This window comes from Candidatus Njordibacter sp. Uisw_002 (assembly GCF_047730155.1).
Lineage (GTDB): Bacteria > Pseudomonadota > Gammaproteobacteria > Pseudomonadales > Balneatricaceae > Njordibacter.
Window position 1 is genome coordinate 1,233,701 of the sequence record NZ_CP159832.1, and the last position, 922,746, is coordinate 2,156,446.

The following is a 922,746-nucleotide window of genomic DNA, read 5'->3' on the forward strand; positions in this document are numbered from 1 at the left end:
GCCAGAAAATATAACAAATGGTAAATCTTATTTGCACTATACCTAATAAAGATTAAAAAAGGAACTAATACTTCTTGTATTATTACATTATTACAATTTAAATAAGTATAAATGACCACCAATCAAAGTGATCTAAGAGGCTAGTAATCTAGCGCTCACCAATATCCAGTTCCACAAAAATGGGGCAGTGGTCAGAAGGCTTCTCCATCCCCCGCACGTTATAATCAATATCCGCTGTTTTACAGTGGTCCATTAAACGGTCTGTTAAAAGTATTTGATCAATGCGCAAACCACGCCTAGGTTCGCGCTCAAAACCTCTGCTGCGATAATCAAACCATGAATAATCTTGATCTTGTGGGTGCAATTGACGGTAGCTATCTGTTAAACCAAACTTATACAAATCACTAAGCCACTCGCGTTCTATTGGTTGAAAGCTTGCTTTACCTGTTTTAAGCCAACGCTTGCGATTGTCATCCCCTATGCCAATATCAATATCTTGAGCTGCAATATTAACATCGCCCATCACAACTATGTGATCAGTGCTATTATATTGTGTATTCAAAAGGTTCGTTAAACCTTTATAAAAATCTCTCTTAGCAGGAAACTTGCTAACGTGTTCTATGTTTTCCCCTTGCGGAAAATAGCCATTAAATACGGTCATAGTATCTAAATTTGGTAATTGCAACACAGCACCTACAAGGCGCTTCTGCGAATCTTCAGTATCTCCTGGCAAACCTTTAATCACCTTAAGTATGGGTAGATTTGTCATCAATGCCACACCATAGTGTCCTTTTTGTCCGTGAAATATAGTTTCGTAACCCAGCCGACGTGTTTCTTCTATAGGAAATTCTACATCCTGTACCTTAGTTTCTTGTAAGCCAATTACTGCTGGTTGATATTGCTCAACAATAGCTTCTAGTTGAGGTATTCGTGCGCGTATACTATTAATATTGAAGGAAACTAAATGCATTTTTTTAACTCAGATAAGTCAATGAAAACCAACAATAAGGTTGGAAGGTTGCTAGAATTTGTATTATTGTAATGCAAATAATGAAAGGTTAGAACTCAATCATTAGATTATGTGCGTCCAACTGTAAACAATCCTTAGGAATATGTTTTTATGAAGTTTGATTTTGATGTTTTTGTTATTGGTGCAGGTTCTGGAGGGGTAAGAGCTGCCCGCATGGCAGCAGGTGAAGGGGCTAGGGTAGCTATTGCTGATGACCATGCTCTTGGAGGAACATGTGTTAATGTAGGTTGTGTGCCTAAAAAACTGTACACCTATGCGAGTCATTTTAGTCATGATTTTGAAAATGCCAAAGGTTTTGGTTGGACATTAGGTTCTGCAGATTTTGACTGGCCAACACTTGTGGCAAACAAAAAGAAAGAAATCTCTCGCCTTAATGGTATTTATGCCAATTTATTAAATAATTCAGGTGCTCAAATCATCCGCGGCTATGCCTGCTTAAAGGACGCAAATACAGTCACTGTAAATGGCATTGACTACACTGCAAAACGCATAGTAATCGCAACAGGTGGGACTCCTAACATTCCTGATGTAGATTATTCTGACTTGCTCATTAGTTCAGATGATATATTTGACCTTGTAGAGTTTCCCAAACGTCTTCTAGTTGTTGGAGCCGGTTATATCGCCCTTGAGTTTGCGTGTATTTTCCAAGGCTTGGGCTCTCAGGTGCAGGTGTCCTATCGTGGCGATTTAATTATGCGCAGTTTTGATGAGGATGTAAGGCGCTTTGTTGACCAAGAAATGTGTAAGCAAGGCATTGAAATGAACTATCAAAGTCAAGTCAATAATGTTTCACGCCAAGATGACCAAAGCTTGTTAGTCACCTTTGCAGATGGCTCCACTAAAGTCGTTGACCAAGTGCTTATGGCTATTGGTCGTAAACCTAGGCTGGCTGGTATTGGTTTGGATAAGTTAGGCATAGAGACCACAACGTCAGGCACCATTGCAGTTAATGAAAACTTTCAAACAAACATCAAAAATATTTATGCTTTGGGTGATGTTACCGGTGGTATTGAACTCACTCCAGTAGCCCTAGCTGAGGCGATGGTTTTAGTTAATCATTGGTATGGTGATGGCACAAAACGTATGGATTATGATCTGATTCCAACTGCCGTTTTCACTCAACCCAACGTAGGCACAATTGGCTTGACAGAACATCAAGCCAAAGAAAAACATAATAACATCACCATTTATCGTTCAGACTTTAAACCAATGAAGCACACCCTTAGCGGCAGTGACGAACGTAGTTTTATGAAGCTCATTGTTGACGCGTCTACTGACAAAGTAGTGGGCTTGCATATTGTAGGAGAGGGTGCGGGTGAGATGTTACAAGGCTTTGCCGTGGCTATAAAAGCTGGCGCAACTAAAGCAGACTTCGATGCCACTATCGGTATTCACCCCACTAGCGCAGAAGAATTAGTGACAATGCGCACGCCAAGTTAACCCAAAGTTTGACTACTTTAATTAAAAAAGCCCCATAAATCTTCAAAATATTTATGGGGTTTTTTTAGTAATATTTTTAATCGTGTCTTAAATGATCTTTTACCGCAATGGGAGATTTAAAATTCCATACAACTAGATAAGATGATGCAACAAAAGTAATTATTGCAGTGGCCTGTATGAGCAATGACGCAGACTCACTAATAATCATACTGGAAGCGGCTAATGTGGCAATCAATATAGAAAACTCACTAGTTTGCCCCAATCTAAAACCAACTTCCCAAGATGTTGCTTTAGATTTACAAATAGGCCTAATCAGAAATCCAAACACGACAGGCTTAATGGTTACTACTAAGATCACTAACACCGAACATTGAAGCCATATAGAGCCCATCAGCGGAAAATTAAAGCCAGCACCTATTGAGAAGAAAAATAACACTAAAAAGAAGTCTCTAATCGGTTTTAAGTTAATAGCAATATACTGACTTATGACACTAGAGGCTAAGCTTACACCTGCAATAAACGCTCCGATTTCTGCAGACAAACCTATACTGTGCGCCAGTTCAGCCAAGCCTAAGCACCAACCTAATGCCAAGAGGAATATATATTCATGAAAGCGGTCAAAGCGGGTAATTAAGGGCAATAATATCCAACGAACAAATCCTAAGGCAGTAAACATGAGTAACGGCAAGGCGGCAAGACTGATTAGTAGGTCTGTGTTTAGAGATAGCTCTAAACCATCACTTAATTGAGCACCTACAGTGGTTAACAAGGTTAATAGTATGATTGCCAATAAATCTTGTAACAACAGTAAACCTACGACTAGCTCACCTGTTTGTTTATGATGTAACACTGTTGTTGGGAGTAACTTAATGCCAATAATAGTGCTAGAAAACATGGTGGATGCACCAATAATTAAGCTGTCTACAGTGCTAAAGCCAAACAAATATCCTACCATAAACCCTAAAAGAGCAAAGGCTAATGAGCTAATAAAAGCAACCATAGAGCCTTTTTTTAACATCTGTAACAAATGACTAGGTTGCATATCTAGGCCGATAAGAAACAAAAGAAAAATAATACCAATGTGTGAAACGTCAGCTAATAAATTAGTATCTACCACCCAAGCCAGGCCAAACGGACCCAACAGTGCACCTAATACAATATAAGCTAAAAGCAATGGTTGCCTAAAATATAATGACAAAGTAGCTAGTATGGCTGCGCCTGTAAATATTAAAAAAAATGAAAAAATAACTGATTCCGTGTGCATACTTATTCCTTATTGAAGGTACTCATTTGACCAATTAAAGGGCCCTTTATGAAACGTCGCCACATCCACCAAAAACAAAAAATTGTAACAACTCGATAACCTACGTGCAGCCACCAAACAGTCATAAAACCATAGGCGGGTGACAACCAATACAACAGTGGTAAAAAAACTAACCATTGACTCGCGCTCATGAGTAGCAAAACAGTTTTTCGCTGCCCAGTTAACAATACAAATCGACCTAAAATAATGATGCATGCTTCTAACACCATAGCTGCCGCGTACCAAGGTAACGCTGCTATTGTAAGTTGCTGTAATTCACGATTGACCAGCAAAAGTTGCGCCAACCATGGTGCGGCAAAACCCACAAACAATGCTAAAACTGAGACGCTTAGCACGCCAGTATGTAAAATGAGCTTACTCCATTTTATAATGTATTCTTTATTACCATTGGCTAGGGCTGCACCTAGCAATGACAGGGCTGATTGTCCCAAACCGATAGCAGGAAGAATCAACACCAGGCCCACATTAAGTACAGAAAAAGAAGCTGCCATCACGGATGCACCAAGTAAACTTATTATCCACAAAAATACAGCCAAATGAAGTGAGAAAATGAACTGCTGAAGCATAGGGGGCCAAGTGAACCTCAACAACAATTGCCAATGATTCAAGCTAAATAAAGCACTACTGATGCTGGCATTACTAGAACTTTTTTTAAAGAGCATCAACGCTTGTAAAAACACCCCTAACCAGACAGCAATACTAGTGCCTATTCCAGCACCAACCGCTCCCATCGCAGGCAATCCACCCAAACCATAGATAAGGCCATAACTTATTGGTACGTTAGCTAAGTGAGCCAACAAGAGGATCTTGGTATATTGCCATGGTGCTCCTAGTTCACTCCAATAAATTCTAGCACCAATACTCAATGCAATTGCAGGCAAAGCCCAAAGGCGAGCTTGTGCATAATCTGCCGCAAGAGTATTGATACGATCATCCAATACAAACATATTGATCAAATCATCTGTGATATAACCACCTATGGCACCTACAGTAATAGAGATAACTACAGCGTAAGCTAAGCCTAAGAAAAATAGTCTTGGGTGAGTTTGACCATGCTTAGAGATGAGGTTATGCCAGCCAGTACCAAAGCCTGTAATAAGGGCTACTAAAATAAATACTAGATAACTTCCAATGCTTACACTAGCCAAAGCCAAACCACCTAAATGCCCTACAAGTGCCGTATCCACTAAGCTTAATAAAGACTGTGACAACATTGCGCCACTTAATGGAACTGCTATACGCCATAAATTGGGCAATGTGGGTTCACTTAAAGAGTGATGATTGGCTGCTTGATCATTATTCATGGTTTATTGCTTAACAGATACCTGATTGAAACATAGGCCTATAAAGATAGTATTATATGCTTTTTTAACTAGTCTTAAAATGAATACCCAAGTAAAACAGTAGGGTATATAATAGTGCCATAGTTGGGCGACCCAAAGTTGCTCATGTAGTTGGCAATAAAGGAAATATACAGTGGATTACATAGACATCACCCCCAGTGCTCAAGACTATCTAGCAGAGTTGCTTTCAAAGCAAGATGTAGAAGGTATCTCAGTGCGTATTTTTGTTACTGATCCAGGCACTCCAAATGCTGAAACTTGTTTGGCCTATTGTCGCCCAGACGAAGTTAAGATTACTGATGAGTTTACAGATTTAGAAAAGTTTCGAGTGTACGTAGATCCTGCCAGTGTAGATTACTTAGAAGATGCCTTTATCGACTATAGTTCTGATCGGATGGGTGGACAGCTTACGATCAAAGCCCCCAATGCTAAAATGCCACAGGTTACGTCAGATAGCCCACTGGATGCCCAAGTAAATTACTATTTATACACCGAAATCAACCCAAGCTTAGCTTCTCATGGAGGCGATGTAAGTTTGGTAGGTGTTGTAGCAGAGGAAGAAGGCAACGTGGCAGTGCTGAAATTTGGTGGCGGTTGCCAAGGGTGTAGTTCTGTTTCCTTAACGCTGCAAGAAGGCGTTGAGAAAACCTTGAAAGAACGTATCCCAGGAATCCATTCAGTTCGTGACGTTACAGATCATTCTAATACAGAAAATGCCTATATGTAGGCATTTAAGATATAGCCGTTTAAAGCTATGTTCAAACAAAAAACCAGCTATTTATGCTGGTTTTTTTGTTTTAAAGCGGAGGTTAACTTAAACGCGAGCGGTTAGGTAAAGACAGTTTCAACTGTGAAGCCAGTTCACGCATGCTAGTTTGGGTTGTATCCCAATCTATACACGCATCAGTAACAGAAACCCCATATTGTAAATCTGACAAGTTGTCAGGAATAGATTGATTACCCCAATTAATATTACTTTCAATCATCAAACCAACAATAGAATCATTGCCTTCATTAATTTGTTGTGTGATGTCTTCCATCACTAACGTTTGATTTGCTGGATCTTTACTAGAATTAGCATGGCTACAGTCGACCATAATATTGCCAGACAAGCCGTCTTTTTGAAGTGCTTGCTCACATATAGCAATATTAGCTGCATCATAATTAGGCTTACCACCGCCGCCTCTTAATACCACGTGACCATATTGATTACCGGTAGTGCGTGTAATAGACACTTGCCCATGAGGGTTGATGCCTAAGAAAGAATGTGAGGACGCCATAGATTCCAAAGCATTAAAGGCAACCGTTAAGCCGCCATCAGTACCGTTTTTAAACCCCACAGGACAAGACAATCCAGAAGACATTTCACGGTGAGTTTGCGATTCGGTAGTACGAGCTCCAATGGCTGCCCAGCTCCATAAATCAGATTGATATTGTGGTGAAATTGGATCCAGTGCTTCAGTGGCTAAGGGTAAGCCCATGGCTGATAGATCTAACATGAGCTTACGGCCAATATGTAATCCTGTTTCGATATCAAATGTACCGTCTAGGTGAGGGTCATTGATCAGGCCTTTCCAACCTACTGTAGTGCGGGGTTTTTCAAAATACACCCTCATAACAATATATAGTGTATCTTTTAATTCATCTGCTAGAAGGGCTAGACGACGACCATAATCTAACGCTGCTTCTGTGTCATGAATAGAGCAGGGACCAATCACTACAAATAAACGATGGTCTTTTCCATCCAATATATTTTTGATTGTTTGACGAGCTTGCATCACACCATCTGCGATCATACTTGTAGTTGGCAATTGGTTTTTTAAATCTTCAGGCGAGGTAAGTACCTGTTGATTCGCGATATTCAGGTCTTCGATGCGACGATCGGTCATAATGGGTCTCTATAAAATAACTAAAAGTATTAAGGGTAAAAGATTGGCTTATGGCTAGCTCTAAACGCTATAATTCAGCCGTCCTTTTTAACACAAAAAAAGGTCTACAAACAAATGAAACTCATATAAATCGAGCTTTTGAGAAAAATTATGGAAAAACTGGGTATAAATCATCACTCAGCCTTCATTATGCAGGTGTTTGCCTTGTGCGTTGGCGCATTATTGTCAATGCAGGTACATGCAGCATTGTTTAGCACTGTAAAACATCCCATGCCAGCAGATCAAGCGTTTGCTGTTACGATTGAACAAAGCAATGATAAAATAGACATAGTATGGAGCATTGCTGATAATTATTATTTATATCAAGACAAACTTGCCTTCACCACATCTAATGGTCAGCCTTTAAGTAACCTAGCATTACCTCAAGCTGTAATAAAGCAAGACCCTACATTTGGCACGACCAAAGTGTATTATAATCAGTTACATATTACTGGGACGCTGCCCAGTGCACTCACTAAAGCAACCTATCTAACCATTCATTACCAGGGATGTTGGAACGGGGGAGTTTGTTATCCTCCGCAGACTAAAACTATGGCGCTTGCAGATTTTGTAACAGTGGCATCAAGTAATTTACCAAAAGCTCAAGAAAATACAGACTGGACTAAGACTACAAGCACTAATGCAAATTGGTTCTTACAAAATCTTGAAAACACTAACCTTACTACTTTGTTAGTTATTTTTTTCTTAGCAGGGCTAGCTTTAGCCTTTACACCATGTGTGTTACCTATGGTGCCTATTTTATCAAGTATTATAGTGGGCCTTAGCCCTAAGCCTGGGCCAGGTAAAAGTTTCCTACTCTCTTTGGTGTATGTTCTAACTATGGCAGCCACATACAGTCTGGCTGGTGTCGTTGCTGGTTTGAGTGGATCAAATATTCAAATAGCCCTGCAACACCCCGCGGTAATCGGTACCACCGCAACCTTGTTTGTTTTCTTTGCCATAGCTATGTTTGGATGGGTTAATGTGCAAATGCCACAAGGTATCCAAAATAAAATCAATACAGTTAGCAACAGACAGCTTGGTGGTCAAGCCACTGGAGTTGCTGTTATGGGGGTATTATCTGCGCTCATAGTAGGCCCTTGTGTCGCTGCCCCATTAGCAGGTGCGTTATTGTTTATTGCACAAGCCGGTGATGCAACCACTGGTGGCTTGGCTTTGTTTGTCATGGGCTTAGGCATGGGTGTGCCGTTACTTTTAGTAGGCACCTCAGCCAGCAAATGGATACCTAAAACAGGTCCCTGGATGCATCGAATTAAGGTTGGTTTTGGCTTTTTAATGTTATTAATGGCGGTGTGGATGACCGATCGTGTTTGGCCTGAACTAAGCTTGATATTTGTGGCTTTAATTACCATTGTACTGGCTTTTGTTTTAGCCTTACACCATCGCTGGAACCCCACTTTAGAATCACTTTCTGCCGCTGTGATCAGCTACACACTAGCTATGTTTTTAGGCCTTTATGGCATTCTTTTAGTCGTTGGGCAATTAGCTGGCACAGGGTCACTATTAAAACCTTTAGGTGTTTTAGTTAGCCCGTATGAAGGAACTGAGGTTTCTAGTGAAGGACAACAGGGTAAACAATTTATTTTAACCAAAGTATTACCCGAAGCCGTAGCGCCGATATTAGCCCAAGCTAAGCTGGATAAGCAGCCTGTGATGTTAGATTTCTATGCAGATTGGTGTATTTCGTGCAAAGAACTGGATGCCTTTGTATTTAAAGATCAACTGGTTCAGTTGGCTTTAGCAGATTTCAAAGCGATTAAAGTAGACGTCACACTTAACACCAAACAAGCGCAGAAACTGATGCAGTCACTGCGCTTAGTAGGCCCTCCAGCATTAGTTTTTTATACAAGTAAGGGTGAGCTATTTTCAGAAACTGTGATTGGAGTGCCAGCTGTTGATGATTTGGTTGACCTTTTGCAGCAAGTAAATAGTCTATAATTATACCTATATGCTTTTTGGTTATATATGGTATTATTTAAAGATCGTTCTTTAGGACACACCACGCTTATGAAGTTACAGCAGCTAAAATACATTTGCGAAGTAGAAAAAAACAACCTTAACGTTTCAGCGACGGCCCAAAGTCTATACACGTCTCAGCCTGGTATTAGTAAGCAGATTCGCTTACTTGAAGACGAGTTAGGTGTGGAAATATTTGCTCGAAGTGGCAAACACCTCACCCATGTGACGCCCGCTGGCAAATCGATTTTAGAGTCTGCCTACGACGTGCTTTTAAAAGTAGACGGTATTAAGCGCAAAGCCCAAGAATATACTGATGAAACTAAAGGCTCCTTGTCTATTGCCACAACACACACCCAAGCACGCTATGCTTTACCTAAAGTGATCAATAATTTTATTGGTAAATATCCAGATGTTTCTTTGCATATGCAGCAGGGCACACCTAAGCAAATCTCTAGTTTAGCGTCAGATGGCGAAGTTGATTTCGCCATCGCCACAGAGGCGATTGATCAGTTTAGTGATTTATTAATGATGCCATGCTATCACTGGAATAGATGTGTGGTTGTGCCTAAAGATCATCCTTTAGCCAAAGTAGAAAAACTTACTCTTGAAGAGTTGGCTAGACACCCGATTGTGACTTATGTATTTGGTTTTACTGGGCGCTCAAAACTAGATGATGCGTTTAACAATGCCCGTTTGGAGCCGAAGGTTGTATTTACTGCAGTTGATTCTGATGTCATTAAAGCTTACGTTAGACTAGGTTTAGGTGTTGGTATTATTGCCACTATGGCTTATGAACCGGATCTTGATAGCGATTTAGTGGCTTTGGATGCAAGCCATTTGTTCGCCTATAGCACAACTAATATTGGCTTTAGAAAAGGAACGTTTTTAAGAGGGTATATGTACGATTTTATCGAAGCTTTTGCGCCTAACCTTACTAGAAGCAAAATAAATCAAGCTCAGCTGTGCCGTAACCAACAAGAACTTGATACATTATTCGAACGCAAAGACCTACCCATTAGGTGAGTTGACGTAAACTATCAAGCAGGTTGTTGACCTTATCAAAGGTTTCTTGATACTCAGCATCGCACTGTGAGTCAGCCACTAGACCACCACCAGCCCAGCAGTATATGTGACCTCCATCATCACCTTTAGCATCAGTGACTAATGTACGGATACAAATGTTTGTATCCATACGTCCATTAGTGCTGATGTAGCCAATAGAACCAGTATAAGCATTACGTCGATGAGGTTCTAGCTCTTCAATAATCTCCATAGCTCTAAGCTTAGGCGCACCGGTAATTGACCCCCCAGGAAATGCGCCTTTTAACAAAGGTAATATTTCTTCACTGGATGCAATTTCCCCAGTAACCGTGGTAACCAAGTGATGTACGTTACTATAAGTCTCAATAGCAAACAGCTTTGGCACTTTAACGGAAAAGGGCAAGCACTGCTTGCTCAAGTCGTTGCGAAGTAAATCAACAATCATAATGTTTTCAGAGCGGTCTTTAGCACTTGCAAGTAACTGTTCACAAAAAAATTGGTCTTGCTCGTGAGTAACACCCCTGGGACGAGTGCCTTTAATCGGCTTAGTTTCCACCTTACACTGATCTACTTGCAAAAAGCGTTCTGGAGATAGGCTTAATAAAGCACCTTCTTGAGTTTCCATGTATGCACTAAAAGGTGTGGGAGAAGCCATCCTAAGCTGTTTATATGCTTGCCAAGGATTGCCATTATAAGGGGCTTCAAAACGCTGAGCTAAGCAAACTTGATAACAGTCTCCAGCATGAATATAGTCAATCACACGATCAAATTTATCTGCATATTGTTTTTTTGTCATGTTGGAAACAAAGTCACTTTTTAGACTAAATCCTTTACCTTGGAAAGGTTTAATTTGCAGAATATTTTCTGTTAGGTTTTGAGTGTTTAATGCGTCAAGCTGGCTAACTAAATAACTTTTTTGCAATTCATGGTCAGTAATTATGGCCCAAGGGTAAATACCTATGCATAGGTGTTCCATAGAAATATCAGCTGAAGCTGTTGATGGTATTGATTCTATAGAACGGCCTAAGTCATAACCAAATAATCCTGCAGCACCACCAGTAAAGGGGATGCCTTGAGCTTCCACAAGTTCGCTGGTATCGGTTAATAACTCACTTAACAATACACCTATTAAATCGAAAGGGTCGACTTGGGTAGTTTTAACGGTGTTATTTTTCTCAACTTTAGTTACACCATCAGTGTGGCTTATCACCGCTAGTGGGGAAGCCATAGCAATATCATAGCGTCCAAAGTGACTGGAGGGACGACTAGAATCCAACAATAAGGGCATAGGCATGTGCCGTATGGCTTCAAAATAGTGGCAGGCGCTTTGTGTGAATGGCAAGTTAATTATATGCACTGTAGAACTCTTAAAGAGTAGTAAAGGTCTATTCTAACTCCCAAGTTGTGGCGGAACTAGGGGGTAGTCTAATAAAGGATAACAATATTAACCAATGTCCCTGTAAGTCTTTGTCAATAGCTATTATTGTCTACAATATTAGATCAATGTCTAATTTGACGAGGGTTATAAGGTGATTTATAATACTTTCTACATAAATGTGTAGACAATATGCTTATGCAAGAAGAAATAACTACCTTAGCCAAAAAAGTCTGTGATCGTATCGTAAAAGACATCATTACAGGCACCATTGCTCAAGGCCAAAAACTTAATGAACCTGAACTTGCGCGCATTCACGGCATAAGCCGTGGACCATTGCGAGAAGCGATGAGCAGACTTGAATCTATGCGTTTGATTACTCGCACACCCAATATAGGCGCAAGGGTAGTCAATCTATCTTATGAAGAATTATTAGAAATTTATCAAATAAGAGAGTCTCTGGAGGGTTTAGCTGCAAAACTTGCAGCTAAAGCGATGACAGTTGAAGAAAAGGGCAACCTAAGGTTGCTGCTTAATAGCCATCGGAAACACATTTTAGACACCCAAGGTCAGTCCTATTTCCAACAAGAAGGTGATGTTGATTTTCATTACTGCATTGTTCATGGCAGCAAAAATAAACGCCTCATCGATATGCTTGCTGGAGACTTGTATCAACTTGTTCGTATGTACCGATATCAATTTAGTTTATCTAGCAATAGGCCTCAACAAGCCCTAAAAGAACACGACCAAATCTGTAGCGCTATTGAAGAAGGGGATGAAGATTTAGCTGAGTGGCTAATGAAACGTCATATCAATAACGCCCGAAACAACATCATGCAACGCATGCAAATACAATCACCCATACAGGATGGAAATACTCAATGAGCAAAACTATTAGAATGAGCCAAGGTGCTAAGTTTCGCGCAGCCATTAGCAACAATGATCCATTGCAAATTGTTGGCACCATTAACGCTTATAGCGCAATGATGGCAGAAAAAGTGGGCCATCAAGCTATTTACCTATCTGGTGGCGGTGTAGCTAATGCCTCATACGGCTTACCAGACTTGGGAATGACAAGCCTGAACGATGTGCTGGCTGATGCTCGCCGCATCACTGCGGCTTGCGATTTACCTTTGTTGGTAGACATTGATACCGGTTGGGGTGGGGCATTTAACATTGCTCGAGCCATTAAAGGCATGGAATCAGCTGGCGTAGCAGCTGTTCATATTGAAGATCAAGTAGCGCAAAAGCGCTGTGGTCATAGGCCTAATAAAGAAATTGTATCTACTCAAGAAATGGTAGATCGCGTTAAAGCTGCAGCAGATGCTCGTATTGATGACGACTTTTTCATCATGGCCAGAACAGACGCATTTCAAAAAGATGGCTTACAAGCTGCCATAGATCGTTCTCAAGCATGTATAGAAGCTGGAGCTGATGGTATTTTTGCAGAAGCTGTTCATGAGCTGACTGATTATGAAGCTTTTGCTAAGGCTATTACGATGCCTTTGCTAGCTAACATTACAGAATTTGGTGCTACCCCTTTGTATAACAAAAGTGAATTGGCCAACGTAGGTGTAGATATGGTGCTTTACCCTTTAAGCGCCTTTAGAGCTATGAATAAAGCAGCCCTTAATGTGTATGAACACTTATTGGCTGACGGCGACCAAAAAGCGGTCATTGATACGATGCAAACTCGCATGGAACTTTATGACTTTTTAGATTATCACTCGTTTGAAGAAAAGTTAGACGAATTATTTGCCGCTGGGAAAAACCTGTAATTACATCTTGGAAAGGAGAAGAAAATGAGTACTAAAACTATATCTGGTGCCGGGCTTAGAGGTCAATCTGCAGGGTCTACCGCATTGTGTACCGTGGGTTTAACTGGCACTGGCCTAACCTACCGTGGTTACGACATTAGTGAATTAGCAGATAATGCTAGTTTTGAAGAAGTCGCCCACATGTTGCTTAAAGGCCACTTACCAAATCAAGCAGAGCTTGATGCTTATACAGCAAAACTCAAGGGCATGCGTCACTTGCCTCAAGCTCTAAAAACAGTGCTAGAACAAATACCTGCCAGTGCCCATCCGATGGACGTGATGCGCACAGGTTGCTCTATGTTAGGTAATTTAGAGACCGAGATTGATTTTTCTATGGAACAGGAAGTTACAGAGCGTTTATTAGCTCTATTTCCAGCTATTATTTGTTACTGGTACCGCTTTAGCCATGATGGCGTTCGCATTGAGACTGAGACTGATGATGACTCCCTTGGTTCTTATTTTTTACACTTATTACATGATAAGAAACCTAGTAAGCTGCATAGTAAGGTTATGAATGTGTCATTAATTTTGTATGCAGAGCACGAATTTAATGCTTCTACCTTCACCGCTAGAGTATGTGCTTCTACTTTGTCTGACATGCATTCATGTGTTACTGCAGCGATTGGAAGCTTAAGAGGTCCGTTACATGGTGGGGCAAACGAAGCTGCTATGGACATGATCGAACAGTGGAAAACACCTGATGAAGCAGAATCAGACATCATGGGCATGCTTGCTCGTAAAGATAAAATCATGGGCTTTGGCCATGCCATTTATCGTGAGTCTGATCCACGTAACGTAATCATCAAAGGTTGGTCAGAAAAACTGGCTGAATCAGTCGGTGATACTCACTTGTATCCAGTGTCTGTACGCTGTGAAGAAGTCATGTGGCGTGAAAAGAAACTTTTTTGTAATGCAGATTTTTTCCATGCCTCAACCTATAGCTTTATGGGCATTCCTACCAAGTTATTCACGCCTATTTTTGTGATGTCCCGCTTAACAGGCTGGGCAGCTCATGTAATGGAGCAGCGCACTAATAACCGCATCATTCGCCCAAGTGCTGATTATACCGGCCCTGAAACTGCCCAGTGGGTAGATATTGAGAAAAGAGATTAATAATGATCAATACCAACTACCGTAAAACCTTGCTTGATACTGGGCTAGATTATTTTGACACCCCAAGAGCCATTGATGATATTAGTAAAGGTGCCTATGCTCAATTACCCTATACCTCCAAGATCTTAGCGGAGCAGTTGGTACGTCGTTGTGATCCAACCATGTTAACTGCATCGTTAAAGCAGCTAATTGATCGTAAACAAGACTTAGACTTTCCTTGGTATCCAGCGCGTGTAGTGTGTCACGATATTTTAGGTCAAACAGCCTTAGTGGATTTAGCGGGGTTAAGAGATGCCATTGCAGACCAAGGTGGCGATCCTTCAAAAGTAAATCCGGTGGTGCCCACGCAGTTAATTGTGGATCACTCATTGTCTGTAGAGCACGGTGGTTTTGATGCTGATGCCTTTGACAAAAATAGGGCCATTGAAGACCGCCGTAATGACGATCGTTTTCACTTTATAGAATGGACTAAAACAGCATTTGAAAACGTTGATGTAATTCCTGCCGGTAATGGCATTATGCATCAGATCAACTTAGAAAAAATGTCACCTGTGATTCAAAATCGTGATGGCTTAGCCTATCCTGATACTTGTATTGGTACCGACAGCCATACGCCACATATCGATGCGTTGGGTGTGATTGCTGTAGGTGTGGGCGGACTAGAAGCAGAAAATGTAATGTTGGGCAGGGCATCTATGATGCGCCTTCCAGATATTATTGGAGTAGAACTTACAGGTAAGCGCCAGCCAGGCATTACTGCCACTGATATGGTGTTGGCACTCACTGAGTTTTTACGTCAACAAAAAGTAGTCTCTTCTTATCTTGAATTCTTTGGTGAGGGCGCTAACAGCCTTACCATAGGAGACCGGGCTACCATATCGAACATGACGCCAGAATTTGGTGCCTCTGCTGGTTTGTTCTACATAGACCAGCAAACAATCGACTATCTTAATCTGACTGGCCGCGAGCCTGAACAGGTTGCTTTGGTTGAAACCTATGCTAAAACCAATGGCTTATGGGCTGATGCTATGGTTGATGCACAGTACGGCCGAGTATTAACGTTTGACCTCTCAAGTGTAGGGCGCAATATGGCCGGTCCATCTAGCCCTCACTTACGCTTGCCTACCTCAGCTTTGTCAGAACGTGGTATTGCTAAGGCTTATGACCATGATGCAGACGATGGCTTAATGCCTGATGGAGCGGTCATAATCGCTGCTATTACCAGCTGCACCAATACGAGTAACCCTCGCAACGTCATTGCAGCCGGCCTTTTAGCGCGTAACGCCAACCGCTTAGGTTTAAAGCGTAAGCCTTGGGTTAAATCTTCCTTTGCACCAGGTTCTAAAGTAGCCAAGCTTTATTTAGAAGAAGCAGGCCTACTCACCGAAATGGAACAGCTTGGTTTTGGCATTGTAGGCTATGCCTGTACTACATGTAACGGCATGAGTGGAGCCTTGGATCCTAAAATTCAAGAAGAAGTTGTTGACCGAGACCTATATTCGACAGCCGTATTGTCAGGCAATCGCAATTTCGATGGTCGTATTCATCCTTATGTAAAACAGGCATTTTTAGCTTCCCCCCCCTTAGTCGCAGCCTATGCAATTGCAGGGTCTATGCGCTTTGACATTGAGCAAGATGTATTGGGTCAAGATCAACAAGGTAATGACGTCGTACTTAAGGATATTTGGCCTGAAGATGACGAAATTGATGCGATTGTGGCTAAATGTGTGAAACCAGAGCATTTTAAACAAATCTACATTCCTATGTTTGACCTAGGCAAAGTAGAAAAGTCGATCAGTCCATTATATGATTGGCGCCCTAATACTACTTACATTCGTCGCCCGCCTTATTGGGAAGGTGCTTTAGCAGGAGAGCGCACTTTAACAGGCATGCGTCCTTTAGCCATTTTGGGTGATAACATTACCACTGATCATTTATCACCTTCAAACGCTATCCTTGCGAACAGTGCAGCTGGTGAATATTTAACAAAAATGGGATTGCCAGAAGAAGATTTCAACTCTTATGCAACTCATAGGGGTGATCATTTAACCGCTCAACGAGCAACTTTTGCGAACCCTAAGTTGCTAAACGAGATGTGTACGGATGATGCTGGTAAAATACAACAAGGATCCTTGGCAAGATTGGAGCCAGAAGGTAATACTCTACGTATGTGGGAAGCCATTGAAACCTATATGGAACGCGCGCAACCACTGATCATTATCGCAGGTGCTGACTATGGTCAAGGTTCATCTAGAGATTGGGCTGCTAAAGGTGTGCGTTTGGCAGGTGTTGAAGTGATTGTAGCTGAAGGGTTTGAACGCATTCACCGCACTAACCTTGTTGGAATGGGCGTTTTACCGTTAGAGTTTAAAGCAGGTGATAACCGTATTAATCAAGGCTTTGATGGTACAGAAAAATTTGACGTTATTGGCACTCCCCACCCAGGTTGCGATTTAACCTTAGTGGTCAACCGCATCGATGGTAGTAGTCAAACGCTGAGTGTGACTTGTCGCCTAGACACAGCAGAAGAAGTAGGTGTTTATGCTGCTGGTGGAGTTTTACAGCGTTTTGCACAAGATTTTCTTGAATCAACAAGTGTCGCTTAGGACTTCCTATGAGTATTAAACAACAAATTAGAATTCCTGCCACTTACATGCGCGGTGGCACAAGTAAAGGGGTGTTTTTTAACCTTTTAGATTTACCTGCCACAGCCCAAGTGCCAGGACCTGCAAGAGATGCTTTGTTACTGCGTGTGATAGGCAGCCCTGATGTATACGGTAAACAAATTGATGGCATGGGCGCTGCTACCTCAAGCACTAGTAAAACCGTCATTTTAAGCCCATGTACTCAGGCAAATCATGATGTAGATTATCTATTTGGACAGGTATCTATTGATAAAGCCTTTGTAGACTGGAGTGGTAACTGCGGCAATTTGTCATCTGCAGTAGGAGCTTTTGCTATTACTAGTGGATTAGTAGACTCAAGCCGTATACCCAAAAATGGTATTGCAGTAGTGAGAATCTGGCAAGCAAACATCAAAAAAACCATTATTGCCCATATTCCTATCACTAATGGTCAAGTCCAAGAGCTTGGTGACTTTAAGCTTGATGGCGTCACCTTTGCTGCAGCTGAAATAAAACTAGAATTTATGAATCCCTCAGCAGCAGACGCAAACATGTTTCCTACAGGTAATTTGGTCGACAAACTTGAAGTGCCTAATATTGGGACCTTTGATGTGACTATGATTAACGCAGGTATTCCAACGATTTTTTTAAATGCGCAAGATTTAGGTTATACCGGTACAGAGTTACAAGTGCACATTAACTCAGATGTGAAGGCGTTAATCAAACTCGAGTGCATTCGAGCACATGGTGGCGTGCGTATGGGCTTATTTGAGCACCTTGATGATGCAAAAACCCGTCAGCACACCCCAAAAATTGCATTTGTAGCCCCACCAAAAGATTACACTTCATCCAGTGGCAGCGATGTGCCTGGTGATAAGATTGACCTATTAGTAAGGGCTATGTCCATGGGGCAGTTACATCATGCCATGATGGGCACTGCTGCCGTAGCTATTGGCACTGCGGCGGCTATTCCCAATACTTTGGTTAATATTGCAGCAGGAGGAGGGGCTCTCACAAAAGTCACCTTTGGTCACCCATCTGGCATTTTAACAGTAGGGGCTGAAGCACACCAAAGTGATGGTAAATGGCAGGCTACTAAGGCGATTATGAGCCGAAGTGCAAGAGTGTTAATGGAAGGTTGGGTAAGAGTACCCGATGCCTGAGTATCATCTTGAAGTCACTGATATATCCATTTCTGCGGCACAATTACTAACTCAACCCAGCGGTTTATCTAAACAGCAGATTAAGCAGGCCATGAAAAAGGGTGCTGTGTGGGTGAGTGAGAATGGCGCCAGCCATAGGCGGCTTAGAAGAGCTGATAAACATCTTAAACTAGGCCAAACCATACACCTGTATTACGATCTGCAAGTGCTACAGACTCAGGTAACTCCTGCAGTGCTAATTAAAGATGAAGGTGACTATAGTGTGTGGTATAAACCTTATGGCATGTTCAGCCAAGGCACTAAGTATGGCGATCACTGCACTATCAATCGTTGGGTCGAACAGAATCATCAACCTCAACGCCCTGCATTTATTGTTAATAGGCTAGACCGTGCTGCGCAAGGGTTGATGTTAATCGCTCATACAAAAGCAGCGGCAACCAGCCTTAGTCGTTTATTTGAGCAACGAAAAATAATTAAGACTTATACTGCATTGGTGTCTGGGCTATTCCCAGAAACACTGTTTCTAAACTCGCCTATTGATGGGCAAAATGCCACTAGCCATGCCAGCTTACTAACTTATGACGAAAAAGCTAAGTTATCCTTAGTTAGTGTCACCATTGAAACTGGACGCAAGCACCAAATACGTAAGCACCTTAGTGGAGCTGGCTTTGCAATTATTGGTGACCGATTATATGGCTTAAAGGATGCAAGCTTGGATGCTAACTTGTGCCTTGTATCAACTTATCTTGCGTTTACTTGCCCAATAACGTGTGTTGAAAAAAGCTATCTGCTAAAGGATAATTACTTGCCTAAGGTGGTTTAAAAAACCAATCAATAGTTTAAACGTTTACCAGCGTTATCAAATTACCGGACATACACAGCATGAAAGACTTATTACCAGAACTATGTGACCAGTTTGAAGACCAAGTGAGTGTGGTGGAGCCTATGTTTGCCAACTTTGGCGCAAAAGAGTGCTTTAGTGGCCAAATAGTCACCCTTAAATGCTACGAAGATAATTCAAAAGTACGTGAACTAGTTGCCCAAGATGGCAATGGAAAAGTTTTGGTGGTAGATGGTGGAGGTTCACTAAGGTGTGCCTTGCTTGGGGATATGTTAGCAGAAAAAGCAGCATCCAACGGTTGGCAAGGGATCATTATTTATGGCTGCATTCGCGATGTGAATGCCATTGGTGAAATTAATTTAGGGGTGCAAGCACTAGCCACACACCCTATGAAAACTAAAAAAAGAGGCTTAGGGGATATTAACTTAGAAGTACAGTTTGGTGGAGTTACCTTTGTGCCTGGGCAGTTTGTGTATGCCGACAACAATGGCGTTTTAGTTGCCCCTCATGCCTTACTACTGAACCTGCCAAGTCAGTAGCTTATTAAAGCCAATTACTCATCAGCAAAGTAAAGATAGCCTTGGTTATGCAGAATTAACAGCATCGCCTTAGCCGCATCATTTTTGACTAGTTCAGTCATCTCGTCCACTTCAAGTAACCATTGGTTTGAGATCGCTTCTACAAATGCAGTGGCCTCTGGAGGACAGGGTAGCGCGTCACCTTGAACAAATAAGGTTAAACCACCATCTCCTTGCCACGTGTGGGCTAAACGCACTCCTTCGGATACTCTTAAAACACCATAACCATCATTGATAATACTTTCTAACTCAATAAGGTCCATTGCTTCTTCAGTCATATCTAAATTAGTGTGCTTAGGCTCTGTGCTTTGCTTCCCAAACCATTGAGCAACATTTTCTGGGGTTATTTGATCTCGCATAAACGTCATCAAGCCCTCTACATCAGCTGCACTGAGTTCACCACTTTTAGCGGTAAAGCCATGATCTTGTAAACGCAGATCCGCACTAATATTCATACCGCACTCATCAGCAAATGTAGTGAGCACTTCTGCATGGGAAGGCGATCTAAAACCCACTGAATAAGTCACGCAAGCATCTGACACTGCAACACCCTTATGAGCTAAAAGTGGTGGTATATACAACATATCTCCAGGGTTTAAAACGAACTCTTCTACCATATCAAACTGGTCTAATAACGACAGCTGATCATGAGCCATTAGGGGCGAGTTTTCGCTACAAGTTTGGCCAATTTGCCATTGGCGGCGACCTTCACCTTGAATTAAAAAAACATCGTACCGATCATAATGAGCGCCCACACCAGCACCTTTTGTAGCGTAGCTAACCATGATGTCATCTAAACGCCAGCTAGGTAAAAAACGAAATTTAGCTAGAAAGTCATGCACCTGTGGCACAAAACAATCAACACCTTGTACTAATAGCGTCCAAGGAAAGTTGCGCTCTTTATTGAAATCATCTTCTGTAAGCGGCCCGTGGGTAACACACCAATCTTTTATATCACCTTTATTTTCAATTAAGCGCGACTCTACTTCAGACTCTAACGCTAATCCTGCTAACTCATCCACTTCGATAAGCGCTTCTTGAAAAGCAATTGCGTTACGGATACACACCGGCTTTTTTTGCCAGTAGTCCGCAATGAAAACAGCTACGCTCATATCACCTAAATCGCTCAATGGAGCCATAGTAGAGGCACTAAAACTGGTGGTATCAGTCATCAATTAAACCGCTGCTGCTTGGGTGATGGCATTGCCAATGTAATTTGCAGGCGTCAAAGTTTTAAGTTCGTCTTTAACCGCTTGAGGTAATTCTAACGTATCAATAAAGTCGGCCATAATGGCTGCATCAATCGTCTTTCCACGAGTGAGTGCTTTAAGCTTTTCGTAAGGTTCTTCAATAGCATAACGGCGCATGACTGTTTGAATCGGCTCAGCAAGCACTTCCCACGCATTATCTAGATCTTCATCTAAACGCTGTGCATTAAGCTGTAACTTACTTATACCTTTGATGCTCGACTGGTAGGCAATTAAACTATGGGCTAAGCCTACACCTAGGTTGCGCAATACTGTGGAGTCGGTAAGGTCACGTTGCCAACGAGAAACAGGTAACTTACTCGCCAAGTGTTGTAATAAAGCATTAGCAATGCCCAAATTGCCTTCTGAATTTTCAAAATCAATGGGGTTCACCTTATGGGGCATTGTTGATGAACCAATTTCTCCAGCAATCGTTTTTTGCTTAAAGAAACCCAAGGAAATATATCCCCAAATGTCACGGTCAAAATCCAACAAAATAGTGTTGAAACGAGCAATTGCGTCAAACAATTCTGCAATATAATCATGTGGTTCAATTTGCGTAGTGTAAGGATTAAAGGTTAACCCTAGGCTTTCCACAAAGACTTGAGCATTAGCCTGCCAATCAATCTCTGGATAAGCCGTATAATGTGCATTGTAGTTGCCCACAGCACCATTGATTTTGCCTAAAAACTCCATCTGATTGATCTGCTTCAACTGGCGTTCAAGACGTGCAGCAACGTTAGCCATCTCTTTACCCATGGTAGATGGAGAAGCAGTTTGGCCATGTGTACGAGACAGCATGGGCTGGCTTTGATGAGTGTGGGCTAGGTTTTTAATATGCCCTAATACCTTAGCCATTTCTGGCACTATAACTTGCTCTAAGCCATTTTTAAGCATTAAGCCATGAGACAAGTTATTGATATCTTCAGAAGTGCAGGCAAAGTGTACGTATTCGTTTATCGCATGTAGTTCTGCATTACCTACAAACTGCTCCTTAATGTAGTATTCCACCGCTTTTACATCGTGATTAGTGGTGCTTTCAATATCTTTAACGCGCTGGGCTTGAGTTTCATCAAAATTATTAATCAAACGCTCCAACAAAGCATTAGCTTCATCACTTAAAGGCGAAACTTCTCCAATTTGAGGGTGATTTGCAAGGCATTGTAACCAACGCACCTCGACCAACACTCTGTTATAAATAAGACCAAATTCACTAAAATAAGGGCGTAATGAAGCAGTTTTGCTACCGTAACGGCCGTCTACTGGAGAAAGGGCTGAGATTGATGATAAATCCATAACGGAATCCTGGTTTGGGTTAATGACTAAGTTGGTTAAGCAGAACGTCAAGTTCACGCTGCAAAGAATTTTTAAACACGATTAAGTGCCATTTACGGCCACCTAATTGGCGCCACAATGTGGTTGCTCGTATACCCGCTAAAAGGTATGCGCGTACTCGGTTGGTGTTCATAGGCTGCTGCAAGTACGTAGGGTTGCCAGTAACTTGTATACGAAAATTAAAGCTACTCAAAGTGGATGAATACGTTTCTGCCACACTTGCCAGCACGTTGGCATGGCCCAATTCATACAAATCTACCTGCCTTTGGCTATGGTTAAGTTGGGTGCTAATTTCATTGAGCATCTGCGGCTGTTTGCTCAATTTACTTTGTAAGTGGATTAGGCCAAGAACATAACGCGTAATATCTTTAATACCTGAACTTTGTTCCTGATTCATAATAGATTTAAGAGTAATTAAACCTAAACGCAAGCTGTGTATAGCTTGTTCACCACCAAAGACGTCTTCAGTACGTTCAGGATTGGCTACAAAAAGAGAAGAAAGGGCACAATGGCTTGCTTGTGTATCAGCTTGACCAGTGATTGCCACTTGATTGACTAGGGTAGCGGCCTGAATAATTCCTGCTAAGGCGAGCACACGTTGTTGGTTGAGGCTCAGTTGATTAATCAATGACTGCTCCTCCAAGACATACTTGCCCATCATAAAAAACGATAGATTGACCTGGAGTTACTGCTCTTTGTGGTTCTGCAAACACCACGTTTATATTGCCACTTGAAAGGGCCGTTATGGTGCATTGTTGATCCGCTTGACGGTAACGTATTTTGGCCATTAATAAAACTTCCCTACTTTGTGTTCCTTTAGATATGTCGGGAGACAAATCTGGACCTATTCCATCAACCCACATAAGTTGTTGGCAGGTTAGGGATGATTTAAACAAGCTTGGGTGATTCTTACCTTGGGTGACTATTAACCGATTGCGATCTAAATCTTTATCAACTACATACCAAGCTGATTCATTGTAATTAGCTAAGCCACCAATCCCCAGACCTTGACGTTGGCCAATGGTATGGTACATGAGCCCTTGGTGGTCACCGATGACATCACCGTCCACGGTTTCGATTTTGCCAGGGTGGGCAGGCAAGTAGTCTTGCAAAAAATCTTTAAATCGACGCTCACCAATAAAACAAATGCCGGTACTGTCTTTTTTTGCATGATTAGCCAACCCATGAGCTTCTGCAATCATGCGCACTTCAGGCTTTTCCATAGCACCTATAGGAAACAATGTTTGGCTTACTTCTAAAGCACCTACAGCATGCAAAAAGTAACTTTGGTCTTTATTGCCATCTAAACCTTTAACTAATTTACAGTTAATACCTTCACCAGTGCGCTGCACATAATGGCCTGTAGCAATATAGTCTGCACCCAGCACTTTGGCATAATCTAAAAAAGCTTTAAATTTAATCTCTCGATTACAAAGGATATCTGGATTAGGTGTACGACCGGCTTTATACTCCGCAAGGAAGTGCTCAAACACGTTGTCCCAGTACTCCGCAGCAAAGTTTGCAGCGTGTAAATGAATGCCTAGTTTGTCGCATACCGCCTGTGCGTCAGCTAAGTCCTGCTTAGCGGTACAATATTCAGTGCCATCGTCCTCGTCCCAGTTCTTCATGAACAGACCTTCGACGTGATACCCTTGTTGCATTAGCAGCAAAGCAGAAACAGATGAGTCGACACCGCCGGACATGCCGACAATAACGCGTGTAGAATTGGATTCACTCATAGATTTGATTCAAGCGGTAAACAGAATATAAATTAGACGTTAATTTTAACCGAAGCAGGCCTCTACGCCTAGGCTTATGGACATATTCCAGGGATTTTTAAACGCATGAAAAACAATGATCTTATCCTTGTGCAAGAAGCAGATTTTGATATCAACAAACATTATCAAACATTATTGCACATAAACCCCAGCAGCACAGGAGCAGCCGTGTTGTTTGTGGGTTTAGTTCGCGATTTAGATGATGCTAAAGTAGAAGCTATGGAGCTTGAGCATTACCCTGGTATGACAGAAAAATGTTTACAAGAAATAGTACACAAAACACATGATCGCTGGCCTATAGAAGGTATCCATGTAATACACAGGGTAGGCAGGCTACAATCTCATGAACAAATTGTGTTGGTTGGAGTGGCCTCAAGGCATCGCAGCGATGCATTTAGTGCATGTGAGTTCGTAATGGATTATTTAAAACAAGACGCACCATTTTGGAAAGCTGAAATCACAGAACATGGAAAGCAATGGGTTGATGCTAAAGAATCTGATAAGCAAGCGAATAAACGTTGGCAGCCCAGCTGAGCTTTTCTAAGTTAAGTATTTTCCAAGCGCCATTGGCCAACATCCAGGCCTTTTAGGCGCCAATTACCTATAGCCACTCTTACCAAACGCAAAGTGGGTAAGCCTACTGCTGCAGTCATGCGCCTTACTTGTCTATTTCGACCTTCACTAATACGAATTTCTAACCACTGGGTTGGTATAGAAATACGATCTCTTATGGCGGGCACACGGGGCCATAGGCTGTGGGCTTGGGCTCCCAGTAATCTCACTTTTGCAGGTTTAGTAGGGCCGTCTTTAAGTATAGGTCCAGCACGCAAGCACTTTAATTGATCTTCATTTACTGCACCTTCTACCTGCACCCAGTAAGTTTTTTCTAACTTATGCTTAGGATTAGCAATCTGATTCTGTAGTGCTCCATCGTTGGTTAATATCATCAAACCTTCTGAATCATAATCCAGTCTTCCAGCTGGATAGTAGCTTGGCATATCAATATAATCCGCTAGAGTAACCCGGCCTTCGCCATTGCTAAACTGACTTAAGACTTGAAAAGGTTTATTAAAAACTAAAATACTAGACACACAATTTCCTTTATTAGTACTGTGAATTGTTAGAATTTTGTAAAATAACTACATGATTCCTTGGGCCTACAGGGGCATTCAAGCTATAATTAAGGTTGACTACAAAACAATTGCATTAATCGTTTTGTCTACGCCACAAGGCTATTTTTTAAGCACCCGGAGAACTCATGACATATCAACACATCACAGTACCAGAGCAAGGCTCTAAAATTACTGTTAACGCAGACTTTTCTCTAAACGTACCAAACGATCCTATTATCCCTTATATTGAAGGCGATGGTATTGGTTTTGACGTTTCACCAGTAATGCTTAAAGTAGTAGATGCCGCTGTAGAGAAAGCGTTTAATGGCACCAAAAAAATTAACTGGATGGAAGTATACGCTGGTGAAAAGGCTACAGTCACCTATGATGCTGATACTTGGATGCCTGAAGAAACATTAGCTGCATTTAAAGAATACAAAGTGGGCATCAAAGGTCCTTTGACCACACCAGTGGGTGGTGGTATTCGTTCTTTGAACGTAGCCCTGCGCCAAGAACTAGACCTTTATGTTTGTCAGCGCCCAGTGCGTTGGTATACTGGCGTGCCTAGCCCAGTAATCAAGCCTGAAAATGTAGACATGGTTATTTTCCGTGAAAACTCTGAAGATATCTATGCCGGCATTGAGTGGCAAGCAGGCTCTCCAGAAGCTGAAAAAGTAATTAAGTTTTTACAAGACGAAATGGGCGTAACTAAAATTCGCTTTGACCAAATGTGTGGTATCGGCATCAAGCCTGTATCAGAAGAAGGTACAAAGCGTTTAGTTCGCAAAGCTATTCAATACACGATCGATAATAATCGTGATTCATTAACCTTGGTTCACAAGGGTAATATCATGAAGTTTACCGAAGGTGCCTTTAAAGAGTGGGGCTATGAAATTGCTCAACAGGAGTTTGGTGCTACTTTAATTGGTGAAGGCCCTTGGTGTGAAATGAAGAATCCAAACACTGGCAAAAACATTGTTATTAAAGACGTCATTGCTGATGCTATGCTGCAACAGATTCTATTACGTCCAGAAGACTATGACGTTATTGCTACACTGAACCTAAACGGTGACTACCTATCAGATGCACTAGCAGCTGAAGTAGGCGGTATTGGTATTGCACCAGGTGCGAACCTAAGTGATGATATTGCAATTTTTGAAGCCACTCACGGTACAGCACCAAAGTATGCTGGCCAAGATAAGGTAAATCCAGGTTCAATTATTCTATCTGCTGAAATGATGTTACGTCACTTAGGTTGGTTAGAGGCCGCTGACCTTATCGTTGCTGGCACTGAAGGTGCGATCAACGCTAAAACTGTAACTTATGATTTTGAGCGCCAAATGCCTGACGCTACCTTGTTGTCTTGTTCAGAATTTGGCGATGCAATTATTGCCAATATGTAATATCTGGATTGCAGCAATAAAAAAACCAGCTTAGGCTGGTTTTTTTAGCTCTGAAGAATGGTTATGTGAATTTTAATCACGTAAAAATATGGTTGAAGATAGCTGTTTAAAAAAATTTACCGGCGTTTACAGTTCTGCACTGGAAAAATGCAGACATAGGCCCAATAGTAACGTTATGATTAAAACATTAGTTAAATTTAGAACGCACTAATGCCTATTTTTATTTTACTGATCACACTAACTACAAAAGCGATAAAAACACTCTAATGAGCCAAGATAACGAAAACATACCTAATGATAATCATGACTTACAAGTTATAGAAGAAACTCGCCCTAAAGTCGCTCAGCCATCATTATATAAAGTAGTCCTGTTAAACGATGACTACACACCTATGGAATTTGTCATTGATGTGTTAGCCCGGTTCTTTAATCATGATGAAGAACAAGCCACGCAAATCATGCTGGCAGTGCATACCCAAGGTAAAGGCGTATGTGGTACCTACACAAAAGATGTTGCTGAAACCAAATCTATGCAGGTAAACCAGCATTCAAGACAACACAAGCACCCGTTACTATGTGAAGTTGAATCTGCTTCTTAAAGGAATAGACAATGTTAGACAATGATTTAGAACAAAGCTTAAACGAAGCATACAAATACGCCAACTCTAAACGACACGAGTTTATGACTGTAGAGCACTTGCTGTTGGCATTGCTTAACAATCAATCAGGTGCTGCTGTGCTTAAAGCCTGCGGGGTAACATTGGATGATTTACGCACACCACTAGAAAAATTTGTTAATGATACTACCCCTGCAGTAGACTCATCCTTTGGCGATTATGATGTGCAACCTACACTTGGCTTTCAGCGAGTGTTGCAACGGGCGGTTTTTCACGTACAGTCTTCGGGAAAAGGAGAGGTCAACGGTGCCAATGTTTTAGTCGCGATATTTAGTGAAACCGAAAGCCAGTCGGTGTTTTTGTTGGATTCATTAGATGTGGAGAGAGTAGACATAGTCAATTACCTTTCTCATGGGGTCAGCAAAACAGAAATGGATGGGTCTGAAAGATCTTTAGATGGTGAAAGTGAAGAAGCAAATGATTTAGTTAAATACACCACAGATTTAAACTCTGAAGCTAGAAATGGCAACATTGATCCACTGATAGGGCGCGGTAAGGAGCTGGAGCGGCTGGTTCAAGTGCTATCACGTAGGCGCAAAAATAACCCCTTATTAGTTGGCGATGCTGGCGTAGGAAAAACTGCCATAGCTGAAGGTTTGGCTTACCAAATTGAACAAGGTAACGTGCCACAGGTGATTGCCTCATCAACAGTCTACTCTCTTGATATGGGTGCTTTGTTAGCAGGTACAAAGTATCGTGGTGATTTTGAAAAGCGTCTAAAAGGTTTATTGTCTGATATTGAAAAAACACCCAATGCCATTCTATTTATTGATGAAATACATACCATTATCGGCGCAGGCGCGGCTTCTGGCGGTTCAATGGACGCTTCTAATTTATTAAAACCTGCACTAAGTTCTGGAAAATTGCGCTGCATTGGGTCAACCACATTTACTGAGTTTCGGGGTATTTTTGAAAAAGATCATGCTCTGGCTCGCCGCTTTCAAAAAATCGATGTTGACGAGCCTAGCGTAATAGATACCCAAGCTATTTTAAGAGGGCTTATATCGCGTTATGAGAGCCATCATCAAGTTGAATACACGCCTGCAGCTATAGATGCGGCAGCAGTTTTAGCTGATCGCTATATTACTGATAAAAAAATGCCCGACAAAGCTATCGATATAATTGATGAAGCTGGAGCCTATCAACAACTTTTTTCACCAGAAGATCGTAAGTCATTCATTGATGTGACAGAGATTGAAGCTATAGTAGCTAATATTGCTCGTATACCACCCAAAAGTATCTCTGCAACCGATCGGGAGCAACTACATTCTCTTGAGCAAAACCTTAAGCGCGTGGTCTTTGGTCAAGATACCGCCATTGATACTCTAGCAAATGCTATCAAATTATCCAGAGCAGGACTTAATGCACCTCATAAGCCTGTAGGTAGCTTTTTGTTTTCAGGGCCTACAGGCGTTGGTAAAACCGAAGTAACACAGCAACTAGCCCGAGTAATGGGAATTGAGCTTGTGCGTTTTGATATGTCCGAATACATGGAACGCCATACAGTTTCGCGATTGATTGGAGCACCTCCTGGGTATGTAGGGTTTGATCAAGGTGGATTACTTACAGAAGCGGTAACACAAACACCTCATTGCGTATTACTGCTTGATGAAATAGAAAAAGCACACCCAGAAGTATTTAATATACTACTTCAGGTGATGGATAACGGCACCTTAACTGATAACAACGGCCGAAAAACTGACTTCCGAAATGTTGTTTTAGTGATGACAACCAATGCTGGGGCTGAACAAATCAGCCGTGGCTCAATTGGCTTCACCAAGCAGGATCATAGCTCTGATGGTATGGGCGCTATTAAACGTTTATTTAGCCCAGAATTTCGTAATCGGCTTGACGATATTATCCAGTTTAATACGCTGTCAAAAGACGTTATTTTGGGAGTGGTGGACAAATTTTTGGTGGAACTACAAGTACAGCTTGAAGACAAGCAAGTGCACCTTCAAGTAAGTGATGATGCTAGGGCATGGCTTGGAGAGAAAGGGTATGACGCAGAGATGGGAGCAAGGCCCATGGCAAGACTTATCCAACAAGAACTAAAGAAGCCTATGGCGCAGTTATTACTGTTTGGAAATCTTGCAGCGGCAGGCGGTAAATTACTGGTAGGTATAAAGGATGATAAAATAACCTTAACTAGCAAGCCTAGTAAGCGTGCAGTTAAGTTATTAGATCCTGCTTAAGCTAAAGACAAAAAAAGCACCTATGGTGCTTTTTTTATTGCTTTTAATGCTAGTTAACTAACGGGCGCGATAGGTAATGCGGCCTTTAGTTAAGTCATAGGGCGTAAGCTCTACTTTAACTTTGTCACCCGTTAAAATACGGATATAGTGCTTACGCATCTTACCGGATATATGGGCGATGACCACGTGGCCATTTTCCAATTCTACACGGAACATAGTATTAGGTAAGGTATCAATAATAGTACCTTCCATTTCAATCTGGTCTTCTTTAGCCATTAAAGCCTCAAGGGTTATTACAAAAATTTATCATTTCTACATTGCGCGATATTATGCAGTAATCATGTACAAAAAGCGAGCAAAAGACCTATATAAGGTTAGAGCGGCGCTAGCGTTTGCCAATCCACACCGTCAAACACTTCTAAAGGTTGATATTCAGTTTTATAAGACATTTTTTGACACTCTTTTATCCAGTAACCAAGATAAACAAAACTCATTTTTTGAGATTTTCCCCAACGTATCTGCCAAAGCACAGCTAAACGCCCCAAGCTTCTGGCATGGTAGTCAGGATCAAAAAAGGTATAAATCGCCGATATTCCTGCAGGCAGCATATCAACTACGGCAACAGCCAATAGTTTTTTGTCTAACCTAAAACAAATAAACCGTGTATTACTAGACGATGGCGAATCACATAAAAAATCTTCAAACTGTGCCATTGAGGGTGGGTACATATCGCCATCACTGTGTCTTTGGCAGATATAACGCTCATACAAAGCGTATATTTCATCTGTAACAGAAGGCAACTCAAAACTAACCTGCAGATCATTGTTTCGCTTTAGCACACGCTTTTGACTTTTACTCTCTTTATAATTACTCAGGGGCACTCTCACAGACTTACACTCACCACAACCTTCACACCAAGGTCGGTAAATATGTTTACCACTGCGCCTAAAACCAATGTCAGTAAGCTGCATATAGATCGATTCATCTAATGCCTGTTCTGGACTTAAGAAAATTGACCTAGATTGCCTATTTTCTAAGTAGCTACAGTTATGCTCTGGTGTTGCGTGAAACACTAAGGTATTAATATCTATAGATGATGAGATAAGAAATTACTCTTTAACCAAGTTGAAAGTGCAGTAAACAAGACTATACCATTGGCTCCCACAAGCTATCCAACCCATAGGTTAGATTTTGTTCTAAATAGTTTTGAAAGTCCTCCATTTCGACCTCTTTAGCACCAAGGCTTGCCAAGTGTTGTGTATGCATTTGGCAGTCAATTAACACAAATCCCCATTGTGCTAATCTTTTCCCAAGATGGATGAAGGCTATTTTAGATGCGTTATCTACTTTACTAAACATGGATTCTCCAAAGAACAAGCGTCCAAGAGCAATGCCATACAAACCGCCTACTAATTCGCCTCCAGCCCAAACTTCAACACTATGAGCATATCCACCTTGATATAATTGCGTATATGCGTGCTGCATTTCTGGAGTAATCCAGCTGTCTTGGCTTAATTGATCGCCTCTGGGTGTCGAACCACAAGCACTCACTACACGTTCAAAAGCCTGGTCCATAGTGACAACTAATGGAGTTTTGCGGATTAACTTAAGCATGCTTTTAGACACATGAATTTCATCTGGAGCCACCACCATACGAGGGCTAGGTGCCCACCAAAGAATAGGGTCTTGTTCAGAAAACCAGGGGAAAATACCACATTGATAGGCATGCAATAGCCTTGGCACGGATAGATCACCGCCAATGGCCAGCAGACCTTGGGGGTCGTCAATCGCTTCAGATACGGGTGGAAACCAATATTCATTGGCATCTAGTTGGTATACAGGCATAGGTTTATGATGTAATGAAGTTTTCAGGTCAGTTGGGGCAAGTATATTACTCCCAAACCCTATTGCAAACGGTGCTAGTCACTTTTTTACCGTTAGATGCAATATACTCTAAGTCACGGCCACCTTAGTAGATAATTAAGCTTGGTTGAACTATCAGGATTGCGTATCATAGGTAAAGTTTGCTCAAACCAGACATATTCACAAGGAACACATTAGTGGCCACAAATAATCCACGCGCAACAATAAAACAAAGCAATAATGTCACATCAAATTGGATACAGCGATTGAGCTGGAGTGGCTATCATCTTGCTTTATTGGCTTTTAGTATTTATTTATTAGTCGTTTTGATTACTTTTGATGCCCGCGACCCTACCTCAACTCAAGCCTTTGGTGTAGCTAATATTCATAATGCCGGGGGAACCTTTGGAGCTATTTTAGCAGATTTGTGCTTTTGGGCTTTAGGCGTAGTAGCCTATCTAATCCCTATTTTACTTATACAATATGAGGTGGCTCGTTTTCTTGGTCAGTCTCACCGGGTTAAACAAGATATAGGCAATAGTGTGTGGTTTAAAATGCTCGCCCTTTGTACTTTAATCATTACATCATGTATCTATGCTTCCATCCACATTGCCAGCTCACATCTAACTTACCCACAAAGCAGTGGGGGCCTACTGGGGTTAACATTCGGTTTGCCACTTAACCAAGCCTTGGGCATGATCGGCACCAATATTCTTCTACTGACTGCACTAACCCTTGCGATTAGCCATTTTTGGCAATTACGCTGGGGAATTATCACTGAGACACTAGGTCGTCATAGCATTTATTGGTATCAATATTTGTATCAAAGTTTATTTAGTCACAGCAACACACAAGAGATTAAAGTAAAAACAGTAAAAGAAAGCTACGTGAGCCCAAGCACCAAATCACCAAAGGGCTTGAGTATAACTTCTTCTATAAAAGCAACGTGGCAATCTATTACAACTTATTTGTTCTCTAAAAAAAGTGTAGAAAATACTTCAAAAGAGCCTACATTGAAGTCCCAAGAAACCTTGTCTTCTTTGCTAACAACACAAAGCTCACAAACACCTTCGCCACCTCAAAGTGCAAGTTTTACTAGTCACTTAGATGATTTCAGTGTAGATGACGTTGCCGCTGCACTAGATGGTCAAACAACAAAAAACAAAACTACTAGGACACAAAAAACACAGGCACAGGACGCCTTTACTACACCAGTTGCTGATCCTAAACCTCATATTAGGGCCTCTTCTCCAGCGCTATCTTCTGCAGCCTCAGCCACAACTGTAGTTAGCGAAGTTGCGCAAATCAAAGAAGTGAAGATAGTACCTTTGTCTCAAACACATAAACAAGACACTGGCTCTTCACAAGCTGAGCAAGATGGTAAAGTGACCAAACATAAAAGTTTACCCCCATTAAGCTTACTGGACCCACCAACAGCTAGCCTTAACCCAGTTGTTACTGAAGAAGAGCTCACAGAATTAAGCCAGTTATTAGAAGCTAAGTTACTGGATTTTGGCGTGATTGCAGAGGTAGTTGAGGTAAACCCTGGACCAGTAATTACTCGGATTGAAATACGTCCAGCACCTGGTACTAAGGTCAGTAAGATAAGTAACCTATCTAAAGACCTAGCTCGTTCAATGGCAGTCATGAGCGTGCGTGTTGTAGAAGTGATTGCTGGGAAATCTGTTATAGGTATTGAAATTCCCAACCAGCATCGCGAGATGGTACGTATAAGTGAAGTGATTGGAAGTAAGCCATACTTATCTTCTACTAGCCCATTAACGCTCACTTTAGGTAACGATATAGCTGGCAAACCTGTGGTAGTTGACCTAGCAAAAATGCCTCATCTATTGGTTGCTGGTACAACAGGTTCTGGCAAGTCTGTTGGTGTTAATGCCATGATCATGAGCATATTACTTAAATCAACACCAGACCAAGTGCGTATGTTGTTGGTAGACCCTAAGATGCTGGAATTATCTATTTATGATGGCATTCCACATTTGTTAGCACCTGTAATTACAGACATGAAAGAAGCTGCCGGTGGTCTTCGCTGGTGTGTTGCTGAAATGGAAAGGCGCTACCGATTGATGGCCTCTCAAGGGGTAAGAAACCTTGCAGGATTCAATACAAAAGTTACTACTGGAGATCTTATTTTAGATCCTATCTGGGTACCTGACGAAGCCAATGGCGAAAACATCGATGATCGTCCATATTTGTATCCGTTACCTTATATTGTAGTTGTAGTAGATGAGTTTGCTGACATGATTATGGTAGTCGGTAAAAAGGTAGAGGAACTCATTGCTCGAATAGCTCAAAAGGCTAGGGCAGCTGGTATACACCTTATACTAGCCACCCAACGGCCCTCAGTAGACGTTATTACAGGGCTGATTAAAGCTAACGTGCCCACTCGCATTGCGTTTCAGGTGAGTTCTAAAATTGATTCTAGAACTATTCTAGACCAAGGCGGTGCAGAAAGCCTATTAGGTCATGGTGATATGTTGTATTTGCCACCTGGTAAAAGCATGCCCGAGCGTGTGCATGGAGCGTTTGTAAGTGATGATGAAGTTCATCGCGTAGTAGATGCATGGAAAAAGCAGGGCGCTCCACAATTTATCGACGCCATTGTAGAAGGCAATTACGATCAAGAAGCCGGATTTGGTTTGGCCTCTTCAGAAGGCGCTTTTGAAGAAGATAAAGACCGTTTGTACGATGAAGCTGTAGCATTTATTACAGAAACTAGAAGGGCGTCTATATCCTCTGTGCAGCGAAAATTTAAAATTGGTTATAATCGTGCAGCCCGGATGATAGAAGCGATGGAAGCTGCTGGAGTGATTACTGCACCGGCACATAATGGTAGCCGAGAAGTTTTGGCTCCACCTGCGCCTCGTGATTAAATTATATAAAGGATTCATCATGCGCTTAGCCGTATTTATAATGAGCATCACCCTGTGCAACTTGAGTCTTGCACAGACTGCTGCACAATCTCTAAGCAAGCAACTTGGTAATCAAACCAATATCGAAGCTGACTTTGTGCAATATGTATTGGATGCTAGTGGTAGCCGATTGCAAGAAACTCACGGACACATGATCTTAGCTCAACCCAATCGATTTTGGTGGCAAACACAAGATCCTTTTGCACAACTAATCGTGAGCAACGGAAAACGCCTTTGGGTCTATGATAAAGACTTAGAACAGGTCACTGTGCAAGCTTTAGATCAACGCACAACGAATACTCCCGCGTTACTACTTAGTGGTGATGGAGTAAATATAGGCGAAAAATTCACAGTGATGATGAAACGTACAGATAATGATTTAGTACTTTATAGCCTTACACCGAAAGACCCAGAGAGCTTATATCAAAAACTTAGATTAAATTTCAAAAACAACCAATTATTAGAAATGCAGCTAGAAGACTCAATGTACCAAAAAACCAGTTTAATATTTAATAATGTGGTGCTTAACCCTAAAGTAACAGACGATTTATTTGAGTTTGTGGCGCCAATAGGAGTCGATGTGTTGGAGATGGATCAACTTTGAAAAATGACTTGTTCGCACAAGAAACTTCTGGTTACCAGCCATTAGCTAGCCGCATGAGGCCGCAAACTTTGGCTCAATATGCTGGCCAGTCTCACCTATTAGGTGAAGGTAAAAGCCTAGATAAAGCATTAACTCAAGGCTTGCTTCATAGCATGATTTTGTGGGGTCCACCTGGTGTAGGTAAAACCACACTAGCTAGATTGATGAGCCAAGCTAGTGATGCACATTTTATGACCTTATCAGCTGTGATGTCTGGCGTTAAGGACATTAGATCCGCAGTTTTTGAAGCGCAGCAAGTACGTGCTCAATCTGGTCGAGACAGCGTCTTATTTGTCGATGAAGTACATCGATTTAATAAGTCTCAACAAGATGCATTTTTACCATTTATTGAAGATGGTACCTTTATTTTTGTAGGTGCCACTACAGAAAATCCAGCGTTTGAGCTTAATAACGCTTTAATGTCACGCTCTAGAGTGTATATCCTAAAGTCTTTATCAGAAGGTGAATTAGGTGGGTTGCTAGAGCAAGCGGTTACTGACTGTGATCGAGGTTTAGGCAAGCTCAACATTGATATTCAATCTCCACAGCGCAAGCTTTTACTGCAGGCAGCCAATGGTGATGCAAGGCGATTATTAAATTTATTAGAAATAGCTACGGACATTGCAGAAATACAAGATGACAGGTTAATTATAAACAATAGCGTTCTAGAGCAGGTACTACAGACTAGCCCAAAACGCTTTGATAAAGGTGGAGACATCTTTTACGATCAGATTTCAGCGTTTCATAAATCTGTGCGTGGTTCTGATCCAAGTGGGGCATTATATTGGCTGGCTCGAATGTTAGATGCAGGATGCGATCCGTTATATATTGCCAGACGTCTGCTAGCCATTGCTTCTGAAGACATTGGTAATGCCGATCCAAGGGCCTTGCAGGTTGCTGTAAATGCTTGGCAGGTATTTGAACGAATAGGGCCAGCTGAAGGTAACCGCGCCATTGCACATGCCGCTGTTTACTGTGCTTGTGCAGCTAAGAGCAACGCAGTTGATCTCGCCTTTAAAGCTGCTATGCAACTTGCAAGGGAACAGCCAGATTATGATGTACCTAATCACCTGCGTAATGCTCCAACCAATTTAGCTCAATCCATGGGTCATGGAGCAGACTATCGATATGCTCACTCAGAGCCAATGGCGTTTGCAGCTGGGGAAAGTTACATGCCACAAGAGCTAGCTGAACATGTTCTTTACTATCCAAGTGATCGAGGTATTGAAGGCAAAATATCTGAAAAGTTAGAGAAACTAGCTCAGCTGAACCAAAATAGTGATCAACAGCGTTATAAATAGCCACTTATGTAAGCTATAATAGCGCCATATAAATCGTAGGGGAGAATCTAATCGTCGGTCAGTTAGTTGCTATCGCCTGTGGAGGTGCTTTTGGCGCCATAGGCCGCTTTGGACTTCAGCACTGGTTATCAGGTATCTACAGTGGACGTTTCCCGTTGGCGATACTGCTGACCAACTCTGTCGGCTCATTACTGATAGGTTTAGCTTATGTGCTTATCGAAGAGAAGGGCATATTGCCTCCTGCCTCACGGCCATTTTTAATCATTGGCTTGTTAGGTGCGTTCACTACTTTTTCTACCTTTTCATTAGATTCCATTCGCCTTATAGAGCAAGGCGAATGGCTCATGGCGCTAGGTAACATTTTCGCAAATGTCTGTATCAGTTTAATAGGTGTGACTGTTGGCTTGTATTTTGGCCGTTTGCTATAAAAATATAATTTACCCTATACTCACTATCGTTTTACCGTAGGAATACTCCATGTTAGACCAAAAATTGGTTCGCAATACGCCGCAAGAAGTGGCTAAACAGCTGTTAAAGAAAGGCTTTGAGCTTGATGTAGACAAGTTAAATAACATGGAGGAGTCTCGTAAAAAGTTACAGATTGATACTGAAAACTTACAAAGCGAGCGTAATTCAAAATCTAAAGAAATAGGTAAACTTAAAGCTCAGGGTCAAGACACCACAGAGATTATGGCCCAAGTGAGCTCATTTGGAACCCAACTTGATGCTAAAAAAATACAGCTAAAACATGTGCAAGATGACTTAAGCGCTATGCTTATGACTATACCCAATATTCCTCATGAAAGTGTACCTTTAGGTACTACTGAAGATGATAATCAAGAGGTATTGGTTTGGGGCGATAAGCCTCAGTTTGATTTTCCAATAAAGGATCACGTTGATTTAGCTGAAGCACTTGAAGGTTTGGATTTTGGCGCAGCTATTAAGATTACTGGTGCACGTTTTATGGTGCTTAAGGGACAATTGGCACGGATGCACCGAGCCCTTATTCAATATATGTTAAATACTCATATTCATGATCATGGCTATGAAGAAGTTTATGTACCTTACTTAGTCAATGCCGAATCATTACGTGGAACTGGTCAATTACCTAAGTTTGAAGAAGATTTATTTAAAGTGCCAGGCGAGCGAGATTTGTATCTTATTCCTACCGCTGAGGTTCCCGTAACTAACCTTGTGCGTGATGAAATAGTAGATGCAAGCAAGTTACCTTTGCGCTTTACATGCCACACTCCCTGCTTTCGAAGCGAAGCGGGCAGCCACGGTAGAGACACAAGAGGCTTAGTGCGCCAGCATCAGTTTGAAAAAGTTGAAATGGTACAAATGGTTGAACCTGCTCACTCAACAGCAGCTCTAGAAGAGCTTACAGGCCATGCTGAATCTATATTGGTTGGTTTGGGTTTAGCCTACCGCAAAGTGATTCTGTGTGGTGGTGATTTAGGATTTTCGGCAACTAAAACGTACGACCTTGAAGTTTGGTTACCTGGCCAAGACAAATATCGCGAAATTTCTTCGTGCTCTAACATGGGTGATTTCCAAGCACGACGGATGCAAGCAAGGTGGCGTAACCCAGAAACAGGAAAGCCCGAATTGTTGCATACCCTGAATGGTTCGGGTTTGGCAGTAGGGCGCACATTACTTGCGATCTTAGAAAACTACCAACAGGTAGACGGCAGTATCATAGTGCCAGAGGTACTTGTACCTTACATGGGCGGTATTAAAGTACTCTCAGCAAAAGCCTAGTAAAGGCTTTAAAGGCAGTTTGTGGGCCTAGGTAGGCCTGCAATTTTGGCAGCCAGTTTTGCTGGGCTACCTGGAAATAAGGTTAACAAATGAATACTGTTACCCTTGTTCTCACTTATATTTTTCTTAACAATTTTCACCAATATACGCATGGCTGGGGATACACCTGTGTCAGCATAAAATACCCGAAGCGCATTAATCACCTCCCAATGCTCAGTTTCCAAGGTCACATCGACACTTGATGCCAACCATTTAGCGACTTCTGGGTTCCAGTCATTTAAATTCTTTAAATAGCCATCTTTATCTGTTTGTAAGTGCATATTACCAACTTATAGAAGACGAATAGCTTGAAGTTAAACGCACCATATCAGCCATATTAATTAGTGTGACTTCGCTAAAGTTATTTTGTGGTATTCCACGCTCAATGGCATGTTTAGCCATCACGTACACGCGCCTATCTTCCTTTATTATTGAGGCATTCAAAGCTTTAAACCTTTGGCTAAGTAGGACATATACACCATCATCTATAAATATGTAGGCATCATTTTGACTACCTCGCTCTACTAAGATGCTTAACGCGTCTTGTCCCATGTGTTTAGCGATAATATGAAGTATAGCCATAATTAAAACACCATGTGCTGATCATACTGACTGCAAAGTTCTGAAACCTTCGCACGAGAAATCACATTTACAGGCTGGCTTAAGTCTTCTTTTGTTAAACCAAACTGATCCAATGACTCTTGTTCTATCCACAGCTCGTTAATATCATACATCTCTAAGGCACTAATAATTTTACCAATATGCTTGTGGGTAGCAGGGCACTTGCTAGCAGGAAGAAGCTGCAACACACCTTCATTAAGAAACAAAATAGCAGGTTGTTGTTCAAAAGCAGCTAAAACTAAAGCAACATCTAAGGATTCCTTAGCGCTTCGAGACCCATATGGTGCGCAGCTAAGAATCATTAAGCATGACATAGATTACCCTCCAAAGCTCACTAAGCGATCCGATTCAACACTAGCTGACGCAAGCTGCCCAAGGCCCATTAATGTAAACTGGGGAGCCAGATTAACGGCACTAAGCTCGTAACGGCGACACTCTTGTTGGTCAACAATACCAGACTGCAAGGCTACAGCAATGCACACACCAAGCTCTAAATCATAATCTAAGCTTAACTGCTGCCAAAGCGCAGTTAGATCGAGCTCATCTTGTGGCATTACTCTTAGACTTGAAGACAGATGCACGCCTTGTTGGTAAAAAAAGACTCTAAGCACCTGATGTCCTTGCACCAAAAGCTCCTTAGTAAATTCAAAGGCTGACAGTGACTGTCCTTGTTGATGAGGACCGCAGCGTACTATAACCGTATAGGTTAACGACGGATGTGGACTATGTAAGGCAGGGGGCTTAATCAAATCAGACATATACAAAAACCCCGCCAAAAGGCGGGGCTCCGTTAATTAGTGACGTATTTATTGAAATCAATCGTCGCCACTTAGAGCACCTGTAAGGTGCAACAACATCAAAAATAAGTTGTAGATGTTAAGATACAAGCTCACAGTCATCATGACGTAATTAGTTTCGCCACCATTTACCATGCGGCTAGTATCATACAAAATAAAGCCTGAAAATACTAATACGCCCACAGCACTTATAGCGAGAGATAACGCAGGAATTGCAAAGAAGATATTTGCCAATGATGCAACAATCACAACGATCAAACCCATCATCAAAAAACCACTCATAAAGCTGAAGTCTTTTCGGGTTGAAACAGCGTACGCTGACAAACCTAAGAAGGTTATGCCTGTCATAGCCAAAGCTGTAGTGACAATGTCACCGCCGTTTGCCATCCCTAAATAGAAGTTAACGATAGGGCCTGCTGTGTAACCTAAAAATCCAGTAAAAAAGAATACCAGTGGAATAGACCAAACTGAATTTTTAAATTTGTGAAGGGCAAATAATGTACCAAATAAAACGACTATTTGCACAATGAAATTGACCGGGGCAGCGTTGCTAGAAATAGCCATCATTGCGGTCACTGCACTGAATATAAGCGTCATAGAGAGTAGGGCATAGGTATTGCGTAATACCTTGTTTGTAGCTAACGCAGATTCTCTTGAATCGCTTGAAAATTGAATTTGGTCTTGCATCGATATGCTCCTGATTTAAACAATAATCATTATTGTAGTCTAACTAGCTGAAGAAGCTAGGATATTTCTTAAAAAAAATGTAAAAAAGAGTCAATAATACAACTTATCATTACAAACAAAACCCTAATAGATCACCAAATAAGTTAAACCTACTTGGTAGAGTCTAATGAAAAAGCGTATAATTAAATTTGTTCACTTGAAATGAGTAAGTAGTTTAATGCAGACTTCCCACGCGCAGTTTAATATAGGCCAAGTAGTAGCGCACAAACACTTTGGTTTTCGCGGCGTGATATTTGATATTGATTTTGAGTACTCACTCGATGAAAAATGGTATCAAGAAGCCTGTAAAACCATGGCAAGCTTGGGCCAGCCTCCTATCGATAAAAAACAACCTTTCTACCATATATTAACAGATGGAAGCGATCACGAATCGTATGTATCTGAGCAAAACCTTTGTGCGACTCAAGACTTTGCGCCCATACGCCATGCTGGTTTAGAAGTATTATTTACCTTAAAAAATGGTCAATATATACACCGCTATAGCGTTAATTAATCTTTAAAAAGCCAGCCACTTTATAGGTTAAAATTAAGTCGCTTTACAAGCTCACGAATCAATTCTTGCTGTTCATTAGAAAGCAATGCCAGATTGAGTAATAGTTTAGCATCGTCATCATTTGCATAGAAGTATGGTATCGGTACCCGTAATACACCCGCCAAACTGCATAACATTTTATAATCTGGCACATGCTTGCCACGTTCATACTGGTTCATGCGAGCACTAGCTGAGGCTTCATCAATACCCGCTGCTATACCTAAACCGCGCTGCGAAAACTTACGTTGCATTCGTGCTTGTTTGAGTCGCTCCGACACCGGGCAAGGGATGTGCGAAGCAATGCTTGAACTGATTTTAGCCAAAATAATTTCTTTAATAGTAACGAGAATAAGTGGGTTTAGTATACCGATAGCTCTATTTATTAGCTATATTTAACTTCGCATAATGTATATTATGTTAAATTATATCATTCGAGTTGCCTTTTGTAATGCCAAGTAAATAAATACTAGTTATTCCGACACCACAACCCTATACTGTACGCACATACAGTAGCTCAAATTATGGACAACCAATGACAATTCGCACAGTACATCAAGTCGTCAGTAAAGCAGGCACAATTATCGGAGAATTCATGGACATTAAATTAGCAAAGGATTTAGACAACCGCACGGATGTCCTTTACTTCATTGCTGACTTGGTTGAAAATGCCGGGATTGACGAAGCTACTGCAGAAAAAGTGGCAGAAATCATGCTAGAGGACAACACCCGAAAGCAGTTACTTGGCTACCTTAAAACAGTTAAAGACCTGCCTTTAGCTGACAAAGAGAAGATTGATTAATGTCATTGAACCGAGAGCAACTAATTAATTGGGTATTATTGTTTTCTTTGGTAGCTTTATGGGGAACGTCCTTTTTAGCGATCAAGATAAGCTTGCGAACATTTACACCTGATCAAGTAGTCGTACTTAGACTGTCTATTGGCGCCCTGGTATTGATAATCTTCATGTTAGCTCGAGGTAAGCGCCTTCCTTCTAAGCCCATTGCTTGGGCTCACTTCATGCTTCTAGGACTTGTAGGCAGTGTCCTACCCTATTGGCTTATCGCAAAGGGTCAAGTTTATGTCACTTCAGGGATGGCTGGATTATTAATGGCGATAATGCCACTAATGACATTGATTTTGGCACATTTTTTCATTGCAGATGAAAATCTAAATCGAAATAAGTTATTGGGCTTTGTCTTTGGTATTGGAGGCGTCATACTGATCTTGGGGCCTACCATACTAGGATCCCAAAACAGTTTAATTGGCTGCTTACTAATATTAACAGCAGCCATTCTTTATGCCACCAACAGCATTATAGCCAGACGCCTTCCTACTTATAGTTCAGCCGTAGTGAGCACTGGAGTGACGATTTGTGCAGCAGTCATAAGCCTAGGTATCTGGCCTTCGGCATTTTATATTGATTGGAAATTTGTCTCCACATCAGCTGTATTCACCATTGTATGGCTGGGTGTTTTCCCTACAGGCGTAGCCGCCATCATTTTATTTGCACTCATTCAACGTGCTGGCCCGACATTCTTATCTAATATCAATTACCTCATACCAGTGGTTGCCTACTTTATAGGTGCACTAGTGTTGGGAGAATTAATATTGTGGCACGACATGGTAGCTTTACTTGCCATTTTATTTGGTATTGTAGTCAGCCGCAGACCAGTGAATGAAAAAGTAGTAGCCAAAGGTTAACAATTAACTTGGGATAATTCCCTGAAGCATAGCAAACTGAACAAGATTAGCAGTCGTTTTTAGCTTAAGCTTTTTCATTACATTGGAGCGGTGACTGTGAATGGTTTTGTGGTTTAGGTTCATTTTTTCACCTATTTCCATAGCTGTACGCCCTTCCGCAAACATTGAAAAAACCTGGAATTCTCTTGCGCTTAACAACTCAATTGCAGACTCTTGAGCCCCAGGCGTTTTACTCATTTCACGAGCAACTTGAGTCGTAATAAATTCACCACCATTAAATACACGCCTAATGGCAACGATAAGCTCCTGGGGTGCGCAACGCTTGCTTAAATAACCCTTGGCGCCCGCAGCTAAAACACGTGTAGGAAAAGGCTCTGTTTCATGCATGGTTAAGGCGATCACTTTACGCTTAGATTCACGCTTACATAAACGAATAATAGCTTCTAAGCCTCCGATACCAGGCATATTGATATCCATGATAATTATATCTGGCTCATATTCTGGTACCAATATAAAGGCTTCTTCACCACTGCAAGCCTCAGCCACGACCTTAATATCTTTAGTTGTTTCAATAAGCCGCCTAAAACCAAATCGGACAATTTCATGGTCATCAACTAACATTACGGTAATTGGAATAGGTTTTGCCATGCTACTAGGCCCCCTTTTTAAGCTGAGACCATGCGGCTGATAAATACAACATCATAGACCATATCGTTAATGCCGCAGCAGCATACAACATCACTAACCCAACGGTAGCAATCGCAGTCCCTGGGGGCGTTGCTAGGAGAAACACAATAGACCCCATTTGCATTGTTGTTTTAACTTTACCAATATAAGACACTGCTATATTGGCTCTTTTACCTGTTTCAGCCATCCATTCACGCAAAGCAGAAATGACTATCTCTCTACTGATTATGATAATGGCGGGGACAGTTAACCACAGCTCTGAGTAGGCTTCTACCAATACCACTAAAGCCACAGCTACAGTTATTTTATCTGCAACTGGATCTAAGAATGCACCAAAGGGAGTAGCTTGATTAAGCTTTCTAGCCAAATAACCATCCAGCCAATCTGTCGCAGCAACAAGAGCAAATAGCCCTGCAGCCCATACAAAACGACTTTCAGAGGGCCAATAATAGGCCACTAAAATAAAAGGGATCAATGCCAAACGAAACAAGGTTACCAAATTAGGAATGTTTAACATAATCAACCGCTTAGTATATTTAAAAGTAAATGTGTATCATGACATTTTAGCCTATCCATCTTCACCGCGTAAAGAACGATAGATGGTATCTGCCATATCAAGACTAATTCCTTTAACTTTTGCTAATTCATCAATACTGGCTTTAGTTAAATCCTGCATACCACCAAAATGGCTTAACAAGGATTGCCGTCGTTTGGGACCAACACCATCTATTTGTTGAAGGTTGGATCGTGTCCGCTTCTTATTTCGACGCGCACGATGGCCTGTAATAGCAAATCGATGACTCTCATCTCTAATGTGCTGCAACAAATGCAATGCAGAAGAGTCGTCGGGTAAGGCAATTTCCTCTCCAGTCCAGCCATTAAACAAACGCTCAAATCCAGCTTTTCGAGTGTCCCCTTTTGCAACACCTAACACATAGAGATCTTGTAGTTGTAGCTCAGATAACACTTGAATAGCCTGCGTTATTTGCCCTTTACCACCATCAACAATAAGCAAATCTGGCATAATGCCTTGATTCTCTTTCAATCGTGTATAGCGTCTGGTGATAGCTTGTGACATAGCGGCGTAGTCGTCACCTGGTGTGATGCCTTCAATATTAAAGGTTCTATAATCAGACTTTTTAGGACCACCTTGATCAAAAACAACGCAAGAGGCCACTGTGGCCTCACCGCTAGAGTGGCTGATATCAAAACACTCTAAGCGTTCAGGCATTTGAGGTAAATCTAACGCTTCTTGTAAAGCTAAAAAGCGAGACACTTGCGTTTGTTTATTAGCCACATAGCTTAGTAAAGCTTGATCTGCATTAGTTTGAGCTAACCTTAGCCACTGAGCCCGAGGCCCCCTTACATTGCTTATGATCTTAAACCCATGCTCTGTCCGCCCAGCTATAGTTAGCGCTATTACTTGCTGTTCCTCTTGAGCGTCACTGACAAGCACTTCATCTGGAACATCACGATACTGACCTGAAAGATAATATTGTCCTAAAAAAGCCGTGAGTATTGCAGGCTTTGTTTCTTCTAAACCCATTTTAGGATAGAAATTCTTACTACCAATCACTCGCCCTGAGCGCACCATAAGTTGATGAATGCATAATCCAGATTGCGAGCTAGCCACTGCAAATATGTCTAAGTTGCCACGTTTAGAAACCACATGCTGCTGCTCTTGCACCTGTCGTAAAAAGCCTAGTTGATTTCTAAGTGCTGCTGCAGACTCAAATTTAAGATTTTGTGCTGCAACATTCATTTGATCGCTGACTTCATCTAATAAAAGTTGGTTTTTACCTTCTAGATATAAGGTGGCGTGGCGCAGGTCCGCTGCATAATCTTCTTTACTTATTTCACCTGTACAAGGCCCACTGCATCGACCGATTTGGAACTGAAGGCAAGGGCGCTGACGATTGGCAAAAAATGCATCTTCACATTGGCGAATACGAAAAATACGCTGCATCAAGTTGAGGCTTTCTCTTACAGCGCCAGCACTTGTATAAGGCCCAAAATAACGCCCTTTGCGGTTTTTACCACCGCGAACATATTGCATTGCTGGATAATCGTGTTGATCGGAGATATAAACGTAGGGGTAAGATTTGTCATCTCTAAGGGATATGTTATAGGGCGGCTTCAAACGTTTGATTAGCGTATTTTCTAATAACAACGCTTCACTTTCGCTGTGAGTCAGAGTTACTTCAATCGAGACTATTTTAGAGACCATCACCTGGGTCTTGGTATTGTGGCTCTTACCCCTAAAGTAACTTGTTACTCTATTTTTAAGATTTACAGCCTTGCCTACGTAAACCACCTCACCTTCACTATCGAACATACGATAGACACCTGGACGGTTTGGTAGCTGTTTTAAATATTCATCAATATCAAATACTGGAGTATCTTCTGTTTGCATAGCGAACTAGCCAACTTGCCTTAAACGTTTATTTTCATTCATGTGAAAATGCGTTGCTTGTTTATAAATCTCATTAATTTGCTCATTACTTGCAGGCGTTATACCTGCGCCATGAGATAAAGAAACTTCTAGATAAACCCCAATTTCAGCATAATAGTACAAACGAGCATTAAATGACTGAGCTCTGCGCATCTTATTAAAAGCAATCTGAGCACCATTTACAATGATGTGATTAATATCTGTATTCATAACATGTGCGAACTGCGTGGGCTTAATGATGATCTATTCTACCCTATCTTCTGCCACTGTGACCTCCCATCTTTTAGTCTAAAATCAATTTTTTAAAAAACTGTTATTTGAGTTATAATATATAAATTTTGCAAGGTACTAATATGACCATTACATACGCGCAAGCCGTATCTGTTCACGCACAAGCCGACTTATTAGTCAGCGGAGAAGAAATCGCCGCTGGTATTGAAACAATGGCAGCAGAAATCACGACAACCTTGTCAAAAGAAATGCCGTTAGTACTTTGCGTACTTAATGGCGGCATGATCCCTATGGCACAACTGTTACTAAAACTACAGTTTCCTTTAGAAACAGATTATTTACATGCCACCCGTTACGGCAAAAAAACGGTTGGAACTAACTTGTCATGGTTAGCTCGCCCCAGCACAGACATCAGTGGTCGTACGGTACTTGTAGTAGATGACATTTATGACGAAGGACACACTTTAGCTGCTATTTGTGAATACTTAAAAGAAGCTGGCGCCAAGAAAGTATATGCTGCAGCCCTACTCAACAAAGTTCATGATCGTAAAGTTGAATATGTACCAGACTTTATAGGTTTAGACGTAGAAGACCGCTTTGTTTATGGTTTTGGAATGGACTACCAAGGTTACTTTCGCAATGTTGAAGGCATTTACGCTGTAAAAGATATGTAAAAAAGATTTAAAATCTAAAAAGGCAGCCTAGGCTGCCTTTTTTGTAATTAACTTAATCAGTTAATGCATTAAAACGTTTCAATAATTGCTTTAGCGCTCAAAGAGTTTTCAAGTAAGCTGACGTCACTTTGACCTTGCAAGCGAGTCAGGGCATCAACCAAAGCTGAACGTTGCTGTGGAGTTTGCTCTTCTGGCTTTGCATCTGTAACACTTTGCAACTGTATAATAGTCACGTCACCATTGTAATTTTGCACAGTGCCATAGCTTGCTTCAGAGACTGGACTAGGTAGTCGAAATGCAGATTGCACAATTAAACGATTCACAACAGTAGCACTTCGAGATATATCATCAAACTGCTCTAGATTGAGCATTTCAGATGATGATACTGAGGCCATGCCTGTACCACTTTTCAATTTATCAACATAAGCATTAGCTTTCTTATCCAACATTTCAGAAGCTTTTTGTGAAACTATTTGCTGAGTAATAGTATCTATTACATCGGCAATGGGTTGCTGAGAAGCTTCATTATATTGCTTAAGCCGAATGACGATTAATTTATCTGATGCCAACTCCAGAACACTTGAGTTATTACCCTGTAACAGAACTTCATCACTAAATGCAGCCGTCACTACCCTATCGTAACTCGCAACATCTTCACCACCTTCGCGCCCAAAAAAATCACTCTCTTGCACAGTAAGGCCTAATATTTGAGCAACTTCAAATAGATCTGGTGATGAGAAGGCAATGTCAGCCATTTCTTCACTCGCACCAACAAATAAACTTTCGGCACCTAATTGCTTAAGAGATAGGCTAAGCGCTTCCTTTTGATCTTCAAAAGTTGGCAAATCTGCAGTGTCTTGAGCATGGGCATATAAAATTTGCACACCAAATTCTGTTGCTACAGGAGCGCTATAAGAGCCTGGCTGGAGATCAAATAACACCTCATCAAATAGATCTCCAAACTCACCCTTTGCCAGTAGGCCAATATAACCACCATCTAAGGCAGTGCTTTGATCCTGTGAATACTGCTTAGCTACATCAACAAAGGCTTCACCTTTTTTCAATTGATCGTAGGCAACCTGAGCCAAGCCCATTGCTTGATCTTGCGTTTGCTCGTCATTAACTAAGAATAATACATGTGAGGCTTCAGCCTCAGTATTAGACTGCTCTAGAGTCAATTGTTGAGCATCAAGGTAAGCTTTTTGAAGGTCTTCATCTGTAATATTAACCTGATCATAGAAGTCGCTTTTATTTAGTGTCACATAACTAAGGTTTAAACTTTCAGGCTGCATGAAACGTTGCTTATTGATCGCATAATAACTATCGATTTCTTCTTGATTCACAGAAACAGCCTGCATCTGTGCAGATAATGGTAAAGTAATTGTCGCTATATTCCGAGTTTGTCCATCTAGGCGTGCAGCTTCATCAGCATTACTACCTAAAGTAAACGCAGTACCTGCAAAGGCCAGCCTTGTTTGATCTATAATATTTCCACGTTTAAGCTGTTGGCGGTATGTCGTTGGAGTTAATCCAAAATTTCTCAATAATGATTCAAAGAGGTTTCGGTCAAACACACCTTCCACCTGAAAGTCTTTTGACTGCACGATCATTTGGTCAATCGCAGCGTCTGATAACACTAAGTTGTTGCTTTGGGTATATTGCAACAATATCCGCTGATCAATGAGCTGTTGCAGCGCTGAGGTCTGAATAGCTTGCTGATCAAGGGTAACCGGGTCAAGGTCAGGGTTATTGGATAAAATTTGACGACGTTGTAGCTCTGAGGTTTGGAGTAGCTCTTGCAAGCTAATTTCTTCTCCATTCACTTGTGCTGGCGCACTATTATCAGAGGAAATGCTAAAGAGAGATTCAGCTCCCCAAATTACAAAGGTAAAGGCAATCAGACTTACCAATATTTTGGACACTATACCTTTTGAATTATCACGGATATTTTGTAACATTATGTTTGGCTTCTGCAGCTTTGCTGGCTATATATTAGGTTATTAGGGTTCTACAAACAAAAAACGCATTCAAAGGAATGCGTTTTTCTAAACTACGGGTAATAGGTAATAACAATAAACTAATAACCCATAGAGTACAGACTTAGTCTAGTTGACTGCGTCTTTAAGCGCTTTACCTGCTTTAAAACTAGGAACGTTGGCAGCAGCAATCTGAATTGCAGCGCCAGTTTGTGGGTTACGTCCTGTACGAGCTGCACGAGCTTTAACAGAAAAAGTTCCAAAGCCTACCAATGAAACGGATTCACCATCTTTAAGAGCGCCAGTAACGGCTCCAATAACCGCATCTAATGCTCTGCCTGCTGCTGCTTTTGAAAGATCAGCATCAGCTGTAATGGCTTCAATCAGTTCAGATTTATTCACGTTAATCCCCTTTGTGTATATTAAAAATAGTCGATCTACTCAAGCAGATCTTTTTTGTTATATTGTACTTTATTCAGCTCAAACCACCGAAGTACAATTTATACCAACTTGTTCAAAGCCTTGTCAATAGAGGGCCTTGAAAATAATCAATTCAACAGCCTAAAGTGCGATAATAAAATCAGTGTGTACTAATACTATCAGTAAGTGCGGCATCTTTGCTGTTATCAGCCAAAATATCACTCTCTTCTAATACAATAGGTGTTGGGCTGAATTGTAATGCTAAGTCTAGCACTTCGTCTATCCATTTCACTGGTTTTATAGATAAATCTGCCTTTATATTTTCAGGAATCTCTTTTAAATCCCTTTCATTCTCTTCAGGAATGATAATTGTTTTAATACCACCTCTATGGGCAGCTAACAGTTTTTCCTTTAACCCACCGATAGGCAGCACTTGTCCCCGTAAAGTAATTTCACCCGTCATAGCTACATCAGCACGCACTGGAATCCCCGTTAAAACTGAAACTAATGCGGTACACATCCCTACTCCCGCACTTGGTCCGTCTTTAGGTGTTGCACCTTCTGGGACGTGAATATGAATGTCACACTTCTCATGGAAATCTGTTTTTATACCCAAGCCAGACGCCCTGCCACGAACCACTGTTAAAGCCGCCTGAATAGACTCTTGCATTACATCACCGAGAGATCCTGTTTTTACCAAACGCCCCTTACCAGGCACCACAGCAGACTCTATGGTAAGAATATCACCACCAACTGAAGTCCATGCTAAGCCATTCACATGTCCAATGCGATCGTCTGCATCTGCCTGACCAAAGCTGCATTTGCGCACACCAGAGTAAACTTCTAAATTACTAGCATCAACTTGCTGAACTGGGCTATCGTTTGCAGTTTTAAAGCCTGCCAGCAAATGTTCTTTTACCACCTTGCGGCAGATCTTTGCAATCTCGCGCTCTAAACTACGCACACCTGCTTCACGAGTGTAATAACGTATTAAATCAACGATGGCATCGTCTGTAAGTACCAGTTCTGTAGGCGACAATCCATTAGCAGCAAGCTGCTTGGTCAATAGGTAACGCTTAGCAATACTTAGCTTTTCATCTTCTGTATAACCTGGAATACGAATCACTTCCATTCGATCTAATAATGGGCCTGGGATGTTCATTGAGTTAGCAGTACATACAAACATGACATTAGATAAATCGTAATCAACTTCTAAATAATGATCATTAAAAGTGTTATTTTGTTCGGGATCTAGCACCTCAAGCAAAGCTGATGATGGGTCGCCTCGGCTATCCATACCCATTTTATCAATTTCATCCAATAAAAATAATGGGTTTGACACCCCTGCCTTGGACATTTTTTGAACTAACTTACCAGGCAATGAGCCAATGTAAGTGCGACGATGCCCACGAATTTCAGCTTCATCTCTTACCCCACCTAATGCCATACGAACATACTGACGTCCTGTGGCACGAGCAATAGACTTACCTAAAGAGGTTTTACCCACCCCTGGAGGCCCTACTAAACACAAGATAGAGCCTTTCATCTTTTTAACACGTTGCTGCACGGCTAAATATTCTAGAATGCGCTCCTTTACTTCGGATAACCCGTAATGATCTGCCTCAAGCACTAACGAAGCTTTAGCCAAATCATGCCTGAGACGGCTTTTTTTCTTCCACGGGATAGTAACCATCCAATCAATATAGCTACGCACCACTGTGGCTTCAGCAGACATTGGAGGCATCATCTTAAGCTTACCTAGCTCAGATTGCGTTTTCTCCTTAGCTTCATCCGGCATTCCGGCTGCATTAATTTTACTTTGTAGTTCATCTAAATCGTTTGGAGCGGCATCATCAATATCTCCAAGTTCTTTATTGATTGCTTTTATTTGCTCATTTAAATAATATTCACGCTGGCTCTTTTCCATCTGTTTCTTAACTCGGCCACGAATACGTTTCTCTACTTTAACAAGATCAATCTCACCTTCCATTTGCCCCATTAGATGTTCAAGACGTTGTGTAAGGTCTCCCATTTCCAATAAAGCTTGTTTCTCTTCTAATTTCAAGTTCATTTGAGAAGCAATGGTGTCAGCTAGTTGGCTGGGATCTTCGATATTTGTAATGGAGGACATGACGTCATTGGATATTTTTTTACTCAACTTCACATACTGCTCAAATTGAGACATTAATGTGTGGGTTAAGGCCTTACGTTCACCTTCTGGAGGTTGGGCGTCATCAATGGTGTTAACTTGGGCAGTAAAGAAGCCTGCAGTGCTGACAACTTCCTCTATCACTACTCGCTGCTCTCCTTCTACTAATACTTTAACCGTGCCATCTGGAAGCTTAAGAAGCTGTAAAATGCGTGCAGAAGTCCCTATTTCAAACAAATCTGAAATTTGCGGATCATCAACTGCAGCACTTTTTTGGGCCACAACAACAATGGCCTTATCAGTTGCCATGGCATGCTCTAACGCATCAATAGAATTTTGACGTCCTACAAAAAGAGGAATCACCATATGTGGATAAACCACAACATCGCGTAACGGAATAAGAGGAAGAGTTTGAGTCATAAAAATCCTTTAGGCTAACATCGCGGTGTCTAGCGAATTCAAGTAAGTCTTATTAAATGCGGACAGGCAGTAAGAATACAAGCCTTTAAGCAAAATGAAACCAAAAAAACCACCCTAAGGTGGTTTTTTTAACTACGAAGCCCTAATTGCTAGTCTGATGCAGTTTTTTGCAGATCCACTTTGTCCAAAACTATTAACGGATCACTCTCACCATTAATATTTTGTGCATTCACGACAACTTTAACTGCATTGGTCTGATCAGGAAGATCAAACATGGTAGGCAAAAGTACAGACTCAAGAATAGAACGCAAACCACGCGCGCCAGTCTTACGCTCCATAGCTTTTTGCGCTACAGCTTTAAGAGCATCTTCACGGAATTCAATTTCAACATCTTCCATTTCAAAAAGCTTATGATACTGCCTTGTTAAGGAATTCTTAGGTACAGTTAAAATTTGAATTAAAGCCTCTTGATCTAGCTCTTCAAGCGTTGCAATCATTGGCAAACGTCCAACAAATTCAGGTATCAAGCCAAACTTAACAAGATCCTCCGCTTCAACTGAATGCAACAATTGCCCTACATTTTTGCTCTCATCTTTGCTCTTAACTGTGGCTGAGAAACCAATGCTACTCTTCTCTGTGCGATCCCGAATTACTTGATCTAAGCCTGAAAAAGCGCCACCACAAATGAATAGTATATTGCTTGTGTCTACTTGCAAAAACTCTTGCTGAGGATGTTTGCGACCACCTTGTGGTGGTACAGAGGCTACAGTGCCTTCAATAAGCTTTAGCAAAGCTTGTTGGACACCCTCTCCTGAAACGTCTCGAGTGATGGAAGGGTTGTCTGATTTACGAGAAATTTTATCAATTTCATCAATATAAACAATGCCACGCTGAGCTTTATCAACATCGTAGTCGCATTTTTGCAATAGCTTTTGGATAATATTTTCTACATCTTCACCCACATAACCTGCTTCGGTCAGCGTGGTTGCATCTGCAATAGTGAAAGGTACATTCAACAATCGAGCTAAGGTTTCAGCCAATAATGTTTTACCACTACCTGTAGGACCAATGAGTAATATATTACTTTTGCCTAGCTCTACATCGTCTTTACCACCGACATAATTCAACCGTTTGTAGTGGTTATAAACAGCAACAGACAACACCATTTTGGCTCTAGGTTGGCCAATAACATACTCTTCTAAAGCTGCCCGTATCTCTTTAGGAGTAGGCAAACTCTCATCTGCATCAGGTTGATCTTGATCAAGAATTTCTTCTCGAATAATGTCATTACACAGATCAACACACTCATCGCATATAAAAACTGACGGCCCAGCAATTAGCTTGCGCACATCGTTTTGGCTTTTACCACAAAAGGAACAGTAAAGTATCTTACCTGTACCTTCTCCAGATTCGTCTTTATCTTCGCTCATACAATTACCAATATTTGTAGTCCACTATAATCTTGGACTAACGTTAAATCTTTTCTATACAATCATCGACAAAATTTAAGCAAACAATAACTATAAATCAGTCTTTTATTAGCACTTTCTAAACTGGGCGCTTATCAAGCACAGTATCTATCAAACCATAATCTACAGCTTGAGCACCTTCCATAAAGTTATCACGCTCAGTATCTGCTGCAATCGTTTCTAAACTTTGTCCTGTATGTGTGGACATAATGCGATTCAACTTATCACGGATATTGAGAATTTCTTTAGTATGAATTTCAATATCCGTAGCTTGCCCCTGATAACCACCTAATGGTTGGTGAATCATCATTCGAGAGTTAGGCAGGCAATATCGCTTACCTTCGGCTCCGCCGGTTAAAAGTAGAGCACCCATGCTGGCTGCTTGGCCAATACACATTGTACTTACGTCAGGCTTAATAAACTGCATGGTGTCATAAATAGACATGCCTGCGGTCACAGAACCACCCGGAGAGTTTATGTAAAGATGAATGTCTTTATCTGGGTTCTCTGCTTCTAAAAACAAAAGCTGGGCAACGACCAAATTGGCCATATGATCTTCTACTTGACCCACTAAAAAAATCACCCGTTCTTTAAGTAGACGTGAATAAATATCGTAAGAGCGTTCACCACGAGAAGTTTGTTCAACTACCATAGGCACTAAGGCGCTTAACTCTTTGTTTAACTGAGGGCTTAGCCCCATTTGTGGAGGAAAAGAAAAACTCATTGTCGCTACAACTCCAATACATAAAAATATTACAGACCGTGACGCTATTATATAGTGGCGCATCTGGTAAATGCCAAGGTCTAGGCTTGCTAAAAGACAAATTTAATCAATTAACATGCAAAAAAAACGGCATGGATCACATCAAAGTAACCCATACCGCTGATCTGTTCAAGCCCGATGAGGCTATAACAGACGCAAAGAAGTATTACGCTTCTTCACTTGACGCTTCTTCATCACCTGCAACGTCTTTGCCTTCTGGCTCAACAGCTGTTTTGTAATCTACTACAACTTCGGTGATGGTAGCCGCAGCCAACAAATGTTCAACCACCTGGTCTTCCAATACAACGCCATCTAACTGACTACGTTGCTCTGCATTGTTCATATAATAATCAATGAATTCTTGCGGATCTTGGTAACCTTGAGCCATTTCAGCAACTAACGCCTTAACTTTATCTTCATCAGCCTTAAATTCATTTTGCTGAATAATTTCAGCAGCCAACAAACCAATTTTAACACGCTTATCAGCTTGATCTTGGAACATTTCGTCTGGCAAAATGCTAGGGTCTAGACTTTCATTTCCACCACCAAATTGCTGTAAAGCTTGCTTCTTTAAGCGACCCAACTCTTCAGTAACTAGAGCTTTAGGGATATCGAAAGAGTTAATTTCTAGATATGCATTTAACAAGCTATTTTTTAGCTTAGATTTAAGTGCTTGGTTCATCTCACGAGTCATATTTGAACGGATTTCAGCGCGAAAGCCAGCTTCACCCTCTTCTTTAGGGTTAAAGCGAGCAAAAAACTCTTCGTTTAGTTCAGGTTTAGTCGCTTCGCTAACTGTGTTCATTTTAATAGTGAATGTGGCTTCTTTGCCAGCTAGCTGTTCAGCATTGTAATCTTCAGGGAAGGTCACTTTGATATCTTTGTCTATGCCAGCTTCCATACCTAAAATTCCTGCTTCAAAGCCTGGAATCATACTGTTAGAGCCTAATACTAGATCATGCCCTTGTGCTGCTCCACCATCGAATGCTTCACCGTCTAGATAGCCTTCAAAGTCAATATTAACTTGATCAGTATCTGCAGCTGCACGTTGAACTTCAGTCCATTGTGTTTGCTGGCTAAGTAATACATCAATCATGGTTTCAACATCAGCATCTTCAATGCTAGATGCCATACGCTCAACACTAATACCTGATGCATCAGACAAAGTTATTTCAGGGTAAATCTCAACCACAGCAGTGTAGCTAAACTCACCTTCACCAGCATCTTCTTTAGGTTCAATATTAGGCATGCCTGCAGGTTTAATATTTTCCTGTTGCAAGGCTTCAAAGTAGCTCGACTGAATAACATCGCCTAATACGTCCTGACGGATACTAGCACCGTAACGTTTTTTGACAACCTTGGTCGGTACTTTACCCGGACGGAAGCCGTCAATACGGATCGTTTTAGCGGTTTCGTTAACCTTTTTATCGACTGCGCTATCAATTTGCTCAGAAGGTACTGTTACGGTTAAACGTCGTTCGATGCTGGTAGTCGCTTCAACAGAAACTTGCATTTAAATGCCTCATTAATTATCAAATGAACACGCCTTAATCAGGCCCGCTCTACTAAAGTCTTGCCTAAATTAAATCCTTAACAGACTTTTACCAAAATTATGGCAGTTATAGGCGAAATCAAAAGCGGAATTTTCCGTATTTAGCGGCTAATAGTCAAGCCATAAGCATAAATGGAAGCCTATTTTTACTAAAAAACGGGCTCTAGCCAATATACATGAGCATTTTACCCCTAGAAAAGGGGCATTAAACATTAATAGTTAGCTTAAAGATTATGCTAGAGCATCACTTAACAATGTTTCAGGAGCGATATACTGATAATCCAATGCCTTTGCTACATGCTCATTAGTTACATAACCAGCATGAACATTTAGTCCAGCTAAAAAGTGCACATCTTGTTTTAGCGCACTCTTCCAACCCATGTTAGCCAGCTTTAAAATATATGGCAAAGTTGCGTTGTTAAGTGCGTAAGTAGATGTCATTGCCACGCCACCTGGCATATTGGCAACACAGTAGTGCACTACTTCATCTACAACGTATGTGGGGTGTTCGTGAGTAGTAGCCTTAGATGTAGCAAAACAGCCTCCCTGATCGATTGCTACATCCACAAGGACAGAACCAGGCTTCATCGCCTTGACCATCGCTTTGGTAACCAACTTGGGTGCCGCAGCACCTGGAATTAATACGCCACCAATAACTAAATCTGCATCTAGCACATATTTCTCCAAACTATCCTGTGTGGAGTAAACAGTTTGTACAGCACCATTAAACTCTTTATCCAAGCGCGCCAAAGCCTGGGTAGAACGGTCAAGTACAGTCACTTGAGCCCGTGCGCCTAAAGCCATTTGGGCTGCATTTGAACCGACCACACCACCACCTATTATAACCACCTTAGCAGGAGCTACACCTGGCACTCCACCGAGTAACATACCGCGGCCACCTTGAGCTTTCTCAAGCACATGAGCGCCCGCTTGAATCGACATGCGTCCAGCCACTTCAGACATAGGCGCAAGCAATGGCAACCCACCACTAGCACTGGTGATGGTTTCGTATGCTATGCAGGTTGCACCCGATGCCACTAAACCCGCAGTCTGAGCAGCATCCGGGGCCAAGTGTAAATAAGTAAAGAGTAGTTGATTAGCCCGCAACATGGCTATTTCGCCTGCTTGAGGTTCTTTTACTTTTACAATCATCTGTGCACGAGCAAAAACCTGCATAGCACTTTCAACAATCTCTCCACCTGCAGCAATATAGTCACTGTCAGCTGAGCCAATCCCACTGCCTGCAAGCGTTTCTACTATAACGCTATGGCCTGCATGTACAAGCTCACGCACACTCGCTGGAGTCATACCCACGCGATATTCATGGTTTTTAATTTCTTTAGGTACGCCAATTAACATTACACAGCCCTTTTATTTGATAGTAATTTCGACACATTAAAAAAATATGTCAATCGAATTAAGTTTTAGTTTAATGATGTTTTTAGCGAATTATCTTGTTATATTTACGTATATGTGACGAGATTAGTGAATTTAATTATACAAAAAAAGGTACTCATGAAACTTAATTCAATTGAGGATATAGAACTTGATCAGATTGATAAGAAAATCGTTAATGCACTACAAACTAATGCCCGTTTAAGTAATGTGGAGTTAGCAGAACAGATATGCCTATCTCCTTCTGCATGTTTGCGGCGCACTAAGTTTCTGCTCGATGCGGGTGTGTTTGATAAATTTGTTGGGTTACTCAACAGAGAACTATTTCATGTGCAAGGCACAGCCTTCATCTTTATCAGCTTAGATAAGCAAAGTGAGGCCGTGTTTGATGAGTTTGAGATTGCCGTAGCTAAACTTGAACAAGTAATGGAATGTTATTTGATGGCTGGAGATAATGACTTCATGTTAAAGGTTGTTTATACAGACGCAAAAGATTATGAAGAATTATATTACAAAAAAATACTACGCTTGCCAGGCGTCGTAGGCACACAAACTCGCATGGCTTTGAGGCAGGTGCATAATAATACTAATATTATAATAACGTGATTTTTCTAATTGAAAATATCTTATAATACAGGCCTATAAAAAGAATTCTTCGTTGTTGTTACGAGCCTGTATTATATATACTGCTTTATTACGCCCTAGTTGAGTAAACTTAATTATGAATAAACCAAGATCCAACCTATATAAACCTATTTTATTACTTTTACTTATTAGCTTTATTGGAACCTTGTTATTTTATTTAAATGATCAGTCAATAGATCTAGAGCGTATGCAGATGATCATTGCTGATGTTAGGCAATGGCACCAACAAAATTCTGCCATTTTTGCAGGCGTGTTTTTTTCTGTGTATGTCATTATTACTGCAACCTCCCTACCCCTTGCAGTCTGGATGACCTTGGCTGCTGGTGCATTGTTTGGCCTTTGGGGCGGTGTATTAATGGTTTCCTTTGCCTCAAGCATAGGCGCTACACTCGCATTTTTATCGTCACGATATTTTTTACGAGATTGGGTGAGAACAAAACTAGGGAAATATATTCACACCATCGATGCTGGGCTAGAAAAAGATGGTGGTTTTTATTTGTTTAGCCTTCGCCTGATACCAGCGCTGCCGTTTTTTGCTGTTAACCTATTAATGGGCTTGAGCGCGATGAAAACATGGCGTTTTTATTGGGTGAGTCAAATAGGTATGTTATTAGGCACCATCGTATACGTTAATGCAGGCACCCAGTTATCAAAACTCAACAGTTTAGCTGACATCACATCTCCAGAGCTAGTCATGTCGTTTGTCATATTGGCGTTACTACCATGGTTAGCGCGCATGGCTTTAAGCCTTTATCAGCGCAGAAGCCTGTATGCAAAATGGGATAAGCCCAAAAGCTTTGACCGAAATGTCATTATTATAGGCGCCGGCGCGGCAGGCCTAGTGTCAGCCTATATAGCTGCTGTGGTGAAAGCTAAGGTCACGTTAATAGAAGTCCATAAAATGGGTGGAGACTGCCTTAACTACGGCTGCGTACCTTCTAAAGCACTTATTAAAAGTGCAAAAATTGCACACCAAATAAAGCATGCCCATAGCTATGGCCTTTCCTCATTCAAACCCACATTTAACTTTAGTAACGTAATGCAACGCATACATGAAGTGATTGCAGCTATTGCCCCTCACGATAGTGTGGAACGTTATCAATCAATGGGCGTAGAGGTATTAGAAGGTCATGCCAAAGTAATCACCCCTTGGTGTGTGCAAATCACCCATACCAACGGCAGCATTACAGAGCTTACTAGCCGCAGCATCATCATTGCCTCCGGTGCAGCACCATTCGTGCCACCCTTACCTGGGTTAGAAGCCACAGGTTATCTCACATCAGATACATTATGGGAGCATCTGCGCAACGACGAATGCGCTCCCAAGCGTTTAGTAGTGCTTGGTGGAGGCCCTATCGGCTGCGAACTTACACAAGCTTTTGCACGCTTAGGATCACAGGTTACTCAAATAGAAATGCTAGAGCGACTGATGATTCGTGAAGATGAAGACGTGTCATTGTTTGTAAAACAGACCTTAGAGCAGGATGGAGTGACCGTGCTTACGGGGCACAAGGCCTTAACATGTGGTGTGAGTAAAGTCGCAAGCAAAGACATGACCAATAATGTTCAAGAAAATAAATCAATAGTTGATGTAAAGTGGATTGAGGTTATATGTGGAGATACAACTAGCCGTATTGAGTTTGACCAAATCATCGTCGCTGTAGGACGCGCTCCAAGATTAAGTGGCTTTGGCCTAGAGGAGCTGGAAATACCTACTAATAAAGTGGTCCAAACCAATGATTATTTAGAAACATTATATCCAAATATATATGCTGCAGGTGATGTTGCAGGGCCTTATCAATTCACTCATACAGCGGCTCACCAAGCATGGTACGCTAGTGTTAATGCGCTATTTGGCCAACTTAAACGCTTTAAAGTAGATTACCGTGTTATCCCATGGGCTACGTTTGTAGACCCTGAAGTGGCAAGAGTTGGACTCAATGAACAAGAAGCTATCACACAAAATATTAGCTATGAAGTGACTCGCTACGGCATAGATGATTTAGACCGAGCCATTGCCGAGGGGTCTGCAGCTGGTTTTGTAAAAGTGTTAACAGTGCCGGGTAAAGATAAAATACTAGGTGTTACTATTGTAGGTGCTCAAGCAGCTGAATTAATAGCAGAATTTGTTCTGGCCATGAAATACAACCTTGGTTTAAGCAAAATTCTTGGCACTATTCACACCTACCCTACGATGGCAGAAGCTAACAAATATGTGGCTGGACAATGGAAACGTACACAGGTAAACCCTAGGGTAATGCATTGGTTAGAGCGTTATCATACGTGGCGCAGATCATGATTGATGCACACTTACTTCCCTTGCAACATAAATTGCTACATCCTATAGCTACCCTTTTTATAAGTTTAGGCATACGTGCAGATCAGGTCACTATTGCTGGGTTTTTAATAGGTCTAGTGGCTTTACCCCTCATAGCCACTGAACATTATTTATGGGCATTAGTTTTTATTTTAATTAATAGAGTTTTTGATGGTATAGATGGCCAAGTTGCTCGCTTAACCCAAACAACTGATCGCGGTGCATTTTTAGACATTGCCTTAGATTTTGTCTTTTATGCCCTGATACCTCTGGCCTTTGCATTTGCCAATAGCACAGAAAACGCTCTAGCTTCTGCCACACTATTAGCGGCGTTTATAGGCACTGGATCATCGTTTTTAGCCTTTTCGTTAATGGCAGAAAAACGTAAACTAACATCACAAAACTTCTCCAGTAAAGGTATCTATTACCTAGGAGGCCTTACTGAAGGAGCTGAAACCATTGCTTTATTTGTGATCGTTTGCCTATGGCCGAATCTTTTTAGCACTTTTGCCTACATTTTTGCTTGTGCATGCACTCTTACAACCTTAAGTCGCTGGTTACAAGGTTGGCGTATGCTGGCTGATTAGTTTGTCACAACCTATTTATTATTGGAGACCATCTTAATGACTACACCTTTAAATTACTTACGATCCATAAGATTAATGGCTATTTATTCGGCCTTAAGCATAGGGCTTTTTAGCCAACCAAGTTACAGCGACCAATGGCAAGACACACTGGATCAAGCCGCAGGCGACACTGTTTATTGGCATGCCTGGGGCGGCGATACACGCACTAACGACTTCATTTCTTGGGTGGGTGAGCAAACTGACTCTTTATATGACGTAAAAGTGCAACAGGTTAAGCTCTCGTCAACCTCTGAAGCAGTCACTCAAGTATTGGCTGAAAAGGCAGCTGGAGAAAACACCAAGGGGGCTGTGGATATGATCTGGATCAATGGGCCTAATTTTTTGGCTATGAAACAACAAAATCTATTACATGGGCCTTTTGTTAAAAATTTGCCCAATGCTCAATACCTTGACCTAAGCATTGGATCTGCCGCCACTGTAGACTTCACAGAGGCCGTAGATGGTTTAGAGGTTCCATGGAGGCTAGCTCGTTTTGTATTTATCGTAGATAGTGATCGCGTTAAAAATTCACCAAAATCTATGTCACAAATGCTTACATGGGCACAACAAAATCCAGGGCGCCTAACTCACCCAGTAGTAAGTAACTTTATGGGCACCACTTTTTTAAAGCAAGCTTTGATAGAGCTAACACCTGATACTAGCGTATTGCAGCAAGAGGCCTCAAAGGTGTCGTTTGAAAAAGCTAGCGCGCCGTTATGGGAGTGGTATGATTCAATAAAGCCGTATTTATGGCGTGAAGGTACAAGTTTTCCAGAAAATGAGGCCATTCAACAACAAATGCTCAGTGATGGCGTCGTTGATATTGCTATGGCATTTGACCCAGGAGCAGCAGCCGCGGGAATAGCTAGTGGATTATTACCTCCAAGCGCCCGCGTACTAGTGCCCAGCGAAGGTTCATTAGGCAACATTAGCTTTGTCGCTATTCCCTACAATGCCAGCCATACTGCAGCAGCGAAGGTGGTAGCCAACTTTTTGCTACAACCTGAAACCCAAGCTCATATGCAAAATATCGATGTGTTAGGTAGTTTTTCAGTGTTAGATACCAACAAAATAAGTCATCAACATACAATGGCTTTTTCTGCCTTACCTACTTCTGAAGCACTGCCAACTTTGGTAGAATTAGGCCCTACTCTTTTAGAGCCTCACTCCAGCTGGACTGAGCTATTGAAACAGCACTGGAGTGAGCGATACAGCCAATAATACACTGTTAGCATACATAACAAAGGGACTAATATTACCTGTGACATTTTCTATACAATGGCCAAAGTGGACAATGCTGGCCATACTAGTGATGGGTATATTGGCCCCTGTCGTGACAGGCCTAGGTGAGACCACCCGTGCTGCCTTTGGCATTTTGCCCGTGCTTGGAAAACACGATTTTAATTTAACTGCTTGGCAGCAGCTGTTTCAACTGCCAGGCTTTACCACTAGTTTACAGCTTACTTTAGTGAGTGGTTTTTTGGCCACTAGTACAGGCTTAATTTTAACCATTTTTGGCTGTGCATGGGTTTACAATACGTCTGAAAAGTCATTCTTATTTAGTAAATTAAAACCATTTATCGCTCCCATGTTAGTACCTATTTTAGCTGCCCCTCATGCTGCAATAGCAATAGGCTTAACTTTTTTGCTAGCACCGTCTGGTTGGTTAACTCGCCTGTTTAGCCCTTGGTTAACCACATGGCAATTGCCGCCAAACTTGACGACAGTGCAAGACTTATGGGGCTTGAGCCTAACACTTGGGCTGATTATCAAGGAGCTACCATTTTTATGGCTTATAAGCCTTGTGGCCCTTAAACAAATTAATTTATCTAAACAACTATCCATCGCCCAAAGCATGGGTTATAGCTATGCCAATGCATGGTATAAAATCATTATCCCTCAACTATACCCATTAATTCGCTTACCCGTATTGGTAGTTTTGGTTTATGCCCTTTCAACTGTAGATATGGCTTTAATATTAGGCCCTAATACTCCTCCTACTTTAGCTTTAGCTACAATGCGCTGGTATAACGATGCCAACGTTGCCATGTTATTGCCCGCTTCTGCAGCGGCAATAGGGCTAGCTGGGCTAATGATTTTAAGTGTTTTTGTTTGGGAAATAGCGATCGTAATAATCATGGCTGTTACCAAAATTGCTACTAGATCAGGTGCACGTGGAAAGCATTGGAGGTTAGTGTCTACTGCTTTAGCAACAGCACTGCCAATGTCTCTTCTTCTAGGTTTTTTGTCATTAGTGGTATTGTTGATTTGGTCGTTTACTTGGCGTTGGTCATTTCCAGATGCCCTACCCACAAGCTGGTCATACAGTTATTGGTTAAAACTAATCACACACTGGCCTTTAGCACTGCAACACAGCATCATTTTGGCACTTGGAAGTAGCGCTATCGCCGTTATTTTTGCTGTCGCATGGCTAGAAGTACAAGACCGATTTGGTGGCTACCTTTCTCGTTTAACATTGTGGTTTATATACTTACCCTTACTCGTTCCACAGATTGCGTTTTTATACGGTTTAAAAGTGGGGTTTTTACGTATTGGACTTAACGGTGGTATGGGCGCTGTCATTTGGGCTCACTTATTATTTGTATTCCCTTATGTAATGTTAAGTTTGATAGATTCTTGGCGGGCTATAGACAGACGTTACTTGCAGGTGGCTGCTAGCTTAGGCACATCAACCTGGGGCTGCTTTTGGCGCATCAAGCTTACTTTATTATTACAACCATTGCTGTTGGCCTGGGCGATTGGAATAGCGGTATCTATCGGCCAATATTTACCCACATTAATGATAGGCGCTGGTAAGATAGAAACTCTTACCACACAGGCCGTCAGCTTAGCGTCAGGTGCTGATAGACGGCTGGTTGGAGTCTACGGGCTGCTACAAGCCTTAGTGCCTATATTGGCATATATGTTAGCTATTTATTTACCCCGATTAATGGCTTTAAAAAAATTATAAAATAACACGGGATTACTGTTTTGAGTTTAGAGTTACGCAGTCTTTGCGCCACCTTATCCGACAACTCTGCCTTGTTTTCACCAGTAAACCTGGTGGTTGAAAAAGGAGAAGTGGCCTGTGTAATGGGGCCTTCAGGCGTTGGCAAATCAACCTTGCTTAACGCTATAGGTGGACACTTAGATACTCATTTTGGTATTGCCGGTGATATTTTATTAAATGGAAAGTCGGTAAAAAATCTTATTGCTTCTAAGCGCCAGATTGGGGTTTTGTTTCAAGACCCTTTGCTATTTCCGCACTTAAGCGTAGGTGATAACTTAGCATTTGGCTTATGCTCAAGTGTGGTAGGCGCTAAAAAACGCAAATTAGAAATAGAACAAGCGCTAGAACAAGCCCAGCTGAGCGGTTTTTATCATCGCAACCCTGCGACACTCTCTGGAGGCCAACAAAGCCGAGTAGCGCTTATGCGGGCTCTACTAGCTAGGCCTCAAGCTTTGTTGTTAGATGAGCCGTTTGCCAAACTTGATATGGAGCTAAAGTACACTATGCGTGATTTTTTGTTTGACCAAGCAAGGCAACGACTTATCCCCATCCTACTTGTTACTCATGAACGCAAAGATGTGGCCGCCGCTAAAGGCCCTCTGATAGTTTTGCAGCCAATATAGGTTACTAACCATTGCTTTGAGGTTTCAATCCTATGCGTAAAACAGCCTACCCTAACTATGCTCCAGCACTTGGGTATATGACCGAAAAAATTCGACATAAATACATCACCAAAGCAATAGAATGCAATATTTTACCCTTTGAAGCCCATAGAATCGAACAGATTATTTCTTTGTCTGCTCCTAACGATCCAACTAAACCGATTCAGATTTGGCAACTGTAATCTATTTTAGGTGAACGAAAAAGGTGCCCAACGATGGATGAACCTCATGCGAGAGACTCTTATTGAATCTGACGCTGATATGACTGATGATACTAGAGTGCACAATAGCATCAACACATTTCTTACTTATTTGATGGATCAATACGCCGCAGATTTTGGGTACGAAAACAAAGCTATATTTGGTCCGACAAACTTACCCGTGCAACGCACAATGAATTTCCTTAATATGACCGACACCGCTATAGAAGCATTATCAGAAACGCAGTTGCGACAATCGCTTGCGGGCAGAAGAGGCATTAGCATTAATGAGCACACCCATAAAAAGGAGCTCATTCAAATGGCTAAAAATCTATAATCTAACATTATTAGTTTTTGCATCACTCAAGAAAAGCAAAGCATTGCCCTGGCGCAAAAGTGAGAACATTCAATCTCTATAAAAATCATGTCTGCAGCCTAAACATCCCAGGCGAACGAGAAAATTTTTATAATTACTAGATCAGGCGCCTATTTATTAAGCTTATGGCAAACTTAATGATATTTAATGCTAGGCGGTTAATAAATTTCTGCCGTAATAATTAGCCATAGCTAAGCTTGTCACGGCAGAAATTTGTACTATGCTGCAGCCAAACAGTTATTCAGAAGTTTTGCCTTTACCCTGTGCTTTTGCCTCTTTGTCTGCTTGATCTTGCTGACGTTTGGGCTCGCCATATCGAAACTCTATTAGCGTTAATACAAGGCCTATAAGCATAATAACGAATACAAAAAACGCAATGGGAAGTAGGTTATCAGCGATCATGATTTGTCTCTCCTTGCCAATAGGCTAGATAATTTAAAGTAAATACCAAAAGCAAGAATTGAGGGCACCCATATAGCTGTGAACAACCCTTCTAATTGCTTGCCCTCAAACCAAAGCAGTCCAGATACCGCAAAGGAGACCGCAACCGCCAGCAAGATGAATAAATCTGATAGTTTGAACATACTAATTTCCTTACTTGTTAAATGAACATTTATCCGGTGAAGGCTAAAAATTAGCCTTCTTCAAATCCGGTGAAATCCAACTGCAGCTATTAATAAACCTGCAATCGTAACTGCTGCTGGGATACGTAAGCCAACAATACCAAAGACTTCAATCATCGATGGTATGAGGCCAGTGAACCCAAGTGGTACCCATAAAAAAAACGGTGTAGCAACCACTACCCCAACCCACCCCGCCACACGCAGGGGTGACAAACTAGATTTGTTATCATCAGGTAGTGATGCTTTATGATCGTCGTTAACAGTCACTATTTTATTTCCATTTTTTACACAATCGGCATCAACACAAAATACTATTTAACCAGCCTTTGTTTTGATGCACCCAGTGTTTTAAAGCAATTGGTTGAGCTATTACTATACATTAGTAATGTAATAAGAAGTATCAACACTAATAAAGAAGCATTTGTTTTGAATCAAACGCTTAGATATTTAAAACCTTCGCCTAAGCCATTAATACTAGGCCTTTGCTGCATATCATCTAATAATACAGCTAAGACTCTACACATTTTTGTTGAAAAATTATTTGTAAATCTATGTAAATCTATGATAATCCGCGTATCAAAACCATGAGCACTATACTGGAAAACCTATAATAATCTTTGCACACATCTAGTTACATAATTTATTAAAACACAACAAAATCATCTGGTTAAAAGGACATTAACACTCCAATAGCAACATATACGAGATGCAATTTATGAATATTGATGATCAAAAATAGCCTATTTTTGTATTACAGACGTTAACATTAGTAATATTTAGTTTAGGATAAAAGGGTGTATTATGCCGCTCTTATAAACGTTTTTGGCAAAGCTAACTCTAAGCTAATGCCATTAGCTTAGAGTCATAATTACTAAGAGAAAAATCAAATGTTTGGACTATTTAAGACAGACCCCACCAAAAAACTACAAAAGCAATACGAATATCTTTTGCTTGTCGCACTGCGTCTGCAGCGCAAAGGCGATATCATGGGATACTCTATGAAAACCCAAGAAGCAGAATTAATACGCGAGCAAATCGAGCAATTAAAAACTAAACAAAGTAATTAATTCAAGCGTGGGTAGCAAAAAGGCATAGCCTCTAACTTTAGACCTTTGACAGTGAATTGAAGATACAAAAGTCTCTATTAGCTGGGTTTTCACACCTGCGGTTTAAGATATTTAACTTAGGATACCCATTTTTATGGATAACAAAGCTTTTTTGTCTTCTTTAACCTCAGGCCAACGAGCAGCATTAACTCAGCGCAGTAACACTAAAGGCCTGATCCATTTAATGGGACACGTGAGTTTGATTGCGCTTTGTAGCGTGATGATTTTATCTGAAATTCTCTATTGGCAAGCGATTATGGCAGTGCAAGGTGTGTTGCTTATTTTCTTATTCACTCTATTACATGAAACCAGCCACAAGACACCCTTTCGTACTATTTGGATCAATGACGTAGTTGGTCACATTTGTGGATTTATTTTATTTATACCGGCTAAATGGTTTAAATATTTCCATATGGCTCATCACCGGTTTACCCAAATCCCTGGTTTAGATCCAGAAATTGATACTCCCAAGCCTGGCAATTGGGTGCAATATTTAGTACATATGTCTGGCATTCCAATATGGGTTGGTCAAGCAAAAACCATTAGTAACAATGCTTTTCAACAAAACAATGAGTCTTTGGTTGCTTTGGTCCCTTTGGCGCAGAACGCTAAAGTGAGGTTGGAATCCAAAATTTACCTCACAATGTATCTGTGCCTTTTTGCAGCAAGCATTGGGTTGGGCACAGCCACTTTGCTATATCTGTGGTTGCTGCCAATCATTCTAGGACAACCCTTTCTTCGCTTGTACTTACTCGCTGAGCACAGCCGCTGTCCCAAGGTTACAAATATGCTTGAGAACACACGCACTACGCTTACCAATCGACTTGTACGCGCAATTGCATGGAATATGGCCTATCACACAGAACACCATACCTTTCCATCAGTGCCTTTTCACAGGCTTCCTGCCCTTCATGCGTTGCTTAAACCACACCTTCAAGTTACATCAAAAGGCTATCTGGCTTTTAATAAAGTGTACATACAAGAAGAGCTATGATTTCAAGTTTCAATCAAACCTTGTGAACTGCTTAGTTTTTAATAACTTCTTATAAGTTGCCCTTACAGAACCTAATTTGACATTCTTTCATGCACTGCTTCCATACCACGTTCTGCCATATCACTAACCTCGCCAGCGTGTGTTTGCAGGGCTTTAACGACATCTGGGTTTGATGATGTTTGACTAACTACAATACCAAGCTCCGTCATGGTGATCTGCGTATTGATAGCTTCACTTTGTGCAAACAGTTTATCCAGTGTTGGGCTTTGAATAATTATTTTAGGGTCTCGCTTCTCTTCCAGCCTTGCCACCATAGCGACAACATGACTCACCAGTGCGCCACGTAATTTATCATCTTTTGTTTGGGTGGTCGTTATTACCCCATTAGGAATATTTTTAACAGTTCGAGTAATTTTTTTATGATTTTTAAATATTGCCTTTAAATCACTGACCTCACTTTCAGTCGTGTCCTGTCCCTGAAGACCTGGCATATTCATCTCATCGTGGGCGTGGTTCTTTTGGCCATCTACACTTGATCCATGATGAGCCTTCATCTGCTGCGCATAATCATGGTCTCCACTTAATAAGTGTGGAGCAAGCCACATTGTAAGCACACCAAGCCCAAAGACCGCGACTAAAAGGATTGTCGTTTTAAATTTCAATGTTATTTCTCTTGTTCATTATATTAGATTTATATAATACTCAAAAAGCACTGTTCAAGCTAGACTTCAACAGGCAAACCAAAAATGATTAGCACTGCATATTCTTTTCTGTCACAACCAGACACAAGTGGCGGAGACTCACCTGGTTTTAGAGGAAATACCTCAAGACTGGCATTTTTAGGAGAGCAAGTGCTCGAAGCACCTGTGGGTGTGTAACGCGCAGAGCGACACGGCCCATGAGTTACATCAGCAATGGTTTTATCATCAGATAGCGACCAAGCTTGTTTACCCTCGTTATCTGGCTGTTCTACCGTGAGTAAAGAGATCTGATCTTCGCCATTGGTAACGTAATACTTCCCTGCTGGCATAGGAAACTCAGGGGCTTTCATAATTAAGCCATTTTCATCAAGCCACCAGTCATTAATATCAAAGCGCCATCCAGCTGGTGCAATATTGCCTGCCTTTTGTAAAAGCTGATAAAACCGCAGCCACACTCCAATAGGCCCAGGATCTATTCGCCATAACCCCCAAGTTTCTGCCCCTGTGCCAGACATAGCATCACCTGGAGCAAGGGTAGCAATATACTGAGGCTGTACCCGACGTATTTTAGTTTGCGCAAATAATGGTAACCCTATAGCGGTGGCGAATACCCCCAAAGAAGAGACTAGCCATTGGCGACGGGTTAACTTATCAGAATTTTTCATAGTATCCCCAGTATTTTAATGTGCCATAAGGCTATCATAGGAAAATTAACTAACCAAGTTATATACCTTTTTGGGATTTGGCTGGATGGCCTGAAGACTTAAGTATATTATTTAAGTATTATATAAAACGTAGGGTGAGTGATGTTGGAATTAACACACATCCTATATGTTAATTAATCTGATCTTAGTACCCTTTTCAGATTTAGATTCATTCACCCATCCGCTAATATGAAAGAAACCATTAACATTGTCTGGTTTAAACGCGATCTGCGTATAAACGATCACAAACCGTTGCTTGTCGCATCTAATTCAGGCATACCGGTGTTGCCGCTGTATGTGGTGGAGCCTGGTTATTGGCAGCAAGGCTTTAGCTCTCGTCGTCATTGGCATTTCATTTATGACTGCCTATCAGACCTTAATATTGCTTTAACACAACTGGGCCAACCTCTTATCGTTCAAGTGGGTGAAGTTTGTGACGTCATCACACACCTACATTCACAATATAATATTCAAGCGATATACGCACACGAGGAAGCGGGGAATCTTTGGACCTATCGTAGAGACGTTAGTGTTAACAAATTATGCTCTACCTTGAATATTCCACTGCATGAGTACCCTCTTAATGGCGTAGTTAGAAGGCTCAGTTCTCGTGATGATTGGTCAGCTATTCGCAATAAGCGTATGGCTCAAAAAATCGCACCAAAACCTTTTAGCCTTCCCCTACTATCCACATACTCTTCACACCCTTTACCAGATAAAGACCATACTATGTTTGGCGAAAGTTTCGTAGGCACCGTGCAACAAGGCGGCCGCATAAGAGCAGTAGAGGATTTGAGAGGGTTTTTAAAACATCGTTCCAGTCAATACCTCTACCATATTTCTGCGCCAGGTTTGTCGTCTACTTACTGTTCGAGATTATCAGCACACCTTGCATGGGGAAGTCTCTCTGTGAGAGAGGTTGTTCAGTCAATCAAAAAGCGAAAACAGCAATTTAACGCCGAGGAAAAAAAGCGCTTTGGTAGAAATTTAACCGCATTTAACTCAAGACTTGCATGGCGCTGTCACTTTATACAAAAAATTGAAGACCAACCCTCCATTGAAACTCACTGCATGCACCCTGCCTTTGAGGGCTTGCGTGAGAGCCAGCACGATGAAGTGAAATTTAAAGCTTGGGCTTCAGGGCATACTGGATACCCATTTGTTGACGCTTGCATGCGTAATTTGATTGCACACGGATGGATCACTTTTCGCATGCGCGCAATGCTTGTAAGCTTTGCTAGCTATCAGCTTTGGTTGGATTGGCGTGTTGTAGGCCATCATCTAGCTGGTCTATTCACCGATTACGAGCCTGGCATTCATTATAGTCAACTGCAGATGCAATCTGGTGTTACCGGCATAAACTCCATGCGTGTCTACAATCCAGTTAAGCAATCAATGGAACATGATCCAAATGGCGATTATATAAGGCACTGGGTTCCCGAGTTGAAAGGCCTTTCCAATGCCTTTATTCACGAGCCTTGGAAGTGGGGTAAAAACTTAATAGATGATACTTCACTATTATCAGGCACTGTCTACTCAACCCCTATTGTCGACCATGAATCAACAGCAAAAGAAGCCAAAGAAAAGCTCACAAAGGTGCGCAAAAGCGACCATTTTAGAGTCATCTCAAATTCTGTTTATAATAAACTGGGAAGTAGAAAAAAAAGACCAACTAAAGCTAAAAAAGTAATCGCTGAAAACCAACTAAAGCTGTTTTAAACACACTGTTTTATTAAGGTAAATCTCGGGCTATACGTTTAAAGAATAACTTAACCAAACTATTGCTACGACCAATAAAGTGGGTCACTACAAAAATGGTTTTAACTTTATTACGGGATATTTTAATTTGTGAACTTTGTTGGAAATCTGGCTGCTTATAGATGTTCTTTAACGTTAGTAACGCCATACCAATAGCCCACAAGCAAAAATTACGGTAGCCCTGCTCGGCCTTTGGGATCAGTAACGTGTATGTTAAGGCGTCTTGCAGATGCCCGTGGGCAATAGCTACAAGCTCCCTCACGCCTTGGTGAAAATCAGGGTTAGTGCGTTGCTTAGATAAATCCTGCAATTGAATGTTGTACTTACTAAAAACATCTTGTGGTAACCAGCAAATCTCACGGCCTTGGTCTTGCCAAATATCTTTGAGAATATTGGTCATTTGTAAACCTTGGCCAAAAGACACCGACAAAGGCATGAGCTGGGCCTTGTTGTCTTTGAATCCTTTTGAGTAATCGCAGTAGAGCAACGTCAGCATTTCGCCTACTACACCTGCTACATGGTAACAATAGTCGTTAAACGCCGGCATATTAGGCAAGCCCGAATGAGGCTGGTGAGCTTGGTAGTGCATCATACCTTGCACCATAGTGGCGACACATTGCTGAATAATGCTTTGCTGAGCTGGGCTGAAGGCGCGAAACAAACGCAAGATGCGCTGACTGTTGGCAATCAAATCAAGCTCAGCCGGCGCAGTATCACAGTGCAAATGGGGCTGTAACTCTGTCACCCAAGCATCCGTGGACTCTTGACTGCTTAACAAGCCTGATAGTTGGTCGCTAAAATGTCCTTTCAAAGCTAAGGCAAGCTGCGGATCATCTTCAATGGTATCTGCCATACGACACCATAAATAAGCATTGCCCACCACGTGCACAAGCTCTTTTGATAATTGTGGAATGGTTAACGCGAAGGTACGTGATACCCCCTGCAGAATGTAGTCTTGATACTGGCTGTCGGTATAGTTACTGGTATCTGTTAGACGAAATCTTTTCATGAGCCAAGTTTAACCGATTATGGCTAACAAAGGGGATTTCACATGACCAATATACTGAGCCCAAAACTATCTGGATCGATACCAGTGATCACTAATCTTTATGATTGAGCACACAGCACCGCTTCATCGCTGCGTAAAACTTAACTACAATTGTCTACCTGTAAGATGTGTTAACTATGGAAAGATCTTCTTAGCCGTCTAAGTCCCCAGGCAATAGCTAAACCCACACCATAGATTAGGCAGTTTACATTCACGATTATAATGATCATGACAAATGCAAAGCCAAAATCCATTGTTGGCAAACTCATAAGAACAGTAATCAACGTTTGAATAACAACAAAGACTAACCAAACCTTCTGCCAACCATTAAGTTTATTCCACGTCGTTTTTGCTAAAGGTGGATTATTCTTGGGTTTATGTTTACTAACGCCTTCATAATAAATTTCATCTATTGCATCTATTGCAGTATGAACATAATCTTCAGGTTTGGTTTTATTCATTGTCTGCTAAATACCTTTTTGATGCCCATATCACTTACCTTACCCGTCTAAATAAACGTTTGAAACGTTTCTTTTACTGCTTTAAAAAGCCTCATCATCACTATAAACACGGACCGAAATTTCACCATTAACACTTTCAGACACCACGAAATTGATGGGCTGACAGCACACTTGGCAATCTTCGATGTACTGCTGGTCTAAATCTGATGGGTCCACTAAAACGCCAATAGTCTCGCCACAATATGGACAGCCTACGAAGGCTTCAGTTAAATGATTCAATGTCGATTATTCCTTCTTTGTTTACTAATTTTCTACACTTTAAGTTATCTGTATTACTGCTAGATAGTCAATTTTTTATTAAATTCGTAACCCAGTATTGTTAACACATTAATCGCTATGTTTTGCAAAGCCTTCGTCTGGGCTTCTACCAATGTGATATATTTTTGATAGCCAGTTAAAAATGATTTCGCCTTATCTAATGACACCCTATCTGCATCACAACAAGTTCCAAAAACCATCATTCCAATATCAAATAAGCGGCAGCAATAAGTGGCTCGTAACCTCTTCGTGAAATAAACCAGTGGATTAAAATATAACTGAGTGAAGTGAAGAGCCATTACGCTCCACATCACTCACTGCTTCGATTCGCCATTAAGCTATTAAGCTATTAAGCCCGCTTAGTACTTTAGTGGGGCATTAAATGATTAGGAGCAAGCTTATCTGTGACAAGTACAGCGCCCTTAAAATCTAGTGCGTCTGCAAAGGCTCCTGGAAAAGCAATACAACTAATACCAGCTGCTAAAGCAGAACCCATGCTAGCCACTGTATCTTCTATGGCTATACAGTCTTGTGCTTGAAGGCTCATGTCTGAAAGGGCTTTTTGGTAGATATCTGGGTTTGGTTTAGCTGTCGCCACCATTTTATCATTGCCTACAAAACTAAAATCGCTCCGCTTTATCTGTCCGTCTAGGGCAATAAAAACAGCATCAATATTAGCTTTAGACGTACTGGTGACGAAAGCTAATGACAAGTTATGTGCTTTTGCATGACCAACAATATTAGCAACACCTGGGCGCAATAATAAAGATTCTTTGGACATTAACGAATCAAAAATTTCAGTCTTGCGCAGGTGCAACTGTGATGCATCTACATCCATGCCACACTGGGTGGCAAAGTCTTCAATTCGGCCACGCCCACCAGACTTGGTAAGTAAATCCTTATAAACTTCAGCACTCCAGTTCCAATCCAGTCCAGCTTCAGCAAATGCTTGGTTGAATGCACGACGCTGTAAATCAGAGGTTTCAACTAAGGTACCGATAGATCCAAAAAAAATGGCCTTAACCGTCATAATATTTGCCTTTTGTATTAGCTTTACCCGCGCATAGAAACTTTAGGCGAGCGAAAATCAGTCCACCATCATAGCTTAGCTCTTAGGTGTTTGTTGGTAAGAAATAAATGTGAAAATAACTGCCTATTTTTGGAACACGTTAGTGCATCCTGTGGTGCCCTGCTAACGTTGTTTATATTGCGTAGGACAATGGCTTCTGGTCACATCGTCACTTCTAAGCTTGACATGCTTAGTCGCACGTCCACTCACTCTTTCTCGCCATAGCCTAAAACTTCGCGGCTTTAAGTTGCGGCGCATAAACTTGATTACGTCTGACTCATTCATGCCAAATAGCCTTTCAATGGCTTCAAACGGGGTACGATCTTCCCATGCCATTTCGATCACTCTAGATTGCTCACTTTCTAAAAGTAACATAAAAGGATTCCCAAATTATTCACAAAAAAGTTTTTAATTTACCTATGTAATTTTATAGATAAACAGCGACTGATATATTATCTTTGCTTCATAGACCCCATGTCAAACTTATTCTAGGTAGGGAATGTTTTTCATTTAAGGCCTCAAAAACAATATAACAAGCACAAGAAACAGACCTATCTGTACTTCAAAGGCTCAGCACTACAAAATGGTTTTTTTAAAGCGGTGTCTTAGGCTAACCTTTGATTAAATTACTAGGCACTCAATCACTAATTTTTACACCATTTTTGAAGGTTCCTGTCCACTCTTTTACTAAAGTTCCATCTTTACGGTAACCAACCCAATCTCCATCATACATCCCGTTATTGTAGTTACCTTTGCTAGATAACTGACCATTACTCCAGTACCACAGCCACATACCTTCTTTTTTACCGTTTTTTAATGACCCTTGCTCAAGCCCAGTTATATTGCCGTTAAACGGAACATCAGTGGACTTTTCATAGTAAAGACCATCACGCAAAACTAAATCATCTATCGTTTCACTCCAGCTTGGTGAAGGCAAAAGTGATATGAATAGTAGGCTAAGAAATATATTGGTTGATTTCATTAATCTAACAGTCCGTGTAGGTGCTTTCTAGGCAACGTGAAGACATCTTCTGTGCCTTGTTGATATGAGAAATACTCATTTCATCAGTAACATTTTCTTTAAGACCATTGGCGATCTCATCACCATTTTGTGCAGCTAAGTTAAACCACATATAAGCACGAATATTGTCAGCCTGCACACCGTTGCCAGTGTAGTAAATAAGCCCCAGTGTAGTTTGAGCCTCACCAAACCCCTGCTCAGCAGACAAAGTGAACAACTTTGACGCAGTCTGAGCATTCGCTGGAACACCTTCACCTCTAGCATACATGCCTCCTAGTTCATATTGGGCTTCAGCAAAACCTTGCTCAGTAGCTAGAGTAAGCCACTCCACAGCTGTCTTATCGTTCTCTAAGACACCGTTACCATTGGCGTACATAACACCCAAATTATTTTGAGCAATAACATGACCCTGCTCAGCCAAAGGAACCCAATGCGCTAAAACAGTTTTAAAATCACCTAACGCGAGCGCATTAAGGCCTTTGTTAAAATCACCAGCTGAGGCTAAAACGGCACCACTGGGCAACAGCAGTGACAGCATTAAACCTATAAGCTTTATTTTAATACTCATGTTGCGTCCTTGAAAATTGTAACGATTACTTTAGATCTTACTGCCATCAACCTGGCATTGATATAGGGAACTTCTGATTTTAAGTCTCAGTCCTTTGATGACTGGCTCTTAATAGCCGCTAGCACAACAGTCTGGCTGTCTTTGAAGAGGTCTATGGGAGGGAGTAGTAACTATTATTCTGGCTTTGATACCACTATGTTTTGAGAAAAACATTTAGCTTTAAATCTGCAGGTAGGCATCGACGAGCCGTCACCTGTGCTTTATTTATTTGAGTAGGCGTCATTTTATTCGTAATACGTTCCCTATCCACACCAGCCTGCATATTACCCTTATGTTCGGCTATAAAATACCACATATAGGCATTCACATGATCTGTGAAAACCCCAATACCTTTCTCATACATTGACCCAAGTTTCCATAGAGCCATCGCATTCTTTTCTTCAGCAAATACAGCGGCTAAATGATCGTGCTGTGAAGAGATTTTGGAGTTGGTTTCTGTGAGGATTATAGATTCAGTTTTTTTGGCTGCCATTTTGTCTATGGTCGCTCTAAACAAGAAGTGAGTTGATCTAAATCAATTTTGAGTGCTTTTGATATTTGAACTATCTTGTTTAACGATGGACTTGCGCTACCCCTTTCAATTTCACCCATATACCCCCGGTTGATACCTGCCATAGCCGCTAGTTCATCTTGGGTAAAGCCCTTATTCTTTCTTGCATTGCGCACTCTTTTTCCGAATTCAATATTATGATTCATGAGAGCCTTCCATTTAGGATGTTTAATTACAGCATACGATTTAATTTGTTCAAAAAGGTTAGGCTTTACTGGGGGGGCTTGAGATTCGTTTTCGGTAGAAAAACCCAAAGAATTTCCTTTGTGACAGGGGTCAGTGATCAGGCGTGTAGGCAAAGTAGACGAAAAGGCATCCGTAAATACAATATGCCAATCCCATTGCAATTCTTGCATCCAGGCCATTTTCTTGCACCTAAGCTTTGCAAAATAAAAATTGTTTAGGCCCAAATTCATCATTTTATACCTTAGTTTTCGTCTTTCGAGAGTACATTATTTTTTTCTAAATTAAAACTGGATATACCCAGTAAAACTTTGCCCAATTGGTAGTGCTATCAGGCTACGTTTATCCACACAATATCGAAATCTTCACTGATGCTTAGGCCTTTGCTTAGAATATATCGGTAGCAAGGCAAAGCTATAGTGGCACTGCGCGAGAGATATGCTTGACAGGCACACTCAAAAAGCCCTAGCTCAGTTGTATTGATTATCAGCGCACTCAATAGTTCATAGTGCAATAATGCTCCTAATCAACACGCAATTCTTTGATTAAAAAATCCACTGCTACTTTTACTTTTTGTAGCTGATATTTGGGCCTAACGTACAACAAATAGATACCTGCGTCTTGCTCTGTGTTTATCATTACTTGCGCATCACTTAAGTTAATCACCTGTAACTGTTTAGTACTTAGTTCCTCTTTAAGTCCCCATTCTGGCAGCAAAGCAATGCCTTCACCGCCAACTACCGCTTTAAGTATACCCGCACCATGATTACTGATCATATTGGCTTTATTTTGCAACTGTAGCCATTCGCCATTAATATTTACTTGCCAAAACAGCACTGCGTTTGGTCCTCTGTAATACAAAACTCGATGACTACTAAGCTGCGCTAAGTTTTGTGGCACGCCATGGGTATCCAAATATTTAGGAGATGCCACTAGTAAAAATTTATTGCCTGAGAGTTTACGAGACACCACTCTGCCTTCAGGCTCTCCTCCTTCTCTAATAGCAATGTCTATTTGATCGCGGGTAAGGTCTGTCACCTGATCGGTTAAATGTATGTCTAAGGTGATGTCAGGGTATTGCTGCCTAAATTTAGCCAAAACGGGCGTTAAGCATGCTTCACCATAACCTGGCGTAGCGGTGATGCGTAATGTGCCAGAGGGTATTTTTGTATGCAAGCTCACTAGCTCGTCTGCATGGCTCAAGGTGGCCACAGCGCCCTTTACTTCATCGTAGTACAAAAGGCCTTGCTCAGTGAGCCGCACGACCCGAGTTGAACGCTGGAATAACTCCACACCCAGCATTGTCTCTAAATCTTTAATTCGCCTAGACATAGAAGACACAGGCACACCAAAGGCTTTTGCGGCTTGGGTAAAGTTTGACGTTTCAACGACTTTTAAAAAATAGTGAAGAGCGCGCAGTTTGTCCATTTTTTCTACCTTTTGTCCTGCCTGAAAATCATGCTTATTATTGCTATTTAAACAAATATATTTCTCATTTAGAGCCACTACAAGAATTATATCAAGATACTATAATAGTTTTTAGCAACAAACCATCCACAAACCCAACACGGAAGAATCCAATGAAAGCGTTAATGATGACAAAATATGGCAGCATCTCGACCAGCCTAGCTTTTCAAAGCGTAGCTATGCCAAAAGCTTCCCCCAATCAGGTGGTCATTCGAGTGTGTGCATCCAGCATTAACCCAATAGACTACAAAATACTCAGGGGAGATTTTAAAGCACTCTCTAAAGTGCAATTTCCACAAGGTATTGGCCGTGATGTAAGCGGCGTGGTGGTAGAAGTAGGCAAGCAAGTTCACCACTTTAAGGTTGGAGATGCTGTTTTATCTCGCATAGACGAATCACTTGTGGGGACTATCGCCGATTACGTTGCCTCAGAATCTCATCACACCACATTAAAGCCAGAGCAACTCACCCACGAAGAAGCTGCAAGCATACCTTTAGCTGGTCTAACCGCCTTACAAGCCTTAGTGACTACTGCCAACTTAAAAGCAGGTCAAAAAGTATTAATTCATGCAGGCTCTGGTGGTGTTGGCAGTATTGCTGTCCAACTTGCAAAAAGCATTGGCGCCTTTGTAGCAACCACTACCAGCACGGCAAATGCAGAGCTAGTAACAAAACTTGGTGCAGATCAAGTGATCGATTACAAACAAGAGAATTACTTAGAACAGGTGAGTGATTTTGACGTGGTATTTGACACACTTGGTGGTGACTATACTCTGGATGCCTTTAAGGTGATTAAAAAAGGTGGCAAAGTAGTTTCTATAAGCGGTGAAGTCGATGACATCTTAGCCCAAGACCTTGGCCTGAATCTTATTATTCGCACCATCCTAAAGCTTAAAGCTAGAAAAATAGTCAAAGCTGCAGCCAATAAACAAGCCATGTACCGCATGATTCTTATGAGTCCAAATGGGGCGCAACTTGCTGAATTAGTCGACTTGTATGTCAACAAAAAAATAAAGCCAGTAATTGATTCAGTCTACCCATTTACCAAAAGTATTGAGGCACTGGAACACTTATTAAAAGGCCGCGCTAAAGGTAAGATACTGATCAAGCACTAGATCAAGGCCGACCGCCAGACTATGCTTCACCAACGCTCATTAGAGGCAGTGCTTTGGCCCCTAGAGGCACTTGTGGGGTGTGTGTTTCTCAGTTATTACTGGCGGCTTCAGTAACTTGCCAGCCCTTGGCTTGCTGATGTGTGCTGTGTACACTGTCCATATATCAGCATTGTGGCCAAATTAAGTGCACCATTAAATGTTTAAGTGCTGCATGAGAGAACATGCAAACGTTATTGAAGAAAGTGGCTATTTAAGGAAGGCTGTGATTAAAAGATAAAGACACACTATTCAACTTTTGCTCGGCGCAAATTCAGTCTAAACCTTGGCGTTATTTCTCTTGCTTTGGCTATTACAGGAGGAAAAATAATGGCCGGTGACACTTTGCAATCTAGCCAACTAACCCTTGAAGAAAGCCTTGAGATTGCTCTGAGGGCGATTGGGTCTGATGTGACCAAGGCTGTTGCTGATGATCTTGCAAAAGGTGTGGTTGGTTTGCCCACTTTAAATGTCCATTTGCGCAATGCCAACATGACAGCTGCTGATGCAAAGACCATCGCAAACGCTTTGGATAGAACACCCGTTTTTGAGCTGGCTAGGCTTGGTTCATTTAGTTTGAGTTACAATGCCATTGGTGACGAAGGGGCCAAAAATTTAGCTAACTCTTTGCCTGCTACTTTGACAGAACTTGGCTTGGTCGGATGTTCGATTGGCGATCGAGGGGGCAAAGCAATTCTAGATTGGGCAAAGCATGCTAGTGGATTGCACATGATCTGCATTGAAGACAACAAGATGTCAGACGAAATGCGCAAACACTTTGGTCGCTTAAAAGGCGTGTCAGTATTTGTATAATAATACCTTTGCATGCATTGTTTAAATAAAAGCTAAGCCCATGCAGGGCTGCATAATAAGGCTAACGAGCTGATAAACCCAACACCCCAAACGATCGTGCGCAAGGTTGCCCTATCGTTTAAATAATAAAAAATATAGGCCACCCTTGCAACAATGTATGCAATAGCCAAGTAGTCAATCGCACTTGATACTATGCCAGTCGCCGTGGCAACGAGAATACCTGTCGCAAAAAGGGGAAAGCTCTCTATTTGATTTTGGTGCGCTGCCAAGGCGCGTTTACCCAACCCACTTAGGCTGGCCTGCTGTTCTCTTGGGTTATTGTTATCGTAGCCTTCAGGGCTTTTGTGCTGTGCCCGAAACAATGGCGTCTTTGAAAGAACATGAAGTAATCCTGCTATAAAAAGACACCATAATGCGATCGACATGTTTTAACTCCGTACAGTTTAATGGATAGAAAATAACGCATTAATAAGGGCTTCCAGATCAGGAGTGCCGCTTACTTATTTTGTCAGCTGGGTTACTAAAGAAGATGCCTGCCTTTACTTAAAATATATTGTTACGCATATCCTCTAAGATGACATCCTGATATTTACTAGCTCTCTTTCTCTGTTCTACTTCCAGCGCCTCAATGTGTAGAGTATGTGACTACTGCTGGTCTTGTAGCAGTGACACTTGTTCTGCAGCACCATTTGATGTCTCAAGTAACTGATGTGTATACACTGAGTGCCTCCTCACCTACTCTCACGCAAACTTTAACATCCACTGACTTAACTTATCAACACTATAACCATCGCCATAGCCGCGACCAACAAGCTGTAATAACCAACCTCCAAGATCAATCATATCCACAGCAGCTTCTACTGCCTTAGTCGATTTGTAAACTAATTAATGTGATTTAGTCCTACAGTACCCACCACAGCTGTCATTGAAATAATGTCTGGATTGGCCATGCGTTTATCTCTTGCTGCATCGGCATCGTCCATAGCCTGCTGGCTTCCATAAATAGACACCGCAATTAATGTATTGCCTTCACTTTGAATGCTTATCAATTGTTCTGCGGTCGGAAAATCTTTAACAGCATTACTTTGATATGACTGCGCCATAGTATCCGCCACTTGCTGTGACTTGAAAACTACTGTGGTTATTCTTACTATTGACATTATTTGCTCCTTAAACTGTAGTTTAGATCAGCCATTTGACGACCGATTTAATCAACCTAAGCAGCATCATGCGACTCAGACTTACTTTGACACTACTCCGTTTTCAGCGAAATACTAGTACAGTTGTGTTACTAGATGTTAACAGTGGTTATTAAACGCACTAATTAAAAACGCTAGGAGCCTGTATTAAACTTTATAAGTCTAGTAAAGAAGCAAGTGACACAAGCTAGTATCCCCTACTCTATCTTAAGCATTCATTGGCTTAGCTTCTTAGTGCTATATCCATCGCCATAGCTTTGACCAACAGACTGCAATAACTTCTTACATCCACAGGAACACGCCTGTGGAAGCAATAATACCGTTGCGAGTAGTCAAATAGTCGTTTGAAATGTATGTATGTAAGAATGAAATGCACCTCACCAAAAAATTGGCCATGGAATACCATAGGTGAATCACGGTCAGTGAATTAAAGGCTTACAATTCAATACTTTAAGTGTGCACGATAAGTGCTAGAAGGTGACATCTGCTATAATAGCAATGTCTAAAATGGTGCGGACGGAGAGTCGTTACGCTCCGCTTCACTCCATCACAGTTCGCTACGCTCACTGCTCAGTCTCACCCTTAAGACACGCTAGTGGTGCCTTAGTAAGGATTCAGTAGTTGTTAGACATACCGTATCCAGTGACTCTCTCACACCCTTAGTTCACTGTCAAAGGACTAAAAACGTCTACTAGAATGTCTACCACTCACTTAAGCAGCATAAGTGGCACTTTAGTATCCTCAGGTAAACGTAGGGGAACGGGAGGGGTGGATGATCTGCTGTTATCTTTAGCTGCCTGACAGACACACAAAAGAATGATTTTAAACAAGTCATTAAAAATGAAAGTTTGTACAGCAGGTGGCTAGGGTCATAGGACTATAAAAGGCTCACGTCTAGCGTAAGGACACATAACAAGCATTAGATCTGACGGTTGTTGACTGCTATAGTAATTGCCCCACTCGGGTCGTTTATGGCTGAGTCAAATACGGATATAGTAGATTAGTTAATAGTCACAGGGAGTGGAGCTGAATGAATAACAAGCGCTTTGATTGGTTTAGAGTGTTGCATAACAACGACTTAATGTCCTTAGCTGATAAGCTAACAAGCCACGTTCTATCTACTTACAGTAATGGTTCTCAAGGTGTTAATGCAGATGCAAGAGAATCAAAGATCAGGCACACAAGTAGTGTTGTTACATCAGCTTTGTATAGTGCTTACTTTACTCGCTCACAAAATGAGCTATGGGTTAGCTATCCTCAATCTCCTCGCTCATACAGCACAAAAGACAACAAAAGTAACAAGATTAAACACTCTCATCGTATAGCACTTAAAGTTTATGAATCGCTTCACTCACTTGGCTGGATAAAGACTAAGCCAGCTATAGTTAAAAAGAACTACACTCTTGCCTATCCATCTTCCAGCCTGGCAAAAGAGTTCAATCGTATTGGATTCATTTGGATGCCACAGGAGTTAATACCTGAAGACTCTCTGGTTGAGTTAAAAGACGTAAAGAGACATAAGAAAACAGGCAAAGCTATAAGGACAAAGGGTAAAACAACTAAGTTCAAAATGCCTGTGCCATCAACTGACGAAGTTGTTCAACACAGACGCAATCTATATAAGATCAACCAGCACCTAGTTCGCCACTGTATTTCTATCGAACTAACGAATATTAACTTAGAGGTAATGGAAGTAGAGTTAGCAGAGAAGCATAAGAATCTAAAGAAGAGTTTTATCGACTTCACCTCAGTACAACTAACTCGAATATTCTCTAGAGGTTCAATGGAGAAAGGCGGTCGATTCTATAGAGGATGGTGGCAAGGTATACCAGAGAGGCACAGGCCACACATTAGGATCGATGGTAACAAGGTAACAGAAGTAGACTTCTCTGGCGTTGCACCTCGTATTATCTATGGGCAAGCTGGTGTATCCATACAAATAGATTTTGACCCTTATAATGTTGGCTTGGATGCATGGGAAGGTAAGAAAGACCATCGACGCCCTCTGGTTAAGGAGTTCTTAAATGCCATGATCAACGATGAGGATAATATCTATAGGCTTGGGTCAGCTGAAGCTAAAATATTAGGTTTAAACCACAAGCAACTACTAAAACAGATAGAGCTAACTCACGCACCTATTTATGAAAGTCTGCAAAGTGGTGCAGGGTTACACGCCCAGTTCATTGAGAGCATTATAGCTGAGAAGGTTATGCTCGATTTATTAGAACAGGACGTTGTTGTTCTCCCGATACATGACTCATTCATAATTAGGTTGGGGTTTGCTAATGACTTACGAGAGTCTATGCAGCGAAACTTTAAAGAAGTGACTGGATTAGATGTAGGGTTAGATACAGACATCGTTAAAGGAGATAACTCATTTGGCATGACAGCTGATGAGGTGGTTTTTAGGTCACAGCCTGTTGAAGCTAATATCTACTCATTAGCGGAAGCTGGTGCAGAGTACTTTGAGAAGGATTACTCCTTTGAAAGGGAGTTTAAAAGAGGTTGGAGTATGCACCAGAACAAGCATCACTGACTGAGCTTTATTAACGATGTTGTTAGGTTTAGAGAAGTTGCTTCCTATAATAGAGTAACTTAAGAATAGAGCTTAAGTAGATCGTATAGACTATCCATAATAGGTTCTTATAGTTGGTCATTAATAATAACTAAAAGAACGCTTAAGTATTGGCTTGGTTATCGTTATGAATAGGCTAAAGAATATACTTAAGTAGGTGCCTATAGTTAGTCATTAATGATTTACTTTAAGTTGGTTAATGAAGCTTAAGTCCTTAGGTTTCTTGAGTCATACCTAAGCCACATATGGCTCTTAAGCACTTATGTTAAAGGTATTGGTCAGCCTTTATTGTCAGCTAACTTAGGATGGCTGGGGCACTAAAGTACACGATGCTATCGCAGTGAAGCAAGGTGATGCAGAGTGGGCAATGGAGGCTATGAGCCGTTTGTGGAGTGAGGAGACTTTGGGTGGCAAGACACGGCTTAAGGTTGATTATCCTGATTAGTTTTATGTAAGCCATCCTCCATTTACAGAGCTTCTAAGGTTTAACTAAAACCACAATAACCCTACACCTCAAAGCACCCTCAAAAGCACCCTTTTAAGCTCTAAAAACGCTCTCTAAGCAACGCTAGTATACCAACATGAGCATTGTTATTAAGGGTTTAGATTGGTTTGAAAGTATGGCTAAAGGCTCTTGTGTTAGCAGTTGTTAAAGGGTTATGTCCATAGATCTAAGGCTTAGATTCAGAAGTTTTCCTATCCACTAAATTGGGGGTTATATGCAGTGGTTTTGACGTATTCACTAACTTACACTCATTTTTAATTACAATTTAAATCACCATTAGTTCACTTAGGCCTGTGGGCTCTATTTGTCGTGAACTTTTTTAACAGCATTGCAAATCTGCATGGGGGTGAGTTAGAACTAAAGGATCGCCGCGGTGGTGGCCTGATGGTTGAGGTTTATTTCCCTTTGTAACTCTTCGTCACACTTCACCACGTTGTGACACTTTATTCTCTCTACACTGCAACTTTTAAAGGGACATAAAACAATGAAATTATTCTTCTTTCTGTTAACTACGATATTTACAAGTTTAGCTTTTGCTGGTGACGAAAAAAATGCCTCAGTTGATTCATCTGTACTACAAAACATTAAATTGAGTGATAACTTTAAGGGTTTTGCTTTAGAGGTTTCTGGTGGATACCAAAATACCGATAGCAATGGAGACAGCTCTCCTAAAATTGATGGGGTTTCACAAACAGGAATCGCGTCATCAACAGGACTCACGACATCAGGTTTTGATGATTCAGATAGTATTTATGCAATAGGCGGAAGCTACAATTTTTCCATCGACGAAAAATACCTGCTAGGTATCGGTTTTGATTACAACCTTAATGATATTGATGTTGGAACAAGTAAACTTACGAATCATGGCCCGGGTGGTTTAACCATTGACTGGAATGAATATGAACTTAAAGACCTCTTTAGTGTATACATTAAACCGCAATTAGTTATTGATGAAGATAAGCTAATCTATGCCAAGCTGGGTTACGTAAGTGCTGACTTGTCAATCATTAGCGGTGATTCCGAGTACGTCTCTTCATCAAATGAGAGTATGCACGGATACACAGTTGGGGCGGGCTATAAACAAGCATTCAGTCAATCTTTTTTTGGGTTTTTTGAAGTCAATTACACACAGTTTGCAGAAGGATCAGCACTTGCAAATTATAAAGGTCTTGGTCCCGATTACACCGTCAGCTCTGATGTTGATATAGATTTTTATGCTGCCAAAGTTGGCATAGGTTACCAATTCTAAGTTTTTACTTATGGATATAGCTTGGGTTGCTTACTATGACAATGGTCAGTTAAGTCATAAAGGTAACTACAAGAACAGTAATAAAGAAGGAGCTTGGGTTGGTTACAATGAAGACGGAACTGTAGATAAAGCATCCCCAGGAACCTTCAAAGACGGTGTAAGGATTAGTGATTGAGTAAACAGTAAGCTGATCAAAGGTTAACACAAGAGCCAGTTATAAAAGTAAAATCATTCTTTTGTGTGTCTGTCAGGCAGCTAAAGATAACAGCAGATCATCCACCCCTCCCGTTCCCCTACGTTTACCTGAGGATACTAAAGTGCCAGCCTGTAACTTATGCTGCTTAAGTGAGTGGTAGACATTCTAGTAGACGTTTTTAGTCCTTTGACAGTGAACTAAGGGTGTGAGAGAGTCACTGGATACGGTATGTCTAACAACTACTGAATCCTTACTAAGGCACCACTAGCGTGTCTTAAGGGTGAGACTGAGCAGTGAGCGTAGCGAACTGTGATGGAGTGAAGCGGAGCGTAACGACTCTCCGTCCGCACCATTTATTGCCCTCAGGGCGACTCAACCTGTTGTTATACATACGTTTTCTTGAATCAAGACAAGCGTGGTAGACATCCCTACTCCTCCTTAAGCTTCAGCATCCATTCACTTAGCTTTTCAATGCTGTAGCCATCACCATAGCCCTGTCCTACTGACTGTAATGACCAGCCTCCAAGCTGATCAATCATATCTAATGGAGCTTCTACAGCCCTTAGACGATCTCGAAACGTATGCCTCAGACTATGTATTACTACATCTTGGTTGGTTGCTGTCTTTAGCCACTTATTCAAAGCAGCACTAGCTGAGTTACTATTGCACTTAACCCCATTAACATAGCGAGGGAAGCAATAACTATCAGACATAGATTTGATGCGTTGAGCAGCCCATAAAGAAACACCAACCAAAGGTATTTTCCTCTCGCTACTCGCTGTCTTTAAAGATCTCCAAGCATGAGGTTTAACATAGACATAAGGTACGTCACCTAAGACAATATCATCAGAGTGCAACCCTGCTGCTTCAGCCAACCTCATACCTGTATCACTGATCATTGCGATCAACCACCTAAGGTCATCGTCAGATTCTATACAGGCCTTCTGAAGGTGCTTTAAGGTTTTATTAGATAAGGGCTTGCGCTTCTTTGCATCGCCTCGAGAGGCCAAATAGACGCCTGCAAATGGGTTCTTAGAATTTACTCCTAGCTCATTGATGGCTAGGTTCACTATGGCTTTAACAGAGCTAAACACCCTCTTAACTGAACTACTAGCCAGACCTTTCTCAACCAGCCAGTCTCGGTACTTAGCGGCATCTGCTGAGGTGTACTGATCTATAGGCCTGCATCCCAGACACTTAACAACATAGTCAATGTTCCTTCTTGCAGTTGTATTGAAATACTCAGAGCGTCCAGAGGCTTTAACCTTTAAATATAGATCTAACGCATCTAATAGAGTTGGCGCATCTGATGTTTGAGAAGGATTCGCCCTAAGGAGGTGTTGAGCTGGTATATCAGTATGAGTTAAGCGTAGGCCAAGCCAATAGTTCTCTAGCTTGCTTAAAAGAGATTTAGACGATAATTCAGCTTTCTTGGCTGACTTAGTCTTGAGACAAATAATAATTCGATTTCGGGTGTAATGAGGCTTTAAATCACGAGGTACAGTCTTAGAAAAGTAATATGTACCAGATTTGGTATAGGTGTACTTGGGAAAAACGTCTACCATAATGTCTACCACGCTTGTCTTGATTCAAGAAAACGTATGTATAACAACAGGTTGAGTCGCCCTGAGGGCAATAAATGGTGCGGACGGAGAGACTCGAACTCTCACACCTTGCGGCACTGGAACCTAAATCCAGCGTGTCTACCAATTCCACCACGTCCGCTTAATCAACTCAGGCTAGGCCTATGTTCATCGTACTACCTTACTACAATGCAATGGGGTGGACGATGGGGTTCGAACCCACGACCACCGGAATCACAATCCGGGGCTCTACCAACTGAGCTACGCCCACCATTACGGCATTACATTTACTATTTACCCGCTTACCTTTTCGGCGTTGGTACGCCCTGAAGGATTCGAACCCTCGACCCACGGCTTAGAAAGCCGTTGCTCTATCCAACTGAGCTAAGGGCGCATGTTACTGCGGCAAATAATGGTCGGGGTAGAGAGATTCGAACTCCCGACATCCTGCTCCCAAAGCAGGCGCGCTACCAGACTGCGCTATACCCCGACATCCTCTACAACGCTACTGCCTAGTGGCTTATGCCGTTGAAGAGGTGCGTATATTATAGCCGATACACTCCTTCGTCAAGCTTATTGTTTGGTTTTTTTATCAATAAAACCAAACTGTTAAAATAAACTTGAATTTTAGACTTCCCGTTTCCAGATAGTGCCTTCTTTACTGTCTTCTAATATTACTCCGGCATCTTTTAATTGATCACGTATTTGATCTGACAAAGCAAAATCGCGGTCTATTTTAGCTTGATGGCGCTGCGCTACCAATGCGTCAATATCTATATCAACAAGGTCTCCCTCGCCTGCTTCGCCTTTTAAATAGGCACTAGGTGATAAAGCCAATAAGCCTAATATATTACCTAACCCTCGCATTTGGCTTGCCAAAACACCTGCCTGGGGATCACTATCGCGTTTTAGACGATTCACTTCACGTGCCATTTCAAACAGCACTGAAATTGCCTCACGGGTATTAAAGTCGTCATCCATTGCTTCATTAAAACGATCAAGATAAGGCCCATCAAGAGCCACGTCACAAAGATCAAGCTGATCCATGGCTGTGTACAATCGATCTAGCGCGCTTTTAGCTTCCACCAAGGCATCTTCTGCATAATCTATCTGACTGCGGTAATGGCTAGCAGTCAGTAAATAACGCACTATCTCTGCAGGATATTTAGCTAGCACTTCACGAATAGTGAAAAAGTTACCTAATGACTTAGACATTTTTTCTTTGTTAACCCGCACTGCCCCTGCATGCAGCCAGTAATTTACAAAGGTCTCGCCATTAGCTGCTTCAGATTGTGCTATTTCATTTTCATGATGTGGAAATGGCAAGTCTGGGCCACCTCCATGAATATCAAAATGATTACCCAAGCAACATTTGGTCATTGCAGAACATTCAATATGCCAACCAGGGCGACCTTCTCCCCAAGGTGAAGCCCAAGACACTTCATCTTTTTTCGCAGCTTTCCACAATACAAAATCGAATGGATTTTCTTTAACGTCGTTCACCTCAACGCGAGCACCTGCACGCATATCTTCAAGCTTGCGATTAGTTAATGCACCATAATTTTCAAATTGGTCAACACGGTAGTAAACATCACCGTTAGAAGCTGCATAAGCGTATCCCTTATCAATCAAGGTCTGCACCATCTCTATAATAGCTGGCATGTGCGCAGTAGCGCGCGGTTCTTGGTTTGGAGGCAATACACTAAGAGCCATTTCATCGTCATGCATAGCAGTGATAAACCGGTTAGTGAGCTCGTCACACGTTTCACCATTTTGCGCGGCACGTTTAATAATCTTGTCGTCTACATCAGTAATATTACGCACGTATTCAACTTGATAACCTGCATGCCTTAGGTAACGAGTAATCACATCAAATGACACCATTACACGTGCGTGCCCGATATGGCAGTAGTCATACACTGTCATACCGCAAACATATAGGCGTATTTTGCCTGGTTCAATGGGTATAAAGGGCACTTTGCTATTACTTAAAGTATTGTGAAGTTGCAACATATTACTAGTTTCCGTTAACCCTTTTTAGCCCAAGAATCACGCAGCGTGACTGTACGGTTAAATACTAAACGATCTTTTGTTGAGTCTTTATCAACACAAAAATACCCTTCACGCTCAAACTGAAAACGCTCACCATCTGCAGCATGAGCTAAAGAGGGTTCGGCCATTGCGCCTTCGATCAAGCGTAAGTTGTCTGAGTTTACGTAAGTCATAAAATCCACTTCTTTATCACCATCTGGATTAGCATGGCTAAACAAGCGATCGTATAAACGCACATTAACGACTTCATGATGACTAGCACTAACCCAGTGAACAACTCCGTTTACCTTATAACCTTCTGGCTTTTTACCTAAGGTTTGCTTGTCAAAACTGCACACCAGCTCAATCACTTGCCCTGCACTGTCTTTAACCACCTCTTCACAAGTAATAATATACCCACCGCGCAGGCGCACCGACTGCTGTGGCGCCAAACGTTTCCACTTACCTTCAGGGTGCTCTGCAAAATCGGCTTGATCAATAAACACTTGCTTAGACATGGTCAGCTCACGCTCACCCATGGTGTCATCTTTAGGGTGCTTTGCTACGGTTAAGGTTTGCGTTGTATCAGCGTCCCAGTTAGATATAGTAACCTTCAACGGGTGCAACACACACATAGCACGGGTGGCTGTTGAGTCTAGATCATCACGCACACTAGACTCTAAACGCCCAAAGTCTGTAATGCCTTTGCTACGGGCCACAGGGGTTGCTGCACAAAAATTGCGCAAGGCCTCTGGTGTGTATCCACGGCGGCGCATTCCAGAAATAGTGGGCATGCGCGGGTCATCCCAAGCTGTGACTGTATGGCTATCTACTAGCTGTTTTAGCTTACGCTTACTCGTAATGGTGTAATTAAGTTCTAAACGAGCAAATTCATACTGACGCGGACGTCGGCGCCCACTGGGCAGAGTAACGTTATCTATGAACCAGTCATATAAAGGCCGGTGGTCTTCAAACTCAAGCGTGCAAATAGAATGTGTAACCTCTTCCAAAGCATCAGATAAACCATGGGTAAAGTCGTACATCGGATAAATGCACCAAGTATTTCCTGTTTGATGGTGCTCAATATGACGAATGCGATAAATAATAGGATCTCGCATATTCATATTAGGCGATTCGTTGTCTATCTTGGCGCGCAACACGCGCTCACCATCTGCAAACTCACCTGCTCGCATACGCGCAAAAAGGTCAAGATTGTCTTCAATACTGCGATTACGATAAGGGCTATCTTTGCCTACTTGGGTAAGGTTGCCCCTATACTCACGCGCTTGCTCTGGGCTTAAATCACACACATAAGCCAAACCTTTGTTAATTAGTTCTACAGCAAATCCATGTAGTTGCTCAAAATAATTAGAGGCATAAAAAGCATCCGCACCCCACTCAAATCCTAGCCATTCTACATCCGCCTTGATAGATTGGATGTATTCATCGCTTTCTTTTTCTGGGTTAGTATCATCAAAACGTAGATTACATTGGCCTTCAAATTCTTGCGCCATGCCAAAATTCAAACAAATCGAAGTGGCGTGACCTATGTGTAAGTATCCGTTGGGTTCTGGTGGAAAACGAGTCACGACCTGACCATCATTGTTGCCCTTTCTCACATCTTTGGCGATGATATTACGAACAAAATTTGATGCCTGTACGACGGTTTTTTCGGCCACGAATGGGTCTCCTTGAAACTTGCCCTGAAAAACAAATAATTATATGTCTTTTGCAGCCTGCCTTGCTAGCTAAATTAGTGTGTATTTCAACGTCAAAGCGGCTCCAGCGATTGCATGTATTCGCTGCGGGCTTCATACTAAGCTACTCTTTATTCACATTCCCTCTTGAGGCTGTCGCATGTCAAATGTATTAATGCAAACTAACTTTGGTAACATTACCATTGAACTAAATCACGAAAAAGCACCTATTACAGCTGCTAACTTTGAGCAATACGTCCGCGACGGATTTTACGATGGTGTGATTTTTCACCGCGTAATCGACGGTTTTATGGTGCAAGGTGGTGGTTTTGACGTAAGCATGGATCAAAAAGAAACTCGTGCAAACATCGAAAACGAAGCCGACAACGGCCTAACTAACGATGAAGGCACATTGGCTATGGCTCGCACCATGGACCCGCACTCTGCTTCTGCACAGTTTTTTATCAACGTAGGTGACAATGCTTTCCTTAACCATTCAGGCAAAAACTCTCAAGGCTGGGGCTATGCTGTATTTGGCAAAGTAGTAGAAGGCATGGATGTGGTTAATACGATCAAAAAGGTATCTACAACATCTAAATCTGGCCACCAAGACGTGCCAGCAGATCCAGTAGTCATCGAATCTGCCACAATGATTGAAGGCTAAACCCTTGCGTCGCCTATTCATTGCAGACTTGCACTTGCACCCAGCAAGACCAAAGCATAGCCGTGCATTGATTGATTTTTGTCAGCAGCGTATTAATGTTGATGATGAGCTGTATATACTAGGCGATCTTTTTGAAGCTTGGATAGGCGATGACGTAGGCATAGTCACTTATGCAGATGTCATTGCTTGCTTTAAGCAGCTTACCTCCAGTGGTACTCAAGTATTTTTTATGGCAGGCAATCGAGACTTTTTGATTGCACATGAATTTTGCCAAGCAACAGGTATCAAAATACTACCTGACCCAACAATCATTTCCTTTGATAACCAAAAAACCTTGTTAATGCATGGCGATACCTTGTGCACAGACGATATAGAATACCAAAAGTTTCGCTCACTTGTGCGAAATCCGCACTGGCAAAACCAATTTCTTTCCATGACGCCAGCGTTGCGCATGCAACAAGCTGCCCATTACCGCCAACAAAGCAAAGAGATGACGGCCAATAAATCAAACGATATTATGGATGTTAATGCTCAGACTGTAACGCAAGCCATGCGGCATTCTCAGGTGAACTTACTCATTCATGGCCATACTCATAGGCCAAAAGTACATCACTTAAAAAATGGAGAGCGTGTTGTTTTGGGTGATTGGGGCGGTCACTTTGACTACCTAAGCTGGCCCCAAGGCGAAGCTTGGCACCTCATTCGCGAACCCATTTAGATTTAGACTTACATTTTTATTATTAATAGATCAAAAAAAACCAGCTAGTGATGCACAAGCTGGTTTTTTATTGCTTATTAGTTAGCTGATTGCAGTAATCATTAACCCTTACCTTTCCATGGCACTAGGTATTTTTCTAACAAGCGAATACCCACGTCAATAGCAAAACCAATCAAACCGATCAATATGATACCCATGATTACAATTTCGGTATTTTGAAACTTTGACGCAGCCACGATCATTTTACCAATACCCTTTTCTGCAGCAACTAATTCAGCCGCAACTACGGTACCCCAACAAACACCCATGGCCACCCTTGCTCCGGTGAATATTTCCGGAAGTGAATTAGGGATGATTACGTGGCGTAAAATCTGGGTTTTGCTAGCACCTAAGCTGTATGCCGCATGAATTTTGGTGATTCTTACTCCAGACACACCAGAGCGTGCAGCAATGGCCATAATCCATAAAGCAGCGAGGAACAGCAACACCACCTTGCCTTCTTCACCAATACCGGCCCAAATAATAACCAAAGGAATCAAAGCTAATGGCGGCACAGGGCGCATAAACTCAACAACGGGATCAAACCAACCACGAAACCAGTTAGACAAGCCCATGGCGTAACCAAGGGGAATACCCACTATAGCACCGATGAGAAAACCCATGACAACACGCCACAGACTAAAGCCTAAATGCTCACCCAAAGTGACATTTTGGTAACCGTCTTTAGAGATAGTCACTAAGCTTTTCCATACTTTTTCTGGCGAGGGCAAGTAAATGCTCTCCATCTGCACACCCTTATGGGGAACGATGTTCAAAGTGCCCTTGTCTGTCAGTGCAACTCTAGCAAAACCAACATCTACGGCGTTACCCTTACTAATGGATTGGCCATCGACTTTGACTATAGAGGCGCCCGTCTTGCGTTTCTGGTCATCATTTTTATCCCATAAAAGCAGTTTAGAACGATAAACCTGAATAACTATTGCGTCATTAGCAGCAAAGCCGTCGCCGGCCTCTACCTTTGGTTTATCAGCTTTCTCACCCGCAGCATGAACAATCACATCTACACTCGCCGTATCGACTTGACCTGCGCCGTTATCGGCCGTGTAGGTAAATTGGCCACCACCCATAAACGGGCCAGGTACGTGTAAAAAACTGGGCAATAGTTGTGAACCAGTAAAAGCCCCCCAGAGTACAAAGATTAACAACAATGATAGTACAGAGGCTGACTTATTGGATACCACGGTGCTTTCATCACCAAAGGTCACTGTTTTTAAAGAATTGAAACTACCACCAGTGTCCACGCTATTACGAACCCTGTGCCATATGGTTTGACTAGCCACGATAATGGCAATAAAGCCCGCTAAGTAAGGTAGTATCGAACCAATCGATAAAAAAATATTAAGCGTTTCGTCGGCCAAGTCAGCAAATACATTTGAATCGTTCATTAGCTTTCTTCCTCAGTTCGACCCATGATTTCTTCTTCCATTTCCCAAATCATCGATAAAATTTCTTCACGCTTAGAATTGTAATCTGGGTGTTTCTTCACTTCACGCAAATCAGCACCAACACCGAGTTCGGCGAATGGTAAATAATACTCTTTGTGCACCCGCCCTGGTCGCGGCGCCATAACCAATAGGCGTTCGCCAAGCAGCAACGCTTCTTCTACCGAGTGAGTAATTAAAATAATGGTCTTGCCTGTTTCTTTCCACAGGTCTAATACCAAAGATTGCATCTTTTCACGGGTTAACGCGTCCAATGCACCTAGCGGCTCGTCCATAAGAATAACGTCTGGATCGTTAGCAAGGCAGCGGGCCAACGCCACACGTTGTTGCATACCACCAGAAAGCTCATAAACTGCCTTGTCTTTAAATTCTTGCAGACCAACCAGTTCTAACAAACGGTCTACTTCAGGTGCGCTCTGGGCCTTTGGAACACCTTTCATGTCAGGCCCAAAGGAAACGTTCTTACGCACGCTCATCCATTCAAATAAAGCCCCTTGCTGAAATACCATACCGCGCTCTGGGCCCGGGCCACTGATGACATCACCTTCTAAAAGAATATCACCTTCTGTCTGGGCCAAAAAGCCGGCCACGATGTTTAACAAAGTAGTCTTACCACAACCTGATGGGCCTAGAACACTAAGCAACTGCCCAGACTTAATATTTAAGTTGATATTTTTAAGCGCTTGTACAGATCCACCACCGGGCAAGTCAAAACGCATGGATACATTGTCAATATGTAAATCAGCCACGCCTCATTCCTTCTAAATATTGTTGATTATGAAAACTCGAAAGTTATTTATCGACCATATGATTAATTATAAGTGGGATACACCAATACCGTGTGATGCACAATACAAGTACACACATACCATATACTAACGAGTTTATTTATAGTTCACGATCCCAGTTCAGTACGAAGTTGCTAAGTACTTGCAAAATTGCCCCTGACACCGTGGAAAACCAAATATAAAACTGAGGCCTAAACAACTCTAGACCTCAGCTTTAATTTGGCAATTCTAACCAGCTTACTTAACAGTAGCTGCTAGAGGGCCAGACTCAACGTTGCCAGCATAGCTAGCATTAGCAGATGGGATAGATCCAGCGTTAACGAATACTGCAGCAACGCCGCCCATAAAGTCTTGAACACCACCACCTAACCACTTAGAAGACAACTGCTCTTCAGTGCTTGGGAAGATGAAAGTAGACAAAGAGCTAGCAGCATCAGCACTGCTCATGCCTGCGTCTTTAGCGATCATGTTCAACATGAACTCAGGCTGAGACGCGTTCCATGCAGCGTTTGCATCGGCAGTTACAGCCAAGAACTTAGACACGATATCGCTATTTTCAGCAATAAATTCTGCAGGTGCAGTAGTTACATCAAGTACCAAAATACCCAATGCTTCTTTTTCCGCACCAGTTAGCAATACGTTACCGCTTTCCTTCATACGACGTAGACCACCGCCCCAACCACAAGCCATGTCGATAGCGCCTTGAGCTAATGCTACAGAGCCTTCAGCAGGCGCCATGTCAACAATTTCCATGCTGTCTAGAGCCACACCAAAGTGGTCCATTTGCTTCAAGAAGCCGTAATGAGCAGCTGTGCCAAGTGGCACTGCAACTTTTTTACCAGCTAGTTCACCAGCAGAGTCTTTGTCAATTTCGAGGTCAGAACGAACTACACAGTTGTCGTTATTAGAGTAAGAAACGGCAACATCAACGATTTGTAGATCTTGACCAGCAGATGTGGCAACTACAAATGGAGGCAAACCTTGAGATACAGAAATCTGCACGTCGCCAGATGCCATAGCAGCTGACATGGCCGTACCTGTATCAAAGGCAACCCAATTTACTTTCATTCCTAGCGCTTCATCATAAGCACCAGAAACCTTAGCTGCTTGGAAAGGCATTGGCCATTCAAGGAAGTATGCAACCGTAAGTTCTTCGGCAGCTGTTGCAGAAGATGCTCCAGCCATTAGTGCTGTAGCAGCTACAACGCTGCTAGCGATTGATTTTAATTTCATTTAAGTGCTCCTAAATATTATGATTTTTATAATTGGAAAGAACCAAACGTAAAAGACGTGTTTATAGGTCTATCTGCTTGTATCAATAGGCAGAAAATTAAATATACTCCCCTTCGCTAAATAAGCCAACGTGTTTATAGGTCCATCTGCTCGTATCAATAGGCAGGAGAGCAAATATACTCCCCTTCGCTAAATAAGCCATAGCCAAAATATTATCATCCTTAGGGCCAATATCTAGAAATGCATATATTCATCACCCTTCAGGGGCCAACTGGTTGCTTGATGACACAGAGCAGGATGACATCGTTTGGATGTAACATCCAAAAACTAGGCCAAAAAAACGACATGAAAGCTATTATTAGCTATGTAACCAACCACCGTCCACATCTACTGTAGTGCCAACTGACCGGGCTTAGGTCGGCGCGCAGGGGCACCACTCACCAATACAATAGTGCCATTTTCACTCATGAGCTGCGTCCCATATCGCACCACGTTGGCATACCCCCATAGTTTAGCAAACGAAGCTTGGTAACCATCCATATCCATGTCTACTAAAGGCCCTAGAGCACGTGCTCCATCCGCAGCACAGCTCACTAGGATGTCAAAAGGAGCACAGTCTTGAATAGCTTTGCTAATTGCTGGCGGTCAGTCACGTCGCATTTTTTTAGCGTCACTCCTGCAGGCACATCACCCGCCTTTTTGGGGTTACGACTCACAGTAATAACAGTGGCCTCCAAAGACAATTGCTTTTTTGTTTGATACCTTCATGCTTCTACCTTAATGATTATTAGAAGGGGTTATAGAGACAGTTTTTCACATGGCTTCGAAACCATAATGAATGTTCCAATAATAGGGAATTGAGGCAATGACGAATTTCTATACTTACAGATTAGATAATGCGCTATACAAGGCAATGCTTGCAAGTGCTGACAATAAACTTAATGTTACTCTGCGCATGGCTAAAGCATCAATTCGATCAAACAAAACAGACCCAATTTGATTGCCAACCAACATGACCGGCATCATCACAAGCAGCAGGCTTGGCACCTCAGGAGCCAAAAGGTCTTGACCATGGAACCAGGCCAAACCATATAGGTCAGTCACTAAAAAAAACATAATTAAGCCCGCACGCATGACGACATGAGACATTTTTGACGACATCATATACACCGCCACCACTAACCCACCAATACTTGCTAGGCCGTTAACAAACCCTACCACCGCGCCTGCCAACAACAACCACCCAACGCTATTAGCAGACTTGAAATGCCACTGATTCCATAAGGCAAAGCAAGCGACCAATACTCCTGCGCCTGCTAAACCACGCACCATATCAGACTGCCAATGTTGTAGTCCAATCACACCCAAAGGCGTGCCTACCAATGTGCCAACGCTAAGGATTATCATCCATCGCCAAGGTATGTGACGCCAAACCTTGGGTAACAAATGCAAACTTGCCATTAGCTCCATGACAAACATCAAAGGAACAATCGTTTGAGCGTTAAAAATGGGAGCAAGGGCGAAAAAACACAGGGCAGAAAAGCCAAAACCCGCTACCCCCCTTACAACGCCTGCAAAAAAGACGATGCTTAGGACATAAGCGAGTTCGAAAGAAGATAATGGTAGGTAAAACCAATTTAGGTTTATGCTTTCCATTTAAGTGCGTTGATCTCCTTGATACAGACGCACCACATGCCTAGCTTCAGCAAAAAACAACCAGCGTTCTAGCAACAAGCCAGCCATCATTATGACCCAGGCCACTACTAATATCTCTACTATTCCAGTGTCAGCAAACACCCAATAAACCAGGCCTAAAGGCAACATAAATACAGCGAATGTCATCACTATACGCAATCGTAAAAGGAAGTCTGCAGCCACTTGGTAGCCAAACTCTCTGTTTAAAAAAGTTGGGGCACTATGGCCTGCATCTAACAAACGCACGCTAGCTTGGGAAAAACCGGTAGCTGTTTGAATAGTGGCACCTGTAGGTTTTCCTTGCCAGAAAAAATAAACCATTTTTAAAGCTAAAGTGATCAGCACTAACGCCATAACCACGATTAACAACTGTGGATTAAGCACCCCAGAGAAGCCACTGACTGCAACAAATAACAACCCTCCGCTCATCAGCGCATACGCCATAAACAACGCAGGCACCATTGGTGTGTTCCATTGACGAATGGTTTTTAAGCTGGCGTAAATCATACTTGTGGTAAATAAGATGATCAGTGCAAACACCATGCTTAAACCAGCCAATACATCGATCATTGACCACTGCCAGAATATGGCAGCTGCATAAAGCGCAGCAATTGGATAAAGCAGCACTGCAAATACGGCTTCACGAGATAGCCATGAGGTGCGAAAGCGGCTAAAAGATCGCCACGCATTTTTTGGACTAGCCAAGTGCATCGTGGAAGAAACCAGGCCGATGGTAATAAGCACCATTGCCATGACACCTAGACTTAATTGTAAACCTATCGTATAGGCTTGTGTCAGACCCAATAACTGACCGGCTCCAAGCCACGCTAATAAACCATAGCCAGCACCAGATGTGACGGTAAAAATAAGAACTGAAAAAGCGGGATGCATAATAAATACCTAACTTTGGCGTAATAATTAACGGTTAATAATTCGATTAACCAGTTGCCTGACACCCTGCATGGGCGACACTTCAATCTTATCCTGCTGCTTCGGGTTTCTTGGCGGCAAATAAGTGTTCACTGGATTATAACCAAGCTCTGGCATTAGCTGCTGTCCCGCACGTTCTCGGGTTAACCTTGAAACTTCTGAATCTGGATCATCAAAATCTCCAAATACTCGAGAAGATGTTGGGCAAGTTAATACACAAGCTGGCTGACGCTCAGCTTCAGGCAATTGTTCGTCATAAATACGATCTACACATAAGGTACACTTTTTCATAGTGCCAGAGTCTGCATCTAGTTCACGTGCACCGTACGGACAAGCCCAAGAACATAGATTACAACCCATGCACTTATCTTGGTCAATCAGCACTATACCGTCTTCTTCTCGCTTGTAAGAAGCACCTGTAGGACATACTGTGACACAGTCTGCTGTTTCACAGTGCATACACGACATAGGGATATTCACTGTTTTACTATGTGGGCTGTCACCTACTTCGTAAGAATGTATGCGGTTAAGCCAACTACCACTTGGATCCTTACCATGAGGCCTTTCATCACTTAAAGGGCCAATGGTGCCAGAGGTATTCCACTGCTTACAGGCTGTTGCACATGCATGACAACCAACACAAGTATCTAAATCGACAACTAAACCTAATTTCATTTTGCACCTCGGCTAAAAATATCACGCCAGCCACGGCTAATGTTTATATTAGGATGACTACTATAACTGCTCATCTTGCTTGCAGGTGTGAAGTTAGGCAATCCCTTGGCTTTATCAAAGCGCGGCCATGCAAGGTTTTGTTCTTCCAAGGGAATTTCATCCTTACCCACTGGGGTAATTTTCACCCTTAAGTCATACCAAGCGGCTTGACCTGTCACTGGGTCAGAGTTAGTCATGCGATGACCACCAGCTTCAGCTTCTCCTGGTAATAGCTCATTAATAAGGTGATTCATTAAGAAGCCTTTTTGAGACTCGTTCGCATCATCACTTAAACCCCAAGTACCTTGCTGCTTAGCGATGGCGTTCCATGTCCACACTGTTTCTGGGTTAACCCCTTCCATCAATTTAACTTGTACACGTATACGTCCATTGTGTGACTCTACCCATGCCCAGCCAAAGTCTTTAATACCTAGCGCTTCACCTTTACTACGGTGCATATATAGGTAGTTTTGAGACATGATTTGACGCAGCCACGAGTTTTGCGAATCCCATGAATGATACATAAACATAGGCCGCTGGTTAACGGCAAAAAATGGATACTCTTTTGCATCTGTTCGCGCCTGCTCTAGAGGCGGGTAGTAAAATGGCAATGGATCAAAATACGTTTTCAAACGTTCTTTATGATGTTCTTCGGTAGGTTGTGGGCCGTCATATAGACCTTGCCCTGCCAGACGGAATTTTTGCAAAGTTTCAGAATAGATTTCAATAACAATCTGATCCGTACTGCCTACCCAACTGGCTTCTTTGGCTAGCTCTAGATAATCTCTGTTGGCATGACGCATATACCTTTGGTTAGGTTTAAGCTCAAACTTAAAGAAACACTGGTTATCTATGTAAGCTTGCCATTGATTCGGATTAGGTTCACCGCGCAATGACTTTTCACCATTTTTACCACGCCATCCAGCTAAAAACCCAATACCAGGTGCGCGCTCAAAGTTAACGATAAAGTCTTCATAGCCTTTGTACTTAGGCAGCCCTTCATCATTAGTAAAGGCTGGAAATTTTAAGCGTCCCGCCAAATCCACCATGACTTCTTGCCAGCTACGTACGTCTCGATCGATAGCCAAAATGGGCTGGCGAATAGAGTCAGCCGCTGCATCCACTTCTGAAATAGGACGATCCAACATAGAAATAGTGTCGTAACGTTCAAGGAACGTGGTATCTGGCAGCACTAGATCAGAGAAATTAACCGTCTCTGAGTGGAATGCATCACAAGTGACTATAAACGGAATTTTGTACTCTCCGTCATCATCCTTAGATCGAAGCATATCCATAGTTTGGGCTGTGTTCATACTCGAATTCCATGCCATATTAGCCATGAACAACATCAATGTGTCGATGCGGTATGGGTCGCCAGCTACGGCGTTACTAATCACCATATGCATTAGCCCGTGATTGGCAATAGGAGCATCCCAAGAATAAGCTTTATCAATACGCCTAGGCTTACCGTTTTCATCAATGACCAAATCTTCTGGCTGAGTAGGAAAACCTAAAGGTGCAGATTCTAGCGGCGTATTGGGTGCATTACCCTTAGCGGGTTTAATCGGCGGCACAATGTGCTTAGGAAACGGTGGCTTGGCCAAATGTCCACCTGGACAATCAATAGTACCTAATACAACTTGCAGTAGGTGGATGGCGCGGCACGTCTGAAAACCATTTGAGTGCGCTGATATGCCACGCATTGCATGCATGGATACAGGCCTACCAATAAACTGAGTTTGTTTACGCCCAGCCCAATCGGTCCACTCTGTGTCAATAGTGATGGTTTCTTTAAAGGCCACATGAGCCATTTCTAGGGCAATACGTTCAATACTGTCCGCATCAATGCCACATATTTTTGCTGCAGCTTCTGGCGCATATTCTGGCGCCATGTATTTTTCCATTAAAATACTAAAGGCGGTTCTAACGGGTGTGCCACAAGGTGCTTCATATTCACCTATTAAGGCAGGTGCTACCTCAGCACTTAATGCTGATTGCACACCATTAGTGTGCTGATCCCACACTTGAGGGTTACCTTGCTCGTCACGCAATAATAAGCCATCGCCTTGCTTGCCAGGATTGTTGATAACTAACTGTGGTCCGTTGGTATAACGAATTAAAAACTCGTCATCTATTAAGCCTTCTCTTAGCAATACTTGCATCATAGAAAGGGCAAACATACCGTCTGTGCCTGGGGTAATAGCAACCCACTCGTCAGCAATAGCTTGATAGCCAGTTCGCACTGGGTTAACAGCAACAAACTTAGCTCCACGCTCTTTAATACGTTTTAGGCCTAGTTTTATTGGATTGGACGCATGGTCTTCTGCCACGCCCCACATCATAAAGTATTTAGTCCGTTCCCAATCTGGGTCACCAAATTCCCAAAACGAGTGCCCCATAGTGTACAAACCAGCAGCTGCCATATTTACCGAACAAAAGCCTCCGTGGGCTGCCCAGTTAATAGTGCCAAACTGGCTAGCCCAAAGGCCCGTTAAAGCCTGCATTTGGTCTCGACCAGTAAAGTAGGCCAATTTTTTAGGGTCTGTCGCACGAATATTGGCTAATCGAGCCGTTAACATTTCTAGAGCTGCATCCCATGAAATAGGTACAAACTCTCCAGCACCCCTTTCTGTGCCTGGCTTGCGCAATAAAGGTTGTTTTAGTTTAGCCGGCGAGAGTTGCTTCATAATGGCCGAATTACCCTTGGCACAAAGTACACCTTTGTTCACTGGGTGATCTGGGTTACCTTGTACAAAACGTATTTTTTCGTCTTCTATAGTGACTTTAATACCGCATCTACAGGCGCACATATAGCAAGTGGTGTATCGATGTTCTTGTTTCGAGTGATCTTCAAACTGAGGCAGGTCTTGGCTTTTAGTCATAGGAAAAAACGCTTATAAGGTTGATGACACAAAGCATATAGGATGTAACACTTTTGTCCAACAGCCAAACTTTATTTTACCTTAGGGCCAGACTTTACACTGTAACTTGCAGCATCCCTTAACTAAAAAAAAAGTAGCTATAAAAACCGCTATAAAAGCCGCAAATACCTTATAAAATGCCCAAACGTCACGCAAAAAAAAGCTGCCAATGGCAGCTAACAAAGGAGGAAAATATTAAATTCTAAACATTTAACCAGCAATACCTACAAATACAGGAGAAATTTCTGCAACATTAGGGTTTATTGGATTACTGGTTTTAATTAACGGCCTGTTCTGCTGAACTATGCGCAAGTTACAAGTGGCCCTCACCTCTTCAGATAATTGCTCAGTTTCAAAAACATAGTTCAACTTCAGTTGAGTGCCCGCATTAGCCATATCAGCCTCCTATAGAGAATCTTTAGTACATTGGACCCAAGAACATTTACGCTTTGGATCCATTTGATTCACTATAGCACTAGACTAAGCTAATGTAATGGAATAAAAAACAATATTTTTATAACTTTTAGTTATATAGCCTTATAAACATGAGCTCCCATAATCTACAAGTGCGCTAATGTTAAACAAGCTTGAAAGACGTTTTTGCCACTAATGCTGACACATCAACACCAGTATCAGCCAACTCATTTGCTCTTGCCCACATGTTGATAGATCGATTACCAGTGCGACAAAATGCTAATACCCTGCTAGATGACTGCGTTACTACTTGGGCCATTTCAGACACAGCAGCCTGGGGAAAATTCATGCCCACAACTGGAATAAAATGATATGCCATACCCAATGCTTCAGCAGCAGCTTGTAATTGAGCACTACTTGAAGGGTGCCCTTCTTCGCCATCTGGACGGTTATTAATAATGGTGGTCATACCCTGCGCTTTTAGCATTGGCATATCTTGGGCTAAAATTTGTGTCGCTACAGCAAAAGTGTCACTTATTTTGGTAATGTCCATGGTGGTTTAGTTCCTAAATTCGATCAAAGCATACTAGATGGAAGATTATTATAGTACCAAGGGACTTGATATGACACCTATTCACAGACACAAAAAAACCTATTCATGTAACCAAGGGCTCATGAATAGGTTTTTTAGAATGACTATGACTGCAATATACAGCGCTTAGCTACTAGGCAGTAACACGAGTGATGGCGGCGTCAATAGCATCTACTATTTCATCCAACTCAGTTTGAGTAGCAATAAGCGCAGGACTCAAGCACAAAGTGTTGTTATGACTAGTAAAGCTTCGGTTAGTGCGGCCAATAATGACGCCATTGGCCATGCAGTCTCCTGCAATAGCAATCGCTACGCTTTCATGGACTGGTTCACGGGTTTGACGATCTGTCACCAGTTCAACACCTTGAAATAGCCCCTTGCCACGAACATCACCTATAATTGAGTGCTTGTCCTTAAGTTCATGTAGGCGCTTGCTTAAGTATTCGCCCATTACTACAACATTTTCCATCAGATTTTCATCTTCAATAATGCGCATGTTTTCTAGTGCAGCAGCAGGACCGGCAGTACAACCACCAAAGGTTGAAATATCACGGAAATAATCCATCGGATCAGAGGCGTCAGATTTAAACGTTTCAAACACAGCTTCTGTTGTTACTGTGCAAGATATAGCTGCATAACCACTAGCTACACCCTTTGCCATAGTCACAATATCAGGGATAACGTTAAAGTGTTGATAGCCAAACCAAGTACCAGTGCGGCCTAAACCACATACTACTTCGTCCATAATTAATAAAACATTATGCTTGTCACAGATACGGCGAATTTCTTCAAAGTAGCCTTGTGGTGGAACAATCACTCCACCACCAGCAGTAATAGGCTCTACTATAACGCCACCTACCGTGTCCGGGCCTTCACGTAAAATGACTTCTTCCATTGCTTGGGCAGCTTGAATACCAAAGTCGGCATCGCTACCATTTTCAGAATGGTACGCAGAACAATGTGGAAACTCTACAAAGCCTGGAGTAAAAGGCCCATATTGGTTTTTACGTTCATGCTGACCAGTTGAACTTAGCGCAGTAATAGTAGTGCCATGATAATCGCGGTCACGATAAAGAATTTTATGCTTTTTACCACCATATTTTTTAGCAGAAATTTGACGCACAATTTTATAGGCTTTTTCGTTAGCTTCAGAACCAGAGTTAGAATAATAAACACGACTCATGCCTGGCATTTTATCAATCAGATTTTTAGCAAAAAGCGCACCTGGCAGCGTGCCTGCACTATTGGCAAAATAGTTAAGCTTAACCAATTGATCACGCACAGCATTAGCAATAGATTCGCGACCGTAGCCTACGTTTACAGTCCATACCGCGCCAGAAACAGCATCCAAATGCACTTTGCCATTAATATCAGTGACGTGCATTCCCTTGCCTTCAACAATCATTAAAGGATCTTTATCTTCAAGGGGCTTATGCTGAGTGATGTGATGCCATACGTGATTGCGGTCATCAGCTAACGCGTCTTTTTTATCGTAGTTATTTACGTCGTACTTCATGATTTAAACTCCAACTGTAAAGGCCCAATATAAGCTAGGGCGAAGGCAACAGAATACGGGTTTTGGCCCAATTTGAGCAAAGCTTACTTGTAAACTTAACCCAAAGCGTAGAACCAGTTAAAAGCAATGGGTGATACCAAAGTTTTGCGAATTAAAGTTAAAACAAAAATCACTAGGCATTTTACCCATTCACACTTTAGAATTAAGGTAATTACATTACTAAGAGCAACCTCATGAGCCACCCATTGTTCATCTTGGATGCTGGATTAAACGCCAGCCTACAGCAACAACTGCGCCAGCAGATTGCTAAAGCTATTTTAGATCATCATATCCCTTTGGATTCGTCACTGCCATCTAGCCGAAAACTGGCAAAGCAGCTTAACGTGGCCCGAAATACTGTGGTGTTGGCCTACGAACACTTGCTAGATGATGGCTACCTCATCGCAAAAGAGCGTAGTGGTTATTTTGTTAACCCGGATATTTTAAACCACAACGTGCAGCTGGAAAAAATTTCAGATGAACGCCACACCTCTGGCACAGAGCCAGATTGGCAGGGTCGCTTTAAGTTAAACCCAACTCAGCAAGAAAACATTACTAAGCCTAGCGATTGGCAAAACTATCAATATCCTTTTATCTATGGCCAATTTGATCCTGATTTGTTTCCCACTAACCATTGGCGTGAATGCTGTCGTGATAATGTGAGCGTGCCTGCTATTCGCAGTTGGGCTGCTGATCATTTCATTGCTGATGACCCCATGCTAATTGAGCAAATTCATACCCGTATTCTGCCTCGCCGAGGTGTATGGGCTGCCCCTGAAGAAATATTAATTACCATAGGCTGCCAGCACGGCTTATACATGCTAGCTAAGCTTTTGCTTGATAAAAACACGACTATGGGTATAGAAGACCCTGGATATGTGGATATTCGCAATATTGCTAGCCTTAACCCATCTAAGCTTAAAGCACTGCCTGTTGATGACGAGGGCCTCATTGTAGACAAGGGTCTTGCAGAGTGCGACTGTGTATACGTTACCCCTAGCCATCAATACCCCACTACGGTAACCATGCCCTTAGATCGCCGGCGCAAGCTGCTAGAAATGGCCAGCCAAGAAGATTTTTTAATCATTGAAGATGATTATGAATGTGAAGCCAATTTCCATCAAGCACCATCACCTGCCCTTAAAAGCTTAGACAAGCATGGCCGAGTGATCTACATGGGTAGTTTTTCTAAAACATTAGCACCTGGTTTGCGTATTGGTTATCTTGTTGCAAATAAAGAATTAATTGCCGAAGCTCGCTCATTGAGACGCTTAATGTTGCGCCACCCACCTGCCAATAACCAGCGCAGTATTGGGTTATTTATTGCTCGTGGTTATTATGATTCTTTGGCCACAACCTTAGTTAAAGCCTATCAAGAGCGTCATAAAATAATGGCTGACGCACTTCAAAAACATATGCCTGGATTGGCAGAACAGCCTACTTTTGGCGGGTCTTGTTACTGGGTCAAAGGCCCAGAAGGACTTGATGCAAGGTTACTTAAAGAAAAAGCTGCTGCACAAGGTATTTTAATAGAATCTGGCGATATCCACTTTTTAGGAGATAACAGACCACTAAACTACTTCCGTTTAGGCTATTCATCTATTAACCCCAAGTTGATAGCACCAGGTATAGAGAAGCTGTCGCAGATCATGGACGAAATGATTCAACCCAATTTAGATCAATCAGACTAAGCTAACTTTATTAATACTAAACCAACACAGATCAACACAGCAGAGATCCATCGCTTTGGCCCCAGCACCTCCTTAAACATGTAGGTGCTTAACAAAGCACCAAACAAAACAGAAGTTTCGCGTAACGCCGCGACCATCGCAACGGGCGCCTGAGTCATAGCCCATAAGCATATCCAATAAGCTGCCATAGACATGACACCGCCACCTATCGCAACAAACCAATAGCGCCTTAAACTAGCGACAAAAACCTGAGGTTTATAATTATAGGCCCAAACAGCAGCGATAATGCCATCCAAAAAAAACAGCCAAACCACATAGCTATGCACTTGACCTAATTGGCTCACAGCAAAGCCGTCTACCATTGTGTATCCAGCAATCCATAACCCAGTGACTAGTGCATAGTAAAAGCCTACGCCTAAAGGTTTACTGCGCTTAAAGTGCGATAAAGTGGCGATGCCTCCTGTCACTACTAACACTGCCAAGATCTCAAGCTGAGTAAATTCTACACCTAAGAAAATCACGCTGACTAACAACACCCAAACGGGGCCACTACCTCTAGCAATAGGATAAATCTGCCCAAAATCACCTTGAGCATAGGCTTTTACTAGAAATACTTTGTAACCAAAGTGGAGAATGAGGGTAATAAGCAAAAAGGGCCAAAGCTTAGATTGGGGAAATGCTACAAAAGGCATAAAACCCAAGGCTACTAAACTCGTACACAGCATAATAAGGCCCATCGCAATAATGGGCTCAGCGTTTATTTTTACCAGTGCATTCCAGCCTGCATGCAAAGCTGCAGCCAAAAGTACGGCAAAAAAGACCTCTATAGCCATCGCTGTAAGTGGCTAGTTTTTTTGGCTAAGATGATGAGCATAAACTACAGCAAGTGCTGCAGAAGCTAATCTTGCCGCTGCTGGATCAGCTCTTGAGGTTAGCATTACAGGCACCTTGGCACCCATTAATACTCCAGCTGCTGTGGCACCTCTGAAATAAACTAATTGCTTAAAAATAGCATTACCCGTTTCAATATTAGGCACCAATAAAACATCTGCATAACCTGCTACTGGATTATCTATACCCTTTAGTTTAGCGGCTTCTGGAGATATAGCCCCATCAAATGCTAAAGGTCCAAACACCTGTGCAGCGGCATGATCTTGCTTCGTCATTATACCTAAGAGTTCCTTAGCATTGACGCTTGAAGGCATTGCTTGAGTGACCACCTCTGTGGCTGACAGCAGCGCTACCTTAGGGCTTAGATTCCCCAACGCATGCATTACATCTGTAGCACCACGCAAAATACTCAACTGGGTTTTAGTATCAGGCATAACGTTAACAACCGCATCAGTAATACACAAAACACGCTCGCTATCAGGTACAGACATATGGAATAAGTGACTTAAGCGCTCACCTGTTCTTAACCCACTTTGCTTATTCAACAAAGCACGAATTAACACGTCTGTATGTAAATTACCCTTCATCAACAACTTAGCCACACCTTGATGAACACACTGCACTGCTTTTTCAGCGGCATCTGCCTCACCATTACTAGCGATGAGAGTAAATCCATCAACAGACCAACCAATGGCGCCAGCTGCTTTATGTATTGCCTCTAGATCACCCACAAGCACTGGAATAATAATGCCAGCTTCAAAAGCCAACCTTGCACTTTCTAAGGCAAGCTGTGAGCCTGCATTGACTACTGCAGTAGTCATAGCTGGTAATGCTTGAGCTTGCTTGAGCAGCTTCGGTGGGCACACTGGAGATAATTGGCTGAGCATATTAAATGACCTAAGTTAAGCGTAAGTTACGCTGTTTTAGTGCGTTTTGGCCAACGCACGTCAGGCATAAGCTGAGAAATCAGCATACCCATTAGAATAAGACTACAACCCAACAAACCTTTGGGAGGTAAAACCTCATTAAGCAATAAATACCCACCAAGCACTGCAAATACCCCTTCTGAGCTTAGTATAATAGCTGCATGGGACGGGTGTGCGTGCTGTTGAGCAACAGTCTGCAAGGTGTAAGCAATGCCTGTAGACATCACCCCTGCAAACAACAATGGCACAGCCGTTGAGCTAATTATAGCCCAAGACAGCTGTTCAAAATATAACGCTAAGAACATAGCAAGCATGCCAGCTACAAAAAACTGAATCAGTGATAGCTTTACTACATCCATACGTGAGGCAAGATAACCAATCATTAATACGTGCCCAGCAAAGGCCACCGCACAGATGAGCTGCAAAGTGTCGCCCTTGCTTAAAGCAAAATCATCATTAATGCTTAAAAGATACAAACCCCAAAGAGCAATAATAGCACCTAACCAAGTGCCTAAACCTGTTTTCATTTGGAAGAAAAGGCCAATCAAAGGTACGAAAAAAATATACATTCCAGTAATAAACCCAGCCTTACCTGCTGTAGTGTATTGCAGACCCACTTGCTGAAATGTAGCACCTACAAATAACAAAACACCTGCAGCTAAGCCACCAAAAATCAGGGTTTTTGTAGAAGGTTTTAACTCTTGTTTAGACGCTTTAGTTTTCTTACTATCAATCCACATAACTACAGGGATCAAAGCTATAGCCCCAATAAAAAATCGTAAACTATTAAACCAATGAGGCCCCATGGTTTCCATACCGACTCGTTGAGCTACAAAAGCAAAGCCCCATATAGACGCCGCAATTAACATTAATACATTAGCTTGAATAACTTTATTAGTCATGACTTACATCCTTGTTGATATTTGATTGGCCACCTTTAATCTTAGGGGGCACTCCACTATGAAAACGAAACATTGGATCTTCGGTACAAATAAGCGTCACTTCCAGGTCTCGTACTAAAGCAATGCGTTGATTATAGTCTTCCAAACCTGTGCCACCGACCTCCATAGCGACATCTTTGGCTAAGGATAAATAGTCTTGGTAGTGTCTAGCTTCTGACTTTAATAATGAGGCATAAAATTTAGCTAAGCTGCTATCTAAATGAGGAATAAGCAACTCAAAACGTTCACAAGATCTTGCTTCTACAAATGCACCTATAATCAAAGTGTCCATTAACTTAGCTGGCTCATGGGTACGCACTAGATGGCGCATACCGCCCACGTATCGTCCCGCATCAAGGTGATCATAGGCCACACCTCGTTGGCGCATAATACGGCACACTTGCTCAAAATGGATTAACTCTTCCTTTGCCAAACGAGACATTTTTGTTAACAAATCAGCTCGGGTTGGATGGCGAAACATGAGCTGCATCGCAGTAGAAGCTGCTTTTTTTTCACAGTGAGCATGATCAATTAGCAAAATATCTTGCTCTTCTAATGCCTTCTCCACCCAAGAGACGGGAGTACTGCAGCCCAAAAACTGTTTTAACTGCGATAATGCGGGTAGTTCTGCTAATGCCACAAGGTTAACCTAAGACGAATTAGAAATCAGCTGGCATTGTACCCACCCAACCCCACAGCGTCTAGGATTTGTGTCATGCAAATGAGTGATGAATACATTTAAATACACTGTATCTATATAAATTATTAGTAAATATATCAATAAGTTACACTTAAATAGTGAAAAATCACACATACCCAACAGCTAGAAATATTTAGCTAATTATGCTATTATTATGATTGTTATTTAGATTCCCATTGATCAACACCTTGAATGATCCAATAATAACGTTCAAGGCAAAAGAGGCTATACCATGTTAGAAGCTTATCGTATCCATGTTGCTGAGCGCGCCGTCCAAGGCATTCCGCCCGAGCCACTTAGTGCAGAACAAACAGCGCAACTTGTTGAGCTACTCAAAACCCCACCTGCAGGCGAAGAAGCTTTATTGGTAGATTTACTTCGTAACCGGGTGCCTGCAGGTGTTGACCAAGCTGCTTATGTAAAGGCAAGCTTTCTTACAGCAATCACCTTAGGTGAAATTACTTCTCCATTGGTTAGCCCTATTGAAGCTACTCAAATTTTAGGTACCATGTTAGGTGGTTATAATATTCAAGCCTTAATTGCCTGCCTAGACAACGAAGAGCTAGCAGCCACAGCTGTTACTGCCTTGTCTCATACACTACTGATGTTTGATGCGTTCCATGATGTTGATGAAAAAGCCAAAGCTGGTAATAAATACGCTATGCAAGTGATGCAGTCTTGGGCAGCTGGTGAATGGTTTACCTCACGCAATACACTAGAAGAAAAAATTAGTTTAACCGTGTTTAAAGTCACTGGCGAAACTAATACAGATGATTTATCACCTGCCCCAGATGCCTTTACTCGTCCAGACATCCCGCTACACGCCAACGCAATGTTAAAGATGCAGCGTGATGGCATTGAGCCTGACGATCATGGTACTACTGGGCCTCTCAAACAAATTGCAGCAATAAAAGCAAAAGGCTTCCCTGTAGTTTATGTAGGTGATGTTGTAGGCACAGGCTCGTCACGTAAATCAGCCACCAACTCAGTATTATGGTTCTTTGGCGATGACATTCCTGCCGTACCTAACAAACGCGCTGGTGGCTTTTGCTTTGGCTCTCAGATCGCACCTATCTTCTTTAACACTATGGAAGATGCTGGTGCATTGCCTATAGAGATGGACGTCTCTAACATGCACATGGGTGATGTGGTTGATGTCTATCCATATGAAGGTGTTGTTCGCAGCCATGAAACTGGGCAAGAGCTTAGCCGATTTGAACTAAAGACCAACGTGTTATTGGATGAAGTTAGAGCTGGTGGACGTATACCACTAATTATTGGTCGAGGCCTTACTGACCGTGCTCGCACAGCCTTGGGCATGGAAGCATCTGATTTGTTTGAAATTCCAAAGGCACCGATCCAGTCTGACAAAGGCTACACATTGGCCCAAAAAATGGTGGGTAAGGCTTGTGGAACTACAGGCATTCGTCCTGGCACATATTGTGAGCCAAAGATGACCACTGTAGGCTCACAAGACACTACTGGGCCAATGACGCGTGATGAACTAAAAGACCTTGCTTGCTTAGGCTTCTCTGCTGATTTAACCATGCAATCTTTTTGTCACACAGCCGCTTATCCAAAGCCTGTAGATGTGCAGACTCAACACACCCTTCCTGACTTCATTATGAATCGCGGTGGTGTATCACTACGCCCAGGCGATGGCATTATTCACTCATGGCTTAATCGCATGTTATTGCCAGACACTGTAGGGACCGGTGGAGATTCCCACACCCGCTTTCCTCTAGGCATTTCATTCCCTGCAGGATCAGGCTTAGTCGCTTTTGCAGCGGCAACAGGTGTAATGCCATTGGATATGCCAGAATCAGTGTTAGTGCGCTTTACTGGTAAACGTAACCCAGGCATCACCTTGCGTGACCTTGTACATGCTATTCCCTACTACGCTATTGAAAACGGTCTACTTACAGTTGAAAAATCAGGCAAAATTAATGCTTTCTCTGGCCGTATTCTTGAAATTGAAGGTTTAGAAGATCTAACCGTAGAACAAGCCTTTGAATTGTCTGACGCTTCAGCTGAACGCTCAGCTGCAGGTTGTAGCATCACTTTAAGCGAAGATTCAGTAGCCCAATACCTACGCTCCAACGTCGTGATGCTTAAGTGGATGATCACTGAAGGATATGGTGACAAACGTACTATCGCTCGACGCATTATAGCCATGGAAGCATGGTTGGCTGATCCTCATTTAATGCGCGCAGACGAAGATGCACAATACGCAGAAGTGCTTGAAATTGATGTATCACAAATTACTGAGCCTATTTTATGTGCACCCAATGATCCAGATGATGCGCGTCTATTATCTTCAGTTGCAGGGCAAAAAATTGATGAGGTTTTCATTGGTTCTTGTATGACTAACATTGGTCACTTCCGTGCAGCTGGTAAACTATTAGAAGCAGCAGGCGGCACTATTCCTACACGTATGTGGATTGCACCACCTACTAAAATGGATGCTGCGCAACTTACTGAAGAAGGTTATTACAACATTTTTGGTAAGGCAGGTGCTCGTATAGAAATGCCAGGCTGTTCTTTGTGTATGGGCAACCAAGCCCGTGTTGCCGAGGAATCCACAGTGGTATCCACCTCTACTCGTAACTTCCCTAACCGCCTGGGTACGGGCGCAAATGTATTCTTAGCCTCTGCAGAGCTTGCCGCTGTGGCTGGAGTGAACGGTAAGTTGCCTACACCTAGTGAATATTTAGAATACGCCAATAAGCTAGACACTATGGCTGGCGAAGTATATCGCTACTTAAACTTTGACCAGCTAGTAGGCTATACCTCTGCTGCTGACAAAGTGATTGCATCCGTAGAAGTAGTTTAAAAGTGGTTCAAAAGTGGCTTAATTTTTAATTAAGCCATAACCAAAAAAACCTTATTTTTCACAAAATAAGGTTTTTTTTGATCTAGATTTTAATCCAAACGCTAAACTAACAACGTGACAAAGCTAAGTCTAAATCTTGCTGAATATCTTGGTAGTCTTCTAAACCTACAGATACACGAATAAGGTTATCTTTAATGCCTGCCAACTCACGAGCTTGAGCAGTCATTCTATAGTGTGTAGTAGATGCTGGATGAGTAATAGTAGACTTTGCATCGCCAAAGTTACCTGTAATCGACAATAGTTGTGTCTCATTAATACAGCGCCAAGCAACTTCTTTGTTACCTTTCACCTCAAAGGACACCACCGCACCAAATAAGCTTTGCTGCTTTTTGGCTAATTCATGCTGTGGATGACTTTCTAAGCCAGTGTAATAAACCCGCTCAACCATTGGATGGCTTTCCAACCAATGCGCAAGCTTAGATGCACTAGAGCAATGCGCCTGCATACGTAAAGACAAAGTTTCTAAACCATTAATAAACACCCAAGCATTAAATGGGCTCATACTAGTCCCAACCGTGCGTAAAAAGCCAAATACAGGCTCCATAAGCGCTTCACTACCTATCGCAACACCACCTACACAGCGGCCTTGGCCATCAATGTACTTGGTAGCAGAATGCATGACAATGTCAGCACCCAGTGCCAATGGGTTTTGCAAAACAGGAGTACAAAAACAGTTATCCACTATCATTAATGCATTATGCTTGTGCGCCAATGCTGACAGCAAAGAAATGTCACCAACTTCACTTAATGGGTTGGAAGGTGATTCCAAAAACAACGCTTTAGTATTAGGTGCAATGGCTTTTTCCCATGCTTGATAATCTGAAGGACTCACATAGGTGGTAGTAATACCAAGCTTAGCGAGCACGTTATCAAACAAACCTACAATAGAGCCAAAAATACTGCATGAAGATACAATATGATCGCCTTGCTTTAAATGACCCAAAAAGATGCTGGTAAGAGCCGCCATACCAGAGCTTGCAGCAACAGCCTTTTGGCCGCCTTCCATTGCAGCAATACGTTGCTCAAAGGTGCGTACAGTTGGGTTAGTAAAGCGAGAGTATATGTTACCTTGGCTGGCACCACTAAAGCACTGGGCAGCTTCTTGGGCACTACCGTAAATAAAGCTAGAGGTGGCATAAATAGCTTCATTATGTTCTTGCTCTGTGCCAGAAATACTGCCCGCTCTAATGGCCTGAGTAGCCAACGCAGTGTTTTTTAAGTGATCTTTCTGGCGCTGTTGGCGCTCTTGAAGGCTTTGCTTTTTCATGACTACAAATTGCTCTGCATGTTAGTTGCCTTGGACGCATCATCATCAATCACATCGATTTTGTGTTGGGCCTGATCGTTACGCTCAGATTCTAAATTATCCAAATAAGCCTCATCCACGTCACCTGTCACATACTTTCCATCAAATACCGAACAATCAAAGTTAGCAATATCACTACCGCCACCTTGGGTTGAACGAATCAAATCGGGAAGATCTTGGTAAATCATCCGGTCAGCTCCAATGATTTCTCCCACTTCTTCGTCAGTACGACCATAAGCGACTAATTCATCTACAGATGGCATATCAATACCATAGACGTTGGGGAAACGGACAGCAGGTGCTGCAGATGCAAAGTACACCTTTTTAGCCCCCATTTCTCGTGCCATTTCGATAATTAACGTAGATGTAGTACCACGTACTATAGAGTCATCTACTAGTAAAACATTCTTACCACGAAACTCAAGCTCGATAGGGTTGAGCTTTTGCCGTACAGACTTTTGGCGCTGGGTTTGGCCTGGCATAATAAACGTGCGGCCAATGTAGCGGTTTTTTATATAACCTTCACGTAACTTCACCCCAAGCTTACTAGCAAGCTCAACAGCTGAAGTGCGGCTTGTATCTGGGATTGGAATCACCACGTCAATGTCATGATCAGGCCAATCTCGCAAAATCTTATCTGCTAGATATTCACCCATTTTCAGGCGTGCTTTATACACCGAGATGCCATCCATCACAGAGTCAGGCCTAGCTAAATACACATACTCAAACAGACAAGGAGACAATACGGGGTCTTCTGCACACTGGCGAGTGAACACAGCGCCAGATTCAGTAATATAGATACACTCACCAGGGTCTAAGTCACGAACCATGGTGTAGCCTGCAGAATCTAGCGCCACACTTTCTGAAGCCACCATATATTCTGTGCCTTGTTCAGACTCACGTTTGCCATAACACAAAGGACGGATACCAAATGGGTCACGCATTCCTACGATGCCGATGCCTGTGATCATAGCAATCACTGCATAACCACCCTTACAACGTCGATGAACTTGACGCACAGCATAAAAAATATCTTCTTCACTAGGCACTAACTGCCCTATACGTTGAAGCTCATGGGCAAACACGTTAAGCAATACTTCAGAATCTGAATTAGTATTAACATGACGCAAATCGGCTTTAAAAATACTTTCAGATAGCTGCGCAGCGTTAGTTAAGTTGCCGTTATGTGCTAAGGCAATGCCATAAGGTGAGTTAACATAGAAAGGCTGTGCTTCAGCAGCGCTAGAGCTACCGGCAGTGGGATAACGCACATGGCCAATACCCATATTACCCACTAAACGACGCATATGGCGAGTACGGAATACGTCTCGTACTAAGCCATTATCCTTACGTAGAAAAAACTTGCCCTCATGGCAAGTCACCATACCTGCAGCATCCTGGCCACGGTGTTGTAAAAAAGTCAGGGCATCATAGATTTCCTGATTAACGTAAGACTTGGCAACAATACCAACGATACCACACATGCTTAAACCCTCATTGCAACGCTATTATAGCGCTGGCTGAAACATATCCAGTAAGCCAGAGGCACTACTAGACATTTTATAGGACCACTCATCTACCAAGATAAAGTGAGGAATAATCAAAGAACTTTGCCACCATTGGTCATTACTTACTGGTGTTAGAGATAATAAAGACACCAGAACAATAACCAACAATCCACCACGAACAATACCAAAGACCATACCAAACAAGCGGTCGGTACCAGATAACCCTGTGGCAGATACTAAACGAGAAAACACATTATTAATCAAAGCGCCCACCACTAAAGTGGCAGCAAACAAAATAGCAAACGCCGCGATCAAGCGAAACTGAGGCTGATCAATCCAATCCACCATAAAATTGCTTAACTTAAAGGAAAATAATCGTGCAACAAAAAAAGCAGCTACCCAGCTAGCTAACGACAAGAGTTCCTTAACAAAACCACGCAGTAATCCAAATATGCAAGAAGCACTAATAATAGCAACGAGGATCCAGTCAAAAACGTTGAGGCTTTCCATATTTAACCTTGATTAACGAAATAATAAAATACTTAACTCATTGTATACAGCGCGCCTACTTAAGGCTTTGCTACTTCATATAAGATGACTAAGCTGTTCATTTTAAACTTGGTATCTATTTGTTTTTTTAAGGCTTCAGCCTTTGACCTATTAAGCTCTGGGCCTACCAGCACTTTAAATAATTTTCCATTAGGTATGATATAAGCAGAAAACCCTGCTTTGAGCACTTTGTCTTTTAAACGAATCGCATTAGACTGATTACCAAAACTACCCAATTGAACCGCCCAACCATTAGGTAAGCCTTGTGCATTTAACAGGCTATCATCTTGTTTAGGTTTGGTTTTTGCAACGCTAGGCGCCGGCGCTTTTGGTTTGGCGGCTTTGGCTGCTTTGGGTTGAACGATTGTTTCAACCACAGTTGAAGAATCCTTGGTAAGAGAAATGGGACTTAGCTCAAGCACTTGCATATCACTGGGGTTAACAGTCAAATCTATACCAGTGCCGGGCGTCGCATCTATTAACTCAAAGGTGCTAGAGGGCATTGCAGGTGGTTTTTGAGTGGTTTGGTAGTCTTCTAACCCTGCGCCATCTAACCAAAATGGTAAAATGATCACAGCCAGACTTAACAGCATTAAACTTCCTACTATGCGATGTTTCACTGTTGCCTCCATTAATATTTTTCCTTCATTACCATCACTTGGGTTGGGTTAAGGTCAATATTTCACCTACTGTAACGAATGAGCCAAACACTATAATTGTGTCATTTGGAGCAGCGACCTTTAGCGCTTCACTAAAAGCTTCAAGGGGCGTATTAAAAACAGCCACTTGGTTTGCGTTAACGCCATTGCTTGTGACTTGTTCGGCAAGCACTTGGCTTGATAAGCCTCGCACGCCTTCACTTGTCGCTAGCATCCATACGTCAAAACTATCTTTTAAAGTAGTAATGACTTGTTTGTAGTCCTTGTCGCCTAACATCGCCAATACTGCGATAGCTTTACCTTCATTTGCCTCAAGCGCTAATGTAGCGGCTAAATTTTTGGCCGCGTGAGGGTTATGAGCCACATCTAAAATAACCTGCTTACCTTGCCACTGGAGCCTTTGAAAGCGACCTATTAAACGGGCCTTGGCCAGACCTAAAGTAATATCACAAGGTTTTATATCAAAGGTTATACAGTTAACTGCCTGCACCACAGCCGCCATATTCATAGATGGCAAGTTGGTTTTAGGTAACTCAATAAGCAAACCTTGGGTATTAGACCAAGTATCATTTTCAACTTTAAAGTCGATGCCGTTTTGTAAGCACTGCGCGTTAATCTCTTGAGCATACTCAGACACAGATGAGGGACAATCCACAGCGCCTACAACACCACCAACAATAGCTGTTTTATGAGCCCGATAGATACCTGCTTTTTCACGTCCGATAAGGTCTATGTTATAACCTAACCAGTCCACATGATCTATAGCAATGCTAGTGACAATAGCCACATCAGCATCAATCAGATTAACCGCATCCAAACGGCCACCTAAACCTATTTCTAGCACAGCAACGTCTAAGTCTGCTCGTTGCATCAGATCAAATGCCAACAACGCATTAAACTCAAAATAAGTAAGCTGTGTGGCTACATCATTAGCATCATAGCGGGCTTTATTGACTCGTTCAAAACTAGCACATAGAGCTTTGTCATCTATTGGCTTTCCCTGAAACTGAATACGCTCATTAAAGTGCATAAAGTGAGGAGAGGTCAGGCTGGCATAAGATAAACCAGCTTGATCTAAAATAGCGCTCAAAAAAGCTACCGTGGAGCCTTTGCCATTTGTACCAGCTACCGTAATCACTTGTTTGGCTATAGGGGTATTTTTCAGCAGGCGTTTAGACACTTGTCGAATGCGCTCAAGGCCCATATCAATTTCATGGCTTGGATGCTGCTGCTCTAACCAAGACAACCAATCGCTGACTTGGTTAAAGGACAATGTTTGTGACATAAAGATTAGGCTTCAATAACAGGTGCAGGCTTTTGGGTCATCGCAGATAACAAACGCGCTACAGTAGCACGCAGCTCATGCCTTGAAACGATCATATCAATGGCTCCATGCTCTAGCAAAAACTCACTTTTTTGAAAACCTTCAGGTAAGGTTTCACGCACTGTTTGTTCTATAACACGAGGCCCAGCAAAGCCCATGCGTGCGCCTGGCTCGGCAATATTCAAATCGCCAAGCATGGCCAAACTTGCTGACACACCACCATAAACAGGGTCTGTAAGCACAGAAAAATAAGGCACACCTTGCTGCTTTAACTTTTCTAAAGCTGCGCTGGTTTTAGCCATTTGAAATAAAGAGGTTAATGCTTCTTGCATACGAGCACCGCCAGAAGCCGAGAAGCATACTAGCGGAATACCCTGCTCCATACTCACATTTGCAGCCCGTACAAAACGTTCGCCAACTACAGCGCCCATAGAGCCACCTAAAAAGTTAAATTCAAAGGCTACTGCTACTATATCTAGGCCTAATAATTTGCCCTTCATAGCCACAAGAGCATCTTTTTCTTCTGTGGCTTTTTGAGCCGCAGACAAACGATCTTTGTATTTTTTAACGTCTTTAAACTTTAACTTATCAACCGGCTCTATTTCTGCTGCGATTTCGGTTGTTGAATGAGCATCCAAAAACATGGTCAAACGCTCTCGCGCTGGCACACGCATGTGGTGTTCACACTTAGTGCACACCTCTAAATTTTTTTCCAACTCTGGCTTGTACAAAGCGGCTGCGCATTTAGGGCACTTTTTCCATACACCTTCAGGAATATTGCTGCGTCGGTCCTTATTACCTAAGGTTGTTAAAATACCAGCAGGTACAATTTTATCTAACCAGCTACTCATAGCTTCTCCCATCGTGACTTATGGTCACGGTGTTGGCGTATTATATTTATTAAACAGCTGCATCCATGGCTTGACGCATTTCTGACAAGGTAGCGACCACTTGGGCACAGCCTTTGGCTGGGTCATTAGCATTGTCACCTAGGGCATTAACCAGCACACTGCCTACCACAACCCCATCTGCAATTTGAGACACACGGGCTGCAGAAGCTGCATCCTTGATACCAAAACCTACACCCAGTGGCAGCTTAGTATGCTGTTTTACCAAGTCTAGCTTTTGTTCCACGGCGACTGTATCTATTGACGCCCCACCTGTCACACCCTTTAGTGAGACATAGTAAAGGTATCCACTGCCTACGGCACAGATTTTCTTAATACGCTCTTCTGTGGTGGTGGGAGTAATGAGGAAGATGGCATCAAGCCCAGCTTGACGAAGATTCTTAGCAAAGTCTGCACTCTCTTCTGGTGGCAGGTCTACCAATAAAACACCATCTAGATCCACTTCTTTAGCTGCAGCTACAAAGGTATCATAGCCCATCTTTTCTACAGTATTTAAATAGCCCATCAATACCACAGGAGTAGTGCTGTTGTCTTGCCTAAACTCTGCCACCATCGCCAAAATCATAGCCAATGAGGTATTATGAGACAAGGCTCTTTCACACGCTAGTTGAATTACTGGGCCATCGGCCATTGGGTCTGAAAATGGAATACCCAGCTCTATAAGGTCGGCACCCACAGACACCATTTGGTGCATTAAACCTACAGTGACCTGCGGGTTTGGATCCCCTGCAGTCACGTAGGGGATAAGAGCTTGGCGACCCTGTGCCTTTAGTGCACTAAAACACGCTTCAATACGACTCATGATCTATTTCCTTATACTTCAATGCCGTCGATATCAGCGACGGTTTGCATATCTTTATCACCACGGCCAGACAGGTTAACCACTATGGTTTGATCTGGACGCATTTGCGAAGCCATTTTACAGGCATAAGCCACTGCATGGCTTGATTCTAGCGCTGGAATAATTCCTTCTAGCAAGCATAGCTCCCTAAAAGAGTGCAGCGCTTCATCATCTGTAGCCACTACGTATTCAGCACGGCCAATATCTTTTAGGTAAGAGTGCTCTGGCCCAACACCAGGGTAATCCAAGCCAGCAGAAACTGAATGGGTGCCTAAAATCTGACCATTGTCGTCACTCATTAAATAAGTGCGGTTGCCATGTAATACGCCCGGTGTGCCGTCGCTCAAAGGTGCAGCGTGTTGACCAGTCTCTAGACCTTTACCACCTGCTTCTACACCAATAAGACGCACGTCTTTATCATCGATAAAGGGGTGGAAAATACCAATAGCGTTTGAACCACCACCCACACAAGCCACAACTGCATCAGGCAATTTACCTGTTTGCTCAAGGCTTTGACGGCGGGCTTCGCGACCCATAATACTTTGGAAATCACGCACCAACTTAGGGTATGGGTGTGGGCCAGCGGCCGTGCCAATAATGTAGTAGGTATTGTCTACATTGGTTACCCAATCACGCATGGCTTCATTAAGTGCATCTTTAAGGGTTTGTGTACCTGAAGTTACACCCACTACCTTGGCCCCTAAAAGCTTCATGCGGTATACATTTTGAGCTTGTCGACGAATATCTTCAACACCCATGTAAACCACACATTCCAAACCTAAACGAGCTGCTACAGTAGCACTGGCCACGCCATGCTGACCTGCACCTGTTTCAGCAATAATGCGCGGCTTGCCCATATGCTTGGCTAACAGCGCTTGGCCAATAGTGTTGTTAATCTTGTGCGCACCCGTGTGGTTCAAATCTTCACGTTTAAGATAGATTTGTGCCCCGCCATACTTTTGCGTCAAACGTTTAGCAAGATACAAAGGCGATGGGCGACCAACATAGTGAGCCATGTCTAAGTCAAATTCAGCCTGAAACTCCGGGCTTTGCCATAAACGATCGTAAGTATCACGCAAATCGTCTAAGGCTGCGAAAAGGGTTTCTGATACAAAACGTCCGCCGTAGGGGCCAAAATGGCCATCAGCGTCTGGCAATGATGTTGCATTAGTCACTTGAGGTTCCTTTTATTTCAACATGGTTTAACAATAATGATGGTGAATTTAGTAAATAAGGTTTCGCTTGGTTCATAAACGCCGTAATTTTAGCACGATCTTTAACACCTTTGTGGCTTTCAACACCGCCACTGACATCAATGGCCCACGGGTTAACCTGACGTATAGCCTGCTGTACATTGTGGCAATCAATACCCCCTGCTAACACCACATCTTGAGCGATATCTGCAGGAATACGGTGCCAATCAAACTGATCTCCTGTGCCCCCTGGCACACCAGCCTTGTAGGCATCTAATAACAAACCTTGGGCACGGCTATAATGTTGCCTTTGCTCATGTAAATCAATGTTTGGACGCATGCGCACTGCTTTGATCCAAGGCAACTGAAACTGGTTGCAAAACTCTGGAGATTCATCACCGTGAAACTGCAGTAAGGATAGTGGCACTTCTTGCAAAATATCATCTATCTGTGCAGCACTGGCGTCTACAAACAAACCCACACAAGAAACAAAAGGCGGCAACGCATGGGCTATTTTTGCAGCAGTAGGTGTATCTACAGAACGTGGACTTGGGGGGTAAAAAACCAGTCCAATAGCATCCACGCCAGCTTGAGCAGCAAAAACAGCATCACTTGCTTGGCGAAGGCCACACATTTTTACGCGGGGTTGAGTCACAATAAGTCGCAGTTATTTATCAGTAATAGGCTAAAAAACATACCCTAATGGTATCAGATAATAATGCCTAATGGCGTACTATATAAGCTCATTAGTATACTCTTTTAACGATTCATCCAAGGTGCAAGGAAATGTGGGCCTAAAGGAGCCTTTGGCAACCCAAAAGCATCATCATACTCGGCATTTACGAAATACAAACCATAAGGAGCTGCCGTTGCTGCACTGGCCCTTCGATCTTTGGCCAACAACACTTCCAACGCCCACTCTGGAGAGGCTTGCCCAGTTCCAATTTTCATCAGCAAACCTGCCAAATTACGAATCATATGCTGCAAAAAGGCATTGGCACGCACATCCAATACAATGTAATCCCCTGCACCAATCACGTTGAGGTGATGTATGGTACGGATGGGGTTATTGGCCTGGCAAGAAGCCGCCCGAAAAGAACTAAAATCGTGAGTTCCAAGCAAATAAGATGCCGCTTGTTGCATTTTGGTAATGTCTAAAGGACGATAATTCCAGCTCACCTCTTTATCCATCAGTGCAGGCCGCATGGGGTGGTTATAAATTACATAGCGATACTGTCGCGCTGTAGCACTAAAACGTGCATGGAACTTTTCATCCACCACCTGCGCCCATTGCACCGCTACATCGTCTGGCAAATGCATATTGCCACCATGTGTCCAAGCGCGCATAGGCCTTTGTGCACTGGTGTCAAAATGCACCACTTGAGCACTGGCATGTACACCTGCATCTGTGCGGCCAGCACACATCACTTTGATGGGCTCATTAGCCACCAAACTTAATGCATCTTCTAGTTTTTCTTGCACACTTATATGACCATGGGGTTGGCGCTGCCAACCGTGATAATGGCGGCCATTATAAGCAATGCCTAAAGCGATGCGCTGCTGCCCTGTTGCTAGAAACTCGGAAGGATCCGCTTCAAATTGTGTGGTCATAAACGTGATACTTTTCTAGATTGTGTATTTGATCTTTAAGGCACATAACGCCCTATATAAGGCCCATATAATAATTAACATCTGGCAGGTGATTACTTTAACAACAGCACCTACAAATGTAACCTAAGCTTTATCAATGGTAGCTAGTAACTGGCGAGCCTGGGCTTGCTGATCTGCATTACCCTTGTTAATGACTTCTTGGAGTATGTCTATGGCTGTTTGTACTTCACCCATGTCTTTGTAACTAGAGGCTAAAAACAGCTTAGTATCCATGTCTGCTTCGTGAGACAGGTATTCAACTGGCTCATCCGCATCGTTGGGCATAGGTCCGTGGCCCGCTAACATGTCGTTAACGTCGTTAGTTAAGCTAGCCCGAGATACATTAATCTGTGTATTTAGAGCTTTGTCTGTAGCACGCGACTGCGCTTGGGCTTGTGTGACTTTTGGTTTGACTTTGCGTGCCTTTTTGCCACGTGTAAAAGCCCACCATAGTGCCCCCAAAATAAAGACGATGAGCATAAACAATAAAAGTATTATGTGTTCTGTAGTTAACCTGCCAGCAGTGCTTTTTTCCAGCATTGGCAGGGCCTCTGGAGATTTTTCAGCCTGTTCAATCAGTGCAGCTTTTTTATCAGCCAATACTAGCTGGGCTGCTTTGGCTTGTTTAAGCTCCTGAGCTCTTTTAGCCTGCTCGACTTCCTTAGCTTCCTTAGCTTCTTTAGCTTCCTTGGCTTCTTTAGCTTCCTTGGCTTCTTGGGCTAGCTTAGCTGTTTCAGCTTGCTTAAGCTTTTGAGTGGTTTTTTCTACTTTTGCTTTTGCTTCTGCTTGCTCAACAAGTCGTTTTTTTTGTTGTGCTAACTTCAGGTCATTTTGTGTAATGGCTAGCGTTTTTTCTACTTGCAATAGGTCTTTTTGAGCTTCGTTTAGCTGCCCACGTGTAGCTTGAAAGGTTTGCCCTAAGGCTTGCATGTCGGCTGCTATTACACTGCGCTGATCATTTAGGGCTTTAAGTTCTTGCTCTTGCTTTACCACACCCTGTGCCAAATTTTGATTAGTGGTGGCCAAAAGCTCTTGCTGGGAAAACGCTTTAGTTTGGTTGGCCTTTAGCTGGTTCACCTGAGTTTGTAACACGTTAGATTGGGTCGCTAAGGCGTTTAGCGTGTTTTGCTGATCTTGCACTTGCTGCTGCAACTTAGCCGCTTGCACATTTTGTGGGTCTGGCTGTGCAATCGCTGGTTTTTGCGAGACAGGTTTAAATGAACTCACAGTAGCTGATGCAGGCACTAACGTATCATAAACCGCTTTTGCCTGCCTTGTAGTTAAGGCACCAAGCTGGCTGCGCGTGGGCATACGTAGCTTTGTATTAGCATACAAAACACTAATATCACCCTGCCTAAAGGCCTTTGGGTTTATTTGATACAGGCTCATTACCGTTTGCCATGGATTAAAACCCTTGGGAGTATGGTTTACGGCGATACGCCATAGGGTTGTATCTGGCTTTACTAGCACCAACGTTGGCATCATTGCTAAAGCATTGGTGTCTGTTGCGGTGGTTTGAGCAGTTACCGCTATGTTGGTAACTGTTCCTGTCGTATTTTCAATGGCATTATCAGTGTCAGCTGCCAAAACACTGGCGCTTAGCACAAGGCTTGCCAGGCCAAAAAGGCGGATACATCGCTTGGTGTTTGTGGATAACATAGACACTATTTATTACCTTTTAATAACGATGATCACTACTTTAATGGAAAAAAGGCGCCTAAGCGCCTTTTTTCTACGTTTTAGCAGTTATGCTTCTAGCAAAATACGCAACATCCTTCGCAAAGGCTCAGCTGCACCCCATAAAAGCTGGTCGCCCACAGTGAAGGCCGACAAATACTCTGGCCCCATATTAAGCTTGCGCAGGCGGCCTACAGGCACAGTCATGGTGCCTGTCACTTTAGCTGGCGTAAGCTGCGCCATGGTGATATCACGGTCGTTGGGAATCACTTTAACCCAATCATTAGCCTTGGCAAGCATGTCTTCTATTTCGTCCATTGGCACGTTTTGCTTCATTTTTATAGTCAATGCCTGACTATGACAACGCATGGCACCTACGCGCACACATAATCCATCTACTGGGATAATGTCTTTAGTGCGGCCTAGTATTTTATTTGTTTCAGCTTGAGCCTTCCATTCTTCACGGCTTTGGCCATTGTCTAGCTGAGAGTCGATCCAAGGAATCAAGCTACCTGCCAATGGCGCGCCAAACTGGCTAGCGTCGTTGTCATTGGCATTAATGGCAAGAGACACTTTGCGATCTATTTCTAAAATGGCAGAAGCTGGATCTGCAAGCTCACCAGAAACAGAATCACGAATGTAGCCCATTTGATTTAATAGCTCACGCATATGACGAGCACCACCACCTGAGGCAGATTGGTAGGTCATGGCTGACATCCACTGAATTTGATCTGCAGCAAATAACCCACCTAACGCCATCATCATAAGGCTTACTGTGCAGTTGCCGCCTATAAAGTCTGTTTTTCCATGGGCTAAGGCTTGGTCAATCACATCACGGTTTACAGGGTCTAGCACTATCACGCTGTCATCTACCATGCGCAAACTAGACGCGGCGTCTATCCAATAACCTTTCCACCCTGCGCTACGCAACGGCCCAAACACACGATCAGTATAGTCGCCGCCTTGGCATGAGATAATAATATCCATGGTTTTAAGGGTTTCAATGTCGTGAGCATCTTGTAATACCGGCGTGTCTACACCAAAGTCAGGCGCCGCTTGGCCTGCTTGAGAGGTGGTGAAAAACACTGGCTCGATTAGTTTTAAATCGTTTTCTTCTTGCATCCGTTGCATCAATACCGACCCAACCATACCGCGCCAACCTACCAGTCCTACACGCTTCATTTCCTTAACCCTTTTATGATAAATGTTCTAAAATTAATACTATTTAATAGTAATCTATACTAGCTATTAAGTAACGCAGAAACTACCGCATCACCCATGGTTTTTGTGTCTACTTCTTGGTTGCCAAGCGCACAAATGTCTGGCGTGCGCAGACCTTGGTCTAGCACCACACTCACCGCCTTTTCTATGGCATCAGCGGCGGCGCTTTCTTTTAAGGTATAACGTAACATCATGGCGGCGGATAGAATAGTAGCCAATGGGTTAGCTTTTCCTTGGCCTGCGATGTCTGGAGCAGAGCCATGGCAAGGCTCATACATGCCTTTACCCGCCTCATCTAAAGACGCCGATGGCAACATGCCAATAGAACCCGTAAGCATGGCTGCCGCGTCTGACAATATATCGCCAAACATGTTACCTGTTACCATAACGTCAAATTGTTTGGGCGCGCGCACTAGCTGCATAGCAGCGTTGTCTACATACATGTGGCTTAGTGTGACATCTGGATAATCTGCAGCCATTTCTTCCATTATTTCACGCCACAGCACAGTGACTTCTAATACGTTGGCTTTATCGACAGAACACAATCTGCCACCGCGGGCACGAGCTGCTTCAAAAGCCACCTTACCAATGCGACGAATCTCTGATTCTGCATACACATAGGTGTTATAGCCTTGGCGTTCACCGTTTTCTAGCACACGAATGCCGCGGGGCTGGCCAAAATAAATGCCCCCGGTAAGCTCACGTACAATAAGAATATCTAAACCCGATACAATTTCAGGCTTTAAACTAGAAGCATCAGCTAGCTGTGGGTACAAAATAGCGGGTCGTAAATTGCCAAATAAGTTTAAGTTTGAACGCAACCCAAGCAAACCTTTTTCAGGACGTATGGCCATATCTAGGCCATCCCACTTAGGCCCGCCTACTGCGCCCAATAGAATAGCATCAGCCGCTTTAGCTGCCTCCAATGTGGCCTCAGGTAGTGGGCCACCCGTTGCATCAATGGCACTACCACCCACTAAAGCATTGCTTATGTTTAAACCCAAATTAAATTTTCCATCAACAATGTGTAATACCTTTTGCGCTTCAGCTACAATTTCGGGGCCAATGCCATCGCCTGCTAAAACCAATATATTATGTGTCATGTCATTTATCTCTTTAAATTAGGTGCGTGTGTTATGCATGCATGCAAACAGGTGTTATTTTATTTGGCAAATAACCAAGGTGCTTGTTGTTGGCGCTTTTGCTCATAGCGTTTAATGTTGTCGGCCTGCTCTAAAGTAAGGCCTATATCATCTAAGCCATTGAGCAAACAGTGACGCCTAAAGCTGTCTATATTAAAAGTAATATCGCCAGCACTAGAGCCTTGGATCACCCCCGCTTCCAAGTCTACGGTGAGCTCGAAACCTGATGTAGCTTGCGTATCTTCAAATAGCTGGTCTAATTGTTCACTTAAAAGTGTGATCGGTAAGATGCCGTTTTTAAAGCAGTTATTATAAAAAATATCCGCAAAACTTGGGGCTATTACGCAAGAAAAACCAAAATCTAACAACGCCCAAGGCGCATGTTCACGACTAGAGCCACAGCCAAAATTGTCTCTTGCTAAGAGAATCTTAGCACCTTTGTAGCGTGGTAAATTTAGCACAAAGTCAGGGTTAATGGGCCTTCCCGATGAATCTTGGTCAGGCTGCCCTTCATCTAAGTAGCGCAACTCATCAAAAAGATTAGGCCCAAAACCAGAGCGCTTAATCGACTTTAAAAACTGCTTTGGAATGATCATGTCTGTATCAACATTGGCTCTATCCAAAGGTGCGGTGATGCCTGTTAACTGTGTAAATGCTTGCATCTAATTACTGCTCCATGATCTGTTATCAATTAAACGTGCGTACGTCTACAAAATGTCCGGCAATAGCTGCGGCAGCTGCCATAGCAGGGCTCACTAAATGAGTGCGCCCACCAAAGCCTTGGCGGCCTTCAAAATTGCGGTTAGAGGTGGATGCGCAATGCTCCCCTGCGCCCAATTTATCAGCATTCATAGCCAAACACATAGAGCAGCCTGGCTCGCGCCATTCAAGTCCAGCATTGGTGAAAATAGTGTGCAAGCCTTCGGCTTCTGCTTGGGCCTTTACTAGACCAGAGCCTGGCACTACTAGCGCTTGCTTTAAGGTTTTAGCCACTTGGCGGCCCTCTACCACTGCAGCTGCAGCACGTAGGTCTTCAATACGGCTATTGGTGCAAGAGCCTATGAATACACGATCTAGCTGAATGTCTGTAATGGCTTGATCAGCCTTTAGCCCCATGTATTCAAGCGCACGAGCCATGCCCGAGGCTTTAGCTGCGTCTTTTTCTTTGGCGGGGTTGGGCACATTGCCAAACACAGGTAATACCATTTCAGGTGAGGTGCCCCAAGTGACTTGAGGCGCAATAGCAGCGCCGTCTAACACCACTACGTGGTCAAATTCGGCGTCTGCATCTGAGTGTAAATCTTGCCATGCTGCCACGGCTAAGTCCCAGTTTGCCCCTTTAGGAGAAAAAGGACGCCCTTCTACATAATCAATGGTAATTTGGTCTACCCCAACCATACCCACACGTGCACCGGCTTCAATGGCCATATTGCACACGGTCATGCGGCCTTCCATAGACATGCTTTCAAAGACATCACCACCAAACTCAATGGCATAGCCTGTGCCGCCAGCAGTGCCTATTACACCTATAATAGCCAACACCACGTCTTTAGGCGTGACACCCTCGCCAAGCTTGCCATCTACACGCACTAGCATGTTTTGAGATTTCTTTTGAATAAGGCACTGAGTCGCCAACACATGCTCCACCTCAGAGGTGCCAATGCCATGAGCCAATGCGCCCATAGCGCCGTGGGTGGCTGTATGAGAGTCACCACATACCACGGTCATGCCTGGTAGCGTAGCGCCTTGTTCTGGCCCTACCACGTGCACTATACCTTGGCGGGTGTCTTGCATTTTAAATTCGGTAATACCAAATTCATCACAGTTGTCACCCAAGGTAACCACTTGAATCTTAGACACTGGGTCTTCAATGCCATCAACGCCAATAGAGCGCTCATTTGAAGTAGTAGGCACATTGTGATCTGGCGTTGCCAAATTGGTGTCTATGCGCCATGGCTTGCGGCCCGCAATGCGCAGCCCTTCAAAGGCTTGAGGAGAAGTCACCTCGTGCAACAAATGACGATCAATATAGATTAAACAGCTGCCGTCATCTTGTTGTTTAACAAGATGTGCATCCCATAATTTGTCGTATAAAGTTTTACTAGCCATGTGTCATCCTGCATTTAGGTATGTAGGCCTTCATTATACCCATGCTTAAAGGATAACTCTAATTCCAATTTATTTATTTTATCATTCCATTTAGTTATCGATAACCACTTTATAGGCTGAATAGCACATATAGTAGTTATCGACATTAAAAGCATACTTAATTAAGAAGGTTATAGTCATTGTCGCCATTGTTTATATGCGTAAGTTCGGCTCTCATAAGATCCACCTTAGCTTCAACCTGCGCATCGGTGCCTTCAAAAACATTGGCTGACTTAAAATGAGAGCCATCGCTATCAAAGTCATCATTTTCGACAACATAAGCCTTATCTACCACCAATATGTTTTCATAAAACATACTAAAGTTGCCGTTGTCACCAGGAAACCCGCTGAACGAGTATTGCTCACCTGCATCATTGGTGTAAAGCCAATATAAATGCTGAGCATTTTCAAACGTGCCATCTACATGCCTTGCTCTTATCTCTAATGTTGCCATGATATTCTCCTTTTTAAACAACTGTTATTTGACCGTTCCACGCTTGGTGCCTGTGATATCCACAATTTTTGTAGCCGAATCATCCACCTCTATGTATAAAACCCAAACTACGTTAAACAGATTATCTGGGCTGTCGTGGTACCCAATTTTAAAAAACTTCTTCATCGCCACATCGCCCGCCCTTTCTGCATCTAAGCCAGACCCAATATCCACATAACTTTTTAGTTGCCAACTTGGTGTTTGCCTCGGCTTATCTTCAAAAGCTGAGGCACCTGCTTTTTGTAAAGTAACGCCCAGTGCTTTTACATCAGAGCCTTTGGGGTGCAAGGTGAGCAGCTCTTCACGTAGCGCTTCAAAGCCTTGTGGGTCGTATTTTTCGAAATAAAAACCGGGTTTAAAGTGGTTAAAAAAGTGAGAGTCAGCTTTGATAAAGCTGAAAATAAGCAGGCTAGCCAACACTATTCGGAAAAACAGCCCTAAGGAAAAAACCCTTTTCTTGGGGTGTTCATTACTCTCTTTTTTGAGTTGATCTTTTGTCATGTTAACGATGGTGATAACCCTTTAAAAACCTATCTAATCGTTATAGATTCTATTTAATGGTTTTGCAGAAAATAAGCCAAAAAATGTAGTTACGTGTTGTTTTACATTTTGGCCATTAGCAGTGAAGGTGGTGTATTGTGCATTGGGGGTGTTTGCGCTAGCTTATTGCGCATCGGCAGCTTCCTCTACCTTTTTTTCTGTGGATGCTTGGGCTTCTTTCTGCCTTGCTCTTATCTCTAATGTTGCCATGATATTCTCCTTTTTAAACAACTGTTATTTGACCGTTCCACGCTTGGTGCCTGTGATATCCACAATTTTTGTAGTCGAATCATCCACCTCTATGTATAAAACCCAAGCTACGTTAAACAGATTATCTGGGCTGTCGTGGTATCCAGAGGAAAAAAACTTCTTCATCGCCACATCGCCCGCCCTTTCTGCATCTAAGCCAGACCCAATATCCACATAACTTTTTAGTTGCCAACTTGGTGTTTGCCTCGGCTTATCTTCAAAAGCTGAGGCACCTGCTTTTTGTAAAGTAACGCCCAGTGCTTTTACATCAGAGCCTTTGGGGTGCAAGGTGAGCAGCTCTTCACGTAGCGCTTCAAAGCCTTGTGGGTCGTATTTTTCGAAATAAAAACCGGGTTTAAAGTGGTTGAAAAAGTGAGGGTCAGCTTTGATAAAGCTGAAAATAAGCAGGCTAGCCAACACTATTCGGAAAAACAGCCCTAAGGAAAAAATCCTTTTCTTGGGGTGTTCATTACTCTCTTTGTTGAGTTGATCTTTAGTCATGTTAACGATGGTGAAATTCCTTTAAAAACCTATCTAGTAGTTATAGAGCATGTTTGATAATTTGCAGAAAATAAGTAAGAAATATTTGGATTTCCTTTTATTATCCACTCAAATACTCATGCAAGGGTATTAGCTAGTCACCTTGCTATGATCCACCATTAAATTAAGCGATCTTTTTACTCGCCTAGTTTAAGTCTGTTCTTAGCTAAGTCGACTAAGTCATTACCGTAATTTTTCTTATAATATGCATGCAACTTTGCCACATATGCCTTTGGGAATTTGATGTGGTGCCGAAGGGGAATCTTCCATACTTTAGTGTCATAATATTGCGTGGGCACATTGTTCATGACTGATGCTTCTTTCACAACGAACTCTAAACGTTGGTTAGTTTTGTATTGAACCTCGTAGCAAGCATCTACGCTAAAAAAATCCATGCCATAGGCAAACTCTCGGTCAAAGGTTTCCAATTTAGCATAGCGTGCATTTAGGTTTTTCCTATCTAGGCCCGTTTTTTCATTATAGTCATTTACAAAATAGGCATTATCCAAACCTATCCGCGACGCATAGTTATTATGGTTTTTTGGGAAATTTTCATCATATGCCTGCTTCTGCTCCTTATTTTGATGGTTCAAAAAAAACGTGGATAAATGTCCTGCCAGTTGTCTAATCCCATGAGGGCTTTCATCTTTCCAAGGTAAATTGGCTTCTTTTTTAACGTAAAAATCAAAAAACCAAGATTGAATCGGTATGCAGGCGTTTGCATCACTAAAAAATCCACACATCGGGATATGACTAGTCACTATTTTGTATGCAATGGCTTCTGCCCCGATGAGTGAATCATCTACCCAGCGCTCTGGCATGCCAAACTGCTTGGCAAAGGCACTGGTCACTACCCACTGGTAAGGGTCTGGCGTGAAGATAGAGCCTCCAGCTGGGTGATCTATAGCTAGCTCTGTGAAAAGTTGATCGTGCGTTGCTGGTTGAAAATCAGCCTGCAAAGGCCCAGCAAACATTACTGCTAGGCTTAACAGGCCCAAACGCCATGACATAGTCATGCGTTTGGTGGGGTGCAACATCTGGCTTAATGCCATAGCGCTATCCTTATACTTTACTGTGGTTATTGTCTGCATTACTTGCTCCAGCGTAGTGATTTGTGAATATAGTATTCAATTTATATTGTGTGCTAAGGCCGTGTAGCCAGACACGCGCGCTTTAAAAACCTATCTAGTAGTTATAGACCATATTTGATAATTTGCAGAAAATAAGTAAGAAAAATTTGAATGTCGTTTTAAGGTTTAAACAGGTATTCTTTGGACATGGATAGTCTTGCATTAAAAGCCTTTATGGCGGTCGCCGAACATGGTTCGTTTTCACGCGCTGCAGATGAGCTGTTTCTCACCCAGCCTGCGGTGAGCAAGCGCATTGTGAAGCTAGAAAATCAGCTAAAAACCCAATTATTTGATCGCATTGGTCGCAGTGTGTCGCTCACTGTTGCAGGCCAGCATTTGTTGCCCAAAGCCAAGGCCATATTGGATGCCATGGACAACACCGCACACGAGCTCACAAATTTGTCAGGCTTGGTGGGTGGTAAGCTGCGCATTGCTACTAGCCACCACATAAGCTTGCACCGCTTGCCTGTGCCTTTAGCTAAGTTTATTGCCCTTTACCCTCAGGTAGAGCTGGACATTCAATTTGCAGAATCTGAAGTGATCTATGAAGGAGTGTTACAAGGCCGCTGGCAGCTGGGCATCATTACGCTTAATCCAGAGCCTCTTGCTCAGCTACAGCAAAAATCTATCTGGCAAGACACCATGCAGTTTGTGGCTGCACCTGATCACCCCCTTTGTAGCCAAGTTTGTGTAGATTTGTCTCAGCTAAGCAGCTTTCCTGCACTGCTAAGCAAATCCAACACCTTTACCCGTAGTATTATAGAGGGAGATTTTGAAAGACAACGCCTTGCACTAAATGTGGCTATGTCTACCAACCATTTAGACACCATTAGAATGATGGTAGGTATAGGCATGGGTTGGAGCGTTTTGCCCCACACTTTGATCAACTCACAAATTAAGGTCATCGACACATTGGCCCCGCCTATTATTAGACAATTAGGCTGTGTGTGGCACCCACAGCGCAGCTTATCCAACGCAGCGCAGGCGTTTATGGCGCTACTAGAAAAGTCTAAACTGGAGTAAGATTTTTGGGTGTGAACAATGCCTAATAAATATTCACTTACAACGCATTATGTTGTTCCCAATAGGGCAAACCTAGTTTAGAATGCGACAAATTAAATAGGTATAACAGTGTGACTTTTTACATCACTTTATTTGTAAATAAGGGCACTGCATAAAAAAAATAAAGAGGCAATTATGTCCGAAGAAAAACCTATCCGCTACGCTTTTTTGCAGCTACCAAATTACTCTATGGTGACTTTTTCGTCTGCCGTAGCTAGCCTTCGTGGCGCCAACTATATTAGCAAAAAAGACCTATACCAATGGCAAGTAGTGTCTATGGACGGCGCGCCTGTCACTGCCAGTGTAGGCTTTGAAGTCACCCCTGTTATTAGCATAAACGAGCTTAATTTAAATAATTTAGAAGCACTGATCATTTGTGGCGGCACTCACATAGATCGTGCCTATGACAAAAGCACCTTAGCGTTTTTACGCAAAGCAGCCAATGCAAAGGTGCGCCTAGGGTCCACCTGCACTGGCAGCTATTTATTAGCCATAGCAGGCTTGCTTGATGGGTACAAAGCAACCATCCATTGGGAAAATATAGCCAGCATGCGCGAAGAATTTCCCAACGTGCAAATGTCTTCAAATTTATTCGCCATAGACCGGGACCGTTTCACCTGTTCTGGTGGTAATTCATCACTTGATATGATGTTACAGTTTGTTAGTCATCATCATGGCCCAGAGTTAGCCGCAGCTGTTTCTGAAATGTTTATTATGGAGCGCATCCGCGACCATCATGACACTCAGCGCATCCCATTACGCTTACATCTAGGCAACAGCCAACCCAAACTTATAGAAGCTGTGGCCTTAATGGAGGCCAACTTAGAAGAAACCATTAGTTTGGATGACTTGGCACAATATGTAGGTGTGTCACGACGACAGCTAGAGCGTTTATTCCAAAAACACCTAAAGTGTGTGCCCTCACGCTATTATTTAGAGCTACGCCTTAACCGTGCTCGCCAGCTTTTATTACAAACCAACTTATCTATCATTGACGTGTCTTTGGCGTGCGGCTTTGTGTCTGCTCCACACTTCTCTAAGTGTTATCGAGACTTCTTTGGTATTCCACCAAGAGAAGAGCGTCGCCGTTTCTCCCCAGGGCAAAGTGTTCGTGCAGCACAAGAAAGTGTTTCAGAAGTTATAGAAAGCGATTTTGCTGATATAGACCCGTCATTTAACCCGTTTGAATGATTAATCCATCTGCGTAATCGCTATATGCTGCATCACATTAGCAAATAGCGTTTACGCATTAAGCACAGCTAAAGCAAGCTCGCTGCCTGGTAGCTCTAAAGCAGCAACCCACACTATCATACCCACCAGTGCCGCTGCTGTAAGCAAATACCAAATCAAACCAAATACGATACCGTATGCACTAAGCTTAAATTTAGGGTCTTGATCAAAGCGATTCCAGTCTCCTAGCAGGTCGATTAAGCCCATAATGCCAAAGAAGCCAATTAGCGCAAAGCCTGCAGTAAAGCTATAACCAATAAGCAGCCCAGAAATAACCACCAAACCAACATAAATAAAGCGGCTGCGGCCTGAATAAACCAAGGCTTTTATGACACGGCCACCGTCTAACGGGTAGATTGGCAGCAGGTTTACTAGGTTGATCAAAGCGCTAACAGAAGCAACAAGCCCCACAAAGTGGTTATCAGTAAGCAAAAAACCTATAAAAAAGGCCACACTCATAACCAGACCAAACACTGGCCCCATCATAGAGATATACAAATCTTGCCAATGGGTTTTAGGCGCATCTCCCACTGCTATCCCACCCACAAATGGAATAATGTAAATACCCTTTGTGGGTATACCAAAATGCTTCATGGCACGAATATGGCCATACTCATGAAACATCAAAATGCCAAGCAGAGTGACGGCAAATTCAAAGCTGAGCATAATAGTCCAGCCAGATAATGCCATGGCCACTAGGGCCACTTTAATCACCTTAACGCTCTTAAAAAGTTTAAGTGCGATGCCTATCATCACGCCCACACGGGCACGGTTATTAGTTTGCATAGTGCGGTTACCCTCTGCGACGGCGGCGTTTCTTTTCACCCCCTTCAGTTACAGGGCTAGTCTCCTTAAGTGCTGGCAAGGTGACTACTTTTTCTAACTCTGGAAAAGCGTCTACCTTATTTGGAAAAGCCATGGCATCAATAAATAATTGCTGAAAATCTGGCTCTACTGCGGTTTCTATTTTTTCAATATTGCGCACAACCTGCTCAATTTCTGCGCGAGATAGCTCGTTAAGCAACGCTATTCTAGCACCTGTTCCAGCAGCGTTACCTGCTGAGGACACCTGATCTAGCGCACAGTCTGGAATTAAGCCCAACACCATAGCGTATTTCACATCTATATGGCTACCAAAAGCTCCCGCAAAACGAATACGGTCTACCTTATCTACCTGCTGATACTGCATCAGCAACTTTATACCAGCATACAGTGCAGCTTTGGCCAGCTGAATGGCGCGCACATCATTTTGCATTATTTTAACGGCGCCACGAGTTTCGGTGGCAGGCATTATTTCGTATGAAAAAGTACGACCGTCTGGTTGAATGCGCGGATTAACACTAGCCATAGAGCCATCGACAACACCATCTTGAGTGATGACGCCTGATAAATACATTTCAGCCACCACCTCAATAATGCCAGAGCCACAGATGCCTGTAATGCCTGTTTTTTCGGTGGCTTCATCAAAGCCTGGCTCATCAGACCACAACTCACAGCCAATCACCTGAAAACGCGGCTCTAAAGTAATGGGGTCGACCCTAATGCGTTCTATAGCGCCTGCTGCCGCGCGCTGACCACAGCTTATTTGAGCACCTTCAAAAGCAGGGCCTGTGGGGCTTGAACATGCTACTAAACGGTGGCGATTACCCAACACTATCTCTGCGTTGGTGCCTACATCCACTAGCAAGGTCATTTCATCATGGTTATATGGCTCTTCTGCTAACACCATGCCTGCTGTATCTGCTCCCACATGCCCTGCAATACATGGCAACAAATAGGCCCTTGCCTGCGGGTTTAAATGCACACCTATGTCACGTGACAATGTATGCACGGCCATGTCTGTCGCCAAAGCAAAAGGTGCACCACCTAGCTCTACAGGATTAATACCCAATAACAAATGATGCATGATAGGGTTGGCAACAAAAGTGATTTCTAATAAATCTGTCACTTCACATTCAGCCTGCTTAACCAGATCTTTAACCAAGCCATTAAGTGATTCGCGCACGGCATTGGTCATATCCACTTCGCCGCCTGGGTTCATCATCACATAAGACACCCGACTCATTAGGTCTTCGCCAAAACGAATCTGAGGGTTCATAGCACCAGAGCTGGCTAATATTTCACCACTAGACAAGTTACACAAATGAGCAGCAATAGTAGTGGAGCCTACATCTACAGCAACACCATAGACCGCATCCTTTAAGCCAGGCCAAAGTGCAACAATTTGTTCGCCTTGGCGCACAGCCACAGTTACGCCCCACTTCCCAGCTCTTAAAATGGGCTGTATGGTGCTTAAAAGAGCCACATCATAAGACAAGTTAAGCAGCTGCCAATCAGCCTCTAACGCATTTAATAAACGCCTTAGATCACCTGATGGGTCGTGCATATCTGGCTCTTGCACTTCTACATAATACAAGCGCACTAACGGATTAATCTCGATATCATGTATTTCTGCTTCTTTGCGCACCATTTGTTGGTGCACTTGGCTTTCAGCAGGCACATCCACCACGATGTCATTAAGCACCTTAGTGTGGCAGCTTAAACGCCTTCCAGGTTTAAGCTCACGGCGCTGCGCAAATTTAAGCTCAGGCGCCGTAATAGGCTCTAAACTTTGTGCAGTGGAAGTGATGCCAAACTTTGAAAAATCACCCTCACTGACCAAAATTTGGCAACGACCACAAATACCCCTACCGCCGCATACAGAATCTATATCAACATTAAGATAACGAGCCGCTTGCAATAATGGTGTGCCCACAGGAAAACGCCCGCGCTTGCCAGAAGGAGTGAATACGACTAAAGCATCATCGGTATTAGTTTGACTCATAGTGTCATCTCAACGTGTGATCATAGGGTTGGATAATTTAACCCCATATATTAATGTTTTAATTTTGCACAAAAAAGGGCCCACGGGCCCTTTTAATTATTTATTTTCGCCAATGCCTTCGCGCGCCTGCTAGGAGCTGCGACGACGGCCGCCAGTGCGACCTCCACGAGAGCCAACACCTACAGCGCTGCGATCTCGGTAAGCGTCAATCCAGTCCTTACATTCAGGGTCATGACCCATCATTAAGTTACCACCGCGTACTCCCAACATTACTTCTGGGTGCATTGGGTTGATGATAGCAGAAGTCATGCCTGAGGCAACAGCACAGGCAATAAATGCACAGTTAACACCGTTGCGGTTTGGTAAGCCAAAGCTAAAGTTAGACGCACCACATGTAGTGTTCACTTTAAGCTCAGTGCGCAAGCGATGCACTAGTTCCATCACCTGACGACCTGATGTATTAATTGCCCCTACAGGCATAACCAATGGATCTACTACTACGTCACACGCTGGAATGCCATAGTCTGCAGCTCGTTGTACAATCTTCTTAGCTACTTCAAAACGCACATTGATGTCTTGTGAAATACCTGTCTCATCATTTGAGATGGCAACCACAGCTGCGCCGTATTTCTTTACCAATGGCAATACACGATCCAAGGACTCATCTTCACCCGTTACAGAGTTCAAAAGCGCCTTACCCTTATATACAGCAAGGCCAGCTTCTAGGGCTTCAATAATCGATGAGTCGATACACAATGGCACATCCACCAACGCTTGAACCAACTGAATGGTTTTTGCCAAAATAGCAGGTTCATCTGCTAGTGGAATACCCGCATTGATATCCAAAATGGTAGCACCTGCAGCAACTTGTGCTAACGCATCAGCTTCTACCCGGCTAAAGTCACCATTTTTCATTTCTTCGGCCAACAACTTACGACCAGTGGGGTTAATACGCTCACCAATCACGGCAAACGGACGATCAAAACCAATGACAACTTCTTGGCTAGCGGAGCTGATAATCGTATCAGTCATTTCAAATTCCTACTTTAGTGTCTAATAAAGGTCAGTTTCCTGACCCAAAAAATAATTACGAGTTAACGGTGAAGCCTTTACCGTTGAGTTCAAACTTTCCATCTTGTACGTCATACATCCATGCAGCAGATTTCTTTAAGCCACCCAATGGATACAAATGACATTGGGCAATCAAACAATCTGGATCATTATGCATGCCTGTAACAATATCGCGCATCAGCTGGCTTGGCTCAGAAGATGGTGCATTAACATACTGGCCCAAAAAGGAATCTTTTAAACCCAGCTTTATCATGTTCATAGGGTTGCGTGTTAAAAACCGCACTGAAGCTCCTACACCACAATGAGCAGCGTGGCGCATTAAGGTTTTAATAGTGGCAAGGCCTGGCACACCTATATGAATAGGTAGCTCATTACCTGCAGCGCGAATTTCACGCTCCCAAGCAAAAATAGGCTCGGCTTCAAATACAAACTGAGTAGCTAAATATAGACTCAAATCGGTTTGCTTAGCAAAGTCGTTCTTTTGTTTAATCGCTAAGGCGCAATCAGCTGGACTAATATCTGGACTACCTTCTGGATGCCCAGCTAGACCCATTTTCAAAATGCCATACTTTTCAAACAAGCCTGTTTGAAGCACTTCAATAGAAGAACCAAAATCACCCACAGGGGTAGTCACACCACCACCAATTAACAACCCTTCAGTTACACCTGTTTCACCTTGTAGGGAAGCAAGATTTTCTTCTAAAAATTTGGCAGAAGGTATAGAGCGAGCCGCAAAATGAGGCACAGGATTAAAGCCTTCGTCTTTTAAACGGCGCACCGTAGCCACAGTGTCTGAAAAATCTGAGCCAGGTAAAAAAGTAACGTAAACAGTGCATCCTGGGCGCAGTAGTTCTTTAAAGTCTGCCACTTTGGCCGCGCCACCTGGCGTAACCTCTACAGTTGTTTTTTGCATCAAGTCAATTATGGCTTGTTTTTCTGCAACGGCATTAAGTGCCATGGATACATCTCCAAAAATATAGGGATAGTTGGATCACCAACTACTGGGCAATGCCGCCTGCAGCTACTAGTGTGGCTAAGCGTTCATCTGTGTAGTCTGTTTCTATCTGCTTTATAGTAGCTTCTAACACGGTCTCTAGGTCATCACCACAAGCTTTGGTGTCACGACGCCATTCTTGCAAGTAACCATCACTGCCGTATAGGCCAGCACGCATGGCGGCTTTGTCTATCGCTTTTTCAAAGCGCTCTTCTAACGGACGCTTTGCACTGGTGCGGCCTTGCTTCACAATGACTTGGGCGGGAATATCGCGCCACATAACGATGGTTAATTTGGCCATTTTATTACCTGTTCTGTGTATTTACTATAATGAGCGCTTAGTTCTTGGGCCATTTGACCGTAACCAGTTTCTATTCGCTCGTATTTTAAACCTAATTTTTTTGCCGCCTCTTGTGCACACTGATCAAGCTGCCGATTAGGCTCCTGCACCAAATAAACTAACTTTGTATAATGTGCAAACATCACTTCTATAAGTTTGGGATGTTTGTTTAAACCCATACCTTCCATGATGAGTTGTTCAAAATGTTTGGCCAGATAATCAGTTAGGTAAAATGTGCCTAGCTCACGCTCTGACATGGCCGCAAAATTTTCACTGCCACTATAAAACTCATAACAATGGGCCCCAGATAAACGTTGAATGTTATATTTTTCCAACACTTTATCTAACATTCCTCCGGTACCACAATCCCCAAATGCTGCAAACACATGATCATAATCTGCAGCATAAGCTGCCAGCCGCTCTTCAACGGCTGCCGGTATTTTATCAGGTCTGTTATGAAGCTCAGCAGGGATTTGCGTTACTTTTAAGTTTTGCCAGCCCGCATTTTTTGCAACTGCCATCACTTCTCTAGCAATGGCACCACAGGTAATCACAAGCAAGCTAGCAGGCTGCATGGTCACCTCTTTATAAATTAAGCTGCGCGCTTTGTTGCGATGAACTTCTTTGCAGTTTCTACAGCAACAGCAGCATCACGACAATAGGCGTCTGCGCCAACTGCATCACCAAACTCTTCGTTAAGTGGAGCACCACCTACAAGAATAATAAAGTCATCACGAATACCCTGCTCTTTCATGGTGTCTATAACCACTTTCATGTAAGGCATGGTAGTAGTCAATAATGCTGACATACCTAAGATGTCTGGCTTATGCTCTTCTAAGGCTGCAATGAACTTATCTGCTGGGCAGTTAATACCCAAGTCAATCACTTCAAATCCAGCACCTTCCCACATCATAGCTACAAGGTTCTTACCAATGTCGTGGATATCGCCTTTCACTGTGCCTATAACAGCCTTACCTACAGGCAATGCGCCTGTTTCAGCTAGCAAAGGGCGTAATATTTTCATGCCCGCTTTCATTGCGTTTGCAGCCATTAGCACTTCGGGTACAAACAAAATGCCGTCACGAAAGTCTATACCTACAATATTCATGCCGCCTACTAAGGCTTCATTTAACACTCTGTCTGGTGACCAATCACGGCCTAACAATATGTTAGTTCCCTCAGCAATTTCGTCTTCCATGCCATCATAGAGGTCGTCGTGCATTTGTGCCGTAAGATCTTCATCACTAAGACTATTAAGGTCAAGATCTTCTTCGTACTGGTCTTCGGACATAAATTGTACTCCTACAATAAACATGGCATTACATTGAGGCTTCAACGAATGGCAATATAGGCCGCTAGATTATCTAGGATGGCCTTTTTGAGCTAACTTGCCTACGACAAAGCGTTATCGAAACGCGACTCTTTAGACATCCAGTTACTTCAAAGCCACAAACTATTGTAACACTGGCAAACCCATGCCTTGCGTGATTATTATCCATGTGGCCTGAATGAAATTCATACTACGATCGATCTGCATTCACGCTTGTGATCAGTTCTGTCAGGGCAACGGCCTAACATGCTAATGGAAATTAATATAAAATAGCCCGTAACGAGTAGGTCTATCATTGAGCAACCCTCAATTAGACTGTTTTTTTATCACCAACATGAGCTATCCATCATGGCACACCTTATCGACGGCAAGCAGTTTGCTGCTAAATTACGTGAAAAAATGACCGGTCAAATTGCTTCTATTAAAGCAGACCACAACATCGTTCCAGGCTTAGCCGTTGTGCTAGTGGGTGAAGATCCAGCCAGCCAAGTGTATGTGCGTAGCAAAGGCAAGCAGGCTAAAGAGTGTGGTATTACCTCTATTGAGCACAAACTAGAAGACACTACTTCTCAAGAGTTTCTACTTAACCTTATCAATGAAATGAACAATGACCCTGCCATCAACGGTATTTTGGTGCAGCTACCTTTACCTAAGCACATAGACTCTGCCAAGGTATTAGAAGCCATAGACCCCGCCAAAGACGTGGACGGCTTCCACCCCATTAACGTAGGTATGTTATCCACTGGTGGTAAGGGCATGGTTCCTTGCACTCCACTGGGCAGCTTGATGATGCTACAAGATTACCATGGTGACCTAACGGGCATGACCGCTGTGGTAGTGGGCCGCTCTAACATTGTGGGCAAGCCTATGTTTAACCTGTTACTACAGCAAAGCTGTACCGTAACCATGGCCCACTCACGCACTAAAAACATTGAAGACGTAGTACGTGCAGCCGACATTGTAGTGGCCGCAGTAGGCGTGCCAGAGCTTGTGAAAGGCGATTGGATTAAGCCTGGCGCTACAGTGATCGACGTGGGTATTAACCGCATTCAATTGGAAGACGGCAAAACCAAGCTGGTGGGCGACGTACATTTTGAAAGTGCGCAAAAAGTAGCTGGCGCAATCACCCCTGTTCCAGGTGGTGTGGGCCCAATGACTATTGCATGTTTGCTTTATAACACTATGGTTGCTGCGTGCCGCCATAACAACGTAGAGCTACCTGCTGCATAAAAGTAGGTAACATAAAACACTGCATCAAGGCCTCATTGAGGCCTTTTTAATGCGCGTCTACTTTTGATTTGTGTATTAGGTTTACGAGGGCGTGTAATTTTCACCCACAGAGCTTGCGCAAATACGGCTTAGCCGATTGAAAGAAAAGCCTGTTTTGTCATGCCACTCATTAAAGCAGCGTTGCACTTTGGCTAGGTCTGTTTTGTTTGTGGGTACATTGGCTACGTCTATGCCTGCACCTTGTAAACAAGTGACTACGTCTTGGGTGAGCATAAAAGTGTCTAGCCCCATTTGGCGCAGCATGCGCGGGCCACTCATGCCCCCTAAGCGACAACCTACTTTCTTTAAATGGCTATAAAGGCCTATGAGGTCTTCTTTTGGCCACTGCGCCAAAAATGCAGCATAGCTTTTGTGCTCCATGCCAATGTCTACAATGTAACTAGCGTTTTGCGGCACACTCATTATTTTTTGCATATTGCGCACGATGCGTTTATCAGTACCAAACTTTTCTAGCTGCTCTGGGCTTAATAAGATTATTTTTTCAGGCTCAAAACCAAAAAATACGGTTTCAAAGTCTTCCCATTTGTTTTCAATCACGCGCCACACAAAGCCTGCTTGAAACACCACCTTGGTCATCATGGATAAAAAGCGGGCATCAGCTTGGGACAAAAAGTGGGCCTTTGGTAAGGGCTCATAGATCATGGCCTCAAGCCCCCTTTCGCCGCCCTTGCGAAAAAGTGCTCGCTCAAGAATTGGCTCAAACTTTGCCATGATTTACCTCTCACATTAGATGTGTTGATTATTTGTTAATAGCTATTTCATTAGTAAAAACTAAAACCGCCCTTTTCACCCAACGATACAACAAACGCCGGGCATAAAAAAGGCCCCTATTGAGGCCTTTTTACTGCTTTACAAACGCTTACTTATAAACAGGGAAACGTGCACAAAGTGCTGATACTTTATCGCGCACTTGGGTATTAACCGCTTCGTCGTCGATATTGTCCATTACGTCACACATCCAGCCTGTAAGGTCACGTACTTCATCAGCACCAAAGCCACGAGAAGTTACAGCAGGTGTGCCTACACGGATACCTGAAGTTACAAATGGAGACTGTGGGTCGTTAGGTACAGAGTTTTTGTTCACTGTGATGTGAGCCTTGCCTAAAGCAGCGTCAGCAGCCTTACCCGTAATGCCTTTAGCAATTAGGTCTACTAGCATTAAGTGGTTCTGCGTGCCGCCTGAAACGATCTTATAACCACGGGCTTGGAACACTTGCGCCATCACCTTAGCATTGGCACAAACTTGGCCTTGATATTCAGTAAATTCTGGCTCTAGGGCTTCTTTAAATGCCACAGCCTTAGCTGCGATTACATGCATTAGAGGGCCGCCTTGCTGGCCTGGGAATACCGCTGAGTTAAATTTCTTCTCTAGAGCTTCGTTAGCTCTAGCAAGAATCAAACCGCCTCGTGGGCCACGTAGCGTTTTATGTGTAGTAGTGGTCACAACATCAGCATATTTCATTGGGCTAGGGTAATGCCCTGTAGCTACCAAGCCTGCCACGTGAGCCATGTCTACAAAAAGGTATGCGCCTACGCTGTCTGCGATGTCACGAAACTTGCTCCAATCCATCACCTGAGAGTAGGCAGAAAAACCTGCTACGATCATTTTCGGCTGATGCTGCGTTGCTAAACGTTGAATTTCTTCGTAATCTAGTGTGCCCGCTTCGTTTAAGCCATATTGGATAGCGTTGTAGTTTTTGCCAGAAAAGTTTACATGTGAGCCATGAGTTAAGTGGCCACCATGGGCCAAGCTCATACCCAAAATGGTATCACCAGGAGAAACTAAAGCTTGATATACAGCAGCGTTGGCTTGTGAACCAGAGTGAGGCTGCACGTTAGCGTAGTCTGCACCAAATAGCTCTTTAGCGCGATCGATAGCCAATACTTCTACCTTGTCTACAAATTCACAACCACCGTAGTAACGCTTATGAGGGTAGCCTTCAGCGTACTTGTTGGTTAAGCCAGAGCCTTGGGCTTCCATTACTCGGGTGCTGGTATAGTTTTCAGACGCGATTAGCTCCACGTGATCTTCTTGACGCTGCTCTTCTTCTTGAATACCGGCCCAAACTTCTGGGTCAAAATCACTAATACGATCAGTCTTATTAAACATTACTTAACTCCCAAAAAATGAAATCCCTAATACAGGGGACATAAACTACTAAGATTAAAAATCTATACCACCATGTTTGTTATTTCAAACACAGTTAAACTAAAGTCTTATTCAATGGTGCATGATAACTACAATAACTAAGCTCATTTAGTTTAAAGCGACACTAGGTTACACAGCAGCGAATCAAGGCACTGTTATAACGCCACATCTGTAAATTTGGCCAATATTATAACAGAGCCCCAAGGCTAATGAGTTATTATCAGTAATATTTATTATTGTTATAACAGATGAGCTTATGCTGAGGCTTTAACGATCAACAACACCATATCTCTGGAGCCTGTCACTTTTACTTGAGTACCCACAGGAAGGTTAGTTTCAGACTCTACACGCCATAGGGTATCGCCTACTTGCATTTTGCCTTGGCCGCCTGTCATTTGCTGTGTTAGAGCAAACTCACGACCAATCAACTGTGCAGCGCGATCATTGAGTTTGGGATGATCTGTGTCTTGACTGAAGCTTTTAAAACGATACCAAAACCACACCGAGCAAGCGATGGACAAAACGGCAAACAAACCAAGCTGCTTTTGCCATGATAAATCAGGCCAAATATAGCTGATCAGTGCCAGCTCGAAGGCGGCCATAACAGTGCCCAACAAAAACCCTGTAGCACCTAAAATTTCCAAAGCAATTAAAACAATGGCTAAAATAATCCAGTGCCAAAATTGCATGGTTTCAAAAAACTCTATCATGATGTTTTAGTACCCATATCTTTAACAAGCTCAGTGATACCTGAGATGGAGCCAATCATACTGGTAGCTTCCAGAGGAATCATCATTACTTTATTATTGTCAGAAGCTGCCAACTTACCCAACGCGTCAATGTATTTTTGGGCGATAAAGTAGTTCACTGCTCTAGAATCACCATTTTGAATGGCTTCAGACACCATTTGCGTCGCCTTAGCTTCAGCTTGTGCCAACCGCTCACGGGCCTCTGCTTCACGCTTAGCCGCTTCTAGCTGCCCTTCTGCTTTAAGGATTTCTGATTGTTTTTGCCCTTCGGCCACCTTGATTGCTGCTTCTTTTTCACCTTCGGCTTCCAAGATTTGTGCTCGTTTTTCACGCTCAGCTTTCATTTGCCTAGCCATCGCCGTCACTAAGTCTTGTGGGGGTGCAATGTCTTTAATTTCGATACGAGTGACTTTAATACCCCAAGGGTCAGTAATGTCATCTACCTTTGCCAACAAACTACTGTTGATGCGCTCTCGGTTGGATAACATTTCATCCAGTTCCATAGAGCCCAAAACGGCACGAATATTGGTCATTACCAAGGCTTTCATTGCACGCTGTAAGTCGTTCACTTCATACGCAGCTTTAGCGGCATCTTGCACTTGATAAAAGCATACGGCATCGGTCATTACTTGCGCATTGTCTGATGAAATAATTTCTTGTGGATCTACATCTAGCACCTGCTCCATCATATTGAGCTTTTGTCCGATGGTGTCAATAAATGGCACTAAGATATGTAGCCCCGGACTTAGCGTGCGAGTGTACTTACCAAAACGTTCTACAGTCCAATTGAACCCTTGAGGCACCATGCGGACGCCTTTTAAAATAACCAACACGGCCATAAAAAAGAAAAACAATGCGGTTAACGTTTGGCCTAAATCTGCGATATTCATAAACAGTTCCTTGTGTATGTGTGTGAATGATTAATCATAGCTGTAGTTTAGTGAAAAAGCATGGATAATCCTAGGAAATTTACCTATCAAACTATTTCCTGACCCAAGCCTATGTGCGAGAATAGCTTTAGTTTATGCTTTTACTTTAGTTATAGCAGCCGACTTCAAATTAAGGAACGATCATGCCCAACAGCTTGTCGAGCAACCTCCGTCAAAATCAACTGACCGCTTTTTATGCTAAGGGAGCTATTGAAGCACTCACAGCCTTGAGCAAAAAACGTTCACGCGTTCATTGCATCACCAGCACTGTAGCACAGGACATCTCCAGTGATGTGATATTAGCGATAGGTGCAGGCTCAAGCTTTACTTTGGGCACGGAAGAAATTACTGAATTAGTCGCAGTTACCAATAGCCTGGTAGTCAACATTGGCACCCTAGACAACAACCGCAAAAACGCTATTCGCGCAGCGCTTCAAGCGGCTAATGACTATTCAAAACCTTGGATTTTAGACCCTGTTTCAGTGCACGCTTCAAAAACACGTTGCGCCTATGCCAAAGAGCTATTACAACATAGACCCCATGTAATTAGGGCTAATGCTATGGAAATTAAAGCTTTGGTAGGCTCATCTAGCCCTATGGCAGCTCAAGAGCTAGCATTACAACAAGGCTGCGTGGTGGCACAAACTGGTGAAACAGATTTGGTCACTAATGGTGTGAAAACCATTATGATTGCCAACGGCCATGCCATGCAAACTAGAATATCTGCTATGGGCTGCGCCACTACGGCCTTTATGGCGTGTTTTATGGCAGTAGATCACGATGCATTTGATGCTGCAGTGCAAGCATTACTCACCATGGGTGTATCTGCAGAACTTGCAGCTAATAAATCTTTTGGGCCTGGTAGCATGCACATGAATCTTTTAGATTCACTTTACTCTATAAACGAAGTGACTCTTGCTCGCTACGGTCATGTATTAGAGCTTGAAGCGTCTAAATAACACTACAAGCATTACATCAAGACGCATTAAGGTGTGCAAAGGCACCTTGTAAGCCAGCCACCTGAGGGCTTTGAGTAAAATCACAGCCTTGTTTGATATGGCCCAAATGGTGGGCCATTAACTCCTGCGCTTTACTTTCATCCCCACACTTCACCGCTTCTAACAAATGACTATGTTCGTCTCTAGCACAGGCATTGCCTCCGCCATGGTTATACATAGTAATGATCAAAGAAGTTTGGGATATGAGCCCTCTTAGGGCATGTATAAAAGGCTGATTACCCGCAACAATAGCCAACTGCAGATGAAACTCACCTGATCGACGCAATGCCGTGGCCATGTCACCTTGGTCAATGGCGCTTTGCTCTAAGTTAATCATCTGCTGCAAATATAAAGCATCTGCTTGCGTGCAATGCTTACAAGCTAGCTTTACCACCGCAAGCTCAATAATATTGCGAGCTAAGAGTATTTGCTCTGCCAAATCAGGTGTTGGCGAAGCCACGTAAGCTCCACGGTTTTTGTGGATTTCTACGACCTGTTCTAGCTGTAAGCGCTGCAGTGCTTGCCTAATAAGCGTGCGACTCACATTAAATAACTCGGCAAGCTCTACTTCATTGAGCTTTGTGCCAGGTGAGAGACGCTGAGATAGGATGCCATCAAACAACTGTCGATAAGCATCCATCGGCGCATCTTGTTTACCCAAAGATTGCAACACTCTATTAGCTACCTCTGTAAGTAGAATAGCTGTATGGCGAAACCAACAAAGGCACGTGATAATGATCACAAGCTTGCGCAATGCCAAAGCGTAAAGTCACATCACTTAAAAATGCTGGGCTTGGTTGAGCCACATTAGCTTGTGTAAAGTAAGCTTCAACACCAAATTCAAGCTCATATACGCCTACAGTAAAGGCATCATCCTTTAACAAAGGGCCTTCACAACGTCCATCGCTGTTGGTCATTTGCTGACTTAATAGCTCGCGCTTGTCGTTTGTAATGCGGTACAAACTAACTGACATATTGCTGCCAGGTACGCCTTGAGCAGTGTCTAATACATGTGTGGTTAAAAAACCCATGAAATCATTCCTTATTTAAGTGCGCCTTGCGCTATCCAAAGACCCACAAGGTCACGCTCGTCTTGAGTCATACCGGTCATATTGCCCAACGGCATGATATGGCTAGCAACTGATTGCAAATAGATGCCGTCTTTATGCAGCTGCATCTGCTCAATAGAATCAAACATCACACCTGCTGGCGCTGTGGCAAAGCCTGCAAAAGTGGGCGCAGCCGCATGGCAAGATGCACAATGAGTGGTGACCACTGCAAACGCTTGATCTGCAGTGACTGTCACTTGTGCTTCACCGTTGGATGCAGCTTTATTACTAGCACCTGGTAAATTTGGCACAGTAACGTAAGCCATCACCAACAACGCCAAAACAGCAGCAGGTAAGGCCCATAAAAACTGCTGGTTGTTGTGACGGGTGTTGAAATAATGCCTTACACCCACACTTGCAATAGATAGACCCAACAAAATAGCCCAGTTCCACTCATGCCCATAAGTGCTTGGAAAATGACTGCTGATCATGATGAAAATCACAGGCAATGTAAGGTAGTTGTTGTGGCGAGAGCGTAATAAACCCATCTTAGGTAAAGCTGGATCAGGCGCTGTGCCTGCCTCTACCGCCGCTACTAAGTTTCTCTGAGCAGGCATAATGACAAAGAACACATTACCTACCATCATGGTGCCTATAATCGCACCTACGTGTAAATAAGCTGCACGACCGGTCATAAACTGGCTAAAGCCCCATGACACAAACACCAAAAACAGCATTAAGGCGATACCTAATAACAGTGGCTGATGACGCAGTGGACTCTTGCATAAAAGGTCGTAAACTATCCAACCTACAAACAAACTACCAAAGCCAATAGCGACACCCATTAAAGGTGTCACACCAGAGCCTGGCATTATTAAATAGGTGGCTGCATTTAGATAATACACCACGCTTAAAAGCAACACCCCTGTTATCCATGAGCTATACGCTTCCCACTTAAACCAGTGCAAATGCTTAGGCATAGTTTTGGGTGCCAATTTGTACTTTTGTAAATGATAGATACCACCACCATGGATGGCCCATAATTCGCCTGCTAACTCTTCATTTTTTACCTGCCTGTCTAGATTATTTTCTAGCCAAACAAAATAGAAAGAGGCACCAATCCAAGCAATACCTACAATCACATGCACCCAGCGGATGGCTAAGTGTAACCATTCTAATAAATGAGCTTCCATAATTATTCTCTACGTTTAATTACTATTGATATATTTAAAGGCCGAGTTCTTGCATCAGGTCTGCAACATCTAACTGAGCGCACTGATCTTCTTCAAAAAACACTTCATTAAGGTTGTTGCCAGCACCCGCTCTGTCGACTACTAAAAAATCTTGCGTGAGTGCCAAAATTAAAAGCGGATGATGCCACACGCCAATTTGGTAGTTAACGCCTTGCTTACCATTGGTAACAAACGCTCGCAAATCTGCAAGTTTAGGCTCTGGGCCAGGCTTTGCCACCACCACTAAAAATGGTGTTTCGTTTAAGGGCATAAAAGCCTGACTACCCAATGGATGGCGCTCCATCATGTTTATTGCCATGGGCAAAGGCCGCCTTTTGCTACTAAAAATGCTCATAATAGCGTCATCTTCAGGCTGGTCAGTGCCTACGGTTGCCAGCTTATGATGACGCCATGTGTAGCCTTGGTTTATACCAAAGCCGTCTCCCTCATGGGCCTCGATCACATCACCAAAATCAGCAAATGCTTTGGCTGTTAAGCGTTCAATGGTAAGTGAGGTAGCCATTAAGCACCTTTTCCTTGGGCCACAATACGGCCTTTAATACGCAAGCGCGACACGCCGCCGTCTGGGAAAATGTTCAATCGAACGTGGGTTACCGGGCCCATATCAGACACTTGATCAGTGTATTGGTGAATGTGATGCATGCTTAGCTTTTGTGAGGGCAATAGCTCTGGCCAGTATAAGCTTTGAGCAGCCATCTGTTCATCACTACCACCTTCTACAAAAGCGGCTTGAATAGAGCAAGAGTCTGGAAAATTGCCTTTAAAGTGAGCCGTATCTACTTCTATTTCACTCACTACTCCAGCATGGCCTAGGGCGATAATTACCCAATCAAAGCCTGGAATACGACGGCGTGCTGTTTCCCAGCCATCACCCATATTAATGCCACGTCCTGGGGCTAAAATATTATCCATAGTACCAAAGTGTTCATCGCTACAAAGTAGCGCACGCCCACCATTGCCCATAGCGGCAAGGTCTACTAGCTCATCAGTTTGGCCTGACCAATCTTTTGCTACTTCACCATAAATGCGCAAGCGAGCCACGCCACCATCTGGGTACATATGAAAACGCACATGGCTAAACACTTCATCACAGTTGATGGCTTGAATATGATGGCTGTCGCCTTGCAGATTTAAAGCGGGCTGAATCTCTTGCCAAACAGTGTCATCTGTTGGGTCACCTTGAGCCAAATAACACGCCTCTAAAGACACGCTAGGGGCATAGTTACCCGTAAAAAAGCTGGTATCAATATTAAGGCCACGAATGCGCCCAGGCAAACCTAAACGCACAGTGCAATGGTCATGGCCTTGCTGGCGTTTGCGGCGAGATTCCCAGCCATCCATCCACTTGCCGTTGTCATCATAAACCCCTTCTTTCCATACTGGAGCATGATTTTGTAACATGCGGTTCATGTCAGCAAAAAAGTCATCAGTGGAATGAATCGCTTTGGCCCCAAGGCGTGCGTCGGCCAAATTGGTCATACGCGCGTAGGGATTATTAGGTTTTTCTTGTTGTGTCATGATTTATCCTATTAATAGATACAATTTACATATCGGCCATGCGAAAGCTGGCAATTTTATTTATTTCTTCCAAAGCTTGAGCAAACTCAACCTGTGCAAGGTGATTGATGCGGGTTTCAAATGCCGCTAATATTTGGTGCCTATTGCTGCCCTTTACGGCTTTAATAAATGGAAACCCAAATTTTTCTTTATAGGCATCATTTAACTGTGTAAAACGCTCAAACTCTGCAGCAGTACATTCACTAATGCCTGCACCAGACTGCTCTGATGTAGAGGCTGCAGTGAGTTCACCACGAATAGCAGCTTTACCTGCTAAATCTGGGTGGGCACAAATCAGCGCTAATTGCTGATCTTTAGTGGCGTCTAACATTACTTTTTGAAACACTGGTAAAAGTGCTTCTTGATGATCTAAGTCTGAAGACATACCCAAATCAAACACCTTTTGAGCTACCCAAGGAGAGTGCTCATAAAGGTCTTTAAAATGTGCCACAAATGCCTGGCAAGACATTTTGCTAGGCGTGCAGGTAGTTAAACGTGTCATATGGATGTCTCTTAGGCTTTGTTTGTGGCGACAGCTGGATGATGCTGTTGCCAATGGCGAGCAATATCAATGCGCCTAGCACACCAAACACCTTCAAACCCAGCCACATATTCTAAAAATCGCTGCATACCTTTAAGCCTTGCAGGACGACCTAACAAGCGACAATGCATGCCTATAGAGAGCATTTTAGGCTCTGTGGCGCCCTCTTCATAAAGCACATCAAAGGCATCTTTTAAGTATTGGAAAAACTGTTCGCTAGTGTGGAAGCCTTGTGGTGTAGCAAAACGCATGTCATTGGTGTCTAAGGTGTAAGGGATCACCAAATGAGGCTTACCTTCACCACTGCTGCCACGGCTCCAAAACGGCAGGTCATCACTGTAATCATCAGAATCATATGCAAAGCCGCCTTCTTCCATTACAAGGTCGCGCGTATTAGGGCTATTACGCCCTGTATACCAGCCTAAAGGACGCTCACCTGTGACTTGAGTGAGAATATCAATCGCCTCAAGCATGTGCTTGCGCTCTAATTCTGGGTCCATGTATTGGTAATCGATCCAACGCAGCCCATGGCTACAAATTTCGTGGCCACTAGCATGCATAGACTGCACTACTTCTGGGTGACGTTGCGCAGCCATAGCCACGGCAAAAATGGTAAGGGGTATATCGTGTTTTTTAAATAGATTTAAAATACGCCATACACCGGCACGGCTGCCATATTCGTACACAGATTCCATGCTTGGGTGACGCACGCCCTTAAAGGGCTGCACACCGATTAGCTCAGACAAAAATGCTTCAGACTCATCGTCACCATGCAAGATGCAACGTTCACCACCTTCTTCATAGTTGAGTACAAAAGATAAAGCAATGCGGGCTTTATTGGGCCACTCAACTTTGGGTGGTTGGCCGTTATAGCCAATCAAATCACGGGGATATGCTTGTGTCATCTCTGCTTCGCTTAAATTGTATATTATATTGTATACAATATAATTGAAGCTAAGAAAAAACGCCAGCTTTAAGGGAATAAAGGTAGATAACTTTTAGTTTGGTAAAGCGCTAAATATTAAATCACCGTAATAAGTTTGCGCCTTACTATCGCTGTTATCTGTGTCTGTCATAATGGCGATCACATTAATGTATTGATAGGCCTTACGATTAGCAGCCTCACTGCCCTTATCACCAAAGGTGGCTATTAGGTCTGCATATACATTGCGCTGCTCTTGGTACCACTGGTTTGTGTTTGAGTGTTTGCCTTTTACAGACATCATTTTTACACGGGATCCAGCAAATGGGTTATCCCAAACTAAGCCTTCATCTTGATTACTAGACCAAACGTAGTTTAAAGACCTACTCTTCCACACCAATACGCCTTTATCGATCACCACGTATATTCTGGCAGCATAGTCATCACCTTGTTTGGTGCGCTCATCTAGCCCTGTGAGTTTATTCTTTATTAGCCAGCTCCAGCTTAAGTGTGGCGTAGCGATAAGGTCTATATTTTGTTTTAACAATAACCCTGATGCGGCATTTTGGCTTGTAGCATGCAAAGAAACTTGGCCTTGGTAGCCTTTAACGGTGTAAACGGACTCACCATCAAATACCTTAGGCTCCCAGTTTTTTATGCCGTTATCACCTAGAGAAGTGATGTTGTTATCGGCCTGTACATTAACGCACACCAATAACCCTAGAGCCATTATCATCCACTTAGCCATACTAGCTTCCCTGTCATCATTTATTTATTGTGTTTTTACTATATTTTTTCATTAGATTATATTTTGCGACATTTTTTATACTTTACAAGCCATAATCACGCTCTACTTTACTAATGCGCACCTTAAATGAGCTATACCAAGACTTGCGCCCTAGTGTTTGGGCATGTAAATGCTCTGTGTTCATTTTCCATTGTTTTATAGACTCTATGTCTGACCAGTAAGACACGGTAATACCCACCTCGTCCCTAGCGGACTCTATGCCCAAAAAACCCGGCTGTTTTGCTGCCAACTCCACCATGGTGTTAGCCATGGCATCATAGCCATGATCACCTTGGGTGCGAGTAGAGGTGAAGATTACCGCAAAATAAGGCGGCTTGGGGGTATTGGCAATAACAGACATTGAGTTTCCTAAGGGTGACTAAAAGTGGGTGAAAATAGGTTTTAACTGCATTATGAGCGTTTGAAAATTAAGCATAATCATCACACCAGATAAACCCTTACTGCTATAATGCCCACTATTGTGTTTAATACTACTTATCAGGGCTACTATGTCATTTTCAAACCTAGGGTTATGCGACCCCATTTTACAAGCTATTGATGACTTAGGTTATAAAACCCCTACTCCCATTCAAGGCCAAGCTATACCTGTCATCTTGTCGGGTAAAGACCTTATTGCCACTGCCCAAACAGGCACAGGCAAAACCGCTGCCTTTGTATTGCCCATTCTAGAAAATATAAACAAAGACCGCAAACTCCGTGGCAAACGTATACGCACACTTATCCTTACCCCTACAAGGGAGCTGGCCGTGCAAGTGGCTGACAATGTAGCGGCCTATAGTAAGCACCTTGGCCTTACATCTATGGCGGTGTATGGCGGTGTAGACACGCAGCCACAAAAGCAGCGCCTTATAGAAGGCATTGATGTGCTGGTGGCAACCCCTGGCAGGCTGATAGATCTGGCCCACCAGCGCGCATTATATTTTGATGAGCTAGAAATACTAGTGCTAGATGAAGCCGATAGAATGGTGGATATGGGCTTTGGTGCTGAGATTAATAAAATTATTGAGCGCTTGCCCGAAGCACGTCAAAACCTGATGTTTTCTGCCACCTTAAGCGACGACGTGCTAGCCCTTGCTGATAGCTTTTCTGAAGGCGCATTGGACAGCCGCGCTGTAGAGCTTTCTATCTCACCTAAAACCACCACAGCACCCAACATAGACCAGTGGCTGATTACCGTGGACAAAGACAGAAAATCTGCCCTGCTTAGCCATTTGATTACTGATCAGGCATGGGATCAAGCACTTATTTTTATCGAGAAAAAACACGGCGCGGCCAAACTAGTAGACCAGCTAGGCAAGCGCAACATAGTAGCTGATGCGATACATGGTGATAAAAGCCAAGCCTCTCGTGAGAAGATTTTGGCCGATTTTAAATCTGGCAAGCTTAAATACCTAGTAGCCACAGGTGTGGCAGCGCGTGGCATAGACATAGGCGAGCTAAGCCGAGTGGTGAACTATGACATGCCATTTAAGCCTGAAGAATACATTCACCGTATTGGCCGCACCGGCCGCGCGGGTGCAGCGGGTGAAGCCATTTCTTTTGTAGCTTGGGGAGATTTTAAAAACCTATGCGCTATTGAAAGCCGTTTAAACCACATTATAAAACGCAAAGAGATAGATGGCTTCCCTGTGCGCAAGCTAGTGCCTGTGTCTATTTTAAACTATGTGCGCAAAAGCCCAGGCCCTAGCCCTAGAGCTGATAGGCCTGATAGAGCAACATCAAAGCACGCACGCCCTGCATCCACTGGTAGTAAGCCTGAAAGTGGCCCTAATGCCAGAACCAACAAACACATCTGGGGATAATTAGGAGGCTATATGATCATACGCAAATTTGAAGAATCAGACCGTGAAAGCTTGATAAGCCTTTGGAGTGAGGTGTTTCCTGATGACCCAGCTCACAACCTTCCTTCTAGTGTGATAGCCGCCAAACTTGCCGTAGATGATCTGATATTTGTTGCCCAACAAGATAATAAACTAATAGGCGCCTGCATGGCTGGCTACGACGGCCACCGTGGGTGGCTTTATGCAGTAGCAGTGCTGCCGCAACAACGCCGCAGCGGCACAGGCGCAGCCCTAGTAAAACATGCCATGCAGTCTCTTAAAGACATTGGCTGCATAAAAGTGAACTTACAAATACGCTCTACCAACACCCAAGTAGCGGCCTTTTATAAAGCGCTGGGCTTTGCGGTGGAAGATCGTATGAGCATGGGTGTGTTTATTAAGTAACGCTTGTGCCCCCAGTGGCAATAGGCAGTGCATCATCAAAGCCCCATTGCGCCCAGCTGCCATCATATAAATAGTGCTGGCTTTTGCCCATTTGAACAAGCGCTAAATTAACTATAGCCGCCGTAACCCCAGAACCACAGCTAGTGATAATGGGCTTAGCTGTGTCTGCTATATCAGCACCTGCAGCCAAAAACACTTGACTCAGCTCTTCAGGGCTTTTCATAGTGTGATCTTGGTGTAGCAGGGTTTTAAAAAACACGTTTTTAGACCCAGGAATATGCCCACTTCTAAGCCCTTTGCGTGGCTCTGGCTCTGCGCCTAAAAAGCGACCCGGCGCCCGCGCATCCAACACTTGATAATCTTTACACGCTATAGCCTGTAGCACTTGTGCAGAGGTTTTCATAATAGGCTGCAATGCGCAGGCCTGGCTGCTACTAGACACGTAAGGCATAAGCTGAGAGATAACATCTGTGGTGCTTCGCCCCTCACCTATCCACTTGGGTAGGCCGCCATCGAGCACGGCCACATTATTAAAGCCCATTAATCTAAACAACCACCACACCCGTGCAGCAGAAAACAACCCCGCCCCGTCATACACCACTATTGCATGTGAGCTGTTAATGCCCACACTATTAAGCCATGCGGTGAAGGTGTCTGCAGACGGCGCCATATGGGGCGCATCGGCAGTGGTGTCACATATTTTATCAAGGTCAAAAAACACAGCACCCTTAATGTGCGCCGCACTATACTCTTCATAGGCATTGCGCTGCATAGCAGGCAAATACCAAGAGGCATCTATAAGCTTTAGGTTGTCATCGTGCCTATGGCTATCTAGCCATTGGGTAGACACTAAAGAGGTGTTTTTTGAGTGAGTCATGTGGTTAGTTGTCATATTAGTGGCTTTAAGGCTATTGGTTGCTATAGGAGGCTATAGGTGGGCTTTGGGCAGCTAGCATAGGCTTACCTAACAGCATATCGCAGGCTCGCTCGGCCAGCATAATAGTAGCGGCATTAATGTTTGCACTAGGCACGCTAGGCATCACTGAGGCATCGATCACCCGCAAATTTTCTATACCACGCACTTGCAGCTGATCATTCACCACCGCCATAATATCAGTGTCTGCACCCATCTTACAGGTGCCACACGGGTGGTAAGCACTGGAAACATCTTCACGTATAAAACCATCCATGGCCTTGGCGCTTGTTATTAAAGGCCCGGGGGTGACTTCTTTATGGTGGTAGGGTTTAAACGCGCTCTGGCCAGCTACTTCTAGCCCCAACCTCATAGATTCACGCATCACACGCCAATCGGCATCGGTGGCCATGTAGTTGGGGTCTATCAGCATGGGGTCTGTTACTTTAGTGCTTTGCAAACGCACATTACCACGGCTAGTGGGCCGCATAGGGCCTACCCCTATACGATAACCATAGGTAGTGGGCACCGGGATCCAGTTTTTATCAAAAAATACGGGGAAAAAATGAAACTGTATATCAGGGTGGTCCACTTTTGCGCTGCTATTTAAAAAAGCACCTACATGACATTGATTAACCGAAGCCACGCCCTTTTTAAACCCAAACCACTGCAACCCTGCCCACAACATGCGGTGAGGTTGCAGCTCTTTGTTTAATGACACAGGTTGTTTGGTTTCTATTTGAATGTGGCACTCTAGGTGGTCTTGTAAATTTTCTCCAAGGCCCGGTAGATCTACTACACAGGGGATCTGGTGTTGAGCTAAATGGGCTTGGGGGCCAATGCCAGACAACATCAACAACTGAGGCGAGGCAAACACACCTGCGCTTAATAAGGTTTCTTTGCGTGCGGTAAGGTTTATGGTTTGGCCTTTATAAAACACTTGAAAGCCTGTGGCTTGGGTGCCCTCTAAATTCACCTTAAGCACTTGGCAGTGCGTCCATATAGTAAGGTTAGTGCGTTTAATGTGAGATTGGCTATGCAAGTAGCCATAGGAGGCACTATTGCGAATGCCATTTTTAACGCTCATTTCAAAGCGCGAGCCACCAAACTGCGCAAAACCATTCACATCATCTGTAATGGGATGCCCGGCTTCTGCACAAGCCTTTAAAAAAGCCGCGTTTAAAGGGCTAAGGTTTTGCTGCACTTGAGCATGCATAGGGCCACTTTTGCCACGATAGGCGGCATCGCCATGTGGCGCGGTTTCTAGCTTTTTAAAATAGGGTAAGCAGTTTTCCCACTGCCAGCCAGTAGCGCCCTGCTGCGCCCATCGGTCGTAATCTAGGGCATGGCCTCGCAGCCATGTCATGCCATTTATAGAAGACGAACCCCCTAACACACGGCCACGCGGCTGCTGTATTTGGCGGTTGTTAAGGTGCTTTTGGGGAGTGGTATAAAACCATGAGTTGTATTTAGAGGTGGGCTTAAAGGCCGAGCGCAAACCTGCAGGCATTTGCAATATCCACGATTTGTCACTAGCGCCTGCCTCTAGCAAAAGCACTTGGTGGCCCGCATCAGACAAACGCCTAGCCAGCACACAGCCAGCAGAGCCAGCACCTGCAATAATGTAATCAAAGCTAGTGTGCATATATTCCCTAAAAACTAGAGCCAGGCTGGCTCAAAAATGCCAGCTCTTGCGTGGTGGATTGCCTTTGCAACACGCTGTTGCGGTGCGGGTAGCGGCCAAAACGATCTATGATGGCCTTATGCTTAAGCTCAAAGGTGTAGTTGTCTTCTAGGCCTGGCTGGTTAAACAGCTTTACGGCCTGCTGATGTATTAAAGCAGATTCACTGTGCATAAAGGGCATATACATAAAGCACTTTTGCATGGGGGCAAGGTGTATATCTGCGCCTTGGGCAATGGCGGCTTGGGCTAGCACTAGGGCTTGGCCATCATAAGCGAAGGCTTGGGAGGTGTCTCTGAATAGGTTACGCGAAAACTGATCTAACACGATGATTTCGGCAAGCCTACCCAAAGGCTTTTGCCGCCAGTGGGCTAGCTCCCCCGCTGCTGCTTGCTGGTGTGTATGGCCAAAGGTGCGCTTTAGCGTGGCATCAAAGGCTAGGTCTTTAATAAACCAATTGCGTGGTGGTATTTGCGTGTACCAAAAGTGGATGATGTCTGAGTAGTTCATTGGGCTGGCTCCGTGTAGAGTCACTTTAGATGCTATAGACAAAGTGTACGAGAAAAATGTGCTTTTGGCGTTAGTTATTTTTTTGGGGGGATTAGTAATAATAAAAGAGTCTTTTATGTTTGATATTCATATACATAAAAGCCTATTTTTGTGTGCTTCTTGCAAAGCTGCATATTTAATTTGTATAGCCATGAACCTTTAATTACATCATTTTTGTCAAGTGCAACTCTGATGCTGTCAGGTATAACGCGCCATTATCTGCATAGCAAGCTGGCGCCTTTTTATGCGTTTTTTTGCACAAACAGTGACAGGTTGCGGAGTCAGATTGAATTGCCTTGTTATGCATGTATTTTATTAGTCGATTTTGAAAAATTTATCTGATTTTTTCAGGGTTAAGACTGTATTCTCATCAATAAACTCTTGGTTTAGAGAAGCTAATTTATCCTTTAACACAGATACTACAACCTGGATCTCATTCTCATTTGCAAGACTTGCTAGTGTTGCTAGTTTGTCTTGGTCAGCCGCTTCCAGATAATCCTGTATGGTAAATTTAGGAAAGCGTGCACCTGTTTCTTTCACAAATTCAATAAATGCCATATCAAACGCTAACGCCGCAGCCCTTGGAGCCCCATCTCCAGAAACTTTTGCCTGATTCACGATAGAAAATTCAATTTCATTTGTATCGCTTTTGGTTCCAACATTAAAACTTAATGAAAAATCTCTAAATATCGCCCTAGTAAATGATTTTAAATATTTATTAAAAATGGCAATATGTTGATTGAGCTGGGATATTTGAAGCTTGTTTCTTTCTCGAAGAATTTGAATTTTTCCGTCCAGAATAATTATTTCACTAGATTCATGCTGAACTTCATCAACAATTACGCTAGTTCTGCCTCTCTCTTCACGTCTGTCTTGTATTTCTTTTTCTATTACAATAAATCCAGCAAGATGTGATTCCCCTACAAGTGCAGAGAATAGCTTTTTTTCTTCATCTAATAGACCATTAAGTCTTTGTTTAAAGCTATCAAGTGAGGGCTGATAGTCATCGATTTTCTCACTTAGATAATTGACCTTTTTTGATGCAACTTGCTTATGGAAAGCGATTGTATGTTCTAATGTTTTTTTAAGGTCAGGGAGTAATAGTTTAGCTTCTAAATAGATCTTATTTATTAGCTCTCCATCTATACCTGAGCACTTATCCTTATACCCATTTATGGTTCTCTGGGAATATAATATTCTGATATTTAACTTTGATATATCGTTTGTTAAGTGCGCAATTTCCTCTCGCGTATTCTTGAGCTTTTCAACTCCTTTATTTTGAGAGTCTTTGAAATCGAATGACTCTTCTTTATTTCTTAAAGTTTCTATTTCATCATCGATAGAGCTGAGCCTATCTTTGTAGTCTTGCTCTTTTCTTCCATTGAGCAGCATCGAAATCCTATCATTTCTTCGGGTTTTTTCTTCCCCAAACTCAATCTCGCTAGCAAGATCATCATGCCCTGAAAAACCAAAAAGATATAAGTAATACAATATGTACTGTTGCTCTCGTGTATTTGAATTTAGATATTGGTAGATATTCGAGGCGGTTTTCTTATCCAGGCGTACAAAACGATTCTTAATTGAAGCATAGGTAGGATTACTAATACTTAACCCTAGAATAGGGGCTAGTGCAGCTTTGAATTTGTTATGTGTATCAAACTCATCATCATTAATAGATGAGTCTGTTTTTATAATAGTGCGAGTTGTCTGCTGAAGTTTATGTATACGGCGCTTTATACTGTAGTTCTTTTCATTTATAAAAATAGCAAGTGAAAACACCACCCTTCCACTAGTAACTAAGTCTTCAATAGCTTGATTTTTTGTGCGTGACTCAGGATCATGCCAAATACTTTTCCCATCAGAACCTAAGCAGAAATTTAAAACCCTTAGCGCAGTGCTTTTGCCAATTTGGTTTCCATTGTCCTCGCAGTTGGTAATCAAATTAAATCCATCTTTGAATTTAATTTCACGAATTAAGATTTCGTCTTTAAATACCTTTAAATTTATTAACTGCATAATTTAATATTTCCAAAACTATCAAGTTCAATTACATCAAGCAAATATAGCCAATCAAGACCAAAATAAAAGTAAGTAATTGATACCTTGTTGGCACTGCTATGGAATAGATCAAATAGCCTTATAGGATCGATAGGTTTATCACTCGAATCCCTCAGAACGGCAAGAATATCAGCCCCAATTACGTACAAACTTTTTTGAGGCTCAGATACATCATTAATAATCATCAGGCCTCTCCAATATTTTACAATTAATGAACCCATAACAAACTATCAAATATACTGAGTCAAGAACGTCTTCAAGTGGACAGCCATGCAAATCAGTTTCTGCATTATGTAGAATTGAATTAGTGACTTGTTGCAAAAGAAGGTCTGAATTTTGTCGAATAGTCGAAATCACAGATTCCTTATTTTTAATAGAAACACTTTTATTAATAAGAAGCTCGCTGCGATGATTCTTATAGTTTTGATGTATAGCCTTAAGAAACTTATTTTTTGCTCCTGGGGACTCATCATCAATCGCATCAACCTGATCTTCAACAAGAGTTAAAAAATCAACACAACCAATGATGTTTTCAGATAACACTCTTACACTATTGAAATCTAGTTTATCATCAGGATCAGGTAACTCATCACTGTTATTAGTTGCTGCATCTGGGTCATAATTTTTAATTATTCTTTCTAATAAAGGGTTAAGATGTGAGCTAAATCTAGCCACGTGATTCACGTTCAACGTTACTCTATTACCTAAACCAGATACGTCAAATGCATGACCCCCACGATCTGCTTTAATTTCCTTACTAGCCATTACTTATCATCCGACTTATTTCTAAAAAACTTAAAAATATTGAGAAACCCTGAGTTATCAATTGCAATACCACCATTATAAGCAGTAATTGACTTACCGTTTGACTTAGTTGCAGCAGAGAGAAGAATGGCAACAAATAACAATAATCCCGCTATACCTGATGACCAAATAAATGCTTTAAATGTTTGTTCTGATGTCATAACCGAGAAAACATTTGCTTGTAGAAAGCCCTGATGTACTGACCAAAAAATAGCCGCTGAAATTGCAGCCAATCCCAAACCGGCTTTAACTGCTCTTGCTAAGAATTCAAGCATATTCATCCATCCTTATTTTATGTTGCAATGCTTAGCACCCTCTTTATAAGCCCTAACAGCCCTCATAATAAGTATTAGAGAGCCACTCTTTTAATTTTTTGTCTTATCGTCGCTGGCCTATAAGCTTTGAATGAATTGCAGTTAATTTATTAGCAAACTAATGCCTACCAAAAAAAGAGCCTGTTCCACTACTGAATAACAAAAGCAGGCTTTGTTGTATAAACAACCAATATGCCAAAACACATCCACTTACTGCACTTATATGACGATAATGCAAAACAATATAACCAGAAGTTATATTGCATTACAAGAACTATTTATCCTATCAATTTATGCGTCAAAGCTATATTAGATAACCATTAAAAGGCCTCACTAAAAAACCAACGCCTTTCACACCCTTACCAACAAAAAACAGGATAAACAATTGCGGCTTGGTTGATGCTCAGTATAATGGTGCCTTTGTATTTCACCTTGATTGCATTCATGCCCACCAGCCGCTCTAAAGAATTTATAACCGGTGCAAAAGCCACTATTCCTATGATCATTGGGGCTATACCTTTTGGCATTATTTTTGGCACTTTGGCAGAGTCTAGCGGCTTGTCTATGTGGGGTGCTATGGCCATGTCTTTGTTTGTATACGCGGGCTCGTCACAATTTATTGCCTTAGGGCTGCTGGCCACTGGGGTAAGCCCTATTATTATCATTGGCACTACCTTTGTGGTGAACTTGCGGCATTTGCTCTATGCCACGGCGCTGGTAGACAAGGTAAAGCATTTATCCCAAGGCTGGCGTTTTTTATTGGCCTTTGGTTTAACCGATGAGTCTTTTGCTGTGGTAAACACCCGCTATAGTGATGGCACAGATAATAGCCGCGCTCATTGGTTCTTTTTGGGCTCTATAGTAGCTATGTATAGCAACTGGCAGCTTTGCACTTGGTTGGGCATAGGCTTAGGTGAGCTGTTTCCAGACATGACCCACTGGGGTTTAGATTTCGCCATGTCAGTGACCTTTTTGGGCATTGTTATCCCTTATTTGCGCACCAAGCCCATGTGGCTTGCAGTAATAAGCGCGGCCATTTTTGCTATGGCGCTGCGCGAGCTGCCCCATCAGCTAGGCTTGGTGATAGCGGCGGTGTTTGGCATATGCATAGGCTATGCTAGCCAGCAAATTGGGCTACGTTTAAAGCCATCTACCCCACCTAGCCCATCAAACAAAGGAGCAGCCCATAATGAATGAAGCCATTATGATTGCAGGCATGGCCTTGGTTACTTTTTCAGTGCGCTATGTCATGTTTGCCATGGCTGGGCGCATCGTGTTTCCAGTGTGGTTTAAACATGCCTTAGCCTATGTGCCGCCTGTGGTGCTTAGCGCTATTATTGCCCCGCTTATCTTAATGCCCAAGGGCTATTTAGACATTAGCCTTGCTAACCCCTATTTTTGGGCCGCATTAGTGGCAGCTATAGTGGGCTTTTGGCGCCAACATTTGCTTACTACCATCATAGTGGGCATGATTGCTTTTATATTATTAAAATGGATAACAAGCTGATGACACGCTGCGCTTTATTTACCTCGGATGAGTCTTTTGAGCCTTGGCTACGCGAGTTTAATCGTCAGTTTCCACAGCTCAACGTGGCCCATTGGCAGCATATAGAAAACCCAGAGCAAGTAAAATATGCCATGGTGTGGAGCCCTAGCAAGGCCCTATTTGAGCGCTTCCCTAATTTAACCACCGTGTTTAATTTAGGCGCGGGCGTAGACGCCATATTAAGTAACCCAGCAGTGCCTAGCCATATCGATATTTACCGCATTGAAGACGGCGGCATGTCGGCCCAAATGAATCAATATTTTAGCTATTTTTTACTGCACTTTTTTCGTGACATGGATCTTTATCAGCAGCAACAGCCACTGAAGCAGTGGAAAGTGCAGCCGTTTAGGCCCGCGTCTAGCTTTAGAGTGGGCATTTTAGGCATGGGTCAACTGGGTGCAAAGCTTGCAAGCCACCTGCAAAGCTATGGTTTTGATGTAGCAGGCTGGAGCCGAAGCAAAAAGCAATTACCAGGGGTAACCAGCTATGCAGGCGCAAACGAGCTGGAGCCGTTTCTTTCGCGCACCGATGCGTTGTGTTGCCTGCTGCCACTCACGCCAGACACATTGGGCATTTTAAACCGTAAAAACATGGGCCAATTACCCAAAGGCGCTGTGGTTTTAAATGCTGGCCGTGGCGAGCATTTAGTGGCTGATGATTTATTGGCGTTGCTGGATGAAAACCACCTGCGTGGTGCAGTGCTAGACGTGTTTAAGCCCGAGCCTTTGCCAGCAGATCATGGCCTTTGGCTGCACCCTAAAGTGATGATGACGCCCCATAGCTCGGCACAGTCTGAACATGTGCCTTGCGTAGAGCGCATAGGCAACACCTTACAAGCCATTGAAAATAACCAAGCCCCTAGTGGGCTGGTAGATCGCAGCAGAGGCTATTAATATGAGCACCTTGTCTCCAGCAATGCCAGCAACAAACCCACAGCCGCGCTTAGATCGCCGTTTTAGTGTGGCGCCCATGATTGACGTCACCGACCGTCATTATCGCTACCTTGCCCGCTTGTTAAGCCAGCATGCACTGCTATACACAGAAATGATCACCACAGGCGCCATACTTAATGGCGACCAAGAATACCTTTTAGGCTATTCACCCCAAGAGCACCCTTTAGCGCTGCAGTTAGGTGGTAGTAATTTGGCTGAGCTAGCCCAGTGTGCGCGCATTGGCCAAGATTACGGCTATGATGAAATCAATCTCAATGTAGGTTGCCCTAGCGACAAGGTGCAAAATAACATGATTGGTGCCTGCCTTATGGCCCACCCTTCACTGGTAACCGAGTGCATGCAATCGATGATTGAGGCGGTGGATATACCGGTGACTATAAAGCACCGCATTGGCATTGATGATGTGGATGACTATGATGTGCTGGCCAAGTTTGTAGAGCAAGTAAGCAGCAGCGGCTGTGATACGTTTTTTGTGCATGCGCGCAATGCCATTCTAAAAGGCTTGTCGCCTAAGCAAAATAGAGAAATACCCCCACTACAATATGACAAGGTGTATCGTTTAAAAGCCGATTTTCCCCACTTAGAAATCATCATTAACGGTGGCATAGACACTATAGAAGCCTGCCAGCAGCATTTGGCTCATGTAGATGGTGTCATGCTAGGTCGTGCAGCAAATCACAACAGTGCCATACTCACTCAAGTAGACCAGCAAATTTATGGCAGCACGCTAGCTACACCAGATCGCCGCCAAGTGGCCCTCACCTATTTTGAATACATGCAGCAAAAGCATGAGCAAGGCACCGCTTTGCACCACATGAGTGGGCATATTATGGGTTTGTTTCAAGGCATTCCTGGAGCACGCGCCCTGCGGCGTCATATTAGCCAATACATTCATGGAAATACTGCAAATATTCAAGTGATGTATGATGCGCTAGACCTTATTGAAACCCCTATCGATGAGCCTTTTGAACAGCCTTGTGAGCTAGTTTAAAGCAAAAAAAACAAACAAAGCCACACAACAGGCAAGTGATCATTAAGATGTGCAAAATACCAGCCCTTCAGCTGCCCCAATGCATTACCTGCAGCTTCAGGATAAATACATATTAAAGACTCTCCCTGAAAAAATAACTACGTTGATAGTTAGTCGTTTACCAAGGGTTATATTTACAACTGCATCGCTACACACAACTGCTTTAAAATACGTTAGAATTACTTAACGTAAATCCACATTTTTGACAAAAAACAGGCCAGCTATGAACAAACTACAACAACTTAAAACCATGACTACAGTCGTAGCTGATACAGGCGATTTGGAAGCTATTAAGCAATACCAGCCACAAGATGCCACTACCAATCCTTCGTTGGTGTTAAAAGCTGCACAAATGCCCCAGTATGCTCACCTCATAACCCAAGCCAAGCAATGGGCCACTACTCAAGGCAACACTGGTCAAGCGCACATGGATGACATTTGCGACTACCTTGCTGTAGCCATAGGTAAAGAAATTTTAAATGCAGTGCCTGGGCGTATTTCTACCGAAGTAGATTCTCGTTTGTCGTTTGACACACAGGCAACAGTGGCTAGGGCTTTAAAAATTATTGATCTATACCAACAACAAGGTGTGGGTAAAGAGCGTGTGCTAATCAAGATAGCTTCTACGTGGGAAGGCATTCAGGCAGGCAAGCAGCTTGAGGCCCTTGGCATTAATTGCAACCTCACCTTGCTGTTTAGCTTTGCCCAAGCCATTGCTTGCGCTGAAGCAGGCGTTTACTTAATCTCACCTTTTGTTGGCCGCATTATGGATTGGCATAAAGCTGCACAAAAAGTAGAAGGTTTCGCCCCTGCGCAAGATCCTGGTGTTATTTCAGTCAGTAAGATCTATCACTACTACAAGCAGCATGGCTACGCTACTGTAGTGATGGGTGCTAGTTTTAGAAACACTCAAGAAATAGAGCAATTAGCTGGGTGTGATCGCCTAACTATTAGCCCTAACCTTATGCAAGATTTAGCGGATGATATGGGTGAGTTGGTACTGCAGTTGGATAGTAAGAATATCCCTGTAAGCCAAGAAAAACTCAGCCTCAATCAAGCTGATTTTCGTTGGATGCATAACGAAGATGCCATGGCTACAGAGAAGCTAGCTGAAGGTATTCGCAATTTCACACGCGATCAAGAAACATTAGAGTCTCTTTTAGCTTAAAAAATAAGCTTACACTACACACTGTTGCTCTAATACATCCACCAAGTTTTTAAACTCTTGGTGGTTCTTTTTGTTCATGCCCATTAGGGTTTTGTGGGCTTCTAATACTTTTTGTTGCACCGTAAGGTCTGAAAAATCACCTTGAGCTAGCTCCTGCATGGGCTGCCCTTGGCCTTCTAAGTGCTCTACCAGTACAAACACTTTATCAAAACCCATACTTAATAACACCCGGGTTATGTTGGCATTGACAGACACTAAGGTAGGCACAAAGCCCATTTCTTTTTTCATACGAATAGACATTTTAGCCAGCATACCCAAGGTGGTAGAGTCTATGCCTTGTGTTTGAGTAAGGTCTATTAATATGGTTTTAAAGTAACGGCTGTGAAAAATATTATCTAAATATTGATCCAACGCCGGACATAAAGTAAGCCTTACATCGCCTACAAATTTAATCACATGTGTGCCGTCATGGTCCGCTACTATAATGCGTCCGTTAAGCATAGTTGTCTCCACAGATACTTAGCAAGGCTATATCATCTGGCACCGAGTCTAGGTCATCAATACCAACAGCACTCACTAAGCCACTTAAGCTGCTATCACATTGTTGCAATATAGTACGCAATTTTTCTTCTTTGTCGGCTGTGTCATCACAAGGTAATATTTCTAAAATACCATCAGAGCTTAATAACAACTTAAAATCTGCTTTGAGCCTTTGGGTAAGGTCTGTGTATTGAGCATCGTCAAATAAACCCAAAGGTAATCCACTACCAAGGCCTGAAAGATAGTTTACTTCGCCATTTTGTGTAAGTAACGGCATAGGCAAATGCCCTCCCACACAATAAGTTAGCATTTGACTGCTACGATCTAAAAAACCCATAAATACAGTCATGTGTTTATCAATATTAAAATCAAGTAGCTCACTGTTAATCTGCGCCAACACAGCTGCAGGTGAAATTAAACCTTTGCTTTCTGATTCTAAGGATTCACGAGCCAGACGGTTAGTAATGTTTTTGAGTAACACCGACAAAAAAGCAGAAGATGCGCCATGGCCAGACACATCAGCCAAATAAAATAAAACACGATCATCATCTAAGCGAATATGATCAATAAAATCGCCACTCAAATAAAGTGAAGACTTCATATAACGTCGCATACTTAAGCCATTAACACTGCATTTTTCAGGAGGCATCATCCGTTGCTGAATTAGGCGACCCGCAATTTGGTCTTGCTGTAGCTCTGCAAGGCTTTTATTAACTTGTTGGTGGGCTTTTTCTAGTTGCTTGCGATATTGCTCGTTTTCATAAAATAACGCTGAACGTTTCACATGGCGCGAAACACTTTGGTCTAGCTCAAGCATCGATTCTAAGGGCAAGCTAAATACATCAGTCACGCCTAATCGCAACATATTGATAATGCTTTGTGAGGCATCAACTTGGGTGAGTACAATAAGAGGAACGTCTACACACCTTTCTAACATGTCTTGTAACAATGCCGTTAAGGTGGGGTTATTTCGATGGTATTGGAACAACACTACGTTCACCGCTGCATTAGTAATAAAGTCCAATGCTTCAAGCGGATCATCAGTAGCTGTCACTTGATAATGACGTGCTGAATAATATGTAGTGATTTTATGTTTAAGGTCGAGATCGCTACTAACGATCAGGATCTGACTGACGTCAGGTTCCATAGTAAAACTTACTCCAGGCCCGTTATTGAGAGCCTAATATGGCAACAATATGCTCTTTGAGGCCTGCTGACAAGTGCAACCTTAGTCGTAATCATTAAAAATCTTCAAAATCCTCAAAATCTTCACTTCCACTTGGTAAACCATCATTTATCATGTATTCACGACGCTGCAAGTAGGCTTCGCGCACAAACACATAAGGGTCTCCTTTGATCAATGAACCAAAGTCTCCAAGACTGTGCCTTAGGTCTATCAACTCAAGCACTGTAAGGGGTAATTTGCCTGTGGTAGGGTCATATTTTTGTACTGGACTAGCCACCGTGTCAACGGCGCTAGCACTAGCATCTCTGATAGTGCTGGGGCCCAAAAAAGGTAAAACAACATAAGGGCCAGAGCCGATGCCCCAATAAGCTAGAGTTTGACCTAAATCTTCAGACTCCTGATAAACACCTGCTTGAGAAGCGATATCCATAAGGCCGCCAATACCTATGGTGCTATTTACGATTAGGCGACCTAAATCGTTAGCTGCTTTTTTAGGTTTAAGCTGCAAGGTATGGTTTAAAAAATTGCCTATATCTCTTAAATTAGAGAAAAAATTGCTCACCCCTTGCTCTACAATATCTGGCGTCACTGTTTCATACACATTGACCACAGGCACTAAAACACTTTTATCCACGGCATCATTAAACGAGTAGACCTTACGGTTAAAGTTTTCGTATGGGTCTCTTGGATCTGGGTCAACTCCAAGTGAAGAGCTAGTTGGAGCACTTGAACATGCTGATAACAGCATTAAACAAAGTGCTAAGGCACCCACGCGCGCACTATTTAGTTGTCCTTTCATATGTTTCTCTTTGCTTTAAAAACTTGCCTTAGCGCTACCACGCCATAACCTGCTTTATAAATGGAATAGTAATACGCCGTTTTTCGTGCCATGAAGCGGCGTCAAGTGAGTCTAATACTGCAAGTAAATTAGCTAGACCACGGGGACTACGTGAAAAGATATAAGCTACTTGTTCATCACTTAACTGCAAACCTTTTTGTTTGGCTTTAGCTTGTAGCAGCTGCCCAGAGGCTTGTTCATCCAGCGCATTAAGGTGGAACACTCCAGCTAACTGCAAGCGCGAACGCAGGTCATTTAACGAGCAATCTATAGTGCGTGGGTTGGATGTCGCAGATACAACAAGGCGATTACCTTGCTGTGTTAAATTGTTGTATAAGTGAAACCAAGCTTGCGCCCATTGGTCATCAGCTATTAATAAGTGCAGATCATCAACACAGATCAGTGAATTAGCTTCTAGCCCAGCAAGGCAATCATTGGCTTGATCAGCTGGTATTTTAAGCAGTTCACTACAGCTAATATAGATCGCTTCTTGACCCATTTCTTGAGCTTGCAGCGCGCAGCCTTGCAGCAGATGGCTTTTGCCCACACTTTGAGAGCCAAATACGTAGAGGCTGTCGCAGTGGTCAATTTTTAGTAGCTGGTCTACGGCGTCAGCCAGCGCTGGAGCACCAGCAAAACTAAAATTACTTAGCTGCTGCTGAGCATTTAAAGTGACACCAAGAGTAAGTTGCCTAGAGCCCAGCTGTTGAGGCATGTTTGTTACAGCATTTAACGTCATTCACTATCCTGCTGGCCATACAATGGGCTGGTAATATAGCCCGCATAAAGATTTCGCAACAATACCATAATCACGGCTGAAATGGGTAGAGCCAACAAAATCCCCATAAACCCAAACAGTTGTCCACCTGCTAAAATGGCGAAGATAACTGCCACTGGATGCAAGCCGATACGATCGCCCACAAATAACGGGGTTAATACAAAACTCTCTATCAATTGCCCTATGGCAAATACTGTGAGTATTAACGAAAGTGGCAACAAACTATCAAACTGAAAAAAACCAATAGCCATAGCCACAGCTATACCCACGATAAAACCAAGGTACGGCACCACGCTAGCTAAACCTGCCAAGACGCCAATTATCAGGGCGTAATCTAAGCCTATAAAACTAAGCCCAAGAGCATATATGATGCCTAAGCTAAACATGACCAAAAGCTGGCCTCGTAAAAATGCAGCTAACACCTCGTTACTTTCTAGGGCAAACGCACTGACACGCGGCTGAATATTAATAGGTAACAGCGCTTTAATTTTAGCTAACACCAGATCGAAGTCTCTAAGCATATAAAACGCGACTACAGGCACCATAGCTATGGAGCCTAGGGTGGATAAAAAGCTCACACTAGATTGAGTAGCATATTTGACCATCTGTGAAACAGCGCCACCTGTTTGCTGCCATTGTGCCCCTAGTTTTTGTGTAACTGATTGTAAGTTAATCGCTGTTAAATCTAAGCCTAAAGCAGCCTGTAACCATGGCAATAGTGTTGTGTTATACCAAAGCTCTAATTGAGGTAAGAGATTCACTAAAGCTTGTAGCTGTTTCACTAACAATGGAACAATAATAATGATCATCCCTACTACTACTATAGTTAACACAACAAAAACTATTACCGTTGCAATGGTTCTGCTAAACCCCCTCGCTTCTAGTCGGTCAGCAAACGGGTCTGCTAAATAAGCGATAAAAACACCCACTATAAAAGGCGTGAGTACAGGCTGAAGTAAATACATTAAACCTGCTAGGATAAAACCCACTATAAGTAGTAGCCATGTTTGAGACTGTGTCATTAAAAAATCCTTATATTAATGTTGATTCCGTTGTACATATTAACGCCATTGATAATGCCATATCAGGTCGTTAGAGCTGCCTGGCTGTGCCAAAAATTGCTCTTGCTCACTATTGTCTACAAGCTTTAGCCTTTGTTTCAAATCCACAATGGATTTAATTTTGGCAAGGCTTGATTGTGCAAATAATTTAAACTCTAAAGTAGCACCGTTTGCACTGTACAGCTGTACTTGCTGTATGCCACTAAGGGCTTGTAATATTTTTTTCAATTCTACGTAGTCTTCAAAATTTATCACCCGATCTACTCGCAATATGACACTTTCAAGCTGAGCTTCATCTAGGTTTTTAACACTGGTTGCCAAGGCAAATTTGGCCACCAAACTAGAGGCTAGGCGATCTTGCAGAGGCGCTGTTAATGCAGCCAAATCGGCACTTTGTGAAGACCACTGCTGCTCAATATCGTCAAGCCAAAAATCCCACTGAGCTTGCCATAAACCCTGAGTGTCTTGAAATATACGCCCCACTAAAACGCCATCTGCCTGATAGCGTTTGGAGGCCTCTTTTATAGGCTCTTTAAACAACCCCCATAAAGCACCTGCATCTATTGCCAACTGATCTTCAATATCTAATAAAGGCCACAACATAGGTATGCCTCGTTCATTAGCTTGAGACATTATTTGTGCCGCTACTGGATGACTATCACTATTAATAATCTGACGCCCACCTTGCACGTCTTCTACCAACCACACTAGCACTGCTGCCCGTTCTGTACCCCATATAGGCAGCCCTGCTTCACTAACCAACTGATTAACTTTTAATGGATCAAAAGCCAATTCAATAGCCGCTTTGGGCTGTCCTGCATTTAACTGGGTAGTAAAGGAAAATTGCTGTACGTATGACTCCACATCATTTAATGCTTTACGTATGAGAGCGCTGTTAAGGCTTTGAGTTTGCCCAGTGACTTTTACCAACACTTGACTCAGACCTAATTTTTTTGCTTTTAATACCTGACTTGCAGACTGATCTTCCACTACAACTTGTGCATTATAGATACCACTTACAGATAAACTAAATGCTGGATTTGCAAATAACACTAACACTGTTAATAGTATTTTTTTCAGCACAGAAGCTACCAATTGAGGAGAATTTAACGCCATATAAGTTTTTGATCGTCTTGAAGTTGGGTGATTTTCTTATTCCACACTCACTATAGTCAATATGCGTGCGTGTCGCTAGCAACAAAAGCACAAAAAACCCTTAAACTTCTTCTATTAGCGGGTGATGAAATGCTGGGAGAGTGGTAAAATATATCCCTATCGTTTTAATCTCTTAAGGTCACTTCCTGCTATGAGCACCCAAGCCCCTACTAATTCCCTAAGTTACAAAGATGCTGGTGTCGATATCGATGCAGGCAATGCCCTTATTGAACGAATTAAAGGGGTTGCAAAGCGCACCCGTCGCCCAGAAGTAATGGCTGGGCTAGGTGGTTTTGGCGCCTTGTTTGAATTACCCAAAGGTTATGATGAACCTGTACTGGTTTCTGGCACTGACGGTGTAGGTACAAAGTTAAAGCTAGCTTTAGAGCTTAACCGCCATGATCATATCGGCATAGACCTTGTTGCTATGTGCGCAAATGACCTCATTGTTTCTGGTGCGCAGCCATTATTCTTTTTAGACTATTATGCTACTGGCAAACTAGACGTAGAAATAGCAACACGTGTAGTAACTGGCATTGGCGAAGGCTGCTCTCTTGCAGGTGCATCTTTAGTCGGTGGTGAAACCGCTGAGATGCCAGGTATGTATGAAGGCGAAGATTACGATTTAGCCGGATTCTGTGTAGGTATTGTAGAGAAAAGCAAAATTATAGACGGCACCAAAGTTGCTGCAGGTGATGTACTTATTGGCTTACCTGCATCGGGACCACACTCGAATGGTTACTCTTTAATCCGTAAAATCATTGAAGTAAGCAAAGCTGATTTACAGCAAGACATCAACGGCATCACCCTTGGTGAAGCTTTGATGGAACCTACCCGTATTTATGTAAAAGCTTTATTGGAATTGTTTAAGCACGTAGATGTAAGAGCTTTGTCGCATATTACAGGTGGCGGCTTACTTGAAAATATTCCTCGTGTTTTACCCGCAGACAGCGTTGCCGTAATTGACACCAACTCTTGGCAGCAACCTGATGTATTTGCTTGGTTACAAAACAATGGCAATGTGACTGATACTGAAATGTACCGCACCTTTAACTGTGGTGTAGGCATGGTTATAGTAGTGGCTGAAGCAGACCAAGAAAAAACGCTAAAGACGCTAGAAGCTGCTGGCGAAAAGCCTTGGGTTATTGGCAACATCAAGCAAAACTCTGGCTTAGAAGACGCTATTATTCTGCGTTAACAACACTTGGATACTTTGATGCATCAAGAATCATTACAGCAGATACCGCGCCTTGTGGTGCTTATATCTGGCGGTGGTAGCAATCTACAAACATTGATTGATGCTATTGCTGCGGGCACCATTGTGGCTACTATCGAATTAGTAATTAGCAACCAACCCAATGCCATGGGTTTAGCTCGTGCTCATAAGGCGGGTATTGCAACTCAGGTGGTCAATCACCTTGAGTACAGCAGTCGTGAAGCGTTTGACCGGGAATTAATACGCGCTATAGATGATAAGCAGCCAGAGCTTGTAGTGTTGGCTGGATTTATGCGTATTTTTACGCCTGAGCTTACCAACCATTACCATGGCCGCATGCTTAATATTCACCCCTCACTATTGCCTTTATTTAAAGGCACTAACACTCATGAGCGGGCGCTAGAAGCCGAAGAAGATCAGCACGGCGCCAGTGTTCACTTTGTAACAAGTGAACTTGATGGCGGACCTATTGTCATACAAGCCATAGTGCCAGTTTTAGAAATGGACTCACCGAGCGTTTTGGCTGCTAGGGTTTTAGTACAAGAGCATATTATTTACCCCATCGCTATCAAATGGTTTTGTGAGGGGCGCCTAACGCTGCAGAACGCCACTGTGTCAATGGATGGTCATAATCTGCCAGTACAAGGAATGCCTTACCTGCCCTAATAGCTGCCAATTATTCATTAATCAAGGAAGTGCAATGTCTTATTTTCAGCAATTTTTATCTTACCTACCCCGCATAACTTCACTTTTATTAATCATGCTTTGGAGTATTAGCTCCACTGCATCGCTGCGTTCTTTTGAGGCTGCATATTCTAGTCAATGGGATTTAGGTATCAGTTTATCTGGCAAAGCCAAACGCAGTTTAATCAAAAACCAAGATGGCAGTTATCGCTTAACCACATCTGCTAGCGCCATGGTTGCATCACTCACAGAATCTAGCTTATTTAATGTGACAGATGATCAAATTTTACCTGTGCACTACCGTTACCAACGCAAGATATTAAATAAAACTCGTAAAGTAGAAGTCGCTTTTGAGTGGCCTAATCTTAAGGTTGAAAACACTGCTGGGGGTTCCTCTTGGGTAATGGACATTGTGCCTGGCACACTAGATAAACAAAGCGTACAAATGCGCCTACAACTTGACCTGGCCCAAACACCTAAAGCTGACAATAGTTTAAACAAAACCTATCATTATGAAGTAGCAGATGGCGGACACCTTAAAACCTACAGTTTTATTATAGACGGTGAAGACGTTATCGAAACGCCGCTAGGTCGCTATAAGTCAATACGCATTAAGCGTGACCGTGGCGTAGAATCTGATCGTGAAACATGGATTTGGTTTGCCCCAGAATTAGATTACAGCATCGTTAAAATTGTACAAAAAGAAGCGGATGGAAAACGTTACCAGCTCAATTTAGTAGAACTGAAATGGCTTGATAGTTGAGTGTTAACAAATACAGCACGGTATATGCAAAACTAAGTAAAATTATTAGCACCTAATATGTAATTTAGTTAAACTTGTTAACTATTAAACCGTTATTGAAGGATTTACTTTGGCCACTTTGAACCGTTTTGCTGCCTTAATTTTTACCGCTACTACAGCCGTAAGTAGTCATGCTAGCCAATTTGAAGAACTGTTTGCACTTGCACAGGCCAATGACCCAAGTTATTTAGCCGCTCAGCACATGCTAGAATCTAAGTTACAGATTATCCCTCAAGCCAAAAGCGCTATAATGCCAGCAGTGAGCGGATCAGTTAATCAAAATTTAGCTTTAGACTCTGCATCCAATAGCAATACTTATGGTGTTAGGGTAGCAATGCCTTTAAGGCTAGATGCATACTATGGTATGAAAGTGGCCGAACAAAGTGCTGGTGGAGCAAGGGTTAGTTTTGAGAAAACCCATCAAAATCTTATTTACTCTGTTATCGAACGCTATGTCGCTGTTTTAAAACAACAGAATCAACTTTTTTCAAGCTTAGCTGAACTCACTGCACTTGAGCAACGTTTAAAACAAACTCGCCAACAAGTGGAACTAGGTATCACCAGCATTATAGAGCTACAAGATGTTGAAGCTAGTTTGCAACAATTACAGGTAGTGCTGTTACAAGTGGAGCAAAGCTTAAGCTTGGCTCGCTCAGATCTAGAAAACTTAACCAATCAAACGCTACCTGATCAATTGACTAGCCTAGCTAACAATTTTAATGCACAAGAGCTTGTACAAAGTGACACGCTAAAAAATTGGTTTATGTTAGCTCAGATACACAACTTAGATGTATCTAGCAATGCTTTTGCTACCCAGCAGGCATATCATACCTACCAAGCCAAAGAAGTAGGCTTGTACCCTACTGCTAGTATTTCGATGTCACAAAATTACAGCTCTATTTCTGGCGATTCAAGAACTCTATCAATAGGTATTTCTGGCACTTTTTATGATGGCGGACTTAACATCGCTCAAACTAAAGAAGCCAAAGAAACATGGTATGCAAGCCAGCAACAAGGCCAAGCATTACTCAAAACTACCCAGCAAGATATTAGGCGTTGGTATCAAGCTTTAGATACTAGCCATAAACAAATTCAAGCATTAGCGCAGCTAAACGTGGCTGTACAAGCAGCTTTAGCAGGCAAGAATACAGAATATGAACTGGGTTTAAGAAGCATCAGTGATATTTTGGATGCTGAAAAGCTGGTGTTTTCTGCCCAAAGAAACCTAGCTAATGCGCGACTTGATTTAGTGTTAAATCAATTGCGTTTGAAAAAATCCAGTGGTTTGTTAAATACCAGCGATCTAGCTCAGCTAGACCAGTGGTTTAACTAATCTGTAGATGAGTTCAGCCACCCTTATGGGTAGCTGAACTCTGGAGTGTTCTAGTTATCTTGGTCTATACGACTAGCTACAGCACTTTGCTGGTGCTTATATTTAGCATCTACACGCTTGTTATAAGGCCTTAGAGCCGGACTAGACAAAGTTTCAAAGTTTATTGCCCCAATCGTCATGTTAGGTTTTAAGGCCAATGGCAATTTACCACTGTTAAAGCACTCAAGCACAATAGCGCCACTCCACCCTGGGTCTATTCGATGCGCCGTCACGTGCACCATAAGCCCTAACCTAGCTAGTGAAGAGCGCCCATCTAACCAACCCACATGGTCATCAGGAATAGTGATCGACTCCAATGTTACAGCCAGTGCTAATTCGCCTGGGTGTAAAAAGAAGCTTTCTCCTTCTGCAACAACAATCTCGTCACTCATTATGGCTTCAAGGGTGCTATTAATCTCTTCACGGCTGGCACTTACATCTACAAAAGCACGTGCGTGATCTTTGAATACACGAAAGCTGTTGCCCAATCTAAGGTCTACACTTACTCCTGTAATCACCGCATCTTCAGGCCGTGGCTCAATACCAATTTTGCCGCTATTGAGCGCTGCTATAATATCTTTATCACTTAAACGCATAGTGGTTAATCTTCATCTACACTAATATTAGGCATGGATTGGCTAGTACCATCCAGTTGTGCCACAAGCGCATGGGCTAACTGCACATAGGTATTTGCCGCTGCTGACTGAGGCTCTGCAACCACGGTTGGCGTGCCACTATCAACGCGTACTCTAATAGCCATACTAAGTGGTAAGCTGGCAAGTAATTGTGTGCCATATTGTTTAGCTAATGAAGCACCACCGCCAGCACCAAAAATAGCTTCTTCATGGTTACATTGGCTACATACATGGGTGCTCATGTTTTCTACAACACCTAATACTGGCACATTCACTTTGTTAAACATTTCAATGCCTTTGCGTGCATCTAATAACGCTAAATCTTGTGGCGTAGTCACAATTAAAGCACCTGAAACTTGTGCTTTTTGGCAAAGTGTTAACTGAATGTCACCAGTGCCAGGAGGCATATCAACAAATAGATAATCTAATTCACCCCAATGCGTTTGTAGTAACATTTGTTGTAATGCCCCTGCAGCCATAGGTCCACGCCAAACCATCGGCGAGTTGGCATCTACTAAAAAGGCCATAGACATGACACTTACACCATGGGCTTGAATAGGTACAAACCATTTTTCTGCCATAGTTTCTGGATGGGTACCTTCGCTAACACCAAGCATTAAACCTTGGCTTGGGCCGTAAATATCAGCATCTAGCACACCTACTTTATAGCCCGCTTTGGCCATAGCTAATGCCACGTTTACAGTGGTGGTAGATTTACCTACACCACCCTTACCTGATGCTACGGCAACGATGTGCTTGATATTTTGAAGACCTTCTGGTCGTGTATCGCTCATAATGTGTCCTATGAATTACGTTTATGCAGCACCACACCACATTCAGCATGGTGGGTATAAGGAAATTGGTCAAACAAAGCCAAGCGTTTAAGGTCGTGGGTTTGTTTGAGCTCTTGTAAGTTATCTAGCAATGTTTCTGGGTTACAGGAAATATAAATCACTTGATCAAATTGTTGTACTAATCGTAAAGTGTCTGGATCCAAACCAGCTCTTGGTGGATCTACTAAAATAGTACCAAATTCAAAGCTTGTTAAGTCTACATCAGCCAAGCGCCTAAAAGCACGCACTCCAGCCAAGGCTTGCGTCATTTCTTCACTAGAAAGCCGGACAATAGTCACATTATCAACATTATTTTCGGCTAGGTTAAAATGGGCTGAATTAACTGAAGATTTAGCAATTTCTGTAGCCATTACCTTACGAAATTGTGCAGCCAAAGGCACTGTAAAGTTGCCATTACCACAATATAGCTCTAATAAATCGGGTTTGTCTGTGTTGCCAAAACGCTCAATACTCTGACAAGCCCAAGTGATCATTTTTTCATTGACGCACGCATTAGGCTGAGTAAATGCATTTTCAACTTGTTGATAATGATACTGGCGACCCTTTATGTTAAGGGTTTCCATAATGTAGCCCATACCCAACACATGTTTTTGTTTGCGCGCACGGCCAATAATATTAATGCCAAGCTCAATACGTAAAGCATCTGCCAAAGCCAGCCAATCATCTCCAAGCTGTTTATGGTAGAGCATACTAACCAAAATTTCACCGCGCTGACTGCTCAAAAAGTCTATTTGAAACAGTTTATGGCTTAATACCAACGAAGACTTTATACCTTCAAGCAAAGGCATCATGAGGTCATTAATACGCTCACTAGCTTGTGGAAAAGACTCTATACGAATAGGTTGGTACTTATTGCCAGGTGGAAACATGGCATAATATAAATCGTCACCTTCGTGCCACATGCGAAATTCTGCACGCATACGATAGTGTTTGGGCTTTGATGGCAATACATCTAATTCAACGTGAGTGGCAAAGTCTCCTAAGTCGTCAAAACGAGAACGAATATGCTCACTTTTGGCGTCTAATAGCGCTTGGTATTCTTGCGGTTGTAGAGGCTCAAGGGCCACAGACATACTCCTTCAACTGGATGACGTTATTAAGCGCGATTATAGCAGGGCAAGTGGGCATAAATACATAATCCTGAGCTCACTAAGTGCATAAAGTATAGGCGTACAGGCCAATGTTTTGTACAATGGTGTCTGAATTAAAAAATCTACTAGTTTGCGCTCCATTTAGCGCCCTAAGGCACTCAAACCTACCCCATGACAGATACTAAAGCACGCGAAATACTTGTAACCAGCGCCTTACCTTACGCCAATGGATCAATACACCTTGGCCACATGCTGGAATACATTCAAACTGACATTTGGGTGCGATACCAACGCCACATAGGTAGCACCTGCCATTATGTGTGTGCTGATGATGCACACGGAACCGCCATCATGCTAAGGGCTGAACAAGAAGGCATTACGCCTGAGCAGCTCATTGCTAATGTACAGGCAGAACACGAACAAGATTTTAGCGATTTCAATGTATCCTTTGATAATTTCTATTCCACTCACTCACCTGAAAACCGTGAATTTGCAGAATATATTTATAACGCCTGCCAAGAAAAAGGCCACATAGCCTCACGCACCATCACTCAGGCATTTGATCCAGAGAAACAACTCTTCTTGGCCGACCGTTTTATTAAAGGCACTTGTCCAAAATGCAAAACCGAAGATCAGTATGGTGATAACTGTGAAGCATGTGGGGCCACCTACTCTCCAGCCGATTTGATTAAGCCTAAATCGGCTATATCTGGTGCTACACCTATTCAAAAAGACTCTACTCATTTATTTTTCAAATTACCTAACTTTGAAGCATTACTTAAAGAATGGACTCGCAGCGGCAGCCTTCAAAGTGAGATTGCCAACAAACTAGCCGAGTGGTTAGATTCTGGTTTGCAAGAGTGGGATATCAGTAGAGATGCGCCCTACTTTGGATTTGAAATTCCAGGGCAAGAAAATAAGTTTTTTTATGTGTGGCTAGATGCGCCAATTGGCTACATGGCTAGTTTCAAAAACCTGTGCGAACGCACTGAAAGCTTAGACTTTGATCATTATTGGAACAAAGAATCCAGCACAGAGCTGTATCATTTTATTGGTAAAGACATTATTAACTTTCACGGCCTGTTTTGGCCTGCTATGTTGCATGCAGCAGAATTTCGCACCCCAACAGCGGTTTATGCTCATGGGTTTTTAACTGTGAATGGGCAAAAAATGTCTAAATCACGTGGCACATTTATCAAAGCTAGCACTTATTTACGTCACCTTAACCCCGAATATTTACGTTATTACTTTGCGGCCAAGCTCAATAACAAGGTTGATGACATAGACTTAAATCTAGAAGATTTTGTACAGCGCGTAAACTCTGATTTGGTAGGCAAGGTAGTTAACATTGCTAGCCGCAGTGCTGGATTTATTAGCAAGAGGTTTGATGGTCAATTGAGCGCAAGTATAAGCGAGCCAGAATTACTTAAAGCCTTTACTGATGAGCAACTTGTTATTGCTGAGTATTATGAAAATCGCGAATTTGGTAAAGCCATTAAGTCGATCATGACTTTAGCTGATCAAGCCAATCAGTACATCGCTGATAAAGCACCGTGGGTACTGGCTAAGCAAGAAGGCTGCGAACAGCAGGTACAAGATATTTGCTCAACAGGTTTGAACATGTTTCGCATGTTAATGATATATTTAAAGCCTGTATTACCTATTATGACCAAAGATGCTGCCACCTTCCTTAATGATGATCTAGCTTGGTCTAGCTTAGGCACACCGTTGGTTGCCCATAGTATAGAGAAGTTTAAACCTCTCATTACTCGCATTGAAGCCAGTCAAATAGAGGCTATTGTTGAAGACTCCAAGATAGAAGTGGCTAAAGAACTGGCGCTTAAAGCAAACAAGGACTAACCTGCTAAAATATTTTTTAATACGTTTTTAGCAGCCACAAAAAAGGCCACCCTAGTTTGACTAGGGTGGCCTTTTTGATGAAATAGTTGATTAAAGCTTATTAGCTCCAGCCAGTAATTTCTTTTAGTGCTTTGCCAATATCAGCTAAAGAACGAACAGTTTTAACACCAGCGTCTTCTAACGCTGCAAACTTCTCATCTGCAGTGCCTTTACCACCTGAAATAATCGCACCAGCATGGCCCATACGCTTACCAGCAGGCGCTGTAACACCAGCGATGTAAGATACAACAGGCTTAGTAACGTTAGCTTTGATGTATGCTGCAGCTTCTTCTTCTGCAGTGCCACCAATCTCGCCAATCATTACGATCGCTTCTGTAGCTGGATCTTTTTCAAACAACTCAAGCACGTCGATAAAGTTAGTGCCTGGAATCGGATCACCACCAATACCTACACAAGTAGACTGACCAAAGCCTGCATCTGTAGTTTGCTTAACTGCTTCATAAGTTAAGGTACCAGAACGAGACACTATGCCTACTTTACCTGCTAAGTGAATGTGACCTGGCATAATGCCGATTTTGCATTCACCTGGGGTGATAACGCCTGGACAGTTAGGGCCTACTAAGCGAACACCCAACTGGTCACAAACGACCTTACACACCAACATATCTAAGGTTGGAATACCTTCGGTAATGGCAACAATAAACTTAATACCAGAATTAGCTGCTTCTAGAATAGAGTCCTTACAAAAAGCTGCAGGCACATAGATCACAGAGGCTTGCGCACCTGTAGCTGCAACAGCTTCAGCAACCGTATTAAATACAGGCAAGCCTAAATGTGTTGTGCCACCTTTACCAGGTGTTACACCACCCACCATCTTAGTGCCATATTCAATGGCTTGTTCAGAATGAAACGTACCCTGACTGCCAGTAAAACCTTGGCAAATCACCTTGGTGTCTTTATTAATCAAGATACTCATGCTGCACCTCCAGCTGCTGCAACCACTTGCTGGGCTGCACCACTTAAGCTAGTGGCGGCTATAATATCAAGGCCGCTTTCAGCCAACTTTTGACTTCCCAGTTCTGCATTATTACCTTCCAAACGCACAACCACAGGCACACTTACGCCCACTTCTTTAACTGCACCAATGATACCTTCTGCAATTAAATCACAACGTACAATGCCACCAAAAATATTAACAAGTACGGCTTTAACACGATCATCAGACAAAATGATTTTGAACGCCTCTGTTACGCGTTCTTTGGTTGCGCCGCCACCTACGTCTAAGAAGTTAGCCGGGAAGCCACCATGTGTAGCTACAATATCCATTGTACCCATAGCTAGGCCTGCACCGTTAACCAAACAACCTATAGTGCCATCTAGGGCAACATAGTTTAGCTCCCAAGAAGCTGCATGAGCTTCACGCTCATCATCTTGACTTGGATCATGCATGGTTTGAATATCTTTGTGACGGTAAACAGCATTACTGTCGATCACTACCTTAGCATCTAAACAGTGCAAATCGCCGGCATCTGTTACTACTAGTGGGTTAATTTCTAGCAAGGCTAGGTCTTTGTCTTGGAACAACTGCGCCAAGCCCATAAAGATTTTAGTAAACTGACCAATCTGCTTGCCCTTAAGGCCAAGCTTAAACGCCAAATCACGACCTTGGTATGGCTGTGCGCCGGTTAAAGGATCAATTTCTGCCTTTAGTATTTTTTCAGGAGTCTCTTCTGCAACCTGCTCAATTTCAACGCCACCTTCGGTAGACGCCATAAATACGATACGCTGGCTACTGCGATCAACTACAGCACCAAGATAAAGCTCTTGAGCGATATCAGTGCAAGTTTCAAGATACACTTTAGAAACAGGTTGTCCATCAGCATCTGTCTGGTAGGTAACCATGCGGTTGCCTAGCCACTTGTTAGCAAAATCAGCTGCTTCTTGCTTAGAAGTAATTAACTGTACGCCGCCTGCTTTACCGCGACCGCCAGCATGAACTTGTGCCTTAATTACCCAACGCTCACCTGGAATTTGATCCAGTGCAGCCATAGCTTCTTCTGCTGTATCTACGGCGATACCGGTAGATACGGGCAAGCCGTACTGGGCAAACAACTGTTTGCCTTGATATTCATGAAGATTCATTATGTTGCCTGTTTACTTAACGTTAAATTTAACTTAAATAACTACTTTCTTGCTTTCCTGTTAGCCACATGAATAGCATGGCCATCTACTGCTAAAGCTGCTTCGTGCACAGCTTCACTTAATGATGGGTGAGCAAATACAGTAAGTGCTAGGTCTTCGGCAGTAGAGCCAAATTCCATTGCGATTACGGCCTGAGCAATAAGCTCAGATGCGTTACCTCCAATAATGTGACAACCTAAGATACGATCTGTCTTTGCATCAGCAATCAGCTTTACAAAACCTTGTGTATCGTTTGCTGCCATAGCACGGCCTGAAGCTGCAAATGGGAATTTACCCACTTTAATTTCCACGCCTTCTGCTTTTAACTGCTGCTCTGTTTTACCAACCCATGCCATTTCTGGATGAGTATAAATAACCCAAGGGATACAGTCATAATTCATCAGTGCTTTATGCCCAGCGATGATATCTGCTACCATCATGCCTTCTTCAGAGGCTTTGTGAGCTAACATTGGACCACGTACTACATCACCAATAGCATAAACCCCAGGAGCACCTGTTTTACAATGTTCGTTAACGTGAATGAAACCACGCTCATCAAGGCTTACCCCTGCATCAGCTGCTAATAACCCTTCCGTGTAAGGTTTACGTCCAACAGCCACGATTAGTTTGTCAAAAGTAAGAGTTTCAGGGTCTCCATCAGCTTTTTTAACAGACACTTTAACTTCATTATCCACCACTTGCGTGCCTGTAACCAAAGCACCAAGGCGAATATTCATACCCTGCTTCTTTAATAGCTTAGCTGCTTCTTTAGATAGATCTTTATCAGCTAAAGATAAGAATGTATCCATAGCCTCTAATACAACAACATCACTACCTAAACGCTGCCATACAGTGCCCATTTCCAAACCAATAACACCAGCACCGATGATACCTAGTCGTTTTGGCACTTCACTAATATTAAGTGCGCCAACGTTATCCACAATCATGTCATCAGTTAAAGGTGCTGGCGGAATACTCACAGCCACAGAACCTGCAGCCAAGATCACATTTTTAGCCTTCACTTCACTCACACTGCCGTCCACAGCTGTCACTTTAACTGTGCAGTCTTTTTGTAGCTGCCCTGTGCCATGGATCAAGGTGACGCCATTGGCTTTAAATAAGCCCGCTACACCAGATGTGAGGTTTTTTACAATAGTATCTTTACGAGCCAACATTGTGGCTACGTCCATAGATACTTCACCCGTGTTGATACCATGCATTTCAAATTCATGTTTGGCATCATGAAACTTATGGGTAGAGTCTAATAATGCTTTTGATGGGATACAGCCAACGTTTAAGCAAGTACCACCCAATACTGGGGTACCCTTTTGGCTCGTCCATTTTTCTACACAGGCTGTTTTCAAGCCTAACTGAGCAGCACGAATGGCAGCAACGTAGCCACCAGGGCCACCGCCAATAACAACTAAATCAAATTCTTGGGACATAATACTTTCTCATGTTTTTTAATCTACGCAGCATCACAACACAGACTAGGTTAATTAGGCCGGCTTATATTTCTAGCAATATTCGTGCTGGGTCTTGCAGTAATTCCTTAATGGTCACTAAGAACTGAACCGCATCCTTGCCATCAATCATCCTATGATCATAAGACAGAGCTAAATACATCATTGGGCGTATAACAACTTGGCCGTTTTCTGCAACAGGGCGTTCTTGGATAGTGTGCATGCCAAGAATTGCTGTTTGTGGGGCATTCAAAATGGGGGTGGATAATAACGATCCAAAAATACCACCATTAGTGATGGTGAAAGTACCACCTTGCATGTCTTCTAGTGTTAATTTGCCTGCCTTAGCTTGAGTAGCTAAACCCACAATGCCTTTTTCGATATCAGCCAAAGTCATTGCTTCTACATCGCGTAATACTGGCACTACTAGGCCACGATCTGTAGATACAGCAACACTGATGTCTTGATACGCATGATAAACCATATCATTGCCATCTAATGAGGCGTTAACTGCTGGAAAGCGCTTAAGTGCTTCTGCTGCAGCCTTCACAAAAAATGACATAAAGCCTAAACGAGTACCATTATGGGCTTTTTCAAATTGAGTTTTATATTGCTTGCGAAGCGCCATAATTGGAGACATATCTACTTCATTGTAGGTAGTCAGCATAGCAGCTTCATTTTGGGCAGACACTAAACGTTTTGCTATGGTTGAACGCAACCGTGTCATAGGCACACGTCTTGATGTGCGATGTGTTGGCCCAGTAGAAGGTGCAGGCATTTCTGTGGCAACAGGTGCTGCTACTGGTGCAGCAACAGGAGCCGTGGACACTGGTGCGACTACACTTGGGTTTTTCAAGTAATTAAGCACGTCTTCTTTAAGCAAACGCCCACCTTTACCCGTACCTACAACCAAACTCGCATCTAAATTATTTTCGTGTAGTAACTTACGCACAGCTGGGCCACTTGCATCAAGTGCGACAGCATCAGCTTCTGTTGCAGTAACGGCTTGGGCTGCTGCGGCGACATCGCCTGCAACAAACATAGCAATCACTTCGTTACTCAACACAGTGCTTCCTTCACCTGCCATAATTTCTGACAAGCTACCGTCTGCTGGCGCAACCACTTCCATTACTACCTTATCGGTCTCAATATCAACGATCAAATCATCACGTTTGCACGCTTGCCCTGGTTGCTTGTGCCAAGTTGCGATAGTGCCATCGGCCACAGACTCAGGAAAAGATGGTGCTTTAATTTCAATAGACATGGTTTATCTCTTCGCTTTATTGATTAGTAGGGTTTGCTCTATTAACCCGTTCATGATTCTAATCCCAGTGCTTGGGCTACTAAATAACGTTGTTCTTCTAGGTGCACAGACATGTAACCACATGCTGGCGCTGCAGAGGCAGGCCTTGAGGCAACAACCAAAGGCAGGCTAGGACGGCCACTTTGAACAACTTTACGCATATGATGCTGACTGCAATACCAAGCACCTTGGTTTTGGGGCTCTTCTTGACACCAAACTACAATTTCTAGATTCGGGTATTGCGATAACACATCAGTTAAATGCTGCTCAGGGAACGGATACAATTGCTCAATGCGAACAATCGCCACATGATCTAACTTGCCCAAACGACGCTGTTCAAGTAAATCGTAGTAAACCTTGCCACTGGTTAGCACAACACGTTTCACTGCCGCTTTGCTGTGATCATCTACATCATCGATGACGTTTTGGAATTCGCCATTAGCTAGCTCGTCTAGGCTTGAGATAGCCACTTTATGACGAAGTAGACTCTTAGGCGACATTACCACTAGTGGTTTGCGCATAGGGCGTATCACTTGACGTCTGATCAAGTGGAATATTTGTGCTGGAGTCGTAGGCACACAAACCTGAATATTATGCTCAGCGCACAGCTGCAAGAAACGCTCTAAGCGCGCCGAAGAATGCTCTGGACCTTGGCCTTCATATCCGTGGGGTAGCAGCATCGTTAAGCCGCACATACGGCCCCACTTATGCTCTCCACTGGTAATAAACTGATCTATTACGACTTGAGCACCGTTGGCAAAGTCACCAAATTGAGCTTCCCAAATAACTAACCCTTCTGGCGCCGTGGATGCATAGCCATATTCAAAAGCTAACACTGCCTCTTCTGACAAAAGAGAATCAAAGATAGTGAATTGAGGCTGTGTGGGTGATAGGTTACGTAAAGGGACATAAGCGCCACTACCTTTTTGATCGTGGAGTACTGCATGACGATGAGAGAACGTTCCTCGTCCCACGTCTTGTCCAGTAAGACGGATAGGATAACCTTCCTCTAACAAAGACGCATAAGCCATAACTTCCGCAAAACCCCAGTTTATTTCTGTAGCTCCAGATGCCATTTTCAAGCGGTCATCAAGAATCTTTTTCACTTGGCGCTGCACAACAAAACCTTGAGGCACCTGATCTAAACGTTTACCTAAGTCTTTCAATAACTCAGCAGAAACTCGCGTATCACCAGCGGCTGTCCACTCATGGTTCAAGTATGGCTTCCAGTTAACAAATAAAGTTTCATCAGGAGTGGTCACAAGAGATTTAGCCACATGCTCACCGTTATCCAGTGCATTACGGTAATCGTTTTGCGAAATAGTGATGTCTTCTTGCGTGAGAACACCATCATTGATCAATTGTTGACCATACAATGTCGCCACAGTTTGTTTGGCTTTAATGGCGTTATACATGAGCGGTTGCGTACCAGAGGGCTCATCAGCTTCATTGTGTCCGCGACGACGATAACACACTAAATCTATCACCACGTCGCGCTTGAATTCATTACGATAGTCAAGTGCTAGCTCTGATACAAAGGCCACTGCGTCTGGGTCATCACCGTTAACATGAAAAATAGGTGCGTCTATAAATTTAGCAACATCGGTGCAATAAGGTGTTGTGCGCGCATCTTCTTTTTTACTGGTGGTAAAGCCCACTTGGTTGTTGATAACTATGTGTACAGTACCGCCAGTTTTATAGGCACGAGTTTGGGACATCTGCAATGTTTCCATTACTACGCCTTGGCCGGCAAATGCTGCATCCCCATGCAAACAAATAGGTAGCACTGTGTCACCATGGGGATCATTACGGCGGTCTTGACGGGCACGTACTGAGCCTTCAGCAACTGGATTAGCAATTTCTAAATGCGAAGGGTTAAATGCTAAAGCCATATGAACTTCTCCACCTGGAGTGTTCACATTGGTTGAAAAACCTTGATGGTATTTAACATCGCCAGAGGTATTTAAAGGGCGCTTACCTTCGAACTCTTCAAATAAATCAACTGGATTTTTGCCAAAAATATTAATCAATACGTTAAGACGGCCACGGTGAGCCATGCCAATAACAATTTCTTTGGCTTTGTTACTGCCTGAACGCTGGATAATATTATCCAACATTGGAATAAGGGTTTCGCCACCTTCTAGGCCAAAACGTTTGGCACCAGAAAAACGCGAAGCCAAATATTTTTCTAAACCTTCAGCTGCGATTAAACGTTCAAAAATATGACGACGCTTTGCTGGTGTATGTGTCGGGTGGCTGCGCACTGACTCAACGCGCTGCCTGATCCATAGTTTCTCATCTGTATTTACAATGTGGCTGTACTCACAACCCACTGTTGAACAATATGTTTTTTCAAGCCCTGCAATGATTTCTGACAAAGGCATTTCTTCTTTGCCTAAGTATGACGCACCCACCTGAAAAACAGTGTCTAAGTCTGCAGCTGATAATTCATGGAAATGTAAATCTAAAGTGGGCACCACTTCTTTAGGTTGAAGCTCTAAAGGATCTAGACTTGCAACTTGGTGACCATGCAAACGATAGGCGTTAATAAGTCGCATCACTCGCACTTGTTTACGCTCGTGATCACTGCTTAAAGTAGAGGTTTGTACAGGATGTGATTTACTTTGGTTTTTACCTAAGAGAACAAAGTGTTCTTTTATTGTAGAGTGAGGTATATCGCCACTGATGGAGTTGGGCACTCGTGGCAATTGATCAAATTCTTGGCGCCATTGCTCTGGAACTGCATTGGGGTCACGTAGATAGGTTTCGTACATTTCTTCAATGTACGCGAAATTACCACCAGAGAAATGAGACTCACGCCTCTGCTGCTCCATTACGCTGTCTTGCATTCAGTATCACCGATTGTTTTATTTATGGCCTAACCTAACCAAACATGCATAGTATAACGCGTATAGCGCCAATTGGTTAAGTTACATCGTCAATTTTTCTAAAGAAACACACGCTCAAAGCTTTAACTGCCTTAAGCGTGCTTCACATACCCTTAGGTAGCTCTGGTCATTAGCATGTTACGAATATGCCCGATTGCCTTAGTAGGGTTTAAGCCTTTAGGACATACGGTTACGCAATTCATAATACCATGACAACGAAACACACTAAACGGGTCATCTAGGCCTGCCAGACGCTCTTCAGTGGCCGTATCTCGACTGTCAGCTAAGAAACGATAGGCCTGAAGCAAACCGGCTGGGCCAATAAAACGATCAGGATTCCACCAAAATGATGGACAAGCAGTTGAACAACATGCGCACAGAATACACTCATATAAGCCGTCCAATTTTTCACGCTCTTCAGGTGACTGAAGGCGTTCAATGCCTGGGGCTGGCGTATCATTCAACAAGAATGGTTTGATTTTTTCGTATTGCTTATAGAACTGATCCATGTCAATTACCAAATCACGAATGACAGGCAAAGCAGGCAATGGACGAAGCACTAATTTGTTATTTTTTACAACCGAAGACAAGGGTGTAATACACGCCAAGCCATTGGTACCATTAATATTCATACCATCAGAACCACATACGCCTTCGCGGCATGAGCGGCGATAAGCAAGGCTGCGATCTTGAATTTTCAACAGGTTCAAAACGTCTAATACCATGATGTCCTTACCACCAGTATCTACTTCAAAGTCCTGCATATAAGGCTTTTCATCAAGTTCTGGATGGTAGCGATAAATACTCACTGTTAACATATCACTACTCCTTAATAAGTACGGATTTTCGGTGGAAATGCTTCCATCGTTTTAGGTGAAAAGTTTACGTCTCGCTTTCCAAGCCGCTCTTCTAAGGGGTAATACACTGAATGCTTTAACCAGTTTTCATCATCACGTACGGTAAAGTCATTACGAGCATGCGCTCCACGGCTTTCTTTGCGCTGTTCAGCAGAAATTGCTGTGGCAAAGGCTACTTCAAACAAGTTTTGTAGCTCAAGTGCTTCGATACGATCAGTGTTAAATGCACCAGTTTTGTCTTGCAAGTGAAGGTTAGATACCTTTATTCGTAGCTCACGTAACAATTCTAAGCCTTTTTGCATGCTATCGCCTTCACGGAACACACCAAAGTACAACTGCATAGTCTTTTGAAGCTCTTCTCGAACTTCCGAGATACTTTCACCAGACTCAGAATTATTCAAAGTATTAAGGCGTACCATAGCCGCGTCTACATTGGCCTGACTGGCTGCCTCTGACTGATAGCCTTCACGCATCGATTTTTCAATCTGGATGCCTGCAGCTCTGCCAAATACAACTAAATCTAATAATGAGTTACCACCTAAACGGTTAGCGCCGTGAACTGATACACAAGCCACCTCACCACAGGCATATAGGCCATCAACGACTCGGGTTTCTGATTCAGATTCTGGATAAAGCACCTGACCACCAATGTTGGTAGGTAAACCACCCATCATATAGTGGCACGTAGGAACTACTGGCACTGGCTCAAATACTGGATCTACATGAGCAAATGTACGAGATAGTTCACAAATGCCAGGCAACTTACTTTCCAGCACTTCTTCGCCTAAATGATCTAGCTTTAACAGCACATGATCGCCATTCTCACCACAACCGCGGCCTTCTAAAATCTCTAATACCATAGAACGAGCAACAACATCACGGCCAGCTAAATCTTTAGCATTAGGCGCATAGCGCTCCATGAAACGTTCGCCGTCTTTATTGATCAGATATCCACCTTCACCACGGCAACCTTCAGTAACCAAGGTGCCAGCACCTGCGATGCCTGTTGGATGGAACTGCCACATCTCCATGTCTTGGACAGGTAAACCCATGCGCAAGCCCATACCAACACCGTCGCCAGTATTGATTAATGCATTAGTAGTAGACTGATAAATACGACCTGCACCGCCTGTAGCCAAAACAGTAGCTTTAGCTTCAATGTAAACGGTTTCACCTGTTTCGATACAAATAGCGACCACACCAACAACAGCGCCATCATCATTTTGCACCATATCTACAGCGAACCATTCGTTCAAGAAGGTAGTGCCACCTTTTAAGTTACCTTGGTATAAGGCGTGCAATAACGCATGCCCTGTTCGGTCTGCAGCTGCACAGGTGCGAGCGGCCTGACCACCCTCACCAAAATTCTTAGATTGACCACCAAAAGGACGCTGGTAAATACGACCCTCTTCTGTACGGGAAAAAGGCAGACCCATATGATCTAGCTCAAATACCGCCTGCGGGCCAACACTACACATGTATTCGATTGCGTCTTGGTCGCCAATGTAATCGGAACCTTTGACGGTATCGTACATGTGCCAGCGCCAATCATCATTTGGATCATTACTTGCTATAGCGCAGGTAATACCACCTTGAGCCGACACTGTATGTGATCGAGTTGGAAATACTTTAGTAATACATGCCGTCTTTAATCCCGACTCAGTAAGCTGTAACGCAGCCCTCATACCGGCACCACCACCACCAATAACGATGGCTTCATAGGACATTTTACGTAAAATGTTTGACATAACTTATAGGCCCCAAAGAAGCTGAACACCCCAAATGGTGTAAATAAACATTAACAAACCAACTACCATTTGGAACACAAAGCGCACAGCAAAGTGCTTGAGGTAATCAGTAGAAACAGACCAAAGACCGATCCAGCAATGGGCACCCAAAGACAAAAGCGCCATTAAACTAAAAATACGCATGCCTGTGCCGCTAAATAAAGCGCTCCACTGCACAAAATCTATTTGTGGGTTTAACAAAAGGTAAAGCACCATAAAAATAGAGTAAACAGCAAGTATTACAGCGCTTACACGCTGCACTAGCCAATCGGAAAGGCCACTACGACCATAACTTGTTACTGTGGTTACCATACCCAGACTCCTGCTAATACAGATAATAAGGCGGTTAAGGCAATTACGAATTTCGCTGCCCTGTTGGCGCTATCTATTTCTTCGCCATGGCCAAAATCCATAACAAGATGCTTCATGCCTGCACTAAAGTGAAACCCTAAAGAAGACAACAAACCCCAAGTCACAAACTTGGCAAAGAAGTTATCCTGCAAAAGAGCCTGCGCTGAGGCAAATTCTGAGGCACTAGATAATGATGAATCAAATATGTTGAACAAAAACACTAGGCCCACAAACAAAACCACACCAGAAATACGGTGACAAATAGAAATCACAGAAACTAATGGATGGTTGAATGTGCCCAGATCAAGGTTTACGGGTCTTTTATCGCTCACGGCTACCTACTCTTGGCTAAATAATTAGTAAAACTATGGCTTGGAACACTACGTAGAATCGACACTATCTTAACTGAAAGCGTCACGTCGCAGACAAGTATAGTGACTTGAAACACATAAAACAACGAAACCTTTGTCGTATATGAGTTCTTTTAATGAGTTTAAATTAGTGTCAATTTAGCGTTAAATTTTGTCCATAAATCAGCCCTATGGCTTTACAAACCTCGCCCAAAGGAGGAACATATATTGAATATGATATAACAACCCTTCTCTATATCACTTGTGGTTATACCTAGAATCTATTTGCCGAATCCACGCCACGGACTTTATTCACTGTGCCTAGTGTAGAATATCCTTCGAGTTTTAAGGGATGTACTACTTACGTCCGCTGTTTATAATTGTGCAATAGAGCTACATTACCGCCTTGTACGCCCACCTATGCCCCACAACATTTTTCAGGAGCCAACAAATGTCCGAAAGAAAAGCCACTCTTCACATAGAAGGTATGGACCCAATTGAACTGCCAATATACTCAGGCAGCACAGGCCCAGACGTGATTGATGTACGTCAATTAGTGAGCAAAGGTCTTTTCACTTACGACCCAGGCTTTGTATCTACAGCATCCTGCGAATCTAAAATCACTTACATAGATGGTGACAATGGTGTGTTATTGCATCGTGGTTATGCCATTGAAGACTTAGCAGCTAACTCTACCTATTTAGAAACTTGCTACCTACTTATCCACGGCGAGCTTCCTAACGCAAAGCAGATGGAAGTGTTTGAAAAAGAAATCACCACCAACACAATGGTGCATGAGCAACTTATACAATTTTTCAGAGGCTTTCGTCGCGACGCTCACCCAATGGCGATTATGTGTGGTGTTGTGGGTGCCTTGTCTGCTTTCTACCACGATCAACTTGATAACGACAATGCCGAGCATAGAGAAAAAGCGATTCATCGCTTAATTGCCAAAATGCCAACTTTGGCAGCCATGTGTTACAAATATTCTATCGGCCAACCTTTCGTGTTTCCACGTGAAGAGCTTACGTACGCTGAAAACTTCTTGCACATGATGTTTAGCAAGCCTACTAAAGACAGTAATGTCGACCCAGTGCTGGCCCGCGCCATGGATAAAATATTCATGCTGCATGCTGACCATGAGCAAAATGCCTCTACATCTACGGTCCGTTTAGCTGGTTCCTCTGGCGCCAACCCATTTGCATGTATTGCTTCTGGCATAGCCGCTTTATGGGGCCCTGCTCATGGCGGTGCCAATGAAGCTGTGCTTAACATGCTTGAAGAAATTGGTGACGTGTCAAACATAGATGCTTTTGTTGCTAAAGCAAAAGACAAAGACGATCCTTTCCGCCTTATGGGCTTTGGCCACCGGGTATATAAAAACTTTGATCCCCGCGCCACGGTCATGCGTGAAACCTGTGATGAAGTACTCACACTGCTTGGCATAGACAATGACCCTTTGTTGCAAATTGCTAAACGCCTAGAGCAAATTGCGCTGGAAGATGAATACTTTATTCAACGCAAGCTATACCCCAATGTAGACTTTTATTCAGGTATTATCCTTAAAGCGATTGGTATTCCATCATCAATGTTTACGGTGATTTTTGCGGTAGCTCGTACCGTAGGATGGATATCACACTGGCATGAAATGCTTAATAGCCCTTATCGAATTGGTCGTCCTCGCCAATTATATACCGGCGAAACTAAACGCTCTTACTTAAAGAAGTAATCTTCATTTGAGCCTTTCAAAACCACCTTAGGGTGGTTTTTTATTGCCTGCATTAAACCTCTGGCACGGTCTTTGCTTTGTACAGTAGAAAGCGCTCATTTAAGCGTGATTTAGCAAGCATGGTTGCAAAATGCACCATTATCACCCATAGGTAGCATTGCCTCGCCCCAATACAGGGCGAAAATACCGATGCCAAAATACAAATCCTGCGCAACATAATGGTGCGCGGTTATAGTTAAGGAGTTCCAGTGGAAGCCACAACAAGTGCAGTAGCAGCCTTAGTGCAAAGCTCAAACACCCTCTTCATTCTTATGGGGGCCATCATGGTGCTCGCTATGCATGCAGGTTTCGCTTTTTTGGAGGTAGGTACAGTTCGCCATAAAAACCAAGTCAACGCCTTAGTTAAGATAATGACTGATTTTGGATTTTCTTGTGTGACCTATTTTTTTGTTGGTTACTGGATCGCCTACGATCAACACTTTTTTATTAGCGCACAAGAACTCGGCGCGAATAACGGCTATCAGTTAGTCAAGTTTTTCTTCTTAATGACCTTTGCCGCAGCCATTCCCGCGATCATCTCAGGCGGCATTGCTGAACGAGCGCGCTTTTGGCCGCTACTTATTGCAGCTGCCTTAACTGTTGGCATCGTATACCCCTTATTTGAAGGCATTGCTTGGAATGGTAATTACGGTTTTCAAGCATGGCTTGAAGCAACCTTCGGTGCAAGTTTTCATGACTTTGCAGGCTCTGTAGTAGTGCATGGCGTAGGTGGATGGCTAGCACTTGCAGCTGTGTTGCTGCTGGGCACACGCAAAGGACGCTACCGTAAAGGCAAGCTTGTCGCCTTTGCACCATCAAGTATCCCGTTTTTAGCTTTAGGTTCGTGGATTTTAACCATAGGCTGGTTTGGCTTTAATGTTATGTCCGCTCAAACTTTAGATGGTATTAGTGGTCTGGTAGCAGTAAACACTCTCATGGCCATGGCAGGTGGCACCATTGCAGCACTAGTCATTGGTAAAAATGATCCAGGTTTTGTTCACAATGGTCCATTAGCGGGCTTAGTAGCAATATGTGCAGGGTCAGATTTAATGCACCCTATTGGCGCGTTAGCTGTAGGCCTTATTGCCGGCGGACTTTTCGTTTATGCCTTTATGCTCACCCAAAACCGCTGGAAAATTGATGATGTTCTTGGAGTGTGGCCACTTCATGGCTTATGCGGCGCATGGGGCGGTATTGCTGCAGGTATTTTTGGCTTAGAAATGTTTGGAGGTTTAGGCGGTGTAAGCCTTATATCCCAACTGATAGGCACACTTTTAGGCTTATCTATTGCCTTAGTTGGTGGCTTTATTGTTTACGGTGGCGTGAAGGCATTTATTGGCCTTAGACTGACTGACGAAGAAGAGTTTAACGGCGCCGACCTTAGTATTCATAAAATCGGCGCTACGTCACAAGACTAAAAAATGAGTCTTACTTAACCCAAGGGTTAAACTTCCCTTTAACCTTGGGTGGAGTGATATCGGCCTGCTGTGGGGCACTAGTGGCCTTTTCTGGAGCGCTAGAGGCCTTTTGTAGGTCGTTAGATTCATTGGCTGAAGAGTTAGACTCAGCCTCTTCTCTAGCTTTAGCTTCAGCTGCAATAGTGAGTTTCATTTCAGCCTGAAACGCCAATCTATCTTCAGCTTCATAAGCCAACCTAGCTTCAGCTTTCACTGCTGCAATAGATGCAGGAGTGGATGTAGCATAATCTGCGTCATAGAATTCTGACGTATTTTCTACTTCTGGCTTATATTTACGAATTTCCCAACAGCGATGGATTTTCTTATTACGAGCAAAGTCTTTATCTAAGGTTTCATCACTGATGTCTACTACATGATTATGCTGTAGCACTTTTTCGTCTAATTCAAAACGTCGATAGTTGGTAGAGAATATCAACAAACCATCTTCTGTGAGTAAATCCATCACTTTGTGAATCATCCACGCATGATCACGCTGCACATCTAACACACCTACCATTTTCTTAGAGTTTGAAAATGTAGGAGGATCAAGGAAAATAAGGTCATACTCACCTTTATGACTCTTAATAAACTCCATACAATCGTGTTGCTCAAAGCGATGGACCTGGTCACTAAAACCATTCAAGGCAAGGTTCTTTTTACCCCATGACAGGTAGGTAGCCGACATATCTACACTCAAAGACTTGTGCGCCCCACCCTGCACCGCATGCATAGTAGCTGTGCCGGTATAACAAAATAAGTTTAAAAAACGCTTGTTATGAGCTAAGTGTTGAATTTTTTGACGCACAGGCCTGTGATCTAGAAACAAGCCTGTGTCTAAATAATCATTAAGGTTAACTAGCAGCTTACAGCCACCTTCTTGAACCTGAATGTATTCACCTTTTTCGTCATGAGTTTGGTACTGATCCTTACCCGTTTGCTGACGACGCTGTTTCAACACGATACGTTCTTCTGGAACCTGCAGCGCTTGAGGCAGCGCTAACATCACCTCTTCTAGGCGACGTTGAGCCTTTTCAGCGTCAACAGTCTTGGGAGCTGCGTATTCTTGTACATGCAACCAATCACCATACACGTCAATCGCTACAGCATACTCTGGCATATCGGCATCATATAACCGGTAACATTCAATTTTTTCTTGCTTAACCCATTTACTAAACTGCTTGCGGTTTTTCACCAAGCGGTTAGCAAACATTTGTGCTCCTTCACTTAGCGCTTGTAGTGGGATTTCTCCACTGGCTTGGCGACGGTCTGCAAAACGGTTGGAGGTTTCAAGAGTGTACATTAACAATTGACTCTTGATCGCTCCATTATAAAACGAATATTGCTTGTGGGAGCGCAAACCCACAGCTTTGCCTAATTCAGAGTTACCCGTAAATACGGCTAATTCCCAGCCAATAAAATCTTGGCTTAAACGCTCGCCAAGGTGCTGATATAAATATTGGATATCTGCCACTTCACTTAAACGCTCACCGTAAGGAGGGTTTGTGATCACTAAGCCCATTTGCTGCTCAGCATTATGAGTGAGTGGCTTTAAATCTTTAAGCTCTCGGTGGCTAACACGAATACGATCAGTCATACCGGCTTGTTTTAAGTTTTCACGACATTTAGAGACCGCTTTTGGCTGGCCGTCATAACCATGGATTTCGCTAGTGGCAGCAGCTTCGCCAACTTCTCTGCGCAATTCTGCAGCATCCCAAATTTCACGCCAAAGCTCTACATTGTGTTGCTTCCACATTTGCAAACCAAAGCGCCAGCGCAAAAGACCAGGCGCCGTATCAGATGCCATCATGGCAGCTTCTATTAAGAAAGTACCAGAACCACACATAGGATCCATTAATGGCTTACCGGCAGCTGCCATAGCTGGCCAGCCAGCACGAATCAACAACGCTGCTGCTAAGTTTTCTTTGAGCGGCGCCATACCACCTTCTTTGCGATACCCACGTTTATGTAGGCTCTCTCCTGACAGGTCCAAACTAATGCGCACTCGACCGCGCACAACAAATACATTAATGCGAACATCTGGCTCTTGTTTAGCTATATTAGGACGTAATTCACCCTTGCTTCGAAATTGATCGACAATGGCATCTTTTACTTTAAGCGCACCAAAGTGAGTATTATCAATGCCGCGCATACGGCCTGCATAGTCCACTAAAAAGGTTTGGTCGCTGTCAAAGTGTTGCGTCCACTCTACTTTACTGACGGCATCATAAAGCTCATCGACACTATCTACAGCTTCATCATGCAAAAGTAATAACACGCGGTTAGCTAAACGACTCCATAGACATGCACTATACCCAACTTTTAAGTCACCATTAAAATAAACACCACCTTGCGTTAGCTTGATATCTTCAGCCCCTAAAGGGCCTAGTTCATCGGCCAATATAGGCTCCATAGCTTTGGGACAAGTGGCGAAAAAGGCGTAGGTCATAGGTCTATACTGCGGTCATTAAATGGGCGCGAAGTATAACATCATTGGGAATGCGAAGGGGAATTGGATGCGTCGCTTAGCACGCGCAGACAGATAAATAAGGCTTAAGGTCTGGGTAAATAGAATAACCAATTCAAAATATTAGTTATTCTTTATGAAGACGTTATTGTAAGTCACAACAACGTCTATCGTTAGCTTAAACACAGTCACTTAACACTAGGCTAGACTGGAAAATAATGATCAACCAACAAAAGCACAAACAATAACATGAGGTATATGATTGAATACCAAAATGTTTTCATCGCTGCTTTTTCATAGGCGCCACGATACAAACGAAAGGCCCAGTACAAGAAACGAATGTTTAATAAAGTCACACCCACTAAGTATATAAAGCCACTCATCCCCACTATGTAAGGCAGCATAGTGGATATAATCATCAACACGGTATATAACAAAATTTGTAGGCCAGTGAACTCTAGGCCATGTGTGACGGGCAACATCGGAATTTCAACTTTGGCATACTCATCACGCTTATGAATCGCCAAAGCCCAAAAATGAGGAGGTGTCCAAGCATAAATAATAAGCACTAGCAAAAGCGCATTAGGATCTATAGTGCCAGTGACAGCAACCCATCCCAAAAGTGGAGGCATTGCCCCTGCAAGCCCACCAATAACAATATTTTGAGGTGTAGCTCGCTTAAGATACCCTGTATAAATAAACGCATACCCTATGGAAGACGCCAACGTCAACCAAGCTACCATTGGATTGACTAATACATACAAAATAGCAAGGCCTACAACAGTCATCAATGCAGCAAAAATAATCGCATGAGACGGTTTAACTTTACCTTTGGCCACTGGACGGTTATGAGTGCGACCCATTTGTCCATCAATACGCCTATCAATAACATGATTCACAACAGCTGACGCACCTGAAACCATAGCAATACCAAGGTTCCCCCATATTAGCACTGGCCATGGCACCATACCTGGTACCGCTAAAAACATGCCCACTAGAGACGTTAATATCATGAGAAAAACCACGTTAGGTTTACACATCTCATAATAGTCACGCCAATTAATACTCATTGGCGTGGCTGTGGCTTCAGAACTCATTGAGGCGCCCTCGGCTAGAAAATACTACATAATTAAGACTGACAGTCAGCACAAATAAACATGCGCCACCAAAGTTGTGGGCAACAGCAACGTCCAGGGGCAGCAAGTAATAAATATTAGCCAAACCTAAGCAGAACTGCACAAAAAATACGACTAAAAAGCCTAGACCAAATTTGCGTAAACGACGATCATCTTGTGACATTAAGCGGTAGCTTAACAGCACCAGAAATACACCTAAGATCATAGCACCATAACGGTGTAAAACGTGAATAGCCGTGCGAGCTTCAGTATGCATCAAGCCGCCCAAATAACTTGGCCCAAGTGTCTGAGTGATATCAAAACCCTCTGAAAAATTCATTTTGGGCCACCAAGTGCCGTTACAATCTGGCAAAGTAGAACACGCTAAAGCAGCATAGTTAGAGCTCATCCAACCGCCTAAAAATATTTGAGCAATAACTAATAATAGCGCTAAAGACGTCCAAATTTTCAACTGACCATGCGTAATATTAGACAGTGACAAACCTTTAAGGGGACGACCTACACGGCGTAACTTTATTAACAGAATAGTCAATAAACTAGCAATAAAAAAACCACCCATCAAATGAGCTGTAACTACTTGCGGCCACAACTTCCAAGTAACAGTCCAAGCACCAAAGGCACCTTGGAGCATTACCATGGCTAGCAAACCTTGTGTTAGACCAAAAGGATAATTTAAACGCTTTCGCTGAGACCAAGATGACACTGCAATCACTAAGATAATAAACCCAAGTAGTGTTGCAAAGTAACGATGAATCATCTCCAGCCACCCTTTAGCTACCTCTACCGGAGCATCTGGGTATAGGGCTTCAGCCGCTGCAATCGCTTCCACAGTTTCAGGTACTAACAGGTTTCCATAACAGCCAGGCCAATCAGGACAACCCAAGCCAGCATCGGCAAGGCGAGTCCAAGAGCCTAGAATAATAACGCAAGTTACAATAGCAAGTGCGATACAGGTTAAAAATACGCTCCATTTAGGTGCGCCAATAGTAGGAGTGTTCATAATGTGGTTACCCTATGTTTGAGGTTCTAAGTAACTTTTTTAGATCTTTAAGTAATTTTTTTCCAACAAATCCGGTGCCAAAATACATCATCATATTACCCAGTGGATCTACAATATAGATGCCCTCACCCTTTTCAAAGGTTTCCAAAGAAAGGCTTTGAAGCTGAACAAGCGCAGGATAATCTAGTTGCAGCTGTTCATTAAAGTCACCTTGTGAGCTAACTAATATACGTGTAATTCTATGCGCTTCCTTACCTACCGCAGTGTGTATTTGTCGTAATAAATGAGTGGCTTCTTGGCAAGATTGATCACACTCTTTTTGGGTTAGATAAACTACCAGCCACCTTTTGTCTAAATCTGCCTGTGACCAAGGCATAGAGTCTTGATCCACTAACTGGGCTTGTATTAGATCATTAGGTGGCAGTAATAACTCACCCGAGTTAGTTCTTCCTTCTGGCACACCCCATAAATTAAAATACATCAGCATAGCGAACATAAGAGGCACAACAGTTACTCCAAACACTGCGTACAAAGTCCAGCGATTATTTGTCTTAGTGGTCATAGGTCTACCTTTTAGTGTCGATGGGAGAGTAAAATACTCGATAAATATATAATAAACACAGGGTCAGCGCGAGGCCAAACCATTGCCATGCATACGCCATATGTTTTTCTGAAGCCATTGCGCTAGCTTTCCAGTGCGGCGTAAGTGTTGCGTCACCTGGTGTATCAAGTATCAATACCCAAGGCAAAAGAGTTCCCTCAATTGAAGCTGCTAAATGCTCAGTTAATACTGCAGGGCTAATTTCCTGAACTAACTGAGGGTATTGGTCAGAATAAGTGTCCTCACCTAACTGATATGGATTCACTTGAACAGGCACTAAGCGCCCTGTCAACGACACCTTGCCATTAACCCAATCAATCTCAGGTAATGGGTCTCTTTGCCCATTTGACGCAAACCAACCACGATTAACTAGCAACAGGTTATCGCCAGCACCTATGAGCCCTATGGCGTCATAACCCACTTTACCAGAGACTACTTGATTATCTTTAAACCAAACAAAGGGCTTGATAAAGCTACTATTCAATGTCACTCTTTGGAGGCTTTGTAGTTCTGCTAATATTAGCCCCTGATCATCAGGTACCATTATAGGCTGTTCTAGAGCTGTTAAACTTTGCTGCAGTAGTATTTTTTGGTCTGCCCTATCTAACTGCCACAACCCTAAATTTATGGTAAGGGGCAAAAAAAATAGTGTGAAAACCGTGATGGCCCAATAATGTTGCAGTCGTTTTATCATTTATATAGCGAACCTAATTAACATATCAATAAACGTATCTATAGAGACTCTTTTTATGCTCAAAATCGTCATTATCATCGTGTTATTGCTGGCCCTAACAAGCTTAGCCAGTGGTTTCTTTTTCTTAATGAAGGATGGTACAAAATCTACCCGTTTACTTACTTCACTAAAATACCGCGTTAGCTTAATTGTACTTCTAATTGTACTAGTAACCTACGGGTTTTGGACCGGTCAACTTGTGACTTCTTCGCCTTGGGCAGCTATCCATTAACCTTAAAAATGTGTACTAGGCATAAAAAAGGCAGCCATTAAGCTGCCTTTTTTGTTTATCAAATACAGCTTATAGGATATAAACAAATAAGAACAAACCTACCCAAACCATATCAACAAAATGCCAATACCAAGCTGCTGCTTCAAAGCCGAAGTGCTGCTCAGGAGTAAAGTGACCTTTACAAATACGAATCCACATTATAAACAAGATAAACGCACCAATCGTTACGTGAAGGCCATGAAAGCCTGTCAACATAAAGAAGGTTGAACCGTATATACCTGAATCTAAAGTAAGCCCTAGCTCTGTATAAGCTTCAATGTATTCCAATATTTGGTAATAAACAAAGATAGCACCTAGGATGACTGTTGCGGCTAACCAAAAGATAGTACGTCCGCGATGCATTGCTCTAAGCGCGTGGTGAGCAATGGTCAAGGTCACACTTGAAGTCATCAACAACACTGTATTTAACAGCGGAATGTGCCAAGGATCAATAACCGCCTGAGGACCAGGGTAATCTGCGCCTGCTGGGTTATTAAACATAGGCCAAGAGTAGTCAAAATCAGGCCATAACATATGAGTTGAGCCCTTATCACCTTGGCCATCTAACCATGGTCCTGCCCATTGGCGCACATATAAAAGTACACCAAAGAATGCCACGAAAAACATAACTTCTGAAAAAATAAACCAGCTCATACCCCAACGAAAAGATTTATCCATCTGAGGGCTATACATACCGGCTCTACTTTCAGTGATTACTTTACCGAACCATTGAAAGAAAATAAAAGCCAGTACCAAAGTACCTGCTGTGAACACTAGATGAGGGAAACCAAACCCTTGCCCACCTGAGCTCATTTGGTTCATCATACCGCCAGCACCAGCCGCCATTCCAATCAGGCCTAAACTTGCCACAATGGGAAAATAGCTACTTTCTGGTACGTAATAATTGGACGTTGCCATGTATCGCTCCTTCGTCGAAGACTTATTATCAAGCCGTGTTTGCGGCCGAAATTATATTTATATGCCTTTGCTATTTAGCAAAAGCACCTGCATCAAATAATGTGTAAGACATCGTCACTTTTTTAACGTGAGACGGAATATCAGGGCTTAGAGAAAAAATCAGCGGCATTTCACGCCCTTCTCCAGCCTTTAACGTTTGCTGATCAAAGCAAAAACATTCAGTTTTTTGCACATGCTCAGCAGCCTCCGATGGCGATACACTTGGTACCGCCTGTCCTACCATATCGTTTTCTGTGGGATTTAAAGCCCAAAACTTTACTTGGGTCCACGCTCCTGGGTGCATTTCCACTTCTTCTTGCAAAGCTTCAAACTCCCAGGGCATACCCGCGTTATTAGTCGTTATAAACTGCACAGTAATTGTGCGGCTTGTATCAACCCACTGCTCAACCCTTTCTACTGGTCCTGCAGTCTTACCGTTAATACCAGTAATTTCGCAAAATATATCGTACAAAGGCACTAGAGCAAAACCAAACCCAAACATAGCCACCGCAGCTATCACTAGCTTTAACGCAGTGTTATTGGGCTTATGGCCGGACTGGTTATCCGGCTGTGTTGAGTTAGAGTTCATATAGATCTATTTAACCTATTTAACGTGTGGTGGCTCAGCAAATGTATGGTATGGCGCTGGAGATGGAATAGTCCATTCTAAGCCTTCGGCTCCTTCCCAAACTTGGTCCGTGGCTTTTTCGCCACCACGAATCGTCTTAATCAATAAGAACAAGAAGATAAGCTGAGAGAAACCAAATATAAAGGCACCAACGGTCGCTATCGCATTGAAGTCTGCAAATTGCAGTGCATAGTCAGGTATACGACGAGGCATTCCTGCCAATCCAATAAAGTGCATTGGGAAGAAGGTTATGTTTACACCAATGAAAGACATCCAAAAGTGAAACTTGCCTAAGTTCTCGTTGTAATAATGACCAGTCCATTTAGGCAACCAGTAGTAAACACCAGCGATAATACCAAACAAAGCACCAGGCACTAGCACATAGTGGAAGTGAGCCACTACAAAGTAGGTGTCATGATACTGGAAGTCTGCAGGTGCAATAGCAAGCATCAAGCCTGAGAAGCCGCCAATAGTAAACAAGACTACAAAAGCTAAGGCAAATAACATTGGCGTTTCAAAGGTCATTGAACCCCTGAACATAGTAGACACCCAGTTAAATACTTTCACGCCTGTAGGGATCGCAATCAACATCGTAGCGTACATGAAGAAGAGCTCAGTTTGCAGTGGCAAGCCTACTGTAAACATATGGTGAGCCCATACGATGAACGACAAGAACGCAATTGAAGAAGTAGCATATACCATCGAGGCATAACCAAATAATGGCTTGCGAGCAAAGGTAGGAATGATCTGAGAAACAATACCAAATGCTGGCAAAATCATTATGTATACTTCTGGATGACCAAAGAACCAAAATACGTGTTGGAACAATACTGGATCACCACCACCAGCAGCATCAAAGAATGCTGTACCGTAGTGAATATCCATCAACATCATGGTCACAACACCTGCCAAAACAGGCATTACCGCTACTAACAAGTAAGCTGTAATAAACCAAGTCCAAACAAATAGTGGCATCTTCATCAAAGTCATACCTGGAGCCCGAAGGTTTAAGATAGTAACAATGATATTGATCGCACCCATGATGGAAGAAATACCCATCATATGCACACCAAATATAAAGTAAGTCACACTACTTGGCGCATAGGTAGTAGATAATGGAGCGTAGAAAGTCCAGCCAAAGTTTGGCGCACCCGCTTCAGTAAATAGCGTAAACAAAAGCATACCAAATGCAAACGGCAGGATCCAAAAGCTCCAGTTGTTCATACGAGGCAAAGCCATGTCTGGCGCGCCAATCATCAGTGGAACCATCCAGTTGGCTAAGCCAACAAAGGCTGGCATGATCGCACCAAACACCATAATCAGACCATGCATGGTGGTCATTTGGTTGTAGAATTCTGGCCTTATTAGCTGCATACCCGGCTGAAATAATTCAGCACGAACAATAAGAGCCATTACACCGCCAGTAAGCAGCATAGCAAAAGAAAACCAAAGGTACATTGTACCGATGTCTTTGTGGTTAGTTGTTAATACCCAGCGCATGATGCCTTTAGCAGGCCCATGATGCCCGTGGTCATCGTGATTAGCAGTCGCAGTTGTCATTATTCAGCCTCCTATTTCTTCGCGTCAATTATCATTTTTGGAGTCACCGTTTCGCCTGTATCGTTACCCCAAGCATTTCGCTCGAAAGTAATTACAGCAGCGATGTCAACGTCACTAAGTTGTGCACTAAATGATTGCATAGCCGAACCTGGCTTGCCATTAAGTACAATATCGATGTGACCAGCCATGTCATTAAGAGCCATAGAGCTGCCAGCTAGTGCTGGGAATACAGAACCAAGGCCTTGGCCTTCATTACCGTGGCAAGCTGCACAGCTACGTGCATAGACGTCTGCACCTTTAACCATAAGCTCGTCATAAGAAAACTCGCCTAAAGCAGCTTGTGCTTCAGCAATTTTTCCTGCACGTTGCTCTTCTAGCCAAACTTGATACTCATCAGATGTCACCGCTTCTAACACGATAGGCATAAAGCCGTGGTTAACACCACAAAGCTCGGTACACTTACCACGGTAAATGCCCTCTTGGCCTTCAGGGATAATAGTCCAAGATTCGTTGATGTACCCTGGAATAGCATCTTTCTTAACAGCAATTTCTGGAACCCACCAAGAGTGGATAACGTCATTAGAAGTAATTAAAAAACGTACCTTTTGTCCAGTAGGAACAACAACGTTGTAATCGACTTCTTCAAGGTAGTTTTCACCTTTTTCCGTACGATTATAAATTTCGTCTTCAGTGGTGGTTAGGTTACTAAAGAAACCTACGTCTTCACCAAGGTAATCATATTGCCACTTCCACTGATGACCTGTGATCTTAATATCCACATCAGAGTTTTTAGTGTCATACATTTCTATGAGCACTGAAGTTGCTGGCACAGCCATAGCAATAAGTATGACCGTAGGCACTGCCGTCCATAGAATCTCTAAGCCTAAGCTTTCATGGAACTTAGATGCAACAGCTCCTTTAGATTTACGGTGCTTGAAAATGGAATAAAACATTACTCCAAAAACTACCACACCTATCCAGACGCAAATCCAAAAAATAAGCATATGCAGTTCGAATATAGATTGACTGACTTCTGTGATGCCTTGAGGCATATTAAGCCCCCAATCTGCCATAGCAGCGGGTGCCAATACCAAACCCAAGACTACAGAACTTAGGCGTTGCCAAGTTCTAAAATACATACTTACCCTCCGGGTGATCTTTTCGATCGTGGATTTTGTTTAAGCCTAAATTAGTTACTAAATTTGAGGCGGGCTAATTATCCTCAATTACAAGGGTGTTGCGCAAGTCTTATTTCACTTTTTACACTAGCTGTTTGACTATAGTATTAGCGTAAAAGAGCCTAATCACAGTCATTATTACAATATAAGAGAGTTCTACTATATAGGCCAATCCCATATCCGAACTAATCTAATCCATCTATATTAGAGTGCTTTTCAAATTTTTGGTTAAAAAGCATACCAATTCACACTACAAGCAAACTTAAACTATAAGTATTTTAACTTTTGATAAGACTTCTACAGGCGTTAACACATTGCTTAACTAAGCCTGGGCCTTGGTAAATTAAGCCGCTATAAACCTGTAACAATTTAGCTCCTGCATTCAACTTTTCCAACGCATCAGCACCACTATTGATACCCCCCACACCGATAATAGGCACCTCTTCACCTAAAATGGCGTACAGATCCGCAATAGTTTTAGTTGCATGATCCTTCAATGGCGCACCACTCAAGCCCCCTGCTTCATCAGCATTATTTAATGAACTTACGCCGTCTCTACTAAGAGTAGTGTTAGTTGCTATTACACCATCCATTTGATGCTCTAAGACATAGTGAGCAACACCTTGGAGTTGTTCATCGTCCATATCAGGTGCAATTTTAACGGCCAATGGAACATAACGACCATGGATTTTTTCAAGCTCGGCTTGCTCTTGCTTAAGAGCGCCCAACAATTGACTTAAAGAATCACCATATTGTAAGTCTCGCAAACCCGGCGTATTAGGGGAGGAAATATTTACTGTAATGTAGCTAGCATAGGCATAAACCTTTCTCATGCAGATAAGGTAGTCTGATGCTGCGTCTGCAACTGGAGTATCAAAATTTTTGCCAATATTAATACCTAATACGCCACTGTATTTGGCTTTTTTAATATTTTCTATAAGGTTATCAACACCTTCATTGTTAAAACCCATGCGGTTAATAATAGCTTGGGCTTCTGGAAGTCTAAACATACGCGGCTTTGGGTTACCAGGCTGAGGCCTTGGCGTTGTCGTTCCCACTTCTATAAATCCAAAACCTAACGCCGCAAGACCATCAACAGCACTGGCGTTTTTATCCAATCCAGCAGCAAGCCCTACAGGGTTCGGGAAGTCTATGCCCATTACAGTAACAGGCACATTAGCAATACTTGGAGCTAAGGCCGGCAGTAGCCCCAATCTCGCACCGGCTGCAAGGCCATCAAGGGTTAAGTCATGAGCAGTTTCTGGCGAAAGTTGGAACAACAGGCTACGGGCAATAGAATACAAAGATACACCTCAGTAATTTGGTAAAAAAGCATTAAAACTCAAGTAAGGAGTATACCGCATGCGCTTGATGGATACATTTGGTAAGGACTAATTTACACAGATTTTCATGACATGTGCGTCCTCATACGCTAATGCCTAAATCATTACAAAAGTTACTGACTATGGATCACTAAGGAGCGTAATTCATTTAGCGTCTTCAAACGCTTACCCTGTTCAAAACATGCGTTAGCTTGGGGGTAAACCCTACCTAGCAGTTTAAGCCACTGCTTCACCCTTGCGTCTTGAAACTTAACGGCCACTTGAGCATCAACAAGATCAATAAAATAAAGCACAGTAGGCACCAAAGCCGGCCAGCTCCACTCTTGCACTGGTTGCCCAGCACGCTGATGGCGAATTTGTAATGCTAGATCTGGCTTCCATACCAGCCCACGGCCTACCATCACATCCTCACTACCACTAGCTTTTCTACATGCAGCGTAATCTTGGGGCGTCCATACTTCGCCATTGGCAATCACAGGAATCTCTACTACCTGTCTGATTTTTTTAATCCACTGCCAATGAGCTGGAGGACGGTAGCCCTCTACTTTGGTTCTAGCATGAACGGTGAGCTCGTTGGCACCAGCACCTTGTATGCGCTGCGCATTTTCTAAGGCTAAGTCTTTGGTGGCAAACCCAAGCCGCATTTTAGCACTTAACCAAGCATCGTCTCCTATGGCATGCCTTACGGTGGCTATAATATGCGCCACCCGCTTAGGCTCTTGTAGCAACACCGCGCCACCTTGGCTACGATTTACTGTTTTTGCAGGGCAACCAAAATTTAAATCAATCCCTGGAGAACCCAGCTCCAATGCTCTTACTGCATTAGCAGCCAGCGCTTCTGGGTCACTACCTAACAATTGGATACGTACAGGTATACCTGCTGGAGTTTTACAGCCATTGGCTAACTCTGGACACAAGCGATGAAATACTTTTGGAGGCAATAATTGAGTGGTCACCCGAATGAACTCTGTGACACACAAGTCAATGCCACCTATTTGGGTAAGGCAGTCACGCAATATATTGTCGGCCAAACCTTCCATTGGTGCCAAAATGATACGGCTCACAAGTTAAACTCTACTTCACACAGACGCTGCGCTCGGATAACATAGCTATATAAAGCTTTTATAGCGGCCTTTTTAATCACTTTCGGGTAAATCATGTTCACGGGTATCGTCCAAGGCCAAGGCCAAATTAATTCTATTACCACTGGCAATAACCAGCGCAGCTTTGTTATCACTCTGCCAAAAGCTATAAGCCACAAGGTAGATATAGGCGCAAGCATTGCCATCAATGGCACCTGCCTTACGGTCACGGCACAAAGTGATAACCATTTTAGTTTTGATGTTATAGGCCAAACCCTGAAACTCACCAACCTAGGCCTGCTAAAACAGGGAGCTTGGGTAAATGTAGAACGTTCATTAAAATATGGTGATGAAATAGGCGGCCATATTATTTCCGGACATGTATCCATAGCTTTAGCTATCAGCCGAATAGACACACAAGATGGCAATACAAACATTTGGTTTGACTTACCTGATGCACACAAAAAACACGTTTTACCCCAAGGCTTTATTGGCCTTAACGGATGCAGCCTGACTGTAGGCTGTGTCAGGGAATCTGAGTTTTGTGTTTGCCTCATTCCTGAAACATTAAGAGTCACAGGATTTGGCAAAGCAAACCCTGGGGACTTGGTGAACATGGAAATAGATCATCAAACCCAGACTATTGTAGCCACAGTGGAGCGATTTTTAGCAGCAAAAGGCTAATCCCAGCCTTGGGTATGCTGCTTAATGAGCTTTGTAAACAGCTCAATGTGTTCTTCACTATCGTTTAAGCACGGAATATAACGGTAGGTTTCTCCACCACTTTCCATGAAATACTCCCTATTTTCTACACTAATTTCTTCAATTGTCTCTAAGCAATCTGCACTGAACGCCGGGGCAATAATATGAACATTTTTAATGCCCTTGCCGGGTAATTCTTTTAGCGTTATATCTGTATAAGGCTGTAACCATTCGGCAGGACCAAAACGACTTTGAAAACTCGTCATCACTTCTTCGTCTGTTAAATTTAAACGCTCTTTTACTAGGCGCGTAGTGGCACGGCAGAAACAATGGTAAGGATCACCTTTATCCAGATAAGCCTTAGGTATGCCATGATAGCTAAACAACGTTAAGTCTGGCTTACCATGTTTCTCACGAAAGGCCACAATACTATTTGCTAAGGCTTTAACGTATAGCTCATCATGATAATAATCATTAATAAAACGCACTTCGGGAATCCAGCGCCATTTATTTAGCACTTGAGTGACTTTATCAAAGGTACTTGCGGTAGTCGCTGCGCAATACTGTGGGTACATGGGGAAAATCAAGATCTTACGCACACCTTGATCACGCATTTTGATAAGCTGACTTTCTATACTTGGGTTGCCGTAACGCATAGCCAAACCAACCACAAGGTTAGGCAATGCTTTGGCAAGAGCAGCCTGTTGTTTTTTAGCGATGTCATACAATGGGCTGCCACTGTCTGTCCATACTGTTGCATAGGCCTTGGCACTTTTTGCCGGACGTACATTAAGGATAATGACATTTAATATAATTTGCCAAATAATTTTTGGCGTTTCAATCACCCTAGGGTCACTTAGAAACTCCTTAAGATACGTGCGCAATGCTTTTTTAGTGGGCGCATCTGGTGTACCTAAATTAGTGATTAACACTCCTACTTTAGTGTCCATGCCATGCTGATAATCTTTTTCACCGACAAACTTCATTGTGACTCTCCTGCTTATTTCAAATGCCATCAATATTATAAAAGCCGTGCCTTATTCAAGGCAAAACAAACAATGTGTTTATAAACAACACAGACATTTAAAAGCTTATGTTATGGATTAGCTTGCTGCTAATGCTTTACTGACCACCTCATACACATCACTACTAAGCTTGGCTTGGCTCAATCTATGTAATTGTGCCTGCATAAGCTCTTGTCTATGTATTGTATGAGGCTTAAAGCGCCCTAAAGGTTTTGCTAGATTAGCTGCAATCATCGGATTAATTGGATCTAGTCGCAAAATCATATCTGCAACAAATTCATAGCCGCTACCATCTGCACAGTGGAAATTAATTGCACTACGGATAAAACTACCCACTAAGCTACGCACTTTATTAGGATTACGAATATCAAATGCATCATGCTCTAGCAAGGCTTTTACATGAGTCAAACGACCAGGCAAATTAGCCCCTGCTTGCATAGCAAACCATTGACAAACCACCTGACTGTCATGCTGCCAGCGTTGATAAAAGTCAGCTAGTAGTGGCGCAGATATATCACTATTTTTGTGACCAGTTAAAATCTGTAGGGCAGCACCAACATCAGTCATATTCGCTTGCAGGTCATACTGAACTTGCGCTATAGCCTGATAGTTAAAATCATCTAAGCTGTTAAGATAAGACAAACATGTGTTTTTTAGCGCTCGTTTCCCGATGGCATTACCAGTTTGGCTGAATGGCCCTGTATCGTGATTTCTTTGGTAACAATCTAATAGCTGACTCTCCAAAGCTTGCGCTATAGCAACACGCATGGCTTCCCTACCGGCATGAATCAAGTCTACATCTACTGTGGACTGATTTTCTGCTAAATACGCCTCACTAGGTAGCTGCACCAACTTGGCAACCATAGCAGGATCTAGGGTTTCATCCACCAAACTACTGCGCAGCATGGTGACAAGCTCAAGCTCTAGCTGATAACCAACAGGCTTCAACATGGCCTGCGCCACCGCATCAATCAACAAGCGCTGGCAAGCCTCCCATCGACAAAAGCCATCTGTATCTTTACTAGCCAAAAACAATAGCTGAGCTTGGGTATAGCCATAGTCTAATTTTACAGGGGCACAAAAGCCGCGTAATAACGATGGCACTGGCTCATGGGTGACTCCTTCAAATACAAAGGTTTCACTAGCTTTAGTAATGTTGAGCACAACATCCTTATTTGGCAAAAGCCCCACGTTTTTTAACGTTAAAGGCATTTGTACCCCATTAACATCTAACAAAGCCATTCTTAGCGGAAGATGAAAAGGCTGCTTTAGTTGACACTCTGGTGTCGCTGGCGTGGATTGTTCCACAGTGAGACGATATTCATGACATGCCGCATCATAGACATCAGTGACTGTTAAGGTAGGTGTGCCGGCTTGACTATACCAGCGCGTAAACTGATTCAAATCGACACCACTGGCGTCACTCATGGCGGCAATAAAGTCATCTGTAGTGACTGCTTGCCCATCATGGCGATCAAAATACAAATCACTACCCTTGCGAAACAGTTCATCACCAAGCAAAGTGTGGATCATACCCACAACTTCTGCACCTTTCTCATACACTGTCACTGAATAAAAATTATTAATTTCTATATAAGAAGCTGGACGAATGGGGTGAGCCATCGGCCCCGCATCTTCGGCAAATTGATGGGTGCGCAACACCGTAACGTCGTCAATACGTTTTACAGCAGCAGAATAAGTGTCTGCAGTGTATTGAGAATCACGATACACCGTGAACCCTTCTTTTAAACTTAGCTGAAACCAGTCACGACAGGTCACACGGTTACCAGACCAGTTATGAAAGTATTCATGGGCGACGATACCCTCAATACGTTCAAACATCGCATCGCTACTAGTAGCTGGATCAGCTAACACACAGTCAGAATTGAAAATATTGAGGCCTTTGTTCTCCATGGCCCCCATGTTGAAGTCGTCCACAGCTACGATCATAAACAAGTCTAAATCATATTCACGTCCATACACCTTTTCATCCCACAGCATAGAGCGCTTAAGGGATGCCAACGCGTGGTCACACTTATGGCTATTGTGTGCTTCTACAAATATTTGTAAATCTACTTTTCTGCCAGACATCGTAGTGAATACATCATCTTGGCGCACTAAATCACCTGCCACCATCGCAAACAAATAAGCAGGCTTAGGAAATGGGTCGTGCCACACAGCAAAATGTTCACCATTATCTAGCTCACCTTGCTCCACTGGATTACCATTAGCCAATAAAATGGGGTAACGCTCTTTATCAGCACTAATGCGAGTGGTAAAAATAGACAAAGCATCTGGGCGGTCTAAATAGTAGGTGATATTGCGAAAGCCTTGCGCCTCACATTGGGTACAGTACATGCCACCAGACTTATAAAGACCCTCTAAAGTAGTGTTAAGTTGCGGCTGGATCAAGCATTGCGTGGTTAGCTCAAAAGTTTCTGGGCACTGGTAAATAGATAAGGCTGCATCTTCTAAATCATAATCCGAGTCATCTAGGATAAGGCCATTCATCATCACTTCTTGAAGCTTGATGCCACTGCCACCTTGTAATACTAATTCGGATGTATCTGCATCACTTGCAGGATTACGGCTTACTTTAAGCCGCGCCACTACAGAGGTATATTCATCACCAATACGAATATCAAGATCAGTGGTTTCAATAATAAATACAGGAACCTGATAATCCTTCAAATAAATTACTTGAGTGTTTTTAGTCATGAGCTCAATTGCACCAAATAGGATGTATATTTGCGGATGTTTATCACCGCCGTGTCAAAAATAAGGTATTGTCCTTTTATTCCCATCAACTTACCTTCTAATACAGGCTCTTTGTCTAGGTTATGGGACTTAATTTTACTGGGGTATTCTAATACTGGGTAGCGCATACTAATAGCTGGGGTATCTAACCACTGGTAATCTTGGTGGCTTAATTCGCTTAACAATACATCCAAATCTGCTTCTGATTCGTTTAACAATGCATCAGCTGCTTGTGTCATATCAATATGCTGCGCATCACTTTGAAGAAGTTTGCGCCAATTTGTTTTATCGGCCACATATTGTTTAAGTATAGTTTCCACTTGGCCTGACAGCTTGCGCGTAGCAACCTGCATAATGGGCATGGCTTGCGATGCACCTTGATCAAGCCAACGTGTAGGCATCTGATTAACACGAGTAATGCCTACTTTTAGGCCTGATGAATTTGCCAAATAAACGATGTGGGGCTGCATACAAAACGCTTGACCCCAAGCCTCATCTCGACAGGTGCCTGCATCGAAATGGCAGCGCTCTGGGCTCATGATACATAAATCACACTGTGGTAATTTTTGCATGCATACAAAACAGTGACCTTGGCTGTAACTTTTTTTAGTTTTACGACCGCAGTGACTGCAATTAATCTGCCCCAAATGCTCTAACCGAATGGTTTGGCCTATTAAAGGGTTCAGGTGCAGCTTTTGGTCGCCTAACACAAGCGTATATTGCACTTGAGCATTGGGTACGCTGTCAATGTGTGTAGTCAGTTTTTGCAGGTGCCCAAAGAGCGTATGTGATGTTTGCATAATTAGTGTATTTTGATGACTTTTTCTTCTGTGGCCCTAGGCACAGAACTAGACTTAGACGCGCACTGATCAGGCATATAACCTGAGTGTTGTTCACTGTCTAATTTCATAGACTGATAGCTCAAAACAGCTTCCATACACGCACTTTTTTGGGCCTCACTTAGCACCCTACCATCTGGCCATTTGCCAACTTCAATGGCAGTTTTTAAACGCAGATAAATATCTGGTGTGAGTTGAGATATAAGTTGCTTATATTCCATCAGCCAAACCTCTTAGATAAAATTTGACGCAAATAATATCATAATCCACCTTATTCACCGACTCTTTTTATTGCTTACTAGAGCGAATGCGCAGCAAGTAAGTGTGTAGAAAACCCCATACAACCCCCGCTATCAGCCCCCCAATATGAGCCATATTTGCAATGTTGCCAAACCCTAGATACAAGAACAGGCCACTTAAACCTAACAATAACCACAGCAACATAAATATCAAAATACTCTGGGGCAAATGATACCGTGGCACATTATATCTATCCATCACCCATATATACCCTAGCAAACCGTATATCACCCCAGACATGCCACCAAACAAGCTTGTTTCTTGCCATGCTTGGGCCACATTAGCAGCCAAACTGGTTACTACCAACAAAGATAACAATACTAATTTGGACTCTCGCTCAATACGCTTACCCAAATCTAGCCACCATAACCCGTTAAACACCAGATGGAGCCATCCAAAATGCAGCAACATTGGGCTAATTAAACGAAAGGGTTGCTGCCACAAATGGTCAAAGCCAGGCACAAGGTAGGCTTGTACATTCACAACGATAGGAAAAAAACTAAACCAAGAAACGACTTGTAAATCACGACCTAATTGAGTGATTAATACCACCAAAAGCATGAGGCAAAATACTAAGTATGTTAGGGGTGTGAGCTTGAAAAATGCCCTAGCAAAAACTTTAGAGCGCATGGCAGTGAACACTGTTGACAAAGCACCCATGCCTAAAGAAGGTTGCGGCTCAACAGCGCCTTGCACAACCTGCTGGATTAAAGCTTGGGCTTGAGCATATTGTGTATCGTCTTGCAGCCAAAGTTGCTGCTGAGCGTCTAAAAAGCGCACCCGATGTGGCACTTTATGATGCCATAATGTTTTGGTGATAAGGGTAAGATCAGTGGAATTTGGAAAGGTGTGTAACAGTATCATTGGCCATCATCACTGGCACGCGCATGCCAACCTAGCTTGCTGCGACAACGCTCATAAAAATGATGCCCTAGCGGCTGCAGAACCTTAAGCCTAGCCTCATGGCGCTGTATGTGGACCCTGTCTCCTGGCTCACAAACAATGTGCACTTGCCCATCGCAACTTATTGTAGGCTGGTTACTATTATCTTCACCTATGAGTATCTCAAGCTGCGCATCTGCAGCCACTACTAGTGGCCTACTGCTTAAATTATGAGGGTTCATCGGCACCAAAGAAATAGCATCTAACCCAGGGTGCATTATTGGCCCCCCTGCTGAAAGTGCATAGGCTGTAGACCCCGTGGGGGTGGCTACAATCAGGCCATCAGCTCGATCAAAATAAACAGCTTTACCGTCTATTGATAAGTCATAAGCCAACATTCTAGCAGACTGACCTGGATGTAATACAACGTCATTTAAACCACTACCACGCCCAATTTCGTAACCATTACGCAGCACGTGGGCAGAAAGCATAAAGCGATGACTGGTTTCAAAATAACCATTAAGCACTGCTTCAAGCGAGGTTTCCACCTGATCTGGTGCGATGTCTGTTAAAAAGCCAAGTTTTCCACGGTTTATACCAATCACAGCCACACCATAGGTCGCCATAATACGAGCCGCTGAGAGCATGCTGCCATCTCCGCCCACCACAATGACCAAGTCGCAATGGTTACCCAAAAAGTGACGATCACCCGTTCCATAAGTAGCAGGAAGAAGCTTAGCAGCATCCAAAGAGCCTGCAATACGATCATCTACCCATACTTGCCGATGACAACTATTGAGGCACTTGATAACACGATGTAAGGTTTCGATTACTGCGGGGCTATTCAGCCTTCCAATAAGACCGACGTGTTTAAACTGTGTCAAAAAATCCCCTTTGGGCTTAGGCCTTTTCGGCTGATATAAATGGATAATTAAGGTAGCCAGATTAATTGGGAAATTAAGCTAAGGTTTCTTGAAAGAATCCCATTAATTCATCTTCGTGATTAAAGCGCTCTGCAAGCACTTCACCTAAACGTGACAAACGTCCACTAAAGTGACCTATATCTTGAATTGAAAGCTTTTCAACAGTGCCGTATTCATCATCAAAGATCACTATTTTGTCTGTTGTGTCGTGAATCTTACCTAAAAGCACATTGGTATTGTCAGTGTATTGAGTATTATATTGTGCTATGCGCACAAGTAACTGCTCATACACATTAAAGTGACCACGAGAACTATAATCCACCATAGCCTCACAAAAATAGTGCAATTGCCCTACTACGTCATCAGCCACACTCATTTGCGGCAAGGCTACAAATTGGGTGAGTAGCGCCTGTCTTTCGATTAGCCATGCATCAATAGTATCGTCAAATGCCTGATCTAAGCGTTGATCTTGTTCTTGTGTCATACAATGATCTCCGTAAGCATTAGTATCTATACAAAAGGGTACCTTGTTAGCCTTGCTTGAACAAGAGCCACTTCTGTAGTTTTAAGATTTAGAGGAAACCTAAAAGGCTGGCGTCTATATCTGCATCAAAATAAGCCATACCTAATTTATTCAAATACTCTAGACGATCAGCATTTATTAGATCGATAGTAGGGACTTCAAAGCCATTGTCTAAGTATATACCTGCTAAAAACGCCATAAATTGCTCGCCCTCTTCAACTAACAATAAGCTTGCTGCACCAACATCAGGCTTCACTTGGCTATTTAAGGTCTCTGGAAAATTCACACTGATGACAACAGGTAGTTCTGTGCCTTCAATTCTTACACTGCGATTTCTAACTGATTGCTGCGCCCAGTAATAAGCCAGCTGCTTACTTTGTGTTAAAAAAACAGGCTCAACAGATTGTGTGTAATGATTACCAATGGTTGCCATGGTTTTTTTGGCAGCTGCTTTTAGGGCTTGATCACCAGAACGTTTCAAACCATGCTCTTTGATAGAGCTGGTTAGCGCCGATGAAGTGCCGTGATACCATATGTTGCAGGTATCAAAGCCTTGCTTGGTTAATAAATCTTTAGCATCGTGAAGAAAATTAGGTGTAGTCATATTCAAAAATCACTTTATCAATGTGCAGTAAAAAGCTGCTTAGATTTTAACTTATAAAGCTTCTAGCGAGTAACCAAAGGCGTTAGAAATTTCCCATAAAAAAAGCGACACCTTTAACATAGGAGCCGCTTTTGTATGCCAAATGGATAACTTTCTAGCCCTCCTAAGCAAGCACTAGAAAACAACTTTAGCCAAACTGATTGGAGGTGTTGTTGGCGCCGCCAGCTTTAAGAGCGTTTTCACCAGCAAAATATTCTTTGTGGTCATCACCCATGTCTGAGCCAGACATGTTTTGATGCTTAACACATGCGATACCTTGACGAATTTCTTCACGCTGAACGTTCTTTACATAACCAAGCATCGCTTGCTCACCGAAGTATTCTTTAGCTAGATTGTCTACAGACAAGGCAGTGGTGTGGTAAGTCGGTAGCGTGATCAAGTGGTGGAATACATTCGCTTCACGTGCAGTATCAGCTTGGAAAGTACGAATACGTTCGTCAGCTACAGCACAAAGCTCAGTTTCATCATACTGGGCACTCATTAGGTTAGCACGCTCGTATGCAGAAACATCCTTACCTGCTTTAACCATTGCATCATAAGCCTGTTGACGAAAGTTTAACGTCCAGTTGAACGATGGAGAGTTGTTGTAAACTAACTTAGCATCTGGATGGACTTTACGAACGTCATCCATCATACCTTTAATTTCGTGCACTGTTGGTACAGCAGTCTCGATCCAAAGAAGGTCCGCACCAGCATTAATGGCACCAATACAGTCAAATACACAGCGTTCATGGCCAGTACCCTGACGGAACTGGTATAAACCAGAAGGTAGTCGCTTAGGACGAACTAGCTTGCCACCACGGTTAAAGACAACATCTCCTTCACCCATGTCAGCTACGTCGATCTCTTCAACGTCTAGGTAAGAGTTGTAAATATCACCAGAATCACCTGGTTCATTTACTACAGCGATTTCTTTAGTAAGGCCAGCACCTTCAGAGTCCGTACGAGCAACGATAACACCGTTATCAACACCTAGCTCTAGGAATGCATAACGCAAAGCACGTATCTTAGCGTGGAAGTCTGCGTGGGGAACAGTGACTTTACCGTCTTGGTGACCACATTGCTTTTCATCAGCCACTTGGTTTTCGATTTGTAGTGCACAGGCACCCGCTTCAATCATCTGCTTAGCCATTAGGTAGGTCGCTTCAGCGTTACCAAAACCAGCATCTATATCAGCAACGATTGGCACAACGTGTGTGACATGGTTATCAATCTGATCTTGGATTTTAGCTTCTTCAGCAGAATTACCTGCTTCACGCGCAGCATCAAGGGCGCGAAATAGGCCGCCTAGTTCACGAGCGTCAGCTTGGCGTAGAAAAGTGTAAAGCTCTTGAACTAAGTTGGCTACAGAAGTTTTTTCATGCATAGACTGGTCAGGAAGAGGACCAAAGTCAGAACGCAAAGCAGCAACCATCCAACCAGAAAGGTACAAGTAACGACGGTCAGTTTTACCATCAAAGTGTTTTTTGATAGAAATCATTTTTTGCTGACCTACAAAACCGTGCCAACAGCCCAATGACTGAGTGTACTTAGTTTTGTCATTATCAAATACAGCCATGTCAGCGCGCATAATATCAGCGGTATACCTGGCAATATCTAGGCCCGTTTTAAATTTGTTTTGGGCGCGCATACGTGCAGCAGATTCTGGGTTGATGGCATCCCAAGCACTGCCTTGGGCAGACTTAAGGCTAGCAACTACTTGAATATCGTCTTGGTATTGAGACATGACATTTCCTTAGTTATGGTTATTATATTTTAAATTGCTTACCCAGTGGGTTAACAACTTAGCAATGCCAACAGTTTAAAGTGGTCTTAAGAGTTAAAATAGACGTCAATTGTTATGCCTACTATTCACCAAAGTAATACAAATCTAAATACATATATCTAAAACTAAAGGAGTCTCGACAGTGGGCACCCCACCATGACATAATTTACACAGGCTATTGAAAAGTATTTTTTCATCACACATATGAATAATGCCCTGAGCACACTAGCTCAGTGACTAACCTTTATGGAGTTGAATATGAGCATTGATCGCGTAGACCTGAATTTATTAGTTTATTTAGACGCCCTTTTAAAAGAACGCAACGTCACTAAAGCTGCGAATCAACTAGGCCTTAGCCAGCCGGCTATGAGCAATGGTTTGAGGCGTTTACGCGAAGTGTTTGAAGATCCATTGCTTATACGCACCAGTGACGGCATGACTCCCACAGAAAGAGCCTTAGCCCTACAGCCTACTATACGCGAAGTATTAGCCACTATAGACAAGGCAGTACAGCCACAAGCTGCATTTGATGCGCTCACCTCTACACGAGTGTTCCGCATTATGGCTAGTGATTATTCGGAGCCTACGTTAATTCCTCCTTTGGTAGAGCGCTTGCGCAAAGAAGCTCCTGGAGTGAGCTTAGATATCATGACCCCTTCTGATGTCGATTTTTACGATGTAGAGCAGGGTAAAGTAGACCTTGTAATCAACCGCTTTGACTCTATGCCCCAGTCATTTCATCAAAAGATTTTATGGCGAGATCAGTTTGTTTGTCTAATGAGCCGCAATAACCCAACAGCACAAGACTTCACCTTAGAAAGCTACTTGCAAGCGCATCATATATGGGTAAATAAAACAGGAATGGGTGCTGGAGTGGGTATGAACCCAAAAGACGTACAACGCCGTGGCTGGGTAGACAACGCCCTCTCTGAGCTTGGCAAAACACGTAATATTCGTGTATTTACGCGCCATTACCAAGCAGCAGTGCAACTGGCTAATCAAAAAGACCTGATCGTTACATTGCCACGTAAAGCCGCCTTAGGCACCAAAAATAATGATGACTTGGTGATATTAGATCCACCTTTTACAATCCCAGAAATGACCTTAACTATGGCTTGGAGCCCGTTATTACAACATAACCCAGCTCATCGCTGGATTCGTGGGCTGATTACAGAAATAGCCAGAGAAATAGACGAGGCATAAGGCCCTCCATTACCACAGCCACTCCTGTCTTAAACATAGCGGTAGTGGCTGTCTTGATGAATAATGAGTATCTCAAAAAAGCTCACCTTTAAGTACCCTTCTACGACTAAATACTGCTCCAAAAACCTGTAGATTCGTATACATTTTGAATGTTTCCTATACAATACACTGAACACTTTAAGAAATATTTAGTAATAATACGCAACATAGGAGCTTTGGAATGAACGGGCACATAAACGCCAGAACAGTTAAGGCCGGTCTGTCTATTGACACTCAGTTATGCACCATGGTTGAAGAAGAAATTTTGCCAGGTTTAAACTTGAGTAGTGATAAGATTTGGGAAAGTCTTGGCAGTTTGCTAAATGAATTCCAAAGCCGTAACCAAGCATTATTAGCTAAGCGTGAAGAATTTCAAACCATATTGGATCAATGGCACACCAACAACCCATCACCAGATGCTGCTGAATATAAAGCCATGCTGCAAGACATTGGTTACCTTTTACCAGTGCCTGAAAAAGTTTGTGTGACCACTAGCAATGTAGATATCGAAATTAGCACTGTGGCAGGGCCGCAGTTAGTAGTGCCTATAAACAATGCGCGCTACGCTATCAACGCTGCTAATGCGCGCTGGGGCAGCCTTTACGACGCACTTTACGGTACTGACGCCTTAACTAGTGAAAAAGCAAAAAAAGGCTATGACGAACAACGTGGCGCTTTAGTGATCGCTTTTGCTAAACAACTACTAGATACCCATTGCCCTCTAGCTCAAGCTAGCCATAGCGAAGTCACCCAATACACTATTGGCAATGGCCAATTAGTTTGTACCCTACAAAACGGTGACACAGCCCTGCTAGCCAATCCCACACAATTAACCGGTTACCAAGGCGATGCTAGCGCGCCTCTGGCTGTCCTGTTAAAGCACAACAATTTGCACCTTGAGCTAAACATTGATCGTCAACATATTATTGGGGCAAGTGACTTAGCAGGTGTTAAAGACATCGTAATGGAAGCCGCCATTTCCACCATAATGGATTGCGAAGACTCTGTGACAGCAGTAGATGCAGAAGATAAAGTCATTGTTTATCGTAACTGGTTGGGCCTTATGAAGGGCGACTTGTCCATTGATTTGCAAAAAAATGGTCAAACCATCAGCCGCACATTAAATGGCGACCGCCATTACCAAGACCCAAAGGGCAAAAGCTTTAGCCTACATGGTCGCAGTTTATTATTTGTGCGTAATGTTGGCCACCTAATGACCAACGATGCCATTTTGAATAGCCAAGGTGATGAAATACCAGAAGGTATTATGGATGGTTTTATTACTAGCTTATGCGCGCTGCATGACATACGCGGCACATCTAGCGGTGGCAACAGCCGCACTGGCAGCATTTACATCGTAAAGCCAAAGATGCACGGCCCAGAAGAAGTTACTTTTACTTGCGACTTATTTAGCCGCATAGAAGAGCTCTTAGAGCTACCAAAAAACACCCTAAAAGTGGGCATCATGGACGAAGAACGCCGCACTAGCATTAACCTAAAAGCCTGTATTGAAGCGGCCAGTGAGCGCGTGGCCTTTATTAATACCGGATTTTTAGATCGCACAGGGGATGAAATACATACCTCCATGCAGGCTGGCATCATGTTACCTAAAGGCATCATGAAGCAACAAGCTTGGATCGCTGCTTATGAAGGCAGTAATGTAGAAACAGGTTTGGCTTGTGGCCTAAAGGGCCGCGCCCAAATAGGCAAAGGCATGTGGGCAAAGCCTGATTGCATGGCTGAAATGATGGCTACTAAATTAGAGCACCCTATGTCTGGCGCTAACACAGCATGGGTGCCCTCGCCTACTGCTGCAGTATTGCACGGCCTTCATTATCATCAAGTATTGGTGCAAGAGCGCCAAGATGAGCTTATCAACGGCACCCAAGCTAAAGTAAACCAAAACGACTTGCTAGAAATACCTTTGTTAGGTGAACACAGCTTGAGTGAACAAGACATTGCCCGTGAACTAGACAATAACTGTCAGGGCTTGCTGGGTTACGTGATTCATTGGGTAGAAAGTGGAATTGGTTGCTCTAAGGTGGCTGACATAAACCAAGTGGGTTTAATGGAAGACCGCGCTACCTTGCGCATATCTTCACAGTCATTAGCCAATTGGCTGACCCATGGCTTTGTAACCAAAGACATGGTGATGGACAGCCTTAAGCGTATGGCTGTTTTTGTTGACGAACAAAATGCGGGCAACCCTAGCTATCGCAATATGGCGCCAGATTATAACTCTAGTGTTGGCTTCCAAGCTGCTTGTGAGCTAGTGTTTGAAGGCACTGTGCAGCCTAGTGGTTACACAGAGCCCGTATTACACAAGCGCCGCAAAGAGGCAAAACGCGCTTATTCTTAAGCGTATTGTTTAATCTGTCCCCGCTTCATCTTCTTGCAAGATAGCGGTTTCTTCTAACCCTGCGGCGATCCATGCCTTCACAGCAGGGTTAGATAATATCCTGTCCATATAGCTTTGAGTCGTGGCATTAACAGCCACCTTATAGCCACGTAAACGCACCACCACGGGTGCAAAAAAAGCATCCGCTATAGAGAACCCTCCCAGCAGATAACCCTCTTTGTGTCCCGCCTCATTAGCAGCACCAAGGCACGCAGCCCACAAGGCTTCAATCTTATCAATATCACTTCTACAAGCTAGCGTAATAGTTAAGTTGCGTTGATTGGCACGGCAGTTCATGGGCATTTCACCGCGCAAAGCAAAAAAACCACTGTGCATTTGTGATACTGCGTTACGCCCCATCATTTTAAGTGCAGCATTATTGGGCCACATTTGTGGATAGGTATCAGCTAAGGTTTCTAAAATCGATAGGCTGTCTGTAGCTGTGCCTATATCAGCGACTAATACGGGCACTGTTTTAGCACTAGAATAACGGCTAATCTGCGCTTCAGAGGCAGGGGTGAAAAGCTCAAGCTTGGTAGTTTTAAAAGAGATGCCAAAGTGGGTCATGGCCACCCAGGGCCGCATAGACCAAGAAGAGTAATTTTGATTACCTATAATAAGATGCATTGACGCTCCATAAAATAATTAAAGATGCGCTAAGTGTAGCCTATTTTGGGTATTTTTCTTTTACACATAAAAAAGCCGCTTAAAAAGCGGCTTTTTTATCAATAACTTACCTACGATTTCTCATCTTTTGAGCCCTAGGCGAAGTATGTTTGGTTAAGCCTTGCTTACCTCGAGCTGCTCTGGGTGCAGATCTTCCAGATTCGCCAAAGCTTTCTGCAGGCACTAGGCATTGAGGGCCTTTACCGATGAGTTTTTTCATGCCCATATCGGTGAGTGCTTCGCGTATTTGAGCCCAGTTTTTAGGGTCGTGATAACGCAATATAGCCTTGTGTAATCTACGCTGGCGAATACCTCGAGGGATGCTTACTCGCTCGCTTTCACGAGTCACCTTTTTAAGCGGGTTTACCTCAGTATGATACATGGTCGTGGCATTACACATAGGTGATGGGTAAAAATTTTGCACCTGATCCAAACGGAATTTATTGGTTTTTAACCACATAGCCATGTTCACCATGTCTATATCACGAGTGCCTGGGTGGGCACTAATGAAGTAGGGAATGAGGTACTGCTCTTTGCCGGCTTCTTTGGAATACTTTTCAAACATGCGCTGAAACTTATTGTAGCTGCTCATGTTGGGTTTAAGCATGTGCCTAAGAGGCTCGCTTTCTGTGTGTTCTGGGGCAATTTTTAGGTAGCCTCCCACGTGATGAGTCACTAACTCCTTCACATATTCTGGGTCTCTAATCGCCAAGTCATAACGCAAGCCAGAGGCAATCAATACCTTTTTAACACCAGGCAAAGCACGGGCGCGGCGATACAACGAAATAAGATGCTTATGATCTGTACCCATGTAATCACATATAGTGGGGTGCACACACGAAGGCAAACGACACGTCGCCTCTACCTTGGGATCTTTACAGTGCAAACGGTACATGTTGGCTGTAGGTCCGCCCAAATCAGACACTACACCTGTAAACCCTGGCACCTTGTCACGCATGTCTTCCACTTCGGCAATAATAGAGTCTTCAGAGCGGTTTTGAATAATGCGCCCTTCGTGCTCAGTAATAGAGCAAAAACTACAGCCACCAAAACAGCCACGCATAATGTTGACCGAAAAACGGATCATGTCATAAGCAGGGATTTTTTCATCACCATACATTGGGTGAGGCACACGTGCAAAAGGTGCCGCAAACACATAATCCATTTCTTCTGTGTCTAAGGGCATAGCCGGTGGGTTAACCCACAAGGCCTTATTGCCATGCTCTTGATACAAAGCCCTTGCACTACCTGGATTAGTTTCATGGTGCATTACACGGCTAGCGTGGGCGTACATAATAGGGTCAGACTTTACTACATCATAGCTTGGCAACTTGGCATAGGTTTTAAACCAAGGCTGGCCTTTAACAGGCTCATAGGCTGACATCGGTTTAATAGATAGAGTTTGCACAGCATCTTTAGACGCTACAGGCTCTGGATTAGCGCCGTTACTTGCCTCACAGTTGCTCATTTTAGTGGTATCAACGTAAGGGTTGATAATGGCATCAATCATACCTGGAGCATCTAGCGTAGTGGAATCTTTACCACGCCAGCCTGCCAAAGGCTGCTTTACCATAATGGCCGTACCACGGATATCTTGCATTTGTTCAAGGGTTTCGCCATTGGCAATGCGATGTGTCACTTCTACTAAAGGCCGCTCGGCGTTACCGTAAATAAGCATGTCAGCTTTTGAATCGATCAACATAGAACGACGCACTTTTTCTGACCAGTAATCATAATGTGCAATACGGCGCAAACTAGCTTCAATGCCACCTATAATAACCGGCACACCTTTAAAGGCTTCTTTACAACGCTGAGTATAGTGCAAGGTAGCGCGATCTGGACGTTTGCCGCCCACGTTGCCAGGCGTATAGGCATCGTCATGGCGCAAGCGTCTGTCTGCTGTGTAGCGGTTAATCATGGAATCCATGTTACCTGCCGCTACACCAAAATATAAATTGGGTTTACCTAAAGCTTTAAATGCCTCGGCGCTAGTCCAGTCTGGCTGCGCGATAATGCCTACACGAAACCCTTGCGACTCTAACAAACGACCAATAATAGCCATACCAAAGCTAGGGTGATCTACATATGCATCACCAGTGACTACAATCACATCACAAGAATCCCAGCCTAGCTGGTCCATTTCTTCACGCGTGGTCGGCAAAAATGGCGCAGGCCCAAAACACTCCGCCCAATATTTAGGGTATTCAAATATACGCTTTTCTGGGGCCAGGTATGAAGACATATCAGAAGCAGTATTGGAGTTGGACATTGGCGGACCTTTTAGTCAATTATAGCACCCGCTCAAAGCGGTGCCAAAGTATAGCACGGTGTTAACTCCCCGTCTGCGAGTATCAACCTTGTATCTTGCTAAGCCTGCCTACATTGCTCGTAATGCTCGGTAAGAGGTGCTAAAATGCCGCCTCACTCAAGGAGTATCCGTGACTACACTCACCCCAACAACACCAGCGCCAGCAACACCTGCTAAAGCTTCACCCATTACTTTTGCAGACCAAAGCTACAACCCTCGCTTACTGATCAATATAGCTCAACAAGGGTTTAAAAAAGCGACAGATGCACAGTGCCACGCACTGCCTGTGGCCCTAGCGGGTAAAGATTTACTAATGAGCGCAGACACAGGCAGCGGAAAAACCTTGGCCTATGTGATCCCTGCCCTTAATAAAATACTCAATACAAAAGCGGTAGGCTTTAGTACAAGATGCTTAATATTAGTGCCCACACGTGAGCTAGCTCACCAAGTGCTTAGCCTAACTAACAAGCTGATCAAAGGCACCAAGGTAAAAGCGGCGTTAATCTTAGGTGGTGAAGACTATCACTACCAGCAAGCCCTACTGCGTAAAAACCCTGACTTGGTGATTGCTACACCCGGGCGCTTTATGGAGCACCAGCGTAAAAACCAAACAGACACGAAAAACTTAGAGATGCTAGTGATCGATGAAGCCGATCGCATGTTAGAGCTTGGTTTTTGCGAAGATGTAGAAACCATTGCACAAGCCTGCAACCCTAACCGTCAAACTCTGTTTTATTCTGCCACTTTGCACAGCCCTAAAGTGCAAGAAATGGCGCAAGTACTGCTTAAAAAGCCAGTAGACATACGCCTTAATGATGCAAGCCAAGTGCAAGAAAATATCACACAAATGGTAGTGGTGTGTGATGAAATAGAACACAAAAAACGTGTGTTAGCTTGGTTATTGGCCCACGAGCCTGCCAAAAAACACCTTATATTTTGTAACAGCAGAACACTCAGCGAAGAGCTTGCCAACTTTTTAAAGAGCCACAGTGTCAATGCTGTAGCCTTACACGGCGAATTACCACAAGATTTACGTAACGACATCACCCGCCAGTACCGCCAACATAGCTTTAACACTCTGGTGGCCACAGAGGTAGCGGCAAGAGGGCTAGATATAGACGGTGTGGAGCTAGTGATCAATTTTGATATGGCACGCAACCTAGACGATTATTTACACCGCACAGGCCGCACAGGCCGCGCAGGTGCACAGGGCAAAGCCATTAACCTAGTTAATATTTCTGAACGTGGATTATTACTTAGTGTAGAAAAGGCTCAAGGCAAAGCTTTAGAGCGCATGGTGATCAAAGGCCATGAGGCTAAAGAGCACCGCGACGCCATAAGCGCAGCTAAGCATGAAAGACCAAAGGCTAAAACGCCTGTCATTAAAAGCAAAAAAGAAGCCGCCCTAGAGCGCAAAGCACAAACCAATGCCGCTAGCATATGGGGCGATGGCACTAAGCCTTTTGGTAAAAATAAGTTTTAACCATCCACTTTCGCCACACCAAGCTTTCCTACCAACCTAAAGTAAATCATAGAAGCGCTCGCCAATGGCCTGCGCTCTCACTTCTGCCTTCTACCTTCTTATACCCAAGCACAGGCTCAAGGCGTATAACATTCTGTTAGCGTATAGCTTACTCATTGATCATCAGTACATTACTAACAATACATTTCTTACAGGCAAAAAAAAGACTCCCGAAGGAGCCTTTATAACTATACAGTTAGATTCTAATTAAAATTAGAATGCCACCGCGTAAGTTACGCTTGTATCGCTGTTACTGCCGTCACGGAATAACGTCAAGTCTGCGTTACCAAAGTCTAGAGCAACTGTAGCATCAGTGTCGCCTGCATCAGTCTTAGATACAGAAGCCGTCATGTTACCAGCAACGTAAGAAGCTACCAAAGTAGTCTGCTTACCATCTGTGCTGTCAATTTCAGAGCTTAAAGTAAGCGCATCGCTCATAGCATATGACAAATCAATCTGGTAATCGCCAGATGGAGCTGTATCTGTTTGAGCTACAACAGTCAACGCGTCAACAGTCATAGTGTAAGTCGCAGAAACAATTGCATCTGGGCTTACAGTACCATTTGAGTTGTTTTGCTTACCAGCAGTAACAACTAAGTCACCAAAAGAGTAAGAAACACCAAATGCGCTCATTGCGTTGTTAACACCACTAGTTACAGTAGTGCTTGTATCTGCTGCCTGTGCAGCAGTACTTGCATCAGCACTAGAGTCTGCATCAGCAGAAGCATATGCATAACCAACAGTTAGACCGTTGAAGTCATATGTTGCGCCCAACTGAGTGCTACGAGTTGCAACGTCCAAAGCAACTGCTGCTCCAGTAGGACCAGTTGATCCGTTTACCTGTGCAGACAAAGTAAGTCCAGCCTGGGTAGTAGAGAAATGAATACCAGAAACAGTAGTTCCAGCTTCATCAGCATCTTCAGTGTTGCCAACAGCACCACCAACGTCAGCAGCTTGGAAAGCGCCGTCTGAATCAATTTCGCCAATAGTCAAAGAACCGAAGTCGCCAGTTAAAGAAGCAGTACCTTGGCTCTCGCCACCTAGCACGTCAAAAGTAGCAGTAGCGGTCATGCCGTTAGCCAATACTTCAGAAGCAGACAAAGCTAGAGCTGCGTCAGTGTCAACAACACCAGTGTTAACGAATTCAGTTGTAACAGAACCAGATAAGGTCATGTCAGCTTGGGCAGCTACTGGAAGCGCAGCGGCGATCGCAAGAGCGATTAGAGTTTTGTTCATTGAAATTCCCCTTCAATAAGATTAATAAGATTTAACTAGCTAGTTAAACAATTACTTTATGTTGTCAAAACTAAAACAAACCGTAATGGCAAGTTTTGCCTGACAACACATGGTAATACTTTTTTAACTGCCTGTAAAATATACACAGCAGTAGAATATTTAATTAAGCGCAGCAATGTTAACATTAACAAACACCAAGTAACAAGCCCCGGCCAAACATTTATTTACTGACTAAACAGGCACTTAGCTTTATCATCAAGACTTCTCTTAGCGTAGTTAAATAAGCCTAAGCCATTAATGATTAATTTCATCCCATTGCTTTTGTAAGCGTTTAGCAGAAATGGGCTTTTGAGTGCCTAGCTGCTGGGCAAATAAAGATACCCTGTATTCCTCTATAGACCAGGCAAAGTTTTGCAGTGCTTTATAGTCTGGCGTGTGGGGCAAACACTGCGCCTGAGCTTTAGAAAGCTTGCTCTGCCAGTCGCGCAGCTCTTGCACCGCTGCATTTTCTTTGGGTAATTGGCTTTTAAAACGTTCAAGCCTAGCCTCTATAGCTTTTAGGTAGCGCGGCATCTGCTCTAAGTGCTGCCACCGGCTTTGGGCTATAAAGCTTTTATTCATTAAACGATCTAGCTGCCCACCGATGTCTTGATACACATTAGCCCAAGCCAGGTTTAGCTGCCCTTTTAAGGCTTTTCTTATTGCATGGTGGCGCTTAAGAAGCTCTACACTAAGGCTTAACACACGCTCCACCGCTTCTACATAGTGTCCGCGTTGCTCTAATGACGCTTTAAACGCCGCTTTATCAGCGGGCCTGCCTTCTATAGCCAAGTCATCTGGTAAAAACACCAGAGCTGTGGCTTGATCAAACACCTGCTCATTAAATTCTTGGGGGGTGCCTAATGCGCCATATAACAGCTGCGCTTGTTTAAACCCTGTTAGTGACCTTGCAAGGTGTTTTGTCTGTTCATTCACGGCAATGCGATATAGACGCACTAAACCATGGTGAGTGATGGCCTGTGCTTCTTCAGCTGAATCTGCAAACACCACATCTACCGTTTTGCCTTGGTCTTTAATGGCAGGCCATACGGGCAGCTTCATGGCACCTTGTTGTATAGTCATAGTGCTTGGCAGCTCATCAAACTCCCACTGCGTAAGCCCTTGCTTTAACACAGGGTGAGACGCACTGGGTGCTTGGCTAGCCGCACTGCCTGTGGCATAGTCTGCTAATAATTTCAGAGGGTCTCTGCCTTGGGCGATAGCAAGGCCAGCCTCATCCATCACCTGCACATTCATTAATAGATGCGCCTCTATATCCACTTGTGCCAATAGCTGCACATCAAATGGCCTGCCACTGATACGCTGCAAGTGCTTAGCTATGGCCTCTGGCAAATCAATATCATCTGCCGATAAGGCTTCAAACAGTGCTTGAGCATATTGAGGCACAGGCACAAAGGCTTTGCGCTGGGCTTTTGGCAAGCCTTTTAAAAGTGCGGCTAGCTTATCTTTTAATAAACCAGGCACTAGCCATTGCAAACGTTTAAGAGGCAAACGCTTAAGCTGGCTTGCAGGCACTTGAATAGTAACGCCGTCTTGCGCGTGACTAGGCTCAAAATGATAAAGCAAAGGCCAACTCATGGCCTGCCACACCAAACGATCTGGAAAACTATTGGTATTGATACCTTCTGCACTGTGCTGCATTAAGTCATCTTGAGTTAAATACAAATATTCAGGCTGACTCTTTTCTTCATGCTTACGCCAAGATTCAAAGCTGGCTGCGCTGACTATGGGCTCGCTGGCTGTGGCCATTTTTGTATTATAAAAATCAAACAATACTTGATCATCTACTAAGATGTCTTTGCGCCTAGATTTGGCTTCTAAGGCCTCGATATCTTCTATTAAAGCTTGGTTGCGCGCTAAAAATTTGCCTTTGGTAAATAGGTTATGTTGCACCAACCCTTCTATGACCAGAAGTTGCTGACACACTTGCGGGTCTATTTTTCCATAAGCCACTTTACGCTTACTGACCAACACCAAACCGTATAAGCTCACCTGCTCAAACGCCATCACTTGGCCTTGGCGCTTATGCCATGATGGCTCGCTATAGTTATATTTAAGCAATGCACCGGCACTTTGCTCTACCCATTGGGGCTCTATTTTGGCTACGCAGCGGGCAAATAAACGCGAAGTTTCCACTAGCTCTGCTGCCATAATCCAAGCGGGTGGTTTTTTAGCAAGGGCTGAGCCTGGAAACAACAAAAACTTACGTTGGCGCGGGCCTGCAAACTGGCCTTCGTCATCTTTATGCCCAATATGGCCCAACAAGCCTGTGAGCAATGCTCTGTGTACTGCTTCATAGCTTGCTAACTGGGTATTAATTTTAAAGCCCATTTGCTGGCACATTATTAACAGCTGGCGATGCACTTCGCGCCATTCTCGCATGCGTAAATAAGACACGAAATGTTTGCTACACCATTGGCGCAGTTGGTTTTGGGTGAGTTGTTGGCGCTGGTGTTCGTAGTCTTGCCACAGGTTAACTAAACTCAAAAAGTCAGAATTTTCTTCTTTCCATAACAAGTGCTGCTGGTCTGCTGCTTGCTGCTTTTCTTGTGGCCTTTCTCTTGGATCTTGAATAGTAAGCGCACTGGCAATGAGTAAAACTTCATCAAGCGCTTGCCAATCATTGGCTGCCACTATCATACGTGCGATGCGCGGATCTACCGGCAAACGCGCTAGCTGCTTGCCTAGCGCGGTAAGGTGGCGCTTTTCGTCTAGCCCACCTAATTCTTGTAATAATTTAACACCATCGTTGATAAAACGACTATCAGGGGCATCAATAAAAGGAAAGGCCTCAACAGAGCCTAGCTTTAAGTCATGCATTTGCAAAATAACTGAGGCTAAGTTGGTGCGCAAGATTTCGGCGTCAGTAAACTCTGGTCGACTTATAAAATCGGCCTCATCATACAAACGTATACAGATGCCAGCCGACAAACGACCACAACGGCCTTTACGCTGATTAGCACTGGCTTGGGAAATAGCCTCTATAGGCAATCGCTGCACTTTAGAACGGTAGCTATAGCGACTCATGCGAGCTGTGCCTGGGTCTATCACATAACGAATGCCTGGCACTGTTACAGACGTTTCTGCCACATTGGTGGCCAATACAATACGCCTGCCTGTGGTTTTGCCAGAAGGTTGAAACACTTTTTGCTGCTCACTGAAACTCAGTCGCCCATAGAGTGGCAATATATTCCAATGTTTTTGTTCTTGTTTGCGCAAAAATAATGCGATGTCGCGTATGTCTCTTTCACCAGGCAAAAAGATCAACACGTCGCCATTGTATTGCTTGTTTTGGCGCTCGTGGTGATCTATTTCTTCTAGGGCATGCTGTATGCCAGACTGAACATCTTGATCTTCGTCAGATTTGGACGAAAATAAAGGCCTATACCAAACATCTACAGGGAATGTGCGCCCACTCACCTCTACTACAGGTGCATTATCAAAGTGGCTGCTAAAGCGTTCAAGGTCGATAGTAGCAGAGGTGATGATAAGCTTTAAGTCATCTCGTCGGGCTAATAATTGTTTTAAATACCCCAACAAAAAGTCAATATTTAAACTACGCTCGTGGGCTTCGTCCACAATAATAGTGTCATAACGCAAAAGGTCTGGATCTCTGCGGGTTTCGGCAAGCAAAATACCATCGGTCATTAGCTTAATGTGGCTAATATCACTCACTTGTTCAGTAAAACGTACTTGAAAGCCAACCTGCTCACCTAAAGGCACATTGAGCTCATCAGCGATACGCTGACCTACGGTTCTGGCAGCCAAACGTCGTGGCTGTGTGTGGCCTATCATGCCACCCACCCCGCGCCCAGCTTCTAAGCATAGCTTGGGTAACTGGGTGGTTTTACCAGAGCCTGTCTCACCTGCTAATACGACCACTTGGTTTTCACGAATAAGCGCAACTAGCTTGTCACGCTGGCCGCTCACAGGTAGCTGCGGCGGATACTCTATAACAGGCAAAGCTTGCTTGCGCTTTTGATAGATGGCTTGGCTAGATAAGGTTTTGCTCTCTAGCTGCTGCATTAATTTTTCGCACGGTTGCCCACGCTTTTGGCGCTGCGCAATTTGAAAAGACAAGCGATTGAGCTGCGCGTGGTCTTTAACCATGCAGTTTGAAAATGCAGAAGACATATAAAAATAAGGTGGTTTTAAAGACCCAAGCTTATCATGCTATAGCGCGCATAACCTAGAAGCTTCAAGTGGTTTATAAGGCGGTTTAAAGAGGGCTTTAACTGACCTAAGCTTAAGATTTATCAAAATCTACAACAAACAGCTTAGGTCAGTGTGGTGGGGTTAAATCAAAATTAGATAATCATAAGGAAACCTAATCCCGCAAGGCACGGCGTAAGATTTTACCCACGTTAGTTTTAGGCAGCTCGTCCCTAAACTCAACTTCTTTGGGCACTTTATACGCTGTTAAGTTTTCACGACAATGTGCTAACACATCGGCTTGGGTTAAATTCGGGTCAGACTTAACCACAAACAACTTTACAGTTTCACCACTTACTTCGTTAGGAATACCTACCGCTGCACACTCTAAAATACCGTCGTGTTGGCTGGCTACATCATCAATTTCATTGGGGTATACATTGAAACCAGACACGTTGATCATGTCTTTAATACGATCTACTAAACGAATAAACCCATCTTCAGCCAATATAGCTACGTCGCCGGTTTTAAACCAGCCTTCAGCGTCAATCGCTTGTGCTGTGGCCTCTGGGCGCTGCCAGTAGCCTGCCATTACTTGTGGGCCTTTCACACACAGCTCGCCTTCTTGGTTGAAACCTAAGTCAGTGCCATCTTCTGCAATCACTTTTACTTGTGTGCCTGTGAGCACTTTGCCAATAGTGCCAATACGAATGTCATGGTAAGGGTTAAAGGAAACAGCAGGAGAGGTTTCGGTAAGCCCATAAGCTTCTTGTATTTGACACCCTGTAACACCTTGCCATTTGCTAGCTGCAGCTTCTGTGAGCGCCATGCCACCTGAAATGGTATGTTTTAGGTGAGAAAAGTCTAACTCATTAAAACCTTTGTTATTACATAAGGCCACAAACAACGTATTTAGGCCTGCAAAGGAAGTAAATTTGTGCCGGCTTAGCTCTTTTACAAACCCAGGAATATCACGTGGATTGGGTATCAGCACCATTTCATGACCCATATCTGTCATGACCAAACTCACGGTAAATGCATAGATATGATAAAGCGGTAAAGGCGCAATCATCACTTCGGTGTCAGTATCCAAAATATCTACGATGAGCTCACGCACCTGCATCATATTAGCTACTAAGTTTTGATGCAGTAATTGTGCGCCTTTGGAAACGCCTGTAGTGCCGCCGGTATATTGTAATACGGCTGTATCAGCCAGTGTGAGAGACACTGCCACTGGGGCTTTTTTAGCACCTAATGCCAGAGTCTGTCTAAAGCTTACAGCATCAGGCAAAGAATAGGCTGGCACCATTTTTTTAACACGCTTGACTACTGTGTTTATTAATACACGCTTAGCAAACGGGTGCATATCAGCAAGCTGTGTCACCATAACCAGCTTAATGCCAGTTTTAGGCACCACTTGCTCTGCCATATTAGCCATGTTGGCCAAAATCACTAGGGCCTTAGCACCTGAGTCATTAAATTGGTGTTCCATTTCTCTGGCGGTATAAAGGGGGTTGGTATTCACCACTACCATACCTGCTCGCATGGCGCCCATTGCTGCAATAGGAAATTGCAATACGTTAGGTAGCTGTATAGCTATGCGGTCGCCCACATTAAGGTCAGTATGGTTTTGCAAATAAGAGGCAAAATTAGCAGTTAAACGCTCCATGTCTGCAAAGGACAAAGTTTGCCCCATGCAGCTAAAGGCGGGTTTGTGTGCATACTTACCACAGGCTTCTAAAAATACATCAGTAACAGATTGGTATTGGCCAAATTCTACGCCAGCGATTTGATTCATGATAAGCCTTTAAGTTTTTGTTATATATAAAGCCATGCTAATAAAACATGCATTTGAAAACCAGCAAAATATGAAAAATTTTTACTAAATACTTCTTTTTAAGAAAAAGCTCACTCTGGCACAGTTAAACCACAATTAAACCACACCAAAACCAAACCCTAACTAAGGGCCACACCTTTATGCAGCACCAACATATCTCCAGGAAGCATAGTATGCCATGTTTCATTGTCTGTAAGTGGCTGTGTGGCTACCACTGAAACAACATCATTAGGTGTAGTTTCTTCACCAAAATCCACATTAACATCTGCGTCGCTTAAAGAGGCCTGACCAAAAGGAGCCTTGCGCGTAATCCAGCTTAGCTTGGTTGAGCAAAAACAATAAAGATGGTCGCCATCTGAAAGCAGCATATTAAACACCCCCAGAGTTTTTAAATACTGACAGTGCTGTTGTAAGAAATAGCGCACTACCGACTTGTCTGAAGGTGGTTTAGGAAAAGCTGTACGCAGCTCACTAAGCAACCAACAAAATACATGCTCGCTGTCTGTATCTCCCACAGGTAAATAGTGGTTTAAATACAAACTTGAGGTGTCTGTAAGCTGCCCGTTGTGTGCAAAGGTCCAGTGCTTACCCCACAGCTCCCTTTGAAAAGGATGAGTATTTTCCAAACAGATGTTGCCTACATTGGCTTGGCGAATGTGGCTGATGACTATATGAGACTTCATTGAATGACGCTGCACTAAGCGCGCTACTTCAGAATCTGCACTGGGTTTTGGGTCATGAAATGTACGGCAGCCTTTACCTACATAGAATGCAATACCCCAACCATCACGATGAGGGCCACAGCCACCACCACGCTGCATCAGCCCAGTAAAGCTAAAGCAGATATCCGTAGGCACATTTGCACTCATGCCTAAAAGTTCACACATATACCAGTTCCACTTCTAACGACTTAATTAAGTTTTTGTTTGTGTTTTTGCTTCTGGTATTTTATTAGTTCTACGTAAAATAACCAATAAAATCAATAATACAAAAGCTGCCCCACCCACTATATACCAGCGCCAATGCATAGACTGGTTTGTAACAATCTGGTCATCTTGCACAGAGATAGCCGCTTCATTAACAGTGTCACTTGAAGTTTGATTAGGCAAAGTTTCTAAAGCTTGGGCTGGGCTACTTAGCTTGGCCGTTAGTTCATTAACAGCATCAACAATCTGACCAGTAATAGTTTTTGGCGCAGTATCAGCCTCTTTGATAACCGCTGCAGGCTCATTGACCACCGCTGTAGCCTCTTGCTCAACCTGTGACTCAAGCATCAGCGCTTGTAACTCTTTTGAAGGCTTTTCTTTACTCACTTCTATGAGAATGGGCTGGCTCTTTTTAGGTGCCGTATCGACTATCACAGCTACCTCATTGGCAACGGGCATATTTAGAGCATTGTTTGCAGCATCTCTTTGGGTGTCTGTTAAGGCCACAAGAGGGTGAACTTTAAGGCTACGATTAATGGTGCGAACCAATGAACCATTAATGACAGCAATATTGAGATTATACATGCCAGGTTGATTAAGCACAGGCAAATCCATTCGCGTTTTTTTATCTACAGCAAACCGTTGCTTGCGAGCAAACACCTCTTTGTCGCCATTATCCATAGCAACTTCAAGCTTAAACCCTTGTAGCTGCGCTGCAGATAATAGCTCACCTTTTGCATTAGCTAGCTGCACGTCGATATAGCTGCGCTGACCTACTTTTATATTTTGATGACTTTGTTGTAGTAGTATTTGTATTTTACCCACTACATTGATGCGCTTTAATATGGCGGTATCACTAATTAAGGTCCAAGTGCCAGGCGTAGGGTCTTGAATTGTAACCACTTCATGGGTAGAGGAGGACTGCCATATTTGAGCGTCTATAGCAGGTATGCGGGTAACTATATCTTGCTTACCGTCAGTAAATTTGATGTTTTCATCGCCGTTTTTTTCTACTACCACAGTCATTGACTCAATGCCCTGCTCTACTAGAAAAGATTGCTCAATAGGCTCAACAGCAACTTGCTGAGTCACTACCGTGTTATCCAAAGCCCTTAAAAAGATATCTAATAGTTGGTCTGCATCTTCAGCCACTTCAAACAAGCCGTCAGTGCGTCTGGCTATTGCGCTGAGCGTTGCTTGGTCGGCTCTATAAGATAAACCCACCGTGTGCACACGGGCACCTACGTTAATGTATTGCTGAAGTATCGGCTCAAGCAGCGCATTTCGAGCGAGTGCGTTTTGGGCGGCGTCTTTACTTACATCCACCATACCATCGGTTAATAAAATCACATGTAGCTGGCGAGCTTGGGTTTGATCTTGTGCATTAAATGAAGCAGCAGTTAGCGCAGCGCCAATGTCTGTATATAGGCCAGTGGAAGATATTTTTTGAGAAGCTAGAGCAGCTTGTTGCTGCCATTGTGCATCCACCTCACCATGGGGAACAACCACCTTAGGGGTGTTAGCAAATTGCCAAACGCCAGCTTTGCTTCCTTTAGGTAATAACTGAGTGAGCACTTGTAATGCAGGAATACGTAGATTGTTTGGATCAGTTTTTTTCATACTGCCAGACACATCGATCAATACACGAATGTCCATCTGATTAGACAAAGGCTTACTAATAGCCGGATGACTTATAGCTAATAAAGCGATGAAAAGTGTCGCACTTATACTGCGCATAGCATGAAACTTGAACATTAATTAGAAATCCGAATATTATTTTTATTTAACTTACCATAACACAATCTAAAGACACTGTAACAAGAGCAAACAGCTACTTTTATTCACCAAGTTGCTGAATCTCAATGATATGTTCACCCCACCTTGTCTCTGGCACTTTGTCTTCTGATATAGCCCATTTGCGCACAGTCATGCCCGCTTTTACCGTAGATTTAGGATCGCCAGTGACTAATGGATGCCAGTCAGGTAAATCTTTACCTGCCGCCACGCGCCTATAACCACAGGTTTCTGGCAGCCAGTTATATTCTTCTACAGCTTCTGGGGTGACCAAGGTGCAATCGGATACTTTATCTTGGCGCGTTTCATACACACTGCACTTGCAAGACTTAAGATCAAGGTAACGACATGCCACACTAGTGTGATACATCAAAGGCACATCATCATCTATGAGCTTTTGTAAACAACAACGCCCACAGCCATCACATAAGGATTCCCATTGCTGACTTGTCATTTCTTTGGGGGCGACGTCTTTCCAAAACCCTGTTTGTGTTGAATGTTTCATAAAGCTAGCTTATCGGCAGTGTTTAATAGGTTGGGTTAATCGGCGCACGGTAAAGATCCAGCATATACTCTTCGCGCACTGGGGGCATTTGTAAATAATAGCCCTTTTCATCAATTTGCGACAACACGTCTACTGCACTGGCTTTAGCAAACTTTCTGTCAGGTGTAAGTAGCATATCCATGCGGTGCTCTGGCTTACCAAACATCACTAACAAAGCCTCTGGCACTAAACTTAACGCCTTGGTTTTATCCACATAGAGATACATTTCGTCTTTCTTTTTGCTGCGATAAATTGAGCAAATAATACGCTTTTGAGTCATTACTGTGTCTCTTGAATATGGTTATATTCTGTGGCAATTGGCTCTGCAAGAAACTCTTCTCGCCAGCCTTGCCAGTTACTGGGTAAGCTAAACGGCTGCTTTTTACGCAAACCTTCAAATAGCGCTAATAATTCTTTTTTACGGCCCATCAATTGCACTTGCACACAAGCATTCACAGCTTGACCTGTGACTACTTTATGTAGGCGCTTGTAGTCTTTGTTTTCGTTTTTAGATAAAGGCTGCGGCACCCCTGGCAACACTTGTGATGAAGCACCCATGATAGCCAGCCACTGTTTGCCATAACGCCTTAAGCTGCTAGGGCGCATGTCTTGGCATTCACCAATGGCACTTAGATCCACAGGGTTTTTATGGGCCATATCAATGAGGCTGCTGTCTTTAACCACAAAACTTTTTGGCCTATTTTCACTACGCGCTACTACTTCGCGCCATGCCGCCAAAGCACGCAAACGCCCTACAGACTTGCCCTGCAAACGCCACGCATTTTTCATTTGAGTGTAGGCAAGCTCTGGATCTATAGCTGGCTTGGGCTGCGCTAAGCGCTGCATATCTTCCAAAAACCACTCCCACACGCCCTTATCTTTTAAGCGCTGGGCAAGAAGGTCATAACACTGCATGAGGTGAGCCACATCCATCGCTGCATAGTGGCACTGAGAATCACGCAATGGTCGCTGTAGCCAGTTGGAGCGTGTTTCCCCTTTATCCACAGTTTCACCCAATAAATCTAACACCATGCTTTGATAACCTGGCGATAAGCCCATATCTACATATGCAGCGGCTATTTGTGTGTCTGCCATAGGTGTGGGCCGTAGCTCAAGCCAATGCTGAAATAGCTCTAAATCTTCACTGCAGGCATGCATCACTTTAAGCGTGTCTGGGTCTGTGAGTAAGGTTTGAAGAGGCTGCCAGTTATCAATGGTAACAGGGTCTACCAGAAAGGTGTTGCCATCTGCGGCAAGCTGCACTAGCCCTGGAATGGGGTAAAAAGTATCTTCTCTAACAAACTCAGTATCCACAGCAATAGCTGAGGCCTTAATAAGCTGGTCACAGGCTATTTGTAGCCCTTCGTTGGTGTCTATATATTGATACATATCTGACATAATTAAGTATAACTCTTGCGGCCAGCAAACGCGTGGGCCAAAGTGCCGCCATCGACAAACTCTAGCTCACCACCTATAGGCACACCATGAGCTATGCGTGTGACATTAACAGCTGGGGTATCTAGCTGCTGGCGAATCAATTGATGAATAAAATGGGCCGTTGCATCACCCTCTATAGTAGGGTTAGTGGCTATAACCACCTCTGTGATCTGCTCTTCCTTTAGGCGTGAAACAAGTAAATCTAGGCCTAATTCATTGGGCCCAATACCATCCATGGGAGATAAATGCCCCATGAGTACAAAATATAACCCTTTAAAACCAGCGCCTTGCTCTATGGCTAAAATATCCGCAGGCGTTTCTACTATACACAAGGTAAGAAGGTCACGATCTGGCCGAGTGCACATGCGACACACGGGGATTTCACTGTGGGTTCTGCATTGCTCACAACGACCCACTTTATCAAGTGCACGGTTTATGCTTTGGGCCAACACTGCCCCACCTTCACGGTTGCGCTCTAAAATATGCAAAGCCATGCGCTGCGCTGATTTACGTCCCACACCCGGCAAGCAGCGAAGAGACTCAATAAGATCATCAATAAGAGGACTAAACGACATGAAGGTTAACCTATAGTTAGTATAATGTGCTACTAAAGTGAGTGGCTAAAACGGCATCTTAAAACCCGCTGGCATACCCATGCCTGCGGTCATGTCAGACATATTGTTCTGGCTAGTTTGCTCTACTTTGCGCACCGCATCATTGACTGCCGCGGCTAATAGATCTTCTAGCATTTCTTTGTCTTCTGACATCAATGAGTCATCTAGCTGAACACGCTTTACATCATGACGCCCTGTCATAACCACTTGCACCAAACCGGCGCCAGAGGTGCCAGTAAACTCTGCATTAGCTAGCGCAGCTTGGGATTCTTGCATTTGTTCTTGCATTTTTTGGGCCTGTTTCATCAGATTGCCCATACCACCTTTTAACATATTTATTTCCTTATCAATAATCTAAGTTTATATTTCGATAGGGTTCACGGGCAATACACTATCAGTGTCTAGCTGCCCATTAAACGCTGTGGTTAAACTCGCCACGTTTGGATCATTTTGTAATGATGAAATAGCTTCATTTTGATGCTGCGCTTCACGCCTTTGGCGATTAGCAAACGGGGTTTCTGTTTGAGCTTTTCCAATGCCTATGCTCAACTTTAATTCACACCCAAACATCTTTTCCAAAGCCTCACAAATGCGGCTTTGGTGAGTATCATTTAACATGCTGCTTTGGCCCTGCTCTAGAGTGAATTGCAGATGAGTGCCCTGTCTTTGAGCAAACACCATATTTGCAGCAATAGCGTGAGTCATACCGGATAGATTAAGGTCGTTAAACACTTGAATCCAGTTTGGTTCGCTTAGGTCTGCCAAAGTCCAATCATGTGCTGGCTTCTGTGGGGCTACAACAGCTTCTGGCTCTGGCTCTGCCATTGCCACTGGTTCTGGCTGGCGCTCTGGTTCTAGCTGGCGCTCTTGTTCTAGCTGAGGCTCTTGTTCTAGCTGAGGCTCTTCATCCCACGGTGGCGACTCAATTACAGGAGCCTGTGTAGCTTGGTGTTGATAAGTTTCTTCTGGCTGAATCTCTGGCTGTGGCGCTTGTTCTGGTTCTGGCTCTATCTTAGCTTTGGGTGCAGATTCAGGCTCTGGTTCAGGCTGAGGCTCTGGTTCAGGCTGTGCTTCTGCAATGGCTGTAGTGTTTGACGCTACTGCTTGAGGTGATATTTGAGGCGCTGCAACTTGCATTTGGCCAGCATGTAGTTGGGGCCTAAAGGCCAGCATCCGTAGCAAAGCCATTTCAAAGCCCGCTTGCACGACAGGTGCGGCTGCTAAATCTTTACGGGCCATAATGCCCATTTGATAAAATAGCTGCACGTCTGCAGGGCTAGTGCTTTGAGCTAATTCTTGCACCTTCACCTGATCAAACTGCACAGAAACCGGCGCGTCTGGCAACACCTGACAAATAGCCACTTGATGCAATAAGCTTAATAAATCTTCCAAAGCCACCACAAAATCTTGGCCATGCTCGGCCAGCTCTTTAATCAAGTGCAACAACTGTGACGCATTGCCTTGCTGCAGCTGACTAACAATAGCCACCACTTTGCCTTGGTCTATGCTGCCTAGCATTTGGTTTACAGAAGACTCTGTTAAGTCGCCACCACAAAAGGCAATGGCCTGGTCTGTAAGACTTAAAGCGTCACGCATGCTGCCTTTGGCTGCACGCCCAAGCTGCCACAACGAGGCTTCAGCAAAAGGAATCTCTTCGCTAGTAAGCACATTGCGCAAATGCCCTGCCACTTGATCAGCAGGCATGTTTTTTAAATTAAACTGCAAACACCGCGAAAGCACAGTAATGGGTAGCTTTTGTGGATCTGTAGTGGCTAAAAGAAATTTTACGTGAGGCGGCGGCTCTTCTAGAGTTTTAAGTAGCGCATTAAAACTACTGGTAGAAAGCATGTGCACTTCGTCTATTAAATACACCTTAAAACGCCCGCGTGTAGGGGCATATTGCACATTATCCAGCAGCTCGCGGGTGTCTTCTACTTTGGTGCGTGATGCGGCGTCTACTTCGATTAAATCAACAAACCGGCCTTCTGTTATTTCCACACAGCTTGAGCACACACCACAAGGGGTAGAGCTTACGCCTTCTTCACAGTTAAGGCAGCGTGCCAATATACGAGCAATAGTAGTTTTGCCCACACCGCGAGTGCCTGCAAACAGATAGGCATGGTGCAATCGCTGTTCGTCTAGAGCATGCACCAAGGCACGCAGAACATGTTCTTGGCCAACCATAGTGTGGAAATTTTGGGGCCGCCATTTACGGGCTAAAACCTGATATGCCATGCAAATGCACTCGCTGGGTTAAAAGACACTTGAAAACACCATTATATGAGCCACACGCAATTAAAGCTACCAACTAAAAAGCCTGTACCACCTTTGTCTATATCTGAGTGTGTCTTATTTTGGGTAAGGCACTTCTAATGAATATTTAGATTGGGTGTGCATAGCCCAGTAGGCCTCTTTTAGCTGCGTGGTTAAAGGGCCTATACGGCCTGTGCCTATGACGCTGTCATCCACCTGCGTAATGGCCATAATGCCACCGGCAGTGCTGGTGGCAAACGCTTCATCGGCGTGCCTAAACGCATCTGCAGATATTTCCCCAAGCACCACCTTTGTGTTTAGGGCGTGTGGTGCCTCTAGGGCAAGCTTTTGGGCTAGCTGCATTACTATTTTACGAGTAATGCCTTGCAGCACCCCTGTGTTTGTAGTGAACAGCTGATTACCTTTAATAATAAAGATATTAAACCCTGGGCCTTCTTTTATGTTGCCGTTTTCATCCACTAAAGCAGCGCTTTGTGCGCCACGATCATAGGCATCAAATTGCCCCATCACTAAATCTAACCAATGGTAGTTTTTAATGGTGGGGTCTACGCTTGCGCTAGGGATGCGCTGCTGCTTACTAATAGCAATATGAAGCCCTTCTTCTGGTGGGATAATCCACACAAAAGGCACCACAAAAGCAAAAAACTGGTTAGTGCAGGTGCGAGGGTCTCGAGAGCCAGGTGAAGGCTGTCCACGGGTAGTAATCATTTCTACATAAGCATGGCGCAAGCCACTTTGTGCCACCATATTTAACAACAGCTTAGCCAGCTGTGCCTTGGTGTAGGGAATAGATAACCTTAGCTTTTCCATGCCGGCATAATAGCGGTCTATATGCTCATCCAAACAAAAAAATCGCCCCTGCCACACATGGCTCACATCATAGGTGGCATCAGAATGTAAAAAGCCCCAGTCTAAAATAGATATTTTAGCCTCACTAATCGCTACTAGCTCACCATCTACATAAGCCAAGCTTTGAGGTGTGGAGTGGGGTTTTAACATAGCTACTGGCCACCTAATGCGTGAGTGAGGTATTTACTAGCAGTCGGTGTATTGACTACCCAAACATTGGTTTGACATTTGTTGTAGCTTGGCTTTTTGGTCTGTGCTCATGCCTTGGGCTAGGGCTTGTTGGTTTTTAGCGCCAAGCTCATTGCCGCCATAGCCTGCAATGTTGTACCACATGTAAGCTTTGTCTGTGTCTTGGGCAATGCCATCGCCATTTTCATACATTACACCTAGGTAAGCTTGGGCTTCTACTAAGCCTTGCTTGGCGGCAAGTGTGTACCAGCTTACGGCGGTCGCATCATTTTCTACAACACCTTGACCAGTATTATAAATGCTTCCGAGGCTAAGCTGAGCATCAGCATCACCTTGATCTGCTGCCAAGGTGTACCATTTTAATGCCATTGCATCGTTTAGTGGCACACCCTCACCATTGGCATACATAGTGGCCAAGCCGTACTGGCCAGCAGCATCGCCTTGGTCTGCGGCTAGGCCATACCATTTCACTGCAACTTGGGCGTTTTTTTCTACCCCAAAACCAAATCTATAAAGGGCGGCAAGGCTACTTTGAGCATCCACATTGCCTTGCTGAGCTAAAGGCTCCCAGTAGGCAATGGTGGTGTCATACTCACCCGCTTGAAACGCCTTAAAACCCTTGTAAAGATCAGACTCTTGAGCCACTGCATGGCTCATCACCATGGATAAAAACACTGCCGCAATTAATTTTTTCATTGATAAAGCCTTATAATGACCGTTTATTCTTAGTGCCAATAAGTATACAAGCATAGTTTATAAATTGCGCCTGTATGTTTTGTGGTTCAATTGTGTTGCTTAAGTTTATTTTGACGTGTTATGGGGCCTTCGCGCCCACTCTTCTCGCTGGGCATATTTTAGCCTAACAAAACTTGCATCTTAAAGTAGGCAATATCTGCTTTATAAAAACGCTCGCCATAGGGCTGCATGCCAAAACGCTGATAGAAACTTATAGCTGATTCCCTAGCATCACACCAGAACACTTTCACATCCGTTTCTTTAAGTGAACTAATAATAAAGTCTATCATTTGTGAGCCTATTCCTTGGTTTTGATAGTCAGCTTGAGTCGCAAATTTACGCAAGCGCGCCTTACCTGCTTGTAAGTATACGGACGCAACACAAACAAGTGAGCCATTAACAAAAACACCAAAGTGCAATGCTTTATGATCACCTTCTACATGACAATATTCAGGAGGTTTTGTTGGCCATAAAACGCTTTGTCTAAGAGCAATGGTTTGTTCCCAAGAAATAGCTTGAATATCCATATTTTTAAGGCTTCCTAAGCGCTTTTTTCATCACCATTAATGTATGAATACACCTGCAAATCTGTACGCTTTTTCCAGCGTGGATTTGCCCAAAACTTAAAAGGAATCTACCAGCACAAAATCAAACGCACCTGTGTGCTCGCGTAACGGTTTAACGCTTTGGTACTCGTCACTTTGATACCAGTTTTTTGCTGCTTGGGTGCTGGGGAACTGAAAAATAACCGTGCGGTCTTTATCATGGGTGCCCTCTAATACGTCACTCACACTGCCACCTAGCAAATAAGTGCCTTGGTAACGCTCTAAAGAAGGCCCAGCCGCCTCTACATAGTGCTGGAATGCGTTTGCGTCTGTAAGCTTTGAATGAACAATTAAAAAAGCGGGCATCGTGTTATCTCATGGATTAAAAGCCATAGCAGTGTGGCTTATTTATTTAATAGAAACATACCACAAGACATCATAAAACTGAATATAGATACGCTTTAGCGACACATGAAATGCGGGTTTAGTATCAGGTCACGTTGTTTGTGCGGCAATGGATGGCCTATCATGTAAATAGACCATTTACGTGCAGAATATATAGCAATGTTCTAAAACAACATTAATCCACATAGCCAGTAGTAATAAACACCTGCACCCTGCGGCTTAAGGTAAGGTCTTCTCCGTTTTTGCCTGTTACTGGTGAGGTTTCACCTTGGGCAAGCATAGAGGTTACTTTTATATTTAAAAGATCAAAGTAGTGCGTCACCGAGCTTATGCGCTCTTGGGATAAGCTCATGTTATAAGCGGCATCACCTCGTGTGTCCGCATGGCCCAACAGCCTAACAGACAGCACTTTGTCAGCTTTTTTGGTGGCCATGGCCACTTGCTTTAGGTTGCTTGTGGCATCTGTTGTGAGGTCTGCGCTGGCTGTGTCAAATAGCACGGTTGTTTTATAGTTATGGTAGCGGTAGTTAATCTTTGGAATAGCTACAGGCTTTGCTATCTGCACCACCTTATCAACCACTTTTTCAACAACAGCTGGGTTTGGGGCTGCAGGCTTAGGTGGTGTTGGTGTTGGTGTTGGTGTTGGTGTTGGTGCTGGTGTTGGCGCAGCCATCTTAGCTGGGGCTTTTGTAAGCACTACTATGGGTTCTTTGTTACTTACTGGCTTAGGGTTTGCTAGCACCTGCTGGGCATCTAAGTTAAGAGCTTTGGCCACTGTTTTTTGTAGGTCTGCAAAAACTGATGAAAATACTTTAGGCTGGGGCCTACTTTGGGTTTTAAGTGTGGTTAATGTTTTGTCTTTATAGTGAATGGTTCTTACAGGGTTGCCATTAGCCGACACGATTACTGTGCCGTTGGTAGTTGTCCAATATTGGCTATTGCCTGCTGGGCTTGAAGCTGATGCAGAAATAGCAGCCATGGCTAGGGTGATGGCTACGGCGAGTTGGTTTTTAGTGTTCATATTAAATATCTCAAAGCTTTATGTATCTCAAGAAATTTGAGTTACTTAAAAAGTTGAAGTTATTTAACCCCAAAAGAGTGAACCTCCTGTGAACCAAAGCTGAATAGTTGGTGATTAATGATGAAGACACTGTGAATATGAATCAGGTTAACGCTTTATTAAGTTAATGTGTGGCAAATAACCAAGCTAAAACAAACCCACCTAGATACCAAAATATTCCAAAAAAAGCAGGCCCAAAAAAAACTAATGCAATATGGCTAAACCTCAATCCAAGCTGAGTTAATAAAAAAAAAGAAAACTTTAAAGCCTTATTGATCAACAAAGCACAGGTGATAATGCCTAATATTGAGGTTATTAAATTAACATTAGGGTAAATAGTTAGCTCATATTGCACAATATGTGCCCACACAGCTATACAAAAGTCGATTGGAATAACGATTAAGTAATAATAAGATTCGGTTATAAAATTGTAGGGCTCAGAAATGCTAGGCCAATAATTAAAATATTTATAAAGCCAGTAAATACCAAGCCACAGCCCAGCCACTGCCGGAATGAGGCTAATACGCCCTGCTTCTGTGTTGCTGAAGCCTCTTACAATATAAATAGGTTGTGCCATTTTCTAAGCTTACTCTTTAAATAATGAAAGCATGTTTTACCTAATCTTTCTTTCAGGAAAAAGAATATAACACTCATTGAACAATATTCCAAAAATAATACTCTATTACAAGATTTTAATATTTTAATATTTTAATATTTTAATATTTTAATATTTTAATATTTTAATATTTTAAAAATATACCTTCAGTTATCTGTGAAGCAGGTCATTTCTCAAAAAGAATCTACTGCTTAATTAGCACACTGGTTGATTGGTATATATTACAAAGAAATGGTGGCATCCCTATCAGCCGCGCCTCACCACACGAATCCATCGCTGTGGCTGCTCAAAAAACAAAACGACTACAGTTTCTTACGCCCTGGTTTATAAGGCTTTAGAAGAATTCACACTTATCAAGAAAGTGCTTAATCAAGGGTTAATCGAATCACAAACAACACATTCATTTCAAGCGAAGTGTTCCACTTTGTGGCACAAGAAAAACAGCTGCAGATCTTATACATAAAAATGAACCTATTTGGCTAGACTGCTAGCAATCGTCTTCTGGATCTTCCTCTTCCTCTTCCACGCTAGGTGTGACTGAGACAACATGCGCGCTCAGCCACTCAGTTGCGAGTACATGGCCTTGGCTAGCAGCTTGTTGTACTAAAGTTTTTGCGTTTTCAAGATTTTCTTTAACGCCAGTACCTTGAGCGTATAGCATACCTAACTGATATTGAGCTTCACTACTGCCAGTTTGAGCCGCCGTTTGAAAGTGCGTCGCAGCAGCCTTCAAATTACCGTCACTTTGGGCTTGTAAAGCCTGTTCTAAGTCGGTTATGGCATGCACTTGAGACGATAGTGATAGCAAAGCTAATGATGTGCAAAAACTGAACGCCCCAGCACGCGCTATTACTTTTAATCTGTTCATACATATTCCTCTAATTCACTAGCGATGACTAACAAATTTAACACAATAAAAAAGGGCCAGTCGACCCGTTTTTATTGCTATAAGTTAGTCTATTATGGCTTAACAGTGTTAAAACCTAAGATTTCCCACGTCTGCATACCACCGCGGAACCACTTGATTTTTTCAGCTGGATAACCAAATTTCAATAAGGTTGCCATAGATGCTGGAGACTGGCCACACCACATACCATTGCAAAACAATGCTAAGGTTTTCGCGTCAGAATAATCAAACACTTCATTTACGTTGCCTGCCACGATGGCTTCATCAACAGTAAATTCGTCGGCATCACCAACCAATTTAACGCCAAACTGGTCCATCATCACCTGCATAATAATTTCAGTAGTCGCACCTTTAGAAGTTGTTAACTTTGTAAATGGTACGTTGACAGCACCAGGGATCGTGCCACGTTTAACCCAATCTGGAGTTCGTGAGTCGACTACCAAAATATTTTCACCATTTTGCATACGCACGATATGGTCGATAATTTCTAACTCACCCAGTGTTTCAATACCTGGTGCAAACGTCATAGGTTGAATACAAAAGACAGGGCAAGGGCGTGAGGTTTTTGCAAACGCGTCTATCACCGTATTGCTGTTGTCTTGGTTACGCATAATTTGCATAGCTTGACCATTATGGGTCACGTCAACAGACATTATGTCACCCGTGATTCCCACCGGTCCACCTGCAGCCACAGCGCATAAACTAGCAGTACCTAGTAGCAGACCAACACTAACAGAGGAGATTATTGTTTTTATTTTTTTCATATTTACCTCAATATTATTAAAGCACGCTTCATGAGCATGGCCTGATATACTCCAGCAAGTCCAGACATCAACATATTGCCTTTTAGTCTCATAGACCAAAATGGCATAAAAACTTAGCTTTATATTAGTTTTTAGAAAAACAACGTGCCCTCCTTATCTTTAAAAACGTTTGCGGTGAGGCACCGAGCTATTGCCGCTACCCTCCTACATTTAGTTGTAAAGAGCGCCGGGGGTAAGCTAAAGGATTAGCCATGTATTCCACCATGTGGTCCACTTGCTTCAATAAGCGTCTAAAATAAGCTAAATATTTATATAAATCAAAGAAATGGTGGTACCCCTATCAGCCGCACCTCGGCACACGAATCCACCGCTGTGGCTGCTCCCTTCCAGGCCTGACCAGGTTTACGGTTTATCGTTGCGTGGGGACCAATAGGGCTACCATAACGATCACAATCGATCGATTGCGAGGTGCGCAGTATAGGCAAAAAGCCTATGATTCTCAAGTGATTTTTATACAGATTGTATAATAATATGGCCTTTACACGCCGTAGCTAACATAAGGCAAAAACTCCACCTGTTGCGCCTGCTCTCCTGATGTATTTACTTTTATTACCGCTAGGCCATGCCCTTCCATGGCGGTGCTTAGCACCCCTGAGTTTTGATTAGTCATCGCCTCTATCACCAAGCCTGCCTGCGCATGAGGCAACACCCTTACCCGCAGGTATTCTTGTCTTTCGCTTGGTTTTTTGGGAGGGTTCACCAAATGCGCAGTTAAACTATAGCCTTTGTTATCTCTGCAGCCTTGTAGCGCTAGTAGAAAGGGCCTAGCCATTATCATAAAGGTCACCAACACACTGGCAGGGTTGCCTGGCAAACCAAAAAATGGGGTGTGTTTTACACGACCAAAGGCCAGTGGTTTACCTGGCTTTATCGCTAGTTTCCAAACGTCTAGCTGACCTAGGGTTTCTACTGCCCCTTTTACATGGTCTTCTTCGCCTTCGGACACACCACCACTGGTAATAATAATGTCTGCCTGGTCTGCTGCCAAAGCTAGGGCGTTTTCAGTGGTAGAGCGCTCATCAGTAATAATGCCTATGTCTACTAGATCCATGCCTAGCTGGTCTATTAGTCCTGCTAATAAAAAGCGGTTTGAATTATAGATTTGGCCAGTTTTTAGGGCTTGGCCTGGATTTACTAGCTCGCTGCCCGTGGAGGCTATGGCTATTTTTAGACGACGATACACGTCTACACGCTCTATGCCCATCGATGCCAACACTCCCAAGTGCCTTGCTTCAAGCTTGGTGCCTATTTCACATACCACTTGTCCTGTGGTGATGTCTTGGGCTTTTAGGCGTATAAACTGGCCTTGCTTTTGTCCTTGCTGCAATGCGCTTTGGCGGATGCAAATGCCCCCTTCTACTTTGTCCACATCTTCTTGAATCACCACAAGCTGTGCATTAGCTGGCACTTGCGCCCCAGTAAATATACGAGCACAGGTATGGGGCTCTAATGCTTGGGGCACTTGTCCTGCCGCTATGCGCTGGCTCACTGGTATTGCAGCTAGGTGCACATCTTCTGTGCGCATGGCATAGCCGTCCATAGCGCTGTTATCCGCTGGGGGCACATCTACCATTGATATCACAGGGGTACTTAATACCCGACCTACGGCATAAAATAAAGACACCCGTTGCGTGCTAAGGGTGCATGTTGCAGCTTGCATTATTTGCTGCTGCGCATCAGCTACGCTGGTAAGGCTAGTTTTGTTAGTAATAGTAGGCATTACGAAGTTAAATCATTGGATGAGTGAAAGGTCACCATTTCTACAAAGTTACAGGGTTTATGCCGGCTGTCTAGTTGTTCACAAATAATGCCATTCCATGCTGTTTTGCACGCTCCTGTAGAGCCTGGCATGCTAAAAATCACCGTGCGATTAGCCACACCTGCCACAGTGCGAGACTGTATGGTAGAAGTGCCAATTTCTGTAAAAGATAAGCTTCTAAACAGCTCACCAAAGCCTTCGATCACTTGGTCAAACAATGGCAATAAGGCATCAGGGGTGGTGTCTCTTGCGGTAAAGCCTGTGCCTCCGGTTACTAGCACCGCGTGCACGTTGCTATCTGCTATCCAGCCACTCACAGCAGCACGTATTTGATACACATCATCTTTTACAATGGCGTGTTGTGCTAGTTGGTGCCCTGCCCCACGTAAAAGCTCTATCAGCGTGGCCCCAGATTTATCAGTAGCCACAGTGCGAGTGTCAGACACTGTTAATACAGCAATGTTAATGGGCTTTTGTGGCGAGCTAGTGTTGGTCATGAGTGCCTCTGGGTCTTGGCTTAACAGTAAAAAATAACACCTTTAGTATACAGTCTGTTTGGTTCAGATTGTATAGGCAGTTGCCTTAGTTACTAGTAATATCAGTGGCTAGGCCACCCCTCCAGCACTTATACAACTTTAGTCTCACTTACTAAGGTCTAATTTTCAATATTCCCCAGTTCTCTAGACTAGGTAGCAACCTAGAGGCACCTACGCACAAACTGCTGGCAGTGTTCATCTGGGCTTAACAACAATAAATTGGAGTTTGCCATGACAGATGTAAAATCTGAAGACACAAATAAAAAGACGGGCTGGTCTCGTCGTGATGTGTTGAAAGCCACGTCAGCTGGAGCCGCAGCAGGCGCTACACCTATGTTCTTTACTCAAAATGCATGGGCTGAAGAAGCACTTGGTAACTACCCTGTTAAAGGTAGTGAAGTTGTACTTGGTTTTAACGTACCACAAACTGGCGCATACGCAGACGAAGGCGCTGATGAATTACGTGCCTACAAGCTAGCTGTTAAGCATTTGAACAACGGTGGCGGCATGCTCGACACCCTTAAGCCAAGCAAATTGACCGGTAACGGCATTTTGGGTAAAAAAGTTACTTATGTAACGGGTGACACACAAACTAACGCTGATGCTTCTCGCACCTCTGCTCGTCGTATGATCGAGCGTGATAAAGTAATCATGGTTACTGGTGGATCTTCTTCTGGTATCGCTATTGCACAGCAGTACTTGTGTAATGAGCTAGGCATTATCTTTATGTGTGGTTTGACTCACTCAAACGACACTACAGGTAAGGACAAGCAGCGTTATGGCTTCCGCCATTTCTTCAACGCTCACATGACAGGTAAGGCACTTTCTCCTGTATTGAGCAAAGAATACGGCAAAGACCGTCGTGCTTTCCACCTAACAGCTGACTATTCTTGGGGCCACACCCAGCAAGAGTCTATGCAAGAGTTTACCGAGAAAGAAGGTTGGTCTACTGCTGGCAACATCATGACGCCATTGAAGACTACTGACTTCTCTCAGTACTTGTCTCAAGTATTGAACTCAGACGCAGACGTTCTAATCTTGAACCACTACGGCGCGAACATGGTTAACTCTCTAACCAACGCTGTAAACTTCGGCATGCGTGACATGCAGAAAAACGGTAAGAACCTAGAAATCGTAGTGCCTTTATACAGTCGTTTGATGGCTAAAGGTGCTGGTTCTGCAAACATCGACGGTGTACTAGGCACCTCGGGTTGGAACTGGGCTCTACAAGATGAAGGTTCTCAAGTATTTGTTAAAACCTTTACTGATGAATATGGATTCCCACCTTCACAGGCTGCTCACACTTGTTACGTACAGACTCTTTTGTATGCTAACGCATGTGAAATGGCAGGTACTTTCTACCCACCAGAAGTTATCAAAGCCCTTGAAGACTTTAAATTCACTGGCGCTGGTAACGGCGAAACCTTATACCGTGGTTCTGATCACCAGTGTATTAAGGACATCTTGGTTATGCAGGGTAAATCACCTTCTGCACGTACCAGCGAATTCGACTATCTTAAGATCGTTGATGAAGTTGATGCTGCAACCGTGGACTATGATCCAGCCATCTTTGGCGGTGAGTTAGGCCCATACATCCCAGCATAAGCTAGATGTATTGACCCATACGGGCCAGTTTAATGCTGGCCCGTTTTTATTTTACTTAATATAAAATTACATCAACATGACCTTGCCACAGCAACCAATGGGAGTATCTCCACAATGGATATGACGCTCAACGCTTTTACTCTATCTATCTTAACCGGCCTACAGCTGGGTTCCATTTACGTGCTCATTGCTCTGGGCCTTACACTTATTTTTGGTACTTTGGGCGTAGTTAACTTTGCCCACGGTGCCCTTTATCTCATCGCTATTTATTTGGCTGTGAGTATCAACAATGCTCTAGGCTTTGGCCTGGCGCTGATTATAGTGCCTCCTGTGCTGTTTATAATCGGGGTGCTTTTGGAACGCGGCTTAATTCAGCGTTTCTATGACCGGCCACACACTGATCAAATCTTGGTAACCTTTGGCTTAGCCATCGTTTTGCAAGAGCTTCTTAAGTGGGTATTTGGTGCTAACAATATTCCGTTTACCATCCCTGCTTGGGGTAACGGCATTATCTTTATGCATGAATACCTACCATTCTTAGAGGGTTTTGTAGTGTATCCCAAGTGGCGCATGATATTGGTAGTAGTCGCTATCGTTACTGTATCAGCCGTATTTGCTCTATTACACCTTACCCGCTTTGGTTTGGTTATTCGTGCAGGTATGCGTGATGCAGAAATGCTGCAGTTCCTTGGTGTTAACATTAACCGTCGCTTTATGGTGGTGTTTGGCTTAGGTGCCATGATTGCAGGTATCGCTGGTGTATTTGGCGGGCCGGTAACTCAAGTATCACCAGAAGTAGGCATGCAGTTACTTGTGCCTTCATTCTTGATTGTAGTAATTGGCGGCATGGGCTCCCTGGGTGGCGCTGTGTTAGCTGGTATATTGATTGGTATGGCGCAAAGCTTCACAGCACCTTACATCTACATTAATACCATTATTATCTACCTAATCACTGTAATCATCTTATTGGTTCGCCCTCGTGGTTTATTAGGTGCCAAAGGAGTATTTGAATAATGTTGAATCAAGATAACTTTTGGCAACACAACAAAGCTGTACTTTTGTTTGCTTTAGTCGCATTAACCATGCCTTTATGGTTCCCAATTATGGGTGGATACTCAGGCCTAGATACTAAGATCATGATCTTTTGTATTTTTGTGGTAGGTTTTGATATTTTACTAGGTTTTACTGGCTACTTGTCTTTTGGACACGCTGCCTTCTTTGGTATTTCCGCTTATGTTACTGGCATTATGTTGAAGAGCTTCTCTGATAACATTATTCCAGCAATATTAGTGGCCGTTTTAGCTGCCACGGTTGTGGCTGTGATTATTGGTTTGCTTACGCTAAAAAGAACAGGTATTTATTTTTCTATTCTTACCTTAGCTTTTGCCGAAATGTTCGACTCAATGGCTATGTCTATGTTGCAAAAATGGACTGGCGGTGAAAACGGTCTAACAGGCATGCCTACACCTATGTTGTTTAACTTGAAAATGCAGGGCGACACGGTATTTTACTTTGTTACCTTTATGGCTATCTTCTTGTTTTACATGGCTAAGCGTATTGAACGCTCGCCTGTAGGTTTAATGATGAAAGCTATTAAGTGCAACCAAACCCGCTTGGAATTCACTGGTATCAACGCCCGTAAATACAAGCTATTAGCCTTTGTAATAAGCGCTGTATATGCTGCGATTGCTGGCGCCTTAATGGTGGTTTATGAGCCTTTTGTAGGCCATGAATTCTTAGGTTGGCATCAGTCTGGCGAAATCGTCATCATGTCTGTCATCGGTGGCGTAGGCACTTTAGTTGGCCCTATGTTAGGTGCAGGTTTCATGTTGTACTTTGAAAACGTATTGTCTGTAGACCTTGGAGAACAGTGGTTACTTGTTCTAGGTGCAATCTTTATGGCTGTTGTTGTGTTTATGCCTGGTGGCTTTATGGAAGGCATTGCTCGCCTGAAAAAGCGTTATTTCACTACCGTTGACGGCGAATAAGGAACTGAATCATGGCTATATTAGATATACATCAAGTATCTTTAAGTTTTGGTGGTTTAAAAGCCTTACAAAACGTGAATTTAAAAATTGAAAAAGGCACCACTCACGCTCTTATCGGGCCTAACGGTGCTGGTAAATCAACGTTATTGAACGTGTTAACAGGCATGCTTAAGCCTGATGATGGTTCAGTAATGTTTGATGGCAAACCACTGCTTAATGTGAACTCGTTTGACATTAACCAGCTTGGCATTGCTAAGGTTTTCCAAACGCCAGCTGTGTTCCCAGAAATGACTGTGTTACAAAACGTAACCATTCCTGTGTTTGCAGCTAGAGACGGGTCTTTTAATCTGAATATGTTTGAGGGTCGTGCCAAACAGCGCCCTCTTATCGAATTTGCAGAACAACAGATCTGTGAGCTAGGCTTAGAAAAACACATGTACTCTTTGGCAGGTAGTTTGTCACGTGGTGATAAGCGTCGTTTAGAAATGGCTATTTGTTTGGCTAACAAGCCACGCTTATTGTTACTTGACGAACCTACTGCCGGCATGGCTCGCCATGAAACAGAGAAAACCATTGAGCTGCTTAATAGCATGCAAGATGGCATCACCAAAGTGATTGTTGAGCATGACATGAATGTGGTTTTCTCTTTGGCAGAAAAGATTTCTGTGTTAGCTCAAGGCCAAATTATTGCTGAAGGTACTCCAGACGAAATCAAGGGTCATCCTAAAGTTATTGAAGCCTATCTTGGCGAAGCTCAAGTTTAATAAGCGCATAAGGAAACATACTATGAAACAAAGTACACCAGACGCGCCTCAGCCCTTCTTTTCTTGCCGTGAGCTAAATGCCTTTTATGGTGAAAGCTACGTAGTGCAAGGGGTGTCTTTTGACATCCCAGAAGGTGACATTGTGGCCCTACTAGGCCGCAACGGTGCCGGTAAAACGTCTACCCTAAGAGCGATTGCTAGAGCAGCTCAACCTGCTCTTAGCAGTGGTGAGATTTGGCTAAACGGCCAAGCTTTACATAACATGAAAGCCTTTGAAGCAGCTCGCGCTGGCGTTCAATTGGTCTGTGAAGATCGTCGCATCATTCCAGGTGTGACCGTAGAAGAAAACTTAATTTTGGCGCAAATTGCGCAACCTTTAGGCTGGACTCTTGAAAAGATCTACGGGCATTTCCCAAAGCTGGAAGAAAGACGCAAGCAAGAAGCCTCTTCTCTTTCTGGTGGCGAGCAGCAGATGCTAGCCTTAGCACGCGCATTGGCAAGAGATGTAAAGCTTCTTTTGCTTGATGAGCCGTATGAAGGCTTGGCACCTGTGATCGTGCAAGAAATTGAACGTATGCTTAAAGAAGTTAAATCTATGGGCATTACCACTGTCATCGTTGAGCAAAATGCTGTGGCCGCGCTTAAGCTAGCCGACCATGCCATTATCATCGATTCTGGTGAGATAGTGTTTACTGGTACAGCTCAAGAAGTGTTGGATAACAAAGCACTTCGTGAAGAGTATCTAGCGGTTTAATACTGCGTTTAATATAACCTTACCTAGGCCAATGACCACATTGCCTAGGTAAGCTTTAGACTAACCTTTGACTTAGCCATTTGCCTTAACTATTAAATGACTTCTTGTCTTTTATTACTTCTCTTGTAAAGCCTTTAGCAACACGCCTTCACGTAAAGCCCCGGTAGAAAAATAAATCCGATCTAAGTTTAAGCTGCGCATGATGCCCATGAGTATGGCATAGCCTGCAGGCAACACTTCACCGCGATCTACTCGCACTCCTTCAATACTCACATCATCTAAATAATCAAAAGCTAACAACTGCTGCTCTATGTTTGCCATTGATGCCCTATTTAGATAAGCCATACCGCCCTCTTCTAGTGCGCTCAGTGCGATTAATGCCTTCATGGTGCCAGATGAACCAATACACACCTGCCATCCACTCCAAATAGTTTCTGAGGCGCCTAAGGAATTTGATTTAGATGACTCTATAATAGCCTGAGCTGCCTCAATGGCATTTTGGAGATGGGCATTATTAATTTTGCGTTGTGGGAAATAATCATGACTAAAAGCCACGCATCCCATTGGGAAACTTTGTAATTGATTTGGACTATTTTTACCCAGCACAAGCTCAGTGCTACCACCACCTATATCAATCACTAGCTTTTCAAAGGGTTTGTGGGGTGCAATGGCTAGGTCACTGGTGACTCCAGTAAAAATTAATGCAGCCTCTTCTTCACCACTAAGTACGTTTATATCTGCGCCCAATATCACGTTTGCTGCAGTAATAAAATCAGCTCTATTTTGTGCTACCCGTAAGGTATTAGTGGCCACTACAAAACGGTGTTTGGGCGATACTTTTTCAAGCATAGGGGCCAAACGCACAAGACAATCTAGCCCCCTTTCAATAGATTCTTGACTTAAAACGTTGTGCTCATTTAAACCTGCTGCTAATTGAACCTTTTCTCCAATCCTACTCACCACCCTATAAGGCACGTGACTAGTATCTACTACAGTCACGTGAAAACTATTAGAACCAAGGTCGATGGCAGCGGCTAAATAAGTCAAAGTTAGTCATCCAAAAAGTATGATTTATCAGTGTATCAAACAATTATTCATAGGCCAATTATACTTATTAGTTTGATCATACGAAGCCTTAATATTAGATTTCTATTGATTGCGCCAAACTAGTGCAAAGCCACCGACTAATTATTCTAAACGCACCAAAAACGTTATCCGAAGAAATACAATAGAATATAATTTAATCATAAGTATATGATTTATATCGTAATTATAAATTTGGCACGATTATAGCAATAGTGAGGTTAGTAATCACAACTACTTAACGAGAACCTCATGGAAAATAACCTATATGAACTCCAGTTTGCCCTGGACACGTTTTACTTTTTAATTTGTGGCGCCTTAGTAATGTGGATGGCTGCAGGTTTTGCTATGCTTGAAGCAGGCTTAGTACGTGGTAAAAACACCACAGAAATTCTTACAAAGAACTTTGCGCTATATTCTATTGCTTGTGCCATGTATCTGATCATGGGTTATCAAATTATGTATGGTGGGGGCTGGCTTTTAGGAGACATCCACACCATTGATTCTGCGCAAGTGTTAGCCGATTCTGCCGCCGAAGGTTTTGGTGGTGCTTCAGTATATTCTTCAGCTTCAGATTTTTTCTTTCAGGTTGTATTTGTTGCCACCGCTATGTCTATTGTGTCTGGCGCAGTAGCTGAACGTATGAGGCTCTGGTCATTTTTAGCCTTTGCCGTGGTGATGACTGGATTCATCTACCCTATGGAAGGCGCTTGGACTTGGAATGGTGAAGACGTATTTGGCTGGTACAATCTTGGCGAACTTGGTTTTTCAGACTTTGCTGGCTCAGGCATTGTGCACATGGCAGGCGCTGCAGCAGCTCTAGCAGGAGTGCTTTTGTTGGGTGCACGTATTGGCAAGTATGGCCCTAATGGCGAAATTAAAGCTATCCCTGGTGCAAACCTACCCATGGCAACCTTAGGCACATTTATTTTGTGGATGGGTTGGTTTGGCTTTAACGGTGGTTCTGTGCTTAAGCTTGGTGACATCAACTCTGCTCACTCTGTAGCCATGGTGTTTCTTAACACCAACGCAGCCGCTGCAGCAGGCGCCATCGCAGCCCTTATTGTAGCTCGCTTGAAGTTTGGCAAGGCTGATCTAACCATGATGCTCAACGGCGCTCTAGCAGGCCTGGTTACTATTACCGCAGAGCCATCTACTCCCACAGCACTTGAAGCCAGTCTTTTTGGCGCGTTAGGTGGTGTATTAGTAGTATTTAGTATCTTAGCCCTAGACAAACTAAGACTAGATGACCCTGTAGGTGCTATTTCAGTACACGGTAGTGCTGGTTTACTAGGCTTGATGTTAGTGCCTGTGACCAACTCAGCAGCTACATTTACGGGTCAATTGATTGGTGCAGCCACTATCTTTGTTTGGGTATTTGGAGCCAGCTTTATCGTCTGGTTTATCATCAAGCAAGTGTTTGGTTTACGCGTGAGTAAAGAAGATGAATATGCTGGTGTAGATATTTCAGAATGTGGTATTGAAGCCTACCCAGAATTCACCAAACGGTAGATTTGAGTAGACACTAAAAACCATCAAAACTAACAAAAGGTATCACTGCCTTTTGTTAGTTTTTTTAATTGCCTTTTATGCGTTTTTTAATAATCTTTTAACAAACGCAAAGCATCATAAAGTGCGGCATGTACATTACGCCCCGCCCAAGCATCACCAATGCGATACAAGTGGTACTTACCCTTCTCATTAAGCGTTAATAGCTGAGGTTGGTTTCTTCTTAACCCTTCAAAATCTACTTCACCTAAATTACGACTCATGGGCAACAACTCATGAAATAATTCATCATTGGCCAAAGTGCCATTTTCTACCACCACTTGGTCTACCCTACGTGTTTGGTAGAGGTTGCTGTATTCATTCCACAAGGTGGCCTCTAATCCAACGCCTTGTTTAATCACCTTTACTAGCTCCCAGTCTGGTGTGATGCTGGCATTCAATGAGTATAAACCTCGTAAGTAATGTGGGAAGTTTACGTCCCCCTACTTCACGTCCTATATGCCTGTGGGGTGATACCAGCTCTAAAGTATGAGTGCCATTTTGCAGCATAAATTCAGCACAACTCATGCCTGCATGTGAGCCTGTTTCATCATAAAACAACACGTTTTTTGAAGGTTTTACCTGCACTGAAAAAATATCCCAGCTACTAGTCATTAATGCTGAGGCAGATTTAATAGGCATCTCTAAAGAAACACCACCCGTTGCTACCACCACCATATGGGGCTGATAACACTCAACCGTTTGCGCATCGGCCCAAGTTTCAAATTGAAACTGCACACCTAACACTTGGCATTCGCTATAAAGCCACTGACTTACTGAATGCAGCTCTTGGCGACGTTTGGCGCGTGCAGCTAGGTTCATTTGCCCACCTACCTTTGCCGTTGCTTCCAATATAGTCACTTGATGGCCTCTACTGGCCAAAACTCTTGCTGCCTCCAAACCCGCAATGCCAGCCCCTGCAACAACTATGCGCTTATTGGGATGATTACTTGTTGCAATAATGTGTGGCAGTTGAGCTTCGCGTCCAGTGGCTGCATTATGCATACATAGGGCTTCACCCATTTCATGCAAACGATCCAAGCAATAACCAGCTCCCACACACGGGCGGATACGGTGCTCTTGGCCTGCCATTATTTTATTAACAATATGCGGATCAGCCATGTGGCCACGAGTCATGCCGATCACATCTACTAAACCTGCGGCTACGGCATGGCGAGCTGTGGACACGTCTGTCACTCGAGTTGCGTGAAGCACCGGTAATTCAAGCTGTTGTTTTAGCCGCCCTGCTAAGTTTAGATAAGGCGAACTTGGATTACCCATGGGCGGTATACAATCGGCTAGGCCCATATCAGTAGTAAGGTGTCCACCCACAAAATTAAAAAAATCTAATTGATTAGCAGCCTGCAAGGCCTTGGCGACGGTTAAGCATGCAGCTTCATCTAAGCCTTTTTTACCACCGTTATCAGCATTGCTATGACGTAAAAAATCATCACCCGTCATACGTATGCCCACAATAAAATCGGGGCCAACTGATTGGCGAATGCTTTCTAACAAACGATAAGTAAACTCTAACCTGCCTTCTAAACCACCAGCAAAGTCATTATCTGGGTGATTAAACTCTGGGGTCCAAAATTGATCTATCAAATGGCCATAGGCCATGAGCTCGACACCATCTAAACCCGCTTAAGCACAACGATAAACTGCTCGGCTGTAATCTTGCAAAATGCGCTTGATATCGCCATCTATAATCTTCGCTGGCACACTGCCATGGGGCCTTTCAGCCAAAGCCATCGGCGCCACTGGAGGCAACCAGTGCTCTACATCAAACCGTGTGCGACGGCCTAAATGAGTGAGCTGACACATAATGGCTGCACCTTCATCGTGCACACCTTGAGCTAGCTCTTTAATCCATGGTGTCACCAAGTCTTGGCTTAAATCAATTTGTGAAAATGCGGCTGGAGAATCTGCTAATACAGTGCTAGAACCGCCAAACATAGTAAGGCCCACACCCCCTTTGGCTTTTTCTTGATGATAAAGGCGATAGCGCTCTTTAGGCATCCTATCTTCAATATAGCCCGGTGCATGAGCGCTACTCATCAAACGATTACGCAATGTGAGATGCTTAAGCTGATAAGTTTCTAATAAGGGGTCGGTGGTCACGTTCATAAATTAACAATCTTCGTTTAGGCCACCATCATCTGGTATTTCAGACTCACGACGCGCAATAAAATCTAACAATTGTTCATTAATGGCCTGATCTATTTTAGGTTCTTCATATTCATCTAGCTTTGCCTTGGCTAAATTGAGCGCCCTTTGTGTAATGCTCTTAGAACCATTAGCCATCCATTGTTCAATGTTATTATTATCTAATAGTTTGGGCATATAAAAGGCCCGCTGGAAATTGTCTTGTGTGTGGGGGTGGCCAAGGTAGTGTCCACCTGGCCCCACATCTCGCACAGCAGCCAAAGCCTCATCAAAATCATCCCACCTTGGTCCCTGCGCCATACGATATGCCATAGCACATTGTTCGGCATCCACCATAAATTTAGCCACAGAGCAGTGCATACCCGCTTCATTCCAGCCTGCTGAGTGCCAAATATAATTGGCTCCAGACATCATCACAGCCATTAGGTTTACGCCACTTTCGTAGCCTGCTTGGGCATCCAGTACTTTAGCACCACCTAAGGTATTAGAGGTGCGCCAAGGTACGTCGTAATGCCGTGCCATTTGACCTATTAAAAAATTCATTAAACAAATTTCTGGTGTCCCCGCCATAGGCGCTCCGGACTGCATAGATACCGTCGCTAAATAATGGCCATAAACTGCAGGCGCGCCTTTTCTCACCACTTGGGTATAAGCCAAGGCCGACAAAGCTTCAGCATTAAGCTGCACCACTGCAGGCACTGTAGATGCTGGCGTATTAGCGCCGCCCAAAACAAAAGGAGAGCAAAGCACTGGCTGGTTGCGCTTCACAAACGCTCTAAGGGCCCCCAACATAGTTGCATCCCATACTAAGGGCGAGTTGCCGTTAATGTTGCCCGTAGTGACGGGATGGTCGTCTATATAGCCTTTACCAAACAAAATATCACACATATCCATGACATCTTCTGCATTTTTTCCAGAGGTTGTCATACCCATGAAAGTTTTGTCTGAGTACTTCATAGAAGAATAAGTAATGCGTAAATGCCGCCATGGCACGGCATGATCCATAGGCTCTACGATATGATGAGCTGATGAATGCAGGGCTGGGCTCATGTGGGCTAGCTTATGAAACATAGCCAGATCATCAAGGGTGGGATTGCGTCGTTTATCTTCTAGGTCTCGTAAAAAAGGCGCCCCTGTCATCGGCACAAACATACAATTGCGCCCGCCTAGCTTAAGGTTTTTTTCTGGATCACGAGCATGGTATTCAACACCTGATGGAATGCTCTTTATCAGTTCACGAATATGGTGTCGATCAAACTTAACTAGCTCCCCTTCTACTCTAGCACCTGCTTTGCGCCAATCTTCTAGTGCTATGGGGTCTCGAAATATTACCCCCACTTCTTCTAATATGGCCATTGAAGCATCGTCGATCTTGGCTATTTGGTCTGTGTCCATCGGTTCGGTATAAGGTAGGCCATGGCGTAAATGAGGCAACATTTGTTCAATGTTATGGCTACGTAGTGCCTGTCTGTTGGCACGCCCGCCGCTACGCTGACCACGCACCGGCTTTGTTGCCTGTTCAAATGCTCTTGTCATGCTCACTCCTACCCAATATTAATGTTATAAGTTATGTATTTTTGCGGTAACATTCAAACTACATTTTTATATCAATACATAACCTAATGTTATTATTAATGACGCTAGAGCGAAGCATAAAATAACAAGGAGAATGACTTTGTTACGTAAGCAACTACCTGGTATTAACGGCTTAGTCACCTTTGAAGCTGCAGCAAGGCATTTAAGCTTTACCTTAGCAGCCAGTGAGCTTTGTGTTTCTCAAGCCGCTGTGAGTAGGCAAGTAAAACGCCTAGAGGAACAATTGGGATGTAGCGTATTTCATAGGGCACAACGACGTATAGAGCTTACCAAAGATGGCCATAAGCTTTTCCAAGCAGTGACCATGGGTTTGGGGCATATTGCTACGGTAAGTAGTGATATACGCCGGACAAAATCTACCGGCCAAATTACCATTGCTTCTACTTTGGCATTTTCAAGTTTTTGGTTAATGCCCCGCATACGGGCATTTCACCAACAATATCCTGATGTAAAAGTGCACGTTATTGCTTCTGATAATGCCCAAGAATTGCGTTCAGACAAGGTTGATCTAGCCCTTACATGTGGCAACAATCAGCTGCAGGGCAATGAAACTCACTATTTATTCTCTGAGCAGGCTTACCCTGTTTGCAGCCCAGAATATCTGCGTGATAAAGAAAAGCCACAAACAGCGGCTGATGTACTTCAACACCGATTGTTACATTTAGATGAACAACTGTGGGATAACATTGGCTGGGATGCTATTGACTGGCCAGCGTGGTTAAAACATTTTGATGTGCAAGACTTAGACAACAAAGGAGGCTTTAAAATACCTGCAGGCTTCACCTTCAATAACTACCCTATGTTGATTCAAGCGGTGCTAGAAGGTGAAGGGATTGCATTGGGTTTTGAGCACACTACCGGAGACTTAGTGGCTCAAGGAAAACTAATTCGTCTCACTGACCAAACATGGGACACAGGCCGTGGTTACTATCTGGCTATTAAATCTAACTTGGCTCATCACCCTGATGTGCAAGCTTTAAGCCAGTGGTTGTTAAATAGTTTTTAGCCTTCTTTACCCGCTCTCATTTCTTGTAAGGCTATGGTAGCGCTTACGCCAATATTAGTAATTATTTGAGGTGGCATCCAGCTGGGGCCAGTTTGAGTTAGCTGCTGCTGGAGTAGCTTACTGTTTTGACCTAAGGCTAATTCGGCTAATAATTTACCAGAAGCGGTGCCACGGGCTATACCTAGGCCATTTTGACATACGGCGGCAAATACATTGGGCTGGCATTCTCCAAAGAAGCTTGCTTCGTTATTAGACATACATAACAACCCTCCCCAGGTATCTTCAAACTCAAGCTCTGGTAACATATAAAAACGGCGTTTAAAGCTACTTTCATGTTGGGCCTTTATATTTTTTAGCTGAGATTGCCCATATTTAAGGCCAGGGTTACAAGTGAATACACTACGGATAAGTAATCTTTGATCTGCAGTGCGCCGAATCGTTGCACCTGCGGGGTGTGAAGGAATTAATCCCCAGCTCTTTTGCCCACCTAAACGTTTTTGTTGATCTTCATTCATGGGGCCAGTCATACTGCCATAGGTACACACATGCACCAAACGACCTTTTTGCTGACCAAAACTTTGTGCAAATCCGTTATTACACAGCAGCACTTGAGCTGTAGTAATTTGACCATGGGGCGTTTTTAATACATGCGGCTTTATTGGGCTTTGGCTTGGCTTGCCTTTTTTGCCACTAACACTCCCCCAAACGTATTCTGTAACTGGCGTGTTTTCATATAAGCTCACATTATCTGGCAGGTGATCTGCACAGCCTTGCACAAATGCTGCGGGCTGCATCATTACGGTACCTGGGGTAAACACACCACTGTGGTAATAGCTTAAGCCTGTCATGTCTTGCATCTGTTGTTTTGATAAAAGGCTAAATGGCTCATTTAGAGTCTCTAAGCCTTTACCATAGGCTAATAGACTCTTACTACCAGTGGCTGAAGTAGCCCCATGTATTTTTCCTGTTTCACTCCAGTCACATGCAATATTGTGCTCTTCAACGACGCTTTTAGCATAGGCAATGCCTGAGCGATTAAAGGCGATCATATTATGATCGGTCTGTGCATGAGTGGTATAGGAGTGGCTATTTAACGTGTGGGGCAAATCAATCATAAACCCAGAGTTGCGCCCAGAAGACGCCATCGCAATGGCTAAAGCGTCTAACAAAACAATGTGCTTATCAGGTGCAAGCTGGGCCAGGCGCCTAGCCGCAGCAAGGCCAGTAAAGCCTGCGCCAATGACCACTATATCGGCCTCAATAGCGCCCTTAAGGGTGGCACTTGGCTGTCTTTTAGGCAGATTTTTATACCAACCACAGTCGTTTTCATAGTTGGGAAGAAGCGTAGCAAGTGCCATTAATCTAGTTCCGAATCTGACTCAGTGGATAAGTCTAACCAGATGGTTTTTGTTTCTGTGTACTGGTCATGGGCTTGTAGTGAGTTGTCACGACCGCCAAATCCTGATTGTTTAAAGCCACCAAAAGGCGTTGCCATATCCCCTTCGCTATAGCAATTTATACTCACAGTACCTGCCTTAATAGCCTTGGCTACGTTCATAGCACGGCGACCATTGCTAGTGAATACGCTAGCATGTAAGCCATAACAAGTGTCGTTTGCCAGCGCTACTGCCTGTGCTGCACTGTTAACGGTCATTACTGAAAGCACTGGGCCAAAGACTTCTTCTTGGGCAATAGACATATTTGATGTAACTTCATCAAAAATTGTAGGTTCAATAAATAAACCTTGGGCCAACTCCCCTTTTAGTTTGATCTGCTTACCACCCAAAATGAGCTTAGCACCTTGTTGCTTTGCGCCTTCTATGTAGCTCACCACCTTAGCGAAGTGTTCTTGGCTGATCATAGCACCAAGGGCATTACTTGGGTCCATAGGGTCACCAGTAATCCAATCACGCGCCTTTTCAATCACTTTTTCCAGCAATTGATCCTTTATTGCACTATGTACTATGAGACGTGAATTAGACGAACAGTTTTCACCCATATTCCAAAATACTGCATTAACCACGTGTTCTGCTACTTCATCTAAACGCTCTGCATCATCTAGTACGATACAAGGGTTTTTACCACCACACTCTAGCACTACGCGTTTTAAGTTGCTTTGAGCTGAGTATTGCAGAAATAATCGGCCTACTTCTGTGGAACCTGTAAAGGACACTGCATCAATGTCGCTATGCAAACCTAAACTTTTACCACAGGTTTCACCCATGCCAGGCAGCACGTTAATCACGCCTGCAGGTACGCCAGCTTGATGGGCTAATTGAGCCAAACGTAAGCAGGTCATACTGGTTTGTTCGGCAGGTTTGAGGATGACACTATTACCTGAGGCAAGTGCCGGGCCTAGCTTCCACGCTGCCATAAGCATTGGGAAATTCCATGGCAATACACAGGCCACTACACCGATAGGCTCACGCTGTATTAGGCCCATAGCAGCATCGCCAGAGGGTGATATTTGGTCATAAATTTTATCAATCGCTTCGGCATGCCATTGAATACAATCAATGGTTTCAGGCACATCAATAGTCTCACAATCCTTAATTGGCTTGCCACTTTCAAGGGCTTCCATTACGGCAAGTTGCGCTGCATTACGCTTGATTAGCTTGATGAATTTGATCATCACTTGTTTGCGCTGGGTGGGGTGCTTTTTGCTCCATACACCTGCTTCGAAGGCTTGGCGTGCCTTAGCTACAGCAACATCAACATCCTTACTATCACACGCGCTAATTTGCGCCAAGACTTGCCCAGTGGCAGGGTTTATTGTGGCGAAGGTTTCGCCACTAATAGCGGGTGTATAAGTGCCATTGATAAAAGCGTTAGTAGGAAAATCTATTTGCGCCGCAAGGGCAAGGTATTCTGTTTGAGTTAACATGAGGTTATGCCTTTTGTGAAGAGTTACAAATTTTTGCAATGGTGGTTTTTACGGTGCGAACAGTCACTTCAAATTCTCGTTTAAGCTCTTTGTTCATGTCCCGAAGTGGCTTACGTACAGGGCCTGTAATAATGCCTTCTAATTGACAGCCATATTTGATGCACTGAACAAATTTACCCCCTTGCTCAAGGGTTTGCATAAGAGGCAATAATGCCGTCATGATCTTACGTCCTTTAACAAAGTCTTGCTCTATGACACACGCATGATAAAGGGCGTAATGTTCTTTGGGTAGAAAGTTAGCAGCCCCTGCTACCCAACTAGTTGCACCCCATGCAAAAAACTCCAAAGCTTGGTCATCCATACCACAACTAAGCTGAATATGAGGAAAGCGACGAGCTAGTAAATGCACCCGATTAATGTCTCCACTACTTTCCTTAATAGCGCAAAAATTAGGCCGCATACTTAAACGTTCCATACACGCTTCATCCATAGGCGCACCTGTGCGATCTGGAAAGTTATACAACATAATGGGCAAGTCTGTAGCACGCTCTACTGATAAACAGTGGCGCACTAATTCTTCTGAGGTGGGAATGGCGTAATATGGCGCACCCAGTAATAAGCAATCAGCGCCTGCTTTATGTGCCTCTTGGGCAAAATAAATAGCATCTTCAGTGCGCAAAGCTCCTACACCTGCAATTAATGGCACTCTGCCTGCTACTGCTTCTTTGGCTAGATTAAATGTACGCACACGCTCGGCTTTGTCCATGGCATAGTATTCACCTGTAGTACCACCCACTATAATGCCCTGCACACCCGCATTAATCGCACCGTCTATAATAGACATAGTGCCTGCTTCATTGATGGAGAAGTCGTCATTAAAGTGCGTGATGACCGGAACATATATACCGTTGAATTGCATAGTAATCTCTTATTATCTAATGATCTAAATGTTATTAATTGATTAAGCTGATCAAAAACACTAGTAGTTTAGAAGCTGCTAACAGCGTGGGTCAAACGACATAAAAGCCAATACATACATTACATGATGTTATACAAAGCTTTCAACAAAATTATTGCCATAACACCTGATTAGAACAGACCACTTATACATAAAGAATAATATACAATTTACATTAGATGAGGGTGTATTTAATGTTGTTAGTGACATTATTATTGTATGCTTGCATTAGTATTATCCTTTTCACGCTCAGCTACCATGTGCACTATTTCATGCAACTTCACATACACCCAAGCACCCTTGAATTAGGTCAAAGTCGCTGGCAAAACTACCTTTGTCTTGCGGCAGATCCTTTTAGTCAATATGCCTTTCATGCTGCCTTAGAAGAAAGTGGCAGCGTGGGCGGCGACAGCGGTTGGCAGCCGCTGCATCTTGAGATAAAAGACGACGGACAACCCATTGCATTGATTCCAAGTTATGTAAAAACTAACTCTTGGGGCGAATATGTGTTTGATTTTGAATGGGCTAATGCCTATGAGCGCTATGGCTTAGATTATTATCCCAAGCTTATTAGCGCTGTACCTTTTACCCCTTGTGCAGGCCCTCGAGTGTTGCTAGCTAAAGATGCAGATTTAACCAAAGTATTGTCTTTTTTAAGCCAACAGCTGCCCCATATGTGCGCTCAACTCAAATTAAGTAGTTGGCATTGGTTGTTTGCACAAGAACCTGATTGGAAATTTGCCAAAGCACAATCATGGCATCAGCGGACAGGTTGTCAGTACCACTGGTACAACCATAACTACACCCAGTTTGAAGACTTTACTGCCAAGCTTACCTCGCGCAAACGTAAATCAATCAAAAAGGAACGCCGTGTTATTGCCGAACAAGGCATCACATTTACTTGGCAGCAAGGTCAAGAGATTAGCTTACAATCACTAAAAGAGTTTTATGCCTGCTACCAAAGTACCTATTTAAAACGCAGGCAACAAGGTTATTTGACCTATGAATTTTTCTGCGCCTTACTCACTCAAATGCCTGACAAACTATTATTAGTCACTGCTTCAAACCCATCAACACCTTTAGCTTATGCGTTATTTTTTGTAGATGATAAAACTCTTTATGGGCGTTATTGGGGCTGCTTAGAAGAAGTGGAGTTTTTGCATTTTGAAACTTGTTATTATCAGGGCATTGATTATTGTATCGCCAATAACATTGCACATTTTGATGCAGGTGCCCAAGGTGAGCACAAACTGGCCAGAGGGTTTATACCCAAAACCACACATTCTTATCATTATTTAGCAGAAAAAGGCTTTGACAGTGCTATTGAACAATTTTGCGCTACCGAAGAAGAGCAAATAACTGGGTATATGCAATGGGCCCATACCGCACTACCCTACAAAGCGCAGCTGTGATCTTGGTAGATGCGGCACAGTTTTTGCTTTGACCTTTTAGTCATCATTCAAGCCTTACTTGACCCCCATACCTACAAGCTCTAATCTGGTTGCATATAAATCAAACAAGCGTTTTAATTATGCCTTCTCCTACTTCCTCATCGCTTTACCCCCACTTACTGGCCCCTTTAGATCTAGGTTTTACCCACTTAAAAAACCGCGTCATTATGGGCTCAATGCACACAGGTTTAGAAGAAGCTAAAGATGGTTTTGAACGTTTAGCACAGTATTTTGCTGAACGCGCTCGTGGTGGTGTGGGCCTTATCGTCACTGGTGGTATTTCACCAAATCAACAAGGCTTAACCTTTGTAGGGTCTGCAGCGCTTGATGATGAAAAAAAAGTGGCCCAGCACCAATTGATTACTAGTGCCGTGCATCAAGCTGGAAGTAAGATCTGTATGCAGATATTGCATACAGGACGCTATGCCTATAGCCCTAATGCCATTGCCCCATCGGCTATCAAAGCTCCTATTAGCCCTTTCACACCTAAAGAAGTAGCAAACGAAGACATCGAGCAGCAAATAGAAGATTTCGCCCAAACTGCAAGGCTGGCCCAAAGTGCGGGTTATGATGGCGTAGAAATCATGGGTAGTGAAGGCTATTTTTTAAATCAATTTATTGTCACACGCACTAATCACCGTGATGATGAATGGGGCGGCAGCTATGACAATCGCATACGCCTTGCTGTTGAAGTGGTTAAACGTGTGCGTGAGGCTGTAGGTGAACAATTCATCATCATTTATCGCCTGTCTATGCTGGACTTAATACCTGAAGGCAGTGACTTTGAAGAAGTGGTGCAGCTGGCTAAAGCCATCGAAAAAGCTGGGGCCACCATGATTAATACGGGTATTGGCTGGCATGAAGCTCGTATACCTACCATCGCCACCAAAGTACCCCGTGCCGCTTTTACATGGGTCACCAACAAAGTACGCAAACACTTAACTGTGCCTGTGATTACCTCTAATCGAATCAACACTCCAGAAGTAGCTGAACAAGTATTGGCTAACGGTGATGCTGACTTAATTTCTATGGCACGGCCTTTTTTAGCCGATCCAGAGTTTGTTAATAAAGCAGCCACAGGTCAATCAGAGCGCATTAACACCTGCATTGGCTGCAACCAGGCCTGCTTGGATCATGTATTTAATGGCAAAGTGAGTAGCTGTTTAGTAAACCCAAGGGCGTGTGAAGAAACACGCATCATTATTGCCCCTGCCCAAGCACAAAAGACCATTGCCATTATAGGCGCAGGTCCTGCCGGTTTGGCTTGTGCGGTGACAGCAGCGCAGCGTGGCCATAAGGTCACACTATATGATGCGGGTGAACAGATTGGTGGCCAGTTTAATATTGCTAAGCGTATCCCAGGTAAAGAAGAGTTTTCTGAAACTTTGCGCTATTTTTCTGTAATGCTCAATGAGCTTAAGGTCACTGTAAAACTTAATACCTACTTAAGCACACAGCAGTTAAACGATCTGCACGTCGATGAATTAGTATTGGCCACAGGCATCACCCCACGAGGCCTGGATATTCCAGGGCATGACCATGCTAAGGTGATTAGCTACTTAGAGGTTGTTAAAGGGGCTTATGTAGGTAAAAAAGTGGCTATTATTGGCGCTGGAGGTATTGGTTTTGATGTTGCTGAATTTTTATCCCATGGTGATAGAGAACCCAGTACAAATATTGCACAATTTATGTCTCAATGGGGCATTGATATGACAATGACCGCACGTGGTGGCGTAGCGCGTATGACTCCAGACATTGAAGCCTCCACTCGAGAGATTCATTTATTACAGAGAAAAGCCAGTAAAGTAGGTGCAGGTTTAGGCAAAACCACAGGCTGGATACATCGTGCAGGCTTACAGCAAAAGCAAGTAAATATGGTTTCAGAATGTGACTATATAGCTATTGACGATAGGGGTCTACATTTGACAATAGCTGGCAAAAGAAAAACATTAGATGTAGAGCATATTATTGTGTGCGCAGGCCAAGACTCTAACCGTTTGTTATGTGAAGGTTTAAAGCGTGAGTATCACTTGATTGGTGGGGCAGAAAAAGCCACGCAGTTGGATGCTAAACGGGCCATTCGCCAAGGTACTCTTTTGGCTATAAAGTTATAATCCATTACACATAAACTATAAAACTAATGACCTAAGCCTAATAGATCAGGTCATTAGTTTTAGCAAGTAACCCAACACCTGCTCAATGATTTAGTATGAATAAATCAGTCTGTATTTTTTATAATGCGCTGCAACATGGTCTTAAGCGTAGATGCTGCATTGTCGTCCAGCCCATCCAATGCACTGCTTTCTGCCTTTTGACAGTCTTCAATTAAATGCTCTACTCGCTCTTTACCGGCAGCTGTACCTGTCACCTTAGTGCCACTGTCTAGTTGCTGCACACGCGCCATATCTTGCTTTTGCAAATCCATTGACAGTTCAAGCAATGTGGCTTGATCTACCATGGTGCGCTTAGAAAGATCCGCTAAGCTGAGGCTATTTTCATTGTACAAACAAGCCAATAGACGCCACTCTTTAATAGTAAGCCCATCATCAGCTACCACCTGATGAAACTCTTCACCCATTTGGTGAGTGGCTCGTGACATGTAATACAATAAATAGTTATCAATAAAATGACTTACGTCATTAGTCTCAACAGGCGCTAAAGTAGGAATGGCCTCAGCTGTTGCATAAGCACCACGATAAAACACTAAGCCTGAGCCTGCTTGACTGCGCATGCTTTTGACTTGACCCACAATAATTTCATGATCACCACCATCGTAAGTAGCCCATGCTTCACATTCAAAGCATGTAATAGCATCAGGTAATATGGGGACACCACCTAAACCTTGCTCTACATCTACATCAGAAAACTTATCCGTACCACTGCGGGCAAATTTATTAGATATTTCAATCTGCTGTGCACTAAGTACATTCACTGAAAAGTGTTTGGCATTAATAAACGCTTGGGCACTGTATGCGGTCTTTGTGATGCTCCACAATATGAGCGGTGGATCCATTGATACAGAGTTGAAACTACTTGCTGTCGCCCCTACTGGCTCTCCGTCTGAATCTAGGCAGGTGACAACGGTCACACCTGTTGCAAAGGATGACAAAGCATCGCGAAATTCACGAGCATTAAACGCTTCTGTGGACATACATGTTTCCAAGTGGCAATGAGTAATAGGTGGTTATTATAAGCCTTACACCAGTAAAGGTAAGTGTAATGCTTATAAAAAAGCATAAAAACACTTTAGTAACTCTATATAAACAATATTGCATATTATGTCTCACCTGTGACTACAGGTGAGTTTTTATTAAGATTTTATCGTATATTCTATTAAATTATATCTATATAACTATATTGCACTTTTAGATAAATCTGCGTAGAATCTGGCTCTACAAATGACAAAATTAGTTAACCATGCAGTCGCATCGCTTATTTGGAGATTCCATGATTCAAAACCCTCGCTCCACACCAAAAATTACCGCCTTTTTTGACGAAGCTACATTTACAGTCACTTATATCGTTGCAGACCCTCACACTAAAAGCTGCGCGGTGATTGACTCTGTACTAGATTACGATACGAACATGGGCCGCACTCGCACAGATTCCGCTGATAAAGTCATTGAAAGTATTAAATCACAAGGACTAACCATTGAGTGGTTATTAGAAACTCATGTTCACGCTGATCACCTTTCTGGTGCACCCTACATTCAAAAAAAAATGGGTGGCAAAATTGCTATTGGAGACCAAATTACTCAAGTGCAAGATATTTTTGGTGACTTGTTCAACGTAGAAGATGAGTTTTCTCGCACTGGCAGCCAGTTTGACCACCTAATCACCCCTAATGAATTATTAACTATTGGCGATTTGTCCATACAAGCACTGCATACCCCTGGTCATACCCCTGCATGTATGAGCTTTGTAGTAGCAGATGCATGTTTTGTAGGTGACACCTTGTTTATGCCTGATTACGGCACAGCACGTTGTGACTTCCCAGGTGGAGACGCCACCACCCTTTATGAATCAATGGAAAAAATCTTAGCCCTACCTGATGAAACTCGCTTATTTATGTGTCATGACTATGCGCCAGGTGGGCGTGAATACCTTTGGGAGAGCACTGTAGCTAAAACTAAAGCCAATAATATTCACCTAGCAGGTCAAACGAAAGCACAGTTTATAGCAATGCGTGAAGCACGTGATGCAAAGCTAGGAACGCCACGCTTATTATTACCCTCGGTACAAGTTAATATGCGCGCAGGACACATGCCACCTGCAGATGACAACGGCATTAGCTATATTAAAATCCCTATTAATCAAGTAGGCATGTGATCACTGTGACTAAAGTACGCTGGAACCCTTTAAAACAATTACCTGCATTAATATGGCTGAAAACCTACAACAAAAGCACCCTACACGCAGACGCAATGGCAGCTTTAATTGTAACTATTATGCTGATCCCACAAAGTTTGGCTTATGCCATGCTGGCAGGCCTGCCTCCTGCCACAGGCCTATATGCTAGCATATTGCCACTTTTGGCTTACGCCTTGTTTGGCTCTAGCCGCACCTTAGCGGTTGGCCCTGTGGCGGTGATCTCTTTATTATCAGCCAATGCAGTAGGTCTGGCTCATCTGACAAGTGGTTTAGATGTATTAACCTTATCCATGACCTTAGCTCTATTGTCGGGCATGCTTATGCTGTTAATGGGGCTTTTAAAGCTTGGCTTTATTGCAAACTTATTAGGCCGCCCAGTGGTGACAGGCTTTATCACAGCCGCTGGCATTCTGATTGCTCTTGGGCAACTTAAACATATTTTGGGCATTCCCATAGGTGGACATAACTTACCTGAATTAGCTCATGGACTTATAGAATACGGTAGTGATACTCACTGGCTTACCCTATTGATTGGCGTAACTACTGTGGTGTTTTTATGGTGGGCTCGCGCACCTTTAACCCATTTTTTATGTCGTTTTATGAACAAAACCACAGCATCAGCTTTAAGCAAAATGGCACCTGTAAGTGCAGTTATTATTTCTATACTGCTAGTGTCAAACCTTGCTTTAGACCAACAAGGGTTAAAGGTAGTAGGTCATATTCCATCAGGTTTACCTACCTTGGCATGGCCAACACTTAGCTGGTTGCTCATCTCTACGTTAATGCCTTCAGCTGTGATGATTAGCCTCATTGGTTATGTAGAGTCTATTTCTGTGGCTCAAACATTAGCGAATAAGCGCCGCCAGCAAATAAACCCAAACCATGAGTTACTAGGCTTAGGTGCTGCCAACATGGCTTCTGCGGCTTCTGGGGGCTTTGCAGTAACAGGTGGCTTTTCGCGTTCGGTGGTCAACTTTGATGCTGGCGCACAAACCCCAATGGCTGGAATATTCACAGCCATAGGCATCGCGCTAGCTAGCCTTTATCTCACCCCGTTTTTAGCATTACTGCCTAAGGCTGTACTAGGTGCAACCATATTTGTGGCAGTACTCACATTAATTGAGCCTCACGAAATAAAGTTTACTTGGAGGTATAGTAAACATGACTTTTTAGCCATGGTAATTACCATAGGCATGGTATTATTTGTAGGCGTAGAAGCGGGCGTTATGGCAGGTGTAGCAGCCACCATACTCTTGCTATTATGGCGCACAAGTCGCCCTCACACAGCCGTTGTGGGCCCTATATCAGGCAGCGAACACTTTCGTAACATCAATCGTCACGACGTGGAGCAATGCGAGCAAGTGATGGCTTTACGTATTGATGAAAGCTTATTTTTTGGCAATATGCGTTATCTAGATAATCAACTGAACACCTTATTGTCGCAGAACCCATGCTTAGAGCATTTAGTCTTAGTAGCCTCTGGCATTAATCATATAGACTCTAGTGCGGTAGAAGGTTTAATAGAGCTCAACCAAAGACTCCAAGATAAAGGCATAAAACTGCATTTATCAGAAGTCAAAGGCCCTGTGCTGGACCGCTTAGCAAGAGTCAACTTTGAATCGCAGTTGACGGGTCATATTTATTTAAGCCAACACAATGCATGGAAAGACCTCACCACCTCTGTTGGTAACGCAAAAGCCTCTTAATATGCCTCCACCTTGGCGGGCAAACTAAGGTATCCTCAAAGCTACCATTCCGGGATACTTTAGTTTTATTAAGTGGTGAGAAAAATATGGATTTTAGTCAATCTAACTGCGGGGCTTGCCGCATGGGCGCACCTACAGTTACAGCTGAAGAATACGCTGTCTTGATACAAGAAGTACCAATGTGGGCATCCATTACCATAGATGGTGTACAACAGCTCCAACGAAACTATACTTTCAAAAACTTTGCACAAGCTTTAGCTTTTACCAATGCTTTAGGCGATATCTCTGAGGCCCAGGATCATCACCCTGCTATCTTGACTCAATGGGGCAAAGTTACAGTCACTTGGTGGACTCACACCATTAAAGGCCTGCACAAGAATGATTTTATTATGGCCGCCAAAACAGACACTCTTTTTCTCTAGCTTTAACGCTTTATTGCTCTAGAATAAAACAAAGTGAGTAAGCCATCCATTTCGAGTTAAATATGCTTAAGTTTTTTGAAAATCTAGTTGACCCCTACCCCCCAGAACAACCCTTACAACCACCAAAGGGCGTATGGCGTTTTTGTTGGCATTATTGCTATGGCATGAAGCGCTATATGCTTTTACTAGCGCTAACCGCTGGTGCTTTTGCTGCTATAGAGGTCATGGTATTTGGATTTATGGGCCAGCTTGTAGATTGGCTTAGTGTGCAAGAAAAAGACACATTCCTTACTGATCAAGCCTCCACACTTTGGGGCATGGGTCTATTACTTGTAGTGGTAGTGCCACTGATCGGCCTTCTTAACAACCTAATTCGCATGCAAACCCTGCTACCCAACCTAACTATGCGAGTGCGCTGGCTGGCTCATCGGTATTTATTGCAACAAAGTTTAGATTTCTATCAAGATGATTTTGCAGGTCGCATTGCAGCTAAAGTGATGCAAGGCTCTATTGCAGTGCGGCAAGTTGTAGGCAAGCTGTGCGATACCTTTGCTTATGTAATTGCAGGCCTGTTATCTATGCTAGTGCTTTTAGCTAATACAGATTTACGTATGGCTGCACCCATTGCCATTTGGCTAGTACTTTTTTCTGGCGTAATGGTCTACTTTTTACCTAGATTAAGTAGGATCGCCGAAGATCAAGCTAATAAGCGTGCGGTAATGACGGGCAGAGTGGTAGATAGCTATACCAATATTAGCACTGTAAAGCTGTTTGCTCATACGCAAAAAGAAACTGAGTATGCTAAATCATCCATGAACACTTTCTTAGTGAATGTGTTCCAAATGATGGGCCTGAGCACTTGGATGGATGTCATAGTTACCAGCTTAAATAGCCTGCTTATTTTTGCAACTGCAGCTGTAGATATTTATTTGTGGCTCAATAACAGCGCAAGCTTAGGCATGATTGCGGTGAGCTTAGCTTTGGCTATTCGCTTGCAAGGCTTTTCTGATTGGCTGATGTGGGAAGTGCATGACTTTTTTGAAAGCTTAGGCACAGTAAGTGACGCTATGACCACTATATCTCAACCTCAAAGTGTAATCGACCATAGCAACACATCGCTATCTGTTACTAATGGCCATATCGAATTTCAGGATATTGGTTTTCATTATGGCAAAACACATGGTGTGATTGACCATCTCAACCTACACATTAAAGCAGGCGAAAAAGTAGGCATTGTGGGTCGTTCTGGCGCTGGAAAATCGACTTTAGTAAATTTACTGCTGCGCTTTCATGACTTAAAAAGTGGTAAAATAATGATTGATGGCCAAGATATTAGTCAGGTGACCCAAGACAGCCTGAGAGCGTCTATCGGTATGGTGACCCAAGACACTTCTCTACTGCACCGCTCTGTGCGTGAAAACATTGTCTATGGCAATCCATCTGCTACAGATGAGCAGCTACTACAAGCCTGCAAGCAAGCTGAAGCTAATGAATTTATTGAAGAACTAGAAGACCTCAAAGGTAATCGTGGCTACATGGCCCAAGTGGGAGAGCGAGGTGTGAAGCTTTCTGGTGGCCAGCGCCAACGTATCGCTATTGCCCGTGTGTTACTGAAAAATGCCCCTATATTGGTATTAGACGAAGCTACCTCAGCGCTGGATTCAGAAGTAGAAGCAGCCATTCAAACCAGTTTAAACCGCCTTATGGAAGGTAAAACTGTGATTGCTATTGCACACCGTTTATCTACTATCGCAGCTATGGATCGCTTAGTGATCATCGACAATGGCCAAATTATAGAGCAAGGTACCCACCAAGAGTTACTTAACCACGGTGGCATTTATGCAAAACTGTGGCAACATCAAACGGGTGGTTTTATTGGTTTAGACTGAGCTTAAATTAGAAATGATCCTCCTCTAAAGCTTCATCCGTATCTGGAATAGCAATTTCGGGGCCAGCCATAGGCGCTTGAGTCCATTCTTCACTATCATCTAGCTGCTCTAGCTCATCATCTTCAAGGGCTTCTGCATAATCTTGTGCATCCGGTGCTGCAAACGCAGCAATGGGCGTGCCAATCACACCAGCTGCCAATATGGGTGACTGGTCTTCCACATCTTCTGGGGTCACTTCACGCGAGCGCATACTATTTAACACGGCCAAAGCAATAGCAACAAAGGCAATAGCTATGCCTATAAAATAAACATTAGGGCCTAGGGTCGCCATGGCATAAGCCACCATAATTGGCCCCAGACTTAGGCCAATACCTGAAGCCATCACCATAGCACCACTTGCAGACACAATCTGTTCTGGCGAAAGTCGGTCACTGGCATAGGCAATGCATAACGAATACATAGGCATTACCGAACCACCTACTATAACGATCAGTGGTATATAACTACTGCTAGTGGTGTCCCATATAGAAGCCAGCAAACACAACACCACACCAACAATAGCGTTGATAAGCATGACACCACGACGACCATACTTGTCAGACAACCACCCTATGGGCCATTGTAATAAGAAACCACCCCACAAAAACGACGCCATAAATAAAGCGATTAAACTATTATCAAACCCTTTTGCTAAGCCATATACAGCGCCTAAGCCAAATACTGTGCCATGAGCTGCACCTGTTAAAGCATTGCTCACCACAGCTAAGGGCGAGACTTTGTACAAAGCAAATATAGACATGCTCTCAGACTGATCAAAGGCTGGTGCTGGCCTAGCGGTCAGCAATATAGGCACAAGCGCAAACGAGATAATCACAGAAATAAGAATAAATAATTTTGTACTTGCAGGGTCTGCCACGTTAAGTAAAAACTGACCACTGCCCATGCCTAAGGTCACAACAACCATATAGGCAGATAAAATAGCCCCACGATTTTCGTTACTAGCTCTGTTATTTAGCCAGCTTTCTGTGACCACAAATAAACCAGAAAAACAGATACCTGTTACAAGGCGCATCAAACTCCATGTATACGGATTGATATAGATACTGTGCAATAAAATAGCAATGGATGCAGTGGAAGCTAAAGCCGCAAATACACGTATATGTCCGACTCTTGATACCAACTTAGGTGTTAAAATACTGCCTACCAACATGCCTGAAAAGTAAAACGACATCACTACACCTGTAGTCAATACGTCAAACCCTTCTAAGCTAGCGCGCACACCAAGCAACGTACCTTGGAGGCCGTTGCCTACCATGATAAACCCGATGCCTAACAAAAGTGCCCAGCTGGCTTTTATTTCTTGCAACACGGCGTGTATCTCCACCATAAGTGCTGTTTATTAAGCCGCCACGATACTGCTTTTTTTAACACTTGGATAGAGATAATGCGACAACAAAGTGCCTAATTGGTTTAAAAATTACCATCATGAGCACCGCGCAAAATATGGTTTTTAGCTTATGTAAGCCCTGCGCACTTCTTCGGCAATGATGCCCATACCTTGAGCGATAAGTTGTGGGTTTTGGGCGGCATAATTAATGCGAATGCACTCATGCTGGTGTTGCCAGTCATCAGTAATCCCTACAAAGAAATGATGCCCAGAAACCACAATAACACCCCGATTTTTTAAACGTTCATACAGCGTCTGACTGCTTATAGGCATGTCTTTAAACCACAACCATAGAAACATAGTGCCTTCAGGTTTGTGCATTAAGTAGGGAATGGCCGGATCCATCAACCTATGTAAGGTTTTTTGTGCAAATGCCAGCTGTGCTTCATAGGCTGGACGGATCACCTTTTGACTTAAATCAATTATCTCGCCAGATTTAATCAGGTCTGTAGTTAAAGCTGCACCAAAGCTACCACTGGCTAGGTTGATAATGGCATTCATACCTGCAAGAGTCTGAATGGTTTCTTCATTGGCAATCACAATGCCTGTGCGCACCCCTGGCAAGCCAAATTTAGACAAACTCAAACACACAATAGTGTTGTCATTCCAAAAGGGGGTGGCGGGTGTATAAATTAAGCCTGGAAATGGTAGGCCATAAGCGCCATCTATAATTAATGGTACTTTATTGGCTTGTGCCAGCGCATCCAGCTGCTCAACTTCTTCATCGGTAATGACATTACCTGTGGGGTTAGTGGGCCTAGATACACAGATTGCACCCGTAGATGACCCCACATTCAAATGATCAAATTGCACTCGGTATTTAAATTGGCGCAGCTCCAACTGGTCAATAGTGGGATGGGCTGCAGTAAATAAGTCACCCGCAATACCTGCATCTGCATAACCAATGTACTCAGGGGCCATAGGTAGTTGAATCTGTTTATGAGTGCCGTCTTCAAACTCCCCTGCCAGCATATTAAACAGCATAAAAAATGCCGACTGGCTGCCGTTAGTGAGTGCGATATTATGCCGTGTAATAGGCCAGCCCAGTTTTTTGCTAAATAAGTGAGCTAGGGCATCAATGAGTTGCGAATTACCTTGAGGGGGGTCATAACTGCCAAGAAGCTGCCTAGCAGAAGCTGGATCATTAGCCAAACTTTTAAGACGTTGGCGAATAATGGCTTCAATTTCTGGGATATTAGCAGGATTACCGCCTCCCATCATAATGGTGTCACGACCACTTGAAAGGGCACTAGATATATCATCCATTAAAGTAGTAATGCCAGCATCACCACCAAATTTTTTACCAAACGCAGATAAATTCATAATTCATTTCCAGATAAAATGAGGTTAAAACAAAAGCAACGGATCGCATTGCTTTGCTACACACTAAAGCCACCAAGTGATACTCAATGACTTACTATTAATAAGACATGTTACAGATATTTTTGCCAAAATTCCGCTATGCCAGCACCACCACTAAGCTCATAGGCTTTAAAGCCAAAGTTTTTATATGAAGCTTTGGCAATAGCATTGTTGCCCAGCACTTCTAAAGTGACTTTACATGCATTTTGTGTTTTTGCATGCTCTTCTACTGCGCGCAGTAAAGCGGTGCTCACACCCAGGCCTCTAAAGGCTTCATTGACACATAAGTCATGAATATTAACCAAGGGTTTAGCAGCAAATGTAGAATAACCCCAAAGGCAATTAGTCATTCCCGCACATTCATCGCCAACCCAGGCCAATAAGCTAAAATTCTGCTGTTGTTTGGGTAAGTCTATCAATAAGCGCTGCTTAACTTCTTCTGCTAGCGCTTTGGCGCCGCCCATTTCATCTAGCGCATAATGATTAAGCTGATCAATGAGCAAAGTCATTTGTGTGGGGTCTTGATAATCAACCAAAGTGATTGAAATAGCCTTAGTGTCTGACATAAATCCCCTAAAATAATAAATTACATATAATTAAAAAGAATAAAGAAATTCTTTTTAATTACTTTAAGTTATAAAAAAGTAATGGCATACTGCTCGAAATCAATGGGGCCAATTGAAAAACCAAGTGGTGCCAGTTTAACTTAACAGGAGCGTAATACCATGAGCAGTCTTTTAAAGACTCGTCTTAGCCATCTAAAACAACTAGAAGCTGAAAGTATCCACATCATGCGTGAAGTTGTGGCCGAGTTCAATAACCCTGTCATGCTTTACTCCATTGGTAAAGATTCATCAGTAATGCTACATCTAGCTAAAAAAGCTTTCTACCCAGCCCCACCACCGTTCAAACTATTACACGTGGATACCACGTGGAAATTTAAAGATATGATTAAATTTCGTGAAAAGGCCGTTGCGCAATCTGGCATGGAGCTCATCACTCATATTAATCCTGATGGTGTGGCGATGGATATCAGCCCGTTTACTCACGGCTCCAAAATCCATACAGATATCATGAAAACCCAAGGTTTAAAACAAGCTTTAGACCACCATGGTTTTGATGCGGCCTTTGGCGGAGCTCGGCGTGATGAAGAAGGCTCTAGGGCTAAAGAACGTATATTTTCCTTTCGCTCTAAAGAGCATCGTTGGGATCCAAAGAATCAACGTCCAGAGTTGTGGAATATTTTCAATACTCGAATTAACAAAGGTGAAAGCATCCGAGTTTTTCCCATTTCTAATTGGACTGAACTAGACATATGGCAATACATATATATGGAAAAAATAGACATTGTGCCTTTGTACTTTGCCGCTAAACGCCCTGTTGTAAGGCGCGATGGTATTGACATCATGGTGGATGACGAGCGTATGCCTATTGCAGCCAATGAAACGGTAGAAGATAAAAGTGTGAGGTTTAGGACCCTAGGTTGCTACCCACTTACTGGCGCTATTGAATCTACCGCCAATACCTTGCCCGAAATTATTCAAGAAATGTTACTGGCCAAAACGTCAGAACGCCAGGGTCGCCTCATTGATGCCGACCAAGCTGGATCCATGGAACTTAAAAAAGCGGAGGGCTACTTCTAATGAGCCACCAAAGCCAACTTATCGGACACGACATCCATAGTTATCTAGAACAGCACGAACACAAAAGCCTTTTGCGACTGCTCACTTGTGGCAGTGTGGACGATGGTAAATCCACTCTCATTGGACGTTTATTGCACGACAGCAAACTGGTATATGAAGACCAGCTTGCAGCTGTTAAAAAGGCTTCAGCATCTGGCCAAGGCAACCAAGATAGTGGTGAGCTAGATCTAGCTTTATTAGTTGATGGTTTGCAAGCTGAACGTGAGCAAGGTATTACTATAGATGTGGCTTATCGATATTTTTCTACCAGTAAACGTAAGTTCATCATAGCTGACACCCCGGGGCACGAGCAATATACTCGTAACATGGCTACCGGCGCATCCAACTGTGACCTGGCTATTATCTTAGTGGATGCCCGCAAAGGCTTACTCACCCAAACTAGACGCCATAGTTTTATTGTGTCTTTATTAGGCATTAAGCACGTGGTTGTGGCTGTTAACAAAATGGACTTGGTAGGTTACGACAAAGGCGTATTTGAAAAGATTGAACAAGACTACAAAAATTTTACAAAAAACTTAGATATACCCAATATTCACTTTATACCTGTATCAGCATTAACAGGCGATAATGTAGTTGATAAAAGTACAAAAATGCCTTGGTATCAAGGCCAATCGTTACTAAATTTGTTGGAAGATTTGGACACACAAACAGATCTATCCAAAGGTGATTGGCAGTTGCCTGTGCAATATGTAAACCGATCTGGCTCAGATTTTAGAGGCTATTGCGGCACTATTACTGCTGGTAGCATAAAGCCAGGTGATCACATAAGAGTACTACCATCAGGACACACCAGCACCATAAAAAGCATTGTCACAGCCGATGGTGATTTGCCCCAAGCGTATGCTCCCATGGCCATTACCGTTACCTTAACTCAAGAAATTGATATTTCCCGTGGTGATACCTTAGTGCATGCAAGCAATGCAGCACATACCATCAGCTCTAACCAGTTTACAGCCCACCTAGTGTGGATGGATCAGCAAACACTAAGCCTTACCCGGGACTACGAGTTAAAACTGGGCAGTAAGCGCATTAACGCGCGAATTAAGAAAATCCACCACTTGATCAACGTCAACACACTAGAGCAAAGTTCTGCCAAAACTTTAGAATTAAATGAAATCGGCCTTGTAGAGCTGCACCTAGATGCACCTATTCCAGCTGCAAACTTCAAGCACAGCAAAGGCTTAGGCTCGTTTATTCTAATTGACAAGATAAGCAACGCAACCGCGGCTGCAGGCATGATTGAAGACCTAAACCCTGCCTCCTGCGTCGCAGCCAATGATAATTTAGCAGCTCTGAACCTTCCAAGGGCTAACCAGAAGTTGGCATTAGGTACTGCAAAACAGACGGTTGAATGGGCTATTGGCTTAGGTGGAAACACCTTAGTGACAACCAACTTTGGCCCTCAAGAAGCTGTTTTATTACACATGGTAAGCCAAATTGCTGCAAACACTAAAGTTTTATGGATAGACTCTGGCTACAATATGCCACAAACCTACGCATTTGCAGAAAAAGTGGCTGAGCAACTAAAGCTAAATTTAGTGACATACACGCCAACAGTCAGTGCAGCTAGACGTGATGCCGTTTTAGGGGGTATCCCTACTATTGATGATCCAGCCCACGCAGAATTTACTGAGCAATTTAAATTAGAACCCTTCAAACGCGCCATGGCAGAAATTAGCCCCGATGTATGGCTTAGCGCCTTGCGCCGTGAGCAAAGCCCATTGCGCCAGCATATGAACACGGTAGCCAATGGCCCCAACGGCACTATAAAGGTATCGCCATTATTAGATTGGAGCTTAGAAGACATGCAGGCTTATTTAACGCACCACGGATTGCCCGACGAAACACGTTACTTTGACCCCACTAAAGCTGAAGCAGGCCGGGAGTGTGGCCTGCATGAGCTCAAGAATTAATTCAATGTCGGGTAATAACTAATCTAGTTTACGATGGCATCTGCACTAGTTCAGATACTTCTAGGCTACCACCAATGTCTAAAAACGGACAAGACTTAGTAATGGCTACGGCTGCCTCAATTGAGTCTGCTTCAATAATGGTGAAGCCAGACATTTTAGTGCCACCCTCTTTTGATACACCACCATCTGGAGACACATGGTGGGTATCTTTAAGAGGGTTCATTGCACTAGTGACGGACTCACCTAAACCATTAATCCATTGCATATATTTGGCAAAATGAGCGCGGCCTTCATCAGGTGTTGCTGGTTGATTGCCGCCTAAATAAGTAATGATAAATTGTGTCATGATTAAAATCCAAATAATGAAGTGATTGATACATTGTGCGTGAACAGATAAATATATGCCCTTTCTACACATTGCGTATAAGTCTAGCAGATACCTATATTCAGTGTATATCAAGGTCTGCTAGACTTGTGGTTATGTTAAAAAAATTGCTTATTATTGCTCACCAACCCTCTACCAATACCCAAGCCATGGTAGACGCCTGCCTTAAAGGCACTCTATCAGCAGAAACTTCAGACGTAGTTGTAAGTGTGGTGGCGCCTTTAGAGTGCAGCCCTGAGCAAGTGTTAGAAGCAGATGCGGTGATTATTATCACCACAGAAAACTTGGGTTACATGGCAGGTGCTACTAAAGATTGGTTTGATCGGGTGTATTACTCTGTGCTAGAGCTAAAGCAAGGCCTACCTTTTGCCCTAGTGATTCGTGCAGGCTTAGATGGCACGGGCACAAAGAGATCCATAGCCTCTATTTGCACTGGTTTACATTGGAATTTGGCACAGCCGGTGCTGGTATGTAAAGGGCAATGGCAACCTGCCTTTACCGATCAATGTTTTGAGCTAGGCCAATACATGGCCGCAGGTTTGGATCTAGGCATAGTGTGACGCATGCTTTAACCTAGTCATTAAAAAGCCCGCTTAGCGGGCTTTTTATGTTGTATTAAAAAACATAAATCAATACTTAAAGCACTTGGCTAAGTGCCTCATCTAAAATCGCCACGCTGCGCTTTACATTGTGCAGTTTGTCCAAGCCAAATAGGCCTAAACGAAAGGTGCGAAAACCTTCGGGTTCATCACACACTAGTGGCACACCCGCTGCAATTTGAATACCTAAAGCAGCAAACTTACTGCCATTTTGTATGGCGGTGTCCTGGGTATAGCTAACCACTACACCTGGCGCTCCAAAACCTTGGGCTGCGACGCTTTTTATGCCTTTAGAGGCCAGTAATGCCCGCACGGCGTCACCTAGCTCTTGCTGCTCTTGCTTTACTTTGTCAAACCCATAGGCTTGAGTTTCACGCATTACACTGGCAAAAGCTGCAATTGAATCCGTAGGCATAGTGGCATGGTAAGCATGTCCACCATTTTCATAGGCGGCCATAATGTCCCGCCATTTTTTGAGGTCACAAGCAAAGCTAGTGCTGGTAGTGGTTTCAAGAGCAGCGACACCTCCATCGCCCAGCATGACCAAAGCGCAACATGGCGAACCACTCCAGCCCTTTTGAGGTGCACTAATTAACACATCAACACCCATGGCTTGCATGTCTACCCATAAACAGCCAGAAGCGATGCAATCTAATACAAAAATGCCACCCACAGCATGCACTGCTTGGGTTACTGCTTGGATGTAATCATTGGGTAAAATAATGCCTGCAGAGGTTTCTACATGGGGTGCAAACACCACGGCTGGCTTTTCCTTAGCAATAGTTGCTAATACTTCTTCAAGCGGCGCTGGTGCAAAAGCTTCTTGATCACCAGGTTGAGCTTGGCGTGCTTTAAGCACAGTGGTACTTGAAGCAATGCTACCCATATCTAAAATTTGTGACCAGCGGTAACTAAAAAAACCATTACGTATAGCTAACGTTTTTTTGCCTGTAGCAAATTGGCGAGCTACTGATTCCATACCAAAGGTACCAGAGCCTGGCACTATAGCGACTTGCTGCGCGCTGTACACACTTTTTAAGGTGTTTGAAATATAACGCATATCACCTTGAAAAGACTGCGACATGTGATTCAGGGCACGATCTGTATAAACTACCGAGTACTCTAGTAATCCGTCTGGATCAATATTGGGCAATAAGCCAGCCATTAAGGCCTCCTAAATTTTAAATGTGGATTCTTGGCTCTCATGACAAGGCCTTAAAGAAGAAGCCAGCAATAGTACGTATTGCTGGCTTTAATAACAACTAAGTTGTTAGCGCAAGGTGGCTGCCGAATGGGTTAAAAAGTCCATTAACGACTTGGCAAAACCTCGCATCACCCAAACTTCAAACTGTGGTTGGCTATCAACGTTAGGGTTACGAATCACACTCACACCAATATGGTTAATGTGGCTGTGCTGCACTTGGCCAATAGCAAACTGACCTTCGTCAATGTCCAGTGGTAATCCCCGTGACAACAAAGCACGTGCATCTTCACCAGTAATTAACAACTGAGTTTTACCAAAAGTTTGATCTGTGGCATATACCCCATCGTTATCAGTTAGGTCTGAGCGATCGGTGGTGAGAAAATATCGGTCTCGCCCTGCCCATACCAAACGCTCATTCCCTTGCACTGTGACAAAACCTTGTGCGGGTATCGCCATGCCTGCCATGGCCGCCACTTTAGCATCTACATTTTCGCAGCCCTCAAGTTGCCACATATTGGTGGCAGTGACATCAATGCTCACTGCAGCGAAAGTTTGTGGCATTTCAAAATGCCCATTTAGTGCATTAGCCATTAGCCTTTCACCCTTTCGTTAGTTGGATCAACAAAGTGGTTACTCACCACTTCTACTTCAACGGTTTTACCCTTTACTGGATATGCTGCATAAATGCGCTCACCAATACGGTCTTTACCACCTCTTAAAAAGCCCAGGGCAATAAAGTTGCCAAGCTCTGGGCTATAGGTCATAGAGCTCACCCAGCCTTGCTTGTCTGCACCTGCACTGGCATTAGCATCGACCACCAAAATAGACCCTGTAGAGATAGGTGTGCGTGGGTCAACCGACTTTAAACCAACCAATTGTGGGCGATCTGGATGCACCATGCCCTCTCGGTCTTTCAAATTCTTACCCACAAACCACTTTTTCTTAGACGCCATGCCATCCATGTGTACGTCGCCCAAAGTTACACGTCCATCTAGCTCGGCACCTGTCACGTGACCTTTTTCGATGCGCAAGGCACCTAGAGTTTCTAAGCCATAAGGCACAATATCGTAAGCCTTGCCAGCATCTATGATGGTTTGCCATATGTCAGTTGCATGCTCTGATTCTGCATACACTTCAAAGGCCATTTCACCCGAGAAACTAATACGTAAGAGCACCATTTTGGCGCCGTTATGTTCGGCGTGTACTACACCCATAAATGGGAAAACTTCGTTACTAAAGTCTACCGATGGGAATGCAGCCGTTAAAGTAGCGCGGGCATTAGGGCCTGCAACAGCCATTGCTCCCCATCGCTCGCTCACAGAGCTTACGCGCACTTTTAATTCTGGCCAATCAATCTCTAAGCACCTTTCCAAATACGCCATCACTGGTCCCGCTTTTGCGGTGGTGGTGGTCATAAAGAAACGATCATCTGCAAATCGAGACGTAGTGCCATCGTCATACACAATGCCATCTTCACGCAGCATCACGCCATAACGTGCTTTGCCAACTTTAAGAGTGCTAAACATGTTGATATAAACGCGATCGAGAAATTCGGCGGCATCAGGTCCAACGATTTCAATTTTGCCCAACGATGTCACGTCACAAATACCCACTTTTTGACGCACATGGGCGGTTTCACGCTCGTATGCATCGTCAATGGTCTCACCTGCTTGTGGGTAATACTGTGGGCGCATGTACATGCCTGCTTGCACAAATACTGCCCCCGCATTTTCATGCCATTCTTGCATGGGCGTGCGGCGCACAGGCTTGAAATATTTACCTACTTCACGGCCACCAAAGCCACCCATAGACACGGGCGCAATGGGTGCACGAAAACGGGTAGTGCCTGCTTCAGCAATGCTTATACCACGACATTGAGCCATGATAGCTAACGCATTGACGTTGGACGTGCGGCCTTGGTCATTAGCCATGCCCAATGTGGTGTAGCGCTTTAGGTGCTCTACCGAGACAAAGCCTTCTCGATGAGACTGAATCACATCAGCTGCTGTGACGTCGTGTTGAATATCAACCAGTTGCTTACCTTTAGCAGGCACACTCCATAGTGGCACAATATTAGTTGCACCCTCACGATCTTGTGGCGGCAAAGTAACAGGGCCAGCTTGTTGACCTAATGCAACACAGGCGGCTTGGGCAGCCTCTAGTGCTTGAGAGACCCCAGCTAGCAAACCATTTTCACCTTCGGCAGCACCTACAGAATAGGTGTCTGGCGCTTGATCACCCACCACAAAGGCAGCAATTTTTTTGTCATAAACAGGTGGTTTGCCTCCATGTGAGGCCATTTGAACTTGTGGAGTCCAGCCTCCAGAGTGTGCCAGCACGTCACAAACAACGCCGCGGCGATTGCTTACACTTTGTCCATTGGCGGCTAAGTCTGCAATTTCAATACTGCGCACTGCTTGCCAACCTTTAGCTTGAGTCACTACAGCTTGGGTATGCACTTTGATGCCTCGCAAGGCACAACCATCAAGCAAAGCTTTACTTGGGTATTGGCGACTATCAACTAAAGCAGACACTTTAATACCAGCATCTGCATAGTCAAATGCCGTTTGGTAAGCGCTATCGTTATTGGTAAATACCGCTAACATTTTGCCTGTTGCTGTACCGTAATGGTTGAGCATGCGCCGTGCGCCAGAAGCCAACATCACATTAGGCTTATCGTTGTTGCCAAACACTAGTGGTCGCTCAATAGAGCCTGCGGCAATGATGATTTTTTTGGCTTGCACCTTGTGGTAATTTTGTCTTACTTTGCCATCAACACTTTGATGTGCAGCCAGCATATTGCCATCAAATCGGCCCCAACACACAGTGCGTGTTAATACTTTTACATTGCCAGCTGCATAAAGCGCTGCAATGGTGTCTAGGCGCCACTGCTCTAAGTCAGCATTAGTTTCATTGTTGGCTTCGTTAAGTAACTGTCCACCAAGATCGTTATGCTCATCAAACAACACCACCCGCAAACCACTTTGAGAGGCACTCAAAGCCGCCGCCAAACCTGCGCAGCCACCACCTACTACGGCAACATCACAAAATGATTGAATGCGGTCGTAGATATCTGGATCTGCCACTTTAGGTGGCGTGCCCATGCCAGCAGCTGCACGAATAGAAGGCTCATAAAACTTGTACCATAGGGCTGCTGGCCACATGAAGGTTTTGTAATAAAAACCTGCTGAAAACAACGAACCTGGTAGAACAGCACCCGCAAGACCGTTGATCGACATTAAGTCAAACTTGGGTGACGGAAAGCAGTTTTGAGAAAATACTTCTAAGCCTTGGGTGACAGGTTCCATAGTCGCTCGAGCATTTGGGTCAGCTTTGCCACCTGCTCCAATAGTCACCAATGCACCAGTCTCTTCTGGGCCACTAGAAGTCACACCACGTGGGCGGTGATATTTGAAACTGCGGCCTACCACTTCTACACCATTAGCTAACAGGGCCGAAGCAACTGTATCGCCTGCGCGACCAAGCATAGGTTTTCCATCAAAAGTAAAATTAAGTGTGGCATCGCCTAAACGGCCTTGCCCGTGTCTAAATCCGCTCATGATTGCGCCTCCGGACTTTCATGGGGCAAACCCACCCAAGAAATGTCATGCGTTAACGTGTTGCGCTGCACTTTTAACCAAGCTCGACAGCCAAACGCATGATGCCAATATTCGATGTGTTCACCGGCAGGGTTACTGCGCTCATAAACAAAGGTGTTCCACTGTTCCATGGGTGCGTCATTATCAGGGGTAGTGCGAGTAGCATCCTCACCGTAAGTAAATTCGCTGTGTTCACGTTCGCCACAATAAGGGCAATTAATTCTCATCATGATTAGTGCGCCTTTGGATATGGACCCATACCCTTTTCATCAATCGTGTAGCCTTTAGCAAAACGATCTAAGGTATAAGCTTTGTTAAGTTCGTGGGCTTGGTCATTGGCAATGGTGTGTGCAAAACAATAACCAGAAGCAGGTGTAGCCTTAAAGCCACCATAGCACCAGCCTGTGTTGAGGTATAAACCATCAATGGGGCCTACATCAATAATGGGCGAGCCATCCATTGACATATCCATTACACCACCCCAGTTACGCAGTAGTTTAAGACGAGACAAACAAGGCATCATGGTTAAACCACCGGCAATCACATCTTCAAATACGGGCAAATTGCCTCGTTGTGCGTAAGTGTTGTAACCATCGATGTCACCACCAAATACTACGCCACCTTTGTCTGATTGGGACACATAAAAGTGGCCCGCACCAAAGGTAACAACACCATTAATTAATGGCTTGTAAGGCTCCGTTACAAAGGCTTGTAACACATGACTTTCGATAGGTAGGTGCAGGTCTAGCTTTTCTGCTAAACGACTAGAGCTACCAGCAACCGCCATACCTACCTTTTCTGCATGAATGTCGCCGCGATTAGTTTTTACACCAATAATGCGTTCACCATGCTTAATAAAATCAATCACTTCACAGTTTTGAATAATATCCACGCCCAACTGATCTGCTGCACGGGCATAACCCCAAGCCACAGCATCGTGTCGAGCATTGCCAGCATCTGGTTGTAAAATACCACCCCAAACTGGGAAACGTGTATCGGCACTGCCATCTATAATAGGCTCGCGTGCAAGCACTTCTTCGCGACTGAGTAGCTCAGACTTTATGCCATTTAAACGCATGGTGTTGGCGCGGCGAGCAAAGGTATCGTATTGAGATTTACTGTGAGCAATGTTCATCACACCACGGGGCGAAAACATTACGTTATAGTTTAAGTCTTGGGCCATTTCACGCCACAAGTTCATGCCATGCTCATAAAAGGGTGCATTGCCATCTAACAAATAGTTAGAGCGCACTATGGTAGTATTTCTACCTACGTTACCACCGCCTATCCAGCCTTTTTCAAGGACAGCTACATTGGTAATGCCATGATTTTTTGCTAGGTAATAAGCCGTGGCTAGCCCATGGCCGCCACCCCCAATAATAATGACGTCATAAGTGGATTTTGGCTCTGGATCTCGCCATGCTCGCTGCCAGTTTTTATGGCCTCGCAGTGCGTTCCAAGCGATGTTCAGGGCGTTATATTGGCCCATATTTGCCTCCGCTATTATTGTTTTAGCCACAGTAGCTATAATGCAAAAATTTAATTCACCACCACTTAGAGTGGGATGTTTATCTAGACTTCAAAAAGTAAAATAATTGGACTATAGGGTAGAAGGATAAATCGACACCTTGTGTCGTTTTTGAACACAAAACGACAAAAAATAGGATATATTCGACTTATTGGGTTATTTTCTATTACGATTATAATGATGTGTAACACTTTAAACCTAGTATTGATTACTGAAAATCTGCAGGCTTTTTAATTTAGTTTGATTTTTGTCCATAAGCGTTCATGATAATAATAGATGACAAATTTTACAAAAAACTCAACAAAGCCAATAGATAATGCAGACTCTATATTACCTGTGATCAAGAATGCTATTAATGTTGTTGTGCAAGTGGCTGTGACTCGCCAGGTGGTAGCTTTTAAAATACTGCGCTTTTTACTTTCCATTGAAAAATGCCTATTTAAAACAGGTAAAGTTAAAACCGCTATTTTACCCTATTGGATAAGAATACTTAAATCCCATTGAGTAAAAATTAGCATATATATTAGGCATTTAATCTTTAGTACTCAAGTTTCGGAGTTCAAAACCAACCAATAAAGGTGGATACTTTCTCATTCTAGGGCCTCTTGGCGTAAGGTGAAACTATCCATTTGCAGGGCTTGCGTAAAAAAATCAGGCACAAATCAAATTAAGCACTACACTTATAGTGGGAAGGGTAATTTTCAGACTCATCCCTATGATAAGTACCCTTTAATAAGGGTGCTCTTATTCAATTAACTATATAAAAAAGGAAAATAATATAATGATAAAAAAACAATTGCGGCAGGGGCTTGTATAGCCATTGGGATGGCATTTATCTCACTTCCAGCATCAGCATATTGCGCTGAATGTGATAAGGACAAACATTGGGATGCTCCTTGGGAAAATCGAGGTAGATTGCTACCAAGAAGTGGAAGTAAAATTTCCCCACCCAAAATTGAGTGGACCAATAGTTATTACGACGTTGAGGCTGAAAGCGAAAGTGTTCTTGGATCGGTGCTAGGCATCCTAGCTAAGTAAGTAACCTATAAAGGTGGATATTTTCTCATTCTAGGGCCTCTTGGCGTAAGGTGAAACTATCCATTTGCAGGACTTGCGTAAAAAAATCAATGACCGTTTGGTCAATTTTACTCAGTACGTCATCTTTTTCAGTACTTGTTAAACTGGCCATTTGAGTTAATGCACCGGCAATTAGCACTTTGAATAATACCCACAATTTACTGGCAAAATTCAGGCCGCTTAAACTCCCTTCAAAATCATTCCTGGCCTCACTAAGCCTTGCCGCGCCTGCTTCTTGCTTGGCCAACAATAGCACGAAAAACCTGAGGCTTGTTAGGTGCATGGATGCAATGTAAGCACTGTAGTGGCGGCTTTGCTCTTTTAAAAAACCGAGTGTCTGCTTGGCTTCCTTGAAGTAAACTTCAATCCCCCAGCGCAGTACATAGACCTCTAGTATTTTTTCATCTTCAAGCTGACTATTTGTGGTTAAAAATAGCGCCCAATCGTGTTTGCTCGCTTGTTGCTTGGCTTCATTGACTGAGCGAACAAAGAGCAGCTTAACTTTGACCCATTGCGCGGTCTCTTTATTTGAACTGGTGAGGTTTAGCTCAACTACAATGGATTTACTTTAATAAGGCACATTATTAAGTGCTTGCCATTGGCCTTTGACATGTTGCTTGTATAACTCTTGGGCACACAGTAAGTGAGTCATGCCGTTCATCGTTAGGCGATACTTCATTTTATTCTAAAAATGGCCACAAGCGAGTGGGTGATCGTCATTCTAAGAATAGGTTTAGTCGCAAACCATGCACCGGCTAAAAAGTAATCCGCATTAATGCCACCACGAATTGCTCTCGCCACCATATCACAGACCATTTGCGGCTTGGTTTGTTGCTTTGATTGTTGGTAGCGTTTGGCCGCAATGCTACGGCCGTCATTGAATAAGTAGCCGACGGCTTGTTGCTTAGTCTGGCTGATGAATAGTTCATTATCAATGGGAACAAACTGCTCATCATTAGCGAGACTAAGGGTTACAACCTGCTGGCCCATCACACAGCGAGCGGTTAAGTGATCGAAATGACTGGAAGCGCCCGGCATCTTTTTACCCCGCCTTGTTTTTACGGTGTCATCAATGACAAAGGCGCTGAGTTGGTTTTTACCGTTGGCATTAAACACTTTTTTAGCCGGCAATCGTTGTAGCTTTCGCCCATCTAGATCTTCTCGATTAAGCAGATCATACAAAGCATCCTTTGAAAACATGGCAACAGAGTCAACTTTTAGCCAAACCCAAAGCATTAAGCGGTAGGTGACGTCACCCACTGGCGTCCCGGAGCGTTTAGAAAACTTAGCTTGACGTAACAAGTTGTTAAACCCAATACTTTTCCATGTGGTGCTGAACGTGTTGTCAATTTTAAGGTCTATCTGACTCAGTAAATCAGACGTTAATGGTGGTAAGGGTAAAGTTTTTGTGACAGGATTCATTTGATGTCTCTTGTGGTTTTTTACGTTGTCTAGTTAACAAGTGTTTTATCACAATGAGGCATCAACTCCTTTTAAATCAAAATGTTATTGGTATTTTTCTGTGCATTTTGAACCCCGAAACTTGAGTTTAGTAGTCGATGTTTTGGAGTCACACTACATACAGTGCTTGTCTAGCTTAATATAAGGCTATATAAGCGCCTAGTTGACTAAGCGCAGCCAGTATCCAACTTACCGATAAAGCGTCAAAAAACAACGACGTAGTACTTCTTCGGCAATCACTTCTACGCCTGCTCGCAAAACAGCATCTCTAAAATTGAACCGTTGAATGATTTTTATAAGAATTTCTGCCGACAAATAGCTATTTTTTCTATTTAAAACAAGCAAAGAAATGACCACGTTACTCACGTAATACAAAATAATTTGTGGGGATATACCTGCATCTCCCACCAATGCAGCATAGCGCACTGCCATTTGTTCAAACACATGGGCATAGGCGGACTCTTCACGGCACACCTTTTTTACAGTGATGGATAATAGCTCGACATTGGGCGGCTGCTCCGCCAGCATATAGTCCACTTGAGCATAAACCACCTTGTGACTTAGTTTATAAACACACAGTGCCGTTGAGTCTAAAGTGGCGCTATTATCTTGATAGTCAATGCACCTAGCTTCAAATGCGCTAATAGCTTGCACGGCTGGTACCTCCCATAGCAGATTGATGATCATATTTATGCCCTACAGTGAGTAAAGTGTTGCCTCCAGCATCAATAAGGTAGGTACTGCTAAGTGATTGCATGTGCTGCTGTACGTGACGTATGTCTTTTATTAGCCGCTTAAGCCCACGTCTGGTTAGACTGGTGTAATGTTTGCCTTCCCCAATGTCACAGCTATCACCGTATAACATTAATAATTCTACTTGCAGGTGTTCCACAGAGCTGATCTGTTGAGAGATATTAGGCTGTAGTAAGTTGAGATCCATATTGTGCTCCTGGTTTTTGTACTTGCATGGCAACCATTAAACAACACAACAATGAGCAACTATGGAAGATTTCCTGAAGATATAAGGAACAGTGATGAAGAAGTGATGAAGATTAAAACTGAGTTGGCAATTTAATAGAAAAACAAACGCCAGAGCCATCTTTTAAGTTGGATACTTGGGCTGCGCCTTTGTGAAACTGGGCAATAGTTTGCACCACAAAGAGCCCAAGCCCAAAGTGTCCATCACCACCAGCTGAAGCTTGAGTGCGTAAGGTCACCATAGATTGAAATAGCTGATCAGCTTCGTCTAAATTGATTTGTTCTCCTTGGTTTTCAACCTCTATAAACCAATCAAACTTATCTGCCCTTAAACGCACAATTATAGGGGTGCCTTGGCGTTGGAAATCTTTCGCATTATCTAGCAATTTATCTAGCGCCTGCTCTAAACGATAATCAACAGCCTGCACTAAGGCTGTGTTTTTGATACCTACATAATTAATGACTACCTTTTGCCCTGCCAGCTGATGTTGGTGCTGACAATATAGGGTAAGGAAATGATTTAAATCCAGAGGTTCTAGTTCATCATTAGTAAGAGCTTGTTCAAGGTTGGCAGCGGATGACAGCTTAGACAAAATCGACTCAATGCGATGCAGACCTCGCTTAGCGATATCAATATAGCCCTTAATTTCATCATCAAGTGGGTAATCAGATATATTTTCAAGCGATGTTGAGATGGCATTTAACGGGTTTTTAATTTCATGGCTTAGGGTGCGTGGCATGGTGGCCATAAATGACTGCTGCTCATGCAGTTTGGATACTACGTCTGAGAAACTTCGCGCTAAGTCACCAATAGAATCATCACGATCTACCTGGCCCACCATTTTATTAGCGACCAAACGCCCTTCTTTATTTACCATGTTAGCTGTTTCTATACGCAACTTTCGCACTCGATAAGCCAAACGCCAAAACAAAAAGAACACAAAAGAAGAGATTAACAAAATGCCAATCACGCTAAACAACACTATGTTTTGCAAAGAGTTAAGCTGTAATTTGAGTATTTCATCGGTGGATTGTTTTACCAACACAATGCCAATCACAGACCCATCATCAGATAACACTGGCGCCGCAGTAACTAAGAACCCTCCTCCCGAAAATGAAGACCACCTTGCTTGAGCTAATTCGCCCTGTGCCGCTGCAACTAATATCTCCTCTTGTGTTTCTATCGCATCTCCTACTATACCGATACTCATCCGCAACAGCACTATCATGGCTTCATCTACAAGGCCTGTAACAGCTCCCCACAAGGTTGTTGGGATAGGTTGTCTATTGGCACGTGGCTTAGCCTTTGTTTGAGCTCTAAGCTGAAAATTGATGTCATACAAAGCAATATAACTGACAGATTTCGCCAACCGTTCTAACCGCTGATTAGCTTCTGAAGAGCTAGTATTGAGGGCATGAAAACCTTTTGATGTGCCCATTGATGACAACCCGCTGCCAGTGGTGCCATCAAATACAGAAAAGCGTAATTCCTGTTTTTGGCCTAGGTATGCTTTATCAATCTTAACCTCTATAGCATAACCCTTATTTGTAGGCATCATCACCGCTTCTATAGGGGCTTTGTTAAAGCGATCTATCGTATCACGCCGCCAGTTGGCTCCCACTCTAAATATAGCCACAAAACCACCTTGTTGAGGCACAAGCGCCACTCGTTCAATGCTTCCAGTACGATTAACCCATTCAAGCCTAACGTGGTCTCTTGAGTCAAATCCATTGATTGCACCCGCGTCATAATCTGGGTCAATATCTCGCACATCGATCAGCCCATATAAGCTATCGCTATGCTCTCCTACAGCAACAGAAAAACCAAATCCGTCAAATCTTACACGCTGAGGAAAGACAGTGGTTCGGTAACTTTGATCTTGCCAATCTTGCTTGGAACCATCTACTCTAATTGCCGTGGAAAGATAGGTTTTGGGCAGAGGAGCACCAGCGGCAAGGGATAAGTTAAGGCTTTTCTTTTGGTTATAAAAAGTGTTCGCCACAGAACGCCCAAACTGCTCTTGGGAAATGAGCTGTCCAGAGTCTAAAAACTGTTTGGCTTCACTGATAAATTGATATCCAAACCAAGGTACAGCGCCCATGATCATTAATAGACTAAGCACTTGGAAAGAGAATTTAAAGCGGCGTTTTCGTTTGCCTAATTCAGCCACGCATCAAACCTTCCACCGATAGCCAAGGCCATATTCGGAGGTGATGGAATTAAATTCAGGCACCACGACTTTAATTTTTTTCTTAAGGTTTTTGATGTGCGCACTGATGGTGTTTTTTTCAATAACACTAGAGTGTGTTACATGAGCAAAGCGATCATAACTAATCACGTTGCCAGGGTGTAATACTAAGGCATGTAACATATTAAACTCAGTCACTGTAAGGTTTAATACGGGCTTTCCCGCCCATGACACATGCCTTGAGTTAGTATTAAGTATTAACAGGCCTCTGGCCAATTCAGCATTGGCTTGACTAACTGGCTTTGATTGATTATTTGCCAACATCATCAATGTAGCGACCTTGGCCGCCAAAAATTCCATACTTATGGGTTTAGGCTGGTAATCCCAGGCTCCCATTTTTAAGCCCCAAACTTTATCAAACTCACCATCACGATCTGTTAAGAATAATACTGGCAGGCCTTCATGCACACGCACGGCTTCACTGTAAAGCTCAAACCCACCATCATAGTCACTACCTAATATAATATCTAAGATAAGTAGATCTGGCCTATAGCGGCTTAAATGGTCAAGTGCATCAGTTTTATTAGAAAAGGCATGCACTTTGTATAAGCGGCGAGTCAGTAATTTTTCATAGTTAGAGCGCTGATCATCGTCATCTTCTACAATGACTATGGTGCCATTTTTAACTGTGCTGGTTTTATTCATGTTTTTTCCAAATAAGCCCAAGCGTATCCGCTGTAAAAAGTCTTCTGAAATCTCTAGTCAAAACTAACTTAACAGCTAAGGTACTACGCGCCAAGAGGGCTTGCACCATATGATGATTAATTCACTAAATCTTCATAGTTAACATGATAAAATTTTTAAACAAAAAAAAGACGCCCTACAAAGTAGACCGTCTTTTTTTAACAATAGTGGTGGGTGATGACGGGTTCGAACCGCCGACCCTCTGCGTGTAAAGCAGATGCTCTCCCAACTGAGCTAATCACCCACATAACTGGTAAGCTTTGGTGTGTTACCGCTGCTAAATCAGTGCGCACATTATAAGGTAATAGAGCCTTAGGTCAATGATTAAATAGAGCTAATTACCTAAAACCTGTAATGGCTGATAATTAGTTCATGGCAGGCTATAATAGTCAGTAAGTTTAAACATGTACGCATAAATCGTAACTCACTTATAATTTAAGCTACTCTTGTCTCCAATAGATAAAATACATAGGAATCTTTCATGGTCATCAAACCTCGCGTTCGCGGCTTTATGTGCATTACCTCCCACCCTGCTGGCTGCAAAGCTAACGTAGAAAGCCAAATTGACTATGTCACCCAAAAAGGCGCATTAAAGGACGGTCCAAAAAAGGTTCTCGTTATTGGCGCATCTACTGGCTATGGCCTTGCTTCACGTATTACCGCAGCCTTTGCTAGTAACGCAGATACTCTTGGTTTGTTCTTTGAAAAAGAAGGCACTGAAAAAAAACCAGCTACTGCTGGCTGGTATAATTCTGCCGCTTTTCATACAGCCGCACAGAACAAAGGTTTATATGCAAAAAGTATAAATGGTGACGCTTTTTCTGACGAACTAAAACAACTCACCATAGACACTATCAAAGCAGATTTAGGCCAGGTAGATCTAGTCGTTTATAGCCTTGCATCACCCAGGCGCCAACACCCTAAAACGGGTGAAGTACATATGTCTACACTAAAACCTATTGGTAAAGACGTGGTGCAACAGGGTGTGGACACAGATAAAGGTATCATCAAAGAATTTGCTATAGGTGCAGCCAGTCAGGAAGAAATAGACAATACCGTTGCCGTAATGGGTGGCGAAGATTGGCAAATGTGGATAAGCGCTTTAAATGACGCGGGTGTTTTAGCCACAGGCGCTAAAACGACTGCATTCACTTATGTAGGTGAAAAAGTAACGCGCGACATATACTGGGACGGCACTATAGGCCAAGCTAAGAAAGATCTAGATCACAAAGCCATTGGTATTCGTGAACAGATGAGCGCCATTGATGGTGATGCTCGCGTATCTGTACTTAAAGCCGTAGTGACCCAGGCAAGTGCTGCCATTCCAGTGATGCCACTTTACCTAGGTTTGTTGTTTAAAGTTATGAAAGCAGAAAATACCCATGAAGGGTGTATCGAGCAGATTGACTTACTCTTTCGTGAAAGTTTGTATGGCACTAGCCCACGTCTAGATGAAGAAGGTCGCTTAAGAGCCGATTACAAAGAGCTTGCGCCCCATGTTCAAGGCGAAGTTGAAGCTTTATGGGCTAAAATCACTGATGAAAATTTATTTGAGATCAGTGACATGTCTGGCTATAAAGCAGAATTTTTACGCCTATTTGGGTTTGGCATTGATGGCGTAAACTATGATGCAGATGTGAACCCTGAAGTGGCTATCGCTGACCTTATTAGTGCATAACCTGTAAACAATAAAAAGGAGTGCGATGTAGCTGGTCGCAAAACCGTTATGACCAAACATCACTCCTCTTTTATTGCTAGAAATGTTCATTTATGCGCCTACATTGGCTTATTTTTAGCAGTGAGCTTAGTTAATGTATATAACTATCTTGTAGGTCAATTAGATGGATCTCTAGAATACACTTGGACAATCGTTGTTTTTGTGTCAACACTGTATATTGCACCCATAACAAAGTGGAAAGCTGTCGTTTTTTCATTGCTTATGTGCCATGTTTTTTGGCAATTACTACTCTACGCTGAGCAAGTAGAATGGCCTCTAATTCTCATAGAGCTTAGCGCTAGCCTTGTCATCGCATTTTACGCTAAATATTTTAATAGTAACTGGCAACCATCAGACTTCAACAGTAAGATGCTCACCTACCTACCTGGCATGATGCCGGCTTATTTGGTGTATATTGTCTGCGTTACTTTGCGCGACTGGGAATTACATAACCAAAGCTCTATTACGTTTGTGTTTGGGGTGAATTTTTTTTTGCAGCACGCACACTTATTGGAATTCACAATAGCTGTAAGTCTCACTTTTCTCATACTATATTGGTATAGACAGAAACTCATCTGGCCATCCAAGGTTCATTTTTTTTAGTCGCCTTTATCGCACATGCGGCCTGCCTTTACTTTTGGCCGCATAACTTAATTCCTCTTACGATCACCATGGTTGCTTCAATTTTTTATGTTGGCTTACAAGGGGTAGCTATACCAAGCTTGATATGCGCCCTTGCCATGCCATTTATATACGTAGAAAATTTCACATTGCTTGCGCAAGTTAGTCAACTAAACTACGCTTTTTTAATATTATTTTCTTGTGTCATTGGGTTAATGCTTGAGGGTTTTTTTGACGCTATTAAAAAGGGTGAGCCTTATCGTCTGGTGTTATCAAAGGTAAATCCTATTGGGTTAATTATTGGACCGTTAGAGGTTGATAATTTAAAATCACAATTGCAAGAAAAGAACCAGCAAATTAGCCAAGCATATGCGGCGCTAGAACAAACTAATGCCAATTTAAAGACTCTGACCGAGTCATTGGAGAACCAAACACAAACTTACAAAAAAATGGCGGAGATAGATCAATTAACTGGGCTCAAATCACGACACTACTTCTACAACTACTTAACAGACGGTTCTAGGAATCACTCCTACTGCCTAATATTGATTGATTTGGACAACTTTAAGAGTGTAAATGATATTTATGGCCACGACGCTGGCGATGAAATACTCAAAGCATGCGCTACGGTATTGAGTGAAGTATCAACACATCATGGCTTTGCTGCGCGCGTGGGCGGCGAAGAATTCTGCATCGCATTAGCAAACATAGATCTTAATAAAGGCCAAATAATTGCAGATGATCTAAGGCGTAGATTAGGCAACACTACTATCATTAAAGCAGGCATATCTGTAAACCGTACAGCCAGCATAGGTGTAGCTGAGCTTTCTAAGGATGCAGCGATTAAGTATGTCATCAGCCTTGCAGACGAAGCTCTTTACGCATCAAAGTCCAAAGGAAAAAACACCACAACCTTGGTCGATGAACAGTTCATTGTTGAGTCGAAAAATAACCAAAAAAATCTCACTTTTAACGATCTTTTAATCGGTTTATCAAATAATGAATTTCATCTATATATACAACCTATTTGCAGTAATAGTTCGGGTAAGGCCGTCGGTTTTGAAGGTTTAATGCGCTGGCATAGGTCAGATGGATTGATACTTTCTCCTGATCATTTTTTAGAATTAGCCATGTCTCCTGGGGTATACCCAAAGTTTAAGGATGTATATATGGCTCAATTAATACCTATAATTACAGCATTAACCAAACTCAATCCCCAATACTACTTATCGTTTAATACAGAAGGCACTTTTATCCATTCTAGCCAAATGGTGAATCACTTTATCAGCCAAGTACAAGCAGCAAAAATCAGACCAAAAAGTTTGGTTTTAGAGCTGCCTGAAAAAGCGGCAATACTGAACACAAAAAAGGCACTTAGCAACATTAAATTATTGCAAAAAAGTGGCATTGGAATTGATTTAGATGACTTCGGCATGGAACACTCAAATATGGACCGAATCCGAGACATTCCAGCAGACATTGTAAAAATAGATCGTAGTTTTATTTCAAAAATAGACAAAAATCCGCGCAGCTTAGCTATTATTAAAGCATTAGTCACTATGGCTGAACAGCTCAACTTTCAAATCATTGCTGAGGGCATAGAAACACAAGCTCAAGCAACCATATTGGCGGAATCAGGCATTACTAGAGCGCAAGGTTACTTTTACGGGCGTCCCCAGCAAGTGAGTTATTGGCTTAAACAAATAGACAACGACAAAATTTAGGCACAAAAAAACCGCATTAAGCGGCTTGATGTGTCCAACAATAGTAAAATGGCGGAACGGACGGGATTCGAACCCGCGACCCCCGGCGTGACAGGCCGGTATTCTAACCAGCTGAACTACCGCTCCGCATTATATTACTACTTCCAACGTACACTTGGTGGGTGATGACGGGTTCGAACCGCCGACCCTCTGCGTGTAAAGCAGATGCTCTCCCAACTGAGCTAATCACCCAACGTACTAGTGCTACTTATTCCCATTTAAAGCCAAGTTCAAGGGTGGCTTCAAGAAATAAATGGCGGAACGGACGGGATTCGAACCCGCGACCCCCGGCGTGACAGGCCGGTATTCTAACCAGCTGAACTACCGCTCCGCATTTCCTTATGGCTAACCGTGTTCGGCGTTGCCTTTAGGAGATGCGCATTTTAAAGATTTCCTCAGCCTTGTCAAACGTTTAGGCGAAAAAAAGTAATATTTCTTTATACTGGTTAAAAACCATACAATTTTATTAAAAAAACCACTCAAAAGACACATTACTTGGAACCTAACGACAGATGTAATAGTCTTATCATAAATGATTAGAATATATATTAGTTTATGCACCACTAGCACAATATTAAGGAACCTTTATGAAGTCAGTAATTTTTACCTTAGGTTTAAGTTTAAGTGTATTAATCAGTGGCTGCGCTGTCAGCCCACAGTCCATCGTCATTAACCCACAAGTTGCCGCCTCTGGGCCGGCGTATGGCCAAGGTAGAGCTCTAGTTATCAATGTCGATGATCGTCGCTCTAGCGGCGTTTTAGGCAGTCGTGGCGGTGTTTATGAAACCTCAAGCCTTATCACGATTTCTAATGATATAAATGGCGCTCTTTTGCTGGCTGCCCAAAGCGCTGCTGCACAATTAGGGTTTGACGGCACCAGCTCTGCAAAACCAGCAACACTTACCCTGGCCTTAGACGAGCTTATTTATGACACACAAACACAAAACCTAATTAACACGGTTACTATCATCGCTAAAATAACCTTAACCACCACTATAGGCAGCAGCACCCACACTGGCCATTACCAAACCGAGCGCAGCCACAAACTACCCCAACTACCCGATGCTCAAAAAAATCAAGACATTATTAGTGAAGCTTTAAGCACGAGCTTGGAGCGCGGTTTTAGCGATATAAGTCTTGCTAATTTTTTAGCTAAAAACTAGTCTTGCTTAAAGTCTATGGCTACTGAATTAATACAGTAGCGTAGGCCTGTTTCTGGAGGCCCATCTGGAAAAACATGGCCCAAGTGAGCGCCACAATCGTCGCACATGACTTCTGTGCGTCTCATCCCTGTACTTATGTCTAACTCTTCCTTAATGGCGGGCTTGTTCACTGGCGCGCTAAAGCTAGGCCAGCCACACCCTGCATCAAACTTAGATTGACTAGAAAAAAGCTCTGCACCACAACAATGGCAATGATATTTGCCATTCTCAAAGTGCTGATCATACTTACCTGTGTAGGGCCTTTCTGTGCCTTTTTTACGACACACCGCAAAGGCTTCTGGGCTTAACTCATCTTTCCACTGCGCTTCAGATTTAGAGGCCGCTGCCTTACCTAATTTGTTTTCAGCCATGTCCATGTTCCTATATTTTTGAAAAAATACCTAGATGTAAATTAGCACTTCTTTATGACGCACTTATAATTTAATAAAAAAAACTTGCCACAAGTGATAGATTTTTACTATCATGTCGAACTTATAAAATCAAACAGAGTTCGTCAATGAGCATGATACGCAAATCACAAAAATTAATAAACGTATGCTACGACATTCGCGGGCCAGTGCTAGAAGAAGCGAAACGCCTAGAAGATGAAGGCAGTCGCATTATTAAGCTCAACATTGGCAACCCTGCTCCTTTTGGCTTTGAAGCGCCTGAAGAAATCCTTCAAGATGTTATTCATAATCTGCCTAACGCCCAAGGCTACTGCGATTCTAAAGGGCTATTTGCAGCGAGAAAAGCAGTCATGCATGAATGCCAACGAAAGCATGTTAAAGACGTGACCATAGATGACATTTATATTGGCAACGGCGTCAGCGAGCTGATCGTTATGGCTATGCAAGGCTTACTCAACGATGGCGATGAAATGCTTATTCCTGCGCCAGACTATCCACTTTGGACGGCCTCCACCTCCTTGTCTGGTGGAACTCCCGTGCACTATCGCTGTGACGAAGCAAACGGCTGGCAACCAGATTTAGACGATATGGCTGCAAAAATTACCCAACGAACCCGCGGCATTGTAGTAATCAACCCTAACAACCCCACAGGAGCCGTCTATTCTAAAGCGACCCTTGAAGCCATTATTGAGCTGGCACGAAAACATAGCTTAATCATATTTGCAGACGAAATTTACGATAAAATTCTTTATGATGGCGCTAAATTTACGCCCATGGCAAGCTTGGCTAGTGACGTATTATTTTTAACCTTCAATGGCTTGTCTAAAACCTATCGTGTAGCAGGTTTTCGCTCAGGTTGGATGGTGATATCAGGCTCTAAACACAAGGCTAAAGACTATGTTCAAGGCCTAGATATGCTGGCAAGTATGCGCCTTTGCTCAAACGTACCCAGCCAGTACGCAATACAAACTGCTCTAGGTGGTTATCAAAGCATCAAAGAGCTCACTTGTGATGGGGGACGTTTGAAGCGTCAGCGTGATCTGGCTTGGCAAATGTTGGACGCATTGCCTGGGGTAAGTTGCCATAAACCAGAGGGTGCGTTGTATTTATTTCCACGCTTAGATCCAGACATCTATCATATTGAAAATGATGAACAATTTGCTTTTGATCTTTTGTCACAACAAAAAGTATTGGTGGTGCAAGGTAGCGGCTTTAACTTAGCAGATAGTCAGCATTTTCGTATTGTCTTTTTACCTTACGAAGAACAGCTTATTGAAGCCGTGGGACGCATTGCTACTTTTTTAGGTACTTTGCGCAAGTAACCTAGGCAACATAGCTGGATTACCTAAAGGATATAAAACTAGATCATGAAAGCCGCATATTACAGGCACTAAACCTGCTAATTCTCGATCTAGCTTTGTATCACCAGAGTCAACCAGTAGCGGCCTTCCATTTAAACCTTTAAGTTTAGTTTTTGTGGCTACAATATGTATATTATGCAGCCCCAAATGCTTAATCAGCTTTGCACTAAGCTGTTGATTACCACGCCCTAAAACATGGCCTTGGCCACCGATCAAGGTAATAAATAGCTGTGAATGATGATGCTCACATAAGTCTAATAGTTGCTGCGCGGTCACATCACAAGCAATGACCTTTTTATCTTCAATAACATCTACACCTAGTAACGTATTTTCTAAACCTAAGTAGGACATTACCGCGGCTAAGGTAGAACCAGAGCCCATAATATACCTTACACCAGGTTCCATAAGCTCTTCCACATGAGCGCCTATATCATCTAATACTAAGGCTTCATTTTCTTTAGCCCCAACACTTGCGCTATCTTTGGTGGCTTGCATATACTCATGTGATTCAGGCACTTGCAGCTCGCCATAATAACGCGCCTTTACCCTACCTGCTCGAAACTCTTCTTCGTCTATGTCTCGCACTTGTTGACTGCGTAAGCTGACCAATTCACCCTGAGCTAATTGGGCAATCACTTGTCCTGCTGCAGTGGGTGTAATGCCATACACTCCTGAATGAATTTTTACACCTGCTGGTATACCCACAACAGGCACCTGATCCCCTATCGCTTGCAACAGGTCTCTAGCAGTTCCATCACCACCTACAAAGACCAACAAGTCTACGCCTTTTTTTAACAAGGTTTGAGCTGCTTCAATAGTATCTGAAGCAGTAGATGGCTGTGTTTTAGCTTGACCAACAACATGCGTAATAATACCCGCTTGAAGAGCACAGTTTTCACCCATATCACCTGCAAAGGTATAAATACAAACATCCATTGCTGACAACTGGGACAAGGCTTCCAAACAGCGGATATTAGCCTTAGGCACAGCACCAAGGGCTAAGGCTTGCTCAGCTACGTTATCACTGCCCTTTAGCCCTACACTCCCTCCTAGACCCGCCAGCGGGTTGATCACTAAACCAACATTAAATGTCATTAGTTAGATTCCTTATTAACATTAAAGCCTAAACCACCCAATAACGCTGCACATTTAGATTCATTAATACCGTGTAACTGCAAACTAGCGAATTCACGCCTAACCGGATAGGTTTTACGCAGCAGATCAAAGTCACTGGTTTTGCGCATGCGTGCATCGTCCTCCATTAACGGATAAACACTATCACATGCAGCTAACAAACATTCTTTGGTCGTTAAATTAGAATTAAGGACTATTTCTTCAAGGGCAGGCTTGGGAATTAAATCGTCTAAGCTGTGCTTTATTGGTAAGGAAAAATGCTTACAAAGATCTTCATAAATCATGTAGGTACCCCGCATCTTACCTTCCAACGAATGACCTGCTATGTGGGGAGTAACACAGTGACAGTAGTCAAATAGCCCTCTATCTATATGAGGCTCTTGATGCCATACATCCATAAATAAGTGTAAATCATTAAACTCTTGTTGGCGCATAAGTAGCGCCGCCTGGTCAACTACCTCACCCCTGCCGGCGCTAATTAACACGGTGCCTTTACGTAAGCTTTTAATCCGAGCTTCGTGTAATAAGTTTTCAGTGGCATGCTCACCAGCTTTAGTAAGCGGGGCATGTAAACATATGATTTGGCAACGCGATAACAACTCATCTAATGCAACATAACCTTCTTGTCCAGCATCCGCTCTAAGTGGGTCACATTGCAGCAGATCAAAGCCCGCATTAATGAGCCGCTGCGCTAGTCGCCCGCCTACATTTCCAGCGCCCACAATACCAATGGTTTGTTGTCTGGGGTCAATGTCTAATGTTTGCCACGCATGGTTAAGACAAGCGATTACATAATCACCTACTCCTGCGGCGTTACACCCAGGTGCATTGCGCCAGATGATATCGTTGGCATCCATATAGTTTGTGTCCAAATGATCCACACCAATAGTGCAGGTGCCTACGAATTGAACCTTGCTACCTGCCAGTAGCTTAGCAGTAACCTTGGCAGTAGAACGCAATACTAAAGCATCTGCATTAGCGACTTGCTCTTTGGTAATAGAGCGCCCATCAACCCGTGTAATACTTGCTAGATCGCCAAAAAGCTCATCTAACAACAAAATATTCTCATCGACAACTAAATTAATTAATCCCATTAATTTATTCCCTTTTCTGGCGGTGCCTGTGCGTTTTTCTGTAAAGCATTGGCATACCATTGATTCAAATTTACAATTTCGCCGTGTTCATCCATAGAGGGATAGGCTAGACCATGTTGATGGCAAAAATCGGCTACTTTGGGGTGACTCCAACGAAATAATGTTTGATCATATTGCGCACCTCTAATTTGTGGTTTGTCATAACTACCGCTTAGGGCTCTTTGCCGCTGGGCTTCAAGCAATATAACGGCAGCCGCAACAGACACGTTAAATGAGTGAACCATACCCAACATAGGGATCACCACCTGATGATCTGAGGCTACTAGTGCTTTGGCACTAACACCGTGCATTTCTGCACCTAGTATAAGTGCCGTGGGCACTGTGTAATCTAACTCACGATAATCTACGGCTTGGTCGCTAAAGTGAGCTGATACTAGCTGCATACCTTGTTGCTTAGCAAGCTGTATCGCACTGTCAATGGTGTCATGGGGCACTACGTTAACCCATTTCTGACTGCCGCGAGCTGTGCGCTTGTGCTCCCTAAAACCACCTTTTGGGGTGACCACATGGGCATTATGCACTCCTACAGCATCACAAGTGCGAATGAGGGCTGCAATATTTTGCCCCTTATTTACTTGGTCTGTAATAATGGTCAAATCAAGCTGGCGCTTAGCCAGCGTGGTTTTATATTTTACCAAACGAACTGGTGTCATATATTTCCAGCAAATGAGTAATTTATCAGCCTCTAATGATACCAATTTATTAGCTAGATTTGTTACACTGGACTTACAATTAGTGTTCACCTTTATTTTCCACACCAATTCAATGACACAAAAAAACGCAACACCTATTATCGCATACCAAGGTCACCAAGGGGCTTATTCTCACTTGTCCTGTCAACGGGTATTTCCTGAACTTGAAGCTCATGCATGCATGACCTTTGATGCGGCTATGGCAATGGTGGAGCGAGGCGAAGCTAATATAGCTATGATACCCGTAGAAAACTCTACTGCAGGCCGTGTGGAAGAAATATATCGCAAATTGCCTCACACTTCGTTATTTGTCATCGGTGAGCATTACGAGCCTGTTAATCACTGTTTATTAGGTTTAAAAAACAGCACCATAGACCAGATCAAAACTGTAGGCTCTCACCCACAAGCGTTGGCACAATGTAATAAACGTCTTACAAAGCTCAATATAAGCCCTATGGCCACTTTAGACACCGCAGGTGCGGCTCTTAGTGTGAGCCAAAAAGGTGACCCAAGCCATGGAGCTATAGCCTCAAGCTTGGCTGCCACGCTATATGATTTAGAGATTTTACAAGAAGAATTTCAAGATATGAAAGGCAATACCACACGCTTTTTAATCTTATCTCGTGAGCACAAAATACCTACACAAGTGAAGGGCCAAAAATACATTACATCATTCTTATTTACTGTGCGTAACATTCCCTCCAGTCTTTATAAGGCTATGGGAGGATTTGCAACTAACAGCGTTAACATCATCAAACTAGAAAGCTACACCCCAGACGGGCGCATGGTGGCGACTCAGTTTCACATCGATGTTGAAGCACACCCCAATGATGACAACATGGCCTTAGCAATGGATGATCTAGCATACTTTGCCAAAGATATTCGCATGCTTGGCACTTATATTGCCAGTGATTACCGCTCTTTAAACACCTAAACCATCGGAACCTAGCTCATGTCAACATCCAACAAGTTTCTCTATGCTATCGCTCTAGTTGTGCTTTTTTCTGCTGGACTTCTATTAGCAAAATACACTCCATGGACACAACAAAGTGCAGTAAATAAAGGTTATACGAATCTAGGTGGCGACTTTGTATTGGAGAGTTTGGAGGGGCAAGTGAAACTGGAGGATTATCGCGGCAAGCTGGTGTTAATGTACTTTGGTTTTACTTCATGCCCAGATGTTTGCCCTACTGCATTATCTTTTATTGCTGCCAGCATGCGTGCATTACCGAAAGATTTAGAAGCTCAAATCCAACCTTTATTTATCAGTGTAGATCCCAAGCGTGACACTTTGGATAATTTAGCAAAATATAGCGCTTACTTTCATCCAAGAATGTTAGGCATTACTGGTAGCACAGAACAAATTGACCAAGTGGTTAAAAGCTACGGCTCATATTACACATTTATTCCCCTAGAAGGCTCAGCTTTAGGCTACACAGTGGATCATACTTCTAGAATTTATCTTATAGGACAAGAAGGCCAGCTCATTAGCGCCATTGCTCATGGAACCCCAGTAGATGAGATCATTGCATTACTTAAATCTCATTTATAAGCTTCTTCAGGCCAGTAAAGTTGATCAAGGCTGACTTGGCCACCAAATTTTCGCTGCAGCGTTGATAGTAACAAGGCTGCGCGATCGGGCAATCCATTGGAAAGATAACAGCGCGCCTGAGCAGAAAGCGCTAACCTAAACGCCACGTCATCACACTGCTCACCCGATAAATTGTCAGCACTGGCCACAAATACTGTTTTACTAGCCAAGCTCAACAACCACTCTATAGCTTGCGGCTTGATTTCCACTTTTTCAAACTCTGCTTGCTCAAGTGCGCTGCGCCCATCAGGTTGATACCAATAACCAAAGTCTTCTAATAATCGCCTGCTACTGCCCGCTAAGCACCAGTGAGAGATTTCGTGTAACGCACTAGAGAAATAGCCATGGGCAAACACCAACTGGTGATGGCTGTGAACCGCATTAGCAGGCTCATACACTGGCTCATCTGCTTCACCATAGCGTCCATCACATAAGGCGCATAAGAGCTGGGTATTATGTGAGTGCAAAAACAGTTCATCAAACAAAGTAATTATTATTTGGCACTGGCATTGTGTGTGTTTAAGCATTAGTTAATCATGGATGAAAATGGACAAAGGAGCTATTATAGCTCATCTTTTTTTTAGCCAACACTGTGATCATTTAATGCCTCAAACAATAGGCCATACATATAGCACCAAAGCCATGGGGCAAGAGTTACGCCAATTCTTACGCTTGGGCACCCCAATACTTATTGCTGAAGCATTACACATGAGCGCAAGCTTTGTAGACACAGTGATGGCTGGACGTTATAGCTCTGCAGACCTAGCTGCCGTTGCCGTAGGTTCTAGCATTCTCTTCCCAGTGATGATTTTAATGATCGGCATTCTTATGGCGACAACCCCTACAGTGTCACAACACTTTGGCTCCAAAAGACTCAAATTGATTGGCCCATTCGTGCAGCAATCATTATGGTTAGCGGTACTGTTAAGTATTTTAGCAGTCGCACTGTTATACACCATAGATCCACTATTTGATTTGCTGGATATTGAGGACCCTATTAAGAGCATTGGTTTGGGGTATTTGCATGCAGCCGCTTGGAGCTTACCTGCTATGGCGCTTATGCAAAGCCTACGTAGCTTTAGCGAAGGTTTAGGCATCACTAAACCTTTGATGTATTTTAGTTTATTAGGCTTAATTATAAATATACCTATGAACTATATTTTTATTAATGGGCATTTTGGTGTCCCAGAAATGGGTGGCGTAGGCTGTGGCTGGGCCACTACTATAAGCATGTGGATCAGTGTCATTGGCATGGCATGTTATGTATATGCCAAACCGGTTTATCACCAGTGTGCTATGTTTACACGATTTGATTGGCCAAAATTGACCACGCAACTTACTATTTTAAAAGTGGGCTTACCCATTGGTTTTTCTATTTTTATTGAAGCGACCATGTTTGCCATAGTAGCTTTATTGTTAGCCCCTTTAGGGGCTGATATTGTGGCAGCACATCAACTGGTTTTAAACTTTACCAGCTTGTGCTTTATCATCCCACTAAGCATCGGCATGGCGATGACCATTCGTGTAGGTCACGGCATTGGAGGCAACCTACCCAACCAAGTCAAACGCTCAGTGCTTGTAGGCTTTGGCCTGGCGTTAGGTTTATCGAGTTTAACCTGCTTAACTATGCTCATGCTTCCCCTGACCTTAGCTGGCATCTACACGACAGAGCCTGTAGTAGTAGAAATTGCTGCTAGTTTGTTCATTTTTGCAGCCTTATTTCAATTATCAGATGCGGTGCAGATTGCAGCTAATGGTGCTTTAAGAGGATTTAAAGACACTGCTAAACCCCTATTACTTATCTTTATTTCATACTGGCTTACTGGCCTGCCCTTAGGTTATGTATTAGGGATGACAGACATCATATACCCAGCGATGGGCCCCGCTGGATTTTGGATTGGTATTATTTTTGGTTTAAGTGTCGCAGCAGTTTTATTGAGCCTACGTCTATGGCGAGTGCTTAGAAAACCATTACCGGTCGCTACTTAGATGTGTTGAATTTATGCACTACATTGATTAGCGTATCGACAAATAAAAAACTACCCTATTGTTGGCTTAATGCTACTGAGTTTTATGAAAAAATCACGTATCATAGTCGCAAACAAACCAATTAAGAGAAGATTATGAGCGAACTAACTCACGCTGTAACAGATGCTACATTTGACCTAGACGTTGCCAATGCAGATGTGCCTGTATTGCTAGACTTTTGGGCACCGTGGTGCGGACCATGTAAGATGATCGCACCTATTTTAGAAGACGTGGCCGCTGAATTTGAAGGTAGCGTTAAGGTATGTAAAATCAACGTTGATGAAAACAGCGAAACTGCAGCTCGCTATGGTGTGCGCGGCATCCCTACATTAATATTGTTTAAAAATGGTGAAGTTGCAGGCACTAAAGTAGGCGCTTTAGCTAAGTCTGACTTGTTGGCGTTTATCTCTGACAACACTTAATCGATTATCTAAGCTATAAAAAAACCGAGCAATGCTCGGTTTTTTTAGGTCTAACATAAGCTTAAATAATGTTACGTCTATTACTTATTCTTCTTAAGCAATAAGTCCAGCTTAGTTGCCATGCGCTGGCCTTCATTTAGGCCATCAAATGGGCTTGGGGCTTTTTCAATCTTTGGCTGCGGCTTGTGACTTTTAGGAGCTTCAGTGCGCTTGGGTTTGCTATACACTTGCTCAGGGCGCTTTTTAGCACTTGGCCGAGGTTTATTAGGCTTACGAGGCGCTGGCAATTTAGTCAGGGCATGCGCGGCTTCATCAGCCGTTACAGCACCTTGCGCTTCACCTAGCAAATTAATGCGTGGCGCAGCGTCTGTTTGCGATTTCAAATAACCAAAAGCTCGCACGTAACTTGCTAGTCCCCGCTTAATCTTGGTTTGACTTAGTTTTCCATCAGCAACCAAATCTTCTTGTATGCCAATCTTCAGCGGCCTAGGCTTAGCAAAACAAAAAGTTTGTGGGTAAGTTTCACAAATCAATTCAACTGCCGCCCGATTTGCGGCTCGACTTTTAGCTTTTTTACGTTCAGCTGCAGTGATTTCAGGCACCACTTGTCCAGATGTAGCTGATTCAGATGTCACTGGCTCAGCAACTAATGAGCTAGTTGTTTCTGGAAGCTCGGTTTGCACCAAAGTAGAAGTTTCTTGTGTTATAGGTAGTTCGCTAGTGCTGGTCATAATGTCTTGATTTTGATTATCTATAAATATCTGACTGCGGCCCTGCTCAACTTGCTGCTTTAATTGTTGGTGCTCTTGCCTTAGAGTATCAACGTGCTGCTGTTGCCGTATCAGAAGATTTTGTTGTGTTTTAATACGTTCTGAAAGCTTTTGAGTAAGCTCTAATGTACCTAAATTTTTCAGTTTAGAATCAGTCATTCTCATCTTTCACTATTAAACATACGTCTTTTCATAACGTTAAGTATTGTACCTATTGATTGAGCCGAGAGCTATAGGTTTGCGACTTTTACACTAACTTGAGCGTCGTACTTGCAGAAACCTTCAATCCTTGCCTATACTCTATCTATAAGTTGCACATTATCTGCCTAACATATCGTTATTATCGGTTTTTTTAGAGGATATGCCATGTCTACTGTAATTCCCAGTGCCAAAGTCATTGATCTTTTTAGCGGCCGCGAACGCCAAAACCAACATCACCCTAAGGTGATTCGATTAGCGCCAGAACTAGACGGTTTTGAAGTGCTCTACTCCAACGAGCATGGCCATCCAAAAGTAGGCCAAGAGCTTTTTTCTGTCAGCATTTTATTTTGGGCTTTACTTGATGACGGTTCTTTTGCCGGCATGATTCCATGGTTTGATGAACTAATCATTTGCTACGAGCTTAACTGCCCTAATAAAGGTTTTTTTCAAGGTTACTATGACCCTGGACTAGACCAAACTATGCCCCAAGTTCCAGAACACAAATGCATCGAGCTTATTAGCGCTGCTGATTACTTTGACTTTGAAGAAGATGGAACAGTGTTTGTGGTACAAGAGTTATCTGACACTTGTGGCACCCATGCTGTATTTACTGCTGATAATTTTGATCACTTCTGGATGAGCGAAGTGTTTAGTTGGCGCCTTCATAGTGATGGACGTATTCAAGCGTTGATGGTAGATGCTGAACGGGTGGAGCGCTGGCCTGTACTGGTAGGTGATGACTGTTTAGTAGCTTGTGATGAATCTGAAGATTTCGTCAATTATTTTCAATATACAGTTGCCATTAATATTAAGAAACAAGATCCACAGACTATGGCTGTATTAGATCAATTAAAGTCTGACTCTTAAAACCCCCTTTTTTACATCACCACTCTTGCATAGAGTGTCTGATAGACGTTTGCAAAGCTTCCAGCGCATCAAGCCAGCCCTTTACAGGCCAATGATCTGGATCAGTTAAATCGTCGATGTTTTGAGTAGTAATTAACTGTTCAGATGGACCTTGTAACCTAGGTGTAATACTAAAATCAGCTTGGCCTTGCAGTGCAATCCAATGCGCCCAATCACCTTCTTGTAACAAGACTAATATTTGCTGGGCTTCTGGGGACAAATAATCCTGCTTTATTAACAAAGCTTCAATATCTGACCAGGTGAGTAAATTAATATCATCAAAACGAGTATTAGCTAACTGCTTCAAACTAGCCTGAGCCAGGTATTTTGCCGCACTAAGTAAGTGGTCCACGATGGCATATTGATAAGCCATGCGCTTTGGCCGCTGCCGCCAGTAATGTATATCTTCGTTGTTGCCGTACTGAGTGAGCAGGTCTTGCCATAAGCATTTGCCAAAAGCCAGTCGGTGTTGACTGGCTTTTAACCATTGATCTTGAACTGCCATAGTATTATTTCGCTGCTACAGGTTTAGCAGGCGCTTTTTTAACTGCTTTTTTAGCTGGCTTTTTAGTAGCTTTTTTAGCAGCGACCTTTTTAACTGGAACTTTTTTAACTGGAACTTCTTCAACCCACTTATCACCTACATACATAGCGCGCCAACCCGAAGCTTTCTTTTCTATTTCAGTCATCACATACTGCTCTTTAGTCTTACGACTATAGCGAACAATAGAAGGGTTGCCTTCGTGATCTTTCACTGGAGCTTTAAGTAAAAAAGCATATTTAGGATCTAGGGCATCTTTATGGGGCAAAATTTCAGCCAGCAAAGGTGCACGAGTTTCACGGTTTTTCGGGAATTTACTTGCAGCTAAGAATAAACCTGCAGCTCCATCACGCAATATATAATGGTCATCCACTTTGTCGCATGCTAATTCTGGCATAGGGATCGGATCCATTTTTGGCGGTGCAGCTTCACCACTGCGCAATAACTTGCGTGTGTTTTTACATTCAGCATTGGCGCAATCAAAATATTTGCCAAAGCGTCCAGTTTTTAAATGCATATCAGCGTCACACTTATCGCACTGAATCAGCGGCCCATCATAGCCTTTAATACGATACTCACCCGCTTCTACTTCAAAGCCACTACAATCTGGGTTATTACCACACACGTGTAACTTGCGCTGTGCATCAATTAAATAACCATCCATTGCAGTATCACACACTTTGCAACGACGCTTCTTAATGAGTAAACGTGACTCTGCTTCATCATCCGCATCTACTGCCACTACTTCGTCTCCAGAGACTAGGTTAATGGTTTCTTTACAGCGTTCCTTGGGTGGAAGAGCATAGCCTGAGCACCCTAAAAACACACCCGTAGATGCAGTGCGAATGTTCATAGCTTTGCTACAACTTGGACACTCAATGTCAGTAATCGTTGGAGTATTAGCTCGCATGCCGTCTTCTGCTTCAGCAGAAGTCAATTTACGACTAAAAGCTTTATAGAAAACATTTAATAGGCGTTTCCAGTCAGTTTCGCCTTTAGCCACACTATCTAAACGCTGTTCCATATTGGCGGTGAAAGAATAATCCATCAGGTCTGCGAAGTTTTCTTCTAACCTATCTGTGACAATATCACCCATTTTTTCAGCATAAAAACGTCGATTTTGCACCATCACATATCCACGATCCTGAATGGTGGAAATGATACTAGCATAGGTTGAAGGTCTGCCGATGCCTTGCTTTTCCAATTCCTTAACCAAACTGGCTTCAGAAAAACGAGGTGCAGATTTAGTAAAGTGTTGACTAGGTGAAAGCTTTTTAAGCGTTAGTACATCGCCCTTGCTTACATCCGGTAAGAGCAAATCTTCATCTTTTTTGCTAACACTGGGCTGCACGCGAGAATAACCATCAAAACGCATAATTCGACCACGTGTGCGCAAACTAAAACCACCTGCTTCAACAACGATAGTAGTACTGGTATAGAGCGCCGGAAGCATTTGACATGCAACAAATTGACGCCAAATAAGCTCGTACAGCCGCTCCGAGTCACGCTCCATATTACTTAAAGATGTAGACTTTAAAGCCACCTGAGAGGGCCTTATAGCTTCGTGAGCCTCTTGTGCACCATCCTTACTAGAGTATCCTATAGGGTCAGTTGGCAAATACTCTTTGCCATAACTTTTTTCAATGTAATCCCGGCAATTATTAACTGCATCTTTACTAAGGTTAGTAGAGTCAGTACGCATGTACGTAATATAGCCCGCCTCATAAAGCCTTTGTGCCAACATCATGGTTTTCTTCACCCCAAAACCTAGGCGAGTACTTGCCGCTTGCTGCAGGGTAGATGTGATATAAGGTGCTGAAGGCTTGCTAGAAGTAGCTTTATCTTGACGTTGCTGGACTACAAACGGTTGTTTCTCCAGCAAAGCAACAGCGGCATCACTTTGTTGCTGGTCTACTGGTTTGAACTCACTACCATTTTGTTTATGCACTTGCAAAAACAAGGGCTTGTCTTGGTCATTAACCACATCAGCTTTAAGCTCCCAATATTCATCAGGCACAAAAGCTCGAATAATTCGCTCTCGTTCAACAACTAACTTAACAGCCACAGACTGAACACGGCCAGCTGATAATCCACGCGCAAGCTTTGCCCACAATAAAGGGGACACCATAAAGCCCACCACACGATCAAGAAAACGTCTGGCTTGCTGAGCGTTAACGTGATCCATGTCTAATATGCCAGGGTTAGCAAAGGCAGTTTGAATGGCTGTTTCTGTAATTTCGTTAAATACAACACGCTGGTATCGGCTTTGGTCGCCGCCTATGGCTTCACGAAGGTGCCAAGCAATGGCTTCTCCCTCTCTATCCAAATCCGTTGCAAGGTATATTGTGTCTGCATCTTTGGCTAGTCGGCGCAACTCCTCAACTACTTTTTCTTTACCAGGAAGTATTTGATAATCTGCTCGCCAGTCATTTTCTGGATCAATACCCATACGCCTAACAAGCTGCTTACGAGATCTAGCTTGTTTATAAATAACCTTGTCATCTGGGTCCATACTACGCACTTTAGCGGCTTCCAAAGCACGCGCCTTAGGATCAGCACTTCCTGGAGGAGACTTAGTAGGCAAATCACGAATATGGCCAACACTGGACTTTACAATAAAATCTGTACCTAAATATTTATTGATGGTTTTGGCTTTGGCTGGTGATTCCACTATAACGAGGGACTTACCCATGCAATTTCATTCCAATAGTTACGTATACGTCGCATTGATTACGACAGTTATAAGGCGCCTTAGTGTAGGCACATCTGGTAGAAGGTCAAGTTAGTTAAGACTTCTATTGTTTAAAATTCCACTTTTTGATGCAAAAAGCAAGCAATATCATCTCACACCATAAAAAAAGGCTAGATAACTAGCCTTTTGAATTTATTGAAGTTTGTAGCATTTTTAGAAGCAACAGCTATAAACGTTCGAATATTGTCGCAATACCTTGACCCATGCCAATACACATAGTGGCCAAGCCAAATTGTACGTTTTGTTTTTCCATGCGGGTTAAACAGCTCACAGAAATGCGGGTACCCGAACAGCCTAACGGGTGTCCCAGAGCAATAGCTCCCCCATGTAAATTAACTTTGTCTTCTAATGCGTCAATGAGTTTAAGATCTTTTAGCACAGGCAGGGCCTGAGCAGCAAAGGCCTCATTAAGCTCTACAACACCTATATCTTCAATCGTTAACCCTGCACGCTTTAATGCTTTTTTAGTCGCAGGCACTGGTCCATAACCCATAATAGAAGGGTCACATCCAGCTACTGCCATCGCTTTAATGCGGGCCAAAGGTTTAAGGCCAAGAGCCAAAGCTTTAGCTCCAGACATTAATAACATAGCAGAAGCACCATCTGACAAAGCAGACGACGTGGCCGCAGTGACTGTGCCATTTTTTGGATCAAAAACAGGTCGCAAGTGGGATAAAGACTCAAGATTAGTTTCTGGCCGTATTACTTCATCTCGCTCTACTCTAATGAGCCTACCCTGGGAGTCATGCCCTTCAATAGGGATAATTTCGCGAGCAAAGTCACCGTTTTCAGCAGCTTGATGGGCAAGCCTGTGTGAACGAACTGCAAACTCATCTTGCATCTGCCGACTTATGCCGTGCATTTTACCCAATAACTCAGCTGTTAAGCCCATCATCATGGCAGCTTTTGCTACATGTTTACTACCTGCAGGGTTAATATCAACACCATGGTTCATAGCAACATGGCCCATATGCTCCACTCCTCCAACAACAAAAAAATCACCATTATCCGTGGCAATTGCTTGTGCTGCAGTGTGGATTGCGGCCATCGATGAACCACACAAACGGTTGACCGTTTGAGCAGCGACAGTGTGGGGAATAACACTTAATAAAGACGCGTTGCGAGCAACGTTAAAGCCTTGTTCTAGAGTTTGGTTTACACAGCCCCAAATCACATCTTCCACATGGGCAGGGTTAAGTTCTGGGTTGCGCGCAAATAGTCCATCGATCACGGCAGCAGATAAGTTTTCTGCTCGTACATTTCTAAACGCACCCCCTTTACAACGCCCCATTGCAGAGCGAGCACCGTCTACGACAACAATATCATTAGCTTGTAATTGCATATTTTTCTCCGAATTTAGTGGGCAGGTTGTAGCTTGTTATAAAATGTTTCACCATCGGCTGCCATTTCACGCATTTGTTTGGGCACGCTATAAAGTGGGCTTACTCCAGCCAAAGCATCGGCTTTATCACAAAAGTTCTGCAAGCCTATTGCATCCATATACTTTAATGCGCCACCCAAAAATGGAGGGAATCCAATACCGTACACAAGTGCCAAATCTGCTTCTGCAGGAGTGGCTATAATATTTTCTTCTAAGCAACGAGCAACTTCTAGACATAAAGGAATCATCAAATAATCAATAATTTGCTCATCTGTAAACTCTTGTGGATTGGCACACAAACTGGCCAACTTTTCCACCAACGAATCATCAACCTGTTTTTGAAGACGGCCCTTTTTATCTTTTTCATAAGCATAAAAGCCAAGCTTATTTTTTTGACCTAATCGCTGTTCTTTAAACATTAAATCAACACCAGCTTCACCCTGGCCAGCCATACGATCAGGGAAACCTTCTGCCATAACCGCTTGGGCATGGTGAGCTGTATCGATACCTACCACATCAAGCAAATACGCAGGCCCCATAGGCCATCCAAAACGCTCCATAATCTTATCTACACGGCTAAAATTGACCCCCTGCTCTAACAATAGACCAAAGCCACCAAAATAAGGAAATAACACTCGATTAACAAAAAAGCCTGGGCAGTCGTTGACTACAATGGGCTTTTTGCCCATAGCATTAGCATATGCCACCGTTGTGGCAATAGTTTCTTCACTACTTTGGCTGCCACGAATCACTTCAACTAATGGCATTTTATGAACTGGATTAAAAAAGTGCATTCCACAAAAACGAGTAGGATCTTTTAAACTCTTAGCTAAAAGGTCAATGGAAATGGTAGAGGTATTAGAAGTAATCACCGTGCTGGGTTTTACCTGAGCTTCTATTTCAGCTAGAACGATCCCTTTAACTTTAGGATTTTCTACAACGGCTTCTACTACTAAATCAACGTTTTTTATATCTGCGTAATTCAATGTTGGACGGATTTTATTCAACACTTGGGCCATCTGAGCGGGCTTCATTTGACCACGTTCAACGCGTTTTTCTAAAATACCTGTAGCTTCATCTAAACCTAGTGTAATAGCAGGCTCAGCGATGTCTTTCATTACAATAGGCACACCTTTAAAGGCTGATTGATAAGCAATCCCTCCGCCCATGATGCCTGCACCTAATACCGCCGCCTGTTCTACCTTAGTGGCTTTTTTGGCCAGAGCTTTAACTGTACGTTTAAGGTATTGGTCTGCAAGAAAAATGCCTACTAGATTGGCAGCTACTGACGTTTGCGCCATTTTAGCAAACCCTTTTGCTTCAATAACTAAAGCTTTGTCACGAGTCATGCCTGCATGCTTTTGCATGGTTTTAATGGCTGTAACTGGACTGGGGTAATGCGGCCCAGCTTTACCTGCTACAAATCCTTTGGACGTTTCAAAGGCCATCAACTGTTCCATGGGACCCAAAGCTAGCTTTGCAAGCTTTGTTGCCCGCTTTGCAACGTAGCTTAAATCACCTTTAATACATTGATTAAGAAGATGCTCGCCAGCCTCTAATAATTGGTCATGTGCTACAACCGCATCAACAGCACCCTCATGTAAAGCCACTGTAGATTTTTTTTCCTTTGCTCCACAAACCCACTCAATAGCATTATCTAAGCCAATAATTCGCGGCAAACGCACGGTGCCACCCCAGCCTGGAAAGATACCTAACTTCACTTCTGGCAGGCCTACTTTGGCATCGGTGGCCATAATGCGATAGTCAGTGCTTAAACACACTTCAAACCCACCTCCCAATGCCAAACCATTGATTAACGACACGGTGGGTATTGGTAGATCCTCAAGAGCACAAAAAGTCTCATTAACCTGCATATTTGCATTGATCAAGTCCTGCTCTTCACCACCAAAAAATTGCAAAAATTCAGTGATATCTGCGCCCACAATAAAACTAGACTTGGCGCTTGTCAGCATGAGGCCTTTAACACCTTCCACACCGATAATAGCATTGTTGATAGCCTCAATAGCCTCTTTCAACTCAACTAAAGTTGCCGCATTAAGCTTATTTACAGATTGATTTTTAAGGTCAAACGTAAGCTTAGCTAATTGGTGGTCGTGCATCTGGACCTGAATGGCGTTACCTGCATAAATCATGCATGGACTCCTTGGATAAAATTAGACGTATAAAAGCGTTAGTTATAAAATTCATACGCTTGTTTGAAAATAGTAATAGCACTTTAAACCAGCCAGAGTCAAAGTCAACCGTGACTCTGCAGCCACAGCAATACTGGGTATCTAGAAGCCTTCTAAAATCAACTCTTTGAGCACACCTTCCAAGTCATTTAGCTGACCTGGTGTAGATCTTTCATGCCAATAGGCATGCGCCATAATAGGCGTAACACTTAGGGCATAGACATCATCTGGCAAGCGTTCGACCAAATTAGCTAGGCACGCTAGTTGTTCTGGCTTTAACGTGCCTTCGCCACGACTCCAACACCAACCTGCAGGTAAACCTTTGGTATTGAGCCCATTGGCTTTAAATATTTCCCACGCCTGTTTTTTGATCGCCATCATTCCATCAGAACGATTGCGTGTATTGACCTTAGGTAAGCCATAGCTAGTTGCTAAATGACTTTCAGGTGCTAACTGCCCCTGCTCTCTTGGCCCCTGTAGTTTACCTACGTTCACTTTTAGGCCTTTAGTCATAGCCAACTGCCTGATTTTGGCTTGCGCCCGCTGCAGTGGTGTAGGCATAACCCAAGCAATAGAACCAACCAAAGAGAGACATACAAAAAGCACGATAAAGGTTTTTATTTCCACTACAACTCCACTACTTAATAAAAGAGAAAAGGCAATACGTCACTCAAATTCACGAAACACTCATCCTTAATGAGTAAAATGCAAACCAAGAAAATGACAAAAATTACTATGCTATACTAAAATCAAAACACTTCGGAGGATACAATATGAGCTTTTATAATACTATTTTAGTCGCCATAGACCTTAACGAAGACGCCGACAAGGTGATTCAAAAGGCACACAAAATAAGCTTGCAAAATAACGCTACGCTTACCATTATTCACGTAGCAGAGCCTTTAAGTTACGCTTATGGTGGCGACATACCCATGGACTTGTCTGACGTGCAAAATCAGCTGCATGAAAATGCAAAGCTACAGATGCATGAACTAATTCAACAACACAACTTAGGTGAAGCAACTCAGTTACTCGTATCAGGTCACATTCAGACAGAAGTTCACAAAGTCGCTAATGAACTCAGCACAGACCTAGTCATTGTAGGCAGCCATGGCCGCCACGGTCTCGCCCTATTGCTGGGCTCGACCTCTAGCAGCATTCTTCACGGTGCCACCTGTGATGTGTTAGCGGTTAGAGTTTAACCACTAACCCTCTTGCATGGCTTCAACTTCTAACCATCTGTCCATACAGGTTTCAAGCTGAGCTTCTTGGGTTTCTAAGTGAGCCAGACGAGCATTCACATGATCTTGTCCTTTGCTGTAGAAATCAGCATGACCAATTTCAATTTGCAACGCCTCAAGCTGCGCTTCAAGCTCCTCAATTTGGCCAGGCAATAAATCTAATTCCCGCTGTATTTTATAGCTCAACTTGACCGCTGGCTTAGTTTTTTCTTTAGCTTTTAGTGGTGTTGCTGCCATACCTGTGGGTTTGCTGTTTCCCTGAACTGTGGGCGCTTGCAACCTGCCACCACGCCTCACCCAATCGCTATATCCACCGACAGAATCAGTAATATGGCCCTGCCCATCAAACACTAAGCACGAGGTGACTACGCGATCTAAGAAAGCACGATCGTGGCTTACCAACAAGACTGTACCTGGGTAGTTGGCAAGCATTTCTTCCAACAATTCCAAGGTTTCAATATCCAAATCATTAGTAGGCTCATCCAATACCAGCATATTTGACGGTTTACTAAACAAACGTGCCAGCAATAGTCGGTTACGTTCGCCACCTGACAAGCTACTCACAGGGCTACGAACACGCTTGGGGGAAAACAAAAAGTCGCCCAAATAGCTCATTACATGACGATCTTTACCATTGATACTAATACTCTCACGGCCTTCAGCAAGGTTATCCATTACCGTTTTGGTAAGGTCTAGCTGGTCACGCAATTGGTCAAAATAAGCCACTTCTAACTTGGTGCCACGCTTAATTACACCCGAATTAGGCTCTAACTGACCCAAAATAAGCTTAAGTAAGGTAGATTTACCCACACCATTAGCACCCACTAAACCGATACGATCTAGCTTAAGCAAACTTAAGTCAAAATCTTTTATCAGCGTTTGCTCACCATAACCATGACTCACGTTATCTAATTCGCAAACTAATTGGCCAGATTTAGCAGCTTGAGCATGCTGCAATTTAACATTGCCTTGACGCTCTCTTCGATCTCCACGCTCTTTGCGAAGAGATTCAAGTGCTCGTACACGCCCTTCGTTACGGGTGCGACGGGCTTTAATACCTTGTCTGATCCAGACTTCTTCTTGTGCTAATTTTTTGTCAAACAATGCATTATGACGATCTTCTTCCATCAATTGTTGTTCGCGATACGCTAAAAATCGCTCATAGCCACCTGGAAAGTAGTTTAAGTGGCCACGATCAAGCTCTACAATTTTATTAGCCAATACTTGTAAAAAGCTACGATCGTGAGTGATGAATATGATGGCACCTGTAAACTCCAACAACTGTTTCTCAAGCCACTCAATAGCTAAAATATCTAAGTGGTTAGTGGGCTCATCTAATAACAACAAGGTGGGCTCGCTTACCAGTGCCCTAGCTAAAGCTACACGCCTTCTCCAGCCACCTGATAACTGACTAAGCACTTGCGTACCATCAAGGCTGAGGCGAGTTAGAATACGCTCGACCTTAGTTTCCATTTGCCAACCATCCAGCTCATCAATTCGATGACTAGCGATTTCCAACTGTTTCATGGCTTTATCATCAAGTTCACCCATGGCAATTTCGTCGTAGCGTTTACGAATGTCGTAAACCTCGCCCATACCCATAGCCACTAACTCGGTTACACTTAAGTCTTCACGATCAGGTAAGTCTTGTTGAAGATAACCAATTTTACATGCTGGGCTGCGCCAAACATTGCCACTGTCTGGTAGTTGCTCGCCTACCAGTAATTTAATGAGGCTAGATTTACCTGCCCCGTTACGACCGATCAGACAAACTCGATCACCCGCATCAATTTGTAAATTGACATCGTCAAGTATTGCCACATCGCCGTAAGCAAGATGGACTTGTTGTAAACGTAATAAATTCATTAAAGGACCTAAAGGTAGGGCAAAATTTATCCACTACAATAGTATGGATAACGTATCAACTAAACTTCACTAATTATAACGTTTCTTATAGGCACTCAGATACTTAAAGCTTACAAAACCAGCAAAAGGATGATTATTAACGTTGCAACGGGTTAAATAATTGATCAATAATGGCCTTTAGTTGTTTAGTCTGCACAAGTGATAGCAAATATATTTTTTAACCCCTTATTATTTTGCCCACAAAATACAAGAAGTCGCTATTAATGACGTTAAAACAAACCCAAATTACTGACATAGGTCTCAATTTAACTAACGAGCGATTTGATAAAGACCGCAAACAAAGTTTACAAAGAGGACTTGAAGTGGGGGTGCATCGCCATATCATTACTGGCACCACATTGGCTACAAGCCAGAGTGCTCTCGAGCTCGCTTTAGATGATGCCTTGCCTTGTGAGCGCTATGCAACAGCTGGCTTTCACCCACATAATGCAAGTGAAAATAATCCCGCATCATGGCAACAATTATCTGGGTTGTGGCAACATCCCAAAGTGGTCGCAATCGGAGAAACGGGATTAGATTTCAATCGCAATTTTTCCACCCCCAAACAACAACTTGATAGCTTTGAACTGCATTTACAAGCTGCAGTAGCACTGCAGCTGCCCTTATTTTTACACGAGCGTGATGCACAAGATGAGTTTTTAGAGCTAGTTAGTCATTACCGCTGTGGTTTTAATAAAGCAGTAGTGCATTGCTTTACCGGCACCCAAGCCTTCTTGGTAAAGCTGATAGAGCTTGATCTGCACATTGGCATAACTGGATGGATTTGCGATGAACGCCGTGGAGAGCACCTGCATAGCGCCGTTAAACTAATACCTAACGATAGGCTCATGCTTGAAACCGATTCGCCATACCTTTTACCTAAAGATATGCGCCCCAAACCAAAATCTAGTCGCAATGAGCCTGCTTACTTGCCGTATATACTTCAACGCGTGGCACATTATCGAGTTCAAGACCCTCAAGAGCTTGCACAACAAACAGAAGCTACCGTGAATGACTTTTTTGAAATTGGGCAGGATTAAAACTGGCTCACTGACAATGAATCAAAGGGCCAACACAACACCTGATTACTCTGGCAGCATCGCAGCACAGGGATCTTAATGCCATAAAGCTGCATTAATTCGTCACTTTCAGCTATATCTACTACGATCACATCTACCTGCGTAAAGTCCAAACATTGGGCTAATAGCGCCTGCGCATCGTCACACAGATGACAGCCAGATGTGCCTAATAATTCGAGTTGACGTTTACTATTAGCCATGGATTTAGCTACACACTGGCAGGATTGTTCGCACTGACCACTACACACGGCTGATCTCCAACATTGCGGAAACGGTGAGGCTGTGAACTGCTAAAATAATAACCATCGCCTGCATGCAATACTTCTACTTGTTCAGACACGGTCACTTCTAAGCAGCCACTAATAATAATACCTGCCTCTTCACCTTCATGGAGCAACATATCTGATCCAGTATCAGCACCTGGTGGATAAGTTTCATGTAATAAAGACAAACTACGTGGGTCGTGGTTATATCCTATTAAATGCATAGCCACGTTGCCTGAACCCATATCCGGCAACTCACTACTTTTGTAAAAAACTTGCTGCTGAGCTGGCATATCTTCCACAAAAAACGCTTGTAACGACATAGGCACGCCATCCAGCACTTTTTTTAAGGAGCTTACCGATGGGCTCACTCGATTTTGCTCAATGAGTGAAATAGTACTGTTGGTCACGCCGGCAAGCTTTGCCAATTCACGTTGTGACAGGCCACGCTTTTTACGGACCACTTTAAGGCGTGCACCTACATCAAGACTCATCGGGTGAATCCTGTTCATCAGCGCGTTCGATCATCGCTTCAGGCAATGCCTTTTTGGGCTGAATACCACCCAACTTGACAATGCTTTGGGCCCTATTGATCAAGTTGCCCCGACCAGAAGATAAGCGTTTATGGGCCGTATCATAGGCATCTTGAGCTCTCAAAAGGTGACTACCCATACTATCCATAGAAGTCACAAAATCGACCAATTTCTTATGCATCTCTTCGGCTTGGCGAGAGATTTCTTTGGCATTTTGGCTTTGGTGCTCATAGCGCCAAATATTGTGGATGGTACGCAATACCATTAACAAAGTAGCAGGGCTTACCAGCATGATGTTACTTTTCATAGCACTTACAAATAATTCTGAATCTGCCTGCAGAGCCAACATATAAGCAGACTCTATGGGAATAAATAATAGCACATAATCTAAGCTTGAAACCCCTTGCGCACTTTCATACGACTTACCACTTAGACCTTTAATATGAGCCCTTACTGACGCTAAATGTTCAGCCAAAGCGATACTATGCTCAGCCTCATCTTGTGCATTTTGATAACGCTCGTAAGCGACCAGTGTGACTTTTGAATCCACTACCACATCTTTATTTTCTGGCATGTGTATGACAACATCTGGCTGTAAGCGTTTGCCATCAGTTTGAGTTAGGTTCACTTGAGTTTGGTATTCATGCCCTTTGCGCAGACCAGACTGTTCAAGCACTTGTTCTAACACCATTTCGCCCCAATTACCTTGGGTTTTATTGTCACCTTTTAGGGCCTTGGTGAGGTTAATAGCATCACTACTGAGCTTATTATTAAGCTCTAACAGGCTATTTATTTGCTGAGTTAAACCCGCTCTATCACGTGCGTCTTTGTCATAAACATCATCCACTTTTTTACGAAAATCACCCAGCTGCTGTTTTAATGGATTAAGTAAATGGCCTAATTGGTCCTGATTTTGGCTAGATAACTGGCTGGCTTGTTGCTTCAAGGAAGACTCTGCAAACTGTTTAAGGTAGCCATCAAAAGCTTCTTTAGTTTGGGTTTGCTGCTGTAATTGTATTTGATGCGCATCATGCTGGGCATCAAGCTTGGCTTGCAAGCTTGCATTAGTCACTTTAGCTTGGCTTAGCTGTGATTGTAATTGGGTGTCTTGTTGCTTGGCGTCTTGTAATTGGTTTTCCAGAGTTTGTGACTGCTCATAAGCTTGCTGATGTTTAACTTCAAGCTGTGCTGTGGAAAGCTGCAGATCAATTAACTTTTGCGCTGCCGCTGCCTTTAAGTCGTTATTTAAAGTGCTGCTTAACTCATTAGCTACATTAACATCAGTTGCGCGACGTCTAGCAAAAAAAACCGCTGCCAACGTCATTAAACCTGCAATGATCCACGCTATATAATCCAGCATAATAGTTAAGCCATCCAACCTTGAATCATAGGAATAAGCCCCACTAAAGCCAAGCCAGTATAAACAACACTACCTACTTTTGGCTTTAATATTCGACGCAATAAAATATGGTACACAGCAGGAAAACTCACTATTAAAAAGCTCACTGGTATCCACCACATAAGATTTTGGCCACCATAAACTAAACTTGCAATAAGCACTATGGCAGCGATATTTCCAGCGGCTAAGTAAACACCAGACACAGTGCTATTGGTGTGCGTATCTGCTGCGCCATCTGTCTCTAAGGTTTTTTGGTTTTGGGTGAGTACATCATGACTAACTTGGCGTGCGCTAAGCGCTGCACCCATAGCAAAAGCACCCGCAAAGGTGAAAATATAAATAGGTTCCATGTGCGTCTTTCCAGAGGGTCGGTAACGGTGTGTATCATGGTAACAAAATTAATGCAGCGCTTCACCCAACGCAGGACGTTTTGATCGCAGCAAGTCAAATTGTTTACGTAACTCAATAAGGGGTTTGAGTCCGTGGTCTAAAGGATCTTCTGGTAAATCTAGCCAGTTGACGCTATGTATGCGCGTCATAAGATCGTATTCGCCAACTATGGCATCTAAAAACATAAGCGCTGCATCGGTTTGAGGGGCATCTTCAAGAATAGGCAGCTCTTCTAGATATAAATCTAAATGCAATTCTTCACCAATATTACGCAAACCAAAAAATAATTCGTCCAGTTCTAGCACAGCATCGCCAATTTCTATGGCTTCTGGAATATGCTCTACTCTGGGATTAAAGGCCATCACTTTGATCTGGCTCAGCTGAGGAGCCGCAGCAACCAGAAACAGCACAGTATCAATACTTTGGTTGTACCCATCACAACCAAATACAAGCTCAATCCCTGTCCCTGCTTCATCACGGGCACAAAAAACCGTCAGATGAGGGTCTATATAGGATAACTGATCTTGCACTTCTTCTAGCAATTCTTGCGCTAAAACAGATTCTTCATTCACTAAGCTAAGAAGTTGATCTGCATTATCACTTACAAGTTGCCAAAAATTTTGTATGGGAGAATCGTTCATAACACGCCTTCAATACTAAAAAAGCACCACTAGTTGGCATCCATACCAGCGTGGCATCTTTTACATCCTGTATATAACGTAAAAGGGGAGTGCCTAAACACTCCCCTTTTTTAAAGCACTAATTAAAGCGCTGATTCAAATACAGATTTTGCAGCTTATTGCTTGCCCATCTGTGCTTTGATCAAGTCACCAATAGTCGTAGGACCGTCGGTAGATACTTCCATTTCGCGAACGTCACGGATAGCTTGCTTCTCATCTGCTACATCCTTGGCCTTAACGGACAAGTTAATAGCACGATTGCGACGATCAACAGCAATGATCTTAGCTTCAACACTGTCACCAACCTTAAGTTCGTTACGTGCATCTTCAATACGATCAATACTAATTTCTGAAGCTTTAAGTACAGCGTCAATGCCTTCAGCAAGCTCAATAACAGCTTCCTTAGCATCAACAGACTTAACCACACCATTAACAATAGTGCCACGATCATTAGCTGCAACGTACTCACTGAATGGGTCACTTTGCTGTTGCTTGATACCAAGAGAGATACGCTCTTTCTCAGAATCTACAGACAAGATAACCGCACTCACTTCGTCGCCTTTCTTATAGTCACGCAGAGCGGCTTCGCCTTCTACTTCCCAAGAAATGTCAGACATGTGCACTAGGCCATCTAAGTCGCCTTCTAGGCCAACAAAGATACCAAAATCAGTGATGGTCTTGATGTTACCAACAACCTTATCACCGGCTGCATACTTCTCAGCGAACTCAGCCCATGGATTGCCCACACATTGCTTGATGCCTAGAGAAATACGACGACGCTCTTGGTCTACGTCCAAGATCATCACTTCCATTGCGTCGCCAACGTTGACAACTTTAGATGGGTGAATGTTCTTGTTAGTCCAAGACATTTCAGAAACGTGTACCAAACCTTCAACGCCATCTTCAATAGAAGCAAAGCAACCGTAGTCAGTTAGGTTAGTTACTGTAGCCTGCACACGATGACCATTAGGGTAACGTGCCTTGATAGACGCCCATGGATCTTCTTGTAGCTGCTTAAGGCCCAAAGATAAACGACCGCTGTCCTTATCAAACTTGATAACGCGAACAGTGATTTCATCACCTGGGTTTAGCATGTCACTTGGGTGCGCAATACGCTTCCAAGCCATGTCTGTAATATGTAGCAAGCCGTCAACACCACCTAGGTCTACGAAAGCACCATAGTTGGTTAGGTTTTTAACATAACCCTTAACGTCCATGCCTTCTTCAATGCTAGCCAACAATTCGTCACGCTGTGCGCTGTTCGCTTCTTGCATTACCGCACGACGTGAAACAACCACGTTGTTGCGCTTTTGATCCAGCTTAATCAGCTTGAATTCAAGTTCCTGGCCTTCCAAGTGGTCTACGTCACGCACTGGGCGTACATCTACCAATGAACCAGGTAAGAATCCTTGAATGTTATTGATGGCAACAGTAAAGCCACCCTTAACCTTGCCGTTGATAACGCCAGTAATGGTCGCTTCATCGTCAAAGGCAGTTTGCAATACATCCCACGCTTCGGCACGCTTGGCCTTTTCACGTGAAAGTTTAGTCTCACCAATGCCGTCATCGACACTTTCTAGAGACACCTTAATTTGGTCGCCAATTTTCACTTCTATTTCACGAGAGTCGTTGTAAAACTCTTCAATAGGAATAATAGCTTCAGACTTAAGGCCTGCGTGTACTGTTACCCAGTCGCCGTCAATGTCCAACACGGTGCCCATAACAACAGCACCAGGACGCATTTCAACAGCAATAATGGATTCTTCAAATAATTCTGCAAAGCTTTCGCTCATGTTTATATACCAGACGTTGTGCAAATCAAAAGTGATTGCAAAACAACGCTCGTTTAGCCTGAAGGTCAGCTACAACAGGGAAGTTTAATGGACGCGGTGTGTCAGGAACTGACGCCTAAAATGACACTAACGAATTTTGCGCGCGCGGTATTGTACACTGCACCTTCACTTACATCAATGCCCATGGACTATGCGAAGGAAATTAGCCTTTTGTGAGGATCACAGGCTTGCCAGTCATTAACATATGAACTATAACTAATAATATAAGCTCTCAAGAACACTAAAAGAGGCCAATAAAATGGAACCAAAGGTACAGATCATGGCGCAGCTTCTGCTATTTTTCTTGCTGGCGGCTTAATTAAATCGTCAAAAGTGATTACTGACTGGCCAGGGTTTAATAAAAACGACCTTTTTGAGCAACGTGATTTACGCCAAACAATAGATGCTAGGGATGTCTATGGCGATGTTATACATCACACTTTTGATATATCGAAAGCAAAAATCAAACAAACAGTGTTTCCAGGCACTGAACAAAAATTAAATCTAGACATCTGGGGATAAGATTTTCCAGAGCACAAGACAAAAAGGATTCATGATATGAAAAAAGGATTAGCTTTAGCTTTTATAGCCTTGTTTTTTGCGGAGTTTTCTATGGCCATTGAAGAGCCCAAATACACTGTCATCGAAACTGATGACATGTTTGAATTACGTAGCTATCAGCCTCTTATTGTGGCAGAAGTGCTGGTATCAGGTGACATGGACAGTGCTAGCAATGCAGGATTTAAATTAATTGCAGGCTATATTTTTGGAGGCAATGTATCAAAAGATGCATTAAAGGCAGGCGGTAACGATAAAATCAGTATGACAGCGCCTGTAAGCATACAAGCCCAATCTGAAAAAATAGCCATGACGGTTCCTGTAAGCATGCAGCAAGAAAACGGCCAATGGCTTGTGCATTTTGTAATGCCAAGCCAATATACCTTGGAGACACTACCCACACCTAAAGATCCACGGGTACTGCTTAGGCAAATACCTGCACAAAACTATGCAGCAATTACCTTTTCAGGCTTTACTGGGCCTATTAAAGTTGCGCAAAAAACAGCTAAATTGATGGAGTGGCTTAAAGCTAAAGGCATTGAACCTATTAGCGAGCCAGAAATGGCCCGCTATAATGCACCTTGGTCATTACCCTTTATGCGTCGCAATGAGGTGATGGTAAGGTATTAAGCCAAGATTTTATTAGGTGCTTTGGGTGCAAGACACCCAAGCATCAGTTGCATTAGATGCAATAGCCGCTTCCACAAAACGCATACCTTCCACACCATCAGCAATGGTTGGATAAGCCAAAAGGTCTTGGGGTAACTCCCTGCCTTCCCTGCGAGCCTGTATCGCCACAGCTAACTCTAAGTATAGATTAGCCCAAGCATCTGTTAAGGCTTCTGGATGCCCGCGAGGCATGCGTAATAAGCGTTGTGTATCTGCAATCATGCCTGCGTCATGACCCCGGGAGATAATCTGTTCAGGAGCTCCGATAACACGTAAGTGCAAAACTTCTGGTTGTTCCTGAAGCCACTCCAAGCTTGCCTTAGAGCCACATATTCGCAATCGCAAACCACATTGACTGCCAGCCATAGTCTGACTCACCATCAAGGTACCTGGCACTCCACCTTCAAAGCGCAGTTGCATGAACGCAGTGTCTTCCAAAGCTTTGGGTTTGCCCGTAACATGAAAATCTGCTCGTACAGCCTCAACATTTAAACCTGATACAAACCTCGCCAAATGTTCAGCGTGAGTCCCTATATCACCCACAGTAAAAGATGGGCCGTTTTGCGCTACGTCCAAGCGCCAAGGTGCATCATCACCTTGATCGGTCAAGTCCATAGCCCAGTCTTGAAAGTACTCCACATGGATTTGACGGATATCGCCTAAATCCCCACGGCGCACCATAGCTTGGGCCTGTCTAACCATGACATGGGCAGAATAGGCATAAGTGACACCAAATACCACGCCAGCCCTAGCTTGTGCGTTGGCTAGACTTTGGGCTTCTTTAAGGGTGGTTGTTAGAGGCTTATCCGAAATAATATCAATACCAACATCCATAAAGGCTTTGGCTATAGGTGCGTGCAAATGATTTGGGGTCACAATGCTTACCGCTTCAATGCCATCCGCACGAGCCGCTTCTTTTTGGGCCATATCTCGATAATCACTATAGATACGGTCATCATCTAGCATCCACGCTTGACCTGAGGCTTTAGCGCGTTGTGGATTAGATGACAAGGCTCCTGCGACAATATCCCAACGATTAGAAAGGCGTGCACCATTGGCGTGCACCTCACCGATTAAAGCCCCCTGCCCGCCTCCAACAAAGCCTAGGCGCAAGCGCCTTGATGCTGGCGGAAAATCTTGTATGATTTTGTGCATATTGAATTCCTACAAAGCCCTAAAGCCTTTAATTAAGTGATTAAAGGCCATCCATTATGCAGTTATTAGTCTGCACCAGGGAGCCCTTTACTACCTATGCGTTTAATAAAACTAATCACTCCAGGTAGCAGCAAAATAGTGATAGTGGCACACATAATAGACAAGGTTAGAGGTCGATTCCACAGAAAGTCAAAACTTCCGTCACTCACCACTAAAGCTCTGCTCAAATTCTTTTCCAACATACCACCCAAAATAAAGCCAAGCAACATAGGTGCCATGGGGAAGTCGAGCATTTTTAAGCCTACTGCCATTAATGTAATAAACACCATCATTTGAATATCAAAGGTGTTAAAACTCACTAAATACACGCCAATAATAGAAAAGAATATGATTAAAGGGTTCAGTATTTGTGGTGGTATAGCCAACAATCTGGATATATAGGGAATTAAAGGCAAGTTTAAGATTAAGAGCACTAAATTACCAAAATACATGGAAATAATAACTGACCAAAATATATCTGGATGATCCAGGTATAGTCGAGGGCCAGGCTGAATACCATAAGCGATTAAAGCTCCCAGCATAATGGCGGTGGTACCAGAGCCTGGAATGCCTAAAGTAAGCAAGGGCACAAAAGAGCCAGTAGATGCTGCATTATTGGCAGACTCTGGCGCAGCCAAACCTCTTAATGCGCCTTTACCAAACATTTTTCGAAGCCTTAATGGCGCTAGATTACGCTCAAGCCCATAGGCTAAAAATGACGCTATAGTTGCACCCGCGCCAGGCAAGACGCCCACAATAAAGCCAAATACCGATGATCTAGCTACGGTAGGTGCCACTTCTTTCACTTCAGACATAGACAATTTCATGCTGCTCAAAGCCACAGGTTGCATCGTTTCACTGTTGGCATACATCTTCCCGCGCATGATGGTCATCATCACTTCAGCCAAGGCAAAAGTGGCCATAGCTAGCAATAAAAAGCTCACTCCATCCACTAGATCCATTTGCCCAAACGTATAGCGTGGAGCACCTGTAATAACATCATTACCTACGGTTGCGATCATCAAACCAAACACGGTCATCAACATCGATTTAATCACCTGGCCTTTACCTGAAAAGGCCGCCACAGACGTAAGACCTAATAGCATCAGTGCAAAGTAATCTGAAGATTGAAAACTTAAAGACACGCTGGCCAATGCTGGCGCTGCAAATATCAATATAATCGCACCTACAGTACCGCCACAAAAAGAAGCATAAGCTGCCAGGGCTAAAGCCTTACCGGCCTGATTTTTTTGAGCTAAAGGATAACCGTCAAAGGTGGTCACCAAGGTGCTTGCACATCCTGGCGCATTAATAAGAATAGAAGAGGTGGACCCGCCAAATACAGCACCATAGTACACTCCAGCCATTAAAATGATGCCAGAGGATGGGTCTAAGGTATAAGTGATTGGTATCATTAAAGCCACGGCAGAAATGGGGCCAAGGCCTGGCAACATACCAATAAAGGTTCCTGAAAAACAACCCAAGACTACCATCAATAAGTTAAACGGCATGAGCGCTGTAGATAACCCTGTAAATACACCTTCAAACATGTGTTTCTCCTACCAAAATAATAATCGCGCTGGAGCAATATAAACATCCAACACTTGGGTTAATAATAGCCAAAACACCAACGCAAAGGGCACCGATGCAAATACCAACATCTTGGGCCTACGTTCGCCTAACATCCAATAACTTGAGGCTAAAAAGATACTTGTAGTAATAGGGAAACCCAGCCAAGGCAGGGCGACAGAGAAGAGAAAAGTGAACGCCATTAACCCAAACATGAGTAAAACGTTTGATTTGAACAATGGTTCGCTTGCAGAAGATGCCACTGGTTTTAAAACAATCAATAGCACGGAAAAAACAACACCTAAACCAGACAACCAATATGGCAAGGTTTGGGCATGAAAGACTTCAAACTTATCCCCTGGGAGAAGAGGAATATCGGCAGCATAATATCCGTAAGTCACTGATAATAATAAAAATAATAATCCGCCGAAACGATCTTTTGTAAGGTTCATGAGTAAAACCATGGTTAACGAAAAAAGGTTTGGAAAAGCGCACCAGGGCGCTAGTCCAAACACAGGTGTAATCGACTAATACACAAGGTCAATAACTTATAGGAAGCCTAGCTCACGCATTAGGTCACCGATTACTTGCTCTTGCTGCTCTAGAAAAGTTACAAACTCTGCACGAGGCTTAAACGTTTCAGTCCAACCGTTGCGGGCTCGCACTACTTCCCATTCTGGAGTATCGTACATTTGCCCTAGTGTTTGAGCATATTCGTTGGCTTGTGCATCAGACAAACCTGGTGCACCAAAGAACCCGCGCCAGTTAACAAATGTAGCATCATATCCTTGCTCTTGTAATGTCTGCACACTTGGCGCGGCATCAGAACGTTCGCTACCTGTCATTACCAAGATACGCACTTCACCAGCTGCAGCTAAAGCTAATGCTTCACTGAAACCTGTTGAAAGTAGCCCAGCTTCTCCAGATAGAAGACTAGCCATGGCTTTGCCACCGCCATCAAAGGCTAAATACTTAACTTTATTTGGGTTAGCGCCGGCTGCCTTAAAGGCCATAGCGGCTACTAGGTGATCCATACTTCCACGAGCTGAACCACCTGCAATAGTTACAGAACGAGGATCTGCTTTATAGGCTGCTACAACATCACTAAAATTTTGATAGTTGGAATCAGCCTTTACAACAAAAGCGCCAAAGTCACCAATGGTGGCAGCAATTGGAGTGACGTCTCTAAATGACTGTGGGAAAACCTTAGACAATGAACGTATCACGATGGGGGTGGAGTTCACCATCAATGTGCCATTAGCTTGATCAGAAGTTTCGATCAAATGTGCAATAGCTTTACCGCCACCTCCGCCGGACATATTTTCATATGAAGCGTTTTCTATCAAACCAGATTTGGTGAGCGCTTCACCAGTACCACGAGCTGTGCCATCCCAGCCACCACCTGCCCCACCTGGTATTAAGAAGTGGATCGAATCTATTTCTGCCTGAGCTCCACTGGCGCTAAGAAGGCCTGTCATCAAAGCGGCTGTGAGCAACAGACGTTTGTTAGTTTTAAATTTCTGTAACATAATTATTCCTTAAGTTATTTTTTTTGCTCACGCACAATAACCAAGATGTTAACTAACGCAAAGTTTATGGGTGTAAACACTTTAAAGTGTTTAAAATTTATTTTGGTCATAATGTTCACAAGCAATACACCCACAATTTAAGTAATATGTGGCCATGAAGATAACAATAAAAAACCTTAAACTCCCCTTTAGACGACTTAAGCTAAAAAGCCGCATGATGCTAATTTTAGGTCTTATGGCCTTATTGCAAACAAGTATGCTTGGTTTATTTGCTGTGCAATATCTTAGCCAATCTCTGGATGATGAAATTGGTCTTAAAGCCTTACACGTGGCCAAAACTATCGCTGCAATGCCAGAGATCGAGACAGCAGTTGCCAATAGTAATTCAACCTATTTACAGCCGCTAAGCATGACGCTTGCAAAACAAACCAATGCCCGTTTTGTGGTCATTGGTAACAGCAAGGGCCTGCGCCTGTCTCACCCTAATATCGACAAATTAGGCGCATCTATGATGGACGATGACAACGACAACATTAGCCCTACTCTAAAACATGGCCAAGCGATTATTTCTAAAGCAAAAGGTAGTTTAGGTTGGTCTATGCGAGCTCGCGCACCGGTATTTGGGGCCAATGGTAAAGATATTACAGGCTTAGTGTCTGTAGGCTACTTGTTGGACAATATAGATGCTGTCATCAATAACTACCGAGCTACCTTGTTGTGGGTCATTTTAGCGGGCTTTATATTTAGCTTAATAACAGCGCTATGGTTTGCTAACCACTTTAAAAAAGCCATTTTTGGACTAGAACCAGAACAAATAGGCCAACTCTATCAAGAACGCAATGCCACATTAGAATCTGTGCGAGAGGGAATCATTACCACTAACGCCGATGGTGAAATAACGACCATCAATAAAGCTGCAGTAAGCTTTCTTGATCTTGATACTAGGCAACAATGGCTAGGAGCAAACGTCAGTACCATTATGCCAAACAGCCCTATGCTGGATAACCAAATTAGCAGTGCTGCTGTATTCGAGCAAGAAGTGTGGTTTAACAAAAAGCCCTTTATCGTTAACCGACTACCGCTATTAAACCAAACACAGGTGATTGGCTTGGTTGCTAGCTTTAGACCTAAAGACGAGTTGGATTTGGTGAGTCAGCAGCTAAATCACATGCAGCAATATGCTGATAGCCTGCGCAGCCAAACCCATGAATATACTAATAAACTGCATACTATTGCAGGCTTAATTCAAATTGGCGCATCTGATAAAGCCTTATCGCTTATTGGTCAAGAAAACCAAGCACACCAAGTGTTGATCAAACTATTAATGGACACAGTGACCGACCCTGTTTTAGCGGGTTGTTTGTTAGGCAAATTTAATCGCGCTAAAGAGCTAGGTTTGGAGCTATATATAGACCCAGAAAGCCACATGAACGACATCTTCGAACATATTCCCAGAGACCAACTAGTGAGCATGGTAGGAAACATTATTGATAACGCTATGGAAGCATGTTTAATGAAAAATGCCCACGGAAAAAAGGTGTCTATATCAATGACAGATTATGGAACCGACCTGATCTTTGAAGTAGAAGATCAGGGGCCTGGCATTGAATCTAACCTACACTCATTAATTTTTACAAAAGGTTACAGCACCAAAAAAGGTGAAGATCATGGCATTGGGTTGCATTTAGTGCAAAAACTGGCAGAGCGTCTTGGCGGTTATGTGGCTATGGAACATGCACCTTTAGGTGGTAGCCTTGTGACCATTAGCTTACCTAAGCAGGCACCTAGCTTATGAAACATGAAAAGCTAATCCGCGTGGTTATTGCTGAAGACAATCCACAAAATGCCCTGATTCAACAAACCTACTTACAACGTATTGCAGGCTTTGAACTAGTAGGCATTGCTCACAGCCTCATAGATGCGCAAGATCTGGTAAACATCTTCAAACCTGACCTACTGTTGCTTGATGTATACTTTCCTTCTGGCAATGGTATGGAGTTTTTACGCAACTTACGCGCTAATGATTGTGCCACAGACGTTATACTCATTACTGCAGCTAAAGAAGTTGACGTGCTCAAGGCTGCCCTTCACGGCGGTGTGTTTGATTACATTCTTAAGCCATTGGTGTTTGAACGACTACAAATAAGCTTAGCCAATTACATAGATCACTATGAGCGACTTAAAGCCGTTGATGATATGGCCCAAACCGATTTAGATCAGCTTATACGCGTAGCAAAAACATCCAACCCAAAGATCACGCGCCTACCCAAGGGCATTGACGAGCTTACTCTTAATAACCTGTTACATGTGATTTGTGAACAAACACAAGCGGTAAGTGCAGAACAAATAGGTAACAAGATCGGTGCTAGCAGGACCACAGCCAGACGCTATCTAGAATATTTAGTAGGCTTACAAAAAATAAGTGTAGAAATCCATTACGGTAGCGTTGGGCGCCCAGAAAGGTTGTACAAATCAGTTTAACCCTTTAGGTTGATGCGCGTTAATAGTGACAAAAACTAAACCTTTTTTGTTACGACTAAGAATAAACTACTAAGGCGCAGTTTATATGATCGCTTTGATTTTAAAGGGCTTTAGGAGTATGGTATATGTTCATTCATAACCTTTACGAGACTTATGCCTTACAGCGAATCGAATACTAGTGACCTAATTTTAAGTACAAGAATCATAAACTCACGCGAAGCTAGTGGTTACACGCAAGCACAATTAGCCCTTCGTGTAGGCGTCAAAAAAAGCACTATTGTCAAATGGGAAACCAGCCGCACAAGCCCCAGGGCCAATAGGCTCATAGAACTAGCAGGCATCTTAAATGTGCCAGTTTTATGGCTCATAGCCGGCGCAGACTCCCCTGATCAAGTCACCACTCCCGATCTGAGTGAAACCATCAAATTAGAACAAAAACTAGATAAAGCTGACATACTTGTCAATGAATTGTCTGCTTTAGTTTCTGATTTACGAGGGCACACTCGCAGGGTACAAAGAGATATAGACGAAAGTTTATAAGCTTACAGCTCTAAATAATAACTTAGAATGAAGTCATTCCATCAAAGATCAATTTACAACCTGTTATAAATAGGAAAAAATTGAAAATTTGGTAGAAGCTTTTTGGTGATACGCGCTTGTGCAAGTAATACCCTATGCTTACGCCAATAGGCGCTAAGGGTAACAACACTAAAGAGGTCAACAAGTTTTGACTATCTAATTGCCCCAGCAAAAAATAAGGCACCAACTTTACATAGTTGGTAATGCCAAAAAATATCGTGCAAGTGCCCATAAACATTGTGGGAGATAATTTTTGTGGTATCAAATAAAAATTCACAGGCGGCCCACCTGAGTGAATACCAAAGCTTGTAAAGCCCGCAATAATGGACCAAAAAGTGCCCTTGATAGCGCTGGGCTCTTGCCTAACTGACGACTCAGCCTTAAACCAAAAATTCATCGCAAATGCCACTGCAAGCAAACCAATGATCAACCTAACATGTGACTCGGTTAGATAACTAAAGGTTAAGCTACCTAAAAGCACACCAATCAAGGCAGCTGGTAACATAATTTTCAAGTTATGTGAGTCCCACTTGCCCCAAAATTTGCGTACTGCAAACACATCCATTACACATAAAATAGGCAGTAAAATACCTGCAGCTTGTATGGGACTCACTACCATAGCCATTAAAGGCACACACACCACGCCGATAGCGTTGCCAAAACCACCTTTAGCCACGCCAAAAATAAGCACAGCAGGCACAGCAAATAAATAGAACGATGGGTCAACAATCATTATAAAACCTTAATTTTCAAACCCAAGGGCATTAAACAAAGTTTCCTAATCAATACATAACTACGTATGGTTTGGTCATGATCTAATTATAGCAGACACTTTACTACGCGTTATTTTATAGTTCACTCAACCAAGGCGGGTTAGCGCCTTGTCTAGACACGTTAATTCCAGCAACCGTAGCCGCAAATGCCAATGATGCTGAAAGCTGCGCAGGAGTAACCGCTGCCAGTGCCGCTTTAGACATCAGGTTTTGATTGGCAAGTTTAGCCATAAAGCCTGCATTAAAGGTATCACCTGCGCCTACGGTATCTACTACAGTTACTTTGGGTACAGGTTGATGTACAGTTTCATCGCTACCTAAGTAGGCTGTTGCACCATCGGCACCTTTTGTGACTACAACGATCGCCTTACTTTGACCACGCAGCACACTCACCTGCTCGGCTTCAGCGCCAGAGCTACCTACTAACCAATCAAGATCTTCATCTGAAACCTTGATAATATCAGCCACAGCTATAATATTTTGTAAGCGTTCTCGGTAGGCTTGGTCATTGGTGATAAAACTTGTGCGTATGTTAGGGTCCAGAATAATCACCATATCAGCGGCATACTTTTGCGCAATAGCGCAATATGCATCTGCAGCAGGCTCGTTGATTAAGCTAATGCCACCAAAATACAATGCTGTGCAGGGTGTATTTACACTCTTGCTAGTAGATAAATTTGGCACATCATCTATATATACTGAGCGACCTGCGCTATTTTCATCATAAAATGTATAGCTTGCATGGCCATCGTTGAGACTGACAAAAGCCAGTGTAGTCGGCGCATTTGAGCGCACTAGATAGGATGTATCTACTTTGCTATTACTTAACTCTTGGCACAACTGTTCACCAAACAGATCGTTTGAGATACCAGAGAGCATGCCAACTGGCACACCTAAGCGTCCCAAACCAATAGCTGTGTTAAATATGGCTCCACCTACTAACGGTGCAAAACTTGCTTGGCCAGATTCTGATACCACGGGCACCATATCGATAAGTGCTTCACCACAACAAATAATCACAATAATTCCTAGTCTTTTATCAGGTTTATAAGGTCAATCATCTCACAAACATCATATTGACACGCCAACAATGCCATAAGAGAAGATACAAAAAGCAGTACAGAGCAATACTATATTGCTTAATTAATGTTGAATTTATACTAAATTGCGGATATGTTGTATTAAATCTATAAGAACGTCAAAAAAGTACCAGTATTTGAAAATTTTGTACTGTTTTATAGACCACCTCAAAGCTATTGTTACCTCAGGCGCAAATAAATTAGTTTTTATAGCGCTTAACCAACTACCAGAACAGTTAATAATAAAACCGAGATTTATCTCTGGAGAAAATAATATGAAAATTTTAAAGATGTCAGCTATTGCTGCTGCAGTAGCAATGAGCGGTGTTTCTACTGCCCAAGCTGCTGACCTAACGATCGCCACTGTAAACAATGGCCACATGATCGAAATGCAAAAGCTAACGGGTCACTTTGAAAAAGCGAACCCTGGAATTAACGTAAACTGGGTAACTCTGGACGAAGGTACTTTGCGTTCACGTGTAACCACAGACATCGCTACTAAAGGTGGTCAGTTTGACGTTATGACTATCGGCATGTACGAAGCACCAATGTGGGGCGCTAAAGGCTGGTTAGAAGCTTTAGATTTCGATGCAAGCTACGATGTGAATGATATCCTTCCTGCAATGCGTGGTGGTTTATCTGACGGCGGCAACCTTTATGCTGCACCATTCTACGGCGAAAGCTCAATGATCATGTACCGCAAGGATTTGATGGATGCTGCTGGCATGACTATGCCTGATAGCCCAACTTGGGGACACATTGAAGACGCAGCTGCGGCAATGACTGACAAAGACAATGGCGTATACGGCATTTGTCTTCGTGGCAAGCCAGGTTGGGGCGATAACATGGCCTTTATCACTACTTTAGCTAACTCGTTTGGCGCACAGTGGTTTGATATGGACAAGAAGCCTCAGTTAGATTCTCCAGCATGGAACCACGCGGTTAACTTCTACGTTGACTTGCTAAACAACTATGGTCCTCCAGGATCATCTGGTAACAGCTTCAACGAAATCCTTGCACTAACCAACGCTGGAAAGTGTGGCATGTGGATTGACGCTACTATCGCAGCTTCTTTCGTATCTGACCCAGCACAGTCTTCTGTTGCAGAGCACATGGCTTTCGCACAGTCTCCTGTAGCTGTTTCTAGCCGCGGCGCTAACTGGTTGTGGGCATGGGCTCTAGCAGTACCTGCTGGAACTCAACAGTCTGCAGAAGCTCAAGCTTTCGTACAGTGGGCTACTTCTAAGGAATACATCGAGCTAGTTGCTGCAACTAACGGTTGGGCTTCTGTACCTACTGGTACTCGTCAGTCTACTTATGACAACAAGAACTTTACTGACGCTGCAGTATTTGCTGACGCTGAGCTAAAGGCTATCTTGTCTGCTGATCCAAGTAACTCAACTCAAGCTCCTAGCCCATTCAAGGGTGTTCAGTTCCAAGCTATCCCTGAGTTTGCTGACATTGCTGGTGCCGTTGGCCAACAGCTTTCTGCTGCTCTAGCTGGTGACATCTCTGTTGAAGATGCTCTTGCTGAATCACAAAAAGCTGCTGATCGCGCTATGCGTAAGGCTAAGTACTACAAGTAATTGATCATTAGATCAGTCTTTTAGTTACAAAAAACAGGGCCTTAAGTATAAAACCTAAGGCCCTGTTTTATTTTTCCTTAACACACCGAGATTATAATAAATCTTATGAACTCCCTGTCTAATACATCTACTCAAACACCACGCAAATGGTTAAACATGGTTAACCTGCTAAAGGCACCATCAATCATTTTGCTACTTGTTTGGATGATTGTGCCCTTGAGCATGACTTTGTACTACTCATTTGTTGAGTACAATCTACTCTACCCTGGGCCTAAGTTATTTATTGGTTTAGAAAACTACAGTTACTTTTCTACCGATTCAGCTTTTTTCCCTGCATTATTTAATACCTTGGTTTTAGTTGGCTCTGTACTGATTATTACAGTCGTACTAGGTTTAGCTCTTGCTTTGTTAGTGAATCAGCCGTTTTTTGGACGAGGCATTGTCCGCGTATTACTGATTTCACCCTTCTTTATTATGCCAACTGTTAATGCATTGATATGGAAAAACATGATGATGGACCCCAACTACGGGATCTTTTCTGTCATCTCTGACTTTTTCAATGCCGTACCCATTAACTGGCTAGAGGATATGCCACTAGCGTCTGTCATCATGATGGTGAGCTGGCAGTGGACACCCTTTGCTTTGCTTATATTTATGACATCGCTCCAATCGCAAGATACTGAACAAAAAGAAGCCGCCCAACTTGATGGCGCAGGATTTTGGTCTATCTTTCGTTTCCTTACCCTGCCTCACCTTGCAAGGCCTATTGCCATTGTAGTGATGATTCAGACTATTTTTCACCTGTCCTTGTTTGCAGAAATCTTTGTTACCACAGGCGGCGGACCAGGCTTTGCTAGCACCAACTTAGCATGGTTAATTTATCGACAAGCCTTCCTTGCATATGATGTAGGTGTTGCTTCAGCCGGTGGCGTATTTGCTATCATTTTAGCCAATATAGTGGCTTTCTTCCTAATCCGAGCCGTTGGCAAGAATCTAACGGAATAACCTATGACTTTTAATATATCTCAACGTAAAATCATCAAACACTGGGCTACTGGTTTATTTGCATGGTTGGTTGCTTTGACACTGTTCTTCCCTATTTTGTGGATGATCATGACCAGCTTTAAAACTGAGCTACAGGCTATTTCACAGCCACCATTGCTATTTTGGGAAGCTACATTAGATAACTACATGCTTATTCAAGAGCGCAGTGATTATCTTAAATACGCTTTAAATTCTTTATACACGTCTGTAGGTGGCACTGTATTGGCCTTGATCGTAGCTGTGCCTAGCGCTTATGCCATGGCATTTTTTCCAGGCAAGCACACTAAAGATATTTTGTTATGGATGCTATCCACCAAAATGTTGCCTGCTGTAGGTGTGTTGATTCCAATCTATATGATTACTCAAATGGGCGGATTGCTAGATAGCATCTACCCACTGATTGTGATTTTTGCACTTATGAACCTGCCAATCATCATGTGGATGCTATATACCTACTTTAAAGAAATTCCAAAAGAAATTCTTGAAGCAGCCCGTATGGATGGTGCAACGACCAGCGACGAACTTCGTCATGTGGTAATGCCTTTATCTTGGGGTGGTATTGCTTCTGCTGGCTTATTGTCATTGATCTTATGTTGGAATGAAGCCTTTTGGTCCATTCAACTTACTGCGTCAGATGCAGGAACACTAGCAGCACTCATCGCCTCTTACTCCAGCCCAGAAGGCCTATTTTGGGCCAAAGTTTCAGCTGCATCCACAATGGCTTGTGCGCCAATAATCGTCTTTGGCTGGTTCTGCCAAAAACAATTGGTACAAGGTTTAACTTTTGGCGCGGTGAAATAAGGAATTATAATGTCTACTTTAAATATCTCTCAGTTACACAAACATTTTGACGATTTCCACGCTATTCGTGGCATTGATTTAAATATTGAAGAAGGCGAATTTGTCGTCTTTGTAGGTCCCTCAGGCTGTGGTAAATCTACCCTACTACGCTTAATTGCTGGCTTAGAAGATGTAAGCTCTGGCACAATTTCTTTAGGTAATCGTGACATTACCCAAGTGGCAGCCGCTCAGCGTGATCTAGCGATGGTATTCCAATCTTACGCGCTATACCCACACATGAACGTGGCAGAAAACATGTCTTTTGCACTGCGTTTAGCGGGTGCAAGTAAAGAAGAAATTGCTCAAAAGGTAGCTGACACAGCGGCTATTTTACAGCTTGGGCCGCTACTTGATCGTAAGCCTAAAGCTTTGTCTGGCGGCCAGCGTCAACGTGTGGCTATCGGCCGCGCTATCGTTCGCCACCCATCTGTATTTTTGTTCGATGAACCATTGTCAAACCTAGACGCTGCATTGCGTGTACAAATGCGCCAAGAGCTTGCTGGCCTGCATCATCGCCTTAAATCTACTATGATCTATGTGACCCACGACCAAGTTGAAGCGATGACTTTAGCCGATAAAGTGGTCATTCTAAATGCCGGTCAGGTAGAGCAAGTGGGCACGCCTATGGACGTGTATTACAACCCAGAAAGCCGTTTTGTTGCTGAGTTTATTGGCACACCTAAAATGAACTTCTTCCCTATGGATGAAACGGTCACCAACTACTTAAGCAACAATGAAAAGGTTGATCGTAACCTTGAAAATGCGGCTTGGATTGGTGCCCGACCAGAGTCAATTATGCTTGATAAGAAAGGCATGCTTGGCACTGTGAACTTAATCGAACGTCTAGGTGCAGAAACACTGGTTTATCTAACTTATGGTGATGATTGTCAAATTGCTATTCGCGCCTCAAGCTTAGCTCCAGTTGCCCTAGGAGAAACCATTGAGTTTGGTTTAGATCTAGAACAAGTGCACAGCTTTGATGATAAAGGTGCACGTCTTAGCCCTGCAATTACGGGTGATTTGATTAAGTCGTTATAAAAAATACATTAATATGTAGTATGTTTTAAAGGGAGGCCCGTATGAAAACAGACACGTTTAATCAAGTAGAAATCATTGAAAATGTTGATGATGGTATCTATTACTTGGAACATGGCTGGCCTTCTGATTTAATCCGTTGGCACGCCCACGCACCTTACGAGCTTCACCTAATGGTGAGTACACACGGCAAGGTATTTGTAGGCGATCACATTGGACGTTATCAACCGGGTCAACTGATTCTTGTGGGGCCTCATGTGCCCCATAACTGGGTCACAAACAAAGATGAACCTAGCCCTGTAGATGTGCGTGACATGGTGATTGTTTTTTCTCATAAATCCATGGATCACATGCTCCAAGGATTTAGTGAAATTCAAGAACTAATGTCCATGCTTGAGCTATCTCAATCTGGCCTTGAGTTTGTAGACTTTGATATGTCCCAAGCCATAGATTTATTTGGCAAGGTGCGTGATGCGTCAGGCATGGATCGTCTTTTAGCGTTCATGCAGCTTTTATCAAAGCTTAAAGCCTGGCCACACAAACGCACCTTATCAACCGCAAAGCTGACCTCACCGCTGACAAGCTCGGCAGCCAATAAAATAAATGATGTGGTGCAATATATTGCAGATCATTACCAAGAAAATTTATCTCTTGGCAAAATGTCCACCATGATCAATATGAGTGAGAGCGCATTTTCACGTCATTTTGCTAAATCTACGGGCAATAAATTTGTTGAATTTGTAAACCGTGTCCGCATAGGCAGAGCATGCATTCAATTAGCAGAAACCAATGATCAAATATCAGCGATTTGTTTTGATGTTGGATTCAACAACATTACTAATTTCAATCGTCATTTTGTGAAGCTAAAAGGCAAAACGCCTGGAGAATACCGACGCATTATCCAAACTAATTTAGGTAAAGATAAAGCCATTGTAAAACCAACAATAGCCATGCCATAGCATGTAGCTAGTTTCTAAAAAAAATTATAAGCACGATAAAGATAATACTATGAACGCTTTACACAAAACGCAACTTACACCCCTAAACTACAGCCAAGCAGACTGTGAAGTCGGCATTATTCACGTAGGTATTGGTGCCTTTCATAGAGCACACCAAGCTGCTTACATTAACACCTTGTTGGGCGATAGCGATCAACAAAAATGGGGCATCATGGGCATTAATTTGCGTACTGAAGATGCTAGCATCGGTCATTTACTGGCTGAACAAAAACACACATACACTTTAAAGACCTTGTCTCCAGAAAACCACTCGACCTATCAAGAGATTGGGTCTATTTTATCTACTATCGATTGGTCACAAAACGCTGACGCAGCAGCTGAAGTGGTGAATAATGAAAATGTTCACTTAATCACTATGACCGTTACTGAAGGCGGCTATTATCTTTCAGAAAACGGGCTATTAGAAACCCACCTACCCATTATTACTGATGCTATAAGCGGCTCAGGCAGCTGCATATACGCCTATCTGAGGGCTTCTTTAAACAAGCGTCGTTTGGGTTGTAACCTGCCCATCACATTACTATGCTGCGATAATTTACGTGACAATGGCCATTATCTAAAATCAGGCTTTGAACAATTTCTGAAGGCATGTAATGACACCCAGCTAATGGATTGGATCAATGACAATGTGACCTTTCCGTGCTGTATGGTAGATCGCATTACCCCAAGACCTGACGCAATCCATGTGACAGATGTAATGCAAACGTTTGGTTTAAATGACCCCCTTACGGTAATGTCTGAGTCTTACACTCAGTGGGTGATCGAAGATAATTTTGCTGGACCAAGACCAGATTTTGAGCGCGTGGGTGTGGAATTGGTAGATGATGTCTCTCCCTATGAAGATGCAAAAATACGTATTCTCAATGGTGGCCACACCATACTAGCCTACTTTGCAGCACTTAAAGGCTACAACACTTATGACCAAGGCTTGGCTGATGAAGAACTCAATACATTATTTTCAGCCTACGAAACTACAGAAGTAATTCCTGCGATTGGAGAATCTCCAATCAATTTGTTGGACTATTACGCACTTACTAAAACTCGCTTTTGTAATAGCAACATTGCAGATGCTGTGGCGCGAATTTGTGCTGATGGTGGTATTAAGTTCCCTATCTTTATTTTACCTACTATTGCTACTAGCTATGCCCAAGGTCGTATTCCTGAAAATGGATTACAAGGTATTGCGGCTTGGTATGTATTTATGTGTAAAGTCAAAGCTGGGGAAATTGATTTTGATTATGTAGAACCCAAATGGGCCTATTTGGACACCCTTGTAGATGGGCTTAATGTAACATCATTTATTGAAAGCCAAGACCTATGGGGCAAGTTACCTAACCAGTTCCCAGAGTTTAAACAAAACCTAACACAAGCCATCACCTTAATGATCTCGCGTTTTCCAGTGGCTTAATCTAAGATAAAGCTTAACTGAAAGCCTGATAAGGTAAATGTAATGCACACACAGCGTCTAGAGGGCAAAGTAGCACTAATCACCGGCGCCGCTAGAGGCATTGGTAAAGCCTTTGCGAAGCGGTACTTAGCTGAAGGCGCTAAGGTCATTATTGCAGATATTGATTTTGAAGCAGCAAGCAATACAGCACTAGCACTAGGTGATCAATGTATTGCACAGGTATTAGATGTAACCGATCAAACTAGCATTGATGACTGTGTGACTCACTCAGTTTCTAAGTGGGGAAAAATTGACATCTTAATCAATAATGCCGCATTGTTTACCGCCTCCCCCTTTATCGATATTACTCGCACCGATTATGACAAGGTATTTGCGGTAAACCTGGCGGGGCCTGTATTCATGATGCAAGCCGTTGCAAAGCATATGATTGAGCGTGGAGTAGGTGGGAAAATCATCAATATGGCAAGCCAAGCAGGCCGCCGTGGTGAAGGTTTGGTAGCCGTCTACTGCGCCACTAAAGCTGCCATTATCAGTGTGACGCAATCGGCAGGATTAGACCTTATAAAACATGGCATCAATGTGAATGCTATCTCTCCAGGTGTGGTGGATGGCGAGCACTGGGATGGCGTTGACGCATTTTTTGCGAAGCATGAAGGGTTAGAACTGGGTGAAAAGAAAGCTCAGGTAGGTAAAAGTGTACCCCATGGACGTATGGGCGTAGCCCAAGATCTTACTGGCATGGCAGTTTTTTTAGCCAGTAGTGATGCTGATTATATCGTTGCTCAAACCTACAACGTTGATGGTGGGCAATGGATGAGCTAGCCATCATCTAAAGATACATGAAAACTAGCTCTAACCTTAATTGAAAATCTATGCCAGTTTGAACTGAGTTTTAAGACGAGCAATAATATCATTAGACTCATACAACCACTCTACTGCCCCATCAGCCTGCTCTATTCTTAAACAAGGCACCTTGTGGCGTCCACCTTCTTGGGTCAGCTGGGCCTTATGTTGAGCATTACCTTTTGCATCACGTAGCTCAATATGCAGTGCATGGCGCTTTAATTCTCGGCGTACTTTGACGCAAAAAGGGCAAGTTTTAAACTGATACATCGACATGGTCGCGGTCACATCATCTATGGCTTTTTGAGCAGCTGCTTCTCTTACTACTGCTTTTGGTGAGGTCATAAAATCTAGTACTAAAATAATTTGTCCCAAAATCCATCGAATAATTTTCATTAACTAGCTCCACCAATAATTGGTTAATTGAAATACGCATTGGTTTATATGCTTAAGCAGATAAGCTAAGCGATTTTGCGGTAAATTGTTTAATAACTCACAGTGCTTACAATCACTTCAAACATCTAGTGAGCCCCCAAAAACTGAGCATAGTTTACAGGATCTGACTAAATTCAGCCTTCTTTTTTATCATCGTTTTATGTGTTCTTAATGACCATTATTACATCGTAATAAGTCGTAGCACGCACCTATACTGTGGTAATCGCACTTAGCGCCAGGCAAAGCGATCCATTGATCTTTTGGTTGATTATCTGCATTTAATACAAGCCGCCACACTCTACTGGAGGGCTCTATAAAGTGGCTTTCGCAATAGTCGCCTAGTAGTTTCAAATAGCTTAAGTATGAACCGTCTGGATAATGCTTAGATAACATGGCAAGGGCTGGTAAGGTTTCGGCTTGCACCCAAAAGTATTTATTGTCATCACACACAGATCCTTGTGGATCAAAGCCATAATAAAGCCCACCTCTGGTTTTGTCCCAACCACGTTGCCATGCCGTATCAACTAAAAACTTGGCCTTATCTAACATCCAAATTTGAGGTTTATAACCGTGCAATATCAGTAACAACTTAGCCCATTCAGTAAAGTGGCCTGTTTGGTAACCCCAAGGCTTATACAAGTTTTGTGGATCGTGCTGATTATAGGTCCAATCTACCTGCCAATCTTGGTTGTAATGCTCCCACAAAAGCCCATTGGTAGACGCGGTTTGCTGATTAACAATCGTGTTCGCAATGCGCAGCGCTTGCTGCAAAAAAAGATCATCTTGCGTGGCTTCAAAAGCAGCAATAAGGGCTTCACATGCATGCATGTTAGCATTTTGGCCGCGATAGCTGGACAATTTCCCAGACTCACTATGCACTTGGTCTGCAAACAAACCAAAATCTTCTTGCCAGAAAACCTGCTGCATTAACTGGTGTATTGATTTCAGTGCAGGCAAAGCAGATGTTATGCCTGCCTGATATGCATTGGCGTATGTGAGCATTAAAAACGCATAGCCATAACAATATTGATCGCAGTCTTTTACTTCACCGTTTTTTAGCTCCCAGTGGTAGCCTTGTGCATTTTTCCAAGCATGCTTTTGCTCAATAAAATCTAGCCCATGCTGCACTGTCGCTAAGTGCTTAGCTTTTTGAACACGATTATCGGACAAAAGAGCGCCACGGCAAAAATTAACAACTAAGCGACAGCTGCTCACCAAATGATAGTGCGTGGGGTCTTTGTGGCCACCATCTATATTTAAGCTGTGGTTAAAGCTCTGGTCAGGTTGCAGGCCGTGGCGTACATAAAAAGCTAATATAGATTGAATTTGCTGTTCTAAAAAGGCCTTAGACAACCAACTATCTTTGACCTGACTACTCGCAGTGTTCATGGTGTTTTACCTGCTATTCGCGTTTAAGGGCTAACGTTCACGTGATCAAAGTCACTGGCATTATGGCGCTCTGGCAGTTGATCTTTTTCAGGCCCCCACGCTAGGTTGACACGCTTGCCTCTTATTACTGCTGGGCGTTGCTGTATTTGTGTGGCCCAACGCGTTACATGGGGATAACTTGCAACATCTAAAAACTCTGCTGCACTATAGAGCTCGCCTAATACCAGAGCACCATACCAAGCAAAATTTGCGATGTCGGCGATAGTGTACTCATCTCCACACAGGTATTGATGGTGGGCTAGTTGCTTATCTAGCACATCTAGCTGGCGCTTCACTTCCATGGCATAACGGTTAATGGGATATTCTAATTTATCAGGTGCGTAAGCATAAAAGTGACCAAAACCACCACCCAAAAAGGGTGCACTACCTATATTCCAAAAGAGCCAAGACAGGCATTCTGGGCGCTTAGCCGAACCCAATTCTGGCACAAACTGACCAAAATTTTCAGCTAAGTAGAGCATAATAGCACCCGACTCAAACACGCGTATGGGCTGTGCGCTACTGTAATCTATTAATGCTGGGATTTTTGAATTGGGGTTAATATCTACAAACCCACTACTAAATTGAGCCCCTTCGATAATATTAATCAGCCACGCATCATACTCGGCATCTTTAAGTCCCAGCTGCACTAACTCCTCCAGCAAAATCGTCACTTTAGCGCCGTTAGGAGTGCCCAATGAATAAAGCTGCAAAGGGTGTTTGCCTTTAGGCAACTCTTTATCATGTGTGGCACCGGCTACAGGCCGATTGATGCTAGCGAAGTGGCCGCCACTTTGGGTATCTAATGTCCATACTTTGGGAGGAGTGTAAATGTCGCTCATGTTGAGTATCTCTGTGTGTAGTAAATAGCAAAGGTGATTATATTCATAGGCCTGTCAAAGCCTATAGCTATTTTTTAAAGCTGATTAGCTTGCCTACATTATAAGCACATTGGTCTAAGTTAAAAACCGCATTTTCAATAGCTTTGGGTAAATCACTCACACCTGGCATGATGCTAAAACACGCATCAATACCCGCCTCCACCATTAAGGTTTCGTCAACGTCTACACTGCCCACAATAGCCATCACAAAAAGACCATGCTGCTTAGCGCGCTTTGCCACTCCTACTGGTGCTTTACCATTAAGGCTTTGGGAATCTAAACGGCCTTCACCGGTGATCACTAAATCAGCATCACTTAGATGGGCATCAAATTCAATGCGATCTAATACTAAGTCTATGCCAGGTTGAAATTGAGCTTTGGTGTATTGCATTAAACCAAATCCAGTGCCTCCTGCTGCACCTGCACCTGCATGGTCTCGGTGGACTAACCCTGTCATGGCTTCGCTAACATTTGCAAAGTGTTCCAACGCCGCATCAAGCTGAGTAACCATTGAAGTAGTAGCCCCTTTTTGGGGGCCGTAAATGACACTAGCCCCTTTAGGGCCCAGTAAAGGGTTGTCTACGTCACAGGCAACGGATATGGTGCATTCCATCAATCTAAGATCCAGCTTCTGCGCATTAATGCTATGCACTTGGGCTAAAGCCGCACCGCCAAACCCAACAGGAGCACCAGATTCATCATTTAGCTGTAAACCCAAGGCTCTCAATAGTCCAGTACCTGCATCATTGGTGGCACTTCCACCTAGGCCTATAATAAAATCTCTCACGCCCAAATCCAGGGCTTTAAGAATAATTTCTCCAGTGCCATAGGTAGAGCTAACTAAAGGGTTACGATCTTTATGAGGGATGAGTCCAAGCCCAGAAGCTGCAGCAATATCAATCACTGCAGTGCCATGTTCATTCAAAGGCGGCAGCAAACCCCATTGAGCCACAACACGCTTACCCTGAAAATTGAGAAGTGAACTGACGCTAGTTTCAATAATACGGCCATTAGTGGCCTCTACAAGAGCCGCAGCAGTGCCTTCTCCGCCGTCAGCTAAAGGCAAACATACTATTTGCGTATTTGGCATTGCTCGCTGTAGAGCAGACGCAATAGTCTGCGCTACAACCACAGCACTGAGGGTCTCTTTAAAAGAGTCTGGCGCTATGATTATCTTGCGCATATTGTTATCCGGTGACAGTAATACGTTGGCCATTAGTATCAAAAAAGTGACAGTGGCTTTGGGTGAAAATTATACCAATGGTTTGGCTTAGCTGGAAGTCATGCTCTGGCGAGCAACGAATATTAAGCACACCTGCCACTTGCGTATTCACAAAAATATACACGTCACAGCCAACATATTCCACTACTTCCACAATACCATCAACCATCCCTGCACCCGCTTCGCAAACACTCATATGTTCTGGGCGAATGCCTAAGTAACAAGAGCCCGTTGGTGAGTCTATGACAGCAATATCATTAGCAGTAAAGGTGCTGCCTACTGTTTCGCCATTGATCAGATTCATTTTTGGTGAGCCAATAAACTGCGCCACAAAGATGTTTTGGGGGCCCTCATAAAGCTGCCTAGGAGTCCCTACCTGCTCTATCACACCACCTTGCAATACCACGATGCGATCTGCCAAGGTCATTGCTTCCACTTGGTCGTGGGTTACGTAAACCATGGTGCGTTTCAGCACTTGGTGCAGTCTAGCTATTTCATGACGCATTTCTACACGCAAAGCTGCATCTAGGTTAGATAAAGGTTCATCAAATAAGAAAGCAATTGGATCTCGCACAATGGCGCGGCCAATTGCTACTCGTTGTCGTTGACCACCAGATAAATCTTTAGGACGCCTTCCCATTAATGGCTCTAGTTTTAAAGCTTGAGCAGCAGCATCCACTTTAGTCTTTATTTCTTTAGCATTAGCGCCTGATGTCTTAAGGCTAAAGCCCATATTTTCAGCCACACTCATATGTGGATATAACGCATAAGATTGAAATACCATCGCCAAGCCACGAGTAGCTGGCAACTGCCCAGTGACGTCTTTGTCACCTATTAGGATAGCTCCACGACTGACCTCCTCTAGGCCTGCAATCATACGCAGCAAGGTAGATTTTCCACACCCAGAAGGGCCTACAAAAATGATTAACTCACCTTTTTTAATCTCTAAGTCTATACCTTTGATAACTTGAGAGTTGCCATACCACTTTTCAATTTTTTGTAGTGCGATGTTTCCCATTAATTCATTCCCCTATCAATCCAGCTAAGCCAAATTGCTGCAGTCCACGTAAAGTTATCGCCACCAGCACCTTGTGCGCTTTGTGGATGACAGTATTCAAAAAAACCTTCTTTAGCAATGAGCTTGTTTGTGGCATTTTTTAAGTGTAAGGCTTCATCAGTTTGACCAGCATCTTCCAAACCTATGCCGATTAACGCATTAAAGAACGGCCATACAGGCCCTCTCCAGTAACGCAAAGGGTCAAAATCAGGGTGCCCTGGGTCTAAGCTAGGCACTGGGTAAGGCAACTGTTGATAAACTCTGTTTAAATGCTCAAGCATCGTGCTAGATTGAATGCCTGCATACCAACAAAGGTAACTAGCATTAGACAAACTTCCAGCATATTTTCCAGTGCGAATGTCCAAGCTATCATAAGCGCTAATAGCTGGATTCCATAAGCGTTGGGCCCCCGCTTCAAGAGTGCTAATCCAGCCTTCAATTTCGTCTTTGTCAGCATTAGCGTCATCATTTAATTCTTCGCATAACCAAAGTAAATCACGACATGCACGAAGTAGTATGAAGGTCATACCTGGATCTGCCACACGAAAAGGGCTAATATCACGTATCTTCTTTTCATCCCAGCCAGTGTTACGACCTAGATTAACTAAGGCAATATAACGATCATAATCGGCCTTTTTTGGCCGCATATCAGAATTTACATGGGATGTATCTCGGCGCGTGTATTCACCGACCTCAGACACATCTACTTGCCGAGCAGGTAAGTCCCAGTCAACGGCATTATCACGACCACTTTCCCAAGGATGGGTGATGACAATGGCATTTTCTTCCACCCGATACGTCATAAACCACCGATGCCAACGCAATAACGGCGTATAAAGTGCTTGTACTCTAGATAAACCTAGTTTGCGATCTTCATCATATATTTTACGTGCAAAAGTCGCCGCTATAGGAGGCTGAGTAATTCCTGTTGTCGCTGGTGAACGATCCGCACCCCAAACAGCAGGCCCAGGAAAATAGCTATCATCAGGCTTGTGAAAAATAATATGTGGCACCATGCCGTTTTCCCATTGTCCACCAAATAAACTTTCAAGCTCTTGCCAAGCACGATCTACATCAAAACTAGAAAACCCCCATGCGGCGAGCACCGAATCCCAATTCCACTGGTAAGGATATAGTCCTTTGGTTGGCACGGTATAACCACCTTGGTCATTGGCCTTCAAAATACTCTGAGCACGTTGTTTCAAACTCAGTGAATGTTCATTTATTACAGTTGTCATTACAGTGTCACCCTTTTACAGAACCAGCAGTTAAACCTTTGGTCATGAAACGTTCTAAAAATAAGAAAATAAGCATTATGGGAAGAGTAGATATTACCGCGCCAGCCATCAAATGCTGGCGCGGTATTTCAGATGAATTAAGCATAGAAACCCCACGGGTCAGGGTGAAAATGGAAGGATCATCTAATAACATAAATGCTAACAAGAACTCATTCCAAGCAATCATAAATACATATAAAGACACAGATGCAAGAGCTGGCAAGGCTAAAGGTAAGGTGATCTTCATAACCACACCAAAGCGAGACAAGCCATCCATAAGCCCCGCCTCTTCTACTTCCTCTGGTAGACCACGAAAATATCCCTGCAGCATATACAGGGCTACAGGAATAGTTGTCACAGGATAAATCAACAAAATGCCTACCAATGAGTTGCGCAATTCAAGGATAGAAAATACGATGTAAATAGGCAGCGCCAAAACAATCAATGGCACCATGTAGATCAGTAAAATCCCTCGTACCATAAATGCTCGCCCCTTAAACTTAAGACGAGCTACGGCATAGGCACCTGGCGCACTAAAAAGCAGAGTAATTAAAACTGTAAGCACTGAAATAACAAACGAATTCAGAAGATAGGTGCCAAAATTATAGTCTCTAAACAACTCTACATAGCTACGAAATAGCCCCCACCCCAGTTGCCAATCTAAGCTAAAGTCCAAAGGATTAATCAGTAGTGCTTGTTGTGATTTAAACGACGTCATTATCATCACGTAAAAGGGGATCATCACAATCGCTACAAAGAATAGGTACCCAAACGCAAGCAAACTTTTGATCGCCGCCATTTCAGCATTATGGCGAACTTGAAGCCCAATAGTGATGTCGTTCAACATATTCCGCAGGGTGTAGTTTAATGCATAAGCCAACACCACAAGAGCTCCAATTTGTAACCACAAGCTCTCAGTTAAAGGCACTCCAAACGGCTGTCCAAAAGATAAACTCAACATCAACACTATCGTTAATGCCTGTTGCAGTGCCATCAGTTTAAGGGGATTAGTGGTTTGGTTATATAAGATCCATATTATGGCGCTGGTCATGCCAACAATACCTGACACTAACCAAACCGGCGTATAACCCCCGCCAGTGCCAAAAGCCAATGCAACAGTTATGGTAAACTGTAATACCACGGTCCACAAAAACCCTATAATAACGGCTATGAGCAAACCTTGTCTTAGTATGCTCATAACCCTTCCTCTTTAGAAATAAACCGGATAAAAAACAAAGAAAATACTAACAAACAAGCAAAAACCACCACAGCTACAGCAGCTCCACCACCTATATTTGAAATGGCAAATGCTTGTTCATACACATTCACTGTCAGGGTTCTGGTGCCTGCATTACCACCAGTTAGCAAGAAAATGTCGTCAAACTTATTAAAAGTCCAAATAAAACGTAACAAGAACAAAATAGATAAGATACCAGTTAATTGAGGAATAGACAGATACCAAAATTTTTGCATTGGGGTGGCACCATCCATATCAGCAGCTTCATACATTTGGGTATCGATAGACTGCATCCGTGCCAAAATAAACAAAAATGATAATGGAAAATAACGCCATATTTCAAACACAGTAACCATAACCAAAGCCAAACCACGCTTCCCAAAAAAGTTAACCGGGCTATCGATTAAACCCATTTGTAGTAGCAACGCATTGGCAGAGCCAGAAAAGGGATCAAACAGTGTGACCCAAGTAAAGGCCACTGCAATTATGGGTGCCACATAAGGAAACAACAAAAACCCTCGCAACACGCCTTGCCCAAAAAAAGACTGGTTCAGCATGAGAGCAGCAAACAAACCCACAAGTATGGCACCCACTGTACCCACAAAGGTATAAAATGCGGTGGCGTACAGCACATCACCAAATTCTTGTGCTGAGAATATCTGTTTAAAGTTATCTAGTGTGAAACTATTATTAACCAAATTGCTGGTTGAAGTGCCCGTTGTGATGGGCATACTGCTGCGTACATCAGGCTGTTCTTTGAATGGTGACAAAGACGTCACTTTGATAACTAGTTTGTCTCGAAAACCTGCGTCCCAGGTGCCAAAATCACAAAATAATGTTTGAGCTTTTTGCTCACAGATAGTGCCAGATAAATCATAAGACAAACCTGGTGGAATATCATCAACTAAAGTAACCCCGTCAATGGCGTGCTCACGCGAGGGGTTGGATATACGGTATTGAAGTACGGCAACGTCGCCAGCATTGGTAAGGTCTCCACGCAACCGTTCATAAACGCTTGGTGTTGGGATCCTCAAATCTGCCAAGCCTACTGGTTTAACGCTAATCCAAAAAATGGCGAGCAAAGGTAACACGACAACTAACGCGACTATTAAAAGCGTAGGCGAGAGCATTTTCCAAGCCAGCAAGGCTTCTTTTTTTTGCAAAGGCCCCAAGTGCTTCGGCGGAGAAGACGAAGTGGGAGTGTCTCTGGGAATTGTAGATGAATCAATATCAGACATAGAGATGATCAATTTAATAAGAAGAGGTTTAACCACACAAAATGGTCACCTCATTATGTTGTTATAAAGCCAAATGTGAAATGAAGCCAAATGTGAAATGAAGCTGGAGTGATCCATTTAAAAAATGAATACAAATGCACCCCAGCCTCTTGAACACTTTTGTTGTTCAGTATGTTTATAGTTAGCCCAGTATCGAGCTAACCAATGCTCTTACTTAACAGCAGCAAGCTCAGTGTTCAACGCTGCAACAGTAGCTGCTGCGTCACGTTCTCCATCAATGTAGCTGCGAACCAAGCGGTTAACAATCTGACTATTGATGATTTTAGAAGCTAAAGAAAGCTGACCTTCAGTAACGCCCCAACGCTGAGCTTTATCGAGACCTGCCACGATTTCTTTGATCATATCAGCTTCATATAGCTCAGATAATGGTGCCTTTCTGTCAACACCTACAGGTAGTTTCTCCCAAATCTTCACATATTTCTCAGCATCAGTGGCATCACCACGTCGAACTGGGAACTTGCCTTCTGGTGCAATCGATAGAGTTTGAGTATAACCCTCACCCAAAGAATACTGCACAAAGTCAATGGCATTATCTACATTTGCATCAGAAGTAATACCAAAGTAACGCACATCACCCCAAGCCGCGCCTGCTGGGTTAGATGGTCCAGAGAACTTAGTCACAACGCCAGTCTTAGCAGCTAGAGCACGCGATGTTGGATCACCATCAATCGTTGGTGGCGCAGAATCACGAAGACCTGCAAGTTCGTCAAGGATAAACGGAGACCAAATGATCATTGCGGCCTTACCAGCAAAGTACAATTCACGTGATTGCTTCCAATACAACTCACCTTCAGGAGAGGCTTCTACGATCGCTTTGTAGAAATCCAACACTTCGGTGGTTTTTGCTACATCTAAGTTTTGGAAACCATTACCATCTACAGGGGTCACGCCGTTAGCAAGGAACACATGCTCTAGCACTTGGCTCATGAAACCTTCGTCTACTTTTGTGGGTGCAACAAAACCAAACATTTCTGGGGGATTGTGTAGCTTTTCAACTGCTGCTAATACATCCGCATATGAATCTGGAGTAGCCAAACCATGCTGATCAAACAAGTCTTTACGGTAAACTAATAACTGAGTCCATCCATCAACAGGCACTGAAGCGTAGCCATCTGGCACAGCAGCCATGTTCAGTGCACCCGCTGCAAAGGTGCCTTCTCCCAAGTTTTCAATTGCTTCACTAGCGGCATCTGTGTTCAAAATTCCAGATTCAGCCCATGGTAATGCATACTGTAGGGGATGATAAATCACATCAGGTAGGTCTCCTGCAGCAAAAGCGGCAGTAGCACGTGTGCCAAGGTCTTTTTCAGTCACTGGAATGACTTGTACCGAAATACCAGTAGCTGCTTTAAAGTTTGCTGCCATGGCTTCTTGCTTAGCCAAACGTGCTGGCTGCTCTTCCGTAGTCCAAAACTTTAGTGTTTCAGCTTGCACGGCGGCAGAAATAACCAGACTCAAAGCTGTAGCGGCAAACATACCGGCACCCTTGTTTATATGGAATATACCCATTTCTTAATCCTCTTTTATTTTTTCTTGATTAAATGTTGTGCCAAAGTGACACTATTGTGCTGTGCAGGACCTGTGGTGCCTCTCAACAGCACTTTAGCTTCACCCAATTGCTGCAGTGATGAAGCTGGCTTACCGGATAATTGCTGCAACAGCATTTCAGCAATTTGATACCCAGATTGGAAATTATCAACCACACAAGTTGATAATGGTGGCTGACTATATTCCCCTTCAGGAATACCGTCGTAGCCGATAATAGATATGTCTGCTCCAGCCTTTAGACCAAGAGATTGGGCGCAGTGCAGTGCTCCAAGTGCAGCCCTGTCTAAAGCGCAAACAATTGCAGTGGCTGGCGTTGGCGAAGACCAAGATGCAAAAGCTGCAGACCTTCCCTCCTTCACATCAATAATGTCATCAATACATTCAAACCTCACATTGGAGTGAGCTTCTACAGCCGTTAAGAACCCTTTTCGACGTACTTTTTCATAATAGTAGGTACTGTCACCTCCAAGATATAAAAACTCACGATGACCAAGATCAATAAGTTGGTCAACAATGCTAGAAAAATAGCCCTCTTGGTTAATGTCATACCAAGCATATTGATCTCCACCGTCTGTTCGCCCATACATAACAAAGGGAATATGTAACTTATTGAGCAAGTGTGCACGTTTATCACACAACATTGTGCGCGGTAGAACGAAAGCATCAACTGATTTAGTAGCTGCAAGGTTGGCATGTGCTTTAAGCATTTCATCTTCTGTTGATGCCGTGGCCAAGGTTAGGGTGTAACCGTCTTTGCCTAGGCGCCTTGAAATACCATCAAGAAAAGAAGACAAAAAAGGTTTGTGGTTATGAACACCATCTGTGCGCAGAACTAAACCAACGGAGCGCATTGAACCTGAGCGAATAGCTTGGGCAATAGCAGAAGGCTGATAACCCAGCTCTGTGGCTAACGCTTTTACTTTAACCCGAGTGTCGAAAGCAATTTCTTTGCTGTCTTTAAGCGCCTTAGAAACAGAGCCTTTGGAAAGACCTAATCGCTCTGCTAATACGGCAATTGTGATGCGTTTGTGTTGCATATAGGTGTCTAAATATTGTTTTTATTTATTAAGATACGATTAACAATACTTAACGAAACTGGTTTCGTAAACCTATAAGTTCAACATAATTGCAAATATTTATGGATGAAAAACACACTAATACTCACATATTTGAGCGCAGCCATTTTCTAAGTCTGTAAAATATTACATGTGATTTTCTTAATAAGGATGGAAAAATGGTTGATTCTATCAACCAAAATAGTGATGGTTTTGATATTTTTGAAGGGGTTTATGGAAGAATAATTTTGTAGCTTAAATATCTCGCTAGCGTATTAAATTATTAAATTATTAAATTATTAAATTATTAAAAAATATTATTGGTATGAAATTATTATATTTAGATATTAATATAAAGTTATAAATATTAATAAAAAACTATACTTATGATTATATTATTATTGCAAAAAAATATTAATTAGTAGAAATTAATAAATAGATATTTAATATTATTTTTTATACATATATAAAATCTGAAACCCCGGAAATAAAATGCTCCAATTCACACCCTACACTGTAGACAAAGAAGCCATAATAAAACCACATATTAGGGTGTCCAACATACTTGAACCCATTGATGAAAGTATTATATTCAGCTATCACCTAGGGGAATTTCCAGGTAGTGACCAAGGTATTATGCTGACGCTATATTACTTTGATGTGGATTCCTTAGGTGAGTTACTTTATATTAATTTTATGCGCTTACCAAAGTGGTTAATTCGCTACATTAAAGAAGGCAATAGCATTGAGATTGTCGATGAATTAAAGAATATCTGCATAGATCTTCATCCTCAAAAAATGAATCACGCTTAGCCATCTAATTCATTAGATGATATTAGATGTCCTGGTTGACCATTTTTTCCTGCAAATTCCCTATTAATAACTACAGTGCCAGCAATAAAATCATGTATGGCGCGCTTTCGTTTGTTTATCAACAAGAAAAAAGCTTCACTGAAAAGCCAAATTAGGTATCTGCTTGCTACCAAATCATACCAGGATGGATAAAGTGGTATCAGATATCCTAACCTCTCCATCCAATCCACTGCCACATAGGCTTGAGAACTAGCATCAGATAATGCGATAAAAAGAGCCGTCATAAATAAGGCTACAAAAGCCATATCTACAGATAAGCGCAATACAGTTTGCTTTAAGCTAATAGACGATCCATCAGGATTGGTAACCTTAATTTTTAAAACCATTTTTCCTATAGTAGCGCCATAAGAGAAATTAAAATAAACGGCATACCCAAACGCTAATATAATAACGACAGCAAGGCCAAACACCGCGGCAGTAATAGACGAATTGAAAATAACGTAACAAAATAACACCATAGGTGCCAACATAATAACATCTATAATCACCGCCAATGCACGGGGCCACAGTCCCGAAAAAACTTTATAGTTACCCGCATAATTGGTATTTTCAGTTGGTAAAAAATCCACTATTATTCCTTAAACCGCATCAACCCTAGGCCGGATAAAAAACTCACTTTACACTAGCCAACAATATATTAATAACCCGTATTACACAATAAATATAAGTAAATTAATAAACTAGAGTCCTGCTCTTTAAACAAATATTTTACCCGTAAGCTTTAAACAGTAAATTGATCGACATAAAGAAACAAACCGCTACAACAACAGGCTTAATAAGTGTGGAGCCGTTGTTCAAAATCATCCGAGCGCCAAGCATTGCCCCAATAAACTGTCCAAACATCATAATAAAGCCAGCTACCCAATTAACATCGCCAAAAATAACAAAGTAAGATAGTGAAGAAATGTTGCTAACAAAATTTAAAATCTTTGCATTGGCCGTAGCTTTAGGCAAGCCGTACCCTAGCAGCATTACAAAAGCCAAGGCCATGAAGCTACCTGTGCCAGGGCCAAAAAAGCCATCATAAAACCCAAGGAATGGAGTAACAAATAGCGCAAATGAAACTACTTTTATTTTTTCTTGCCTATCTTCATCATTTATATTGGGCGAAAAGAGAAAATATAACCCCATGCATATCAACAATATGGGTAACATTATAATAAGGTGTTGAGTGTTTATCTGCAGTAATAACCAGCTACCAAAAACAGAGCCTATAAACGTGGCAAGAATAGCCAGCCTCATTTTTTTAAGGTTGACGGTTTTTTTTCTAATGAAATAAAGTGATGCTGTTAGTGTGCCTATGCTGCCTTGAAGCTTATTGGTAGCCAAAGCAGACACAGGAGAAAGGCCTGCCAATATTAATATTGGGATTGTGATTAGCCCACCACCACCAGCTATCGCGTCTACCCAACCTGCTATTATTGCAACAACAAACAATAACGTCAGTATTTCAAACCCAAACTCCACTGAAGTGTTCCTTCTTTTAAAAAGATTTTATAAAGCCATGCTATTAAACCACCTGCCACACTTAAAACCTATTAAAAACGAATGGGTGTGGGGCTAACATCATACTTAAAACTGATCTTAATTTACGGGGGGATTACAATTCGTTTAGGGATGGCTCACATAATGTTCAAAAACGAGCTAGACCATGATATTGATTAACAAAGCCCCTCTATAGCAATAATAATTTTATCAACGTAGTATTTATAAATATCACCTAGGTGCCTTTAAATATTTGCTAAAACTTAGCCTGTAGGGAAAATTATAATGACTCAACCCATGTTTGCTTTATACCCAAGCCTCAAAGATAAAACAGTATTTGTCACAGGTGGGGCATCGGGTATAGGTGCAGAAATTGTCAGTAGCTTTGCCGCCCAAGGGGCAAAAGTTGGGTTCGTGGATTTAGATCACGCCAAAAGCAAAGCGCTAGCCAACACATCAGATAACATCTCCTATGAATTGTGTGACCTTACCGACATAAAAAGCCTACAAGCTGCTTTGGCAAAATTAGCCACCAAGCTTGGGCCTGCTACAGTGCTGGTTAATAATGCAGCCAACGATGACCGCCATAGCTGGCAAGACATTACTCCAGAGTATTGGGATGAGCGCTTGCAAACTAATCTACGACATCAGTTTTTTGCTATGCAGTGCGTAGCTCCAGGCATGATCACTGCAGGTGGCGGGTCTATCATTAACATGGGATCCAACAGTTGGCATGAAACAGGTGGTGGATTTCCGGCGTATGCAACGGCTAAAGCAGCCGTGCACGGGCTGACCAGAACAATGGCTCGTGACTTAGGTGTACACCGTATCCGAGTTAATACTGTAGTGCCGGGTTGGATTATGACTGATAGGCAAAAACAACTGTGGGCCACTCCTGAAACACTAGAAAAACAGCGACAAAGGCAATGCTTACCCGACTTAATAGAGCCCGTTTATGTTGCAAGAATGGTTGTTTTTTTAGCCTCAGACGATTCGGCCATGTGTTCTGCCAATAACTATATGGTGGAAGCTGGGTCTATATAAAACAGCTGATATCCATCATTTTAGCCTGTGTGATCGATGCTTAACCACATGTTCAATGTAAGTCACCAAATTCTGTCAACGCGTAAAGGGCCTCCTCAGCTTTGGCTGATTGCACAAAGATATGGTCATGATAATAGGCTGCAATAACGTTGGCACTAATGCCTTTATCCGCTAGTTTTTTGGATACAGCCGCTGTTAAACCCACAGCTTCTAAGCTTGAATGCACCGTTAAGGTAATTTGACGAAATGAACCTTCAAACTTCAAGCCTGCCCCTTGCGCTAAACTTTTTTCCAAAACTAAAGTTAGGCCTTCCTGCTCTGTAAATGTGGCTAATGGACTAAGCGACATATAGTCCGCTAATGTGCCAGAAACACTACAAAACACAAACTCCTGTGCTAATAACTTTGGTTCCATTGAGCTTAAAAGCTCATCTAACTCTGTAATTCCTGACATCTTTCTAATCTCTGTCTTACTTATACTTTACTTAATAGACATATACTCTTAAAGCCTATCAGAATCTTTATCTATCAGCCTATTAACCTATCAATCTAAGGCACAGCAAGAACCGCACAATTACACAGATCATCACTTTCAAATGCCGTTAAATCACCCGCTTTAAGCCCAGGTACCGGGAATAAACGCACTGTAAGTGGTTTATTCAGCCGATAGGCCATGGTTCCTGTATCTCTCATGAGTGCTGAAATTTTTTCTGCAGGCGTATTGCCAGGTATAGGCACCGTGTCTAGCCCAATGCCGCAAACAGCGCTATAGGTTAATAAAGAACGTATATCAAACTGCGCATCAATACTGCCCTCAGCAAGCCCTGTGTCCTCTGTTAGCGCAAGCATTAAACCAGAAAAGCCTACAAGGTCAACATCTTTAATAGATTTGAATACTTTAGTCAGTAGTGAAGACACCTCCACAGTGCCTGCTGCTCCAAAATACTCAACACCCATTAGTGTGTATAGCTGCGTCATGCTTGCGCAATCTTTAGACGGCGCAGCAGAGCTATCAAAACCAGAAAAGGCATAAGACTTGTCACAATTTTCAGTTTCAATAATATGATTAATAGCTGAAATGTGATGTTGTAGCGCACCACTCATGCCCTCGTAGTAGTCTTTAAATCGCTCGTTGTGATTCTTATGGGGCGTCTGATTACATTCTTTAAGTGCATCAACTAGAAGGTCAGGCGTCTCTAAGCCAATCACAAACCGATGACCTAGCTCCTTGTGGTGGTAACTTGCAGGAAAGTAGGGAATGAGAGGATCACAATTAAAATTAACCGTAAAATTAAAATTACCCTCACCTCTAGGTGTGATCACGCTAATGTGCTGAACAGCTTTTACGCAGTGTTCAATGAGACTGTTATCTAAAACCCCATGCTCATCAAGCTTAACATTGACACATACATTGCATAAATCACCAAACTCCTTGATTAGCTCGGGTAGAAGCTCTATTTCTTCTTTAGATCTAGCTTCACCAATCGCAAATCTAACTCTCATACCCAAGTCACTAGATTCTGTTAACAAGGCACTTAAGTAACTTAAGTCTGTTCTAGCGCTTTCTAAATTTTGAGTATTTAAATATTCACCAAAAGGGTTAGTGACGATTCTTATAGACTGAACGGTATAACCTTTCACACTGAACTTTGACGTCAAATTTAAACAAAATTGCGAGGCTTGTTTTATTTCATCTTTCCAAGTGGCTTTATTTTTATCCAAAGAAATAAACGTAGTGATGGTGCGGATTTTACAAAGGGTTTTATCTTTATAGGTCATATCTATTCCTGCTGTGCTGAGGGAAAACTATACCATTGCTGGCAGAAGCCCCCATCACTCTATATAAGGTTCAATCAACTGAACATCCATAGCATAGGCCGACTGCACATCCACACCATTAGCTACTCCCGATTCTGTGAGCTCGCTTTGTGAACGTGTGGTGCTAAGTGTGCCTGTAATCCACACTGGTAAATATATGCTTTCAAACTTAGTACCTGTTTTTAGTTTGCCATAAATGATCTGATTAGCAGGTGGAGGTGGCGTGTGTGTGCATGCGCCAAAATAAGGCACAAGTAAAAATTCCTTAAGCAAGGTGTCACTAAACTCTAGTGGCAGCACAAAGCCTGGTATTCTTACCTGCTGCCCATCAAAGGCTTCCACCACAGGTGCAGCATCAAACATGGCTTGTACACTTTGCTCTAAAATCACCAGCTCGGTTTCAGAAAGGGCGTAATACTCTTCATCCGTCATGTCTTCAAAGGCTTGGTTTGGATTCCAGTCTTGAGGAATTAATACCTCCCAATCTATTTCAGTTATGTCAGCTGCGAAGGCTTTGCTACCTATAAAACAAGACAGCACTATAGTAAGTGCCCAGACGAGCAAGAAGTGGCTATAGGTAACATTAATATTTTTCATCAAATTCTTCTATGTTATGAGCGAATAGACATGCCATCTGCTAAAGAGTTTTTATAAGCACGATAAGCAGGCACTAAGCCTACAATAAGGCTAGCTATTAGCAGCACACACACCATGCCAAGCTCTCTAATATTGGGCGCAGTGACGGGGATAAATAAGCCGTAGGTTTTTTCTATTATAGGCTGGGCAAACCAGATGCCAAAGTAGAGCAACGCCAGACCTAATAAAATACCAACCACAGTTAATAATACTGTTTCTGTAATGAGTAACCCCATAATATGCCAATGACTAGCCCCTACAGAGCGTAAAATAGCCACTTCGCGCCTGCGTTCATTAAGCCCTGCAAGAGAGACAGCCAACATGCCTGTGAGTGCCGCTAAAACCACAAACATAGAAATGATCAGTAGTGCTTTTTCTGCTACAGACATCAAATCCCAAAGCTCATAAAGGGCAATGCCGGGAAAAATAGCTAATAACGGCTCAGCCTTATATTCATTGATATAGCGCTGCATTTTGAATGAGGCTATTTTACTGTCTAGCCCTACCAAAAATGCAGTAATGGACTCAGGTTGCAAGTTGGCTTCGGTAAGCGCTTTACTTGCCTTGCGCTTTTTGACAGCGCCCTGCCAGTTGACATGCATTGCTTCTATGCCTGCTAAGCTTACATGGAGAGTTCGATCTACGGGGGTGCCTGTGTGCTTTAAAATACCACTGATAATAAATGGCTTATCTTTATGTTGGGCAAAGCTTGCACTGCCAGTGCCATGAGAAACAATTACTTGGTCACCAATGGCATAATTTAACGCATTGGCTACTTCTGCCCCAATAACAGCATCAAACACACCTTCAAACTGCTTGCCAGAAGCAAATTCAAGCGTTCGTTTTTCTCCATATTGGTAAACAGAAAAATAATCTCTGCTTGTACCCATCACCCTAAAGCCTCGATGTGAATCACCTAGAGAGATAGGAATAGTCCATTTCACTCCTTTTTGCTGGGCTATATCTTGATAACTTTTAAAACTAATATTGTTGGTGGCGTCACCAATACGAAACACAGAATAGAGCAACAGCTGAATAGACCCGCTGCGGGCACCTACTATTAAATCTGTACCCGATATTGTATTTGCAAAGCTACTTTGTGCATTCACTCGCACTTTTTCCACCCCTAGCAGAAGAGCCACACTCATAGCGATAGAAAAAATCGTGAGTATGGCTGTGGAGCGCCTACTGATAAGGCTCTTTTTGGCTAATAGTCTAAGTTTCATAGCGCTAACTCTAAGTGTGGATTGATCAGTGACATATCTACTACTGAATCAAACAAGTGTTGATGAGTTGGATCATGGCTTACATAAAGTAATGTAGAGCCACTTTGCTTTATTTCATCAAACAAAAGAGCCATAAATGCCTCCCTAGCATCATAGTCTAAGGATGAGGTAGGCTCGTCCGCAATAATTAGCTGAGGCTGGCCAATCAAGGCTCTGGCAGCGGCCACACGTTGCTGCTGTCCCACACTTAGCTCACTTGTAGTGCGGTGAAAGCTAAACTTACCTTTAGGGTACAATCGGTTTAACAAGTATGTGGCTTCTTCTAACACGCTACCTGAACGTTTAATTGCATTATCACGCCTTAACTTTGAGAAACGGCACGGCAATATCACATTTTCTAATATGGATAGATAAGGAATCAAATTAAATTGCTGAAAGATAAAACCTATGTGATCAGCGCGCACCCTGTCTTTTTGTAACCCTTTAAGCTGACAAAAATCATGTCCTACAATGTTTACCTGCCCATGCTGGGGCGTGACAATGCCACCGATAATATTTAACAATGTAGACTTTCCAGAACCAGAAGCCCCACGCAAAAAAACATGCTTATGCTTTTCTACCTGTAAGTGCGCAGATTTAATCGCTGGCTGTGCTTTGGCATGCCAAGCAAAATCTACGTCTTGTAGGTCTATTAAGGTAGGTTTAAGGACAGGTTCAATCATCAGTAGGCTAATTCAATCAAGGTATTATTGGCATTTAACTCTTGCTTAACTTGTCCACCAGCATAAATCATCTGCACATCTAGGTCTGCAATAGCTGGAAAAAACTCAAACAAGTTAACTTCAATAGCGGTTAAATTATTAAGCTGCTTACACGTTAATTCATACTCTGCGATAAACTCTGCATGTTCACTAGAAGGGGTTTCATCATGCTCTTCTTCATGCCCTTCATGATCATCATGCTCTTCTTCATGCCCTTCATGATCATCATGCTCTTCTTCATGCCCTTCATGATCATCATGCTCTTCTTCATGCCCTTCATGATCATCATGCTCTTCTTCATGCCCTTCATGATCATCATGCTCTTCTTCATGCCCTTCATGATCATCATGCTCTTCTTCATGTTCAGTTAACCAGTTGGCAGATGCCTTTACTGTTTGGCAAGATACATTACCTACTAGGCTAAACATGTCATTCACATTAGACAAGGAGTCTTTGGCCTGCTTAATTAATAACAGCTGTTGCTTATCATCAGTAGCATATTCAAAGCCCACGATATTCACAGCAGGTGAATGAAAACTCATTTGAATAGTATCAGTATCTATTACGATATCTAGATTAGCACTGCCGTGCTCATGGGCATCTAGCTCGATCGCTATTGCATGGTGAGCAGGTAAGGTGAGCATAAGGCAAGTAAGCATGGTGTTTATTGAGTTGGACGATTTCATTAGTATTTCCTAGATATGTTATAACATAACAATAATGTTAGCATGGAAAAAATGATAAATAAACATTTCTTTGTGATAGTGTTGCGATCATCACCCATCCAAGCCATTAAAAACCACGACAATTGGTCTTTAGTGCTGTCGAAAATGTTATAAAAAAAATCCACCAGTTGCCTAACACCTGTCTCTTGGCCAATGGTTTTGTAGGTGCCTTCAGGCATGCCGTATACGGGTTTAGATGCCAGGGCAATCGCTCATATTATAAGCATTTCAAGGCGTACTCTGTGATTTTAAAACACAAAAAGCCAACTAAACACTTAAGTTTAAGTTGGCTTTTTGTGTTTTATGTTTCATTTTAGTTTTAAAAAAACTTCAATGATATCAATCAACTAATGTGTCTACCTTCTCCCATGTGTTATCGGATGTAAATTTAAAACTCCCTCTAAATGTCATTTGTGGCCACTGATGAGGTTCAATAATACTAAGAAATGATCTATCGTTTTTAATGTATAAACTGTAGGTTTTACCCACTACAGGGATAAAGCTGTAAGACGCCTCGTAAACTAGTTGTGTATCTTCGGCTAGTTTTACCAGCTTAAAATACTCCTCCTTCAATTCGTCAAATTTTGTCTCAAAAAAATGTGTAGCAGTAACCCCACGCTCTTTTTTATGTTGAAGTACATCTGGAATAGTAAATGCTGGTGCTCCAATATTAGTCGGATATGGCAGCGTAGCTGCAAAGTCTGTTACGTTGTCTGGCTTCTTCATTCATTATCTCTTTAAACGAGCACATGAGGCATTGAGGGTAAATATAAATCAAAACCCAAGCACAAGCCTGTGCCTTTAGTTTCGGCCTTACAATATCGTTTTAGTTACATGTGGAATAGTGTATTTAATGTTTTATCAGACGCTAATATCGGTAACATCCAAAAACTGCACACCTGAAATTTTCCAACCGTTTGGTGTTTGCATTAGAAAATACCTCACATAGTGTGCAGTGCCAGCCGCGTCTAATATTTGAACATCTTGAGTGCGCCCTTGAGAGGTTTGTGTGTGTTCTAAAAATGCCACACCTGCTGATTTCCATATCATTGGATAACTAAGCTGAACCATTTTACCAAAAAGTTGCGCAGTTCTAAATATAGATCGTATCGAAGGGCTGGCATAAGTATACGCCCTGCTCACATCGTCATCTGCAAACGCTTGGAGCTGACTATTAATAGTAGCTTGTACCTCTTCTTTTTCAGAAGCAGCAACCGGCAGGCAAAGCAGCAGTAATACCAAAATACTTGCAAGATAGCGCATCGCAAATAGGTCGGTAGGGATAGTTAGGATAGTTGCTTTTTTAGTATTCATTAGTCAATTATTGTTTAAACGCGCTAAATTTGCAATATCAGTGATTAAAGTAACCCACCAAGGCTTGGTGAGGGTTAACTCTATCGAACAGCTCCAAAGGCTCACAGGCAGGTGGCAACACTTTGCAAAAAGCCCACCACACCTTAGAATCTAAAAAAACCATTAAATGCTTAAGTTATAACTGGCTGATACAAACTTAAAAAGATCACTTACTCATTTGTTTAAGCTTTAACAGTGTTTTTAATATGCTGCTTTAATTGCATGACAACCTTAGTTTTTGGATTATCTTTTCTCATCAACATACCTAAAACCCGTGGTTTTGGGTTATTTGGAAGGGGGATTTTCCTTAAATTAGAAAAAACAGGGTCAGATTTACAAAGGTCTGGAGCGACTGAAACACCAAGACCATGCGCCACCATACTACCCAATGTTTCCATAGAGTCCATGACCATGGATTCCTTGACCATTATTTTGTTTTTTGTGAGCCAATAATCAGCTAATAAGCCCACAGAGGTTCGCTGTGCCAATCTAATATAAGGTTGGCTTTGTAAAATACTGATGGGGTCTTGACCTTTGAAACTATTGGAGGTCAATAGCACAAGGGGCTCTTCGACAAGAGTCTCCCACTGAAGGCTTTGTTCTATTCTTTGTGGTTTACTTAATATTACTAAATCGATATAGCCATTTAATACGTGGTCATACAAGTCTGTGGACATGCCTGGAATAATTCGAACTTTGGTATTAGTCACATCTTTCATCATACTTTTAACTGATAAAGGCACCAGTGCCAATATAGCCGAAGGAACTGAACCCAAACTAATGGTACCAGAAAAATTATCACCAGCATCAAGCCTACTGAACAACCTGTCATAGTTCTCAATCACTTTGTGTGCTTCTTTTGCAAATGTCAGACCATCCGCGTTAAGACTAGGCCTATATCCATTACGATCAAACAATGGTGTTTGTATTGACTCCTCCAATAACTTCATTTGCTGCCCTACAGCTGCTTTAGTAATAAACAGCTTATCTGCAGCAGCAGAAAAGCTACCGCTTTCTTGAAAGGCTAAAAGTGACCTTAATTGTTTGATGGACATAATGGCACCAACTGTTTGAGGATCAGAGTGAATATTAAGATTATATTAACGCAATGGTAAATATAAACTTTACTAAAAGTAAACTAAATATGGCTTGTATTAATATTTATTTTACAAGATTATGAAATAAGTGACAATTACGGTTTGAAAATTTGAATAAGGTGACCAACCTTATACGCAAAATAGCAAAAGCTCTGTTGTCATCAGCATCAATGCATGCGAATACTTCAGTCTTGAATTTAAAAGTTTATATTTAGGCTGTATTAGCTAAACTTTAAGGATAATAAAAATAATGCTTATTAAAAAAATTGCTAAACACACTGCAATGCTTACTATGGCAGCAGCAGTATCCATGTCTGCAAGCAGCACTTACGCAGACTCAGTCAATTACATCATTCCCTTTGGCCCTGGTGGAGAATCTGATATCTCTGCCCGTATACAACAATCATTTTATAAAGAAAAATTTGGTGACGACTTAGTTATCTCATATAAGCCTGGTGGCGGTGGTGCAGCTGGTTGGGCATCCTTAAACGGCCTCAATGGAGACGGGCAAACTATTATGGGGGTTAACTTACCTCATATTGTCATTAAACCTGCTCAGAAGGATGTAGGATTTACTACTGATGGAATTCATACTTTTTACATGTTTCATTACACCCCAGATGCCATTGTAGTTGTAGCAGATAGCCCATACCAAACCCTGCAAGACCTTATCGATGACGCTAAGTCGAAGCCAGGTGGTGTGGTGATGTCTGGTTCGGGCAAAGCTTCAGCTAATAACCTAGCACAAATTAAATTTGATAAGATGGCTGACATTAATACAACGTATGTTTCTTTTAAAGGAACAGGCGCATCAACTGCAGCCTTATTAGGTGAACAGGTAACTGCTCAATGGGGCTACACTTCCGTTGGGGCTAAGCAAGGAAGCGCAGTGCGTATGCTTGCTGTAGCGATGGAAGATCGTCATCCATTGTTTCCTAATGTTCCTACATTTAAGGAGCTAGGATATGACATGGTGGGCGGCGCATACCGAGGTATCGCTTTACCCAGTTCAGCCAGTGCTGAAACCGTTACTACCTGGTCAAACAGAATTGGTGAAATTAATGCTGACCCTGCATTCCGCCAAAAAATGCTTAACGGTGGATTTGCACTCCTTGATATAGATGCTAGCCAAATGGCAGAATTTATGAAAGAACGCAGCACAGAGTACCTTATGGATGCTCGTGCAGCAGGCCTAATTAAGTAACTAATTAGTAACAAGGAGGTATAAATCATGGATTTCGGCAACTTTTTGGCTGCATTAACACCCTTGAACCTAGCCGTTGCTATGTTTGGCGTAGTTGCTGGAACCCTAATTGGTTCTATACCTGGGCTGACTGCTACTATGGCTGTAGCAGTCTTAGTCCCAATTTCATTCGGTATGGCTCCAGAAACAGCGCTGATTTTGTTAGGCGCTATTTATACTGGTGCCATTTATGGTGGCGCATATGCTGCTATTTTACTCAATACCCCTGGCACACCTTCAGCTATTGCTACGACCTTTGACGGTTATCCACTAGCAAAGCGTGGCAAAGGAGATTTGGCAGTTGCCATCGCTTGTTTTTCGTCCGTATTTGGTGGTTTAGTAGGTGCTTTTGCGCTGCTTTTTCTTGCTCCCCCACTGGCCTCTGTCGCTTTGGCATTTGGACCAGTAGAGTATTTTTGGTTATCTATTTTTGGACTTTCTCTAATTGCTTCCCTGTCTCAAGGTAACCTAATGATGGGCCTAGCAGGCGGTGCTTTAGGTATGATTATGTCGACGGTAGGAGTGGCAGAAATTTCAGCTGACATCCGCCTGACTTTTGGTAGTCAAACCATGATTTCAGGGTTTGAAGTAGTGGGTGCAATGATAGGACTTTACTGCATTCCTGTGCTCATAGACATGTGCTCTACAGGAGAGAAACATCTAAAAATAACGGGTGAAGTGGCTAAGATGCCAATTCTTAGCGCAGCACGCATTACCTTTAATTCAAAGTTCAATTTAATTCGGTCTTCCATTATTGGCACACTGGTTGGTATCTTGCCAGGTGCTGGAGGCTCGGTAGCTGGCTTGGTAGCGTATACCGAAGCAAAACGCACAGCAAAACCTCACCAACGGTTTGGTGAAGGTGAACCCGATGGAATTATTGCAACTGAATCTGCAAATAATGCCACAGTGGGTGGCGGGTTTATACCTACCTTGGTATTAGGTATCCCTGGCACTCCACCAGATGCAGTGATCTTGGGAGCGCTTATGGTTCAGGGTGTGCGGACTGGGCCAGAATTATTTCAGTCAAATGGTTCTATTGTTTACACCTTTATTTATGGTCTATTGATTGCCACTATACTCATGCTACCTATTGGCCTAATTATTGGCCGCTATGCATATAAATCTATTGTTACTATCCCTAAAGCAGTATTGGTTCCCACTGTTGGATTCATGACCATCATAGGCACTTATGCAATCAGAAACAGTATCTCTGATGTTGTTGTCATGCTGTGCTTGGGAGTGTTCGGCTGGCTTATTTCGAAATATGGCTTTTCGGCATCGCCAATTGTGCTTGGCTTGATTCTTGGCCCCATAGCAGAACAAGGGTTTGTTCAGGCGTGGACTATTGGTGCGGCAGTCAATAATTTGCCTGGCATGTTCTTTGGACGGCCCTTGTCACAGGCGATTATCGCATTCACATTAATTTCGTTGGTATTACCTTGGTATTTAAGTAGAAAAACACAAAATAAGGCGGACGCTTAAGATGATTGAATCAGATGTAAAAGCATCCTCAGTGAACCCCGTAGATAGTGGCAGTAGGTTAGGTTCCATTCTAGTGGCAAGTTTGCTTATTATAATTGGCGTCATTACTTTATATGATGCTGCAAGTTATACAGACGTAGATTCCAAAGTATTTCCTCAAACATCAGCTATTGCATTAATCCTATTTTCTACCTTGGCTATAGGCAAACAAATCATACAGCCTACAGCGGTTTCAGGGATTGAGCTTGGCTCTTGGTGGCGAAGGATCGTTTTAGTCTCTAGCATGCTCCTATCCTGTGCATTAATGCCGTATACCGGGCTATTGATTGCTTGTGTACTGACATTTGTACTGGGTTTAATTGCGTCTATGCATGATTCTTGGACTAACAGAAAGGCCATCGTTTACTTTCTTTCTGGGCTATCAATAATAGTGTGCTTTTACGTACTGTTTAAATTTGTACTTCATGTGCCACTCCCCTAAGGAGACTTCACTCCACTGTTTTTCGATGGGTTGTTGATGCAGTAATGATGTATGACCCAATACCAGATTCACCAAGCTGTAACAATAATATGACCAACCCTGCTATCTACCATGCTGAGTTAATCAACTTTCACACTGAGCTGACACAGATGCTGGATGGTGAGTGTGATTTTTCTGCAACAGGTGTTGCATTATATACCTCAGACGCTTCCAACTATCGCCAAATACCACTAGGTGTCGTATACCCTAAATCGGTTGATGACCTTGTTAACACCATAACACTGTGTCAAACATTCGGCCTGCCTGTGCTAATGCGTGGTGGTGGCACCTCTCAAAATGGTCAGGGAGTTAATGAGGCTGTGGTTGTAGACTGCTCTCGCTACCTCACTCGAGTCTCAGAAATTGATGTTGAAAACCAAACCGCGCTAGTAGACCCTGGTGTGATCTGTGACGAGCTAAAACAACAGGCAGAAGTTTACGGCCTGACATTTGGGCCTGACCCTGGCACTCACAGTCGCTGTACCTTAGGCGGGATGATTGGTAATAATTCTTGTGGACCGCATTCTATGCTCGCAGGAAAAACAGTCGAAAACGTCATAGAACTTGAAATACTCACCTCAGATGGTGCTCGATTCTGGGTTGGCCCAACAACAGGTGTAGAGCTTGAAAACATCATTACTGGACATGACCGCAGGGCTATAATCTATCGTGAGCTGCTATCAATCCGTGATGACTACCAGGAGCTTATTCGACAACGATATCCCGATATAAAGCGCAGAGTGTCAGGTTATAACCTAGACCAGCTTTTACCCGAAAATAACTTCAACGTGGCGCGCGCTTTGGTAGGTACAGAAGGAACCTGCGTCACCATATTGCAAGCGCGTGTCAAACTCATCCAAAATCCAGTCCACACTCGTTTAATAGTGCTTGGTTTTGAAGATATATTTGCTGCTGCGGACAGTGTACCTGAAATTCTGCCATTTTCTCCGATTGCAATGGAGGGTTTAGACTGGGGCATTATTGGTGACTTAATAGACCGTAACCTTAAAAAGGTTGAAATCGCTTTGTTACCTCAAGGTCGCGCATGGTTGATGGTTGAGCTGTGCGCAGACAGCCCCGAACATCTAGATCATTTGTGCAGTAAGTTTGAAGCTACAATGCAAGAATCAAAGCGTGTGAAGTCGGTATTACAAGTCAAAAGTTCTGCCCACACTGCTGCAATATGGAGTATTCGTGAGCAAGGTGCGTCAGCAACGGCAATGGGGCTCAATCCAGGAGATCCAGACCCAGTGGTTGGTTGGGAAGACACCGCTGTAGATCCACAACAGCTGGGTGACTATCTACGTGAATTTAGCGCATTAATCCAACGTTATGGTTATACCAGCAGTCTATATGGCCATTTTGGTGATGGCTGTATCCATGCCCGAATAACCTTCGATACCCGCACAGCCAAAGGCATTAGCAAGTGGCGCAAGTTTAGTGTTGAAATTGCGCAGCTAGTCGTGAAATTTGGTGGATCACTGTCTGGTGAACATGGGGATGGCCAGGCTAAAGCTGAATTTTTACCCATTATGTTTGGGCCAGAGTTGATGAATGCTTTTGGGAGATTTAAAAAAATCTGGGACCCAGAGCAACGCATGAACCCAGGTAAGCTTATAGATGCTTACAAGATGGACGAAAACCTCCGCTACGGTGCCGACTATAAGCTACCACTGATACCAACTGTATTGCATTTTAAAGACGATGTGGGTGGCTTCTCTCGCGCCACTGAACGCTGCATTGGCATGGGCAAGTGTCGTTCTCAAAGTGGTGCAATGTGCCCTAGCTATCAGGTAACCCAGGAAGAGCGCTATTCCACTCGTGGTAGGGCTCACTTGCTTCATGAGATGGTGCGAGGTGAAGTGATTCAGGATGGCTGGGGTAACAAGGATATTGCCGATTCATTTGAGCATTGCCTGTCATGCAAGGCCTGTAAGACGGAATGCCCAACGCAGGTGGATATTGCAACCTATAAGGCAGAGTTTATGTCTGCCCATTATGCCAACAAGCGGCGACCACTGCACCACTACCCCTTAGCTTATATTGGTAATTTACTGCCTAAGCTTTCCAGAGTTTCTGGTGTGGTGAATATACTGCAATCGGGATTTACAGGTAAGCTGACAAAAATATTTTTGGGTTTGAGTGATGAAAAGGGTTTGCCCAAGCTTGCCGATCAATCCTTTACTAACTGGGCTAAAAAACATGCTGACCACCAGGATCATGCATTTGACTGGTTTGGTGAAAAGAGTCAGCCCACTGTTGTCCTTTGGGCAGATAGTGTGAATAACCATTATCGTCCCCAATTATTAAAAAGTGCAGTTAATGTATTACTGAAAAGTGGCCACCAAGTGGCTGTGGCAAGGCAACATTTTTGTTGTGGGCGGCCATTATATGAATATGGTTTTTTAGCTCAAGCATTAAAGCAATTGGCTTTAATTCTAGAGGGATTTCACTCTAGCTTGCCAGCCAAATGTTCGGTGGTAGTGCTTGAGCCTTCGTGTTTATCAGTGTTTAAAGATGAACTCTTAAACGCTTTTCCTGATGATGTGCGGGCGCTTGATTTAAGTAACAGGTCCAAAACATTGGCCAGATATCTCAGTGATGAATCTATTGTCCTATCAAAACAATTAGATAGTGGGATGTTGCACCTTCACTGCCATGATAAGTCTTTAGGCATGTCATCACATGAACGAGAGTGGATGCAGCGTTGTTTTAAAGACCTAAAAGAACCTGAAAGTGGCTGTTGTGGCATGGCAGGAACCTATGGATTAAAGAAGAAGACAAGGTCTATTGGGCAACGTTTATTTGAACGACGCCTAAAACCTGCAATTAATAATGCTACAGATGGCACAGTGTTGGTTACTAATGGGTTTAGCTGTTTTGAACAGATGTCTGATGGGCATGCCAAGCGCTGCGTTTTACACCCTGTTGAAGTCATTGAAATCTGTTTGTAGTCATACTAATTACGCAGTTTCAGTGCAAAAAGATGTAGCGAACTGCTCCGAATCCCACGACACTAAAAGTAAATTTTAAATTTACCTTTAGTCAAAAAAATATAGATTGAATTAAATTCTACTATACCTGATTATAATTCATAAATAACTTTGGAGGTGAGCATGCAGTTGGACAAAATCGTTATCGATGCATTTGAAAAGAACAAAATTGAACTAGTCACTACGGTGCCCTGTAAACAGTTGAGTGGTGTAATAGCTGAACTAGAAGCACGCGAAAGTATGACGCATATTCCAGCCAACAAAGAAGACGAAGGTATGGGCATTTGCGCAGGTGCGTTTATGGGTGGCAAAAGGTCTGCCATTATTATGCAAAACACAGCGATTGGTGTAACCATTAATACTTTGGTGACATTAACTCAATTTTATCGCTTACCATTGCCTATGTTAATTAGTTTCCGTGGCGAGCTAGGCGAGCCTGTGGCTTGTCAGGTTGAAATGGCGGTCCACACCAAAGCTCTATTAGCCCAGCTGGGTATTCCAACCTATCACTTCCATAATCGTGATGATGTTCATGAGTTGGATGAGATATTAAAATATACCTTTATGTGTAACAAACCTGTAGCGATTTTGACCGACGCTTCATTTTGGAAAGGAGAGTAATATGATACGTTCCGAGATTATTAAAAATTTAGTCCCCGTCCTTTCCGGGCAACTAGTGGTTTGTAATATTGGTCTGCCCAGTCAGGAAATGCATTTGTTTGGAGACCAACCTAGCAATTTTTATATGTTAGGCACCATGGGCTTATCTTCATCCATTGGACTTGGTTTAGCTTTGGCGCAGGACAAAACAGTGATAGCCATTGATGGTGATGGCTCGGTCTTAACCAACTTAGGCACGCTACCCACTATTGCAAACAATGTAAGAGATAACTTTATTTTACTCATTATAGATAATGGAAGTTATGGCTCAACAGGTGATCAACCCACTTATGCAGGTAAAAAAACCTCTCTGGCTGCAGTAGCAAGTGCATGTGGTTGTGAAAACGTCATTGAATGTCAGGCTGATGAGGCGGTAGATGTTGTTGAAGCAGCTATTGCTAGCAAAAAAATGACTATTATTATTTGCAAATGTATCTCAGGCAATATCCCCGTCCCAGTGATTACTTTAGATCCTGTGGTGATTAGGCACCGGTTCATGCAGGCAGTAGAAGCATGAAAGGCACTTTGAAGGTTCTATGGTTAGCAAATTAGACAGCAGGGCTGCCAGTATTGCAGACCTGAAGCTGCTTACTAGAAAGCGCATCCCTAAGTTTGCCTATGAGTATCTGGTAGGAGGTTGTAATAATGATCAAGCTATCTCACATAACAGAGAAGCTTTAGATCGTATTTTTTTGCACCCTTCTTACCTTTCTAGAACACAACCTGCCAGCCTAAAAACCCGCGTTTTAGGGGTGGAGTATGATGCCCCATTTGGCATTGCTCCGCTGGGTTTAAGCGGATTGATTTGGCCTAAAGCTGCCGAGTATCATGGCGCAGCAGCAAAAAAAGCCAATATTCCATATATATTAAGTACCCTAGCAAGCACATCAATAGAGGATGCTGCTGCGTGTGCTGGGCGTAATCTTTGGTTTCAACTTTACCCACCTAAAGATCAGGAAATCAGGCTTGACCTTATGCAAAGGGCCCAGCAGGTAGGGTGTAATAATCTAGTGGTCACTATTGATGTTCCTGTTGCTGGAAGAAGGCCAAACGATATTAAAAATGGCTTATCGGTGCCACCTAAAATCACTCTCAAGAGCATTTATCAAACCTTGTCTAGGCCATCCTGGGCAATGGCAACTGGCTTGAATGGCATGCCACAATTTGCCAGCATGACGCCCTATATGAAAAAGCTATCTAACCTTAACGATGTAGCTAACTATATTCGCAGCACTTTAAAGGAACCTGTAGACATTACCATGCTGGAGCAGTTGCGACAGCAATGGTCAGGAAACTTGATTGTTAAGGGTGTTCTTAACGTTGAAGATGCAAAATACTGCGCCGCTATCAATGCTGACGCTATTATTGTATCTAACCATGGTGGCAGGCAACTGGATGCAGCCTGTTCTCCAGCCCAGGTGATGAAGGAAATAGTTGACAGCGTAGGTGATAAGCTTGAAGTCTTTGTAGATAGTGGTGTTGAATCGGGTGTTGATATTGCCAGATACTTGGCTTTAGGCGCTAACATGGTTTTTTCTGGCAGGCCGTATATGTATGGTGTTGGTGCATTTGGGCAGCAAGGAGCCGATCACTGCAGCGACATACTTTATAGTGAGCTTGAGCAAGTTATGAACCAATTAGGGTGCTCATCGCCTGATGAACTAGTGAAATTTTTAAAGTGACTATGCATTTACACCATCTTAAGGACTTAGATGGATCATTTTATTTGAGTGAGAATACTTAAATTATAGGAGTTGATGTGGAACCTACAATGTTTAATGTTGCTGGCAAAGTGGTGTGTGTAACTGGTGCGAGTGGCGGCATAGGCCGTTCTATTGCTACTTATTTAGCAGATAATGGAGCCATGGTCGTAGGCGTGGCCAGAAGAGAATCAGAGTTAATGGCTTGGTCTAAGTCAGCTGGGGGTAATACAGCTTTTGTGGCAACTGATTTGTCTGATAGAAGTTTGATGCCAGAAAACATTACCAAAATTGAAAGCCATTTTGGGGCGCCAGACATTTTAATTAATGCTGCGGGTATTAATACCCGAGAAGCCGCTGATGATGTGACAGTGGCTGGTTGGGACATTACTATGAATATTAATTTAATGGCACCCTTCTTCTTGGCTCAAGGTTTAGTGCCAGCCATGCAGCGTAAAGGCTGGGGGCGTATTATTAACTTCGCTTCTTTACAATCACGTAGAGCTTTTCCTAGTGGCATTGCCTACGGAGCATCAAAAGGTGGTGTTGAGCAATTGACTAGAGCCATGGCAGAAGCCTGGTCTTCTCAAGGGGTCAATGTCAATGCTCTGGCCCCAGGCTTTTTTCCTACAGAACTCACAGAATCTGTTTTTGCAGATCCAGTAAGATCTAATCGCAATGCACAGCAAACCTGTATAGGCCGCAATGGTAAAGAGAATGACTTGTATGGCCCGGTGTTATTTTTCTGCTCCTCAGCTAGCGACTATGTTACAGGTCAAACGTTATTTTTAGATGGCGGCTTTACCGCTAAATAACACACATATACGCAACCTTTGACCCTAACCATCTATCAGAAGTGTTAGACGCCATATAGGCTTATTTTTTGATTAGAAAATAAGCCGTTAATTTATATAAGTAATTAGCAAATCCCAAAGCACCAAACACAAAAAAGCCGGTTAAACACTTAAGTTTAAACCGGCTTTTTTGTAACAATTAATTGGTGGAGCCTAGCGGGATCGAACCGCTGACCTCAACACTGCCAGTGTTGCGCTCTCCCAGCTGAGCTAAGGCCCCACACGAGGTATCAAGTCGATTGGGATGATACTGTTGTGACTTGATGGGGCCGTATTATAGGCACATGAGAAAGGATTGCAAGCCTATTTTTACTCGTTTGAGTAGAAAAAGACTGTTTTTAATCAATCACTTCGGTGTATATGCTTTATAGGGCTTGGTATTCTTTGTCCCACCGCTTGGCTTCTTTCTTAGACAGGCCACCCAGCAGCTCTACTGCATGGCGAATGCGTGCTCTTGTCATGTCTGGGCCTAGTATTTCCATGGCATCAAATACAGACACAGAGTTGGCAGAGCCTGTGATCACTACAAACAAGGTAGCAAACACATCTTTAGGTTTGATCTCTAAGGTTTCAGCCATGCCTTTACAGATGGCAAATATGTCGTCCTTTTGCCAATGGCGCAAGGCTTCCAAACGCCACAAGGTAAACTGCAGCACTTTGCGCATTTCTTCTGGCTCTAGGTTTTTGTTGGCTAGATCTTCTTGTGTAAGCTTGAGCATGCCGCTAAGGAAAAACCCAGCCAATGGCAACACATCACTAAAGGTGTCCACACGGGGCTTTATAAGCGGCACAATGGGGGCTAAGAAATCATTATTAATAGCCCAGGTTTGCATGCGTTGCATAAATTGCGCATCAGATAGGTCTTCGCGTATCCATAGGCCGTTAAGCCAAGAAAGCTTTTCTTGATCAAAGATAGGCCCACCCAAAGACACGCGGTTGACATCAAAGTCTGCAATCATTTCTTCTAGGCTAAACTTCTCTCGCTCATCAGGCATAGACCAGCCCATGCGGCCTAGGTAGTTAAGCAACGCTTCAGGTAGATACCCCATGCGTTGGTAATACATAATGCTGGTAGGGTTTTTACGCTTGGATAATTTGCTTTTATCTGGATTACGCAATAGAGGCAGATGACACAGCTGTGGCATGTCCCAGCCAAAATAGCTATATAGCAGCTGGTGCTTAGGCGCGGAGTTGATCCACTCTTCGCCACGCAATACATGCGTGATGTCCATTAGGTGGTCATCCACCACGTTGGCTAAATGGTATGTAGGCATGCCGTCTGCTTTAAGCAACACTTGCATGTCTACTTGGCTCCATTCTATCTCTATGCTGCCACGTAACATGTCCTGAAATACACAGGTGCCTTCACGGGGCACCTTCATACGCACTACATAAGGCATACCTGCATCTAGGTTTTGCTGCACTTGAGTAGGCGACAACGATAAACCACGGCCATCGTAACCTATGGGGAGTTTGTTTTGCGTTTGGTGAAGACGCAGCTCATTGAGCTCTTGTGTGGTAGCAAAGCAGTAAAATGCGTGTCCGTTATCTACTAGTTGTTGAGCATAGTCTTTATAAATGCTGCCCCGCTCACTTTGACGATATGGGCCGTGTGGGCCGCCTACGTCTGGACCTTCACTCCATTTAATGCCTAACCAGCGCAGTGAGTCTAATATGGCTTTTTCAGATTCTGGTGTGCTGCGTTCTTGGTCTGTATCTTCGATGCGCAGTATGAACTCACCACCGTGTTGCTTTGCAAAAGCTAGGTTAAATAAAGCAATGTAGGCGGTGCCTAAATGTGGGTCGCCAGTGGGTGATGGTGCAATGCGGGTACGAATAGCAGTCATGGTTTTTGATCTAAAAGTGGGTGCGGATTTGCGCTGTATTATACCTGAAACTGGGTTTATGTATATTGGTAGCTGTGAGGCTTTGGTGGCCGGTGAATTGGGGGCAAAAAAAAGCCCCAATAACAACATCAGTTGTTATTGGGGCTTTAAGGCTTCAATCTACCCGATTAAATGCCTATTTTATGTACCTTTATGCACCTTTTTGTGGACGCATATCGTCTTTGCTAATACCAGCCACTTGCACTGGATTCTTCATAGCGTCACGACGGAACGGGTCGCCTAGCTCTTGGTTGATTAGGATTTCAATTAGCGTGGTCTTGCCCGCTGCTTGATCTACTAATGCTTGGCTAAGTGCATCGCTTACTTCGTCCATTGTGCGAGCTTGTACGCCTTTAAGGCCACATGCTTGTGCAATGCCTGCATAGTTTACGTTTTCGTCAAGCTCTGTGCCCACGAAGTTGTCGTCAAACCATAAAGTAGAGTTGCGCTTCTCTGCGCCCCACTGGTAGTTACGTAGCACTACCATAGTGATTGCTGGCCACTCGTCACGGCCAATGGCTGTAAGCTCAGTTACCGCAATACCAAATGCGCCGTCGCCAGAAAAACCAATTACTGGAGTATCTGGGCAACCAATCTTGGCGCCTACTACTGCTGGTAGTCCGTAGCCACATGGGCCAAACAAACCAGGAGCCAAATACTTACGACCTTCTTCAAAAGTAGGATAAGCGTTACCAATGGCACAGTTGTTGCCTATGTCTGAAGAGATGATCGCTTCTTTAGGCATAACAGATGCAATTGCACGCCAAACCATACGTGGGCTCAACCAATCTGGCTTAGCTTCACGAGCACGTTCGTTCCAAGTAGTACCTGGATCGTCTTCTTCGTGAGTCATGGCTTCTAGTTCTACATCCCAAGCCGCTTTAGTAGAGGCAATGCGCGCTTTACGTGCAGCACGATCAGTGTCGCCAGCTGTTGCTGAAAGTTGAGAGATAATACCGTTGGCTACTTTAGCAGCATCGCCTACGATACCTACTGTTACAGCCTTAGTTAAACCAATACGCTCTGGCTTAAGGTCTACTTGGATGATTTTGGCATTTTTTGGCCAGTAGTCAATACCGTAACCAGGCAAGGTAGAGAATGGGTTTAGGCGTGTGCCCAAAGCCAATACTACGTCTGCTTCTTGGATCAACTGCATGCCTGCCTTAGAGCCGTTATAGCCTAGTGGGCCTGCAAATAATGGGTGTGAGCCTGGGAAAGCATCATTGTGCTGATAACCACAACATACTGGAGCATCTAAAAGCTCAGCTAATGCCATAGAAGCTTCAATACCGCCAGCAGCTAATACCACACCTGCGCCGTTTAGGATAACGGGAGACTTAGCAGCAGACAAAAGCTTGGCAGCTTCAGCTACAGCCATTTCGCCACCTGAAGGCAATTCAAAGTCGATCATTGTAGGCAAGTTGATGTCTACAATCTGCGTGAACATGTCACGTGGAATGTTGATTTGAGCTGGGCCAGAAAAACGATGTGCGTTAGCAATAACACGATCTAGCACTTCTGCAACACGCGTTGGATCACGCACTTCTTCTTGATAACAAACCATGTCTTTAAACAAAGCCATTTGCTCTACTTCTTGGAAACCGCCTTGGCCAATCGTTTTGTTAGCCGCTTGAGGCGTTACCAACAAAAGAGGTGTGTGGTTCCAGTAAGCTGTTTTAACAGGTGTTACAAAGTTAGTGATACCTGGGCCGTTTTGAGCAATCATCATACTCATTTTGCCAGTTGCACGGGTGTAACCGTCTGCCATCATGCCGCCAGAACCTTCATGGGCACAATCCCAGAAGCTAATTCCAGCTTTTTCAAAAAGGTCAGATACAGGCATCATAGCTGATCCGATAATACCAAATGCGTGCTCAATACCGTGCATTTGTAATGTTTTTACAAACGCTTCTTCTGTAGTCATTTTCATAATGGTTACACCCTAATTAGGTTGAAAGTGAGTTAAATAAAATAGAAAATTTTAGACTTCTTAGGTCATGGGTAAATGATACTAAATAATTGGCTAAACCCTTAGAACCAAATGGGCCATTTCGATTAGCCCAGTTAAGGCCAATTGTCCTAGCTGTTTCTTCAAATTTTTAGCAAAAAAAACACTTAGCCTGCCTACACTATTAATAAGTAGGCAAACCAAGCGTAAAACCACTGCCAGATGAAGAAACTGCTACCAGTAATTCGGCAACCACAATGCAATTTGTGGGAAGAATATGATCAACAGCAAACCGATTAGCTGAATTACCATAAACTGCATCATACCCAAATAAATATCTTTTAAGTCCCACTCCGGCACTACTCCTTTTAAGAAGTAGGCAGATAGAGCCACAGGAGGACTTAACCAAGCCGTTTGCAGGTTCACTGCGACCAGTATGGCAAACCAAATTAATAAGTCTGCCTGACTCAAGCCAAAGTCTAGTGTTTCTACCACAGGCAATAAAATAGGTACGATGATCAATACAATAGGCACCCACTCTAGGGGCCAGCCTAGCAAGAAAATCAATGCCAAGATGAAAAACAGCATAGCCCATGACGACATATCAAAGGACAAAAGTAATTCGGTTAGCATTTGCGGCGTGCCTAAGTTAGAGAAGACCGCACCAAAGAAGTTTGATGCTGCCACCAAGAACATGATCAACACAGTAATTTCTAAAGTTTTAATCAAGGCATCATACGTACCAACAACACTAAACTTTTTATAACCGATAGATAGAATTAACGATCCAAAAGCACCACACGCAGCTGCTTCTGCTGGAGTTGCAAGGCCTGCCACAATAGAGCCTAAAGAAAAGGCAATCAGCACTGTGGGTGGCACTAGCCCCATAAAGAATTCATACCACAAATCAGAGAAATAGAACCCTTTAGGTCTCACTGCACGAGCCCATTTAAACGCCCAAAACATAAAGCCAACCCATAATAATGGAATCACTAGCCCTGCAAGTGGGAAGAATGATATGGCGCCTTTAGTAGCCAATACACATAAGAATACAAACATGCCCAAACCAGACATGACAAGTATGACTTCTAGGCCATAGTAAGGTGAGGTTTCTGGCTGATCTTCTTCAGGCAAGATAGGCCCAAGATCAGGGTTAATCATGCATCGACCAATAGTGTAAATCATATACAAACTAGCCAATAACACCCCAGGCAGCACTGCCGCACGGAATAAATCTGTTACGGGCACTTCTAATACTGGGCCCATTACAATCAACATGATGGATGGCGGTATTAAAATACCTAAGGTACCACCTGCCGTAATCGCACCTGCAGATAGACGCACATCATAATTAGAGCGATTCATGGTTTTAGCTGCCATGATGCCCAAAATAGTCACCGAGGCGCCCACGATGCCGGTAGCTGCTGCAAAGATCATAGATACAAACAATACGGCTACAAATAGCGCACCACGTGTGCGAGACATCATCATTTGTACAGCGTTAAACAGGCGCTCCATTAGCCCTGCTTGCTCCATCATAATGCCCATAAAGATAAACAAAGGCACCGCTACAAGCTGATCGTTAAGCATGGTGGAGTTAACTTGAAGGGTAAGCAAGAAGAAAGCTAACTTGCTACTACCTGCTATGGAAGCAAACACAAACCCAAGAAAAATCAAGGTAAAGGAAATAGGGAAACCAATGAAAATAGAAAACAACATGGCTGCCAACATAAGCATACCAATCATAGGTTTTGAAATATTTACATCACCTAGTGCACTTGCTATCCAATCACCTAAGGGTAATACATCAGGATAAAACACGGATACAAAAACACACGCCAAACCAATTAAATAGAATGGAAAAAAGCTTAAAAACTTCGCTTCTCGCTGCTTGCCCATTTGATGGAAAGCACGGAATAGCTCAGGGAAACCTTGTAAAAATAGCAATCCTGCACCGATAGGCATAAATATGCGCGCAGGCCATAAGTAAGGTGCCCATGTCGAGTCAGCACTAGCGTCTTCCCAAATACCCCACTCTTCACCCCAGCCATTAAATCCTAAAGAGTCACCAGCAAAACCTAGTGCGCTCCAAAAGAAGAACAACATGGCAGGGAAATAGAACATCATATATAACACTGCATCCACAGTGGCTTGCGTTCTCTCATGCCAATTGCGGAAGATAAAATCAGCGCGAATATGCACACCACGCATCAAGGCATAGCCTGATGCAGCCATAAATATGACACCTCCAAGCATTCGACTGATGTCATACACCCAAGTGGTAGGCCCCAAATTCACAGCCCGAGCAAGGTCTCCCAAGTCATAAGAAACCAGTAGAGCAAACATACCGCGAGAAAATACTTCAGTAACCATTACAGCCACTAAGGGAATAATAGCCAAACAAATGATGCGCCCCATCCACAAGTTCAGCACATCAATGAAAGCTGTTATGGGCCGCTGCCAAGACGTCATGTCCTCTGGTGTTTCACCAGGTTTTTCAGCGCGCCGCTCTGCAATTAATTCATCGGTGATTTCAAGTTCACCAATGTCTGTTGTTTGTGTCGCCATGCCGGCTTCCTCTTATTATTGTATTTAAAAAATATACTACTGGTCTTCATAAAAGCTAACTAAAGACACAAAGCTTATTGTTACAAAGTGAAAAATCTATTATAGGCTCCTGACCAAACGCGCCAGAAGACTATGATAAAACTCTTACCATTCTAAAAACCGGCCTAGCACAAAGTGCTAGGCCGTTATCAAGTTAATATAAAATATTACTTGAGACTGTCGGCAAAAGCCTTACCTAAACTAGCATTAGATGCTTGAGCACCTGACCAGAAAGGCACTGCGATTTCAGCAAAGTCTTTTTGTGACTGCCAAACTTCTGCAAAGAATTCATTATCATCAGAAGCTTTTTGAAGCAGAGCATTAGCTGCATTCATATACTCAGGGAAATAATCTGCAGGCGTATCATGCAATTGCACACCATGATTTTCGGTTAAGTCTTTAAGAGCTTTACCGTTCTCATAGATACGATAAGAGATCGCTTTTGACAATGAAGCATTAGCAGCTACTTCTATAGCTTTCTTTTGCAACGTTGTTAAAGAGTCATAAACATCACCGTTTAAGTACATGTCAGCATTTACCACTACCTGGTGAAGACCTTGTAGGTAATAATGCTTTAATACTTTTTGGAAACCAAACACACTGTCAGGCTTTGGACAGCACCATTCAGCAGCGTCAATTGTGCCTTTTTCAAGTGCAGGTAGTATGTCACCACCGCCCATTGCAACAGAGGCTACGCCAATGTCTTTATAAGCTTGACCTACCATGCCTGGAGGAGCACGGAAACGTAACTTACGGAAGTCATCCATAGAGTTAATTGGCTCAGGGAACCAACCCAAAGCTTCTGGGCCTACAGGTTGTAACATAAAGCCTTTAACGTTTACGCCCATTTCATCCCACAAACGGTCATAAAGCTCTTTACCACCGCCGTACTGGAACCAAGAAAGAAAGGCGATGTTATCAAGGCCTACACCTGCACCTGCGATTGGCGCACCAAATAGGTTAGCCGCTGGATGCTTACCACCCCAATAATGGGTCCAAGCAAAACCACCATCTAGCAAACCAGCATCAATAGCGTCGATGATGTCAGTGTTACCAACCACTGAACCGCCTGGCAATATTTCAATGTTCACAGAACCGTCAGTCAAGTCCCTTACATCTTTAGCAAATTCCTTTAACATGTGAACTTCATCAGATTTAGTGCCAAGTACTGATTGCACACGAATAGTCACATCTTTTGCAACAACTGCAGTAGAGCTAATAATTAGCACACCAGCAGCAACAGCAACCTTCATTTTATTTAAAACGGACATAATGTCCTCCATTTTTATTGTTTACCTTCTAGATCACTGTTTACGTCTGCTACATGGAAGGCTTCATGCAACATCCCACAAGGGGACAACAGAGGTTTTATAGCTAGCCGGTTAATAACCCACTAGACAATAAATTCATTACACCGTCATACAACATGACACAAGTTAAGTATACTAGGAATAATAATCCAATATAAGATATCCATGGATACTTTAGCATGAATCTCATAATAATTGAGGCAAAAAAGGCCATCATAATAATGGCAAATACCAAACCAAATATCAGTAGCTGAGTATCTTCTCTGGCAATGGCTGCAACCGCCACTACATTATCTAAAGACATAGAAATGTCTGCTACCGCAATAGTAAATAATGCACCCAACAAACTACCTTTACCCTGCACGGCAGTGACTTCGTTAGGGTTAGCTGCGTTGTTAGTAAACTCAACAATTTCGTGATAAAAACGCCAACATACCCACGCTAGCAATAAACCGCCAATAATCAAAATACCCGGAATATCAATTATATAGGTGGCTCCAGCAGCAAATATAATGCGGAAAAAAGCCGCTAATCCCATGCCTACAGCCAGCACCATGCGGCGCTTCTCTGGCGCTATGCCTGCTGCCACCATACCAATGACTATTGCGTTATCTCCAGATAAAATGATATCTGCAAAAATGATCTGTATCAGACCTGTCCAATCAAACATTAACGCTCTCCTGCAAAATCATTGCGGCTACTTTTTCACCAATCATAATGGCTGGCGCATTGGTATTTCCTGAAGTAATAATGGGCATAATAGACGCGTCAGCTACACGTAAGCCTTCTATGCCATGCACCTTAAGCGCAGAGTCAACTACAGCCATATCATCTTGCCCCATTTTGCAGGTGCCTGTGGGATGATAAATAGTGGTGGCAGTTTCCCTTGCCCAGTCAAGAATATCTGCATCAGATTCTTCGCCCACACTTTCGCCTGGGCTAAATTCTTGTGTGATAAGTGAATTCAATGGGGCTTGTTTGGCAATCTGGCGAGCCATTTTTATACCCGCCACAATAGTTTGTTGATCTAATTCTGTGGCTAGGTAGTTGGGGTGAATGTCTGGATGGTCTGCAAACCGATCAGACACTATGCTTAAGTGTCCTGAACTTTGCGGACGCATTTGTAATACAGACGCTGTAAACGCATCAAATTTATGCGTACCCTCGGCAGGTGAATCGGCGCTAAAGGGTTGGATATGAAATTGAATATCTGGCCGATCTGGGCTTAGATGTGACTTCACGAACCCTGTGCCAAGGCTTGCTGCCATAGTCATGGGGCCTGTTCGGTTTAATACATATTGCAGGCCAATAAGGCCCTGCTTAAACCAATTGCTTATTTCTGTATTAATAGTGCTGGCAGCGCATTTAAACACTGGCCTAGCTTGTAAATGATCCTGTAAATTTTGTCCAACACCTGGCAACTCTTTAACTATTTTAATCTTATGGGGATTGAGCTGATCAACACTGCCTATGCCAGACACCATGAGTAATTGTGGTGAGCCTATAGCCCCAGCACACACAATGACTTCTTTGTTAGCTTTAAGTAAGCCATCAGCTAACTGCACTCCCGTTGCGCGCTTGCCTTCAAACAGCAGCTTTTCTACACAAGAGTTGGTAAGAATTGTAAGATTGCTGCGGCTACGCGCTGGGTTAAGGTATGCAACAGCAGAGCTGCAGCGCCTGCCTCTTTTAGCAGTGAGTTGAAACAGACCTACACCTTCTTGGTCTGCCCCGTTGTAGTCTTTGTTTTCAGGATAGCCACAATTTTTTGCTGCTTGTAACCATGCATCTACCACAGGTCTGCTTACGCGAGTCTTTGACACTGTAAGCGGCCCACCTTGGCCTCGTAATGGACTACTTTGACCTTGCCAATCTTCAGAGCGCTTAAAATAGGGCAAGACATTGTCCCATTCCCAGCCTTCATTGCCTAAGTTTGCCCAGTCGTCAAAGTCTTGCGCTTGGCCGCGCACATAAAGCAGCCCATTAATAGAGCTACTGCCACCCAACACTTTGCCTCTTGGCCAAGGTATTGAGCGGCCATTAAGGCCAGAACAGGATTTAGTTTTATAGCACCAGTCTGTGGACGGATTACCCATAGTTTTAAAGTAACCCACCGGAACATGGATCCAAGGATTTAAATCTCGGCTTCCTGCTTCGAGCAATGCCACTGTGTGGCAGCCATCTTGTGATAATCGGTTGGCAACAGCACACCCTGCTGAACCAGCTCCTACCACAATGTAGTCAAATTGCCTTTGCATTAATAACCTCTATTTAAAATAAATATCAATAAATGAGACTTTTATGCTCAATTTATGTATTATGTGTACAGAAAAACATATTACCTGATTGAACTCAAGCTTTTATTGAAGATTGCGTTAACATGGCGCCTATATAAATAACTCAAAGGGGAGTAAACATCTTGTCCAATTCACCAAGAATAGCGACTAACATGAGATTGTTTTACATTTTAGATGTGCTGGCCACGCAACAATCTCCACTGACTCCCTCAGAGATAAACCAACACTTAAATTGGTCAAAACAAACTGTGCACAGGCTATGTAAGTCGATGGTAGAAGAAGGCTTCTTGCAATATGACGTCAATGGTAAACGACTATTACCAAGCACTACCATGCGTACTTTGGCCAACGGATTATTAACCAGTGATTGGCATGCTAGTGCTAAACATCAAATTTTAGAAAAACTCAGTGGCAAGGTAAAAGAGACCGTCAACTTTGTTATACCAGAACGTCCGGGAATGATTTACCGAGATAGGGTACAAACTAACTGGGCGTTTCAAATTCACTTGCCTATAGGTAGCCACGTGCCGTTTTATTGCACCGCCAGTGGCAAAACTTATCTTGCCAGCCTAAGCCCCAAAAATCGCCGCACCATGGTAGAAAGCCTGCACCTTGAAGCCATCACAGCTAACACTGTAAATAGCGTTGAGTCGCTGCTAGAAGAGCTTACGCTAGTGCAAAAGCAAGGCTTTGCTCTAGATAATGAAGAATTTTATGTGGGTATGATTGCCATTGCAGTGCCAGTGTTAGATCCAAAAGGCCGATACCATGGTGCTTTAGCTATGCATGGGCCGACTTTGCGCTTAGATTTAAGCTCAATTAAGGACCACTATAACGATTTAAGGTCTGCAGCCAACCAGCTTAGTGAGCTTATATTTTCGGTGTAATTAAGTGCTTACTCAGTTCATAAGGTGTGGCGCAATGTAACTGCGACATAATTTGCTCTAGCTCATCTAAAATTAAATCAAGCGCGTGAGCTGCACCGTCTTCACCATGAGCCGCCACTCCATACAACATAGCTCTACCAGTAAATACCATTTGCGCACCTAAAGCTAAATACCGAGCTACATCCACACCAGACTCCACCCCACTATCTGCCATAATTGTGGTTTTATGGCCTAGTTCATCAGCAATAGCTTTAAGACATAAAGCGCTAGGCTGTGCAGCATCTAATTGCCGCCCTCCGTGGTTAGACACAATGATTGCATCAGCGCCAAGCTCTATCGCTTGCGTGGCATCTGCTACATGGCTTATACCTTTGACTATGAGGTTATGTGGCCACATTTGGCGTATTTGCGCTAATGTTTGAGCATCTACTACAGCACGCATACGGGTACGCATAAACTGCGCTGCATCACTCATAGCCATGGTAGAAGAATCCATATATGGCGTCAGATTGGCAAATTGAGGCAAGCCATGAGCTACAGTAGCCATGCTCCACTTAGGCCTTATCATTGATTGAAACACACTTGTGGGAGTGATCTTTGGTGGCACACTTAAGCCACTTTTTATGGCCCTTATACGCCTACTTGGTGTGGGCACATCAAGGGTTACAACAAGGTTTTTACACCCACTTTCCTCTACCCGCCTAAGTAAATCTTCACCTATAGCAGCATCTGACGGGGGGTAAAGCTGAAACCAAAAATTTTCTTTAGCATGCACCGCTGCGTCTTCAATTGACAAAGTAGACACGGTACTTAATACAAACGGAATATTAGCAGCATGGGCAGCACGGGCGTGCATGGCAGAGGCATTTGGCCACACTAAGCCAGTTAGCCCCAAAGGGGCCACGCCAACAGGCGCATTATAGCTTTGGCCTAACACATGGGTAGATAAATTTGGAGCTGTATGGGGCGCCAAATAGTCTGGACGTAAATGCACATTATTTAATGCTGTTCTATTATTGGCTACCGCTGTATTGGCATTGCAGCCTTCCTCTATGTAGTCAAAGACAAAAGTTGGAATACGTTTTTTCGCGCGTTTTTTAAGATCATCGATACAGGCAGATCTTAAGAGCAACTTATCCATTACTGTGTCCTGCTATAGGTGATGGTCTGGCTGTAATACAATTTTAGCTGCCGCAGCACGTCCGTAATGTAAGTCTGAGAATGCTTGAGCACCTTCACTTAAGGGCCTAAGTTCTACCCATCTCAAATCGCCTAAACGATCAGAACAAAGCATATCTAACGCAGCTTGCATGTCTGCTGGAGTATAACAATAATTACCTAAAACAGTGATTTCTTGCAAAGTGATACGGCGTATATCTAGCCCTTCATGGCTATTTTGTAAACCCACATGAGAAATAATACCACCCGCTGCAACCTGCTCACTGGCCATGGCCCGAGTAACTCCTGCACCTACACAATCAAACACTACATCATATCCACTGGCACTTGGTGCAGTTTGAGTGCTTGGGTCAAATACGGTCACTATGTTTTGCTGGTCAATGGTATTTCTGCGCAACGCATTGGTTTCTGCTAAATCGATATTACAACAACCCTTAGCTGATAAAATAAGCGCCGTTAACAAACCTACCGCACCACCGCCAATCACCAAACAACGCTGTTCTGATAAAGGTCGATAGCTCACCCGCTCTACTAAAGCCACGGCATGCAGTGCTGTAGCTGTAGGCTCTGTAAGGCATGCAACCCATGGTTTTACATTAGCAGGGGGAACAAGCAGATTAGTCTCATCGATGACTAGATATTGCGCATAAGCACCTGCTAAACGCATACCAATGATCTCACGATCGCTGCATAAATTAGCTCTGCCAGACAAGCACGGCGCACAGTGTCCGCAGGTCATTAATGGGTTGATGACCACGTGTTGGCCAGTCTCATGCCTTGATGACGTGACGACCTTACCTGCCACTTCATGACCTAAAATAAGAGGCGGTACGCGCCGCTCATCCAAGCCATGGTAAGCGTGCATGTCTGAGCCACAAATGGCAGTAGCTGCCACTTCAATTAGCGCTTGATTTGGGCCAGCTACTGGCTTCTTTTCATCACGGTAATGTACTTCTTGAGTGCCTGTATAAACTAAAGCTTTCATGGTCATGGTCGCCGCCTTTGGGTGATTAATAGCCTAATCAATTAGGCTATAGATAGTTTTTAAAGGGTAATAAAACCCACAAACTAATGACTTAAATCAAATGTTTCCGTAGGGAAATATTTACTCAAGCGGTCATCACCACTGCGAGCGTGCCCTTCCATACCTTCTAGGCGAGAAATACGAGCTGCAGCTGCACCTACTTCGCGGTTGGCTTCGCGGGTCATACGCTGAGTGGTCACCGTTTTAATAAACTTACCTACTGACAAACCACCCGTATAACGAGACGCGCCTTTAGTAGGTAAAATATGGTTAGTGCCAGAACACTTGTCACCGTATGTTACTGTTGTTTCTTCACCAACAAACAAAGAACCATAGTTATTTAGATTATCTACCCACCAATCTAGGTCATCACAGTGAATTTCTAAATGCTCCGCAGCATATTTATCACTTACTTCTACGGCTTCTTCACGAGTGTCGCATAAAATAACTTCGGCATAGTCTGCCCATGCAGATCGTGCTGCAGAACGAGACGGCTCAGGCATAGATTCGATTAAGCCAGGCACTATTTCAATGGTTTTTCTAGCCACTTCTGCATCTAAACTAATCAACCATACAGGTGAATCTGGGCCATGCTCGGCTTGGCCTACCAGATCACTTGCTACAATTCGCGGGTCTGCAGTGTGGTCGGCAATGACCGCAATTTCTGTAGGACCTGCAAACATATCAATGCCTACACGACCAAACAACATGCGCTTAGCCTCGGCTACAAAACGGTTACCAGGGCCTGCCAAAACATCAGCAGATCGACCAGTAAATAAACCAAACGCCATGGCAGCAATACCCTGTACGCCACCTAGTGCAAGTATGCTATCTGCACCACAATAGTTTGCAGTGTATAAAATGGCATCATTTACACCTGTGCCTGGTTTTGGTGGCGAACATGCTACCACGTGCTTTACACCAGCAGCCTTAGCTGTGGCTACAGACATAATGGCAGAAGCGACATGAGAATAGCGCCCACCAGGAATATAACAACCTGCAGTTTGTACTGGGATTTGACGCTGACCTGCCCACAAGCCAGGAGAAAGCTCTACTTCAAAATCTTGCAGTGCTTGACGCTGTCTTTGAGCAAATTTGTCAACACGTTCATGGGCAAAACGAATGTCATCTTTTACTTGTTGTGTCAAACGCGATGTCGCTTGGTCTATGTCGTCGCTAGTAACAAGGATATTACCGTGGTACCCATCTAGCTTAGCGGCGTAATCTACACATACCTGCTCGCCGCCTGCTTCAATTTCTGCCAACATTCTTGACACTGTTGCACGAGTATCATCTTCACCTGTTGCAGATGATTTTTCAGCTTTCTTTAAGTAACTAATGGTCATGGTGTAAATCCTCGATAAGTTTTGTAAGCGCTTACATTTAATAATTGTCGCTATAGTAGACCATTAAAATGACACAAACAAGCACCTAAATGTTTTTTTGTATGCGCTTACATTTTTCCAGTGTATACTCAAGTTCAATATTGAAAGAGCTAAAACCATAGTGAACCTATTAAATAAGCAAGCCACCCAAGGCGATGTGGCTAAGGCTGCTGGCGTTTCTACAGCCACTGTATCTCGGGTTATCAATCAACCTGACTCTGTGCGCATGCCTGTAAGATTGCGCGTAGAAGCAGCCATTACCCAGCTGCAATATGTTGCCGATGCTGCAGCACGCGCATTAGCAAGTAAACGCTCTCGGTGTATTGGAGCAGTAATCCCTACCCTTGCCAACGCTATTTTTGCCGATGGTATTGAAGCCTTTCAAACCCAATTAAATGAAGCAGGCTTGAGCTTAATGCTCACCTCATCTAGTTATGATACAAAACACGAGCTCACTCAAGTGCGCACACTCATAGAGCGTGGAGTGGATGCAGTTATGCTAGTAGGGCTTGATCATGATCCGTTAATTTATTCCTTGCTACAGCAGCGCAAAATTCCCTATGTACTTACATGGGCATACGATAAAGATTGCCCTCATCCTTGCGTAGGGTTTGATAATTACGCAGCTGCTAAGCTTATTCCCACTCACTTAGCCAATCTTGGGCATCAAAAATTTGCAGTCATTAATGGTATATCAAAAGGTAATGACCGCGCTTTTGATCGCTTACAAGGTATGCAAAATAGCCTGTTAGCACACGGTATTACCTTAACCAAAAGCGCTATTATTGAGTGTAATTACACTATTGAAGAAGGCCGTGAGGCGTGCCGAACATTATTAATGTCACAACATCCTCCTACGGCTATTTTATGCAGTAATGATGTCTTGGCAACAGGGGCGCTACTAGAGTGCCAGTCGTGTGGCATTGATGTGCCAGAAGAGGTCTCTATTGCAGGGTTTGATGACTTAGCCATCAGTGCAAATCTTACTCCAAGCCTTACTACAATTCATATCCCCTTCAAACTTATGGGACAAAAAGCTGCACAATATTTGATTAATCGCTTAGCGGGTGAAACACCACCAGCTCAACAAGAGCTAAGCATTGAGTTACGTTTAAGAAACTCTACCAGTGCACCGCACTAAACAAAGCTCTTAATGAACAAACACGCACAAAAAAACCCCGCTAGACAGTGCCTACCGGGGCTTTTTTTAATGCGCTTTTGGCTTAGAACAAACCAATAATATCGCCGTTTTCGTTGATATCGATCACTTCAGCAGCAGGCTTTTTAGGAAGACCTGGCATCGTCATTACATCACCAGCCAATACAACAATAAAGCCAGCACCAGCAGATAAGCGCACTTCACGAAGTGGAATATCAAAACCAGTAGGACGGCCCTTTAGTGAAGGGTCAGTAGAAAAGGAATACTGAGTTTTAGCCATACAGATAGGTAAGTTACCGTAGCCAGCTGCTTCAAGCGCAGTAAAACGGTCACGTAGCTTCTGATCACCTTGAATGTTGTCAGCGCCATAGATCTTTTGAGCTACAGTTTTAACCTTATCCCAAAGAGGCATGTCATCTTCATACAAGTAATGGAAGTCGTTTTCGTGATTTTCTACCAAATCAACAACCGCTTCAGCAAGCTCAACAGCACCTTTGCCACCTTCTGCCCAGTGGTTAGCTTCAATCACTTGAACACCTAGGTAATCACACTTAGATTGAACTGTTTTCACTTCTTCATCAGTGTCAGTTACAAACTTGTTAACCGCAACCACTACAGGAAGACCAAACTGGTGGATGTTTTCGATGTGCTTCTTAAGGTTTTCAACACCTTTAGCCACAGCTTCTAGGTTTTCGTTATTCACTTCCTTTAGGGGAACGCCACCGTGTAACTTAAGGGCACGAATAGTAGCAACAATAACTACAGCACTTGGTGTGATACCGGCCTTACGACACTTAATGTCTAAAAACTTCTCAGCACCTAAGTCAGCACCAAAGCCTGCTTCAGTTACTGTGTAGTCACTTAGCTTCATAGACAAGCGTGTTGCAACTACAGAGTTACAACCGTGGGCAATGTTTGCAAATGGGCCACCGTGAACAAACGCAGGAGTGTGCTCAAGGGTTTGCACTAAGTTAGGGCTAAATGCGTCTTTAAGTAATACTGTCATAGCGCCATGAACTTTAAGGTCACGTGCAGTAACAGGCTTTTGGTCATAGGTGTAACCTACTACCGCGTCACCCAATTTTTCTTTAAGCTCAGCCAAAGTGTTAGCTAAGCAGAAGATAGCCATTACTTCAGAAGCCACAGTGATGTCAAAACCTGTTTCACGAGGCACACCATGAGCTGGGCCACCGCGGCCGATGGTCACATTGCGTAGGGCACGATCGTTCATGTCCATTACGCGCTTCCACTCAATACGACGTGGATCTAAGTTTAAATCATTACCTTGCTGCAGATGGTTATCAATGGCAGCAGATAGTAGGTTGTGTGCAAGGCCAATGGCATGGAAATCGCCAGTGAAGTGCAAGTTGATGTCTTCCATTGGAACAACCTGAGCGTAACCGCCACCAGCTGCACCACCCTTAACACCAAAACAAGGCCCAAGAGAAGGTTCACGCAAACAAACAGAGGCTTGCTTACCAATTTGATTTAAAGCATCGCCCAAACCAATTGTCGTAGTCGTCTTGCCTTCGCCAGCTGGCGTAGGGTTGATGGCTGTTACTAAGATTAGCTTGCCATCTTTGCGATCTTTAACACTTTTGATGAACTCAGGGCTGATTTTAGCTTTAATTTTGCCATACATTTCTAAATCATCAACATCGATATTTAGTTTTGCAGCAACTTCAGCGATCGGACGTTTCTCGGCAGCGCGAGCAATGTCGATGTCGGACAAGTAAGTCTTAGACATGGTTTTACCTTGGTGATTTAAATTGATCCTTGTGGGTATCAATTTATATTTATTTAGCACGTCTAGCCGATGAGTCAGACGCAAGCCTTGATTATTGGTGAAAAATAATACTCTTTTGTAAATTAACTACATACTTAAAAGCGACCTTTGATTAGTCCTAAAGTCACAACTTATGACGCCAATAAGAAACACAAGTCACACCACTTTCCAAAAGGAAACTTAATGCTCTAACTCACTCCATTTGAGCACTGCCTTATGTCCATTAACTCTTTCTAAAGTAAACCAGTGCGAAGCTATAACAAAGTTGCGTTTAAAATAATCTAAACAACTAGGGATATCATTTTGAGTATTTATTTATCGATATTGACCAATATTTATTCGTATTTAATCAAGTTGAACTAAACGCTCTAAGGCATAGTAGCGACATAGTAACGACTTAGTACAGACATAGAAATGACACACAAATTTCAATAAGCATTCACTTAAGAGCTGTTTTATGGATAACGACATTTACCTCACCAAAAGCTACAAAATTTATCAACAAGATGAGCCCATAGACTGCCCCCTTGCACTTTTTACCGACACAGTGCGCGAACAGTGGATTGACTACAATGGCCATATGAGCGAATCGTTTTACTTATATGCCATGGGAGAGGCTTCTGATGCTCTGTTTCGCTATGTCGGCATTGATGAAGCATACCGTGCGTTGGGGTCATCTTTTTATACGGTAGAAACTCATATTAACTACTACCAAGAAGTAGCAGGCGGCCAGCCTTTGCGGTTTACCACACAGATATTGGGCATCGACACCAAACGCCTACACTTTTTTCACCACATGTATCATGGTGACACAGGCGAACTATTAGCAACTACAGAGCAAATGCTGCTACATGTAGATATGAACACCTCAAGCGCTGCGCCTATTAAGCCGCAAGTGTTAGCTGTGTTAGAGCAAATATGGCAAGCACATAAGCACCTGCCAGCACCTAAGCAACAAGGCCGAGTAATGGCTGTGCCTAGTGCTAAAAAAACCTAGCTTAAGCAAACACCTAATATAACCCTACATAAAAGAGAAGATCATGGATTTTAGTCTTACCAACGAACAGAAAATGATCATCGACACCCTTAAAAACTTTGTCGAACAAGAACTTTACCCTTATGAAGCAGAGGTAGAAAAAACCAATGCTATTCGCCCAGAACTAGCGCAGCAGATTAAACAAAAGGCTGTAGATCTTGGTTTGTATGCCGCCAATATGCCCGAAGAGCATGGAGGTGCTGGGTTAGACACTCTCACCCTTTGCTTAATGGAGCGTGAATTAGGCCGTGCAAATTTTGGTTTGCAATATATTGTGGGAAGGCCAAGCAACATTTTACTGGCGTGTAAGGGTGAGCAAATTGAAAACTACCTACATGCGTGTATTCGGGGGGAAAAGGTAGACTGCTTAGCGCTTTCAGAGCCTAATGCTGGATCTGACGTTCGGTCTATGCAGTGTCGTGCGCAGCGTGACGGTGATGACTTTGTGATCAATGGCACCAAGCATTTTATCAGCCATGCCGATGTGGCTGACTTTGTGATTTTATTTGCCGCAAGTGGCGTGGAAGAAACCGCGCGTGGGCCAAAGAAAAAAATCACCAGTTTCTTGGTAGATATGGGCACACCAGGCTTCACTGTAGAGCCTGGCTATAATAGTGTGTCCCACCGTGGCTATCACAACTGTATTTTAAATTTTGACAACTGTCGTGTGCATAAGTCTCAAGTATTAGGCGAAGAAGACCATGGGTTTGACGTAGCTAATGAATGGCTAGGCGCCACCCGCCTTTCTGTTGCGGCTATGTGCTTGGGCCGCGCCGAGCGTGCACTGGAAATTGCCACGCAATGGGCTGCAGACCGCAAGCAATTTGGCCAAACCATTGGTAAATTTCAAGGCGTATCTTTTAAGCTAGCCGACATGGCCACAGAGCTAAAAGCAGCTGAATTAATCACTATGTATGCCGCTTGGAAAGACTGTAACGGCCAAATGAGCGATGCAGATGCTGCCATGGCCAAACTAAAAGCCACAGAAATGCTGGCCATGGTATCTGATGAAGCCATACAAATTTTAGGGGGTATGGGCTTAATGGACGAGCTACCTCTAGAGCGAATTTGGCGCGACCAGCGCGTAGAGCGCATCTGGGACGGCACTAGTGAAATACAACGACACATTATATCTCGGTCCATGCTGCGGCCTTTAGAATCATAGCCTAACAAGCATAAGAGGTGCAGGGTATGATTGACAAACAACGTTTGCGGCGTCTTCTGGCGCCAAAATCCATCGCCGTATTTGGCAGTCGTGGGGCAGACTTTGCTATCCGCGAAAGCCTTGCCATGGGTTTTACTGGCCCCATCTGGTCGATACATCCAAAACGCAAAGAGCTTATGGGCATTAAATGCCTAAAATCTGTTTTAGATTTGCCCCAAGCGCCAGATGCTGCCTATGTGGCTGTAAACGCTGAAAGCGCCATTGAAACCGTAGCCCAATTGAATAAAATGGGCGCAGGCGGCGCCCTACTCTACGCCTCTGGATTTAGCGAAATAGGCGGCGACTTAAGCCCTGATTTAAGACGTATAGGTGCAGAACGCCAGGCTCGCTTACTAGAAGCAGCAGGTGACATGCCTATTATTGGCCCCAATTGCTATGGGGTAATTAACGCCTTAGATAAAGCGGTGTTATGGCCAGACCAACACGGCTGTCAGCCAGTAGAGAAAGGCGTTGCCATTATCACCCAAAGTGGCAATATTGGCTTGAATATGACCATGCAAAAAGCGGGTCTTCCTATTGCTTATATGTTTACCATGGGTAATCAAGCGCAAGTGGACATCGCTTGTGTGATAGATGCCATGCTAGATGACAAAAGAGTAAGCGCCATAGGCTTGCACATCGAAGGTATTAATGACTTAGCTGCCTTTGACGCTGCAGCTGGCAGAGCTTTGCATCACAAGATTCCTATTGTTGCTATTAAAACCGGCCGTACAGCTGCAGCCTCAAAAATAGCCCTCTCTCATACCAGCTCGTTAACAGGAGCAGATCAACTATTTGACACCTTATTTAACCGTCTAGGCATTGCACGAGTTAATACCGTGCCGGAGTTTCTAGAAACATTAAAATTACTTTCTATACTAGGGCCATTGGCGCATAAAAACATTGCATCTATGAGCTGCTCTGGCGGCGAAGCAGGCATGATGGCAGACCTTATAGACGGCCTAGAGATACAATACGGCACACTGACACCGGCCCAACAACAGGTCACTTCAAATACCTTTACTAACGGCGAACACGTAGATAACCCCCTTGATTACCAGACCTACATTTGGAATAAGCGCGACCAACTAGCAGCAACGTTTGGGGCGCACATGCAAGCCAACTTTAGTGCCACTGTATTGGTACTAGACTGGCCCAACAACGCCACAGCAGACCCTCAAGAGTGGGATACTGCGATGCTAGCACTGGCAGATGCCGCCACCGCAGGCCATTACAAAGCTGTGGTTTTATCTTCTATGGCCGAATGTATGCCAGCCCATGCGATTGATACCTGCATAAAACATGGTATGGCTCCTATGATAGGCATGAGTCAGTGCCTTGGCGCGCTTAACCACGCTTATCGCATAGGCCAAGCCTTTGATTCACCTATGCCTCAGCCACTTCAAATTCGTCACATTAAAGCCGCCAGTGTTTCCACCGGAAAAATCACCACTTTGTCTGAAGCACACAGTAAACACCTATTAAGCCAGCATGGCTTGCCTATACCCAAAGGACAAATAATCACAAACCTAGCTCAAGTGAATGAGGTCATCACTAGGCTTGGGTATCCCATTACTGTGAAGGCTGTAGGGGCAGATTTAGCTCATAAAACTGAATTAGGCGCTGTTAAACTTAACCTTAACAGCTTTGCTGAAGTAGAGCAGGCGGCCAAAACACTGTTTACTTTAAGTGACACTTTGTTAATAGAACAGATGGTAAAAGGGGCAGTGAGTGAGCTGATTATTGGTATCAATACCGACCCGTTATTTGGCCAATATCTAGTATTAGGTGCAGGTGGCACTTTGGTAGAGCTACTACAAGATGCTAAAAGTTTGCTATTGCCCACCAGCAAAAAAGAAATAATGCAGGCGCTAACCACACTAAAATGCGCCCCCATACTTAAAGGGTATCGTGGCCAAGATGCAGCGGACTTAGACGCCGTAGTGGAAAGCGTAATGGCAGTGCTAGACTGTAGCCAGAAACACCCTGTTTACGAATTAGACATTAATCCCCTGCTGGCCCTTAAAGATGGTGCTGTAGCAGTGGATGCTCTCATACAACTAGGACAACACCACTCATGACCGATACAGTAGTTTGCCAGCAACATGGCGCCGTGTTACTCATCACCCTTAATCGCCCAAAAGCTAATGCCATAGATGCAGCCACTTCTCATGCTATGGGTGAAGCATTTATAAACTTTGCTAATAATCCTGATTTAGCAGTTGCTGTAATTACCGGCAGTGGGGACCGGTTTTTTAGTGCAGGCTGGGACCTAAAAGCAGCGGCTGCAGGTGAAGCGGTGGATGCTGATTTTGGCCGTGGCGGATTTGCCGGACTTACCGAACTATGGAATTTGGACAAACCTGTGATTGCGGCAGTCAATGGTTATGCTGCTGGTGGTGGCTTTGAGCTTGCTTTGGCTTGTGACTTAATTATTGCAGCAAATCATGCGCAGTTTTTTTTACCAGAAGCCACTATAGGTATCATCCCAGACAGCGGAGGCGTATTGCGATTACCACGTCGTGTTCCTCATGCTATTGCTATGGATATGCTGATGACTGGCCGCCGCATGGAAGTAGAAGAAGCCATTCACTTTGGCCTCATCAATCGCCACTGTGAAGGCGAATTGCTCGTAGAGCAAGCATTGGCATGGGCTCAAGAAGTTGCCCAATCTGCGCCATTGTCATTGGCATCAATTAAAGCCATTACCCGATCTACCCAAACCATGGAGCTAGAGCAAGCATACGCGCATATGCGCCAAAATGTGCCGGTGTATAAAACCATGCTGCATTCAGATGATGCTAGTGAAGGCACCAATGCCTTTGCGCAAAAGCGCCAGCCTCAGTGGCAGGGTAAGTAAAGAGACAAGGCAAGTGCGCTTAACTACGACGTATTTGCTGGTGACGATCTTGGCTTGGTGCTACATTGAAAAATTGCCTGTAAGCACGCGAAAAATGTGCTGCAGAGCCAAACCCACTAGCCATAGCAATATCGACCACTTGCCTGTCGGTTTGTTGTAGCAAAGATCTAGCTCGTTGTAGCCTTTTGGCGCGGTAATAACGACCAGGGGATTGCTGCAAGTGCCTACTAAACAGCCTTTCTAGCTCGCGCTCTGACACGTTCACTATAGCTGCCAGAGTAGGAATGTTTAGTGGGTCTTCTAGGTGATTTTCCATAGCCTCGATCACTTTGAGCAGCTTGCGATTATTGGTGCCTAAGCGCAAAGCATTAGTCATGCGCTGTGGGGCTTTACCTTCTCGCATGTGGCTGTAGATCAGCTCATCTGAAACGGATAAAGACAACTCATGGCCACGTTGGCAATGGATTAAATAAAGCATCATATCCAAACCAGCCAAACCACCAGAGCAAGTAAAGCGACGCCGATCTATTTCATACAGCTCTTCCACCACCTCTACTTGTTGGAACACCTCTTTAAAAGCAATTAAATTTTCCCAGTGGATGGTGGCGCGGTAGCCATTTAGCAAACCAGTTTTAGCTAGTAAATAGCTCCCCGTGTCCTGACTACCAAGCCATACGCCTTTTCTACTGTGTTGCTGCAGCCAAGTTTGTAATCGTTTAGATTGACCTTTTTCGGGGCCAAAACCAGCACAGATAATCAGCATATCTGGTTTTTTTTCTTGATCAATGCCGCAGTCGGCAATCAAACTCATGCCATTACTGGCAACCACGGCCTCACCTTTTTCACTCACTACTTGCCACCTGTACAAGGTTTCACCAGACACATAGTTAGCTTGGCGCAAAGGGTCTACTAGGGCAGAAAATCCAATCATAGAAAATTCTGGCACTAAGTAAAAAGCCACATTGATTGTCTTAGTGAGGGGCAGCGCTGTAAACATAAAAATAAGTCGTAATAGTGCAATATTTATGTGATATTAATCATTCTTTGTAACGCTTGCAACATTTAATCTAGACACTATAACTAGTCCATTATTACGAGAAACTATGCCACATACTTTAAACACCCTTAAAACATTAGCCACACCTGTGATAGAAGAGTGGATTGACTATAACGGCCACCTTAACGATGCGTATTATTTAGTCATATTCACCAAAGCTACAGATGCACTGCAAGATCACTTGGGCTTAACTTTGGCACACATCCAAAGTACCGGTGAAACCCTATTTACAGTAGAGAGTCACTTAACTTATTTACAAGAAATTGGGCTAGGGGAAATGGTGACTATCACCACGCAACTATTGCAAACAGACAACAAGCGCATGCGCGTTTTTCACCAAATGCACAATGACCAAAACGACCTACTGGCTACCGTAGAAATGTTATTTTTGAGCTACAACTTAGTCGCTAAAAAGGTGACTAATTTTAGTGCAATGATGTTAAAAAGCTTGGCTACACTTGAAAAAGAGCAGGCAAACACACCTTGGCCAGAGCAAGCTGGTAAAGGCATTGCGTTAAAAAGAAGTACGTAGTTTTATGCAGCGGCACCTTTGATAACAGGTGCTTTAGCGCCTGCGTGAACGACGGTTTGTAACAGCGCCATCTGCCGCACCGCCTGCTACGGTTAAGTCTCCACCAAACTGTGCTTTACCGCCTTTAGAAATTTCACCTAACACCGATTCAATTTCTTCAACGCTAGGTGCGTCACCTTTGGTATGAGCATCTAGCGCTTTGCGCATAGCTGCAACATGCTCTGGAGACGTGCCACAACAACCGCCTATAATATCCGCTCCTGCATCCATAGCCATAGTGGCGTAATTAGCCATGATTTCTGGAGTGCCATTATAGTGGATAGCGCCATTGACATATTCGGGAATACCACAGTTGGCCTTAGCTACCAAAATGGCTTTATCGCCACCTGGGGCGTTGCGCATATTGCGTATGGCCATCACTAATTCGGATGCCCCTACGCCACAATTTGATCCACATGCATAAGACGTATGGTCTTCATGAGCACAAGAGACCACCATGTCTGCAGGTGTTACGCCCATCATTGAACGGCCGTTAGTATCAAAACTATAGGTGCAAATGACAGGTAAGCCTGTGGTATTTGCGCCTTCGATAGCTGCTTCAGACTCTTGTGTAGATGACATTGTCTCTATCCACAATACGTCTGCGCCGCCTTCTTTTAAAGCGTGGGCTTGCTCTGTAAAAGCAGCCACTGCATCAGCATGGCTTAAGCTGCCCATAGGTTCTGGTATTTCGCCAGTAGGGCCAATAGACCCGGCTATAATCACTGTACGATCACACTGATCTGCCACTTTGCGTGCTACTTTAACGCCAGCAACGTTTAGCTCATGCACTCTATCTTGGGCGTTATGCAGCCTCAAGCGATAGTGTGTGCCACCAAATGTATTGGTTAAGATAATGTCTGAGCCTGCATCTATAAAGCTTTTATAATTGACTGCAATGCGGCCAGGAAAATCTACATTCCATAATTCAGGCGCGTCACCTGTCTCCAAACCCATAGCAAATAAGTTGGTGCCTGTGGCCCCATCAGCTAGTAGAACACCATTTTTTTTCAATAAGTCTTGAAGTAGATTTGCGCTCATCGTTAATTCTCAAAAATGCCATATATAATATTGCTATGCTACCTAGCTGTGGGTGTTTAAGCCAGCCGTGCAAGTGGTGGATACAGGAAATCAAGATGAGCATTTTTCAAAACTACATGAATGGCATTCATAGTAACCAAAAAAGCTGATGATACAGTGTTACAAACGACAAAAAGTGGCGCTTAAACACAACAAGCGGTCGCCGCCTAGCCAGCACAAAACCTTCAACAATTGCAAAATCTTGGCCAGATATATATTGATACATTTTTTAGGAGTATTTTCATGACTGAAGTCCGCGGACGCCGCAAAAGCGGAGGTGGTCGTGATGCACGTAAAGCAGCACGCGCCAATGACACAGTAAAAGCACCTGCCTTTATCACCCGTCAACTCAATCCATTTGAAGTGTTAGATGAAGCAGGTTTGGAGTTGATCGAACGTAATGCCGACACTATTCTTGAAGAAGTGGGCATTGATTTTCGTGATGACCCAGAAGCCGTTGCAGTGCTTAAGGCAGCTGGCGCTATAGTTGATGGGGAGCGTGTACGTTTTCCTCGCGGCATGTGCCGACAAATCATTCAAGCTTCTGCACCTGCTGAATATACTCAACATGCGCGCAATAGCGATCGCAATGTAATCATAGGTGGCAAAAACACTGTATTTGCTCCAGGCTATGGCTGCCCATTTGTACGTGACCTAGACAAAGGGCGTCGTTACGCTACTCTTCACGACTTCCAAAACTTTGTAAAGCTAGCCTACATGTCGCCTTACATGCACCACTCTGGTGGCACAGTATGTGAGCCAGTAGACGTGCCTGTAACTACCCGTCACCTAGACATGCTGTATAGCCACATTAAATACAGCGACAAAGGCTTTATGGGCTCGGTAACTGCCCCTTCTCGTGCACAAGACACGGTAGACATGGCTAAGATTGTATTTGGTGAAGAATTTGTTAAAAACAACACCGTAACCACAAGCTTAATCAACGCCAACTCGCCAATGACCTTTGATGACACCATGTTAGGTGCTGCTAAAGTGTATGCTGAAAACAACCAAGCCTGTGTGGTAACACCGTTTATATTGTCTGGTGCTATGTCTCCTGTGACTATTGCTGGCACCTTGGCGCAAATATTGGCAGAAGTGCTTGCAGGTATGACTTTTATTCAGCTATATCGCCCTGGCACACCTTGTATTTTTGGTACCTTCGCAAGCTCTATCTCTATGCAATCTGGCGCACCTACCTTTGGCACACCAGAGCCTGCGCTAGTGATTTATGGCGCTGCGCAACTGGCTCGCCGTTTGGGCGTGCCGTTTCGTAGTGGTGGCTCTTTACCTGGCTCTAAGATTCCAGACGCGCAAGCAGCATCTGAGAGCGCTAACACGCTTATGCCTACTATTATGGCGGGTGTTAACTTTGCGTTGCATTCTGCAGGCTGGCTAGAAGGTGGCTTGTCTATGGGCTATGAGAAGTTTGTGATGGACTTAGATCAGCTAGGTATGGCACATACGTTCTGTAAGGGCATAGATCTTTCAGAAAATGGCCAAGCACTTGATGCCATTCGAGAAGTAGGCCCTGGCAACCACTTCTTAGGCTGTGCTCATACACAAGCCAACTTTAAAGACGCGTTTTATATGTCCAACCTCACTGACAACAACAGCTTTGAGCAGTGGGAAGAAGACGGCAGTAAAGACATGCTTACTAGAGCTAACTCGCTTTGGAAGAAAATGCTTAATGAATATGAAGCCCCAGCTTTGGATCAAGGCATTGATGATGGCCTGCAAGACTTTATGGCCACGCGCAAAGAAGCCCTTGCTGGCACAGGCGACTTCTAAGCTGCGCTTTATTTAGCGTTGCTCTTGCGCTAATGCGCTAGCTACAAAAAAGCCCCACACACCATGTTTTAGCACAGGGTATGTGGGGCTTTTTTTTGGGACTTTTTATAGCCCTATATAACTAACTACCACCCATGCATGGGGCTGTAGCTGGCATTTTTTCTTGCTTGGCTTGCCACTGGTCGGTGGTATAACAATGCAGTGCCAATGCATGAATAGGGTTACTCATTAGCTCCCCTACCAAGGCATAAACCTGCTGATGACGCTTCACCAACCCCACACCTGCAAAGTCATCAGAGACTAATACTAAATTGTAATGGCTATTGGTAGCAGACCCACTGTGCTTGTGGCTATCGTTATCTAGCTGATGGTAGGTGATATTTAATGGTGCTAACACCAGATCGAGTAATTTATTGGCCGTAGTATCCACGTTTATTTCCTTCGATAAAACAATGAATGCATGATAACACACAAGCAATTTTGCAAGCGATTGATAATCATCTGGAACATGACCATGGCAAAAAATGTGGCCCAGAGCAATCGCTACGCAAAAAGGTTTAACCTATTCAAATAAAATGGTTTTTTACCCTTGACTCAAAGCCCATACACTATTAATATTCGCGCCTCGCATTGAGCAATTCCTCGATAGCTCAGTTGGTAGAGCAGTAGACTGTTAATCTATTGGTCCCAGGTTCGAGTCCTGGTCGAGGAGCCAACCTCAACGCGAAACCTTATGATTCCTCGATAGCTCAGTTGGTAGAGCAGTAGACTGTTAATCTATTGGTCCCAGGTTCGAGTCCTGGTCGAGGAGCCATTCTAATCAAGCCACTTAGTTGTGGTTTTTTTATGCCCAAAATTTATCCCTAGCTTTTAAGCCGGGTATTAGTTGGGTCATAAAACGGCTTCCAGCTTAATGCAGCTGGATAAGCGATGCCTTCTACCAACACACTAAACTGCCCTTGAGTCACATCAAGGCGCTCATCTAAAAAGCCCAAGCCTACCGCTGCCGTGGCAGTGCATGAATAAGCACCAGAGGTGACATAACCTATGGTTTTTTTAGATTTGCCATCACCCAAAAGAATAGGCTCATTGTGATATAGCAAAGGCCCTGCATCGCCTAGCTTTATATGACATAGGTAAGGCCCTAGGGCTTGGTCTTTGCGCTGTTGCACTGCTACTTGGCCTATGTATTGGATGCCTTTATTGGCTTTACATAAAAAGCCAAGCCCCACTTGATGAGGGGCTTCTGTGTAGGACACATCATGGCCCCAGTGCAGATAGCCTTTTTCTATGCGTAAGGCATTTAAAGCTTCGCCGCCCATAAGTTTTAGCCCCATTGGCAGGCCTTCTTCTAGCAATAGCTGCAACAGGTAGTCGGCAAAATCTGGGGTGACAAAAATCTCAAAGCCTAGCTCACCGGTAAAAGATAACCGCTGCGCCCACACAGGCGCATGGCCTATGTAACCACTTTGCCAAGTATTAAAACCAAAGGCTTCATTGCTTACATCCATGTCGGTAAGCTTGGCTAACAACTCACGGCTGTGAGGGCCTACTATAGACAATACACCATAGGCGCTGGTCACGTCGCGCAAGCGCACATCTTCGTTTGCTTGCACTTGGGCTTGCAAGTGCAGGCGATCACGCTGGGTGCGGGCCATAGAGCTCATCATCATGAAGCTATCGTGCGCGAAGCGTGCCACTGTGGCGTCACTTTCTATGCCGCCACGTTCATTAAGCATCAGCGTGTATGCAAGCTTACCCGGCTCTATTGCTAGGTCATTGGTGCACACACGTTGTAAAAAGTCTTGCGCATCTTTGCCCTCTATCATCAGCTTGCCAAGCATAGAATAATCGATCAAAGCCACGCCGTTGCGCGCGGCGTGTTGCTCGGCCTGACTATAATCAAACCAATTTTGTCGCCCAAAGCTGTATTGGGTTTTGGCTTCCACGCCTTTAGGAGCAAACCACAAAGGCCGCTCCCAGCCCATCACTTCACCAAAACATGCGCCGTGTTGTTTGAGCGTGTGGTGAAATGGGGTTTTGCGTAAATTGCGCACACTGTCACGCTGATCATTAGGCCAGTGCATGGCGTAAGTGCGTGTTTGGGTTTCGGGTGTGCGCTTTTGTAGGTATAAATCGCGTGCTTGAAAAGATTCTATGCGGGCTGGGTCCATGTCGTTTAGATCCATAGGCGCATGGCCTTTAATGATCCACTGAGCCAAAGCTCTGCCTGCTCCGGCGCCTGACTGAATGCCTGTGGAGTTGACCCCTGCTAAGATAAAATACCCCTCTATTTGCGGCGCTGGGCCTAAAGTAAAGCGGCCATCATAGGAGTAGCTTTCTGGGCCATTAAAAAAAGTGCGAATGCCTGTGGTTTGCAACAAAGGCACTCTGTTCATGGCCATTTCAAGCACATCCATCACGTCGTCATCTACAAACTCTAGGGAGTCAAAACAAAACTCTTTAGGGATGCCTTGCATGCCCCATGGCTTTACTTTGTTATGGGCAAAACCAAACAGCAACTTGCCTGCATCTTCTTTAAAATAAGTGCAATCATCGTATGAGCGCAGTACGGGTAAATTGGCGGGTAAATCTGGGATCACATCGGTGACTAAATAATAATGCTCGCAAGCGTGTAAGCCTATGTCTATGTTGTTTTGGCGGCCTAATTCACGGGCCCACATGCCTGCACAGTTCACTACAAAATCGGCCTTAATAGTGCCTTGGTTTGTGACTACACCAGTCACCTTTTTTTGCTCTGCTTGCATAGGCTCTACAAGCACCTGCTCTACGCAGATATTTTCAATGATTTTAACGCCCTTTTGCCGTGCCCCTTTGGCCATGGCCATAGTTAGGTCGATAGGGTTTATGTAGCCATTGCCTGGCACATGAATGCCGCCCACTACATTTTCTGGGTTCATCATGGGCCACGCCTGCATGATTTCATCCACATGCATAAAACTGGCTTCTTCATCGTGTAGTAGTGCAAAATCGGCTTGCCTTTGCAGCTCTGCCATTCGTTCTATGTTAGTGGCTATAGAGATGGAGCCTGGGCATTTATAACCTGTGGCTTGGCCGGTTTCTTTTTCTAGCTGGCCAAATAAATCGGAGCCATATTGAGCAAACGCGGTGGTAGAGTGCCCGCCTTGCAACCGCCCTACTAGCCCAGCTGCATGCCAAGTGGTGCCGCTAGTAAGCTGCTTACGCTCTAGCAGCACAATGTCTTTCCAGCCTTCTTGGGCCAAATGATAGGCCACAGAGCAGCCATGGATGCCGCCACCAATAATAACCACGCGGGCGTGTTGCGGTAATGTGTGAGCCATACTGATCCTTTTTTATTATGTGTGGTGTTGAAACTTTATATCGCGTTTATACCGCGCCAAACAAACGGCCTTTGTGGGGCATAGCATCATGCACCCCCGCTAAACGCAGCATATGCCATGCTAGGGCATGATTACTAGAGGTGACAGGAATACCTAGATTGGCTTCTAAGGCTGGGATGAGATTGGCCACGCGCAAACTAGTGCAAGACACAAACACCCCATCACACGGCTGTTTATCAGCCAGCACACGCACTGCATCGGCAATGCTTTGTGGGCTTACCCTGCCTACTTCAAAATCATCAGTGAGATCAAAAGAGCCTGTGACCACTATGTCAAAGCCTGCTTCGGTAAGGTTTGCCTGCATGGCACTAGTGACATCAGGGCTATAAGGGGTGAGAAACGCCACACGCTTGATGCCAAGGGCTGCCAAAGCGGCTTTACAGGCACTTAACGGATTAGTAACGGGCACATTAGGGTGGGCTTGTTGCACTGCTTGCTGCACACGCTGCTCACCTATTACTGTGGAGCCAGAGGTGCAGGCATATGCCACTACATCAAAATCAAACTGGCTAGGCAACAAGCTTGCCGCCATGGGCAAATCTGCTTCCATTTGCGCCAGTGCACTGGCGGTGACTTCCATAGCGTTAGCAATGCGGCAGTGATAGGTGGCCACCCCGGGCAGCTGCAACAAACTGGCTAGCTCGTGCTCTATGGTTTGGTCTGTTTGCAACACAATCACACCCATGCGAGCCACAGTGCCTAGGCCACCGTCTAAATCACTGGGCAAGTGCAGCATATGTGTATCAGCAAGGCTGTGGCTGGGTGTTTTTTTATGGTTATTAGTTGGCACGTTTAAACCCTTAGATAATCATCAAGGCTGATCATACCATTTGGTTTAAAAGGGGCAAATTATTGTGCGCTGTGTTTGTGCTTCTATGCGTCACTTGTGCTAAAAATATATCGTCTTAAAACGGTGCCGCCTGTTAGGCTGTTGCGCTATTTAATTATTAGTTGCCTGTGCCACATTCTTTAGGTGCTTTAACTATAGGCCTATGACTATTTGAAACGCTGGCAAGGCTGCCTGCTATTCTTAATATGTTGTATACCCACCATGCACGTATTGCACTCATGCCGTCTGCTTTGCACATTTTCTGCAAAAGCTGATCTGCTGGTTTTCGAGTGGTGTTTTGGTCTAAAAGTTTCTCTCTCATTAATTGATATAAGGCATCATGAACGAGCGACCCTCGCATAAAGTTAAGCGTATCTATAGCAGGGCCAGATGGGCCATCCCATGCATACCCTTTTTTTATTGTAAGCAATCCATTGGCTGTAAGTGCAATAAATCCAGAAGGTGATGAGACACCCTCTTTGGGTTTAATAGGTATTTTAAAAGTGTATGTTTCAACAAGCTGATACTTGCAGCCTTTTTTATATAAGATACATTCCATGTGACACCCCTTGTGTAAGTAGATTCATAACGTCTCAAACACAGCCTCTACTGTTGCATGCTCGGCTTACAGGCAAACCAATTAGGTGAATGCTTTGTACATAAGTCACACATAAGCGTCACTGTGCTAACTCACAGTAGAATATGAACATTATATGGCCTACCAAACCAGTAATAAATAATAATTACAAGATAATATTAGTAGATATTTTTAAACTCACCTGCATATATTTAGATGCCCACGCATTTATCCAAGGCACAAAAAAAGCCTAACCACACCTTCGTTAAGCTTTTTAAAAGGCCATATGAGTGGTAAAGCTTACTTAGCGAACAGCTGCCCCAAATCTGCAAAAGCTTTAAACTCTAGCGCATTGCCGCTAGGGTCGCTGAAAAACAAGGTAGATTGCTCCCCTGCTTCACCTTTAAAGCGTGTGTGTGGCTCTATTATAAATTCCACTTTGCCAGCCAACCTTTGGGCTAGGTGTTGCCAGTCTTCCAGGGTAAGCACCACGCCAAAATGCGGCACTGGCACGCCTTTGCCATCTACCCCATTCACATGCACAGACACTTTGCCTTGTGGGCCTAGGTTTGGGTTAAGGTGGGTGACTAGCTGATGGCCATATAGGTTCCAGTCTATCCATTCTTCACTAGAGCGGCCTTCACTTAGGCCAAGTAGTTGGCCATAAAACAGCCGTGACTCTTCAACATCCCTGATAGGAATGGCTAAATGAAAAGGACGTATAGCAGATTCAGTCATAGTGGTTTAACCCGTTTTTTTGCTTAACCAATCACAGCCAACAAACGCGCTTTAGTTTGCTCATCGGCAAACGAAGCTTGCATGGCCATGCGCGAAATATTGCGCAGCTGCTCTAAATCCAAGCCAAAATCTTTTGCGCCAGAAAGGTATTCAGAGCCTACGGTGGTGGCAAAAAATGGGGGGTCATCTGAGTTTAGGCTCACGCTTATACCGGCATCTAATATCTTATTAAGCGGGTGGCTTTCAAGGTTTGGATACACAGACAAAGCAATGTTGCTGCCAGGGCATACTTCTAAGGCGATGCCACGTTTGGCAAGCTCCACCAAAAGCGCTGGGTCTTCTACACTGCGCACACCATGGCCTATGCGAGTAACGGGTAAGTTGTCTATAGCATCCCACACACTTTGTGGCCCTAGCACTTCACCCGCATGGGTGGTGCAAGCAAGCCCAGAAGCTGCGGCTATATTAAACGCTGGAGCAAAGTCGGCTTGGGTAAACATAGATTCATTACCCCCCATACCAAAGCCTACAATATAAGGATGAGGGTTATCCACCAATTGCTGCGCCACCACTACCGCTTGCTCTGGCCCCAAATGACGCACGCAAGACACGATTAAACGGCCCACTATGCCAAAGTCTGCCTGTGCATCATCTATGCCTTGCACACAGCCTGCAAGCATGTCGTCGTAGCTCATACCCACTGCTGCGGCATGGTCTGGCGAGATAAAGGTTTCGGCGTAAATGGTGCCCTGTGCTGCACACTCTTGCATGTAGGTGTACATAATGTCGCGGTAGTCTTGTGCCTTGCGAAGGCAAAAGCTAGCTTCGTCATAGGCGCCTAAAAACTCTACGAAGTTATCCCATGCAAACATGTCTTTTTCGTTAAATAGGCCTTCTTTAAGGGTGATGTCGTTGCGCTTGGCAATCGCTCGCACTAGCTGCGGCTGTATGCACCCTTCTAAGTGGCTGTGTAGCTCTACTTTGGGTAGCTTTTGAATTTGCTGTGTTAATAATTCAGACATGAAATACTCACTGATGTTAATAAAAATTTAATCTAACGCGTTAGCTCACAAGCGGTGCCATAGTTTAAAGGCTCTAGGTTTAAATGGCACGCTACGGTTTGCCCCATATCGGCAAAACTTGCTCTTTCGCCTAAGTTGCACGCTTTTACTGCTTCACCACAATAGTGGCCATAAAAAACCACCGGCACATGTTCACGGGTGTGGTGAGAGCCTGGCCATGTAGGGTCACAGCCATGGTCTGCGCTCAGTAACACTAAGTCTTGTTGGCCAAGCTTGGCTTCCAGCTCTGGTATTCTGGCGTCAAATTCTTCTAGGGCATGGGCATAGCCTGCCACATTGCGGCGGTGGCCATATTTGCTGTCAAAATCCACCAGATTAACAAAGATCAAACCTTCTTTTACTTTGTCCATTTGGTCTAGCATTTGATCTACCAAACCCATGTTATCGGCAGCTTTCACCGTGTAGCTCACGCCTTTATGAGCAAAAATATCTCCTATTTTGCCCACAGACACCACAGTGCCGTTTTTGTCTTGAATATGGTCAAGCAAAGTGGCGCCCATAGGGGGTGTGGTTAGGTCTTTGCGGTTTTCTGTGCGCTCAAAGGTAGCCGCTGTTAAGCCCTTAAATGGCCTTGCAATCACTCGTGTGACATTAAGTGGGTCTACTAGCTTTTTGGCTATGTCGCATAAGGCATACAGCCTTTCTAGGCCAAAGGTTTCTTCATGGGCGGCAATTTGAAATACCGAGTCATCAGAGGTGTAGCAAATGGGCTGGCCTGTGCGCAGGTGTTCTTCGCCATATTCCACCAGCACTTGGGTGCCAGAGCAGTGTTTGTTGGCCAAGGTGCCTTTTATGTTGCCTTGGGCCAATAAATCTTGCATTAGCTTAGCTGGAAAACAGTTCTCTTGTTTTGGAAACGTGCCCCATTCAAATAAAACGGGCAAGCCGCTTATTTCCCAATGTCCACTGGGGGTGTCTTTACCGCTGCTTAGCTCTACAGCATGGCCATAAGCGCCTTGCACTGCTTCATGGGTATCAAGAGGCAAGCTTTGTTTGCGGCTGCCCACTGCTGCTGCACCTAGGCCAAACCGCAAAAGGTTGGGTATTTTAAGAGGGCCACTACGCATATTGTTGTTGGCAAGCCCAGCCTCGCAGGCTTCTACAATATGGCCAAAAGTATCAGAATTTTGGTCACCATATTTGGCAGCATCGGCGCTTGCGCCTATGCCCAATGAATCTAAAATAATAATAATGGCTCTGTTCATAGTTCTGGTCTTTTTAATGTGTAATCGGGTGTTTTTAAACCTACACCGTTAAATCGTTATGCTTGATAGCACTCTTTTATTAAGGCTTGGGTTTTGCAAGCTTTAGGGCTTAGTTGTATGGTTTTAAGTATCTGCTGGTTTAGCATACTAAGCTGATCATCGCTTCGCACATGGGCTAACGCGATAGGTTGGCCTTGTTCTACATAGTCGTTCATTTGCACCATATTACTTAAGCCCACGGCATAATCTATAGGGTCTTCAGCTTTACTGCGCCCGGCTTTAAGGCTCACCATAGACATGCCTATAGCTCGCACATCCATAGCCGATACATAGCCAGATGCTGGCGCCAAAATAGGCTTCACAATGGGTGCTTGGGGTAAATAAAGGGTAGGTTTTTCAAGCAAATCTGCTGGCCCGCCAAGGCCTTCCACCATCTTAGCAAACACTGTGGCGGCATGGCCTTTATTTAAGGCATCTCTGGCTTTATCTCTGGCTGCATCTAGGGTGTCTGCTGCGCCACTGATGTCTAACATGTGCGCAGCTAGCTCTATGGTAAGCTCCAGAAGCCTAGGCTCAGCTTGCTGTGGGTTACACAAAAAGTCGACACACTCTGCCATTTCTACAGCATTGCCCACACTTTTTCCTAGCACCTGATTCATGTCGGTGATTAAACATCTAGTAGGCACTCCTGCACCTGTGGCCACGTGTGAAATGCTCTGGCTTAGCTCTTGTGCCATAGACATTTTTGCAGCAAAAGCACCGTTGCCTGTTTTCACATCCATCACTAAAGCGTCTAAACCTGCAGCAAGCTTTTTAGACAAAATAGAAGAAGTAATTAAGTCGATAGACTCTACCGTAGCAGTAACATCACGCGTGGCATACATGCGTTGGTCTGCCGGTGCTAGCTGGTCTGTTTGGCCAATAATGGCGCAGCCTACACGCTTCACTAGTGCCTTAAACATTTGTTCACTTGGGTAGGCATTGTAGCCTGGAATACTATCAAACTTATCTAAAGTGCCCCCTGTGTGGCCCAAACCTCGTCCAGAAATCATAGGCACATAAGCGCCACAAGCCGCCACTATAGGCCCCAACATCAAGCTTACCTTGTCGCCCACACCACCGGTAGAATGCTTATCTACTATGGGGCCATTTAGATCCATTTGTTGCCAGTTTAATACGTTGCCCGAATACATCATTTGCTGCGTTAAGGTGATGCGCTCTGCCATGGTCATGCCACGCTGATACACCGCCATAGCAAATGCACCTAGCTGCACATCACTTAGTTGCCCACTGGTAATGCCTTTCACCATAAAGGTAATTTCGGCATCATTAAGTGTTAGCCCATCGCGCTTTTTACGGATGATCTCTTGAGGTAAAAAAGTGGCTGTAGAGAGTTGCATAGCTGTCACAAGGGCGCTCCATAAGCATGTAAAAACGCATTTAATAAACGCTCCACGCCATCGGTTGCCATTTTTGCGTATTCCATAGTTTGTTCATGGCTCAATGGCGTAGGGCTCATGCCTGAAGCGTAGTTAGTGACAATAGATAATGCGCACAAAGGCAAGCCTTGGTGCCTAGCCAAAATAACCTCTGGCACTGTGGACATACCCACAGCTTGGGCTCCAAGCACCTTAAGGGCTCTAATTTCTGCTGGCGTTTCAAAATGAGGCCCACACATCCATGCGTAAACGCCTTCATGTAATTTAACATTGTTTGCTAGCGCTGCTTTGCGCATGGCATCGTTCATGTTTTGATTATAGGCCTGTGTCATATCTACAAAACGTGAGTTACCTTGAGCACCAAACAGGGGCGATACGCCGGTCATATTAATGTGATCAGTGATCAACATCACACTGCCTGGCCCTGCATCAGCTACCATGCTACCTGCGGCATTGGTGAGAATAAGTGCTTCACAACCCATGGCTTTAAAGGTTTGAATCACCACAGCCATTACGTCAGCTTTGCCATGCTCGTAGTAATGCGCTCGGCCTTGTAATACAGCCACACCGGTGCCTCCCACACGGCCCAGCACCAGCCGCCCTGCGTGCCCGCCCACTCCTGCTTGGGGAAAACCTGGCAAATCATCAAACCCAATGCTAGCCACAGCATCCACTTGGTCTGCAAAGGTGCCCAAACCCGAGCCTAGCACCATGCCTACTTGGGGCACAAAATCACCTACTGCTTTATGAATAACGGCTAAACAGTCGTCTACTTGGCTCATATCAAAAACTCCGGCCCAAATGCATGTGGTAATAAATCTGAAAGTTGTAAGCGTTTTTGCACGCCTTTCGGCGAGCACAAAAAAACTGGGGTATCGTTATCTGCAAATTCTCGTATACGTTGGCGACAGCCTCCACAAGGCGTAGCGCCTTGTTCATCTTGGCTCATAATGTAAATGCTTTGAATGCGTTGTTGTCCTGCCATTACCATAGCAGCAATCGCTGCTGTCTCAGCGCAATGGCCCTCTGGATAGCTGGCATTTTCAACATTACAGCCTACAAACGTTTGGCCATCTTGGGTGACTACTAAAGCACCCACTGGGTAATTAGAATATGGCGCATACGCTTTAGCCATAGCCTGTTTAGCACCCTCTATAAGCTTGGCTTCAGTGGTTTGTATTTTTGGTTGATCAGACATCATTGTCGTTCCTGTTTATTACTGGGTATTACTTGTGTTATCGCTCTTTTACGTAAGCTATGCCCGAGGCTTTTGGAGGTGTAGCACGGCCAATAAAGCCTGCCAACAAAATCACAGTTAAAAGGTACGGTGTGGCTTCAATCATCTGCACCGGAATCTCTCCAATGCCTGCAATCTCTACACCTTGCAAGCGCACTGCCAGCGCATCTAAAAAGCCAAATAGCAAACAGGCAAGCATCACAGTTAATGGGCGCCACTTACCAAAAATAAGCGCTGCCAAAGCAATATATCCTTGGCCTGCTGTCATGTCTCTGGTGAATTGAGCATTATGAGCTATGGCGATATAAGTGCCTGCAATACCACATAACACACCACCAATAAGTAAGGCTTTATAACGCAGCTTCACCACTGACAAGCCTGCAGTGTCTACTGCTGTGGGGTTTTCACCTACCGCTCTAAGCCGCAAACCAAAGCGGGTGCGATACACTACCCACCAAACCAAAGGCACTATTACAAACGCTAGATATACCAAAATATTATGGCCACTTATCAGCTCTTTATAAATGGGCCCCAACACAGGGATAAGTGCCAACTGATCAACAAAAGGCAAAGTAATAGAAAGAAAACGTGAGTCATTGTTTAACGCAGGTGTTAGGCCGCCTTGATGAAACCAAGCCAAGCCTAAAATAACGGTTAATCCAGCCACTAAAATATTAATGGCAATACCACTTACTACCTGGTCACCTCGGTGGGTAATAGTGGCAAAGCCATGCAACATAGCCAAACCACAAGACACCAGCATGGCCACGCCCAAACCAGCCCAAGGCGAGCCTACCACTGCAGACACACTTGCTGCAGCAAAAGCTGCAGCTAACATTTTGCCTTCCAAACCGATATCAACCACACCTGCACGCTCGGCAAAAAGGCCTGCCATTGCAGCTATAATTAAGGGAGTAGACACACGGAAAGTGGCATCTAAGGTTAGCAGTACTGTTAAGAATACGTCACTCATGCGCCCACCTCTGCTGCTGCTTGGTTTGCTGCTTCTTGTTTAACCGGTGCTAATGTGCGTATTAGCCAAGGCCTATACATATACTCCAAAGCACCACAGAACAAGATAACTAAGCCTTGCATTACCACCACAATGTCGCGAGAAATGCCGCTCATTTCAAAAGCAAGCTCTGCGCCACCTTGGTATAAAATACCAAACAACACAGCCGCTACAATAATGCCAATAGGGTGTTTACGGCCCATCAATGCCACAGCAATGCCACCAAAGCCATAGCCTAAGTGGAAATCCATAATAAGCCTGTGCTGATAACCTACCAGTTCATTTACACTCACCAACCCAGCTAAGGCGCCAGAGATACACATGGCTACAATAATAATTCGTTTAGGCTTTATGCCACTATAAACAGCGGCAGATCCATTTTTGCCTGTGGCGCGTATGGCATAACCCCAGCGCGTGTGCCACAAGAAAAACCACACAAGCACAGCACACACCAAAGCTAATAACACCGACATATTTAAAGGCGAAGCCTCTATATTGTAGCCAAAACCTGCAGCTACATCGTGCACAAAAGGCATCCATGCACTGGTTGGAAACAGCTCACTTTGAGGGGTCATTTGCCCTGTTTCGCGCAGCACATGCACCATGATGTATACCATCAGCGATGCAGCCAAAAAGTTAAACATAATAGTGGTGATTACTATGTGGCTGCCACGATAGGCCTGCAAATAGGCTGGAATCAAAGCCCATAGGCCGCCAAACAATAACGCGCCTATAATACTTGCCGGTATAAACACCCATGCGCCAAGGCTAGGGTCTAACATCAGTATGGCAAGACCAGCGCCCAAACCACCTATGTAGGCTTGGCCTTCTCCACCAATGTTGAACAAGCCCGCATGAAAAGCCACAGCTACTGCCAAGCCTGTAAAGATAAAATTAGTGGCGTAGTAGATGGTATATCCAATGCCTTCTTCATAGCCAAATGCACCATATAGCAGCACTTGCGCTGCTTCGATAGGGTTTACATCAATGAGCCAAAACACCAAAGCTGTCACTGCAAAGGCAGTAATAATGTTCAGTAAAGGCAACAGTAGCCGGTTGATCCAAGCTATACGTGTATCGCGGTTCATACTTGGTTTTCCTGAGTAGAGGCTTGTTTCATGGAGGCTCGTTGATCATCCATAGTTTGTAGGGGGTCTATAGGATCTAACGCATTCGCCATCATCATGCCTAGGGTTTTCTCATCGGCATCACTAGCATTAATGCGCCCGGTAATCTGGCCGTCACATAAAACAATAATACGATCACTCACCGACATTATTTCATCTAGCTCTACCGACACCAATAACACAGCCTTACCGGCATCACGCATATCTATAATGCGCTGATGGATAAATTCAATGGCACCAATGTCCACGCCACGGGTAGGCTGGCCTATGAGTAGTACATCTGGGTTGCGCTCCATTTCACGAGCTAAAATAAGCTTTTGTTGATTACCCCCTGAAAAATTAGCCGATTTTAAGTGAGGATCTGCAGGGCGCACGTCAAAAGCAGACATCAAGGCTTTGCAGTTGTCTTCAACGTTATTTTTGTTAAGCCAAATGCCTGAGTTTATTTTGGCGTCGGTGTGATAACCCAACAAAGCTGACTCACTGGCACTAAAGTCAGTGATCAAACCCATGCGGTGGCGATCTTCTGGCACATGTGCCAAACCTATTTTGCGCATCTTGTCAGGTGTTATTGGGTTTTTGGCATCCATGGTAAAGCCTAAAACTTCTATACTACCGCTGGTCATTTTCACAATGCCAGACAAGGCTTCTAATAGCTGCGTTTGCCCATTACCAGACACTCCCGCTACACCTAGCACTTCGCCAGCACGTAGTTCAAAACTTACATCGCTTAGCCGCATTACACCTTGATCATCAGCCACGCTTAAGCGCTTAACCTTCATCAAGGGTGCGCGCACATTGGCTGCTTTTTTATTCACTTGCAAAAGCACCTTGCGGCCCACCATAAGCTCGGCAAGCTCTTCACGGCTAGTATCGCGTGTGTCTCTATGAGCTACCATTTGGCCTGCACGCATCACCGACACTTGGTCGGTAACGGATATAATTTCACGTAATTTGTGAGTAATTAACATGATGGTGACGCCCTGCTGTTTTAGGGCATCAAAAATGCGAAACAGCTCTTCTGTTTCTTGGGGTGTTAACACGCCAGTGGGCTCATCCAAAATCAAAATTTTGGCGCCCTTATACAATGCTTTAAGTATTTCTACGCGTTGCTGCAAGCCTACGGGCAAGGTATCTATGGTGGCATCTAAATCTACTTTTAAACCATATACATCTGCTAAACGAGTGAGCTCTTTACGTGCAGCAGCCATACCATTGGCCAATAAAGCCCCACCTTCACTGCCTAAAATTACATTTTCTAACACAGTGAAATTTTCTACCAGCATAAAATGCTGATGTACCATACCAATGCCTGCGGCAATGGCTTGATGTGAATCTGTAAAAGTATGAGGCTGGCCTAATACTTTAATTTGTCCTGCATCAGCTTGATAGAAGCCATACAGAATGCTCATAAGTGTTGATTTTCCAGCACCGTTTTCACCAACGATGCCATGAATATTTCCTCGCTTTACTTGCAAGCAAACTTTGTTATTGGCATGTACGGCGCCAAAGCGCTTATCAATGTTGGTTAATTCAATAGCAAAAGTATCGGTCATAGTCATCAATCTTTGGTTATCGGTCTGCGGAACAAAATGGCAGTGGGTGATTGATCTAAATCACCCACTGCATTAGCCCTTGAACACTATCTATAACTACAAAAGTGCTAAGCGCTGTTACCTATAGTAGCTACAGATTAGTAGTTACAGGTGTTATCTGACATATAGTCATGTACTGAAATATCACCAGCGATGATAGATGCTTTAAGTGCATTAACCTGAGCTTCCATATCGGCAGATACTAAGCTACGGTTATGCTCGTCAAGTGCCCAATCAACACCGCCTTCAGCAAGACCCATGCTCACAAAACCTGGCTTCCATGTGCCATTTTGTGCAGTAGCATAGCTTTGGTACGCAGCTTCACCAACGCGCTTAACCATAGAGGTAAGTACGGTGCCTGGCTGCAAGTAGTTTTGGTTTGAGTCTACACCAATAGCAAGCTTACCCATGTCTGCAGCAGTTTGGATTACACCATTACCTGAAGAGCCAGCTGCAGCAAATACGATATCGGCACCTGCTTCATATTGACTACGGGCAATTTCGCCACCTTTAGATGGGTTAGCAAATGCTGCACCTGTAGAGCCTACAAAGCTAGTAAGCACTTTGATGTCTGCATTAATGTGCTTAGCACCTTGCTCAAAGCCACAACCAAATACCGAAATAAGAGGAATGTCCATGCCACCAACAAAACCAACAGTGCCGGTTTGAGACTTCATCGCGGCCAAAGCTCCTACTAAGAAAGAACCTTCTTGAGCACGAAACACTACGCTTTGCACGTTAGCTTCTGGTACAACCATATCGATCAAGGTGAACTTAGCGTCTGGGTATGCCTGAGCTGCAGCACTTACAGCGTTAGCTTGAGCAAAACCTACACCAACAATTGGACTATTTCCACGCTTAGCTAGCTTTTTAAGGCCTTGCTCTACTTGAGCTTCGTTAGTGGGCTCCACTTCACGCACACTAATACCAGTGTCTGCAGTAAAGCGCTTAATGCCGTTAAACACAGCCTCGTTGAATGACTTATCAAACTTACCCGCTTTGTCATAGACAACTGCTGGCTGAATTTCTGCTTGAGCAGCGCTGGTAGTTAATACCACTGCTGCAGCGGCAATTGCCATGGTGATTTTATTTAGCTTCATTATATTCTCCTAGTTTTACTTAATCCGGCTTAAGCCGCTTTTTTTCTTTCTACTTTCTTCTTTCAAATTAGTCGCCGTAGGGCGTCCAAATATTTTTCACTTGTGTAGCTTGGCGTAAAAATTCTACGCCTTCACTCTGGTTGGGATCAAGCCAGTCTCGATCTAACTCTGAATGAGTCCACATGCGCTTTAAATCTGTTGCACTTGTTTGCTCTGTTTGTTTATTAACACTGGCGCTTGCCCAACACCACATCGCTTCAATTTCGCCATGGCCTGCAAGATGATTAGCAAGCTCTGCTTTTTGGCCTGCAATAATATTCACCACACCTGCTGGCACATCAGATGTTTCTAGCACTTGCACAAGCTCCAATGCGATACTTGGATACAGCTCACTGGCCACCAATACCACCCGATTACCCATGGCAATAGCAGGTGCCATAAGCGCTATAGTAGAAATTAATGGCTGCTCATTAGGCGCTACTAACCCTATCACTCCCACCGCTTCAGGCAAAGCCAATGTAACACCACGGTAAGGTGCGTTGTGCACTGCCCCATCGTATTTATCTGCCCATGCAGCGTAGGTGAAAAGACAGCTCAAAGATGCTTCAAATTCGGCTTTAGCTTTGGCTAAATTATAGCCACACACTTTTTGTAAGCGCTCTAGCCATTCGTTTTCTCGCTGGGCTAAATTTTCGGCTAAAAAGTAAATCACCTGCGCCCGTGCATGGCCACTTTGCTGTGCCCAAGCCGATGCCTTTAAAGCACCTGAAACACCATTGCGAATATCTTTACGGCTGCCCACACCCACCATGGCAGCCACACTGCCATCATAGTTATAGGTAGTTTGACTATGGCCTGAATCTGGCCTCACCTGCTTACCTGCGATATAAAATTTTAATGTGCGATCGATAGAGGACACTTTAAGCGCAGTTTTTGAGGGTGCATTGGCAACTGAAGAGCCTTTCATAGAGGTTAGGCCTGTGGGTGTTAAATATTCATATAACCCTTCTTTACCACCTTCGCGCCCAAAGCCAGATTCTTTAACTCCACCAAAGCCACACGCTGCATCAAATTGATTGTGGTTATTGACCCACACCACACCCGCTTTAATCTTAGGTGCCACATCCATAGCGCGATTAATATTTTCACTCCACACACTAGCTGCTAAGCCATAGCGGCTATTATTGGCTAGCTCCACCGCCTCGGCTTGGGTTCTAAAGGTCATAGACACTAGCACAGGGCCAAAGATCTCTTCTTGTACCAAGGGATGGCTGGTATCTATGTCTGTAATTAATGTGGGTGGATAATAATTTTTTTGCCCATCCTCATCTTGAACTTGATAGATGTCACCGCCAGATTTGAGCCCTTGGCTGACTAATTGACTCACCCTATTATATTGCTCTTGGCTTACTAGGCTACCCACATCAATCGACTTGTCTAGTGGCGAACCTGTGCGCAGCTGCTGCATGCGTAGCTTCAACTTATCGTACAATTTATCAGCCACTGGAGCATGCACTAATAATCTTGAGCCGGCGCAGCATACTTCGCCTTGGTTAAACCAAATAGAGTCTACAAGGCCTTCAACAGCGGCATCTAGGTCTGCGTCTTCAAATACAATAAAGGCAGATTTTCCACCTAATTCCAAGGTTAGTTTTTTACCTTGGCCTGCTGTTGCTAACCGAATCGCTGCGCCCACTGCAGTAGACCCTGTAAAGGCTACTTTATCTACACCATCATGGGCAGCAAGGGTAGCACCGGTATCACCTGCACCATTAATAATATTTACCACACCATTTGGCACCCCAGACTCTTGGCAAATTTGCGCAAACAGCATGGCTGTTAAGGGGGTTTGTTCTGCGGGTTTAATCACAATGGTGTTGCCCATTGCAATGGCTGGAGCCACTTTCCATGACAGCATCAACAAAGGGAAATTCCATGGGATAATTTGTGCGGCTACACCTACTGGCCCATGGTTTGGAAAGGTTTCATCTTGCAGTTTTGCCCATCCAGCATGGTGGTATAGGTGGCGAATAGCTAAAGGAATATCAGCGTCTCTACTTTCACGAATGGGTTTGCCATTGTCTAAGGTTTCTAGCACCGCAGCCAAACGTGCATATTTTTGTAAATTACGCGCTAAGGCATAGAGTATTTTGGCACGACCAAATCCACCTATCGCCCACCAGCTTGGCTGAGCTTTGCGCGCACAGCTAATCGCTTTGTCTACCTGTTCACTGCTGGCCACTTCAATCTGTGCCAATAGGTCTGAGGTAGCTGGGTTATATACATCTATTACTGGTGCATCAGTTTGGCTTACAAACTCACCATTAATATAATGGCCAAAACGACGCTGATTTTTCTGCAGCCACTCTTGGGCTTGGCTATCACTTTCTAGTGCTTGGCTATAATTTAGCTGCTCAAATTCTTGTGTTAACGTCATTTTTGTCATCTTTTTGTTAGTGGTCATGGTCATTATTTGCCCGGGTTACGCTAAATTTACGCCAAAGCGTGTCGGTAAGCTGCTGAGTAGTAGCCACTTGCATAATGATCTAGCTGTCTTTCTATATCACCCAGTAAACTTGAGGCACCAAAACGAAATAAGTCAGGTTCTAGCCAGCGCCGCCCTAGCTCTTCTTGCATCATGGTCATATAAAGCAGCGCAGTTTTGGTGTTACTCACTCCACCTGCCGGCTTAAAACCGATATAAAAACCTGTCAGTTGGTAATACTCACGGATCATGCGCACCATTACCAAACTTACAGGTAAGGTGGCATTTTCTATTTCTTTACCCGTGGAGGTTTTAATAAAGTCGGCCCCTGCCATCATACAAACCATAGACGCTTTGGCTACGTTGGCTAAGTTGCCCAGCTCACCTGTAGCTAAAATAGTCTTTAAATGGGCACTGCCACAGGCTTTGCGGAAAGATTTAACCTCATCATATAAGGCTTGCCAATTACCTTCCAAAACATGCCTGCGACTAATAACAATGTCTATTTCATCAGCCCCTGCAGCTACTGAATATTCTATCTCTGCAATACGCAGCGGCAATGGCGACAGACCCGCTGGAAAACCTGTAGAAACCGCTGCCAAGTGGATACCTGAACCTGTAAGGCTTATAGATGCTGTGCCAAGCATTTCGTGATACACGCATATTGCGGCAGTCGTTAAGTTGAGTTTTTCAATACCCAAATGTTTCTTTAACTGGGCCCCGATTGGTTTTTTAGCCTTACTACACAAACGCTTTACACGATCTTGGGTATCATCACCAGACAAGGTGGTAAGGTCCATCAAAGTAATCGCTTTGAGTAACCATGCGGCCTGCTGTTGCTTTTTAATACTACGTCGAGTGCCATAGTGCGCGCAGCGGCGCTCTACAGCACTTTTGTTAACTCTAATGCTATTAAGGTGCTGTAAATTTAAAGCAATACCAGGATTACGTAATAAGCCGCCCTGATGGCCTACTTGCTGCTCAGTAGGCTTAACCAAGCTTATAGTTGGTTGTGTATCACCTTTTATAGATGCGTTTGTAGGCACGTGCGTTGCCATTTATTTATTCTCCATCAAAGAAACTAATTTTTCAGCGGTCGCTTCACCCATGACAACATCTGTCACCAAACCAGAACGCAGCGCTCCAAGTAAGGCCAACTCTTTGCCTAGCCCACCAGCTACTGCCACCACGCGTTTGCCTGCCATTTCTGCAGCTGTAATACCTAAACCATGGCCGTTAAGCGGATGGTCAACCAAGTGTCCTGAAATATCATAAAAACTGCCAATCAAGTCACATACGGCCCCGGCTGTTCGCAGCGCTTCTAGGTCATACTCAGTCACTAAACCCACACTTTTTAAGTAATGATTAGTTTGAAGTCCACCTATACCCACGGCATATACGTTGGCATTGCGCGCTAAATTTAAACTAAATTGCACACTTGCTTGGGCCATCAACATTTTATGTTCTGCATCATCGCGAGCCAAATAAGGCACCGGCATAAAGTAGCCTTCACCGCCTGTGCGCTCAACAAAATGTTGCACTACATCTAGCCGGTTAGTTGAAAATTTACGCGTAAAACTGCCAGAAACAGAAGCAAAGGTGAGATCTGGACGATTAATTTTAGGAAGCTTTTCTGCTAAGGCTGAAAGGGATCGTCCTTTACCAATGCCCACACATGAAGCGTTGGGTAATTGATTAAGAAGGTTATAGAAAAAGCGTGCGGCGCCAGCACCCACTTCGTTAAAATCATCTTCGTTGTCGCCTGCATGGAGATGCTCTGACGGCGCAACTAAACAAGAAAGTAGGTTAAATTTTTTGGCTAGTTGCTCTTCCAGTGCAATGCAGTGAGCAGGCTCACCTTCGATAAATATTTTTACCATGCCTTGCTGCTGCGCAAGTTGAATAAGCCTATGCGCTTTAACGGGCGACACGCCCAACCGTTTAGCCACTTCGCCTTGAGTGTAACCGCCTATAAATGACAGCCAAGCAGCTCGTGTAGCTAGGTCTAATTGCTGGGTATCGGTGTCTTGTTTTGTATGTTTAGTACTCATAGTGAAAAATATTACACCATGTGTAAAATTTATACCAGAGTTTTATTTACAAACAATACCACTGCCGCCCAAGCGAGATTCAACCAATTTTACCCATAAGCTTGCACCGATAGGAATTAAGGCATCATTAAAATCATAGCTTGGATTATGCAGCATACACGGCCCTAGCCCATGACCTGCATCACGATGGTCACCCTCACCATTGCCCAAGGCAAAATAGCACCCCGGCTTTTCTTGTAAAAAGAAACTAAAGTCTTCTGACCCCATCGTTGGTGTAAAGTTAATGACTTTATCTTCACCTAATAGTTGTGTGGCCACCTCGCGCACGTGCTGGGCCTGAGGGGCATGGTTGATGGTGGCTGGATAGGATCTTTCAAACACAAACTGGCTTTCACAACTAAATGCTGAACATAAGTCTTGTGATATTTTTTCCATGCGTTGTTCAACCGCTTGCAACACCTCTTCAGAGAAACATCGTACCGTACCTTCAATCATACAACTATCAGCTATAATGTTAGTGGCATCACCACAGTGAATTTTGGTAACCGACAACACCACACTATCCAGTGGGTTAATATTGCGAGTAACAATCGACTGCAACCCTTGCACCAGCTGACAAGCTACCAACAATGGGTCTGCACCCAAGTGCGGCATTGCGGCATGGGCGCCTTTGCCCACTACTTTAATTTCAAACTCACTTGCCGAAGCCATCATGGCGCCGTCAACAATAGCCACTACCCCTTCTGGGTAACCTGGCCAGTTATGGTAGCCATAAATTTCATCAATTGAGAAACGTTCAAACAAGCCGTCGTCAATCATGGCTTGCGCCCCTGCACCACCTTCTTCGGCAGGCTGAAAGACTAAATAAACCGTACCGCAAAAATCACGATTTTTTGCCAGATAACCTGCAGCACAAAGTAGTGTGGCGGTGTGGCCATCATGGCCACAGGCATGCATCTTGCCTGCATATTGACTCACATGATCAAACTTGTTGTGTTCTTGTAGCGGTAAGGCATCCATGTCTGCCCTAAGCGCAATGCCAGCGCCTAGCTTTAGACCTTTAATCACACCCACAACACCAGTAACGCCTATGTTTTTATGCACTTCAATGCCCATTTCAATCAGCTTGTCAGACACAACTTTTGCAGTGCGGTGTTCGGTGTAGCACAATTCTGGGTGGGCGTGAATATCACGTCGAATGGTTTTAAAGGTGTCCGCTTCTGCAACGATAGGGGCCAGCAGTGTCATACAGGTGCCTCAAGTTCTTAACTGTTCTAAAGTAAATAATGGCAGCATTGTTTAGGTGCACAAACCATTTAGCTAAAGGAGCATAGCTTATTTATAGGGTGAGTCAATAGTAGACGTTTAGTCGCATATGCGTTGGCTCATATATTAATCGCTATTAGGAATAATGGGGCCAAAATACACCATTTATAACCAGTCTTTAAGTTGCGCCAACAGGTATCTTTCTTTAAAGTAACCTGCTTATCATGCTTACTACTGAGCAAAAGCTAATGTCAGTTTATTGAGAAAAAAATGCCCTTAGCGACTGAAAAAGCGACGTTAGCTGCGACAACTCTACCCATAGAAGAGGTGTTGCCGGCACTATGTGAAGCGCTAGAAAATCGCCATGAAGTGGTACTTATTGCGCCACCAGGGGCAGGTAAAACTACACGCGTACCTTTAGCTATACTGCAAGCCCCATGGCTTGGCCAACAGAAAATACTCCTGATCGAACCTCGCCGCATTGCTACCCTTGCCACGGCGCAATTTTTATCAAAAAGCCTGCAAAAACCCTGTGGCGACACGGTCGGTTATCGCATGCGTTTGGACACCAAAGTAAGTGCTAATACGCGCATTGAGGTGATCACTCATGGTGTTTTACTGCGCATGTTGCAAACAGACCCAAGCCTTGAAGGAGTGGGTGCTGTAATTTTTGATGAATTTCATGAGCGTAGCTTAGATGGTGACCTAAGTTTGGCCATGTGTTTGCAAGGCCGTGAATTACTGCGTGATGAAACGCCTTTAAAGCTCATTGTGATGTCGGCTACTTTAGATGCGCAAAGTGTGAGCCAATTACTAGATAACGCGCCTATTATAATTAGCCAAGGCCGAGCGTTTCCTGTAGCTACTCATTACGTAGGCTCAGCCCCAAGTAATGGGCGCATTGACTTCGCCCTTTATGACACGCTTTATCATACTCTTGCTCAAGCACTCATAGATCATCAAGGCAGCGTACTGGTATTTTTACCAGGTCGGGGTGAAATTAGCCGAGCTCAAGAGCATTTGGCGAGTTTATGCTCAAGTAACGTCAAACTATTTGCTCTTTACGGTGAGTTACCCATGGAGCAGCAACAACTGGCCATTAGCCCCGCAGCCAAAGGGCACCGAAAAATTGTTTTAGCCACCAATATTGCCGAAACCAGCCTCACCATTGAAGGTATAGACTGCGTGATTGACTTAGGCTTATCTCGCCAAATGGCCTATGACACCCGCACTGGGCTGAGCCGTTTAAAAACAGTGAAAGTGTCACGTTCACAAGCCACTCAACGCGCTGGCCGAGCCGGTCGCCTAAGTGCTGGCACCTGTTACCGCTTATGGAATGAAAGCCAGCATCAAGGCCTTGCTCCCCATGCCACGGTAGAAATAAAGCAAGCCGATTTAACTAACTTGTGCCTGCAGTTACACGCCTTTGGCTGCGTAGACCCTAATGAAATGAAGTGGATGGACTTCCCTCCTCAAGGCCCATGGAAAAAAGCAGAGCAACTGCTTGTAAAGCTTGGCGCCTTAACGCCCAAAGGCCAAGGGTTTATTATTACTGATCATGGCAAAAAAATAAGTCAGTTACCTTTATCCCCACGCCTTGGGCATTTATTACTTATTGCTAAAAGCTATAACGCACTCTTATTAGGTTGTCAGCTAGTGGCACTGCTAAGCGAAAAAGACCCATTAAAGGAAGCTTCAAACAAAGATTACGACTTGATGTTGAGAGTCCATTGGCTTAATAACAAACAACCCATCCAGCACAACCTAAAAGGCCTTCACCTTAGAATCACCAAACAGGCCAAACGTTTGCTAAGCCAGATGCCACAAACCAAAGTGGTGCCGATAAACCACCCATATAATCCTAGCCAATTGGCGGCTATTTTCGTCGCCCATGCATGGCCAGAACGAATAGCCAAGCAAACATCAGATCCAAAACAATACAAACTTGCCAACGGCAAGCGCGTGGCCTGCCAGCAACCCCATGCAGGAGCTGCTTGGCTAGCTATTGCTAGCACTATTGGTTTTGAGGCCACATCAACACAGGCAACCCAGCGACTTTGCCTAGCAGTAGATTTACCTATTAATTTGTTTGCAGGCCCCCTTGAACACCTTACCCATGCTCACACACAAATACACTGGCATGAACAACATGACCGTCTTATTGCTCAACGCCATACCCAAGTGGGGCAAATTCTAATGGATACACAAAGAATTAAGACCATTGATCCCCAAGATAAAATTGACGCTATTTGTCATCATTTAGCTCAGATGGAGTTGTTGCCACTAAACTGGGATAAGGACACCCTCAACTGGCAAGCTAAGGTGGCGTTATTGCATCAAACTTATCCGCACAGCTCTAGCACACCAAACCCTTGGCCTGATGTATCCACGCCTGCATTAATAACAAGCCTGCCCACTTGGCTTGGACCATTTTTAGATAAAGTCACCCATGCTCAAGACCTTAAGCGACTCAATTTAAAACAAATATTATCCAACCTTTTACCTTGGCCTTTACCCAATCAGCTAGAGCAACTTGCACCTGCTCGCTTTACAGTGCCTTCTGGCAATGCCCATGGCATCGATTACAGCCAAAAACCACCGGTATTGGCTGTAAAATTACAAGAGCTATTTGGCATGCAAAAGCCACCAAGTGTGGGTTATGGCACAGCATTGCAAGTGCATTTATTATCCCCTGGTGGACAAATATTACAGGTGACCCAAGACCTAGCTAATTTTTGGCAAACTAGCTACACAGAAGTTAAAAAAGAAATGAAAGGGCGTTACCCAAGACACCCTTGGCCAGATGACCCTACCCAAGCATTGGCCACTGCTAAAACGAACCGTGCTTTGCGTAGAACTTAAATCGTAAAGCGCAAGCTAGGTTATGTCGCCATCTTGACGACCGGCTGCTATGAGCTCGTGACCTGCTTCTTCTGGCTCATCATCTAAAATATCAGCTGGAAAACCCTGGCCTAATACTTTAACACCCATAGGCTCTTCATAACGCCTGATGATATTGGGCGATTTTTCCCGTGGCCCAAAGTCATCTTGGGCTTGAGTAAAGATATCTACTAACAAAGGTGCCAAGTCTAACTTCATGCCTTCTCTTTGGGTGAGGGTGTTAAAAAGGCCAACGTCTTTTAGCACAAGGTCTAACGTGAAATTAATTTCTCGTGAACCATTTAGAATAACCTGTGATTCTGTTTCGTGAACAAAAGACGTGCCAGAAGAGGCCTTAATAGCCTCGTAACTTACGTTCATGTCTAAATCCATCACGTTACAAGCGGTTAATGCTTCACCTAAAGCCACTAAATGCGCTGTGGCTAAGTAATTAGTCACCACTTTAAGCTTTGAGGCCGTGCCTAAAGCACCTGTGTGTAACACCCGCCTGCCCAAGGTAGTGAGCACGGGTAAGGCGCGCTCGAATGCAGCTCGAGAACAACCTGCAAAAATAGAAATATTACCTGTATCTGCACGGTGGCAACCACCAGACACCGGGCAGTCTACAGGCTCTGCTCCTTTGGCTTTAACCAGTGCGCCAATGCGGCGTATTTCGCTTTCATCTGTGGTGGACATCTCTAGCCATATCTTACCTTCAGACAAACCTGCAATCACACCCTCAGCCAAGTCACTGCCCTCCATTACAGCAGAACAAGCTGCAGGCGATGGTAGACAGGTAATGATAATGTCACTTTGCTGTGCAAGTTGTTTTGGGGAATCGGCACTGGTTGCTCCACGTGCTACAAAATCAGCCACAAATTCATCATTAAGGTCACGCACAACAACGTCATAGCCGTTGCGTAATAAACTACCTGCCAACTTACTGCCTACATTACCTAACCCTACAAAACCTATTTTCATTTTTATTAACCTGTGTAGTTAAGACTTTAATTTTTATTGTTCAAAATATTTTAACGATAGCCTGCGATAGCTTTTACTTCTTGGAATTCATGGAGTCCAAAAGCAGCATATTCACGCCCATTGCCCGATTGTTTATAACCACCAAAAGGCATGCAGTATTCCAAATCAGCCATATTAATATGCACTGTGCCAGCACGTAATCTGCGCGCCACCCGGTGTGCCTTAGCCATATCTTGGGTAGACACATAAGCGCCCAAGCCGTATGGACTATCATTAGCAATAGTGATCGCTTGTGCTTCATCTTTAAAAGGAATCAAGACTAAAACGGGGCCAAAAATTTCTTCTTGAGCAACGGCCATCGCATTATTCACATCCCCAAAAAGTGTAGGTTTAACGTAATAACCTTGCTCAAAACCTAAGGGTTTATTTACACCACCAGACAACAAAGTAGCGCCTTCATCGATACCTACTTGGATAAGAGCTTGTACTTTATGCCAGTGTGCTTGAGAGATTACTGGGCCCAAATGATCACCTTGTCGTTGCGGATCACCTAAGGCAATGTTGTTTACGCTAGCTCTAGCTAGCTCAGCCACTTGGTCATATACACTGGCCTCAATCAACATACGTGTTGGGGCATCGCAACTTTGGCCACTATTAAGCATGCATGCTTGCACACCTAGCTCTACTTGTTCTGCAAGGTTGGCATCAGCAAATATAATATTGGCAGATTTGCCGCCTAACTCTTGGCTCATTCGCTTCACACTGGTCGCTGCAGATTTAGCGATCGCCACACCTGCGCGGGTAGACCCTGTAAAAGACACCATGTCTACTAATGGGTGGCTGGTCAGATAATCGCCAATATCTGCCCCTGTGCCATGAATCATATTAAACACGCCACTGGGAATACCCGCTTCATGCACACATTGCGCAAATAGTTGGGCTGACATAGGCGTAAGCTCACTGGGTTTTAGCACCATAGTGCAACCTGCAAGCAATGCTGGAATCACTTTGCAAACAATTTGGTTAACTGGCCAGTTCCAAGGGGTGATAAGCACACATACGCCAATGGGCTCTTTTACCAATTGACCATGGTCGCCGATAGGCTCATCTAACAGTGCCTCTTTAGCTGCCACCAAGTTGGCCTGCGTATGCCCTACTCCCGTTTCGGTTTGTATGTCATAAGACATGGACGCAGGCGCTCCCATCTCTTGGGTAATGGCGTTAGCGATGGTTTGGTAGCGTTTTTCATAGGCTACTAGAAATGCCTCCACCATTACTATGCGTTGTTGCAATGTAGTTTGGCTCCACCGGTCAAACGCTTTAGCTGCACTGTCAACCGCTGCATCTACATCCATGTTATTAGCAAGGCACACACTGGCAAAGGCGTTTTGTGTTGCTGGGTTAATCACAGGTAAAACTTGTGTGCTTGTTTGTGGCTTACACCACTGTCCATTAATATAGAACAGCAAATTGGTGGTAGTGGAATTCTTCTTAGGCGAGAGGGACATATAAAAGCTCAGTATTAAACAGACAGGAGGCAGTGTATCTATACACACAGGCTAGCTTCTTATCAAAAACAGACAGATATACTACGGATATATACAAGCTCACACTTTTAAACTGGTTCAGTATCAGGCCTATTAAAAAAAATAAAGAGAGTTCCATGCAAGGAATTAAAGACAAGAAAGTATTGATCACCGCAGGCGCTGCAGGTTTGGGTAAAGCCACAGCTATTGCCATGATGAATGCAGGTGCAAAAGTACACGTGTGTGACATTGATACCCAAGCACTGGCTGCTTTAAAGCAGGCCTACCCCATGATATCAAGTAGTGTAACTAACGTGGCCAAACCGGATGAAGTGACACAAATGTTTGCTCAATTAGAGCAGACGTTTGCCGGTGAATTAGATTTTTTAGTTAATAACGCAGGTACTTCCGGGCCTGCAGGCCCAATAGAAACTCTAGATATTGACGCATGGAAAGCCACTTTTGATGTGAATTTACATGGCACTTTTTATGTATCCAAGCACGCCATACCGCTACTCAAAAAACATGGCGGCGCTATTATGAATTTATCCTCTACTGCAGGTTTGTATGGCTACCCCATGCGCAGCCCCTACGCCTGTGCTAAGTGGGCTATTGTAGGGCTCACCAAAACCATGGCAATGGAGCTAGGGCCATTTAACGTGAGAGTCAACTGCATGTGCCCAGGCGCTGTCAATGGCGAGCGCATGGATCGGGTCATCAGCAGCATCGCACAGGCTACGGGTGAAAGCTTAGAAAAAGTGCGCCACGACAATGTTAAAAACACGTCTATGTCTACATTTGTTGATGCCCAAGACATTGCCAATATGATTGTATTTAGCTTTAGTGACTTGGGCGCTAAAATCTCTGGTCAAAGCCTTACTGTCGATGGTGATACCCATAGCCTAGCCACTTACATTTGATTATAACGATAATGAACACGATAACTTTTTAATATTAGTGTGTATAAAAAAATCTATCATGTTGATTTCATTTGTAATAGTTAAAGTGGCGTCAATACAAAAAAACACCTTTTATTGACACTAGCTTACCTATTTGCGTCAAATTTGTTGCAATGGGGTTGTTTCGCAACAGTGTTTAACGTTACTTTAGATGTTCGCTATGTGATCCTTCTGGGAGAAAGTAAATATGATCTCCACACAAGGCTCACATTATCTTTTCTCAATAATAAAAGAGCGCCCCCTATGACTGGTGAAACACCACTTGTACGCTTTGAAAACATTCAAAAAAGCTACGATGGCGAAACCCTCGTCGTTAAAGATTTCAATTTAGATGTTGCCCCTGGTGAATTTGTCACCATGCTTGGGCCATCAGGTTCTGGCAAAACCACCTGTTTAATGATGTTGGCAGGCTTTGAACCTGCTACCCAAGGTGAGATTTACCTAAAAGGCAAAGTGATCAACAATGTACCGCCTTACAAGCGAGGCATTGGTATGGTATTCCAAAACTACGCCTTATTCCCTCACATGACTGTGGCCGAAAACTTAGCCTTCCCTTTAGAAGTGCGAAAGATTCCTAAAGCTGAGCGTGAAGAACGTGTCAAAAAAGCTCTAGATATGGTTCAACTAGGCGCCTTTGGTGGCCGTCGCCCTATGCAGCTTTCAGGTGGTCAACAACAACGTGTGGCCGTAGCCCGATCTTTAATTTTTGATCCAGACCTAGTGTTGATGGATGAGCCTTTAGGTGCATTGGACAAAAACTTACGTGAACAAATGCAATATGAAATTAAGCATTTGCATGAACAGCTTGGCCTAACCGTGGTATATGTTACTCACGACCAAACTGAAGCATTGACCATGTCAAACCGCATTGCGGTATTTGAAGACGGTATCGTGCAACAGTGCGCTGCACCAGCAGACCTATACGAAAAGCCACAAAATGCCTTCGTTGCCAACTTTATCGGTGAAAACAACCGTTTGATGGGCAAAGTAACTGCCATCAGTGGGGATAAGGTAGATATATTAAGCGACAACGGCGATGTCCTTGTAGCGACGAAAATTAACGTGCACGCTGTAGGCGATCGCACCACGGTTTCATTGCGTCCTGAGCGGGTTTTTGTTAACCCAGAAGCCAGCAGCGTAGACAACTTATTTTCAGCCAGGGTAGAAGAGTTAATCTACCATGGTGATCATATCCGCACTCGGTTTACTGTTTGCGGACACGACGATTTTATCGTCAAAGTTCCTAACTCAACCGCTAATAGCTTATTGCAAGAAGGCAATACAGTGCCGATCGGTTGGAAGATGGAGGATTGCTTGGCGCTTGATGCATAATTTTTTATATGCGCATTAACGCCTAGCTGAATTGTTGCAACAATTCTTAATAACAAAAACTTGGAGAAATACACAATGAACAAGCTTGTAAACAAGACCTTGATCGCCGCAGCAGTTGCTACCACCATGATGTCCGGTAGTGCTTATGCAGGTAGTCATTCAGAGTCTATCACTGTAGTATCTTGGGGCGGCGCTTATACTAAGTCACAAGTAGAGGCTTACCATAAGCCTTGGATGGAAGCGACGGGTAACAGCATCGTATCTGAAGACTTTAACGGCGGCTTAGCCGAAATTAAAGCACAAGTAGAAGCTGGTAACGTTACTTGGAACGTAGTGGACGTTGAGCTTTCTGACGCAGTTCGTGGTTGTGACGAGGGCATCCTAGAAGTAATGGATCACTCAACATTGCCAGACGGCGACAACGGCGTTCCAGCTTCTGAAGATTTCCTTCCTGGTGCTCTAATGGAATGTGCTGTAGGTAACATCGTATGGTCTACTGTATTCATTCATGATGAAAGCAAGATCCAAGGTGTTGATGGCCTTACAGACTTCTTTGACCTGAACAAATTCCCTGGCAAACGTGGTTTACGTAAAGGTGCTAAGCCTAACCTAGAATTCGCTCTTATGGCTGACGGTGTTGAGCCAGAAGACGTATACGAATTGTTGTCTACAGATGCGGGTATTGACCGTGCATTTGCTAAGTTAGACACCATTAAAGATTCTACAGTCTGGTGGGAATCAGGCGCACAGCCACCACAGCTATTAGCTGACGGCGAAGTGACTATGACTACTGCCTACAACGGCCGCGTATTTAACGCAATTGCCTCTGAAGGCAAGCCATTTGTCATCAACTGGGACGGCCAGATTTGGGACTTGGATCTTTGGGTTATTCCTAAAGGTGCTCCAAACCAAGAAGCCACAATGGACTTCGTTAAGTTCTCTACTGGCACAAAACCTCTTGCAGACCAAGCTAGCTGGATCCCTTACGGTCCTCTACGTAAGTCTTCATTTGGCCTAGTAGGCACTTTCCACAATAATGCAGAAATTGATATGGGCGTTCACATGCCTACTGCTCCTGATAACTTCAAGCGCGCTTTACAGAACGACTTTGAGTTTTGGGCAGATAACTCAGACCAGTTAAACGAGCGTTTCAACGCTTGGTTAACTAAGTAAGTCATCCGACTTACCTCCTAGGGCGAGCCTAAATTTAGGCTCGCCCTATTTCTATTTATTTCTAGATACCTCACTGTTTATGACTACTGCGAATCCATCTATAGATCAAACCGATACTCTGCCATTGAAGCAGAAGCTGGCTAAAACCACGGCTATTCAACGAAGGCGTGCATTTTTACTAACCTTGCCGTTAGTATTGTTTTTGCTTATTAGTTTTGTCTTCCCTATTGGTCAAATGCTGTTTAACAGTATCCATAACGACAAGGTGTCTGGGGTAGTGCCCAAGTTTGCCGTTGCTATCCAGAGCTGGGATGGGCAAGGTTTACCTTCGGAAGAAATTTTTGAGATTTTTGTCAAAGATTTAGCCATTGCTAAAAAAGTACGTGAAGTTGGCCGTACAGCAGGCAACATGGCCACCCGCATTAACTACGAGCTGCCAGGTAGCAGGAGCCTGTTTACCAAGTCTGCCCGAAAAGTAGGCAAGATTACTGAAGGGCCCTATAAAGAAGCCCTTATAAAAATTGATAAAAAATGGGCCAATCCACAAGTTTGGCTTACTTTACAACGCGCCTCCCATGACATTTCACCGTCTTTTTATATCGCTGCGATGGACATGAAATATGACGAAGCTGGTAAAATAGTTAAAGCCGATGAGTTGTATCAAATTTACTTAAATAACTTTGTTAAAACCATGTGGTTGGCTGCGCTTATTACCTTTATCTGTGTGCTACTGGCCTACCCAGTTGCATACTTACTGGCCATTTTGCCCCTGCGTCAGTCTAACTTATTGATGATTATGGTGTTGCTACCTTTTTGGACTTCACTTTTAGTGCGTACCACCGCTTGGATCGCTATATTGCAAACTGAAGGTGTGATCAACGACCTGTTAGTTTATTTTGGTGTAATTGGTGAGGATGGTCGTATACAAATGATCTACAACCAAACGGGCACCATTATTGCTATGGTACATATTTTATTGCCATTTATGGTTTTGCCTCTATATTCGGTTATGAAAACCATTCAGCCTTCTTACATGCGTGCTGCCCTATCTATGGGTTCTAAGCCATTTAACGCCTATCGTCGTGTGTATTTTCCACTAACCATACCTGGCCTTGCTGCTGGAACCTTATTGGTGTTTATTTTGGCTATTGGTTACTACATTACGCCGGCTTTAGTAGGTGGACAAGATGGACTGTTGATCTCTAATCTTATTGCATATCATATTCAAAAATCTCTTAACTGGAGCTTAGGTGCTGCATTGGGCACCATGTTGTTAGTGGTTGTTTTGATATTTTACTGGGTTTACAACCGGTTGATTGGCATAGACAAACTAAAGTTCGGTTAAGGCATAATTGAGACACTCACATGATTAATTCTTTAAAAAAACAGATTAAAAACAAAGGCCGAGCCTATGCATACTTAGCTATATGCACAGTATTGGTAGTGTTAATTACAGGCACTGCAAAAGCTGCTGTTGGGTTTTTATTGATCTTTGGCATTCCATTATTTTTTATGGAAAAAATGCCAGCATACGCCACCTTAGGTGAGCGCTTTACCCGTTATATGTTTTTGGTGATTACAGCGAGTGTATTGGTGTTTTTGATTGCCCCTGTGCTGATCATTATGCCTTTGTCGTTTAATGCAGAGCCTTATTTTACCTTTACCGATGGTATGCTCAACTTTGACTCTGATGCCTACTCTATTCGTTGGTACTTAGATATTTTACACAACGGCATGAAAGACCCTGCTGCCACGGTAGGCTGGTGGTCAGACATGTGGAACAATGCTCAGTGGATACGTGCAACACGAAACTCGTTCTTCATTGCTACGGTGTCTGCTCTTATCGCAACTTTTTTAGGCACACTAGCTGCACTAGGCTTATCACGCCCAGAAATGCCCCAACGAGCATTGATTACCAGCTTGCTCATCTCGCCTATGATCGTACCTTTGGTTATTACCGCAACAGGCATGTTCTTTTTCTATTCTTCTATAGGCATCGCTAAAACCTACACAGGCGTTATATTGGCTCACGTCACATTGGGTGTGCCTTTTGTCATTATCACAGTGACAGCCACGTTGAGCGGCTTTGACATGAGTTTGGTAAGAGCCTCACAAAACATGGGAGCCAATGGCTGGACTACATTTCGCCGTATCATAATGCCTTTGATTTTACCGGGTATGATTTCTGGCGCTTTGTTTGCCTTTATTACTTCATTAGATGAAGTAGTAGCGGTGCTGTTTATAGCCGACGTAGAGCAACGCACCATTCCTCGTCAAATGTTTTCCGGTATACGTGAACAGATCTCCCCTACTATCTTGGCAGTGGCCAGCATCTTAGTAGTGATGTCAATAATGCTGCTCACCGTGTTAGAGCTATTGCGCCGTCGCAGTGAAAGGCTACGTGGCATGTCCCCAGGTTAAGTTATACACTTAAGCAGGGAAAAAACAAAAAGGCTCCTCTAAGTGGAGTCTTTTTTTTAGTTTTAATTTAATTTTTATTGATGCGGTTAAACCCATGAACAAACCCTTACATATTGGTCTTTTACTGTGCCACAGCTTTGAAGATATTTTAGACACTGTGGGTGGGCTAGATTATTCTGCCATATTTAGACAACAGCTTTTGGCAGTAGACCCTAACATTAAATTTTCAGACTTTAGTGTGCATGAGGGAGAGTTTCCAAAATCTGTAGACCAATGTGATGTGTGGCTAGTAAACGGCAGCCCTGAAGGCGTGTATGACGACATCCCTTGGATTCACACGCTAAGTGATTTTATCAAGCAGCTTGATACTGCTAAAAAACCCACCGTAGGCATTTGTTTTGGGCATCAGCTTATGGCGCAAGTGCTGGGGGGTAAGGTAGAGCTAAGTGGCAAGGGCTGGGGCATTGGGCTATCTCACAACACCATTGTGGCAGACACCGCCTACATGCAGCCTAAAACGTCTAAAATAGACGTTATGGTGTTTCACCAAGACCAAGTTGTGCAGTTGCCAAGTGGCTCAAAAGTGTTAGCAAAAAGTGACTTTTGCCCAAACTATATGGTGGAATATAACCCACACATGTTGGGCATTCAGGGGCACCCTGAGTTTACTGCAAAAATGATAGAAGGTATTTTGTCCTACGAAACCTATGCACAACACCCCACCTTAAGGGCGCAAGGTATGGCTAACCTTGAAGGCCACCCTGATATGCAGCTATTATTTGGGTGGATGGTTAACTTCTATCGTCAAGCGGCACATCCTGCTAAGTATTTATAAAATTAGCGAATTTCAAAAGTTAGACTAGCCCAGTAGCTTTCCCAGTCTATATTGGGTTGTTCAGAGCGTATCATTTCAACTGTGTGAAGCAACCAAACTCCCTTGTGCGCCAACGGTATGGTGGCATAGCCCTTTGCGTCAGTGCGCAAACTAAGATCGAATTCGGGTTTATTTTTTATTTTTCCATGTAGCAATAAGTTTGCCGCTGGCTTTTGCTTAAAGGTCAGTTGAACACGTAAATCGTCTCCCTTTGATAGCTCATAGGGGTTTTGTAGTGGGCTTATGTTCAACGGATGATCAAAATCATAGTTATAAAAATTATGTTCATTCTTATCGCCTACTTTAATGATTGCCTTAACATTACGATAGAAGAGCTCAAAGCCATTTTTTTCACTTTCATTGAGCTGATCACGATATTTTATAATTTTTTCTAAGCCTTCTTGTTTTAGGTACTGTGTGAACTTTTCTGGCTTTAAAGTAACGGATTTTTTCATGCTTTCATAACCAATAGCATAAATTCCAGGTGTTTTAATACTTACATACCCTGCTGGATCACGCCCCAATTCGCCACCCACAGGCTTTAACCCATCACTTGTTATGGCGTCAAACTGTCGATACCAAGCAGGAATGTTAGGCAGTGATTGACCGTCCATTTGCTGGCCAACATTGATAGTAATTTCTGTCGTTCGGTCGGTTTTTTGGTAGAATGGTTGAGCTTCTAACCAAAATTCGTGGGCCCGAATAACCGTACTACTGGTCACAAGAATGCTAAAAAATAAAAAGGTGATCGGTTTCATGATTCTTTTTCGATTAATGTTAGTCACGTTCAGCCTATTACTGTTAGCTCAAAGCGCCAAGGCACACCAAATGCGCCCTGCGATAGTAGACTTAGAGTTTACCCAAAACGCTTCTGTAAAGGTACACATTCAAACAAATATAGAAAGCCTTATTGCAGGCATCGATTCAAGCCATGACGATACCGATGACTCACCCCAGACGCAGCGTTACAACCAGCTACGCGCATTGTCTGCGCAGCAGTTAAGTAATGAGTTTGAATTACTTGAAGAATCTATTATATCTGAGCTTAGCTTGGCGTTTGATGGGGTTAAGAGTGATTTATCATTAGTTAAACTCAACATTCCCACCATAGGTAACTTAGACAAATCACGCTTATCTAATATTCATTTATTGGCGTTAATTCCAAGTCCAAATGATGACCAACAACAGGTTACTTGGCAGTATCCAAAAAAGTTTGGCAACAATATTGCCCACTTCTACTATGATAAAACGCCACACGAAAAAACATCTCATTGGTTGACCAAAGGTGCAATGAGCCCTCCATTTGAATTAAACACAACTTATGTTACCAAACCGTTTATTCAGGTGACTGTTGAATATGCCGTTTTAGGTTTTGAACATATTGTGCCCAAGGGTTTAGATCATATTCTCTTTGTATTGGGGCTATTTTTACTCAGTGTTAGGCTGCGCCCTTTATTATTGCAAGTCACAGCATTCACTCTAGCGCACAGCATAACTTTAGGCTTAACGATTTATGGCGTTATTAGCCTGTCACCTAGTATCGTTGAACCTTTGATTGCCCTATCCATTGTTGCAGTTGGTATTGAAAACATCTTTGTTAAGACGGTCAAAATAAGGCGCGTGGTGGTGGTCTTTTTGTTTGGCTTATTGCATGGCATGGGCTTTGCTGGGGTGTTAAACCAGCTTGGGCTACCCGAGTCAGACTTTGCAACAGCACTGGTATTTTTTAATGTTGGCGTTGAAGTTGGACAATTATCGGTTATTGCTGCTGCCTTTTTGTGCGTCTTTTGGATAATAAAAAGTCAGCAGCTTTATCGTCAATGGGTAGTGATCCCAGTCTCAATTCTAATCTCACTGATTGGGCTTTTTTGGACCTATGAGCGCCTCTTTTTGTAGCTAAAACTAAGCCACCAAGTGGACACCCAGCATAATAAGTAGTGCCAAATTAGCAACAAAACCCACGATAAAGAAATAACTACGAGGGCTAGGATTAGCTTCTGTTGCCACCACATAATACAAGCCCATGTGGAGTATGCGTGCAATGGCATACACCCACACCAGCATACCCAGCCAATATGCATCCATGCCAGTTAGCATAGCCAACATAGCTGGACCAAACACCATCAATAAGTTTTCGTGTGAGTTTAAGAAGGTGCGATGGCTTCTAAAGACAAAAGACTCATGACTTAGTTTTTCGTCAATAATCCCTGGTACATAGTGCTTTTGTTTGCGGTGTGCTACAGATGCCACCATAGCCTGTACAAAAACAGTGGTTAGCATGAGCCAAAGGCCCCAAATGGCAAATGAATAAGTCGCTAGCATGATGTTCTCTTTAGGTTAGATAAGGTGATAATCAAAATCATGATCATCATATAAGATTAATGTTCAGTTTAACTTAACCAAGCTGTGCGGTTGGCACGCCACTGGTTAATCGGGCTGATTCATACTCAAAGCCATGGCTTCTGCTATTTTAATACCATCAATGGCTGCCGACATAATACCACCTGCATACCCTGCACCTTCTCCTGCGGGGTACAGGCCTTGAGTATTGATGCTTTGCATATCTGGCCCACGTTTAATACAAATAGGCGCAGAGGTGCGTGTTTCCACCCCCGTGAGCAGGGCATCAGCTAAAGCAAAGCCCTTTACCTTGCGGTTAAACACGGGAATAGCTTCACGAATCGCATCAATACAAAAATCTGGCAAAGCATCAGCTAAGTCTGTGAGCTTAATACCTGGCTTATAAGAGGGCTCTACAGCGCCCAACTTCTGTGAAGACTTGCCCTGCATAAAGTCACCTACTCTTTGTGCAGGAGCGTCGTAGTTTTCGCCACCTAATTGATAGGCTTTACGCTCTAGCTGTCTTTGTAGCTCTATACCCGCCAGTGCGTCGCCTGGATAATCTGAGGGGTCTATGCCTACCACAATAGCACTATTGGCATTACGCTCTGCACGTGAGTACTGACTCATACCGTTGGTGACTACTTGATGAGGCTCAGAAGCGGCTGCCACCACGGTGCCACCTGGGCACATACAAAAGCTATAGACACTGCGGCCATTATCGCAGTGATGCACAAGCTTATAGTCTGCTGCACCCAAAATCTCATTGCCTGCATTCTTACCAAAGCGGGCTTCATCTATAGCAGATTGGGGATGCTCTATACGAAACCCTATGGAAAACGGTTTGGCTTCTATATACACCTTTTTATCAAACAACATCTTAAAGGTGTCTCGAGCACTGTGGCCTATGGCCAAAGCCACGTGTTTAGAGTGAATCACTTCACCATCGGCCAAAGTAACGCCCGTGATCTGGCCCTGTTCAATATGCACGTCATCTACTCGCACATCAAATCTAACCTCACCACCTAGCTCTTCAATTTGCGCGCGCATTTTTTCGACCATCGACACCAACCTAAAGGTACCTATGTGGGGCTTGCTTACAAATAATATTTCTTCTGGAGCACCGGCAGCTACAAATTCAGCGAGCACTTTGCGGCTGTAGTGATTAGGGTCTTTTACTTGGGTGTATAACTTGCCATCAGAAAACGTGCCCGCACCGCCCTCACCAAACTGTACATTGGATTCGGTATTTAAAATCTTTTTACGCCAAAAACCAAAGGTGTCTTTGGTGCGTTGGCGCACTGCAGCTCCACGCTCTAAAATAATAGGTTTATAACCCATTTGAGCAAGCACTAACCCTGCTAACAAACCACACGGGCCAAATCCAATGACTAAGGGGCGTTGCTGGCTTGCAGGTGCAGTAGTTTGAGCATGGGCCACAAATTTGTAGCTCATGTCTGGGCTAGGTTTAATCAGTTGATCGCCCGTGAAAGTGGCCAACAAAGTTTCATTTTGAGTGGTATTTACATCTAGGGTATAAATAAGCACGATGTTAGTTTTCTTACGTGCGTCATAACCTCTTCGATGCACTACAAAGTCCAACATATCATCTTGCTGGATCGATAAACGCGCCAAAATAGCGTCATTCAACGCTTGATCATCGTGATCAAGTGGTAGCTGTAGATTAGTAATGCGTATCATCAAGGTTTCCAAAACAAAATGGGGTGGCGGCTTAAAGCTCTATATAGCCGCCCATTTTACCTAACTATGATACTATTGTCTGTTTAGTGGAGCTGTGTTTTGCTTCTATATTATTATGCTACGCATCTACGGGCATCTGGTAGGTTATCCAGTGTGTTCTTTGAGACAGCTTATCGTAAACACCACGGCCTCTGTAGTTGTTGTCGGCGGTAATCCAGCGCATAAATGGCCAGCCTTTGTCTTTGGCACTGCGATTGAGCGCTTCATACAAAGCCTCTACAACGCCATTACCCCTGCCTTTTGGCTCTACAAAAAGATCATCCAAAAACCCAACCATTTTACCCCTTAGTGGTGAAGGCATGGCGCGATAATGCATGAAACCCACACATTGGCCAGTCTCATCTTTAGCCAATAAACAATAAAACCCATGATCGACATCCATAATCCATGCCCAAACATTATCCAGAATTTCTTGATTCATAGGCACTTTATAAAACGTTGCATAGCCATAATAAAGGGCTTCCCACTGGGCTTTATCCTTTAAGGTAGGTGCTGATATATGGATACTCATAGAGACCTCTTGGGTAATTTAGTTATTAAAACAATGTTAATCACCAGTGCCTAGCCCGTGTTTTTTCATATAGCGGGCTAATTGATTGGCATCAACCTGTGCAGAGTGTTCAAGGGCATGATAAACACCTGATTGGTCGTCTTTTGTTCTTTGTTGCCCAAGCTTTAGCTTGCACTGGATAGAAGACAATGGCACCTTAAACCCCACAATACCAGATAACAACTTATCTCTATATTCATTAGTGATAATGCTTCGATCTACAAGCAATGCAGGCTCGTATTGACGCACCACTTCTTCCACCACAGCGAGGGTTTGTTCACCATCTAATAAGGCCACTGTACCCACAGCATGCACCGCTGCATAATTCCAAGTAGGCACAGCAGGTGCATGGGCATACCAAGATGGAGAGATATAACTATGAGGGCCAGAAAAAATAACCAACACCTCTTGGCCTTCTAGCCCTTTCCAATGGGGGTTGGCTTTAGCAAAATGACTATAAAGCACCCCATACTCACCTTCATTGCGGTGTAATACCATAGGAATGTGAGTGCCCTCTAAAGCGCCAGACACCAAAACACCAAAACCAAACTCATCGATTAAATCGTGAGCCTTCGTGATGTCTTGGGTTTTAATATTGTTGGGTATATACATCTGGGCCTCTTAATTGCGCACATTGTAACCAGCTAAGGTGTCTATTAAACTAGGTGTGCATTACCTTAGCAAGACACGAGATTGGGAAATTAAATTATTCTTAATTTTAATTTTAATGCTGTAAACGGAGCTTTTTATCAATGGCTAAAGAATGTGTAATATTACTTCATGGTATGGCCCGCTCAGATCGATCCATGAAAACCATGGAAGCAGCCCTTAGTGCACAAGGCTACGCTGTAGTTAACTATGCCTACCCTTCTACTGATTATGATATAGAAACCATTGCTAAAGAGCATATTGCCAAGGCCATTGCCCAGTGTCAGCCTTCAACCAAAGTAAATTTTGTTACACACTCCCTTGGCAGTATTATTTTGCGTAAATATTTAAGTGAACATACCATGCGCACATTAGGTCGTGTGGTGATGCTTGGGCCACCCAATAAAGGCAGTGAAGTAGTAGATAGGCTTAAAAATGTACCCGGCTTTAAACTCATTAATGGCCCTTCAGGCATGCAGCTGGGCACACAACACGACAGTGTGCCTAATTCACTGGGCGGTGTTGATTATCCCGTTGGCGTGATCGCAGGTAGTTCAACAGTTAACCCAATACTTTCCCTAATGCTGCCTAAACCTAATGATGGCAAGGTTTCGGTAGAGAGTACAAAGTTGGAGGGTATGAGTGACCATATAGTAGTGCCAGTTTCTCACCCTTTTCTAATGAAAAATAAAGACGTTATACGCCAAGTAAAGGCTTTCTTAAACACAGGGGAATTTTTTCGTAAGTAATTCAAACCCATGTGTGTTTTTGATTAGGCATTTGCATTAGCCATCAAGAAGGTTTAAAAAAACCACGACAAGCAGTCTAAACTTAACGAGGATATGCACCCTATATAAAAAGAGCGCATGTAATCACTGCCCGAGCCCTATTGAGAAATCACTCGCTATGCTCATTAGTAGTCAATTAAAGTGATGTACTTGGTCGACATCAAATTTTGATAACCATGGAGAACTATTATCATGAACAAAAAACTTGGAATTTTAATCACCGCGCTGACCCTTTTCACCACTACTCATGTAATGGCTGAAAAGACCATACTAGCTGGTGGGTGTTTTTGGTGTATGGAGTCAGATTTTGAAAAATTAGAGGGTGTGAGTGATGTGGTCTCTGGCTTTTCAGGTGGCACAGCAAAAAACCCAACCTATAGCGGCAACCACCAAGGACACTACGAAGTAGTAGAAATCACTTATGATCCAAAACTAGTAAGCTACAAAGAACTACTAGATTACTATTGGGTTAATATAGACCCCTTTGATGCTAGAGGGCAATTTTGTGATAAAGGGCCAAGCTATCTAAGTGCTATTTTTGTAGCCAACGACGAGCAAAGAGCCATAGCTCAAGCCTCTAAAGAAGCTGTGGAAGCCGAATTTTCTTACTACAACGTCGTTACACCCATTTTAGATGCAGCAACCTTTTACCCTATTCAGGGCGCCGAAAGTTACCATCAAGATTATTATAAAAATAACCCAAAGCGTTATAAATACTACCGTTGGAGCTGTGGCCGGGATCAACGGTTAATAGAAATTTGGGGCGATAGAGCGATCCATTAATCGCCGTAACAAAAAAGGCCAGCATAAGCTGGCCTTTTTTATGAGCGAAAACCTAAGCTATACGCAATCCATATTCTTCACTGGCATCGGCCAGCCATAAAAAGAAGTAGTCTGAAAAACTACGGCGAATCACAAGATCTACAGAACCATCTTCCAACTTACACATAGTAGTGCCCGTTTTAGCGAAAGTGGTTTGTACCACCTTGCCTGCTGGAAAGTTAGACTCATGGCAGTCGTACACAGTAGATTTTTGCAAAAGCTGGGCTAAACCAGAGCCTGACAAATTCACCAAAGTTTGACCACTGCTCACATCAGTCACAGCTATGTGTTGATTGCCACCTTTGTCTGCCACAGCTTGGCGCAGGTCTGCCTCTACCTGGCCTTGCGTGCCACTGGCCACAATTAGCAGCCATTCATTAGGGCAAAGCCAATAAGCCACAAAGCCATTAACACGGACACTTGTATTAGGCTCAGTAGGCAATGCCATGCCCAATACAGAGGCTACAGCTGCCATAAAATCTGCATCTTGTGGATTGCCACGCAAGTTAAGGTGACCACGAAACTTATCTTCGGTCATTACCACGCCTGCATCAACAGCGTTGGTGTGTGCTACGTGGTGGTGCAATGGTGATTCCATCACATCTGTTGCAGCATTGTGTGTAGAGTTAGTCATTGTGATGATCTCCTTTTGGATCATAAAACACTGGGCTGCAAATTTGCGCAGCTAATACGCGGCCATCTGCTTGTGGGCAGTATACCGTTTGGCCCATACGCTCTGAGCCACTCTTTACAGTGCCCATGGCTATGCCGTGCCCTAAACATTCACTCCAATAGCTAGAAGTGACGTGGCCCATCATATCCATTGGAATAGGCTGATTAGGGTCCATTACAATTTGTGAGCCTTCTGGAATCACAACCGTAGGGTCAATAGGCTTCAAACCTACTAATTGCTTACGGTCTGCGCGTGCAGTGTCTGGACGAGTAAATGAACGCTCACCCAAGAAACTGAAGGATTTAGTTTTACTCACAGCCCAACCCATCAAACAGTCTTGAGGCGTCATAGAGCCATCAGTGTCTTGACCTGCAATAATGAAGCCCTTCTCTGCTCGTAATACGTGCATAGATTCGGTGCCATACGGTGTAATACCAAATTCTTCACCAGCTTCCATTAGCTTTTTCCACATGTAGTGGCCTTGGTCGGCGGGCACGTTCACCTCAAACGACAGCTCACCCGTAAAGGAAATACGGAAGATGCGGGCTTTAATGCCTGCCACCGTGCCTTCGCGGTAATCCATAAACTTCATGGCCTCAGCAGACAGGTCTACGTCTGTGCAAAGTTTTTCAAGCACTTTACGTGAGTTGGGACCGGCAAATGAACAGGTAGCCCACTGGTCTGTAACAGAAGTAAAGTAAACTTCTAGCTCTGGCCATTCTGTTTGATGCCATAATTCTAGCCAGCCTAATACTGCAGCTGCACCACCAGAGGTAGTTGTCATCAAAAAGTGCTGATCGCTTAAACACGCCGTCACACCATCATCAAAAATCATACCGTCTTCTTTAAGCATCAGACCATAGCGACATTTACCTGGCGCAAGCTTGCTCCATGCGTTGGTGTACACACGGTTAAGAAATTCACGGGCATCCTTACCTTGGATATCAATCTTACCCAAAGTGGAGGCATCTAATATGCCTACACTGTTGCGCACTGCCAAACATTCCCGGTTAAGGGTTTGCTGCATAGTTTCACCTTGCTGTGGGAAATACCAAGGGCGCTTCCACTGGCCTACGTTTTCAAACTCGGCCCCATTAGCTAAGTGCCATGGGTGCATGGCTGTATGACGAGCGGGGTCTAACAACACGCCAACATCACGACCACCAAGAGCACCAAAGGTAACTGGTGTGTAAGCTGGGCGGAATATAGTGGTGCCCGTTTGCGCGATAGACTTGTTTAACGCCTTAGCTACAATCGCCATGCCGTTCACGTTGCCTGTTTTACCTTGGTCTGTACCAAAGCCCATGGCTGTGTAACGCTTTACATGCTCAATGGATTGGAAACCTTCACGAGCAGCAAGCTCAATACCTGCAGCAGTCACATCATTCTGGAAATCTACAAACTGCTTTGGCGCACGGCTAATAGGTTTAGTGTGAGGTATTAAATATAATGCTTGAGCAGCACCTTCAGACTCATCGCCACAATCAAATACATGAGAAGACTCAACACCCACTGCAGCAGCACCTGCTTGCACACCTGCATTTAGCGCTTGAGATAGCTTGTAGTCACCAGTAACAGCGCCTGCTAAATGCTGGTTCTGAATACTTGGGCCAGGCACAAAACCTGCGATATCTTCTTGCCATACAGGGCGGCTACCTGTGTGACAACTTAAATGCACTACAGGGCTCCATCCACCAGCCACCGCTACAAGGTCACAGCTTAAGGTTTTACCTGGGCCTGTGAGGGTATCTCCTGCCGCATCTAATGGTGCAACAATAGCTCCAGTCACACGCTTGCTACCTTGCGCTTCTATGACGCTATGGCCTGTCATTATTTCAATGCCAGCCGCTTTAGCTTGTTGCACAAGGCGGCCATCTGGCGCATGCCTAGAGTCCACAACGGCTACAACAGTGCGGCCTGCAGCTTGAATATCTAGTGCAGTTTGATAACCAGAATCGTTGGTTGTCATTATTACACAGCGATTGCCAGGCACTACCGCATAGCGGTTAATGTAAGTAGACACAGAGTTGGCTAGCATAATGCCAGGCAAGTCGTTATTACCAAATACCAGTGGGCGCTCAATGGCTCCAGTGGCTAAAATCACTTGGTGAGCACGAATGCGATGTAAACGTTGGCGTGAGCCTGATGCTGACACAGGGCCAATATGATCTGTGCGGCTTTCTAAAGCACAAACAAAATTGTGATCATAATAACCAAATGCCGTGGTGCGAGGCATTACTAATACGTTACTCATGGCTTCAAGTTGAGCAGTAGCTTGCTCTGCCCAAGTAGCAGCATCGACACCATCTACTGTTTGGTTGTTAGCAAGTAAAGTGCCACCAAATTCGTTTTGTTCATCTACAATAATGACCCGCTTACCACTGCGTCCTGCTTCTAAAGCAGCAGTCAAGCCTGCAGGGCCTGCCCCTACTACCATCACGTCACAGTGTGCGTTTATTTTGTCATAAGTGTCTGGATCTGGCTCTAAAGAGAGCTTGCCAAAGCCTGCCGCTTTACGAATGAATTTTTCGTAAGTCATCCACATCTTTTGGGGGGCCATAAACGTCTTGTAGTAAAATCCTACAGGCATAAATTTGCCACCAATCTTGCCTACCCACTCCATTAGGTCAAACTCGGCACTAGGCCAACCATTGGTACTACCAGACACTAAGCCATCAAACAGCTCTACTTGTGTGGCACGTGGATTGGGCACTGCTGCATTGCCTGTGTGCAACTGCATTAGAGCGTTGGGCTCTTCTGCACCATGGCCTAAAATGCCACGTGCTCGGCTATATTTAAAACTACGCCCTACAATACCTACACCATTTGCCAGTAATGCAGAGGCTAAGGTGTCACCGTCAAAACCTTGAAAGGTTTTACCGTTAAAAGAAAAGCTCATTGGCTTAGACCGGTCAATACGGCCGCCTGTTGCTAAGCGGTTAACTTGGCTCATGAGGCTTCTCCTTGTTGAGCGGCTTTGGGCGCAGGTGTTGGCACTTGAGCTGTGACTGTTGGTAGCTCGCCCATTTTATAAGTTTCATGTATTTCATAGCTTTGGGTGTTACGTGTCACGTTAAAGTAACGTCGACAACCGGCCGCGTGATACCACATTTCATGGTGGATGCCACGAGGGTTAGAACGAAAGAATAAATAGTCTCCCCAAGCTTCATCAGAAATAGCAGCTGGGTCTTTTGGACGCTCAATGTGTGCTTCACCCGTGTAGGAATATTCTTCCTCTTCACGAGTTTCTTCACAATAAGGGCAGTAAATATGATGCATGTGTAAGTCTCCTTATTATTAAGAATTAGTGAGCAACGCCGGCAGCGCCGTGCTCGTCGATTAAGTGGCCGGTGTTAAAGCGGTCTAAACTAAACGGTGCAGCAAAAGGATGCGCTTCATCATGCGCCAAGGTGTGCGCAAATACATGGCCAGAGCCAGGCGTGGCTTTAAAGCCACCTGTGCCCCAACCGCAGTTGAAGTAAAGCCCTTTAACACTGGTTTTAGAAATAATAGGACATGCATCTGGGCAAGTGTCTACCACCCCTCCCCACGCGCGGTTCATACGCACACGGCTAAACATGGGGAATAATTCACAAATGGCTGACAAGGTATGCTCTACAATGTGGAAACTACCACGCTGGCCATAGCCATTGTAAGAGTCTGTACCTGCGCCAATCACTAGGTCGCCTTTGTCAGACTGACTCACATAGGCGTGTACCGCATTAGACATAACTACCGTATCGATAATAGGTTTCACAGGCTCAGACACTAAAGCTTGAAGCGGACGAGACTCAATAGGCAAACGCAAACCAACCATGGCTGCCATCACACCTGAGTTACCCGCAGTTACACACGCTACTTTCTTTGAGCCAATAAAGCCTTGAGTGGTTTGTACACCTACTACAGCACCTTCTTCGGTAATAATATCAGTTACTTCACACTGTTGAATAAGGTCAACGCCAAAGCTGTCCGCACCACGGGCAAAGCCCCATGCTACTGCATCATGACGGGCTACGCCGCCGGTGGCCTGCCAAGACGCGCCTAATACCGGATAACGGATGTCTTGCGAATCGTTAATCACAGGCACTATTTCTTTTACTTCAGCAGTGTTTAATACCACGCCGTCTATGCCATTTAAACGGTTCGCATTTACACGGCGCTCAATGTCGCGCATGTCTTGCAGGTTGTGGCCTAGGTTTAAAACACCACGCTGGCTAAACATTACGTTGTAGTTTAAATCTTGGCTTAGGTCTTTCCACAAATCTAAAGAATGATCATATAGCTTAGAAGCTTCATCCCAAAGATAATTAGAACGCACAATAGTGGTGTTTCGGGCGGTGTTACCACCACCTAAGTAGCCCTTTTCCAACACAGCAACATTGGTAATGCCATGCACTTTTGCCAAATAATACGCCGTAGCCAAACCATGGCCACCACCACCTACAATAATAACATCGTATTCTTTTTTGGGCTGCGGGCTGCGCCATGCTGCCTGCCAGTTTTCATGATGGCTAAGAGAGTGTTTAAAAAGGCTAAAGCCTGAATATTTTTTCATTGGTTCATCCGCTAATGTTCTTTGCAATGCTATGGAGGGCAGTACTGTCTGAATCTTATATCTAGGCGGTTATTGTGATCAAAGTTGGCCTTTACGTCTTATTCAATTGCGACCCAAAATGAAGTATGCAGATAAGCTCTTTAAAAGGTGAGAATCTAATCACAAAAATAAGCTTTAACCCCTGCTACATCTGCCTAAAAATAAAGTACAATCACACCATATAATGCAGTATTTTAGGTAATTAAAGCATGCAAGTTTTTGGCATTGTGGGTTGGAAAAATAACGGCAAAACCACCCTTGTAGAACGGCTCATTAAACATCTTACACAGATGGGTTATAAAGTGTCGTCTGTAAAACATGCTCACCACAATGTAGACATAGACGAGCCTGGCAGAGACAGCTATCGTCATCGTGCTGCAGGCGCCCATCAAACCTTATTATCCACAGATAAACGCTGGGCTTTAATGCATGATTATGAAAAGCTAGCCACGTCTGAACTAAGCACATTACTAAATTTATTTGAGCCTTGCGATTTGGTTATAGTAGAAGGCTATAAAGCCTCTGCACATGCAAAGATAGAAGCCGTTCTTGGGCCTGATAATCACAATTGCTTAGCAGCTACCATGCCTAACGTTGTGGCCGTGGCTACAAACCAAGATCACTTAAACATAGACCTACCTCAATTGGACATTAACAACATTGTTCAGGTGGCCGATTTTATATTACAGCACACAGGCTTAGTGAACGCATCCAGCACTAGCAACGACTGCTACAGTGCAGACCAACAACTATTACCAGCATCTTTGGTGTGGCAGCGTATGCAACAGGCTGTTGCCACTCAAATAGGCGACCAACAAAGCGCCCTTTTAGGTACCCAAATCTTAGCCCTTGGTAAATGTATCAACCGGCGCTTATCCCAAAATGTCACTTCCAAATACGATAGCCCTAGATTTGATAACGTGGCTGTAGATGGCTATGCCTTTAATCATGACCAGCTAAGCTGCACAAAGCATTTCACCTTGCCTCTTATGAGTAAAGAGGCCAATGCAGGTGGCAGTGCCAAAATCTCCTTGACCCGTGGCCACTGTATAAAAGTGCTTACAGGCGCAAGGATGCCAGTGGGTTGTGACACAGTAGTGATGCAAGAAGATGTGTCCATAAGCCAAGATGGTGTGGTTTTTCCAACTGATTGCAAAGCAGGATCAAATTGGCGCCCCCAAGGTGAAGATGTGAAAACAGGTGATGTCATCATCGCTAAAGGTCAACAAATAAGACCACAAGATATAGGCCTTGCTGCAGCCGCAGGTCAAGCAACCCTTGAGGTTTATCACAAGGTAAAGGTTGCGTTGTTCTCTACAGGCAACGAAGTGTATGAACTAGGACAAGAGCTGCCAGAAGATGGCATTTATGACGTCAATCGTCACCTGCTTAAAGCCCTACTTGAAAGTCTTCATTGTGAGGTGAGTGACCTTGGTATTTTGGCAGATGATTTTGACGTTGTTAAACATGCCATCAGTGCCGCCAGTCAAGATCACCAACTTATTATTACCTCTGGTGGCGCGTCTACCGGCAGCCATGACCATGTCGCTTTGGCACTTGCAGATATTGGGCAAGTGCACGGCTGGCGCTTAGCTATTAAACCAGGCAGACCACTGGCATTTGGCCAAGTGGGCAAAGCGTTATTTTTAGGTTTACCGGGCAACCCAGTAGCCAGTAATGTATGCACACTTATGTTTGGTCAGCCCCTCATTAGGGCCATAGGTGGCGGTGGCTGGCACCGGCCTAAAGCCTATGCGCAACCTCTGGGTTTTGATGTGAAGAAAAAAGTGGGTCGTAGAGAGTGGTTAAGGGTTTATCAGCAGGTGCAAGACAATGGCACCATCGTGCTTGCACGCAGTGCTTCCCATGGGTCTGGCATCCTTACTTCCATGACCTTCGCAGATGGTTTGGTAGAGATTGACGAAGCCACTGGCAACATACCCAAGGGCACACTAGTGAACTTCATACCCTTTGCTAGCTTTGGTATCGGTGATGCTTAGACTTTGGGCTTAATGAGTGTAATCAAGGCTGTGAATAACCACTAACAGTCGCGTAAAAGTCGGCCAAAGCCTGGAATGGCATCGTTTACACTTAATAAGCGCATAACATCCCATGCCATAGCTTGGTTGCTGGTGATCACCGTTTTTCCTGTGAGGTGCTCTAAGCGTTCAATAATGTCTATAGATCTAAGGGCACCGCAGCTGATAAATATAGTGTCAGCGTCTACCCTATCCAAGCTGTGTGCAAATTGAAGGATCGACTCAGGTGTAACTCGCACCATATCACTGTCTTTTTCGATTTGTAGCCCTTGTATATCCAGCACTTCAAACCCACTGGCTTCTATATAGACTTTCTCTAGGTTGTTTATCTCATCCAAATAGGGTGTTGCCACTACCAAACGTTTGGCATCTACGGCCTTAAGTGCTCGCAATACGCTGGTTATAATGCAGGTTTTATTGGCCTTTGGGGCTCCCTTGTGAAGCTCTGAAAAAACCTTATCCTCCCCCACTACAAGACTACCCGAGGTGCAGGCATAAGTGATTACATCAAGGCTACCGTCTGGCAAGATCACTTTTGCAGCCTCCCCTAAACCGCTAGCAAGCTCAGTTAAACTGGCAATCGTGATGCTATCGGGGATCGCCACTCTGGAAAAATGCAGTCCCACGCTATCAGGTATGATTTGGTACATGTCATCTGCAACTGTTTGCTCAGTAGCTAGCAGCACAAAGCCTGCCTTGCCACGCCAGTGTCGACCTGCATCAAAGGTTATCTTTACCCCATTAGTACTGATCATAATGTTCTCCAACAAATATTAAAGCCCTTGGCAATCTTGTAAGTAAGGCAAACGTTTTTGAGCAATTTTGACACTTTCTAGTGTCGCTTCTGCCACTATTAAAGCTTCTTTACTGCCTGCTCTAGCGACCACTTCCCCAAGGGGCGAGGCTATAAAGCTTTCACCTAAAAAGGCCATACTGCTTTGTTCACCGCTGCTTTGTTCACCGCTGCTTTCTTCACCACAATAATTAGCATAAACAAAATACACGCCATTTTCATAACCACGCGTTGGCATCATCTGCTGAGCTACCCAGCCCCACTGGCTGCCTAGCGCTGTAGGCACCAGTATAATATCGGCACCTTTTAAGGCCAGCTTTCGGGTAAGCTCTGGAAACTCTGCGTCATAACAAATAAGCATACCGATGTTGAAACCACGCCAACTAAATAAGCCATCATGCTCACCTTTGGTAAAGTAAGTTGCTTCAAAACCTGGAGGTAATAGGCGCTTTCTATAATGACCTAGCACTTCACCGTGGGGGCCTATGCATTGGGCCGCATTATAAAGAACATTGCCTTGTCGCTGCGCAAAGCCATAGTGAATGGCTATTTGATACCTTTTAGCTAAGGCTATAATGGCTGTTGCAGTAGGGCCATCTGCCGTTTCTGCAAGCTGCTCTACTAACTGCCCAGTGTGGTAACCACTAGTAAACAATTCAGGCAAAACCAAAAGCTCCACACCTTGGCTTTTGGCCAACTGTAGCTGCTGCTCTAGCCATTGCAACCGTGCAGACCCATAAGATCGAGCAGCATCTACTTGAGCTACTGCAATAATAAGCGTTGTATTAGCCATTAGCTGTTAGTTACAAGCAACTGACGTGGGTATTGGGTAAGGTATTCACAGCCCGTTTGCGTTACTACAATAGAGTCACCGATGCGCCCTGCAGTTTCACCATCAATAGAAATACCACCATCTACTGCAAAGGTCATGCCCGCTTGTAAAATAGTTTTGTCACCATGCTTAAGCTCTGGCGCTTCTAAATAAGCTACGCCAATAGAGCGGCCTGTGCGATAGCCTGTTTCATAGCCGCGCTTTTGATACACCGCATTGGCTGCTGCAGCCACTTGCTGCGCACTCACGCCTGGCTTTATGGCCGCAATAGCGGCTTGCTGTGCCTCTATGGCTGCCAGTTGAACTTGCGCTGCTTGGTCGGTGACTTCACCAATGTGAAACATACGATCAAAGCCCAATTTATATTGCTTAAACTGGGCCATATTACAAAAACAAAAGTACACAGGGTCTGCCCTTTTATAGGTACGAACACTAGCGCGCCGATGCACCATAGAGGTGTCACTACCACTTTGTAAAATTTGTAAATTATGGATCATAGGGGATACAAACTGATCCCAACCTGTGTCGGTAAGAAAGCCTGCTGCTTTTTTGGTGCCTGCATTAATCACTGCCAAAGCCGATTCATATTCAGGCACACCTTCTGCCAAAGATTCATGAGCAGCTTGCATCATGGCGCCTGCAATAATGCCTGTTTGGCTCATAATTTCTATTTCTAAGGCAGACTTAATAATGCGTTGTTTGCCTAATACAGGGGCAATATCACATAAAGGCACGGCAGCAAAATCTTGGTCTAAATAATTGCGCACTATAGCAGGCACAGTAGACAGCTCTAGCCAAATAGACTCAGGCCTTGGACCTAATATAGCGCCTAAAATTTTGGCCAAAGCGGCTTGCCAGCTATTACTACCAAAATCTTCCCATACTCTTATGTCTTCCACCCAGGTCATGGCGCCTACCATTTCAGACTCCATTAATGGAGTGATCACCGTGGGGGCACCTACCGCAGGCACTACCAACATGGTGGGGCGGCCAAACTCAATGCCAAGGTAGCCCCAAAAGCCAGCTAAATAGGCAATAGAGCTTTCATCAGTAAATAGGGCAAACGGAATATTTTGAGTTTGCATCTGCGATTGCAGTGCAATGGTGCGTGCTTTGGCTTGTGCTAACATGGCAACTTCTCTGGCAAAAACCTGAGTGTAACCCGATATTCTAATGCTGTACACAGCTAAAATTTAATGCTTTAGTAGGTCAATAATACGGGCAATATAATTGCGTTTAATGTAACCCAACGCAACCACATCTTGGCGTTGTGCGGTGTCAATAAGGTCTTTGAGTTCATCAACTAAAGCCACCACCTCACTGGCCCAAAATTGAGGCATTTTTTGATACCAAACGCGACTCGTTTGGTAATAATACAAATCATAGAGCTGCCTTAAAGCCGAGTTACCTATGACCTGACAAACAAGCCCATGTAACTGATGGTTTATGCGTGCTAGCGCTAGCACTTCAATTGCATCAGGTGACAAACATTTGGCCTGCACTAATAAAGCTTGTAGGTCATCCACTAAGGCCATGGGTAAAACCCGTACGCCCATACTCCCAATGAGCTCAGCTATTTTAAGTCGCATTTCATACACATCTTCTAGCAACTCAAAATTCGCTTCTGTCACTATAGTGCCTACACCATTTTTACTGGTGACTAAACCTTCAAACTCTAGCCGTTTTATAGCTTCACGCACTGGCGTGCGACTACAGCCAAATTCTTGCGCTAGTTGAGACTCTCTAAGCACTGATAACGGGAGATATTCCAACAAGCAAATGCGCTCTCGCATAAGGTGATGAATTGAGTCTATTCGCTCACGGGCGGTGAGATTGTCTAGCAAACTAATCATGGGTAAGTAGCGTATTTGTTGCTTCCAACTGCTGCTCACCCAAGGCGATATCTTGGGGAGTATTAACATTGAAAAATGGATTAGCAGCTAACTCATCAAAGGGCACATCGGCCACACCATAGGGTGCAGTAAAACGGTCTACTTTGCGTAAATCATCTTCTACCAAGGCTTTATACAAATCATCAAATAAATCGATAGGCCATAAGCCAAACACTGGCTGAGTGCGGCCTTGGTAACTTGCACAGGCCAAACGTTTTTCCTGAAACTGCATCATATCTACCATGCGAGTCACATAATCTTTTGGAAAAAATGGGGTATCTGCGGCCATAGTAATGATGTGTGTGACATTGGGTTGATTTTGCTTTACCCAAGCCATGGCAGACACTACACCAGCTAATGGGCCTGCAAAGTCTGGCACAATATCAGCTTGTACTGGCAAATCAAATGCTGCAAAACGTTTTGGGTCTCCATTGGCATTAATGATGACCGTATTTAACTGAGCACAAGAAGACTCTACAACATAGTCTAAAATTTTACGCCCCCCAATGAGCAGCAGCGATTTGTCACCACCACCCATGCGCCGCGCCAAACCACCGGCTAAAATAACACCTACTATTTGGTTAGCTTCAATCTGCATTTTTACGGCCTACGCCTTTAGGTTCATCATTAACTTCATTAACGTCAATGTCATAAATGAGTCTTTCATACCCTGCCAAGGCCACAAATTTACGCCCCTTTGCTCTACCTATTAGGGTTAAACCTGCTTTTTGAGCTAAATCTACGCCCCAAGCGGTAAAACCAGAGCGCGAAATTAAGATAGGAATACGCATTTGCACCGTTTTAATCACCATCTCAGAGGTAAGCCTGCCGGTAGTATAAAAACATTTATCTTCTGGGCTAATGTTGTGCTTAAACATGTAACCTGCAATTTTATCAATGGCATTATGACGCCCTACATCTTCCATATACACCAAAGGCTGGGCTTGGTGACACAATACACAGCCGTGAATGGCACCCGCTTTTTGGTAAATACTAGGGGTGGTATTGATAATACGAGACAACTGATACAACCAACTGGTGCGAATCTGTGTATTTTTGGCAAGATTAATAGTATCAAACTTTTCCATAATATCGCCAAACACGGTACCTTGGGCACAGCCAGAGGTGCGTACCTTCTTTTTTAGCTTGTCTTCGTAGTTGGTTTCTCTTTGAGTGCGCACTATTGCTACTTCTAGCTCTTCATCGTAATCAACCCCTGTGACTACATCATCAGGGCGAAGCATGTTTTGGTTGAGCAAAAAACCCAAAGCCAAATACTCTGGATGATCACCTAGTGTCATTAAGGTAACAATCTCTTGTTTGTTTAAATACACCGTAAGGCCACGTTCTGTAACTACATCCACTTCTACTTGGGAACCGGTGTGGTCTGTGCCTGTAACGTGGCTAGTAAGATTGTCATCTTGCGTGTTTGGGTATATGAGGTAACCAGAAAGGTCTGCAATTTTCATGGGTTGGCCTGTTTATTTTGTTTGGTTATCCACCGGTCTAGCTTATTAGCAAAGGTTTGTCTGTCGGTATGGTTCATAGCTGCCTGCCCACCTGTTTGCACGCCACTGTTTCGTAAATTTTCCATAAAATCACGCATGCTTAGCCTTTGGCGTATGGTTTCTTTGGTATAGGCCTCACCACGGTGACTAAGGGCTTGTGCCCCCTTTTCTACCACTTCTGCCGCCAAGGGGATGTCGGAGGTAATCACTAAGTCACCTGCCACCACACGTTTTACTATTTCATTATCTGCCACATCAAAACCAGAGCCTACCTGCACCATGCTAATCACTTTAGACGCAGGTGTAGCGATGTATTGATTAGCCACTAAGATGGTGGGTATTTGCGCACGCTCTGCGGCGCGAAATAAGATCTCTTTTATGACGCCTGGGCAGGCATCGGCATCAACCCAAATTGGCATATTAAAAACTAACTTGATGAATTAAAAGTCTATTGTGCATGAATGTACAAATAAGAACCAGAGCTTAGCCTGCTCAATAGTTATGCCACTGCACAAATCTTAAATGAACACCCTTATTTTAAAATATTGAGCATTAAAAAAAAGGCAACTTATTTTTGTATAAATATACTAATATAAGCTACAATAGGTGAGTAATGTACTTTTACGTTATTAATAGATTGTCTGTATAGATCAAGTAGATTTCATCAGCCTAATTAACCACCCAATACTCAATTACATACTGGAGCAATTTTATGCTAAAAACGCCTTATATCGTGGCTGTAAGTGTTGCACTTATGGCAACTGCCCACACCGCCCACGCACAAGAACAAGATAAATACTATGCAAAACTAGGTGCTAATCTAAGCTTGAGCCCATCTGTTAAGCCTTCTGGTGTATCAAAAATGCTTGCTAAGTCTGGCGTAATGCCTGAAGTCACCTTTGGTTTTAATTTAGATGATGGTTTGGCTGTGGAATTAAGCTACCAAAAAGCTGGAGGCGCATTAAAGGAGACGGGGATGACTGGTGATTTGGTATTTGAATCCGTTATAGTCAAGGCCATCTACCAACTAGACGTAGAGAATACAGCCATGTATAACCCCTATTTGGGGCTTGGCCTTGGAACTACCACCACCAAAATATCCAACTTTAGTGGCTCATCCACCAGTGTACAAGCAACCTTGGGTAACCGCTTTGAATTTGATCAAGGCTGGTTTGGTGATTTATCCGCCAACTACACCCATGTTGGTTCGGCTACTCTCAAATATTTAGAATACACTCAAGAAACTGACGCCTCTAGCCTAAGTTCTGTTAGCTTTGCGATCGGTAAGTCTTTTTAAGAATTAAGCTCTAGCCTTAATCTGCCTAACGCAGTTTAAACATTAAAAAAGCCCCTGTAGCTTGCGCTGCAGGGGCTTTTTATGGCTAGTGGCTCAAGCCTAAACAACGCGCTGAATACGCGATGTTCAAATCTAATCCCAGTTCAACACAACCTTGCCACTAGTGCCTGCTGCCATGGATGCAAAGCCCTGTTCAAAGTCTTTAATATTAAACTGATGGGTGAGAATGGGCGCTATATTAAGGCCTGATTGCAACATAGCTGCAGCCTTGTACCAGGTTTCGTACATTTCTCGACCATAGACCCCCTTAATAGTGAGACTTTTAAATATAACTTGCCCCCAATCAATAGCAACTTCGCCATTTAAAATGCCTAACATGGCTATTTTACCACCATGATTCATGTGCTTTACCATTTGCTTAAAAGCGGACTCTACGCCAGACATTTCCAAACCCACGTCAAACCCCTCTTGTATATTAAGCTCAGTCATAACTTTGGCCATATCTTCATGTGCCACATTCACGCTTCTAGTTGCGCCCATCGATTGCGCTAACTTTAAACGGTGGGGATTAATATCAGTCACTACCACTTGGCGCGCACCCACATGGCGGGCAATTGCAGCAGCCATTAGGCCAATGGGGCCAGCACCAGTAATGAGCACATCTTCACCTACAAGATCAAAACTAAGCGCCGTATGCACTGCATTGCCTAACGGGTCAAAGATGGATGCATGTTGGTCATCAATGTTATCAGGCACTACAAAAACATTGTCCACAGGTAAGCTTAGGTACTTAGCAAAAGCACCTGCTCGATTTACCCCAACTCCCACTGTTAGGATGCATAAGTGACGACGACCAGCACGGCAATTTCTACAATGACCACAGGTAATATGGCCTTCTCCTGAAACTCTTTGGCCAATATGATGTGCCTTGACTTGGTTACCCATAGCCACAATATGCCCTACAAATTCATGACCTACTACCATGCCCAGTGGAATAGTGGCTTGCGCCCAGTCGTCCCAGTTGTAAATGTGCATATCAGTGCCACAAATTGCTGTGTGGCTTATTTTAATCATCACATCGTGATCTCCCATACTAGGTATGGGCATGTCCATTAACCATAAACCAGGTCGGTCATACTGTTTTACTAAAGCAGGCATAGCACCACTTTTTTCTAGCTTATTGGTGGTCATTGAATGACTCCTAAATCGCGGCCTACTTGAGCAAACGTTTGTATGGCTTGATCGATTTGTGAACGACTCAAAGCAGCTGACATTTGAGTGCGGATGCGCGCTTGGCCTTGTGGTACCACTGGAAAACTAAAACTCACTACATATATACCCAGAGCTTGCATACGTTTGGCAAATTCTGCTGCTAACACTGCATCGCCTAATAGCACTGGAATAATGGCATGATCTGCACCTAGCAAGTTAAAACCTAGGCCTTTCATACTTTCACGGAAATAGTTTGAGTTTTGCCACAGTTGCTGCCTCAACTCAGGTTCTTTAGTCACTAGTTCTAGAGCTTTTAGAGTAGCTGCGCAAATGGCAGGGGCTAACGAATTAGAAAAAAGATAAGGTCTTGATCGCTGTTTTAACCAAGCCACCACGGCTTTACTAGCCACTACGTAACCACCAGAAGCACCGCCCAAAGCCTTACCAAAAGTGCCAGTCATAATGCTCACTCGCCCCATAACCTCACAATGTTCATGGGTGCCTCTACCACGCCCACCCACGATTCCTACCGCATGAGAATCATCAACCATCACCAAGGCATCATAGCGTTGGGCTAAATCACATATGGCTGCTAAATTAGCCAAGCTACCGTCCATGGAAAACACTCCATCTGTCACCACCAAACGCGTGCGTGCGCCAGCGCAGGCCTGTAGCTGTTGCTCTAAAGATTGCATATCGTTATTGGTATAGCGCAAACGTTGCGCCTTGCACAATCTCACCCCGTCAATAATGCTAGCGTGGTTGAGGCTGTCACTGATGATGGCATCCTGTGCATCCAAAAGAGTCTCAAATAAGCCTGTATTAGCATCGAAACAAGAAGAATAAAGAATGGCATCTTCAAAGCCTAAAAACTCTGCTATGCGCTGCTCTAATTGTTGATGTAGGGTTTGTGTGCCACAAATAAAACGCACCGAGGCCATACCAAACCCATGACAATCTAAAGCTAGCTTGGCAGCCTCAACTAAGTCTGGGTGATTGGCTAAGCCTAAATAATTATTAGCACACAAGTTAATTGCACTGCGCCCTTTTTCGTCAGTGATGCAGGCTTGTTGGGGTGAGGTGAGTGCAAGCTCATGTTTGAACAAGCCCTGTTCATGCAATGCCTCAAGCTGCTTTTGCAAACGAGCATTTAAAGTTAATACAGAATTAGTCATAGGTTTCATCTTAAATAAATAGGTTTAGTAATTGTGAGCTTTATCATTACTAAGTTGGCGGTACGCAATAATGCAATGAAATATTGCCTCACTTTGTCCTGGGTTGAAGTAACTGTGGCTTTGATCTGCACAAAAACGCAAACAATCTAGTGGCTGAAGCACATAGCTGTCACCGTCAACGTTTACTTCTAGTTCACCCTGAATCAAACACACTAACTCAATTACGCCTTCTGCATGGGCTTCAGATTGATAGTGGTTTCCTGCTTCTACACGAGCTATTTGCACATCAAAAGTGCATTGTTCTTGCATATCAAGCATAGCGTGAGCCAAAAAGTTTCCGTCAGGGCTGCTAATATCTGCTTGCTGGGTAAACCGGCTCACTTGGGGTGGGGTATCATGACTAAGTAGACTAGAAAAAGGCACACCTAAACCATTGGCGATTTTCCAAATGACCGACAAGGTAGGGTTACCCTCACCCCGTTCAATGTTGCCTAGTGTGAGCTTATTAACTCCTACTTTTGCAGCAAGCGCTTCCAAGGATTTGCCTTGTTGTTGACGCACCTTACGTAACCGCAGGCCCATGCGTTGGCCCGCCAACTTAAACCCTGCCTGCGTAGTAGGCTTTAACATACAGATTACCTTTTATAGATCATTAAAAACGATCACTCATTGTATATTATAATTATACAAATGCATATTATAATAAATAATGAATAATACAAGATCCATAAAAAAGGCCAGCATAAGCTGACCTTTTTGACCCAAACAAAATACTCTAAATACTATACAACGCGCTCAATACGCGAGGCACAAAACTTGAACTCAGGGATTTTACCCACTGGGTCTAGTGCTGCGTTGGTGAGCATATTGGCAGAAGCTTCTACGTAGCAGAAGGGAATGAATATAACCCCTGATGGTACGTCGACGTCTTCACGGGCCATGATATCGATACTACCGCGGCGAGTAGACACACGGATCATGTCACCTGCTTTGGCGCCAATTTTAGCCAGCTCTTCACGGCTAAGTGTAGCCACTGCTTCTGGCTCTAGTGCATCAAGCACTTTTGAACGGCGAGTCATGGAGCCTGTGTGCCAATGCTCTAGCTGGCGGCCGGTAGTGAGAATAACGGGGTATTCATCATCTGGGCGCTCATCTGGCTCTACAATATCTGCAGCTACAAATTTGCCTCGACCACCTTCTATAGGGAAGCTGTCTATAAATACAATATCATTACCTGGGTGATCTTGCGCTGGGCAAGGATAAGTAACCGAGTGCTCCTTTTCTAGGCGCTCCCAAGACAGGTTATTTAAGCTTGGCATGGCTAGCTTCATTTCGGCAAACACATCCTTTGGATGGGTGTAGGTCCAGTTGAGGCCCATGCGGTTGGCTAGCTCTTGAATGATCCACCAGTCTTGACGTGCATCGCCAGGTGGCTTCACTGCTTGCCTACCCATTTGCACGGTGCGGTTGGTGTTTGAAGCTGTGCCGTCTTTCTCTGGCCATGCAGAGGCAGGCAGAACAACATCGGCATACATGGCCGTTTCTGTGACGTATAGGTCTTGCACCACCAAATGCTCAAGCTTAGCTAAAGCGCCACGAGCGTGGTGTAGATCTGGGTCTGACATGGCTGGGTTTTCACCTTCCACGTACATTCCCGTAACCGTGCCTTCGTGAATGGCGTTCATGGTTTCTACTACCGTAAGGCCTGGCTCATCAGAAAGCTGAGTGCCCCATAGGTCTTCAAACATGGCTTTAACGTTATCAACATTCACACTCTTATAATCTGGATACATCATGGGGATAAGCCCAGCATCAGATGCACCTTGCACGTTATTTTGTCCACGTAATGGGTGCAAGCCTGAACCTTCACGGCCAATTTGGCCTGTCATTAAAGCCACAGAGATCATAGCGCGACAGTTATCTGTGCCGTGGACGTGTTGTGACACACCCATGCCCCAGAAAATCATGGCGTTATTAGCTGTGGCATACAAACGTGCCACTTCACGAATAAGGTTTGCATCCACACCACAAATAAGCGACATGGCTTCAGGGGTGTAACGTTTTACATGCTCTTTAACCACATCAAAACCTGTGGTCATTTTATCAATGTAGGTTTGGTTGTAGAGCTCTTCTGTAACAATCACGTTCATGATGGCATTCCAGAAGCTTACATCGCTACCTGGCTTAAACTGAATCATGTGGCTGGCGTATTTTTTCATGGCTAGGCCACGAGGGTCTAGCACTACAATTTTAGTGCCATTTTTTGCCGCTTGCTTAAAGAAAGTAGCTGCTACGGGGTGGTTATTGGTGGGGTTGGCCCCGGTAATCACTACAACGTCTGCGTGCTTGGCTTGCATAAACGAAGCCGATACTGCACCTGACCCCAAACCTTCCAGCAACGCCATTACAGAGGAGGCATGGCATAAGCGGGTGCAATGGTCTACGTTGTTACTACCAAAGCCTGTGCGTACTAGCTTTTGAAATAAATAAGCTTCTTCGTTTGAACCTTTGGCACTACCAAAACCTGCAAGGGCTTTTTTGCCTTGATGATCTCTTATTTTAGTAAGGCCATTGGCCGCAAAATCTAGCGCCTCTTCCCAGCTTGCTTCACGAAAGTGAGTGAGCGGTTTTGCAGGGTCAAAGTCGTTATGAATGCCTTTTTGTGCGCCTTCAAGGCGAATCAATGGCTTGGTGATACGATCACCATGATGGATATAGTCTGAGCCAAAGCGACCCTTTACACACAAACGGCTTTGGTTGGCTGGGCCATCGCGGCCTTCCACATAAACAATGCGCTCGTCTTTCACATGGTAAGTGAGCTGGCAACCTACACCACAATACTGACACACACTGTCTACTTTGCGGTCAAAGTCTGCGCTGTCACCGATGCCTTCTTCACTAGTTACCGAGGCTGGCATTAAGGCACCCGTGGGGCATGCTTGCACACACTCACCACAGTTTACACAGGTAGAGTCACCCATAGGGTCGTCAAAATCGAATACTACTTTAGAGTCTGAGCCGCGATTAGCCATGCCAATCACGTCATTGACTTGCACTTCACGGCAAGCCATTACACATAAATTACAGTTGATACATGACTGCAAGTTAACCCGCATAGCCTTACTGCTGTTGTCTGCACAAGGCTTAATGGTGGTTTCAAAACGTGCTTGTGTAGCATCTACCGCCAATAAATCGGCCATAGCCCAAAAGTGCGAGCTTTTATCTGGAGATTCTTCACGTGCTGGCTGGTCTGTAGCTAAAAGCTCCAACACCATTTTACGTGACACTTGGGCACGATCAGATGTGGCACTAGTCACTACCATGCCTTCACTAGGTGAGCGCAAGCAAGAAGCGGCTAATACGCGCTCGCCTTCTATTTCTACCATACACGCGCGGCAGTTGCCGTCTGCGCGGTAGCCTGGCTCTGGCTTATAGCAAAGATGGGGAATGGTTTCACCCATACGCTTGGCCACTTGCCAAATGCTCTCGCCTGCTTTGGCAGTTACTTTTTCACCGTCTAGGGTGAAATTGATAATATCTTGGCTCATGATAAGTCTCCCACACTGGCAGACAGATCGGTGGCGATCAAATCAGCGTCAAAGTATTTAAATACGGTAGTGATAGGGTTTGAGGCGGCTTGGCCTAAACCACATATAGAAGCGTCGCACATGGCTTGGCTTAGCTGGGCCATTAGAGCTTGGTCCCAATCTGGGCGCTGCAACAGCTTCACCATTTTTTCAGTGCCCACTCGACACGGGGTGCACTGGCCACAACTTTCGTCTTCAAAAAACTTAAGCAAGTTCACCACTACATCACGCATGTTATCTTGGTCTGATAATACCACTACAGCCGCCGAACCAATAAAACAGCCATAAGGCTGAAGCGTGCCAAAATCTAAAGGAATATCGGCCATGCCCGCGGGCAATATGCCACCTGACGCACCCCCTGGAAGGTAGCCTTTAAACTCATGACCATCGGCTATGCCGCCGCAGTATTCATCCATAAGCTCTTGCATGGTGATACCTGCGGGTGCCAACTTAACCCCAGGGTTATTCACGCGGCCAGATACTGAAAAACTACGCAAACCTTGTGAACCATTGCGGCCTTGGCTAGAGAACCAGTCTGCGCCTTTGTCCATTAAGGTGCGTATCCAAAATACGGTTTCAATGTTGTTCACTAATGTAGGGCGGTTAAACAAACCTACCTGCGCTACAAAAGGCGGACGATGGCGAGGCAAGCCAGGCTTGCCTTCTAAAGATTCAATCATGGCTGATTCTTCACCACAAATATAAGCGCCTGCGCCACGGCGTAGGTGTATAAAGCCTTGTGGTGCTAAGCCTGCTGCTTCTACTTTGGCAATTTCTTCAAGTAAAATTTCACGGGCTGCTGGGTATTCGTCACGCAAATAAATATAGGCAGCATCTGCTTCTACAGCCCAAGCGCTGATTAAAGCGCCCTCAATAAAGCGATGTGGGTCTGTTTCTAAATACAAGCGGTCTTTAAAGGTGCCAGGCTCGCCTTCGTCGCCATTAATGGCTAGGTAGCGAGGCTTGGGCTCTTGGCGTACAAACTTCCACTTCATGTGGGTGGGGAAACCTGCCCCGCCTAGGCCTTTAAGGTTGGCATCTGCCAACACTTTTTGAATGTCTTCCCAAGAGTAATCTCCAGCTAAACATTTTTTCAATAAGGTGTAGCCGTCATCAGCTACATAGGCCTCAAAAGCCATGTAATCTGGAATATGTGGATGGAAGTGCTCTGCTTCTATAGCTGCCACTACTTTTGCTACATCGGCGTTGTCTACATGATAGTGGCCTACTTCGGCTACTGGTGCAGTGTCACAACGGCCCATGCATGGCGCGTTAAGAATGCGCACTTGGCTTGGGTCTGTGCCTGCTTCTAGCGCCGCTTTAAACTGCTGCGCGCCTGCAAGCTGACAGCTTAAGCTGTCGCACACACGCACGGTGACTGCTGCTGGTGGCGCTTCGTCTTCTTTAATAATGTCAAAGTGTGCGTAAAAAGAGGCACATTCATACACTTCTGCCATGGGGATATTCATTTCATGGGCTAAAGCGGCAAGGTGTGCTGCTGGAAGGTAGCCAACATCGTCTTGAATTAAGTGCAAGTATTCAACCAGCATGTCACGTTTAATAGGCTGGTCGCCCATAAGCTCACGCAAGTGGCCTAAGGTGTCTAAATTAACCTGGCGTCCACGCAAGTGAATACGGGATTTATTGCGGCCGGCGCCTGGGTGCAAACGCACCACATTGTCTTTGGTAGAATCAGCAGACATTTTGTTCTCTGTTTAACTTAAGTTCAAGGTGTAATGTAACGGTGCTTTTTATAAAACACTTTAGGGTGGCATGCCAATATTTAAAAGGGTTTACACCCAAAACAGGCACTTAAGATAGCCACTTAAAATATGCTCTACTATAGCATCCTAGTAATGGTGCCAGTATCCCAGTGCTAGAAATTGTCGCATATCTGAAAACGACATCATAGTTACACGAAAGCGCCTGTACCAAATTTCATTATCGCCATAGCGCACCTGCTTTTACCCACCCAAGCTGTCTATTGTTGCACTAGTCGCATAAGCACAAGGATGAGCGCATATAGCTGAATCTATTATGAGCAAAATACGGTATCCTATGGCCTCGAATATTTAATGAGTTATGCCGCCGTGTCTTTTGTCGACTTAATGCTTGATGAAGAGCTACTTCTTGCCCTTTCAGAACATGAATTTACCCAGCCTACTGCTATTCAACAACAAGCTATTCCACCTTTGTTGGAAGGCTCTAATGTATTAGCTTCGGCCCCCACTGGCACAGGTAAAACCCTGGCTTTTGTGTTGCCCGCATTACAACATATTTTAGACACGCCAAGACAAGAAGCCGGCACGCCAAAGGTGCTTATACTTAGCCCAACCCGCGAACTGGCTCGCCAAACCTATGACCAAATAGAGCAACTGGTAGCCAATAACCATTTAAAGTGCTGCCTTATTGTGGGCGGCGTGCCTTTTGGCATGCAAAAAGCCATGGTGGCCCAAACCATCGATGTGCTGGTAGCTACCCCTGGGCGTTTGCTAGAAATTGAAGAACACATGGCGCTGGATTTATCTCTAGTGACTGTGTTTGTAATAGACGAAGCGGATCGCATGTTGGACTTGGGCTTTATCCAGGCCATTCATCAAATTTCGGATATGTTGCCTTTAGAACGCCAAACTTCTATGTTTTCTGCCACGCTAGAAGGCGACAAGGTGCAAGCCTTTGCCCACGACTTGCTTTCTGATGATGCCGTGCAAGTGGCTGTGGAAGCACCGCGCCATGTGGCTAAAAAGATAAGCCAAGCGGTTTACCAAGCAGACAACGAACTACACAAAGAGCACTTACTTAAAGCCCTGCTGCGCCTACCAGAAGTAAAGCAAGCCATCGTGTTTGTAAACAGTAAAAAGCAAGTAGACACATGGCTTAAAGTGGTGCGCACCCTTGGCATTCAGTGCACAGGGCTACACGGCGACCTGCGCCAAAGTGACCGTAACCAACAGATTAAAGACATGCGCCGTGGCCGCACTAAAGTGCTGATTGCTACCGACGTGATGGCACGTGGTGTGGACCTACCCGGCCTAAGCCATGTAATAAACGTGCACATGCCAGAAAAGGCAGACAGCTATGTTCACCGTGCAGGCCGCACAGGCCGTGACGGCGAAGCAGGCAGCGTGTGGTCTATAGTAGATGCGATGGACTGGCCAAATCTAGGCCGCATAGAGCGCTATATTGGCAACCCTATTGAGCGTAAAGTATTCCCAGGCTTTTCACCTAAAAAAGAAGAGCCTGCGGTATTAAAAAAGGTGAAGCTTAAAAAGCCAAAGGTGTCTAAATCTGACAAAGCTAAGGCCGAGAAAGCAAAGGCTAAAAAGCTGAAGAAAAAGGGCTAGTGTGCTCATCACAAGCCTTTTTTAAAAGGCTTGTGATGATTTTAATCGTCAGATTCATACCCTGAGTTTTCTGGTGCGCTAATGCCTGCAGTGAACCACCGCGCCTTTTCGCTACAAAATATTTGAGCTTGAGGCGCTAATGACGGCTCTTCATCCAGACTACCTGCTGGCACTATTAAAGATTCACTACTTAGTGATTTATACGGCAAACCAGAGCCACATTGGCTGCAAAATACTTTTGTAAATTCCCCTTCTTTGTGGTCAAAACGAACTGTTTTATCCAAGCCACTTAGCCATTTAATATGCTCTATTGTGGTGAATAAGTTAGATGCATGGGATGAGCCAGACACCTTGCGACATTGTATGCAATGGCAAAAGTAAAACTTATCAAAGCTATCGTTTACGACAAACTTTACAGCGCCACATAGGCAACCACCTAAAATTTTACGGCTCATGTTGATTCCTTTTGCAGGGTTAAAATGAGAGATGAAGCCCTGTTAAGAGTTTACAAGGCCTTTTATAACATCTATTTGCTTTTGTTGGTCTCCTCATACATTGCATTGTAACTAATTGGCGTGCCTATTAACGTGGGTGTGCATCAAGTTAAGCCTTCACAACTATTACATTTCAGATCACCCACCCATTGCAGTGACCGTTCATACTCTACAATTTTCATAAAATTAACATTTAACCTTTAGTGCAACATAACAGCCCATTTAAGAGGCCTAACGGCTCTCTAATAACAAAAGCCTGCTTTACTGTATGAATCACCAAACCCATAAGCCTATTGTGGTTGATACGCTCTATCTTATATTAAATGAGCTTTAGTAATGATTAAGAAAAGCAAACTCAGCATCAATTTAAATTAAGAAACGTAAACCCACAATCATAAATGTGAAATACGGCTTTATTATATGGCCTTACTATTTGCTTTATTAATTTTTTATCATTAAATGAAGGTGCGTTCTTTTGCGGTGCAGGTGTATTTTCTTTGTTAAAGCTCTTTTATTATGATGTACGGTAATGCTGCACTTAAATGGAGTATACAGTGAATGGCATCAGCATAAATAGATTTAGAGAACACATAAAAAGCTTTGTAGGACAGGTGATTCGTGAACACTCGCCTTTAAAGCTAACTCGTAAAAGTGGGGATGAGTTTGTGATGTTAAGTGGTGATGACTGGTATTTGAAGCCAATACATGGGCACAAAGATAAAACAATGCACACAGCTCTTTGCCATATTTTAAAGGAAATGCTCAGAGGCGACCCTAGTAAAGACAAAGGAATACCTGAACAATTAAAGCATAAACTTACAATTTTATGATCTTGTCGTTTAACACAAAAAGATAGGCTCATTTATAAATTTGATGACACTTCAATTTATATCTTTGCTATCGTTGGGCATTAAACGACTAGCTGATTACACTTACACATTAGGACTCTACCCTCAAAAAACACAATATTAAGAACAGGAGCAAGACATTAATGCAACGCATAGCACTCTCAAAAGATTTAGAGTTAAGCCAAATTATCTACGGCATGTGGCGTTTGGGGGATGATAGCGATACCTCCCCTAATGCTGTGCAAGCCAAAATAGAAGCCTGCTTAGAACAAGGTATCACATCTATAGACCAAGCAGACATTTACGGCGGCTATGCTGCTGAAGCAATACTTGGTAAGTGTTTTGCTGCTGCTTCACATTTGCGAGAGAAGGTAGAGATCATTACCAAGTGCGACATTGTAGCACCAGTGGGCAGATATGAGAGCGCTCGGGTGAAGTATTATGACACTTCATCTGGGCATATTAAGTATTCAGTAGAGTGCTCCTTAACACACATGAAAATAGACCATATTGACTGTTTATTAGTCCATCGCCCAGACCCCTTGATGGATCATGAAGACACTGGACGCGCATTAGATGATTTAGTGCGCTCTGGCAAAGTAGGATCTGTAGGTGTTTCAAACTTCAAACCCCATGATTGGAGCTTGCTGCAATCAGCCATGAGTAACAAATTGGTCACCAACCAAATTGAGCTTAGTGTGGCGGAAACTAGCGCTTTAACCAATGGTGACATTGCCTTTTTACAAGAAAATAAAATTAGCCCTATGGCTTGGTCTCCTCTTGGTGGTGGCTCATTATTTAATGCTAAGGATGATAAAAGCAAAGCCATTCTTAGCTGTCTCACCCACATTGCCAATGAACAAAACACCACTGCCGATGCAGTCGCTATTGCGTGGCTATTAAAGCATCCATGCAACGTTTTACCTGTAATGGGTACCAACAACCTAAGTCGTATTAAATCATTATCTAATGCATTTAAGGTAAGCCTTGATCGTCAGGCATGGTTTGAGATTTACACCGCCTCCCTTGGCCAGGAAGTCGTTTAATATGATGGAAGAGAAAATGATCCAAACAACCCTTGATAATCAAAAATAATTTAGAAATGCCCTAGGGAAATTTGCTACGGGCGTCACTGTAATTACAGCCCATGACAACCAAAATCCAGTGGGCATGACTGTCAATGCATTTGCTTCGGTTTCATTAGACCCTGCTTTAATTTTATGGTCTGTAGCCAACAAGTCTGGCAACAAAGATTTGTTTTGTAATGCAGCCCTTTTTGCAGTGCATGTGTTGGCAGAAGACCAAGCTGATCTAGCATTAAAGTTTGCCAAAGACTCAAGCACATTTGAAGAAGGCCAATGGCATTTCGACAGTAATCATTTACCCATTTTACACAAGGCCATAGCAAGGTTTGAATGCAGCATACACACCACTTTCGATGGCGGTGACCACACTATAATTATTGGTAAAGTAGAGCAGTTCACACATAACCAGGGCAAGCCATTGATGTTTGCTGGAGGCCAGTTTGGTAAATTCTCTCAATAGCTTACTTACAATCCACCTACTTTAAGCACAGAATAGCGTGAAGTTTAGTTAAGCGATTTACGGCTAAAGGCGGTTAGCATTGCCTGCAAGGCTGCTGCTGTGGTGTCTTCTGCTTGCGCTATGCCATGCAATACCACACCATTCACACGCACTTCCATACACGCTAATGCTTGCGCATCAGTGCCACTGCTAAGTGCATGCTGGTCAAACTGTGTCACTTCTAAATCACACCCATGATGCACACTCAATGCATCACTTAAGGCTTCTATAGCGCCTGCACCATGGCCAGACAATAAGGTTTGTCCTACTGTAAAGCTGGCTTTAATTTCTTGACCATTGTCCTTAGTGCTTTGAGCCTGAATACTATAATCTTGTAACTGCCATGACGCTTGCACATCTACAAAATGGTTTTGGTACAAGGTTTTGATATGTTTAGATGACACTTCAGCCCCTGATGCCTCTGTGGCTTTTTGTATCACTGTACTTACCGCCGGATGCATCCACTTAGGTAGTTCAATACCGTAATCTCGCTCTAGCACTAACGCCACGCCACCTTTGCCACTTTGGCTATTAATACGCACTACAGCTTCATATTCACGGCCAATGTCACGTGGGTCTATGGGTAGATATGCCACGTCCCAGTGAGTTTTGTTATGGGTTTTATGATAAGCCACAGATTTACGGATAGCGTCTTGATGGCTGCCTGAAAAAGCGGTGTAAACTAGCTCACCAGCCCATGGATGGCGTGGAGACACTGCGATTTCAGTACAACTTTCAACCACTTCAATAATTTCTAATACATTGCCTAGGTCTAGCATGGGGTCCATGCCTTGAGAGTACAAGTTCATGGCCATAGTAATAACGTCCATATTACCTGTACGCTCACCGTTGCCCATCAAAGTGCCTTCCACACGATCAGCTCCAGCTAAAATACCTAACTCTGCCGCAGCTACTGCACAGCCTCGGTCGTTGTGTGTATGCAAGCTGATGGTCACATCTTTACGATGCTGTAAATGGCGACAAAAATATTCAATCTGATCGGCAAACAAATTAGGCGTAGAAAGCTCTACAGTGGAGGGTAAGTTAATAATCAATTCACGACCATTGTTGGGTAGCCATTGCTTAATAACGGCGTCACACACTTCTACAGCGTAATCCATTTCTGTGCCGGTAAAGCTTTCTGGTGAATACTCAAAACCCCATTGGGTGTCTGGATAGTTATTTGCGTATTGTTGCACCCATTTGGCGCCTTGGACGGCAATGGCTTTAATACCTGCTTCTGGTAAGCCAAACACTTGTTCACGCTGCACTGTAGAGGTGGAATTATAAACGTGCACTATGGCTTTTTTAACACCATCCAAGGCTTCGTAGGTCTTTTTAATTAACTCTTCACGAGCCGGCGTAAGCACTTGCAGAGTCACATCTTCTGGCACACGACCTTCTTCGATCAACATACGTACAAAATCAAAGTCTGGCACTGAGGCTGACGGAAAACCCACCTCTATTTGCTTAAACCCAAGCTTTACCAACAACTCAAACATACGTAGCTTTTGTTGCCCGTTCATCGGGTTTACCAATGCCTGGTTACCATCACGTAAATCCACACTACACCACATTGGTGCTTTTTCTATCGATTTGCTTGGCCATGTGCGATCTGGCAAAGGCGTGGCTTGAAATGGCTGATATTTAAGGTGGTTAAAGGTGTGATCAAACATAATGGTGCTCAAATTAACTTATTTGAACTAGTGTATATCCAAGCGTGCGCAATAGCTTATTTATTTTGGCTTAAATTTGACATTATTAGCAATAATTCATAACATAAAAATGAATATACGAAATTTATTTGCCGAAAAACTCATTTAAGCAGCTACTATGACCACATTAGACCGATTCGACCTTGCTATATTACGCAATCTACAAGATAACGGCAGCCTATCAAACCAAGAATTAGCTGAGCGGGTGGGCCTTACAGCTGCACCCTGCTCTAGGCGGGTAAAACAGCTAGAAGACACTGGGGTGATTCGTGATCGTGTGGTGCGTATCAATGACAGAGCTGTGAATCTTAACCTCACGGCAATATTGCATATTATTATGGACAAACATATTCCTGAACGCTTTGATGAATTTGAACTTGCTGTGTCGCAGCTACCAGAGGTGATGGAGTGCTATTTAATCACCGGGCACGAAGCTGACTATCAGCTTAAAGTGGTGGTGCCTGACATGGATCGATACCACGATATTCTGTTAGGGAAAATCACCAAAATTAAAGGTGTAAGCGGTGTGAAGTCTGCGTTTGTTATGCGCAAGGTACTAGACAGCACAGCACTGCCTTTGGGCTATGTAAAGGCTTAGCTGTTATTTGCTACGAGACTAGAAACTAAAATGGCTAATGAGAAGCTTTGCGCCAGCTCAGTGCTGCTAGCGCCTCTTGAAGCTGTTGCAATGGCCACTGCTGCTCCAATGCCTCAAGTAATATATCACGCCCACTTAAAGGCTTTAAACTTGCCCCTGGTGCATCTCGATCCATATTACTAGAAAACGGATAACTGTCACTTAAAGCTGTGGCTACAGCTGATAACTCATCACTACTTAGCTTGGTTTTACTTAGGTCGTCATAACAAGCAAGCTGCATGCGTTGCTGGTCAATAGATTCCATCGCTTTGCCAAAGGCAGAAGAAATCTGCAACAGGTTTGCCATACGCTGCACATCTTTTGATATATTTGCGCCAGCACCATGCATTAACGCAGGATTAAAAAATAGTCCATCGCCTTTTTTAAGAGGTATCTGCACTGCATGTTCTGCAAAATAGGCTTTAAATTCAGGGTTGCGATACAAACCATAGCCTTGTTCATAACGCTGGGAGTAGGGTAATAATAATGTAGGGCCAGATTCCACCGGCATATCAATATGGGCCACTGCACCTTGCAAGGTGAGCATGGACGACATCACTTGCACATGCAGTGGGTAACGTTTCACCTGTTCATCATTGGTGAATCCAAGATGATAATCACGATGAGGTTGCTGAGACGCACCTCCTGGATGCACTAGATTCACTTGTGAGGTAATTTGGTAATCAGGCCCAAGCCACGCCGTGCATATATCAGCCAATAGTGGGTTTTTATAATAGCTAATAAACGCTGCGGCATTATTCACTGCCATTTTTTCTAAACAATTCCACACACGGCTGTTAGCGCCTGAAGCAGCAAAGTGATCTGCTAAGTTATGCTCTGTTTGGTTTTGCTCATGCATTAAGTCATAAAAAACCTGTGTAGCAGCATCCACTGTGGGCATGTGGTCAAAGAGCTTGCGCACGATGAACACTCCTGCACCATGCTGCCAACAGTGTACCCACTGGGCGCTCACTATGGCTTTATCTTGAGCATTTAAACCACGTAATTGATCACCATCAAAAACAGGGATTTGCTGTTGAAAATCTACTGCATGGGGGTAATCTTTAAGCTGATTTTTAGGCTCTAGGCTTGCCACAAAGGCGTTCATGCTGGTCATATTTTTCACCTCACTGTGCACTGCTTACTGCTAAAATCTAGCAATTTAGTCTATTTCACTCAACAACACTGTGCGCTTTTGCGCCACCGATAAAAGAGCCGCTTCTGCCAAACGCAAAGATTGCAAGCCATCCTCCATATTTGGTAACACCACATCAACACCTTTAATAGCAGATATAAACCCACCCATTTCAGATTGATAAGCGTGTTCATAGCGCTCTAAGAAAAAGTGTAACGGCTTAGCACTATTCACCCCGTCTTGGGTGTAGCTTGTTAGAGTATGTTCGTTCACATTAGTTGCGGTTAACATGCCTAAGCTGCCATGCACTTCAATACGCTGGTCATAGCCAAAGCTAGCCCTGCGGCTATTGGATATTTGGGCTAATTTACCAGATTTTGTGCGCAGCATTACCAAGGCGGTATCCACGTCTCCAGCTTCACCAATAGCGCCATCCACCAAACACGAGGCTTGTGCAGACACCTCTACCACTTCTTCACCTAACAAAAACCGCGCCATATCGAAATCATGAATGGTCATGTCACGAAACAATCCACCAGACACCTTAATATAGTCCACAGGCGGTGGTGAAGGGTCTTTTGATATCACACTCACCATTTCTACCTCACCTACGTCACCTGCCGCTATGCGCTGCTGTAGCAAGGCAAAGTTGGGATCAAAACGGCGATTAAACGCAAGCATAGATATGATTTTGCTCGCTTTAACTTTATCCACAACTTGTTGCACACGAGGCAAAGATAAGTCGATGGGTTTTTCACAAAACACATGTTTTCCACAAGCCACCGCTTGCTCTATTAAATCGGCATGGGTGTCTGTGGCCGAGCACACCAAAATACCATCGATGGATGGGTCTGCAAAGATCTCTTGCGGTGTCATCTGCACGCAACCCAAAGCTTGGCTAAGCTCATCAGCATTAGGTTGATATGGATCATATAAGGCCACCAACTTAGCATCTGGATGGAGCATCACATTGCGTCCATGTATTTTTCCTATGCGCCCTGCACCAAATAATGCTAGCTTTACCATGGTATTTTCCTTAATCAACAATTGAGTAGCCTGCATTTAAAGCAGCTTTTTGTAAGGCTTTATAACCCATACATGCATATTCGTATGGATTGGCTTTGGCTGGATCTTGCTCGGCTTCTACGATCACCCAACCTTCATAATTTTTGTCGGCTAAGGCTTGCATAAAACGACCATAATCAATCATACCGTCACCTGGCACAGTGAATATGCCACGTAATACACAGTCTAAAAATGAGTCTTTAGTCCGATCTACACCAGCCATAATGTCTTGACGAATATCTTTTGTATGTACATGGTTAATACGGTGTCCGTAACGATCTACCACACCCAATAAATCGCCACCACCAAACACTAGGTGTCCTGTATCTACCAATAAACCCACAGCATCACCTGTGTTTTGCATTACTAAGTCTAGCTCGCGTTCAGTTTCAACACCGGTACCCATGTGGTGATGAAATGACAAAGGTACCCCTTCACTGGCGCAATACTGCGCTACTTTGGTCAGGCGTTCGCCATAGGCTACAAAATCGGCTTCGGGTAAGGTAGGTTTGTTACACAAAGGCGCATTACGCACATTTTGTACGGTTTCAAAAGTTTCTCCATACACCAAAACAGCTGCACCTAAGTCGCGAAATAGCTCCAACTGAGGCTTTATATTTTCAATCTCTTGCTCAGCACTAATGCTTAACAACTGGCCAGAATACCAACCTGACACTAGTTTCAAATCATGCTCTTTGAGCACTTTTTTTAGACTCGCAGCATCTTTGGGGAATTTACCACCTGTTTCTGTGCCTGTGAAACCAGCTAAGCGAGTTTCACGTAAACATGTTTCTAACGATGTTTCTCCACCTAATTCTGGCAAATCATCATTGCTCCAAGAAATGGGGGACATTCCAAATTTTAAGTTCATTAGCGTTTCTCTCACTTGTCTATTTTTTTTCCAACATCCATTCATGTGCTGGATCATTAAAAAAGTGCCATTGCCTTGTAGGCCCGGCCATCACATTTAAGTAGTAACTTGTATAACCATGTGGCACCCCTACTGGGTGGTAGCCTTTAGGCACCAGCACTACATCCCTATCTTGCGCAGAGAGGGTCTCATCTAAACTACGATCGTCGGTATATACACGTTGGTGTGCATAGCCAGATGGCGGATTTAGTCGATGATAATAAGTTTCTTCTAATAAGGTTTCTTCTGGGCTTGCGTCCCTATCGTGCTTATGTGGCGGATAAGATGACCAATGACCAGACGGAGTGATCACTTCAACCACTAACAAGCTATCTGCAGCTTGGGTTTCTGGCAAAATATTACGCACATATCTAGTATTGGTAGTTTGCCCTCTTACTTCTTGTGACATGGTGTTTGGGTCTATTAATCGTGCTTCACCATTACTGCCGTGCTTACCTTGCCCTGGTGCACTGCACACTGCCACTTCGATTGCATCTTGGGCCTCTATTGTCACCATTTCACTGGCTGGCACATAAACCGCTCCTGGCGGTTGGTCAACAAACACACTAGTGCGCCCACCGACCTTAAGCCAGGTTTGTTCACCCACGGTGATATTGGCAGTGCCTGTCAATATCACGATACATAGCTCTCGCCCTTGTTGTTGGCATTCTAGGGTTTGCCCTTGTGCTAAATCGTGTACTGAAAAGCCTACATAACTCCAACCCGCAGATTGTGGCGTCACTTGATGCACTTGGCTTTGAGCTGCGGGTTTAATTAATAGTTTTGACATCGTTTAGTAGCCCCTGTGCGCAATGCGCTTTTGTGTCCACTGCTGGTGTTGATCCACAACCTCTTCACGAGTAGAGACTTCTGGCACTTCTACTTCCCAATAAGCCCCACCTGGTGAATTAATAAGCGGATCTGTATCAATCACGACTACACTTACACCCAAGCGTTTACGCGCCTCTTGTACAGCTTGTTTTAGTCCACCTATATCATCAACATGCACTGCATGTGCACCCATTGACCGAGCGTGGCCAGCGAAATCAATCTGTGCCAGTCCTTTATTATAGGTATCTTTTAATAAGTTATTAAAGTTGGCGCCACCTGTGGCCATTTGCAAACGGTTAATACAACTAAAGCCTTCGTTGTCTAATACTACGATAGTAAGCTGCAAACCCATGCTCACAGCAGTGGCTATATCAGAGTTCATCATCATGTAAGAGCCATCACCTACCATCACCACCACGTCACGCTCTGGACAGGCTAATTTGGCGCCTACACCACCACAAATTTCGTAGCCCATACACGAATAACCATACTCCAAGTGGTAACCACCCACTTGTTGTGCGCGCCAATGTTTATGAAGCTCTGCTGGTAAACTACCTGCTGCAGCAACCACTACGGCATTGTCATCTACACTTGCATTTACAGCGGCAATCACCTGTGCATCTGAAGGTATGGTTTTATCATCTGCTGCAGGTAATATATCTTCGCAAATTTTAGCCCATGAAGAGATCCCTGCATGGCTTGTTTGCTGCCAAGCAGCTGGACTGACATAGTTACCAAGCTTTGATGATAATAACTCAAGGCCCAATTTAGCATCACTTAACAAGCTTTGAGCACGAAATTTAATAGCGTCCATAGGTTGCACATTAAGTTGGATGACTTGGCCTGTAAATAAGGTATTGGAGCCTGAAATAAAGTCTTGTAAGCGGGTTCCCACTGCCAACACCACGTCTGCATTAGCTGCCAAATCATTCGCACTATCTACACCTGTGACACCTACGGCGCCGGCATTTAACGGGTCGCTAGCCAGCATTGAAGATTTACCTGCTTGGGTTTCAATCACTGGGATTTGATGGCGCTTGGCAAATGCTTGTAGCTGGTTTTCTGCCATTGAGTAACGCACACCGCCACCTGCGACAATGACAGGTTTTTTAGCAGCCAGTAACGTGTTTACCGCTTGGCTTAATTCATATTCATCTGGGCCTTGGCGACGTAATCTCCATACACGTTTTTCAAAAAAATATTCTGGAAAATCAAATGCTAAAGACTGCACGTCTTGGCAAAGGCTAATGGTTGCTGGCCCACATAAAGCAGGATCTGTAAGTGCAACCATTGCTTTTGGCAGGGCTTGTATTAACTGCTCAGGACGGGTGATACGATGAAAGTATCGGCTGACTGGTCGCAAAGAATCATTCACGGTGCTGCTACCGTCTGCAAAGTTTTCAGATTGCTGCAACACTGGGTCTGGCTGTCCAGAAGCAAAAACATCGCCAGGCACCAGCAATACAGGCAAGCGATTAACATAAGCCACGCCTGCTGCAGTAACCAAGTTTGTAGCTCCAGGGCCGAGGGATGTGGTGGCCACCATCGCTTGCTGGCGTTGGCGCGCTTTAGCAAATGCAATCGCTGCCAATGCCATAGATTGTTCATTATGCCCACGAAATGTAGGCAATTGATCTTTGACTTGATACAAAGCCTCACCAACACCTGCCACGTTGCCATGGCCAAAGATAGCCCATACTCCAGCAAAAAAAGGCATTTCTTCGCCATTACCAAGCTTTGTATGTTGGTTTATCAAAAAACGAGTGAGTGCTTGGGCAGCAGTTAATCTAATAGTGCGTGTGGTTGTAGACATAGCAAGTTACTCTTTATATTACTTTTGAGCTTGGGCATTATCCCAAGCAGCAATGATTAATCGGTATTTTTGGGCCATTAATTCAATGGCCTGGGCATCGTTAAGCTCTCCTTGCAACCAGCTTTGTGCAGCTTGTGCAAACAGTGTACGACCAATCGCAAAACCTTTAACCCAAGGTTGCTTAGCCGCTGCCAAAAATGCTTCTTCAATCTGCTGGATAGTGCTGTTTAAACCTAACACGATAATACCTTGGCAATAAATATCGTTTTGATCAATGATCTGACCTACTTTATCCCAGTATGTATTTTCTAATGCTGGCTCTAGTTTCCACCAGTCTGGCTTAACACCTAGATCATAAAAGTGCTGCATAATTGGCGCCACTTGCTCAAAGGCTGGAACGCCACCATCACGGGCGGTAATTATTTCTAACAACCATTGGTGCCCAGTAAAGCGACAGGCTTTATCTAGCTTTAGGATCAGCTGTTCATGGTGTTTACGGGTTTGTTCATCATCATCCAACCGATAAGGGCACAATACTTTAACGGTTTGATTAAGTGGCCAATCAAACAGATGTTCTACTATGTCACCTTGCGCTTCTAGTTGCAGAGGAAACTCACCTGAGGCTTCTATAGGCCTACCTATCCATGCCTTGGTACTGGTAATTTGATGCAATGCCGCACGCCCTGTTTTGTCATCTACTAGCATGCCAAAACCTTTATCTTCCCCTGCTTCTTGTTGTGCAGCCTGCACCGCGAGAAGCTTAAATTTAGCAACATCAGCCAAAGATTTGCCAGCAGCTTTAGCCCATTTTATAAACTGGTGGCGGTGATCAATGGCAAAGGCTGCCAAACGTGTATATTCTTTATTTCGATTAGTAGTGCGATGGATATGATTTAATACGGGGTCAAAACGCAGTGATCTGTGCTCACTACCATGAGCCAAGAAATACTCTAATTCTTGCCATGAAGGCACTGCTGGAGAACAGCCATGGCGCGAAACCGCGAAAGCGCCGCAAGCATTTGCGTAAGCGCAACTTGTAGGCCAGTCTTCACCGCCTAACCAACCGCGCAATAAACCAGACATAAAGGCATCGCCAGCACCTAATACATTATAAACTTCCACTTCAAAACCTGGTCCTTTTGCGCCAGATTGCCAACCATTAATATGTTTTTCAAATACCCGACAGCCTAATGCCCCACGCTTACACACCAATGTTGCCTTAGACATGCTGCGCACTATAGCTAAAGCCTCAAGGCTATCCTCACTCCCAGCAGCAATATGAAACTCTTCTTCAGTACCTACAATAAGGTCTATATCAGGTAAGAATGCCTGTACATGCTCACTCACATTTTTATCAGCAATAAATCGACTTTCACCATTACCATGACCAGCCAAACCCCAAAGATTGGGCCTGTAATCAATATCTAGTACCACTTGCGTGCCATGTTTTTTGGCCAACGCTATCGCTTTGCGACTTGCCGCAGCTACTTTAGGCGTACTTAAATGAGTGCCTGATAGAAGTAACGCTTTACTTTTTTTAATAAGGTTTTCATCAATGTCATCTTCACACAAAGCCATATCGGCACAATCTTCACGGTAAAAAATAAGAGGAAATTGTGTCTCGTCTTGAATGCCTAAAATCACCAAAGCACTTAAACGCTGAGGGTCAGTTTTCACTCCTTGCACATCCACGCCTTCAGCTTGCATAGTTTGGCGTATAAAACGCCCCATATGCTCATCACCTACCCTTGTGATCATGGCTGATTTAAGCCCCAAGCGCGCAGTGCCTATGGCGGTATTAGCAGGACTGCCGCCCACATACTTGGCAAAACTACCCATATCTTCTAAGCGACCACCAACCTGCTGACCATATAGATCAACACTAGAACGACCAAAACACACTAAATCCAAACTCTTATGTTCCATATTTAAACCTAAACGAAATATATATTCCAAATTGTGAGCAGCAAAAAATTGGGTGTTTTTGCTTTTTTACCTTTACAAGATAGATTATCTTAATGTTTAACTAATTTTTATTTACTAATTACCCAGCTCTGCCCGCACTCTTCCAGTTTCTACAGCCAAACAAAGCGCTAAGCACATAGTTGCAGACAATCCTCTAAAACCACTGACTTCCTCTTCCAATACTTCCAAATGAAAATCATCACCTCTGGCAATTGGGCTCAATGTTGAGTCAGTTAAAGCCACTACATTGGTGTTGTTAGCCAAACAAATATCTACCAATTCTCTGGTATTTGCAGTGTAGGGGCTAAAGCTAATCGCTAACAGCACGTCATCTTCTTTTAACATGCGAGCCTTATCAGCCATACTATGGGGCATACCAGTCAAAACCACTGAATGAACCCCAAGTTTGACCAAGGTGTAGTGTAAATAAGCAACTACAGGTTCTGCCCTTCCTTGGCCTGCAATATATACTACTCTTGCCTGTGCTAGCTGCTCACTAGCCTTTAATAGCGCATTTGCATCTACATTGTGTTCCAAACGAGCAATAGATTCTGAAGCAGCCTGGGTAAAATGCGACAAAACAGTCTGCTTTGTGTCTGCCGAGCGCTGCATAGAATTTAATCGCTCAGAATAAGGTTGCGGCACATGCCGCATACTTTCCTGAAACACCATTTGCATGTCAGAAAAGCCTTGATAACCAAGGGATTTAGCAAACCTCACCATAGCAGATGGTGTAACGCCTACCTGCTCACTGATAGAAGCAATGGTATTAAGCGCTATAACGTCTGGATTATGCATAGCAAACACTGCGACGCTTTGTAGCCTTTTAGGGAGGTCTTGATAGTGATTTTGCAACCAAGGCTTTAAATCACTAAATACTCGAGGTGGCTTTACTTGAATCACTTTTGTCATATTTTATATTCGACTCGACTAGCACAGTGCTAAATTATAATGGGTGCTAATATATCAGAAAAATCTAAACTAAAATGAAATACTGTAGGCTAGAAACTGTTCTACAGCATAGGCTTGCTTGAAACACATCCCTGTCAGGCTTTTAGTTATGATGACTCATCTCATCTGTTAAATCTTGCTTGAGTATACGCAAAACATTTTATATTTGGAATATTTATTTCAAAAATAAAAATGTTGAAATTTATATTTGAAAATGGTACAAATTGTTTCGTACCAGATATGTTCGCTTAGGTTGCCTTTTTACAACCTGTCTATATATTTGTTGTGAACGCATTTAACCCAACGCACAGCTTTGGGTTATTGAAGTAGTAATATTGAGCAACCGCGGAATACTCCGCATAACAAACACTAAAAATTAGCATGGCTAAGTTTTTAGGAGGAAAAATAATGAAAAAAATTAATTTGTTTGCAGTCACAGCTCTGTCTGTGGCTATGGCTACCGGCGCAAATGCTGCAACCATTGGATATTTAAGTTCTAACTTCGATGATAACTTTCTAACTTTAATGCGTGAAGCTGCCAAAGCTCACACAGAAGAAAGGGGTCATACTTTCCAGATTGAAGATGCTCGTGAAGACGTAGGCACCCAGTTAAGCCAAGTGCAAAACTTCATCGCTTCTGGCGTTGATGCTCTAGTAGTTACTGCAGTGAGTGCTGCTGCAACACCTCAAATGACTAAAATGGCTAATGCAGCCGGCATTCCAATTGTATACGTTAACCGTATGCCAGCAGATTCTGCTAGCTTAGGCGGCACTAGTACTTTTGTGGGTTCTAACGAAACTTGGTCTGGCACTTTGGCAGCCTTTGAATTATGTAACTTAGCTGGCGGTGCAGGTAATGCGGTAATGTTACAAGGCATTTTGTCTAACGAAGCAGCTATAACGCGCTCAAAAGACTTCGAAGAAGTGTTGGCACTATCTATGTGTAATGGCATCACTTTAGAAGCTGTTGAAGTAGGCAGCTGGCAGCGTTCTAAAGGCAACGACATCGTCTCTAACTGGTTAAGTTCTGGTATGGAAATCGATATCGTTTTTGCTAACAACGACGAAATGGGTCTAGGCGCAGTTCAAGCGTTCAAAAATGCTGGTATCAGCATGGATGACGTGTTGATTGGTAGTGTAGACGCTACTGCAGATGCACTTGCATCTATGGCTGCTGGCGAATTGGATGTTACTGTATTCCAAAATGCTGCAGGCCAGGCAACTGGCGGCATCGACGCTGCAATCGCTGCGATCAACGGTGAGTCTCTACCAAACTCGATTACCATTCCTTTTGAATTGGTAACTCCTGATAACATGGCAGACTACATGGGCGCTAACTAAGTTTTAACGCCTTAGTATGTGAAAAAACCTCTGGATTTACTCCGGAGGTTTTTAGTTACGCCTCATTTTTAGCCATCAGTGTCTTAGAGAACTCTATGAACAACCAAGACGACATTATCCTCCGCACAGAAAACCTCACCAAACGTTATGGTGGTGTACATGCATTAGAAGAAGCCAATTTCACTTTAAAAAGAGGCGAGCATGTTGCCATTGTTGGCGACAACGGTGCAGGAAAGTCCACTTTTGTGCGCCAAATTACTGGAGTAGAACAACCCTCTTCAGGTGACATTTTTTTTGAAGGCCAACGAGTAGAATTTAACTCGCCTCTAGAAGCACGCGAAGCAGGCATTGAGTCTGTATTTCAAGATTTAGCCTTGTGCAATGATTTAGATGTGCCTTCAAACTTATTTTTAGGACGTGAAGAATTACTTTTCAAATTTGGGCCTTTTAGCATTCTTGATGAAAAGAAGATGATGCAAAAAGCCAAAGAAGTATTAGAAAGAACAGCTATTAAAATACCAGATTTAAGTAACCATGTGGGCGATATGTCCGGTGGCCAACGACAATGTGTGGCTATTAGCCGCTCAGCTAGTTTTGCATCAAAGCTTATCATTATGGACGAGCCCACTGCTGCTCTTGGTGTGCAGGAAACCACTCAAGTAGAAAATATTATTCGTGGTTTAAAAGAACAAGGTGTTCCCCTTATTCTTATTAGTCATAACTTACGCCAAGTATTTAACTTAGTAGACAAAATATGGGTTTTTCGTCGCGGGCGTATTGTTGGTGAAGTGATCGCTGCTGAAACTGACGGCAATGAAATTGTGTCTATGATTACAGGCATGCAAGATGGTGTTCACGAAAAAGCTAGTTACATCTAGGGGGTTACCATGTTTAAAAGAGCAAACCTCCCTGCTGAGGCCAGCATATTTGCTGTGTTTGTTGGCATCGCCGTGTTATTTGAAATACTTGGCTGGTTCGTTGTAGGCAAAAGTTTTTTGGGCAATGTACAACGTCTAGAAATAATTATTTTACAGGTGTGTATTTTCGGCATTATCGCCGTGGGTGTCACCCAAGTTATCATTACTTCAGGTATAGACCTTTCAGGTGGTGCAGTATTAGCTTTATCAGCGATGGTTGCTGCTAGTTTTGCACAATCAGCTGATGCCTTCGCACCTATGTTTCCACAATTTTTAGGCTCACCGATCATCATCCCTATTGTGGTTGGCTTAGCCGTTGGCGCTGCATGTGGCTGGATTAATGGTGCCATTACTGCTTATACAGGTATTCCATCATTTATTGCCACCTTGGGTATGTTGGTTACCGCACGTGCTGTGGCCGTTATCTACACCGAAGGTCAGCCGATCTATTCTTTGTCAGATTCTTTTACTGCCATTGGCTCTGGGGCTTGGCCGGTATTAATATTTTTCATAGTGGCGGTAATATTCCACCTTCTTTTAAAGCATACCGTTTATGGTAAGCACACCTATGCGATTGGCTCTAACGAAAGAGCTGCACGAGTGGCAGGCATTAATGTGAGACGCCATAAGATAATGGTGTATACCATTGCAGGATCTTTGTCAGGCTTAGCGGGTGTAGTAATGTGTGCTCGAGCAACTATTGCTCAATCAGGCATGGGCACCATGTATGAGTTAGATGCTATTTCTGCCGTGGTTATTGGTGGCACCTCTTTGTTTGGTGGCCGCGGACGTATTACTGGAACTGTTATTGGAGTTTGCATTTTAGGTGTTATAACCTCTGGCTTCACTTTCTTACGTATCGACTTCTATTACCAAGAAATTGTGAAAGGCATGATTATTGTAGGTGCAGTAATGCTTGATCAACGCCGCCAAGCCCAACGACGCTTACGCGCATAACCAGGACATTACTATGACATCATCTTCATCTACAGGCGGCTACAAAACTGTAAAAAGCTGGAAAGACTGGCTGCCAAAAGACATTAGTATTCTTATGGTTTTGCTTGGCACAGTGTTTATTTTTGAAGTGCTGGGCTGGTTTATAGCCGGGCAAAGCTTCATTTTTAACACCCAGCGTCTAACCATTATCATTTTACAAATGTCTATCATTGGCATTATTGCCATAGGTGTGACTCAAATCATCATTATGGCAGGTATTGATCTATCAAGTGGATCTGCCCTGGCCTTCACAGGCCTTGTGGCTGCAAGCTTTGCACAAACGTCTGAGTATACTCGTGCAGTTTACCCCGCTTTGACCGACATGCCTGTCCTTTTGCCTATCATTGCAGGCATTTTAGTAGGATTTGTTTTGGGCGGTATCAACGGTAGTTTGATTGGCTATGCCGGTATCCCTCCGTTTATTGCTACCTTGGGCATGCTTGTAGCTGCAAGAGGCTTAGCTCGCTGGTACACCAGTGGCTCTCAAGTCAGTTTTTTTATAGACGATTATGCAGTTTTAGGTAGCGGCATTATTCCAGTGATCATCTTCTTGACCACCGCTATGGCATTTCACTTTTTACTGCGCTACACCCGATATGGACGTTACACTTATGCCATTGGCTCTAATGAACAGGCAGCACGTGTAGCTGGCATTAACATCAGAGCTCACAAACTGTTGGTGTATACCATTGCCGGTGGTCTATATGGTTTGGCTGCAGTTGTTGAGACTTCGCGCACTCTAACAGCTCAATCTGGTGCTGGCATGCTCTACGAGCTAGACGCCATTGCCGCCGTGGTTATTGGCGGCACCTCGTTGATGGGTGGTAAAGGTCGTATTACTGGCACCATTATTGGTGTGTGTATTTTGGGCGTTATCACTTCTGGTTTTACATTTTTAGGTATTGGTTCGTTCTACACCAATATAGTTAAAGGCATTATTATCGTCGCAGCTGTTGTAGCTGACCAATATAGTAATAACAAAAATGCTAACCGTTAATTTTATTATAACGAGTTATCAGTGTTAAAAGTGTGAGAGAAAAGACATGAAAGAAATAGGTATCGGTGTTATTGGCACTGCGTTTATGGGCAAAGCCCACTCTATTGCATACGCATCTGCAGCTACTGCCTTTGGTGGCAATCTGCGCCCAAGGTTAGAAATGGTGTGTGACCAAGACCCACAAATTGCAGAAGCCAAACGCAAAGAAATGGGGTTTGCGCGCTGCAGCACAGACTATATGGACGTGGTTAATGATCCCAAGGTGGATTTGATTTCTATTTGTGTGCCTAACTCTATACACAAAGAAATCGCTATTGCAGCCCTGGCAGCCGGCAAACACGTGTGGTGTGAAAAACCAATGTCTACCAATTTGGCAGACTCTCAAGCTATGGTAGATGCTGCTGCAACGAGCGATCAAAAAACCATTGTGGGTTATAACTACACTCAAAACCCGCTAGTGCATGCTGCTAGAGATATGATTAACGAAGGCGTGATTGGTGATGTTACTGGTTTTTTTGGTGTTTACGACGTAGACAACGAAGCTGATCCAGATCGCCCTTACAGCTGGCGTATGAATAGAGAGTTATCAGGCACTGGTGCCAATGCTGATGTAATGTGTCACCTAGTGAGCGTAGCCCACTTTATGACGGGCAGCGATATAAATAGTGTTGTGGGTGAATATGACATAGTTTATGCAGATCGCCACGATCCTAAAACGAATACCCGTAAAAGTGTGGACAATGATGATGTATGTATGGCCATTGCCCGCTTTGACAGTGGCATTAAAGGCACTTTGCGCGTAAGCCGCGTAGCTTGGGGGCGTAAATGTGGTTTGAGCTGGGAAGTGCATGGCTCTCAAGGCATGATCCGCTTTGATCAAGAACGCCTTAACGAATTGCAACTTTATACCCGCTGTGATGATCCTCGCCAGCAAGGTTTCCGTACTATTTTATCAGGCCCTTATCATAAACCTTATGATGCTTTTTTACCCAATGCTGGCCACACTCTAGGCTATATTGATGTTAAAGCGTGCGAGTTAAATCAATTGCTCACCACCATTGAAAAAGGCGGACAAACTTGGCCATGTTTTGCTGATGGGTTAAAAATAGAAAAAGTAATGGACGCCATTGATCGTTCAGCCATGAGTGGCCATTGGACGGACGTACAATAGCATGACTAACACTCCCACTTCAGCTTCGGCAAAAACTTGGCATGCTTTAGTGCTAGGTAGAGCAGGCCTTGATCTTTACCCTCAAACTGATGGCGGTAAAACGCGAGATGCCAATGGATTTACCGCTGATATGGGAGGCTCTGGCGGCAATATTGCAGCGGCCATGGGCAAGGTTGGCGCCAAAGTAGCACTATTAACAGCCTTGTCTGAGGATAGTATTGGTCATTTTGTACGCCAAAAACTAAAAGAATGTAATGTTAGTGATGCGTTGTTGCAAACTTGCCAAGGTAATAGCCGCACTAGTTTGGCGATTGCCGAAGTAAGACCGACAGATTGTGATGTAGTGATCTATCGTAATGATGCTGCCGATCTGCAACTATGCCTTACCGATGCAATGAAGGCGGCTGTAGCTGACAGTAGTAACTTGGTGGTTACAGGCACTGCGCTGATTTCTGAACCATCACGCACCACCACTTTAGAGCTTATGCAATATGCTCAAAATAACTCAACTTGTGTGTGGTTAGACTTAGATTATCGTCCATGGAATTGGCCAGACTTAGAGACCACACGCGAAATTTATAGCCATGCTGCACAGTATGCTGATGTGATTATCGGTAATGAGGAAGAGTTTGCAGTGCTCACGGATGAACTAGAGGCCTATATTAAAAGTGCCAGCAGTCTTTTGGTACACCAAACTATTTTGCTTAAACGCGGTGGTAATGGTGCCAGTTTATTTAGCCAAGGCAAGCGTCTTGATAGCGGTGTTTACCCCGTTATCCCATTAAAGCCATATGGTGCTGGGGATGCTTTTTTAGGAAATTTAGTAGACCACTATCATCAGCATAAAGATTGGCAATCGGCCATTTCCAGAGGCAGTGCTGCCGCGGCTATTGTAGTGTCTCAACGCGGCTGCGCTGGGGCTATGCCCAATACAAAAGAAATTAATATATTACAAGAATCAAGTGTCATGAAACCATCTGCCATCTGGCGTTAGTGTCACGGAAATAAGGAGTTTTACATGCATATCCCACCACATGACAACCATAACAAAGCCATTGTAGACCGAGACGATGAAAAAACACCTTTATGTTATTTCAACATTGTTAAGCTCACTAAAGGTGAATCCTTTACCTCTATGGTTGAAGGCTATGAAACGTGTTTAGTGCCTGCCACTGGCAGTATTGACGTTAGTGTTGCAGGGCACCACTTTGAAGCGGTAGGTAAGCGTATGCACATTTGGGAAGGTGAGCCTGAAGGTGTTTATGTGCCCCTTAGTACAGAGGTGACTTTTACTTGTGTCAGTGATGCTGCTGAAATTTTCGTCTCAGGTGCCAAGCACGATGAAGTGTATGAGCCTTTTGTAGTGCGCGAAGCACAAATTGACCCAGTACAGTATGGTTCTGATGACACTAAAACTCACCGCAAAATCAAACACATTTTAGGTAAAGCGCAAGCAGGTCAAGTAGGCCGTTTGTTAGTGAGTGAATTATTTACTGTAGGTGCTGGAGGCTGGTCTGGATTTCCACCCCACAAGCACGATACCGATACGTTGCCCGCAGAAAGTCGTCATGATGAAGTGTATAACTTTCGGTTTAATCCCGAACATGGTTTTGGCGCTCAGTTTCTCACTCAAGAAGGTGAAGATATGGGAGAGGTGTACCATATTCGTAATGCCTCTACTATCCAAATAGAAAAAGGCTATCACCCATGTGTAGCTGGCCCTGGCTATGAAATGTATTACTTCACTATTTTAGGGGGCTTATCGCAACGTCCATTACACCAAAACTTCCATCCTGAACATGCCTATCAACTGGATACTATTCCCGGTATGAAAGATATGATCAGCAAATTTAAGTAGATTATTATGTTAGTTAATTTAACAGACCTTATGCAACCTGCCTTAAAAGGTGGCTATGCAGTGCCTTGTTTTAACGTGTTTGGCTACGAAGATGCTTTAGCGGTAGTTAATGCTGCCCAAGCACGTAATGCGGGTGTGATTTTAGCCGTAAATTTGGATATGACTTTATTTATGCCTTTGGAACACATCATTGGCATGCTCAAACCTCTGGCTCAAAGCGCGACGGTGCCTGTGTGTTTGCACCTAGATCATAATTACGACATTCCCACGGTTATTAAAGCCATTGACGCAGGCTTCACCTCGGTGATGTACGACGGTTCACAGCTACCTATCGCAGAAAATGTGGCAGGAGTGAAACAAATTGTTACTCACGCTAAGTCTAAGAATGTGTCTGTAGAAGCTGAAGTAGGCTCTGTGCCTTATGCCACTGGTCGTGATCACATTAAGTCTGAGCTAACTAATTTAAGTGAAGCTTTGATGATGCTAGAACAAGCCAAACCTGACGTATTAGCTGTGTCAGTAGGTAATGTGCATCGTTTGGAAAACACTTTTGTGGATATTGATTTCGCCCGTTTTAATGAGTTGCAAGCGGCTTTAGATGTGCCTTTAGTGATCCATGGAACCAGCGGTGTAAAAACTCATGATATCCAAACTTTAGCCAAAGGCAATGTGTGTAAATTTAATATAGGCACCTGCCTGCGCCAGCGTTTTGGTCACACTTTACGTAAAACTCTAGATGACAACCCAAGCTTATTTGACCGCCTCACCATCATGAAAACCATCATTCCAGAAGTGAGTGATGAAGCTGATAAAATGATTCGTTTATTGGGTCAGTAAGGCAGCTAATACCCTACCCAGGTTAAGCAAGAGAAAAAGGTAAAACGAGATATGCCCATGGCGCAATTAACTGGCCTTAACAACAAAATAGCAGTTATTACAGGTGGCAGCCAAGGCCTAGGAGCCGCTACTGCGCGCTTATTTGCACAAAGAGGTGCTAAAGGCCTTATTTTGTGTGGCAGACAAACCACAAAAGGCAAAGCTGTTGCTGAAGAAATTCAACAGTTATACCCCACCTGTGAAGTGCACTTTGTTACCGCAGACTTAGAGCAAATAGACTCTCCAAAACTTATTATCCAAGCTGCCGAGGAACATTTTGGACAGCTTGATATTCTCATCAATGTTGCAGGCTTATCGGCACGAGGTAGCATATTAGATACCAGTCCACAGCTATATGATCGTATTATGAACATCAATGTTCGTGCGCCGTTCTTTTTGATACAAGAAGCCGCCAAATTGATGCGCTCTAAAGGCACTGGAGGCACGATTGTTAGTATCGGATCTATAGCAGCATATGCTGGCATGCCTATACTCACAGCGTATTGCACCTCCAAAGGCGCACTCAATACTCTTACCCGCAATACAGCCCACGCGTTAATGCGCGATCGCATTCGGGTTAACTGCTTAAATATTGGTTGGATGTCTAGTGACGAAGAAGATGTCATACAGCGTAAATATCATGGGGCCCAAGATGGCTGGCAAGAAAAAGTAGGTGAAGGGATGCCTTTTGGTCGCTTAGTAGACCCTGACGAAGTGGCTCGAGCCTTAGCTTTTTTAGCCAGTGATGAATCTGGATTAATGACAGGCTCAGTAGTGAATTTTGACCAATCTGTTTGGGCTGCAAGTGATGGTATGGTAGTGCCTGAACATCAACTTCCTGATTAAATCAGTGTGGTTATTAAACTTGAGCTAATAACCACTCCTTAAATGCCCTAACGTCTGCTCTTTGAAGGTGTGACTTAGGGCAAACCACATGGTAAGCATGATCTGTGATTAAAACCTGATCAAACAATACCACCAAACGACCAGTAGCTAAGTGATCTTCTACAAATGGCGTTGACCCTAACGCAACACCTTGTCCATCTATTGCTGCCTGAATCAACACGTTGGTGTCATCCATAGTGGTGCCGCGCTTAATATTTACACCCTTTACTCCAGCCTGCCTTAACCATTCATTCCAATCATTCGGGCTGGCATCATGCAATAACGACACGTCCAATAGCTGCTCAGGTTTTACTAGAGTGGTATTTTTGGCCAGCCACGCGGGGCTTGCCACAGGAAAAAAATCTAGCTTTATAATGGGAGTGCACTCCACCCCCACCCAATCCCCTTTGCCATAAGTCACTGCTAAATCTATGTCTTCACGCTCAAAATCAACAGGTTTGTGGGCATGGAACAAACACAACCCAATCTCCGGGTACAACTCTCTAAACTCCTTCAACCTTGGCGACAGCCATTTAGCTGCAAATGAAGGTGCTAAACGGACATTAAGCATTGAACCTGCTGTTTGTTGTTTCAAGCTCACAAGAGCGTAGGCGATGTCATCAAAGGCGTCGGCCAATACAGGCATTAAGGCTGCACCACTAGCTGTTAATGTGAGGTTGCGGGGTGAGCGAGTAAATAAATCATACCCAAGATAGTCCTCCAAACCCTTTACTTGGTGGCTAATAGCTGCCTGAGTAACAAATAATTCATTTGCAGCTCGAGTAAAGCTTAGGTGTCTAGCCGCGGCTTCAAAAGCTCGCAAACTATTTAGTGGGGGTAGTTTTCTAGCCATTTATTATTACCATCAATCGCATTAACCTAATTAATGCAACACATTTTTGCATTAGTTATTCTAATGCAGTTCCATAGAATTAATCAATTGATTAGAACAGGATTTAGGTTAAAAATCACCACACTAAAAATAAAAAATATCATTCTAGGACACACCATATGTCACGTCGATCAGGTGGCCGTCAGGCCCGTTTAGCAGAGCGTTTAGCACCTTTAACTGAAGAAGCAAAACCCGTTCACCCGGGTGAAACAGGGGGCACATTTATGCCCCTATCTGATAGTGCGATGTCTGCTATTGCCGATAATGCCTATCGTATTTTAGAAGAAATAGGGTTTGGTAGCTCAACAGACCACTGCACACAGACTATGGTCAAAGCGGGTGCAGTAATGGGTGAAGATGGCCGCTTACGTATTCCACGCAGCTTAGTTGATCATACTTTAAGTATTTGCCAGAGAAACCTAACACTGCACGGCGTAGACCCTAAGCATGATTTAGAGATTAATGGTCAACGTGTACACTTTTCTACGGCCGGCGCAGCAGTGCATGTGTCTGACCCAGAAAATAACACCTACAGAAATTCAGCCACGCAAGATTTGTACGATATGGCGCGTATTGCAGACACTTGTGAGCATATTCATATGTTCCAACGCATGTGCGTGTTAAGAGACATAGATGATCCAAAAACAATGGATCTAAACACCCTTTACTGTTCTGTTATGGGCAGTAGTAAGCACATAGGTACAAGTTTTACTGAAGCAGATCATGTGAGCGCCGGTCTTAAAATGTTACATCACTTTTCAGGTAGCGAAGAGGCTTGGAGAGCAAGGCCCTTTGTAAGCATGTCAAACTGCTTTGTTGTGCCACCTATGACCTTTGCAGAAGAGTCATTAGAGTGCCTAAGAGTAGGTGTTGAAGGTGGCATGCCCATTTTGCTTCTTTCTGCTGGGCAAGCTGGAGCTACAGCACCCGCTTTGTTGGCGGGCGCAGTATCACAGGCATGGGCTGAATGCTTGGGTGGTTTGGTGTATGTGAACGCTATCAAACCAGGCGCACCTGCTATTATTGGCACTTGGCCTTTTGTATCAGATTTACGCACTGGAGCCATGAGTGGTGGTTCTCCAGAGCAAGGTATATTGTCTGCTGCATGTGCACAGATGGGTAACTATTTCGACTTGCCTACAGGCACAGCGTGCGGCATGACCGACGCTAAGTTTCCAGACTTTCAAGCAGGTGCTGAAAGAGCATACACTGCAGTTGCCGCTTCAATGGCTGGTGCCAATATAGTGTATGAGTCTGCTGGAATGTATGGCAGCCTTATGGGCGCTTGCCCTGAAAGCTTGTTGATGGACAATGATGTTTTGGGTGCTTGCATGCGCATGACCAAAGGTGTCACAGTGAATGAAGACTGCTTAAGTTTTGATGTCATTAACGAAGTGTGTATGGGCGGTAAAGGCCATTATCTAGGCTCAGACCAAACTTTATCCGTGATGCAAACTGAGTATATTTATCCCGACTTAGGTGACCGAAGTAGCCCCAACGTTTGGGCTGAGCAAGGAAAACCCGTATTATTAGAAAAGGCCATCGCTAAAAAGAAAGAGTTATTAGCCAGCTATTTTCCAACACATGTCAGTGATGATGCTGACTTAGCCATAAGAGCTGAGTTTGATATTCGCCTTACCCGTGAACAAATTGGCCGCTAAAGCGATCCGTTAAGAGAAGATTTATTATGTCCCTACAATCCCATGCACGCGTTGTCATTATTGGCGGCGGATCCCTTGGCGTTAACCTTATGTACCACCTTACAGAAGAAGGTTGGACTGACGTAGTACTCATTGAAAAAGGTGAGCTTACCAGCGGGTCCACATGGCACGCTGCAGGCTTGTGCCCTAATTTTAACGGCAACCACACCTTATCTAAAATTCACGATTACACTATTGAACTGTATGACAAAATCATACCCGCTAAAACAGGTCTAGACTCCACTTTCCACAAGTGCGGCAGCCTACGCGTAGGTTATACCGAGCTTGAAGAACAGTGGTTTCAAAATGTAATGAGTAGAGCTCACAACATTGGTTGTGAAATGCGCTGGGTGTCTAAAGAAGAAGCCAAAGCGATTAACCCTGTGATGAATTTTGATGGTGCGCGATGTATTTTATATACCCCTGGTGATGGTCGAGTCGACCCAACGTCTGTGGTTATGCCTTTAGCTCAAATGGCACGTGATAACGGAGCTAAAATTAGCCGTTTTAATCGAGTCATTGATATTAAAATTTTGCCTCAGGCCGGCTATGAAGTGATTACTGAGCAGGGCAATATTATTGCTGAACATGTGGTTAATGCTGCAGGTTGTTTTGCCCCTGAAGTGGGCCGGATGGTGGGCGCACATGTGCCTATTATTAACCTTGAGCATCAATACCTCATCACCGAAGATCATCCAGACATTGCCGCTTTAGTGAAAGAAATGCCTGTCACAAGAGATTCCACTGCTTCTGCTTATATTTGCCAAGAAGGCAATGGCTTATTGGTGGGGCCTTATGAAACGCGTGGATCAAAACCTTGGGCCCTTAAAGGCATGGATTGGGACTTTGACAGAGAATTATTTGCTGGTGACTTAGTGCGCTTAATGCCATGGCTGGAGCGCTGTATGGAGCTTGTGCCTTTATTTGAAGAGGTGGGTGTAAAGACCATCATCAACGGTCCGATTACTCATACCCCTGATGACAATTTTTTAGTAGGCCCAGTTGAGGGTTTAACTAACTTTTGGAATATGACTGGCGCCTCTATCGGTATTGCTCAAGGTGGTATTGGTAAATACATGGCACAGTGGATGGTTTATGGCCAAACTGAGCTTAATATGGCGTCATTAGATAGCCGTCGCTTTGGTCATTGGGCTGATAAAAACTACTGTGTTACCCGTGCTATAGAGTCTTACGAACGGATGTATCTAGCCGCTTCACCGACTGAAAACCGCCCCCATGGCCGCCCTATTCGCACCAGTGCTTTACACACCGTGATGGCACAAAAGGATGCCGTGCATTTTGTAACGGCAGGCTATGAAAAGCCAGCTTGGTTTAAAACCGATGCAGTCCGCAACGAAAGTGACACTTGGACTCATAATGAAACCCATGCTGTTGTCGCTGAAGAATGCGCTGCTGTGCAAAACACTTGTGGCATTACCGACGTGAGTGGTACTGCCAAATTTAGAGTCATGGGCCCCGATGCTTATGCCTTTTTAGATCATTTGTCATGTAATAAGCTACCTGCTAAAGATGGCCGTATTAGTCTTACTTTGTTCCATGCCAAAAATGGCGGCATTATGGCTGAGCAAACCGTAAGCCGCATAAGCCACGATCACTTTGTATTGATGGGTGCTATTGGCTCGCAAATAAAAGACCTGCAATGGATGCAGCAGCACGTAGGTGACTTTGATGTGTCCATAGAAGACTTTACCCAAGACTGGGGTGGCTTATTGCTAACCGGGCCCAAAGCACGAGACATTTTACAGAGCATTTGTGAAGATGACCTGTCTAACAGTGCTTTTCCTTGGTTGGCTTGCCAAACGATTCAGCTGGATTCTGCCCCTGTGTTTGCCATGCGAGTCTCCTATGCTGGTGAACTAGGTTGGGAATTACACATGCCTACGTGGCAGCTTATTTCTATCTATGAATCATTGATGGAAAATGGCCAGCCATTGGGTCTGCGAGATTTTGGCACGCGTGCCTTTAATAGCATGCGTATGGAAAAAATGTATCGTGCTTATGGTGCCGAATTTACTGAAGAAATGTCAGGCCTAGAAGCGGGTATGGGTCGCTTTTTGGATCTAAATCGAGACTTTATTGGCAGCGATAATATGCGCCAACGCCAAACAGATGGTCTGTCTATAGAGCTTGCTTATCTTGTGTTTGATGACGATGTACCTGCAGAATGTTTTGGTAACGAAGCTGTGTTTGCTAATGGCGAACTGACCGGCATAATTACCGGCGGAGCCTATGGCTATCGTGTAGAAAAGAGTTTAGCCTTTGCCTATTTAAAGCCTGAGCATTGTAAAGACGGTCAGGCACTTACTGTCGAAACTTCAATCGGCACTCGTCATTGCCATGTGGAATTTGATGCTACATATAATCCCAACAACAGCTTGTTGCGAAGTTAGGCATCAATACTAACCATTAAAGTAATGGGTCACCTTGACCCATTATGAAAGAGAACGTTATGAGCAACACCCAAGTATTACCAGAAAAAGCCCGCATTGCCATTATTGGTGGCGGTATTATTGGCACCTCCGTAGCCTACCACCTAGCTAAACGCGGCATTAAAGACGTTGTACTGATTGAGCGTAAACAGCTCACTTGCGGCACTACTTGGCACGCTGCTGGCCTTGTGAGCTTATTGTGGCCCACACCTACTTTGACAAACCTCGCTAAGTATAGCCATGAACTCTATGCAGGTTTGGAAGAAGAAACAGGTCAAGCCACAGGCTATAAGCGTATTGGCAGTATTTCATTAGCCCGCACTGAAGCACGCCTTGAAGAGATTAAACGCACATCATCTATGGCAAAAGTATTTGGTGTGGAATCGGAAATGATTGATAACACACGCCTTGAGAAGCTCTACCCAGGTATCAATACAGACGGTATTATCGGTGCTCTGTATACTCCAGATGATGGCCAAACCAACCCAATCGACACCACTATGGCTCTGGCTAAAGGTGCGCGCATGAATGGTGTGGAAATCTTTGAAAACACTGCTATGGAGGAGCTCATCATCAAAGATAATGTGGTTACTGGCATTCGCACTGACAAAGGCACTATGGAAGTAGACCAGGTTATTTTATGTGGTGGCATGTGGACGCGCGACCTTGCCAAAACTGTAGGTGTTAATTTACCTATTTATACCTGTGAGCACCAATACATTGTCACTGAAGAAATGGAAGGCTTAACACCTCGTCCTGTTCTTCGTGACTACGACCAAGGCCTTTATTTTAAAGAAGACGCGGGTAAAATGTTGGTGGGATGGTTTGAAGACAATGCCATTGGCATGCCGATGAGTAAGATAGCGGATGATTTTTGCTTTGGTCAATTCCCATTAGATCAAGACCACGTGGAGCCCTATGTAATGAGCAGCATGGATGTGTTTCCTCAGCTAGAAACCACAGGCATTCGCACTTGGTTTAATGGCCCAGAAAGCTTCACCAACGACAACCTTCACTTGCTTGGGCCTACCTCAGAAGTAGATAAGCTATTTATTGCTGCAGGTATGAACTCAAAAGGCATTGGAGCAGGCGGTGGCGTGGGTAAAATCATGGCCGACTGGATGATTGACGGCTTTCCATCAGGCGACGTCACAGAGTGCGATCTACGCCGCCATCACCCAGCTCAACAACACGACGAATACGTCGCTGAGCGCATTCCTGAGGCCTTAGGCCACACTTATGCAATGCATTGGCCATTTTACCAATACGAAACTGCACGCGATCAGATTCACTCGCCTTTACACCAAGAACTTAAAGAGGCTGGGGCTTGTTTTGGAGAGGTCTGTGGTTACGAGCGAGCAAACTGGTTTGCTAACCCAGGCCAAGAAGCTAAATATGAATATAGCTATCAAAAGTCCAACTGGTTTGAAAATAACAAACAAGAACACATGGCTATGCGCGAGGGTGTAGGCCTTTACGATATGTCCTCTTTTGGTAAATTTGAAGTCACAGGCCCTGCCGCTGCTAAAAATTTGCAATATATTTGTTCTGGTAACATCGATATTCCCATAGGCAAAGTAGTTTACACACACTTCCTTAACGCCCGTGGTGGGATCGAAGCCGATGTTACCATAGTGCGCACAGGGCAAACCACTTATTGGGTGATTACTGGCATTAGCTCCCACTCACGGGATTGGTGGCATTTAAACCATCGCCTAACAGACGATGTGCTTTTACAGGACATTAGTATGAATTTTGGCGCTATGGCGCTGCAAGGTCCATTAGCTCGAGATGTATTGTCTAAGGTAACCACTGCAGATTTAAGCAACGAAGCTTTCCCATTTGCTACAGGCAAGTTGATGGAAGTAGCTAGCATAAAAATGTGGGTACAGCGTTTGAGCTACGTGGGTGAACTAGGTTGGGAGTTATTTGTGCCAGCCCAACATACGGCTACAGTTTATCGTGCTTTATTTGCAGCCGGTGAAGAATTTGGCATTCGCAACGTAGGTATGCATGCCGTAAACAGCGCACGTATGGAAAAAGGGTTTGTGCACTGGGGCCATGATGTTGGGCCAGAAGATAACTTATTTCAAGCAGGCCTAAGCTGGGCGGCCAAACCTGATGTGAGCAGTTTTATTGGCATTAACGGGTTTAAGGAACAATTGGCAGCTAAGGGCACAGATCGAAGGTTAGTTCAGTTTAAACTGGATGATAAAGACGCCATGTTGTTCCACAACGAACCTATAGTGATGGACGGTGAAATAGTAGGCTACCTTACTTCGGGCATGTACGGCCACGCTGTGGGTAGCGCTATTGGTATGGGCTATGTGAACTCGCCTGACTTGTCACCTATTCGTTTATCAAAAGCGACGTTTGAAATAGAGATTGCACTAAAGCGATACTCAGCTCAAGCTAGCTTGCAAGGTTTTTACGACCCTAAAGGCCTACGCCCAAAAGCCTAGACCTTTTATGGTGGGTGCTTGACCTAGGCACTCACCATAAATTCACCCATGACTTGCTCTATAACCGCCCCTATTAAATAACAATCTTCATCGTTAAATGTGAGCGGCACACGAAGGTCTAGAGTTTTTTCTAAGGCCTTAAGAGTGTTGGGTAAGTGTGGCATGGGATCAATGTAGTGCCAGCTATCATAGCGACTGGTGAAGGCTTTTGGCTTATCATCACCAAACCACTTAAGCTCTACCCCTTGCGCTGCACAGGCCTCAATAAAGGCCGGTATTTGCGCTAGGCTTAAGCTAGTTGGGCGAAATTGTAGTGAACTGCCCACAAACGATTCTCTGTCATCTCTAAGTGGAATATCTAACCCTGCAACTGCAGCAATAGTATTGTGTAAAATAGCGTAGCGGCTATTCCACCGTGCACAATTTGCATCAAGCCTGGGCATCTGCGACAAACCTATAGCCGCACGTATGTTATCCATACGCCCAGACATATTGGCACTGGTTAAGCGAATGTTTTCAAACACCTCAGGCTTAGGCGCTGCTCCATGGCGCTCATAAAGCATATAAGAGCCTGAATGCATAATAAGACGCGCTGCAATCATTGCATCATCAGTCACTACTAAACCACCCTCACCTGTATTTAAGTGCTTGTAGGTTTGTAAGCTAAAAGCCGCTACTTGACCAAAATTACCAGACTTTTTGCCCTCCCATGCTCCACCCATAGTATGTGCACAGTCTTCTAATACCTGTAAACCTAGTTTGTTACACAAAGTCATCAGCTTTTCCATGTTAGGAATGTGCCCACGCATCAAAGATAACAACAAAATTTTAGCATTACTGCTTTTAGCTTTAGCTTCTAAATCAGCCAAATCAAGGTGGTAATCCTCACCTATTTCCACCAACACAGGTTTGCCACCGGCGGCAAAAATAGCCCCAGGCACAGGCGCCAAGGTATAAGCATTAGTGAGCACTTCATCGCCTGCTTGCAAACCCATAGCGCGCAATGCAATATGCAAACCATAGCCTCCTGAAGTGCAGGCTAAGCAATATTTTCGCCCCTGATATTGTGCAAAACTTTGCTCAAGTAAAGCCGCATCAGACCACTCATCTCCCACCGTGTTATAACGGTGTAATCGGCCCGAATCAAGTAGCTCCATCACTCTTTTTTTAGCGGCCTCTGGAATGGCTTCTTGTTGGGTAAATGGTTTTTTAAAATGTAGTTTTGGCATCACTAAAGCTCATGTTTGTATACTGTGCGGTAAGATCTCACACCGAGTAAATCATCGCAAGGGGAACATCGTATTACTAATATGGTAAGCGTTATAACATTGCATTAATTAAAAGTAAAATGATGTAAAGGCCATGTGTTTCAATACTACTAGACTACACTAGCTCAAGGTTAATTGTTATCAAACCCTATGTGTGACATTCTAATCAGAAGCTCTAACTATGCGGCTGTAGCATAGACGATTTAAAAAATTAAGGATGACTTTTGAATGAGTAAAAAATTGAGCATCACCCGCGTAGCTATGACACTTGTGTTATTGCTAGGGGTGTCGTTTGGCGGGGCTTTGTATTATTGGTATAAAAATGCTGATGTATTTGGTGCAGCCATGACACCAGCACAGCAAAAGCTTTACTTTGAGTCAAAAAACTTTTCAGATGCCACATTTAATAATCAACTCAACACTCCCTTAAACCAGTCCTTTAGCCTTATGATAAGTAGTTTATGGGACTATATGACAGCGCAAAATCTGGCCCCAAAAAACAACATTGAGATAATCCAAACAGACTCTTCACTGCTTGCAAACCCACTTAATAAAAACCAACTTCTCTGGTATGGCCATTCCACATTTTTATTACAAACAGCCAATAAAACCTTATTGTTTGACCCTATCTTTAGCAAGATTGCAGCGCCTCACACGTCTCTTGGTAGCCCTCGTTATAACGATCTACTGCCTATTGAGCCTTCACAGCTACCCACTATAGACGCGGTGATCATCTCTCATGATCACTATGACCACTTAGACTACCCTACAATTATGCAACTAGATGCCAAGGTAAAACATTACTATGTACCCCTTGGTGTGGGACAACATTTATTGCACTGGGGTATATCAAAGGAGCGCATTAGCGAAATGGATTGGTGGCAGTCTAACGACTTGGATGACATCACCCTTACTTTAACCCCTGCGCGTCACTTTTCTGGCAGGCGCTTAGGCAATATCAAATCAACTCTTTGGGGTGGGTGGATGGTAGAAGCGCCGCAACAAAGGTTTTTTTTTAGTGGTGATAGTGGCTACGGCCCTCATTTTAAAGAAGTGGGTAAGCGTTTTGGACCTATCGATATGGCCTTATTAGATTCAGGCCAATATAACTTCCGCTGGGATAAGGTTCATATGACGCCAAAACAAAGCGTACAAGCCGCAAAAGATTTAGAGGCTCATATTTTGATGCCTGTGCACTGGGGTGCTTTCACTTTATCCTTACACCCATGGGATGAGCCTGCAGCACAAACGGCCCTCATAGCAAAAGAGCAACACCAAGCGTTTGTTATTCCACGTATAGGTGAACTCATTCAATTGCAGGATGAGCCCAAAGCTAGAGCACCTTGGTGGAAAAATTTTTAACATGAACTATGACATTGTTGAATTATTTTAGGCAAAAAAAAGCCCAATAAATTGGGCAAAAAACACTCAGAGATGAACTAACTTTTAGAAGTGTAGACCATCAATGAGCTTTGCGTAGAAAAAATGGGAAATAATTAAAATTAGATACTGCATTCATTAGTTTCACAGTGCAATTCTACGTCGGCAGCAGTAATCGCACTCATATTAAATATGCCACGGCCTGAAACCGACGGGATAACAATATGAGCAGGTTTAGCTAAACCATGCACAAATGGGCCGATAAGTAAGGCATCTGTTAATGAGCGAATAAGACCTAAGGTAATGTTGGCAGTGTCTAAGTTGGGCATTATCAGCAAATTGGGCTGCCCAGTAAGCTTTGAGTTGGGGAAAATTGTCTGGCGCAACTCTTCGTTAAGGGCCGTGTATGAATGCATTTCACCTTCTATCTGGGCATCAGGATAACGCTTTCGAAGTGTTGCAGAGGCATCACGTACTTTATGCGCTTGTGGGTCGCTAGATGTGCCAAAGTTAGAGTGGGATAATAGTGCTACTTTGGGCTCAATACCAAACTGACGTACGAATTCCATACTCGCTTCAGTGGTCGACACAAGCTCTTGCGCTGTGGGATCTACAGTTAAAAACGCATCAGCTAAAAATAAAGGACCACTGGGTAACAACAAAGCACATACGGTAGATACATGCGTGTCTGGTGTTTTACGACCTAGCACCTGATACAAGGTTTTAAAGTGGGTATCAAAGCGCCCCACTTTGCCGCATATCATTCCATGGGCTTCATCTAAGCTAACCATAACAGAGGCTAACGCAGTGGTGTTATTACGCATATCGTGTTTTGCAGTTTCTACGGAAATACCTTTGCGTGCCACTTTGGCATGATAGTGCTGCCAATAGCGGCTGTGTAAATCACAATCTTTAGGGTCAAACACATCCACGTCTAAGCCTAACTTAAAACTTAAGCTCAACCGATCAAGTGATTTTTCAATCACATTTTTACGGCCAATAAGAATAGGCTTTGCTACACCTTCATCCACTGTAGCTTGCAAAGACATGAGCACGTCTTCGTTTTCACCTTCAGCATAAACGATACGACGCTTAGGGCCTTGCTTAGCTTTTTCAATCATAGGCTGCATAAACAAGCCAGCCTGATTCACATAGCTTTGCAATTTAACGCGATAGGCATCAAGGTCTTCAATAGGGCGAGTAGCTACACCACTTTCCATCGCTGCCTTCACTACAGCCAATGGCACTTCTTCTATTAAGCGCGGGTCAAAAGGCTTTGGAATAAGGTATTGTGGGCCAAATTTGAAGTTTTCACCTGGGTAAGCTGATGCCACCACATCTGTTACTTCTTTACAGGCTAAATCTGCAATGGCTCTAACGCAGGCATGCTTCATGGCTTCATTAATAGTTGTGGCACCACAATCTAATGCACCACGAAAGATAAAGGGAAAACACAACACATTATTCACTTGGTTGGGGAAGTCTGAGCGCCCGGTAGCCACAATTGCATCTGGCCGCACTGCCATAGCAAGCTCTGGCATAATTTCTGGCGTAGGGTTAGCCATGGCTAAGATAAGTGGTCTTGGGGCCATGGTTTTGACCATGTCTTGGGTAAGTACTCCTGGAGCTGATAAACCCATAAACAAATCAGCATCTACCATAGCATCAGCTAAGGTGCGGTCTTGGGTTTGTCTTGCGTAAGCTTCCTTCCAAGGGTTCATCCCGTGGTCACGGCCTTTATAGATAACGCCAGAGCGATCTATTAAGGTGACGTGATCGCGAGGGAGCCCCATGCTCACAAGCAAGTCTAGGCATGCAATGCTAGCGGCGCCTGAGCCTGAGCCTACTACCTTAATGTCTTCTATTTTTTTGCCTACCACTCGTAAACCATTATAAACCGCAGCCGCAGCTACAATGGCTGTGCCGTGCTGATCATCATGAAATACGGGGATATTCATACGCTCACGCAAAGCTTTTTCTACTAAAAAGCATTCTGGCGCTTTAATGTCTTCTAAGTTAATGGCGCCAAAAGTAGGCTCTAACGAGGCAATTATGTCCACTAACTTATCAACGTCATTTTCTTGAATCTCAATATCAAATACGTCAATATTGGCAAATTTCTTAAATAAAACAGCCTTGCCTTCCATCACTGGTTTAGAAGCTAGTGGACCAATATTACCTAAGCCCAAAACAGCTGTACCATTGGTAATAACACCTACCAAGTTGCCACGAGCAGTGACTGCTGCTGCCATGCCCACATCTTCCACAATGGCTTCACAGGCGTAAGCTACACCTGGTGAATATGCCATCGCTAAGTCTCTTTTATTTGCCAAGGGTTTTGTGGGCTGAATACACAATTTACCGGGCGTGGGATGAGTATGGTAGCGCATTGCACTATCTTTAAGAGACTCAGACATGAACATTTCCTTAAGAGTAATTATTTAACAAACAAAAGCGATGTCGTTAGTGGGTATTTAATAGGCGCACAAGGGTAGCGCGTTCAGAGTAAAAGCTAAAGCTTCTACTGCCAATTAAATTTATGTAGTAATACTACAAAAATTGCAAATATATGTCAATTATAGATTTTTTATTGGCATTATTGTAATTTATTTACATTTTTATAGCCAAACTAAAGCAACCGTTTTAAAGATTGAGAAATTTCAGATTAAAGATTCAGAGGAGCATTTGAGTATGGAGAGAGCCAAGCAGGTACATCATGGCACCTGCTAATAATACCTGGATTCTAATCAGAGTTTAAACATCCCTAGCCATGTTATAAAACTCTTTATTTGGCTGTATGGAGGCAAAATTAACCAGACGATTACTGAGCCCAAAGAAGGCAGTAATAGCAGCAATATCCCACGTATCATCTTCACTAAAACCGTGGCCTTTGAGCATCGTAAAGTCTTCGTCACTTGTGGCTTGAGCATTGTTAGATATTTTGAGCGCAAACGTTAGCATGGCTTTTTGCCGCGCCGAAATATCAGCTTTAAGGTGATTGATCGCCACTTGATCAGCCACCAAAGCATCCTTAGCTCGTATGCGCAAGACTGCCCCATGAGCTACCACACAGTACAAACAACCGTTGTCACTAGATGTAGCCACAATGATCATTTCCCGCTCAGCTTGGGTTAGGCCGCTATCCTTTATCATTAACGCATCATGGTAATCCATAAATGCACGTAATTCGTCTGGACGATGAGCCATTGCCAAAAAAATGTTAGGTACAAAACCTGCCTTTTCTTGCACCGCTAACACCCTACTTTTAATGTCTGCTGGCAAACTATCTAAAGCGGCCACGGGATAACGACTAATATGGCTCATAGCTTGGTTCCTAATTAAGCATTTACATTAACTACAAAACGACCACGAGTTAGTCCATCTATTTGGTCTTGAGCCGTTTTCAAGGCTTGCTCTAAGGTAATTTCAGTCATAATAGCTTCTAGATGAGCAAGGTCTAAATCTTGCGCTAAGCGGTTCCATGCTGCAATACGATCGGCCTTTGGACGATACACACTGTCAATACCTGCTAGGGTGACGCCACGTAAGATAAACGGCATTACTGTCGCTGGTAAATCAAACCCTTGGGCCAATCCACACGCAGCCACTGTGCCACCATACTTCATAGATGCGCAAATATTAGCTAATGTATGACTACCCACAGCATCTATTGCACCTGCCCAACGCTCTCTTGCTAACGGCCTACCTTTTTCACTTAGCTCACTACGATCCATCACGGCAGTGGCACCTAAACTTAACAAATAATCTGTTTCTTGCGCACGGCCACTTGAAGCCACAACGTTATAACCTAATTTGGCTAACAGGCTTATTGCAACACTGCCCACACCACCAGCAGCCCCAGTGACTAGTATTTCGCCTTTATCTGGTGTTACGCCATGTTGTTCTAGGGCCATTACACATAACATCGCAGTGTAGCCGGCTGTGCCTATAGTCATGGCTTGTTTAGGAGTAAAGGCAGTAGGCAACGGCACTAGCCAATCACCCTTCACACGGGCCACTTGCGCCAATCCACCCCAATGCCCCTCACCTACACCAAACCCGTTAAGCACTACTTTATCGCCTACTTTAAAGTCGTTATGGTCACTTTTTTCTACCGTACCAGCAAGGTCTATTCCAGGCACCATAGGAAAGCTGCGCACTACTGGAGATGTTCCTGTAATCGCCAAACTATCTTTGTAATTTAGGGTGGAATAATCCACTTTCACCAATACATCACCTTCAGGTAATTGTGATTCTTCAATCTGACTTAATTTGGCGGTGTAACCTGTGTCGTCCTTGTTAATTAGCAGTGCTTTCATTAGAAAAATCTCATTGTTAATGTTGGTAGATTAGGCTACATAATACCTTTAAATGGACATAAAAGTATTAGTCTTTGGTAATCATTTTTGTTGCGACAGGCTCTCATATTGGAGGCTTATTAACGTCATTGCCCTCTTTTGAACAAAGTGATAGTTTTAGAGGCATATTAATAAATATAACAAATCACCTATGAAAATCTCAGAAATCCACATCTACCAAAAAGACCAACGTATCGTTGATGGGCCATATATTATGTCCACCATGACCTTAACCTCAATTGATGCCACTATTATAAAAGTGGTGGCTGATAATGGCTTAGTAGGCTGGGGGGAAGTGTCTCCCCTGGGCCCCGCTTACCAACCCCAACATGCACTTGGCGCTAGAGCGGCGTTGTGCCATCTTGCTCCTGATTTAATCGGTAGCTCTTGCTTACACCCGCTATTATTGCAAAGGCGCATGAACGATCTACTCAATGGTCACAACTACGCCAAGGCCGCCATAGATTTTGCAATTATGGATTTGATGGGCAAATATTACAAAGTACGCGTGTGTGATTTATTGGGCGGCCCAGTGCGAGAGCGCCTGCCTGCTTATTTTGCTATCAGTAAGGGCTCTCCTGATGACACTGCACGTAAGGCCAAAGATAAGCTAGCTCAAGGTTACAAGCGACTTCAAATTAAATCCGGTGGCCGAGATGTGGCTGAAGACATTGAAGCCATCCGCAAGGTTTGGGAAGCTGTAGGTAACAAAGCCAACCTAGTGGTTGATGCAAACCGTGGTATGACCGGCAGCCAAGCCATGCAATTAAGCTTAGCCTGCAAAGATATTCCTTTCTTGTTTGAACAGCCTTGTAATACGATGGAAGAGGTGAGCAATATTCGTCCCCAAATAGCTCATCCTATTGCTCTTGATGAAAATATTGAAGGCATTAACGACGTTCTTAGAGCTATTTCTATGAATGCATGCGATGGCTTCGGCTTAAAGCTCACACGAGTAGGTGGCCTCAACGCCATGGCTACCATACGAGACGTATGTGAAGCCCGCGGCCTGCCACATACTTGTGAAGACAGCTGGGGCGGAGACATTGTCTCTGCGGCTATTTTACATATGGGCGCTACTGTAAAGCCTGCCATGCTGGAGGGTGTGTGGACCGCTGGCAACTACATAGAAGAGAGTTATGATCCAGCAAACACTGTTGCTTGCACAGACGGTTTTTTCGATTTACCTACTGGTTTCGGCTTAGGCATAACACCCCAAGAGGATCGCATTGGCCATCTAGTACATTCTTTTTAAATATGGCTGGCCATCTTCACCCAAACAACATGTTGCCAAGCATACGCCCAGGCATCAAGGTGAAGCCGCCAGCAACGATGAGTCCACCAATGTAAAGCCCTATCATAGACCACCTATGCCTTTTCACATTGCCATTTTTAATGGCCCAGTAAGCGCTAGGCACGCAATAAAGTACCAGCACACTAAGTAGATGAATAAAGCCAAAATGGTTAAATAGTCTTGGACCAACTTGGGCTGACATCAATAAAGTGACCATGGCTGTAAACAGCATTAATACCATATAGATGCGACCTATAAGCTTATGTACTTCAGTGCCTTTTTTAGTGACCATCATAAAAGTAGCCATTAGAAATGCTGGCGCAATGGTACCTAAATGCATAAATGATAAGGTTTCATACCACAGATCTAGATTCATAATAAAGCCTTAGGTGCTAATGGAGCAATGTTTGTGGTTAAATTAAATGAGCATAGCGCCTAAGCACAATGCCTGCAAAAAGAGATATTAAAGCCATCACCCAAAATACCTGACCACTAATATGTTCGTACAAACTGCCAGCGATGGTCATGCTAATGCCCATGAAAGCTCCTAACGCTAGAGAGTCATATAGTGTTTGAGCGGAAGCTGTGAGCTGATCTGGCACTTTTTGGGTAATGTATTGGTTTATTGCCAAGTGGGTGGCTGCAAAAGTGAACGCATGTAAAAGTTGCACGATAAACAGCACGGCAACGTCAGTAGAGAACCCCAAGGTAAGCCAACGCACCACTGCTGCTATCACTGCCATCCACAAAAGGCCTTTAACACCCACCTTAAGTATTAACCACATGCCAATGGCAAACAACACCACCTCTGCAGCTACACCTTGGGCCCACAATAGCCCTATGACTGATTCACTGATACCAGCCTTAATCCAATGTAAGGTGCCAATGGTATAGAGTGCTCCATGACTAGCTTGCAACAAAGAGCCAGCAGCTACAATGACAACAAAACCAGGCAATTTAAACAACTCTATAAAGGCTAATTTACGATTTGTTTTAGCTTGTGGACGGATATCTGGTAGGGATAGCGAAAATACAATCACAATTGCAGCTAACACCAATAAAAGCTGAGGGTAGGCCTCTATAGTAAATGCAGTGATGTACAGCCCGCTAAGGGTAGAAGAGATAATAAAGGCCACAGATCCCCACAAGCGGGCCTTGCTATAATTGAGCTTGCCCAAACGAGTAGCGGCAATTGCTAGCCCATCTACCATAGGAATATGACTAGTTTGCAATGCACCCACTATAAACCAAGTCAAAAGCATGGGCCAAAAGGTTTCAAATTGTAAAAACACACTAAAGCCCAAAAATGCCAACACCGATAAAGCTAAGATCCAGCGTTTTTTATGGCCAGTGGCATCTGCTAATACTCCCACACCTAGGCCAAAAAACACCTTACTCACAAATGCAGAGCTAAGAATAAGCGCAGCTTCCTCAGCATCCAGTCCACGGCTTACCATCCAATAAGGCATAAACGGTAATACCAAACCAAAGCAAGTAAAATAAGCGAAAAAGAAACCAGAAAATACAAGTTGTCCACCAGCCTTAGTTAATTTTGTACTAGAGGGCATTAATTGATCCTTTTTATGCACTATTGTTTGGTAAATCGTAAAAGGTAAGTGTAGCCGATGAAGGCAAATAAATCCTGTTAGCTTAATGTCTAGATTGTAATGTGGGCAATGCCTGCCATACTGTGCCCTTCGCTATTTACTTGCGCACTAAAACCCTATGCAAAGCCCTTATTTTCAGTCATTTACACAAGATATCCAACGACTTAAAGTGTTATGTGCAGGCATTGCCAGCCTTATATTAATGGTGGGTATTGCACGCTTTGCCTACACCCCGATGCTGCCTTTAATGCAGCAGCACGCAGGCTTAGGCATTGCTCAAGGTGGATGGCTAGCGGCCTTCAACTACGCTGGCTACTTTTGCGGTGCTTTAATTGCCGCAAACATTAGCGATCTACAAAAAAAGGATCATCTGTATCGGCTAGGGTTATTGGTGGCGTTAGCTACTACCTTGGGCCTAGCGCTGACTCAAAATTTTTGGATATGGGGCGCTTTGCGGTTTTTTTCAGGCCTAAGTAGCGCCGCTGGATTACTTTTAGGATCGGGTTTAGTGATGCACTGGTTATTACGTCATCAATCACGCTCTGAACTGGGCATTCATTTCATTGGTATGGGTGCGGGCATCTTTTTAACAGCTCTATTTGTATACCTAATCGCAGAGCAAATAAGCTGGCAACAGCACTGGTATTGGTTCACAGCATTTGGGGCATTGTTAGCTATACCCGCATGGTTTTGGCTGCCCAGACCTAATCTAAGCGGCTATACAGTGGGGGGAGATAAGATGATGGATCAGCCTCCATCCAAGCAATTTCTCCAAAGCTTTATGCTGGCCTACTTTTGCGCGGGTGTGGGCTATGCCGTTATCATTACCTTCATTGTTGCCCATGTAAACCAAATCGCTGGCGACAGTGCTTATGGCGCCTTAACGTTTATGATCATTGGCCTTGCTGCTGCTCCTGCGTGTATTATTTGGGATCTTGTGGCCCGTAAGGTGGGTAATTTAAACGCGCTATTATTAGCCTACATTTTACAATTTACCGGCATGCTCATCCCTATATTAAGCCCAGGTTTAATATGGACCTTTGTGGGGGCTGCTTTATTTGGTGGCACCTTTATTGGCATTGTAAGCTTGGTGCTCACTATGGCAGGGCGCTACTTTCCTACCCGCCCAGCAAAAATGATGGGCAAGATGACTTTGTCATATGGCGTAGCTCAAGTAGCTGCTCCTGCTGCTGCTGGCATGCTTGCACAGTGGTCTGGTAACTACCATTTAAGCATTATCATTTCTAGCGGCATCATGCTTTTGGGTTGCTGGTTGATCTATAGCTTGCGTAAGCATGAGTAATATAAATCATGTTTAGGTACTTTATAGTTAAATCTATTAGCCAGCCAGATTTAACCCAGAGCCAACCAACCCGCTACACCAATCATTAACGTGCCTGCAATACGGTTCATCAGGCGCACATTGCCGCTTTTTTGCAATGCTTTACTTAGGCTTTTGCCCCCTAAGGCATATACCATTAAAGACATAGCCTCCAATGTTAAAATCACCGTCAGCAAAATCACCATCTGGCTTACTAACGGCCGCGCTGGATCTATAAATGGCGGTAACAACGCAATAAAAAAAGCCCAGCCTTTAGGGTTGGCCACTGCCGTAATAAAGCCCTGAGTAGCTAACTGTAGGCGGCCTGTATTGTTAGGAACGCCGTTAAGGTCTATAGCCATTTTACCACGAGAGCGCCATAGTTGGATGCCAAGATATAGCAGGTAGCCCCCACCTGCCAGTTTGAGTATTACAAACAATTGTGGGTATTGCACAATAAGTGCTGCCACACCAATTACCACTGACACAGCCACTAACCCTACACCAAAAAGCTCTCCTAGCATCATCCACATAGTGCGGCGTATGCCTACAGTCATACCTAGGGTAAGAGCTAGGGTCATGCACATTCCTGGCGTCACAGAAACAAAGAAAAAGGTAGGGATTAACGCGAACAATAAAGCGGTACTCATTAATTTCGTCCATTGAATTTATACTTAGCAAGGATAGTGCACGGCGTTCTAATCTGTGTCAATGAATGGGCACCATCTAAGACATTTTCAGGCAAATCAGTTACCATCAGCCCATACATTAGTGCGGTCATTATTCTAAAGCACTATCCAAGTTAAGGTTTATTTATGTTTCAAACGCGCACATTTTTTAAAACACTATTTGACGAAGTAGTCACAGTATCTGTGCCGTTATTCAAGCTTATGATACCCATCATTTTACTGGTGAAAGTGCTTGAGGAACTAGGTGCTATAACCCTTTTAGGTCAATGGCTAGGCCCTCTCATGGCGCTGGTTGGTTTGCCTGAAGAAATGGGCTTAGTGTGGGCTGCCACTATTGCCACCAATATCTATGGCGGCATGATTGTGCTTTATTCAGTCGCTGCTGATAACACTTTAACCGTGGCCCAAATGACTGTTTTAGGCGGCCTTTTATTGATGGCTCATGGTCTGCCTATTGAGACCCGCATTGCGCAGTTAGCAGGCATGAGAATGCGTGTGGCAATTATTACGCGCATGCTTGGCGCTTTTGCTTTTGCTTGGTTATTGCATATATTTTATGATCAAACCCAAACATTACAGGAGCCTGCGCAAATGATGTGGCAGCCCCAACCCATACCTGACGGCTTGGTCTATTGGTTTCTAGCCCAAGCAAAAGCTTTGGTGATGATTCAAATCGTTATTATAATATTGCTTACTTTTTTAAAAATAATGCGCATGCTGGGAGTAGAAAAAGTCATCCAATGGATGCTGCGCCCGCTACTTAAACTAGTAGGCATTGGTAAAGAAGCCACCACTATTACTTTAGTTGGCATCACCTTAGGCATCGCTTTTGGAGGTGGGTTATTAATTAAAGAAGCACATGCTGGTCATGTGTCTAAAAAGGACGTGTTTACTTCGTTAATACTCCTTGGCTTTTGCCATAGTTTAATTGAAGACACCCTGCTGGTCATATTATTAGGCGCCCACCTTTCTGGGGTACTTTGGTTTCGCTTAGTATTTGCATTTATGTTTACCAGCGCTATGAGCTACTGGCTGACTAAGGTAGGCCCTGAGTTCCAACAAAAGCACTTGATGAGACCATAGAAAATAAGGCCATGCTAAAAATTTCTACCCGTATTATTATTCCTGATCACGAGATTGAGCAACAGTTTATCCGCTCACAAGGTGCAGGAGGCCAACATGTGAATAAAACCTCTACAGCTGTGCATTTGTTTTTTGATATCCGCGCCTCCACTTCTTTGCCTGCCTACGTGAAACACAAATTGCTCAATACCTCAGACCACCGTATCAGTGCGTCAGGTAAGATTATTATTAAATCACAAGGCAGTCGCAGCCAAGATGCTAATCGTCAAACCGCTCTAGAGCAATTGACCCTAGTCATCCAAGCTGCCATGGTGCAAGAGAAAAGACGCATCGCCACAAAACCCACTAAAGGCTCCAAAACCAGACGTTTGGATGGCAAAACTCAAAAAGGACATACGAAAAAATTACGCTCAAAAGTGCATGGGGTCTGAGACTACTTTATAGTCGCCAGGCACAAAGTCTATAGGCAATTTAATGTGGCCTACTTGGGTGCGATGAATGTCTAGCACTGGGTTACTAAAATGCCCAAACATGCGCTTTATTTGATGATAGCGACCTTCTTTTAGTATGACTTGCGCTGTGGTTTGCGAAAGCACATGCAGCTGTGCAGGAAGTGTTGTCAAATTTTCAAAGGCAAAATAAATACCTTCGTTGAAACCATCCACTTGGTCTTGGGTAATGGGATGGGTCACGTTGACTGTGTAGTATTTGGCAAGTTTGGTCTGTGGCTGAGTGATTTTTCGAGACCACTGGCCATCATTTGATAATAGCAATAAGCCTGTGCTGTGCAGGTCTAGCCGCCCAGCGATATGTAAGTGGTGATACTTTGGCGGCAAAAGCTCCAACGCTGTCGTGTGTTGGTCATCTACCGTAGCGCTGACAATGCCTGCAGGTTTATAGAGCATCACGTAGATAGGTTTGTGATGCCTTAGAAGTTTGCCTTCCACTTCTATTTTAGAAAATTGCCCAATAATCTGCTCACCGTCAAAGCAAACCACATCATCTAAAATCACTAAACCACGAGCAAGTAAAAGCTGAACTTGGCGCTTTTTATAGCTTAACTCTTGGCTGATAAACTTATCTAATCTAGCCGCATATGAAACCATGAATGCCTACCTAAATTTTTACCTAAGCCTTTACTGCAAGCTACCAAGCGCCACTAACAAGAAAGCTTTTATACGTTATTAGCTTAGTTTTATTTGCTTGTAAGGCACCTTCAAATTTTACATTAAGAGGGGATGGCATTTTTTTAGGCGTTTTAACAAACCAGTCTATTGCCAACTTACCCCGCTGAATATGGGCTTTTTCTGTTACCATCGCTGACATCTTTTCACTTGCCAAGACGTTATTTTCTGAGATAAAAAAGTCGCCTTGGGCTTGTACATCCGTTAATATTTTTTTGGCTTTTGCCATAGGCTTTTGCATCATCCAAGGGTCTATACGGGCCTCTTTTCCAGCCCTTTTAACCAACACAGGAAATAGCGGCGCCATGAAATCTATCAAGTATCCATCAGCTTCAATCCACCAATGGTGTTGGCTATCGCTACTTTTTAACTGTCCAGCCTGGTAGTCTCCAAACGCTAACACCTTCGCCTGTAAACCTAAATGGTAGGCCGCAGATCCCATGACAGGTTGCGCGGCAATACCATAATGACGTTTTAAAATTTGGGCGCCATACACGCTAAATAACATGCTGGCTTCATGGCTATCCACGCTGTCAGCAATAAGTAAAGAGTGGATAGTGGAATAGATACGGCGGTAATCGGCAAGAGTGATGAGCATAGTAGGTATTATTAAATTCTCAAAGGGTAAAAGAAAAGCCGGCAAAGTAAGCAGGAAAATCGCCTACCCTCTTAGCCAGCCTTAATTATAACCGATAGTATTAGTCGTTGCTCCAACCACTGATAGATTTCACTTCTAAGAAATCTTCCAAACCCCAAACGCCTCCTTCTCTGCCATTACCTGATTGCTTATAACCACCAAATGGAGAGCCTAAAGCCCTAAAAGTGCCGTTCATCTCCACCATGCCAGAACGTAAGCGGCGTGCAATGCGGTTTGCCTTGGCACTGTCTTGGGTTTGAACATAGTTAGTTAAACCGTATACTGTGTCATTGGCTATGTTGATGGCTTCTTCTTCTGTATCAAATGGGATCATGCACAACACGGGGCCAAATACTTCTTCACGAGCGATATTCATGTCGTTATTGACGTCAGCAAAGATGGTAGGTTTCACGAAATAACCTGTTTCCAAACCTTCTGGTTTGCCAAGGCCACCCACAACAACACGTGCTCCCTCATCAATGCCTACCTTAATAAGCCCTTGAATCTTGTTATATTGTAGCTCAGATACCACAGGGCCAATATGACGCCCGTGCTCAGATGCTTTACCTACTTGCACTTTTGCAGCAGCAGCGGTGGCTAGTGCAACGGCTGTGTCATAATAACTGCGCTCTACCAGCATACGCGTAGGCGCATTACAAGATTGGCCAGTGTTATTAAAGCAATGGAAAACACCCCGTGACACCGCTTTTTCATCAGCATCAGCAAACACTATATTGGCGCCTTTACCACCCAGCTCTAATGCCACCCGCTTTACACTGTCTGCTGCATTTTTAGAAATAAGCGCACCTGCTCTAGTAGAGCCTGTGAAAGACACCATATCAACATCTGCATGACTGGTTAATTGTGAGCCTACACCAACACCGTCGCCATTAATCATATTAAAGACGCCTGCGGGAAACCCAGCTTGGTGAATCATATCAGCAAATACCAAGCTTGATAGTGGTGCAATTTCAGAAGGTTTAAGAACCATGGTGCAGCCGGCAGCCATCGCAGCAATCACTTTTAGACTCACTTGGTTCATGGGCCAATTCCAAGGAGTGATTAATGCACACACACCAATAGCTTCGTAAATGATGCGATCATTGGGTGCTTGGTCATTTAATACACGCTCAAACTCAAACTTTTCCAGCTCACTAATCAAACCTTCAGTGTGGCTTGAGCCCGATTCTGCTTGAGAGGTTATGGCCATATCAATAGGGGCACCCATTTCAATGCTGATGGCTTGACCCATTTCGTCTACACGCGAAAGGTAAATATTGAGGAAGTTTTTCAACAATCCTAAACGGTATGCTTTTGAAGTTTGACTCCAGCTATCAAAAGCTACTTTTGCAGCAGCGACAGCAGCATCTGTGTCAGCTTGACCACCTATGGAAATGACAGCACACACTTTTTCAGTGGAAGGGTCTACCACATCCATCTCACTACCAGACAAAGGTGCAACCCATGCCCCGTTAATGTAAAACTTTTTACTATCGATCATAAGGTGATTCTCTAACACATCTAATTAATTGGACTAGGCACCATGACTTGGTGGCTGATAATCTTCTAAGAGCTTGAGTAACTTTGCAGGATTTTCATGCACAAGCAACAGCTCTAAGTGGTGTGGCTTTACAAAACCAGCTATCACTGCTTGGTCAAAAAAAGCTAATAAAGCATCATAATAGCCATTAATATTGAGTAAACCAATGGGTTTTTGATGAAATCCCAGTTGCGCCCATGTTAACACTTCTGTGAGTTCTTCCAGTGTGCCAAATCCACCTGGTAAAGCAATGAAGGCATCAGATAAATCAAACATCTTAGCTTTTCTTGCATGCATTGAATCCACTACATGCAATTGCGTTAATCCTTCATGGGACACATTTTCAGCAAAAGCTTTGGGAATTACTCCAACCACCTTTGAGCCCCCAGCTAATGCAGCATCTGCGACTTGCCCCATTAGGCCAAAGTGCGCACCACCATAAACCAAACCCATAGACGCTTTACTTATAGCGGCACCTAAAGCTTTTGCAGATTCCATAAATAAAGGCTCTTTACCTGGATTAGCACCACAAAAAACACATACATTTTGCATCTATATTCGCCTTTTAGGTTTTGAGCGTGAACATCTATCTTATGCGGTCACAGCTGGATTAATAGAGGTTAGGACTAGCAGGCTGCCGTCACAGAAACTTCAACTAACAAAGCAGGTCTAGCCATTGCCGCTTCTACACAAGCCCTTGCTGGTGCATGGCCTGCAGGTACCCAAGCGTTCCAAACGAGGTTCATAGCGGCAAAATCGTCCATCGATTTTAAGTAGATAGTCGCTGTTAACATGCGCGTAGAATCAGAACCTACACTGGCTAACAACTCGTCTACTTTAGCCAGCATGGTTTGGGTTTGCTGCGTAATATCTTGTTCAGCGTCTGCTGCAACTTGCCCACAAAGATAGGCTACATTGTTGTGCACTACAACTTTACTACTGCGCTCGCTAGTGCCGTGACGTCCTATGTTCATAATTTTGTCCTCAAAAGCTCAATGATAAGACCAAAGCCCATGTTGAAGCAAATCAATTGATCCTATCTTTAAGGCGCTGCCTGGTTTAATGCGTTATAGCGCAGACATCATTAAAAATGATCCCTTATACCCGCTTTTCATCGGTCATTAATGAGTGGGTTGTTATTTAGCTACAATAAAGGGCTGTTATAGTTCATTATATAAATTGAGACTTTTACGTGAAACGGACGCCCAGATAAAATGACCAGCTACAGCTTTTTTAACGTGTTACAACAGCACCCAACCCTGTGGTTAATAGGTGCAGGTTTATTGAGTTTATTGGTGGGTAGCTTTCTCAATGTGATTATTATTAGGCTGCCAAAAGCCATGCACCAAGAATGGCAACATGAATGCCGCTTATTGTTAGAGTCCTCCAAGCAAGATTCACAAATAGAGCAAGATCAGTCACTTCCAAAGCCCGCGTTGGCAGCCATTGCTTGGCCTGGTTCACAATGCCCCCAATGCCTTACACCCTTAAAACCTTGGCATAATATACCTGTTATTTCTTATGTTTTATTGCGCGGAAAATGTGCTTTTTGTAAGGTGCACATTAGCTCTATATACCCACTGGTGGAATTATTAACGGCGACCTTAGGCCTTTTAATAGCATGGTCACTGGGGCCAAGCGCCACCACCATCATGGCCCTAATACTGATGTATTGCTTGGTAGTGCTAACGTTTATTGACCTAGAACATAAATTATTACCAGATCAGCTAACACTGCCCTTACTATGGTTGGGTTTAGTAGTTAACGCTCTAGGCGGATACACTAGCTTACAAGATGCGCTTTGGGGCGCTGTGGCAGGCTACCTAGTATTGTGGCTGATTTACTGGGGCTTTAGATTAGCCACAGGGCGCCATGGCATGGGCTATGGCGACTTTAAGCTATTAGCCGCATTAGGTGCTTGGTTAGGCTGGCAAGCGCTCCCCATCATCGTATTAGCCTCATCTGTAACAGGCATCATTATAGGCTTAGGCCTTCGCCTTAGATCCACGCCTACGGACCCGAAAATGCCATTTGGGCCTTTTTTAGCTGCTGGAGGTTTAACTTACTTGCTTTGGGGTGAGCAGCTATGGCGCTTATTTGAGCTAACTTAAAACGACTTATTAAAGTAATGAAAAAAGCATTAGACATAATGAAAAAATGCCTCCAGAATTAGAATTAATCTTTAATGAGTTTTTGCGTATTAATTAACTAGAGATTTATATGTTTGCACGAGATCAACTTTCCTATACCAGTGTGGCACTATCGGCGCGTTCTGATATAACCGATGAACAGATGCAAGAGGCGGCCTTAGCTTATTACCAAACCATGCAAAAGCGCCATACCGTGCGTGAATTTACGCCACGTGAAGTGCCTGATGAGGTGATTCAACACTGCATTCGCACTGCAGGCTCAGCGCCCAGTGGAGCCAATCACCAGCCTTGGCATTTTGTGGCTATTCGTAACCCGCAAATAAAGCATGAAATTCGCTTAGCTGCAGAAGCTGAAGAGCAAAAGTTTTATGCTGGTGGGGGCGGCGATGAATGGATTAAAGCATTGGAGCCTATTGGCACTAATGCAGACAAGCCCCATTTAGACGTGGCTCCTTGGTTGATTGTGATCTTTGCTCAGCGTTATGGTGTGTTTGACGATGGTGATCGTTTTAAAAACTACTATGTCACTGAAAGTGTGGGTATTGCAACGGGGTTTCTTATTTCAGCACTGCACCATGCAGGCCTTTATAGCCTCACACATACACCCAACCCCATGGGTTTTTTAAACAAACTACTGGGGCGACCAAAACATGAAAAAGCGGTAATGATTTTAGCTGTAGGCCATGCCGCAAAAGACGCGACCGTGCCTAGCGTGGCCAAGATTAAAAAACCACTAGATGAAATACTCACTCTTATTTGAGATTGCAGCTAGGCCAGCTAATGCACTAGAGCTTAGCCAACTCAACAGCAATACCCGCCCCAAGGCGGGCATTGTTTAATACCAGCTGAATATTAGCTGCCAAACTCTCACCTTGGGTTACCTGGGCTATTTTAGATAATAAAAACGGCGTGCTTTGTTTGCCATAAATACCTTGGTGTTGCATTTGGATGATAGCTTCACTAATCACCTTCTCTATGGCATCGGGGTCCATGGCATAGGCTTGTGGAATAGGGTTAGCCACAACCACTCCCCCTGCTAGGCCCATACCCCACTTGGCAGACAATACCTTGGCTATGCTGGCTTTGGATTCTAATAAGTAATCCACCTCAAAGTCACTTGTTTGGGTGTAAAATGCGGGCATCACTTTAGTTTTGTAGCCTATTACAGGCACGCCGTGGGTTTCTAAATACTCAAGCGTAAGCCCAATATCCAAAATAGATTTAACCCCTGCACACACCACAGCTACACAAGTGTTGGCTAACTCTTGTAAGTCTGCAGAAATATCCATGGTGGTTTCTGCATTTCGATGAACGCCTCCTATACCACCGGTAGCAAACACTTTAATGCCAGCCATGGCCGCTATAATCATGGTAGAGGCTACCGTTGTGGCCCCATCTTGCTGTTGTGCCACAATAAAAGGCATGTCTCGGCGGCTAGTTTTAATCACCTCAAAGCCACGTTTTCCTAGGTGAGTAATTTGCTCTTGGTCTAGACCCACGGTTAAGCGACCATTAATAATGGCAATAGTGGCAGGCTCGGCGCCATTGTCTTTTACCGCCTGTTCAACTAACAAGGCTGTTTCTACATTCTGTGGGTATGGCATACCATGTGAGATGATAGTGGACTCAAGGGCTACTACAGGCTTGTTGTGAGCCAATGCGTGCTGGATGCGAGGATGTATATCAAGGTAATCAGTTAAATTAATGGCGTTATGCTGCACGGGTTTTCCTTTAAGGCTTGAAGTAATAGTTGAGGTGTTAGATGAGGGTTAATAGTAGCTTCGCTAGCCATGGCAACATGAGCACAAGCTAAAGCGGCACGGGCACGCTCATGGGAGTCATTACCTTGCATCCAAGCATTGACGATAGCGGCCATCATAGCATCTCCTGCGCCGTTGCTATTGACTATATCGCTAGTGTTTACAGTCACACTAGGGGTCATTATAAAGCACTGATTTACATCACAAAAAAGTAGGCCTTTAGCACCTAGGCTTAAATACAAATGTTTCACACCCTGCTCCATAAACCATGTGGCTAGCTGCATTACCTGTGCGTTGGAGGGGTGTGGCCCAAAGTCTGTGCCCGCCATAGCTTGAGCTTCTAATAAATTGGGCTTAATACTGTGGATACGTGACAAAAAGGGCACGACTCGTGTGGCTTTGTATACAGACACAGTGTCTACAAAAAATAGCTGATCAGGGAGGCTGTTAACTAAGAATGCCAAACAATCTGGAGACAAATTAGCATCTAGCACCACTATAGACGCCCCTTTTAATTGCGGTAAAAAAGCCTGTAGCTGGGCTGAACCAAATTGATTAATTAAGGCCATATCAGCGATCGCAATTTGCATTTCACCAGTATCACTTACAATGGATAAATAAGTTGAAGTAGATTCGCCTTCTAACACCACCATACATTGGGTTTGAATACCTAGCTGCTGGCAATGGTGTTTGAGAAAAGCCCCGTTTGTATCGTTGCCTATAGGTGCCATCAACATACAAGTTTGGCCCAGACGCGCTAGATTTTCTGCAATATTTCTGCCCACGCCCCCTGGGCTAGATGACACTTTGCCAGGGTTGGATGTATGCGGTTTAAGAGCCTCTTGCGCTAAGCCCAAAAGGTCCATGTTGGCACCACCCACCACTACACTGAAAGGTTTCATGTAAAATCAGGTTTCATATAAGGTTTTATAAAAATTCCGCATGGCTATCTGGTTGCTGGCATACGGCTAAAGCCTCTTTAAGTGACACCGCTCCATTCATCAGTGCACGACCCACAATCACACCTGCGATGTTAGGCAACATCCGCAAAGTGGAAATATCATCTAAGGTTTTCACAGCACCGCTGGAAATGACAGGGATATGTAACTCGTCTACCATTTGAGTAGTGATGGAAAATGTCGCTTCTGGATGATCATCATCAAGGTCGATGTCAGTGTAAATAATCGCAGCCACACCATGCTCTTGTAGGTCTTTTGCTACTTCTAAAGGGGTATAAATGGTTTCTTGCGTCCAGCCATGACACATTACTTTATTTTGACGCGCATCAATGGACACCACCACTTGGCCTGGGTATTGGGTACATAACTCCTGTAAAAAATGCCTATCTTCGATAGCTGCAGTGCCAATAACCACCCTAGAGGCGCCGTGTTCAAACCAAAAACGAGCACCTTCTAAAGTGCGAATGCCGCCACCCACTTGCACCGGCACATTGACTGCTTGAATAATTTCTATCACAGCTTGGTGATTATCGTGGCCACCGCGCATGACATTATCTAGATCTACTAGGTGCAACACTTGCGCGCCGTTTGATACGTGTTGCCGTGCCACCTCTAAAGGCGATATGTCATAAACGATGGGGTCTTGCATGTGGCCACGGCGTAAATTAACACAACGGCCATTTTGGATTTCTATGTCTGGGTAAATAACCATCTTCGAATTCCTCTTTATTGATACTTCTTTTTATTTTTATTTTTAGTCTCCTCTAGCATACCCCTACGCGGTAAAATATCCAACTAAGAGTGAAGTTTGGCGTGGGCAAGGCTGCTATAATGCCCACTAAGCGTTACTGCGCATTAACACCAATGTGATTTTAAAAATGATTGAAAAAGACATTATCGTTGTAGGAGGAGGGGCATCAGGCTTTTTTGCTGCCATCAATATAGCCAAACAAGCACCTCACCTTAAAGTCGCTATTTTAGAGCGTGGAAAAACAGGCTTGGCTAAAGTAAAGGTGTCTGGCGGGGGGCGATGTAATGTGACACACGCTGAGTTTATACCTAGTGAATTGGTACAAAACTACCCCCGTGGTGAGCGAGAACTACTAGGCCCATTTCACCAGTTTATGACCGGCGATACCATGGCCTGGTTTGAAGAACGTGGTGTGGCGCTAAACATAGAAGAGGATGGGCGTATTTTCCCCGCATCAAACTCGTCACAAACCATCATTGATTGCTTTTTAAGTGAAGCTGAAAAATACAACGTGGATATACTCTACAGTCATGCACTAAAAACCCTAAAAAACAAAGACAACCAGTTCCATCTTGACACTTCACAAGGCCATTTTTGTGCCAAAAAAGTGGTGGTCGCTACTGGCAGCAATGCCAAAATATGGGACCTATTGGAGGGCTTAGGCCATACGGTAGCTAAAGCTGTGCCTTCTCTTTTTACCTTCAAAATAAATGACGCACGCATAAAAGACATTCCAGGGGTGGTGGCAGAACACGTAGACGTTAAAATACTGGGCGCAAACCTATACAGTGAAGGCCCTCTACTAATCACCCACTGGGGCATGAGTGCGCCTGCTATTTTAAAGTTGTCAGCCTTTGCCGCACTGGAAATAGCTAAGCGAGATTATCAATTTCAAATAGAAGTTAACTTTATTCGTGAGTCTTTTGAGGACTGTTTAGAGGCACTAAAGCACTCAAAGCTAGTGTTAGCAAAAAAGGCAGTGTTTAAATCTACCCAGTTTAACCTTCCCAAACGATTGTGGCAGAAGCTTGTTTTGGCGGCTAATATTAAAGAAGAGGGCCGCTGGGCTGATGTGAATAAAGTACAAATAGAGGCATTAGTGCGCGAATTAACCCAAGCGGTGTTTCATGTGCAAGGAAAAAGCACTTTTAAAGAGGAGTTTGTGACTGCAGGCGGCATAGCTCTTAACGAAATCAATTTTAAAACTTTTGAAAGCAAACGTGTGCCTGGGCTTTATTTTGCAGGAGAAGTGCTAGATATTGATGCCATCACTGGCGGATTTAATTTTCAAAACGCATGGACAGGTGCTTACATCGTCTCGCAAAACATCACTAAAAGTTAATCGACCACGCCACATAAGTAACGAGTAAGTATTAGTAAAGATAAAGTGCATATACAAAAATAACCTGGCCCACAGTCGGCAGACGGAGTTTACTAGCGTATAATACCTGCTGATTTTTAAACTATGGAAGTGTTACCAATGACCGACTTCACCGACTATAAAGTTGCCGATATCTCTTTAGCCGCATTTGGCCGCATGGAAATCGACATTGCCGAAACTGAAATGCCGGCCCTTATGGCGCTGCGCACTAAATACGCCGCACAAAAGCCCTTAGCCAATGCTAAGGTAATGGGCTGTATTCACATGACTATTCAAACCGCGGTGTTGATTGAAACCTTGGTTGATTTAGGTGCGCAAGTACGTTGGTCCTCTTGCAACATTTTTTCTACTCAAGACCACGCTGCTGCTGCAATTGCCGCTGCAGGCATTCCTGTATTTGCTTGGAAAGGCGAAACTGAAGAAGAAGCCCAGTGGTGTATCGAACAAACTATCGTGCAAAATGGCAAAGACTGGGGCGCTAATATGATCCTAGACGATGGCGGCGATCTAACTACTATGTTGCATGAGCAGTTTCCAGAAATATTGGCCAACTGCCACGGCATTTCGGAAGAAACCACCACTGGCGTTCACCGCTTAGAAGAAATGTTACAAGCTGGCACTTTAAAAGTACCTGCCATTAACGTCAATGACGCCGTGACTAAATCTAAAAATGATAACAAATACGGCTGTCGTCATTCTTTAAACGATGCCATCAAACGCGCTACAGACCACTTATTAGCAGGTAAAAAAGCCCTAGTGATTGGTTACGGTGACGTAGGCAAAGGCTCTGCAGCTTCTCTTCGCCAAGAAGGCATGATCGTTAAGATCACTGAAATAGACCCTATTTGTGCGATGCAGGCCTGCATGGACGGTTTTGAAGTAGTGTCACCTTTTATAGACGGTGTGAACACAGGCGACATCAGCTGCATCAATACTCTACTGATGAGCACCACAGACATCATCGTGACTACCACCGGCAACACCAACGTGTGTGACGAGAACATGCTAAAGACCATCAAAAATGGTGCTGTGGTATGTAACATCGGTCATTTTGATAACGAGATCGACACCGCGTTTATGCGTGCGAACTGGAAGTTTGAAGAAGTGAAGCCTCAGGTACACAAGGTATATCGCGCTGCAGACCAGAACAAAAGTGACTTTGTGCTGCTATTGTCTGAAGGCCGCTTAGTAAATCTGGGTAACGCAACAGGCCACCCGTCACGTATTATGGATGGCTCTTTCGCCAACCAAGTGCTAGCGCAAATGCACCTTTGGGAAGCTAAGTTTGCAGATCTAAGTGAAGCGGATAAAAAAGCCAACCTATGGCTAAAAATCTTACCTAAAAAACTAGACGAAGAAGTGGCAGCAGACATGGTGGCAGGTTTTGGTGGAGTATTAACTAAGCTAACAACCACTCAAGCAAACTACATCAACGTGCCATTTGATGGCCCGTTTAAGTCAGAAAGCTACAAGTACTAAACGGCTCGAGGCGGCCATGCCGCCTCGTTTCTCTTACCACCTCATATCGCCTTCCTTGTGATTGCACGTGCAGCAAAGCAATCAATTGCATTATTTTTTTGCAAACTCGAAAAATCAAACTACACTTTAAATAACTTACTAGGATTCACTCCCAGTGAGCCAATCACTGCAGCAAGCTAAACTTGAGATATAGGGAAGCTAAAAGTACAGATCAGGATGATCTATATTTGCAGTGCTATCAACATGGATGTTGGTTTAAAAGTGCGGGGCTAGGATGCCCCGCCGCTTATACAAATGCATAGCTAATTAGACACTCTCACTAGTTAAACCTAGCCATCAAGATCGAGCACTCCTTCTCTAAAATGTCTGCAAATGACAATTTTGCTTATCATTATGAAATAATTCATGCTAAAACTTAAATTTGATGGTATCAATAGCCCTATGAAGTGCCTGATAATCCAGAATTCATCTTGAGCACTGCCAAAACCACTCCCAAAGAACTCACCGATCAGCTGTTGTCACAGCTGGACATATAACCGGTAACCGGAGCAAAGAATGCAACAAGCCAAAGCTATTTTAGCCAACACTGCCCTGCTTAACGCTTTACAGCTATTAGTTCACCAAGCCGGTGAAGCCATCATGCAGGTCTACCATACGGACGACTTTGGCATAGAGACCAAAAAAGATGATTCGCCCGTTACCAAGGCAGACCTTGATGCACATTATCTATTAATAGACGGATTAGCAAAGCTGACTCCCAACATTGCCATCGTCTCCGAAGAAGACCCAGCGTCTCAAGCGGTGCCACAAAAGCACAACTGCTACTGGCTCATTGATCCTTTAGATGGCACTAAAGAGTTTATTAATCGCAACGGCCAATTTACTGTTAACTTAGCCCTCATTGAAAATAACATCCCAAGCTTTGGTTTGGTGTCTACTCCCATTGATCAAACGCTCTACTGGGGTGGCAAACACCTGGGCGCTTGGCGCTTGCGAGACCACACCTTAGAGCAGCTGCATACCCAAACATGCCACGTGCCTATGCGTGTGGTTGCCAGTAAGAGCCACCTCAATGAAGCCACCCGCAACTTTATCGCAAGCTTAGGTGAGACCACCCTAGTGCAAGCGGGCAGCTCATTGAAACTGTTACGCATCGCAGAGGGTGAGGCAGATATATACCCGCGCCTTGCACCTACTTGTGAATGGGACACCGCTGCCGCACAAGCGGTGTTAGAAGGTGCTGGTGGCAAGGTGACCCAAGTGGATGGCAGCCCGATGAAATATGGAAAAACAGATATCTTAAACCCACACTTTGTGGCCAGTAGTTAGAATTACCCGTTAGCTCAACACTTCCATTTTTACCTGCGGGGAAAATGAGCACGCAGGTTATTAAAAGCCTCTGGATAAAGAATCACTAACATTTGCAACACCATAGCTATAGCCTTTTTGATTGCAGATAGTAAAGAATATGCACCGGTCATAGGTTCTAGTGAGTTTTTTGAAACTTGCCATCTATTATTATGGAATACTATGGGCGAAGATAAAGCTTAATTTACAAGCATATGCTACCAAGTCAATCGTTGCTATCACCTCAGCAAAAAACTATTATTTTGATACAGATAAGAACAATCACAGGAAGTCTAAAGCCCGAGACGAAGCAGTAATATCCGGTTATATAAAGTACATCGATACGTTGTTGAACAACGGTATAGGCGTGATATTTGTAGATCAAATTCCAGTGGCTGGTTGGGATATTCCAGGCAGGTATATTCAATTGGCCAAGCGTGGAAAGCTTTCCAACGAAGCGTTCCAGTATCCTAAATCAGTGTATGACGACCACACAAAAAATCTAACCAATATTAGGTCAAATTCACATCCAAATTTTTACCTCGTGTCACCAGCCAAAATATTTTGCTCCGATGGGGTTTCGTGCCATTCAGCAAGCCTACCCAATTTGTATTTTGTAGACACAAACCACTTAAGTCATACCGGCGCTCAAAAAATCGTCTCTCTAGTCAGAGCTGCCATCCTTTATCACCAGCAAGAAAAGCTTGGAAATGGGGGCTGAAAAACATTGATCCCTTATAAGAGAGATGGGTAGAATCCCTATACATCAATCCGCGTTCGCCATAAGGAAACTCATTCTGGCTTAGTAAGGATGTGGGAAATACTCTAACACCATCAATTTTCCTGGCCGCATTGATTAACGATCTATAACCTACTCGCATTGGCAAAGGTTTTTCCTTTAAACAGCCATTATCCAAAAACAAAACAAACTCTGCTTTTATACAATCTTTTAACGACACGGACAAATCTGGCAAGTCTTCGATTAATATGACTTGTTTATCTGCCTTCTGCAGCCGCTCAATAGTTCGGACCAATAGGCTAGTTGCTATAAAGCCGTTATTTTTACCAACTACCTCACCCTCTGTATCAAATAATCCTATGTCTTCACGCAAATACTCTTCACCCCTAAAAGCAATAAATACTTGTTTTATGTTAGGGTTGCCTGTTACAAAATCATACAAATTTTTAGTTCGGGCATGACAGCGCAAATGACCATGTTCTGGATGGAATCCACGGTTTGCTCCAAAAAACGGAGGGCAAGCTCCGGCTCCCACAAGCAACAAATTTCCGCCATTAGCATGTATTGAGTCGTTTAGACCCCAATAAAAATGATTAGCATGGGAATCGCCAATAAGGGCAGCTGTTATAGGCGCATCAATTTTACCTATTAAGCAGTATTGGTCTGCACCGAATTTCTCCCTACAATTGCGGTTATAACTAAGCCCTGCAGGCCACTTCATTTCCTCTAGTATGTCTGTAGCATTTGGATATTTTTCAGCAAAGTATGAAGTGTTGCTTAGGAGGGTTCCGTAGCCAACAAACCCCATTAAAATCATTCCAAATAAAGAAAAAAGTCGAGCTTTAGACGAAAACAAATGTGCCGTCTTAATAGGCTTCTCAACGTAATGATAAGTAGCCATTGCCAATAATGTAGTCAAAGCAAAAGCAACGAACAGAACTAGGTGACTTTCAAGGTTATAATTTTGGAGCCTAGCAAAAGCTAAAATGGGTTGATGCCATAGGTACAAGCTATAGCTAATCAAACCAATGTAAGTAAATACTCGCTGGGAGAGAATATTGTAAACCCAGGTATTTGGCCGCGCAAATACCAAAACCAACACAGTGCCAAAAACCGGAAGCAAAGCATACAAGGAAGGAATAGGAGTAGATCGGTCATATAAAAAGATAGCTACCAATATACTAACAAGCCCCACTGAAGCATAAACGCCATTACCTTCGGGCTGTTTTTTCAACAATAGTAAGGCTGTCAATGCCCCTGCAAACAATTCCCATGCCCTTGATACCAGTAGATAAAAATTAGCTTCAGGCTTGTTTGCTGCGCCCCAATGGCTTAACCACAAACTCAAACACCCAAGCACCAGGATAACGCCCATTACTGGGTTTCGGCCAAAACGCCACAAGGCCACAAGCAACAAAGGAAACAATCCATAATATTGCTCTTCTACAGATAAACTCCAAGTATGCAATAGAGGCTTTTCTTCTGCCGCTGCCTCAAAGTAACCACTTTGTTTCCAAAATAAAAAATTTGAAACAAAAAGGCTCACATAAACCAGACTTTTCGCATAACTAGCGTACTCGTCCGGTAGCATCCAATAAAAAGCGAAGGGTAAGGTAATGAACATGACCACAAACAAAGCTGGCAGTATGCGTTTAGCTCGACGATAATAGAAGTTGGAGTAAGAAAATCGGCCTTGCTCAAGCTCCTGAGCAATGATACTGGTAATCAGGTATCCCGATATTACAAAAAATACATCAACCCCAATAAACCCACCCGAAAAAAGTGCCACGCCAGAATGAAACAAAATCACAGGGACAATTGCTAGTGAGCGTAAACCATCTATTTCGGGACGATATTGCATTGGGGTTCGATTAACCGTTACACACTGGCATTAACGCCAATGGCTGTATTAGCGGCATTTTTGTCATGAGAAAGCTTACCTGCAATCATTGCGATCATCACAGCAAAAAACACCCCTGCATTGTTAATGTCCCATATCACCTCAGCTATACCGAAATCCATATAACCAACAACCATCAATATACCAGTAATTGCTAATGCTTTATTTTGTTGTAAATGCTGTCGGCATAATAACAAAAAACTGAAGTATATTGAGTACACCATGATAGCGCCAATTATTCCAGTTTCAAACAAACTGTTAAATAGCTGATTATGAGGCCCTAGGTGAGGACCAGCCTCGGTCGGTATTAACCCGGCCTCGACCAGAGGAATTTTTTCAATATAATAACTTCCAGGGCCAGTACCAAATAAGGGGTTATCGATAAAAATGAGCAACGCAGAGTGCCACAAAGCAAGCCTTATACCCGCCGAGCCATCAGCAACTTTTCCATGAACAAAATACTCTGTGATCGCTGGCACAATCATACTCAAGCGCTGCTGTACGAAAGGCACAAAATACCAAACTAACAGTGCCAAAAAAGCAAAGGTGAAGAGCACTAAGAAACGTTTTTTATAGGTTGGTTTATCTAATAAATCCACCATGACCCAGCACAATAAAGGCATAGATATCCAACCTCCCTTGGTACCTGACGCTAAGGATGCATAGACGCCAAGCAATAAAGCTACTGCTGCCAATGGGCCAAAAAGGGGGTTCATCTTCCAATTGGGCTGAAACATTGCAACCGACATCACACCTAGCAGTAAACTAATGTCTCCAAACGCCGCTATAAGACCGGATGTGCCACCACTAACCCTGTGAAAGCCCAAGTACTGTTTTTGATAAAAGGCCCATACCCCTGCCGCTACCGCGCCAAACCAAACACCCCATTTAAGAGCATTCTGAGAGAAGCCGACACGCCTTACCATAAAATAAATAGGAAGAACTAGTATAAAACGGCTTGGTTCTTGAAACTCCGTCCATATCCAACCCACTCTAAACCACAAATCTAAGGCCGTTATCGCTGGGTAAAACAGCCAAGAACCTAGCATAAATTTCTCAAGTTTTGACAGGGGCTGTTGCGGAGAGTTATTTAGTAAAAACAACAAGCCAGAAAAAACTAAGAATATAGCACTGTAATAAAGGGCCGAAGGGTAGTTAACACTTGCAGCAGGTACTATGAAGGCACATGCAGAAAGTACAAGCATTATCGATACAGATAAAAATTTAGACAAAATATAACCCTAACTATTGGCCTACGGCCGTTCCTTGTTAAATATAAGCGATGAAATGCGACCGTTTAAATCGCCATACAAAAGTACTTGCGCCCGATTATTTGCTAGAGCAGCAGTTTGTTTGCTGGATAGACTGCTAGGAAGCATAGCAATGGTTTGCTGTATTTGCTCTAAATCATGGCAAATAAAAATTCCAGAAGTTTCAAAATAGTCCCCTATATTGGGTGCTCCCCAGTAGATGGGCATAGTACCACAGAGTAAGCAATCCAATAGCTTTTCTGTGAAGTAATCCTGCTCCTGCACATTTTCAATAATCACGGAAAAACGGTAATTAAGAAGCCCATCTTGTTTAAGCTCGAATGGCGCATATCCCCGCCCCAACACCGTAATTGCTATGCCTTGTTGCTTTGCCCAAGTGACTACCCCATGGCGCATCTGATGCCCGAGTAAGTCTTTCTTTTCAGAGGCTATAATTGAACAGAGTTCAGGCTTAACTGAAGGGATATCTATTTCCCGCCCATCAACCCAGGATTCAACAACTGCTAGCTGATGTACATTGGTATACCGCCGTGCGTATTTTCCATACCTACAAAAAATTGCATTAAACTTGTGCCGCAGCAACCAAATGCTTTGGTAATAACGCTTTTGAATGGCTAATGGTTCAGCCATTAACAAATCAACTTTGCAACTCACTCCACCAAAACCACGTAGCAGCCGTGTAGAAGATGGATAAACAACCACATGGTCGTGAGTATTAAGGTCACCAATACACCCTACGGGTTCTCCGGTATCTGCATCCTGCGAGGGCCATGTAAGGCTACGTAACGGGATTGCCGCCAAATTCTTTTCGTGGCGCAGTTCATAGGGTAATATGCCAATCTTCATCAACCTGCCTGCTATTTTTGTGCCGTGGGTTTGGTTTTGGCAAAGTGATAACCAGACTTAAGCTTTAGTTTAAGCCTAAACCACGAACGCTTAATTTCCCGTTTGGCCTTATAACTGAACGACAGCCCTTTACTACCACCAATATTGGTGCCACCCACAATTTGGCTGATTTCATTGACTTGGTTAGGCACTGCAATTAACACATCAACACCATGCTGCCAAAAGTGCTGGTATGCCACATCCACTGGCATACCAAACTGAGAAAATGCCACTAGCAGGGCCTTAGCCGCACTACGGTTGACCACTTGAGATTGGGTACCCAAGGGTACTAACTTGGGTTTTATTAGTTGCGTCCGCTCATTTTTAGTCACACACACGCCGCTAATCGGTCTGCGTTTAAATAATTTAAGCATTACTGGTGTGTCACCCGCCAGAGCATCTTCCCATTGTTGTATATATTGAGAAATGTTGTGCACAAACTCCACATCATCTTCCAATATGATGGCGTATGGTTTATCACTAGCAGTCAAAAAAGTTTCGAGTGCTTTCCTGTGAGATAAAAAACAACCTATTTCTGCTGGTTTTAACGGCATAAAAAAAGTTTGTTGGTTCACTGCTAAACTATAATGCGCAGACAACACATCTGCTGAGCTATTAACGGCATCCACGGCAGAAATACGCACTGGAGCCAAATCCATGTTTTCTAAGTGAGGTTTAATCCTTTGCCACCGTTCCAAAGAACGATCTAAATTAATGACATAGAGCTCAAATTTTTGCTGTAAATTTTGGTTGTTCATTATTTATTTATTTGGTGCCATTCGTCTGGAATAAGGTCTTGTGCTTGTATGGAAGTATCATCAAACCAAGGTTGTGGTGCAACCACAATTTTAGCATGGTTTAGGTTAAGCCACGCACCCCACCAACTAAAAGTACTGTTGGCAATAATTTGGTGATCACACAAGCTAATAAGCACTAAATCCTCTTCTGCGTTAATGCTAGGTGCGGATACGAAACAAGCATCATTAGGTACATTAAGGTGTTTTTTTACCCATTCAGGATCGTCAGAAAACACAAATAATTTAACATCGCCAACCTGCTCAATAACGTAATCTAATGCCTTGTTATAGTAGCCTGAAGAACAAAGGCCATAGCGCGCCATGGTTTTTTCATCTTTTAAGTAATCACCACGCCGCACATGCAAAGCCACACTGGTTTGCAGTGCAATTTGAGCAGCAACAGTGGCCGCGCCAACACCTAGGGGCGCACACAACTGTAAGTCTTTGCGTATTTCCATGTTTGAACTGATATAGCGTTGGGACTGCCAAAAGCCAACTAACATAGTGCCTGCCCCTTGCGAGCGCATCGTACTGTCAAAGGCCAGGCTGGTTTCCCAAAACACAGTGTTCACAGGCCTTATTAGGCGCTTTAACCAGCGGGCCAAACGTATTTTCACCTCACTAAAAGAGCGAATTTCTTTAGGGCTAATATGTCGTGCTCGAATGTTAAAGCAATCAATAGCCAAACCCGTGTGATGCCCTTTACGCACCACATAACGGCCGTCTAGCACTAGCTCAACACCCAATTTATCGGCTAATGAGCGTGCCGCGGCATACTGAAACAGTTGATTACCCAAGCCACCCATCAGGCGTACATATATATTCTTCAAACCACCATCCTTACCAAACTACTTCCCAACCCAACAGACATAAACGTGTATAATTTAAAAACACGCCACCATAAAAACGGATTTTAACATGACCCAAACCATTTTAGTTACCGGCGGTTGTGGATATATTGGTTCACACACCGTTGTGGAATTGTTACAAGCCGACCATAAGGTGGTCATTCTAGACAATCTATGCAACAGCTCAGCAAAAGTGATTGAACGTATCAAAGCCATAGTTCAAATCAAGGATCAGACCCATGCAGAGGGTAACACGCTAGCTAACGATGATTCCCTCACCTTTATTGAAGGTGACATTCGTGATGAAGCCCTGCTAAAGCAGATTTTCATCACCCACCCCATCACCAGCGTTATTCATTTTGCTGGCTTAAAAGCAGTAGGCGAAAGTGTTAGCAAACCCTTAGAGTATTACAATAACAACGTCTATGGTACCTTGTGTTTATGCCAAGCCATGAATAAGGCTAACGTTAAAACCATAGTCTTCAGCTCTTCTGCCACCGTATATGGTGAAGATGCACCAGTTCCTTATAATGAGGCTATGCCCATGGGAAACACCTCCAACCCTTACGGTACTTCTAAGGCCATGGTAGAAAAGATGTTGGCAGACCAGTGCACCGCAGACCCACAATGGCGTGTAGCCCAGCTACGCTATTTTAACCCCATAGGGGCGCACAAAAGTGGATTAATAGGAGAAGACCCAAAAGGCATACCGAATAACTTACTGCCCTACATTAGCCAAGTGGCCATAGGCAAAAGAAAAGAGTTATCAGTTTTTGGAGGAGACTACCCAACACCAGACGGCACGGGCATACGCGACTATATTCACGTGGTAGATTTAGCCAAAGGCCATTTGAAGGCGCTGAACCATATTCAGCAGCCTAGTGAGAAGAAAAAAGGAGAAAAAGGGCAAGGAGAACATATTTGGAACCTTGGCACCGGCCAAGGTTATTCGGTACTAGAAGTAATCAGAGCGTTTGAACAAGCAAGTGGCAAAAACATACCTTACCAGATTAAGCCAAGAAGGAATGGAGATTTAGCCGCCTTTTGGGCCGACGCAAACAAAGCCAAAGCTGAGCTTAACTGGGTAGCAGCATACACCTTAAATAACATGGTAAGCGACTCATGGCGCTGGCAATCTAACAACCCTAACGGCTACAGCTAACCGCCATCTCATCATTGCGAGGGCCGCAGGCCCGCGGCAACCCACCCCTTAACAACGTCCATAGACATCATCCAAACGCTCTATGTCATCTTCGCCTAAATAGCTGCCCGATTGCACTTCAACCAAATGCAGCGGCAGCTTGGTTTCATTAGCTAAGCAATGTACCACGCCCTTAGGAATATATACAGAATCGTTGGCTTGCAACACATGGTCTACACCATCCACATGCACCTTGGCCACACCCTCTACCACTACCCAGTGCTCTGCACGGTACTTGTGTTTTTGCACGCTTAAGCGTGCCCCAGGGTTTACTGTAATGCGTTTAACCTGATAGTTAGGCCCAGAGTCTACACTGTCGTAACTGCCCCATGGGCGATAGACCTCACGCTGGTGAACTAGCTCATCGCGGCCTTGGAGTTTAAGCTGCGTGACTAGTTGCTTAATGTCTTGGGCTTGGGCAAGGGGTGCAACCAACACCGCGTCTTTGGTCTCGACAATGGCCATCCCTTCAACGCCTTGTAACGCTATCAAACGGCTGGTAGATTTCACAAAACAGTTACGGCTTTGGTTAACCAAGGTATCACCTTGGCATACATTACCCTGTTCATCCCTTGCATTGGTTTCATACAGCGCATTTAAATCGCCTACATCACTCCAACCACAATTCACCGGTACTACCACCGCTTTTTGCGTGTGTTCCATAATGGCATAATCTATGGAGATGTTATCACATTGTGCAAACTGGGCTTCAGGAAGACGTACAAAATCTAAATCTAACGTGGCACTAGCCACGGTTGCACGGCATTGGGCTAATAACGCAGAGCAATAAGCCTGTGCTTCTTCAATAACCACACTAGGCCGCATCATAAACATGCCGCTATTCCACAGGTAATTATTCGATGCTAAATAAGCGGTTGCGGTGGCTTCATCTGGCTTTTCTACAAAGTCATTAACCATTAAACCCTGTTCAGCAGCGCTATCATCACCATAACCACCAACAGCCTCACCACACTCAATATAGCCATAACCGGTGCAGGCAAAGTTAGGCTGTATACCCAAAGTAACCACATAACCTTCATTGGCTAAAGCACTGGCTTTAACAATGGCTGCCCTAAAACCTGCTTCGTCTGCAATGGCATGGTCTGCAGACAATACCAACATGGGGTGGTCCACACCTTGTTGCTGCAGCCGTAAAGCCGCAATAATTACCGCTGGTGCCGTGTTGCGCCCCATGGGTTCCAGTACAATATCCAGCCCCGCCGCTGTCATTCCGGCGCACGCCGGAACCTCTTCCCCCACCCGTCTAACCTGCTCTGCCGCCAAGAAACGCTGTTCTTGATTACAAATCAACTGGCTAGTACCCAAAGAAAGGCCACCCAACCGAGCAAAGGTCTGCTGCAACATAGTCAGCGAACCTTCATTCTCTACCAATACCTGATACTGCTTAGGAAAAGCCGCGCGAGACAAAGGCCATAACCGGCTACCCACACCACCCGCCATAACTACAGGGTTAATTATCATATCTATTTTCATCCCCGAAGCTCATCCAAATGTGCTAAGAACCATGCATAAGTCAACGCCAATCCGTGTTCAAGCCCAACATCATACGCCCAACCCAAACGCTTCAAGCGCCCAACATCCATTACCTTACGCATGGTGCCATCTGGTTTACTGGAGTCAAACACCAAGTCACCTTCAAAACCCACGGTTTTAGCCATAAGCCCAGCTAACTGAGCAATGGTGACGTCTTTACCCGTACCCACATTAATATGAGAACACATAGGGTCTGGCACCACTGCTAAAAACTCATTCCTAGGCAAACCCATAACATGTACACAGGCCGCAGCCATATCATCCACATGCAAAAACTCACGCATAGGTTTACCACTGCCCCACACCACTACTTCCTTAACATCTTGCTGCACCGCTTCATGAAAACGCCGCATCATGGCTGGAATAACATGGGAATTTTGAGGATGGAAGTTATCGTTTTCGCCATACAGATTAGTAGGCATTACGCTGCGGTAATCTCGTCCATATTGGCGGTTAAACGATTCACATAGTTTGATGCCGGCGATTTTAGCAATCGCATACGGTTCGTTAGTGGGTTCTAACTGCCCTGTAAGCAATGCCTCTTCTACAATAGGTTGCACTGCAAGTTTAGGATAAATGCAGGAACTACCCAAAAACAACAATTTTTGGACGCCGCTATTATGGGCGGCTTGAATAATGTTGTTTTGAATCTGCAAGTTTTGACTTATAAATTCCGCAGGATAAGTATTGTTCGCATGAATGCCACCTACCCGTGCTGCGGCCAAATACACTTGGTCTGGTTGCTGTGCATCAAAGAATCGCGCTACAGCAGATGCATCCAACAGATCCAGCTCACTACGAGAAGCCAGAACCAATTCAATACTGGTATCTAAATTAAGCTTACGAACAATGGCAGAACCCACCATGCCATTATGACCGGCTACAAAAACTTTTTTCTTAGCTAAAGTCATTATTTTTAGTTCTCTCGTGCCACAGGCACTTTAAACCCATGCTCTTTAAGCAACGCCTTTTGTTTAGCTTGGTCTAAATCGTGAGCCACCATCTCGGCACACATTTCTTCCACAGTAATCTCTGGCACCCAGCCCAACAGATCTTTAGCCTTAGACGGATCACCCAGTAAGGTTTCAACCTCCGCAGGCCTAAAGTAACGAGGGTTCACCCGCACAATAACATCTCCCACGGCCAAAGCCGGTGCATTATCGCCTGTAATAGACGCTACAGTAGCCACTTCATCAATACCTTTTCCACTAAAGGCAAGTTCAATACCTAACTCTTGGGCAGACATGCGTACAAATTCACGCACAGAAATTTGTTTGCCAGTGGCGATTACAAAATCATCGGCTTGTTCTTGCTGCAACATCATCCATTGCATACGCACATAATCTTTGGCGTGGCCCCAATCGCGCAAGGCATCCATATTGCCCAAATGCAAACAAGGGTCCATACCCAAAGCAATATTGGCTAAACCACGGGTGATCTTGCGAGTTACAAAGGTTTCACCACGGCGCATGGATTCATGGTTAAACAAAATACCATTACACGCATACATCCCATAAGACTCACGGTAGTTAACCGTTATCCAATAAGCATACATTTTCGCCACAGCATAAGGAGAACGAGGATAAAAAGGCGTTGTTTCCCGCTGAGGAGTTTCTTGTACTAAACCAAACAATTCAGAAGTAGACGCTTGATAGAAACGCGTTTTCTTTTCTAAACCCAAAAAACGCACGGCTTCAAGAATACGCAGCGTACCCAGGCCATCCACATCTGCAGTGTACTCTGGCGCTTCAAAAGACACCGCCACATGAGACTGCGCAGCTAAGTTATAGATTTCATCTGGCTGTACTTCTTTGATAATGCGAGTAAGGTTTGATGAATCAGACAAGTCGCCATAATGCAGATGGAATCGATTGTCATGCACCAAAGGATCTTCGTAGATATGGTCAATACGCTCGGTATTGAAAGAGGAGGAGCGGCGTTTGATACCGTGAACTTCATAGCCCTTTTCTAAAAGAAATTCAGCTAAATAGGAGCCATCTTGGCCTGTAACACCGGTAATAAGGGCAGTTTTCATGTCAATCCGTAATTGAAAGCGGTTAGACATAGATTATAATTGATTTTGATCGACCCTGCCCAGTTCTGTCCTAAGCAGATATATCCTGAAGAAGGGTCTCCCGAAATCGCGCCATATATTTGATCTGAAAGCCACCCACCTTGTGTTCGCTCGGGATAACCGGTCGGTGACCGTCTTACCAACAAACGATAAGGTTAGTTATCATGTGTTAAAACAGTCGCAGCTATCGGCTGAACACGTGCTACTGTAATCCCCCCGTAAATTAAGATCAGTTTTAAGTAGGATTTTCTCGTACACTAAACGAAGGAATTACCAACTTATCCTTACCGGGCGTTCGGTCCCTGATGAAATCTCAGTTTAAGTAAAAATTGGCAGTTCGAACAGAGCTGGGCAGTGGGTGGGCATATTGCTAAAACAGGCCAGGTGGTGATCAATCTGTAAAAAAGGCGAATATGAGAAAACAAAAAGGCATATTTGATGTGCCTTTTTGTTGGCTAAATCGATGCTGTGCACTTTAGAGGTCGCCTGGCAGCCATTTAAATGCTCTCAGGGATGCCTGCGTTACAGATTGAGTGTTGAGTTCTAACGCAGAACTCGTCTACCAAACACCACAACCATGCCAAGAATACACCCTAAGATAAATGCTAAAACTGCCTTTAGCATCACCCTTTGGGATAAGTTACTAGACACCTTTTCCTGAACACTCCCAACTAGATCAAACAACTCGCCCCTGTCGTCCAGGCTACTTAAATTTGACACTTGGATAATACCGAGCAAGGCCGAATGTATTTCTTCAAGTTCTGCAAATGATTGATTAATTAAATTAGAAATCTCCTCAACAGATATGCTTACTTCATCGCCGGTAGGCTTCTTAAAATCATAGAAGTTGATTTCGGTAATGACCACTTGAAGTTTGGTTGAAAGGTCTATTTTTTCTTGTAGCAGGCTTTTTCTATATTCTGGATCAGACATTTTAGAGCCTAATTCCATTAGTCGATTGATGACGTCCTCACCATACTGAGGAGAATATACAGTCGTTCCAGACCTGCTTCCCCCTTGTGATTTAGCGCCCTCAGAAGGGCTGTACGGTTGCTGATTAAATTCAATCAACGCCTGCTCATACACATCAACCATTCGCTCAAGACTAGATCGTTCACGCTCTAACTTACCTAAGCGAGCCTCTCTAAATCCTTTATACCAAGATTCATTTTTAACACCTACGCCGTTCTTAACGACCAGTTCTTTAAGTATTGAAATCCTATATGTATTTTCCAAATCTAACTTATAACGCAAATCTGCAACTGTCATGCCCGACTCTGGGTCTGTAATGGATTGGTTATCTAGCGAGCCCGATAACCCAGTAACACTTTTAGATAATAGACTGTAAGTGTCACTTAATACATTGACTTGAATGAGTAATTCATCAGAGTTTATATGGGTATCCAGCGTGCTTATTGTAGGAGCAAACATGCTCAAAACACCACGATCTTCAATGGCATGCGTTGCCCATATTTTTGGAATACTGTGCAACAGATCACTTGATTTCTTAAGGTTCCTGTCAAACAAATTCAGGTCTATGGTTAGGATCACATTCTTTTTAGATTGGGCAATAATTTCGTTTGTGTACTCAGAAACCGCATCACTATATTCTTGATTGGTTAATCCTTTTTCTTTTGACAACAACCCAGTCACTACAGACTCTAGTTCGCCAGCACCATTGAACGTAGGCGTCACATTGATCGCCCTCACTAGGTCAGAATAACTAAAACTTGGGCTATCCATATTTCTATAGGCTTCAGACAGGACTGACCCTGAGATTAGTTCCTGTGGTGAGAATTTTTCACCGTTTGGGAAAACCCCGTTTTCAACGCCTTGAAAGTTAAAATGAACTTGAATGCTCGCATAGTTGCTTTTGTCTACGATAAACCCACCCAGTGAATAGACTAGAGTCAGAGATAAACAAATTAGACCAAATAACAAAATACGATATTTCGCCTTCCACAAGGGGATGAAGATGTCTTTTAAGTCAATTTCATCGTCAAAATTCTGCTCAACTGGATTAAGTGCTTCCTTATTCATTTACATCTCCGGATCACTGAATTCAGTGAGTTAATTACAATACTAAATAGGGCATATCCAATCAAAGACAACTCAGCATTATGAAAAATAATGGCAATGATCAGCACTTGAAATATATAAAGAGTCAAGAATAAAGAGGCTCTGTTCCAGTAAAGAAGACTGGGGTAGAACAAAGTGAGCGTTCTTGCCAAGACAATACACTCTTGATGCCTGTCGTGTGTTTGGACATAGTTTATCACGTGTCCCCTTACTAGATTCTTACTCAATCTCATTGAGGTGGTAGCCGATTAAGGCCCACTGTGTGAGCAAGCTCGTCCAGTGGGGTGTTAAGCATTTCTCGTCCATCTCTAACTGTTACACCAAAATTATCAATAATTATAATCGTAAATCGAACATAGATGCACTTAAGAATACACTATTTTGGTTTTTAGTCGAAAATTCAGAATTGTTCCTATTTTTGACTGATGTTAAAAATGGGAAATTAGCCTTATAGCCAACACGCCTTCAAGGAATGGCTGGTGATGCATTACTTGAAGGCGTGTTGGCTATAAGGCTAATTTTTCAATGGCTTCGGCGAGTGATTGTGTAAATACGCAACATTTCTAGAAGTACGATAACAGCATTTATCGCACCTTTAAATCAGGCTTAAAACCAATAATTTATAGATTTCATTTCGCAAAAACGGTTATTATTTGATAAATTACGTATTAATAATATTAATGATATCAATCACGGAAAGGATTGCACCATCTAATGGCAAATAGTTTCTAAGCTCCAAAATATTGCCTGGTCGCAGAAAGTGGCATGTTATACTGTATGCACACACAGACTGATTGGATCAATAGCCCCATGCCCAAGAAGCCCACTGTCTCCAAAAGCAACACCCCTAAGAACGCCCTCACCCACGGGCTAACCAGCCAAAGCATCACCTCGTCAACAGACCAAAAAATCTACCAACAGATGTATGACGAACTCACCAGCGAATACGCTCCACAGACCATCACAGAGCGCATACTAATCGAGCGAGTGGCCGTCCAGTATGTCCGCTGGCAGCGTGCAATCAGGGAAGAGAGCAATGAGATCGAGGTAGCCAGCCTAACCGAAGTCGAGGAATTATCATTGCGCACCGCATTGAATCTTACCCAGGAACAAGCAGAGCATTACGCCACAGCCAGGTTTAGAGGCGAATTCCATAACGATGAACATATAGAAGAAAATTCCATACTTATTCAACGATTAAGCCAGGAATCGTTTCGCCTTTTGGAGCGCGGCGAACATACCACCATCCCAGACGATTTAGAAGAGTATCCGATGCTGTTCGTCCTTTTTGACCAACTTACCTTCAAGCATAGATGCAGCAAAGCTGAACTACTGGACGGTCGGTACGAGTTAGACAGCCTTGTTAGTGCCTTCATCAGGCAGTGCAATCGAACCCTTGAATCACAAGATTTATATCAGAGCAGTTCCATTGATAAAAAGCTGTCCCATAGTGATTTCTTAAACAAGCTCAGGGAGGAGGCACTAAAGCAGTTCATCTCGATAGACCTGCACCCCAAAGCAGAAAAGCTATTTAAGCTGGCCGAACAAGTGAGCATTTCACGATCCACCAACATAGATAAAATAACCCGCTACATGACCACTATAGACCGGCAATTTTCAAAAGCTCTGGGGGAACTACGCGTGGTGATAGAAGACCGCAGACGACGAGAAGCGCTTATGCCGAAGGGCTAAGGTGAAGCACCACACCTGGGTTAACTAGAGGATCACCAGTAAATTGAATACCAGCATCTTCCAGAGCCCGCTTAATTAACATTAGCACGCTCGTGTTTGCAGAAGGAATACCCTCCTGTAATTCATAACGACGGAGAGTTGTTATCCCTACACCGCTTTTATCAGCGAGATCAGTACCACTCCAACCTAAAAGAGCACGCGCAGCCTTTATTTGACTTGACGAAAGCATTAATAAACCCTATTATGGTATTAATAATACCAATTTGCGGGCTTTATAGCCCAAAATGTGAGTCTAACATGATCGACGACATCTTAGCCAAGTTTGATGGTGCCTTTGCCAAAAATACCATAAGAGCCTATCGGTCGGACTTTATTCAATACCAGACCTGGTGCGGACACAATAATATAGATTCAATACCGGCAACTGCCGATGCCATGGCGCAGTATGTTGACTACCTTGCCACCATAAAAAAAAGCGCAACCATCCGCCGAAGAATAAATAGCTTGGGCACAATACTAAAACTTTCTAAACACTATGACCCCACCAACCAGCCAGAGGTTATATTGGCCATCAAACGCATGCATAGAAAAATTGGGCGAGCTCAGCAACAGGCTACTCCCCTCACCAAGCCACTACTCAACCAACTACTTAACAACTGCGATAACAGCGCCAGGGGTTTAAGAAATGAAGCCCTTCTAAGACTCGGCTACGAAACGATGCGACGCCGGTCGGAGCTTTGTGCCTTTAAATTTGAGGACATCTGCCAAGCCCCAAGCGGTAAACCTGCTATAAGGCTGAAGTTCTCAAAAACGGATCAATTCGGGGCTGGGAAAATTTTACCCATCAGCCAAGAACTCTTCGACTTATTAGAAAAATGGAAGTGTATCGTTAGCGATGAAAGCTATATTCTAAGATCAATTAGTAGGCATGGGTATATCGGTAAGAATCTAAACCCTGCAAGCATCAGTACCCTATTAAAAGCACTGCAAAAAGACTTGAATTTGAACTCTGATGAACAGCCGCTCAGCGGTCATTCATTTAGAGTGGGGGCAGCGCTTGACCTTTTAGAGCAAGGAGAACCCCTTGAAAGGATAATGCTCAGAGGGGGTTGGCAGACGGATTCGACTGCCATGTCATATCTTAGAAACTGGATCTATTAAGTCAGCGACTCAGTTTCAAAAATACGATTATCCGAGTTATTTTTCATACGTCCATAACAAAGTGTTCGGGACAAACCCTCCTCAAGACCTATGGCCAGAACAAACCCAATATCACTGTCAGACGAAGCAAGCCGGGGATTACACAAGACTTGAATGTAAACATGTTCCAATACTCATTTTTTGCGCTCAAATTATCGAGATACTAGATTAGTTGTGGGCATTAAGCGTGCAGCAAATGGCGAGTTTAGCTAATCTGCAGCCGTAATTTTCGCAATTACTCTGCAAATCCTTTCCGCATCATCTTTTTGACAACCCACAAAGTGCAGAACCTTCGATGAACTCAAAGCACTTCTATAACCCTCAAAAAAACACTTCAGCTGGCTAACAACTTGCACATCATTCATCTTAGGCTTACTCGAACCATCAAGAGACATATCAATTTTTACATGATCCAGCTTTTTTAATCCTCGCCACAGCGTCATTTCAGACAAACCAGGCCTACTTTTTGAGTAGCGAAATTCAATGCACAACCCATTCGTTCGGGTAGCCAGGTACGACAACATTAGCCAGCAGAGGCTGCCAACAAGCATAGCGATTAAACTAGCACCCACCAAGTCAAACTCCGGAAAGAAAGACAACAATACAGCATAGCTTAGTACAAACGCTGCACCACCCATGGCTTTATAGGTGAACATATCAAAATACGAGTGCACCACTAGTTTCAAAATTCCAGCCTGTCGGCTTGAGCAATCTGCTCCTTATACACCCAATCAACTACATTTTGATCAGGTTGATATTCAGGCACAAGCTGTTGCAACATACTACGTATCATCAGCACATCACCATTCACCGCTGCAATTCGTAATGTGGTGATCATGGGTTGTAGCTCACTCCATGGTAAAAACTTTTCATTAGCTTTCATAATGCGTGGATGTTGCGTGGTTTGTGGATTATTACCTATCAAAAGTTCTTCATAAAGCTTTTCACCTGGGCGTAAGCCCACCACTTCAATGGCAATGTCGCCTTTTGGTGAGTTTTCATCTTTCACTCTAAAACCAGAAAGCTGAACCATCCTGCGTGCTAGGTCAATTATTTTAACCGGCTCACCCATATCAAGCACATACACTTCGGCTTCACTACTAACCCTAGCATCCCCACCAATTCTGTCAGTACTTATTCCAGGGCCAATTCCTTTACTAGGGCCGCCTGCCATAGCACCGGTTTGCATCACTAGCTGAGCAGCTTCGGGAATAGTCATGAAATAACGGATGATATCCTGATGAGTTAAAGTAATTGGCCCGCCTTGGGCAATTTGTTGCCTAAAGTAAGGCACCACAGAACCAGAAGAACCCAATACATTACCAAAACGAACCATGGCCAATTGAGTAGTACGAGGAATTTGTGCAGAAGGCTTGCCATCCCACATAGGTTCGAATGAAGGATTTTGTTCTGCTGCCAACGCCTGCAGGACAAGCTCACAGCAACGTTTACTAGCACCCATGGCATTAGTAGGGTTAACCGCCTTGTCAGTACTAATCAATATAAACCGCTCTACCTGCCGCTCTATGGCCACCTTGGCCATCACCAACGTACCTAACACATTATTTTTTACACATTCGGCTATATTGTGTTCAACAATAGGCACATGTTTTACCGCAGCGGCATGGTAAATAATATTCGGCTTCCAAGTGAGGATAATATCGCTTACACGGCTTTCATCCGCCACCGAACCAAGCAACGGTATTATAGTGGGCACTAGCCCAACAGCACTGTTATTACCTTTCTCACTGGATGCCTGAGATGAGGCAAGGTGATGATTAGTATCTAGCAGTTCGTTGTATAATGTATATAGCGAAAATTCGCTTAACTCAAATAATAACAACACCTTTGGCTTACGCTGCAATATTTGCCTACACAGCTCGCTACCAATACTTCCACCTGCGCCAGTCACCATAACGGTTTTGCCCGTAACTTGCTGTTGTAGCAGTACTTCGTCTGGTTCTGCAGGCTCCCGTGATAACAAATCATTGATATCCAAATCGTGTAGATCTGCATAATCAGCTTTGCCTAGGGCCATAGCAATCAACCCTGGCAAAGTACGAATACGTACATTCAAGGGCCGCAAGTGTTCTATAATCACGCTACGTTGCTTACGGGTAATGGATGGCATTGCAAGCAATACGTCATCCACCTGATGGCTAACCACAAAATTCTGTAATTTTTCTTGAGATATAATGGGCACACCCAGCAAGTCCCGCCCCTGTAGCTCCATGCCATCATCTACAAAAGCCAACAGTACACATTCACGGCTTTGCCCCAATCCAATGGCCAATTGCCTACCTGCAGCACCCGCACCAAAAATCACCACCCGTGATTGGTGAGACCCGACTGCGCCGGCACCAGCGCCTCTCTTTATATGTTTTATACGAACTGAATCTTCAATCTTACGCAGTAACCAACGCGCAAACATACGAGAACCACCAACAGCCAGCACAGCCACCATGGCATTAATGGGCACAACAGACCGCGGCACTCCCTCCACACCGCTTAAAAAAGCCACCAACCCCCATAGTACCGCATACATCATAACGGCCTTGACAATAGACCATACAGCCCTCATACCCAAGTACCGAATAATCGCCCTATACAGCCCAAAATGAGCAAACACAGGCACGGCAAACACTGGAGCAAACAGCACCAGCAATACTATAGGGTTATTCACGCCTCCGCTGGGCCAGTACCAATTATCCAAGCGTAGTGAAAACGACAGCCAAAGTGCGCCTATCAGCAATACAGAATCTGCAGCAATGAGAATGCTTCGCTTTGCTGGGCGGGGTATAGCGAGGATGTGTTTAAAAATAGTGTACATACGTTATTCGTCTACTTTTGAGCTTCGTTCAGTACGCTTGTGATAACTCTACAAGTCTTATCAATTTCTTCAACAGTCAATGTTGGATGCACCAAAAACATCAAAGATGTCTCTCCAAGCTCTTGGGCGTTTGGCAATCGTTTTTCAGGACGAAAAGCTGCATTGTCAAAAGCATGCTCTAAATAGACTTCAGAGCACGATCCAGAATAACAGGGGACTCCCTGTAGATTAATCTCTTCCATTATTCGGTCACGATTCCAATCGACATTTAATGCATCAGAATCAACAAACACATACGCCTTATAACCTGCATGGTCTATATATTCAGGAACGGTAGGAACACGTAACCCAGGTAGATTTTTAGCTGTTTTCCAGATTCTATTGGAGTTTTCTACACGCTTAGCAGTCCAATCTTGCATACGTTTTAATTGAACACGACCAATGACCGCTTGCATTTCGGTCATACGCCAATTGGTTCCAAACGAATCGTGCAACCAACGAAATCCTGGAGCATGCTCTCGTTCATAAATTGATTTCCAAGACTTACCATGATCTTTGTAAGACCACATTTTCGACCACAATTCACGGTCATTAGTAGTCACCATGCCACCCTCACCACCGGTAGTCATTATTTTATCTTGGCAAAAACTCCAACAGCCAATATGCCCAATTGACCCGACTGGCTTACCCTTGTATTTAGCACCATGTGCCTGAGCACAGTCTTCAACTACAAACAAATCAAACTCATTTGCTAAAGCCATCATCTCATCCATTGCGCATGGCCAGCCTGCTAAATGGACACAGAGTATTGCTTTTGTTTTAGGGCTGATTTTTTCACGAACGGATTCTGGGGTGATGTTTTGCGAATCTTTAGAAACATCAGCAAAGATAGGTAATGCACCCACATTCACAATTGACGATACAGACGCTAAAAAGGTACGAGATGTCACAATGATCTCATCTCCGACGCCAATATCTAAAGCTTTGAAGGCTAAATCCAAAGCTACTGTTCCATTCATCACAGCCACACTGTACTCAGCATGGCACCAAACAGAAAACTCCTTTTCAAACTCTCTGCATTCAGTTCCCGTCCAGTAATTCACCTTATTCGATAATAAAGCGGAAGATACTTGATCCGCTTCTTCTTGTGTAAACGAAGGCCATGGGGAAAATACTGTGTTTAACATGTTAACTCTTTAAACTCATCGATCCAAACGCTAGTTGCTTGAATATAATTATTAGTTAAAGGATGAACTCGAGTATATTTATTAAGAATACCTATAGAGCTCCATCCTAATCTTTCAGGGGCAATAAAATCTTTTTTAGGATTGTCTGCAACATACACTATTGATTTATTAGGATGTTCACGTTGAATGGCTATAAATGAATCTGGCTCAGGTTTACCAACACCAACTTCTTCAGATATAAAAATATATTCAAAAAAACATTCAATATCTAAAGAAACAATTTTTAGTCGTTGAGTTATACTTCTACCATCAGTGATCAAATATATAGGTATATTTTTCTTATTGAGCTTCTCAAGAATTGACATTACACCTTCATGTAATTTTATATTCGGCGTGTGATATCTGTAGGATAAAATCAAATGTTCTTTTAGTATTGTTGGTAATTTGTGCTCAGAAATAACATAAGAAAAAACATCAGGAACCTTTTCATTTAAAGCTTTTATAAAAGTTTCATAAGTATTTTTTGAATATAACCTCTCGATCAAATCCGATGAAAACTTATACCCCGACAAAATATAATCCATTTCAGAGTAAAGAGTGTCATCTAAATCAAATACAATTACATCATAATCTAAAAGGTTAGCCATTAGAAATTAACACCTCAGCGTCATAACGAAGCATAACTAGTTGATCTTCCCAGTCATCTGTATAGGATAGTTTTTGATCTAAAAAGACTTCCCTTAATAAAAACTCAGGGTACTTTGCTCCTGCCGCATTACTGAGAGGAAATCCCCCTCCGAACCTTGGATTGATTTCAATACCATAAATTTGATCAGTTGTTTTTGACTTGAAAACTTGAAGTGTTAAACAACCAAAAGCTGTTTCAAGCTTAGACATTGATTCTTTAAGTAAATTGATCAGTTTTTTATTGGTGCGTCCCTTGCTTATTTCTCCACCCCTAACCTCTACTCTTTGCCTAGGAACCATGCAAATAAGTTCACTCTGTTGGGTGTAATATACATCAACAGTATATTCATCAAACTCTTCGTTAGAAATTATTTCCATGTACATCATCTCTGATTTTGAAATCCCCCAAGTATCAAGCTCACCTTGTGATTGCAATATACGGATATTTTGACTCAAACTTCCTGATATAGGTTTTGAAAAACATGGGAATTTTATATTTTCTAACGGATAGGTAACTGGTACTGGAAAACCAATCTGATAAAACAAGTCATGAGTTAACCTTTTATCTCTGCAAGAAATCACTAATTCGCTATTAGATACAACAAGAGTAATCCCTAAATCTTTAAATTCCAGCTTATATTTAGCAAGTTTTAACAACTCAGTATCTATCGTTGGTACAACTAACTTTATTGATTCTTTAATACAAAGGGTTTTTAATTCATCAATGTATTCGTCTTTAAGTACGTGTGGTAATTCAAAACTTTTATTCAAAATATTACAAGCTGCAGACATGTTTGGGCGTATATCTGAACCAAATACATCTCCTTCGATACTTAGATCTTCAATAGCTTTTTTAAACGCTCTCACAAGTGAAACTCTTCTTCCTGCTGAAAGTACAAGAACATTATTTTTCATTTGTCGATTCCTTTAAATATAGGCATAGTCGCTTCACCATCAGCTGAAATACCCTCGCGCACGACGACTTTTTTGAGTGTAAGCCCGATCACTTTAATATCCAGCCAAAACGAGCGATTATCCACATACCAAACATCCAGTTTAAACTTCTCTTCCCAGCCAATCGCATTACGACCATTCACTTGCGCCCAACCAGACACCCCAGGACGCATCGCATGACGACGCGTCTGCTCTGATGAGTACAAAGGAACATACTCCATTAACAACGGGCGCGGCCCAACTAAAGACATATCACCCTTAACCACATTCCATAACTCGGGCAATTCATCCAAGCTTGAGGAACGTAAAAACTTCCCAAACTTGGTTAAACGCACCGAATCTGACAATAGCTCACCATTGGAATCTCGCTCATCGGTCATAGTACGAAACTTAATCATCTCAAACGGCTTGGTATTTTTACCGGGGCGAATCTGCTTAAACAAAATGGGCGCACCTAATTTAGATCGCACCAACCATGCTACCACTAAATACAGCGGCAGCAATAAAGGCAGGCTTAAGAAAATAAGTGTTAAATCAAATAGTCGCTTCACTTAAACTCCATATCGCGTATTAAAAAAAATTCATTATAAAAATCTTATAAAATTCAGATTCTGAAAAAATGTAACTTAAAGGCCTTTCAAAACCCCTTCAAGTTTTACGGCGTGTACGAATGGTGTGAATTCGCTTAACAAATCTTTATTCATATTAAGTGCGGGCAAGTCAGTTTTTTCTATTTCGTGAAACTGATTAACAAGCGCTGCCACATAAGGTTCTACTACAAAGCCCAGACGATTGCCTTTAACCCATTGTGCAACACTGGTTTCTAAGCCACAAATTGCCAAAATATAACATCCAGAAAAAGCATAAGAAGATGATTTACTGGGGAACGCGTAGTTAGTCACTTCATCTTCAATCGGCATAAGCCCAACAGCGTAAGAACGAATCAGCTTAGCAGCCTCTTTTCCTGGTAAGACGCCTAAATAGGTTACTTGTTCATAACGCTGTGCCAGATTTTTTACATCTGAGCTGTGAACGCCACCACCCGCGAAAACGAACGGTAATTGGCCGTTTTCATTTATATATTGCTCAATAGCTTCAAGTAACAGAGGAATACGCTGTAAACGTCCTGCATTACCACAATAGACAAATCCTTTCGCTCTTTCTTGAAAAGCAGAACTACCTTGCTCATCTTGTACTGAAGGGTTCGTCAGTAACGTTATAGGAATGTTTTTTCCTACACGTTTTACAATGTAACCTTTCATTTGGCCTGTTAAGGTAATGACTGCATTAGCCTTTAACGTAGTGCTAACATCAATAGCTTGTAATAAACGTGTTACCCAGTTAGATCTACCCGTGACAACATGCGTTGCTTCAGGGTGAATATCTTGCAAATGGTAAACAAACTTTTTACCAAACAAACCACAATACCACCGAACAACTAAGGGTGTGAACAATGGAGGATTGGTTGCTACATAAACCCTTGAAGGTCTGTGCCAACATAACGAAAAAAACACAAATATAGTGAAAAGTAACAACTCAAGAACACGTGAAAAAATACTGCTAGATGAGTTGGTTATACTCGGCAACGTTGCAAAAACAATACCATTACCACGTGATGCAGCCTTAAGGTTCGCATGGAAATCTTTTTTTATCTGAGTAATAACAACTGGCTGTGCATATTTTTCAAGCGCCTCAGATAACAAAAGCAATGCTTCACCAATAGCAGGATTTTCAGGCCAAAAACTACGACTTATTATTGCTATTTTTTCTTTCGCCTGCGACATATTTAATATTTCTTCCAAACCACACGATTCACATAGTCGGTGTAGCTATGAATAATACGGACAATTTTATCAGACACATTGGGCATAGAATAATCATAAATTTGACGAATAAGCCGCTCGTCATCCCTAGGCTGGGACTCTAGGATAGCTAAGCCCTGCATTATTCGTTCAACGCCTAATCCAGCCATAATGACTGCAGCCTCTTCCATACCTTCAGGCCTTTCGTGCGCTTCACGCAAGTTCAAAGCAGGGAAATTTAAAATAGAGGATTCTTCGTTAATGGTGCCACTATCTGAGAGAGTAGCTTTAGATGACACTTGCAGCTTGTTATAGTCTTTAAATCCTAATGGCTTCAATAATTGAACCAAGGGGTTAAATTGCACTCCCATTGCATCTACACGCTTTTGGGTACGTGGATGAGTAGAGACAATAACGGGCATTTGATAAGTCTCTGCTATGGTATTTAAAGATTCAACTAAATTTGAAAAGTTTTTATCTGAATCGACATTTTCTTCTCGGTGAGCACTGACAACAAAGAATTTATGTTTTTGTAGTCCTAATCGCTCTAACACATCAGAAGAGTCAATACCGTCACGGTATGTGTTCAGCACCTCAAACATAGGACTGCCAGTTTTAATAATCATATCCGCGGGCAAACCTTCACGCAAAAGATAGTCGCGGGCAATGCTACTATAGGTAAGGTTAATATCTGCCATATGATCGACTAAACGGCGATTTATTTCTTCTGGCACACGCTGATCAAAACAACGATTACCGGCTTCCATATGAAAGGTTGGAATCTTTCTGCGTTTAGCAGACAGCACAGCCATGCAACTATTCGTATCGCCTAGCACTAGCATCGCTTCTGGATTTACTTCTGCTAAAACTTTATCTACACCAATGATCACATTTCCAATGGTCTCAGCAGCAGAACCTCCTGCAACACCTAAAAAATAGTCTGGCTTGCGAATACCCAAATCGTTAAAGAAAATTTCATTTAACTCATAATCATAGTTTTGGCCAGTATGTACAAGAACATGTTCACAATGCTGATCCAGCTTTGGAATAACACAAGCCAGGCGGATGATTTCGGGGCGTGTGCCAACCACTGTTACAATTTTAATTTTCTTCACTGACATAATTCTTATCCGTATTCTTAAGCTTGAGTGCCAACTGTTTTTGCATAGGTGTCAGGATTTTCTCGGTCAAAAATATCATTGGCCCACAACATAACAAACCTTTCATCATCACCCACATTAGTAATATCATGAGTCCAACCTGTTACAGTTTCAACAATTTCAGGTTGTTCGCCATTTGTATGCAGCTCATGAAACTCACCCGTAAACATGTGACGAAAACGGAAACAGGCTTTTCCTTTCCTCGGTAATCCCACCGATCAAAAAAGCTCAGATTTTCGTCCCATTAGAGATAAAACATCCACCCAAACACCAAAGATATTTAAATTTTTAAAACTTCATCAGATCAATTTTTGATATCACATTTTTGACACCTAACTTCCAATCTGAAGGGCTAACTCCAAAGCTATTTCTTATCTTATGGCACTCTAGTGACGAGTGCACTGGCCGCGCTGCGGCCGTTGGATAATCAGAGGTCTGAACCGAACGAATGAAACCTGGCGTCTTAAAGCCAGAGAAGCTAGCTTCTTCAAAAATAACTCGTGCAAAGTCATACCAAGAACAGGGCTGATCTCCACAATAATGAAATATCCCAGAAGCTGACCTTTCTTCGTTAAGTTGTATCACCATGGTCATAATGGCCTTGGCTATATCCTGTGCATATGTAGGACAACCAATTTGGTCCCCTACAATACTTAATTCATCACGAACCGTTCCCAACCGCACCATTGTTTTTAAGAAGTTATTCCCATATTCACTAAAAACCCATGCAGTCCTAATAATTAAATACTTACATCCCGAGGATTGAATAGCTAACTCACCGTTTAGCTTTGTATGACCATAAACACCCTGAGGGTTAGTCTTATCTAACTCACAATAAGGCACCGTAGAGTTTCCGTCAAACACATAGTCGGTGGAGATATGGATTAACCAGCAGCCTAATTCAAGAGAGATAGCGGCAAGATTATTGACAGCTAAATGATTAATTAGGTCAGCAGTCACCTGATCCTCTTCAGCCTTATCCACTGCAGTATAAGCAGATGCATTAATAACCACATCTGGTGCTATATGTATAATTTTTATCTTGCTCTCTTCGAAATCAGAAATATCAATTTGATCACGTGATGTGAAAATAACATTATACGTTGTATTTTTTAACTGATCGGCCAAGCATCGGCCAAGCTGACCTTTGCAGCCTAAGACAAGTACTCTCATATTTCTACATCAGCTAACTTTGCAGCACTGGCGTCTTTGGGTGATAAAATAGGATTACCTATTGGCCATGGAATGCCCAAATCGGAATCGTCCCATAAAATACATCCCTCATCAGAAGGGTCATAATAATCAGTGCACTTATATTCAAAATCAGCCATATCTGATAAAACCACAAACCCATGGGCAAAACCTGGTGGTACCCATAGTTGAATTTTATTTTCTTCTGAAAGAACAACACCTTCCCACTGACCATAGGTTGGCGAACCATGTCGAATATCGACAGCCACATCGTAAACTTCCCCGCTCACGACCCTAACTAACTTACCTTGGGGTTTCTTTTTTTGAAAGTGTAACCCACGTAATACACCCTTGGATGACCGGGAATGATTATCCTGCACAAAAGGCAACGCAATTCCGGCTAGCTCGGAATATCTATGAGCCTGAAACGTCTCTAAAAAAAAACCACGACCATCCCCAAAAACCCTAGGTTCGATAATCACACAATCTTGTAATTTTGATTTAGTCACTTTCATCGATAGCCCTCAGCGACTTTAAATAAATATTTACCATAGCTAGTTTTTTTAAGCGAAGCCGCTTTTTTAAGTAATAATGCCTTAGATAACCAACCGTTGTGGTACGCAATTTCCTCTAGACACGCAATTTTTAACCCCTGACGATGTTCAACAGTTTGCACAAACATACCTGCCTCCATCAAAGAGTCATGAGTTCCTGTATCTAACCAAGCAAAACCGCGCCCAAGCAACTCAACTTTAAGATCGCCTCTTACCTGATAGGCAATATTAATATCAGTGATTTCTAGTTCTCCTCGGTGTGATGGAACAATAGATTTAGCAATTTTAACCACGTCATTATCATAAAAATATAAGCCCGTTGCAGCGTAGTTGGATTTAGGTCTACTAGGTTTTTCTTCTATAGAAAGAACCTTTCCATCATTATCAAATTCTACTACCCCAAATCGTTCTGGATCACTTACATGGTAAGCAAAAATAGTTGCCCCACTGACCTGGGATGAGGCGGCTTTCAAATTTTCAGTGAAATTTTGACCATAAAAAACATTATCACCAAGTACTAGCGCAACGTTAGAATCACCAATAAACTCCTCTCCAATAATGAATGCTTGAGCAAGACCGTCGGGACTATCCTGAATAGCATATTCAATATTAAGGCCAAAGTCATGACCATTACCGAATAAGCGCTGAAAACCTGATATATCATCGGGCGTTGAGATAACCAATATATCCCTAATGCCAGCTAGCATTAATACAGACATTGGATAATAGATCATTGGCTTATCAAAAATAGGTAATAACTGTTTTGAGACACCTATGGTAATTGGATGTAGACGTGACCCCGTGCCTCCTGCCAATACAATACCTTTGTAGTCTGAATCCATATTAATCTCCTACCCTGTCTAGTTTATATTCACCTGTGAGTATCCTACCCCACCATTCTCGGTTATCTAAATACCATTGAACAGTCTTTCTCAGACCACTTTCAAAAGTTTCCTCCGGCACCCAACCAAGCTCAGATTCAATCTTAGAGGCATCAATAGCATATCGAACGTCGTGACCAGGGCGGTCATTTACAAAGGTAATTAAATCCCGATATAAACCTAAATCGTCAGGTTTCTGAGGAGACAGCTCCTCTAGAAGGTCACAAATGGTCTCAACAACTTTAAGATTAGTTTTCTCATTGTGACCACCAACATTATAGGTTTCACCTAACTTACCTTCACATAAAACTGCCAACAAAGCTTTAGCATGATCTTCAACATACAGCCAATCTCGTATTTGCAACCCGTCACCATAAATAGGCAGCGGCTTGCCATGGATGGCATTAAGAATTACGTGAGGAATAAGCTTCTCAGGGAAGTGATACGGACCGTAATTGTTAGAACAGTTAGTCACAACCACAGGCAAACCATAGGTACGATACCAAGCGCGGACTAAGTGGTCAGAGCCAGCTTTAGACGCCGAATAGGGAGAGCTTGGAGCGTAAGGCGTGGTTTCAGTAAAAAGGTCTTCGGTGCCGTGCAGATCGCCATACACTTCGTCGGTTGAAATATGATGGAACATAAAGCCAGCCTTGCTCAGCGAATCAAGCCCCATCCAGTACTCCCGAGCCGCTTCAAGCATAGTGTATGTGCCGAGCATATTTGTCTCAATAAATGCCGCCGGGCCATCTATAGAGCGGTCAACATGAGACTCAGCAGCAAGGTGCATGACTTTGTCAGGCTTATGCTCATTGAACACACGCTTTACCTCATCAATGTTACAGATATCGACGCGTTCAAAGATATATAAAGGGTCCTCACTAACATCAAGAAGCGAATCTAGATTACCGGCATAGGTCAACTTGTCAAGATTAACAACATGGTATTGCTTTTCTACTATTATATGGCGAATAACGGCCGAGCCAATAAACCCTGCTCCTCCAGTGACTAAAACTTTCAAACTCTCATCCTTTTAAAATTAGTTATAAATCAAGCTTTATTTACCCTCATATAATGGCGAAGTCCATATAAAAAGGTGAAGTTAAAGTATGTATTTATATTATATTAAATTATAAACATAATTTTCACTCTACAAATCCCTTCATATCTCCTGAAGTAATTATTACCATTTCATGTCCTAATCTTACTAGCTATATCGCAAGCTCATGGAACATTTTTGCGTGGACTAACTTGCTAGATGGTGGATACGCATCAGGTAGTAGAGCAATACTTATACTAGTATTGCTTCCAAACGACTCTCCTAACATAGTCAGTATAACTATGAATAATTCGAACCACCTTATCCGCAACATTTGGCATACTATAATCGTATACTGGGCGAAGTAACCGCTCCTCACCCGATGGTTGAAATTTAAGCACATTAAGAGCTTGCATAACACGTTCAACACCCAGCCCAACCATCATCACCAAGGCTTCCTCCATACCTTCCGGGCGCTCATGAGCTTCTCGAATATTTAATGCAGGAAAATTCATGATTGATGATTCTTCATTAATAGTACCGCTATCGGATAATACCACCTTTGCATTTTTCTGAAGGTTATTGTAATCATGGAAACCCAAAGGCTTAAGTAGTCGGATTTTTTTATGGAATTCAATCCCTTGAGACTCAATTCGATTCCGTGTTCGTGGATGAGTAGAAACAATAATAGGTAGGTCGTAATATTTAGCTACAGTATTGAGTGTTTCCGCAAATCTTGCCAATTGCTTTGGGTCATCTACATTTTCTTCTGTGTGTACGCTTACTAAAAAAACTGCCCTTTAACCAGTTCGAGATAAGATAGCACATCAGAAGAATCAATTTGAGGCATATAATAGTTTAATACCTCAAACATAGGGCTACCTGTTTTAATAACACGATCCGCAGGAAATCCCTCGGCTATGAGATAATCTCGAGCAATACTACTGTAAGTTAGATTAATATCGGCAGTATGATCTACTATACGCCGGTTTGTTTCTTCTGGAACACGTTGGTCAAAACAGCGGTTCCCGGCTTCCATATGGAAGATCGGTACTTTACGTCGTTTAGCTGAAATAACTGAAAGGCAAGAGTTGGTATCACCCAACACCAACATCGCATCGGGTTGAATTTCTTCCAACACTTGATCTACCTATATAATTATCTCCCCGATAGTTACAGCCGCATTTTTACCCGCAGTATTTAAAAAGTAATCCGGTTTTCGTATGCCAAGATCCTTAAAGAAAACTTCATTTAATTCAAAATAATAATTTTGGCCAGTATGAACTAATACATGATCACAATATTCATCTAGCCGAGCTAAAACTCTAGATAGACGAATGATCTCAGGTCGTGTTCCTACGACTGACATCACTTTCAATTTTTTTTGGTTGTATCAAATCTTGAATTATAGAGGTCTCGTAAAAGTATCAGGGGATTCCCTGTCAAAAATCTCATTTGCCCATAACATAACGATTAATTCTTCTTGACCGATATTTGTTATATCGTGGCTCCAACCAGGAACAGTCTCAACAACTTGAAGGTTCGAACTATCTACATCTAAGCTGTAGCGCTCACCTGTTATGATTTGTTCAAATTTGAAGCGAGCACTCCCTTTAATCACCAAAAATTTTTCGTTCTTTGAATGGTGGTAATGTCCACCTCGAGTAATACCAATATTCGCAGTAAAGAATGAAAATTGTCCACTCTTAGAGGTTTTTAACATTTCGCTAAAAGAACCCCGCTCATCTGCATAAGAAGGAATACTATAAACAAACTGTTCAGGGTTAAAATAACTCAAGTAGGTTGAATATAGTGCACGAGTGAAACCTATGCCAACATCATTAATTAAAAGGGATTCACGGCTTACCTTAAAGCTTCGAAGAAGGTTTGCGACTTCACCAACCGTGGTATCAAACAAAGGTGAGATGTTAACAAAACCGCTTGCCTGTTTTTTTTTAAGTAAACCAATAAATGCATTACAGACATCATCGATATAAACCAGATGAAGCTTTGAACTTTCATCGTGGATCGTGATTGGAAAATCATTAACAATGTTATGACAAAAAGTCGCTATCACAGAATTATAATTGGGTTTACACCATTTACCAAACACGTTAGGTAAACGGTATATATAAACTGGTGCACCACATTTTTCTTGATACTTTAAAACTGCTTCCTCAGCTAACGCTTTACTCTCGCCATATGGGTTCGAAAATTGAGCTTGAATAGAAGACGACAATACTACTGGAATATAACGGCCTATACGCATTAACTCATCAAGTAATTTTTGAGTTAAATCCAAATTTCCAGAAAAAAATTCAGATTCTTTTTTGGGTCGATTAACACCAGCTAAATGGAAAACAAAGTCAACTTCTGATAATTTAGGTTTTAACTGTTCGAAAGTATGACTCCTATCACACTCAATAATATCGTCGAACCCTTGTTCTCGTAGTCGAACTAAAAGATTCTTTCCAATGAAGCCTTGTACACCCGTGACCAAAATGCTCATGTTATGAATCCAAGTTATATTCTTGCCCTGCTACAACAGCTCGAATAAACTCAAGCTTGAGCAAAAGTTTCTGCATCTCTTCAATATTTAATCTTTTCGTGTTGTGAGAGTTGTAATCCTCAAGTTGACTAACCTTTTGATCGCCTTCTTCCACGAACTTACCGTAATTTAAGTCGCGGTTATCTGGTTGTACTCGGTAATAATCCCCCATATCGATGGCACCAGCCATCTCTTCGCGACTCAACAGTGCTTCGTAAAGTTTCTCACCATGACGAGTCCCGATGATATTGACTTGATGCTCCTCCTTTCCCATCAATCCAAGAAAAGCACAAGTTAGGGTATCAATTGTTACAGCAGGTGCTTTTTGAACAAAAATATCTCCATTATCACCATGTTCAAACGCATAAATTACTAGGTCCACAGCATCTTCAAGCGTCATCATGAAACGAGTCATTTTGGGATCAGTAATAGTTATAGGGCTAGAAGAGTTTACTAAATCTACAAAAAGAGGAATGACCGAGCCCCTAGACCCCATTACATTGCCGTAACGAGTGCAACAAATGGTGGTATGTGAGTGCTCTATATTGCGACTTTTAGCAACAATGACCTTTTCCATCATAGCTTTAGATATACCCATTGCATTAATAGGATACACTGCTTTATCAGTACTCAAGCAAACCACTTTTATTACACCGCTAACAACAGCGGCCTCTAAAACATTTTCGGTACCCAGAACATTTGTCTTCACTGCTTCAAGTGGATAAAACTCACACGAAGGCACTTGCTTTAAAGCTGCAGCATGAAAAATATAATCGACTCCACGAGTCACATTCAATACAGATTGATAGTCTCTTACATCTCCTAGATAAAATTTAAGCTTCGTACTACTATATCTTTTACGCATATCATCCTGTTTCTTTTCATCTCTACTAAATATGCGTATCTCCGCGATATCTGACGATAAAAAACGCTTTAAAACTGCGTTGCCAAACGAGCCTGTCCCACCTGTAATTAGTAAAACCTTATCTTTAAACACCATTGTAATTTTTACCTTGAGAAATTTTAGTTAAAAAGCCAAACGTATCATCGGCACACTTAGACCAGCAGTAGCTTTCAGCCAGCTTATATGCATTGGTAGCCAATGTTTCTTGTAACTCGATATCCGAAATGATTCTTAAAATCGCCGCAGAAATCGAAGCGGAGTTGTATGGATTGAAATAACAACCAGCTGCTTTTAAAACTTCCGGCATAGGACCTTTTTCCGAACACACAATAGGCAATTGCGACGCCATACCTTCAATTAGAATATTTGGTAAATTCTCACAACTCGAAGCAAAAACAAGTAGATCTGCGCTACTATACAAAGCATGAAGATCATCAAAAGCAATATATCCAGTCATCTTTAACACTTTGCCATCTGGATCTAAGCTATTCAGCAATCTTTTGCAAGACCGCCCATATCGACCATCGCTAGTACCTATGAACTCTATTTCAACAGGCAGCCCATTATTACTAAGACGCCAAACTGCTTCCATAACCTCTTTTTGATGTTTGTAGGGCATAAACATCGAGACATAAATTATTTTTAGCGGTCGTTTTGAACAAAAATCATCAAATCTACGATGTATTCTTGCGGGTTTAAAAAATCTAGGCTCGATACCGTGTGGTATTAAAACTGTCTCAGCTTTTATGCTATTAAGTGCTTTTATGACATTAGTTCTTGCATACTCCGTTAAGAAAATCACACCTTGTGCTCGGCGAAAAGAGTTACCTTGTACAAAACGTAATATCCACATCTTAAGTCTCATCAAGCTAAACCGACCGAATAAAAAGGATTCTGACGCCTCAAATGGCAGCATGTTTTGAGACATGGTTACACCTGGAACTGAGTTCATCTTCGGTAAAGTCCCTCCAGGGGAAAATACAACATCAGGATTTTCAGAACTTATTACGCCAGGAAAATTAAAGAGGTAACCCCAGATACGAAACAGGAAGTTGGAATCCATCCAGGGTAACCATTTCTTTTCAAGCCACGGTCGCTCGGGCAGTTTTTCAGCCGTAGCTCGAGAACTCCAAATTACTACCCGACCAACATTGGACCCCTCAATGTTAAATGCAGATATTAGATTAACGAGATGCGTAACTCCGCCACCGGCTCGTATATTTACTGCATCAATACCTATGGTAATTCGAGGCATGTTTAACTACAACCTTCATCGAAGTTTATACTCTGATTCATACCAATTAGAGAGTTCAATCTGAATGACATAGTAATCCTTTAATTAATTATTGCTGAATTTCAAGAAGTAGTTTTTTAAGCCGAGAATCAATATCATACCCAGAGTTGATCGCCTTATAATACCCTGCGTTTGCTATTCTCACTCTTGCTTCTGGATTTTCTAGATAAAACTTGATTTTTTCCATCATTTCCAATCGGTTTCGAAAGAATTCAGCCTCAACCCCCTCTTTGTAGAGCGAAGCAAGATCGTCAGAATATTCAGATAATAAAAAAGTTTTCGTGGCTGGAATTTCAAAGCATCTGCGCGTGTAGGTATCCCGATTAAGCTTAGATAAAAAGCATAAAGCAATCTTTGAGCCACATAATGCCTTATTGTAATCATTCCCCCAAGCCATTTGAACTGGCTCAAAGTCTCTAAGAATCCTCGAGATTTTCAGTGGATTAGACCAATATTTAGTGGGACCAAACAATCGTAAAGAGTAAGCCTTACTTACAATATCCTCCAACATTTCTAGTCGACCATCAGGCTCATAATGCCCTGCAAAAACCACGTCACATGAAAATTTTTGCTTATCATAAGCGTCAAGCTCAAGGTGGAAGCTTCTATCAGGCACATACCAAGATCTTAGTAAAGAAACCTCTTTAGCTCCAGAAACTTTAAATTCGTCTATATTTTTTTCTCTATAGGCGAATATAAAATCGTACTCAGGAACTGATTTTAAAAAATGACGCCAATAATACTTTGGCTGGGCTTCAGAAAAAGGGTCATCATTGTTGTAGCTTAGGATCTTACAACTCGGCAGAGCCCTTTTAAGCTCCCTAATTGTATTAGCATAAATGTGAGTCCCCCTGTAAATGAATATAATATCTGGTTTGCTACGAATCGTTATTTTAATAAAATCTCTATTTATCCGATGAACAGTAGGTCCAAATAAAAATTTATTTTGAATCCTATCAGTAATTGCCGTTAGCCAAGCTAAAGTAGATTTATTATGAGAAAAGTATTGGGACCACTTAAATGGAACCACCTGATGTCCAAATCTTTTAAAAGACTTACAAAGCTCTTCTTCATGAAGATCTGAGTGCCAATCACCTGCTATTAAGATTTTCATTATTTGTACTTTTTAGATATTCCTAACCTAGGAGTTCGACCGATTTTATACTTAATAAACCGGATAATTCGATCAGTTCTGTCCGACCCGATCAAAAGCAATATAAGGAAATAGCAGTAGAAAAGTGGTTGGCGCCAAAGTCCCAAGACACCTAGCTGAAAACCGTACTTAAGAAAAACCAATTTAGGCTTTTTTGATTGAATTGCTATAATTGGATAAGAGTAATTACCTACATCAGATATAATATTCTTATACACTTTGAGACCTGTACTTTGCTGGACACACTTGGCAATTTCAAACATCCCGCGCATAAAATGAATTGAAGAGTCTGGAGTTTGATCCAACGGGACAAATTTACCTTTCTCCGCATCGCTGTTCCCAAAGTCTGGAGGCGTGCCGTTACGACGTAATGCAATTATTTCTGGAGTGAATACGACGCTGCGAGTAGCGAGAATGTTGCCTGATAAGTAAAGTTGATATAGTAAAGTGCCATCAAACTTATCTGTAAATAATACATTTGCAGAATCCCGATGGAAAACCATACCGGGAATAACAACTGACCGTCTAAAGCCAAGCGATATCGCTCCAACTCCACCCTTGACGACTAATTCCTCAGGAAAATACCTAAACACTTCCTCATGAACTAGTGGGTTTTTTTCAAATGTGGCGTAACTTCTTACAATGACTCCACAAAGTGGTTCGCGTTCGATAATTGATTGGATATGGCTTAACGCTCCGCTACACATCAAATCGTCATTACCCATGAAAACACAATACGTTCCGGTGGCTAACGAGACTAATTCACGAATATTACCATCATATCCAAGGTTTTTTGAATTTTCTTTATAATCAATACTATCTGGGTATTTATCCATATATTGGCGAACGACCTGATTAATTGCCTCTCTCTCAGGAGAACGATCTTCACAAATAAGGACATTAAAATTCGTAAAGTTCTGATCAAAAATAGAGTCCAGAAGATCTGCTAGGAGATGGGCTCGGTTATATGCCGGTATACATACTGTGAGTAATGGCCTTTCTCTGTTCATGTTAAATTCCTCATTGCAATTGCCAACATTATTAAAGCAAACAAGCGACCACCATTTTGGCGACCCTTTAAATGACCTCTAACTAAGTTTCTTACAGATGACATGTCTATCACGGAAGGTAGACCCTCCATACGAGACATCAATCGAGATTCACCTTCAGCTCTTAACCATTCGTTTATTGGAATCGAAAATCCTTGTTTACGAGCTGTATTCAAACTGGACGGCAGTAACTTTTTCGCAAGTAGCTGCTGTATTCTTCTACTTTCACCATCACCAACTTTCCAGTGTGAAGGTATTTCAGAAAAACCAAACTCGATTAGTCGATGGTCTAGGAATGGAGCACGAACTTCTAAGCTATGGGCCATACTTGTACGGTCGACTTTTACTAAGAAGTCATCTGGCAAAATACTTCCAAAATCAGTTCTAGTCATCTGATCCACAGGGTCATCACCAGTCATAAATAAATTCAAGAGGAAATTTTCAGGTGCATCCATGCCTAAACCTAACTGGCAACTCGCTTCGTTTGTAAAGATACGATGCCGTAAATCTACATCGAAATAAGGGCTACCCCAAATAAGTTGCTGGTAAGGACCCTTTCTAAGCGCCGACAGCCTATTTCTACCCTTAATACCTCCAGGTAATTTGCCAGCCATATAAGCAGTAGCTTTGACGAAAGAGCCTGGGATATGACGCAGCCGATGAGCATCAGAAATGTTAGTTGAATAATGACCGTACCCACCAAAAATCTCATCCCCTCCATCACCACCAAGCGCAACTGTCACTTTTTTGCGAGCCATACCGAATACTAGCCAAGCTGGCAGTATGGAGGAATCAGCTATTGGTTCATCAATGAACGGCGCAAGTCCATCCAATATATCGAGACTGGGTCGATCCAAGTCTAATACGGTATGCCGTGTTCCAAAGTGACTAGCAATTATTTGAGCGTAGTGGGATTCATCCAACTTAGAACCAGGAAGCGCTATTGTGAACGTTTCGATCGGTCTAGAGCTTGCGTGTGCAGCTGCAGCGGTAACTAAAGAAGAATCAAGCCCTCCAGACAGCAAAACGCCTACTGGAACATCAGCCTCCAAACGCAAAGAAACAGAGTCGAGAATCAACTCCCAAGCCTTATCCACTAAAATGGATGGTGTTTTGTGTTGTTCCGCAATATTCTTAGGAACCGTCCAATAACGACGCAACGACATTGTATTCGTAGATAACTCTAGTCTTCCACAATGTCCAGCTGGGAGCTTTTTAACGCCGCTAAACAAACAAAGATCAAAAGGAACATAACCGAGAGCCAAATAGTAGTTTAATGCTGTAAGGTCTATTTCTCCCCTATCAGGAATTGACTTGAGTTCAGAAGCAAAACTATAACCATTTCTAGTTTCAGAATAGTAAAAAGGTTTTTCTCCAGCACGGTCACGAGCTAAGAATAAAAACGCATTATCTAAACCTTTAGATTGGTCATAAATAACAAAAGAAAACATCCCATTGAAATACTGAAGACATTCCTCACCCCACTCAATATAGGCAGCAAGTAAAACCTGAGTGTCGCTAGAACCTTTAAATTCACGCCCTAGATGTTCAAGCACCCTCCGTATCTCTCTAAAGTTATATATCTCACCATTGAACACGACTGAATACAATCCACAAGTACTTTGCATTGGCTGATGACCATCGGAGGATAGATCGACAATCGACAACCTTCGATGGGCAAAAGCAACTCTTTGGCATGGGGAAATCCAAAAACCGTCGCTGTCTGGACCACGGTGAGCAATGGCCTGATTAGCCAAAGCTAAAATATCTTTTTCAACACTCCCTATCTTTGGGGAGGTTAATATCACGAAACCACACATTATTTAGATTTCTCTCTATGCTGTCGAATATTATTCACTAATCTGGGCCTTTTCATTGCAAAAACTCTGGATAGAAAATACAAAAAAAATCCGGGATATAGAAAAGTTTTAAGAAGATTCATAAAATCTGACCTTAATGAATTTACCAGTCCGAATAGAAATGAGAATAGCAGTATCATAAACAATACTCTCAGACGACTTTTTGTCACTCTGTTAGCCATAAAACCTAACAATCCGCCAAGGAAAAAATGGGCTAAAAAGACACCAAAACGCCCGCCAGAATATATTGCTTCAGCCATGAAGCCAAAATCTTGCCCATACCAATTAAACCGCTGATGAAGCTCACTAACCAGAGGTTCACCAAACATATAAAAACCGAAAATAAATTGAGGGAAAAGAGTATTACCAATAGCCTTCAAATAAGACATATAGCCATGCGCGCCTTCAATATTTATTAACTCCAACATCTGAGTATTAACGTGTACTGTCGGCATTGGGCTTAGTGATAATTCGAAAAAAATGGGAATATAAGAAAGAGCAAGTTCAAGGTCCACAAAAAGTATCCCCCAACCTACATCAAACGCTCGATTTAAAGTAAATAGTTGACTACAAAACACTAGTAGCAGTAAAAGTAACGCATGCTTAATTATTGATCTGGATGGTTCATTCCTCATAGAAATCAAAAATAATTTAATAAACACTAGAATAATAGGAATCAGAGAAGCTCGTCGACTGCCGTCAAAGCCTACTATTCCTATATGTAAAAACAGTAAGATCCAATATATAAAGGTGTAATAATTTTCACCACTAAAAATTCTGGAATCGAAGGATATAAGGCCCAATAAAACCATATTCAAGGGAATAAGATAGAAAAACCAAAATGGCTTTATAGAATCTAAAAAGACAACCCTATCGCCAATACCCATCAATTCTATGGCATTTAGATAGCTATATATTTGAAAACAAAAGATTACAGCGAAAAGACTTATCACAATAAAAGACGGAATAGAGAGTGAAACATCTCTTAGACCAAAACTCTTAGCCAAAGAAATCCTGGCATTTTTTTTAACTATGACATAAAGACCACAGTAAAAAGAAATCGCTGCGATTGCCGAGCAAAGCAAGCTCTCATTCAAAAACTCACTAACTATGATTCCATCAAATTTTCCAGTGAAATAAATGAACACTATATATATCCAATAACTACCAGAAAAAAGAAAGCCAACTAGTAAGAGATAAAATCTAAAAAAACCTCGAGAAAAAAATGGTGGGCCCATCCATAAAAAAAAATTCATTACTAGCAGCCCAAGATTAACTTCCATACTAAAGCAAAGCCACTAAAGGAAGTTTTACCTTATTAAATTCAAGAATCTCTGTAACCCCATTATCCCCCCCCAACCAGCACTCACCTAAGTCAACACTATATATCACTATAAACCTACCCATTTACCTTTTGTAACCTCTATTATTCTAAACTCATGCCAAACAATTCATAGCCACTGAAAAATACTTTGCATAAAGTAGGTCACGCCTACCCATAAGAACATATTAACACCTAGCAAACATATATAAGTATCTAATTAAACGCACCTTTAAAAAACTCACAAATTGAGGCTCCTCGACGTTTCGAGTGGGTTAGCCATTGTTTAGTACCACGCCCGCTGGGCTGGCAATCATATAAATCATCGTGATGAAGTTCTTGTTTGTTCGATAGCCACTGGCTCGTGCCCTTGCTGCTTGGAACAAACTGTTTAACCCTTCCATACGAGCGTTTGTGTAGGTTGAAGTCCAGCGCCTTACAACTCGTTCAGCATGCCGATCTAGGGTGGCTACAGCCTTTCTCATGGGCTCAAATATATCGCCTATACCTATGAGACTACGAGCGTAACGAATGAAATTGGTAATACGCCACCGTGCTGCTTGGGGTGTCTTTGCTAGCCTAATCCAGGACAGCTTTTCTTTCACCATCCAAGCCACAGATGTGTGCGTGTCGCTATGAATTAGTTCAAGCAACGCCGCGTGTTGGTTTGCTGTTAAGCTAGATACGCCCCATTTTTTAAGCAGTGCCCATCGACTGTGTTTTGGTAGTTTGTTGTCGCTGTGCTCTTGTTTTAGCACCTCATCTAAACTGCGCGTAAAGGTTTGTACAATGTGGAACCAATCCACAGTAATTTCGGCATTCGGAAGCGTTTGAGCAATGCCGCTAAGGAAAGAAGGCGACATGTCGCAGACCATTTCCAACACGTTGTTTGAATCGCCTTTATGCCCATGTAGGAACGCTTTAAAGTCGCGCAGCGTCTGGGCTCCTTTGCCTGGAGTAGAAAACACGACGGGCATCGAAGCACGTTCTATATCAATAAAAATAGTGACGTAATTATGCCCACGCTTGGATGCTGTTTCATCTAAGCCAATGGCTTTAAGCTGACTCAGATCAAACTGATTAACCGCTTTTTCAACGTAGTGATGCACAACACGCCACAAGCGTTTGTCTGTGACTTCGATATGTCGAGCTACCGCTTTAACGAGCATTTCTCTAACCAGTGACAAGGTGACTCGTTCAAATAATAGTGTGAAGCCACTGCCTTTTCTCGACCACGGTACTTCAAGCAAGTGCACACCATGTTCAGGGCAGTTAACACGTGGCACTTTGGCAGTTATATAACAGTGGTGCTGGAAGAGGTTGAGGTGACGCCGCGTCTTCTTTTGGTATCATGTGTGGGGCACTGTTGCTGGCACTTAGCGCACTGGAATTGCGTGCCACGTTCGGTGCCTACGCTCAACTGTAGTTCATTGGATGACGTTGCCATATCGAGGTGTTGATCAAGCAATTTTCACGGCGCTGTAAGCCCTAGGCCAAGAATTAATACGTCGTTTTTCTGCACTTGATTTCCTCATTGGTTGATCTAAACTGAAGCTAAGATTATGGGCCAACCCACTCGAAACGTCGAGGAGCTCAAATTGATTAGGGTAAAGTTACTTATTTTGGGGAACTCTTACCTAACCTCGAGTATTTCGCTTTACTTCCTGGAAGAATCCATTGAACTTTATTTAACAATAAATAAATAAATTTCATAGCAAATTGGTATCCATCAAATGGCAAACAATTTAAACACTTGATCGAGTCATAAAGTGCCTTTGCGGCATTCATTGCAACCTCAAAAGATCCAGCTCTAGATCTTGAAATGAATATTCTCAGCAAATAAGTATGATATGTCCTCTTCCAAGAATCGAGTTGTCGACGAACGTTTAATTCAGGCAATTTTTGACTTTCTAATAGACTCGCAAAACTTTGGATAGCAACCATGAACTCTTTTTGCATTTCGACAGAACCAACATCATTACTCCAATTACCAATGTGACGGGTATTTCGAACAGAGTACTTCGGTAGATAGCAAATTCTGAATTTAAGCCCAACCTTTATAAACCATGCGGTATCTGCAAGAGCAAAACTAGAATCGAAATTGCCTGTCTTCTCCCAGACTTCACGTCTAAAAACCAGAGTTGACGGATGAAAGGGCCAATTATAATTAGCTTTCATATAGGGAATCATCGTCCGTCGATCTATTATGATTTCATCATTACTCTTTAAGTTAGACCTCTCTAATTTAACTGGCTGGTCAGAAAATTCTTCAACATTTATAAAGCTAGCGTGAACCAAACCAATGCTACCATCCGACATCAATCGCTTAACTGATCGTTCAAGATGTTCGGGTTCAAAAACGTCATCATCTGAACACCATGCAATTATATCTCCGCTACATGAGTCTATAGCGCGATTCCAGTTGGGCACTCCTCCACTATTTGATGTATTTTTAACGATCTTTAATATAGGGACTTCCGTCCTCAAAGACTCTAGAACCTCTAAAGTTTCATCTGTAGAGCAGTCGTCACTAACAACAATTTCAAACGGCCTGAGTGACTGATTCCAAGCTCCTAGAACCATTTTTTTAACCATTTTGGCCCGATTATAAGTCCCACATACCACAGAAACTTTTACCTCTTCATATTTCAAAATTTTCTCCAATTTAAAAAACTTTACGCTATGACTGAAATAACTCGACCCGGATTTCCACCAAAAACAACATTCTCCGGTACGCTTTTGGTAACAATTGAACCTGAGGCGATGACTGAATTACTGCCCACAGTTACTCCCTTCAAAATAGTCACTCCGAAGCCAATGAAGACATTTTCACCAATAAATACCGGAGCACAAGCATGACTACCATCTTGACGATGGGAGGGATCAATACCGTGAAAATCCGAATCAAAGATACACAAATTTGGACCGATTAGTGTATCTTTTGCTATAGAAACACTAGTTCTCTCAGCAATAATACAAGCATTATTATTAATAACGACGCCGTCAGCGATAACTACACTAGCAGAGGCTTCTCTTGCTTCAATATGGGCATATCCATTGTGAAAGAACGGTGAGGGCCAGCACCCTAAACTGCATTTTCCTAGGGTTATCTTGCCTTTTCCCGTAAACAAGACTGGCTGACCTAGAACAGCATTACTTGTTTTATTAAAGGCGTCAGATAAAAAATGATACTTATATATCCGGAGCATTAAGTGAATTTTTTTCACTATACGCAAAAAAATTTCCATAACATCCTCTCTATTATTAATAAAAAAACGATAGCAACATGTAAAAATAAAATTCATCGTTGGCCCGAGAAAAATTAAATCGCCTAAATTAAAGCCTTTGGCAGAATATTCGACGTAAAAACTTAGACAATGCGTGCTCTGAGCCCAGTCGCTTGGAAATCTCAAAAAGACAAAAAGAAGAAGTCCCCAGTAAAATCAAAAATAACAAAATATCGGATGAATATGCATCTAACTTAATAATAAATAGCACCAAAAGAATAACACTCAATGATAAGAGCATAAGCTTTAATGGACCTACTTCCCATGAAAAACCCGTTAGCCTTCTGGCAACCAGAAAGTTCCAAAATATAAGAAGGAGAAATATAATGGCATACGCCAGAGCAACTCCAGACAGATTGAAAAAATGTAAAAAATAGTAAATGATTACAATTTGTAACGAAAAAAACAATACCTCAGTAACTAAGAATAACTTTGCCCTGTCCAGAGCGAGCATAACAAAACCAATAGGCCAAGCTATAATCCTAGAGAAACAACCCAAGATGAAAAGTTGAATAAGTTCAACCGCAGGTTGAAACTGTTCACTATAAAAAATATCGACCAGTTGTGGAGCAAAGATAAGAGTACCAAGTAGTCCAGGCAAAGATAGTAATATTCCTATTTCTGTTTGCTCGTTGACTTGAGAGTTCATAGCGCGATTATTGCCTACTTGCTCTGATAACCTCGGATAATAATCAGTACTCATAGCATTCAAAATGAAACCAACAAACATCCCAGACAAGGCGAATGCTGCATTATTTATTCCCACCGAGGCTAAACCATACTCTCGGGAAATCAGCAACACCGTTATGTAACTCACTCCTGATGCCGACAATGCACTAAACATAATGCTAAAGCCTAATCGGCTAAGAGAAGCCGCTTCTACTGAAGAATGCACCCAACTTACATAAACTTTTTCTAAGGACAACTTTCGAACTAATAACTCTGAGAAACCTAGTTGCAATAATGCTACACACGCTAACGCAGGAGCAATCGCTCGCTCTCCTATGCTATGGTAGAGTATAATTGTTACTAGAGTTCCTATGAAAGCTGTAAAAACAGTCACTCTGGCTACATCAGCAACCTTTCGTAGACCCTGAAGTAAGGCAATATTGCCCAGCCCAAGGTTCATAAAAAATATGGCTAATGCAATAATACAAATATCAATTCCATACTTATCTGTTTGAAATGTAACTTGACTTAAATTGTTACTCATCAGCATCAAAATGAGCATGCTAATCAAACCAGACACGACACAGGCTCGTTTCAAAGTAACCGCTATACGTCCAACTTCCGTATAGTCATCTATTAAATGAGCTTTGGCTAATTTCCTAACCGAACTAGCAGGAATTCCGAGAGTCGCTATAGCACTGGCCACGCCCATAACAGCAGCAAAACCACCAATCATACCTACGCCGTATGCACCGAAGAGAAGTGCAGCATATTTTGTCTTCAGCAGTCCAAAAAACATGCTCAGAATGGCCGCCCCACCCATGATCCAGGAAGTTCGGAAGATATCTTTGTAACTTTTTCCTACGATAATCCTAAACTCTCCTTAACGGAATATGCAACTTCAGCTGCTTCATCGTTGCTCATATGAGGACTAATAGGGAGGCTTATAAGCCGATCTGCCATTGCAGATGCACGCGGGAATGCATCTTCACTAAAACCTAACCGGAGGTAAGCATCCTGCTTATGCGGAGGAATCGGATAATGCACTAAACTTCCTATGCTCTTTTCAGAAAGCTTAGCTAGCAACAAATCTCGTTTCTCAACCCGAATTGGGAACAAATGCCACGCTGATTGAACTTCATTTAGGATAGATGGGAGTATTATTTCATCAGCCAACAAAGTGCTCATATATATATTGGCAATCGCTTTCCGGCGGAGGTTCCACTCATCCAAATATTTCAACTTCACACTTAAAACAGCTGCTTGAAGCGAATCTAATCTGCTATTCGTACCTTCAACCTTGTTTATATATTTTTCTTTAGAACCATAATTGCCCAACATTCGGACCCGATCAGCAATATCAGGATCATTAGTAGTAATTGCGCCGCCATCACCGAGAGCTCCTAAATTTTTCCCGGGATAAAAACTCCAAGCGACCACATCACCATGACCTCCAATCCTTCGCTTCTTGTAATAAGCACCATGAGCCTGGGCTGCATCTTCGAGAACCTTTAATCCATATTTAGTAGCAATTGCCAAAATAGGGTCAAGATCTGCGGGCTGGCCGTACAAGTGAACGGGAAGAATAACCTTAGTTCGTTTAGTTATAGCCGCTTCAATGAGATCAGGCTGCAAGTTATAAGTTCCAACATCTGGTTCAACTGGTACAGGAATACCACCGCACTTTGAAACAGCTAGCCAAGTTGCAATATATGTATTTGAAGGGACGATTACCTCATCCCCTGGTTTGACGCCCAATGCCAATAGCGCCAAATAAAGCGCGTCCAGCCCGTTACCAACGCCCACAGCATACTTTGCGTTACAAAAGGATGCGTACTCATCTTCAAATTTCTGAAGCTCAGGCCCACCTATATACCAGCCTGATTTGAGCACCCTTGCTATAGCAGAATCGATTTCTACTTTTAATTCATCATAAGGGGATTTGAGATTAAGAAAAGGAATCATTACTATTTATTTACCAGGTTAAGAAATGTTGAGTATTCCCTAATGTAATCAGAGCTTTCGTAGTGATGAGACGCAAACACCAATAATACACAATCATCCGAATATTTATATTGAATCCCCCACGTCATCGGTGGGAGATGGAGACCAGTATTAGGTTTATCAAGCAAAAACTCTTCACGGTTTTTGCCATCATCAGCAACAACTACACAACTACCTTTGACACAAGTAAGGAACTGATGGCACTCGTAATGGGCGTGCTGCCCTCTTGTTTCGATACTAGGTACATCGAAAACTAAGAAGTACCTTTTTACAGAAAATGGAATAAACTGCCCAAACTCGCCCGCTATCAAACTTCCCCTGATATCAGATGCCATAGAGAAATGGTGCCTATTTACTCCAGAGACACCAGTTTTGTATACACACGGGGTAGAGGCCTCAATTTGAGCCACCCGCGCTTGGGTATGGGTAGCATCAACATAGCCGACTATTTTTGCAGGGTTCCCTACTACTATGGCGTTTGCAGGAACCGAGCGAGTGACCACAGCTCCAGCTCCAACTACAGCATTAGTTTCAATAGTAATTCCGGGTAAAATTACTGCCCCGGCACCAATAGAGGCGCCCTTTTCAATTAAGGTTTTTAAGAATATTTCTGGTGGCTTACGACTCCGAGGGAACCTATCATTAGTAAACGTAACATTCGGACCAATGAAAACATCATCGCCAACTCTTAAGCCATCCCACAACTGAACACCACTTTTCACCGTGACCCTATCACCTACTACGACATCATTCTCGATAAGACAGTGGGAACAAATATTGCAGTCACGGCCAACCTTGGCATCTGGCAAGATAATAACAAACTGCCACACACGAGTTCCGGAGCCGACGAACTCAGATTGAACACTAGATAAATCATGTATCAACGGGCTTAAACTCATAATAGAACACTCCTATCAAGACAAACTTTAAAAAACATGAACGACATTAATACTACCCACTAAAAACTACGATTTTTTTGGAAGTTCCAAGCACTTAAACACATATCTTTGAGTGTTTTTTTAGCTGCCCATCCCAAAAACTCGGTAGCCTTTTCGGTGCTTGCGAAGCAGGACGCGACATCTCCAGGTCTTCTAGGTCCAACAATATATGGTATTTTAATTGTGCTAACATTTTCAAAGGCTGCTAGCATTTGAAACACCGAATGCCCATAACCAGTCCCAAGATTGAAAACATTAAATGGTAACTCCCTGTCACCTAGCTCAGTCAATGCTGCACAATGACCCTCCGCAACATCCACAACATGAATATAATCACGAACTCCAGTTCCATCAAGGGTCTCATAATCATCTCCAAAAATAACTACATGGTCTAATGTACCTGCAGCTACACGCATGAGATAGGGTGCCAAATTGTTGGGCTTTCCGGAAGGATTGTCTCCTAACAAGCCACTGTCATGTGCCCCAACAGGGTTGAAATACCTTAAAGAAGAAATTCTCCAAGACGAGTCTGAATTAGCGATATCCGACAATATCTCTTCACAGTGAAGTTTAGTCCGCCCATAAGGGTTTACCGCACAAGTCGGATGCTCTTCGTCTAGTGGCAAGTAACTTGGATTACCATAGACAGTTGCACTACTGCTAAAAATCAAACTCTTAACATTGGCTCGATTCATGGCACCTAAAAGACTAATTATTCCGGAAACGTTATTTTTGAAATATTCCAAAGGATATGAAACGGATTCGCCGACCGCCTTTAACCCCGCCAAATGAATCACGGATTCAATGTTCTGATTACGTAAAACCCCCTCCAACACATCTGAATCATTCACATCGGCATCGAAAAAATCTGGCGTTTTACCCGCAATCTTTGAAATACGACCTAAAACAGATCTGTCACTGTTACTCAAGTTATCGTATATCGTAACTTCATGGCCAAGACCTAAAAGTAGCACGGCTATATGACTACCTATATATCCAGCACCACCTGTTAAAAGTATCCTCATAAATTCGACTCCTTCTCACAGAATTAGAAAGTAAACTTTAAACAAGATCAAACTGTAACTACTTTGAAGATATGTACCAATCTACAAAATTCTTAATTCCTACTTCAATTTCCGTGGTAGGCGAAAACCCCACCAAATCTTGGAGCGGCTCTATATCAGCATAAGTAACTGGCACATCGCCAGGCTGCATTGGCAAGAAATTTTTAATTGCTTTTTTTCCTAAAGCTGATTCTATTGCTCCAATGAAGCGCCCCAACGATACTGGGTTGTTGTTTCCAATATTGAGAATTTGAAATGCAGCATCAGCATTTGTTATTTCATTGGATTCTCGAACGGGTGGCAATCCAATTAAGCTGACAATACCTGCAACAATGTCATCGATATACGTGAAGTCACGCTTCATATCCCCATTATTGTAAACATCTATCGGAATTCCTGAATCAATCGCTTTTGTAAAACTATAGTAAGCCATATCAGGCCTCCCATAAGGTCCATAGACAGTAAAGAACCGCAGACCCGTGCAGGCTAGACCGAATAAATGACTATATGAATGCGCGAGAAGCTCATTCGATTTTTTTGTCGCAGCATACAGGCTAATCGGAAAGTCGGTGCTATCGGATGCACTGAATGGTTGTTTTTTATTCATACCATAAACCGAACTAGACGATGCAAAAAGAAGATGTTCAATGTTTGCGTGCCTACAACACTCAAGAAGATTAACAAAACCCACTAAATTACTGTCAATATATGATTTAGGATTGTCGATTGAATAGCGAACACCGGCCTGCGCTGCAAGATTAATTACAATTTCAAAACTATTACTAAGAAATAACCGCTTTAGCTCATTCATGTCGCTGAGATCAACTTCTAAAAAAGAATAGCTAGATACAATCGCACATTCATCTACAAGCTGATCCAAATTAGATAATCTAGCCCTTTTAAGACCTGGGTCATAATAATCATTAAGGTTATCAATGCCAGTTACATGATGTCCAGCATGAAGCAAAGACCTAACTAAATGAAAGCCAATAAATCCAGCCGATCCAGTTACAAGTATCTTCATTTAATCAACTCCAAATACATCACGACTGAAACATTTCTCATCAACATCCATTAGGCATTCAGCCTTTCTGTTAGCAACAATTACATCACTGACCACCTTGAAACTATTAAGGTCATTCACTACTTTTGACCCAAAGAACTCATCCTCGCCTAGTTCGGGCTCATAAATAATCACATCAATCCCTTTTGCTTTGATACGTTTCATAATTCCTTGGATAGCAGAAAACCTAAAGTTATCACTACCCTCTTTCATAGTCAGCCGATAAAACCCTACAGTCTTGGGTCTTAACTTTAGTATTTTCTCGGCGATAACATCCTTTCGGGTAGCATTTGACGAAACAATTGCTTGAATCAATGTCTGCGGGACCTGGCCATAATTTGCTAGGAGCTGTTTGGTATCCTTTGGCAAACAGTACCCACCGTAACCAAATGACGGGTTGTTATACCCTTGCCTAATACGCTCATCCATACACACACCATTGATAATACTCTCGGTGTCTAGATTATGCTCCAGTGCATAGGAATCGAGCTCATTAAAAAAAGACACACGCATGGCAAGGTAGGTGTTGGCAAACAACTTTACCGCCTCAGCCTCTGTTGACCTGATAAATAATGTCTCTATACCGGTTTTTATAGCACCTTCCACTAAAATATTGGCAAACTCTTTTCCCGCATCTAGCAAGCTACCCACAATAATGCGTGATGGGTAAAGGTTATTTTTTAGTGCCTGACCCTCTCGTAGAAATTCGGGTGAGAAGATAACTCGGTCTGTGCTGTGCTTTTTTTGCAGTGATTTAGTATGGCCTACAGGTATGGTGGATTTAATCACCACAAGTGCGTCTAGATTTAGCTGAAGAGCGTCTTTAACAACCCCATCTACAGAACTGGTATCAAAGCGGTTTGTATCAGAATCATAGTTTGTAGGGGTTGCTATTACCACGAAACTAGCACCTTCGTAGGCAGAATACTTATCTAGCGTGGCCGTCAGGCTAAGCTCTTTTTCAATTAGAAAGGCTTCAATTTCAGCATCAGCCACCGTGGATTGCTTATTATTAACCTTATCAACCCGAGTAGGGTCCACATCAAGCACAACAACATCGTTATGCTGGGCAAGAAGCACAGCCAGTGACATGCCCACATAGCCAGATCCTACAACAGTAATTTTCACTTTGTTTGTCAAATTAAGACCTACATTTTAATATCAAGAATTTACTTTAAGGGGTTAGCCAGCGTATTTATTATAACCGCTTATGGCGACTGAAAGGTCTATCAAACAAGCGATAATAACCTTTATCACGGACCAAGACCCATTCACTAAAACCCAATAGATCCCAAGCAAGGATGACTCTTCTTTGTAATCCGCTTCGAGAATACGTTGGTCTTATAGGTTTTTTGTTAACTTTCCTACTCGAGCTTAACTTTTCCTTGCGTGACCCTTACACCCTACCCGCTGCTTTCTTCTCTTTAAGTTTATCCAAACTCAACCTTTCTTTCGCACTCATAATATAAGCTGCAATGGCTAATAACAAAATGCCAGAGGCTTCGAAAATAATATTGATAGGTTCAAGCCCTTTTGTTTGCAAAACAATCATTCGTGTCAGTGCTGTAATGGCAATAATAATCGGAAGCGTCACAGGAATTCGGTGATCCTTATAAAATATCGCCACCATGCCAAGGACCTCGGCATAAATAAATAACAGGAACAAATCACTCAGATCAACTGTCATCATTTCAATAATACGAGCTACCTCGATTAATGCAGCACCGATAGTGGCTAAGGAAATTACTAACAATATTCCTTGCTCACCAAACCAAATTAACGTTTGAATCAAATTTTTGTCTTTAAACATAATTGATCACCTTTTTTTATTTAGACGAAAAACTCGACATTACTCAATTGTCACCAATTTAGCCAATTTTACTGTAGAAATTGACTTAAAGATTTGGCTTCTTTTTTTATAGACTCCAGAAACGCTGGACACTACTTTTTAAAATGCGATAAAAGCCATTATCACACTCTACCAGCCACTCTTTTCAATCAGCGCTTTGATAGTCAACTTCGTCTCAGGGTCACGCATGCCCACTGCTAAATTGGCACTTAAAAACCCTCGTTTATTACCACAGTCAAAGACGCCTGCGTCGGTCTCAAAGGCATTTAACCCCTCAACTTTAAGCAGCTCATCCAGTGCATCGGTGAGCTGTATTTCGTCGCCTACACCAGCCACAGTGGTCTCAAGCAGACCTAGCACTGCGCAGGGAAGAATATATCGGCCCAGCACCGCTAAATTGGACGGTGCCTCTTCAGAGGTAGGTTTTTCAACTAAACCCTTGATTGGCACACTTTTAAAAGGTTCACTTAGCTGTGTGCCCAAATCTGCTACGCCGTAATTTTCAATGGCCTCTGAATCAACGCGCTCCACCATGATTTGGCCTATGCCGGTGTCATTCCAGGCATCTACCATGGATGAAAAGCTGTGGTTCTTTTCTCGTGACGCTTGATCTAGCACTAAAACATCGGGTAACAGCACGGCAAAAGGCTCATCATTTAACAAGTGCTTCGCACAAAGCACGGCATGGCCTAAGCCTAGGGCATCGCTTTGGCGAATGGAGGTGACCTTTACCCCTGCAGGGATAATGTTTTTAACGGTGCCTAAAATGGTCTCTTTGCCCTTTTTTTCTAATCGGTGCTCTAGCTCATAGTGGGCATCAAAATGGTTTTCAATGGCTTCTTTGCCGCTGCGGGTGACTAAAATAATTTCTGTGATGCCCGCTGCTATGGCCTCTTTCACCACGTGCTCGATGATAGGACGGTCATAGACAGGTAATAGTTCTTTGGGGATCGCTTTAGTGGCCGGCAGCATTCGCGTGCCAAGGCCTGCGACGGGGATCACTGCTTTTTTGATTTTCTGTGTCATTCTTTATCCTTTGGCACCGATACACAGGTCTATTTTAAAGTGCAGGTCAGTCATTTTCAATGGATTGCATGTCGCGCTTAATGCTTAATGTCTTAGGGATTCAAGTCGCCCATTTTATCAGAACGACGTTTAAAAGGACCTGCCCATACCAAACTCTTTGGGATGAAGGTGAACTTAAATACGCGCAGTGTTTTCTAAAATGACCAACCATAGTGACCCTAACACTGGGTGAATTTCCATCGATTGACTCACCCAGGGATCAACCTAGTGCCCAACCCCATACTGGTTGATGTAGTTCAACAAGCCTTCAGTGCTCTTGTCAAACTGTTCATCCACTGGCTGACCATTTTGGCGCTGACTTATGGCGTTAAGCGTTGTTTTAGCAATTTGTTTACCCAGCTCAACGCCCCATTGGTCGAATGGGTTAATGTCCCAAATCACCGCTTGTACATACACTTTGTGTTCGTACATGGCAAGAAGGCTGCCCAAACTATAGGGCGTGAGCTCTTCCAGCATGATACTAGTTGATGGATGATTGCCTCTGTACAAATGGTCAGCTGCCTGATCACTGGATTCATCCCAATCTAGCAGGCTGTCCCCCATCATCAGCGCTCGGCTTTGGGCCAGGCAGTTAGCCAGGTTAAGGTCTTGTTGATACTGCAACTGTTGTTGGGTTGCCTTGCTGTATTGGTCAGACGGTGTGCGGGCGACTGGCGTGATAAAGTCTGCATAAAACGCAGTGGTACCCTGATGTAACAATTGAAAAAAAGCGTGCTGAGCGTCTGCGCCGACGTCTCCCCAAATCACCGGACTGGTGTCCATACTTACTCGGTCACCCTTTGTGGTCACCGACTTACCGTTGCTTTCCATTTCAAGCTGGCTTAGATAATGGGGTAATAATTTAAGGCGCCCGTCATAAGGCAGTATTGCATGGGCCTTTAGGCCTAATACATTGATGTTCCAGATTCCCGTCATGGCCAACAAAACGGGCAGGTTTTGCTTGAATTCTGTTGTTCTAAAGTGATGATCCATGCTTTGCGCACCTGCCAGCAGGTCTTTAAACCCTTGCATGCCTATTTTTAGTGCAATGGGCAAGCCTATTCCGCTCCACAGTGAGTACCTGCCGCCAACCCAATCCCAAAGTCTCACTTGATGGTCTTCGGGGATGCCCCATAAATCCATCCGCTGTGTATTAGCACTACACCCAATAAAATGATGCTGACCTATGAGTTTATCATTGGGTATTTTTTTGCGCAGCCAGGAACGCACAGTTTCAGCATTGGCAATGGTGTCGACGGTGGTGAAGGTTTTCGATGCTAAAATAAATAAGGTCGTGCCTTGATCTAGATGCTGCAGCATTTTGGCAAGCTGACTCCCGTCCATGGATGATACAAATAACAGCTGCAAAGTGTCACGGGTTTGAGCAGAAAATTCGTCCAAGGCTTGGCACACCATTTTGGGGCCGATATCAGAGCCACCCACCCCGATGTTGACAACGGTGTTGATGGGCTGGCCATCAAAACCAAGCCATTGTCCTGCATGTATTTTTTCTACAATGCTTTGCATCTGTTGCAGATTAGCTTCAATTTGAGGCTGCACGCTTTTGCCGTCTACGTTTGGATATTCGCCCGATGATTGACGCAGCGCAGTGTGAAGTGCTGGGCGTAATTCGCTTTCGTTCACTATGCCACCATTGAATAGGTTTTCTATGGCTTTACTTAGGTCTCTTTCGCTAGCTAGTTGTGTTAATAAGTCGAGGGTTTTTGGTGTTAAGCGTTGCTTGGAGAGGTCCAACAACATGTTCTGGTCTTGAAAAGACAGTTGGGCAAAGCGGGTACTGCCACCAGCTTCAAATAGTTTTATTAAGGCATTGTCCGCTATATCTTTTTGAAAGTGTTTAGATAGGGCGATCCAAGCTGGAGTGTTTGGGGTGGCGCGCAAAGAGTCGTCCTTATTTTATTACGGCATTGCGTTAGGTATGTTTAAGTATGACGCTGGTTGATCTAAAGCTCAGCTCAGCAATCTGCCATTGATTGCACGTCACGCTTAAGCTGCTCTATTTCTTGGGTGATTTTCTCGTGCTCGGCCATTTTTCGCTTTAAAAAACGAGCCGTTAATTTGGTTTTTTCTTCTATGCCTGTAGGGGTTAATAAATAGAGGTAGCCTATTTTGTCAGAGCTACGTTTAAAGTTGCCTGCCTTGACCTGCCCCTTAGCGACTAAAGCCTGCACACAGTAGTTTATTTTGCCCACGCTCACGCCTAACTCTTTTGCCAATTGCCGCTGCGATATCTGCGGATTAGAGTTAATGTATTTGAGTATTTGAAGGTGTGTTTCTGTCGACATGTTAAAATTAAACTTCGTTTAATGTCCAATAGAGGGCCATCAGTACAAGCAGGTGCGTGTGACAAATAATACAGACGCTACCGCCCTACCCGGTCACTTATGGCATTTGCAAATAGGCGTTCAGTTGTTGAACGCTGATGAAATAATAACACAAAATCTGCTCTAGAATGACTTCTAAAGAAGATCAGGCTATTTTTTGTATTTGGGTATTGGCCAGTGATGTAGGCGCTTGTTGGTGTAATAAATTAATCAGCACTATGGCCCTTTGCTGGCCGTCCGTGTGGCTATACACGGCTTGCAAGCCCTTAAATGGCCCTTCTATAATATTTACCTTGTCACCTGCCTGGGGCACGTTTTCTGCCTTCCACGCTAAACCGTTGCTTTCACGCAGCTTAAGCTGCTCTATCAGAGATTCTGGTATCACAATAGGTGCTGCCCCAAAACCTACGATTTTACTCACACCTCGGCTTGATCGAATGCTGGTGTAACTTAAGCCGTTTAATTCTGGCTGAGCGTTAATAAATAGATAACCTGAAAACAAGGGTTCTTCCACTTGAATCCGTTTACCACGGCTTAGCTTTTCTACTTGTATTAGGGGGCAATAACATTGGGCTTGCTGGCGCTCTAAGTTTTCTAAAGCGCGCATTTCTTGCCTTGGTTTAACCTGCAATAGCAGCCAGTTAGAGTCACTCATGGGGCGTCTACTTGCTTTAAGTCTTTTAAATTTACATCTTTGGCAGAAGCACCCCACCCTCGACGCTTTACCCAATAAAGATACCCTACCATCACTAGTATAAACACAGTGGCACTAGCTGCAGGCCACAAAATCTGTATCAAACCACCAAGGGCTAGCAACGACAAAGCCATCATAACCATAGCGATTAGGGTTTGCCGCGGACCTAAGCCTAAGTCTTGTAACATGTGGTGAAAGTGGCCCCTATCTGGGTGGAAGGGTGAGTTACCCGCTCTAAGGCGCTTTATAATGACAACTAAGGTGTCAATCACCGGCAATGCCACGCACCAAAGCACATTGGCCGGCTGCATCGCTCTACTATTGCCTACACCTTGGCTTAGCTCTATCAGCACCCATGCTAAAATAAAGCCTATAAACATGCTGCCTGCATCGCCAAGAAATATTTTACGTTGGCTGATGATGGAAAGGTTGGTCAGCAGGTAAGGCACTAGGGCCGCCGCCATCACTAGCAAAAAATCAAACAAACGGTAATTGCCACTGAGGCTCTCAAACAAAAACACACCGATGATGGCTACTAGTGCTAACGACCCTGTGAGGCCGTCAATACCATCACTCATATTAATGGCATTCACTAAGCCAATCACCGCAAATATGGTGAGTGGTATGCCCCACTGGCCTAGGTATATTTCACCCATGCCAAACAAATCACCCAAGGATTCCACATACACCCCTGCACCTTTGATCATAATAACGCAGGCAATGGTTTGAATAAGGATGCGTATCCATACGCCAAGCTGCTTAAGGTCATCCACCAGCCCTGCCACTAAAATAAGTGAAGCTGAAGCTAAAAGGTAAAAGAGTTTGTCGTGCAGTGGGTATACCGCAAGTATGGCCACTAACACGCCCACATAGATGGATAAACCACCAATTAAAGGGATGTGGCCTACGTGCTGTTTGCGGTCAGTTGGAATGTCAACTAAGTTAAAATAGATGGCAATAGGGCGCAGCACTTTAATCGCCACAAACGCACTGACCAATGCGATGAGATTGGCTTGCCAAAGTTCTGCTGTAATTGCCATGTTGCTGTCCTTAAGTTTCTAACCCAATTATACGCGTCATTTTCTAGGAACAATTCCTAATTTTCAAGAAAGCATCATCTAATTTTAATATTACTCTTATAGTAATGCAATTATATAAGAGTAATATATGCGCTTAATTGTTGTGGCTATCTGGTAACTATCAGTTTGCACTTGCCGTGGCGTCTGCATTAGCTAAATTCCGTGGTGTCGCCCATACCCTGGCGCAACACTTCTACTTCGCCATCTACCAAACTGACCAGTGAAGTGACTTCCATGCCGCAGTATCCGCCATCGATAATTAAATCAAGACTGTGCTCTAGGGTTTGTCTGATATCGTAGGGGTCTGTGAGCGGAGTGTCTTCATTGGGCAGTATCAGTGAACTGCTTAGCATAGGCTCACCTAACTCTTTTAGAATAGCTAAAGCGATGGCGTTATCTGGCACTCGCAGGCCTATGGTTTTCTTTTTGGGGTGGAGCAGTTTTTTGGGTACTTCTTTGCTGGCCTTTAATATAAAAGTATAGGCGCCTGGGGTGTGCGACTTTAGGATCCGATACGCTTCGTTATCTACTTTAGCATAGGTGGCAATTTGGCTAAGGTCTTCACACACCAGTGTGAAGTGGTGTTTGTCATCTAGCTGGCGTATGTTTTTGATGCGATCTATGGCTTTTTTATCACCTATGTGACAGGCGATCGCATAGGCGCAATCTGTCGGATACACCACTACCCCACCCTTTTGGATAATGTCTACGGCTTGCTTGATCAGTCGTGGCTGAGGAGATTCTGAGTGTATTTGAAAGAATTGGCTCATGGCTTGGGTGCTTTGGTTCTCTTGTGAGTGGGTGATGATGCTTGCAGGCTACCTATAAATGCCTGCATGGGCATCAACATTACCCACCACCCACATAGTTGATCATAATACCTGCTGCCACTGCAGAGCCTATAACACCGGCAACGTTAGGGCCCATCGCGTGCATTAGCAAAAAGTTTTGATTGTTCGCTTCTAAACCCACCTTATTAGACACTCGAGCAGCCATCGGCACCGCTGACACCCCAGCTGAGCCGATTAGGGGATTAATGCCTCCACCTGTCATTTTATTCATCAACTTAGCCATTAATACACCTGAAGCGGTGCCAATTGCAAAAGCAACCATACCCAAACAAAGAATGCCTAAAGTCTCAAAATCTAAGAAACTGTCAGCCGACAGCTTGGAACCAACCGCCAAACCTAGGAAGATAGTGACGATGTTAATTAACGCATTTTGAGTGGTATCAGATAAACGATTCACCACCCCAGACTCACGCATTAGGTTACCAAAGCAGAACATGCCTAATAATGGCGCAGCATCTGGCAACATGAAGGCAACGAGCAACAACAGTAGCAGTGGGAATACAATTTTCTCTACCTTACCCACTGGGCGTAGTTGCACCATTTTTATCTGGCGCTCTTTTTCTGTCGTCAAAGCTCGCATGATAGGCGGCTGAATCATCGGCACCAAAGCCATATAGGAATACGATGCCACTGCGATAGCGCCCAATAGATCTGGCGCAAGCTTACTCGCTACATAAATCGACGTGGGGCCATCAGCGCCACCAATAATACCTATGGCAGCCGCATCAGCCAGACTGAAATCCATCCAACCCAAAGCTGACATGCCTACAGCACCGATGAGTGTAGCAAAGATACCAAACTGAGCAGCAGCCCCTAAAAACAATGTTTTAGGATTGGCAAGTAACGGCCCAAAATCGGTCATTGCGCCCACACCCATGAAAATAATCAGAGGAAATGCGCCTGTTTCGATCCCTACGCTATAAAACATGTAAAGAATGCCACCAGGATCAGCCAAACCGGCTCCTGGGATATTGGCCAACAAACCACCAAAACCAATAGGGATGAGCAACAACGGCTCGAAGTTGCGTTTAATTGCCAAATATAGCAGCAGCAAACCAACAGCCATCATTACGATTTGACCAGGCTCTACTTGATATAAGCCTGAGCTATGCCAAATATTTAATAACTTATCCATGAATATTCCGCCTAAGCTAAGGTCAACAAGGTATCACCAACGGATACAGAGTCGCCTTCTTTAGCTGTGACAGAGGTCACCGTGCCCGCTCTACTTGTGCGGATTTCAGTTTCCATTTTCATCGCTTCCAAGATAAATAATACATCACCTTCTTGTACCGACTGACCAGGCACCGCATGGACTTTCCAAATATTACCTGCCAATGGCGCAGTGACAGGCTCTCCACCTGTCACAGGTGCAGGTGCAGCAGCAGCCACTGGAGCGGTAGACATCACTACATTAGATACGCCAACTGCTGAGATATCGCCACCTTCTGTCACTTCAACTACATAGCTTTGGCCATTCACACCAATGGTATACACCGTAGGTGCCTCAGCAGCAGCTGCAGCCGGGTTTGTGTTGGGCGCTGCAGATGCTGCGGCAGATTCAAGTGTTGGCACAGGTTCAAAGGCATCTGGATTATCGCGATTTTGTAAAAACTTAAGCCCCACTTGGGGAAACAATGCATAGGTTAGTACATCATCTATTTCACGCTCGCCTGGCGCTAACTTAATGTTCTTTTCTTTTGCAAGGCCACGAAGTTCAGTGGTGAGCTTCTCTAGCTCATCTTCAATGAGGTCTGCAGGGCGACACTTAATGGCTTGCGCACCATCCAGCACACGCATTTGAAGCTCTTGGTTAAATGGCGCCATAGCTGCACCATATTCACCCTTTAAAACGCCTGCTGTTTCTTTAGTAATCGTTTTGTAGCGCTCACCTGTTAAAATGTTAAGCACTGCTTGGGTGCCTACAATTTGTGAGGTAGGTGTTACAAGGGGAATAAAACCTAGGTCTTCACGCACCCTTGGGATTTCATCAAGCACTTCATCTAAACGATCTGCAGCACCTTGTTCTTTCAGCTGGCTTTCCATATTAGTCAGCATGCCACCTGGCACTTGTGCAACTAAAATACGCGAATCCACCCCCTTAAGAGAGCCTTCCCATTTGGCATATTTTTTACGCACTTCACGAAAATAAGCAGCCACTTCTTCTAACGCAATAATGTCTAAGCCAGTGTCACGATCACTGCCTTCAAAAATAGACACAACAGACTCTGTGGGTGAATGCCCATAGGTCATCGCCATCGATGAGATAGACGTATCAACGTTGTCTATACCTGCTTCTGCAGCCTTTAGGATAGTGGCTGTAGACAGGCCTGTAGTGGCGTGACAATGCATGTGCACAGGCATATTAGTTTCAGCTTTAAGCCTACTTACCAATTCAAACGCAGTGTAAGGATTTAATAAACCAGCCATATCTTTAATACATATAGAATCAGCGCCTTGGTCTTCAATTTTCTTGGCTAAATCAACCCAGTAATCAATGTTATGCAGCGCACTTAAGGTGTATGAAATAGTCCCTTGAGCATGCTTGCCGGTCTCTTTAACAGCTGCAATGGCAGTGGTTAAGTTACGAGCATCATTCATGGCGTCAAAAATGCGGAACACATCAACTCCATTCACTGCTGCTCGCTCTACAAATTTACGCACTACATCATCAGCATAGTGACGATAGCCCAAAATATTTTGGGCTCTAAATAGCATCTGCTGAGGGGTCTTAGGCATCGCTGCTTTAAGCGCGCGTATACGCTCCCAGGGATCTTCACCCAAATAACGAATACACGAATCAAATGTGGCACCGCCCCATGTCTCTATAGACCAATAACCAATTTGATCTAGCTTGTCAGCGATAGGGAGCATGTCAGCCAAACGCATGCGTGTAGCAAATAGAGACTGATGGCCGTCACGTAGGACGACGTCGGTAATACCTAAAGGTTGTTTAACAACGGTCATGTGTTTACACCTGTACTAAAAAACGAATATGGAAATAGAAGATCTAGAGCTTTCAATGATCTTGACGATAACGATGCACTGCCGCGCTTAATACCGCCATAAGTTGGGGATCGTTGGCAACATTTTGCGAAGGTTGCGCCATTGTTACGGGCGCTTCCATCACCAATTCTTCAACAGGTGAGAGACGCAATACAATGGCAGACATAGATTTGGTGGCAAACACCAACAAAGTAAGAAAAGTGAATACAAAACCCATACCAAACACCATTAAGGTGAGGCCTTCGAGCATTAAATCGGATGATGGCACGGTAGCAGCTCCGGTGATTTACCGCTTGTGGCGGCCTAATGATGCAGCCATTGTGAGGCTACTTATTATTTCAATGGCATAATTTACCCAGTTGTGAGCAAAGTCGCAACAATACCTAGTATAAAAATCAATGATTTTGCAAACACTTCCAAAAACGTCAAACAAATTCAACAACACGACCTATTTTGCTCATTTTAAGCAACAATGTAGCATTAGCCTGGTGGTGGGTTAGCATTGTGGCCGATATACGCCCACATTTTTAAACCCTTGATCTTTGATGTGTAATGCATGTAATTGGCTCATTACACCCTTTTCACAATAAAATAAATAATGGCGTGTTTGATCTAAACTAACAAACTTTTCATTGATCTGAAAAAAGGGCAATGTGATTATTTCTACGCCTGGTATATTGAGAGGCTTTTTTTGCTGCTCACTTCTTTCGCGCACATCTACCACCACATCATTAGGCACTAAATCTTGTTGGGGTGTAAGCAGCTGTGATTGATTAAGCTCACCACCAAGGGTATTTATCGAACTAACGATTGTGTTTTCCAAGGCGCGCTCAAGTAGGCCAAAGTCAAAATTTTTCTCATCTTCTTCTACACGCTTAAGCTGCGCTCTTACTGTAGGGCGATCAGAAATTACACCACAATACTCTGGCATACACGCAGCAAGCTCATAGACGCCTATTTGAGCAGCTATATCTATGATTTTTTGCTTGTCAAAGGTAATTAACGGACGCAAGACTAACGCGCTTGTAACCTGATCAATCACTCCCAAATTAGTAAGAGTTTGACTGGATACCTGAGCTATGCTTTCACCGGTAACAAGCGCTTCTGCTTTTATCTTATCAGCTACTCGCTGTGCTACCCTAAGCATCATGCGCTTTAACACCACGCCTCGGTATGAATGATTAATATTTTGTAGTAACTCACCCACCACCTCTTCAAACGGCACAGATATAAACTTAACTCTAGCCGCAGAGCCAAACTTCTTCCACAGATAGTACGACACCTGCTTTACCCCAATTTCATGAGCTGCACCACCTAAATTGAAAAACAAAAAATGAGTTTTCGCACCCCGCTTCATCGTAAGGTAGCTTGCCACAGCAGAGTCAAAACCTCCGGAGATAAGTGACACAACAGCTTCTTGACTAGCTTGTGGATACCCACCCATACCATTAATTCGACGCTCAACTAGAAATACACGGTTATCTTTTACTTCTAAGTTCACCTTTATTTGTGGGGACTCAAGGTCTACTTTTAATGCTTGTGTTTGGTGCAGTAGGCCTGCGCCTATGAAACGTTCCATTTCACTGGATGTAAAATCATGCTCTCCAGAGCGTTTAACACGCACCATAAAGGTTTTTCCTGACAAACGATCAGCCCAAAAATCCTTTACTATCTCTAATACTTGGTGAAAATCTTCCAATGGGTATTCTAGAACTTGGATGACATGCGCAATGCCAGAAGTGTCCTCCAAAGCCGCCACTACCTGCTCATAAAGATCATGCGTCTGCACAGGGCAAATAATGTCCACTCGATCCCATAAGCGCTGCACCTTGATTTTTGGATCAATCCGCTGCAGGATGATTTTTAAGTTAGCCTGCAGACGCTGAATTAAGCGCTTTTTAACAGGAGGGCTCTTGATCGTAACTTCTGGAAAAAGTTTAACAATAAATTTCATAAGGCGATTTGCATATTCAAAATTTGCATTTTTAACTAGTATACCAATTAATAAGAGATAACCTCTATGACCAATACACACACAATGAAAGGCAGTTGCTTATGTGGACAAATAACATATAAGGCCAAAGCAACACCTTTATTTCAAGCCCACTGCCATTGTCAGGCTTGTCGCAAAAATGGAGGCTCCGGCTATGCTGCTTTAGTCTTTATACCTATTGAAAGCCTTACATGGCAAGGCGAAACTAGCACCTATAGTCATGACTCTGACTCTGGCACTAAAATGACTAAACATTTTTGTGGCAACTGTGGCAGCCAACTATTTGGCACTAACAGCGCTAAACCAGAACGAATTCACATTAAAGTAGGCACTATGGAAGACGCCTCATGGTTCCAGCCCCAGTGTAATGTGTGGGCTAGTAGCAGACTACCCTCTACTGCGGTAGATAAAGCGATTAAAGATTTTGCAACCATGCCAAGCGCTCCACCAAAAAAGCATCAACAAGCTTAGCATAGTGGTGAATCCTTTACTTTGTTAGTGGCCTACTGTGCTAGATGATCGTTTTATATACAAAAAAAGGGGCAGCCTAAGCTACCCCTTTTGTATAACTAAACACACCCAAACACTTTAGCGATAAGTGACTTGATCTTCAGCTTTAGTGACTGGACGGGTGATACCACCAATCATTTCAGCAAGGGTCACCATACCAATTACGGCGCCATCACGCATCACATTAGCCTGTGTGACGTCAGCTTCAATCATAGCTGGCATAGCTAACTCCAAAATAACATCAGATGCCAATTCTAGACCAGAGTCTGTAGAACCAGGCCCCATCACTGAGCTCACATCCAATACGCGAGCTCGGTTAATGTCTTTAATAAAGTCACGTACGTAGTCATCTGCAGGGTTTAACACAATCTCTTGTGGAGACCCTTGCTGGATGACAGCACCATCGCGCAAGATCACAATATTATCACCAATATTTAGCGCTTCGTCCAAATCATGGGTGATAAATATAATGGTTTTGTGCAGCTCTTCTTGTAAATCTAACAAGATATCCTGCATGTCGTTACGAATTAATGGATCCAATGCTGAAAAGGCTTCATCCATCAAAAGTATTTCAGCATCAGTTGCTAAAGCACGAGCCAAGCCTACACGTTGCTGCATACCACCAGATAACTGCGCTGGATAGTTATTCTCAAAGCCAGACAAACCCACTCGGTCAATCCACTTTTGTGAACGCTCATTCATTTCAGCTTTGTCAGTACCTTTAATCTGCAACCCATAACCCACATTATCAATGACAGTACGGTGAGGTAATAAGGCAAACTTTTGGAATACCATCGACAGTTTATTACGTCTAAAGTTACGTAACTCAACGTCAGACATCGCTAAAACATCTTCACCATCAACCAAAATCTCGCCAGAAGTAGGCTCAATCAAACGGTTTAAGTGGCGAATTAAGGTAGATTTTCCAGAGCCAGACAGCCCCATAATCACCTGAATACGACGAGCAGGAATATCTATATTTACATTACTCAAGCCTAGTACATGTCCGTGCTCAGCTTGCAAAGACGACTTAGTCGCCCCGTCTTCAACTTTTTGCACCATGTCTTTGCCGTTGGGGCCAAAAATCTTATAAAGATTTTTAATAGAAACTTTAATATCAGACACCATGGCCTCCTTGACGGTGCTTTTGCAACCGCTTACCGTACTGTTGGGAAACTCGGTCAAATATTACAGCCAAAGCAACAATAGCCAAGCCGTTCATCAAGCCTAATGCAAGATACTGATTAGAGACTGCACGCAGTACTGGCACGCCTAAACCTTTAACACCGATCATGGAAGCAATGACAACCATGGCCAAAGCCATCATGATGGTTTGGTTTACACCGGCAAAAATATTGGGTAACGCCAGAGGTATTTGAACATGAAGTAACTTCTGGCGATAGCTAGAGCCAAAGGCTTCAGCTGCTTCAAGCACTTCTTTATCTACCAAACGAATACCTAGATTGGTCAATCTCACTATCGGGGGGACTGCATAAATACACACAGCAATAAGGCCTGGTACTTTACCAATACCAAGTAACATTACTACGGGTATCAAATACACAAAACTTGGTATCGTCTGCATGACATCCAATACCGGAGTCACTACAGCTTGCAACCGGTTTGAGCGAGACATTAAGATACCTAAAGGTATGCCAAGGCCAATACACACAAACGTTGCTACAGAGATAATGGCGACCGTCGCCATAGTGTCTTCCCACATGCCAAACACGCCAATAGCAACAAACGACACAATGGTACCAATCACAATAGGTATGCTGCGAGCACCAAGCCACGCTAGTGCAGCAAAAATCAAAATCATTAGGGGCCAAGGCGCGTTGGTTAATAGTTTTTCAAACCACACCATAAAATACAAAAGTGGGTCAAAAAAACCTTCAATCGCCTCACCATATTGATTAGAGAACTCACGAAAGGCAAAGTCGATGCTCTTTTTTATATCTCTTAACGTCGTACGACCCAAGTCGGGAAATTTGTCTAAGAATTCCACAATTATTCCTACGTTGTATAAGTGAAAAAAAAACCTGCTAACTAAGTAGCAGGCTTTTGAAGTAACCCTTAGGTTAGTTTAAAGATTTTTTGATTAGGTTTGCAGCTTGTACACCAACCCAAGGTGTCCAAACGTCTTCATGGTTCATCAAAAATTCAATAGCAGCATCTTCACCACCAGCTTGGTTGTCGCCCATATACACTAGCATTGCGCCCATAGCAGAAGCTGGGAATACACGCTTACCAAAGTAAGCAGCAGCTTTAGGATCGTTGTTCTTCATGAATGAGTCAGTAACGATAGTATTGATTTCAGACGCGCTCCAAGCAGATTGCTTTGGATCAGCACACTCAGCTTGAGTAATACAGTTAGTCCAATGTTCCATTTCAGTAAATGGCACACCAAAATCAACCATAGACATATTAAGCTTACCCATCATTGCTGTAGGAGACCAGTAATAACCAAAGTAGTCATCACCACGGTTTACGGCTTTAGCCATTGCACCGTCAAGGCCAGCAGCAGAACCTGGATCAACTAGAACCCATCCTTTAGCTTCCATATCAAATGCACGGAATAAGTTAGCATTCACTTGCTGACAACCCCAACCTGCAGGACAACCTACAAAAGCACCTTTAGAAGGGTCTTCTTTAGATGGAAAAAGATCTGGACGCTCAATAATATCAAGTACAGTCTTTAGCTCTGGGTGATTAGCTAAAGTATAGCCAGGTACAACCCAACCTTCACCAGCACCCATGATAGGCTTTGGATTCATTGAATGTAGGCTGCCGGCTGCAAGAGCAGCAAGTAGAGGAACCTCTACAGCTTGTGTCCATAATTCTGGTGCAATGTCTGGCACACCTTTAGTGTCCATAGAAGCGAACGTTGTTAACGTTGCGCCAGGGATCAATTCAACAGAACAACCATACCCTTCTTCAAGGATGATTTTGTCTACGTTTGCCATAAACTCGGCAGACGCCCAGTTCATCTCTGCAATGGTTACGTCGCCACAGGCTGCTACAGCGCCTTGTGACATGGCAGTTGCTAGACCAGCAACAGCGATACCTTTAACAAATTTATTCATTTAAAACTCCGTTATTATAATTAGATTTGATTCATCATTAAGCGGTAATTAAAACTAACAAATCAAAAGAAAAATCACAAGACCCTTAGTCGTTGGAACCTACCTGTGCCGCACATAGATATATATGTGCCGCATTAAGTTTACTTTGCCAGGCCCAACTAAACAACCGTCATTGCTAGTTATAGTGGGTGGAGGTGGGGCATTATTGAATAATATGTGTAAAAGCTAAAGTAAAAGAAATTTGATACACCGTCGATAAGTAGGCTTTTTTTGTGACGTGCGGATAGATAGATAAAGACTAATTCCTGAGCTTAGTGTTTTTCAAAGTTGACTTGCACTTCTATCTCTGTCGACACGAAAAGCCCAAGATTCCTTGGACCATATTAGATGTGTTTTGTTTTCGTCAATAACCTTTTTAACTGCATTCCATTGTGCCATGCCTATATCAAAATGATGGTTAGGCTCTGCTTCATCAGGACTAAGGTTTTTTTCTACCAGCCACTTCACCGTGATTTTGTTTTGTCGCCAAGTTTCTAAAACTTCTTTAGACCCGTTGGCAGCATATTCTTGAAGCCAGTCAATTATTTTTTCACGATTAACATGGGCCATAGTTCGTTGACCAGTTGGCTTATGGGCACCAGAATAATTAAGCCCCTCAACTAAAGAAAAGTACGCATCTTCGGCATCAACTATACACTTCATCAACTGATTCATCATTTTCTCTTTTTACAAGCTTGGCCTTGTTATCTTATTCATTTTGACTTGAGACATCTACCAATTTTTCATTAGCATATGCATAGCCTCAAGCTCTTAAGGACGCTACTTGGGTCGCGCAGCAGGACACAGGATTATAGATCTTTCTCGGATTTTTACTGAGCGATACCTTTAAGCAGAATTAAATTAAAGGCAAAAAAAAACCACATAGCTTGGAAGCATATGCAGCTTGTATTTTAGTAAAACCTATAAGATTTACTATTTGTCTAAAAAATGGCGCGCCCGAGAGGATTCGAACCTCTGACCGCTCGGTTCGTAGCCGAGTACTCTATCCAGCTGAGCTACGGGCGCGCTATACCTTGTTTCGACTGATGCCGTATAAGGGATGCGTATGATAACGATAGTGAACCCACAGTACAACTGTTATCACTTGATTATTAAACATTTTTTAACAATCAGGTGTATTTTATTAAGATTATCTAATTTTTAATGAATCTAGCTGACCTCCCCTAATGGGATTGACTTTCTCATTCAATTTTATCCATCACGCTACCTGTTGTTGATGCTCTAGTGGTATTATGCATAACGATTTAAACAACGAGCCATATCGGCTTAATAACACTACGGCACCCATGAACGAACAATACAATGCGCACGACATAGAGCCAGAAATTCAAGCCTTCTGGGAAACTAACAACAGCTTTGAGGTGCAGGATAACCCTGACCAAGAGAAATATTACTGCCTGTCTATGTTTCCCTATCCTAGCGGCCGCTTACACATGGGCCACGTGCGCAATTATACTATTGGTGACGTCATTTCACGCTTTCAGCGCATGAAAGGTAAAAATGTATTACAGCCTATGGGCTGGGATGCTTTTGGTTTACCTGCTGAAAATGCCGCTATGAAAAATAACGTTGCCCCAGCCAAGTGGACTCATGAAAACATCGCTTACATGCGTGATCAACTTAAGCGCATGGGCTTTGGTTACGACTGGAGTCGTGAACTGGCCACGTGCGAACCTTCATACTACCGCTGGGAACAATGGTTCTTTACCAAATTATTAGATAAAGGTTTGGTTTACAAAAAAAATGCTGTCGTTAACTGGGATCCAGTAGACCAAACTGTATTAGCTAATGAACAAGTCATCGATGGTCGAGGATGGCGTTCTGGTGCATTGGTTGAACGCAAAGAAATCCCTCAGTGGTTTCTTAAAATTACTGACTATGCTGACCAACTATTAGATGATTTAGACCAACTTGACGGCTGGCCAGAGCAAGTGCGTACTATGCAGCGCAATTGGATTGGTCGCTCTCAAGGTGTAGAACTCACTTTTGATGTAGTGGGCCATGGCGCCTTAGATGTATTTACTACTCGCCCAGATACCTTAATGGGCGTCACCTATTTAGCTGTAGCACCACAACATCCCTTGGCCCTTAAAGCCGCTGCAACCAGCCCAGCCATGGCTGAATTTATTGATAGTTGTAAAAACATGAAGGTTGCCGAGGCTGACATGGCAACAATGGAAAAGCTAGGCTTAGACACTGGCTTCACTGCGACTAATCCCTTAACAGGTGAATCTGTGCCTGTATGGACTGCAAATTTTGTGCTCATGGATTATGGCTCTGGAGCGGTAATGTCTGTGCCAGCACATGACCAACGCGACTGGGAATTTGCCAATAAATACGACCTTAAAATTCAGCAAGTGGTGCGCCCAGCTGATGATAGTATAAAGGTAGACATCGCTGAAGCAGCATACACAGCAAAAGGTTTGTTAGTTAATTCTGGCGCATTTGACGACATGGATTTCCAGCTGGCATTTGACGCCATATCGGCCAAGCTTGAACAGCTAGGCAAAGGTAAAACCACCACTAACTATCGCTTACGTGACTGGGGTGTTTCTCGCCAGCGTTATTGGGGCACTCCCATTCCTATTATTAATTGTGATGCGTGTGGACCAGTTGCAGTGCCAGAAGATCAACTGCCTGTGGTATTGCCGACAGATGTAGAATTTGATGGTAGCGGCTCTCCATTAAAGAAAATGGACGAGTTTATTAATACCAGCTGCCCCACTTGCGGCGCTGCAGCAAAACGTGAAACAGATACCTTCGATACCTTTATGGAGTCTTCTTGGTACTACGCACGCTTCACCAGCGCCCACCATAATGACAACATGTTGGCGCCCAACAGCGCTGATTATTGGGCCCCTGTAGACCATTACGTTGGAGGCATTGAACACGCTATTTTGCACCTTCTATATTCACGCTTTTTCCACAAACTCATGCGTGACATGGGCCTTGTTTCATCTGATGAACCGTTTAAGAAACTTCTATGCCAAGGTATGGTGCTAGCTCACACTTACTACCAAGAAGAAGAAAAAGGCGGCCAAAATTGGATTTCTCCACTAGATGTAGATCCAATAGTTGATGATAAGGGTCGTATTACTGGAGCTGTGAAAAAGTCTGATGGCTCGGCCGTACTCTATGATGGCATGGGGAAAATGTCGAAGTCCAAAAACAACGGCATTGATCCGCAAACAATGATAGATCAGTATGGCGCTGATGCAGTGCGTCTATTTACCATGTTTGCCGCTCCCCCAGAGCAATCGCTTGAATGGTCTGACGCTGGACTTGAAGGTTCTCAAAGGTTTATTAAACGCTTCTGGAAGCAAGTGCACCAACATTTGTCAGGCCCTGCTGCACCCGCTTTAAAAGCAAGTGAATTAAACCAGCAACAACAAGACATGCGCCGCAAAACCCACGAGACCATTCAAAAAGTCACTGACGATATTGAACGCCGCACCACCTTTAACACGGCTATTGCAGCCATTATGGAATTGAGCAACACTATTTCTAAGTTTAGCGACACAAGCGACCAAGGCCGCGCTGTAAGAGCAGAAGGCTTAAGCACCGCTGTGTTACTGATATCGCCCTTTACGCCACATTTGTGTCACACATTATGGCAAGCAATGTCTGGCACCGATAGCATTTTACAAACGCCTTGGCCACAAGTGGATGAAAGTGCGCTTGTAAAATCCAGCATTGACATGGTAATTCAGGTGAATGGAAAGTTACGTAGTAAAATCAGTGTCGATGCCACTATGGACCGCGATACGATCCAACAACTGGCCTTAGCCGATGAAAAAGTGCAGAGCTTTATTAGTAATATGGCAGTACGAAAAGTGATCGTGGTGCCCAACAAACTAGTTAATATTGTTGTAAGTTAGCCTGGTGGGCAGCTTCCGGGGCAAAATAGGACGTAGCAAATGATCAATAAAACTGCAAGATTAGGTGCCATAGCTCAATTCAGCTTTGTAATGTGCTTGAGCCTAGCTATGGCCAGTTGCGGCTTCCACTTACAAGGCCAAAGCCAACGCTCATTTGCGCCCCAAATTGACCTTTATGTAGACGATGATCAGCTTGCATCTGCAGTAATTGATAATCTTAGCCAATACCCGGTGAGGTTAAATGTATTAGATTCAGTAGTAAATGAGGATAGTACGGCACCCACACTGCAACTTACGCGCACATTGCAACACACCACCAAACTCACACTAGATACCAATGGTGACGCTTTGGTGTGGCGCTATACTTTGAGTAGCCAATACCTTTATAGTGCTGATGGTACAAAACAAAGCACACAAAAATACCCCACTGATAACAAATCGCTACTTATATCTGTAAGCGCTGATGTGGATTTAAGTGGCACTAATGCCACTATTAACGAACGTATAAAAGCTGATAGTTGGGCTTTGTTATACCAACAACTTGGCTCTCGCATCACACGCCAGCTTAGTTTCCAATAATGCTTATTAAACCAGACCAACTCGATAATCATCTTACCAAAGGTTTAGCAGGTTGTTACTTTGTGCATGGTGATGAGCCTTTATTGCAGCAAGAAATATGCGATGCAATCCGCAACAAAGCACGTCACGAAGGTTTTTTAGAACGCGACTTGTTTCATGCTGAGGGCCGCTTTGATTGGCAACAAATCACTGCCTCTGATCAAGCTATGTCACTTTTTTCTAGCCGCAAGATCATTGAAATAAGAATCCCCAACGGCAAACCTGGCAAAGAAGGTTCCGCCGCTCTAAACTTATTAGTAGAAAATCCCAATCCGGATAATTTAGTACTCATTAGTAGCGGCAAGATTGACTCCAAAAGTCAGAGCTCAAAATGGTTTAAAGCGCTAGATGCAGCGGGTGTATGCATGGCAGTTTTCCCATTAGAAGCCCAACAAATGGGGCGCTGGATCAATAATAGAGTTAAAAAACTAGACCTAACCATCACCCCAGACGCATGTGAGCTGTTAATTCAACGCACTGAAGGAAATTTGTTAGCGACCGCTCAGGAATTAGAAAAATTCACCCTCAATGGTGCAAACTTTGAAATTACTGCACAACACATTGATAGTGATGTAGGCGGTCTTGCTCGCTACAGCAATTACCAGCTAGTAGACACTGCACTTATGGGCCAGGCCAGTCACAGCCTTACTATGCTCTATGGGCTCAAAGAAGAAGGCACTAGCGCAATGGATATTTTATGGGTGTTAAGTCGCGAAGTGAGGCTTTTGGCAAGCGTTATAGGTAACTCTCAAGGTATTGAAGCTGGACTTAGGCAAGAACGCGTGTGGGAAAAGCGCAAGAGCTACCTGCGCACTGCAGCGAAGCAGCATGATCATCAAAGTGCCCAGCACATGCTAGCGCAATGCGAAGCGATAGATCAGTGCGTAAAAGGCGTAAGCAAAGCTAATACATGGGATTTACTAAGTGGTTTGATAATGCAGTTAGCTGGAAAACCTATCCATTAAAGCGCCCTATGCTATAGGCACTCAAATCGGTGCCTTTTTCTGGCTCCAGCAACACTTCAGCCAACATTTGCCCACTTGTAGCCGCCTGAGTCATCCCTAAATGAGCATGCCCAAACGCATAAGCTAACCCTTGCCACTTTACCGAAGGCCCAAGCACAGGCAATGAATCAGGTGTAGAGGGCCTATGCCCCATCCATTTTTGACCATTTTGTGTATCCAATTCAGGTAAAAAACGCTTCGCTAAAGCTAGTAAATTATCACTGCGTTTATAATTTGGCGCTGCACTTAAACCAGCAAACTCTGACGCACCACCTACTCGCACGCCCATAGATAAGGGCGATACAGCAAACATCTGCTCAGCAAACAACAACTCATGATTTAGCTGTATATTTGGGTAAGGCAAGGTGGTGTTATACCCCCGCTCAGACTCTAACAAACACGTCTCCCCCACCTGCTTTGATAACTGCTTAGACCAAGCTCCAGCTGCAACTACAGTTACATCTGCCACATACTCACCACTTAAGGTTTTAATACCCACGACATGTTTATCTTGAGTTATTAAAGTGTCTACATTAGCTGCCAATATAGCCACACCTTGGCTCACTAGCCATTCACGTAGACTAGACACCAACTCCTTTGGATCATCAATAATACGCCATTGCGGCTGCAACACACCAAACGTCTTAGCCTTGCCTATAGAGGGCTCCATAGCACGCAGATCTTCTTCACCTAAGAGTTCATAATGCTGCCCATATTGCTTGCGGATAGCCCACTCTTGAGCGCTTAATTTAAAGTTTTCATAGTTATCATAGACGCGGATACAACCTTTATCTCGCACCTTATCCGCATAGCCTATTTTGGCTAGCATCGGATCATAGTCTGCACTGACTCGGCAATTAATAGCATGTAAGGCTTTGGCAATATGTGCCACATTTTTTCCACGGCTATGGCCAAGATACGACAACAACCAAGGTATTAAGTGAGGAATATGTGCTGCCCGAATAGACAAAGGGCCCATGGGATCAATCAGCCACTTGGGAATAGACCACATTTGGCCTGGCAAGCTGTGTGGTACACACTCACTAATAGCTAACGCCCCTGCATTACCATAAGAGGTTTTATCACCTGCTGGGTCTCGGTCTACAATAGTCACCTTAACCCCTCTAAGATGGAGGGCATAAGCACAACAAAGGCCTACCATTCCAGCCCCCACCACAATGGCACTGCTAGGCTTTTTCATGATTAATCTAAGTGGTTCATGTGTTCAATGGTGTCGTGGTGGTCGTTTAAATACTTTAACCACTGGCTCACTAGGGTAGCATCATCAGGTGCAGCGCTAACACCTGCACCAATATGGCCTTCTAATACGGCTTCAACAGCCAGGCTTACCGTGGTTGATACCAAGCGCGCCATTGCACTGCCTTGATCATTACCAAAAGCATCCATAGCATAGCTTTTACGCCAAACCGGCTGCTGTGTTTTTGGGTCTTTAGCCAATAATTCAACATGCAAAACCACCCGATCTTGCTCACCCTCTTGAAAGGCATATTTTTGCCAAAGCTCATCAGATTTAGCAGTCAATTGAGCAGTGCCAGTTTCGCCTTGGGCAGAGGCCACTAAACTAAAAATGTCTTTCCATGCCGCAGACCAACCTGTAAGACGCAAAGAGCCCCTAATAAAAGTATCGACAGTCCATTTGGGGTCAAAGTGATACTGGCTGATAAATGGTAACGAATCACGATTAGGAATCGCTTCAAAGGTTGCTGTATGTTCTTTAGATAGTGCAACGGTATAGTCTCGCATTGCATGCCAAGGCTTACTGTTAGTTTTAACTTGCGCATTTTCACGCCACTGTGCTGGAGACCTAAGGGCGGTAAGAACACCTAGTGGAGACCAAGAAAATTTATATTTGAAGTCATTCTCTTGTGCCGGTAAACCACCACAAAAAGATCTAAATTCAATATGATTATTGTCGTTATAAACTGTAGATTGACGATAATCATCCACCAAGGCATGAGCCAATAGATGATCTATACCCGGATCTAAACCCACTTCATTCACTAAACACAGGCCTTTATCTAACGCTTGCTGGTGTAAGTCGTGCATCTGGGGAGACAAATAGCTACTGGATACAAAATGAGCTTGGTTATCCAAAGCCAGCTGTGCCACTTGAACATGAAACGAGCCGGGCAACATAGACACTAATACATCGTCCTTACTTACATTTTGAGCAAGTTCATGCCAATCCAATGTGCGTGCCTGACATTGGCCATCCATTGCTTGTATTACCGCTTCAGCTTTACTAAGTGTGCGGTTCCACAGCCATAACTGTGCGCCATTGCCAATGAGCCGTTTGATACCAGGAGCACTAGAAAGTCCAGCACCTAACCAATGGATGATCGCCATAATGAGACCTTATTAAATTTTATTATTTGATATTACTGGTTAAAATCTAACACTAAACCTAAGGTTTTAACGTTAGATTTCAACTGATTTTTTCACCTTTAGCTTGTAAATCTGCATGGTAAGAGGAGCGAACTAACGGACCACTGGCCACATGCTTAAAGCCCATAGCTTTAGCTGCTGCACCTAATTCATCAAATTCTGCAGGAGGCACAAACCGATCTACTGGCAAGTGATTTAAACTAGGCTGCAAATATTGCCCAAGTGTAAGCATGTCGACCCCATGGTCACGAAGATCTTGCAACACTTGCAATACTTCTTCGTTGGTTTCTCCAAGGCCCAGCATCAAACCAGACTTGGTTAAAACATCTGGGCATTGTTGCTTGTATTTTTGTAGTAAATCTAACGACCACTGGTAGTCAGAGCCTGGACGGATCTTTTTGTACAAGCGTGGTATTGATTCCAAGTTGTGATTAAACACATGGGGCGGCGTCTTGGCCAATATGTCTAAAGCAATATCCATGCGGCCACGAAAATCTGGCACCAACACTTCAACCTGAGTTGAGGGAGTGCGCTCGTTGATGGCAGCGATACAATCGGCAAAATGCTGTGCTCCACCATCTCTTAAATCATCACGATCAACAGAAGTAACCACCACATATTTAAGAGCCATGTCAGCTACCGCTGTGGCCAACTCTGTAGGCTCATCTACAGACAGTGGATTGGGGCGTCCATGAGCCACATCACAAAATGGGCATCTGCGTGTACAAATTTCACCCATAATCATAAAGGTGGCCGTGCCATTACTAAAGCACTCACCTAGGTTGGGGCAATTTGCCTCTTCACAAACAGAAGCTAGCTTATGCTCTCGTAGCTTAGATTTAATGCGATTAATTTCGGGCGAACTACGCACCTTAATTCGCAACCAATCAGGTTTGCGAGGCATTTTATCTGTAGGTATCACCTTTATTGGGATACGGGCTACTTTTTCCGCTCCACGAAGTTTAACGCCTGCTTCAGCTTTGTATGATGTCGCCATGGTAACTATTGCTCGTTGATTATATTCAAAGGTGTTTTACCCAAGCGTCTTGGGTTTCATTAACTTGTGTATACTGCAATTGATGAATTATTTTTTTACATAGATTACTAGCCACAAGGTCTAACTCAATCACATCAGCTGCATCGTGGAAATCTTTCATTTGAACCATTTTTAAACCTGCGTAACCGCAAGGGTTAATCCGCTCAAAAGGGCTAAGATCCATGTCTACATTGAGTGCTAAGCCGTGAAAACTGCACCCCTTTCGGACCCGCAAACCCAAAGACGCAATCTTACAGCCCTCAACATACACTCCAGGGGCGCCAGCCTTAGTAGCAGCGTTAATGCCATAACCAGACAAACAGTCTATTAGGGCCTCTTCCATGTGTGTAACCAACGCTCTAACACCTATATTTAAGCGTTTTAAATCTAGCATAAGGTAGATCATCAACTGCCCTGGCCCATGATAGGTCACTTGACCGCCACGATCCGATTGAACCAAAGGGATATCGCCTTGATTCAATAGATGTTCTGCCTTACCAGCTTGACCTTGGGTAAACACTCTATGGTGCTCTAGCACCCATATTTCATCCAAAGTACTCGCATCACGTTGGTTGGTAAAGTCTTGCATTGCTTGCCAACTTATACCGTAGGCGTGAGGCGTTAAACGCCTTATTAATACGCCGCCAATACTACTTCCCCTAGAGGACAAGCTTAACCTTGCCACTATTCATTAAGGTTTGATGTATTAGCTTCAAGTGCTCTTCACTTTGCGCAGTCACTGACAAGCGGACCGATTGGAATGTTCCATTTTTACTGTCTACAGCCTGCACTTTTTTAAGGTCTATGCCCGATGCTAGCTCTGTTACGCACTGCACTACCCAGTCTTTATAATCTGGGGTTTTAAGACCCACGATTTTCAGACTGTAGTTAGCACAGGGAAACTCAATCTTTGGCTCTTCTTGCTTTTGTATTTCTTGCTTCAATTTCATCATTCGCCACTAATGAGTCGAGTTATACTATCTACCATACCTTTAATAAACCCACCTTCTCTAAGGTCTTTGCTGGCAATCAAATCTCTGCTGATAATCGTCTCTTCATCAAGGGTAATGACAAGCTTACCTAAAACGTCACCTGCTAAAAGAGGCGCCTCAATTTCGGTATTAATATCAATAGTGGCCTTAATGTATTTAGCTTGACCACGAGGAATAGTCACAGCAAGATCTTCTTCAAGCTTTAAATCTACATAATCTTCAACACCACCCCAAACTCTAGCTTGAGTGATGACTTCGCCAGCATCATAAAGTAAATGCGTTTCAAAAAAGCGCATGCCGTAAGTCAGTAATTTTTGAGATTCTTGAGCACGAGACTCTGTGCCGGCTGCGCCTAGCACAACAGAAATTAATCGTTGACCATCTTTTTTAGCCGACGCTACCAAACAGTATCCAGCAGCAGAGGTATAGCCTGTTTTAAGGCCGTCCACTGTGCTGTCGCGCCACAAAAGTTTATTACGGTTGGGTTGTCTGATTTTATTAAAGGTAAATTCTTTTTCTGAATAAACTTGGTACTGTTCTGGGTAGTCACGAATAATAGCTCTAGCTAAGATAGCTAAATCTCTTGCTGTTGTTTCAAGCCCATTGGCCGGCAGGCCTGTGGCATTTTTAAAGTTTGTTTGGGTCATACCCAAACGCACAGCATGTAGGTTCATTAAATCGGCAAAGGCTTCTTCACTGCCTGCAATATGCTCTGCCACAGCCACACTAGCATCGTTACCCGATTGAATAATGATGCCTCGCATTAAGTCTTCCAACTTAACAAACTTACCTTCTTGGATAAACATGCGCGAGCCTTTAGTACGCCATGCCTTTTCACTAATACGCACTTGATCTTCTAAAGACACATTACCCGCAGCAACTTCATAATCAAGAATATAAGCTGTCATCAACTTGGTTAAACTTGCAGGGGGTAACAATTGGTCAGCATTATTTTCTACAATGACTTCGCCTGTCAATGCATCAATCAATATGTAAGCTTTAGCAGCTAATTGCGGCGGTTGAGGCACTAATGCTTGGGCTGCGTAGGATGAGCTTGCCAACCCCATACATACAAATAAAGACATTGCCATTGCAGCAGCTTTAACTAGTGGCATAGTGCTAAGACCATGTTTTATTGCCTGTTTCACAGAGCAAAATAATAATTTAGCCGAAGCCACTGCAGTTGCCATACTCAAAACACCTTAAGTTGTTGATCCAATAAAACCTTGCGGTTTTCATTGGCAATTTTTAACGATCTGATTGTACCATGAGACCCATAATAGAATCAGCACATTAGGGCCTAATCATTAGCCCTTGCCCGCGCCCGAGCGTCACAAGCTGCTGCATTAACGCAGCAGCACTGCCATTGTCAGTCATAGGGCCAATTAATACCCTAAATAAATCTGGTCGATCATTGGCCTGTTCTACAAATACATTTGATCGCCTAAGCTCTTGCACCAAGGTATTGCGCAACAACAAAGCACCTCCAATCCGAGACACTGCAGCAACTTGCACGTAATACCCAGGCACACGCTTAGACTGTTGGCGAATTTCCTTGCTTGATGATCTCTTCGTTAAGGTGCCAGGCTTAACTGTGGGCTGGGCAATAGGAGTTGCTTTAGCCTTGGCGCCTTTAACAGCTGACGGTGTTAGTGTCTTTTTTGAAGCAGAAAAGCTATTTGCTTTGCGCTGTTTTCTAATCCGTTTTTCTAGCTCTGGGCTCCAACGACTTGCATCGATCGCCTCAACCAATACATTAGCCACACCTGTTTTTCGGTAATCTAATTTACTAGCAGCCGCGTAAGATAGGTCAATCACTCGATCACCATGAAAAGGACCACGATCGTTAACTCTAACAATCACTATTTTATTATTATCAAGGTTAGTAATACGGGCATAAGTAGGCAAAGGTAAAGACTTATGGGCCGCACTCATTGAGTACATGTCATAGGTTTCACCGTTTGAGGTTAAATGACCATGAAATTTTTGACCATACCAAGAAGCCAAACCACGTTCTTTAAAGCCCACACTTGATGGCATAACACTGTAGGTTTTACCCCACACTTCGTAGCGGCTTTTATTGCCACCACGACTATGAGCCTCAACTTTAGGAATCGCATCGGCTGCATTGCTCATATCCAAGTGCTGCTTAGGTCCTAAGTCTTGTTTTATGGAGTAGCGGGCTTCAGTTTTAGCTTTTGCAGCTGCCACCACTGCCGCTTGCGAAATGTTCACAGAACCAGAGGCTCCAGTAGGCTGCTTGCTAGTATTTGAGCATGCACTAATACCAAGCATCAGCACAGCACTTGAAATGAGACGTAATCCATATTGCATGTTAAAAACCTTGTTTCAAGCTTAGTTGAGTCTATCTTACTCTTGCGCGATGCCTTGAGCGATTTCTACCACTGCTCTAGCGTACCAAAGGGAATGATTATAACGTGTTATCGCGTAAAAGTTAGCTCCACCTAAACGGTACTCATTGCCATTTTCAGTTGAAAAGGCATACAAATTAAACTCGCCCGCGTCAATTGATGAAGATAAAGCAATCCCCCGAGCTTCCCACTGTGACAAAGGCACACCTTGGCGCTTGGCTTTCTTACTCACCCAAGCGGGCTCTACTAAAGAGTCAACAGTTAATAACCAAGGCTTGCCTGCTTGCCAGCGGTGGCGGGCAAGGTAATGAGCAATACTAGCGATGTTATCATCTACACTATTAAATAAATCGATGCGTCCATCACTATCTCCATCGACAGCGAAATCACGGTAGCTTGTGGGTATAAACTGACCCATTCCTACTGCACCGGCTGCAGAGCCTTTAACTTGTGTAGGATCTAAACCTTGGCTATAGCAAAGACGAAAAAATTCAGCAAGCTGACGCTGATAAAACTGACTCCTGCGAGGGTAGTCAAAAGACAGTGTCGCCAACACCCTCAAAGCTAAGTGCTTACCCATGTTAGCGCCGTAATTACTTTCTATTCCTGCAATAGCTGCAATAATAGCCGCATCTACGCCAGTCTCTTTGGCAACCTGCTGTAATTGTGCAGCATTTTTTTGCACAAAGGCCTTGCCTGATTTAATACGTGATGCGCTCACTAGCCGTTTTTGATATCCACTCCATTTCAGTTTATTTTCGGGCGCATTGCGCAGCACTGGCACAATACTGGGCTTGGCTTTTGTTTGAGCTAAGTATTGTAGGACTTGATCTTGAGTAAAACCCAAATCACCCGAATCATTTAACCATTTAGACACGTCATCTCGCGCAGTAAAGCTGGCATATACTTGTGTAGTTAAAAGCCCAATCAACAAGCAACCTAGCGTTATTTTTTTCACAGCAATCTCCCTATATATGTCCCTTAAGTGTAACTAATTACTACTTAATACCCAACTGTCTTGCACCAATAAAGGGGGACATAGATTGATACTTTAACTTTGTCATGGATATTTTCGTGTGTGCCTAATCAACCTATCAACTGTAAAATCTATCAAATATAAGAATAAATTTTAATACGCCTACCAATTGATAAGAAAAGTCTATCAATGGTCGTAATAGAATTAATTAGACACGCCCCCTTGTGACCTGCAAAATGCACAATAATTTCATTAAATTAATTACTGACCTTCGGACGTTCTATGACCCTTTCACCACTGCAGCTTAGACAACAGATCCGTAGCGGCTCTATGACCAGTAACACCTCTGGTTTGTGCTCAGGTTATGTACAGGGAAATCTGTGTATTTTACCTGAAGCTTATGCCAATGATTTTTTAAAATTTTGCCACCTCAACCCAAAACCATGCCCTATTATTGGCATGTCTGAAAAGCCCGGAGACTTTCGTCTAAAAAGCTTAGGTCAAGACATCGACCTGCGCACCGATATTCCTCAATATAGGCTTTTCAATCATGGCAAAGCTGATCATCAAGTGGGCAACATTCTTGATCATTGGCGTGATGATTTAGTGGCCTTTGTGCTTGGTTGTTCTTTCTCTTTTGAGGAAGCGCTAATAGCAGATGGGCTAGAGGTTCGTAACCTTACCGAAGGTGTAAATGTTCCCATGTATCGCACTAACATTGCCTGTAAAAAAGCAGGGCCATTTGCGGGCAATATGGTGGTTAGCATGCGGCCATACAAACCTGCAGATGCTATAAGAGCGATTCAAATATGCAGCAGATTCCCTTCTGTGCATGGCGCTCCAGTGCATTTTGGCTCACCTGGCGACATTGGCATTACAGATTTAAACCAACCTGATTTTGGTGATCGAGTCACCCTTAAAGACGGTGAAATACCTGTGTTTTGGGCTTGTGGAGTAACACCTCAAGTAGCCGTTGAAAGAGCTAAACCATCATTTTGTATTACTCATGCACCTGGCTGTATGTTGGTTACCGACTTACCCAACAGCCAGCTGGCGATATTTTAAACAAGGAAAATAACATGCTACTTAATTGCGATTTAGGGGAAAGTTATGGTTCTTGGACTATGGGCCAAGATGCCAAAGCAATGCCACACATTGACCAAGCTAACATTGCCTGTGGTTTTCATGCCGGCGATCCATTGGTAATGCAGCGTACATTGGCATTAGCAAAAACACATGGGGTGATGGTGGGAGCCCACCCTGCTTACCCAGATTTAGTTGGTTTTGGTAGAAGGTCTATGAACTGTTCAGCCCAAGAAATAGTGGCGTTTATGCACTATCAAATTGCGGCGTTAGAGGGCATGGCAGCTTGCCAAGGCTTAGTGCTAAGTTATGTGAAGCCCCACGGCGCCCTTTATAATGACATGATGAGCAAATCATCGGTGCGAGACGCAGTAATGCAAGCAGTGAGTAGCTATCCAACGCGGCTATCTTTTAATGGAGACAGTGCTCCATCATTAAAACTAATGCTGCAAGCCAACGCTTATGCCAAAGACCATCTAAAACAAGCGCAAGAGCTCAATTTAGAACTCTATTTTGAAGCCTTTGCAGATCGCTGTTACGAAGATGATGGCAGCCTAATGGCCCGCTCTAAAGCTGGCGCAGTATTAGATCATGATGCCATGCTAAAGCAAGTACAACAGCTCACTCAAACAGGTACCATTACCACAGCTAGTGGGGCAGCCTTAAAACTCCAAGTCGATAGTCTTTGCGTACACGGCGATAATGATGCCGGTATTGCGGCTATAGAATCTATCCGTAAGTTGATGGAAAATCCATCCACTGATCAAGCATAGCCACATACTATGAGCACCAATCGAACACACATAGCAATAGCCAGTGAAAATAGCTACATCATCTATTTTGGCGACCCTGACAGCTTGCAAATTAGCCCTGAAGTTAGTGCCGCTATAGCCAGTGCATGCGCCCAAGTAAAGCAGCATTTTGGAACCAAACTTATCGACTTAGTGGCATCCTATGCGTCTTTATTAGTCATTTATGACACTCATCAGTGTGACCACTTATGGGCAAAGACAGCCCTAAGATTGATATTGGATACGCCACAACAGGTTAGTCAAAATGGTGGCCAACTGGTTGAAATACCTGTGTTTTATAGTACTAAATATGGCCCAGAGCTTAATTTGTTAGCCCAAAATGCAGGGCTTAGTGTGGAGCAAATTATCGATATACATAGCGCTACAGAGTACCGTGTGTATGCCATTGGTTTTGCGCCAGGTTTCGCTTACTTAGGTGAAGTAGATGAACGCTTAGCCGCGCCAAGGCTTGCCACCCCAAGACTTAAAGTACCAGCTGGCGCAGTAGCTATTGCTGATCGCCAAACTGCAGTATATCCAGCAAGCTCTCCTGGTGGATGGAACCTTATTGGCCTTTGCCCTACCCCAATGTTTAATGCACAAACACAGCCACACATGCCTGTAACAGTGGGTGATCGAGTTCGGTTTGTGCCTATTGATGAGCAACAGTATCTCACTATGGGAGGCTTGTTACATGAGCTATAAAGTTCTTCAACCTGGTTTACTTAGTTCAATACAAGATCTGGGCCGTTTTGGCCAGCATGATATCGGCTTAACTACTGGAGGGCCGTTAGACAATGAAGCCTTTTTATGGGCTAATCGAATTTTGCATAACGTCCCAAACGCCAGTGCCATTGAATTAAGCTTTGGCGGTTTACAATTATTAGCCCAAACCAGTAGTTACTTATGCGTGACAGGTGCCCAGCTAGATTTGACTATTAATGGCGTTGAAAAGGCTTTATGGACGAGTCATAAAATCTTACCTGATGACGAAATTAAACTAGGCTATTCTAGCCATGGATGTCGAAGCTATGTCAGTGTAGCTGGTGGATTTAATATCAATCCAAGCTTTGGCAGCAGCGCAACAGTGGTTCGAGAAAAGGTAGGAGGCATTGCAGGTGCTAAACTTGCAGCCAATGATTGCTTGCCTTGCTCGCGCATCACGCAATTGCCACGCCAAGCACTAGCGCCAGAACACAGGCCTTTGTATGCTCAAAAAAACACCAATAGGCGTGATGGAAACACTGTATTACGCTTATTGCCTGGTTACCAACATCACCTGTTTGATGCCGCTACCCGAGCGCGTTTTTTCCATGGACAATATACAGTCACAGATCGAAGTGACCGCATGGGGATGCGCCTTGAAGGGCCAGCTGTGCCCTGCCCATCCCAAAACATGTTATCAGAAGGCATTTGCTTAGGTGCAGTTCAAGTGCCTGCCGATGGGCAACCTATTGTTCTACTTAAAGATCGTCAAACCATTGGTGGCTACCCTAAAATAGGTGCAGTTTTAGCCCGAGATACGGCTTCTCTTGCTCAGTTGAGGCCTGGAGATACGCTACATTTTGAAGAAGTAGATTTGTACCAAGCCCATACTATTAATACCCTAGCCCAACTTAAATTTAACCATACACCACTGTTGCACCTGAAGGATTAACCATGCTTAATGACCAACAACTTAGCCAACAGATTGAAGATGCTTTAGTCGCTCGAAATCCTCGTGGCATGGCCCAAGTGCAGCCTGCTTTAGATGCAGGTTATTGCTTAAGAGCGGCACAAATTTTACAAACTTGTATAAAAGGCACATCAGGAAGCACAGTGCTCATTGGCACAGGATTTCCTGTAGTAGGTACCTTTGAAACAGATGGTCCTGTGGGCGCTATCGCACTTTACCAGTGCTTAGAAGAACTAGGCGCTGTGCCTATAATTGTATGTGGAGAACCACTTGTGGGGGCTCTTAGCGCACGCTATCGGACACATAAAATTGAACTAGGTATTTCAGACAATATAGCAGCGCAGACTTTAGCTGCTCTGGAGCTTCTAAACCCACAAGCGATTGTTTCTATTGAACGCCCAGGCCAAGCTCAAGATGGGGGCTATTACAATATGCGTGGTGAGAGTATCAGCCAAGGCACTGCGTGTTTTGATAGCTATATGGACTTGGCTAAATGCCCTACTATCGCTGTAGGTGATGGTGGCAACGAAATAGGCATGGGAAAGGTAATCCATGCACTTGAAAAGCTGGATATCGTGCCTGCTATAACCCAGGCAGATGAGCTTATTATTGCAGATGTTTCTAACTGGGGCGCGTACGGCATGATTGCTTTTTTAGGTCTATGGCATAGACACGATTTATTAGCTAAAATTGAGCCCTTGTCTATTTTGCAGTATTTATCAGACCTTGGCAGCGTAGACGGTGTAACGCGTATAAACCAACTTACAGAAGATGGTTTGCCAGTAAGCGAAGGCCAATCTGTGATTAACCAATTACGCCAAATCACTGGTTTTTGTGATTAATTTTGTCAAAAAAATCAATATAGGAGCTCAGTGTGCGTCTTCGTAACCTCAACAGCTTTATTAAGGTGGCTACTTTAGGTAGTTTCCACGGTGCTGCGTCTCAGTTACATGCGTCTCAGCCTGCGATTTCTGCTCGCATTGCCACTTTAGAAGAAGAGCTAGGGGTTAAGCTATTTAAACGAGATCAAAGTGGCACCAAACTTACTGCACGGGGCAGGCAATTACTACCTTTTGCCGAACGCTTAGTGGCTATTAGTAGTGAAATGAAGGCTCAGTTACAAGATGACGCCCCTCAACAGGGTGTATTTCGTATTGGCATTGCAGACACTGTAGCGCACTTATGGCTAAGAGATTTGTTAAAGGTGTGGCGTGAGCAGCACCCATTAATCCAATTCGAACTCACTATAGACTTGTCTTTATCGCTATATAAGCAGCTAGAGGAACACCAACTAGACCTAGCGCTAATGGTGTACACAGGGCAAGCAGTGTCTGTTAACACCCAGCCACTAAGCTCGCTTCCACAAGTGTGGGTAGGTAGCCCTCACTTTGCCAAAAATAGCCGTAGTATGGACATCAACGCTTTAAGTCGATGCCCTATTTTAAGCTTTCCAGCAGCCACAGGCCCAGGAAAGCACTTGCAAGAATTATTTAGCCAAGTGGCAGAAAAGCCAAAATTTCATACCAGCAATTCAGTGTCTGGCTTATTAGCTATGGCCGAACAAGGTGCCGGCATTGCTTTATTGCCTCAACCTATTGTAGAAGATGCGTTAAACAATGAACGGCTTATCGCATTTAATGTTGATCCAGCACCTCCAAAACTAAAATTTTGTTGTGGTTGGCGTCAAGATGAAGATCGTTTATTACCACAATTATTAGCCGACAGCGCCAGTCAACTGGTTAGTCAAATTATTAGAGATTAAGTTATGAGCATTGTTTACCTTAATGGCAGTTTTATACCCATGGAAGAAGCTAAAATTTCACCTTTGGATCGGGGCTTTTTGTTTGGTGATGGCATCTATGAAGTGATTCCTTCTTATGGTGGAAAAATGGTGGGTTTTGGGCCACATATTGACCGTATGATCGAAGGTTTGGCCGCATTAGAAATACAGCTTAACTGGAGCCATGATCAATGGCGTGACCTATGCCAGGAGTTGATTAATCTCAACCCTGATCCTCAAGTTGGACTATATTTACACGTCACCCGTGGTGCCGACACTAAGCGCCATCACCCCTACCCTGCAGGTGTAACGCCTACAGTCTTTGCTATGCCTACGGCTATTCCGGCTGCTCCTATTCCGCAGCGAGATAAAGTTAATGCCTACAAAGTAACCACCATGCAAGATCATCGCTGGAAGAAGTGCAACATTAAATCCATTTCTTTGCTTGGTAATGTAATGCATTATCAGCAAGGCTACAGCCAAGGTAGTGACGAAGTTTTGTTATTTAATGAACAAGGTGAACTAACTGAATGCGGCGCCTGCAATGCATATATTGTTAAAAACGGCACCGTAATTACACCCGTGTTGGATAATCAAATTTTACCAGGCATCACTCGCCTGATTGCTTTAGGCGTATTGCGTGAAGACGGCAGCATTGCTGTAGAAGAACGAAATGTCACAAGAGAAGAAGTGTTTGATGCTGACGAAATTTGGATTTCCAGCTCTAGTAAAGAAATTGCGCCAGTGACTCAAATTGACGGTCAATTGGTAGGTGATGGTAAGCCTGGCCCTGTATGGGAAAAAGCTGCTCAACTATACAGCGCTGGCAAATTTAACTACTAGAGACTTCATCATGGCCCGTCCAAGTTATATGGCCGTAGACCTGTCTGCATTGGTTCATAATTATCAATGGGCCTGCAGTCTAGCTCCTCACTCACAGACTATGGCTGTAGTTAAAGCTAATGCATACGGTCATGGAGCAATAGAGTGCGCTATGGCTTTACAACCCTATGCCCCTATATTTGGCGTGGCCTGTATTGAAGAAGCTTTAGTATTGCGCAAAGCAGGCATCCATAAGCCCATCGTATTACTAGAGGGGCTCTTTAGCGCTGACGAAGTGGCTGTTGCTGCTGAGCAAGGTTTTTGGGTCATGGTAGAAGATCCTACGCAAGTTAGTGCTATATTGAATGCCAATTTAGCCAAACCTATTACAGTATGGATTAAAGTAGATACTGGCATGCACCGTTTAGGCTTAAGCCCAAGCAATGTGGATCGCTATTATCAACAGTTACGGGCAAGTGATAACGTAGCCCAAGGCATCGTATTTGCTACTCACTTTGCCAGTGCTGATGAAATTAATAACGACTTCACTAAGCATCAGCTAAAGCTTTTTATGGACACCGTTGAGCCTTTTAATACGCCTTTAAGTTTGGCCAACTCACCCGCTATTATGGCGTGGCCAAAAGCCCACGCTGATTGGAACCGAGCGGGGTTCATGCTTTATGGTAATTCACCCCTAGATGCAGATCACCCTTCAAGTCAGGGTTTACAGCCCGTTATGGGGATGTATTCTGCCATAACGTCTTTGCGTGAAATTGAGGCTGGACAAACAGTGGGTTATGCACAAACATGGACCGCTAAGCGCACTTCAGTCATCGCCACTGTATCCATTGGCTATGGAGATGGTTACCCTCGTAATGCTGCTTCTGGCACACCAGTGTTGGTAAACGGCCAGCGTGCTAGCCTTGTTGGCCGCGTATCTATGGACATGATTACTTTAGATGTGACAGATCTTCCGGGGGTTAAAATAGGTGATCCGGTATGTTTATGGGGCAAAGATTTGAATATCAATGAAGTTGCAAGACACTCAAGCACTATAGGTTATGAATTAATGACCAGAGTGACACAGCGCCTACCCATTAAGTATATCCGCTAATCTAAGTGCGCTATCTCTAAGTACGTTGAGGCCTGCGGGCATGTATAGACATTAATAAACCCAAACTTGCCATCAAAGTGACAGCCGATGTACCTCCATAGCTTACCATAGGCAATGGGACACCAACCACGGGTAACAAACCGCTAACCATACCGATATTAACCACTACATATACGAAGAAAGTGAGGGTTAAACTTGCCGCTAACATTCGATCAAACGGATGCGCTGCAGATCCAGCGATCACTAGACCTCTAAGTAACACTAGAAAATAGAGGGCAAGTAATAAACAAACACCCATTAAACCAAACTCTTCAGCAAGTACAGCAACGATAAAGTCAGTATGGGTCTCTGGTAAAAAGTCTAGGTGTGATTGCGTACCTTGTAACCATCCCTTCCCATTAATACCACCTGAACCGATCGCAATTTTAGACTGGATAATATTCCAACCTGCACCCAAAGGGTCGCTTTCTGGGTCTAAAAATGTCAGCACCCGCTGTTTTTGGTATTCGCGCATCCCCATCCATAAAAGGGGCAAACCTGCAGCGCCTATTACCATTGCAGCGATTAAATAACGCCACAATAACCCCGCAAAGAAGATCACAAAAACACCAGAGCTTCCCACAAGTAATGCAGTGCCAAGATCAGGTTGCTTTGCAATGAGTAATACAGGTATCGCAACTAATAATATAGCCACAAATACGTGTGCTAGCGAAGGGGGTCTGGGCCTACTAGCCAAATACCATGAGACCATAAGAGGTACAGCCAGCTTCATCATTTCTGATGGCTGAAATCGCGGTAAGCCTGGTAGCTCCAGCCAACGCTGAGCACCTTTAGCACCCACGCCAAAAAAGAGCACAGCAAGCAGCAATAAAAGCCCAGCAATATATACCAAAGGAATCCAGCGTTGCGCATGACGTAGGTTCATTTGCGTGATGAAAATAACCACTAGCAAGGCTACGCCATAGCGTATTGATTGTCTTTGCACCGCAGCGTCACTCGCACCAGAGCCAGAGTAAAGTACTAATAAGCCAAAAGACATAATGGCAAATATCAATATCAATAAAAATGGATCTAGCCTAAGCTTTACCCAGAGCCCTGGGCCCTTTCTTAAGTGTCCTTTTGCATCTGGGGCGCTGCGCTGGAAGTCCGCCATAATTATGAGCCTCCCACATTGTCTTCTGATTTCACCTCAGGTTTGGGCTCTAAAACGTATAAGTCGAAAAGCTTACGGGCCAAAGGTGCTGCTGCAGAGCTTCCGCCTCCGCCATTTTCAATAATCACTGCAATGGCAATTTTTGGATTATTAACAGGAGCCCAGCCTATGTACAAGCCATGGTCACGAAAACGTTCAGCAATTTTATCTGCATCATAGGTGCTGTCTTGCTTTATCCCCAACACTTGAGCGGTGCCTGTTTTTCCAGCCATTTTATAACTACTATTGGCGCCACTGCGACGCCCAGTGCCTTTTGCCCCATGCATCACGTCTATCATGGCGTTATGTACACCGTCCCAATCGCTATTTCGTTTGAGCTTAATATCAATTGGTTGCTTTGGATCATTACGACCTATGTCACTCACCTTAGTAACCGCTTGGCCATTAATAGCCTTAATCATACGCACTTGGTGCCATTGGCCTTTATTAGCCAACACCATAGTCATACTTGCTATCTGAGTGGGTGTGGCTGATAAAAACCCTTGTCCAATACCAAGGTTTAAAGAATCTCCTGGAAACCAAGACGCATTCCGATTAATGCGTTTCCATTGCTTGGTGGGTAACACAGCCTTAGTAGCTTCTGGCTGATCTGCAATGGTCACTTGCCCAAACCCAAATTTGGCAAGATATTTTGTCATTGGATCATTGCCCATCAAATGGGCAATTGCATAATAATAGGTGTCTACAGACTCAACGATAGATTTATGCATATCGACACGTCCGTGACCCCCTTCTTTCCAGTCACGATAAAAGCGCCCACCTTCTGTAAGCTGATAGTAGCCTGGGTCCCAAAGGGAATAGTTACGAGGGACTAAGCCAGTATCCATGCCTGCAAGAGCAATCACAGGTTTAACCGTAGACGCTGGAGGATATCGACCCCTTAATGCTCGATTGAATAAAGGCAGGTCGTCAGAATTGCGTAGCGCTTGGTAATTGGCATTGCTAATGCCAGTTACGAATTGATTAGCGCCATAAGTTGGCGCACTAGCCATAGCTAACACCCCACCAGTGCTGGGGTCTATTGCTACAATTGCACCACGCTTTCCCTCTAACAATTTCACAGCAGCTTGTTGTAATTGAGCATTTAAAAATAGAGTAATATCTTTACCAGGCACTGGTTCAAAGCGCTCTAATACCTGTAAAACTCTGCCTCTAGCATTAGTTTCTACTGTTTGGTGCCCCACAGTGCCATGCAATTCATTTTCGTAAAAGCGTTCAACACCCAATTTTCCAACATGATGGGTGGCACTGTAATTAACACTATCCAGCTTGGCTAATTCTCGATCATTAATGCGCCCCACATAACCCAAAGCATGCACAAAACCATCATCCATGGGGTAGTAACGCACCAACTCTGGTACGATTCTAACTCCTGGAAGACGGTGTTGATTAACAGTAATTTGAGCAATTTCTGTAGGGTTCAATTGAAAACGTAATGTTACTGGACTAAAAGGCCTGCGGGGCTGATTTAACCGACGTTTAAAACGTTTAATGTCATCTTGATCAATGGTAACCACTTCAGCTAGCTCAGTGAGCATAGAATCGATGCCTTTGTGCCCCTTGATTAATCGCTCTGGCACTAAGGTTAAACTATGGCTGGCACGATTGCCTGCTAACAAAACACCGTTGGTGTCGTAAATTAAGCCCCGAGTTGGCGCAAGGGCCTGTAACTGCTGACGATTATTATCTGACTGCGTCACATAATGTTCATGCTGAATGACTTGCAAATAAATCAAGCGGGAAATTAAACCAACAAAAACCAACACTATAAGCAGCAAAGCCCACCAAAGGCGGGCTTTAAATTGGCTGACTTCTTGGCGCTGAGAATCCATCTTTAACCAGGGCATAATCTGCTCAGCTACTTATGATAGGGGTGATTATTAAGCAAACTCCAGGCGCGGTAGATTTGCTCAGCAAGTAACACACGCACCAATGGATGAGGTAGTGTAAGAGGTGATAAAGACCAACGTTGGTCAGCCCTTGCCAAACAAGAATCGGCTAATCCGTCTGGCCCACCGATAAGTAGAGTGACATTTTTTCCACCCATACGCCAATCACCACACTGCTTAGCTAGCTCTTGTGTACTCCAAGGCTGACCAAGCACATCTAGCGCAATAACATAATCTTGTGCTGGGATAGATGACAACATCTGTTCTCCTTCTTTAGCAATGGCACGTTTTAAATCCGCACCTTTACCCCGAAATCCTAAGCCTAGCTCTTGTAACTGCAATTGCATATCGCTGGGCATACGGCGAGCATACTCATCATAACCTTGCGTCACCCAAGCAGGCATTTTGGTGCCTACTGCTAGCAACTTAATCTTCATTTATAGGCGAGGCTCTACATCACTAGATAAATTTTCTTTAAGTGCTGGGTTCCACAAACGCTCTAGGTCATAAAAATCACGAGCTTCAGCTTGCATCACATGAACCACAACATCACCTAGATCTGACAACACCCAATCGCCACTCATTTCACCTTCAATACCCAAAGGAGCAACGCCATTTTGTTTAGCTTGGAAAGAAACTTCGTCTGCTAAGGACTTTACATGGCGATTAGAGGTTCCCGTTGCGATTACCATGTAATCAGTAACATTTGATAAACCACGTACGTCTAGAAGTACAATGTCTTTGCCTTTCATATCTTCTAAGGCACTGGTGATCAATTTTAATAAGTCTTCAATTGGCATAGCCATAATTTGTGTTCCAAAAATCTAATTAATGCCGTAAAGGCTTTGGCTTGCAATGTAGTGTGCCACTGCAGGCGCTAATTCTGTTGCACTTGGTTGATAACCTAAGCACAGCTGCTGACGTATCTGTGTTGCAGATACGTCATGTTGCCCTAATTTCAGGTGGGCCACCTGACCAGATGGTGATGCTAATAACTGTTTAGCTTCATCCACTTTGTGAGCTGTATACCAAGTAAGCAACTCAGGATCTTTAGGCCAACTTACTTGTGGCCTTGTAAGCACCAACAGGTGCCCGTATGTTAGTAATTCTTGCCAGCGGTGCCATTGTGTTAATTGCGCAAAAGCATCCACACCCAAGCACCATATCAACGGCATCATAGGGCCTATTTCTTGCCTTACTTCAGCCATAGTTAACACACTATAGCTTGGTCCTTGGCGCTCAATTTCGCGCATATCTATAGCTAACTGCTCATGACTTTGAATCGCCAAAGTCAACATTTTTGCCCTTTGCTTCGACGTTGCAACAGGCGCATGCCTATGGGCAGGCTGGCTATTAGGTAAAAGATATAGGGGTTGAACACCTAAATAGTTACTTAGCTCAATAGCCAAAGACACATGGCCTTCATGGATAGGGTCAAAGGTACCACCCCACAGCACTCTGGCTGCTGGGCTTACATTAGGTGCGGATATGTCCATCACCAAAAACTACATATTTTTGAGACGTTAAACCTTGCAGCCCAACAGGCCCACGCGCATGTATCTTGTCAGTAGAAATACCTATTTCTGCACCCAGGCCATATTCAAAACCGTCTGCAAAAGCCGAGGATGCATTGATCATAACCGAACTTGAATCTACCCGCGCTATAAACTCACGTGCTTTGGTGTAGTTTTCGCTCACAATCACATCGGTATGATGGGAGCCATAAACGTTAATGTGCTTAATAGCGGCATCCATATTAGCCACTACTTTAATAGACAATACAGGCGCAAGGTACTCTGTATACCAGTCATCTTCTGTGGCTGCAACAATAGTGCTGTGGTAACTGCCAATTTGGGCCATCGCTTGCGGACATAAGCGCAGCTCAATATTAAACTCTTGTAGACTTTGCGCAAGTTGGGGCAATATTTCAGCCACACGAGACTCAGCGATTAACAAAGACTCCATCGCGTTACATACACCATAACGTCGAGTTTTAGCATTAATGGCTATGTTAATAGCCTTGCTGGCGTTAGCTTCATCATCAATATACACATGGCAATTACCATCCAGGTGTTTAATCACAGGTATGCGCGCTTCGGCACTCACCCGCTTAATTAAGCTTTTGCCGCCACGAGGCACAATGACATCAACATACTCTGCCATGGTGATCAGCTCACCTACAGCAGCACGGTCTGTGGTTTCTACCACCTGCACTGATGCTGAAGGCAATCCAGCTTCTAGTAGGCCTTGCTTTACACATTGAGCAATAGCTTGATTTGAATGAGCGGCTTCTGAGCCACCTCTTAAAATGGCAGCATTACCCGACTTAATACATAAACTGGCTGCATCTACAGTAACGTTGGGCCGAGACTCATAAATAATACCAACAACACCTAAAGGGACACGCATTTTACCAAGCTGTATACCGGAGGGGCGAAAGCTCATTTCTGAAATTTCTCCAACAGGATCTGCTAGCGCTGCAACCTGCTGCAGCCCTACCATCATGGCGTCAATGCCTTCGTTGGTTACTTTAAGGCGATCAAGCATGGCGTCATCTAAACCGCGCGCTTTGCCTGCGGCTAAATCTTTCTCGTTAGCTGCAATTAGGTTTGACCTGGATGCGTTTAAAGCGCTGGCCATGGCCAAAAGAGCCTTGTTTTTGGCCATAGTCGGCGCTATAGCCAAAACTGAACTTGCAGCTTTTGCTTGAACTCCTAGTTTTTGCATATAATTGACGACAGACATGGCAATGAACTCTTAAATTTTAGTGAAAATACTAGCGCGCACATTATAGCCTGAATCTAAGCCAAATAGAGCAAAAGCGAAATTAATTAATCGAATTTATCTATTCACCCCAAGCTGGCACTAAAGTCTGGGCCAACCCAAGCTGGGAGAGTATTCTAGCCACCACAAAATCAATCATATCTGCCACACTTTGGGGTCTATTATAAAACCCAGGGCTTGCAGGAATAACTACCGCCCCCATGCGTGTTAATTTAAGCATATGCTCTAGATGAATTTCCGAATACGGAGCTTCTCTTGGCACCAGAATCAACTTTCTACGCTCCTTTAAATGCACATCAGCCGCACGCTCAATAAGGTTATTACTTGCCCCGCATGCTATTGCTGACAAACTCCCTGTGCTACACGGACACACCACCATAGCGTCGCCACCACCAGAGCCTGATGCAACCGGGGCCATCCACTGCTGCTTTGCAAATACGCGAAGCTGGCCTTCACTAGCACCATATAAATCAGTAAAAAAAGCCTGCATCGCTGCCGTTGCTGACGGCACCTTTAGGTCTGTTTCTGTGGCTAGCACTACTTGTGCAGCTGCAGACACCATCAACGATACTTCACATTTAGCAACCAACAGGCATTGCAACAACCGCAAACCATATTGGGCACCTGAAGCGCCAGTGATCGCCAAAGTCACCTTAAAAGGCGCCTCACCATGGGATGAGAGATGAGCAAACGTAGTATTCATAAAATTAATTGCGCAGTGAATTTAAACATCATTGTACCAGCTAACAGGCCATTAGCTAATACCCGCACCAACAGCAATACCTCGCTCTCATCATTATGGCGCTTGAAGATGATACACAGCGCATCAAAACAACATAAAAGAGCTCACAATTAGACTTAAGCCGCAAGACTTTTTAGAGTAAGTGTCGTACAATGACGCCCAACTTTTACGCGCTATAATGGACATATAAAAATCTAATGCTGAGCCTCGATCAAGCCCTTGAGCAAGCCCAAGTTGACCCCCAACTTGTATCAGTAGTCGACTCAATCACTATCACCTGTAAAAATATTGCCGAGCGTTTACGTGGAGGCGCTTTAAGTGGCCTTTATGGCTCTGCTGAGCAAGAAAATATTCAAGGTGAAGTACAGAAAAATTTGGACGTCATTTCCAACGACTTACTCAAGCAAGTGCTGCTAGCTAATAGAAGTGTGGCAGGCATTGCATCTGAAGAAGAGGAAGACGTTATTGCAGGCAACGAAGAAGGACAATATCTTGTCACTTTCGACCCTTTAGATGGCAGCTCAAACATTGATGTAAACGTCACCGTAGGCACTATTTTTTCTATACTTGCACTACCTAAAGACTGCACGGAAGTTACTGCGGACACTTTTTTACAGGCAGGTAATAAACAAATTGCCGCAGGCTATGTGTTATATGGACCCTCTGTCATTCTTGCTATCACCACAGGCAAAGGTGTGGCAATGTATAACTTAGGTGCAGATGGCGTGTTTTACCAAACACAAGATCAAGTGCAAGTGCCTACAACCACTGCAGAGTTTGCTATTAACATCTCTAATCAGCGCTTTTGGCAAGCTCCAATGCAAGCGTATGTTAACGACTTACTACTGGGTGAAGAAGGCCCTTTGGGGAAACGCTTCAACATGCGCTGGATCGCTTCAATGGTGGCTGAAGTACACCGCATTTTGACCCGCGGCGGGATATTCATGTACCCCTACGACAGTCGCGATCCAAGTAAAGCTGGCAAACTGCGTTTAATGTATGAGGGTAACCCTATGAGCTTTCTGATTGAACAAGCAGGTGGCGCTGCAAGTAACACCTTACAACCTATTATGGACGTAGAACCTCACCATATTCACCAGCGAGTGCCTGTGATTTTAGGTTCTAAAGAGGAAGTTGAACGCATTAATCGCTACCATAAAGCCTAGCTGTGCGACTAACTATATTAGTCAAAAAATTAGCTAACTCAGCGCATTAATCATCACAGTATTATTAACTATTATTAGGATCAAACTAGATCATGAGCTATCAAAACATCCCAGCCGGTAAAGACTTACCCCACGACATTTACGTTGTCATTGAAATTCCAGCTAACAGCAGCCCTGTTAAGTACGAAATTGACAAAGACGCTGACGCTTTATTTGTTGACCGCTTCATGGCTTCGCCAATGTTTTATCCAGCCAACTATGGCTATATTAACAACACCTTAGCCGATGATGGCGACGCGCTAGATGTATTAGTTGTTACCCCTTACCCTGTAGTACCTGGAAGTGTGATCCGCTGCCGTCCAGTAGGCGTTTTAAACATGACTGATGAAGCAGGTGAAGACGCCAAGCTGTTAGCAGTACCTCATGAAAAGCTAACTCAAGCCTATAATGATGTGCAAGACATCACCGATTTACCAGAAATGCTACGCAATCAAATCAAAGAGTTTTTTGAAAACTACAAAAACCTAGAAAAAGGCAAATGGGTTAAGGTTGAGAGCTGGGAAGGCGTAGAGTCTGCAAAAGCTAAAATCCAAGTTGCAGCCGCAGCCTACAAAGGCTAAAGCAGCAACAATGCACGATCTCTTTGCGCAGGCAATGAGATCGTGTGCTACCCTACCCTTGAGTTAACAACTCTCTTAGATCTATGATGCCTGCATTAGCGCGGGATATATAAGATGCCATCACCAATGAATGATTGGCCATCAAACCAAATCCAGAACCATTCATTATCATCGGACTCCATAAGGTTTCTTGGGTGGCTTCTAACTCACGAATAATTTGACGCAAACTCACTAGTGCATTTTTCTTTTCTAGCACTGAACTAAAGTCCACTTCAATCGCGTGCAATAGTTGTATTAATGCCCAACTTGCTCCGCGGGCCTCATAAAATACATCATCAATTTGAGACCAAGGCGTTTTAATTTCTAGCTCTGACGACGTGGTGGTGGATTGTGTGGCTGAAGCATCTCCTGCCAAATCTGTGTTTAAGCGCTTCTGGCCTACACTGGCACTAAGTCGCTGAGACAAACTACCCAATCGTGTTTCTACGTCACCTAACCATCTAGTTAAATTATCTGCGCGGGCATAAAATTGAGCTTGGCTTTGCTGCTGATCAGACAACCGCTCAAGATAACGTCCAAGTGCATTTATACCAGTACGATACTCTCCCTCGCTTGATGGCAACATCCAGCTTTGGCTATCAAAATTGAATTGCGGCTCTGCCACAGCTAAGTCAACATCTTCAGTAGACTGCGATTGCGATCGACTAAAATCTTTACGCAATGCTCGAGATAAATCACGCACTTGAATTAAAACACCATATTCCCAATTAGGAATATTATCCATCCACACGCCAGGCAAGGAGACATCGTTAGAGAGGTATCCACCTGGCTTGTCCAGTAAAGTAGTCGCTACATTTAACAAGGCTGTTGTGGTCGCTGCGCCCGTCACGGCCTGGTTGTTACTGGGCGGCAAAACGTCAGGCTCACTATTCCAATAAAAACCCAGCACCATGGCTATCAACACATACACCAGCACAAAGGCAGCCACTGACTTAAGTATCCAGTGGCTGCCATCCACATAATCTTCTTTAATGTTACGAAATCCCTGCTTAATGCTCAGCATTTTTTACTTCCTTATGAATACCTTTATATATTAACAACTACAATCTATGTTTATATGCTGTTAGTTAGAGTAAATTTCAAGCTCATCTTTGCGCGCTAGGTAAGTAACTTCTAGCCGCACTGGCTTGCTATGCTTTATATTAGCTCGGATGCGCTGCTCTGGATCAGCACCATTCATTACTTTATAGACCCACCGTGCTTGATTATCTTTAGGGGCAACAATTAATATAGTGGCCTGTAATTTTTGAGCCTGTTGTGCCACAGTGATCAACCACTTGGCCAAATGTTCATCTTGCTGGCCAATCAATTTAGCCGGCAGTGGCAGCCTTTGAGTTCTCATGGTTGGTGTTTTAGTCACCGGACCAGATACTGGCTTCAGTAGCTTTTTTGTGACTAGCTCAGGCGCTGCTGTAAGTTTTTTAGTAACTGCATAATCGTCTATCAAAGCCTTCATTTCATTAAGTTTTTGATGTTGAGGTTTCACTTTTTTAGCTCTAGACCAAAATACACGAGCCTGTTCCAGCTTGCCCTTTTTTAAGCTATTACGTAACAACTCATAATATCGTTGGACAATTTTTTCTAAAGCGTCAAGTGCCTGTGCGTTGTCTGGATTTTTGTCTAGCACCTGAGTTAGAAAATAATATGCACTTTCTCCTTTGGGCGTCGTTAACTTATCATTCGAAAAAGCCCACCCAGCTTCGCCTAGTAAGAAAGCAACACCGTCAGAAGACTGAGTATTATCAACCTCAATCTCAACCTCAACCTCAGACACCTGAGTCTTAGCAGTGTCATTTTTAACCACACCAGACTTCTGCTCAGTAATGTCCTTAACGATAGGAACTAGGTTTGCGCTCGGCTCTATCGGCGCCAAAGCCTTTAACACAGGTGATGATTGGGCAAGCCCAACACTTTGATCATTAGTGACTTGTTGCCCCTGCGCTTTTATAGGGAGTTGCGTAGCACACCCTGTGAGCATGAAAAACACACTACTAAAAACAACAGTGTTAAGGCGCAGGAATAGACGTAAAGCTGTCAAAGTCATAAAAAGCATCCAATATAGTTTACCCCTACAAGAGTAACATAACAGTGGCACAGGAGCGCAGACTCCTCTAGGGTTAAATAAAGTATAAAAACTTCGGCAAAATCCTGCCAACCTGCTATCATCTTCCATTATCTTCATTAACTTGCTGGCGCAATGGAAAGTATTTAATGGCACATATCCTGCTACTTAATGGTCCAAACCTCAACCTACTTGGTAAACGAGAGCCTGGAATCTACGGCACGCTCACCTTGGCGCAGATAGAATCACAGTGCCAACTACAATGCCAGCAAGCTGATGTTATTTTACATTGTAAACAAAGTAACGCCGAGCACGAGCTCATAGAGGCAGTTCATCAAGCCCAAGAAGATGGCGTCCAGTACATCGTTATTAACCCAGCAGCATACACACACACAAGCGTGGCCCTGCGCGACGCATTGCTTGCAGTAAATATTCCCTTTATTGAAGTGCATCTAAGCAATGTGCATCAACGCGAAAAATTTCGCCATCATTCTTATTTATCCGATATTGCTCAAGGCGTTATTTGTGGCCTAGGTGCTGACGGTTATCATTTTGCTATGGACGCCGCCATTGGACGTTTGAGCAGTTAATTTTCATTTTAAAAAGATACACAGGAGATCATGTGGATATTCGTAAAGTAAAAAAGCTCATCGAGTTACTAGAAGAGTCTGACATTAACGAAATTGAAATTAAAGAAGGTGAAGAGTCTGTGCGCATTAGTCGCGCCTCTTCAGCAATGATGGCTGCTGCTGCACCAGTAATGCAAGCCGCTCCAGTAGCCGCGATTGCTGCTGCACCACCTGCTGTAGCAGCTGAACCTGCTGCTGCAAGCGCACCTGCTGTGAATGGCCATGCAGTAGCCTCACCTATGGTTGGAACCTTTTATCGCTGCCCGTCTCCTGGCGCACCAGCGTTTTCTGAGGTAGGCCAAAAAGTTAAAGAAGGTGACGTTATTTGTATCATCGAAGCGATGAAAATGATGAACCAAATTGAAGCCGACAAATCCGGTACTATTACCGCGATATTGGTCGAAGATGGTGAAGCCGTTGAATTTGATCAACCTCTGGTCACTATTGCCTAATACCGGAGTTTCCTATGTTAGAAAAAGTTGTTATTGCTAACCGTGGAGAAATCGCCCTACGTATTTTACGTGCCTGTAAAGAATTAGGCATTAAAACCGTAGCCGTGCACTCCAAAGTAGACAAAGACCTAATGCACGTGCGTTTGGCTGATGAGGCGGTGTGCATTGGCCCCAACTCGTCAACCGAAAGCTATTTAAACATCCCACGCATTTTATCAGCGGCAGAAGTGACACACGCCACAGGCATCCATCCTGGCTATGGTTTCTTGGCAGAAAATGCAGACTTCGCAGAAATGGTAGAAACTAGTGGCTTTACCTTTATCGGACCTACTGCTGCAACTATTCGCATTATGGGCGATAAGGTAGCAGCGATTAAAGCCATGCAAAAAGCAGGCGTACCAACAGTACCAGGCTCTGACGGCCCTTTAGATGATGATGAAGAACGCACCAAACGCATCGCAAGAGGCATTGGCTACCCTGTTATCATTAAAGCCTCTGCAGGTGGCGGTGGTCGCGGAATGCGTGTGGTAGAGAATGAAGAATCTCTAATTACCTCTATTGCAGTCACCAAAGGCGAAGCCAAAGGTGCTTTTGGTAATGATACGGTTTACATGGAAAAGTTTTTACAAAATCCGCGCCATGTAGAAGTACAGATTTTGGCTGACGGCCAAGGTGGTGTTATCCACCTTTACGACCGTGACTGCTCCATGCAGCGCCGTCATCAAAAAGTAGTAGAAGAAGCTCCAGCACCTCACATGGATCAAGCTGCTCGTGCGCAAGTACTTAAAAGCTGCACCGATGCTTGTCTTGAAATTGGTTACAGAGGCGCGGGTACATTCGAATTTTTATATGAGGACGGTGGTTTCTATTTCATTGAAATGAACACTCGCGTTCAGGTAGAGCACCCTGTATCAGAAATGATTACTGGCATAGACATCATCAAAGAACAGCTGCTTGTTGCTAGTGGTTTACCACTATCTGTGAAGCAAGAAGACATCGTCATCAATGGCCATGCCTTTGAGTGTCGCATCAACGCAGAAGATGCTAAAACCTTCATGCCATGCCCAGGAAAAGTGACACAGTTTCACGCTCCAGGTGGCTTAGGTGTAAGGGTGGACTCCCATCTTTATAGTGGTTACACAGTGCCACCCTTTTATGATTCTATGATTGCGAAAATCATCACCCATGCGCCTACACGCAAACAAGCATTAAAACGTATGGAAGTGGCTTTGGATGAAATGATCATTGATGGCATCAAGACTAACATCGCTTTACAACAAGAAATTGTACGTGATGCACTTTTTGCTGAAGGTGGGGTTAATATCCACTACTTAGAAAAGAAACTAGGCCTCTAAACCTTCGTTTTGACATACTCGCCTTAACTTAATAGAAGCGTCTATAACCTCTATTAAGTTAAGGCAAAAGGGCTTAAACCCAGCACCTGCATTATTTGATGCAGATACTGGGTACTGGCCCTTTTTTTTAACCCCATATATTAAGCCTAACCGCTTCCAGAGATCTTTATGCCTTGGGTTCAAATTACCTTATCTTCTACACCTGAAAATTCTGAATTTTTAGAGGACATGCTATTACTATGCGGCGCAGGGGCGGTGAGCATGCTAGATGGTGCAGACCAACCTGTCTTTGAGCCTATCAAAGGCACCACCCCTTTATGGCAAGACACCCAAGTTATGGGTTTGTTTGAAGCAGATACCGATAGTGACGCTCTATTAGATCACCTTAGAAACGGCTGGCAAGAGGCTTTTCCTAGAACTCACTTCCCCACCTACAAGCTAGAAATTTTAGAAGATAAAGATTGGGAAAGGCAGTGGATGGATCGCTTTGAACCTATTCAGTTTGGTGAACGCCTGTGGGTTTGCCCTAGCTGGAAACCAGCGCCAGACCCAAGTGCTGCAAACCTTATGTTAGATCCAGGCTTAGCTTTTGGCACAGGCAGCCACCCTACTACTGCTCTATGCTTACAGTGGATTGCACAGCAAAACTGGGAAGGCAAAACTGTCATAGATTACGGCTGTGGCTCAGGCATCCTAGCCATTGGCGCCATTCTGATGGGCGCTGAGCATGTTGTAGGCGTAGACAACGATACCCAAGCGTTAACCTCAACAATTGATAACGCCAAGCGTAACGGTATTAGCGCCGATACCATTCCGGTATTTTTACCTGAAAACGCCCCTAACAAGGCAGTTGATGTAATGCTAGCCAATATATTAGCAGGCCCATTAATAGATATGGCAGCGCGCCTTGCAGCACTTACCAAACCCAAAGGTTTAATCGCTTTGTCTGGCATTCTGGATCATCAAGCCGATGCTGTGATAGCTGCTTATACACCATGGTTTGACATGCATAGCGTAGTGTCTAAAGACGAATGGGTGCGTATAGACGGGCAAAAACGCTAAATTTCATAAAAGGGAATACATATGTATTATAAAACTTATGGACTTTAGCACTGCACAGCTTGTCGCGATCAGCTGCATTTTTGTTTGGTCTGGTTTTGTCCGTGCAGGCCTTGGTTTTGGTGGCGCAGCCCTTGCGCTACCATTGCTGTTAATGGTGGCAAATCAGCCGCTATTCTTTTTGCCCATTATTGCTTTGCATTTATTAATTTTCTCTAGCCTAACCATGGGTAAAGGCTTCAAAAACGTTGATGGCGCCTTTCTAAAAGAATCACTAAGCTGGATGATTATCCCCAAGTTAGCTGGCTTAATAGGCCTATTAAGCCTACCCAATCAATGGATGGTGTGGATCATATATGCCATCACCGCAGGTTATGCCTTCACATGGATTATAAAGTGGGAAATACGCAGCCAGTCTCCTTGGGCAGACCGCCTGTTGTTTATAATTGGAGGCTATTTTAGTGGTGTATCACTTATTGGGGCGCCTCTAATCGTTGCTGTAGCAGTGCGAAAAATACCACTAGAGTCGTATCGTGATACCTTGTTTGTGCTTTGGTTTATTCTGGTGACGATCAAGATCTGCGCTTTTGCTATTGCTGGAGTAGATTTGCAATGGCAGTGGTCTCTCATGCTTTTATTACCTACCGCTTTAGGACATCTTTTGGGGCTTAGATTTCATCATTTTATGTTAAAGCATGATGCCCAAATAGTACGACAATGGTTGGGGATCGGTTTGTTAGCAATAGTTGTTATTGCTCTGTGGCAATAGCTTCAGGCTATCTGTGTTACAATATGTCTCGCATTAATCAAACAAGGGGAAAAGAATCTTATTAATTACACCAGTGGTGAGTACTAAATGAAGCGAATTACACTAAAAGTAGGAAGTGGCGTTTTAACTGAAAATAACGCTGTTGCCAAGGAAAGGATGCTAAATTTAGTTACGTTTATTGTTAAGTTGAAAAAAGTTTACGATGTCATTTTAGTTTCTTCAGGGGCCGTTTCTTTTGGTTACACCGCATTAAAATTAGACCGAAAAAAACATATCAGTAAAAAAGTACTCGCAGCTGTAGGCCAGCCTATTTTAATGAGTAACTATAAAGCTTTATTTGATATTTATGATGTAGATACTAGCCAAGTATTAATGACCGAAGAAGATTTTGATTCATTAGCCCATATTGAAATTTTTCGTCAAATTATAGATTCACAGATTGAACACGAAATACTACCTATCGTGAACGAAAATGACATTACTACTATTTCTGAGCAAGTATTTGGTGACAACGATCAACTCTCTGCCCACGTTGCCCATCACAGCAATTCTGAAACACTAGTAATCCTTAGTGACATCGACGGCTATTATGATAAAAACCCTAACGAACACGATGACGCCGCTTTATTCAAAAATGTGACTAAAATACCACCATCAGAACTTCAAAAACCAGACACTTCTAATCATGAGTTTGCTACGGGTGGCATAGTCACCAAATTAAAAGCTGCCCAGTTTATGCTAGATCAAGGGCGCCAAATGTTTCTTTGTAATGGGTATGATCTGACCTCAGCAGAAGAGTTTTTAATCGATGGGGTACACAATAAAGGGACGTTGTTTTCCTCTTCAAAGGGCTGAAAAGCACCAAAAATCATTTAATGAGTATAGCCTTATGCTCATAATTGAGTTGAACAAAAAACGTACAAAACGTACAATAGATGACTTAATTTTAAGGCTCATCTTGATCAATTTTAGGCGTTTTTTTAACTTGTAATGAATTACTCTACTGTTATTCACGGCTTTGCCATCGGTCCTCATCAACTTGAAAACGGGTTGATCTTGGCCCCTATGGCAGGCATTACTGACCGTCCTTTTAGGCATTTATGCCGTCAATTAGGCGCAGGTTTAGCCGTTGCAGAAATGCTCACTAGTGATACGTCTTTGTGGCATACCCAAAAATCTCAACGACGCCTCCCCCATGCAGATGATGGCACGCCAATTAGTGTACAAATTGCAGGTAGTGACCCTGCGCAAATGGCCCATGCCGCCCAAGCTAATGTAGCTCTTGGGGCTCAAATAATAGACATTAACATGGGCTGCCCTGCTAAAAAGGTGCTCAAAAAAGCAGCTGGCTCAGCATTGCTTAAAGACCCTAGACTAGTAAAAGACATTCTTATGGCTGTAGTTGATGCTGTGGATGTGCCGGTAACACTAAAAATACGCACAGGTTGGAGCACTGATCAACGCAATGGTCTAGACATCGCTAATATCGCTCAAGACGCTGGAATAATGGCTCTGGCAGTGCACGGACGAACACGTGCATGCGGCTTCAAAGGTGAAGTAGAGTACGACACTATCGCTGCGATAAAGCAAGCCCTCGATATTCCTGTGATCGCTAATGGCGATATCAACACTATAGAAGACGCCGCTAAAGTGCTTTCTTACACAGGTGCCGATGGCCTTATGATTGGCCGTGGAGCACAAGGCAACCCTTGGTTATTTCAGCAGATGCACCACTATCTTAAACATGGCAGCTTACTTGAAAAACCTAGTAATACCATGATTTGGGATATATTAAGACAACATCTTTATGGCTTGTATAGCCTATATGGGGAAGTGATGGGGCCACGCATTGCCCGCAAACATGTAGGCTGGTATTTAAAACAAGAACCAACTCAGCGTAAGTTATTTAACCAACTACCCAACCAAGTACAACAAATTGATTTTTTAAACTATTATTTTGCCAACACTGATGAGCAGGCAGCCTAACCTCATCAGCTATAGCAACAAAAACATTGTGAACACAACAAACCCAACCTTAGTGAAAAATACGATGACTAACAGCACTCAAAACGCCCATCTAAATGATGTGACTCATAATGCACAAGATACACAACAAGTGCCTAGGTCGTTACGACAAAGTGTGGAGGAGTCTCTAACACAATATTTTAGCGAGTTGGATGGACAACAAACCACTGCACTATATGAGCTATTTATGCATCAAGTGGAAGCCCCTTTATTTGAATGTGTGATGCAACATACACATGACAACCAGTCTAAAGCGGCTGCGGTACTTGGACTTAACCGAGGCACCTTACGTAAAAAATTAAAACAGTACGACTTACTTTAAGCAGCATCCATTTCAGCAGTTAACAGGATATGACCATGCCACAAGCACACGCCATTCGCCGCGCTCTTATAAGCGTTTCAGACAAACAGGGCATTGTAGAATTCGCCCAAAAACTGAGCCAATCTGGAGTAGAAATTTTATCTACTGGGGGCACTTTTAAATTATTAAGCGAGTCTGGCATCGCTGCTATCGAAGTGTCTGATTACACTGGTTTTCCAGAAATGATGGACGGACGGGTAAAAACTTTACACCCTAAAATCCACGGTGGTATTTTAGGTCGTCGCGGGCAAGACGATGCAATAATGGCAAAACATGGTATTACAGAAATCGATCTAGTTGTCGTTAATTTATACCCCTTTAAATCGACTATCGAACGTGAAGACTGCACCTTGGATATGGCTATTGAAAATATAGACATTGGCGGCCCTACCATGGTTCGTTCGGCTGCTAAGAACAACAAGCATGTTGCTATTGTTGTAAACACTAACGACTATGCCGCGATCCTTGAAGAGCTTGCAGCTACAGGTGGTCTAAGCCAAACTACACGCACAGACCTAGCCTGCAAAGCCTTTGAGCACACCGCAATGTATGATGGCGCAATCGCTAACTACCTGGGTAGCCAGATCGATCCCAGCTCTACCTTTCCTCGCACATTTAATACCCAGTTTAAGAAAGTTCAAGACATGCGTTATGGTGAGAACCCCCATCAAAATGCAGCATTTTATGCTGAACATGACCCTAAAGAAGCCAGCGTATCCACTGCACGGCAACTACAAGGCAAGGCACTTTCTTTTAACAATATTGCCGATACTGACTCTGCAATCGAATGCGTAAAAGCTTTCCAAGACCCTGCATGTGTCATTGTTAAACATGCCAACCCATGTGGTGTGGCCATTGGGGATGACATTACACAAGCTTATGAAAAAGCCTACAGTACAGATTCTACCTCAGCCTTTGGTGGCATCATTGCCTTTAACCGTGAACTAGATGCTGGCACAGCTCAGCGTATTATTGATCGACAATTTGTAGAAGTGATTATCGCCCCAAGTGTTAGCGAAGCAGCGGCAGCAACCTTATCTAGAAAACCAAATGTACGTGTATTGATATGTGGTGACTTACCTCGTTTAAGCGTGCCAGAACTAGACTACAAACGTGTCACTGGCGGCTTGTTAGTACAAGATCGAGACTTGGGCCAAATACTTGAAGCTGATTTGAGAATTGTAAGTGAGCGTACACCCACAGAAGCAGAAATGAACGATCTACAGTTTGCCTGGAAAGTAGCTAAGTATGTTAAGTCTAACGCGATTGTGTATTGCAAAAATGGCATGACTATTGGTGTTGGTGCCGGTCAAATGAGCCGCGTTTATAGTGCTAAAATAGCAGGCATTAAGGCTAGCGATGAAGGCTTAGAAGTGAAAGGGTCTGTAATGGCATCAGATGCTTTTTTCCCGTTTCGTGATGGCATTGATGCCGCCGCTGAGGCAGGTATTTGCGCAATCATTCAACCTGGTGGTTCTATGAGAGACGATGAAATAATTGCTGCAGCTAATGAACATAACATCAGCATGATATTTACTGGCATGCGCCATTTTCGTCATTGATCGCTATAAGTACATAAAGTTTAAGCCATTAGAAGCAACAAAATACAACAGGAAATAAGATGAACGTATTAATTATCGGTAGTGGTGGTCGCGAACACGCACTGGCATGGCAAGCTTCTAAAAACAGTAGTGTAAAAAAGATATTTGTAGCACCAGGTAATGCTGGCACGGCTTTAGAAAACAAAACCAAAAATGTGGCTATTGATGTTATGGACATTGATGGCCTTTTAGCCTTTGCCAAAAACAATGATGTAGATCTGACTATAGTAGGCCCAGAAGCGCCGTTAGTTGCTGGCGTGGTAGATCTATTTCGGGCTGCTGATATGGACATTTTTGGACCAACCCAAGGTGCAGCTCAGCTTGAAGGCTCTAAAACTTTCGCCAAAGATTTTCTTCAGCGCCACGGCATCCCTACTGCTGCATATGCAACCTTTACAGAGGTTGCCCCTGCCATTGCATATATCAAAGCGCAAGGTGCGCCTATTGTTGTAAAAGCTGATGGTTTGGCTGCTGGGAAAGGCGTTATTTTAGCCGATACTGTTGCCCAAGCTACTGCAGCAGTGGAAGACATGTTAGCTGGTAATGCATTTGGAGAAGCTGGTAATCGTGTGGTTGTTGAAGAATTTTTAATCGGTGAAGAAGCCAGCTTTATTGTGATGGCGGATGGAAAAAATGTTTTGCCACTGGCTTCTAGCCAAGATCATAAAGCCCGAGACGAAGGCGACCAAGGCCCTAACACTGGGGGCATGGGTGCATACTCTCCAGCGCCTGTGGTTGATGATGCAATGCATAAACGCATTATGGGAGAGGTGATTATGCCCACTGTTAATGGTATGGCTGCTGATGGCTATATCTATACCGGTTTCCTATACGCAGGCATCATGATAGCAGCCGATGGCACACCCAAGGTGTTAGAGTTTAATTGTCGCTTTGGTGATCCAGAAACTCAGCCAATCCTGATGCGTCTTAAAAATAGCATTGTGGAGCTATGTATTGCAGGCACCATGGGCGTCTTGGATCAAACTGCAGCTGAGTGGGATGAGCGTCCAGCAGTAGGTGTTGTATTGGCTGCACAAGGCTACCCAGAGGCTTACCCTAAAGGTGATGTAATTGATTTACCTGAAGATATAGATAGTACCAGCAAAATATTCCATGCAGGAACTGCCCTTAATGAAGATGGTATGGTGGTCACGAATGGGGGACGGGTACTTTGTGCGGTATCTCTTGGAGCAACCGTAGGTGAAGCACAACATAAAGCTTATGAACTGGCTGATAAAATAAGCTGGAAAGGCATGTTTTGTCGCCGTGATATTGCTTACAGAGCTATCGCTCGCGAACAACTTCATTAATAACAAATATTTGGGGTTTTTATGAGCACAATCTTTGACAAAATTATCAGCCGAGAAATTCCAGCTGATATCGTTTATGAAGATGAACAGTTACTTGCGTTCAAGGACATTGCTCCCAAAGCGCCAGTACATTATCTGATCATCCCTAAACAGCCTATTGCTACGCTTAACGATGCCAATCCATCCCATCAGGCACTATTAGGCCACATGCTGCTTACAGCAGCAAAATTAGCTAAAGACGCCGGTATAGCTGAAGGCGGATATCGGGTACAAATGAACTGCAATCCAGATGGTGGGCAAGTGGTTTATCACATCCACTTGCACATGATGGGCGGTAAAGCGTTTGGGGCTTAGCGCCCTTTATCGCGCACTATTGGGCATGAATCAATTGGGTTAAGGCTTCTACTAACAATTCACACTCACTTGCACTGCCTACACTTATGCGCAAGTAGTTAGTGATACGCGGGTTGTTAGTTAGATGGCGAACTATAATGCCTTGCTGTCTCAATGCCGCAGCAATGTCTGGCGCGCCCAACGTGTGATGAGTGACAAATAAGAAATTGGCCTGCGATTGAGTCATGCTAAAGCCTAATGCTTGCAACTGCCCTGCAAGCTGATCTCGTTGCGAGATATTAGCCTGGCAGGTTTTTTGAAAATACTCCACATCTTCAACTGCAGCTATGGCACCTGCTTGAGATTCACTGCTTAGTGGGTATGAATTAAAGCTATTCTTTACCCTTTCTAAGGCCTCAATAAGATGGCTTTGACCAAATGCAAACCCCACTCTTAAACCCGCTAATGAACGAGACTTGGATAAGGTTTGAACCACCAATAGATTATCAAACTCAGGCACAAGTTCAGTAGCTGAGCGCCCACCAAAATCTATATAAGCCTCATCTATAACAACCACTGAGTCTGAATTAGTGCTAAGTAGCCTACGAATGGCGGTCAAGCTAAGTAACTCACCAGTTGGTGCATTTGGGTTAGGTAGTATCACGCCACCATTAGGTTGCTGGTAGTCTTCTACATTGATGGTGAGATCTTGTGCCAAAGGCACTTCTGCTTTCTCTATGTCATAGAGACCACAATACACCGGGTAAAAGCTATAGCTAATATCTGGAAACAGTAATGGTTCATTATGCTGTAATAATGCCTGAAAAGTATGCGCAAGCACTTCATCAGAGCCATTACCCACAAATACTTGATCTATAGTTAAACCTGTGTGATTTGCTAAAGCCTGACGTAATTTAGTGGCATTAGGGTCTGGATACAAACGTAATGAAGCCCCAAGCTCACCTTGCATTGCCGCAAACACTTTGTCAGAAGGAGGGAATGGATTTTCGTTGGTATTAAGCTTTACTAAATTTTTTAGCTTAGGCTGCTCCCCAGGAACATAAGGCGAAAGTTCATGAACCTTAGGCGACCAGAAGCGATTTAAAGGTGTAATGGGTGTATTCAAGTTAAGTGTCCAACTCTACAATTTCATAGCCGTGGGTCATTGTTACGCCGCCTTTTTCTAACATAATCGAAGCTGAGCAATATTCTTCTGCAGACAGCTTAATAGCACGGGCCACGTGCTTATCTTTTAAATGATGTCCGGTGACCACAAAATGCACATGGATGTTTGTGAACACAGAAGGCACTGCATCAGCACGCTCAGCGCTAAGTTGAGCCACGCAATCAGTAACATCTTGCCGGGTTTTTTTAAGGATAGTCATCACATCAAAAGCGGTGCATCCTCCTAGACCCATCAATATCAATTCCATGGGCCTAGCACCTAGATTCTCACCACCCAAATTAGGTGGTCCATCTAGGGTAATGGTGTGGCCTGAACCGGATTCAGCGCTAAAACTAACACCACCGGCCCAACTTACTTTTGCTTGCATAATATTTTATTACCTAAGGGGTATAAGTGTGGTGCCCTTTACTGCTGAGCACGCCAAGTTTGTGAGCGACCAAATAGAGAAATACCAATATAACCACGCAAATCTAAAGTGCCATCAGCATTAAGTTTAATAGTGCATTTATACGCTTTACCGTTACCTGGATCATAAATAGTACCACCTTTCCATTGATGCTTGCCCTTCTTCTGCCCAGCGTACTCCATGCCATTAAGCATCACTAAACCAATAATTGGCTGCGTATGTTTTGTAGCGTCTGGGTTGTTGCGGTCAACTTTTACTTGTCCATCTAAACCACTCTTATCACCTACAGGATAGAGCGGCTCTTTAAGTGACATGAACTTACCAAAATATTTACCATCTTGCTGATAAATTTCAACCACGGCCTTGTCATCTGGGGTAACCCAGGAGCCCATAATTTTATCCCCGCTGGCCAAAACTAAGCTAGTACTTAAAACCCAAACTAAAGCCACCAAAGCGCTAAGCAATACTGCTTTTATGATGATTATTACTGGATTAACTGCAGGTAGAGCCACCACTTTGGCTTTGATTGAACTTGGTCTCACATCTAAATATTTTTTCATCATGCATCTTCTCTTATTATAATTAAAAATAGATTAACCGAATAATTCAGCTAATTTTTTACCAGGGTTATTAGCCCGCATAAAGGACTCACCCACCAAAAACGCATTCACATTTTGGTTTTGCATAAGCACCACATCATCAGGGGTATGGATGCCACTTTCAGTAATCACTATACGGTCTTTTGGCACCATAGGTAATAAATCAAATGTGGTTTGTAAGGTCAGCTCAAATGTGTGTAGGTTTCGATTATTTATTCCCACCAAAGGCGTGCTCAGCTTAAGAGCTCGGGTAAGTTCATCCGCATCATGAGATTCTACTAACACATCCATACTTAGCTCTTGGGCTAGCTGGGCTAATTGCTGCATTTGTTCATCTTCCAAACAAGCCACGATAAGCAAAATACAATCTGCACCAATAGCTCGTGCTTCATATACCTGATAAGGATCAATAATGAAGTCCTTGCGTATTACAGGTAGGGTACACGCTGCTCTTGCTTGTTGTAAAAAGTCTTCATTACCTTGAAAAAAATCTGCATCTGTTAATACCGAAAGACAAGCTGCACCGCCTTCTTGGTAGCTAGCTGCTATAGCAGCTGGATCAAAGTCTTGTCTAATAACACCTTTACTAGGTGAGGCTTTTTTAGCTTCAGCAATAACCGCAGGCAAACCATGGGCTAATTTATCCTGCATCGCTTTTGCAAACCCTCTAGGAGCCATCGCACCGGTTTTATTTGCTTCAACTTTAAGCTTTAGGTCGTCAATAGATGTATGTAGTTTGCGCTCTGCAATTTCTTCATGTTTGCGAGCTACAATGCGCTTAAGTACTGTTGGTGTCTGCATTATGCGTTTAACCCTTGTGTCAATTGAATCAGGTCATCAAGTTTTTGTTGGGCGCCACCACTGCTAATGGTCGCTTTAGCAAGCTCAATGCCAGCAGCCAGATCTACTGCCAAATTTGCACAATAAATAGCCGCACCAGCATTAAGCAAAAGCATGTCCAAAGGCGCTCCAGCATCACCTGCAAATGCTTGCTTGATTAACTTTAGACTGCCAACGGCGTCATCTACCACCAAGTCAGATAAGCTTGAATGGGATAAATTGTAGTCGCAAGGGTTAATAGTATATTCTGTAATTTCGCCATTATTAAGCTCCACCACATGAGTAGGTGCCGCAATACTAATTTCGTCTAAACCGTCTTGTGAGTGCACTACCATCACGTGTTTACTTCCCAAGCGTTGTAAAACTTGCGCCATAGGTTGTTGCCATTGCCTGCTGAAAACGCCTAGCACTTGATGCTGCGCACCTGCTGGATTGGTGAGCGGGCCCAAAATATTAAATAAGGTTCTAATCGCCATTTCCTTGCGAGGCCCTATAGCATGCTTCATCGCACTATGGTGAGCTGGTGCAAACATAAAGCCCACACCTAGTTGATCGATACATTGCTCTACTTGGGAGGGCTTTAGCATGATGTCTACACCGGCTGCTTCAAGTAAATCAGAGCTACCACTTTTGGAAGAGATCGATCGGTTACCATGTTTTGCAACTTGAGCCCCTGCTGCTGCTGCAATAAAGGCACTGCCTGTAGAGACGTTAAATATGCCTGAACTATCACCACCTGTGCCACAAGTGTCGATAACATGGTCACCTTTGGCTTGAACACCCGTTGCAAGTGCGCGCATAGCGACCACTGCTCCCGTAATCTCGTCTACGGTTTCGCCCTTCATACGCAATCCCACCAAAAACCCACCTACCTGAGCCTGTGTGGCTTCACCTGTCATAATCAGGTTCATAACAGCCTGCATTTGGGTTTGGCTCAAGTCTTGACGATCTGTAACGGCGGCAATAGCCTGCTGCATATTCATGGGGGACCCTTAGTCAACTAAGCAATTTTTCAAGAGTCACTACTCTAGCAAATTACGAGACTAAAAATCAGGGTTTATCGGTAGGTTTTGGTAAATAATTGAGTCTTTTTTGTATGAACAATTAACGTTTTAGAAAATTGGCTAAAAGTTCATGGCCTTGCTGAGTTAACACAGATTCAGGATGAAACTGCACGCCCTCTACATCAAGGGTTTTATGGCGCAGGCCCATGATCACCTCTTTTTCTCCAGCTGCATTTAAACTCCACGCTGTGGCTTCTAAACAATTAGGTAGAGAATCTGCTTCTACCACAAGAGAGTGGTATCGAGTAACCTCTAAAGGCTGAGCCAAGCCTGCAAATACGCCAGCATGTTCATGGGAAACTAAAGAGGTTTTTCCATGCATTACTTTTTCCGCACGAACCACTTTACCACCAAATACTTGGCCGATGCTTTGATGGCCTAAACACACTCCAAGCACAGGTATTTTACCCGCAAAATGTTTAATTGCGGCCATAGAAATACCGGCTTCATTCGGTGTACAAGGCCCAGGAGAAATAACCAAATGACTAGGAGCCAGTTTTTCAATGCTTTCCACACTAATTTCATCGCTCCGGTAAACCACAACCTCTGCCCCCAGCTCACGAAAATAGTGCACTAGGTTGTAGGTAAACGAATCATAGTTATCTAACATTAACAGCACAAAAAACCTCTCAGATAAGTGGGTCATAGGCCGTTTAACGGCTTTTACTTAGCGCGATTATACTTGCTGGTAGTCCATGCGCCTACCCTGAGCGAACCTTAGATAAATGGAATCCCCTGAGGCCAATCATCATCAACCCTGTAGCCAGCACTAAATAAGCTACCATAGTTAACACCGATTGCTGGAAGCTATAGCCTTGATCAACTATATATCCTAGCCACACAGGCCCCAAGGCCGAAGCAAAAACCACAAAGGTCCAATACAAACTTTTAATAGATCCCAAGTAACGTACGCCATAACATTCTGGCCAAAGTGCTGACTGCGTGGTTTGGGCTAAACCTGAACCAATACCTAATAAAACCATGTAGGGCCAAATAACCCAATAGCTGTCTACTAAGTTGATCATTAACAAAGCACAAGCAATAGGTACCAAGGTAAACGGCATCAACTTAAGTGCGCTAAAGCGATCAATCAACTGACCCGAAATTACCGCCGTTAAAGTAGCCACAAAAGAGTACAACAGATAATTGCCAGTCATAAAGGCGTGGGACCAGCCCTTTTCATCAGCTAGGTTCAGGTGATGAAAAAATAATGCAGTACTCACTAAAGAGGTAGCCGACACTGCTGGTAAAATTAAATAAAACCGATAGTCTTTAAGCACATCACGCCGGCGCCAAGATCTTATAGTTTGCACCTGTGCAATGGTTTGATTAGAAGCCCCATCAGCATGTTTTGAATCTAACTCACGCTGCGTGAGGTTGTTTTCATAGTTTAGGTGGCGAACATTATGACCACGTAACAGCCATATGGTCGCTGGAAGCACCACAACCAACACAAAAACAGCAACGCCAGTATAACTCCAGCGCCAACCCACAACAGCAATGGCCATGACAGCAATCAAGGGCAATATCGCTTCACCAGCAGCAAAACCGATGGCCACCATAGCAGTGGCTTTACCACGCTGACGTTCAAAGTATCGCCCCATGGACGTATAGGCAACATGACTCATTAATCCTTGACCTGTTTGGCGTAGTAAAAGCACACCAAAAACTAACCACACTAAGCTGTTTACTTGAGCTATAAACCAACAGCTAAAGGCCAAGAATAAAACCACAAAAAAGGAGTAACGTTGCAATGAGACTTGGTCGATTAGCTTTCCCGTAATCGGCAACAACAATGCACTCAACAAAGTGCCTGCCATGTAAACACCACCCCACTGGGTGTGACTCATGGCAAAATCTTGCTGAATAGCGTGGCCAAATATACCTATAAAATAGGTTTGTCCAAAAGACGATGCAAACGCGGTGATCAAACCAAACACCACAAAGCGCGTATGGTCTTTTAATAACACACCGTATGCGCCTAGTATCATGCTTTTAAAACCTCATCTGGCCTAAAGGGATGCATTAAATAAAGTTATCCCCCTGCGGCAATGAGACTTGCATTGCCTCCTGCAGCAGTAGTGTCGATACACAAATGACGCTCCATAGTATATCGCTGGGGGTCTGCAGATTCACTAATCAATGGTAACAATGGCCCAGTTTTATTAGCCAAAGCCTGTCTTAATTGTGTCTGATAGCCGACTTCACCATTAGCCGCATGATGGTCACCATTAGCAGCCACGGCATGATAGCCTGACAGCAGCGTAATGTCTGTAGCTAAAAGCTGTCCCTTAACCACCACCAAAGGCAAATCACTTTTAGGGATATTAAGGTCATTGGCTACCAACACGACACCATTTCCTTGAGCCAATGCAGTTTGGGCTTGTAACAAAGCGGCTTGTCTGTCTGGCCCCAAACATAACACAACGCCTCTGGGCACAGTGCTGAGCTGATTCAATTCACCTGTAGGGCCTGGTAGCAATACCACATCGCGGCAAAGGTCTTGCAACTTACTGGCATGAGCACCAAACACTTGGGTGAGTTGTGATAGGCGATCATTGGTCTGTTGCCACCTTGTGAGGGTTTTATCTGACAACGCATCTATAGCATTTTGCACTTGCGCCAAGCCTACAACACGGCCTGATGCACTTGCAGTTTGCACGGCTAATGGTTGGCGTAAACGCTGCACGTACTGAGGGCCACCCGCTTTAGGGCCAGTGCCTGAGAGGCCTTCACCACCAAAAGGTTGGCTTCCCACTACTGCACCTATTTGGTTACGATTAACGTAGGTATTACCTGCATGAATACCCTCAACTAATTGAGCCACACGTGCATCTACCCGAGTATGAATGCCAAAAGTTAAACCATACCCTTGAGCGTTAATGGTATTAATTAACGTAGCTAAGTCGTTAGCTGCAAAGGTAGCCACATGCAATACAGGGCCAAATATTTCTTCGCTAAGGTCCTCAATACCATTTAGCTTAATCACAGTAGGCCCCACAAATAACCCAGTTTTGGGCGCCAAAAGCTGCTTAAGTACATTACCTTTAGCTGCATGAGCGGCAATGTGGCTTTCTATTTTAGTTTTAGAGGCTTCATCTATTACTGGACCCACATCAGTGGTTAGATGCCATGGATTGTCCAAGGTGAGCTCGTCCATCGCACCAAAAAGCATATGTAAAACTTTATCCGCAATATCTTCTTGTAAATACAACATACGCAGTGCTGAGCAGCGCTGTCCCGCACTTTGGAACGCAGAGGCCAGTACATCCCGCACCACTTGCTCTGGCAGCGCCGTAGAATCAACAATCATGGCATTGATGCCACCTGTTTCAGCTATCATCACGGTATCTGCCGCCAGATTTGTTGCCATAACGCGGTTGATATGCTGCGCTGTAGGCGTTGAACCTGTAAAACACACGCCGTTAACCCGCGCATCACTGGTAATAGGCACACCCACTTCTTTAGTTCCACCTGGCAAAAACTGAACTGCCGCCACAGGAATACCTGCTTCATGCATCAACTGTACAGCTTTGTAAGCTACCAAATTAGTTTGACTGGCAGGTTTTGCCAACACAGCGTTACCTGCTGCCAATGCAGCAAATATTTGGCCACTAAAAATAGCTAAAGGGAAATTCCAAGGTGAGATACAACTGACTACACCACGTCCTTGGCTTAGAGGTAAGGATGCCATTTCTTGGGCATAAAATCTGGCAAAATCTACTGCTTCACGCAGCTCGCCCACGGCATCTAACCAAGTTTTTCCTGCTTCCTTAGCCAATATAGCAAACAGCTGCGTGGCATGGGCTTCATATAAATCTGCCACTTTCTCAAAACAGGCCACTCGCTTTTCCATTGGCATAGCAAGCCACTGTTGCTGCCCAATGGGCGCTGCTATCATAGCGGTTTCTACCTGCTGTGGCGTCGCCATAAATACTTGTCCTACTTGCTCATTATCAGTGGCAGGATTGGTCACCCTTCGTGATAATGTGTCTATATCTGAGCCATCGTCTAGAATTGTTTCATGACCAACAATAGGCCTTGCCTGCCAACACTGTTGCGCTAGATGTTGGCGTGCAGATTCCATCAATTCAACAGTAGAAGCATCGGTAATATCCCACCCTTTGGCATTTTTTCTAAAACCACCATGACCTTGGGCAAACATATTTTTTGGCTCTACGATGGCATGACTGTGGCAGCTTAAGCCCTCATCTAAACGTTCTAATACTGCATTTATAGGGTCTTGGGCGATGGTTTCTGGGGCGATTTCTGGATTCACTAATTGATGTACAAAAGATGAATTAGCTCCATTTTCTAATAAACGCCTCACAAGGTAGGCTAACAAATCTTGGTGCGCTCCCACAGGCGCATATACGCGACATCGCACTCCACCTTGCGCCATTACACTTGCATGCAAAGACTCACCCATGCCATGCAAACGCTGAAATTCATAGGCGTGACTAGCACCTGCCAGCTGTAAAACAGCTGCAACACTGTGTGCATTATGGGTGGCAAATTGTGCATAAATACGGTCATTCATAGATAACAATTGTTTAGCACAGGCCAAATAAGACACGTCTGTATTAGCTTTTCGGGTAAATACAGGAAAACCCGTCAACCCCATCACTTGGGCACGTTTAATTTCAGCATCCCAGTAGGCACCTTTGACCAATCGCACCATAATTTTGCGATCTAATCCGCAGGCTAATGCATACAACCAGTCCAACACCATAGGTGCCCGCTTACTAAAGGCCTGCACTACAATACCAAAGCCGTTCCAGTCACAAAGCATTGGTGAAGATAGTACTTGGGCAATCACATCAAGACTAAGATCTAGTCGATCTGCCTCTTCTGCATCTATATTAAAACCCATATTAGCTGCTTTAGCCTGTAAAGCTAGCGCTAGCACCTTTGGCACTAATTCGGCTAATACTCGTCCACGCTGGCTCCATTCATAACGCGGGTGAAGCGCAGATAGTTTCACCGAAATTCCTGGATTATTACGAATATCATCATCAGTGCAGTGTGGTGCAAGGTCCGCTATGGCGATACTGTAAGCATCAAAATAACGTGTAGCATCTTGCTCTGTGCGGGCGGCTTCGCCCAGCATGTCATAAGAGTGCGTGTAACCTTGACTGGTTAATTTTTTGGCACGATGTGTAGCTTCTTTCATAGTGCGCCCAAGCACAAACTGAGAGCCTAGCTCTTTCATCGACTGAGCCACAGCTTTGCGCACTACAGGCTCTCCCACACGCTTTACAAGGCCGCGCATGGTAGCACCTATTTTGTCTGCATCAGCAGGTGCTAATAATTTACCCGTTACTAATAATGCCCATGTAGATGAATTGATAAGGGACGAATCAGAATGCCCAAGATGGCTAGACCAATCACCAGCTTGTACCTTGTCTTCAATCAAAGCACTAATGGTTGCCTTATCTGGCACCCGCAGTAAAGCTTCCGCCATACACATCAGTGCAACGCCTTCTTTTGTGCTTAAACCATATTCTCCAAGAAACTTTTCCATCATCGTTGGGCTAGAGTGACTTCGTACATGTCGTACTAAATCGGCGGCCTGTGCAGAAATATTTTCACGCTTATGGGTAGCTAAATCTAACCTAGTTAACAAAGCTTTTATACACACTTGTTCGTCAGCTAAATATGCACTACGCATATTTGAGCGAATTATGTGAAGTTGCTTTTCGTTGGCAGGCAAATTAGAGGAAAGCGAAGAAGAGGTATTAGTCATAATGCATCCAGAAACTAACAAAGTTATATGTATTCAAGGAGGCATTGTATGCTCATGCTTAAGCACTAATCTCCTAAATATTCATTATACAAGACAACATTTAACTACATTTATAATAAAATATAGTTAAAAAGTTGCTATATAATCAAATTAATAGTTATATTAACTATGTTAAAAATATTATTTCCGAAAATAACACTACAATACAATATTAAAATACTAAGCAAAAAAGGCTAAAATAAATCTCATGAACACACTAGATCGCCATGACCTAGCCATCATTGCAGCCCTACAAAAAGATGGTCGCAGCACTATTACAGCTCTTGCAGACAAGGTGGGATTATCTAGTACTCCGTGCCAAATTCGACTAAAACGACTGCAAGATCAAGGCTTTATCACAGGCTATGTCGCATTAGTGAATAAAACCAAACTAGGGCTAGACCATGTGGCTTTTGTACAAGTAACTCTATCCTCCACCAGCAGCAAAACCTTAGCTGCGTTCAACACCGCAGTGTCTAGCGTTGCCGAAATAGAGCAATGTCACATGACCGCGGCCAGCTTTGATTATTTATTAAAAGTAAGGACCAAAGACATGGCCAGTTATCGTGCGGTCTTAGGGGAAAAGATATCCAATTTGCCCCATGTAGTGCAAACAAGTACTTTTGTGGTGATGGAAAGTGTCAAAGATTTTTAGTTAAATATACTATTTTTCATCCAACTTAGGCCTTCAATCGTAGTAGTTTTGGGTCGATATTCACACCCAATAAAGCCTGCGTATGCACTTGCATCTATGGCCGCAAATATTGGCGCATAATCCATTGTTCCAGTATTAGGCTCATGGCGCTGCGGCACACCAGCGATCTGCACATGCAATATGTAGGGTAGCAAGTTTTGAAACTGTTCCAGTGCATTGCCTTCATGCTTTTGGCAGTGAAAAAAGTCAAATTGAATACCTAAATTTTTAACATTGATCAGCTTTAGTAAGCGCAGCGCTTGGGCTTGATTAGAGAGCATATAATTAGGCATATCAATAGGGTTAATTGCCTCCATTGTAAGGCTAATACCTTGTTGTGATGCCTGCTGTGAAGCCCATCGCATATTCTCAACGTACACCTGCTCTGCCTCTTCAAGACTCACCCCCAAAGGCAGAATACCTGCCATAACATGTATCAGAGGCATACCCATCGCTGTGGCATAGGTCAATGCCTGCATCACACTATATTGAAAAGCTTCTTTTGAGTTAGCATCACATGCTAATCCACGATCACCCTCATTCCAATTGCCAGCATCAGTATTAATCAACACTTGCCTCATGCCACTGCTTTGTATGGCCTGTGCCAACTCTACCTCACTAAAAGCATAAGGAAACTGGCACTCTACCGCCTCAAAACCATGATTTGCTGCTGCCTGATAGCGCTCCAAAAAAGGCAATTCATTAAATAACATAGAAATGTTTGCACACAGCTTAGGCATAAGGATAATGGTATCTATTGGGTTAATTTTTGGGCACCTATCTGGGCCACCTATACAGAGCAGCTTATCATGAACACACATGCACCTATAGGTTTCATTGGCCTTGGACTAATGGGACAAGCCATGGCTACACAGTTAATAAATGCAGGCTATCCTTTGTGCATTCATAGCCGCACAAAGGATAAAGCAAAGGCATTAATTGCCTTAGGTGCAAGCTACGCCAATTCCCCTTTGCAACTTGCCAGCCTAGTAAAAGATAGCATCATCATTATTTGTGTCACAGACTCCATCGCTTTGGAAGATGTGGTCAAAGGTGAAAAAGGTTTGCTGCATCATATTGCGCCAAATTGCTTAATTATCGACATGGGCACTAGTTGTTATGAGCTCACTCTAAATTTGGCCCAGCAAACCCACGAAAAACAAGCACACTATATCGATGCACCGGTGTCTGGCGGTCAAATAGGTGCTCAACAAGGTACCTTATCTATTATGGCTGGCGGCAGCAGCAATCAGCTACAGCGGGCTAAACCTTTATTTGATGTGATCGGACAAAAAACCACCCATGTGGGTGCTGAAGGTAGTGGCCAATTAGCAAAATCTGCTAATCAAATGATTGTGGGAGCCACTTTAAATATTGTCGCCGAAGCTTTATTTTTAGCCCAAAAAAATGGTGCAGACCCAGCTAAAGTGGTGCAGGCGTTAACAGGAGGTTTTGCAGACAGTAAGATATTACAAGTGCATGGTAAGCGCATGGTAGAACAAAATTACACCCCCGGTGCAAGGGCTACAACCCAGCTTAAAGACTTACAACAAGCGCAAGACTTAGCCACATTAAATAAACTTACATTGCCTCTAAACCAAGCTAGTTTGAGCCAATGGCAAGGCATGGTAGATGCTGGACTAGGACACTTAGACCAAGCTGGCATTTTAGCTTGGGTAGAGCGCAATAATTAGCCTATTAAGGTGCTAAAACGTCTGCCACCCTTAGTTTCAGCTTAGGTATTAAGTCTTTCTCAAACCATCTGTTTTTACTTAGCCATATATTATTTCTTGGGCTAGGATGGGGCAACGGCACTTCATTGGATTCGTTCTGTTGCCATGTTTTAACCCTTTGTGTAAGTGATTGTTTGGTATTGCCAAAGTGATAATTTTGAGCATATTGACCCAAAACCAGGGTCATTTTTAAATGAGGTAATTGATCTAATAATTGAGCCCGCCAAGTGGCCTCGCATTCTATAAGTGGTGCCATATCACCATTTTTGCCAGTGCCAGGATAACAAAAACCCATAGGCAATATAGCCACCACTTTAGGATTGTAAAAAGTTTCAATGCTCATGCCTAGCCATTCACGCAGCCTCTGACCACTAGCATCATCAAAAGGTATTCCTGAATTGTGCACTTTACGCCCAGGAGCTTGGCCTGCGATGAGTATTTTTGCATCTGGGTGGATTTGAAAAACAGGCCGCGCTCCAAGTGGCAACTTATCCTTACATATAGTACATAATTTAATGCTTGCAACTAATGCCTCAAATGCGCTCATCTGATTATTAAAAACCAAAGATTTCATAAGGCGTTAGCCGCCAATGCTTGGGCTATAAAATACACTACATTTTTCTCACTAAGATCATCAATGGTGACTATTTTTATGTGACGCCTTTTCTTACCCTTTCCTTCCATTATTTTATTAACATCACTAAAGGCTGCCCCGTTACTAAACTCTATTGAAAGGTGGTTTTTGTACGCATAAATACCCCCGACCAATTGATCAGAAAGACTAAACACCAAACCACCATATTTAACATCTTCAACAAGCGTTGTTTCAGCTTTCAAAAATAGTGCTCTTATGGCAACAGCTGCGTCAAGTTGAGCAGCAGGTATAAGCTGTGTATCGACAAAAAAGGCGTTCACCTTGTTATTAGATGATATGCTCATAATTGTGATGTCTCCCAAAAAATGGGTTAATGATAACCCTCTATTTCCTATGCATCTTATTGATCAACAACCTCAAATATGGAGTCGATGATGATGGGTAAATTCCCTCTAAGCGACATCGCCCCAAATACAGACCTAGCGTGAATGCCTTTTTCACCAAACACCTCCACCATTAAGTCTGAACAGCCATCTAATACTTTAGGGTGCTGCTGAAAATCGTGCGTAGTATTAATAAAGCCTTGAAGTTTGATCACTTTAGCCACTTTATCTAGGGATCCAAGCTCAAGTTTAACGGCTGCTAAAATGTCTAACCCTGTCATTCTTGCAAACTCATACCCTTGTGCAGTGGTGTATTCGCTCCCAAGCCTACCCTGGGGAGCCTCGCCTAACCCTGTCACAGGGCCCTTACCTGAAACGTACAAGAGATTTCCAGTTCTCACACAGTTACTGTAGCTTCCTTTTGGATTACTGGCTTCTGGCAATTCTAGATTTAACGCTTTTAATGTGTCTTCAATGTTCATCATAAATCCTTTTAAGCATGGTTTCAGATATGGTTTTTTGGCAAACTATTTTGATGACGGATCAAGCTCAGCCTAACTTCAATTTTTTCTAATTCCAAAAAGTATAGCAGCGCATATCAAAAACATTTTTGAAGGCACAAAAAAAGACCAATAAATCAGTCTTTTTAACATTTTGAGACATTAAGGTTTCAAACGTAAAATCAGTCATCCAAGAGGAAATTTTCCATCAACTCTTTACCACCTTCTGTGGCAAAAGACTCAGGGTGAAACTGAATACCTTGAATAGGGTATTGTTTATGTTTCACTCCCATAACTTCATAACTGTTTGAACCCAACTCACCCACTACTGCAGTAATTTTCAAACAACTTGGCATTGATTGTGCGTGGGCCATCAGCGAGTGATACCTCATTACTTCTAGCTGGTCTGGAATGTCTTTAAATATATTTTCACCATCGTGGCTGATAGGGCTTATTTTACCATGCATTGGCAAGTGCGCTTTAACCACCTTACCACCAAAACAGTGCACTATGCCTTGCATACCCAAACATACGCCAAGCAAGGGGATTTTGGGGCCCAATTGCGTAATCACTTGAGCACACACACCAAAGTAGTGCTCGTCATCAGGTGAGCCTGGCCCAGGCGATATGATAATTCGATCTGTTCTTGCCGCTTCTATGTCAGCCACGCTGACTTGATCATTACGAGCTACAATCACTTCAAAGTCATCAATTTTACCATTGAGCTTGGCCGTTGAAAGCACTTCGCCTATGTATTGGTATAGGTTGTAAGTGAAGGAGTCATAGTTATCTACTAGATAAACGGTAAACTTTTCTTGGTTCATGATTTCACCTCCATAAATTGCTCTAGCACCTTAAGAGTGCCTGCAAATTTACGCTGAATTTCTTGGTATTCATCTTCTGGGTTTGAATCATAAACATTACCACCACAAGTTTGCACATAAGCTTTAGAACCATTGGCAAATACCGTGCGAATAGGAATAGCAAAGGTGCAGTCACCATTAAAACCAAAATGTCCTACTGCGCCCCCATAGGGGCCTCGACCATCAAGTTCTAGCTCATCTATTATTTTCATGGCTTCAATTTTGGGTGCACCTGTTAAGGTGCCTGCAGGGAAGTTGCTGGCTAGCGTCGAGAACATATCTTCGTTTTCGGCCATGATGCCCACTATTTCACTAGAAATGTGTTGCACATGACTAAAACGTTTTATGTCCATCAAACTGCGCACTTTAACCGTGCCAAAACGAGCTACACGGCCAATGTCGTTGCGGTGTAAATCAACAATCATGTTGTGCTCTGCAATTTCCTTGGGGTCATTCAATAAAGCGCGTGCTAAGGCAGTGTCTTCTTCAGGCGTAGCACCGCGTTTAGTAGTACCTGCTAATGGGTAGGTTTCCATTTCACCTTGGCGCAGGCGGAATAATAGCTCTGGGCTTGCACCAATCACCTTTTGTTCACCAAATTTAATGTAATACATTTGAGGAGATGGGTTAATGATACGTAACTGTTCGTATAAATTGATACTTTCGCCCAGCATATCAAAACGATATTTAAAGCCTACTTCACACTGAAATATTTTGCCCTCTACGATATCTGCCTTAACCTTTTGAACCGCATCAGCATGCTGCTGTCGATTCATGTCTTCACCTTGAGGCACCACCTTTAAAACACCAATAGCAGGCGCTTTAGCATTGATCAATTCTTCAATAAGATCGATACGATTGTCTTCATAGTGGAAGTAGATCAATTCGCCTGTCATCTTGTCGTAGATCAAACCATCCTTATATAAACCAAACTTAAATGCATCAAAGGCATCGCTTGCGCTAACGCTTAGGCTTGGCTCAAAGTAGTTCATGGCGTCATAACCAATGTAGCCAGTTAAACCACCAGCATACCTTCGACTAATAATATTTTGCGGCACTATGTCACGCAGCAAATAATAAGGGTTATCGCTCTCATAGGATTCGATATGGCCTGCACGGTGACTAATATTTAGCTGATTTTCATTGGCCCAAAAAATTTGCTCTGGGTCAAACCCAATCAATGAGTAGCGAGAAATATGGCTGTCTTCCCCTAACGACTCAAGCATGTAGCAGGTGTCAAAACGTTGTTCAATCTTTTTAAATAATTCAAAAAAATCACAGCTTGAGGTCACTGTGACATAGCTTGGCTTGCGGGCCATTTTTATTTTATTTGGACGAGTCAATTTTATAGCTTCCAGCTTGAAGGGCTCTAGAACCTCGGGTGACAGTAGCTATGCCTACACCGAGTTGTTGTGCTACACGGCGCTGTGATACACCTTTTGATAGTAGCTCGAAAATTTGTAATCGATTGATTAATTCTTGTTGCTCATAAGGTGTCAACAAACCCTCAAGTGCCGCCAACATTTGCTGCGGGCTTGTTTGAGTCATTAAGTAATTAACAACAGGGCTTAGTGAGTTGGTTTTGGGCATAGGCGTGGTGATGAATTTATTCATATAGTATCAATGTACTAGTACACTAGCATACGATTAAACATTTGCCAAGGCTTACAGGTGATCAACTACCCAATCAGGCTGGCACAAAGCAATATCAAGGCCATGGTTGTATCCACCTCTCACACCCACACAAGGCATGCCGCAGGCTTTAGCTGCGTTAATGTCATTACTAGAGTCACCCACCATAAGGCATTGTTCCAAATCAATACCCATCTGCTTGGCAGCTTTTAATAAGGGCATTGGGTGAGGTTTTTTTTCTGTAAAGGTGTCACCACAATACACCAAATCAAAATATTCAAGTATGCCAAATTTAGACAACAAAGGCCTTGTAAAACGGCTAGGTTTGTTAGTAATCACTCCCTGCTTAACTCCATTTTCTTGAAGACTTTGCAACAATAGCTCAACGCCACCATAGAGCTTGGTTTGTTGGCTTCCAAGCTGATGATAACAGTCCATAAATAGATCCAGTGCTTGCTCAAACTTAGGATCTAATGTTTGGGGTGTAAATTGATTAGCAAGGATTCTTTGCACTAAAACCGCCGCCCCATTGCCAACCCAGTGCTCCACTTGGAGCAAACTGGGGGCGCTTATATTAAGGGCTTCAGCCATAGATACGCTAGCACAATACAAATCTGGCAGACTATCAAGCAATGTGCCGTCCAAATCAAACAACACCAGCTTTGGCTTAAAACCAATAGTATTAAACAGTGGGATCATTATTTTTATCGACTAGTGGCAAGTTCTTTGCGCATTAGATCTATCGTAGCTTTGTAATCATCTGTATTGAAAATAGCAGAGCCTGCAACAAAAGTATCAGCACCAGCACGGGATATTTCAGCAATGTTAGCCACGCCCACACCACCATCTACTTCTAGACGAATATCTAGCCCAGATGCATCTATGCGCTGGCGCGCCAAACGCAGTTTATCTAGCGTGGATGGGATGAATTTTTGCCCACCAAAGCCTGGGTTTACCGACATTAATAAGATCATATCCAAACGATCCATCACATGATCAAGGTAATGCAAGGGTGTGGCTGGATTAAACACCAAACCCGCTTTTGCGCCACCATCTTTGATGATTTGTAATGAGCGGTCAATGTGATCACTAGCTTCTGGATGAAAGGTAATGTAGCTAGCACCTGCTGCTAAAAACTCTTCAATCATGCGATCCACAGGCTGCACCATTAGGTGCACATCAATCGGTGCAGTAACCCCATGGTCTCGTAAGGCCTTACACACCATTGGGCCAATAGTAAGGTTGGGGACGTAATGATTATCCATAACATCAAAATGCACAATATCTGCGCCAGCTGCCAACACATTGTCTACTTCTGCACCTAAACAGGCAAAGTTTGCCGCTAAAATGGAAGGTGCTATTTTAAAATCAACCATGGGGTAATATTCCAGTAGATAAGTTCAAAAAACTACTTACGCGACTTTTTAACAGCATCGTAAGCAGCTTGAATTTCTTGGGTTTTTTGTTTTGCAATAAGCATCATTTCGTCAGGCAAACCACGGGCAACTAACTTGTCTGGGTGGTGCTGACTCATTAGCTTTCTATAGGCCATTTTGAGAGTTTTTGTGTCACAACTTTGGTCTACACCCAGTACACCATAAGCTTGCTTTAACCCTGCTTGGCCCGCCCCTTCAAACTGACCCGTGCCACCACTTTGATGAAATGATTGTTCTGATTTCATGCGAGCCACAACGGCTTCAAAATCTTGTTGGGTAATGCCTAGCAATTGACAAACTTGTGTTAACACACGCCCTTCAGGCTGACTAAATTGGCCATCAATAAGCGCAGCTTCTAGCTGTATTTCAATAAACATTTGTTTCACTGCAGCATTATTCACCAGTACTCTTCGCAGTGGCTCTAGCACTTGGGTAAGGTCAAAGTCACTAGCCTTACCCTTATTAAAGCATTCAATAGCTTGCTTACGCAGTTCACCCGTAAGCTGCATACGTGTCATTACAGTTTGCGCATAATTAATTTCGTCTGCAGTGACTTGTCCGTCTGCTTTAGCAAGCTTGCCCATCACGCAGAAAGTAGCATTAAAAAAAGCAGTTTGAGCTTGCGCCTGAGTCCAATTTCCAATACCAGAAACACTACGAATCAGCTTGTCTAGGTAATAGCCTATAGCAGCGCCAAACAACATGCCACTTGGCCCACCAGTTAGCCCTATAAGCGCACCCAGCACCAATCCTGTTCTATGTCGTGCCATATTGGCGCCCAAACTGTAACTGTTCACATATTCACCAGTAATTAAAAAAGTGCCCTATAATAAATCGCGAAGCCCTAAAGCGCCACATTGAGTCCCTATAAATTGACTAAATTGGCATTTTTACGCCATTACAGGCTAATTGAAGCACCTATCTTTGAAAATTTGGTTTAAACTGCTTCTATTCGCTTAATTAGCCGCGCCAAGTTTTGGTCCATGAACACTGGATTTCTTTTGTCTATTTATAAATCAGCACCTAGCCTTCAACTAATGCTCCTTTATCTAGCAGCCTTCAGTGCAAGTCAATTGGCAGCGGCAAGTCACGAAGCTATTGAGCTAAACTGGGATGCATCAAACCCTTCACAGATTAACACCAGCTATTGTGCCGGATCTTACCTGCCCTTTACCCCAAAGCCTTTTGACCAAAGTATTGCTAAAAATAAACAGCCCATTTATACCAACGCAGATACTAGTGAGTCTACACAAGGCACAACACGCTTAGAAGGTAATGTAGAGCTACGCCAAGGCAATCTAGCAATCACCAGCGATACTGCAGTATTTGATAATAACCAGAGCACGATTGACATTGAGGGGCACGTAAAGTTTTATCGCCCAAATATGATCATAGAAAGTAACGATGCTAACTTCAACATGTTGGATTCACAAGCTACCCTTAATAAGGCTCAGCTGGCTTTGCCTGATAGCGAATTAAGAGCCACTGCCCAAAAGATTGATTACCACGCAGACGATACAGTCACCATGAATCAAGGCAGCCTAACTTTTTGCCCTCCTGGGGATAACACGTGGGCTATCCACAGCAACAATATAAGCCTAGATCCAAGCACAGGATTTGGTGAGGCTGATCATGCCATCTTAAAAATTGGCTCAGTACCGGTGTTTTATCTGCCATGGATGAGTTTCCCTATAGATGATCAGCGCAGGTCTGGCTTTCTATTTCCAACCTTAGTGCAGTCATCAAAGGCAGGCTTAGATGTGACAACTCCTTATTACTTAAATTTGGCCCCTAATTATGATGCATTGCTAACCCCTAGATTTACAGAGCTTCGTGGCACTAGTCTAGAGACTAACATAAGACATTTGGGCCAAAATAGTGAGCAATCACTAAACACTACATGGGTTCTTAATGACCCTCTATCAAATCCAAACAGATGGCTTTTGAATTACAATCTAAACACAGACCTAACTAACGTCCTGTCCAGCTCAGTGAATATTAATAGGGTTAGCGACAACGAGTTACTTGACGACTACGGCTTATCTACGTCAGATGAAACTTCATTGACTAGTAGTGCCCAGGTTAATTACAAAGGCTCGTCACCTATACTAAGCTCTGCAAGCATCAGCGTTATTACTCGTCAAAACTTAGGCAGTGGCATAGCCGCCTATGACCAGTTACCTCATGCCACCCTTTCAGGAGGCATGAGCCTCAACCAAGAACAGCAACTGATCAGTGCTGATTACACGGTAGATTTAACTCGTTTTATCAGAGATACCAGCTCACTAACCGGTGCTAACAAGATTACTGGCACTCGTTCACACATAGTGCCAAGCCTAAGCAGCTCGTGGGTTAATGAGTATGGTTTTATTAAGCCTAAGCTCAGCTTGCCCATTACTAACTACCAACTAAGCGATACCCCAGCTACGACCTCAGCACAACTAACACGGATCATTCCACAACTAGAAATTGACGGTGGATTAATATTTGAGCGTGCTCTTTCACAAGGTTACACACAAACCCTTGAGCCGCGCCTTTATTACACCTATACGCCATATCGACAGCAAAATGATGTGGCTGTTTTTGATACTAGTCAGACCGCCAAACCACTTTATCAACCTAACCGGTTTAGTGGGTATGACCGCATTGCAGATACCAACCGTATTACTTTGGGATTAGATAGCCAATTTTTCAATAATAAAGGGTGGCAAAAAGCTAAATTATCTATCTCTCAAATTCATTACCTTAGTGACCGTAAAGTGCAATTGAGTAGCTCTACCTTAGCTAACACTGAAACTTTTTCCCCTATTTATGGTCTCATGAATTATCAATTTACCCCCAACTGGAGCTCTGGTGCAGGGGTTGATTGGAACCCTAGCTCTGGCATAGTTGAAGCCACAAGCCTGAATACGAAATACCAGCTCAATGAGAAGATCATTGATGTAAAATACACACAAACATTAGACAGCACTGAACAAGGTGAAATGTCTTTAATCTGGCCTCTAACTCCTAAGTGGACACTGATGGCTAAGCACAAAGAAGACCTTCTTAACCAGCAGCTGCAGGATTCGATTTTTGGTGTAGAGTATGCCAATTGCTGCTGGAAAGGGCGTTTAGCCAGTCGTAGCTGGCTAGTAAACGCCGAAGAAGGCATGGAACACGGCATATTTTTTGAGCTTTCACTTAAAGGGTTAGGCCGAAGTGATAAACAATTGACCAGCGGCAACCAAGTGCGCATGGCAGACTTTATGAAAGGAATTACTGGTTATAATGAATACACTCAGTAAATGGGGCACGCGCCTAAGCTTAGTTGCAAGCTTGATATTACCTATCTCAGCCTTTGCTGCGACCAAAATTGATAGCATTGCTGCCATCATAGACGATGATCTTGTGTTGCAAAGCGACGTATCAACTCGACTTGTCAAAGTGCAACAACAGCTTGCTAAAAGCAATACCAACGTGTCTGACATAGAAGCACTGACAAGCCAAGTATTAGACCAGCTGATTATAGAAAACTTACAGTTACAAATAGCCGCTCAAAAAGGCATTTATATTTCTGAGACTGCATTAAATTCGGCTATAGGGCGCATTGCAAAAAATAATCAGCTATCCATGGATCAGCTTGAACAAGCTGTTAATGACGGTGGTGAGACCATGGCGCAATTTAAGGAAAAAATTCGCCAAGAGATGACTATTAATGAGGTACAAAAAACGTCTGTTAATCGTCGTATTGATGTCAGCGAATACGAAATAGATCGTTATTTAGCTTCAACCCAAGGCCAGAAACTTGCCGAAAAAGAGTATGAAATTGGCCACATTTTAGTGGGCTTGAGTGAGCAGCCTAATGCTCAAGAGCTAACAGAAGCTCAACAAAAACTTGACCAAATCAACAGCGCTTTAGCACAAGGCACACTATTTTCTAGTGTCGCTGCTACATACTCAGACGCTTCAAATGCTCTCAAAGGTGGTAGCTTGGGCTGGCGTAAAGGTAGCCAATTACCCGCCCTATTTGCTAGCCCTATTAAACAAATGGATATTGGTGAAGTGAGTGAACCTATTCGCAATAGCAGTGGTTTTCACATTATCACTTTAATCAACAAACGCGGCGTGAGCATCCAATCTGTGTCTCAAACAAGAGCTAACCATATACTCATACTGCCTAATGAAATTCGCTCAAGCACCCAAGCACAAGCACTCATTAATGAGTTGCACCAACGCTTGGCCAACGGGGCAGACTTTTATGACCTAGCGCGCACCTTTAGCGACGATGCAAATTCAGCACCCAGCGGTGGTGACTTGGGCTGGCTCAATGACAACCAACTTCCTCAAGTGTTGCAAAAAGCTTTGGATCAGCTTGATATATCACAGCAAAGTCCGCCTATAAAAAGCACCAACGGCTGGCATCTATTACAAGCAGTAGAGCGCAGAACCAAAGACATTGGTCAAGCTAACCTGCGCTTCCAAGCCAAACAAGCCATTATAGATAGCAAATTTGCTAACGAACTAGAAAATTGGCTGCGTGACATCCGTAACCAAGCCTACATAGAGATTCGCTAATTATGCGAAGATTATTGATTACTGCAGGAGAGCCTGCAGGTATTGGGCCAGACCTATGCTTAAGTCTAGCTGGCCAACCTAGCCTTGCTTTAGCAAATACTGAAATTGTGATTGTGGCAGATTTAGGCCTGCTGCTAGATCGTGCCTCACTACTTGGTTTACAGATCGATTTTTGCCAGATAAGCCTTAAAGATCCCATTACATCCACTGCTGCAAATCAGCTTAAAGTACTACACGTGCCTTTAAAGGTTGAAAGCCGGCCACACCACTTAGATGCTGACAATAGCTCCTACGTTTTAAACACTTTAAATATTGCTTGTGATGCTTGTTTAGCAGGCCAAGCGCACGCGATGGTTACAGCACCTGTGCACAAAGGCATTATCAACGAATCAGGCACTGCATTTAGTGGGCACACAGAGTATTTACAAGCTAGGTGCAGGGTAGACCAAGTAGTGATGATGCTCGCGTGTGATGCGATGCGCGTTACCTTAGCCACTACACATTTGCCTCTAAAAGACGTAGCTGCAGCTATTACGCCGGAGCTACTTAGCCAAACCATCGGTATTATTGACGCTGAATTGACCCATAAGTTTGGTATTGAAAATCCATGTATTTATGTGTGTGGTCTTAACCCACATGCTGGAGAAGACGGACATTTAGGAAAAGAAGAATTAGATATCATCATTCCTACTTTAGAGCGATTGCGAAGCCAAGGGCTCAACCTTGTTGGCCCGCTACCAGCGGATACTTTATTTAACCAAGATAACTTAGCAAAAGCAGATGTAGTGCTAGCTATGTATCACGATCAAGGCCTACCCGTGCTAAAATACGCAGGCTTTGGTGATGCTGTAAACATTACTTTGGGCCTACCCATCATTCGCACTTCAGTAGATCACGGCACTGCTATAGATTTAGCTGGCACTGGCAAAGCCAGAAGCAGCAGTTTATTAAAAGCTACTGAAAGTGCATTACAACTTTGCCTTCATATTTAGGTCGCCCACTTACGAGATTTTTATGGCCAGTCAGACCCCAAGAAAACACCAAGCACGCAAAAGATTTGGTCAAAACTTTTTACATGATCAAGGTATCATCCGTCATATAGTGGCGTGCATTCGGCCAAAACCAGAGCAAAAGATTGTTGAAATAGGGCCAGGCCTTGGCGCAATTACAGAACATTTATTGGCAAGTGCTGGTCATTTGGATGTAGTAGAACTGGATCGCGACTTGTTACCTCATCTGCGTATTTCCTTTGCCAGCTATGGCAGCAATTTACGTATTCACGAAGCTGATGCGTTGCAATTTGATTTTTCTAGCTTAAATATTGAGCAATCTGAAACACCCGATTCTACAAACCAAGACAAAGGTAAGGGCAAGCAATTACTGCGCATAGTAGGCAACCTACCTTACAACATATCTACCCCACTGATCTTCCATTTACTTAGCTACACAGACCTTATTGAAGACATGCATTTTATGCTACAAAAGGAAGTAGTATTGCGCTTAGCGGCTGGAGCTGGCACTAATAATTATGGCCGCCTAAGCATCATGGCACAATATTTTTGCCGCGTAGACCATTTATTTGAAGTGCCACCAGAAGCCTTTGACCCAAGACCAAAGGTAGACTCAGCCATAGTACGCATGGCACCTTATAGCAAGCTACCTTACGTGGCACATGATTTTAAGCATTTTGAACAGTTAGTAAAAAGTGGCTTTGCTCAGCGTCGTAAAACCTTGCGCAACAATCTTAAAGGCATCGCTAATGACCAGCAGTTGCAAAGTTTAGGTATAGACCCTAGCATTCGTCCTGAGCGTCTAAACGTAAGCGAATTTGTTGCTATTAGTAATTTATTGACACAAACACCTAGCTAGGGCCGTCCCATGAGCACCTCAAACATCACAACAAACACAGATACCGACCCAACCCATGGCTTTAATGTGGTTGTACAAACAGAGTTTCTTGCAGATCAGTCGGAACCTAGTCGTAATCGTTACGTGTTCGCCTACAGAATAACCATCACCAATACCGGGCATCAAGCCGCACAGCTTTTAAGCCGTAAATGGGTGATTACAGACGGCGATGGGAAAATTCAAGAAGTTTCCGGTGAGGGTATTGTAGGCCAGCAGCCATTCATAGAAGCTGGACAAAAGCATCAATACACAAGTGGCACTGTATTAGAAACCAAAGTGGGTAGCATGACTGGCTTTTATGGCATGATGGGTGCTGATGGCCAAGAGTTCAATACTCCCATACCCTCATTCACCCTCTCTTCCCCCAACGCCTTACATTAGTAAAATAGCGCAATGGCCAGCTACGCAGTAGGTGATATTCAAGGCTGTTTAGACGCCTTAAAGGCCTTGTTAGACAAAGTAGGCTTTTCATCTGCAGACGCTCTTTGGGTTGCCGGTGATTTAGTTAATCGTGGCCCAAGCTCACTGGAAACGCTGCGCTTTATTAAATCTCTAGGCCATCAAAGTAAGGTGGTACTTGGTAATCACGATCTCCACCTTCTCGCTCTAAACAGTAAAGACGCGCAATTGAAGTCTAGCGATACGCTATACCCTATTTTGGCAGCGCACGACCGCACACCATTGCTAGCTTGGTTACAAGCACAACCACTGCTGCACTATGACGCTGAGTTTGACACGGTAATGACCCACGCAGGAGTGCCACCTTGCTGGAACTTGCAGCAAGCACAAGCACATGCCCAAGAGCTACAAAATGTATTACAAAGCGATAAGGCCACCTCATTTTTTGCCGCTATGTATGGCAACCAACCTGACCTTTGGCATGATAGCCTTGCAGGAATGGATCGCTTTCGCTGTATAACCAACTACTTTACTCGTATGCGCTTTATCACTTCACAAGGTAGGCTAAACCTAACCTATAGTGGAAAACCAGATGCTAGCACCGATGACCCATCGTTACTTTTACCTTGGTTCGATTTACCAAGCGCAGTGACTTCAAGACAAGTATTTGGACATTGGGCAGCGCTGCAGGGCGAAACTGGCAAAGAAGATATTATTAATTTGGATATGGGTTGTGTTTGGGGTGGTAGACTTAAATTAATACGCTTAGATGACGGTCACTGTTTTAGCGTAGGATGCTAAGCAGCATATTGCACAAATACCTTACAAACACTACACTGCTGAGCTTATTATATAGGAATCAAATATGTCTGAAGTTATTTCAATTGCCCCTGCTGATGTTATGGACAAAGTTAATCAAGGAGCTTACCTAGTAGATATTCGCGACATAAATAGCTATCAACTAAGCCACATAAAAAACAGCACTCGCATTGATAACGAAACCCTGCCTACATTTTTACGAGAGGCCGACTTAGACAAACCTATCATCGTTTGTTGTTACCACGGTATTAGCTCTATCCAAGCTGCAGGTTTTTTAGCCCAACAAGGCTTTGACGAAGTGTACAGCTTAACGGGCGGCTACACTGCATATAGCGTTGCTCACCCTGAACACTGTAATTCAATATAAGAGAATGCTGTTATGGCCACTAGTAATACATACTTAGTTGGTGGTGCTGTACGTGACACTCTACTTGGCCTTGCGGTACACGAACGCGACTATGTAGTGGTAGGCAGCACTCCTGAAGCTTTACTCGCCCTTGGATACACTCAAGTGGGTAAAGATTTCCCAGTATTTTTACACCCCCAAAGCAAAGAAGAATACGCCCTAGCTCGCACCGAGCGAAAAGCTGGCCAAGGTTATACTGGTTTTCAAGTACACGCGACATCACAGGTGACATTAGAAGAAGATTTACTGCGCCGCGACCTCACTATTAATGCTATTGCCCAAGCTCCAGATGGTCAACTAATAGACCCCTATGGCGGCCAGCAAGACATACAGGCAAAACTCTTACGCCATGTATCGCAAGCCTTTAGTGAAGACCCGTTGCGCGTATTACGCACAGCACGATTTGCAGCCCACCTGCATCATCTAGGTTTTAGTATTGCCAGCCAAACCAAGGCTTTGCTAGTAGATATAACTCACTCTGGTGAACTCACTACACTGGCTAAAGAACGCATCTGGCAAGAAACTCACAAAGCGCTTAACAGTAGAAGTCCATGGGTTTATTTTGAAGTATTGGAAGCTTGTGGAGCACTCCAGGTGTTGATGCCTGCATTGGCCGAATTACTCAACCGCAAACCACAAGCACTCAATACGCTAAAGCGCCTAAGTGAACCAGAAAATAACGCCCACATACGCCTAACAGGATTACTTTATCAGCTTAATAAGCCACAGATAGAAGACCTTGCTGCACAAATAAAAATACCCAATGACCCCAAGAATTTAGCTCTAGCCACTAGTAACTACCAAAGGCAACTGCGTGCATACACCGAACTTGATGCTTCCCAAAAGCACCAAATGCTGAGTAATCTTGGCCTTTTGCGTCACACTGATTCATTGGATCAGCTACTTAGTCTTTGTGAAGCCATAACACGTACACAAGAGCCCCTGTTTGGCTGGCAGTCTCCAAAGCAACATATTCTTGCAGATTTAGCACGTATCCAAAGCGTAAAACCTGTCGCACTAATGGCACAAGGTTTTACAGGAAAAGCCTTAGGTGAGGCGCTCAAAAAAGCTCAAATAGATTCTATTCTTCAAGGTTAGGTACTCGACACTAAAACGAAATTTTAGTAAGCCTTAAGGTATGCTTAAAGTCATACGCATTATAAAGCTGCTGTATGCTTTTAGCTTTTGTAGGATGGATAACGTGAGCGGCAATGTCTGTCAGAGGCTGCAATACATAAGCGCAAGTTAGAATATCTGGCCGTGGCACTTTATTATCTTCATCTACTAAATCACCAAACAACAATAAGTCCATATCTAAGCCATGACTTGTAGGCTTATGCTGCAAGCCTGAAGGCCTTTGGCGGCCGTGTTTGGTTTCTGTAGCACGTATCCATGACATTAACTCTATGTGGGTTAATGGGCATTCAAAACCAACCGCCATATTGAGAAAATCTGGCCCATCCATACCCACAGCTTGGGCAATATAGACAGGTGAGCGCTGCACATTACCAAATGTCTTTGTTAGTTCAGCTACCCCTGCTTGAAGGCTAGCATGTGGCTGTATGTTAGCTCCTAGGCCTAAATACACATACGTCATCAGGCTGGCTTTTTACCACGTTCAATCATCACACCCACATCCATAGCATTGGCAATTGCATCAGGCTTACCTAATTTGATGCGTACAAAAGGCACAGGAAATTCAGCCAAAATTAATGCAGCTATTTCTTCTGCCATAGTCTCTACTAGTAAAAATTCACTTTGTTCTACAAATTGCGTTAGCCTGTCTGACACATCCTTGTAGCTAACAGTGCGGTCGATATCTTCGGTAGCAGCTGATGCACTAATGTCTACAGCCATTTCTACATCTAGCACAACCTTTTGACGGATTTCACGCTCCCAGTCAAAAATACCAATCACCGTGTCTACGGCCAAACCATGTACATATACTGTGTCCATTAGGAACTCTCTTTAAAATTGTGCGGGTTTTATAAGTAACAGCACGCTTATATTTGAGCCACCACAGGCAGCTCGTCTAAGGGCCAGCGTGGCTTTACTATTAATGTTAAATCATCACATTGGCCTGCTGCTAAGCGCTGAGCACCAGCGTAAGCAATCATGGCGCCATTATCAGTGCAATATTGTGGCCTTGGGTAATACACTTGAGCACGCAACTTAGCCGTTTCTAGAGCTAGTTTTTCACGTAGTTTAGTATTTGCACTCACTCCACCTGCCATCACTAGCGTAAAAAGCCCAGTTTGCTGCAAAGCTCTGCGACACTTAATCGCCAAGGTATCCACTACTGCTTGCTCAAAAGCTATAGAAATATCTGCCTTGTCTTGCTGTGTAAGTGATCCTTGGCGCTTTTTAATATCTTGAATAGCGTAAAGTACAGACGTTTTTAAACCACTAAAGCTCATATCCAATCCAGGTCTATCAACCATAGGCCTTGGGAATTTAAAGCGTGTTGCCTGGCCACTTAAAGCCAAATTGGCGACTAAAGGCCCGCCTGGATAATCCAAATCCATCATCTTAGCCACTTTATCAAAGGCTTCACCTGCGGCGTCATCTAAAGATTCGCCTAATAATTCATACTCTCCCAAGGAACGCACGTGCACAAGCTGCGTATGACCACCAGAAACCAGTAAAGCCACAAAAGGAGGCTTTGGGGCGTTTTCTTCTAACATAGGCGCAAGCAGATGACCTTCCATATGATGTACACCAATAGTAGGTAAATCCCAAGCCATGCCTAAAGCTCTACCCGTAGCAGCGCCAACCATAAGCGCACCAATTAGCCCTGGGCCTGCAGTGTAAGCCACTCCATCTACATCACCATAGGCCAACCCTGCCTTATCAAACACCTCCCGCATAAGCGGCACAAGTTTGCGTATATGATCGCGAGAAGCAAGCTCTGGCACTACTCCGCCGTATTGAGCGTGCACAGCCACTTGACTGTAGAGCGCTTCAGCAATTATTCCCTTGTCGGTATCGTAAATAGCGACCCCAGTTTCGTCGCAAGATGTTTCTATGCCTAATACACGCATGAATAAGCCAATTGTTTCCAAAATCAATGTAAGTAAGGTGAGAATTTTACCTTTCATCCAGTCCAATGACCACACATGCCATGCTATTTGCCTTATCTTTAACAAACACCTTAAGTTGGTGAAAAATGGGCTTTACACCAGCCAATACATAAGAGTAAAATATGCGGCCTTAATCAATTAGGAACATATCCTCTTTAAAGCTGTATTAGCTTTTACAAACAAGAGAATATGAATATAAAACATTCGGATGGTTGCCTAATGCAGCCTCCACTATTAGGTAAAGATATGCCAGCTGTAAAACTGAAAGACAACGAACCATTTGATATTGCTCTACGTCGCTTCAAGCGCGCTTGTGAAAAAGCGGGCACTTTAGCCGACGTTCGTTCAAAAGAATTCTACGAAAAGCCAACAAGTGTTCGTAAGCGTCAAGCTGCAGCTGCTGTTAAGCGTCATGCTAAGAAATTAGTACGCGAAAACCGTCGTCACGTTCGTTTATACTAGGTTTTACACCTACTAGATAGAACTCTGCACGACCTGCTTTACCGTCTGATAACCAAAGACACACAAGTAAAGCAATACATAGGGGCGGTTTTTCAGTTACCCGCCCCTTTGTCGTTTCTGACGTTTAAGTATTTAGCTCATCTTATATTAAACAGATGTGTTAAATTGAACTAGAAAAGACAACCAAACCATATTAAGTTGTGTATTCGTTAATACGTATAAACTACAACCTAATTACTGAAACCAAAACAGCGAGAACTCATCATGTCCGATTTAAAGCTTCAACTTAAAGATGCTCAAAAACAAGCCATGCGTGATAAAAACAAACCTCGCCTAACCTGCATTCGCACCATGCTATCAGAGTTTAAACGCATCGAAGTAGACGAGCGAATTGAACTAGATCAAGCCCGCGGTTTAGCCGTGTTAGATAAAATGTTAAAGCAGCGTCGCGACTCTATCAGTCAATACGAAGCGGCTAATCGTCAAGACTTAGCAGACATTGAACACAGCGAAATAAGTGTCATTCAAGAATTTTTACCCACCCCACTTACCGATGACGAAATAAGCTCTCTGATCACCCAGGCTATTACCGATTCTGGCGCCAGCAGCATGCAGGACATGGGAAAAGTGATGGGAATACTAAAGCCCCTATTGCAAGGCCGCGCAGATATTGGCAAAGTAAGCGGTAAGATTAAAGCACAACTTGCTTAAGCTTTTGTTATAAAGGCACACCACTTGGCGTCACGTATACCACAATCATTTATTGATGACCTCCTTGACCGCACTGATATTGTCGACTTGGTGGACGGGCACGTAAAACTTAAAAAAACAGGCCGCAACTACTCTGCATGCTGTCCTTTTCATAAAGAAAAGACCCCCTCTTTTAGTGTTGCCCCAGACAAGCAATTTTATTATTGCTTTGGTTGTGGTGCAGGTGGTAACGCCATCGGTTTTTTAATGCAGCTGGCCAATCTTAACTTCCCAGAAGCCGTAGAAGAGCTTGCCAGTAAAGCTGGCCTAAGCGTGCCTAAAGATGACAGCACTACTAGTAAAGCCGCATCTGCAGCCAGCCAAGCCAAAACCCAAGCGCGTAACCAAGCTTACGATTTATTAAACCGTGCCAGCCAGTATTACCAAAGCCAGTTGCGTCGACATGCAGATCGACAAAAGGCTGTGGTCTATCTTAAAGGCCGAGGCCTAAACGGCCAAATAGCCCAACGCTTTGGTGTGGGGTATGCACCTGAAGGCTGGCAAAATTTGATGTTGGAACTAGCCCCAAAAAAAGAGCAAGAGCAAGCACTTATCGACTCTGGCATGGTGGTGGAACACGAAGAGACAAAGCGTCGTTATGACCGTTTTCGTGATCGCATTATGTTTCCGATTAAAGACTACAAAGGCCGAATTATTGCCTTTGGCGGCAGAGTGCTAGGGGATGAAAAACCAAAGTATTTAAACTCCCCTGAAACCATAGTATTTCACAAACAAAAAGAACTTTATGGCCTTTATGAAGCCCGCCAGCACGAACGAAATTTAAAGCGCATTATGGTGGTTGAAGGCTATATGGACGTTGTAGCCCTAGCTCAACACAACATTAATTATGCTGTTGCTACCCTTGGCACTAGCACCAGCAGCTTTCATTTAGAACGTATCTTTAAGCTTGTCAGTGAAGTGGTATTTTGCTTTGACGGCGACGCAGCCGGTTTAAAAGCAGCAGATAGAGCCATGCACACTTGCCTACCTTTTATGGAAGATGGCCGCCAAGCTCGCTTTTTATTACTACCAGATGGCGAAGATCCAGATTCTGTAGTGCGCAAAGAAGGTAAAGAAAAACTAACGGCCCTTATAGTCGATGCGACGCCCTTAAGTGACTTTTTGTTCCAACGCTTAAGCAAAGACCTAGATACCCACAACCTAGAACATAGAGCCAAACTTGCTACCGATGCTAGCCCTTTGATTGCCACGATTCCAAAAGGCATTATGCATAGTATGATGCAAGCACGGCTAAGTAAAATTACTGGCCTAGACAAAGACACACTGGAACAATTGATCGCCCTAAAGGCCCCTATTGCAAAGCCAGAACCTCTAGAGACTTCCAAGCCAAGCGCCTTACCAACAACCAATAAAGCACCCATCACTGGCAGTAAGTCGGATCAAAATACAGCCGATCTAGCACGCCAAAGCACGCATGATTATGCTGATTACCACATGGCTCACACTAATTCAGACATAGATGAAAATGCGCATCATTGGCATGATGATCATTATCAATCAGCTCCTTCAGACCATAACGCGCCCCTTGGGTCTGCAAAGCACAGCTTCAATGCCATGTTGCCAAAAGTTCAAAACCCCGCACATGCAGCGATCAGGGTTATTTTGCGACACCCAGAAGCAGTAGAGCCCATCACCCAAATCCCAAGCCATTTATCAGAATTGAAAATGCAAGATGCGGGCGTATTGATTCAGCTACTTAGCACCGTGCAGGCTATGCACAAACAGCTCAAACGCTGGCCAAATCCAGCAGAACTGCACATAGAGTGCGCTTCTTGGGAGTCGTGGCCTATGCTTCGCCAGCTTGCAGCCTTAGAGTCTTTGCTGCCGCAAGGTAACTACCCACAACAGCTAGAAGAAGCGATTAGTCGATTGCTTGGTCATCACTTTGATGAGCGTTACGCACAGATATTACAATTAGCATCACAGCCCAATGCCGACGCCAGCATAAAAAAACAACTAAAAGAGCTACTAAAAGAAAAAGAAGAGTTGCAAAATCGGCTAAAAGGTAGACAATAGGTATCAACCGGATCTCATACGGATCCACGGCTATCGGGCGGCATGCTAGGCATCGCAAAAACAGACCCATAACAGCTATCACCTGGTGCAGGTTTCAAAAAGCACATGTTATCAGCTATTCCCTTAAACTTTGTGGAAGAATTATTGTTTTTCCACTATAATGATCAGCTGATTTTTCCACTATCCGTTTACTTACTATAGGGTTGTCATGGCCGCCAACGAACAGCAACAATCACGTCTAAAACAACTGATCACCAAAGGTCGTGAACAGGGCTTTTTAACGTACGCAGAAGTTAACGATCACCTGCCTCAAAATATCGCTGATCCAGATCAAGTAGAAGATATTATCGGCATGATTAACGACATGGGTATTACTGTATCTGAGCAGGCGCCAGATGCAGAAACACTACTCATGACAGACGGCGACTCTACAGACGAAGCCGCAGCAGAAGAAGCCGCAGCAGCCTTGGCCGCCGTAGAAAACGAAGCTGGTCGCACTACCGACCCTGTACGTATGTACATGCGCGAAATGGGCACTGTAGAGCTACTTACCCGTGAAGGCGAAATCGTCATTGCCAAGCGTATTGAAGAAGGCCTGCGCGACGTAATGGCTTCCTTAGCTTATTACCCAGATAGTGTTATTACTATCATTGATGTGTACAAACGCATCTTCACTGAAGAAGGCCGCTTAAGCGACCTATTTAGTGGCTATATTGATCCAGATGGCGAACCTAATCCATCACCAATTAATCCTACCACCGTTGTGAAAAACGACGATGAAGAGGAAGAAGAAACTGATAATGGGCCAGATCCAATTGAAACGGCTGAACGTTTTGCAGAGCTAGAAGAACAATTAGTTGTAGCTCTTTTGGCTGTTGAACAACATGGCCGCGAAAGCGAACAAGCTAAAGAAGCATACGCCCACCTTGGTTTCTTGTTCTCTCCACTGAAACTTGTGCCTAAGCATTTTGAGTCTGTGGCTAAGTTCCCACGTGGTGCACTTGCTAAAATTCGCGCGCAAGAAAAAATCATTACCAACATCTGTAATCGCAAAGCCAAAATGCCACGCGATGTTTTTCTTGACCAGTTCCCTGGCAATGAAACTAATGTAGGTTGGGCAGATGAACTAATTGCAAGTGGGCAGCCATACGCTCCAGCAATTCGCCGCAACGCAGTAGATCTGCGTCGTGCGCAGCGTAAACTTTCTATGGTGGTTGAAGAGTCTGGCCTTACCCTAGATGAAATCAAAGACATCAACCGTCGCATGACTATGGGTGAACTACGTGCTCGTCGTGCTAAAAGAGAAATGGTGGAAGCCAACCTTCGCCTAGTTATCTCTATAGCTAAAAAATACACCAACCGTGGCCTGCAGTTCTTGGATCTCATTCAAGAAGGTAACATTGGCTTGATGAAAGCTGTAGACAAATTTGAATACCGTCGTGGTTATAAGTTCTCTACTTACGCCACATGGTGGATTCGCCAAGCGATCACCCGATCTATTGCCGACCAAGCCCGTACCATTCGTATTCCTGTGCATATGATTGAGACTATTAATAAGCTCAACCGTATCTCTCGTCAAATGCTTCAGGAAATGGGTCGTGAGCCTACTCCAGAAGAGCTGGGCGAACGTATGGAAATGCCAGAAGAAAAGATTCGTAAAGTGCTTAAAATCGCGAAAGAGCCTATTTCTATGGAAACACCTATCGGCGACGATGAAGATTCTAGCTTAGGTGATTTTATCGAAGACAGCTCTATGGAGTCTCCGATCGATTCTGCTACTGGCGAAGGTTTAAGAGAAGCCACACGCGATGTATTAGCAGGCCTCACTCCTCGTGAATCTAAAGTGCTGCGAATGCGTTTCGGTATCGAAATGAACACAGACCACACGTTAGAAGAAGTAGGCAAGCAGTTTGATGTAACACGTGAACGTATCCGTCAAATTGAAGCTAAAGCCCTACGCAAGTTGCGCCACCCAATGCGCTCTGATCACTTGCGCAGCTTCATTGAAGACTAGTCTTCATAGATAACACTAGCTTAGCTTTTGCACGCCAGTCGCGCAGAAGCTAAGCTAGTTTTTTACTCCTTTTCTACACGCCATAGTTTTGGCAAACCTCATATACCCGCACCTTTAAACCCTGTATTGTTGCCTCTAAATTAGCTTTAATCATTGTTTTATTTCTAGCATTCTTCTGGGCTGCATACCTATGTTATTTCCCCTATTTAGATCAAGCAATGCAATAGGCATCATATGTGCCATAGGCGCTAGTGTATGTTTTTCTACTACAGACGTTATCATCAAATTTCTAAGTGATGCCTATGCATTACACCAAATTGTGCTCTTAAGATCTGCCATTGGCATTGTTGCTATTGTGATCATACTTATGGCCAGCAGTAATGGCATAAAGGCACTAAAAACTAACCGCCTAAGAAGACATTTATTGCGCGGCCTAAGTGTGGTGTGCGCTAACATTTTGTTTTTTTTGGGGATAGTGGCTATGCCATTGGCAGATGCAGTGGCTTTATTTTTTATAAGCCCCAGCATCATCACCTTATTTTCCATCATCTTTTTAAAAGAATATGTAGGGCCGCACCGATGGTTTGCCATAGGGCTAGGTTTTGTAGGTGTATTGATTACGGTGCAGCCAGGCAGTAGTGAGTTTATGTTAGCGTCTTTATTGCCCATAGGTGCTGCATTTTGTTATGCCGCTTTACACACTCTCACACGTACCATGCGTGATACAGAGTCTGCCACCACCATGACCTTCTATATACAAGCCAGTTTTGTTTTAGTGAGCACTTTGATGTGGGCGTTAGTGGGAGATGGGCAGTTTAACGACCCTAGTAACCCATCATTAAACTTTCTACTAAAGCCATGGGGTGCTTGGGGATATGGGGATATTAAGCTGTTTGTTTTATTGGGCGCGGGAAGCACATTAGGCGGCTATCTCATTAGTCAGGCTTATCGTCATGCAGAATCTGGCTTGGCAGCACCATTTGAATACATCGCCCTGCCCTTAGCCATGTTTTGGGGATTAGTGATATTTGACGAATCACCTAGCACCCTAACTCTAGTAGGTAGTGGTTTCATTTTAGCTTCAGGGCTTTACACCCTATATAGAGAAATACACCACTATCGTCTTCCAAACATGACAAATGCAAACGAGCACTAACTTAGCAAGCTTGTGCCCCAAGTGATCTACACAACACCTACGACTTAAGCTTGTTGCGTGAGCTAGCCCAAGGATCTAGTTTCCCAGTGCTAGTGGCTTTAACAGCAGCAACGTCGTGGCTAGACTTAGGCGCAGGTTTCCAAGGTGATGCTTTAGCACTAGAGATAGGCTCAGGCTTCCAAGCCGTTTTTTGTGCGGGTTTAGACCAAGGCGTATCATTACTTCTAGCGCTAGCATTATACTCTTTGGTGCTAGATTTAGCCGCACTACTGCCTGTGCGCCCGGCTAGCCGATCATACTCATTGGCCTTTGTTTCACGCTTTTCACGCACACGTTCTGCATCTTCCAAACTGAGCTCGAAAGGGGCACCTACTACTTGGCCTTCAGGGATAATCCGATCACGAGGCGGCAGCTCAAACTGATCACTAGACACCTTAGGCAAGCTTTTAAACTTATACAAATAGAAGGCTTCTACCTTTTCACGCGCCCACTGTGTTTTCTTTAAAAACTTTACACTAGAATCAATGCTTGGGTTAGTTTTAAAGCTGTGAATATACAAATAAGCATGAAGAATTTCAAAGCCATAATGATCAACAATTTCTGTGAGCATGGTTTTTAAATTCAAACCGTGCAGGGGATTGTTTTGGTAATTAATTTCTTCGGGCATGCCTAGGTGTACCTAATGTGGTTTATAGATTAAATTATACCTTATTACAGGCCTTGATGTAGAGCTTGATCTAAACCATGGTGAGTCCTTTTAGCGCCACATGCAATAGACTGCACAGACACATATGATTAAATGCGTATTTTAAAAAAGGAAACACACTAATGGGAAAAGTGCTTAGCCAGCAACAAATAAATGCCTACCATGAGCAAGGGTTTATATCGCCCATAGATGTAATGAGTGAAGATGAAGCCACCTCATACGCACACAGGCTAAAAGCCGCAGAAGAAAAATATCCAAATGAATTAAGCGGAGTAAACCGCAACAACGGCCACCTATGTTTTACATTTTTAGATGAGCTAGCCTACCATCCAAAAGTGTTGGATGCGGTGGAGGACATACTAGGGGCGCACTTCTCTTTATGGGGCAGCGTGTTGTTTATAAAAGAGCCCAACTCCAGCCACTTTGTAAGCTGGCACCAAGACGCCACTTACATGGGCATTACCCCACGTCATTTTGTTACTCCTTGGATTGCGCTCACCCATAGTGACCGGCACACAGGCTGTATGAGCATGATTCCAAAAAGCCACCTAAACGATATCCAGCCCCACAAAGACACTTATGGTGAAGACAATATACTCACCCGTGGGCAAGAAGTGGCCAATGTAGCTGTAGACCAAGCGGTGGACTTAATTCTTAAACCCGGCCAAATGTCGCTACACCACGCCATGACAATACATGGCTCACAGCCCAACCAAAGCCAGCACCAAAGGCGTATAGGCTTTGCACTGCAGTCTTTTATGCCCGCAGGTGCAACACAAACCATAGGCCAAAATAACTGGTCCCCTGCACGTGGCCATTGCGCCCAAGACGGCTATCACTACTTACCTCGCCCCCAAATAGATATGGCGTCTGAAAGCGTAATGACTAGAGACAAATGCAACCAAAACTTTTCCGACATCCTTTACCATGGGGCAAAATCAAAAAGAGACTATTAAATCAGTGTTTTAGCTGTGTTGAATCTTGATCTCAACCACCAGCACGGGTATCATGCGTGCTCCCATACGGGCCTGTGGCGCAGCGGTTAGCGCAGAGGACTCATAATCCTTTGGTCGTCAGTTCAAATCTGACCAGGCCCACCATATTAAAACCTTTAGTATTCAATACTTTGGGGCAATGTAGCCTAGCTTATAGCTGGGCTTTTTTGTAACTTTTTTTCTTGGGGTATGGCGGGGGTAAGGTTCAAACGGTGTTTGTGTTTTTTACATACCTACCTAAACCCCTGGGGCTATTCAAAATACAGGAAACAAGGTAATTGTCATTTTCTTTACGATCAATGGGAATCAACCCCACAGGAGTCTTAGTCTACGCCCCAGTTCTCCATCTTTTTCTGGCACCACTCCAAGGAGAGTCCCTAGCTTGGGCATATACATATGCGCTGGACTGACGCCACCACATAGGGACGCCTAAAAAGGTCGCTCGTGGTGTTGCAACGCAACCTGATAAGGCTACTATTCCGCCAGTAGGTATATTAATGAAAAACACATGAGCCACTCCTTGGTATAGCTGCTGTGTCGCCCTAACAAATAATTAGTGAAGCTTGAGAGGTACAGTTTCAAAGAACACTGTCATGAAAGGCCATATCTGATAATTAGCTAGCCTGATGCCCATAAACAAACTCATCTAAATCAATATCCAATACTGAACATATCTCAGTGAGGCTAGACAACAACATATCAGATTGGTTATGCCAACGGTAGATTTGCTGAGAGTTGACGCCTAAAGCACGGGCTAACTCAGTGCTCAGAATGCCTCTCTGAGTGGCAACTTCCTTGAGCCTAAGGCCAAGGCGGATGGTGTCTTCAGGCATGGTGTAAGGCTCCATAGGGCTGCTGAAAGTAGCTTCTATTTTACCACATTAAGCGTCCTACATCTAAGTTGTAGGTTTCGGTTTATGTGTCGCTAGGTGACATTTGTAGTGCGAAACTACCCACGACCAAACCGCCCCAAAGAACCTACTAAGAATTATTATAAAGTATACTTTCGTAGGTGAGTTGTAACCAATTATCGATTTGAGTCACTAATAACTTTCCATACCCTCGATCAAGTAATTTGTTGCTACGAGAGTTAAATTTTTTGAACAATGGTTTTGCTTAGATGGATATGTAACCCATCGCAGCAGATATTTTGCGTCCAGTTTCTTTAAGTGCTTCAAGCACTTCACCTTCTAACATTTCGCTAGATATTGTTGTAATTGGGCATGAGACGCTGATCGCGGCAACGCACTGTGAGTGCAGATTCAAAACGGGAACAGCAATGCATTGCAAACCTAGTGAATGTTCCTGCAGGTCTAGTGAGTAGCCTCGATTCTTGCTTAGCAATAATTCTTTTTCTAATGCCTTGCTGTCTGTTAGCGTGTGGGCAGTAATAGGAGTGAGCTGAAGGTCTTGCAAGATTGCATTCAACGAGCCCTGCTCTAGATTGGACAATAAAACTTTACCCGAGGCTGTTGAGTAAACATCAGTTCGTAAGCCAATAAATGAGGAGCACTGCAGCGCTCCAGCTTGATGCTGGACATCTACTTTATCAACATACACCACTTCGTTCTGATCAAGCACGAGCATGTGTACTGTCTCATTTAATTTTTTGCTTAAATCCTCAAGGTGACGGTGGCCTCTTTCACGAACATCAAGGCGTTGTAAATAGGCCTGACCCACACGCACAAGGTTTAGGCCAATGTCATACTTTCTCGAATCTTGGTTTTGTTGCAAGTACCCATATTCGGTCAACGTTTTAATGTGGTGGTGCACTGAGGATTTGTTTAAATCCAGAGATTCAGCAATTTCCTTAATGCTGAGAGGGCGCTTTGCTGCAGTAATTGTTTCAAATACTGAAATTGCTTTACCGATCGTATTTAGTTTTTTGATTTCATCTTCCATAGTGATTTCATAATACGAAACATAGGTTCTAATTGTCAAATGTTTTATTGACACATGCTTTGAAAGGGCGTAATTTAAAAACGTCCCATAATACGAAGCATCGTTTCAAATTAAGAAATGAAATTATGGGTTGATCATTTAAAAGTAAGGCTAGTGGTTTTTAGTTTCAACTCAATAGCCGAACATAATATAAAAAAATAAGTGGAGACACATCAAATGAAAAAACTTCTAGTTCTGGCTACAGCGATATTTGCGTTTAATGCGCCTGTATTCGCAGATTACCCTGAAAAAGATATTACTCTAATCGTACCCTGGTCTGCTGGTGGTGGTACTGACACCATTGCACGTTCTCTAGTTAAGAATGCTAAACAGTACATTGGCGTAAACGTAAATGTAGTGAACAAAACTGGAGGCCAAGGCGTGGTTGGCATGAACGCAACCAAAATGGCGCGTCCAGATGGCTACACTGCCGGCATGATCACCTTTGGGTTGAGTACATATAGGCTCATGGGCTTATCAGACATTTCTTATCGCGATTATGAATTGCTTCAATTGCTTAACCAAAGCTCTGCGGCAATCAGTGTGAACAAAGGTTCTCAGTTTACTTCTCTAGATGACGTGATCCAATACTCCAAAGCGAATCCTGGCATTGTGACATTAGGTCACACTGGTGCAGGAGCTGCTTGGCATCTATCTGCGGCTTCATTGGGAGTTATGCATGATGTTGAATTTAACTACATTCCTTTCGCAGGTGGCGCTCCAACACGCTCTGCATTGCTAGGTGGCCATGTTAGTTTGGCAGCAACTGGTATTGACGAAGTGAAAGATTTGTATGAAGCAGGAGAAGTAAATATCCTTGCAGTAAATGCAGCAACTCGTCATCCTGCTTTTCCTAATGTGCCCACTTTAGCAGAAGCTGGTTATAAGATAGACGCTCCCGTTCTTGATTGGCGCGGATTGGCTTTGCCTAAAAATGTACCTGCTGATCGTGTAGCATTTTTGGAAGAGGGCTTTAAGAAAATGTTCAATGACCCTGAGTTTCGCGCACTTGCAAAACAAAAAGGTTTGATCCTAGTATATGAAGATTCTGATGGTTTTGAAGGCTTCCTAGGTAATATGGAACAAGTTCTTCAACCTACATTAGACGCAGTTGGTCTATTGAAGTAAGTCGGGTTTAATTAAAACCTAATCCTTAAATGCCTGCCCATATATTGATGGGCAGGCGCTTTAGAAAAATGTATATATTATGGATAGCAAACGTATCGATATTGTCGTTGGCACCGTTCTTTGCATGTTGAGTGTCGCTGTATATGTGTATGCAGAACAATACACAGGTAGGGGTGTGAATAGCTACGGCCCTAATTTTTTCCCTCAAGCTTTATCCGTGTTGTTATTCCTAGCCTCAGCTGTACTGATTATTCGAGCGCTCACAGGACATGCCCTTAAAGGGTTAGAAAGGATCAATAAGCCAGGATTATTCAAAGCTACGGGAACATTAATTATTTCAGTAGTGTATCTACTCATGATGACGGTTGTAGGTTTTTTTGTCGCCACTGTTGGTTTTTTGTATATGGTTATGATGTTTATAGGACAAAAGGGGCAAACAGTTAGGATTCTTTCCAGTCTCATTGTGTCTGTTGTTATTTATTGCATATTTTACTTCTTCTTGAAAATACCACTCCCTGAAGGGATATTTCAAGGCGCCATTTAAGCTTGTCATTGAGGAACACCGAATGAGCGTTGTCTTTTTGTTTGATGCCTTTCAAACTATTTTTAGTGATCCCTATAGCCTCATGTTTATTTTGATTGGCGTTACAGCGGGTGTTGTAGTGGGCTGTTTGCCTGGTTTAACAGCAACTATGGGTTGTGCATTACTGGTTCCATTCACCTTCAGTCTTGACCCTGTGCAAGGGTTATTAATGTTAATGGGTATTTTTACTGGCGGGATATATGGCGGTTCAATTTCTGGCATCCTCATCAGAACCCCAGGTACGCCAGCTGCTGCGGCTACTTTAATTGATGGTTACCCTCTTGCGTTGAAAGGTGAAGCTGGAAAAGCTATAGGCATTGCAACCATTGCATCATTTGTAGGTGGTGTTATCGGCGCTCTAATCATGGCGTTTCTTGCGCCAGAGATTGCCCAGTTTGGCTTGCGTTTTGGCCCAGCCGAGTTTTTTGCCTTAGCGGTCTTTGGCCTCACCATGATCATTTCGATTTCTGGTGAATCACTTTTAAAAGGTGCAATTGCTGCATTGTTTGGTTTATTGCTCACAACCATAGGCTTTGATCCTTTATCGGGTGTTCCAAGATTTTCATTTGGCAATGAAAATCTACTAGGAGGCATTACCTTTATACCCGCTCTTATTGGTTTGTTTGGTTTTGCACAGGTGTTTCGCAACATCGAAAAGATGGAAATTACGCCTCATGTGAAATCAAAAGTTGGCAAAATTCTTCCAAGTTTCAAAGAGATAAAAAGCCTGTTCCCTACCATGCTAAAGTCTGGCGGTATGGGCACCTTTACAGGCAGTGTTCCAGGGTTAGGCGCTGATGTTGCAGCATTTGTTGCTTACGGTGAAGCAAAAAGAACTTCTAAGCATCCTGAACAATTTGGCAAAGGTGCCCTTGAGGGCGTGGCGGCTCCTGAAGCAGCTAATAACGGCGCCACTGGTGGTGCGATGATACCAATGCTCACCTTAGGCGTGCCAGGCGATGCGGTTACTGCTGTGCTGCTTGGCGCTCTAACGATTCATGGTTTTCAGCCTGGGCCACTCATGTTCCGGGATAATTTAGATATCGTTTATCCTATTTTTGCAGGTATGATTTTATGCCAATTTGTACTTTTGTTTGTTGGATTGTCAGGAGCGCGCCTGTTTGCAAAATTAATAAATATTGATAACAAAGTATTAACGCCGATCATATTTCTTTTATGCATTGTTGGTTCTTATTCAATGCGATTTAGTTTTTGGGATGTGGGTTTAGCATTAACCATTGGCGTGCTGGCATATTTTATGGAACGTGCTAAATTTCCAGTTTCACCCATCTTACTAGCTTTAATTCTGGGCCCTATGGCCGAGCAAAATATGCGACGAGCCTTGATGCTTTCCCATGATGACCCAAGCATATTTTTAACACGACCCCTTAGTGCTGCCTTTTTGATTTTGGCTGTATTTATGGCGGTAACCAGTTACAAAAAATTTAAAAAATTGCGTGAAATAGAACGGGATCTTACCAAATCCGGATCATAGTCAAGTCATCATTTTTGAGAAACAATAGATCATGTTAACAATAAAAGAAAAATCACAATGTCACTATGACATCCTGTCATTAGGTGAAGTGATGTTGCGGTTTGATCCGGGCGAAGAACGCATCCGAAGCACCCGCCATTTCAGGGTATGGGAAGGTGGTGGTGAGTATAATGTAGCACGCGGGTTGCGCCGTTGCTTTAGGCAGCGCGCTGCAGTGGTCACAGGCATTGCAAACAACGACATTGGTCTGTTGCTAGAAGATTTGATATTACAAGGAGGTGTAGATACCTCTTTGGTAAAATGGTTTGAATACGATGGTTTTGGGCAATCGGTACGTAATGGGTTGAATTTTACAGAGCGTGGCTATGGCATACGTGGTGCTGTAGGCTGTTCTGACAGAGGCCACAGCGCCACGTCAAAAATAAAACCCGGTAATATAGATTGGGACCATATTTTTGGCACACTAGGTGTTCGTTGGTTTCACACGGGCGGCATCTATGCAGCCCTTTCTGATGATTCTTACCATGTGGCCTTAGAGGCCATGAAAGCGGCTAAAAAATACGGCACCATCGTTTCCTACGATTTAAACTATAGGGCTTCATTATGGGCTAACCGTGGTGGGCTAAATAAATGCCAAGCTGTGAATAAAACGCTGGCTCCATTTGTGGATGTGATGATGGGGTTCCCTGGGTTGCTTGGTATAGAGATGGAAACTGAGGATCAAACCACGTTAGATACCAATGATTTTGAGGGGCTCATCACCAAGGCGACTCAACAATTTCCTAACCTAAAAGTTTTTTCCTCAACGGTTCGCCATGTTACCAGTGCTAGCCAAAATGACTGGTCGGCTATCTGTTGGGGCCACTCAAATTTTTATCGATCCGATGCAATTTCAAACCTTGATATTCTTGACCGTGTTGGTGGTGGGGATGGTTTTGCAGCGGGCCTGATTTATGGTTTGTTGGAAAAGGGCGACCTCCAAATGGCGGTTGAATATGGCAATGCACATGGGGCTTTGTCAATGACGACACCTGGAGACAACTCTATGGTCTCGCTTTCTGAAGTGGAAGGATTTATGTCTGATGGTGGTGGAAAAACTCAAAGATAGGGCAGCACAAGGGTCTAATAAATAATTAAAAATAATGTAACGGGTAGATGAATATGACAAACAAAAAACTTCCTAAGATAGGCTTTATTGGATTGGGCCTTATGGGTAGCAAGATGGTGGAATGCTTGCAAAATAATAGTTTCCAAGTGACTGTGCTGGGTCGTAAAAAAGATGTGGTGGCAGCCGTTCTTGAGCGTGGTAATGCAAGCCAAGCGACTACAGCGCGTGAATTGGCCCAAACCAGTGATATCGTAATGCTTTGTGTCACCACATCTGAGGTAGTAGAGAGCTTAGTTTATGGTGATGACGGCCTCCTGGCGGGGTTAAAAAAGGGCGCAGTTTTGATTGATTTTGGAACTTCGATTCCAGCGTCTACCCGAAAGATTGGTGCAGACCTTGCAACCAAAGGCATTGGCATGATTGACGCACCATTAGGGCGTTCACCAGCTCACGCTAAAGATGGTTTGCTTAATATTATGGCTGCTGGTGATAAAGACACATACGATGACGTGAAACCTGTTTTGGACGTTCTAGGTGAAAATGTATTCCACCTTGGCGCTCTTGGTGCGGGTCACACAACTAAATTGATCAATAACTTTATGGGTATGACTACAGCATGCGCTATGTCACAGGCATTTGCAGTAGCTAAGCTTGCAGGTATTGATGGGCAGCAACTGTTTGATATTATGTCGGCAGGCCCGTCTAATTCACCTTTCATGAAGTTCTGTAAGAACTATGCAGTGGATGGTGTAAGTGACCTTGGTTTTTCAATTGCCAATGCAAACAAAGACTTGGGTTATTTTGTTGAAATGGTAGATAACCTTGGAAGCCAGGCGATGATTGCTCAAAGCACTTCTGCAAACCTACAGGCGGCTCTTGACGCTGGCATGGGCGACAGCAATGTGCCTGAAATTTTTAACTACTTCTTAAATCTTAAAAAATAGCCAAAATAGCTCCCAATAACTTTACTAATCGAGAAACGAATAATGACTCATCAAGCCATAGCGCAACAGGCCATAGAATTAGTAAAGCCCTCTATTTATAAATTATTTGAACGGACAAACCGCAAAGAACTTCATATCGTCATCATGGATCCTAGGCTAAAACCTTGGGAATCAGATTTTACTTCTGCTATTTTATATGAAGAGTCTATTCGACATACAAAAATTTGGGAAAAACCATTTGATGAATTCGCCCGCAATAAAGCCAACCAAGCCTGGCGTGAAATGCAGGCAAATATAGTGCCCCAAGCAATACACCCATCTTCCCTTCGAGTAGATGATTTGCCATTTTATGGCTCTTTTGTTTATGGAAATATTGTCGTAGCCTGCAGCGGTGTGGAGCAGTGGTTTGATATGTTGGTCAGTGGCTGGATTGCAGTCGCTTTTGAGCAGCTTATGGTACATGAATTCCAAACACATTAAGTGGGTAGTTTTCTCGACCAAGTAAAGACCACAAACTGTCATCATTTTTCCGAATGTTTGATATTGATAATTATTAATATCAAACATCCATTAGCTAAGACCTATGCAAACCTCACTATGCTCTCTAAGAGCGTACTTTTCACATGAAAAAGTGTGGAACTGATGAACAGCTTTAGCTTTTGGTATAAGCCTTACACATTTTGTCTTCTTCTAGGAGAAGTCACAAATTGTTACTAGGGTTTGCTAAGGGCCGTTTGCAGTCCCTCATCCATAGAAAAACTCATCTAAATCCATATCCAATACTGAACAAATTTCAGTTAGGCTAAATAGCCAATAGGCATTACCGTGGTCTAAGGATTCCACAGTGAGGCTGCTGGCACTATTCTAGTCCTTGTTTGATTTCATGCGCGAACATTGAAAGTCTTTAGTTTGTGGCGGCCTGCAGCCCTTTCCAAAGGGTTTAGCCAAGTAAGACACTCGATACATTGCCTCTTGAGTGATCCCCTCCCTGTCGACAAAATGGAACGGGGGCTTAATGTGAGGCGCCTCACTAATTTATACCTCAACTATTAGTCACCTATACCAACTTAACTAAACACTAAAATCCGATTTACTAATCAGAACTATATTATCGCTTAGATTCAGTTTTACAGCGCTGTGAACAATAGCGAACATTGTCCCAGTCACGCGCCCACTTCTTGCGCCATGCAAAGGGCTTGTTGCATGTTTCACAAGTCTTTTGTGGCAGCTCACCTTTTTTTATCATTTTTGCCATCGTATTATCTTACAAAATATTGGTTGAGTTATGTTGGTTGATCAAACCACAGGTGTGCGAATCCTAAGCCTCAAGGAGAGTATGGCTAGCCATCTAAGTGCGTAATCGCCTTCACAGCAGCAGCACTATCTAGCACAGAGTCTTTAAGTGGTATTGGAGTCCAGTTGAACAAAGTTCGAGTTTGTGCGTTGTCAGCGTGTAGGTCCATACCTAGAAGCCCCAACATACCCTGTGCCTCTCGATCAAACAGCGACATAAAACGCAGTAAGAAATCTGGTGCCACGCGTGTACTAGGCCCCTTGTAGCCGTTTTCTTTTAAAATTTGAGCTACTTCTACAAAGCTACTACCCTTACTAGGCGAAGCAACAATTCGCTTGCCTACAACATCGGGGGTAATCATTGCTTGAACATGTAAGGTAGCCACATCACGCACATCTACTAATGGAAACACGAAGCTTGGCAACAGAGGCATTTTCCCACGTAGCATTTGATCCAACATGTCCATCGATTGTCCCGTAATGACATTGCCCAATGGAGGACCGAATACGCCCCCAGGATGCATACTAACCATTTCCATCTTATCTGCACCTGCCTGGCTTTCAATAAAGTCCCATGCTGCCTTTTCGGCCAAAGTTTTACTTTTAGCGTACGTGCTGATGTTAGCTGCATTAATATCGGTCCAATCTTTAGGGCCAAATATACCTGTTTTCATACTCCCCATCATTGCTAAAATAGAGCTGGTTAAGACCACTCGTTTTACCCCTGCTTTCTTTGCTGACCTTAACGCACGTAGTGTGCCCTCCACAGCTGGAATGATCATGTCATCCTCAGATTTTGGGTTGGCAATCACAAAGGGAGAGGCTACATGCATCACATAATCACAACCCTTTACTGCCTCATCCCAGCCATCATCATGAGTAAGGTTTAATTCAACAATACTAAACTGGCTTATATCTACATCAGCTGCAGCCAATGTTTCACGAACCTCTTTTTCCTTATTCTTACTACGCACAGAACCTCTTACGCAAAAGCCTGCATTTAAAAGTTGCCGAGCAATGTGCAGCCCAATGTAGCCAGACACTCCTGTTAAAAGTACAGTTTGTGACATACCAATTTCCTTTAGGATGGATTAATTACGTACCAACCGGTATATTAAGCATTGCTTCAACGCCTGTCAAATTAAAATACCAACCGGTACTAATAACATGAATTCTAATGAGTATAATAATTCAAATGCGCCAAGAGGCCGCCCTAGGACATTAAACCGAGATCATGTATTAGATGTAGCGATGCAGGCCTACTGGCATGACGGCGTTGATAATGTATCAGTAAATGAAATTTGTAAAAAAGCCAATGTCGCCAAACCTGGCCTTTACCGAGAATTCACTAATGAAGATGGCTTGATGAAAGCGGCGCTGCAAAGCTATCAAAAAAAGATATTGGCACCTCTATTTGAAGCGTTAAAAGCAGATGCACCGTTTAGGGAGACCCTTGGTTACATCGTCGCTTCCATCACTATGGAAAATCATGATGAGCAAGCACCTAAAGGGTGCCTTATGGCCAAAATGCGTCAGTCGCGCTCGTATATGGGCGCAGGCACACAAGCAGAAATAAGTCATATTCATGAACAGGTGTTAGATGCTCTGCACGATTGGGTTTTACGCTCAAAAACAAAAGGTGAATTCACTGCTGATCTACCCCCAAAATTAGCAGCAACCTACGTTGATGCGCAGATGCATTGCGCAATGTTGCAGTTGGCCCAAGGCGAGAAAAATAAAACAGTTAAAGAGGTGCTTACATTATCTTTTTCTGTACTGTTATAAGTTGGCCTGCATAGCTATAGAAGTTGGCAATAATACTGGCGTTAGAACCATCAAACCTATTTAACAAATCCTGAATAGCTGATATTTTTTGCTCAAACGACAATGACAAAAAGGTGCTATTAACTGTAAGACCTATGCGGTTAGGGTTAATGGTTTTTATGCATGCTCTGGATGATGTGCGTTACAGATTGAGCATTGAGTTCTAACGAAGAACTCGCCTACCAAACACCACAACCATGCCAAGAATACACCCTAAGATAAATGCTAAAACTGCCTTTAGCATCACCCTTTGGGATAAGTTACTAGACACATTTTCCTGAACACTCCCAACCAAATCAAACAACTCGCCCCTGTCGTCCAGGCTACTTAAATTTGACACTTGGATAATACCGAGCAAGGCCGAATGTATTTCTTCAAGTTCTGTGAATGATTGATTAATTAAATTAGAAATCTCCTCAACAGATATGCTTACTTCATCGTCGGTAGGCTTCTGAAAATCATAGAAGTTGATTTCGGTAATGACCACTTGAAGTTTGGTTGAAAGGTCTATTTTTTCTTGTAGCAGGCTTTTTCTATATGCTGGATCAGACATTTTAGAGCCTAATTCCATCAGCCGGTTAATAACGTCCTCACCATACTGAGGAGAATATACAGTCGTTCCAGAATTGCCTCCCCCTTGTGATTTAGCGCCCTCAGAGGGACTATACTGTTGCTGATTAAATTCAATCAACGCCTGCTCATACACATCAACCATTCGCTCAAGACTAGATCGTTCACGCTCTAACTTACCTAAGCGAGCCTCTCTAAATCCTTTATACCAAGATTCATTTTTAACACCTACGCCGTTCTTAACGACCAGTTCTTTAAGTATTGAAATCCTATATTTATTTTCCAAATCTAACTTATAACGCAAATCTGCAACTGCCATGCCCGACTCTGGGTCTGTAATAGATTGGTTATCTAGCGAGCCTGATAACCCAGCCACACTTTTAGATAATAGACTGTAAGTGTCACTTAATACATTGACTTGAATGAGTAATTCACCAGAGTTTATATGGGTATCGAGCGTGCTTATTGTAGGAGCAAACATGCTCAAAACACCACGATCTTCAATGGCATGCGTTGCCCATATTTTCGGAATACTGTGCAACAAATCACTTGGTTTTTTAAGGTTACCACCAAGCAAATCCTGGTCTATGGTTAGGATCACATTCTTTTTAGATTGGGCAATAATTTCGTTTGTGTACTCAGAAACCGCATCACTATATTCTTGATTGGTTAATCCTTTTTCTTTTGACAACAACCCAGTCACTACAGACTTTAGTTCGTCAGCACCATTGAAGTCAGGTGTCACATTGATCGCACTCACAAGGTCAGCATAATCGAAACTTGGGCTATCAATATTTCTATAAACCTCAGACAGGACTGACCCTGAGATTAGCTCCTGTGGTGAGAATTTTTCACCGTTTGGGAAAGTGCCATCTTCAACCCCTTGAAAGTTAAAATGAACTTGAATGCTCGCATAGTTGCTTTTATCTACAATAACCCCACCCAGTGAATAGACTAGAGTTAGAGATAAACAAATTAGACCAAATAACAAAATACGATATTTCGCCTTCCACAAGGGGATGAAAATATCTTTTAAGTCAATTTCATCATCAACATTTTGCCCAACTGGATTAGACGTTTCCTTGTTCATTTACATCTCCTTATCACTGAATACAGTGAGTTAACAACAATACTAAATAGGGTATATCCAACCAAAAACAAAGAGACTCTGTTCCAGTAAAGAAGGCTGGGGCAGACAAAAGTGAGCGTTCTCGCCAAGGCCAAGCGCGCTTGGTGCGTGCCGCGTGTTTGGACATAGTTCATCACGTGTCTCCTTAGAGTTTTCTGCACAATCACTTTGGGTTGTAGTCAATTCATTGAGACAGACGGTAATTCAAAGCCTTTGTAATACGAACAATCGTAGTTAAACCTGCACTTTTTAAGTCTCGCCCAATATGTCACTCTGCATAGGTGCTTTTTAAGACACCGCTTATAAGCACCGTTCTATCGCAAAAACAATAATATTATAATAATATTAATTAGACTAAATGGATTTATAAATATTATAACCAGATAAAAGAAACAGTTAATGATTAATAATCATAGTGATGGGTATAGGCATACAAGACAGAGCTTAATTTTTACCACTCCAGACCAAGAGGTAGTTTAGGTAATTTTGCGCTATATTAACTATTATTTATGACCTTAAAAAAGACACTATGATAAAAATCAGCATGCTTGCGCAGTGGTTCAACCATTTCGTTATCTCTATTATGCAGAATGTCTTGCTCGGTTTGGACGCGTTGCTTGATGATCTTGCCGCATCAGTATTTTTTATATCACCCATACAAGTGCGGTCTCTGCTAGCCAATAATGACCAAAATATTGTTCATTATTGGTTTATATCGCCCTTCATTTAATAGATGCAGTAGGCTTCCAGCGATGTGCCATGTCAATGTTAGTTTTGGAAAAAATAAAAACAGGCACCCCGGATGCTATATAGAAGGAAAAACTAAGGCTTATTAACTACCCAAAGGCTATTTCTTGTGTCTTAAGTGAGCGTCTTGAAAATTTGCGCATTCAACCCACTCGGTTACACTAGCCCTTGATCTGCTGTCTTTTTAAAATAGGACGTGGTTTTTTAAATCTTAATGGGTTGCTTTAAATATGCAATACAGCAGTTCATCACCAGAGCATTTTGCCGCCAAAGGTTGGAGCCGCAGTGGGCAGGATGAAAAGCTTTTAGCGTGGGTTGAAAGTGTGCGTGACCTGTCGCAAACCATGTATAAAAGCCCTACTAATGCGCATTGGTGGCGCCATGGTAAAACCTGGTTTGTAGGAGTGAATGTGTTACCTAATGATATTTTCGGCAAGGTGCCACAGGGCTTGGCTTTGGGGCACAATATTCAGCGCTGGCTAAGGCAATGTTTGCAGCTACAAAACACGCACCGGTTTGCTTTTGAACAAGGGCAACTTTCAGTCATTGGCCCTTCTTACCCACAGCAAGATAAAAACGAAACACGCCTTGTGCATAATTTTAGGCGGCTGCGTGATGCTGCGCATGTAGATGGTTTATTGCCCGTAGGCATAAATCGCAGGCGCATGCCGCAAGAGTTTCACCAGTTTATATTAGGCATCCCTTTGCAGCTTACGCCGCGCCATGCAGGCACTACAGTGGTTTGGGAAGGGTCACACACTATCATACAAGAAGCCCTCACCAAGGCTTTAAAGGGAATTGCACCGCACCAATGGCCTCATACAGATGTGACAGAAATCTATCAGCAAGCCAGGCAACAGGTTTTAGCTTGTTGTAAGCGGGTGGAAATACACACCCCACCGGGTGAAGCCTATCTCATACATCGTTTAGCAGTGCATGGTGTAGCGCCATGGCATGCGTGCCCAGAGGATGAAGGCAAGCATAGACCGGTGGTGTTTTTTAGGCCAGAGTACACACACCCCAAAGAGTGGCTCACCAAATTTTAATAATAAAAGGTAATATTAGAAACCGATACATCGGCCTCAAAGTCACGCCCATAGCCCACAATTGCAAACCGAGTAATGTCTTGCGCCAATAACTTAGAGCCATTGGAGCGGCTGCGTTTAAAGTCTTTAAAAGGCAGATCAATTATCTGCCAATCTTTAGAGGCGATAAAAGTAGCATAATAATAGTCTGAGTATGACCGAGTGTCTTTGGTGCGGATAAACACATGATAAACCTCACCATTGCCCCTAGCAGTTAACTTTGCACCCGATATACTTTGGCCTTGTGTTTGGGTGTTTGCAAATGAAATGCCTGCGCGCAGCTGGATAAAGCCACCGTTGTTTTGGGTGCTAACCTGTCCCGTAAGCCTAATAAAATCAACCTCGTTTTCGCGCCCCAAAGTCACTTTTCCATTAGACACCCCGCCCATGGTTCTATCACTGATATATTGCCAATAGTCACTACTTTGTGGACTGAATGGAAAATGTAAATCTTGAGGTTTGGCATGGGCGTAGGTGGTAAAAATAAACACCAATGCAATCACCATAGTGCGTATCTTGCTCATGGTGGCGGACCTATTTTTAATCATATAATACTCCCAAACCAGCATACTAGTTTACTTGCGCTTGCATAACCGCGCGTCAATTTCAGATAACTCTACAGCTGAGTAGTTTTAGCTTCAGATTTGCAACGCTTTGAGCAATAGCGAATAGAGTCCCAAGTCCGTGCCCACTTTTTTCGCCACGCATATGGTTTTTTGCATGCTTCACAAATCTTTTGCGGCAAATCACCTTTTTTTACCATTTTCGCCATCTTATTCCTTTTTATCTTCGGTTTTACTTACATAGCTTTTATTCGACGTTGAAGGAAAAAATCATAAACCGCAGATCATCGACTAATAGGCCAATCTGCAGCATCTACCGAATCTAAGTGGGTGTCAAATTGATGGCCTGCCCACTGCTTAATAAACACTTGGTGAGGGTCGTAAGTGAGGGTTTGTTTGTTTAAATCAAATCGACGGTGGCCTCTAGGGTCTGCACCCACACCTGCAAGGTATTGCCAATTGCCCCAATTAGAGGCAACGTCATAATCAACCAAATGCTCTTCCATATAAGCTGCACCATAACGCCAATCTAGCCCTAGCTCGTGCACAAAACAACTTGCCACCAACTGACGTCCTCGATTACTCATGTATCCAGTGCTGTTTAGCTGCTTCATGCATGCATTGACGATAGGATAGGGCGTATTGCCACTGCACCACTTTTGGAAACGCTCGGCGTAAAAGCTAGTTTTGGGCTTAACCGTTTTAATACCACTGACGCGGAACAATTTTTTGCCATGGCAATGCCCATACCACTGATAGTATTCACGCCATAATAGCTCAAAATATATCCAATACGTTGAGTCGTTGGCACCTTGTTCTTGCTCATAAAGCTTTAAGCAGTGTATTACCTGGCGTGCTGATAGGTTGCCATTGGCAAGCCATGGCGAAAACTTAGTGGAATAGTCCATACCATCTAAACCATTTCTTGTAAGCTTATAGTCACTGGCTAAACGGGTGCTAAAGTAACCCTCCAAATGAGCCAAGGCCTGCTCTTCACCTCCTTCAAAAAGAGGTGCTTGCACCAGACTGTAGGGTAGGTTTTTCCAAGTAGAGGCACTCACAGGCGATGGAGGCAATTGCTTTGGCGCAGCCAAGGGGAGATTGATCGACAGCGATTCAACATGTTTTCTAAATTTTGAAAAACCATCTGGTATCTTTTCAACGGCAAATGGAAGCTGAGCTCTGTGAAATAAGGTGTGCGTGTCAAGGCGATGAAACCCAATAAATGGGTATCGCTTCGCAAGTGTTTGCCAGTTTTTTTGCTCATAATACCCAGGGCTTACACTAGAATAAATATGGTCTATGTTATGCACTGTGATCAGCTGAGGGATTACTTCAAGCGCAGATTTTGTTGTGACCACAAGGTGCTGGCCTAATTTTTTTAGACTAGTTTGAAGGTCGCTAAGCGCTTGAGCCAAAAATACCTGCCGGTGCGGTGATAGTGAACTAGGCGCCTGTAAAGTTGCGCTGGATTGGGTCGTTTGAACACAATAAACACAGATTAATTGATCAACCTGCGCAGCTGCCAGCGTGAGTGCTTCATTATCATGAAGTCGTAAATCGTTGTTAAATAAAAAGAGGCCAGTTTTATGGGGCATCAATAGTTACCTGTGATTAGATTGTTCGCCTAGCAACACAGTTTAATACGCCCTCCACCAAAATGCCTGTGTCTGACAAAAGTTGACAACTTTTTACAATCTGCGGATGGACAACCAGGGCAGACATTGAGAGCATAGCTACAGTAAATTAAAACAGGTGGCACAACAGGCTGTGTAATTACTTTAAGCCACCTTTAATAAACCATTTCTAGCGGATTAAAAGATGAAAACACACTCAATTATTTGCGCATTGGCAACCACTGCGCTAGTTACGTCCACTTTTGCCAACGCAAATGATAACTCCTCCTTCGACATAGGCTTGGTTAGCGTTAATGGTGGCTCTATTTATGAAGGTGCAAAAAGCACATCGGCAGTCATGCCCTCCATTAGTTTCGAGTCAGATATTTTAAGTGTGAGTGTGCAAGAAGGCCTTGTGTATCAGTTGTCCAACAATGGAGCGCTCAAATTAACTGGTGCCATAGTGCCCAATTTTAGACCTTACAAAAGCACAAATTCTGCAAGCCTTGCGGGCATGACGCGTAAGATGTACTTTGATGCAAGTGTAACGGCTGCCTTCACTCTTGCACGCGGGCTAGACGCCAAACTGAGCATGGCCACCGAGCTTAGTAACCAATTTAATGGCAACGCCATAGACGCTTCAATAAGTCAGTTTGTGCCAGTGATGGGTCAGCCCATTATTTTTGGAGCTGGACTAAAATACCAAGATGCCTCACGAGCAAATTATCTTTATGGTGTTAAAGCTAGTGAAGCAACTGGCCAAAGAGCCCAATACGACACTGGTAGTGCTACTTCCACGTACCTTAGTGTGAGCACCTTCCATTCGTTTACGCAGCAAGTGTCTTTGTTTGCTAGCGTCAATGCGAGCTTTTTGCCTAGTAACGTGAGTAACAGCCCTATTGTTTCTAAAAAGCGCACTGTATCTAGTGTTATTGGCCTAAGCTACAGTTTTTAACGGCATGACCCATATAAAGAAGATATGTTTACTCGCTGTAACTGGGCTTTTGGCTGGGTTTGTTATTACCTCCTGTAGCAATCAGGAAATCTTCAGTAACACCAACCCTAGCGTGGTGCCTAAAGACTTAAGTGACGTGTTTAAATGGCGCATGACCAAAGACGCATCCCCTAAAAGGGAAGCCATAACCATCGCTGAAGATTGGCGCAGCCTTACACCTGATTCTAGTCATTATGCAGTGTGGGTTGGCCATGCCACTTACCTGATTAATACAGGTGATGTCACCTTGCTCACAGACCCTATATTTTCTAAGAGAGCCTCGCCTGTGGGTTGGGCAGGGCCAGAGCGCCTAATTCCACCCGCGATGACATTATCGCAACTACCTCCCATCGACGCGGTGGTAGTAAGCCATAATCATTACGACCACCTAGACCTGCCTAGCCTTATTGCATTGCAAAAAGCCAATCCAGACATGGTGTTTTTAATGCCACAAGGCGACAAGGCGTTGCTGGAATCTAAAGGTTTAAATAACGTGTCTGAGTTTAGATGGTGGGAGACACAAAAAGTGAATGAAACCACTTTCACCTTCACCCCCGTGCAGCATTGGTCTGGCCGTGGTATTACTGGACGCAATACTAGTCTGTGGGGAGGCTGGTTTTTAACTGGCCCAGACTTGTCCATCTATCATGCTGGAGATACGGGCTATTCGAAAGATTTCCTCACCACTAAAGCCCGCTTGGGCAAACCTGATGTCGCTTTCATCCCCATTGGGGCATATAAACCTAGGTGGTTTATGAGAAACCAACACGCAGATCCAGCAGAGGCTGTACAAATCGCATTGGATTTAGAAACTAAAAAAGCGTTTGGTATGCATTGGGGTACGTTCATTTTAACTGACGAAAATATTAGCGAACCGCCAGTTATGTTGGCTGAAGAATTAGTTAAACGTGACCTAGAGCCACGTTTTTTCACAGCCCCCAAACCAGGTGAAGTGCTTACTCTCAAGCCGAAGTTTTAAGAGCGCTTGCTCAATCAGTTTTATCACCGCTCTACTACCGTTCTAAAAGTTAAGTTCACTCTAGGTGTGTGTACTTTTTTGGAAGGTGGCAAGCGGTGTAGCCAGTGGTCTTGAGTGGTGCCTTGCATCACTAGCAGGCTGCCGTGTTGCAAAAGTGTAGTGTGGGTTTGCTGGGTGTGCTTATGCTTAAATGCAAAGTTGCGTTGGGCACCTAGGCTTACTGAAGCAATAGCGCCATGGCGCTTTAATTGCCTTTCATTGTCACTGTGCCAAGCCATGCCTTCATCGCCTGTGTGGTATAAGTTAAGCAGGCAAGAGTTGAATGTTTCTGAGGTGATGGTTTCTATCAACTGCTTTAGCTCTAGCAACTGGCTTGTCCATGGTAAAGCGGAGCGGGTGATTTTTGAATAGGTGTAATCAAAGGGTCTGCTGCCATACCATGCCACTTTGCGCTTGGTGATTATCTTTTTGTCAAACACAATGGCCTCGTCATTTCTCCACTCTATGGCATTAAGAAAATGCTCTAAAAAGAAATCTGCTGCGTTATCTTCTAGCACTACGCCATGATAATTTGCTTCACCGTCTTGGGGCAGCACATTAATAGGTGGGTCTATGCGTTGAGAAAAAAGTGACATATCAAACCTTACTTAGTGCACGGCGCAAAGCCATTGAGGCCTCCATGAAGGCTAAAATGGCTAAAAATACCAACACCGGCGTGTAACCAAACTCTACAATGCCAAAGCCTACTAAAAGTGGAAAACCAAAAATGCCAATAAAATAAGTAAGGGCGAATATTTGTAGGGTTTGTGGCCCTAAATGTTCTTCAGCGTCATTGGCCGCCATGGCCACAAGAATAGGATAAGACGCTCCATAACCTAAGCCAAATAAGATGGCTACGCTAATGTACAAAGGTATACTGTCGCCACTGACTATAAATAGCACCACACTTGCCGCCATGACGTACTGCAGCATTGCAATGGTGAGGTAAGGGTTATTACCACCCTTAAACTTTACCAACACCAGCCTGAAAAACACCACCGTTAAGGTATATACAAAAAAGAAGGTGGCGTAGTTTAAGCCTCGGTCATCAGCAAAAACGGTTTGGAAATTATTCATACCTGCAAATACGCTGGCCCCCATACACACCATTATTACTGGCAAAATGGCCCTAGACTTAAGCACTTGGCGCAAACCACTTAAAGTGATGCGTGAAGAGCGCTCTGGCGCTGGGTTTAGTGCATGCACTTTTATAGGATTTATAAGTATAAAGAACAAAATAGCGCTGATAACACATAGAATAGATGTAAGGTAGAAAACCGTTTGTACTGGGTATCCAAAGCCTTCCAGCACAGATGCAAATACAGGTGACAAACCAAAACCTGCCATCACAAAAATAGATAACAAGGTGAAAAAGCGCACTCGCTCTTCAGAGCTTACAAGCCGTGTGAGCACAATGGGCCCCAAAGAATATGTTAAACCCCAACCAAAACCTAAGCTAATACTTGCCACTAAAAGCCCTAATCCCACAGAGCTTACATAGCCATATAAAAACAAAGACACGGCAATCGCTATACATGCGATGCCAAGGGCACGCACTCTGCCAAATTTATCTGAAATATGCCCAGAAAAGTACACTGTAACAATGGTCGCTATGGCAGTCACAAACAGCATAGCCCCTACTACTTTTTCACTGGCGCCAAATTCAGCAAACAACCTTGGCAACATAAAGGTCAATCCGTAGGCTCCTGCTTGAAGAAAAATAGCTAAAAAATACATGGCAAAAGTGAGGGATCTAGACATAAGTTATGCTTCTTATAGTTATTTTTGGGTATCGATTAAAAAGGTCTTTTGGGGGGGCTAGTGTCGCCCTCACCTAAGGTTAACTGAAGCATCACAGAGTCTAGCCAACGCTCAAATTTATAACCAATCGACTTTATCACCCCTACTTCTTCAAAGCCCATCTTTTTATGAAAGTCTATGGACATATGATTCTCAGAATCGCCCACCACAGCGATCATTTGGCGAAAGCCTTCTTGTGTACATTGTATAATCAACTGGCTTAAAAGCTTTTGGCCAAGCCCGATGCGCTGGGCAGACTCTGCTAGATAGATAGAGTTTTCAACAGTGTATCGGTAGGCAGGTCGTGTGCGATATGCAAATGCATAAGCATAACCAAGCACTTGGTCACCACGCACAGCCACAATATAAGGGTAGCCGTCTTGGGTAATGGTCTTTTGCCTTTGTATCATTTGCTCCAAACTTGGGGGTAGCTCTTCCCAGCTTGATACACCATGAGTTACCTGCAGTGCATAAATAGCTTGGATGGCTGGCATGTCTTTATCACACACGTTACGAATAGTGATTTGAGTAAACACTGGGTTATCCTTACATCTATTAGTTAAATTTTAGAGGGTAAATTTAGACACAGCTAAGAAGCCAGGCCACAAAGTGTTGTTTGGCAGGCAAGCTATCATTTGTATTGGTTTCTACTAGGTAGTAGTCCCAGTCTGAAACGATACTAAAAGATTTCAACGCCACTAGCATGCCATTATCCACTAGATCGTCCACCAATGTACCCCAGCCAATACCCACACCTTGGCCTGCGATGGCAGCCTGCACTAGTAGCGTGTAGTTATTAAAGGTGAGCACAGGTTCACTAGGTATCACTTGATTTGATAGCTGGCTTGGTGCTTGATTTGGCAGCTGGTTAAAAAAACCACGCCAATTTAGCCAGCCATTGCCAGCTACATCTGCAAGCTTTAACAAGGGTAAACTGGCCAACTGTTGAAGGCCATCTATGGGGGCATTTTGGGCTAATAATGCTGGGCTGCACACTGGAAAAACATGCCCTATGGACACAAGATGAGACCTGTATTTATTAGGCTTACCTTTAGCAAATATAATAGAGAGGTCATTTTGTTGGGCGGTATAGTCTGGCTGAGTTTGTGAGGTGACAATGCGCACTTCTATTTCTGGGTGAAGTTTGCGAAAGTCGGATAATCTAGGCAATAACCAAAATGCAGCAAAAGCAAAATCTGTTTCTACATTGATACATTGGCGCATGGGTGTTTTTTGTAGTTTTGTTAAGCAATTTGTAATCTGCAAAAAGCCAGACTCTACCGCTTCATATAACTGCTGACCAGCATCAGTGAGAGCTACCCCACGATAAATACGTTTAAAGAGCTGTAAATCTAGCTGCTGTTCTAGGCCACGCATTTGTTGGCTCACTGCCGATTGAGTAGAGCCCAGCTCATGTGCGGCAGCTGTAAAGCTTAAATGACGCGCAGCCACTTCAAAGATTAATAAGCTTTGTGCCGAAGGCATAAACTCTTTTAATAACATTAGCACACCTAATACTTACCATTAAATTCTGACTAGTTTACACCGTTATCTGTGATGTTAGAATACTGGCATTAAATCACGTATGTTCTATCAAACATAAGCATAATAAGCCGAGCATTAACTAACATGAAGATTGAAAAAATCACGCCAGCTATTGGCGCCGAAATATCCGGCATTAGCCTTAATAATCTTAGTGCACAAGAATGTGATGATATTTATGCTGCGCTGATTGAGCACAAGGTGATATTTTTCCGTGATCAAGACCTCACGCCTCAAGCGCATATCGATTTCGCCAAAAGTTTTGGCGAGCCTGAGCCACCTCACCCCATTTACCCAAGCGTTGCAGGCTATGACAACATTGTTTTACTAAAAACTGGCCCAGACAGCAAGCCAGATGCCAATGACTGGCACAAAGACATGACCTTTAAAGCAAACCCTCCGTTTACCAGCATTTTGCATGCTGTAAACGTGCCTGATGTAGGTGGGGACACGCTTTGGGCCAACACTAATACAGCCTACAATGCGCTTCCCAAAATGTGGCAAGACTACCTAGCCGATAAAGACGCCATACACGACATAGGCACCTTTAGAAATGACCTTTACGCCAAAGGTGGTATAGAGGCGGTCAATAATGGGCTTAAAAATACGGGCTCTGCAGTGCATAAAATCGTGGGCACTCACCCTGTCACTGGGCTTAAGTACCTTAATATTAATCAGTCATTTACGCGCCATATCATGGGTGAAGTACAAGGTGAGAGTGACCGAATTTTGCAATTTTTGTATCTGCATATGGCCAAGCCCGAGTTTCAGGTGCGCTTACGCTGGCGTAACAACACTGTAGCGATGTGGGACAACCGTATTACTCATCACTACGCCATTTCAGACTATTTACCCAAAATACGCCACATGCAACGCGTGACTGTGCTAAACGACAAGCGTGAGTCTTAGTATTTGACAGAATATTTTTGACACAGATTTGAATAAAAAATCACTTCTAAGTGCTGAGCAAGATGCTATTGATATAAGTATTAACCCTATCATTACTCCAGCCACAACTGAGCTCAAGTTCTTTGAGCCTCCAAGCAGAATTCAAAAACCATATCGGGCTAAGTATTCCTCAGTAACAGCCCCACTTAAATGACTACGCAAGAGCTTTCATTTATCTAGCGTTTGGTTTAAACGGCGCCTTACTTTGCGAAGATACACAATTGGCAGAAATGTCCTATTTAGAGTTAGCTACAAAGTTGAACAAGCTAAGCTTGGACCTATGAACTAAGTGAATCAATTAAACTCTCGTGACCTCATGCTAGATGCTCAAGCACCGATTTTGAAAGGCTAGTTTTTTATTTTCGCACAATAACGGTGCGAGCATGCCGCTTTTTCAGTCATGAATCTATACCCATGTTCATACCTTTTGCTTTATTAATCATCGCCTTCTAAGGCCTTGGTTATACATTGAGCCCTGTAAAATCAACACAAAGTCAGCTAATTTCCCCCGCAAAGCTAAACTGGCACAGTTATTGAAAGAGTATGTGTTATGCAGAGTAATCTTACTGTGCTACCCAACCCAAAAGGCTGGGTGATGTAGCCCGCATACACACGATACCTTTAGCTTATGCGAGCTTTTTTGCGTTATTTATATTAGGGGCATACCTATGAACACAGCTATAACACACAGAGTCAAACGCAGTTTAGTTCTCGCCATTAAAACACTAGGTGCTGCTAGCCTACTTATCGGCACACCCATTGCACACGCTGCACTGGGCGAACCAGAAAAAGACGAACTCACGTTTGGTTTTATCAAACTCACTGACATGGCGCCCATCGCAATTGCCTATGAAAATGGTTACTTCGAAGACGAAGGCCTTTATGTCACTATTGAAGCACAGGCTAACTGGAAAGTCCTTTTAGATGGCGTGATCGACGGCAAATTAGACGGCGCACATATGCTTGCTGGCCAGCCGCTTGCAGCTACCATCGGCTACGGTACCAAAGCACATATTGTGACCCCGTTTAGCATGGACCTTAATGGTAATGCGATTACTGTCTCTAACGATATCTGGGCACAAATGAAGCCCAATATACCCACAGAAAATGGCAAGCCCGTTCACCCCATCAAGGCAGATGCTATGAAGCCAATTGTTGACAAATATAACGCTGAGGGCAAGCCATTTAATATGGGCATGGTATTCCCAGTGTCCACCCACAATTATGAATTACGCTATTGGTTAGCCGCAGGTGATATCCACCCAGGTTTCTATGCCCCACATAAGGGTGACACAAGTGGCACCATAGACGCTCAGGCATTGTTATCAGTAACCCCACCGCCACAGATGCCAGCGACTCTGGAAGCCGGCACTATCTTAGGCTACTGTGTAGGTGAGCCATGGAATCAACAGGCTGTGTTTAAAGGTATTGGAGTGCCAGTAGTGACTGATTATGAAATCTGGAAAAACAACCCAGAAAAAGTGTTTGGCATGACCAAAGAGTTTACCGAAAAATACCCAAATACCACTGCCCGTGTTGTTAAAGCTTTATTACGCGCTGCCAAATGGCTAGATGCAAAGGACAACGCTAATCGCCCTGCAGCCGTCAAAATTCTCTCCCAAAGTAACTATGTGGGTGCCGACTACGAAGTGATTGCCAATAGCATGACTGGGACATTTGAATACGAAAAAGGCGACAAACGTTCAGTGCCTGACTTCAACGTATTCTTCCGTTACTTTGCTACTTTCCCTTACTACTCAGATGCTGTTTGGTACCTGACTCAAATGCGCCGCTGGGGACAGATCTCAGAGCCTAAATCTGATCAGTGGTACTTCGATGTTGCCGCCAGTGTTTATCGTCCTGATATTTATAAAAAGGCAGCACTTGAGTTGATAGAGGAAGGGACGATGACAGCCGCTGACTTCCCTGAGTTTGACTCAGAAACAGGTTTTCGTTCACCACAAAAACATTTTATCGACAATATAGTGTATGACGGTACCGCCCCAAATACCTATCTCAAGAAATTTCCAATTGGCCTAAAAGACGAGACTCTCTAAGTCCTTAAATAGCCCATAAAAGCTGGCAACCTGCAAAGGTTGTCTGCTTTTGGAACAAATGTTATCCCCGCACACTCCGTCAAAAGGAAATCCAGTAACATGTTAGCCAAGCTTCAACAGCTACAAACCAAGGTGACCTTTGCGAGCCTATATAAATTTTATGATTCAGCAGCCAAAGCCATAGCACTGCCATGTGTGGGCATTGTTATGTTTATCTTTATTTGGCAAATAACTGCAAGCAACATCGTCACTTCACTGGGCCAGTTCCCTGGGCCAGGGGATGTTTGGAATCAGTCAAAAGTGCTTGTTACCGAGCATTATCAAGAACGCGAGAAAGCGCAGGTATTTTATGAGCGCCAAGAAGTACGTAACAGCAAAAAACTAGCCAACAACCCTGAAGCGGTTGCAAAGATTCGCCAGTATACGGGTCAAGCCACGTATTTTGACAAAATTGTAACTAGCCTGTACACCGTCGCTTTTGGGTTTTTAATTGCTACCTTAGTGGCCATCCCCTTAGGGATCGCTTGTGGACTCAGCGACAAAATTTATCGCGCTGTGAACCCTATTATTCAAGTGTTCAAGCCTGTGTCGCCACTAGCTTGGCTACCCCTGGTCACCATCGTGGTATCGGCCACTTATACCAGCTCCGATCCCTATTTTGAAAAAGCCTTTGTGACCTCGGCAGTCACCGTTGCCCTTTGCTGCCTGTGGCCTACAGTAGTTAATACGATTGTGGGCGTGGCTAGTATTGACCGCGACCTCATTGACGTAAGTCGAGTGTTGCGCCTATCAACTTTAACGCATATCAAATCCATTGTGATCCCCTCGGCTTTGCCCTTAATTTTTACCGGGTTGCGACTGTCTTTGGCGACCGGCTGGATGGTGCTCATAGCGGCAGAAATGCTAGCGCAAAATCCTGGACTGGGAAAATTTATCTGGGACGAATTTCAAAATGGATCCTCTAGTTCACTGAGCAGAATTATGGTGGCAGTCATCACCATTGGCATCATTGGATTCATTCTTGATCATCTGATGTTGATGATACAAAAACGTTTTAGCTGGAATAAACAGGCCACCTTACGTTAAACCCACACACGTTTTAAAACCCATACATCGACACTAGGATATTATTATGCAAAACCGCTATCTGGAAATCAGCCAAGTCAGTATCGATTTCCCTACCGATGGGGAACCCTACCGTGCCCTACAGAATGTCACCATGTCAATTCAAAAGGGCGAGTTTATCTCCCTTATTGGCCATTCGGGTTGTGGCAAATCAACCGTGCTGAATATTATTGCTGGGCTCCACCAGGCCACCGAAGGCGGCATTATCCTAGAGGGCCGAGAAGTCAACGAACCAGGGCCAGACAGAGCTGTGGTATTTCAAAATCATGCACTACTTCCATGGCTAACAGTTTACAAAAATGTTGAACTGGCGGTGAAGTCGGTCTTCAAGGGCACCAAAACTAAAGCTGAAATTGGCGCTTGGGTTGAACACAATCTAGAGCTAGTGAATATGACCCATGCACTTCATAAACTGCCTGGAGAAATTTCTGGGGGCATGAAACAACGTGTTGGCATTGCTCGATGCCTTGCGATGCAACCCAAAGTGTTACTGATGGACGAACCCTTTGGTGCACTGGACGCATTAACGCGGGCCCATCTCCAAGATTCCCTCATGGAAATTCAAGCCCAACTAGGCAGCACCGTAGTGATGATTACCCACGATGTAGACGAAGCGGTGCTGTTATCTGATCGCATTGTGATGATGAGTAATGGCCCAGCGGCCTCCATTGGTGAAATATTACACGTTGATTTAGAACGGCCCAGAAATCGAGTAGCACTGGCTGAGGATGCAGATTTTAATGCCTACCGCCAGCAAGTGCTCCGGTTTCTCTACGAAAAACAGAAGCATCCAGCCACCACCGCAGCCTAATAACCTAACACGCCTTTTAAGGATAGAAAAATCATGTTGAAAGTAGTAATCATTGGAAATGGTATGGTCGGCCATCATTATGTTGAGCAGTTAGCAGCCTCGCCAGTGGCAGCGAAAATCACCGTCATTGGCGGTGAAGCACGTCCTGCATACGATAGGGTGCATCTATCTGACTACTTTGCTGGAAGCACGCCTGAGGATCTTGCCATCACCACCAAAGAGCACTACCTAGACATGGGTGTAGATGCACATTTTGGCGATATGGTGGCCCACATAGACCGTCATAATAAGATAGTCATCACCGAAAGTGGGCAAGCATACAGCTATGACAAACTAGTATTGGCCACTGGATCCTATCCTTTTGTGCCTCCCGTTGAAGGCAATAATCTGCCACAGTGTACAGTGTATCGTACTATTGACGACCTAGGCATGATTCAAACCCAAGCCAACAACGCCAAGGTTGGAGTGGTTGTTGGGGGTGGACTATTGGGGCTTGAAGCTGCCAACGCAGTGCAAAACCTTGGCCTTGAAACCCATGTTGTCGAGTTTGCCCCAGGGCTCATGGGTGTGCAATTGGATGCGGGTGGCAGCAGCATGTTGCGCCGAAAAATTGAAGCTTTGGGGGTCAAGGTACACACTAGTAAAGCCACTGAGGTCATCGAAACTAACAGTGAAGGCGAAGGCCGAATAGTCATGCATTTTGCCGACGGTGGTTCATTAGCCACGGATATGATTGTATTTTCAGCTGGCATTCGCCCTTACGATCAACTCGCTCGTGACTGCGGATTAGTCGTTGGACAGCGTGGTGGCATTACTATAGACCAGTATTGTAAAACTAGCGACTCATCGATTTTTGCCATAGGTGAGTGCGCATTATTTGAAAATAAAATATATGGCTTAGTAGCTCCAGGCTACCGCATGGCAGAAGCCGCGGCTAGTCAATTAGGTAGTGAAAGCGTTTCCTTCCAAGGCGCCGACATGAGCACTAAACTTAAGTTACTAGGGGTGGATGTAGGCTCCATTGGTGACGCCCACGGAAGAGAACAAGGTTCGGTTGCCTACACATTTAGTGACGAACGCATCGACGTATATAAGCGCTTAATTGTAAGCGCCGATGGCAAAAGTTTACTTGGGGCTGTGTTAGTTGGAGACTGCTGTGAGTACGATACCTTGCTACAGTATTTTTTAAATGGCATTGATCTACCCTCTGATCCAGAATCCCTTATTCTGCCTGCTAACGCCGGTGGCTCACCGGCACTGGGCTCTAGCGCACTGCCTCTGACTGCCACCATATGCTCATGCCACAATGTCAGCAAAGGCGATATTGTAGCCACTATGGATGCCGGCTTTTGCTCACTAGGTGAAGTAAAGTCTGAAACTTCCGCCGCCAGTGGCTGTGGCGGCTGTGCAGCCTTATTAAAGAATGTTGTTGACGACGAAATGGAAGCACGAGGTTTGGACGTTGATACAGCGATGTGTGAACACTTTAATTTCACCCGACAAGAAATGTTTCACATAATCAAAGTGGAAACCATCAAAAGCTTCGAAGACTTGCTACATAAACATGGCACTGGCCGTGGCTGTGAAGTCTGTAAACCGACTGCAGGTTCAATTTTAGCGTCGTTGTGGAATGACTACGTGCTGGAAGAAAAACATGTGGGCCTTCAAGATACCAATGACACCTTTCTTGCGAATATGCAAAATAACGGTACCTATTCAGTGGTGCCCCGTATTGCCGGAGGTGAGATCACCCCCGATAAATTAATTGTGTTAGGGCAGGTAGCAAAAAAATACCAGCTCTATACAAAAATTACAGGTGGCCAGCGTATCGATTTGTTTGGCGCTCGCTTGCAGCATCTTCCTGCCATTTGGCAAGAGCTAATCGAAGCAGGGTTTGAAACGGGTCATGCCTACGGTAAAGCACTTCGTACAGTTAAGTCTTGTGTGGGCAGTACCTGGTGCCGATATGGTGTGCAAGACAGTGTTGCCATGGCCTTGTACGTTGAAAATCGCTACAAAGGCCTGAGATCGCCACATAAATTAAAATCTGGCGTGTCAGGATGCACCCGTGAGTGCGCCGAAGCGCAGTCTAAAGACTTTGGCATTATCGCCACCGAAAATGGTTGGAATTTGTATGTAGGTGGCAATGGTGGCATGAAACCGCGCCATGCTGAACTATTTGCCACCGACCTTGACGACAAAACTCTGATTAAATATATCGATCGCTTTCTCATGTTTTATGTACGCACCGCCGACCGACTTCAGCGCACCTCTGTGTGGATGGACAATCTAGAGGGTGGTCTAGACTACTTAAAGCAGGTTGTTATTGAAGATTCATTGGGCATCTGCAACGATCTAGAAGCACAAATGGACGCTGTTGTTGGCAGCTATCAGTGCGAATGGAAGACCACCATCGAAGACCCAGAAAAACTCAAACGCTTCCGCCAGTTTGTTAATTCCGAAGCCCAAGACAAAGCCATTATATTTATTGAAGAGCGTGGTCAGTTGCGCCCAGCTAAAGAAGAAGAGCTCCAAAAAATTTCAGCCACGCTAGACTAGGAATAGACCCATGAGTCTTAATATGAAAGATCAACATATCAGCATCTGTCGCCAAAATGACTTAATTCCCAACTCTGGAATCTGCGCAGAATTCGCAGGCAAACAAGTGGCTTTATTTTATCTGCCCAATGAAAGCCCCACTATTTACGCCATTGGAAACTGGGACCCAATTGGCAAAGCCAATGTTTTATCACGTGGCATAGTGGGTGATATTAATGGCCAGCTAGTGGTTTCGTCTCCATTATACAAACAGCATTTTGATTTAATCACAGGTAGGTGTATTGAACACAGTGACGTGAAGGTTCCAGTCTATGTCGTTGAGCTTGTGGACGATTATGTGCTAATAAATCAATGAGTTTTTAGACATGAACCAAACGTTAATTGCTACCACTGGCAAGGTTATAAAAACCACCTGCCCATATTGCGGGGTAGGCTGTGGAGTAAGTGCCACTGTTGAAAACAATCGTGTGAAAAGCGTTGTTGGAGATCCGTTACATCCAGCAAATTTTGGCAAACTGTGCGTCAAAGGCACTGCACTGCATGACACCATGGGCGAGCATGGACGACTATTGCACCCCAGCATAGATGGGGTCAATGTAGACTGGCCCACGGCCATTAATACAGTGGCAGAAAAGCTAGCCAAGGTTCGTAACCAATATGGCCCTGGGGCTATTGGATTTTACCTCTCTGGACAACTACTCACCGAAGACTACTACGTGGCTAATAAGCTGGCCAAAGGGTTTATTGGCACCAGCCATGTCGATACCAACTCAAGACTGTGCATGTCCTCAGCAGTTGCCAGCCACAAACGCGCTTTTGGTGCCGATGCTGTGGCCTGCAATTATGAAGATCTTGAAGCGTGTAATCTGTTAGTACTTGTCGGATCCAATGCAGCTTGGACGCACCCAGTTCTATACCGCAGAATCGCCACCGCCAAAGCCAATAATCCCTCTATGCGAGTGGTGGTTATCGACCCACGTCGCACAGCTACTTGTGATCTGGCTGACCTACATCTAGCCATTGCACCAGGTGCAGACGCTTTTGTGTTTAATGGCCTACTTGCCTATCTGAACCAAGGTGGTCATCTAAATGCAGATTTTATTGCACAACACACCCAAGGCTTTGATGCGGCCATGGATGAGGCCAGCAGGCTAACTGACACCAAGCTTGCACAAGCGATTGGTGTTAGCGCTTTACAACTAGAGACCTTTTACCAATGGTTTGCTGAAACTGAGAAAACCATAAGTTTTTATTCAATGGGCATTAACCAATCTGCTACAGGTACCGACAAATGTAATGCCATTATTAACTGTCACTTGGCCACGGGTCGTATCGGCAAAGCAGGAATGGGTGCGTTTTCAATTACTGGCCAACCCAACGCCATGGGAGGTCGTGAAGTGGGAGGTTTAGCCAATATGTTAGCCGCCCATATGGATTACAACGAAGAAAACACGAGCACTGTAAGTGAGTTTTGGGATACCAAAAATCTAACCAAAACGCCAGGCTTAAAAGCGGTGGATCTATTTGAAGCAGTCGCCGATGGCCGTATTAAAGCCATCTGGATCATGGGCACCAATCCGGTGGTTAGCATGCCCGATGCAGATCGGGTGAGAGCTGCTTTGCAAGCTTGCGATACGGTCATCGTATCAGACTGTGTGGCTGATACTGACACCACAGCTACAGCCAATATACTCTTACCTGCCTCTGGTTGGGGTGAAAAGTCTGGCACCGTGACTAATTCTGAACGCCGTATTTCTCGTCAACGGGCCTTGGTTAAACCAGTGGGTCAAGCCAAGTCAGATTGGTGGATCATATCTCAGGTTGGTCAGGCTATGGGGTTTAATAACGCCTTTGACTACCATTCGCCCAGAGATATTTTTATTGAACATGCTAAGCTTAGTGGGTTTAAAAATACGGGTAATAGATTATTTAATATATCCACTCTAAGCCATTTATCCGAGCAACAATACAACCAACTTGAACCTATTCAGTGGCCAGCGACCCCCTTGAAGCCCAAGGGTACTGCAAGGCTATTTGAAGACAAATTATTTTTTACGCCAAGCAAAAAAGCTAATTTTGTTGTGATTAACCCACAACTACCTCAATGCCACACCCCCAGCGATGACTTTCCCTTGACGTTAAACACCGGACGAATTCGCGATCAATGGCACACAATGAGCCGTACCGCTCGAACTAGCACATTACTAAGTCATATAAGCCAACCCTTTGTCTCTATGCACCCAAATACTGCCAGTAGTTATGGATTGGTCGATGGTGACCTAGCCCAAGTGTCTACCCAAAGGGGGAGCATTACAGTCGTGGTTGCTGTGGATGTAGGCATGGAAGAAGATCAAATTTTTGTGCCAATACATTGGAATGACCAATACGCTAGCAGCGCCAGAGTTGACTCCTTGGTGGCACCGATCACTGATGTTATTTCTGGTCAGCCAGAGTTTAAATACAGCCGCGCGGCCATGGTGAAAGTAGACACACCTATATGGGCGACTTTAGTCAGTCATAACAAGCTAGACTGTACAAAATTTATAAATTGGAGCGCTGCGCCTCTAGACCAAGGGCAAGGATTTATCTACCAGATCGCTATTCAATCTAATTTTGATTGGCCAGACTTTATCGCTGCCAAACGGATGACCGAACAAGGGCCTGCCCAGGCTTACGAGCAATTTTTTGATCGTCAAAATGGTGACCAGCGCCTCATTTGCTTTAGCACTAAGCGTATTGAGTTTGCAGTCTTTAGCCATCAAGACAGAAAAATGTTGCCCGATCACTTATGGATGCGCACGCTCATGTCACAGCCTGTTGCGCAAACATATTGGCCTCTGTTGTCAGGCAACGCTTCTACTGCTGGAAAATTAATTTGCTCATGTTTTAAAGTGAGCGAAAAAGATATTCAGGCGGCCATTGATAGCGGTGCCAACTCTGCCGCTGCATTAGGACAACAACTTAAATGTGGCACCAACTGTGGTTCTTGCATCCCTGAATTAAACGCCCTACTGGCTCATAGCACAGCTACGTCAAGCAATTAAGTGTTTGATCAGCGTCTACTGAGTGTTCAACAACGCAGTGGGCGTTGGGTATGTCATTGCCCAGTGCCCGCAGTTTTGCAGCCTCTGGCTTTAGGCCGTGCTCTAGCCACCTTTTAATCAAGCGCTCTTCAAGCACATCTATCCCTGGGTTGATGAAGATGGTTTGATCCCAAAATTGACTAAGCCCCGCCCACAGCCCTTCTTTGAGAAGCAGGTAATTACCTTCCACAATCAAAACTCTATCACTTATAGAGACCACCTGTGACCCTGCAATACAGAGGTCTTTATTCCTGTCAAAGGTAGGAATAACTACATTATCTTCAAGGCTCACTAGCCTTTTAATTAAGTGCACAAACCCTGCCACATCAAAGGTATTAGGTGCACCCTTACGATCTGTCAGATGACGTTGAGCCAAGAGCACATTATCTAAATGAAACCCATCCATAGGGATTATTCTAGCTTGCACGGCTTTTTTTGAAAGTAAACTTAGTAGCTCATCAGCAAGGGTAGACTTACCCGCCCCTGGCGGGCCAGCTATAGCCACTATAAAACGCTTATGGCCTTTGGCGTTGTATATGATGTTGTCCACAAGGGTTGGTGTGTTCATGACATTCTAAGCACCTTGGCTTATTAATTATTTGATCATATGATCACCTGCCACAAAAAAGCCCATAGCCATTTAAGTAATGGCCTATGGGCTTTTTAAATCAATGAAGCGATAGCCCTATAGATGACTTGCGATTTGATCACATGATGCTTTTGCATCGCCAAACAACATTTTAGTGTTATCCATAAAGAACAGTGGGTTTTGCACGCCTGCATAACCTGATGCCATGCCTCGCTTAAACACAATCACTGTTTTAGCATCCCACACTTCAAGCACGGGCATACCTGCAATAGGGCTACCTGGCTTTTTAGCAGCCGGGTTTACCGTGTCATTGGCGCCTATGACTAACACTACATCAGTGTTGGCAAAGTCATCATTGATTTCGTCCATCTCTAAAACAATGTCGTAAGGCACTTTAGCTTCGGCTAGCAATACGTTCATGTGGCCGGGCAAACGCCCTGCAACAGGATGAATGCCAAAGCGCACTTCTACACCTTGTGCCCGCAGCTTTTGGGTAATGTCTTGCACTTGGTATTGTGCTTGAGCTACTGCCATGCCGTAGCCTGGGGTAATCACTACAGACCTTGCATTAGTTAACATACCCGCCACTTCTTCGGCCGTAGTAGGCTGCACCTCACCTTCTTCTTCGTCATCACTTGCAATAGGGTCATTACCAAAACCACCAGCTATTACAGAGATAAATGAACGGTTCATCGCGCGGCACATAATGTAGCTCAAAATAGCGCCAGAGGAGCCTACCAAAGCACCTGTAACAATCAACAAGTCATTGCCTAATAAGAAGCCTGCAGCTGCAGCTGCCCAGCCAGAATAAGAGTTCAGCATAGACACAACTACGGGCATGTCGGCGCCGCCAATAGAAGCCACTAAATGCCAACCAAACACTAAGGCGATAAGGGCCATAATGACCAGATAAGTGTCGTTGCCACCTTGGTTTACAAATTGTACCAGCATCACCGCACTTACTAGCAAAGCCAGCAAATTTAGCTTGTGGCGTTGTGGCAAGTTAAGGGCTTTGGAGGACATAATGCCCCGCAGCTTACCAAAGGCGACCAAAGAGCCAGTAAAGGTGACTGCACCAATAAACACACCCAAAAATACTTCTACCAAGTGAATATTTTGCATCACCGGCGTAAGCACTTGAGAATGGTCTAGATAACTATTCACACCCACAAATACAGCAGCCAAACCCACAAAACTATGGAGTATTGCCACAAGCTCTGGCATTTCTGTCATGGCTACTCTTTTAGCCATATAAACACCAATGGCAGAGCCAATTAACATGGCAATAAGAATGTAGCTTAGGCCTGTGGTAAGTGCCATTACTTTTGGGCTTAACAAAGTAGCCAATAGCGCTAACGCCATACCTATGATGCCAAGCCAAATGCCACGTTTGGCAGATTCTTGTTGAGATAGCCCACCAAGGGCCATGATAAATAATACAGCGGCGATAACGTAAGCTGTGATAACCATTCCTGCTTGCATTAGTCGTCTCCTATTTCTGGAACATTTTTAACATACGTTTGGTGACATAAAAGCCACCCACGATGTTAATGGATGCGATGAGCACAGAGATCAAAGCAAGAATAGTAACAAGATTAAGCTCGTCACCCACCTGAAGCACCGCACCTACTACGATAATGCCAGACACCGCATTGGTGATGGCCATCAAAGGCGTATGCAAGGCGTGTCTAACGTTCCACACCACGTAATAACCAATAATGCATGACAGAACAAATACCGTGAAGTGTCCTAGAAATTCAGCGGGTGCGTTTAGGGCAATCCATCCTACAAGCACTGCACTTGCAGCGCCTAAACCATATTTCACTGCGGCTGACATTTCCTGCTTAGTTGGCTCAACAGGTGCGCTATCTTGCGCTTTCTTTACTGGCGCTGCTGCCACTTGGATGGGCGGCGCTGGCCATGTCACTGCGCCATCTTTACTGATGGTAACGCCACGCATGATAGGGTCTTCAAAATCGATCACCAACTGGCCATCTTTTTCAGGGCAAAGCAGCTTTAGAAGGTTAACTAGGTTAGTGCCATAAAGCTGAGATGCTTGGCTAGGCAAGCGTGCCGGCATATCGGTATAACCGATCACTGTCACGCCATTGTCTGTAGTGATCACCTTGCCAGGCTGGGTAAGTTCACAGTTACCACCGCCACCAGCGGCTAAATCTACTATTACGCTGCCTGGGGTCATAGTAGACACCATTTGCGCCGTAATTAGCTTAGGCGCAGGCTTACCAGGAATCATAGCCGTAGTGATAATAATATCCACTTCCTTAGCTTGGTCAGCAAATAAGGCCATTTCAGCGTCTATAAAGGCCTTGCTCATCACCTTGGCATAACCATCGCCAGAGCCACTTTCTTCTTCTAGCTCTACTTCTAAAAACTCAGCACCCATAGAGTTAATTTGTTCTTTTACTTCTGGGCGAGTATCAAAGGCTCTCACTATAGCGCCTAAGCTACCTGCCGCACCCAAGGCCGCGAGGCCTGCAACGCCTGCGCCTATAATCAGCACTTTAGCTGGGGGCACTTTGCCTGCAGCAGTGATTTGGCCAGTAAAGAAACGACCAAAATGATGGGCTGCTTCAATCACTGCGCGATAACCGCCAATATTAGCCATAGAGCTTAAGGCATCCATCGACTGTGACCGGGATATACGCGGCACAGACTCCATAGACATGGCAGTAATATTGCGCTGCGCTAATTGTTTAAGCTGGTCTTCGTTTTGGGCGGGTGCCATAAAGCTGATCAAGTGGCCACCATCTTTGAGCAAGTCTAGCTCATGACAAGCTTGAATAGGATGCTCTAAAAGCGGATTCACCTTAAGCACCAAATCACTTTGGTACACGGCTTTAGTATCCATATTAATCAAGGCGCCAGCAGCTTGGTATGATGCATCATCAAAGTTTGCTGCAAGGCCTGCATTAGTTTCAATACAAACATCAAAGCCAAGCTTTATGAGCTGCTCTACTGTTTTGGGTGTGGCAGCGACTCTAGTTTCGCCAGCCATAGGTTCTTTGGGTATACCGATAAGCATGGAATTACCTGTGCGTGGGGTAGAAAAATCTATATGAGTAATTTACCTGTTTTGCTAACAGGTCGCTTAGAAAAAGCGATCTACATTTTTATCAATAACCCAACGAAAGTGCAATGGAAATGCCTATAAGAGTGCTAAATAATTAACATATTACAAAAAATAAATGAAATAGGCCCTAATATAGGCGAAAAAAAACTTGCGCTGCCATTTTGCTAGCAAAACACAGCGCTTAGTACTTGGTGAAAGTTAGCTATTGATTGCTAAGTGCACCCAAATACTCGCCCCATAACCTAGGGCAATAACAGGCGTCCATTTAAGGTGGCTAAAAAACGTGTATTGGCCCCTAGCTTGGCCCATTAAGGCAACCCCTGCTGCAGAGCCTATAGATAATAAACTACCACCTACGCCAGCTGTTAAGGTGACCAACAACCACTGCACATGAGACATATCTGGGTTCATAGACAATACCGCAAACATCACTGGTATGTTATCTACCACAGCAGACATAATGCCCACTAAGATATTGGCATTAGTGGCGCCAAGCTCACCATATATAAATTCAGACGCCATACCTAGGTAACCGATGAATCCTAGGCCGCCTACGGCTAAAATAACACCATAGAAGAAAAACAAGGTGTCCCATTCTGCTTTGGCTATTTTTGAAAAAATGTCAAACTTATAAGGGTCTTCTTTTGATCCAGGAGGGATACTAATACCATGAGACCATGAATGTGACTTACGACCCAGGTAATAGCCATAAAGCTGCAAATACACCAAACCTGTCATCATGCCAAATACAGGCGGTATGTGTAGGAAATTATGGAAGCTTACCGCAGTGGCTATGGTCATAAGAAACAAAATTACGATGGTAAATCCACCATATTTCATGCCTATGTTGCCCGCAGACACTGCACCTGGTTTGCCATGGGGAATTGCAAAATGCATGATGGTTGCCGGAATCAAAAAGTTCACTACAGAAGGGATAAATAGGTGGAAAAACTCTGTGAATTCCACCACACCTTTTTGCCAAACCATAAGTGTAGTGATGTCTCCAAAGGGGCTAAATGCGCCGCCTGCATTAGAGCTCACTACAATATTAACACACGCAATGGCTACAAAACGCGGCTCTTTATCACCTACTGCCAATACCACAGCACACATAATTAAAGCGGTGGTAAGGTTGTCTGCGATAGGAGAGATGAAAAAAGCTAAGATGCCTGTGAGCCAAAAAAGGGCTCTATAGGAGTAGCCTTGCTTCACCAACCATAAACGTAAAGCGTCAAACACACCACGCTCTAGCATGGCGTTAATGTAAGTCATGGCCACTAACAAAAAGAAAAACAGTTGAGAGTATTCTAAAAAGTTGTGCTCTATGGCAGGTTTAATGGCGCCAGATTGGCCTTCTATATTGTAAGCCACTGCAATAATGATCCATATCAAACCCGCTGCAAGCATCACGGGCTTAGACTTTCTAAGGTGAATCTGCTCTTCAAATATCACCAACACATAAGCGATAAAAAACACAGCTAATGCAGCCCAACCTACCCAATGGTGAGTTAAATCTATAGGGGTGGAAGCCAGTGATACGTCACCAGAGGCCAAGGCCGTAGTACTAAATAAGGCACTAAAAATAAATCCGCCAAACAAGGCGATGGTGTTTTTCATGATCAAAAATTCGAAGATAAAGTATAAAAAATGTTTAACAATACATTATTACACTAGCTTGGGTAGGAAACAATTCTTCTTGTGGTTTTGGCACCTAAAAGCGACTAAAGTGCTACAAGGGCTGCATGGGCTGCAAAGGCTGAAAGGGCTAGAGCATTTTTGGATAATATAAAAGACACATAAAAAAGCCCTGCTCATAAGAAAGGCTTTTTTAGTCACTAAAAATAGCGCCCATAGGCGCTTATTTAAGGAGCGCTTGGTAGTGTAAATCTGTGTATTTTTCTTTGTTGGCATCACTTTTTTGCTTCGCGACGAAATCGTCAAACAAGCTGACTTCTGTGTCATCAACCATCGATAATGCTGATTTTACTTTAGTTTCTGCGTCTGCAGCGCTAAGTGCTGGGTTATTTTCGATCTCTTGCTGCACCAAAGTTGTGATGGGGCTTACAAACTGGTGCTTACCAGCTGGGGCTTTCATAACATAAGGCTTGCCTACTAACTTCCCATCATCTTCATCAACTGTTTGCGCACTCACTTCTACCAGTAAGGGTTTATCGATATCAATACCCGGTGCGACTGTAATGACGTAAACGCCGCCCACTATCGTTATGTCTTGTGGTTCCGCGGTTTCACAAACACCATTTTCATTGATATCAAGGCAAACCTTGGCGCCACGTAGATAACCGTCTGCGGCAGTGCCAGTAATAGTAGTTGACTTATCCACTGCTGTTTCGCTACCGCATCCATAAAGCAATGAAAAAACCAGGCTCGAGGAAAGGATTTTTAGTAAAGGGTGATGTTTTATAAACATTATTGGTGACCTTTTTAGCTTCAGCTATTATTTTTTCATTTAAAATTATTACCATTTGATCTTCGAACTCTAAAGCACTTATAATAACATTTCAATATAAGATAGTTGAAAGAATGTATTTTGAAGAATTCATTGATTTGATGAGTGTGCTTGTAATGGCGGGGGTAAAGCGGCTTAGGGCTATAAAATAGGAAACTTATGACGTATAGCCGCATCTATTTCTGGGTCTATATAGGTAGGCTCATTTTGCAGTAATTGCACAGCTTTTATTTTAGCCCGATCCCAGTGATCCATAGATCCTGATTCTTGCCACACGATTGGCTCTTCCCGGTCAGCAAGTTTAGGGTAGTAATAATCTCGCTCCATAGACTCCATAGTTTGTGGGGCATCTATAAAATGCCCAGAACCGGTCACAGCGGCCTTAATAGACTCAAAACCCAGAGCCTCATCGGTGACTTCAATACCACGAATAGTACGATGCACATGGGATAACATTTCATCATCCATTACAAAGGCTTCAAACGATACCCCAAGCAAACTGGCCATCATGCCCGAAGATTCATACACCATGTTGCCCCCGGCTAAACCACACGCTAGTGCCGAAAGGGCTTTTTCCATACCCATCTGAGCATCAGGAGCTTTAGCATCGGTCATACTAGATGCACATCCAGAGGGCAAGCCCAAACTATTGGAGAGTTGAGCTGAAGCAGCATTAAGCAATGCCATCTCACCACCACCACCGCGAAAAGCCCCCGTGCGAAGATCTATAACTAATGGCCAATTAGAGAATATCATTGGATAACCTGGCTCAAATACATTCACCATAACCAGCGCTGCTAGAGTTTCTGCCAAGGTTAAAGCCAGTGTGCCTGCCAGTGGTGCAGGCGACGTCGCCCCTGTCATGCCAGCCACAATATTACTCATAGGCACGCCGTGTTTCATACATTCCAAAGCCACCATTACTGCATCTTCACCATATTTAAGCGGCGAAATAACGGGGCTAATATGGGCTTTGCAAAATGGCTTTTCTGCAAATTTACCAGGCCCTCCTAAGGCCATGTCAAACATTTCTACAATGGGAGCCACATGCTCTGGCAACGTAAAACTTGTCGCCACAGGTTTAGTGGTGCCTTTTAACAAAGCATAGGCTGTGTTGATGTCTAGCTCATACAAATCAGGCACATCGGTGGCCACACAGCAGCGAGTAAACCAAGCCACGTTGGGTAACTGATCTACCAAACGAGTAAGGTCGTGCAAATCGGTTAACGTGGATGATCTGTACACCCCAGTGTGTAAATCTAACGTTTGCACTGCAGCGCCACCGGTACCAAAGTAAACTTTGTCTGCGCCTACCTCAATATTATGCTTTGGGTCGCGGCCATAAAAAGTAAATTGTTTACATGCCCCTGCGATAATTTTTTCAACCATTGCAGGTGGATAACACAAACGGCCTGTATCATTTAGCCTTGCGCCATATTCCAACGCCTTATCAAGCAATATGGGCGGCACATCTGCCATGCCTATCTCATCTAAAATCTTCAAAGATTCAGTATAAATACGTTGCACTTTTGCAGGCGTTAGCGGCTGATACTGCCCACCAGACTGCCCAGGTGCGCAAGGGTTTGTAACTGGCGGTTTAGCGCGCTGTGCGTGCTTGGCTGCTCGTGCAGAAGGTCGTCTAGCCACGGGGCACCTCCTCTTCTTTGCTGCGTGGCTTTAGATTTTGGGGGTCGTATAAACACCGCTCTACTTTTTTAGCTTGGTAATGGGTGCCTATAATTTGGATGGTGAAATCATCCACCGCTTTGGCTACATCAGCTTTAAGGTAGGCATAGGCTAAATTTTTGTTAATGCGGTGGCCATAGCCTCCTGAAGTCACTACCCCTACCTGCGCACCCTCATGGAAAACAGGATCACCACCATGGGCAGGCGCTACATCAGCCATCACTTCAAAGGTGCATAAGGTGTGTCCACAGCCTTTTTCTATAGCCGCTAACAACGCCTGCTTACCCACAAAGTCTTGTTTGTTTAGGTTAACAAAGCGATCTAGGCCTGCTTCTATAGGGTTAAATTCATCAATAATGTCAGCCTTCCAATGCAAGTAGCCCTTTTCCAAACGCATAGATTCGGTTGCATAAAGGCCAAACTTAGTTAAGTTAAAGGCTTTTCCAGCACTATCGAGTAAGGTCCATACTAAGTAGAGTTGCTCATTGGGAATATGCAATTCGTAGGAAAGCTCTCCAGAAAAGCTCACACTCATGGCTAGCACTTGTGCATGCCCTAAGGTCATCGGACGTGCTTGCATCCAACCAAATCCTTTTGCACTCCAATCACAGCGAGGTGATAAAGACTGCAATAAATCACGCGACTTAGCTCCTGCAACAACCAATATAGTGTGGCTACTAGCCATTTCTGTAAGCACTACTGTGTCAGGCTTGGTGGTGAGCAGGTAATCTCGGTCATGCCATTCTGCGGCGGCAGCACTGCCATACCAAAAGTGATTTTCTCCTAGCTTGGCAAGGGTAGCCTCACACAACATACGGCCATTTTTATTGAGCAAATAGCACAAACGAACTTGGCCTACTTGCTTGGGTATACCGCCACACACCAAATGATCTAGCCATTGCTGTGTGCCTTCGCCTTTAAGTTCATAACGATTAAAACCAGACACCTCCATCACACCTACATCTTTTTGGAGGGCGGCTATTTCTTGTGCCACAATAGGATGAGATTCATTAAAGCGGTAGGTGGCTGTTTCTTCAAAATCTGGCGTGGGCTTAAACATCAACGCCCGCTCCCAGCCATTCACTGTGCCCCACACAGCGCCTAGTTGATCTAACACAGGGTAAAGGGGGGTGGTGCGAGCAAGTCTTCCCGCAGGGCGCTGCTCATGAGGCATGTGGTAATGGAACTCGTTTTGGTAGTCTTCTATGGACTTTAGGCAAGTGAGTTCAGTGTTGGCATACTGCGTGAATCGTCTTGGGTCTGTGTACCAAGAGTCCCATTCAGACTGGCCTGATACGATAATCTCAGCCAAAATTTTACCATGCCCGCCACTTTCACCAATACCTGCACGCAAGCCAATGGCACAATAGGCGTTTTCAACTCCAGGAATAGGCCCGATTAGTGGAGCACCGTCTATGGTATAAGTTATTGGGCCGTTAATAATGGTGTGAATACCCACGTTTTGTAAGGCGGGCAAACACTCAAAAATGCCTTCCATGTTATCTAAGCAGCGATCTAGATCATCTGGGCACAACGCTTTAGTAAAGTCTGGGCTGATACCATCCATACCAAAGGTTTTACACCCCTGCTCATACACCCCTACTAGCAAACCATTTTTTTCTTGGCGACAATAAAAATCATCACGAGGGTCGCGGATAATAGGTACACGCTTATCCAAAGCTTCAAGCTCTGCCATAGGTTCTGTAAGAAAATACATATGTTCCATAGAAGTGACAGGGTGCGTAACCCCAAGCATGTTGCCCACTTCATTCACCCGATAACCTGTGGCATTGACCACTTTTTCACAGGTGATATCGCCTTTTAGGGTATGTACTATGAATTCGCCGTTGGCTTTGCGGGTAATATTTTCTACTGGATTAAAGCGGTACACCTTAGCTCCAGCTTCACGAGCCTTGCGGACCATAGCAAAAGTAATGCCCGCAGGGTCAATGTCGCCATCGAGTGGATCCCACCACGCACCTAATAAGCCTTCAGGATTGATCAATGGATGACGTTTTGCCACCTCACTTGGGTCGATAAACTCCATATCAGCCCCCATGCCATTAGCCATGCCTACCATATGTTTGTAGGTATCTACTTGAGCTTTGGTGTTTGCAAGGCGCATGCCGCCAGTGAAATGGTATGCAAACGGAAAGTCCTCATCTTGCGCCAGTTTTTTATACAGTTGGATACTATGGCGTTTAAGGGCAATAGCGGTTTGATTAGCACCAAATTGCGTGACTTGAGCTGCAGCATGCCACGTAGAGCCGGAGGTCAGCTCATCACGCTCTACTAAGGCAATGTCAGTCCAACCATGGTCTATAGCCAAATGATAAAAAACTGATGCACCCGCAATGCCACCGCCAATGACGACCACACGTGCGTAAGAATCTACCCGTTCACTCATGCTATAACCTCTACTACTGGCCCTGATAAAGTCAGCACCTATATTTATTATGATCACAATTTACTCACCCAAAGGTGTTCACACAAGCAAAAAGTATTGCTTTATGGTTCAAAAATATTCAACAATAGATCCATGAAACACTCTCTACCCCCTCTGGAATCGCTCAAGGCTTTTGAAGCCGCGGCAAGGCGCTTAAGTATCACCTTAGCAGCAGATGAACTGTGCCTCACTAAAGGCGCAGTAAGTTATCAAATCAAACGCTTAGAGCAGCATCTTGGGCAGCCATTATTTAAACGGACAACACGCCAGATTTTGCTCACTGATGCTGGCCAAATGTTCTATCAAACCACTCAAAAAGTATTTGAAGACCTGTCTAACCAGATACGCCTGCTCAACCAAAACCACCAGCAAAATTTAGTGATTGCAGTCACAAGCTATGTGGCCTTGCGCTGGTTATCACCAAAATTAGCCAGTTTTTGCGCCCAAAACCCTGATATTAATGTCATTATTCAGCATGCCATCAACCAACCTCATTTTAGTCAACAAGGTGTAGATATTAGTATTCGTTGGCAAGAATGCTTAGGCGGTTTAAGCAGCGACTCTAAAATACAATTGCCCATGCCCATGTTTGCTGTGGCCAGCCCAAGGCTAATAGAGCGTTATCAGCTGCTAGCAGGCGGCTTAGATAGGCCAGAAAATCTTGGCCAAGCGCCTTTTTTGAGCATTCCTTTATTATGTGAAGAACGAGATTTAGATATATGGCAGATGTGGTGCCAAGGGCAACCCCTAGCCAACCCTAGGCATATGATAGAAGATGCCAATGTTAGAGTGCAGGCAGCTATTGATGGCCAAGGTATTATGCTGGCAGATGCTTTGATGCAAAACGAAATAAATAATCATAGCCTTGTGCCTGTGAGCACCCACCAATTGCTAGGTTATGGGTATGCTATTTCTCCTCATTCTGCCAACCCTCAAGTGCAGCTATTAATGCGCTGGTTACAAACCTAGGAACACTTATTTTAACTAGTGTTATCAGCCACAAAAGTGGCTATAGTGAGCAACCAAACTTTTATTAGAAGCCTGCCATATGTCTAGCACCTCAGAAAATCTAACAGGGATGCTTTACATGACCCTATCCATGGGGTCATTTACGCTAGCAGATTTAGCTTTAAAGTGGGCCTGTGAAATATTACCCACCGGGCAAGTGATGCTCATTTTGGGCTTGGGTTGCTGTGCTTTATTTTGGTCTGTCACTCAGCGCAACCAAGAAAAAGCCTTTAGTCGGGTGTTTTTCCTGCCTGCGGTGCTGCTGCGCACCTTTGGTGAAGCAGTGGCTGTTATCTTCATTTTTCTAGCCCTGATCCATTCTGCTTTTACTTCTGTGGCAGCTATTTTACAAACATTACCTTTATTAATGACGTTGATTTCATTCATATTTTTGGGTGAAAAAGTAGGCATCCACAGGCTTTTAGCTGTGTTGGTGGGTTTTGTAGGTGTGCTATTGATTATACGCCCAGGTCTTGAAAGCTTTGATGTATTTTCTTTGTATGCAGTGCTTGCCGTGGTTGGCATGTCAATGCGTGATGTAGGTTCGCGCTTATCACCTGCTAGTATTTCTGCATCGATGTTAGCGCTTTATGGTGCTATGACATTTGTAGTGGTTGGGTTGGTGATGATGTATTTTGGCGGCAGCAAAGTGCCCTCTTTAGAGGCTAGCATGTATTTGATAGCGATGATCTTATTTGCCTCAAGTGGCAGCTATTACGCCACTAAGGCTATGCGCATAGGCGAAGTGTCGGTTATTAGCCCATTGCGCTATACGCGCCTATTGTTTGGCATGTTGGTAGGGGTATTTATTCTTAAAGAACAGCCTGATCAATACATGCTTTTAGGTTCAGCCATTGTGGTGATGGCTGGGCTTTATGTGTTGTTTAGAGAACAACTTCAGCATAAAACTCAATAATGAACCAAAGTGGTCTTCACCTGAGCGACCTTCACAAGGGTGCCCTGCTTATTCTATTGTCTGAGATGGCATTGGTGCTTACTGGGGTGATGATTCACGCACTGGTAAAATACGTCCCTACCGAAGTATTGGTATTGGCACGCAATGGCCTAGGCTTATTGTTTTTTATGCCTTGGTTGTTGCGTAATGGTACCCGATGCGTGGTTACTTCTAAGCTACCACTTCATTTATCCCGTTCTTTGATCGGCCTTTGCGCCATGTATTGCCTGTTTTATTCTTGGGGGCATTTACCTCTAGCCCAAGCTGCACTGCTAAAACAAACAGCTCCTTTATTTATTCCTATTGTTGGTTTTATTTGGCTTAAAGAAAGCATAAGCGCCTGGACTTTTATAGCTATCTTAGTAGGCTTTGTAGGCGTGTGGGTGGTGCTAAACCCTAGCCAGCACACACAAATACCCTGGGTGGCTTTGCTTGCTATTTTTGGCGCATTTTTAGGGGCTACCGCTAAAGTGGTAGTGCGTAAACTAACGCTGACCCAAAGCAGCCTGGTGATAGTGTTTTATTTTTCTTTGTTTAACACCTTGTTTTCCCTAGTGCCTGCCATATTGGTATGGAATACCCCAAGCCTTTTATTGCTGGCGGGCATGGCATTAATGGCAGGATTTGCCACCTTAGCACAGCTGCTTTTAAGCAAAGGGTATCGTTATGCACCTGCAGGGCAATTAGGTGCATTCACTTATGGTTCAGTTATTTTTGCAAGTATATTAGGCTGGTTGCTTTGGGATGAACTAGTCACCTTTGAGGCGATGATAGGGATGGCTTTAGTGGTGGCCTCTGGTGTGATTGTATTATTAGCTTCAACTAGATCAAAAGCCTCAAGATCATCCTAAACTTAAGATGAGCTTTACCTGCTTGTTGTTTTTAATGAGTTTGCTAAATTGCACTATGATCTTAAACAGCACTGTGTAATAGTGTTGCATTAATTATTGCTTGTCATTAAGCCCTCTCAATCGCAACACAAAGGCAACAATCTCATGCACTTAGCTCCTTTTTTAAGCATTTACGATATCCATGAAAAGGTGTTGGCTGATGCAACATATGCTATTGATTTAATACACCAAGCCCACGCACATATAGAGCAACATGAGCCGCAGTTACAAGCATTTAGGGCCATAGGAACGCCTTCATCCACTAACCAAAAAGGCTTTTTGTCTGGTGTGAGTGTGTCAGTTAAGGACCTTTATGCTGTGACGGGTTTTGATACTTTCGCAGGCTCGCCCTTAGCACTAAACGAATTTGATACCTCAGGCACTTTAGTAGAGCGTCTCACAAAGGTTGGCGCCCATGTTTGTGGTAAAACCCACACGGTAGAATTTGCCTTTGGTGGCTTAGGCACCAACCCCCATTGGCCAGTGCCGGTCAATCCATTTGATACCCAACAACACCGTGTGCCCGGTGGCTCTAGCTCTGGTGCACCCGTATCATTATGGATGGGAGCTTGCCAGCTGGCCTTAGGTTCAGACACTTCAGGCTCTGTGCGTGTGCCTGCCGCTTTTTGTGGCACATTTGGCCTTAAAACAAGTGTGGGTAGATGGGAGAAAGATGGCATTGTGCCTTTATCACCCAGCATTGATACTGCTGGGCTTTTGGCCCTAACTGCAGCTGATGCACTATGGGGATTTGCAGCGCTGGACCCTGCCACCAGCAATAATCCTCAAGCATTTATTACGCAAAATACGGCCACACCAAAAAGCCTTAAAGGTGCTCGTATCGGCGTGATTACAGCTCTATTTGAAGGCTGTGAGGGCGGTATTGATACGCGTGTATTAGCAGCCCTAGCTCAGCTAGAAGTACAAGGTGCAATTTTAGTAGATCTGGACTGGCCTTATCTGGAACAAAGCTATGAACTATTTTCACAAGGTGGTTTTTCGGCTTTAGAATTTCCTGCATTTATCCGTTCCAAAGAGCGTAAACCATGGTTTGATCAATTAGCACCCAGTACCAAAATGCGCTTTGCTCATCTTACAGATGCGGATATGAATGATGCCCCTGCACGTATTGCCGAAAAAAGTGCGCTTATAAATACCTTTAACCAAGCCGCAGAAGAAGTGCTAAAAAGCGTGGATTTTGCAGTGTGTCCAACCTGCCCTATTAGTGCACCCACTTTGGCCTATGTAGAAAACAGCATGGAACATTATAAAGAGCGCAACTTCAAAGCCTTGCGCAATACCCAAGTGGCTAATCTACAGCACCTTTGTGCCACCACACTGCCTTGTGGGTTGGATGACTATAATATGCCATTAGGTTTGCAAATAATGATGGGGCATAACCAAGATCAAGAGTTGATGCTGTGGAGCGTTGCTGTGGAAACTATTATCGGTGATGCACTGCATCACTATGGTAAGGCATCATGATACTTAAGCCTGCTGGCATTCAAGCTTACACACTGCTCACGATACAAGGTGCTGTGTGGGGTTCATCATTTCAGGCTATCAAATATGCATTGGATGGGTTTGGGCCTATGACTATTTCTGCTGGGCGCATATTAATTGCTGCCTTGGTGTTACTAGCCTACGCTTTAATGAAGGGAGACCGCTTGCCTCGTTCCCCTTGTGTATGGATGAATTTTTTGCTCATTGGTTTTTTTAGTTGCGCCCTACCTTTCTTTCTTATTCCTTGGGGGGAGCAAACATTAGATTCTGGCAGAGCTTCCATTTTTATGGCCACAAGTCCATTAATAGCTATAGTGCTGGCCTATTTTACTAGCAACAACGAACAAATTACCGGTTACAAAGCGCTGGGATTTATCATCGGATTTATTGGAGTGTTGTTTGTTATAGGGCTGGATACTTTCGACTCTGGCGTAGGTGAGTTATTGCCTCAACTTGCCATCATTGTGGCTGCTGCCTCTTATGTTGTGTCAGGTGCCATGGTGAAGCAGATGAAAGGGGTGAGCAGCGCTATGCTGGCAGCCGGTGTATTGCTTGGGGGCTGTCTTGTTACAGTGCCTGCTAGCTTGTTGCTAGAGAACCCCCTGGGTGATGTAGCTAATGTGTCAGACTCAGCAATTATTGCCTTAGTCTATTTGGGTTTGGTACCTACTGGTGCAGCTTTTTTTGTGCGTTTTTACCTAATTAGAGTATACGGCTACACTTTTATTGCTCAGGTAGGTTATCTAGTGCCTTTATTCAGCGTGTTATTTGGCGCTGTTTTGCTAGATGAAACTCTCACCATTTCAATGTTTGTTGGTTTGCTATTGATCTTTGGCGGCATTATGATTAGCCGCAGGGGTGCCAAGCACTCATAAATTGTAAGCGCCTGATTACAAAGAGAAGCTCATCACAGGCTCGCCCAATACATCCATACGCGGATCAATGCCTAGCCCCGGTGAGGAAGGTGCAGTGACCCAACCATCGTGGCGATCAAAGCCACCTTTGTGGGTTGCATCAACTGTGGTGATGCTCACCATGTCTCGAGTGTCTAAGATACAACGCAACAAGTGCGCAGGAATAGTTTGGCCCAAATGAGCAATGGCAGCAAAGGCAATGTCAGAACCCACAGTGTCCTGCACGCTAAGGCTGTAGCCTGCAGCAATACACATGTCACGCTGGCGACGACAAGGGGTTAGGCCTCCATTTTTGGATATTTTAAGCCCCACTCCTTCTGCACCATCGTCGCTAATCAATTGAGCTATGGCAGCATCACTGGTGGCTAGTTCATCCCACACCATAGGTATAGATGTACGCTTTCTAAGGGACATATGCTCACGCCATGTGGCACAAGGCGCTTCCAGCACAATATCTGCATGACTGGGTAACAAACGTAAAAAACGCAACGCCGTTTCTACACTCAGCCCGCCATTGGCATCTACGATGAAGTACTCTCCTAATTGACGGTCAGCTAAACACGCCATCACCCGATCAGCATCTAACTGCGGGTCTTCGCCAATTTTTATAGAGTGGCCGCGATAGCCTTGCAATCTGTGGGCCTGCACACGAGCACGCATAGCTTGTGGGTCTCCTGCATAGATGGAGGAAATAACAGCCATAGGCTGCTGCGTGCGGCCACCCAATAGATCACATACAGGCATGCGTACTGCTTTTCCAAATATATCCCAGCACGCAATATCTATAGCCGCTTTAGCGTGACCATGGCCCACTAAAGCACTATCCATAGCATCATAAACTCTATCTACTCTGCGCGGGTCAAGGCCCAATATCATAGGCGCCATTTCTGCAATACCTGCCCTCACGCCCAATGCGTGAGCGGCTACATAAGTGGCCCCAAACGGCGTGCTTTCTCCAAAACCAGTTAGGCCATTATCGCTAGTCACACGCACTATGGTGGCGTCAAAGGTTTCATATTCTCGGCCACCAGATAAGCGGTAAGTGCCACCTGCATAGGGTAGGTCCACTTGATACACATCAATTTTACTAATTTTCATCATAGCAACCTGCATATAAGACTGTGGGCATAATGACTTATTTAGGCCTCTGGAATAAGCACTAACTTACCAGTAAATCCTTTTTTCAAAAAATCTGTTTGTGCTTGATGAATGTGTTCTAACGGATAGGTTTTAGCGACCACTGGTCTAATTTCATCTGCTTCAATGTAGCTTACCAAGTTGTCAAAAACTACCTGCTCTTGATAGGTGCAACCAAAGAAAGTGAGGTCTTTAAGATATAGTGTGCGAATATCTAATTCCACCATAGGCCCAGCGATAGCGCCAGCAGTAGCATAACGGCCACCTCTGCGAAGCACTTCAAGTAGCTGCGGCCAACCTGGGCCTGCAATTAAATCCACCACTAAATCCACCGAATCAGTGCCTATGGCTGCCACAAGATCGGCCCCTCGTGCCACTAGTATGTCAGCCCCCAAGGCTTTTACATCGTCATGCTTGGCACTGCCTGCCACAGCAATAACATATGCCCCACGGCGTTTTGCCAGCTGCACAGCCGCAGAGCCTACGCCACCTGATGCCCCTGTGATTAATACTCGCTCACCTGCTTTTAGGCCTGCTCGGTGTAGCATATTTTCAGCAGTAGAATAAGCACAAGGGATAGAGGCTAGCTCAACATCGCTCCATGATGTATTCACTGCGTAAGCTTCCACACTTAGCGCACAAGTATATTGTGCAAAGCCACCATTGAGCTCAGACCCAACAGTAATACAGTCAAAGTCACTAGTGCTGTTTACGCTTTGCTGCATAGAACGCACGATAACCCGTTCACCTATGCGTTCAGAGTTAACTCCTAACCCTACAGCAATGACTTCACCACAAATGTCAGCGCCTTGAACGATAGGTAGTTTCAAAGACGAACCAGACCATGTTGCTGAAGAGGCATCTAGCTGGTCATAGCCTTCATCGGCGCCACTATTAGTATCCCCAGTCACTTGTTTTGAATACCAGCCAATACGGGTGTTGATGTCAGTGTTATTCACCCCTGCTGCCAGCACTTTAAGTAATACCTCGCCTGCTTTAGGCTGTGGCGTAGGTATGTCTGTACGATACACCAGCTGGTCTAAGCCACCATGGCCTATAAGATGCACACCTTTCATGTGGCTGGGTGCACTAGAATTTAATGATGGAACGATAGACTTCATAAGGCTTTGCATTAATGATGGAGAGATTGATGAACATAGCAGCTTGATGTATTCCAAACAAGCAATTTTGAAGCTAATATTGGTGGGCATAATAGGTGTTAAGTTTTCGCCTTTCTTTATTATTTAGAATAATCTAATATATACAATATCTTAACAAATTATCCATTAAAGCAGACTGCGCCATGGCTACAGACACCACTTTACCCCTTTTTTATGGGTTAAAAAATAATTATCCTCAGCTTTTTCAGTGGTTGCTACAAGTGTTTTTTGTGGGGCTAATGTTGGGCACAACTCGAATAGTGATTACGCCTTTGGCTGAGCAAGAGTTTGGCTTAGCTAAGGATTCATTATTACTACTAAGCACCTTTGTGATTGCCTTTGGTGTGGTTAAAGGCTGCATGAATTTTGTTGCCGGTTTCTGGGCCGAAAAAATTGGTCGCAAACCAGTTCATGTTGCGGGATGGCTTATTGCCTTACCCATTCCAGTGTTATTTTATTTCGCCCAGTCATGGGCTTGGGTAGTTTTTGCTACGGTACTTTTGGGCATTAACCAAGGCCTTACTTGGTCTATGAGCCAAACTGCCAAACTAGACTTTACTAAAGCTAATGAGCGCGGGCTTACTATTGGTTTAAATGAATTTGCAGGCTACACAGGGGTTGCACTAGGTGGGATAGCAAGCGCTTATATCAGCCAGTGGCTGGGGCTTAAAATAGGTTTATTAATATTAGGAGGGCTCATCATTATTTTTGCCCTTTTGTTCACTTGCATAAACATTGTCGAAACCAAGCCATGGGTTACACAACAGTCACAACCCAACACGCCAACAACGCCAACAGATAGCTTCTCTACATGGCATGTTTTTAAACAAATGAGCTGGAAAAATTCACGACTGCTAGCCATCACTCAAGCAGGCTGTATTGAAAAATTTGTAGACGCCTTGGTGTGGATAGTTTATCCAGTATACCTTTACCAAAAAACCCAAGATCTCACTTTAACAGGCTGGATCATTTCTATTTACGGATTAGTTTGGGGGGTGAGTCAGCTGATTACTGGCCATTGGTCTGACCGATTTGGCCGCCAACGCATTAACGTTTTAGGCATGTCGATAACGACATTAGGCGTAATGCTAATGCCTTGGTTTGAGACTAGCCTTGGCTGGTCAATCACCGCGGCCATCACAGGCTTCGGCATGGCTTTGCTTTACCCTAATTTATCAGCTGCTATTGTAGATTTATCCAAGCCCCAGTGGCGCGCCACAGCTATGGGCATTTATCGCTTTTGGCGAGACATGGGGTATGCCATTGGAGCCTTGGTTTTAGGTTTATCCGCGGCTTGGTTTCAAGATTTAACCGCAGCATTTTGGGTGGTTGGCTTAAGTATGGCAGCTTCAACAATTTGGTTAGCTATACGAGGTTAATCTAACCCTTATATAAAAGTGTATAATATAAAACTAATTTAGAAATTTGGTAATAAAGGCGCACTATGATCTATTCAAAGACCAAATACCAACTTCATTATCTTGTATTAAACCTGTTGGTTATTGGTGCTTGCGAAATATTTTTTTTGGCCGATGTAATATTTGATGTCTTTAACTATGACTTAATCAAACTGCATTGGGTCTCCCACACTCAAGTTGAGGTTGTTTTTACGCTTTGTTTAGGCATCACCCTCTTCTTTTTTGTACACAACATTCGTAGTTTATTGAAGCGCCAAAAGAAGGCAGAAACGTCGGTTAAGGTAGCGTCTGGCGAACTTAGTCTGGTTATTCAGCGCTATTTTGAAATTTGGCGGCTCACACCTTCTGAAACAGAAGTGGCATTACTTTTATTCAAAGGATTTTCGGCACAAGAAATTGCTGACCTTCGTAGCACTAAAATTGGCACGGTTAAAAATCAATCCAGCGTGGTTTATCAAAAAGCGAATGTTAAAAACCGTAACGAACTATTTGCCATTTTTGTAGAAGACCTCTTAGGGGATCTTGGATCATCCTCCACCTAAAAAACATCATAAACTATAGTCACATAGCCTTAACTCCAGCCAATTGGAGTACTTTAGTTGATTCTAAAGCATAAAAAACACCGCTATTCTTCACTCTAAGTTTTAGGCAACTCGCCGCTAAGCTGAGAATTAATATGAGGAATACCCAATGAAAAAGACACTACTACCTAGCCTTGGCTTAATCGCCAGCCTACTTTTAAGCCAACACACTTTGGCCCTTACCTTTAAAACTGGCGAGGTCATTGGTCCTGATGGAAAGTCTTACGTGGGTATGTCTCCACAAAATAGAACTCGATTGCTTGCAGCAAACCCAGACAGAATTAAATCTGGGGTGATGAGCAAACAGTTTTTTCTGGTTTACAACAACCAGTTAATTACTATTCCAGTGACTGAACTTAGAAACAAAACTAGTGAAGAGCGTATGTCATTGATTATGCAAAACATAAACAATAACACCAATGCTCAGGTCATTAACATTGAATTAAGTAATGACATCGACCACCCCGAAGAAGCCTTTGATGATGTTCTTGAACACGCTTCTACCCGCATAGTAAACGATGCCATTGATCAAGAAATCCAAGAAAGTAATGAGCTTGAGATGATGAACAACCACTTGGAGACTGAACTTAACGACCACTTGGAGACTGAACTTAACGACCACTTGGAGACTGAACTTAACGACCTAGAAGATGAGTTAGAACACAGCCTAGGTCACGACCTAGAAAATCAACTAGATTCAGTATTTGATGACCAGTTTGAAAATGAGATCAACGAACATCTTGAGCAAAACCATGGTTATGATGAGATTGGTCATAACGATTCAAACGACAATTACAACGACTCACATGATGACAACGACCATGATGACTAATTAAGCAGGTTTTACTAGCACTTAGTCTACTGGTTATTGGTGGTTGTGCGCTGGCCTTTTTTGTGGGATCTTCTTATTAAGAAACCACAAAAAACATAAAAGCCCTTAAAGGGCTTTTATGTTAGAGCAAGAGGTCGTGCATGCCACCGGCACAAAATACTCACCAAACGGCTTTGAACGCTGCCCTAGGGTCTACGAAAAAGCAAAAAACATGGCATTATCTGCCCCCTCTTCCATTGCAAGTTTCGGGGTATTTTCATAAACCTTTTTCTATAGCTTTAGCACTTAAATGGCTGTTTAATAGTTGGTTTCCTATTTCAGAACGCCTGATTATACTGGGGTTATCTATATTGTCTTGGGTGTATTTCCACCCAGCTATTGCAGCCTGTAGTGAATTTGCACTAGGCTGGATAGCACAGATTTATGTGCGTAACTTGGTGCTTATGGTGGTGATTGCAGGCGGGCTACATTTATACTTTTATCGCTATCAAAGACAAGGCGACAACCTACACTATGATGCTCGCACACAGGCTCTGAAACACAAAAAGTTCACCTTTAATCTACAGGTAAAAGACAATATGTTTTGGTCTATTGCCAGTGGTGTAACCATTTGGACTGGCTACGAAGTGCTCATGATGTGGTCACTGGCCAATGGTTATGTGCCCATGCTCACATTACCTGAAGATTACATTTTATTAGCACTGCTCATTTTTTTAATCCCAATATGGGAAACGGTTTATTTCTTTGTAGTGCATCGTTTTTTGCACTGGCCACCTATGTATAAAGCCGTGCATTACTTGCACCACCGCAACACCAATGTGGCCCCTTGGGCGGGCATGTCCATGCACCCTGTAGAGCATATTTTGTTTTTGGGCTCTGTACTGGTTCATTTTTTTGTAGCTGCCAACCCTTTACTCATTATTTTTCATCTGCAGTATTACACCCTTAGCGCCATTACCACGCACACAGGTTACCAAGGCCTTAATATTGGTGGCCGTATAGTGATGGCTTTAGGCACCTTTCACCACCAGCTGCACCATCGTTTTTTTGAGTGTAATTATGGTGGGCTAGAGATACCCATTGACCAATGGACTGGGTCTTTTCATGATGGCACTGATGAATCTCATCAAGCGTTTTTGCACAGGCGAAGGCAAGCGTCTGTTAAAAAAAGAAGCAACAACCTATGAACCCTAACAACACTTTAGCGCCGCAGCTTAGCCGGCTACTCCAAGATTTACGCCAGCACTTATTGCTGCTGTTAAATACAGCAAGCAACAATGATGTGGATCGACTACCAACGTTAAACAAAGTGATCCATAGGTTGGGGAATGCTTTTGATGTGGTTGTGCAAGATCAAAAGGCTAACCCTTTATCTGATGTATTACTGCAGATAGAGCACACCAGCGATAAGTTGCCCGATAGGTATAGAGAAATAGTTGGGTGTATTGTTGCTTTGTCAGATCATTTACCCTGGTATCAAAGGCCTGCACTTAATAATGATACATTTATGGCAGGCCATGTAAACGCCCAAATTATTGGTCCAGAAGGTTTGGAAGTGCGCCAAGATTTAATTGTAGGGGTGACATTAATGCGCCCAGATTTAGACTATCCAGACCACCAACATGAGCCACAAGAGCTATACCTTGTGTTAAGTGATGGAAGGTGGCGCCAAGGCAACGTTAAAGGTAATGGAGATTGGCATACACCCGGGCTTGGTGGCTTGGTTTATAACAAAAGCAATGTCATGCATGGCATGAAGTCTGTTGCGACACCATTAATTGCCCTTTGGTGCTTACCTTTGGATAAGCCCTTTACACCTTTTAGCGCCGCGATTAATACCCCTGTAAGCACTGGCGCTAACGATTAGCTTTATTGCGTGCTGGCCCACTGTTTAGCAGCATTAATAAGTGCATCTACATCGGCTTCTTGAGTGGTAAAATTGGTGACTAAGCGCACTACGTTTTCACCCCAACGATCGGTGTAAAAGTAAAACCCTTGGTCAAGTAAACTGTTAATCATGGCTTTGGGAATTTTACAAAAGAACATGTTGGATACAGTTTCATCTAACATTTCTACGCCTTTTATGCCCCTAAACCCTTGGTCTAAGCGTTGTGCCATAGCGTTCGCTTGGCGGGCGTTATCAAGCCATAAGTCGTGTTTAAAGTAAGCCTCTAATTGCGCCGACATCAAGGTCATTTTAGACATTAGCTGGCCTGCGCGTTTGCGTCGCCAGCCCATGTCTTTGGCCAAAGCTTTGTCAAATATTACAATAGCTTCTACGGCCATGGTGCCATTTTTGGTGGCCCCAAGTGACAATATATCCACCCCCGCCTGCCACGTCATAGCAGCTGGTGAGCAGCCTAAAGACACTAATGCATTAGTAAAGCGTGCTCCATCCATATGCAGTTTGAGGTTATTTTCTTTGCAAATTCGACCTATTTCACACAGCTCTTTTACACTATACACACTGCCTGTTTCAGTGGTTTGGCTTAGGCTCACCACAGCATTTTGCACCGAATGAACATCACCGCTGTTGGGGGCGGCTACTTGTGCTAGCTTTTTAGGGCACAGCTTACTTTGCGCTCCATCTACCAATACCAGCTTGGCTCCATGAGTATAAAATTCAGGTGCGCCACACTCATCTATGTTGATATGGCTTTGTGGGTGGCACAATACTGCGCCCCATGGCGGTGTTAGGGCACTTAGGGCTAAAGCGTTGGATGCGGTGCCTGTAGGCACTAAAAACACACTTAGTGAACACTCAAATATTTCTTCAAGTAGCTGTTGTACGCGCTTGCTGTGATCATCGTTTCCATAGGGCTGCTGGATGTGTGTGCCTGCGTCCATAATGGCTTGCAGCACACTAGGCGCTGCCCCTGCCGTGTTGTCGCTAGAAAACACCCTATTTGTTAGTGTGCGTGTGTTAGGGGCGGACATAGATACTCTCCATCAATGTGACCCTTGTGATACTAGCTGCCATAAAGCATTCACTAAGGGTTTTTTTAGGTTCTTTTTAAGGGCAAACAAACCCACATCATAAGCTTCAAGCTGTGGTTTTACATCTAATATTTTAATACGCTCTAAAGTGGGGCTGTTATCTAATACAATTTTGGGCACTACCCCTATGCCTAAACCTAGGCTTACCATAATCACTATGGCTTCGTTACCTGCCACTTGAGCGTATATTTTGGGGGTGACGTCCATGGCTCTAAACCATGCATCTACGCGCTGGCGCGATAGGCCTCCTTCGGCCAAGATCATAGGCACTTGCGCCCAATCTTTGGGGTGAGTGGGCATCACTAAAGGCTGCTCTAGGTGGGTTTGGTCTTTGGGGGCAATAAACACTAAGGGTGAGATGGTAATGGGTTTAAAGGCCAACTCTCTGGGTATATGTTTGGGCCGTGCAGCGATGGCAAGGTCTTCTTCGCCAGACAATACATGGGTAATGCCTTGATCTGGATCACCTGTATGAAGCTTTATTTCTATGTTGGGATGGTCTTTTCTGAAGCGCTGAAATAGGTCAAACAATAAGCTATACACTGCGGTAACAGAGCAATATAAACTCACTTCACCTTGCAGCTGATCATGTGCATTTTGCACTTGGCTAACAATACCCTGCCATTCGCTGATAGCAGTGCGGGCATAGCTTACAAAAGCTTGGCCTTGAGTTGTGATTTGCACACTTCTATTGTCTCGAGTAAATAGGGTGACGCCAAGCTGGTCTTCTAGTTGTCTAATGTTTCTAGACAAAGCTGATAAACTAATATGACACGCAGCACTGGCTTTACCAAAGTGAAGGTTTTCTGCCAAAGCTAAAAAATGTTTGAGGTGTTTTATATCCATAGCTTAACTTTATCATAGTTTTAGCTTATGTTTTAATATATGGCTCACTATGTGTCGAATATATCAATTTACGAAAATACCAACAAAGCGTATTATGAGCTTTGTTGTAAAAGACTCTAATACCGATTTTAAAAACACAGGTTCCCCCCATGTCTAATAACTACTTTAATACCTTGCCTTTGCGCGAGCAGCTAGAACAACTTGCCAAATGTCGCTTTATGCACATGAACGAATTCACCGAAGGCGTAGAAGCCCTTAAAGGCAAAAAAATGGTCATTATTGGCTGTGGCGCTCAAGGCCTTAACCAAGGCTTAAATCTACGTGACAGCGGCCTAGATGTGTCTTACACATTGCGCCAGTCTGCCATTACTGAAAAGCGTCAGTCATTTAAAAACGCTTCTGAAAATGGCTTCACCGTAGGCACTTACGAAGAGCTAATCCCTACTGCAGACATCGTGCTTAACCTTACACCAGACAAGCAGCACTCACCTGTAGTTGCAGCGGTAATGCCATTAATGAAGCAAGGCGCATGTTTGTCTTACTCTCATGGCTTCAACATTGTTGAAGAAGGCATGAAAGTGCGTGAAGACCTTACCGTTATCATGGTGGCACCTAAGTGCCCAGGCTCTGAAGTGCGTGCTGAGTATGTCCGTGGTTTTGGTGTGCCTACTTTGATCGCCGTGCACGAAGACAACGACCCACAAGGCCACGGCCTTGCGCTTGCTAAAGCATACGCTGTGGGTACTGGCGGCCATAAGGCTGGCGTATTGATGTCATCTTTTATTGCTGAAGTGAAGTCTGACCTAATGGGTGAGCAAACTATCCTTTGTGGCATGTTACAAACAGGCTCTTTGTTGTGCTTTGACAAGATGATCGAAAAGGGCATGGATGCAGGTTATGCGTCTAAGCTAATTCAGTATGGCTGGGAAACTATCACTGAAGCCCTTAAGTATGGTGGTGTAACCAACATGCTAGATCGTCTTTCTAACCCAGCTAAGATCAAAGCTTTTGACCTTTCTGAAGAACTAAAAGTGATCATGCGTCCTTTGTACAACAAGCATCAAGATGACATCATCAACGGCACTTTCTCTGCCACCATGATGGCAGACTGGGCTAACGATGACGTTAACCTTTTAGGCTGGCGTGCAGCAACAGGCGAAACTGCCTTTGAAAAAACCCCTGCTGGCGACATGGAAATCTCTGAGCAAGAGTATTTTGATCACGGTATCTTGATGGTAGCCATGGTAAAAGCTGGTGTAGAGCTAGCGTTTGAAACCATGACTGCTGCTGGCATCATTGCAGACTCTGCTTACTACGAGTCATTGCATGAAACACCACTAATCGCTAACACCATTGCGCGTAAGAAATTGTATGAAATGAACGCCACTATTTCTGATACTGCAGAATATGGCTGTTACTTATACAACCACGCCTGCTTGCCTTTGCTAGCTGACTTCATGAAAGGCATGGACACAGACGTGATTGGCCGTGGCCTTTCAAGTGATGACAATGGCGTTGATAACGCCCGTTTGATCGAAGTAAACGCAGCCTTGCGTGACCACCCAGTAGAAGCTATTGGCGCTACATTACGTGGCCACATGGCAGACATGAAGAAGATCGTTTAAGCGAGATTATTTATGTTACAGCTGCACGATTTGTCAGTAGAGTTTGATGAAGGTTTTCAACTTAAGCACATTAACTGGCAAATCCAGCAGCACCAACAATGGCTGATTACTGGCGCTAACGGCGCCGGAAAATCAGCCCTTGCTGCAGTGCTAGCTGGCTATGGAGAAATCTTAGCTGGCAGCACTAGCAGGCTTCCTACTACGATTGGCTGGGTGTCTTTTGAAGCCCAATCCCAACTTATTCAAGCCGAGCTTAAAAAAGATGATGCTGACATTTTAGATGTCATCAGCCTTGGCACTTGTGTGCGTGAAATTATTTTCACCAACGAGACAGACCCTGTTATTGCAGGCGAACTTATTCAAAAGTTTGAGCTAGAGTATTTGCTTGAACGCGCCTTTAGAAAGCTCTCCACTGGAGAGACTCGCAAAGTGATGTTGATTAAAGCTTTGTCTTGTCATGCCGATTTACTCATTTTAGATGAGCCTTTTGATGGCCTTGATCAAGCCTCTCACACCATGCTGCAAAACCACCTGACACACGTGGTAAAACATACCCCTGTAGTAATGGTGCTCAATAGGTTTGATGAGATTCCAGATTTTATTAGCCATATCGCCTATATGGAAGATGGGCAACTGCGTCATCAAGTTAACCGTGAAGACACTCAAGCTTTTAACGAGCTTTATCAACTATTGCACCTTAAAACCACCCACCTGCAGGTGCCTAATTCAGATACAGACAATACAAGGCCAGCACTTAACCCAAAAGAACCTTTAGTGAAGCTGAGTAATATCTGCATTAAACACACCGACATGGTGCTTATTGAAAACCTTAACTGGTGCATACAACCCAACCAACATTGGCAGCTAAGCGGCCCTAACGGCAGCGGTAAAACAGCGATTTTGTCATTGATCACTGGCGACCACCCACAGTGCTACACCAATGATATTTTTGTATTTGGCTTTCAAAGAGGTAATGGGGAAAGTATTTGGCAGATAAAACAACACATTGGTTATGTATCTACAGCCTTACAATGGGAATATCGCGTGGGCACAAGCTTAGCTAATGTGATTATCTCTGGATTTTACGACTCTATAGGTTTGTATAGCAAAAGCACCGATCAGCAAAAGCACATCGCCAACCAATGGCTAGAATTACTGGGCATGCAAGGCCGTGGCGACCAGCCGTTTAATAAGCTGTCTTATGGCGACCAAAGGCTGCTGCTTATCGCCAGAGCCATGGTAAAGCACCCACCATTATTGATTTTAGATGAGCCGTGTTTGGGCCTTGATGACATCAACCGCCAGCTAGTGCTAGCCCTGATAGAAAAGGTGTGTGCCGCCAAGGAAACTTCAGTGATTTACGTAAACCACCACGCTCAAGATCGTATTGCAGGCATAGACCATTATTTAGCCTTAGAGAAATCGTCCGACAACGCTTAATTGTCTCGCATGGGCCTGCATCATCGGGTAAAGTTTAGCCCTAACACTCTTTTTTTGTAGGACTCATAATGAAAAGCTGGTTAATACTCTTGTGTGCTGTGGTGTGCGAAGTGGTAGGCACTTCTGCCATTAAATACTCCGAAGGCTTTACTAAAGTAATCCCATCTATTGTGGTGTTTGTAGCTTTTGGCATGGCATTTTATATCTTGTCTATTTCTTTAAAGGTAATCCCTATTGGCATGGCATATGCCGTGTGGTCTGGCCTTGGCATTGTGCTTATTTCTATTATTGGCCACTTTGTATTTAGCCAAAGGTTAGATGCTCCCGCGTTTATTGGCATGAGCTTTATTTTAGCTGGCGTAGTGATTATGCAAGTATTCTCTAAAGCTGTAGCCCACTAAACTCAACTCAACAGGACACTTTTATGCCCAAGGTTGGCATGCCAGAAATTAGACGCCCACAGCTGATACGCGCCACTATGGAGGTGATTAATCAGGTGGGCTTTTTGCAAGCTTCGGTGGCTAAAATAGGCCAACAAGCTGGTATATCTCCTAGCATTATTAACCATTATTTTGGTGGTAAAAGTGGCCTAGTAGAAGCCACCATGCGCAGCATTTTAAAAGACCTAGCCACGGGCATAAACTTACGCTTAGCCAAAGTGCAAAAAGACAACACCATAGGCCGTATAGAGGCCATAGTGGGAGAAAACTTCAGCCCCCACCAGCAAGATGAAGCTGTGATGAAAACCTGGCTAGCCTTTTGGGCGCAAGCCATGCACGACCCAGCACTTAACCGCCTGCAACGGGTGAATGAAAAACGCTTATTGTCTTACCTGCGGCTAGAGCTAAAGCGCCGCATGCCCCACCAACAAGCCCACATGGTAGCCACCGGCATAGCCGCACTGATCGACGGCATTTGGCTGCGCGGTGCCCTTAACCCACAAGGCATAGACTCAAACTTGGCACGCCAAGTGATTAGTGATTATTTGGCTTTGTATTTGGATAGGCAGGGTTAGCTGTCGCTAGACTGGCCTAATCAACAGACGAGTTTAAACTACCAAAAGCCACCTCAGCCGCCTCTAATGCACCTTCTGCTACGCCACCAAACTCGTAGGCCATTTCTGCACATGCAAATAATAGGCAGTCTTGCCATACTTGCTCTAGCGCTATGGGCAAGCCAAATTCGCTTTGCGAGGGTGACGTGTGAGTATCTGCTTGGGTAGCAGTGTAGGTTTGTGTGGCCCAGTCTTGCACTTGCACTTGCAAAGGTGCAGCGGCTTGTGGGCCAAATAGCTGCTGCAGTTGCTTGATGACATAGGGGATTAATTGATCACCTGCTTCTTGGCGTTGCTGAGCAGGCCAAGCCACAAAACCAAATAATGCCCCTTGGGATTGATCTTCTGGCGAGGCGTCATGTATTTCACCTAGTGGCCCAAGCCTGCTCATGCCATCGCCTGATAAACCTTGTGTGCGCCAAAATGGCGTTTCATACACGGCAGTCACTTTGCACTGGCCTGCCATCCATGTGGGCATGTTAAGCAGCGCTTGATTTTGGGCAGGTGATAGCTTGGGTGAAAAGGTAATTAGTTTTTCTACTACTCTGGGCGGCGCACACAACACTAGCTTGCGTGTGGTGATGTTTTTTTTGCCTGTGGCACTTTCACAATCTATGCGCACATGGCGTGGTGCTTCGTTTGTATCTTCAAGGGTAACATTATTGACACAATGGTTTAGCCACACTCGATCAGTCTCTAGCCGACTGTAGAGGCCGTCTATTAGGCTTTGTAAGCCTCCTTCTAGCCGAATGGAGCCAGACATAGGTGCAGCATCAATAGTGGCGTTAATAGCGCCAAATTGGTCTTGATAAACCAATGTGCCTTGGTCAAATTGTGGGTAGCGTTTAATACCCATTTCTTTAGCAAGCTCATTTATTCTAGGCTGTTGAGGCCAAATCCATGATGGGCCTAGGTCATATCGATGTGGGGTAGCTGAAGCGTTGCCTACTAAAGGCTCTGATAGTATGCGGCCACCCACTCTTGGGCGTGCTTCTAGCAGCAGGTAATTAGTGCCTTGGGCTTGTAATAGCGCGGCTAAGCGCATGCCACTTAACCCCCCGCCTACAATTACTACGTCATACATTGGGTTTTTCATTGGCTTGGGTAGCTTGTCTATGTGAGTGAGGTTTAGCGGCCAAGATTATACAAAGCCCAAAATTCATCCACTCGTGCGCCGTCATAATGGTCGGTGTATTCAGCTGGCAATAGTTGTAGGTCACCTTTGGTGGCTGGGTGACAAATAATCTCGGTGGGCACTGCCACTTTGGCTAGCTGGCCTTGCCACTTATTACGCAATATAAACTGCTTACGACCGGGGTATTTGAAGGGCAAATAAGACAGGCCCGCCTGTTCTACCGCAGCCTTTGCTCTAATGGAAAACCAACACAATAAAAACTGTGGCTTACCTAGCAACCCCCAATCTAAAACTAGCCGTGTATGCCCCACACCCAAAGCTTTGGCTTGTGGTGCAATGCGCGCAATAATGCCTGGCAACAAATGCACATGGTGATGCGAGTCAAAGTAGCTAAGTGCTATGCCTTGTTGCTGCAAGGCGGTTACTTGCAAGGTAAATTCGTGTTCAATGTCTTTGAGCAATGCTTTTGAGAGTGTGCGACAACCAAACCAGCTGCGCTTGATCAAGGTCAATAGTGGCATAGTGTTGGCTAAGCCATCCACATGATGATGGCCACTGGTTTGCCCCAAAAGCACACCGTTGGTTAAATTGAAATGTAGCCCAAGTTTAATGCCAGGCACCGCCTTTAGCTCATCTAACAAATAGTCTTTGTGCAAACTATTGGCCATAATGGAGACCCGCTTTACCACCCCTAGCTGGGCTAGCCTTAGCATGCCTTCATTCACTGCGGGCGAGATACCCCAGTCATCCGAAGTAAGTTGTAGGTACTCATTTTGGGGCGCAGTTAGCACAGGCCGTGGCTGGTATTCGCCCTTATTTTCTTTATGTTTAAGGTGGGCCAAGGCCTTCACTGTGCGTATAAGCTCACCACCCAAGCGCAAGGTAGATTGGCCATGCTCGTGCATTAACGTCACAGGTATAGACGTCACTTTTTTGTCATGGCCCTTGGCCAGTAAAAATAGCTCTACATCGTAAGAAAAACCATGGCAGGTAAGGTGGCAAAAAAACTCTGTAGCAAAAGCTCTAGTCATCAGCTTTATGCCACATTGAGTGTCTGTTTGTTTGATACCAAACAAAAGTCTCACAGCACTGTTATAAAGCAAGCCAAATACATGGCGCTTAAAAAATGAGGGTAAAAGCTTAGTGGGCAAATGCACGCGGCTTTCTGATAATCTGCGGTTGCCCACTACTAGCTGGGCACCTTCATTCACTGCGTCTTTAGCTAGGCCTAAAAAAGCGAGGTCAAACGGTAAGTCTGCGTCTATAAAACTCACTAGCTCGTATTTTGTGCTTAAAAACGCAGATTGCAAAGCTGCACCTTTGCCTTTTGGGGCTAGGTGCTGGTGAATCACCACACGGGCATCTTGTGCATATTTTGCCAAAAGTATGGCTTGAGTTTCTTGCACTTGGGCCAAGGCCCCATTCACGCTCACCACCACTTCAAACTGACCATGCCAGTGCTGCTGCAAATAGTTCAGCAACACATCCACGGTGTTTAGAATAAACCCGCCACTAGATTTAGCGGGAATAATGATGGATAAACTTGGATCAGCCATAGAGCAGTATATATCTCTTACATTAACTACAATTAATGATTGTAATACAACCCACAGCCTCTGTCGTGAGACAAACCACTTTAGCGCAAGATAAAGCCATTAATCTTGGACAGGTTCAAGGACTCTAACGGGGGTGCCTGTGCGCTGCTTATCTTGCCATTGGTCTGCAATCCATACATTAGCATTAGAGGGAGCTAGTGGAGTGTTACCCAAGATCAAATCAGCAGCTTTTTCTGCCACCATCATCGTGGGGGCATTCAAGTTGCCATTAGTAATGACAGGGAAAATAGATGAATCCACTACCCTTAGGCCCTTTACGCCACGCACTTTACAGTGATTGTCTAGCACAGCCATTGCATCATCGTCTGCGCCCATTTTACAGGTACATGAGGGATGATATGCACTTTCCACATTTTGTTTTACCCAAGCGTCTATCTGCTCATCGGTTTGCACATCTTTGCCAGGTTGAATTTCTTCTCCTTTAAAGGCATCTAAGGCAGGCTGGTTTAGCACTTCGCGAGTTAGGCGAATACAGTCACGCCAGTCTTGCTGGTCTTGCTGGGTGCCTATGTAGTTAAAGCGTATTTCGGGCGCGTCACTGGCTTTGTTAGACGTGATGCGAATATGCCCACGACTGCTAGGCTTATTAGGCCCCACGTGCACTTGATAACCATGACCATCAAAGGCGGCATTGCCATCATAGCGCATGGCTGCAGGTAAAAAGTGGTATTGAATATTAGGCCATTTAAGCCCCGCACGAGAGCGAATAAACCCACATGACTCAAAGTGATTAGTTGCACCTAGACCTGTTTTAGTAAGAATCCAACGGGCGCCTATGAGCCCCATATTGAAGTAATCTAACTTGCTGTTTAGGCTTATAGGTTGCTTACAACGATATTGGAAGTACACTTCTAAGTGATCTTGTAAATTTTCTCCCACACCTGGCAGCTCATGTAATAAAGGCACATTGGCATCTGCCAGCACTTGCTTTGGGCCTATACCAGATAGTTGCAATAATTGTGGCGAACCCACAGAGCCAGCACTTAAAATCACTTCTTTACGGGCAAATACTTGCTTTATTTTTTCACCTTGAAGGTATTCTATGCCTTTGGCTTGTAGGCCATTAAAAAGCACTTTTTGTGCAGTCACTCTTTTCATTAAGGTGAAGTTAGAACGCTTAAGGGCTCGGCGCAAATGAGCATTACTGGTGCTAGATCGCACTCCATTTTTAACGGTCATGTGCATGGTGCCAAAGCCTTCTTGCTGCTGGCCATTATAATCTTTGGTGTAGGGGTAGCCGGCTTCTTGTCCAGCATCAATAAATGCTTGATATAAGGGGTTAAGGCGCATGTCATTGCCACCACACGTGCCTACCGGCCCACTGCCCCCACGGTATTCATCTTCACCATTTTGCCATGTTTCAGCCTGTTTAAAGTAAGGCAAACAGTCTGCATAGTTCCACCCTGTAGCGCCTTGCTCTTGCCACTGCTCATAGTCCATGGCATGACCACGCACATACACCATGCCGTTTATAGACGAAGAGCCACCCAACACTTTGCCCCTTGGGCAGTGCATTTTCCGCCCATCAAGGCCTGTTTCGGCTTGGCTATGAAACTGCCATGCATATTTAGCAGTATTCATGGGGTACGACAATGCGGTAGGCATTTGGATGAAAATACTTTTATCTGTGCCACCGGTTTCTAGCAACAACACTTGATGCTGGCCACTTTCGCTAAGTCTATTGGCTAAGATACAGCCTGCAGAGCCTGCACCCACAATAATGTAATCATATTTCTTGGTCATGGGGTGCTCCTTAATAGGGTGATTCTAAATCGTCTAAACGTACAAACACGCTTTTAACTTGAGTGTAGTGATGCAAGGTTTCTGGGCCGTTTTCACGCCCCACACCTGATTGCTTATAGCCACCTACAGGCATTTCTGCAGGGGAATCGCCCCAGCTGTTTATCCAGCATATACCAGCTTGCATCTGGTTTATCACCCGATGCGCACGGCTAATGTCTTGGCTAAATACACCCGCTGCCAAGCCGTAATCTGAATCATTGGCCCGAGCAATCACTTCGTCTTCGTCAGTAAACTTTAAGATAGACATTACAGGACCAAATATTTCTTCTTTAACATGCACCATGTCATCAGTGCAGTCTGCAAATACAGTGGGCTCTACAAAGTAACCATTTTTAGTGGCTTCACTATGGTGGCGATTACCACCACATACCAAACGTGCGCTGGTAAGTTTGGCGCCTTCAATGTAGCCCATTACTTTTTCTAGGTGTGGTGCACTGATCAAGGCACCCATCTGAGTGTCCAAATCTAAAGGATCTCCCAACTTAATGCTATTGGCACGAGCCACTACTTTGGCCACAAATTTATCATACACACCTGCTTGCACATATACTCGGGTGCCATTGGTGCACACTTCGCCTTGGGTATAGAAGTTGGCTAGCATGGCACCTGCCACTGCGTTATCTAGCTTGGCATCGTCAAATACCAACAACGGTGATTTACCACCTAGCTCCATAGTCACTTGCTTAAGGTTGGAGGCAGAATCTGCCATAATTTTTTTACCCGTACCAGACTCGCCAGTGAACGACACTTTGCTGATGTCTTTATGTGCCGTGAGCATTTGGCCTACCCGATAATCACCTTGCACTACGTTAAATACGCCATCAGGCATGCCTGCTTCAGTGAATATTTCTGCCAATTTCATCACACTTAAAGGGGTTTCTTCTGAAGGCTTAAATATCATGGTGTTGCCAGCAGCCAAGCAAGGCCCAGACTTCCAACACGCTATTTGAATGGGGTAGTTCCATGCACCAATACCAGCACACACTCCCAAAGGCTCACGACGTGACATAAAAAAGGCGTCTTTACCTAAATCTTGCTGAGTGCCCTGCATGCCACTAATAAGGCCTGCGTAATATTCAATCACATCCGCACCCGAAGCAATGTCTACACAATTGGCTTCTTGTAACGGTTTGCCAGTGTCCAACACTTCCAGGTGTGCAAGTTCATCATTACGTTGGCGCAGTATTTGAGCCGCCTTTTGCAAGATACGCGCGCGCTCCACAGGCATCATATTAGACCAAACAGAAAAACCTGCTTGGGCTGACTCTACCGCAGCGTTTACATCCTTTTGGCTAGCTTGATCTATGGTAGCAAGAGGCAACGCTGTAGCAGGATTTATGCTAATAAAGGTTTCATTAGACGTTGCGCCTTGGTGGGCACCGTGAATATAAAGCTGTGTATGTTGCATAGGGTTAAGCCAATAATAAGATTAGATGTAAAGTTAGCATAGGTTAAAAGCGTCATTGATTAAGCTTTTATTGAATGATCGTTCAATAAAGATTTTACTAGAATTCACGATAATGTCAATCACACAAACTGGACGCAAAGCACTCAAAATGCGTACACTGTTATGAATAATACCTAATTTAATAAGTAGAGAGTAAAACATGCTCAAAGTTTTGTTGAAAAGCCTTAAATGGATCACCATTAGTTTAGTAGTTTTAGTCGTTACTTTAAGCATATTAATATGGAATATCACTTTTCACCCTCCCGCTTTGCAAGAAGAGGTGGTGGTTAATCAAACCAACACACCCATACTAGAGTCTGGTCAATCAGTAAAAATACTTAGCTGGAATGTGCAGTATATGTCAGGTAAAAATTATGAATTTTGGTATGACAGGCTAGACGGTGACGGCCCAGACATTCGTGCTAGCAAGGCTGACATAGATCAAACCTTTAACCAAATTGCACAGCTGATTATTGAAAAAAATCCAGATATTATTCTGCTTCAAGAATTACATGACAATGCCAAACGCACAGACTACGAAGACCAGCTTGAAAGGTTGTTGAGCTTACTTCCACCTGAATACAACAACCACAGTGAAAGCTTTTACTGGCAAGCAGGCTTTGTGCCTTTGCCCCAAATTATGGGCTCTGTGGGCATGAAACTAGCTGTTATTTCTAAATATAAATTAGGTAATGCACTGCGCCACCAGCTTGCTACTATCAAAACTGACCCCATAAGTGATCAATTCAACTTTCGCCGGGCTATACAAGAAGTAAGCTTGCCTATTAATAATGGTAGCCAGCTTACACTAATGAACACCCACTTTGACGCCTTTGCCCAAGGCTCTAATACCATGCAACAACAAGTGGCTTATTTAGAAAAATTATTAACTGATAAAACTGCCAAAGGGCAACCATGGATGATTGCGGGAGATTTAAATCTACTACCCCCTGGCCAGTATGAAAATATGGATGCCACGGCGCGTAGTTACTATCAACCAAAAAGTGAATTAACTGGTATTTATCAACAGTTCAATGTGATCCCAAGCCTAGAGCAGGCCAACGGTGCTAATGCCAAAGAGTGGTTTACTCACTTCCCTAACAGGCTTGAGGTCACTGCCCCTGATAGAACCATCGATTACTTTGTGCATAGCGATCAATTGCAGGTAGAAGACGCTAAAGTACTGCAGAAAAACACCTGGCATATTTCTGATCATTTGCCGATGATTGTGACTATCGCTATACCCTAAGGTTGTCGCTACAAAACATCACAGCAATGGGGACTTTATCTGCATAAACTGCTATATTTCGCGTTATGGAACAGTCTGAATTATTTGAAGCCCCAAGCCCGTGTATCGGCGTATGCGAAAATAGCCCAAAGGGTTATTGCAAAGGATGCATGCGTTCACGTGATGAGCGTTTTGGATGGCATGAAATGAACACAGGCGAGCAGCTTCAAGTGATGAAACTGTGTGCTAGGCGTTATCAGCGGGTTATTGAGCGCAAACAAGCAAGAGCCAATGGTGAGGTGAACCTAGAGCTGAACTTTCCAGACCCTTCAGAACCTAAGTCGCCTCAAAGTAATTTACTATAATAACGTTGCTGGCCCCAAACTACGCAACTGGGGTCATATGTTGCACCATAAGCTGCAAACTCTGGCGACCACGAAACTCATTAATATCTAATCGATATACCAAGTCTGCCTGCTCACAGGTGCTAGGCCAAACCGCTAAGTCTATGTTGAAATAAATAGCATCCACAAGCTCTCCGGTTTGAAGATCTGCCAACACCAGCTTCAAGTGTTTCTCCCCTACAATACGCTGTTGCACTAAAACAAAGCGACCGTGAAATGTAGGCTCTTCAAAACCCTGACCCCAAGGCCCTGCTTGTTGTAATAAAAAGGCCTGATTAAGCTGCAGCTCTTGCGCACTTAATTGGCCATCAGAGCGCCACTCTTTAGCTAACAAGCTATCTGGAAGATGTTCTTGGGCATAGGTGTCTAGCGCCTCTTTAAAGGCTTCAAACTTATCAGCTTTAATGCTTAAGCCCGCAGCCATGGCATGGCCACCAAACTTGATAATAAGCCCAGGATTATGGGCATCTACTGCTGCTAAAGCGTCACGCAAATGAAATCCAGCAATACTACGACAAGAGCCTTTTAAAGTATCGGCATCTCCCATAGCAAATACTAGTGCAGGCCTGTGCCACTTTTCTTTAATACGAGAGGCCACAATACCTACTACACCCTGATGCCAATCTGGGTGAAACAAGCATACGCATTTTGGTAGTTCTTGGTCTTGGCTAGATTCTAAACGCGTTAATATGTTACCCGCTTGTTGCTGCATATCTGCTTCAATATGACGCCTTTGTGCATTGAGCTCATCTAATTCATGCGCTAGTTGGGCGGCAATATGCTCATCATCACTTAACAAACATTCAATGCCCAAGCTCATATCTTCCAGCCTGCCCGCTGCGTTAAGCCTAGGCCCTATACTAAAACCAAGGTCTGTGGCTTGTAAGTTATAATGCTGGCGTTTGGCTACTGCCAATAGCGCTAATATCCCAGGCCTAGCTTTACCTGCACGAATACGTGCTACACCCTGGGCTACCAAAATGCGGTTATTGTGCTCCATAGGCACTAAGTCTGCTACCGTGCCTAAAGCCACTAAGTCTAAATATTGCGCCATGTTAGGGGCTTTTATGCGCTGCTGATCAAACCAACCTTGTGTTTGTAGCTGCCTACGCAAAGCTGACATAACATAAAAAATAACCCCAACACCTGCGGTGGACTTAAACGGAAATTCACAACCAGGTTGATTAGGATTAACAATAGCATCGGCATCGGGCAATGTTTCAGCGGCTAAGTGATGGTCTGTCACCACTACTTTTATACCTAGTTCATGAGCACGAGCAACGCCTTCGTGGCTAGCAATGCCATTGTCTACAGTAACAATTAAATCAGGCTCTATAGCTTTGGCGTAATCCACTAACGCAGTACTTAGGCCATAACCAAAATCAAACCGGTTGGGCACTAAATAGCTTACATTTTTGGCGCCCATAGCACCTAGGGCTAGCAATGCAAGGCTGGTACTGGTGGCTCCATCACAGTCAAAATCACCCACAATAAGGATGTTTGCCTGAGCTTCAAGGGCTTGCACTAGAAGCGTTACCGCAGTGTCTATGCCTTTAAGCTGATGGTAAGGAAGAAGTTTTTTGAGTTGATAATCCACTTGTGCAGGATCATTGATGCCACGGTGAGCAAGCACACGTGCAACAAGAGGGTCAAAAGCTGCGTCTAGAGCAGCATTGGATGTGCCTAAACGCAAGCGAACTGACATATATACGCTCTTAAATCTTACTGGTGATGTATTGCTGCACCACTAAAAGGTCGTTATCTAATACTTCACAACGCTCCTTTCGTTCTAGCAAATCAGCCAAGTGGTTTGGCAATTGTGGCGTAGGTTGCCCAGCCTTAATGACGGCTTCAGGAAACTTAACCGGGTGAGCTGTGGCCAATGTGACCATAGGCACATGTGGATATTGATTACACACTCGACCCGCTTCCACACCAATCGCACTGTGTGGGTCTAGTAAATAATTATGCTCTTGCGCTACTTGGCTAATCACATCACAGGTAGTGTCATCATCAACACGGTGGCTAGAAAATAGCTCTCGTGCTTTTTCCCAGCGTTGTGGCTCTAAACTATCGGCAGTGCCGTTATTTAGATCTTCTAATAACTGACTTAAAGTTGGCCCATCACAATCATATAAATCAAATAACAAGCGTTCAAAATTACTGGACACCATAATATCCATGCTAGGAGACAAGGTTTGTACTAGCCCATGCTTTTGGTATTGATTAGCACTTATGCAACGATGCAAAATATCATTTTCGTTGGTAGCCACAACAAGCTGCGCAATAGGTAAACCCATCTTTTGAGCTAAATAGCCTGCATAAATGTCACCAAAGTTACCGGTAGGTACGCTAAAGGAAACCTTGCGATGAGGCCCTCCCAAAGCCACTGCGGCATAAAAATAGTAGACAATCTGAGCCATAATACGAGCCCAGTTGATTGAATTTACCGCGCCCAGCTGTCCACCATTTAAGAAAGACTGATCTGCAAAACTTTGTTTAACCATTTGCTGACAATCATCAAAATTACCACGCACAGCAATGTTGTGAATATTATCACCGATTAAGGTAGTCATCTGGCGGCGCTGCACTTCTGACACGCGTTCATGGGGGTGCAGGATAAACATTTTCACACGCTTACTATGCTTACACCCTTCGATAGCAGCAGAGCCTGTATCGCCAGAAGTAGCACCCATAATCACTAAATGTTTGTCACGTTTAATCAGCGCGTTGTCCATTAAACGGCCCAGCAACTGCAGGGCAAAATCTTTAAAGGCTAAAGTAGGCCCATGAAATAGCTCTAACACCCATTCGTTTTTATCTAGCTGAACTAATGGCGCCACAGCCTTATGATTAAAACCCGCGTAGGTTTCATCCACCATCACTTTCAGCTCACTACTACTTACATCTGCTTCAACAAACGGCAATAAAATTTTATGGGCTAGATCGGCATAATTAAGCTTGGACCAAGATGCAATTTCTTCATGACTAAACTGAGGTAATGTTTCTGGCACATAAAGGCCACCATCACTGGCCAGGCCTGTGAGCAACACTTCTTCAAAACTAAGGCTTGGGGCCTGACCACGTGTACTGATATAACGCATAATTTTTTAGCCGCCTAAGTTTTCAACACGAATACGAGTAACTTCACCGTTCACATCTGCCAAGGCTTCAATAGCTGCGATGGCGCTGTTCATATGGCCCTCTACTACTGGGCGAGTCAAGATAATCACAGGCACTTGGGCTGACACATGAGTATGTTGGCGAATGGCTTCAATACTAATGCCTGCATCACCCAAAATTTGAGTAATTTGAGCCAAAACACCAGGCTTTTCAGACACGTTCATACGCATGTAAAAGGCAGTAACGACCTTTTCCATAGGTAAAATAGGGCTATCGGACATAGTTTCAGGTGAGAAGCCTAAAGATGGCATCCGTACCGTTTGATCTAAAGACATGTCACGTACAATATCTACCAAATCAGCTATTACAGAAGAGGCGGTAGGCTCTGCGCCAGCGCCAGCACCGTAATACATGGTGGGGCCTACTGCGTCGCCTTCTACTAAGACGGCGTTCATCACGCCATTCACATTAGCGATTAAACGTTTTTCTGGAATTAATGTTGGGTGTACACGCAGCTCTATGCCTTCTGAGGTGCGACGAGTGAGGCCTAGGTGCTTAATTCGAAAACCTAAAGATTCAGCATTAGCCACATCTTGTGCTGATATTTTGCTGATACCTTCGGTGTAACACTGGTCAAATTGCAAAGGAATACCAAAAGCAACAGAAGATAAGATAGTTAGCTTATGAGCCGCATCAATGCCTTCTACATCAAAGGTAGGATCAGCTTCGGCATAACCAAGCTCTTGTGCTTCTTGCAACACGTCGGCAAATGCACGGCCTTTGTCACGCATTTCTGTAAGAATAAAATTGCCTGTGCCATTGATGATGCCTGCTAACCAATCAATACTATTCGCAGCCAAACCTTCTCTCATCGCTTTAACGATAGGAATGCCACCTGCAATAGCCGCTTCATAAGCCACCACTACATTATGCTTGGCAGCTGCTTCAAAAATTTCATTACCATGCACTGCAATCAAAGCTTTGTTAGCTGTAACCACATGCTTACCATTTCGGATAGCGGTAAGCACCAGCTCTTTGGCAGGTTCATGACCACCAATAAGCTCTATCAAAACATCCACATTGGGGTTGTTGGCTACGGCAAAAATATCATCCGTGATGCTTGTGTCACCAGTGTCACAATTAATGTTTGGACGACGCTGTGCAATCTGTTCAACCACAATAGCGCGGCCCGTGCGGCGGGTGATTTCCTTGCTATTACGTCCTAAAACGTTAAACGTACCGCCACCCACGGTGCCAAATCCACAAATACCAACTCTTACCGGTTTCAAGGTAAACCCCATTGCGAAAAAATTCGCATATCAATTAATGTATAAAACAAGGCGCATATTGTAGCCTAACAGGCTTTGCCTGTCAGCTTATAAGCAGAACGAAAACGCTGTTAAAGAATGCCTAAGCGCTTAGCCATTTCTTCTGCTGGCACATAACCAGGCATAAGTTGGCCAGAATCTAACACTATGGCTGGAGTGCCAGTAACGCCTATGACCTCACCCAGTGCATAATGCGCAGCCACAGGGTTATCACACAGTTCAGGGGAGTCTTGAGGGCTTTGTTTATTGTGCGAACGAAGCTTGGCCTGTGTTAAAAATTCATTAGGATTTTGTGCACACCAAGAGTCTACCAATACCTGGTAGCTAGACGATTGTAGGCCTGCGCGAGGAAAGGCTAGGTACCTCACTTCGATACCATAACCATTTAGCTGATCCATTTCTGCATGTAGCTTTTGGCAATAAAAACAGTCGACGTCAGTGAATATAGTAATACTGGCCTTTTTTTCACCTTTAGCAGGAAACACCCATGCTTTTTGAGCTGCGTCACTTTGCATAGCGATAAGCGTCTTTTTTAAACTACTGGCTTGGGTTAAATTAACTAGCCTTGCACCAATAGGGTTTTGAAACATAGAGCCTGCAAAGAAAAAAGTACCATCTTCATGCATATAGATTTGATCACCTGTGTTAAGCACGATGTCATACATGCCTTCCATCGGTGTGGGCTCAATACTTAAGGCCTTTATGTCTGGATTTATTCTTGCCAAACCAGCCTCTAACTTGGTGTAATCTGCAGCTAACGCAATAGATGCGAAAAAAGACAATGAAAAAATTAATCTGGTGGCCGTTTTAATAGTCAGTAAACGCATAATAAGAGTCTAGCCTCTGGGATGGTGTTGTGAATGTAAATTTTGTAATCGCTGCGTAGCCACATGAGTATATATCTGTGTGGTTGATAAATCACTATGGCCTAAGAGTATTTGAATCACCCGTAAATCGGCACCATGATTTAATAAATGTGTGGCAAAAGCATGCCTTATTACATGGGGAGAGAGCGGCTTTTGAATTTGAGCGGCAACACCATGTTGTTTTATGCGGTGCCAAAAAGTTTGCCGAGTCATATGTTGGCCCCTATTACTAGGGAATAGCACGCCGCTTGCCATGGCTTTTAATAACTGCGGCCTTGCTTGCTTAATATATTTTTGCAGCCAGTCTTGGGCCACCTCTCCAATAGGCACTAATCGCTCTTTAGATCCTTTACCAAAGACTTTTACCACACCAGAGGCCAGATTGAGCTGGCTCATATCCAGCTCACACAGCTCACTTACTCGCAATCCGCAGGCATATAAAAGCTCAAGCATTGCCCTGTCTCGAAGGCCAATGTTTGTGGTGATATTGGGAGCCGCCAATAAAGCTTCAACATCTGCTTCTGTGAGTGATTTAGGAATGGGGCGCCCTTGCTTGGGCGCATCAATCAATGACGCAGGGTTAGCCTGTAAATGATTTTCACGCACCATGTATTGGTAAAAGCCTTTAATGCTAGACAAGTGTCTAGCTAAAGAGCGCGGCTTAATACCTTCTTTAGAGCGCTGCGCCAAAAAGCTCATCAAATCATTTGCTTGCGTTGCCACCAAAGTTAGATTACGCAGTTTAAGATATTCATGCAGCTGGTGCAGGTCTGTGTTGTAACTTACAAGGGTATTTTTACTCAAGCCTTTTTCTAGCCATAGTGAGTCTGTGTAGTATTTGATAAATTGAATATCATTACTCATTAATCAGCTAACACCTTGGATTATTATTTGAGGCAAAGGTTCTGCAGCAGCGCCTGCATTGCTAAGAGTATAGTATGTAAAAGAAGTATTGTATCTAAGTGCGCGAAGCCCTTTTAGAATCTGTTATCAAGTTTAGCCAAAAAACGCGTGTATCGCATTTATCGTAAGCTTAAACTCAACTTACGTATAAAACCTAGGAAACGTCTTGTAAGGGAAAAGTGAGAAGCTTGATCAGTCACAATATTAATTAATCAATGTTAGTCGATGGGCTTATGCCTGGCCAGCTCGCTAATGAAAAAAACTACAGGCTATTTAACGTGTGGAGTGTAAGTGGTTGAACCATTACTTGTTTTATAAGATTTAAAATGTCCAAAATCGCCCACACAATAACTTTGGATCTACACTAACCCGCGTCAAAATATGGTTTAAGCGGGATTACAGCAACGATAAGTTGGCCCCTGCCTAAATCTCTACGTTTAACCTAGGTTCTTAATGGGATATTATATCCTTCGTTAAAGCTCTTAATTCCTTGTTATGTCATTAAAAAGCCACCCAAGCTAGCTTGGGTGGTGAATACCCAGCCACTGGGCTGGGTCAAAGTGCCAAAGTGTCAAATTAATCCTTTAGGCAGCGAACACTAGACCCAGACGCCTTTTCGTCGGTACTGCGGAGAATCCTGGCTTCATAACGGTACAGTTGGCGTCTGTAGGCACCACCACCTGACTCCGAACTACTCCACAAGGACGTGGTGCTTCCACGACCGAAGTTTAAGTCTCCCGTTAACTTAGCCTCGAAGCCACTAGTACCACCTACCTTTAGTTGTGTGCCTTGGTTGGTACCACGCGAGCCCGTCCTATCTTGCCAAGCCGTAGACATACCTAAATGACCTTCTAAGACTTTCCAGTCACTATCAGATGGTAACCTCCAACCACTAGGACAAACATTCATTGCTGCATCCCAAGTGTAGAGATAACCGTCTGATGAGTCAGTCCGATAATCCGTATCTAGCGTATTATTTAAAGTGGGTACGAATGAAACATTAGACGCACTCCACTTTTGCGTGCCTAAAAGGATAAAATTAGTCACATCAATGGTGATGTTAGCACTTTGTGAGTCCGTGTCAGCCTTGGTGATCTCCACTGTAAGCGTGTAGCTAGGCGTGGTTTCAAAATCAAACTCGCCACTATCAGCCACGGTAATTTGTCCAGAGTCACTAATGGCGAAGGCGTCATTGGTATTGCCACTGGTAATGCTAAAGCCTGAGGGGCTACCTGTGGTCTCTAGCATTGCACCGACATTAGCACCATTGGGTGAATTGACATCAATTTCAAGCATTTGAGCGCTGATGCCGATTGCACTGCCTTCATTCACGTTGGTCACGTTGAGGGTGATGTTAGCACTTTGTGAAGTCGTGTCAGCCTTGGTGATCTCCACTGCAAGCGTGTAGCTAGTGGTGGTTTCAAAATCAAGTTGGCCACTATCAGCCACGGTAATTTGTCCAGAGTCACTAATGGCAAAGGCGTCATTGGTATTGCCACTGGTAATGCTAAAGCTTGTGGGGCCACCTGTGGTCTCTAGCACTGCACCCACATTAGCACCGTTGGCTGAGTTTTCAGCAATAGAGCGGCTTTGCGCGCTGATGCCAATTATCTTAATTGCATCTACCAAGGCTTGGATTTGTACAGTCGTGCTCGCCACTTTATTCGCCACCGCTGAATTAACTGCAGCAAGATTGTCTACCGTAACACCTGTAACATCAGCTTCATTATAGTGCTTTAGCGAGGGCGCGATACCTGTGCCATCGTAAGCCTTAATAATAGCGATAGCTAAATCACCTCTAAAACTTCCCTCTCCAGCACTTGAAATAATATTTCCTGAAGTTGTGCCATTAGTAATATTATTATCACCAGAATTAGTGACGAAGTTATGAATTGCTGTAGCAATATCAACCACTTCTGTTCCTGAATTACGTCCTTCAATGGTTCCAACAGCAGACCCATCAGAACCCTGCAGGTCTGCTAGGAGTGCCGCCATAGTATCCGTTGGGTTATCATCGCCAGAGTTTTCACCCATCTGTGATATTGCAGCAAGTATAGTAGCGAACTTACCAGCGCCATCATTTGTCGCTATGGCGGTGTTTATATCAGTGGGAATGGCGCTGGTAATATTAATAGAACCAAGACCAAATGCAGTCGCCACTTCAGCATTTATAGCTGCAATGTTGCTAGCTAAGGCAGTGCCTGCGTTAGTATCTGCCATTTGATAAGCTATTTCAGACAAGGGTGTTGCCACCATAGTTACGCCACCGGTGCCTGAGTATCTTATTGCTGCACGAATCTTTGGTGCAACAACACTGTCGCCAGTTGCTTCGTCCGTATACTCACCACCAGTACATTCTGAATAAACCAATCCGCTTGGTAACACTACATTAGACAGGGAAACCAAGCCATCAGGCCCTGTTAATCCTGAACCATTGCCAATAGGGGTGCCTGCGGCATTGAATAAAATGCATGTTGCACCAACGGTCGCAGCATTGAAGTCACCAAGTACCACGCTAACGCCATTTAAAAGCTTTTCAACACGAATCTTGTTAGATCTTTCAGCATAATTTAAATCCGTTAAGCTAATTCCACCTGAATCTTCGAATGCTTTGTCTGCTACTTTAAGGCGAGCTGATGTCGGATTAGCGCTATAGGGTAACTGTACTCTTAAAGTTGCATAAGCAGTGCGATTGGCCGTGTTAGAGTTTTCAGAGCCCACTTCAAGGGTGGTGGAAGCGTTAATATCAGCTTCAATGCCCAAGCGAGTACCTTTAATGTCTTCACCTGTGACGGCATCCCAATAGTATTGAGTGCCTTTGATTCTTGCCCACGGTAAGTAAGGCATTTGGCCCGTTAGCCTGATGTCATACCCTGCGAGGGGCTCTTCGGTATAATCTCCTATCACCACCTTGCTAGATAGCGGGTGATATTTATTAGCATTGGCACTAAAGTTAGCTCTTTGATACTCCAAACCAAGGGAGGCCCGGCTGTGCTTAGATTCCGTTTCATAATCGGTGAAAAGGTTGATACCTGCAATAGCCTGTCCACCTTCTAGCAAGTAACGCTGACCAATGCCTAAGTTAATAGTGACGCGGCGCTCACCATGGTTTTCACCTGAACTAATTTGGGCTTGAGTAAAGATCAATTGAGTCGATGTGTCTGTGAGATCGCTTAAAGGCTGAATGGTTTTAATGCTGAATTGTGGGTTTTTTGTTTCCAACTGGCGCAGTGAAACCTGCGTTTTACCATGACCTTTGCTATTTACTACTTCATTCGCTTTTTGATTAATTAAATCTTCAGTTTTGTTAATTGCCGTTTGTGTTAAAGAGCTAGATACCTTATCTCTTAGCTCATTAATCTGAGCCCCATCAAGGGCCGATCGAACGTTTGAAAAAGCACTGGAAGATAAAGCAGAATGTGCACTTTTTTGACCGCTGGCTTGGGCGGCTGACTTTTGCTCTTGGTCAAGACCAAGCTCACGGCCAGGGTTCATGGATGTTTTATTTTTCACATCTTTCGTATCACCAGCAGGCGTAGCGCAAGCAGAGAGAATTAGAGTTAAGAATACTAAGGAGCCAAAAAATTTCGCTTTTTTAATTACACTAAAATGCTGAATATGTACCAAAGTGCGCTCAATAATTATAACCCAAACCGTCCAACTCATGCTTAATCCTTGACTAATATAACATGTGATAAAATATCACAATATAATTCTATTACAAGGAAATTTTATAATTTAATATTATCATATTAATAATTTAATATTAGATTATAAAAATAAAACATATGACAATAAAAATGTAATATGTTTTATTTCAAAGACGATAAATCAACGGTTTTAGGTACAAGGGTTTCTGGGTGGGGGTAACGTTATCCTATATAAAAGCAACCTAAAGTCTTTTATCGCCTTTGGAGACTTTAAATGTTGATAAGCTTTTTAGAATTATTTTAAGCCAAAAAAAACCGCACCTAACGCTAAGTTAAGGGCGGTTTTTTATTGATTTAAGCTTAACGCTTACCCAATTTTTCCTTAATACGTGCTGCCTTACCAGACAAGTCGCGCAAGTAGTACAACTTAGCTTGACGCACGTCACCACGGCGCTTAACAGAAATACTGTCAACCTGGTGGCTATAAGTTTGGAAAGTACGCTCAACGCCCACACCGTGAGAAATTTTACGTACTGTAAAGGCAGAGTTTAGTCCACGGCTACGGATGCCGATAACTACACCTTCGTAAGCCTGTAGACGCTCACGAGTACCTTCTTTTACCTTCACTTGAACCACAACGGTATCGCCGGGGCCAAATTCTGGCATTTCTTTGTTCATTTGTTCAGCTTCGATACGCTGAATTATCAAGTTTTTGCTGCTCATGGCACGCTCCTGTTCTTCACTCTTGGGACTGACCCATTAAGCGAATAAATTCTGCTAAAGATTGCTCTTGTTCCTTTGTCAGTGTTATCTGTTCTAGTAAATCAGGCCGCCGCTGCCAGGTTCTACCTAGCTGCTGCTGCATACGCCAGCGGGCAATAGCTGCATGATCCCCACTTAACAGTACTTTGGGTACTGGTATACCTGCAACCATTTCTGGGCGGGTATAGTGAGGGCAATCCAACAAGCCCTGAGCAAACGAATCTTCTTGCGCCGATTCTGCATGCCCTAATACTCCAGGTAACAAACGTGAAACTGCATCGATAAAGGTCATGGCTGCAAGTTCACCGCCACTTAATACAAAGTCTCCAAGAGACCACTCTTCATCTATGTCGGCACCAATTAGGCGTTCATCAATTCCTTCGTAACGCCCTGCTACCAATACCAAGCTCTCCTGCTTGGCCAGCTCTACTACACCAGCTTGGTCTAACCTACGCCCTTGGGGTGATAAATAAATCACCTTAGGCTGGCCTAATTCGGCTTTTGCTTGGCCGATGGCATCTCGTAAAGGTTGTACCTTCATCAACATGCCAGGCCCGCCACCGTATGGCCGGTCATCCACTGTGCGATGCTTGTCCTGAGTAAAGTCGCGTGGGTTATACCCTGTAACTTGCAGCAAACCTTGCTGCGTTGCTCTTCCTACCACACCAAAATCTGTTAAAGATTTGAGCATTTCTGGAAATAGCGTTACTACACCTACTTTCACCTAAAACTCCGGATCCCAATCGACCCGAATAACACCTCCAAGGAGGTCAATCTTTGTAATCACTTGATCTGGCAAATAAGGTATTAGACGCTCGTTACGATCAATACTTTCTTCGTTGCCTTTTACTACTAGCACATCATTAGAGCCAGTGGCGATCAGGTGGTCGACCTTGCCGAGTTTTACCCCTGCAACAGTCTCTACGTTCAGCCCAGTCAGTTGTTGCCAATAATAATCACCGTCTTCTAAATCTGGCAATATGGCACGATCTACCGAAATATCTAATCCGCAAAATTCGCGGGCTTGATCACGGCCTTCACAACCTTCTAGTAATGCTATTAATCCTTTGCCGTGGGTCTTACCCTGGGTAACTTTCAGTTCTTGCCAAACACCGTCGATACAGGTTTGCCAAGGTTGATAGTCAAAGATGTTTTGCATTGGTTCGGTGCTTGAAAACACTTTTACCCAGCCCTTCACTCCGTAAACGGTAGTGATACGACCCAGCTTTACGCGTTGGTCTAGAGCCATGATCCACAATCCTTACAACAATGAGTTAACAACAAAATGCTTAGTTAGCTGTTATACAGCTACTTTGCGGGCCGCTTTAATCAGTCCAGCAACACGTACAGTTGGTTGAGCACCTTGGCTCATCCAAAAGTCTACGCGCTGCATGTCAATCCGAGTTACTTCTTCTTGGCCACGAGCAACTGGGTTATGAAAACCCACACGCTCAATAAAGCGACCGTCACGCGGATTGCGCTGATCAGCTACAGTTAAATGATAGAAAGGGCGCTTTTTAGAGCCCCCACGAGCTAAACGAATGATTACCATTGCGTTAGATCCCTTTACGTCGTGTAAGTTTTGAAATCACTTACTATTCATCAATGCAACGCGCCATAATTGGCGACATCACGGAAATGGGCATTACCCCAGCTGAATTAATAGCATGTCAAACATGCCTAAATCAGGGCGGGTATTGTACGTCAAACTACACACTAGTACAAACTTATCCTTATCTATATTCTGCAACCAATTAAGGCTTTAAAACGCCTTGTAGCTAGTCTCTTTTTTGTAATTGATTTACAGCCTTTTGTGGAGTATCTTCGCAATATCAAGATAAAGGCTTTTAAAGCGCTGCCTTGACATAGGAATAGGCGAGCATTAGCTCATCTATTTTATTTAGACGCAGCCAGTTAGGAGTATTTATGCGCACAAATATCGGCAAATCCACCCAAAGCATCTGGGGCGGAGAACAAGAACACGAGCTTTATGAACGCTCAACTCAAGTCCCTGTAGTGCATAGCGTGTCTTTTGCATATAAAGACATCGATACATGGCACAAAGTCGCTCTAGGCGAAGAGCCTGGACACATTTACTCTCGCAACACCAACCCCACCGTGCGCGCCTTTGAAGACAAAGTTAAAGTATTAGAAGGCGCACAAGCTGCTACCAGCTTCTCTTCTGGCATGGCAGCTATTAGTAATACTTTGGCCACTTTCCTTAAACCTGGTGATCGCGTTGTGTCCATTAAAGACAGCTATGGCGGCACTAATGTTATTTTTAACGAGTTTTTGCCTCCCTTAGGTATTGAAGTGGCTCTGTGCGCAACAGGAGATTATGAGGAATTAGAAACCCAGATCGATAAAGGCTGCACGTTGCTGTATCTGGAAACACCAACGAACCCCACTATTAAAATTGTGGATATTAAGCGCTTATCTGCCAAAGCTCACAGTGTGGGTGCACTAGTGGTAGTAGACAACACTTTTGCCACGCCTATAAATCAGTTGCCGCTAGAGCTTGGTGCTGACATTGTCTTGCACTCAGCGTCTAAGTATCTTGGTGGCCACGCTGACGCATTAGGTGGTGTCATCTGTGCCTCTAAAGAGTTAGTTCAACAGGTGTATCATTACCGAGAAATAAACGGTGCTACTTTGGCCCCTATGGATGCCTATAGCTTGCTGCGCGGTATGAAAACTCTAAAGTTACGCGTGGAACGCCAAAACGACAACGCTATGGCAGTAGCTCGTTACCTAGAAAGCCACCCCATGGTAGAACAAGTCAACTACCCTGGCCTTGAATCCCATGCTGGCCATGACATAGCCAAACAACAGATGTCTGGTTTTGGCGGCATGCTAAGCTTTTCTGTGCATGGTGGCCTAGATGCCATTAAGAAATTTTTACCACGCCTTAATTACGCTCACATGGCCGCAAATTTAGGCTGTGTTGAAACCGTAGTAGGCCCTCCTGTAACCACTTCGCATGTAGAGTGCACCGCACAAGAACGCGCGGCAGCTGGCATACCCGAAGGCCTAGTACGCTATTCTACCGGCATTGAAGATATTGAAGACCTGATCAATGATTTAGAGCAAGCGCTTAGTGTATTAAAGTAAGTTCCATTAAATGGAGGCTATCAAATGAAACCTATAAAAAGACGCTTTGAAGCCAGCGAATATCTATCTCGTCAAGCCAAAACACGCACTGCCATGGAGGCGGCCAATGTTGAATTGCTTATCATTTATGACCCTGCCAACATGTATTGGCTCTCAGGTTATGATGGCTGGTCATTTTATGTGCACCAATGTGTAGTCATAGGCAGCGATGGCACACTATTTTGGTATGGCCGAGGCATTGATGCCAAAGGTGCAGAGCTCACAACTGACCTAAAACTTGATAATATCCTTATCTACCCTGATGATTATGTAATGACGCCAGAGCGCCACCCCATGGAGTTTTTAGCTACAATATTACAAAAAAAGGGTTTAGATAAATGTACTATTGGTCTAGAAAAAGATAATTACTACTTTTCTGCACGAGCTGCTGAATCACTGTATGCCACTTTGCCAAACGCTCAATTTAGCGACCAAACTGGCCTAGTAAACTGGCAGCGGGCAGTAAAATCACCTACTGAAATTATTTACATGCAACGCGCTGGAAAAGTAATTGAAGGCGTTTACGAGCGCATTATGCAAGTGGCGCACGCAGGCATGCGCAAAAATGACCTAGTGGCAGAAATCTTGCACGCCAGCGCCCAAGGTAAGGGTGGGCACTATGGTGATTACCCCTCTATTGTGCCGCTGATTGGCGCAGGTGATGAAGCTGCGGCTTGCCATATGACATGGGACGATCAGCCTTTGAGCTTGGATGATGGCATGTTTTTGGAGCTTGCAGGCGCCCACAATAGATACCATTGCCCATGCTCTAGGACCTTGTTTTTAGGCACCCCTACACAAAAATACCTAGACATTGAAAAGATCATCAACGAATGTATTTTTAATGCCTTACAACTATTTAAGCCTGGCATTGCCTGTTCTGAAATTGCCCAAAATTTTACAGCCACTCTTAAGCGCCATGGCTACGAAAAAAATAACCGCGTAGGCTATCCTATTGGCCTGAGTTACCCACCCGACTGGGGTGAGCGCACCATGAGCCTAAGAGCCAATGACCTCACCTTGCTAGAGGAAAATATGACATTTCATTTTATGCCCGCCATCTGGTTTGACGATTGGGGGTTTGAGATGACTGAAAGTGTTCGTGTCACCCCTAATGGTGGGGAGTGCTTATCTAATGTGCCTCGACAACTGTTGGTGAAGTAACTGCTATGAAAAACAACCCTATCAGCGCCACAATTGACTTCGAAGAAGACGGTATTCAGCATGGGTTCCTTAAAGTGCCCTACTCCAGCAACCTATCTGCATGGGGATCAGTGATGATTCCTATCACTCAAATTAAACGTGGTGATGGCCCTACCGCTCTGCTATCTGGTGGTAATCATGGTGACGAATATGAGGGGCCCACTGCCCTATTTGATTTAGCTAATCAACTATCCATAGAACGGGTTAATGGGCGTATTATTATCATTCCAGCTATGAATCATCCTGCTTTTGTTGCCGCCGATCGGGTTTCACCCATCGATAACGTTAACCTTAACCGCACCTTTCCTGGTAATCCACAAGGCACCGTTACACAAGTTATTGCCGACTATTTTAGCCGCACCTTAGTGCCCATAGCAGACATAGTATTGGACATCCATTCCGGCGGGAAAACTTTGGACTGCTTACCCTTTGCAGCTTCTCATGTACTTGAAGACAAAGCGCTAGAGGCTCGCTGTGAAGCCGCCGCAAAAGCCTTTGGCGCACCTTTCTTGCTGAAAATGCTAGAGCTAGATGCAGACGCCATGTACGACACTCAAGTTGAATCTATGGGCAAAACCTTCGTGACGACAGAGCTTGGTGGTGGTGGCACTAGCACGCCCAATACCATGGCGGTGGCTCACAATGGTGTGCACAATTTACTTGTGCATGCTGGCATACTTAGCGCTAAGCTGAAACCCAACACCACGCCCACCATACATCTAAGCATGCCAGACAACAGCTCATTCATTTGTTGTTACCATGAAGGTTTAGTAGAGCCTTGTGTGGGGCTAGGTGATAAGGTAAAAACTGGTGATTTAGTGGCCAAAATTCATAACATCCAGCGTACTGGCTGCGATCCAGCACTCTATTATGCAAAACGTGATGGGATGGTATGTATAAAACATGCCCCATCACTTATCAGTATGGGTGATAATTTATTTGTGATTGCGCAGATTGAAGACCCCACCAATTAAGGCAAGTCTTGTTTTTTCCGAATGGTGGTTGTTTCAACCACATCTTCTAACAATCGAGCTTCTAGCTCAGCTGCAGACATGTAATCTAAATCCCAATGATTACAAATATCATTTCTAAAACGTGTGTGATTTTTTTGAGTAGATTTTGACTTCTTACGGTCAAAGTAGTTTAGCAATTTCTGACTAATGCTCATGGCATTGATACCCCAACCATTGACTGGTTTTTTTACTAACAATAGTTAATTGGTTTTAGCTTACTTAACGACTCATTTAAAGACGTATGTTGAAATAAATACCTACCTTTACACAACCATACAAAAAAACAATACTATACAAAAATTATCGGTGTACAAGTATTTACTTGTACAGTATCATTTTTTGTATAACTATTTTTTGGCAGTGATCGCTCCATTGCCTGTGTGGCACATCGACTATGCAACAACGTAAAATTGACTCTAAGCTTACTGATATCGCACAAAAGTCTGTGTCTAACATGGGCAGCATTTTGATTGGAGAGCTAAATGAATCTGTAGCAAACGTAGATTTTGAAGGCATGCTAAGCCGATCTTCTGCCCTATCTAGATTTGCCAAAAATAACACCCGTAGTCATCTTTTAATGAATGATTTAAAGACTATGGCCCAAGGTAGCCCTCTTGGCAGCATGGCAGCGATTGAAGCTGCCTCACAAATGCATCATGAAGGCGCAACCAAGCTACTAATTGAATGCCTTTCACAAAAAAACCCCAGCGTGCGCCGCCAAGCCACATATAAATTAGCTAATCGACTGCCTGATATCAGTGCGCTACCTTTGCTACTTCAGCAACTATACTCTGGCGGCATTGACACAATGCATGCTCACCACACCTTGGAACAATGGTCATATTCAGCGCCTAAGTTAATCGCTAAATGTGTGAGCAATGCCTTACTGACTAACGGTGAGACGCTAATAAGGTCAAGGTTAGTGGATCTTTTAGGCGCTTTGAATGGGGATGAAGTTACACAAACTCTCGCTCACATAGCTGTGGATACTCAAGAATCTTCCCCTGTTCGCATCGCTGCTATTAGCGCATTTAGTGGTCGTAGTGATTTTTTTACACAGTCATTTAAGCCAGTATTGCATCAACTTGCAAAGCAAAGTAATGAGATAGGTGCTTATGCGACGTTAGCCATTCATGACCAAGCCATGGAGCAGCCCACGCAAAGCATCAGCCTTGATGGCGGCCTGCGCATGTGTCAATTAGTGCTTGCACAGGTTGATAAATCTTTAAGCTTTGGTGGTTGTGGTGAAACGGGAGGCGTAGCTAGCTTGCTTGTGTCACTTGGTGATGCCTTAGCACGTCAAAAAGATATTGACCAAGTGCTTACCATAGGGCTGGGCAGCGCTGAAGACGCCATAAACGCCCTTAACGTGCCTAAAAACACCCCTCAACCCTTTCACATTGTTAGTGCTGGAGATACCTTGCGCCCTATGCATAGCACCAATGCTTGGGAGCATTTACCTGTACTTAAGCGCAGCATTAAACGCTGTTTAGGTCATTTTGGTGGCGTGGATTTAATTCATTTACGCATGTTAGATGCAGGCACGTTTGCAGGGGCTAGCGTTGCCAATGCATTAGATATTCCCGTATGCTTTAGTTTCGCACCAGACCCACAAAATACTGTACAGTCTATGCGCACTGGCAAACAGTTAACCCAAGATGATTTTCTCAGCGCTGATGCTCAAAGCAACCTATGGTTTCGAGCGCGCATGTTAGAAAAAATGGCTCGTACGTCAAGCCATGTAGCGTTATTTCCTCAGAAAAAATGCGCCTTATTACTACAAGATATCCGTAAAGATCTTAACCACCAAACACAGCAATCAGTCACCATAGCAGAGGGTATTGATATTAGACTGATTCGTGAAGCAGCGTTGAGTTATTCACACCTAAAGCACCACGCAGCTCATGGCGTCATTGCCCAATTAGAAGAGAAAATTTGCGCCACTAGGCGCCATTTACCCCTGTTGCTGAGTGTGGGCCGCTTTCATCCTATTAAAGGTATGGCGCGCATTGTCACTGCATGGGCTGCAAACCCATTGCTCCACAATACCTGTAACTTAGTATTGGTGGGAGGCAATTTAAATAACCCATCCACTGTAGAAACTTCTGTCATACAAGCCATTGACGCGACAGTGCCTCTTAATGACCCGCGCAGAGCAGGTTTGATTATGCTCGGCGGTCGCCCAAGGGCTGAGACTGCCCAGCTGATGGTGGCCACTATGATGGGCCGGTCTGGCTATTGGGCTGATGGTGGCATTTATGTGGATGGCGCGCCTAAAGAAGAGTTTGGTTTGGCTTTGATAGAAGCACTAGCCACAGGATTAGTGGTGGTAGCTCCAAGCACTGGCGGGCCTTCTACCTTTGTAGATCATGGCGACACTGGCATTCTTGTGGATCCAGACCATAACTTTGGAAGTTCTATTATTCAAGGGTTTTCACTAGTAGGGCGTGCAGGTAGAATTCGCAAAGCACAAACCATGGTTGAACAACGCTACGCTATAGATACCATGGCAGAAAAACTCACTTCGCTGTACATAACGGTTAAAGATTAAATATGACACTTTTGGTGATTAGTCCTGATTTTATTTCCCATTACAGCCCTTTGGCAGTTGTCGCTAAAGCAGCACAAGCCGCCGGCCAAAGAGTAGTGGTTGCCACAGGGGAAAATATGGCCCCTCGCGTTCACGCTGAAGGCTTTGAATGGCAACTTTTGCAGCTAAGTCAAAGTGCCAACAGTGGGATTGCACAAAAAAATCCAGCTATTACGCGTTTTTTAAACGCCACTAAAGAAGGTGCTATAGCCACCATTACCTGCCAAGCATTAGATAGAGAAAAAGATTTGCTTTGGCAGCCAGTTGAAGTGGCAAAAAAAATTGCTTCGCTCTGTGAAGATATAGAGCCTGATGATATTTTAGTTGATCACATTTCGTTTGGTTCCACCCTTGGGGTATATGCCACAGGCAGGCCTTTTACTACGCTTATTCCAGGTCATCCAAGCCAACTACCTGTCGGCAATGAACGCTACGGTATCCCCGCAGTTTGGCCCAATTGCATGCAACCTAAAGCAGATGAGTTGGCGCGCCAAGAGGATATTACCGACCGAGTCACTGCAAAATTTACTGCACTTTGGAATGCCGCTTTACAAGAAATTGCACCCAACATGAGCCCTGTAAAGGATGCCTTTCGCGTGCATGGCAACCAAGTGCTCTACAACAGCCCAAAGCATTACCACAACGTTGAGCGCGAAGCCCACTTGCCATTGATACATGCTTTTGTTGGGCCATTAATACGCGAAGAAGAGCTTACACAGACTTATCAAACATGGCTTGATGCTAATGATGAAAGGCCCACCGTTTATGTTGCTTTAGGTACTTTTTTATCGCACCGAGACGACGTATTGAAAAAACTATCACATGCTTTGCAACAAACTAATGTACGCGTGGCCATGGCTATCGGTTCCAACTTAAAGTCTGACTTTGAACCCTTACCCACTGATTGGTTAGTGGAAGCTAGCTTACCTCAAGTAGGGCTATTACAAGGTTGCGATCTGATCATTCACCATGGTGGCAATAATAGCGTGCAAGAAGCTTTAGCTTTGGGTGTGCGCCAAATAACATTACCCTTTTCAACTGATCAATTTGCTAACGCTTCTGATTTAGAGCGCAGCGGGCAAGCTTTTGTAATGTCACCTAATGATATTTGCGTTTTAAGCTTAGCCAAGCTTATTAAGGACGCCCTAGCCTTACCCAAACCTAAAAAATCAATACCTATAAGCTCTGCGGTATTGGCCAACGCTTTATCTAACAGGTAGTAACCTAGAAAAACCAGTTTAGGTTAGTTTTCTTTACGAGCAATAATGCCATCGCGTATTAAACGTAGCCGCACACCAAAGCTTAATAGAGGTTGAACAGGCAATGCATTAGGCTTAGGTCTAGCCTCTATCATCGCCATGGTATCAGTCATTTGGCCACTAGCACGGTAAGCCATTTGTTCCCCAAACAAGGTAGCTAAACCGATGCCACCCCCGTTGTAGCAGCCTGCAACCAAGAGTTTTGAATCTAGCTGATCAAACACTTGGCCATTATTACCACTAATACAGGTAATACCAGACCAACAGCTATCAAAAAGATCATCACTTAGCTGCGCAAATCTGCGTTTGAGTCCACGAAGGTGCAAGCGTTTTCGCTTTTCAAGTTGCTGCGCTGACATATTCATTTTGGGCCAAACCTCAGCTGTATTACGCACCATAATACGTCTATCTTGAGTCAACCTTACAGTGGCACCCATAGCTTGAGCAGATAATAACCCCCAGGCCTTTGGGCTACCTATAGATGCATACTCAGCGTCGCTTAAAGGCCTAGTCATACTTGCAGTGAGAGTGAGGGGAAATGCACGCTTACGCTTCACTTTGGCACTAGCCATAAAGCCATTAACAGCCAATAGCATGTGTGGGGCTTTTACTTGGCCCAGAGGCGTTGATACTAAAAAATCAGTCCCTTGTTTTTTCCACGTAAGCATTGGACTATTTTCGTAAAGCGTTACGTTGTCTGGCAATAGATCGATGTAAGCCCTTGCTAACTTGGCAGGCTGCAACATAACACCACCTGCTGTCCACAAAGCTTGAGTATAATAAGAAGTGCCTAAACGCTCATTAAGCTGCGCCCCATCTAACACACGATGCTCTAAATCTAACTCCCCCAGTAGCTGGCTAAAACGCTGTAGCTTTGCTTCATGGGCAGGCACTGCGGTGGCGTGAAATTTGCCACTGGCATCCCAGTCGCAGTCAATTTTATGCTCATTGACTAGTTGCTCAACACAATCTACACCAGCCTTATTAAGCGCATATTTTTCACGATATTGCTGCAAGCCTGTGTCGGACATATGCCCATCATTAAGGGTGGAATCAACCAAATAACCAGAATTACGCGCACTGGCTCCCTCACCTGCTCGTTGGGCATCAATAATAATAATATGAGCATTAGGATTAAGTTCAGCAAACTTTCTAGCTGCCGACAAGCCTGTATATCCTGCACCTATCACCACAAAATCTGCAGTATACTCGCCCATTAAGGCAGGCTTTGGCTCACGCGCAACAAGCGCTTGTGTCCAGCCACAAGTGTGATCATTGATTGGCAAAGGTGAGAATATATTACTTTTCATTCGTTGCTAGACTCAAGCTGGCGCATGTACTCCGCAGGATCAATAGCGATACCTAATGAACGCTTTTCGATGTAAAAGCCTTTTTTAGATTCTCTACAACGAAAACACACATAAGCACCTATTTCAAATTCCAGGGCTTTTCCGGCTGAGAAGTAAGCGTACTCTTGATCTGCTATAACTAGGGTGTGGATGTAGTATTCTGGCATACCTAGCCATTCAACATGAGGCCCATCAGTGGTGACAGATTGAAGATGACCACGGCCTTGTATGGCTTTAGCTTTGACGTAGGGCTTGCGAGCCATATATTTTCCTAAACGAGACGATTAAACTAAGGCTATTGTAACCAGCTTAACCCTTGGCGTCAGCCAAAATACAGTGAATAAGTCATCTAATCATGCCCACAGACCAAATTCCATCAAAGCACTTAGCCTCACCTATTGATGTAAGTCCTTTTACAGTGACTCCAATCGGCATAATCCACTCCTGCTTCAAAGAAAAATTTGCCACTCCTCGTCAGCCCGGCTTAGTGCCTGCTGCTTTAGCACAAATAAAGCTTCATCCACCCTACAATCAAGCTGACACTGTAGCTGGGTTAGAGGAGTTCTCTCATATTTGGTTAAGCTTTATCTTTCATCACACTGCTGGACAGGGCTGGAAGCCAAAAGTACGACCACCAAGGCTTGGAGGCAATAAAAAAATGGGGGTGTTTGCAACCCGCTCAACTTTTAGGCCCAACCCCTTAGGTTTGTCACTGGTCAAACTAGAATCTATTGATACCAGTAATGGTGTGACCTTACATGTGAGTGGGGCTGATTTAATAGATCAAACCCCAATCTTAGATATCAAGCCCTATCTGCCTTGGGTAGAGTCTATACCCCACGCAAAAAGTGGCTTTGCAAGTGATGATCAAACGTTACAATTACCCATTTATTATAGTGGACAGGCACAAAGTGCTTTATCTGAGCGGCCTGCGCTTAAAGAACTGATTGAACAAGTATTACATCATGACCCTAGGCCTGCCTACCAGCAAGATCCTGAACGCATTTATGGCTGCAATATTGCCGACATTAACTTGCGCTGGCAAGTAGAGTTAGATCACATACAGGTCGTTGAAATCAGCTAATAACATGGCTTGGCTATGTTAATATAAATCCAACAATACACAACGCTTAACTCTTATGACAATGACAAGCATCACACCACAAAATTTGATCGCCTTAGACCAACAACATGTATGGCATCCTTATGCGTCAATGGATAAACCACCTCCAGCTTATCCTGTTGTAGGAGCTCATGGAGTGCGACTGACCCTTATCGATGGACAAGAGATCATTGATGGCATGGCTTCATGGTGGTGTGCTGTGCATGGTTACAATCACCCACACCTAAACCAAGCCATGAAAGTGCAAATTGAAGATATGTCTCATGTCATGTTTGGTGGTATTACTCATGCCCCTGCAGTGACTTTAGCCAAGCGCTTAGTTGATTTGACGCCAGCTGGTCTAGATAAGGTTTTTTTCTCAGACTCAGGTTCTGTGGCTGTCGAAGTTGCCATAAAGATGGCATTACAATATTGGCACGCTAAAGCACAGCCTGACAAAAATCGTATGCTGACTATTCGGAATGGCTACCATGGAGATACCTTTGGCGCGATGGCAGTGTGTGACCCTGTCAATGGTATGCACGGGCTGTTTGCCAGCGTATTACCACAACACTATTTTGTTGACGCTCCCCCAATGGGCTTTGATCGTCCCTTACAGGCAGGTGACTTAGACGAGCTTGAAGCCACCATGAGCAAACACCATAACAACATAGCAGCGTTAATATTAGAGCCTATTGTGCAAGGTGCAGGCGGCATGCGCTTTTATAGCCCACAGTGGCTAAGTGGCGCAGCCAAGCTATGTAAGCAATACAATATTTTATTGATTGCTGATGAAATAGCCACAGGGTTTGGCCGCAGTGGCGCTTTATTTGCTTGTGATCACGCAAACGTAGCGCCTGATATCATGTGCCTAGGCAAAGCCATTACCGGCGGCACTATGAGCTTTGCAGCTACTCTTGCAACCTCTGAAATTGCTACCAGCATTTCACGTGGTGAGGCCAGTTGCTTTATGCATGGCCCCACGTTTATGGCCAACCCTTTGGCCTGCGCTGTGGCTAACGCAAGCCTAGACCTACTCGAAAGTAATGATTGGAAAAACCAGGTGGATGAGCTAAATAAAGGCTTAACACGGCTATTAACGCCTGCGGTATCCTTGCCTTATGTTGAAGATGTGCGCGTCTTGGGTGCCATTGGGGTGATACAAGTAACACAAGCCGTAGATCTTGGTATCATTCAAAAAATGTTTGTGGCCGAAGGTATTTGGGTAAGGCCTTTTGGTAAGCTGGTTTACGTGATGCCACCTTTCATAATGAGCCAAGAGGACTTAGCCACGCTTTGCAACGGTATGCTGCGTGTACTGGAGCGTTATTTTGGGCAAGATTATGCCACAAACTAAAATAGACCCCCTCTTTGAGGCGTTGTTTAGCTGCAATATACAAGTGAGAGTAGCCGACTTAAATTATGGTAATCACTTAAGTAATGACCGCGTTTTGAGTTATTTTCACGAAGTTAGAGTTTTATGGCTGAGCCAAAATAATCTTAGTGAGCTAGACGTGGGTGGTTGTGGCCTTATTATGACCGGTGCTAATGTGGAATATCTTCAGCAAGCACATTTGCATCAACAGCTCACCTTAACATTGGGCCTACGTGAGGTAGGTAAGGTACGCTTCACTGTCATATATCAACTTTGCGACAGCCAAACCAACCATGTAATTGCCTTAGGTGAAACTCATATGGGGTGCTTTGATTATCAAAACCAAAAGCCTACCAGAGCGCCTCAGTCTTTATTAGACATCTTCACCCACTCTAAGATGTAGGCAACGTATCAGTGCTCAGTCAAAGTAAGCATAGCAGTATGTAATAGGCTCCAAGCCACTTTTTTGGGCGGTGCACTTTTGACATTCTTGAGCTAAGGATACCCTAGAGAATTTATTACAATTAGCACATTTGGCTTTTTCAGCCATTTGCCACTGCAGGCCTGGAAACTCTTGCCAGCGCTTGCCCAAACTTAAGATCACCTGCCCTTTTAGCAAATCTCCTGCTTGATAGCGCCCTACAATGATTTTAATGCGTTGACCTACTGCTCTTTTGCGACGTTCTTCTTCCACCTGCGCTTGATCTGGCGCCGTATGCCTGGCTAGAATGCTCATGGTGTCAGCCATGCCTTGTTGCTGCTTGGCGAAGTGCTTAAGAGCATGTTCAAGCTGGGCATCACGCCCTAAAGGAATGCTATAGGCTAAAAGGTCTGGGTCCCAATGGCCTCCTGCAAGGTGCAAAGATTCCATCAGATCTATACTGTGATCACCATACAAACGTAAGTCGTTGGCGGTGGTAATTAATTCATAGCCAATAGGCAAATAGTTAAGCAGTGCCTTGCTAATGCCTGTGTCAATTTGGGTGTCATTATCATCAAACCAATCACTCATTACCTTACTCCCACTTACTCCTTGCCTTACCCTCTGCCTTTTATAGACTATGCAGGTATCTTTGTACTTTATATTATTCTATGTCGTCATAACCATCGTAGCTATGCACTAAGTCTTCAAAGCGAGTGTACTTACCAATGAAGGCCAAACGAGAAGTGCCTATGGGGCCGTTACGTTGTTTACCAATAATGATTTCAGCCTTGCCTTGATCTTCACTATCTTCGTTGTACACTTCATCTCGATAGATAAACATAATAAGGTCAGCGTCTTGTTCTATGGCTCCAGATTCACGTAAGTCTGAGTTTACAGGGCGTTTATTTGGACGGTTTTCTAAGCTACGGTTAAGCTGCGATAGGGCAATTACTGGGCATTTAAGCTCTTTAGCTAGGGCTTTCAATGAGCGTGAAATTTCAGAAATTTCTGCAGTACGACCTTCGGTATGACCTTTAATTTGCATCAGCTGCAGGTAATCAATCATGATCATACCTACACTGCCATGCTCACGAGCTATACGCCTTGCTCTAGTGCGCATTTCCGTTGGGCTTAAGCCTGCACTGTCATCAATATATAACGGCTTATCTTTGAGTAAATTTACTGCACCTGTAAGCTTTGGCCAATCATCTTGCTCTAATTTACCAGTACGCATGCGAGTGGCATCAATGCGGCCAAGAGAAGACAACATACGCATCATCAGCTGCTCGGCGGGCATTTCCATACTAAACACCAATATGGGTGCATCACCTACGATAGCAGCATTTTCTACGATATTCATGGCAAAAGTGGTTTTACCCATAGAGGGACGACCGGCAATAATAATTAAATCAGACTTTTGCATACCTGCTGTGCGGTTATCTAAGTCTGTAAAACCTGTACTGATACCTGTAATGGCACTGTCTGAACGAAATAATAGATCAATACGCTCTACTGCACCTTTAAGAATAGGGTTTACATATTGTGGGCCACCTTCTTTTGGGCGTGCCTCAGCAATTTCAAACACTTTACGTTCAGCTTCATCTAATACATCATCAGATGAGCGACCTTCTGTATGAAAAGCAGATTCAGCAATATCATTAGCAACACCAATGAGCTGACGTAAGATAGCTCTTTCTCGCACGATATTAGCGTAGGCGGTAATGTTAGAAGAGCTGGGAGTGTTTTTTGCTAGCTCACCTAGATAGCTTAGCCCACCTGCATTAGCAAGCTCATCAATGCGACTTAGCTCTTCTGACAAGGTGATCACATCAATGGGCCTAGAATCACCCACAAGCTTGGTCATTACTCTAAAGATAAGCCGATGATCTTGGCGGTAAAAGTCTACCTCTGCAACAGCTTCAGACACTCGATCCCATGCCATTTCATCCAACATTAAGCCACCTAGCACAGACTGCTCTGCCTCTAACGACTGAGGTGGTACTTTAAGCGCATCAAGTTGTGGGTCTGACTTGAGTAAATGTGAAGCTGGCTGCATGTGATTTCTGTTTTATAAGCTAGATATTACCCATGATAACCTTTACTACAGGCACAAAAAAGCCCCTTTAACGGGGCTTTTTAAGATTGTGCTATTAGGTCGCTATGCGCGCCATGGCAAAGGCCTAAGGCCTATAGCAATGGCAGCAAGAGCAATCTACTCAGCAACAAGTGTTACAGTCACTTCAATAGTGATATCACTATGAAGCTGGATAGCAACAGCTGTATCGCCTAGGGCGCGCAATGAGCCTTCAGGTAAACGCACTTCAGTCTTATCAATGGCATGACCAGCAGCCACAATAGCAGTAACGATTTCGTTAGTGCCGATAGAACCAAACAGCTTACCTTCCTCACCAGCGTTAGCAGCAATAGTAACAGTTAAGTCACCAATGGCATCAGCACGGGCTTGTGCAGCAGCTAGCTTTTCAGCAGCAGCAGCTTCAAGCTCTGCACGACGAGCTTCAAAAGCTTCAACGTTAGCTTTGTTGGCAGGTACAGCTTTGCCAGTTGGAATTAGGAAGTTACGTCCATATCCAGCTTTAACAGCAACAGTGTCGCCCAATGCGCCTAACTTACCAATTTTTTCAAGCAGAATTACATTCATGTTTAATTCCTTAATTTGCTCAACATGTATACATGAAGAGTCTTATTCTAATTTTTTTACCCTAACTGGCAAACGCTGCCTTAAATTGAACACGCTGTCCAAAGTGGCTAGCAAAGCTAGCAGTGTAAAGACCAATTCGCCTAGCATTACAAACCCTAAGTAGGTTGCAATTAGCCAAACACGGCCTAATTTCAATTGCTCGACCAAACCATGCACTAGTGCTAAGCCTGTAAATAATAATGGTATTGATAATACAAACAGCCATTGTGTCATATCGGTAATATTGCCTAAACCAAATACGGCAAAAGCAAGTGATCCCGTAAGCCATAGTGGCAAACGCAGTTGATGGAACTCACTTTGAAAACCACCTGGGTTATACAAAGCCGCCTGCCACCAACGTGACAGCACCACACAGGCTAATAATATAGCCATGTGCACAGCACCTAACAAACCCTCCATGAGAGATTGTATTTGTACTTTATCAACACCTTCTGCCTGAAGCGAAATACCTGCTTCGGCAAAAGCTGTCATTACATCTTGCAAGTAGCTTACCAAAATAGGCATCGATGCTGCTGCAGCTAAAATGCTGGCAACTAACACATAAGCCCAATTGGCGCTGTAGCGTAAAACGCTGGCCAAACCTGCTACCCCAATTAAGGTTAAAGCAGGGGTTGGATCACCTCCACTCCACCAAACTATGGCAGGTAGTAGGCTCCACATAAAAACACTGGCACCGGCTTGATAACCTTTTCGCAAGATTACCAACGCCAAAATTGCCGCACTTACCCAAAACAACACAGGAATAATGGCAAATAACACTGCAACTATAGTTGCCTGTTTATTACCACGCATGGCGTATTGAGCTAGTTTGCGCATAATGTTAATACGATTTACTGATGAGCGTCAGTGTATGGCAACAATGCAACGTAACGAGCGCGCTTAATAGCGGTAGAAAGCTGACGCTGGTAGCGTGCTTTGGTACCGGTAATACGGCTAGGTACAATCTTGCCAGTTTCAGATACATAGCCTTTTAAAACTTCAATATCTTTGTAATCAATTTGAGTCACGCCTTCGGCAGTGAAACGACAGTACTTACGACGACGAAAAAAACGTGCCATGGTCAATATCTCCAGTTAATTATTCAGCTGCAGCTTCAGCTACAGGTGCTTCTTCGGCTTGAACTTCTACTTCAGGAGTTTCGGCACGAGGGGCGCGTTCTTGACGACGACGGTCTTCACGGCTTTCAGCAGCTTTAACAGGAGAGTCACCAGTTTCAGCAGCTTTCATACGTACAACCATGCTACGGATTACGGCATCGTTGTAACGGAAGTTACTGTCTAGCTCGTCTAATGCAACATTTGAACATTCAACGTTCATAAGTACATAGTGAGCTTTGTGGATTTTGTTTATTGGGTATGCCAAGTGGCGACGGCCCCAATCTTCTAAACGATGAACAGAACCACCATCAGCTTCAATAGTCGTGGTGTAACGCTCGATCATAGAGGGTACTTGTTCGCTTTGGTCTGGGTGGACCAAAAAGATAATTTCATAATGACGCATTGCTGCTCCTTATGGGTTAAATAGCCTTAAGCATGAAGTAATTCGTTATTGAACGACCACCTTAAAGCAAGGAGAAAAATCACACATAGAAATGTGATGGCGCATTATACGTAAACTTCCCACAAGGCACAAGCCAAGACATTGTAACCACCTACCTAGCAGCCCTAAAACTAGATTAAAAAGATCAAACATTATTAATTAACACCGTCTTTTTCGGGACTAGGACTGTGGCTACTGCTATATTAGGCTCCATAACTAAAAGGCTCGGTTACGCTAGTCTCTTTTTGGCTCTTGCTAAGCTATGCCACACTAATATTTTATGGAAACAAACTATGTGGAATATCTACTTATCTGGTGAAATACATACAGACTGGCGTGAGCAAATTATTAGCCGCTGTAAAGATCTCAACCTTCCTGTAAATTTTTCATCAGCCTGTACTGATCATGAAGCCAGTGATGCAGCAGGTGATCATCTAGCAGATACAGCGACGAGCTTTTGGCGTGACAACCAATCAGCCAAAGTAAATGCTATTCGCACCAAAAACCTCATCGCCCAAGCCGATATTGCTATTATTAGATTTGGTGACAAATACAAACAATGGAACGCTGCTTTTGATGCAGGTTACTGCGCTGCGATGGGTACGCCCTTTATTACCTTACATAGTGAAGACATTATTCACCCACTAAAAGAAGTCAATGCGGCTGCCATGGCCTGGGCTACAGATGTTGAGCAAGTCATCACCACCCTAAAACACGTTACCCAGTAGCCACGAGCACTCCATTAATGAGCAAAAAAACCAGCAACTTAGGCACTAAACCTGTAATTGGGTTATTTTTTGGCATGGCTGCACCTATCGCTGTGGGCATGATGGTGCATGGTCTTTACAATGTAGTGGATGCTATTTTTGTAACTCGCGTGATCGGTGTTGATGCTATGGGTGGTATTTCCATTGTATTTCCTATTCAGATGTTTATTTTTGCTTTGGCCACGCTAGTGGGTAGTGGCATGGCATCTATTGTAGCTAGGCAACTAGGTGCTAAGCAGGATGATAAGGCCAACACCACAATCGATATGGCTTTTCGCTTAGGCCTAAGCCTAGCTATAGTGATTACTGTTGGAATCTATTTAAACATTAATTCCTTGCTGCATTTTTTAGGCGTTTCTGACGCCTTGTGGCCATACGCATATGACTACCTAATGCCTTTAGTGTTACTTAGCTTTCCTATCGTATTAGTGAGCAGCATTCCTAGTGACTTGCTCAGAGCCGAAGGCAAAGCTATGCTCATGATGATAGGCATGGTGTCATCAGCTGTGCTTAATATCATATTAGATGCTGTGTTTATCTTCGTGCTAGAAATGGGCGTAGAGGGTGTCGCTTACGCCACTATATTGTCTCAAATCTTTGCAGCAATGGTGATGCTTTACTTCATTTTAGGTGGAAAAACACAGCTAAAATTGCGCCCCTTTGCCTACAAAATGGACTGGCCTATTCTTAAAGACATTACTGTTTTGGGTATACCTATATTGATTTCACACGCTGGTGTATCACTATTTATTGGCTTAACCAATTACAGTGTCACCCAATTTTCTGAAGTAAATAGTGACTTGTATGTGAGTGCTTACGGCTTAATTGGCCGCTTAATGATATTTTTCATATTGCCAGCCATTGCTATGACGATCTCTTTTCAGACCATAGCAGGCTATAACTACGGTGCCAAACACTACGATCGAGTCTTGGAAACTATAAAAGTAGGGGTCACGGCAAGCCTATGCTATGGATTAGGTGTAAGCGCTATAATGCTTTTTATTCCTCACCAAATTATTGGCATTTTCACCCAAGACCAAGCATTGTTAGCCACTACAGCTGGTATCGCTTTTTGGTCCTTCTTGTTGTTCCCACTATCCAATGCACACAGCGTCATTAGCTCACTGTTTCAAGCCTTAGGTAAAGCACGCCAAGCTATTTTCTTATCGTCCTTAAGAATATACCTTCTGCTGATACCTGCTTTACTTATACTACCCAAAATTTATGGCATTGAAGGTATTTGGTATTCATTCCCACTAGCAGATGCTATAGCCTTTGCTGTGGTGGTATATTTTGTATTTCGTGAACGAAGTAATCTCATAGGTTTAAATCTAGCGTCCAAGGCACACGCTCAAGCAGACCAGACAAACCAAACACAAAAATTAGCGTAGATAAGGCAACTGGGAGTTTAAATGGTTATCATCATATTATGGATATTAGGCATTTTTATTATTGCCATGTTGATAAAAACACTGCTTCAAAGGGCATCTATAACAGGCAAACCTTTGCTACTCTTAATGACCACTGTGGTGATTTTATTGGCAGCTTTGGCTTTGATTTTAAGTGGATTATGGCCTGTGGCCATGAGTTTACTAGGCGGGTTAGCGGTCTATGGCAGACCTATTTTAAGAGCTTTTGGGCTATGGCAAACGGTTAAACGTTTCAGAAAACCCAATGCGAACTCTAATTCTAATGCTAACAATCCTTCCCAAAGCACAGTATCCATGGACAAAGCTCAGGCAAGGAAGATATTAGAAGTAGAAGCCAATGCAAGTAAAGCGGACATCATCATGGCCCACAAACGCTTGATGGCAAAAAATCATCCTGATAAAGGTGGCAGCACCTATTTGGCTAGCCAAATAAATCAGGCAAGAGATATGTTACTTAACGAGTAAAGTGCAAAAAAGCCTAGCTACGCTGGCGAACTGCTTCAAATAAACACACCCCTGCAGCAACAGATACATTAAGACTACTCACCTCACCTTTCATGGGTATTTTAACGAGTTGATCACACCCTTCACGGGTTAAGCGGCGCATACCTTCACCTTCGGCGCCCATCACTAAGGCCATATTGCCCTTAAGATCGGTTTGGTGAATGTGAGAAGTAGCCTCACCTGCAGTGCCTGTGATCCAAATACCTGCATCTTGCAGGGTTTTGAGACACCGCGCTAGGTTAGTCACCTGCACAAAAGGAATACTCTCTGCTGCACCACATGCTACCTTACTTACTGTGCTATTGAGTGAGGCTGATTTATCTTTAGGGGCAATAACAGCATGCACGCCAGCTGCGTCTGCTGTGCGCAGGCACGCCCCTAAATTATGTGGATCTGTGATGCCATCTAAGATCAACAAAAATGCAGGCTCGGTAAGGTCTTCTAACAACTGTGTTAAAAAATGCTCATCCTTCACTGGACTTGGAGTGCATCCGGCCACTACGCCTTGGTGGCGACCGTTCACTTTATTATCCAAGTCTCGACGAGGCATTATATGACATTCAATACTCTGCTCATCTGCCAGCGCCTTCACTTGCTTTAAGCGTTGATCATCACGGCCTTCTTGAAACCAAATTTCTTGCACGCGTTCTGGGTTACGCTGCAGCTTGGTTTGCACAGCATGGATGCCAAAAACGTATTCGATGTTAGCCATAATTAATGCATCTCGATGTGTCTATTGCGAAGCAGCTTTCTTGCGTCGAGCCGTGCGTGGCTTACCAGGTGTTTTAGCAGGCTTGCCCTTTTGATCAAACAAAGGGGTGTCAGCTTTTGCATCAGCATCCACCTTTTTAGACTTAGCCTTGGGCTTAGACTTCGGTTTAGATTTGGGCTTAGATTTTGGTTTTGGTGGCGTATCAGCCAATTCAAAATCAATTTTCTTTTCATCCAGATCTACCCGAACCACTTGCACTTTAATGGTATCGCCTAAACGGAAACTTTTACCACTGCGCTCACCTTGAAGACGGTGCTTTGCTGCGTCAAAGTGATAATAGTCACCTGGTAACGCACTGATATGCACAAGGCCTTCTACATAAACGTCGGCCAACTCTACAAACAAACCAAAACTTGTAACGGCATTAATAGTGCCATGGAAGTAATCGCCAATATGACCTTGCATGTATTCGCACTTAAGCCATCCCTCTACATCCCAAACAGCAGCATCAGCGCGACGCTCTGCCATTGAGCAATGCTCGCCTAACACGACTACATCGGCTGTAGAGTATGGATACCAAGGCGCTTGAGGCTGTTTTTGTGTTGCCTTAATACGCTTCACATAACGGCTTGAGCGTTTGCTCTGGATGACACTACGTATAGCACGATGCACCATTAAGTCAGGGTAACGGCGAATAGGTGAAGTGAAATGAGCGTAGGCATCGTAACCTAAACCAAAGTGACCTTCATTTTCTGGAGTATATACCGCCTGGCTTAGTGAGCGCAGCATGACTGTTTGCACTAGGTGTGCATCTGGCCTTCCTTTAATAGAGCTCAACAATGTTTGGTAGTGCTTTGGCTTTGGGTCTTCTCCACCTGGCAAAGAAAGACCCATTTCACCTAAAAATCCACGCAAATTTTCCAGCTTGCTAGGTTTGGGACCCTTATGTACACGAAACAATCCATCCAACTTATGCTTTGCTAAAAACTTAGCTGTACTTACGTTAGCTGCCAACATGCACTCTTCGATCAACTTATGCGCATCGTTACGATGCACAGGGACTATGTCATCGATTTTACGGTCTTCCCCAAAAACAATACGTGTTTCTTGGGTTTCAAAATCTATCGCACCACGAGCATCACGAGCCAAACGCAAAGCAGCATAAAGTTTATGTAGCTGGTCTACTGGGTCCACAACGTGCTGATACTCTTCACGCAAAGCTGCACATTGATCATCAGCTGAATCTAACATTGCACCCACTTTGGTGTAAGTTAAGCGCGCATGGGAGTGGATCAAGCCTTCGTAAAATTCATATCCAGTTAGCTTCCCCTTGGAGCTAATGGTCATTTCACACACCATCACCAAACGATCAACATGGGGGTTTAATGAACACAACCCATTAGAAATGGCTTCTGGCAACATGGGAATAACGCGCTCAGGAAAGTACACTGACGTGGCACGTCTATGAGCTTCTGTATCTAAGGCTGTTCCGCTGCGAACGTAGTGACTTACATCAGCTATAGCAACATATAAGCGCCAGCCACCTAAGGTTCTTTTACGACAATAGACCGCGTCATCAAAGTCACGCGCGTCTTCACCATCAATGGTGACAAAAGGCATAAGACGCAAATCTATACGATCTTGCTTATCTGCCTCTGTCACTTCTGGCGCTAGCTGAGCCGCTTCATTGCTAGTCTCTAAAGGCCACTCATGAGGTATTTCGTGGGTTCGAATAGCCACATCAATTTCCATACCCGGAGCCATGTGCTCACCCAAAATCTCAGCGACTTCGCCTACAGCTTGATTACGCTTATTTGGCTGGTGGGTAATACGCACTGTGACATACTGGCCATGCTTAGCTTGTAGGATGTTATCACTGGATATGAGGATATCTTGGCTTATACGTTGATTATCTGGACGTACAAAACAAATACCATTTTCCTTAGTCAAACGACCCACTACTTGGTGCGTATTATGTTCGGTAACCTCAACTATAGCGCCTTCGCTACGGCCTTTACGGTCTATTCCAGTAATACGAGCCAAAGCTTTATCACCATCAATCACAGCGCGCATTTGGCGATGGCTCAGAAATAGATCATCACCACCTTCATCGGGCTTTAGAAAACCAAAACCATCACGGTGGCCAATAATCCGTCCGTGTATAAGGTCCATTTTTTGAATGGCTCCGTAAGCGCCTTTGCGGTCACTTATCAGTTGTCCATCACGCTCCATAGCACGCAAACGACGGCGCAGTGCTTCTACGTCCTCTGCTTCAAACAGAGCAAGTTCAAAACTTACCTGCTTTAATGTTGCTGGGCCGCTACGGTCACGTAAGTGATCCATAATAAATTCACGGCTGGGAATAGGGTTATCGTACTTCTGCGCCTCACGCTGAGCGTGTGGATCGTCGATTTGTGTCATTTTTTCCTAGGTGCCAAAAGGATGGCGTTTAACAATTGTTTCAATTCGATCTGGACCAGTAGATATGATATCTACTGGCGCTTCAATCAACACTTCAATGCGGGCTATATAGGCCATCGCTGCAGCAGGCAATTGTGCTTCTGTCTGCGCGCCTACAGTAGACTCTGTCCAACCCGGCATAGTTTCGTAAATAGGAGTAACGGCTGCAAAACCTTCAGCGTCACTTGGGCAAGAAACTTCATTGCCATTTGCATCGTGGTAAGCCACGCACAATTTAATTTCATCCATGCCATCCAATACATCCAGCTTAGTCAGACAAATACCTGACACACTGTTAATCTGAATCGCATGCTTAAGAGCCACTGCATCAAACCAACCACAACGACGCGGACGACCTGTAGTAGCACCTAGTTCATGACCACGATTAGCAAGACCTAAACCAATGTCATCAAATAATTCTGTTGGGAATGGGCCACTACCAACACGGGTAGTGTATGCCTTAGTAATACCTAATATGTAATCTAAGTAAAGTGGGCCAAAGCCAGAGCCTGTAGCAGTGCCTCCGGCTGTCGTGTTTGACGAGGTCACGTATGGATAGGTGCCATGATCGATGTCTAGCAAGGTGCCTTGGGCACCTTCAAATAATATATCAACACTTGCACGGCGTAAGTCATGAATTTCAGCAGTCACGTCGGTAAACATGTCCTTGATTTTTTCAGCTTGAGCCAATGCAGTTTCTAATACTTCGTTGTAATCTAGAGGCTTTACACGGTAGAAATTTTGTAATACAAAATTGTGATAAGTCATCACTTCTTTAAGCTTTACTGCAAAGCGCTGTGGGTCTAGCAAATCACCCAAACGTAAACCGCGACGCGCTACCTTATCTTCATAGGCAGGTCCGATGCCACGACCTGTGGTGCCAATCTTTTCTTCACCACGAGCTAACTCTCGCGCTTGGTCTAGAGCAACATGGTAAGGTAAAATCAAAGGGCAAGCTGTGCTGATGCGCAGACGCTCACGCACGGGTATACCACGAGCTTCTAACTCGCCCATTTCCTTTAGCAAGGCATCCATAGCAACAACTACACCATTGCCGATAAAACAGGTCACTGTATCACGCAAGATACCAGAAGGGATCAAATGCAAAACTGTTTTTTCACCTTCAATTACTAACGTATGGCCTGCGTTGTGACCGCCTTGAAAACGTACCACTGCCGTGGCCTGATCGGTGAGTAAATCAACGATCTTACCTTTGCCTTCATCACCCCATTGGGTGCCTAAAACGACGACATTCTTACCCATAATAATTTGCTCTAGTTTATGTTGCTGTACGTAAAATCACGCTAATATAAAAACTTATTCTGCTGGGACGATCTTCCAAGCATTATTTTGCCAAACCAATTGGCGAGAACATTCTTTTGAGGCTGCGCTATGCGCTAACTGTGCCACCAAACGCTCACCCTCCAAACGGAGTTCTGACTGCACCTGCCATAGGCTTTGGCGCTGTTCATTAGTTAAAGTAGCCTCTACTGGCATAGCAATAGCATCAGACTCTATACAAAGCACTTCCGAAAGTTCTGATAATACTTTTAGGTCTGCACTAAAGCCTGTCGCAGGACGGGCTCTACCAAACACCTTGCCGATATCATCATAACGGCCACCTTTGGCGATTGCTTGACCAAAGGCTGGTGTTAATGCAGCAAAAACCACGCCTGTGTGATATTCATAACCGCGCAGCTCTGCCAAATCAAAGTATAAGGTAACCTGTGGGAAGCGCTCGCTCACCGCTTTTGCCAAGCTACGTAAATACTCAATGGCATCTGTCACTTCTTGGCACACATGACCAAATAGCTGCCCTGCTTTATCTAGGACGCTAGCCTCGCCATATAACCGAGGCAATTGTGAAAATATTGCTTTAGCCTCATCAGTTAAGTCCATCGCTGAAACTAAGGCGTCTATATCAGCTACCGCTTTACTTTGCAGTAGGTTAAATAATTCTCTTTCATCATCATCTGCTAAACCCAATGCACTAACTAAGCCTCGGTAAATACTCACGTGGCCCAAGTCTAGAGTAATAGGGTGTTTGATACCGACACTAGTTAGGGTCTCTAACATCAGACTAATTACTTCAAGATCGCTGTCTATGCCAGCATGACCATATAGCTCCGCACCCACCTGCAGGGGGCTGCGCGAAGCCAAAGGGTTAGCTGCACTGGTATGTAATACTGTATTGGAGTAGCACAAACGATTGATACCATCGCAATCTATGCTATGGGCATCGATACGAGCGACTTGAGGTGTAATGTCTGCCCTAATACCCATAGTACGACCCGTTTTTTGATCGATCACCTTAAAGGTGGCTAAATCTAAGTCGTCGCCCGTGCCAATCAGCAACGAGTCAATGTATTCAATAAGCGGCGGCATCACCAAATCGTAGCCCCATGCTTGATAAAGGTCTACCACAGTACGGCGAAGGCCCTCTATACGAGCAGCTTCTGGAGGCAAAACTTCTTTTACTCCATCAGGTAATAACCAACGATTCGCACGGCTCATGTGAGTTCCTGTTCCCCATAAAATTGCATTATATCAACTAACCAAAAGCAGACAAAATAGCCCTAAAAGCATACTTATAAAGCCTAAAATACGCATATTTCGGTCACTTATCTGACCCAACTGAGCCACCATTTTACGCCATCTTTGTGGGTATAAAAAAGGTAACACACCTTCCAATATGAGCATCAAGCAAAAAGCCACCAACAGGTGTTGCATCATTTCATTCATGGATTTCTACTAATATTTCAAACACAAAAAAACCGAGCATCATACAGCCCTTCTCGGACCCTACTTCTCGGTTGCACGATTGTACTCCTTTTAGCCGCAAATGACCACTGCCACGGCTCAAAAATCAACCACTAAAAAGGGCCCCAAAGGGCCCCTTTAATCATGATTTTACTTAAACCAAAAGCTTACTTTAACGTAGACTGGTTCATATACTTGAAGAACTCACTATCAGGCTCTATCAGCATTACATCACCACCAGCACCAAAAGTTTTACGGTAGGCATCTAAGCTACGGTAGAAACTATAGAATTCTGGATCTTGGTTAAAGGCAGCTGCATAGGTTGCAGCAGCAATAGCATCGCCATCACCACGCACAAGCTCCGAATCACGATAGGCATTCGCCTCTATGATGGTTTCTTGACGATCTGCATCGGCACGAATACCTTCGGCAAGCTCCTTACCTTGAGAGCGAAGCTCACGAGCTTCACGCTCACGCTCTGTGCGCATGCGGCCGTAAACAGATTCACTGACCTCTGCAGGCAAATCAATACGCTTAACGCGCACGTCAATTACTTCGATACCCATGTCTGCTTTAACTACCTCATTAAGCTCTAACAGAAGCTCAGACATCAGATCATCACGCTCACCAGAAACAACTTCGGTCAACGTGCGCTCACCAAACTGATTACGCAAGCCCGTATCTACACGAGACGCTAACAACTTAGACGCTGTAAACTCATCACCTGATGTTGCAGTATAGAAGTCGGCCACATTGAAAATACGCCACTTAACGAAAGAATCTACGATAAGCGCTTTTTTCTCTAACGTTAAGTACCGCTGCGGGCGGGCATCCAAGGTAAGCACACGTGCATCAAATACACGCACTGTGTTTACAAATGGAATTTTCACGTGGAGGCCAGGCTGAATGTCAAACGACACAACCTCACCAAACTTAAGCATAATTGCACGCTGCGTTTCCTTCACTACAAACAGTGAAGAAGAAGCGACAAGGAGTGCCACAAATAGGCCAATTAAGGTCACTAAAGTACGAGTAGCCATATTAACGAGACTCCCTTGAAGCTGAAACATCTTGCGTTAGCTGCTGAATCACACGGTTGGTAATTTCATCCACCATACTGGAAGAAACCTTACCACCAGTGCCCGTTGCTGCGCGCAAAGACTGGTTCTGCATTAGCTGATCTAAAGGTAATACCATCATATTATTACCACCTTCAACGTCTACCATCACCTTAGAGGCGTTGGAAAGTACATCTTCCATAGCCACAATATAAAGACGCTCACGAGTTACTTCCGGAGCTTTTTGGTACTCTGCAAGTAGCTTAGTGAAACGCGTAGCCTCACCTTCAGCACGGGCAACTACCTGAGCACGATAGGCTTGCGCTTCTTCAGCTACACGCTGTGCACGACCACGAGATTCTGGCACGATACCGTTAGCATAAGCCTGGGCTTCGTTCTTCACTCGTTGCTCATCTTCACGTGCCTTGATGACGTCATCAAACGCATCTTGTACTTGCGAAGGCGCAGCTGTGTTTTCGATGTTAACCTTAATGACTTCTAGGCCAGTTTTGTAATCATCTAGCAGATTCTGCAATCGACTCTCTACATCTAGCGCAAGAAGTGCACGACCTTCGGTCAACACTGAGTGCATTTCTGAGCCGCCTACAACATGGCGCAAAGCACTTTGTGTAGCTTGTAATAAGCTGTCCTCTGGACTCTTAACTTCTAACAAGAAGCTTTTAGGATCAGACACAACATATTGAACCGATAAGCCTACTTCAACAATATTTTCGTCTTCTGTAAGCATTAAGGCGCGGTTTTCAACGTTACGCACTGCTGTGACGTTAACTTTAGTCACGCTGTCAAATAAGGGCGGGTTCCAGTGCAAACCTGGCTGCACAGTCTCACTGTACTTACCAAGACGCAAAACTACAGCTCGCTCTTGCTGGTCTACTGTATATAAGCCCATTGCGGCCCATAAAACTAAAACGATAGTAGCACCAAAAAGGATAATTTTACCTGTAGGCGCTGGGGTATTGCTACCGCCTGAGCCAGAGGTGTTTTTATTACCTGAACCGCCAAATAAGCCACTGATTTTCTCAATCATCTTATTTAACGCTTCATCTAGATCTGGTGGTCCCTGATCTTGTCCGTTCGGACGGCGATTGCCACCCCATGGATCTTGGTCTTTACCGTTATTACCCGGTTCATTCCAGGCCATAAACTTCTCCTGATTATTGAAATTATAAAACTGTTATAAGTCCCATGGGTTGGCTGGCTGGCCTACGAAAGGCGTTGCATCCATTCCTATGCGACTTAATGCTTGTAAAAAATCTCGCTTTTGTAAGCGAACGTCCAATACCATATGGCCCTGATCGTTAACATCTTCTTTTTCTACTGCGTCTAACGCGTAAAGTTGGGCTCTAAGGTTACCAAACTGTGGCTCTAGCACAATTTGCTGAGCAAAGATTTCGCCCCCTAAACGCTCACTAATGGCTTGCACCAAAAGCTCCACTCCATCGCCTGTTAATGCGCTTAGCCAAACTCTTCTTGGCACGCCAAATCCATCACGGTCAATACGTGCTGGGCAGTCTTGGAGCATATCAATCTTGTTGTAAACTAACAAATAGGGCAAATCATCAGCACCAATTTCTTTGAGTACAGACTCCACTTCTTCTATATTGTCATCACGCTTTTCATCATTGGCATCCACCAGATGAAGTAATAATGTAGCCTCTGCTGTTTCTTGTAATGTAGCACGAAAGGCATCCACAAGCTTATGTGGCAAATGACGAATAAAGCCCACAGTGTCTACTAAGATAGTGGGGCCTACATCTTTAATTTCAAGACGTCTAAAAGTGGGGTCTAAAGTGGCAAACAATTGATCGGCTGCATACACCTGCGCAACTGTGACCTGATTGAACAAGCTAGACTTGCCTGCGTTGGTATAACCCACCAAAGAGATAGTGGGTATTTCCGCACGCCGGCGGGCACGACGCCCCTGCTCACGTTGCTTACGCACTTTACCTAAACGCTTCAAAATAGTGTTGATACGTACGCGCAATAAGCGCCTATCTGTTTCTAGCTGTGTTTCCCCAGGGCCTCGAAGACCAATTCCACCTTTTTGGCGCTCTAAGTGAGTCCAGCCTCTTACCAACCGCGTAGACATGTGTTCTAACTGAGCTAGCTCAACTTGCAACTTACCCTCGTGTGTACGGGCGCGCTGGGCAAAAATATCAAGAATCAAACCGGTTCTATCTAATACCCTGCACTGCAGCTCAAGCTCTAAATTTCTTTCTTGGCCTGGGCTTAATGCATGATTAAAGATAACGATTTCAGCGCCATTTTGTTCTACAGCTAACTTAATTTCTTGTACTTTACCTGAGCCTACATAGGTTTTTGGATGAGGTGTTGCTCGTGAGCCACCTATAGTTAATAGGGGATCTGCACCGGCTGAATAAACCAGCTCTTTTAATTCGTTAGCATCTTCACGCTCTCCTTCTTGGCCCATTTCTAAATGGACAAGGATTGCACGTTCGCCTGATTCATGACGTTCAAAAAACAAAGCAATAACCTAAATCAAAGCGAGCACCTAGAGGTGCTCGTTGGGGGTTCACGAAAATTAAACAGATTATTCCTGCTCATCTTCTTCGGCAGGCATTTTAACGGGCCTTGATGGCACAACCGTTGAAATAGCGTGCTTATACACCATTTGTGAAACAGTGTTTTTTAGCAAAATAACAAATTGATCGAAAGACTCTATTTGTCCTTGCAGCTTAATGCCGTTAACTAAAAAAATTGAAACAGGCACCCGCTCTTTGCGCAATACATTTAAGTAAGGGTCTTGTAAAGTTTGCCCTTTTGACATGGTAACTCCTTGTGTCATTGATCCAACTTTAGAGTAAAGCTAGATATATAATCCTGCGTAAATATGCTAAAACTTGCAAGGCGTTTTACGCCTCCTTTACGCTACCGCTCTATTCTATCGAATAATTGCAAAACATTGAATGTTAATTTTGCATCTAGGCTATCAAAAGTGTGTAATTGTGGCCAGCTACGCAGCCAAGTGAGCTGCCTTTTAGCTAACTGCCTGGTCGCTACTATGCCTTTATGCTGCATAGTAGCGTAGTCATAATCACCACTTAGATGCTGCCACATTTGCCGATAACCAACACAACGCATAGAGGGTAAGTCTAAATGCAGATCCTTGCGAGCCATTAAAGATAGCACCTCTTGCTCAAAACCTTGCGCTAACATACTCTCAAAACGCTGCTCTATACGCTTGTGCAATACAGCCCTATCTTCTGGCCATACGCCAATGGAAGTGATTTGATACGGCAATTGTTGCTGTTTTTGCCTAGCCCAATGAGAAGTTAGCGTTTCCCCACTTAATAAAAAAACTTCCATTGCCCTAGCAATGCGCTGGGGGTCCGCTTGGTTGATTCGCACCCCAGCTACAGGGTCAATTTCACACAAGCGATGATGCATTGCTAGCAGCCCATGGTCTTGTATTTCTTGTTCTAATTGTTCGCGCAATGTCGGCTCAGACGCCGGTAATGGCGCCAAACCTTCCATTAAGGCCTTGTAATACATCATCGTGCCACCTACCAACAAAGGCACCTTACCGCGCGCGGTGATTTGTGCCATAAGCTCTAGCGCATCAGCACGAAAGCAAGCAGCTGAATAGGCCTCAAGTGGGTCGCGTATGTTAATTAAGTGGTGGGGAGCTAGAGCTAAAGTTTGGGCGTCAGGCTTAGCACTGCCTATATTCATATCTTTGTAAATAAGTGCTGAGTCAACTGAAATGATTTCACATGCGCATCGCTGCACAAGCTCTACAGCCAGATCTGTTTTGCCTGCAGCAGTTGGCCCCATAAGAAAAATAGCGGGTGGCAACTGGGGAGCATCTAAATAGTTATCACTCACCAACTATTGCCCTCGCATGAATAGCTTGTCCAGATCTGGCAGGCTAACTTGCGTCCATGTAGGCCGCCCATGGTTGCACTGGCCACTACGCTCTGTAATTTCCATATCTCGAAGCAAAGCGTTCATTTCTACATGGTTTAATCTTCTATTAGCTCGCACAGCACCGTGGCAAGCCATGGTGCCTAGCAGTTCATTATGGGCAGCTCGAATACGATCACTGCTGCCGTAAGTGAGAACATCAGCTAATACATCACGCACCAGCTGTTCTACGTTGGCATGTTGCAGCAAACTTGGCACCTGTCTCACCACTAAACTTTCCGCACCTGATCTGTCTATTACAAAACCCAGCTCAGTAAATAGCTCTTGCTGCGCTTCCACTTGGTCTGCTTCACGCGAGCTCACTGACATTGATATAGGCACTAATAAAGGCTGGGCCTTAATACCCTGTTGTGCCCATGAGGTTTTCATTTTCTCATACACTATACGTTCATGTGCTGCATGCATATCTACCACAACAAGGCCTTGAGCATTTTCAGATAAAATGTAAATACCGTGGAGCTGAGCCACAGCGTAACCTAAAGGTGGCACCTCTCCTGCTTGAGCTACGCTGCCTATTAAGGAGCCTGATACAGCACCTGTATTACCATGTAAGTTGGCATACACCCTACTTTGTTCTTGTATCTGCGCAGGAGAATATTGACTTGACGCGCTGGGGCTCCACGACATTGATGACGTAGGATTACCCGCCACTTGACCTAAGTCCACCTGCGTTTGCCCAGAAAATACTCCGGCTTGTAGCCCTTGAGGTTGTAATTGGGTGGGATCTTGCATGACCCCCAATTGCTCCACTGTCCCACCTGTGGGAGTTTCTGGACGCACTTGAGCTAAGGTTTTATGCAAACTGCGGAAAATAAAGTCATGCACTAAGCGCCCATCACGAAAGCGAACTTCGTTTTTAGTAGGATGTACGTTTACATCTACACTGGCGGGCTCCAACTCTAAGTACAATACAAACGCTGGGTGACGACCATGGAACAGCACATCGCGATAGGCTTGGCGCACGGCATGCCCCACTAGCTTGTCTTTGACCACACGACCATTCACAAAGAAATACTGCAAATCCATTTGGCTGCGTGAGAAGGTAGGTAGGCCAACCCAGCCCCATAATCTTAATCCTGGCGCTTCCATTTCAATGTGCAAAGCTTGCTGCATAAATGCAGGGCCACATACGCTAGCTACACGTTTTTCTTGAGCAGACTGGGTGTCAGCTGGGCGTAAATTATGGATTACCTTTTGATTGTGCTTTAGGCTAAATGCCACGTCAAAGCGACTTAATGCCAAACGTTTTATGACTTCTTCTAGGTGACCAAACTCTGTTTTCTCGGTACGTAAAAACTTGCGCCTGGCTGGGGTATTAAAAAATAAATCCCTTACTTCCACTGTAGTACCCACTGGATGTGCAGCAGGTTGCAATTGAGCTGCCATGTCACGACCTTCGGTGATGACTTGCCAGGCACTATCTTGATCTTGTGTGTTTGAAGTAAGGATGAGCCTAGACACTGAGCTCACACTAGCTAAAGCTTCTCCACGAAAACCTAAGCTTTGTACTGATTCCAAATCTTCTAAACTGGCAATTTTACTGGTAGCATGGCGACTTAAAGCCAAAGCCAAATCTTGCTTATCAATCCCTGTGCCATTATCACGCACTCGCATCAGCTTTACGCCGCCTTGTTCCACGTCAACATCAATCTTGTTAGCTTGGGCATCAAGACAATTTTCTAACAACTCTTTAATCACTGATGATGGGCGCTCCACCACTTCGCCAGCCGCAATTTGGTTGGCTAGACGTGGGCTAAGTTGATGTATTTTAGAAGTCATTAGATACTCACAATCATAATGGGAATTTCGTTTAGGTTGTTGGAATGATTAATTTTTTACCAACTTTTAATACAGATTTATTGGTCATCTTATTGACGCTTTGCAGGCGCTTAACACTGGTACCAAATCGCTGAGCAATAGCAGAAAGCGTATCTCCAGAAACTACCTTATAAGATATCTGTTTTCGCTTTGCCTCTACCACAGAGGCTACATAGGTATTGGCTATAGGATAGCTATAAAAATAGCTTTTTAAGCCTTTAAAAATAGCGGTGGCCATTTGCTTTTGATATGTTTTAGTGCGTAACTTTGCAGCTTCACCAGGGTTTGAAATAAACCCTGTTTCAACCAAGATTGAAGGAACATCTGGCGATTTGAGCACCACAAAACCTGCCTTTTCAACATGGTTTTTATGTAATTTAGCAATCTTACCTATGTTATTGAGTACCTCTTTGGCAACTCCAAGGCCTGCAGATTGGCTATAGTTCATCGACATATCGATTAAAGTCATGGCCACATCATCTTCTTTGTCTTCCAAGCTAATGCCACCAATACCACCAATTAAATCAGCTTCGTTTTCTTTTTGTGCTAATAAGCGCCCCATTTCACTTGAGGCACCACTAGAAGACAATATCCACACAGATGCACCTTTAGCTTTACTGTTTTTAAAAGCGTCCGCATGGATAGAGATGAAAAGATCAGCCTTAGCATTACGCGCTTTTTTAGTACGTCCTCTTAAGCTTATGTAATAATCACCAGTGCGGGTGAGTAAAGGCTCAAACCCAGGTTCCTTTTTGATCAATGCTTGCAATTCTTTGGCGATCCCTAGGACCACATGTTTTTCACGTAGCTTTTTACCACCGTATTTAGGCCCTAACGCTCCTGGATCTTCGCCTCCGTGGCCAGCATCAATAGCAATAATTATATCTCTTTGGCTATCTAGCAAAGACAAACTACTGAGCGTATTTTTTGGTTGTGACACTTTCGAGGGCGTTGAGGATTTAGCCGTTGGCACAGTTTTTTTCACTGCACCTTTAGTAGGTGTTGGCGTGGTGAGTTGATAGTTGGATAAATCTATTACTAAGCGGTGCCCATAACTCGCATTGGGAGGCAGGCTAAAAATTTTATGGCTAGTTTTATAAGCTAAATCCAACACTAAACGTAACTTATTGCCGCTGCGCTGACTAGAGCGAACAGCACGTATAGGGCTGTTAGAAAAGTCCAATTTCGCCATCGATGTGGACAAAGTACTCTTGTCTATATCAATCACTAATCTATCTGGATTGGTCAGTGTGATTTTTTCAAAGGTGATCGCACCACTAATATCTAGCACTACCCGTGTATTATCTGGGGCGGGCCAAATGCGTATATTTTCTATTTCTGCAGCAATAGTAGACGTTGAGAAATAGGTCAACAAAAGCAGCAATAAAACCCTCATGTATTGACCACATCTAAGCCGCGTATGATTTTATCGCCCCTATTTGTTTGCGACACAAAACACAAATTACGACCACGATCTAGGGCAGAAATAGTAATCACCACATCAGCAATGGGCAAATAACCCAAACCTTTATCAGGCCACTCAATTAAGTTAATAGCAGATCCATCAAAATAATCCCTAATGCCTAAATAATCTAACTCTTCTGGGTGCCCTAGGCGATAGAGGTCAAAGTGGTGGAGTTGTTGTTGGCCAAATTGATATGGCTCTACCAAAGTATATGTGGGGCTTTTAGTGGCTCCTATGTGGCCAAAATGGTTCATTACACCGCGCGTGAAAGTAGTTTTTCCCATACCCAAATCTCCCTGCAAAAACACCGTAACTGCTGTTCGCGCTGTCACAATCTGATCGCCTTGTGCTTCTTTGGGGATGGCATTTAGAGACTTTCCAAACTGCTTACCTAGAGCCACCATAGCGTCTTCGCCGTGGGCTTGTTGTTGATACTCTAGAAACATGAACTCAAAAACCTACACAATATATAATTTATCAAGGTGCAATATAGCCTAAAAGCATAATAAAAACCGCCTAGGTTATAGTATTTCATGGGTTTTTTTCATTTTTAGAGATTCAAGGGATTCGTCTAGGTTAGAATAACGCTTATGCCTACGCCAAATTCACCTACAGTTAACGTCACCCAAACCCTAACACCGCAACAACTTGCGCAGTTATCTATGCAAATTAAGCAGTTGGCAGGCGAGTTTGGCTTTGCCGATTGCGGCATTACTGACACCGATAACGAAACTGCTGGCGAGCGATTAGAGCAGTGGCTAGATCTAGGCTACCAAGCAAACATGGACTACATGTCCAAACATGGTAGCAAGCGCTACCGAGCGAAGGAGCTAGTACCTGGCACTAAACGAATCATCTGCTTACGTATGGATTATCTAGACCCTAAGCTAACCACTTTAAGTGCATTACAAGATGGCGAGCGCGCTTATATAGCACGCTACGCACTAGGCAGAGATTATCACAAGCTAGTGCGTAAACGACTAGCTCAACTTAGCAAAGCCATAGAAGCCTTAATAGGGCCCTTTGGTCATCGTGTATTTGTTGACAGCGCACCGGTACTAGAAAAACCCTTAGCTCAAAAGGCAGGCCTTGGTTGGCAAGGTAAACATACATTGCTCATTAATCGTAAACAGGGGTCATGGTTTGTGTTGGGCGAAATTTTTGTTGATTTACCTTTACCCATAGATGAGCCTTATCAAAAAGATCATTGCAGTCGCTGCGAATCCTGCATGAATGTGTGCCCAACCAATGCTTTTCCACAGCCGTACGTATTAGATGCCAATCGATGTATTGCTTACTTAACCATCGAGCACCGGGGCAGCATCGCAAAAGAATTGCGGCCTTTAATAGGCAATCGCGTATTTGGCTGTGATGATTGCCAACTTGCTTGCCCATGGAATCGGGCACCTGGCACCACTCAAGAAAATGATTTCAAACCTCGCCATGGTTTAGATCAAGCAAAACTGGCACAATTATTCCAATGGAGTGAGGAACAGTTTCTTGAACGCACCCAAGGCTCACCAATTAGACGGGCAGGCTTTGAAGGCTGGCAACGAAACTTGGCCATTGGGCTAGGCAATGGCCCAGCCACAACTAACAGTATACAAGCACTAGAAAACCAACGCGACAAAGCTACGCCTATGGTGGCGGAACATATTGACTGGGCTTTAAACCAATTATTAAAGCGTAAATCAAAAATAATACCCATCACTCCATTACCCTTGGCAGATCACTTAGGCCATAAATTAAAGTACTTGTTTTAAATATACCAGCGCTGTAAAGGCCTTTAGAAACAAGCTAGGGCAAAGTAAAATTTATTCGTGCTAAACTCAGAGATTACACTTAAAAGGTAGCTTTTGTTGTGACCATCCCTAAATGTCTAAATGGTTTTTATGCTAGCCCAGTGGCTGCAAATACCGCAGAAAAATGGATCATTGGTGTTATTGGCCAGGATATTTTATTGGCTAATAACGCTGACATAAAAAGCAACCCGTTTATTGACTGTAATGTTGCACAACAGCTGGATGTTTTTTGCAAAAGAAAAATCACCCTTGGCCAATGGCTTTCTCGTGACTGCGAAGTTTGGGATTTAACACCCGAAGCTGACAGCACTGATGGTTTTAACACAGCGGTTCTTCGGGATTTACTGGCGATCGCAGGTGAAGAGGTTTTTTCTCTAGCCTGCAGAGCAGTACAGCTGTTAAATTGGCAGGACACTCACCGCTTTTGTGGTCGTTGCGGCCAGCCTAATCAAGCCACTCATAAAGAGCATGCTATGGTTTGTACAAGCTGCAACATCAACAATTATCCGCGTATTTCACCGTGCATTATTGTAGTCGTTACTCATGGAGATCGGTGTTTGTTAGCCCGCAATGCCAGTTGGGCTAGCGGTCGGTTCAGCGCTTTAGCAGGCTTCCTTGAGGCTGGGGAAAGTGCGGAACAAGCATTGCACCGAGAAGTGTTTGAAGAGGTGGGTGTAAATATAAATAACATCCGCTACATTGGAAGCCAATCATGGCCTTACCCTGGCCAACTAATGCTTGGTTTTATTGCCCAGGCAACCAGTGAAGAAATCAAAGTTGATGGTATCGAAATCGCTGAGGCAAACTGGTTTCACTACAAACAGTTACCTGAAAAAATCGCTCCACCAGGCATCATTGCTGGTGCCTTAATCAAGCAATTTGTAGATGAAGCTACCTTAATTTATGGCTAGCCATCTGTGCGATTTTATTAATCTAGGCATCCATCCTCAAAAAGTGATCTCGGTAAAACTTCATTTCAGCAATAGAATCACGCACATCATCAAGCGCTAGGTGACTGCCGCCTTTTTTGAGGCCATCAAGCAACTCTGGGCGCCAACGGCTGGCAAGCTCTTTTAGCGTACTTACATCTAGATTACGGTAATGAAAGTACGCTTCAAGCTGTGGCATATACTTCACTAAAAAACGCCTATCTTGGCCGATAGTATTGCCACACATAGGTGAATGCCCGCCATCTACCAAAGTTTTAAGAAAAGCAATGGTTTGCTGCTCGGCATCAGCACAACTCACTTTACTCTCACGCACTCGTTGAGTAAGTCCGGATTGCCCATGCTGATTGATGCACCAAGCATTCATAGACTCCAATACCTCATCACTTTGGTGAATAACAATCGATGGTCCCTCACCCAGCACGTTTAAGTGTGCATCAGTGACAATAGTGGCAATCTCTATAATAACGTCTTGTTCAGGGTCAAGACCTGTCATTTCTAAGTCTAACCAAATCAAATTTTTGGGGTGTTTCACAAGAAAAGTGCTCTAGGTGTTATTGATAGACTGAATTATGCCTCACTTCGGAGTAGAATAAAGCCTTTACTGACAACCCAGTATACTATTTATCCATGGCAAAACGTAAACTCACCCGTCACCAGCAGTGGCAAATCGATAAAGTGCAAGAAGAGCGCCGTGCGCGGGCTAATAAACAAGATGGTGCGATAGAGCAAGCTATAGAGCATGGAGACCTATCTGCTGAGCAACAAGGGTTAATCATTGCTCATTATGGCTCGCTAATAGACGTTGAAGCTTTGCACGGCCAACACCAAGGTGAGATTTTCCGTTGTAAGATACGTTCAAATCTAGGATTTTTGGTGACTGGAGATAAAGTGTCTTGGCGTCAAGCAGCAGATCAAAGCGGTGTTATTGTGGCTCGTGATGATCGTAACAGTATTTTAAGCCGTCCAAATAAGTATGGCGACCTTAAACCTGTGGCCGCCAATATTGATCAAATTATTGTCACTTTCGCCCCCAAACCTTATGCTCACGCCAACCTCATCGATCGTTATCTAGTGGCCGCCGAGGCAAGTGATATAGAGCCTATATTGTTACTCAACAAAACTGACCTCTTAGATGAAGAAGCTAAAGAGCATCTTGAGCCTATGTTGGCACGCTACCAAGCCCTGGGTTACCGTATTATTCGTGCTTCAACTCAAACTTTAACTGGCCTTGAAGCTTTGTATGCCGAACTTAATAATAAAGTAAGCGTGTTTGTAGGTCAGTCTGGGGTTGGTAAGTCTAGCCTTGTAAATGTGTTACTTCCCGGTGTAGACATAAAAACCAGCGCTTTATCTGAACAAACCAACAAAGGAGTTCACACCACAACCACAGCTAAGCTGTTCCACATCCCTAATGGGGGTCAATTAATAGACTCTCCAGGAATCCGTGAGTTTGGTCTTTGGCATATGGACACAGCCACCTTACTTGAAGGTTTTGTCGAATTCAGGCCTTATCTAGGCTACTGCAAGTTTAGTGATTGTAGTCACGAACATGAGCCTGCTTGTGCTTTACTTCAAGCTTTAGAAGATGGGCATATCGACCCTGTCCGTATGTCTAGTTTCCAACATATCAAAGAGTCGTTAGACGACTTCACCACACACAACTAAGGATTTTTCATGGGCGATCGTTTATTTGTATTGATGCAATACCTTTTACCACAACATTTAATTTCACGCTTAGTCGGCTTTTTGGCCCACAGCACTATACCTGCGATTAAAGACCCTTTTATACGCACTTTCATCAAGCACTTTAAAGTGAACATGGATGAAGCTCAAAGACAAACACCTAGTGAGTTTGAAAGCTTTAATGACTTTTTTACCCGCAGTTTAAAGCCAGGCGCTCGGGCAATTGATATGAACCCGCAACATTTAGCTTGCCCGGTAGATGGCGCTATTAGTCAGTTGGGGCAAATAAATGGTGAAAACCTATTCCAAGCCAAAGGCTGTGAGTTTGACCTCACCACTTTATTAGGTGGCAATAGCGAACTTGCCAACCCTTTTATAGATGGCAATTTCGCCACAATTTATTTAGCCCCTAAAGACTACCACCGAATTCATATGCCTTGTGATGGCACACTTACACACATGGTGCATGTACCTGGACAACTTTTTTCAGTGAACCAAGCTACAGCTGCTAAAGTGCCAGGTTTGTTTGCTCGTAATGAAAGGGTTGTGGCTATTTTTGACACCGAGTTTGGACCTATGGCCATGGTGCTTGTAGGGGCAATGATAGTGGCCAGTGTTGAAACGGTATGGGCGGGGTTGGTATGCCCAACAGGCAAAGCTGTGAGCCAGTTTAACTACGGTAGCCAAGAGCCTATCCACTTAAAGAAAGGTGAAGAAATGGGTCGATTTAAATTGGGCTCTACCGTAGTGATGTGTTTGCCAAAAGGGGCAAGCCAATGGCCTACAGAGCTTAGCGCTGGTACGACCACACGCTTAGGGCAAATGTTTGCCCTGCTTAACTAAAGGTGGCTTAACAACTAGATGAGCTAGGCTCGGTGGTGGCTAAAGGCCATCACCTTACTGATGTCTTTTTCTCCAGAAACTAACATCAACAATCGCTCTATACCTAAAGCCACACCAGAACATTCGGGTAGCCCAGCTTCTAATGCCTGTATTAGTCTAATATCTGCAGCCATTGCAACTTTACCCATAGCTTGCCTTGATTGATTATCTGCTTTAAAGCGCCGTGCTTGCTCTATAGCATCGGTTAATTCGTGGTAGCCATTAGCTAGTTCAATACCATTTATATATACCTCAAAGCGGCGAGCTACTTTATTACCCCATTCATCTTGCGCCTGACGTGCTAGAGCGCACTGGCTGGCTGGATAATCAAAAACAAAACACGCTTTGGGTAATGCTGGTTCAATACAATGGCTCATTAACAAATCTAACCAAGTGTCTCTTGGAGTATCCGCATCCATTTGCACATCTACAAGGGCAATGGCCTTTTGCCTAATAGACTCGTCGCTTGCTGTTAATGGGTCAATGGATAGTATGCTTTCAAAGGCCGTACGATAACTCAAATAATGCCACTCAAGCTCCTCATTCACTAGCACCGTATCAATGAGACACGACACCTCTTGCATCAATTGCTCTAAACTATAGTTGAGCTGATACCACTCTAGTAGGGTAAATTCTGGATTATGTTTGCGGCCTATTTCACCGTTACGAAAAGCCTTGCTGATCTGATAAATACTGCCACTGCCAGCTGCTAGCAAACGCTTCATTGCATATTCAGGGGAGGGCATTAAATTCATTTGTGTGCTTGATAAAGCACCATCTTGAGTAAAAGCGACAGGGATAGAGTCTATATGAGGGTCAGACACCCCATAATGAGACATTACGGGGGTATCTACTTCTAGTAAGTGTCGAGCGTCAAGGAATGCACGTATTTGACTTATAACCTTGGCACGCTGTTTAAGTTGCTTTATATCAGCACTAGGTTGCCATGGCATCGTAAGGTCCTAAGGTTATGCGCGGCTTACGTAGTCGCCTGTGCGGGTATCAATTCTTAGTACTTCACCCTGCTCAATAAATAAAGGCACACGCACTGTAGCACCTGTAGCTAAGGTTGCAGGCTTACTGCCACCTTGAGCGGTATCACCTTTAAGGCCCGGGTCAGTTTCGGTCACTTCAAGGTCTACAAAGTTAGGTGCTGCCACAGCAATTGGTGCATCGTTCCATAATGTCACTATGTAGATTTCTTGTTCTTTAAGCCACTTAATACTGTCACCTAATGCACTAGCATCAGCACCATATTGCTCAAAGGTTCCATCTGCCATCATAAAGTGCCAAAATTCGCCATCTGTATAAAGGTATTCCATGTTGCGATCCATCACATCTGCCGCCTCAATGGATTCACCTGATTTAAAGGTGCGATCCCACACCCGGCCAGATTTCAAGTTTTTCATACGTACCCGAGTAAAAGCTTGACCCTTACCTGGTTTAACAAACTCTACGTCTACCATGGCACATGGATCGCCTTCTAGCATTACTTTAAGGCCAGATTTAAATTCGTTACTGCTATAATTAGCCATTTTATCGCTCTAATCAAATATACATCGGAAAATCTATCGCTCATGATACCGCAAAGCATCACCCAAGTTGACCCTTTTAGCTTGATTAAGCACAAAAGTTTGCCAAATGACTGGCGCGCACAGATGCGTGAAGCCTATCGTACGCCTACAGAATTACTCACTGCGCTGGATTTTAGCCCAGAACAACAAGTTGAGTTATTAGCTCACGATCAAGGTTTTATGACCTTAGTTCCCAGAGCCTTTGCGCAAAACATGCGCCCACAAGACCCTACTGACCCCTTGTTATTGCAAGTGTTGCCTCAGGCACAAGAAGCCATATCACATGCTGAGTTTAATAATGACCCGCTGGAAGAGGCTCGCTTTAACCCAGTACCTGGTGTTGTGCACAAATACCACGGACGGGCTTTATTAATTGCCGCAAGTCACTGCGCTATCAATTGCCGTTATTGTTTTCGTCGCCACTACCCATATGACGAACAAAAACGCTCACGCAACCAGTGGCAAGAAAGCCTGAACTACATTAGCTCACAAACTGATATAGAAGAGATTATTCTTAGTGGGGGCGATCCACTAGCCCTAACAGACTCACTATTATTTGATTTAATTAGCGCCATTGAACAGATCCCACATATTAAACGTTTGCGCATTCATAGCCGCCTGCCCATTGTGTTACCACAACGAATCACTTTAGAGCTATGCCAAAGACTTGAAGCATCCAGACTGACCTGTGTCATGGTGGTGCACGCCAACCATGCTAACGAGCTCGCCCTAGACGTCGCGCAAGCTTGTGCGCTATTACGTATGCATAAGGTGCAACTACTTAACCAAAGTGTATTACTGGCCAGCATTAATGATAATTTGGAGTGTTTGAAAAACTTAAGTGAACGCTTGGTTGATCTGGGCGTTATGCCCTACTACCTGCATTTGCCAGATCGTGTAGCTGGCACCACACATTTTTTTGTAAGCTTAGAGCGATGCCAAACTTTAGTGGCGCAAATGCAGGCCTGCATGTCTGGTTACTTAGTACCAAAACTTGTACGTGAAGAGGCTGGCAAACTAAGCAAAACGCTATATTCGCCAAACTAAAAACTACAAAGCAAAATAACTCAGACTAACTTAAACTAAATACAGTAAAGCATCTAAATCTAGATTATTTATCTGATGAGGTGCCTGTTGCCTAACTAACGGTTTGCCATGGAACGCCACGCCCAAGCCTGCTTTATTGAGCATAGGCAAATCATTTGCACCGTCTCCAACAGCAAGGCATTGTTCTAGTGTTAAACCCAAGGTTGTGCGCAACTGCTCCATCAGCTCAACCTTTCTATCGGCATCCACAATCACACCAGAAACTTTGCCTGTAAGCTTTCCATCCACCTCTTCCAAACCATTAGAAAAAGCGCCTTGCATTCCAAGTTGGCTTGCTAAAGCATCTGCAAAATAACTAAAGCCTCCAGACAATATAACGCAATATATACCTTGGCTTAACAAACCTTTCATTAGCTTTTCTGCTCCTGGCATTAGCTTAATAGAGTTTTTGATAGCTGCTAATTGGCTCGTTTCAAAACCTTCAAGTAGGGCTAGGCGCTTTCGAAAACTTTGTTCAAAATCCAACTCACCAGCCATGGATCTGGCAGTAATACTTGCCACTTGTGGGCCTATTCCTTTTGTATAAGCAAGCTCATCCATCACTTCAGCTTGAATCAATGTGGAATCCATATCAAACACTGCTAGCTTTATTTTTTGTATAGGCTTATTTGCTGATTGTAATACATAATCAAACTGACTCTGTTTAGACTGCTCTTTGAGCAAGGTATCTAACTGCAAAAACACTAGCTCATCATTACTACTCCATTGCCATTGATGCACCATAACACTCACATCATCACTTAGGTTTTGAACTGACGCTTGTGTTTGTAGCCGGTTAAACACGCTGTCGATGGCTGCAAAACTCACTTCATTAGTCATATTGAATAAGGTTAGGCGGTGAAACATAGACACAACTCCTTGAGTGGGCTTAGCATTTTATCATTAGTGAGTTAGAATGGTGTTGATTTTTACTCTTTAATACAGCGCTGATTAACACCTAATGCCCAATAAAATTTTATCTTTTCGACATCTAATGCACTCACGCCTGACTTTAGTTCAAAAGACAGTGTTTTTACTCATTGCCACCTTTGTCATTGCGGGAAGCTCTATAGGGCTGATGACTTACCAACACCTAAGCGAAGTGGCCGGTCAACAACATACATTTATAAGTGAAAAAATGGGCCAGCAATTAGCAAATTTAAGCGCCCCTTTGATCATAAAACAAGACTACATTAGCCTCAACGTCACCTTGGCAGAACTAAGGCAACAAGGCGCTTTGATTGGTGCTGCTGTATATGACGCTGATGGGAAAATGCTTGCTAAAACGGGCCTTCTTAATGATGCAGAATATTTAACGTTGCCTATTGAGTTAAACGAGCAACTTATTGGCAGCTTACACTTACGCTATGCCACTTTAGACCTGCAGCCAAGCCTTAACGAACTCACAAAACTATTGTGGCCCACTATAGGTTTGGCGTTGTTAGCTTGCATTGTGCTTGGATGGTGGTTTGGTGCTCGATTAGTACAACCGTTGCATCGCTTACATGAGGCACAAGAACAACTACTTGAGTATGGCAAAGCACCTCCTCTTGATGACTCTCGACTTGATGAATGGGGCATTATTAACTTAGGATTTAATTCAATTAATGAAGAGCGCTTGTTACACACACAAACAGAGCACCAATATGAGCTAGAAATGCCGGCCGGCAAAGGGGTAATAACTGGAGATCATTACGATGATAACCAACCAGAATTAGAAGCCCCTAATCAGCAAGAAGCGTTCAATCAAGAATTACATAGCTTGGCGCGAGAGTTATCTTCAGATCCTGAACTAGGGGATCCACTTTTTGCACCCAAATTGCAAGCAGATCCAGTTGAGGCCGCTGCAGGCTATAGCGAAAACCATTTACCTATATTTAGCATGGACGATTTGCGTAATGGTGAAAACTCCACCCCATTGCGACCCATACGTATGTCTGTAGATGCTTTTGAGCCTATTCATGATGCCATGACAGATCCGCTGCCTGACCCTGCTCAATCAACTAATACAAGCGCCGTTACGCCTAGCCCTGATTCCGAAGGACTGCACGCTAGGCTAGACGAAGAGCCCTTAGTGAGCTTGCTATATATTAACGTCAATACCCGTGACCAAGGCCCCATGGCCGCTGCAGAAAAGCACTTACTGCTTAAGTCTTATCATCGCTTGGTGGACCAAGTGTGTGCGATTTATGGTGGAGCAATTGAAACAAAAGAAAACCACGATGTACTTGTCACCTTTGATAAACCTCATGAGCATATGACCCATTGTGTGAATGCGCTATGTGCTGCACAGTTTTTCTTCGGTTTATACAAAGCCTTTAATGCTCAAAGAGCTACCCAACAAAAAGCTGGATTGAATATTCAAATTGTAGTGCACACTGGCGTATTAGAAGCGTTGAATACGCTCACAGAAGAAGCATCACAGCTGTCTCGCCGTGAACGCCAAGACCATATGGTCATCAGTCAAAATGTGGCTTATCATCCAGAATTGCAGCAACGCGTACTGCAAGCAGACAATTGCATAGCACTGGCCAGTGGAGCGGTGTGTTTAGCCCGCTTAAGCAGTGACTATCAAGACTTGTTGGACATGCAAATAAGTCACTTTAGCACTACGAATTAAGGCTTTATACCTACAGATTAGCGTTTACGCTAAATCTGTAGGCGTTTCATCTACCTCATTAGGCACACTGCCTTCTACAGCCAAACTATCCACCTTTTGGAAACCTCGAGGCAGTTTATTGCCTCTTCGACCGCGCTCACCACGGTAATGAACTAAGTCAGAAGCCTTCAAACGCAAATAGCGTTTTCCCGAATGCACTAGCAATTCACTGGTTTGCGTAACCAAAGCACAAGCCACCATGAACTCGTCACGACTAGCTACACGAGCCGGCGATATACTAATAATTTTATTACCCTTACCTCGCGCTAACTGAGGCAAATCCTGTAGTGGGAAGACTAGCATACGCCCCTCATTGCTCACTGCTGCAATCCAGGTGTCTGTCAGTTGACTTATGTGCTCAGGCGAAATGATTTTTGCACCTTTAGGTACAGACAATGTTGCCTTACCGGCTTTATTCTTACTCAGCAAGTCTTCGAAAGTAGCTACAAATCCGTAACCAGCATCGGTACTCATCAGTAATAATTGATCAGGTTTGGCACTTACTGCAGCAGAAAACTGCACTCCACTTGGTGCATTAAATCGGCCACTAAGCGGCTCACCCTGGCCCCTTGCAGATGGCAATGTATGTGCCTCTAAAGAATAGCTACGCCCACCTTCATCAATAAAGGCTACACTTTGATTACTGCGGGCTTGCACCATTAGCAAGAAATCATCACCAGATTTATAGCTCATGTTAGAAGGGTCTATATCGTGCCCTTTTGCACCACGCACCCAACCTTGCTTAGACAAAACAACAGTTACAGGCTCGGTAGTTAGTAGGTCACGCTCTGTCAGCGCTTTCGCTTCTTGACGCACAACAATTGGTGAGCGTCGATCATCGCCAAAAGCTAATGCATCTTCAGTTAATTCGCGTTTGATAAGAGTTTTTAACCGGGCTTTAGAGCTTAACAAAAGTTCTAGCTTATCGCGTTCTGTGGCAAGTTCATCTTGCTCTGCTTGAATGCGGTGCTGTTCTAAGCGAGCTAAATGGCGCAGTTTCAAATCTAAAATAGCGTCAGCTTGCAAAGCTGATAGTTCAAACCTTTGCATGAGCACAGGCTTGGGCTTCTCTTCTTCTCGAATGATGGAAATAATTTCATCTATATTTAGATAAGCAGTCAACAAACCTTCTAAAAGATGCAACCGCTCTAACACTTTATCCAAACGGTGCTGCAAACGACGAGTAACCGTCTCCATTCTAAATGATAGCCACTCTTTTAATATAGCGCTCAAGCCTTTCACTTGAGGTTTACCGTCCACACCAATGAGATTTAAGTTTACTCGATAAGAACGCTCCAAATCTGTAGTAGCGAAAAGGTGGTTTAATAACTGCTGCGTGTCCACCCTATTTGAACGGGGAACAATCACCAAACGTGTGGGTTTTTCATGGTCCGACTCATCACGTAAATCGGCCACCATAGGCAATTTTTTAGCCTGCATTTGCGCAGCTATTTGTTCTAATATACGAGCACCAGAAACTTGGTAGGGTAAAGCCGTGATAACAATGTCACCATCTTCATGATCTACCAATGCGCGCATACGAATACTGCCACGACCGGTTTTATACATTTCTAATAAATCACGTGGCGGGCTTATAATCTCTGCAGTAGTGGGCATGTCAGGCCCTTGCACAAACTCAAAAAGCTCTTCAGTGGTTGCCCCAGGGTGATCCAACAAATGAACACATGCAGAAACAACTTCACGTAAATTATGGGGTGGAATATCTGTCGCCATACCCACAGCAATGCCTGTGGCGCCGTTGAGTAATACGTTGGGCACGCGAGAAGGCAACACCAGAGGCTCTTGTAACGTGCCATCAAAGTTATCCCCCCAATCTACTGTGCCTTGGCCCAGCTCACCCAACAACACCTCTGCATAGCCTGCAAGCTTAGCTTCGGTATAACGCATAGCAGCGAAAGATTTAGGGTCATCTGATGAACCCCAGTTACCTTGGCCATCTACTAGGGTATAACGATAAGAGAAGGTTTGCGCCATGTGCACCATAGCTTCATAACAGGCACTATCACCATGAGGGTGAAATTTACCTAACACATCACCAATAGTACGAGCTGATTTTTTATATTTAGCAGAGTTTTTGAGCCCTAGCTCAGACATTGCATAAATGATGCGTCTTTGTACAGGCTTTAGGCCATCCCCTATGTGGGGTAGTGCACGGTCCAAAATGACATACATCGAGTAATCTAAATACGCTCGCTCGGTATATTCTTTAAGGGGTAGACGCTCAACGCCTTCATCAATAGGGATGACACCAGACATAATAAAAAACATCCTATTTGAGTGAGTTCAAGCCAACTAAAATGCTCGCCACACACATGCTAAATCAAAAAAATTAAGCTTGAGTATACCGTAAAAAGTGGTTTGATAAAGATCCCACCAGCATTTATTGAATGCCTACTACTATTTCTTAAATGAATCAGGCCTATGGCATTAATTACTGAAATATAGCTCAGATTTTGATTACTTTTTAACCACTAATCCGATATAATAGAGCCAGTGAAAACTAACCCATGATGGCTTGTGTAATATATAGACATTTACTCACAAACCATCAGACCAGCAAGGCAGGGCCGCCAGAGCCCACCTGACAATAATTTGTTGAGTCATTGATTTTCATAAGAAAACTTTAACTTTAAATCTCTAAGGAGAAAAATTATGTCGCTACATCCTACGCTTACAGAAATGGGTATCACAAGCTTTGCATCAATTAGCAAATACACTCTTCGCCAAGAAGGTGATTTTGATATTCTTAAAATATACTACAAACGTGAGAAAGGTTCTTTTTTACCTCGTAGTAAGAAGTTCCGCTTCGGACGTGCTACGCGCACTGTAATGGTTGACTCTGGTCGCCAGCAATGGAAAGAAGTGAGCGAAATCTCACCGTTTTTATTACGCGCCCTTACTGAGCTTAACAAGCTAGCTAACGAAGAAAGTAAAGCTGTAGATAGCAAAGAGTCTATCGCACAAGATCTAGTACACCTAGAACGCATCATGGCTGAAAAGCTAGCTGAAATTCGAGCTAAAATCGAACAGCTATAAACTTTTTCGACAATAAAAAACCGCGCTGGGCTTCCCTAGCGCGGTTTTTTTATCTGTGCAATTTGACTACAAAGGAATTTCATCAACTGCATCTGCAATATTATCTATACTTTCATCAACCGCATCTCCAACCACCGGCACTACAGAAGCTACGGCACCCACAACTCTCATTGGCACTGTAACTATTTTTGTTAGCACGCAACCCGTTAAACTCACACACAAAAACGCTGCAAATATCCACTTATACAACATTGTTATTGCTCCTTTGTTACAGATAATCGAGTGGTTGCTAGGCTTTGCTTTATGGTTTTTAAATGCCCATGAAAATCTTCACCACGGCGCAATATTACCCCAGTAGCCAATACATCTATTAAGGTAAGCTGGATCATTCTAGATTGCATGGGCATATAGACATCAGTGTCTTCAGGTGATTCCACACCCAACACTAGACTAGCTTCTTCAGCCAAGGAGGAGCCTATCTGCGTAATTGCAATCACAACAGCCCCAGCACTGCGGCCAATACGAGCCACTTCTACCATCTCTTTGGTGCGGCCAGTAAAAGATAACAGCACTAGTACATCTCCACGCTTACAAGCTGCCGCCGTCATACGCATCATTAATGAGTCATTATGGGCTACAACAGGAATATTGAAACGAAAAAACTTATGCAAAGCATCGTGAGCAACAGCGCCAGAGGCACCCATACCAAAAAAGCAAATCTGTTGGGCCTGGCTTAAATAATCCACCGCACGCTCTATCACCTTGCTGTCAATTTGCTGCTTTGCAGTGTCTAAACTAGCCATAGTACTTGTGAATATTTTATCCGTGTATTGCGCAGCAGTATCGTTTTGATTAACGGTTTGGCTTACATAAGGCATGCCGCGGGCCATACTTTGAGCCAATTCCATTTTAAAATCTGGATAGCCTTTTAAGCCAAAGCTTCTACACATACGGTTAACTGTAGGCTCACTTACTTTAGCAAGCTCTGCTAATGCTGCGATACTCATTCGAGTTGCTGTTTGTGGATCAGCAACAATCACTTGCACCACTTTGCGTTCAGATCGGTTAAGCTGATCTTGTTGTGTGGACAATCGCTGCAATAAATTATTAGTCATTATCATCTGTTCTTTTAATCTAGCTTATTTGTTCATTTATGTAAGTAATATTACCAACATTTTTGATATTTTTGTGACTTTTTAGCAAGTTTAATAGTATTATTACATGTCCAATATACATACAAGGTTATACAAGCCATGCCGAACAATCCATCATCTAATGAGCATACATCAGCTACAGGCATATTAAGCCATAGTTTTGTTTTGTTTGGCGCATTAGGCGATTTATCACTTCGAAAACTCATGCCGGCTCTGTACCAACTTGAACATGCAAAGCTATTAAGCCCAGAGCTCGCCATCATGGCTGTAGCTCGCAGCGCTATTAATACCGCCGAATTAAGATTGCGCGTTGAGCATACACTAAATCAATACATTGGCGCAGATGAATTAGATCCTAGCTCCTTATCGGGACTATTACAACGGTTGCATTATTGCCAGGTAGACCTTACCCAAGCGCAAGATTATGTCGCCCTAGAAAAAGCCCTAACCTCTTGGCACCCACAAGTCACTTACTACTTGGCAACTCCACCAAGCTTATATAAAGACATCTGCCAACACTTGCACACGGCAGGCGCCATTAACGAACATAGCCGAATTGTGGTAGAAAAACCCATTGGCCACGACCTTGCTTCATCTAAGGTAATTAACAACGCATTGGCTTTATATTTTGAGGAAAGCCAAATATTCCGTATCGACCATTACCTAGGCAAAGAGACCGTACAAAATTTAATCGCCCTACGCTTTGCCAACCCACTATTTGAAAACCAGTGGAATAACCAATACATCGACTATGTTGAAATAAGCGTAGCAGAAGATGTAGGCATTGAAGGTCGTTGGGGGTATTTTGACCAAGCTGGCCAAATGCGTGACATGGTGCAAAACCACTTAATGCAGCTTTTATGTTTGGTCGCTATGGACCCACCATCAAAGCTTGACGCTAACAGCATACGTGATGAAAAAGTTAAGGTGTTGCGCGCACTAAAGCCTATTAAAGAAGATGCGATCAACAATCACCTAGTCTTAGGTCAATATACTGATGGCCAGTTTAAACAGCAGCCTGCACCTGGCTACCTAAATGAACCAGACGCAAACACCAATAGTGACACGGAAACCTTTATTGCCTTGCGTGTAGAAGTATCTAACTGGCGCTGGACCGGCACACCCTTTTACTTGCGCACCGGTAAACGCATGGAAAGCAAAGTAACTGAAATAATCATTCACTACAAAGCTCACAACCACTTCATTTTTAACCCAGATCAAGCCAAGCTTGCAAAAAACACACTGGTCATTCGCTTACAACCTTCTGAAAGTATTGCCTTACAAGTGCTCACCAAAGAGCAGGGTATAGACACGGGCATGCTTCTTAGACGTGACCCACTGCAGCTAAATTTGGCACAAACACAAACTAATGTTCGCATTCCAGATGCCTATGAACGACTCTTGTTAGAAGCTATAAAAGGCAATCAAAGCTTATTTGTAAGACGTGACGAAGTAGAACTGTCTTGGCAGTGGTGCGATCAAGTAAGACGCAGTTGGCAGTCTGGAAATAAATCCCTAGCGCCCTACCCAGTAGGAAGTACCGGGCCCCAAGAAGCCCTCGATATGATTCAAATGTATGGACACCATTGGTATGAAGACTGTGATGAAAACTAATAAACCCTCAATACTGAGCGCCCCTATTGAGTGGTTAGAAAGTGTATCGGCACAAACTCTTGCCACTACACTTGCCTCCACTATTGCAGGCCAATTGCGCGATGCCTTAGTGCAAAGGCCAAGAGCCAGCCTTGCAGTCTCTGGCGGTCGCACGCCCAAAGCGATGCTACAGCAACTAAGCCAGCAAAAGCTTGACTGGCACCGGGTAGATATTACCCTTGCAGATGAACGCTGGGTGCCCGAAGGCGACAGCAACAGCAACACTGCGCTAATAAAGGCTTGGTTATTACAAAATGAAGCATCTGACGCCACTTTTTATCCCATTTATACGGGAGAAAAGACTGCATACGAGGGTCAACAACACTGCCAACAAGAACTTTCATCCATGCATTTTCCACTTGATGTGTTAGTGCTGGGTATGGGTAACGATGGACACACTGCTTCCTTGTTTCCCTTATGCCCTTCATTAAGCGAAGCACTTTCCACACAAGATATTTGTATCGCTACCTGCGCACCAGTAGAGCCTACTGATCGCATGACTCTAACAGCCAATACATTAAAACTTGCAAAAAATACACATTTACATATTGAAGGCAGTGGCAAACTCCAAGTGCTAGCGCAGGCTATGGAACTAAAAGATCCCTTTCAGATGCCCGTTTATACTTTCTTTCAAAAACCCCTTTTTATACATTGGTGCCCATAGATGACCAGCTCAATTACCACTTTAATGCAAAGTAACACAAAAAAATTAGATCAAATATGTGCTAGCGCACCTGTTATTCCAGTACTTACTTTAGACAATGCCAAGCAAGCTATTGGCGTTGGCAAAGCTTTAGTGGATGGAGGCTTAGTTGTTTTAGAAATCACTTTGCGCAGTGACTACGGCCTAACCGCTATTAAACAGCTCAAACAGGCTTTGCCCAATGCCATTATTGGAGCAGGCACAGTAATTACGCCACAGCAGTATGAAGCTTGTGTAGAAGCTGGAGCTGACTTCATTGTAAGTCCAGGTTTTACTGACGAGCTTTTAAAATATGCTAGCCAAAGCACAGTACCCTTATTGCCTGGCATTGGCAGCGTAAGTGAAGCTATGCAAGCGATGGCTCTAGGTTATCGCAGGTTTAAACTATTTCCTGCAGCTGTGGTAGGCGGAGTAGACTTTTTAAAGGCCATTGGCGGCCCAATTAGCGAACTGAAATTCTGCCCAACCGGAGGCATCAAACCTACCAATGCGGCAGAATATTTAGCCCTAAAAAATGTAATGTGCGTAGGTGGAACATGGCTAACGCCTGCTGATGCAGTGCAGCAGGAAAATTGGCAAGCTATAGAAGACCTAGCTAAAAAAGCGTGTACGCTAGCTCTACCTAAAAACTAACAAGGCAAAAAAAAGCCCTTTAAGCTTAAACTTAAAGGGCTAAAATACCGCCTTCTAACTACAAACTCCCATAACAAGAGCCCTATAAAGAAGCTCTAATTACGAGAAGCCTTAAAATAGTCAATTAACGCATTGGTAGAGTCATCATGCTGATGCCCAGCCTCTCCTTCAATTTCCTGTAATATTCCTTTAGCTAGAGTTTTTCCTAGCTCAACACCCCATTGGTCAAAAGAACAAAGATCCCAAATTACACCTTGTGCAAATATTTTGTGCTCATAAAGTGCAATCAGTGAGCCCAAGTTTCTTGGATCAATCTGCTTAAGTAATACCGTATTACTAGGCCGGTTACCTTGATGCACCTTATGGGGCAATAGCTTTTCAAGCTCTACCGAGTCTAACCCTTGAACTTCCAACTGACTTCTCACTTCCTCGGCGCTAATACCATTCATCAACGCTTCAGTTTGAGCAAAGAAGTTAGCCATTAGGTTTTCGTGATGGCCTTTAACAGGAGTAGAGCTAGCTAATGACCCTATAAAGTCAGCTGGCACAATCACATTACCTTGGTGCAGTAATTGATAAAACGCATGTTGCCCGTCGATACCCAACTGACCCCACACAACAGACGCCGTCGGATATGCCACTTGATTACCTTGGCGATCCACATGCTTACCGTTACTTTCCATATCAGCCTGCTGAATATAGTCAGTGAAGCTTTCTAAAGGCTGGTCATAGGGCAAAATTACGTGGCTTTGCGCCCCATGTAGTAGACCATTCCATATACCTACTAATGCCATAATAGTAGGCATATTCTTTTGCGCTGGGGCATCTCTAAAATGAAGATCCATATCATGAGCACCGATTAATAGTTGCTCAAACTTATCAAACCCTAGGTATAACGCAATCGGCAAACCAATAGCTGACCAAATAGAGTATCGGCCACCTACCCAGTCCCACATGGAAAATCTAAAACCTGCATCAATACCAAATTCTTGCACTGCTTCAGTGTTAGAAGACACCGCCACAAAATGCTGCTGTACTGCACGTTCGTCAAATGCCGAAGCCATAAGCCAATTACGCGCAGTTTGTGCATTGGTCATGGTTTCGCTAGTGGTAAAGGTTTTAGACGCTACTACAAATAAAACTTGTTCCGCATTTAAAGGACGTAAAATTTCAGCAATCTCTACGCCGTCTACGTTAGATATAAAATGCACACGTATAGTAGAGTCAGCATAAGAGCGAAGCGCTTGAGTTACCATTTTTGGCCCCAAGTTAGACCCACCAATACCAATGTTAACAACATCTGTTATGCGCTTGCCAGAATATCCAAGCCATTCGCCACTGCGCACTTTTTCAACAAACGTACGCATATGAGACAGCTCGTCATTGATCATATCCATCACATTAGTTTGATCGACGTACACTGGCGAATTACTTCGGTTACGCAGCGCTGTATGAAGCACTGCCCGGTCTTCAGTAATGTTAATCTTTGCGCCTCGGTACATGCGCTCTATAGAGGAGCTTAGACCCATGTCTTGAGCTAAGCCAAACAGAGAATCCATTATTTCAGGCGTCAAACAGTTTTTAGAGTAGTCTAATAATAAGTTAGGTAATTCAATCGAGTAGGTCTCAAAGCGATTACCTTCTTTAGCAAATAGCTCACGCAAGTGAGTACTGCGGTGCTGCACTGCCAATTGTTGCAATTTTTGCCAGTGTTTAGATTTTTCAAGCTGTAACATTGTGTCTCCGTGACTCGTGATCAAGTGCTATAACGGCGCCGTTTAGGCCCGGTTGCTCTGCAATGCAGAGGTAGATAGGTATCTGCTGAAGATAAGTAGAAGTTCGGCCTTTATTAGTAAAGCTTTGGATAAAATCGCTACTTAGTAAAAATTGTTGCATGCGTGGTAAAATCCCACCAGTTAAATAAACGCCACCTACCGCGCCAAACGCTAAGGCTTCATTAGCCACTGCATTACCCAGCATTTCACAAAAGGTACGCAGTGCTTGATAGGCCAACTCATCAGGTGAGGCTAGCTGAGCTTGTTGTAAAATATCTGCAGGGCTACTTAAACTAGGTGGCATAGATTTAATGTGTGCCACTGCATGATATAGATCCATCATGCCAGAGCCTGATAGCAATCGCTCAGTAGACACATGTTCGTATTTACCCCACATATATTCCAGCACTTGCACCTGCAGCTTATTCGTTGGTGCAAAGCCTACATGGCCACCCTCACCCATGACAGGCAACCAACCGTGGTCATGGGCAACCAGTCCTGCCACACCTATACCTGTGCCTGGCCCCATAACCAAACGATTACCTTTTGCTACCGCCTGCCCTTGCTTCACTAGACATAGATCTGCAGTGGCGATTTTTGACATGGCCCATGCTTGAGCAGTAAAGTCATTAACCCACAACGCCTGTACTCCAAGTGCTCCATCTACCTTGGCTTTATTAACACGCCAATGGTTGTTGGCTAGCGAAAACTGGGGTAAATGCACAGTACCCGCAATAGCAATACAAGCTTTACTGATCAAGCCCGTAGCATTAGTGCTAGAAAGATATGCAGACACGGCTGCCTCTAAGCTAGGATAATCTGCGCAAGGGAGTATCTTAATATCTAGTAAATCAGGCACATCAGCTTGTGTTAAAGCAAAACGTGCGTTGGTAGCGCCAACATCGGCGACTAAATTATAGTCAGGCATAGGTGTACATCACTTTGTCATCGGAGTAAATAATTACACACACGTGCTAGCGCCTAATTCAGCGGCACTAACCTGCATGCGCATGCCAGCAAATAACTCACGGCCCATGCCTACAGTTACGCCTTCTTTATGCGCAGCTTGAGTTCTTTTTTCTAAGACGTCAGCATCTACCATAAGCTCTAGGCTGCCATTGTGGCAATCTAGCTTTATCATATCTCCATTTTCTATTTTACCAATAGTGCCACCTGCTTTTGCTTCTGGGTAAACATGGATAGCAGCTGGTACTTTTCCAGACGCACCAGACATACGCCCATCAGTCACAAGCGCTACCTTAAATCCACGGTCTTGTAACACCCCTAAATAGGGCGTTAGTTTGTGTAGCTCTGGCATGCCACAAGCTTGTGGACCTTGAAATCTAAGCACTGCAATAAAATCTTCTTCTAACAAGCCTTGCTTAAATGCATCTTCAAATTCTAACTGATTATCAAACACCTTAGCAGGCGCTTCTACCAACCAATGCTGCGTTTTAACTGCTGACACTTTAGCGACGCCACGTCCTACATTACCTTCTAACCTTACTAAACCGCCTGTAGGAGAAAAAGGTTGGTCTGCAGATCTTAATACATCAGTGTCTGCACTGGTTTCTGGGGCAGCCTGCCACACCAACTTACCGTCGTTTAGCTTAGGTTCTTGGCAATAGCGACTAAGGCCATGGCCCATCACTGTTTCGACATCTTCATGTAATAAGCCATGTTCTAGTAAGGTTTGTACTAAATAAGGCACGCCACCTGCTGCATGGAAGACATTAATATCTGCCTCACCATTTGGGTATATACGCGTCAGACTAGGCACTACAGTAGATAACTTATCAAAGTCATCCCAGTTAATAATAATACCGGCAGCCCGTGCAATTGCAATCAAATGGATCGTGTGGTTAGTAGAACCCCCTGTGGTAAGTAGAGCTACAATGGCATTAACTATCGTTTTTTCTGACACGATTTGAGCTAAATTTTGCTGTGCAGATGAATGAGTAAGCTTAACCGCTTGCTGGGCAGCTGCAATTGTCAGGGTATCTCTCATAGTGCCATCTGGTGCCACAAATGATGAACCTGGTAAATGTAATCCCATTACTTCCATTAATAACTGGTTACTATTAGCCGTACCATAAAAGGTACAAGTCCCTGCACTATGATAAGAGGCTGACTCACACGCTAACAGTTCATCCCGGCCTACTTTTCCTTCAGCATATAACTGGCGGATGCGTGCTTTTTCTGCGTTTGGTAAACCTGATGGCATTGGCCCTGCAGGTACAAATACCACGGGCAAATGACCAAAGCTTAAAGCACCAATTAACAGACCTGGCACAATTTTGTCACACACCCCTAAACAAAGTACCGCATCAAACATATTATGAGACAAAGCTACTGCCGTAGACATAGAAATCACATCTCGACTAAATAAGCTTAATTCCATACCAGGCTGCCCCTGAGTCACACCATCGCACATCGCCGGCACTCCACCTGCAAATTGTGCAACACTGCCCATGTCTCTAACCGCTTTTTTGATAAGTTGCGGGTAGTTTTCAAATGGCTGATGAGCTGAAAGCATGTCGTTATAAGACGACACAATGGCAACATCAGCACTGTCCATCATAGTCAGTCGATCTTTATCATCCTGAGAGCAAGCTGCAAAACCGTGGGCCAAGTTCCCGCAAGACAATGTTGAACGACTGACCCTGCCGCCTTTAGCAGCATCTATATTAGCTAGGTAGTCTCCCCTACTTTTCTTACTGCGTTCAATAATGTCTTGAGTAACCTGAGCAACAACCTGCTTCATAACAACACCTTTATGCATATATTTCAGTAATATTAACAAATTACTGCTTATTATAAAACCTATTAGACGTATAAATATTTGATATACCGGCAATATGTATGTAATATTACTAACATATAGATACTACAGGAAAACCACAATGACTATTCGCATTGCTATAAATGGCTTCGGCCGAATCGGCCGCAATATTGTTCGCGCCTTATATGAAAAACAAAATTCAAGCCCATATGCTGCACTAGAAATAGTAGCTATCAATGATTTAGGCCCAGCTAAAACTAATGCTCACTTGCTTGAATTTGACAGTGTGCATGGCCGCTTTAACGGAACTGTAGATCATAACGATGAGCACCTATTCATTAATGGTGACAGCATCAAACTCTTTCAACAGCGTGATCCAAGCCAACTACCTTGGAGAGAATTACAAGTAGATCTGGTCCTTGAGTGTACCGGCCTATTCACCAAACGCGAACAATGCCAAGCTCATATTGATGCAGGCGCAAGCAAAGTAATTGTATCCGCACCTGGCACAAACTTAGATGCCACCATTGTATATGGTGTGAATCACGAAACTCTTACAGGTGACGAACGCATTATCTCAAACGCATCCTGCACCACTAACTGCTTAGCCCCAATGGCTAAAATACTTAATGATGCATTTGGTATTGAACAGGGGCAAATGACCACCATTCACTCTTATACCAATGATCAGCTACTTACTGACGGCATGCATTCAGACCTTTACCGGGCTCGCTCTGCGACTCAGTCTATGATTCCTACTAAAACTGGTGCTGCAGCTGCTGTCGGCTTAGTGTTGCCAGAACTAGCTGGACGATTAAATGGCATGGCTATGCGCGTGCCAACCATCAACGTTTCCGTAGTAGATCTTACCTTCATCAGCAGTATTGATACCGATGCGCAAACGGTTAACAAAGCGATTCATGACGCTATTTCTAACAACCCTCATTTGGGCCATGTTATGGAGTATGTTAACAAGCCACTCGTCTCTGTAGACTTCAATCACAACTCAATGTCTTCATGTTTTGACAGCAGCCAAACCTGTGTTCAAGGCAAGTTAGTAAAGGTGATGTCGTGGTATGATAACGAATGGGGATTCTGTAACAGAATGCTAGACACAAGCTTAGCGCTAATGGCTCGCTAATCTAACACTTTTGAAACAACCCAAATAAATCTACACACTATTAAGGATAAAAAAAACACCATGAGCTTAAGACGCACAAAAATTGTTGCCACATTAGGCCCCGCTACTAGCAGCCAAGAAGCCCTTGAAAAAATCATCGCTGCAGGGACCGATGTCGTGCGCCTTAACTTCTCACACGGCAGTGCTGAAGATCACAAAAAACGTGCGCAAACCGTGCTTAAAGCTGCTGCAAAAGTAGGTCGTCACGTCGCTATACTGGCAGACTTGCAAGGCCCCAAAGTACGGATCGCACGCTTTATAAATAATAAAGTGCAGCTAACCAATGGACAAAACTTTATTCTAGACCCAGGTATGGATCTAGAAGCTGGAACCGAACAAGCCGTCGGCTTAGACTTTCCTGAACTAGGTAAAGATCTGCACCAAGATGACATCTTATTATTAGACGATGGCCGAATAGTGCTTAAAGTTGTTCGCGTAGAGCAAAACACAGTTCACACTACTGTAGAAGTAGGCGGCCCTCTTTCTAACAACAAAGGTATCAACCTTCAAGGTGGAGGCTTATCAGCCCCGGCTCTAACAGACAAAGATCGTGCAGATCTTATTACTGCCGCAGAAATTGGTGCAGATTACATTGCTATTTCATTTGTAAGAAATGCTGGCGACATGAATGAAGCTCGCGCTTTACTAGAAAAAGCCAACAGTAATGCTGGCTTGATTGCTAAAATTGAACGCGCAGAAGCTATTGAAACCGAAACATTAAAAGGCATCATCTTAGCCTCAGAGGGCATTATGGTTGCCCGTGGAGACTTAGCTGTAGAAATTGGCGATGCCATGCTAGTAGGTGTTCAAAAAGACATTATTAAGCACACACGAAAACTAAACCGCATTGTGATCACGGCAACACAGATGATGGAGTCGATGATTACAAGCCCAATGCCTACGCGGGCTGAAGTATCCGATGTAGCCAATGCAGTGATGGATGGCACCGATGCCGTTATGCTGTCAGCCGAAACAGCCGTAGGCGATTACCCGGCTCAAACAGTTGAAGCTATGGCTAGAGTATGTCTAGGCGCTGAACAGCACAGAAACGCCCATAAGTCTTCTCATAGGCTAGACATCGCAGTACACAGCATTTATGAAAGCGTCGCACTAAGCGCTATGTATGCGGCAAACCACTTGGATGGCGTAAAGGCCATTATTTGTATGACCCAAAGGGGAAAAACCCCACTACTGATGTCACGCATTAGCTCAGGCATACCTATTTTTGCCTTCACTTCTCACGCTGAAACACAACGCCGTGTTTGCCTTTACCGGGGTGTAATTACACATCCATTTGATTCTAAGGTCATTGAAAACGACCAAGTAAACCACGTGGCAGTTGAGCAGCTAAAAAAATTAGGCATCGTAACAGATGGCGATATCGTGCTCATATCTAAGGGCGATTATGTGAAGGCTCATGGCGGCACCAATACGCTAAAAGTAGTACGTGTTGGTGATTTGATCCAATAACACAGCAGCTGGCATGCTAGCTGCTGTGTTATTTTACTAGGCGCTGCTTACTGCAGCGCTTAGTCATTCAACCTAAATGCCACAAACAGTGGCATTCCTTGGCGCACAATGCGCAAAGAAATAGATCGATTATTAGGCAGAGCTTTTGCTAAGCTAGCAAACTGTTCCACACTAGCGATGCGCTGATTAGCAATGCTGGTGATCACATCACCAACCTGCAAACCAAGCTCCTGAGCCACGCCAGCATCTACTTCTGTAACATCTACACCATTACGGATGCGCCACTCCTGGGCCTTTTCTGGCGCCAAGGAAGCCACCCGCACACCAATGCGCTCAACATAGCGGCTCTTATCCACTTTACCTAAAGCGCTAAGTTTATTTTTTGGCAGATGCCCAATCAACACATCCACATCGATAAGCTCTCCATCTCTTATCACCTTAATAACAGCAGTACTTTGAGGCACTATAGCTCCTACAAAGTGAGCCACTTGAGCTGACATGACAACATCATTCCCATCTATTTTGGTAATCACGTCTCCTGTTTGTAGACCCGCGGCAAAAGCTGGACTATCGTCTAGCACTTGAGATATTAATGCACCCGAAGCCTTATCCAAACCAAAAGATTCTGCAAGGTCTTGACTGACCTCTTGAATCTGCACACCCAGCCAACCTCGCGCCACTTGACCTGTTTCTCGCAGCTGTTTGGCCACGGTGGAGGCTGTATTACTAGGAATAGCAAAACTCACACCCATAAAACCACCTGAGCGGGTATAGATTTGAGAGTTAATACCGACCACTTCTCCGTCCAAATTAAATAAAGGGCCACCTGAATTACCTGGATTTATGGCCACGTCTGTTTGAATAAAGGGCACATAAGTTTCTGAGCGAAGACCTCGCCCTTTAGCACTCACAATGCCCGCGGTGACTGAGTAATCAAAACCAAAGGGAGATCCAATAGCAAGCACCCACTCCCCCACTTTCAACTTATCTGAGTCTGCCATGGTCAAAAACGGCAGCCCTTGTGCGTCAATTTTTAATAAAGCTAAGTCAGAGCGTGGATCGCTACCCACAAGTTCCGCTTCCATTTCACGACGATCACCTAAAGCGACAATAATTTTTTCGGCCCCCTTAACCACATGATCGTTGGTAAGAATGTAGCCATCTGCACTGATCAGAAAGCCTGAGCCTGTAGACTGGGCTTGAGGCGCACGCCTTTGCTGAGGGGGTTGCGAGGGTTGCTGAGGAGACTTGGGAGCAAAAAAGTCTTTGAAAATTTCAGGCACCTGGCCCTGGTTGGGAGCTTGGGGTTGATTACCTCTAAACCTTTGGGTGTTGTTACGCACAGTACTAATGTTAACCACAGCAGGAGATGCTTTTTCAACAAGTATTGTAAAGTCTGGAAATTGTTGAGCTTGTGAAAAGCTGGACGACAACATGACGAGCAACAACAACGCGCTCAGTTTATAGTGCAAAGTGAATTTTTTCATCAGAACGCGTCTCCATCTATTCATATGGTAAAAATATATTACTCATAATCATACGGCAGTTTTAACGAGCTAAGGGCACTATAGAGCTCATTTACAAAAAACTTTCAAAGCTTTGCAGAAGCATGTGCTGATATACAATTATATGTATAAATATTTGGTGTTAATCAGTCGTGAAATGAAGTTCCTGCACCTGAACACTGCTTTGCTGGCGAAGGATTACTGGCTGCCACTGATTAGAGTTAATAACAGAATCACTTTGGCTGTACCAGCGCAGCAGCAACAAACCAAGACCTAATCCTAGCAACGCTACAATGACTGTAACAGGCTCAGACAATCTCAGCCACTGAGCTAACAAAGCACACCCAAGCATTGTTACCAAAGGCATAGCAAAGGTTAGCAAGCTGGCTTTAATAAAGGCGTTTTGAGGGATACCAAGAACCACTTCATCGCCCACACTTAAGGACATAGCCAAAGGCATGGGCAACTGGATACGCGAACGCTTACAATCTGTCGCTTGGTTCATGAGTCGTTGGCCACAGCCACTTTTCATGCTGCAAGATTTACACGTGCTCAGGCGAATTGTATCAAGCCATACTGAGCTTTGATCAATGGCATGGACGTGGGCAACTTGCTCGATCATTGAGTCGTGTGCATTAGACATAATTCAGCCCTACAGCCTTAAAAGGCGTTTATTGGGCTGTAAAGGATACCACAGAGCTGGCCACTTGCTCGCCTTGCGCTAAACTTAATTGGCCAACCAAGGTGATAAACATTGAGCTGCCATTATGCGTAATCGTTTGGCCTAAAACGAGATTGGAACCAGCAAAGGTATGGCCTTCAGGAATGGTGCGGCCATTTAATGCTTCAACATAAAGCGTAAAGTTATCAATGCCATCACTATAAGTAAGCACTTCCCTTGCCACTTGGTTTGAGGTATCTAAGCTGCGTTGGGTTAGTACAAAACCAGTCGGTAAATTTGCCGCTGACCAAGTTGCATCCGCTGCGTTAGCCGCTTCTATGGGTGCTTGCAAACGAATGATATCATTAACGTTATCTACACTCGCAGAAGCGACACCCGTGCTAAATAGCGCAATACTGTTATTGCTATTTCTGGGCTCTAACAACACAACGCCTTGCTGGGCAGGAATTACTTGTGGCACAGCCGATATACCAATACGCTGGGCGCCAAGGACCATAACCATAGTCACACTTGCTGCTACAGCCAAACCGGCAACAGGCTGCCAGAAACGATCTAAATAGCTTACTTTAGATGCTTGATTGTTAGGTGCAGCAAAAGATTGTTGCGCATAGCACGGCTCTGCCACGATCGCTTGACGCACCCGATCTGAAAAATCTAATGATACAGAGGCTATACTTGCTTCACGTTTTAGTGCAGCACTAGCTAGTTGGTAACGAGCCCACTGCAACCTTACTTGCTCATCACTCTCACAGGCTTTGAGTACGCGCTGAAGCTCAAGCGGCTGCGCAACATCATCCATTACTGCAGATAATGATTCACGCACTAGTTGTGCATCACTGTTGCGGGTGTGTTTAGTTTGTGTTGGTGCCAAAATATCGCTTCCTAAATTTTGCTTACGGCAGTTTGGACGCCAAAAGTCTGGTTTGGTTCAATGTTATTTTTACACTATCTTCACAGAACGCTAATCACGATCCATAAGTTTTGCTACTTCTTTGTCAATTGCCTCACGAGCTCTAAATATACGCGAACGCACAGTGCCCACGGGGCAGTCCATTACTTGTGCAATTTCTTCATAACTCATACCTTCAAACTCTCTCAATGTAAGCGCAGTCTTAAGGTCTTCTGGCAGCTTGTCTAGGGTGGCAAACACCTTATCTTGAAGCTGATCACGAGCCATCAAATTTTCTGGGGTATCCACGTCTGCCATGACATCTGCACTACCATAGTCGCCGTATTCATTAGCTTCTACATCAACATCTGGTGGTCTGCGAGACCGAGATACTAAATAGTTTTTTGCCGTGTTAATGGCAATGCGGTAGAGCCATGTATAAAACTGACTATCACCGCGGAAATTAGCCAACGCACGATAGGCTTTAATGAATGCCTCTTGACTGACGTCCATGGCCTCATGATGATCCTTCACATAACGACCCACTAAACTGATGATTTTGTGTTGGTATTTAAGAACCAATAAGTCAAAGGCGCGCTTATCCCCAGCTTGCACTCGTTCTACAAGCTGCTGGTCAGATGAGACTGAATTAGGTGGGGCCTTTTCAATGGGCACTTAGGTTTCCTTATCTAAATTTGGCTCAGTACACAAATTGCGATTCGCTAGCAATTTAATAGCCTAATAAGAGTACAACAGATTAGCCTTGTAGACACTAGTTCAGAGTAAATCTAACCAGTTAAAACATATCTGCGATAACAATAAGCATTTCACCTTAGGTCTAGCCAAGCTATAATCGAAGACTTTAGCGAATTACAACAACAGCAACCTTATGCAACAAGACTTTCAATACGACGTGCTTATTATAGGTTCCGGCGCTGCCGGGCTTAGCTTAGGTTTAAAATTGGCCGCAACTCGCAAGGTCGCTGTAATAAGTAAAAACGAACTAAACGCTGGTGCTTCAGGTTGGGCGCAAGGTGGCATTGCAGCAGTACTTGACCAACAAGATCGCATAGATGATCACATCCAAGACACCTTAATAGCAGGTGCTCACCTTGGCAATCCAGAAGCCATCCAATTTACCGTAGAGCAAGCAAAAGCCAGTATTGATTGGCTTATTGGTCAGCGCGTACCCTTTACTCAAGACGATGCAGACCCAACAGGATACCATCTGACCCAAGAAGGTGGTCATAGTCATAGGCGTATCATTCACGCGGCAGACTGGACTGGTCGAGCAGTGACCACAACCCTGCTAGAACGAGCGACAGAGGCCAAAAACTTAGACTTGTTATCTCATCAGGTAGCTGTTGACTTAATTACTAATGCGAAACTAGGATTGCCAGGCAACCGCTGTGTAGGCGCCTACGTATTAAATCAACAAACGGGCCACGTCAACACGTTTAAAGCACAGTGTGTCATTTTAGCCACAGGCGGTGCCAGTAAAGTGTATCTTTATACGAGCAATCCAGATGGCTCGTCTGGTGACGGTATAGCTATGGCTTGGCGTGCAGGTTGCCGTGTAGCTAACATGGAGTTTAATCAGTTCCACCCTACCTGTTTGTATCACTCACAAGCCAAATCATTTTTGATCACTGAGGCTATCCGTGGTGAAGGTGGAAAGTTAGTATTGGCTAATGGTGAGCCATTTATGCAGCGCTTTGATGACCGCTTAGAGCTAGCCCCACGAGATATTGTTGCCCGTGCCATAGACCACGAAATGAAACGCCTTGGTGATGACTGCGTTTATTTAGACATTAGCCATCGTGGACGTGAGTTTATCCAATCTCATTTTCCCAACATTTACCAACGCTGCATGGAACTGGGCATAGACATTGCTAAAGATCCTATTCCTGTAGTGCCTGCTGCACACTATACCTGTGGCGGCATTATTACCAATCAAGACGGTATGACTGATATTGAAGGCCTATACGCTGTTGGCGAAACCGCTTTTACAGGCTTGCATGGTGCTAATCGATTAGCAAGCAACTCATTATTGGAATGTTTCGTTTATGGCCACGCTGCGGCAAAGCACATCGAAAAAAATTGGAGCGAAACCCCACCTAAACGCACTATTCCTACCTGGGATGAAAGCCAAGTAAAAGACTCAGATGAAGACGTAATCATCTCTCATAACTGGGACGAATTACGTCGCTTTATGTGGGACTATGTGGGGATAGTTCGCACAGACAAACGCTTAACCAGAGCAAAGCACCGTGTAGAGTTGCTACTTAGTGAGATAGATGAGTTTTATAGTAATTATCGCGTAAGCCCAGACCTTATAGAATTACGCAATTTGGCCTTGGTGGCCTCACTTATTATTCATAGTGCCCAGCAACGCAAAGAAAGCCGTGGTTTACACTACACATTAGACTATCCAGACACCCAAAAAACCGCCCGTAACACGATCATGACACCTACTAATTTTGATTGGCAGTAGGGATTTGGATATGCCAACGGCCAAACACTCTTAATTTACGCAACATGTCTGGGGGGCCACTGTCAGCCAGAAGTGGCCACCAAAACTGCTGCCCATCTGAAAGCCTAATATATAAGGTAATAAAATAAGGATTAAAGGCTGATTTGGGCATGATTTGCCCACTCACTTGCTCACCATTTTTTAGATAACAGCAAAAATCATCCGCAGTCCAGCTGACAGCAACTACGCTGGTGCTAGATTTAAGTAAAGCCCAGCGCCAAACCCAATACCAGCTCATACCCCCAGCAAACAACGCATAAGCTAACGCCAACCACACGTTTCCTAATATACCCCAGCCACAAAGGCTCAAAGCTAGCCAAACAACACCTGCCACTAAAGCAAGGTGTGGTGAAGCCTTAAGCTGAAACTTGGCTCGACTTAGCATAGTCTTTAACCAACTTAACCATGGCATCAAGGTCTGCATCTCCACTCGCACCGTGCCCCATAAACCAGGTAAATAGGTCTGGATCTTGCTGGCCCAACAATCTCACATAGGTTTGTTGCTCTTGCGAACTGATAGAAGGCAACACATTAGCGGCAAATGGCCCCAGTAAAACATCTAATTCCAGCATGCCACGACGACTGTGCCAAATTTGCCGCTTTAATTCTGTTTGATTCAACATTGAATTCCTCTGTCTTAACCCATACCATGTACACATGGCGTAATTTTAGCGCAAACTGTCCAACTATGCCTGCTAGGCATCCATATTTAGATTATTAACAACATGAAACAAACCTATTTTTGCCCGCTAGATCATTTTGGTAGCCTGAGCTTGTCTGGCCCCGATGCACAAAAATTTTTACAAGGCCAAATCACCTGTGATGTTACCAAGGTGACACAGTCTTTTGGCCAAGCTGGTGCGTACTGCACTCCAAAGGGCAATGTCATTGCCAACTTCAACTTAGTCACACATGCCGACACTTTACTCATGCATATGCCCATAACTATGGTAGAAAGCGTGCAAAGGGCGATGTCCAAGTACATAGTATTCTCTAAAGCTCAGCTGCAAGATGCAAGTAGTGACTGGAGCCGATTTGCAGTGTGGGGTGATGAGGCTATGGCATGCATTACTCTGGTATTCGGTTTAGCTCCACAAGAGCAAATGTCATGCATACAAGATCTTAACTACTTAGTATGGAGCAATGACGCCAATAGCAAAGAATTTATTGTCTATTGTAGCCCTAGCCACAAATCAAAAATAATGGTCCAGCTTGAACAACAAGCAAAATTAGCCGATATGAGTGCGTGGGAAGCTAAACAAATCAATAATGGCCTCGTTTACGTAACCCCAGAAATTAGTGACAGCTATGTGCCACAGATGCTCAACTTACAAGCCACAGGCGCAATTGACTTTAAAAAGGGCTGTTATACTGGGCAAGAAATCGTGGCCCGTATGCAGTATTTAGGTAAACTTAAACGACATTTACTGATAGGACAAGCAAGCTCACCTATCGCTTTAAAGGTGGGCCAACAAATTGATGCCACCAAGCGAAAAAATGTAGGCCGCATAACCAGCGTTGCCTCAACTGGCGGCAACAACTACGAGTTTACTGCAGTTATAAATCGTACAGAAGCACAAGAAGACACACTTAATCTGCATGAGCAAGACGGCGCAATCATAAATTTAGTGCCTCTGCCTTATGAAATTGATCCACAAGTCTTTGAGCGCATTAAGCTATAGTTAAAGTGATGGAGTTAAAGCAACACAAATTGGCTAGGCTCTGCTAACACTGGAGTGCGCTGCCAATCTATAGGGCTTTGGCCGCGCTGTGTTATATAGGCATTGGCCTTTGAGAAGTGCGCGCAGCCAAAAAAACCCCGATACGCTGATAACGGAGAAGGATGCACCGTTTCAAGCACGCAGTGTTTGCTTGCATCGATAAGGCCAGCCTTAGCTTGGGCTGGTTTTCCCCACAGCATAAACACCACGCCATCACATTGCTGGCTGATTGCACTAATAACAGTGTCCGTAAGATACTCCCAACCTTTGCCCTGATGCGCACCTGCTTGACTATGCTCTACTGTGAGCACTGTGTTAAGCAACAACACACCTTGCTGTGCCCACTGGCTTAAATTGCCATGCGTGGCAGGCTGCACACCTAAATCATTAGTGAGCTCTTTAAGGATATTACGTAAAGACGGAGGTGTCTTAACACTTTGATTCACAGAGAAACTTAAGCCATGGGCTTGGGGTTGGCCTTGTTCAAATCCGTGATAGGGATCTTGACCTAAAATCACCACTTTAACTTGCTGCAATGGGGTAAGTTTAAAGGCGTTAAACCAATCACTTTGTTTAGGTAGCAAAGCAATCTTTTGATCTAGCTGCTGCTGCAAAAAGGCAGCCAAAGCATTAAGCTCAGGCTGAAGTAAACAAGGCTCTAGCACCTTAAGCCAGCTCTTATCGAGCTGGTGTAAGTGTGCATTTTGCCAAATGGACTGAGCCATTTTTTAACAGTTCTACTATTTAGCTTCAGGGCGCATGTGCGGAAACAACAACACATCGCGAATAGACGGGGCATCAGTGAATAACATCACCAAACGGTCTATACCAATACCTTCACCTGCTGTAGGAGGCATGCCGTATTCTAAAGCGGCTATATAGTCTGCATCGTAATGCATAGCTTCATCATCTCCCGCATCTTTTTCGGCTACTTGAGCCAAGAATCGTTCAGCTTGGTCTTCAGCATCATTTAGCTCTGAGAAACCGTTAGCAATCTCACGACCACCTACAAAAAACTCAAACCGATCTGTCACAAACGGATCAAGGTCATTACGCCTTGCTAAAGGTGACACCTCTGCAGGGTACTCAGTGATAAACGTTGGCTGATCTAAACGATCTTCTACTGTCTTTTCAAAGATCTCAATCTGCACCTTACCTAAACCATAATAAGGCTTAAGTGGAATACCAAGCTCTTCAGCAATAGCACGTGCACCGGCTTCATCAGCTAACTGAGAAGCTTTAATGGTAGGGTTGTAATGTAAGATAGAATCAAACACAGAAATACGTTTAAACGGCTGCGCAAAGTCATACTCGCTGCCTTGATAAGTAACTTTACTATTACCCAGTACAGACTCTGCAATATGTCGCAGCATGCCTTCTGTTAAATCCATTAAGTCGCGAAAATCTGCATAAGACCAGTAAAATTCCAGCATAGTGAATTCTGGGTTATGACGCGTAGAGAGACCTTCGTTACGAAAGTTGCGATTAATTTCAAACACGCGCTCAAAACCACCTACCACCAAGCGTTTAAGGTAAAGCTCTGGAGCAACACGCAAATACATATCACGATCAAGGGCATTATGATGAGTAATAAATGGGCGGGCAGATGCTCCACCGGGAATCACCTGCATCATGGGTGTTTCTACTTCCATAAATTCGCGAGCAATTAAATATTGGCGAATAGCTTCTACCACGCGGGTTCTGATTACAAAGGTTTTGCGAGACTCTTCATTAACAATAAGGTCTACGTAACGTTGGCGATAACGCATCTCTTGGTCTGCAAGGCCATGATGCTTATCAGGCAGTGGACGCAGGGCTTTAGTTAATAGCTGTGGGTCTGACATATCTACAAACAAATCACCTTTGCCAGATTTTTGTAATACCCCTACTACACCCACAATGTCACCTAGGTCCCAGGTTTTAAGCTCGGCTAGCTGTTCTGGCGTTAGGGCTTTACGATTGACATAAAGCTGGATACGACCAGACACGTCCTGAATTTCCATGAACGCACCACGATTACGAATGATACGTCCTGCCACCTTTACCGGTATAGCCAATTCTTCTAACTGGGGTTTATCTTTTTCGCCGTGGGCATCTTGTAAATCTTGGGCGTAGCTGTCACGACGAAAATCATTAGGAAAGGCATTCCCTGCTTCGCGGCGCTTGGCTAATTTGGCACGACGCTCAGCAATGAGTTTGTTGTCGTCTTGCATTAAACTTTCGTTAGTATCATTCATAGGTCTTGGTTCTACTATTGGGTAATGTGTTTACTACGTTTATAAACCAGCCTTTAAGCTGGCAACAATAAATTGGTCTAAATCGCCATCTAATACCTTATCACAACCACCAGTCTGCACGTTGGTTCGTAGGTCTTTAATGCGTTGATCATCAAGCACATAAGAGCGTATCTGACTGCCCCAGCCAATGTCAGACTTGGTGTCTTCTAGAGCTTGCGAGGCTTCTTGGCGTTTATGAATTTCTTGCTCATACAGCTTGGCACGCAACTGCTTCATGGCAGAATCACGGTTTTGATGTTGCGAGCGCTGATTTTGACACTGCACTACAATGCCAGATGGGCCGTGGGTTAAACGCACAGCAGAGTCAGTTTTGTTAACATGCTGACCACCAGCACCACTGGCACGGTATGTGTCTACGCGCACATCTGATGGGTTTATTTCTATGTCGATATCATCATCAATTTCTGGTGAAACAAATACCGAGGCAAACGATGTATGACGGCGACTACTAGAATCAAACGGCGATTTGCGCACCAAACGATGCACACCTGTTTCTGTGCGCAGCCAGCCAAAGGCATAATCGCCTTCAAAGCGAATGGTGGCACTTTTGATGCCAGCAACATCACCATCACTGACTTCCATCAGCTCTACTTTAAACCCTTTTTGCTCACCCCAACGCAAATACATGCGCAAAATCATACTCGCCCAATCTTGAGCTTCAGTGCCACCAGAGCCAGATTGAATGTCTAAAAAGGCAGCATTTGGGTCCATTTCGCCAGAGAACATACGCCTAAACTCTAGCTTTTCTAGGCTTGCAGTTAATGCGTCAATCTCTGACTGCACTTCGTTTAGGGTGTCTTCGTCATTCTCTTCTACGGCCAAATCTAATAATTCGCGAGCATCAACTAAACCCACGTCCATAATGTCGATGGTATTCACCACACCTTCAAGCATGGCACGCTCTTTACCTAGGGCTTGCGCGCGCTGCGCATCATTCCATACATCGGGCTGTTCTAAGTCTCGCTCTACTTCTACCAAACGTTCTTTTTTACCAGCATAGTCAAAGATACCCCCTAAGCACATCAGTGCGCTGCGATAAGTCTTTCATGGCTAAGATGTAAGGATTTATTTCAAACATTAAGGGTGACCCATAATTGGCAATAAATGTGAGCGTGAAATGATGGCAGTATTATACCCGATAGTGGCTATTTTGGGCACCGTTTACCTTGGCCTTTCTTGCCTAGGTTGTAGAGTATTTTAGGAAAGCTTTTTGACTCATTGTAAAATTAAGTTTAATGCTAGATTAAAAACATAGGTTTTAATTCAAACATCGTCTAACATTAACTAATAAATCAATGATAAAAGATTCAAGATGTCTAACCATGTAAACACTTTAGGCCAGCAAATAGGCCTTCCGTTACCCCACTGGACACCGTGCCAAAAGCCCTCCAATACCATTATAGAAGGGCTGTATTGCCGCTTAGAACCTCTAAACTGTGAGCAACACAGTGAAGATTTATGGCAGGCCTTTAGCGCCGACAAAGAAGACCGTATTTGGACTTATTTACCTTACGGCCCTTTCACCAACAAAGCCCAATTTATAGCGTGGTTAAACAGCCATAGCAACAGCCAAGATCCATTATTTTATGCCATTATTGCAACCCAAAAAACAGGCAAAGCAGTAGGCATTGCCAGCTACTTGCGCATACAACCAGAAATAGGATTAGTGGAAGTGGGGCATATCAACTATTCCCCTGCCCTGCAACAAACCACCGCTGCCACAGAAGCTATGTATTTAATGATGAATCACGTTTTTGAACTAGGCTACCGCCGCTATGAATGGAAGTGTGACAACGAAAACCAAGGCTCTAAAAAAGCATCTAAACGCTTAGGTTTTAGCTACGACGGACTCTTTCGACAAGCCGCTGTATATAAAAACCGCAGCCGAGATACCGCATGGTTTTCTATAATTGATAAAGACTGGCCCACTCTTCAGGCAAGATACAAATGCTGGCTTGCACCAGGTAACTTCACCATTGATGGCAAGCAGCTAAGCAAATTAAGCACATAAGCTGCAAATATGTAGCGTTCCATCCCGATTTAACTCATGTATAATCGCGCTATGAAAATTCCAAAACGAATACTTCCGCTGGTCGAAAATGGTTTAGTCGACGAGGTGCTACGGGCCTTAATGAGCGGTAAAGAAGCTGATGTTTTTGTAGTGCGTTGCGGCTCTGAAATTCGCTGCGCAAAAATATATAAAGCTCCTGAAAAACGCGCATTCAAACAAGCTGTCACCTACCAAGAAGGGCGAAAAGTTCGCAACAGTCGTAGAGGTCGTGCGATGAGTAAAGGCTCAAAGTTTGGCCGCGAACAACAAGAAGAAGTGTGGCAATCTGCTGAGGTGGACGCCCTTTATAAGCTTGCAGACATAGGCGTGCGGGTACCCAAGCCTTATGGCTGTTTTGATGGCGTGTTATTGATGGAACTCATTACCTATGGTGATGGGGACGTTGCTCCACGACTAAATGATGTATCCATGACCCAAGAGCAGGCCTTAGCAGACCATGAAACCCTGATGCATGACATTATGCGTATGTTATGTGCAGGCTTAGTGCATGGCGACCTTTCGCCATTTAATGTGCTAGTTGATGATCATGGCCCTGTCATAATAGACTTGCCACAAGCAGTGGATGCTGCGGCAAATAATAATGCCCAAAGCATGCACCAGCGAGATGTAGAAAATATTACCCATTACTACGCCCAATATGCCCCTTCCCTAAGCCACACCCGCTATGCCCCAGAAATGTGGGCTTTATTTGAAGCAGGCGACTTGCACCCTGGCACCCAACTAACAGGACTATTTGAAGAAGACACAGAATCTGCTGATGTAGATACTGTGCTAGAAGAAATAAAACAGGCGTTTATGGAAGAGCAAAATAGGCTGGAGCGGATAAGAGAAGCTAATTCAGTAGATTAAAAAAATCTAACTAAACTTTGCAAACTCTATTTTCGGGCAACGATCCATCACCACAGCTATGCCAGCAGCTCTTGCCATAGCTGCTGCTTCTGCATGGTAAATATCTAGCTGCATCCACATCACTTTAGCACCTTTAGCAATCACTTCACTGGCCAACGTTGGCATGGCTTCACTGGATCTAAAGCAGTCCACCATATCGATTTCAAAAGGAATAGACGCAAGATTTGGGTAGCAGGTTAAGCCTAATATTTCTTTGTGCAAAGGGTGCACGGGAATGATTGAATAGCCAAGCTGTTGCAAGTACAGGGCTACTTGATGACTGGCTCGGTGAGGCTTAGGAGACAAACCTACTATCGCAATAGTTTGCACCTGAGTGCTAATACGCTTAATGTCGTCAATATGTAACCCATCAATAGCCATAGATTACTCGCCGCTGTAAACACAGCCAGAAGTACAAGTTTCTTTTAACTCTAAGCGTGAAAGCTGAGGCAATACTGGTTTTAGCTGCTGCCAAATCCACTTCACCATCACTTCACTGGTAGGGTTTTCTAGGCCTTTAATGTCATTAAGGTAGTTATGATCTAGTTGCTCATAAAGCGGTTTAAACACCTTTTTAATGTCGCCAAAATCCATAATCCAGCCAGTGGTCTCTCCTACTGGGCCAGACACCACGATGCGCAAGGAAAACGTGTGCCCGTGAAGACGGCCACATTTGTGCCCTACTGGTACGTTAGGTAAAAAATGCGCCGAGTCGAAGCTAAAATCTTTGTATATTTCCATTAGCGAATGCCTGTAATTTTGTGAGTTTGCAAGCTTAAGCGCCACCGTGGGTGCTGCATACAATAATCTATGGTTTGTTGCACGTAGTTGTCATCATCATTGGAGGAGACAATATACGCTTTATCTAGCGGTTGTAGATAATGGTTTTCAAAATCCCAATCTATAAACTTTTCTGGCATAGCATGATGCTGCGGGTACACAAGCTTTAGCTCGTGACCTGTGGTTTGCACAATGTCTGAAGCGCCTTTAGGGCTCACACAGATCCAATCAATACTCGCTGGCACTGGTAATGTACCATTGGTTTCTATGGCTATTTCAAAGCCTTGTCCGTGTAACTGACCCACCAAGTCTTCATCTACCTGCAGCATAGGCTCACCGCCTGTCAGCACCACTAAAGGATCACCTGGCAGTCCTTCTGGCCAACAGCTTGTTATCAGCTTGGCTAAATCTTGTGCGGTGTAGCGACCACCTAACGTGCCATCGACGCCCACAAAATCTGTGTCACAAAAGTCACAAATGCTTACCCCACGGCGCGCCTCGCTACCAGTCCAAAGGTTACAACCGGCAAACCTACAAAATACAGCAGGTCTGCCAGCTTGGCGGCCTTCACCTTGCAATGTATAAAAAATTTCTTTAACAGAATACATAATTATAATGACACATACGGCACGGGGTCTGTGAGCCCTGCTTTAGCAAAGGCTTCTAAACGCTCTACACAAGAGCCACATTTACCACAGGCTTTTTCTTGGCCTAGGTAGCAGGTCCAGGTTTGGGCATAATCTAAACCCATGCTTAAACCAGCTTCAAGGATAGCCAGCTTACTTTGGTGTAAAAAAGGGCTAATAATTTGTACATCGTCGTAGTTGGCTATCGCTGACACCACATTCATGGCATCAACAAACTCTGGGCGGCAATCTGGGTAGATATCGTGATCACCTGAATGAGCGCCATAAAATACATCTGTAGAGCCTATGGACACAGCGTAGCCAATAGCTAAAGACAATAGAATCATGTTGCGGTTGGGCACCACAGTAGACTTCATATTATCTTCTTCGTATTCACCTGTAGGAATATCTATGTCTGCAGACGTTAAAGAAGATCCCTGCAATAGCTGGTTAATCGCGGTGATGTCCACCAGCTTATGAGAAATACCTAAATCTGCACACGCTTTCACTGCCACATCTAGCTCTTTACTATGGCGCTGACCATAGTTGAACGATACGGCATGTACTTCATAACCTTGCTTTAAAGCAAGGTGCAGCACGGTGTAAGAGTCCATACCACCGGAATAAATGACGACGGCTTTGGGCTTCTCTTTTAGTTTCTCTGATGGAGTCGCTGTTGAGTTCATGTGCGGCTAATCTGCAATACAAATAATTAAGCCGCGCATTATACCTTAAGCTTAGTATTTACGCACTTTTAGCAAGCTTAGGTTGTGCCATTTCCTGCAAAATACCGCGCACCCACAAAGGGCGATTGAGGGTGTACAAATGCACCTGGTTAAGCCCATGATTAGCTAGCTGCTCTATCTGGTTTAAGGCAATATCAATGGCGAGATTAAATTGATCATTAGTGTCACTTAACTGTTCAAATTGAGCCACTATTTTTTTAGGTACAGTCGCGCCACAACGGTCGGAAAAACGCTGAATTGCCTGAATATCATGAATAGGCATGATGCCAACGATGATGGGAACATCTATTGCTTGAGCTTGCAGCCGTTCAGCAAAACGCAACAATGCATCAGTGTCATAACAATACTGCGTCATAATTTGGCTGGCCCCTGCCTCCACCTTAGTTTTTAAGTGAGCAATATCTGCGTTCGCACTCGTTGCTTCTGGGTGAGTTTCTGGATAGCCTGCCACAGAAATAGTGCCATCAAACCATTGTCTTAAACCTGCCACTAAATCAGCACCATAAACATAACCTTGGGGATGGGGAATAAACTGTCCGTTTGTGCCATCGCCCCTAAGAGCCACCAGATGGTCAATGCCCGTTTCGATAAAAGCTTTAGCGGCTATATTGACTTCTGCCTTACTAGCGCCAGCTGCGGTGATATGGGCTGCAGGTGCATGTCCAAGTTTTTGTAAACGTTGAATCGCACTATAACTTTCAACTTGGCTTGAACCACCAGCGCCGTATGTCATTGAACAAAATTCAGGTTTCCAAGAAGCAAGATCATTCAGGCAAGTATCCAGTGCAAGATGGCTAACATTAGATTTAGGAGGAAAGAATTCGAAGGAATAAAGGCTGTTCAAGGTGTGCTCCGGTGTTTTTTACACTTTATAGAGCCATTATTATGTCAGCTTTAAATGGGCTGCTGGGTGAAAAAAACATGCCAAAGGTGAATGTAATTCATACTTTAAGATAGTTTAGAGTATGTATTACAGATCTACAGATACCGACACTGCCATCACCAAAAGCAGTAGCAACTCTGTCACTTCAATGCTGGCACCAGCGGTATCACCAGTCCAGCCATCTATGCGCTGCATCATCAAGCGACGCATTAAGGCATAGCCTAAAGCACTCGTTGCCAGCATAGCCGATGATAAAGCTATTGTTTGGTACAGCATCAATGTAACCAAGATCATAACCCAAAACCAAACCCACTTAGCCTGCACTTGGTTTTTCAGCTGTGTACCCAAGCCCTCACCTCTCACATACGGCGTATGCACAACTAACACCATAGCCTGCAACCTTGCCAACACTGGCACCATCACTAGCATCAACCACCACCAAGATGCGGCGGTTTGTGCGAAATGTATCACCTCACTTAAAGCTAGCCACTTAAGCAATAAGGTTAATACTAAAACCACCACAGCACTGGGGCCACACGTAGGGTCTTTCATCAAATCTAAAGTGCGCTGTTTATCTCCAAACCCACCTAACCATGCATCAGCGCTATCGGCTAGACCATCAAGATGCAAACCACCCGTAATCCAAACCCAAAACACCAGCACTAAAGCGGCTTGTAGCTGTGGGCCGACTAAGATACCAAAATGGTTGAGCGCTGCAGGTAAAAGAACTACCCAGCCGCCAATCGCAGCACCTACCACAGGGTAATATAGTAGCGCTTTACCTGACACCTGAGGTGTGGGCACGGTGTTAGCAATAGAAAACACTTTATAAACAGGGATACGAGTAAGAAACTGAAAGGCCAAAACCAAGGCATGATAGTGTCGTTTAAGCATTTCAAACATTCTAATTTGCACCAAAGTCTAGGCTGATATGGTAATCAGAGTGGCCACTTTCGTCGTCAAAAGTCACCAGATGCAAAGGTACAAGCCCAGCATAGGGTAAGTTAAAATTAAATAGCCCCTTGGCATCCATGTGCAAAATAGACCCTAACATAGCTCTAATCACACCCCCATGGGTAACAATTAACATGTGCTTACAATTTAACTTAATGGCACTTTTTACATGCTCATGGAAAGCTTCCATCGCTCTGATTTGTAATTGTAGTACCGTTTCGCCATTGGGGGCACAGCAATGCATTGGATTGCTCCAAAACTGGCTCACAGCTTCTGGCTGCTCACGCCATATTTTGGCACGAAGCTGTCCATCCCAATCGCCAAACGACATTTCTTTAAAGCGCTTTTCTATCTTTAGCTTAGGCATCAATGAAGCTGAAAACTTTGCACAGCGTTGTAAATCAGAGCTCACAAGGTAGTCTACAGGCAGCTTAAGGGTTGCAACGCTTTGATGCATTTGCTCAAACCCTTGATCCGTTAAAGCCACATCTGTATGGCCACGATATATGTCATCTAATTTGGTTTTACCATGGCGCAATAAACTAATTTTCATTACCGGCTAGATACCATTAACTGGCTGTTCTGAAACCTGCGCTTCAGAAAAGGTGGCCATTTCGTTATGCGTAACACATGCACTTTTCAATATAGATAAAGCCACGCCAGCGCCACTGCCTTCTCCTAAGCGCATACCCAAATCAAGAATAGTGTCAGCACCTATTGATGCCATCATTGCCTGATGTCCAGGCTCCGCTGAAGCATGAGAAAAAAACATCCACATGTTGATGTCAGGCTGAATTTTTGCGGCTAAAATAGCCGCTGAAGTGGTAATAAAACCATCTACTAAAATGGGCATACCCACCTGCGCTGCACGAATGTAGGCACCAGTTAATGCCGCAATTTCAAGCCCACCTACATGGCGTAGCGCTTCTATTGGGCTAGTCATGGCGTCTTCATGTTTGTCCAATGCAGCTTCTATAACTTGGCCTTTATGTGTAACACCTTGTGCATCTAAGCCAGTGCCTGGGCCCACTAGAGCTGTGACACTTTGACCCGTAGCCCATGCTGCCAAAGCCGTAGCAGAGGTGGTATTGGCAATGCCCATATCACCACCTATAAACAAGGTAGCGCCATTGGCTGCTGCACGCTCCACCGCAGCTTTACCAGATTGCATAGCTTGGCTTAGCTGCTCTATAGTCATAGCAGCTTGTTGTGAAAAATTAGATGTGCCTGCCATAATGGTGTTATCTACAACATTGTCCATAGCAGACAGATTTACCACAGTGCCTAGATTTACTACTTCAAAGGAAGCATTGTTTTGACGTGCCAATGCACAGATTGCAGCCCCACCACGAGAAAAATTCTTTATCATCTCTCCAGTAACCACTTGAGGAAATGCAGACACACCCTCTGCCGCGACGCCATGGTCGCCAGCAAATACCACTACCTGAGCATTATCTACACTGGGCTTTTGCACACCTTGCATAGCACAAAGTCGCACAGCCATAGCTTCCAAACTCCCCAAAGATCCAGGCGGCTTGGTCAGTTGTCCTTGGCGCTCTAGCCCTTGCTCTTTAGCTCCCGTGTTAAGTGTGGCTAAGGGTGCATTAATCCATTCAAGAGTCATAGTCATTACTTCTCGTTCATTTAAAAATTTATTTTAACGTTTAATGAAAAATCATAAACACATATAAAGCTACTTTTTTAGGCTCAATGGCAATCCAGCTACGGCCAAAGTCACCTCGTCACATACTTGCGCTAAGCGCTGATTCATAAGGCCTGAATAATCTTGAAATTGGCGGCTTAATTCGCCCATTGGCACAATGCCTGAGCCCACTTCGTTACTTACCAATATTAGATGATGACGTGTTTGAGTTACTTGGCTAACCAGCGCTTCCAGCGCTGAATCCACATCATTGTCTTCAGCACACAAATGATTACTCAGCCATAACGTTAAGCAATCCACCAACACACAGCGTGGAGCTTGATCAAGGTCTAACAAAATTTGGCTTAGCGCTAATGGCTCTTCCACAAGCCCCCAATGACTTGGCCTGCGTTCCTTATGAATAGCTACTCTTGCTGCCATGCTGCCTGGCTCATTGCGCTTACTTACTTGAGCTGTAGCCACATAGACGACTTCTAAACCACTGCTCATGGCGGCTTGCTCTGCTAGACCACTTTTGCCAGATCGAGCACCTCCCAAAAACAGCTGCCGCAGCGGCATAATAGACGTCATAACGAATTGCTCTGATACTTATGGTTAAATATATGTATAGTTTATAGCGTTCCTTTGCCCTTTAATACTTAAAAGCGACTAGGATATTTCAATCTTCAAATATACGCCTTGTTCACCACTTCAGCGATAGGTAAACTTCGCTATACATTGAATACAGCACCAAACATAACGGCAGAACATAGACTATGAAAAAACCCATTAGTGATCAAAAACACCAGCAACGCATGAGCAAAGTAAAGCAGAAAATTGATAAAAAAATTGCCAAAGCTGACAAAGAACAAGGTGTATCTGTATTACTCACTGGCAACGGCAAAGGTAAAAGCAGCTCCGCTTTTGGTATGCTGGGTAGGAGTTTGGGCTATGGACACAAGTGCGCCGTAGTGCAGTTTATAAAGGGGGATTGGGAATGTGGAGAAGAACTGTTTTTTAGCCAATTACCATTAGTTTCATACCACGCCATGGGCGCTGGATTCACTTGGGAAACCCAAAACCAAGAAGCCGATAAAGCAGCAGCTGAAAAAGCTTGGGTGCTAGCTGCGTCCTTACTGGCAGACCCTGACATCGATTTTTTAATCTTGGACGAACTTACCTATATGTTTAACCATGGCTGGTTAGATTTAGAGATGGTAGCCAAAGCGATCACTGAGCGCCCTGCCAACATGAACCTTGTGGTCACAGGACGAGGCGCACCTAATGGCTTGATTGAAGTGTGTGACACAGTGAGCGAAATAAAAGATGTTAAACATGCATTTAGAGATGGCATTAAAGCTCAGCGCGGCATCGAATTTTAGATAAAAAAAATGGCCTGAGTTACCTCAGACCAAAAAATCGCCACATATAATGTGGAAAGCATCGCTACCATACTGGCAACGATGCTTGCTGCCAAGTAAATGGCTTAAAAATCAGAATAATTCCTAAAGTTTTATTTAATATACTAATACCTAATCCACCTTAAGCATTTTTATTTAGAGATTTAACTCATGTCCATTGCACTATTTTTTGGCTCCACCACAGGTAATACAGAAGACATAGCCGACCAAATTCGTGACATTTTAGGCACTGATAAGGTAGATATTTTTAATGTGGCAGATGATTCTGTAAGCTTGATGCTAGACTATGAAACCGTGATTTGTGGCATTCCCACTTGGGACTATGGTGAGTTACAAGCTGACTGGGAAGACATCTGGGAAGAGATCGATGCGCTAGACCTGTCTGGCATTCAAATGGCCTTCTTTGGCTGTGGTGACCAAATTGGTTATCCAGAGTGGTATCAAGACGCTATGGGCTTACTACATGATAAATGTATAGGCCTTGGCGCTAAGGCGATAGGCTACTGGTCCACGATGGGTTACCAATTTGAGGTGTCTAAAGCAGCAACAGCAGATGGCAGTCAATTTATAGGCTTAGCGGTTGATGAAGATAGTCAGCATGAGCTTACAGACCAACGTGTAACCACTTGGTGCAAGCAACTGCTTGAAGAGATAAGTGAGTACTAACTATGGATGCTAAAGGCCCCTTATCTGGATATAGAGTGATTGAATTAGGGCAACTGCTTGCAGGCCCTTTTGCTGGCTGTATGCTGGGATATTTTGGTGCAGAAGTCATCAAGATTGAATCTCCAAACGGAGGCGATCCTATTCGCAATTGGCGCCAGATGAAAGACGGCACATCTTTATGGTGGTACTCATTAGCTAGAAACAAAAAATCTGTCACTATAGATCTTAAAACTAAAGCGGGCATTGAACTGGTTAAACAGCTGATTGATACAGCAGATATTGTAATAGAGAATTTCCGCCCAGGTGTAGTAGAAAACTGGGGCATTGGGCCTGAAGAGTTTAAGCAATCCAACCCTAAGCTTGTGTATGCCCGTATTTCCGGTTATGGACAAACAGGCCCCTATGCCAGCAAACCCGGCTTTGCCTCTGTATGTGAAGGCATTAGTGGTTTTCGCTACGTCAATGGCCACCCAGATCAAGCTCCTGTGAGGCCCAATCTAAGCATTGGTGACACTATTTCTGGCATCCATGCAGCGCTGGGTATTTGTTTAGCCCTGCTTGAACAAAAAAACAGCGGCAAAGGCCAAGTTGTGGATGTGGCTTTGTATGAGTCTATGTTTAATTTGATGGAAGCAGTGGTGCCTGAGTATGACGGTGCCAACGTGATTAGACAGCCTTCTGGCAGCACAGTGACTGGCATTGTGCCTACCAACACCTATAAGTGTTTGGATGGTAAATACGTAGTGATTGGTGGTAATGGGGATTCTATCTTTGTGCGCTTAATGACAGCAGCTGGCTACCCAGCCATGGCTTGTGACCCTGCCTTGTCATCTAATGCAGGTCGTGTAGAACATGAAGTTAAAATTGACCAAGCTTTGTCCTCTTGGTGTGCAGAAAATGACTCAGTCAGCATTCTTGCTATTTTAGATGAAAACGCGGTGCCTGGTGGGCCCATATACAACGTAGAAGACATGGTCAATGATGAGCATTTTAAGGCCCGTGGGCTATTTGAAAGTGTAGAGATCAACGGTGAAGCATTAAAGATTCCGGCTATTTTGCCAAAATTATCAAACACCCCTGGTGCCACTCGCTGGGCTGGACCGGCGCTAGGCAGCCATACCCATGATGTCCTAGGAAGTCTATTAGGCTTATCTGGCGAAAAACTAACGCAACTTGCCCAAGAAGGCGTTATAAAAAAACCAAACTAATGCCAAAGCTTGAAGCCCTAACACCCACAACCACGCAGTGGCGTATGCAACTTGTGGGTAAACCCCTAAGGCATTAGAGGGCCAAAGGTTAACCACGACACCCAAACCCCACTGACAAGCAAACGCCACTACAAATACACATAAATTAAGGCTAGCATTAGTGCGCCCTACTAGGTTTTTCGGCACCGATTGTGACAAATAGGCATACATAAGCACACCAGAGGTGCCAAAGAATCCACTCAAACCCCACCATAAATGATGCCATTGGCTCCATTCATTAATGATCACCCATTGGCTGCACATGTACACCAACATGCCGGACACACTCACTATATGAGCACTGATACCATAGCGCTGAGCATAGGCAGCTAGCGCCCCCAACACCACAAAGCCTGCAGTCATTGCCACAGCCATAGTGAGAATAATTTGCGCCGTTTGAGACTCAGATAAAGCCAAATAATCACGCAGCCAATAGCCAGACCACAAGCCCACAAATGCACCAAAAACGCCTTGAGTAGCTACAGATAGGGGGGCAATTTGGTAGAAGCGTGGGTGCTTGATCACTTGCCACAAAGCCCCTAATTGCTGGCCTAAGCTTTCACCATTTGAACTCACCTTGTATTTGGGCACCAAACTATAGACCAATACACTGGCTATAATAGAAGCCACAGCTAAGCCCTGAAACAAAAGTCGCCAGTCTCCCCAAGTTAAAAACCACTGTACAGGCGTAGAGGCACAGACCACTCCCAGGCCTCCTGCCATTAGTTGTAGGCCGTTAACTAAGGGTAGTGTTTGTGATGGCAGCAGGTTAGCGTAGGCAGTGAACGCTGCCATTAGACAGGCAGATACGCCGATACCAATAAGCCCACGCCCTATTAATAGCCCCATAGCGGAGCTTGCAAAAGCAAATATCAATGCGCCTAGTGCTGCTATTAATAACAGCGCAGCACTGACCTTGCGGCTTTCATAGCGATCTAACAATATGCCTAAGGGCAACTGACACAAAGCAAAGGTTAACAAATAAGCACTGCTAACCAAACCCATTTGGTTAGCATTGAGACCAAATTCACGCACTAAATCTGGCGCAATCGCCACATTTACCACACGATATAAAAACGACAAAAAATAGCCAAAAGCAAAAGGTAAAAATAGCTTAAATAACATCATATGCCTTTAATGATTGCTTGCATGATTAGAACTTCGCATTAAAACACTTCAATAAACCTAAAAAAGCCACTAAAATCAGAGGCCTTTATATCATATTTAATCGATACCTATTAGGCCTATCCTGCATCTGGCCTCTATTAAAAGCTAGCTTCAAAAATAACTTAGATACATTCAACAGCTCATGTTTTAATTTGTAAAGGGTAGCTATTATGAAAAAAACCATATTAATCACAGGTGCTACTGACGGCATAGGCCTCAACACAGCAAAAGCTTTAGTATCTTTAGGCCATGCCGTATTGATACATGGACGAAGCCCAGAAAAGCTAGCCCAAGTAGAAAACACTCTTAATGCCATACCCGATGGCATTAAGGTAGTGCCTTATCTAGCCGATTTGTCAGATCTTTTAGAAGTGGCCCACTTTGCCAGCGCTGTAAAGGCAAGCCATACCAAACTAGATGTCCTCATCAACAACGCTGGTGTATTAAAAACCAATACCCCAATCAATAGAGATGGCATGGATGTGCGCTTTGTAGTAAATACTCTCGCGCCCTATTTACTCACCCAAAAATTACTGCCTTTGCTAGACAGCACAGCACGTGTAATCAACCTATCCTCTGCAGCACAAGCGCCAGTGGATTTAGATGCGCTAACTGGCAAAAAACATGTCAGTGACGACTTGAATGCTTACGCACAAAGTAAACTAGCAATTACTATGTGGTCGTGTGGTGTGGCTCAAAAATTAAGCCTGCAAGGCCCAATAATTGTGGCGGTCAATCCAGGCTCATTACTTGCGACAAAGATGGTTATAGAAGGTTTTGGCATAGCTGGAAAAGATGTCAACATTGGTTCTGACATCCTTATTCGCGCAAGCTTATCTGACGAGTTTAACAATACATCTGGTGAGTATTTTGATAATGATTCAGGCCAGTTTTCAGCACCACATATTGATGCACTTAACCCTAAAAAAAATGAAGACTTAATTCAATGCATAGAAGGCATCTTAAATAAAAGTAAGTCTTAGTCATATTTTTACAAAAAAATACCCTGACAATGCAGGGTATTTGTAGTCATCGCTTAGTGAGTGACACTAGCTATAATCTAAAAGGGAATGTCATCGTCAAACCCATCATCAAAACCACCTGCTTGTTGCTGTGGTTGTTGTGCAGGCTGTTGCTGCTGGGCTGGTGGTTGTTGCTGATAAGACTGTTGCTGCTGCGGCCTGCCTTGAGGGGCTTGCTGATTATAGTTTTGCTGCTGGCCGCCACCTTGAGGTGCACCTTGACCACCTTGTTGGGCGTTTTGGCCACCTTGTGGACCACCTGCTTGAGCGCTACCTTGACGGCTGTCTAGCATTTGCATTTGTGAGGCTACTATTTCAGTACTGTAACGCTTCACACCGTCTTGTTCCCACTGGCGAGTGCGTAAAGAGCCTTCTACGTATAGCTTTGAACCTTTACGAACGTATTCACTGGCAATTTCTGCCAAACGGTTAAAAAACACCACTCGGTGCCATTCTGTGCGTTCTTGAGGTTGGCCTGTTTGCTTGTCCTTCCAAGATTCTGATGTGGCTATGCTTAAATTTGTGACTGCACCGCCGCTGGGCATGTACTTTGTCTCTGGGTCGCCGCCCACATTGCCTACCAAAATTACTTTATTTATACCTTGTGCCATGATCTTCTCCTGATGTATGAGTGTTAAATTGCTGTATGTGTTAGCACACTAAATTAACCCAGCTAAGTGCAACCGGGGGGAAAATTATAGGCCTTAAGTGGGTATTATTCAAAGCCTAAAGTAGTTATTTTAAGAAGAGATTTAGGCCACTTCTTTAAATGCTGTTATAGGCGGCTAGTTGTGCCTATAATGGTCGGTTTGGCCCTTAGTGGATTGACCCATGGATACGATCATAGTACGCGGTGCACGCACACATAACTTAAAGAACATCGACATCGATATTCCGCGCGACAAGCTAGTTGTCATTACTGGTTTATCTGGCTCTGGCAAATCATCTCTAGCCTTTGACACACTCTATGCCGAAGGCCAAAGACGTTATGTAGAATCCTTATCAACATACGCTAGGCAATTTCTTTCGATTATGGAAAAGCCTGACATTGACCATATCGAAGGCCTGTCACCTGCGATTTCTATCGAGCAAAAATCCACCTCACATAACCCCCGCTCTACTGTAGGTACCATCACCGAAATTTACGACTACTTGAGGTTGTTATTTGCCCGCGCAGGAGAGCCTCGTTGTCCCGATCATGGCTTGCCATTAGCTGCTCAAACTGTGAGCCAAATGGTAGACCAAGTATTAGCTCAAGAAGCTGATAAACGTTTAATGCTTTTAGCCCCTGTAGTTCAAAATAGAAAAGGTGAGCACTTACACACCCTGGATGAGCTTAGAAGTCAGGGCTATATACGTGCGCGTATTGACAGCACCTTATGTGATTTAGATGACACTCCAGATTTAGAGAAGAATAAAAAGCACACTATAGAAGTGGTTGTAGACCGCTTTAAAGTAAAAGAAGGTTTACAGCTTCGCTTAGCTGAGTCCTTTGAGACTGCGCTAAACCTTACTGACGGCATCGCTAAAGTAGCATCAATGGATGATCCGTCAGAGCCAGAAATGATCTTTTCATCGCGCTTTGCTTGCCCCACTTGTGGCCACTCTATTGCGGAGCTAGAGCCACGTTTATTCAGCTTCAATAGCCCCTCAGGTGCATGCCAGTCTTGTGATGGTTTAGGTATCCGTCAGTTTTTTGATGCTGGGAAAGTAGTACAGCAACCTGCTAATAGCTTATCTGAAGGGGCCGTTAGGGGCTGGGATCGTCGCTCTATTTATTATTATGGCCTTCTTAGCGCTATGGCAAAGCATTACGGTTTTAGCATGGAAACTGCTTGGGAAAAGCTTAGTGATGAGGTTCAAAAGCTGATTCTTTACGGCACTGGAAAGGTGCCTGTTGAATTTAATTATATTAATGATCGTGGAGACAAAATCACTCGCAATCACCCCTTTGAAGGGATCATTAATAACATGCAAAGACGCTATCGTGAGACTGAGTCAAACATGGTGCGCGAAGACCTAGGCAAGTACCTTAATATGCAGCCTTGTCCTAGCTGTAAAGGCAGCCGTTTGCGCACAGAAGCAAGGCATGTGTTTATTGATGAGCTCAATTTACCGCAAATCACCAGTAAAGCTGTGGGTGCTTGTTCTGAATACTTTGCCAATTTAGAGTTATCTGGTAAACAAGGGCAGATCGCTGACAAAATACTCAAAGAAATACGCCTACGATTAGATTTTTTAGTGAACGTAGGCCTAGAGTATCTCACCTTAGATCGTAACGCTGATACATTATCTGGTGGAGAAGCCCAACGCATTCGTCTTGCAAGCCAGATAGGTGCTGGCCTTGTGGGTGTTATGTACATTCTTGATGAGCCCTCTATTGGCCTGCATCAACGAGATAATGAGCGTCTACTTAAAACATTGATACATCTGCGTGACCTTGGCAACACAGTAATTGTGGTCGAACACGACGAAGAAGCCGTGCGCTTGGCAGATCATGTCATAGACATTGGCCCTGGTGCTGGCGTTCATGGTGGACGTGTAGTGGCTCAAGGCACACCAGAAGAGGTCATGGCTAATCCTGATTCCCTTACTGGACAATACTTAAGTGGTGTTAAGTGCATTCCCCTGCCAGCAAAACGCAACAAGCCTACTAAAGGCCAGTGGCTAAAGCTACTTGGCGCTACAGGTAACAACTTACAAAACGTAGACCTAAGCATTCCATTAGGTTTAATGACTTGTGTGACTGGTGTTTCTGGCTCAGGCAAATCAACTTTAATCAATGCAACACTGTACCCTTTAGCTGCCACTTTGCTAAACAAGGCGACCACTTTAGTTGCGGCACCCCATAAGGAAGTTATCGGTTTAAATTTGATGGACAAAGTGGTCGATATCGACCAGAGCCCCATTGGACGCACACCTCGCTCTAATCCTGCCACGTATACCGGCATCTTTACACCCATTAGAGAATTGTTTGCAGGCACCCAAGAAGCTCGTTCTCGCGGTTACAAGCCTGGACGCTTTAGTTTTAATGTTAAGGGTGGGCGCTGCGAAGCTTGTCAGGGTGATGGCGTCATCAAAGTAGAAATGCACTTTTTACCTGACGTATATGTGCCTTGTGATGTGTGTAAGGGCAAACGTTATAACCGTGAAACCCTAGAAGTTCAGTATAAAGGTAAAAATATTACCGAAGTGTTAGACATGACTGTAGAAGCTGCAGTCGAGTTTTTTACCGCTGTGCCTATGATTCACCGCCGTTTAAAAACCCTAATGGACGTGGGTTTAAGCTACATTTGTTTGGGCCAAAACGCGACTACCTTATCAGGTGGTGAAGCCCAAAGGGTGAAGTTATCAAGGGAATTATCTAAGCGTGATACTGGCCAAACCTTATACATACTTGACGAACCCACTACCGGCCTGCACTTTGCTGACATTCAGCAACTATTGGTTGTACTTCATCGCCTAAGAGACCACGGCAATACTATTGTTGTGATAGAGCATAACTTGGATGTAATCAAAACAGCTGACTGGGTGATAGACCTAGGCCCAGAGGGCGGTAATAAGGGAGGGCAGATCATTGCAACAGGCACGCCAGAGGAAGTGGCGGCTAATACTGTGTCCCACACAGGGCGTTTCTTGGCACCTTTGCTGGTGCGTTAGATGCACTAAGACAAAAGGGTAAGCAACCGTGGTTGTAGGTTGAACACGAAGCTTACCTATGTCTTTTTTGATATCAAATCTAAGATAAAAAAAACCCAGCTCAAGGCTGGGTTTTTTTACTACTGTAGAAAGTTACTCGTCGCTAGTTACAGGACGATCAACTAATTCTACATAGGCCATAGGGGCGTTGTCACCAGGGCGAAATCCACACTTCATAATGCGGATATAACCACCAGGACGAGCCTCATAACGAGGGCCTAGTTCATTAAACAGCTTGCCAACTGCTTCTTTGCTACGAGTGCGAGCAAAGGCCAAACGGCGATTAGCAACGCTATCTTCCTTAGCTAGGGTGATCAGTGGCTCAGCCACACGACGCAGTTCCTTCGCTTTAGGTAGGGTCGTTTTGATCAACTCGTGCTCAAACAAAGATACAGACATGTTTTTAAACATGGCCTTACGATGAGAGCTGGTACGATTTAGATGACGACCACTTTTACGATGACGCATTTGTTAGTTCCTTATCAAACTAAGTTTGAATTTTTGCCGGTTAAGACGTTATGCCTGAATGCCTTTCAACATAGCCGGTGGCCAGTTTTCTAGACGCATTCCAAGCGACAAGCCACGAGAGGCTAGTACATCTTTAATTTCGGTCAGTGACTTCTTACCGAGGTTCGGAGTTTTAAGCAGCTCAACTTCGGTGCGCTGAATCAGATCACCAATGAAGTTTAAGTTTTCTGCTTTAAGACAGTTAGCCGAACGTACGGTTAGCTCTAGGTCGTCTACTGGACGTAGAAGAATCGGATCAATTTCCGGCTCATCAACCTTAGCTTCTGGTTCGTTGTCGTTTTCCAGGGCCACAAACACTGCCATCTGACGTTGCAGAATGGTAGCAGCGCTACGGATTGCTTCTTCAGGATCTATAGTACCGTTGGTTTCTAGATCAATCACTAGCTTATCCAAGTTAGTACGCTGCTCTACACGAGCACTTTCAACCGCGTATGCAACTCGCAATACGGGGCTAAAAGAAGCGTCTAGTTGTAGCTTGCCAATGGCGTGAGTTTCTTCTTCGCCAAAGTCGCGTGTGTCGGCTGGCTCATAGCCAGTACCGGCACGCACAGCAAGCTGCATTACTAGCTTGGTTGCAGTGTTTAAATGGGCAATCACATGGTCTGGGTTAGCCACTTCAATATCGTGGCTCAGTGCGATGTCGGCTGCAGTTACAGTACCAGGGCCCTGTTTAGTCAGGGTTAGGACTGCTTCTTCACCGGCGTGCATAGTTAGTGCAACGCCTTTAAGGTTAAGCAAGATTTCGATAACGTCTTCTTGCACTCCCTCAATGGAGCTGTACTCATGCTCAACACCGTCGATTTCTACGTCAACGATTGCCGCGCCTGCCATTGAAGACAAAAGAATGCGACGCAAAGCGTTACCTAGAGTGTGACCAAAGCCACGCTCTAATGGCTCAAGAATAATCTTAGAGCGTGTATCACTTACACGTTGCACTACGATGTTACGCGGTGTCAAAATATCGTTGGTTGAAGTCATGGACTCACCTTTCACTGGGGCGATTAATTATAGAGATTACTTAGAGTAAAGTTCTACAATCAATTGCTCATTAATTTCGGCTGGCAGTTCGCTACGCTCTGGAGTACTTTTGAAAGTACCTTCAAGTTTAGTAGTATCTACATCACACCACTCTACTGCGGCACGCTGGGCGGCCAACTCTAGAGCACTTTTGATGCGTAACTGCGCTTTTGCCTTTTCACGGATAGAGATTACGTCACCTTCAGCTACTTTGTAGCTTGGGATGTTTACAGTCTGACCGTTAACCAAAATGCTCTTATGAGAAACAATTTGACGTGCTTCAGCACGAGTAGAGCCAAACCCCATACGGTAAACAACGTTATCTAAACGCGTCTCTAGTAAGCTCAACAAGTTAACACCTGTTGCGCCTTTAAGACGGTCCGCTTCTTTGTAGTAGTTACGGAATTGACGTTCAAGAACACCGTACATACGACGAACTTTTTGCTTTTCACGTAACTGCGTGCCGAACTCAGACAGACGACTACGGCGTGCGCCGTGTACACCTGGAATGGTATCAGCTTTACATTTTGAATCTAATGCTCGCACACCGCTCTTAAGGAACAAATCTGTTCCTTCACGTCGAGACAGCTTGCAAACGGGTCCAATATATCTTGCCATTTGATCCTACCCCTTTATACGCGACGCTTTTTAGGCGGGCGACAACCATTATGTGGAATTGGAGTCACGTCTGTAATGTTAGCAACCTTAAGGCCGCAACCGTTTAAAGCACGAACCGCAGACTCACGTCCTGGTCCTGGGCCTTTAACAAATACATCAATGTTCTTCAATCCAAATTCCATTGCTGCTTTACCAGCACGTTCTGCAGCCACCTGGGCGGCAAAAGGCGTGCTTTTTCGAGAGCCACGGAAACCAGAACCACCAGCTGTTGCCCAGCTTAGTGTATTGCCCTGGCGATCGGTTAAAGTAACGATCGTGTTGTTAAAAGAAGCGTGAATGTGCGCTAGCCCATCCGCTACCTGCTTTTTAACTTTTTTACGTGTACGAGTACCTGGCTTAGCCATGTTGATATCCTGTACTTAGCTTATTTGCGAATTGGTTTAGTCGGGCCTTTACGGGTCCGCGCGTTAGTCTTGGTACGTTGTCCACGTAGCGGTAAGCTACGACGATGACGTAATCCACGATAACAACCTAAGTCCATTAGTCGCTTAATGTTCATTGAGATTTCGCGGCGTAAATCGCCTTCGACGTTCATTGCAGCAATGACGTTACGAATCTCATCTAATTTCTCTTCGCCCAAATCACGAACCTTAATACTTTCCTCAATTTTGAGGTCAGCGCAGATTTTTTGAGCAGTAGGTCGGCCAATACCAAAAACATAAGTCAACGAGATAACCGTGTGCTTATTGTCTGGAATATTGACACCAGCTATACGAGCCATTCAATTTACTCCGTTCGAGACACTCAATAAGTGTTTCGTTTTTTATTCTCTTCGTCACAGAAGGCGGCGAATTATACATCCCCCGCCATCCCGCGTCAATCTAGCTTAGCCTTGGCGTTGCTTATGACGTGGTTCAACTTTGCAGATCACTCGAACTACACCGCTGCGACGTACGATTTTACAGTTTCGGCACATTTTCTTAACAGATGCACGTACTTTCATTTCGAACTCCTAAATTCTTGGGGCTAACAAAAGTCTTAACCTAAAAGACCGCCATTACCCTTTAAATTCGATTTCTTCATCAGGGAACTATACTGGTTTGACATCAAGTGAGATTGTACTTGAGACATGAAATCCATGACTACAACTACAACGATCAGTAATGATGTACCACCAAAGTAAAAAGGCACATTCCATGCAATTACTAAAAACTGCGGCATTAGCGAAACCGCGGTAATGTAAAGCGCACCAAATAACGTTAAACGACCTAAAACAGTATCGATATAACGCGCCGATTGTTCACCTGGGCGAATGCCTGGGATAAATGCCCCAGACTTCTTCAAGTTATCCGCCACGTCTTTAGGGTTAAAGACCAATGCGGTATAAAAGAAGCAAAAGAACACAATACTTATTGCAAACAGAAGTATGTATAGGGGCTGACCTGGCGCTAGCGCCAAAGATACATCCTGCACCCATTCCATATTATCTGCTTGACCAAACCACTGACCGATTGAAGCCGGTAGTAATAAGATGGCCGATGCAAAAATTGGCGGAATAACCCCCGCCATATTCACCTTCAAAGGCAAATGACTGGACTGTGCGGCGAATACCTTATTACCTTGCTGACGCTTGGCATAATTAATGGTGATTCGACGCTGACCTCGCTCCATAAACACAATAAATGCGATGGTGGCTAGGGCCAGTACAGCAATTGCTAACAGGGCGATAATATTCAAGTCACCCTGACGGGCAGACTCAAATGATTGTCCTACCGCGCCAGGAAGACCTGAAACGATACCTGCAAAGATGAGTATTGAGATGCCATTACCAATACCCTTTTCTGTCACTTGTTCTCCAAGCCACATTAAGAACACTGCACCTGACACCAAGGTTACGACTGCAACGAAATAAAAGCTGAGGTCCGCATTAAAGGCAATTCCTTGCCCTGCAAGACCGACCGCCATAGCTAAAGACTGTACTGTCGCTAAAATAACAGTACCGTAGCGGGTGTATTGACTTATTTTCCGTCGACCAGCTTCACCTTCCTTCTTCAGCTGCTCCAACTGTGGACTTACCACAGTCATAAGCTGCATGATTATCGAAGCCGATATGTAAGGCATAATGCCCAAGGCCAAGATACTCATGCGCTCCAATGCGCCACCTGAGAACATGTTAAACATGCTCAAGATGGTGCCTTGATTCTGCTCAAACATAGCGGCAAGGCGGTCAGGATTAATTCCAGGAACTGGAATGTGTGCCCCAATACGATACACCAATATGGCGATCAGAACGAAGCGCAAGCGAGACCATAGCTCACTTAACCCACCTTGATTGCCAGTTGGCGACTTACCTTGCTTTGCCATAACTATGCCTCGATTTTACCGCCAGCAGCCACAATAGCAGCTGCTGCGCCCTTAGTTACACGCAAACCTTTGACAGTAACTGCCCGGGTTAGCTCGCCACTAAGGATGATTTTGGCGTCTTTCATGCGATCATTGATCACGTCAGCAGCTTGTAGCGCTGCTAAGTCGATCACATCAACATTCATACTTGCCAATTCACTTAACCGCACTTCAGCTACAAAAGCAGCCTTGCGTGAGGTAAAACCAAACTTCGGTAGACGCCTTTGTAGAGGCATCTGGCCGCCTTCAAATCCTGGCTTAACACTGCCGCCAGAACGAGACTTTTGACCTTTATGGCCGCGGCCACACGTCTTGCCCAAACCTGATCCGATACCACGACCTACGCGCTTTGGCGCATGAGTAGATCCATCGGCTGGGGATAGAGTATTTAAACGCATATCAATTCCCTTATTCGCCTTCAACGCGAACCATGTAGTTGACCTTATTGATCATGCCACGTACAGAAGGAGTGTCTTCCACTTCAACTGTATGCCACATGCGCTTGAGGCCGAGACCTTTGACGCAATCACGGTGACGTGGCAATTTGCCATGCACGCTGCGTACAAGGGTGACCTTGATCATAGACTTTGTTGTTGCCATGACTAATTACCCCAAAATTTCTTCGACAGTTTTACCACGCTTAGCTGCAATCTCTTCTGGAGAATTCATGGCTTTAAGGCCATTGAATGTTGCACGCACTACGTTTACCGGATTGGTAGAACCGTAGCACTTAGCTAATACGTTATGGACACCAGCCATCTCAAATACAGCACGCATTGCGCCACCAGCGATAACGCCAGTACCATCAGATGCAGGCTGCATGTATACCTTAGAGGCACCATGGCGAGCTTTGATTGCGTATTGAAGGGTAGTACCATCCAATTCCACTGTGATCATGTTGCGACGTGCAGCTTCCATAGCTTTTTGGATTGCAGCAGGCACTTCACGAGCCTTACCACGTCCAAAACCTACACGGCCTGCGCCGTCACCTACCACTGTTAAAGCGGTAAAGCTAAAGATACGACCACCTTTAACCACTTTAGATACACGGTTAACCTGTACCAAGCTTTCTTGCAGGTCGCCGTCTTTCTGTTCAATGTTAGCCATTGTCATATTTCCTTAGAACTGCAAGCCAGCTTCACGCGCGGCATCAGCCAACGCCTTCACTCGGCCGTGGTATTTAAATCCAGAACGGTCAAATGCAACCGTCAGAACACCTGCTTCTTTAGCGCGAGTTGCGATCAAAGTGCCTACTTGTGCAGCCGCATCAGCGTTGCTAGTAGCGCCAGAGCGCAAGCTTGAGTCTAGTGTAGAAGCTTGAGCTAATACCTTAGAACCGTCGCCAGAAATAACTTGTGCGTAAATGTGCTGCGGTGTGCGGTTAACACACAAGCGAGTCACACCTAAGTCACGCATCTTATAACGTGCGCGTGCAGCGCGACGTAATCGTGCAATTTTCTTTTCCATCAGTATCCTACCTTACTTCTTCTTAGCTTCTTTACGACGCACATGCTCGTCTGCATAACGTACACCCTTACCTTTATAAGGCTCTGGCGGACGGAAGGCGCGAATTTCGGCGGCCGCTTGGCCAACACGTTGCTTGTCGACACCGGAAACTACGACTGTAGTTTGGTTAGGGCACTCAGCAGATATGCCTTCAGGTAACTGGTAATCTACAGGATGGGAAAAACCCAACGTTAGATTAAGTACAGAACCTTTAGCAGCAGCACGGTAACCAACACCTTGTAATAACAAAGTCTTAGCGAATCCGTTAGCTACACCGTTAACCATGTTGTTAACTAGGGCACGGGTGGTGCCTGACATGGCGATGGCTAGCTTACTGTTGTTGCGAGCACCGAAGGTGATTGCGCTGTCAGCTTGGTTTACTTCTACGTCTTGGTGAATGACCAAGTCTAAAGAACCTTTGCTGCCTTTAACGGTCAAATCGCGACCATTAATTGTAACTGTTACCCCTGTGGGCACAGCCACTGGGTTTTTTGCTACTCGTGACATGACAACTCCTTAGAATACAGTACAAATGACTTCACCACCGATACCAGCAGCACGGGCTGCGCGGTCGGTCATGACGCCATGAGAAGTTGTAACGATTGCAACGCCTAAACCACCTTCAACAGTAGGAATAGAAGAAGCGCCTTTGTACACGCGTAGAGAAGGCTTAGAGATGCGTACAATCTTTTCGATTACAGGCTTGCCTTCGTAATATTTCAAAGTGATGGTCAACTCAGGCTTTTTGCTTTCAGCAACAGAGATGTCACCGATATAGCCTTCGCTTTGTAGGACCTGCGCTACTGACACCTTCAACTTTGAAGAAGGCATAGTGACTGATACTTTACCAGCCATGTGCGCATTACGGATGCGAGTGATCATATCCGCTAATGTGTCTTGCATACTCATGTTAGTGAGCTCCAAATTATAACTTAAGTGCGACATGCCCTAAGGCTTGCTTTACAAAAGCGTGATTAGACCTAAAGCCGGTATTGACTTTGGTTTCCAACCACCCGATTTTTAAAAACTGGCCACGAAGTCAAAAACTTCGCAGCCAACTTTTTTACCAAGAAGCCTTTTTAAGGCCTGGTACATCACCACGCATCGCAGCTTCACGAAGCTTGATACGTGATAGGCCGAACTTGCGGTAAACCGCATGTGGACGACCTGTGATCTGACAACGACGCATCTGACGCACTGGACTTGCGTTGCGAGGCAACTTTTGCAAAGCCATTTGTGCATCCCAACGATCTTCATCGCTAGTGTTCACGTCATTTAAAATTACTTTGATTGCATCGCGTTTAACGGCAAACTTAGCAACTGTTTTTGCACGTTTGTCTTCACGCGCCTTCATGGAAGATTTAGCCATGTTATCGCCCTACTTTTTGAACGGGAATTTAAGGGCTGTTAAAAGCGCCAAACCTTCCACGTTGTTGCGTGCTGTGGTTGTGATAGTAATATCCATACCGCGTAGCTTATCCACTTTATCGTATTCGATTTCAGGGAAAATGATCTGCTCGCGCACACCCATGCTGTAGTTACCACGACCGTCGAATGACTTAGGATTTAAGCCTCGGAAGTCACGGATACGAGGGATAGAAATATCTACCAACCGATCGAAAAATTCCCACATTTGCTGACCGCGCAAAGTAACTTTGCAACCTACTGGCCAACCTTCACGCACTTTAAAGCCTGCAATAGACTTACGCGCTAGGGTAACAACAACTTTCTGACCTGCGATAGCTTCTAAATCAGCTACTGCGTTGTCGATCATCTTTTTGTCGCCAATGCCTTCACCTACACCCATGTTTAGAGTGATCTTGGTGATCTTTGGAATTTCGTTAACGTTAGCTAGTTCAAGCTCTTTGTGGAGCTGAGCTGCTACTTCGTTCTTATATAATGCTTTTAGTCTTGACATAGTCCGAATCCCCTTATGCGCCGATCACTTCGCCGCTGGACTTGTAGATACGTACCTTACTGCCGTCTTCAAGAATCTTGAAGCCAACACGGTCGCCCTTGCCAGTCGCGGAATTGAAAATAGCAACATTAGAGGCAGCAATCGCTGCTTCCATATCTATGATGCCGCCAGGTTGGTTCGTCATTGGATTTGGCTTCTGGTTTTTCTTAACCATATTGATGCCAGTTACAATGAAGCGACCATCAAGAACTTTCGCGACGGTGCCGCGCTTGCCCTTGTCTCTGCCTGCGATAACGATAATCTCGTCATCACGCTTAATTTTAAGCATTTTGTTATCCTTTCCTACAACCTTCTCATACTAGAAAGAGCGCTAACGCGCTCTTTACTCTACCTATTGTGCAAATAGCTAGTTTAGACTCCAAAAAGGAGACTTAAAGTACTTCAGGTGCCAGGGAAATAATTTTCATAAATTTCTCGGTACGTAACTCGCGCGTTACTGGGCCGAAGATACGTGTGCCGATAGGGGCGTCAGATGCGTTTAATAACACAGCTGAGTTAACGTCAAAACGGATGATAGAACCATCCGGACGACGTACACCTTTACGGGTCCGTACTACAACAGCTTTAAGCACTTGGCCTTTTTTCACCTTACCGCGAGGAATTGCTTCCTTAACAGTAATTTTGATGACATCGCCGATGCCTGCGTAACGACGGTGAGAACCGCCGAGTACCTTGATGCACTGTACTCGCTTGGCGCCGCTATTATCAGCAACGTCTAGCATTGATTCTGTTTGAATCATTGTTTACTCCAAACTATAAGGGCCAATTTCATTCGCTTTCACCAGAAAACTCTAATTTAGGCGTCCGAAATTGGGGAACCCTAGAAGCGAGGCAGGTATTCTACACCTTTGCGACGCTTTCTTCAATTTTTACCAAAGACCAAGACTTAGTCTTTGAAATCGGGCGTGTTTCACCAATAGTTACCAGGTCACCGGTGTTGCACTCATTGTTTTCATCATGTGCATGAAGCTTAGTAGAACGCTTCACATACTTATGATAAATAGGGTGCTTAACGCGACGTTCAATCAGAACAGTAATGGATTTCTCCATCTTGTTGCTGATAACCCGGCCAGTGGCGAGACGAGACTGATCAGTAGCCGTCATATCAATTACCTGCCTTTTCGTTAAGAATAGTCTTTACGCGGGCGATATCGCGACGCGTTTGTCCCAACAAATGAGACTGACCAAGCTGACCTGAAGATTTTTGCATACGAAGGTTAAACTGTTCCTTTAACAGGTCCAGTAAAGACACTTTCAACTCATCAACAGATTTTTCACGCATTTCAACAGAATTCATTACATCACCGTCCGCTTAACAAAAGTGGTAGCGAGTGGCAATTTAGCTGCAGCAAGCGTAAACGCTTCGGTAGCCAACTGCTCTGAAACGCCTTCCATTTCAAACAAGACTTTGCCTGGCTGAATTTGGGCAACCCAATATTCAACGTTACCCTTACCCTTACCTTGACGAACTTCAAGAGGCTTTTGAGTAATCGGCTTGTCTGGGAAAACTCGGATCCAAATTTTACCACCACGTTTGATGTGGCGCGTCATAGTACGACGTGCCGCTTCAATTTGACGGGCGGTAATACGGCCACGGCCAGTAGCCTTAAGACCAAATTCACCAAAGCTTACTTTACTTCCGCGAAGTGCAAGACCGCGGTTACGGCCTTTATGCATTTTGCGGAATTTTGTGCGTTTAGGTTGCAACATTACAGTATCCCCTATTTAGCTTTTTTCGCAGCGTTGCTCTTAGCAGCGCGGACTTCGTCCAAACCACCTAGAATTTCGCCTTTAAAGATCCACACTTTAACGCCGATGATGCCATACGTAGTATGAGCCTCATAGGGTGCGTAGTCGATGTCTGCACGGAATGTGTGCAATGGTACGCGACCTTCACGATACCACTCAGAACGTGCTATTTCAGCACCACCAAGACGACCGCCTAGCTGAATCTTGATGCCTTCGGCACCCAGACGCATGGCGTTTTGTACAGCGCGCTTCATGGCACGACGGAACATAACCCGACGCTCCAGTTGGCCAGCTACACTTTGTGCAACGAGTTTCGCATCCAATTCTGGCTTACGAATTTCTTCGATGTTGATGTGCACAGGCACGCCCATCATCTTAGAACATTCATTACGTAGCTTTTCTACGTCTTCGCCTTTTTTACCGATAACGATACCAGGGCGAGCCGTGTGAATTGTAATACGTGCATTTTGTGCAGGACGCTCGATTTCGATGCGACTTACTGAAGCACGCTCTAAGCGTTTCTCCAAGAAGGCACGAACTTTCAAGTCCTGCAACAGGTTAGTCGCGTAAGCAGAGCGGTTCGCATACCAAGTAGAGGTATGGTCCTTCACAATACCAAGACGAATACCCGTAGGATGTATTTTCTGTCCCATGGTAGCTCCTATTTCTCAGCGACTTTTAAAGTGATATGACATGAACGCTTCAAAATTCTGTCCGCACGGCCTTTGGCGCGTGGACTGATGCGTTTCATAGTCGTACCTTCGTCAACAAACGCAGTAACTACTGCTAATTCATCAACGTCTAGACCATTGTTGTGTTCTGCATTAGCGATTGCTGAATCCAACACTTTCTTTACTAACTGAGCAGCCTTTTTTGGGCTGTAAGCTAGAATAGTAAGTGCTTCATCAACACGCTTTCCGCGAATTTGATCGACAACCAAACGCGCTTTTTGAGCAGATATTCTGGCACCCATGTGTTTTGCGGTGACTTCCATCATATTCTCCATTAACGCTTGGCTTTCTTGTCTGCTGCATGGCCCTTATAGGTCCTTGTAGCAGAAAATTCGCCTAGTTTATGCCCTACCATGTCTTCAGTTACGAAAACAGGTACGTGTTGGCGTCCGTTATGGACTGCAATCGTCAACCCTACAAAATTAGGGAAGATCGTCGAGCGACGAGACCAGGTTTTAATTGGTCGACGTTCGTTCATCTCAACTGCAGTCTCAACCTTTTTCAACAAATGAAGGTCGATAAATGGACCTTTCTTTAGTGAACGTGGCACAGCCGTATCCTCTTTCTAGTTATTTAGCGTTACGACGACGAACAATAAGTTTGTCGGTGCGTTTGTTGCTACGAGTTTTGTATCCCTTAGTAGGAGTACCCCATGGTGAAACAGGGTGACGACCACCAGAAGTACGACCTTCACCACCACCATGTGGGTGATCAACTGGGTTCATTGCCACACCGCGAACGGTAGGACGAACACCACGCCAGCGGGAGGCGCCAGCCTTACCCAATGACCGAAGGCTATGCTCGGAGTTGCTTACTTCACCTAGAGTGGCTTTACACTCAACGCGAATTTTACGCATTTCGCCGGAACGTAGACGTAATGTAGCGTAATCGCCTTCACGAGCTACTAGTTGCACAGAGGCACCAGCAGAACGAGCGATTTGCGCACCCTTACCTACTTTCATTTCAACGCAGTGCACTACGCTACCCATAGGGATGTTGCGTAGAGGCATGGTGTTACCACTCTTAATCGGTGCATCTGCACCAGAGATGATTTGATCACCAGCCTTCATGCCTTTAGAGGCAATTATGTACCGACGTTCACCGTCTGCATATAGCACAAGTGCGATATTTGCAGTGCGGTTTGGATCGTATTCAATACGCTCTACAGTGGCTGGAATGCCATCTTTATTGCGTTTGAAATCGACCATACGATAATGCTGCTTATGACCACCACCGATATGACGGGTAGTGATACGGCCGTTATTATTACGACCGCCAGACTTTGACTTCTTCTCTAACAAAGGAGCGTATGGCTTGCCCTTGTGTAGATCAACGTGTACGACTTTAATGACGTGACGACGACCCGGAGAAGTAGGTTTACACTTAACTACTGACATGTGCTTCTCCTTACGCCTCAGCGATGAAATCGATGTCATGGCCTTCCGCTAAGCGTACATACGCCTTACGGATGTTGTCTTTGTGTCCAACGCCATAACGGGTACGTTTAGTCTTACCCTTAGCATTAAGCACGCGAACAGACGCCACTTTAACTTCGAACAACTGCTCAACAGCCTTTTTGATTTCTGGCTTAGTCGCATCCGCGGCAACGCGGAAAACAACCTGACCACCGTCGTCAGCGACGATTGTGGCTTTTTCAGAAATATGTGGGCCTAGCAGTACTTGATAAATGCGTTCTTGGTTCATCCTAGCAACTCCTCGATCTTCTTCAGAGCAGCAACGGTGATAATAACCTTCTCGCTTCCGACCAAGCTAACAGGGTTAATGCCAGCGGCATCAACAACGTCAATCTTAGGAATGTTACGAGCGGCTAAATATAGCCCCGTTTCTACAGCTTCAGTCACAATTAGCGCGTCGGTAGCATCAAACTCAGCAAGCTTAACAAGCATTGACTTAGTCTTAGCTTCAGCAAGCTCGAAAGTTTCAACAACAATCAAACGCTCTTGACGTACTAGCTCGGCTAAGATGCATTGCATCGCAGCACGGTACATCTTGCGATTCACTTTTTGTGAGTGATCTTGAGGGCGAGCTGCAAATGCACGACCACCACCAACCCAAATTGGGCTGCGGATAGTACCAGCACGCGCACGACCTGTTCCCTTCTGATTCCAGGGCTTACGACCGCCACCGCTCACTTCTGAACGGGTCTTCTGCTTGCGAGTACCTTGACGGCCGCCAGCTAGATATGCGTTTACTACTTGATGAACAAGCGCTTCATTAAAGTCACGACCAAAGGCTACTTCGGACACTTCAATTGAACCACCTGCGACAAGATTTAAATTCATGATATTCTCCTAAGCCTTACCGACGGATTTTGACGGTAGGTCTAACGATCACATCACCACCTGGTGCACCAGGAACAGCGCCCTTGATCAACAGCAAGTTATGCTCTGCGTCGACACGAACGATTTCTAGTGATTGGGTAGTAACTTGTTCAGAGCCCATATGACCCGCCATTTTCTTGCCTTTCCAGACACGACCGGGGGTTTGACACTGACCAATAGATCCGATAGAACGGTGGGAGAGTGAGTTGCCGTGGGTTGCATCTTGCATGGTGAAATTCCACCGCTTGATACCGCCCTGAAAGCCTTTACCCTTTGATTGGCCTGTTACGTCCACTTTCTGTCCAGCTTCAAAACGCTCAACAGTTAGCTTATCGCCAACAGAGACTTCTTCGCCATCAACATTGCGCAGTTCCCATAGACCACGACCAGCAGCAGAATTTGCCTTAGCAAAATGGCCTGCAGCGGCCTTAGTAACGCGTGAAGCGCGACGTTCGCCAACAGTAATCTGAATAGCTGCATAGCCGTCAGTATCTGCTGTCTTCACTTGCGTTACGCGGTTAGGATCAACCTCGATAACGGTGACTGGCACGGAATCACCTGCTTCGGTGAATACACGGGTCATGCCCGCCTTCCGTCCGACTAATCCAATAGTCATTGTATTACCTCAAATTGCCAGTTGTGCAAGGGGCTGCTTACCCACTACGGCTGACGATACACGTCAATTACACGAAAATAATAATGTTATGCAGATTTAAAGCGCTGCCACGCTGCCTTTCGGCACTACGATTCGATTAGCTCAAGCTGATCTGAACATCTACGCCCGCAGCTAGGTCTAGTTTCATCAAAGCATCTACAGTTTTTTCTGTAGGGTCTACGATGTCTAGAACACGCTTATGGGTGCGGATTTCGTATTGATCACGCGCGTCTTTGTTGACGTGCGGTGAAGTCAATACTGTAAAACGTTCTTTACGAGTAGGCAGTGGGATAGGACCACGAACCTGCGCGCCAGTGCGTTTAGCAGTATCTACGATTTCCAACGTAGAAGAATCAATCAGACGATGATCAAAAGCCTTCAACCGAATACGGATTTTTTGGTTTTGCATTATCGACTACAACCTTCTTTAAACGGGTTTAAATCTAGCCCATTCCCGCGCCAAAAAGAAAAAACCTTCTGGCCCAAATAAAATGGGTACGGGATTGTACGGGATTAACACCCCAGATGCAACTATAGGAACCCATCAAAAACAGTAGGCCGGGCGCAAAAAAGCAACGCCTGTATTATTGAATTGACCTATACTCAATACTATCATTTACTCTAAGACACTTGGCTTTATGGCTGCTCCTTTAAAGCACCTTGCAGGCCCAGCCATGGTGCTGCAGATAGCTAACCGCATTAGCGTAAACATGCCCGCGTTTAATACAGCTGCTTTTATACAGCAGTTTGTAGCCCACTATGATGAGCTAGAACTCATGCCCCGCTGCCACTGGGTAGCACAATGCTTGCACCAGCACCTGCCAAAAGACTATCCCACTGCGGTTGATATTTTGTTACAAAGCCTTGGCCCCGTGCACCCTTCCACCACAGACTTTAGTGATATTAGTTTTTTGCACCTGCCTTTTAGTTTGTTTGTAAGTAAGTATGGTTTGGACTATTTTGATGAGTCTATGGCCGCTCAATATGAAATAACCCAGCGCTTTAGTGCCGAGTTTAGTATTCGTGCATTTATCCAACGATACCCTGAAAAATGTTTTGACCTGTTCCAAGATTGGATTAAAGACGCTAATCCCCATATACGGCGACTCGTGTCTGAAGGCACTCGGCCTCGCTTGCCTTGGGCCAGCCATTTGGTAGATTTGCAGGCTGATCCATCACCTATTATGCCTTTGCTTGAAGCATTAAAAGACGATCCTGAACTATATGTTAGGCGCTCTGTGGCTAATAATTTAAATGACATTGTCAAAGATCACCCAAAGCGTGTTTATGCCTTACTTACGCAATGGCAAAAACGCAGCAACAAAAATCGAGATTGGGTAATAAACTATGCACTGCGCTATGCCATTAAACGTTGCGAGCCAGAAGCTCTCGCACTACTTGGTTATAAAGACGCACAAGGCATCACACTAAGCCATGGCTCCATTGCACCTGCGCAAGCCAAGATAGGTGAGTCGGTACAAATAAACGCTACTATTTGCAACAAAGGGAAAGCTAGTAAAGCCTTAATGGTAGATTTTGCAGTGTATTACATTAAAGCTAATGGCAAGCCTAGGCCTAAGGTATTTAAGTGGAGTCAATTGCAGCTAGCGCCTTTAGAGCAAAAGGCGCTAAGCAAAAAGCTGAACCTAGCCAACCTTTCTACACGCACTCACTTTGCCGGCCCTCATAGGGTGGACATTATCATTAATGGGCACTGGTCTTATTTAGGCACTTTTGAGCTTAATAGATTAACAGCCATTTAGTAGAGCATGATCCAATTGAAATTTGTCCATACCTGCTTTAACACATTCATTGTAGAGCTTACTGATGATGGTTTTATCAAAGGTAGAGTACTTTATCGTTAATTTCTTAAATGGAGGCGCAGCAAAAACGCTGTCTGCATATTGTGGAGATTCAAATGAAATTCCCAATGACTTAGATAATAGATCTCTAAGAACAAATTTTTTGTGTAGATTGGTTTTAAATATAGTTGGATCAATATTCATTGAGCCGGTAATAATTTCATAGTCTGAATTAGCATCTATAAAATAAGCAGTATCCTTGCTTCTTAACTCGGGTGGAATAAGGGGTTCAGAATTTAAATAATTTGTGACTGTACCTAAGAAAATAAAATAGTTGGCTTGCTCCTCAGAACCCACCCTTCTTAGTTGGACTGGGCTGATCATATGATTAATTTCTGAAATGAGTGAATCTAAGTCACGGCTCAATAAAGTAGAGATGTCTCCTTTCACAAATATGCTTATGTCGTTCACCCATTTCCAAATCCTCTGATCATTGTTATCAGCATACTGGCCTAATGTAAGCTCTTTAAAATAACCAAGCTGGCTTTCAAAATACTCATATTGATATTTATCTGAACTGTGGGCTAGTGTTATAGGCACAGCCAATAAAAGCAGTAACAATAATTGGGAAAGCTTTTTCGCTTCGATCACGTCATCTAATGAATCCAGCCATCTATAGCTCATAAATAGTCCTTTACATCAAAGGGCTGAAAGACAGCCCACTAAAACCCAGCATCAGGTTTTTATTCGCTTTCAAGCAAGGTGCAACAAGGGTCTGAGGCATGGCGGTGCGTCTCACACATGTTTAACACTTCTTGTTCGGCATTAGCTTGTGTAGTTTGGTTGGCTAACCAAAAAGATTGCCCAGAACAAGCCGCCACTGCAAATGCTTTGGGAGCACTGGCTTTTTTATACTTCACATAGCGGACAATATCACGATGAGCTATTAGCTCCTTGGGTGCGGTGTCTATTTGCTTTTGGGTAAGCCCACTTCTTTCTTGTGAGCCTTGCTCATCAATCACACTGCACTGACCATCTCCTTCACTGTAATGACGACACATACGCAGTGCTTCATTATAGGCTGCTTGCTCAGTTACTTTGTCATCGGCAAAACCTGTGGCAAAAATAGCTCCTCCAGCATCTGTAGCTATGGCAAACGCCTTATAGCCTTTACGCTTTTGGTATGTAGTATATTCATCTCTTATCCAGCCTTGCTCTGCTAAGGCTTCTATAAATGCTGGGTTTGTGGGGCCTGAATAAGACATATCCAAAGGGGATAGGGATGAGCATGCCTGCATCAAGCCAACCAATAAAACGGTAATAATGCCTTTTAAGTAATTCATGTTTCCTGCTCTTTAATATAGTGTGTATTAAAGCTAGCACATGAAATTTTATTCGCCTGTTTTTTGCTTCTGTTTTTTGGCTTAATTTTAGCTAATTTACAGGCACCTGTGATATCTGTAGTCCGGAAGTAGAACTGTGGACGATATTCCTTAAAGAAAGGGCCGCTCGTGCTTGAAGGCACTCGAGCTCATTTACCGTGGGCCAGGCATTTGTTAGATTTGCAGGCTAATCCTTCACCTAAAATGCCTTTATTTGCAACGAAGGGAAGCTAGTAAAGCCTTAATGGTAGATTTTGCAGTGGATTACATTAAAGCTAATGGCAAGCCTAGGCCTAAGGTATTTAAGTGGAGTCAATTGCAGCTAGCGCCTTTAGAGCAAAAGTCGCTAAGCAAAAAGCTGAACCTAGCCAACCTTACTACACGCACTCACTTTGCCGGCCCTCATAGGGTGGACATTATCATTAATGGGCACTGGTCTTATTTAGGCACTTTTGAGCTTAATAGATTAACAGCTATCAATAGCTCATAAATAATCCTTTACATCAAAGGACTGAAAGACAGCCCACTAAAACCCAGCATCAGGTTTTTATTCGCTTTCAAGCACGGTGCAACAACGGTCTGAGGCATGGCGTCGCGTCTCACACATGTTTAACACGTCTTGTTCGGCATTGGCTTAGCTAGTTTGTCTGGCTAACCGAAAAGATTGTCCAAAACAAGCCGCTACTGCAAATGCTTTCAGTGCACTCAATCACACTGCACTGCCCATCTCCTTTACTGTAATGACGACACATAAGCAGTGCTTCATAATAAGCTGCTTGCTCAGTTATTTTGTCGTCGGCAAAACCTGTAGCAAAGATAGTGTCTCCAGCCTCTGTAGATATGGTAAACGCCTTATAGCCTTTACGCTTTTGGCCTGTGGCATATTCATCTCTTTTCCAGTCTTGGACTGCCAAAGCTTCTGTAAATGTTGGGTTTTCGGGGCCTGAATAAGACACATCCAAAGGTAATAGGGATGAGCATGCCTGCATCAAGCCAAACAATAAAACGGTAATAATACCTTTTGAGTAATTCATGTTTCCTGCTCCTTAATAGAGTCTATTAAAACTAGCACATGAAATTTTATTCGCCTGTTTTTTGCTTCTTTTTTTGCTTCTGTTTCTTGGCTTAACTTTAGCTAATTTACAGGCACAAAAAAGCCCCCTTGATATGCACCAAGGAGGCTTTTTTTACAGCTTATATGTTAGCGCTTAAGCTAGGATACGAGCTACAACACCAGCACCAACAGTACGGCCACCTTCACGAATAGCGAAGCGTAAACCTTCATCCATTGCGATTGGGTTAATTAGCTCAACAACCATTTGGATGTTATCACCAGGCATTACCATTTCTACGCCTTCAGGCAATTCACAAGCACCTGTGATGTCTGTAGTACGGAAGTAGAACTGTGGACGATATCCCTTAAAGAAAGGAGTGTGGCGTCCGCCTTCGTCTTTGCCTAGCACGTATACTTCAGCTTCAAACTTGGTGTGTGGAGTGATTGAACCAGGCTTAGCTAGTACTTGACCACGCTCTACGTCTTCACGCTTAGTACCACGTAGTAGTACACCAACGTTCTCGCCTGCACGACCTTCGTCAAGCAACTTACGGAACATCTCAACACCAGTACAAGTAGACTTGGTAGTATCTTTGATACCAATCATTTCCACTTCGTCACCAACGTTTACGATGCCGCGCTCAATACGACCCGTTACAACAGTACCACGGCCTTGGATTGAGAAAACGTCTTCGATTGGCATGATGAAGTTACCATCAATCGCACGCTCTGGCTGTGGGATGTAGCTGTCTAGTGCGTCAACTAACTTACGCACTGCAGTAGTACCCATTTCGTTTTCATCTTCGCCGTTCAATGCCATCAAAGCAGATCCTGGGATGATTGGCGTGTCGTCGCCTGGAAATTCGTACTCGTCTAGAAGCTCACGAAGCTCCATTTCAACAAGCTCTAACATCTCAGCGTATTCTTCTGAGTCTGCGCCGCCGCAATCTTCAGCCAACAAGTCAGACTTGTTTAGGAATACTACGATGAAAGGTACACCTACCTGACGTGACAACAAGATGTGCTCACGCGTCTGAGGCATTGGGCCGTCAGTTGCGCCACATACCAAAATAGCTCCGTCCATCTGTGCAGCACCAGTGATCATGTTTTTCACATAATCAGCGTGTCCTGGACAGTCAACGTGGGCGTAATGACGTTCTGCAGAATCATATTCAACGTGTGAAGTGGCGATGGTGATACCACGCTCGCGCTCTTCAGGGGCGTTGTCAATCTGAGAAAAGTCTTTCAACTCTCCACCAAACGCTTCTGCACAAACACGAGTCAATGCAGCTGTTAATGTAGTTTTACCGTGGTCAACGTGACCAATGGTGCCGACGTTTACGTGCGGCTTATTTCTTTCAAACTTTTCCTTAGCCATGAGTAGAATCCTCTAAAAAGTTAGGCTTGATTAGTTACCGCTTCAGCAATATTCTGAGGCGCTTCTGAATAGCATTCAAATTCCATAGAGTAGCTGGCACGGCCTTGAGTTGCAGAACGCAAATCAGTAGCATAACCAAACATTTCACCCAATGGCACTTGTGCATTGATGATTTTACCAGCAGAGCTGTCATCCATTCCCTGAACTATCCCACGACGACGATTCAGGTCTCCCATCACGTCTCCCATGTTCGTTTCTGGGGTTACCACTTCAACCTTCATCATCGGCTCTAGCAAACATGGGTCGGCTAATTGAGCAAACTTCTTCAAACATTGAGAAGCGGCGATTTTAAAGGCCATTTCGTTAGAGTCAACGTCGTGGAAGGAACCGTCATACAAACGGGCTTTAAGCCCCAACAAAGGATAGCCGGCTATTACACCATTTTTCATTTGCTCTTCAATTCCTTTTTGTATAGCTGGGATGTATTCACGAGGAATAGCACCACCCACGATTTCGTTAATAAACTCTAAGCCTTCTTCATCAGAAGGGCTAAATTCAATAACCACGTGACCATACTGACCGCGACCACCAGATTGACGCACAAACTTATGATTGGCATCAACGGTAGCACGAATCTTTTCACGGTAGGCCACACGTGGCTTACCTATGTTGGCTTCAACACTAAATTCTCGGCGCATACGATCAACGATGATATCAAGGTGTAATTCACCCATACCAGCAATAATAGTTTGGCCTGTTTCTTCATCGGTTCTCACTCGAAAGGACGGATCTTCTTGAGCAAGTTTACCAAGTGCAACACCCATTTTCTCTTGATCAGGCACAGAGCGAGGCTCTACAGCTACAGAGATAACAGGTTCGGGGAATTCCATACGCTCAAGAACAATTTTGTTCTCCACTGAGCACAGAGTATCGCCTGTGGTGACGTCTTTAAGACCGATGGCCGCTGCAATATCTCCAGCACGTACTTCTTTAATCTCTTCACGGTCGTTAGCGTGCATTTGCACCATACGACCCACACGTTCACGCTTACCTTTAACAGAGTTAAACACGTGATCGCCAGATTTCAATACGCCTGAGTAGACTCGCATAAACGTTAAGGTGCCCACAAATGGGTCCGTAGCGATCTTAAATGCCAAGGCAGCAAACGGGGCACTATCATCAGCTTCGCGAGTTGCCAATGTGCCTTTTCCGTCGTCTAGTGTGCCTTCAATAGCCTTTACTTCGATTGGTGAGGGCATGTACTCAACCACTGAGTCCAGCACCGCTTGTACACCCTTGTTCTTAAATGCAGAACCAGCATGCACCAGCACAATCTGATTGGCCAGCGTAGCCTTGCGTAGCCCAGCTTTAACTTCTTCAATAGATAGCTGGCCTTGTTCAAGGTACTTTTCCATTAAATCATCGTCTGCTTCGGCTGCGGCTTCTACTAGCTCTTCATGAAATTGGTCGGCCTCGTCTTGCATATCAGCAGGAATATCTTCCAGCTCATACGTCATGCCTTGGTCTTCTTCATTCCACATAATGGCTTTCATACGCACAAGGTCGATAACGCCCTTGAATTCGTCTTCTGCACCAATGGCTAGCTGAATCGGCACAGCATTGGCACCAAGACGTTCCTTAAGCTGCTCAACTACCATAAGGAAGTCAGCACCTGCTCGGTCCATTTTGTTGACAAATACCATGCGCGGTACGCCATATTTGTTGGCTTGACGCCATACGGTTTCTGTCTGCGGCTGAACGCCGGAAGTCCCGCATAATACTACCACCGCACCATCTAATACCCGCAGGGAACGTTCAACTTCTATAGTGAAATCGACGTGCCCTGGGGTATCAATAATGTTGATGCGGTGGTCTTCGAACTGCTGGCTCATGCCTTTCCAAAAACAGGTAGTCGCCGCCGATGTGATGGTGATACCGCGCTCTTGTTCTTGCTCCATCCAATCCATTGTGGCTGCACCATCGTGCACCTCACCGATTTTATGGGACCTTCCAGTGTAAAACAAAACACGCTCGGTAGTCGTGGTTTTACCCGCGTCTACGTGAGCCACGATACCAATGTTGCGGTATCGATTTATTGGTGTTTTACGAGCCATACAGTTCTCTCTTTTCTCTGCGATCAGCTTTGTTTAGAAGCGGAAATGAGAGAAGGCTTTGTTAGCTTCAGCCATACGGTGAACGTCTTCACGCTTCTTAACCGCAGCACCTTTGCCTTCAGCAGCATCTAAAATCTCACCAGCAAGACGTAAAGCCATAGACTTTTCGCCACGCTTGCGTGAGTAATCTACCAACCAGCGCATAGCTAGGGCAGACCGACGTGCTGGACGTACTTCAACTGGTACTTGGTAAGTTGCACCACCTACACGGCGAGATTTAACTTCGACCATAGGTTGGATAGCTTCTAACGCTGCTTCAAATACTTCTAGTGGATCGCCGCCTTTACGCTCAACGATTTTCTCTAGAGCACCGTAAACGATACGCTCTGCAACTGACTTCTTGCCTGAGATCATGACATGGTTCATGAACTTGGCTAGGGTGACGTTGCCAAACTTAGGGTCTGGCAGGATGTCACGTTTGGCGACAACTCTTCTTCTTGGCATGATTGGCCTCAAATATACTTCAGGTTATGTTCAGGAATTAACACTCATTATTAAGTGCTTACCTGACCTTACTCTTATCGGTTCTCGATAAGTCTTATGGCCACCTGCTAAAAAGCAGAGTGGCTAACAGTCGCTACTTACGCATTACACATACATAACAGCTGCCCGTCCTAGCTGATTACTGTTTTAAAGCAGTGATCAACTAAGGAAAGTTTCTTTAAGACTTAGGACGCTTAGTACCGTACTTAGAACGACTCTGTTTACGATCGCTCACGCCGGATGTATCCAAAGAACCACGTACTGTATGGTAACGAACACCTGGCAAGTCTTTTACACGACCGCCACGGATCAATACAACGCTGTGCTCTTGTAGGTTATGACCTTCACCACCAATATAGGAGGTAACTTCAAAACCGTTTGTCAAACGCACACGACATACTTTACGTAGAGCAGAGTTAGGCTTCTTAGGGGTGGTTGTATAAACCCTTGTGCAAACGCCACGACGTTGAGGACATGCCTGTAGTGCAGGTACATCACTCTTTACGATTTTACGCTTACGAGGCTTACGAACCAACTGGTTAACTGTTGCCATTATGCAAACTCCACATTCTTCATCGGCACAACACTAACAACCTATTTGCTAGCACCGCCGAAATACCCAAAAATACACAGGACTATATTTGCCTGCCAATTTCGGGCGGTGAATTATATTCGCTTTGGTGGAGTAGCGTCAAGCAAGCAGACCCCTATTTTCAACCTACAAGGCTAATTAAACCCTAATTTTGACCCACATCCGGAGAAAACAAACAAAAAGTGTAAAACTTCGTTAATTAACCTCACATAGGTGACATTTTCGTCCGTTTTAGTTCGATATCAGCTAGCCATTCCTGTACAATACGGCGACTTTTTTAAGACTGTAACTAACTGGAGCCCTCATGGCTGACTTAAACTTATACCGTAATATCGGTATTTTTGCTCACGTAGATGCGGGCAAAACCACTACCACAGAACGTATTCTTAAACTTACGGGTAAAATCCATAAGACAGGTGAAGTGCATGATGGGGAATCCACTACAGACTTCATGACTCAAGAAGCTGAGCGCGGAATAACTATCCAGTCTGCAGCAACGACTTGTTTCTGGAAAGACCATCGCATGAATATCATCGATACGCCTGGACACGTAGACTTCACTGTAGAAGTATACCGTTCGCTTAAAGTACTTGACGGCGGCGTGGGTGTATTTTGTGGTTCTGGCGGCGTAGAGCCTCAATCAGAAACTAACTGGCGATATGCTAACGAATCTGAAGTAGCTCGTATCATCTTGGTTAACAAGATGGACCGTATGGGTGCAGATTTCTTGCGCGTTGTTGGCCAAATCGAAAGCGTACTAGCTGCTGTTCCACTAGTAATGACTTTACCTATCGGCACAGAAGAAAACTTCGTGGGTATGGTTGATGTACTAACCAAGAAAGCTTATGTATGGGATGACACCGGTCTTCCAGAAAATTTTGAAGTGTTAGACGTATCAGAAGATATGGTTGACCTAGTAGACGAATACCACGAGAAGCTTATCGAAACTGCCCTAGAGCAAGACGATGACCTTATGGAAGCTTATTTAGAAGGCGAAGTACCTTCTATAGATGAAATCAAGCGTTGTATCCGTAAAGGTACTATCGCACTAGATTTCTTCCCAACTTACTGTGGCTCTGCGTTTAAGAACAAAGGCGTACAGTTGGTTCTTGACGCGGTTATCGACTACCTTCCATCACCTACAGAAGTTGACCCACAGCCTTTGACAGACAAAGAAACTGGCGATGCGAATGGTGAGTTTGCCATTGTTTCAACTACAGAGCCACTGCGCGCTTTGGCGTTTAAGATTATGGATGACCGTTACGGCGCACTTACTTTCGTACGTATCTACTCGGGTACGCTAAAGAAAGGCGACACCATTCTTAACTCTTTCACTGGCAAAAGCGAACGTGTTGGACGCATGGTAGAAATGCATGCTGATGAGCGCACTGAATTGAGCTCAGCTCAAGCCGGCGACATTATCGCTATCGTAGGCATGAAGAACGTACAAACTGGACACACTCTATGTGATCCAAAGCACGAATGTACGCTTGAGCCGATGATCTTCCCTGAGCCAGTAATCTCTATCTCTGTTACTCCTAAGGATAAAGCCTCTACTGAGAAAATGGGTATAGCCATTGGTAAGATGGTTGCAGAAGATCCTTCTTTCATTGTTGAAACAGACGAAGATTCAGGCGAAACCATTCTTAAAGGAATGGGCGAGCTTCACCTAGACATCAAAGTAGACATTCTTAACCGTACTTACGGCGTAGATCTTATTGTAGGCCAACCACAGGTTGCTTACCGCGAGACCATCACTACTAAGCTTGAAGACAGCTACACCCATAAGAAGCAATCTGGTGGTTCTGGCCAATACGGCAAGATCGACTACATTGTTACTCCTGGCGAAACAGGATCTGGCTTCATCTTTAAGTCATCTGTAGTAGGTGGTAACGTACCTAAGGAATACTTCCCAGCGATTGAGAAGGGTTTCCGTACTATGATGGTAGAAGGACCACTAGCTGGCTTCCCTCTTCTAGACGTAGAAATTGAGTTAGTTGACGGTGGCTTCCACGCAGTTGACTCTTCAGCGATTGCTTTTGAAATTGCTGCTAAAGGCGCATATCGTCAATCTATGCCTAAGGCTGGCCCACAGTTGCTAGAGCCTATCATGAAGGTAGACGTATACACTCCTGATGATCACGTAGGTGATGTTATTGGTGACTTAAACCGTCGTCGTGGCATGATTAACGACCAAGAAGCTGGCGTTACTGGTGTACGCATTAAAGCTAACGTACCTCTTTCAGAAATGTTTGGTTACATTGGCCACTTGCGCACAATGACTTCTGGCCGTGGTCAGTTCTCAATGGAATTTGCACACTACTTGCATTGCCCTAACAGCGTTGCTGAAAAGGTTATTGCTGAAGAGAAAGAACGCAAAGCAGCTAAGTAAGCTTCTTGCGTAAAAAAGCCCCGCCTGGCTTAACCAGTGCGGGGTTTTTTATTGCCTAAAAAACTGCGCCAAAATTAACAGGAAGCTCTTTATCGCGCCCACAAAAAAGCCCGAACATGTCGGGCTTTTTATTCGCTCATTCGTTATGAATGGATCGCTCTAACTAGCGCTCATTTCAGCCCGTAGCGCTTCAGTTAGTGCTGCTTGCACTTCTTCTGCACTTACGGTTGAAACACCTTCAGAAGCACGTTGTTCAGCACGTTTGCGCTTGCGCTCTGAGTGGTATGCTAAGCCAGTACCGGCTGGAATCAAGCGGCCTACAACCACGTTTTCCTTTAGACCACGTAGGTGGTCTTTCTTGCCAGTTACTGCGCCTTCAGTCAATACACGAGTAGTCTCTTGGAAAGAGGCTGCTGAGATGAAGGATTCTGTAGCCAAAGATGACTTAGTAATACCCAACAAGACACGCTGCATGCGGGACTCAATTTTGTCCTCTGCAACCATCTTCTCGTTAGCTTCTAAGTAGCGAGTGTATTCAACCTGATCACCTTTGATCAAGTTAGTGTCGCCAGAGGCAACTACATCCACTTTACGTAACATCTGACGCACAATAACTTCAATGTGCTTGTCGTTAATGATTACACCTTGTAGACGGTATACGTCTTGCACTTCAGTAGTAATGTAACGCGCTAGCTCTTCAACACCTAAGATACGCAAGATATCATGTGGGTTGAATGGGCCATCAGCAATTACTTCACCCTTCACTACTGTTTCGCCTTCAAACACGTTAAGTACGCGCCACTTAGGAATAAGCTCTTCATAGTTGTCACTGCCATCTGTTGGCGTAATAACTAGACGATTCTTACCCTTAGTTTCTTTACCGTAGCTTACGATACCAGAGACTTCTGCCAAGATAGCGGCTTCTTTTGGCTTACGTGCTTCAAACAAGTCAGCTACACGAGGTAGGCCACCGGTGATGTCCTTAGTGGTTGCACTTTCTTGTGGAATACGTGCAACTACATCACCAATTTCTACTTTACCGCCATCGGTGATGGACAATAATGCGCCACCAGGAAGAAGGTATTGAGCTGGCGCTCCAGATTCAGGGTTAATGATTTCGTTACCTTCATCATCAAACAACTTAAGCATTGGGCGTAAGTCTTTACCTGCCGATGGGCGCTCACCTACAGTAAGCACCTGAATAGAGCTAAGACCAGTCAAATCATCAGTTTTAAGGCTGATAGTAAGGCCTTCATCTAATCCTACAAACTTCACTGTACCAGCCATTTCAGAAACGATGGGGTGAGTGTGTGGATCCCAAGAGGCGGCAACTTCACCAGCTTCTACGCGTGCACCATCAACTACTTTAATCAAAGAACCATATGGAAGCTTATAGCGCTCACGCTCACGACCATGTTGATCGGTCACACCTAGCTCTACAGAACGAGATGTAGTGATCATGTGGCCATCTGTGCGGGTTACTGCTTTTAAGTTATGTAAGCGGATATCACCAGCGTTCTTAACTTGAACCTTATCTTCTGCAGCTGCTCGAGACGCCGCGCCACCAATGTGGAAAGTACGCATCGTAAGCTGAGTACCTGGCTCACCAATCGACTGTGCAGCAACAACACCTACTGCTTCACCAATGTTAACCTGATGACCACGACCTAGGTCACGGCCGTAACAGCTAGAACAAATACCATGGCGTGTTTCACAGGTAATTGGAGAACGAGTTTTCACTTCGTCTACAGAAGATAGTGATTCATCATTCTCTAAACGCTCAACCCAAGCTTCATCAATTAGAGTGTTTTTAGCAATTAACACGTCACCGGTGGTCGGATTGATTACATCTTCTGCAATCATACGACCCAATATACGGTCACCTAGTGGCACACGTACATCACCACCATCAATTACTGGAAGCATTGTAAGACCATTTTCGGTACCACAATCTACCTCAGTCACTACCAAATCTTGTGCTACGTCTACTAAACGACGAGTCAGGTAACCAGAGTTAGCTGTTTTTAGTGCCGTATCGGCCAAGCCTTTACGTGCTCCGTGAGTAGAGATAAAGTATTCCTGTACCGAAAGACCTTCGCGGAAGTTAGCCGTGATGGGGGTTTCGATGATAGAGCCATCTGGCTTAGCCATCAAACCACGCATACCACCTAACTGACGCATCTGGGCTGCACTACCACGTGCGCCTGAGTCGGCCATCATGTAAACAGAGTTGAATGACTCTTGCTCAACTTCTTCACCTGCAGCGTTGATCACTGTGTCGCTCTTCAAGCTGTCCATCATGGCGCCAGCAACAAGTTCGTTAGCACGAGACCAAATGTCGATCACCTTGTTGTATTTTTCGCCTTGAGTTACCAAGCCATCACGAAACTGTGATTCAATTTCACGCACTTCATCTTCAGCACCGTTGATGATGGAGGCTTTTTTGTCTGGGATAACGAAGTCGTTAACACCAACAGAAGCTCCAGAACGGGTCGCATAAGCAAAGCCCGTATACATCAACTGGTCAGCAAAGATAACCGTTTCTTTAAGTCCAACATTACGATAACAAGCGTTAATTACTGTAGAAATGTCTTTCTTCTTCATCGTCTTGTTAATCAAGCTGTAAGGCATACCTTGAGGCATGATTTCAGACAACAGTGCACGGCCAACAGTAGTCTGGGTTACAGTGTTGAAAGCTTCCATTGAGCCATCTTCAGACTTGATGTATTCGACAACACGCACTTTAACAATCGCTTGCAAGTCGACATGCTTAGCGCCATAGGCACGCTGCACTTCGGCGACGTTTGCAAATACCATACCTTCGCCTTTGGCGTTGATACGGTCACGAGTCATAAAGTAGATGCCCAATACAACGTCTTGGGAAGGTACGATAATAGGGTCGCCGTTTGCTGGGGACAAGATGTTGTTGGTAGACATCATCAAGGCGCGACATTCAAGCTGAGCTTCAATAGTCAGCGGAACGTGGACAGCCATTTGGTCGCCGTCAAAGTCAGCATTGTAAGCCGCACAAACTAAAGGATGCAGCTGAATAGCTTTACCTTCAATCAATACAGGTTCAAATGCTTGGATGCCCAAACGGTGAAGTGTAGGCGCGCGGTTTAACATCACTGGATGTTCACGGATTACTTCGGCAAGGATGTCCCATACTTCAGCAGTTTCACGCTCTACCATCTTTTTAGCTGCTTTAATGGTAGTGGCAAGGCCACGCAATTCTAGCTTAGAAAAGATGAAAGGCTTAAATAGCTCCAATGCCATTTTCTTAGGCAAACCACACTGATGCAAACGCAAGTATGGTCCAACCACGATTACTGAACGTCCAGAGTAGTCTACGCGCTTACCCAATAGGTTTTGACGGAAACGACCTTGCTTACCTTTGATCATGTCAGCCAAAGATTTTAATGGACGTTTGTTAGAGCCAGTGATGGCACGACCACGACGACCGTTATCCAACAAAGCATCCACAGACTCTTGTAACATACGCTTTTCGTTACGTACGATAATGTCTGGCGCACTCAAATCTAACAAACGCTTAAGGCGGTTGTTACGGTTGATTACACGACGGTATAAATCGTTCAAATCTGAAGTTGCAAAACGGCCGCCATCTAGCGGCACCAATGGACGCAGATCCGGTGGCAAGATAGGCAGCACTGTAAGTACCATCCATTCTGGCTTGTTGCCAGAAGCCAAAAAAGCTTCCATTAGCTTTAAGCGCTTAGATAGCTTCTTGATTTTAGTTTCAGAGTTAGTAGCGGGAATATCTTCACGCAACTGAATGGCTTCTTGTGCCATGTCTAAATCTTTCAACAGTGCTTGAATCGCTTCAGCACCCATACGCGCATCAAAGTCGTCGCCGAATTCTTCCATGGCTTCAAAGTACTGCTCATCGTTCATCATCTGACCACGTTCAAGTGTGGTCATACCTGGATCGATAACGATGTAGCTTTCAAAATAAAGCACACGCTCAATGTCACGCAAAGTAATGTCTAGCAACAAACCAATACGTGAAGGTAATGATTTAAGGAACCAGATATGTGCCACTGGGCTAGCCAGCTCGATGTGTCCCATGCGCTCACGACGTACTTTAGCCAGTGCAACTTCTACGCCACACTTTTCACAGATTACACCACGGTGCTTTAAACGCTTGTACTTACCGCACAAACATTCGTAGTCTTTTACTGGGCCAAAGATTTTGGCACAGAATAAACCTTCACGCTCAGGCTTAAAGGTACGGTAGTTAATGGTTTCTGGCTTTTTAACTTCGCCAAAAGACCATGAACGGATCATTTCTGGCGACGCCAAACCAATTCGGATCGAATCAAATTCGTCCGAATGACCTTGGGCTTTCAATAATTGTAGTAAATCTTTCATTGCCTTCTCCTACCTTAATTCTTAGTCAGATTCCAACTCAATATCGATACCTAGAGAACGAATCTCCTTAACCAATACATTGAAGGATTCAGGCATACCTGGTTCCATGCTGTGATCACCATCTACGATGTTTTTATACATCTTAGTACGGCCATTCACGTCATCAGACTTAACCGTTAGCATTTCTTGCAAGGTGTAAGCGGCGCCGTATGCTTCTAGTGCCCAAACTTCCATCTCACCAAAGCGCTGACCACCAAACTGAGCTTTACCACCAAGTGGCTGCTGAGTTACCAGACTATATGAGCCGGTAGAGCGAGCGTGCATCTTGTCGTCAACCAAGTGATTCAACTTCAACATGTACATATAACCTACGGTCACAGGACGATCAAACTTATCACCTGTGCGACCGTCATATAACCAAGTTTGGCCAGAACGATCTAAACCACCAAGCTCTAACAAACGCTTAATTTCACTTTCTTCAGCACCATCAAATACAGGAGTTGCTAATGGAACGCCCGCTTTAAGGTTTTTAGCCAATTCAAGGATCTCGTCATCGCTGAAGCTGTTTAAGTCTTCTGAGCGATAGCAATTGCCATCGTTATAGATCTGGTCTAAGAAGCTGCGTATTTCTTTAATTGACTTAGCACGTTCTTGCATCATCATTTCTTCGATGCGCTCGCCTAGGCCTTTAGCAGCCATACCCATATGAGTTTCTAGAATCTGGCCCACGTTCATACGTGAAGGTACACCTAGTGGGTTTAGTACTATGTCTACTGTTTTGCCAAATTCATCAAAAGGCATGTCTTCAACTGGCATGATTACAGAGATAACACCTTTGTTACCATGACGTCCGGCCATCTTATCGCCAGGTTGGATACGACGCTTAACAGCCACGTAAACCTTAACGATTTTTAACACACCAGGTGCTAGGTCATCGCCAGTTTGTAACTTTTTCTTCTTGTCTTCGAACTTAGCGTCCAAATCAAGACGAGTTTCTTCTAAAGACTGCTGTGCTAATTCTAGCTGCTGAGCTAGTGTGTCATCAGCCATACGCAGCTTGAACCAATCAATACGGTCAACTTCTTGTAAGTTTTCAGCCGTAATCACGTCGCCCTTACTAAAACCAGCACCACCGTTTACTGCGTTGCCGATTAGGGCTGCTGATAAACGTTCGTAAGTAGCTGATTCAACAATACGGAAACGATCATTGATGTCTTTACGCTCTTGGTCTAGCTGCATTTGCTCAATAGCAACGGCACGTTGATCTTTATCAACACCATCACGAGTAAATACCTGTACGTTGATGACAGTGCCCTTGGTGCCTGTTTTAACGCGTAAAGAAGTGTCTTTAACATCAGAGGCTTTTTCACCAAAGATGGCACGTAGTAGCTTTTCTTCTGGCGTAAGTTGAGTTTCACCTTTAGGTGTAACCTTACCTACTAGAATGTCACCAGGGCCTACTTCAGCGCCAATGTGCACAATACCAGCTTCATCTAGCTTAGATAATGCACTTTCACCAACATTTGGAATGTCAGAAGTGATTTCTTCACTGCCTAATTTAGTATCACGCGCTACACAGGTTAATTCCTGAATGTGAATGGTAGTGAAACGGTCTTCTTTAACTACGTTCTCAGAGATCAGGATCGAGTCTTCGAAGTTGTAACCGTTCCAAGGCATAAAGGCGATGCGCATGTTTTGACCCAAGGCTAATTCGCCAAGGTCAACAGATGGACCGTCAGCCAATACATCACCACGAGCAACAGTGTCACCTAGGTTGACGATTGAACGTTGATTTATGCAAGTGTTCTGGTTTGAGCGGGTGTACTTAGTCAGGTTGTAGATATCTACACCTGCATCACCTGCTTCTGTTTCAGCATCATGAGCTTTAACCACAACTCGTGTTGCATCAACTGATTCAATCACACCGCCACGAGAAGCTACCACACATACACCAGAGTTCTGGGCTACGTGACGCTCCATTCCAGTACCGACTAAAGGCTTTTGCGCTTTTAGTGTAGGCACTGCTTGACGTTGCATGTTTGAACCCATCAAGGCTCGGTTAGCATCGTCGTGCTCTAGGAATGGAATTAATGAAGCGGCAACAGAAACTACTTGACGAGGAGACACGTCCATATAGTCAACGTTGTCTGGCGACATCAAGGTAAATTCATTTTCGTGACGTACTGTTACTAAATCTTCTGAAAGATTGTCATTAGCATCAAGCTTGGCGTTGGCCTGGGCGATGATGTGCTGACTCTCTTCAATAGCAGATAAGTATTCAATATCTGATGTCACTTTGCCGTCAACTACCTTACGATATGGAGTTTCTAGGAAACCATAGTCATTAGTGCGGGCATAAGTAGCCAAAGAGTTGATCAAACCAATGTTTGGCCCCTCTGGCGTTTCGATAGGACATACACGTCCGTAGTGAGTAGGATGTACGTCACGGACTTCAAAGCCTGCACGCTCACGGGTCAAACCACCAGGCCCTAAAGCAGAAACACGACGTTTGTGTGTCACTTCCGAAAGTGGGTTGTTTTGGTCCATAAACTGAGACAGCTGGCTAGAACCAAAGAATTCTTTGATTGCAGCAGAAACTGGCTTTGCATTGATCAAGTCTTGTGGCATTAGCCCATCTGACTCAGCCATGCTTAGACGCTCTTTAACAGCACGCTCTACACGAACTAAACCTACGCGGAATTGGTTTTCTGCCATTTCGCCTACTGAACGAACACGACGGTTACCTAGGTGATCAATGTCATCAACGATGCCTTGACCGTTACGAATTGCGATAAGCGTTTGCATAACAGCAACGATATCATGGTCATTCAATACGCCTTCACCAGTAGTTTCAGAACGACCTAAACGACGGTTGAACTTCATACGGCCCACAGCAGATAAATCGTAGCGCTCGCTAGTGAAGAACAAGTTGTTAAACAAGTTTTCAGCAGACTCTTTAGTTGGTGGCTCGCCTGGACGCATCATGCGGTAAATTTCTACCAATGCTTCAAGCTGGGTGCGTGTTGGATCAGCGGTCAGGGTATCTGACATGAAAGGACCACAATCTAAATCATTGCTATAGATCAATGGTAACGCAGTAATACCTGCCGCACGTAAAGCTACAAGTAACTCTTGAGTCACTTCTGTATTACAGTCGCAGATTATTTCGCCAGTAGCTGGGTCAATCTGGTCACGGGCAATTTTCTTGCCTACTAAGTATTCTTCTGGAATTTGTAGCTGCTTTAAGCCAATCTTTTCCATTTGTTTGATATGACGCGCAGTAACACGACGTCCTTCTTCGACCAAAACAGTGCCTTTTTGGTCAACAATATCAAAGGTAGCTGTTTCGCCACGCAAACGACTTGGCACCAAAGTCATGGTGAAACCTTCATCGGTCACTGTCACGTCTACATTTTCAAAGAATGTTTCAACGATTTGTTCGCTGGTATAACCCAAAGATCGTAGCAATATAGATGCAGGTAGCTTACGACGACGGTCAATACGCACATACAAGGTGTCTTTAGGGTCAAATTCAAAATCTAACCAAGAACCACGGTATGGAATAACACGAGCGTTATATAACAACTTACCAGAGCTGTGGGTTTTGCCCTTGTCATGGTCAAAGAATACGCCAGGAGAACGATGTAGCTGAGAAACAATAACACGCTCGGTGCCATTCACAACGAAAGTACCGTTGTCAGTCATCAAAGGCATTTCGCCCATGTAAACTTCTTGTTCCTTAATGTCTTTGATCGCCTTAGCCTTAGAATCACGATCATAAATCACAAGGCGCACTTTAACGCGCAATGGTGCAGCATAAGTTACACCACGTAATTGACATTCTTTAACGTCAAAAACAGGCTCGCCTAGCTTATAGGTCACATATTCTAAAGATGCATTGCCAGAAAAAGAGACAATAGGAAAAACAGATTGAAAAGCAGCATGAAGGCCTAAGTCTTTACGCTGGTCAACACCTTGACCTGAATGTAAAAACTTGCGGTAAGAGTCGATCTGGATGGCCAGCAGATAAGGCACATCCATCACCGGAGGCAGCTTTCCGAAATCCTTGCGGATACGTTTTTTCTCAGTGTATGAGTAAGGCATCAAAAATCCCCGATTTGGGTCTGTATTCAGACCGTTAAATTGGTCGGACAAATGTCCAAATATACTGGTTCCGCCCTAGGCGACGGGGGCATACTCCCCGCAAAACGTTACTGGCAAAGGGTTTAACCCACTTTGATCCAGCCTTTTTTGGTTATAAAACACGGCATAAAAAGCCTGCGCTATAGAACCGAAAAAGGCCGGTGGCAAATATGCCACCAGCCATGCGCTGTCAAACCTATAATTCCCAGAGGATCATAGGCTCAAGCAAGCACATCTAAAAAGATGGCTTACTTAATTTCGACAGTTGCGCCAGATGCTTCTAGCTCAGCTTTAAGGGCGTCAGCGTCTTCTTTAGAGATGCCTTCCTTAACTGCTGCTGGAGCACTTTCAACTAGGCCTTTAGCTTCTTTCAAGCCAAGTCCAGTTGCTGCACGTACAGCTTTAATAGCTGCAACTTTCTTTTCACCACCAGAAACTAGAATTACGTCGAATTCAGTTTGCTCTTCGGCTGCTGCGCCAGCGTCACCGCCGGCAGCTGGGCCCGCTGATGCTACTGCTGCAGTAACGCCAAACTTCTCTTCCATAGCGGAGATCAGTTCAACCACGTCCATTACAGACATGTCAGCTACGGCATTGATGATATCGTCTTTAGTGATAGACATAACAATTCCTATTCTTTAATAAGACCCAAATGGGTCATCATGTTCATACGTAAAGTCGGTTAAATCCAGTCCAATTGGACAATAGAATTAAGCGGCTTCCTGTTCTTTTTGATCGCGAACTGCTGCTAAAGTACGTGCCAGCTTGCTGGTAGCACCTTGCATTACGCTCATCAACTTAGCAATTGCTTCGTCGTATGTTGGCAATGTTGCCAATACGTCGATTTGATCAGCACCCATAAGGTTGCCTTCAAACGCCAGTGCTTTCACTTCAAATTTACCGTTGCTTTTTGCAAAATCTTTGAACAAACGGGCGCCAGCGCCTGGATGATCATTTGAAAAAGCAATAATACTTGGTCCTTTGAAGGAGTCCTGCAAACACGCATAATCCGTGCCTTCTAAAGCAATCTTAGCAAGAGTATTACGCACAACCCGTAGGGTTACGCCATTCTCTCGAGCTTGCTTTCGAAGAGCAGTCATGTCACCTACAGTAACGCCGCGTGAATCGGCTACAACTGCAGATAGAGCACTGGTGGCTGCTTCGTTGACTTCTGCGACAATCGCTTTCTTGTCTTCGAGACCTATAGCCACGCTATTTCTCCTGAAATAATTATCCAACTCCTTATCTTTACTTGCTTACACAGGTAAGAATAAGAACCTAATAACGGTGTTGGATTCAAACATCTGAATCGGGTTCACCGTCTGCGTAGGCAATCATTAAGGCAAATCACCAAAAGGATCAAAGCCACCTACGGTCTTTGACAGTCTTGTACATGTACAAGACCCCAAAGTTTGGTTTATTAAAGACTCAAGCCAACTGCACTTACAGCCTAAAATATGGCTCCCCAAGGAGAGCCGAATGCGTTAAAACTTAACAGCACCATGGTCAACCGAAAGGCCTGGGCCCATAGTGGTCGAAATAGTAACTTTCTTGATGTATACGCCTTTAGCAGAAGCTGGCTTCATCTTTTTAAGATCGCCAAGTAGTGCAATTAGGTTTTCTTTTACTGCGTCTGCAGTGAAACCTACTTTGCCTAGCGAGCAATGGATGATGCCGGCCTTGTCTGTACGGTAACGCACTTGACCTGACTTAGCATTTTTAACAGCAGTAGCTACATCTGGTGTTACAGTGCCAACTTTAGGGTTAGGCATTAGTCCACGTGGACCAAGAACCTGACCTAGCTGACCTACTACACGCATTGCGTCTGGAGAAGCAATAACCACGTCAAAGTCCATTTTACCGGCTTTGATTTCTGCAGCCAAATCTTCCATACCAACAATGTCTGCACCAGCAGCTTTAGCTTTTTCTACGTTGTCACCTTGAGTGAAAACAGCAACACGAACATCTTTACCAGTGCCGTTTGGAAGCACTGTAGAACCACGAACAACTTGGTCAGATTTACGTGGGTCAACGCCCAAGTTAACAGCGACGTCGATTGCTTCTGCAAACTTAACAGTAGATAGCTGCGCCAACAAATCAACAGCAGTGTTGATCTCGTATACTTTGCCTAGCTCAATCTTTTGCGCGATTGCTTTAGCGCGTTTGGTCATGTTAGCCATTAGATAACACCTTCTACATTTAAGCCCATAGAACGAGCACTGCCCGCGATAGTACGTACAGCTGCATCCATGTCAGAAGCAGTTAAGTCTTCCATCTTAGTGGTTGCGATTTCTTCAAGCTGCGCACGAGTTACAGTGCCCACTTTCACAGTGTTTGGACGTGCAGAACCACTTTTAAGGCCTGCGATCTTCTTCAACAATACTGCTGCAGGAGGAGTTTTGGTGATAAAGGTAAAGCTACGATCTGCATATACTGTAATAACTACAGGTACAGGCATACCAGCTTCCATGCTCTGAGTTTGAGCATTGAAGGCTTTACAAAATTCCATGATGTTTACACCATGTTGACCCAATGCTGGGCCTACTGGTGGACTTGGGTTGGCCTTGCCGGCAGCAACCTGTAGCTTGATGTAGGCTTGTACTTTCTTAGCCATGATGATGATCTCCTAATGGGTAATAACGCCTTCCCTAGCCTTTAAGCCACCGCTAAGCGATAGTTAACAAGCAAAAGAACAGCTCCCCTATTCAAAAAACATTCCGCTAATGCTGAATGCGCAAAAACCCTGGACGCCGCTAACGACTCCAAGGTTTAACATTGGCAGCCTAAGCTGCCAAAAATTAGGCCTTTTCGACCTGAATAAATTCTAACTCAACAGGGGTTGATCGGCCAAAAATAAGCACAGCCACTTGCAAGCGACTCTTCTCGTAATTAACTTCCTCTACCACACCGTTGAAGTCTGCAAACGGCCCATCCACAACACGAACCATTTCACCTGGCTCAAAAATAGTCTTAGGTCTTGGCGCTTCTGCACCAGTCTCAACACGCTCTAAAATAGCATTGGCTTCACGCTCTGTAATAGGGGCAGGTTTGTCAGCAGTACCACCAATAAACCCTAATACACGCGGAGTTTCTTTAACCATGTGCCATGTGTCGTCATTTAGTTCCATATTTACTAGCACATAGCCAGGGTAGAACTTACGTTCACTACGGCGCTTTTTGCCCGCACGCATTTCGATGACTTCTTCTGTAGGCACCAAAACATCGCCAAACACATCCTGCATTTCAAAACGCTCAATGCGCTCATGCAAGGCGCGCATAACCTGCTTCTCGTAACCTGAGTATGCGTGAACAACGTACCAACGCTTTGCCATGATAATATCCTAACTAAACTTTTGAGCTGACTAGCCAATCAAAGACGCAACAGCCCAACTCAAAAACGAGTCTAGACCCCACAAAAACAAAGCCACAATCAACACCACAACTACTACAATTAATGTAGTCTGTGTTGTTTCTTGCCGATTTGGCCAAACCACCTTACGGATTTCTTTGCGGGCTTCTTTAAAACTAACTGCATAACCCCTGCCTTTGGTAGTTTGCAAAGCAAAATACAATGCCACGCCCGCCAAAGCCACTAGAGCTATCGTACGGTACAACAGGGATTGATCAGAATATACAGAGTTACCTACAACACCAGCAATCACTATAGCTAGAACAATTAACCATTTAACGGTGTCTAAACGTGAGTTCTTTGTAGTTGGTGTAGCGCTCATATTGGAGCCTCTAGTTAACTGTGCTTTTTACTTTGGCTATCATTACCCAAAGCATTAAAAATATGGCAGGCCAGGAGGGATTCGAACCCCCAACATTCGGTTTTGGAGACCGACGTTCTGCCGTTGGAACTACTGGCCTAGAACATCTTTTGACGTGATTGTTTAAAACATGCCAAAAGTATGGGACGCGTATATTATACGTGCCCCATGATATTTGCAAGCAATTAGAGCTAACTGCTTGCATTTGTTCAGCTTAAATTAAGCTAAGATACGAGCTACAACACCAGCACCAACAGTACGGCCACCTTCACGAATAGCGAAGCGTAAACCTTCATCCATTGCGATTGGGTTAATTAGCTCAACAACCATTTGGATGTTATCACCAGGCATTACCATTTCTACGCCTTCAGGCAATTCACAAGCACCTGTGATGTCTGTAGTACGGAAGTAGAACTGTGGACGATATCCCTTAAAGAAAGGAGTGTGGCGTCCGCCTTCGTCTTTGCCTAGCACGTATACTTCAGCTTCAAACTTGGTGTGTGGAGTGATTGAACCAGGCTTAGCTAGTACTTGACCACGCTCTACGTCTTCACGCTTAGTACCACGTAGTAGTACACCAACGTTCTCGCCTGCACGACCTTCGTCAAGCAACTTACGGAACATCTCAACACCAGTACAAGTAGACTTGGTAGTATCTTTGATACCAATCATTTCCACTTCGTCACCAACGTTTACGATGCCGCGCTCAATACGACCCGTTACAACAGTACCACGGCCTTGGATTGAGAAAACGTCTTCGATTGGCATGATGAAGTTACCATCAATCGCACGCTCTGGCTGTGGGATGTAGCTGTCTAGTGCGTCAACTAACTTACGCACTGCAGTAGTACCCATTTCGTTTTCATCTTCGCCGTTCAATGCCATCAAAGCAGATCCTGGGATGATTGGCGTGTCGTCGCCTGGAAATTCGTACTCGTCTAGAAGCTCACGAAGCTCCATTTCAACAAGCTCTAACATCTCAGCGTATTCTTCTGAGTCTGCGCCGCCGCAATCTTCAGCCAACAAGTCAGACTTGTTTAGGAATACTACGATGAAAGGTACACCTACCTGACGTGACAACAAGATGTGCTCACGCGTCTGAGGCATTGGGCCGTCAGTTGCGCCACATACCAAAATAGCTCCGTCCATCTGTGCAGCACCAGTGATCATGTTTTTCACATAATCAGCGTGTCCTGGACAGTCAACGTGGGCGTAATGACGTTCTGCAGAATCATATTCAACGTGTGAAGTGGCGATGGTGATACCACGCTCGCGCTCTTCAGGGGCGTTGTCAATCTGAGAAAAGTCTTTCAACTCTCCACCAAACGCTTCTGCACAAACACGAGTCAATGCAGCTGTTAATGTAGTTTTACCGTGGTCAACGTGACCAATGGTGCCGACGTTTACGTGCGGCTTATTTCTTTCAAACTTTTCCTTAGCCATGATAGCCTCCGAACGATGGGCGGCCACTTGACCGCGCTAAGTTAAATAATGCAGATGCCCATTTATTGAGTAAACTGCAGATAACAAGAAGGGTAGATATATTGCTATATCTACCCTTCAAAATATACTGTGCTCCCCTGCCCTTATGACAATGGAGCTCTAGGGCGGAATTGAACCGCCGACCTCACCCTTACCAAGGGTGCGCTCTACCCCTGAGCTACTAGAGCGTATAACGCACTAAACTGGCTCTAAATAGCCTTATATCAATCCGCTAACTTATGCGAACCTTACTCAGTATGGAGCGGGTAGCGAGAATCGAACTCGCATATACAGCTTGGAAGGCTGTCGTGATAGCCATTATACCATACCCGCAAAGAATGGTGGTGGGAGGTGGATTCGAACCACCGAAGCTTACGCGTCAGATTTACAGTCTGATCCCTTTGGCCGCTCGGGAACCCCACCCAAATAATTCTTCAACAGGAACTGGTGCCGGCACGAGGAGTCGAACCCCGGACCTACTGATTACAAGTCAGTTGCTCTACCGTCTGAGCTATACCGGCTAATTGCCTGTGCTCTTGAACTCACCTGAACTCAAGAGGTGCGTATAATACTGAACGTATATGTAGGATGCAAGCACCAATGATGATTTTATTAAAGTTTTTCAGTGTTTATCCAATTCAGCCACTTCAGCTATGCCATTAAGCACCAACCCTTCTATATAAGTCAGGCCCAGCTCATTAGCAATCTTCTCTCCATCACCCCCACACAAAAGAATGCCATAGCCATTTAGCTGAGCTTCTTTTATCAAAGCACGCACACCATGTAGGGCCATTTTATGACAGCCAAAAGAAACAGCGTCAAATGTGCTGGTTCCAGGTAAAGGGCTAGACTGAATATCCGCTGATGCTGCGTTAGATTTGGGCGCGCAAATATTAATATTTGCTGTGTCGCGTGTTAGCGCCTGGACCATAAGCCTAGCACCAGGAATGATATAACCACCTTCATGGCGACCATCTGCTCGTATATAGTCAAAGGTAATGGCACTGCCGCAATCAACCACACACACGGCCTCTTGGGAGAGCTGCCTTGCAGCCACCATAGCCAACCACCGATCCACACCCAGCAAAGAAGGCTGCCGATATGCGTTAATTAGGTCTTTAAAGCTGGCTTGAGTTGAAAAGCGATTACATGGTATTTGTTTTTCTATGAGCCAAGTCTCCAGGAGACTATTCTTTTCCCTATTGGCCACACTTGCCAAAAACAATGCGTCAAAGGAGGCAGGCAGGCAGGCATGTAACTGCTCTAAACTCAAACTGCAAGTCGGCATGGCTCCATAGGACTGCACTAATCCATGGTACTGCAGACGCCATTTAAGACGAGTGTTCCCTAAATCTATCAGCAACTCACTCATACGCACCCCCTAAAGGCCGCACACTTATTTCACCACCACTATAAGCTTTAAGCACGCCATCAAACTCCATCATTAGCGCCCCTACTTGATTAACACCTCGACAAACTCCCTCAACTTGTCTACCCGGCAATAATAGCTGAACGTTTTTGTCTTGATAATAGTGCAATTGTTGCCACTGGTGGCGCATCACTGAAAATCCGTGTTGCACAAACAGAGCTAAGTGCTGATGTAAGCGCAAAAGAATCTGCGCCACAATATCGTTACGGGTGAGGTTGTAACCTAACTGGCAGAGACTAATCCATGGCTGATCAATGGCATCATTTTGCGTGAGGTGTACATTTAAACCCATACCGATAACTACATGACATGGACCTGTTGCATCACCTCGCATCTCCAGCAAAATACCCGCAAGCTTTTTGCCATCAACTAAAATGTCATTTGGCCACTTAAGCTTAACTTCCTGCACACCCAAATCAGATAACGCTTTAGCCAACGCTAAACCCACAACTAAACTTAATCCTTCTAGGGCTGCAGCCCCACCAGAAAAGTTCCAGCCCAAAGATAAAGCTACATTTTGACCAAACGGAGATTGCCACTGACGACCTAAACGGCCTCGGCCAGCTGTTTGCACTTCAGCCAAGACCACTTCGCCATGAATAGACTGCTGCTGCTGGCGCTGCATTAAAGTTTGATTAGTAGAAGGAATAGACATGTGCAGTTGCACATTAAAGGGTGGGGTTAACTCAGGCAGCTGACGCTGTATAGCTTCAACGTCTAATAGATCTAATCCGCCCACAATACGATAGCCTCGGCCACGAATACGGTTTAGCTTTACTCCTAATGCTTCTACGCCCTTAAGCTGCTTCCATACAGCAGCCCGCGTCATACTCAAGTGTTGCCCCAAAGCAGTACCTGAATGAAACTGGCCATCGGCCAGCAAATGCAACAGTTGATTAAGACTAGTTAGCGACATACAAATGAGTACATCGCTAAGCATCTGGCAATAAGCCTGAACATTACTTTCTTTTGTCCTTTTTCTTACCTTTGTTTACATGCTTTACTAAGCGCTGTTTTTTACTAATCTGGCGCTGGGATAACTGGTTCTTCTTGCCGTCAAACGGGTTATCACTGGTGCGGAATTCAAATCGCACAGGAGTGCCTCGAATTTTCAACACTTTAATAAATTTATTTTCTAAATAACGTTTATAAGTAGTAGGCAATGCATTAGTTTGATTACCATGCACTATGAACAATGGCGGATTAGATCCACCAAGGTGTGCGTATCGCAATTTAATTCGACGTCCGTGCACTAGCGGTGGCTGGTGATCTAGTATGGCATCTTCCAACAACGTGGTTAGCTTGTTAGTGCTCCACTTAGTAAAGGCGCAACCATGAGCTTCTTCTACTGATTTATACAAATCTCCCACGCCAGAACCATGTAAGGCTGAGATAAAGTGAATACGTGCAAATTTGGCAAATTCCAAACGCGCCTGCAATTCATGTTTCACATGAGCTTTGTCATCAACGCTCATGCCATCCCATTTATTGACCGCAATGACTAAAGCTCGACCCGCATCAATCACAAAACCTAACAAGTGCATATCTTGCTCTGTAAGGCCTTCATGCGCATCAACTACTAGCACTACAACATGTGCGTCCTTAATGGCTTGCAGGGTCTTAACGATAGAAAACTTCTCTACAGTCTCAGTGACACTTCGCCTGCGACGCACACCTGCCGTATCAATTAATGTATATGGCTTATCATTGCGCCTGTAAGGAATATAAATGCTGTCCCGTGTGGTACCTGCTTCATCAAAAACCACAACCCGATCTTCACCTAACATACGGTTCACCAGCGTAGACTTGCCTACGTTTGGCCTACCTACGATGCCGATACGAATGCCGCCTTCAGAGTCTTCTGGAAAGCCTTGATCTTCTGGAAAAGGTGCTAGCACATCTTCAATCAGCTGGCTCACACCACGCCCATGAGAGGCAGCAATAGGTCGAGGCAAGCCAATAAGACCTAAGCCATAAAAGTCGCCTAGAGCCACATCTATGTCTATACCATCAGTTTTATTAACGACCAAGTAAGCTGGTTTGTCACAGCGGCGCAGATGATCTGCAATCAACTCATCAGAAGGATTAAGGCCAGCCTTTCCATCTACTAAAAACAACACGGCGTCAGCTTCTTCAATGGCAAGCAAAGATTGCTCAGCCATAACTTGATCTATACCAGCCTCGTCGCCACTGATACCACCTGTATCAATAACAATATAGTCTCGCTCTTCAGTTTTACCTTCACCGTACTTACGGTCACGGGTAAGGCCTGGAAAGTCTGCTACTAAAGCGTCGCGAGAACGGGTCAAACGGTTAAAAAGTGTGGATTTACCCACATTAGGGCGCCCAACAAGAGCAATTACGGGATTCATAAATAAACCAATTATTTCAAGCCAAGACGTATGAGACGACCATCTTGACTGAGTAAGAAAATAGTATCTTGGTAGCTTTGACTACCAATACGAGCATCTTTAATGCTCAATTTTTGACGACCTAAGAAGTCGCCATCCTTAAGCTGAAGCACGTGAGCATAGCCTTGCGCGTCAACTACTAAAACCTGATTGTCCAAGCCCATGGGGGAAGACAAAGAACGGTGCTTAAGGCTATCGTTCTGCCACAACACAAGACCAAGATCTTTATCATAAGCAACTATTACATCTTGTGCGTCTACAATTAATACAGCACCCCCAACTAGGGTTGCACCACTAACGCTAGAAGCCGGTTGCTGCCAAATTATTGAGCCTGTTAAAGCATCGATGGCGGCGATACTTCCTTGGTAGCTCGTCACATAGAGCAAACCATCTATTAACACTAACGCTCCGTCAATATCAGCTAAGCGCTCTGTTTCTGAACGCCCCTTAGTCGTAGCGATTACTTTTTGCCAAACCACACCACCTGTTTGGTTATCTAAGGCAACTAATTTACCGTTAGCAAAACCTACGTAGGTATAAGTTTCGTTAATTACCGGTGTACTTGTGCCACGCAGGGTTAAGCTGGGCAAACTTGCCGCATAAGACCATTGAAATTTACCATCTTCAGTAGCGTATGCGCTTACTTTTCCATCAACTGTTTGCAACACTACTATTTGACTATTAGCTTGTGGCACAGCCAATGCTTCACTAGATGCATTCACCTGCCATAAAATAGACCCATCTGAACTACTTAGAGCCATTAACTTGCCATCACGAGATGCCACAAACAACTGTTCGTTCACATAACCTATACCTGCAGTAATTCGCTCTTCCAGCTCAATAGACCAATTGACCTGGCCAGCCTCTAAGCTAAACGATGTTAGCTGCTTTCCAGAGGCAGCAAATACTGCATTCTCCAGTAACACAGGCTTCAAAGTTGAGCCCCCGCCAACATTAGCACCCTCACCCACAGACATTGACCAATGGTTCACAAGTTCAAGCTGGGGCTCAAATGAATTTAGTGTTGTCGGCTCTGGCAACGTGCCTCCTGATGACGAGCACGCACTAAGAACAATTAACGTTAGGCTGGCTAGCAGCACCCTGAAAGGTCTAGCGTTCATCTTAATAATCCTTACACTCGTCATTATTTGGACATCTCTTAGCTACTGTAAAAAGCTACTACTGTGAAATATTATCTAACTTCAAACCTAGCAAGGGCTTACTTACTCCACTAGAAACAGCAATTACCGAGGCCGCGGTGTAGGCTTCTCTTGCAGCATCCACATCACCTTTTACAACAAAGATATCACCACGAGTTTCTAGCCTAGCTAGCTGCCAAGCATCATCGCCGTCCACTAACAGAGCTAACGCTTCACTGTGTTGGCCCTGCTCACTCAAAACCTTCGCTAAGCGAACACTAGCCAAGGCATTAACTTCAGCATCACCTTGCTGATCAACAACCCACTGTAATTGCGATGCTGCCGCAGACAAGTCACCAAGCTGCACCTCTACACGAGCCACCATAAGTGCTGCAAATTGAGCATAAGTAGCCGAACCAAACTCTGCCCTGAGTAAATCACTGTTGTAACGTATTTGTGTTATTTGCGTATCACTTAATTGACCAGCAGGAGCATTATTCATAAGCTCCTGAAAGTAGACACTGGCCGCTTCAGCCTCGCCCACTTGGTGATCTTGATATGCATTCCAGCTCAACACACCACCTAGTGCTACAGCAATGGTGAGTATCAATGACTTACCGTTATCTTTCCACCAGCTCTTTAGCGCTTCTACTTGTTCTTCTTCTGTCTTCATTTCGGCCACAACCAAAAACTCCTTAATGTTGTTTGTAATAATTATTTAATAAGCTCAGCCACATGCGCTGAAACTTTACTAAGAGGTATGCTTTGCTGCTCACCTTGACCTTGTAGTGGTTTAATTTGGATTTCACCTTGAGCTAACTCATCGTCGCCCATAATAAGCACCAGCTTAGCACCACAACGATCCGCTTTTTTCATTTGATTCTTTAGACTGCCACCACCACAGTGCCACAATAAGCGCAAACCACTGATATCAGTTCGTAACTGTTCGGCCAACTGCATGGTACGTACGCTAGCACCATCTCCAATATGAGCTAAGTAAACGTCTGCTTGCTGGCCTAAACCAGCAGGCTCTTGCTGCATTTCTTGCAACAATAAAATCATTCTCTCCACACCCATCGCCCAACCTACAGCTGGTGTAGGCTTGCCGCCAAGCTGCTCTATCATACCGTCGTAACGACCACCACCGCATACAGTACCTTGAGAGCCTAACTTGTCAGTGACCCATTCAAACACGGTTTTACAATAGTAATCTAACCCTCTAACTAACCGAGGGTTAATCTGATAAACAATGCCTGCCGCATCTAAAAGCTCACGTAAACGCTCAAAATGCACACGTGATTCATCATCTAAGTAACCATAGAAATCAGGGGCGCCATCTAATAGTGCTTGGGTATTAGCATTCTTACTATCCAATACTCTTAATGGATTAGTACTGACTCGTCTTTGGCTATCAGCGTCAAGGAACTGCATATTAGCCTGTAAAAACTCTACCAGGTCTGTTCTATAAGCAGCCCTAGCTGCAGAACTGCCTAAAGTATTTAATTGCAATGTTACAGCGTCTTGCAAACCTAGTTCGCGCCATAAGCGAGCTGTCATGATAATTAGCTCTGCATCAACGTCTGGACCTTCTAAACCATAAACCTCAGCACCAAATTGATGAAACTGACGCTGGCGTCCTTTTTGAGGACGCTCATAGCGAAACATTGGCCCGTGATACCACAAGCGCTGCACTTGATTATAAGTTAAACCATGCTCTTGAGCAGCACGTACACAAGATGCTGTGCCTTCAGGCCTTAGAGTCATGTTGTCGCCATTACGATCAGCGAAGGTGTACATTTCTTTTTCTACCACGTCTGTGGCTTCACCTATTGAACGACAAAATAAATCAGTCTTTTCAGCAATGGGCATACGAATTTCTTGATAGCCGTACTGGTCAAAAACTGACTTTACCTTTGCTTCAAAGAATTGCCACAATGGGGTTTGATCGGGCAATATATCGTGCATGCCGCGAATGGCTTTTATAGACGCCAAAATAAGTTCCTTAATTTAATGGAGGTGTCGCTAACTAATAGAGTGTTATTTAGTCAAAGTAAGGCGCGCAATATCTTTTCGTGTGAACGGCTCTAAATCTATAAGTTGTCCGTCAAAAGTGAATTTTTCTACACCAGAAGAACGACCCAGCAGCACTTCTATTGGAGCAGTAACTACTTGCGTTATAGTATCACCTGCAGAGTACAAATCTGACAATATCATCTTACCATTGCCGTCTTTAATTTCCACCCAACAGTCTTTATCAAAAACCATAACCAACTGCGCCTCGTTAGGTGCCAGCAGCACAGCCACCTCCTCTTCAACAAGCGCAGCCGCAGGCACATCAATGATAGCGGGAGCAATGGCCAACACCTGCTCTGCAGCCAGCTCCACCACTTCATCAACAACAGACTGAGCTTGCTCTGCAGACACACTCGCTTCCACTTCACTTTCATTGGCTACCAACAAAGGCAGGTCTAGGGCATCTTCTTCGGTATCTAAGGCGCCATCAAGCGCATCGCCATCTGTCACTTGTGTTGCTGTGCTGGTTAGCTGCGAAGACATCAGCCCACCATTTTGACTCTGCCACCAAACAACAGATGCAACTAGCAAACCAATGACAAAAACAATTGAAACTAGCTTTACCCAAGTGTCACTAGGCTTACTTTGTCGGCCAAGCTTTTGCACTGCCGACCTAGGCTTAGCACTATTATTTGGCACACCATAAGCTGTGTCAAAAGCATCTACCAAACCCTGCCCATCCAAGCCCACATGACGCGCATAAGAGCGTATATATCCTCGAGCAAACACAAAGCTTGGAATTACAGTAAAGTCGCTTTCTTCAATGGCATTGATTACTTTGGATGTTAAATGTAAATCACGAGCAGCTTCTTTTTGGGACAAACCCATATCATCACGCGCTTGGCGCAATAAGTGTCCGGGAAAGCCTGGTAACTGACCCTCCAATTCTGCTTGATCTTGCATACTTAATGATTCCAAATCAGTCACAATCAATACCTTTATTATTCTATGCCGTGTAAATAAAAATTAGGGCTTTATACACCCATCATAACGCCCATTTTTGGACACTACCAGCATCACGAAGTTCCTTGCCCTAGTTACTTATCTATGTCACTTACTTTAGGCACGTAGATTTTCAATTAAATCTGCTTAGCTTCAATACGTGCTGCATGGGCAGCACTGCGCCTGGTACGATCTTTTACCTGACCCACCAGTTGCCCACAGGCAGCATCGATGTCATCGCCACGAGTTGACCTAATGGTAGTTATAATACCGGATTTTGCCATAATTCGTTGAAATGCTTCAATTTGTGGCCTTGGACTACGACGATAATCTGACCCTGGAAAAGGATTAAAAGGAATTAAATTTAGCTTACAAGGGACACGCTTAAGCACTTGGGCTAATTCGCGAGCATGCTTTGGCTGATCATTAATACCATCGATCATGGTGTATTCCATGGTAATCACACGCTTGTCAGTTAGGTTTTCTAAATAACGATTACACGCATCCAACAAAGCATCTATATTATACTTTTTATTAACTGGCACCAATTCATTGCGCAGCAAATCATTAGGGGCATGTAAAGAAATAGCCAAAGACACATCTGTGACCTGACTTAGCCGATCAATCGCAGGCACTACTCCTGCGGTACTTAAAGTAACCCTGCGCTTAGATAGATTGTATGCATTATCATCCATCATTAGGGCGATGGCAGGCGTTACACTATCAAAGTTGAGCAATGGCTCACCCATGCCCATAAACACCACGTTGGTCACCCTACGAGGCCCATTAGGATCAACAGGACCAAAGGATTTGATAGCAATACGCAGTTGCCCAATAATCTCAGCTGAGGTCAAATTACGGTTAAAACCTTGCTTGCCAGTAGAGCAAAAACTGCAATCTAAAGCGCAACCTACTTGAGATGAAACGCATAAAGTAGCACGATCACCATCAGGTATGAGCACCATCTCAACCTTGTTACCCCCTGAGACACCAATCACCCATTTGCGCGTACCATCTTTGGAGTCGCCACGGTATAACACTTCAGGCTCTACAATTTCAGCACTTAGAGTAAGCTTTTCACGCAGCTTTTTACTGACGTTACTCATGCTTTCAAAGTCATCTGCACCAAACTGATGGATCCACTTCATTACCTGAACAGCCCTAAATTTTGGCTCATCCATAGTTTTGAAATAAGCTTCCATTTGAGCTTGAGAGAATCCCAATATATTCATCTTTGTGCTAACTTCGGACATTATAAGACCTGTATGTAATACTTTTTTGCGCGACCATTTATTTGATCTAAACGCAGTGCGGCGTTCACTAGGAACGCCGCACGTTGCATGCTGCTATTGTTACTATGTGAAGATAAACAATAACAGACTACTTTAACCAATGGCTATTAGCCACCGAAGAAGTAGGCGATTTCACGAGCGGCTGACGTAGTAGAGTCAGAACCGTGTACCGCGTTAGCATCAATAGATTCTGCAAAATCAGCACGAATAGTGCCTTTTTCAGCTTCTTGTGGGTTAGTTGCGCCCATTAGATCACGGTTCATGTTCACCGCGCCTTCACCTTCAAGAACCTGAACAACAACAGGACCAGAAGTCATAAAAGAAACCAAATGACCAAAGAAAGGGCGCTCGCTGTGCTCAGCGTAGAAACCTTGTGCTTCAGCTTCAGTCAATTGCTTCATTTGCATGTTAACAACTTTAAGACCGTTAGACTCAAAACGAGAAACAATTTTGCCGATTACATTTTTTGCTACAGCATCAGGCTTGATGATGGACAGAGTGCGTTCTACCGCCATGGTATTCTCCAAACAGTGGACCCATTAAATGGGCTAATATTAAAAAAGCAAAGACGTACATATCAGTACGCGATTTTTGACCGCGTAATTGTACGCTGTTTTTTACTCTTTTAATAGGCTGTTAAACCCTAATCAAGCTCATCAATCCATGCAGTCTGAATAGCTTCTAGTACTTTTTCGCCACAACGCTTAGGGTCATCCTCAAAGTCTGGCAACGCCATAACCCACTCCATCAAATCTGTAAACCTCACCAAACGGGGGTCTATATCTGGATGCGTCTCATATAGCTCAATAGCAATATCTATCGTATCAGTCCAACCTATACTCATAAAAACTCCAACCACTTCAACTCACTTTAGTGAGCTTCAGATACAATGTTAATAGTATATTTAGGGATTTCCACTACTAGATTATCGTCTGCAATTACAGCCTGACAGCTAAGCCTAGAATCTGGCTCCAAACCCCACGCCTTATCTAACATATCATCTTCTAATTCGTCTGACTCAATCATTGAATCAAACCCCTCACGCACAATCACATGGCACGTAGTGCACGCACATGACTTTTCACATGCATGCTCAATATCAATACCATTTTCTTTTGCAGCATCTAAAATAGTTTGTCCCGCAGGCGCTTCAAAAACCTGCCCTTGTGGGCAAAGTTCGGCATGAGGAAGAATAATAATTTGTGGCATTTAAGTTAGCTCCTAGGCTAGTGGCTGTTATGGCCAGCTGCGTTACAGCTGATCTACAGCTTTACCCGCAAGGGCACGTTTAATACTGTCATCCATACGCATTGCTGCATAGGTATCACTGGCCTTAGCCATGATTTCAATTTGTTTAGCAATGACATGATGATCTTGGCCATTACGAACCAATACCAGTTGCGCCATTTGCTCTTCTATAGTTTGCAGCTCTTTGCTTGTCAGTAAGCGCTCACCATCTTCTGCAAGAGCAATAGCAACAGCTTCAACCAGTCGATCTGCCTCAACCTGCTGCTCGCGCAGACTACGGGCACTACGATCATCTTCTACGTTGCTCCAGCTTGCTTTAATCATGTCTGCAATCTGCACATCAGACAAACCGAAGGACGGCTTAACCTGCACTGATGCAGCAACTCCAGAGGTTAATTCTCTAGCACTAACTTCTAGCAACCCATCCGCATCCACCTGAAAGGTCACTCGAACCTTAGCAGCGCCAGCAGCCATTGCCGGAATACCACGTAACTCAAAACGAGATAGCGATCGACAATCTTGTACTAGTTCGCGCTCCCCTTGCAAAACATGAATAGCCATGGCAGTTTGACCATCTTGATAGGTGGTAAACTCTTGAGCGCGAGCCACAGGAATAGGCGTATTACGGTCAATAACTCGCTCAACTAGGCCGCCCATCGTTTCCAAGCCAAGCGATAAAGGCAGAACATCAAGCAACAAAAGCTCATCGCCACTTTGATTACCTGCCAACACATCCGCTTGTCGAGCAGCGCCTAAAGCGACAACTCTATCTGGGTCAATATCATTGAGTAAAGGCTGACCAAAAAGATCAGATACTCGTTCCTGCACAAGTAAACTGCGTGTTGAACCGCCCACCATAACTACTCTAGAAACATCACCAAGAGCAACTTTAGCATCACGTAAAGCGCGTTTAGTCGCTCTTATAGCTTTATCTACAATAGGATTAAGCAGCGCATTCATTTGCTCACGAGTCAGCACAAGCTCAGCATAAACCTGCTCACCTGGCCAACCTTCAAAACATAACTGAGCCGTTTCCACTTCACTCAAAAGCTCTTTTGCAGTGCGAGCCAAGCGCAGTAAAAAACGCTGCTGAGCTAAATCTAGCTGAGATGGAATCTGACGCTCTTGGCGCATCCATTCAGCGAGCGCTTGGTCAAAGTCATCTCCACCTAGTGCCGAATCGCCGCCAGTTGCCAACACTTCAAATACACCCTGCTCCATACGCAGTATGGAAATATCAAACGTGCCACCACCCAGATCAAACACAGCTACAGTGCCTTGGTCTTGTTGATTGTGTTCCAGACCATAAGCTACTGCAGCAGCTGTAGGCTCATTGAGTAAGCGCAACACCTGAATTCCAGCCAATTGGGCAGCATCTTTGGTGGCTTGGCGCTGAGCATCATCAAAATAAGCAGGTACTGTAATGACAGCTCCAACCAACTCACCACCCAAACTACTCTGCGCACGCTGCACTAATGCTCGCAAAATATCAGCAGATACTTGCACTGGGCTTTTTAGGCCAGACACAGTAGAAATGAAAGGCATACCCTGATCACATGCCTCAAAGAGGTAGGGCATGTTTTCGCCAAAACGCTTCACATCTTCAATACCACGGCCCATTAACCGCTTAACAGACATCACCGTATTAGCAGCATCATTCACTAAATGAGCTTGGGCTTTAGTACCAACCTGAGGCGCATCGTCAGCTAAGTAGCGCACCACAGAAGGCAGTAAGTGCTCTCCTAGGCTATTGGGCAAGGTTTCTGCTTGGCCACTACGAACACTAGCCACTAATGAATGAGTGGTGCCCAGATCTATGCCAACAGCGAGTTTGCGCTGATGAGGTTTGGCGCTTTGGCCAGGCTCTGCAATTTGCAACAAGGCCATCTATGAATTCCTTAATCGAGCAACACGCCTTCAAGGGCGTCTAATTGCTGCTGTAACTTAACGATAAATTGGAGCTTACGTACTGCTGTTTCTGCAACTGATAAATCTGATGCTTGATAAGCTTGTGCAAACTCACTTTCTAACTGACTCGCCTGATGCGTGAGCAAAGCTGACATGGAGTCAATTTTCGATTCTGGGTCTTGTGCTAAATGTATATCATCTAAGGACTCTCGCAACTCAATTTGTTGCAGCAAAAAATCCATAGGCATTTGGGTATTGGTGGGGGCTAACGGATCCATACCCTCAAGCTGCAGAAGATATATACCGCGCTTTAGCGGCTCACTCAAGGTTGCATAGGCTTGATTTAAATAAGTAGTGATCTGCACTGCTCTTCTTTGCTTACTGTCAGGCGCAGATACACAACGGTCTGGATGATGCTGATGCTGCAAGCTATGATGCAGCTTTCGTAACGCCACAACATCTACAATAAAGCTACAAGGCAAGCCATAACAAGAGAAGTAATCTTGAGTAATATTCATTGTTCTAAAGCACCAAAGACTGTCTAAACGTTAAAACTTTCACCACAACCACACTCACTTTTAGAGTTGGGGTTGTTGAATTGAAAACCTTCATTAAGACCTTCTTTAGCATAATCCAGCTCAGTACCGTCTAAATACAACAAACTTTTTGGGTCAATCACCACTTTCACGCCTTTGCTGTCAAAAATGGCGTCATCTGCAGAAATTTTGTCGACAAACTCTAGAATGTAAGCCATGCCTGAGCAACCCGTGGTACGGACACCCAAACGCACGCCCTGCCCTTCGCCACGATTCACTAAATAATTAGTGACGTGGTCGGCGGCTGCCTGTGTAATGGTAATCGCCATGATGGCTTCCTCTTATGGAGACTTAATAACGCCCAGGCGTTACTGTTTGCTCTTGTAATCGTGAATTGCAGCTTTAATCGCATCTTCAGCAAGTACAGAACAATGAATTTTTACTGGTGGCAAAGCCAACTCTTCAGAGATATTCGAATTACGAATTTCTCCAGCTTGGTCCAACGTCATGCCCTTCATCCATTCAGTAACTAATGAACTTGACGCTATAGCAGAGCCACATCCATAAGTTTTAAACTTAGCATCTTCAATGACACCTTCGTCATTCACTTTAATCTGCAGGCGCATTACGTCACCACATGCAGGCGCTCCAACCATACCCGTGCCTACGTGTGCATCTTTTTCGTCCATCTTTCCCACGTTACGTGGATTTTCATAATGGTCAAGAACCTGTTCGCTATATGCCATGTGCTTATCCTCTCAATCTATTGTATGTACTAGCAGTGGTAGACCACTGCTATGTTAAATGCGTTAACTGCTACTGATTTAGTGCGCAGCCCACTGCACCGTGTCTAAATCAATACCGTCTTTGAACATATCCCATAAAGGTGACAATGCGCGCAACTTATTGACCGCATTAAGAGATAACTCAATGGCTTGATCAATGTCTTCTTCTGTAGTGAAGCGTCCGATACTAAAACGAATAGAGCTATGAGCCAATTCATCATTCATGCCCAAAGCGCGCAAGACATAAGATGGCTCTAAACTAGCAGAAGTACATGCAGAGCCAGAAGAGACGGCTAGCTCACGTAACGACATGAGCAGAGATTCACCCTCTACGAAGTTAAAGCTTATGTTTGCATTACCAGGCACTCGCTGTGTTGGATGGCCGTTCATGTATACTTCTTCCATGTCCTTAACACCATCCCACAAACGCTGACTTAAACGTTTAATGCGAGCATTGTCTGTCTCCATTTCTTCTTGCGCAATAGCAAATGCAGCACCCATTCCAACAATTTGATGAGTAGCTAGGGTGCCAGAACGCATACCACGTTCGTGGCCGCCACCATGAATCTGAGCTTCTAAGCGAACTCGTGGCTTGCGACTCACATACAAAGCACCAACACCCTTGGGCCCATAGGTTTTATGGGCAGAAAAAGACATTAGGTCAACTTTTGCTGCAGTGAGATCAATTTCTATTTTGCCAGTGCTTTGAGCTGCATCAACATGGAACAATACTTTATTTGCACGAGTGACTTCTGCAATAGCCGCAATATCTGTAATTACGCCAATTTCATTGTTTACATGCATCAATGAAACTAAAATTGTGTCTTCGCGTAAGGCATCTGCAACCTGTTGCGCACTTATCAAACCATCTGTTGTTGGGTCTAAATAAGTGACTTCAAAACCTTCACGCTCAAGCTGACGACAAGTATCTAAGACCGCCTTATGCTCGATTTTTGAAGTAATTATATGCTTACCTTTTTTATGGTAGAAGTGAGCCACGCCCTTAATGGCAAGGTTATTTGATTCTGTAGCACCAGAAGTCCAAACAATTTCTCGAGGATCAGCTTTAATTAAATCAGCAACCTGGCGACGAGCATTTTCTACAGCTTCTTCTGCCTGCCATCCATATATATGAGAACGTGAGGCTGGATTACCAAAGTTACCCTCTTGGGTCAAACAATCACACATCAGCTTAGCAACCCTTGGATCTACCGGTGTCGTTGCTGAGTAGTCCAAAAAAATAGGCAATTTCATGTATATTCTCCGCTGTTAGAAACAGCTGTTAATCAATCGTAAAACAGATGAGTGGCAATCACTCATTTACAAAATTTAGAAATTCGGCAGTATTAGCTTGTTCAGAAAGAAGCCTTGGGCTGGCTTCCATTTGCCCCTGACTCACCAAATCTGCCAGACTAATACCACTTAAAAATAAGTGTATCTGGTTACTCAAGTCGGTCCACAAATGGTGCGTCAAACACTTATTTCCAGCCTGACAATTTTCTGTACCTCTACAGCCGGTGGCATCAACCGCTTCGTTAACCGCATCAATTACTTGTGCCACAAAAATAACGTCAGCGTCTCGGCTAAGACAATAGCCGCCACCCGGACCTCTTACACTTTGCACCAAACCTTTGCGGCGCAACTTAGCGAACAGCTGCTCTAAATACGATAACGAGATGACTTGACGCTCTGATATGTCAGCCAAACTTATAGGCTTATCTGATGCATGAATAGCAAGATCTAACATCGCTGTCACTGCATAACGGCCTTTAGTGGTGAGCTTCATCTGAGAACCTTTGCTTTCTACTTAGTACCATTTTACTAAAACCTGACTAAATTAGTCAAGTATTAACTGAGACCATTAAAAGCTAGCTTTACTAGCTTTCAGAGGCACATGGATCCACCGCAGACTCAAAGTCTGTAACATTCAACTCTGGTAAATTTTCGTCTACAAAACTGGCGTCTAACTCTTTCATTTTAGCCGCCATACAATGTAATTTCCTATCCACTGCGTGCATATGATCCAGTATGGCTGATAAAGATTTAGCCACAGGATCTGGCAAATCCGAGCTCATTCCGTAGGCATCAAATTTATCTGCCATATCTTTACGCAGCTTTTGCTGCGCCTCACTTGGCTGTTCGATAATACGACCAGGAATGCCCACAACAGTGGCGTTGGCTGGCACAGGCTTAGTGACCACCGCATTAGAGCCTACACGAGCATTTTTACCCACCTCAAACGGACCTAATATTTTTGCTCCAGCACCAACTACCACACCATCTTGCAACGTAGGATGACGCTTGCCTTTGTCCCATGTTGTGCCACCTAAAGTGACGCCATGATACAAAGTAACATCATCTCCAATAATTGCAGTTTCACCGATCACTACACCCATGCCATGGTCAATAAAAAAGCGATTGCCTATTTGAGCCCCTGGATGGATTTCAATTCCCGTTAACCATCGCGTAATAGTGGACAAAAATCGCGCAAGCCACTTTAAGCCAAGGTTCCAAAAACTATGAGCGATACGATGCATTAACAAAGCGTGCAAGCCAGGGTAGCAGGTGAGAACTTCTACAAAATTTCGAGCCGCCGGATCACGGTGAAAAACGGAAGCGATATCTTCTTTGAGATGTCTAAACATGAGCTTAATCCTGAATTAGTGTGGCAAAGCTTTATCAATATACAATATATGGCGATTAACGCAGCTTTTTCAACGTGCGCTGTATAGCAGTTAAGATGCCTCGCATAATATTATGTTCAATGCGGTCCATACGGGCTCGCACATACAGGCGCCTCAACCTGGCCATTAGTTGACGCGGACTTTCTGGGTCTAAAAATTCAACCTCTATTAAAGTCTGCGCCATATGCTCAAATAGCTTTTCCATTTGGTCATTAGTGGCCAGCTCTTCATCCCACTGAGTGCCCCAAATAGGCTTAGGTGTATCGCCTTCGTTAGCTGCCAATAGAGCCATGCGTAATTCATAGGTGATCACCTGCACTGCTGCCGCTAAATTTAGTGAGCTAAACTCTTCATGTGAAGGAATATGCACGTGAAAATTACAAAGATGAAGCTCTTCATTTGTAAGGCCCCGATCTTCACGCCCGAACACAAAGGCGACCTGATGCTTGGGCAACTCAGCCAAAGCTTGGGCAGCTGTTTCTCTAGGGTCTAATAAAGGCCATGGGATATTTCGACTGCGAGCACTAGTGCCCACCACTAATGCACACCCTTGGATAGCTTCAGCTAAGGTGTCAACCACTAGTGCATCTTCCAATACATCTTGAGCTCCAGCGGAACGTGCATCCGCTTTACCACTAGGAAAATCTCGTGGCTCCACCAAGACTAAATTATGAATACCCATGTTTTTCATGGCCCGGGCTGCGCCGCCAATATTGCCAGGGTGTGACGTATTTACCAAGACAATGCGGGCGTTGGCCATTAAATTTTGCATGAAAGCTGCTAACCTAAAGAGTGAATGAATTTAGAAGACGCAATAATAGCGATATTCAATAATTTTGTCGTGGTTAGAACGCAAATCTACAGCTGTAACTGGGTTTTTTTCTGACTTTTTTGCTATACTTCGCGCCTTCGACGCATTTGCGTCCCGTTCTTTATAAACTTTAAGGTAATTCTCTCATGCTTCCGCTAATTAATATTGGCCTGCGTGCCGCGCGTATCGCTAGCGAACAACTCATCAGGTCAATGGAACGGCTTGATGTTATTCACGAAGAAGGCCAGGAGCTGGAAGCCCACCTGCTTAAGCAGTTTGAAGGTGCAGAACGCACAATTGCCTACGAAATACATAAAGCTCACCCAGAACAAGGGATTATTGGTGCTGTTGCAGGAGAGATGAATCCGCCTGCTGAACCACCAAGCAAAATTTGGCACATCAGTGCTATCGACGGCCTTGATCAATATGCCCATAGTCTACCTATGTTCACTTTGACCATGGTCTGCTACGAAGAAGGAAAATTGGCTCATTCAATCATCATTTGCCCATCTAGTGGTGAAGAATTTTGTGCCAGCAAAGGACGTGGAGCGCAGCTTAATGGCCGCCGCATACGCGCAAGCAAACGTGCAACCCTTAATGGCGCTCAAATATTTGGCGGCGGTAACAAAAACCGTGAAGATCTAACAGATTTTGATCGTGGCCAAGCAATCTCTCGCAACCTGTTTAGCCAAGGCGCTACCAATTATGCTCAACTGAGTGTCAATATGGCACTTGCTTATACTGCTGCGGGGCGCTTAGATGCCTTATGGCACACCAGTTTAGATGAGACTGCTGACGCAGGTTTATTGTTGATTTTGGAAGCTGGCGCTTTGGCCGCTGACTTTAATGGAGGCTCACCAATGAATAAAGGAGAGCTAGTTTGCGCTAATACTAAATTGCTTAAGCTCATGCTTAAAACGGTGCATAGCGCTTAGTATAACCCTTAATTCAGACCTTAACCCTTACTGCTGCAACAGCTAAGCTGCGCAACAGTAAGAGTTAAATGGTAGCTTAAGGGCGTTCCAGGTCTTCTTCATCCTGCTCAAAACCCTCACCTTCTTCAAACCCTTCCCCTTCGATGACTTCCTCTTTAGGCGGAATAATCAGGTCTTCGTGGCTAATACCAAGCATCAACAATACGTTTGCTGCCACATAAATAGATGAGTAGGTTCCTACCAAAACACCGATAGTTAAGGCTAGCGCAAAGCCGTGTATTAATTCGCCACCAAACACTAGCAATGCCATCAACACCAACAAAGTAGTGATAGAAGTCACTAAGGTTCGACCTAGCGTTTGCGTTAATGACTCGTTAATAACTTCTACAGAAGTGGCCTTGCGCAACTTGCGAAAGTTTTCTCTGATTCTGTCAGACACTACAATCGTGTCATTCAATGAATAACCAATCACCGCTAAAATGGCGGCCAACACAGTCAGGTCAAAATCTAGCTTAAATATTGAGAAGATACCCAATACGATCAGTACGTCATGAATCAAAGCCACCACTGCACCTACAGAAAATTTGATCTGAAAACGCAGGGCCACATAAATCATCACAATGGCCAAAGCTAGCAGCATACCTAAACCACCTTGCTCAGTAAGCTCTTCGCCCACTTGGCCACCAACGTACTCAGAACGCCTAAGCTCAATAGGCGTGCTTGAAGCAGACTGCAAAGCAGCAAGCACCTGCTCACCTACCTTGTCGTTAAAGGTTTGGCTAAGACGCACTAAAACATCTTTTTCAGAGCCAAAATTTTGCACTACTGCGCCATCAAAACCAGCAGTTTCAAGCTGAACACGCACATCTACCAAACTAGGAGGCTGTTCGTAGCCCACTTCAATTAGCGTGCCTCCAGTAAAGTCCAAACCAAACTGAAGTTGATTGACCGCCAATGAAACGATGGCAGATAAAACAAGGACAATAGATAAAGCGCCTGCCATTTTTCTAAGGGCCATAAAGTTAATAATCTTCATGTCGCTCATTTACCTGCTCCCATAAACAAAGGCCATATTTTAATATCCGTGATTTTTTTGCCACCATACACAGCATTAACCATTGCACGACTCACCATAATGGCAGTAAACATCGAGGTCACTATGCCTATAGACAAGGTAACTGCGAAACCTTTAACTGGGCCAGTACCTACGGCATACAAAATAACTGCCACTAACAAGGTGGTAATGTTGGCATCAAAAATAGTGCTGAACGCCCTTTCATAACCAGCATGAATAGCTGACTGTGCAGGCATACCGGCTTTTAACTCTTCTTTAATACGAGAGAAAATGAGCACATTGGCATCTACCGCCATACCTACTGTAAGCACCACACCTGCAATACCAGGCAGTGATAAGGTAAAGCCTAACAAAGACATGACAGCTGCTACTAACAGCAAGTTAAAGGCCAGCGCTACGTTTGCGATCACACCAAAGACGCCATAAAAAGCCATCATGAACAATACAACAAAAGCTAAACCAATTTGGACTGAGGTCAAACCAAGATCTATGTTTTCCTGACCCAAGCTTGGCCCTACGGTACGCTCTTCCACAAAGTACATGGGAGCTGCCAATGAACCAGCGCGCAATAACAAAGCAAGCTCAGAGGCTTCCCCCGCACCATCTAGCCCAGTAATACGAAAGCTATTACCTAATGCTGTTTGGATAGTGGCCAACGAAATAATGCTTTTTTCTACGTAGGAGTGGCGTTTATCTACGAGCTGACCATCCACTTCTACTATTTTAATGCGTGATTTATGCTCTACAAAAACCACAGCCATACGCCTTTTAACCGCGTTTCGTGTGACTCGATTCATTAACTTTCCACCCTGACTATCAAGGTCGATGTTCACCTGAGATGAACCTGTTTCGTCAAAGTTAGACTGAGCGTTAGAAACACTTGTGCCACTAATAATGAGGCCTTTTTCTAAGGTTGCTTTACGCTCAGGGTTAGACCTAAAAGTAAACTCTTCAGTGGAAACACGAGCAGCGCCTGGCTTAGCTTCTAAACGAAACTCAAGATTAGCTGTGGCACCTAGCACACGCTTTGCTGCAGCTGTATCTTGCACACCAGGAAGTTGCACAACAATGCGGTTGCGGCCTTGGCGCTGCACTAAAGGCTCAGCCACACCTAATTCGTTTACACGGTTGCGTAAGGTTGTTAAGTTTTGGTTTACTGCATAATTTTCGATTTCACGAACAGTGGATTCATTAAGGCTAACCAAAAGGTAGTATGAGTCGCCTTCATCTTCGGAGCTCATCAAAAACTCACTGTAATCCGATTTAAGCTGAGAGCGCGCTTGATCTCGCACTTGAGCCTCTACAAACTTTATTCGCAAGCTGCCATCGTCTTCGTGAGACACTGAACGATAACGTAGTTTTTCAGTGCGCAAAGTGCTTTTTATTTCACTAACATACACATCTAAGCGCTGAGCAACTGCCTGCACCATATCCACTTCAAGTAAAAAGTGAACGCCACCACGTAAGTCTAAACCTAGTTTCATAGGCCCTGCACCTACATTGGTTAACCAATCTGGTGTGGTAGGGGCTAGGTTTAATGCAGTAAGGTAGTTATTTCCCAAGGCATCGCTTAATATTGCTTTAGCACGTAATTGAGACTCAGAATCTGCCACGCGTACGAGTACGTTTTTAGCCGTCAGCTCTATTCCCGTGGCACTTAAGCCTGCCTGCTCTAAAGCTTGCGTTGCTTGATCAAGCACCTGCTCATCAATGACTGTGGCACTTCTTGCTCCAGATATTTGTATAGCCAGATCATCTGGATATAAGTTTGGCAGCGCATAAAGACCACCAAGAGCCAAGCCTACAATAATGAGGAGGCTTTTCCATAAGGGATAACGATTTAACACAGGCTTTCCTTGAAAAACGAGTCATAAAAAAAGCCTTACCATAGGTCAAACACAACCAAACACACCAAGGCTTTTACATTACTAAGTTAGATAGACTTAATGGTGCCTTTTGGCAACACAGAAGCCACTGCGGCTTTTTGAAAATGTGAGTCTACGCCATCAGCTAAGGTGATCGTCACAAAGTCGTCACTTACTTTAGCGATCTTACCGATCATACCGCCGTTAGTTACTACTTCATCACCCTTAGACAAACCACCCATTAGGTTTTTGTGGTCTTTGGTACGCTTGGCTTGTGGGCGCCAAATCATGAAATAAAATACAGCAGCAAAAATCACCATCATAATCACAAGAGAACTGGTATCACCACCTGGCGCAGCTGCGCCTTCGGCCATGGCAGGTTCAATAAAAAAACTCATATTAACTCCAATAGTATTAACTAAAAAAAAAATTATTAATTCAAAGCAGGAGTGGCTAAACCACGCTTGCTATAAAAATCATCGACAAAGTCGTCCAATGTACCCGCTTCCAGTGCCGCACGCAATCCTGCCATTAGCCTTTGATAGTAATGTAGATTGTGAATAGTATTTAGCTGAGCACCTAACATTTCACGACACTTGTCTAAATGATATAAATAGGCCCGAGAAAAGTTACTACAGGTATAGCAATCACATTCTTTATCTAGCGGGCTAGTATCTGTTTTGTGCACAGCGTTACGAATTTTAACCACACCGTCGGTAATAAATAGATGTCCATTGCGTGCATTGCGGGTAGGCATAACGCAATCAAACATATCTACACCACGCCTTACACCTTCAACCAAGTCTTCTGGCTTGCCCACACCCATCAAGTAACGAGGCTTATCAGCTGGCAATTTAGGCGCCGTATGGGCAAGCACTCGCAGCATATCATCCTTGGGCTCGCCCACAGATAAACCACCAATAGCAAAACCATCAAAGTCCATGTCAGCAAGCCCCTTCAAAGACTCGTCTCTTAAATGCTCATACATACCACCTTGCACTATGCCAAATAGCGCCGATGGGCTTTGCCCGTGTGCGTCTTTACTCCGCCTAGCCCAGCGCATTGAACGGCGCATTGACGTAGCAGCTTCTTCTTCTGTAGCTGGGTAAGGGGTGCACTCGTCAAAAATCATCACCACATCTGAGCCTAATTCTTGCTGCACTTGCATAGAGGACTCGGGGGTCATATACACCGTATCGCCATTGACTGGAGACTGAAATTTAACACCTTCTTCGTTAATTGCAGCGCCCAAGCTAAATACTTGAAACCCACCTGAATCTGTAAGGATCGGTTTTTGCCACTGAGCAAAATTGTGCAAATCTCCATGTAACTTTATTACTTCAGTACCTGGCCTTAGCATCAGATGAAAGGTATTACCTAGAATAATTTCCGCCCCTGTAGCTTCGATATCTCTAGGCAACATACCTTTTACCGTGCCATAGGTACCCACGGGCATAAAGCATGGCGTTTCCACAGAACCACGAGGAAAGGTCAATCTGCCACGACGCGCTTGACCACTTTGGGACAACCGCTCAAATTTCATAAAACAACTACGACTCATGTCCGCTCCAAAGCAGAAGAATTTGGTGTCACTAACATTGCGTCACCATAACTAAAAAAACGATAGCTTCGCTCAATGGCTTGGGCATAAGCATTCATCACATTGTCCTTACCCGCAAACGCACTCACTAGCATTAGCAAGGTAGATTCAGATAAGTGAAAATTGGTTACCAAGGCGTCAACACTTTTGAAACTATAACCTGGGTAAATGAATATATGTGTCTCACCATTAAAAGGCTTGATCTGGCCATCTACACTGGCACTTTCTAATGATCTAACGCAAGTTGTGCCTACAGCAACCACTCGCCCACCACTTTCGCGTGTGGCTTTCACCGCATCTACAACTGCAGCACTAACTTCCACTAACTCACCATGCATATGGTGGTCTTCAATTCGCTCAACTTTAACTGGCTGAAAAGTACCTGCCCCAACATGCAGCGTAATATAAGCGAAATTAACGCCCTTAGCAGCGATGGCATTTAATAGTGGCTGATCAAAATGCAAGCCTGCAGTGGGTGCTGCTACCGCACCGTGATGCTCACCAAATACAGTTTGATAACGCTCACGATCTGCAGTGTCATCTGGGCGATCTATATAGGGCGGCAATGGCATATGGCCTAAACGCTGCAACACATCCAATGCAGCCTCGCCTTCATCAAGCATAAGTTCAAATAGCTTGTCGTGACGCGCGACCATAGTGGCCCACACCTCACCTTCCAATAACAATCGAGCACCTTCTTTAGGCGACTTACTTGAGCGCACATGGGCTAAAAAGTGACGTTCTCCCAACAACCGTTCCACCAAAACCTCAATCTTACCACCCGATTCTTTAGCACCAAATAAGCGCGCAGGGATCACCTTGGTATTATTTAATACAAGCAAATCACCTGCTTGAAGAAAATCTAGTAAATCCGTAAAACCACCGTGAGTAAGCACGCCCGACTCGCCATTAAGCTGCATCAAACGACTTGCCGTACGATCAGGTGTTGGATAGCGAGCGATGAGCTCGTTAGGAAGGTGGAAATTGAATTCTGAAACTTGCATGGAATCTTAATGGGGACTCTGAAGAGAATCCCAAGGCCTAAGTAATTGGGGCCATCATAATAACAAAATAGATTGTCGCCGCACAGGCGTATTTGGCGCTTATTTTTGCCCTTAAAGAACCCCTTTCGGGTTTATCTTCCATAGAACTCACTCATCGCTTGGTTATTTTGTTAAAACCCAACAAATAGCTGCTCATTCGTTGACGCTAAAGAAGAACTCTGTATAATTCGCTCCTCAATGTGCCAGTGTGGTGAAATTGGTATACACGACGGATTCAAAATCCGTTGCTTCGCGGCGTCCCGGTTCGAGTCCGGGCACTGGTACCACATTGATCTTGGTGCGGTCGGTAACCTATTGATATACATGCAGAAGTTCTATCTGCTAACTATCATGAGAACCACTGCTATGCACCATGAATACTCTTATATCGTACTCCGAAAACACACCTACTATTACTCTCGCAGAGTCCCATTGGACATGCGTGGACAATATAAGTCCAAACGTATTGTAGTCAGCCTTCGCACTCACTCTAAACGAGCAGCCTTAAGAGGTTCGCAACAGGTCAGCATTCAGTTGGAAAACCACTGGAGCGCTATTAGAGTGCAGGAAATAACCAATAGCATTATTAAGCAAACTAAAAAGCCACAGTTATCTGTTGATTTTAATGGTTGTGGCTTCGACTTACTCGATGCGCGAGATAATTACTTAAAGCTCAAAGGTCACGACAAAAGCTCCATATTCCAAAGGATTGCTGAACGAAACATCGAGTATGCAATTGATGTCATCGGAAACAAAGATCTTGGAGAGTACACAACTACTGATGGTGCAAGCTTCAGAGATGCACTACTCGCCAGAAGCCTAACTGTAAGCTCAGTCAAACGTATCTTCTCCTCAGTTCGCTCAATCGTTAACTTAACGCTAAAAGAACATGGGCTTCGAGCTACGAATCCATTTGCTGGCACCTACATGCCTGAAGAAGTTAACGCTAAAAAGCGAACACCTTTCCCTGAGGACTCATTAATAAAGATTCAAAAGCTATGTCGCAGACATGACGATGATCTTCGCTGGCTGGTATCCCTAATCAGCGACACAGGAATGAGGCTTGGAGAGGCATGTGGACTCAAGGTGGCTGATATTGAATTAGATGCTGAAATACCATGCGTACACATTCGCCCAAACGAAACTCGAAGACTCAAGACCACATCAAGTGAAAGAACCATACCTCTTGTTGGCGAAGCTCTGTGGGCAGCTTCACAAGCTGTGAAACACTCAACTAGTGAGTTCCTTTTCCCACGATATACAAAGCTAGGCAAGGCCAACTCTAATTCAGCAAGTGCAGCTCTCAACAAGTGGCTAAGAACACATGCTCCCAAGGGTTGCGTCATACATTCTTTTAGACACTCAATGCGTGACCGCCTAAGGGCCATTGAGTGTGCCAAAGACATTGTAGATCAGATAGGTGGGTGGGCTGCTGGCAGTATTGGCGAAAGCTACGGGGATGGTTATCCTATAGCTGTGCTAAATAAATGGCTTGAGTTGGCAACTTCACAATCCAGATAACCCAGTGGTTCTCATGATAGTTAGCAGGTATAACTTATGCATGTATATTAATAGGTTACCGATCTCACTAAGATCAATGTGGTACCAGTGCCCAGCAAATGATTACATTACTCACTACCACGTACTGGCACCAATCCGCATGAATCTTAAGCTTCTTTGCCGTAACTCATGCGCCTTAGTTCAGTCAACATTACAGAAATGTACAACAGTCTGGCTTACCAGCAAAACACAAGCAGCTTTGCACTAAAAATAGCACTGAAGGATCCCATATAAGGCCTCTAAAAGAGCCTGTGGGGGACACTTTAAATGACTAATGCTACTGGCTCAAAAGGTTTATTATTTTACGCTCATTGGCACCTGAGGTCTTCACAGGCACACTTTAAGGGTGGTGCAGGGCCATAGGGGTAACCTACGTTATTGTTTATGTGCAGTGCGACAGATTAGGTGTTTAAAGGTGTAAACCACATTGAACATGTATCACTTTAGGTAGGGTTACAGGTATGCGGTATTGAGTGCTTGGTTATTGGGGTAATACATTAAGGTATTTGAGTTCTTCACATTAACTGCAAATGACTTATTTAGGTACATACTATGGAGACTCGAAGGCTTTCTCTGGCCCTGAAAGTTAAAGATAACAATATAATGAGTATCAAAACAGAGTTTGCGAATATGTTGGAGCACGAGCAATCTGTCTAAATTAGAAACAATATAAAATAAAAGCCAGGTTTTAGTCTGGCTTGTATATATCTGCGATATCAAAAGCAAGCAACCCAAAACACAAAAATAGCCCATTATTCAAATAGGTCAAGAATCTCTTCATTTGTCATTACCCCAACGTTAAATTCTTTTGACCCTATTTCTTTCATATATCGAAGGTAAGCCTCTAAAAGAATACTAGACTCGACCGACATGTTGTATCCAACCACATATAGCCCCTTATTCCGCTGTATGCGTCCAGCAGTTGAGCCGTCTTCATATATTTGAAACATTACTTCAGTGGATGAAACCCCTGCTTTCTTATCGTCACAAGCATTAACGGGAATACATGAAGCAGTTTTTTCAACTCGTCTATTTACATTATTATCCTGAGCAACGTCAGTCCAACTATCAATTTTAGCTAATCCAGATATTAGAAAATCTATACTTTCATGCGAAACTTTAATTGTATCTCTGACTTTAGAATAACTAGAGGAGGGATCCATAAATTCAAATGAATAGTATAAGGCGCCTACATCGGAAACTTGCGGCATAACTAGCATTTCACCTACTTCATCAGTTCCTGGAACGTAGTATGGGATTTTAGGGAATGTCTCAGCTGCTCTAAAGGCAGAAACTTTTAGGTTCGCATTATTAGGGCGAATAGGCGTAGAAAAACGTTTGCTATAAAAAGTCTGCATATACGCTTTTTCTTTTCTCAGTTTCTCTATTTCAGATCCAATAGTAGAGGTTATTTTTTCCCTTCTGGTAGGTGATGCGTTAGAGGTATATTCCAAGATAGCCACAAGCATTGTGATTCGTGACTCTACTTCATCTATCTTTAAGCGAGCTTCACCTACACTGGCTACTACAGACGCCTTTACTTGCATTTCCATTGAGTCTGAACTGTCTGGACGTTTGGTTTGTTTGACTGAGCTAGCATTCTCATTGGAACTATTTGATTCAATGTAAGTTGTAGATTCTGTCTCTGCTAAGGGCTTATTAGATGTTTTTGGAAGGACTTCTTGTGGTGCTGGTATAGCTGTACTAAAAAAGGCAAGTGGGCTTATATCGTCATTATCTTTTTGCAGATCAGCGGCTTCTGAAACTTGGTCGATTTGTGTTTGGACCATCTGCTGGCTTTCACTAACAACTGCCAGTGCTGAATTATCAGCTATTGATAATGCTGCTAGGCAAGGCAAATCACGATCAAAAATAATAAACTGACCTTTACCATCACTTATCGTAATCGTTGCAGTTTTGCCCTGAGAGGCTATTTTATAGTAGTGGTCGTATAAAGAGCTATTATGCTTAATAACTGATTTAATGGTACCAATGTCTTGTAAGTCAATGTAATACCCACCATTATCTGTTTCGTTGAAAACGTCATCCAAATATAAAGAAATTTGAGCATCACAAGAAAAAGAAGGGTTTTTTATTAATATGATATTACCTGCTTGAGCAGATTGGGAAATGTATAAAGATAAAGTCAATAATAAACAAGACTTTGTTAAGCGATTAAAGTCCACTACAATGGTCTCCATTACAACTATAACCGTGCGCGCCGTCATGTTCACCCTCATAAGTCCAGCCACCTGCAATCATTTCGTCATGATAGTCTTGCCACCAATCACGTAAAGCTTCATCAACAGCTTCGTTAATTTTTTCATCAACAGCTTCGTTGATTTTTTCACCAACAGATTCGTTAATTTTTTCATCAACCGCACTTTGTATCTTTTCTTGCATAGCTTCCACAACGGAACTTTTCATCTCTGAGAACATATTACCAAGGGCACTGTCCATTTGTGCAACTTGTTCGTCACTTATATTCCCCACGTATGCAATAGCATCATCTTGGCTCAAGTCTAATTCTTCCAAAAAATCAGAATTTGCAGCTGCAACAACGTACTTCTGTACAGATTCCTCACTAGGAAACCCGTTCTGTTTTGCAAGCTCAGCAATATAATCAGATCCTTCTGGTATCTTAGAAAGTCTCAAGAGTGGTGTGCCAATAATAAATAAGTCTCCACCAAAGTATCCATCTGGAGTGTTTATTTCTTTTGAAAACTGCCACTGAACATTTTCCCCAGATAAAGCGGTGCCGAACCTTTTAGCGTAACTTATCTGTGTTACTTTGCCACTAGCCTGAACCACAGATCCGTCTGTTTTGAACGTGAGAGCGGATGAATCAAAAGCAAGCAACCCAAAACACAAAAATAGCCCATTATTCAAATAGGTCAAGAATCTCTTCATTTGTCATTACCCCAACGTTAAATTCTTTTGACCCTATTTCTTTCATATATCGAAGGTAAGCCTCTAAAAGAATACTAGACTCGACCGACATGTTGTATCCAACCACATATAGCCCCTTATTCCGCTGTATGCGTCCAGCAGTTGAGCCGTCTTCATATATTTGAAACATTACTTCAGTGGATGAAACCCCTGCTTTCTTATCGTCACAAGCATTAACGGGAATACATGAAGCAGTTTTTTCAACTCGTCTATTTACATTATTATCCTGAGCAACGTCAGTCCAACTATCAATTTTAGCTAATCCAGATATTAGAAAATCTATACTTTCATGCGAAACTTTAATTGTATCTCTGACTTTAGAATAACTAGAGGAGGGATCCATAAATTCAAATGAATAGTATAAGGCGCCTACATCGGAAACTTGCGGCATAACTAGCATTTCACCTACTTCATCAGTTCCTGGAACGTAGTATGGGATTTTAGGGAATGTCTCAGCTGCTCTAAAGGCAGAAACTTTTAGGTTCGCATTATTAGGGCGAATAGGCGTAGAAAAACGTTTGCTATAAAAAGTCTGCATATACGCTTTTTCTTTTCTCAGTTTCTCTATTTCAGATCCAATAGTAGAGGTTATTTTTTCCCTTCTGGTAGGTGATGCGTTAGAGGTATATTCCAAGATAGCCACAAGCATTGTGATTCGTGACTCTACTTCATCTATCTTTAAGCGAGCTTCACCTACACTGGCTACTACAGACGCCTTTACTTGCATTTCCATTGAGTCTGAACTGTCTGGACGTTTGGTTTGTTTGACTGAGCTAGCATTCTCATTGGAACTATTTGATTCAATGTAAGTTGTAGATTCTGTCTCTACAGGATTAGCAGTAGTAGATGCACTAGTTAACTTTGCTGGGGCGGCAATATCAGCTATCTCAATTACGGCTGCAACTTGTTGAGAAATTTGTTCTTTCTCAGTGACACGCGTGAATTCAAAAGTGTGTGTTGGATGGTACTGCTTACTACGACTATAAATCCAGTTCCTTCCCTCAATGTTGCCACTTATCTTAAATGAAGAATATTGGCGTGAGTGAGAGTTATTCTGCTTAACTTCCAATAAAACTTTACCATCTGATTTAACTGTCCCGGTAATGACCCCATTATGATATAACTTGCAAAAATCGTGGGTATTCCCACCGCCATTGTTAAATATATACCCTTTAGCTATGCCATTTTTTACAACCAGCTCAATATCTATAGGCAAGCGCTTTGGGCATACTGTTTGTGCACTCATTCTAAATTCAAAAGCAGCATTATATTTACCATCCCAAGCATTTGCTGTGGCATGAGATAGTGTTAGAAGACTAAAAAATGTACCGATTAAAGCAAGAGATGTTTTATACATTACGCAGATAACCCAGTGGTTCTCATGATAGTTAGCAGATAGAACTTCTGCATGTATATCAATAGGTTACCGACCGCACCAAGATCAATGTGGTACCAGTGCCCTACTTCGAGTCCTAAGGGATGTCTCAGAAGCGCCCATATACATGCAGATACAACGATATCAATGACTCTCCTCATGGTCAAGAGGATTAAATTGGTGCATACCTGTGGTCTACATCTTCTTGGTTTGTATTAATAATCTCCCAATACCCATAGCTCCTCACACCACCCAACTTCTGTGATAACTGCATGACATCACTCACGGCAAGGCTCACTAGTCGTCAACACCTTCAGCAGGCTCTATTGAGCAGTGCAGAAGCTGTTTAAGCGTAATGTATGGCATAACCGACAGACTAGATATGGGCCTCAGGGAGCTCAATAGGTCCTGAGGGAGGGGTTAATTTTTAATGACCTAACCTATTGATAAACCTATAGATTCTGATGGGCCATATATTTTTTTAAACCGATTTTTCATAACACCCACTAATCCACCAACCGACCAACCGACCAACCGACCAACTACACTGTATCTGGGTTATATACGATCCCAATATGGGGCTTCTCCAAAGCGTTCAATTAAAAAATCAATCAAGCTTCTCACCTTGAGTGGTAAGTAGTGTGTGGCTGGATAGATTGCATAAGCGTGCATAGTGGACAGTGTGTAGTTCTCTAGTATGGGTACCAGATCACCCTTTTTCAAAGCTTCCCACACAAAAAAGGTTGGCAACATAATAATGCCGTGTCCTGAAAGGGCCAATTGCATCATGGCATTGCCGTTGTTGGCGCTGAAGTTAGATTCTCCATTCACTAAATGTTTCTGTCCAGCACTGTCCCACAGCGGCATGCCTGCTAATGGCCAACCTGTGCGCTTAAGTATTTTATGAGTTTTTAGTTGTGCTGGAGTGGTGGGTGTGCCTTGGCGCTCAAGGTAATCGGGGCTGGCGAAGATGGCATGCCTAATGGGTGTGATTTGACGCGCTTTTAGACTGGAGTCGGGTAGGGAGCCAATACGAAATGCCAAATCGTAACCACCCTCTATGAGGTCGACTTTATGGTCAGAATAGTCTATCTCAAGGGTTAACTCTGGGTGCTGTCGCATGAACTCATCAATGGCAGGCGTGAGGTGTGCAATGCCAAAAGACAAGGGCACAGCCAGCTTTAGCGATCCGGCCAACACTTTGTTTTCACGCGCTATATCACCATTCAACAAATCTACTTCGCCTAATAGTAGTTGAACCCGCTGGTAATATTGGTGGCCAGCTTCAGTGAGGCTAGAGGTGCGCGTAGTGCGGTTGATGAGTTTAGAGCCCAATCTATTTTCTAAGTCATTAAGGCGCTTACTAACGGCAGATTTAGCCAGGTTAAGTTGGCCTGCCGCTTTGGTGATACTACCCGCTTCAACAATCCTCACAAACACCTGCATGTCTTCTAGTTGGCCCATATAGTTCTCTTTTGAGGAACAATGTTTCCGTATTCTTTATGTTTTTCTGCGCTTAGTCAAACGATATATTACCGCTGTCAGCTAGAACTAATTGTAATCCCTCACAGTTCTTGCTAACGCTTCCCTTTAACATAATGCTTTTTAATAAGAGAACAAGGACAAATTATGACTAATGTAAGAAATGAAAATGGTACATGTGGATGCGGCAGATCACCCACTGGAGATTGTATTGGTTGGCATGCCCTAACACCTGAGGAATATGAAGCCAAAACTGACAAAGAAAAAGAAGCAACATTCGAAAATTCAAAGTAAATAAAATTTGGGATTGCCATCTAAATAGTTAAAACAAGCTTTAAAAATTGTCAGTCAAACAGCGAAGATAACTAGCTTGTGGTATCCCATCAATTCTATTCTCTTTGTACGAACAATGAGTGGGTGTTTTTCTTTATTGAGTCAAACATCAATGAGGTTGATCACCTCAAAACGGTCTGTAAAAAATGGTTACGTCAGACATAGCCAATGGACTTAATAAGTCACGAAAAATTTTTAAAATGGAGCACTACTATGAATACCTTAAATACTTTCGCCGCCCCCACAGGGCGCTTATTGCTTGCCATGATGTTTTTAATGTCTGGCCTGAGCAAAATTGGCAATTATGCTGGCACTCAGGGCTATATGGAAGCCATGGGGGTGCCAGGTGCGCTACTGCCTCTCGCCATTGCTCTTGAGGCATTGGGAGGGTTGGCTATCATCCTTGGCTGGCAAACGAAAATTGTTAGTGTTGCTTTAGCAGGCTTTTGCGTAGTGTCGGCGGTAATTTTCCACAATGATTTTAGTAACCAGTCAGAAATGATCTCGTTTATGAAAAATGTCACCATTGCTGGAGGATTTTTATTGTTAGTTGCCCATGGGCCAGGTGCATACGCCTTAGACAATCGTGTCAAATCTGCTCCAGCATAATTAAATTTGAGCCAGAGAGAGACCCTTAATGACTGCATTCAATCGTACCCACGTAGCATCAAGAGAACTGCAACTTAGCACTCCAGGCATGCCAGCCTCAGATGGGGACGGGGTTAAAATGACTCGTATTATTGGTACCCCGCAGTTAAACATGCTGGATCCATTCCTCTTGCTCGATGCCTTTGGTAGTGATCAACCACTGGATTATATTGGTGGATTTCCAAATCACCCCCATCGAGGCTTTGAAACAGTCACTTATATGCTCGCTGGGCGCATGCGTCATAAAGATAGTATTGGCAATGAAGGAGTGATCGAAGCCCATGGTGTGCAATGGATGACAGCTGGCAAAGGCATTATGCATTCAGAAATGCCAGAGCAGGACAGTGGCCTGCTGGCAGGCTTTCAATTGTGGGTGAACTTACCCAGCAAAGACAAAATGTGTGAGCCAAAATATCAAGAATTTATAGCTCAGGACGTGACTGTCGAAAAGCGTGAAGATGGCAGCCAAGTGAGGGTTGTGGCTGGCATTACCGATTTGGGAAGTATTGGGCCAGTGCAACGTCATGACATCACTCCCACCTTTATGGACATTACTTTGGCACCAGGTAGTGAGTTTAATCAACAAATTAAATCAGGTGATACGGCCTTTATCTATGTGATTGAAGGCCATGTGTTAGTGGGAGGTAAGGCCAGTCTTTTGCCTACTAAACAGCTAGGCATTCTAGAAGATGGGGACCATGTCAGCATGGTCGCAGCCCCCCAAGGGGCCCGTGTGTTATTAGTGGCGGCGACACCGATTAACGAAAGTGTGGCCCGAGGTGGGCCATTTGTCATGAATACAAAAGCTGAAGTAATGCAGGCTTATGATGATTTTAGAAACAATAGGTTTTAGGAGTTAATAATGGGATTACTTGTTAATGGAGAGTGGCATAGCGATTGGTATGACACCAAAGCTACAGGCGGACGTTTTGAACGCAAAGCCCCCAGTTTTCGTAATTGGATTACCGCAGACGGCAGTGCTGGGCCTTCGGGCACTGGGGGCTTTAAAGCAGAGCCTAACCGTTACCACTTGTATGTATCCCTAGCTTGCCCTTGGGCCCACCGCACCCTGATCTATCGGCAGTTAAAAGGTTTAGATCAAATGATTTCGATGTCAGCGGTAAATGCCTTTATGGGTGATGAAGGGTGGACCTTTGAACCCGGGGACGGGGTCATTGAAGATCCAGTCAACCAAGCCACTAGAATGCATCAAGTTTATACCGCGGCGATGCCAGATTATACAGGTCGGGTGACGGTTCCTGTCATATGGGACAAACACACTCATACTATTGTCAGTAATGAGTCACCTGAGATCATCCGTATGTTTAATTCAGCCTTTGATGACGTGGGTGCAATTGCTGGAGACTTCTGTCCTCCTGAGTTGCTCACAGAAATTGACGAATTGAATGACTTTATCTACCCCAACATCAATAATGGGGTTTACCGAGCTGGATTTGCTACCACCCAAGCCTCCTATAACGATGCGGTCACCGATGTGTTTAATGGCCTAGATACCCTCGAATCTCGGTTAGCCAAGCAACGCTATTTAACCGGCAACACCATTACTGAAGCAGACTGGCGTCTATTTACCACCTTGGTGCGCTTTGATGCTGTTTATGTGGGACATTTTAAATGCAACCTGCGTCGCATTGTAGATTACCCACATTTGTGGGGTTATTTAAAGGACTTATATCAAGTGCCAGGTGTCGCTCAGACGGTGCATGTGGAGCACTGTAAAACGCATTACTATGGCAGCCACGAAACCATTAACCCCACCTTGATTATACCTTTAGGTCCGGTGATTGATTTTATGCAACCACACGATCGGGCGTCGATTTAGTCGAAGATTGGTGTTAAAACCCCTTTAAAGATTGCTTTAGCAGTCTTTTTTTTGCACCTCATGCACATGAGCCAGATAGAGAAATAATAAATGAAACCTGTAGTCGCTAATAATAAACCCGTTAAAGTCACCCTTGCCAAAGGAGAGGCCTATGCCTTTTGTACTTGTGGTCGATCAAGTCAGCAACCCTTTTGTGATGGCTCCCATGTCGGTACTGACTTTAAACCGCAGCAGTTAGTAGCAGAGGAGGCAGGCGATGCGTATTTGTGTCAGTGCAAACATTCTTCAAATTTACCATTTTGCGATGGCAGTCATAAACAATTTAACGAAAGTTCAATAGGTAAAGAAGGCCCTGGTTTGGGAGTTGACGCCTCTAAAATCCCCCTTGTTAGTGCCACAAAAGAAGAGCCTACTGTGGAGTTTATCCACCAACTAGCGAGGGACGGTTTATCTAAGATGGGCCACCACGGCCCTATGACATCTATGGGGGTGCCCCGTCACGAGTTGCCTCACTGGGATGATATTCAGATTATGACAGCACAGATGGCACGTAAACCTTTGTTTGAAGATGTGGCAGTTAGCAGTGAACTAGTGATTGGGCCAAGGGCTAAAAAGCCACTCATCTTAAAGATCCCATTATTTGTCTCAGATATGAGTTTTGGTGCATTATCAGAAGAAGCGAAGTTGTCTTTATCAATAGGTGCTGAGTTAGCTGGTACGGGCATTTGTTCTGGTGAAGGGGGCATGTTGCCTGCAGAGCAACAAGCCAACTCGCGCTATTTTTATGAACTTGCTAGTGCCCAATTTGGGTATGATGAAGCCCAGTTAAAAAACGTTCAGGCCTTTCATTTTAAAGGTGGCCAAGGCGCAAAAACGGGTACTGGAGGCCATCTTCCTGGTAATAAAAATATTGGTAAAATTGCCCAAGTGCGGGGTATTGCAGCGGGTGAGGCGGCTATCTCGCCACCCACTTTTAAAGATTTACATTCGCCTAAAGACTTCAGAAAATTTGCTGATCGGGTACGCTCTATTACGGGTGGTATTCCCATTGGCTTTAAACTCAGTGCTAACCACATTGAAAAAGACATTCAATTTGCTCTGGATGCCAGCGCTGACTACATTATTCTTGATGGGCGTGGCGGTGGCACAGGGGCCGCACCTGAGATGTTTAGGGATCATATTAGTGTGCCTACGATTCCCGCATTGGCGAGGGCCCGCAAGTATTTAAATGAGCAGGGCGCAAGTGGCGAAGTCACCTTGATCATTACCGGTGGTTTGCGAGTCCCGATGGATTTTGTTAAGGCCATGGCTTTAGGAGCAGATGGTGTGGCGATCTCTAATAGTGCGATGCAGTCGATCGGATGTGTGGCTGCAAGAATTTGTAATACTAATAATTGCCCCGCTGGCATTGCTACTCAAAAAGCAGATTTACGGCAGCGATTAAATGTAGAAAAATCTTCTGTTCAACTGAAGAACTTTTTTGAATCTTCAACCCTTTTAATGCAGGTGATGGCTCGCGCCTGCGGGCATGATGCCTTAAGAAAATTTACCCAAGAGGATTTAGCAACATGGCATCGTGATATGGCGTTATTGAGTGGCATAAACTACTCAGGAATGATGCCGCCATCCGGTTAAACTACTCACCCCAAGTGCAACATGGAAGGGGGTTTTTGGATGATTTGTGTTTTTTTAATGGCCCTGTAGGGTAAGCGATCACTTACTTACTGTGGGTTGATGGGGTGTTTTATTGGCTAGTGCTATGTTTAAGTCATGTGTAAGTCATGTCTAGGTTATGTGTGCGCTTTATGTATTTAATCAGTTTGCTATCTGAGTGCGATAAGTGAGCTACTTATGTTGCAGACTTATATTGAATTTGGCAAAGCATTACTCATTTCATCAACGATCTTTGTTTTATATTTAGCACCTAACTTGAAGCCTTACCTAGGACCTTGGTTAGGTGCCGTCTTATTTAATTCAAGTATTCAGTGGCTAAAAGCCCGTTAGGTCCTCTTGAAGCCTCAGCCCTGAATACATGGATCCTTTTGACGCTCTAGACAATAATATGCCTTTTTCTTCGAGCTTCTGTTTGAACTTCCTATTGTTGACTACGTACTCACCATTTTCCAGTGCCCAAAGTTTGAATGAGTTATAAAGAACAGAAGACTGCTCCTCAGCATTCACATCTGTGATGCAGCATTCTTTGATCCAGCCAGAGATTACATCCATCTCGGATCTATAAGCTTTCGTAGCCTTATCAACGATTTTACAACCACCAAGGCCCTCGTCGATCCACATTCTACAACCTTCTAACGCCCAATTGAGCACCCCTGAGCTTTCGCCAAGCAACTTAGTCGTAAGCTCTTTGTCTTGCTCGTCAGGAGCAACTGATACCTCAAATGGAATTAGCTTTATACGCCGCCAGATACCTATATCGTTACCTTGAATGTAAGGTTTATGATTGCCGCTAATCCACAATTTGAAGTTTGGCTTAAACTCAAAATGTTCTTGGTGTAAAAACCTTGCAGTTATAGTGTCTCCACCAGTTAGTTGTTTTAATTCAGACTCATTAAATCGTGAACCCTCTTCAGTCTCCGTCGTGGCGACAAGACGACTACCCCGGAGTCTGGCAATGTCATTGTTAATTGCGCCTTTGCCTTTTGCCATAAATGTGGATACTTGGGCTTGCTGTGCATAATCACCAAGTATGGTTTGCAGGGTATTAACGAAAGTGCTTTTACCATTCGCGCCGACTCCATAAAGAAAGAACAGTACCTGCTCACTGGTATCACCAGTTAGTGAGTAACCAACGGCTTTTTGAATAAAACGAATGAACTCTTCATCACCGCCTAGCACTTGATCCAAAAAGGTAAGCCATGTTGGACACCGTGCTTCTGGGTCGAAGCAGACTGTCGCTTTTTTAGTTAAGTACAAATCCTTAGTACTTCCAGCTATTAGCTCACCACTCTGCAAGGAGACAACACCATTGTTTACACCTAATACAAAATTCTTAGTGTCAAGTTTGCTTGCAGGCAGCGGCACGCCTTCCTCTGTCTTGGCCAAGTCAATCATGGCACTCAAGCTTCTAAGGCTCTCAGATGTTTTTGCATGTTTCTGGGCTTCTGACCTGCGGTTGTCATCAGATATCTGAGAAGCCTCTTCGTTGATTGAGATAGCAGTTTGTTTAGCGTAGCGCATTACTTTGCCGTCTTCATCTATCACCCAACGACTATTATCCCAATATATCCACTTCCTCATTTCGTGAAGGTAGTGAAGCATTTCTCCGTGTGATCTTACTAGGCGCTTAGAGTTACCTAAATCGGTATTACTTGAAAAACCTGGCTCATAGCGTTCATAAACACCATTAACAATCACCATTGCCTCGTTTTGAGGTAACGGAGGAACACATTTTTTGGCTAACTGCAGTATCTCACCAACAGCGTTCTCAAGCGCCATATCTCGAGCACGAAAAGAGCTTGCTAGCCTAAATAACTCATCGTTTCGACTACCTTTAAGAATAGGGAAGTCATCAAAGTCATCGAAAGAAGTATCATTGGCCGCAGCCAACTGCTTGCTAGGCTTGCCTTGTGCCAATACATCAATCCAGCACTGGGGAAGCTCCTGCGCTTCGATGTCATTCTCGACGTAATAGGGGTTGCCATTGATTACAGACCCAGCTGCGAGAACATAACCACCTTCTGTTTTTATATCGATTCCTGGGCGGATGCCTATCGTGTTTTTAATTTCATCTCTTGGGTGTTTGAAATATAGATGGTAGCCACCGGACGGCGTGACGATCTTTCGGGTATTTAGTGGCCCTAGCTCAAATTCAAGCGCCTCCATGCTGGCAAGGCCACCTGCGCCATTCTTGACGTCAACATCGATTACCAATAGGTCAGCTTTTGCACCAGTGGCTAGACCTATGTTTGCTTTAGGGCTTTGCGCCCACCATTGTTTTATTACTTCTTTATCCGCCGATGCGTCATAAAAGCCACGGCTTGTTATGGGTATCTTTTTATTAGGTACGCATGGAAACACAGGGTAGCCTTGTTCTATGATGTCTCTTGTTCTTTGTTCCATTTTAACTCCAGTTATTAAATATACATTTGAAATTGCCAGCTGAAGATTGCTGGGCTAATGTAATTTTAACTTTCCAAATTGGCAACAAAGATGTTGGCAACCAACTTTAGGTATTTGCCAAATCAACTCATTCGTATTTTATTTACCCTTGCTCTAAGGGTCCTTTCGCTTCTATCAATGTTAGATCTTTTGTAGCAAGTACGTGCAATGTGAGAGTCTGTATGGCCGGGACCTTCTTTTTTCATCTCTAATACACAAGCATCAAAAAGCTCATATGTAAGCTCAGCTTCCTGACGCCTAGCCTCTCCACTGGCCCTTCCCGACGCTGCCTGCTTATCTGCAACAGTGATGGCATGTGTAATCAAGGAAAGCGCCTCAAGCGGCTGTGAGTCTGCCTCATAACTCCCAAAGGCAGGATTGGAGAGGCCTATTTCATCACCATAGAGGTATTTAACTTCGTCAGAATAATCTGAATATTCCCGTTTTAATAAAACTGCTAACAACTCAATCTCAATCTTAATGAACTCACGGTAGAATCGCTTGAAGTCAGAAGAATCAACATCAGTAGAGCGGTCAAAAGCTTCGGCTACTTCGATAGCACGATCTAAACCCTGACTATTCTCATTACGAAGGGCCTCACGATATGAATCAGCCAGCAAGCTGATCCCTTCACTATTTGGTATGTAATCAAAGTCAGGGTTGAGCATGTTCCCAGATCTAACCAACTCATCCTGAGCTAGCTGTTGTATAAAATACAATCTCAAGACCCTTTTGATATCTGTAATACCCATATTTTTAATTCCTAAAAATGACACTAAGTGTAACCATTGCAGCATAAAAGGGGTTATTGGTAAACCAAAGCTTATATAGAGATTAATACCAAAGTAGCTGCAATACTGCCATTATCTGCAACAACAAAAGAAGCTAAACGCTCATCATAATCTGTGGCGTAACTTAACCTCAAGAACACATCAGTTACACCTTCTATATAGGGTACCCACTTTAATTAGCTACACCCCCTGATCCACCAACCAGTCCAGCAAATACCAAAGGTTAGACAGGTAATAACCACCATCAGAAGCACCCCTGAGGCTCCATACAAGCTCCCTGAGGGACGCTATAATACTAACCAAAGCAAGAGCATTAGGGATATAAATCAAGGTGTAAGAGCTAATGTCGGGGTTAAGAGGCCCATCATTAAGTCTAGGAATATCAACAAGTTATATACTTAAACTATAAACCCCTCCCTCAGGTTCTATTGAGCTCCCTGAGGCCCATATCTAGTCTGTCGGTTATGCCATACATTACGCTTAAACAGCTTCTGCACTGCTCAATAGAGCCTGCTGAAGGTGTTGACGACTAGTGAGCCTTGCCGTGAGTGATGTCATGCAGTTATCACAGAAGTTGGGTGGTGTGAGGAGCTATGGGTATTGGGAGATTATTAATACAAACCAAGAAGATGTAGACCACAGGTATGCACCAATTTAATCCTCTTGACCATGAGGAGAGTCATTGATATCGTTGTATCTGCATGTATATGGGCGCTTCTGAGACATCCCTTAGGACTCGAAGTAGGGCACTGGTACCACGCACATTGAAAGCCTCATGATACGTAGTGTACATGGGGCTTTTTTATGCCTGAAGCATTAGTTCCTTGAAAACATTTGCAACCATAATGCCAAACCAAGAGCAAAACTCATGGGGTGGGGGCAGGACACTGCTCCGCTTTAACTGTAGGTGCTTCAGAGACACATCAGAAGCCAATTCTAAAAAAAATAATTTAGGGCCATCATAGGCAGCTGCAGGTAGCCTGAGGCGCCCTCAAAGACACTCTATAACGATCAACATTGCCCTGACCAACTGACTATACTGAAGAAAGCTCAACTTCCCCATTTCTATGTATTGTGCCCTGTAGGGGTAACCCCTTGCACAAAACGAGCACTATCCTTTCACTCCTTTGCTGTACCTATACCCACCCTGACGCTTGAATACTTATACTTATTTTGTCTAGATTAAGATCTAGCCCTGCAAGAAAAATGTTGCCATCCTAAAAGGAAAGGCAGCTTACTGGTTTTGCAGGCCGTCATAGAATTAATAGTTAATCCAAAAGGTAGAACAAAAATGCAATTAAAAAAATATATTACTCAAACTGTGTTTGCATCTGTTATTACGCTGGCAGCGGCACAAGCAGTTGCCGGTGGACATGGGGTTATGGTTGGTAGTGCTGAGATGGTTCCATCAAAAACTATCGTTGAGAATGCATCTGCCTCAGACGATCTTGCTGTTTTGGTTGCGGCAGTTACGGCGGCAGGTTTGGCAGACACCCTACAAAGTGATGGGCCATTTACGGTTTTAGCACCCACTAATGCAGCCTTTGCTAAACTTCCTGCAGGTACTGTTGATACATTATTAAAGCCCGAAAATATTGAGATACTTAAGACAATACTAACTTGTCACGTGGTTGCAGCAAAAGCGATGGCCGCAGACGTTATCAAAATGGCAGTTGATAATGGAGGTATGGCTGAAGTAGGGACTGTTGGTGGGTGTATGCTGACAGCAAAGTACGATAACCAAAAGGTGACATTCACTGACGAAAATGGCAATGTGGCTACTGTCACTATTGCTGACGTACCTCAGAAGAATGGTGTAATACATGTAATTGATACGGTTTTGCTACCTAAAGGATAGTTAAAACAACAGCTTAAAGGCTGCTTACTCTCACAGGGCCACTAGGCCCGTGTGAGGTGTGTTTAGGTTAGTTTGTTGATATAGGTGTTCTAGCAATCCGTATAGTTGCTTTCTAAGCATAGGCTAGACATGGCCTGTGCTTTGGATACATCAGCTGGGGTCATTTCTTTAACGACGCTACTTTTATTAATATCCCCAACCTGGTTGCCGTTAAAACTAGCTATGGAGAACCACATATAAGCACGTTTATTATCTTTGAGAACGCCTTCGCCACTTCGATACTGACTGCCCAAACTACTTTGAGCACGGGCATCTCCTTGCTTAGCAGCTAAGGTGTACCACTTTGCTGCAGTTGTATCGTTCTCCAATACACCTTTACCATAGCTGTACATACACCCAAGTCTCTTTTGGGCTAGATCATTTCCCTGCTTAGCAGCTTTCTTATACCACTCCACTGCAGTTTTGTCGTTCTCTGGCACCCCTTCGCCATTGTCGTACATAACCCCAAGATTATATTGAGAATCAGCGTAACCTTGCTCAGCAGCTAAGGTGTACCACTTTACCGCACTCTTAATATCCTTAATAGCATCATTGCCATTACCGAGAATAACTCCAAGAGTATGTTGAGTATAAACATCTCCCTACTCAGCTAAAGGGATCCACTCTGATAATGTGGTCTTATAATCACCTGCATTGAATGCATCAAGACCTTTGCTGAAATCAGCAGCACTAGCTCCGCCACAAGCCAATACAAGCGAGAGCGTTAGACCTGTAATTAGCTTTTTGATACTCATGTTTCGTCCCTTAACAATCCGTGTAGCTATTATTAAAACAATAGTCCGCATAGCTTTAATTACAGTAAATCGTATTACCTATTGCCCTACAGTTTGTTCGGTCTGACCTATAGAAAGTGTTTCCTATTTGCCTGTAACTGGTACCACGCATATTGGTAATTAAATCAACGACCTTACGGAAGTTGATTTTTTTATGCCTGCTACAAAGCTACAAAAGCGAAAACTGATCAAAAAACCTTAATCTTCTTTGATCAAAATATTACGCATCAACAGCACCAGCACGCCCAACATGCCTCCCAACAAACCCGCCAAGATCAGCACCAGTAAAGTTTTAGTTTTACTTTTGTACTCAAGCGCGCTTATGTCATAGATTGCCGCTGTAAATTGCTCAGTGCCGATAGGGGTGCTAGCAAATAGCTGTTTAGCTCTTGTGAGGGTTGTATCTTGCAATAGTTTCAACCTAGCTTCCTCAATAGCAGGCGTCTGGCTAACAAATGAACTAGGTGATTGGCGAGACTCAATTAACTCAATTTCTTGCTCAATCGCCACATAACCTCTTAAATACACTGGCTCTTCTTGACTGGAGGCATTCACGACAGTCGATCCATTCACATAAGATTGGCTTAATAACTCTCCATTCCTTAGGTTAATTACTCTAGCAATCTTAGCCTGCTCGCGCAAAAAATTCACTTTGGCTTCCGTTGTAAGGTCATAGATAGCATGAGCTCTGTGTTTGCTTAAATCAAGATCCTCAATAGCAAGGCGGTTGCTTCGAGCATACGCTTGAGCAAGTTGAGCAAAATTGCTTACTAGATACTTATTTACATTGTCATTTGAAATCACCAGAGCATCAGTAATTATTTGAGTAGCTAGCGCTGGAGCTTGAGTGGTGATATTCATCACCCAGTTTGGCTGAGGATTTTTTGCAACGTTTGGTGTAGGTGGTACTAGAGAAAAATCATAATTAGCCACTATAGCCACACGGGATTCAAACTCTTGATCAGTTTCATCGGCTTTTTTCTCAAGGTAACTGGAAGACTTAATAAGTTTTCTAATCTCACTAAGTGGCTTGATATCATCAGTAAACAAAGACAAAAATCTTTGCTTATCCGCAGCCATGAACTTATAGGTGTTAAATTCAGAATAAACATCAGCTTGCGCTGTAGGCAAAGTAGATATTTCAAAGCTGCCAGTATAGGTTTTAGGCACTAACATTAGGTAAGCTATTGCAGACATTAAAGTGGCAATAGCTATACCTACAACTAACCACTTTCCTCTCCACAAGGATCTAACCAAATCTGCTAAATTAATCTCATCGTCGTGTATTTGATTATCCTGCTGCTTCATGAATAATTCCTGTATAAATATATCGATACATATCTTATTTCAGACAAAATTTAACAGCTTAGCGGATTACGCAAGCTGTTAATATCCAGTTTAAATTTTAAACCTACCCTACGATAGAGACATCTTCGGCTTGAATGCCTTTGTCGCTTTCAGTGACGCTAAAGCGAACGCGCTGACCTTCTAGTAATGAACGGTGGCCTTTGCCTCGTATAGAACGAAAGTGAACAAATACGTCATCGCCTTGATCACGCGTTACAAAACCAAAACCTTTGGTAACGTTAAACCACTTAACCGTGCCAGATTCACGATTTGGATCATCATCCATTTCATCCCATTGGTCATCGTCTTCTGCACCCGCAGAAACAAACTTAACACCAGTAGCAAGAGTAGCTACCCAGAACATGGCAAAAGCTACACCAGCTACTAACTCAAACTGAGCGTTAACAATGTTTGAACCATGAACAATTTCATCTAAAATAAACGGTAATGCCAAAGCGGCAATTAAACTAATAATGAAGCTATAAATAAATAATGTACGTCTCATAATGACTCGATATCTCTAATTTTATTGTTTTAAATAACACCATTGCACCGCCACCTTTGCCTATTTACATATGCGAACTTGCATAAAGTCGGTACAATCACGCAAGATTATAGAAAAACCCGCGCCCAATCAAACACTTGATTTATAAAAGCCCCTTTTTTTGCAACTTCTTGAGCATATCATGACAAATAACGCCGATATCGTCGAACTACAGCAACAAATCGCCTTTCAAGAGCAAACCGTAGACACTCTTAACGAGGTAGTAAGCAGACAACAAAAAGACCTTACTAGGATAGAGCGCACTTTAAGTTTGCTCGCGCAGCAGATGAAAAATTTGCAACAAGCAGCTGACGCTGGTCAAGGTGGGCCAGAGGCAAATGAGCCGCCGCCACACTATTAATTTTCTAAGCTAATCTATTTGGATGAGAAGCTTTTGTTCACATAAATATCAAATCGATTAGACTTACCTTCAAGCCGATACATAGGTTTATGCTGACCAAGATCTGGTGCAATACGAGGTCGCTTTACCACTACCCTGTGAGTGGCTAAGTCTAGAGCTTTTGCAAGCAAAGGATCTGCATCTTGGTCACTACCTACCAAGTCTCGAAAAATGGCCATTTCTTTTTTTACTTGAGCAGACTTACCAGAGTGAGGAAACATCGGGTCCAAATAGATTACTTGCGGAGCAACACCCTCCCAAGACTCCATTACAGACAAGGCATCGCCTTGCTTAAGGCGCATACTAGCGACAATATCGCCCACATCAATGTCTAGCTCCCCTCTAGCTAAGCCATCTTTAAGGAGTGCCCTTACTACAGCCTGACGCTCAACCATAGTGACTGGGCATCCTAGGCTAGCCAAAACAAAGGCATCGCCACCTAACCCTGCTGTCACATCTAAGATACTAGGCCGTATAGAACCCTGCATACCTACAGCTTTTGCCACCTGTTGCCCTTTACCACCACCAAACACTCTGCGATGGCGCGACTTACCCGCTGCAAAATCTACACGTACCGCACCACTGCGCCCGTCTACTGGCTCTAACCCCAAACCTTGTGCAGTGAAACGTAAAATAAAGTCATACTTATCACTTGGTTTTTTGATCACTGGCACATTAAGGTCTAACGCAAGGGATTTCTCTAATGACTGAAATCCTGCTGCTACAACTGCTAATTTAATGTGGGTAATATCAGCCAACATAAGCCCAATCCCAAAACAATACGATAAGCGACAAAGGGCCACATACCCATGCGACTAATTATGCGCATAAACAAAAAAATACATAACCAAGCGCTCAAAAAAGACACTACAAACGCTATCAGCATAGGCACCCAAGCAATAACGACCTTTGTAGTTGCCAACTCAAAACTTATAAGACTAGAGGCTGCTAAGATAATAGGGATAGACATTAAGAATGAAAAACGAGCGGCTGCTTCTCGCGTATAACCAAGCATCAGCGCAGCTGTCATAGTGATGCCAGAGCGGGAAGTACCTGGCAATAAAGCCAAAGCCTGAGCTAAGCCTATATATATAGTATGTCGCCAATTCATAGCCGACATTTGATGTTGCCTGCGGCTGCGCCAGTCAGCAAAGCCTAGCAGCAAACCAAACACTAATGTAGTGACCGCAACTACCCACAGCATTCGTGCATTCACTTCTATCCAATCTTTTAATATCAGGCCAAAGAACATGGCCGGAAGCGTTGCCACTATTAACATTAGCGCCAAGGTTGCTTGCGGGTTTAGGCGTCGTTCCTGTTGGCACTGATACAGGCCTAAAACCATAGCAATTAAATCGCTGCGCAGATAGATGATGACAGCTAATAGACTACCTAAGTGAACCGCCACATCAAAACTTAAACCTTGATCAGGCCATCCTAACAATAGGCTTGGGAACAACAGATGGGCAGAGCTAGAAATAGGTAAAAATTCAGTAATGCCCTGAATTAAAGCAATAATACTGGCTTGTATCCAATCCATGGGGCAATCCTCAATAAAAGTGGAAGGCTATTGATAACGTGGTAGTTTTTGCCATGTAACTTCGTCACGCAAATAAACAGGCAAAGCATATTCAGGCGCACACTGGTGTCCTAGTAAAAAACCTGCCGCCGCTAAGCGAACCATTTCTAAAGCCCTTGGCTCTAGTTCAGACCGCACTGATTGAGCACTAGTGATAATACCTTGGGGCATATTTGCAACAGACATACCGCTACCACAAGCCACATAGTTACTGTTCATTACTTCAACCTGCAAAGGTGAGCAAACTCTTTCAGCAATTTGTGCAACAGCAAGTTGGGGATCATTTTCATCAATAATGTATTCTCCCCAATACACCTCGCCCATACGGGCATCTAAACTACAGGCGTAAGATAAACCAGCCATGCTTGAATAAGTATGGGCACGCAATGCAAGAGCGGCAAGGGTGGATATAGGCAATACTTTACAGCCAATACCAAAAGCCAGGCCCTGAGCCACACCTGCTGCAATGCGAATGCCTGTGAAAGATCCTGGGCCACGACCATAAGCGATAGCATCAAGGCTAGACATCTTAACATCAGCCTCAAGTAACAGCTCTTGCACCATGGGTAGTAAGCGTTTTGTATGTTGACGCTGCGCAAGCTCTTCTTGGCCGATCAAAAGCCCAGTGTCGCTCCATAGGGCCACGCTACAGGAATTTCCAGAAGTGTCCAGCGCCAGTATATAGGCCATGGGTAAGGTTACTTATCTAGCGCTGAAAAGACAGCCTCTTTAATATCACTCACACTACCCACACCTGCAATGTAGTGATACGCAGGCGCGGCAACACCTTCAGACACAATAAGTGCTTTATAAAAGTCAACTAGTGGCGCTGTTTGTTCGTGATATACGCTTAAACGCTGGCGTACCGTATCTTCTTGATCGTCAGCACGCTGCACCAAATCTTCACCTGTTACATCATCTTTACCCGCCTGCTTAGGCGCATTGAAAGTGAGGTGATATGTACGACCAGAGCCTGGGTGCACACGACGGCCACTCATCCGTTGAATAATTTCCACATCGGCGACGTCAATTTCAATCACACCATCAATCAACACTTTAGCATCTTTTAATGCTTGAGCTTGGGGAATAGTTCGAGGAAAACCATCAAACAAAAAACCTTCCTTGCAATCATCTTGTGAAATGCGTTCTTTAACTAAATTGATAATCAATTCATCTGAAACCAAGCCACCTTCGTCCATAATTTTTTTGGCTATCTTGCCTAAGTCAGTGCCCGCCTTTACGGCAGCACGGAGCATATCGCCCGTAGAAATCTGGGGGATCCCAAATTTTTCTGTAAGGTACTGTGCTTGAGTGCCTTTACCCGCGCCTGGCGCGCCTAAAAGGATTAATTTCATGATGTAACTCCAAAAATTTAAATACTATGGCTTTTATTTAATCGCTCAATTAACCTATATTCGATTAAATTAAGATGCCTTAGCAAAGAAACAATAAGACAACACAAAGTGTTCAACATTTATTATTTGCTTGCTAAGAAACCCATTACACAGCCACAAGTTTTACATGGCCGCGTAGTTTAACTAAAACACAGCTTCAGCGCCATGCTCCTAAAGTGGAATTAGTTTATACCGGTTATAGTAAGTGGATATGTCAAACGTTACAGACCTTGCGCCTTAGCTTCGTTCCAGCCAGCATCCATATGTTCTAAGCTGACATTTTCTAGCTGTTCACCTGACGCTAGTATTTGAGCCTCTAAAAAACGAAAGCGTCGCTCAAATTTGGCATTAGCACCACGCATTACTTGCTCAGGATCTTGCTTCAAATGTCTGGCCATATTCACGCAGGCAAACATTAGATCACCTAATTCTTCTAAGGTGTGTTCTTTATCACCACTAGCAAAAGCCTGTTGAACTTCCTCTAACTCTTCAGCCATATTCGCTAAAACTGGCGCCACGGCTGGCCAGTCAAAGCCCACATTAGCTGCCCGCTTTTGTAGTTTTGCACTACGCTGCATAGCGGGCAAGGCATTGGGCACGTCATCTAACACAGAGTGTTGTTGCTTAGCTTCGCGTTCATTTTGCTTAATACTTTCCCAGTTTTTGAGCACTTGTTCAGCATCTATAACGGCACTGCCTTGCTCTTCATTATGAACACTATCTCCAAAGACATGTGGGTGGCGGCGAATAAGCTTATCTGCCATGGCTTGAGCTACATCAGCAAATTCAAAACTGCCTTCTTCACGTGCTAATTGGCAGTAAAAAACCACTTGAAATAACAAATCACCCAGCTCATCACGCAGCTGCATACGATCATCAGACTCTATCGCATCTGCAACTTCGTAGGCCTCCTCTAAGGTATGCGGCAAAATACTACGGAAATCTTGCTTTAAATCCCACGGACAGCCACCATCGGGATTACGCAACTGGGCCATAATATCTAATAAATTTTGCATTGCATCGCTAGTTTGGAGTGAACTTTTAACCATTTTTTTGCCGCCTTACATCTAATACGTTAGGAAGCTGGCTGATTTTATCTAAAATCCGGCCCAGCAAGTCTAAACGGGGTATATCTATTGTCATGGCGATGGTAGCCGAATGCGTTTTTTTATCAACATTGGTCGTTATATTACCCAAGTTAACATTTTCATTACCCAACACCATAATAACTTCACTCAACAATCCAGAGCGATCCACCGCTTCAATATAGATATCTACAGGATAAGTGTGCTCACTATTGCCAGACCAATTCACCTCAATAATACGCTGGCGATCACGCTCGGCCATGTTCATAACATTAAGGCAATCTTGCCGATGCACAGACACCCCTCGTGTAAGAGTGATAAATCCAGTAATGCCATCCCCAGGAACCGGCTTACAACAATTAGCAATACTGGTGAGTAGATTACCTACTCCAGCAATTTGAACATCATTACCCACAGCAGATGTAGACTTAGATTTACCATTCAAAAGACTAAGATTTAGTTGCTTTTTAGACTTTAAGTTAGGCTCTACTTGCTGTTGGGCAGCATTAATAACCTGAGTTAGTCGCAGGTCTCCAGCACCTAAAGCGGCATACATATCATCAACTTGCTTAAAGTTGATCTGTGTCGCTATGAGACTATAATCTACCCCAGCAATGGCCATACGACGCATTTCCCGCTCTACTAAGTGACGCCCTGCGGTTGCATTCTTGTCTTTATCCAGCTGCTTAAAGTAGTGGCCAATTTTCGCTCGCGTGCGGCCTGCCGTGACGTAACCCAAGTTTGGGTTCATCCAATCTCGACTAGGCGCTCCGCCTTTAGAGGTCATTATTGAAACTTGATCTCCAGTTTGAAGCTCATAAGTTAACGGCACTATGCGGCCATGTATCTTTGCCCCACGGCAGGTATTGCCCACTTCCGTATGCACTCTGTAAGCAAAGTCTATGGGGGTGGCACCATTTGGTAAATCTACTACATGTCCATCTGGAGTAAATACATAAATTCGGTCTTGATCCACATCACCTTTAACTTGATTAACAAACTCATCTCCATCGCCTACTTCGTCATGCCACTCTAATACTTGGCGCAACCATGCAAGTTTATCGTCATATGAATTACCTGCGCTATTAACGTCTGTGCCTTTGTATAGCCAATGAGCACACACACCAAGCTCGGCCTCGTCATGCATGGCAAAAGTACGAATCTGTATTTCTACTACCTTACCTTCCGGCCCTATTACTGCAGTGTGTAAAGAGCGATAGCCATTTTCTTTAGGCGTGGCAATATAATCATCAAACTCTTGGGGAATATTGCGCCACAAACCATGAACGATACCCAAAGCGGTGTAGCAATCAGTAAGCTCAGGCACCAACACACGCACTGCACGTACGTCATAAACTTGGGAAAATTCAATATTTTTGCGCTGCATTTTGCGCCATATGCTGTAGATGTGCTTAGCTCTACCCATCACGTCTGGCACTATACCTGCACCTGTAAGCTGCTGCGTTAGGTTAGCTAATACGCGCTCAATATAATCTTGCCTATCCATACGCCGCTCATCTAAATAGGACGCAATTTCTTTATAGGCATTGGGCTGAAGGTAACGAAATGAAAGGTCTTCAAGCTCCCACTTAATGGCACCTATACCTAAACGGTGAGCTAATGGGGCGTATACATCAAAGACTTCACGGGAGACAAGGTAACGCTTCTTTCGATCAACGTTTTTTACTGCTCGAATTGCGCAGGTGCGCTCAGCAAGCTTGATCAGTGCCACGCGCACATCATCCACTAAGGAAACTAGCATCTTACGCACATTGGTAAGCTGGCCATCAGACTGGCCTAAAATACTATCTCGTGTGGGGCTTTGTAAGCTACTTATTGCAGCCATTTGCAGCACACCATCGATTAACGAAGCCACAACTGGCCCAAAAGTGTCCTTAACTTCTTTTAAAGATAGTTTATCTTCGCGCACGGCGCGATACAAAACTGCAGCCACTAAAGTCTCTTCATTGACCTGCAACGTCGTTAATATTTCAGCCATTTCAAGGCCAGTGCGAAAACAATCAACCTCTTGCGTGGCCCAAATATCTTCACTTTTACTAGCATGGTCGCGCACTTTTTGGGCCAGCTCACATGCTTGTTGCAACACACCCGCATCTGATAGCTCTACAACATTTTTCAGGCCTGCCATCCACGCTTGAATATCGACATTGCCATCGGCGTATGTGGGGTGAACCGCGCGTACCTGTACCATACTCAAATCCTGTTAATTATCACACCAAAGGTGTTCCCACTATTTTAGTTCCTTACCCATATTAGCGCGTGACTTTTACGTTCTTTTTACGTTTGTACGAACAAGCAATGCCATCACCTCTAAGTGTGGAGTATGAGGGAACATATCAATACAACCCACTTTATCAACGTGCAATCCTAGACTTTGAAACTCTTTCAAATCTCTGGCCATAGAGGCTGGATTACACGAAACATACACAACGCGCTCTAGTGGCTGGCCTTTAAGCATCTGAGCGATTCCTTTAGCCCCTGCTCGCGGCGGATCTAATAAAGCTTTATTAAAAGACTTTCTTTGCCACTGTTTGCGAGCACTGGTTTCAAACAAATCTGCATGTTCAAAATCTACTAAAGCAAAGCCATTACGTCGAGCATTTTCGCGACCTTGCTTAACCATGGCATAGTCGCCTTCTAGGGCTAACACTGTGACATGTTGATCAGCCATACTGGCAATGGGTAAGGAAAAATTACCCACACCACTGAATAAATCTAATACTTGATCCCCTGCGCAAGGTTCAAGCCACTCAATAGCTTGATTAATCATGCCTTGGTTGACCTTGGCATTAACTTGAACAAAATCTTGCACTGCAAAATCCAACTCAATCGACTTATCAATGCCTGCCACTGAAACACTATAACTTAAGCCGTCTTTAGTGCCGCTAAGCCACAGGTCATCATGATCAGTTTGCTGGCAAACTAGGCTGACACTATATTGTTTAGCAAAAGCAGCTAATAATAACTGGTCATCCATAATGAGTGCATCTGATACTTTCAAACTAATGCACGGCCCTGAGTTGGCTTGTAATACCTCTACATGGGTCACCCACTGAGTGTGCGCCATTGTTACTAATACGTCGTGCAAAGGCACAAGTAAATCAGACAAAGCAGGCTCTAATACTGGGCAATGAGTAATAGGCACAATGTGCTTATGGCCACTTTGACGAAAACCTAACAATAAGGTTTTGCTGTCTGCGAAATAACGCGTAGCAAGCTGCGCACGCCGCCTATAGCCCAAATTTTCTCCTACAATAGGCTGGGCCCATTGCTGAGGCTCTATGTTCGCCAAACGGCGTAATTGCTCAGCAATAGCCGCCTGCTTGTAACTCACTTGGGCCGAAGGCTCTAGATGCTGTAATTGGCAACCACCACACGTGTCATAGACTGGACAAAATGGTGTTACGCGCTGATCACTGGGCTGCTTTAGCTCCAACAGACGAGCTTCTGCATGAGTTTTATGGTCACTAAGCACTTCAGCCTTGACAGATTCGCCTTTTAACCCGCCCTCAACAAAAATTGTTTTCCCTTCCCAACGCCCGACACCACGGCCATCGTGGCTTAGATTTTCAAGTTCAAGATTAAGGTGTTTGCCCACAGGCAAAGTGACAATTTCAATATCTACTTGAGCTTGAGAGCGCTTTTGTTTAGCGGACGCTGAAGGGTTTTTTAGTTTAAGTTTGCGCTGTAAAGGCGATAAACGAGCCATGATTATGTAAATACTCCAGTGGATAAATAGCGATCGCCACGATCACAAATAATACAAACTATAACGGCGTTTTCTACCTGCTTTGACAGGCGCAGCGCTCCGGCCACGCTGCCACCAGAGGACACCCCTGCAAATATCCCTTCCTCAGTGGCAAGGGCTTTCATAGTGGCTTCAGCTTCAGCTTGATCCATATCGATAATGGCATCTACCTTTGCTGCATCAAAAATACTTGGCATGTAAGCTTCCGGCCAGCGGCGAATGCCCGGAATTTGTGAATCTGGTGTGGGGCGCAATCCATGAATCTCAATGTTTGGATTTTGCTCCTTAAAATAGGCTGATAACCCCATAATGGTGCCTGTAGTGCCCATCGAACTCACCATGTGGGTGATTTTACCTTGGGTTTGCTGCCAAATTTCTGGGCCAGTAGTGCG

At 43.8% G+C, this 922,746-nt stretch carries 871 protein-coding genes, 19 tRNA genes, 1 other RNA gene and 9 pseudogenes (1 of these 900 running past the window's edge); 292 read left to right on the forward strand and 608 right to left on the reverse strand.

The window, feature by feature from the left end; genetic code table 11:
- Window positions 1–148: 148 nt before the first annotated feature.
- On the reverse strand, window positions 149–970 hold the full coding sequence (xthA, locus tag ABXT42_RS05850; protein ID WP_443627223.1) for an exodeoxyribonuclease III: 822 nt from the start codon (window positions 968–970) through the stop codon (window positions 149–151).
- A 150-nt stretch (window positions 971–1,120) separates the two neighbouring features.
- Between xthA and gorA the strand changes: the two genes are divergently transcribed.
- A complete protein-coding gene (gorA, locus tag ABXT42_RS05855) occupies window positions 1,121–2,470 on the forward strand; it encodes a glutathione-disulfide reductase (RefSeq protein ID WP_443627224.1) in 1,350 nt (449 codons plus the stop codon).
- Between the two features lie 76 nt (window positions 2,471–2,546).
- Here gorA and ABXT42_RS05860 read toward each other — a convergent pair whose 3' ends face one another.
- Window positions 2,547–3,734, reverse strand: coding sequence for a cation:proton antiporter (locus tag ABXT42_RS05860; RefSeq protein WP_443627225.1), 1,188 nt, complete (start codon window positions 3,732–3,734; stop codon window positions 2,547–2,549).
- A 2-nt stretch (window positions 3,735–3,736) separates the two neighbouring features.
- Window positions 3,737–5,098: an MATE family efflux transporter gene (locus ABXT42_RS05865; protein ID WP_443627226.1), complete on the reverse strand. Its 1,362-nt coding sequence runs from the start codon at window positions 5,096–5,098 to the stop codon at window positions 3,737–3,739.
- 172 nt (window positions 5,099–5,270) lie between these two features.
- Here ABXT42_RS05865 and nfuA point away from each other — a divergent pair, with 172 nt between their 5' ends.
- Window positions 5,271–5,864: a Fe-S biogenesis protein NfuA gene (nfuA, locus tag ABXT42_RS05870; protein ID WP_443627227.1), complete on the forward strand. Its 594-nt coding sequence runs from the start codon at window positions 5,271–5,273 to the stop codon at window positions 5,862–5,864.
- Between the two features lie 82 nt (window positions 5,865–5,946).
- Here the strand turns inward: nfuA and ABXT42_RS05875 are convergent, their stop codons facing one another.
- The gene (locus tag ABXT42_RS05875) at window positions 5,947–7,026 is read right to left on the reverse strand and encodes a 3-deoxy-7-phosphoheptulonate synthase (protein ID WP_443627228.1); all 1,080 of its coding nucleotides are present in this window, start codon (window positions 7,024–7,026) and stop codon (window positions 5,947–5,949) included.
- Between the two features lie 150 nt (window positions 7,027–7,176).
- On the opposite strand from ABXT42_RS05875, the gene dsbD reads away from it, so the two are divergent.
- Together dsbD and cysB are read left to right on the forward strand one after the other, a co-directional pair.
- Window positions 7,177–9,024, forward strand: a complete 1,848-nt coding sequence (dsbD, locus tag ABXT42_RS05880; protein WP_443627229.1) for a protein-disulfide reductase DsbD — start codon at window positions 7,177–7,179, stop codon at window positions 9,022–9,024.
- Between the two features lie 69 nt (window positions 9,025–9,093).
- On the forward strand, window positions 9,094–10,068 hold the full coding sequence (gene cysB / locus ABXT42_RS05885; RefSeq protein ID WP_443629452.1) for an HTH-type transcriptional regulator CysB: 975 nt from the start codon (window positions 9,094–9,096) through the stop codon (window positions 10,066–10,068).
- Here the strand turns inward: cysB and pabB are convergent.
- The gene (pabB, locus tag ABXT42_RS05890; RefSeq protein ID WP_443627230.1) at window positions 10,061–11,443 is read right to left on the reverse strand and encodes an aminodeoxychorismate synthase component I; all 1,383 of its coding nucleotides are present in this window, start codon (window positions 11,441–11,443) and stop codon (window positions 10,061–10,063) included. The two genes, cysB and pabB, sit on opposite strands and share 8 nt — an antisense overlap.
- A 216-nt stretch (window positions 11,444–11,659) precedes the next feature.
- On the opposite strand from pabB, the gene ABXT42_RS05895 reads away from it, so the two are divergent.
- From ABXT42_RS05895 to rraA, 7 genes are read left to right on the forward strand one after another with little or no spacing between them, the layout of a single operon-like run.
- Window positions 11,660–12,346 (forward strand): GntR family transcriptional regulator, encoded by a 687-nt coding sequence (locus ABXT42_RS05895; protein WP_443627231.1) that lies wholly within the window; start codon window positions 11,660–11,662, stop codon window positions 12,344–12,346.
- Window positions 12,347–12,360: 14 nt separating this feature from the next.
- Window positions 12,361–13,239 (forward strand): methylisocitrate lyase, encoded by an 879-nt coding sequence (prpB, locus tag ABXT42_RS05900; protein WP_443629453.1) that lies wholly within the window; start codon window positions 12,361–12,363, stop codon window positions 13,237–13,239.
- A gap of 24 nt (window positions 13,240–13,263) precedes the next feature.
- Complete coding sequence (prpC, locus tag ABXT42_RS05905; RefSeq protein WP_443627232.1) at window positions 13,264–14,391, forward strand: bifunctional 2-methylcitrate synthase/citrate synthase; 1,128 nt, start codon at window positions 13,264–13,266, stop codon at window positions 14,389–14,391.
- Between the two features lie 5 nt (window positions 14,392–14,396).
- Entirely contained in the window at window positions 14,397–16,997 is a 2,601-nt protein-coding gene (acnD, locus tag ABXT42_RS05910) for a Fe/S-dependent 2-methylisocitrate dehydratase AcnD (RefSeq protein WP_443629454.1), read from the forward strand.
- Between the two features lie 8 nt (window positions 16,998–17,005).
- Window positions 17,006–18,178 (forward strand): 2-methylaconitate cis-trans isomerase PrpF, encoded by a 1,173-nt coding sequence (prpF, locus tag ABXT42_RS05915; RefSeq protein WP_443627233.1) that lies wholly within the window; start codon window positions 17,006–17,008, stop codon window positions 18,176–18,178.
- On the forward strand, window positions 18,171–19,001 hold the full coding sequence (locus ABXT42_RS05920) for a pseudouridine synthase family protein (RefSeq protein ID WP_443627234.1): 831 nt from the start codon (window positions 18,171–18,173) through the stop codon (window positions 18,999–19,001). Before prpF ends, ABXT42_RS05920 begins: the two co-directional genes overlap by 8 nt.
- Before the next feature lie 59 nt (window positions 19,002–19,060).
- Window positions 19,061–19,558, forward strand: coding sequence for a ribonuclease E activity regulator RraA (gene rraA / locus ABXT42_RS05925; protein WP_443627235.1), 498 nt, complete (start codon window positions 19,061–19,063; stop codon window positions 19,556–19,558).
- A gap of 14 nt (window positions 19,559–19,572) precedes the next feature.
- Here the strand turns inward: rraA and ABXT42_RS05930 are convergent, their stop codons facing one another.
- From ABXT42_RS05930 to mnmA, 4 genes are read right to left on the reverse strand one after another with little or no spacing between them, the layout of a single operon-like run.
- Entirely contained in the window at window positions 19,573–20,769 is a 1,197-nt protein-coding gene (locus ABXT42_RS05930) for a JmjC domain-containing protein (RefSeq protein WP_443627236.1), read from the reverse strand.
- A gap of 3 nt (window positions 20,770–20,772) precedes the next feature.
- Window positions 20,773–22,140 carry an adenylosuccinate lyase gene (gene purB / locus ABXT42_RS05935; RefSeq protein WP_443627237.1) on the reverse strand — a complete coding sequence of 456 codons (1,368 nt, stop codon included), beginning with the start codon at window positions 22,138–22,140 and terminating at the stop codon, window positions 20,773–20,775.
- Window positions 22,141–22,159: 19 nt separating this feature from the next.
- A complete protein-coding gene (hflD, locus tag ABXT42_RS05940) occupies window positions 22,160–22,807 on the reverse strand; it encodes a high frequency lysogenization protein HflD (RefSeq protein ID WP_443627238.1) in 648 nt (215 codons plus the stop codon).
- Entirely contained in the window at window positions 22,800–23,918 is a 1,119-nt protein-coding gene (gene mnmA, locus ABXT42_RS05945; RefSeq protein ID WP_443627239.1) for a tRNA 2-thiouridine(34) synthase MnmA, read from the reverse strand. Before mnmA ends, hflD begins: the two co-directional genes overlap by 8 nt.
- Window positions 23,919–24,023: 105 nt before the next feature.
- Between mnmA and ABXT42_RS05950 the strand changes: the two genes are divergently transcribed.
- Entirely contained in the window at window positions 24,024–24,491 is a 468-nt protein-coding gene (locus tag ABXT42_RS05950; protein WP_443627240.1) for a molybdenum cofactor biosynthesis protein MoaE, read from the forward strand.
- Window positions 24,492–24,502: 11 nt separating this feature from the next.
- On the opposite strand, the gene ABXT42_RS05955 is transcribed toward ABXT42_RS05950, so the two are convergent.
- Window positions 24,503–25,048, reverse strand: coding sequence for a pseudouridine synthase (locus ABXT42_RS05955; protein ID WP_443627241.1), 546 nt, complete (start codon window positions 25,046–25,048; stop codon window positions 24,503–24,505).
- 167 nt (window positions 25,049–25,215) lie between these two features.
- Between ABXT42_RS05955 and icd the strand changes: the two genes are divergently transcribed.
- The 3 genes from icd (at window position 25,216) to clpA (ending at window position 29,344) form a co-directional block, all read left to right on the forward strand.
- A complete protein-coding gene (gene icd / locus ABXT42_RS05960) occupies window positions 25,216–26,472 on the forward strand; it encodes an NADP-dependent isocitrate dehydrogenase (protein WP_443627242.1) in 1,257 nt (418 codons plus the stop codon).
- Between the two features lie 266 nt (window positions 26,473–26,738).
- Entirely contained in the window at window positions 26,739–27,071 is a 333-nt protein-coding gene (clpS, locus tag ABXT42_RS05965; RefSeq protein WP_443627243.1) for an ATP-dependent Clp protease adapter ClpS, read from the forward strand.
- 11 nt (window positions 27,072–27,082) lie between these two features.
- Window positions 27,083–29,344, forward strand: coding sequence for an ATP-dependent Clp protease ATP-binding subunit ClpA (gene clpA, locus ABXT42_RS05970; protein ID WP_443627244.1), 2,262 nt, complete (start codon window positions 27,083–27,085; stop codon window positions 29,342–29,344).
- Window positions 29,345–29,401: 57 nt separating this feature from the next.
- Here the strand turns inward: clpA and infA are convergent, their stop codons facing one another.
- The 3 genes from infA to aat form a co-directional block, all read right to left on the reverse strand.
- On the reverse strand, window positions 29,402–29,620 hold the full coding sequence (infA, locus tag ABXT42_RS05975; protein ID WP_046481896.1) for a translation initiation factor IF-1: 219 nt from the start codon (window positions 29,618–29,620) through the stop codon (window positions 29,402–29,404).
- 98 nt (window positions 29,621–29,718) lie between these two features.
- Window positions 29,719–30,417 (reverse strand): arginyltransferase, encoded by a 699-nt coding sequence (locus ABXT42_RS05980; RefSeq protein ID WP_443627245.1) that lies wholly within the window; start codon window positions 30,415–30,417, stop codon window positions 29,719–29,721.
- Between the two features lie 73 nt (window positions 30,418–30,490).
- Window positions 30,491–31,189: a leucyl/phenylalanyl-tRNA--protein transferase gene (gene aat, locus ABXT42_RS05985; RefSeq protein ID WP_443627246.1), complete on the reverse strand. Its 699-nt coding sequence runs from the start codon at window positions 31,187–31,189 to the stop codon at window positions 30,491–30,493.
- A 215-nt stretch (window positions 31,190–31,404) separates the two neighbouring features.
- Here aat and ABXT42_RS05990 point away from each other — a divergent pair.
- The 6 genes and pseudogenes from ABXT42_RS05990 to serS form a co-directional block, all read left to right on the forward strand.
- Window positions 31,405–31,935, forward strand: a pseudogene (locus ABXT42_RS05990) (DNA translocase FtsK 4TM domain-containing protein); the annotation flags it as partial.
- 579 nt (window positions 31,936–32,514) lie between these two features.
- A pseudogene (locus tag ABXT42_RS05995) lies at window positions 32,515–34,101 on the forward strand (DNA translocase FtsK); the annotation flags it as partial.
- Between the two features lie 19 nt (window positions 34,102–34,120).
- The gene (gene lolA, locus ABXT42_RS06000; RefSeq protein WP_443627247.1) at window positions 34,121–34,744 is read left to right on the forward strand and encodes an outer membrane lipoprotein chaperone LolA; all 624 of its coding nucleotides are present in this window, start codon (window positions 34,121–34,123) and stop codon (window positions 34,742–34,744) included.
- A gap of 53 nt (window positions 34,745–34,797) precedes the next feature.
- Window positions 34,798–36,084 (forward strand): replication-associated recombination protein A, encoded by a 1,287-nt coding sequence (locus tag ABXT42_RS06005; RefSeq protein WP_443629455.1) that lies wholly within the window; start codon window positions 34,798–34,800, stop codon window positions 36,082–36,084.
- A 71-nt stretch (window positions 36,085–36,155) separates the two neighbouring features.
- A complete protein-coding gene (locus ABXT42_RS06010; RefSeq protein WP_443629456.1) occupies window positions 36,156–36,512 on the forward strand; it encodes a fluoride efflux transporter FluC in 357 nt (118 codons plus the stop codon).
- A 49-nt stretch (window positions 36,513–36,561) separates the two neighbouring features.
- Complete coding sequence (gene serS / locus ABXT42_RS06015) at window positions 36,562–37,845, forward strand: serine--tRNA ligase (RefSeq protein WP_443627248.1); 1,284 nt, start codon at window positions 36,562–36,564, stop codon at window positions 37,843–37,845.
- Window positions 37,846–37,853: 8 nt separating this feature from the next.
- On the opposite strand, the gene ABXT42_RS06020 is transcribed toward serS, so the two are convergent.
- From ABXT42_RS06020 to ABXT42_RS06040, 5 genes are read right to left on the reverse strand one after another with little or no spacing between them, the layout of a single operon-like run.
- Entirely contained in the window at window positions 37,854–38,165 is a 312-nt protein-coding gene (locus ABXT42_RS06020) for a TusE/DsrC/DsvC family sulfur relay protein (protein ID WP_443627249.1), read from the reverse strand.
- A 1-nt stretch (window position 38,166) separates the two neighbouring features.
- Window positions 38,167–38,466 carry a DsrH/TusB family sulfur metabolism protein gene (locus tag ABXT42_RS06025; RefSeq protein ID WP_443627250.1) on the reverse strand — a complete coding sequence of 100 codons (300 nt, stop codon included), beginning with the start codon at window positions 38,464–38,466 and terminating at the stop codon, window positions 38,167–38,169.
- A gap of 2 nt (window positions 38,467–38,468) precedes the next feature.
- Entirely contained in the window at window positions 38,469–38,819 is a 351-nt protein-coding gene (gene tusC / locus ABXT42_RS06030; protein ID WP_443627251.1) for a sulfurtransferase complex subunit TusC, read from the reverse strand.
- Window positions 38,820–38,822: 3 nt separating this feature from the next.
- Window positions 38,823–39,263 carry a sulfurtransferase complex subunit TusD gene (tusD, locus tag ABXT42_RS06035; protein WP_443627252.1) on the reverse strand — a complete coding sequence of 147 codons (441 nt, stop codon included), beginning with the start codon at window positions 39,261–39,263 and terminating at the stop codon, window positions 38,823–38,825.
- A gap of 57 nt (window positions 39,264–39,320) precedes the next feature.
- Window positions 39,321–39,989: a Bax inhibitor-1/YccA family protein gene (locus ABXT42_RS06040; protein WP_443627253.1), complete on the reverse strand. Its 669-nt coding sequence runs from the start codon at window positions 39,987–39,989 to the stop codon at window positions 39,321–39,323.
- Window positions 39,990–40,206: 217 nt separating this feature from the next.
- Between ABXT42_RS06040 and hspQ the strand changes: the two genes are divergently transcribed.
- A complete protein-coding gene (hspQ, locus tag ABXT42_RS06045; protein ID WP_443627254.1) occupies window positions 40,207–40,542 on the forward strand; it encodes a heat shock protein HspQ in 336 nt (111 codons plus the stop codon).
- 20 nt (window positions 40,543–40,562) lie between these two features.
- Here the strand turns inward: hspQ and ABXT42_RS06050 are convergent, their stop codons facing one another.
- Window positions 40,563–40,904, reverse strand: coding sequence for a helix-turn-helix domain-containing protein (locus ABXT42_RS06050; protein ID WP_443627255.1), 342 nt, complete (start codon window positions 40,902–40,904; stop codon window positions 40,563–40,565).
- A gap of 209 nt (window positions 40,905–41,113) precedes the next feature.
- On the opposite strand from ABXT42_RS06050, the gene ABXT42_RS06055 reads away from it, so the two are divergent.
- Window positions 41,114–41,380 carry a hypothetical protein gene (locus tag ABXT42_RS06055; RefSeq protein WP_443627256.1) on the forward strand — a complete coding sequence of 89 codons (267 nt, stop codon included), beginning with the start codon at window positions 41,114–41,116 and terminating at the stop codon, window positions 41,378–41,380.
- A complete protein-coding gene (locus ABXT42_RS06060) occupies window positions 41,380–42,282 on the forward strand; it encodes a DMT family transporter (protein WP_443627257.1) in 903 nt (300 codons plus the stop codon). The genes ABXT42_RS06055 and ABXT42_RS06060 overlap by 1 nt, the downstream gene beginning before the upstream one ends.
- Before the next feature lie 3 nt (window positions 42,283–42,285).
- Here ABXT42_RS06060 and ABXT42_RS06065 read toward each other — a convergent pair whose 3' ends face one another.
- From ABXT42_RS06065 to ABXT42_RS06080, 4 genes are read right to left on the reverse strand one after another with little or no spacing between them, the layout of a single operon-like run.
- Window positions 42,286–42,930, reverse strand: coding sequence for a response regulator (locus ABXT42_RS06065; protein WP_443627258.1), 645 nt, complete (start codon window positions 42,928–42,930; stop codon window positions 42,286–42,288).
- Between the two features lie 4 nt (window positions 42,931–42,934).
- The gene (gene pgsA / locus ABXT42_RS06070) at window positions 42,935–43,486 is read right to left on the reverse strand and encodes a CDP-diacylglycerol--glycerol-3-phosphate 3-phosphatidyltransferase (RefSeq protein WP_443627259.1); all 552 of its coding nucleotides are present in this window, start codon (window positions 43,484–43,486) and stop codon (window positions 42,935–42,937) included.
- Window positions 43,487–43,537: 51 nt separating this feature from the next.
- The gene (uvrC, locus tag ABXT42_RS06075; RefSeq protein ID WP_443627260.1) at window positions 43,538–45,382 is read right to left on the reverse strand and encodes an excinuclease ABC subunit UvrC; all 1,845 of its coding nucleotides are present in this window, start codon (window positions 45,380–45,382) and stop codon (window positions 43,538–43,540) included.
- 6 nt (window positions 45,383–45,388) lie between these two features.
- On the reverse strand, window positions 45,389–45,631 hold the full coding sequence (locus tag ABXT42_RS06080) for an excinuclease ABC subunit C (protein ID WP_443627261.1): 243 nt from the start codon (window positions 45,629–45,631) through the stop codon (window positions 45,389–45,391).
- A gap of 143 nt (window positions 45,632–45,774) precedes the next feature.
- Between ABXT42_RS06080 and ABXT42_RS06085 the strand changes: the two genes are divergently transcribed.
- A complete protein-coding gene (locus ABXT42_RS06085) occupies window positions 45,775–46,326 on the forward strand; it encodes a hypoxanthine-guanine phosphoribosyltransferase (protein WP_443627262.1) in 552 nt (183 codons plus the stop codon).
- Between the two features lie 68 nt (window positions 46,327–46,394).
- Here ABXT42_RS06085 and ABXT42_RS06090 read toward each other — a convergent pair whose 3' ends face one another.
- The 7 genes from ABXT42_RS06090 to ald all read right to left on the reverse strand — a co-directional run bounded on the left by ABXT42_RS06090 (window position 46,395) and on the right by ald (window position 56,434).
- A complete protein-coding gene (locus tag ABXT42_RS06090) occupies window positions 46,395–48,284 on the reverse strand; it encodes a SurA N-terminal domain-containing protein (protein ID WP_443627263.1) in 1,890 nt (629 codons plus the stop codon).
- Between the two features lie 147 nt (window positions 48,285–48,431).
- The gene (locus tag ABXT42_RS06095; protein WP_443627264.1) at window positions 48,432–48,704 is read right to left on the reverse strand and encodes an HU family DNA-binding protein; all 273 of its coding nucleotides are present in this window, start codon (window positions 48,702–48,704) and stop codon (window positions 48,432–48,434) included.
- A 178-nt stretch (window positions 48,705–48,882) separates the two neighbouring features.
- A complete protein-coding gene (gene lon / locus ABXT42_RS06100) occupies window positions 48,883–51,291 on the reverse strand; it encodes an endopeptidase La (RefSeq protein WP_443627265.1) in 2,409 nt (802 codons plus the stop codon).
- A 149-nt stretch (window positions 51,292–51,440) separates the two neighbouring features.
- Window positions 51,441–52,721 (reverse strand): ATP-dependent Clp protease ATP-binding subunit ClpX, encoded by a 1,281-nt coding sequence (gene clpX / locus ABXT42_RS06105; protein WP_443627266.1) that lies wholly within the window; start codon window positions 52,719–52,721, stop codon window positions 51,441–51,443.
- A 118-nt stretch (window positions 52,722–52,839) separates the two neighbouring features.
- On the reverse strand, window positions 52,840–53,460 hold the full coding sequence (gene clpP / locus ABXT42_RS06110) for an ATP-dependent Clp endopeptidase proteolytic subunit ClpP (protein ID WP_443629457.1): 621 nt from the start codon (window positions 53,458–53,460) through the stop codon (window positions 52,840–52,842).
- A gap of 229 nt (window positions 53,461–53,689) precedes the next feature.
- Window positions 53,690–55,036 carry a trigger factor gene (gene tig, locus ABXT42_RS06115; RefSeq protein ID WP_443627267.1) on the reverse strand — a complete coding sequence of 449 codons (1,347 nt, stop codon included), beginning with the start codon at window positions 55,034–55,036 and terminating at the stop codon, window positions 53,690–53,692.
- A 270-nt stretch (window positions 55,037–55,306) separates the two neighbouring features.
- Complete coding sequence (gene ald, locus ABXT42_RS06120) at window positions 55,307–56,434, reverse strand: alanine dehydrogenase (protein ID WP_443627268.1); 1,128 nt, start codon at window positions 56,432–56,434, stop codon at window positions 55,307–55,309.
- Between the two features lie 156 nt (window positions 56,435–56,590).
- On the opposite strand from ald, the gene ABXT42_RS06125 reads away from it, so the two are divergent.
- The 8 genes from ABXT42_RS06125 (at window position 56,591) to ABXT42_RS06160 (ending at window position 64,267) form a co-directional block, all read left to right on the forward strand.
- Window positions 56,591–57,076 carry an Lrp/AsnC family transcriptional regulator gene (locus tag ABXT42_RS06125; protein ID WP_443627269.1) on the forward strand — a complete coding sequence of 162 codons (486 nt, stop codon included), beginning with the start codon at window positions 56,591–56,593 and terminating at the stop codon, window positions 57,074–57,076.
- A gap of 115 nt (window positions 57,077–57,191) precedes the next feature.
- Window positions 57,192–59,414: an FAD-dependent oxidoreductase gene (locus ABXT42_RS06130; protein ID WP_443627270.1), complete on the forward strand. Its 2,223-nt coding sequence runs from the start codon at window positions 57,192–57,194 to the stop codon at window positions 59,412–59,414.
- Complete coding sequence (locus ABXT42_RS06135; protein ID WP_443627271.1) at window positions 59,411–60,019, forward strand: CDP-alcohol phosphatidyltransferase family protein; 609 nt, start codon at window positions 59,411–59,413, stop codon at window positions 60,017–60,019. Before ABXT42_RS06130 ends, ABXT42_RS06135 begins: the two co-directional genes overlap by 4 nt.
- 36 nt (window positions 60,020–60,055) lie before the next feature.
- The gene (locus tag ABXT42_RS06140; RefSeq protein WP_443627272.1) at window positions 60,056–61,279 is read left to right on the forward strand and encodes an ABC transporter substrate-binding protein; all 1,224 of its coding nucleotides are present in this window, start codon (window positions 60,056–60,058) and stop codon (window positions 61,277–61,279) included.
- 40 nt (window positions 61,280–61,319) lie between these two features.
- Window positions 61,320–63,029: an ABC transporter permease gene (locus tag ABXT42_RS06145; RefSeq protein ID WP_443627273.1), complete on the forward strand. Its 1,710-nt coding sequence runs from the start codon at window positions 61,320–61,322 to the stop codon at window positions 63,027–63,029.
- 20 nt (window positions 63,030–63,049) lie between these two features.
- Window positions 63,050–63,691: an ATP-binding cassette domain-containing protein gene (locus ABXT42_RS06150; protein WP_443627274.1), complete on the forward strand. Its 642-nt coding sequence runs from the start codon at window positions 63,050–63,052 to the stop codon at window positions 63,689–63,691.
- Window positions 63,692–63,723: 32 nt separating this feature from the next.
- The gene (locus tag ABXT42_RS06155; RefSeq protein WP_443627275.1) at window positions 63,724–63,912 is read left to right on the forward strand and encodes a hypothetical protein; all 189 of its coding nucleotides are present in this window, start codon (window positions 63,724–63,726) and stop codon (window positions 63,910–63,912) included.
- A gap of 37 nt (window positions 63,913–63,949) precedes the next feature.
- Window positions 63,950–64,267 carry a hypothetical protein gene (locus tag ABXT42_RS06160; protein ID WP_443627276.1) on the forward strand — a complete coding sequence of 106 codons (318 nt, stop codon included), beginning with the start codon at window positions 63,950–63,952 and terminating at the stop codon, window positions 64,265–64,267.
- A gap of 276 nt (window positions 64,268–64,543) precedes the next feature.
- Here the strand turns inward: ABXT42_RS06160 and ABXT42_RS06165 are convergent, their stop codons facing one another.
- Together ABXT42_RS06165 and ABXT42_RS06170 are read right to left on the reverse strand one after the other, a co-directional pair.
- Complete coding sequence (locus ABXT42_RS06165) at window positions 64,544–64,708, reverse strand: hypothetical protein (protein ID WP_443627277.1); 165 nt, start codon at window positions 64,706–64,708, stop codon at window positions 64,544–64,546.
- Window positions 64,709–64,950: 242 nt separating this feature from the next.
- Entirely contained in the window at window positions 64,951–65,196 is a 246-nt protein-coding gene (locus ABXT42_RS06170; RefSeq protein ID WP_443627278.1) for a hypothetical protein, read from the reverse strand.
- A gap of 620 nt (window positions 65,197–65,816) precedes the next feature.
- Here ABXT42_RS06170 and ABXT42_RS06175 point away from each other — a divergent pair.
- Together ABXT42_RS06175 and ABXT42_RS06180 are read left to right on the forward strand one after the other, a co-directional pair.
- Entirely contained in the window at window positions 65,817–65,996 is a 180-nt protein-coding gene (locus ABXT42_RS06175; protein WP_443627279.1) for a DUF6435 family protein, read from the forward strand.
- 133 nt (window positions 65,997–66,129) lie between these two features.
- Window positions 66,130–67,029 carry a fatty acid desaturase gene (locus ABXT42_RS06180; RefSeq protein ID WP_443627280.1) on the forward strand — a complete coding sequence of 300 codons (900 nt, stop codon included), beginning with the start codon at window positions 66,130–66,132 and terminating at the stop codon, window positions 67,027–67,029.
- 71 nt (window positions 67,030–67,100) lie between these two features.
- On the opposite strand, the gene ABXT42_RS06185 is transcribed toward ABXT42_RS06180, so the two are convergent.
- Together ABXT42_RS06185 and ABXT42_RS06190 are read right to left on the reverse strand one after the other, a co-directional pair.
- Entirely contained in the window at window positions 67,101–67,691 is a 591-nt protein-coding gene (locus ABXT42_RS06185; protein WP_443627281.1) for a hypothetical protein, read from the reverse strand.
- A 59-nt stretch (window positions 67,692–67,750) separates the two neighbouring features.
- Complete coding sequence (locus ABXT42_RS06190; protein WP_443627282.1) at window positions 67,751–68,395, reverse strand: hypothetical protein; 645 nt, start codon at window positions 68,393–68,395, stop codon at window positions 67,751–67,753.
- 228 nt (window positions 68,396–68,623) lie between these two features.
- On the opposite strand from ABXT42_RS06190, the gene ABXT42_RS06195 reads away from it, so the two are divergent.
- Complete coding sequence (locus tag ABXT42_RS06195) at window positions 68,624–70,153, forward strand: deoxyribodipyrimidine photo-lyase/cryptochrome family protein (protein ID WP_443627283.1); 1,530 nt, start codon at window positions 68,624–68,626, stop codon at window positions 70,151–70,153.
- A 13-nt stretch (window positions 70,154–70,166) separates the two neighbouring features.
- Here ABXT42_RS06195 and ABXT42_RS06200 read toward each other — a convergent pair whose 3' ends face one another.
- The 10 genes from ABXT42_RS06200 to ABXT42_RS06245 all read right to left on the reverse strand — a co-directional run bounded on the left by ABXT42_RS06200 (window position 70,167) and on the right by ABXT42_RS06245 (window position 76,898).
- Window positions 70,167–71,201, reverse strand: a complete 1,035-nt coding sequence (locus ABXT42_RS06200; protein ID WP_443627284.1) for a phytoene/squalene synthase family protein — start codon at window positions 71,199–71,201, stop codon at window positions 70,167–70,169.
- A gap of 170 nt (window positions 71,202–71,371) precedes the next feature.
- Window positions 71,372–71,701: a hypothetical protein gene (locus ABXT42_RS06205; protein WP_443627285.1), complete on the reverse strand. Its 330-nt coding sequence runs from the start codon at window positions 71,699–71,701 to the stop codon at window positions 71,372–71,374.
- 81 nt (window positions 71,702–71,782) lie between these two features.
- Window positions 71,783–71,980 (reverse strand): CPXCG motif-containing cysteine-rich protein, encoded by a 198-nt coding sequence (locus ABXT42_RS06210; RefSeq protein ID WP_443627286.1) that lies wholly within the window; start codon window positions 71,978–71,980, stop codon window positions 71,783–71,785.
- 406 nt (window positions 71,981–72,386) lie between these two features.
- Complete coding sequence (locus ABXT42_RS06215) at window positions 72,387–73,049, reverse strand: HAD-IA family hydrolase (RefSeq protein ID WP_443627287.1); 663 nt, start codon at window positions 73,047–73,049, stop codon at window positions 72,387–72,389.
- A 162-nt stretch (window positions 73,050–73,211) separates the two neighbouring features.
- Window positions 73,212–73,463 carry a TIGR03643 family protein gene (locus ABXT42_RS06220; RefSeq protein ID WP_443627288.1) on the reverse strand — a complete coding sequence of 84 codons (252 nt, stop codon included), beginning with the start codon at window positions 73,461–73,463 and terminating at the stop codon, window positions 73,212–73,214.
- Between the two features lie 262 nt (window positions 73,464–73,725).
- Window positions 73,726–74,070, reverse strand: coding sequence for a toxin-antitoxin system YwqK family antitoxin (locus ABXT42_RS06225; protein ID WP_443627289.1), 345 nt, complete (start codon window positions 74,068–74,070; stop codon window positions 73,726–73,728).
- Between the two features lie 4 nt (window positions 74,071–74,074).
- Window positions 74,075–74,677 carry a tetratricopeptide repeat protein gene (locus tag ABXT42_RS06230; RefSeq protein ID WP_443627290.1) on the reverse strand — a complete coding sequence of 201 codons (603 nt, stop codon included), beginning with the start codon at window positions 74,675–74,677 and terminating at the stop codon, window positions 74,075–74,077.
- 193 nt (window positions 74,678–74,870) lie between these two features.
- On the reverse strand, window positions 74,871–75,209 hold the full coding sequence (locus tag ABXT42_RS06235) for a hypothetical protein (RefSeq protein WP_443627291.1): 339 nt from the start codon (window positions 75,207–75,209) through the stop codon (window positions 74,871–74,873).
- A 5-nt stretch (window positions 75,210–75,214) separates the two neighbouring features.
- Window positions 75,215–75,652, reverse strand: a complete 438-nt coding sequence (locus ABXT42_RS06240; protein ID WP_443627292.1) for a helix-turn-helix domain-containing protein — start codon at window positions 75,650–75,652, stop codon at window positions 75,215–75,217.
- 340 nt (window positions 75,653–75,992) lie between these two features.
- Window positions 75,993–76,898 carry a LysR substrate-binding domain-containing protein gene (locus ABXT42_RS06245; RefSeq protein WP_443627293.1) on the reverse strand — a complete coding sequence of 302 codons (906 nt, stop codon included), beginning with the start codon at window positions 76,896–76,898 and terminating at the stop codon, window positions 75,993–75,995.
- A gap of 152 nt (window positions 76,899–77,050) precedes the next feature.
- On the opposite strand from ABXT42_RS06245, the gene ABXT42_RS06250 reads away from it, so the two are divergent.
- Together ABXT42_RS06250 and ABXT42_RS06255 are read left to right on the forward strand one after the other, a co-directional pair.
- A complete protein-coding gene (locus tag ABXT42_RS06250) occupies window positions 77,051–78,052 on the forward strand; it encodes an NADP-dependent oxidoreductase (RefSeq protein ID WP_443627294.1) in 1,002 nt (333 codons plus the stop codon).
- A 366-nt stretch (window positions 78,053–78,418) separates the two neighbouring features.
- Window positions 78,419–78,901, forward strand: coding sequence for a hypothetical protein (locus ABXT42_RS06255; protein ID WP_443627295.1), 483 nt, complete (start codon window positions 78,419–78,421; stop codon window positions 78,899–78,901).
- Between the two features lie 32 nt (window positions 78,902–78,933).
- Here the strand turns inward: ABXT42_RS06255 and ABXT42_RS06260 are convergent, their stop codons facing one another.
- A complete protein-coding gene (locus tag ABXT42_RS06260) occupies window positions 78,934–79,326 on the reverse strand; it encodes an MAPEG family protein (RefSeq protein ID WP_443627296.1) in 393 nt (130 codons plus the stop codon).
- Between the two features lie 456 nt (window positions 79,327–79,782).
- Entirely contained in the window at window positions 79,783–80,061 is a 279-nt protein-coding gene (locus tag ABXT42_RS06265) for a hypothetical protein (RefSeq protein WP_443627297.1), read from the reverse strand.
- Between the two features lie 1,069 nt (window positions 80,062–81,130).
- Between ABXT42_RS06265 and ABXT42_RS06270 the strand changes: the two genes are divergently transcribed.
- The 3 genes from ABXT42_RS06270 to ABXT42_RS06280 all read left to right on the forward strand — a co-directional run bounded on the left by ABXT42_RS06270 (window position 81,131) and on the right by ABXT42_RS06280 (window position 84,604).
- Complete coding sequence (locus tag ABXT42_RS06270; protein WP_443627298.1) at window positions 81,131–82,636, forward strand: hypothetical protein; 1,506 nt, start codon at window positions 81,131–81,133, stop codon at window positions 82,634–82,636.
- 1,028 nt (window positions 82,637–83,664) lie between these two features.
- Complete coding sequence (locus tag ABXT42_RS06275) at window positions 83,665–84,429, forward strand: outer membrane protein (protein ID WP_443627299.1); 765 nt, start codon at window positions 83,665–83,667, stop codon at window positions 84,427–84,429.
- A gap of 10 nt (window positions 84,430–84,439) precedes the next feature.
- Window positions 84,440–84,604, forward strand: a complete 165-nt coding sequence (locus ABXT42_RS06280; protein WP_443627300.1) for a hypothetical protein — start codon at window positions 84,440–84,442, stop codon at window positions 84,602–84,604.
- Window positions 84,605–85,053: 449 nt separating this feature from the next.
- Here ABXT42_RS06280 and ABXT42_RS06285 read toward each other — a convergent pair whose 3' ends face one another.
- From ABXT42_RS06285 to ABXT42_RS06315, 7 genes are all read right to left on the reverse strand, one after another.
- Window positions 85,054–86,190: a DUF6538 domain-containing protein gene (locus ABXT42_RS06285; RefSeq protein ID WP_443627301.1), complete on the reverse strand. Its 1,137-nt coding sequence runs from the start codon at window positions 86,188–86,190 to the stop codon at window positions 85,054–85,056.
- A 75-nt stretch (window positions 86,191–86,265) separates the two neighbouring features.
- Window positions 86,266–86,350, reverse strand: a tRNA-Leu gene (locus ABXT42_RS06290).
- Window positions 86,351–86,403: 53 nt separating this feature from the next.
- A tRNA-His gene (locus ABXT42_RS06295) sits at window positions 86,404–86,479 on the reverse strand.
- A 46-nt stretch (window positions 86,480–86,525) separates the two neighbouring features.
- A tRNA-Arg gene (locus ABXT42_RS06300) sits at window positions 86,526–86,602 on the reverse strand.
- Between the two features lie 19 nt (window positions 86,603–86,621).
- Window positions 86,622–86,698: transfer RNA gene (locus tag ABXT42_RS06305), tRNA-Pro, on the reverse strand.
- A gap of 137 nt (window positions 86,699–86,835) precedes the next feature.
- On the reverse strand, window positions 86,836–88,221 hold the full coding sequence (cysS, locus tag ABXT42_RS06310; RefSeq protein WP_443627302.1) for a cysteine--tRNA ligase: 1,386 nt from the start codon (window positions 88,219–88,221) through the stop codon (window positions 86,836–86,838).
- A 14-nt stretch (window positions 88,222–88,235) separates the two neighbouring features.
- Window positions 88,236–89,918 (reverse strand): glutamine--tRNA ligase/YqeY domain fusion protein, encoded by a 1,683-nt coding sequence (locus tag ABXT42_RS06315; RefSeq protein ID WP_443627303.1) that lies wholly within the window; start codon window positions 89,916–89,918, stop codon window positions 88,236–88,238.
- A 178-nt stretch (window positions 89,919–90,096) separates the two neighbouring features.
- Here ABXT42_RS06315 and ABXT42_RS06320 point away from each other — a divergent pair, with 178 nt between their 5' ends.
- Window positions 90,097–90,600, forward strand: coding sequence for a peptidylprolyl isomerase (locus ABXT42_RS06320; RefSeq protein ID WP_443627304.1), 504 nt, complete (start codon window positions 90,097–90,099; stop codon window positions 90,598–90,600).
- 4 nt (window positions 90,601–90,604) lie between these two features.
- Window positions 90,605–91,318, forward strand: a complete 714-nt coding sequence (locus ABXT42_RS06325) for a UDP-2,3-diacylglucosamine diphosphatase (protein WP_443627305.1) — start codon at window positions 90,605–90,607, stop codon at window positions 91,316–91,318.
- Between the two features lie 101 nt (window positions 91,319–91,419).
- Here ABXT42_RS06325 and ABXT42_RS06330 read toward each other — a convergent pair whose 3' ends face one another.
- From ABXT42_RS06330 to ABXT42_RS06380, 11 genes are all read right to left on the reverse strand, one after another.
- Window positions 91,420–92,763 carry an ABC transporter permease gene (locus ABXT42_RS06330; protein WP_443627306.1) on the reverse strand — a complete coding sequence of 448 codons (1,344 nt, stop codon included), beginning with the start codon at window positions 92,761–92,763 and terminating at the stop codon, window positions 91,420–91,422.
- The gene (locus ABXT42_RS06335; RefSeq protein WP_443627307.1) at window positions 92,763–93,569 is read right to left on the reverse strand and encodes an ATP-binding cassette domain-containing protein; all 807 of its coding nucleotides are present in this window, start codon (window positions 93,567–93,569) and stop codon (window positions 92,763–92,765) included. The genes ABXT42_RS06330 and ABXT42_RS06335 overlap by 1 nt, the downstream gene beginning before the upstream one ends.
- Window positions 93,570–93,845: 276 nt before the next feature.
- Entirely contained in the window at window positions 93,846–94,841 is a 996-nt protein-coding gene (locus ABXT42_RS06340) for a taurine ABC transporter substrate-binding protein (protein WP_443627308.1), read from the reverse strand.
- Between the two features lie 387 nt (window positions 94,842–95,228).
- Window positions 95,229–95,435, reverse strand: a complete 207-nt coding sequence (locus ABXT42_RS06345; protein WP_443627309.1) for a hypothetical protein — start codon at window positions 95,433–95,435, stop codon at window positions 95,229–95,231.
- Between the two features lie 288 nt (window positions 95,436–95,723).
- Complete coding sequence (locus ABXT42_RS06350) at window positions 95,724–96,497, reverse strand: sulfite exporter TauE/SafE family protein (RefSeq protein WP_443627310.1); 774 nt, start codon at window positions 96,495–96,497, stop codon at window positions 95,724–95,726.
- Window positions 96,498–97,427 carry a dimethyl sulfoxide reductase anchor subunit family protein gene (locus ABXT42_RS06355; protein WP_443627311.1) on the reverse strand — a complete coding sequence of 310 codons (930 nt, stop codon included), beginning with the start codon at window positions 97,425–97,427 and terminating at the stop codon, window positions 96,498–96,500.
- Between the two features lie 27 nt (window positions 97,428–97,454).
- Entirely contained in the window at window positions 97,455–98,141 is a 687-nt protein-coding gene (locus ABXT42_RS06360; RefSeq protein ID WP_443627312.1) for a 4Fe-4S dicluster domain-containing protein, read from the reverse strand.
- Window positions 98,138–101,062, reverse strand: a complete 2,925-nt coding sequence (locus ABXT42_RS06365) for a molybdopterin oxidoreductase family protein (protein WP_443627313.1) — start codon at window positions 101,060–101,062, stop codon at window positions 98,138–98,140. Before ABXT42_RS06365 ends, ABXT42_RS06360 begins: the two co-directional genes overlap by 4 nt.
- Window positions 101,063–101,311: 249 nt before the next feature.
- Complete coding sequence (locus ABXT42_RS06370) at window positions 101,312–101,497, reverse strand: hypothetical protein (RefSeq protein ID WP_443627314.1); 186 nt, start codon at window positions 101,495–101,497, stop codon at window positions 101,312–101,314.
- 181 nt (window positions 101,498–101,678) lie between these two features.
- Window positions 101,679–102,068: a TIGR01244 family sulfur transferase gene (locus ABXT42_RS06375; protein ID WP_443627315.1), complete on the reverse strand. Its 390-nt coding sequence runs from the start codon at window positions 102,066–102,068 to the stop codon at window positions 101,679–101,681.
- 172 nt (window positions 102,069–102,240) lie between these two features.
- Window positions 102,241–103,623: an aminotransferase family protein gene (locus tag ABXT42_RS06380; protein WP_443627316.1), complete on the reverse strand. Its 1,383-nt coding sequence runs from the start codon at window positions 103,621–103,623 to the stop codon at window positions 102,241–102,243.
- Window positions 103,624–103,856: 233 nt separating this feature from the next.
- Between ABXT42_RS06380 and pdxR the strand changes: the two genes are divergently transcribed.
- Window positions 103,857–105,353, forward strand: coding sequence for a MocR-like pyridoxine biosynthesis transcription factor PdxR (gene pdxR, locus ABXT42_RS06385; RefSeq protein ID WP_443627317.1), 1,497 nt, complete (start codon window positions 103,857–103,859; stop codon window positions 105,351–105,353).
- Here pdxR and ABXT42_RS06390 read toward each other — a convergent pair.
- The 4 genes from ABXT42_RS06390 to ABXT42_RS06405 are packed head-to-tail and all read right to left on the reverse strand — an operon-like array spanning window position 105,350 to window position 108,751.
- Window positions 105,350–106,186, reverse strand: coding sequence for an EamA family transporter (locus ABXT42_RS06390; protein ID WP_443627318.1), 837 nt, complete (start codon window positions 106,184–106,186; stop codon window positions 105,350–105,352). The two genes, pdxR and ABXT42_RS06390, sit on opposite strands and share 4 nt — an antisense overlap.
- A gap of 12 nt (window positions 106,187–106,198) precedes the next feature.
- On the reverse strand, window positions 106,199–107,131 hold the full coding sequence (locus tag ABXT42_RS06395; protein ID WP_443627319.1) for a bifunctional enoyl-CoA hydratase/phosphate acetyltransferase: 933 nt from the start codon (window positions 107,129–107,131) through the stop codon (window positions 106,199–106,201).
- Between the two features lie 26 nt (window positions 107,132–107,157).
- Window positions 107,158–108,072 carry a DMT family transporter gene (locus ABXT42_RS06400; protein WP_443627320.1) on the reverse strand — a complete coding sequence of 305 codons (915 nt, stop codon included), beginning with the start codon at window positions 108,070–108,072 and terminating at the stop codon, window positions 107,158–107,160.
- The gene (locus ABXT42_RS06405; protein ID WP_443627321.1) at window positions 108,065–108,751 is read right to left on the reverse strand and encodes a tRNA-(ms[2]io[6]A)-hydroxylase; all 687 of its coding nucleotides are present in this window, start codon (window positions 108,749–108,751) and stop codon (window positions 108,065–108,067) included. The genes ABXT42_RS06400 and ABXT42_RS06405 overlap by 8 nt, the downstream gene beginning before the upstream one ends.
- Before the next feature lie 292 nt (window positions 108,752–109,043).
- On the opposite strand from ABXT42_RS06405, the gene acnB reads away from it, so the two are divergent.
- Complete coding sequence (gene acnB / locus ABXT42_RS06410) at window positions 109,044–111,644, forward strand: bifunctional aconitate hydratase 2/2-methylisocitrate dehydratase (RefSeq protein WP_443627322.1); 2,601 nt, start codon at window positions 109,044–109,046, stop codon at window positions 111,642–111,644.
- 106 nt (window positions 111,645–111,750) lie between these two features.
- Here acnB and ABXT42_RS06415 read toward each other — a convergent pair whose 3' ends face one another.
- The 19 genes from ABXT42_RS06415 to ABXT42_RS06505 all read right to left on the reverse strand — a co-directional run bounded on the left by ABXT42_RS06415 (window position 111,751) and on the right by ABXT42_RS06505 (window position 130,743).
- A complete protein-coding gene (locus ABXT42_RS06415; protein ID WP_443627323.1) occupies window positions 111,751–112,971 on the reverse strand; it encodes an O-succinylhomoserine sulfhydrylase in 1,221 nt (406 codons plus the stop codon).
- A 2-nt stretch (window positions 112,972–112,973) separates the two neighbouring features.
- Entirely contained in the window at window positions 112,974–114,494 is a 1,521-nt protein-coding gene (purF, locus tag ABXT42_RS06420; RefSeq protein ID WP_443627324.1) for an amidophosphoribosyltransferase, read from the reverse strand.
- Between the two features lie 24 nt (window positions 114,495–114,518).
- Window positions 114,519–115,028 (reverse strand): CvpA family protein, encoded by a 510-nt coding sequence (locus ABXT42_RS06425; RefSeq protein ID WP_443627325.1) that lies wholly within the window; start codon window positions 115,026–115,028, stop codon window positions 114,519–114,521.
- Window positions 115,029–115,087: 59 nt separating this feature from the next.
- Window positions 115,088–115,687, reverse strand: a complete 600-nt coding sequence (locus tag ABXT42_RS06430) for an SPOR domain-containing protein (protein ID WP_443627326.1) — start codon at window positions 115,685–115,687, stop codon at window positions 115,088–115,090.
- A gap of 34 nt (window positions 115,688–115,721) precedes the next feature.
- Complete coding sequence (gene folC, locus ABXT42_RS06435) at window positions 115,722–117,011, reverse strand: bifunctional tetrahydrofolate synthase/dihydrofolate synthase (protein WP_443627327.1); 1,290 nt, start codon at window positions 117,009–117,011, stop codon at window positions 115,722–115,724.
- A gap of 5 nt (window positions 117,012–117,016) precedes the next feature.
- The gene (gene accD, locus ABXT42_RS06440) at window positions 117,017–117,901 is read right to left on the reverse strand and encodes an acetyl-CoA carboxylase, carboxyltransferase subunit beta (RefSeq protein ID WP_443627328.1); all 885 of its coding nucleotides are present in this window, start codon (window positions 117,899–117,901) and stop codon (window positions 117,017–117,019) included.
- 49 nt (window positions 117,902–117,950) lie between these two features.
- Entirely contained in the window at window positions 117,951–118,760 is an 810-nt protein-coding gene (gene trpA, locus ABXT42_RS06445) for a tryptophan synthase subunit alpha (RefSeq protein WP_443627329.1), read from the reverse strand.
- A gap of 11 nt (window positions 118,761–118,771) precedes the next feature.
- Entirely contained in the window at window positions 118,772–119,974 is a 1,203-nt protein-coding gene (trpB, locus tag ABXT42_RS06450; RefSeq protein WP_443627330.1) for a tryptophan synthase subunit beta, read from the reverse strand.
- Window positions 119,967–120,647: a phosphoribosylanthranilate isomerase gene (locus tag ABXT42_RS06455; RefSeq protein WP_443627331.1), complete on the reverse strand. Its 681-nt coding sequence runs from the start codon at window positions 120,645–120,647 to the stop codon at window positions 119,967–119,969. The genes trpB and ABXT42_RS06455 overlap by 8 nt, the downstream gene beginning before the upstream one ends.
- Before the next feature lie 104 nt (window positions 120,648–120,751).
- Window positions 120,752–121,603: a tRNA pseudouridine(38-40) synthase TruA gene (gene truA, locus ABXT42_RS06460; RefSeq protein WP_443627332.1), complete on the reverse strand. Its 852-nt coding sequence runs from the start codon at window positions 121,601–121,603 to the stop codon at window positions 120,752–120,754.
- A 123-nt stretch (window positions 121,604–121,726) separates the two neighbouring features.
- Complete coding sequence (locus ABXT42_RS06465; protein WP_443629458.1) at window positions 121,727–123,301, reverse strand: FimV/HubP family polar landmark protein; 1,575 nt, start codon at window positions 123,299–123,301, stop codon at window positions 121,727–121,729.
- A gap of 87 nt (window positions 123,302–123,388) precedes the next feature.
- Window positions 123,389–124,501, reverse strand: coding sequence for an aspartate-semialdehyde dehydrogenase (asd, locus tag ABXT42_RS06470; protein ID WP_443627333.1), 1,113 nt, complete (start codon window positions 124,499–124,501; stop codon window positions 123,389–123,391).
- A 59-nt stretch (window positions 124,502–124,560) separates the two neighbouring features.
- Window positions 124,561–125,643 carry a 3-isopropylmalate dehydrogenase gene (gene leuB / locus ABXT42_RS06475; RefSeq protein WP_443627334.1) on the reverse strand — a complete coding sequence of 361 codons (1,083 nt, stop codon included), beginning with the start codon at window positions 125,641–125,643 and terminating at the stop codon, window positions 124,561–124,563.
- Window positions 125,644–125,702: 59 nt separating this feature from the next.
- Window positions 125,703–126,344, reverse strand: coding sequence for a 3-isopropylmalate dehydratase small subunit (leuD, locus tag ABXT42_RS06480; RefSeq protein WP_443627335.1), 642 nt, complete (start codon window positions 126,342–126,344; stop codon window positions 125,703–125,705).
- A 25-nt stretch (window positions 126,345–126,369) separates the two neighbouring features.
- On the reverse strand, window positions 126,370–127,791 hold the full coding sequence (gene leuC / locus ABXT42_RS06485) for a 3-isopropylmalate dehydratase large subunit (protein WP_443627336.1): 1,422 nt from the start codon (window positions 127,789–127,791) through the stop codon (window positions 126,370–126,372).
- Window positions 127,792–127,948: 157 nt separating this feature from the next.
- Complete coding sequence (locus tag ABXT42_RS06490; RefSeq protein WP_443627337.1) at window positions 127,949–128,284, reverse strand: hypothetical protein; 336 nt, start codon at window positions 128,282–128,284, stop codon at window positions 127,949–127,951.
- Between the two features lie 24 nt (window positions 128,285–128,308).
- On the reverse strand, window positions 128,309–128,824 hold the full coding sequence (locus ABXT42_RS06495; RefSeq protein WP_443627338.1) for a hypothetical protein: 516 nt from the start codon (window positions 128,822–128,824) through the stop codon (window positions 128,309–128,311).
- Between the two features lie 273 nt (window positions 128,825–129,097).
- A complete protein-coding gene (locus ABXT42_RS06500) occupies window positions 129,098–129,613 on the reverse strand; it encodes a hypothetical protein (protein WP_443627339.1) in 516 nt (171 codons plus the stop codon).
- A 176-nt stretch (window positions 129,614–129,789) separates the two neighbouring features.
- Complete coding sequence (locus ABXT42_RS06505) at window positions 129,790–130,743, reverse strand: hypothetical protein (RefSeq protein WP_443627340.1); 954 nt, start codon at window positions 130,741–130,743, stop codon at window positions 129,790–129,792.
- 186 nt (window positions 130,744–130,929) lie between these two features.
- Between ABXT42_RS06505 and ABXT42_RS06510 the strand changes: the two genes are divergently transcribed.
- On the forward strand, window positions 130,930–131,805 hold the full coding sequence (locus ABXT42_RS06510; protein ID WP_443627341.1) for a LysR family transcriptional regulator: 876 nt from the start codon (window positions 130,930–130,932) through the stop codon (window positions 131,803–131,805).
- Window positions 131,806–131,979: 174 nt separating this feature from the next.
- Entirely contained in the window at window positions 131,980–133,035 is a 1,056-nt protein-coding gene (locus tag ABXT42_RS06515; RefSeq protein ID WP_443627342.1) for a GlxA family transcriptional regulator, read from the forward strand.
- A 51-nt stretch (window positions 133,036–133,086) separates the two neighbouring features.
- Here ABXT42_RS06515 and ABXT42_RS06520 read toward each other — a convergent pair whose 3' ends face one another.
- From ABXT42_RS06520 to ABXT42_RS06550, 7 genes are all read right to left on the reverse strand, one after another.
- The gene (locus ABXT42_RS06520) at window positions 133,087–133,860 is read right to left on the reverse strand and encodes a site-2 protease family protein (protein WP_443627343.1); all 774 of its coding nucleotides are present in this window, start codon (window positions 133,858–133,860) and stop codon (window positions 133,087–133,089) included.
- A gap of 7 nt (window positions 133,861–133,867) precedes the next feature.
- Window positions 133,868–135,898: an ASKHA domain-containing protein gene (locus ABXT42_RS06525; protein WP_443627344.1), complete on the reverse strand. Its 2,031-nt coding sequence runs from the start codon at window positions 135,896–135,898 to the stop codon at window positions 133,868–133,870.
- Window positions 135,899–136,027: 129 nt separating this feature from the next.
- Window positions 136,028–136,930 (reverse strand): dihydropteroate synthase, encoded by a 903-nt coding sequence (locus ABXT42_RS06530; protein ID WP_443627345.1) that lies wholly within the window; start codon window positions 136,928–136,930, stop codon window positions 136,028–136,030.
- A 55-nt stretch (window positions 136,931–136,985) separates the two neighbouring features.
- Window positions 136,986–137,927 carry a hypothetical protein gene (locus ABXT42_RS06535; RefSeq protein ID WP_443627346.1) on the reverse strand — a complete coding sequence of 314 codons (942 nt, stop codon included), beginning with the start codon at window positions 137,925–137,927 and terminating at the stop codon, window positions 136,986–136,988.
- A 40-nt stretch (window positions 137,928–137,967) separates the two neighbouring features.
- Window positions 137,968–138,264, reverse strand: coding sequence for a virulence factor (locus ABXT42_RS06540; RefSeq protein ID WP_443627347.1), 297 nt, complete (start codon window positions 138,262–138,264; stop codon window positions 137,968–137,970).
- Window positions 138,252–138,878, reverse strand: a complete 627-nt coding sequence (locus ABXT42_RS06545; protein WP_443627348.1) for a DUF1638 domain-containing protein — start codon at window positions 138,876–138,878, stop codon at window positions 138,252–138,254. Before ABXT42_RS06545 ends, ABXT42_RS06540 begins: the two co-directional genes overlap by 13 nt.
- A gap of 17 nt (window positions 138,879–138,895) precedes the next feature.
- Window positions 138,896–139,594 carry a corrinoid protein gene (locus tag ABXT42_RS06550; protein ID WP_443627349.1) on the reverse strand — a complete coding sequence of 233 codons (699 nt, stop codon included), beginning with the start codon at window positions 139,592–139,594 and terminating at the stop codon, window positions 138,896–138,898.
- 387 nt (window positions 139,595–139,981) lie between these two features.
- On the opposite strand from ABXT42_RS06550, the gene folD reads away from it, so the two are divergent.
- Window positions 139,982–140,863, forward strand: coding sequence for a bifunctional methylenetetrahydrofolate dehydrogenase/methenyltetrahydrofolate cyclohydrolase FolD (gene folD, locus ABXT42_RS06555; protein ID WP_443627350.1), 882 nt, complete (start codon window positions 139,982–139,984; stop codon window positions 140,861–140,863).
- A gap of 81 nt (window positions 140,864–140,944) precedes the next feature.
- On the opposite strand, the gene ABXT42_RS06560 is transcribed toward folD, so the two are convergent.
- The 4 genes from ABXT42_RS06560 to ABXT42_RS06575 all read right to left on the reverse strand — a co-directional run bounded on the left by ABXT42_RS06560 (window position 140,945) and on the right by ABXT42_RS06575 (window position 144,711).
- Window positions 140,945–141,634, reverse strand: a complete 690-nt coding sequence (locus tag ABXT42_RS06560; protein WP_443627351.1) for a DNA-3-methyladenine glycosylase I — start codon at window positions 141,632–141,634, stop codon at window positions 140,945–140,947.
- Window positions 141,635–141,782: 148 nt separating this feature from the next.
- The gene (gene glyA, locus ABXT42_RS06565; protein WP_443627352.1) at window positions 141,783–143,033 is read right to left on the reverse strand and encodes a serine hydroxymethyltransferase; all 1,251 of its coding nucleotides are present in this window, start codon (window positions 143,031–143,033) and stop codon (window positions 141,783–141,785) included.
- 293 nt (window positions 143,034–143,326) lie between these two features.
- Window positions 143,327–143,782: an NfeD family protein gene (locus ABXT42_RS06570; RefSeq protein WP_443627353.1), complete on the reverse strand. Its 456-nt coding sequence runs from the start codon at window positions 143,780–143,782 to the stop codon at window positions 143,327–143,329.
- Window positions 143,779–144,711: an SPFH domain-containing protein gene (locus ABXT42_RS06575; RefSeq protein ID WP_443627354.1), complete on the reverse strand. Its 933-nt coding sequence runs from the start codon at window positions 144,709–144,711 to the stop codon at window positions 143,779–143,781. The genes ABXT42_RS06570 and ABXT42_RS06575 overlap by 4 nt, the downstream gene beginning before the upstream one ends.
- 182 nt (window positions 144,712–144,893) lie before the next feature.
- Between ABXT42_RS06575 and ABXT42_RS06580 the strand changes: the two genes are divergently transcribed.
- The gene (locus tag ABXT42_RS06580) at window positions 144,894–145,709 is read left to right on the forward strand and encodes a hydroxyethylthiazole kinase (protein WP_443627355.1); all 816 of its coding nucleotides are present in this window, start codon (window positions 144,894–144,896) and stop codon (window positions 145,707–145,709) included.
- A 16-nt stretch (window positions 145,710–145,725) separates the two neighbouring features.
- On the opposite strand, the gene ABXT42_RS06585 is transcribed toward ABXT42_RS06580, so the two are convergent.
- The 9 genes from ABXT42_RS06585 to ABXT42_RS06625 all read right to left on the reverse strand — a co-directional run bounded on the left by ABXT42_RS06585 (window position 145,726) and on the right by ABXT42_RS06625 (window position 152,218).
- Window positions 145,726–146,421, reverse strand: a complete 696-nt coding sequence (locus tag ABXT42_RS06585) for a GntR family transcriptional regulator (RefSeq protein ID WP_443627356.1) — start codon at window positions 146,419–146,421, stop codon at window positions 145,726–145,728.
- A gap of 4 nt (window positions 146,422–146,425) precedes the next feature.
- Window positions 146,426–146,779 (reverse strand): hydroxyisourate hydrolase, encoded by a 354-nt coding sequence (gene uraH / locus ABXT42_RS06590; protein ID WP_443627357.1) that lies wholly within the window; start codon window positions 146,777–146,779, stop codon window positions 146,426–146,428.
- An 11-nt stretch (window positions 146,780–146,790) separates the two neighbouring features.
- Window positions 146,791–147,990 carry a urate hydroxylase PuuD gene (locus ABXT42_RS06595; protein WP_443627358.1) on the reverse strand — a complete coding sequence of 400 codons (1,200 nt, stop codon included), beginning with the start codon at window positions 147,988–147,990 and terminating at the stop codon, window positions 146,791–146,793.
- Window positions 147,991–148,024: 34 nt separating this feature from the next.
- Window positions 148,025–148,552 carry an ureidoglycolate lyase gene (locus ABXT42_RS06600; protein ID WP_443627359.1) on the reverse strand — a complete coding sequence of 176 codons (528 nt, stop codon included), beginning with the start codon at window positions 148,550–148,552 and terminating at the stop codon, window positions 148,025–148,027.
- Window positions 148,552–149,568, reverse strand: a complete 1,017-nt coding sequence (alc, locus tag ABXT42_RS06605) for an allantoicase (protein ID WP_443627360.1) — start codon at window positions 149,566–149,568, stop codon at window positions 148,552–148,554. The genes ABXT42_RS06600 and alc overlap by 1 nt, the downstream gene beginning before the upstream one ends.
- A 25-nt stretch (window positions 149,569–149,593) precedes the next feature.
- Window positions 149,594–150,109, reverse strand: a complete 516-nt coding sequence (gene uraD, locus ABXT42_RS06610; protein ID WP_443627361.1) for a 2-oxo-4-hydroxy-4-carboxy-5-ureidoimidazoline decarboxylase — start codon at window positions 150,107–150,109, stop codon at window positions 149,594–149,596.
- Between the two features lie 11 nt (window positions 150,110–150,120).
- Window positions 150,121–151,053 (reverse strand): allantoinase PuuE, encoded by a 933-nt coding sequence (gene puuE / locus ABXT42_RS06615; RefSeq protein ID WP_443627362.1) that lies wholly within the window; start codon window positions 151,051–151,053, stop codon window positions 150,121–150,123.
- A 93-nt stretch (window positions 151,054–151,146) separates the two neighbouring features.
- The gene (locus ABXT42_RS06620) at window positions 151,147–151,818 is read right to left on the reverse strand and encodes a DUF3047 domain-containing protein (RefSeq protein WP_443627363.1); all 672 of its coding nucleotides are present in this window, start codon (window positions 151,816–151,818) and stop codon (window positions 151,147–151,149) included.
- A gap of 82 nt (window positions 151,819–151,900) precedes the next feature.
- Window positions 151,901–152,218, reverse strand: a complete 318-nt coding sequence (locus ABXT42_RS06625; protein WP_443627364.1) for an antibiotic biosynthesis monooxygenase family protein — start codon at window positions 152,216–152,218, stop codon at window positions 151,901–151,903.
- Window positions 152,219–152,366: 148 nt separating this feature from the next.
- On the opposite strand from ABXT42_RS06625, the gene ABXT42_RS06630 reads away from it, so the two are divergent.
- Both ABXT42_RS06630 and ABXT42_RS06635 read left to right on the forward strand, forming a co-directional pair.
- Window positions 152,367–153,680 carry a DEAD/DEAH box helicase gene (locus ABXT42_RS06630; RefSeq protein ID WP_443627365.1) on the forward strand — a complete coding sequence of 438 codons (1,314 nt, stop codon included), beginning with the start codon at window positions 152,367–152,369 and terminating at the stop codon, window positions 153,678–153,680.
- 12 nt (window positions 153,681–153,692) lie between these two features.
- The gene (locus tag ABXT42_RS06635) at window positions 153,693–154,103 is read left to right on the forward strand and encodes a GNAT family acetyltransferase (RefSeq protein WP_443627366.1); all 411 of its coding nucleotides are present in this window, start codon (window positions 153,693–153,695) and stop codon (window positions 154,101–154,103) included.
- Here the strand turns inward: ABXT42_RS06635 and ABXT42_RS06640 are convergent.
- The 7 genes from ABXT42_RS06640 to ABXT42_RS06670 all read right to left on the reverse strand — a co-directional run bounded on the left by ABXT42_RS06640 (window position 154,096) and on the right by ABXT42_RS06670 (window position 160,384).
- A complete protein-coding gene (locus ABXT42_RS06640) occupies window positions 154,096–154,995 on the reverse strand; it encodes a sulfurtransferase (RefSeq protein ID WP_443627367.1) in 900 nt (299 codons plus the stop codon). The genes ABXT42_RS06635 and ABXT42_RS06640 overlap by 8 nt on opposite strands.
- A 16-nt stretch (window positions 154,996–155,011) precedes the next feature.
- A complete protein-coding gene (locus ABXT42_RS06645; protein WP_443627368.1) occupies window positions 155,012–156,661 on the reverse strand; it encodes a choline dehydrogenase in 1,650 nt (549 codons plus the stop codon).
- Between the two features lie 7 nt (window positions 156,662–156,668).
- On the reverse strand, window positions 156,669–157,208 hold the full coding sequence (locus ABXT42_RS06650) for a DUF924 family protein (RefSeq protein WP_443627369.1): 540 nt from the start codon (window positions 157,206–157,208) through the stop codon (window positions 156,669–156,671).
- Window positions 157,209–157,562: 354 nt separating this feature from the next.
- On the reverse strand, window positions 157,563–159,263 hold the full coding sequence (locus ABXT42_RS06655) for a DUF2326 domain-containing protein (RefSeq protein ID WP_443627370.1): 1,701 nt from the start codon (window positions 159,261–159,263) through the stop codon (window positions 157,563–157,565).
- Window positions 159,254–159,490: an ABC-three component system middle component 6 gene (locus ABXT42_RS06660; RefSeq protein ID WP_443627372.1), complete on the reverse strand. Its 237-nt coding sequence runs from the start codon at window positions 159,488–159,490 to the stop codon at window positions 159,254–159,256. The genes ABXT42_RS06655 and ABXT42_RS06660 overlap by 10 nt, the downstream gene beginning before the upstream one ends.
- Window positions 159,480–160,070 (reverse strand): hypothetical protein, encoded by a 591-nt coding sequence (locus ABXT42_RS06665; protein ID WP_443627373.1) that lies wholly within the window; start codon window positions 160,068–160,070, stop codon window positions 159,480–159,482. The genes ABXT42_RS06660 and ABXT42_RS06665 overlap by 11 nt, the downstream gene beginning before the upstream one ends.
- Window positions 160,070–160,384 (reverse strand): hypothetical protein, encoded by a 315-nt coding sequence (locus ABXT42_RS06670; protein ID WP_443627374.1) that lies wholly within the window; start codon window positions 160,382–160,384, stop codon window positions 160,070–160,072. Before ABXT42_RS06670 ends, ABXT42_RS06665 begins: the two co-directional genes overlap by 1 nt.
- 438 nt (window positions 160,385–160,822) lie before the next feature.
- On the opposite strand from ABXT42_RS06670, the gene ABXT42_RS06675 reads away from it, so the two are divergent.
- The 5 genes from ABXT42_RS06675 to tal all read left to right on the forward strand — a co-directional run bounded on the left by ABXT42_RS06675 (window position 160,823) and on the right by tal (window position 165,120).
- Window positions 160,823–161,620: an AzlC family ABC transporter permease gene (locus ABXT42_RS06675; RefSeq protein WP_443627375.1), complete on the forward strand. Its 798-nt coding sequence runs from the start codon at window positions 160,823–160,825 to the stop codon at window positions 161,618–161,620.
- On the forward strand, window positions 161,613–161,930 hold the full coding sequence (locus ABXT42_RS06680) for an AzlD domain-containing protein (protein ID WP_443627376.1): 318 nt from the start codon (window positions 161,613–161,615) through the stop codon (window positions 161,928–161,930). The genes ABXT42_RS06675 and ABXT42_RS06680 overlap by 8 nt, the downstream gene beginning before the upstream one ends.
- Window positions 161,915–162,862: a 2-hydroxyacid dehydrogenase gene (locus ABXT42_RS06685; RefSeq protein ID WP_443627377.1), complete on the forward strand. Its 948-nt coding sequence runs from the start codon at window positions 161,915–161,917 to the stop codon at window positions 162,860–162,862. The genes ABXT42_RS06680 and ABXT42_RS06685 overlap by 16 nt, the downstream gene beginning before the upstream one ends.
- Before the next feature lies 1 nt (window position 162,863).
- Window positions 162,864–163,913, forward strand: a complete 1,050-nt coding sequence (dusA, locus tag ABXT42_RS06690) for a tRNA dihydrouridine(20/20a) synthase DusA (protein WP_443627378.1) — start codon at window positions 162,864–162,866, stop codon at window positions 163,911–163,913.
- A 262-nt stretch (window positions 163,914–164,175) separates the two neighbouring features.
- Entirely contained in the window at window positions 164,176–165,120 is a 945-nt protein-coding gene (gene tal / locus ABXT42_RS06695) for a transaldolase (protein WP_443627379.1), read from the forward strand.
- Window positions 165,121–165,129: 9 nt separating this feature from the next.
- On the opposite strand, the gene ABXT42_RS06700 is transcribed toward tal, so the two are convergent.
- From ABXT42_RS06700 to ABXT42_RS06725, 6 genes are all read right to left on the reverse strand, one after another.
- Window positions 165,130–165,621, reverse strand: coding sequence for an STAS domain-containing protein (locus ABXT42_RS06700; protein ID WP_443627380.1), 492 nt, complete (start codon window positions 165,619–165,621; stop codon window positions 165,130–165,132).
- The gene (locus ABXT42_RS06705) at window positions 165,614–166,807 is read right to left on the reverse strand and encodes a PP2C family protein-serine/threonine phosphatase (protein ID WP_443627381.1); all 1,194 of its coding nucleotides are present in this window, start codon (window positions 166,805–166,807) and stop codon (window positions 165,614–165,616) included. The genes ABXT42_RS06700 and ABXT42_RS06705 overlap by 8 nt, the downstream gene beginning before the upstream one ends.
- Before the next feature lie 94 nt (window positions 166,808–166,901).
- Window positions 166,902–167,645 (reverse strand): MlaA family lipoprotein, encoded by a 744-nt coding sequence (locus ABXT42_RS06710; RefSeq protein WP_443627382.1) that lies wholly within the window; start codon window positions 167,643–167,645, stop codon window positions 166,902–166,904.
- Between the two features lie 34 nt (window positions 167,646–167,679).
- Complete coding sequence (hda, locus tag ABXT42_RS06715) at window positions 167,680–168,423, reverse strand: DnaA regulatory inactivator Hda (RefSeq protein ID WP_443627383.1); 744 nt, start codon at window positions 168,421–168,423, stop codon at window positions 167,680–167,682.
- Window positions 168,420–169,484: an AI-2E family transporter gene (locus tag ABXT42_RS06720; RefSeq protein ID WP_443627384.1), complete on the reverse strand. Its 1,065-nt coding sequence runs from the start codon at window positions 169,482–169,484 to the stop codon at window positions 168,420–168,422. Before ABXT42_RS06720 ends, hda begins: the two co-directional genes overlap by 4 nt.
- Before the next feature lie 39 nt (window positions 169,485–169,523).
- Window positions 169,524–170,639, reverse strand: coding sequence for a DUF2066 domain-containing protein (locus tag ABXT42_RS06725; protein ID WP_443627385.1), 1,116 nt, complete (start codon window positions 170,637–170,639; stop codon window positions 169,524–169,526).
- Window positions 170,640–170,829: 190 nt separating this feature from the next.
- Between ABXT42_RS06725 and purM the strand changes: the two genes are divergently transcribed.
- The 4 genes from purM (at window position 170,830) to ABXT42_RS06745 (ending at window position 174,713) form a co-directional block, all read left to right on the forward strand.
- Window positions 170,830–171,876, forward strand: a complete 1,047-nt coding sequence (gene purM / locus ABXT42_RS06730; RefSeq protein WP_443627386.1) for a phosphoribosylformylglycinamidine cyclo-ligase — start codon at window positions 170,830–170,832, stop codon at window positions 171,874–171,876.
- 18 nt (window positions 171,877–171,894) lie between these two features.
- A complete protein-coding gene (gene purN, locus ABXT42_RS06735; RefSeq protein ID WP_443627387.1) occupies window positions 171,895–172,560 on the forward strand; it encodes a phosphoribosylglycinamide formyltransferase in 666 nt (221 codons plus the stop codon).
- 34 nt (window positions 172,561–172,594) lie between these two features.
- Window positions 172,595–173,341: a DUF3108 domain-containing protein gene (locus ABXT42_RS06740; RefSeq protein ID WP_443627388.1), complete on the forward strand. Its 747-nt coding sequence runs from the start codon at window positions 172,595–172,597 to the stop codon at window positions 173,339–173,341.
- 109 nt (window positions 173,342–173,450) lie between these two features.
- On the forward strand, window positions 173,451–174,713 hold the full coding sequence (locus ABXT42_RS06745) for a TolC family protein (RefSeq protein WP_443627389.1): 1,263 nt from the start codon (window positions 173,451–173,453) through the stop codon (window positions 174,711–174,713).
- A 50-nt stretch (window positions 174,714–174,763) separates the two neighbouring features.
- Here the strand turns inward: ABXT42_RS06745 and dcd are convergent, their stop codons facing one another.
- From dcd to trmA, 3 genes are read right to left on the reverse strand one after another with little or no spacing between them, the layout of a single operon-like run.
- Window positions 174,764–175,348: a dCTP deaminase gene (gene dcd / locus ABXT42_RS06750; protein WP_443627390.1), complete on the reverse strand. Its 585-nt coding sequence runs from the start codon at window positions 175,346–175,348 to the stop codon at window positions 174,764–174,766.
- A gap of 5 nt (window positions 175,349–175,353) precedes the next feature.
- On the reverse strand, window positions 175,354–176,181 hold the full coding sequence (gene apbC / locus ABXT42_RS06755; RefSeq protein ID WP_443627391.1) for an iron-sulfur cluster carrier protein ApbC: 828 nt from the start codon (window positions 176,179–176,181) through the stop codon (window positions 175,354–175,356).
- A gap of 8 nt (window positions 176,182–176,189) precedes the next feature.
- The gene (trmA, locus tag ABXT42_RS06760) at window positions 176,190–177,308 is read right to left on the reverse strand and encodes a tRNA (uridine(54)-C5)-methyltransferase TrmA (RefSeq protein WP_443627392.1); all 1,119 of its coding nucleotides are present in this window, start codon (window positions 177,306–177,308) and stop codon (window positions 176,190–176,192) included.
- 195 nt (window positions 177,309–177,503) lie between these two features.
- Between trmA and metG the strand changes: the two genes are divergently transcribed.
- Complete coding sequence (metG, locus tag ABXT42_RS06765; RefSeq protein ID WP_443627393.1) at window positions 177,504–179,192, forward strand: methionine--tRNA ligase; 1,689 nt, start codon at window positions 177,504–177,506, stop codon at window positions 179,190–179,192.
- A 100-nt stretch (window positions 179,193–179,292) separates the two neighbouring features.
- On the opposite strand, the gene sucD is transcribed toward metG, so the two are convergent.
- The 9 genes from sucD to sdhC form a co-directional block, all read right to left on the reverse strand.
- A complete protein-coding gene (sucD, locus tag ABXT42_RS06770; protein WP_443627394.1) occupies window positions 179,293–180,168 on the reverse strand; it encodes a succinate--CoA ligase subunit alpha in 876 nt (291 codons plus the stop codon).
- Entirely contained in the window at window positions 180,165–181,334 is a 1,170-nt protein-coding gene (sucC, locus tag ABXT42_RS06775; protein ID WP_443627395.1) for an ADP-forming succinate--CoA ligase subunit beta, read from the reverse strand. The genes sucD and sucC overlap by 4 nt, the downstream gene beginning before the upstream one ends.
- A 41-nt stretch (window positions 181,335–181,375) precedes the next feature.
- On the reverse strand, window positions 181,376–182,818 hold the full coding sequence (gene lpdA / locus ABXT42_RS06780) for a dihydrolipoyl dehydrogenase (RefSeq protein ID WP_443627396.1): 1,443 nt from the start codon (window positions 182,816–182,818) through the stop codon (window positions 181,376–181,378).
- A 64-nt stretch (window positions 182,819–182,882) separates the two neighbouring features.
- Window positions 182,883–184,100, reverse strand: coding sequence for a 2-oxoglutarate dehydrogenase complex dihydrolipoyllysine-residue succinyltransferase (odhB, locus tag ABXT42_RS06785; RefSeq protein ID WP_443627397.1), 1,218 nt, complete (start codon window positions 184,098–184,100; stop codon window positions 182,883–182,885).
- Window positions 184,101–184,150: 50 nt separating this feature from the next.
- On the reverse strand, window positions 184,151–186,988 hold the full coding sequence (locus tag ABXT42_RS06790; RefSeq protein WP_443627398.1) for a 2-oxoglutarate dehydrogenase E1 component: 2,838 nt from the start codon (window positions 186,986–186,988) through the stop codon (window positions 184,151–184,153).
- 152 nt (window positions 186,989–187,140) lie between these two features.
- The gene (locus tag ABXT42_RS06795; protein ID WP_443627399.1) at window positions 187,141–187,845 is read right to left on the reverse strand and encodes a succinate dehydrogenase iron-sulfur subunit; all 705 of its coding nucleotides are present in this window, start codon (window positions 187,843–187,845) and stop codon (window positions 187,141–187,143) included.
- 11 nt (window positions 187,846–187,856) lie between these two features.
- Window positions 187,857–189,632: a succinate dehydrogenase flavoprotein subunit gene (gene sdhA, locus ABXT42_RS06800; protein ID WP_443627400.1), complete on the reverse strand. Its 1,776-nt coding sequence runs from the start codon at window positions 189,630–189,632 to the stop codon at window positions 187,857–187,859.
- A gap of 3 nt (window positions 189,633–189,635) precedes the next feature.
- A complete protein-coding gene (gene sdhD, locus ABXT42_RS06805) occupies window positions 189,636–189,983 on the reverse strand; it encodes a succinate dehydrogenase, hydrophobic membrane anchor protein (protein WP_443627401.1) in 348 nt (115 codons plus the stop codon).
- Window positions 189,977–190,354, reverse strand: a complete 378-nt coding sequence (gene sdhC / locus ABXT42_RS06810; RefSeq protein ID WP_443627402.1) for a succinate dehydrogenase, cytochrome b556 subunit — start codon at window positions 190,352–190,354, stop codon at window positions 189,977–189,979. Before sdhC ends, sdhD begins: the two co-directional genes overlap by 7 nt.
- A 469-nt stretch (window positions 190,355–190,823) precedes the next feature.
- Here sdhC and gltA point away from each other — a divergent pair, with 469 nt between their 5' ends.
- Both gltA and ABXT42_RS06820 read left to right on the forward strand, forming a co-directional pair.
- Entirely contained in the window at window positions 190,824–192,101 is a 1,278-nt protein-coding gene (gene gltA / locus ABXT42_RS06815; protein WP_443627403.1) for a citrate synthase, read from the forward strand.
- Window positions 192,102–192,349: 248 nt separating this feature from the next.
- Window positions 192,350–193,558, forward strand: a complete 1,209-nt coding sequence (locus ABXT42_RS06820; RefSeq protein ID WP_443627404.1) for an ammonium transporter — start codon at window positions 192,350–192,352, stop codon at window positions 193,556–193,558.
- A gap of 10 nt (window positions 193,559–193,568) precedes the next feature.
- On the opposite strand, the gene rlmKL is transcribed toward ABXT42_RS06820, so the two are convergent.
- The 5 genes from rlmKL to ABXT42_RS06845 all read right to left on the reverse strand — a co-directional run bounded on the left by rlmKL (window position 193,569) and on the right by ABXT42_RS06845 (window position 199,492).
- Entirely contained in the window at window positions 193,569–196,043 is a 2,475-nt protein-coding gene (gene rlmKL, locus ABXT42_RS06825) for a bifunctional 23S rRNA (guanine(2069)-N(7))-methyltransferase RlmK/23S rRNA (guanine(2445)-N(2))-methyltransferase RlmL (RefSeq protein WP_443627405.1), read from the reverse strand.
- Window positions 196,044–196,264: 221 nt separating this feature from the next.
- Window positions 196,265–197,158 (reverse strand): heme o synthase, encoded by an 894-nt coding sequence (gene cyoE, locus ABXT42_RS06830; RefSeq protein WP_443627406.1) that lies wholly within the window; start codon window positions 197,156–197,158, stop codon window positions 196,265–196,267.
- Window positions 197,148–198,197: a COX15/CtaA family protein gene (locus tag ABXT42_RS06835; protein WP_443627407.1), complete on the reverse strand. Its 1,050-nt coding sequence runs from the start codon at window positions 198,195–198,197 to the stop codon at window positions 197,148–197,150. The genes cyoE and ABXT42_RS06835 overlap by 11 nt, the downstream gene beginning before the upstream one ends.
- Window positions 198,198–198,204: 7 nt before the next feature.
- Window positions 198,205–198,759: an SCO family protein gene (locus tag ABXT42_RS06840; RefSeq protein ID WP_443627408.1), complete on the reverse strand. Its 555-nt coding sequence runs from the start codon at window positions 198,757–198,759 to the stop codon at window positions 198,205–198,207.
- Between the two features lie 4 nt (window positions 198,760–198,763).
- Entirely contained in the window at window positions 198,764–199,492 is a 729-nt protein-coding gene (locus ABXT42_RS06845; RefSeq protein ID WP_443627409.1) for an SURF1 family protein, read from the reverse strand.
- Between the two features lie 55 nt (window positions 199,493–199,547).
- On the opposite strand from ABXT42_RS06845, the gene ABXT42_RS06850 reads away from it, so the two are divergent.
- A complete protein-coding gene (locus tag ABXT42_RS06850) occupies window positions 199,548–199,763 on the forward strand; it encodes a DUF2909 domain-containing protein (RefSeq protein WP_443627410.1) in 216 nt (71 codons plus the stop codon).
- A gap of 69 nt (window positions 199,764–199,832) precedes the next feature.
- On the opposite strand, the gene ABXT42_RS06855 is transcribed toward ABXT42_RS06850, so the two are convergent.
- The 6 genes from ABXT42_RS06855 to ABXT42_RS06880 form a co-directional block, all read right to left on the reverse strand.
- Window positions 199,833–200,720, reverse strand: coding sequence for a cytochrome c oxidase subunit 3 (locus tag ABXT42_RS06855; protein ID WP_443627411.1), 888 nt, complete (start codon window positions 200,718–200,720; stop codon window positions 199,833–199,835).
- Between the two features lie 70 nt (window positions 200,721–200,790).
- Entirely contained in the window at window positions 200,791–201,348 is a 558-nt protein-coding gene (locus ABXT42_RS06860; RefSeq protein WP_443627412.1) for a cytochrome c oxidase assembly protein, read from the reverse strand.
- Window positions 201,349–201,363: 15 nt separating this feature from the next.
- A complete protein-coding gene (ctaD, locus tag ABXT42_RS06865) occupies window positions 201,364–202,947 on the reverse strand; it encodes a cytochrome c oxidase subunit I (RefSeq protein WP_443627413.1) in 1,584 nt (527 codons plus the stop codon).
- Window positions 202,948–202,958: 11 nt separating this feature from the next.
- Window positions 202,959–204,086: a cytochrome c oxidase subunit II gene (gene coxB / locus ABXT42_RS06870; RefSeq protein ID WP_443627414.1), complete on the reverse strand. Its 1,128-nt coding sequence runs from the start codon at window positions 204,084–204,086 to the stop codon at window positions 202,959–202,961.
- A gap of 317 nt (window positions 204,087–204,403) precedes the next feature.
- On the reverse strand, window positions 204,404–205,429 hold the full coding sequence (locus tag ABXT42_RS06875; RefSeq protein WP_443627415.1) for a quinone-dependent dihydroorotate dehydrogenase: 1,026 nt from the start codon (window positions 205,427–205,429) through the stop codon (window positions 204,404–204,406).
- A gap of 152 nt (window positions 205,430–205,581) precedes the next feature.
- Entirely contained in the window at window positions 205,582–206,532 is a 951-nt protein-coding gene (locus tag ABXT42_RS06880; protein ID WP_443627416.1) for a tRNA dihydrouridine synthase, read from the reverse strand.
- A gap of 93 nt (window positions 206,533–206,625) precedes the next feature.
- Here ABXT42_RS06880 and ABXT42_RS06885 point away from each other — a divergent pair, with 93 nt between their 5' ends.
- The gene (locus ABXT42_RS06885) at window positions 206,626–207,234 is read left to right on the forward strand and encodes a riboflavin synthase subunit alpha (RefSeq protein WP_443627417.1); all 609 of its coding nucleotides are present in this window, start codon (window positions 206,626–206,628) and stop codon (window positions 207,232–207,234) included.
- On the opposite strand, the gene hemH is transcribed toward ABXT42_RS06885, so the two are convergent.
- The 9 genes from hemH to ABXT42_RS06930 form a co-directional block, all read right to left on the reverse strand.
- On the reverse strand, window positions 207,231–208,238 hold the full coding sequence (gene hemH, locus ABXT42_RS06890; RefSeq protein WP_443627418.1) for a ferrochelatase: 1,008 nt from the start codon (window positions 208,236–208,238) through the stop codon (window positions 207,231–207,233). The genes ABXT42_RS06885 and hemH overlap by 4 nt on opposite strands.
- Window positions 208,239–208,355: 117 nt before the next feature.
- Entirely contained in the window at window positions 208,356–210,995 is a 2,640-nt protein-coding gene (pepN, locus tag ABXT42_RS06895) for an aminopeptidase N (RefSeq protein WP_443627419.1), read from the reverse strand.
- Complete coding sequence (locus tag ABXT42_RS06900; protein ID WP_443627420.1) at window positions 210,992–211,834, reverse strand: DUF2797 domain-containing protein; 843 nt, start codon at window positions 211,832–211,834, stop codon at window positions 210,992–210,994. The genes pepN and ABXT42_RS06900 overlap by 4 nt, the downstream gene beginning before the upstream one ends.
- A gap of 2 nt (window positions 211,835–211,836) precedes the next feature.
- Window positions 211,837–212,094, reverse strand: coding sequence for a YeaC family protein (locus ABXT42_RS06905; protein WP_443627421.1), 258 nt, complete (start codon window positions 212,092–212,094; stop codon window positions 211,837–211,839).
- A gap of 67 nt (window positions 212,095–212,161) precedes the next feature.
- Window positions 212,162–213,037: a rhomboid family intramembrane serine protease gene (locus tag ABXT42_RS06910; protein ID WP_443627422.1), complete on the reverse strand. Its 876-nt coding sequence runs from the start codon at window positions 213,035–213,037 to the stop codon at window positions 212,162–212,164.
- Window positions 213,034–213,939: an NAD(+) kinase gene (locus ABXT42_RS06915; protein ID WP_443627423.1), complete on the reverse strand. Its 906-nt coding sequence runs from the start codon at window positions 213,937–213,939 to the stop codon at window positions 213,034–213,036. Before ABXT42_RS06915 ends, ABXT42_RS06910 begins: the two co-directional genes overlap by 4 nt.
- A 73-nt stretch (window positions 213,940–214,012) precedes the next feature.
- Window positions 214,013–214,462 carry an Rsd/AlgQ family anti-sigma factor gene (locus tag ABXT42_RS06920; RefSeq protein WP_443627424.1) on the reverse strand — a complete coding sequence of 150 codons (450 nt, stop codon included), beginning with the start codon at window positions 214,460–214,462 and terminating at the stop codon, window positions 214,013–214,015.
- An 88-nt stretch (window positions 214,463–214,550) separates the two neighbouring features.
- Window positions 214,551–215,105, reverse strand: coding sequence for a hypothetical protein (locus tag ABXT42_RS06925; RefSeq protein ID WP_443627425.1), 555 nt, complete (start codon window positions 215,103–215,105; stop codon window positions 214,551–214,553).
- 187 nt (window positions 215,106–215,292) lie between these two features.
- Window positions 215,293–216,891 (reverse strand): isocitrate lyase, encoded by a 1,599-nt coding sequence (locus ABXT42_RS06930; protein WP_443627426.1) that lies wholly within the window; start codon window positions 216,889–216,891, stop codon window positions 215,293–215,295.
- Between the two features lie 297 nt (window positions 216,892–217,188).
- Between ABXT42_RS06930 and ABXT42_RS06935 the strand changes: the two genes are divergently transcribed.
- A complete protein-coding gene (locus tag ABXT42_RS06935) occupies window positions 217,189–218,133 on the forward strand; it encodes a LysR family transcriptional regulator (RefSeq protein WP_443627427.1) in 945 nt (314 codons plus the stop codon).
- Window positions 218,134–218,353: 220 nt separating this feature from the next.
- Window positions 218,354–220,531 carry a malate synthase G gene (locus ABXT42_RS06940; RefSeq protein WP_443627428.1) on the forward strand — a complete coding sequence of 726 codons (2,178 nt, stop codon included), beginning with the start codon at window positions 218,354–218,356 and terminating at the stop codon, window positions 220,529–220,531.
- A 9-nt stretch (window positions 220,532–220,540) separates the two neighbouring features.
- Here ABXT42_RS06940 and ABXT42_RS06945 read toward each other — a convergent pair whose 3' ends face one another.
- Window positions 220,541–221,197 (reverse strand): glutathione S-transferase, encoded by a 657-nt coding sequence (locus tag ABXT42_RS06945; protein ID WP_443627429.1) that lies wholly within the window; start codon window positions 221,195–221,197, stop codon window positions 220,541–220,543.
- Window positions 221,198–221,303: 106 nt separating this feature from the next.
- Window positions 221,304–223,505, reverse strand: coding sequence for a YgiQ family radical SAM protein (locus ABXT42_RS06950; protein WP_443627430.1), 2,202 nt, complete (start codon window positions 223,503–223,505; stop codon window positions 221,304–221,306).
- 169 nt (window positions 223,506–223,674) lie between these two features.
- On the opposite strand from ABXT42_RS06950, the gene ABXT42_RS06955 reads away from it, so the two are divergent.
- Entirely contained in the window at window positions 223,675–225,027 is a 1,353-nt protein-coding gene (locus ABXT42_RS06955) for a DEAD/DEAH box helicase (RefSeq protein WP_443627431.1), read from the forward strand.
- Between the two features lie 252 nt (window positions 225,028–225,279).
- Here the strand turns inward: ABXT42_RS06955 and ABXT42_RS06960 are convergent, their stop codons facing one another.
- The 22 genes from ABXT42_RS06960 to moaB all read right to left on the reverse strand — a co-directional run bounded on the left by ABXT42_RS06960 (window position 225,280) and on the right by moaB (window position 248,326).
- Window positions 225,280–226,302 (reverse strand): porin, encoded by a 1,023-nt coding sequence (locus ABXT42_RS06960; protein ID WP_443627432.1) that lies wholly within the window; start codon window positions 226,300–226,302, stop codon window positions 225,280–225,282.
- A gap of 294 nt (window positions 226,303–226,596) precedes the next feature.
- Entirely contained in the window at window positions 226,597–230,472 is a 3,876-nt protein-coding gene (gene hrpA / locus ABXT42_RS06965) for an ATP-dependent RNA helicase HrpA (protein ID WP_443627433.1), read from the reverse strand.
- A gap of 217 nt (window positions 230,473–230,689) precedes the next feature.
- Window positions 230,690–232,312 (reverse strand): AMP-binding protein, encoded by a 1,623-nt coding sequence (locus ABXT42_RS06970; protein ID WP_443627434.1) that lies wholly within the window; start codon window positions 232,310–232,312, stop codon window positions 230,690–230,692.
- A 158-nt stretch (window positions 232,313–232,470) separates the two neighbouring features.
- Window positions 232,471–233,238, reverse strand: coding sequence for a class II glutamine amidotransferase (locus ABXT42_RS06975; protein WP_443627435.1), 768 nt, complete (start codon window positions 233,236–233,238; stop codon window positions 232,471–232,473).
- 27 nt (window positions 233,239–233,265) lie between these two features.
- Window positions 233,266–235,032, reverse strand: coding sequence for a VWA domain-containing protein (locus tag ABXT42_RS06980; protein ID WP_443627436.1), 1,767 nt, complete (start codon window positions 235,030–235,032; stop codon window positions 233,266–233,268).
- A gap of 82 nt (window positions 235,033–235,114) precedes the next feature.
- Window positions 235,115–235,576, reverse strand: a complete 462-nt coding sequence (locus ABXT42_RS06985) for a YcgN family cysteine cluster protein (RefSeq protein WP_443627437.1) — start codon at window positions 235,574–235,576, stop codon at window positions 235,115–235,117.
- 22 nt (window positions 235,577–235,598) lie between these two features.
- Entirely contained in the window at window positions 235,599–235,895 is a 297-nt protein-coding gene (locus ABXT42_RS06990) for a YcgL domain-containing protein (RefSeq protein ID WP_443627438.1), read from the reverse strand.
- A complete protein-coding gene (gene rnd / locus ABXT42_RS06995) occupies window positions 235,895–237,013 on the reverse strand; it encodes a ribonuclease D (RefSeq protein WP_443627439.1) in 1,119 nt (372 codons plus the stop codon). Before rnd ends, ABXT42_RS06990 begins: the two co-directional genes overlap by 1 nt.
- A gap of 2 nt (window positions 237,014–237,015) precedes the next feature.
- Window positions 237,016–237,627 carry a recombination mediator RecR gene (gene recR, locus ABXT42_RS07000; protein WP_443627440.1) on the reverse strand — a complete coding sequence of 204 codons (612 nt, stop codon included), beginning with the start codon at window positions 237,625–237,627 and terminating at the stop codon, window positions 237,016–237,018.
- A gap of 45 nt (window positions 237,628–237,672) precedes the next feature.
- Complete coding sequence (locus ABXT42_RS07005) at window positions 237,673–237,999, reverse strand: YbaB/EbfC family nucleoid-associated protein (RefSeq protein ID WP_443627441.1); 327 nt, start codon at window positions 237,997–237,999, stop codon at window positions 237,673–237,675.
- 27 nt (window positions 238,000–238,026) lie between these two features.
- The gene (gene dnaX, locus ABXT42_RS07010; RefSeq protein WP_443627442.1) at window positions 238,027–239,901 is read right to left on the reverse strand and encodes a DNA polymerase III subunit gamma/tau; all 1,875 of its coding nucleotides are present in this window, start codon (window positions 239,899–239,901) and stop codon (window positions 238,027–238,029) included.
- A 114-nt stretch (window positions 239,902–240,015) separates the two neighbouring features.
- Window positions 240,016–240,939 carry an aminotransferase class IV gene (locus ABXT42_RS07015; RefSeq protein ID WP_443627443.1) on the reverse strand — a complete coding sequence of 308 codons (924 nt, stop codon included), beginning with the start codon at window positions 240,937–240,939 and terminating at the stop codon, window positions 240,016–240,018.
- A 36-nt stretch (window positions 240,940–240,975) separates the two neighbouring features.
- Window positions 240,976–241,674 (reverse strand): tetratricopeptide repeat protein, encoded by a 699-nt coding sequence (locus ABXT42_RS07020; protein WP_443627444.1) that lies wholly within the window; start codon window positions 241,672–241,674, stop codon window positions 240,976–240,978.
- 158 nt (window positions 241,675–241,832) lie between these two features.
- Window positions 241,833–242,240 (reverse strand): GNAT family N-acetyltransferase, encoded by a 408-nt coding sequence (locus ABXT42_RS07025; protein WP_443627445.1) that lies wholly within the window; start codon window positions 242,238–242,240, stop codon window positions 241,833–241,835.
- A 96-nt stretch (window positions 242,241–242,336) separates the two neighbouring features.
- Window positions 242,337–242,624 carry a DUF1330 domain-containing protein gene (locus ABXT42_RS07030; RefSeq protein ID WP_443627446.1) on the reverse strand — a complete coding sequence of 96 codons (288 nt, stop codon included), beginning with the start codon at window positions 242,622–242,624 and terminating at the stop codon, window positions 242,337–242,339.
- 214 nt (window positions 242,625–242,838) lie between these two features.
- Window positions 242,839–243,684: an OmpA family protein gene (locus tag ABXT42_RS07035; protein ID WP_443627447.1), complete on the reverse strand. Its 846-nt coding sequence runs from the start codon at window positions 243,682–243,684 to the stop codon at window positions 242,839–242,841.
- A 163-nt stretch (window positions 243,685–243,847) separates the two neighbouring features.
- Window positions 243,848–244,300 carry a hypothetical protein gene (locus ABXT42_RS07040; RefSeq protein WP_443627448.1) on the reverse strand — a complete coding sequence of 151 codons (453 nt, stop codon included), beginning with the start codon at window positions 244,298–244,300 and terminating at the stop codon, window positions 243,848–243,850.
- A 526-nt stretch (window positions 244,301–244,826) separates the two neighbouring features.
- Window positions 244,827–245,207: a tetratricopeptide repeat protein gene (locus ABXT42_RS07045; RefSeq protein WP_443627449.1), complete on the reverse strand. Its 381-nt coding sequence runs from the start codon at window positions 245,205–245,207 to the stop codon at window positions 244,827–244,829.
- A gap of 92 nt (window positions 245,208–245,299) precedes the next feature.
- Window positions 245,300–246,010, reverse strand: coding sequence for a rhodanese-like domain-containing protein (locus ABXT42_RS07050; RefSeq protein WP_443627450.1), 711 nt, complete (start codon window positions 246,008–246,010; stop codon window positions 245,300–245,302).
- A 335-nt stretch (window positions 246,011–246,345) separates the two neighbouring features.
- Window positions 246,346–246,442: signal recognition particle sRNA small type (gene ffs / locus ABXT42_RS07055), an RNA gene on the reverse strand.
- Between the two features lie 106 nt (window positions 246,443–246,548).
- Window positions 246,549–247,790, reverse strand: a complete 1,242-nt coding sequence (locus tag ABXT42_RS07060) for a molybdopterin molybdotransferase MoeA (protein ID WP_443627451.1) — start codon at window positions 247,788–247,790, stop codon at window positions 246,549–246,551.
- A complete protein-coding gene (gene moaB / locus ABXT42_RS07065) occupies window positions 247,790–248,326 on the reverse strand; it encodes a molybdenum cofactor biosynthesis protein B (protein ID WP_443627452.1) in 537 nt (178 codons plus the stop codon). Before moaB ends, ABXT42_RS07060 begins: the two co-directional genes overlap by 1 nt.
- A gap of 270 nt (window positions 248,327–248,596) precedes the next feature.
- Between moaB and ABXT42_RS07070 the strand changes: the two genes are divergently transcribed.
- The 6 genes and pseudogenes from ABXT42_RS07070 to ABXT42_RS07095 all read left to right on the forward strand — a co-directional run bounded on the left by ABXT42_RS07070 (window position 248,597) and on the right by ABXT42_RS07095 (window position 253,476).
- Entirely contained in the window at window positions 248,597–249,970 is a 1,374-nt protein-coding gene (locus tag ABXT42_RS07070; protein ID WP_443627453.1) for a substrate-binding protein, read from the forward strand.
- A gap of 114 nt (window positions 249,971–250,084) precedes the next feature.
- A complete protein-coding gene (locus ABXT42_RS07075; protein ID WP_443627454.1) occupies window positions 250,085–250,984 on the forward strand; it encodes a branched-chain amino acid ABC transporter permease in 900 nt (299 codons plus the stop codon).
- Window positions 250,984–251,958, forward strand: coding sequence for a branched-chain amino acid ABC transporter permease (locus ABXT42_RS07080; protein ID WP_443627455.1), 975 nt, complete (start codon window positions 250,984–250,986; stop codon window positions 251,956–251,958). The genes ABXT42_RS07075 and ABXT42_RS07080 overlap by 1 nt, the downstream gene beginning before the upstream one ends.
- Before the next feature lie 11 nt (window positions 251,959–251,969).
- Window positions 251,970–252,488: pseudogene (locus ABXT42_RS07085) on the forward strand (ABC transporter ATP-binding protein); the annotation flags it as partial.
- A gap of 99 nt (window positions 252,489–252,587) precedes the next feature.
- Entirely contained in the window at window positions 252,588–252,722 is a 135-nt protein-coding gene (locus ABXT42_RS07090; protein ID WP_443629459.1) for a hypothetical protein, read from the forward strand.
- Between the two features lie 22 nt (window positions 252,723–252,744).
- Entirely contained in the window at window positions 252,745–253,476 is a 732-nt protein-coding gene (locus ABXT42_RS07095) for an ABC transporter ATP-binding protein (RefSeq protein ID WP_443627456.1), read from the forward strand.
- A 114-nt stretch (window positions 253,477–253,590) separates the two neighbouring features.
- On the opposite strand, the gene ABXT42_RS07100 is transcribed toward ABXT42_RS07095, so the two are convergent.
- Complete coding sequence (locus ABXT42_RS07100) at window positions 253,591–254,523, reverse strand: Ppx/GppA phosphatase family protein (protein ID WP_443627457.1); 933 nt, start codon at window positions 254,521–254,523, stop codon at window positions 253,591–253,593.
- Between the two features lie 288 nt (window positions 254,524–254,811).
- Between ABXT42_RS07100 and ABXT42_RS07105 the strand changes: the two genes are divergently transcribed.
- Window positions 254,812–256,071 carry an ammonium transporter gene (locus ABXT42_RS07105; RefSeq protein WP_443627458.1) on the forward strand — a complete coding sequence of 420 codons (1,260 nt, stop codon included), beginning with the start codon at window positions 254,812–254,814 and terminating at the stop codon, window positions 256,069–256,071.
- An 86-nt stretch (window positions 256,072–256,157) separates the two neighbouring features.
- Here the strand turns inward: ABXT42_RS07105 and ABXT42_RS07110 are convergent, their stop codons facing one another.
- From ABXT42_RS07110 to ABXT42_RS07125, 4 genes and pseudogenes are all read right to left on the reverse strand, one after another.
- Window positions 256,158–256,469, reverse strand: coding sequence for a hypothetical protein (locus tag ABXT42_RS07110; protein ID WP_443627459.1), 312 nt, complete (start codon window positions 256,467–256,469; stop codon window positions 256,158–256,160).
- Window positions 256,462–257,244 (reverse strand): FAD-dependent oxidoreductase, encoded by a 783-nt coding sequence (locus tag ABXT42_RS07115; protein ID WP_443629460.1) that lies wholly within the window; start codon window positions 257,242–257,244, stop codon window positions 256,462–256,464. Before ABXT42_RS07115 ends, ABXT42_RS07110 begins: the two co-directional genes overlap by 8 nt.
- Window positions 257,245–257,247: 3 nt before the next feature.
- Window positions 257,248–258,234: pseudogene (locus tag ABXT42_RS07120) on the reverse strand (oxidoreductase); the annotation flags it as partial.
- A 3-nt stretch (window positions 258,235–258,237) separates the two neighbouring features.
- Entirely contained in the window at window positions 258,238–259,809 is a 1,572-nt protein-coding gene (locus ABXT42_RS07125; RefSeq protein WP_443627460.1) for a trimethylamine methyltransferase family protein, read from the reverse strand.
- A gap of 139 nt (window positions 259,810–259,948) precedes the next feature.
- Here ABXT42_RS07125 and ABXT42_RS07130 point away from each other — a divergent pair, with 139 nt between their 5' ends.
- The gene (locus tag ABXT42_RS07130) at window positions 259,949–260,875 is read left to right on the forward strand and encodes a LysR substrate-binding domain-containing protein (protein WP_443627461.1); all 927 of its coding nucleotides are present in this window, start codon (window positions 259,949–259,951) and stop codon (window positions 260,873–260,875) included.
- Here the strand turns inward: ABXT42_RS07130 and ABXT42_RS07135 are convergent.
- The 3 genes from ABXT42_RS07135 to ABXT42_RS07145 are packed head-to-tail and all read right to left on the reverse strand — an operon-like array spanning window position 260,872 to window position 264,678.
- Window positions 260,872–262,233, reverse strand: a complete 1,362-nt coding sequence (locus tag ABXT42_RS07135; RefSeq protein ID WP_443627462.1) for an NAD(P)/FAD-dependent oxidoreductase — start codon at window positions 262,231–262,233, stop codon at window positions 260,872–260,874. The two genes, ABXT42_RS07130 and ABXT42_RS07135, sit on opposite strands and share 4 nt — an antisense overlap.
- On the reverse strand, window positions 262,233–263,759 hold the full coding sequence (locus ABXT42_RS07140) for an aldehyde dehydrogenase (RefSeq protein WP_443627463.1): 1,527 nt from the start codon (window positions 263,757–263,759) through the stop codon (window positions 262,233–262,235). Before ABXT42_RS07140 ends, ABXT42_RS07135 begins: the two co-directional genes overlap by 1 nt.
- A 4-nt stretch (window positions 263,760–263,763) precedes the next feature.
- Window positions 263,764–264,678 carry a dihydrodipicolinate synthase family protein gene (locus ABXT42_RS07145; protein WP_443627464.1) on the reverse strand — a complete coding sequence of 305 codons (915 nt, stop codon included), beginning with the start codon at window positions 264,676–264,678 and terminating at the stop codon, window positions 263,764–263,766.
- A gap of 311 nt (window positions 264,679–264,989) precedes the next feature.
- On the opposite strand from ABXT42_RS07145, the gene ABXT42_RS07150 reads away from it, so the two are divergent.
- A complete protein-coding gene (locus ABXT42_RS07150; RefSeq protein ID WP_443627465.1) occupies window positions 264,990–266,129 on the forward strand; it encodes a GNAT family N-acetyltransferase in 1,140 nt (379 codons plus the stop codon).
- A 119-nt stretch (window positions 266,130–266,248) separates the two neighbouring features.
- The gene (locus ABXT42_RS07155; RefSeq protein ID WP_443627466.1) at window positions 266,249–268,282 is read left to right on the forward strand and encodes an FAD-dependent oxidoreductase; all 2,034 of its coding nucleotides are present in this window, start codon (window positions 266,249–266,251) and stop codon (window positions 268,280–268,282) included.
- Window positions 268,283–268,386: 104 nt separating this feature from the next.
- Here ABXT42_RS07155 and ABXT42_RS07160 read toward each other — a convergent pair whose 3' ends face one another.
- Window positions 268,387–269,319 (reverse strand): flavin reductase, encoded by a 933-nt coding sequence (locus tag ABXT42_RS07160; protein ID WP_443627467.1) that lies wholly within the window; start codon window positions 269,317–269,319, stop codon window positions 268,387–268,389.
- Between the two features lie 296 nt (window positions 269,320–269,615).
- Between ABXT42_RS07160 and ABXT42_RS07165 the strand changes: the two genes are divergently transcribed.
- The 4 genes from ABXT42_RS07165 (at window position 269,616) to ABXT42_RS07180 (ending at window position 274,556) form a co-directional block, all read left to right on the forward strand.
- Window positions 269,616–270,497 carry an MBL fold metallo-hydrolase gene (locus ABXT42_RS07165; protein WP_443627468.1) on the forward strand — a complete coding sequence of 294 codons (882 nt, stop codon included), beginning with the start codon at window positions 269,616–269,618 and terminating at the stop codon, window positions 270,495–270,497.
- Window positions 270,498–270,502: 5 nt separating this feature from the next.
- On the forward strand, window positions 270,503–272,245 hold the full coding sequence (locus ABXT42_RS07170) for a SulP family inorganic anion transporter (RefSeq protein ID WP_443627469.1): 1,743 nt from the start codon (window positions 270,503–270,505) through the stop codon (window positions 272,243–272,245).
- 86 nt (window positions 272,246–272,331) lie between these two features.
- Window positions 272,332–272,667: a 4a-hydroxytetrahydrobiopterin dehydratase gene (locus ABXT42_RS07175; RefSeq protein WP_443627470.1), complete on the forward strand. Its 336-nt coding sequence runs from the start codon at window positions 272,332–272,334 to the stop codon at window positions 272,665–272,667.
- Window positions 272,668–272,729: 62 nt separating this feature from the next.
- The gene (locus tag ABXT42_RS07180; protein WP_443627471.1) at window positions 272,730–274,556 is read left to right on the forward strand and encodes an ABC transporter ATP-binding protein; all 1,827 of its coding nucleotides are present in this window, start codon (window positions 272,730–272,732) and stop codon (window positions 274,554–274,556) included.
- Between the two features lie 7 nt (window positions 274,557–274,563).
- Here the strand turns inward: ABXT42_RS07180 and ABXT42_RS07185 are convergent, their stop codons facing one another.
- The 3 genes from ABXT42_RS07185 to ABXT42_RS07195 form a co-directional block, all read right to left on the reverse strand.
- Complete coding sequence (locus tag ABXT42_RS07185; protein ID WP_443627472.1) at window positions 274,564–275,925, reverse strand: MFS transporter; 1,362 nt, start codon at window positions 275,923–275,925, stop codon at window positions 274,564–274,566.
- A 141-nt stretch (window positions 275,926–276,066) separates the two neighbouring features.
- The gene (locus ABXT42_RS07190) at window positions 276,067–277,326 is read right to left on the reverse strand and encodes a valine--pyruvate transaminase (RefSeq protein WP_443627473.1); all 1,260 of its coding nucleotides are present in this window, start codon (window positions 277,324–277,326) and stop codon (window positions 276,067–276,069) included.
- Window positions 277,327–277,436: 110 nt separating this feature from the next.
- Entirely contained in the window at window positions 277,437–277,931 is a 495-nt protein-coding gene (locus ABXT42_RS07195) for a GNAT family N-acetyltransferase (RefSeq protein WP_443627474.1), read from the reverse strand.
- 159 nt (window positions 277,932–278,090) lie between these two features.
- Between ABXT42_RS07195 and cysD the strand changes: the two genes are divergently transcribed.
- Both cysD and cysN read left to right on the forward strand, forming a co-directional pair.
- Entirely contained in the window at window positions 278,091–279,008 is a 918-nt protein-coding gene (gene cysD / locus ABXT42_RS07200; protein ID WP_443627475.1) for a sulfate adenylyltransferase subunit CysD, read from the forward strand.
- Window positions 279,008–280,981 (forward strand): sulfate adenylyltransferase subunit CysN, encoded by a 1,974-nt coding sequence (cysN, locus tag ABXT42_RS07205; RefSeq protein WP_443627476.1) that lies wholly within the window; start codon window positions 279,008–279,010, stop codon window positions 280,979–280,981. Before cysD ends, cysN begins: the two co-directional genes overlap by 1 nt.
- A gap of 28 nt (window positions 280,982–281,009) precedes the next feature.
- Here the strand turns inward: cysN and ABXT42_RS07210 are convergent, their stop codons facing one another.
- Window positions 281,010–281,327 (reverse strand): YciI family protein, encoded by a 318-nt coding sequence (locus tag ABXT42_RS07210; protein ID WP_443627477.1) that lies wholly within the window; start codon window positions 281,325–281,327, stop codon window positions 281,010–281,012.
- Window positions 281,328–281,461: 134 nt separating this feature from the next.
- Here ABXT42_RS07210 and ABXT42_RS07215 point away from each other — a divergent pair, with 134 nt between their 5' ends.
- On the forward strand, window positions 281,462–281,926 hold the full coding sequence (locus ABXT42_RS07215; protein WP_443627478.1) for a flavodoxin family protein: 465 nt from the start codon (window positions 281,462–281,464) through the stop codon (window positions 281,924–281,926).
- A gap of 76 nt (window positions 281,927–282,002) precedes the next feature.
- On the opposite strand, the gene ABXT42_RS07220 is transcribed toward ABXT42_RS07215, so the two are convergent.
- The 14 genes and pseudogenes from ABXT42_RS07220 to ABXT42_RS07285 form a co-directional block, all read right to left on the reverse strand.
- Complete coding sequence (locus ABXT42_RS07220) at window positions 282,003–283,130, reverse strand: aminotransferase class V-fold PLP-dependent enzyme (RefSeq protein ID WP_443627479.1); 1,128 nt, start codon at window positions 283,128–283,130, stop codon at window positions 282,003–282,005.
- Window positions 283,131–283,235: 105 nt separating this feature from the next.
- Window positions 283,236–283,760: a sarcosine oxidase subunit gamma gene (locus tag ABXT42_RS07225; protein ID WP_443627480.1), complete on the reverse strand. Its 525-nt coding sequence runs from the start codon at window positions 283,758–283,760 to the stop codon at window positions 283,236–283,238.
- Window positions 283,760–286,729, reverse strand: a complete 2,970-nt coding sequence (locus tag ABXT42_RS07230; protein WP_443627481.1) for a sarcosine oxidase subunit alpha family protein — start codon at window positions 286,727–286,729, stop codon at window positions 283,760–283,762. The genes ABXT42_RS07225 and ABXT42_RS07230 overlap by 1 nt, the downstream gene beginning before the upstream one ends.
- On the reverse strand, window positions 286,726–286,998 hold the full coding sequence (locus ABXT42_RS07235; RefSeq protein WP_443627482.1) for a sarcosine oxidase subunit delta: 273 nt from the start codon (window positions 286,996–286,998) through the stop codon (window positions 286,726–286,728). Before ABXT42_RS07235 ends, ABXT42_RS07230 begins: the two co-directional genes overlap by 4 nt.
- A 2-nt stretch (window positions 286,999–287,000) precedes the next feature.
- Window positions 287,001–288,257: a sarcosine oxidase subunit beta family protein gene (locus ABXT42_RS07240; RefSeq protein ID WP_443627483.1), complete on the reverse strand. Its 1,257-nt coding sequence runs from the start codon at window positions 288,255–288,257 to the stop codon at window positions 287,001–287,003.
- A gap of 269 nt (window positions 288,258–288,526) precedes the next feature.
- Window positions 288,527–288,721, reverse strand: coding sequence for a DUF2061 domain-containing protein (locus ABXT42_RS07245; protein ID WP_443627484.1), 195 nt, complete (start codon window positions 288,719–288,721; stop codon window positions 288,527–288,529).
- Between the two features lie 638 nt (window positions 288,722–289,359).
- Complete coding sequence (locus ABXT42_RS07250) at window positions 289,360–289,623, reverse strand: hypothetical protein (protein ID WP_443627485.1); 264 nt, start codon at window positions 289,621–289,623, stop codon at window positions 289,360–289,362.
- Window positions 289,624–289,734: 111 nt separating this feature from the next.
- Window positions 289,735–289,932: pseudogene (locus tag ABXT42_RS07255) on the reverse strand (hypothetical protein); the annotation flags it as partial.
- A gap of 116 nt (window positions 289,933–290,048) precedes the next feature.
- Window positions 290,049–290,795 (reverse strand): transposase, encoded by a 747-nt coding sequence (locus ABXT42_RS07260; RefSeq protein WP_443627486.1) that lies wholly within the window; start codon window positions 290,793–290,795, stop codon window positions 290,049–290,051.
- Window positions 290,796–291,023: 228 nt separating this feature from the next.
- A complete protein-coding gene (locus tag ABXT42_RS07265; protein ID WP_443627487.1) occupies window positions 291,024–291,521 on the reverse strand; it encodes a hypothetical protein in 498 nt (165 codons plus the stop codon).
- Window positions 291,475–291,774, reverse strand: a complete 300-nt coding sequence (locus ABXT42_RS07270) for a hypothetical protein (RefSeq protein WP_443627488.1) — start codon at window positions 291,772–291,774, stop codon at window positions 291,475–291,477. The genes ABXT42_RS07265 and ABXT42_RS07270 overlap by 47 nt, the downstream gene beginning before the upstream one ends.
- Before the next feature lie 112 nt (window positions 291,775–291,886).
- Window positions 291,887–293,983: an ATP-binding protein gene (locus tag ABXT42_RS07275; RefSeq protein WP_443627489.1), complete on the reverse strand. Its 2,097-nt coding sequence runs from the start codon at window positions 293,981–293,983 to the stop codon at window positions 291,887–291,889.
- Window positions 293,984–293,986: 3 nt separating this feature from the next.
- Complete coding sequence (locus tag ABXT42_RS07280) at window positions 293,987–294,706, reverse strand: response regulator transcription factor (RefSeq protein WP_443627490.1); 720 nt, start codon at window positions 294,704–294,706, stop codon at window positions 293,987–293,989.
- 207 nt (window positions 294,707–294,913) lie between these two features.
- A tRNA-Val gene (locus tag ABXT42_RS07285) sits at window positions 294,914–294,989 on the reverse strand.
- 237 nt (window positions 294,990–295,226) lie between these two features.
- Between ABXT42_RS07285 and fabV the strand changes: the two genes are divergently transcribed.
- Window positions 295,227–296,423: an enoyl-ACP reductase FabV gene (gene fabV, locus ABXT42_RS07290; protein ID WP_443627491.1), complete on the forward strand. Its 1,197-nt coding sequence runs from the start codon at window positions 295,227–295,229 to the stop codon at window positions 296,421–296,423.
- Between the two features lie 710 nt (window positions 296,424–297,133).
- Window positions 297,134–298,807 carry a putative bifunctional diguanylate cyclase/phosphodiesterase gene (locus ABXT42_RS07295; RefSeq protein WP_443627492.1) on the forward strand — a complete coding sequence of 558 codons (1,674 nt, stop codon included), beginning with the start codon at window positions 297,134–297,136 and terminating at the stop codon, window positions 298,805–298,807.
- 49 nt (window positions 298,808–298,856) lie between these two features.
- Here the strand turns inward: ABXT42_RS07295 and ABXT42_RS07300 are convergent.
- The 3 genes from ABXT42_RS07300 to ABXT42_RS07310 form a co-directional block, all read right to left on the reverse strand.
- Window positions 298,857–298,933, reverse strand: a tRNA-Asp gene (locus ABXT42_RS07300).
- Between the two features lie 29 nt (window positions 298,934–298,962).
- A tRNA-Val gene (locus tag ABXT42_RS07305) sits at window positions 298,963–299,038 on the reverse strand.
- A 62-nt stretch (window positions 299,039–299,100) separates the two neighbouring features.
- Window positions 299,101–299,177, reverse strand: a tRNA-Asp gene (locus ABXT42_RS07310).
- Window positions 299,178–299,433: 256 nt separating this feature from the next.
- On the opposite strand from ABXT42_RS07310, the gene ABXT42_RS07315 reads away from it, so the two are divergent.
- Window positions 299,434–300,009, forward strand: coding sequence for a YajG family lipoprotein (locus tag ABXT42_RS07315; protein ID WP_443627493.1), 576 nt, complete (start codon window positions 299,434–299,436; stop codon window positions 300,007–300,009).
- On the opposite strand, the gene msrB is transcribed toward ABXT42_RS07315, so the two are convergent.
- Complete coding sequence (gene msrB, locus ABXT42_RS07320) at window positions 300,006–300,419, reverse strand: peptide-methionine (R)-S-oxide reductase MsrB (RefSeq protein ID WP_443627494.1); 414 nt, start codon at window positions 300,417–300,419, stop codon at window positions 300,006–300,008. The genes ABXT42_RS07315 and msrB overlap by 4 nt on opposite strands.
- A 146-nt stretch (window positions 300,420–300,565) precedes the next feature.
- Here msrB and ABXT42_RS07325 point away from each other — a divergent pair, with 146 nt between their 5' ends.
- Window positions 300,566–301,780: a pyridoxal phosphate-dependent aminotransferase gene (locus ABXT42_RS07325; RefSeq protein WP_443627495.1), complete on the forward strand. Its 1,215-nt coding sequence runs from the start codon at window positions 300,566–300,568 to the stop codon at window positions 301,778–301,780.
- Here the strand turns inward: ABXT42_RS07325 and ABXT42_RS07330 are convergent.
- The 3 genes from ABXT42_RS07330 to trmH are packed head-to-tail and all read right to left on the reverse strand — an operon-like array spanning window position 301,760 to window position 304,760.
- Window positions 301,760–302,914, reverse strand: coding sequence for an ATP-NAD kinase family protein (locus ABXT42_RS07330; RefSeq protein ID WP_443627496.1), 1,155 nt, complete (start codon window positions 302,912–302,914; stop codon window positions 301,760–301,762). The two genes, ABXT42_RS07325 and ABXT42_RS07330, sit on opposite strands and share 21 nt — an antisense overlap.
- Entirely contained in the window at window positions 302,914–304,047 is a 1,134-nt protein-coding gene (locus ABXT42_RS07335) for a 4-phosphoerythronate dehydrogenase (RefSeq protein ID WP_443627497.1), read from the reverse strand. Before ABXT42_RS07335 ends, ABXT42_RS07330 begins: the two co-directional genes overlap by 1 nt.
- A complete protein-coding gene (gene trmH / locus ABXT42_RS07340) occupies window positions 304,047–304,760 on the reverse strand; it encodes a tRNA (guanosine(18)-2'-O)-methyltransferase TrmH (protein ID WP_443627498.1) in 714 nt (237 codons plus the stop codon). The genes ABXT42_RS07335 and trmH overlap by 1 nt, the downstream gene beginning before the upstream one ends.
- Window positions 304,761–304,872: 112 nt before the next feature.
- Between trmH and ABXT42_RS07345 the strand changes: the two genes are divergently transcribed.
- Both ABXT42_RS07345 and ABXT42_RS07350 read left to right on the forward strand, forming a co-directional pair.
- Window positions 304,873–305,733 (forward strand): prephenate dehydratase, encoded by an 861-nt coding sequence (locus ABXT42_RS07345; protein WP_443627499.1) that lies wholly within the window; start codon window positions 304,873–304,875, stop codon window positions 305,731–305,733.
- Window positions 305,734–305,751: 18 nt separating this feature from the next.
- The gene (locus tag ABXT42_RS07350; protein WP_443627500.1) at window positions 305,752–306,351 is read left to right on the forward strand and encodes an SCO family protein; all 600 of its coding nucleotides are present in this window, start codon (window positions 305,752–305,754) and stop codon (window positions 306,349–306,351) included.
- Here ABXT42_RS07350 and ABXT42_RS07355 read toward each other — a convergent pair.
- Entirely contained in the window at window positions 306,342–306,917 is a 576-nt protein-coding gene (locus ABXT42_RS07355) for an elongation factor P hydroxylase (protein ID WP_443627501.1), read from the reverse strand. The genes ABXT42_RS07350 and ABXT42_RS07355 overlap by 10 nt on opposite strands.
- A gap of 76 nt (window positions 306,918–306,993) precedes the next feature.
- Here ABXT42_RS07355 and ABXT42_RS07360 point away from each other — a divergent pair, with 76 nt between their 5' ends.
- Window positions 306,994–308,379 carry an MATE family efflux transporter gene (locus tag ABXT42_RS07360; RefSeq protein ID WP_443627502.1) on the forward strand — a complete coding sequence of 462 codons (1,386 nt, stop codon included), beginning with the start codon at window positions 306,994–306,996 and terminating at the stop codon, window positions 308,377–308,379.
- Window positions 308,380–308,513: 134 nt separating this feature from the next.
- Complete coding sequence (trxA, locus tag ABXT42_RS07365; RefSeq protein ID WP_443627503.1) at window positions 308,514–308,840, forward strand: thioredoxin TrxA; 327 nt, start codon at window positions 308,514–308,516, stop codon at window positions 308,838–308,840.
- A gap of 80 nt (window positions 308,841–308,920) precedes the next feature.
- Here the strand turns inward: trxA and ABXT42_RS07370 are convergent, their stop codons facing one another.
- Window positions 308,921–309,769: a ProQ/FINO family protein gene (locus tag ABXT42_RS07370; RefSeq protein WP_443627504.1), complete on the reverse strand. Its 849-nt coding sequence runs from the start codon at window positions 309,767–309,769 to the stop codon at window positions 308,921–308,923.
- A 207-nt stretch (window positions 309,770–309,976) separates the two neighbouring features.
- On the opposite strand from ABXT42_RS07370, the gene ABXT42_RS07375 reads away from it, so the two are divergent.
- Window positions 309,977–310,678: a hypothetical protein gene (locus ABXT42_RS07375; RefSeq protein WP_443627505.1), complete on the forward strand. Its 702-nt coding sequence runs from the start codon at window positions 309,977–309,979 to the stop codon at window positions 310,676–310,678.
- A gap of 16 nt (window positions 310,679–310,694) precedes the next feature.
- On the opposite strand, the gene ABXT42_RS07380 is transcribed toward ABXT42_RS07375, so the two are convergent.
- The 5 genes from ABXT42_RS07380 to ABXT42_RS07400 all read right to left on the reverse strand — a co-directional run bounded on the left by ABXT42_RS07380 (window position 310,695) and on the right by ABXT42_RS07400 (window position 318,210).
- On the reverse strand, window positions 310,695–311,222 hold the full coding sequence (locus tag ABXT42_RS07380) for a hypothetical protein (RefSeq protein WP_443627506.1): 528 nt from the start codon (window positions 311,220–311,222) through the stop codon (window positions 310,695–310,697).
- A 4-nt stretch (window positions 311,223–311,226) separates the two neighbouring features.
- The gene (topA, locus tag ABXT42_RS07385; RefSeq protein WP_443627507.1) at window positions 311,227–313,950 is read right to left on the reverse strand and encodes a type I DNA topoisomerase; all 2,724 of its coding nucleotides are present in this window, start codon (window positions 313,948–313,950) and stop codon (window positions 311,227–311,229) included.
- 226 nt (window positions 313,951–314,176) lie between these two features.
- The gene (gene fadA / locus ABXT42_RS07390) at window positions 314,177–315,352 is read right to left on the reverse strand and encodes an acetyl-CoA C-acyltransferase FadA (protein WP_443627508.1); all 1,176 of its coding nucleotides are present in this window, start codon (window positions 315,350–315,352) and stop codon (window positions 314,177–314,179) included.
- A gap of 14 nt (window positions 315,353–315,366) precedes the next feature.
- The gene (fadB, locus tag ABXT42_RS07395; RefSeq protein WP_443627509.1) at window positions 315,367–317,544 is read right to left on the reverse strand and encodes a fatty acid oxidation complex subunit alpha FadB; all 2,178 of its coding nucleotides are present in this window, start codon (window positions 317,542–317,544) and stop codon (window positions 315,367–315,369) included.
- A 141-nt stretch (window positions 317,545–317,685) separates the two neighbouring features.
- On the reverse strand, window positions 317,686–318,210 hold the full coding sequence (locus ABXT42_RS07400) for a hypothetical protein (protein WP_443627510.1): 525 nt from the start codon (window positions 318,208–318,210) through the stop codon (window positions 317,686–317,688).
- Between the two features lie 146 nt (window positions 318,211–318,356).
- Between ABXT42_RS07400 and ABXT42_RS07405 the strand changes: the two genes are divergently transcribed.
- Window positions 318,357–318,785 (forward strand): universal stress protein, encoded by a 429-nt coding sequence (locus ABXT42_RS07405; RefSeq protein ID WP_443627511.1) that lies wholly within the window; start codon window positions 318,357–318,359, stop codon window positions 318,783–318,785.
- Window positions 318,786–318,788: 3 nt separating this feature from the next.
- Here ABXT42_RS07405 and ABXT42_RS07410 read toward each other — a convergent pair whose 3' ends face one another.
- Complete coding sequence (locus ABXT42_RS07410; RefSeq protein ID WP_443627512.1) at window positions 318,789–320,690, reverse strand: ATP-binding cassette domain-containing protein; 1,902 nt, start codon at window positions 320,688–320,690, stop codon at window positions 318,789–318,791.
- A gap of 263 nt (window positions 320,691–320,953) precedes the next feature.
- On the opposite strand from ABXT42_RS07410, the gene ABXT42_RS07415 reads away from it, so the two are divergent.
- Window positions 320,954–321,769, forward strand: coding sequence for a TatD family hydrolase (locus tag ABXT42_RS07415; protein WP_443627513.1), 816 nt, complete (start codon window positions 320,954–320,956; stop codon window positions 321,767–321,769).
- Here ABXT42_RS07415 and ABXT42_RS07420 read toward each other — a convergent pair.
- The 6 genes from ABXT42_RS07420 to rpsA all read right to left on the reverse strand — a co-directional run bounded on the left by ABXT42_RS07420 (window position 321,766) and on the right by rpsA (window position 326,866).
- Complete coding sequence (locus ABXT42_RS07420) at window positions 321,766–322,008, reverse strand: glutaredoxin family protein (RefSeq protein ID WP_443627514.1); 243 nt, start codon at window positions 322,006–322,008, stop codon at window positions 321,766–321,768. The genes ABXT42_RS07415 and ABXT42_RS07420 overlap by 4 nt on opposite strands.
- A gap of 8 nt (window positions 322,009–322,016) precedes the next feature.
- Window positions 322,017–322,565 carry a cupin domain-containing protein gene (locus tag ABXT42_RS07425; RefSeq protein ID WP_443627515.1) on the reverse strand — a complete coding sequence of 183 codons (549 nt, stop codon included), beginning with the start codon at window positions 322,563–322,565 and terminating at the stop codon, window positions 322,017–322,019.
- The gene (gene rmuC / locus ABXT42_RS07430; RefSeq protein ID WP_443627516.1) at window positions 322,555–323,964 is read right to left on the reverse strand and encodes a DNA recombination protein RmuC; all 1,410 of its coding nucleotides are present in this window, start codon (window positions 323,962–323,964) and stop codon (window positions 322,555–322,557) included. Before rmuC ends, ABXT42_RS07425 begins: the two co-directional genes overlap by 11 nt.
- A 5-nt stretch (window positions 323,965–323,969) precedes the next feature.
- Window positions 323,970–324,353, reverse strand: a complete 384-nt coding sequence (locus ABXT42_RS07435; RefSeq protein ID WP_443627517.1) for a hypothetical protein — start codon at window positions 324,351–324,353, stop codon at window positions 323,970–323,972.
- A gap of 48 nt (window positions 324,354–324,401) precedes the next feature.
- Window positions 324,402–325,034, reverse strand: a complete 633-nt coding sequence (locus tag ABXT42_RS07440) for a hypothetical protein (RefSeq protein ID WP_443627518.1) — start codon at window positions 325,032–325,034, stop codon at window positions 324,402–324,404.
- A gap of 155 nt (window positions 325,035–325,189) precedes the next feature.
- Window positions 325,190–326,866, reverse strand: a complete 1,677-nt coding sequence (rpsA, locus tag ABXT42_RS07445) for a 30S ribosomal protein S1 (protein ID WP_443627519.1) — start codon at window positions 326,864–326,866, stop codon at window positions 325,190–325,192.
- 357 nt (window positions 326,867–327,223) lie between these two features.
- Between rpsA and ABXT42_RS07450 the strand changes: the two genes are divergently transcribed.
- Window positions 327,224–327,427: a hypothetical protein gene (locus ABXT42_RS07450; RefSeq protein ID WP_443629461.1), complete on the forward strand. Its 204-nt coding sequence runs from the start codon at window positions 327,224–327,226 to the stop codon at window positions 327,425–327,427.
- Between the two features lie 36 nt (window positions 327,428–327,463).
- Window positions 327,464–328,093 carry an SOUL family heme-binding protein gene (locus ABXT42_RS07455; RefSeq protein ID WP_443627520.1) on the forward strand — a complete coding sequence of 210 codons (630 nt, stop codon included), beginning with the start codon at window positions 327,464–327,466 and terminating at the stop codon, window positions 328,091–328,093.
- A gap of 12 nt (window positions 328,094–328,105) precedes the next feature.
- Here the strand turns inward: ABXT42_RS07455 and ABXT42_RS07460 are convergent, their stop codons facing one another.
- From ABXT42_RS07460 to ABXT42_RS07475, 4 genes are all read right to left on the reverse strand, one after another.
- Window positions 328,106–329,287: a Gfo/Idh/MocA family protein gene (locus ABXT42_RS07460; RefSeq protein WP_443627521.1), complete on the reverse strand. Its 1,182-nt coding sequence runs from the start codon at window positions 329,285–329,287 to the stop codon at window positions 328,106–328,108.
- A 65-nt stretch (window positions 329,288–329,352) separates the two neighbouring features.
- Entirely contained in the window at window positions 329,353–330,876 is a 1,524-nt protein-coding gene (locus tag ABXT42_RS07465) for a tripartite tricarboxylate transporter permease (protein WP_443627522.1), read from the reverse strand.
- A gap of 9 nt (window positions 330,877–330,885) precedes the next feature.
- Window positions 330,886–331,347, reverse strand: a complete 462-nt coding sequence (locus tag ABXT42_RS07470) for a tripartite tricarboxylate transporter TctB family protein (RefSeq protein ID WP_443627523.1) — start codon at window positions 331,345–331,347, stop codon at window positions 330,886–330,888.
- A gap of 96 nt (window positions 331,348–331,443) precedes the next feature.
- Window positions 331,444–332,424 carry a tripartite tricarboxylate transporter substrate binding protein gene (locus tag ABXT42_RS07475; protein WP_443627524.1) on the reverse strand — a complete coding sequence of 327 codons (981 nt, stop codon included), beginning with the start codon at window positions 332,422–332,424 and terminating at the stop codon, window positions 331,444–331,446.
- A 154-nt stretch (window positions 332,425–332,578) separates the two neighbouring features.
- Here ABXT42_RS07475 and ABXT42_RS07480 point away from each other — a divergent pair, with 154 nt between their 5' ends.
- The 4 genes and pseudogenes from ABXT42_RS07480 to ABXT42_RS07495 all read left to right on the forward strand — a co-directional run bounded on the left by ABXT42_RS07480 (window position 332,579) and on the right by ABXT42_RS07495 (window position 335,445).
- Entirely contained in the window at window positions 332,579–334,219 is a 1,641-nt protein-coding gene (locus ABXT42_RS07480) for an ATP-binding protein (protein WP_443627525.1), read from the forward strand.
- Window positions 334,216–334,905, forward strand: a complete 690-nt coding sequence (locus ABXT42_RS07485) for a response regulator (protein WP_443627526.1) — start codon at window positions 334,216–334,218, stop codon at window positions 334,903–334,905. The genes ABXT42_RS07480 and ABXT42_RS07485 overlap by 4 nt, the downstream gene beginning before the upstream one ends.
- 153 nt (window positions 334,906–335,058) lie before the next feature.
- A pseudogene (locus ABXT42_RS07490) lies at window positions 335,059–335,229 on the forward strand (helix-turn-helix domain-containing protein); the annotation flags it as partial.
- A 24-nt stretch (window positions 335,230–335,253) separates the two neighbouring features.
- Entirely contained in the window at window positions 335,254–335,445 is a 192-nt protein-coding gene (locus ABXT42_RS07495) for a hypothetical protein (protein WP_443629484.1), read from the forward strand.
- 22 nt (window positions 335,446–335,467) lie between these two features.
- Here the strand turns inward: ABXT42_RS07495 and ABXT42_RS07500 are convergent, their stop codons facing one another.
- Window positions 335,468–336,217 (reverse strand): sulfite exporter TauE/SafE family protein, encoded by a 750-nt coding sequence (locus ABXT42_RS07500; RefSeq protein ID WP_443627527.1) that lies wholly within the window; start codon window positions 336,215–336,217, stop codon window positions 335,468–335,470.
- Window positions 336,218–336,332: 115 nt separating this feature from the next.
- Window positions 336,333–337,277 carry a carbohydrate kinase family protein gene (locus ABXT42_RS07505; RefSeq protein WP_443627528.1) on the reverse strand — a complete coding sequence of 315 codons (945 nt, stop codon included), beginning with the start codon at window positions 337,275–337,277 and terminating at the stop codon, window positions 336,333–336,335.
- Between the two features lie 334 nt (window positions 337,278–337,611).
- Between ABXT42_RS07505 and ABXT42_RS07510 the strand changes: the two genes are divergently transcribed.
- From ABXT42_RS07510 to ABXT42_RS07540, 7 genes are all read left to right on the forward strand, one after another.
- Entirely contained in the window at window positions 337,612–338,922 is a 1,311-nt protein-coding gene (locus ABXT42_RS07510) for an extracellular solute-binding protein (protein ID WP_443627529.1), read from the forward strand.
- A 156-nt stretch (window positions 338,923–339,078) separates the two neighbouring features.
- Window positions 339,079–339,927 carry a carbohydrate ABC transporter permease gene (locus ABXT42_RS07515; RefSeq protein WP_443627530.1) on the forward strand — a complete coding sequence of 283 codons (849 nt, stop codon included), beginning with the start codon at window positions 339,079–339,081 and terminating at the stop codon, window positions 339,925–339,927.
- A 3-nt stretch (window positions 339,928–339,930) separates the two neighbouring features.
- A complete protein-coding gene (locus tag ABXT42_RS07520) occupies window positions 339,931–340,767 on the forward strand; it encodes a carbohydrate ABC transporter permease (protein WP_443627531.1) in 837 nt (278 codons plus the stop codon).
- Between the two features lie 9 nt (window positions 340,768–340,776).
- Entirely contained in the window at window positions 340,777–341,844 is a 1,068-nt protein-coding gene (locus tag ABXT42_RS07525; protein ID WP_443627532.1) for an ABC transporter ATP-binding protein, read from the forward strand.
- A 41-nt stretch (window positions 341,845–341,885) separates the two neighbouring features.
- A complete protein-coding gene (locus ABXT42_RS07530; protein WP_443627533.1) occupies window positions 341,886–342,800 on the forward strand; it encodes an AraC family transcriptional regulator in 915 nt (304 codons plus the stop codon).
- Between the two features lie 49 nt (window positions 342,801–342,849).
- Window positions 342,850–344,268, forward strand: a complete 1,419-nt coding sequence (locus ABXT42_RS07535) for a mannitol dehydrogenase family protein (protein WP_443627534.1) — start codon at window positions 342,850–342,852, stop codon at window positions 344,266–344,268.
- A 42-nt stretch (window positions 344,269–344,310) separates the two neighbouring features.
- Entirely contained in the window at window positions 344,311–345,090 is a 780-nt protein-coding gene (locus ABXT42_RS07540; RefSeq protein WP_443627535.1) for an L-iditol 2-dehydrogenase, read from the forward strand.
- A gap of 48 nt (window positions 345,091–345,138) precedes the next feature.
- Here the strand turns inward: ABXT42_RS07540 and ABXT42_RS07545 are convergent, their stop codons facing one another.
- The 10 genes from ABXT42_RS07545 to ABXT42_RS07590 form a co-directional block, all read right to left on the reverse strand.
- Entirely contained in the window at window positions 345,139–345,507 is a 369-nt protein-coding gene (locus ABXT42_RS07545; protein WP_443627536.1) for a glutaredoxin family protein, read from the reverse strand.
- Between the two features lie 207 nt (window positions 345,508–345,714).
- Window positions 345,715–346,935, reverse strand: a complete 1,221-nt coding sequence (locus ABXT42_RS07550) for an AGE family epimerase/isomerase (protein WP_443627537.1) — start codon at window positions 346,933–346,935, stop codon at window positions 345,715–345,717.
- 23 nt (window positions 346,936–346,958) lie between these two features.
- Window positions 346,959–347,816, reverse strand: a complete 858-nt coding sequence (gene yghU / locus ABXT42_RS07555) for a glutathione-dependent disulfide-bond oxidoreductase (RefSeq protein ID WP_443627538.1) — start codon at window positions 347,814–347,816, stop codon at window positions 346,959–346,961.
- Window positions 347,817–347,883: 67 nt separating this feature from the next.
- Window positions 347,884–349,038, reverse strand: a complete 1,155-nt coding sequence (locus ABXT42_RS07560) for a glycerate kinase family protein (protein ID WP_443627539.1) — start codon at window positions 349,036–349,038, stop codon at window positions 347,884–347,886.
- A gap of 4 nt (window positions 349,039–349,042) precedes the next feature.
- Complete coding sequence (locus tag ABXT42_RS07565; RefSeq protein WP_443627540.1) at window positions 349,043–350,095, reverse strand: ABC transporter ATP-binding protein; 1,053 nt, start codon at window positions 350,093–350,095, stop codon at window positions 349,043–349,045.
- Window positions 350,095–351,372 carry an MGH1-like glycoside hydrolase domain-containing protein gene (locus tag ABXT42_RS07570; protein WP_443627541.1) on the reverse strand — a complete coding sequence of 426 codons (1,278 nt, stop codon included), beginning with the start codon at window positions 351,370–351,372 and terminating at the stop codon, window positions 350,095–350,097. Before ABXT42_RS07570 ends, ABXT42_RS07565 begins: the two co-directional genes overlap by 1 nt.
- A 7-nt stretch (window positions 351,373–351,379) precedes the next feature.
- Window positions 351,380–352,609, reverse strand: a complete 1,230-nt coding sequence (locus ABXT42_RS07575; protein ID WP_443627542.1) for a carbohydrate ABC transporter permease — start codon at window positions 352,607–352,609, stop codon at window positions 351,380–351,382.
- Complete coding sequence (locus ABXT42_RS07580; protein WP_443627543.1) at window positions 352,606–353,922, reverse strand: carbohydrate ABC transporter permease; 1,317 nt, start codon at window positions 353,920–353,922, stop codon at window positions 352,606–352,608. Before ABXT42_RS07580 ends, ABXT42_RS07575 begins: the two co-directional genes overlap by 4 nt.
- Before the next feature lie 174 nt (window positions 353,923–354,096).
- A complete protein-coding gene (locus ABXT42_RS07585) occupies window positions 354,097–355,455 on the reverse strand; it encodes an ABC transporter substrate-binding protein (protein WP_443627544.1) in 1,359 nt (452 codons plus the stop codon).
- A 14-nt stretch (window positions 355,456–355,469) separates the two neighbouring features.
- On the reverse strand, window positions 355,470–356,531 hold the full coding sequence (locus ABXT42_RS07590) for a LacI family DNA-binding transcriptional regulator (RefSeq protein WP_443627545.1): 1,062 nt from the start codon (window positions 356,529–356,531) through the stop codon (window positions 355,470–355,472).
- A gap of 510 nt (window positions 356,532–357,041) precedes the next feature.
- On the opposite strand from ABXT42_RS07590, the gene ABXT42_RS07595 reads away from it, so the two are divergent.
- Window positions 357,042–357,362 (forward strand): hypothetical protein, encoded by a 321-nt coding sequence (locus ABXT42_RS07595; protein ID WP_443627546.1) that lies wholly within the window; start codon window positions 357,042–357,044, stop codon window positions 357,360–357,362.
- On the opposite strand, the gene ABXT42_RS07600 is transcribed toward ABXT42_RS07595, so the two are convergent.
- Window positions 357,359–357,991 carry an RDD family protein gene (locus ABXT42_RS07600; protein ID WP_443627547.1) on the reverse strand — a complete coding sequence of 211 codons (633 nt, stop codon included), beginning with the start codon at window positions 357,989–357,991 and terminating at the stop codon, window positions 357,359–357,361. The genes ABXT42_RS07595 and ABXT42_RS07600 overlap by 4 nt on opposite strands.
- Window positions 357,992–358,130: 139 nt before the next feature.
- A complete protein-coding gene (locus ABXT42_RS07605) occupies window positions 358,131–358,889 on the reverse strand; it encodes a TSUP family transporter (RefSeq protein WP_443627548.1) in 759 nt (252 codons plus the stop codon).
- A gap of 303 nt (window positions 358,890–359,192) precedes the next feature.
- Here ABXT42_RS07605 and ABXT42_RS07610 point away from each other — a divergent pair, with 303 nt between their 5' ends.
- Window positions 359,193–359,951 (forward strand): SDR family NAD(P)-dependent oxidoreductase, encoded by a 759-nt coding sequence (locus ABXT42_RS07610; RefSeq protein ID WP_443627549.1) that lies wholly within the window; start codon window positions 359,193–359,195, stop codon window positions 359,949–359,951.
- Between the two features lie 52 nt (window positions 359,952–360,003).
- Here ABXT42_RS07610 and ABXT42_RS07615 read toward each other — a convergent pair whose 3' ends face one another.
- The 9 genes from ABXT42_RS07615 to ABXT42_RS07655 all read right to left on the reverse strand — a co-directional run bounded on the left by ABXT42_RS07615 (window position 360,004) and on the right by ABXT42_RS07655 (window position 367,525).
- Window positions 360,004–360,405 (reverse strand): ACT domain-containing protein, encoded by a 402-nt coding sequence (locus ABXT42_RS07615; RefSeq protein WP_443627550.1) that lies wholly within the window; start codon window positions 360,403–360,405, stop codon window positions 360,004–360,006.
- A gap of 95 nt (window positions 360,406–360,500) precedes the next feature.
- Window positions 360,501–361,730 carry a DUF711 family protein gene (locus tag ABXT42_RS07620; protein ID WP_443627551.1) on the reverse strand — a complete coding sequence of 410 codons (1,230 nt, stop codon included), beginning with the start codon at window positions 361,728–361,730 and terminating at the stop codon, window positions 360,501–360,503.
- A gap of 54 nt (window positions 361,731–361,784) precedes the next feature.
- The gene (locus tag ABXT42_RS07625) at window positions 361,785–362,366 is read right to left on the reverse strand and encodes a DUF3299 domain-containing protein (RefSeq protein ID WP_443627552.1); all 582 of its coding nucleotides are present in this window, start codon (window positions 362,364–362,366) and stop codon (window positions 361,785–361,787) included.
- Between the two features lie 14 nt (window positions 362,367–362,380).
- Window positions 362,381–363,631, reverse strand: a complete 1,251-nt coding sequence (locus tag ABXT42_RS07630) for an ABC transporter permease (RefSeq protein WP_443627553.1) — start codon at window positions 363,629–363,631, stop codon at window positions 362,381–362,383.
- Window positions 363,628–364,353 carry an ABC transporter ATP-binding protein gene (locus tag ABXT42_RS07635; protein ID WP_443627554.1) on the reverse strand — a complete coding sequence of 242 codons (726 nt, stop codon included), beginning with the start codon at window positions 364,351–364,353 and terminating at the stop codon, window positions 363,628–363,630. The genes ABXT42_RS07630 and ABXT42_RS07635 overlap by 4 nt, the downstream gene beginning before the upstream one ends.
- The gene (locus ABXT42_RS07640) at window positions 364,353–365,078 is read right to left on the reverse strand and encodes a ZrgA family zinc uptake protein (RefSeq protein WP_443627555.1); all 726 of its coding nucleotides are present in this window, start codon (window positions 365,076–365,078) and stop codon (window positions 364,353–364,355) included. Before ABXT42_RS07640 ends, ABXT42_RS07635 begins: the two co-directional genes overlap by 1 nt.
- A 378-nt stretch (window positions 365,079–365,456) precedes the next feature.
- Complete coding sequence (locus ABXT42_RS07645; protein ID WP_443627556.1) at window positions 365,457–365,843, reverse strand: DUF2452 domain-containing protein; 387 nt, start codon at window positions 365,841–365,843, stop codon at window positions 365,457–365,459.
- Window positions 365,844–365,978: 135 nt separating this feature from the next.
- Entirely contained in the window at window positions 365,979–366,431 is a 453-nt protein-coding gene (locus tag ABXT42_RS07650; RefSeq protein ID WP_443627557.1) for a DUF4864 domain-containing protein, read from the reverse strand.
- A 221-nt stretch (window positions 366,432–366,652) separates the two neighbouring features.
- Window positions 366,653–367,525, reverse strand: coding sequence for a LysR family transcriptional regulator (locus ABXT42_RS07655; protein ID WP_443627558.1), 873 nt, complete (start codon window positions 367,523–367,525; stop codon window positions 366,653–366,655).
- A 292-nt stretch (window positions 367,526–367,817) separates the two neighbouring features.
- On the opposite strand from ABXT42_RS07655, the gene ABXT42_RS07660 reads away from it, so the two are divergent.
- The 8 genes from ABXT42_RS07660 (at window position 367,818) to ABXT42_RS07695 (ending at window position 376,983) form a co-directional block, all read left to right on the forward strand.
- On the forward strand, window positions 367,818–368,771 hold the full coding sequence (locus ABXT42_RS07660; protein WP_443627559.1) for a tripartite tricarboxylate transporter substrate binding protein: 954 nt from the start codon (window positions 367,818–367,820) through the stop codon (window positions 368,769–368,771).
- Between the two features lie 27 nt (window positions 368,772–368,798).
- The gene (locus tag ABXT42_RS07665) at window positions 368,799–370,295 is read left to right on the forward strand and encodes a tripartite tricarboxylate transporter permease (RefSeq protein ID WP_443627560.1); all 1,497 of its coding nucleotides are present in this window, start codon (window positions 368,799–368,801) and stop codon (window positions 370,293–370,295) included.
- Window position 370,296: 1 nt separating this feature from the next.
- Window positions 370,297–370,776 (forward strand): tripartite tricarboxylate transporter TctB family protein, encoded by a 480-nt coding sequence (locus ABXT42_RS07670; protein WP_443627561.1) that lies wholly within the window; start codon window positions 370,297–370,299, stop codon window positions 370,774–370,776.
- Between the two features lie 44 nt (window positions 370,777–370,820).
- Window positions 370,821–373,769, forward strand: coding sequence for an FAD-binding and (Fe-S)-binding domain-containing protein (locus tag ABXT42_RS07675; protein WP_443627562.1), 2,949 nt, complete (start codon window positions 370,821–370,823; stop codon window positions 373,767–373,769).
- 162 nt (window positions 373,770–373,931) lie between these two features.
- Window positions 373,932–374,429 carry a sulfopyruvate decarboxylase subunit alpha gene (comD, locus tag ABXT42_RS07680; protein ID WP_443627563.1) on the forward strand — a complete coding sequence of 166 codons (498 nt, stop codon included), beginning with the start codon at window positions 373,932–373,934 and terminating at the stop codon, window positions 374,427–374,429.
- Window position 374,430: 1 nt separating this feature from the next.
- A complete protein-coding gene (gene comE / locus ABXT42_RS07685; RefSeq protein WP_443627564.1) occupies window positions 374,431–374,985 on the forward strand; it encodes a sulfopyruvate decarboxylase subunit beta in 555 nt (184 codons plus the stop codon).
- A 19-nt stretch (window positions 374,986–375,004) separates the two neighbouring features.
- Window positions 375,005–376,150: an alpha-hydroxy acid oxidase gene (locus tag ABXT42_RS07690; protein WP_443627565.1), complete on the forward strand. Its 1,146-nt coding sequence runs from the start codon at window positions 375,005–375,007 to the stop codon at window positions 376,148–376,150.
- A 77-nt stretch (window positions 376,151–376,227) separates the two neighbouring features.
- Window positions 376,228–376,983, forward strand: coding sequence for an SDR family NAD(P)-dependent oxidoreductase (locus ABXT42_RS07695; RefSeq protein ID WP_443627566.1), 756 nt, complete (start codon window positions 376,228–376,230; stop codon window positions 376,981–376,983).
- Between the two features lie 183 nt (window positions 376,984–377,166).
- On the opposite strand, the gene ABXT42_RS07700 is transcribed toward ABXT42_RS07695, so the two are convergent.
- The 7 genes from ABXT42_RS07700 to ABXT42_RS07730 all read right to left on the reverse strand — a co-directional run bounded on the left by ABXT42_RS07700 (window position 377,167) and on the right by ABXT42_RS07730 (window position 387,031).
- A tRNA-Ala gene (locus ABXT42_RS07700) sits at window positions 377,167–377,242 on the reverse strand.
- A 145-nt stretch (window positions 377,243–377,387) separates the two neighbouring features.
- Complete coding sequence (gene gltX, locus ABXT42_RS07705; protein ID WP_443627567.1) at window positions 377,388–378,869, reverse strand: glutamate--tRNA ligase; 1,482 nt, start codon at window positions 378,867–378,869, stop codon at window positions 377,388–377,390.
- Window positions 378,870–379,059: 190 nt separating this feature from the next.
- The gene (gene xsc, locus ABXT42_RS07710; protein ID WP_443627568.1) at window positions 379,060–380,838 is read right to left on the reverse strand and encodes a sulfoacetaldehyde acetyltransferase; all 1,779 of its coding nucleotides are present in this window, start codon (window positions 380,836–380,838) and stop codon (window positions 379,060–379,062) included.
- 252 nt (window positions 380,839–381,090) lie between these two features.
- The gene (locus ABXT42_RS07715) at window positions 381,091–383,424 is read right to left on the reverse strand and encodes a TRAP transporter large permease subunit (RefSeq protein ID WP_443627569.1); all 2,334 of its coding nucleotides are present in this window, start codon (window positions 383,422–383,424) and stop codon (window positions 381,091–381,093) included.
- A 206-nt stretch (window positions 383,425–383,630) separates the two neighbouring features.
- Window positions 383,631–384,734 carry a TRAP transporter substrate-binding protein gene (locus tag ABXT42_RS07720; protein ID WP_443627570.1) on the reverse strand — a complete coding sequence of 368 codons (1,104 nt, stop codon included), beginning with the start codon at window positions 384,732–384,734 and terminating at the stop codon, window positions 383,631–383,633.
- Window positions 384,735–384,837: 103 nt separating this feature from the next.
- Window positions 384,838–385,443 carry a YjbE family putative metal transport protein gene (locus ABXT42_RS07725; protein ID WP_443627571.1) on the reverse strand — a complete coding sequence of 202 codons (606 nt, stop codon included), beginning with the start codon at window positions 385,441–385,443 and terminating at the stop codon, window positions 384,838–384,840.
- Window positions 385,436–387,031: a GMC family oxidoreductase gene (locus tag ABXT42_RS07730; protein ID WP_443627572.1), complete on the reverse strand. Its 1,596-nt coding sequence runs from the start codon at window positions 387,029–387,031 to the stop codon at window positions 385,436–385,438. The genes ABXT42_RS07725 and ABXT42_RS07730 overlap by 8 nt, the downstream gene beginning before the upstream one ends.
- Before the next feature lie 191 nt (window positions 387,032–387,222).
- Between ABXT42_RS07730 and ABXT42_RS07735 the strand changes: the two genes are divergently transcribed.
- Window positions 387,223–387,957 (forward strand): IclR family transcriptional regulator, encoded by a 735-nt coding sequence (locus ABXT42_RS07735; protein WP_443627573.1) that lies wholly within the window; start codon window positions 387,223–387,225, stop codon window positions 387,955–387,957.
- Here ABXT42_RS07735 and ABXT42_RS07740 read toward each other — a convergent pair.
- From ABXT42_RS07740 to hisD, 3 genes are all read right to left on the reverse strand, one after another.
- A complete protein-coding gene (locus ABXT42_RS07740; protein WP_443627574.1) occupies window positions 387,941–389,098 on the reverse strand; it encodes an alpha-hydroxy acid oxidase in 1,158 nt (385 codons plus the stop codon). The two genes, ABXT42_RS07735 and ABXT42_RS07740, sit on opposite strands and share 17 nt — an antisense overlap.
- 12 nt (window positions 389,099–389,110) lie before the next feature.
- Window positions 389,111–390,127 carry a zinc-dependent alcohol dehydrogenase gene (locus ABXT42_RS07745; protein WP_443627575.1) on the reverse strand — a complete coding sequence of 339 codons (1,017 nt, stop codon included), beginning with the start codon at window positions 390,125–390,127 and terminating at the stop codon, window positions 389,111–389,113.
- A 77-nt stretch (window positions 390,128–390,204) separates the two neighbouring features.
- Window positions 390,205–391,506, reverse strand: a complete 1,302-nt coding sequence (gene hisD / locus ABXT42_RS07750; RefSeq protein ID WP_443627576.1) for a histidinol dehydrogenase — start codon at window positions 391,504–391,506, stop codon at window positions 390,205–390,207.
- Window positions 391,507–391,666: 160 nt separating this feature from the next.
- On the opposite strand from hisD, the gene ABXT42_RS07755 reads away from it, so the two are divergent.
- Complete coding sequence (locus tag ABXT42_RS07755) at window positions 391,667–392,686, forward strand: LacI family DNA-binding transcriptional regulator (RefSeq protein WP_443627577.1); 1,020 nt, start codon at window positions 391,667–391,669, stop codon at window positions 392,684–392,686.
- A gap of 82 nt (window positions 392,687–392,768) precedes the next feature.
- Here the strand turns inward: ABXT42_RS07755 and ABXT42_RS07760 are convergent, their stop codons facing one another.
- Entirely contained in the window at window positions 392,769–394,451 is a 1,683-nt protein-coding gene (locus ABXT42_RS07760) for a formate--tetrahydrofolate ligase (protein ID WP_443627578.1), read from the reverse strand.
- A gap of 496 nt (window positions 394,452–394,947) precedes the next feature.
- On the opposite strand from ABXT42_RS07760, the gene ABXT42_RS07765 reads away from it, so the two are divergent.
- The 4 genes from ABXT42_RS07765 to ABXT42_RS07780 are packed head-to-tail and all read left to right on the forward strand — an operon-like array spanning window position 394,948 to window position 399,590.
- Window positions 394,948–395,487 (forward strand): thioesterase family protein, encoded by a 540-nt coding sequence (locus ABXT42_RS07765; RefSeq protein WP_443627579.1) that lies wholly within the window; start codon window positions 394,948–394,950, stop codon window positions 395,485–395,487.
- A gap of 43 nt (window positions 395,488–395,530) precedes the next feature.
- Window positions 395,531–396,691 (forward strand): acyl-CoA dehydrogenase family protein, encoded by a 1,161-nt coding sequence (locus tag ABXT42_RS07770; protein WP_443627580.1) that lies wholly within the window; start codon window positions 395,531–395,533, stop codon window positions 396,689–396,691.
- A gap of 26 nt (window positions 396,692–396,717) precedes the next feature.
- On the forward strand, window positions 396,718–398,811 hold the full coding sequence (locus ABXT42_RS07775) for an acetate--CoA ligase family protein (RefSeq protein ID WP_443627581.1): 2,094 nt from the start codon (window positions 396,718–396,720) through the stop codon (window positions 398,809–398,811).
- Window positions 398,808–399,590, forward strand: coding sequence for an enoyl-CoA hydratase-related protein (locus ABXT42_RS07780; RefSeq protein ID WP_443627582.1), 783 nt, complete (start codon window positions 398,808–398,810; stop codon window positions 399,588–399,590). Before ABXT42_RS07775 ends, ABXT42_RS07780 begins: the two co-directional genes overlap by 4 nt.
- Before the next feature lie 19 nt (window positions 399,591–399,609).
- Here ABXT42_RS07780 and ABXT42_RS07785 read toward each other — a convergent pair whose 3' ends face one another.
- A complete protein-coding gene (locus ABXT42_RS07785; protein WP_443627583.1) occupies window positions 399,610–400,551 on the reverse strand; it encodes a GlxA family transcriptional regulator in 942 nt (313 codons plus the stop codon).
- A gap of 142 nt (window positions 400,552–400,693) precedes the next feature.
- On the opposite strand from ABXT42_RS07785, the gene ABXT42_RS07790 reads away from it, so the two are divergent.
- Window positions 400,694–401,179 carry a thioesterase family protein gene (locus ABXT42_RS07790; protein WP_443627584.1) on the forward strand — a complete coding sequence of 162 codons (486 nt, stop codon included), beginning with the start codon at window positions 400,694–400,696 and terminating at the stop codon, window positions 401,177–401,179.
- Between the two features lie 33 nt (window positions 401,180–401,212).
- Here ABXT42_RS07790 and bmt read toward each other — a convergent pair whose 3' ends face one another.
- On the reverse strand, window positions 401,213–402,259 hold the full coding sequence (gene bmt / locus ABXT42_RS07795) for a betaine--homocysteine S-methyltransferase (RefSeq protein ID WP_443627585.1): 1,047 nt from the start codon (window positions 402,257–402,259) through the stop codon (window positions 401,213–401,215).
- 282 nt (window positions 402,260–402,541) lie between these two features.
- On the opposite strand from bmt, the gene ABXT42_RS07800 reads away from it, so the two are divergent.
- On the forward strand, window positions 402,542–404,089 hold the full coding sequence (locus ABXT42_RS07800) for a trimethylamine methyltransferase family protein (RefSeq protein ID WP_443627586.1): 1,548 nt from the start codon (window positions 402,542–402,544) through the stop codon (window positions 404,087–404,089).
- A gap of 121 nt (window positions 404,090–404,210) precedes the next feature.
- Here the strand turns inward: ABXT42_RS07800 and ABXT42_RS07805 are convergent, their stop codons facing one another.
- Window positions 404,211–404,519 (reverse strand): BolA family protein, encoded by a 309-nt coding sequence (locus ABXT42_RS07805; RefSeq protein ID WP_443627587.1) that lies wholly within the window; start codon window positions 404,517–404,519, stop codon window positions 404,211–404,213.
- A 209-nt stretch (window positions 404,520–404,728) separates the two neighbouring features.
- On the opposite strand from ABXT42_RS07805, the gene ABXT42_RS07810 reads away from it, so the two are divergent.
- Window positions 404,729–404,804: transfer RNA gene (locus tag ABXT42_RS07810), tRNA-Asn, on the forward strand.
- 23 nt (window positions 404,805–404,827) lie between these two features.
- Window positions 404,828–404,903: transfer RNA gene (locus ABXT42_RS07815), tRNA-Asn, on the forward strand.
- 49 nt (window positions 404,904–404,952) lie between these two features.
- On the opposite strand, the gene ABXT42_RS07820 is transcribed toward ABXT42_RS07815, so the two are convergent.
- The 17 genes from ABXT42_RS07820 to ABXT42_RS07900 form a co-directional block, all read right to left on the reverse strand.
- Window positions 404,953–407,412 carry a GcvT family protein gene (locus ABXT42_RS07820; RefSeq protein ID WP_443627588.1) on the reverse strand — a complete coding sequence of 820 codons (2,460 nt, stop codon included), beginning with the start codon at window positions 407,410–407,412 and terminating at the stop codon, window positions 404,953–404,955.
- Between the two features lie 46 nt (window positions 407,413–407,458).
- Window positions 407,459–408,262: a maleate cis-trans isomerase family protein gene (locus tag ABXT42_RS07825; RefSeq protein ID WP_443627589.1), complete on the reverse strand. Its 804-nt coding sequence runs from the start codon at window positions 408,260–408,262 to the stop codon at window positions 407,459–407,461.
- A 157-nt stretch (window positions 408,263–408,419) separates the two neighbouring features.
- Window positions 408,420–408,860, reverse strand: a complete 441-nt coding sequence (locus tag ABXT42_RS07830; protein WP_443627590.1) for a DUF1353 domain-containing protein — start codon at window positions 408,858–408,860, stop codon at window positions 408,420–408,422.
- A gap of 318 nt (window positions 408,861–409,178) precedes the next feature.
- Window positions 409,179–409,616, reverse strand: a complete 438-nt coding sequence (locus tag ABXT42_RS07835; RefSeq protein WP_443627591.1) for a VOC family protein — start codon at window positions 409,614–409,616, stop codon at window positions 409,179–409,181.
- A gap of 23 nt (window positions 409,617–409,639) precedes the next feature.
- Window positions 409,640–410,638 (reverse strand): adenosine deaminase, encoded by a 999-nt coding sequence (gene add, locus ABXT42_RS07840; protein ID WP_443627592.1) that lies wholly within the window; start codon window positions 410,636–410,638, stop codon window positions 409,640–409,642.
- 32 nt (window positions 410,639–410,670) lie between these two features.
- Window positions 410,671–411,903 (reverse strand): phosphopentomutase, encoded by a 1,233-nt coding sequence (locus tag ABXT42_RS07845; RefSeq protein WP_443627593.1) that lies wholly within the window; start codon window positions 411,901–411,903, stop codon window positions 410,671–410,673.
- Between the two features lie 56 nt (window positions 411,904–411,959).
- Window positions 411,960–413,303, reverse strand: coding sequence for a thymidine phosphorylase (deoA, locus tag ABXT42_RS07850; RefSeq protein ID WP_443629462.1), 1,344 nt, complete (start codon window positions 413,301–413,303; stop codon window positions 411,960–411,962).
- 5 nt (window positions 413,304–413,308) lie between these two features.
- Complete coding sequence (locus ABXT42_RS07855) at window positions 413,309–414,124, reverse strand: purine-nucleoside phosphorylase (protein WP_443627594.1); 816 nt, start codon at window positions 414,122–414,124, stop codon at window positions 413,309–413,311.
- Window positions 414,121–414,543, reverse strand: a complete 423-nt coding sequence (gene cdd, locus ABXT42_RS07860) for a cytidine deaminase (RefSeq protein ID WP_443627595.1) — start codon at window positions 414,541–414,543, stop codon at window positions 414,121–414,123. Before cdd ends, ABXT42_RS07855 begins: the two co-directional genes overlap by 4 nt.
- Window positions 414,544–414,577: 34 nt before the next feature.
- Window positions 414,578–415,552, reverse strand: coding sequence for an ABC transporter permease (locus tag ABXT42_RS07865; protein ID WP_443627596.1), 975 nt, complete (start codon window positions 415,550–415,552; stop codon window positions 414,578–414,580).
- Window positions 415,549–416,679 (reverse strand): ABC transporter permease, encoded by a 1,131-nt coding sequence (locus ABXT42_RS07870; RefSeq protein ID WP_443627597.1) that lies wholly within the window; start codon window positions 416,677–416,679, stop codon window positions 415,549–415,551. The genes ABXT42_RS07865 and ABXT42_RS07870 overlap by 4 nt, the downstream gene beginning before the upstream one ends.
- Window positions 416,676–418,274, reverse strand: coding sequence for an ABC transporter ATP-binding protein (locus tag ABXT42_RS07875; protein ID WP_443627598.1), 1,599 nt, complete (start codon window positions 418,272–418,274; stop codon window positions 416,676–416,678). Before ABXT42_RS07875 ends, ABXT42_RS07870 begins: the two co-directional genes overlap by 4 nt.
- Window positions 418,275–418,411: 137 nt before the next feature.
- The gene (locus ABXT42_RS07880; protein ID WP_443627599.1) at window positions 418,412–419,413 is read right to left on the reverse strand and encodes a BMP family lipoprotein; all 1,002 of its coding nucleotides are present in this window, start codon (window positions 419,411–419,413) and stop codon (window positions 418,412–418,414) included.
- Between the two features lie 67 nt (window positions 419,414–419,480).
- Entirely contained in the window at window positions 419,481–421,850 is a 2,370-nt protein-coding gene (locus tag ABXT42_RS07885; protein ID WP_443627600.1) for an aldehyde dehydrogenase family protein, read from the reverse strand.
- Between the two features lie 56 nt (window positions 421,851–421,906).
- Complete coding sequence (deoC, locus tag ABXT42_RS07890; protein ID WP_443627601.1) at window positions 421,907–422,956, reverse strand: deoxyribose-phosphate aldolase; 1,050 nt, start codon at window positions 422,954–422,956, stop codon at window positions 421,907–421,909.
- Entirely contained in the window at window positions 422,957–423,949 is a 993-nt protein-coding gene (locus tag ABXT42_RS07895) for a sugar-binding transcriptional regulator (RefSeq protein WP_443627602.1), read from the reverse strand. It abuts the gene before it with no gap.
- A 42-nt stretch (window positions 423,950–423,991) separates the two neighbouring features.
- Complete coding sequence (locus ABXT42_RS07900; RefSeq protein ID WP_443627603.1) at window positions 423,992–425,197, reverse strand: M20 aminoacylase family protein; 1,206 nt, start codon at window positions 425,195–425,197, stop codon at window positions 423,992–423,994.
- Window positions 425,198–425,485: 288 nt separating this feature from the next.
- On the opposite strand from ABXT42_RS07900, the gene hrpB reads away from it, so the two are divergent.
- Entirely contained in the window at window positions 425,486–428,077 is a 2,592-nt protein-coding gene (gene hrpB / locus ABXT42_RS07905; protein WP_443627604.1) for an ATP-dependent helicase HrpB, read from the forward strand.
- Window positions 428,078–428,092: 15 nt separating this feature from the next.
- Here the strand turns inward: hrpB and ABXT42_RS07910 are convergent, their stop codons facing one another.
- Together ABXT42_RS07910 and ABXT42_RS07915 are read right to left on the reverse strand one after the other, a co-directional pair.
- A complete protein-coding gene (locus ABXT42_RS07910) occupies window positions 428,093–429,076 on the reverse strand; it encodes an NAD(P)-dependent oxidoreductase (protein WP_443627605.1) in 984 nt (327 codons plus the stop codon).
- A gap of 50 nt (window positions 429,077–429,126) precedes the next feature.
- Window positions 429,127–430,584, reverse strand: coding sequence for an aldehyde dehydrogenase family protein (locus ABXT42_RS07915; RefSeq protein WP_443627606.1), 1,458 nt, complete (start codon window positions 430,582–430,584; stop codon window positions 429,127–429,129).
- Between the two features lie 155 nt (window positions 430,585–430,739).
- Here ABXT42_RS07915 and ABXT42_RS07920 point away from each other — a divergent pair, with 155 nt between their 5' ends.
- The 6 genes from ABXT42_RS07920 (at window position 430,740) to ABXT42_RS07945 (ending at window position 437,322) form a co-directional block, all read left to right on the forward strand.
- Window positions 430,740–431,522: an SDR family oxidoreductase gene (locus ABXT42_RS07920; RefSeq protein WP_443627607.1), complete on the forward strand. Its 783-nt coding sequence runs from the start codon at window positions 430,740–430,742 to the stop codon at window positions 431,520–431,522.
- A gap of 282 nt (window positions 431,523–431,804) precedes the next feature.
- Window positions 431,805–432,893, forward strand: coding sequence for an ABC transporter ATP-binding protein (locus tag ABXT42_RS07925; protein ID WP_443627608.1), 1,089 nt, complete (start codon window positions 431,805–431,807; stop codon window positions 432,891–432,893).
- 75 nt (window positions 432,894–432,968) lie between these two features.
- The gene (locus ABXT42_RS07930) at window positions 432,969–434,066 is read left to right on the forward strand and encodes an ABC transporter substrate-binding protein (RefSeq protein ID WP_443627609.1); all 1,098 of its coding nucleotides are present in this window, start codon (window positions 432,969–432,971) and stop codon (window positions 434,064–434,066) included.
- Between the two features lie 79 nt (window positions 434,067–434,145).
- Window positions 434,146–435,411: an ABC transporter permease gene (locus ABXT42_RS07935; protein ID WP_443627610.1), complete on the forward strand. Its 1,266-nt coding sequence runs from the start codon at window positions 434,146–434,148 to the stop codon at window positions 435,409–435,411.
- A 20-nt stretch (window positions 435,412–435,431) separates the two neighbouring features.
- A complete protein-coding gene (locus ABXT42_RS07940; protein WP_443627611.1) occupies window positions 435,432–436,487 on the forward strand; it encodes an ABC transporter permease in 1,056 nt (351 codons plus the stop codon).
- 94 nt (window positions 436,488–436,581) lie between these two features.
- On the forward strand, window positions 436,582–437,322 hold the full coding sequence (locus tag ABXT42_RS07945) for a type 1 glutamine amidotransferase (RefSeq protein WP_443627613.1): 741 nt from the start codon (window positions 436,582–436,584) through the stop codon (window positions 437,320–437,322).
- A 2-nt stretch (window positions 437,323–437,324) separates the two neighbouring features.
- Here ABXT42_RS07945 and ABXT42_RS07950 read toward each other — a convergent pair whose 3' ends face one another.
- The gene (locus ABXT42_RS07950) at window positions 437,325–438,119 is read right to left on the reverse strand and encodes a DUF4198 domain-containing protein (RefSeq protein WP_443627614.1); all 795 of its coding nucleotides are present in this window, start codon (window positions 438,117–438,119) and stop codon (window positions 437,325–437,327) included.
- On the opposite strand from ABXT42_RS07950, the gene ABXT42_RS07955 reads away from it, so the two are divergent.
- Window positions 438,118–439,257 carry a HupE/UreJ family protein gene (locus ABXT42_RS07955; protein ID WP_443627615.1) on the forward strand — a complete coding sequence of 380 codons (1,140 nt, stop codon included), beginning with the start codon at window positions 438,118–438,120 and terminating at the stop codon, window positions 439,255–439,257. The genes ABXT42_RS07950 and ABXT42_RS07955 overlap by 2 nt on opposite strands.
- Window positions 439,258–439,263: 6 nt before the next feature.
- On the opposite strand, the gene ABXT42_RS07960 is transcribed toward ABXT42_RS07955, so the two are convergent.
- The 4 genes from ABXT42_RS07960 to ABXT42_RS07975 form a co-directional block, all read right to left on the reverse strand.
- On the reverse strand, window positions 439,264–439,683 hold the full coding sequence (locus tag ABXT42_RS07960) for an MAPEG family protein (RefSeq protein WP_443627616.1): 420 nt from the start codon (window positions 439,681–439,683) through the stop codon (window positions 439,264–439,266).
- Window positions 439,684–439,788: 105 nt separating this feature from the next.
- Window positions 439,789–441,402 (reverse strand): NAD(P)/FAD-dependent oxidoreductase, encoded by a 1,614-nt coding sequence (locus ABXT42_RS07965; RefSeq protein ID WP_443627617.1) that lies wholly within the window; start codon window positions 441,400–441,402, stop codon window positions 439,789–439,791.
- Window positions 441,403–441,520: 118 nt separating this feature from the next.
- Window positions 441,521–441,973, reverse strand: coding sequence for a GNAT family N-acetyltransferase (locus ABXT42_RS07970; protein ID WP_443627618.1), 453 nt, complete (start codon window positions 441,971–441,973; stop codon window positions 441,521–441,523).
- Between the two features lie 36 nt (window positions 441,974–442,009).
- Window positions 442,010–442,624: an FMN-binding negative transcriptional regulator gene (locus ABXT42_RS07975; protein ID WP_443627619.1), complete on the reverse strand. Its 615-nt coding sequence runs from the start codon at window positions 442,622–442,624 to the stop codon at window positions 442,010–442,012.
- Window positions 442,625–442,764: 140 nt separating this feature from the next.
- Between ABXT42_RS07975 and ABXT42_RS07980 the strand changes: the two genes are divergently transcribed.
- Both ABXT42_RS07980 and msrA read left to right on the forward strand, forming a co-directional pair.
- Entirely contained in the window at window positions 442,765–443,409 is a 645-nt protein-coding gene (locus ABXT42_RS07980; protein ID WP_443627620.1) for an esterase/lipase family protein, read from the forward strand.
- Window positions 443,410–443,640: 231 nt separating this feature from the next.
- Window positions 443,641–444,231: a peptide-methionine (S)-S-oxide reductase MsrA gene (gene msrA, locus ABXT42_RS07985; protein WP_443627622.1), complete on the forward strand. Its 591-nt coding sequence runs from the start codon at window positions 443,641–443,643 to the stop codon at window positions 444,229–444,231.
- A gap of 52 nt (window positions 444,232–444,283) precedes the next feature.
- On the opposite strand, the gene ABXT42_RS07990 is transcribed toward msrA, so the two are convergent.
- Genes ABXT42_RS07990 through ABXT42_RS08005 form a run of 4 tightly spaced genes read right to left on the reverse strand, consistent with a single transcriptional unit; the run spans window position 444,284 to window position 449,498 of the window.
- Complete coding sequence (locus tag ABXT42_RS07990) at window positions 444,284–444,904, reverse strand: sarcosine oxidase subunit gamma (protein WP_443627623.1); 621 nt, start codon at window positions 444,902–444,904, stop codon at window positions 444,284–444,286.
- Complete coding sequence (locus ABXT42_RS07995) at window positions 444,897–447,896, reverse strand: sarcosine oxidase subunit alpha (RefSeq protein WP_443627624.1); 3,000 nt, start codon at window positions 447,894–447,896, stop codon at window positions 444,897–444,899. Before ABXT42_RS07995 ends, ABXT42_RS07990 begins: the two co-directional genes overlap by 8 nt.
- Window positions 447,893–448,222: a sarcosine oxidase subunit delta gene (locus tag ABXT42_RS08000; protein WP_443627625.1), complete on the reverse strand. Its 330-nt coding sequence runs from the start codon at window positions 448,220–448,222 to the stop codon at window positions 447,893–447,895. The genes ABXT42_RS07995 and ABXT42_RS08000 overlap by 4 nt, the downstream gene beginning before the upstream one ends.
- Before the next feature lie 25 nt (window positions 448,223–448,247).
- Window positions 448,248–449,498 (reverse strand): sarcosine oxidase subunit beta family protein, encoded by a 1,251-nt coding sequence (locus ABXT42_RS08005; protein WP_443627626.1) that lies wholly within the window; start codon window positions 449,496–449,498, stop codon window positions 448,248–448,250.
- A 248-nt stretch (window positions 449,499–449,746) separates the two neighbouring features.
- Here ABXT42_RS08005 and ABXT42_RS08010 point away from each other — a divergent pair, with 248 nt between their 5' ends.
- Window positions 449,747–451,537, forward strand: coding sequence for a bifunctional molybdopterin-guanine dinucleotide biosynthesis adaptor protein MobB/molybdopterin molybdotransferase MoeA (locus ABXT42_RS08010; RefSeq protein WP_443627627.1), 1,791 nt, complete (start codon window positions 449,747–449,749; stop codon window positions 451,535–451,537).
- A gap of 41 nt (window positions 451,538–451,578) precedes the next feature.
- Here the strand turns inward: ABXT42_RS08010 and ABXT42_RS08015 are convergent, their stop codons facing one another.
- From ABXT42_RS08015 to ABXT42_RS08045, 7 genes are all read right to left on the reverse strand, one after another.
- On the reverse strand, window positions 451,579–452,331 hold the full coding sequence (locus ABXT42_RS08015) for a maleate cis-trans isomerase family protein (RefSeq protein WP_443627628.1): 753 nt from the start codon (window positions 452,329–452,331) through the stop codon (window positions 451,579–451,581).
- A gap of 18 nt (window positions 452,332–452,349) precedes the next feature.
- Complete coding sequence (locus ABXT42_RS08020; RefSeq protein WP_443627629.1) at window positions 452,350–453,162, reverse strand: carbon-nitrogen hydrolase family protein; 813 nt, start codon at window positions 453,160–453,162, stop codon at window positions 452,350–452,352.
- The gene (locus ABXT42_RS08025; RefSeq protein WP_443627630.1) at window positions 453,162–454,331 is read right to left on the reverse strand and encodes a M24 family metallopeptidase; all 1,170 of its coding nucleotides are present in this window, start codon (window positions 454,329–454,331) and stop codon (window positions 453,162–453,164) included. Before ABXT42_RS08025 ends, ABXT42_RS08020 begins: the two co-directional genes overlap by 1 nt.
- 63 nt (window positions 454,332–454,394) lie before the next feature.
- A complete protein-coding gene (locus tag ABXT42_RS08030) occupies window positions 454,395–455,093 on the reverse strand; it encodes a GntR family transcriptional regulator (RefSeq protein WP_443627631.1) in 699 nt (232 codons plus the stop codon).
- Window positions 455,047–455,691, reverse strand: coding sequence for a molybdenum cofactor guanylyltransferase MobA (gene mobA, locus ABXT42_RS08035; protein ID WP_443627632.1), 645 nt, complete (start codon window positions 455,689–455,691; stop codon window positions 455,047–455,049). The genes ABXT42_RS08030 and mobA overlap by 47 nt, the downstream gene beginning before the upstream one ends.
- Window positions 455,681–456,562, reverse strand: a complete 882-nt coding sequence (locus tag ABXT42_RS08040) for a formate dehydrogenase accessory sulfurtransferase FdhD (protein ID WP_443627633.1) — start codon at window positions 456,560–456,562, stop codon at window positions 455,681–455,683. Before ABXT42_RS08040 ends, mobA begins: the two co-directional genes overlap by 11 nt.
- On the reverse strand, window positions 456,559–457,020 hold the full coding sequence (locus ABXT42_RS08045; protein ID WP_443627634.1) for a YaiI/YqxD family protein: 462 nt from the start codon (window positions 457,018–457,020) through the stop codon (window positions 456,559–456,561). Before ABXT42_RS08045 ends, ABXT42_RS08040 begins: the two co-directional genes overlap by 4 nt.
- Window positions 457,021–457,313: 293 nt before the next feature.
- Here ABXT42_RS08045 and ABXT42_RS08050 point away from each other — a divergent pair, with 293 nt between their 5' ends.
- Window positions 457,314–457,898, forward strand: coding sequence for an outer membrane beta-barrel protein (locus ABXT42_RS08050; RefSeq protein ID WP_443627635.1), 585 nt, complete (start codon window positions 457,314–457,316; stop codon window positions 457,896–457,898).
- A 132-nt stretch (window positions 457,899–458,030) separates the two neighbouring features.
- Here the strand turns inward: ABXT42_RS08050 and tdh are convergent, their stop codons facing one another.
- From tdh to ABXT42_RS08075, 5 genes are all read right to left on the reverse strand, one after another.
- Window positions 458,031–459,056 (reverse strand): L-threonine 3-dehydrogenase, encoded by a 1,026-nt coding sequence (gene tdh, locus ABXT42_RS08055; protein ID WP_443629463.1) that lies wholly within the window; start codon window positions 459,054–459,056, stop codon window positions 458,031–458,033.
- Between the two features lie 29 nt (window positions 459,057–459,085).
- Complete coding sequence (locus tag ABXT42_RS08060; protein ID WP_443627636.1) at window positions 459,086–460,285, reverse strand: glycine C-acetyltransferase; 1,200 nt, start codon at window positions 460,283–460,285, stop codon at window positions 459,086–459,088.
- A gap of 24 nt (window positions 460,286–460,309) precedes the next feature.
- Window positions 460,310–460,915 carry a helix-turn-helix domain-containing protein gene (locus ABXT42_RS08065; RefSeq protein WP_443627637.1) on the reverse strand — a complete coding sequence of 202 codons (606 nt, stop codon included), beginning with the start codon at window positions 460,913–460,915 and terminating at the stop codon, window positions 460,310–460,312.
- Between the two features lie 152 nt (window positions 460,916–461,067).
- On the reverse strand, window positions 461,068–463,833 hold the full coding sequence (gene fdhF / locus ABXT42_RS08070) for a formate dehydrogenase subunit alpha (RefSeq protein WP_443627638.1): 2,766 nt from the start codon (window positions 463,831–463,833) through the stop codon (window positions 461,068–461,070).
- Window positions 463,830–465,575, reverse strand: a complete 1,746-nt coding sequence (locus ABXT42_RS08075; RefSeq protein ID WP_443627639.1) for an NAD(P)H-dependent oxidoreductase subunit E — start codon at window positions 465,573–465,575, stop codon at window positions 463,830–463,832. Before ABXT42_RS08075 ends, fdhF begins: the two co-directional genes overlap by 4 nt.
- A gap of 372 nt (window positions 465,576–465,947) precedes the next feature.
- On the opposite strand from ABXT42_RS08075, the gene ABXT42_RS08080 reads away from it, so the two are divergent.
- Window positions 465,948–467,216, forward strand: a complete 1,269-nt coding sequence (locus ABXT42_RS08080) for a DEAD/DEAH box helicase (RefSeq protein ID WP_443627640.1) — start codon at window positions 465,948–465,950, stop codon at window positions 467,214–467,216.
- Between the two features lie 41 nt (window positions 467,217–467,257).
- Here the strand turns inward: ABXT42_RS08080 and ABXT42_RS08085 are convergent, their stop codons facing one another.
- Window positions 467,258–467,671: a GFA family protein gene (locus ABXT42_RS08085; RefSeq protein WP_443627641.1), complete on the reverse strand. Its 414-nt coding sequence runs from the start codon at window positions 467,669–467,671 to the stop codon at window positions 467,258–467,260.
- A 593-nt stretch (window positions 467,672–468,264) separates the two neighbouring features.
- Here ABXT42_RS08085 and ABXT42_RS08090 point away from each other — a divergent pair.
- The 3 genes from ABXT42_RS08090 to ABXT42_RS08100 all read left to right on the forward strand — a co-directional run bounded on the left by ABXT42_RS08090 (window position 468,265) and on the right by ABXT42_RS08100 (window position 470,103).
- A complete protein-coding gene (locus tag ABXT42_RS08090; protein WP_443627642.1) occupies window positions 468,265–468,540 on the forward strand; it encodes a type II toxin-antitoxin system Phd/YefM family antitoxin in 276 nt (91 codons plus the stop codon).
- A gap of 161 nt (window positions 468,541–468,701) precedes the next feature.
- On the forward strand, window positions 468,702–469,604 hold the full coding sequence (locus ABXT42_RS08095) for an aldo/keto reductase (protein ID WP_443627643.1): 903 nt from the start codon (window positions 468,702–468,704) through the stop codon (window positions 469,602–469,604).
- Between the two features lie 124 nt (window positions 469,605–469,728).
- Window positions 469,729–470,103 (forward strand): flavin reductase family protein, encoded by a 375-nt coding sequence (locus tag ABXT42_RS08100; RefSeq protein ID WP_443627644.1) that lies wholly within the window; start codon window positions 469,729–469,731, stop codon window positions 470,101–470,103.
- A 44-nt stretch (window positions 470,104–470,147) separates the two neighbouring features.
- On the opposite strand, the gene ABXT42_RS08105 is transcribed toward ABXT42_RS08100, so the two are convergent.
- Complete coding sequence (locus ABXT42_RS08105) at window positions 470,148–471,818, reverse strand: 2-isopropylmalate synthase (protein WP_443627645.1); 1,671 nt, start codon at window positions 471,816–471,818, stop codon at window positions 470,148–470,150.
- A gap of 157 nt (window positions 471,819–471,975) precedes the next feature.
- Between ABXT42_RS08105 and ABXT42_RS08110 the strand changes: the two genes are divergently transcribed.
- Window positions 471,976–472,455, forward strand: a complete 480-nt coding sequence (locus ABXT42_RS08110) for an Lrp/AsnC family transcriptional regulator (RefSeq protein WP_443627646.1) — start codon at window positions 471,976–471,978, stop codon at window positions 472,453–472,455.
- 34 nt (window positions 472,456–472,489) lie between these two features.
- Here the strand turns inward: ABXT42_RS08110 and ABXT42_RS08115 are convergent, their stop codons facing one another.
- The 7 genes from ABXT42_RS08115 to ABXT42_RS08145 form a co-directional block, all read right to left on the reverse strand.
- Window positions 472,490–473,611, reverse strand: a complete 1,122-nt coding sequence (locus ABXT42_RS08115) for a phytanoyl-CoA dioxygenase family protein (protein WP_443627647.1) — start codon at window positions 473,609–473,611, stop codon at window positions 472,490–472,492.
- A 45-nt stretch (window positions 473,612–473,656) separates the two neighbouring features.
- A complete protein-coding gene (gene iolG, locus ABXT42_RS08120; RefSeq protein WP_443627648.1) occupies window positions 473,657–474,655 on the reverse strand; it encodes an inositol 2-dehydrogenase in 999 nt (332 codons plus the stop codon).
- A 10-nt stretch (window positions 474,656–474,665) separates the two neighbouring features.
- Window positions 474,666–475,565 (reverse strand): myo-inosose-2 dehydratase, encoded by a 900-nt coding sequence (gene iolE, locus ABXT42_RS08125; protein ID WP_443627649.1) that lies wholly within the window; start codon window positions 475,563–475,565, stop codon window positions 474,666–474,668.
- Between the two features lie 19 nt (window positions 475,566–475,584).
- Window positions 475,585–476,394, reverse strand: a complete 810-nt coding sequence (iolB, locus tag ABXT42_RS08130) for a 5-deoxy-glucuronate isomerase (RefSeq protein ID WP_443627650.1) — start codon at window positions 476,392–476,394, stop codon at window positions 475,585–475,587.
- Window positions 476,395–476,397: 3 nt separating this feature from the next.
- A complete protein-coding gene (iolD, locus tag ABXT42_RS08135) occupies window positions 476,398–478,248 on the reverse strand; it encodes a 3D-(3,5/4)-trihydroxycyclohexane-1,2-dione acylhydrolase (decyclizing) (protein ID WP_443627651.1) in 1,851 nt (616 codons plus the stop codon).
- An 18-nt stretch (window positions 478,249–478,266) separates the two neighbouring features.
- Complete coding sequence (locus ABXT42_RS08140) at window positions 478,267–480,174, reverse strand: bifunctional 5-dehydro-2-deoxygluconokinase/5-dehydro-2-deoxyphosphogluconate aldolase (protein ID WP_443627652.1); 1,908 nt, start codon at window positions 480,172–480,174, stop codon at window positions 478,267–478,269.
- 114 nt (window positions 480,175–480,288) lie between these two features.
- Window positions 480,289–481,125 carry a MurR/RpiR family transcriptional regulator gene (locus tag ABXT42_RS08145; RefSeq protein ID WP_443627653.1) on the reverse strand — a complete coding sequence of 279 codons (837 nt, stop codon included), beginning with the start codon at window positions 481,123–481,125 and terminating at the stop codon, window positions 480,289–480,291.
- A gap of 447 nt (window positions 481,126–481,572) precedes the next feature.
- On the opposite strand from ABXT42_RS08145, the gene ABXT42_RS08150 reads away from it, so the two are divergent.
- From ABXT42_RS08150 to ABXT42_RS08190, 9 genes are all read left to right on the forward strand, one after another.
- Window positions 481,573–482,505, forward strand: coding sequence for a substrate-binding domain-containing protein (locus tag ABXT42_RS08150; protein ID WP_443627654.1), 933 nt, complete (start codon window positions 481,573–481,575; stop codon window positions 482,503–482,505).
- A gap of 95 nt (window positions 482,506–482,600) precedes the next feature.
- Entirely contained in the window at window positions 482,601–483,383 is a 783-nt protein-coding gene (locus ABXT42_RS08155) for an ATP-binding cassette domain-containing protein (RefSeq protein WP_443627655.1), read from the forward strand.
- Between the two features lie 9 nt (window positions 483,384–483,392).
- Window positions 483,393–484,379: an ABC transporter permease gene (locus tag ABXT42_RS08160; RefSeq protein ID WP_443627656.1), complete on the forward strand. Its 987-nt coding sequence runs from the start codon at window positions 483,393–483,395 to the stop codon at window positions 484,377–484,379.
- 13 nt (window positions 484,380–484,392) lie between these two features.
- The gene (locus tag ABXT42_RS08165) at window positions 484,393–485,415 is read left to right on the forward strand and encodes an ABC transporter permease (RefSeq protein WP_443627657.1); all 1,023 of its coding nucleotides are present in this window, start codon (window positions 484,393–484,395) and stop codon (window positions 485,413–485,415) included.
- Window positions 485,416–485,461: 46 nt separating this feature from the next.
- Window positions 485,462–486,586: a Gfo/Idh/MocA family protein gene (locus tag ABXT42_RS08170; RefSeq protein ID WP_443627658.1), complete on the forward strand. Its 1,125-nt coding sequence runs from the start codon at window positions 485,462–485,464 to the stop codon at window positions 486,584–486,586.
- A gap of 1 nt (window position 486,587) precedes the next feature.
- Window positions 486,588–487,580: a PfkB family carbohydrate kinase gene (locus tag ABXT42_RS08175; RefSeq protein ID WP_443627659.1), complete on the forward strand. Its 993-nt coding sequence runs from the start codon at window positions 486,588–486,590 to the stop codon at window positions 487,578–487,580.
- Window positions 487,581–487,604: 24 nt separating this feature from the next.
- The gene (locus tag ABXT42_RS08180; protein WP_443627660.1) at window positions 487,605–488,444 is read left to right on the forward strand and encodes a 5-deoxy-glucuronate isomerase; all 840 of its coding nucleotides are present in this window, start codon (window positions 487,605–487,607) and stop codon (window positions 488,442–488,444) included.
- 6 nt (window positions 488,445–488,450) lie between these two features.
- Window positions 488,451–489,281: a class II fructose-bisphosphate aldolase gene (locus ABXT42_RS08185; RefSeq protein ID WP_443627661.1), complete on the forward strand. Its 831-nt coding sequence runs from the start codon at window positions 488,451–488,453 to the stop codon at window positions 489,279–489,281.
- Window positions 489,282–489,338: 57 nt separating this feature from the next.
- Entirely contained in the window at window positions 489,339–490,166 is an 828-nt protein-coding gene (locus ABXT42_RS08190) for an SDR family oxidoreductase (RefSeq protein ID WP_443627662.1), read from the forward strand.
- A gap of 13 nt (window positions 490,167–490,179) precedes the next feature.
- Here ABXT42_RS08190 and gcvA read toward each other — a convergent pair whose 3' ends face one another.
- Window positions 490,180–491,058, reverse strand: a complete 879-nt coding sequence (gene gcvA, locus ABXT42_RS08195; protein WP_443627663.1) for a transcriptional regulator GcvA — start codon at window positions 491,056–491,058, stop codon at window positions 490,180–490,182.
- Window positions 491,059–491,216: 158 nt separating this feature from the next.
- Here gcvA and ABXT42_RS08200 point away from each other — a divergent pair, with 158 nt between their 5' ends.
- The 3 genes from ABXT42_RS08200 to ABXT42_RS08210 are packed head-to-tail and all read left to right on the forward strand — an operon-like array spanning window position 491,217 to window position 497,709.
- Window positions 491,217–492,758, forward strand: coding sequence for a trimethylamine methyltransferase family protein (locus ABXT42_RS08200; protein ID WP_443627664.1), 1,542 nt, complete (start codon window positions 491,217–491,219; stop codon window positions 492,756–492,758).
- A 26-nt stretch (window positions 492,759–492,784) separates the two neighbouring features.
- Window positions 492,785–495,208 carry an FAD-dependent oxidoreductase gene (locus ABXT42_RS08205; protein ID WP_443627665.1) on the forward strand — a complete coding sequence of 808 codons (2,424 nt, stop codon included), beginning with the start codon at window positions 492,785–492,787 and terminating at the stop codon, window positions 495,206–495,208.
- Window positions 495,209–495,267: 59 nt separating this feature from the next.
- Window positions 495,268–497,709, forward strand: coding sequence for a GcvT family protein (locus ABXT42_RS08210; RefSeq protein WP_443627666.1), 2,442 nt, complete (start codon window positions 495,268–495,270; stop codon window positions 497,707–497,709).
- Window positions 497,710–497,732: 23 nt separating this feature from the next.
- On the opposite strand, the gene ABXT42_RS08215 is transcribed toward ABXT42_RS08210, so the two are convergent.
- The gene (locus ABXT42_RS08215; RefSeq protein ID WP_443627667.1) at window positions 497,733–498,938 is read right to left on the reverse strand and encodes a DegT/DnrJ/EryC1/StrS family aminotransferase; all 1,206 of its coding nucleotides are present in this window, start codon (window positions 498,936–498,938) and stop codon (window positions 497,733–497,735) included.
- Between the two features lie 267 nt (window positions 498,939–499,205).
- On the opposite strand from ABXT42_RS08215, the gene ABXT42_RS08220 reads away from it, so the two are divergent.
- Window positions 499,206–500,339 carry an MBL fold metallo-hydrolase gene (locus ABXT42_RS08220; protein WP_443627668.1) on the forward strand — a complete coding sequence of 378 codons (1,134 nt, stop codon included), beginning with the start codon at window positions 499,206–499,208 and terminating at the stop codon, window positions 500,337–500,339.
- A 140-nt stretch (window positions 500,340–500,479) separates the two neighbouring features.
- Here the strand turns inward: ABXT42_RS08220 and ABXT42_RS08225 are convergent, their stop codons facing one another.
- The 3 genes from ABXT42_RS08225 to acuI form a co-directional block, all read right to left on the reverse strand.
- Entirely contained in the window at window positions 500,480–502,774 is a 2,295-nt protein-coding gene (locus ABXT42_RS08225; protein ID WP_443627669.1) for an NADP-dependent malic enzyme, read from the reverse strand.
- A gap of 337 nt (window positions 502,775–503,111) precedes the next feature.
- On the reverse strand, window positions 503,112–503,681 hold the full coding sequence (locus tag ABXT42_RS08230) for a peroxidase-related enzyme (RefSeq protein ID WP_443627670.1): 570 nt from the start codon (window positions 503,679–503,681) through the stop codon (window positions 503,112–503,114).
- 14 nt (window positions 503,682–503,695) lie between these two features.
- Window positions 503,696–504,676 (reverse strand): acrylyl-CoA reductase (NADPH), encoded by a 981-nt coding sequence (gene acuI, locus ABXT42_RS08235; RefSeq protein ID WP_443627671.1) that lies wholly within the window; start codon window positions 504,674–504,676, stop codon window positions 503,696–503,698.
- Window positions 504,677–504,866: 190 nt separating this feature from the next.
- On the opposite strand from acuI, the gene ABXT42_RS08240 reads away from it, so the two are divergent.
- Complete coding sequence (locus ABXT42_RS08240; RefSeq protein WP_443627672.1) at window positions 504,867–505,970, forward strand: mandelate racemase/muconate lactonizing enzyme family protein; 1,104 nt, start codon at window positions 504,867–504,869, stop codon at window positions 505,968–505,970.
- Between the two features lie 16 nt (window positions 505,971–505,986).
- Here ABXT42_RS08240 and ABXT42_RS08245 read toward each other — a convergent pair whose 3' ends face one another.
- Together ABXT42_RS08245 and ABXT42_RS08250 are read right to left on the reverse strand one after the other, a co-directional pair.
- Window positions 505,987–506,385 (reverse strand): DUF2306 domain-containing protein, encoded by a 399-nt coding sequence (locus ABXT42_RS08245; RefSeq protein ID WP_443627673.1) that lies wholly within the window; start codon window positions 506,383–506,385, stop codon window positions 505,987–505,989.
- A 37-nt stretch (window positions 506,386–506,422) separates the two neighbouring features.
- On the reverse strand, window positions 506,423–507,577 hold the full coding sequence (locus ABXT42_RS08250; protein ID WP_443627674.1) for an MFS transporter: 1,155 nt from the start codon (window positions 507,575–507,577) through the stop codon (window positions 506,423–506,425).
- A 157-nt stretch (window positions 507,578–507,734) separates the two neighbouring features.
- Here ABXT42_RS08250 and ABXT42_RS08255 point away from each other — a divergent pair, with 157 nt between their 5' ends.
- The gene (locus ABXT42_RS08255; RefSeq protein ID WP_443627675.1) at window positions 507,735–508,919 is read left to right on the forward strand and encodes a YbfB/YjiJ family MFS transporter; all 1,185 of its coding nucleotides are present in this window, start codon (window positions 507,735–507,737) and stop codon (window positions 508,917–508,919) included.
- Window positions 508,920–508,969: 50 nt separating this feature from the next.
- Here ABXT42_RS08255 and ABXT42_RS08260 read toward each other — a convergent pair whose 3' ends face one another.
- A complete protein-coding gene (locus tag ABXT42_RS08260) occupies window positions 508,970–509,587 on the reverse strand; it encodes a LysE family translocator (protein ID WP_443627676.1) in 618 nt (205 codons plus the stop codon).
- 165 nt (window positions 509,588–509,752) lie between these two features.
- On the opposite strand from ABXT42_RS08260, the gene ABXT42_RS08265 reads away from it, so the two are divergent.
- Together ABXT42_RS08265 and arfB are read left to right on the forward strand one after the other, a co-directional pair.
- The gene (locus ABXT42_RS08265; protein ID WP_443627677.1) at window positions 509,753–510,709 is read left to right on the forward strand and encodes a hypothetical protein; all 957 of its coding nucleotides are present in this window, start codon (window positions 509,753–509,755) and stop codon (window positions 510,707–510,709) included.
- A gap of 11 nt (window positions 510,710–510,720) precedes the next feature.
- Window positions 510,721–511,140: an alternative ribosome rescue aminoacyl-tRNA hydrolase ArfB gene (arfB, locus tag ABXT42_RS08270; RefSeq protein ID WP_443627678.1), complete on the forward strand. Its 420-nt coding sequence runs from the start codon at window positions 510,721–510,723 to the stop codon at window positions 511,138–511,140.
- Here arfB and ABXT42_RS08275 read toward each other — a convergent pair.
- From ABXT42_RS08275 to ABXT42_RS08295, 5 genes are all read right to left on the reverse strand, one after another.
- On the reverse strand, window positions 511,120–511,815 hold the full coding sequence (locus ABXT42_RS08275; RefSeq protein ID WP_443627679.1) for a pseudouridine synthase: 696 nt from the start codon (window positions 511,813–511,815) through the stop codon (window positions 511,120–511,122). The two genes, arfB and ABXT42_RS08275, sit on opposite strands and share 21 nt — an antisense overlap.
- 40 nt (window positions 511,816–511,855) lie before the next feature.
- The gene (locus tag ABXT42_RS08280; protein WP_443627680.1) at window positions 511,856–512,491 is read right to left on the reverse strand and encodes a DUF2026 family protein; all 636 of its coding nucleotides are present in this window, start codon (window positions 512,489–512,491) and stop codon (window positions 511,856–511,858) included.
- Between the two features lie 100 nt (window positions 512,492–512,591).
- Window positions 512,592–514,031, reverse strand: a complete 1,440-nt coding sequence (locus ABXT42_RS08285; RefSeq protein WP_443627681.1) for an aldehyde dehydrogenase family protein — start codon at window positions 514,029–514,031, stop codon at window positions 512,592–512,594.
- A gap of 33 nt (window positions 514,032–514,064) precedes the next feature.
- Window positions 514,065–514,622: a TIGR00730 family Rossman fold protein gene (locus ABXT42_RS08290; protein WP_443627682.1), complete on the reverse strand. Its 558-nt coding sequence runs from the start codon at window positions 514,620–514,622 to the stop codon at window positions 514,065–514,067.
- 74 nt (window positions 514,623–514,696) lie between these two features.
- Window positions 514,697–515,044 carry a RidA family protein gene (locus ABXT42_RS08295; RefSeq protein WP_443627683.1) on the reverse strand — a complete coding sequence of 116 codons (348 nt, stop codon included), beginning with the start codon at window positions 515,042–515,044 and terminating at the stop codon, window positions 514,697–514,699.
- Window positions 515,045–515,284: 240 nt separating this feature from the next.
- On the opposite strand from ABXT42_RS08295, the gene ABXT42_RS08300 reads away from it, so the two are divergent.
- A complete protein-coding gene (locus tag ABXT42_RS08300; protein ID WP_443627684.1) occupies window positions 515,285–516,181 on the forward strand; it encodes a prepilin peptidase in 897 nt (298 codons plus the stop codon).
- A 109-nt stretch (window positions 516,182–516,290) separates the two neighbouring features.
- Complete coding sequence (locus ABXT42_RS08305; RefSeq protein ID WP_443627685.1) at window positions 516,291–516,980, forward strand: nitroreductase family protein; 690 nt, start codon at window positions 516,291–516,293, stop codon at window positions 516,978–516,980.
- 25 nt (window positions 516,981–517,005) lie between these two features.
- Here the strand turns inward: ABXT42_RS08305 and ABXT42_RS08310 are convergent, their stop codons facing one another.
- The 3 genes from ABXT42_RS08310 to ABXT42_RS08320 are packed head-to-tail and all read right to left on the reverse strand — an operon-like array spanning window position 517,006 to window position 519,651.
- Window positions 517,006–517,941, reverse strand: coding sequence for a pseudouridine-5'-phosphate glycosidase (locus ABXT42_RS08310; protein ID WP_443627686.1), 936 nt, complete (start codon window positions 517,939–517,941; stop codon window positions 517,006–517,008).
- A complete protein-coding gene (locus ABXT42_RS08315; RefSeq protein WP_443627687.1) occupies window positions 517,917–518,882 on the reverse strand; it encodes a PfkB family carbohydrate kinase in 966 nt (321 codons plus the stop codon). The genes ABXT42_RS08310 and ABXT42_RS08315 overlap by 25 nt, the downstream gene beginning before the upstream one ends.
- 25 nt (window positions 518,883–518,907) lie before the next feature.
- Complete coding sequence (locus ABXT42_RS08320) at window positions 518,908–519,651, reverse strand: HisA/HisF-related TIM barrel protein (RefSeq protein WP_443627688.1); 744 nt, start codon at window positions 519,649–519,651, stop codon at window positions 518,908–518,910.
- 166 nt (window positions 519,652–519,817) lie between these two features.
- Here ABXT42_RS08320 and ABXT42_RS08325 point away from each other — a divergent pair, with 166 nt between their 5' ends.
- From ABXT42_RS08325 to ABXT42_RS08340, 4 genes are all read left to right on the forward strand, one after another.
- Entirely contained in the window at window positions 519,818–521,032 is a 1,215-nt protein-coding gene (locus ABXT42_RS08325) for an NAD(P)/FAD-dependent oxidoreductase (protein WP_443627689.1), read from the forward strand.
- Between the two features lie 138 nt (window positions 521,033–521,170).
- A complete protein-coding gene (ahcY, locus tag ABXT42_RS08330) occupies window positions 521,171–522,550 on the forward strand; it encodes an adenosylhomocysteinase (protein WP_443627690.1) in 1,380 nt (459 codons plus the stop codon).
- 555 nt (window positions 522,551–523,105) lie between these two features.
- Window positions 523,106–523,879 (forward strand): 3'(2'),5'-bisphosphate nucleotidase CysQ, encoded by a 774-nt coding sequence (gene cysQ / locus ABXT42_RS08335; RefSeq protein WP_443627692.1) that lies wholly within the window; start codon window positions 523,106–523,108, stop codon window positions 523,877–523,879.
- A gap of 169 nt (window positions 523,880–524,048) precedes the next feature.
- Window positions 524,049–524,618 (forward strand): SGNH hydrolase domain-containing protein, encoded by a 570-nt coding sequence (locus ABXT42_RS08340; RefSeq protein ID WP_443627693.1) that lies wholly within the window; start codon window positions 524,049–524,051, stop codon window positions 524,616–524,618.
- Here ABXT42_RS08340 and ABXT42_RS08345 read toward each other — a convergent pair.
- From ABXT42_RS08345 to ABXT42_RS08365, 5 genes are read right to left on the reverse strand one after another with little or no spacing between them, the layout of a single operon-like run.
- A complete protein-coding gene (locus ABXT42_RS08345) occupies window positions 524,566–526,497 on the reverse strand; it encodes an acyltransferase family protein (RefSeq protein WP_443627694.1) in 1,932 nt (643 codons plus the stop codon). The two genes, ABXT42_RS08340 and ABXT42_RS08345, sit on opposite strands and share 53 nt — an antisense overlap.
- Before the next feature lie 17 nt (window positions 526,498–526,514).
- A complete protein-coding gene (locus tag ABXT42_RS08350; protein WP_443627695.1) occupies window positions 526,515–527,768 on the reverse strand; it encodes an O-antigen ligase family protein in 1,254 nt (417 codons plus the stop codon).
- A gap of 21 nt (window positions 527,769–527,789) precedes the next feature.
- Window positions 527,790–528,653, reverse strand: coding sequence for a glycosyltransferase family 10 domain-containing protein (locus ABXT42_RS08355; protein ID WP_443627696.1), 864 nt, complete (start codon window positions 528,651–528,653; stop codon window positions 527,790–527,792).
- 11 nt (window positions 528,654–528,664) lie between these two features.
- The gene (locus tag ABXT42_RS08360) at window positions 528,665–529,450 is read right to left on the reverse strand and encodes a glycosyltransferase family 25 protein (RefSeq protein WP_443627697.1); all 786 of its coding nucleotides are present in this window, start codon (window positions 529,448–529,450) and stop codon (window positions 528,665–528,667) included.
- Complete coding sequence (locus ABXT42_RS08365; RefSeq protein ID WP_443627698.1) at window positions 529,450–530,319, reverse strand: alpha-1,2-fucosyltransferase; 870 nt, start codon at window positions 530,317–530,319, stop codon at window positions 529,450–529,452. Before ABXT42_RS08365 ends, ABXT42_RS08360 begins: the two co-directional genes overlap by 1 nt.
- 88 nt (window positions 530,320–530,407) lie before the next feature.
- Here ABXT42_RS08365 and galE (ABXT42_RS08370) point away from each other — a divergent pair, with 88 nt between their 5' ends.
- Entirely contained in the window at window positions 530,408–531,499 is a 1,092-nt protein-coding gene (gene galE, locus ABXT42_RS08370; protein ID WP_443627699.1) for a UDP-glucose 4-epimerase GalE, read from the forward strand.
- 48 nt (window positions 531,500–531,547) lie between these two features.
- Here the strand turns inward: galE (ABXT42_RS08370) and ABXT42_RS08375 are convergent, their stop codons facing one another.
- The 4 genes from ABXT42_RS08375 to ABXT42_RS08390 form a co-directional block, all read right to left on the reverse strand.
- Window positions 531,548–533,020, reverse strand: coding sequence for a mannose-1-phosphate guanylyltransferase/mannose-6-phosphate isomerase (locus ABXT42_RS08375; RefSeq protein WP_443627700.1), 1,473 nt, complete (start codon window positions 533,018–533,020; stop codon window positions 531,548–531,550).
- An 8-nt stretch (window positions 533,021–533,028) separates the two neighbouring features.
- Complete coding sequence (fcl, locus tag ABXT42_RS08380) at window positions 533,029–534,003, reverse strand: GDP-L-fucose synthase (protein ID WP_443627701.1); 975 nt, start codon at window positions 534,001–534,003, stop codon at window positions 533,029–533,031.
- Between the two features lie 5 nt (window positions 534,004–534,008).
- Entirely contained in the window at window positions 534,009–535,127 is a 1,119-nt protein-coding gene (gene gmd / locus ABXT42_RS08385; RefSeq protein WP_443627702.1) for a GDP-mannose 4,6-dehydratase, read from the reverse strand.
- Between the two features lie 582 nt (window positions 535,128–535,709).
- On the reverse strand, window positions 535,710–537,206 hold the full coding sequence (locus ABXT42_RS08390) for a hypothetical protein (protein ID WP_443627703.1): 1,497 nt from the start codon (window positions 537,204–537,206) through the stop codon (window positions 535,710–535,712).
- An 849-nt stretch (window positions 537,207–538,055) separates the two neighbouring features.
- On the opposite strand from ABXT42_RS08390, the gene ABXT42_RS08395 reads away from it, so the two are divergent.
- Window positions 538,056–538,937, forward strand: a complete 882-nt coding sequence (locus tag ABXT42_RS08395) for a hypothetical protein (protein WP_443627704.1) — start codon at window positions 538,056–538,058, stop codon at window positions 538,935–538,937.
- On the opposite strand, the gene ABXT42_RS08400 is transcribed toward ABXT42_RS08395, so the two are convergent.
- Window positions 538,921–539,166, reverse strand: coding sequence for a helix-turn-helix domain-containing protein (locus tag ABXT42_RS08400; protein WP_443627705.1), 246 nt, complete (start codon window positions 539,164–539,166; stop codon window positions 538,921–538,923). The two genes, ABXT42_RS08395 and ABXT42_RS08400, sit on opposite strands and share 17 nt — an antisense overlap.
- Window positions 539,167–539,234: 68 nt before the next feature.
- Here ABXT42_RS08400 and ABXT42_RS08405 point away from each other — a divergent pair, with 68 nt between their 5' ends.
- Complete coding sequence (locus ABXT42_RS08405) at window positions 539,235–540,098, forward strand: tyrosine-type recombinase/integrase (protein ID WP_443627706.1); 864 nt, start codon at window positions 539,235–539,237, stop codon at window positions 540,096–540,098.
- A gap of 248 nt (window positions 540,099–540,346) precedes the next feature.
- Here the strand turns inward: ABXT42_RS08405 and ABXT42_RS08410 are convergent, their stop codons facing one another.
- The 42 genes and pseudogenes from ABXT42_RS08410 to thiI all read right to left on the reverse strand — a co-directional run bounded on the left by ABXT42_RS08410 (window position 540,347) and on the right by thiI (window position 584,418).
- Window positions 540,347–540,793: a hypothetical protein gene (locus ABXT42_RS08410; protein WP_443627707.1), complete on the reverse strand. Its 447-nt coding sequence runs from the start codon at window positions 540,791–540,793 to the stop codon at window positions 540,347–540,349.
- 26 nt (window positions 540,794–540,819) lie between these two features.
- The gene (locus ABXT42_RS08415; RefSeq protein ID WP_443627708.1) at window positions 540,820–542,967 is read right to left on the reverse strand and encodes a polysaccharide biosynthesis protein; all 2,148 of its coding nucleotides are present in this window, start codon (window positions 542,965–542,967) and stop codon (window positions 540,820–540,822) included.
- Between the two features lie 11 nt (window positions 542,968–542,978).
- Window positions 542,979–544,154 carry a DegT/DnrJ/EryC1/StrS family aminotransferase gene (locus ABXT42_RS08420; RefSeq protein ID WP_443627709.1) on the reverse strand — a complete coding sequence of 392 codons (1,176 nt, stop codon included), beginning with the start codon at window positions 544,152–544,154 and terminating at the stop codon, window positions 542,979–542,981.
- Window positions 544,148–544,801: an HAD family hydrolase gene (locus ABXT42_RS08425; protein WP_443627710.1), complete on the reverse strand. Its 654-nt coding sequence runs from the start codon at window positions 544,799–544,801 to the stop codon at window positions 544,148–544,150. The genes ABXT42_RS08420 and ABXT42_RS08425 overlap by 7 nt, the downstream gene beginning before the upstream one ends.
- The gene (locus tag ABXT42_RS08430) at window positions 544,794–545,756 is read right to left on the reverse strand and encodes an ATP-grasp domain-containing protein (RefSeq protein ID WP_443627711.1); all 963 of its coding nucleotides are present in this window, start codon (window positions 545,754–545,756) and stop codon (window positions 544,794–544,796) included. The genes ABXT42_RS08425 and ABXT42_RS08430 overlap by 8 nt, the downstream gene beginning before the upstream one ends.
- Window positions 545,753–546,346 carry a sugar transferase gene (locus ABXT42_RS08435; RefSeq protein ID WP_443627712.1) on the reverse strand — a complete coding sequence of 198 codons (594 nt, stop codon included), beginning with the start codon at window positions 546,344–546,346 and terminating at the stop codon, window positions 545,753–545,755. Before ABXT42_RS08435 ends, ABXT42_RS08430 begins: the two co-directional genes overlap by 4 nt.
- A gap of 75 nt (window positions 546,347–546,421) precedes the next feature.
- Entirely contained in the window at window positions 546,422–547,597 is a 1,176-nt protein-coding gene (locus ABXT42_RS08440) for a glycosyltransferase (protein ID WP_443627713.1), read from the reverse strand.
- Window positions 547,582–548,718 (reverse strand): non-hydrolyzing UDP-N-acetylglucosamine 2-epimerase, encoded by a 1,137-nt coding sequence (gene wecB, locus ABXT42_RS08445; RefSeq protein WP_443627714.1) that lies wholly within the window; start codon window positions 548,716–548,718, stop codon window positions 547,582–547,584. The genes ABXT42_RS08440 and wecB overlap by 16 nt, the downstream gene beginning before the upstream one ends.
- 17 nt (window positions 548,719–548,735) lie before the next feature.
- Window positions 548,736–548,927, reverse strand: coding sequence for a polysaccharide biosynthesis C-terminal domain-containing protein (locus ABXT42_RS08450; RefSeq protein WP_443627715.1), 192 nt, complete (start codon window positions 548,925–548,927; stop codon window positions 548,736–548,738).
- Between the two features lie 118 nt (window positions 548,928–549,045).
- Window positions 549,046–549,885, reverse strand: coding sequence for a dTDP-4-dehydrorhamnose reductase (gene rfbD, locus ABXT42_RS08455; RefSeq protein WP_443627716.1), 840 nt, complete (start codon window positions 549,883–549,885; stop codon window positions 549,046–549,048).
- 41 nt (window positions 549,886–549,926) lie between these two features.
- A complete protein-coding gene (rfbC, locus tag ABXT42_RS08460) occupies window positions 549,927–550,463 on the reverse strand; it encodes a dTDP-4-dehydrorhamnose 3,5-epimerase (protein WP_443627717.1) in 537 nt (178 codons plus the stop codon).
- The gene (gene rfbA / locus ABXT42_RS08465) at window positions 550,460–551,344 is read right to left on the reverse strand and encodes a glucose-1-phosphate thymidylyltransferase RfbA (RefSeq protein WP_443627718.1); all 885 of its coding nucleotides are present in this window, start codon (window positions 551,342–551,344) and stop codon (window positions 550,460–550,462) included. Before rfbA ends, rfbC begins: the two co-directional genes overlap by 4 nt.
- A 1-nt stretch (window position 551,345) precedes the next feature.
- Window positions 551,346–552,404, reverse strand: coding sequence for a dTDP-glucose 4,6-dehydratase (gene rfbB, locus ABXT42_RS08470; RefSeq protein WP_443627719.1), 1,059 nt, complete (start codon window positions 552,402–552,404; stop codon window positions 551,346–551,348).
- A 275-nt stretch (window positions 552,405–552,679) separates the two neighbouring features.
- Window positions 552,680–553,165 carry a UDP-N-acetylglucosamine 2-epimerase gene (locus ABXT42_RS08475; protein WP_443627720.1) on the reverse strand — a complete coding sequence of 162 codons (486 nt, stop codon included), beginning with the start codon at window positions 553,163–553,165 and terminating at the stop codon, window positions 552,680–552,682.
- A gap of 41 nt (window positions 553,166–553,206) precedes the next feature.
- Window positions 553,207–553,791: pseudogene (locus tag ABXT42_RS08480) on the reverse strand (UDP-N-acetyl glucosamine 2-epimerase).
- A gap of 36 nt (window positions 553,792–553,827) precedes the next feature.
- On the reverse strand, window positions 553,828–554,931 hold the full coding sequence (gene wbjC, locus ABXT42_RS08485; protein ID WP_443627721.1) for a UDP-2-acetamido-2,6-beta-L-arabino-hexul-4-ose reductase: 1,104 nt from the start codon (window positions 554,929–554,931) through the stop codon (window positions 553,828–553,830).
- Window position 554,932: 1 nt separating this feature from the next.
- Window positions 554,933–555,970 carry a polysaccharide biosynthesis protein gene (locus ABXT42_RS08490; RefSeq protein WP_443627722.1) on the reverse strand — a complete coding sequence of 346 codons (1,038 nt, stop codon included), beginning with the start codon at window positions 555,968–555,970 and terminating at the stop codon, window positions 554,933–554,935.
- Window positions 555,960–557,129, reverse strand: coding sequence for a glycosyltransferase family 4 protein (locus ABXT42_RS08495; protein WP_443627723.1), 1,170 nt, complete (start codon window positions 557,127–557,129; stop codon window positions 555,960–555,962). The genes ABXT42_RS08490 and ABXT42_RS08495 overlap by 11 nt, the downstream gene beginning before the upstream one ends.
- Before the next feature lie 88 nt (window positions 557,130–557,217).
- A complete protein-coding gene (locus ABXT42_RS08500) occupies window positions 557,218–558,282 on the reverse strand; it encodes a CgeB family protein (protein ID WP_443627724.1) in 1,065 nt (354 codons plus the stop codon).
- Window positions 558,282–559,331, reverse strand: coding sequence for a glycosyltransferase family 2 protein (locus ABXT42_RS08505; RefSeq protein WP_443627725.1), 1,050 nt, complete (start codon window positions 559,329–559,331; stop codon window positions 558,282–558,284). Before ABXT42_RS08505 ends, ABXT42_RS08500 begins: the two co-directional genes overlap by 1 nt.
- Window positions 559,328–561,178, reverse strand: coding sequence for an asparagine synthase (glutamine-hydrolyzing) (asnB, locus tag ABXT42_RS08510; protein WP_443627726.1), 1,851 nt, complete (start codon window positions 561,176–561,178; stop codon window positions 559,328–559,330). Before asnB ends, ABXT42_RS08505 begins: the two co-directional genes overlap by 4 nt.
- Before the next feature lie 11 nt (window positions 561,179–561,189).
- The gene (locus ABXT42_RS08515; RefSeq protein WP_443627727.1) at window positions 561,190–562,512 is read right to left on the reverse strand and encodes an O-antigen polymerase; all 1,323 of its coding nucleotides are present in this window, start codon (window positions 562,510–562,512) and stop codon (window positions 561,190–561,192) included.
- Window positions 562,513–562,825: 313 nt separating this feature from the next.
- A pseudogene (locus tag ABXT42_RS08520) lies at window positions 562,826–564,018 on the reverse strand (ISL3 family transposase).
- A 149-nt stretch (window positions 564,019–564,167) separates the two neighbouring features.
- The gene (locus ABXT42_RS08525) at window positions 564,168–565,202 is read right to left on the reverse strand and encodes a glycosyltransferase family 2 protein (RefSeq protein WP_443627728.1); all 1,035 of its coding nucleotides are present in this window, start codon (window positions 565,200–565,202) and stop codon (window positions 564,168–564,170) included.
- Between the two features lie 23 nt (window positions 565,203–565,225).
- A complete protein-coding gene (locus ABXT42_RS08530) occupies window positions 565,226–565,798 on the reverse strand; it encodes a DapH/DapD/GlmU-related protein (RefSeq protein WP_443627729.1) in 573 nt (190 codons plus the stop codon).
- 88 nt (window positions 565,799–565,886) lie between these two features.
- Window positions 565,887–567,329, reverse strand: coding sequence for an oligosaccharide flippase family protein (locus ABXT42_RS08535; RefSeq protein ID WP_443627730.1), 1,443 nt, complete (start codon window positions 567,327–567,329; stop codon window positions 565,887–565,889).
- Between the two features lie 38 nt (window positions 567,330–567,367).
- Window positions 567,368–568,471: a DegT/DnrJ/EryC1/StrS family aminotransferase gene (locus ABXT42_RS08540; RefSeq protein ID WP_443627731.1), complete on the reverse strand. Its 1,104-nt coding sequence runs from the start codon at window positions 568,469–568,471 to the stop codon at window positions 567,368–567,370.
- 2 nt (window positions 568,472–568,473) lie between these two features.
- The gene (locus tag ABXT42_RS08545) at window positions 568,474–569,409 is read right to left on the reverse strand and encodes a WxcM-like domain-containing protein (RefSeq protein ID WP_443627732.1); all 936 of its coding nucleotides are present in this window, start codon (window positions 569,407–569,409) and stop codon (window positions 568,474–568,476) included.
- Window positions 569,410–569,468: 59 nt separating this feature from the next.
- Window positions 569,469–570,473: a UDP-glucose 4-epimerase GalE gene (gene galE / locus ABXT42_RS08550; RefSeq protein WP_443627733.1), complete on the reverse strand. Its 1,005-nt coding sequence runs from the start codon at window positions 570,471–570,473 to the stop codon at window positions 569,469–569,471.
- A gap of 58 nt (window positions 570,474–570,531) precedes the next feature.
- On the reverse strand, window positions 570,532–571,536 hold the full coding sequence (locus tag ABXT42_RS08555) for an NAD-dependent epimerase/dehydratase family protein (RefSeq protein WP_443627734.1): 1,005 nt from the start codon (window positions 571,534–571,536) through the stop codon (window positions 570,532–570,534).
- Entirely contained in the window at window positions 571,537–572,703 is a 1,167-nt protein-coding gene (locus tag ABXT42_RS08560; RefSeq protein WP_443629464.1) for a nucleotide sugar dehydrogenase, read from the reverse strand.
- A 268-nt stretch (window positions 572,704–572,971) separates the two neighbouring features.
- Complete coding sequence (locus ABXT42_RS08565) at window positions 572,972–573,385, reverse strand: phosphate-starvation-inducible PsiE family protein (RefSeq protein ID WP_443627735.1); 414 nt, start codon at window positions 573,383–573,385, stop codon at window positions 572,972–572,974.
- Window positions 573,386–573,553: 168 nt separating this feature from the next.
- Window positions 573,554–574,450 carry a UTP--glucose-1-phosphate uridylyltransferase gene (locus ABXT42_RS08570; RefSeq protein WP_443627736.1) on the reverse strand — a complete coding sequence of 299 codons (897 nt, stop codon included), beginning with the start codon at window positions 574,448–574,450 and terminating at the stop codon, window positions 573,554–573,556.
- 264 nt (window positions 574,451–574,714) lie between these two features.
- Window positions 574,715–576,391 carry a glucose-6-phosphate isomerase gene (pgi, locus tag ABXT42_RS08575; RefSeq protein WP_443627737.1) on the reverse strand — a complete coding sequence of 559 codons (1,677 nt, stop codon included), beginning with the start codon at window positions 576,389–576,391 and terminating at the stop codon, window positions 574,715–574,717.
- A 74-nt stretch (window positions 576,392–576,465) separates the two neighbouring features.
- Window positions 576,466–576,795 (reverse strand): MarR family EPS-associated transcriptional regulator, encoded by a 330-nt coding sequence (locus tag ABXT42_RS08580; protein WP_443627738.1) that lies wholly within the window; start codon window positions 576,793–576,795, stop codon window positions 576,466–576,468.
- A gap of 184 nt (window positions 576,796–576,979) precedes the next feature.
- A complete protein-coding gene (gene rfaH / locus ABXT42_RS08585; RefSeq protein WP_443627739.1) occupies window positions 576,980–577,489 on the reverse strand; it encodes a transcription/translation regulatory transformer protein RfaH in 510 nt (169 codons plus the stop codon).
- Entirely contained in the window at window positions 577,486–578,568 is a 1,083-nt protein-coding gene (locus ABXT42_RS08590; protein ID WP_443627740.1) for a hypothetical protein, read from the reverse strand. The genes rfaH and ABXT42_RS08590 overlap by 4 nt, the downstream gene beginning before the upstream one ends.
- Window positions 578,569–578,756: 188 nt before the next feature.
- Window positions 578,757–579,377, reverse strand: coding sequence for an L-threonylcarbamoyladenylate synthase (locus tag ABXT42_RS08595; protein WP_443627741.1), 621 nt, complete (start codon window positions 579,375–579,377; stop codon window positions 578,757–578,759).
- A 79-nt stretch (window positions 579,378–579,456) separates the two neighbouring features.
- Window positions 579,457–580,593, reverse strand: a complete 1,137-nt coding sequence (locus ABXT42_RS08600; protein ID WP_443627742.1) for a sodium ion-translocating decarboxylase subunit beta — start codon at window positions 580,591–580,593, stop codon at window positions 579,457–579,459.
- An 11-nt stretch (window positions 580,594–580,604) separates the two neighbouring features.
- Entirely contained in the window at window positions 580,605–582,425 is a 1,821-nt protein-coding gene (oadA, locus tag ABXT42_RS08605; RefSeq protein WP_443627743.1) for a sodium-extruding oxaloacetate decarboxylase subunit alpha, read from the reverse strand.
- Between the two features lie 52 nt (window positions 582,426–582,477).
- Window positions 582,478–582,732, reverse strand: coding sequence for an OadG family protein (locus ABXT42_RS08610; protein WP_443627744.1), 255 nt, complete (start codon window positions 582,730–582,732; stop codon window positions 582,478–582,480).
- Window positions 582,733–582,960: 228 nt separating this feature from the next.
- The gene (gene thiI, locus ABXT42_RS08615) at window positions 582,961–584,418 is read right to left on the reverse strand and encodes a tRNA uracil 4-sulfurtransferase ThiI (protein ID WP_443627745.1); all 1,458 of its coding nucleotides are present in this window, start codon (window positions 584,416–584,418) and stop codon (window positions 582,961–582,963) included.
- Between the two features lie 66 nt (window positions 584,419–584,484).
- On the opposite strand from thiI, the gene ABXT42_RS08620 reads away from it, so the two are divergent.
- A complete protein-coding gene (locus ABXT42_RS08620) occupies window positions 584,485–584,928 on the forward strand; it encodes a GFA family protein (protein ID WP_443627746.1) in 444 nt (147 codons plus the stop codon).
- Between the two features lie 117 nt (window positions 584,929–585,045).
- On the opposite strand, the gene ABXT42_RS08625 is transcribed toward ABXT42_RS08620, so the two are convergent.
- From ABXT42_RS08625 to ABXT42_RS08645, 5 genes are all read right to left on the reverse strand, one after another.
- A complete protein-coding gene (locus ABXT42_RS08625) occupies window positions 585,046–586,092 on the reverse strand; it encodes a quaternary amine ABC transporter ATP-binding protein (RefSeq protein ID WP_443627747.1) in 1,047 nt (348 codons plus the stop codon).
- Window positions 586,085–586,975 (reverse strand): ABC transporter permease, encoded by an 891-nt coding sequence (locus ABXT42_RS08630; RefSeq protein ID WP_443627748.1) that lies wholly within the window; start codon window positions 586,973–586,975, stop codon window positions 586,085–586,087. Before ABXT42_RS08630 ends, ABXT42_RS08625 begins: the two co-directional genes overlap by 8 nt.
- A gap of 73 nt (window positions 586,976–587,048) precedes the next feature.
- Window positions 587,049–588,053, reverse strand: a complete 1,005-nt coding sequence (locus ABXT42_RS08635) for a glycine betaine ABC transporter substrate-binding protein (RefSeq protein ID WP_443627749.1) — start codon at window positions 588,051–588,053, stop codon at window positions 587,049–587,051.
- 321 nt (window positions 588,054–588,374) lie between these two features.
- Complete coding sequence (locus tag ABXT42_RS08640; protein WP_443627750.1) at window positions 588,375–588,767, reverse strand: hypothetical protein; 393 nt, start codon at window positions 588,765–588,767, stop codon at window positions 588,375–588,377.
- Window positions 588,768–589,041: 274 nt separating this feature from the next.
- A tRNA-Arg gene (locus tag ABXT42_RS08645) sits at window positions 589,042–589,118 on the reverse strand.
- A gap of 281 nt (window positions 589,119–589,399) precedes the next feature.
- Here ABXT42_RS08645 and leuS point away from each other — a divergent pair.
- Genes leuS through holA form a run of 3 tightly spaced genes read left to right on the forward strand, consistent with a single transcriptional unit; the run spans window position 589,400 to window position 593,574 of the window.
- Window positions 589,400–591,991 (forward strand): leucine--tRNA ligase, encoded by a 2,592-nt coding sequence (gene leuS / locus ABXT42_RS08650; protein WP_443629465.1) that lies wholly within the window; start codon window positions 589,400–589,402, stop codon window positions 591,989–591,991.
- 39 nt (window positions 591,992–592,030) lie between these two features.
- Window positions 592,031–592,570: a hypothetical protein gene (locus ABXT42_RS08655; protein ID WP_443627751.1), complete on the forward strand. Its 540-nt coding sequence runs from the start codon at window positions 592,031–592,033 to the stop codon at window positions 592,568–592,570.
- Entirely contained in the window at window positions 592,570–593,574 is a 1,005-nt protein-coding gene (holA, locus tag ABXT42_RS08660) for a DNA polymerase III subunit delta (protein ID WP_443627752.1), read from the forward strand. Before ABXT42_RS08655 ends, holA begins: the two co-directional genes overlap by 1 nt.
- Here the strand turns inward: holA and ABXT42_RS08665 are convergent.
- From ABXT42_RS08665 to mltB, 8 genes are all read right to left on the reverse strand, one after another.
- Window positions 593,564–594,814 (reverse strand): NAD(P)/FAD-dependent oxidoreductase, encoded by a 1,251-nt coding sequence (locus ABXT42_RS08665; RefSeq protein ID WP_443627753.1) that lies wholly within the window; start codon window positions 594,812–594,814, stop codon window positions 593,564–593,566. The genes holA and ABXT42_RS08665 overlap by 11 nt on opposite strands.
- A 2-nt stretch (window positions 594,815–594,816) precedes the next feature.
- Complete coding sequence (locus tag ABXT42_RS08670) at window positions 594,817–595,980, reverse strand: saccharopine dehydrogenase family protein (RefSeq protein ID WP_443627754.1); 1,164 nt, start codon at window positions 595,978–595,980, stop codon at window positions 594,817–594,819.
- A gap of 79 nt (window positions 595,981–596,059) precedes the next feature.
- Complete coding sequence (gene lipA, locus ABXT42_RS08675) at window positions 596,060–597,016, reverse strand: lipoyl synthase (RefSeq protein ID WP_443627755.1); 957 nt, start codon at window positions 597,014–597,016, stop codon at window positions 596,060–596,062.
- A gap of 25 nt (window positions 597,017–597,041) precedes the next feature.
- The gene (gene lipB, locus ABXT42_RS08680; protein WP_443629466.1) at window positions 597,042–597,644 is read right to left on the reverse strand and encodes a lipoyl(octanoyl) transferase LipB; all 603 of its coding nucleotides are present in this window, start codon (window positions 597,642–597,644) and stop codon (window positions 597,042–597,044) included.
- A 70-nt stretch (window positions 597,645–597,714) separates the two neighbouring features.
- Entirely contained in the window at window positions 597,715–598,008 is a 294-nt protein-coding gene (locus ABXT42_RS08685) for an HP0495 family protein (RefSeq protein WP_443627756.1), read from the reverse strand.
- Entirely contained in the window at window positions 598,005–599,138 is a 1,134-nt protein-coding gene (locus ABXT42_RS08690; RefSeq protein ID WP_443629467.1) for a D-alanyl-D-alanine carboxypeptidase family protein, read from the reverse strand. Before ABXT42_RS08690 ends, ABXT42_RS08685 begins: the two co-directional genes overlap by 4 nt.
- 202 nt (window positions 599,139–599,340) lie before the next feature.
- Window positions 599,341–600,381, reverse strand: coding sequence for a septal ring lytic transglycosylase RlpA family protein (locus ABXT42_RS08695; protein ID WP_443627757.1), 1,041 nt, complete (start codon window positions 600,379–600,381; stop codon window positions 599,341–599,343).
- A gap of 36 nt (window positions 600,382–600,417) precedes the next feature.
- Entirely contained in the window at window positions 600,418–601,377 is a 960-nt protein-coding gene (gene mltB, locus ABXT42_RS08700) for a lytic murein transglycosylase B (protein WP_443627758.1), read from the reverse strand.
- 300 nt (window positions 601,378–601,677) lie between these two features.
- Here mltB and ABXT42_RS08705 point away from each other — a divergent pair, with 300 nt between their 5' ends.
- Genes ABXT42_RS08705 through alr form a run of 8 tightly spaced genes read left to right on the forward strand, consistent with a single transcriptional unit; the run spans window position 601,678 to window position 608,660 of the window.
- On the forward strand, window positions 601,678–602,460 hold the full coding sequence (locus tag ABXT42_RS08705; RefSeq protein WP_443627759.1) for a putative hydro-lyase: 783 nt from the start codon (window positions 601,678–601,680) through the stop codon (window positions 602,458–602,460).
- Window positions 602,461–602,474: 14 nt separating this feature from the next.
- The gene (locus tag ABXT42_RS08710; RefSeq protein WP_443627760.1) at window positions 602,475–603,251 is read left to right on the forward strand and encodes a 5-oxoprolinase subunit PxpA; all 777 of its coding nucleotides are present in this window, start codon (window positions 602,475–602,477) and stop codon (window positions 603,249–603,251) included.
- A gap of 9 nt (window positions 603,252–603,260) precedes the next feature.
- Window positions 603,261–603,974, forward strand: a complete 714-nt coding sequence (gene pxpB, locus ABXT42_RS08715; protein ID WP_443627761.1) for a 5-oxoprolinase subunit PxpB — start codon at window positions 603,261–603,263, stop codon at window positions 603,972–603,974.
- Window positions 603,964–604,926, forward strand: coding sequence for a biotin-dependent carboxyltransferase family protein (locus ABXT42_RS08720; protein WP_443627762.1), 963 nt, complete (start codon window positions 603,964–603,966; stop codon window positions 604,924–604,926). The genes pxpB and ABXT42_RS08720 overlap by 11 nt, the downstream gene beginning before the upstream one ends.
- 2 nt (window positions 604,927–604,928) lie before the next feature.
- A complete protein-coding gene (locus tag ABXT42_RS08725; protein ID WP_443627763.1) occupies window positions 604,929–605,786 on the forward strand; it encodes a DUF4392 domain-containing protein in 858 nt (285 codons plus the stop codon).
- Window positions 605,787–605,818: 32 nt separating this feature from the next.
- Window positions 605,819–606,706, forward strand: a complete 888-nt coding sequence (locus ABXT42_RS08730) for a LysR family transcriptional regulator (protein ID WP_443627764.1) — start codon at window positions 605,819–605,821, stop codon at window positions 606,704–606,706.
- Window positions 606,707–606,709: 3 nt separating this feature from the next.
- On the forward strand, window positions 606,710–607,567 hold the full coding sequence (locus ABXT42_RS08735; protein ID WP_443627765.1) for a D-amino acid aminotransferase: 858 nt from the start codon (window positions 606,710–606,712) through the stop codon (window positions 607,565–607,567).
- Window positions 607,568–607,577: 10 nt separating this feature from the next.
- Window positions 607,578–608,660 (forward strand): alanine racemase, encoded by a 1,083-nt coding sequence (gene alr / locus ABXT42_RS08740; protein ID WP_443627766.1) that lies wholly within the window; start codon window positions 607,578–607,580, stop codon window positions 608,658–608,660.
- A 16-nt stretch (window positions 608,661–608,676) separates the two neighbouring features.
- Here the strand turns inward: alr and rodA are convergent, their stop codons facing one another.
- The 7 genes from rodA to ABXT42_RS08775 form a co-directional block, all read right to left on the reverse strand.
- The gene (rodA, locus tag ABXT42_RS08745; RefSeq protein WP_443627767.1) at window positions 608,677–609,813 is read right to left on the reverse strand and encodes a rod shape-determining protein RodA; all 1,137 of its coding nucleotides are present in this window, start codon (window positions 609,811–609,813) and stop codon (window positions 608,677–608,679) included.
- A gap of 2 nt (window positions 609,814–609,815) precedes the next feature.
- A complete protein-coding gene (gene mrdA, locus ABXT42_RS08750; protein ID WP_443627768.1) occupies window positions 609,816–611,720 on the reverse strand; it encodes a penicillin-binding protein 2 in 1,905 nt (634 codons plus the stop codon).
- A gap of 11 nt (window positions 611,721–611,731) precedes the next feature.
- Complete coding sequence (gene rlmH, locus ABXT42_RS08755) at window positions 611,732–612,199, reverse strand: 23S rRNA (pseudouridine(1915)-N(3))-methyltransferase RlmH (protein WP_443627769.1); 468 nt, start codon at window positions 612,197–612,199, stop codon at window positions 611,732–611,734.
- Entirely contained in the window at window positions 612,200–612,568 is a 369-nt protein-coding gene (rsfS, locus tag ABXT42_RS08760; RefSeq protein WP_443627770.1) for a ribosome silencing factor, read from the reverse strand.
- 18 nt (window positions 612,569–612,586) lie between these two features.
- On the reverse strand, window positions 612,587–613,258 hold the full coding sequence (nadD, locus tag ABXT42_RS08765; protein ID WP_443627771.1) for a nicotinate-nucleotide adenylyltransferase: 672 nt from the start codon (window positions 613,256–613,258) through the stop codon (window positions 612,587–612,589).
- Window positions 613,239–614,507, reverse strand: a complete 1,269-nt coding sequence (locus tag ABXT42_RS08770; protein ID WP_443627772.1) for a glutamate-5-semialdehyde dehydrogenase — start codon at window positions 614,505–614,507, stop codon at window positions 613,239–613,241. Before ABXT42_RS08770 ends, nadD begins: the two co-directional genes overlap by 20 nt.
- Window positions 614,508–614,607: 100 nt before the next feature.
- Entirely contained in the window at window positions 614,608–615,249 is a 642-nt protein-coding gene (locus tag ABXT42_RS08775) for a flavin prenyltransferase UbiX (RefSeq protein WP_443627773.1), read from the reverse strand.
- 236 nt (window positions 615,250–615,485) lie between these two features.
- On the opposite strand from ABXT42_RS08775, the gene ABXT42_RS08780 reads away from it, so the two are divergent.
- Both ABXT42_RS08780 and ppa read left to right on the forward strand, forming a co-directional pair.
- On the forward strand, window positions 615,486–616,454 hold the full coding sequence (locus tag ABXT42_RS08780) for a class 1 fructose-bisphosphatase (protein ID WP_443627774.1): 969 nt from the start codon (window positions 615,486–615,488) through the stop codon (window positions 616,452–616,454).
- A 92-nt stretch (window positions 616,455–616,546) separates the two neighbouring features.
- The gene (gene ppa, locus ABXT42_RS08785) at window positions 616,547–617,074 is read left to right on the forward strand and encodes an inorganic diphosphatase (RefSeq protein WP_046484594.1); all 528 of its coding nucleotides are present in this window, start codon (window positions 616,547–616,549) and stop codon (window positions 617,072–617,074) included.
- A gap of 52 nt (window positions 617,075–617,126) precedes the next feature.
- On the opposite strand, the gene ABXT42_RS08790 is transcribed toward ppa, so the two are convergent.
- Entirely contained in the window at window positions 617,127–618,137 is a 1,011-nt protein-coding gene (locus ABXT42_RS08790) for a DUF2333 family protein (RefSeq protein WP_443627775.1), read from the reverse strand.
- Window positions 618,138–618,197: 60 nt separating this feature from the next.
- Window positions 618,198–619,178: a hypothetical protein gene (locus ABXT42_RS08795; RefSeq protein ID WP_443627776.1), complete on the reverse strand. Its 981-nt coding sequence runs from the start codon at window positions 619,176–619,178 to the stop codon at window positions 618,198–618,200.
- A 167-nt stretch (window positions 619,179–619,345) separates the two neighbouring features.
- On the opposite strand from ABXT42_RS08795, the gene aroQ reads away from it, so the two are divergent.
- From aroQ to ABXT42_RS08850, 11 genes are all read left to right on the forward strand, one after another.
- Complete coding sequence (gene aroQ / locus ABXT42_RS08800) at window positions 619,346–619,786, forward strand: type II 3-dehydroquinate dehydratase (protein ID WP_443627777.1); 441 nt, start codon at window positions 619,346–619,348, stop codon at window positions 619,784–619,786.
- A gap of 32 nt (window positions 619,787–619,818) precedes the next feature.
- Window positions 619,819–620,277, forward strand: coding sequence for an acetyl-CoA carboxylase biotin carboxyl carrier protein (gene accB / locus ABXT42_RS08805; RefSeq protein ID WP_443627778.1), 459 nt, complete (start codon window positions 619,819–619,821; stop codon window positions 620,275–620,277).
- Window positions 620,278–620,291: 14 nt separating this feature from the next.
- Window positions 620,292–621,632 carry an acetyl-CoA carboxylase biotin carboxylase subunit gene (gene accC / locus ABXT42_RS08810; RefSeq protein WP_443627779.1) on the forward strand — a complete coding sequence of 447 codons (1,341 nt, stop codon included), beginning with the start codon at window positions 620,292–620,294 and terminating at the stop codon, window positions 621,630–621,632.
- 168 nt (window positions 621,633–621,800) lie between these two features.
- Window positions 621,801–622,694 (forward strand): 50S ribosomal protein L11 methyltransferase, encoded by an 894-nt coding sequence (gene prmA / locus ABXT42_RS08815; RefSeq protein ID WP_443627780.1) that lies wholly within the window; start codon window positions 621,801–621,803, stop codon window positions 622,692–622,694.
- 37 nt (window positions 622,695–622,731) lie between these two features.
- Entirely contained in the window at window positions 622,732–623,460 is a 729-nt protein-coding gene (locus ABXT42_RS08820) for a TSUP family transporter (RefSeq protein ID WP_443627781.1), read from the forward strand.
- An 87-nt stretch (window positions 623,461–623,547) separates the two neighbouring features.
- Window positions 623,548–624,315: a glutamate 5-kinase gene (gene proB / locus ABXT42_RS08825; RefSeq protein WP_443627782.1), complete on the forward strand. Its 768-nt coding sequence runs from the start codon at window positions 623,548–623,550 to the stop codon at window positions 624,313–624,315.
- A gap of 135 nt (window positions 624,316–624,450) precedes the next feature.
- Complete coding sequence (gene dusB / locus ABXT42_RS08830) at window positions 624,451–625,446, forward strand: tRNA dihydrouridine synthase DusB (protein ID WP_443627783.1); 996 nt, start codon at window positions 624,451–624,453, stop codon at window positions 625,444–625,446.
- Window positions 625,447–625,510: 64 nt separating this feature from the next.
- Window positions 625,511–625,807, forward strand: a complete 297-nt coding sequence (gene fis, locus ABXT42_RS08835) for a DNA-binding transcriptional regulator Fis (RefSeq protein ID WP_443627784.1) — start codon at window positions 625,511–625,513, stop codon at window positions 625,805–625,807.
- Between the two features lie 29 nt (window positions 625,808–625,836).
- Complete coding sequence (gene purH, locus ABXT42_RS08840; RefSeq protein WP_443627785.1) at window positions 625,837–627,408, forward strand: bifunctional phosphoribosylaminoimidazolecarboxamide formyltransferase/IMP cyclohydrolase; 1,572 nt, start codon at window positions 625,837–625,839, stop codon at window positions 627,406–627,408.
- A gap of 59 nt (window positions 627,409–627,467) precedes the next feature.
- Complete coding sequence (gene purD, locus ABXT42_RS08845; RefSeq protein ID WP_443627786.1) at window positions 627,468–628,757, forward strand: phosphoribosylamine--glycine ligase; 1,290 nt, start codon at window positions 627,468–627,470, stop codon at window positions 628,755–628,757.
- Between the two features lie 21 nt (window positions 628,758–628,778).
- A complete protein-coding gene (locus ABXT42_RS08850) occupies window positions 628,779–629,111 on the forward strand; it encodes a histidine triad nucleotide-binding protein (protein ID WP_443627787.1) in 333 nt (110 codons plus the stop codon).
- A 16-nt stretch (window positions 629,112–629,127) separates the two neighbouring features.
- Here ABXT42_RS08850 and hisC read toward each other — a convergent pair whose 3' ends face one another.
- The 8 genes from hisC to putA form a co-directional block, all read right to left on the reverse strand.
- Window positions 629,128–630,216, reverse strand: a complete 1,089-nt coding sequence (gene hisC / locus ABXT42_RS08855; RefSeq protein ID WP_443627788.1) for a histidinol-phosphate transaminase — start codon at window positions 630,214–630,216, stop codon at window positions 629,128–629,130.
- A 1-nt stretch (window position 630,217) separates the two neighbouring features.
- A complete protein-coding gene (locus tag ABXT42_RS08860) occupies window positions 630,218–630,643 on the reverse strand; it encodes an OsmC family protein (protein WP_443627789.1) in 426 nt (141 codons plus the stop codon).
- A 38-nt stretch (window positions 630,644–630,681) separates the two neighbouring features.
- Complete coding sequence (locus ABXT42_RS08865; protein ID WP_443627790.1) at window positions 630,682–631,245, reverse strand: DUF2147 domain-containing protein; 564 nt, start codon at window positions 631,243–631,245, stop codon at window positions 630,682–630,684.
- A gap of 30 nt (window positions 631,246–631,275) precedes the next feature.
- On the reverse strand, window positions 631,276–632,082 hold the full coding sequence (gene trpC / locus ABXT42_RS08870) for an indole-3-glycerol phosphate synthase TrpC (RefSeq protein WP_443627791.1): 807 nt from the start codon (window positions 632,080–632,082) through the stop codon (window positions 631,276–631,278).
- Window positions 632,082–633,104 (reverse strand): anthranilate phosphoribosyltransferase, encoded by a 1,023-nt coding sequence (trpD, locus tag ABXT42_RS08875; protein ID WP_443627792.1) that lies wholly within the window; start codon window positions 633,102–633,104, stop codon window positions 632,082–632,084. The genes trpC and trpD overlap by 1 nt, the downstream gene beginning before the upstream one ends.
- Before the next feature lie 121 nt (window positions 633,105–633,225).
- Window positions 633,226–633,804 carry an anthranilate synthase component II gene (locus tag ABXT42_RS08880; protein ID WP_443629468.1) on the reverse strand — a complete coding sequence of 193 codons (579 nt, stop codon included), beginning with the start codon at window positions 633,802–633,804 and terminating at the stop codon, window positions 633,226–633,228.
- An 82-nt stretch (window positions 633,805–633,886) separates the two neighbouring features.
- Window positions 633,887–635,176, reverse strand: a complete 1,290-nt coding sequence (locus ABXT42_RS08885; RefSeq protein WP_443627793.1) for an MFS transporter — start codon at window positions 635,174–635,176, stop codon at window positions 633,887–633,889.
- Between the two features lie 44 nt (window positions 635,177–635,220).
- Complete coding sequence (gene putA, locus ABXT42_RS08890; protein WP_443627794.1) at window positions 635,221–638,931, reverse strand: bifunctional proline dehydrogenase/L-glutamate gamma-semialdehyde dehydrogenase PutA; 3,711 nt, start codon at window positions 638,929–638,931, stop codon at window positions 635,221–635,223.
- 247 nt (window positions 638,932–639,178) lie between these two features.
- Here putA and ABXT42_RS08895 point away from each other — a divergent pair, with 247 nt between their 5' ends.
- Window positions 639,179–639,625 (forward strand): Lrp/AsnC family transcriptional regulator, encoded by a 447-nt coding sequence (locus ABXT42_RS08895; protein WP_443627795.1) that lies wholly within the window; start codon window positions 639,179–639,181, stop codon window positions 639,623–639,625.
- On the opposite strand, the gene ABXT42_RS08900 is transcribed toward ABXT42_RS08895, so the two are convergent.
- Window positions 639,622–640,377, reverse strand: coding sequence for a hydroxypyruvate isomerase family protein (locus ABXT42_RS08900; RefSeq protein ID WP_443627796.1), 756 nt, complete (start codon window positions 640,375–640,377; stop codon window positions 639,622–639,624). The two genes, ABXT42_RS08895 and ABXT42_RS08900, sit on opposite strands and share 4 nt — an antisense overlap.
- Before the next feature lie 96 nt (window positions 640,378–640,473).
- On the opposite strand from ABXT42_RS08900, the gene ABXT42_RS08905 reads away from it, so the two are divergent.
- Window positions 640,474–641,358, forward strand: coding sequence for an NAD(P)-dependent oxidoreductase (locus tag ABXT42_RS08905; protein ID WP_443627797.1), 885 nt, complete (start codon window positions 640,474–640,476; stop codon window positions 641,356–641,358).
- Window positions 641,359–641,362: 4 nt separating this feature from the next.
- On the opposite strand, the gene ABXT42_RS08910 is transcribed toward ABXT42_RS08905, so the two are convergent.
- The 9 genes from ABXT42_RS08910 to djlA all read right to left on the reverse strand — a co-directional run bounded on the left by ABXT42_RS08910 (window position 641,363) and on the right by djlA (window position 647,576).
- Window positions 641,363–641,971 (reverse strand): uracil-DNA glycosylase family protein, encoded by a 609-nt coding sequence (locus ABXT42_RS08910; RefSeq protein WP_443627798.1) that lies wholly within the window; start codon window positions 641,969–641,971, stop codon window positions 641,363–641,365.
- Complete coding sequence (locus ABXT42_RS08915) at window positions 641,968–642,336, reverse strand: DUF1801 domain-containing protein (RefSeq protein WP_443627799.1); 369 nt, start codon at window positions 642,334–642,336, stop codon at window positions 641,968–641,970. The genes ABXT42_RS08910 and ABXT42_RS08915 overlap by 4 nt, the downstream gene beginning before the upstream one ends.
- A 56-nt stretch (window positions 642,337–642,392) precedes the next feature.
- Window positions 642,393–642,857, reverse strand: coding sequence for a RidA family protein (locus ABXT42_RS08920; protein ID WP_443627800.1), 465 nt, complete (start codon window positions 642,855–642,857; stop codon window positions 642,393–642,395).
- Window positions 642,858–643,057: 200 nt separating this feature from the next.
- Window positions 643,058–643,699: an anthranilate synthase component II gene (locus ABXT42_RS08925; protein ID WP_443627801.1), complete on the reverse strand. Its 642-nt coding sequence runs from the start codon at window positions 643,697–643,699 to the stop codon at window positions 643,058–643,060.
- Window positions 643,696–645,057, reverse strand: a complete 1,362-nt coding sequence (locus tag ABXT42_RS08930) for an anthranilate synthase component I family protein (protein ID WP_443629469.1) — start codon at window positions 645,055–645,057, stop codon at window positions 643,696–643,698. The genes ABXT42_RS08925 and ABXT42_RS08930 overlap by 4 nt, the downstream gene beginning before the upstream one ends.
- A 7-nt stretch (window positions 645,058–645,064) precedes the next feature.
- Window positions 645,065–645,352, reverse strand: a complete 288-nt coding sequence (locus ABXT42_RS08935) for a Trp family transcriptional regulator (RefSeq protein ID WP_443627802.1) — start codon at window positions 645,350–645,352, stop codon at window positions 645,065–645,067.
- A gap of 51 nt (window positions 645,353–645,403) precedes the next feature.
- Window positions 645,404–646,069, reverse strand: a complete 666-nt coding sequence (locus ABXT42_RS08940) for a phosphoglycolate phosphatase (protein WP_443627803.1) — start codon at window positions 646,067–646,069, stop codon at window positions 645,404–645,406.
- A 5-nt stretch (window positions 646,070–646,074) separates the two neighbouring features.
- On the reverse strand, window positions 646,075–646,746 hold the full coding sequence (gene rpe / locus ABXT42_RS08945) for a ribulose-phosphate 3-epimerase (protein WP_443627804.1): 672 nt from the start codon (window positions 646,744–646,746) through the stop codon (window positions 646,075–646,077).
- A 32-nt stretch (window positions 646,747–646,778) separates the two neighbouring features.
- Window positions 646,779–647,576 (reverse strand): co-chaperone DjlA, encoded by a 798-nt coding sequence (djlA, locus tag ABXT42_RS08950; RefSeq protein WP_443627805.1) that lies wholly within the window; start codon window positions 647,574–647,576, stop codon window positions 646,779–646,781.
- A gap of 213 nt (window positions 647,577–647,789) precedes the next feature.
- Here djlA and ABXT42_RS08955 point away from each other — a divergent pair, with 213 nt between their 5' ends.
- From ABXT42_RS08955 to ABXT42_RS08990, 8 genes are all read left to right on the forward strand, one after another.
- A complete protein-coding gene (locus ABXT42_RS08955; protein ID WP_443627806.1) occupies window positions 647,790–650,093 on the forward strand; it encodes an LPS-assembly protein LptD in 2,304 nt (767 codons plus the stop codon).
- Complete coding sequence (locus ABXT42_RS08960; RefSeq protein ID WP_443627807.1) at window positions 650,077–651,363, forward strand: peptidylprolyl isomerase; 1,287 nt, start codon at window positions 650,077–650,079, stop codon at window positions 651,361–651,363. The genes ABXT42_RS08955 and ABXT42_RS08960 overlap by 17 nt, the downstream gene beginning before the upstream one ends.
- A 2-nt stretch (window positions 651,364–651,365) precedes the next feature.
- Window positions 651,366–652,355: a 4-hydroxythreonine-4-phosphate dehydrogenase PdxA gene (gene pdxA, locus ABXT42_RS08965; protein ID WP_443627808.1), complete on the forward strand. Its 990-nt coding sequence runs from the start codon at window positions 651,366–651,368 to the stop codon at window positions 652,353–652,355.
- A gap of 22 nt (window positions 652,356–652,377) precedes the next feature.
- The gene (gene rsmA, locus ABXT42_RS08970; protein ID WP_443627809.1) at window positions 652,378–653,232 is read left to right on the forward strand and encodes a 16S rRNA (adenine(1518)-N(6)/adenine(1519)-N(6))-dimethyltransferase RsmA; all 855 of its coding nucleotides are present in this window, start codon (window positions 652,378–652,380) and stop codon (window positions 653,230–653,232) included.
- A 9-nt stretch (window positions 653,233–653,241) separates the two neighbouring features.
- Window positions 653,242–653,652 (forward strand): Co2+/Mg2+ efflux protein ApaG, encoded by a 411-nt coding sequence (gene apaG / locus ABXT42_RS08975; protein WP_443627810.1) that lies wholly within the window; start codon window positions 653,242–653,244, stop codon window positions 653,650–653,652.
- Between the two features lie 12 nt (window positions 653,653–653,664).
- Window positions 653,665–654,471, forward strand: a complete 807-nt coding sequence (locus tag ABXT42_RS08980) for a symmetrical bis(5'-nucleosyl)-tetraphosphatase (protein WP_443627811.1) — start codon at window positions 653,665–653,667, stop codon at window positions 654,469–654,471.
- Between the two features lie 64 nt (window positions 654,472–654,535).
- Complete coding sequence (glpE, locus tag ABXT42_RS08985) at window positions 654,536–654,856, forward strand: thiosulfate sulfurtransferase GlpE (protein ID WP_443627812.1); 321 nt, start codon at window positions 654,536–654,538, stop codon at window positions 654,854–654,856.
- Between the two features lie 12 nt (window positions 654,857–654,868).
- Window positions 654,869–655,993, forward strand: a complete 1,125-nt coding sequence (locus ABXT42_RS08990; RefSeq protein WP_443627813.1) for a hypothetical protein — start codon at window positions 654,869–654,871, stop codon at window positions 655,991–655,993.
- Between the two features lie 10 nt (window positions 655,994–656,003).
- Here the strand turns inward: ABXT42_RS08990 and folK are convergent, their stop codons facing one another.
- The 3 genes from folK to tsaD are packed head-to-tail and all read right to left on the reverse strand — an operon-like array spanning window position 656,004 to window position 657,936.
- On the reverse strand, window positions 656,004–656,492 hold the full coding sequence (folK, locus tag ABXT42_RS08995; RefSeq protein WP_443627814.1) for a 2-amino-4-hydroxy-6-hydroxymethyldihydropteridine diphosphokinase: 489 nt from the start codon (window positions 656,490–656,492) through the stop codon (window positions 656,004–656,006).
- Window positions 656,492–656,851: a dihydroneopterin aldolase gene (gene folB / locus ABXT42_RS09000; protein ID WP_443627815.1), complete on the reverse strand. Its 360-nt coding sequence runs from the start codon at window positions 656,849–656,851 to the stop codon at window positions 656,492–656,494. The genes folK and folB overlap by 1 nt, the downstream gene beginning before the upstream one ends.
- 47 nt (window positions 656,852–656,898) lie before the next feature.
- Window positions 656,899–657,936 carry a tRNA (adenosine(37)-N6)-threonylcarbamoyltransferase complex transferase subunit TsaD gene (gene tsaD / locus ABXT42_RS09005; protein ID WP_443629470.1) on the reverse strand — a complete coding sequence of 346 codons (1,038 nt, stop codon included), beginning with the start codon at window positions 657,934–657,936 and terminating at the stop codon, window positions 656,899–656,901.
- A gap of 285 nt (window positions 657,937–658,221) precedes the next feature.
- Between tsaD and rpsU the strand changes: the two genes are divergently transcribed.
- From rpsU to ABXT42_RS09030, 5 genes are all read left to right on the forward strand, one after another.
- Complete coding sequence (gene rpsU / locus ABXT42_RS09010; RefSeq protein ID WP_443627816.1) at window positions 658,222–658,437, forward strand: 30S ribosomal protein S21; 216 nt, start codon at window positions 658,222–658,224, stop codon at window positions 658,435–658,437.
- A gap of 264 nt (window positions 658,438–658,701) precedes the next feature.
- Window positions 658,702–659,148, forward strand: a complete 447-nt coding sequence (locus ABXT42_RS09015) for a GatB/YqeY domain-containing protein (protein WP_443627817.1) — start codon at window positions 658,702–658,704, stop codon at window positions 659,146–659,148.
- Between the two features lie 24 nt (window positions 659,149–659,172).
- Window positions 659,173–661,224: a DNA primase gene (gene dnaG, locus ABXT42_RS09020; protein WP_443627818.1), complete on the forward strand. Its 2,052-nt coding sequence runs from the start codon at window positions 659,173–659,175 to the stop codon at window positions 661,222–661,224.
- 208 nt (window positions 661,225–661,432) lie between these two features.
- Window positions 661,433–663,238 carry an RNA polymerase sigma factor RpoD gene (gene rpoD, locus ABXT42_RS09025; protein ID WP_443627819.1) on the forward strand — a complete coding sequence of 602 codons (1,806 nt, stop codon included), beginning with the start codon at window positions 661,433–661,435 and terminating at the stop codon, window positions 663,236–663,238.
- A 190-nt stretch (window positions 663,239–663,428) separates the two neighbouring features.
- Complete coding sequence (locus ABXT42_RS09030; RefSeq protein WP_443627820.1) at window positions 663,429–664,394, forward strand: DMT family transporter; 966 nt, start codon at window positions 663,429–663,431, stop codon at window positions 664,392–664,394.
- Between the two features lie 37 nt (window positions 664,395–664,431).
- Here ABXT42_RS09030 and ABXT42_RS09035 read toward each other — a convergent pair whose 3' ends face one another.
- Window positions 664,432–665,061, reverse strand: coding sequence for a VF530 family DNA-binding protein (locus ABXT42_RS09035; protein WP_443627821.1), 630 nt, complete (start codon window positions 665,059–665,061; stop codon window positions 664,432–664,434).
- Window positions 665,062–665,222: 161 nt separating this feature from the next.
- Between ABXT42_RS09035 and ABXT42_RS09040 the strand changes: the two genes are divergently transcribed.
- Both ABXT42_RS09040 and ABXT42_RS09045 read left to right on the forward strand, forming a co-directional pair.
- Window positions 665,223–666,056: a phytanoyl-CoA dioxygenase family protein gene (locus ABXT42_RS09040; RefSeq protein WP_443627822.1), complete on the forward strand. Its 834-nt coding sequence runs from the start codon at window positions 665,223–665,225 to the stop codon at window positions 666,054–666,056.
- A 68-nt stretch (window positions 666,057–666,124) separates the two neighbouring features.
- Window positions 666,125–666,200 (forward strand) — tRNA-Ile (locus tag ABXT42_RS09045).
- Between the two features lie 509 nt (window positions 666,201–666,709).
- On the opposite strand, the gene ABXT42_RS09050 is transcribed toward ABXT42_RS09045, so the two are convergent.
- Together ABXT42_RS09050 and ABXT42_RS09055 are read right to left on the reverse strand one after the other, a co-directional pair.
- Window positions 666,710–666,928, reverse strand: a complete 219-nt coding sequence (locus ABXT42_RS09050) for a helix-turn-helix domain-containing protein (protein WP_443627823.1) — start codon at window positions 666,926–666,928, stop codon at window positions 666,710–666,712.
- A gap of 283 nt (window positions 666,929–667,211) precedes the next feature.
- Entirely contained in the window at window positions 667,212–667,997 is a 786-nt protein-coding gene (locus ABXT42_RS09055; RefSeq protein ID WP_443627824.1) for an IclR family transcriptional regulator, read from the reverse strand.
- Between the two features lie 216 nt (window positions 667,998–668,213).
- Here ABXT42_RS09055 and ABXT42_RS09060 point away from each other — a divergent pair, with 216 nt between their 5' ends.
- From ABXT42_RS09060 to ABXT42_RS09085, 6 genes are all read left to right on the forward strand, one after another.
- A complete protein-coding gene (locus tag ABXT42_RS09060; protein WP_443627825.1) occupies window positions 668,214–669,164 on the forward strand; it encodes a Bug family tripartite tricarboxylate transporter substrate binding protein in 951 nt (316 codons plus the stop codon).
- A gap of 79 nt (window positions 669,165–669,243) precedes the next feature.
- Entirely contained in the window at window positions 669,244–669,708 is a 465-nt protein-coding gene (locus tag ABXT42_RS09065; RefSeq protein ID WP_443627826.1) for a tripartite tricarboxylate transporter TctB family protein, read from the forward strand.
- Window positions 669,709–669,730: 22 nt separating this feature from the next.
- Window positions 669,731–671,242, forward strand: a complete 1,512-nt coding sequence (locus tag ABXT42_RS09070; RefSeq protein WP_443627827.1) for a tripartite tricarboxylate transporter permease — start codon at window positions 669,731–669,733, stop codon at window positions 671,240–671,242.
- Between the two features lie 31 nt (window positions 671,243–671,273).
- The gene (locus ABXT42_RS09075) at window positions 671,274–672,350 is read left to right on the forward strand and encodes a sugar kinase (protein WP_443627828.1); all 1,077 of its coding nucleotides are present in this window, start codon (window positions 671,274–671,276) and stop codon (window positions 672,348–672,350) included.
- A gap of 53 nt (window positions 672,351–672,403) precedes the next feature.
- Window positions 672,404–673,294, forward strand: a complete 891-nt coding sequence (locus tag ABXT42_RS09080; protein WP_443627829.1) for an NAD(P)-dependent oxidoreductase — start codon at window positions 672,404–672,406, stop codon at window positions 673,292–673,294.
- A 42-nt stretch (window positions 673,295–673,336) separates the two neighbouring features.
- Window positions 673,337–673,774 carry a hypothetical protein gene (locus ABXT42_RS09085; RefSeq protein ID WP_443627830.1) on the forward strand — a complete coding sequence of 146 codons (438 nt, stop codon included), beginning with the start codon at window positions 673,337–673,339 and terminating at the stop codon, window positions 673,772–673,774.
- Between the two features lie 628 nt (window positions 673,775–674,402).
- Here ABXT42_RS09085 and ABXT42_RS09090 read toward each other — a convergent pair.
- The gene (locus ABXT42_RS09090) at window positions 674,403–674,549 is read right to left on the reverse strand and encodes a DUF2256 domain-containing protein (protein ID WP_443627831.1); all 147 of its coding nucleotides are present in this window, start codon (window positions 674,547–674,549) and stop codon (window positions 674,403–674,405) included.
- Between the two features lie 85 nt (window positions 674,550–674,634).
- Complete coding sequence (locus ABXT42_RS09095) at window positions 674,635–675,657, reverse strand: SDR family oxidoreductase (RefSeq protein ID WP_443627832.1); 1,023 nt, start codon at window positions 675,655–675,657, stop codon at window positions 674,635–674,637.
- Window positions 675,658–675,754: 97 nt separating this feature from the next.
- On the opposite strand from ABXT42_RS09095, the gene ABXT42_RS09100 reads away from it, so the two are divergent.
- Window positions 675,755–676,372 carry a TetR/AcrR family transcriptional regulator gene (locus ABXT42_RS09100; RefSeq protein WP_443627833.1) on the forward strand — a complete coding sequence of 206 codons (618 nt, stop codon included), beginning with the start codon at window positions 675,755–675,757 and terminating at the stop codon, window positions 676,370–676,372.
- A gap of 202 nt (window positions 676,373–676,574) precedes the next feature.
- Here ABXT42_RS09100 and ABXT42_RS09105 read toward each other — a convergent pair whose 3' ends face one another.
- A complete protein-coding gene (locus ABXT42_RS09105; protein ID WP_443627834.1) occupies window positions 676,575–678,071 on the reverse strand; it encodes a hypothetical protein in 1,497 nt (498 codons plus the stop codon).
- A 13-nt stretch (window positions 678,072–678,084) separates the two neighbouring features.
- Window positions 678,085–678,237, reverse strand: a complete 153-nt coding sequence (locus ABXT42_RS09110) for a hypothetical protein (protein ID WP_443627835.1) — start codon at window positions 678,235–678,237, stop codon at window positions 678,085–678,087.
- 850 nt (window positions 678,238–679,087) lie between these two features.
- Between ABXT42_RS09110 and ABXT42_RS09115 the strand changes: the two genes are divergently transcribed.
- Window positions 679,088–679,903: a hypothetical protein gene (locus tag ABXT42_RS09115; RefSeq protein ID WP_443627836.1), complete on the forward strand. Its 816-nt coding sequence runs from the start codon at window positions 679,088–679,090 to the stop codon at window positions 679,901–679,903.
- On the opposite strand, the gene ABXT42_RS09120 is transcribed toward ABXT42_RS09115, so the two are convergent.
- The 3 genes from ABXT42_RS09120 to ABXT42_RS09130 form a co-directional block, all read right to left on the reverse strand.
- Window positions 679,900–680,490, reverse strand: a complete 591-nt coding sequence (locus ABXT42_RS09120) for a CIA30 family protein (protein ID WP_443627837.1) — start codon at window positions 680,488–680,490, stop codon at window positions 679,900–679,902. The two genes, ABXT42_RS09115 and ABXT42_RS09120, sit on opposite strands and share 4 nt — an antisense overlap.
- 68 nt (window positions 680,491–680,558) lie before the next feature.
- Window positions 680,559–680,714: a DUF2256 domain-containing protein gene (locus ABXT42_RS09125; protein WP_443627838.1), complete on the reverse strand. Its 156-nt coding sequence runs from the start codon at window positions 680,712–680,714 to the stop codon at window positions 680,559–680,561.
- A gap of 75 nt (window positions 680,715–680,789) precedes the next feature.
- Window positions 680,790–682,103, reverse strand: a complete 1,314-nt coding sequence (locus tag ABXT42_RS09130) for a DASH family cryptochrome (RefSeq protein ID WP_443627839.1) — start codon at window positions 682,101–682,103, stop codon at window positions 680,790–680,792.
- 223 nt (window positions 682,104–682,326) lie between these two features.
- Here ABXT42_RS09130 and ABXT42_RS09135 point away from each other — a divergent pair, with 223 nt between their 5' ends.
- Together ABXT42_RS09135 and ABXT42_RS09140 are read left to right on the forward strand one after the other, a co-directional pair.
- The gene (locus ABXT42_RS09135; protein WP_443627840.1) at window positions 682,327–683,076 is read left to right on the forward strand and encodes a MipA/OmpV family protein; all 750 of its coding nucleotides are present in this window, start codon (window positions 682,327–682,329) and stop codon (window positions 683,074–683,076) included.
- Between the two features lie 4 nt (window positions 683,077–683,080).
- Window positions 683,081–684,094: an MBL fold metallo-hydrolase gene (locus tag ABXT42_RS09140; protein WP_443627841.1), complete on the forward strand. Its 1,014-nt coding sequence runs from the start codon at window positions 683,081–683,083 to the stop codon at window positions 684,092–684,094.
- A 23-nt stretch (window positions 684,095–684,117) separates the two neighbouring features.
- Here ABXT42_RS09140 and ABXT42_RS09145 read toward each other — a convergent pair whose 3' ends face one another.
- The 4 genes from ABXT42_RS09145 to ABXT42_RS09160 are packed head-to-tail and all read right to left on the reverse strand — an operon-like array spanning window position 684,118 to window position 687,436.
- Entirely contained in the window at window positions 684,118–684,729 is a 612-nt protein-coding gene (locus tag ABXT42_RS09145) for an alpha-ketoglutarate-dependent dioxygenase AlkB family protein (protein ID WP_443627842.1), read from the reverse strand.
- Between the two features lies 1 nt (window position 684,730).
- Window positions 684,731–685,894: an MFS transporter gene (locus ABXT42_RS09150; protein ID WP_443627843.1), complete on the reverse strand. Its 1,164-nt coding sequence runs from the start codon at window positions 685,892–685,894 to the stop codon at window positions 684,731–684,733.
- A 35-nt stretch (window positions 685,895–685,929) separates the two neighbouring features.
- Window positions 685,930–686,469: a GNAT family N-acetyltransferase gene (locus ABXT42_RS09155; RefSeq protein WP_443627844.1), complete on the reverse strand. Its 540-nt coding sequence runs from the start codon at window positions 686,467–686,469 to the stop codon at window positions 685,930–685,932.
- A gap of 43 nt (window positions 686,470–686,512) precedes the next feature.
- Window positions 686,513–687,436, reverse strand: coding sequence for a LysR substrate-binding domain-containing protein (locus tag ABXT42_RS09160; RefSeq protein WP_443627845.1), 924 nt, complete (start codon window positions 687,434–687,436; stop codon window positions 686,513–686,515).
- Between the two features lie 126 nt (window positions 687,437–687,562).
- Here ABXT42_RS09160 and ABXT42_RS09165 point away from each other — a divergent pair, with 126 nt between their 5' ends.
- The 7 genes from ABXT42_RS09165 to ABXT42_RS09195 all read left to right on the forward strand — a co-directional run bounded on the left by ABXT42_RS09165 (window position 687,563) and on the right by ABXT42_RS09195 (window position 698,019).
- Window positions 687,563–688,384 (forward strand): TauD/TfdA dioxygenase family protein, encoded by an 822-nt coding sequence (locus tag ABXT42_RS09165; protein WP_443627846.1) that lies wholly within the window; start codon window positions 687,563–687,565, stop codon window positions 688,382–688,384.
- 707 nt (window positions 688,385–689,091) lie between these two features.
- On the forward strand, window positions 689,092–690,480 hold the full coding sequence (locus tag ABXT42_RS09170) for a CmpA/NrtA family ABC transporter substrate-binding protein (protein WP_443627847.1): 1,389 nt from the start codon (window positions 689,092–689,094) through the stop codon (window positions 690,478–690,480).
- Between the two features lie 99 nt (window positions 690,481–690,579).
- The gene (locus ABXT42_RS09175; protein WP_443627848.1) at window positions 690,580–691,566 is read left to right on the forward strand and encodes an ABC transporter permease; all 987 of its coding nucleotides are present in this window, start codon (window positions 690,580–690,582) and stop codon (window positions 691,564–691,566) included.
- A gap of 46 nt (window positions 691,567–691,612) precedes the next feature.
- Window positions 691,613–692,416, forward strand: coding sequence for an ABC transporter ATP-binding protein (locus ABXT42_RS09180; protein WP_443627849.1), 804 nt, complete (start codon window positions 691,613–691,615; stop codon window positions 692,414–692,416).
- A 33-nt stretch (window positions 692,417–692,449) separates the two neighbouring features.
- Window positions 692,450–694,975 carry a nitrite reductase large subunit NirB gene (gene nirB / locus ABXT42_RS09185; protein ID WP_443627851.1) on the forward strand — a complete coding sequence of 842 codons (2,526 nt, stop codon included), beginning with the start codon at window positions 692,450–692,452 and terminating at the stop codon, window positions 694,973–694,975.
- 10 nt (window positions 694,976–694,985) lie between these two features.
- Window positions 694,986–695,330 carry a nitrite reductase small subunit NirD gene (gene nirD, locus ABXT42_RS09190; protein WP_443627852.1) on the forward strand — a complete coding sequence of 115 codons (345 nt, stop codon included), beginning with the start codon at window positions 694,986–694,988 and terminating at the stop codon, window positions 695,328–695,330.
- A 10-nt stretch (window positions 695,331–695,340) separates the two neighbouring features.
- Window positions 695,341–698,019 carry a nitrate reductase gene (locus ABXT42_RS09195; RefSeq protein ID WP_443627853.1) on the forward strand — a complete coding sequence of 893 codons (2,679 nt, stop codon included), beginning with the start codon at window positions 695,341–695,343 and terminating at the stop codon, window positions 698,017–698,019.
- Here the strand turns inward: ABXT42_RS09195 and ABXT42_RS09200 are convergent.
- The 7 genes from ABXT42_RS09200 to ABXT42_RS09230 all read right to left on the reverse strand — a co-directional run bounded on the left by ABXT42_RS09200 (window position 698,003) and on the right by ABXT42_RS09230 (window position 708,298).
- Window positions 698,003–698,626: a nucleoside triphosphate hydrolase gene (locus ABXT42_RS09200; protein WP_443627854.1), complete on the reverse strand. Its 624-nt coding sequence runs from the start codon at window positions 698,624–698,626 to the stop codon at window positions 698,003–698,005. The two genes, ABXT42_RS09195 and ABXT42_RS09200, sit on opposite strands and share 17 nt — an antisense overlap.
- 117 nt (window positions 698,627–698,743) lie before the next feature.
- Window positions 698,744–700,129: a Re/Si-specific NAD(P)(+) transhydrogenase subunit beta gene (pntB, locus tag ABXT42_RS09205; RefSeq protein WP_443627855.1), complete on the reverse strand. Its 1,386-nt coding sequence runs from the start codon at window positions 700,127–700,129 to the stop codon at window positions 698,744–698,746.
- Window positions 700,130–700,139: 10 nt separating this feature from the next.
- Complete coding sequence (locus ABXT42_RS09210; protein ID WP_443627856.1) at window positions 700,140–701,690, reverse strand: Re/Si-specific NAD(P)(+) transhydrogenase subunit alpha; 1,551 nt, start codon at window positions 701,688–701,690, stop codon at window positions 700,140–700,142.
- 246 nt (window positions 701,691–701,936) lie between these two features.
- Entirely contained in the window at window positions 701,937–703,355 is a 1,419-nt protein-coding gene (gene nhaD / locus ABXT42_RS09215) for a sodium:proton antiporter NhaD (RefSeq protein WP_443627857.1), read from the reverse strand.
- 241 nt (window positions 703,356–703,596) lie between these two features.
- Window positions 703,597–704,079 (reverse strand): hypothetical protein, encoded by a 483-nt coding sequence (locus ABXT42_RS09220; RefSeq protein WP_443627858.1) that lies wholly within the window; start codon window positions 704,077–704,079, stop codon window positions 703,597–703,599.
- 267 nt (window positions 704,080–704,346) lie between these two features.
- Window positions 704,347–705,852 carry a trimethylamine methyltransferase family protein gene (locus ABXT42_RS09225; RefSeq protein WP_443627859.1) on the reverse strand — a complete coding sequence of 502 codons (1,506 nt, stop codon included), beginning with the start codon at window positions 705,850–705,852 and terminating at the stop codon, window positions 704,347–704,349.
- Entirely contained in the window at window positions 705,845–708,298 is a 2,454-nt protein-coding gene (locus tag ABXT42_RS09230) for an FAD-dependent oxidoreductase (protein ID WP_443627860.1), read from the reverse strand. The genes ABXT42_RS09225 and ABXT42_RS09230 overlap by 8 nt, the downstream gene beginning before the upstream one ends.
- A gap of 132 nt (window positions 708,299–708,430) precedes the next feature.
- Between ABXT42_RS09230 and ABXT42_RS09235 the strand changes: the two genes are divergently transcribed.
- The 5 genes from ABXT42_RS09235 (at window position 708,431) to ABXT42_RS09255 (ending at window position 713,568) form a co-directional block, all read left to right on the forward strand.
- Entirely contained in the window at window positions 708,431–709,306 is an 876-nt protein-coding gene (locus ABXT42_RS09235) for a LysR family transcriptional regulator (RefSeq protein ID WP_443627861.1), read from the forward strand.
- Window positions 709,307–709,415: 109 nt separating this feature from the next.
- Window positions 709,416–710,261 (forward strand): DMT family transporter, encoded by an 846-nt coding sequence (locus tag ABXT42_RS09240; RefSeq protein WP_443629471.1) that lies wholly within the window; start codon window positions 709,416–709,418, stop codon window positions 710,259–710,261.
- On the forward strand, window positions 710,261–711,151 hold the full coding sequence (locus ABXT42_RS09245; protein WP_443627862.1) for a DMT family transporter: 891 nt from the start codon (window positions 710,261–710,263) through the stop codon (window positions 711,149–711,151). Before ABXT42_RS09240 ends, ABXT42_RS09245 begins: the two co-directional genes overlap by 1 nt.
- 144 nt (window positions 711,152–711,295) lie before the next feature.
- Window positions 711,296–712,675 carry an amidase gene (locus ABXT42_RS09250; protein ID WP_443627863.1) on the forward strand — a complete coding sequence of 460 codons (1,380 nt, stop codon included), beginning with the start codon at window positions 711,296–711,298 and terminating at the stop codon, window positions 712,673–712,675.
- Window positions 712,672–713,568 (forward strand): DMT family transporter, encoded by an 897-nt coding sequence (locus ABXT42_RS09255; RefSeq protein WP_443627864.1) that lies wholly within the window; start codon window positions 712,672–712,674, stop codon window positions 713,566–713,568. The genes ABXT42_RS09250 and ABXT42_RS09255 overlap by 4 nt, the downstream gene beginning before the upstream one ends.
- Window positions 713,569–713,583: 15 nt before the next feature.
- Here the strand turns inward: ABXT42_RS09255 and ABXT42_RS09260 are convergent, their stop codons facing one another.
- Both ABXT42_RS09260 and ABXT42_RS09265 read right to left on the reverse strand, forming a co-directional pair.
- A complete protein-coding gene (locus ABXT42_RS09260) occupies window positions 713,584–714,708 on the reverse strand; it encodes a mandelate racemase/muconate lactonizing enzyme family protein (RefSeq protein WP_443627865.1) in 1,125 nt (374 codons plus the stop codon).
- A 38-nt stretch (window positions 714,709–714,746) separates the two neighbouring features.
- Window positions 714,747–715,865, reverse strand: a complete 1,119-nt coding sequence (locus tag ABXT42_RS09265) for an alcohol dehydrogenase family protein (protein ID WP_443627866.1) — start codon at window positions 715,863–715,865, stop codon at window positions 714,747–714,749.
- 182 nt (window positions 715,866–716,047) lie between these two features.
- On the opposite strand from ABXT42_RS09265, the gene ABXT42_RS09270 reads away from it, so the two are divergent.
- The 5 genes from ABXT42_RS09270 (at window position 716,048) to ABXT42_RS09290 (ending at window position 720,602) form a co-directional block, all read left to right on the forward strand.
- Window positions 716,048–717,283: an MFS transporter gene (locus tag ABXT42_RS09270; RefSeq protein ID WP_443627867.1), complete on the forward strand. Its 1,236-nt coding sequence runs from the start codon at window positions 716,048–716,050 to the stop codon at window positions 717,281–717,283.
- Window positions 717,284–717,348: 65 nt separating this feature from the next.
- Window positions 717,349–717,864 (forward strand): helix-turn-helix transcriptional regulator, encoded by a 516-nt coding sequence (locus ABXT42_RS09275; protein WP_443627868.1) that lies wholly within the window; start codon window positions 717,349–717,351, stop codon window positions 717,862–717,864.
- A gap of 148 nt (window positions 717,865–718,012) precedes the next feature.
- Window positions 718,013–718,735, forward strand: coding sequence for a hypothetical protein (locus tag ABXT42_RS09280; protein WP_443627869.1), 723 nt, complete (start codon window positions 718,013–718,015; stop codon window positions 718,733–718,735).
- Window positions 718,736–718,875: 140 nt separating this feature from the next.
- A complete protein-coding gene (locus ABXT42_RS09285) occupies window positions 718,876–719,922 on the forward strand; it encodes a sterol desaturase family protein (RefSeq protein ID WP_443627870.1) in 1,047 nt (348 codons plus the stop codon).
- Complete coding sequence (locus ABXT42_RS09290) at window positions 719,919–720,602, forward strand: dimethylsulfonioproprionate lyase family protein (RefSeq protein ID WP_443627871.1); 684 nt, start codon at window positions 719,919–719,921, stop codon at window positions 720,600–720,602. Before ABXT42_RS09285 ends, ABXT42_RS09290 begins: the two co-directional genes overlap by 4 nt.
- 2 nt (window positions 720,603–720,604) lie before the next feature.
- On the opposite strand, the gene ABXT42_RS09295 is transcribed toward ABXT42_RS09290, so the two are convergent.
- Window positions 720,605–721,672, reverse strand: a complete 1,068-nt coding sequence (locus ABXT42_RS09295) for a threonine aldolase family protein (protein WP_443627872.1) — start codon at window positions 721,670–721,672, stop codon at window positions 720,605–720,607.
- Between the two features lie 12 nt (window positions 721,673–721,684).
- On the reverse strand, window positions 721,685–722,578 hold the full coding sequence (ilvY, locus tag ABXT42_RS09300) for an HTH-type transcriptional activator IlvY (protein WP_443627873.1): 894 nt from the start codon (window positions 722,576–722,578) through the stop codon (window positions 721,685–721,687).
- A gap of 149 nt (window positions 722,579–722,727) precedes the next feature.
- Here ilvY and ilvC point away from each other — a divergent pair, with 149 nt between their 5' ends.
- The 4 genes from ilvC (at window position 722,728) to betI (ending at window position 726,658) form a co-directional block, all read left to right on the forward strand.
- A complete protein-coding gene (gene ilvC, locus ABXT42_RS09305) occupies window positions 722,728–724,203 on the forward strand; it encodes a ketol-acid reductoisomerase (protein ID WP_443627874.1) in 1,476 nt (491 codons plus the stop codon).
- A 12-nt stretch (window positions 724,204–724,215) separates the two neighbouring features.
- On the forward strand, window positions 724,216–725,643 hold the full coding sequence (modF, locus tag ABXT42_RS09310) for a molybdate ABC transporter ATP-binding protein ModF (RefSeq protein ID WP_443627875.1): 1,428 nt from the start codon (window positions 724,216–724,218) through the stop codon (window positions 725,641–725,643).
- A 68-nt stretch (window positions 725,644–725,711) separates the two neighbouring features.
- The gene (locus tag ABXT42_RS09315) at window positions 725,712–726,044 is read left to right on the forward strand and encodes a DMT family transporter (protein WP_443627876.1); all 333 of its coding nucleotides are present in this window, start codon (window positions 725,712–725,714) and stop codon (window positions 726,042–726,044) included.
- A 23-nt stretch (window positions 726,045–726,067) separates the two neighbouring features.
- A complete protein-coding gene (gene betI / locus ABXT42_RS09320) occupies window positions 726,068–726,658 on the forward strand; it encodes a transcriptional regulator BetI (RefSeq protein ID WP_443627877.1) in 591 nt (196 codons plus the stop codon).
- A 16-nt stretch (window positions 726,659–726,674) separates the two neighbouring features.
- Here the strand turns inward: betI and ABXT42_RS09325 are convergent, their stop codons facing one another.
- The 4 genes from ABXT42_RS09325 to betB all read right to left on the reverse strand — a co-directional run bounded on the left by ABXT42_RS09325 (window position 726,675) and on the right by betB (window position 732,659).
- On the reverse strand, window positions 726,675–727,781 hold the full coding sequence (locus tag ABXT42_RS09325; RefSeq protein WP_443627878.1) for a flavin monoamine oxidase family protein: 1,107 nt from the start codon (window positions 727,779–727,781) through the stop codon (window positions 726,675–726,677).
- Window positions 727,782–727,825: 44 nt separating this feature from the next.
- Window positions 727,826–729,388: a ChbG/HpnK family deacetylase gene (locus tag ABXT42_RS09330; protein WP_443627879.1), complete on the reverse strand. Its 1,563-nt coding sequence runs from the start codon at window positions 729,386–729,388 to the stop codon at window positions 727,826–727,828.
- 99 nt (window positions 729,389–729,487) lie between these two features.
- Window positions 729,488–731,191, reverse strand: coding sequence for a choline dehydrogenase (betA, locus tag ABXT42_RS09335; protein ID WP_443627880.1), 1,704 nt, complete (start codon window positions 731,189–731,191; stop codon window positions 729,488–729,490).
- A gap of 10 nt (window positions 731,192–731,201) precedes the next feature.
- On the reverse strand, window positions 731,202–732,659 hold the full coding sequence (gene betB / locus ABXT42_RS09340; RefSeq protein WP_443627881.1) for a betaine-aldehyde dehydrogenase: 1,458 nt from the start codon (window positions 732,657–732,659) through the stop codon (window positions 731,202–731,204).
- Between the two features lie 199 nt (window positions 732,660–732,858).
- Here betB and ABXT42_RS09345 point away from each other — a divergent pair, with 199 nt between their 5' ends.
- Entirely contained in the window at window positions 732,859–733,947 is a 1,089-nt protein-coding gene (locus tag ABXT42_RS09345; protein WP_443627882.1) for an endonuclease/exonuclease/phosphatase family protein, read from the forward strand.
- A 65-nt stretch (window positions 733,948–734,012) separates the two neighbouring features.
- Window positions 734,013–734,291, forward strand: coding sequence for a DUF1289 domain-containing protein (locus tag ABXT42_RS09350; protein ID WP_443627883.1), 279 nt, complete (start codon window positions 734,013–734,015; stop codon window positions 734,289–734,291).
- Window positions 734,292–734,310: 19 nt separating this feature from the next.
- Here ABXT42_RS09350 and recJ read toward each other — a convergent pair whose 3' ends face one another.
- From recJ to rpsP, 10 genes are all read right to left on the reverse strand, one after another.
- On the reverse strand, window positions 734,311–736,035 hold the full coding sequence (recJ, locus tag ABXT42_RS09355) for a single-stranded-DNA-specific exonuclease RecJ (RefSeq protein ID WP_443627884.1): 1,725 nt from the start codon (window positions 736,033–736,035) through the stop codon (window positions 734,311–734,313).
- 10 nt (window positions 736,036–736,045) lie between these two features.
- Complete coding sequence (gene thrC, locus ABXT42_RS09360; protein ID WP_443627885.1) at window positions 736,046–737,434, reverse strand: threonine synthase; 1,389 nt, start codon at window positions 737,432–737,434, stop codon at window positions 736,046–736,048.
- Between the two features lie 6 nt (window positions 737,435–737,440).
- On the reverse strand, window positions 737,441–738,742 hold the full coding sequence (locus tag ABXT42_RS09365; protein ID WP_443627886.1) for a homoserine dehydrogenase: 1,302 nt from the start codon (window positions 738,740–738,742) through the stop codon (window positions 737,441–737,443).
- Between the two features lie 110 nt (window positions 738,743–738,852).
- Window positions 738,853–739,608, reverse strand: coding sequence for a DsbC family protein (locus tag ABXT42_RS09370; RefSeq protein ID WP_443627887.1), 756 nt, complete (start codon window positions 739,606–739,608; stop codon window positions 738,853–738,855).
- Window positions 739,609–739,617: 9 nt separating this feature from the next.
- Window positions 739,618–740,511 carry a site-specific tyrosine recombinase XerD gene (gene xerD, locus ABXT42_RS09375; RefSeq protein WP_443627888.1) on the reverse strand — a complete coding sequence of 298 codons (894 nt, stop codon included), beginning with the start codon at window positions 740,509–740,511 and terminating at the stop codon, window positions 739,618–739,620.
- Between the two features lie 615 nt (window positions 740,512–741,126).
- On the reverse strand, window positions 741,127–744,216 hold the full coding sequence (locus ABXT42_RS09380) for an inverse autotransporter beta domain-containing protein (RefSeq protein ID WP_443627889.1): 3,090 nt from the start codon (window positions 744,214–744,216) through the stop codon (window positions 741,127–741,129).
- 344 nt (window positions 744,217–744,560) lie between these two features.
- Entirely contained in the window at window positions 744,561–744,923 is a 363-nt protein-coding gene (rplS, locus tag ABXT42_RS09385; protein WP_443627890.1) for a 50S ribosomal protein L19, read from the reverse strand.
- A gap of 16 nt (window positions 744,924–744,939) precedes the next feature.
- On the reverse strand, window positions 744,940–745,686 hold the full coding sequence (gene trmD, locus ABXT42_RS09390) for a tRNA (guanosine(37)-N1)-methyltransferase TrmD (protein ID WP_443627891.1): 747 nt from the start codon (window positions 745,684–745,686) through the stop codon (window positions 744,940–744,942).
- The gene (rimM, locus tag ABXT42_RS09395; RefSeq protein WP_443627892.1) at window positions 745,687–746,211 is read right to left on the reverse strand and encodes a ribosome maturation factor RimM; all 525 of its coding nucleotides are present in this window, start codon (window positions 746,209–746,211) and stop codon (window positions 745,687–745,689) included. It abuts the gene before it with no gap.
- 51 nt (window positions 746,212–746,262) lie between these two features.
- Complete coding sequence (gene rpsP, locus ABXT42_RS09400; protein WP_443627893.1) at window positions 746,263–746,514, reverse strand: 30S ribosomal protein S16; 252 nt, start codon at window positions 746,512–746,514, stop codon at window positions 746,263–746,265.
- 374 nt (window positions 746,515–746,888) lie between these two features.
- Here rpsP and ABXT42_RS09405 point away from each other — a divergent pair, with 374 nt between their 5' ends.
- The 3 genes from ABXT42_RS09405 to doeB are packed head-to-tail and all read left to right on the forward strand — an operon-like array spanning window position 746,889 to window position 750,289.
- On the forward strand, window positions 746,889–748,073 hold the full coding sequence (locus ABXT42_RS09405; RefSeq protein WP_443627894.1) for a cystathionine gamma-synthase family protein: 1,185 nt from the start codon (window positions 746,889–746,891) through the stop codon (window positions 748,071–748,073).
- 24 nt (window positions 748,074–748,097) lie between these two features.
- On the forward strand, window positions 748,098–749,276 hold the full coding sequence (locus tag ABXT42_RS09410) for a M24 family metallopeptidase (RefSeq protein WP_443627895.1): 1,179 nt from the start codon (window positions 748,098–748,100) through the stop codon (window positions 749,274–749,276).
- Between the two features lie 5 nt (window positions 749,277–749,281).
- Complete coding sequence (gene doeB, locus ABXT42_RS09415) at window positions 749,282–750,289, forward strand: N(2)-acetyl-L-2,4-diaminobutanoate deacetylase DoeB (RefSeq protein ID WP_443627896.1); 1,008 nt, start codon at window positions 749,282–749,284, stop codon at window positions 750,287–750,289.
- Here doeB and ABXT42_RS09420 read toward each other — a convergent pair.
- Complete coding sequence (locus tag ABXT42_RS09420) at window positions 750,286–750,483, reverse strand: hypothetical protein (RefSeq protein ID WP_443627897.1); 198 nt, start codon at window positions 750,481–750,483, stop codon at window positions 750,286–750,288. The genes doeB and ABXT42_RS09420 overlap by 4 nt on opposite strands.
- Window positions 750,484–750,722: 239 nt before the next feature.
- On the opposite strand from ABXT42_RS09420, the gene ABXT42_RS09425 reads away from it, so the two are divergent.
- Together ABXT42_RS09425 and ABXT42_RS09430 are read left to right on the forward strand one after the other, a co-directional pair.
- Window positions 750,723–752,879 (forward strand): glycosyltransferase, encoded by a 2,157-nt coding sequence (locus ABXT42_RS09425; protein ID WP_443627898.1) that lies wholly within the window; start codon window positions 750,723–750,725, stop codon window positions 752,877–752,879.
- Window positions 752,880–752,881: 2 nt separating this feature from the next.
- Window positions 752,882–754,138 carry a nucleotide disphospho-sugar-binding domain-containing protein gene (locus ABXT42_RS09430; protein ID WP_443627899.1) on the forward strand — a complete coding sequence of 419 codons (1,257 nt, stop codon included), beginning with the start codon at window positions 752,882–752,884 and terminating at the stop codon, window positions 754,136–754,138.
- Window positions 754,139–754,161: 23 nt separating this feature from the next.
- Here the strand turns inward: ABXT42_RS09430 and ABXT42_RS09435 are convergent, their stop codons facing one another.
- The gene (locus ABXT42_RS09435) at window positions 754,162–755,487 is read right to left on the reverse strand and encodes an NAD(P)/FAD-dependent oxidoreductase (protein WP_443627900.1); all 1,326 of its coding nucleotides are present in this window, start codon (window positions 755,485–755,487) and stop codon (window positions 754,162–754,164) included.
- Window positions 755,484–755,789 (reverse strand): hypothetical protein, encoded by a 306-nt coding sequence (locus ABXT42_RS09440; RefSeq protein WP_443627901.1) that lies wholly within the window; start codon window positions 755,787–755,789, stop codon window positions 755,484–755,486. The genes ABXT42_RS09435 and ABXT42_RS09440 overlap by 4 nt, the downstream gene beginning before the upstream one ends.
- Window positions 755,790–755,881: 92 nt before the next feature.
- Here ABXT42_RS09440 and tsaA point away from each other — a divergent pair, with 92 nt between their 5' ends.
- Genes tsaA through ABXT42_RS09455 form a run of 3 tightly spaced genes read left to right on the forward strand, consistent with a single transcriptional unit; the run spans window position 755,882 to window position 758,406 of the window.
- Entirely contained in the window at window positions 755,882–756,610 is a 729-nt protein-coding gene (gene tsaA / locus ABXT42_RS09445) for a tRNA (N6-threonylcarbamoyladenosine(37)-N6)-methyltransferase TrmO (RefSeq protein WP_443627902.1), read from the forward strand.
- A 55-nt stretch (window positions 756,611–756,665) separates the two neighbouring features.
- Window positions 756,666–757,985 (forward strand): adenosylmethionine--8-amino-7-oxononanoate transaminase, encoded by a 1,320-nt coding sequence (gene bioA / locus ABXT42_RS09450; RefSeq protein WP_443627903.1) that lies wholly within the window; start codon window positions 756,666–756,668, stop codon window positions 757,983–757,985.
- Window positions 757,972–758,406, forward strand: coding sequence for an acyl-CoA thioesterase (locus ABXT42_RS09455; RefSeq protein ID WP_443627904.1), 435 nt, complete (start codon window positions 757,972–757,974; stop codon window positions 758,404–758,406). The genes bioA and ABXT42_RS09455 overlap by 14 nt, the downstream gene beginning before the upstream one ends.
- 15 nt (window positions 758,407–758,421) lie before the next feature.
- On the opposite strand, the gene ABXT42_RS09460 is transcribed toward ABXT42_RS09455, so the two are convergent.
- From ABXT42_RS09460 to rpsF, 6 genes are all read right to left on the reverse strand, one after another.
- Window positions 758,422–759,015 carry a hypothetical protein gene (locus ABXT42_RS09460; protein ID WP_443627905.1) on the reverse strand — a complete coding sequence of 198 codons (594 nt, stop codon included), beginning with the start codon at window positions 759,013–759,015 and terminating at the stop codon, window positions 758,422–758,424.
- 73 nt (window positions 759,016–759,088) lie between these two features.
- Complete coding sequence (gene dnaB, locus ABXT42_RS09465; RefSeq protein ID WP_443627906.1) at window positions 759,089–760,483, reverse strand: replicative DNA helicase; 1,395 nt, start codon at window positions 760,481–760,483, stop codon at window positions 759,089–759,091.
- 156 nt (window positions 760,484–760,639) lie between these two features.
- Window positions 760,640–761,086 (reverse strand): 50S ribosomal protein L9, encoded by a 447-nt coding sequence (gene rplI, locus ABXT42_RS09470; RefSeq protein WP_443627907.1) that lies wholly within the window; start codon window positions 761,084–761,086, stop codon window positions 760,640–760,642.
- Window positions 761,087–761,128: 42 nt separating this feature from the next.
- On the reverse strand, window positions 761,129–761,962 hold the full coding sequence (locus ABXT42_RS09475) for a hypothetical protein (protein WP_443627908.1): 834 nt from the start codon (window positions 761,960–761,962) through the stop codon (window positions 761,129–761,131).
- Between the two features lie 14 nt (window positions 761,963–761,976).
- Window positions 761,977–762,204 (reverse strand): 30S ribosomal protein S18, encoded by a 228-nt coding sequence (rpsR, locus tag ABXT42_RS09480; protein WP_046482048.1) that lies wholly within the window; start codon window positions 762,202–762,204, stop codon window positions 761,977–761,979.
- Window positions 762,205–762,223: 19 nt separating this feature from the next.
- Entirely contained in the window at window positions 762,224–762,646 is a 423-nt protein-coding gene (gene rpsF / locus ABXT42_RS09485; protein WP_443627909.1) for a 30S ribosomal protein S6, read from the reverse strand.
- A gap of 332 nt (window positions 762,647–762,978) precedes the next feature.
- On the opposite strand from rpsF, the gene ABXT42_RS09490 reads away from it, so the two are divergent.
- The 3 genes from ABXT42_RS09490 to ABXT42_RS09500 are packed head-to-tail and all read left to right on the forward strand — an operon-like array spanning window position 762,979 to window position 765,347.
- Window positions 762,979–763,413 (forward strand): YtoQ family protein, encoded by a 435-nt coding sequence (locus tag ABXT42_RS09490; protein WP_443627910.1) that lies wholly within the window; start codon window positions 762,979–762,981, stop codon window positions 763,411–763,413.
- A gap of 17 nt (window positions 763,414–763,430) precedes the next feature.
- Window positions 763,431–764,843, forward strand: a complete 1,413-nt coding sequence (locus tag ABXT42_RS09495) for an MATE family efflux transporter (RefSeq protein ID WP_443627911.1) — start codon at window positions 763,431–763,433, stop codon at window positions 764,841–764,843.
- A 21-nt stretch (window positions 764,844–764,864) separates the two neighbouring features.
- Window positions 764,865–765,347, forward strand: a complete 483-nt coding sequence (locus tag ABXT42_RS09500) for a hypothetical protein (protein ID WP_443627912.1) — start codon at window positions 764,865–764,867, stop codon at window positions 765,345–765,347.
- Between the two features lie 13 nt (window positions 765,348–765,360).
- Here ABXT42_RS09500 and rlmB read toward each other — a convergent pair whose 3' ends face one another.
- The 13 genes from rlmB to tsaE form a co-directional block, all read right to left on the reverse strand.
- Window positions 765,361–766,098: a 23S rRNA (guanosine(2251)-2'-O)-methyltransferase RlmB gene (gene rlmB / locus ABXT42_RS09505; protein ID WP_443627913.1), complete on the reverse strand. Its 738-nt coding sequence runs from the start codon at window positions 766,096–766,098 to the stop codon at window positions 765,361–765,363.
- Between the two features lie 21 nt (window positions 766,099–766,119).
- Window positions 766,120–768,519 (reverse strand): ribonuclease R, encoded by a 2,400-nt coding sequence (gene rnr, locus ABXT42_RS09510; protein ID WP_443627914.1) that lies wholly within the window; start codon window positions 768,517–768,519, stop codon window positions 766,120–766,122.
- 6 nt (window positions 768,520–768,525) lie between these two features.
- Window positions 768,526–769,821: an adenylosuccinate synthase gene (locus tag ABXT42_RS09515; RefSeq protein ID WP_443627915.1), complete on the reverse strand. Its 1,296-nt coding sequence runs from the start codon at window positions 769,819–769,821 to the stop codon at window positions 768,526–768,528.
- A 54-nt stretch (window positions 769,822–769,875) separates the two neighbouring features.
- A complete protein-coding gene (locus ABXT42_RS09520; RefSeq protein ID WP_443627916.1) occupies window positions 769,876–771,072 on the reverse strand; it encodes an ATP phosphoribosyltransferase regulatory subunit in 1,197 nt (398 codons plus the stop codon).
- 33 nt (window positions 771,073–771,105) lie between these two features.
- Window positions 771,106–771,300 (reverse strand): DUF2065 domain-containing protein, encoded by a 195-nt coding sequence (locus ABXT42_RS09525; protein ID WP_443627917.1) that lies wholly within the window; start codon window positions 771,298–771,300, stop codon window positions 771,106–771,108.
- 185 nt (window positions 771,301–771,485) lie between these two features.
- The gene (gene hflC, locus ABXT42_RS09530; protein WP_443627918.1) at window positions 771,486–772,358 is read right to left on the reverse strand and encodes a protease modulator HflC; all 873 of its coding nucleotides are present in this window, start codon (window positions 772,356–772,358) and stop codon (window positions 771,486–771,488) included.
- Window position 772,359: 1 nt separating this feature from the next.
- Entirely contained in the window at window positions 772,360–773,538 is a 1,179-nt protein-coding gene (hflK, locus tag ABXT42_RS09535) for an FtsH protease activity modulator HflK (RefSeq protein ID WP_443627919.1), read from the reverse strand.
- Between the two features lie 33 nt (window positions 773,539–773,571).
- Window positions 773,572–774,882 carry a ribosome rescue GTPase HflX gene (gene hflX / locus ABXT42_RS09540; RefSeq protein WP_443627920.1) on the reverse strand — a complete coding sequence of 437 codons (1,311 nt, stop codon included), beginning with the start codon at window positions 774,880–774,882 and terminating at the stop codon, window positions 773,572–773,574.
- Between the two features lie 66 nt (window positions 774,883–774,948).
- Window positions 774,949–775,185: an RNA chaperone Hfq gene (hfq, locus tag ABXT42_RS09545; protein ID WP_443627921.1), complete on the reverse strand. Its 237-nt coding sequence runs from the start codon at window positions 775,183–775,185 to the stop codon at window positions 774,949–774,951.
- Between the two features lie 101 nt (window positions 775,186–775,286).
- Window positions 775,287–776,243 (reverse strand): tRNA (adenosine(37)-N6)-dimethylallyltransferase MiaA, encoded by a 957-nt coding sequence (gene miaA / locus ABXT42_RS09550; protein ID WP_443627922.1) that lies wholly within the window; start codon window positions 776,241–776,243, stop codon window positions 775,287–775,289.
- A gap of 3 nt (window positions 776,244–776,246) precedes the next feature.
- A complete protein-coding gene (gene mutL, locus ABXT42_RS09555; protein ID WP_443627923.1) occupies window positions 776,247–778,121 on the reverse strand; it encodes a DNA mismatch repair endonuclease MutL in 1,875 nt (624 codons plus the stop codon).
- A gap of 31 nt (window positions 778,122–778,152) precedes the next feature.
- The gene (locus tag ABXT42_RS09560) at window positions 778,153–779,556 is read right to left on the reverse strand and encodes an N-acetylmuramoyl-L-alanine amidase (RefSeq protein WP_443627924.1); all 1,404 of its coding nucleotides are present in this window, start codon (window positions 779,554–779,556) and stop codon (window positions 778,153–778,155) included.
- Entirely contained in the window at window positions 779,553–780,071 is a 519-nt protein-coding gene (gene tsaE, locus ABXT42_RS09565) for a tRNA (adenosine(37)-N6)-threonylcarbamoyltransferase complex ATPase subunit type 1 TsaE (RefSeq protein WP_443627925.1), read from the reverse strand. The genes ABXT42_RS09560 and tsaE overlap by 4 nt, the downstream gene beginning before the upstream one ends.
- Window positions 780,072–780,215: 144 nt before the next feature.
- Between tsaE and queG the strand changes: the two genes are divergently transcribed.
- Together queG and nudC are read left to right on the forward strand one after the other, a co-directional pair.
- The gene (gene queG / locus ABXT42_RS09570; RefSeq protein WP_443627926.1) at window positions 780,216–781,388 is read left to right on the forward strand and encodes a tRNA epoxyqueuosine(34) reductase QueG; all 1,173 of its coding nucleotides are present in this window, start codon (window positions 780,216–780,218) and stop codon (window positions 781,386–781,388) included.
- A 98-nt stretch (window positions 781,389–781,486) separates the two neighbouring features.
- Window positions 781,487–782,338, forward strand: a complete 852-nt coding sequence (gene nudC, locus ABXT42_RS09575) for an NAD(+) diphosphatase (protein WP_443627927.1) — start codon at window positions 781,487–781,489, stop codon at window positions 782,336–782,338.
- Window positions 782,339–782,360: 22 nt separating this feature from the next.
- On the opposite strand, the gene orn is transcribed toward nudC, so the two are convergent.
- Entirely contained in the window at window positions 782,361–782,870 is a 510-nt protein-coding gene (gene orn, locus ABXT42_RS09580) for an oligoribonuclease (RefSeq protein ID WP_443629472.1), read from the reverse strand.
- A 134-nt stretch (window positions 782,871–783,004) separates the two neighbouring features.
- Here orn and rsgA point away from each other — a divergent pair, with 134 nt between their 5' ends.
- Window positions 783,005–784,042 (forward strand): small ribosomal subunit biogenesis GTPase RsgA, encoded by a 1,038-nt coding sequence (rsgA, locus tag ABXT42_RS09585; RefSeq protein WP_443627928.1) that lies wholly within the window; start codon window positions 783,005–783,007, stop codon window positions 784,040–784,042.
- A 9-nt stretch (window positions 784,043–784,051) separates the two neighbouring features.
- Window positions 784,052–784,903, forward strand: a complete 852-nt coding sequence (gene asd, locus ABXT42_RS09590) for an archaetidylserine decarboxylase (RefSeq protein ID WP_443627929.1) — start codon at window positions 784,052–784,054, stop codon at window positions 784,901–784,903.
- Between the two features lie 23 nt (window positions 784,904–784,926).
- Here the strand turns inward: asd (ABXT42_RS09590) and epmA are convergent, their stop codons facing one another.
- Together epmA and efp are read right to left on the reverse strand one after the other, a co-directional pair.
- Window positions 784,927–785,895, reverse strand: a complete 969-nt coding sequence (gene epmA / locus ABXT42_RS09595; protein ID WP_443627930.1) for an EF-P lysine aminoacylase EpmA — start codon at window positions 785,893–785,895, stop codon at window positions 784,927–784,929.
- Between the two features lie 15 nt (window positions 785,896–785,910).
- A complete protein-coding gene (gene efp, locus ABXT42_RS09600) occupies window positions 785,911–786,477 on the reverse strand; it encodes an elongation factor P (RefSeq protein WP_443627931.1) in 567 nt (188 codons plus the stop codon).
- Window positions 786,478–786,519: 42 nt separating this feature from the next.
- Between efp and epmB the strand changes: the two genes are divergently transcribed.
- Window positions 786,520–787,563: an EF-P beta-lysylation protein EpmB gene (epmB, locus tag ABXT42_RS09605; RefSeq protein WP_443627932.1), complete on the forward strand. Its 1,044-nt coding sequence runs from the start codon at window positions 786,520–786,522 to the stop codon at window positions 787,561–787,563.
- 30 nt (window positions 787,564–787,593) lie between these two features.
- Here epmB and serB read toward each other — a convergent pair whose 3' ends face one another.
- Window positions 787,594–788,469 carry a phosphoserine phosphatase SerB gene (gene serB / locus ABXT42_RS09610; protein WP_443627933.1) on the reverse strand — a complete coding sequence of 292 codons (876 nt, stop codon included), beginning with the start codon at window positions 788,467–788,469 and terminating at the stop codon, window positions 787,594–787,596.
- A gap of 127 nt (window positions 788,470–788,596) precedes the next feature.
- On the opposite strand from serB, the gene ABXT42_RS09615 reads away from it, so the two are divergent.
- Window positions 788,597–790,222, forward strand: coding sequence for a hypothetical protein (locus tag ABXT42_RS09615; protein ID WP_443627934.1), 1,626 nt, complete (start codon window positions 788,597–788,599; stop codon window positions 790,220–790,222).
- A gap of 24 nt (window positions 790,223–790,246) precedes the next feature.
- Here the strand turns inward: ABXT42_RS09615 and parC are convergent, their stop codons facing one another.
- Entirely contained in the window at window positions 790,247–792,538 is a 2,292-nt protein-coding gene (gene parC, locus ABXT42_RS09620; protein ID WP_443627935.1) for a DNA topoisomerase IV subunit A, read from the reverse strand.
- 396 nt (window positions 792,539–792,934) lie between these two features.
- On the opposite strand from parC, the gene ABXT42_RS09625 reads away from it, so the two are divergent.
- Entirely contained in the window at window positions 792,935–793,318 is a 384-nt protein-coding gene (locus tag ABXT42_RS09625) for a DUF3461 family protein (RefSeq protein WP_443627936.1), read from the forward strand.
- 66 nt (window positions 793,319–793,384) lie between these two features.
- Here the strand turns inward: ABXT42_RS09625 and ABXT42_RS09630 are convergent, their stop codons facing one another.
- Both ABXT42_RS09630 and hexR read right to left on the reverse strand, forming a co-directional pair.
- Window positions 793,385–793,570 carry a DUF6726 family protein gene (locus tag ABXT42_RS09630; RefSeq protein WP_443627937.1) on the reverse strand — a complete coding sequence of 62 codons (186 nt, stop codon included), beginning with the start codon at window positions 793,568–793,570 and terminating at the stop codon, window positions 793,385–793,387.
- 2 nt (window positions 793,571–793,572) lie between these two features.
- Window positions 793,573–794,433, reverse strand: a complete 861-nt coding sequence (gene hexR / locus ABXT42_RS09635; RefSeq protein WP_443627938.1) for a transcriptional regulator HexR — start codon at window positions 794,431–794,433, stop codon at window positions 793,573–793,575.
- Between the two features lie 138 nt (window positions 794,434–794,571).
- Here hexR and zwf point away from each other — a divergent pair, with 138 nt between their 5' ends.
- Genes zwf through ABXT42_RS09650 form a run of 3 tightly spaced genes read left to right on the forward strand, consistent with a single transcriptional unit; the run spans window position 794,572 to window position 797,461 of the window.
- Window positions 794,572–796,086, forward strand: a complete 1,515-nt coding sequence (gene zwf, locus ABXT42_RS09640; protein ID WP_443627939.1) for a glucose-6-phosphate dehydrogenase — start codon at window positions 794,572–794,574, stop codon at window positions 796,084–796,086.
- Window positions 796,076–796,789 (forward strand): 6-phosphogluconolactonase, encoded by a 714-nt coding sequence (gene pgl / locus ABXT42_RS09645; protein ID WP_443627940.1) that lies wholly within the window; start codon window positions 796,076–796,078, stop codon window positions 796,787–796,789. Before zwf ends, pgl begins: the two co-directional genes overlap by 11 nt.
- Window positions 796,790–797,461, forward strand: a complete 672-nt coding sequence (locus ABXT42_RS09650) for a bifunctional 4-hydroxy-2-oxoglutarate aldolase/2-dehydro-3-deoxy-phosphogluconate aldolase (protein WP_443627941.1) — start codon at window positions 796,790–796,792, stop codon at window positions 797,459–797,461.
- Window positions 797,462–797,556: 95 nt separating this feature from the next.
- Here ABXT42_RS09650 and pgi (ABXT42_RS09655) read toward each other — a convergent pair whose 3' ends face one another.
- The 3 genes from pgi (ABXT42_RS09655) to edd are packed head-to-tail and all read right to left on the reverse strand — an operon-like array spanning window position 797,557 to window position 802,000.
- On the reverse strand, window positions 797,557–799,197 hold the full coding sequence (gene pgi, locus ABXT42_RS09655; RefSeq protein ID WP_443627942.1) for a glucose-6-phosphate isomerase: 1,641 nt from the start codon (window positions 799,195–799,197) through the stop codon (window positions 797,557–797,559).
- Window positions 799,184–800,164 (reverse strand): glucokinase, encoded by a 981-nt coding sequence (glk, locus tag ABXT42_RS09660; RefSeq protein WP_443627943.1) that lies wholly within the window; start codon window positions 800,162–800,164, stop codon window positions 799,184–799,186. The genes pgi (ABXT42_RS09655) and glk overlap by 14 nt, the downstream gene beginning before the upstream one ends.
- A gap of 33 nt (window positions 800,165–800,197) precedes the next feature.
- Entirely contained in the window at window positions 800,198–802,000 is a 1,803-nt protein-coding gene (gene edd, locus ABXT42_RS09665) for a phosphogluconate dehydratase (protein WP_443627944.1), read from the reverse strand.
- 139 nt (window positions 802,001–802,139) lie between these two features.
- On the opposite strand from edd, the gene gap reads away from it, so the two are divergent.
- Entirely contained in the window at window positions 802,140–803,159 is a 1,020-nt protein-coding gene (gene gap / locus ABXT42_RS09670; protein WP_443627945.1) for a type I glyceraldehyde-3-phosphate dehydrogenase, read from the forward strand.
- Window positions 803,160–803,219: 60 nt separating this feature from the next.
- Window positions 803,220–804,668: a pyruvate kinase gene (pyk, locus tag ABXT42_RS09675; protein WP_443627946.1), complete on the forward strand. Its 1,449-nt coding sequence runs from the start codon at window positions 803,220–803,222 to the stop codon at window positions 804,666–804,668.
- A 59-nt stretch (window positions 804,669–804,727) separates the two neighbouring features.
- On the opposite strand, the gene ABXT42_RS09680 is transcribed toward pyk, so the two are convergent.
- The 4 genes from ABXT42_RS09680 to rpoE form a co-directional block, all read right to left on the reverse strand.
- Window positions 804,728–806,155 (reverse strand): DegQ family serine endoprotease, encoded by a 1,428-nt coding sequence (locus ABXT42_RS09680; RefSeq protein ID WP_443627947.1) that lies wholly within the window; start codon window positions 806,153–806,155, stop codon window positions 804,728–804,730.
- A 160-nt stretch (window positions 806,156–806,315) separates the two neighbouring features.
- On the reverse strand, window positions 806,316–806,816 hold the full coding sequence (locus tag ABXT42_RS09685) for a SoxR reducing system RseC family protein (RefSeq protein WP_443627948.1): 501 nt from the start codon (window positions 806,814–806,816) through the stop codon (window positions 806,316–806,318).
- Between the two features lie 28 nt (window positions 806,817–806,844).
- Entirely contained in the window at window positions 806,845–807,726 is an 882-nt protein-coding gene (locus tag ABXT42_RS09690) for a MucB/RseB C-terminal domain-containing protein (RefSeq protein WP_443627949.1), read from the reverse strand.
- A gap of 90 nt (window positions 807,727–807,816) precedes the next feature.
- Entirely contained in the window at window positions 807,817–808,419 is a 603-nt protein-coding gene (gene rpoE, locus ABXT42_RS09695) for an RNA polymerase sigma factor RpoE (RefSeq protein WP_443627950.1), read from the reverse strand.
- 214 nt (window positions 808,420–808,633) lie between these two features.
- Here rpoE and nadB point away from each other — a divergent pair, with 214 nt between their 5' ends.
- Entirely contained in the window at window positions 808,634–810,238 is a 1,605-nt protein-coding gene (gene nadB / locus ABXT42_RS09700; protein WP_443627951.1) for an L-aspartate oxidase, read from the forward strand.
- Here the strand turns inward: nadB and ABXT42_RS09705 are convergent.
- Window positions 810,219–810,662 (reverse strand): hypothetical protein, encoded by a 444-nt coding sequence (locus ABXT42_RS09705; protein ID WP_443627952.1) that lies wholly within the window; start codon window positions 810,660–810,662, stop codon window positions 810,219–810,221. The two genes, nadB and ABXT42_RS09705, sit on opposite strands and share 20 nt — an antisense overlap.
- On the reverse strand, window positions 810,634–810,900 hold the full coding sequence (locus tag ABXT42_RS09710; protein ID WP_443627953.1) for an FAD assembly factor SdhE: 267 nt from the start codon (window positions 810,898–810,900) through the stop codon (window positions 810,634–810,636). Before ABXT42_RS09710 ends, ABXT42_RS09705 begins: the two co-directional genes overlap by 29 nt.
- Before the next feature lie 102 nt (window positions 810,901–811,002).
- Between ABXT42_RS09710 and ygfZ the strand changes: the two genes are divergently transcribed.
- Window positions 811,003–811,959: a CAF17-like 4Fe-4S cluster assembly/insertion protein YgfZ gene (gene ygfZ / locus ABXT42_RS09715; protein WP_443627954.1), complete on the forward strand. Its 957-nt coding sequence runs from the start codon at window positions 811,003–811,005 to the stop codon at window positions 811,957–811,959.
- 14 nt (window positions 811,960–811,973) lie between these two features.
- Here ygfZ and ung read toward each other — a convergent pair whose 3' ends face one another.
- From ung to prfB, 3 genes are all read right to left on the reverse strand, one after another.
- The gene (gene ung, locus ABXT42_RS09720; RefSeq protein ID WP_443627955.1) at window positions 811,974–812,723 is read right to left on the reverse strand and encodes a uracil-DNA glycosylase; all 750 of its coding nucleotides are present in this window, start codon (window positions 812,721–812,723) and stop codon (window positions 811,974–811,976) included.
- A gap of 15 nt (window positions 812,724–812,738) precedes the next feature.
- The gene (lysS, locus tag ABXT42_RS09725) at window positions 812,739–814,235 is read right to left on the reverse strand and encodes a lysine--tRNA ligase (protein WP_443627956.1); all 1,497 of its coding nucleotides are present in this window, start codon (window positions 814,233–814,235) and stop codon (window positions 812,739–812,741) included.
- 39 nt (window positions 814,236–814,274) lie between these two features.
- A protein-coding gene (gene prfB / locus ABXT42_RS09730; RefSeq protein ID WP_443627957.1) for a peptide chain release factor 2 occupies window positions 814,275–815,373 on the reverse strand; the annotation gives its coding sequence in 2 pieces (ribosomal slippage) (window positions 814,275–815,297 and window positions 815,299–815,373; 1,098 coding nt in all).
- Window positions 815,374–815,607: 234 nt separating this feature from the next.
- On the opposite strand from prfB, the gene ABXT42_RS09735 reads away from it, so the two are divergent.
- Together ABXT42_RS09735 and ABXT42_RS09740 are read left to right on the forward strand one after the other, a co-directional pair.
- Window positions 815,608–816,306 carry a GNAT family N-acetyltransferase gene (locus ABXT42_RS09735; protein WP_443627958.1) on the forward strand — a complete coding sequence of 233 codons (699 nt, stop codon included), beginning with the start codon at window positions 815,608–815,610 and terminating at the stop codon, window positions 816,304–816,306.
- A 51-nt stretch (window positions 816,307–816,357) separates the two neighbouring features.
- Complete coding sequence (locus ABXT42_RS09740; protein WP_443629473.1) at window positions 816,358–817,215, forward strand: PA4780 family RIO1-like protein kinase; 858 nt, start codon at window positions 816,358–816,360, stop codon at window positions 817,213–817,215.
- A 6-nt stretch (window positions 817,216–817,221) separates the two neighbouring features.
- Here ABXT42_RS09740 and ABXT42_RS09745 read toward each other — a convergent pair whose 3' ends face one another.
- From ABXT42_RS09745 to cobU, 9 genes are all read right to left on the reverse strand, one after another.
- Window positions 817,222–817,635 (reverse strand): CoA-binding protein, encoded by a 414-nt coding sequence (locus ABXT42_RS09745; RefSeq protein WP_443627959.1) that lies wholly within the window; start codon window positions 817,633–817,635, stop codon window positions 817,222–817,224.
- 3 nt (window positions 817,636–817,638) lie between these two features.
- Window positions 817,639–817,995: a 6-carboxytetrahydropterin synthase QueD gene (gene queD / locus ABXT42_RS09750; RefSeq protein ID WP_443627960.1), complete on the reverse strand. Its 357-nt coding sequence runs from the start codon at window positions 817,993–817,995 to the stop codon at window positions 817,639–817,641.
- Window positions 817,995–818,642, reverse strand: coding sequence for a 7-carboxy-7-deazaguanine synthase (gene queE, locus ABXT42_RS09755; protein ID WP_443627961.1), 648 nt, complete (start codon window positions 818,640–818,642; stop codon window positions 817,995–817,997). Before queE ends, queD begins: the two co-directional genes overlap by 1 nt.
- Window positions 818,643–818,644: 2 nt before the next feature.
- The gene (gene queC / locus ABXT42_RS09760; RefSeq protein WP_443627962.1) at window positions 818,645–819,346 is read right to left on the reverse strand and encodes a 7-cyano-7-deazaguanine synthase QueC; all 702 of its coding nucleotides are present in this window, start codon (window positions 819,344–819,346) and stop codon (window positions 818,645–818,647) included.
- 58 nt (window positions 819,347–819,404) lie between these two features.
- On the reverse strand, window positions 819,405–820,250 hold the full coding sequence (locus ABXT42_RS09765) for a methylenetetrahydrofolate reductase (RefSeq protein WP_443627963.1): 846 nt from the start codon (window positions 820,248–820,250) through the stop codon (window positions 819,405–819,407).
- Between the two features lie 126 nt (window positions 820,251–820,376).
- A complete protein-coding gene (gene cobS / locus ABXT42_RS09770; protein ID WP_443627964.1) occupies window positions 820,377–821,183 on the reverse strand; it encodes an adenosylcobinamide-GDP ribazoletransferase in 807 nt (268 codons plus the stop codon).
- A 10-nt stretch (window positions 821,184–821,193) separates the two neighbouring features.
- Window positions 821,194–821,796 carry a histidine phosphatase family protein gene (locus ABXT42_RS09775; protein ID WP_443627965.1) on the reverse strand — a complete coding sequence of 201 codons (603 nt, stop codon included), beginning with the start codon at window positions 821,794–821,796 and terminating at the stop codon, window positions 821,194–821,196.
- A gap of 6 nt (window positions 821,797–821,802) precedes the next feature.
- Window positions 821,803–822,873: a nicotinate-nucleotide--dimethylbenzimidazole phosphoribosyltransferase gene (gene cobT, locus ABXT42_RS09780; RefSeq protein WP_443627966.1), complete on the reverse strand. Its 1,071-nt coding sequence runs from the start codon at window positions 822,871–822,873 to the stop codon at window positions 821,803–821,805.
- A 63-nt stretch (window positions 822,874–822,936) separates the two neighbouring features.
- On the reverse strand, window positions 822,937–823,476 hold the full coding sequence (gene cobU, locus ABXT42_RS09785) for a bifunctional adenosylcobinamide kinase/adenosylcobinamide-phosphate guanylyltransferase (RefSeq protein ID WP_443627967.1): 540 nt from the start codon (window positions 823,474–823,476) through the stop codon (window positions 822,937–822,939).
- Between the two features lie 185 nt (window positions 823,477–823,661).
- Here cobU and cobO point away from each other — a divergent pair, with 185 nt between their 5' ends.
- The 3 genes from cobO to ABXT42_RS09800 all read left to right on the forward strand — a co-directional run bounded on the left by cobO (window position 823,662) and on the right by ABXT42_RS09800 (window position 826,180).
- Window positions 823,662–824,267: a cob(I)yrinic acid a,c-diamide adenosyltransferase gene (gene cobO / locus ABXT42_RS09790; RefSeq protein ID WP_443627968.1), complete on the forward strand. Its 606-nt coding sequence runs from the start codon at window positions 823,662–823,664 to the stop codon at window positions 824,265–824,267.
- Window positions 824,268–824,456: 189 nt separating this feature from the next.
- Entirely contained in the window at window positions 824,457–824,972 is a 516-nt protein-coding gene (gene fldB / locus ABXT42_RS09795; protein WP_443627969.1) for a flavodoxin FldB, read from the forward strand.
- 2 nt (window positions 824,973–824,974) lie between these two features.
- On the forward strand, window positions 824,975–826,180 hold the full coding sequence (locus ABXT42_RS09800) for a CaiB/BaiF CoA transferase family protein (RefSeq protein ID WP_443627970.1): 1,206 nt from the start codon (window positions 824,975–824,977) through the stop codon (window positions 826,178–826,180).
- Here the strand turns inward: ABXT42_RS09800 and ABXT42_RS09805 are convergent.
- Complete coding sequence (locus ABXT42_RS09805) at window positions 826,136–827,347, reverse strand: MFS transporter (RefSeq protein ID WP_443627971.1); 1,212 nt, start codon at window positions 827,345–827,347, stop codon at window positions 826,136–826,138. The genes ABXT42_RS09800 and ABXT42_RS09805 overlap by 45 nt on opposite strands.
- 209 nt (window positions 827,348–827,556) lie before the next feature.
- Here ABXT42_RS09805 and ABXT42_RS09810 point away from each other — a divergent pair, with 209 nt between their 5' ends.
- Window positions 827,557–828,369: an SDR family NAD(P)-dependent oxidoreductase gene (locus tag ABXT42_RS09810; RefSeq protein WP_443627972.1), complete on the forward strand. Its 813-nt coding sequence runs from the start codon at window positions 827,557–827,559 to the stop codon at window positions 828,367–828,369.
- A 77-nt stretch (window positions 828,370–828,446) separates the two neighbouring features.
- Here the strand turns inward: ABXT42_RS09810 and ssb are convergent, their stop codons facing one another.
- Window positions 828,447–829,019: a single-stranded DNA-binding protein gene (gene ssb, locus ABXT42_RS09815; RefSeq protein ID WP_443627973.1), complete on the reverse strand. Its 573-nt coding sequence runs from the start codon at window positions 829,017–829,019 to the stop codon at window positions 828,447–828,449.
- Between the two features lie 220 nt (window positions 829,020–829,239).
- Here ssb and uvrA point away from each other — a divergent pair, with 220 nt between their 5' ends.
- Entirely contained in the window at window positions 829,240–832,068 is a 2,829-nt protein-coding gene (gene uvrA, locus ABXT42_RS09820) for an excinuclease ABC subunit UvrA (RefSeq protein WP_443627974.1), read from the forward strand.
- 132 nt (window positions 832,069–832,200) lie between these two features.
- On the opposite strand, the gene rplQ is transcribed toward uvrA, so the two are convergent.
- From rplQ to rpsJ, 28 genes are all read right to left on the reverse strand, one after another.
- Window positions 832,201–832,575, reverse strand: coding sequence for a 50S ribosomal protein L17 (rplQ, locus tag ABXT42_RS09825; RefSeq protein WP_443627975.1), 375 nt, complete (start codon window positions 832,573–832,575; stop codon window positions 832,201–832,203).
- Window positions 832,576–832,623: 48 nt separating this feature from the next.
- The gene (locus ABXT42_RS09830) at window positions 832,624–833,613 is read right to left on the reverse strand and encodes a DNA-directed RNA polymerase subunit alpha (RefSeq protein ID WP_443627976.1); all 990 of its coding nucleotides are present in this window, start codon (window positions 833,611–833,613) and stop codon (window positions 832,624–832,626) included.
- A 36-nt stretch (window positions 833,614–833,649) separates the two neighbouring features.
- A complete protein-coding gene (gene rpsD / locus ABXT42_RS09835) occupies window positions 833,650–834,270 on the reverse strand; it encodes a 30S ribosomal protein S4 (RefSeq protein WP_443627977.1) in 621 nt (206 codons plus the stop codon).
- Between the two features lie 14 nt (window positions 834,271–834,284).
- Window positions 834,285–834,674 (reverse strand): 30S ribosomal protein S11, encoded by a 390-nt coding sequence (gene rpsK / locus ABXT42_RS09840; RefSeq protein WP_046483944.1) that lies wholly within the window; start codon window positions 834,672–834,674, stop codon window positions 834,285–834,287.
- A gap of 20 nt (window positions 834,675–834,694) precedes the next feature.
- On the reverse strand, window positions 834,695–835,051 hold the full coding sequence (gene rpsM, locus ABXT42_RS09845; RefSeq protein ID WP_443627978.1) for a 30S ribosomal protein S13: 357 nt from the start codon (window positions 835,049–835,051) through the stop codon (window positions 834,695–834,697).
- Between the two features lie 105 nt (window positions 835,052–835,156).
- Window positions 835,157–835,273: a 50S ribosomal protein L36 gene (gene rpmJ, locus ABXT42_RS09850; RefSeq protein WP_443627979.1), complete on the reverse strand. Its 117-nt coding sequence runs from the start codon at window positions 835,271–835,273 to the stop codon at window positions 835,157–835,159.
- A gap of 35 nt (window positions 835,274–835,308) precedes the next feature.
- A complete protein-coding gene (gene secY, locus ABXT42_RS09855) occupies window positions 835,309–836,634 on the reverse strand; it encodes a preprotein translocase subunit SecY (protein ID WP_443627980.1) in 1,326 nt (441 codons plus the stop codon).
- A gap of 2 nt (window positions 836,635–836,636) precedes the next feature.
- Window positions 836,637–837,071, reverse strand: a complete 435-nt coding sequence (rplO, locus tag ABXT42_RS09860; RefSeq protein WP_443627981.1) for a 50S ribosomal protein L15 — start codon at window positions 837,069–837,071, stop codon at window positions 836,637–836,639.
- Between the two features lie 10 nt (window positions 837,072–837,081).
- Window positions 837,082–837,255, reverse strand: a complete 174-nt coding sequence (gene rpmD / locus ABXT42_RS09865; RefSeq protein WP_443629474.1) for a 50S ribosomal protein L30 — start codon at window positions 837,253–837,255, stop codon at window positions 837,082–837,084.
- Window positions 837,256–837,279: 24 nt separating this feature from the next.
- Window positions 837,280–837,780, reverse strand: a complete 501-nt coding sequence (gene rpsE / locus ABXT42_RS09870; RefSeq protein WP_046483951.1) for a 30S ribosomal protein S5 — start codon at window positions 837,778–837,780, stop codon at window positions 837,280–837,282.
- Between the two features lie 12 nt (window positions 837,781–837,792).
- The gene (rplR, locus tag ABXT42_RS09875) at window positions 837,793–838,143 is read right to left on the reverse strand and encodes a 50S ribosomal protein L18 (RefSeq protein WP_443629475.1); all 351 of its coding nucleotides are present in this window, start codon (window positions 838,141–838,143) and stop codon (window positions 837,793–837,795) included.
- Between the two features lie 9 nt (window positions 838,144–838,152).
- Window positions 838,153–838,686 carry a 50S ribosomal protein L6 gene (gene rplF / locus ABXT42_RS09880; protein ID WP_443627982.1) on the reverse strand — a complete coding sequence of 178 codons (534 nt, stop codon included), beginning with the start codon at window positions 838,684–838,686 and terminating at the stop codon, window positions 838,153–838,155.
- 9 nt (window positions 838,687–838,695) lie between these two features.
- Window positions 838,696–839,088 carry a 30S ribosomal protein S8 gene (gene rpsH, locus ABXT42_RS09885; protein WP_443627983.1) on the reverse strand — a complete coding sequence of 131 codons (393 nt, stop codon included), beginning with the start codon at window positions 839,086–839,088 and terminating at the stop codon, window positions 838,696–838,698.
- Between the two features lie 154 nt (window positions 839,089–839,242).
- Window positions 839,243–839,548 carry a 30S ribosomal protein S14 gene (gene rpsN / locus ABXT42_RS09890; protein ID WP_443627984.1) on the reverse strand — a complete coding sequence of 102 codons (306 nt, stop codon included), beginning with the start codon at window positions 839,546–839,548 and terminating at the stop codon, window positions 839,243–839,245.
- A gap of 9 nt (window positions 839,549–839,557) precedes the next feature.
- A complete protein-coding gene (gene rplE, locus ABXT42_RS09895) occupies window positions 839,558–840,097 on the reverse strand; it encodes a 50S ribosomal protein L5 (protein WP_443627985.1) in 540 nt (179 codons plus the stop codon).
- Window positions 840,098–840,110: 13 nt separating this feature from the next.
- On the reverse strand, window positions 840,111–840,425 hold the full coding sequence (rplX, locus tag ABXT42_RS09900) for a 50S ribosomal protein L24 (protein WP_443627986.1): 315 nt from the start codon (window positions 840,423–840,425) through the stop codon (window positions 840,111–840,113).
- A gap of 103 nt (window positions 840,426–840,528) precedes the next feature.
- Window positions 840,529–840,897, reverse strand: a complete 369-nt coding sequence (gene rplN, locus ABXT42_RS09905; protein ID WP_443627987.1) for a 50S ribosomal protein L14 — start codon at window positions 840,895–840,897, stop codon at window positions 840,529–840,531.
- Window positions 840,898–840,997: 100 nt separating this feature from the next.
- Window positions 840,998–841,261, reverse strand: coding sequence for a 30S ribosomal protein S17 (gene rpsQ / locus ABXT42_RS09910; protein ID WP_443627988.1), 264 nt, complete (start codon window positions 841,259–841,261; stop codon window positions 840,998–841,000).
- A 1-nt stretch (window position 841,262) separates the two neighbouring features.
- Window positions 841,263–841,454: a 50S ribosomal protein L29 gene (rpmC, locus tag ABXT42_RS09915; protein WP_443627989.1), complete on the reverse strand. Its 192-nt coding sequence runs from the start codon at window positions 841,452–841,454 to the stop codon at window positions 841,263–841,265.
- Window positions 841,454–841,867, reverse strand: coding sequence for a 50S ribosomal protein L16 (gene rplP, locus ABXT42_RS09920; RefSeq protein WP_443627990.1), 414 nt, complete (start codon window positions 841,865–841,867; stop codon window positions 841,454–841,456). The genes rpmC and rplP overlap by 1 nt, the downstream gene beginning before the upstream one ends.
- A gap of 11 nt (window positions 841,868–841,878) precedes the next feature.
- Window positions 841,879–842,559 carry a 30S ribosomal protein S3 gene (gene rpsC / locus ABXT42_RS09925; RefSeq protein WP_046483968.1) on the reverse strand — a complete coding sequence of 227 codons (681 nt, stop codon included), beginning with the start codon at window positions 842,557–842,559 and terminating at the stop codon, window positions 841,879–841,881.
- A gap of 8 nt (window positions 842,560–842,567) precedes the next feature.
- Complete coding sequence (gene rplV / locus ABXT42_RS09930; protein ID WP_443627991.1) at window positions 842,568–842,900, reverse strand: 50S ribosomal protein L22; 333 nt, start codon at window positions 842,898–842,900, stop codon at window positions 842,568–842,570.
- A gap of 11 nt (window positions 842,901–842,911) precedes the next feature.
- Window positions 842,912–843,187 carry a 30S ribosomal protein S19 gene (gene rpsS / locus ABXT42_RS09935; protein ID WP_443627992.1) on the reverse strand — a complete coding sequence of 92 codons (276 nt, stop codon included), beginning with the start codon at window positions 843,185–843,187 and terminating at the stop codon, window positions 842,912–842,914.
- A 19-nt stretch (window positions 843,188–843,206) separates the two neighbouring features.
- Entirely contained in the window at window positions 843,207–844,034 is an 828-nt protein-coding gene (gene rplB / locus ABXT42_RS09940; protein ID WP_443627993.1) for a 50S ribosomal protein L2, read from the reverse strand.
- Window positions 844,035–844,044: 10 nt separating this feature from the next.
- The gene (gene rplW / locus ABXT42_RS09945; protein WP_443627994.1) at window positions 844,045–844,341 is read right to left on the reverse strand and encodes a 50S ribosomal protein L23; all 297 of its coding nucleotides are present in this window, start codon (window positions 844,339–844,341) and stop codon (window positions 844,045–844,047) included.
- Entirely contained in the window at window positions 844,338–844,940 is a 603-nt protein-coding gene (gene rplD, locus ABXT42_RS09950) for a 50S ribosomal protein L4 (protein WP_443627995.1), read from the reverse strand. The genes rplW and rplD overlap by 4 nt, the downstream gene beginning before the upstream one ends.
- 16 nt (window positions 844,941–844,956) lie before the next feature.
- Window positions 844,957–845,595: a 50S ribosomal protein L3 gene (gene rplC, locus ABXT42_RS09955; protein WP_443627996.1), complete on the reverse strand. Its 639-nt coding sequence runs from the start codon at window positions 845,593–845,595 to the stop codon at window positions 844,957–844,959.
- 136 nt (window positions 845,596–845,731) lie between these two features.
- Window positions 845,732–846,043, reverse strand: coding sequence for a 30S ribosomal protein S10 (gene rpsJ / locus ABXT42_RS09960; RefSeq protein WP_046483976.1), 312 nt, complete (start codon window positions 846,041–846,043; stop codon window positions 845,732–845,734).
- 229 nt (window positions 846,044–846,272) lie between these two features.
- On the opposite strand from rpsJ, the gene ABXT42_RS09965 reads away from it, so the two are divergent.
- Window positions 846,273–847,397, forward strand: coding sequence for a hypothetical protein (locus tag ABXT42_RS09965; protein ID WP_443627997.1), 1,125 nt, complete (start codon window positions 846,273–846,275; stop codon window positions 847,395–847,397).
- Here ABXT42_RS09965 and ABXT42_RS09970 read toward each other — a convergent pair.
- From ABXT42_RS09970 to ABXT42_RS09980, 3 genes and pseudogenes are all read right to left on the reverse strand, one after another.
- Window positions 847,383–848,120: a DUF2927 domain-containing protein gene (locus ABXT42_RS09970; RefSeq protein WP_443627998.1), complete on the reverse strand. Its 738-nt coding sequence runs from the start codon at window positions 848,118–848,120 to the stop codon at window positions 847,383–847,385. The genes ABXT42_RS09965 and ABXT42_RS09970 overlap by 15 nt on opposite strands.
- Window positions 848,121–848,179: 59 nt before the next feature.
- Window positions 848,180–848,779 carry a hypothetical protein gene (locus ABXT42_RS09975; RefSeq protein WP_443627999.1) on the reverse strand — a complete coding sequence of 200 codons (600 nt, stop codon included), beginning with the start codon at window positions 848,777–848,779 and terminating at the stop codon, window positions 848,180–848,182.
- A gap of 92 nt (window positions 848,780–848,871) precedes the next feature.
- Window positions 848,872–848,940 (reverse strand): annotated as a pseudogene (locus ABXT42_RS09980) (EF-Tu/IF-2/RF-3 family GTPase); the annotation flags it as partial.
- 122 nt (window positions 848,941–849,062) lie between these two features.
- Between ABXT42_RS09980 and ABXT42_RS09985 the strand changes: the two are divergent.
- A complete protein-coding gene (locus ABXT42_RS09985) occupies window positions 849,063–849,308 on the forward strand; it encodes a hypothetical protein (RefSeq protein ID WP_443628000.1) in 246 nt (81 codons plus the stop codon).
- A 148-nt stretch (window positions 849,309–849,456) separates the two neighbouring features.
- Here the strand turns inward: ABXT42_RS09985 and ABXT42_RS09990 are convergent, their stop codons facing one another.
- The 5 genes from ABXT42_RS09990 to rpsL form a co-directional block, all read right to left on the reverse strand.
- Window positions 849,457–849,852, reverse strand: a complete 396-nt coding sequence (locus tag ABXT42_RS09990) for a hypothetical protein (RefSeq protein ID WP_443628001.1) — start codon at window positions 849,850–849,852, stop codon at window positions 849,457–849,459.
- Window positions 849,853–850,026: 174 nt separating this feature from the next.
- Window positions 850,027–851,250 (reverse strand): elongation factor Tu, encoded by a 1,224-nt coding sequence (tuf, locus tag ABXT42_RS09995; RefSeq protein ID WP_443628002.1) that lies wholly within the window; start codon window positions 851,248–851,250, stop codon window positions 850,027–850,029.
- A 20-nt stretch (window positions 851,251–851,270) separates the two neighbouring features.
- Complete coding sequence (gene fusA / locus ABXT42_RS10000; RefSeq protein ID WP_443628003.1) at window positions 851,271–853,364, reverse strand: elongation factor G; 2,094 nt, start codon at window positions 853,362–853,364, stop codon at window positions 851,271–851,273.
- A gap of 33 nt (window positions 853,365–853,397) precedes the next feature.
- Window positions 853,398–853,868 (reverse strand): 30S ribosomal protein S7, encoded by a 471-nt coding sequence (gene rpsG / locus ABXT42_RS10005; RefSeq protein ID WP_443628004.1) that lies wholly within the window; start codon window positions 853,866–853,868, stop codon window positions 853,398–853,400.
- Window positions 853,869–854,085: 217 nt separating this feature from the next.
- Complete coding sequence (rpsL, locus tag ABXT42_RS10010; RefSeq protein ID WP_443628005.1) at window positions 854,086–854,460, reverse strand: 30S ribosomal protein S12; 375 nt, start codon at window positions 854,458–854,460, stop codon at window positions 854,086–854,088.
- A 343-nt stretch (window positions 854,461–854,803) separates the two neighbouring features.
- On the opposite strand from rpsL, the gene fusA (ABXT42_RS10015) reads away from it, so the two are divergent.
- Complete coding sequence (gene fusA, locus ABXT42_RS10015) at window positions 854,804–856,891, forward strand: elongation factor G (protein WP_443628006.1); 2,088 nt, start codon at window positions 854,804–854,806, stop codon at window positions 856,889–856,891.
- Between the two features lie 159 nt (window positions 856,892–857,050).
- Here fusA (ABXT42_RS10015) and rpoC read toward each other — a convergent pair whose 3' ends face one another.
- The 33 genes from rpoC to trmJ form a co-directional block, all read right to left on the reverse strand.
- Window positions 857,051–861,280 carry a DNA-directed RNA polymerase subunit beta' gene (gene rpoC, locus ABXT42_RS10020; protein ID WP_443628007.1) on the reverse strand — a complete coding sequence of 1,410 codons (4,230 nt, stop codon included), beginning with the start codon at window positions 861,278–861,280 and terminating at the stop codon, window positions 857,051–857,053.
- Between the two features lie 21 nt (window positions 861,281–861,301).
- Window positions 861,302–865,384, reverse strand: coding sequence for a DNA-directed RNA polymerase subunit beta (rpoB, locus tag ABXT42_RS10025; RefSeq protein ID WP_443628008.1), 4,083 nt, complete (start codon window positions 865,382–865,384; stop codon window positions 861,302–861,304).
- 287 nt (window positions 865,385–865,671) lie between these two features.
- Window positions 865,672–866,046, reverse strand: a complete 375-nt coding sequence (gene rplL / locus ABXT42_RS10030) for a 50S ribosomal protein L7/L12 (RefSeq protein WP_443628009.1) — start codon at window positions 866,044–866,046, stop codon at window positions 865,672–865,674.
- 87 nt (window positions 866,047–866,133) lie between these two features.
- Window positions 866,134–866,634, reverse strand: coding sequence for a 50S ribosomal protein L10 (gene rplJ / locus ABXT42_RS10035; protein WP_443628010.1), 501 nt, complete (start codon window positions 866,632–866,634; stop codon window positions 866,134–866,136).
- Between the two features lie 273 nt (window positions 866,635–866,907).
- A complete protein-coding gene (rplA, locus tag ABXT42_RS10040) occupies window positions 866,908–867,603 on the reverse strand; it encodes a 50S ribosomal protein L1 (RefSeq protein WP_443628011.1) in 696 nt (231 codons plus the stop codon).
- Complete coding sequence (gene rplK, locus ABXT42_RS10045; RefSeq protein ID WP_443628012.1) at window positions 867,603–868,037, reverse strand: 50S ribosomal protein L11; 435 nt, start codon at window positions 868,035–868,037, stop codon at window positions 867,603–867,605. Before rplK ends, rplA begins: the two co-directional genes overlap by 1 nt.
- 184 nt (window positions 868,038–868,221) lie before the next feature.
- Window positions 868,222–868,755 (reverse strand): transcription termination/antitermination protein NusG, encoded by a 534-nt coding sequence (gene nusG, locus ABXT42_RS10050; RefSeq protein WP_443628013.1) that lies wholly within the window; start codon window positions 868,753–868,755, stop codon window positions 868,222–868,224.
- A 30-nt stretch (window positions 868,756–868,785) separates the two neighbouring features.
- Window positions 868,786–869,154, reverse strand: coding sequence for a preprotein translocase subunit SecE (gene secE, locus ABXT42_RS10055; RefSeq protein WP_443628014.1), 369 nt, complete (start codon window positions 869,152–869,154; stop codon window positions 868,786–868,788).
- A 63-nt stretch (window positions 869,155–869,217) separates the two neighbouring features.
- Window positions 869,218–869,293: transfer RNA gene (locus ABXT42_RS10060), tRNA-Trp, on the reverse strand.
- Window positions 869,294–869,412: 119 nt separating this feature from the next.
- Window positions 869,413–870,636: an elongation factor Tu gene (gene tuf / locus ABXT42_RS10065; protein WP_443628002.1), complete on the reverse strand. Its 1,224-nt coding sequence runs from the start codon at window positions 870,634–870,636 to the stop codon at window positions 869,413–869,415.
- 152 nt (window positions 870,637–870,788) lie between these two features.
- A tRNA-Thr gene (locus tag ABXT42_RS10070) sits at window positions 870,789–870,863 on the reverse strand.
- 70 nt (window positions 870,864–870,933) lie between these two features.
- A tRNA-Gly gene (locus ABXT42_RS10075) sits at window positions 870,934–871,008 on the reverse strand.
- A gap of 6 nt (window positions 871,009–871,014) precedes the next feature.
- Window positions 871,015–871,098, reverse strand: a tRNA-Tyr gene (locus tag ABXT42_RS10080).
- Between the two features lie 22 nt (window positions 871,099–871,120).
- A tRNA-Thr gene (locus tag ABXT42_RS10085) sits at window positions 871,121–871,196 on the reverse strand.
- 101 nt (window positions 871,197–871,297) lie between these two features.
- Window positions 871,298–872,047 carry a type III pantothenate kinase gene (locus ABXT42_RS10090; RefSeq protein ID WP_443628015.1) on the reverse strand — a complete coding sequence of 250 codons (750 nt, stop codon included), beginning with the start codon at window positions 872,045–872,047 and terminating at the stop codon, window positions 871,298–871,300.
- A complete protein-coding gene (gene birA / locus ABXT42_RS10095) occupies window positions 872,040–873,020 on the reverse strand; it encodes a bifunctional biotin--[acetyl-CoA-carboxylase] ligase/biotin operon repressor BirA (RefSeq protein ID WP_443628016.1) in 981 nt (326 codons plus the stop codon). Before birA ends, ABXT42_RS10090 begins: the two co-directional genes overlap by 8 nt.
- A 43-nt stretch (window positions 873,021–873,063) precedes the next feature.
- Window positions 873,064–874,476 carry a ribosome biogenesis GTPase Der gene (gene der, locus ABXT42_RS10100; RefSeq protein WP_443628017.1) on the reverse strand — a complete coding sequence of 471 codons (1,413 nt, stop codon included), beginning with the start codon at window positions 874,474–874,476 and terminating at the stop codon, window positions 873,064–873,066.
- Window positions 874,477–874,487: 11 nt separating this feature from the next.
- The gene (gene bamB, locus ABXT42_RS10105) at window positions 874,488–875,636 is read right to left on the reverse strand and encodes an outer membrane protein assembly factor BamB (RefSeq protein WP_443628018.1); all 1,149 of its coding nucleotides are present in this window, start codon (window positions 875,634–875,636) and stop codon (window positions 874,488–874,490) included.
- A 58-nt stretch (window positions 875,637–875,694) separates the two neighbouring features.
- On the reverse strand, window positions 875,695–876,327 hold the full coding sequence (locus ABXT42_RS10110; protein WP_443629476.1) for a YfgM family protein: 633 nt from the start codon (window positions 876,325–876,327) through the stop codon (window positions 875,695–875,697).
- Between the two features lie 41 nt (window positions 876,328–876,368).
- Window positions 876,369–877,649: a histidine--tRNA ligase gene (gene hisS / locus ABXT42_RS10115; RefSeq protein WP_443629477.1), complete on the reverse strand. Its 1,281-nt coding sequence runs from the start codon at window positions 877,647–877,649 to the stop codon at window positions 876,369–876,371.
- A gap of 42 nt (window positions 877,650–877,691) precedes the next feature.
- Window positions 877,692–878,654, reverse strand: coding sequence for a RodZ domain-containing protein (locus ABXT42_RS10120; protein WP_443628019.1), 963 nt, complete (start codon window positions 878,652–878,654; stop codon window positions 877,692–877,694).
- Between the two features lie 152 nt (window positions 878,655–878,806).
- Window positions 878,807–879,922: a 23S rRNA (adenine(2503)-C(2))-methyltransferase RlmN gene (rlmN, locus tag ABXT42_RS10125; protein WP_443628020.1), complete on the reverse strand. Its 1,116-nt coding sequence runs from the start codon at window positions 879,920–879,922 to the stop codon at window positions 878,807–878,809.
- A gap of 146 nt (window positions 879,923–880,068) precedes the next feature.
- A complete protein-coding gene (ndk, locus tag ABXT42_RS10130; protein WP_443628021.1) occupies window positions 880,069–880,476 on the reverse strand; it encodes a nucleoside-diphosphate kinase in 408 nt (135 codons plus the stop codon).
- A gap of 128 nt (window positions 880,477–880,604) precedes the next feature.
- The gene (gene iscX, locus ABXT42_RS10135; RefSeq protein ID WP_443628022.1) at window positions 880,605–880,805 is read right to left on the reverse strand and encodes a Fe-S cluster assembly protein IscX; all 201 of its coding nucleotides are present in this window, start codon (window positions 880,803–880,805) and stop codon (window positions 880,605–880,607) included.
- A gap of 26 nt (window positions 880,806–880,831) precedes the next feature.
- Window positions 880,832–881,170, reverse strand: coding sequence for an ISC system 2Fe-2S type ferredoxin (fdx, locus tag ABXT42_RS10140; protein ID WP_443628023.1), 339 nt, complete (start codon window positions 881,168–881,170; stop codon window positions 880,832–880,834).
- Window positions 881,171–881,212: 42 nt separating this feature from the next.
- On the reverse strand, window positions 881,213–883,096 hold the full coding sequence (gene hscA, locus ABXT42_RS10145; RefSeq protein ID WP_443628024.1) for a Fe-S protein assembly chaperone HscA: 1,884 nt from the start codon (window positions 883,094–883,096) through the stop codon (window positions 881,213–881,215).
- 11 nt (window positions 883,097–883,107) lie between these two features.
- Window positions 883,108–883,635 (reverse strand): Fe-S protein assembly co-chaperone HscB, encoded by a 528-nt coding sequence (hscB, locus tag ABXT42_RS10150; RefSeq protein WP_443628025.1) that lies wholly within the window; start codon window positions 883,633–883,635, stop codon window positions 883,108–883,110.
- 23 nt (window positions 883,636–883,658) lie between these two features.
- Window positions 883,659–883,982 (reverse strand): iron-sulfur cluster assembly protein IscA, encoded by a 324-nt coding sequence (iscA, locus tag ABXT42_RS10155; protein WP_443628026.1) that lies wholly within the window; start codon window positions 883,980–883,982, stop codon window positions 883,659–883,661.
- Between the two features lie 39 nt (window positions 883,983–884,021).
- Window positions 884,022–884,399, reverse strand: a complete 378-nt coding sequence (gene iscU / locus ABXT42_RS10160; protein WP_443628027.1) for a Fe-S cluster assembly scaffold IscU — start codon at window positions 884,397–884,399, stop codon at window positions 884,022–884,024.
- A gap of 78 nt (window positions 884,400–884,477) precedes the next feature.
- Window positions 884,478–885,692 (reverse strand): IscS subfamily cysteine desulfurase, encoded by a 1,215-nt coding sequence (locus ABXT42_RS10165; protein ID WP_443628028.1) that lies wholly within the window; start codon window positions 885,690–885,692, stop codon window positions 884,478–884,480.
- Window positions 885,693–885,750: 58 nt separating this feature from the next.
- The gene (gene iscR / locus ABXT42_RS10170) at window positions 885,751–886,224 is read right to left on the reverse strand and encodes a Fe-S cluster assembly transcriptional regulator IscR (RefSeq protein WP_443628029.1); all 474 of its coding nucleotides are present in this window, start codon (window positions 886,222–886,224) and stop codon (window positions 885,751–885,753) included.
- Window positions 886,225–886,315: 91 nt separating this feature from the next.
- Window positions 886,316–887,083: a serine O-acetyltransferase gene (gene cysE, locus ABXT42_RS10175; RefSeq protein ID WP_443628030.1), complete on the reverse strand. Its 768-nt coding sequence runs from the start codon at window positions 887,081–887,083 to the stop codon at window positions 886,316–886,318.
- A gap of 55 nt (window positions 887,084–887,138) precedes the next feature.
- Entirely contained in the window at window positions 887,139–887,894 is a 756-nt protein-coding gene (gene trmJ / locus ABXT42_RS10180; RefSeq protein WP_443628031.1) for a tRNA (cytosine(32)/uridine(32)-2'-O)-methyltransferase TrmJ, read from the reverse strand.
- Between the two features lie 185 nt (window positions 887,895–888,079).
- Here trmJ and ABXT42_RS10185 point away from each other — a divergent pair, with 185 nt between their 5' ends.
- The gene (locus tag ABXT42_RS10185; protein WP_443628032.1) at window positions 888,080–888,868 is read left to right on the forward strand and encodes an inositol monophosphatase family protein; all 789 of its coding nucleotides are present in this window, start codon (window positions 888,080–888,082) and stop codon (window positions 888,866–888,868) included.
- A gap of 76 nt (window positions 888,869–888,944) precedes the next feature.
- Here ABXT42_RS10185 and secF read toward each other — a convergent pair whose 3' ends face one another.
- From secF to queA, 5 genes are all read right to left on the reverse strand, one after another.
- On the reverse strand, window positions 888,945–889,913 hold the full coding sequence (gene secF / locus ABXT42_RS10190; protein ID WP_443628033.1) for a protein translocase subunit SecF: 969 nt from the start codon (window positions 889,911–889,913) through the stop codon (window positions 888,945–888,947).
- Complete coding sequence (gene secD, locus ABXT42_RS10195) at window positions 889,910–891,790, reverse strand: protein translocase subunit SecD (protein ID WP_443628034.1); 1,881 nt, start codon at window positions 891,788–891,790, stop codon at window positions 889,910–889,912. The genes secF and secD overlap by 4 nt, the downstream gene beginning before the upstream one ends.
- 86 nt (window positions 891,791–891,876) lie before the next feature.
- Entirely contained in the window at window positions 891,877–892,206 is a 330-nt protein-coding gene (gene yajC / locus ABXT42_RS10200) for a preprotein translocase subunit YajC (RefSeq protein WP_443628035.1), read from the reverse strand.
- 35 nt (window positions 892,207–892,241) lie between these two features.
- The gene (gene tgt / locus ABXT42_RS10205; protein WP_443629478.1) at window positions 892,242–893,351 is read right to left on the reverse strand and encodes a tRNA guanosine(34) transglycosylase Tgt; all 1,110 of its coding nucleotides are present in this window, start codon (window positions 893,349–893,351) and stop codon (window positions 892,242–892,244) included.
- Between the two features lie 14 nt (window positions 893,352–893,365).
- Window positions 893,366–894,412 (reverse strand): tRNA preQ1(34) S-adenosylmethionine ribosyltransferase-isomerase QueA, encoded by a 1,047-nt coding sequence (queA, locus tag ABXT42_RS10210; RefSeq protein ID WP_443628036.1) that lies wholly within the window; start codon window positions 894,410–894,412, stop codon window positions 893,366–893,368.
- Between the two features lie 241 nt (window positions 894,413–894,653).
- On the opposite strand from queA, the gene ABXT42_RS10215 reads away from it, so the two are divergent.
- Both ABXT42_RS10215 and ABXT42_RS10220 read left to right on the forward strand, forming a co-directional pair.
- Window positions 894,654–894,738, forward strand: a tRNA-Leu gene (locus ABXT42_RS10215).
- Between the two features lie 151 nt (window positions 894,739–894,889).
- Window positions 894,890–895,972: a site-specific integrase gene (locus ABXT42_RS10220; protein WP_443628037.1), complete on the forward strand. Its 1,083-nt coding sequence runs from the start codon at window positions 894,890–894,892 to the stop codon at window positions 895,970–895,972.
- Between the two features lie 791 nt (window positions 895,973–896,763).
- On the opposite strand, the gene ABXT42_RS10225 is transcribed toward ABXT42_RS10220, so the two are convergent.
- The 4 genes from ABXT42_RS10225 to ABXT42_RS10240 form a co-directional block, all read right to left on the reverse strand.
- Complete coding sequence (locus ABXT42_RS10225) at window positions 896,764–898,197, reverse strand: hypothetical protein (protein WP_443628038.1); 1,434 nt, start codon at window positions 898,195–898,197, stop codon at window positions 896,764–896,766.
- On the reverse strand, window positions 898,187–898,921 hold the full coding sequence (locus ABXT42_RS10230; protein ID WP_443628039.1) for a hypothetical protein: 735 nt from the start codon (window positions 898,919–898,921) through the stop codon (window positions 898,187–898,189). The genes ABXT42_RS10225 and ABXT42_RS10230 overlap by 11 nt, the downstream gene beginning before the upstream one ends.
- Window positions 898,893–900,317 carry a hypothetical protein gene (locus tag ABXT42_RS10235; protein ID WP_443628040.1) on the reverse strand — a complete coding sequence of 475 codons (1,425 nt, stop codon included), beginning with the start codon at window positions 900,315–900,317 and terminating at the stop codon, window positions 898,893–898,895. Before ABXT42_RS10235 ends, ABXT42_RS10230 begins: the two co-directional genes overlap by 29 nt.
- A 576-nt stretch (window positions 900,318–900,893) precedes the next feature.
- Entirely contained in the window at window positions 900,894–901,799 is a 906-nt protein-coding gene (locus tag ABXT42_RS10240) for a LysR family transcriptional regulator (RefSeq protein WP_443628041.1), read from the reverse strand.
- A gap of 165 nt (window positions 901,800–901,964) precedes the next feature.
- On the opposite strand from ABXT42_RS10240, the gene ABXT42_RS10245 reads away from it, so the two are divergent.
- The 5 genes from ABXT42_RS10245 to ABXT42_RS10265 all read left to right on the forward strand — a co-directional run bounded on the left by ABXT42_RS10245 (window position 901,965) and on the right by ABXT42_RS10265 (window position 906,273).
- Window positions 901,965–902,111 carry a hypothetical protein gene (locus tag ABXT42_RS10245; RefSeq protein WP_443628042.1) on the forward strand — a complete coding sequence of 49 codons (147 nt, stop codon included), beginning with the start codon at window positions 901,965–901,967 and terminating at the stop codon, window positions 902,109–902,111.
- Between the two features lie 252 nt (window positions 902,112–902,363).
- A complete protein-coding gene (locus ABXT42_RS10250; RefSeq protein ID WP_443628043.1) occupies window positions 902,364–902,759 on the forward strand; it encodes a DoxX family protein in 396 nt (131 codons plus the stop codon).
- A 28-nt stretch (window positions 902,760–902,787) separates the two neighbouring features.
- Complete coding sequence (locus ABXT42_RS10255; RefSeq protein ID WP_443628044.1) at window positions 902,788–903,651, forward strand: pirin family protein; 864 nt, start codon at window positions 902,788–902,790, stop codon at window positions 903,649–903,651.
- 9 nt (window positions 903,652–903,660) lie between these two features.
- On the forward strand, window positions 903,661–904,638 hold the full coding sequence (locus ABXT42_RS10260; protein ID WP_443628045.1) for a glutathione S-transferase family protein: 978 nt from the start codon (window positions 903,661–903,663) through the stop codon (window positions 904,636–904,638).
- Window positions 904,639–904,728: 90 nt separating this feature from the next.
- Window positions 904,729–906,273, forward strand: coding sequence for a glutamate synthase-related protein (locus ABXT42_RS10265; RefSeq protein WP_443628046.1), 1,545 nt, complete (start codon window positions 904,729–904,731; stop codon window positions 906,271–906,273).
- Between the two features lie 354 nt (window positions 906,274–906,627).
- Here the strand turns inward: ABXT42_RS10265 and ABXT42_RS10270 are convergent, their stop codons facing one another.
- Window positions 906,628–908,715, reverse strand: coding sequence for a phage/plasmid primase, P4 family (locus tag ABXT42_RS10270; protein ID WP_443628047.1), 2,088 nt, complete (start codon window positions 908,713–908,715; stop codon window positions 906,628–906,630).
- A 122-nt stretch (window positions 908,716–908,837) separates the two neighbouring features.
- Entirely contained in the window at window positions 908,838–909,506 is a 669-nt protein-coding gene (locus tag ABXT42_RS10275; protein ID WP_443628048.1) for a hypothetical protein, read from the reverse strand.
- Between the two features lie 1,330 nt (window positions 909,507–910,836).
- On the opposite strand from ABXT42_RS10275, the gene ABXT42_RS10280 reads away from it, so the two are divergent.
- A complete protein-coding gene (locus ABXT42_RS10280) occupies window positions 910,837–911,403 on the forward strand; it encodes a fasciclin domain-containing protein (RefSeq protein ID WP_443628049.1) in 567 nt (188 codons plus the stop codon).
- A gap of 89 nt (window positions 911,404–911,492) precedes the next feature.
- On the opposite strand, the gene ABXT42_RS10285 is transcribed toward ABXT42_RS10280, so the two are convergent.
- The 4 genes from ABXT42_RS10285 to ABXT42_RS10300 form a co-directional block, all read right to left on the reverse strand.
- Window positions 911,493–911,903, reverse strand: a complete 411-nt coding sequence (locus tag ABXT42_RS10285) for a tetratricopeptide repeat protein (protein ID WP_443628050.1) — start codon at window positions 911,901–911,903, stop codon at window positions 911,493–911,495.
- Window positions 911,904–912,044: 141 nt separating this feature from the next.
- Entirely contained in the window at window positions 912,045–912,197 is a 153-nt protein-coding gene (locus tag ABXT42_RS10290) for a hypothetical protein (protein ID WP_443628051.1), read from the reverse strand.
- 237 nt (window positions 912,198–912,434) lie between these two features.
- Window positions 912,435–913,544: a Wzz/FepE/Etk N-terminal domain-containing protein gene (locus ABXT42_RS10295; RefSeq protein ID WP_443628052.1), complete on the reverse strand. Its 1,110-nt coding sequence runs from the start codon at window positions 913,542–913,544 to the stop codon at window positions 912,435–912,437.
- Window positions 913,545–913,647: 103 nt separating this feature from the next.
- The gene (locus ABXT42_RS10300) at window positions 913,648–914,088 is read right to left on the reverse strand and encodes a cold-shock protein (RefSeq protein ID WP_443628053.1); all 441 of its coding nucleotides are present in this window, start codon (window positions 914,086–914,088) and stop codon (window positions 913,648–913,650) included.
- A gap of 181 nt (window positions 914,089–914,269) precedes the next feature.
- On the opposite strand from ABXT42_RS10300, the gene ABXT42_RS10305 reads away from it, so the two are divergent.
- Window positions 914,270–914,488 (forward strand): SlyX family protein, encoded by a 219-nt coding sequence (locus ABXT42_RS10305; protein ID WP_443628054.1) that lies wholly within the window; start codon window positions 914,270–914,272, stop codon window positions 914,486–914,488.
- A gap of 14 nt (window positions 914,489–914,502) precedes the next feature.
- Here ABXT42_RS10305 and ABXT42_RS10310 read toward each other — a convergent pair whose 3' ends face one another.
- The 8 genes from ABXT42_RS10310 to cysM form a co-directional block, all read right to left on the reverse strand.
- Window positions 914,503–915,288 (reverse strand): class I SAM-dependent methyltransferase, encoded by a 786-nt coding sequence (locus ABXT42_RS10310; RefSeq protein WP_443628055.1) that lies wholly within the window; start codon window positions 915,286–915,288, stop codon window positions 914,503–914,505.
- Window positions 915,258–916,067: an undecaprenyl-diphosphate phosphatase gene (locus ABXT42_RS10315; protein ID WP_443628056.1), complete on the reverse strand. Its 810-nt coding sequence runs from the start codon at window positions 916,065–916,067 to the stop codon at window positions 915,258–915,260. Before ABXT42_RS10315 ends, ABXT42_RS10310 begins: the two co-directional genes overlap by 31 nt.
- A gap of 27 nt (window positions 916,068–916,094) precedes the next feature.
- Window positions 916,095–916,796 (reverse strand): tRNA (adenosine(37)-N6)-threonylcarbamoyltransferase complex dimerization subunit type 1 TsaB, encoded by a 702-nt coding sequence (gene tsaB / locus ABXT42_RS10320; RefSeq protein ID WP_443628057.1) that lies wholly within the window; start codon window positions 916,794–916,796, stop codon window positions 916,095–916,097.
- Window positions 916,797–916,804: 8 nt separating this feature from the next.
- Window positions 916,805–917,461 carry an adenylate kinase gene (gene adk / locus ABXT42_RS10325; RefSeq protein WP_443628058.1) on the reverse strand — a complete coding sequence of 219 codons (657 nt, stop codon included), beginning with the start codon at window positions 917,459–917,461 and terminating at the stop codon, window positions 916,805–916,807.
- A 260-nt stretch (window positions 917,462–917,721) separates the two neighbouring features.
- Window positions 917,722–918,549, reverse strand: a complete 828-nt coding sequence (mazG, locus tag ABXT42_RS10330; RefSeq protein ID WP_443628059.1) for a nucleoside triphosphate pyrophosphohydrolase — start codon at window positions 918,547–918,549, stop codon at window positions 917,722–917,724.
- Window positions 918,542–920,797 carry a GTP diphosphokinase gene (relA, locus tag ABXT42_RS10335; RefSeq protein WP_443628060.1) on the reverse strand — a complete coding sequence of 752 codons (2,256 nt, stop codon included), beginning with the start codon at window positions 920,795–920,797 and terminating at the stop codon, window positions 918,542–918,544. The genes mazG and relA overlap by 8 nt, the downstream gene beginning before the upstream one ends.
- Window positions 920,798–920,872: 75 nt before the next feature.
- Window positions 920,873–922,315, reverse strand: coding sequence for a 23S rRNA (uracil(1939)-C(5))-methyltransferase RlmD (gene rlmD, locus ABXT42_RS10340; protein ID WP_443628061.1), 1,443 nt, complete (start codon window positions 922,313–922,315; stop codon window positions 920,873–920,875).
- Window positions 922,316–922,317: 2 nt separating this feature from the next.
- Window positions 922,318–922,746 carry the 3' end of a cysteine synthase CysM gene (gene cysM / locus ABXT42_RS10345; protein WP_443628062.1) on the reverse strand. It continues 462 nt past the right edge of the window, so the window shows 429 of its 891 coding nt (coding positions 463–891); the start codon falls outside the window, past its right edge — the gene reads right to left on this strand; the stop codon is at window positions 922,318–922,320.

Bases quoted from the DNA above. Each gene is read 5' to 3' on its own strand.
- clpA (WP_443627244.1), top strand. From the start codon at position 27,083: ATGTTAGACAATGATTTAGAACAAAGCTTAAACGAAGCATACAAATAC.
- acuI (WP_443627671.1), bottom strand. From the start codon at position 504,676: ATGAAAGCACTGCTAATTAACAAGGACGACACAGGTTACACCGCCAAA.
- ABXT42_RS07295 (WP_443627492.1), top strand. From the start codon at position 297,134: ATGGTTGCTTCAATTTTTTATGTTGGCTTACAAGGGGTAGCTATACCA.
- ABXT42_RS09525 (WP_443627917.1), bottom strand. From the start codon at position 771,300: ATGAATGAAATGATGCAACACCTGTTGGTGGCTTTTTGCTTGATGCTC.
- ABXT42_RS06710 (WP_443627382.1), bottom strand. From the start codon at position 167,645: ATGAAAGGACAACTAAATAGTGCGCGCGTGGGTGCCTTAGCACTTTGT.
- ABXT42_RS08110 (WP_443627646.1), top strand. From the start codon at position 471,976: ATGACCACATTAGACCGATTCGACCTTGCTATATTACGCAATCTACAA.
- ABXT42_RS08280 (WP_443627680.1), bottom strand. From the start codon at position 512,491: ATGCTCATCACTCTTGCCGATTACCGCCGTATCTATTCCACTATCCAC.
- rpsN (WP_443627984.1), bottom strand. From the start codon at position 839,548: ATGGCTAAATCTTCCATGAAGGCGCGTGAAGACAAACGTGCAAAAACA.
- leuD (WP_443627335.1), bottom strand. From the start codon at position 126,344: ATGCAAGCATTTACACAGTTAACAGGCATCACCGCACCTTTGGATAGA.
- ABXT42_RS10245 (WP_443628042.1), top strand. From the start codon at position 901,965: ATGACTAATGTAAGAAATGAAAATGGTACATGTGGATGCGGCAGATCA.
- rimM (WP_443627892.1), bottom strand. From the start codon at position 746,211: ATGGCTCTAGACCAACGCGTAAAGCTGGGTCGTATCACTACCGTTTAC.
- comD (WP_443627563.1), top strand. From the start codon at position 373,932: ATGCAGTTGGACAAAATCGTTATCGATGCATTTGAAAAGAACAAAATT.
- ABXT42_RS09735 (WP_443627958.1), top strand. From the start codon at position 815,608: ATGTCTAACCATGTAAACACTTTAGGCCAGCAAATAGGCCTTCCGTTA.
- cysN (WP_443627476.1), top strand. From the start codon at position 279,008: ATGAGCCACCAAAGCCAACTTATCGGACACGACATCCATAGTTATCTA.
- ABXT42_RS06425 (WP_443627325.1), bottom strand. From the start codon at position 115,028: ATGGAAAGCCTCAACGTTTTTGACTGGATCCTCGTTGCTATTATTAGT.
- pgsA (WP_443627259.1), bottom strand. From the start codon at position 43,486: ATGTTAAACATTCCTAATTTGGTAACCTTGTTTCGTTTGGCATTGATC.
- alc (WP_443627360.1), bottom strand. From the start codon at position 149,568: ATGACACAACAAGAAAAACCTAATAATCCCTACGCGCGTATGACCAAT.
- fis (WP_443627784.1), top strand. From the start codon at position 625,511: ATGACTAACAGCACTCAAAACGCCCATCTAAATGATGTGACTCATAAT.
- ABXT42_RS09685 (WP_443627948.1), bottom strand. From the start codon at position 806,816: ATGTCTAATGCACACGACTCAATGATCGAGCAAGTTGCCCACGTCCAT.
- ABXT42_RS06950 (WP_443627430.1), bottom strand. From the start codon at position 223,505: ATGTCCAACTCCAATACTGCTTCTGATATGTCTTCATACCTGGCCCCA.
- rlmD (WP_443628061.1), bottom strand. From the start codon at position 922,315: ATGGCTCGTTTATCGCCTTTACAGCGCAAACTTAAACTAAAAAACCCT.
- ABXT42_RS09435 (WP_443627900.1), bottom strand. From the start codon at position 755,487: ATGAAAAGTAATATATTCTCACCTTTGCCAATCAATGATCACACTTGT.
- ABXT42_RS09295 (WP_443627872.1), bottom strand. From the start codon at position 721,672: ATGTCCGCCCCTAACACACGCACACTAACAAATAGGGTGTTTTCTAGC.
- ABXT42_RS07160 (WP_443627467.1), bottom strand. From the start codon at position 269,319: ATGTCCACAGAAGCGTTTAATGCTCGTGAATTTCGCGATGCTTTGTCA.
- ABXT42_RS08935 (WP_443627802.1), bottom strand. From the start codon at position 645,352: ATGAATAAATTCATCACCACGCCTATGCCCAAAACCAACTCACTAAGC.
- ABXT42_RS07090 (WP_443629459.1), top strand. From the start codon at position 252,588: ATGAATGTGGTTTTCTCTTTGGCAGAAAAGATTTCTGTGTTAGCTCAA.
- ABXT42_RS07820 (WP_443627588.1), bottom strand. From the start codon at position 407,412: ATGGCTCACACATTACCGCAACACGCCCGCGTGGTTATTATTGGTGGC.
- ABXT42_RS08535 (WP_443627730.1), bottom strand. From the start codon at position 567,329: ATGGGTGGGGCGGCCATTCTGAGCATGTTTTTTGGACTGCTGAAGACA.
- ABXT42_RS07425 (WP_443627515.1), bottom strand. From the start codon at position 322,565: ATGAGTCTTGATGTAGGTGCACGCCTTAAAGTGGTCCGTAAAAAGCGT.
- comE (WP_443627564.1), top strand. From the start codon at position 374,431: ATGATACGTTCCGAGATTATTAAAAATTTAGTCCCCGTCCTTTCCGGG.
- ABXT42_RS06600 (WP_443627359.1), bottom strand. From the start codon at position 148,552: ATGGCTACCTCACTTACCATTGAACGCTTAACAGCCAAAGCATTTGCT.
- odhB (WP_443627397.1), bottom strand. From the start codon at position 184,100: ATGTCTATTGAAATTAAAGCACCATCTTTTCCTGAGTCTGTGGCCGAT.
- ABXT42_RS06990 (WP_443627438.1), bottom strand. From the start codon at position 235,895: ATGACTCAAAAGCGTATTATTTGCTCAATTTATCGCAGCAAAAAGAAA.
- ABXT42_RS06280 (WP_443627300.1), top strand. From the start codon at position 84,440: ATGGATATAGCTTGGGTTGCTTACTATGACAATGGTCAGTTAAGTCAT.
- aat (WP_443627246.1), bottom strand. From the start codon at position 31,189: ATGCCTGTATACCAACTAGATGCCAATGAATATTGGTTTCCACCCGTA.
- relA (WP_443628060.1), bottom strand. From the start codon at position 920,797: ATGGTACAGGTACGCGCGGTTCACCCCACATACGCCGATGGCAATGTC.
- dnaB (WP_443627906.1), bottom strand. From the start codon at position 760,483: ATGCAGCCAGCTTCACATTTACTCAAGTCAGACCCACAACTTGATGCG.
- iolE (WP_443627649.1), bottom strand. From the start codon at position 475,565: ATGAACTTAAAATTTGGAATGTCCCCCATTTCTTGGAGCAATGATGAT.
- ABXT42_RS06510 (WP_443627341.1), top strand. From the start codon at position 130,930: ATGGATAGTCTTGCATTAAAAGCCTTTATGGCGGTCGCCGAACATGGT.
- ABXT42_RS08710 (WP_443627760.1), top strand. From the start codon at position 602,475: ATGCTACTTAATTGCGATTTAGGGGAAAGTTATGGTTCTTGGACTATG.
- ABXT42_RS06375 (WP_443627315.1), bottom strand. From the start codon at position 102,068: ATGGACATTACCAAAATAAGTGACACTTTTGCTGTAGCGACACAAATT.
- tusD (WP_443627252.1), bottom strand. From the start codon at position 39,263: ATGTCTGATTTGATTAAGCCCCCTGCCTTACATAGTCCACATCCGTCG.
- ABXT42_RS06330 (WP_443627306.1), bottom strand. From the start codon at position 92,763: ATGAACGATTCAAATGTATTTGCTGACTTGGCCGACGAAACGCTTAAT.
- fdx (WP_443628023.1), bottom strand. From the start codon at position 881,170: ATGCCACAAATTATTATTCTTCCTCATGCCGAACTTTGCCCACAAGGG.
- purF (WP_443627324.1), bottom strand. From the start codon at position 114,494: ATGTGTGGTATCGTTGGTATTGTTGCCAAGTCTTACGTTAATCAGGAA.
- ABXT42_RS09970 (WP_443627998.1), bottom strand. From the start codon at position 848,120: ATGAGCTATAGATGGCTGGATTCATTAGATGACGTGATCGAAGCGAAA.
- ABXT42_RS08500 (WP_443627724.1), bottom strand. From the start codon at position 558,282: ATGAAAATCTTAATAGCAGGTGATTGGCACTCAGATCTTCATGAAGAA.
- tusC (WP_443627251.1), bottom strand. From the start codon at position 38,819: ATGTCATGCTTAATGATTCTTAGCTGCGCACCATATGGGTCTCGAAGC.
- ctaD (WP_443627413.1), bottom strand. From the start codon at position 202,947: ATGACAACTGCGACTGCTAATCACGATGACCACGGGCATCATGGGCCT.
- clpX (WP_443627266.1), bottom strand. From the start codon at position 52,721: ATGAGCGAAGATAAAGACGAATCTGGAGAAGGTACAGGTAAGATACTT.
- ABXT42_RS08495 (WP_443627723.1), bottom strand. From the start codon at position 557,129: ATGCCTCGAATTACCATAGGTATTGATGCAGTAAATATACGAGCCGGT.
- ABXT42_RS08170 (WP_443627658.1), top strand. From the start codon at position 485,462: ATGAAAGAAATAGGTATCGGTGTTATTGGCACTGCGTTTATGGGCAAA.
- ABXT42_RS06580 (WP_443627355.1), top strand. From the start codon at position 144,894: ATGCCCAACAGCTTGTCGAGCAACCTCCGTCAAAATCAACTGACCGCT.
- ABXT42_RS07790 (WP_443627584.1), top strand. From the start codon at position 400,694: ATGCCACATACTTTAAACACCCTTAAAACATTAGCCACACCTGTGATA.
- ABXT42_RS08540 (WP_443627731.1), bottom strand. From the start codon at position 568,471: ATGATTCCTTTTCTTAATCTCAAATCCCCTTATGATGAATTAAAAGTA.
- ABXT42_RS06740 (WP_443627388.1), top strand. From the start codon at position 172,595: ATGTCTTATTTTCAGCAATTTTTATCTTACCTACCCCGCATAACTTCA.
- rnr (WP_443627914.1), bottom strand. From the start codon at position 768,519: ATGACACAAATCGACGATCCACACGCTCAGCGTGAGGCGCAGAAGTAC.
- hrpA (WP_443627433.1), bottom strand. From the start codon at position 230,472: ATGGTTAAAGACCACGCGCAGCTCAATCGCTTGTCTTTTCAAATTGCG.
- ABXT42_RS09515 (WP_443627915.1), bottom strand. From the start codon at position 769,821: ATGGGTAAGAATGTCGTCGTTTTAGGCACCCAATGGGGTGATGAAGGC.
- ABXT42_RS09985 (WP_443628000.1), top strand. From the start codon at position 849,063: ATGGTAGATTTTGCAGTGGATTACATTAAAGCTAATGGCAAGCCTAGG.
- ABXT42_RS06240 (WP_443627292.1), bottom strand. From the start codon at position 75,652: ATGGCCTGGATGCAAGAATTGCAATGGGATTGGCATATTGTATTTACG.
- deoC (WP_443627601.1), bottom strand. From the start codon at position 422,956: ATGGCAACGCACGTGCCTACAAACGCATCTATAAAAGGTGATACACAA.
- rpsP (WP_443627893.1), bottom strand. From the start codon at position 746,514: ATGGTAATCATTCGTTTAGCTCGTGGGGGCTCTAAAAAGCGCCCTTTC.
- hscB (WP_443628025.1), bottom strand. From the start codon at position 883,635: ATGAATATTACTCAAGATTACTTCTCTTGTTATGGCTTGCCTTGTAGC.
- ABXT42_RS06055 (WP_443627256.1), top strand. From the start codon at position 41,114: ATGACAATTCGCACAGTACATCAAGTCGTCAGTAAAGCAGGCACAATT.
- hisD (WP_443627576.1), bottom strand. From the start codon at position 391,506: ATGACCATTAGTTACTTAAAGAAAGCTGAAAAATCATCTGCAACAGGT.
- cysE (WP_443628030.1), bottom strand. From the start codon at position 887,083: ATGTTTAGACATCTCAAAGAAGATATCGCTTCCGTTTTTCACCGTGAT.
- ABXT42_RS07880 (WP_443627599.1), bottom strand. From the start codon at position 419,413: ATGAAGCTAAATAAAATCACCATGGCAATTGCCGCTGCAGCAGTGGTA.
- ABXT42_RS08415 (WP_443627708.1), bottom strand. From the start codon at position 542,967: ATGTACACTATTTTTAAACACATCCTCGCTATACCCCGCCCAGCAAAG.
- ABXT42_RS06620 (WP_443627363.1), bottom strand. From the start codon at position 151,818: ATGGCTAAGTGGATGATAATGGCTCTAGGGTTATTGGTGTGCGTTAAT.
- rfbC (WP_443627717.1), bottom strand. From the start codon at position 550,463: ATGAAAGTGACTAAATCAAAATTACAAGATTGTGTGATTATCGAACCT.
- purN (WP_443627387.1), top strand. From the start codon at position 171,895: ATGCATCAAGAATCATTACAGCAGATACCGCGCCTTGTGGTGCTTATA.
- ABXT42_RS07360 (WP_443627502.1), top strand. From the start codon at position 306,994: ATGCCTCAAACAATAGGCCATACATATAGCACCAAAGCCATGGGGCAA.
- ABXT42_RS09810 (WP_443627972.1), top strand. From the start codon at position 827,557: ATGAAAAAAACCATATTAATCACAGGTGCTACTGACGGCATAGGCCTC.
- purD (WP_443627786.1), top strand. From the start codon at position 627,468: ATGAACGTATTAATTATCGGTAGTGGTGGTCGCGAACACGCACTGGCA.
- ABXT42_RS06575 (WP_443627354.1), bottom strand. From the start codon at position 144,711: ATGAATATCGCAGATTTAGGCCAAACGTTAACCGCATTGTTTTTCTTT.
- ABXT42_RS09805 (WP_443627971.1), bottom strand. From the start codon at position 827,347: ATGATGTTATTTAAGCTATTTTTACCTTTTGCTTTTGGCTATTTTTTG.
- ABXT42_RS10280 (WP_443628049.1), top strand. From the start codon at position 910,837: ATGCAATTAAAAAAATATATTACTCAAACTGTGTTTGCATCTGTTATT.
- ABXT42_RS06980 (WP_443627436.1), bottom strand. From the start codon at position 235,032: ATGTTCAAGTTTCATGCTATGCGCAGTATAAGTGCGACACTTTTCATC.
- ABXT42_RS07220 (WP_443627479.1), bottom strand. From the start codon at position 283,130: ATGGCTGGCTTATTGCCCAATATTGATCCAGACGGATTACTAGAGTAC.
- ABXT42_RS06165 (WP_443627277.1), bottom strand. From the start codon at position 64,708: ATGATCGCTGATAACCTACTTCCCATTGCGTTTTTTGTATTCGTTATT.
- ABXT42_RS06665 (WP_443627373.1), bottom strand. From the start codon at position 160,070: ATGGCTAGTAAGGAAATTAAAGCAGATCGTGGGGGTCATGCATTTGAC.
- ABXT42_RS07870 (WP_443627597.1), bottom strand. From the start codon at position 416,679: ATGAACCGCGATACACGTATAGCTTGGATCAACCGGCTACTGTTGCCT.
- ABXT42_RS06940 (WP_443627428.1), top strand. From the start codon at position 218,354: ATGAACGGGCACATAAACGCCAGAACAGTTAAGGCCGGTCTGTCTATT.
- tuf (WP_443628002.1), bottom strand. From the start codon at position 851,250: ATGGCTAAGGAAAAGTTTGAAAGAAATAAGCCGCACGTAAACGTCGGC.
- prpB (WP_443629453.1), top strand. From the start codon at position 12,361: ATGAGCCAAGGTGCTAAGTTTCGCGCAGCCATTAGCAACAATGATCCA.
- ABXT42_RS07735 (WP_443627573.1), top strand. From the start codon at position 387,223: ATGAGATTGTTTTACATTTTAGATGTGCTGGCCACGCAACAATCTCCA.
- ilvY (WP_443627873.1), bottom strand. From the start codon at position 722,578: ATGGATATAAAACACCTCAAACATTTTTTAGCTTTGGCAGAAAACCTT.
- lipA (WP_443627755.1), bottom strand. From the start codon at position 597,016: ATGGCGACATCATACAAAGCTGAAGCAGGCGTTAAACTTCGTGGAGCG.
- ABXT42_RS06380 (WP_443627316.1), bottom strand. From the start codon at position 103,623: ATGAAGTACGACGTAAATAACTACGATAAAAAAGACGCGTTAGCTGAT.
- dusB (WP_443627783.1), top strand. From the start codon at position 624,451: ATGAATTACTCTACTGTTATTCACGGCTTTGCCATCGGTCCTCATCAA.
- ABXT42_RS09235 (WP_443627861.1), top strand. From the start codon at position 708,431: ATGAAACACTCTCTACCCCCTCTGGAATCGCTCAAGGCTTTTGAAGCC.
- ABXT42_RS07725 (WP_443627571.1), bottom strand. From the start codon at position 385,443: ATGTTTGATTGGACAGGTCTGATACAGATCATTTTTGCAGATATCATT.
- rfaH (WP_443627739.1), bottom strand. From the start codon at position 577,489: ATGAGTGACTCTAACTGGCTGCTATTGCAGGTTAAACCAAGGCAAGAA.
- ABXT42_RS09075 (WP_443627828.1), top strand. From the start codon at position 671,274: ATGTTAACAATAAAAGAAAAATCACAATGTCACTATGACATCCTGTCA.
- ABXT42_RS08065 (WP_443627637.1), bottom strand. From the start codon at position 460,915: ATGTTAAAGCCTACTACGCAGGCAGGGTTTAAGTTGGCGGGCCAACGC.
- ABXT42_RS08315 (WP_443627687.1), bottom strand. From the start codon at position 518,882: ATGAAACCTTTCAGTGTAGTGGTGGGTGGTGCCAACATGGACCTTTTG.
- glk (WP_443627943.1), bottom strand. From the start codon at position 800,164: ATGCCTGACTATAATTTAGTCGCCGATGTTGGCGCTACCAACGCACGT.
- proB (WP_443627782.1), top strand. From the start codon at position 623,548: ATGAAGCGAATTACACTAAAAGTAGGAAGTGGCGTTTTAACTGAAAAT.
- ABXT42_RS09410 (WP_443627895.1), top strand. From the start codon at position 748,098: ATGAAACCTATAAAAAGACGCTTTGAAGCCAGCGAATATCTATCTCGT.
- rpe (WP_443627804.1), bottom strand. From the start codon at position 646,746: ATGGTTGATTTTAAAATAGCACCTTCCATTTTAGCGGCAAACTTTGCC.
- rpsM (WP_443627978.1), bottom strand. From the start codon at position 835,051: ATGGCTCGTATAGCTGGTGTCAATATTCCAGACAATAAGCACACGGTT.
- ABXT42_RS08175 (WP_443627659.1), top strand. From the start codon at position 486,588: ATGACTAACACTCCCACTTCAGCTTCGGCAAAAACTTGGCATGCTTTA.
- rplV (WP_443627991.1), bottom strand. From the start codon at position 842,900: ATGGAAGTCACCGCAAAACACATGGGTGCCAGAATATCTGCTCAAAAA.
- ABXT42_RS06790 (WP_443627398.1), bottom strand. From the start codon at position 186,988: ATGCAAGACAGCGTAATGGAGCAGCAGAGGCGTGAGTCTCATTTCTCT.
- ABXT42_RS06945 (WP_443627429.1), bottom strand. From the start codon at position 221,197: ATGCATCTTATTATAGGTAATCAAAATTACTCTTCTTGGTCTATGCGG.
- metG (WP_443627393.1), top strand. From the start codon at position 177,504: ATGACAGATACTAAAGCACGCGAAATACTTGTAACCAGCGCCTTACCT.
- rplQ (WP_443627975.1), bottom strand. From the start codon at position 832,575: ATGCGTCATCGTAAAAGTGGTCGTCATCTAAATCGTACCAGCTCTCAT.
- rodA (WP_443627767.1), bottom strand. From the start codon at position 609,813: ATGGCGGACTTCCAGCGCAGCGCCCCAGATGCAAAAGGACACTTAAGA.
- ABXT42_RS07280 (WP_443627490.1), bottom strand. From the start codon at position 294,706: ATGAATAAAACCAGCACAGTTAAAAATGGCACCATAGTCATTGTAGAA.
- rplE (WP_443627985.1), bottom strand. From the start codon at position 840,097: ATGTCAAGACTAAAAGCATTATATAAGAACGAAGTAGCAGCTCAGCTC.
- ABXT42_RS06355 (WP_443627311.1), bottom strand. From the start codon at position 97,427: ATGCATCCCGCTTTTTCAGTTCTTATTTTTACCGTCACATCTGGTGCT.
- ABXT42_RS07265 (WP_443627487.1), bottom strand. From the start codon at position 291,521: ATGATCATCAATCTGCTATGGGAGGTACCAGCCGTGCAAGCTATTAGC.
- ABXT42_RS09455 (WP_443627904.1), top strand. From the start codon at position 757,972: ATGCCACAAACTAAAATAGACCCCCTCTTTGAGGCGTTGTTTAGCTGC.
- ABXT42_RS07920 (WP_443627607.1), top strand. From the start codon at position 430,740: ATGCAAGGAATTAAAGACAAGAAAGTATTGATCACCGCAGGCGCTGCA.
- recJ (WP_443627884.1), bottom strand. From the start codon at position 736,035: ATGTCAGTTCGCTTGCGTTTAGGCACATCCAATGCTGCTCTAGACGCA.
- ABXT42_RS09775 (WP_443627965.1), bottom strand. From the start codon at position 821,796: ATGAAAATTAGTTTATTGCGCCATGGTAAAACCAAATTAGATGACATA.
- ABXT42_RS07800 (WP_443627586.1), top strand. From the start codon at position 402,542: ATGACTGAAGTCCGCGGACGCCGCAAAAGCGGAGGTGGTCGTGATGCA.
- ABXT42_RS08690 (WP_443629467.1), bottom strand. From the start codon at position 599,138: ATGGCAATGTCTTTATTTGTATGTATGGGGTTGGCAAGCTCATCCTAC.
- ABXT42_RS07330 (WP_443627496.1), bottom strand. From the start codon at position 302,914: ATGACATTTAATGTTGGTTTAGTGATCAACCCGCTGGCGGGTCTAGGA.
- birA (WP_443628016.1), bottom strand. From the start codon at position 873,020: ATGTCGCTAACTAGTCTTAATCAACTGTTGCATTTGCTGGCCGATGGC.
- ABXT42_RS08490 (WP_443627722.1), bottom strand. From the start codon at position 555,970: ATGGTGTTTAAAGATAAGGTTTTACTAATTACAGGTGGGACAGGCTCG.
- rplX (WP_443627986.1), bottom strand. From the start codon at position 840,425: ATGCTTAAAATTAAGCGTGATGACGAGATTATCGTTATCGCAGGCAGA.
- hflK (WP_443627919.1), bottom strand. From the start codon at position 773,538: ATGGCCTGGAATGAACCGGGTAATAACGGTAAAGACCAAGATCCATGG.
- puuE (WP_443627362.1), bottom strand. From the start codon at position 151,053: ATGACACAAGCATATCCCCGTGATTTGATTGGCTATAACGGCCAACCA.
- hda (WP_443627383.1), bottom strand. From the start codon at position 168,423: ATGACGTTAAATGCTGTAACAAACATGCCTCAACAGCTGGGCTCTAGG.
- ABXT42_RS06840 (WP_443627408.1), bottom strand. From the start codon at position 198,759: ATGACCACTAAGACAAATAATCGCTGGACTTTGTACGCAGTGTTTGGA.
- ABXT42_RS06085 (WP_443627262.1), top strand. From the start codon at position 45,775: ATGACCATTACATACGCGCAAGCCGTATCTGTTCACGCACAAGCCGAC.
- ABXT42_RS08215 (WP_443627667.1), bottom strand. From the start codon at position 498,938: ATGCCAAAACTACATTTTAAAAAACCATTTACCCAACAAGAAGCCATT.
- topA (WP_443627507.1), bottom strand. From the start codon at position 313,950: ATGGGTAAGTCCCTCGTTATAGTGGAATCACCAGCCAAAGCCAAAACC.
- ABXT42_RS06180 (WP_443627280.1), top strand. From the start codon at position 66,130: ATGGATAACAAAGCTTTTTTGTCTTCTTTAACCTCAGGCCAACGAGCA.
- dsbD (WP_443627229.1), top strand. From the start codon at position 7,177: ATGGAAAAACTGGGTATAAATCATCACTCAGCCTTCATTATGCAGGTG.
- pdxR (WP_443627317.1), top strand. From the start codon at position 103,857: ATGAGCCACCCATTGTTCATCTTGGATGCTGGATTAAACGCCAGCCTA.
- ABXT42_RS08165 (WP_443627657.1), top strand. From the start codon at position 484,393: ATGACATCATCTTCATCTACAGGCGGCTACAAAACTGTAAAAAGCTGG.
- rpsJ (WP_046483976.1), bottom strand. From the start codon at position 846,043: ATGCAAAACCAAAAAATCCGTATTCGGTTGAAGGCTTTTGATCATCGT.
- rplK (WP_443628012.1), bottom strand. From the start codon at position 868,037: ATGGCTAAGAAAGTACAAGCCTACATCAAGCTACAGGTTGCTGCCGGC.
- ABXT42_RS08375 (WP_443627700.1), bottom strand. From the start codon at position 533,020: ATGATAATTAACCCTGTAGTTATGGCGGGTGGTGTGGGTAGCCGGTTA.
- ABXT42_RS08010 (WP_443627627.1), top strand. From the start codon at position 449,747: ATGCAAGTTTTTGGCATTGTGGGTTGGAAAAATAACGGCAAAACCACC.
- ABXT42_RS07435 (WP_443627517.1), bottom strand. From the start codon at position 324,353: ATGGAACCTATTTATATTTTCACCTTTGCGGGTGCTTTTGCTATGGGT.
- xsc (WP_443627568.1), bottom strand. From the start codon at position 380,838: ATGAAAATGACTACAGAAGAAGCGTTTGTAAAAACATTACAAATGCAC.
- ABXT42_RS07270 (WP_443627488.1), bottom strand. From the start codon at position 291,774: ATGGATCTCAACTTACTACAGCCTAATATCTCTCAACAGATCAGCTCT.
- ABXT42_RS09380 (WP_443627889.1), bottom strand. From the start codon at position 744,216: ATGAGTTGGACGGTTTGGGTTATAATTATTGAGCGCACTTTGGTACAT.
- ABXT42_RS10310 (WP_443628055.1), bottom strand. From the start codon at position 915,288: ATGTTGGCTGATATTACCCACATTAAATTAGCAGTTGTAGCAGCAGGA.
- hexR (WP_443627938.1), bottom strand. From the start codon at position 794,433: ATGACTAATAATTTATTGCAGCGATTGTCCACACAACAAGATCAGCTT.
- ABXT42_RS07070 (WP_443627453.1), top strand. From the start codon at position 248,597: ATGACAGATGTAAAATCTGAAGACACAAATAAAAAGACGGGCTGGTCT.
- queG (WP_443627926.1), top strand. From the start codon at position 780,216: ATGCCTACGCCAAATTCACCTACAGTTAACGTCACCCAAACCCTAACA.
- rpsC (WP_046483968.1), bottom strand. From the start codon at position 842,559: ATGGGACAGAAAATACATCCTACGGGTATTCGTCTTGGTATTGTGAAG.
- leuC (WP_443627336.1), bottom strand. From the start codon at position 127,791: ATGGCTAGTAAAACTTTATACGACAAATTATGGGATGCACATCTTGTT.
- ABXT42_RS09100 (WP_443627833.1), top strand. From the start codon at position 675,755: ATGAATTCTAATGAGTATAATAATTCAAATGCGCCAAGAGGCCGCCCT.
- ABXT42_RS06245 (WP_443627293.1), bottom strand. From the start codon at position 76,898: ATGGACAAACTGCGCGCTCTTCACTATTTTTTAAAAGTCGTTGAAACG.
- ABXT42_RS07630 (WP_443627553.1), bottom strand. From the start codon at position 363,631: ATGAAACTTAGACTATTAGCCAAAAAGAGCCTTATCAGTAGGCGCTCC.
- betA (WP_443627880.1), bottom strand. From the start codon at position 731,191: ATGACCAAGAAATATGATTACATTATTGTGGGTGCAGGCTCTGCAGGC.
- apbC (WP_443627391.1), bottom strand. From the start codon at position 176,181: ATGAGCGATACACGACCAGAAGGTCTTCAAAATATCAAGCACATCGTT.
- ABXT42_RS06190 (WP_443627282.1), bottom strand. From the start codon at position 68,395: ATGAAAAATTCTGATAAGTTAACCCGTCGCCAATGGCTAGTCTCTTCT.
- bioA (WP_443627903.1), top strand. From the start codon at position 756,666: ATGACAATGACAAGCATCACACCACAAAATTTGATCGCCTTAGACCAA.
- ABXT42_RS07665 (WP_443627560.1), top strand. From the start codon at position 368,799: ATGGATTTCGGCAACTTTTTGGCTGCATTAACACCCTTGAACCTAGCC.
- ABXT42_RS06570 (WP_443627353.1), bottom strand. From the start codon at position 143,782: ATGATAGAGTTTTTTGAAACCATGCAATTTTGGCACTGGATTATTTTA.
- ABXT42_RS06200 (WP_443627284.1), bottom strand. From the start codon at position 71,201: ATGAAAAGATTTCGTCTAACAGATACCAGTAACTATACCGACAGCCAG.
- ABXT42_RS08080 (WP_443627640.1), top strand. From the start codon at position 465,948: ATGAGTTATGCCGCCGTGTCTTTTGTCGACTTAATGCTTGATGAAGAG.
- ygfZ (WP_443627954.1), top strand. From the start codon at position 811,003: ATGAAACAAACCTATTTTTGCCCGCTAGATCATTTTGGTAGCCTGAGC.
- ABXT42_RS09680 (WP_443627947.1), bottom strand. From the start codon at position 806,155: ATGAAAAAATTCACTTTGCACTATAAACTGAGCGCGTTGTTGTTGCTC.
- ABXT42_RS07970 (WP_443627618.1), bottom strand. From the start codon at position 441,973: ATGAGTATCCATATATCAGCACCTACCTTAAAGGATAAAGCCCAGTGG.
- ABXT42_RS06415 (WP_443627323.1), bottom strand. From the start codon at position 112,971: ATGAAAAAGCAAAGCCTTCAAGAGCGCCAACAGCGCCAGAAAGATCAC.
- iolG (WP_443627648.1), bottom strand. From the start codon at position 474,655: ATGGTAAAGCTAGCATTATTTGGTGCAGGGCGCATAGGAAAAATACAT.
- sdhD (WP_443627401.1), bottom strand. From the start codon at position 189,983: ATGGTAACCACAGTAACAAGTTATGGTCGTAGTGGCCTTTCCGATTGG.
- ABXT42_RS10315 (WP_443628056.1), bottom strand. From the start codon at position 916,067: ATGGATTGGATACAAGCCAGTATTATTGCTTTAATTCAGGGCATTACT.
- ABXT42_RS06920 (WP_443627424.1), bottom strand. From the start codon at position 214,462: ATGACACAAGAACAAGATCAACGCTTAGATCAGGCATTTGACGATACT.
- mutL (WP_443627923.1), bottom strand. From the start codon at position 778,121: ATGACTTCTAAAATACATCAACTTAGCCCACGTCTAGCCAACCAAATT.
- ABXT42_RS08775 (WP_443627773.1), bottom strand. From the start codon at position 615,249: ATGAATACTACGTTTGCTCATCTCTCATCCCATGGTGAGGCGCCTTTT.
- ABXT42_RS07475 (WP_443627524.1), bottom strand. From the start codon at position 332,424: ATGTTACAGAAATTTAAAACTAACAAACGTCTGTTGCTCACAGCCGCT.
- ABXT42_RS08205 (WP_443627665.1), top strand. From the start codon at position 492,785: ATGTCCCTACAATCCCATGCACGCGTTGTCATTATTGGCGGCGGATCC.
- trxA (WP_443627503.1), top strand. From the start codon at position 308,514: ATGAGCGAACTAACTCACGCTGTAACAGATGCTACATTTGACCTAGAC.
- ABXT42_RS06505 (WP_443627340.1), bottom strand. From the start codon at position 130,743: ATGCAGACAATAACCACAGTAAAGTATAAGGATAGCGCTATGGCATTA.
- ABXT42_RS07690 (WP_443627565.1), top strand. From the start codon at position 375,005: ATGGTTAGCAAATTAGACAGCAGGGCTGCCAGTATTGCAGACCTGAAG.
- ABXT42_RS08860 (WP_443627789.1), bottom strand. From the start codon at position 630,643: ATGCAAGCAAAAGTAAGTTGGGCCGGTGGTGTTAGTTTTAGCGCTGAA.
- rplS (WP_443627890.1), bottom strand. From the start codon at position 744,923: ATGAGCAGCAAAAACTTGATAATTCAGCGTATCGAAGCTGAACAAATG.
- clpP (WP_443629457.1), bottom strand. From the start codon at position 53,460: ATGGGGCTAAGCCCTCAGTTAAACAAAGAGTTAAGCGCCTTAGTGCCT.
- deoA (WP_443629462.1), bottom strand. From the start codon at position 413,303: ATGCAACTCTCTACAGCCACTTTTTTACCTCAAGAGATCATCCGTAAA.
- queD (WP_443627960.1), bottom strand. From the start codon at position 817,995: ATGGAAATATACAAAGATTTTAGCTTCGACTCGGCGCATTTTTTACCT.
- ABXT42_RS06970 (WP_443627434.1), bottom strand. From the start codon at position 232,312: ATGAATCAAATCGCTGGCGTAGAATTTGGCCAATACCAATCTGTTACT.
- ABXT42_RS07515 (WP_443627530.1), top strand. From the start codon at position 339,079: ATGGTTAACCTGCTAAAGGCACCATCAATCATTTTGCTACTTGTTTGG.
- nadB (WP_443627951.1), top strand. From the start codon at position 808,634: ATGCAACAAGACTTTCAATACGACGTGCTTATTATAGGTTCCGGCGCT.
- hspQ (WP_443627254.1), top strand. From the start codon at position 40,207: ATGCAGACTTCCCACGCGCAGTTTAATATAGGCCAAGTAGTAGCGCAC.
- ABXT42_RS08020 (WP_443627629.1), bottom strand. From the start codon at position 453,162: ATGGCTAATACAACGCTTATTATTGCAGTAGCTCAAGTAGATGCTGCT.
- ABXT42_RS09200 (WP_443627854.1), bottom strand. From the start codon at position 698,626: ATGAACACACCAACCCTTGTGGACAACATCATATACAACGCCAAAGGC.
- ABXT42_RS06720 (WP_443627384.1), bottom strand. From the start codon at position 169,484: ATGACACAGTCTCAAACATGGCTACTACTTATAGTGGGTTTTATCCTA.
- cyoE (WP_443627406.1), bottom strand. From the start codon at position 197,158: ATGAGTTCTGAAGCCACAGCCACGCCAATGAGTATTAATTGGCGTGAC.
- ABXT42_RS06860 (WP_443627412.1), bottom strand. From the start codon at position 201,348: ATGAACTCTAACTCAACACAGCCGGATAACCAGTCCGGCCATAAGCCC.
- lpdA (WP_443627396.1), bottom strand. From the start codon at position 182,818: ATGTCCCAAGAATTTGATTTAGTTGTTATTGGCGGTGGCCCTGGTGGC.
- ABXT42_RS08420 (WP_443627709.1), bottom strand. From the start codon at position 544,154: ATGTTAAACACAGTATTTTCCCCATGGCCTTCGTTTACACAAGAAGAA.
- purM (WP_443627386.1), top strand. From the start codon at position 170,830: ATGAGCACCCAAGCCCCTACTAATTCCCTAAGTTACAAAGATGCTGGT.
- epmA (WP_443627930.1), bottom strand. From the start codon at position 785,895: ATGCCATGGCAACCTAGTGCTGATATAAAGCAACTTAAACAGCGTGCC.
- ABXT42_RS06650 (WP_443627369.1), bottom strand. From the start codon at position 157,208: ATGAACTACTCAGACATCATCCACTTTTGGTACACGCAAATACCACCA.
- ABXT42_RS07770 (WP_443627580.1), top strand. From the start codon at position 395,531: ATGGATTTTAGTCTTACCAACGAACAGAAAATGATCATCGACACCCTT.
- ABXT42_RS08865 (WP_443627790.1), bottom strand. From the start codon at position 631,245: ATGATGAAAAAATATTTAGATGTGAGACCAAGTTCAATCAAAGCCAAA.
- ABXT42_RS07930 (WP_443627609.1), top strand. From the start codon at position 432,969: ATGAACAAGCTTGTAAACAAGACCTTGATCGCCGCAGCAGTTGCTACC.
- fadB (WP_443627509.1), bottom strand. From the start codon at position 317,544: ATGATTTATGCAGGTAACGCCATTCAGGTCCAGATGCACGACCACCAA.
- galE (WP_443627733.1), bottom strand. From the start codon at position 570,473: ATGAGGATACTTTTAACAGGTGGTGCTGGATATATAGGTAGTCATATA.
- fdhF (WP_443627638.1), bottom strand. From the start codon at position 463,833: ATGAGCCAAGATATTATCAATTTCACCCTAGACGGTGAAAAAGTAACT.
- ndk (WP_443628021.1), bottom strand. From the start codon at position 880,476: ATGGCGGTAGAACGCACTCTGTCCATCATCAAGCCTGATGCTGTAGCA.
- ABXT42_RS08780 (WP_443627774.1), top strand. From the start codon at position 615,486: ATGCTGAGCCTCGATCAAGCCCTTGAGCAAGCCCAAGTTGACCCCCAA.
- rplD (WP_443627995.1), bottom strand. From the start codon at position 844,940: ATGAATTTAAATCTTGTCGCAGGTGGTTCAATTGAAGTGTCCGAAGTA.
- ABXT42_RS09965 (WP_443627997.1), top strand. From the start codon at position 846,273: ATGGCTGCTCCTTTAAAGCACCTTGCAGGCCCAGCCATGGTGCTGCAG.
- lysS (WP_443627956.1), bottom strand. From the start codon at position 814,235: ATGAATGATACTAACGAAAGTTTAATGCAAGACGACAACAAACTCATT.
- ABXT42_RS07030 (WP_443627446.1), bottom strand. From the start codon at position 242,624: ATGCCCGCTTTTTTAATTGTTCATTCAAAGCTTACAGACGCAAACGCA.
- ABXT42_RS07950 (WP_443627614.1), bottom strand. From the start codon at position 438,119: ATGAAACCGATCACCTTTTTATTTTTTAGCATTCTTGTGACCAGTAGT.
- ABXT42_RS09650 (WP_443627941.1), top strand. From the start codon at position 796,790: ATGACCAGCTCAATTACCACTTTAATGCAAAGTAACACAAAAAAATTA.
- ABXT42_RS07760 (WP_443627578.1), bottom strand. From the start codon at position 394,451: ATGTCTAAGACTTACTTGTCCGACATCGACATTGCTCGCGCTGCCGAG.
- ABXT42_RS08295 (WP_443627683.1), bottom strand. From the start codon at position 515,044: ATGAACATAGGACGTCACGGCACTAGCGAGCGCAGTAGTAAAGTTGTA.
- ABXT42_RS08025 (WP_443627630.1), bottom strand. From the start codon at position 454,331: ATGTTAGCACAAGCCAAAGCACGCACCATTGCACTGCAATCGCAGATG.
- glyA (WP_443627352.1), bottom strand. From the start codon at position 143,033: ATGTTTAATAAGACTGATCGTATTAGTGATTTTGACCCAGAAGTTTGG.
- ABXT42_RS07885 (WP_443627600.1), bottom strand. From the start codon at position 421,850: ATGACGTTAACACAAGAATTTGAGCAGCTAAATTATAGCCAAGCACTA.
- ABXT42_RS06080 (WP_443627261.1), bottom strand. From the start codon at position 45,631: ATGAATACAGATATTAATCACATCATTGTAAATGGTGCTCAGATTGCT.
- ABXT42_RS06195 (WP_443627283.1), top strand. From the start codon at position 68,624: ATGAAAGAAACCATTAACATTGTCTGGTTTAAACGCGATCTGCGTATA.
- ABXT42_RS10185 (WP_443628032.1), top strand. From the start codon at position 888,080: ATGCTTCCGCTAATTAATATTGGCCTGCGTGCCGCGCGTATCGCTAGC.
- ABXT42_RS07015 (WP_443627443.1), bottom strand. From the start codon at position 240,939: ATGTTAAAACCCCACTCCACACCTCAAAGCTTGGCTTATGTAGATGGT.
- nirD (WP_443627852.1), top strand. From the start codon at position 694,986: ATGAGTCTTAATATGAAAGATCAACATATCAGCATCTGTCGCCAAAAT.
- ABXT42_RS09080 (WP_443627829.1), top strand. From the start codon at position 672,404: ATGACAAACAAAAAACTTCCTAAGATAGGCTTTATTGGATTGGGCCTT.
- ABXT42_RS08245 (WP_443627673.1), bottom strand. From the start codon at position 506,385: ATGAATCTAGATCTGTGGTATGAAACCTTATCATTTATGCATTTAGGT.
- ABXT42_RS07420 (WP_443627514.1), bottom strand. From the start codon at position 322,008: ATGGCTAATAGTAAACGTCAACTCGAATTATTAGGCACATCTGGCTGT.
- ABXT42_RS08240 (WP_443627672.1), top strand. From the start codon at position 504,867: ATGAAAATCTCAGAAATCCACATCTACCAAAAAGACCAACGTATCGTT.
- queC (WP_443627962.1), bottom strand. From the start codon at position 819,346: ATGAACTCAACAGCGACTCCATCAGAGAAACTAAAAGAGAAGCCCAAA.
- ABXT42_RS07075 (WP_443627454.1), top strand. From the start codon at position 250,085: ATGGATATGACGCTCAACGCTTTTACTCTATCTATCTTAACCGGCCTA.
- putA (WP_443627794.1), bottom strand. From the start codon at position 638,931: ATGACTAATACCTCTTCTTCGCTTTCCTCTAATTTGCCTGCCAACGAA.
- ABXT42_RS07080 (WP_443627455.1), top strand. From the start codon at position 250,984: ATGTTGAATCAAGATAACTTTTGGCAACACAACAAAGCTGTACTTTTG.
- ABXT42_RS08590 (WP_443627740.1), bottom strand. From the start codon at position 578,568: ATGGCAATTACAGCAGAACTTTGGCAAGCCAATCTCATCGCATTGGTC.
- ABXT42_RS09065 (WP_443627826.1), top strand. From the start codon at position 669,244: ATGGATAGCAAACGTATCGATATTGTCGTTGGCACCGTTCTTTGCATG.
- ABXT42_RS07830 (WP_443627590.1), bottom strand. From the start codon at position 408,860: ATGGAATGTATCTTATATAAAAAAGGCTGCAAGTATCAGCTTGTTGAA.
- ABXT42_RS08210 (WP_443627666.1), top strand. From the start codon at position 495,268: ATGAGCAACACCCAAGTATTACCAGAAAAAGCCCGCATTGCCATTATT.
- ABXT42_RS07520 (WP_443627531.1), top strand. From the start codon at position 339,931: ATGACTTTTAATATATCTCAACGTAAAATCATCAAACACTGGGCTACT.
- ABXT42_RS06005 (WP_443629455.1), top strand. From the start codon at position 34,798: ATGAGGCCGCAAACTTTGGCTCAATATGCTGGCCAGTCTCACCTATTA.
- rpsA (WP_443627519.1), bottom strand. From the start codon at position 326,866: ATGAGCGAAAGCTTTGCAGAATTATTTGAAGAATCCATTATTGCTGTT.
- ABXT42_RS10275 (WP_443628048.1), bottom strand. From the start codon at position 909,506: ATGGGTATTACAGATATCAAAAGGGTCTTGAGATTGTATTTTATACAA.
- ABXT42_RS09170 (WP_443627847.1), top strand. From the start codon at position 689,092: ATGAACACAGCTATAACACACAGAGTCAAACGCAGTTTAGTTCTCGCC.
- ABXT42_RS06060 (WP_443627257.1), top strand. From the start codon at position 41,380: ATGTCATTGAACCGAGAGCAACTAATTAATTGGGTATTATTGTTTTCT.
- ABXT42_RS08620 (WP_443627746.1), top strand. From the start codon at position 584,485: ATGACCAATACACACACAATGAAAGGCAGTTGCTTATGTGGACAAATA.
- serS (WP_443627248.1), top strand. From the start codon at position 36,562: ATGTTAGACCAAAAATTGGTTCGCAATACGCCGCAAGAAGTGGCTAAA.
- ABXT42_RS07530 (WP_443627533.1), top strand. From the start codon at position 341,886: ATGAAAACAGACACGTTTAATCAAGTAGAAATCATTGAAAATGTTGAT.
- ABXT42_RS08665 (WP_443627753.1), bottom strand. From the start codon at position 594,814: ATGAAAAAGCCTAGCAGTGCCATTGTGGTGGGGGCTGGAATGGTAGGC.
- lipB (WP_443629466.1), bottom strand. From the start codon at position 597,644: ATGCAAGACTTTACCAACCAACGTGATGCGAGTACTTTGGATGAAATA.
- ABXT42_RS06635 (WP_443627366.1), top strand. From the start codon at position 153,693: ATGATCATACGCAAATTTGAAGAATCAGACCGTGAAAGCTTGATAAGC.
- ABXT42_RS07150 (WP_443627465.1), top strand. From the start codon at position 264,990: ATGCAACTTCACATACACCCAAGCACCCTTGAATTAGGTCAAAGTCGC.
- ABXT42_RS06135 (WP_443627271.1), top strand. From the start codon at position 59,411: ATGATTGATGCACACTTACTTCCCTTGCAACATAAATTGCTACATCCT.
- ABXT42_RS07940 (WP_443627611.1), top strand. From the start codon at position 435,432: ATGATTAATTCTTTAAAAAAACAGATTAAAAACAAAGGCCGAGCCTAT.
- prmA (WP_443627780.1), top strand. From the start codon at position 621,801: ATGCCTTGGGTTCAAATTACCTTATCTTCTACACCTGAAAATTCTGAA.
- ABXT42_RS08910 (WP_443627798.1), bottom strand. From the start codon at position 641,971: ATGAAATCTTTGGTTTTTAATAATCAGATGAGCGCATTTGAGGCATTA.
- ABXT42_RS09325 (WP_443627878.1), bottom strand. From the start codon at position 727,781: ATGTATGACGTAGTAATTGTAGGCGGGGGGTTAAGTGGCATGCGCTTA.
- ABXT42_RS08410 (WP_443627707.1), bottom strand. From the start codon at position 540,793: ATGTTCACCTATAAAGCCATGGGTGGTGCAGCGTTTGTACTAAGCTAT.
- ABXT42_RS07020 (WP_443627444.1), bottom strand. From the start codon at position 241,674: ATGAAAAAATTAATTGCGGCAGTGTTTTTATCCATGGTGATGAGCCAT.
- ABXT42_RS07025 (WP_443627445.1), bottom strand. From the start codon at position 242,240: ATGGATATTCAAGCTATTTCTTGGGAACAAACCATTGCTCTTAGACAA.
- ABXT42_RS08005 (WP_443627626.1), bottom strand. From the start codon at position 449,498: ATGAAAAAATATTCAGGCTTTAGCCTTTTTAAACACTCTCTTAGCCAT.
- ABXT42_RS09975 (WP_443627999.1), bottom strand. From the start codon at position 848,779: ATGAATTACTTAAAAGGCATTATTACCGTTTTATTGGTTGGCTTGATG.
- rpmC (WP_443627989.1), bottom strand. From the start codon at position 841,454: ATGAATTCTGTTGAAATGCGTGAAAAATCTGTTGATGAGTTGAAAGTG.
- ABXT42_RS07145 (WP_443627464.1), bottom strand. From the start codon at position 264,678: ATGCAATTCAACGGTATATATGTTCCGGTCATCACGCACTTTAATGAC.
- rpmD (WP_443629474.1), bottom strand. From the start codon at position 837,255: ATGATCAAGGTCACCCTTGTACGCAGCGTGCATGGCAAATTGCCACGT.
- ABXT42_RS08115 (WP_443627647.1), bottom strand. From the start codon at position 473,611: ATGACCAGCATGAACGCCTTTGTGGCAAGCCTAGAGCCTAAAAATCAG.
- msrB (WP_443627494.1), bottom strand. From the start codon at position 300,419: ATGGCTGAAAACAAATTAGGTAAGGCAGCGGCCTCTAAATCTGAAGCG.
- ABXT42_RS08265 (WP_443627677.1), top strand. From the start codon at position 509,753: ATGTTTCAAACGCGCACATTTTTTAAAACACTATTTGACGAAGTAGTC.
- ABXT42_RS09830 (WP_443627976.1), bottom strand. From the start codon at position 833,613: ATGACTTCAACCAACGATATTTTGACACCGCGTAACATCGTAGTGCAA.
- ABXT42_RS07910 (WP_443627605.1), bottom strand. From the start codon at position 429,076: ATGAAAATAGGTTTTGTAGGGTTAGGTAATGTAGGCAGTAAGTTGGCA.
- ABXT42_RS09165 (WP_443627846.1), top strand. From the start codon at position 687,563: ATGAAGATTGAAAAAATCACGCCAGCTATTGGCGCCGAAATATCCGGC.
- ABXT42_RS07650 (WP_443627557.1), bottom strand. From the start codon at position 366,431: ATGAATACTAAAAAAGCAACTATCCTAACTATCCCTACCGACCTATTT.
- tgt (WP_443629478.1), bottom strand. From the start codon at position 893,351: ATGAAATTTGAGCGGTTGTCCCAAAGTGGTCAAGCGCGTCGTGGCAGA.
- ABXT42_RS10305 (WP_443628054.1), top strand. From the start codon at position 914,270: ATGACAAATAACGCCGATATCGTCGAACTACAGCAACAAATCGCCTTT.
- ABXT42_RS08290 (WP_443627682.1), bottom strand. From the start codon at position 514,622: ATGCAAAATGTATGTGTTTTTTGTGGTGCTAATCCAGGTAAAGAGCCT.
- rplL (WP_443628009.1), bottom strand. From the start codon at position 866,046: ATGTCTATCACTAAAGACGATATCATCAATGCCGTAGCTGACATGTCT.
- ABXT42_RS08105 (WP_443627645.1), bottom strand. From the start codon at position 471,818: ATGTTTGATCACACCTTTAACCACCTTAAATATCAGCCATTTCAAGCC.
- rplP (WP_443627990.1), bottom strand. From the start codon at position 841,867: ATGTTGCAACCTAAACGCACAAAATTCCGCAAAATGCATAAAGGCCGT.
- thiI (WP_443627745.1), bottom strand. From the start codon at position 584,418: ATGAAATTTATTGTTAAACTTTTTCCAGAAGTTACGATCAAGAGCCCT.
- ABXT42_RS08395 (WP_443627704.1), top strand. From the start codon at position 538,056: ATGCCCAAGAAGCCCACTGTCTCCAAAAGCAACACCCCTAAGAACGCC.
- iscX (WP_443628022.1), bottom strand. From the start codon at position 880,805: ATGAGTATAGGTTGGACTGATACGATAGATATTGCTATTGAGCTATAT.
- ABXT42_RS07980 (WP_443627620.1), top strand. From the start codon at position 442,765: ATGGCTAAAGAATGTGTAATATTACTTCATGGTATGGCCCGCTCAGAT.
- ABXT42_RS10220 (WP_443628037.1), top strand. From the start codon at position 894,890: ATGCGTGGACAATATAAGTCCAAACGTATTGTAGTCAGCCTTCGCACT.
- rpsE (WP_046483951.1), bottom strand. From the start codon at position 837,780: ATGGCTAACATTGAACAGAAAGACGGCGACCTGCAAGAAAGCTTGGTA.
- rlmN (WP_443628020.1), bottom strand. From the start codon at position 879,922: ATGTCCGAAGTTAGCACAAAGATGAATATATTGGGATTCTCTCAAGCT.
- alr (WP_443627766.1), top strand. From the start codon at position 607,578: ATGGCCCGTCCAAGTTATATGGCCGTAGACCTGTCTGCATTGGTTCAT.
- ABXT42_RS09500 (WP_443627912.1), top strand. From the start codon at position 764,865: ATGGTTATCATCATATTATGGATATTAGGCATTTTTATTATTGCCATG.
- uvrA (WP_443627974.1), top strand. From the start codon at position 829,240: ATGGATACGATCATAGTACGCGGTGCACGCACACATAACTTAAAGAAC.
- folB (WP_443627815.1), bottom strand. From the start codon at position 656,851: ATGGACACAGTATATGTACATGGTTTGGCCGTAGACACGGTGATTGGT.
- ABXT42_RS08360 (WP_443627697.1), bottom strand. From the start codon at position 529,450: ATGAACAACCAAAATTTACAGCAAAAATTTGAGCTCTATGTCATTAAT.
- ABXT42_RS07460 (WP_443627521.1), bottom strand. From the start codon at position 329,287: ATGCACAAAATCATACAAGATTTTCCGCCAGCATCAAGGCGCTTGCGC.
- ABXT42_RS06705 (WP_443627381.1), bottom strand. From the start codon at position 166,807: ATGGAACCTGACGTCAGTCAGATCCTGATCGTTAGTAGCGATCTCGAC.
- iolB (WP_443627650.1), bottom strand. From the start codon at position 476,394: ATGTCAAAACTATTAATTAAACCCGCAGCTCAAAGCCAAGTGCATCAA.
- sdhA (WP_443627400.1), bottom strand. From the start codon at position 189,632: ATGTCAAACATTTTACGTAAAATGTCCTATGAAGCCATCGTTATTGGT.
- iscR (WP_443628029.1), bottom strand. From the start codon at position 886,224: ATGAAGCTCACCACTAAAGGCCGTTATGCAGTGACAGCGATGTTAGAT.
- ABXT42_RS08850 (WP_443627787.1), top strand. From the start codon at position 628,779: ATGAGCACAATCTTTGACAAAATTATCAGCCGAGAAATTCCAGCTGAT.
- ABXT42_RS07875 (WP_443627598.1), bottom strand. From the start codon at position 418,274: ATGACCGATACTTTTGCTATTGAATTAACCAACATTGATAAGCGCTTT.
- ABXT42_RS07955 (WP_443627615.1), top strand. From the start codon at position 438,118: ATGATTCTTTTTCGATTAATGTTAGTCACGTTCAGCCTATTACTGTTA.
- ABXT42_RS08655 (WP_443627751.1), top strand. From the start codon at position 592,031: ATGATCAATAAAACTGCAAGATTAGGTGCCATAGCTCAATTCAGCTTT.
- hfq (WP_443627921.1), bottom strand. From the start codon at position 775,185: ATGTCAAAAGGGCAAACTTTACAAGACCCTTACTTAAATGTATTGCGC.
- hflC (WP_443627918.1), bottom strand. From the start codon at position 772,358: ATGGCTACTCGTACTTTAGTGACCTTAATTGGCCTATTTGTGGCACTC.
- sucD (WP_443627394.1), bottom strand. From the start codon at position 180,168: ATGAGTATCTTGATTAATAAAGACACCAAGGTGATTTGCCAAGGTTTT.
- ABXT42_RS07225 (WP_443627480.1), bottom strand. From the start codon at position 283,760: ATGGCTAATGCACTAAATGGGCATTTTGAAATGCCACAAACTTTCGCT.
- ABXT42_RS08355 (WP_443627696.1), bottom strand. From the start codon at position 528,653: ATGAAGATTGGCATATTACCCTATGAACTGCGCCACGAAAAGAATTTG.
- ABXT42_RS06795 (WP_443627399.1), bottom strand. From the start codon at position 187,845: ATGTTAACAGTGAGTATTTATCGCTACCATCCAGAACTTGATGAAAAG.
- mobA (WP_443627632.1), bottom strand. From the start codon at position 455,691: ATGCAGATTGAAGCTAACCAAATAGTAGGTGTTATTTTAGCCGGTGGT.
- ABXT42_RS06395 (WP_443627319.1), bottom strand. From the start codon at position 107,131: ATGCTCAGCCAATTATCTCCAGTGTGCCCACCGAAGCTGCTCAAGCAA.
- trpC (WP_443627791.1), bottom strand. From the start codon at position 632,082: ATGCAGACACCAACAGTACTTAAGCGCATTGTAGCTCGCAAACATGAA.
- ABXT42_RS09405 (WP_443627894.1), top strand. From the start codon at position 746,889: ATGCGCACAAATATCGGCAAATCCACCCAAAGCATCTGGGGCGGAGAA.
- ABXT42_RS07545 (WP_443627536.1), bottom strand. From the start codon at position 345,507: ATGAAAATTATTCGATGGATTTTGGGACAAATTATTTTAGTACTAGAT.
- ABXT42_RS06525 (WP_443627344.1), bottom strand. From the start codon at position 135,898: ATGAGTCAAACTAATACCGATGATGCTTTAGTCGTATTCACTCCTTCT.
- ABXT42_RS09560 (WP_443627924.1), bottom strand. From the start codon at position 779,556: ATGAGGGTTTTATTGCTGCTTTTGTTGACCTATTTCTCAACGTCTACT.
- ABXT42_RS08725 (WP_443627763.1), top strand. From the start codon at position 604,929: ATGCTTAATGACCAACAACTTAGCCAACAGATTGAAGATGCTTTAGTC.
- ABXT42_RS07660 (WP_443627559.1), top strand. From the start codon at position 367,818: ATGCTTATTAAAAAAATTGCTAAACACACTGCAATGCTTACTATGGCA.
- ABXT42_RS05920 (WP_443627234.1), top strand. From the start codon at position 18,171: ATGCCTGAGTATCATCTTGAAGTCACTGATATATCCATTTCTGCGGCA.
- ABXT42_RS09440 (WP_443627901.1), bottom strand. From the start codon at position 755,789: ATGGCTCGCAAGCCCTACGTCAAAGCTAAAGCCATACAAGGCCGTGGT.
- ABXT42_RS09245 (WP_443627862.1), top strand. From the start codon at position 710,261: ATGAACCAAAGTGGTCTTCACCTGAGCGACCTTCACAAGGGTGCCCTG.
- queA (WP_443628036.1), bottom strand. From the start codon at position 894,412: ATGCAAGTTTCAGAATTCAATTTCCACCTTCCTAACGAGCTCATCGCT.
- ung (WP_443627955.1), bottom strand. From the start codon at position 812,723: ATGGCTCAGTCCATTTGGCAAAATGCACACTTACACCAGCTCGATAAG.
- rplF (WP_443627982.1), bottom strand. From the start codon at position 838,686: ATGTCACGAGTAGCAAAAAACCCAGTGGCTGTGCCCACAGGGGTAACA.
- bmt (WP_443627585.1), bottom strand. From the start codon at position 402,259: ATGAGCGCAAATCTACTTCAAGACTTATTGAAAAAAAATGGTGTTCTA.
- ABXT42_RS09290 (WP_443627871.1), top strand. From the start codon at position 719,919: ATGAACCCTAACAACACTTTAGCGCCGCAGCTTAGCCGGCTACTCCAA.
- ABXT42_RS08895 (WP_443627795.1), top strand. From the start codon at position 639,179: ATGAACACACTAGATCGCCATGACCTAGCCATCATTGCAGCCCTACAA.
- ABXT42_RS05950 (WP_443627240.1), top strand. From the start codon at position 24,024: ATGAAAAACAATGATCTTATCCTTGTGCAAGAAGCAGATTTTGATATC.
- ABXT42_RS09030 (WP_443627820.1), top strand. From the start codon at position 663,429: ATGTTATTTCCCCTATTTAGATCAAGCAATGCAATAGGCATCATATGT.
- ABXT42_RS08060 (WP_443627636.1), bottom strand. From the start codon at position 460,285: ATGACTAATTCTGTATTAACTTTAAATGCTCGTTTGCAAAAGCAGCTT.
- ABXT42_RS07315 (WP_443627493.1), top strand. From the start codon at position 299,434: ATGAAGTCAGTAATTTTTACCTTAGGTTTAAGTTTAAGTGTATTAATC.
- purH (WP_443627785.1), top strand. From the start codon at position 625,837: ATGACCATGCCACAAGCACACGCCATTCGCCGCGCTCTTATAAGCGTT.
- betI (WP_443627877.1), top strand. From the start codon at position 726,068: ATGCCCAAGGTTGGCATGCCAGAAATTAGACGCCCACAGCTGATACGC.
- accD (WP_443627328.1), bottom strand. From the start codon at position 117,901: ATGAGTAGCTGGTTAGATAAAATTGTACCTGCTGGTATTTTAACAACC.
- pgl (WP_443627940.1), top strand. From the start codon at position 796,076: ATGAAAACTAATAAACCCTCAATACTGAGCGCCCCTATTGAGTGGTTA.
- ABXT42_RS07990 (WP_443627623.1), bottom strand. From the start codon at position 444,904: ATGACTAACTCTACACACAATGCTGCAACAGATGTGATGGAATCACCA.
- msrA (WP_443627622.1), top strand. From the start codon at position 443,641: ATGAACAAAAAACTTGGAATTTTAATCACCGCGCTGACCCTTTTCACC.
- fadA (WP_443627508.1), bottom strand. From the start codon at position 315,352: ATGCAATTACAAGCTAATGATATTGTTGTCGTAGACGGTGCTCGCTCT.
- ABXT42_RS10110 (WP_443629476.1), bottom strand. From the start codon at position 876,327: ATGAAGACAGAAGAAGAACAAGTAGAAGCGCTAAAGAGCTGGTGGAAA.
- ABXT42_RS09160 (WP_443627845.1), bottom strand. From the start codon at position 687,436: ATGTTATTAAAAGAGTTTATGCCTTCGGCACAAAGCTTATTAATCTTT.
- ABXT42_RS08155 (WP_443627655.1), top strand. From the start codon at position 482,601: ATGAACAACCAAGACGACATTATCCTCCGCACAGAAAACCTCACCAAA.
- ABXT42_RS09280 (WP_443627869.1), top strand. From the start codon at position 718,013: ATGAAAAAGACACTACTACCTAGCCTTGGCTTAATCGCCAGCCTACTT.
- ABXT42_RS06025 (WP_443627250.1), bottom strand. From the start codon at position 38,466: ATGGCTATACTTCATATTATCGCTAAACACATGGGACAAGACGCGTTA.
- pdxA (WP_443627808.1), top strand. From the start codon at position 651,366: ATGCGAAGATTATTGATTACTGCAGGAGAGCCTGCAGGTATTGGGCCA.
- rplA (WP_443628011.1), bottom strand. From the start codon at position 867,603: ATGGCTAACATGACCAAACGCGCTAAAGCAATCGCGCAAAAGATTGAG.
- gorA (WP_443627224.1), top strand. From the start codon at position 1,121: ATGAAGTTTGATTTTGATGTTTTTGTTATTGGTGCAGGTTCTGGAGGG.
- ABXT42_RS09240 (WP_443629471.1), top strand. From the start codon at position 709,416: ATGCTTTACATGACCCTATCCATGGGGTCATTTACGCTAGCAGATTTA.
- ABXT42_RS06630 (WP_443627365.1), top strand. From the start codon at position 152,367: ATGTCATTTTCAAACCTAGGGTTATGCGACCCCATTTTACAAGCTATT.
- ABXT42_RS07240 (WP_443627483.1), bottom strand. From the start codon at position 288,257: ATGGGCCAATATAACGCCCTGAACATCGCTTGGAACGCACTGCGAGGC.
- ABXT42_RS08305 (WP_443627685.1), top strand. From the start codon at position 516,291: ATGTTTGCACGAGATCAACTTTCCTATACCAGTGTGGCACTATCGGCG.
- ABXT42_RS09015 (WP_443627817.1), top strand. From the start codon at position 658,702: ATGTCCGATTTAAAGCTTCAACTTAAAGATGCTCAAAAACAAGCCATG.
- ABXT42_RS09040 (WP_443627822.1), top strand. From the start codon at position 665,223: ATGGGAAAAGTGCTTAGCCAGCAACAAATAAATGCCTACCATGAGCAA.
- ABXT42_RS07455 (WP_443627520.1), top strand. From the start codon at position 327,464: ATGAAAAAAGGATTAGCTTTAGCTTTTATAGCCTTGTTTTTTGCGGAG.
- ABXT42_RS08595 (WP_443627741.1), bottom strand. From the start codon at position 579,377: ATGAGCCAATTCTTTCAAATACACTCAGAATCTCCTCAGCCACGACTG.
- ABXT42_RS08430 (WP_443627711.1), bottom strand. From the start codon at position 545,756: ATGAAAAATAATGTTCTTGTACTTTCAGCAGGAAGAAGAGTTTCACTT.
- ABXT42_RS08820 (WP_443627781.1), top strand. From the start codon at position 622,732: ATGGACTTTAGCACTGCACAGCTTGTCGCGATCAGCTGCATTTTTGTT.
- ABXT42_RS08960 (WP_443627807.1), top strand. From the start codon at position 650,077: ATGAATACACTCAGTAAATGGGGCACGCGCCTAAGCTTAGTTGCAAGC.
- ABXT42_RS06175 (WP_443627279.1), top strand. From the start codon at position 65,817: ATGTTTGGACTATTTAAGACAGACCCCACCAAAAAACTACAAAAGCAA.
- ABXT42_RS08530 (WP_443627729.1), bottom strand. From the start codon at position 565,798: ATGGAAATTTTTTTGCGTATAGTGAAAAAAATTCACTTAATGCTCCGG.
- pepN (WP_443627419.1), bottom strand. From the start codon at position 210,995: ATGACTAAAAACACTCAAGTAATTTATTTGAAGGATTATCAGGTTCCT.
- ABXT42_RS06235 (WP_443627291.1), bottom strand. From the start codon at position 75,209: ATGGCAGCCAAAAAAACTGAATCTATAATCCTCACAGAAACCAACTCC.
- ABXT42_RS08515 (WP_443627727.1), bottom strand. From the start codon at position 562,512: ATGGAAGTTAATCTTGGGCTGCTAGTAATGAATTTTTTTTTATGGATG.
- nhaD (WP_443627857.1), bottom strand. From the start codon at position 703,355: ATGAAAAACACCATCGCCTTGTTTGGCGGATTTATTTTTAGTGCCTTA.
- ABXT42_RS09990 (WP_443628001.1), bottom strand. From the start codon at position 849,852: ATGAATTACTCAAAAGGTATTATTACCGTTTTATTGTTTGGCTTGATG.
- ABXT42_RS07845 (WP_443627593.1), bottom strand. From the start codon at position 411,903: ATGAACAGAGCCATTATTATTATTTTAGATTCATTGGGCATAGGCGCA.
- rplW (WP_443627994.1), bottom strand. From the start codon at position 844,341: ATGAACCAAGAACGCATTTATCAAGTACTGCTAGGCCCACATATTTCT.
- ABXT42_RS09210 (WP_443627856.1), bottom strand. From the start codon at position 701,690: ATGCTTATCGGTATACCCAAAGAACCTATGGCTGGCGAAACTAGAGTC.
- tdh (WP_443629463.1), bottom strand. From the start codon at position 459,056: ATGCCTGCTTTAGTAAAACAGTATGACCGACCTGGTTTATGGTTAATG.
- sucC (WP_443627395.1), bottom strand. From the start codon at position 181,334: ATGAATCTTCATGAATATCAAGGCAAACAGTTGTTTGCCCAGTACGGC.
- ABXT42_RS09330 (WP_443627879.1), bottom strand. From the start codon at position 729,388: ATGGCTGATCCAAGTTTATCCATCATTATTCCCGCTAAATCTAGTGGC.
- ABXT42_RS07935 (WP_443627610.1), top strand. From the start codon at position 434,146: ATGACTACTGCGAATCCATCTATAGATCAAACCGATACTCTGCCATTG.
- mrdA (WP_443627768.1), bottom strand. From the start codon at position 611,720: ATGCCCTGGTTAAAGATGGATTCTCAGCGCCAAGAAGTCAGCCAATTT.
- ABXT42_RS06675 (WP_443627375.1), top strand. From the start codon at position 160,823: ATGCTCAGTATAATGGTGCCTTTGTATTTCACCTTGATTGCATTCATG.
- ABXT42_RS08040 (WP_443627633.1), bottom strand. From the start codon at position 456,562: ATGAAAATTGCAGACCTTTCTGGTTACCTCATATACCCAAACACGCAA.
- ABXT42_RS09150 (WP_443627843.1), bottom strand. From the start codon at position 685,894: ATGTCTAGATCCCTCACTTTTGCCATGTATTTTTTAGCTATTTTTCTT.
- iolD (WP_443627651.1), bottom strand. From the start codon at position 478,248: ATGTCTACAACCACACGCACTATTAGATTAACTGCTGCCCAAGCACTC.
- ABXT42_RS07720 (WP_443627570.1), bottom strand. From the start codon at position 384,734: ATGTCCGTTTTAAATAAAATGAAGGTTGCTGTTGCTGCTGGTGTGCTA.
- ABXT42_RS07510 (WP_443627529.1), top strand. From the start codon at position 337,612: ATGAAAATTTTAAAGATGTCAGCTATTGCTGCTGCAGTAGCAATGAGC.
- ABXT42_RS07975 (WP_443627619.1), bottom strand. From the start codon at position 442,624: ATGTATATACCCAACAATATTAAAACCCAAGACATCACGAAGGCTCAC.
- ABXT42_RS07675 (WP_443627562.1), top strand. From the start codon at position 370,821: ATGATGTATGACCCAATACCAGATTCACCAAGCTGTAACAATAATATG.
- ABXT42_RS08050 (WP_443627635.1), top strand. From the start codon at position 457,314: ATGCTAAAAACGCCTTATATCGTGGCTGTAAGTGTTGCACTTATGGCA.
- ABXT42_RS10165 (WP_443628028.1), bottom strand. From the start codon at position 885,692: ATGAAATTGCCTATTTTTTTGGACTACTCAGCAACGACACCGGTAGAT.
- uraH (WP_443627357.1), bottom strand. From the start codon at position 146,779: ATGGGTTTTTTAACCACACATGTATTAGACACTGCTCAAGGCGTACCT.
- secF (WP_443628033.1), bottom strand. From the start codon at position 889,913: ATGAGCGACATGAAGATTATTAACTTTATGGCCCTTAGAAAAATGGCA.
- modF (WP_443627875.1), top strand. From the start codon at position 724,216: ATGTTACAGCTGCACGATTTGTCAGTAGAGTTTGATGAAGGTTTTCAA.
- yajC (WP_443628035.1), bottom strand. From the start codon at position 892,206: ATGAGTTTTTTTATTGAACCTGCCATGGCCGAAGGCGCAGCTGCGCCA.
- parC (WP_443627935.1), bottom strand. From the start codon at position 792,538: ATGTCTGGTGTCATCCCTATTGATGAAGGCGTTGAGCGTCTACCCCTT.
- ABXT42_RS07925 (WP_443627608.1), top strand. From the start codon at position 431,805: ATGACTGGTGAAACACCACTTGTACGCTTTGAAAACATTCAAAAAAGC.
- ABXT42_RS07485 (WP_443627526.1), top strand. From the start codon at position 334,216: ATGAAACATGAAAAGCTAATCCGCGTGGTTATTGCTGAAGACAATCCA.
- ABXT42_RS07115 (WP_443629460.1), bottom strand. From the start codon at position 257,244: ATGACTCGTGGCCACATGGCTGATCCGCATATTGTTAATAAAATAATG.
- ABXT42_RS09275 (WP_443627868.1), top strand. From the start codon at position 717,349: ATGATCTATTCAAAGACCAAATACCAACTTCATTATCTTGTATTAAAC.
- rsmA (WP_443627809.1), top strand. From the start codon at position 652,378: ATGGCCAGTCAGACCCCAAGAAAACACCAAGCACGCAAAAGATTTGGT.
- doeB (WP_443627896.1), top strand. From the start codon at position 749,282: ATGAAAAACAACCCTATCAGCGCCACAATTGACTTCGAAGAAGACGGT.
- orn (WP_443629472.1), bottom strand. From the start codon at position 782,870: ATGACAGGTCTTGACCCTGAACAAGACGTTATTATAGAGATTGCCACT.
- ABXT42_RS09180 (WP_443627849.1), top strand. From the start codon at position 691,613: ATGCAAAACCGCTATCTGGAAATCAGCCAAGTCAGTATCGATTTCCCT.
- ABXT42_RS09490 (WP_443627910.1), top strand. From the start codon at position 762,979: ATGTGGAATATCTACTTATCTGGTGAAATACATACAGACTGGCGTGAG.
- ABXT42_RS08425 (WP_443627710.1), bottom strand. From the start codon at position 544,801: ATGGCTAACCTTTTAGATTATGATGTAATTGTATTTGATTTAGATGAC.
- ABXT42_RS07440 (WP_443627518.1), bottom strand. From the start codon at position 325,034: ATGAACGATTCTCCCATACAAAATTTTTGGCAACTTGTAAGTGATAAT.
- ABXT42_RS07355 (WP_443627501.1), bottom strand. From the start codon at position 306,917: ATGCTTAAACACACACAATGCCAGTGCCAAATAATAATTACTTTGTTT.
- ABXT42_RS07350 (WP_443627500.1), top strand. From the start codon at position 305,752: ATGTCAACATCCAACAAGTTTCTCTATGCTATCGCTCTAGTTGTGCTT.
- ABXT42_RS08770 (WP_443627772.1), bottom strand. From the start codon at position 614,507: ATGTCTGTCGTCAATTATATGCAAAAACTAGGAGTTCAAGCAAAAGCT.
- yghU (WP_443627538.1), bottom strand. From the start codon at position 347,816: ATGAGCGACATTTACACTCCTCCCAAAGTATGGACATTAGATACCCAA.
- ABXT42_RS06545 (WP_443627348.1), bottom strand. From the start codon at position 138,878: ATGCAGCCTGCTAGCTTGCTTGTGATTACCTGTGGTGCCATTGCTAGA.
- xthA (WP_443627223.1), bottom strand. From the start codon at position 970: ATGCATTTAGTTTCCTTCAATATTAATAGTATACGCGCACGAATACCT.
- ABXT42_RS07195 (WP_443627474.1), bottom strand. From the start codon at position 277,931: ATGTCAGACACTAAGGCTATTTCAATCACTTTGGTTGATTATCAAGAC.
- ABXT42_RS08955 (WP_443627806.1), top strand. From the start codon at position 647,790: ATGAACACTGGATTTCTTTTGTCTATTTATAAATCAGCACCTAGCCTT.
- tsaE (WP_443627925.1), bottom strand. From the start codon at position 780,071: ATGTTTCTAGAGTATCAACAACAAGCCCACGGCGAAGACGCTATGGTG.
- ABXT42_RS07165 (WP_443627468.1), top strand. From the start codon at position 269,616: ATGATTCAAAACCCTCGCTCCACACCAAAAATTACCGCCTTTTTTGAC.
- trmH (WP_443627498.1), bottom strand. From the start codon at position 304,760: ATGACACCAGTTCGTTTGGTAAAATATAAAACCACGCTGGCTAAGCGC.
- ABXT42_RS09090 (WP_443627831.1), bottom strand. From the start codon at position 674,549: ATGGCAAAAATGATAAAAAAAGGTGAGCTGCCACAAAAGACTTGTGAA.
- ABXT42_RS06515 (WP_443627342.1), top strand. From the start codon at position 131,980: ATGTCCGAAGAAAAACCTATCCGCTACGCTTTTTTGCAGCTACCAAAT.
- rsfS (WP_443627770.1), bottom strand. From the start codon at position 612,568: ATGGCTATGCCAATTGAAGACTTATTAAAATTGATCACCAGTGCCTTA.
- ABXT42_RS09120 (WP_443627837.1), bottom strand. From the start codon at position 680,490: ATGATTAAAAATAGGTCCGCCACCATGAGCAAGATACGCACTATGGTG.
- ABXT42_RS07105 (WP_443627458.1), top strand. From the start codon at position 254,812: ATGGAAAATAACCTATATGAACTCCAGTTTGCCCTGGACACGTTTTAC.
- ABXT42_RS09115 (WP_443627836.1), top strand. From the start codon at position 679,088: ATGCAATACAGCAGTTCATCACCAGAGCATTTTGCCGCCAAAGGTTGG.
- iscU (WP_443628027.1), bottom strand. From the start codon at position 884,399: ATGGCATATAGCGAACAGGTTCTTGACCATTATGAAAATCCACGTAAC.
- ABXT42_RS08900 (WP_443627796.1), bottom strand. From the start codon at position 640,377: ATGTTATTTAATGAATTGCCTTTTTTGGAGCGCTATCAGGCAGCAGCA.
- ABXT42_RS09520 (WP_443627916.1), bottom strand. From the start codon at position 771,072: ATGAGCCGTGCGAATCGTTGGTTATTACCTGATGGAGTAAAAGAAGTT.
- der (WP_443628017.1), bottom strand. From the start codon at position 874,476: ATGAATCCCGTAATTGCTCTTGTTGGGCGCCCTAATGTGGGTAAATCC.
- ABXT42_RS08790 (WP_443627775.1), bottom strand. From the start codon at position 618,137: ATGCTGAGCATTAAGCAGGGATTTCGTAACATTAAAGAAGATTATGTG.
- ABXT42_RS09070 (WP_443627827.1), top strand. From the start codon at position 669,731: ATGAGCGTTGTCTTTTTGTTTGATGCCTTTCAAACTATTTTTAGTGAT.
- nadD (WP_443627771.1), bottom strand. From the start codon at position 613,258: ATGGACATATCCGCACCTAATGTAAGCCCAGCAGCCAGAGTGCTGTGG.
- ABXT42_RS06935 (WP_443627427.1), top strand. From the start codon at position 217,189: ATGAGCATTGATCGCGTAGACCTGAATTTATTAGTTTATTTAGACGCC.
- ABXT42_RS06885 (WP_443627417.1), top strand. From the start codon at position 206,626: ATGTTCACGGGTATCGTCCAAGGCCAAGGCCAAATTAATTCTATTACC.
- ABXT42_RS10270 (WP_443628047.1), bottom strand. From the start codon at position 908,715: ATGGAACAAAGAACAAGAGACATCATAGAACAAGGCTACCCTGTGTTT.
- ABXT42_RS08150 (WP_443627654.1), top strand. From the start codon at position 481,573: ATGAAAAAAATTAATTTGTTTGCAGTCACAGCTCTGTCTGTGGCTATG.
- ABXT42_RS09350 (WP_443627883.1), top strand. From the start codon at position 734,013: ATGGAACAGTCTGAATTATTTGAAGCCCCAAGCCCGTGTATCGGCGTA.
- ABXT42_RS07595 (WP_443627546.1), top strand. From the start codon at position 357,042: ATGCTCCAATTCACACCCTACACTGTAGACAAAGAAGCCATAATAAAA.
- ABXT42_RS09495 (WP_443627911.1), top strand. From the start codon at position 763,431: ATGAGCAAAAAAACCAGCAACTTAGGCACTAAACCTGTAATTGGGTTA.
- ABXT42_RS06490 (WP_443627337.1), bottom strand. From the start codon at position 128,284: ATGGCAACATTAGAGATAAGAGCAAGGCATGTAGATGGCACGTTTGAA.
- asd (WP_443627929.1), top strand. From the start codon at position 784,052: ATGGGCGATCGTTTATTTGTATTGATGCAATACCTTTTACCACAACAT.
- dnaX (WP_443627442.1), bottom strand. From the start codon at position 239,901: ATGGCATATCAGGTTTTAGCCCGTAAATGGCGGCCCCAAAATTTCCAC.
- trpD (WP_443627792.1), bottom strand. From the start codon at position 633,104: ATGAATATGCAGCAGGCTATTGCCGCCGTTACAGATCGTCAAGACTTG.
- rlmKL (WP_443627405.1), bottom strand. From the start codon at position 196,043: ATGACCTACGCCTTTTTCGCCACTTGTCCCAAAGCTATGGAGCCTATA.
- trpA (WP_443627329.1), bottom strand. From the start codon at position 118,760: ATGAGTCGTATTGAAGCGTGTTTTAGTGCACTAAAGGCACAGGGTCGC.
- purB (WP_443627237.1), bottom strand. From the start codon at position 22,140: ATGGATTTATCATCAATCTCAGCCCTTTCTCCAGTAGACGGCCGTTAC.
- ABXT42_RS10090 (WP_443628015.1), bottom strand. From the start codon at position 872,047: ATGAGTGAGTTGCTGATAGATTTAGGGAACACTCGTCTTAAATGGCGT.
- ABXT42_RS08185 (WP_443627661.1), top strand. From the start codon at position 488,451: ATGTTAGTTAATTTAACAGACCTTATGCAACCTGCCTTAAAAGGTGGC.
- ABXT42_RS08015 (WP_443627628.1), bottom strand. From the start codon at position 452,331: ATGATCAGTACTAATGGGGTAAAGATAACCTTTGATGCAGGTCGACAC.
- ABXT42_RS07775 (WP_443627581.1), top strand. From the start codon at position 396,718: ATGATTGACAAACAACGTTTGCGGCGTCTTCTGGCGCCAAAATCCATC.
- rplB (WP_443627993.1), bottom strand. From the start codon at position 844,034: ATGTCAGTAGTTAAGTGTAAACCTACTTCTCCGGGTCGTCGTCACGTC.
- ABXT42_RS08100 (WP_443627644.1), top strand. From the start codon at position 469,729: ATGACTGTCAATGCATTTGCTTCGGTTTCATTAGACCCTGCTTTAATT.
- fusA (WP_443628006.1), top strand. From the start codon at position 854,804: ATGGCTGACTTAAACTTATACCGTAATATCGGTATTTTTGCTCACGTA.
- ABXT42_RS07620 (WP_443627551.1), bottom strand. From the start codon at position 361,730: ATGACCTATAAAGATAAAACCCTTTGTAAAATCCGCACCATCACTACG.
- acnB (WP_443627322.1), top strand. From the start codon at position 109,044: ATGTTAGAAGCTTATCGTATCCATGTTGCTGAGCGCGCCGTCCAAGGC.
- ABXT42_RS08920 (WP_443627800.1), bottom strand. From the start codon at position 642,857: ATGAACATTGAAGACACATTAAAAGCGTTAAATCTAGAATTGCCAGAA.
- ABXT42_RS06535 (WP_443627346.1), bottom strand. From the start codon at position 137,927: ATGGCACTTAATGCCGTTGCAGAAAAACAAGCCATAATTGACTTGATG.
- tsaD (WP_443629470.1), bottom strand. From the start codon at position 657,936: ATGCGTGTATTAGGCATAGAAACATCTTGCGACGAAACTGGGGTCGCT.
- ABXT42_RS06270 (WP_443627298.1), top strand. From the start codon at position 81,131: ATGAATAACAAGCGCTTTGATTGGTTTAGAGTGTTGCATAACAACGAC.
- ABXT42_RS06350 (WP_443627310.1), bottom strand. From the start codon at position 96,497: ATGGAAAGCATAAACCTAAATTGGTTTTACCTACCATTATCTTCTTTC.
- ABXT42_RS07235 (WP_443627482.1), bottom strand. From the start codon at position 286,998: ATGATGAGAATTAATTGCCCTTATTGTGGCGAACGTGAACACAGCGAA.
- ABXT42_RS06640 (WP_443627367.1), bottom strand. From the start codon at position 154,995: ATGACAACTAACCACATGACTCACTCAAAAAACACCTCTTTAGTGTCT.
- ABXT42_RS07405 (WP_443627511.1), top strand. From the start codon at position 318,357: ATGAGCTTTTATAATACTATTTTAGTCGCCATAGACCTTAACGAAGAC.
- ABXT42_RS08925 (WP_443627801.1), bottom strand. From the start codon at position 643,699: ATGAACCAAGAAAAGTTTACCGTTTATCTAGTAGATAACTATGACTCC.
- ABXT42_RS07865 (WP_443627596.1), bottom strand. From the start codon at position 415,552: ATGAGTGACGTATTCTTAACAGTACTGCTAACCTTAGATGCCACTTTC.
- rlmB (WP_443627913.1), bottom strand. From the start codon at position 766,098: ATGGCTAACATCGAATACGTTTTTGGCATCCATGCTGTGCAAACCAAG.
- ABXT42_RS06550 (WP_443627349.1), bottom strand. From the start codon at position 139,594: ATGTCCGAAGACCAGTACGAAGAAGATCTTGACCTTAATAGTCTTAGT.
- fldB (WP_443627969.1), top strand. From the start codon at position 824,457: ATGTCCATTGCACTATTTTTTGGCTCCACCACAGGTAATACAGAAGAC.
- ABXT42_RS07625 (WP_443627552.1), bottom strand. From the start codon at position 362,366: ATGAAAAATATTAATGTTACCTATAGCCACTTCTTGCTCGTCTGGGCA.
- ABXT42_RS07540 (WP_443627535.1), top strand. From the start codon at position 344,311: ATGCACACACAGCGTCTAGAGGGCAAAGTAGCACTAATCACCGGCGCC.
- ahcY (WP_443627690.1), top strand. From the start codon at position 521,171: ATGACCGACTTCACCGACTATAAAGTTGCCGATATCTCTTTAGCCGCA.
- icd (WP_443627242.1), top strand. From the start codon at position 25,216: ATGACATATCAACACATCACAGTACCAGAGCAAGGCTCTAAAATTACT.
- ABXT42_RS09095 (WP_443627832.1), bottom strand. From the start codon at position 675,657: ATGTCACAAACTGTACTTTTAACAGGAGTGTCTGGCTACATTGGGCTG.
- ABXT42_RS08260 (WP_443627676.1), bottom strand. From the start codon at position 509,587: ATGAGTACCGCTTTATTGTTCGCGTTAATCCCTACCTTTTTCTTTGTT.
- ABXT42_RS06845 (WP_443627409.1), bottom strand. From the start codon at position 199,492: ATGATAAAACGACTGCAACATTATTGGGCCATCACGGTTTTCACACTA.
- ABXT42_RS08275 (WP_443627679.1), bottom strand. From the start codon at position 511,815: ATGGTTTCATATGCGGCTAGATTAGATAAGTTTATCAGCCAAGAGTTA.
- ABXT42_RS08390 (WP_443627703.1), bottom strand. From the start codon at position 537,206: ATGAATAAGGAAGCACTTAATCCAGTTGAGCAGAATTTTGACGATGAA.
- ABXT42_RS07570 (WP_443627541.1), bottom strand. From the start codon at position 351,372: ATGACAACTGTAATAAATGAACATTCACTGAGTTTGAAACAACGTGCT.
- ABXT42_RS08045 (WP_443627634.1), bottom strand. From the start codon at position 457,020: ATGCCAATTTGGGTTGATGCCGATGCCTGCCCAGGCGTCATAAAAGAG.
- thrC (WP_443627885.1), bottom strand. From the start codon at position 737,434: ATGCGTTATATCAGTACACGTGGTCAGGCCCCAAGCCTTAGTTTTGAA.
- ABXT42_RS06560 (WP_443627351.1), bottom strand. From the start codon at position 141,634: ATGGCAAAGTTTGAGCCAATTCTTGAGCGAGCACTTTTTCGCAAGGGC.
- ABXT42_RS06225 (WP_443627289.1), bottom strand. From the start codon at position 74,070: ATGAAATCAACCAATATATTTCTTAGCCTACTATTCATATCACTTTTG.
- ABXT42_RS06065 (WP_443627258.1), bottom strand. From the start codon at position 42,930: ATGGCAAAACCTATTCCAATTACCGTAATGTTAGTTGATGACCATGAA.
- trmJ (WP_443628031.1), bottom strand. From the start codon at position 887,894: ATGCAAAATTTAATGGCCAACGCCCGCATTGTCTTGGTAAATACGTCA.
- queE (WP_443627961.1), bottom strand. From the start codon at position 818,642: ATGTATTCTGTTAAAGAAATTTTTTATACATTGCAAGGTGAAGGCCGC.
- ABXT42_RS06520 (WP_443627343.1), bottom strand. From the start codon at position 133,860: ATGCAAACTAATAACCGTGCCCGTGTGGGCGTGATGATAGGCATCGCA.
- ABXT42_RS08160 (WP_443627656.1), top strand. From the start codon at position 483,393: ATGTTTAAAAGAGCAAACCTCCCTGCTGAGGCCAGCATATTTGCTGTG.
- djlA (WP_443627805.1), bottom strand. From the start codon at position 647,576: ATGGCACGACATAGAACAGGATTGGTGCTGGGTGCGCTTATAGGGCTA.
- ABXT42_RS07345 (WP_443627499.1), top strand. From the start codon at position 304,873: ATGACACAAAAAAACGCAACACCTATTATCGCATACCAAGGTCACCAA.
- ABXT42_RS09255 (WP_443627864.1), top strand. From the start codon at position 712,672: ATGATACTTAAGCCTGCTGGCATTCAAGCTTACACACTGCTCACGATA.
- betB (WP_443627881.1), bottom strand. From the start codon at position 732,659: ATGCAACATACACAGCTTTATATTCACGGTGCCCACCAAGGCGCAACG.
- cysS (WP_443627302.1), bottom strand. From the start codon at position 88,221: ATGTTGCAACTTCACAATACTTTAAGTAATAGCAAAGTGCCCTTTATA.
- zwf (WP_443627939.1), top strand. From the start codon at position 794,572: ATGCCGAACAATCCATCATCTAATGAGCATACATCAGCTACAGGCATA.
- ABXT42_RS07060 (WP_443627451.1), bottom strand. From the start codon at position 247,790: ATGCCTACTATTACTAACAAAACTAGCCTTACCAGCGTAGCTGATGCG.
- ABXT42_RS08405 (WP_443627706.1), top strand. From the start codon at position 539,235: ATGATCGACGACATCTTAGCCAAGTTTGATGGTGCCTTTGCCAAAAAT.
- ABXT42_RS09315 (WP_443627876.1), top strand. From the start codon at position 725,712: ATGAAAAGCTGGTTAATACTCTTGTGTGCTGTGGTGTGCGAAGTGGTA.
- ABXT42_RS08930 (WP_443629469.1), bottom strand. From the start codon at position 645,057: ATGGCCCGCAAGCCAAGCTATGTCACAGTGACCTCAAGCTGTGATTTT.
- ABXT42_RS08400 (WP_443627705.1), bottom strand. From the start codon at position 539,166: ATGCTTTCGTCAAGTCAAATAAAGGCTGCGCGTGCTCTTTTAGGTTGG.
- tig (WP_443627267.1), bottom strand. From the start codon at position 55,036: ATGCAAGTTTCTGTTGAAGCGACTACCAGCATCGAACGACGTTTAACC.
- glpE (WP_443627812.1), top strand. From the start codon at position 654,536: ATGTCTGAAGTTATTTCAATTGCCCCTGCTGATGTTATGGACAAAGTT.
- ABXT42_RS07535 (WP_443627534.1), top strand. From the start codon at position 342,850: ATGAACGCTTTACACAAAACGCAACTTACACCCCTAAACTACAGCCAA.
- rsgA (WP_443627928.1), top strand. From the start codon at position 783,005: ATGGCAAAACGTAAACTCACCCGTCACCAGCAGTGGCAAATCGATAAA.
- mnmA (WP_443627239.1), bottom strand. From the start codon at position 23,918: ATGAGTGAATCCAATTCTACACGCGTTATTGTCGGCATGTCCGGCGGT.
- ABXT42_RS06530 (WP_443627345.1), bottom strand. From the start codon at position 136,930: ATGACTGATACGATTATCAGCTCCGCTAGCCAAGAAGTTGTCATTGGT.
- rpsU (WP_443627816.1), top strand. From the start codon at position 658,222: ATGCCAGCTGTAAAACTGAAAGACAACGAACCATTTGATATTGCTCTA.
- rpsK (WP_046483944.1), bottom strand. From the start codon at position 834,674: ATGGCTAAGCCAGGTACTCGTACACGTAAAAAAGTTAAAAAGCAGGTA.
- cobT (WP_443627966.1), bottom strand. From the start codon at position 822,873: ATGACTATGACTCTTGAATGGATTAATGCACCCTTAGCCACACTTAAC.
- ABXT42_RS06360 (WP_443627312.1), bottom strand. From the start codon at position 98,141: ATGAAATTAGGTTTAGTTGTCGATTTAGATACTTGTGTTGGTTGTCAT.
- coxB (WP_443627414.1), bottom strand. From the start codon at position 204,086: ATGTATTTTAGAACTTGGCAACGCCTAAGTTCTGTAGTCTTGGGTTTG.
- lon (WP_443627265.1), bottom strand. From the start codon at position 51,291: ATGACTCAAACTCTTCCTCTTATTCCGTTACGCGATGTTGTGGTTTAT.
- ABXT42_RS06320 (WP_443627304.1), top strand. From the start codon at position 90,097: ATGTCAAATGTATTAATGCAAACTAACTTTGGTAACATTACCATTGAA.
- ABXT42_RS08200 (WP_443627664.1), top strand. From the start codon at position 491,217: ATGTCACGTCGATCAGGTGGCCGTCAGGCCCGTTTAGCAGAGCGTTTA.
- rraA (WP_443627235.1), top strand. From the start codon at position 19,061: ATGAAAGACTTATTACCAGAACTATGTGACCAGTTTGAAGACCAAGTG.
- cobS (WP_443627964.1), bottom strand. From the start codon at position 821,183: ATGCTTAAACGACACTATCATGCCTTGGTTTTGGCCTTTCAGTTTCTT.
- ABXT42_RS07140 (WP_443627463.1), bottom strand. From the start codon at position 263,759: ATGTTAACTCAAACAGAATACCTTGCCCTTGCGGCGCAAATAGATTTT.
- ABXT42_RS06250 (WP_443627294.1), top strand. From the start codon at position 77,051: ATGAAAGCGTTAATGATGACAAAATATGGCAGCATCTCGACCAGCCTA.
- rpsF (WP_443627909.1), bottom strand. From the start codon at position 762,646: ATGCGTCATTATGAAATTATCTTTTTGGTCCACCCAGACCAAAGCGAA.
- ABXT42_RS09130 (WP_443627839.1), bottom strand. From the start codon at position 682,103: ATGCCCCATAAAACTGGCCTCTTTTTATTTAACAACGATTTACGACTT.
- ABXT42_RS06500 (WP_443627339.1), bottom strand. From the start codon at position 129,613: ATGACTAAAGATCAACTCAACAAAGAGAGTAATGAACACCCCAAGAAA.
- ABXT42_RS07260 (WP_443627486.1), bottom strand. From the start codon at position 290,795: ATGAATCCTGTCACAAAAACTTTACCCTTACCACCATTAACGTCTGAT.
- ABXT42_RS08345 (WP_443627694.1), bottom strand. From the start codon at position 526,497: ATGCAATATCGTCCCGAAATAGATGGTTTACGCTCACTAGCAATTGTC.
- ABXT42_RS06130 (WP_443627270.1), top strand. From the start codon at position 57,192: ATGAATAAACCAAGATCCAACCTATATAAACCTATTTTATTACTTTTA.
- ABXT42_RS07135 (WP_443627462.1), bottom strand. From the start codon at position 262,233: ATGGCACTTGCTACGCTTCTTCCCAACTATGAAAACGACTGTGGTTGG.
- ABXT42_RS09060 (WP_443627825.1), top strand. From the start codon at position 668,214: ATGAAAAAACTTCTAGTTCTGGCTACAGCGATATTTGCGTTTAATGCG.
- epmB (WP_443627932.1), top strand. From the start codon at position 786,520: ATGATACCGCAAAGCATCACCCAAGTTGACCCTTTTAGCTTGATTAAG.
- rplN (WP_443627987.1), bottom strand. From the start codon at position 840,897: ATGATTCAAACAGAATCAATGCTAGACGTTGCTGATAATAGCGGCGCC.
- hrpB (WP_443627604.1), top strand. From the start codon at position 425,486: ATGCCCTTAGCGACTGAAAAAGCGACGTTAGCTGCGACAACTCTACCC.
- ABXT42_RS07590 (WP_443627545.1), bottom strand. From the start codon at position 356,531: ATGCAACACAAACGCATCACAATTGCCGTATTAGCAGAGCGATTAGGT.
- ABXT42_RS09050 (WP_443627823.1), bottom strand. From the start codon at position 666,928: ATGCCTGAAGACACCATCCGCCTTGGCCTTAGGCTCAAGGAAGTTGCC.
- rpsH (WP_443627983.1), bottom strand. From the start codon at position 839,088: ATGAGTATGCAAGACACATTAGCGGATATGATCACTCGCATCCGTAAT.
- bamB (WP_443628018.1), bottom strand. From the start codon at position 875,636: ATGAACGCTAGACCTTTCAGGGTGCTGCTAGCCAGCCTAACGTTAATT.
- iscA (WP_443628026.1), bottom strand. From the start codon at position 883,982: ATGGCGATTACCATTACACAGGCAGCCGCCGACCACGTCACTAATTAT.
- dcd (WP_443627390.1), bottom strand. From the start codon at position 175,348: ATGCGTTTAAGTGATAAAGATATTATAGCAGCGCTCAATAGCGGCAAA.
- ABXT42_RS08095 (WP_443627643.1), top strand. From the start codon at position 468,702: ATGCAACGCATAGCACTCTCAAAAGATTTAGAGTTAAGCCAAATTATC.
- ABXT42_RS08565 (WP_443627735.1), bottom strand. From the start codon at position 573,385: ATGTTTAAAGACAAAAATTTGATTCAAACGTTAATTTGGTTTGGTGAG.
- ABXT42_RS07560 (WP_443627539.1), bottom strand. From the start codon at position 349,038: ATGCGCAAGATAATCATAGCGCCAGACTCTTTTAAAGAGACCCTCAGT.
- ABXT42_RS06340 (WP_443627308.1), bottom strand. From the start codon at position 94,841: ATGAAATTAAAATCAATCGCTAGCAGCGTTGTAGCTGCTACAGCACTA.
- ABXT42_RS07370 (WP_443627504.1), bottom strand. From the start codon at position 309,769: ATGACTGATTCTAAACTGAAAAATTTAGGTACATTAGAGCTTACTCAA.
- ABXT42_RS09630 (WP_443627937.1), bottom strand. From the start codon at position 793,570: ATGTTGTATAAGTGGATATTTGCAGCGTTTTTGTGTGTGAGTTTAACG.
- ABXT42_RS08555 (WP_443627734.1), bottom strand. From the start codon at position 571,536: ATGAAGATACTTGTAACTGGATCGGCTGGATTTATTGGCTTTCATTTA.
- ABXT42_RS08580 (WP_443627738.1), bottom strand. From the start codon at position 576,795: ATGTCGACAGAAACACACCTTCAAATACTCAAATACATTAACTCTAAT.
- edd (WP_443627944.1), bottom strand. From the start codon at position 802,000: ATGAAGCAGGTTGTTGCTCAGGTTACTCAAGACATTATTGAACGCAGT.
- ABXT42_RS06905 (WP_443627421.1), bottom strand. From the start codon at position 212,094: ATGGAATATAAGCAACTTATATCTCAACTCACACCAGATATTTATCTG.
- pxpB (WP_443627761.1), top strand. From the start codon at position 603,261: ATGAGCACCAATCGAACACACATAGCAATAGCCAGTGAAAATAGCTAC.
- nirB (WP_443627851.1), top strand. From the start codon at position 692,450: ATGTTGAAAGTAGTAATCATTGGAAATGGTATGGTCGGCCATCATTAT.
- rplI (WP_443627907.1), bottom strand. From the start codon at position 761,086: ATGAATGTAATTCTGCTTGAAAAAATTGGTAAGTTAGGCGCATTGGGC.
- ABXT42_RS08940 (WP_443627803.1), bottom strand. From the start codon at position 646,069: ATGATCCCACTGTTTAATACTATTGGTTTTAAGCCAAAGCTGGTGTTG.
- ABXT42_RS07565 (WP_443627540.1), bottom strand. From the start codon at position 350,095: ATGGGAAACATCGCACTACAAAAAATTGAAAAGTGGTATGGCAACTCT.
- ABXT42_RS09055 (WP_443627824.1), bottom strand. From the start codon at position 667,997: ATGGAAGATGAAATCAAAAAACTAAATACGATCGGTAAAGCAATTTCA.
- ABXT42_RS06040 (WP_443627253.1), bottom strand. From the start codon at position 39,989: ATGCAAGACCAAATTCAATTTTCAAGCGATTCAAGAGAATCTGCGTTA.
- rplC (WP_443627996.1), bottom strand. From the start codon at position 845,595: ATGACTATTGGATTAGTCGGACGGAAGGCGGGCATGACCCGTGTATTC.
- ABXT42_RS08285 (WP_443627681.1), bottom strand. From the start codon at position 514,031: ATGATCGATAGTAAAAAGTTTTACATTAACGGGGCATGGGTTGCACCT.
- ABXT42_RS07500 (WP_443627527.1), bottom strand. From the start codon at position 336,217: ATGATTGTTGACCCATCGTTCTATTTATTTGCTGTGCCTGCTGTGCTT.
- ABXT42_RS06285 (WP_443627301.1), bottom strand. From the start codon at position 86,190: ATGGTAGACGTTTTTCCCAAGTACACCTATACCAAATCTGGTACATAT.
- gmd (WP_443627702.1), bottom strand. From the start codon at position 535,127: ATGAAAACTGCCCTTATTACCGGTGTTACAGGCCAAGATGGCTCCTAT.
- truA (WP_443627332.1), bottom strand. From the start codon at position 121,603: ATGACCACACAATTTGAAGCGGATCCTTCCGAGTTTCTAGCAACAGGG.
- ABXT42_RS07640 (WP_443627555.1), bottom strand. From the start codon at position 365,078: ATGAAATCGTCCAACTCAATAAACACCATGCTTACTTGCCTTATGCTC.
- ABXT42_RS07215 (WP_443627478.1), top strand. From the start codon at position 281,462: ATGTTAAAAAAATTGCTTATTATTGCTCACCAACCCTCTACCAATACC.
- ABXT42_RS06670 (WP_443627374.1), bottom strand. From the start codon at position 160,384: ATGCTTGAATTCTTAGCAAGAGCAGTTAAAGCCGGTTTGGGATTGGCT.
- infA (WP_046481896.1), bottom strand. From the start codon at position 29,620: ATGGCTAAAGAAGACCAGATTGAAATGGAAGGTACTATTATTGATACC.
- rpoB (WP_443628008.1), bottom strand. From the start codon at position 865,384: ATGCCTTACTCATACACTGAGAAAAAACGTATCCGCAAGGATTTCGGA.
- ABXT42_RS07575 (WP_443627542.1), bottom strand. From the start codon at position 352,609: ATGAGCATACTAAGACAAGGTTTGCTCATAGCCGTTATTATAGGGTTT.
- ABXT42_RS07715 (WP_443627569.1), bottom strand. From the start codon at position 383,424: ATGGCGACACAAACAACAGACATTGGTGAACTTGAAATCACCGATGAA.
- ABXT42_RS06275 (WP_443627299.1), top strand. From the start codon at position 83,665: ATGAAATTATTCTTCTTTCTGTTAACTACGATATTTACAAGTTTAGCT.
- ABXT42_RS09425 (WP_443627898.1), top strand. From the start codon at position 750,723: ATGCAACAACGTAAAATTGACTCTAAGCTTACTGATATCGCACAAAAG.
- ABXT42_RS08450 (WP_443627715.1), bottom strand. From the start codon at position 548,927: ATGTTTACGGGTGAGTTTCATGAGCTGCATACAAATGGCGAACAACCT.
- ABXT42_RS07915 (WP_443627606.1), bottom strand. From the start codon at position 430,584: ATGTCCCTCTCGCCTAAGAAGAATTCCACTACCACCAATTTGCTGTTC.
- tal (WP_443627379.1), top strand. From the start codon at position 164,176: ATGAACAAACTACAACAACTTAAAACCATGACTACAGTCGTAGCTGAT.
- gcvA (WP_443627663.1), bottom strand. From the start codon at position 491,058: ATGGCTAGAAAACTACCCCCACTAAATAGTTTGCGAGCTTTTGAAGCC.
- lolA (WP_443627247.1), top strand. From the start codon at position 34,121: ATGCGCTTAGCCGTATTTATAATGAGCATCACCCTGTGCAACTTGAGT.
- ABXT42_RS06985 (WP_443627437.1), bottom strand. From the start codon at position 235,576: ATGAAACATTCAACACAAACAGGGTTTTGGAAAGACGTCGCCCCCAAA.
- rpsD (WP_443627977.1), bottom strand. From the start codon at position 834,270: ATGGCAAGATATATTGGACCCGTTTGCAAGCTGTCTCGACGTGAAGGA.
- ABXT42_RS09105 (WP_443627834.1), bottom strand. From the start codon at position 678,071: ATGAACAAGGAAACGTCTAATCCAGTTGGGCAAAATGTTGATGATGAA.
- cobO (WP_443627968.1), top strand. From the start codon at position 823,662: ATGAAAAAACCCATTAGTGATCAAAAACACCAGCAACGCATGAGCAAA.
- leuB (WP_443627334.1), bottom strand. From the start codon at position 125,643: ATGACACATAATATATTGGTTTTAGCAGGCGATGGCATTGGCCCCGAA.
- ABXT42_RS07175 (WP_443627470.1), top strand. From the start codon at position 272,332: ATGGATTTTAGTCAATCTAACTGCGGGGCTTGCCGCATGGGCGCACCT.
- ABXT42_RS08220 (WP_443627668.1), top strand. From the start codon at position 499,206: ATGAGTAAAAAATTGAGCATCACCCGCGTAGCTATGACACTTGTGTTA.
- ABXT42_RS09745 (WP_443627959.1), bottom strand. From the start codon at position 817,635: ATGGCTATTGATGGGTTACATATTGACGACATTAAGCGTATTAGCACT.
- ABXT42_RS07895 (WP_443627602.1), bottom strand. From the start codon at position 423,949: ATGAGTACTAAACATACAAAACAAGACACCGATACCCAGCAATTAGAC.
- ABXT42_RS09270 (WP_443627867.1), top strand. From the start codon at position 716,048: ATGGCTACAGACACCACTTTACCCCTTTTTTATGGGTTAAAAAATAAT.
- ABXT42_RS07040 (WP_443627448.1), bottom strand. From the start codon at position 244,300: ATGGCACAACCTATTTATATTGTAAGAGGCTTCAGCAACACAGAAGCA.
- ABXT42_RS07780 (WP_443627582.1), top strand. From the start codon at position 398,808: ATGACCGATACAGTAGTTTGCCAGCAACATGGCGCCGTGTTACTCATC.
- ABXT42_RS06265 (WP_443627297.1), bottom strand. From the start codon at position 80,061: ATGTCAATAGTAAGAATAACCACAGTAGTTTTCAAGTCACAGCAAGTG.
- cysB (WP_443629452.1), top strand. From the start codon at position 9,094: ATGAAGTTACAGCAGCTAAAATACATTTGCGAAGTAGAAAAAAACAAC.
- ABXT42_RS10255 (WP_443628044.1), top strand. From the start codon at position 902,788: ATGACTGCATTCAATCGTACCCACGTAGCATCAAGAGAACTGCAACTT.
- ABXT42_RS08545 (WP_443627732.1), bottom strand. From the start codon at position 569,409: ATGAGTTTAAGCCCGTTGATACATGATTTATCTAGTGTTCAATCTGAG.
- rnd (WP_443627439.1), bottom strand. From the start codon at position 237,013: ATGTCAGATATGTATCAATATATAGACACCAACGAAGGGCTACAAATA.
- ABXT42_RS08720 (WP_443627762.1), top strand. From the start codon at position 603,964: ATGAGCTATAAAGTTCTTCAACCTGGTTTACTTAGTTCAATACAAGAT.
- ABXT42_RS07095 (WP_443627456.1), top strand. From the start codon at position 252,745: ATGAAACAAAGTACACCAGACGCGCCTCAGCCCTTCTTTTCTTGCCGT.
- ABXT42_RS08505 (WP_443627725.1), bottom strand. From the start codon at position 559,331: ATGAACAGAGAAAGGCCATTACTCACAGTATGTATACCGGCATATAAC.
- ABXT42_RS09710 (WP_443627953.1), bottom strand. From the start codon at position 810,900: ATGTTGAATCAAACAGAATTAAAGCGGCAAATTTGGCACAGTCGTCGT.
- ABXT42_RS06125 (WP_443627269.1), top strand. From the start codon at position 56,591: ATGAAACTTAATTCAATTGAGGATATAGAACTTGATCAGATTGATAAG.
- ABXT42_RS07645 (WP_443627556.1), bottom strand. From the start codon at position 365,843: ATGAAGAAGCCAGACAACGTAACAGACTTTGCAGCTACGCTGCCATAT.
- apaG (WP_443627810.1), top strand. From the start codon at position 653,242: ATGAGCACCTCAAACATCACAACAAACACAGATACCGACCCAACCCAT.
- folD (WP_443627350.1), top strand. From the start codon at position 139,982: ATGGCACACCTTATCGACGGCAAGCAGTTTGCTGCTAAATTACGTGAA.
- ABXT42_RS09125 (WP_443627838.1), bottom strand. From the start codon at position 680,714: ATGGCGAAAATGGTAAAAAAAGGTGATTTGCCGCAAAAGATTTGTGAA.
- ABXT42_RS08670 (WP_443627754.1), bottom strand. From the start codon at position 595,980: ATGGCGATCATCCATTGGTTAGGTGCTGGACTTTCTAGTGCTCCTGGT.
- ABXT42_RS06660 (WP_443627372.1), bottom strand. From the start codon at position 159,490: ATGATTATTAATGATGTATCTGAGCCTCAAAAAAGTTTGTACGTAATT.
- cdd (WP_443627595.1), bottom strand. From the start codon at position 414,543: ATGATGTCTGATCAACCAAAAATACAAACCACTGAAGCCAAGCTTATA.
- ABXT42_RS05895 (WP_443627231.1), top strand. From the start codon at position 11,660: ATGCAAGAAGAAATAACTACCTTAGCCAAAAAAGTCTGTGATCGTATC.
- prpF (WP_443627233.1), top strand. From the start codon at position 17,006: ATGAGTATTAAACAACAAATTAGAATTCCTGCCACTTACATGCGCGGT.
- ABXT42_RS06655 (WP_443627370.1), bottom strand. From the start codon at position 159,263: ATGCAGTTAATAAATTTAAAGGTATTTAAAGACGAAATCTTAATTCGT.
- ABXT42_RS07730 (WP_443627572.1), bottom strand. From the start codon at position 387,031: ATGCAAAGGCAATTTGACTACATTGTGGTAGGAGCTGGTTCAGCAGGG.
- rpsG (WP_443628004.1), bottom strand. From the start codon at position 853,868: ATGCCAAGAAGAAGAGTTGTCGCCAAACGTGACATCCTGCCAGACCCT.
- ABXT42_RS08705 (WP_443627759.1), top strand. From the start codon at position 601,678: ATGACCCTTTCACCACTGCAGCTTAGACAACAGATCCGTAGCGGCTCT.
- asd (WP_443627333.1), bottom strand. From the start codon at position 124,501: ATGAAGCGTGTAGGACTGGTAGGTTGGCGCGGTATGGTTGGGTCGGTA.
- ABXT42_RS08140 (WP_443627652.1), bottom strand. From the start codon at position 480,174: ATGGAACATAAGAGTTTGGATTTAGTGTGTTTTGGTCGTTCTAGTGTT.
- dusA (WP_443627378.1), top strand. From the start codon at position 162,864: ATGAGCACCTTGTCTCCAGCAATGCCAGCAACAAACCCACAGCCGCGC.
- ABXT42_RS07615 (WP_443627550.1), bottom strand. From the start codon at position 360,405: ATGTCAGGAATTACAGAGTTAGATGAGCTTTTAAGCTCAATGGAACCA.
- ABXT42_RS07190 (WP_443627473.1), bottom strand. From the start codon at position 277,326: ATGAATTTATCTGCGTTTGGTAAAAAATTTGGTGGTGATGCTGGCATT.
- ABXT42_RS07035 (WP_443627447.1), bottom strand. From the start codon at position 243,684: ATGAACACTAAAAACCAACTCGCCGTAGCCATCACCCTAGCCATGGCT.
- ABXT42_RS08180 (WP_443627660.1), top strand. From the start codon at position 487,605: ATGCATATCCCACCACATGACAACCATAACAAAGCCATTGTAGACCGA.
- hemH (WP_443627418.1), bottom strand. From the start codon at position 208,238: ATGAAGTTTGTCGGTGAAAAAGATTATCAGCATGGCATGGACACTAAA.
- ABXT42_RS09460 (WP_443627905.1), bottom strand. From the start codon at position 759,015: ATGAGTGATTGGTTTGATGATAATGACACCCAAATTGACACAGGCATT.
- ABXT42_RS07470 (WP_443627523.1), bottom strand. From the start codon at position 331,347: ATGAACCTTACAAAAGATCGTTTCGGCGGATTATTATTTTTATTATTA.
- ABXT42_RS10285 (WP_443628050.1), bottom strand. From the start codon at position 911,903: ATGTACGACAATGGCGAAGGGGTGCCAGAGAACGACAAAACTGCAGTG.
- ABXT42_RS09740 (WP_443629473.1), top strand. From the start codon at position 816,358: ATGAAAATTCCAAAACGAATACTTCCGCTGGTCGAAAATGGTTTAGTC.
- oadA (WP_443627743.1), bottom strand. From the start codon at position 582,425: ATGACCGTTGTTAAACAACCTTTAGGTATTACCGACGTCGTCCTACGT.
- ABXT42_RS07960 (WP_443627616.1), bottom strand. From the start codon at position 439,683: ATGCTAGCGACTTATTCATTTGCCATTTGGGGCCTTTGGCTCATGCTA.
- ABXT42_RS07045 (WP_443627449.1), bottom strand. From the start codon at position 245,207: ATGAACAGATTAAAAGTAATAGCGCGTGCTGGGGCGTTCAGTTTTTGC.
- ABXT42_RS10240 (WP_443628041.1), bottom strand. From the start codon at position 901,799: ATGGGCCAACTAGAAGACATGCAGGTGTTTGTGAGGATTGTTGAAGCG.
- ABXT42_RS08600 (WP_443627742.1), bottom strand. From the start codon at position 580,593: ATGGATAAGTTATTAAATATTTGGCATAGCTCAGGCTTATATCAAGTA.
- pntB (WP_443627855.1), bottom strand. From the start codon at position 700,129: ATGCAAGCAGGAATGGTTATCACAGCTTACGTTATCGCCGCTGTATTA.
- rpoD (WP_443627819.1), top strand. From the start codon at position 661,433: ATGGCCGCCAACGAACAGCAACAATCACGTCTAAAACAACTGATCACC.
- ABXT42_RS10260 (WP_443628045.1), top strand. From the start codon at position 903,661: ATGGGATTACTTGTTAATGGAGAGTGGCATAGCGATTGGTATGACACC.
- ABXT42_RS10250 (WP_443628043.1), top strand. From the start codon at position 902,364: ATGAATACCTTAAATACTTTCGCCGCCCCCACAGGGCGCTTATTGCTT.
- add (WP_443627592.1), bottom strand. From the start codon at position 410,638: ATGTCTGAATTATTAACACAGCAAATTCAAAAGCTACCCAAAGTAGAG.
- cysD (WP_443627475.1), top strand. From the start codon at position 278,091: ATGAGCAGTCTTTTAAAGACTCGTCTTAGCCATCTAAAACAACTAGAA.
- cobU (WP_443627967.1), bottom strand. From the start codon at position 823,476: ATGACGTCTATTATGCCGCTGCGGCAGCTGTTTTTGGGAGGTGCTCGA.
- ABXT42_RS08145 (WP_443627653.1), bottom strand. From the start codon at position 481,125: ATGACAAAAGTGATTCAAGTAAAGCCACCTCGAGTATTTAGTGATTTA.
- tuf (WP_443628002.1), bottom strand. From the start codon at position 870,636: ATGGCTAAGGAAAAGTTTGAAAGAAATAAGCCGCACGTAAACGTCGGC.
- ABXT42_RS08300 (WP_443627684.1), top strand. From the start codon at position 515,285: ATGACCAGCTACAGCTTTTTTAACGTGTTACAACAGCACCCAACCCTG.
- ABXT42_RS07380 (WP_443627506.1), bottom strand. From the start codon at position 311,222: ATGGCAGTTCAAGATCAATGGTTAAAAGCCAGTCAACACCGACTGGCT.
- ABXT42_RS08075 (WP_443627639.1), bottom strand. From the start codon at position 465,575: ATGTCTGCTGATTCTACCAAAGACAATGTGGTGCGTTTGCACCCAGGC.
- ABXT42_RS08695 (WP_443627757.1), bottom strand. From the start codon at position 600,381: ATGCAATATGGATTACGTCTCATTTCAAGTGCTGTGCTGATGCTTGGT.
- efp (WP_443627931.1), bottom strand. From the start codon at position 786,477: ATGGCTAATTATAGCAGTAACGAATTTAAATCTGGCCTTAAAGTAATG.
- ssb (WP_443627973.1), bottom strand. From the start codon at position 829,019: ATGGCACAAGGTATAAATAAAGTAATTTTGGTAGGCAATGTGGGCGGC.
- ABXT42_RS08225 (WP_443627669.1), bottom strand. From the start codon at position 502,774: ATGTCTGAGTCTCTTAAAGATAGTGCAATGCGCTACCATACTCATCCC.
- ABXT42_RS09140 (WP_443627841.1), top strand. From the start codon at position 683,081: ATGACCCATATAAAGAAGATATGTTTACTCGCTGTAACTGGGCTTTTG.
- ABXT42_RS07125 (WP_443627460.1), bottom strand. From the start codon at position 259,809: ATGACAAGAGCATTTGAACAGGCAACAAAGCCGGTGCGTGGTCAGCGT.
- ABXT42_RS07050 (WP_443627450.1), bottom strand. From the start codon at position 246,010: ATGAAAAAAATAAAAACAATAATCTCCTCTGTTAGTGTTGGTCTGCTA.
- ABXT42_RS06900 (WP_443627420.1), bottom strand. From the start codon at position 211,834: ATGCAAACATCACATACGCTCTTTGGGCACCTGCAAAAACTGACTACA.
- ABXT42_RS06540 (WP_443627347.1), bottom strand. From the start codon at position 138,264: ATGGCCAAATTAACCATCGTTATGTGGCGCGATATTCCCGCCCAAGTC.
- ABXT42_RS09230 (WP_443627860.1), bottom strand. From the start codon at position 708,298: ATGAGTGAACGGGTAGATTCTTACGCACGTGTGGTCGTCATTGGCGGT.
- ABXT42_RS07610 (WP_443627549.1), top strand. From the start codon at position 359,193: ATGACTCAACCCATGTTTGCTTTATACCCAAGCCTCAAAGATAAAACA.
- adk (WP_443628058.1), bottom strand. From the start codon at position 917,461: ATGAAATTAATCCTTTTAGGCGCGCCAGGCGCGGGTAAAGGCACTCAA.
- xerD (WP_443627888.1), bottom strand. From the start codon at position 740,511: ATGAGTAATGATATTCAATTTATCAAATACTACACAGACTCACTATGG.
- ABXT42_RS07550 (WP_443627537.1), bottom strand. From the start codon at position 346,935: ATGAACACTGCGAGTAGTCAGGTCAAAGATAGTTGGTTGTCTAAGGCC.
- ABXT42_RS06685 (WP_443627377.1), top strand. From the start codon at position 161,915: ATGGATAACAAGCTGATGACACGCTGCGCTTTATTTACCTCGGATGAG.
- uraD (WP_443627361.1), bottom strand. From the start codon at position 150,109: ATGACACGTTTAACTACCTGCACGCCTAGCAAAATGTCTTGCCAGGCA.
- ABXT42_RS06400 (WP_443627320.1), bottom strand. From the start codon at position 108,072: ATGACTAATAAAGTTATTCAAGCTAATGTATTAATGTTAATTGCGGCG.
- ABXT42_RS07900 (WP_443627603.1), bottom strand. From the start codon at position 425,197: ATGACACTGCTGGCCCCTATCGTTGCAGAAGCGGACACCTTTAAAACC.
- ABXT42_RS07480 (WP_443627525.1), top strand. From the start codon at position 332,579: ATGAAGATAACAATAAAAAACCTTAAACTCCCCTTTAGACGACTTAAG.
- ABXT42_RS08570 (WP_443627736.1), bottom strand. From the start codon at position 574,450: ATGACACAGAAAATCAAAAAAGCAGTGATCCCCGTCGCAGGCCTTGGC.
- ABXT42_RS09615 (WP_443627934.1), top strand. From the start codon at position 788,597: ATGCACTCACGCCTGACTTTAGTTCAAAAGACAGTGTTTTTACTCATT.
- ABXT42_RS06090 (WP_443627263.1), bottom strand. From the start codon at position 48,284: ATGTTACAAAATATCCGTGATAATTCAAAAGGTATAGTGTCCAAAATA.
- holA (WP_443627752.1), top strand. From the start codon at position 592,570: ATGCTTATTAAACCAGACCAACTCGATAATCATCTTACCAAAGGTTTA.
- rpsL (WP_443628005.1), bottom strand. From the start codon at position 854,460: ATGGCAACAGTTAACCAGTTGGTTCGTAAGCCTCGTAAGCGTAAAATC.
- ABXT42_RS09420 (WP_443627897.1), bottom strand. From the start codon at position 750,483: ATGAGCATTAGTCAGAAATTGCTAAACTACTTTGACCGTAAGAAGTCA.
- ABXT42_RS07670 (WP_443627561.1), top strand. From the start codon at position 370,297: ATGATTGAATCAGATGTAAAAGCATCCTCAGTGAACCCCGTAGATAGT.
- ABXT42_RS08905 (WP_443627797.1), top strand. From the start codon at position 640,474: ATGAACACACATGCACCTATAGGTTTCATTGGCCTTGGACTAATGGGA.
- clpS (WP_443627243.1), top strand. From the start codon at position 26,739: ATGAGCCAAGATAACGAAAACATACCTAATGATAATCATGACTTACAA.
- ABXT42_RS08885 (WP_443627793.1), bottom strand. From the start codon at position 635,176: ATGATACTAGGCGCATACGGTGTGTTATTAAAAGACCATACGCGCTTT.
- ABXT42_RS09800 (WP_443627970.1), top strand. From the start codon at position 824,975: ATGGATGCTAAAGGCCCCTTATCTGGATATAGAGTGATTGAATTAGGG.
- ald (WP_443627268.1), bottom strand. From the start codon at position 56,434: ATGTTAATTGGCGTACCTAAAGAAATTAAAAACCATGAATATCGCGTG.
- ABXT42_RS09145 (WP_443627842.1), bottom strand. From the start codon at position 684,729: ATGTCACTTTTTTCTCAACGCATAGACCCACCTATTAATGTGCTGCCC.
- ABXT42_RS07005 (WP_443627441.1), bottom strand. From the start codon at position 237,999: ATGTTAAAAGGTGGTATGGGCAATCTGATGAAACAGGCCCAAAAAATG.
- ABXT42_RS09085 (WP_443627830.1), top strand. From the start codon at position 673,337: ATGACTCATCAAGCCATAGCGCAACAGGCCATAGAATTAGTAAAGCCC.
- ABXT42_RS06850 (WP_443627410.1), top strand. From the start codon at position 199,548: ATGCTCAAAATCGTCATTATCATCGTGTTATTGCTGGCCCTAACAAGC.
- ABXT42_RS06255 (WP_443627295.1), top strand. From the start codon at position 78,419: ATGGCCGGTGACACTTTGCAATCTAGCCAACTAACCCTTGAAGAAAGC.
- wecB (WP_443627714.1), bottom strand. From the start codon at position 548,718: ATGTCAGTGAAGAAAATTAAAATTGTAACAGTGGTTGGCACACGCCCC.
- ABXT42_RS06390 (WP_443627318.1), bottom strand. From the start codon at position 106,186: ATGGCTATAGAGGTCTTTTTTGCCGTACTTTTGGCTGCAGCTTTGCAT.
- ABXT42_RS06925 (WP_443627425.1), bottom strand. From the start codon at position 215,105: ATGACTACACCTAATTTTCTTCACGATGCTAAAGATTTATTAACCAAG.
- ABXT42_RS08250 (WP_443627674.1), bottom strand. From the start codon at position 507,577: ATGCCCTCTAGTACAAAATTAACTAAGGCTGGTGGACAACTTGTATTT.
- ABXT42_RS08320 (WP_443627688.1), bottom strand. From the start codon at position 519,651: ATGGTTATTTACCCAGACATAGAAATCCAAAATGGCCGTTGTGTTAAT.
- rmuC (WP_443627516.1), bottom strand. From the start codon at position 323,964: ATGCTGGATTATATAGCGTGGATCATTGCAGGTTTAATGACGTTGGCA.
- ABXT42_RS07180 (WP_443627471.1), top strand. From the start codon at position 272,730: ATGCTTAAGTTTTTTGAAAATCTAGTTGACCCCTACCCCCCAGAACAA.
- ABXT42_RS06155 (WP_443627275.1), top strand. From the start codon at position 63,724: ATGCGTAAAACAGCCTACCCTAACTATGCTCCAGCACTTGGGTATATG.
- ABXT42_RS06160 (WP_443627276.1), top strand. From the start codon at position 63,950: ATGAACCTCATGCGAGAGACTCTTATTGAATCTGACGCTGATATGACT.
- pgi (WP_443627942.1), bottom strand. From the start codon at position 799,197: ATGTTACAGCTTGAAAAATCTAAACACTGGCAAAAATTGCAACAATTG.
- ABXT42_RS07965 (WP_443627617.1), bottom strand. From the start codon at position 441,402: ATGATACGCATTACTAATCTACAGCTACCACTTGATCACGATGATCAA.
- ABXT42_RS06215 (WP_443627287.1), bottom strand. From the start codon at position 73,049: ATGACGGTTAAGGCCATTTTTTTTGGATCTATCGGTACCTTAGTTGAA.
- ABXT42_RS07745 (WP_443627575.1), bottom strand. From the start codon at position 390,127: ATGACCATGAAAGCTTTAGTTTATACAGGCACTCAAGAAGTACATTAC.
- ABXT42_RS07835 (WP_443627591.1), bottom strand. From the start codon at position 409,616: ATGACTGAATCTGCTATACGTCCTTTTCATTTAGCCATTCCTATCAGG.
- fabV (WP_443627491.1), top strand. From the start codon at position 295,227: ATGGTCATCAAACCTCGCGTTCGCGGCTTTATGTGCATTACCTCCCAC.
- ABXT42_RS09110 (WP_443627835.1), bottom strand. From the start codon at position 678,237: ATGTCCAAACACGCGGCACGCACCAAGCGCGCTTGGCCTTGGCGAGAA.
- ABXT42_RS08255 (WP_443627675.1), top strand. From the start codon at position 507,735: ATGCAAAGCCCTTATTTTCAGTCATTTACACAAGATATCCAACGACTT.
- ABXT42_RS09285 (WP_443627870.1), top strand. From the start codon at position 718,876: ATGCCACCGGCACAAAATACTCACCAAACGGCTTTGAACGCTGCCCTA.
- ABXT42_RS07585 (WP_443627544.1), bottom strand. From the start codon at position 355,455: ATGGGTATATTCCATATAAACAAGGGTGCCGGTATGTTTGCCGCTACA.
- ABXT42_RS07525 (WP_443627532.1), top strand. From the start codon at position 340,777: ATGTCTACTTTAAATATCTCTCAGTTACACAAACATTTTGACGATTTC.
- ABXT42_RS08640 (WP_443627750.1), bottom strand. From the start codon at position 588,767: ATGAATCAGTTGATGAAGTGTATAGTTGATGCCGAAGATGCGTACTTT.
- ppa (WP_046484594.1), top strand. From the start codon at position 616,547: ATGAGCTATCAAAACATCCCAGCCGGTAAAGACTTACCCCACGACATT.
- folK (WP_443627814.1), bottom strand. From the start codon at position 656,492: ATGACGTATGTGTATTTAGGCCTAGGAGCTAACATACAGCCACATGCT.
- ABXT42_RS10295 (WP_443628052.1), bottom strand. From the start codon at position 913,544: ATGAAGCAGCAGGATAATCAAATACACGACGATGAGATTAATTTAGCA.
- ABXT42_RS08085 (WP_443627641.1), bottom strand. From the start codon at position 467,671: ATGAGCCGTAAAATTTTAGGTGGTTGCCTATGTGGCGCTGTAAAGTTT.
- aroQ (WP_443627777.1), top strand. From the start codon at position 619,346: ATGGCACATATCCTGCTACTTAATGGTCCAAACCTCAACCTACTTGGT.
- uvrC (WP_443627260.1), bottom strand. From the start codon at position 45,382: ATGCAAACAGAAGATACTCCAGTATTTGATATTGATGAATATTTAAAA.
- ABXT42_RS07655 (WP_443627558.1), bottom strand. From the start codon at position 367,525: ATGTCCATCAAACAATTAAGGTCACTTTTAGCCTTTCAAGAAAGCGGT.
- ABXT42_RS05875 (WP_443627228.1), bottom strand. From the start codon at position 7,026: ATGACCGATCGTCGCATCGAAGACCTGAATATCGCGAATCAACAGGTA.
- ABXT42_RS09260 (WP_443627865.1), bottom strand. From the start codon at position 714,708: ATGATGAAAATTAGTAAAATTGATGTGTATCAAGTGGACCTACCCTAT.
- ABXT42_RS10265 (WP_443628046.1), top strand. From the start codon at position 904,729: ATGAAACCTGTAGTCGCTAATAATAAACCCGTTAAAGTCACCCTTGCC.
- ABXT42_RS09135 (WP_443627840.1), top strand. From the start codon at position 682,327: ATGAAAACACACTCAATTATTTGCGCATTGGCAACCACTGCGCTAGTT.
- ABXT42_RS07945 (WP_443627613.1), top strand. From the start codon at position 436,582: ATGAACAAACCCTTACATATTGGTCTTTTACTGTGCCACAGCTTTGAA.
- gap (WP_443627945.1), top strand. From the start codon at position 802,140: ATGACTATTCGCATTGCTATAAATGGCTTCGGCCGAATCGGCCGCAAT.
- ABXT42_RS07325 (WP_443627495.1), top strand. From the start codon at position 300,566: ATGAGCATGATACGCAAATCACAAAAATTAATAAACGTATGCTACGAC.
- rpsR (WP_046482048.1), bottom strand. From the start codon at position 762,204: ATGGCACGTTTTTTTCGTCGTCGTAAGTACTGTCGTTTCACTGCCGAA.
- ABXT42_RS07230 (WP_443627481.1), bottom strand. From the start codon at position 286,729: ATGAGCGGATTTAGACACGGGCAAGGCCGTTTAGGCGATGCCACACTT.
- ABXT42_RS08990 (WP_443627813.1), top strand. From the start codon at position 654,869: ATGGCCACTAGTAATACATACTTAGTTGGTGGTGCTGTACGTGACACT.
- ABXT42_RS06140 (WP_443627272.1), top strand. From the start codon at position 60,056: ATGACTACACCTTTAAATTACTTACGATCCATAAGATTAATGGCTATT.
- rpoC (WP_443628007.1), bottom strand. From the start codon at position 861,280: ATGAAAGATTTACTACAATTATTGAAAGCCCAAGGTCATTCGGACGAA.
- ABXT42_RS09265 (WP_443627866.1), bottom strand. From the start codon at position 715,865: ATGAAGTCTATCGTTCCATCATTAAATTCTAGTGCACCCAGCCACATG.
- ABXT42_RS07635 (WP_443627554.1), bottom strand. From the start codon at position 364,353: ATGATTGAACCTGTCCTTAAACCTACCTTAATAGACCTACAAGACGTA.
- fcl (WP_443627701.1), bottom strand. From the start codon at position 534,003: ATGACTTTAGCTAAGAAAAAAGTTTTTGTAGCCGGTCATAATGGCATG.
- moaB (WP_443627452.1), bottom strand. From the start codon at position 248,326: ATGACCAACACTAGCTCGCCACAAAAGCCCATTAACATTGCTGTATTA.
- ABXT42_RS08000 (WP_443627625.1), bottom strand. From the start codon at position 448,222: ATGCATCATATTTACTGCCCTTATTGTGAAGAAACTCGTGAAGAGGAA.
- serB (WP_443627933.1), bottom strand. From the start codon at position 788,469: ATGTTTCACCGCCTAACCTTATTCAATATGACTAATGAAGTGAGTTTT.
- ABXT42_RS08325 (WP_443627689.1), top strand. From the start codon at position 519,818: ATGATTGAAAAAGACATTATCGTTGTAGGAGGAGGGGCATCAGGCTTT.
- ABXT42_RS07465 (WP_443627522.1), bottom strand. From the start codon at position 330,876: ATGTTTGAAGGTGTATTTACAGGGTTATCTACAGCGCTCATGCCGTTT.
- ABXT42_RS06020 (WP_443627249.1), bottom strand. From the start codon at position 38,165: ATGCACTTACAAACAGATAAAGATGGCTATTTAAAGAATTTAAATGAC.
- ABXT42_RS09035 (WP_443627821.1), bottom strand. From the start codon at position 665,061: ATGCCCGAAGAAATTAATTACCAAAACAATCCCCTGCACGGTTTGAAT.
- ABXT42_RS06725 (WP_443627385.1), bottom strand. From the start codon at position 170,639: ATGGCGTTAAATTCTCCTCAATTGGTAGCTTCTGTGCTGAAAAAAATA.
- ABXT42_RS06975 (WP_443627435.1), bottom strand. From the start codon at position 233,238: ATGTGTGAACTTTTAGGCATGAGTGCAAATGTGCCTACGGATATCTGC.
- ABXT42_RS07855 (WP_443627594.1), bottom strand. From the start codon at position 414,124: ATGAGCCAAGTAGACGACTGTTTAGCCGTTATTCATAAAGCAGTAGGT.
- ABXT42_RS08735 (WP_443627765.1), top strand. From the start codon at position 606,710: ATGAGCATTGTTTACCTTAATGGCAGTTTTATACCCATGGAAGAAGCT.
- ABXT42_RS08915 (WP_443627799.1), bottom strand. From the start codon at position 642,336: ATGAGCATATCATCTAATAACAAGGTGAACGCCTTTTTTGTCGATACA.
- rlmH (WP_443627769.1), bottom strand. From the start codon at position 612,199: ATGAAGATTAAGTTGCTAGCAGTAGGCACCAAAATGCCTGCTTGGGTG.
- ABXT42_RS06855 (WP_443627411.1), bottom strand. From the start codon at position 200,720: ATGGCAACGTCCAATTATTACGTACCAGAAAGTAGCTATTTTCCCATT.
- ABXT42_RS07765 (WP_443627579.1), top strand. From the start codon at position 394,948: ATGGATAACGACATTTACCTCACCAAAAGCTACAAAATTTATCAACAA.
- fusA (WP_443628003.1), bottom strand. From the start codon at position 853,364: ATGGCTCGTAAAACACCAATAAATCGATACCGCAACATTGGTATCGTG.
- ABXT42_RS09345 (WP_443627882.1), top strand. From the start codon at position 732,859: ATGCTCAAAGTTTTGTTGAAAAGCCTTAAATGGATCACCATTAGTTTA.
- gltX (WP_443627567.1), bottom strand. From the start codon at position 378,869: ATGACTGCTATTCGTACCCGCATTGCACCATCACCCACTGGCGACCCA.
- recR (WP_443627440.1), bottom strand. From the start codon at position 237,627: ATGTCGTTTAGTCCTCTTATTGATGATCTTATTGAGTCTCTTCGCTGC.
- tsaA (WP_443627902.1), top strand. From the start codon at position 755,882: ATGCCCACAGACCAAATTCCATCAAAGCACTTAGCCTCACCTATTGAT.
- ABXT42_RS05865 (WP_443627226.1), bottom strand. From the start codon at position 5,098: ATGAATAATGATCAAGCAGCCAATCATCACTCTTTAAGTGAACCCACA.
- cysQ (WP_443627692.1), top strand. From the start codon at position 523,106: ATGCAACAAGCCAAAGCTATTTTAGCCAACACTGCCCTGCTTAACGCT.
- ABXT42_RS06645 (WP_443627368.1), bottom strand. From the start codon at position 156,661: ATGCACACTAGCTTTGATTACATTATTGCAGGTGCTGGCTCTGCTGGC.
- ABXT42_RS08685 (WP_443627756.1), bottom strand. From the start codon at position 598,008: ATGATGAAATTGAAGCAAGAAATACAAAAGCAAGAAGAGCCAAAGATT.
- ABXT42_RS07995 (WP_443627624.1), bottom strand. From the start codon at position 447,896: ATGAGCCAAGTTAACCGCTTAGCAACAGGCGGCCGTATTGACCGGTCT.
- ABXT42_RS08635 (WP_443627749.1), bottom strand. From the start codon at position 588,053: ATGAATAAATTTGTTAAAGGTATCGCTGTTGCTGGTCTAGCAACTGCC.
- ABXT42_RS07415 (WP_443627513.1), top strand. From the start codon at position 320,954: ATGACGTTAAAACAAACCCAAATTACTGACATAGGTCTCAATTTAACT.
- ABXT42_RS06205 (WP_443627285.1), bottom strand. From the start codon at position 71,701: ATGAATAAAACCAAACCTGAAGATTATGTTCATACTGCAATAGATGCA.
- ABXT42_RS09705 (WP_443627952.1), bottom strand. From the start codon at position 810,662: ATGCTAAGTCGAGCCAAGTTTCAGCTTAAGGCTTCACCACACCTTGCT.
- ABXT42_RS09250 (WP_443627863.1), top strand. From the start codon at position 711,296: ATGCACTTAGCTCCTTTTTTAAGCATTTACGATATCCATGAAAAGGTG.
- ABXT42_RS10300 (WP_443628053.1), bottom strand. From the start codon at position 914,088: ATGAGACGTACATTATTTATTTATAGCTTCATTATTAGTTTAATTGCC.
- ABXT42_RS06465 (WP_443629458.1), bottom strand. From the start codon at position 123,301: ATGTTATCCACAAACACCAAGCGATGTATCCGCCTTTTTGGCCTGGCA.
- ABXT42_RS06495 (WP_443627338.1), bottom strand. From the start codon at position 128,824: ATGACAAAAGATCAACTCAAAAAAGAGAGTAATGAACACCCCAAGAAA.
- gltA (WP_443627403.1), top strand. From the start codon at position 190,824: ATGTCCGAAAGAAAAGCCACTCTTCACATAGAAGGTATGGACCCAATT.
- ABXT42_RS09370 (WP_443627887.1), bottom strand. From the start codon at position 739,608: ATGCGTTTACTGACTATTAAAACGGCCACCAGATTAATTTTTTCATTG.
- arfB (WP_443627678.1), top strand. From the start codon at position 510,721: ATGCTAAAAATTTCTACCCGTATTATTATTCCTGATCACGAGATTGAG.
- ABXT42_RS07740 (WP_443627574.1), bottom strand. From the start codon at position 389,098: ATGGATAAGTTGCTCTTAAGATCTGCCTGTATCGATGATCTTAAAAAA.
- ABXT42_RS09475 (WP_443627908.1), bottom strand. From the start codon at position 761,962: ATGCGCAAACTAGCTCAATACGCCATGCGTGGTAATAAACAGGCAACT.
- ABXT42_RS06370 (WP_443627314.1), bottom strand. From the start codon at position 101,497: ATGGCTAATGCGGGCACTCAACTGAAGTTGAACTATGTTTTTGAAACT.
- mazG (WP_443628059.1), bottom strand. From the start codon at position 918,549: ATGGTTAAAAGTTCACTCCAAACTAGCGATGCAATGCAAAATTTATTA.
- ABXT42_RS09195 (WP_443627853.1), top strand. From the start codon at position 695,341: ATGAACCAAACGTTAATTGCTACCACTGGCAAGGTTATAAAAACCACC.
- ABXT42_RS07375 (WP_443627505.1), top strand. From the start codon at position 309,977: ATGTCTACTGTAATTCCCAGTGCCAAAGTCATTGATCTTTTTAGCGGC.
- ABXT42_RS05930 (WP_443627236.1), bottom strand. From the start codon at position 20,769: ATGACTGATACCACCAGTTTTAGTGCCTCTACTATGGCTCCATTGAGC.
- ABXT42_RS09430 (WP_443627899.1), top strand. From the start codon at position 752,882: ATGACACTTTTGGTGATTAGTCCTGATTTTATTTCCCATTACAGCCCT.
- ABXT42_RS09625 (WP_443627936.1), top strand. From the start codon at position 792,935: ATGTCGCTACATCCTACGCTTACAGAAATGGGTATCACAAGCTTTGCA.
- ABXT42_RS06835 (WP_443627407.1), bottom strand. From the start codon at position 198,197: ATGAACACTCCTACTATTGGCGCACCTAAATGGAGCGTATTTTTAACC.
- secY (WP_443627980.1), bottom strand. From the start codon at position 836,634: ATGGCAAAGCAAGGTAAGTCGCCAACTGGCAATCAAGGTGGGTTAAGT.
- ABXT42_RS09175 (WP_443627848.1), top strand. From the start codon at position 690,580: ATGTTAGCCAAGCTTCAACAGCTACAAACCAAGGTGACCTTTGCGAGC.
- ABXT42_RS08980 (WP_443627811.1), top strand. From the start codon at position 653,665: ATGGCCAGCTACGCAGTAGGTGATATTCAAGGCTGTTTAGACGCCTTA.
- nusG (WP_443628013.1), bottom strand. From the start codon at position 868,755: ATGGCAAAGCGTTGGTACGTTGTTCACGCATACTCAGGTTACGAGAAG.
- ABXT42_RS06220 (WP_443627288.1), bottom strand. From the start codon at position 73,463: ATGTTACTTTTAGAAAGTGAGCAATCTAGAGTGATCGAAATGGCATGG.
- rplO (WP_443627981.1), bottom strand. From the start codon at position 837,071: ATGCGTTTAAATACTCTATCCCCAGCCGATGGATCTACTCATGCGCCA.
- rfbA (WP_443627718.1), bottom strand. From the start codon at position 551,344: ATGGATTCAGACTACAAAGGTATTGTATTGGCAGGAGGCACGGGGTCA.
- folC (WP_443627327.1), bottom strand. From the start codon at position 117,011: ATGTCACAAACATTGTCCTTTAACCAAGTCAGCGATTGGTTGTCTTGG.
- ABXT42_RS06680 (WP_443627376.1), top strand. From the start codon at position 161,613: ATGAATGAAGCCATTATGATTGCAGGCATGGCCTTGGTTACTTTTTCA.
- ABXT42_RS06700 (WP_443627380.1), bottom strand. From the start codon at position 165,621: ATGCTTAACGGACGCATTATAGTAGCGGACCATGACGGCACACATGTG.
- ABXT42_RS07335 (WP_443627497.1), bottom strand. From the start codon at position 304,047: ATGGGATTAATTAATTTAGTTGTCGATGAGAATATTTTGTTGTTAGAT.
- ABXT42_RS05860 (WP_443627225.1), bottom strand. From the start codon at position 3,734: ATGCACACGGAATCAGTTATTTTTTCATTTTTTTTAATATTTACAGGC.
- rpmJ (WP_443627979.1), bottom strand. From the start codon at position 835,273: ATGAAAGTACGTGCATCTGTTAAGAAAATGTGCCGAAACTGTAAAATC.
- accC (WP_443627779.1), top strand. From the start codon at position 620,292: ATGTTAGAAAAAGTTGTTATTGCTAACCGTGGAGAAATCGCCCTACGT.
- tsaB (WP_443628057.1), bottom strand. From the start codon at position 916,796: ATGGCCTATATACTGGCGCTGGACACTTCTGGAAATTCCTGTAGCGTG.
- ABXT42_RS06960 (WP_443627432.1), bottom strand. From the start codon at position 226,302: ATGAACAAAACTCTAATCGCTCTTGCGATCGCCGCTGCGCTTCCAGTA.
- ABXT42_RS07155 (WP_443627466.1), top strand. From the start codon at position 266,249: ATGCCTTCTCCTACTTCCTCATCGCTTTACCCCCACTTACTGGCCCCT.
- ABXT42_RS08795 (WP_443627776.1), bottom strand. From the start codon at position 619,178: ATGACTTTGACAGCTTTACGTCTATTCCTGCGCCTTAACACTGTTGTT.
- rpsQ (WP_443627988.1), bottom strand. From the start codon at position 841,261: ATGACGGCTACTGATCAGTCTCGTCTCGCCACTGGCCGGGTTATCAGC.
- wbjC (WP_443627721.1), bottom strand. From the start codon at position 554,931: ATGAGCATTTTGGTCACGGGTGTACAAGGCTTCATTGGAAAGAATCTT.
- ABXT42_RS10235 (WP_443628040.1), bottom strand. From the start codon at position 900,317: ATGTATAAAACATCTCTTGCTTTAATCGGTACATTTTTTAGTCTTCTA.
- galE (WP_443627699.1), top strand. From the start codon at position 530,408: ATGACCCAAACCATTTTAGTTACCGGCGGTTGTGGATATATTGGTTCA.
- prpC (WP_443627232.1), top strand. From the start codon at position 13,264: ATGAGTACTAAAACTATATCTGGTGCCGGGCTTAGAGGTCAATCTGCA.
- ABXT42_RS10290 (WP_443628051.1), bottom strand. From the start codon at position 912,197: ATGAGTATCAAAAAGCTAATTACAGGTCTAACGCTCTCGCTTGTATTG.
- ABXT42_RS06365 (WP_443627313.1), bottom strand. From the start codon at position 101,062: ATGACTAAAAGCCAAGACCTGCCTCAGTTTGAAGATCACTCGAAACAA.
- pyk (WP_443627946.1), top strand. From the start codon at position 803,220: ATGAGCTTAAGACGCACAAAAATTGTTGCCACATTAGGCCCCGCTACT.
- hscA (WP_443628024.1), bottom strand. From the start codon at position 883,096: ATGGCCTTGTTGCAAATTGCAGAGCCTGGCCAAAGCGCCAAACCTCAT.
- ilvC (WP_443627874.1), top strand. From the start codon at position 722,728: ATGTCTAATAACTACTTTAATACCTTGCCTTTGCGCGAGCAGCTAGAA.
- ABXT42_RS08190 (WP_443627662.1), top strand. From the start codon at position 489,339: ATGGCGCAATTAACTGGCCTTAACAACAAAATAGCAGTTATTACAGGT.
- ABXT42_RS07245 (WP_443627484.1), bottom strand. From the start codon at position 288,721: ATGGAAAGTAAAAAGCGCAGTATTTTAAAAGCTACCACCTGGCGAGTC.
- ABXT42_RS07210 (WP_443627477.1), bottom strand. From the start codon at position 281,327: ATGACACAATTTATCATTACTTATTTAGGCGGCAATCAACCAGCAACA.
- ABXT42_RS06595 (WP_443627358.1), bottom strand. From the start codon at position 147,990: ATGGAAGCTCATTTATTAGAATGGTTACACTTAGCCATCCGCTGGGTG.
- ABXT42_RS06930 (WP_443627426.1), bottom strand. From the start codon at position 216,891: ATGTCTCAATACCAAGACGATATTCAAGTAGTTGCTAGCCTTAAGTCT.
- secE (WP_443628014.1), bottom strand. From the start codon at position 869,154: ATGAGCGCTACACCAACTACAAAGAACTCACGTTTAGACACCGTTAAA.
- ABXT42_RS06910 (WP_443627422.1), bottom strand. From the start codon at position 213,037: ATGATACTGTTACACACCTTTCCAAATTCCACTGATCTTACCCTTATC.
- ABXT42_RS06260 (WP_443627296.1), bottom strand. From the start codon at position 79,326: ATGTCGATCGCATTATGGTGTCTTTTTATAGCAGGATTACTTCATGTT.
- ABXT42_RS06230 (WP_443627290.1), bottom strand. From the start codon at position 74,677: ATGAGTATTAAAATAAAGCTTATAGGTTTAATGCTGTCACTGCTGTTG.
- ABXT42_RS06625 (WP_443627364.1), bottom strand. From the start codon at position 152,218: ATGTCTGTTATTGCCAATACCCCCAAGCCGCCTTATTTTGCGGTAATC.
- leuS (WP_443629465.1), top strand. From the start codon at position 589,400: ATGAACGAACAATACAATGCGCACGACATAGAGCCAGAAATTCAAGCC.
- ABXT42_RS10230 (WP_443628039.1), bottom strand. From the start codon at position 898,921: ATGAAGAGATTCTTGACCTATTTGAATAATGGGCTATTTTTGTGTTTT.
- ABXT42_RS08230 (WP_443627670.1), bottom strand. From the start codon at position 503,681: ATGAGCCATATTAGTCGTTATCCCGTGGCCGCTTTAGATAGTTTGCCA.
- ABXT42_RS07410 (WP_443627512.1), bottom strand. From the start codon at position 320,690: ATGAATTTATTACGTTTACAACAAGTCCATCTTGCTTACGGCGATGTG.